Origin of the sequence: Aliisedimentitalea scapharcae (genome assembly GCF_045277565.1) — a bacterium.
GTDB lineage: Bacteria > Pseudomonadota > Alphaproteobacteria > Rhodobacterales > Rhodobacteraceae > Aliisedimentitalea > Aliisedimentitalea scapharcae.
On record NZ_CP123584.1, the window covers coordinates 1,041,657 to 1,959,231 of the forward strand.

At 58.9% G+C, this 917,575-nt stretch carries 856 protein-coding genes, 4 tRNA genes, 1 other RNA gene, 5 pseudogenes and 3 riboswitches; of the genes and pseudogenes, 470 read left to right on the plus strand and 396 right to left on the minus strand.

Features of this window, described 5'->3' with window-relative positions; genetic code table 11:
• The first annotated feature begins 8 nt into the window (after positions 1–8).
• From QEZ52_RS04865 to QEZ52_RS04885, 5 genes are all read left to right on the plus strand, one after another.
• Positions 9–734 carry a 16S rRNA (uracil(1498)-N(3))-methyltransferase gene (locus tag QEZ52_RS04865; protein WP_406648350.1) on the plus strand — a complete coding sequence of 242 codons (726 nt, stop codon included), beginning with the start codon at positions 9–11 and terminating at the stop codon, positions 732–734.
• Positions 731–1,606, plus strand: a complete 876-nt coding sequence (locus QEZ52_RS04870; protein WP_406648352.1) for a GNAT family N-acetyltransferase — start codon at positions 731–733, stop codon at positions 1,604–1,606. Before QEZ52_RS04865 ends, QEZ52_RS04870 begins: the two co-directional genes overlap by 4 nt.
• Positions 1,603–2,130 carry a hypothetical protein gene (locus tag QEZ52_RS04875; RefSeq protein WP_406648353.1) on the plus strand — a complete coding sequence of 176 codons (528 nt, stop codon included), beginning with the start codon at positions 1,603–1,605 and terminating at the stop codon, positions 2,128–2,130. The genes QEZ52_RS04870 and QEZ52_RS04875 overlap by 4 nt, the downstream gene beginning before the upstream one ends.
• A 64-nt stretch (positions 2,131–2,194) precedes the next feature.
• Positions 2,195–3,565, plus strand: a complete 1,371-nt coding sequence (locus tag QEZ52_RS04880; RefSeq protein ID WP_406648354.1) for a glutamate--cysteine ligase — start codon at positions 2,195–2,197, stop codon at positions 3,563–3,565.
• A 247-nt stretch (positions 3,566–3,812) separates the two neighbouring features.
• Positions 3,813–4,157 (plus strand): hypothetical protein, encoded by a 345-nt coding sequence (locus QEZ52_RS04885; RefSeq protein ID WP_406648355.1) that lies wholly within the window; start codon positions 3,813–3,815, stop codon positions 4,155–4,157.
• A 21-nt stretch (positions 4,158–4,178) separates the two neighbouring features.
• Here the strand turns inward: QEZ52_RS04885 and plsY are convergent, their stop codons facing one another.
• From plsY to QEZ52_RS04915, 6 genes are all read right to left on the minus strand, one after another.
• Positions 4,179–4,784, minus strand: coding sequence for a glycerol-3-phosphate acyltransferase (gene plsY, locus QEZ52_RS04890; RefSeq protein ID WP_406648357.1), 606 nt, complete (start codon positions 4,782–4,784; stop codon positions 4,179–4,181).
• A 3-nt stretch (positions 4,785–4,787) separates the two neighbouring features.
• Positions 4,788–6,065 (minus strand): dihydroorotase, encoded by a 1,278-nt coding sequence (pyrC, locus tag QEZ52_RS04895; RefSeq protein WP_406648358.1) that lies wholly within the window; start codon positions 6,063–6,065, stop codon positions 4,788–4,790.
• The gene (locus QEZ52_RS04900; protein WP_406648359.1) at positions 6,062–6,445 is read right to left on the minus strand and encodes a hypothetical protein; all 384 of its coding nucleotides are present in this window, start codon (positions 6,443–6,445) and stop codon (positions 6,062–6,064) included. The genes pyrC and QEZ52_RS04900 overlap by 4 nt, the downstream gene beginning before the upstream one ends.
• A 4-nt stretch (positions 6,446–6,449) precedes the next feature.
• Positions 6,450–6,983 carry a hypothetical protein gene (locus tag QEZ52_RS04905; protein ID WP_406648360.1) on the minus strand — a complete coding sequence of 178 codons (534 nt, stop codon included), beginning with the start codon at positions 6,981–6,983 and terminating at the stop codon, positions 6,450–6,452.
• A 4-nt stretch (positions 6,984–6,987) separates the two neighbouring features.
• On the minus strand, positions 6,988–7,938 hold the full coding sequence (locus tag QEZ52_RS04910; protein WP_406648361.1) for an aspartate carbamoyltransferase catalytic subunit: 951 nt from the start codon (positions 7,936–7,938) through the stop codon (positions 6,988–6,990).
• Positions 7,939–8,011: 73 nt separating this feature from the next.
• Positions 8,012–8,956, minus strand: coding sequence for an NAD(P)-dependent oxidoreductase (locus QEZ52_RS04915; protein WP_406648362.1), 945 nt, complete (start codon positions 8,954–8,956; stop codon positions 8,012–8,014).
• Positions 8,957–9,068: 112 nt separating this feature from the next.
• On the opposite strand from QEZ52_RS04915, the gene QEZ52_RS04920 reads away from it, so the two are divergent.
• The 6 genes from QEZ52_RS04920 (at position 9,069) to QEZ52_RS04945 (ending at position 16,563) form a co-directional block, all read left to right on the plus strand.
• Complete coding sequence (locus QEZ52_RS04920; protein ID WP_406648363.1) at positions 9,069–9,833, plus strand: uracil-DNA glycosylase family protein; 765 nt, start codon at positions 9,069–9,071, stop codon at positions 9,831–9,833.
• Positions 9,830–10,429 (plus strand): metallophosphoesterase, encoded by a 600-nt coding sequence (locus QEZ52_RS04925; protein WP_406648364.1) that lies wholly within the window; start codon positions 9,830–9,832, stop codon positions 10,427–10,429. Before QEZ52_RS04920 ends, QEZ52_RS04925 begins: the two co-directional genes overlap by 4 nt.
• Positions 10,426–11,046: a LysE family translocator gene (locus QEZ52_RS04930; protein ID WP_406648365.1), complete on the plus strand. Its 621-nt coding sequence runs from the start codon at positions 10,426–10,428 to the stop codon at positions 11,044–11,046. Before QEZ52_RS04925 ends, QEZ52_RS04930 begins: the two co-directional genes overlap by 4 nt.
• A 6-nt stretch (positions 11,047–11,052) precedes the next feature.
• On the plus strand, positions 11,053–11,595 hold the full coding sequence (gene moaB, locus QEZ52_RS04935; protein ID WP_406648367.1) for a molybdenum cofactor biosynthesis protein B: 543 nt from the start codon (positions 11,053–11,055) through the stop codon (positions 11,593–11,595).
• A gap of 105 nt (positions 11,596–11,700) precedes the next feature.
• Positions 11,701–13,155, plus strand: a complete 1,455-nt coding sequence (locus tag QEZ52_RS04940) for an efflux RND transporter periplasmic adaptor subunit (protein ID WP_406648369.1) — start codon at positions 11,701–11,703, stop codon at positions 13,153–13,155.
• Between the two features lie 6 nt (positions 13,156–13,161).
• The gene (locus QEZ52_RS04945; RefSeq protein ID WP_406648371.1) at positions 13,162–16,563 is read left to right on the plus strand and encodes an efflux RND transporter permease subunit; all 3,402 of its coding nucleotides are present in this window, start codon (positions 13,162–13,164) and stop codon (positions 16,561–16,563) included.
• A 16-nt stretch (positions 16,564–16,579) separates the two neighbouring features.
• Here the strand turns inward: QEZ52_RS04945 and QEZ52_RS04950 are convergent, their stop codons facing one another.
• Positions 16,580–16,999 (minus strand): NUDIX hydrolase, encoded by a 420-nt coding sequence (locus tag QEZ52_RS04950; RefSeq protein ID WP_406648372.1) that lies wholly within the window; start codon positions 16,997–16,999, stop codon positions 16,580–16,582.
• The gene (locus QEZ52_RS04955) at positions 16,996–17,805 is read right to left on the minus strand and encodes a protein-disulfide reductase DsbD domain-containing protein (protein ID WP_406648373.1); all 810 of its coding nucleotides are present in this window, start codon (positions 17,803–17,805) and stop codon (positions 16,996–16,998) included. The genes QEZ52_RS04950 and QEZ52_RS04955 overlap by 4 nt, the downstream gene beginning before the upstream one ends.
• A 159-nt stretch (positions 17,806–17,964) precedes the next feature.
• Here QEZ52_RS04955 and QEZ52_RS04960 point away from each other — a divergent pair, with 159 nt between their 5' ends.
• Positions 17,965–18,555: a YqgE/AlgH family protein gene (locus QEZ52_RS04960; protein ID WP_406650317.1), complete on the plus strand. Its 591-nt coding sequence runs from the start codon at positions 17,965–17,967 to the stop codon at positions 18,553–18,555.
• A gap of 47 nt (positions 18,556–18,602) precedes the next feature.
• On the opposite strand, the gene QEZ52_RS04965 is transcribed toward QEZ52_RS04960, so the two are convergent.
• Positions 18,603–19,553 carry an L-threonylcarbamoyladenylate synthase gene (locus tag QEZ52_RS04965; RefSeq protein WP_406650321.1) on the minus strand — a complete coding sequence of 317 codons (951 nt, stop codon included), beginning with the start codon at positions 19,551–19,553 and terminating at the stop codon, positions 18,603–18,605.
• 166 nt (positions 19,554–19,719) lie between these two features.
• Between QEZ52_RS04965 and QEZ52_RS04970 the strand changes: the two genes are divergently transcribed.
• The 7 genes from QEZ52_RS04970 (at position 19,720) to QEZ52_RS05000 (ending at position 26,349) form a co-directional block, all read left to right on the plus strand.
• Positions 19,720–21,423 carry an acyl-CoA dehydrogenase gene (locus QEZ52_RS04970; protein ID WP_406648374.1) on the plus strand — a complete coding sequence of 568 codons (1,704 nt, stop codon included), beginning with the start codon at positions 19,720–19,722 and terminating at the stop codon, positions 21,421–21,423.
• Positions 21,424–21,426: 3 nt separating this feature from the next.
• A complete protein-coding gene (locus tag QEZ52_RS04975; RefSeq protein WP_406648375.1) occupies positions 21,427–22,470 on the plus strand; it encodes an MBL fold metallo-hydrolase in 1,044 nt (347 codons plus the stop codon).
• 24 nt (positions 22,471–22,494) lie between these two features.
• On the plus strand, positions 22,495–22,947 hold the full coding sequence (locus QEZ52_RS04980; protein ID WP_406648376.1) for a DUF6173 family protein: 453 nt from the start codon (positions 22,495–22,497) through the stop codon (positions 22,945–22,947).
• Between the two features lie 102 nt (positions 22,948–23,049).
• A complete protein-coding gene (locus tag QEZ52_RS04985) occupies positions 23,050–24,900 on the plus strand; it encodes a glycerophosphodiester phosphodiesterase family protein (RefSeq protein WP_406648378.1) in 1,851 nt (616 codons plus the stop codon).
• Positions 24,887–25,426 (plus strand): hypothetical protein, encoded by a 540-nt coding sequence (locus tag QEZ52_RS04990; protein WP_406648379.1) that lies wholly within the window; start codon positions 24,887–24,889, stop codon positions 25,424–25,426. The genes QEZ52_RS04985 and QEZ52_RS04990 overlap by 14 nt, the downstream gene beginning before the upstream one ends.
• Before the next feature lie 128 nt (positions 25,427–25,554).
• The gene (locus QEZ52_RS04995; RefSeq protein ID WP_406648380.1) at positions 25,555–25,689 is read left to right on the plus strand and encodes an aa3-type cytochrome c oxidase subunit IV; all 135 of its coding nucleotides are present in this window, start codon (positions 25,555–25,557) and stop codon (positions 25,687–25,689) included.
• A 33-nt stretch (positions 25,690–25,722) separates the two neighbouring features.
• Positions 25,723–26,349 carry a hypothetical protein gene (locus tag QEZ52_RS05000; protein WP_406648381.1) on the plus strand — a complete coding sequence of 209 codons (627 nt, stop codon included), beginning with the start codon at positions 25,723–25,725 and terminating at the stop codon, positions 26,347–26,349.
• A gap of 48 nt (positions 26,350–26,397) precedes the next feature.
• Here QEZ52_RS05000 and QEZ52_RS05005 read toward each other — a convergent pair whose 3' ends face one another.
• Entirely contained in the window at positions 26,398–26,739 is a 342-nt protein-coding gene (locus QEZ52_RS05005) for an AzlD domain-containing protein (protein WP_406648383.1), read from the minus strand.
• Positions 26,736–27,467, minus strand: coding sequence for an AzlC family ABC transporter permease (locus QEZ52_RS05010; protein WP_406648385.1), 732 nt, complete (start codon positions 27,465–27,467; stop codon positions 26,736–26,738). The genes QEZ52_RS05005 and QEZ52_RS05010 overlap by 4 nt, the downstream gene beginning before the upstream one ends.
• Positions 27,468–27,511: 44 nt before the next feature.
• Between QEZ52_RS05010 and QEZ52_RS05015 the strand changes: the two genes are divergently transcribed.
• The 5 genes from QEZ52_RS05015 to glp are packed head-to-tail and all read left to right on the plus strand — an operon-like array spanning position 27,512 to position 31,620.
• Positions 27,512–28,408 (plus strand): formate dehydrogenase accessory sulfurtransferase FdhD, encoded by an 897-nt coding sequence (locus QEZ52_RS05015; RefSeq protein ID WP_406648386.1) that lies wholly within the window; start codon positions 27,512–27,514, stop codon positions 28,406–28,408.
• 35 nt (positions 28,409–28,443) lie between these two features.
• Complete coding sequence (mobA, locus tag QEZ52_RS05020; protein WP_406648388.1) at positions 28,444–29,079, plus strand: molybdenum cofactor guanylyltransferase MobA; 636 nt, start codon at positions 28,444–28,446, stop codon at positions 29,077–29,079.
• The gene (gene mobB / locus QEZ52_RS05025; RefSeq protein ID WP_406648390.1) at positions 29,076–29,567 is read left to right on the plus strand and encodes a molybdopterin-guanine dinucleotide biosynthesis protein B; all 492 of its coding nucleotides are present in this window, start codon (positions 29,076–29,078) and stop codon (positions 29,565–29,567) included. The genes mobA and mobB overlap by 4 nt, the downstream gene beginning before the upstream one ends.
• Positions 29,568–29,587: 20 nt before the next feature.
• Positions 29,588–30,367 (plus strand): molybdopterin guanine dinucleotide synthesis, encoded by a 780-nt coding sequence (locus tag QEZ52_RS05030; protein ID WP_406648391.1) that lies wholly within the window; start codon positions 29,588–29,590, stop codon positions 30,365–30,367.
• The gene (gene glp, locus QEZ52_RS05035) at positions 30,364–31,620 is read left to right on the plus strand and encodes a gephyrin-like molybdotransferase Glp (protein ID WP_406648392.1); all 1,257 of its coding nucleotides are present in this window, start codon (positions 30,364–30,366) and stop codon (positions 31,618–31,620) included. The genes QEZ52_RS05030 and glp overlap by 4 nt, the downstream gene beginning before the upstream one ends.
• A 348-nt stretch (positions 31,621–31,968) precedes the next feature.
• Here the strand turns inward: glp and QEZ52_RS05040 are convergent, their stop codons facing one another.
• From QEZ52_RS05040 to QEZ52_RS05050, 3 genes are all read right to left on the minus strand, one after another.
• On the minus strand, positions 31,969–32,988 hold the full coding sequence (locus QEZ52_RS05040; protein WP_406648394.1) for a hypothetical protein: 1,020 nt from the start codon (positions 32,986–32,988) through the stop codon (positions 31,969–31,971).
• Between the two features lie 16 nt (positions 32,989–33,004).
• Positions 33,005–33,475 carry a transcription elongation factor GreA gene (gene greA / locus QEZ52_RS05045; protein WP_406648395.1) on the minus strand — a complete coding sequence of 157 codons (471 nt, stop codon included), beginning with the start codon at positions 33,473–33,475 and terminating at the stop codon, positions 33,005–33,007.
• 168 nt (positions 33,476–33,643) lie between these two features.
• Entirely contained in the window at positions 33,644–34,024 is a 381-nt protein-coding gene (locus QEZ52_RS05050; RefSeq protein ID WP_406648396.1) for a VOC family protein, read from the minus strand.
• A gap of 96 nt (positions 34,025–34,120) precedes the next feature.
• On the opposite strand from QEZ52_RS05050, the gene soxR reads away from it, so the two are divergent.
• The 4 genes from soxR (at position 34,121) to QEZ52_RS05070 (ending at position 39,464) form a co-directional block, all read left to right on the plus strand.
• Positions 34,121–34,588 carry a redox-sensitive transcriptional activator SoxR gene (gene soxR / locus QEZ52_RS05055; RefSeq protein WP_406648397.1) on the plus strand — a complete coding sequence of 156 codons (468 nt, stop codon included), beginning with the start codon at positions 34,121–34,123 and terminating at the stop codon, positions 34,586–34,588.
• 171 nt (positions 34,589–34,759) lie between these two features.
• Positions 34,760–36,406: a 4Fe-4S dicluster domain-containing protein gene (locus QEZ52_RS05060; protein WP_406648398.1), complete on the plus strand. Its 1,647-nt coding sequence runs from the start codon at positions 34,760–34,762 to the stop codon at positions 36,404–36,406.
• Positions 36,407–36,910: 504 nt separating this feature from the next.
• On the plus strand, positions 36,911–38,650 hold the full coding sequence (locus QEZ52_RS05065; protein ID WP_406650325.1) for a tetratricopeptide repeat protein: 1,740 nt from the start codon (positions 36,911–36,913) through the stop codon (positions 38,648–38,650).
• Entirely contained in the window at positions 38,637–39,464 is an 828-nt protein-coding gene (locus QEZ52_RS05070; protein ID WP_406648399.1) for a 4-(cytidine 5'-diphospho)-2-C-methyl-D-erythritol kinase, read from the plus strand. The genes QEZ52_RS05065 and QEZ52_RS05070 overlap by 14 nt, the downstream gene beginning before the upstream one ends.
• A 112-nt stretch (positions 39,465–39,576) precedes the next feature.
• Here QEZ52_RS05070 and QEZ52_RS05075 read toward each other — a convergent pair whose 3' ends face one another.
• Entirely contained in the window at positions 39,577–40,575 is a 999-nt protein-coding gene (locus tag QEZ52_RS05075; protein ID WP_406648400.1) for a polyprenyl synthetase family protein, read from the minus strand.
• A 55-nt stretch (positions 40,576–40,630) separates the two neighbouring features.
• Between QEZ52_RS05075 and QEZ52_RS05080 the strand changes: the two genes are divergently transcribed.
• The 3 genes from QEZ52_RS05080 to QEZ52_RS05090 all read left to right on the plus strand — a co-directional run bounded on the left by QEZ52_RS05080 (position 40,631) and on the right by QEZ52_RS05090 (position 41,963).
• Positions 40,631–40,846: a DUF2007 domain-containing protein gene (locus QEZ52_RS05080; protein WP_406648402.1), complete on the plus strand. Its 216-nt coding sequence runs from the start codon at positions 40,631–40,633 to the stop codon at positions 40,844–40,846.
• The gene (locus tag QEZ52_RS05085; protein ID WP_406648404.1) at positions 40,843–41,610 is read left to right on the plus strand and encodes a tRNA1(Val) (adenine(37)-N6)-methyltransferase; all 768 of its coding nucleotides are present in this window, start codon (positions 40,843–40,845) and stop codon (positions 41,608–41,610) included. The genes QEZ52_RS05080 and QEZ52_RS05085 overlap by 4 nt, the downstream gene beginning before the upstream one ends.
• Before the next feature lie 179 nt (positions 41,611–41,789).
• Positions 41,790–41,963, plus strand: coding sequence for a YdcH family protein (locus QEZ52_RS05090; RefSeq protein WP_406650328.1), 174 nt, complete (start codon positions 41,790–41,792; stop codon positions 41,961–41,963).
• A 167-nt stretch (positions 41,964–42,130) separates the two neighbouring features.
• On the opposite strand, the gene QEZ52_RS05095 is transcribed toward QEZ52_RS05090, so the two are convergent.
• The 4 genes from QEZ52_RS05095 to QEZ52_RS05110 form a co-directional block, all read right to left on the minus strand.
• On the minus strand, positions 42,131–43,069 hold the full coding sequence (locus tag QEZ52_RS05095; protein WP_406648406.1) for a transcriptional regulator GcvA: 939 nt from the start codon (positions 43,067–43,069) through the stop codon (positions 42,131–42,133).
• Positions 43,070–43,404: 335 nt separating this feature from the next.
• Positions 43,405–44,127, minus strand: coding sequence for an acetoacetyl-CoA reductase (phbB, locus tag QEZ52_RS05100; RefSeq protein ID WP_406648407.1), 723 nt, complete (start codon positions 44,125–44,127; stop codon positions 43,405–43,407).
• 190 nt (positions 44,128–44,317) lie between these two features.
• Complete coding sequence (locus QEZ52_RS05105; RefSeq protein ID WP_406648409.1) at positions 44,318–45,493, minus strand: acetyl-CoA C-acetyltransferase; 1,176 nt, start codon at positions 45,491–45,493, stop codon at positions 44,318–44,320.
• Between the two features lie 194 nt (positions 45,494–45,687).
• The gene (locus QEZ52_RS05110; protein WP_406648410.1) at positions 45,688–46,521 is read right to left on the minus strand and encodes an EAL domain-containing protein; all 834 of its coding nucleotides are present in this window, start codon (positions 46,519–46,521) and stop codon (positions 45,688–45,690) included.
• A 116-nt stretch (positions 46,522–46,637) separates the two neighbouring features.
• Between QEZ52_RS05110 and QEZ52_RS05115 the strand changes: the two genes are divergently transcribed.
• Positions 46,638–47,207, plus strand: coding sequence for a DNA-3-methyladenine glycosylase I (locus QEZ52_RS05115; RefSeq protein WP_406648411.1), 570 nt, complete (start codon positions 46,638–46,640; stop codon positions 47,205–47,207).
• A gap of 17 nt (positions 47,208–47,224) precedes the next feature.
• On the opposite strand, the gene QEZ52_RS05120 is transcribed toward QEZ52_RS05115, so the two are convergent.
• Both QEZ52_RS05120 and QEZ52_RS05125 read right to left on the minus strand, forming a co-directional pair.
• Positions 47,225–47,617, minus strand: coding sequence for a lysozyme inhibitor LprI family protein (locus QEZ52_RS05120; RefSeq protein ID WP_406648412.1), 393 nt, complete (start codon positions 47,615–47,617; stop codon positions 47,225–47,227).
• 489 nt (positions 47,618–48,106) lie between these two features.
• On the minus strand, positions 48,107–48,664 hold the full coding sequence (locus QEZ52_RS05125; RefSeq protein ID WP_406648413.1) for a TlpA disulfide reductase family protein: 558 nt from the start codon (positions 48,662–48,664) through the stop codon (positions 48,107–48,109).
• Positions 48,665–48,684: 20 nt separating this feature from the next.
• Between QEZ52_RS05125 and argH the strand changes: the two genes are divergently transcribed.
• The 5 genes from argH (at position 48,685) to QEZ52_RS05150 (ending at position 55,609) form a co-directional block, all read left to right on the plus strand.
• Positions 48,685–50,076, plus strand: a complete 1,392-nt coding sequence (gene argH / locus QEZ52_RS05130; protein WP_406648414.1) for an argininosuccinate lyase — start codon at positions 48,685–48,687, stop codon at positions 50,074–50,076.
• A complete protein-coding gene (locus QEZ52_RS05135; protein ID WP_406648415.1) occupies positions 50,073–50,252 on the plus strand; it encodes a hypothetical protein in 180 nt (59 codons plus the stop codon). The genes argH and QEZ52_RS05135 overlap by 4 nt, the downstream gene beginning before the upstream one ends.
• Before the next feature lie 156 nt (positions 50,253–50,408).
• The gene (locus tag QEZ52_RS05140; RefSeq protein ID WP_406648416.1) at positions 50,409–51,635 is read left to right on the plus strand and encodes a sugar-transfer associated ATP-grasp domain-containing protein; all 1,227 of its coding nucleotides are present in this window, start codon (positions 50,409–50,411) and stop codon (positions 51,633–51,635) included.
• A gap of 64 nt (positions 51,636–51,699) precedes the next feature.
• The gene (lysA, locus tag QEZ52_RS05145; RefSeq protein ID WP_406648417.1) at positions 51,700–52,965 is read left to right on the plus strand and encodes a diaminopimelate decarboxylase; all 1,266 of its coding nucleotides are present in this window, start codon (positions 51,700–51,702) and stop codon (positions 52,963–52,965) included.
• Between the two features lie 37 nt (positions 52,966–53,002).
• Positions 53,003–55,609, plus strand: a complete 2,607-nt coding sequence (locus tag QEZ52_RS05150; RefSeq protein WP_406648418.1) for a TIGR02302 family protein — start codon at positions 53,003–53,005, stop codon at positions 55,607–55,609.
• A gap of 33 nt (positions 55,610–55,642) precedes the next feature.
• Here the strand turns inward: QEZ52_RS05150 and QEZ52_RS05155 are convergent, their stop codons facing one another.
• Complete coding sequence (locus QEZ52_RS05155; RefSeq protein ID WP_406648419.1) at positions 55,643–56,539, minus strand: zinc-ribbon domain-containing protein; 897 nt, start codon at positions 56,537–56,539, stop codon at positions 55,643–55,645.
• A 185-nt stretch (positions 56,540–56,724) separates the two neighbouring features.
• Here QEZ52_RS05155 and QEZ52_RS05160 point away from each other — a divergent pair, with 185 nt between their 5' ends.
• Genes QEZ52_RS05160 through QEZ52_RS05175 form a run of 4 tightly spaced genes read left to right on the plus strand, consistent with a single transcriptional unit; the run spans position 56,725 to position 59,630 of the window.
• Positions 56,725–57,402: a cell division ATP-binding protein FtsE gene (locus tag QEZ52_RS05160; protein ID WP_406648420.1), complete on the plus strand. Its 678-nt coding sequence runs from the start codon at positions 56,725–56,727 to the stop codon at positions 57,400–57,402.
• A complete protein-coding gene (locus QEZ52_RS05165; RefSeq protein ID WP_406648421.1) occupies positions 57,399–58,298 on the plus strand; it encodes an ABC transporter permease in 900 nt (299 codons plus the stop codon). Before QEZ52_RS05160 ends, QEZ52_RS05165 begins: the two co-directional genes overlap by 4 nt.
• Positions 58,298–59,047: a 1-acyl-sn-glycerol-3-phosphate acyltransferase gene (locus tag QEZ52_RS05170; RefSeq protein ID WP_406648422.1), complete on the plus strand. Its 750-nt coding sequence runs from the start codon at positions 58,298–58,300 to the stop codon at positions 59,045–59,047. Before QEZ52_RS05165 ends, QEZ52_RS05170 begins: the two co-directional genes overlap by 1 nt.
• Positions 59,025–59,630: a pyridoxamine 5'-phosphate oxidase family protein gene (locus tag QEZ52_RS05175; protein ID WP_406648423.1), complete on the plus strand. Its 606-nt coding sequence runs from the start codon at positions 59,025–59,027 to the stop codon at positions 59,628–59,630. The genes QEZ52_RS05170 and QEZ52_RS05175 overlap by 23 nt, the downstream gene beginning before the upstream one ends.
• A gap of 84 nt (positions 59,631–59,714) precedes the next feature.
• Here QEZ52_RS05175 and QEZ52_RS05180 read toward each other — a convergent pair whose 3' ends face one another.
• From QEZ52_RS05180 to mdh, 10 genes are all read right to left on the minus strand, one after another.
• Positions 59,715–60,023 carry an EthD family reductase gene (locus tag QEZ52_RS05180; protein ID WP_406648425.1) on the minus strand — a complete coding sequence of 103 codons (309 nt, stop codon included), beginning with the start codon at positions 60,021–60,023 and terminating at the stop codon, positions 59,715–59,717.
• 111 nt (positions 60,024–60,134) lie between these two features.
• Entirely contained in the window at positions 60,135–61,526 is a 1,392-nt protein-coding gene (gene lpdA, locus QEZ52_RS05185) for a dihydrolipoyl dehydrogenase (RefSeq protein ID WP_406648426.1), read from the minus strand.
• Positions 61,527–61,832: 306 nt separating this feature from the next.
• Complete coding sequence (locus QEZ52_RS05190) at positions 61,833–62,465, minus strand: hypothetical protein (RefSeq protein ID WP_406648427.1); 633 nt, start codon at positions 62,463–62,465, stop codon at positions 61,833–61,835.
• A gap of 5 nt (positions 62,466–62,470) precedes the next feature.
• Positions 62,471–63,970 carry a 2-oxoglutarate dehydrogenase complex dihydrolipoyllysine-residue succinyltransferase gene (gene odhB, locus QEZ52_RS05195; RefSeq protein ID WP_406650330.1) on the minus strand — a complete coding sequence of 500 codons (1,500 nt, stop codon included), beginning with the start codon at positions 63,968–63,970 and terminating at the stop codon, positions 62,471–62,473.
• Between the two features lie 7 nt (positions 63,971–63,977).
• Complete coding sequence (locus QEZ52_RS05200) at positions 63,978–66,932, minus strand: 2-oxoglutarate dehydrogenase E1 component (protein WP_406648428.1); 2,955 nt, start codon at positions 66,930–66,932, stop codon at positions 63,978–63,980.
• Between the two features lie 148 nt (positions 66,933–67,080).
• Positions 67,081–67,920, minus strand: a complete 840-nt coding sequence (locus QEZ52_RS05205; RefSeq protein WP_406648429.1) for an FkbM family methyltransferase — start codon at positions 67,918–67,920, stop codon at positions 67,081–67,083.
• A gap of 177 nt (positions 67,921–68,097) precedes the next feature.
• Positions 68,098–68,982: a succinate--CoA ligase subunit alpha gene (gene sucD, locus QEZ52_RS05210; protein ID WP_406648430.1), complete on the minus strand. Its 885-nt coding sequence runs from the start codon at positions 68,980–68,982 to the stop codon at positions 68,098–68,100.
• A gap of 47 nt (positions 68,983–69,029) precedes the next feature.
• Positions 69,030–69,602, minus strand: a complete 573-nt coding sequence (locus tag QEZ52_RS05215; protein ID WP_406648431.1) for a hypothetical protein — start codon at positions 69,600–69,602, stop codon at positions 69,030–69,032.
• A gap of 121 nt (positions 69,603–69,723) precedes the next feature.
• Positions 69,724–70,917, minus strand: coding sequence for a succinate--CoA ligase subunit beta (gene sucC / locus QEZ52_RS05220; RefSeq protein WP_406648432.1), 1,194 nt, complete (start codon positions 70,915–70,917; stop codon positions 69,724–69,726).
• A gap of 512 nt (positions 70,918–71,429) precedes the next feature.
• On the minus strand, positions 71,430–72,392 hold the full coding sequence (mdh, locus tag QEZ52_RS05225; protein WP_406648434.1) for a malate dehydrogenase: 963 nt from the start codon (positions 72,390–72,392) through the stop codon (positions 71,430–71,432).
• A 161-nt stretch (positions 72,393–72,553) separates the two neighbouring features.
• Here mdh and QEZ52_RS05230 point away from each other — a divergent pair, with 161 nt between their 5' ends.
• Entirely contained in the window at positions 72,554–73,309 is a 756-nt protein-coding gene (locus QEZ52_RS05230; protein ID WP_406648435.1) for a sulfite exporter TauE/SafE family protein, read from the plus strand.
• 70 nt (positions 73,310–73,379) lie between these two features.
• Here QEZ52_RS05230 and QEZ52_RS05235 read toward each other — a convergent pair whose 3' ends face one another.
• A complete protein-coding gene (locus QEZ52_RS05235; RefSeq protein ID WP_406648436.1) occupies positions 73,380–73,721 on the minus strand; it encodes a hypothetical protein in 342 nt (113 codons plus the stop codon).
• A 339-nt stretch (positions 73,722–74,060) separates the two neighbouring features.
• Here QEZ52_RS05235 and QEZ52_RS05240 point away from each other — a divergent pair, with 339 nt between their 5' ends.
• The 17 genes from QEZ52_RS05240 (at position 74,061) to QEZ52_RS05320 (ending at position 86,749) form a co-directional block, all read left to right on the plus strand.
• The gene (locus QEZ52_RS05240; protein WP_406648438.1) at positions 74,061–74,918 is read left to right on the plus strand and encodes an HpcH/HpaI aldolase/citrate lyase family protein; all 858 of its coding nucleotides are present in this window, start codon (positions 74,061–74,063) and stop codon (positions 74,916–74,918) included.
• Between the two features lie 4 nt (positions 74,919–74,922).
• Positions 74,923–75,477, plus strand: a complete 555-nt coding sequence (locus QEZ52_RS05245) for an NnrU family protein (protein WP_406648439.1) — start codon at positions 74,923–74,925, stop codon at positions 75,475–75,477.
• A 13-nt stretch (positions 75,478–75,490) separates the two neighbouring features.
• On the plus strand, positions 75,491–75,697 hold the full coding sequence (locus tag QEZ52_RS05250) for a DUF1737 domain-containing protein (protein ID WP_406648440.1): 207 nt from the start codon (positions 75,491–75,493) through the stop codon (positions 75,695–75,697).
• Positions 75,698–76,744, plus strand: coding sequence for a MaoC family dehydratase (locus QEZ52_RS05255; protein WP_406648441.1), 1,047 nt, complete (start codon positions 75,698–75,700; stop codon positions 76,742–76,744).
• Between the two features lie 231 nt (positions 76,745–76,975).
• A complete protein-coding gene (locus QEZ52_RS05260; RefSeq protein ID WP_406648443.1) occupies positions 76,976–77,686 on the plus strand; it encodes a DUF1194 domain-containing protein in 711 nt (236 codons plus the stop codon).
• A 177-nt stretch (positions 77,687–77,863) separates the two neighbouring features.
• Positions 77,864–78,247, plus strand: coding sequence for a succinate:quinone oxidoreductase subunit C (gene sdhC, locus QEZ52_RS05265; protein WP_406648444.1), 384 nt, complete (start codon positions 77,864–77,866; stop codon positions 78,245–78,247).
• 12 nt (positions 78,248–78,259) lie between these two features.
• Positions 78,260–78,631, plus strand: coding sequence for a succinate dehydrogenase, hydrophobic membrane anchor protein (gene sdhD / locus QEZ52_RS05270; RefSeq protein ID WP_406648446.1), 372 nt, complete (start codon positions 78,260–78,262; stop codon positions 78,629–78,631).
• An 18-nt stretch (positions 78,632–78,649) separates the two neighbouring features.
• Positions 78,650–80,455, plus strand: coding sequence for a succinate dehydrogenase flavoprotein subunit (gene sdhA / locus QEZ52_RS05275; RefSeq protein ID WP_406648447.1), 1,806 nt, complete (start codon positions 78,650–78,652; stop codon positions 80,453–80,455).
• A gap of 23 nt (positions 80,456–80,478) precedes the next feature.
• On the plus strand, positions 80,479–80,643 hold the full coding sequence (locus QEZ52_RS05280) for a hypothetical protein (protein ID WP_406648449.1): 165 nt from the start codon (positions 80,479–80,481) through the stop codon (positions 80,641–80,643).
• Positions 80,640–81,452: a hypothetical protein gene (locus tag QEZ52_RS05285; RefSeq protein WP_406648451.1), complete on the plus strand. Its 813-nt coding sequence runs from the start codon at positions 80,640–80,642 to the stop codon at positions 81,450–81,452. Before QEZ52_RS05280 ends, QEZ52_RS05285 begins: the two co-directional genes overlap by 4 nt.
• The gene (locus QEZ52_RS05290) at positions 81,452–82,333 is read left to right on the plus strand and encodes a hypothetical protein (RefSeq protein ID WP_406648452.1); all 882 of its coding nucleotides are present in this window, start codon (positions 81,452–81,454) and stop codon (positions 82,331–82,333) included. Before QEZ52_RS05285 ends, QEZ52_RS05290 begins: the two co-directional genes overlap by 1 nt.
• 94 nt (positions 82,334–82,427) lie before the next feature.
• Positions 82,428–83,207, plus strand: a complete 780-nt coding sequence (locus QEZ52_RS05295; RefSeq protein ID WP_406648453.1) for a succinate dehydrogenase iron-sulfur subunit — start codon at positions 82,428–82,430, stop codon at positions 83,205–83,207.
• Between the two features lie 19 nt (positions 83,208–83,226).
• A complete protein-coding gene (locus QEZ52_RS05300) occupies positions 83,227–83,940 on the plus strand; it encodes a ZIP family metal transporter (protein WP_406648455.1) in 714 nt (237 codons plus the stop codon).
• Between the two features lie 114 nt (positions 83,941–84,054).
• The gene (locus QEZ52_RS05305) at positions 84,055–84,204 is read left to right on the plus strand and encodes a hypothetical protein (protein WP_406648458.1); all 150 of its coding nucleotides are present in this window, start codon (positions 84,055–84,057) and stop codon (positions 84,202–84,204) included.
• Between the two features lie 45 nt (positions 84,205–84,249).
• A complete protein-coding gene (locus QEZ52_RS05310) occupies positions 84,250–84,441 on the plus strand; it encodes a hypothetical protein (RefSeq protein WP_406648459.1) in 192 nt (63 codons plus the stop codon).
• Positions 84,442–84,618: 177 nt separating this feature from the next.
• Positions 84,619–85,806, plus strand: a complete 1,188-nt coding sequence (locus QEZ52_RS05315) for a type III PLP-dependent enzyme (protein ID WP_406648460.1) — start codon at positions 84,619–84,621, stop codon at positions 85,804–85,806.
• 97 nt (positions 85,807–85,903) lie between these two features.
• On the plus strand, positions 85,904–86,749 hold the full coding sequence (locus QEZ52_RS05320; RefSeq protein WP_406648461.1) for an urea carboxylase-associated family protein: 846 nt from the start codon (positions 85,904–85,906) through the stop codon (positions 86,747–86,749).
• A gap of 202 nt (positions 86,750–86,951) precedes the next feature.
• Here QEZ52_RS05320 and deoD read toward each other — a convergent pair whose 3' ends face one another.
• The 4 genes and pseudogenes from deoD to QEZ52_RS05340 form a co-directional block, all read right to left on the minus strand.
• Positions 86,952–87,656, minus strand: coding sequence for a purine-nucleoside phosphorylase (gene deoD, locus QEZ52_RS05325; RefSeq protein ID WP_406648462.1), 705 nt, complete (start codon positions 87,654–87,656; stop codon positions 86,952–86,954).
• A 22-nt stretch (positions 87,657–87,678) separates the two neighbouring features.
• Positions 87,679–87,999, minus strand: a complete 321-nt coding sequence (locus tag QEZ52_RS05330; RefSeq protein ID WP_406648463.1) for an H-NS family nucleoid-associated regulatory protein — start codon at positions 87,997–87,999, stop codon at positions 87,679–87,681.
• 111 nt (positions 88,000–88,110) lie between these two features.
• Positions 88,111–90,090, minus strand: a pseudogene (locus QEZ52_RS05335) (methylmalonyl-CoA mutase family protein); the annotation flags it as partial.
• A gap of 50 nt (positions 90,091–90,140) precedes the next feature.
• The gene (locus QEZ52_RS05340; RefSeq protein WP_406648464.1) at positions 90,141–90,536 is read right to left on the minus strand and encodes a hypothetical protein; all 396 of its coding nucleotides are present in this window, start codon (positions 90,534–90,536) and stop codon (positions 90,141–90,143) included.
• A 120-nt stretch (positions 90,537–90,656) separates the two neighbouring features.
• Here QEZ52_RS05340 and QEZ52_RS05345 point away from each other — a divergent pair, with 120 nt between their 5' ends.
• The 7 genes from QEZ52_RS05345 (at position 90,657) to QEZ52_RS05375 (ending at position 97,614) form a co-directional block, all read left to right on the plus strand.
• Positions 90,657–92,045 (plus strand): 1-acyl-sn-glycerol-3-phosphate acyltransferase, encoded by a 1,389-nt coding sequence (locus QEZ52_RS05345; protein WP_406648466.1) that lies wholly within the window; start codon positions 90,657–90,659, stop codon positions 92,043–92,045.
• A gap of 134 nt (positions 92,046–92,179) precedes the next feature.
• A complete protein-coding gene (ccrA, locus tag QEZ52_RS05350; RefSeq protein WP_406648467.1) occupies positions 92,180–93,460 on the plus strand; it encodes a crotonyl-CoA carboxylase/reductase in 1,281 nt (426 codons plus the stop codon).
• 219 nt (positions 93,461–93,679) lie between these two features.
• Positions 93,680–93,895, plus strand: a complete 216-nt coding sequence (locus tag QEZ52_RS05355) for a hypothetical protein (RefSeq protein ID WP_406648468.1) — start codon at positions 93,680–93,682, stop codon at positions 93,893–93,895.
• On the plus strand, positions 93,834–94,553 hold the full coding sequence (locus tag QEZ52_RS05360; RefSeq protein WP_406648469.1) for an autoinducer binding domain-containing protein: 720 nt from the start codon (positions 93,834–93,836) through the stop codon (positions 94,551–94,553). Before QEZ52_RS05355 ends, QEZ52_RS05360 begins: the two co-directional genes overlap by 62 nt.
• An 82-nt stretch (positions 94,554–94,635) precedes the next feature.
• Entirely contained in the window at positions 94,636–95,274 is a 639-nt protein-coding gene (locus tag QEZ52_RS05365) for an acyl-homoserine-lactone synthase (protein ID WP_406648470.1), read from the plus strand.
• A 73-nt stretch (positions 95,275–95,347) separates the two neighbouring features.
• Complete coding sequence (locus tag QEZ52_RS05370) at positions 95,348–96,883, plus strand: ATP-dependent RecD-like DNA helicase (protein WP_406648471.1); 1,536 nt, start codon at positions 95,348–95,350, stop codon at positions 96,881–96,883.
• Entirely contained in the window at positions 96,880–97,614 is a 735-nt protein-coding gene (locus QEZ52_RS05375; RefSeq protein WP_406648473.1) for an SDR family oxidoreductase, read from the plus strand. Before QEZ52_RS05370 ends, QEZ52_RS05375 begins: the two co-directional genes overlap by 4 nt.
• Before the next feature lie 27 nt (positions 97,615–97,641).
• Here QEZ52_RS05375 and QEZ52_RS05380 read toward each other — a convergent pair whose 3' ends face one another.
• The 13 genes and pseudogenes from QEZ52_RS05380 to QEZ52_RS05440 form a co-directional block, all read right to left on the minus strand.
• Positions 97,642–98,406: a TIGR02186 family protein gene (locus tag QEZ52_RS05380; RefSeq protein ID WP_406648474.1), complete on the minus strand. Its 765-nt coding sequence runs from the start codon at positions 98,404–98,406 to the stop codon at positions 97,642–97,644.
• 2 nt (positions 98,407–98,408) lie between these two features.
• Positions 98,409–99,329 (minus strand): sulfite exporter TauE/SafE family protein, encoded by a 921-nt coding sequence (locus tag QEZ52_RS05385; protein WP_406648476.1) that lies wholly within the window; start codon positions 99,327–99,329, stop codon positions 98,409–98,411.
• A 94-nt stretch (positions 99,330–99,423) separates the two neighbouring features.
• Complete coding sequence (locus tag QEZ52_RS05390; RefSeq protein WP_406650333.1) at positions 99,424–100,389, minus strand: ABC transporter permease; 966 nt, start codon at positions 100,387–100,389, stop codon at positions 99,424–99,426.
• On the minus strand, positions 100,389–101,483 hold the full coding sequence (locus tag QEZ52_RS05395) for an ABC transporter permease (protein WP_406648477.1): 1,095 nt from the start codon (positions 101,481–101,483) through the stop codon (positions 100,389–100,391). The genes QEZ52_RS05390 and QEZ52_RS05395 overlap by 1 nt, the downstream gene beginning before the upstream one ends.
• 2 nt (positions 101,484–101,485) lie before the next feature.
• Positions 101,486–103,015 (minus strand): ABC transporter ATP-binding protein, encoded by a 1,530-nt coding sequence (locus QEZ52_RS05400; RefSeq protein WP_406648478.1) that lies wholly within the window; start codon positions 103,013–103,015, stop codon positions 101,486–101,488.
• A 131-nt stretch (positions 103,016–103,146) separates the two neighbouring features.
• A complete protein-coding gene (locus tag QEZ52_RS05405; protein WP_406648479.1) occupies positions 103,147–104,145 on the minus strand; it encodes a BMP family protein in 999 nt (332 codons plus the stop codon).
• Between the two features lie 154 nt (positions 104,146–104,299).
• Positions 104,300–104,713, minus strand: a complete 414-nt coding sequence (locus tag QEZ52_RS05410) for a GNAT family N-acetyltransferase (RefSeq protein ID WP_406648480.1) — start codon at positions 104,711–104,713, stop codon at positions 104,300–104,302.
• A complete protein-coding gene (tsaB, locus tag QEZ52_RS05415) occupies positions 104,710–105,306 on the minus strand; it encodes a tRNA (adenosine(37)-N6)-threonylcarbamoyltransferase complex dimerization subunit type 1 TsaB (protein WP_406650336.1) in 597 nt (198 codons plus the stop codon). The genes QEZ52_RS05410 and tsaB overlap by 4 nt, the downstream gene beginning before the upstream one ends.
• A gap of 19 nt (positions 105,307–105,325) precedes the next feature.
• Positions 105,326–105,889, minus strand: coding sequence for a NifU family protein (locus QEZ52_RS05420; RefSeq protein WP_406648481.1), 564 nt, complete (start codon positions 105,887–105,889; stop codon positions 105,326–105,328).
• 70 nt (positions 105,890–105,959) lie between these two features.
• Positions 105,960–106,565, minus strand: coding sequence for a 2-hydroxychromene-2-carboxylate isomerase (locus tag QEZ52_RS05425; RefSeq protein WP_406648482.1), 606 nt, complete (start codon positions 106,563–106,565; stop codon positions 105,960–105,962).
• Between the two features lie 8 nt (positions 106,566–106,573).
• Complete coding sequence (locus QEZ52_RS05430) at positions 106,574–107,029, minus strand: universal stress protein (protein ID WP_406648483.1); 456 nt, start codon at positions 107,027–107,029, stop codon at positions 106,574–106,576.
• A gap of 80 nt (positions 107,030–107,109) precedes the next feature.
• Complete coding sequence (locus QEZ52_RS05435) at positions 107,110–107,973, minus strand: branched-chain amino acid aminotransferase (RefSeq protein ID WP_406648484.1); 864 nt, start codon at positions 107,971–107,973, stop codon at positions 107,110–107,112.
• 77 nt (positions 107,974–108,050) lie between these two features.
• A pseudogene (locus QEZ52_RS05440) lies at positions 108,051–108,398 on the minus strand (transcriptional repressor); the annotation flags it as partial.
• A 105-nt stretch (positions 108,399–108,503) separates the two neighbouring features.
• Between QEZ52_RS05440 and QEZ52_RS05445 the strand changes: the two are divergent.
• Entirely contained in the window at positions 108,504–109,556 is a 1,053-nt protein-coding gene (locus QEZ52_RS05445; RefSeq protein ID WP_406648485.1) for a zinc ABC transporter substrate-binding protein, read from the plus strand.
• 62 nt (positions 109,557–109,618) lie between these two features.
• Here the strand turns inward: QEZ52_RS05445 and QEZ52_RS05450 are convergent, their stop codons facing one another.
• The gene (locus tag QEZ52_RS05450; RefSeq protein ID WP_406648486.1) at positions 109,619–110,497 is read right to left on the minus strand and encodes a LysR substrate-binding domain-containing protein; all 879 of its coding nucleotides are present in this window, start codon (positions 110,495–110,497) and stop codon (positions 109,619–109,621) included.
• A 107-nt stretch (positions 110,498–110,604) separates the two neighbouring features.
• On the opposite strand from QEZ52_RS05450, the gene leuB (QEZ52_RS05455) reads away from it, so the two are divergent.
• The 9 genes from leuB (QEZ52_RS05455) to QEZ52_RS05495 all read left to right on the plus strand — a co-directional run bounded on the left by leuB (QEZ52_RS05455) (position 110,605) and on the right by QEZ52_RS05495 (position 122,223).
• Positions 110,605–111,696 carry a 3-isopropylmalate dehydrogenase gene (leuB, locus tag QEZ52_RS05455; protein ID WP_406648487.1) on the plus strand — a complete coding sequence of 364 codons (1,092 nt, stop codon included), beginning with the start codon at positions 110,605–110,607 and terminating at the stop codon, positions 111,694–111,696.
• The gene (locus QEZ52_RS05460; RefSeq protein ID WP_406648489.1) at positions 111,693–113,372 is read left to right on the plus strand and encodes a GMC family oxidoreductase; all 1,680 of its coding nucleotides are present in this window, start codon (positions 111,693–111,695) and stop codon (positions 113,370–113,372) included. The genes leuB (QEZ52_RS05455) and QEZ52_RS05460 overlap by 4 nt, the downstream gene beginning before the upstream one ends.
• Entirely contained in the window at positions 113,369–114,982 is a 1,614-nt protein-coding gene (locus QEZ52_RS05465) for a 5-guanidino-2-oxopentanoate decarboxylase (protein WP_406648491.1), read from the plus strand. Before QEZ52_RS05460 ends, QEZ52_RS05465 begins: the two co-directional genes overlap by 4 nt.
• 68 nt (positions 114,983–115,050) lie before the next feature.
• Positions 115,051–116,535 (plus strand): aldehyde dehydrogenase, encoded by a 1,485-nt coding sequence (locus QEZ52_RS05470; protein ID WP_406648492.1) that lies wholly within the window; start codon positions 115,051–115,053, stop codon positions 116,533–116,535.
• Positions 116,536–116,556: 21 nt separating this feature from the next.
• Entirely contained in the window at positions 116,557–117,543 is a 987-nt protein-coding gene (locus tag QEZ52_RS05475) for a sterol desaturase family protein (protein WP_406648493.1), read from the plus strand.
• A 21-nt stretch (positions 117,544–117,564) separates the two neighbouring features.
• Positions 117,565–118,896 carry an MmgE/PrpD family protein gene (locus tag QEZ52_RS05480; protein WP_406648494.1) on the plus strand — a complete coding sequence of 444 codons (1,332 nt, stop codon included), beginning with the start codon at positions 117,565–117,567 and terminating at the stop codon, positions 118,894–118,896.
• Positions 118,893–120,437, plus strand: coding sequence for a trimethylamine methyltransferase family protein (locus tag QEZ52_RS05485; RefSeq protein WP_406648496.1), 1,545 nt, complete (start codon positions 118,893–118,895; stop codon positions 120,435–120,437). The genes QEZ52_RS05480 and QEZ52_RS05485 overlap by 4 nt, the downstream gene beginning before the upstream one ends.
• Positions 120,434–121,477, plus strand: a complete 1,044-nt coding sequence (locus QEZ52_RS05490) for an Ldh family oxidoreductase (protein ID WP_406648498.1) — start codon at positions 120,434–120,436, stop codon at positions 121,475–121,477. The genes QEZ52_RS05485 and QEZ52_RS05490 overlap by 4 nt, the downstream gene beginning before the upstream one ends.
• 230 nt (positions 121,478–121,707) lie before the next feature.
• Positions 121,708–122,223 carry a thioesterase family protein gene (locus QEZ52_RS05495; RefSeq protein WP_406648499.1) on the plus strand — a complete coding sequence of 172 codons (516 nt, stop codon included), beginning with the start codon at positions 121,708–121,710 and terminating at the stop codon, positions 122,221–122,223.
• A 109-nt stretch (positions 122,224–122,332) separates the two neighbouring features.
• Here the strand turns inward: QEZ52_RS05495 and QEZ52_RS05500 are convergent, their stop codons facing one another.
• Positions 122,333–124,921: a hypothetical protein gene (locus QEZ52_RS05500; protein ID WP_406648501.1), complete on the minus strand. Its 2,589-nt coding sequence runs from the start codon at positions 124,919–124,921 to the stop codon at positions 122,333–122,335.
• Between the two features lie 407 nt (positions 124,922–125,328).
• On the opposite strand from QEZ52_RS05500, the gene QEZ52_RS05505 reads away from it, so the two are divergent.
• Together QEZ52_RS05505 and QEZ52_RS05510 are read left to right on the plus strand one after the other, a co-directional pair.
• Positions 125,329–126,363: a hypothetical protein gene (locus QEZ52_RS05505; RefSeq protein WP_406648502.1), complete on the plus strand. Its 1,035-nt coding sequence runs from the start codon at positions 125,329–125,331 to the stop codon at positions 126,361–126,363.
• Between the two features lie 27 nt (positions 126,364–126,390).
• The gene (locus tag QEZ52_RS05510) at positions 126,391–127,602 is read left to right on the plus strand and encodes a GNAT family N-acetyltransferase (protein WP_406648503.1); all 1,212 of its coding nucleotides are present in this window, start codon (positions 126,391–126,393) and stop codon (positions 127,600–127,602) included.
• A gap of 24 nt (positions 127,603–127,626) precedes the next feature.
• On the opposite strand, the gene QEZ52_RS05515 is transcribed toward QEZ52_RS05510, so the two are convergent.
• Together QEZ52_RS05515 and QEZ52_RS05520 are read right to left on the minus strand one after the other, a co-directional pair.
• A complete protein-coding gene (locus tag QEZ52_RS05515; RefSeq protein WP_406648504.1) occupies positions 127,627–128,769 on the minus strand; it encodes an acyl-CoA dehydrogenase family protein in 1,143 nt (380 codons plus the stop codon).
• Positions 128,766–129,419 carry a TetR/AcrR family transcriptional regulator gene (locus QEZ52_RS05520; RefSeq protein WP_406648505.1) on the minus strand — a complete coding sequence of 218 codons (654 nt, stop codon included), beginning with the start codon at positions 129,417–129,419 and terminating at the stop codon, positions 128,766–128,768. The genes QEZ52_RS05515 and QEZ52_RS05520 overlap by 4 nt, the downstream gene beginning before the upstream one ends.
• A gap of 101 nt (positions 129,420–129,520) precedes the next feature.
• Here QEZ52_RS05520 and QEZ52_RS05525 point away from each other — a divergent pair, with 101 nt between their 5' ends.
• Positions 129,521–130,318 carry a TIGR03084 family metal-binding protein gene (locus tag QEZ52_RS05525; RefSeq protein WP_406648506.1) on the plus strand — a complete coding sequence of 266 codons (798 nt, stop codon included), beginning with the start codon at positions 129,521–129,523 and terminating at the stop codon, positions 130,316–130,318.
• 1 nt (position 130,319) lies between these two features.
• Here QEZ52_RS05525 and QEZ52_RS05530 read toward each other — a convergent pair whose 3' ends face one another.
• Positions 130,320–131,189: a 2-dehydro-3-deoxygalactonokinase gene (locus tag QEZ52_RS05530; RefSeq protein ID WP_406648507.1), complete on the minus strand. Its 870-nt coding sequence runs from the start codon at positions 131,187–131,189 to the stop codon at positions 130,320–130,322.
• A gap of 614 nt (positions 131,190–131,803) precedes the next feature.
• Between QEZ52_RS05530 and QEZ52_RS05535 the strand changes: the two genes are divergently transcribed.
• The 3 genes from QEZ52_RS05535 to QEZ52_RS05545 all read left to right on the plus strand — a co-directional run bounded on the left by QEZ52_RS05535 (position 131,804) and on the right by QEZ52_RS05545 (position 135,022).
• Positions 131,804–132,613, plus strand: coding sequence for a sugar transferase (locus tag QEZ52_RS05535; RefSeq protein WP_406648509.1), 810 nt, complete (start codon positions 131,804–131,806; stop codon positions 132,611–132,613).
• Positions 132,614–132,716: 103 nt separating this feature from the next.
• The gene (locus QEZ52_RS05540; RefSeq protein WP_406648510.1) at positions 132,717–133,628 is read left to right on the plus strand and encodes an exopolysaccharide biosynthesis protein; all 912 of its coding nucleotides are present in this window, start codon (positions 132,717–132,719) and stop codon (positions 133,626–133,628) included.
• A 128-nt stretch (positions 133,629–133,756) separates the two neighbouring features.
• Complete coding sequence (locus tag QEZ52_RS05545) at positions 133,757–135,022, plus strand: DUF874 domain-containing protein (RefSeq protein ID WP_406648511.1); 1,266 nt, start codon at positions 133,757–133,759, stop codon at positions 135,020–135,022.
• Between the two features lie 17 nt (positions 135,023–135,039).
• On the opposite strand, the gene QEZ52_RS05550 is transcribed toward QEZ52_RS05545, so the two are convergent.
• Complete coding sequence (locus tag QEZ52_RS05550; RefSeq protein WP_406648512.1) at positions 135,040–136,419, minus strand: oligosaccharide flippase family protein; 1,380 nt, start codon at positions 136,417–136,419, stop codon at positions 135,040–135,042.
• Positions 136,420–136,655: 236 nt separating this feature from the next.
• Between QEZ52_RS05550 and QEZ52_RS05555 the strand changes: the two genes are divergently transcribed.
• Positions 136,656–137,861 carry a glycosyltransferase family 4 protein gene (locus QEZ52_RS05555; protein WP_406648513.1) on the plus strand — a complete coding sequence of 402 codons (1,206 nt, stop codon included), beginning with the start codon at positions 136,656–136,658 and terminating at the stop codon, positions 137,859–137,861.
• 196 nt (positions 137,862–138,057) lie between these two features.
• Here the strand turns inward: QEZ52_RS05555 and QEZ52_RS05560 are convergent, their stop codons facing one another.
• The 8 genes from QEZ52_RS05560 to QEZ52_RS05595 form a co-directional block, all read right to left on the minus strand.
• Positions 138,058–138,921, minus strand: coding sequence for a glycosyltransferase family 2 protein (locus QEZ52_RS05560; protein ID WP_406648514.1), 864 nt, complete (start codon positions 138,919–138,921; stop codon positions 138,058–138,060).
• Positions 138,894–140,594 carry a hypothetical protein gene (locus QEZ52_RS05565; RefSeq protein ID WP_406648515.1) on the minus strand — a complete coding sequence of 567 codons (1,701 nt, stop codon included), beginning with the start codon at positions 140,592–140,594 and terminating at the stop codon, positions 138,894–138,896. The genes QEZ52_RS05560 and QEZ52_RS05565 overlap by 28 nt, the downstream gene beginning before the upstream one ends.
• Positions 140,591–141,529, minus strand: coding sequence for a hypothetical protein (locus QEZ52_RS05570; RefSeq protein WP_406648516.1), 939 nt, complete (start codon positions 141,527–141,529; stop codon positions 140,591–140,593). Before QEZ52_RS05570 ends, QEZ52_RS05565 begins: the two co-directional genes overlap by 4 nt.
• A 1-nt stretch (position 141,530) precedes the next feature.
• Positions 141,531–142,208 (minus strand): 4'-phosphopantetheinyl transferase, encoded by a 678-nt coding sequence (locus QEZ52_RS05575; RefSeq protein ID WP_406648518.1) that lies wholly within the window; start codon positions 142,206–142,208, stop codon positions 141,531–141,533.
• Between the two features lie 8 nt (positions 142,209–142,216).
• Positions 142,217–146,806, minus strand: coding sequence for a MupA/Atu3671 family FMN-dependent luciferase-like monooxygenase (locus tag QEZ52_RS05580; protein ID WP_406648520.1), 4,590 nt, complete (start codon positions 146,804–146,806; stop codon positions 142,217–142,219).
• Complete coding sequence (locus QEZ52_RS05585; protein ID WP_406648521.1) at positions 146,803–147,819, minus strand: glycosyltransferase family 2 protein; 1,017 nt, start codon at positions 147,817–147,819, stop codon at positions 146,803–146,805. The genes QEZ52_RS05580 and QEZ52_RS05585 overlap by 4 nt, the downstream gene beginning before the upstream one ends.
• Positions 147,820–147,823: 4 nt before the next feature.
• On the minus strand, positions 147,824–154,273 hold the full coding sequence (locus QEZ52_RS05590; protein ID WP_406648522.1) for a type I polyketide synthase: 6,450 nt from the start codon (positions 154,271–154,273) through the stop codon (positions 147,824–147,826).
• Between the two features lie 258 nt (positions 154,274–154,531).
• A complete protein-coding gene (locus tag QEZ52_RS05595) occupies positions 154,532–155,989 on the minus strand; it encodes a hypothetical protein (RefSeq protein ID WP_406648523.1) in 1,458 nt (485 codons plus the stop codon).
• A 178-nt stretch (positions 155,990–156,167) separates the two neighbouring features.
• Between QEZ52_RS05595 and QEZ52_RS05600 the strand changes: the two genes are divergently transcribed.
• Positions 156,168–156,920 (plus strand): WecB/TagA/CpsF family glycosyltransferase, encoded by a 753-nt coding sequence (locus tag QEZ52_RS05600; protein ID WP_406648524.1) that lies wholly within the window; start codon positions 156,168–156,170, stop codon positions 156,918–156,920.
• Positions 156,921–156,935: 15 nt separating this feature from the next.
• Here QEZ52_RS05600 and QEZ52_RS05605 read toward each other — a convergent pair whose 3' ends face one another.
• The 5 genes from QEZ52_RS05605 to QEZ52_RS05625 all read right to left on the minus strand — a co-directional run bounded on the left by QEZ52_RS05605 (position 156,936) and on the right by QEZ52_RS05625 (position 166,871).
• Positions 156,936–157,886 carry a glycosyltransferase gene (locus QEZ52_RS05605; protein ID WP_406648526.1) on the minus strand — a complete coding sequence of 317 codons (951 nt, stop codon included), beginning with the start codon at positions 157,884–157,886 and terminating at the stop codon, positions 156,936–156,938.
• A complete protein-coding gene (locus tag QEZ52_RS05610; RefSeq protein ID WP_406648527.1) occupies positions 157,883–159,685 on the minus strand; it encodes a gamma-glutamyltransferase family protein in 1,803 nt (600 codons plus the stop codon). Before QEZ52_RS05610 ends, QEZ52_RS05605 begins: the two co-directional genes overlap by 4 nt.
• Complete coding sequence (locus tag QEZ52_RS05615) at positions 159,686–163,117, minus strand: translocation/assembly module TamB domain-containing protein (protein WP_406648528.1); 3,432 nt, start codon at positions 163,115–163,117, stop codon at positions 159,686–159,688.
• Positions 163,114–164,931 carry an autotransporter assembly complex protein TamA gene (locus tag QEZ52_RS05620; RefSeq protein ID WP_406648529.1) on the minus strand — a complete coding sequence of 606 codons (1,818 nt, stop codon included), beginning with the start codon at positions 164,929–164,931 and terminating at the stop codon, positions 163,114–163,116. The genes QEZ52_RS05615 and QEZ52_RS05620 overlap by 4 nt, the downstream gene beginning before the upstream one ends.
• A gap of 716 nt (positions 164,932–165,647) precedes the next feature.
• Complete coding sequence (locus QEZ52_RS05625) at positions 165,648–166,871, minus strand: urate hydroxylase PuuD (protein WP_406648530.1); 1,224 nt, start codon at positions 166,869–166,871, stop codon at positions 165,648–165,650.
• Positions 166,872–166,973: 102 nt separating this feature from the next.
• On the opposite strand from QEZ52_RS05625, the gene QEZ52_RS05630 reads away from it, so the two are divergent.
• The gene (locus QEZ52_RS05630) at positions 166,974–167,915 is read left to right on the plus strand and encodes a LysR family transcriptional regulator (RefSeq protein ID WP_406648531.1); all 942 of its coding nucleotides are present in this window, start codon (positions 166,974–166,976) and stop codon (positions 167,913–167,915) included.
• A 568-nt stretch (positions 167,916–168,483) separates the two neighbouring features.
• Here the strand turns inward: QEZ52_RS05630 and uraH are convergent.
• Positions 168,484–168,840 carry a hydroxyisourate hydrolase gene (uraH, locus tag QEZ52_RS05635; protein ID WP_406648532.1) on the minus strand — a complete coding sequence of 119 codons (357 nt, stop codon included), beginning with the start codon at positions 168,838–168,840 and terminating at the stop codon, positions 168,484–168,486.
• A 157-nt stretch (positions 168,841–168,997) separates the two neighbouring features.
• Here uraH and puuE point away from each other — a divergent pair, with 157 nt between their 5' ends.
• The 3 genes from puuE to QEZ52_RS05650 all read left to right on the plus strand — a co-directional run bounded on the left by puuE (position 168,998) and on the right by QEZ52_RS05650 (position 172,395).
• The gene (puuE, locus tag QEZ52_RS05640) at positions 168,998–170,410 is read left to right on the plus strand and encodes an allantoinase PuuE (protein WP_406648533.1); all 1,413 of its coding nucleotides are present in this window, start codon (positions 168,998–169,000) and stop codon (positions 170,408–170,410) included.
• Positions 170,407–170,895 (plus strand): ureidoglycolate lyase, encoded by a 489-nt coding sequence (locus QEZ52_RS05645; protein WP_406648534.1) that lies wholly within the window; start codon positions 170,407–170,409, stop codon positions 170,893–170,895. The genes puuE and QEZ52_RS05645 overlap by 4 nt, the downstream gene beginning before the upstream one ends.
• Before the next feature lie 72 nt (positions 170,896–170,967).
• Positions 170,968–172,395, plus strand: coding sequence for a nucleobase:cation symporter-2 family protein (locus QEZ52_RS05650; RefSeq protein WP_406648536.1), 1,428 nt, complete (start codon positions 170,968–170,970; stop codon positions 172,393–172,395).
• Between the two features lie 265 nt (positions 172,396–172,660).
• Here QEZ52_RS05650 and QEZ52_RS05655 read toward each other — a convergent pair whose 3' ends face one another.
• The 3 genes from QEZ52_RS05655 to QEZ52_RS05665 all read right to left on the minus strand — a co-directional run bounded on the left by QEZ52_RS05655 (position 172,661) and on the right by QEZ52_RS05665 (position 175,034).
• Positions 172,661–173,647 carry a type I glyceraldehyde-3-phosphate dehydrogenase gene (locus QEZ52_RS05655; protein WP_406648537.1) on the minus strand — a complete coding sequence of 329 codons (987 nt, stop codon included), beginning with the start codon at positions 173,645–173,647 and terminating at the stop codon, positions 172,661–172,663.
• 127 nt (positions 173,648–173,774) lie between these two features.
• Positions 173,775–174,110, minus strand: coding sequence for a hypothetical protein (locus QEZ52_RS05660; protein WP_406648538.1), 336 nt, complete (start codon positions 174,108–174,110; stop codon positions 173,775–173,777).
• A 99-nt stretch (positions 174,111–174,209) separates the two neighbouring features.
• Positions 174,210–175,034, minus strand: coding sequence for a bifunctional allantoicase/(S)-ureidoglycine aminohydrolase (locus QEZ52_RS05665; protein WP_406648539.1), 825 nt, complete (start codon positions 175,032–175,034; stop codon positions 174,210–174,212).
• Between the two features lie 237 nt (positions 175,035–175,271).
• On the opposite strand from QEZ52_RS05665, the gene QEZ52_RS05670 reads away from it, so the two are divergent.
• Positions 175,272–175,628: a hypothetical protein gene (locus QEZ52_RS05670; RefSeq protein WP_406648540.1), complete on the plus strand. Its 357-nt coding sequence runs from the start codon at positions 175,272–175,274 to the stop codon at positions 175,626–175,628.
• 9 nt (positions 175,629–175,637) lie between these two features.
• Here the strand turns inward: QEZ52_RS05670 and QEZ52_RS05675 are convergent, their stop codons facing one another.
• Entirely contained in the window at positions 175,638–176,414 is a 777-nt protein-coding gene (locus QEZ52_RS05675; RefSeq protein WP_406648542.1) for a helix-turn-helix domain-containing protein, read from the minus strand.
• A gap of 117 nt (positions 176,415–176,531) precedes the next feature.
• Between QEZ52_RS05675 and QEZ52_RS05680 the strand changes: the two genes are divergently transcribed.
• The 5 genes from QEZ52_RS05680 (at position 176,532) to QEZ52_RS05700 (ending at position 182,311) form a co-directional block, all read left to right on the plus strand.
• Positions 176,532–177,842 carry a Rieske 2Fe-2S domain-containing protein gene (locus tag QEZ52_RS05680; protein WP_406648544.1) on the plus strand — a complete coding sequence of 437 codons (1,311 nt, stop codon included), beginning with the start codon at positions 176,532–176,534 and terminating at the stop codon, positions 177,840–177,842.
• A 43-nt stretch (positions 177,843–177,885) separates the two neighbouring features.
• Positions 177,886–179,337, plus strand: coding sequence for a glutamine synthetase family protein (locus QEZ52_RS05685; protein ID WP_406648545.1), 1,452 nt, complete (start codon positions 177,886–177,888; stop codon positions 179,335–179,337).
• A gap of 230 nt (positions 179,338–179,567) precedes the next feature.
• The gene (gene gcvH / locus QEZ52_RS05690) at positions 179,568–179,927 is read left to right on the plus strand and encodes a glycine cleavage system protein GcvH (protein WP_406648546.1); all 360 of its coding nucleotides are present in this window, start codon (positions 179,568–179,570) and stop codon (positions 179,925–179,927) included.
• Positions 179,928–180,162: 235 nt separating this feature from the next.
• The gene (locus QEZ52_RS05695) at positions 180,163–181,398 is read left to right on the plus strand and encodes an acyl-CoA dehydrogenase family protein (protein ID WP_406648547.1); all 1,236 of its coding nucleotides are present in this window, start codon (positions 180,163–180,165) and stop codon (positions 181,396–181,398) included.
• A gap of 70 nt (positions 181,399–181,468) precedes the next feature.
• Positions 181,469–182,311, plus strand: coding sequence for an oxaloacetate decarboxylase (locus QEZ52_RS05700; RefSeq protein ID WP_406648549.1), 843 nt, complete (start codon positions 181,469–181,471; stop codon positions 182,309–182,311).
• Positions 182,312–182,315: 4 nt separating this feature from the next.
• On the opposite strand, the gene QEZ52_RS05705 is transcribed toward QEZ52_RS05700, so the two are convergent.
• Together QEZ52_RS05705 and QEZ52_RS05710 are read right to left on the minus strand one after the other, a co-directional pair.
• Positions 182,316–182,603: a DUF1330 domain-containing protein gene (locus QEZ52_RS05705; protein ID WP_406648550.1), complete on the minus strand. Its 288-nt coding sequence runs from the start codon at positions 182,601–182,603 to the stop codon at positions 182,316–182,318.
• Between the two features lie 3 nt (positions 182,604–182,606).
• Complete coding sequence (locus QEZ52_RS05710) at positions 182,607–183,293, minus strand: GntR family transcriptional regulator (RefSeq protein ID WP_406648551.1); 687 nt, start codon at positions 183,291–183,293, stop codon at positions 182,607–182,609.
• A gap of 109 nt (positions 183,294–183,402) precedes the next feature.
• On the opposite strand from QEZ52_RS05710, the gene QEZ52_RS05715 reads away from it, so the two are divergent.
• From QEZ52_RS05715 to QEZ52_RS05735, 5 genes are read left to right on the plus strand one after another with little or no spacing between them, the layout of a single operon-like run.
• On the plus strand, positions 183,403–184,005 hold the full coding sequence (locus QEZ52_RS05715; protein ID WP_406648552.1) for an amino acid synthesis family protein: 603 nt from the start codon (positions 183,403–183,405) through the stop codon (positions 184,003–184,005).
• A complete protein-coding gene (locus QEZ52_RS05720; protein WP_406648553.1) occupies positions 183,977–184,789 on the plus strand; it encodes an alpha/beta fold hydrolase in 813 nt (270 codons plus the stop codon). The genes QEZ52_RS05715 and QEZ52_RS05720 overlap by 29 nt, the downstream gene beginning before the upstream one ends.
• Positions 184,786–185,715 carry a flavin reductase family protein gene (locus QEZ52_RS05725; protein ID WP_406648554.1) on the plus strand — a complete coding sequence of 310 codons (930 nt, stop codon included), beginning with the start codon at positions 184,786–184,788 and terminating at the stop codon, positions 185,713–185,715. The genes QEZ52_RS05720 and QEZ52_RS05725 overlap by 4 nt, the downstream gene beginning before the upstream one ends.
• A gap of 9 nt (positions 185,716–185,724) precedes the next feature.
• Positions 185,725–186,762: an LLM class flavin-dependent oxidoreductase gene (locus QEZ52_RS05730; RefSeq protein WP_406648555.1), complete on the plus strand. Its 1,038-nt coding sequence runs from the start codon at positions 185,725–185,727 to the stop codon at positions 186,760–186,762.
• Between the two features lie 9 nt (positions 186,763–186,771).
• Complete coding sequence (locus tag QEZ52_RS05735) at positions 186,772–188,235, plus strand: aldehyde dehydrogenase (protein ID WP_406650338.1); 1,464 nt, start codon at positions 186,772–186,774, stop codon at positions 188,233–188,235.
• A 9-nt stretch (positions 188,236–188,244) separates the two neighbouring features.
• Here QEZ52_RS05735 and QEZ52_RS05740 read toward each other — a convergent pair whose 3' ends face one another.
• A complete protein-coding gene (locus QEZ52_RS05740; protein ID WP_406648556.1) occupies positions 188,245–188,556 on the minus strand; it encodes a cupin in 312 nt (103 codons plus the stop codon).
• Positions 188,557–188,660: 104 nt separating this feature from the next.
• Here QEZ52_RS05740 and QEZ52_RS05745 point away from each other — a divergent pair, with 104 nt between their 5' ends.
• Positions 188,661–189,080, plus strand: coding sequence for an Lrp/AsnC family transcriptional regulator (locus QEZ52_RS05745; protein WP_406648557.1), 420 nt, complete (start codon positions 188,661–188,663; stop codon positions 189,078–189,080).
• Positions 189,081–189,090: 10 nt separating this feature from the next.
• On the opposite strand, the gene truA is transcribed toward QEZ52_RS05745, so the two are convergent.
• Entirely contained in the window at positions 189,091–189,858 is a 768-nt protein-coding gene (gene truA / locus QEZ52_RS05750; protein WP_406648558.1) for a tRNA pseudouridine(38-40) synthase TruA, read from the minus strand.
• A gap of 148 nt (positions 189,859–190,006) precedes the next feature.
• Here truA and QEZ52_RS05755 point away from each other — a divergent pair, with 148 nt between their 5' ends.
• From QEZ52_RS05755 to QEZ52_RS05765, 3 genes are read left to right on the plus strand one after another with little or no spacing between them, the layout of a single operon-like run.
• Positions 190,007–191,422: a YcjX family protein gene (locus tag QEZ52_RS05755; RefSeq protein WP_406650341.1), complete on the plus strand. Its 1,416-nt coding sequence runs from the start codon at positions 190,007–190,009 to the stop codon at positions 191,420–191,422.
• Positions 191,419–191,943, plus strand: coding sequence for an N-acetyltransferase family protein (locus QEZ52_RS05760; RefSeq protein ID WP_406648559.1), 525 nt, complete (start codon positions 191,419–191,421; stop codon positions 191,941–191,943). The genes QEZ52_RS05755 and QEZ52_RS05760 overlap by 4 nt, the downstream gene beginning before the upstream one ends.
• Positions 191,940–192,947, plus strand: a complete 1,008-nt coding sequence (locus QEZ52_RS05765; RefSeq protein ID WP_406648560.1) for a YcjF family protein — start codon at positions 191,940–191,942, stop codon at positions 192,945–192,947. Before QEZ52_RS05760 ends, QEZ52_RS05765 begins: the two co-directional genes overlap by 4 nt.
• Here the strand turns inward: QEZ52_RS05765 and QEZ52_RS05770 are convergent, their stop codons facing one another.
• Positions 192,948–193,379, minus strand: a complete 432-nt coding sequence (locus tag QEZ52_RS05770) for a group III truncated hemoglobin (RefSeq protein ID WP_406648561.1) — start codon at positions 193,377–193,379, stop codon at positions 192,948–192,950. It lies immediately after the preceding gene.
• Between the two features lie 137 nt (positions 193,380–193,516).
• Here QEZ52_RS05770 and QEZ52_RS05775 point away from each other — a divergent pair, with 137 nt between their 5' ends.
• The 7 genes from QEZ52_RS05775 to QEZ52_RS05805 all read left to right on the plus strand — a co-directional run bounded on the left by QEZ52_RS05775 (position 193,517) and on the right by QEZ52_RS05805 (position 201,070).
• Complete coding sequence (locus QEZ52_RS05775; protein ID WP_406648562.1) at positions 193,517–194,227, plus strand: VIT1/CCC1 transporter family protein; 711 nt, start codon at positions 193,517–193,519, stop codon at positions 194,225–194,227.
• Between the two features lie 68 nt (positions 194,228–194,295).
• On the plus strand, positions 194,296–195,585 hold the full coding sequence (locus QEZ52_RS05780; RefSeq protein ID WP_406648563.1) for an SDR family oxidoreductase: 1,290 nt from the start codon (positions 194,296–194,298) through the stop codon (positions 195,583–195,585).
• Positions 195,586–196,068 carry a DUF2269 family protein gene (locus QEZ52_RS05785; protein ID WP_406648564.1) on the plus strand — a complete coding sequence of 161 codons (483 nt, stop codon included), beginning with the start codon at positions 195,586–195,588 and terminating at the stop codon, positions 196,066–196,068.
• A 214-nt stretch (positions 196,069–196,282) separates the two neighbouring features.
• Entirely contained in the window at positions 196,283–199,204 is a 2,922-nt protein-coding gene (gene ileS, locus QEZ52_RS05790) for an isoleucine--tRNA ligase (protein WP_406648565.1), read from the plus strand.
• A 178-nt stretch (positions 199,205–199,382) separates the two neighbouring features.
• Entirely contained in the window at positions 199,383–199,835 is a 453-nt protein-coding gene (locus tag QEZ52_RS05795) for a methylated-DNA--[protein]-cysteine S-methyltransferase (protein WP_406648567.1), read from the plus strand.
• A gap of 147 nt (positions 199,836–199,982) precedes the next feature.
• The gene (locus QEZ52_RS05800; protein ID WP_406648569.1) at positions 199,983–200,444 is read left to right on the plus strand and encodes a hypothetical protein; all 462 of its coding nucleotides are present in this window, start codon (positions 199,983–199,985) and stop codon (positions 200,442–200,444) included.
• Positions 200,441–201,070 (plus strand): class I SAM-dependent methyltransferase, encoded by a 630-nt coding sequence (locus QEZ52_RS05805; protein ID WP_406648571.1) that lies wholly within the window; start codon positions 200,441–200,443, stop codon positions 201,068–201,070. The genes QEZ52_RS05800 and QEZ52_RS05805 overlap by 4 nt, the downstream gene beginning before the upstream one ends.
• Here the strand turns inward: QEZ52_RS05805 and QEZ52_RS05810 are convergent.
• The 5 genes from QEZ52_RS05810 to fsa form a co-directional block, all read right to left on the minus strand.
• On the minus strand, positions 201,036–201,743 hold the full coding sequence (locus QEZ52_RS05810) for a phosphatidylcholine/phosphatidylserine synthase (RefSeq protein WP_406648572.1): 708 nt from the start codon (positions 201,741–201,743) through the stop codon (positions 201,036–201,038). The genes QEZ52_RS05805 and QEZ52_RS05810 overlap by 35 nt on opposite strands.
• An 85-nt stretch (positions 201,744–201,828) precedes the next feature.
• Positions 201,829–202,419: a cytochrome P460 family protein gene (locus QEZ52_RS05815; protein WP_406648573.1), complete on the minus strand. Its 591-nt coding sequence runs from the start codon at positions 202,417–202,419 to the stop codon at positions 201,829–201,831.
• A 163-nt stretch (positions 202,420–202,582) separates the two neighbouring features.
• On the minus strand, positions 202,583–203,518 hold the full coding sequence (locus tag QEZ52_RS05820; RefSeq protein ID WP_406648574.1) for a tyrosine recombinase XerC: 936 nt from the start codon (positions 203,516–203,518) through the stop codon (positions 202,583–202,585).
• A complete protein-coding gene (locus QEZ52_RS05825) occupies positions 203,515–204,222 on the minus strand; it encodes a DUF484 family protein (protein WP_406648575.1) in 708 nt (235 codons plus the stop codon). Before QEZ52_RS05825 ends, QEZ52_RS05820 begins: the two co-directional genes overlap by 4 nt.
• Positions 204,223–204,608: 386 nt before the next feature.
• On the minus strand, positions 204,609–205,262 hold the full coding sequence (gene fsa, locus QEZ52_RS05830; RefSeq protein ID WP_406648576.1) for a transaldolase family protein: 654 nt from the start codon (positions 205,260–205,262) through the stop codon (positions 204,609–204,611).
• A 15-nt stretch (positions 205,263–205,277) separates the two neighbouring features.
• Here fsa and QEZ52_RS05835 point away from each other — a divergent pair, with 15 nt between their 5' ends.
• Positions 205,278–207,551 carry a primosomal protein N' gene (locus QEZ52_RS05835; protein WP_406648577.1) on the plus strand — a complete coding sequence of 758 codons (2,274 nt, stop codon included), beginning with the start codon at positions 205,278–205,280 and terminating at the stop codon, positions 207,549–207,551.
• Between the two features lie 134 nt (positions 207,552–207,685).
• Here the strand turns inward: QEZ52_RS05835 and QEZ52_RS05840 are convergent, their stop codons facing one another.
• Positions 207,686–208,747: a YeeE/YedE family protein gene (locus tag QEZ52_RS05840; protein ID WP_406648578.1), complete on the minus strand. Its 1,062-nt coding sequence runs from the start codon at positions 208,745–208,747 to the stop codon at positions 207,686–207,688.
• Positions 208,748–209,002: 255 nt separating this feature from the next.
• On the minus strand, positions 209,003–209,398 hold the full coding sequence (locus QEZ52_RS05845; RefSeq protein ID WP_406648579.1) for a rhodanese-like domain-containing protein: 396 nt from the start codon (positions 209,396–209,398) through the stop codon (positions 209,003–209,005).
• 295 nt (positions 209,399–209,693) lie between these two features.
• On the opposite strand from QEZ52_RS05845, the gene QEZ52_RS05850 reads away from it, so the two are divergent.
• From QEZ52_RS05850 to QEZ52_RS05870, 5 genes are all read left to right on the plus strand, one after another.
• On the plus strand, positions 209,694–210,263 hold the full coding sequence (locus QEZ52_RS05850) for a carboxymuconolactone decarboxylase family protein (RefSeq protein ID WP_406648581.1): 570 nt from the start codon (positions 209,694–209,696) through the stop codon (positions 210,261–210,263).
• Positions 210,264–210,452: 189 nt separating this feature from the next.
• Positions 210,453–211,685: an MFS transporter gene (locus QEZ52_RS05855; RefSeq protein ID WP_406648583.1), complete on the plus strand. Its 1,233-nt coding sequence runs from the start codon at positions 210,453–210,455 to the stop codon at positions 211,683–211,685.
• Positions 211,685–213,091, plus strand: coding sequence for an MATE family efflux transporter (locus QEZ52_RS05860; RefSeq protein WP_406648584.1), 1,407 nt, complete (start codon positions 211,685–211,687; stop codon positions 213,089–213,091). The genes QEZ52_RS05855 and QEZ52_RS05860 overlap by 1 nt, the downstream gene beginning before the upstream one ends.
• Positions 213,091–213,963, plus strand: coding sequence for a 50S ribosomal protein L11 methyltransferase (locus tag QEZ52_RS05865; protein ID WP_406648585.1), 873 nt, complete (start codon positions 213,091–213,093; stop codon positions 213,961–213,963). The genes QEZ52_RS05860 and QEZ52_RS05865 overlap by 1 nt, the downstream gene beginning before the upstream one ends.
• A gap of 102 nt (positions 213,964–214,065) precedes the next feature.
• Entirely contained in the window at positions 214,066–214,410 is a 345-nt protein-coding gene (locus QEZ52_RS05870; RefSeq protein WP_406648586.1) for a hypothetical protein, read from the plus strand.
• Positions 214,411–214,684: 274 nt separating this feature from the next.
• Here QEZ52_RS05870 and QEZ52_RS05875 read toward each other — a convergent pair whose 3' ends face one another.
• Positions 214,685–214,900, minus strand: a complete 216-nt coding sequence (locus QEZ52_RS05875; protein ID WP_406648588.1) for a DUF1127 domain-containing protein — start codon at positions 214,898–214,900, stop codon at positions 214,685–214,687.
• A gap of 319 nt (positions 214,901–215,219) precedes the next feature.
• On the opposite strand from QEZ52_RS05875, the gene ruvC reads away from it, so the two are divergent.
• The 17 genes from ruvC to folD all read left to right on the plus strand — a co-directional run bounded on the left by ruvC (position 215,220) and on the right by folD (position 231,074).
• A complete protein-coding gene (gene ruvC / locus QEZ52_RS05880) occupies positions 215,220–215,717 on the plus strand; it encodes a crossover junction endodeoxyribonuclease RuvC (protein ID WP_406648590.1) in 498 nt (165 codons plus the stop codon).
• The gene (gene ruvA, locus QEZ52_RS05885; RefSeq protein WP_406648591.1) at positions 215,714–216,403 is read left to right on the plus strand and encodes a Holliday junction branch migration protein RuvA; all 690 of its coding nucleotides are present in this window, start codon (positions 215,714–215,716) and stop codon (positions 216,401–216,403) included. Before ruvC ends, ruvA begins: the two co-directional genes overlap by 4 nt.
• Before the next feature lie 58 nt (positions 216,404–216,461).
• The gene (ruvB, locus tag QEZ52_RS05890; protein WP_406648592.1) at positions 216,462–217,481 is read left to right on the plus strand and encodes a Holliday junction branch migration DNA helicase RuvB; all 1,020 of its coding nucleotides are present in this window, start codon (positions 216,462–216,464) and stop codon (positions 217,479–217,481) included.
• 98 nt (positions 217,482–217,579) lie between these two features.
• Positions 217,580–218,221: a hypothetical protein gene (locus QEZ52_RS05895; protein WP_406648593.1), complete on the plus strand. Its 642-nt coding sequence runs from the start codon at positions 217,580–217,582 to the stop codon at positions 218,219–218,221.
• Between the two features lie 38 nt (positions 218,222–218,259).
• Complete coding sequence (gene ybgC / locus QEZ52_RS05900) at positions 218,260–218,643, plus strand: tol-pal system-associated acyl-CoA thioesterase (RefSeq protein WP_406648594.1); 384 nt, start codon at positions 218,260–218,262, stop codon at positions 218,641–218,643.
• Positions 218,644–218,750: 107 nt separating this feature from the next.
• The gene (gene tolQ / locus QEZ52_RS05905; protein WP_406648595.1) at positions 218,751–219,446 is read left to right on the plus strand and encodes a protein TolQ; all 696 of its coding nucleotides are present in this window, start codon (positions 218,751–218,753) and stop codon (positions 219,444–219,446) included.
• A gap of 3 nt (positions 219,447–219,449) precedes the next feature.
• Positions 219,450–219,935 carry a protein TolR gene (gene tolR, locus QEZ52_RS05910; protein ID WP_406648596.1) on the plus strand — a complete coding sequence of 162 codons (486 nt, stop codon included), beginning with the start codon at positions 219,450–219,452 and terminating at the stop codon, positions 219,933–219,935.
• A gap of 9 nt (positions 219,936–219,944) precedes the next feature.
• Positions 219,945–221,078, plus strand: coding sequence for an energy transducer TonB (locus tag QEZ52_RS05915; RefSeq protein ID WP_406648597.1), 1,134 nt, complete (start codon positions 219,945–219,947; stop codon positions 221,076–221,078).
• A complete protein-coding gene (gene tolB / locus QEZ52_RS05920) occupies positions 221,075–222,394 on the plus strand; it encodes a Tol-Pal system beta propeller repeat protein TolB (RefSeq protein WP_406648598.1) in 1,320 nt (439 codons plus the stop codon). Before QEZ52_RS05915 ends, tolB begins: the two co-directional genes overlap by 4 nt.
• 82 nt (positions 222,395–222,476) lie before the next feature.
• Positions 222,477–222,980 carry an OmpA family protein gene (gene pal, locus QEZ52_RS05925; protein WP_406648599.1) on the plus strand — a complete coding sequence of 168 codons (504 nt, stop codon included), beginning with the start codon at positions 222,477–222,479 and terminating at the stop codon, positions 222,978–222,980.
• A gap of 4 nt (positions 222,981–222,984) precedes the next feature.
• A complete protein-coding gene (ybgF, locus tag QEZ52_RS05930) occupies positions 222,985–223,809 on the plus strand; it encodes a tol-pal system protein YbgF (RefSeq protein ID WP_406648601.1) in 825 nt (274 codons plus the stop codon).
• Positions 223,806–225,059 carry a tRNA lysidine(34) synthetase TilS gene (gene tilS / locus QEZ52_RS05935; RefSeq protein WP_406648602.1) on the plus strand — a complete coding sequence of 418 codons (1,254 nt, stop codon included), beginning with the start codon at positions 223,806–223,808 and terminating at the stop codon, positions 225,057–225,059. Before ybgF ends, tilS begins: the two co-directional genes overlap by 4 nt.
• Positions 225,060–225,137: 78 nt before the next feature.
• The gene (gene ftsH / locus QEZ52_RS05940; protein ID WP_406648603.1) at positions 225,138–227,051 is read left to right on the plus strand and encodes an ATP-dependent metallopeptidase FtsH/Yme1/Tma family protein; all 1,914 of its coding nucleotides are present in this window, start codon (positions 225,138–225,140) and stop codon (positions 227,049–227,051) included.
• Positions 227,052–227,186: 135 nt separating this feature from the next.
• On the plus strand, positions 227,187–227,762 hold the full coding sequence (locus tag QEZ52_RS05945) for an MOSC domain-containing protein (RefSeq protein WP_406648604.1): 576 nt from the start codon (positions 227,187–227,189) through the stop codon (positions 227,760–227,762).
• A 169-nt stretch (positions 227,763–227,931) separates the two neighbouring features.
• Positions 227,932–229,608 (plus strand): formate--tetrahydrofolate ligase, encoded by a 1,677-nt coding sequence (locus QEZ52_RS05950; RefSeq protein WP_406646164.1) that lies wholly within the window; start codon positions 227,932–227,934, stop codon positions 229,606–229,608.
• A 153-nt stretch (positions 229,609–229,761) separates the two neighbouring features.
• Entirely contained in the window at positions 229,762–230,100 is a 339-nt protein-coding gene (locus QEZ52_RS05955) for a chorismate mutase (protein WP_406646163.1), read from the plus strand.
• A gap of 56 nt (positions 230,101–230,156) precedes the next feature.
• Positions 230,157–231,074, plus strand: coding sequence for a bifunctional methylenetetrahydrofolate dehydrogenase/methenyltetrahydrofolate cyclohydrolase (gene folD, locus QEZ52_RS05960; RefSeq protein ID WP_406646162.1), 918 nt, complete (start codon positions 230,157–230,159; stop codon positions 231,072–231,074).
• Positions 231,075–231,177: 103 nt separating this feature from the next.
• Here the strand turns inward: folD and QEZ52_RS05965 are convergent, their stop codons facing one another.
• Complete coding sequence (locus tag QEZ52_RS05965) at positions 231,178–231,540, minus strand: PaaI family thioesterase (RefSeq protein WP_406648605.1); 363 nt, start codon at positions 231,538–231,540, stop codon at positions 231,178–231,180.
• Between the two features lie 206 nt (positions 231,541–231,746).
• Here QEZ52_RS05965 and QEZ52_RS05970 point away from each other — a divergent pair, with 206 nt between their 5' ends.
• On the plus strand, positions 231,747–232,517 hold the full coding sequence (locus QEZ52_RS05970) for a LytTR family DNA-binding domain-containing protein (protein WP_406648606.1): 771 nt from the start codon (positions 231,747–231,749) through the stop codon (positions 232,515–232,517).
• 219 nt (positions 232,518–232,736) lie between these two features.
• Here the strand turns inward: QEZ52_RS05970 and pdeM are convergent, their stop codons facing one another.
• Positions 232,737–233,417, minus strand: coding sequence for a ligase-associated DNA damage response endonuclease PdeM (gene pdeM, locus QEZ52_RS05975; RefSeq protein WP_406648607.1), 681 nt, complete (start codon positions 233,415–233,417; stop codon positions 232,737–232,739).
• 27 nt (positions 233,418–233,444) lie between these two features.
• Positions 233,445–235,862, minus strand: coding sequence for a ligase-associated DNA damage response DEXH box helicase (locus tag QEZ52_RS05980; RefSeq protein ID WP_406648608.1), 2,418 nt, complete (start codon positions 235,860–235,862; stop codon positions 233,445–233,447).
• Positions 235,863–235,976: 114 nt separating this feature from the next.
• On the opposite strand from QEZ52_RS05980, the gene QEZ52_RS05985 reads away from it, so the two are divergent.
• Positions 235,977–236,456 carry a DUF4405 domain-containing protein gene (locus QEZ52_RS05985; RefSeq protein ID WP_406648609.1) on the plus strand — a complete coding sequence of 160 codons (480 nt, stop codon included), beginning with the start codon at positions 235,977–235,979 and terminating at the stop codon, positions 236,454–236,456.
• A gap of 21 nt (positions 236,457–236,477) precedes the next feature.
• Here the strand turns inward: QEZ52_RS05985 and QEZ52_RS05990 are convergent, their stop codons facing one another.
• The 14 genes from QEZ52_RS05990 to QEZ52_RS06055 all read right to left on the minus strand — a co-directional run bounded on the left by QEZ52_RS05990 (position 236,478) and on the right by QEZ52_RS06055 (position 249,232).
• The gene (locus QEZ52_RS05990) at positions 236,478–237,785 is read right to left on the minus strand and encodes an ATPase (RefSeq protein ID WP_406648610.1); all 1,308 of its coding nucleotides are present in this window, start codon (positions 237,783–237,785) and stop codon (positions 236,478–236,480) included.
• Between the two features lie 178 nt (positions 237,786–237,963).
• Positions 237,964–238,458, minus strand: coding sequence for a prepilin peptidase (locus QEZ52_RS05995; protein WP_406648611.1), 495 nt, complete (start codon positions 238,456–238,458; stop codon positions 237,964–237,966).
• A gap of 5 nt (positions 238,459–238,463) precedes the next feature.
• Positions 238,464–239,312, minus strand: a complete 849-nt coding sequence (locus QEZ52_RS06000; RefSeq protein WP_406648613.1) for a tetratricopeptide repeat protein — start codon at positions 239,310–239,312, stop codon at positions 238,464–238,466.
• Positions 239,313–239,342: 30 nt separating this feature from the next.
• The gene (locus QEZ52_RS06005; protein ID WP_406648614.1) at positions 239,343–239,945 is read right to left on the minus strand and encodes a tetratricopeptide repeat protein; all 603 of its coding nucleotides are present in this window, start codon (positions 239,943–239,945) and stop codon (positions 239,343–239,345) included.
• Positions 239,946–239,948: 3 nt separating this feature from the next.
• On the minus strand, positions 239,949–240,929 hold the full coding sequence (locus QEZ52_RS06010) for a type II secretion system F family protein (protein WP_406648615.1): 981 nt from the start codon (positions 240,927–240,929) through the stop codon (positions 239,949–239,951).
• Positions 240,930–240,942: 13 nt separating this feature from the next.
• The gene (locus QEZ52_RS06015; protein ID WP_406648616.1) at positions 240,943–241,911 is read right to left on the minus strand and encodes a type II secretion system F family protein; all 969 of its coding nucleotides are present in this window, start codon (positions 241,909–241,911) and stop codon (positions 240,943–240,945) included.
• Positions 241,911–243,368: a CpaF family protein gene (locus QEZ52_RS06020; protein ID WP_406648617.1), complete on the minus strand. Its 1,458-nt coding sequence runs from the start codon at positions 243,366–243,368 to the stop codon at positions 241,911–241,913. Before QEZ52_RS06020 ends, QEZ52_RS06015 begins: the two co-directional genes overlap by 1 nt.
• Before the next feature lie 21 nt (positions 243,369–243,389).
• Entirely contained in the window at positions 243,390–244,625 is a 1,236-nt protein-coding gene (locus QEZ52_RS06025) for a CpaE family protein (protein ID WP_406648618.1), read from the minus strand.
• 177 nt (positions 244,626–244,802) lie between these two features.
• Positions 244,803–245,429, minus strand: coding sequence for an OmpA family protein (locus QEZ52_RS06030; RefSeq protein WP_406648619.1), 627 nt, complete (start codon positions 245,427–245,429; stop codon positions 244,803–244,805).
• Positions 245,430–245,448: 19 nt separating this feature from the next.
• Positions 245,449–246,858 (minus strand): type II and III secretion system protein family protein, encoded by a 1,410-nt coding sequence (locus QEZ52_RS06035; protein ID WP_406648620.1) that lies wholly within the window; start codon positions 246,856–246,858, stop codon positions 245,449–245,451.
• A gap of 193 nt (positions 246,859–247,051) precedes the next feature.
• Positions 247,052–247,906: a Flp pilus assembly protein CpaB gene (cpaB, locus tag QEZ52_RS06040; RefSeq protein ID WP_406648621.1), complete on the minus strand. Its 855-nt coding sequence runs from the start codon at positions 247,904–247,906 to the stop codon at positions 247,052–247,054.
• Between the two features lie 146 nt (positions 247,907–248,052).
• Positions 248,053–248,238 carry a Flp family type IVb pilin gene (locus QEZ52_RS06045; RefSeq protein ID WP_406648623.1) on the minus strand — a complete coding sequence of 62 codons (186 nt, stop codon included), beginning with the start codon at positions 248,236–248,238 and terminating at the stop codon, positions 248,053–248,055.
• A 97-nt stretch (positions 248,239–248,335) separates the two neighbouring features.
• Positions 248,336–248,515 (minus strand): hypothetical protein, encoded by a 180-nt coding sequence (locus tag QEZ52_RS06050; RefSeq protein ID WP_406648624.1) that lies wholly within the window; start codon positions 248,513–248,515, stop codon positions 248,336–248,338.
• A 537-nt stretch (positions 248,516–249,052) separates the two neighbouring features.
• The gene (locus tag QEZ52_RS06055; protein WP_406648624.1) at positions 249,053–249,232 is read right to left on the minus strand and encodes a hypothetical protein; all 180 of its coding nucleotides are present in this window, start codon (positions 249,230–249,232) and stop codon (positions 249,053–249,055) included.
• A 354-nt stretch (positions 249,233–249,586) separates the two neighbouring features.
• Between QEZ52_RS06055 and QEZ52_RS06060 the strand changes: the two genes are divergently transcribed.
• The gene (locus QEZ52_RS06060; protein ID WP_406648625.1) at positions 249,587–250,402 is read left to right on the plus strand and encodes a lytic transglycosylase domain-containing protein; all 816 of its coding nucleotides are present in this window, start codon (positions 249,587–249,589) and stop codon (positions 250,400–250,402) included.
• Positions 250,403–250,503: 101 nt separating this feature from the next.
• Here QEZ52_RS06060 and QEZ52_RS06065 read toward each other — a convergent pair whose 3' ends face one another.
• From QEZ52_RS06065 to topA, 3 genes are all read right to left on the minus strand, one after another.
• Positions 250,504–251,133, minus strand: coding sequence for a CoA transferase subunit B (locus tag QEZ52_RS06065; RefSeq protein ID WP_406648626.1), 630 nt, complete (start codon positions 251,131–251,133; stop codon positions 250,504–250,506).
• On the minus strand, positions 251,133–251,855 hold the full coding sequence (locus tag QEZ52_RS06070) for a CoA transferase subunit A (protein ID WP_406648627.1): 723 nt from the start codon (positions 251,853–251,855) through the stop codon (positions 251,133–251,135). The genes QEZ52_RS06065 and QEZ52_RS06070 overlap by 1 nt, the downstream gene beginning before the upstream one ends.
• A 318-nt stretch (positions 251,856–252,173) precedes the next feature.
• Positions 252,174–254,846, minus strand: a complete 2,673-nt coding sequence (gene topA / locus QEZ52_RS06075) for a type I DNA topoisomerase (RefSeq protein ID WP_406648628.1) — start codon at positions 254,844–254,846, stop codon at positions 252,174–252,176.
• Positions 254,847–254,983: 137 nt separating this feature from the next.
• Here topA and QEZ52_RS06080 point away from each other — a divergent pair, with 137 nt between their 5' ends.
• On the plus strand, positions 254,984–255,439 hold the full coding sequence (locus tag QEZ52_RS06080; RefSeq protein ID WP_406648629.1) for a hypothetical protein: 456 nt from the start codon (positions 254,984–254,986) through the stop codon (positions 255,437–255,439).
• Between the two features lie 4 nt (positions 255,440–255,443).
• Here QEZ52_RS06080 and dprA read toward each other — a convergent pair whose 3' ends face one another.
• Both dprA and tldD read right to left on the minus strand, forming a co-directional pair.
• Positions 255,444–256,601: a DNA-processing protein DprA gene (gene dprA / locus QEZ52_RS06085; protein ID WP_406648630.1), complete on the minus strand. Its 1,158-nt coding sequence runs from the start codon at positions 256,599–256,601 to the stop codon at positions 255,444–255,446.
• A gap of 256 nt (positions 256,602–256,857) precedes the next feature.
• On the minus strand, positions 256,858–258,288 hold the full coding sequence (gene tldD, locus QEZ52_RS06090) for a metalloprotease TldD (protein WP_406648631.1): 1,431 nt from the start codon (positions 258,286–258,288) through the stop codon (positions 256,858–256,860).
• A gap of 200 nt (positions 258,289–258,488) precedes the next feature.
• Here tldD and coxB point away from each other — a divergent pair, with 200 nt between their 5' ends.
• The 10 genes from coxB (at position 258,489) to QEZ52_RS06140 (ending at position 267,540) form a co-directional block, all read left to right on the plus strand.
• Positions 258,489–259,328: a cytochrome c oxidase subunit II gene (gene coxB, locus QEZ52_RS06095; RefSeq protein ID WP_406648633.1), complete on the plus strand. Its 840-nt coding sequence runs from the start codon at positions 258,489–258,491 to the stop codon at positions 259,326–259,328.
• 91 nt (positions 259,329–259,419) lie between these two features.
• On the plus strand, positions 259,420–260,361 hold the full coding sequence (gene cyoE / locus QEZ52_RS06100) for a heme o synthase (RefSeq protein ID WP_406648635.1): 942 nt from the start codon (positions 259,420–259,422) through the stop codon (positions 260,359–260,361).
• A gap of 1 nt (position 260,362) precedes the next feature.
• Positions 260,363–260,527: a hypothetical protein gene (locus QEZ52_RS06105; RefSeq protein ID WP_406648637.1), complete on the plus strand. Its 165-nt coding sequence runs from the start codon at positions 260,363–260,365 to the stop codon at positions 260,525–260,527.
• Positions 260,527–261,102 (plus strand): cytochrome c oxidase assembly protein, encoded by a 576-nt coding sequence (locus QEZ52_RS06110; protein ID WP_406648639.1) that lies wholly within the window; start codon positions 260,527–260,529, stop codon positions 261,100–261,102. The genes QEZ52_RS06105 and QEZ52_RS06110 overlap by 1 nt, the downstream gene beginning before the upstream one ends.
• A 24-nt stretch (positions 261,103–261,126) precedes the next feature.
• Positions 261,127–261,936: a cytochrome c oxidase subunit 3 gene (locus QEZ52_RS06115; RefSeq protein WP_406648640.1), complete on the plus strand. Its 810-nt coding sequence runs from the start codon at positions 261,127–261,129 to the stop codon at positions 261,934–261,936.
• Between the two features lie 110 nt (positions 261,937–262,046).
• Positions 262,047–262,712, plus strand: a complete 666-nt coding sequence (locus QEZ52_RS06120; RefSeq protein WP_406648641.1) for an SURF1 family protein — start codon at positions 262,047–262,049, stop codon at positions 262,710–262,712.
• An 11-nt stretch (positions 262,713–262,723) separates the two neighbouring features.
• Positions 262,724–264,109, plus strand: a complete 1,386-nt coding sequence (thrC, locus tag QEZ52_RS06125; protein ID WP_406648643.1) for a threonine synthase — start codon at positions 262,724–262,726, stop codon at positions 264,107–264,109.
• Positions 264,106–265,371 carry a M16 family metallopeptidase gene (locus tag QEZ52_RS06130; RefSeq protein WP_406648645.1) on the plus strand — a complete coding sequence of 422 codons (1,266 nt, stop codon included), beginning with the start codon at positions 264,106–264,108 and terminating at the stop codon, positions 265,369–265,371. The genes thrC and QEZ52_RS06130 overlap by 4 nt, the downstream gene beginning before the upstream one ends.
• Positions 265,371–265,955 carry a GNAT family N-acetyltransferase gene (locus tag QEZ52_RS06135; protein ID WP_406648646.1) on the plus strand — a complete coding sequence of 195 codons (585 nt, stop codon included), beginning with the start codon at positions 265,371–265,373 and terminating at the stop codon, positions 265,953–265,955. Before QEZ52_RS06130 ends, QEZ52_RS06135 begins: the two co-directional genes overlap by 1 nt.
• Before the next feature lie 163 nt (positions 265,956–266,118).
• Positions 266,119–267,540 (plus strand): FAD-binding oxidoreductase, encoded by a 1,422-nt coding sequence (locus QEZ52_RS06140; protein ID WP_406648647.1) that lies wholly within the window; start codon positions 266,119–266,121, stop codon positions 267,538–267,540.
• Positions 267,541–267,564: 24 nt separating this feature from the next.
• On the opposite strand, the gene QEZ52_RS06145 is transcribed toward QEZ52_RS06140, so the two are convergent.
• On the minus strand, positions 267,565–268,104 hold the full coding sequence (locus QEZ52_RS06145) for a purine phosphoribosyltransferase family protein (protein ID WP_406648648.1): 540 nt from the start codon (positions 268,102–268,104) through the stop codon (positions 267,565–267,567).
• A 251-nt stretch (positions 268,105–268,355) separates the two neighbouring features.
• Here QEZ52_RS06145 and QEZ52_RS06150 point away from each other — a divergent pair, with 251 nt between their 5' ends.
• The gene (locus tag QEZ52_RS06150) at positions 268,356–268,532 is read left to right on the plus strand and encodes a hypothetical protein (RefSeq protein WP_406648649.1); all 177 of its coding nucleotides are present in this window, start codon (positions 268,356–268,358) and stop codon (positions 268,530–268,532) included.
• A 4-nt stretch (positions 268,533–268,536) separates the two neighbouring features.
• Here the strand turns inward: QEZ52_RS06150 and QEZ52_RS06155 are convergent, their stop codons facing one another.
• The gene (locus QEZ52_RS06155; protein WP_406648651.1) at positions 268,537–269,538 is read right to left on the minus strand and encodes a DUF418 domain-containing protein; all 1,002 of its coding nucleotides are present in this window, start codon (positions 269,536–269,538) and stop codon (positions 268,537–268,539) included.
• 388 nt (positions 269,539–269,926) lie between these two features.
• Here QEZ52_RS06155 and QEZ52_RS06160 point away from each other — a divergent pair, with 388 nt between their 5' ends.
• Entirely contained in the window at positions 269,927–270,604 is a 678-nt protein-coding gene (locus tag QEZ52_RS06160; protein ID WP_406648652.1) for a hypothetical protein, read from the plus strand.
• 101 nt (positions 270,605–270,705) lie between these two features.
• On the opposite strand, the gene QEZ52_RS06165 is transcribed toward QEZ52_RS06160, so the two are convergent.
• Positions 270,706–271,578: an S-methyl-5'-thioadenosine phosphorylase gene (locus tag QEZ52_RS06165; RefSeq protein WP_406648653.1), complete on the minus strand. Its 873-nt coding sequence runs from the start codon at positions 271,576–271,578 to the stop codon at positions 270,706–270,708.
• Positions 271,579–271,785: 207 nt separating this feature from the next.
• Here QEZ52_RS06165 and QEZ52_RS06170 point away from each other — a divergent pair, with 207 nt between their 5' ends.
• Positions 271,786–273,396 (plus strand): SulP family inorganic anion transporter, encoded by a 1,611-nt coding sequence (locus tag QEZ52_RS06170; protein WP_406648654.1) that lies wholly within the window; start codon positions 271,786–271,788, stop codon positions 273,394–273,396.
• A gap of 132 nt (positions 273,397–273,528) precedes the next feature.
• On the opposite strand, the gene QEZ52_RS06175 is transcribed toward QEZ52_RS06170, so the two are convergent.
• Positions 273,529–274,170, minus strand: a complete 642-nt coding sequence (locus tag QEZ52_RS06175; RefSeq protein ID WP_406648655.1) for a CatB-related O-acetyltransferase — start codon at positions 274,168–274,170, stop codon at positions 273,529–273,531.
• A 1-nt stretch (position 274,171) separates the two neighbouring features.
• On the minus strand, positions 274,172–274,777 hold the full coding sequence (locus tag QEZ52_RS06180; RefSeq protein WP_406648656.1) for a flavin reductase family protein: 606 nt from the start codon (positions 274,775–274,777) through the stop codon (positions 274,172–274,174).
• Positions 274,778–274,911: 134 nt separating this feature from the next.
• Between QEZ52_RS06180 and QEZ52_RS06185 the strand changes: the two genes are divergently transcribed.
• The 5 genes from QEZ52_RS06185 to QEZ52_RS06205 all read left to right on the plus strand — a co-directional run bounded on the left by QEZ52_RS06185 (position 274,912) and on the right by QEZ52_RS06205 (position 277,953).
• Positions 274,912–275,412 (plus strand): GNAT family N-acetyltransferase, encoded by a 501-nt coding sequence (locus QEZ52_RS06185; protein WP_406648657.1) that lies wholly within the window; start codon positions 274,912–274,914, stop codon positions 275,410–275,412.
• A 58-nt stretch (positions 275,413–275,470) separates the two neighbouring features.
• Entirely contained in the window at positions 275,471–276,235 is a 765-nt protein-coding gene (locus QEZ52_RS06190; protein ID WP_406648658.1) for an EcsC family protein, read from the plus strand.
• Positions 276,236–276,315: 80 nt separating this feature from the next.
• Positions 276,316–276,765, plus strand: a complete 450-nt coding sequence (locus tag QEZ52_RS06195) for an NUDIX hydrolase (RefSeq protein WP_406648660.1) — start codon at positions 276,316–276,318, stop codon at positions 276,763–276,765.
• A 51-nt stretch (positions 276,766–276,816) separates the two neighbouring features.
• Positions 276,817–277,311, plus strand: coding sequence for a DUF1178 family protein (locus tag QEZ52_RS06200; RefSeq protein ID WP_406648662.1), 495 nt, complete (start codon positions 276,817–276,819; stop codon positions 277,309–277,311).
• 3 nt (positions 277,312–277,314) lie between these two features.
• The gene (locus QEZ52_RS06205) at positions 277,315–277,953 is read left to right on the plus strand and encodes an SDR family NAD(P)-dependent oxidoreductase (RefSeq protein ID WP_406648665.1); all 639 of its coding nucleotides are present in this window, start codon (positions 277,315–277,317) and stop codon (positions 277,951–277,953) included.
• Between the two features lie 6 nt (positions 277,954–277,959).
• Here the strand turns inward: QEZ52_RS06205 and QEZ52_RS06210 are convergent, their stop codons facing one another.
• Complete coding sequence (locus QEZ52_RS06210; RefSeq protein ID WP_406648667.1) at positions 277,960–278,313, minus strand: hypothetical protein; 354 nt, start codon at positions 278,311–278,313, stop codon at positions 277,960–277,962.
• Between the two features lie 191 nt (positions 278,314–278,504).
• Here QEZ52_RS06210 and QEZ52_RS06215 point away from each other — a divergent pair, with 191 nt between their 5' ends.
• From QEZ52_RS06215 to QEZ52_RS06310, 20 genes are all read left to right on the plus strand, one after another.
• Entirely contained in the window at positions 278,505–279,743 is a 1,239-nt protein-coding gene (locus QEZ52_RS06215) for an aspartate kinase (protein ID WP_406648668.1), read from the plus strand.
• 44 nt (positions 279,744–279,787) lie between these two features.
• Positions 279,788–282,031, plus strand: a complete 2,244-nt coding sequence (ptsP, locus tag QEZ52_RS06220; protein ID WP_406648670.1) for a phosphoenolpyruvate--protein phosphotransferase — start codon at positions 279,788–279,790, stop codon at positions 282,029–282,031.
• An 841-nt stretch (positions 282,032–282,872) separates the two neighbouring features.
• Positions 282,873–283,889 carry a TRAP transporter substrate-binding protein gene (locus tag QEZ52_RS06225; protein WP_406648671.1) on the plus strand — a complete coding sequence of 339 codons (1,017 nt, stop codon included), beginning with the start codon at positions 282,873–282,875 and terminating at the stop codon, positions 283,887–283,889.
• Between the two features lie 53 nt (positions 283,890–283,942).
• Positions 283,943–284,443, plus strand: a complete 501-nt coding sequence (locus QEZ52_RS06230) for a TRAP transporter small permease (protein ID WP_406648673.1) — start codon at positions 283,943–283,945, stop codon at positions 284,441–284,443.
• Complete coding sequence (locus tag QEZ52_RS06235; RefSeq protein ID WP_406648675.1) at positions 284,436–285,749, plus strand: TRAP transporter large permease; 1,314 nt, start codon at positions 284,436–284,438, stop codon at positions 285,747–285,749. Before QEZ52_RS06230 ends, QEZ52_RS06235 begins: the two co-directional genes overlap by 8 nt.
• Before the next feature lie 37 nt (positions 285,750–285,786).
• Positions 285,787–286,260 carry a MarR family winged helix-turn-helix transcriptional regulator gene (locus QEZ52_RS06240; RefSeq protein WP_406648676.1) on the plus strand — a complete coding sequence of 158 codons (474 nt, stop codon included), beginning with the start codon at positions 285,787–285,789 and terminating at the stop codon, positions 286,258–286,260.
• A 181-nt stretch (positions 286,261–286,441) separates the two neighbouring features.
• Positions 286,442–287,389 (plus strand): PDR/VanB family oxidoreductase, encoded by a 948-nt coding sequence (locus QEZ52_RS06245; protein WP_406648677.1) that lies wholly within the window; start codon positions 286,442–286,444, stop codon positions 287,387–287,389.
• A gap of 40 nt (positions 287,390–287,429) precedes the next feature.
• Entirely contained in the window at positions 287,430–288,770 is a 1,341-nt protein-coding gene (locus QEZ52_RS06250; RefSeq protein WP_406648678.1) for an aromatic ring-hydroxylating dioxygenase subunit alpha, read from the plus strand.
• Positions 288,767–289,246: an aromatic-ring-hydroxylating dioxygenase subunit beta gene (locus QEZ52_RS06255; protein ID WP_406648679.1), complete on the plus strand. Its 480-nt coding sequence runs from the start codon at positions 288,767–288,769 to the stop codon at positions 289,244–289,246. The genes QEZ52_RS06250 and QEZ52_RS06255 overlap by 4 nt, the downstream gene beginning before the upstream one ends.
• Positions 289,243–290,871, plus strand: a complete 1,629-nt coding sequence (locus QEZ52_RS06260; protein ID WP_406648680.1) for an AMP-binding protein — start codon at positions 289,243–289,245, stop codon at positions 290,869–290,871. Before QEZ52_RS06255 ends, QEZ52_RS06260 begins: the two co-directional genes overlap by 4 nt.
• Positions 290,868–292,037: a thiolase family protein gene (locus QEZ52_RS06265; RefSeq protein ID WP_406648682.1), complete on the plus strand. Its 1,170-nt coding sequence runs from the start codon at positions 290,868–290,870 to the stop codon at positions 292,035–292,037. Before QEZ52_RS06260 ends, QEZ52_RS06265 begins: the two co-directional genes overlap by 4 nt.
• Positions 292,034–293,278, plus strand: a complete 1,245-nt coding sequence (locus tag QEZ52_RS06270; RefSeq protein WP_406648683.1) for an SDR family NAD(P)-dependent oxidoreductase — start codon at positions 292,034–292,036, stop codon at positions 293,276–293,278. The genes QEZ52_RS06265 and QEZ52_RS06270 overlap by 4 nt, the downstream gene beginning before the upstream one ends.
• Positions 293,275–294,051: a cyclase family protein gene (locus QEZ52_RS06275; protein ID WP_406648684.1), complete on the plus strand. Its 777-nt coding sequence runs from the start codon at positions 293,275–293,277 to the stop codon at positions 294,049–294,051. Before QEZ52_RS06270 ends, QEZ52_RS06275 begins: the two co-directional genes overlap by 4 nt.
• The gene (locus QEZ52_RS06280; protein ID WP_406648685.1) at positions 294,048–294,773 is read left to right on the plus strand and encodes an SDR family NAD(P)-dependent oxidoreductase; all 726 of its coding nucleotides are present in this window, start codon (positions 294,048–294,050) and stop codon (positions 294,771–294,773) included. The genes QEZ52_RS06275 and QEZ52_RS06280 overlap by 4 nt, the downstream gene beginning before the upstream one ends.
• 163 nt (positions 294,774–294,936) lie before the next feature.
• Positions 294,937–297,234, plus strand: a complete 2,298-nt coding sequence (locus QEZ52_RS06285; protein ID WP_406648686.1) for a bifunctional salicylyl-CoA 5-hydroxylase/oxidoreductase — start codon at positions 294,937–294,939, stop codon at positions 297,232–297,234.
• Entirely contained in the window at positions 297,231–297,986 is a 756-nt protein-coding gene (locus tag QEZ52_RS06290) for an SDR family NAD(P)-dependent oxidoreductase (RefSeq protein ID WP_406648688.1), read from the plus strand. The genes QEZ52_RS06285 and QEZ52_RS06290 overlap by 4 nt, the downstream gene beginning before the upstream one ends.
• Positions 297,983–298,459 (plus strand): MarR family winged helix-turn-helix transcriptional regulator, encoded by a 477-nt coding sequence (locus QEZ52_RS06295; protein ID WP_406648689.1) that lies wholly within the window; start codon positions 297,983–297,985, stop codon positions 298,457–298,459. The genes QEZ52_RS06290 and QEZ52_RS06295 overlap by 4 nt, the downstream gene beginning before the upstream one ends.
• Before the next feature lie 6 nt (positions 298,460–298,465).
• A complete protein-coding gene (locus QEZ52_RS06300) occupies positions 298,466–299,269 on the plus strand; it encodes an enoyl-CoA hydratase family protein (protein WP_406648691.1) in 804 nt (267 codons plus the stop codon).
• Positions 299,270–299,379: 110 nt separating this feature from the next.
• The gene (locus tag QEZ52_RS06305) at positions 299,380–300,537 is read left to right on the plus strand and encodes an acyl-CoA dehydrogenase family protein (RefSeq protein ID WP_406648692.1); all 1,158 of its coding nucleotides are present in this window, start codon (positions 299,380–299,382) and stop codon (positions 300,535–300,537) included.
• Positions 300,538–300,539: 2 nt separating this feature from the next.
• On the plus strand, positions 300,540–302,153 hold the full coding sequence (locus tag QEZ52_RS06310) for an AMP-binding protein (protein WP_406648693.1): 1,614 nt from the start codon (positions 300,540–300,542) through the stop codon (positions 302,151–302,153).
• A 128-nt stretch (positions 302,154–302,281) separates the two neighbouring features.
• On the opposite strand, the gene QEZ52_RS06315 is transcribed toward QEZ52_RS06310, so the two are convergent.
• Complete coding sequence (locus tag QEZ52_RS06315; RefSeq protein WP_406648694.1) at positions 302,282–302,488, minus strand: cold-shock protein; 207 nt, start codon at positions 302,486–302,488, stop codon at positions 302,282–302,284.
• Between the two features lie 234 nt (positions 302,489–302,722).
• Between QEZ52_RS06315 and QEZ52_RS06320 the strand changes: the two genes are divergently transcribed.
• Together QEZ52_RS06320 and QEZ52_RS06325 are read left to right on the plus strand one after the other, a co-directional pair.
• A complete protein-coding gene (locus tag QEZ52_RS06320) occupies positions 302,723–303,040 on the plus strand; it encodes an ArsC/Spx/MgsR family protein (RefSeq protein ID WP_406650344.1) in 318 nt (105 codons plus the stop codon).
• 39 nt (positions 303,041–303,079) lie between these two features.
• Complete coding sequence (locus tag QEZ52_RS06325) at positions 303,080–303,448, plus strand: hypothetical protein (protein ID WP_406648695.1); 369 nt, start codon at positions 303,080–303,082, stop codon at positions 303,446–303,448.
• 64 nt (positions 303,449–303,512) lie between these two features.
• Here QEZ52_RS06325 and QEZ52_RS06330 read toward each other — a convergent pair whose 3' ends face one another.
• The 5 genes from QEZ52_RS06330 to thrS all read right to left on the minus strand — a co-directional run bounded on the left by QEZ52_RS06330 (position 303,513) and on the right by thrS (position 308,247).
• A complete protein-coding gene (locus QEZ52_RS06330; protein ID WP_406648696.1) occupies positions 303,513–304,076 on the minus strand; it encodes a DoxX family protein in 564 nt (187 codons plus the stop codon).
• Positions 304,077–304,080: 4 nt separating this feature from the next.
• A complete protein-coding gene (locus QEZ52_RS06335; RefSeq protein WP_406648697.1) occupies positions 304,081–304,836 on the minus strand; it encodes a putative DNA-binding domain-containing protein in 756 nt (251 codons plus the stop codon).
• The gene (locus QEZ52_RS06340; protein ID WP_406648699.1) at positions 304,833–305,690 is read right to left on the minus strand and encodes a DUF692 family multinuclear iron-containing protein; all 858 of its coding nucleotides are present in this window, start codon (positions 305,688–305,690) and stop codon (positions 304,833–304,835) included. The genes QEZ52_RS06335 and QEZ52_RS06340 overlap by 4 nt, the downstream gene beginning before the upstream one ends.
• 78 nt (positions 305,691–305,768) lie before the next feature.
• The gene (locus tag QEZ52_RS06345) at positions 305,769–306,074 is read right to left on the minus strand and encodes a DUF2282 domain-containing protein (protein WP_406648700.1); all 306 of its coding nucleotides are present in this window, start codon (positions 306,072–306,074) and stop codon (positions 305,769–305,771) included.
• 226 nt (positions 306,075–306,300) lie between these two features.
• Positions 306,301–308,247 carry a threonine--tRNA ligase gene (thrS, locus tag QEZ52_RS06350; RefSeq protein WP_406648701.1) on the minus strand — a complete coding sequence of 649 codons (1,947 nt, stop codon included), beginning with the start codon at positions 308,245–308,247 and terminating at the stop codon, positions 306,301–306,303.
• A 324-nt stretch (positions 308,248–308,571) separates the two neighbouring features.
• Here thrS and QEZ52_RS06355 point away from each other — a divergent pair, with 324 nt between their 5' ends.
• The 6 genes from QEZ52_RS06355 (at position 308,572) to QEZ52_RS06380 (ending at position 312,670) form a co-directional block, all read left to right on the plus strand.
• Complete coding sequence (locus QEZ52_RS06355) at positions 308,572–308,814, plus strand: hypothetical protein (RefSeq protein WP_406648703.1); 243 nt, start codon at positions 308,572–308,574, stop codon at positions 308,812–308,814.
• Positions 308,815–308,888: 74 nt separating this feature from the next.
• On the plus strand, positions 308,889–309,638 hold the full coding sequence (locus tag QEZ52_RS06360) for an alpha/beta fold hydrolase (RefSeq protein WP_406648705.1): 750 nt from the start codon (positions 308,889–308,891) through the stop codon (positions 309,636–309,638).
• Positions 309,639–309,643: 5 nt separating this feature from the next.
• Entirely contained in the window at positions 309,644–310,072 is a 429-nt protein-coding gene (locus tag QEZ52_RS06365; protein ID WP_406648707.1) for a VOC family protein, read from the plus strand.
• Positions 310,073–310,089: 17 nt separating this feature from the next.
• On the plus strand, positions 310,090–310,704 hold the full coding sequence (locus QEZ52_RS06370) for a hypothetical protein (protein WP_406650347.1): 615 nt from the start codon (positions 310,090–310,092) through the stop codon (positions 310,702–310,704).
• A 74-nt stretch (positions 310,705–310,778) separates the two neighbouring features.
• Entirely contained in the window at positions 310,779–311,489 is a 711-nt protein-coding gene (locus tag QEZ52_RS06375; protein ID WP_406648708.1) for an alpha/beta fold hydrolase, read from the plus strand.
• Positions 311,486–312,670 carry a glycosyltransferase gene (locus QEZ52_RS06380; RefSeq protein ID WP_406648709.1) on the plus strand — a complete coding sequence of 395 codons (1,185 nt, stop codon included), beginning with the start codon at positions 311,486–311,488 and terminating at the stop codon, positions 312,668–312,670. Before QEZ52_RS06375 ends, QEZ52_RS06380 begins: the two co-directional genes overlap by 4 nt.
• Positions 312,671–312,748: 78 nt before the next feature.
• Here the strand turns inward: QEZ52_RS06380 and QEZ52_RS06385 are convergent, their stop codons facing one another.
• Positions 312,749–313,330: a DUF6151 family protein gene (locus QEZ52_RS06385; protein ID WP_406648710.1), complete on the minus strand. Its 582-nt coding sequence runs from the start codon at positions 313,328–313,330 to the stop codon at positions 312,749–312,751.
• Between the two features lie 2 nt (positions 313,331–313,332).
• Positions 313,333–314,610, minus strand: coding sequence for a polyhydroxyalkanoate depolymerase (gene phaZ, locus QEZ52_RS06390; protein ID WP_406648711.1), 1,278 nt, complete (start codon positions 314,608–314,610; stop codon positions 313,333–313,335).
• A gap of 132 nt (positions 314,611–314,742) precedes the next feature.
• Here phaZ and QEZ52_RS06395 point away from each other — a divergent pair, with 132 nt between their 5' ends.
• The 3 genes from QEZ52_RS06395 to phaR all read left to right on the plus strand — a co-directional run bounded on the left by QEZ52_RS06395 (position 314,743) and on the right by phaR (position 317,887).
• Positions 314,743–316,545, plus strand: coding sequence for a PHA/PHB synthase family protein (locus tag QEZ52_RS06395; RefSeq protein WP_406648712.1), 1,803 nt, complete (start codon positions 314,743–314,745; stop codon positions 316,543–316,545).
• 131 nt (positions 316,546–316,676) lie between these two features.
• Positions 316,677–317,120 carry a phasin, PhaP gene (locus QEZ52_RS06400; RefSeq protein ID WP_406648713.1) on the plus strand — a complete coding sequence of 148 codons (444 nt, stop codon included), beginning with the start codon at positions 316,677–316,679 and terminating at the stop codon, positions 317,118–317,120.
• A 212-nt stretch (positions 317,121–317,332) separates the two neighbouring features.
• Positions 317,333–317,887: a polyhydroxyalkanoate synthesis repressor PhaR gene (gene phaR / locus QEZ52_RS06405; protein WP_406650349.1), complete on the plus strand. Its 555-nt coding sequence runs from the start codon at positions 317,333–317,335 to the stop codon at positions 317,885–317,887.
• 53 nt (positions 317,888–317,940) lie between these two features.
• Here phaR and QEZ52_RS06410 read toward each other — a convergent pair whose 3' ends face one another.
• The 5 genes from QEZ52_RS06410 to QEZ52_RS06430 form a co-directional block, all read right to left on the minus strand.
• Positions 317,941–319,155, minus strand: coding sequence for a DegT/DnrJ/EryC1/StrS family aminotransferase (locus QEZ52_RS06410; RefSeq protein ID WP_406648714.1), 1,215 nt, complete (start codon positions 319,153–319,155; stop codon positions 317,941–317,943).
• Between the two features lie 199 nt (positions 319,156–319,354).
• Positions 319,355–320,713, minus strand: coding sequence for a glutamine synthetase family protein (locus tag QEZ52_RS06415; protein WP_406648715.1), 1,359 nt, complete (start codon positions 320,711–320,713; stop codon positions 319,355–319,357).
• Positions 320,713–321,396, minus strand: coding sequence for a type 1 glutamine amidotransferase (locus QEZ52_RS06420; RefSeq protein WP_406648716.1), 684 nt, complete (start codon positions 321,394–321,396; stop codon positions 320,713–320,715). Before QEZ52_RS06420 ends, QEZ52_RS06415 begins: the two co-directional genes overlap by 1 nt.
• A 60-nt stretch (positions 321,397–321,456) precedes the next feature.
• Positions 321,457–322,776, minus strand: coding sequence for a glutamine synthetase family protein (locus tag QEZ52_RS06425; RefSeq protein ID WP_406648718.1), 1,320 nt, complete (start codon positions 322,774–322,776; stop codon positions 321,457–321,459).
• A gap of 185 nt (positions 322,777–322,961) precedes the next feature.
• Positions 322,962–323,864: a peptidoglycan-binding protein gene (locus QEZ52_RS06430; RefSeq protein ID WP_406648719.1), complete on the minus strand. Its 903-nt coding sequence runs from the start codon at positions 323,862–323,864 to the stop codon at positions 322,962–322,964.
• A 202-nt stretch (positions 323,865–324,066) separates the two neighbouring features.
• On the opposite strand from QEZ52_RS06430, the gene QEZ52_RS06435 reads away from it, so the two are divergent.
• Positions 324,067–325,746: an adenylate/guanylate cyclase domain-containing protein gene (locus QEZ52_RS06435; protein WP_406648721.1), complete on the plus strand. Its 1,680-nt coding sequence runs from the start codon at positions 324,067–324,069 to the stop codon at positions 325,744–325,746.
• A 9-nt stretch (positions 325,747–325,755) separates the two neighbouring features.
• Here QEZ52_RS06435 and QEZ52_RS06440 read toward each other — a convergent pair whose 3' ends face one another.
• The 10 genes from QEZ52_RS06440 to QEZ52_RS06485 all read right to left on the minus strand — a co-directional run bounded on the left by QEZ52_RS06440 (position 325,756) and on the right by QEZ52_RS06485 (position 335,681).
• Positions 325,756–327,144, minus strand: a complete 1,389-nt coding sequence (locus tag QEZ52_RS06440) for an NAD(P)/FAD-dependent oxidoreductase (RefSeq protein WP_406648723.1) — start codon at positions 327,142–327,144, stop codon at positions 325,756–325,758.
• A 39-nt stretch (positions 327,145–327,183) separates the two neighbouring features.
• The gene (locus tag QEZ52_RS06445; RefSeq protein ID WP_406648724.1) at positions 327,184–328,689 is read right to left on the minus strand and encodes an aldehyde dehydrogenase family protein; all 1,506 of its coding nucleotides are present in this window, start codon (positions 328,687–328,689) and stop codon (positions 327,184–327,186) included.
• The gene (locus QEZ52_RS06450) at positions 328,682–329,752 is read right to left on the minus strand and encodes an aminoglycoside phosphotransferase family protein (RefSeq protein WP_406648726.1); all 1,071 of its coding nucleotides are present in this window, start codon (positions 329,750–329,752) and stop codon (positions 328,682–328,684) included. The genes QEZ52_RS06445 and QEZ52_RS06450 overlap by 8 nt, the downstream gene beginning before the upstream one ends.
• Positions 329,749–330,093: a cupin domain-containing protein gene (locus QEZ52_RS06455; protein WP_406650352.1), complete on the minus strand. Its 345-nt coding sequence runs from the start codon at positions 330,091–330,093 to the stop codon at positions 329,749–329,751. Before QEZ52_RS06455 ends, QEZ52_RS06450 begins: the two co-directional genes overlap by 4 nt.
• A gap of 16 nt (positions 330,094–330,109) precedes the next feature.
• Positions 330,110–330,472, minus strand: a complete 363-nt coding sequence (locus QEZ52_RS06460; RefSeq protein WP_406648727.1) for a cupin domain-containing protein — start codon at positions 330,470–330,472, stop codon at positions 330,110–330,112.
• The gene (locus tag QEZ52_RS06465; protein WP_406648728.1) at positions 330,469–331,755 is read right to left on the minus strand and encodes a glycosyltransferase; all 1,287 of its coding nucleotides are present in this window, start codon (positions 331,753–331,755) and stop codon (positions 330,469–330,471) included. Before QEZ52_RS06465 ends, QEZ52_RS06460 begins: the two co-directional genes overlap by 4 nt.
• Positions 331,756–331,812: 57 nt before the next feature.
• On the minus strand, positions 331,813–332,877 hold the full coding sequence (locus tag QEZ52_RS06470) for an ABC transporter ATP-binding protein (RefSeq protein WP_406648730.1): 1,065 nt from the start codon (positions 332,875–332,877) through the stop codon (positions 331,813–331,815).
• Positions 332,874–333,665: an ABC transporter permease gene (locus QEZ52_RS06475; protein ID WP_406648732.1), complete on the minus strand. Its 792-nt coding sequence runs from the start codon at positions 333,663–333,665 to the stop codon at positions 332,874–332,876. Before QEZ52_RS06475 ends, QEZ52_RS06470 begins: the two co-directional genes overlap by 4 nt.
• 1 nt (position 333,666) lies before the next feature.
• A complete protein-coding gene (locus QEZ52_RS06480; RefSeq protein WP_406648736.1) occupies positions 333,667–334,521 on the minus strand; it encodes an ABC transporter permease in 855 nt (284 codons plus the stop codon).
• 110 nt (positions 334,522–334,631) lie between these two features.
• Entirely contained in the window at positions 334,632–335,681 is a 1,050-nt protein-coding gene (locus tag QEZ52_RS06485) for a spermidine/putrescine ABC transporter substrate-binding protein (RefSeq protein ID WP_406648737.1), read from the minus strand.
• A gap of 194 nt (positions 335,682–335,875) precedes the next feature.
• Between QEZ52_RS06485 and QEZ52_RS06490 the strand changes: the two genes are divergently transcribed.
• Both QEZ52_RS06490 and QEZ52_RS06495 read left to right on the plus strand, forming a co-directional pair.
• Positions 335,876–336,808 carry a GntR family transcriptional regulator gene (locus QEZ52_RS06490; protein ID WP_406648738.1) on the plus strand — a complete coding sequence of 311 codons (933 nt, stop codon included), beginning with the start codon at positions 335,876–335,878 and terminating at the stop codon, positions 336,806–336,808.
• The gene (locus tag QEZ52_RS06495) at positions 336,805–338,091 is read left to right on the plus strand and encodes a nucleotide disphospho-sugar-binding domain-containing protein (RefSeq protein ID WP_406648739.1); all 1,287 of its coding nucleotides are present in this window, start codon (positions 336,805–336,807) and stop codon (positions 338,089–338,091) included. Before QEZ52_RS06490 ends, QEZ52_RS06495 begins: the two co-directional genes overlap by 4 nt.
• 10 nt (positions 338,092–338,101) lie before the next feature.
• Here the strand turns inward: QEZ52_RS06495 and QEZ52_RS06500 are convergent, their stop codons facing one another.
• The 4 genes from QEZ52_RS06500 to QEZ52_RS06515 all read right to left on the minus strand — a co-directional run bounded on the left by QEZ52_RS06500 (position 338,102) and on the right by QEZ52_RS06515 (position 341,435).
• On the minus strand, positions 338,102–338,818 hold the full coding sequence (locus tag QEZ52_RS06500; protein ID WP_406648740.1) for a CbiX/SirB N-terminal domain-containing protein: 717 nt from the start codon (positions 338,816–338,818) through the stop codon (positions 338,102–338,104).
• A 177-nt stretch (positions 338,819–338,995) separates the two neighbouring features.
• The gene (locus tag QEZ52_RS06505) at positions 338,996–339,904 is read right to left on the minus strand and encodes a LysR family transcriptional regulator (RefSeq protein WP_406648742.1); all 909 of its coding nucleotides are present in this window, start codon (positions 339,902–339,904) and stop codon (positions 338,996–338,998) included.
• A gap of 203 nt (positions 339,905–340,107) precedes the next feature.
• Positions 340,108–341,097 (minus strand): AraC family transcriptional regulator ligand-binding domain-containing protein, encoded by a 990-nt coding sequence (locus tag QEZ52_RS06510; RefSeq protein ID WP_406648743.1) that lies wholly within the window; start codon positions 341,095–341,097, stop codon positions 340,108–340,110.
• Between the two features lie 264 nt (positions 341,098–341,361).
• Positions 341,362–341,435, minus strand: a tRNA-Gly gene (locus QEZ52_RS06515).
• A gap of 210 nt (positions 341,436–341,645) precedes the next feature.
• Between QEZ52_RS06515 and QEZ52_RS06520 the strand changes: the two genes are divergently transcribed.
• The 11 genes from QEZ52_RS06520 to QEZ52_RS06570 all read left to right on the plus strand — a co-directional run bounded on the left by QEZ52_RS06520 (position 341,646) and on the right by QEZ52_RS06570 (position 356,153).
• Positions 341,646–343,073 (plus strand): DUF6880 family protein, encoded by a 1,428-nt coding sequence (locus QEZ52_RS06520; protein ID WP_406648746.1) that lies wholly within the window; start codon positions 341,646–341,648, stop codon positions 343,071–343,073.
• Between the two features lie 238 nt (positions 343,074–343,311).
• Positions 343,312–343,647: a cupin domain-containing protein gene (locus tag QEZ52_RS06525; protein ID WP_406648747.1), complete on the plus strand. Its 336-nt coding sequence runs from the start codon at positions 343,312–343,314 to the stop codon at positions 343,645–343,647.
• Between the two features lie 640 nt (positions 343,648–344,287).
• Positions 344,288–348,097, plus strand: coding sequence for a non-ribosomal peptide synthetase (locus QEZ52_RS06530; protein WP_406648748.1), 3,810 nt, complete (start codon positions 344,288–344,290; stop codon positions 348,095–348,097).
• Between the two features lie 349 nt (positions 348,098–348,446).
• Entirely contained in the window at positions 348,447–350,180 is a 1,734-nt protein-coding gene (locus QEZ52_RS06535) for an ABC transporter substrate-binding protein (protein WP_406650355.1), read from the plus strand.
• Between the two features lie 96 nt (positions 350,181–350,276).
• A complete protein-coding gene (locus tag QEZ52_RS06540) occupies positions 350,277–351,341 on the plus strand; it encodes an ABC transporter ATP-binding protein (RefSeq protein WP_406648749.1) in 1,065 nt (354 codons plus the stop codon).
• 76 nt (positions 351,342–351,417) lie between these two features.
• Positions 351,418–352,491, plus strand: a complete 1,074-nt coding sequence (locus tag QEZ52_RS06545; protein ID WP_406648752.1) for an ABC transporter ATP-binding protein — start codon at positions 351,418–351,420, stop codon at positions 352,489–352,491.
• Positions 352,488–353,351, plus strand: a complete 864-nt coding sequence (locus QEZ52_RS06550; RefSeq protein ID WP_406648753.1) for a carbohydrate ABC transporter permease — start codon at positions 352,488–352,490, stop codon at positions 353,349–353,351. Before QEZ52_RS06545 ends, QEZ52_RS06550 begins: the two co-directional genes overlap by 4 nt.
• Positions 353,348–354,145, plus strand: coding sequence for a carbohydrate ABC transporter permease (locus QEZ52_RS06555; protein ID WP_406648754.1), 798 nt, complete (start codon positions 353,348–353,350; stop codon positions 354,143–354,145). The genes QEZ52_RS06550 and QEZ52_RS06555 overlap by 4 nt, the downstream gene beginning before the upstream one ends.
• Positions 354,145–354,546, plus strand: a complete 402-nt coding sequence (locus tag QEZ52_RS06560; RefSeq protein WP_406648755.1) for a DUF2160 domain-containing protein — start codon at positions 354,145–354,147, stop codon at positions 354,544–354,546. Before QEZ52_RS06555 ends, QEZ52_RS06560 begins: the two co-directional genes overlap by 1 nt.
• Positions 354,547–354,625: 79 nt before the next feature.
• Positions 354,626–355,021 carry a BlaI/MecI/CopY family transcriptional regulator gene (locus tag QEZ52_RS06565; protein WP_406648756.1) on the plus strand — a complete coding sequence of 132 codons (396 nt, stop codon included), beginning with the start codon at positions 354,626–354,628 and terminating at the stop codon, positions 355,019–355,021.
• Positions 355,008–356,153, plus strand: a complete 1,146-nt coding sequence (locus tag QEZ52_RS06570) for a M56 family metallopeptidase (protein WP_406648757.1) — start codon at positions 355,008–355,010, stop codon at positions 356,151–356,153. The genes QEZ52_RS06565 and QEZ52_RS06570 overlap by 14 nt, the downstream gene beginning before the upstream one ends.
• 66 nt (positions 356,154–356,219) lie before the next feature.
• Here QEZ52_RS06570 and QEZ52_RS06575 read toward each other — a convergent pair whose 3' ends face one another.
• Positions 356,220–357,239 (minus strand): AraC family transcriptional regulator ligand-binding domain-containing protein, encoded by a 1,020-nt coding sequence (locus tag QEZ52_RS06575; protein WP_406648758.1) that lies wholly within the window; start codon positions 357,237–357,239, stop codon positions 356,220–356,222.
• Between the two features lie 119 nt (positions 357,240–357,358).
• On the opposite strand from QEZ52_RS06575, the gene QEZ52_RS06580 reads away from it, so the two are divergent.
• On the plus strand, positions 357,359–359,131 hold the full coding sequence (locus QEZ52_RS06580; RefSeq protein ID WP_406648759.1) for an acyl-CoA dehydrogenase: 1,773 nt from the start codon (positions 357,359–357,361) through the stop codon (positions 359,129–359,131).
• A gap of 55 nt (positions 359,132–359,186) precedes the next feature.
• Positions 359,187–359,993 (plus strand): methylthioacryloyl-CoA hydratase, encoded by an 807-nt coding sequence (dmdD, locus tag QEZ52_RS06585; RefSeq protein ID WP_406648760.1) that lies wholly within the window; start codon positions 359,187–359,189, stop codon positions 359,991–359,993.
• A gap of 215 nt (positions 359,994–360,208) precedes the next feature.
• Here dmdD and QEZ52_RS06590 read toward each other — a convergent pair whose 3' ends face one another.
• The 4 genes from QEZ52_RS06590 to QEZ52_RS06605 all read right to left on the minus strand — a co-directional run bounded on the left by QEZ52_RS06590 (position 360,209) and on the right by QEZ52_RS06605 (position 367,317).
• A complete protein-coding gene (locus QEZ52_RS06590; protein ID WP_406648761.1) occupies positions 360,209–361,570 on the minus strand; it encodes a calcium-binding protein in 1,362 nt (453 codons plus the stop codon).
• A 124-nt stretch (positions 361,571–361,694) separates the two neighbouring features.
• Positions 361,695–363,752, minus strand: a complete 2,058-nt coding sequence (locus QEZ52_RS06595; protein WP_406648763.1) for a calcium-binding protein — start codon at positions 363,750–363,752, stop codon at positions 361,695–361,697.
• A 177-nt stretch (positions 363,753–363,929) separates the two neighbouring features.
• Positions 363,930–365,408, minus strand: coding sequence for a Calx-beta domain-containing protein (locus tag QEZ52_RS06600; protein ID WP_406648764.1), 1,479 nt, complete (start codon positions 365,406–365,408; stop codon positions 363,930–363,932).
• A 46-nt stretch (positions 365,409–365,454) separates the two neighbouring features.
• Complete coding sequence (locus tag QEZ52_RS06605; protein ID WP_406648765.1) at positions 365,455–367,317, minus strand: calcium-binding protein; 1,863 nt, start codon at positions 367,315–367,317, stop codon at positions 365,455–365,457.
• Positions 367,318–367,885: 568 nt separating this feature from the next.
• On the opposite strand from QEZ52_RS06605, the gene bioB reads away from it, so the two are divergent.
• From bioB to QEZ52_RS06635, 6 genes are read left to right on the plus strand one after another with little or no spacing between them, the layout of a single operon-like run.
• Positions 367,886–368,863 (plus strand): biotin synthase BioB, encoded by a 978-nt coding sequence (gene bioB, locus QEZ52_RS06610; RefSeq protein WP_406648766.1) that lies wholly within the window; start codon positions 367,886–367,888, stop codon positions 368,861–368,863.
• Positions 368,860–369,999, plus strand: coding sequence for an 8-amino-7-oxononanoate synthase (locus QEZ52_RS06615; RefSeq protein ID WP_406648768.1), 1,140 nt, complete (start codon positions 368,860–368,862; stop codon positions 369,997–369,999). Before bioB ends, QEZ52_RS06615 begins: the two co-directional genes overlap by 4 nt.
• Positions 369,996–370,622 carry an ATP-dependent dethiobiotin synthetase BioD gene (gene bioD, locus QEZ52_RS06620; RefSeq protein ID WP_406648769.1) on the plus strand — a complete coding sequence of 209 codons (627 nt, stop codon included), beginning with the start codon at positions 369,996–369,998 and terminating at the stop codon, positions 370,620–370,622. Before QEZ52_RS06615 ends, bioD begins: the two co-directional genes overlap by 4 nt.
• A complete protein-coding gene (bioA, locus tag QEZ52_RS06625; protein WP_406648770.1) occupies positions 370,619–371,917 on the plus strand; it encodes an adenosylmethionine--8-amino-7-oxononanoate transaminase in 1,299 nt (432 codons plus the stop codon). The genes bioD and bioA overlap by 4 nt, the downstream gene beginning before the upstream one ends.
• A 2-nt stretch (positions 371,918–371,919) precedes the next feature.
• Entirely contained in the window at positions 371,920–372,546 is a 627-nt protein-coding gene (locus QEZ52_RS06630) for a pimeloyl-ACP methyl esterase BioG family protein (protein ID WP_406648771.1), read from the plus strand.
• Positions 372,543–373,331 carry a methyltransferase domain-containing protein gene (locus QEZ52_RS06635; protein ID WP_406648772.1) on the plus strand — a complete coding sequence of 263 codons (789 nt, stop codon included), beginning with the start codon at positions 372,543–372,545 and terminating at the stop codon, positions 373,329–373,331. The genes QEZ52_RS06630 and QEZ52_RS06635 overlap by 4 nt, the downstream gene beginning before the upstream one ends.
• Here QEZ52_RS06635 and QEZ52_RS06640 read toward each other — a convergent pair.
• From QEZ52_RS06640 to QEZ52_RS06705, 14 genes are all read right to left on the minus strand, one after another.
• Positions 373,328–374,044 carry a hydroxymethylpyrimidine/phosphomethylpyrimidine kinase gene (locus tag QEZ52_RS06640; protein ID WP_406648773.1) on the minus strand — a complete coding sequence of 239 codons (717 nt, stop codon included), beginning with the start codon at positions 374,042–374,044 and terminating at the stop codon, positions 373,328–373,330. The two genes, QEZ52_RS06635 and QEZ52_RS06640, sit on opposite strands and share 4 nt — an antisense overlap.
• A complete protein-coding gene (locus QEZ52_RS06645; protein WP_406648775.1) occupies positions 374,041–375,009 on the minus strand; it encodes a ThiF family adenylyltransferase in 969 nt (322 codons plus the stop codon). Before QEZ52_RS06645 ends, QEZ52_RS06640 begins: the two co-directional genes overlap by 4 nt.
• Positions 375,006–375,614, minus strand: a complete 609-nt coding sequence (locus QEZ52_RS06650; RefSeq protein WP_406650358.1) for a thiamine phosphate synthase — start codon at positions 375,612–375,614, stop codon at positions 375,006–375,008. Before QEZ52_RS06650 ends, QEZ52_RS06645 begins: the two co-directional genes overlap by 4 nt.
• A complete protein-coding gene (locus QEZ52_RS06655) occupies positions 375,614–376,381 on the minus strand; it encodes a thiazole synthase (protein ID WP_406648776.1) in 768 nt (255 codons plus the stop codon). Before QEZ52_RS06655 ends, QEZ52_RS06650 begins: the two co-directional genes overlap by 1 nt.
• A gap of 3 nt (positions 376,382–376,384) precedes the next feature.
• A complete protein-coding gene (gene thiS, locus QEZ52_RS06660) occupies positions 376,385–376,582 on the minus strand; it encodes a sulfur carrier protein ThiS (RefSeq protein ID WP_406648778.1) in 198 nt (65 codons plus the stop codon).
• On the minus strand, positions 376,551–377,519 hold the full coding sequence (locus tag QEZ52_RS06665) for an FAD-dependent oxidoreductase (RefSeq protein WP_406648779.1): 969 nt from the start codon (positions 377,517–377,519) through the stop codon (positions 376,551–376,553). The genes thiS and QEZ52_RS06665 overlap by 32 nt, the downstream gene beginning before the upstream one ends.
• Positions 377,516–379,339, minus strand: a complete 1,824-nt coding sequence (gene thiC / locus QEZ52_RS06670) for a phosphomethylpyrimidine synthase ThiC (protein WP_406648780.1) — start codon at positions 379,337–379,339, stop codon at positions 377,516–377,518. Before thiC ends, QEZ52_RS06665 begins: the two co-directional genes overlap by 4 nt.
• 121 nt (positions 379,340–379,460) lie before the next feature.
• Positions 379,461–379,581: riboswitch (TPP riboswitch) on the minus strand.
• A 41-nt stretch (positions 379,582–379,622) separates the two neighbouring features.
• A complete protein-coding gene (locus QEZ52_RS06675; RefSeq protein ID WP_406650361.1) occupies positions 379,623–380,555 on the minus strand; it encodes an AEC family transporter in 933 nt (310 codons plus the stop codon).
• Positions 380,556–380,706: 151 nt separating this feature from the next.
• Positions 380,707–381,507 (minus strand): MBL fold metallo-hydrolase, encoded by an 801-nt coding sequence (locus tag QEZ52_RS06680; protein ID WP_406648781.1) that lies wholly within the window; start codon positions 381,505–381,507, stop codon positions 380,707–380,709.
• Positions 381,504–382,328, minus strand: a complete 825-nt coding sequence (locus QEZ52_RS06685; protein WP_406648783.1) for a TatD family hydrolase — start codon at positions 382,326–382,328, stop codon at positions 381,504–381,506. Before QEZ52_RS06685 ends, QEZ52_RS06680 begins: the two co-directional genes overlap by 4 nt.
• A 1-nt stretch (position 382,329) precedes the next feature.
• Positions 382,330–383,448, minus strand: a complete 1,119-nt coding sequence (locus QEZ52_RS06690; protein WP_406648784.1) for a DNA polymerase III subunit delta' — start codon at positions 383,446–383,448, stop codon at positions 382,330–382,332.
• Positions 383,445–384,092 carry a dTMP kinase gene (tmk, locus tag QEZ52_RS06695; RefSeq protein WP_406648787.1) on the minus strand — a complete coding sequence of 216 codons (648 nt, stop codon included), beginning with the start codon at positions 384,090–384,092 and terminating at the stop codon, positions 383,445–383,447. Before tmk ends, QEZ52_RS06690 begins: the two co-directional genes overlap by 4 nt.
• Positions 384,089–385,237 carry a D-alanyl-D-alanine carboxypeptidase family protein gene (locus tag QEZ52_RS06700; RefSeq protein ID WP_406650364.1) on the minus strand — a complete coding sequence of 383 codons (1,149 nt, stop codon included), beginning with the start codon at positions 385,235–385,237 and terminating at the stop codon, positions 384,089–384,091. Before QEZ52_RS06700 ends, tmk begins: the two co-directional genes overlap by 4 nt.
• A gap of 49 nt (positions 385,238–385,286) precedes the next feature.
• Positions 385,287–386,222: an SPOR domain-containing protein gene (locus tag QEZ52_RS06705; protein WP_406648788.1), complete on the minus strand. Its 936-nt coding sequence runs from the start codon at positions 386,220–386,222 to the stop codon at positions 385,287–385,289.
• A gap of 467 nt (positions 386,223–386,689) precedes the next feature.
• Between QEZ52_RS06705 and QEZ52_RS06710 the strand changes: the two genes are divergently transcribed.
• The 3 genes from QEZ52_RS06710 (at position 386,690) to QEZ52_RS06720 (ending at position 391,592) form a co-directional block, all read left to right on the plus strand.
• Positions 386,690–386,779 (plus strand) — tRNA-Ser (locus tag QEZ52_RS06710).
• Positions 386,780–387,637: 858 nt separating this feature from the next.
• On the plus strand, positions 387,638–389,437 hold the full coding sequence (locus QEZ52_RS06715; RefSeq protein WP_406648790.1) for an ABC transporter transmembrane domain-containing protein: 1,800 nt from the start codon (positions 387,638–387,640) through the stop codon (positions 389,435–389,437).
• A 262-nt stretch (positions 389,438–389,699) separates the two neighbouring features.
• Positions 389,700–391,592 carry an acyl-CoA synthetase gene (locus QEZ52_RS06720; protein ID WP_406648792.1) on the plus strand — a complete coding sequence of 631 codons (1,893 nt, stop codon included), beginning with the start codon at positions 389,700–389,702 and terminating at the stop codon, positions 391,590–391,592.
• A 578-nt stretch (positions 391,593–392,170) separates the two neighbouring features.
• Here the strand turns inward: QEZ52_RS06720 and QEZ52_RS06725 are convergent.
• On the minus strand, positions 392,171–392,521 hold the full coding sequence (locus QEZ52_RS06725) for a hypothetical protein (RefSeq protein ID WP_406648793.1): 351 nt from the start codon (positions 392,519–392,521) through the stop codon (positions 392,171–392,173).
• 496 nt (positions 392,522–393,017) lie between these two features.
• On the opposite strand from QEZ52_RS06725, the gene QEZ52_RS06730 reads away from it, so the two are divergent.
• Entirely contained in the window at positions 393,018–393,944 is a 927-nt protein-coding gene (locus tag QEZ52_RS06730) for an alpha/beta hydrolase (protein ID WP_406648794.1), read from the plus strand.
• A gap of 109 nt (positions 393,945–394,053) precedes the next feature.
• Here QEZ52_RS06730 and QEZ52_RS06735 read toward each other — a convergent pair whose 3' ends face one another.
• From QEZ52_RS06735 to QEZ52_RS06770, 8 genes are all read right to left on the minus strand, one after another.
• Positions 394,054–394,890, minus strand: coding sequence for an alkaline phosphatase family protein (locus tag QEZ52_RS06735; protein WP_406648796.1), 837 nt, complete (start codon positions 394,888–394,890; stop codon positions 394,054–394,056).
• Positions 394,891–395,050: 160 nt separating this feature from the next.
• Entirely contained in the window at positions 395,051–396,691 is a 1,641-nt protein-coding gene (locus tag QEZ52_RS06740) for an ABC transporter ATP-binding protein (RefSeq protein WP_406648797.1), read from the minus strand.
• Complete coding sequence (locus QEZ52_RS06745; protein ID WP_406650366.1) at positions 396,691–397,506, minus strand: ABC transporter permease; 816 nt, start codon at positions 397,504–397,506, stop codon at positions 396,691–396,693. Before QEZ52_RS06745 ends, QEZ52_RS06740 begins: the two co-directional genes overlap by 1 nt.
• Positions 397,506–398,462 carry an ABC transporter permease gene (locus QEZ52_RS06750; RefSeq protein ID WP_406648799.1) on the minus strand — a complete coding sequence of 319 codons (957 nt, stop codon included), beginning with the start codon at positions 398,460–398,462 and terminating at the stop codon, positions 397,506–397,508. Before QEZ52_RS06750 ends, QEZ52_RS06745 begins: the two co-directional genes overlap by 1 nt.
• A 15-nt stretch (positions 398,463–398,477) precedes the next feature.
• Complete coding sequence (locus QEZ52_RS06755) at positions 398,478–400,061, minus strand: ABC transporter substrate-binding protein (protein ID WP_406648800.1); 1,584 nt, start codon at positions 400,059–400,061, stop codon at positions 398,478–398,480.
• A 117-nt stretch (positions 400,062–400,178) separates the two neighbouring features.
• A complete protein-coding gene (locus tag QEZ52_RS06760; protein WP_406648801.1) occupies positions 400,179–402,131 on the minus strand; it encodes a CocE/NonD family hydrolase in 1,953 nt (650 codons plus the stop codon).
• Positions 402,132–402,260: 129 nt separating this feature from the next.
• Positions 402,261–402,707, minus strand: a complete 447-nt coding sequence (dtd, locus tag QEZ52_RS06765) for a D-aminoacyl-tRNA deacylase (RefSeq protein WP_406648802.1) — start codon at positions 402,705–402,707, stop codon at positions 402,261–402,263.
• A gap of 34 nt (positions 402,708–402,741) precedes the next feature.
• Complete coding sequence (locus QEZ52_RS06770) at positions 402,742–403,416, minus strand: nitroreductase (RefSeq protein ID WP_406648803.1); 675 nt, start codon at positions 403,414–403,416, stop codon at positions 402,742–402,744.
• 141 nt (positions 403,417–403,557) lie between these two features.
• Between QEZ52_RS06770 and QEZ52_RS06775 the strand changes: the two genes are divergently transcribed.
• Positions 403,558–403,977 carry an Hsp20/alpha crystallin family protein gene (locus QEZ52_RS06775; protein WP_406648805.1) on the plus strand — a complete coding sequence of 140 codons (420 nt, stop codon included), beginning with the start codon at positions 403,558–403,560 and terminating at the stop codon, positions 403,975–403,977.
• A 118-nt stretch (positions 403,978–404,095) separates the two neighbouring features.
• Here QEZ52_RS06775 and QEZ52_RS06780 read toward each other — a convergent pair whose 3' ends face one another.
• The 7 genes from QEZ52_RS06780 to QEZ52_RS06810 all read right to left on the minus strand — a co-directional run bounded on the left by QEZ52_RS06780 (position 404,096) and on the right by QEZ52_RS06810 (position 411,504).
• Positions 404,096–405,238: a TFIIB-type zinc finger domain-containing protein gene (locus QEZ52_RS06780; RefSeq protein ID WP_406648806.1), complete on the minus strand. Its 1,143-nt coding sequence runs from the start codon at positions 405,236–405,238 to the stop codon at positions 404,096–404,098.
• A 19-nt stretch (positions 405,239–405,257) separates the two neighbouring features.
• Positions 405,258–405,788 (minus strand): cytochrome b, encoded by a 531-nt coding sequence (locus QEZ52_RS06785; RefSeq protein WP_406648808.1) that lies wholly within the window; start codon positions 405,786–405,788, stop codon positions 405,258–405,260.
• 209 nt (positions 405,789–405,997) lie between these two features.
• Positions 405,998–407,155, minus strand: coding sequence for an SPFH domain-containing protein (locus tag QEZ52_RS06790; protein WP_406648809.1), 1,158 nt, complete (start codon positions 407,153–407,155; stop codon positions 405,998–406,000).
• A 31-nt stretch (positions 407,156–407,186) separates the two neighbouring features.
• Complete coding sequence (locus QEZ52_RS06795) at positions 407,187–408,131, minus strand: DUF2927 domain-containing protein (RefSeq protein ID WP_406648811.1); 945 nt, start codon at positions 408,129–408,131, stop codon at positions 407,187–407,189.
• A gap of 10 nt (positions 408,132–408,141) precedes the next feature.
• Positions 408,142–409,332 carry a toxic anion resistance protein gene (locus tag QEZ52_RS06800; protein WP_406648812.1) on the minus strand — a complete coding sequence of 397 codons (1,191 nt, stop codon included), beginning with the start codon at positions 409,330–409,332 and terminating at the stop codon, positions 408,142–408,144.
• A 43-nt stretch (positions 409,333–409,375) separates the two neighbouring features.
• A complete protein-coding gene (locus QEZ52_RS06805) occupies positions 409,376–410,272 on the minus strand; it encodes a 5-bromo-4-chloroindolyl phosphate hydrolysis family protein (protein ID WP_406648817.1) in 897 nt (298 codons plus the stop codon).
• A 176-nt stretch (positions 410,273–410,448) separates the two neighbouring features.
• Positions 410,449–411,504 carry a pseudouridine synthase gene (locus tag QEZ52_RS06810; RefSeq protein ID WP_406648819.1) on the minus strand — a complete coding sequence of 352 codons (1,056 nt, stop codon included), beginning with the start codon at positions 411,502–411,504 and terminating at the stop codon, positions 410,449–410,451.
• Positions 411,505–411,566: 62 nt separating this feature from the next.
• Between QEZ52_RS06810 and QEZ52_RS06815 the strand changes: the two genes are divergently transcribed.
• Positions 411,567–412,022, plus strand: a complete 456-nt coding sequence (locus tag QEZ52_RS06815; RefSeq protein ID WP_406648820.1) for a nucleoside deaminase — start codon at positions 411,567–411,569, stop codon at positions 412,020–412,022.
• A gap of 155 nt (positions 412,023–412,177) precedes the next feature.
• On the opposite strand, the gene QEZ52_RS06820 is transcribed toward QEZ52_RS06815, so the two are convergent.
• Positions 412,178–412,870, minus strand: coding sequence for a metal-dependent hydrolase (locus tag QEZ52_RS06820; RefSeq protein WP_406648821.1), 693 nt, complete (start codon positions 412,868–412,870; stop codon positions 412,178–412,180).
• Between the two features lie 287 nt (positions 412,871–413,157).
• Here QEZ52_RS06820 and gatC point away from each other — a divergent pair, with 287 nt between their 5' ends.
• The 5 genes from gatC to rnpB all read left to right on the plus strand — a co-directional run bounded on the left by gatC (position 413,158) and on the right by rnpB (position 417,014).
• Complete coding sequence (gene gatC, locus QEZ52_RS06825; RefSeq protein WP_406648824.1) at positions 413,158–413,445, plus strand: aspartyl/glutamyl-tRNA amidotransferase subunit C; 288 nt, start codon at positions 413,158–413,160, stop codon at positions 413,443–413,445.
• On the plus strand, positions 413,445–414,932 hold the full coding sequence (gatA, locus tag QEZ52_RS06830) for an Asp-tRNA(Asn)/Glu-tRNA(Gln) amidotransferase subunit GatA (protein ID WP_406648828.1): 1,488 nt from the start codon (positions 413,445–413,447) through the stop codon (positions 414,930–414,932). Before gatC ends, gatA begins: the two co-directional genes overlap by 1 nt.
• A gap of 42 nt (positions 414,933–414,974) precedes the next feature.
• Complete coding sequence (locus QEZ52_RS06835; protein WP_406648831.1) at positions 414,975–415,787, plus strand: hypothetical protein; 813 nt, start codon at positions 414,975–414,977, stop codon at positions 415,785–415,787.
• A gap of 2 nt (positions 415,788–415,789) precedes the next feature.
• Positions 415,790–416,485 (plus strand): N-acetylmuramoyl-L-alanine amidase, encoded by a 696-nt coding sequence (locus tag QEZ52_RS06840; protein WP_406648834.1) that lies wholly within the window; start codon positions 415,790–415,792, stop codon positions 416,483–416,485.
• Between the two features lie 131 nt (positions 416,486–416,616).
• Positions 416,617–417,014, plus strand: an RNA gene (gene rnpB / locus QEZ52_RS06845) — RNase P RNA component class A.
• 95 nt (positions 417,015–417,109) lie between these two features.
• Here rnpB and QEZ52_RS06850 read toward each other — a convergent pair.
• A pseudogene (locus tag QEZ52_RS06850) lies at positions 417,110–418,585 on the minus strand (adenylate/guanylate cyclase domain-containing protein); the annotation flags it as partial.
• A 291-nt stretch (positions 418,586–418,876) separates the two neighbouring features.
• On the opposite strand from QEZ52_RS06850, the gene rpmG reads away from it, so the two are divergent.
• Together rpmG and QEZ52_RS06860 are read left to right on the plus strand one after the other, a co-directional pair.
• Positions 418,877–419,044, plus strand: coding sequence for a 50S ribosomal protein L33 (rpmG, locus tag QEZ52_RS06855; RefSeq protein WP_111731977.1), 168 nt, complete (start codon positions 418,877–418,879; stop codon positions 419,042–419,044).
• Positions 419,045–419,235: 191 nt separating this feature from the next.
• Entirely contained in the window at positions 419,236–419,733 is a 498-nt protein-coding gene (locus tag QEZ52_RS06860) for a hypothetical protein (protein WP_406648842.1), read from the plus strand.
• A gap of 876 nt (positions 419,734–420,609) precedes the next feature.
• On the opposite strand, the gene QEZ52_RS06865 is transcribed toward QEZ52_RS06860, so the two are convergent.
• Both QEZ52_RS06865 and QEZ52_RS06870 read right to left on the minus strand, forming a co-directional pair.
• Positions 420,610–421,386, minus strand: coding sequence for a Bax inhibitor-1 family protein (locus QEZ52_RS06865; RefSeq protein WP_406648843.1), 777 nt, complete (start codon positions 421,384–421,386; stop codon positions 420,610–420,612).
• A 181-nt stretch (positions 421,387–421,567) separates the two neighbouring features.
• A complete protein-coding gene (locus QEZ52_RS06870; protein ID WP_406648844.1) occupies positions 421,568–421,780 on the minus strand; it encodes a DUF1127 domain-containing protein in 213 nt (70 codons plus the stop codon).
• A gap of 120 nt (positions 421,781–421,900) precedes the next feature.
• Here QEZ52_RS06870 and QEZ52_RS06875 point away from each other — a divergent pair, with 120 nt between their 5' ends.
• Complete coding sequence (locus QEZ52_RS06875; RefSeq protein WP_406648848.1) at positions 421,901–422,791, plus strand: LysR family transcriptional regulator; 891 nt, start codon at positions 421,901–421,903, stop codon at positions 422,789–422,791.
• A gap of 111 nt (positions 422,792–422,902) precedes the next feature.
• Here QEZ52_RS06875 and QEZ52_RS06880 read toward each other — a convergent pair whose 3' ends face one another.
• Positions 422,903–423,859, minus strand: coding sequence for an NADPH:quinone oxidoreductase family protein (locus tag QEZ52_RS06880; protein ID WP_406648849.1), 957 nt, complete (start codon positions 423,857–423,859; stop codon positions 422,903–422,905).
• A 347-nt stretch (positions 423,860–424,206) separates the two neighbouring features.
• Here QEZ52_RS06880 and QEZ52_RS06885 point away from each other — a divergent pair, with 347 nt between their 5' ends.
• The 3 genes from QEZ52_RS06885 (at position 424,207) to QEZ52_RS06895 (ending at position 427,060) form a co-directional block, all read left to right on the plus strand.
• On the plus strand, positions 424,207–424,578 hold the full coding sequence (locus tag QEZ52_RS06885) for a helix-turn-helix domain-containing protein (protein WP_406648850.1): 372 nt from the start codon (positions 424,207–424,209) through the stop codon (positions 424,576–424,578).
• Between the two features lie 71 nt (positions 424,579–424,649).
• Complete coding sequence (gene hisN / locus QEZ52_RS06890) at positions 424,650–425,441, plus strand: histidinol-phosphatase (protein ID WP_406648851.1); 792 nt, start codon at positions 424,650–424,652, stop codon at positions 425,439–425,441.
• Between the two features lie 272 nt (positions 425,442–425,713).
• Entirely contained in the window at positions 425,714–427,060 is a 1,347-nt protein-coding gene (locus QEZ52_RS06895) for an 8-oxoguanine deaminase (RefSeq protein WP_406648852.1), read from the plus strand.
• A 90-nt stretch (positions 427,061–427,150) separates the two neighbouring features.
• Here the strand turns inward: QEZ52_RS06895 and guaD are convergent, their stop codons facing one another.
• Complete coding sequence (gene guaD, locus QEZ52_RS06900; RefSeq protein WP_406648853.1) at positions 427,151–428,437, minus strand: guanine deaminase; 1,287 nt, start codon at positions 428,435–428,437, stop codon at positions 427,151–427,153.
• A gap of 141 nt (positions 428,438–428,578) precedes the next feature.
• Here guaD and mgtE point away from each other — a divergent pair, with 141 nt between their 5' ends.
• On the plus strand, positions 428,579–429,964 hold the full coding sequence (gene mgtE, locus QEZ52_RS06905) for a magnesium transporter (protein ID WP_406648854.1): 1,386 nt from the start codon (positions 428,579–428,581) through the stop codon (positions 429,962–429,964).
• 28 nt (positions 429,965–429,992) lie between these two features.
• Positions 429,993–430,553 (plus strand): 5-formyltetrahydrofolate cyclo-ligase, encoded by a 561-nt coding sequence (locus QEZ52_RS06910; protein WP_406650368.1) that lies wholly within the window; start codon positions 429,993–429,995, stop codon positions 430,551–430,553.
• Between the two features lie 66 nt (positions 430,554–430,619).
• On the opposite strand, the gene QEZ52_RS06915 is transcribed toward QEZ52_RS06910, so the two are convergent.
• Positions 430,620–431,459, minus strand: a complete 840-nt coding sequence (locus QEZ52_RS06915; protein ID WP_406648855.1) for a 2OG-Fe(II) oxygenase — start codon at positions 431,457–431,459, stop codon at positions 430,620–430,622.
• Between the two features lie 233 nt (positions 431,460–431,692).
• Between QEZ52_RS06915 and QEZ52_RS06920 the strand changes: the two genes are divergently transcribed.
• From QEZ52_RS06920 to QEZ52_RS06935, 4 genes are read left to right on the plus strand one after another with little or no spacing between them, the layout of a single operon-like run.
• Complete coding sequence (locus QEZ52_RS06920) at positions 431,693–432,505, plus strand: TIGR00282 family metallophosphoesterase (protein ID WP_406648856.1); 813 nt, start codon at positions 431,693–431,695, stop codon at positions 432,503–432,505.
• Positions 432,502–433,458, plus strand: coding sequence for a DMT family transporter (locus tag QEZ52_RS06925; protein ID WP_406648857.1), 957 nt, complete (start codon positions 432,502–432,504; stop codon positions 433,456–433,458). Before QEZ52_RS06920 ends, QEZ52_RS06925 begins: the two co-directional genes overlap by 4 nt.
• Complete coding sequence (locus QEZ52_RS06930; protein ID WP_406648859.1) at positions 433,455–435,233, plus strand: SLC13 family permease; 1,779 nt, start codon at positions 433,455–433,457, stop codon at positions 435,231–435,233. Before QEZ52_RS06925 ends, QEZ52_RS06930 begins: the two co-directional genes overlap by 4 nt.
• Before the next feature lie 20 nt (positions 435,234–435,253).
• Positions 435,254–436,417: a TPM domain-containing protein gene (locus QEZ52_RS06935; RefSeq protein WP_406648860.1), complete on the plus strand. Its 1,164-nt coding sequence runs from the start codon at positions 435,254–435,256 to the stop codon at positions 436,415–436,417.
• Positions 436,418–436,423: 6 nt separating this feature from the next.
• Here the strand turns inward: QEZ52_RS06935 and QEZ52_RS06940 are convergent, their stop codons facing one another.
• The 9 genes from QEZ52_RS06940 to cbiE form a co-directional block, all read right to left on the minus strand.
• A complete protein-coding gene (locus tag QEZ52_RS06940; protein ID WP_406648861.1) occupies positions 436,424–438,100 on the minus strand; it encodes an FAD-binding dehydrogenase in 1,677 nt (558 codons plus the stop codon).
• Between the two features lie 100 nt (positions 438,101–438,200).
• Complete coding sequence (locus QEZ52_RS06945) at positions 438,201–438,935, minus strand: glutamine amidotransferase (RefSeq protein ID WP_406648862.1); 735 nt, start codon at positions 438,933–438,935, stop codon at positions 438,201–438,203.
• Positions 438,936–438,997: 62 nt separating this feature from the next.
• Positions 438,998–439,750: a precorrin-6A synthase (deacetylating) gene (cobF, locus tag QEZ52_RS06950; protein WP_406648863.1), complete on the minus strand. Its 753-nt coding sequence runs from the start codon at positions 439,748–439,750 to the stop codon at positions 438,998–439,000.
• Positions 439,751–439,836: 86 nt separating this feature from the next.
• Entirely contained in the window at positions 439,837–440,514 is a 678-nt protein-coding gene (locus QEZ52_RS06955; protein ID WP_406648864.1) for an energy-coupling factor ABC transporter permease, read from the minus strand.
• Positions 440,515–440,570: 56 nt separating this feature from the next.
• A riboswitch (cobalamin riboswitch) is annotated at positions 440,571–440,792 on the minus strand.
• Between the two features lie 30 nt (positions 440,793–440,822).
• Positions 440,823–441,548, minus strand: coding sequence for a uroporphyrinogen-III C-methyltransferase (cobA, locus tag QEZ52_RS06960; protein ID WP_406648865.1), 726 nt, complete (start codon positions 441,546–441,548; stop codon positions 440,823–440,825).
• A 2-nt stretch (positions 441,549–441,550) separates the two neighbouring features.
• Entirely contained in the window at positions 441,551–442,858 is a 1,308-nt protein-coding gene (locus QEZ52_RS06965) for a cobyrinate a,c-diamide synthase (RefSeq protein WP_406648866.1), read from the minus strand.
• Positions 442,858–443,643 (minus strand): precorrin-4 C(11)-methyltransferase, encoded by a 786-nt coding sequence (gene cobM, locus QEZ52_RS06970; protein WP_406648867.1) that lies wholly within the window; start codon positions 443,641–443,643, stop codon positions 442,858–442,860. Before cobM ends, QEZ52_RS06965 begins: the two co-directional genes overlap by 1 nt.
• Complete coding sequence (locus QEZ52_RS06975) at positions 443,643–444,029, minus strand: cobalamin biosynthesis protein (RefSeq protein ID WP_406650370.1); 387 nt, start codon at positions 444,027–444,029, stop codon at positions 443,643–443,645. The genes cobM and QEZ52_RS06975 overlap by 1 nt, the downstream gene beginning before the upstream one ends.
• Entirely contained in the window at positions 444,026–445,213 is a 1,188-nt protein-coding gene (cbiE, locus tag QEZ52_RS06980) for a precorrin-6y C5,15-methyltransferase (decarboxylating) subunit CbiE (protein WP_406648868.1), read from the minus strand. The genes QEZ52_RS06975 and cbiE overlap by 4 nt, the downstream gene beginning before the upstream one ends.
• Between cbiE and QEZ52_RS06985 the strand changes: the two genes are divergently transcribed.
• On the plus strand, positions 445,212–445,958 hold the full coding sequence (locus QEZ52_RS06985; RefSeq protein WP_406648869.1) for a cobalt-precorrin-6A reductase: 747 nt from the start codon (positions 445,212–445,214) through the stop codon (positions 445,956–445,958). The genes cbiE and QEZ52_RS06985 overlap by 2 nt on opposite strands.
• Here the strand turns inward: QEZ52_RS06985 and cobJ are convergent.
• From cobJ to QEZ52_RS07020, 7 genes are read right to left on the minus strand one after another with little or no spacing between them, the layout of a single operon-like run.
• A complete protein-coding gene (gene cobJ, locus QEZ52_RS06990; RefSeq protein WP_406648870.1) occupies positions 445,937–446,707 on the minus strand; it encodes a precorrin-3B C(17)-methyltransferase in 771 nt (256 codons plus the stop codon). The two genes, QEZ52_RS06985 and cobJ, sit on opposite strands and share 22 nt — an antisense overlap.
• Positions 446,704–447,420: a precorrin-2 C(20)-methyltransferase gene (gene cobI, locus QEZ52_RS06995; RefSeq protein WP_406648871.1), complete on the minus strand. Its 717-nt coding sequence runs from the start codon at positions 447,418–447,420 to the stop codon at positions 446,704–446,706. Before cobI ends, cobJ begins: the two co-directional genes overlap by 4 nt.
• A 1-nt stretch (position 447,421) precedes the next feature.
• Positions 447,422–448,051 carry a precorrin-8X methylmutase gene (locus QEZ52_RS07000; RefSeq protein ID WP_406648872.1) on the minus strand — a complete coding sequence of 210 codons (630 nt, stop codon included), beginning with the start codon at positions 448,049–448,051 and terminating at the stop codon, positions 447,422–447,424.
• Position 448,052: 1 nt separating this feature from the next.
• Positions 448,053–449,228 carry a precorrin-3B synthase gene (gene cobG, locus QEZ52_RS07005; RefSeq protein ID WP_406648873.1) on the minus strand — a complete coding sequence of 392 codons (1,176 nt, stop codon included), beginning with the start codon at positions 449,226–449,228 and terminating at the stop codon, positions 448,053–448,055.
• Entirely contained in the window at positions 449,225–452,470 is a 3,246-nt protein-coding gene (cobN, locus tag QEZ52_RS07010; RefSeq protein ID WP_406648874.1) for a cobaltochelatase subunit CobN, read from the minus strand. Before cobN ends, cobG begins: the two co-directional genes overlap by 4 nt.
• Positions 452,471–452,476: 6 nt before the next feature.
• The gene (cobW, locus tag QEZ52_RS07015) at positions 452,477–453,511 is read right to left on the minus strand and encodes a cobalamin biosynthesis protein CobW (RefSeq protein ID WP_406648875.1); all 1,035 of its coding nucleotides are present in this window, start codon (positions 453,509–453,511) and stop codon (positions 452,477–452,479) included.
• Between the two features lie 3 nt (positions 453,512–453,514).
• Positions 453,515–453,904 carry a DUF1636 family protein gene (locus QEZ52_RS07020; RefSeq protein WP_406648876.1) on the minus strand — a complete coding sequence of 130 codons (390 nt, stop codon included), beginning with the start codon at positions 453,902–453,904 and terminating at the stop codon, positions 453,515–453,517.
• 101 nt (positions 453,905–454,005) lie between these two features.
• A riboswitch (cobalamin riboswitch) is annotated at positions 454,006–454,237 on the minus strand.
• Positions 454,238–454,265: 28 nt separating this feature from the next.
• On the opposite strand from QEZ52_RS07020, the gene cobO reads away from it, so the two are divergent.
• Positions 454,266–454,904 (plus strand): cob(I)yrinic acid a,c-diamide adenosyltransferase, encoded by a 639-nt coding sequence (gene cobO, locus QEZ52_RS07025; RefSeq protein WP_406648877.1) that lies wholly within the window; start codon positions 454,266–454,268, stop codon positions 454,902–454,904.
• Positions 454,905–455,928: 1,024 nt separating this feature from the next.
• On the opposite strand, the gene glpD is transcribed toward cobO, so the two are convergent.
• From glpD to hemP, 5 genes are all read right to left on the minus strand, one after another.
• A complete protein-coding gene (gene glpD, locus QEZ52_RS07030) occupies positions 455,929–457,506 on the minus strand; it encodes a glycerol-3-phosphate dehydrogenase (RefSeq protein ID WP_406648878.1) in 1,578 nt (525 codons plus the stop codon).
• The gene (locus QEZ52_RS07035) at positions 457,499–458,284 is read right to left on the minus strand and encodes a DeoR/GlpR family DNA-binding transcription regulator (RefSeq protein WP_406650372.1); all 786 of its coding nucleotides are present in this window, start codon (positions 458,282–458,284) and stop codon (positions 457,499–457,501) included. The genes glpD and QEZ52_RS07035 overlap by 8 nt, the downstream gene beginning before the upstream one ends.
• Positions 458,285–458,476: 192 nt before the next feature.
• Complete coding sequence (locus QEZ52_RS07040) at positions 458,477–460,033, minus strand: di-heme oxidoredictase family protein (RefSeq protein ID WP_406650374.1); 1,557 nt, start codon at positions 460,031–460,033, stop codon at positions 458,477–458,479.
• A gap of 124 nt (positions 460,034–460,157) precedes the next feature.
• On the minus strand, positions 460,158–461,171 hold the full coding sequence (locus QEZ52_RS07045) for a porin (protein WP_406648879.1): 1,014 nt from the start codon (positions 461,169–461,171) through the stop codon (positions 460,158–460,160).
• 246 nt (positions 461,172–461,417) lie between these two features.
• Positions 461,418–461,582 (minus strand): hemin uptake protein HemP, encoded by a 165-nt coding sequence (gene hemP / locus QEZ52_RS07050; protein ID WP_406648880.1) that lies wholly within the window; start codon positions 461,580–461,582, stop codon positions 461,418–461,420.
• A 345-nt stretch (positions 461,583–461,927) separates the two neighbouring features.
• On the opposite strand from hemP, the gene QEZ52_RS07055 reads away from it, so the two are divergent.
• Positions 461,928–462,107, plus strand: a complete 180-nt coding sequence (locus QEZ52_RS07055) for a hypothetical protein (RefSeq protein ID WP_406648883.1) — start codon at positions 461,928–461,930, stop codon at positions 462,105–462,107.
• Positions 462,108–462,225: 118 nt separating this feature from the next.
• On the opposite strand, the gene metG is transcribed toward QEZ52_RS07055, so the two are convergent.
• The 5 genes from metG to QEZ52_RS07080 all read right to left on the minus strand — a co-directional run bounded on the left by metG (position 462,226) and on the right by QEZ52_RS07080 (position 467,591).
• The gene (gene metG, locus QEZ52_RS07060; protein ID WP_406648886.1) at positions 462,226–463,944 is read right to left on the minus strand and encodes a methionine--tRNA ligase; all 1,719 of its coding nucleotides are present in this window, start codon (positions 463,942–463,944) and stop codon (positions 462,226–462,228) included.
• 135 nt (positions 463,945–464,079) lie between these two features.
• Positions 464,080–465,303, minus strand: a complete 1,224-nt coding sequence (locus QEZ52_RS07065) for an MFS transporter (RefSeq protein WP_406648888.1) — start codon at positions 465,301–465,303, stop codon at positions 464,080–464,082.
• Positions 465,304–465,394: 91 nt separating this feature from the next.
• Positions 465,395–465,994, minus strand: a complete 600-nt coding sequence (locus QEZ52_RS07070) for a YceI family protein (RefSeq protein ID WP_406648891.1) — start codon at positions 465,992–465,994, stop codon at positions 465,395–465,397.
• A 186-nt stretch (positions 465,995–466,180) separates the two neighbouring features.
• Entirely contained in the window at positions 466,181–466,789 is a 609-nt protein-coding gene (locus QEZ52_RS07075) for an ImuA family protein (protein WP_406648892.1), read from the minus strand.
• A 403-nt stretch (positions 466,790–467,192) separates the two neighbouring features.
• Positions 467,193–467,591: a rhodanese-like domain-containing protein gene (locus tag QEZ52_RS07080; protein WP_406648893.1), complete on the minus strand. Its 399-nt coding sequence runs from the start codon at positions 467,589–467,591 to the stop codon at positions 467,193–467,195.
• A 132-nt stretch (positions 467,592–467,723) separates the two neighbouring features.
• Here QEZ52_RS07080 and QEZ52_RS07085 point away from each other — a divergent pair, with 132 nt between their 5' ends.
• Positions 467,724–468,767, plus strand: a complete 1,044-nt coding sequence (locus QEZ52_RS07085) for an aldo/keto reductase (RefSeq protein ID WP_406648894.1) — start codon at positions 467,724–467,726, stop codon at positions 468,765–468,767.
• Positions 468,768–468,914: 147 nt separating this feature from the next.
• Here QEZ52_RS07085 and eda read toward each other — a convergent pair whose 3' ends face one another.
• From eda to QEZ52_RS07115, 6 genes are all read right to left on the minus strand, one after another.
• Positions 468,915–469,568, minus strand: a complete 654-nt coding sequence (gene eda, locus QEZ52_RS07090; protein WP_406648896.1) for a bifunctional 4-hydroxy-2-oxoglutarate aldolase/2-dehydro-3-deoxy-phosphogluconate aldolase — start codon at positions 469,566–469,568, stop codon at positions 468,915–468,917.
• A 5-nt stretch (positions 469,569–469,573) separates the two neighbouring features.
• Complete coding sequence (gene edd / locus QEZ52_RS07095) at positions 469,574–471,382, minus strand: phosphogluconate dehydratase (protein WP_406648898.1); 1,809 nt, start codon at positions 471,380–471,382, stop codon at positions 469,574–469,576.
• Positions 471,383–471,395: 13 nt separating this feature from the next.
• On the minus strand, positions 471,396–472,844 hold the full coding sequence (gene zwf, locus QEZ52_RS07100) for a glucose-6-phosphate dehydrogenase (protein WP_406648900.1): 1,449 nt from the start codon (positions 472,842–472,844) through the stop codon (positions 471,396–471,398).
• Between the two features lie 4 nt (positions 472,845–472,848).
• A complete protein-coding gene (gene gap, locus QEZ52_RS07105; protein ID WP_406648902.1) occupies positions 472,849–473,880 on the minus strand; it encodes a type I glyceraldehyde-3-phosphate dehydrogenase in 1,032 nt (343 codons plus the stop codon).
• A 120-nt stretch (positions 473,881–474,000) separates the two neighbouring features.
• Positions 474,001–474,273 carry a hypothetical protein gene (locus QEZ52_RS07110; protein ID WP_406648905.1) on the minus strand — a complete coding sequence of 91 codons (273 nt, stop codon included), beginning with the start codon at positions 474,271–474,273 and terminating at the stop codon, positions 474,001–474,003.
• A 258-nt stretch (positions 474,274–474,531) separates the two neighbouring features.
• Positions 474,532–475,518, minus strand: a complete 987-nt coding sequence (locus QEZ52_RS07115) for a GlxA family transcriptional regulator (protein ID WP_406648907.1) — start codon at positions 475,516–475,518, stop codon at positions 474,532–474,534.
• 133 nt (positions 475,519–475,651) lie between these two features.
• Between QEZ52_RS07115 and QEZ52_RS07120 the strand changes: the two genes are divergently transcribed.
• Genes QEZ52_RS07120 through QEZ52_RS07135 form a run of 4 tightly spaced genes read left to right on the plus strand, consistent with a single transcriptional unit; the run spans position 475,652 to position 479,162 of the window.
• Positions 475,652–476,569: a 3-keto-5-aminohexanoate cleavage protein gene (locus QEZ52_RS07120; RefSeq protein ID WP_406648910.1), complete on the plus strand. Its 918-nt coding sequence runs from the start codon at positions 475,652–475,654 to the stop codon at positions 476,567–476,569.
• Positions 476,566–476,928 (plus strand): hypothetical protein, encoded by a 363-nt coding sequence (locus QEZ52_RS07125; RefSeq protein WP_406648911.1) that lies wholly within the window; start codon positions 476,566–476,568, stop codon positions 476,926–476,928. Before QEZ52_RS07120 ends, QEZ52_RS07125 begins: the two co-directional genes overlap by 4 nt.
• Positions 476,929–476,934: 6 nt before the next feature.
• Positions 476,935–478,404 carry a carnitine 3-dehydrogenase gene (locus QEZ52_RS07130; RefSeq protein ID WP_406648913.1) on the plus strand — a complete coding sequence of 490 codons (1,470 nt, stop codon included), beginning with the start codon at positions 476,935–476,937 and terminating at the stop codon, positions 478,402–478,404.
• The gene (locus QEZ52_RS07135) at positions 478,404–479,162 is read left to right on the plus strand and encodes an SDR family oxidoreductase (RefSeq protein ID WP_406648916.1); all 759 of its coding nucleotides are present in this window, start codon (positions 478,404–478,406) and stop codon (positions 479,160–479,162) included. The genes QEZ52_RS07130 and QEZ52_RS07135 overlap by 1 nt, the downstream gene beginning before the upstream one ends.
• Positions 479,163–479,353: 191 nt before the next feature.
• Here the strand turns inward: QEZ52_RS07135 and QEZ52_RS07140 are convergent, their stop codons facing one another.
• Entirely contained in the window at positions 479,354–480,217 is an 864-nt protein-coding gene (locus QEZ52_RS07140; protein ID WP_406648920.1) for a helix-turn-helix domain-containing protein, read from the minus strand.
• Positions 480,218–480,323: 106 nt separating this feature from the next.
• Here QEZ52_RS07140 and QEZ52_RS07145 point away from each other — a divergent pair, with 106 nt between their 5' ends.
• From QEZ52_RS07145 to QEZ52_RS07155, 3 genes are read left to right on the plus strand one after another with little or no spacing between them, the layout of a single operon-like run.
• Positions 480,324–480,530 carry a DUF2061 domain-containing protein gene (locus tag QEZ52_RS07145; RefSeq protein ID WP_406648921.1) on the plus strand — a complete coding sequence of 69 codons (207 nt, stop codon included), beginning with the start codon at positions 480,324–480,326 and terminating at the stop codon, positions 480,528–480,530.
• Positions 480,523–481,428 carry a fatty acid desaturase gene (locus QEZ52_RS07150; RefSeq protein ID WP_406648923.1) on the plus strand — a complete coding sequence of 302 codons (906 nt, stop codon included), beginning with the start codon at positions 480,523–480,525 and terminating at the stop codon, positions 481,426–481,428. The genes QEZ52_RS07145 and QEZ52_RS07150 overlap by 8 nt, the downstream gene beginning before the upstream one ends.
• Positions 481,429–481,449: 21 nt before the next feature.
• Positions 481,450–482,352, plus strand: coding sequence for an EamA family transporter (locus tag QEZ52_RS07155; protein WP_406648925.1), 903 nt, complete (start codon positions 481,450–481,452; stop codon positions 482,350–482,352).
• 123 nt (positions 482,353–482,475) lie between these two features.
• Here QEZ52_RS07155 and QEZ52_RS07160 read toward each other — a convergent pair whose 3' ends face one another.
• Positions 482,476–483,177, minus strand: a complete 702-nt coding sequence (locus QEZ52_RS07160; RefSeq protein ID WP_406648927.1) for an NUDIX hydrolase — start codon at positions 483,175–483,177, stop codon at positions 482,476–482,478.
• A 35-nt stretch (positions 483,178–483,212) separates the two neighbouring features.
• Positions 483,213–483,629, minus strand: coding sequence for a DUF983 domain-containing protein (locus QEZ52_RS07165; protein WP_406648929.1), 417 nt, complete (start codon positions 483,627–483,629; stop codon positions 483,213–483,215).
• Between the two features lie 201 nt (positions 483,630–483,830).
• On the opposite strand from QEZ52_RS07165, the gene QEZ52_RS07170 reads away from it, so the two are divergent.
• The 4 genes from QEZ52_RS07170 to QEZ52_RS07185 all read left to right on the plus strand — a co-directional run bounded on the left by QEZ52_RS07170 (position 483,831) and on the right by QEZ52_RS07185 (position 485,862).
• Positions 483,831–484,313 (plus strand): EF-hand domain-containing protein, encoded by a 483-nt coding sequence (locus tag QEZ52_RS07170; protein ID WP_406648930.1) that lies wholly within the window; start codon positions 483,831–483,833, stop codon positions 484,311–484,313.
• Positions 484,314–484,410: 97 nt separating this feature from the next.
• Complete coding sequence (locus tag QEZ52_RS07175; RefSeq protein WP_406648933.1) at positions 484,411–484,992, plus strand: RNA polymerase sigma factor; 582 nt, start codon at positions 484,411–484,413, stop codon at positions 484,990–484,992.
• The gene (locus QEZ52_RS07180; RefSeq protein WP_406648935.1) at positions 484,985–485,386 is read left to right on the plus strand and encodes a hypothetical protein; all 402 of its coding nucleotides are present in this window, start codon (positions 484,985–484,987) and stop codon (positions 485,384–485,386) included. Before QEZ52_RS07175 ends, QEZ52_RS07180 begins: the two co-directional genes overlap by 8 nt.
• Complete coding sequence (locus QEZ52_RS07185) at positions 485,383–485,862, plus strand: periplasmic heavy metal sensor (RefSeq protein ID WP_406648939.1); 480 nt, start codon at positions 485,383–485,385, stop codon at positions 485,860–485,862. The genes QEZ52_RS07180 and QEZ52_RS07185 overlap by 4 nt, the downstream gene beginning before the upstream one ends.
• A gap of 205 nt (positions 485,863–486,067) precedes the next feature.
• Here QEZ52_RS07185 and QEZ52_RS07190 read toward each other — a convergent pair whose 3' ends face one another.
• A complete protein-coding gene (locus QEZ52_RS07190) occupies positions 486,068–487,462 on the minus strand; it encodes a diguanylate cyclase domain-containing protein (RefSeq protein WP_406648948.1) in 1,395 nt (464 codons plus the stop codon).
• A 101-nt stretch (positions 487,463–487,563) separates the two neighbouring features.
• On the opposite strand from QEZ52_RS07190, the gene QEZ52_RS07195 reads away from it, so the two are divergent.
• From QEZ52_RS07195 to QEZ52_RS07245, 11 genes are all read left to right on the plus strand, one after another.
• Positions 487,564–487,842, plus strand: coding sequence for a DUF3572 domain-containing protein (locus tag QEZ52_RS07195; RefSeq protein ID WP_406648951.1), 279 nt, complete (start codon positions 487,564–487,566; stop codon positions 487,840–487,842).
• Positions 487,843–487,886: 44 nt separating this feature from the next.
• A complete protein-coding gene (locus tag QEZ52_RS07200) occupies positions 487,887–488,576 on the plus strand; it encodes an HAD family hydrolase (RefSeq protein ID WP_406648955.1) in 690 nt (229 codons plus the stop codon).
• Positions 488,577–488,791: 215 nt separating this feature from the next.
• Positions 488,792–490,351 carry a trimethylamine methyltransferase family protein gene (locus QEZ52_RS07205; RefSeq protein ID WP_406648957.1) on the plus strand — a complete coding sequence of 520 codons (1,560 nt, stop codon included), beginning with the start codon at positions 488,792–488,794 and terminating at the stop codon, positions 490,349–490,351.
• A 297-nt stretch (positions 490,352–490,648) separates the two neighbouring features.
• On the plus strand, positions 490,649–492,430 hold the full coding sequence (locus tag QEZ52_RS07210) for a hypothetical protein (protein ID WP_406648959.1): 1,782 nt from the start codon (positions 490,649–490,651) through the stop codon (positions 492,428–492,430).
• 95 nt (positions 492,431–492,525) lie between these two features.
• Positions 492,526–493,113 carry a heme NO-binding domain-containing protein gene (locus QEZ52_RS07215; RefSeq protein WP_406648960.1) on the plus strand — a complete coding sequence of 196 codons (588 nt, stop codon included), beginning with the start codon at positions 492,526–492,528 and terminating at the stop codon, positions 493,111–493,113.
• Entirely contained in the window at positions 493,110–494,123 is a 1,014-nt protein-coding gene (locus QEZ52_RS07220) for a GGDEF domain-containing protein (protein WP_406648964.1), read from the plus strand. Before QEZ52_RS07215 ends, QEZ52_RS07220 begins: the two co-directional genes overlap by 4 nt.
• A gap of 240 nt (positions 494,124–494,363) precedes the next feature.
• Positions 494,364–495,650, plus strand: a complete 1,287-nt coding sequence (locus QEZ52_RS07225; protein ID WP_406648966.1) for a peptidoglycan-binding protein — start codon at positions 494,364–494,366, stop codon at positions 495,648–495,650.
• A gap of 264 nt (positions 495,651–495,914) precedes the next feature.
• Positions 495,915–497,993 (plus strand): hydantoinase/oxoprolinase family protein, encoded by a 2,079-nt coding sequence (locus QEZ52_RS07230; RefSeq protein WP_406648969.1) that lies wholly within the window; start codon positions 495,915–495,917, stop codon positions 497,991–497,993.
• A gap of 12 nt (positions 497,994–498,005) precedes the next feature.
• Entirely contained in the window at positions 498,006–499,655 is a 1,650-nt protein-coding gene (locus QEZ52_RS07235; RefSeq protein ID WP_406648972.1) for a hydantoinase B/oxoprolinase family protein, read from the plus strand.
• Positions 499,652–500,719: a pyridoxal phosphate-dependent aminotransferase gene (locus tag QEZ52_RS07240; protein WP_406648974.1), complete on the plus strand. Its 1,068-nt coding sequence runs from the start codon at positions 499,652–499,654 to the stop codon at positions 500,717–500,719. The genes QEZ52_RS07235 and QEZ52_RS07240 overlap by 4 nt, the downstream gene beginning before the upstream one ends.
• Positions 500,716–501,456 (plus strand): Asp/Glu racemase, encoded by a 741-nt coding sequence (locus tag QEZ52_RS07245; RefSeq protein WP_406648976.1) that lies wholly within the window; start codon positions 500,716–500,718, stop codon positions 501,454–501,456. Before QEZ52_RS07240 ends, QEZ52_RS07245 begins: the two co-directional genes overlap by 4 nt.
• 218 nt (positions 501,457–501,674) lie before the next feature.
• Here the strand turns inward: QEZ52_RS07245 and QEZ52_RS07250 are convergent, their stop codons facing one another.
• On the minus strand, positions 501,675–503,582 hold the full coding sequence (locus QEZ52_RS07250) for an elongation factor G (RefSeq protein WP_406650376.1): 1,908 nt from the start codon (positions 503,580–503,582) through the stop codon (positions 501,675–501,677).
• A gap of 308 nt (positions 503,583–503,890) precedes the next feature.
• Between QEZ52_RS07250 and QEZ52_RS07255 the strand changes: the two genes are divergently transcribed.
• Entirely contained in the window at positions 503,891–504,274 is a 384-nt protein-coding gene (locus QEZ52_RS07255) for a rhodanese-like domain-containing protein (RefSeq protein ID WP_406648979.1), read from the plus strand.
• A 46-nt stretch (positions 504,275–504,320) separates the two neighbouring features.
• Here the strand turns inward: QEZ52_RS07255 and QEZ52_RS07260 are convergent, their stop codons facing one another.
• The 3 genes from QEZ52_RS07260 to QEZ52_RS07270 are packed head-to-tail and all read right to left on the minus strand — an operon-like array spanning position 504,321 to position 509,168.
• Positions 504,321–505,883 carry a SpoVR family protein gene (locus QEZ52_RS07260; RefSeq protein WP_406648981.1) on the minus strand — a complete coding sequence of 521 codons (1,563 nt, stop codon included), beginning with the start codon at positions 505,881–505,883 and terminating at the stop codon, positions 504,321–504,323.
• The gene (locus tag QEZ52_RS07265) at positions 505,880–507,211 is read right to left on the minus strand and encodes a YeaH/YhbH family protein (RefSeq protein ID WP_406648983.1); all 1,332 of its coding nucleotides are present in this window, start codon (positions 507,209–507,211) and stop codon (positions 505,880–505,882) included. Before QEZ52_RS07265 ends, QEZ52_RS07260 begins: the two co-directional genes overlap by 4 nt.
• A 22-nt stretch (positions 507,212–507,233) precedes the next feature.
• A complete protein-coding gene (locus QEZ52_RS07270; RefSeq protein ID WP_406648986.1) occupies positions 507,234–509,168 on the minus strand; it encodes a PrkA family serine protein kinase in 1,935 nt (644 codons plus the stop codon).
• A gap of 1,008 nt (positions 509,169–510,176) precedes the next feature.
• Here QEZ52_RS07270 and QEZ52_RS07275 point away from each other — a divergent pair.
• Entirely contained in the window at positions 510,177–510,851 is a 675-nt protein-coding gene (locus QEZ52_RS07275; RefSeq protein ID WP_406648988.1) for a GntR family transcriptional regulator, read from the plus strand.
• Positions 510,852–510,987: 136 nt separating this feature from the next.
• Here QEZ52_RS07275 and QEZ52_RS07280 read toward each other — a convergent pair whose 3' ends face one another.
• From QEZ52_RS07280 to QEZ52_RS07310, 7 genes are all read right to left on the minus strand, one after another.
• Positions 510,988–511,944, minus strand: coding sequence for an ABC transporter ATP-binding protein (locus QEZ52_RS07280; RefSeq protein WP_406648990.1), 957 nt, complete (start codon positions 511,942–511,944; stop codon positions 510,988–510,990).
• A complete protein-coding gene (locus QEZ52_RS07285) occupies positions 511,941–512,918 on the minus strand; it encodes an ABC transporter ATP-binding protein (protein ID WP_406648992.1) in 978 nt (325 codons plus the stop codon). The genes QEZ52_RS07280 and QEZ52_RS07285 overlap by 4 nt, the downstream gene beginning before the upstream one ends.
• A 4-nt stretch (positions 512,919–512,922) precedes the next feature.
• A complete protein-coding gene (locus tag QEZ52_RS07290; protein WP_406648994.1) occupies positions 512,923–513,822 on the minus strand; it encodes an ABC transporter permease subunit in 900 nt (299 codons plus the stop codon).
• Positions 513,822–514,829 (minus strand): ABC transporter permease subunit, encoded by a 1,008-nt coding sequence (locus QEZ52_RS07295; protein WP_406648995.1) that lies wholly within the window; start codon positions 514,827–514,829, stop codon positions 513,822–513,824. The genes QEZ52_RS07290 and QEZ52_RS07295 overlap by 1 nt, the downstream gene beginning before the upstream one ends.
• Positions 514,829–515,926: a M24 family metallopeptidase gene (locus QEZ52_RS07300; protein WP_406648996.1), complete on the minus strand. Its 1,098-nt coding sequence runs from the start codon at positions 515,924–515,926 to the stop codon at positions 514,829–514,831. Before QEZ52_RS07300 ends, QEZ52_RS07295 begins: the two co-directional genes overlap by 1 nt.
• A gap of 66 nt (positions 515,927–515,992) precedes the next feature.
• Positions 515,993–517,576, minus strand: a complete 1,584-nt coding sequence (locus QEZ52_RS07305) for an ABC transporter substrate-binding protein (protein WP_406648997.1) — start codon at positions 517,574–517,576, stop codon at positions 515,993–515,995.
• A 411-nt stretch (positions 517,577–517,987) separates the two neighbouring features.
• Positions 517,988–520,423, minus strand: coding sequence for an FAD-dependent oxidoreductase (locus tag QEZ52_RS07310; protein ID WP_406648998.1), 2,436 nt, complete (start codon positions 520,421–520,423; stop codon positions 517,988–517,990).
• A gap of 192 nt (positions 520,424–520,615) precedes the next feature.
• Between QEZ52_RS07310 and QEZ52_RS07315 the strand changes: the two genes are divergently transcribed.
• Positions 520,616–522,133: a trimethylamine methyltransferase family protein gene (locus tag QEZ52_RS07315; protein WP_406649000.1), complete on the plus strand. Its 1,518-nt coding sequence runs from the start codon at positions 520,616–520,618 to the stop codon at positions 522,131–522,133.
• Here the strand turns inward: QEZ52_RS07315 and QEZ52_RS07320 are convergent, their stop codons facing one another.
• Positions 522,134–522,328 carry a SlyX family protein gene (locus QEZ52_RS07320; protein WP_406649002.1) on the minus strand — a complete coding sequence of 65 codons (195 nt, stop codon included), beginning with the start codon at positions 522,326–522,328 and terminating at the stop codon, positions 522,134–522,136.
• 96 nt (positions 522,329–522,424) lie between these two features.
• On the opposite strand from QEZ52_RS07320, the gene QEZ52_RS07325 reads away from it, so the two are divergent.
• From QEZ52_RS07325 to QEZ52_RS07345, 5 genes are all read left to right on the plus strand, one after another.
• Positions 522,425–523,228, plus strand: a complete 804-nt coding sequence (locus QEZ52_RS07325) for a crotonase/enoyl-CoA hydratase family protein (RefSeq protein ID WP_406649004.1) — start codon at positions 522,425–522,427, stop codon at positions 523,226–523,228.
• 192 nt (positions 523,229–523,420) lie between these two features.
• Entirely contained in the window at positions 523,421–524,908 is a 1,488-nt protein-coding gene (gene hisS, locus QEZ52_RS07330; protein WP_406649007.1) for a histidine--tRNA ligase, read from the plus strand.
• 2 nt (positions 524,909–524,910) lie between these two features.
• Positions 524,911–525,999, plus strand: a complete 1,089-nt coding sequence (locus tag QEZ52_RS07335) for an ATP phosphoribosyltransferase regulatory subunit (RefSeq protein WP_406649008.1) — start codon at positions 524,911–524,913, stop codon at positions 525,997–525,999.
• On the plus strand, positions 525,996–526,685 hold the full coding sequence (gene hisG, locus QEZ52_RS07340) for an ATP phosphoribosyltransferase (protein WP_406649009.1): 690 nt from the start codon (positions 525,996–525,998) through the stop codon (positions 526,683–526,685). The genes QEZ52_RS07335 and hisG overlap by 4 nt, the downstream gene beginning before the upstream one ends.
• 357 nt (positions 526,686–527,042) lie before the next feature.
• Complete coding sequence (locus QEZ52_RS07345) at positions 527,043–528,146, plus strand: cystathionine gamma-lyase (protein WP_406649012.1); 1,104 nt, start codon at positions 527,043–527,045, stop codon at positions 528,144–528,146.
• Positions 528,147–528,182: 36 nt separating this feature from the next.
• Here the strand turns inward: QEZ52_RS07345 and QEZ52_RS07350 are convergent, their stop codons facing one another.
• Entirely contained in the window at positions 528,183–528,614 is a 432-nt protein-coding gene (locus tag QEZ52_RS07350) for a DUF1489 family protein (protein WP_406649013.1), read from the minus strand.
• A 177-nt stretch (positions 528,615–528,791) separates the two neighbouring features.
• Here QEZ52_RS07350 and QEZ52_RS07355 point away from each other — a divergent pair, with 177 nt between their 5' ends.
• A complete protein-coding gene (locus QEZ52_RS07355) occupies positions 528,792–531,074 on the plus strand; it encodes an adenosylcobalamin-dependent ribonucleoside-diphosphate reductase (RefSeq protein WP_406649017.1) in 2,283 nt (760 codons plus the stop codon).
• A 539-nt stretch (positions 531,075–531,613) separates the two neighbouring features.
• Complete coding sequence (locus QEZ52_RS07360; RefSeq protein ID WP_406649019.1) at positions 531,614–532,321, plus strand: hypothetical protein; 708 nt, start codon at positions 531,614–531,616, stop codon at positions 532,319–532,321.
• 812 nt (positions 532,322–533,133) lie between these two features.
• Here QEZ52_RS07360 and QEZ52_RS07365 read toward each other — a convergent pair.
• From QEZ52_RS07365 to QEZ52_RS07380, 4 genes and pseudogenes are all read right to left on the minus strand, one after another.
• Positions 533,134–534,993: an amidohydrolase gene (locus QEZ52_RS07365; RefSeq protein ID WP_406649021.1), complete on the minus strand. Its 1,860-nt coding sequence runs from the start codon at positions 534,991–534,993 to the stop codon at positions 533,134–533,136.
• A 562-nt stretch (positions 534,994–535,555) separates the two neighbouring features.
• A pseudogene (locus QEZ52_RS07370) lies at positions 535,556–536,612 on the minus strand (IS110 family transposase).
• 707 nt (positions 536,613–537,319) lie between these two features.
• The gene (locus QEZ52_RS07375; RefSeq protein WP_215193887.1) at positions 537,320–537,871 is read right to left on the minus strand and encodes a 2OG-Fe(II) oxygenase; all 552 of its coding nucleotides are present in this window, start codon (positions 537,869–537,871) and stop codon (positions 537,320–537,322) included.
• A 12-nt stretch (positions 537,872–537,883) separates the two neighbouring features.
• On the minus strand, positions 537,884–538,372 hold the full coding sequence (locus QEZ52_RS07380; RefSeq protein ID WP_406649024.1) for an adenylyltransferase/cytidyltransferase family protein: 489 nt from the start codon (positions 538,370–538,372) through the stop codon (positions 537,884–537,886).
• A gap of 240 nt (positions 538,373–538,612) precedes the next feature.
• Here QEZ52_RS07380 and QEZ52_RS07385 point away from each other — a divergent pair, with 240 nt between their 5' ends.
• From QEZ52_RS07385 to QEZ52_RS07420, 8 genes and pseudogenes are all read left to right on the plus strand, one after another.
• Entirely contained in the window at positions 538,613–539,266 is a 654-nt protein-coding gene (locus QEZ52_RS07385) for a CDP-alcohol phosphatidyltransferase family protein (RefSeq protein WP_406649025.1), read from the plus strand.
• Between the two features lie 257 nt (positions 539,267–539,523).
• Positions 539,524–540,906: pseudogene (locus QEZ52_RS07390) on the plus strand (IS3 family transposase).
• A gap of 842 nt (positions 540,907–541,748) precedes the next feature.
• Positions 541,749–542,102: a hypothetical protein gene (locus tag QEZ52_RS07395; protein WP_406649027.1), complete on the plus strand. Its 354-nt coding sequence runs from the start codon at positions 541,749–541,751 to the stop codon at positions 542,100–542,102.
• Complete coding sequence (locus QEZ52_RS07400) at positions 542,092–542,931, plus strand: hypothetical protein (RefSeq protein ID WP_406649028.1); 840 nt, start codon at positions 542,092–542,094, stop codon at positions 542,929–542,931. Before QEZ52_RS07395 ends, QEZ52_RS07400 begins: the two co-directional genes overlap by 11 nt.
• An 84-nt stretch (positions 542,932–543,015) precedes the next feature.
• Positions 543,016–544,215, plus strand: a complete 1,200-nt coding sequence (locus QEZ52_RS07405) for a DUF1611 domain-containing protein (protein ID WP_406649029.1) — start codon at positions 543,016–543,018, stop codon at positions 544,213–544,215.
• The gene (locus tag QEZ52_RS07410; RefSeq protein WP_406649030.1) at positions 544,212–545,333 is read left to right on the plus strand and encodes an alanine/ornithine racemase family PLP-dependent enzyme; all 1,122 of its coding nucleotides are present in this window, start codon (positions 544,212–544,214) and stop codon (positions 545,331–545,333) included. The genes QEZ52_RS07405 and QEZ52_RS07410 overlap by 4 nt, the downstream gene beginning before the upstream one ends.
• A 49-nt stretch (positions 545,334–545,382) precedes the next feature.
• On the plus strand, positions 545,383–545,619 hold the full coding sequence (locus QEZ52_RS07415) for a hypothetical protein (RefSeq protein ID WP_406649031.1): 237 nt from the start codon (positions 545,383–545,385) through the stop codon (positions 545,617–545,619).
• A gap of 126 nt (positions 545,620–545,745) precedes the next feature.
• A complete protein-coding gene (locus tag QEZ52_RS07420) occupies positions 545,746–546,027 on the plus strand; it encodes a hypothetical protein (protein ID WP_406649034.1) in 282 nt (93 codons plus the stop codon).
• 597 nt (positions 546,028–546,624) lie between these two features.
• Here the strand turns inward: QEZ52_RS07420 and QEZ52_RS07425 are convergent.
• From QEZ52_RS07425 to QEZ52_RS07460, 8 genes are all read right to left on the minus strand, one after another.
• Complete coding sequence (locus tag QEZ52_RS07425; RefSeq protein WP_406649035.1) at positions 546,625–547,551, minus strand: carbohydrate kinase family protein; 927 nt, start codon at positions 547,549–547,551, stop codon at positions 546,625–546,627.
• Between the two features lie 70 nt (positions 547,552–547,621).
• Positions 547,622–549,118 (minus strand): mannitol dehydrogenase family protein, encoded by a 1,497-nt coding sequence (locus tag QEZ52_RS07430; RefSeq protein ID WP_406649039.1) that lies wholly within the window; start codon positions 549,116–549,118, stop codon positions 547,622–547,624.
• A complete protein-coding gene (locus QEZ52_RS07435; protein WP_406649041.1) occupies positions 549,118–549,891 on the minus strand; it encodes an L-iditol 2-dehydrogenase in 774 nt (257 codons plus the stop codon). Before QEZ52_RS07435 ends, QEZ52_RS07430 begins: the two co-directional genes overlap by 1 nt.
• Positions 549,888–550,892: an ABC transporter ATP-binding protein gene (locus QEZ52_RS07440; protein ID WP_406649043.1), complete on the minus strand. Its 1,005-nt coding sequence runs from the start codon at positions 550,890–550,892 to the stop codon at positions 549,888–549,890. The genes QEZ52_RS07435 and QEZ52_RS07440 overlap by 4 nt, the downstream gene beginning before the upstream one ends.
• Before the next feature lie 9 nt (positions 550,893–550,901).
• A complete protein-coding gene (locus QEZ52_RS07445; protein WP_406649045.1) occupies positions 550,902–551,735 on the minus strand; it encodes a carbohydrate ABC transporter permease in 834 nt (277 codons plus the stop codon).
• Positions 551,736–551,747: 12 nt separating this feature from the next.
• Positions 551,748–552,686, minus strand: coding sequence for a carbohydrate ABC transporter permease (locus QEZ52_RS07450; RefSeq protein WP_406649049.1), 939 nt, complete (start codon positions 552,684–552,686; stop codon positions 551,748–551,750).
• A 151-nt stretch (positions 552,687–552,837) separates the two neighbouring features.
• Positions 552,838–554,124, minus strand: a complete 1,287-nt coding sequence (locus QEZ52_RS07455; protein ID WP_406649053.1) for an ABC transporter substrate-binding protein — start codon at positions 554,122–554,124, stop codon at positions 552,838–552,840.
• A 117-nt stretch (positions 554,125–554,241) separates the two neighbouring features.
• A complete protein-coding gene (locus QEZ52_RS07460) occupies positions 554,242–555,273 on the minus strand; it encodes a LacI family DNA-binding transcriptional regulator (RefSeq protein ID WP_406649056.1) in 1,032 nt (343 codons plus the stop codon).
• A 1,156-nt stretch (positions 555,274–556,429) separates the two neighbouring features.
• Between QEZ52_RS07460 and QEZ52_RS07465 the strand changes: the two genes are divergently transcribed.
• Positions 556,430–557,011, plus strand: coding sequence for a TetR/AcrR family transcriptional regulator (locus QEZ52_RS07465; protein WP_406649057.1), 582 nt, complete (start codon positions 556,430–556,432; stop codon positions 557,009–557,011).
• Positions 557,012–557,054: 43 nt separating this feature from the next.
• Here QEZ52_RS07465 and QEZ52_RS07470 read toward each other — a convergent pair whose 3' ends face one another.
• Positions 557,055–559,460 carry an FAD-dependent oxidoreductase gene (locus QEZ52_RS07470; protein WP_406649058.1) on the minus strand — a complete coding sequence of 802 codons (2,406 nt, stop codon included), beginning with the start codon at positions 559,458–559,460 and terminating at the stop codon, positions 557,055–557,057.
• The gene (locus tag QEZ52_RS07475; RefSeq protein WP_406649059.1) at positions 559,457–561,844 is read right to left on the minus strand and encodes an FAD-dependent oxidoreductase; all 2,388 of its coding nucleotides are present in this window, start codon (positions 561,842–561,844) and stop codon (positions 559,457–559,459) included. The genes QEZ52_RS07470 and QEZ52_RS07475 overlap by 4 nt, the downstream gene beginning before the upstream one ends.
• A 102-nt stretch (positions 561,845–561,946) precedes the next feature.
• Here QEZ52_RS07475 and QEZ52_RS07480 point away from each other — a divergent pair, with 102 nt between their 5' ends.
• From QEZ52_RS07480 to QEZ52_RS07515, 8 genes are all read left to right on the plus strand, one after another.
• A complete protein-coding gene (locus tag QEZ52_RS07480; protein WP_406649060.1) occupies positions 561,947–562,912 on the plus strand; it encodes a LysR family transcriptional regulator in 966 nt (321 codons plus the stop codon).
• Between the two features lie 99 nt (positions 562,913–563,011).
• Positions 563,012–564,544: a trimethylamine methyltransferase family protein gene (locus tag QEZ52_RS07485; RefSeq protein ID WP_406649061.1), complete on the plus strand. Its 1,533-nt coding sequence runs from the start codon at positions 563,012–563,014 to the stop codon at positions 564,542–564,544.
• Positions 564,541–565,848, plus strand: a complete 1,308-nt coding sequence (locus QEZ52_RS07490) for an aspartate aminotransferase family protein (RefSeq protein WP_406649062.1) — start codon at positions 564,541–564,543, stop codon at positions 565,846–565,848. The genes QEZ52_RS07485 and QEZ52_RS07490 overlap by 4 nt, the downstream gene beginning before the upstream one ends.
• 422 nt (positions 565,849–566,270) lie before the next feature.
• The gene (locus tag QEZ52_RS07495; RefSeq protein WP_406649063.1) at positions 566,271–567,230 is read left to right on the plus strand and encodes an ABC transporter substrate-binding protein; all 960 of its coding nucleotides are present in this window, start codon (positions 566,271–566,273) and stop codon (positions 567,228–567,230) included.
• A gap of 8 nt (positions 567,231–567,238) precedes the next feature.
• On the plus strand, positions 567,239–568,306 hold the full coding sequence (locus QEZ52_RS07500; protein WP_406649064.1) for a glycine betaine/L-proline ABC transporter ATP-binding protein: 1,068 nt from the start codon (positions 567,239–567,241) through the stop codon (positions 568,304–568,306).
• Entirely contained in the window at positions 568,303–570,342 is a 2,040-nt protein-coding gene (locus QEZ52_RS07505) for a proline/glycine betaine ABC transporter permease (protein WP_406649065.1), read from the plus strand. The genes QEZ52_RS07500 and QEZ52_RS07505 overlap by 4 nt, the downstream gene beginning before the upstream one ends.
• Before the next feature lie 23 nt (positions 570,343–570,365).
• Positions 570,366–571,121 (plus strand): NnrU family protein, encoded by a 756-nt coding sequence (locus QEZ52_RS07510; RefSeq protein ID WP_406649066.1) that lies wholly within the window; start codon positions 570,366–570,368, stop codon positions 571,119–571,121.
• Between the two features lie 86 nt (positions 571,122–571,207).
• Entirely contained in the window at positions 571,208–571,723 is a 516-nt protein-coding gene (locus tag QEZ52_RS07515; RefSeq protein WP_406649067.1) for a DUF2478 domain-containing protein, read from the plus strand.
• Between the two features lie 677 nt (positions 571,724–572,400).
• Here the strand turns inward: QEZ52_RS07515 and QEZ52_RS07520 are convergent.
• A tRNA-Tyr gene (locus QEZ52_RS07520) sits at positions 572,401–572,484 on the minus strand.
• A 119-nt stretch (positions 572,485–572,603) separates the two neighbouring features.
• Between QEZ52_RS07520 and rlmB the strand changes: the two genes are divergently transcribed.
• From rlmB to QEZ52_RS07540, 4 genes are all read left to right on the plus strand, one after another.
• A complete protein-coding gene (gene rlmB / locus QEZ52_RS07525; protein WP_406649068.1) occupies positions 572,604–573,380 on the plus strand; it encodes a 23S rRNA (guanosine(2251)-2'-O)-methyltransferase RlmB in 777 nt (258 codons plus the stop codon).
• Positions 573,381–573,443: 63 nt separating this feature from the next.
• The gene (locus tag QEZ52_RS07530) at positions 573,444–573,710 is read left to right on the plus strand and encodes a hypothetical protein (RefSeq protein ID WP_406649069.1); all 267 of its coding nucleotides are present in this window, start codon (positions 573,444–573,446) and stop codon (positions 573,708–573,710) included.
• A 114-nt stretch (positions 573,711–573,824) separates the two neighbouring features.
• A complete protein-coding gene (locus tag QEZ52_RS07535) occupies positions 573,825–574,268 on the plus strand; it encodes a YHS domain-containing (seleno)protein (protein ID WP_406649070.1) in 444 nt (147 codons plus the stop codon).
• A 273-nt stretch (positions 574,269–574,541) separates the two neighbouring features.
• Complete coding sequence (locus QEZ52_RS07540) at positions 574,542–575,012, plus strand: CoA-binding protein (RefSeq protein WP_406649071.1); 471 nt, start codon at positions 574,542–574,544, stop codon at positions 575,010–575,012.
• 229 nt (positions 575,013–575,241) lie between these two features.
• Here the strand turns inward: QEZ52_RS07540 and QEZ52_RS07545 are convergent, their stop codons facing one another.
• The 3 genes from QEZ52_RS07545 to gcvA form a co-directional block, all read right to left on the minus strand.
• Positions 575,242–575,559: a phosphoribosyl-ATP diphosphatase gene (locus QEZ52_RS07545; protein ID WP_406649072.1), complete on the minus strand. Its 318-nt coding sequence runs from the start codon at positions 575,557–575,559 to the stop codon at positions 575,242–575,244.
• A 10-nt stretch (positions 575,560–575,569) separates the two neighbouring features.
• Positions 575,570–576,331: an imidazole glycerol phosphate synthase subunit HisF gene (gene hisF / locus QEZ52_RS07550; RefSeq protein ID WP_406649073.1), complete on the minus strand. Its 762-nt coding sequence runs from the start codon at positions 576,329–576,331 to the stop codon at positions 575,570–575,572.
• A 593-nt stretch (positions 576,332–576,924) separates the two neighbouring features.
• Positions 576,925–577,821, minus strand: coding sequence for a transcriptional regulator GcvA (gene gcvA, locus QEZ52_RS07555; RefSeq protein ID WP_406649074.1), 897 nt, complete (start codon positions 577,819–577,821; stop codon positions 576,925–576,927).
• 123 nt (positions 577,822–577,944) lie between these two features.
• Between gcvA and QEZ52_RS07560 the strand changes: the two genes are divergently transcribed.
• Positions 577,945–578,652 (plus strand): SDR family oxidoreductase, encoded by a 708-nt coding sequence (locus tag QEZ52_RS07560; protein WP_406649075.1) that lies wholly within the window; start codon positions 577,945–577,947, stop codon positions 578,650–578,652.
• A gap of 131 nt (positions 578,653–578,783) precedes the next feature.
• On the opposite strand, the gene hisA is transcribed toward QEZ52_RS07560, so the two are convergent.
• Positions 578,784–579,506 (minus strand): 1-(5-phosphoribosyl)-5-[(5-phosphoribosylamino)methylideneamino] imidazole-4-carboxamide isomerase, encoded by a 723-nt coding sequence (gene hisA / locus QEZ52_RS07565; RefSeq protein ID WP_406649076.1) that lies wholly within the window; start codon positions 579,504–579,506, stop codon positions 578,784–578,786.
• Between the two features lie 144 nt (positions 579,507–579,650).
• Here hisA and QEZ52_RS07570 point away from each other — a divergent pair, with 144 nt between their 5' ends.
• Positions 579,651–580,049 carry a DUF2147 domain-containing protein gene (locus tag QEZ52_RS07570; RefSeq protein WP_406649077.1) on the plus strand — a complete coding sequence of 133 codons (399 nt, stop codon included), beginning with the start codon at positions 579,651–579,653 and terminating at the stop codon, positions 580,047–580,049.
• Between the two features lie 104 nt (positions 580,050–580,153).
• On the opposite strand, the gene QEZ52_RS07575 is transcribed toward QEZ52_RS07570, so the two are convergent.
• From QEZ52_RS07575 to QEZ52_RS07595, 5 genes are all read right to left on the minus strand, one after another.
• The gene (locus QEZ52_RS07575) at positions 580,154–580,909 is read right to left on the minus strand and encodes an ABC transporter ATP-binding protein (RefSeq protein WP_406649078.1); all 756 of its coding nucleotides are present in this window, start codon (positions 580,907–580,909) and stop codon (positions 580,154–580,156) included.
• 12 nt (positions 580,910–580,921) lie between these two features.
• Positions 580,922–581,677: an ABC transporter ATP-binding protein gene (locus tag QEZ52_RS07580; RefSeq protein ID WP_406649079.1), complete on the minus strand. Its 756-nt coding sequence runs from the start codon at positions 581,675–581,677 to the stop codon at positions 580,922–580,924.
• A 12-nt stretch (positions 581,678–581,689) separates the two neighbouring features.
• Positions 581,690–582,892, minus strand: coding sequence for a branched-chain amino acid ABC transporter permease (locus tag QEZ52_RS07585; RefSeq protein WP_406649080.1), 1,203 nt, complete (start codon positions 582,890–582,892; stop codon positions 581,690–581,692).
• A gap of 3 nt (positions 582,893–582,895) precedes the next feature.
• Complete coding sequence (locus QEZ52_RS07590) at positions 582,896–583,927, minus strand: branched-chain amino acid ABC transporter permease (RefSeq protein WP_406649081.1); 1,032 nt, start codon at positions 583,925–583,927, stop codon at positions 582,896–582,898.
• Between the two features lie 135 nt (positions 583,928–584,062).
• Complete coding sequence (locus tag QEZ52_RS07595) at positions 584,063–585,409, minus strand: substrate-binding protein (RefSeq protein WP_406649082.1); 1,347 nt, start codon at positions 585,407–585,409, stop codon at positions 584,063–584,065.
• 232 nt (positions 585,410–585,641) lie between these two features.
• On the opposite strand from QEZ52_RS07595, the gene QEZ52_RS07600 reads away from it, so the two are divergent.
• The 5 genes from QEZ52_RS07600 (at position 585,642) to QEZ52_RS07620 (ending at position 591,776) form a co-directional block, all read left to right on the plus strand.
• Positions 585,642–586,949 carry a helix-turn-helix transcriptional regulator gene (locus QEZ52_RS07600; RefSeq protein WP_406649083.1) on the plus strand — a complete coding sequence of 436 codons (1,308 nt, stop codon included), beginning with the start codon at positions 585,642–585,644 and terminating at the stop codon, positions 586,947–586,949.
• 93 nt (positions 586,950–587,042) lie between these two features.
• A complete protein-coding gene (locus tag QEZ52_RS07605) occupies positions 587,043–587,423 on the plus strand; it encodes a response regulator transcription factor (protein WP_406649084.1) in 381 nt (126 codons plus the stop codon).
• The gene (locus tag QEZ52_RS07610; protein WP_406649087.1) at positions 587,420–587,782 is read left to right on the plus strand and encodes a hypothetical protein; all 363 of its coding nucleotides are present in this window, start codon (positions 587,420–587,422) and stop codon (positions 587,780–587,782) included. Before QEZ52_RS07605 ends, QEZ52_RS07610 begins: the two co-directional genes overlap by 4 nt.
• Positions 587,782–590,451 (plus strand): ATP-binding protein, encoded by a 2,670-nt coding sequence (locus tag QEZ52_RS07615; RefSeq protein ID WP_406649088.1) that lies wholly within the window; start codon positions 587,782–587,784, stop codon positions 590,449–590,451. The genes QEZ52_RS07610 and QEZ52_RS07615 overlap by 1 nt, the downstream gene beginning before the upstream one ends.
• Positions 590,452–590,570: 119 nt before the next feature.
• Positions 590,571–591,776, plus strand: a complete 1,206-nt coding sequence (locus QEZ52_RS07620; protein ID WP_406649089.1) for a FliM/FliN family flagellar motor C-terminal domain-containing protein — start codon at positions 590,571–590,573, stop codon at positions 591,774–591,776.
• Between the two features lie 242 nt (positions 591,777–592,018).
• Here QEZ52_RS07620 and QEZ52_RS07625 read toward each other — a convergent pair whose 3' ends face one another.
• From QEZ52_RS07625 to QEZ52_RS07640, 4 genes are read right to left on the minus strand one after another with little or no spacing between them, the layout of a single operon-like run.
• On the minus strand, positions 592,019–592,453 hold the full coding sequence (locus tag QEZ52_RS07625) for a TIGR01244 family sulfur transferase (protein ID WP_406649090.1): 435 nt from the start codon (positions 592,451–592,453) through the stop codon (positions 592,019–592,021).
• Between the two features lie 9 nt (positions 592,454–592,462).
• The gene (locus tag QEZ52_RS07630) at positions 592,463–592,894 is read right to left on the minus strand and encodes a DUF6691 family protein (protein ID WP_406649091.1); all 432 of its coding nucleotides are present in this window, start codon (positions 592,892–592,894) and stop codon (positions 592,463–592,465) included.
• A complete protein-coding gene (locus QEZ52_RS07635; protein WP_406649092.1) occupies positions 592,894–593,322 on the minus strand; it encodes a YeeE/YedE family protein in 429 nt (142 codons plus the stop codon). The genes QEZ52_RS07630 and QEZ52_RS07635 overlap by 1 nt, the downstream gene beginning before the upstream one ends.
• A gap of 39 nt (positions 593,323–593,361) precedes the next feature.
• Complete coding sequence (locus QEZ52_RS07640) at positions 593,362–594,225, minus strand: MBL fold metallo-hydrolase (RefSeq protein WP_406649093.1); 864 nt, start codon at positions 594,223–594,225, stop codon at positions 593,362–593,364.
• A 262-nt stretch (positions 594,226–594,487) separates the two neighbouring features.
• Between QEZ52_RS07640 and QEZ52_RS07645 the strand changes: the two genes are divergently transcribed.
• Positions 594,488–594,703 (plus strand): hypothetical protein, encoded by a 216-nt coding sequence (locus QEZ52_RS07645; protein WP_406649094.1) that lies wholly within the window; start codon positions 594,488–594,490, stop codon positions 594,701–594,703.
• An 83-nt stretch (positions 594,704–594,786) separates the two neighbouring features.
• Here the strand turns inward: QEZ52_RS07645 and QEZ52_RS07650 are convergent, their stop codons facing one another.
• Complete coding sequence (locus QEZ52_RS07650) at positions 594,787–595,005, minus strand: hypothetical protein (RefSeq protein ID WP_406649095.1); 219 nt, start codon at positions 595,003–595,005, stop codon at positions 594,787–594,789.
• A gap of 160 nt (positions 595,006–595,165) precedes the next feature.
• On the opposite strand from QEZ52_RS07650, the gene QEZ52_RS07655 reads away from it, so the two are divergent.
• On the plus strand, positions 595,166–595,432 hold the full coding sequence (locus tag QEZ52_RS07655) for a DUF2312 domain-containing protein (protein WP_406649096.1): 267 nt from the start codon (positions 595,166–595,168) through the stop codon (positions 595,430–595,432).
• A gap of 63 nt (positions 595,433–595,495) precedes the next feature.
• On the opposite strand, the gene QEZ52_RS07660 is transcribed toward QEZ52_RS07655, so the two are convergent.
• Together QEZ52_RS07660 and QEZ52_RS07665 are read right to left on the minus strand one after the other, a co-directional pair.
• The gene (locus QEZ52_RS07660; RefSeq protein WP_406649097.1) at positions 595,496–596,746 is read right to left on the minus strand and encodes a M24 family metallopeptidase; all 1,251 of its coding nucleotides are present in this window, start codon (positions 596,744–596,746) and stop codon (positions 595,496–595,498) included.
• A complete protein-coding gene (locus QEZ52_RS07665) occupies positions 596,743–597,531 on the minus strand; it encodes a 2OG-Fe(II) oxygenase (RefSeq protein WP_406649098.1) in 789 nt (262 codons plus the stop codon). The genes QEZ52_RS07660 and QEZ52_RS07665 overlap by 4 nt, the downstream gene beginning before the upstream one ends.
• Before the next feature lie 117 nt (positions 597,532–597,648).
• On the opposite strand from QEZ52_RS07665, the gene QEZ52_RS07670 reads away from it, so the two are divergent.
• The 4 genes from QEZ52_RS07670 to QEZ52_RS07685 all read left to right on the plus strand — a co-directional run bounded on the left by QEZ52_RS07670 (position 597,649) and on the right by QEZ52_RS07685 (position 602,816).
• The gene (locus QEZ52_RS07670; protein WP_406649099.1) at positions 597,649–598,500 is read left to right on the plus strand and encodes a LysR substrate-binding domain-containing protein; all 852 of its coding nucleotides are present in this window, start codon (positions 597,649–597,651) and stop codon (positions 598,498–598,500) included.
• Between the two features lie 119 nt (positions 598,501–598,619).
• The gene (gene folE2 / locus QEZ52_RS07675; protein ID WP_406649100.1) at positions 598,620–599,723 is read left to right on the plus strand and encodes a GTP cyclohydrolase I FolE2; all 1,104 of its coding nucleotides are present in this window, start codon (positions 598,620–598,622) and stop codon (positions 599,721–599,723) included.
• 67 nt (positions 599,724–599,790) lie between these two features.
• Positions 599,791–601,239, plus strand: coding sequence for a TrkH family potassium uptake protein (locus QEZ52_RS07680; RefSeq protein WP_406649101.1), 1,449 nt, complete (start codon positions 599,791–599,793; stop codon positions 601,237–601,239).
• Positions 601,239–602,816 carry a thiamine pyrophosphate-binding protein gene (locus QEZ52_RS07685; protein WP_406649102.1) on the plus strand — a complete coding sequence of 526 codons (1,578 nt, stop codon included), beginning with the start codon at positions 601,239–601,241 and terminating at the stop codon, positions 602,814–602,816. The genes QEZ52_RS07680 and QEZ52_RS07685 overlap by 1 nt, the downstream gene beginning before the upstream one ends.
• A 278-nt stretch (positions 602,817–603,094) precedes the next feature.
• On the opposite strand, the gene QEZ52_RS07690 is transcribed toward QEZ52_RS07685, so the two are convergent.
• A complete protein-coding gene (locus QEZ52_RS07690) occupies positions 603,095–604,834 on the minus strand; it encodes a trypsin-like peptidase domain-containing protein (protein ID WP_406649103.1) in 1,740 nt (579 codons plus the stop codon).
• Positions 604,835–605,109: 275 nt separating this feature from the next.
• On the opposite strand from QEZ52_RS07690, the gene QEZ52_RS07695 reads away from it, so the two are divergent.
• The 9 genes from QEZ52_RS07695 to glmM all read left to right on the plus strand — a co-directional run bounded on the left by QEZ52_RS07695 (position 605,110) and on the right by glmM (position 617,258).
• Complete coding sequence (locus QEZ52_RS07695) at positions 605,110–606,039, plus strand: glycine--tRNA ligase subunit alpha (RefSeq protein ID WP_406649104.1); 930 nt, start codon at positions 605,110–605,112, stop codon at positions 606,037–606,039.
• A gap of 65 nt (positions 606,040–606,104) precedes the next feature.
• The gene (locus QEZ52_RS07700; protein ID WP_406649107.1) at positions 606,105–606,629 is read left to right on the plus strand and encodes a DUF6446 family protein; all 525 of its coding nucleotides are present in this window, start codon (positions 606,105–606,107) and stop codon (positions 606,627–606,629) included.
• A gap of 33 nt (positions 606,630–606,662) precedes the next feature.
• A complete protein-coding gene (gene gltS / locus QEZ52_RS07705) occupies positions 606,663–607,874 on the plus strand; it encodes a sodium/glutamate symporter (protein WP_406649110.1) in 1,212 nt (403 codons plus the stop codon).
• Between the two features lie 9 nt (positions 607,875–607,883).
• Positions 607,884–610,115: a glycine--tRNA ligase subunit beta gene (glyS, locus tag QEZ52_RS07710; protein WP_406649112.1), complete on the plus strand. Its 2,232-nt coding sequence runs from the start codon at positions 607,884–607,886 to the stop codon at positions 610,113–610,115.
• A gap of 316 nt (positions 610,116–610,431) precedes the next feature.
• Positions 610,432–613,014 carry a putative PEP-binding protein gene (locus QEZ52_RS07715; protein ID WP_406649115.1) on the plus strand — a complete coding sequence of 861 codons (2,583 nt, stop codon included), beginning with the start codon at positions 610,432–610,434 and terminating at the stop codon, positions 613,012–613,014.
• Between the two features lie 198 nt (positions 613,015–613,212).
• The gene (locus tag QEZ52_RS07720) at positions 613,213–613,854 is read left to right on the plus strand and encodes a cell wall hydrolase (RefSeq protein ID WP_406649118.1); all 642 of its coding nucleotides are present in this window, start codon (positions 613,213–613,215) and stop codon (positions 613,852–613,854) included.
• A 132-nt stretch (positions 613,855–613,986) separates the two neighbouring features.
• Positions 613,987–614,907: a dihydroneopterin aldolase gene (locus QEZ52_RS07725; RefSeq protein ID WP_406649121.1), complete on the plus strand. Its 921-nt coding sequence runs from the start codon at positions 613,987–613,989 to the stop codon at positions 614,905–614,907.
• Positions 614,904–615,902, plus strand: coding sequence for a dihydropteroate synthase (gene folP / locus QEZ52_RS07730; protein WP_406649125.1), 999 nt, complete (start codon positions 614,904–614,906; stop codon positions 615,900–615,902). The genes QEZ52_RS07725 and folP overlap by 4 nt, the downstream gene beginning before the upstream one ends.
• Before the next feature lie 9 nt (positions 615,903–615,911).
• Entirely contained in the window at positions 615,912–617,258 is a 1,347-nt protein-coding gene (glmM, locus tag QEZ52_RS07735) for a phosphoglucosamine mutase (RefSeq protein ID WP_406649128.1), read from the plus strand.
• Between the two features lie 58 nt (positions 617,259–617,316).
• On the opposite strand, the gene QEZ52_RS07740 is transcribed toward glmM, so the two are convergent.
• Positions 617,317–618,237 (minus strand): DMT family transporter, encoded by a 921-nt coding sequence (locus QEZ52_RS07740; protein ID WP_406649132.1) that lies wholly within the window; start codon positions 618,235–618,237, stop codon positions 617,317–617,319.
• 157 nt (positions 618,238–618,394) lie between these two features.
• On the opposite strand from QEZ52_RS07740, the gene QEZ52_RS07745 reads away from it, so the two are divergent.
• The gene (locus tag QEZ52_RS07745; protein ID WP_406649135.1) at positions 618,395–618,898 is read left to right on the plus strand and encodes a hypothetical protein; all 504 of its coding nucleotides are present in this window, start codon (positions 618,395–618,397) and stop codon (positions 618,896–618,898) included.
• A gap of 66 nt (positions 618,899–618,964) precedes the next feature.
• On the opposite strand, the gene ilvC is transcribed toward QEZ52_RS07745, so the two are convergent.
• Positions 618,965–619,987, minus strand: a complete 1,023-nt coding sequence (ilvC, locus tag QEZ52_RS07750; RefSeq protein WP_406649137.1) for an NADP-dependent ketol-acid reductoisomerase — start codon at positions 619,985–619,987, stop codon at positions 618,965–618,967.
• Positions 619,988–620,119: 132 nt separating this feature from the next.
• Between ilvC and QEZ52_RS07755 the strand changes: the two genes are divergently transcribed.
• From QEZ52_RS07755 to QEZ52_RS07765, 3 genes are all read left to right on the plus strand, one after another.
• On the plus strand, positions 620,120–620,575 hold the full coding sequence (locus QEZ52_RS07755) for an Lrp/AsnC family transcriptional regulator (protein WP_406649141.1): 456 nt from the start codon (positions 620,120–620,122) through the stop codon (positions 620,573–620,575).
• Positions 620,572–621,030, plus strand: coding sequence for an Lrp/AsnC family transcriptional regulator (locus tag QEZ52_RS07760; RefSeq protein WP_406649144.1), 459 nt, complete (start codon positions 620,572–620,574; stop codon positions 621,028–621,030). Before QEZ52_RS07755 ends, QEZ52_RS07760 begins: the two co-directional genes overlap by 4 nt.
• Positions 621,031–621,247: 217 nt before the next feature.
• A complete protein-coding gene (locus tag QEZ52_RS07765; protein ID WP_406649147.1) occupies positions 621,248–622,372 on the plus strand; it encodes an aminotransferase class V-fold PLP-dependent enzyme in 1,125 nt (374 codons plus the stop codon).
• A 72-nt stretch (positions 622,373–622,444) separates the two neighbouring features.
• Here QEZ52_RS07765 and QEZ52_RS07770 read toward each other — a convergent pair whose 3' ends face one another.
• Entirely contained in the window at positions 622,445–623,644 is a 1,200-nt protein-coding gene (locus QEZ52_RS07770; RefSeq protein ID WP_406649150.1) for a UbiH/UbiF family hydroxylase, read from the minus strand.
• A gap of 79 nt (positions 623,645–623,723) precedes the next feature.
• On the minus strand, positions 623,724–624,371 hold the full coding sequence (locus QEZ52_RS07775) for a pyrimidine 5'-nucleotidase (protein ID WP_406649154.1): 648 nt from the start codon (positions 624,369–624,371) through the stop codon (positions 623,724–623,726).
• A gap of 145 nt (positions 624,372–624,516) precedes the next feature.
• On the opposite strand from QEZ52_RS07775, the gene QEZ52_RS07780 reads away from it, so the two are divergent.
• Positions 624,517–625,167 carry a GntR family transcriptional regulator gene (locus tag QEZ52_RS07780; RefSeq protein ID WP_406649157.1) on the plus strand — a complete coding sequence of 217 codons (651 nt, stop codon included), beginning with the start codon at positions 624,517–624,519 and terminating at the stop codon, positions 625,165–625,167.
• On the opposite strand, the gene QEZ52_RS07785 is transcribed toward QEZ52_RS07780, so the two are convergent.
• Entirely contained in the window at positions 625,168–627,051 is a 1,884-nt protein-coding gene (locus QEZ52_RS07785) for a glycosyltransferase (RefSeq protein ID WP_406649160.1), read from the minus strand. It abuts the gene before it with no gap.
• A gap of 180 nt (positions 627,052–627,231) precedes the next feature.
• Positions 627,232–628,395 carry a glutamine-hydrolyzing carbamoyl-phosphate synthase small subunit gene (gene carA, locus QEZ52_RS07790; RefSeq protein WP_406649164.1) on the minus strand — a complete coding sequence of 388 codons (1,164 nt, stop codon included), beginning with the start codon at positions 628,393–628,395 and terminating at the stop codon, positions 627,232–627,234.
• A gap of 187 nt (positions 628,396–628,582) precedes the next feature.
• Between carA and QEZ52_RS07795 the strand changes: the two genes are divergently transcribed.
• On the plus strand, positions 628,583–629,065 hold the full coding sequence (locus QEZ52_RS07795; protein WP_406649170.1) for a GatB/YqeY domain-containing protein: 483 nt from the start codon (positions 628,583–628,585) through the stop codon (positions 629,063–629,065).
• 138 nt (positions 629,066–629,203) lie between these two features.
• On the opposite strand, the gene QEZ52_RS07800 is transcribed toward QEZ52_RS07795, so the two are convergent.
• From QEZ52_RS07800 to ctaD, 3 genes are all read right to left on the minus strand, one after another.
• Positions 629,204–629,689 carry a DUF2244 domain-containing protein gene (locus QEZ52_RS07800; RefSeq protein ID WP_406649173.1) on the minus strand — a complete coding sequence of 162 codons (486 nt, stop codon included), beginning with the start codon at positions 629,687–629,689 and terminating at the stop codon, positions 629,204–629,206.
• Positions 629,690–629,828: 139 nt separating this feature from the next.
• Entirely contained in the window at positions 629,829–630,893 is a 1,065-nt protein-coding gene (locus tag QEZ52_RS07805; protein WP_406649177.1) for a porin, read from the minus strand.
• Between the two features lie 194 nt (positions 630,894–631,087).
• A complete protein-coding gene (ctaD, locus tag QEZ52_RS07810) occupies positions 631,088–632,758 on the minus strand; it encodes a cytochrome c oxidase subunit 1 (protein ID WP_406649184.1) in 1,671 nt (556 codons plus the stop codon).
• A gap of 282 nt (positions 632,759–633,040) precedes the next feature.
• Between ctaD and QEZ52_RS07815 the strand changes: the two genes are divergently transcribed.
• From QEZ52_RS07815 to QEZ52_RS07840, 6 genes are all read left to right on the plus strand, one after another.
• Positions 633,041–633,454, plus strand: a complete 414-nt coding sequence (locus tag QEZ52_RS07815) for an HIT family protein (protein WP_406649187.1) — start codon at positions 633,041–633,043, stop codon at positions 633,452–633,454.
• 224 nt (positions 633,455–633,678) lie between these two features.
• Positions 633,679–633,951: a hypothetical protein gene (locus QEZ52_RS07820; protein ID WP_406649191.1), complete on the plus strand. Its 273-nt coding sequence runs from the start codon at positions 633,679–633,681 to the stop codon at positions 633,949–633,951.
• Between the two features lie 66 nt (positions 633,952–634,017).
• Complete coding sequence (locus QEZ52_RS07825) at positions 634,018–634,293, plus strand: hypothetical protein (protein ID WP_406649194.1); 276 nt, start codon at positions 634,018–634,020, stop codon at positions 634,291–634,293.
• Between the two features lie 2 nt (positions 634,294–634,295).
• A complete protein-coding gene (locus tag QEZ52_RS07830; RefSeq protein WP_406649196.1) occupies positions 634,296–634,508 on the plus strand; it encodes a helix-turn-helix transcriptional regulator in 213 nt (70 codons plus the stop codon).
• Positions 634,509–634,912: 404 nt separating this feature from the next.
• Positions 634,913–635,320, plus strand: a complete 408-nt coding sequence (locus QEZ52_RS07835; protein ID WP_406649200.1) for a hypothetical protein — start codon at positions 634,913–634,915, stop codon at positions 635,318–635,320.
• Positions 635,314–635,466, plus strand: a complete 153-nt coding sequence (locus QEZ52_RS07840; RefSeq protein WP_406649203.1) for a hypothetical protein — start codon at positions 635,314–635,316, stop codon at positions 635,464–635,466. Before QEZ52_RS07835 ends, QEZ52_RS07840 begins: the two co-directional genes overlap by 7 nt.
• A 6-nt stretch (positions 635,467–635,472) precedes the next feature.
• Here QEZ52_RS07840 and lipB read toward each other — a convergent pair whose 3' ends face one another.
• Positions 635,473–636,129: a lipoate-protein ligase B gene (lipB, locus tag QEZ52_RS07845; RefSeq protein WP_406649206.1), complete on the minus strand. Its 657-nt coding sequence runs from the start codon at positions 636,127–636,129 to the stop codon at positions 635,473–635,475.
• A 31-nt stretch (positions 636,130–636,160) separates the two neighbouring features.
• Positions 636,161–636,817 (minus strand): DsbA family oxidoreductase, encoded by a 657-nt coding sequence (locus QEZ52_RS07850; RefSeq protein ID WP_406649211.1) that lies wholly within the window; start codon positions 636,815–636,817, stop codon positions 636,161–636,163.
• Positions 636,818–636,973: 156 nt separating this feature from the next.
• Here QEZ52_RS07850 and QEZ52_RS07855 point away from each other — a divergent pair.
• Positions 636,974–637,060: transfer RNA gene (locus tag QEZ52_RS07855), tRNA-Leu, on the plus strand.
• Positions 637,061–637,626: 566 nt separating this feature from the next.
• Here QEZ52_RS07855 and QEZ52_RS07860 read toward each other — a convergent pair.
• On the minus strand, positions 637,627–640,194 hold the full coding sequence (locus tag QEZ52_RS07860; RefSeq protein ID WP_406649214.1) for a response regulator: 2,568 nt from the start codon (positions 640,192–640,194) through the stop codon (positions 637,627–637,629).
• A gap of 542 nt (positions 640,195–640,736) precedes the next feature.
• Between QEZ52_RS07860 and QEZ52_RS07865 the strand changes: the two genes are divergently transcribed.
• Entirely contained in the window at positions 640,737–642,662 is a 1,926-nt protein-coding gene (locus tag QEZ52_RS07865; protein WP_406649217.1) for a DUF3604 domain-containing protein, read from the plus strand.
• Positions 642,663–643,006: 344 nt separating this feature from the next.
• On the opposite strand, the gene QEZ52_RS07870 is transcribed toward QEZ52_RS07865, so the two are convergent.
• The 5 genes from QEZ52_RS07870 to QEZ52_RS07890 all read right to left on the minus strand — a co-directional run bounded on the left by QEZ52_RS07870 (position 643,007) and on the right by QEZ52_RS07890 (position 646,594).
• The gene (locus QEZ52_RS07870; RefSeq protein WP_406649220.1) at positions 643,007–643,402 is read right to left on the minus strand and encodes a YidH family protein; all 396 of its coding nucleotides are present in this window, start codon (positions 643,400–643,402) and stop codon (positions 643,007–643,009) included.
• Between the two features lie 63 nt (positions 643,403–643,465).
• The gene (locus QEZ52_RS07875; protein WP_406649222.1) at positions 643,466–644,215 is read right to left on the minus strand and encodes a MarC family protein; all 750 of its coding nucleotides are present in this window, start codon (positions 644,213–644,215) and stop codon (positions 643,466–643,468) included.
• 69 nt (positions 644,216–644,284) lie between these two features.
• On the minus strand, positions 644,285–644,548 hold the full coding sequence (locus QEZ52_RS07880) for a hypothetical protein (RefSeq protein WP_406649223.1): 264 nt from the start codon (positions 644,546–644,548) through the stop codon (positions 644,285–644,287).
• A 243-nt stretch (positions 644,549–644,791) separates the two neighbouring features.
• The gene (locus QEZ52_RS07885; protein WP_406649224.1) at positions 644,792–645,334 is read right to left on the minus strand and encodes a rhodanese-like domain-containing protein; all 543 of its coding nucleotides are present in this window, start codon (positions 645,332–645,334) and stop codon (positions 644,792–644,794) included.
• Positions 645,335–645,430: 96 nt separating this feature from the next.
• The gene (locus tag QEZ52_RS07890) at positions 645,431–646,594 is read right to left on the minus strand and encodes an ABC transporter substrate-binding protein (RefSeq protein WP_406649225.1); all 1,164 of its coding nucleotides are present in this window, start codon (positions 646,592–646,594) and stop codon (positions 645,431–645,433) included.
• Between the two features lie 198 nt (positions 646,595–646,792).
• On the opposite strand from QEZ52_RS07890, the gene QEZ52_RS07895 reads away from it, so the two are divergent.
• Positions 646,793–647,758, plus strand: a complete 966-nt coding sequence (locus QEZ52_RS07895) for an AraC family transcriptional regulator (RefSeq protein WP_406649226.1) — start codon at positions 646,793–646,795, stop codon at positions 647,756–647,758.
• Positions 647,759–647,897: 139 nt separating this feature from the next.
• Here the strand turns inward: QEZ52_RS07895 and QEZ52_RS07900 are convergent, their stop codons facing one another.
• Positions 647,898–648,203 carry a hypothetical protein gene (locus tag QEZ52_RS07900; protein WP_406649227.1) on the minus strand — a complete coding sequence of 102 codons (306 nt, stop codon included), beginning with the start codon at positions 648,201–648,203 and terminating at the stop codon, positions 647,898–647,900.
• A gap of 140 nt (positions 648,204–648,343) precedes the next feature.
• Between QEZ52_RS07900 and QEZ52_RS07905 the strand changes: the two genes are divergently transcribed.
• Positions 648,344–648,934 (plus strand): histidine phosphatase family protein, encoded by a 591-nt coding sequence (locus QEZ52_RS07905; RefSeq protein ID WP_406649228.1) that lies wholly within the window; start codon positions 648,344–648,346, stop codon positions 648,932–648,934.
• Complete coding sequence (locus tag QEZ52_RS07910; RefSeq protein WP_406649229.1) at positions 648,931–649,734, plus strand: GNAT family N-acetyltransferase; 804 nt, start codon at positions 648,931–648,933, stop codon at positions 649,732–649,734. Before QEZ52_RS07905 ends, QEZ52_RS07910 begins: the two co-directional genes overlap by 4 nt.
• A gap of 394 nt (positions 649,735–650,128) precedes the next feature.
• On the opposite strand, the gene QEZ52_RS07915 is transcribed toward QEZ52_RS07910, so the two are convergent.
• From QEZ52_RS07915 to QEZ52_RS07955, 9 genes are all read right to left on the minus strand, one after another.
• Positions 650,129–650,629: a hypothetical protein gene (locus QEZ52_RS07915; protein WP_406649230.1), complete on the minus strand. Its 501-nt coding sequence runs from the start codon at positions 650,627–650,629 to the stop codon at positions 650,129–650,131.
• A gap of 188 nt (positions 650,630–650,817) precedes the next feature.
• Entirely contained in the window at positions 650,818–652,305 is a 1,488-nt protein-coding gene (gene tnpC / locus QEZ52_RS07920) for an IS66 family transposase (RefSeq protein WP_406650379.1), read from the minus strand.
• A 123-nt stretch (positions 652,306–652,428) separates the two neighbouring features.
• Positions 652,429–652,782, minus strand: a complete 354-nt coding sequence (gene tnpB, locus QEZ52_RS07925) for an IS66 family insertion sequence element accessory protein TnpB (RefSeq protein WP_316300519.1) — start codon at positions 652,780–652,782, stop codon at positions 652,429–652,431.
• A complete protein-coding gene (tnpA, locus tag QEZ52_RS07930; RefSeq protein WP_316300517.1) occupies positions 652,779–653,210 on the minus strand; it encodes an IS66-like element accessory protein TnpA in 432 nt (143 codons plus the stop codon). The genes tnpB and tnpA overlap by 4 nt, the downstream gene beginning before the upstream one ends.
• 81 nt (positions 653,211–653,291) lie before the next feature.
• On the minus strand, positions 653,292–655,868 hold the full coding sequence (locus QEZ52_RS07935; protein ID WP_406649231.1) for a DEAD/DEAH box helicase: 2,577 nt from the start codon (positions 655,866–655,868) through the stop codon (positions 653,292–653,294).
• Positions 655,869–656,795, minus strand: a complete 927-nt coding sequence (locus QEZ52_RS07940) for a hypothetical protein (RefSeq protein ID WP_406649232.1) — start codon at positions 656,793–656,795, stop codon at positions 655,869–655,871. It abuts the gene before it with no gap.
• Positions 656,796–657,392: 597 nt separating this feature from the next.
• A complete protein-coding gene (locus QEZ52_RS07945; protein WP_406649233.1) occupies positions 657,393–658,388 on the minus strand; it encodes a metallophosphoesterase family protein in 996 nt (331 codons plus the stop codon).
• Positions 658,388–659,695: an amidohydrolase family protein gene (locus QEZ52_RS07950; protein WP_406649234.1), complete on the minus strand. Its 1,308-nt coding sequence runs from the start codon at positions 659,693–659,695 to the stop codon at positions 658,388–658,390. Before QEZ52_RS07950 ends, QEZ52_RS07945 begins: the two co-directional genes overlap by 1 nt.
• Positions 659,696–660,114: 419 nt before the next feature.
• Positions 660,115–661,461, minus strand: a complete 1,347-nt coding sequence (locus tag QEZ52_RS07955) for an amidohydrolase family protein (RefSeq protein WP_406649235.1) — start codon at positions 661,459–661,461, stop codon at positions 660,115–660,117.
• A 124-nt stretch (positions 661,462–661,585) separates the two neighbouring features.
• Between QEZ52_RS07955 and QEZ52_RS07960 the strand changes: the two genes are divergently transcribed.
• Positions 661,586–662,614 carry a helix-turn-helix domain-containing protein gene (locus QEZ52_RS07960; RefSeq protein ID WP_406649236.1) on the plus strand — a complete coding sequence of 343 codons (1,029 nt, stop codon included), beginning with the start codon at positions 661,586–661,588 and terminating at the stop codon, positions 662,612–662,614.
• Between the two features lie 685 nt (positions 662,615–663,299).
• Here the strand turns inward: QEZ52_RS07960 and QEZ52_RS07965 are convergent.
• Both QEZ52_RS07965 and QEZ52_RS07970 read right to left on the minus strand, forming a co-directional pair.
• Positions 663,300–663,638, minus strand: coding sequence for a hypothetical protein (locus tag QEZ52_RS07965; RefSeq protein WP_114886204.1), 339 nt, complete (start codon positions 663,636–663,638; stop codon positions 663,300–663,302).
• A 110-nt stretch (positions 663,639–663,748) separates the two neighbouring features.
• On the minus strand, positions 663,749–665,188 hold the full coding sequence (locus QEZ52_RS07970; RefSeq protein WP_406649237.1) for an amidohydrolase family protein: 1,440 nt from the start codon (positions 665,186–665,188) through the stop codon (positions 663,749–663,751).
• Between the two features lie 149 nt (positions 665,189–665,337).
• Here QEZ52_RS07970 and QEZ52_RS07975 point away from each other — a divergent pair, with 149 nt between their 5' ends.
• On the plus strand, positions 665,338–666,345 hold the full coding sequence (locus QEZ52_RS07975) for a helix-turn-helix domain-containing protein (RefSeq protein WP_406649238.1): 1,008 nt from the start codon (positions 665,338–665,340) through the stop codon (positions 666,343–666,345).
• A 578-nt stretch (positions 666,346–666,923) separates the two neighbouring features.
• Here QEZ52_RS07975 and QEZ52_RS07980 read toward each other — a convergent pair.
• Entirely contained in the window at positions 666,924–667,541 is a 618-nt protein-coding gene (locus QEZ52_RS07980; RefSeq protein WP_406649239.1) for a sulfotransferase family protein, read from the minus strand.
• 398 nt (positions 667,542–667,939) lie between these two features.
• On the opposite strand from QEZ52_RS07980, the gene QEZ52_RS07985 reads away from it, so the two are divergent.
• The 3 genes from QEZ52_RS07985 (at position 667,940) to QEZ52_RS07995 (ending at position 670,648) form a co-directional block, all read left to right on the plus strand.
• Positions 667,940–668,482 (plus strand): YaeQ family protein, encoded by a 543-nt coding sequence (locus QEZ52_RS07985; RefSeq protein WP_406649240.1) that lies wholly within the window; start codon positions 667,940–667,942, stop codon positions 668,480–668,482.
• A gap of 504 nt (positions 668,483–668,986) precedes the next feature.
• Entirely contained in the window at positions 668,987–669,580 is a 594-nt protein-coding gene (locus QEZ52_RS07990) for a helix-turn-helix domain-containing protein (protein ID WP_406649241.1), read from the plus strand.
• A gap of 114 nt (positions 669,581–669,694) precedes the next feature.
• Positions 669,695–670,648 carry an alpha/beta hydrolase gene (locus QEZ52_RS07995; protein WP_406649242.1) on the plus strand — a complete coding sequence of 318 codons (954 nt, stop codon included), beginning with the start codon at positions 669,695–669,697 and terminating at the stop codon, positions 670,646–670,648.
• Positions 670,649–670,748: 100 nt separating this feature from the next.
• Here the strand turns inward: QEZ52_RS07995 and QEZ52_RS08000 are convergent, their stop codons facing one another.
• Complete coding sequence (locus QEZ52_RS08000) at positions 670,749–671,171, minus strand: winged helix-turn-helix transcriptional regulator (RefSeq protein ID WP_406649243.1); 423 nt, start codon at positions 671,169–671,171, stop codon at positions 670,749–670,751.
• A 195-nt stretch (positions 671,172–671,366) separates the two neighbouring features.
• Between QEZ52_RS08000 and QEZ52_RS08005 the strand changes: the two genes are divergently transcribed.
• The 4 genes from QEZ52_RS08005 (at position 671,367) to QEZ52_RS08020 (ending at position 674,146) form a co-directional block, all read left to right on the plus strand.
• Complete coding sequence (locus QEZ52_RS08005; RefSeq protein ID WP_406649244.1) at positions 671,367–671,969, plus strand: glutathione S-transferase family protein; 603 nt, start codon at positions 671,367–671,369, stop codon at positions 671,967–671,969.
• A 9-nt stretch (positions 671,970–671,978) separates the two neighbouring features.
• A complete protein-coding gene (locus tag QEZ52_RS08010; RefSeq protein ID WP_406649245.1) occupies positions 671,979–672,716 on the plus strand; it encodes an SDR family oxidoreductase in 738 nt (245 codons plus the stop codon).
• A 64-nt stretch (positions 672,717–672,780) separates the two neighbouring features.
• Positions 672,781–673,695, plus strand: a complete 915-nt coding sequence (locus QEZ52_RS08015; protein ID WP_406649246.1) for an AEC family transporter — start codon at positions 672,781–672,783, stop codon at positions 673,693–673,695.
• Between the two features lie 37 nt (positions 673,696–673,732).
• Positions 673,733–674,146 carry a GFA family protein gene (locus QEZ52_RS08020; RefSeq protein WP_406649247.1) on the plus strand — a complete coding sequence of 138 codons (414 nt, stop codon included), beginning with the start codon at positions 673,733–673,735 and terminating at the stop codon, positions 674,144–674,146.
• Positions 674,147–674,376: 230 nt separating this feature from the next.
• Here the strand turns inward: QEZ52_RS08020 and QEZ52_RS08025 are convergent, their stop codons facing one another.
• The 6 genes from QEZ52_RS08025 to QEZ52_RS08050 form a co-directional block, all read right to left on the minus strand.
• Complete coding sequence (locus QEZ52_RS08025; RefSeq protein WP_406649248.1) at positions 674,377–675,060, minus strand: aspartate/glutamate racemase family protein; 684 nt, start codon at positions 675,058–675,060, stop codon at positions 674,377–674,379.
• A 6-nt stretch (positions 675,061–675,066) separates the two neighbouring features.
• Entirely contained in the window at positions 675,067–675,789 is a 723-nt protein-coding gene (locus QEZ52_RS08030; protein WP_406649249.1) for an ABC transporter ATP-binding protein, read from the minus strand.
• Between the two features lie 3 nt (positions 675,790–675,792).
• Positions 675,793–676,575, minus strand: coding sequence for an ABC transporter ATP-binding protein (locus QEZ52_RS08035; protein WP_406649250.1), 783 nt, complete (start codon positions 676,573–676,575; stop codon positions 675,793–675,795).
• Positions 676,572–677,552 (minus strand): branched-chain amino acid ABC transporter permease, encoded by a 981-nt coding sequence (locus QEZ52_RS08040; protein WP_406649251.1) that lies wholly within the window; start codon positions 677,550–677,552, stop codon positions 676,572–676,574. Before QEZ52_RS08040 ends, QEZ52_RS08035 begins: the two co-directional genes overlap by 4 nt.
• 4 nt (positions 677,553–677,556) lie before the next feature.
• Complete coding sequence (locus QEZ52_RS08045; RefSeq protein WP_406649252.1) at positions 677,557–678,426, minus strand: branched-chain amino acid ABC transporter permease; 870 nt, start codon at positions 678,424–678,426, stop codon at positions 677,557–677,559.
• Positions 678,427–678,510: 84 nt separating this feature from the next.
• Complete coding sequence (locus tag QEZ52_RS08050; RefSeq protein ID WP_406649253.1) at positions 678,511–679,698, minus strand: ABC transporter substrate-binding protein; 1,188 nt, start codon at positions 679,696–679,698, stop codon at positions 678,511–678,513.
• A 237-nt stretch (positions 679,699–679,935) separates the two neighbouring features.
• Between QEZ52_RS08050 and QEZ52_RS08055 the strand changes: the two genes are divergently transcribed.
• The 4 genes from QEZ52_RS08055 (at position 679,936) to QEZ52_RS08070 (ending at position 686,446) form a co-directional block, all read left to right on the plus strand.
• Entirely contained in the window at positions 679,936–680,655 is a 720-nt protein-coding gene (locus tag QEZ52_RS08055; protein WP_406649254.1) for a GntR family transcriptional regulator, read from the plus strand.
• A gap of 357 nt (positions 680,656–681,012) precedes the next feature.
• Complete coding sequence (locus QEZ52_RS08060; protein WP_406649255.1) at positions 681,013–683,301, plus strand: mechanosensitive ion channel family protein; 2,289 nt, start codon at positions 681,013–681,015, stop codon at positions 683,299–683,301.
• 224 nt (positions 683,302–683,525) lie between these two features.
• Entirely contained in the window at positions 683,526–684,968 is a 1,443-nt protein-coding gene (locus tag QEZ52_RS08065) for a coniferyl aldehyde dehydrogenase (protein ID WP_406649256.1), read from the plus strand.
• 146 nt (positions 684,969–685,114) lie between these two features.
• On the plus strand, positions 685,115–686,446 hold the full coding sequence (locus QEZ52_RS08070) for an MmgE/PrpD family protein (protein WP_406649257.1): 1,332 nt from the start codon (positions 685,115–685,117) through the stop codon (positions 686,444–686,446).
• Positions 686,447–686,677: 231 nt separating this feature from the next.
• Here QEZ52_RS08070 and QEZ52_RS08075 read toward each other — a convergent pair whose 3' ends face one another.
• From QEZ52_RS08075 to QEZ52_RS08085, 3 genes are read right to left on the minus strand one after another with little or no spacing between them, the layout of a single operon-like run.
• Positions 686,678–687,643, minus strand: coding sequence for an alpha/beta fold hydrolase (locus tag QEZ52_RS08075; RefSeq protein ID WP_406649258.1), 966 nt, complete (start codon positions 687,641–687,643; stop codon positions 686,678–686,680).
• 32 nt (positions 687,644–687,675) lie between these two features.
• The gene (locus QEZ52_RS08080; protein WP_406649260.1) at positions 687,676–688,299 is read right to left on the minus strand and encodes a pyridoxamine 5'-phosphate oxidase family protein; all 624 of its coding nucleotides are present in this window, start codon (positions 688,297–688,299) and stop codon (positions 687,676–687,678) included.
• Positions 688,300–688,314: 15 nt separating this feature from the next.
• Positions 688,315–688,779, minus strand: coding sequence for a nuclear transport factor 2 family protein (locus tag QEZ52_RS08085; protein WP_406649262.1), 465 nt, complete (start codon positions 688,777–688,779; stop codon positions 688,315–688,317).
• Positions 688,780–689,165: 386 nt separating this feature from the next.
• On the opposite strand from QEZ52_RS08085, the gene QEZ52_RS08090 reads away from it, so the two are divergent.
• The 3 genes from QEZ52_RS08090 to QEZ52_RS08100 all read left to right on the plus strand — a co-directional run bounded on the left by QEZ52_RS08090 (position 689,166) and on the right by QEZ52_RS08100 (position 691,917).
• Positions 689,166–690,227 (plus strand): Hint domain-containing protein, encoded by a 1,062-nt coding sequence (locus QEZ52_RS08090; protein ID WP_406649265.1) that lies wholly within the window; start codon positions 689,166–689,168, stop codon positions 690,225–690,227.
• 308 nt (positions 690,228–690,535) lie between these two features.
• Positions 690,536–691,156 carry a 30S ribosomal protein S4 gene (gene rpsD / locus QEZ52_RS08095; RefSeq protein ID WP_406649270.1) on the plus strand — a complete coding sequence of 207 codons (621 nt, stop codon included), beginning with the start codon at positions 690,536–690,538 and terminating at the stop codon, positions 691,154–691,156.
• 188 nt (positions 691,157–691,344) lie between these two features.
• Positions 691,345–691,917, plus strand: coding sequence for a PA14 domain-containing protein (locus QEZ52_RS08100; RefSeq protein ID WP_406649273.1), 573 nt, complete (start codon positions 691,345–691,347; stop codon positions 691,915–691,917).
• Positions 691,918–692,026: 109 nt separating this feature from the next.
• Here QEZ52_RS08100 and QEZ52_RS08105 read toward each other — a convergent pair whose 3' ends face one another.
• On the minus strand, positions 692,027–692,488 hold the full coding sequence (locus QEZ52_RS08105; protein ID WP_406649276.1) for an Lrp/AsnC family transcriptional regulator: 462 nt from the start codon (positions 692,486–692,488) through the stop codon (positions 692,027–692,029).
• A gap of 102 nt (positions 692,489–692,590) precedes the next feature.
• On the opposite strand from QEZ52_RS08105, the gene QEZ52_RS08110 reads away from it, so the two are divergent.
• The 4 genes from QEZ52_RS08110 to QEZ52_RS08125 all read left to right on the plus strand — a co-directional run bounded on the left by QEZ52_RS08110 (position 692,591) and on the right by QEZ52_RS08125 (position 697,036).
• Positions 692,591–694,015, plus strand: coding sequence for an aminotransferase class V-fold PLP-dependent enzyme (locus QEZ52_RS08110; RefSeq protein ID WP_406649279.1), 1,425 nt, complete (start codon positions 692,591–692,593; stop codon positions 694,013–694,015).
• Between the two features lie 98 nt (positions 694,016–694,113).
• Positions 694,114–695,202, plus strand: a complete 1,089-nt coding sequence (gene hisC / locus QEZ52_RS08115) for a histidinol-phosphate transaminase (protein ID WP_406649284.1) — start codon at positions 694,114–694,116, stop codon at positions 695,200–695,202.
• Entirely contained in the window at positions 695,199–696,122 is a 924-nt protein-coding gene (locus QEZ52_RS08120; protein WP_406649289.1) for a prephenate/arogenate dehydrogenase family protein, read from the plus strand. Before hisC ends, QEZ52_RS08120 begins: the two co-directional genes overlap by 4 nt.
• Positions 696,119–697,036, plus strand: coding sequence for an extensin family protein (locus QEZ52_RS08125; protein WP_406649291.1), 918 nt, complete (start codon positions 696,119–696,121; stop codon positions 697,034–697,036). Before QEZ52_RS08120 ends, QEZ52_RS08125 begins: the two co-directional genes overlap by 4 nt.
• A gap of 6 nt (positions 697,037–697,042) precedes the next feature.
• Here QEZ52_RS08125 and QEZ52_RS08130 read toward each other — a convergent pair whose 3' ends face one another.
• Positions 697,043–698,044 (minus strand): DUF2125 domain-containing protein, encoded by a 1,002-nt coding sequence (locus tag QEZ52_RS08130; RefSeq protein WP_406649294.1) that lies wholly within the window; start codon positions 698,042–698,044, stop codon positions 697,043–697,045.
• A gap of 66 nt (positions 698,045–698,110) precedes the next feature.
• On the opposite strand from QEZ52_RS08130, the gene QEZ52_RS08135 reads away from it, so the two are divergent.
• The 3 genes from QEZ52_RS08135 (at position 698,111) to QEZ52_RS08145 (ending at position 702,327) form a co-directional block, all read left to right on the plus strand.
• A complete protein-coding gene (locus QEZ52_RS08135) occupies positions 698,111–698,653 on the plus strand; it encodes a gamma-glutamylcyclotransferase (RefSeq protein WP_406649296.1) in 543 nt (180 codons plus the stop codon).
• Positions 698,654–698,727: 74 nt separating this feature from the next.
• Positions 698,728–699,927 (plus strand): biopolymer transporter ExbB, encoded by a 1,200-nt coding sequence (locus tag QEZ52_RS08140; RefSeq protein WP_406649299.1) that lies wholly within the window; start codon positions 698,728–698,730, stop codon positions 699,925–699,927.
• A 3-nt stretch (positions 699,928–699,930) separates the two neighbouring features.
• Positions 699,931–702,327, plus strand: a complete 2,397-nt coding sequence (locus QEZ52_RS08145; protein ID WP_406649302.1) for a peptidoglycan -binding protein — start codon at positions 699,931–699,933, stop codon at positions 702,325–702,327.
• Positions 702,328–702,511: 184 nt separating this feature from the next.
• On the opposite strand, the gene QEZ52_RS08150 is transcribed toward QEZ52_RS08145, so the two are convergent.
• The 3 genes from QEZ52_RS08150 to gloB form a co-directional block, all read right to left on the minus strand.
• The gene (locus tag QEZ52_RS08150) at positions 702,512–703,399 is read right to left on the minus strand and encodes a M23 family metallopeptidase (protein WP_406649304.1); all 888 of its coding nucleotides are present in this window, start codon (positions 703,397–703,399) and stop codon (positions 702,512–702,514) included.
• A 95-nt stretch (positions 703,400–703,494) separates the two neighbouring features.
• Complete coding sequence (gene clpA, locus QEZ52_RS08155; RefSeq protein WP_406649306.1) at positions 703,495–705,822, minus strand: ATP-dependent Clp protease ATP-binding subunit; 2,328 nt, start codon at positions 705,820–705,822, stop codon at positions 703,495–703,497.
• Positions 705,823–706,001: 179 nt separating this feature from the next.
• A complete protein-coding gene (gene gloB / locus QEZ52_RS08160; protein ID WP_406650381.1) occupies positions 706,002–706,769 on the minus strand; it encodes a hydroxyacylglutathione hydrolase in 768 nt (255 codons plus the stop codon).
• A gap of 61 nt (positions 706,770–706,830) precedes the next feature.
• Here gloB and QEZ52_RS08165 point away from each other — a divergent pair, with 61 nt between their 5' ends.
• From QEZ52_RS08165 to QEZ52_RS08195, 7 genes are all read left to right on the plus strand, one after another.
• Positions 706,831–707,577, plus strand: coding sequence for a class I SAM-dependent methyltransferase (locus QEZ52_RS08165; protein ID WP_406649308.1), 747 nt, complete (start codon positions 706,831–706,833; stop codon positions 707,575–707,577).
• Between the two features lie 604 nt (positions 707,578–708,181).
• Entirely contained in the window at positions 708,182–708,742 is a 561-nt protein-coding gene (locus tag QEZ52_RS08170; protein WP_406649310.1) for a FoF1 ATP synthase subunit delta, read from the plus strand.
• A complete protein-coding gene (gene atpA, locus QEZ52_RS08175) occupies positions 708,743–710,281 on the plus strand; it encodes a F0F1 ATP synthase subunit alpha (protein WP_406649313.1) in 1,539 nt (512 codons plus the stop codon).
• Between the two features lie 14 nt (positions 710,282–710,295).
• Positions 710,296–711,171 (plus strand): FoF1 ATP synthase subunit gamma, encoded by an 876-nt coding sequence (locus QEZ52_RS08180; RefSeq protein ID WP_406649316.1) that lies wholly within the window; start codon positions 710,296–710,298, stop codon positions 711,169–711,171.
• A gap of 20 nt (positions 711,172–711,191) precedes the next feature.
• The gene (gene atpD / locus QEZ52_RS08185; protein WP_406649318.1) at positions 711,192–712,616 is read left to right on the plus strand and encodes a FoF1 ATP synthase subunit beta; all 1,425 of its coding nucleotides are present in this window, start codon (positions 711,192–711,194) and stop codon (positions 712,614–712,616) included.
• A gap of 11 nt (positions 712,617–712,627) precedes the next feature.
• A complete protein-coding gene (locus tag QEZ52_RS08190; protein ID WP_406649320.1) occupies positions 712,628–713,035 on the plus strand; it encodes a F0F1 ATP synthase subunit epsilon in 408 nt (135 codons plus the stop codon).
• A 115-nt stretch (positions 713,036–713,150) separates the two neighbouring features.
• A complete protein-coding gene (locus QEZ52_RS08195) occupies positions 713,151–713,501 on the plus strand; it encodes an H-type lectin domain-containing protein (protein WP_406649323.1) in 351 nt (116 codons plus the stop codon).
• 536 nt (positions 713,502–714,037) lie between these two features.
• Here the strand turns inward: QEZ52_RS08195 and QEZ52_RS08200 are convergent.
• Positions 714,038–715,054, minus strand: coding sequence for a ribose-phosphate pyrophosphokinase (locus QEZ52_RS08200; RefSeq protein WP_406649324.1), 1,017 nt, complete (start codon positions 715,052–715,054; stop codon positions 714,038–714,040).
• Positions 715,055–715,159: 105 nt separating this feature from the next.
• On the opposite strand from QEZ52_RS08200, the gene QEZ52_RS08205 reads away from it, so the two are divergent.
• Both QEZ52_RS08205 and QEZ52_RS08210 read left to right on the plus strand, forming a co-directional pair.
• Positions 715,160–715,762, plus strand: coding sequence for a 2-hydroxychromene-2-carboxylate isomerase (locus QEZ52_RS08205; RefSeq protein ID WP_406649326.1), 603 nt, complete (start codon positions 715,160–715,162; stop codon positions 715,760–715,762).
• Positions 715,759–716,577 (plus strand): alpha/beta fold hydrolase, encoded by an 819-nt coding sequence (locus QEZ52_RS08210; RefSeq protein WP_406649328.1) that lies wholly within the window; start codon positions 715,759–715,761, stop codon positions 716,575–716,577. Before QEZ52_RS08205 ends, QEZ52_RS08210 begins: the two co-directional genes overlap by 4 nt.
• Positions 716,578–716,693: 116 nt before the next feature.
• On the opposite strand, the gene QEZ52_RS08215 is transcribed toward QEZ52_RS08210, so the two are convergent.
• From QEZ52_RS08215 to QEZ52_RS08235, 5 genes are all read right to left on the minus strand, one after another.
• Complete coding sequence (locus tag QEZ52_RS08215; protein ID WP_406649330.1) at positions 716,694–717,731, minus strand: threonine aldolase family protein; 1,038 nt, start codon at positions 717,729–717,731, stop codon at positions 716,694–716,696.
• Positions 717,731–718,201 (minus strand): YcgN family cysteine cluster protein, encoded by a 471-nt coding sequence (locus QEZ52_RS08220; protein ID WP_406649332.1) that lies wholly within the window; start codon positions 718,199–718,201, stop codon positions 717,731–717,733. Before QEZ52_RS08220 ends, QEZ52_RS08215 begins: the two co-directional genes overlap by 1 nt.
• Positions 718,198–719,130, minus strand: a complete 933-nt coding sequence (locus tag QEZ52_RS08225; RefSeq protein WP_406649334.1) for a bifunctional riboflavin kinase/FMN adenylyltransferase — start codon at positions 719,128–719,130, stop codon at positions 718,198–718,200. Before QEZ52_RS08225 ends, QEZ52_RS08220 begins: the two co-directional genes overlap by 4 nt.
• Positions 719,131–719,319: 189 nt before the next feature.
• The gene (locus QEZ52_RS08230; RefSeq protein ID WP_406649336.1) at positions 719,320–719,763 is read right to left on the minus strand and encodes a MaoC family dehydratase; all 444 of its coding nucleotides are present in this window, start codon (positions 719,761–719,763) and stop codon (positions 719,320–719,322) included.
• A gap of 102 nt (positions 719,764–719,865) precedes the next feature.
• Positions 719,866–720,741, minus strand: coding sequence for a TIGR01459 family HAD-type hydrolase (locus tag QEZ52_RS08235; protein ID WP_406649338.1), 876 nt, complete (start codon positions 720,739–720,741; stop codon positions 719,866–719,868).
• Between QEZ52_RS08235 and QEZ52_RS08240 the strand changes: the two genes are divergently transcribed.
• Together QEZ52_RS08240 and QEZ52_RS08245 are read left to right on the plus strand one after the other, a co-directional pair.
• A complete protein-coding gene (locus QEZ52_RS08240; RefSeq protein WP_406649341.1) occupies positions 720,740–720,868 on the plus strand; it encodes a hypothetical protein in 129 nt (42 codons plus the stop codon). The two genes, QEZ52_RS08235 and QEZ52_RS08240, sit on opposite strands and share 2 nt — an antisense overlap.
• Positions 720,869–720,920: 52 nt before the next feature.
• Entirely contained in the window at positions 720,921–721,730 is an 810-nt protein-coding gene (locus QEZ52_RS08245) for a M48 family metallopeptidase (protein ID WP_406649344.1), read from the plus strand.
• 69 nt (positions 721,731–721,799) lie between these two features.
• Here the strand turns inward: QEZ52_RS08245 and QEZ52_RS08250 are convergent, their stop codons facing one another.
• Both QEZ52_RS08250 and QEZ52_RS08255 read right to left on the minus strand, forming a co-directional pair.
• A complete protein-coding gene (locus QEZ52_RS08250; RefSeq protein ID WP_406649347.1) occupies positions 721,800–722,720 on the minus strand; it encodes a manganese-dependent inorganic pyrophosphatase in 921 nt (306 codons plus the stop codon).
• Positions 722,721–722,928: 208 nt separating this feature from the next.
• Positions 722,929–723,906 carry a TraB/GumN family protein gene (locus tag QEZ52_RS08255; protein ID WP_406649349.1) on the minus strand — a complete coding sequence of 326 codons (978 nt, stop codon included), beginning with the start codon at positions 723,904–723,906 and terminating at the stop codon, positions 722,929–722,931.
• A gap of 128 nt (positions 723,907–724,034) precedes the next feature.
• Between QEZ52_RS08255 and QEZ52_RS08260 the strand changes: the two genes are divergently transcribed.
• From QEZ52_RS08260 to rpsU, 3 genes are all read left to right on the plus strand, one after another.
• On the plus strand, positions 724,035–724,736 hold the full coding sequence (locus tag QEZ52_RS08260; protein WP_406649351.1) for a DUF2161 domain-containing phosphodiesterase: 702 nt from the start codon (positions 724,035–724,037) through the stop codon (positions 724,734–724,736).
• A 128-nt stretch (positions 724,737–724,864) separates the two neighbouring features.
• Positions 724,865–725,467: a class I SAM-dependent methyltransferase gene (locus QEZ52_RS08265; protein WP_406649354.1), complete on the plus strand. Its 603-nt coding sequence runs from the start codon at positions 724,865–724,867 to the stop codon at positions 725,465–725,467.
• 137 nt (positions 725,468–725,604) lie between these two features.
• Positions 725,605–725,805 (plus strand): 30S ribosomal protein S21, encoded by a 201-nt coding sequence (rpsU, locus tag QEZ52_RS08270; RefSeq protein WP_040700433.1) that lies wholly within the window; start codon positions 725,605–725,607, stop codon positions 725,803–725,805.
• A gap of 124 nt (positions 725,806–725,929) precedes the next feature.
• Here the strand turns inward: rpsU and QEZ52_RS08275 are convergent, their stop codons facing one another.
• The gene (locus QEZ52_RS08275) at positions 725,930–726,826 is read right to left on the minus strand and encodes an alpha/beta fold hydrolase (protein ID WP_406649359.1); all 897 of its coding nucleotides are present in this window, start codon (positions 726,824–726,826) and stop codon (positions 725,930–725,932) included.
• Positions 726,827–727,073: 247 nt separating this feature from the next.
• On the opposite strand from QEZ52_RS08275, the gene QEZ52_RS08280 reads away from it, so the two are divergent.
• From QEZ52_RS08280 to QEZ52_RS08305, 6 genes are all read left to right on the plus strand, one after another.
• Positions 727,074–727,361, plus strand: a complete 288-nt coding sequence (locus QEZ52_RS08280) for a co-chaperone GroES (RefSeq protein WP_323780923.1) — start codon at positions 727,074–727,076, stop codon at positions 727,359–727,361.
• Between the two features lie 105 nt (positions 727,362–727,466).
• A complete protein-coding gene (groL, locus tag QEZ52_RS08285) occupies positions 727,467–729,119 on the plus strand; it encodes a chaperonin GroEL (RefSeq protein WP_406649363.1) in 1,653 nt (550 codons plus the stop codon).
• A gap of 76 nt (positions 729,120–729,195) precedes the next feature.
• Positions 729,196–729,735 (plus strand): GNAT family N-acetyltransferase, encoded by a 540-nt coding sequence (locus QEZ52_RS08290; RefSeq protein WP_406649365.1) that lies wholly within the window; start codon positions 729,196–729,198, stop codon positions 729,733–729,735.
• A 74-nt stretch (positions 729,736–729,809) separates the two neighbouring features.
• Positions 729,810–730,661: a DMT family transporter gene (locus QEZ52_RS08295; protein ID WP_406649369.1), complete on the plus strand. Its 852-nt coding sequence runs from the start codon at positions 729,810–729,812 to the stop codon at positions 730,659–730,661.
• Positions 730,662–730,703: 42 nt separating this feature from the next.
• Complete coding sequence (locus QEZ52_RS08300) at positions 730,704–731,489, plus strand: esterase/lipase family protein (RefSeq protein WP_406649371.1); 786 nt, start codon at positions 730,704–730,706, stop codon at positions 731,487–731,489.
• Entirely contained in the window at positions 731,486–732,637 is a 1,152-nt protein-coding gene (locus QEZ52_RS08305; protein ID WP_406649372.1) for an alpha-D-ribose 1-methylphosphonate 5-triphosphate diphosphatase, read from the plus strand. The genes QEZ52_RS08300 and QEZ52_RS08305 overlap by 4 nt, the downstream gene beginning before the upstream one ends.
• Positions 732,638–732,748: 111 nt before the next feature.
• Here QEZ52_RS08305 and QEZ52_RS08310 read toward each other — a convergent pair whose 3' ends face one another.
• From QEZ52_RS08310 to QEZ52_RS08320, 3 genes are all read right to left on the minus strand, one after another.
• Entirely contained in the window at positions 732,749–733,840 is a 1,092-nt protein-coding gene (locus tag QEZ52_RS08310; RefSeq protein ID WP_406649375.1) for a 5-(carboxyamino)imidazole ribonucleotide synthase, read from the minus strand.
• Positions 733,833–734,321, minus strand: coding sequence for a 5-(carboxyamino)imidazole ribonucleotide mutase (gene purE, locus QEZ52_RS08315; protein ID WP_406649377.1), 489 nt, complete (start codon positions 734,319–734,321; stop codon positions 733,833–733,835). The genes QEZ52_RS08310 and purE overlap by 8 nt, the downstream gene beginning before the upstream one ends.
• 372 nt (positions 734,322–734,693) lie before the next feature.
• Positions 734,694–734,918, minus strand: a complete 225-nt coding sequence (locus QEZ52_RS08320) for a YdcH family protein (RefSeq protein ID WP_406650383.1) — start codon at positions 734,916–734,918, stop codon at positions 734,694–734,696.
• A gap of 164 nt (positions 734,919–735,082) precedes the next feature.
• Between QEZ52_RS08320 and QEZ52_RS08325 the strand changes: the two genes are divergently transcribed.
• From QEZ52_RS08325 to QEZ52_RS08340, 4 genes are all read left to right on the plus strand, one after another.
• Complete coding sequence (locus tag QEZ52_RS08325; protein ID WP_406649379.1) at positions 735,083–735,496, plus strand: Hsp20 family protein; 414 nt, start codon at positions 735,083–735,085, stop codon at positions 735,494–735,496.
• A gap of 3 nt (positions 735,497–735,499) precedes the next feature.
• Positions 735,500–735,724, plus strand: a complete 225-nt coding sequence (locus QEZ52_RS08330) for a DUF1150 family protein (RefSeq protein WP_406649382.1) — start codon at positions 735,500–735,502, stop codon at positions 735,722–735,724.
• Positions 735,725–735,851: 127 nt separating this feature from the next.
• The gene (locus QEZ52_RS08335; protein WP_406649385.1) at positions 735,852–736,730 is read left to right on the plus strand and encodes a PhzF family phenazine biosynthesis protein; all 879 of its coding nucleotides are present in this window, start codon (positions 735,852–735,854) and stop codon (positions 736,728–736,730) included.
• The gene (locus QEZ52_RS08340; RefSeq protein ID WP_406649387.1) at positions 736,730–737,593 is read left to right on the plus strand and encodes a glycosyltransferase family 10 domain-containing protein; all 864 of its coding nucleotides are present in this window, start codon (positions 736,730–736,732) and stop codon (positions 737,591–737,593) included. Before QEZ52_RS08335 ends, QEZ52_RS08340 begins: the two co-directional genes overlap by 1 nt.
• A gap of 328 nt (positions 737,594–737,921) precedes the next feature.
• On the opposite strand, the gene QEZ52_RS08345 is transcribed toward QEZ52_RS08340, so the two are convergent.
• From QEZ52_RS08345 to trxB, 4 genes are all read right to left on the minus strand, one after another.
• On the minus strand, positions 737,922–739,640 hold the full coding sequence (locus QEZ52_RS08345) for a bifunctional sulfate adenylyltransferase/adenylylsulfate kinase (protein WP_406649389.1): 1,719 nt from the start codon (positions 739,638–739,640) through the stop codon (positions 737,922–737,924).
• A 219-nt stretch (positions 739,641–739,859) separates the two neighbouring features.
• The gene (locus tag QEZ52_RS08350; RefSeq protein WP_406649392.1) at positions 739,860–740,360 is read right to left on the minus strand and encodes an RES family NAD+ phosphorylase; all 501 of its coding nucleotides are present in this window, start codon (positions 740,358–740,360) and stop codon (positions 739,860–739,862) included.
• An 8-nt stretch (positions 740,361–740,368) separates the two neighbouring features.
• Positions 740,369–740,704: a hypothetical protein gene (locus tag QEZ52_RS08355; protein WP_406649393.1), complete on the minus strand. Its 336-nt coding sequence runs from the start codon at positions 740,702–740,704 to the stop codon at positions 740,369–740,371.
• 5 nt (positions 740,705–740,709) lie between these two features.
• Complete coding sequence (trxB, locus tag QEZ52_RS08360; RefSeq protein WP_406649395.1) at positions 740,710–741,651, minus strand: NAD(P)/FAD-dependent oxidoreductase; 942 nt, start codon at positions 741,649–741,651, stop codon at positions 740,710–740,712.
• Between the two features lie 242 nt (positions 741,652–741,893).
• On the opposite strand from trxB, the gene QEZ52_RS08365 reads away from it, so the two are divergent.
• Complete coding sequence (locus QEZ52_RS08365; protein WP_406649398.1) at positions 741,894–742,394, plus strand: Lrp/AsnC family transcriptional regulator; 501 nt, start codon at positions 741,894–741,896, stop codon at positions 742,392–742,394.
• 255 nt (positions 742,395–742,649) lie between these two features.
• On the opposite strand, the gene QEZ52_RS08370 is transcribed toward QEZ52_RS08365, so the two are convergent.
• From QEZ52_RS08370 to lgt, 5 genes are all read right to left on the minus strand, one after another.
• Positions 742,650–743,432 carry a Hint domain-containing protein gene (locus QEZ52_RS08370; RefSeq protein WP_406649400.1) on the minus strand — a complete coding sequence of 261 codons (783 nt, stop codon included), beginning with the start codon at positions 743,430–743,432 and terminating at the stop codon, positions 742,650–742,652.
• 338 nt (positions 743,433–743,770) lie between these two features.
• Positions 743,771–743,923: a hypothetical protein gene (locus tag QEZ52_RS08375; RefSeq protein ID WP_406649404.1), complete on the minus strand. Its 153-nt coding sequence runs from the start codon at positions 743,921–743,923 to the stop codon at positions 743,771–743,773.
• Between the two features lie 295 nt (positions 743,924–744,218).
• Positions 744,219–744,974: a peptidoglycan editing factor PgeF gene (pgeF, locus tag QEZ52_RS08380; protein WP_406649406.1), complete on the minus strand. Its 756-nt coding sequence runs from the start codon at positions 744,972–744,974 to the stop codon at positions 744,219–744,221.
• Positions 744,971–746,038, minus strand: a complete 1,068-nt coding sequence (locus tag QEZ52_RS08385; RefSeq protein ID WP_406649409.1) for a class I SAM-dependent methyltransferase — start codon at positions 746,036–746,038, stop codon at positions 744,971–744,973. Before QEZ52_RS08385 ends, pgeF begins: the two co-directional genes overlap by 4 nt.
• Positions 746,035–746,931, minus strand: a complete 897-nt coding sequence (lgt, locus tag QEZ52_RS08390) for a prolipoprotein diacylglyceryl transferase (RefSeq protein ID WP_406649412.1) — start codon at positions 746,929–746,931, stop codon at positions 746,035–746,037. Before lgt ends, QEZ52_RS08385 begins: the two co-directional genes overlap by 4 nt.
• Before the next feature lie 95 nt (positions 746,932–747,026).
• On the opposite strand from lgt, the gene QEZ52_RS08395 reads away from it, so the two are divergent.
• The 5 genes from QEZ52_RS08395 to QEZ52_RS08415 all read left to right on the plus strand — a co-directional run bounded on the left by QEZ52_RS08395 (position 747,027) and on the right by QEZ52_RS08415 (position 750,632).
• Entirely contained in the window at positions 747,027–747,275 is a 249-nt protein-coding gene (locus QEZ52_RS08395) for an accessory factor UbiK family protein (protein ID WP_406649413.1), read from the plus strand.
• A gap of 623 nt (positions 747,276–747,898) precedes the next feature.
• Positions 747,899–748,399, plus strand: a complete 501-nt coding sequence (locus tag QEZ52_RS08400) for a YbjN domain-containing protein (protein ID WP_406649414.1) — start codon at positions 747,899–747,901, stop codon at positions 748,397–748,399.
• Between the two features lie 127 nt (positions 748,400–748,526).
• Positions 748,527–749,342 (plus strand): pyrroline-5-carboxylate reductase, encoded by an 816-nt coding sequence (proC, locus tag QEZ52_RS08405; RefSeq protein WP_406649415.1) that lies wholly within the window; start codon positions 748,527–748,529, stop codon positions 749,340–749,342.
• The gene (locus QEZ52_RS08410; protein WP_406649416.1) at positions 749,335–749,673 is read left to right on the plus strand and encodes a tRNA-binding protein; all 339 of its coding nucleotides are present in this window, start codon (positions 749,335–749,337) and stop codon (positions 749,671–749,673) included. The genes proC and QEZ52_RS08410 overlap by 8 nt, the downstream gene beginning before the upstream one ends.
• A 2-nt stretch (positions 749,674–749,675) precedes the next feature.
• A complete protein-coding gene (locus tag QEZ52_RS08415; protein ID WP_406649417.1) occupies positions 749,676–750,632 on the plus strand; it encodes a 2-hydroxyacid dehydrogenase in 957 nt (318 codons plus the stop codon).
• Positions 750,633–750,697: 65 nt separating this feature from the next.
• On the opposite strand, the gene QEZ52_RS08420 is transcribed toward QEZ52_RS08415, so the two are convergent.
• Positions 750,698–751,288 (minus strand): thymidine kinase, encoded by a 591-nt coding sequence (locus QEZ52_RS08420; RefSeq protein ID WP_406649418.1) that lies wholly within the window; start codon positions 751,286–751,288, stop codon positions 750,698–750,700.
• 424 nt (positions 751,289–751,712) lie between these two features.
• Between QEZ52_RS08420 and QEZ52_RS08425 the strand changes: the two genes are divergently transcribed.
• On the plus strand, positions 751,713–752,174 hold the full coding sequence (locus QEZ52_RS08425; protein ID WP_406649419.1) for a hypothetical protein: 462 nt from the start codon (positions 751,713–751,715) through the stop codon (positions 752,172–752,174).
• 290 nt (positions 752,175–752,464) lie between these two features.
• On the opposite strand, the gene carB is transcribed toward QEZ52_RS08425, so the two are convergent.
• Positions 752,465–755,812 carry a carbamoyl-phosphate synthase large subunit gene (gene carB, locus QEZ52_RS08430; protein ID WP_406649420.1) on the minus strand — a complete coding sequence of 1,116 codons (3,348 nt, stop codon included), beginning with the start codon at positions 755,810–755,812 and terminating at the stop codon, positions 752,465–752,467.
• 187 nt (positions 755,813–755,999) lie between these two features.
• Here carB and QEZ52_RS08435 point away from each other — a divergent pair, with 187 nt between their 5' ends.
• The 5 genes from QEZ52_RS08435 to QEZ52_RS08455 all read left to right on the plus strand — a co-directional run bounded on the left by QEZ52_RS08435 (position 756,000) and on the right by QEZ52_RS08455 (position 762,643).
• Complete coding sequence (locus tag QEZ52_RS08435; protein WP_406649422.1) at positions 756,000–757,133, plus strand: aminodeoxychorismate synthase component I; 1,134 nt, start codon at positions 756,000–756,002, stop codon at positions 757,131–757,133.
• Entirely contained in the window at positions 757,076–757,744 is a 669-nt protein-coding gene (locus QEZ52_RS08440; protein WP_406649423.1) for an aminotransferase class IV family protein, read from the plus strand. The genes QEZ52_RS08435 and QEZ52_RS08440 overlap by 58 nt, the downstream gene beginning before the upstream one ends.
• A 203-nt stretch (positions 757,745–757,947) precedes the next feature.
• Positions 757,948–759,798, plus strand: a complete 1,851-nt coding sequence (aspS, locus tag QEZ52_RS08445; protein ID WP_406649424.1) for an aspartate--tRNA ligase — start codon at positions 757,948–757,950, stop codon at positions 759,796–759,798.
• Positions 759,799–759,993: 195 nt separating this feature from the next.
• On the plus strand, positions 759,994–761,385 hold the full coding sequence (locus QEZ52_RS08450) for a DUF1800 family protein (protein ID WP_406649425.1): 1,392 nt from the start codon (positions 759,994–759,996) through the stop codon (positions 761,383–761,385).
• 22 nt (positions 761,386–761,407) lie between these two features.
• The gene (locus QEZ52_RS08455) at positions 761,408–762,643 is read left to right on the plus strand and encodes a DUF1501 domain-containing protein (RefSeq protein ID WP_406650386.1); all 1,236 of its coding nucleotides are present in this window, start codon (positions 761,408–761,410) and stop codon (positions 762,641–762,643) included.
• A 125-nt stretch (positions 762,644–762,768) separates the two neighbouring features.
• On the opposite strand, the gene QEZ52_RS08460 is transcribed toward QEZ52_RS08455, so the two are convergent.
• Together QEZ52_RS08460 and QEZ52_RS08465 are read right to left on the minus strand one after the other, a co-directional pair.
• Positions 762,769–762,891: a hypothetical protein gene (locus QEZ52_RS08460; RefSeq protein WP_406649426.1), complete on the minus strand. Its 123-nt coding sequence runs from the start codon at positions 762,889–762,891 to the stop codon at positions 762,769–762,771.
• The gene (locus QEZ52_RS08465; RefSeq protein ID WP_406649427.1) at positions 762,891–763,610 is read right to left on the minus strand and encodes a response regulator; all 720 of its coding nucleotides are present in this window, start codon (positions 763,608–763,610) and stop codon (positions 762,891–762,893) included. Before QEZ52_RS08465 ends, QEZ52_RS08460 begins: the two co-directional genes overlap by 1 nt.
• Positions 763,611–763,793: 183 nt before the next feature.
• On the opposite strand from QEZ52_RS08465, the gene mce reads away from it, so the two are divergent.
• Together mce and QEZ52_RS08475 are read left to right on the plus strand one after the other, a co-directional pair.
• The gene (gene mce, locus QEZ52_RS08470) at positions 763,794–764,198 is read left to right on the plus strand and encodes a methylmalonyl-CoA epimerase (protein WP_406649428.1); all 405 of its coding nucleotides are present in this window, start codon (positions 763,794–763,796) and stop codon (positions 764,196–764,198) included.
• Between the two features lie 56 nt (positions 764,199–764,254).
• Entirely contained in the window at positions 764,255–764,521 is a 267-nt protein-coding gene (locus QEZ52_RS08475; RefSeq protein ID WP_406649429.1) for a DUF1467 family protein, read from the plus strand.
• Positions 764,522–764,608: 87 nt separating this feature from the next.
• On the opposite strand, the gene QEZ52_RS08480 is transcribed toward QEZ52_RS08475, so the two are convergent.
• Both QEZ52_RS08480 and QEZ52_RS08485 read right to left on the minus strand, forming a co-directional pair.
• A complete protein-coding gene (locus QEZ52_RS08480) occupies positions 764,609–765,310 on the minus strand; it encodes an EI24 domain-containing protein (RefSeq protein WP_406650388.1) in 702 nt (233 codons plus the stop codon).
• Positions 765,307–765,885: a nitroreductase family protein gene (locus QEZ52_RS08485; protein WP_406649430.1), complete on the minus strand. Its 579-nt coding sequence runs from the start codon at positions 765,883–765,885 to the stop codon at positions 765,307–765,309. The genes QEZ52_RS08480 and QEZ52_RS08485 overlap by 4 nt, the downstream gene beginning before the upstream one ends.
• A gap of 206 nt (positions 765,886–766,091) precedes the next feature.
• Here QEZ52_RS08485 and QEZ52_RS08490 point away from each other — a divergent pair, with 206 nt between their 5' ends.
• Complete coding sequence (locus QEZ52_RS08490; RefSeq protein WP_406649431.1) at positions 766,092–766,379, plus strand: DUF167 domain-containing protein; 288 nt, start codon at positions 766,092–766,094, stop codon at positions 766,377–766,379.
• Here the strand turns inward: QEZ52_RS08490 and QEZ52_RS08495 are convergent.
• Positions 766,355–766,594: a hypothetical protein gene (locus QEZ52_RS08495; protein WP_406650391.1), complete on the minus strand. Its 240-nt coding sequence runs from the start codon at positions 766,592–766,594 to the stop codon at positions 766,355–766,357. The genes QEZ52_RS08490 and QEZ52_RS08495 overlap by 25 nt on opposite strands.
• 126 nt (positions 766,595–766,720) lie before the next feature.
• Here QEZ52_RS08495 and QEZ52_RS08500 point away from each other — a divergent pair, with 126 nt between their 5' ends.
• The 5 genes from QEZ52_RS08500 to QEZ52_RS08520 are packed head-to-tail and all read left to right on the plus strand — an operon-like array spanning position 766,721 to position 768,743.
• A complete protein-coding gene (locus QEZ52_RS08500) occupies positions 766,721–767,437 on the plus strand; it encodes a M48 family metallopeptidase (RefSeq protein ID WP_406649432.1) in 717 nt (238 codons plus the stop codon).
• A gap of 4 nt (positions 767,438–767,441) precedes the next feature.
• Positions 767,442–767,825, plus strand: a complete 384-nt coding sequence (locus tag QEZ52_RS08505) for a YigZ family protein (protein WP_406649433.1) — start codon at positions 767,442–767,444, stop codon at positions 767,823–767,825.
• 22 nt (positions 767,826–767,847) lie between these two features.
• Entirely contained in the window at positions 767,848–768,165 is a 318-nt protein-coding gene (locus QEZ52_RS08510) for a DUF6455 family protein (protein ID WP_406649434.1), read from the plus strand.
• Positions 768,166–768,187: 22 nt separating this feature from the next.
• Positions 768,188–768,463 carry a DUF6455 family protein gene (locus QEZ52_RS08515; RefSeq protein WP_406649435.1) on the plus strand — a complete coding sequence of 92 codons (276 nt, stop codon included), beginning with the start codon at positions 768,188–768,190 and terminating at the stop codon, positions 768,461–768,463.
• A 22-nt stretch (positions 768,464–768,485) separates the two neighbouring features.
• A complete protein-coding gene (locus tag QEZ52_RS08520) occupies positions 768,486–768,743 on the plus strand; it encodes a DUF6455 family protein (RefSeq protein WP_406650394.1) in 258 nt (85 codons plus the stop codon).
• A 168-nt stretch (positions 768,744–768,911) separates the two neighbouring features.
• Here the strand turns inward: QEZ52_RS08520 and QEZ52_RS08525 are convergent, their stop codons facing one another.
• Complete coding sequence (locus QEZ52_RS08525; protein ID WP_406649437.1) at positions 768,912–769,154, minus strand: CDGSH iron-sulfur domain-containing protein; 243 nt, start codon at positions 769,152–769,154, stop codon at positions 768,912–768,914.
• A gap of 151 nt (positions 769,155–769,305) precedes the next feature.
• On the opposite strand from QEZ52_RS08525, the gene QEZ52_RS08530 reads away from it, so the two are divergent.
• Entirely contained in the window at positions 769,306–769,662 is a 357-nt protein-coding gene (locus tag QEZ52_RS08530) for a diacylglycerol kinase (protein ID WP_406649438.1), read from the plus strand.
• A gap of 88 nt (positions 769,663–769,750) precedes the next feature.
• On the opposite strand, the gene QEZ52_RS08535 is transcribed toward QEZ52_RS08530, so the two are convergent.
• From QEZ52_RS08535 to rimO, 3 genes are all read right to left on the minus strand, one after another.
• The gene (locus QEZ52_RS08535; protein WP_406649439.1) at positions 769,751–769,957 is read right to left on the minus strand and encodes a DUF3892 domain-containing protein; all 207 of its coding nucleotides are present in this window, start codon (positions 769,955–769,957) and stop codon (positions 769,751–769,753) included.
• Positions 769,954–770,154: a hypothetical protein gene (locus tag QEZ52_RS08540; protein ID WP_406649440.1), complete on the minus strand. Its 201-nt coding sequence runs from the start codon at positions 770,152–770,154 to the stop codon at positions 769,954–769,956. The genes QEZ52_RS08535 and QEZ52_RS08540 overlap by 4 nt, the downstream gene beginning before the upstream one ends.
• A gap of 494 nt (positions 770,155–770,648) precedes the next feature.
• The gene (gene rimO, locus QEZ52_RS08545; protein ID WP_406649442.1) at positions 770,649–772,061 is read right to left on the minus strand and encodes a 30S ribosomal protein S12 methylthiotransferase RimO; all 1,413 of its coding nucleotides are present in this window, start codon (positions 772,059–772,061) and stop codon (positions 770,649–770,651) included.
• A gap of 116 nt (positions 772,062–772,177) precedes the next feature.
• On the opposite strand from rimO, the gene QEZ52_RS08550 reads away from it, so the two are divergent.
• Positions 772,178–774,142 carry an AsmA family protein gene (locus tag QEZ52_RS08550; protein ID WP_406649443.1) on the plus strand — a complete coding sequence of 655 codons (1,965 nt, stop codon included), beginning with the start codon at positions 772,178–772,180 and terminating at the stop codon, positions 774,140–774,142.
• 160 nt (positions 774,143–774,302) lie between these two features.
• On the opposite strand, the gene QEZ52_RS08555 is transcribed toward QEZ52_RS08550, so the two are convergent.
• Genes QEZ52_RS08555 through QEZ52_RS08570 form a run of 4 tightly spaced genes read right to left on the minus strand, consistent with a single transcriptional unit; the run spans position 774,303 to position 779,065 of the window.
• Positions 774,303–775,799 carry a phosphomannomutase/phosphoglucomutase gene (locus QEZ52_RS08555; protein WP_406649444.1) on the minus strand — a complete coding sequence of 499 codons (1,497 nt, stop codon included), beginning with the start codon at positions 775,797–775,799 and terminating at the stop codon, positions 774,303–774,305.
• 22 nt (positions 775,800–775,821) lie between these two features.
• On the minus strand, positions 775,822–776,655 hold the full coding sequence (gene kdsA / locus QEZ52_RS08560) for a 3-deoxy-8-phosphooctulonate synthase (RefSeq protein WP_406649445.1): 834 nt from the start codon (positions 776,653–776,655) through the stop codon (positions 775,822–775,824).
• Between the two features lie 3 nt (positions 776,656–776,658).
• Positions 776,659–778,428 carry a capsule biosynthesis protein gene (locus QEZ52_RS08565; RefSeq protein WP_406649446.1) on the minus strand — a complete coding sequence of 590 codons (1,770 nt, stop codon included), beginning with the start codon at positions 778,426–778,428 and terminating at the stop codon, positions 776,659–776,661.
• On the minus strand, positions 778,406–779,065 hold the full coding sequence (locus QEZ52_RS08570) for an ABC transporter ATP-binding protein (RefSeq protein ID WP_406649447.1): 660 nt from the start codon (positions 779,063–779,065) through the stop codon (positions 778,406–778,408). The genes QEZ52_RS08565 and QEZ52_RS08570 overlap by 23 nt, the downstream gene beginning before the upstream one ends.
• A gap of 280 nt (positions 779,066–779,345) precedes the next feature.
• Here QEZ52_RS08570 and QEZ52_RS08575 point away from each other — a divergent pair, with 280 nt between their 5' ends.
• The 3 genes from QEZ52_RS08575 (at position 779,346) to QEZ52_RS08585 (ending at position 781,291) form a co-directional block, all read left to right on the plus strand.
• Complete coding sequence (locus QEZ52_RS08575; RefSeq protein ID WP_406650396.1) at positions 779,346–779,939, plus strand: uracil-DNA glycosylase family protein; 594 nt, start codon at positions 779,346–779,348, stop codon at positions 779,937–779,939.
• Positions 779,940–779,948: 9 nt separating this feature from the next.
• Positions 779,949–780,752, plus strand: a complete 804-nt coding sequence (locus QEZ52_RS08580; RefSeq protein ID WP_406649448.1) for an SseB family protein — start codon at positions 779,949–779,951, stop codon at positions 780,750–780,752.
• Between the two features lie 125 nt (positions 780,753–780,877).
• Positions 780,878–781,291, plus strand: a complete 414-nt coding sequence (locus tag QEZ52_RS08585; protein ID WP_406649449.1) for an ester cyclase — start codon at positions 780,878–780,880, stop codon at positions 781,289–781,291.
• A 97-nt stretch (positions 781,292–781,388) separates the two neighbouring features.
• Here the strand turns inward: QEZ52_RS08585 and yghU are convergent, their stop codons facing one another.
• The gene (yghU, locus tag QEZ52_RS08590) at positions 781,389–782,273 is read right to left on the minus strand and encodes a glutathione-dependent disulfide-bond oxidoreductase (protein WP_406650399.1); all 885 of its coding nucleotides are present in this window, start codon (positions 782,271–782,273) and stop codon (positions 781,389–781,391) included.
• 268 nt (positions 782,274–782,541) lie between these two features.
• Between yghU and QEZ52_RS08595 the strand changes: the two genes are divergently transcribed.
• Complete coding sequence (locus QEZ52_RS08595) at positions 782,542–783,060, plus strand: YHS domain-containing (seleno)protein (RefSeq protein ID WP_406649450.1); 519 nt, start codon at positions 782,542–782,544, stop codon at positions 783,058–783,060.
• Positions 783,061–783,221: 161 nt separating this feature from the next.
• Here QEZ52_RS08595 and QEZ52_RS08600 read toward each other — a convergent pair whose 3' ends face one another.
• Positions 783,222–783,815 carry a GcrA family cell cycle regulator gene (locus QEZ52_RS08600; protein ID WP_406649451.1) on the minus strand — a complete coding sequence of 198 codons (594 nt, stop codon included), beginning with the start codon at positions 783,813–783,815 and terminating at the stop codon, positions 783,222–783,224.
• A 164-nt stretch (positions 783,816–783,979) separates the two neighbouring features.
• Here QEZ52_RS08600 and QEZ52_RS08605 point away from each other — a divergent pair, with 164 nt between their 5' ends.
• The gene (locus QEZ52_RS08605) at positions 783,980–784,792 is read left to right on the plus strand and encodes an ABC transporter permease (RefSeq protein ID WP_406649452.1); all 813 of its coding nucleotides are present in this window, start codon (positions 783,980–783,982) and stop codon (positions 784,790–784,792) included.
• A gap of 2 nt (positions 784,793–784,794) precedes the next feature.
• Here QEZ52_RS08605 and QEZ52_RS08610 read toward each other — a convergent pair whose 3' ends face one another.
• From QEZ52_RS08610 to QEZ52_RS08620, 3 genes are all read right to left on the minus strand, one after another.
• Complete coding sequence (locus tag QEZ52_RS08610) at positions 784,795–786,039, minus strand: MFS transporter (protein ID WP_406649455.1); 1,245 nt, start codon at positions 786,037–786,039, stop codon at positions 784,795–784,797.
• Positions 786,040–786,149: 110 nt separating this feature from the next.
• The gene (locus QEZ52_RS08615) at positions 786,150–787,028 is read right to left on the minus strand and encodes a DMT family transporter (RefSeq protein ID WP_406649458.1); all 879 of its coding nucleotides are present in this window, start codon (positions 787,026–787,028) and stop codon (positions 786,150–786,152) included.
• Between the two features lie 150 nt (positions 787,029–787,178).
• Entirely contained in the window at positions 787,179–788,408 is a 1,230-nt protein-coding gene (locus QEZ52_RS08620; RefSeq protein ID WP_406649460.1) for an MFS transporter, read from the minus strand.
• Between the two features lie 347 nt (positions 788,409–788,755).
• On the opposite strand from QEZ52_RS08620, the gene QEZ52_RS08625 reads away from it, so the two are divergent.
• Entirely contained in the window at positions 788,756–789,931 is a 1,176-nt protein-coding gene (locus tag QEZ52_RS08625; protein ID WP_406649463.1) for an aspartate aminotransferase family protein, read from the plus strand.
• Positions 789,932–790,007: 76 nt separating this feature from the next.
• Positions 790,008–790,934 carry an ornithine carbamoyltransferase gene (gene argF / locus QEZ52_RS08630; RefSeq protein WP_406649466.1) on the plus strand — a complete coding sequence of 309 codons (927 nt, stop codon included), beginning with the start codon at positions 790,008–790,010 and terminating at the stop codon, positions 790,932–790,934.
• Between the two features lie 144 nt (positions 790,935–791,078).
• On the opposite strand, the gene QEZ52_RS08635 is transcribed toward argF, so the two are convergent.
• Positions 791,079–791,495 (minus strand): VOC family protein, encoded by a 417-nt coding sequence (locus QEZ52_RS08635; protein WP_406649469.1) that lies wholly within the window; start codon positions 791,493–791,495, stop codon positions 791,079–791,081.
• Positions 791,496–791,830: 335 nt separating this feature from the next.
• Positions 791,831–792,283, minus strand: coding sequence for an NUDIX hydrolase (locus tag QEZ52_RS08640; RefSeq protein WP_406649474.1), 453 nt, complete (start codon positions 792,281–792,283; stop codon positions 791,831–791,833).
• A 232-nt stretch (positions 792,284–792,515) separates the two neighbouring features.
• Here QEZ52_RS08640 and gndA point away from each other — a divergent pair, with 232 nt between their 5' ends.
• Both gndA and QEZ52_RS08650 read left to right on the plus strand, forming a co-directional pair.
• Positions 792,516–793,916, plus strand: a complete 1,401-nt coding sequence (gndA, locus tag QEZ52_RS08645; protein WP_406649476.1) for an NADP-dependent phosphogluconate dehydrogenase — start codon at positions 792,516–792,518, stop codon at positions 793,914–793,916.
• 30 nt (positions 793,917–793,946) lie between these two features.
• Positions 793,947–794,696 carry an SDR family NAD(P)-dependent oxidoreductase gene (locus QEZ52_RS08650; protein ID WP_406649480.1) on the plus strand — a complete coding sequence of 250 codons (750 nt, stop codon included), beginning with the start codon at positions 793,947–793,949 and terminating at the stop codon, positions 794,694–794,696.
• 163 nt (positions 794,697–794,859) lie between these two features.
• Here the strand turns inward: QEZ52_RS08650 and hrpB are convergent, their stop codons facing one another.
• Positions 794,860–797,310, minus strand: coding sequence for an ATP-dependent helicase HrpB (gene hrpB, locus QEZ52_RS08655; protein ID WP_406649482.1), 2,451 nt, complete (start codon positions 797,308–797,310; stop codon positions 794,860–794,862).
• Between the two features lie 164 nt (positions 797,311–797,474).
• On the opposite strand from hrpB, the gene meaB reads away from it, so the two are divergent.
• The 4 genes from meaB (at position 797,475) to QEZ52_RS08675 (ending at position 800,084) form a co-directional block, all read left to right on the plus strand.
• Positions 797,475–798,452 carry an ArgK/MeaB family GTPase gene (gene meaB, locus QEZ52_RS08660; RefSeq protein WP_406650401.1) on the plus strand — a complete coding sequence of 326 codons (978 nt, stop codon included), beginning with the start codon at positions 797,475–797,477 and terminating at the stop codon, positions 798,450–798,452.
• A 276-nt stretch (positions 798,453–798,728) separates the two neighbouring features.
• Positions 798,729–799,019: a bL28 family ribosomal protein gene (rpmB, locus tag QEZ52_RS08665; protein ID WP_406649485.1), complete on the plus strand. Its 291-nt coding sequence runs from the start codon at positions 798,729–798,731 to the stop codon at positions 799,017–799,019.
• Positions 799,020–799,184: 165 nt separating this feature from the next.
• A complete protein-coding gene (locus tag QEZ52_RS08670) occupies positions 799,185–799,544 on the plus strand; it encodes a hypothetical protein (protein WP_406649487.1) in 360 nt (119 codons plus the stop codon).
• Positions 799,545–799,601: 57 nt separating this feature from the next.
• Positions 799,602–800,084, plus strand: coding sequence for a copper chaperone PCu(A)C (locus tag QEZ52_RS08675; RefSeq protein ID WP_406649490.1), 483 nt, complete (start codon positions 799,602–799,604; stop codon positions 800,082–800,084).
• 71 nt (positions 800,085–800,155) lie between these two features.
• Here QEZ52_RS08675 and QEZ52_RS08680 read toward each other — a convergent pair whose 3' ends face one another.
• The gene (locus tag QEZ52_RS08680; protein ID WP_406649493.1) at positions 800,156–800,872 is read right to left on the minus strand and encodes an NAD-dependent deacylase; all 717 of its coding nucleotides are present in this window, start codon (positions 800,870–800,872) and stop codon (positions 800,156–800,158) included.
• A gap of 132 nt (positions 800,873–801,004) precedes the next feature.
• On the opposite strand from QEZ52_RS08680, the gene QEZ52_RS08685 reads away from it, so the two are divergent.
• Positions 801,005–801,460 carry a low molecular weight protein-tyrosine-phosphatase gene (locus QEZ52_RS08685; RefSeq protein ID WP_406649496.1) on the plus strand — a complete coding sequence of 152 codons (456 nt, stop codon included), beginning with the start codon at positions 801,005–801,007 and terminating at the stop codon, positions 801,458–801,460.
• A gap of 206 nt (positions 801,461–801,666) precedes the next feature.
• Here QEZ52_RS08685 and QEZ52_RS08690 read toward each other — a convergent pair whose 3' ends face one another.
• Positions 801,667–802,632: a LysR family transcriptional regulator gene (locus tag QEZ52_RS08690; RefSeq protein ID WP_406649499.1), complete on the minus strand. Its 966-nt coding sequence runs from the start codon at positions 802,630–802,632 to the stop codon at positions 801,667–801,669.
• A gap of 79 nt (positions 802,633–802,711) precedes the next feature.
• Here QEZ52_RS08690 and hisD point away from each other — a divergent pair, with 79 nt between their 5' ends.
• Positions 802,712–804,037, plus strand: a complete 1,326-nt coding sequence (hisD, locus tag QEZ52_RS08695) for a histidinol dehydrogenase (RefSeq protein ID WP_406649500.1) — start codon at positions 802,712–802,714, stop codon at positions 804,035–804,037.
• A 55-nt stretch (positions 804,038–804,092) separates the two neighbouring features.
• On the opposite strand, the gene QEZ52_RS08700 is transcribed toward hisD, so the two are convergent.
• From QEZ52_RS08700 to lepA, 3 genes are all read right to left on the minus strand, one after another.
• Positions 804,093–804,410: a hypothetical protein gene (locus tag QEZ52_RS08700; RefSeq protein WP_406649504.1), complete on the minus strand. Its 318-nt coding sequence runs from the start codon at positions 804,408–804,410 to the stop codon at positions 804,093–804,095.
• Positions 804,411–804,974: 564 nt separating this feature from the next.
• Entirely contained in the window at positions 804,975–805,805 is an 831-nt protein-coding gene (locus tag QEZ52_RS08705) for a DUF2971 domain-containing protein (RefSeq protein ID WP_406649508.1), read from the minus strand.
• A 172-nt stretch (positions 805,806–805,977) separates the two neighbouring features.
• A complete protein-coding gene (gene lepA / locus QEZ52_RS08710; RefSeq protein WP_406649511.1) occupies positions 805,978–807,792 on the minus strand; it encodes a translation elongation factor 4 in 1,815 nt (604 codons plus the stop codon).
• A 10-nt stretch (positions 807,793–807,802) separates the two neighbouring features.
• Between lepA and QEZ52_RS08715 the strand changes: the two genes are divergently transcribed.
• From QEZ52_RS08715 to QEZ52_RS08735, 5 genes are all read left to right on the plus strand, one after another.
• Positions 807,803–808,027 (plus strand): hypothetical protein, encoded by a 225-nt coding sequence (locus QEZ52_RS08715; RefSeq protein ID WP_406649513.1) that lies wholly within the window; start codon positions 807,803–807,805, stop codon positions 808,025–808,027.
• 458 nt (positions 808,028–808,485) lie between these two features.
• The gene (locus tag QEZ52_RS08720) at positions 808,486–808,995 is read left to right on the plus strand and encodes a PhnA domain-containing protein (protein WP_406649515.1); all 510 of its coding nucleotides are present in this window, start codon (positions 808,486–808,488) and stop codon (positions 808,993–808,995) included.
• 136 nt (positions 808,996–809,131) lie between these two features.
• Positions 809,132–809,782, plus strand: a complete 651-nt coding sequence (locus QEZ52_RS08725; RefSeq protein WP_406649517.1) for a protein-L-isoaspartate O-methyltransferase — start codon at positions 809,132–809,134, stop codon at positions 809,780–809,782.
• Between the two features lie 87 nt (positions 809,783–809,869).
• On the plus strand, positions 809,870–811,288 hold the full coding sequence (locus tag QEZ52_RS08730) for a TolC family outer membrane protein (RefSeq protein WP_406649519.1): 1,419 nt from the start codon (positions 809,870–809,872) through the stop codon (positions 811,286–811,288).
• A gap of 74 nt (positions 811,289–811,362) precedes the next feature.
• Entirely contained in the window at positions 811,363–812,391 is a 1,029-nt protein-coding gene (locus QEZ52_RS08735; RefSeq protein WP_406649521.1) for a hypothetical protein, read from the plus strand.
• A gap of 111 nt (positions 812,392–812,502) precedes the next feature.
• On the opposite strand, the gene QEZ52_RS08740 is transcribed toward QEZ52_RS08735, so the two are convergent.
• Positions 812,503–813,975, minus strand: a complete 1,473-nt coding sequence (locus QEZ52_RS08740; protein ID WP_406649523.1) for a cobyric acid synthase — start codon at positions 813,973–813,975, stop codon at positions 812,503–812,505.
• A gap of 375 nt (positions 813,976–814,350) precedes the next feature.
• Positions 814,351–814,671: a DUF6280 family protein gene (locus QEZ52_RS08745; protein WP_406649525.1), complete on the minus strand. Its 321-nt coding sequence runs from the start codon at positions 814,669–814,671 to the stop codon at positions 814,351–814,353.
• Positions 814,672–814,888: 217 nt separating this feature from the next.
• Between QEZ52_RS08745 and efp the strand changes: the two genes are divergently transcribed.
• The 5 genes from efp to preA all read left to right on the plus strand — a co-directional run bounded on the left by efp (position 814,889) and on the right by preA (position 819,654).
• Entirely contained in the window at positions 814,889–815,452 is a 564-nt protein-coding gene (gene efp, locus QEZ52_RS08750) for an elongation factor P (protein ID WP_406649527.1), read from the plus strand.
• A gap of 177 nt (positions 815,453–815,629) precedes the next feature.
• Positions 815,630–816,028, plus strand: a complete 399-nt coding sequence (locus tag QEZ52_RS08755) for a RidA family protein (RefSeq protein ID WP_406649530.1) — start codon at positions 815,630–815,632, stop codon at positions 816,026–816,028.
• Positions 816,029–816,153: 125 nt separating this feature from the next.
• A complete protein-coding gene (locus QEZ52_RS08760) occupies positions 816,154–816,792 on the plus strand; it encodes a cupin domain-containing protein (protein ID WP_406649532.1) in 639 nt (212 codons plus the stop codon).
• Positions 816,793–816,952: 160 nt separating this feature from the next.
• Positions 816,953–818,287: an NAD(P)-dependent oxidoreductase gene (locus tag QEZ52_RS08765; protein ID WP_406649534.1), complete on the plus strand. Its 1,335-nt coding sequence runs from the start codon at positions 816,953–816,955 to the stop codon at positions 818,285–818,287.
• 62 nt (positions 818,288–818,349) lie between these two features.
• Positions 818,350–819,654: an NAD-dependent dihydropyrimidine dehydrogenase subunit PreA gene (gene preA, locus QEZ52_RS08770; protein ID WP_406649536.1), complete on the plus strand. Its 1,305-nt coding sequence runs from the start codon at positions 818,350–818,352 to the stop codon at positions 819,652–819,654.
• A 92-nt stretch (positions 819,655–819,746) separates the two neighbouring features.
• Here preA and QEZ52_RS08775 read toward each other — a convergent pair whose 3' ends face one another.
• Entirely contained in the window at positions 819,747–820,358 is a 612-nt protein-coding gene (locus QEZ52_RS08775) for a TetR family transcriptional regulator C-terminal domain-containing protein (protein WP_406649538.1), read from the minus strand.
• A 246-nt stretch (positions 820,359–820,604) separates the two neighbouring features.
• Between QEZ52_RS08775 and QEZ52_RS08780 the strand changes: the two genes are divergently transcribed.
• The 6 genes from QEZ52_RS08780 (at position 820,605) to QEZ52_RS08805 (ending at position 827,406) form a co-directional block, all read left to right on the plus strand.
• Positions 820,605–821,855 carry a Zn-dependent hydrolase gene (locus tag QEZ52_RS08780; RefSeq protein WP_406649541.1) on the plus strand — a complete coding sequence of 417 codons (1,251 nt, stop codon included), beginning with the start codon at positions 820,605–820,607 and terminating at the stop codon, positions 821,853–821,855.
• A 107-nt stretch (positions 821,856–821,962) separates the two neighbouring features.
• Positions 821,963–823,417, plus strand: coding sequence for a dihydropyrimidinase (gene hydA, locus QEZ52_RS08785; protein ID WP_406649543.1), 1,455 nt, complete (start codon positions 821,963–821,965; stop codon positions 823,415–823,417).
• 214 nt (positions 823,418–823,631) lie between these two features.
• Positions 823,632–824,429, plus strand: a complete 798-nt coding sequence (locus tag QEZ52_RS08790; protein WP_406649546.1) for an ABC transporter ATP-binding protein — start codon at positions 823,632–823,634, stop codon at positions 824,427–824,429.
• 87 nt (positions 824,430–824,516) lie between these two features.
• Positions 824,517–825,434, plus strand: a complete 918-nt coding sequence (locus QEZ52_RS08795; protein ID WP_406649548.1) for an ABC transporter permease — start codon at positions 824,517–824,519, stop codon at positions 825,432–825,434.
• Between the two features lie 85 nt (positions 825,435–825,519).
• Positions 825,520–826,362: an ABC transporter permease gene (locus QEZ52_RS08800; RefSeq protein ID WP_406649551.1), complete on the plus strand. Its 843-nt coding sequence runs from the start codon at positions 825,520–825,522 to the stop codon at positions 826,360–826,362.
• A 57-nt stretch (positions 826,363–826,419) separates the two neighbouring features.
• Complete coding sequence (locus QEZ52_RS08805; protein ID WP_406649553.1) at positions 826,420–827,406, plus strand: ABC transporter substrate-binding protein; 987 nt, start codon at positions 826,420–826,422, stop codon at positions 827,404–827,406.
• Positions 827,407–827,485: 79 nt separating this feature from the next.
• On the opposite strand, the gene QEZ52_RS08810 is transcribed toward QEZ52_RS08805, so the two are convergent.
• Positions 827,486–828,370, minus strand: coding sequence for a sulfotransferase domain-containing protein (locus QEZ52_RS08810; protein ID WP_406649556.1), 885 nt, complete (start codon positions 828,368–828,370; stop codon positions 827,486–827,488).
• A 266-nt stretch (positions 828,371–828,636) separates the two neighbouring features.
• On the opposite strand from QEZ52_RS08810, the gene QEZ52_RS08815 reads away from it, so the two are divergent.
• From QEZ52_RS08815 to QEZ52_RS08825, 3 genes are all read left to right on the plus strand, one after another.
• Positions 828,637–829,452, plus strand: coding sequence for a substrate-binding domain-containing protein (locus QEZ52_RS08815; protein WP_406650403.1), 816 nt, complete (start codon positions 828,637–828,639; stop codon positions 829,450–829,452).
• A 200-nt stretch (positions 829,453–829,652) separates the two neighbouring features.
• Positions 829,653–829,850, plus strand: a complete 198-nt coding sequence (locus QEZ52_RS08820) for a DUF6494 family protein (protein WP_406649558.1) — start codon at positions 829,653–829,655, stop codon at positions 829,848–829,850.
• Positions 829,847–830,914, plus strand: coding sequence for an Mrp/NBP35 family ATP-binding protein (locus QEZ52_RS08825; RefSeq protein WP_406649562.1), 1,068 nt, complete (start codon positions 829,847–829,849; stop codon positions 830,912–830,914). The genes QEZ52_RS08820 and QEZ52_RS08825 overlap by 4 nt, the downstream gene beginning before the upstream one ends.
• A gap of 114 nt (positions 830,915–831,028) precedes the next feature.
• On the opposite strand, the gene QEZ52_RS08830 is transcribed toward QEZ52_RS08825, so the two are convergent.
• The 8 genes from QEZ52_RS08830 to acs form a co-directional block, all read right to left on the minus strand.
• The gene (locus QEZ52_RS08830) at positions 831,029–831,529 is read right to left on the minus strand and encodes a flavin reductase family protein (RefSeq protein WP_406649565.1); all 501 of its coding nucleotides are present in this window, start codon (positions 831,527–831,529) and stop codon (positions 831,029–831,031) included.
• Between the two features lie 90 nt (positions 831,530–831,619).
• On the minus strand, positions 831,620–833,029 hold the full coding sequence (locus tag QEZ52_RS08835; protein WP_406649567.1) for an exonuclease domain-containing protein: 1,410 nt from the start codon (positions 833,027–833,029) through the stop codon (positions 831,620–831,622).
• Positions 833,030–833,032: 3 nt separating this feature from the next.
• Positions 833,033–833,554, minus strand: coding sequence for a hypothetical protein (locus QEZ52_RS08840; RefSeq protein ID WP_406649569.1), 522 nt, complete (start codon positions 833,552–833,554; stop codon positions 833,033–833,035).
• 135 nt (positions 833,555–833,689) lie between these two features.
• Positions 833,690–835,513, minus strand: coding sequence for a DUF294 nucleotidyltransferase-like domain-containing protein (locus QEZ52_RS08845; protein WP_406649571.1), 1,824 nt, complete (start codon positions 835,511–835,513; stop codon positions 833,690–833,692).
• A gap of 225 nt (positions 835,514–835,738) precedes the next feature.
• Positions 835,739–837,520, minus strand: a complete 1,782-nt coding sequence (locus QEZ52_RS08850; RefSeq protein ID WP_406649574.1) for a sodium:solute symporter family protein — start codon at positions 837,518–837,520, stop codon at positions 835,739–835,741.
• Positions 837,521–837,526: 6 nt separating this feature from the next.
• Complete coding sequence (locus QEZ52_RS08855) at positions 837,527–837,808, minus strand: DUF4212 domain-containing protein (RefSeq protein WP_406649575.1); 282 nt, start codon at positions 837,806–837,808, stop codon at positions 837,527–837,529.
• Between the two features lie 204 nt (positions 837,809–838,012).
• A complete protein-coding gene (locus tag QEZ52_RS08860) occupies positions 838,013–838,696 on the minus strand; it encodes an adenylate kinase (RefSeq protein ID WP_406649577.1) in 684 nt (227 codons plus the stop codon).
• Positions 838,697–838,707: 11 nt separating this feature from the next.
• Positions 838,708–840,672, minus strand: coding sequence for an acetate--CoA ligase (gene acs, locus QEZ52_RS08865; RefSeq protein WP_406649579.1), 1,965 nt, complete (start codon positions 840,670–840,672; stop codon positions 838,708–838,710).
• Positions 840,673–841,222: 550 nt separating this feature from the next.
• Here acs and QEZ52_RS08870 point away from each other — a divergent pair.
• The 4 genes from QEZ52_RS08870 to thpR are packed head-to-tail and all read left to right on the plus strand — an operon-like array spanning position 841,223 to position 844,866.
• Positions 841,223–842,239: a C4-dicarboxylate TRAP transporter substrate-binding protein gene (locus QEZ52_RS08870; protein WP_406649581.1), complete on the plus strand. Its 1,017-nt coding sequence runs from the start codon at positions 841,223–841,225 to the stop codon at positions 842,237–842,239.
• A gap of 59 nt (positions 842,240–842,298) precedes the next feature.
• Positions 842,299–842,940 carry a TRAP transporter small permease subunit gene (locus QEZ52_RS08875; RefSeq protein WP_406649583.1) on the plus strand — a complete coding sequence of 214 codons (642 nt, stop codon included), beginning with the start codon at positions 842,299–842,301 and terminating at the stop codon, positions 842,938–842,940.
• Positions 842,941–842,946: 6 nt separating this feature from the next.
• On the plus strand, positions 842,947–844,350 hold the full coding sequence (locus tag QEZ52_RS08880) for a TRAP transporter large permease (RefSeq protein ID WP_406649585.1): 1,404 nt from the start codon (positions 842,947–842,949) through the stop codon (positions 844,348–844,350).
• Entirely contained in the window at positions 844,351–844,866 is a 516-nt protein-coding gene (gene thpR / locus QEZ52_RS08885) for an RNA 2',3'-cyclic phosphodiesterase (protein ID WP_406649588.1), read from the plus strand.
• An 81-nt stretch (positions 844,867–844,947) separates the two neighbouring features.
• Here the strand turns inward: thpR and QEZ52_RS08890 are convergent, their stop codons facing one another.
• From QEZ52_RS08890 to QEZ52_RS08900, 3 genes are all read right to left on the minus strand, one after another.
• Positions 844,948–846,486: a trimethylamine methyltransferase family protein gene (locus QEZ52_RS08890; RefSeq protein WP_406649590.1), complete on the minus strand. Its 1,539-nt coding sequence runs from the start codon at positions 846,484–846,486 to the stop codon at positions 844,948–844,950.
• A 102-nt stretch (positions 846,487–846,588) separates the two neighbouring features.
• A complete protein-coding gene (locus QEZ52_RS08895; protein WP_406649592.1) occupies positions 846,589–847,557 on the minus strand; it encodes a D-2-hydroxyacid dehydrogenase in 969 nt (322 codons plus the stop codon).
• A gap of 41 nt (positions 847,558–847,598) precedes the next feature.
• Positions 847,599–848,945 (minus strand): MmgE/PrpD family protein, encoded by a 1,347-nt coding sequence (locus QEZ52_RS08900; RefSeq protein WP_406649594.1) that lies wholly within the window; start codon positions 848,943–848,945, stop codon positions 847,599–847,601.
• A 221-nt stretch (positions 848,946–849,166) separates the two neighbouring features.
• On the opposite strand from QEZ52_RS08900, the gene QEZ52_RS08905 reads away from it, so the two are divergent.
• A complete protein-coding gene (locus QEZ52_RS08905; RefSeq protein ID WP_406649596.1) occupies positions 849,167–850,054 on the plus strand; it encodes a LysR substrate-binding domain-containing protein in 888 nt (295 codons plus the stop codon).
• Positions 850,055–850,204: 150 nt separating this feature from the next.
• Here the strand turns inward: QEZ52_RS08905 and QEZ52_RS08910 are convergent, their stop codons facing one another.
• The 3 genes from QEZ52_RS08910 to QEZ52_RS08920 all read right to left on the minus strand — a co-directional run bounded on the left by QEZ52_RS08910 (position 850,205) and on the right by QEZ52_RS08920 (position 855,354).
• Positions 850,205–852,622 carry an FAD-dependent oxidoreductase gene (locus QEZ52_RS08910; RefSeq protein ID WP_406649599.1) on the minus strand — a complete coding sequence of 806 codons (2,418 nt, stop codon included), beginning with the start codon at positions 852,620–852,622 and terminating at the stop codon, positions 850,205–850,207.
• A 241-nt stretch (positions 852,623–852,863) separates the two neighbouring features.
• Positions 852,864–854,117, minus strand: a complete 1,254-nt coding sequence (locus QEZ52_RS08915) for an aminotransferase class V-fold PLP-dependent enzyme (protein ID WP_406649601.1) — start codon at positions 854,115–854,117, stop codon at positions 852,864–852,866.
• Between the two features lie 283 nt (positions 854,118–854,400).
• Entirely contained in the window at positions 854,401–855,354 is a 954-nt protein-coding gene (locus QEZ52_RS08920; RefSeq protein WP_406649603.1) for a helix-turn-helix domain-containing protein, read from the minus strand.
• A 270-nt stretch (positions 855,355–855,624) separates the two neighbouring features.
• Between QEZ52_RS08920 and QEZ52_RS08925 the strand changes: the two genes are divergently transcribed.
• From QEZ52_RS08925 to QEZ52_RS08955, 7 genes are read left to right on the plus strand one after another with little or no spacing between them, the layout of a single operon-like run.
• Entirely contained in the window at positions 855,625–857,376 is a 1,752-nt protein-coding gene (locus QEZ52_RS08925; protein WP_406649605.1) for a hydantoinase B/oxoprolinase family protein, read from the plus strand.
• A gap of 26 nt (positions 857,377–857,402) precedes the next feature.
• Positions 857,403–859,529, plus strand: coding sequence for a hydantoinase/oxoprolinase family protein (locus QEZ52_RS08930; protein WP_406649606.1), 2,127 nt, complete (start codon positions 857,403–857,405; stop codon positions 859,527–859,529).
• Between the two features lie 3 nt (positions 859,530–859,532).
• Entirely contained in the window at positions 859,533–860,297 is a 765-nt protein-coding gene (locus QEZ52_RS08935; protein WP_406649607.1) for an ABC transporter ATP-binding protein, read from the plus strand.
• Positions 860,297–861,031: an ABC transporter ATP-binding protein gene (locus QEZ52_RS08940; protein ID WP_406649608.1), complete on the plus strand. Its 735-nt coding sequence runs from the start codon at positions 860,297–860,299 to the stop codon at positions 861,029–861,031. Before QEZ52_RS08935 ends, QEZ52_RS08940 begins: the two co-directional genes overlap by 1 nt.
• Entirely contained in the window at positions 861,028–861,942 is a 915-nt protein-coding gene (locus tag QEZ52_RS08945) for a branched-chain amino acid ABC transporter permease (protein WP_406649609.1), read from the plus strand. The genes QEZ52_RS08940 and QEZ52_RS08945 overlap by 4 nt, the downstream gene beginning before the upstream one ends.
• 3 nt (positions 861,943–861,945) lie before the next feature.
• Positions 861,946–863,004 carry a branched-chain amino acid ABC transporter permease gene (locus QEZ52_RS08950; protein WP_406649610.1) on the plus strand — a complete coding sequence of 353 codons (1,059 nt, stop codon included), beginning with the start codon at positions 861,946–861,948 and terminating at the stop codon, positions 863,002–863,004.
• An 11-nt stretch (positions 863,005–863,015) separates the two neighbouring features.
• Positions 863,016–864,188, plus strand: a complete 1,173-nt coding sequence (locus QEZ52_RS08955) for an ABC transporter substrate-binding protein (protein WP_406649611.1) — start codon at positions 863,016–863,018, stop codon at positions 864,186–864,188.
• Between the two features lie 251 nt (positions 864,189–864,439).
• Here the strand turns inward: QEZ52_RS08955 and QEZ52_RS08960 are convergent, their stop codons facing one another.
• Entirely contained in the window at positions 864,440–865,369 is a 930-nt protein-coding gene (locus QEZ52_RS08960) for a GlxA family transcriptional regulator (RefSeq protein ID WP_406649612.1), read from the minus strand.
• A gap of 104 nt (positions 865,370–865,473) precedes the next feature.
• Between QEZ52_RS08960 and QEZ52_RS08965 the strand changes: the two genes are divergently transcribed.
• The 3 genes from QEZ52_RS08965 (at position 865,474) to QEZ52_RS08975 (ending at position 869,734) form a co-directional block, all read left to right on the plus strand.
• Positions 865,474–866,649, plus strand: a complete 1,176-nt coding sequence (locus QEZ52_RS08965) for a TauD/TfdA family dioxygenase (protein WP_406649613.1) — start codon at positions 865,474–865,476, stop codon at positions 866,647–866,649.
• A 142-nt stretch (positions 866,650–866,791) separates the two neighbouring features.
• Positions 866,792–868,909: an acetate--CoA ligase family protein gene (locus QEZ52_RS08970; protein ID WP_406649614.1), complete on the plus strand. Its 2,118-nt coding sequence runs from the start codon at positions 866,792–866,794 to the stop codon at positions 868,907–868,909.
• A gap of 3 nt (positions 868,910–868,912) precedes the next feature.
• On the plus strand, positions 868,913–869,734 hold the full coding sequence (locus QEZ52_RS08975) for an enoyl-CoA hydratase/isomerase family protein (RefSeq protein WP_406649615.1): 822 nt from the start codon (positions 868,913–868,915) through the stop codon (positions 869,732–869,734).
• A gap of 71 nt (positions 869,735–869,805) precedes the next feature.
• Here the strand turns inward: QEZ52_RS08975 and QEZ52_RS08980 are convergent, their stop codons facing one another.
• Positions 869,806–870,684, minus strand: a complete 879-nt coding sequence (locus tag QEZ52_RS08980) for a LysR substrate-binding domain-containing protein (protein ID WP_406649616.1) — start codon at positions 870,682–870,684, stop codon at positions 869,806–869,808.
• A 109-nt stretch (positions 870,685–870,793) separates the two neighbouring features.
• Here QEZ52_RS08980 and QEZ52_RS08985 point away from each other — a divergent pair, with 109 nt between their 5' ends.
• Together QEZ52_RS08985 and leuB (QEZ52_RS08990) are read left to right on the plus strand one after the other, a co-directional pair.
• Positions 870,794–871,987, plus strand: a complete 1,194-nt coding sequence (locus QEZ52_RS08985; RefSeq protein WP_406649617.1) for a TauD/TfdA family dioxygenase — start codon at positions 870,794–870,796, stop codon at positions 871,985–871,987.
• Positions 871,984–873,096 carry a 3-isopropylmalate dehydrogenase gene (gene leuB / locus QEZ52_RS08990; protein ID WP_406649618.1) on the plus strand — a complete coding sequence of 371 codons (1,113 nt, stop codon included), beginning with the start codon at positions 871,984–871,986 and terminating at the stop codon, positions 873,094–873,096. Before QEZ52_RS08985 ends, leuB (QEZ52_RS08990) begins: the two co-directional genes overlap by 4 nt.
• A 175-nt stretch (positions 873,097–873,271) precedes the next feature.
• Here the strand turns inward: leuB (QEZ52_RS08990) and QEZ52_RS08995 are convergent, their stop codons facing one another.
• From QEZ52_RS08995 to QEZ52_RS09025, 7 genes are all read right to left on the minus strand, one after another.
• The gene (locus tag QEZ52_RS08995; protein WP_406649619.1) at positions 873,272–874,033 is read right to left on the minus strand and encodes an ABC transporter ATP-binding protein; all 762 of its coding nucleotides are present in this window, start codon (positions 874,031–874,033) and stop codon (positions 873,272–873,274) included.
• The gene (locus QEZ52_RS09000; RefSeq protein WP_406649620.1) at positions 874,030–875,127 is read right to left on the minus strand and encodes a FecCD family ABC transporter permease; all 1,098 of its coding nucleotides are present in this window, start codon (positions 875,125–875,127) and stop codon (positions 874,030–874,032) included. Before QEZ52_RS09000 ends, QEZ52_RS08995 begins: the two co-directional genes overlap by 4 nt.
• Positions 875,127–876,245, minus strand: a complete 1,119-nt coding sequence (locus tag QEZ52_RS09005; RefSeq protein ID WP_406649621.1) for an ABC transporter substrate-binding protein — start codon at positions 876,243–876,245, stop codon at positions 875,127–875,129. The genes QEZ52_RS09000 and QEZ52_RS09005 overlap by 1 nt, the downstream gene beginning before the upstream one ends.
• Positions 876,246–876,329: 84 nt before the next feature.
• Positions 876,330–876,632 carry a hypothetical protein gene (locus QEZ52_RS09010; RefSeq protein ID WP_406649622.1) on the minus strand — a complete coding sequence of 101 codons (303 nt, stop codon included), beginning with the start codon at positions 876,630–876,632 and terminating at the stop codon, positions 876,330–876,332.
• A 305-nt stretch (positions 876,633–876,937) separates the two neighbouring features.
• Complete coding sequence (betC, locus tag QEZ52_RS09015; protein WP_406649623.1) at positions 876,938–878,404, minus strand: choline-sulfatase; 1,467 nt, start codon at positions 878,402–878,404, stop codon at positions 876,938–876,940.
• 11 nt (positions 878,405–878,415) lie between these two features.
• A complete protein-coding gene (locus QEZ52_RS09020) occupies positions 878,416–879,237 on the minus strand; it encodes an MBL fold metallo-hydrolase (protein ID WP_406649624.1) in 822 nt (273 codons plus the stop codon).
• On the minus strand, positions 879,234–880,244 hold the full coding sequence (locus QEZ52_RS09025; RefSeq protein ID WP_406649625.1) for an extracellular solute-binding protein: 1,011 nt from the start codon (positions 880,242–880,244) through the stop codon (positions 879,234–879,236). The genes QEZ52_RS09020 and QEZ52_RS09025 overlap by 4 nt, the downstream gene beginning before the upstream one ends.
• Before the next feature lie 97 nt (positions 880,245–880,341).
• On the opposite strand from QEZ52_RS09025, the gene QEZ52_RS09030 reads away from it, so the two are divergent.
• The 7 genes from QEZ52_RS09030 to QEZ52_RS09060 all read left to right on the plus strand — a co-directional run bounded on the left by QEZ52_RS09030 (position 880,342) and on the right by QEZ52_RS09060 (position 886,978).
• Positions 880,342–881,292, plus strand: a complete 951-nt coding sequence (locus tag QEZ52_RS09030; protein ID WP_406649626.1) for a GlxA family transcriptional regulator — start codon at positions 880,342–880,344, stop codon at positions 881,290–881,292.
• Positions 881,293–881,461: 169 nt separating this feature from the next.
• Positions 881,462–882,391: a LysR family transcriptional regulator gene (locus QEZ52_RS09035; protein WP_406649627.1), complete on the plus strand. Its 930-nt coding sequence runs from the start codon at positions 881,462–881,464 to the stop codon at positions 882,389–882,391.
• An 89-nt stretch (positions 882,392–882,480) separates the two neighbouring features.
• Positions 882,481–883,716: a 3-sulfinopropanoyl-CoA desulfinase gene (acdA, locus tag QEZ52_RS09040; RefSeq protein ID WP_406649628.1), complete on the plus strand. Its 1,236-nt coding sequence runs from the start codon at positions 882,481–882,483 to the stop codon at positions 883,714–883,716.
• A gap of 49 nt (positions 883,717–883,765) precedes the next feature.
• Positions 883,766–884,134 (plus strand): thiamine pyrophosphate-binding protein, encoded by a 369-nt coding sequence (locus QEZ52_RS09045; RefSeq protein ID WP_406649629.1) that lies wholly within the window; start codon positions 883,766–883,768, stop codon positions 884,132–884,134.
• 190 nt (positions 884,135–884,324) lie between these two features.
• On the plus strand, positions 884,325–885,317 hold the full coding sequence (gene dusA, locus QEZ52_RS09050) for a tRNA dihydrouridine(20/20a) synthase DusA (RefSeq protein WP_406649630.1): 993 nt from the start codon (positions 884,325–884,327) through the stop codon (positions 885,315–885,317).
• A 30-nt stretch (positions 885,318–885,347) separates the two neighbouring features.
• The gene (locus QEZ52_RS09055) at positions 885,348–886,172 is read left to right on the plus strand and encodes a sulfite exporter TauE/SafE family protein (protein WP_406649631.1); all 825 of its coding nucleotides are present in this window, start codon (positions 885,348–885,350) and stop codon (positions 886,170–886,172) included.
• On the plus strand, positions 886,172–886,978 hold the full coding sequence (locus tag QEZ52_RS09060) for a hypothetical protein (RefSeq protein ID WP_406649632.1): 807 nt from the start codon (positions 886,172–886,174) through the stop codon (positions 886,976–886,978). The genes QEZ52_RS09055 and QEZ52_RS09060 overlap by 1 nt, the downstream gene beginning before the upstream one ends.
• A 71-nt stretch (positions 886,979–887,049) precedes the next feature.
• Here the strand turns inward: QEZ52_RS09060 and QEZ52_RS09065 are convergent, their stop codons facing one another.
• Genes QEZ52_RS09065 through ccmI form a run of 3 tightly spaced genes read right to left on the minus strand, consistent with a single transcriptional unit; the run spans position 887,050 to position 888,990 of the window.
• Positions 887,050–887,280 (minus strand): DUF1289 domain-containing protein, encoded by a 231-nt coding sequence (locus QEZ52_RS09065; protein ID WP_406649633.1) that lies wholly within the window; start codon positions 887,278–887,280, stop codon positions 887,050–887,052.
• A gap of 1 nt (position 887,281) precedes the next feature.
• Positions 887,282–887,761 (minus strand): RuvX/YqgF family protein, encoded by a 480-nt coding sequence (gene ruvX / locus QEZ52_RS09070; protein ID WP_406649634.1) that lies wholly within the window; start codon positions 887,759–887,761, stop codon positions 887,282–887,284.
• Positions 887,758–888,990 carry a c-type cytochrome biogenesis protein CcmI gene (gene ccmI, locus QEZ52_RS09075; RefSeq protein ID WP_406649635.1) on the minus strand — a complete coding sequence of 411 codons (1,233 nt, stop codon included), beginning with the start codon at positions 888,988–888,990 and terminating at the stop codon, positions 887,758–887,760. The genes ruvX and ccmI overlap by 4 nt, the downstream gene beginning before the upstream one ends.
• Before the next feature lie 186 nt (positions 888,991–889,176).
• Here ccmI and QEZ52_RS09080 point away from each other — a divergent pair, with 186 nt between their 5' ends.
• The 4 genes from QEZ52_RS09080 to QEZ52_RS09095 all read left to right on the plus strand — a co-directional run bounded on the left by QEZ52_RS09080 (position 889,177) and on the right by QEZ52_RS09095 (position 894,612).
• Entirely contained in the window at positions 889,177–890,421 is a 1,245-nt protein-coding gene (locus QEZ52_RS09080; protein ID WP_406649636.1) for a sarcosine oxidase subunit beta family protein, read from the plus strand.
• A 226-nt stretch (positions 890,422–890,647) separates the two neighbouring features.
• Complete coding sequence (locus tag QEZ52_RS09085; RefSeq protein ID WP_406649637.1) at positions 890,648–890,977, plus strand: sarcosine oxidase subunit delta; 330 nt, start codon at positions 890,648–890,650, stop codon at positions 890,975–890,977.
• A 58-nt stretch (positions 890,978–891,035) separates the two neighbouring features.
• On the plus strand, positions 891,036–894,053 hold the full coding sequence (locus QEZ52_RS09090; protein ID WP_406649638.1) for a sarcosine oxidase subunit alpha family protein: 3,018 nt from the start codon (positions 891,036–891,038) through the stop codon (positions 894,051–894,053).
• A complete protein-coding gene (locus tag QEZ52_RS09095; RefSeq protein ID WP_406649639.1) occupies positions 894,046–894,612 on the plus strand; it encodes a sarcosine oxidase subunit gamma in 567 nt (188 codons plus the stop codon). Before QEZ52_RS09090 ends, QEZ52_RS09095 begins: the two co-directional genes overlap by 8 nt.
• Positions 894,613–894,722: 110 nt before the next feature.
• Here QEZ52_RS09095 and QEZ52_RS09100 read toward each other — a convergent pair whose 3' ends face one another.
• Positions 894,723–895,112, minus strand: coding sequence for a helix-turn-helix domain-containing protein (locus tag QEZ52_RS09100; protein WP_406649640.1), 390 nt, complete (start codon positions 895,110–895,112; stop codon positions 894,723–894,725).
• A gap of 99 nt (positions 895,113–895,211) precedes the next feature.
• Here QEZ52_RS09100 and QEZ52_RS09105 point away from each other — a divergent pair, with 99 nt between their 5' ends.
• Both QEZ52_RS09105 and QEZ52_RS09110 read left to right on the plus strand, forming a co-directional pair.
• On the plus strand, positions 895,212–895,541 hold the full coding sequence (locus QEZ52_RS09105) for a hypothetical protein (protein ID WP_406649641.1): 330 nt from the start codon (positions 895,212–895,214) through the stop codon (positions 895,539–895,541).
• 4 nt (positions 895,542–895,545) lie between these two features.
• Positions 895,546–895,764 (plus strand): GDCCVxC domain-containing (seleno)protein, encoded by a 219-nt coding sequence (locus QEZ52_RS09110; RefSeq protein WP_406650406.1) that lies wholly within the window; start codon positions 895,546–895,548, stop codon positions 895,762–895,764.
• Positions 895,765–895,836: 72 nt separating this feature from the next.
• On the opposite strand, the gene QEZ52_RS09115 is transcribed toward QEZ52_RS09110, so the two are convergent.
• Entirely contained in the window at positions 895,837–896,601 is a 765-nt protein-coding gene (locus QEZ52_RS09115) for an FkbM family methyltransferase (RefSeq protein ID WP_406649642.1), read from the minus strand.
• Positions 896,602–896,705: 104 nt separating this feature from the next.
• Between QEZ52_RS09115 and QEZ52_RS09120 the strand changes: the two genes are divergently transcribed.
• Together QEZ52_RS09120 and QEZ52_RS09125 are read left to right on the plus strand one after the other, a co-directional pair.
• Positions 896,706–897,305, plus strand: a complete 600-nt coding sequence (locus QEZ52_RS09120) for a superoxide dismutase (protein ID WP_406649644.1) — start codon at positions 896,706–896,708, stop codon at positions 897,303–897,305.
• A gap of 182 nt (positions 897,306–897,487) precedes the next feature.
• Positions 897,488–898,357 carry a DMT family transporter gene (locus QEZ52_RS09125; RefSeq protein ID WP_406649647.1) on the plus strand — a complete coding sequence of 290 codons (870 nt, stop codon included), beginning with the start codon at positions 897,488–897,490 and terminating at the stop codon, positions 898,355–898,357.
• Here QEZ52_RS09125 and QEZ52_RS09130 read toward each other — a convergent pair.
• Positions 898,354–898,905 carry a TIGR00730 family Rossman fold protein gene (locus tag QEZ52_RS09130; protein ID WP_406649649.1) on the minus strand — a complete coding sequence of 184 codons (552 nt, stop codon included), beginning with the start codon at positions 898,903–898,905 and terminating at the stop codon, positions 898,354–898,356. The genes QEZ52_RS09125 and QEZ52_RS09130 overlap by 4 nt on opposite strands.
• A 117-nt stretch (positions 898,906–899,022) precedes the next feature.
• On the opposite strand from QEZ52_RS09130, the gene QEZ52_RS09135 reads away from it, so the two are divergent.
• From QEZ52_RS09135 to xrtE, 3 genes are all read left to right on the plus strand, one after another.
• Entirely contained in the window at positions 899,023–901,017 is a 1,995-nt protein-coding gene (locus QEZ52_RS09135; RefSeq protein ID WP_406649651.1) for a LysM peptidoglycan-binding domain-containing protein, read from the plus strand.
• A 127-nt stretch (positions 901,018–901,144) separates the two neighbouring features.
• Positions 901,145–902,962, plus strand: a complete 1,818-nt coding sequence (locus QEZ52_RS09140) for an ABC transporter ATP-binding protein/permease (RefSeq protein ID WP_406649655.1) — start codon at positions 901,145–901,147, stop codon at positions 902,960–902,962.
• A gap of 92 nt (positions 902,963–903,054) precedes the next feature.
• A complete protein-coding gene (gene xrtE / locus QEZ52_RS09145) occupies positions 903,055–904,638 on the plus strand; it encodes an exosortase E/protease, VPEID-CTERM system (protein WP_406649658.1) in 1,584 nt (527 codons plus the stop codon).
• 97 nt (positions 904,639–904,735) lie between these two features.
• On the opposite strand, the gene QEZ52_RS09150 is transcribed toward xrtE, so the two are convergent.
• The 3 genes from QEZ52_RS09150 to QEZ52_RS09160 form a co-directional block, all read right to left on the minus strand.
• The gene (locus tag QEZ52_RS09150; RefSeq protein ID WP_406649660.1) at positions 904,736–904,975 is read right to left on the minus strand and encodes a VPEID-CTERM sorting domain-containing protein; all 240 of its coding nucleotides are present in this window, start codon (positions 904,973–904,975) and stop codon (positions 904,736–904,738) included.
• A gap of 261 nt (positions 904,976–905,236) precedes the next feature.
• Positions 905,237–909,043 (minus strand): efflux RND transporter permease subunit, encoded by a 3,807-nt coding sequence (locus QEZ52_RS09155; protein WP_406649662.1) that lies wholly within the window; start codon positions 909,041–909,043, stop codon positions 905,237–905,239.
• Entirely contained in the window at positions 909,040–910,293 is a 1,254-nt protein-coding gene (locus QEZ52_RS09160) for an efflux RND transporter periplasmic adaptor subunit (protein WP_406649665.1), read from the minus strand. Before QEZ52_RS09160 ends, QEZ52_RS09155 begins: the two co-directional genes overlap by 4 nt.
• Positions 910,294–910,551: 258 nt before the next feature.
• Between QEZ52_RS09160 and QEZ52_RS09165 the strand changes: the two genes are divergently transcribed.
• The 5 genes from QEZ52_RS09165 (at position 910,552) to QEZ52_RS09185 (ending at position 916,090) form a co-directional block, all read left to right on the plus strand.
• Positions 910,552–911,211 (plus strand): tetratricopeptide repeat protein, encoded by a 660-nt coding sequence (locus QEZ52_RS09165; RefSeq protein WP_406649667.1) that lies wholly within the window; start codon positions 910,552–910,554, stop codon positions 911,209–911,211.
• A gap of 73 nt (positions 911,212–911,284) precedes the next feature.
• Positions 911,285–912,613, plus strand: coding sequence for a PQQ-like beta-propeller repeat protein (locus QEZ52_RS09170; RefSeq protein ID WP_406649670.1), 1,329 nt, complete (start codon positions 911,285–911,287; stop codon positions 912,611–912,613).
• Positions 912,614–912,663: 50 nt separating this feature from the next.
• Complete coding sequence (gene der / locus QEZ52_RS09175; RefSeq protein WP_406649673.1) at positions 912,664–914,136, plus strand: ribosome biogenesis GTPase Der; 1,473 nt, start codon at positions 912,664–912,666, stop codon at positions 914,134–914,136.
• 340 nt (positions 914,137–914,476) lie between these two features.
• Positions 914,477–915,427: a fatty acid desaturase gene (locus QEZ52_RS09180; protein ID WP_406649677.1), complete on the plus strand. Its 951-nt coding sequence runs from the start codon at positions 914,477–914,479 to the stop codon at positions 915,425–915,427.
• Positions 915,428–915,550: 123 nt separating this feature from the next.
• Complete coding sequence (locus tag QEZ52_RS09185) at positions 915,551–916,090, plus strand: helix-hairpin-helix domain-containing protein (RefSeq protein ID WP_406649680.1); 540 nt, start codon at positions 915,551–915,553, stop codon at positions 916,088–916,090.
• Between the two features lie 153 nt (positions 916,091–916,243).
• Here QEZ52_RS09185 and serS read toward each other — a convergent pair whose 3' ends face one another.
• Positions 916,244–917,533, minus strand: coding sequence for a serine--tRNA ligase (gene serS, locus QEZ52_RS09190; RefSeq protein ID WP_406649682.1), 1,290 nt, complete (start codon positions 917,531–917,533; stop codon positions 916,244–916,246).
• Between the last annotated feature and the right edge of the window lie 42 nt (positions 917,534–917,575).

Sequence of the window (917,575 nt, forward strand, 5' to 3'; positions counted from 1 at the left end):
AAGATCTCATGAGTGCAAAAGTCAGACTGTATGTAGAGCACCCGCTGGGTCAGGGGCAATCGGTTCCTTTGGAACGCGATCAGGCGCATTATCTGTTTGGGGTGATGCGGTTGGCCGTTGGCGCGCGGGTGGCGCTGTTCAACGGGCAGGATGGCGAATGGCAGGCCGAAGTGGCCGAAGCCGGGAAACGCGGCGGTGTTCTGGTTTGTGTTGATCAAAGCCGCCCGCTGCAAATGCCGCCCGATCTGTGGCTGCTGTTTGCCCCGATCAAAAAGGCGCGCACTGATTTCATCGTGGAAAAGGCCGCCGAAATGGGCGCGGCGCGGATTGTGCCGGTCCAGACCGAATTCACCAATTCCGACCGCATCCGTCAGGATCGGCTTCAGGCCCATGCGGTCGAGGCCGCGGAACAATGCGGCGGCACCTATGTGCCCGAAGTGACCGAGCTGACCAAACTGGGCCGTTTGTTGGACGCATGGCCCGCAGGCCGCCAGTTGATGTTTTGTGACGAGGCCGAAGTGGGCTCCGCCCTGCAGTTGGCGCAAACAGAACGGGGACTGCCCTGGGCCATTCTGATTGGCCCGGAGGGGGGCTTTTCTGATCGCGAACGTACCCGTCTGGCCGCGCTCCCCTCTTCGCATGTGGTCAGCCTGGGTCCGCGCATCCTGCGTGCTGACACAGCAGCCGTGGCGGCGATGACGATCTGGCAAAAGGCGCTGGGGGACTGGGGATGATCCGACTGGCCCGCCCCCAGGATACAGACGCGATCTGGGCATTTCTGAACCCGCGCCGTGCGACGTCGATGTTTTTGTCTGGAAACCTGTTGGATCATGGGATCAACACAGCGGGTCACCCAAAGGCCAATACGGTTTGGTTGAGCTGGGATCGCGATCAGATTCAGGCAGTTTTTGCTCTGACGGAATATGGGTATTTTGTTTTCGAAATTGCGTCCTTTGACCTGCAACAGGGGGCTGAGTTACGCCGGGCGCTAGGTGGGCGGACCCTGCGCGGGATCAACGGGTGCCATGCGCCGTTTGTGAAGATACGCAAGGCTTTGGGTCTAGCGGCGGAACCTGCTGTATTCGACGATTGTAAACCGCACTACCTGCTGGATCTGAAACAGTTGCAGATGCCCAGCGGAGATTCGGTCCTGCGCCCGATGCGGGTGGCAGATCTCGCCGTGTTACAGCCCTGGTTCGCCACCTATTCAGCCCAGGTGCTGGGCCTAAGGGAAACCCCGGAAAACCGGGCGCTTTCTGATGAGCGGCTGGCACTATTGATTGACAACGGCAGGGGGCGTGTCCTGTGGCTGGGCGGTCAGCCGGTGGCCATGACGGCCTTTAATGCGGTGGCCGGCTCCTGTGTTCAGGTTGGATCTGTCTATACACCGTCGCACTTGCGCGGACAGGGTCATGCGCGCCGTGCCGTTGCTCTGCATCTGGACGAAGCGCGACAGCAGGGTGTGCAGGAGGCGATTCTGTTTGCAGCGACCCCCGCGGCTGCCCATGCCTATGAGGCAATCGGGTTCCGACGGATCGGAGACTACGGCATCGTTGATTTTGCATCCCCAATTGTTCTGCCCGCCAAACCTGAGGTGGCCGCATGAGTTTCATTCGGCCCGAAGCCCGCGCCGCAATCTGGCGCTGTCGCGAGTTGATCGCTGGGGTGGGCATCGGCGTGCTCGGCGTATCCTGGGTGGTTGGAACGGCTGGGCTGATCTGGTGGCTGGGCTGGGTGCTGGTCGCGATTGGTGCCGCCGGGACCATCATTGGCCTGCAACGTCTGCGGTTTCGGATCGGGGTTGGCGGACCGGGTGTCGTGCAGGTGGACGAAGGGCAGATTTCCTATTTTGGTCCGCTGACGGGCGGAGCCGTTGCGCTTTCAGAACTTGAACGGCTGCGACTGGATCACACCGCAACACCAGCACATTGGGTGCTGGATATGCCGGGGCATCCCAGCCTGCATATTCCGGTTAACGCCGAAGGTGTGGATGCCCTGTTCGATGCGTTCACCACCCTGTCCGGGCTCAGGACCGAACGCATGTTGTCCGAGCTGCGCAAACCTGGCTCTCACCAGGTCGTGATCTGGGAGCGCCATGCAAGCCACACACAGGTGCACAGGTTGCATTGACACTGGCGTTGATTCCCATCACCACTGATTTCCCAAAGCGAACACTCAGGACGGAGCAAGCCCCATGTCCATTCCTCAATCCGGCGGTGGGCCGATCGAACGGCACGAACAGCTGGCCGAATACCTGGAATCGGGCTGCAAGCCCAAGGGCGATTGGCGTATCGGCACCGAGCACGAGAAGTTCGGGTATTGCAAAGACACGCATCAGCCCCTGCCATTTCATGGCAAACGGTCCATCGTGGCTGTGCTCGAAGGACTGCGGGACCGCCATGGCTGGGCCGAGGTGCGCGAAGGTGGCGAACTCATTGGCCTGGAAAAAGATGGGGCGAATGTCTCGCTGGAACCCGGTGGCGCGCTGGAACTGTCGGGCGCTCCGTTGGAAACGATCCATGAAACCTGTGACGAGGTGAATGTTCACCTGCGCGAGGTCAAGGATATCGCCGATGAAATCGGCGTTGGTTTTATCGGCCTGGGCGCTGCTCCGGTCTGGAGCCACGAAGAAATGCCGCTGATGCCCAAGGGGCGGTACAAGTTGATGGACGCCTATATGGGCAAGGTCGGCACCATGGGCCGGTCGATGATGCGCCGCACCTGTACGGTTCAGGTCAACATCGACTTTGGCTCCGAAGCCGACATGGTGCAGAAACTGCGCGTCGCGCTGGCGTTACAGCCGGTTGCTACGGCATTGTTCGCCAATTCACCGTTTTTCGAGGGCAAGCCCAACGGGCACAAGTCCTGGCGTTCGCGTGTGTGGCGCGATCTGGACGATGCACGCACCGGCATGTTGCCATTCGTGTTCGACGACGGGTTCGGGTTCGAGGCATACGTGCAATACGCGCTCGATGTGCCGATGTATTTTGTCTATCGCGATGGCAAATACATTGACGCGCTGGGCATGTCGTTCCGTGATTTCCTGGTGGGCAAACTTCCTGCGCTGCCGGGTGAAACCCCGACGCTGTCGGATTGGGCTGACCATTTGACCACGGCTTTCCCCGAAGCCCGGATCAAGAAATACATGGAAATGCGGGGCGCTGATGGTGGCCCCTGGCGGCGTCTGTGCGCGCTGCCTGCATTCTGGGTTGGTCTGACCTATGATCAATCGTCGTTGGATGCGGCTTGGGATCTGGTCAAAGGCTGGGATGCCGAAACCCGCGAAGCCTTGCGCATCGCCGCATCCGTAGACGGGTTGCAGGCGCAGGTCGGTAACATCAACATGCATGATCTGGCGCGCGAAGTCGTGTCGATTTCTGATGCCGGTTTGCGGGCCCGGGCAAAACCCGGTGCCGGTGGTCTGGTTCCAGATGAAACCCATTTCCTGAACGCGCTCAAGGACAGCCTGGAATCTGGGCAGGTCCCTGCGGATGAGCTTTTGGAACGGTATCATGGCGATTGGAATGGCGACCTGAGCCGGATTTATGGCGACTATAGCTATTGACGATCAAAGGGGGCTCGGGGTTTGAGCCTCCTTCCGCTCCGCTCTCTCGGCCGGGTCTGATCAAACGGTTTTTGCAATCTAGCTTTCCCAAGCAGCGTCCTGATTTCGATCTGGCGTTTTGACCGCGGTCAGCGGCAGAAACATGGCCGCTTCTGTGGGTTAGGTAGGGTTTTGCGAACCGACCTGGGGTGACAGGTCAGGGCAAGATGTGCATGCTCATATGTCAGAACCGGGAAAGGGATTTGGGATGAGCGCACGGATGGCACGACGGGTTTTTCTGGGGTTGGCAACGGCGGCCTTGGTGGCGGTTCAGGGTATGGCCCAGGGCGTAAACGGACTGTATCAGGTCGAAGGTCGCAACCCGGATGGATCGACCTATACCGGGTCGGCGCAATTGGTGGAAATCAATGGAACAGTCACCATCGCCTGGCAGGTGGCAGGACAGGGGTATCAGGGCACCGGAACCCGCAATGGCGATATCGTATGGATCAACTGGGGTGCCGATCATCCAGTGGTCTATGTGGTCATGCCCAGTGGGCAGTTGCACGGCACCTGGGCCAATGGTCAGGCCTTGGAACGGTTGGTGCCGTAATCTTCCCATGCGCCGGGCGGGTTATTTTTGACCGATGCGGGGTTCGGTTCCGAGCCGGATTCGTTTGATGTTTTCGCGGTGGCGCCAATAGACCAGCAATGTCAGGGGGATGCCCAGAAGCAATGCGGCCCCGTTTGTGAGCAACACAACCCAAATGGTCGATGAAGCTGCCGCAATCAGTGCCGAAAGCGATGAGATGCGGGTCACGATGGCCGTCACCAACCACGTCAGGCAGCAGGCCACGCCAACTGGCCAGGCCAGCGCCAACCATAGGCCCAGAAAGGTCGCGACACCCTTGCCGCCCTTGAACCCCAGCCAAACCGGATAACAGTGGCCAATAAAGGCCGCGAACCCGGCCAGTTGTGCGGCGTCTTCGGGCGCAAAAGCCCGGGCCAGGAGCACGGCCGCTGCGCCTTTGCCACCGTCCAGAACCAGGGTCAGAAACGCGGCTGGTTTCGATCCTGTGCGCAGCACGTTGGTGGCACCAATGTTTCCCGAACCGATTTCACGCAGATTGCCCAGCCCCATGAACCGGGCCACCACCACACCAAAGGGGATCGCCCCCAGACCATAACCGATCAGGACCCATAGCAGCAGAATGGGCAGGTCAGATTCGAGCGTGGGCATCAGCTATCTCCGATAGACGGGGGTTCCGGCGACATAGGTTGCCAGCACCCTACCTTGCATCCGCTGGCCGTCAAACGGAGTGTTCTGAGACTTCGACCGAAGTTTGAACCGGTCCATGACAAAGGGCGTGTCAGGGTCGAACAGGACCAGATCCGCCGGGGCTTCTGCAGCGAGCCGACCACCAGCAAGGCCCAGCCGATTGGCCGGATTCAGTGACATGGCGCGAAACAGCGTTGGCAGGTCCAAGTGGCCCGAGTGATACAGGCGCAACGCGGCCGGCAACAAAGTTTCCATCGCAACCGCACCAGCGGCGGCTTCCTCGAATGGGAGACGCTTGCTTTCTTCGTCTTGGGGGGTGTGCATCGAACTGATGGTGTCGATCAAGCCGGTGCGCACCGCTTCGACCACTGCCAGACGATCGTCTTCGCTACGCAAGGGCGGTTTGACCTTGAAGAAGGTACGATAGTCGGCCACGTCCAGCTCGTTCAGGGTCAGGTGGTGGATCGAGGTTCCGGCGGTGATGTCCAGACCGTTGTTTTTGGCACGCTCAAGCGCGGGCAGGGCCCTGGCGGTGGTGATCTGGTCGGCATGATAGCGCGCGCCGGTCATTTCCAGCAGCGCAATATCCCGATCCAGCCCCATGCGTTCTGCCATGGGCGAGACGGCAGGTAAACCACGCAGCGAAGCAAATTTCCCAGATGTGGCGGCGGCCCCTTTGCTCAGCTCGGGCTCTTGTGGATGGGCAATCACTAATGCGCCAAGGCTGCGCGCATAGGTCAACGCACGCGAAAACACCTTGGTATTGGCGACAACATGGTCACAGTCGGAAAAGGCCACGGCACCGGCATCCATCAGAAAGCCGATTTCCGTCATCTCGCGCCCTTCGCGTCCCTTGGTCAGGGCGGCCATGGCCAACACATTGACAGGTGTGTCGGCCTGGGCGCGGCGGTTGACGAATTCCAGCGTTTCCGGCGTGTCTATGGTTGGCGTGGTGTCCGGGCGGGTAATCATTGTGGTGACCCCTCCGGCGGCGGCGGCGTGGCCTGCGGACTTATAGCTTTCCTTGTGTCGCTCACCGGGTTCGCAGACCTTGACTCCGATGTCGATGATGCCAGGGGCCAGACATTTTCCATTGCAGTCGACGATCTCGTCCGCTGCCGGTGCCGGGGTTGCGGAACCGGTGCCAACAATGGACCCGGCGCGAACCAGCAGCCAGCCCAAGGTGTCGGATCCGGCTTCGGGGTCGATCAGGCGGGCATTGATGAAGAGGGTGGTGCTCATAGGCGGGCCCTTTCGATGGCGGCAATGGTGGCGGCCGGGTCGGCCTGGTATTTGATCAGATATTTCTGGCCGTCGGTCGTGATGACCTGGACATAGCTGCCCATGGATTTGACACCTGAAATGCTGGCCAAAGGCACGGAATGCCCTGTGGGGCCGACCAATGCGGTGCTTGTCAGGGTCCAGATGGCGGCCAGTTCTTCCTTGCGGGCATAGAACCCGCGCAGGGCGATTGCAGCCAAGCCACCTACGGCACCGGTCCAGATGTGCGGGCTGTCCATGACCCACAGAACCCCCATTGCGGCGGCCATGCCAACGGCAGCCATCCAGGTGTGGGCACGCAGATAGGCGGTTGCATCGGGGGAGATTTTTGTTTCGCTCATGGTCTTAGAACACCAGCAAGAGGAGGACGATGGTGATCAAGGCCATCATCACGGCAAACAGGGTGAACCCGATCCGACGTGCACGGGCGCGAGCGGCACGCGGGGATTGTTTTGTTGCCGAATACAGCTGGGCGCTGGCGGTCTCTATGGGGGTGCCGCTCCAATTGGTGCTGGGTTCGGACAGCGTGGCGACCAGCTGGATCTGATCGGCCGGGTTCAGGCGGGTTTCGCGACCGCCAAAGGCGCGGCTGCGGATCAGCAGGACGTCGCCTTTGATCGCGCTGAGCACGTCGGACTGTGGGTCAATCTCTTCAGGCGATAGGCCGCAACCTTCGATCAGATATCCGGTCAGCCCCAACTCTTCGAGATCGTCGGTGGAAAAGATTTCGATCTGGTCCCGGTTCATCTCTTCGATGCCCAGCACCTGCTCGAGCGCACCGGTTTCGGACAGGAATTTGACCTGTTCGGGGCGCATATCCAGCGTGAAAACGCGGATAATCGCCCGTTCTCCGGTGGGAATGGTGATGGTCCCGGTCATCGGGTCAATGCTCCGCCGAAATGCGCTGGGCGCGTAGATTGCGGGCCAGAAGATCCATAGCGGCCATGCGCACGGCGACCCCCATTTCGACTTGTTCCTGAATGACTGATCGGTTGATGTCATCTGCGATGGTTCCGTCGATTTCGACGCCGCGATTCATCGGTCCGGGATGCATGACAATCGCGTCGGGTTTGGCCAACGACAGCTTATCCGCATCCAGTCCATAGCGGTGATAATACTCCCGTTCTGAAGGAATGAAGCCACCGTCCATCCGCTCTTTCTGAAGGCGCAGCATCATCACGACGTCCACGTCCTGTAGCCCCTCGCGCATGTCATCATAAACTTCGACCCCAAAGGCGTCGATCTGCGCCGGCATCAGCGTCGGCGGGCCAATCAGTCGAATACGGTTTTCCATCTTGCCCAACAGGATCAGGTTCGATCGAGCCACGCGGGAATGGGCGATGTCGCCACAGATTGCGATGTTCAGACGGTGCAACCGGCCCTTGGCGCGGCGGATGGTCAACGCGTCCAGCAGCGCCTGGGTGGGGTGTTCGTGACGTCCATCACCGGCGTTCAGCACGGCGCAGTTCACCTTTTGCGCCAGCAGGTCCACCGCGCCGGAATGCGGGTGGCGCACCACCAGCAAATCGGGGTGCATGGCATTCAACGTCATGGCGGTATCGATCAGGGTTTCGCCCTTTTTGATCGAACTGGCCTGCATGGCCATGTTCATGACGTCTGCGCCCAACCGTTTGCCTGCCAATTCAAAAGAGGCCTGTGTGCGGGTCGAGTTTTCAAAGAACATGTTGATCTGGGTCAGACCACGCAGGGTTTCGGAGTGTTTTTCCGAACGCCGGTTCAGATCGACGTATTCATCGGCCAGATCCAGAATCGCGGTGATATCATGTGGTTTGAGGTGTTCGATGCCCAGAAGGTGCTTGTGACCGAACGTCATTGAGGATGCTCCCTGCCGCGATGCTGGAGGGCTTATACGGGGGGTTGGGCGGCAGGGGCAAGGGGGCGGTGGATCAATATCCGGTCTGTCGGTCCACCAGACCTGCGGGTTTTTGTCCAGCTTCAAAGCTGGCGATGCCGTCTGCGATGAAACGGGCCACGGCCATGGGGTCTGCATCACCTGCCACATGGGGCGTGATGCGTATCCGGTCATGGGTCCAGAACGGGTGATTCTGAGGGAGCGGTTCGGTGGCAACTGTATCCAGTGCCGCCATCGCAGGGCGGCCACGCTCCAGCGCTGGGATCAGGTCGGGTTCGGCCAAATGGGCCCCACGGCCAAGATTGATCAGGATTGCGTCGTCGCGCATTTGATCCAGCAGCCTGGTGTTCAGAATGCCCACTGTCTCATCGGTCAAGGGCAACAGGTTGACCACTGCCCGGCTTTGCGAAACCGTTTGTGCCAGCCCGCCAGATCCGCTGACCACAACCGTGCCATCAGGTTCCTGCCGGTCGCGCGAGGCATAGGCCGTGACCGGGTATCCCAATCCGCGCAGAGCCCGGGCCAGACAGGACCCAATTTTGCCAAACCCCAGGATGCCGACTGGGAATCTTGATGGTGCAGTTCGGTTGATCACCGCCCACTGCTGTTGCGCCTGTTGATCAACATAGCCTTGCATCTGGCGTTGCCAATTGACGATGTGCCAAATCGCGAACCCGCCAATCATCTGCGCCTGCTCGTCAACGATCACCCGGCTGACGGTGGTTTCGGGTTTCAGACTGGGGGCGCTCAAAATCGCATCGACCCCGGCACCTGCGCTGGAAACCATGGCCAGATTGGGATAGGGCGCGAAATCCGAGGGATCCGGAGTAAAGGCGACGGCATGGCGGATCGTTTGCGGATCAACGACTTCATCAGGAAACCGCATGGTGATCCAGGGAGCATACGTGCGCAGCCCTGCTTCGAAGAAATCCTTGAGGTCGTATTTTCGGCACAGGCAGACGAGATCTATGGGCTGCATTTCGGCTCCGTCCAAGTGGTGTTTGAGGGGCACCTTAGGCAGGACGCGCGGATGGGTAAAGCGCGCGCATTGGCGGTTTCCCTCGAGGTAGCAAGGGGGTAGCCTGTGGCGCATGGAATCGGCTCTGGATTATCATACGGCTCGCGCCTTGCTGGACTGGCAGATTGAACTCGGCGTGACCGAGACGATCAGCGATGCGCCAATCAATCGCTACGAGCTCGAGCAAAAAGCGCCCAAGCCCAATGCCGTCGAAACGGCCGCCGTTCCTGTCATACCCAAAGAGGTCGATCCGGTTGTGGTGGCGCAACAGGTGGCAAAAGCGGCCAATTCCCTGTCGGACCTGCGCGACGCTATGGGCCATTTCGACCACTGTGATCTCAAACGGGGCGCTCGCAATCTGGTGTTTTCCGACGGTCAGGCCGGTGCACGCGTCATGATCATCGGCGAAGCGCCGGGCCGCGACGAAGATCGCCAAGGCAAGCCCTTTGTCGGGCGGGCGGGGCAATTGTTGGACCGGATGCTGGATGCCATTGACCTGAACCGCGAGAGCAACGTCTATATCACCAATGTCTTGCCTTGGCGCCCCCCCCAGAACCGGGATCCCTTGCCGATCGAAATCTCGATGATGGTGCCGTTCCTGCGCCGCCACGTCGAACTGGCGCAGCCCGACGTGTTGATCCTGATGGGAAATATCAGCTGTCAGGCCGTGCTGGCCAAACGGGGTATCACCCGGCTGCGGGGCAATTGGGGCGACGCCTGGGGCATACCGGCCCTGCCAATGTTCCATCCGGCTTACCTGTTGCGTCAGCCGCAAATGAAACGCCAGGCCTGGGCCGATCTGTTGGAAATCAAGGCGCGGTTGGGGGCGCTGGCGTGAAGATCCTTGCCTTTTCCGACCTCCATTTGAATGCAAACCGCGCAGCCGATCTGGTGTCGGCCAGCGCCGAGGCGGATTTGGTCATCGGAGCCGGAGATTTCTGCAATGTGCGGATGGGCCTGAGTGATGCGATGGCGTTGTTGTCCGGACTCAAGGCCCCGATGGTTGCTGTACCGGGCAATGCCGAAAGCGCGCAGGAGCTGCGCGCGGCTGCTTTGACGGGAACCACCGTGTTGCACGGGGCGGGGGGCTGCTTTGGCGGGCTGAACATTTTTGGTCTTGGGTATGGCGTCCCCGAGACACCGTTTGGCAGCTGGTCCTGTGATCTGTCTGAATCCCAGGCGGCACAGATGCTTGATGCCTGCAAGGCGGCCGACATCCTGATTGCCCATTCCCCGCCCAAGGGGATTGCAGATCGCACGTCGGATGGCGTGTCCGTCGGGTCCAGCGCCATCCGGGCCGCTGTCGAACGCATTCAGCCCAAATTGATGCTGTGTGGCCATGTGCATGATTGTTGGGGCGAACGTGGAATCATCGGTGTTACCGAAGTGATTAACTTGGGGCCGCGCCCCAATTGGTTCGAGGTCCAGACATGATCGACATGTTCACGCTTGCTACCTTTGTCCCTGCTGCTTTGGCGTTGAACCTGACGCCGGGTGCGGACATGATGTTCTGCCTCGGGCAGGGGGTACGTTCAGGGCCGCGCGCGGCACTGGCCGCCAGCGCCGGGATTTCGGTTGGCGGCATGGTGCATATGGCGCTGGGCGGGCTGGGCTTGGGCGCTGCTGTCGCCGCCATGCCCTGGCTGTTCGAGGCAATTCGCTGGCTTGGGGTGTGCTATCTGCTCTATCTGGCCTGGGGTGCGTTTCGTGGTGGCCATGCACCAGAGGAAATTCGCGCCGCGCGGGCGTCCCGTGCCTTTCGAGACGGTATGCTGGTCAATCTGACCAACCCGAAAGTGATCCTGTTTGTTCTCGCTTTTGTTCCGCAATTTGTCGATCCGGCGGCCGGATCGATCCTCATCCAATTTCTGATCTTTGGTGCAATCATGGGAGCCACCGGGTTCTTTGTGAATGGTGGGGTCGGCGTCTTTGCCGGGTCCATGGGGCATTACCTGACCGGCAATGCAACGGCGGGTCGCTGGTTGGGTCGGATCTCGGGAACGATTTTTACCGGGCTGGCACTGAGGCTGGCCATCATGGAAAGGGCTTGACGCGCTATGTCTCGCATAGATGAAACCAAGGAATTCATTCCGGTTCGCATCGCGGTGCTGACCGTTTCGGACAGTCGATCGCTGGATCAGGATCGTTCGGGGCAGGTGCTCGAAGATCGGCTCAAGGCTGCTGGGCATATCTTGGCGGATCGCAAGATCATTCAGGATGAACGCGACCAGATCGCCGATCAGCTGCGCGCCTGGGTCGCGGACCCGCAGGTGGATGCTGTGATTTCAACCGGTGGCACGGGCTTGACGGGTCGCGATGTCACAGTCGAAGCACACCGCGACGTCTATGAAAAGGAAATCGAAGCCTTTGGCACCGTGTTCACAATCATTTCGATGGAAAAGATTGGCACCAGCGCGGTCCAATCGCGCGCCACGGGCGGTGTCGCGGGCGGTACGTATCTGTTTGCATTGCCCGGTAGCCCAGGGGCCTGCAAGGATGCCTGGGACGGGATCCTGTCCATGCAGTTGGATTATCGCCATTTGCCCTGCAATTTTGTCGAAATCATGCCGCGTTTGGAGGAACACAAGCGACGGAAGTGATGTGTTGGCGCGTGTAACGCTGTGTAAACGCTTTGTGGGTTGGAGAATTCTTGGGTCGATACTAGGTTATAGGGGGTCGACCCAAAGCCCGAATAAAGGATTGCCATGCGGTTTCTGCGACACAGCCTTGTCGGGGTTTTTCTGGCGTCAATGACGCTGGCCCTGCTGCTCTATGCGGGGCAGTTGGTCATGCAGGCGGTTCAAACCCGGCTGAACAATGAACGTCCGGCACCGCCCCCGCGGGAACGGGTGTTCGCGGTCAACGTGGTAACGGCCTTTTATGATCGGACGACCCCGGTGCTGCTTGCCTTTGGGCAGATCCAGAGCCGCCGGTCGCTGGAGCTGCGTACGGTGATGCGGGGCCGTGTCATCCATCTTGCCGACAGCTTTGTTGAAGGTGGAACAGTGAACGCTGGCGAGGTGCTGGTACAGGTTGACCCGGTGGATGCGCAGGCGGCACTGGAACGGGGCCAGGCCGATTTACAGGATGCCGAAGCGGAAATTCGCGATGCAGCGCGCAACCTCGAACTTGCGCGTGCCGAATTGGTGGCAGCCCAGGATCAGGCGGACCTGCGTCAGCGGGCCTTTAAACGCCAACAGGATTTGCAAACGCGCGGAGTAGGCACCGCCGCCGCCAGCGAAGCCGCCGAGCTGACCGCTGCGTCGGCTCGTCAGGCGGTTCTGTCGCGTGGTCAGGCCGTGGCCCAATCCGAGGCGCGGGCCGACCAGGCCCAAACCCGACTGGCCCGCGCCCGAATTGCATTGTCCACAGCACAGAGAGATTTGGACGAGACAACCGTCCGCGCGGCCTTTGATGGGACGTTGCAAGGCGTGTCTCTGGTCGAAGGACGGCTGGTGTCGGCCAACGAAAAGCTTGCCGAACTGGTGGATTCCAAGGCATTGGAAGTGGCGTTTCGCATATCGACAGCCCAATATGCCCGATTGTTGGACACCGCGGGTGATCTGATCTCAGCCCCAGTGACTGTGTCATTGGATGTCACCGGCGCGGATCTCGAGGCCTCTGGCGTCATCGTGCGTGACAGCGGCGCAGCAGGCGAAGGACAATCCGGTCGGGTGATCTTTGCGCGGCTTGAAGCAGCACCGGGGTTCAAACCTGGAGATTTTGTAACCGTTGCCGTTCAGGAACCAGAGATTTCCAATGTTGCCCGGGTTCCAGCTTCGGCGTTGGATGCGGCGCGCACAATTCTGGTTGTGGGTCCAGATGATCGTCTTGAGAGCCTGCAGGTGGAATTGGTGCGGCGTCAGGGGGATGACGTTTTGATCCGTGGCGATGGTCTGGCCGGGCGCGAGGTGGTGACCGGGCGCACCCCATTGCTGGGTGCCGGAATCCGTGTGCGGCCTCTGCGTCAGGAAAGCGCGCTGAAACCCGAGGCTGCAATGCTGGAATTGAGCGACGAGGATCGCGCCCGTCTGGTTGCATCGGTGCAGGCCAACGACCGTATGCCCCAAGCTGCCAAGTCCAGAGTGTTGGAACAGCTGGCGGCGGCCAAGGTGCCCGCAGGGCTGGTGCGACGGATCGAAACCGGTAGCGGGGGCTGATCGGTCATGGTGCGTGACCTGCCCAAATCCGCAGGGGGGCTGCTGAGCTATTTTACCCGGCACCGGACAGCGGCCAATCTGTTGCTGGTGATCCTTTTGATCCTGGGCGTTGCTGCGATCCCGCGTATGCGGGCACAGTTTTTTCCCGATGTGATTGTCGATAACGTCAGGGTTTCGGTGGCCTGGGACGGTGCTGGTCCCGAAGACGTGGACCGGGCCATCGTACAGGCGCTGGAACCTGCTTTGCTGGCGGTGGATGGGGTCGAGACATCGGCCGGTATTTCCAACGAGGGTCGCGCCACCATCATTCTGGAGTTCGAACCGGACACAGACATTGAACGCGCTACGGATGAAATTCAAGATGCCGTTGATGCGGTGACGATCCTGCCCGAGGATGCCGATGACCCGGTGGTCAGGCCCAGCGTTTGGCGCGACAGGGTTACGGATGTGGTGATCACAGGGCCGGTAGATCCGGCGCAATTGGCATTGTTCGCGGATGAATTTGTTGCCCGGCTGTTCGAAGTCGGAGTCACGCGGACCACGATCCGCGGATTGGCAGCACCGCAGACTTTGGTCGAGATTCCTTCTGCGAGCTTGATCGCCCATGACATTACCATGGCTCAGATCGCCGAAGCCATCGCCGCCGAAGTCAATGCCGACCCGGCCGGCGATGTGGCGGGGGCCAATGCAAGGGTGCGCACGGGCACCGAAAAACGCTCGGCCGAAGATGTGTCTGCCATTGTGCTGCGATCAAACCCGGATGGTTCGACGCTGACCATCGAAGATATTGCCCGGGTGAGCCGCCAGGGCGTGGACCGAAACCGGACCTATTTTGTTGGTGAACACCCGGCGATGTCGATCCGCATTGACCGGTCCAGCTCGGGCGACGCGATCGGTGTCCAGACCCAGGTCGAAGACGTAGCTGCCGAGATGCAGCTGTCACTCCCCCAGGGGGTAACGGTCGAATTGATCCGCACCAGGGCCGCGGCCATCACCGGGCGTTTGGATATTCTGATCGATAACGGCTTGGTCGGGCTGGCGTTGGTGGTCTGCCTGCTGTTTCTTTTTCTCAATGCCCGTATTGCGTTCTGGGTCGCGGCGGGCATTCCGGCGGCGATGTTTGCCGCTATTGCGATCATGTATGCTGCTGGTTTGACCATCAATATGGTCAGCCTGTTTGGGTTGATCATCACGTTGGGCATTGTGGTGGATGATGCCATCGTCGTTGGGGAACATGCCGATTTCCGGGCCCGGCGCCTGGGGGAGCATCCGGTTGTAGCTTCGGAAAATGCGGCGCGGCGTATGGCTATGCCGGTGTTGGCGGCGACGGTCACCACGGTCATTGCGTTCTTTGGTCTCACGGCCATTGGGGGTCGCTTCGGAGAATTGATCCGCGACATTCCCTTTACCGTGATTGCCGTGTTGCTGGCGTCGCTTGTCGAATGTTTCCTGATCCTTCCACATCACATGAGCCATGCAATCGCTCATTCAGCCAAGCAGCATTGGTATGATATTCCCAACCGCGTGGTAAACGCGGGGTTCCGCTGGGTGCGAGACCATCTGTTCCGTCCTTTGGTCGCCTGGGTGATCTGGGCGCGCTACGCCGTTGTCGCGGGGGCGTTGGTGATTTTGGCCAGCCAGATGGCCCTGTTCATCCAGGGTGACGTGAAATGGCGGTTCTTCAACGCCCCTGAACGCGGGTCCGTGACCGGGAATTTCGCCATGGCCGAAGGGGCCACGCGTGAAGACACGCTGGCGATGATGCGCGAAATGCAGCGTGCGACCGAGGCGCTGGGCGTCGAATACGCTGACCGCTATGGGTTGAACCCGTTGGACTATGTGATGGCGGAAATCGGCGGCAACGCCGGACGCGGCCTGTCCGGTGTGGAAGCCAAGGATAAGGACCTGTTGGGCGGCATATCGATTGAATTGATCGACGCCGATTTGCGACCGGAGTACTCCAGCTTTGCCTTTGTTGGTGAACTGCAAGACCGGGTGGTGCGTCATCCTTTGGTCGAAACCGTGTCGTTTCGCGGTTGGCGTTCAGGTCCCGGCGGAGACGCGCTGGACGTGCAGTTCTTTGGTTCGGATGTGGATACGCTCAAGGCAGCGTCGGAGGACCTGAAAACTGCGCTGATCCGATACCCGGAGGTTTCGGCCGTCGAGGACACGCTGGCCTATGACAAAGAAGAGCTGATCCTGGATCTGACGGCACAGGGGCAGGCGCTGAATTTTACCATCGACAGCCTTGGGCGGGCTCTGCGGGCGCGTTTGAACGGGATCGAGGCCGCGACCTATCCCGACGGACCCCGATCCGCGACGATCCGGGTCGAATTGCCTGAGGGAGAGCTGACGGCCGATTTCCTGGAACGAACCCTGTTGCGATCCCCGCAAGGGATCTATGTGCCGCTTGCGGATATCGTGACAGTGAAACAGCGTACCGGGTTCTCGTCGGTGCGGCGCGAGAATGGTGTGCGGGTGATCTCGGTCAAAGGTGACATTTCCGAAGACGACCCGGCCCGCGCCGAAGCGATTGGTGAAGCGCTGGAGACCGAAATCCTGCCCAAGATTGCCAGCGAACGCCAGGTGGAATGGCGCCTGTCGGGGTTGAGTGAGCAAGAGGATGAATTCCTGCAGGAGGCACGGACTGGATTGATCCTGTGTTTGAGTGGCATTTACCTGGTGTTGGCCTGGGTCTTTGCCAGCTGGACCCGTCCGTTGGTGGTGATGGCGATCATCCCGTTCGGGTTGGTCGGCACGATCTGGGGGCATTACATATGGGAAGTGCCGCTGAGCATGTTCACGGTTGTCGGCCTGTTGGGCATGACCGGGATCATCATCAACGATTCCATCGTTCTGGTCACCACGATTGATGAATACACCAAGGACCGGGGCCTGTTTCCGTCGATTGTCGAAGCCACGGCTGACCGGTTGCGCCCGGTTCTACTGACAACGCTGACGACGGTTCTGGGACTGGCCCCGCTGCTGTACGAACAATCCCAGCAGGCCCAATTCCTGAAACCCACAGTGATTACGTTGGTCTATGGGCTGGGTTTTGGCATGGTTCTGGTCCTGCTGGTTGTTCCGGCGCTGGTTGCAATGCAACGAGACGTGGCCCGTCCTTTTGCCGCGCTGCGCCGGACGTTGCGCAGCGGTCGTGGACCAATTTTGCCGGTGGTGGTCTCAGGTATTCTGAGCTTCGGATGGCTGATTGCAACATTGGGGTGGGCGATGGTTCAGGGTGGCATCCACCCGATGCTGGCTGAACACGTGCCACCGCTGGCTGACATGGCTCCGATGCGTGCCGGATTGGCTGCGTTTGTTGTTGGGATGGGTGGGATTGTAGCGGTGGTTTATGTGATGTCTGCCGCCGTTTTCGCCCGCAAGACGGCCAAAGGGCCAGTCTGATTTGCCTGTTTGAACCTCAGCCCATGTGGCGCTGGGCAAGCCGGGCAACATCGACAACCTGATCCAGCAGATCAAGACCGGCAGTTTCGAGACCGTCAACGGGATACCACCCGGCCTGTGCTGCGTCATCGGCGGCAACAGGTTGACCCGAGACATAGTCGCACAGCACCGCAGTCAGCAAATAGTGGGCGCTAATTCCACCAGTTTCATTCCGCGCAATCACGTCGATATTGGTGAGATACTGCCGTGGCCGGGCGATGACACCCGTCTCCTCCAGCAATTCACGGGCGGCAGCCTGCATAGCGGTCTCACCCAATTCCACGTGGCCGCCGGGAAATCCCCACATTCCGGCGCGAGGTTCCTTGCCCCGTTGCACCAGGATGACCTGCTGCTCGTGACAGACGACAGCAATGGTTCCCAATACCGGGCGGATCATCCGGGAGTGCAGCCCTGAATGTCGACGGCGTGGTTGCGCCCCAGAACGGTGATGCGAATCTGAGACCGGTCTAGCGCATAGGGTTCGCCGCTGGAATGAATCAGCTCGGTGGTGGCGACCAAGGTATTGCCGTGACGTTCGGAGGCTGTGTGCGAGGCCCAGATGTCTGGGCTTCCGGGTTCGATTACCGCCACTTCGGTGCCACCTGTCGATGGCATGGAAATGCGGGCTTCGACCTGCATCCCGTTGCGCGTCGGTTTGAGACGACATGTGGCTGCGGTCACGCCTGCCTCTGCAGAAGAATACGGGCGCGCCGCCAATGCTGCCAGGATGGATGGATTGCGATCGGCGTCCAGATCCAGGGTATGATCAAATTTCAATTCCGACGGGACACAGACGTCTTTGCAGATCCCCAACTCCATTCGACCCTTTAGCCGGATTGGTCGACCTGTGGTGTCGGGTGTGATCTCGATTGGCAGGGTCAACTGATCGACATAGCCGATGGTTTGCATCCCTGACGTTGAAAACACCTGTGGTGTCGGCCACGTGATCGCAATATTTCCCAAATTGCGTGACCCACGCCAGGAAAAACTGGGTGGGATTCCGGCATCACCGGGCGAACGCCAATACGTCTTCCAGCCATCGGCCAAGGTCAGGCGCAAAGCGGCGCGATAGGTGCCGGATTGGGTTGCCCCACCATCCAGCACTTCGATCTTGACCAGGTCATCCAGCGGTCCGGCAATGGCAGCCGGCGCACAAAACGCCATCAGACAGGCAGCAAGCGATATCTTCGGTGCAAAACTCATGCGCCATACATGCGCATTGGAGAATGAAATGCCAAGTCACGTTATGGTTAGGGCCTGCGCGAGGGAAATGTTTCGACGCATCAGCATACGGGCTCTTGATTGCGACGGTTTGGGGCGTCATTGTTGAATAGTGACAAGCAGTTGCCAGACTCGGCGCTGATTGATCAAGCAACAACCCGCAGGCGGAACCAGATGGATCTGACAGGCAAACTTTTGATTGCGATGCCCGGCATGGGTGACATGAGGTTCGAACATACGGTGATCTACCTGTGTTCACACTCAGACGACGGTGCAATGGGGCTGATCGTCAACAAGGCAGCTGTGGATGTGCGGCTGGCCGAATTGCTCAAACAGCTGGAAATCAAACCCGAATCCGAAGAGCGGGCCAACCTGCCGATCCATTTCGGGGGACCGGTCGAAACCGCGCGCGGGTTTGTTCTGCACACGGCAGATTACGATGCCAGCCTGCATTCAATGCATGTGGACGAAGCTTTTTCAATGACTGCGACGCTGGATATTCTCGAAGATATCGCAGCCGGTCGTGGCCCGCGCAAAGTATTGATGATGCTTGGGTATGCAGGGTGGGGGCCGGGGCAGCTCGAAGACGAGATTGCCAAGAATGGCTGGCTGACGACGGATGCCTCCCAAGATCTGGTTTTTGATGTGGATGACAACACCAAATGGGAAGCCGCGCTGCAATCCCTGGGGGTCGACCCGCTCAGCCTGTCGGGCAGCGCGGGCCACGCCTGATCTGAATTTGCACAGATCGCTGCAAGAAAGCTGACGTTTGCGCCGGTTCAATCCCGTGGTGCGGCCGCGCGGCGCAGCCTGTCATTGATCGCGACGCCCAGCCCACGGTCGGGAATAGGTGCGACGGCGATCGGTTTGCCCATGCCATCCAGACGGTGCAGATGCCCGAACAGATTGGCCGCAGCTTCCAGCAAATCGCCAGCAGCAGACAAGTTCAGATCGCATATGCCAGGACCAAATCCCAAAAACAGCTCTCCGGGTCTAGGAGTTTGGGCGTTCAGTCGCACGGATGCTGTCGGCGCGTAATGGGACAGCAATTGTCCCGGTGCTGTCAGTGGATCTCCAGCATCATGCGCCACCAGCTTTCGCCCCAGGGCAGCCTCTATTGCCTCGGCGGGCACTCCGCCAGGCCGCAACAACATCGGATTGTCCCCAGCCAGCCCGATGATCGTGGATTCCAATCCGACAGAGCAGGGCCCGTCATCCACAATGGCAGCGATCCGGCCGCTAAGCCCGTCCGCAACATGCTGTGCGGTTGTCGGGCTGATCTTGCCGGATGGATTGGCGGATGGAGCAGCCACCGGTCCGCCGACCTTGTCCAACAGGCGTTGGGCTGTTGGATGCGCGGGCACCCGGACGGCCAGTGTTGGCAATCCGGCTGTCACCAGTTCTGACACCCCGTGACCAAGGCGTAGCGGTAGAACCAGCGTCATCGGTCCGGGCCAAAAGGCGCTGGCCAGCATGTCGGCCCAATCGTTCCATTGGACCAGTTGCTGGGCTGCAGCGACCGAAGCGACATGTGCAATCAATGGGTTAAAGCTGGGTCGCCCCTTGGCGGCATAAATGGCAGCAACCGCCTCTCCCAGTCGTGCATCCCCCCCCAGCCCGTAAACGGTTTCGGTCGCAAACGCGACCAAACGCCCGGCGCGCAACAGGGCTGCGGCCTGGTCCAGATCGGCCTCGGACGGGCCAAAAGTGACGGTACGTTCTGGGTTCATGGCATGACGCGGCGTTTTGGTTGCTTGCATGGGGCGTGTCTTTAGGTAAGACGTCCAAGCCCACTTGATTACCGGTGCGCGGTGGAAATTCCAACCCCATCTGTGCCCTGACACGATCTGTGCCCTGACCTGCAACTCGGTTGCCAAGCCTGCAAAGAGGACGCCCATGACCTATCGCGCCCCCGTCTCCGATTATCAATTCCTGCTGAACCATGTGGTCGGGTACGATCAGGTGTCCGCAACCGATCGGTTTGGAGAAGCCTCGGATGATCTGGTCAGCGCAATCCTGGCCGAAGCAGGCAAGATGACCGAAGAGATCATGGCCCCCCTGCAACGGGGCGGCGACCTGGAGCCGGCCATTTTGGAAAATGGCGTGGTGCGGACTTCTCCGGGTTTCGCCGATGGTTGGAAGCAGATTGCCGACGGGGGGTGGATCGGAATGAGCGCCCCGGTGGACCACGGCGGCATGGGGTTGCCGATGACCCTGACCACATCTGTCAATGAAATGATGTCGGCTGCCTGTCTGTCGTTGCAACTGGCCCCCCTGATGAGCCAGGGCCAGATCGAAGCACTGGAACATCACGCCAGCGCCGCGCTCAAGGACTTGTACCTTCCGAAACTGATTTCGGGGGAATGGGCCGGAACAATGAACCTGACGGAGCCCCAGGCCGGATCGGATGTCGGCGCGCTAAACTCAAAGGCAACGGACAACGGCGACGGAACCTATGCGGTGACCGGGCAAAAGATTTTTATCAGCTGGGGCGACAACGACATTACCGAAAATGTGTGCCATCTGGTCCTGGCGCGGCTGCCCGACGGGGTTCCGGGGACCAAGGGAATCAGCCTGTTTCTGGTGCCGAAACACATCCCCGACGATGACGGTGCTCCCGGCGTGGCCAACAGTCTCAAGGTCGTGAGCCTGGAACACAAGATGGGCCTGCATGGCTCGCCCACCTGCGTGATGCAGTTCGACGGGGCCAAGGGGTGGCTTGTGGGCAAGGAACACGGCGGCATGGCCGCGATGTTCACAATGATGAACAACGCCCGTCTGGGTGTCGGCGGTCAGGGTGTTGGTGTGGGCGAAGGTGCCTATCAGCACGCGCTGGCCTATGCGCTCGAACGCAAACAGGGCAAGACACCCTCGGGCACCATTGTCGATCACGCCGATGTGCGTCGGATGCTGATGGAGATGAAGGCGGATCTGTTCGCCGCGCGTGCCATCCTGTTGGCCTGTTCTGTGGCGATCGACATGCAGACCGCCACTGGCAATGCCGAATGGTCCGCCCGCGCAGCTTTTCTGACACCGATCGCCAAGGCGTTTTGCACGGATACGGGCATTCGCATTGCGGAAACCGGGGTTCAGGTGCACGGCGGCATGGGCTTTATCGAGGAAACCGGGGCGGCGCAGTATTACCGTGATGCCCGCGTGACTGCGATCTACGAAGGTACCAATGGCATCCAATCCATGGATCTGGTGGCACGCAAGATGATGGATGGCGGCGACATGGCGCACGCTCTGATTGATGAGATCGAGCATCAGGCCGAGCGCGCCCGAACCACCCATCCGAACATGGCTGAAAGCGTCTGGCAGGCGTGCGAAAGCCTGCGCGAAGCCACCGAGTGGGTGACGGAGCAGACCGACATGCAGGACCGTTTTGCCGGGTCTGTGCCATATCTCAAGGCGTTCGCCCGGGTGTTGGGCGGCCATTATCACCTGACTGCTGCCATGGCAGATCTGGGCGGGCCGCGCGAAAAGCTGGCGCGGTTTTATATCAACAGGATGCTGCCCGAACATACGGCGCTGCTGGCTGCCGCGACCGAAGGGGCTGCGACGACCTTTGCCCTGACCCTTGATGAACTGGCGGGTTGATTCGTGACCAGCGTTCCCGAAGTTTCCGTTCGCACCCCCTGGGAAACCCCGCCTGCTCAGGGCGAGGCTATCGAAGTCGCCGAAGGCGTGTTGTGGATGCGTCAGCCGCTCCCGATGAAGTTGGACCATGTCAATGTCTACGCGCTGGATGATGGTGATGGCTGGACCATTGTCGACACCGGGTTTTCCACCCGAAAATCCCGGGCGATCTGGGAGGAGCTGATGGCAGGCCCGCTCCAGGGCAAGCCGATCAAACGGGTTGTGGCGACCCATCACCACCCTGACCACATCGGGTTGGCAGGTTGGTTTCAATCCGAACATGGCTGCGAATTGGTCACCACCCGCACCGCTTGGCTGTTCTCGCGGATGCTGACGCTGGATGTGCAGGAGGAATGGCCGACCGAGACATTGGCCTATTACCGCAGTGCGGGCATGGATCACGAGATTTATGAGGCACGCGCCAAGGATCGGCCGTTCAATTTTGCGGATACGGTCTATCCCATGCCGCTGGGGTTCACCCGGATCAAACAGGGTGACGTGTTCCGCATGGGTGGGCGTGACTGGGACGTGCATATCGGCAATGGCCACGCCCCCGAACACGCCACATTCTGGAGCCGAGATGACAATCTGGTGATCACCGGCGATCAGATCCTGAGCTCCATCAGCCCCAATATCGGTGTCTATGCGACCGAGCCGATGGCCGATCCACTGGCCGATTGGCTGGAGGCCTGTGAACGTCTGATCCATCTGGCGCGCCCGGATCACCTGGCTTTGGGGGGGCACAAGCTGCCGTTCATGCGGTTGCCGCTGCGGATGCGCCAGCTGATCGACAATCACCACGGGGCGCTGGAACGGTTGCTGGATCACCTGGACAAACCCCAAACCGCCGCGGATTGCTTCTCACCTTTGTTCAAGCGCAAGATCGGTACCGGTGAATACGGGCTTGCCTTGGTCGAGTCGGTGGCCCATGTAAATCATCTGTACTGTATCGGTCAGGTGACCCGCACCAAACGCGAAGACGGGGCCTGGCTGTATCAGCGCAAGTGAGGCGCAATTAGGGGAGTAGCGGCCATGGACAACGAAATCTCAACCTCGGCAGAGGCGCTGGAAGCAGCAATTCTGCCCTGTGTGCACGAAGTTCACGCCGACCCCGAAGCCTGTGCCGGGTTGAAAAATGTTCCCGAACAGATGGCACAACCCGCTGACCACAAAAGCCCGTCGCGATGGGCCTATGAACGTCTGATCCTGTATATCCGCAATTTCGAAGAGCAACTGGATGGCGAACACGAGGTTGCCATGGGGTTTGTCGGTGGCAACACCGGAGTGCTGCGGATCGAAGGGCTGGGGTACTACGACCCGGATATCATCACGTTCTATGGTTCGGATGATCATGGCGCGCGTACCCAATTGGTTCAGCACGTCAGCCAGCTGAATGTGATGTTGCGGGCCTTGCCGCGACCCAGCCAGGCAGCACCAGCCCGCCGGATCGGGTTTCGTCTGGCCTCGGATCTTGGGGACGGCTGAGAGCGGTTCTTTCCGGTTCATTAACGAGCCGGGCCAAACATACTCTTGTCTCTCGGCGCGTGGTCGCGTTCTATGAACGTCCAATTGTCGGAGCCAAGTGTTTTGAATCACCTGACTGTCGTTTTGCAAGCCTACGCCCGGGCGTTGTCACGGTGGCGTCTGGTTCTGCCGCTTTATTTGTTGCTGCATGGGCTGTCTCTGGCCCTGATCGCTCCGATCATGGGGCTGTTGATCAATGCGGCAGTCGCCTTGTCCGATCAACCGGCGCTGACAGATCAGGATATTGCCTTGTTCCTGCTCAGCCCCGCCGGGTTTGTCATGGCATTGGCCGTGATGAGCGCGCTTTTGGTTGCGGAAATCGCGGGTTTTTCGGTCATGGCCGTTGCCCTGCGGACCAAAGGTGACACTGGATGGGCCGTCGTGCGCAGCGCGATGTTGCTGGTCTTTGTGCGGCGGTTGCGGTCGTTGGCGATTTTCTCGGGCATATTCGTTTTGCGTGTGCTGGCCGTGGCGTTGCCGTTTGCTTTGGTTGGGTTGTTGGTGGCGCTGTGGTATCTGACCGAATTCGATATCAATTATTATCTTGCGTTTCGCCCCCCTGAGTTTCTGTTTGCCATCGCGGTCATCAGTGTGCTGGGATTGGCCATGGCGGTGGCGTTGCTGTTCCGCCTCAGCGGATGGGCTCTGAGCCCGCATCTCGTATTGTTGGAAGCACGCTCGCCCCGGCAGGTATTTGCTGAGAGCCGCGCACGCATGGCCGGATTGCGCGGGCGGTTGCAGGTCCAACTGTTGATTTGGTTCCTGATCCGGCTGGCAGTGTCCAATCTGTTGCTGGTGGCAACTGGCCTGGCATTGCGGACATTGCCCATGGCCCAGGGCGAAACCCTGTTCAGCGTGGTTCTCGTGGTGCTTGGGCTGTCGGGTATCTGGGCGATTGCCAATGTAATCCTGGGTGCCATGGCATTAAGCGCATTGGCTGTTATTCTGGACGGGTTTTATTCCGCCAGCGGTCCCGGAACTGCGCAGGATGTCGATGTGTCCAAGGTTGGTTTCAACCCACGCACGGGGGTCGTGATCTGCGTCGCCGGTCTGGTCTTGATTACAGGATTGTGGTCGGCTCAGAATCTGCTGACCTCGGTCAAGACCCAGGATCAGGTCCAGATCATTGCCCACCGAGGGGCGGCGGGCAGTAAACCGGAAAACACCCTGGCCGCGGTTGAACAGGCGATCAAAGATGGCACTGACTGGGTTGAAATCGACGTTCAGGAATCTGCCGATGGGCAAATCGTCGTCATGCATGACAGCGATTACATGAAGGTCGCAAATAACCCGACCAAAGTTCGCCAGGCCAGCCTGGAGGAGCTGAGACAGATCGACATCGGCAGCTGGTTCGACCCGGCCTATGCGGATCAGCGAACGCCGACGCTGCACGAAGTTCTGGAGCTGGCCAAAGGGCGCGCACGGGTGATGATCGAGCTGAAGCATTATGGGTATGATGTCGATCTGGAGCGCCGAGTTGTGCAAGTGGTCGAAGCACTGGGCATGGCGAACCAGGTGGCGATCATGTCTCTGAACTATCCCTCGGTGTTGAAAGTGCAAAATCTCCGGCGTGACTGGCAAACAGGTGTCTTGGCCGCATCCAGCGTCGGCAACATGGCCGGGTTGCAGGGGGATTTTCTGGCTGTACGTGCCGCCATTGCCAGCCCTGGGCTGGTCAATGCCGTGGGGTCGGCGGGCAAGGAGCTGTTCGTCTGGACAGTCAACGACCCGCTTGGCATGTCGCGGATGATTTCAAAGGGTGTCGATGGCATCATTACCGACGAACCGGGTATGCTGCGTGAAGTGCTGGAGGTGCGGGCCGAACTGAGCAGCGCCGAACGGCTGGTCTTGTGGTTGGCGGCCGAGCTGGGTGTGAAGCTGAATGTAAAAGAGTATCGGGATGGCGCGCCTTAACCTGTTGCTGATCCTGAGTTTGTGTGCCGCGAGCAATAGCGGTTGGGCGCAGGAACAGCCGGCGGCGGGCTGGTTGACCCGACTGGAGTTGAAGGAACATCAAAAGCTGATGACGCTGATGTCCCAGGGCGAAGAGCTGGCACCATTTACCACTGACGGGTGCAGCGGTGGAATGTCGTGGATCTGGGAACGGGCGGTGCGGAATTTTCCGGAACTGGGGACGACTGACGGCACCCGTCCCGAATGGGAAAACTGCTGTGTCATCCATGATCAGGCCTACCACGACGCCTCGGGTGCGACGCAGGCCGAAGAAAGCTATTTGGCCCGTCTGATGGCGGATCAGGAATTGCAGAGTTGCATCCGGGACATCGCCAGCCGACCGATTTCTGGGGGCGTGCCGCTTACTCCGGATCTGGGGGTCTTGTACGAACGGCTTTCGGTGGCAATGTTTTGGGCGGTGCGATTCGGTGGAGAACCCTGTTCCGGTTTGCCCTGGCGTTGGGGATATGGGTACCCCAACTGCTGAAAACCCGCATTTCCACATATTGGCGCGACGATTGGACCGTAATGTGGGCCCTGTGATGCATTGACGACGTGACACAGATTTGCGAATTCGGTATCCAACAGGAAAGCTTCGCGAATAGGATTACCGAGATGGCAGAACACAAGCACGGCGAAATGGACATTTCCGTTCAGGAAAAAACCTATGACGGCTTCATCAACTTCACCAAATGGTCCGTGATTGTCATTCTGGCCATTCTGGTCTTCATGGCGATTTTCACGTCCTGATTTTTGCCTGACCGGAGGTTGCCCCCAGTGCGCATGTTTTTGATACTTGGGGCGGTCTGTCTGGCGCTGGGCGCCTGCACGCGCCCACAGCAACCCAACGCAGATGATGCAACGATTGCAGCCGTGTCGTATCGGGACCCCGGTCCCGCGACATTGACGTTGTACACGATGGTCAACAACCGGTCCGGGCAGGGGGCACATGCCTCGTTGATGATCAACGCATCCGAACGGGTCATCTTTGATCCCGCAGGGTCGTTCAAGGCCGACATCATCCCCGAGCGCAATGATGTGCTATTTGGTATCACACCAGCCGCAGAAAAGGCCTATCGTGGCTCGCACGCACGAGAGACGCACCATGTTGTGGTCCAGACGCTGGAAGTAACCCCCGAACAAGCGCAGATCGCCTATAATCTGGCGCTTCGGGCGGGGCCGGTCGCTGGGGCTTATTGTGCCAACTCCACAGCAACGATCCTGAAACAGGTTCCGGGTTTGGAATCGATCAATGTCACCTTTTACCCGGTGAAACTGGCCGATCAGTTTGGTACCCTTCCCGGGGCGGTCACCAAGAAATATTACGAAAATGACAGCGCGGATTTGCAAGAAGGGCTGGCCCAGAACAATGCAATCCTGAACGCTCAGGCTGCGGCGGTGACCGAATAACCTTGATGCATTTGTGCCAGGGTTTTATCCTTGGCCGGCGCAGTCTGATCAGCCCATCAGCCAAAGCAGACTGAACAAAGTACCGGCACCGGTTGCGATGGCGAACATCACATTGCGGGTGATCAACCCGATTGTCAGCGTTGCCAAGGCCGCAATCAGGCGGGGAGGATCGGTTTCGCCCTGGGTCGCTGTCGGCCACAGCACCAGCGGTGCCACCAATGCCGGAATGATTGCGACCGCCGTATAGCGCAGGTGCCGCATCAGCCATGCGGGCAACGGGCGATCTCCCATGAACCCGATAAACACGAACCTCAGGGCAAAGCTGAACACCGCCATACAGATAATGACGATCCACAGCGTGGTCGGGTCGATTGCGCCTTGGGTGCTCATTTGGTGACCCTTTCAGTTTGAAATGACCGACGTGATAGCATCAGTTCGGTTTGCGCCCCGGCCATCATGCCCAGCACTCCGGCCACGATCAGCCCCAGATTATAGGGAAGCCAGGCAGCCAGAAGCGCGGTCACAATGGCCACCAGCGCGGCAACCACATGGGCTCCGCTGCGAATCATCGGGGCGACCAGGGCCAGAAAGGTGATCGGCAAAACAAAATCCAGCGCCCAGCTGTCGGGGACCTGCGACCCCAGCAGGGCTCCGGTCAGGGTCGCCGAATACCACAAGGGTGCGATTACCGCATTGGTGCCCAGGAAATAGGCCATCCGCTGTTGAATTGTCATGTCCGGTTCGGTTTCAAACTGAACGATGGACAGCGCATAGGATTGATCCACCATCAGATAGGCGGCACAAGCGCGTTGCCACAGCGGCGCAGCCCCCAGGTACGGCGTCAACGAGGCCGAATACATCGCCACCCTCAGATTCACTGCCAGCGCCGAAATCAACACAATCACAGTGGGTACATTCTCCTGCATCAATTGCAGAGCGGTGAACTGGGCCGATCCGGCAAACACGGTCAGCGAAAAGGTCATCGCTTCGATCACCTTGAGCCCGGCCTCGGCAGCCAGGACACCGAACAACATGCCAAACGGCCCGGCCACCAGCACAAAGGGGGCGCTGTCGCGCACACCTTTCCAAAAGGCGGATTTGGGAGTGGTGAAGACCATGGCTTGCCCCTAGATTGCAGGAGGATAGGGGTAAAGCGGAATGGATGGGGGCGCAATTGGCCACAGAAGATAATACGGCAGAGTATCTGATTGCACCCGACCCGGGGGCCGCGCGGTTGACACGTGCGGTGCGGGGGGTGGATCACACCGGCGCGGTCTCACAAATCCATGTGGTCGAAGAGCGCCCGTTGACCATCTTTTTGAATTCACAGGAAATCGTCACGGCAATGACCATTGGCGATTATCCTGATTATCTGGCGCTGGGGTTTCTGCGCAATCAGGGCATGTTGCATGACAGCGATGTGATAACCCGCGTCGACTATGACGAAGATCTGGAAACGGTGGTGGTCCGGACGGAAATCGAAACCTCCTACGAGGAAAAGCTCAAGAAGAAGACCCGAACGTCCGGCTGTGCCGTGGGCACGGTGTTTGGCGACATGATGGATGGACTGGAGAACATAGAACTGCCTGCCACCCCCGTGCGGACCTCGTGGCTTTATGCGCTGGCGGCCAAGATCAACCGCACCCCGTCGCTGTATCTCGAGGCAGGTGCAATCCATGGCACTGTGCTGTGTCATCGCGATCGCCCGCTGGTCTACATGGAAGATGTGGGTCGCCACAATGCGGTCGACAAGATCGCAGGTTGGATGCTGAGCGAGAAGGTGCAGGCGGCGGACAAGATCCTGTATACCACGGGGCGGTTGACGTCGGAAATGGTGATCAAGACTGCGATGATGGGCATCCCGGTTCTTGTATCACGGTCGGGGTTCACCGCCTGGGGGGTGGAGATCGCCCAACAGCTGGGCCTGACCCTGATCGGCCGCATGCGCGGTCAGCGGTTCATCTGCCTGTCCGGAGAGGACCGGTTGGAGCGCGATGTGGATCCGGGTTCGGTGGCCGAAGAAGACCGCAAGACACGCCGCAAAGGCGCGGATGGTTAGGCCGGGACAATTGAGCTGATGAGAGGGAGCAGCACATGACACAGCCTTTGGGGGTCATCTTGGCCGGAGGTCTCGCCACGCGAATGGGTGGTGGTGACAAGGGTTTGTTGACCTTGGGTGGCAAAAGCCTGCTGGCACATGTTGTGGACCGGCTGGAACCCCAGGTGTCCGGTCTGGTGCTGAACGCCAATGGCGATCGGGCCCGTTTTGCCGGGCTGGGTCTGCCGGTTGTGGCCGACAGCATCGACGGGTTCGCTGGCCCTCTCGCCGGGGTGCTGGCGGGGCTGGATTGGGCGGCAGAGCAGGGGGCGGACTGCATCGTCACCGCGGCCGCTGACACACCGTTTTTTCCGTGCGATCTGGTGGTGCGCCTACAGGGAGCCGCCGCGGGGATGGCGCATCCTCTGGTTCTGGCCACCACGCCGCGATCAGGGGCAGAGCTGAAATCGGGCGGCAAGAGCAAGGTCAATCGCCACCCGACCTTTGGGTTGTGGCCGGTGGCCTTGCGCGATGATCTGCGGGCTGCTTTGGTCGATGGCCTGCGCAAAGTGGTGGCCTGGACCGATCAGCACAACGGGCGCGAGGCGTTGTTTCCTGCCGAGCCGTTTGACCCGTTCTTCAATGTGAACACACCCGAAGATCTGGAGCGGGCCAAGGGGTTATTGTCATGAAGGTTTACGGAGTCACGGGCTGGAAGAACTCGGGCAAGACCGGGTTGATGGAACGGCTGGTGGCGGAATTTTGTGCCCGTGGGTATTCGGTTTCAACCATCAAACACGCCCACCATATCTTTGACGTCGATCAAAAGGGCACCGACAGCTATCGTCACCGTGCTGCCGGGGCCTGCGAAGTCCTGCTGGCGTCGGGTCGACGGGTGGCATTGATGCAAGAGTTGCGCGATGCGCCTGAACCCCCACTGGCTGCTTTGCTGGCACGTCTGTCCCCGGTCGATCTGGTGCTGGTGGAAGGCTACAAGCGCGAAGCGCACCCCAAAATCGAGGCCCATCGCGGTGAGACAGGCAATCCGTTGATCGCCACGGATGATACCAGCATTCGGGCGGTGGCCAGTGATGCGCCGCTTGACCTGGACAGGCCGGTGTTTGACCTGAACGATACAGGTTCGGTTGCAGATTTTATTCAGGGTGAATTGGGGCTGTGAGTCACTTTGATCGCTTTGTCATGGTTGATTGGTCAGGCGGTAATGATACGGGTCCAACACCGCGCAAGGATGCGATCTGGGTCTGCGAAGCGGGGCGAGAACCGCTGTATTTTCGGAATCGGGGGCTGGTCGAAGAATGGCTGGATGATCTGATTGAAGATACGTTGACCAGCACCCAACGCCTGTGTGTCGGATTTGACTTCCCGTTTGGTTACCCTGCGGGTTTTGCCAGGGCCTTGACCACCAGCGATGACCCGCTGAAGCTGTGGGACTGGTTCGCGGATCGGATCGAAGATGCGCCGCGCGCCAACAACCGGTTTGATGTGGCGGGGGAGATCAATCAGGCATTTGGCGGGCGTGGCCCGTTTTGGGGCAACGGGTTGAAGCGCGATATACCGGGGTTGCCCCGGACCAAACGCAACTATGAATCCCCCTTTGCTGATCGGCGGGCGGTTGAGCTGTTGGCCAAGGGCAGCTTTACCTGTTGGCAGATGTCTGGTGTCGGTTCGGTCGGGGGACAAGTGATGATGGGATTGCCGGTGTTGTCCCGGCTGCATCACCGTTGGCCCGGGCAGATCGCGGCCTGGCCCTTTGAGCCGCTGAAGGCCCCAATTGCGCTGCTTGAAATCTGGCCCTCGCTGACAGTGGGCGCTGTACCGGATGGCTGGATCAAGGACGCCTGGCAGGTGGCTAGTGTTGCCAATGACCTGGCCGGGATGGACCCCAAAGCTCTGGCGGGTAGACTGGACATATCAGCCCCGGAAGAGGGCTGGATTTTTGGAATAAGGCAGAACCGATGACCCTAAAGCCTCCGCCCCTGCGCAATGATTGTTTTGCCCTGCCTGCAGGGGTTCATTGGACCCCGGTGGATGAGGCGTTGACGTTGTTGCAGCAGCGCTTGCATCCAGTGACTTCGGTGGAAACTGTGCCGCTGGCCCAAGCCGTGGGGCGCGTGTTGGCCGAACCGATAACGGCGTTGCGTTCAAACCCGCCACAACCGAATACGGCGGTGGATGGCTATGGGTTTGCTGGAGCCATGCCCGCAGGTGAGCATGTTCTGCCGCTGGCGGATGGACGCGCCGCTGCGGGGGTGGCAACGGATGCGGTGGTGTCCAAAGGTCAGGCCATTCGTGTGCTGACAGGGGCGGCTTTGCCGGATGGGGTCGATACGGTCATTCTGGAAGAGGATGTAACCCTGGGAGACGGGCAAATCGCCTTTCGAGGCCCTTTGAAACAGGGCGCAAATACCCGTCGCGCGGGAGAAGACGTGATCGCGGGGCAGGAGATTCTGACAGCAGGACGGTTGCTGACCCCGGCGGATTTGGCGTTGTGTTCTGCAACCGGGGTGGCCGAGGTGGCCGTGCATCAGCGCCTGAGGGTGGCTGTCTTGTCCACCGGTGATGAGCTGGTCGAACCAGGAGATCCCGCTGAGCCGGGGCAGATCTATGACGCCAACCGGGTGATGCTGCTGTCGATGATCGCCCAATTCGGCCATACACCGGTCGACTTGGGGAAAGTTCGCGACAATAAATCGGAATTGGCGGTTCGGCTGACCGAAGCTGCGGCCGCGGCAGATGTCATTCTGACCAGCGGCGGGGCCTCTGCGGGGGATGAAGACCATGTATCGTCCCTGTTGCGCGAGGCGGGTGCCATGCAGTTGTGGCGTTTGGCGCTCAAACCTGGGCGGCCGTTGGCCTTAGGCTTGTGGGAGGATGTTCCAGTCTTTGGTTTGCCGGGCAACCCGGTGGCCGCGCTTGTGTGCAGCCTGATTTTTGCGCGTCCTGCAATGGCACGCCTGTCTGGGCGTGATTGGCCCGAGGCGCAGGGCTTTGATGTCGCGGCTGCCTTTGAAAAGCGCAAGAAACCGGGGCGGCGAGAATACCTGAGAGCCCGGATCCGCGATGGTCGGGTCGAAGTCTTTGGCTCCGAAGGGTCGGGCCGGATAAGCGGGCTCAGCTGGGCCGAAGGGCTGGTCGAACTCGATGATGGGGAACGGCACATAAAACCCGGAGATCTGGTGCGTTTCCTGCCGTTTTCCGGGTTTGCAGCGTAGATCTGAGAGGGGAAGGAAAGACCGCCATGTCTTCCTTCAGGTTGACTATCATTGACCGGACCAATCTGTGAACCCGCCGTTGGACACATGCGCCCCGGCGGGCTCCCGCCTGCAGCAGATGCATCAAAGATGCCTTTGCTCCCGTTGGGCCAGGCATCGCACAGCTTTGCTGTGCGATGCGCGCCCATGCGACCGGAGGCGCAGAGTTTGCTCATGCGGATGTGTGACCTCTTCCAGCGTGTTTGGAGGGGCCACGCCCAACGGTCTCTGACGCTTCCAAAGAAGCTTTGGAAACGGGCGGGAGCACGCTGGGAGGAGTCGTAAAGGGGAAAGGCTGCCGGGTGGTGGTTAGTCGAATGTGCCAGCTACGCGGCCCAATAGCATAAAGGCGCGTGCGGTGCGTGTGTCGCTCAACGCCGAAATATCCGCATCGGTTGCGTTGGGTTCAAATTCAGCGAAAGCCCGATCAAACAGGCGCAAAAAGTGGTGCGCCGCGTCGCGAAAAATCGGATCCTGTTTCATTCGGGCGTTGGACAAGGCCAGGGAGGTTCGATCACGAACCCCGCCCAGTGCGGCAACAGGGCGGCCGCGGATACCGCTGGCAAATTGACGCCAGACTTCAGGGCGGGCCATGTCAGGGCGCAGATCGTCCATATAGATGCCATCCTGGCTCAGCAGGGTCAGAACGTCCTGGGCGGCCTGGATCAGTTGGCCGGCCTTGCGATCACGCAGCGCCCGGCGCAGCGCGGCGAAACCGGCTTCGTCCTCTGCGGTTTCCGGAAAATTCAGCGCCTTTAGGAAGTCATCCGTGGGCAAGGGCGGCTCCAGCTCTTCGGCGGTGGTGCCCAGTTCGAGCGAGGCCTGGTCATAGTCGTCCAAGCCTGTTGCGCCAGGTGCGGGTTCGGGGCGAACCACCGCGCGGCGGCTGGAATGAAATGTCGCCAGGGTCGTTTCTGTCTTGCGTGTGGCTTCGGCGATTTCATCCAGCTTCTTGACAACCGACGGCTCCTGAGTGGCGGTCGCGTTCTTCTGCTGCAGCACATAGGAATTTCGGATCGCGTCGATGGCCGCCTGCAATCGCTGGCTTTCCTCCCGCATGACACGGGCGGATTTGGCGGCCGTTGCCGCCACCCAGATCATTGCCACCGGCATGAATACGGCCAGCATGGTCAGCAGGAATTGCAACCCCTGGAATTCCGTCCCGCCAGGGGCAAAGACAAAAAACACGACAGCACCACCCAGCCAGATCAGGCTGAGCACCAATGCGATCATTTCAACCCCCGCAATCCGCGATGGGGTTGGCCTGTTGTAAATGCCCAGGCCCGAGGCCCGAGCGTTTTGGTCATTGTTTTGGGTCGAGCCGGACATGGGCACGCTCCGCGCGTCAGGAATAAATGATATCCAGAACTTCGTAAGACCGAACCCCACCGGGGGTGCGAACTTCGACACTATCTCCCTCTTCCTTGCCGATCAGGGCGCGGGCAATGGGGGATTTGATGTTCAACATGCCTTTTTCGACATTGGCTTCGTGTTCGCCGACGATCTGCCAGGTTTTTTCTTCATCTGTGTCTTCGTCCACCAGCGTGACCTTGGCGCCGAATTTGATGGTGCCCGACAGCTTGGACGGGTCGATAACGTCGGCCAGCGAGAGAACACTTTCCAGCTCCTTGACGCGGCCTTCGATGAACGACTGCTTTTCGCGCGCGGAATGATATTCGGCGTTCTCCGACAAATCGCCCAGTTCTCGGGCTTCGGCGATGGCCTGAATTATGGCAGGGCGCTCGACGCTCTTGAGGTTCTTCAGTTCTGCTTCAAGTGCGGCAAAGCCCGCAGGGGTCATCGGGATCTTTTCCATCGGGTCTTTTCGTCCGTCTTGTGTTCCGGGTCCATTGAACACCAGCGCCCCGCCGCGTTACGCGCCGGGGCGACCGGAGTGGTTGACAGACACCTGACCCAATACGGCCCCCAAATGCAAGAGGCGGCGCAGGTTTATCCCCAATTGCAGCAGTCTTGTGCCGCTAGATCAGTCATATTGCACCACTTCATATTCGATCCCGTCGTGGTCGTGGAAATAGAACCTGCGCCCTGGTTCGTAATCGGCGTGGTTTTGTGGGGTGAAACCCATCGCCTTGACCCGCTGTTCCGTGTCGTCCAGGTCATCGACGGTGACGGCAATATGGTTCAACCCGCCGATGGTCGCGTAATTGTCCTCCTGCGAAGGCGCAGGCGTGCCGTGATTGTACAGCGCGACATAATGGCTTTTGCTGCCCACATGTACTGTGTGGCCATCATTCAGCGATGGGCCCTGCCAGCGGATCTGCCAATCGAACAATTCGCAAAGCCATTTGGCGGTCTGAACCGCATCGCGCACGGTGTAATTTACATGTTCCAATTGCCCAGGCATGTTATTTCCTTTCTTCCCCGCACAGGGGGTTTAGTTGTGAGTCGTTTTACGGTAATTTCTAAACCTAACTTTAGGTCAAGGAAAAATTTCAAACCCATGGCAACATCAGCAGGCCTGTCCATCGGGGCGTTGGCAGATCGGACCGGATTGGCTGTTTCAGCCATTCGCTATTACGAAGAACAGGGGCTGATTACGCCCTGGCGCAACGCGGGGGGGCAACGCCGGTTTCATCGCGCGGACATCCGGCGGCTCAGCTTTGTGATGATCGCGCAGCAGTTCGGGTTTTCGCTGCCCCAGATTCGCGACCTGTTGGCCGGGTTGCCGGGCAAACGCACGCCCACCGCCCGGGATTGGGCGGGTATCAGCGAAACCTTTCGCGATCATCTGGATCAGCGAATCGAAACGCTGGTGAAACTGCGCGACAATCTGGATGGGTGTATCGGCTGTGGTTGCCTGTCGTTGCCGAACTGCGCGCTGTACAACCCCGAAGACCGGGCGGCGCGCCGGGGAAAAGGCCCTCGATATCTTATGGGAGACCAGCCAGAGACGAAAAATGGGCCTTGAATGACGAATTTGGCCGCGCAGCTGCGACATTTCCCTGTCTTTTATGGCGTAACGCAGAGTTTGCATTGACGTTTGCACGTGCAGAACGGTAATCAACCGCGAAACAAAATTGCGCCCACGAACGCCCAAACAGTGGGCCCAGTAGCGAACAGTTAGCCAAGGAGCGCCGCAATGGCCGAGATCGAACGCGAAGCGATGGAATATGACGTGGTGATCGTTGGGGCGGGCCCTGCTGGTCTGTCTGCCGCCATCCGTCTGAAACAGCTGGATGCTGACCTGGATGTGGTCGTGCTGGAAAAAGGGTCCGAAGTGGGGGCCCATATCCTGTCCGGTGCGGTTCTGGACCCCTGCGGTCTGGACGCGCTGATCCCTGACTGGAAGGAAAAAGGTGCCCCGATCACCGTTCCGGTCAAGGAAGACAATTTCTATATGCTGGGCGAAGCGGGGCAGATTCGAATTCCCAACTTCCCGATGCCGCCGCTGATGAACAACCACGGCAACTATATCGTGTCGATGGGCAACGTTTGCCGCTGGATGGCGGAACAGGCCGAAGAGCTGGGCGTCGAAATCTTCCCGGGCATGGCGTGTTCCGAATTGGTTTACGGCGACAATGGCGAAGTCAAAGGCGTCGTTGCCGGTGTATTTGGTCTGGAAAAAGATGGCTCATACGGCCCCGGTACCGAACCCGGCATGGAGCTGCACGGCAAATACGTGTTCATTTCCGAAGGTGTGCGCGGGTCGCTGGCCAAGGAAATCATCACCAAATACGATCTGGCCAAGGGTAAGGAAGTCCAGAAATACGGCGTTGGCATGAAGGAGATCTGGGAGATCGACCCGGCCAAGCACAAAGAAGGCACTGTTACCCACACCATGGGCTGGCCGCTGGGCAGTAAAGCAGGCGGTGGGTCCTTCATCTATCACCTGGAAAACAATCAGGTCTATGTCGGGTTTGTTGTTCACCTGAACTATAAGAACCCGCATCTGTTCCCCTATATGGAATACCAGCAGTTCAAACATCACCCGATGGTGGCCGAGCTGCTTGAAGGTGGTAAACGCGTCGCCTATGGCGCGCGGGCGATTACCGAAGGTGGGTATCAGTCGATGCCGAAACTGGTCGCTCCTGGTGCTGCTCTGTTGGGCTGTGCGGCTGGTATGGTCAATGTGCCGCGCATCAAGGGCAACCACAACGCCATGCTGTCTGGCAAGGCAGCCGCCGAAGCCGCCTTTGACGCGATCAAGGCAGAGCGGTCGGGTGATGAGCTGACTGCCTATGAAGCCGAAGTGCGCGAAGGTGCCATTGGCAAAGACCTGAAAAAGGTGCGCAATGTCAAACCGATGTGGTCCAAATGGGGCCTGACGGCATCGCTGATGCTGGGCGGTCTGGACATGTGGACCAATACATTGGGCTTTTCCCTCTTTGGCACCCTGGGTCACGGCAAGAATGACGCGCAGTCGACCGAAGAGGCCTCCAAGCACAAGCCGATTGATTACCCGAAACCCGATGGAAAGCTGTCGTTTGACCGTCTGACCAACGTGTCGTTCGCAATGACCAACCACGAGGAAAGCCAGCCGTGCCATCTGCGTCTGGCCGATGACTCGCTGCCGGTGTCGGTCAACTTGCCGAAATACGCCGAGCCTGCGCAGCGGTATTGCCCGGCTGGTGTTTACGAAATCGTCGAAAAGGACGGCCAGCCGGAATTCGTGGTCAACTTTCAGAACTGCGTGCACTGCAAGACCTGCGACATCAAGGACCCATCCCAGAACATTACCTGGACCACTCCACAGGGTGGTGACGGGCCGAACTACCCGAACATGTAAGACAGCACTCCTGGTGCTGCCTTCCGTGCGCGTGCAGCAGAACATGGCGGTGCCTAAGTGATTAATATGGCCGAACAGCGAGATCTGTTCGGCCGCTTTTTTTGAACAACAATGACACCAACGCGCCTCCAGCGTGTTGTCGCTTTGCTCCTGCTGCATCAAAAGGGCGGACGTCGGGGTCCCACCCCGTCATTGAACCGGTGGGAGCGCGCCGCGTGACAGGGGCGCTGGCGCTCTGCCCATCCGGACGACAGGCCTTGCTGGACGTATTGGCCGGTGTTGCGGTGTCTCGGATTGGCGGCTTTGGGTCTCTGCATTGCCTTTGCCATCAGTGGGTATTTGGAGCGCCAAAAGCCATAGGCGGCTGACAACAGGGCCGAGACAGCCCAAAGGCCCTATAAATTAGGCAAAAAATGTCCACTGTTGAATTGGTGATCCCACACGCCATTGCCTCCCTCCTCCGGACGCCCTAGCTTGGAGTGTATACAAAGGAGCGAGGCAGTTATTCCGGTGATATTCCCCATCCGACGTACCGCAGCAGCGGTTTTGGCATTGTCTTTGGCGATAGCGCCCGTGACGTTTTCAGGTCCTGCACAGGCTGAGGGCAATGTTGGGGCCTATCTGGCCGGGCGCCAGGCTCTGTTTGATAGCAAATACGACAAGGCCGCGGCCTATTATACCCGGGCGTTGGCCGGGGATTCGGCCAACCCGGTGCTGCTTGAAAACCTGACCTTGTCCTTGTTGGCGCTGGGGGCCGTGGACCGTGCCTTGCCAGTCGCCCAACAGATGGAAGCGCTGGGTCTGCGCAGCCAGATCGCACATATGGTTGCGCTGGCCGGGTTGATTCAGGATGAGGATTACCAGAAAATTCTGGAGCGGGACCCGGATGTAAATGGTGTCAGCCCGCTGGTGGACGGTCTGGCCAAAGGCTGGGCGCTCATGGGGCAGGGGGCGGTTGATGAGGCCCTGAAAGAATTTGATCTGGTCGGTGAAGGCAAGGGGCTGCGCGGCTTTGCGCTCTATCACAAGGCATTGGCCCGCGCGATGGTTGGCGATCACGAAGGCGCAGAGGCGATGTTTGCAGCCGACGACGGGAAATTGACCCTGATGTCGCGTCGTGCCGCCATGGCCCGCGCCCAAAGCCTGTCTCAGATGGGGCGCAATTCGGACGCGCTCGAATTGCTGGCCGATGTGTTCGGGGCGAATTTTGATCCCGGCCTGACCGATATGGCCGACCGTCTGGCGGCTGGTGAAACCTTGCCCTTTACCGTCACGCCCACGGTGCGTGATGGCATGGCCGAAGTGTTCTTTACAATCGGATCGGTGCTGAATGGCGAAGCTGCTGATGATTATGCGTTGATCTATGCGCGTACAGCCGTGGCGCTGCGCCCCGATCACATCGACGGTGTGCTGCTCAGTGCCGCGCTTCTGGACAATCTTGGGCAATATGAATTGTCGGATGCCACATACAAGCTGGTCCCACGCAGCCATCCGGATTATCACGCCGCCGAATTGGGCCGGGCCGAAGCGCTGCGGCGGGCAGCCAAACCTGATGCGGCCATCGAGGTTCTCGAACAGCTGGCCCGCGATTTTCCGACTTTGCCAACCGTTCATTCGGCGTTGGGCGACCTGCAGCGCCAGGAGGAAAACTATGCCAAGGCCGCCGCGGCCTACGACAAGGCGCTAGAGTTTTCCGAAACGGACTCTGGCAGCCGCTGGTTTCTGCTTTATGCGCGCGGAATCAGTAATGAGCGGCTCAAGGATTGGAGCCAGGCAGAAAAGGATTTCCGCGCGGCGTTGGACTTGAACCCCAACCAGCCGCAGGTATTGAATTACCTCGGCTATTCGATGGTGGAAAAACGCATCAATCTGGACGAAGCCCTGGGCATGATTGAACGGGCCGTATCTGCGCGCCCGGACAGCGGCTATATCGTCGACAGTCTTGGTTGGGTGTTGTACCGGCTTGGCCGCTATGGCGAAGCCGTTGAGCATATGGAGCGGGCGGTTGAACTGATGCCCGTGGATCCAATCGTGAACGACCACCTTGGGGATGTCTATTGGGCTGTGGGACGTCTGCGCGAAGCGGAATTCCAATGGAGCCGGGCCTTGTCCTTTATCAAACCGGACGAGAACAATGCCGAGGCAGATCCGGACCGAATTCGCCGCAAGCTCGAAGTCGGGCTGGACAAGGTTTTGGCCGAAGAAGGTGCTCCGCCGCTAAAGGTTGCCAATGACGACGGTTGAGGTTTTTGCCCCGGCCAAGATCAATCTGACACTGCATGTCACCGACCAGCGGGCTGATGGGTATCACCTTCTCGACAGCTTGGTTGTATTTGCCGATATCGGGGACACGATCCTGGCCAAAGCCTCAGAGACACTGTCGTTGGCACTGGACGGTCCCCAGGGTGATCAGTTGACAGCCGAGCCGGACAACCTGGTCCTGCGGGCTGCGCGTCTGTTGGCGGGTAACCGCGGTGCGGCTTTGACGCTGGTCAAACGTCTGCCGGTGGCTTCCGGCATCGGAGGGGGATCAGCGGATGCGGCTGCCACTTTGCACGCGCTCAGCCAGCTGTGGGGGCTGGCGATACCAGAATCAGACGCAATCGTGACCTTGGGGGCGGATGTCCCTGTCTGTATGGAGTCGGTACCGCAACGCATGACCGGAATAGGCGATACACTCGCACCTGTTCCGGGCTTGCCGCGCATGGACATCGTGCTGGTCAATCCGGGGGTCTCAGTCTCGACCCCATCGGTGTTTCAAAACCTCAGCAACAAGCGCAACGCTCCGATGCCGGATCCGCTGCCACATTGGCGCGGTCCTGTCGATTTCGTTGATTGGCTCCAAACCCAGCGCAATGATCTGCTGGCACCGGCCATCACACTGCAACCTGTGATGCAGGACACACTCCAGGCTTTACGCCAAACCGGCGCCATGCATGTGGGAATGTCTGGATCCGGAGCCACCTGTTTCGCGCTGTTCCCGAAAGACGGATCCGCGCAATTGGCAGCCCAATCCATGCCCGCGCCTTGGTGGCGGGCGCATGGGCAGATCCTTTAGCCCGCCTTCGGCTTCTTTCTGGTCAAAAATACCTCGGGGGGAGCGTTGAAATCCGCATGGATTTCAACGTGGGGGGCAGAGCCCCCAGGGTGCCCGGGCTTCGAGCACCCGATCAGTTCAGCCGTGACACGACATAATCCGCCAGATCGTGCAGCATCTGGCGCACGGGGTGGTCGGGCAGCGCTTCAAGCGCCTTTTTGGCTCTGGTGGCCCAGCCAAACGCATCCGCGCGGGTCTGGGTGAGCGTGTCGTATTTGACCATCAATGCCAAAGCCTGCTCCAGGTCACCGTCCTCCTGACGGCCCTTTTCGATGGTGCGCACCCAAAAAGCGCGTTCTTCATCGGTGGCTTGTGCGACGGCCTTGATGACCGGCAGGGTCAACTTGCGCTCGCGGAAGTCGTCGCCGACATTCTTGCCCGTCGTTTTGCTGTCGCCCTGATAATCCAACAGATCATCGGCAATCTGAAACGCTATCCCCAGCGCATCGCCATAGTCAAAAAGCGCCTTCACTTCGACCTCAGAGGCTCCGGCGATCACACCGCCGACTTCGGTCGCTGCGGAAAACAACGCCGCCGTCTTGCCCCGGACAACCTGCAAATAGATGCTTTCGTCGGTTTTCAGGTCCATGGCGGCGGTCATCTGCAACACTTCGCCTTCGGCAATCGTGGCCGATGCGTTGGCCAGAATGTCCAGCACCCGCAACGATCCGGTTTCCACCATCAACTGAAAGCTGCGGGAAAACAGGTAATCCCCCACCAGGACAGAGCTTTTGTTGTCCCATAACAGGTTGGCCGTCGGGCGACCGCGCCGTTGGGCGCTTTCATCCACCACGTCATCGTGCAGCAGGGTGGCGGTGTGGATGAATTCAACTGTTGCCGCCAGTCGAATGTCGTGGTCCCCCTGATAGCCACACATCTTGGCGGCGGCCAGGGTCAGCATCGGGCGCAACCGTTTGCCTCCGGCACCGACCAGATGGGCGGTGACTTCGGGAATGCGTGGTGCATGTTCCGATGCCATCCGGGTTTGGATCAGGTCATTAACCTTGTCCATTTCTGCTGCCAGCGTTTCAGCCAGAAGCTCATGAGGTTTTTGAGTCATGCTGTTGTGCATCACGCTCCTGCTACAAGGCTCGACATTGTCGGCTCCTTGCCTTTAGATCCATCCCATGAAAGAACTTCTGCGCAGCACCGATCCAACCATCATGGCTTTTGCATCCGCTCTCCTTGAGGGAGAGGATATAGACTGCTTTCAGATGGACGTAAATATGAGCATTCTGGAAGGCGGCATAGGGATTTTTCCACGTCGTTTGATGGTTCATGAAGACGATCATGAACAGGCTGTCCGAGTGATGCGGGACAATGAGATTCCATTGGGTAAATGACCGGTTTTTCGGCTGATGATCTGACGTGCGACAGGTTCCTGGGTGGCAAGATTCAGCTGTTGCAGCCCCGCAGGGGTTACAGGGCCGGGGTAGACCCTGTTCTGTTGGCGGCGGCGATTCCTGCGCGATCGGGGCAGCGGGTGCTAGAGCTTGGTTGCGGGGCAGGGCAGGGGTTGTTGTGTCTGGCCGCGCGGGTTGGGGGCATAGTTTTGGCCGGCGTTGAACTGCAATCGGCCTATGCCGATCTGGCGCGCCGCAACGGCGTTGAAAACGGTGTCTCCTTGGAAATTGTGACGGCCGATCTGTCCGGCCTTCCGGACGAGATTCGCCAGCAACAGTTTCACCACGTGATGGCCAACCCGCCTTATTATCGCAAGGGGGCCCACAGCAGCGCGACAGATGCCGGGCGGGCGACGGCGCTGGGTGAGGAGACCGCGCTGGAGGCGTGGATCGAAACCGCCGCCCGGCGATTGTTGCCAAAGGGCTACCTGCATATGATCCAGCGCGCGGACAGGTTGCCGGACATGTTGGCAGGCTGTGACGGGCGTCTCGGGTCAATCGAAGTCCTGCCTCTGGCTGCGCGCATTGGGCGTGCACCGGATCTGATTATTCTGAGGGCCCGCAAGGAGGGGCGCGCACCGTTTCGGCTTCATGCGCCGGTGATCTTGCACACTGGGACACACCATGACCGGGACGAAGACCATTACCGTCCCGAAATTGCGGCGATCCTGCGTTCTGGCGCGGCGCTTGACTGGCCAAAATGACGTTAGGGCAGGCTGGTGGCGCGTTTGTCTGGTTCTATGCGGTTTTGGCAATGCAAAATTGTGTGTCGGCGGTGCATAGCCGATATGACAGTTTAGTGAAAAAAACACGCATCTGCGACGTGACAGGGGCAAAGATGTATGCTCAACTCGTCTGGCACACTATTCAGAGGAGGATTGCTATGAGCGTGAGCTCGCATCTGGCGGAACTGAAAAGAAAGCACGAGCAACTCAGTCACAAGGTTGAAGAAGCTCAACGTGCTCCGGGCGTGGATGACCTACATGTGGCATCTCTGAAGAAGCAAAAGCTAAAACTCAAAGAAGAGATCGAGCGTCTGGCATCTTGCGACGCATGAATCTTGGTGTGCTGCGGAGAGACATCTCTCCGTAGCCCTCCCCCCCTTTCAAATCAGCGCGAATTGACCAAGGCCCGGGTGTCCGTGTGGAGATCATTGGCCTGCAATGACACCCATGGCGATCACATCAGCGGCCCTGTCCCGTGTGATCTGTTAATCGGGTGCCATCAAATGTCTTCGACTGGAATAATCGAAAAACGATCTGAAATATGGGCCGTCTTTTCGATTTCGTAGACAAACCAATCCCGAAACGCCGCGACCTGTGGGCGGTTCTCCGCCCCCTTTTGGCATAGAAACCGAAATCGTGCCTGGGTTTCCAAGGCCACCGGAAACGGGGCCACCAATCGGCCTTCTTCCAGATCCTTGATGATCATCGCGCGACGACCCAGCGCAACACCTACCCCCGCTACGGCTGCATCAATGGCATGGTCGGCGTTGGAAAAATGGGCACCATGGGTCGGGTTGTGATCAATCCTGACGGCCCGAAACCAGGCCGGCCAGTCACACCGTGGGTTTAGGAAGTCGATGGATGTGTCAAAGATCAGCGGAGCCTTGGTCAAGCTGTGCGGTGTCGGGAATTGTTCGGCCATTTCCGGCGTCATCACCGGGGTCATCCATTCCTTGCGCACGGGTACGGAATAGAGGCCGTCGTCAGTTCCCAGGCCAAATCTGATCGCCACGTCCACGTCATCGCGTTCAAAATCCATCAGCCGCAAGGTGGCTGAAAAGCGTAGGTCAATCTCGGGATGCGCGCGCGCAAATTCATACAGACGCGGTGCCAGCCATTTGGCGGTCAGCGCCGGGCCGGCAGTGACGGTTAGGGTGGTGTTGTCCTGCAGTCGCCGCGTCGCGGTCCAGGCTGCGGTCAGCTGGGTAAACCCCTGTGCCGCGCCGGGGGCCAATGTGCGCCCCGCTTCTGTCAGTTCGACGGCCCGGTTCAATCGAACAAACAGTGGTTGGCCCAAATGCTCTTCGAGAGATTTGATCTGAAATGACAAGGCAGCCGGGGTCACGTTCAGCTCTGCGGCGGCCTGTGCAAACGACATGTGGCGCGCTGCAGCATCAAAGGCACGCAGAGCGGTCAGGGGAGGGAGGCGGTCAGACATTTCAGAACAGTATTACTTAACTGAAGCGTTGAAAAGTCTCGTTTGTAGTAATTTTTGATGGGCCTCATATTCAGTACAGATAGAAATTTTTGACCTGAGAGGTAAGGCCATGATTATTTCAGCAAATGCAGACGTTCATCGTGCGGCGCATCGGGCCCATCTGTGCAGGTCCAACACGTTGGCCGGTGCCGTGACGCGGTTTTGGGCGCGGCTGTTTGTCATTCGTCCTTCCCGCTGAGCAGAGCGCGCCTGTTCTTACGGGATGAAAAAGGGGCCGGTCCATTTGGACCGGCCCCTGTGTTTCTATTTGTCGCCCTTGCGGGGATTGGCGCGGTTCAGACGAAGAACTGCGCGCCGTTGGCCGAGATGGTCGAGCCGTTGATGAACTGGGAATCATCGGACGCCAGGAAGGCCACGCAGCGGGCAATCTCTTCGGGCTCGCCCAGGCGACCGGCCGGGATCTGTGCGACGATGGAATCGCGGACTTTCTCCGGAACGGCCATGACCATTTCGGTGGCGATATAGCCAGGGCAAATAGCGTTTGCGGTGATGCCAGCGCGGGCACCTTCTTGTGCCAGCGATTTGACGATACCCAGATCGCCTGCCTTGGTCGCGGCATAGTTGGCCTGAGCGAACTGACCTTTTTGACCGTTAATCGACGAAATCACGATGACACGGCCAAATTTGCGCTCGCGCATGCCAGGCCAAATCGGGTGTACGGTATTGAACACGCCGGTCAGGTTGGTGTCGATCACCTGGTGCCACTGTTCAGGGGTCATCTTGTGGAACGGAGCGTCGCGGGTGATGCCTGCGTTTGCTACAACGATGTCGATGGGGCCTACTTCGGCTTCGACTTTGGCGATGCCAGCAGCCGATTCTTCGTAATCAGCAACATTCCATTTATAGGTGGCGATGCCGGTTTCGGCGGTGAATGCGGCGGCGGCTTCGTCGTTGCCGGCATAGGTCGCCGCGACGTTGTAGCCTTCGGCCTTCAGTGCTTTGGAAATTGCGGCGCCGATGCCGCGGCTGCCGCCGGTGACGAGTGCTGTACGTGCCATGTGGGGAATCCTCCAGTAGTGAATTGGCTTGGTAATGCTGTTACGTTTTTAACCAAGGATACGCAATATTGTTTCGTCATGAATTTGGCATCAGAAACGGCTAATATTGTCGCACATCCTTCAAGTTGTTGAATTGGAAAAGAAAAGGGCGCCCAAAAGGCGCCCCCAATTATGTGCTTGGGTGCGAGGATTAATCCCGCTCCACACACAGGGCTACGCCCATGCCACCGCCGATGCACAGAGTGGCGAGACCCTTTTTGGCGTCGCGGCGCTTCATTTCGAACAACAGGGTATTCAGAACCCGACAGCCCGATGCACCGATGGGATGGCCGATCGCGATGGCACCACCGTTGACGTTGACGATGGCCGGATCCCAGCCCATGTCCTTGTTCACGGCACAGGCCTGTGCGGCAAAGGCTTCGTTGGCTTCGACCAGGTCCAGGTCATCAACCGACCAGCCTGCCTTTGCCAGCGCCTTGCGCGATGCGTGGATCGGGCCAACACCCATGATCGACGGGTCCAGACCAGCCGTTGCATAAGACGCGATGCGCGCCAGCGGTTCGATGCCACGCTTTTCAGCGTTTGCAGCGGACATCAGCAGGGTTGCAGCGGCACCGTCGTTCAGGCCCGAAGCGTTGGCTGCGGTGACCGAGCCGTCTTTGGTAAAGGCTGGGCGCAGTTTCTGCATGGCGGCCATTGTGGCTCCGTGACGGATGTATTCGTCAGCGTCCACAATGATGTCGCCCTTGCGGGTCTTGACGGTGAAAGCGGCGATTTCGTCGGCGAATTTGCCGGCTTTTTGCGCAGCTTCGGCCTTGTTCTGCGATGCAACAGCGAATTCGTCCTGCATGTCGCGGGAAATCTGCCACTGGTTGGCGACGTTTTCAGCGGTTTGACCCATGTGGTAACCGTTGAACGCGTCCCACAGGCCGTCACGGATCATGGTGTCGATGTATTTCATGTCGCCCATCTTGTGACCGGCGCGCAGGTTGGCGGCGTGGGGCGAGAGGGTCATGTTTTCCTGACCACCGGCACAAACGATGTCGGCATCGCCCAATTGGATGTGCTGTGCACCCAATGCAACGGCGCGCAAGCCCGATCCACACACCTGGTTGATGCCCCAGGCGCTGCTTTCCTGTGGCAGGCCGGCGTTGACATGTGCCTGACGGGCGGGGTTCTGGCCCTGGGCTGCGGTCAGAACCTGGCCCAGAATGGTTTCGGACACTTCGCCCTTTTCAACGCCTGCACGTTCCACAACAGCTTCGAGCACCGCTGCACCCAGATCATGGGCGGGGGTGTTGGCGAATGAGCCGCCAAAGCTGCCGACGGCGGTACGTGCGGCGGATGCGATTACTACGTTGGTCATAATGTTGGATCCTTTGCCATCCTGTCGTGTCAGGAATATGACAGCCAATCTGTGGTCTCATAGGGCCACACGGCAATCAATTTCCTCCCTAACTGGAGATGGAAATACATCAATGCTGCAATCGCAGCAATGGACAGGGTGTCTCACGGTCAACAGAGGCGACCGATTGCACGCCAAATGCGGCAAATGCAGGGCTAGGCGCGTTGGGCCATCTCTTCGATCCAGGGTGGGCGAACCGTTGGGGCGCTGAACAAATAGCCCTGGAGGCAATCAATTCCAATGGAGACCAGGAATTCTGCGTCTTCACGGGTTTCAACCGATTCTGCGATTGTCAGCATGTCGAATTCCTGAGCCACTGAAACAAGTGCCCGCGTCAGGCATTGATTGTCATAATTCTTGTGAACACCGCGGATGAACTGACCGTCGATTTTGACCGCATCAAAAAAGAAGTCCCGGAAATGGCGAAAGGCCAGATTGCCGGCACCAAAATCATCCAACGCAAACGCAATGCCGTGTTCCTGCATACGCCCCATGAAATCCACCACCACTTCGGGCATCGACATTGCCGACCCTTCGGTGATCTCCAAAACCAGGCGTTCACCCAACGTGGGATCTTTCTTGAGAAACCGATCGAGAACGCGCGACCAGCGGGAATAGCCGATCGACCGGGCAGACATGTTTATGGACAGGCGGATATCCAGATTTTTGGTCAGCGCCCGCATCCCGTGTTCCAGAGCCAGACAATCCAATTCACGACCGATTTCGCGGTCTTCGACCAGGGGCATGAATTCGCGGGCGGGGATTACCCGGCCAGTCGCATCAAGAACCCGAATGAACCCTTCGTAAAAGGCAACGCCATGCGGTGGGTGGGCTTGCATGACTGACTGATAGGCCAACATGCAATTGTTGTGTTTGACCGCTTCTTCGACCATTTCCATGGTCGACCCATCGCGCTGTGCCACGGCCGCGTTCAGGGGGCTGTCACCCCCGACAGGAATATCCGCTTTGATCATGCGCTTGTTCGTCATCCTGGACCTCACCTTCGGATGCGCCAAGAATTCGCCCAAAGTATGAATCTGCGATTAAACCTCGCATTTTAACGGTTCATGGGGCACAAGGGTTCAAACAAAAGGGGAACATGATCATGGAGCGTTGTGGGTGGGCCGGGTCGGAAGAGATCTATGTCAGATATCATGACACCGAATGGGGCGTTCCTGAATATGACAGCCGCGCCCTGTGGGAAAAACTGATCCTGGATGGATTTCAGGCCGGGTTGAGCTGGATTACCATATTGAAAAAAAGGGATAATTTTCGCGCAGCCTTTGCCGATTTTGATCCAAACATTGTTGCTGAATGGGGGGAGCCGGAGATTGAACGGCTGTTGCAAGACCCCGGAATCATCCGCCACAGGGGCAAGATTGCCGCGACAATCACCAATGCGCAGGCCTGGCAAAGGATAGAGGCAGAGCAGGGTTTCGATACCTATTTGTGGACCTATTTTGGCGGCGTGCCGTTGCAAAACAGCTGGAACAGCCTGTCAGAGGTTCCTGCCAAGACCGCTTTGTCCGAAGAAATTTCCAAGGATTTGAAGAAACGAGGATTCAAATTTTGCGGGCCGACCATCGTGTACGCCTTTTTGCAGGCATGCGGGTTGATCAACGACCATCTTGTTACCTGCCCCTGCCATAACAGGGTCAAGACGTTGAAGCGATAGCGGCTGCGGTGATCCGATCAGTTCACTTCGCCAAAGCTGCGCAGATCCTCGGTTCGGGCGCGGGTCAGGCGTTCCAGGCAACCAAAGTGCAACAGTGGCTGCATGGATCCGCCCGCAGCCAGCATGGTTTCGGCCGAACAGGCCAGGTCGCGATAGGTAATCCAGGCACGTTGAGCATCGCGCAGCAGCGTGACACTGCTGACCTGACCCGAGGGGGCATAGGTGTCGATCTGTTTCGCCATGTCGCGGGCCAAGCCATAGGCAAGGTTCAGATCTTCGTCCGCGAACCGATAGAATTGGGCCGCACATTCGTTCATTGCGCTTTGGGTTTGCGGGGCGCTGCAATCCTGCGCAAGAGCGACAGATGTGCTGCCAAAGGTCAGGACGACTCCCAGAAAGAATAACCGCATGGAAGAAAACTCATTTTGTTTCAGGTGTATGTCCGTCCCTACCTTAGGGGGCACAGCATGACTGTTGCAAATGCGATCCCGCTGCGAAGACGCAAAACATCCGGTTGGGTCTCAAATCAGCCGGGTGGTCGGGTGGTGTGGATTTGCCCAACTGCCAACAGGTGCGGCGCGCAGATCAGACCGCCATGGATTGCACTATCAACATCACGGAGCGGATCCGTCGGAATTGGATTCGCTGCTGCAGCCTCGGACATGCCGGATGAAGGTTCGGCGGTCGTTGGTGCCCTTCGGCTTTTGATTGATGATGTCCGGGTCAGAATGTGTCGCCGGCTGAGCGGGTTAGACAACACAGGCACCGGCGCAGTCAGTCGGGCGAGGGTAGGAGGCGCAAGTGCCAAAGGTCCTATGGGCCAACCGAAGCTGCCTGAACACCGTTAGGCGCCCCAATCCGCGATGGGGCGTCCTGTGATTCAGCCTGACGATCGTCTGCTACTCCAAAAGCGCCGAGATGATCGCCTTGGCGCTGTCGGAATTCCATTCGGCGTCGCCCCGCAGACGGGCGATTTCCCGGCCCTGCGGGTCAAGAATCACTGTGATCGGCAGACCCAGCACTGACATTTCCCGCGCCACGGCCTGTTTGGGATCCTGATGGCGGGGCAGGTTGTCGATGCCGTTTTCGTCAAAGAACTTGACGATACCAGCCGGGTTGTTCCGCCCGGTGGCCAGGGTCAGAACCTCAAAGTCGTCCCCGCCGAATTCGGCCTGGAGTTCGGAGATCTGCGGCATTTCCTTGCGGCAGGGCGCGCACCATGTGGCCCAGAAGTTCAACAGAACATACTTGCCCTTATAGTCTTCGAGCGTCGCTGTGCCCTGGTCGTCTTCCAGGAAAAAGGCGGCCTTGGACGTCTCTTTGGGCGCGGCATGGAACACCAGTTTCTTCATGCTGCCTTCGCGCAAGGCTTCGAGCGACGCGACATCAGCAGCAAGAGAGGCATTTGCACCCAAGGCAAGGGCCATATAAAGGGTGATCAGACGAAAAAGACGCATAGCAACTCCGGGTTTCCAACATGACTGACCAATCCTCGAACCAGATGTGGGGCGGCCGCTTTGCCGCTGGACCTGACGCGATCATGGAGGCAATCAATGCCTCGATCGGATATGACCAGCGGATGGCAGCCCAGGACATTGCCGGGTCGAGAGCCCATGCCGCCATGTTGGCCGCCACGGGCGTGATTACCGATAACGATGCAGACGCCATTCGGGAAGGCCTGCTCACCGTTTTGTCAGAAATCGAAAGCGGCACGTTCCAGTTTTCTACCGCGTTGGAAGACATCCACATGAATGTGGAGGCGCGGCTCAAGGAAATTATCGGTGAACCGGCAGGGCGTCTGCACACCGGTCGGTCCCGCAATGACCAGGTGGCGACCGATTTCAAACTGTGGGTGCGTGACCAGTTGGACGCTGCGGAAAGCGGGTTGTTGGCCCTGATCAACGCCTTGCTGTCACAGGCCGAGGCTGGCGCCGACTGGGTGATGCCGGGCTTTACCCATCTTCAGACCGCGCAGCCGGTGACTTGGGGGCATCACATGATGGCCTATGTGGAAATGTTCGGCCGCGACCTGTCCCGTGTGCGCGATGCCCGGGCGCGGATGAACGAATCGCCTCTTGGGGCCGCCGCATTGGCTGGGACGTCATTCCCGATTGACCGCGACATGACGGCATCGGCGTTGGGGTTCGATCGCCCATCCGCCAATTCGTTGGATGCGGTGTCTGACCGTGACTTTGCGCTCGAATTCCTGTCGACCGCTTCGATCTGTGCCATGCACCTGAGCCGTTTTGCCGAAGAGCTGGTGATCTGGTCTTCGGCTCAGTTCCGCTTTGTCACCCTGTCGGATCGCTTTTCCACCGGGTCGTCGATCATGCCACAAAAGAAGAACCCCGACGCGGCCGAGCTGATTCGCGCCAAGGTTGGCCGCATCTTTGGTGCCAATACCGCGTTGATGATGGTGATGAAGGGTCTGCCGCTGGCCTATTCCAAAGACATGCAGGAAGACAAGGAACAGGTCTTTGATGCTGCTGACAACTGGATGCTAGCGCTGGCAGCGATGGAAGGCATGGTCAAGGACATGACCGCAAATGTCGACAGCCTGGCCGCCGCCGCCGGATCGGGATTCTCGACGGCCACCGATCTGGCCGATTGGATGGTGCGGGTGCTCAAGGTGCCATTCCGCGATGCCCACCATGTTACAGGCACCCTGGTGGCCATGGCCGAACAGCGCGGCTGTGACCTGCCGGACCTGAGCCTTGAGGACATGCAGGGTGTACATGCGGGGATCACCCAGGACATTTTCACCGTGCTTGGCGTCGAGAATTCGGTAAACTCGCGTATGTCCTATGGGGGGACCGCACCTGCACAGGTTCGGGCCCAGATCGCGCGATGGAGAGAGAATTTGGCATGATCCGATCTGTTCTGATGGCCCTGTTCTGTAGTGTGCTGCTGACTGCCTGTGGCGCGGATGGCGAGCCGGTGCAGCCTTCGTTGAACGCCAATGTCGGGATTTCCGGCTCTGGTGCCTATGTGAATGGCGGCGTTGGGCTCTCACAGGGGCCGTTGAACATTTTCGTCGGGTTTTAAGCGACCATATGGAGACGGGGCAGGTCATCGGGCCCCGTTTTCTTGGATTTCCATAAAATCGGAAACAATCCAGTCAAATTTTGGCCATTTTTTCCGTCTACCCTGTCTGTAACGAGCAGAATTGCCGTCAATGTTGTGCCATTGAGGAGACAGAGTATGACCGCCGCAGCAGCAGCCCCCGCCCCCAACAGCGTGCCTACGGGCAAGGCCCTTTTGGCCGCGCCGCAAATGGTCAAGGCACCACCAGCGGCAATGCTGGTTCGCGTGGCGCGCGCCTATGGCGTCAGCCCGATCCGCCAAATGCGCGAGGCATTCCTGCTGAGCCGGGGCAAGAGCAGGCTGTTCCTGAACGAATATTTCTCTTCTGGCCTCTATCACCCGGATCTTAGCTGGCAGGCAAAAAAGCAATATGTCGGCAGTCGCTCCAGCTGGGATCTGAACGCGTGGTTGTCACCGAGCAGCCTGAACGGGCAAAAGACCTTTGTTGCGGACAAGGTCATGTATACCTCGCTGTTGGAACAACTGGGGTTTCGGACAACCAAAACGCAGGCGGTGTTCTCCACGCTGCGCCGTGCCGGAAACATCCCGACGCTGTCCACCGCCAAGGACCTGCGCAAGTTCCTGACCGAAGACGCGGTATTTCCACTATTTGGTAAACCGCAGTCCTATTCAGGCAGCTTTGGTTCGGCCCTGTTGGATCACATGAACGGGTCCGAGATCGTATTGGGCGATGGGCGCGGCATTGATCTGGACGATTTCTGTGCCGAGATCGTGCGCGAATATGGCGAAGGATACCTGTTTCAGTCGGCGTTGGAGCAGCATGAATCCCTGTCCAAGGTTGCAGGCAACGCCATCGGCACCCTGCGAATCGTCACCATCCGGGATGAACAGATGCCCCGACCGATGTACGCCCTGTGGAAGGTGCCGTCGCCCAAGGCGATGTCTGACAATTTCTGGCAGGACGGAAGCATGATCGCGCCGGTTGATGAACAGACAGGGATTGTAGGTCAATGCCGCATCGGCACCGGTCCCGATGCGCGCGACATCGAAGAACACCCCGTGTCAGGTGAAAAATTCAAAGGCCTGCAAATCCCCCATTGGGACGAAGCCTGTAAAATGGCGGCCGAAGCCCACGCATTGTTCCCCGAATTTGGCGTGATTGGGTGGGATGTGGCCATGACGCCCAATGGCCCGTCGCTGATCGAATGCAACGACAACCCGTTCCATTCGCTCTATCAGCTGGCATTCCAGCGCGGCATCAAGAATGATGATTTCATGCCGGTGTTTGAGGCGGCCGCTAAACGGTCTCGCGACATGCTGGATTATCGCAACAATCTGGTGAAAAAGCGCCAGAAACAGCAAAAGACCGGCAAACCAGCCTAGGCTGTTCGCCCGAAAACCCGAATTTCATTTGATCCATGACGCGGTTTTGGTCTAAGCGCGCGTCATGGATCATTTTCTTTATCGCAATGGTACGCTTTTTGCCGAAGACGTGCCCGTCACCGAAATCGCGGCTGCCGTGGGTACGCCGTTTTATGTCTATTCCACCGCGACTCTGCAGCGGCATTTCCGTCTGTTTGACGAGGCGCTGGAGGGCACCGACCATCTGGTCTGTTACGCGATGAAGGCCGCCAGCAACCAGGCGATCCTGAAAACCCTGGCACAGGCTGGGGCAGGGATGGATGTGGTGTCGATGGGCGAATATCTGCGCGCCAAAGCCGCGGGCGTCCCTGGCGACAAGATCGTGTTTTCCGGTGTCGGCAAGACTTCTGACGAGATCCGAACAGCGCTGGAAGGCGGGATTCGTCAGTTCAACGTGGAATCCGAGCCCGAACTGGAGGCGATCAATGCGGTTGCCCTGTCGCTGGGCAAGGTTGCGCCGATCACGGTGCGTGTGAACCCGGATGTCGATGCCAAGACCCATGCCAAGATTGCGACTGGCAAATCCGAAAACAAATTCGGCATTCCGATCTCGCGTGCCAGTGCGGTGTACGCTCATGCGGCCAACCTGCCGGGGCTCGAGGTGATTGGCATCGACGTGCATATCGGCTCGCAGCTGACTGAACTGGAACCGTTTCGTCTGGCGTATGAAAAGGTGGCCGACCTGACCCAACACCTGCGCAGCGAAGGCCACAATATCCGCCGTCTGGATCTGGGCGGCGGTTTGGGTATCCCCTATGTCCGGTCCAACGATGCGCCGCCGTTGCCCGTGGAATATGGCCAGCTGATCAAGGACACGCTGGGACATCTGGGGTGCGAGATCGAGATTGAACCCGGTCGTCTGATCGCAGGCAACGCAGGCCTGATGGTGTCCAAAGTGATCTATGTGAAGTCGGGCGAAGACCGGGATTTTCTGATTATCGACGGGGCGATGAACGACCTGATCCGCCCCGCCATGTACGAAGCCCATCATGACATCGTGCCCGTCACCGAGGCCGAGGCCGGAGTCGAAAGCCAACCCTATGACATCGTCGGTCCGGTCTGTGAAAGCGGCGATACCTTTGCCAAACAACGCAATATGGCTCCGCTGGTCGCAGGCGATCTGATCGCCTTCCGCAGTGCCGGGGCCTATGGTGCCGTGATGGCCAGCGAATACAATTCGCGCCCGTTGATCCCCGAAGTTCTGGTCAATGGGGATCAATTTGCGGTTATCCGCCGACGCCCGACCTTTGACGAAATGATAAATCGCGATACCATCCCCGAGTGGCTCTGACGCGATCAGGTGCAGGCCATCAGGAGACCCTGACCGAATGGCCAGAAAAAACAGGCACCATACGGCATTGACTACCCTGCGCTGGCCCTTGCGGCTGACGCAGGCGGGGCTGGCTGCTGAACGCATCGTACGCGCGTTCTGGCCGGTAATGACCTGTGTGATGCTGGGGCTTTCGGCGCTGATGCTGGGCATACAGGATCAAATCGCGATCGAAGCAGTCTGGATCGGCGTTGTCTTGCTTGTTCTGGCACTTTTGGGATTTTTGATCCGTGGTGCGCTGAAATTTCGCTGGCCGAACCGTTCCGAAGCGATTGCGCGCCTGGATGAAACCCTGCCGGAACGGCCCATCGGTGCGCTGTTGGATACACCGGCGATTGGCACAGATGATGAGGCCAGCCTGAAGCTGTGGCAGATCCATCAGGCCCGTATGGCCGATCGCGCGGCACAGGCGCGCGCACCCAAGCCGGATTTGAGCGTGACCCGCGCCGACCCATTTGCCCTGCGGTATGTCGCGATGTTGGCATTGGCGATCGCTGTGCTGTTCGGGTCGATCTGGAAGGTTGGCTCGGTCGCTGAAATGACGCCAGGGGCCGCTTCGGCAGCCGCCGGTCCGTCCTGGGAAGGTTGGGTCGAACCGCCTCGTTACACGGGCTTGCCCACCATCTACCTCAATGACATCACCGCTGATGGGTTGACGGCACCAGCCGGCAGCCAGGTGACGCTCAGGTTTTATGGTCAGGTGGGGGATCTGGTGTTGGCCGAAACCGTTTCAGGGCGCACCGGAGTGGTTCCGTCGGCTTCGGATCCGCATCAGAAGTTCACCATTGCCGAATCGGGACACATCCGGATTGACGGCACGGGCGGGCGAGCATGGGAGGTGCAGGCCACGCCGGACACAATACCACAGATTTCCATCGCCGGTCCGGCCGAGGCCAAACCCGGCGGCGTCATGGCGTTGACGTTTGCGGCTCAGGACGACTACGCGGTCACCGGTGGCGAGGTTCGTGTCGAGCTGGATTTGAACGCTGTGGATCGCCGTCACGGGCTCAGGATCGACCCGGAACTGCGCGATCCGATTGTTGTGGGGTTGCCGCTGCCGATCTCTGGAAACCGCGACAGCTTTGTCGAAGAAGTCATCGAAGATTTCTCCCAGCACCCCTGGGCCAACCTGCCGGTGATCTTTACCCTTTCAGCCACCGATGCGGCGGGTCAGACCGGGATGTCGGAAGCGGTTGGTTCGATCCTTCCGGCGCGGCATTTCTTTGATCCGCTTGCGGCGGCTATTGCCGAACAGCGGCGCGATCTGCTGTGGTCTCGGGACAATGCGGGTCGTGTGGCACAGGTGCTGCGCGCGGTGTCGCATCGCCCCGACAGGATCATCAAATCGCACACGGTCTACCTGCGGCTCCGGACCATCCTGCGCCGATTGGAGAGCTTTACCGCCTATGGGATGACCACGACCCAACAGGAAGAGATCGCCCAGGCGATGTGGGATCTGGCCGTGCGGCTGGAAGATGGCGATGCGGCGGATGCGCTGGAACGGATGCGCCAGGCACAGGAACGCCTGTCTCAGGCAATGAAAAACGGGGCCAGCGACGCCGAGATAGCCGAACTGATGCAGGAGCTGCGCGACGCCACTCAGGATTATCTGCGGCAATTGTCCCGACAGGCGCAGCAGCAGAATCAGGACGGCCAAAGCCCCGGTCAGCAGCCGGATGAAAACGCTCTGCAAATGACCCAGGATGATTTGCAACAGATGATGGATCGCATCCAGGAACTGATGGAACAGGGCCGCATGGCCGAGGCCGAACAGGCACTGCAGGAATTGCAGGAGCTGATGGAAAACATGCGTGTCACGCAAGGGCAGGGGCAGGACGGCCAATCTCCGGGGCAACAGGCGATGGAAGGGCTGGCCGATACGCTGCGCGAACAACAAGGTCTGAGCGACCAGGCCTTTCGCGACCTGCAGGAACAGTTCAACCCCGATGCCCGGAGTGGCGAAAGCCAGGGCAACGAGGGGCGCAATGGCGGTCTGGGACGCGGTGAAAGCCACGAAGGTCAGGGACAGGGACGCGGCGAAGGGTCAGCCAATGAAAACGGGTCCTCGGGGAGCCAACCCGGTGCCGACGGTGAAGGGTCCACAGGTCCCGGATCCGAACAGGGACTGGCCGACCGCCAGCAGGCCCTGCGTCAGGAGCTGCAACGCCAGGAAAATGGTCTGCCCGGCGCCGGAACGCCCGAAGGCGAAGACGCCCGTGATGCATTGGGGCGAGCCGGTGAAGCAATGGACAAGGCCGAAGACGCGCTGCGGCAGGACAATCTGGCCGATGCCATCGACCAGCAGGCGCAGGCGATGGAAGCGTTGCGCGAAGGGATGCGATCGCTGGGCGAGGCGATGGCCAACGAACAGCAACCTGGGCAAGGCGCGCGGGATGGTGCCCAACAGGCTCAGAATCGCGACCCGTTGGGGCGCAACTCCTCGTCGCGTGGCGGGGCGCTGAACGGCGAAGACAATATGTTGCGCGGCGCGGATGTGTACCGCCGGGCCCGTGATCTTTTGGAAGAAATTCGCCGTCGGTCGGGCGACAGCAGCCGGTCAGAAACAGAACGCAGCTATTTGCAGCGGTTGCTGGATCGGTTTTGATCCGATCCAATCACCTGTTGTCTTGAGGGTTAGTCATTCACCCCTGATCGATCCCAACAAAGGCCCGATCAGGGTATCCAGCCAAACCCGCGCCTGATCCACCAACGCGACATATGCGCTGATCATTGGATCCGCCTGGGGAACTGACTGGGCGATCTGTGGTGCCATCTTGTAAAGCACCCCCATGCCAACCGCGATCATTAGGACCAATGCAAAACCACGGGCAAACCCGCGCTTTTCCGGGACGGGTTCAATCGCGTCCTGGTCTGCGTCCTGATCTGCGGAAGCAACCGCGTTTGTCGAAGATCTGAGTGTGGAATTTATTTCTTCGATATCGGGCAGCAATCCGCGGCGTGATCCGCTTGTGTCTTCGACAACGGCGGTGGGTTCTTCGCCCTTGATCCTGGCCATCCGGTCGCGGGCCTGACGGGCGCGGCGCGCCGGTTCGTCGTCGACCGCTTCTTCCAGTCCCATTTCGGTCTGGGTTTCCAGACCGTCGGGAGTTTCATGCGCGCGGATTTGGGCTTCGCGTTCGGCCTCTTCCCGCAGGATTTCCGAAATCGACGGATCCAGGCCTCGGGCTCCGGTTGCCTGGGGTGCCGGTGGTTGTTGGTCGGACTCCTCGATCACGGGATCCGCAGGGAGAAGATCCAGATCCTCGTCTTCATAGGCGTCGGGGTCGACACCAGTCTGGAAATCACCGTCCTCGAACGGGGTTTCGGTGTCCGCTTCTTCTTCTGTGGGGGGGACGTCCTGACCGGCGTCCCAGTCATCTTCCGCAGCCGGGCGCACCGTGTCCGGTGTGCTGTCGGGGTGGTCCTGAAACCAGGTGTTGCCGCAATTGGAACACTGGACGTCGCGACCTTCTGTCGGAATAACACCATCGGGAACTTCGTATTGCGCACCGCAATTCGGACATGTCAGTCGCATCCTGCCCCTCCTGTACCGTTTAACTGCCTGATTTTATTTTCCCAACAGCATACGCACTTTGTTAGAAACGGGGAAGAGACAATTCACTCACCTTTTTGCGGATCCGGTGCGCTCCCGTTGGGACAGAGCATTGAAACTGATGCCTTACTGGGGCACAACAGCGACAAAGGGACAAGGGGTCGGCCGTGATCGAGCTGGACAATGTGGGTTACAATTACGGCGGTGGTGAGCTGTTGACCAATGTATCGGTCCAGCTGGCACCGGGGTCGTTTCATTTTCTGACAGGGCCGTCTGGGGCTGGGAAAACAACTCTTCTGAAACTCTGTTATGGCGCACTGAAACCGACGTCGGGCAAGGCGCGCGCTTTTAATATGGATATCAAAGGGTTGGACAGGGACCAGATGGCCATGCTGCGACGCCGGATAGGTGTCGTTCATCAGGACTGCCGGTTTCTGGACCATCTTCCGGTTTATGAGAATATCGCTTTGCCTTTGACTGTATCGGGGCGGGAAATGACCCAGGAAGAAGGCAATCTGCACGAGTTGATCAATTGGGTCGGGCTGACCGAACGCGCGGATGCAACGCCGCCAGAGCTATCAGGCGGCGAACGCCAGCGTGCTGCCCTGGCACGGGCCGTCATTCTGTCTCCGGATGTGGTGATTGCCGATGAACCCACCGGGAATGTCGATTGGGAAATGTCGCAACGTCTTTTGCGTCTGCTGGTCGAATTGAACCGGATGGGCAAGACCATTCTGGTGGCGAGCCACGATCTGGCGCTGATCCGGGCCGCCAAGAAACAGGTTCAGGCGCGGGTGCTGCGCATTTCGGACCGACGGCTACAGCTGGCAGGGGCGGATTTATGAGCCAGGGACGCATTCGCGCATTGCTGATCGGTGACGCCCAGGCAGATCGGGTTGTGCCCCCCAGCGGGTTCACCGCGCATTTGACGTTGTTCGTGGCCGGGGCCATGGCGTTTCTGGCCGTTTTTGCGCTGGCACTGTCGCTGGCCTCGGGGCGTTTGGCGGATCGCTGGGCCCAAGAGCTGGCCAAGGCGGCAACTCTGCGGATCAATGCTCCGGCAGATCAACGTGTGGCTCAGACCGATGCGGCGCTGAAAATCCTTCAGCAGACCCCAGGGATCGCGTCGGCCCGGGCGTTGTCCGAAGAAGAGCAGATTGCCTTGTTGTCCCCTTGGCTGGGTCCTGACATTCCGCTGGATACTTTGCCGGTGCCACAGCTGATCGAAGTGATCGAAGGGGAACCGGGCTATGACGCGGCCGGGTTGCGGTTGCGGTTGTCTGCCGAAGTTCCCGGCGCAGTTCTGGATGACCACACGCGTTGGCGCGAGCCGCTGGTTGGGGCCGCCAACAGCCTGCGTCGCCTAGGATTGTTTTCCATATTGCTGATTGGGGGCGCGATGGCGGCCATGATTACGCTGGCGGCCAATGCTGCCCTGGCGGCCAATGCCCAGGTGATCGAGGTGCTGCGTCTGGTGGGGGCGCAGGACGCCTATATTGCCCAGGCCTTTGTGCGTCGGTTCACGCTGCGGGCCTTGATCGGTTGTGGTGTGGGTGTGATTTTGGGGATGCTGGGGGTCTGGTTGATGCCCGAGGCATCGGACGAAGGCGGGTTTCTGACCGGATTGGGGTTTCAGGGTTGGGGATGGGTCTGGCCGATCCTGATCCCGCCTTTGGGGGCCCTGGTTGCGTTTGCCGCAACCGGGACCGCGGCCCGGCGTAAACTAAGGGAGCTTGCGTGATGAAACATGCGGTCCGGTGGCTGGTATCACTGGTTTTCGTGATACAGATCTATGTGGCCATGCTGGTGCTGGGATTGGTGTTTGCTCCCTATGCCCTGGTGTCGCGCAACGGGGCCTTGATGGCGTGCAAGACCTACTGCCGTTGGGTGTTGTGGACTGCCCGCTGGATGGTGGGGATCCGCACCGAAATTCGTGGCGCTGTCCCCGTGGATGAAGTCATGATTGCGGCCAAACATCAGAGCTTCTTGGATATTCTGATGATCTTTAACGCGGCACCGCGGGCCAAATTCATCATGAAGCGTGAATTGCTGTGGACGCCCATCATTGGCATGTACGCCAAACGGCTGGGGTGTGTTCCGGTGAACCGTGGCAAACGTGGAGCCGCAATCGCCAAGATGGTTCAGGACGTCGCTGCCGAGTTTCAGGAACCAGGTCAGTTGGTGATTTATTCTCAGGGGACACGGGTCGCGCCAGGGGCTCACAAACCCTATAAGATCGGTACAGCGGTGCTGTACGAAGGGTTGAACCAGACCTGCGTGCCAGCCGCAACCAACGTGGGTGTGTTCTGGCCCCGCAAGGGGATTATGCGAAAACCGGGGCTTGCGGTGGTTGAATTTCTGGACCCGATCCAGCCCGGCGTTCGAAAAAAACTATTCATGGAAGACCTGGAAACCCGGGTCGAAGCCAAATCAAATGAATTGATGCGCGAAGCGGGGTTTGATCCTGATGGAATATCTCAACAGTCTTGATGCGCTTGACGCGCTATATGGCGATATCAGCGCCCCTGCGATGCGCAAAGTGGCCAAGCGGATGACACCCTTGTATCGGCAATGGATTATGGCCTCCAAATTATGTGTTCTGGGAACAGTCGGTCCAGAAGGCAGCGATGGCAGCCCGCGTGGGGATGATGGCCCCTGTGTGCTGGAGTTGGATCCCGGAACTCTGGCCATGCCGGATTGGCGGGGCAACAACAGATTGGACAGCCTGCGAAACATCGTGCGCGATCCGCGTGTGTCGTTGATGTTTCTGGTGCCTGGATCAAACAATGTTGTCCGGGTGAACGGTCAGGCTCGGGTCACCGCTGACGCAGATATGAGAGCGCGATTTGACAAGAACGGCAAAGTGCCTGCAACAGTCATCGTGATCGCAATCGACGAGATTTACACCCAATGCGCCCGCGCCATGATGCGCGCAGGAACATGGCTTGGTGTGGATGAGAGTGTTGATCTCCCCACGATGGGAGAGATCCTGGCCGAGATGACCGACGGAGAAGAGGGCGGGAAACCCTATGACGATGCTTGGGGCGCGCGCGCGGCGCATACCATGTGGTAGCCTGCCCACCGTCCCTTCACTCCTGTGTCGCGCTGGGTTGCGGCCGTGACAGAGGGCGGAGGAACAGCGGGCAAGAGTGCCGCTTTATCCGATGACGTCACCGATCAGCATATTGGGCTGCACATTGGTGAAATTCGGCAAATCCGCGAGCACAGGCCCGGCAGCGGCCATAGCGGCGCCCAGAGCGTCCTGATCGGCAAAGACAATTGACGCCACAGCATAAAAGGCTGGCGGCGTATCCGGCCCACCGGCAAGCCCTTTGGTTACCAATGTGCTTTGCAGGTGGGGTCCCATGTGTTCGCCCACCAGCGCCATATGTGTGCTGGTGTAATATTCATAGTCAAAGTGGGTGTCGTCGCCGATCGGATAGATGACTTGCAGTGAAACTGACATTTTGAACGCCCTTCATTTTCAGTGTCCCCGCAGTAAAGCGGTTGAGTGTGGAAACGGCAAATGAAAAGGGCGACCCGAGGCCGCCCTTGATCCTGAAATATCGCGCAATTGTCAGCTGTGGATCGGACCGTCACCACAGGCCAGCGCGGCTTCACGCACGGCTTCGGAGTAGGTCGGGTGCGCGTGGCAGGTCAGCGCCACGTCTTCGGCCGACGCCCCGAATTCCATCGCCACGCACAGTTCGTGGATCATGTCACCCGCGGCAGGCCCGATGATCGCCGCGCCCAGAATGCGGTCGGTTTCCTTGTCGGTGATGATTTTGACAAAGCCGCCTTCGGCCTGGCCAACGGCCTTGGCACGGGCGTTGCCCATGAACATGAACTTGCCGACCTTGATCTTGCGGCCTTCGGCCTTGAGCGCGTCTTCGGTGGCACCGACGGTGGCGACTTCGGGGGTGGTGTAGACCACGCCGGGGATCACGCCATAGTTGACGTGGCCATGTTTGCCAGCGATCACTTCGGCGACGGCCATGCCTTCATCCTCGGCCTTGTGGGCCAGCATGGGGCCCTCGATGGCGTCGCCGATGGCATAGATACCCGGCACGTTGGTGGCCCATTTGGCATCCGTTGCGATCTGACCGCGGTCAGTCATGGTGACGCCGATGGTGTCCAGCCCCAACCCGTCGGTGTAGGGTTTGCGCCCGGTGGCAACCAGAACGACGTCGGCGTCGAGGGTTTGTGTGTCGCCGCCCTTCTTGGGCTGGTATTTGACCTTGGCTTTGGTCTTGGTGGTGTCCACGCCCTGCACGGCCGCGCCCATGATGAAGGTGAGGCCCTGCTTTTCCAGGATGCGTTTGAAGCCGCGCTGGACGTCCTTGTCCATGCCGGGACAGACCGCATCCATGTATTCGACCACGGTGACTTCGGAGCCGAGGCGAGCGTAAACCGAGCCCAGCTCCAGACCGATCACACCGGCACCGATCACCACCATCTTCTTGGGAATCTTGGACAATTCCAGCGCTCCGGTCGAAGTCACGACGATTTTTTCGTCGACATCGACACCGGGGAGAGCGGCTGGAACCGAGCCCGACGCGATCACGATGTTCTTGGTGTCATAGGTGGTGTCACCGACCTGAACCTTGCCCGGTGCCGGGATCGAGCCATAGCCTTTGATCCAGTCGATCTTGTTCTTTTTGAACAGGAATTCAATGCCGCCGGTGTTCTGGTTGATGACGTCATCCTTGTAGGATTTCATCTGGTTCCAGTCGACGGAGGGGGATTTGCCCTTGAGGCCCATACCGGCGAAATTGTGCTCGGCTTCGTGCAGCATATGGGTGGCGTGCAACAGGGCTTTGGACGGGATACAGCCCACATTCAGGCAGGTGCCGCCCAGGGTTTCGCGGCCTTCGACCACGGCGGTTTTCAGGCCCAGCTGGGCACAGCGGATGGCGGACACATAGCCGCCGGGGCCCGCGCCGATAATGATCACATCATAGGATGCCATGAGGAAGTCCTTTCGTCAGGAATTGGGGAAACAGGGGGGGTGACATGCGTGCACCACACGTGCACCAGGCGTGCACCCCCCTGACGGGTGTGTCGGGGTGTGAGATTGCGGGAAAAGGGGGCTCTGCCCCCGGCCCAAATGGGCCTCCCCCGGGATATTTTTGGCCAGATGAAGAGGGATGGTCGCGCGCCGGAATGCGGTCCTGTGAGACACGATTGAAGCACAGGAGAGATCCCCGTCCTGCATGGAAACCTTTCAGGACGACCTGAGCTGTGAAAGTGGAGGCAATGTCGGCAAGTTTGAGCATCACGGTGTTTCTTTTGAAGCTGTGTGTTCACCGATCAACTCACCGATTGCATTCTCCGAATATTGGGACTGCGTATTAGGTGGTTGAGCCTCGATAATGGCATCCATAATTGCGGAGAAACCAAGATAGGAGTCTCGGGAGAAGCTGAAGAACCCGCACGACACAACAGGCCCTCCGATCACAAAACAGGTACCATACAACCATTGGCCATCAAGAAGCATGTGGATGCCGATGCTCAGACCCATCAGGAGGGCGGCAGCGCCAAGGCCATTGAAAAGTTCAAATTTTCTTTCCGCTTCAGAAAAATGTTGCCCCCAAACTTCGTTGCCTTCGACTGCGATAAATTTGACAACCGCGAAACGCCTTAGATGAACGGGGCTTTTCCGTTGGGCCGCCATGCCCATGAGCATGACAGCTTCGCCTGCGACGCATGAGGCGAATAGGAAAACGAGAACCTCGATCGCTGCCACACTTGGCGCTTCCAGACCAAGATAGGCAAGAGCTTGCCAAGTCTGCGGCTCTGCAGGTTTGGCCAGGTTTGCCAAGTCTGAGAGCAGCAGTAACAGGATAGAACCCAGGCCAAGGACACTAAGTGTCCTTGGCCACTGGCTCGGTATTCCTGTAAGGGCCATGCTCCTTACAGATCCATCAGCAGGCGACGGGGGTCTTCGAGGGCCTCTTTGACGCGGACCAGGAAGGTGACGGCACCTTTGCCGTCGACGATGCGGTGGTCATAGGAGAGCGCCAGATACATCATCGGGCGGATCACCACCTGACCGTTGATCGCCATCGGGCGGTCCTGGATCTTGTGCATGCCAAGGATACCGGATTGCGGTGGGTTCAGGATCGGCGAGGACATCAGCGAGCCGTAGACACCCCCGTTGGAGATGGTGAAGGTGCCGCCCTGCATTTCCGCCATCGACAGTTTGCCGTCGCGGGCGCGGGCACCTTTTTCGGCGATCGCCTTTTCGATCGCGGCAAAGGACATGGCGTCCGCGTCGCGGATCACCGGCACAACCAGCCCGGTGGGGGTGCCGGCGGCAACGCCCATATGCACGAAATTCTTGTACACGATGTCGGTGCCATCAATTTCGGCGTTGACCTCGGGCACCTCTTTGAGCGCGTGGCAGCAGGCTTTGGTAAAGAAGGACATGAAGCCCAGTTTGACGCCGTGTTTCTTCAGGAACAGCTCTTTGTATTCGTTGCGCAGGGCCATCACCTCGGTCATGTCGACCTCGTTATAGGTGGTGAGCATGGCAGCGGTGTTCTGGCTGTCCTTGAGACGTTTGGCGATGGTCTGACGCAGGCGGGTCATTTTCACCCGCTCTTCGCGCGCGGCGTCATCGGCGGCCACCGGTGCGCGGGGCGCGGCGGGGGCTGGTGCGGGGGCCGGGGTTGCAGCCGCCGCGGCCACGGCGCGGGCGACGTCGTCCTTCATGATGCGGCCATCCCGTCCGGTGCCCTGCACGGCATCCGCGCTGAGACCGGCACTGGCCATCGCCTTTTCGGCCGAGGGGGCGTTGGCCACGTCTTTGGCCGCCGCGGTGGTGGCCACGGCCGGGTTTACCGCAGCTGCGGGCGCGGCGGGGGCCGGGGCGGCACCCGAGCCGGATCCGGAGATCACGCCAAGTTTGGCGGATGCGGACACGGTGGCACCTTCGGCAGCGGTGATTTCGGTCAGCACGCCCGACGTGGGGGCGGGGACTTCGACCGAGACCTTGTCGGTTTCCAGCTCGCAGAGCATTTCGTCCTGGGCGACGGTATCACCGACCTGTTTGAACCAGGTCGATACGGTGGCTTCGGACACGGATTCGCCCAGGGTGGGAACCATGATGTCCGTGGCGCTGGCCGCGGCCGGGGCGGCGGCGGGTGCCGCGGGGGCGGCGCTGGTGCCTGCACCGCCTTCGGCGATGGTGGCCAACAGGGCGTTGACGCCAACGGTGTCCCCTTCGGCGGCAACGATTTCCCCCATGACGCCGGCAGCGGGCGAGGGCACTTCGACCGTGACCTTGTCAGTTTCCAGCTCGCAGAGCATTTCGTCCACGGCAACGGCATCGCCGGGTTTTTTGAACCAGGTGGCGATTGTGGCCTCGGTTACGGATTCACCAAGAGTTGGGACACGAACTTCGCTTGTCATCGTCATGTTATCCTTCGATGCTCAGCGCTTCGTTCACGAGCGCTTCTTGTTGGGCTTTGTGTTGGCTGGCCAGACCCGTTGCGGGCGAGGCAGACGTGGCGCGACCGACATAGCGCGGTCGTTTGTAATCGGCACCGATGCGGGTCAGCACCCATTCGATGTTGGGTTCGATAAAGGTCCAGGCGCCCTGGTTCTTGGGCTCTTCCTGACACCAGATGACTTCGGCGGTCTTGAAGCGTTCCAATTCGTTGACCATCGAGAGGGCCGGGAAGGGGTAATATTGTTCAAGCCGCATCAGGTAGACATCGTCGATGCCGCGGGCGTCGCGTTCTTCGAGCAGGTCGAAGTAGACCTTGCCCGAGCAGATCACCACGCGCTTGATCTTGTCATCGGCAACCAGCTGGGTGTCGGAGTTGCCCTTTTGGGCGTCATCCCACAGCACCCGGTGAAAGCTGGATCCGGTGGTGAAATCTTCGGCGTTGGAGACGCAGAGTTTGTGGCGCAGCAGCGATTTCGGTGTGACCAGGATCAGCGGCTTGCGGAAGGTGCGGTGCAGCTGACGGCGCAGGATGTGGAAGTAGTTCGCAGGCGTCGTACAATTGGCGACGATCCAGTTGTCCTGGCCACACATCTGCAGGAACCGTTCCAGGCGGGCCGAGCTGTGTTCAGGGCCCTGGCCCTCAAAACCGTGCGGCAGCAGGGTCACCAGACCGGACATGCGCAGCCATTTGCTTTCGCCCGAGCTGATGAACTGATCGAACATGATCTGGGCGCCATTGGCGAAATCGCCGAACTGGGCCTCCCACAGGGTCAGCGCATTGGGTTCGGCCAGCGAAAAGCCGTATTCAAAGCCGAGCACCGCATATTCGCTGAGCATCGAGTCGATGACTTCGTATTGGGACTGACCGGCGCGGATGTGGTTGAGCGGATAGTAGCGCTCTTCGGTGTCCTGGTTGATCAGGCCGGAATGACGTTGAGAAAAGGTACCGCGGGTAGCGTCCTGCCCGGACAGGCGGACCGGATAGCCTTCGGTCATGAGCGAGCCAAAGGCCAGAGCCTCGCCCGTGGCCCAGTCGATGCCAGAGCCGGTTTCGAACATCTTTTTCTTGGTTTCGAGCAGGCGACCAACCGTTTTGTGCAGCGGGAACCCGTCAGGTGCGGTCGAGAGCGCGCGCCCGATGTCGGCAAAGGTGTCGGCATCGATCGAGGTCTGTCCGCGCTGATAATCGGCGTCCTTTTTATCCAGATGCGACCAGCGCCCGTCCAGCCAGTCGGCCTTGTTGGGTTTGTAATCCTTGCCGGTTTCGAACTCTTCGTTCAGATGCGCCTGAAAGGCGGCCTTCATGTCTTCGATTTCGCCTTCGGGGATCAGGCCGTCCTTGACCAGGCGTTCGGTATAGAGCGCCAGCGTGGTTTTGTGGCCTTTGATCTTCTTGTACATGATCGGGTTGGTGAACATGGGCTCGTCGCCCTCGTTGTGACCAAACCGACGGTAGCAGAAGATGTCGATGACGACGTCCTTGTGGAATTTCTGGCGGAATTCGGTGGCAACCTTGGCCGCGTGCACGACCGCTTCGGGATCGTCGCCGTTGACATGAAAGATCGGTGCTTCGACCACCAGCGCATTGTCGGTGGGATAGGGCGAGGAGCGCGAAAAATGCGGTGCGGTGGTGAAACCGATCTGGTTGTTGACCACGATATGCATGGTGCCGCCTGTCTTGTGCCCCTTGAGGCCCGAGAGAGCGAAACATTCAGCCACGACACCCTGACCGGCGAAGGCCGCATCACCGTGCAGCAGGATCGGCAGAACCTTGATCCGGTCCGCGTCGTTTTTCTGATCCTGTTTGGCGCGCACCTTGCCCAGCACAACGGGGTTCACCGCTTCGAGGTGGGAGGGGTTGGCGGTCAGCGACAGGTGGACATTGTTGTTGTCGAATTCGCGGTCTGACGAAGCGCCGAGGTGATATTTCACGTCGCCCGATCCGTCGACATCCTCGGGTTTGAAGCTGCCGCCCTGGAATTCGTTGAAGATCGCGCGATAGGGTTTCTGCATCACATTGGCCAGAACCGACAGGCGGCCCCGGTGGGGCATGCCGATGACGATTTCTTCGACACCCAGGCTGCCGCCGCGTTTGATGATCTGTTCCATCGCGGGGATCAGGGATTCACCGCCGTCCAGACCAAAGCGTTTGGTGCCCATGTATTTGACGTGCAGGAATTTCTCGAACCCTTCGGCTTCGACCATCTTGTTCAGGATGGCCTTGCGACCTTCGCGGGTGAACTGGATTTCCTTGCCCAGGCCTTCGATCCGCTCCTTGAGCCAGCTGGCCTCTTCGGGGTTGGAAATATGCATGTATTGCAGCGCGAATGTACCGCAATAGGTGCGGTTCACGATCTCGACGATCTGGCGCATGCTGGCAACCTGGAGGCCCAGCACATTGTCGATGAAGATCGGGCGATCCATGTCGGCATCGGTAAAGCCGTAGGATTTTGGGTCCAGTTCGGGATGCGGCACGGTCGAGCGCATCCCCAGCGGGTCCAGATCTGCAACCAGGTGACCCCGGATCCGATAGGCCCGGATCAGCATCAGGGCGCGGATCGAATCCAGCACGGCGCGTTTGATCTGATCATCGCTGACCGCGACGCCGGTGGCGGCGGCCTTGTCCTTGATCTTTTTGGCGGCGGCCTTGCTGTCGGCCTGGGCCCATTCGCCTGTCAGGGCATGGGTCAGGTCGTCGCTGGGCACGGGCGGCCAATCGGTGCGCGCCCAGGACGGGCCGGTGGCTTCGGCTTTTACATCCAGTTCGGCGTCGCCCATCTGGCGGAAGAACTCGGCCCAGGCCGCGTCGACGGCACCCGGATCATTGGCGTATCTGGCGTACATCTGTTCCAGATATTCGGCGTTGTGACCCTGCATGAACGAGGACGCATGGAAGAGCTCGTTGGGGCTTTGATCTGTCATTGTCGGCTCCTGGTAATATGAAGAAGGCTTGGGGACTTCTTCAAAATTCAATTTCCGGCGGTGTGTCTTGGTTTCGGTGTATGGGGCGGGGGCATCAGGGATGGGGCTGGTGCCAGTTGTGGGGCGGGTAAACCGGGGGGCGGATGTGTCATGTGCCGTCACCTGTGGTGTCGCGCGGTACCGCAAAATAGTTGAACGCTAGAAATGGGTATTGGCGGTATGACCCAAATTGCGCCGCGGTCAGGGCGGGGCGGTCAAAATAGAGATCAAAGGCCGCGAACACGTCATAGTTCAGGTCATCGGTAAACATCCGGAACAGATTGTCTGTCAGGCTGGTGTCCAGGGTTTCGTCCTGAACTGCGCCAGCTTCGAACAGAACGACCGGACGGCATCTGCGCAGCAGGGCAGCAGCGCCGCGCAGCGCGGGGTATTCAAACCCTTCGACATCTATCTTGATAAAGTCGAGGGTGATGTCATCCCCGATGAGATCGTCCAGACGGCGGGCGGGAACGGTGATTTCCTGGGTGTCGCCGCGCCCGCTGCGATCCGCCAGCGAACTGAAGCCCGGTTGGCTCAGGTTTTCGAAAAAGCTGACCTGACCATCGGTGTCGGAGACGGCAACCGCGTGGACGTCGCAGTCGGGAAAGCTGTTGCGCAGCATCGCGGCCTTGCCCGGGCTGGCCTCGATTATGATCAGGCGGCCATCGGGCGCATGTCGGCGCAGTTTGTAAGAGACAGATCCCAGGTGGCCGCCCACATCCAGGCAGGTCCAGTCGGGTTTGATCATACGCGACAACATCAGGTCGATGAACCGGTCTTCCTGGCGCAGAAGGCCCAGTTCGGGATGCCGGATGCCGGTCAGTTCGGACCATGTTCGACGCAGGATTTCGATGGGCCCGGCCAAGGGTGACACCGCCAATTGATGCTTGAGGCGCAGCTTGAAGGGAACGCTGGCCAGCGGAGCATGGGGAGACGGTGCGGCGGTCATTTCACAACGGCCCCGCAGGTCGCAACATCAAAGCGATCAACGCATGTTCGCAGCATGCAATAGCCATGATCACTCCTCCTGCTGTCATTGGGTCGGCGCGATGGATCACGCGTTCAGATTGGTGGGCGGGGCGCATCGGGCCAGCGGGTGGCCCGATGCAATGCGTGTATCGGGCACTCAGCCCTTGATGGCTTCCAGAACGGCTTCGCCCAGGGTGGCGGGGCTTTCGGCGACAACGATGCCGGCCGCGCGCATGGCTTCGATCTTGTCTTCGGCACCGCCCTTGCCGCCAGCGACGATGGCACCGGCATGGCCCATGCGACGGCCGGGAGGGGCTGTGCGGCCTGCGATGAACCCGGCGGTGGGTTTGGAGCGGCCTTTTTTGGCCTCATCCGCCAGAAACTGGGCGGCTTCTTCTTCGGCGCTGCCGCCGATTTCACCGATCATGATGATGCTTTCGGTTTCATCATCGGCCAGGAACCATTCCAGCACGTCGATATGTTCGGTGCCCTTGATCGGGTCACCACCGATGCCGACACAGGTGGATTGGCCCAGACCCACGTCGGTGGTCTGTTTCACGGCCTCGTAGGTCAGGGTGCCGGAGCGGGACACAACACCGACCGAGCCACGTTTGTGGATGTGGCCGGGCATGATGCCGATCTTGCAGGCGTCGGGGGTGATCACGCCGGGGCAGTTGGGGCCGATCAGGCGCGATTTGGAGCCTTCGAGGGCGCGCTGTACCTTCATCATGTCCAGAACCGGGATGCCTTCGGTGATGCAGACGATCACTTCCATTTCGGCGTCGATCGCTTCGAGGATCGAATCGGCGGCAAAGGGGGGCGGCACATAGATCACCGATGCGTTGGCTTCGGTCACGTGTTTGGCTTCGTGGACCGAGTTGAACACAGGCAGGTTCAGGTGGGTCATGCCACCTTTGCCGGGGGTCACGCCGCCAACCATCTGGGTGCCATAGGCGATGGCCTGTTCGGTGTGGAATGTACCCTGCGAGCCGGTCAGGCCCTGACAGATGACTTTGGTGTTTTCGTCGATAAGGACTGCCATTTTCGAGGAGTCTCCTTGTCTTGCCGCAGATGTGCGGCTGTTCATGTCTAATGGATGAGCGGTGTATCGGGGTGAAAGAGGATCAGGGCATAGCGGGACCAGACACCGGTTGTATCCGTGCGCTGGGTGGCAACGATCCGGTTGTCCGGCAGAACCCAGGCCTGTTCAACGTCGCGGCCCAGGGGGGACGCATCGGTTGGACGGGCATCGGGGAAGACATCCGCCACATAGCGGCGAACCAGGTCGGTTTGACCGGTGCGGGATTTGGCCTGAACCAGACACATGGTGTCCGAGACCGCAACCGCAGGGCGCCGGTCGTCCACGACATAGACCCGCACGCCTTGGCGTGGTTTGGCCTGGAGCGGCACATAATGTGCCGCGCGCAGGGACCGGTCCAGATCGGACCGGCTGGACACGCCATTGGTGCAGAACCGGTCAAAGGTGCCGACAAAAGCAGCGGGGGCGCTTTTGGGGACCTTGTAGACTTCCCACATATTGTTGACCTCGGCCTGATCCGGGCTGATTCCATCGACCGAACACCCGGCGAGCACGGCCGCCGAAGTCAGACCAACAAGCGCCGCGCGGGCACCTTTGGCGTTATGTCCGGAGAGATGAGTCACCCAAGATCTGCCTTTTCCTCTTTCGACTTTGATCTGGCCCGGCCTGAAACCGGTCGGGCCCATCATTGTCGACGCAGCATTGGTTTCCACAAAGGGGGCGTGGAAACCGAAACGCCTGTGTTTACCCTTTCACGGCCTTCACGATTTTTTCGGCACCGTCCTTGAGGTTATCGGCGGCGATCACGTCGAGGCCGGAGGTGTTGATGATCTCCTTGCCCTGTTCGACGTTGGTGCCTTCGAGACGCACAACCAGCGGCACTTTCAATCCGACTTCCTTGACCGCGGCGACCACGCCTTCGGCGATGACGTCGCAACGCATGATGCCGCCAAAGATGTTGACCAGAATGCCTTTGACCTTTTCGTCAGAGGTGATGATCTTGAACGCCTCGGTGACTTTTTCCTTGGTCGCACCGCCGCCCACGTCGAGGAAGTTGGCCGGTTCCGCGCCATAGAGTTTGATGATGTCCATGGTGGCCATCGCCAACCCGGCCCCATTGACCATGCACCCGATTTCACCATCCAGGGTGATATAGTTCAGGTCGTATTTGCTGGCTTCCAGCTCGTTGGGGTCTTCTTCGGTCACATCGCGCAGCTCGGCCACATCGGCGTGGCGATACATGGCGTTGCCGTCAAAGCTGACCTTGGCATCCAGCACCTTGAGATCGCCGCTGTCGGTGACGATCAGTGGGTTGATCTCCAGCATCTCCATGTCTTTTTCCAGGAATGCTTTGTACAGCATACCCATCAGAGCAACGCATTGCTTGACCAGCTTGCCTTCCAACCCGAGAGCAAAGGCGATGCGGCGGCCGTGGAACGCCTGATAGCCGGAGGCGGGATCAACGCTGAACGACAGGATTTTTTCGGGTGTGGCTGCGGCCACTTCTTCGATGTCCATGCCGCCTTCGGTCGAGCAGACAAACGAAACGCGGCTGGTCTGGCGATCCACCAGCAGGGCCAGGTACATTTCGGTTTCGATGCCCGAACCGTCTTCGATGTAGATGCGGTTAACTTGCTTGCCCACCGGGCCGGTCTGATGTGTGACCAATGTGCGGCCCAGCATCTTCTTGGCTTCTTCGGCGGCCTCTTCGACCGATTTGGTCAGGCGTACACCACCTTTTTCGCCAGCGTCGGCTTCCTTGAAGGAGCCCTTGCCACGCCCACCGGCATGAATCTGTGCTTTGACGACCCAAAGCGGTCCGTCCAGTTCGCCCGCTGCGGTTTTGGCGTCTTCTGCGCGCAGAACGACGCGCCCGTCAGAAACCGGAGCACCATAGCTGCGGAGGAGGGCTTTGGCCTGGTATTCGTGGATGTTCATCTAAAACTGTCCCGTGTGGCTGCGATTTCAAACAGGTATAGGGGTGGATAACCCCAATGGTTAAAGGTTTTTTTGACGCAGTTGGGGGAAATGGTGAAGTTTTTATGTTTTTGTGATCACACGTTAGAATGCTGTGATCACAAAATGACAGATTTCAAGTTGTACGTGATTCGCATATTTGATTGCGCGGGGTGCCTGTCTGATGTGCCTGGTCGGGAAACGTCACCCCGGTCGCTGTCAGCGACAGATTCGTGTCGATTACGTCGTGTCCGGGTACCCCAGTTGCAGGGTCGAGTCGGCCAGAGGTCCCCGAACAGAGGTCCCCGAAACGGCGGAGCCCCGTCCGGGTTTGGGCCGGGCCCAGCCCCCCCCAGGAAAAGGCTCGGACATCACCCAGACACTGACCAGATACTGGCTCAGACACTGGCCCAGACACTTGGTAGGCACTTGGTAGGCACAAAAAAACCGCCGCAGACATGTCTGCGGCGGTTTGATCCGGGTGCGATCGCCGATCAGGCCAGCGAGCTGTCGATCCCTTTGCAGGCCTCGACCAGACCTTTGACGGCGTTGACCGAATTGTCGAACATGGTCTGTTCGTCTGCGGTCATCTTGATGTCGATGACGCGTTCGACGCCACCGGCACCGATCACGGTGGGAACACCCACATACATGCCGTTCAGACCCAGGGCACCGTCCACATAGGCGGCGCAGGGCAGGACGCGCTTCTGGTCTTTCAGATAGGCTTCGGCCATTTCGATGGCGCTGGTCGCGGGGGCGTAGAAGGCCGAACCGGTTTTCAGCAGGCCAACGATTTCGGCGCCACCGTCACGGGTGCGCTGAACGATGGCGTCCATTTTGTCCTGTGTGGTCCAGCCCATGTCGACCAGATCAGGCAACGGGATGCCGGCAACGGTGGAATAGCGGGTCAGCGGCACCATGGTGTCGCCGTGGCCGCCCAGAACAAACGCGGTGACGTCCTTCATCGAGACGTTGAATTCGTCAGCCAGGAAGTGACGGAAACGGGCGCTGTCCAGAACGCCGGCCATGCCGCAGACCTTGTTGTGGGGCAGGCCCGAAAATTCGCGCAGCGCCCAAACCATGGCATCCAGCGGGTTGGTGATGCAGATCACGAACGCGTCGGGGGCGTTCGCGGCGATGCCTTCGCCGACCGATTTCATCACCTTGAGGTTGATGCCCAACAGGTCATCGCGGCTCATGCCCGGTTTGCGGGGCACACCGGCGGTGACGATGCAGACGTCGGCGCCTGCGATATCGGCATAGTCCTGGGTGCCCGACATGGCGGCGTCAAAGCCTTCGGAGGGGCCGGATTGAGCAATGTCGAGCGCCTTGCCTTCGGGGGTGCCGGGCGCAATGTCGAACATCACAACGTCGCCAAGTTCTTTGATGGCTGCCAGATGGGCAAGCGTGCCGCCGATCTGACCTGCACCGATGAGGGCAATTTTGGGTCTGGCCATGGGAAATCTCTCCGGGTCGGGTTGAATTTGCAAGTTTGCCTAAGCCCTTGGCGCGGATGGTGCAAGAGTTCTGCGCTGCGGCGATGGCGCGCGGTGGTGATTCCCATCGGGCGATGTTTCCGCTAAAGGTGTTGCAAACAAGGGGCTTGGATACGATTGCGATGCTCGACACCGATCTGACCTTTTTCGCTTTTGCGATCCCATCTGTCGTTTTTGCTGGGGTTTCCAAGGCCGGTTTCGGCTCTGGGGCGGCATTTGCGTCGGCGTCGATTCTCGCGTTGATTTTGGAGCCGGGGCAGGCGCTTGCGCTGATGTTGCCGCTGTTGATGCTGATCGACCTGGCGTCGCTAGGGCCGTATTGGGGGCGCTGGAATGGGGCGGCTGCACGGGTTCTGATCCTGGGTGGCATTCCGGGAGTCGCGCTGGGCGCGGGGCTGTATCAGGCGGTGGATGATGACACGATGCGGGTGCTGATCGGGGGGATTTCGGTCGGATTTGTCCTGTGGCAGCTGACCAAGACCCGATTTGCCCGCACCCTGGCACGCGGTCCCATGGGGACGGGTGGTGGGGCGATTGCCGGGGTCGTGGCCGGGTTTGCCAGTTTTGTGAGCCACGCCGGGGGACCGCCCGCAGCCGTTTACCTGTTGTCCCGCAACCTGGACAAGACCGAATATCAGGCGACGACGGTGTTGGTGTTCTGGGCGATCAATATTGCCAAATTCATCCCCTATGCGTTTCTAGGGATGTTCACATTGAATACGATGTGGGTGGATCTGATGTTGGCCCCTTTTGCGCTGATCGGAACCTGGATCGGGGTGTATATGCACCGGCTGGTGTCGGATCGGGTGTTTTTTGCGCTGACCTATGTGCTGTTGACCGTGACCGGGGCCAAGCTGATCTGGGATGGATTGATGTGAGTGAGAACTGGCCCCACACGCGGTTCAGATGCGTGGGGGGCCTTTGTTGGTTTTGGTGTCGGACACAGGCTCAGGCGTCGTTGCCGGCGGGGGGCAGCGCTTCGGCCAGGGTTTCATAGGATTGGCCGGACGCAACCAGACAGGTCAGCCCGTTGGGCAGTGTCACGGTAATGGTCCAGGATCCGGTTTCATCCGAGGCGAACACCTCGACCACGGCGCCCTGGGCCCCCAGGCCGATGCTTTGGCGGGTTTCGCCGTACCCTTGGGCAAGCCGGTCCACCACAAGGGTCCGGGGCGCGCAGTTGCGATTGCCCTGAACCTGTGTCTGTACCGCGGTCTGTGCGGTCACCTGTTGAGCGGCCAGAACCAGAATGCCCAGCCCGATGGTCATGTTGATCAGTGTCTTCATCATGGGTTTCACCCTTTCCAGTGCGGCCTGCGAATCCCCTCGGCTGTCTGTGGAACATGTGAGACGCGGGGAGGCCCGGCAGCAGGCTGTTGTCTATCGGTGGTCGAAACCCGCCCTCTGTCGATGTGTATGACGTTGCGACCCTGCCGAAGGGGGCCAGTCAGGCGGATTTGATAGGGAAAACATGACCCCACAGCCCCTTAATCCGCGTTAATGGGGCGCGCGTGCCCGCTTTGTTCTGGATCGAATTGCAAGGAATTGCTGCGATGCGGCAAAAATGCTCTTGAAGTTTCCGATCGGAAATGTACGTATTTGCGCAATTTTGTTACCCAGGAGACTGTCATGGACCCGCGCACGCGCCCTTATCGATCGGTACTGTATATCCCCGGATCGAAACCTCGGGCGTTGGACAAGGCCAAAACCCTGCCTGTTGACGCGATCATTTTCGATCTCGAAGATGCGGTGTCGGTGGATGAAAAGGTCAACGCCCGTGCGACCCTGACCCAGGCCCTGGCCGAGGGTGATTTTAGCCCGCGTATGCGGATCGTGCGCATCAATGGTCTGGATACCCAATGGGGGTTTGACGACGCCCGCGCCGCAGCGGCGATGAACTGTGACGCGGTGTTGCTGCCCAAAGTGTCCAGCCCCGACGATCTGGACGCCTTGGCCGAAATCACCGGAGATCTGCCGATCTGGGCGATGATGGAAACCCCGCGCGGCATGTTGAATGCGGCGGCCATTGCGGCGCATCCAAAGTTGCAGGGCATGGTGATGGGCACCAATGATCTGGCCAAGGAGCTGCAAACCCGGTTCCGTGCGGACCGGATGCCGATGATGGCCGGATTGGGGATGTGTCTGTTGGCGGCCAAGGCCGAGGGGCTGATTATTGTCGATGGCGTTTACAACGCGTTCAAGGACGCCGAAGGGCTGGCCGTGGAATGCGCACAGGGCCGCGACATGGGGTTTGACGGCAAGACATTGATCCACCCCGCCCAGGTTGACGTGGCCAATGTGGCGTTTGCTCCGTCCGACGAAGATCTGGATCTGTCGCGTCGTCAGATCGCCGCATTTGACGAAGCCGTGGCCACCGGACAGGCGGTCGCCGTGGTCGATGGACGCATCGTCGAAAACCTACACGTTGCCACCGCACGTGAACTTCTGGCAAAAGCCGAAGTAATAGAGGCTTTGCAAGCGGGGTAGCCAGATGGGCTTTCTTATACTGATTCTCGGGATCGTCCTTTGGTGGGCGGCCCATTTGTTCAAACGTGTTCAACCGGAACGCCGTGCCGCCATGGGCGACAAGGGCCGCGGGCCGGTCGCGTTGGCCATCGTGGCCGGTGTCGTGCTGATGGTGATCGGCTACAAGCTGACACCGTTCATTCATGTGTGGGCACCGCCCGCGTTCACCATTCACCTCAACAATGTGCTGGTACTGGTCGCGATCTGGATGATGAGCCCGGCCGGCACCAAGGGCAAGATCCTGTCCAACGTGCGCCATCCGATGTTGATGGGGTTCCGGACCTGGGCCGTGGCGCATCTGCTGGTGAACGGGGATCTGGCGTCGATGGTGCTGTTTGGTGGTCTGTTGTTGTGGGGCATGGTCGAAGTGGTCGTGATCAACAAGGCAGAGCCCGAGTGGACCCCGCGCACCGATGGATCGATTGCCAAGGACGGTATGTTCTTTGTCGCGTCGATCGTGTTGCTGGTCATCATCGGATATGTGCACGGGCTGGTTGGTCCGGTGCCGTTCCCGACCTGAAGGACCGGCTGAGATGGCGACATTGTATCGGTTCCTCTCCGAGGACGACACATCGGCATTCTGTCACAAGGTATCGGCGGCGCTGTCCAAGGGATGGGTGTTGCAGGGCGAACCTGTGTACGGATTTGATGCGGCCCGCGGCGTGATGCGGTGCGGGCAGGCGGTGACCAAGGAGGTCGCCGCCGATTACACCCCAGACATGAAGCTAGGAGAGCAGTAAATGGCTCACACAGGGCAGGCCAAAACCAATCCAGGCCGGTTTTTCGAAGATTACGCCGTTGGCGATGTGATCCATCACGCGGTTCCGCGCACTGTCGGGTCGGGAGAGCGGGCGCTGTACCACGCGCTGTATCCGGCGCGTCATGCGCTGTATTCTTCGGATGAATTCGCGCGCGGGTGTGGTCTGCCCACTGCGCCGCTGGATGATCTGGCGGCGTTTCATGTGGTGTTCGGCAAGACCGTGCCGGATGTGTCGCTGAATGCGCTGGCCAATCTGGGCTACGGCGAGGGACGTTGGCTGAAGCCGGTCTATGCGGGGGATACGCTGCGCTCTGTGTCCGAGGTGATCGGGGTCAAACAGAATTCGAACGGCAAATCGGGGGTGGTTTATGTCCGCACCCGTGGGCTGAACCAGCGCGACGAAACGGTGATGGAATATGTCCGTTGGGTCATGGTGCGCAAACGTGATTTTGATGCGCCCGCGCCCGAAACCGTGATCCCCGCGCTGAACAAGGTGATCCCGGCGGACCAATTGGTGGTGCCCGAGGGGTTGGATTTCAGCAATTATGATTTCACCCTGGCGGGTGAACCGCATCGCTGGGGCGATTACGAGGTGGGTGAAACCATCGACCATGTGGATGGGGTGACGGTCGAAGAGGCCGAACACATGATGGCGACCCGCATGTGGCAGAACACCGCCAAGGTGCATTTCGACACCACAGCGCGCCCTGACGGCACCCGGTTGATCTATGGTGGGCATGTGATTTCCATGGCCCGGACCCTGTCGTTCAACGGTCTGGCCAATGCGCAGATGATCGTGGGCCTAAATGGCGGCGCGCACGCCAATCCGTGCCTGTCGGGCATGACCATTCGCGCCTGGTCGGAAGTCTTGGACAAGGCGGAAACAGCGGCTCCCGGCGTGGGGGCCATTCGTCTGCGTCTGGTGGCGACCCGCGGCGGGGAACCGTTCCAGTTGAAGGGCGAGGATGGCAAGTATCTGCCGGATGTGCTGTTGGACCTGGATTACTGGGCGTTGATGCCGGTCTAAGGCGTCTTGGCTTGGCCCTATTGGGCTTGCCCAAGGGTACCGGTTCAAGTTGGGGGCGCTGCCCTGCGGCCCTTGGGCTTGGCCAAGGGCGCCTGTTCAAGCTGGGGGCGCTGCCCCCAGACCCCCGGGATATTTTTGGCCAGATGAAGGGAGATCCCGTCGCGAAGCGCCTGAAGAGGTGGTGGCGGAAATGTGATATGCGTTTGCGCCGGGTGTTGCTAGGCTGTGGGCATGACGGCATTGCGCATTTTGATTTCGGTTGTTTTGTTTTTCCTGCCGGGGGTGGCCGTCGCCTGTGATTTGGCTTTGGCTCTGGCGGTGGATGTGTCGGGATCGGTGGATCAGAAGGAATATCGGGTCCAGATGGATGGCTTGGCGGCCGGGTTGCGGGATCCGATCGTGTCCGAGGCCCTGGTGCGGGGCCGCGCGCAGATCATGGTGGTGCAATGGTCGGGGTCGTCGCGCCAGCAGACATCAATTCCCTGGACAAGCGTGACCACCTTTGACGATGTGGAGCGTTTGGCCGTGGCCATCGAGACGGCCCCGCGTCCCTGGCGCAATTTTTCGACTGCTGTTGGAGAGGCGTTGAGCCACACCGGCGCTGCCTTTGCCGAGGTTCAGGGATGTCGGCGTCGGATCATTGATGTGTCGGGTGATGGCCCCTCCAACGAAGGGATGGAGCCGGTGGAGGTGTTAACGCAGCTGCGCCGTTGGGACATCACGGTCAATGCAATCGCCATCGAGGCCAGCGAACCGGATCTCACGGCATACTTTTTTGAGAACGTCATCAGGGGGGAGGGCGCATTTGTGATCACCGCCGCGAATTTTGCCGATTATCCGGCACAGATCCGGCGCAAGCTGTTGCGCGAGGTTGCCCGGCAAACGGCCGCTTTGCCGGTGCCAAACTGTGCGAATCCGCTCTGTATGGTGAAAATTCAATGATTCTTCTGTGATCGCTCACAGGTTCCAGAAATGTGATCACAGGCTTTATTTTTGTGATCACGCTAGTCGTTTTTATACGTAACCGCGCCAAATAACCGCGCCTTTTTGCAGTTCGGTAAGGTGACAGGACGCAAAAAAGCGGTAAAACGTCGTCAGCTAACCGGAAAAGGAGCCAACATGGCCGATGTCAATCGGGGCAATCGCCCGCTTTCGCCGCATCTTCAGATCTATCGCCCGCAATTGAATTCGGCGACTTCGATCTTTGCACGTATTACAGGCGTTGCGCTGCTGGGAGCGGCTGTGCTTGTTGTCTGGTGGTTCCTTGCCGCCGCGTCGGGTGCCGAATATTATGAATTCGTCAACTGGTTGCTGACCTCGTGGTTCGGCGACATCGTGATGACGCTGGCCTGTTGGGCCGCCTGTTTCCATTTCCTGTCGGGGCTGCGCCACCTGGTGTGGGACACAGGCCGTGGGCTGGATGTGGAAACCGCCGAGAAGATGGGCAAGGGGGTCGTTGTCGGGTCCTTTGTGTTGACCATCCTGGCCGTATTGATCGTGTAAGGGAGCAGACACATGGCATATCTTACCGATCGCAAACGCGCCGTTCACCGTGGGTCCGCCAGATCCGGCACCGCGCATTTCTGGGGCCAGACGATGTCGGCCTTTGGTCTGGCAATCCTGATCCCGCTGTTCATCCTGACCTTTGGATCCGCGTTGGGGTCCAGCTATGAGGACGTGCTGGAATATTACAGCCGTCCGTTCCCGGCGATCATTGCGGGGATGACCATCACCGTGGCGATGATCCATTTCCGTCACGGCATCCAGGTGGTGATCGAGGATTATTCGCGTGGGGTCACCAAAAAGCTGTTGATCATCATTTCTACCTGCATCGCCTACGCCATTGCCGCCACCGGCCTGTTCGCGCTGGCGCGCATCGCCCTTTAAGATCGGAGCTTTCCCAAAATGGCTGCTTACGAATACGAAACACATGACTATGACGTTGTGGTGGTTGGGGCCGGCGGGGCCGGTCTGCGTGCCACCCTGGGCATGGCGGAACAGGGGCTGCGCACAGCCTGTGTGACCAAAGTGTTCCCGACCCGGTCGCACACGGTTGCCGCGCAGGGGGGCATTGCGGCCTCGCTGTCCAACATGGGGCCGGACCATTGGCAGTGGCACATGTATGACACCGTCAAAGGGTCAGATTGGCTGGGTGATACGGATGCGATGGAATATCTCGCCCGCGAAGCGCCCAAGGCGGTGTATGAGCTGGAACATTATGGTGTGCCGTTCTCGCGCACCGAAGAGGGCAAGATCTATCAGCGCCCCTTTGGTGGTCACACAACCGAATTTGGCGAAGGCCCTGCGGTGCAGCGGACCTGTGCCGCCGCCGACCGGACCGGCCACGCGATCCTGCACACGCTGTATGGCCAGTCGCTGAAGAACAACGCCGAATTCTATATCGAATATTTCGCCATTGATTTGGTGATGTCCGAAGACGGTCAATGTCAGGGTGTTGTCTGCTGGAAGCTGGACGACGGCACCATGCACGTCTTCAACGCCAAGATGGTGGTGTTGGCGACCGGTGGTTATGGCCGGGCATATTTCAGCGCGACGTCGGCGCATACCTGCACCGGGGACGGTGGCGGGATGGTGGCCCGTGCGGGTCTGGCGTTGCAGGATATGGAATTCGTGCAATTCCACCCGACCGGCATCTATGGCTCGGGGTGTCTGATCACCGAAGGCGCGCGCGGCGAGGGGGGGTATCTGACCAACTCCGAAGGCGAACGGTTCATGGAGCGCTATGCGCCCCAGTACAAGGATCTGGCACCGCGCGATTATGTGTCCCGGTCCATGACCATGGAAATCCGCGAAGGACGTGGTGTGGGCAAGGATGGCGATCACATCCACCTGAACCTGAACCACCTGCCTGCCGAAGCGCTGGCCGAACGCCTGCCGGGCATTTCGGAAAGCGCCAAGATCTTTGCCGGGGTGGACGTGACCAAGGAACCGATCCCGGTTCTGCCGACCGTGCACTACAACATGGGCGGCATTCCGACCAACTATTGGGGCGAGGTGCTGAACCCGACCGCCGACAACCCAACCGGTGTTGTTCCCGGCCTGATGGCCGTGGGCGAAGCGGGTTGTGCGTCGGTGCACGGGGCCAACCGGTTGGGATCGAATTCGTTGATCGACCTGGTGGTGTTTGGACGTGCGGCGGCGATCCGCGCGGGCAAGGTGGTTGACGCCGATGCGGCAAACCCGGTTCTGAACCAGGCCTCCGTGGACAAGGCGTTTGATCGCTTTGACGATCTGCGCAATGCCAGCGGTGGCATCGCAACGGCGGATCTGCGTCTGGAGATGCAGAAAACCATGCAGGCCGATGCGGCCGTGTTCCGCACAGCCAAGACCATGGCCGAAGGGGTCGACAAGATGACCGCCATCGCGGCCAAGATGGATGATCTGAAGGTCACCGACCGGTCGCTGGTCTGGAACTCGGATCTGATGGAAACGCTGGAGCTGACCAATCTGATGCCAAGCGCATTGGCCACCATTGTCGGTGCCGAAGCCCGCAAGGAATCGCGGGGCGCCCATGCGCATGAGGATTTCAGCACACGTGACGATGAAAACTGGCGGGTTCACACCGTCAGCCGGGTCGAGGGCAATTCTGTCGACCTGTCCTATCGTCCGGTGGTTGTTGATCCACTGAGCACCGAAGAAGAAGGCGGCATCAGCCTCAAGCGGATCGCGCCCAAAGCGCGGACCTTCTAAGGCCGTCAATCAGGAGACCCTGTGTGCCCAAGCTGATCTTGCCTGTTGATGTCCACGGTGTGGCGTTGCCCTTTCGGGCCGCGCTGCCGGGGGTATGCGGGTGTGGCTTGGGCGTTGCGTCGCCGATGCAGGGGGGCGGGCCACAGGCGTGCCCGGACCGGGTGCGGTCGATGGGGGGCGTGGCATGACATCATCGCTCCCGCGGGTGTTGATCCATTGCGGTGTACAGAAAACCGCATCGACCGCCTTTCACCATTTCGTGCAACGCAACCGGGATCTTTTGTCCCGCAGTGTCGACATCCGGACCCCGGTCAAGGGGAGCCCGACCCGTGAGCTGGGGCGGGTTGCGGCCCTGTTCAGCCTGGATGACACGCATGAGGCCGATCTGATTGCCCGGGTGACACAGGTGCGAGACGCGGTGCTGTCCGAGGGAAAGCCCTGTGTCCTGTCCCATGAGAACATTCCTGGTGCAATGCTGGGGCGGGGCGGGGTGGTGACGCTGTACCCTGAGATTGAACGTATTCTGGACCTGTTCGTTCGACATCTGGCACCGCTGCGGCCGGAATTCGTATTTTATACGCGCGACATGGCGGCGTGGAAGGTCAGTGTCCACAACCAGGCGGTCAAATCGGATGGCTATGGCGAAACGCTGGACACCTTCCTGGAGCAGACCCGGGCGTGTGGAACCTGGGATGACCTGCAGGCGCGCGTCGCAGCTGTGGTGGGGGCCGAGCGCACCCATTTCCTGCGCCTCGAAGAGGAAGAGAACCGCGCCAAACCGGGGATGCAGTTGTTGCGTCTGGCCAGGGTGCCCGACGCAGATATCAGGGCGATGGCCGAACAACAGGGGCGTCGCAACGAAAGCTTGAATGCAGGATCGTTGGAGTTTCTGCGCCAGCTGAATCAACAGGGTCTGCCCCGCGCGGCCCGCAAACCGGTTGTGCAGTTGATCCAAGGCAATCAGGCCCTCTTCGTCCCTGAATTGGATCGGGTGTGATGCAGATAGCGCGCGACACCGAATCTTGTGCCACCTGGCAGGCCCTGGGCCTGACGCCGGGTCTGGTTCTGCGGCTGAGCGGGATGCGCCGGTCCGGCAACCACGCCATTGCCAATTGGTTGATGCGCAACGCGCCCACAGGGACATCCGTGTTTCTGAACAATTGCAAGCCGAACCGGGATCCGTTGCAACATTTTTCGGCCCTCGAAGTGAACCGGCACCATGTCGCTGGTGGCGATGCGGCGGGGGATTTGCCGTCGCGCGTTGCCAAGGCGGGGGACGGGGCGCTTTTGCTGATCAGCTATGAAGACACGTCGCCGGCCGAGATGAAGCGCCACAGACGGCTGTCGGGGCCGCTGGATGAGGCGGCCATTGATCATGACATCCTGATCTATCGTAGCTTTCTGAACTGGTCGGCATCGCTGTTGAAGAAACTGCAGGGCAATCCGAGCTATAGCCTGTCCCGGCGTCTTTCGATGGTGCTGCGCGCCATGGACAATTACACCCGCCTGTTGGCGCTGGTTGCGCGCGGGCAGGGGGCTGAAACCTGTATCTGTTATGACACATGGGTACAGTCCGCTAGCTATCGGCAGGACATTCTCGTGCGGTTGAACCTGCCGGTTGCCGACACGGATGTCGGAGAAGTCCAGAAATATGGCGGCGGTTCGTCGTTTCAGAAACAATCGGCTTCGGGTGATGAATTGCGGGTGCTGGACCGGTGGCATCAGATGCAGACCGAGCCCGACTATCAGCTGGTGCTGGCCGCAGCCGGCCGCGATGCGGCGTTGATGGCACAGTTGGACCGCCTGTTTCCCGAGGATGCCGAGCGGCTGACCCAGATCGCCCGGCATGCGCCCGTATCACCGGGGGATCTGACATGATCCGCCGTATCCAACCCATCGCATCGGCCACGCGCCGTGCCAATTGGGCCCTGTCCGCGACGACAGCGCCTTTCACCCCATAGGAGGCTTACCCATGGTGCAATTCTCACTGCCCAAAAACTCCCGGGTCACCACAGGCAAAACCTGGCCCAAGCCCGAAGGCGCGACCAATGTCCGCAAGTTCCAGATCTATCGCTGGAACCCTGACGACGGTCAGAACCCGCGTGTCGATACCTATTTCGTCGACATGGACGAATGTGGCCCGATGGTTCTGGACGCGCTGATCAAGATCAAGAACGAAATCGATCCGACCCTGACATTCCGGCGGTCGTGCCGCGAAGGCATCTGTGGCTCCTGTGCGATGAACATCGACGGCATCAACACGCTGGCCTGTATTTACGGGATGGATGAGATCAAGGGCGATGTGAAAATCTATCCGCTGCCGCATATGCCAGTGGTCAAGGACCTGATCCCGGATCTGACCCATTTCTATGCCCAGCATGCCTCGATCATGCCCTGGCTGGAAACCAAGACCAACCGCCCGGCCAAGGAATGGAAACAGTCCATCGAAGACCGCAAGAAGCTGGACGGTCTGTATGAATGCGTGATGTGCGCGTCCTGTTCGACGTCCTGCCCATCCTACTGGTGGAACGGAGATCGCTATCTTGGGCCCGCCGCGTTGCTGCATGCGTATCGCTGGATTATCGACAGCCGTGATGAAGCAACGGGCGAGCGTCTGGACGAATTGGAAGATCCGTTCAAGCTGTATCGTTGCCATACAATCATGAATTGCGCCAAGACCTGTCCCAAGGGTCTGAACCCGGCCAAAGCAATTGCCGAGATCAAGAAAATGATGGTGGAACGCACGGTCTAAGCCCCCTAAGGTCAGCGGCATGACACCGTTGACCTATGCTTTGATACTCGCTTTGTTTGCCGGGCTTGCCATGCCGTTGGGTGGTGTGTTGGCCTGGAGCGAACGGTTCCGCGACAAGCAGATTGAAACCCGGTTTGTGCACGCCGTCACCGCGTTTGGTGGCGGCGCTTTGCTGTCGGCGATTGCGTTGGTGTTGGTGCCCAAAGGGTCGGAAAACCTCTCGGCGGGCGTGGCAATTCCGTTGTTCCTGGCGGGTGGGCTCACCTTTTATGTGGTGGACAAACAGCTCGCGCGGGCAGGGGGCAGCGGCGCATTGGTTTTGGCCATGTTGCTGGATTTCCTGCCGGAAGCGATGGCGCTGGGGGCGCTATTGGTGACCGAAGCGGCCACCGCCAAGCTGTTGGCGGCGATGATCTTTTTGCAGAACCTGCCCGAAGGGTTTGCCGCCTTTCGCGACCTGTGGTCCCGCCCGGGGACGTCGCCTGTCCGGATCCTGCTGTTGTTCGTGATGCTGGCATCGCTGGGGCCGTTGTGTGCCGGTGTCGGTTTCTTTGTGCTGGCGGATGCGCCGGCCATGCTGGGCGGGATCATGATCTATGCGGCGGGCGGCATCCTGTACCTGTTGTTTCAGGACATCGCGCCCGAGGCCCAGGTCAAGGGGGCCTGGTCGCCGTCGCTGGGGGCTGTGATGGGGTTTGCTCTTGGGCTGGCGGGGGAGATGGTGATTGGCTAGTCAGCCTTGTGTTTGGCGCATATCCCGGTTGCGTTCTTGATCGGTGCACGGGGGCCCAATCGGGGCTAGATTGATGGTCAGGGAGGGACACATCTGAACGACAGGATGACGTCCATGACATCTGCACCATCCAAAACCACCGCACAACAGGCGCTGAAGCTGCTGGAACAGGCCTGGGCCTATTATACGCCGATGCCGATACCGGTCCCACAGACAGAGCAGCCAGAGCAGGCAGATCTGTTTCAATATGCCAACGCGGCCTGAGCCAAACCGGTTGTGGGTCGGACGCCGAGACGGTAGGACGGGCACATGCCTGTCCTTCTTCTTGTATTGCTGTTGGGTGTTTTTGCCTATTTCGTCTGGCGCGCGCGCACCACGACCCTGACCCGGGATTGCCGGTGGCGGCAGGTGTCGCGGGACGGGGCATGGCAGTGCAGTTTTTGCGGGTCCAAGGCGCAGGGAAAAAACATGCCGACGGCGTGCCAGAAGGTCGGGCGGTAGGCAATTTTTCCGCAATCCGGAAATTCTTCTTGATCGACTCGGGAATATCTCCGATACGGGCGGCCAAGACGCCAACGCACGCGCCTCTGTCCCAAGGGTCTCGCCCCCCATGGTTACGTAGCGACGGTAACGTCTCTGATGGAACTGAGCGGTCATATATGGCCGGGTCTTTTGGAGATGACCATGAACGCCAACGTAGCCGGGCTGATGGCCCGTGACACCCATTCTGAAACCAATCTGTCCACCCGCCTGTTGCGCCATATCGAACAGACCCGGTTTGAGCGCCCGACGCTGGTGATTGATCTGGAGGCTGTGGCGCGCAAATACGCAGCCTTGGCGCAGGGGCTGGGCCGCGCCCGGATCCATTACGCGGTCAAGGCCAATCCGGCACCCGAGATCCTGGCCGAATTGGTGCGGTTGGGGTCAAATTTTGATGCGGCCAGCCGGGCCGAGATCGAAATGTGCCTGTCAGCGGGGGCACAGCCGGATCAGATCACGTTTGGCAACACGATCAAACGCCCTTCGGACATTGCATTTGCCCATGATCTGGGGATCACCCATTTTGCGGTGGATGCCGAAGAGGAGCTGGACAAGCTGGCCGAACACGCGCCGGGTGCACAGGTCTATCTGCGGCTGATCGTCGAAAGCACCGAGGCAGATTGGCCGCTGAATCGCAAATTCGGCTGTGCTCCGTCCAAGGCGTTGAAGCTGATGGATTATGCAAGGGCCCAGGGGCTGAGCCCGGTGGGATTGTCGTTCCACGTCGGCTCGCAGACGCGCGAGGCGCGGATGTGGGAGGCGACGCTGGCCCAGGTGGCGCAAACCTGGCGCGCGGCACAGGCCGCAGGCCATGAGATGACCCTGCTGAACATCGGTGGCGGCTTTCCGGCCTTTTACGGGGATCGGATCGACGCGCCCGAGGATTATGCAAACGCGGTGATGGGGCTGATTCACCGTCATTTCGGCGATGTGCCACAGATCATGGCCGAACCGGGCCGAGGTCTGGTGGCCGAAGCGGGCGCGATTTCTGCCGAGGTGCTGTTGGTGTCGCGCAAGCATGACAACGACCTGCACCGCTGGGTGTATCTGGACATCGGCATGTTTTCCGGTCTGGCCGAAGCCATGGGCGAGGCGATCCGCTATCGCATCAGCACCGATCGTGACCACGAGGCCACCGGGTCCTGCATTTTGGCGGGGCCGTCCTGTGACAGCGCCGATGTGTTGTATGAACGCCAGCCCTATCAATTGCCGGTGGGGCTCAGGTCCGGAGACCGGATCGTGATCCACAGCTGCGGGGCCTATACATCGACCTATGCGAGCGTCGGGTTCAATGGCATCCCGCCGCTGGAAGTTGTGGTGATCTGAACCTGTTCGTCGGACGCGCAATTTGCTTGCCAATTTGCGCCGGGATTGTTTTGCATGGTCGCAGCACTGTCAAAACAATCTGCAAGGCGTGAGCAATATGTGTACACCTCCCATGGACGCGGCCGACCGCCGTGCGATCAAGCCGGTCATCTGTTACCCGACCGATACGCTGCCGCAACCGGATCTGGATCTGTACCGGGCGGCCCGGGCAACGGCAAAAAAGGTGGACGAGGTTCTGGCCCCGGCCCGGGATGCGGCCTGTTTCCGGGTGCCTGCGGGCAGCTTTTTCCGGATCACATCGGTCGGGGGGCCGCAGGTGGGCGACCTGAATCTGTGGAACGCCCATGATCTGCGTGAACGGTTCTATTCCGGCAAAACCCGGGCGCTGCACGGCACGCATATCACCACGGGGGAACGGATGTGGAGCAGCTTTCCCCAGCTGCGTCCCATGGCGACCATTATCGACGACACGTTGGGGTGGTATGGGATCGACGAATTCGGTGGATCCGTACATGACGTGATCGGCACCAGATGCGATCCCTATACCGGCAATCTGTTGGCCGGCAGCCAATATCACCACTGTTGTCATTCCAATCTGACCCGCGCGCTGGCGGATCATCTGGGGGTGTCGACAGCCGAAGCTGAACCGCATGTGCATGATGTGCTGAATGTCTTTATGTGCACCGGATTCACGCGGGACACAGGGCAGTATTTCATGAAGGCGTCGCCGGTGCGTCCGGGGGACTATCTGGAGTTCTTTGCCGAGATTGACCTGATCGGGGGTTTGAGTGCCTGTCCGGGGGGCGATTGCGGATCCGAGCATTCATCGGACACGGCCGCCTGCCATCCGTTGCTGGTCGAGGTGTTTACGCCGCAGGTCGACAGTCTGACCGGATGGGCACAGCCGGCATTGAATGGCTATGATCGCAGCCACGGGCGCTAGAGCGAGCTACAGTGACAGAGGGGGGCAGCGGACTTGCGGTCGGCCCCAGTGGGCTCCGGTCTACAGTGGGCTCCGGTCTTTGGTGTGGCCCCGTCCACGGTGGGCTCCCGTCCCCCGACCGCGCATCATAGATGCACGATCGGGCGTTGGGCCGGGCAGCGCGCGTGCGCGCGCTGTGGGTGCGCCAAGGGCAGGGGGCAGATCAGGCGAAAGCCGCGTGAAGTGCGATGTCCACCATGTCGCCAAAGCTGCGTTCGCGGTCTTGCGACGGCATGCTCTCGCCGGTTGTCAGATGGTCAGAGACCGTGAGAATGGCCAGCGCCCGGCGTCCATAACGGGCGGCAAGCGTGTAGAGTTCGGCGGCCTCCATTTCGACCCCCAAAATGCCGTGACGAACCATCTGTTCATTCAGGTCGGGACGTTCGTCGTAAAACACATCTGACGAGTAAATCCCGCCAACATGGGTTGTAACGTCACGATTGCCGGCTGCCGTGACAGCGGCCTGCAACAGGGGCCAATTCGCCGACGGCGCGAAATTGAATTCCCTGAATATTCCTGATGACGGCGTATTAATGGAGCTTGCCGTCATTGCGATGATGATATCGCGCAATTTCACCGTATCCTGCATGCCGCCACAGGACCCAATTCGGATCAGCGTTTGTACGTCATAATCACGAATTAATTCATTCGCATATATCGACAGGGAGGGCATCCCCATTCCGCTTCCCTGAATTGTGACGCGATGGCCATTCCAGAAACCGGTGAACCCCAACATGCCGCGCACTTCATTGACCAGTTCGACATCGTTGAGAAAAGTCTCGGCTGCCCATTTCGCGCGATAGGGATCGCCGGGCATCAAAACAGTTTCTGCGATTTGGTCAGGGGCAGCGCCAATATGTATGGTCATGGATAAGGGTCCGATCTAGAAATCAGATTTCAAGATCCGATACATCCAACCCTCGCGTCAAGGCCGCATGAATCCACTGAGGTTTGCGCCCACGACCGGACCAGGTTTCTTCATGGTTGTCGGGGTTGCGATATTTCGGTGCCGCCTTGGCCCGTTTGCCAGCGCCGGTATTTGCGGCCTTGGCAATTTCTTCAAACGTGAACCCGTGTTCAGCAGCGGCATCTTTTACCGCTTGCAGGGCCGCAGCTTTTTCCCGGACTTCGGCCTCGGCAATTGCAGCGTCAATTTTTGTGCGCAGCTCGGCAAGCTCGTGGCGCGACATGTTCGACAGATCGACAGACATTGATGACTCCCAATAAATAATGTCATGCGGCCGAAGACGGCCGCATGACGAAGAGTCTGTAAGGCAATTCGTGATGCTAATCAGCAACGAATTTCATTATGCCGCATATTTTTATTCTGCTGCAACCGAACCGGGTGTCACCAAGGTCACTATGTCCGTCATGATTGTATTCAGCTCAAAATCCTTTGGCGTATAGACTTTGGCAACGCCCATTTGCTTTAGCTTTTCGGCGTCTTCATCCGGAATAATGCCTCCGACGACAACCGGAGTTGCGCCAAGACCGGCGGCCCGCATCTTGTCCATGACGTCCTGAACCAGGGGCAGGTGGCTGCCCGACAGGATCGACAGGCCGACCACATGCGCCTGATCTTCGATGGCGCTGGCGACGATTTCATCGGGGGTCAGGCGGATGCCGTCATAGGAAATATCCATGCCACAGTCGCGGGCGCGGAAGGCGATCTGTTCGGCCCCATTGGAATGACCGTCCAAACCCGGTTTGGCGACGACGAATTTCAGACGGCGGCCCAGCTGGTCACTGACGGCGTCCACGGACTGGCGAATGTGGTCCAGCCCTTCGGTCTTGTTCGAGACCGAGCCAGACACACCGGTCGGGCCGCGGTAGGTGCCATAAATCTTGCGCATCTCTTCGGCCCATTCGCCGGTGGTCACACCCGCCTTGGCGGCCGCGATGGACGGCCGCATGACGTTTGCGCCGGTCCGCGCGGCGTCGCGCAGGGCGACCAGGGCCGCCTCGACCGCGACATCGTCACGCTGGGACCGCCAGTCGTTCAGGCGGTCGATCTGTTCCTGTTCCGATGCGGGATCGACAACCATGATGCCGCCGTCTTCGGTCTGGAGCGGCGAGGCTTCGCCTTCGGTCCATTTGTTTACGCCGACCACGATGGTTTCATTGCGTTCGATCCGGTTCAGACGTTCGGCGTTGGAATCCACCAGGCGGGATTTCATGTATTCGATCGACGCGACGGCACCGCCCATCGATTCCAGGTTGGCCAATTCGGCGCGGGCACCTTCTTTTAGCTCTTCGACCTTGGCATCGACAGCCGGGTTGCCATCAAACAGGTCGCCAAATTCCAACAGGTCGGTTTCATAGGCCAGGATTTGCTGCATCCGCATCGACCACTGTTGATCCCAGGGGCGGGGCAGGCCCAGGGCTTCGTTCCAGGCCGGCAGCTGCACGGCGCGGGCGCGAGCCTTTTTCGACAGGGTCACGGCCAGCATTTCGATCAGGATGCGGTAGACGTTGTTTTCCGGCTGCTGTTCGGTCAACCCGAGCGAATTCACCTGCACCCCATACCGGAAGCGGCGTTGTTTCGGATCGGTGACGCCATAACGGGTTTCACAGATTTCATCCCAAAGATCGACAAAGGCGCGCATTTTGCACATCTCGGTCACAAAACGGATGCCGGCATTCACAAAGAACGAAATCCGCTGCACCACGCCGGGGAAGTCCGCGGCAGGGACACGGGGGCGCAATTCGTCCAGAACCGCCTGAGCCGTGGCCAGAGCAAAGGCCAGTTCCTGTTCCGGTGTCGCTCCGGCCTCTTGCAGGTGGTAGGAACACACGTTCATCGGGTTCCATTTCGGCACGTTGGTATAGCAGTATTCGGCCACATCCGCGATCATCTTGAGCGATGGTTTCGGAGGGCAGACATAGGTGCCGCGGCTCAGGTATTCCTTGATCAGGTCGTTCTGAACCGTGCCTTGCAGTTTGGACACGTCAGCGCCCTGTTCCTCGGCCACGGCGATATACAGCGCCAACAACCACGGCGCGGTGGCATTGATGGTCATCGAGGTGTTCATCTGTTCCAGGGGGATCTGATCGAACAGCATGCGCATGTCGCCCAAATGGCCGACGGGCACGCCCACCTTGCCGACTTCGCCGCGCGCGAGCACATGGTCGCTGTCATACCCGGTCTGGGTCGGCAGGTCGAAGGCCACGGACAGGCCGGTTTGCCCTTTGGCCAGATTGGCGCGATACAGCGCGTTCGATGCCTTTGCGGTGGAGTGACCGGCATAGGTCCGGATGAGCCAGGGGCGGTCTTTCTGCGTCTGCGACATGTACGGGCCTCGTGAATCAGGTTGCGCAACTTTCTTACGTTGAAGCCTGAGTTATTGGAATATTATGGCGCTGTCAATTCGCTGCGCTGCGGCGATTTCTTTGCTGCGGCCAGGATCAGGCTCCACCCCAGGATTGCCTGGCCGTGGGCCGAGAGGTTCAAACCCGATTGAAACAGCAGCACCTGGCCCAAATCGGACAGGCCAGGCGGGGTTTGCACGACGATTTGCATCGGCAGGCCGCTGATCACCATCAGATAATACAGGTAATAGACCTGGGGAGAGAGCCAGACAAACAGCCAAAATGCCGCGATTGCAAAGAGCAGGCGCACCCACAGGGGCGAGAACCGGGTTAGGCGGCGAACGATCCAGAACCAGCCCGCCCACAGCATCAGCGACAGCATGGCCAAACCGATTTGCCCGCCTATGGAGAGGGTAAAAAAGGAATCGCCATCATACACTGTCGTATCACTCCAAGTGTGTTCGTCAGGATACGACCCAGGATTTGCGATGGGCAAGCAGGCCTGCGTTCACGGTTTAGGCATTTACCAATTGCCCCGTCGCTGCGTAAATCAATCATTATGACGCAAACCGTACAGCTCCCTCTGTGGCTCTTTATCTTGATCGTGCTGTTTGCGGCGGTGACTTTTGCGTCGCATTTTCTGTTTCCGTCGGTGCGCTGGTTTTTTCGGCGGCGGCTGGAACGGGCGGTGAGCCGGTTGAACGAACGGCTGGAACGTCCGATCCAACCGTTCAAGCTGGCCCGGCGTCACGATATGATCCAGCGGTTGATCTATGATCCCCAGGTCTCACAGGCGGTGGTGGACCATGCGCGGGAACATGGCATTCCCGAGAACGTCGCCTTTGAGACTGCGCGCCGGTATGCGCGTGAAATTGTGCCGTCGTTTTCGGCATTCGCCTATTTCGGGTTCGCCATCCGGGTGGCGCGGTTTCTGAGCAATTCGCTGTACCGGGTCCGTTTGGGGCATGTGGACGATGTGGCGCTGCGCGAAATCGACCCCGAGGCGACAGTGGTATTCGTCATGAATCACCGGTCGAACATGGATTATGTGCTGGTCACCTACCTGGCTGCGGATCGCACGACATTGTCCTATGCAGTCGGGGAATGGGCCCAGGTCTGGCCGCTGAGCCGTCTGATCCGGGCGATGGGGGCCTATTTCATCCGGCGCAAATCCCGCAGCGAATTGTATCGCAAGGTCCTGGCGACCTATGTGCGGCTGGCGACCAAGGCGGGTGTAACCCAGGCGATGTTCCCCGAAGGCGGGCTGAGTCTGACAGGCGCGCTGATGCCGCCCAAGCTGGGTCTGTTGAAGTATATCGTCGATGGATATGACCCCGACGGGCATGATGTGATCTTTATCCCGGTGGGGGTGAATTACGACCGGGTGCTCGAAGACAAGATCCTGACCTCTGCGGGGCGCGCCCGCGAACGGCGGTTCAATGCGCGGATCGGCGTGATTGCCGGGCGGACGCTGAAACAATTCTGGTTGCGCGTGACGGGCCGGTTCCATCGCTTTGGCTATGCCGCGGTCAGCTTTGGCCATCCGATATCGCTGAGCGACTTTGCGCAGGGGACGGACAAGGATATCACCGTTCCTTTGGCGCGCCATCTGATGCGGGGAATCGGTGATATTGTTCCGGTGCTGCCGGTGCCATTGGTGGCCTGGGTGATGCTGGAACATGGACCGCTCAGCCGGGCGGCCCTGAACATGCGCATGGAAAAGCTGATCGCCCGAATTCCGCACGCCCACATCCACATGCCGCGCCATGATCGGGACTATGCGGTCGAAGTCGGTCTGAGACAGCTGTTGGAGCGCGGAATTCTGTGCGAAAAGGACGACAAATTTGCGCCCGTCGCGCAGCACCGGGATCTGCTGGGCTATTACGCCAATTCGATCCGGCATCTGATCCCGCCGGATCTCGGGACCGTTTCTGCGCCTGCACAGTGACTTTCTGCGCTCGCGAGGTCATAAAATTACAAAATTGATGTATTTGAGGTTGCATTATTGCGTGGCCATTCTTATTCCGAAGCTAGCACCGCGATTCTGCATTGCGGCAATTGACCAGAAATGAGGAGGCCACCATGGCTTTGGACACCAACACCGATGTCTTGTCGTACGAGGCGCCTGAAAAAGACCTCTACGAGATGGGCGAAATGCCCCCGATGGGCTTTGTGCCCAAGAAAATGTACGCTTGGGCCATCCGCAAGGAACGCCATGGCGAGCCGAACACCGCGATGGTGCAGGAAGTGGTAGACGTACCCGTGCTGGACAGCCACGAAGTGCTGGTTCTGGTGATGGCTGCCGGTGTGAACTATAATGGCGTCTGGGCGTCGTTGGGCACGCCGATCTCGCCGTTTGACGGCCACAAGGCCCCGTATCACATTGCCGGGTCCGATGCCTCGGGGATCGTTTGGGCCGTGGGGTCCAAGGTGACCCGTTGGAAAGTCGGCGACGAAGTGGTCATCCACTGCAACCAGGACGACGGCGACGACGAAGAATGCAACGGTGGCGATCCGATGTTTTCGACCAGCCAGCGCATCTGGGGCTATGAAACGCCGGACGGGTCGTTTGCACAGTTCACCAACGTGCAGGCCCAGCAGCTGATGCCGCGCCCCAAGCACCTGACTTGGGAAGAGAGCGCCTGTTACACGCTGACGTTGGCGACCGCATACCGGATGCTGTTCGGCCACGAGCCGCACGACCTGAAGCCGGGCCAGAACGTTCTGGTTTGGGGCGCGTCGGGTGGTCTAGGGTCTTATGCGATCCAGTTGATCAACACCGCGGGTGCAAATGCGATCGGTGTGATTTCGGACGAAAGCAAACGTGACTTTGTCATGGGGCTGGGTGCCAAGGGCGTTCTGAACCGCAAGGATTTCAATTGCTGGGGTCAGATGCCCACGGTGAACACGCCGGAATACGCCGCCTGGTTCAAGGAAGCGCGCAAATTCGGCAAAGCCATCTGGGATATCACCGGCAAGGGCAACAATGTGGACATGGTGTTCGAACACCCGGGCGAAAGCACATTCCCGGTGTCGACTTTTGTCTGCAAAAAAGGCGGCATGGTCGTGATCTGTGCCGGGACCACCGGCTATAACCTGACCTTTGACGTGCGGTACATGTGGATGCACCAGAAGCGTTTGCAGGGGTCACACTTTGCCCATCTGAAACAGGCGGCTTCGGCCAACAAGCTGATGGTGGAACGTCGTCTGGATCCGTGCATGTCCGAAGTGTTCACCTGGGAAGATCTGCCAGAGGCACACATGAAGATGCGCCGCAACGAACACCTGCCCGGCAACATGTCGGTTCTGGTGCAGGCCCCCAAAACCGGTCTGCGCACTTTGGAAGAAGTTCTGGAAGCCTGAACGTAACCTTTTCGGTTCAGATTGACGACTCTCAGACGCCCGCGAATCACCCGTTTGATTCGCGGGCGTTTTGCGTCGTTAACCTGATTTTGGGATTTCAGGGGTTTAAGAAACCGGCTCTCGCTATTTCTGGGGAGTAGAAACCAGTGAATATTCTTCGAATACGCGCTCGTGCTATAGTTGTGTTAACCTTTCATTAACCTCTGCGGGGTGACTCTGATGGCCAACAATGACTGGATACTGGACGTACTGGTGGATCTGAAATCCTTTGCATCTGCAAACGGGTTGGGGGTCCTGGCCGAACAGCTGGATGACACCATGCTGATAGCGGCAGCCGAAATCGCGTCCGTCAGGGATGGAGCTGTCAACAGCTATGGCGAACAAAGCCCGCTTGGATCGCATATTGGAAGAAATGGAAGCCACCGAAGCGCTTGAAGGGCTTCAGGCTGCTACGGAAAAGCTGCGCGATGCGTTTGGGGTCGATCATATCGTCTACCATTGGGTCGACAGCGCAGGCGATCAATATGGGTGTGGCACTTATCAGCCGGACTGGGTGCAACGGTATCTCGATCAGAGCTATCTGCGTATAGATCCGGTGATCACGGGGTGTTTTCAACGCTTTCATCCGGTGGATTGGAAGCGGCTGGATTGGTCCACGAAACACGCACGGGTGTTTCTGGCGGACGCCCTGAAACACGGGGTTGGGAATCAAGGGTATTCGATTCCCATCCGCGGACCTAACGGACAGTTTGCCTTGTTCACGGCGAACCATACCTGCGACGATGACGCCTGGGCAAAGTTCATCGAAAAGTTCAGCCGGGACCTGATTCTGATCGCGCATTATTTTAACCGCAAAGCGTTGGAGTTCGAACCCAACCGGCAGCCCGAGCAATCCCGTGCGCTGTCCCCGCGTGAGGTGGACGCCATGACATTGTTGGCGATGGGATATAGCCGCGCGCAGGTTGCCAATACGCTGGCGATCTCTGAGCACACTCTGCGCGTGTACATCGAAAGTGCCCGATTCAAGCTGGGTGCCATGAACACAACACATGCCATTGCCCGCGCGATGAGCCGCGGTCTGATTGTGGTTTAACGCGGCGGTCGCTGTTGTAGGCAGAAATTAACCATTGCTGTTCCATGTTTGTTCCCACGTTGGATGACAAGGGGACAAGCTCATGCTGCGCTATATTTACGCAAACGACCTGCACAGATTTCCAAAACTGGCCCGCTCGATGTTTCAGGATCGCGCCGATCAATTCCGCACCCGTTTGGGGTGGGAAGTCACGGTAGACGAAAACGGCGAAGAGCGGGACCAATATGATGACCTCAATCCGCTGTATGTGATTTGGGAGCAGGCAGACGGCACGCATGGTGGTTCGATGCGTTTCCTGCCGACCACCGGTCGCGTGATGATCAATGAAATCTTTGGCCACCTGACGGGGGGGGCTCCGATTTGCAGCCCCTTGATCTGGGAATGCACCCGGTTCTGTCTGGCCCGCGATGCGGGGGGCAATATTGCCGGTGCGTTGATGTTGGCGGGCGGTGAAATCATGCGGAATTTTGGGGTCAAACATTTTGCCGGTGTGTTCGACAAACGCATGGTGCGGATCTATCGCGCCATCGGATCGTCGCCCGAAATCCTGGGAACCGAAGGCGAGGGGCGAGACCAGATTAATGTTGGTCTGTGGGAGTTTACCCCGGACAGCTATGAGGTTGTCGCCAAACGTTGTGGCATCCCGACCGACGTGTCGCAACGCTGGTTCGATCAGTCCTTTGGCTATGTGGCCGAGCAGCCGTTGCCAATGTCGGCGTGACGGCCCGGGCGCGGGGCGATATTAATGGGGGGAGCCACTGGTACCCCCCCGCAAGCGGTTGTAGGGTCGCGCCATGACCGAGACCCCCAAGCCCCTAGTCCAGTTTTCCGATGATCAGGCCGCCGCATATGATGCGGTGACAGACATGTTGCGTCAGGCCGGTGTGGACCTGGACGACGGATTGTTGCAACCCCCGCGGGGGGAGGCCGGAGTCATGGCATTGGTCGGCAAGGCGGGGTCGGGCAAGACGCTGTTGCTGGCCCAGCTTTACAAGGCGTTGGCGGACGCTGGGGTCGACATCGTTTCGGGGGATTACGAAAGTCGCAAAAAGGGCGAGCGCCGCACCCTGGCGGTATTGGCCCCGACCAACAAGGCGGCGAGCGTGCTGCGCCTGCGCGGGGTTCCCGCGACAACGATTCATCGGATTCTGTATACTCCGGTCTATGACCCGGAATACGAACGCATTGCCGAATGGCTGGCCGGGAATGGCGATAAACCCGAAATCGAAGGGCTGAGCGAAGAAGCGTTGAACCGGGCGGTCGCCTTTTACGAAAAGAACAAATCCATGCCCGGTGCGCTGGCTGCTGCCGGGTTGCGCGGTTCGGATTTCATCACCGGCTGGAAGCGGCGCGAAGAGCCGTTGGACATCGGGTTTGTCGATGAATCATCCATGCTGGATGATCGGCAGTTTGACGACCTGAAAGAGATTTTTCCAACGTTGCTGTTGTTTGGGGATCCGGCACAATTGGCCCCGGTCAACCAATCCGGTGCCATGGTCTTTGATGCGCTGCCGGACGACCGCAAGCTGGAACTGAAGCGGGTGCACAGGCAGGATGCGGACAACCCGATTCTGGATCTGGCGCACGCGCTGGCGGATCCACAGCTGGAATTTCACGATTTTGAGCAGATGATCGAAGACAGTGCGCGCCGCGATGATCGGGTGGTTTGGGGGCAACGGGTCGAAGTTGACCTGATGGCCCGCAGCCCGGTTCTGGTCTGGCGCAATGCCACACGAATACGTCTGATCAACGCCTTTCGCAAAGTCTATGGCGCGCCCGAAGATGCGCTGATGGAGGGGGAGCCGCTGATCTGTGACGGGATCGAACTGCCGCTGAAACACCGCAAGAAACGTCTCGATCTCGAGGCGCGGGGCCTGATCAAGGGCGCACAGGTCATCTATCTCGGTCCCGGACGCAAACCGGGGTTTTCACGATTGCACGTGATGGGGGCCGAGGATCCGCAGGTCAGCGCCGCATCCATCGTAAAAATCGAAATGCCGGATGAAGAAGAACCGTTTATCCCCTATGCCGCGCGGATGGGAGCGACGTTCCTGCATGGCGCGGCGGTGACCATTCACAAGGCCCAGGGATCCCAATGGGGGACGGTTCAGGTCTTTGCCCCGGATCTGTATGCAGCAGCCCGTATGGGGCGTGTAGAGGCCGGACAGCCATTGTGGAAACGTCTGGCCTATGTGGCGATAACGCGCGCCGAAGGGCGGCTGATCTGGGTGGTGCGCAATCGATTGTCCAAACCCACATCCAGCTTGCCGGTGGACGACCTGCGCGCTGCGGCGACACCGACGTTGAAACTGGAGGCTGAAACCGAATGAAGACAATCATCGTTACGGGGGCCAGTTCAGGCATAGGTCGATCCGTTGCAGAGATGTTTCTGGAGCAAGGGTGGCGGGTGGGTCTGCTGGCCCGACGCAAGAGCGTGCTGGACGAGATTGCCGCCGATCACCCGCAGGCCATTGTTCTGGCTGCGGATGTCACCGATCCGCTGGCCGTGCAGGAGGCTTTTGACAGCTTTGTCGCCCAGGCGGGCCGATTGGATGTCCTGTTCAATAATGCAGGGATCTTTACCGCAGGCGGGACCATTGATGAAATCGCGCTGGAGGATTGGTATGCTTCGGTCAATGTAAACCTGAACGGCATGTTTCTGGCTGCGCGCGCGGGGTTTGCCGCGATGCGTCGGCAGACGCCCCAGGGCGGGCGGATCATCAACAATGGGTCAATCGCTGCCTATGTGCCGCGCCCGAATTCGGCCCCCTATGCGGCCACCAAAAGCGCCGTGACCGGTCTGACCCGCAGCCTGTCTCTGGATGGGCGGGCGTTCAATATCGCCTGTGGTCAGATCGATATTGGCAATGCGCGAACCCCGATGGTCGAAGAGTTGGGACACCGCGCTTTGGAGCAGGATCCATCGGCAGAGCCGCAACAGACGATGGCGGTCGAAGATGCCGCCCGATCCGTCCTGCATATGGCTGACCTGCCGCTGGAGGCCAATGTTCAGTTCATGACCGTGATGGCCACCCGGATGCCCTATATCGGACGCGGCTGAGCGTGCCCGCTCAGCCTGTGTTCACGTTCAACCGTTGCGCAGCAATCGGAAGGCCGCCGAAGCACCCCAGCCGGCTGCAATGGCGATCGCCAGGGACATCAGCCCATACCAGAACGGCTGTTCGCGCGACATATTGAACAGGATCCGTTCCAATCCGACTTTGCGGACGTCGATCACGGTTTCATATTGCGACACGACCTGGCCTTCGCGTGTCAGGTAGATCCGTGCAGAGTAATCGCCTTCGGTCAGATCTGCGGGCATGTCGATTGCGGTGCGAAACAGGGTTTGCTGATCGACCGCGACGGTGTTTTCACGCACCGAGTATAGCCCGCGATCTGCGCGGATGCGCACCACGGCATCGGCAAAATCCTGAGCGCCACGAATATGCATGGCGGCACCAACCGATCGGATCGCCCGTTCGATCGACACCCGATAGCGCAGATCTTCGGTGTCGGTCAGCACCTGTTTGAAGGGGGCGCTGGTGGCGACGGCGTAAAAGCTGGGCGCAGAATCGACCAGAACGGAATCCACATTGACCCAGATTCCCAGTTTCTTTTCCTTGCGCCTGACCGTTACTGGGTGGGCCGGTCCCGAAACAGTCACCACGACCTCCAGCGGTGGACCATCGGGAATCGGTGTTTCCCGTTTGACCGCGCCAAAGATCAGGATTTCGGAGCCATCGAATGTGGCGGTGATCGCCACGCGGTCCTGGCTGAGGCCCAGCACCACTTCTTCCTGAGCGGAGGCAATCGGGGCAAACAACAGGGCGACAACCAGCAAGACATAACGCATGATCAATGTCCCCCGGAGGCGCCGAGCGAAAACAGCTCGGACGGCATCAGCAAGAGTTCCAGAGCCAGTTTCCCGCAGACCACAAGAACCATCAGAGCCAGCAGAACACGAAGCTGCTCTGCCTTGAGATACACACCGATCCGGGTGCCGATCTGGGCACCAATGACGCCGCCGACCAGCAGCAAAACGGCCAGAACGATATCAACCGTATAGTTCGTCGTGGCGTGCAGCATGGTTGTGAAAGCGGTAACCATGATGATCTGGAACAGCGACGTGCCCACAACCACCTTGGTCGGCATTCCGAGGATGTAGATCATCGCAGGAACCATGATGAAGCCACCGCCGACACCCATGATGGCGGCCAGGATACCCACGGCAATGCCCACCAGGATGGGGGGGATGACCGAAATGTACAGGCCCGACGTGCGAAACCGCATCTTGAAGGGCAGGGCATGAACCCAGCCGCGCTGGCGGCGAGGGGCAGGCGCAGCCCCGGTTTTCTTGGCCTTGCGGATGGCGTTCAAGCTTTCGATGAACATCAACCCGCCGACGATGCCCAGGAACACGACGTAACACAATTTGACCAGCAGATCGACCTGACCCAGCGCCTTGAGATAGTTGAACACAACCACCCCGATGGCCGCGCCGATCAAACCTCCGACCTGTAGGACCAACCCCATCTTTATGTCGACCGTTCGTCGTTTGAAATGCGCCAGAACGCCGGAAAACGACGAAGCCACAATCTGGTTCGCTTCGGTTGCCACGGCCACAGCCGGGGGGATGCCGATAAAGAACAGCAACGGGGTCATCAGAAAGCCACCGCCAACACCAAACATGCCGGAAAGAACACCGACCATGCCGCCCAGACCGAGCAGCAGGAATGCGTTGACGGAAACTTCTGCAATGGGGAGGTATATCTGCATGACCCTTGTTAGACTGTTGGGCCGTGCAAAATCAATATGCTATGCCGCCGCGCAGCAAATGGACTGATGCGCGGCGAATAACTGGACTTAACCGTCAGCGTTCCTTGACATAAGGTTCGCCGCCGGCGCGGGGGGGAATGGCCTTGCCGACAAAGCCTGCCAGAATGACAACCGTCAGGATATAGGGCAGCGCATCCATCATCTGAACCGGAATGGTAAAACCGCCCAATTCGATGCTTTGGAACCGAAGGGCAACGGCCTGAAGCAGCCCGAACAGCAGACAGGCCGCCATGGCATGCCAGGGACGCCATTTTGCAAAGATCAGTGCTGCCAGCGCAATGAACCCGCGTCCCGCCGTCATGTCCTTGACAAACCCGGCCTGCAGCGCGGTGGCCAGATAGGCACCGGCAATGCCGCACAGGACCCCACAGATGGCCACAGCCGCATAGCGCAGCCCGACAACGGACACACCGGCGGTATCCACCGCCGCCGGGTTTTCCCCGACCGCGCGCAGGCGCAGCCCGAATCGCGTGCGATACAGCACCCACCAGGTGGCCGGGACTGCCAGAAACGCCAGATAGACCAGGATCGAGTGCCCCGATAGCAATTCGGAATAGATCGGGCCGATCACCGGCACATCTGCCATGGCTTCGGCAAAGGGGAACTCAATCGGGGTGAACCGCCCTCCGGTCAACAGAGCGGGGGTGCGCCCCCCCTGTTTGAACCAGTCCTGGGCCACCAGCACGGTCATGCCCGCCGCGAGAAAATTGATGGCGACGCCTGAAATCAGCTGGTTGCCGCGAAAGGTGATCGATGCCAGCCCGTGCAGCCCGCTCAGCACCAGAGAGGATGCAATCCCGGCCAACAGGCCCAGCCAGACAGATCCGGTGGTGGCGGCGACGGCCGCCGAAAAGAAGGCCGCCATCAGCATCTTGCCTTCGAGCCCGATGTCAAAAATCCCGGCGCGTTCGGAATACAAACCCGCCAGACAGGCCAGCAACAACGGGGTCGCCAGACGGATTGTGCTGTCGAACACCTGGATGAGTGTCAGGAAATCCATCATGCTTTCCCCCGGCGCAGCATCAGGAACAGTTTTTCGATCGGCATCCGCACCATATTGTCCAAAGCTCCGGTGAACAGGATAACCAGCGCCTGAATGACCACGATCAATTCGCGCGGGATCGACGTCCACAATGCCAATTCAGCGCCACCCTGATAGAGAAACCCAAACAGGATTGCCGCCAGGAACACGCCAAACGGATGAGATCGCCCCATCAGCGCCACGGCAATGCCGATGAACCCGGCCCCTTCAGTGGAATTCAGCACCAGCCGTTCGGCTTCGCCCATGACGTTGTTGGTGGCCATCATCCCGGCCAGCCCTCCGGAAATCAGCATGGCGATCATGGTGATCTTGACCGGGCTGATCCCGGCATAGAGCGCGCCGGTTTCCGAATGCCCATAGGCGCGGATTTCATATCCCAAGCGGGTGCGCCAGATCAGCAGCCAAACCGCGACACAGGCCGCAATGGCAACCAGAAAGCTGACGTTTGCTGGCGCGGCTTTGGAGAAGGCAATGCCAAAAGGGGCCAGAATGTCATGCAGGGTGGGCAGATGTACCGCTTCGGGGAACCGGGCGCTGGCCGGGTCCATCGATCCGACAGGGCGCAGCAGATTGACCAGCACATAGTTCAGCAATGCGGCGGCAATGAAGTTGAACATGATCGTGGTGATCACGATATGGCTGCCGCGTTTGGCCTGAAGATAGGCCGGGATCGCCGCCCAGGCGGCCCCGAATATGGCGGACCCCAGCGCCGCAAAGATCAGCGCCAGCGACCAATGTGGCCAGGGAATATACAGACAGACCAAAGCGACGCCCAACCCGCCCAGCATCGCCTGTCCTTCGCCGCCGATGTTGAACATGCGCGCGTGAAAGGCTACGGCGACTGCCAGTCCGGTGAACAGAAAATTGGTCGCGTAATAGAGCGTATAGCCCCACCCATAGGTGGATCCCAACGCCCCCGACACCATCAGTTTGACCGCGGCAACCGGGTCTTCGCCGATGCCCAGGATCACCAGCGCCGACAGGAGGGCGGCCAGGATCAGGCTGATCAGCGGAATCAGGACCACATCGGCCCATTTTGGCATTACGTCCATGGTCAGGCGGCCTCCCCGGATACACCGGCCATCAACAGGCCCAGCTCTTTTTCGTCGGTTTCATGAGGCAGGCGTTCGCCCATGACATGCCCGTCAAACATGACCGCGACGCGATCAGACAGCGCCAGGATCTCTTCCAGCTCGACCGAGACCAGCAGCACAGCCTTGCCCTGGTCGCGCAGATCCACGATCTGTTTGTGAATGAATTCGATGGCACCGATGTCGACGCCGCGCGTGGGTTGACCGACCAGAAGCAATTCGGGATTGCGTTCGATTTCCCGTGCCACGACAATCTTCTGCTGGTTGCCGCCGCTGAAATTCTTGGCCGCGAGCCAGGGATCGGGCGGGCGGACGTCGAATTTTTCCATCTTGTCAGCAGTGTCGTCGCGCAGGGCCGCGTTGTTCATCAGAATACCGTTCTGGTATTCGGGGGTATGGTGATAGCCAAAGGCCACATTTTCCCAGGCGTGGAAATCCATGATCAGCCCTTCGCGTTGGCGATCCTCGGGCACATGCGCAACATGAGCGCTGCGCCGTGCCTGACCATCTGATCCCGGACCCGACAGGGGCAGGGGGTGACCGTTCAGCCGAATGGTTCCGGTGCCATGCTGCATGCCACCCAATACGTTCAACAGTTCGGACTGCCCGTTGCCGGCAACCCCGGCGATGCCCAGGATTTCTCCGGCGCGGACATTCAGGTTGATCCCTTTGACCCGCTCGACACCGGCGTCATCCACCACGCGCAGGTTTTCAATCTCAAGCACGGGTTTGCCCGGTTTTGCGGGCACTTTGTCAACCCGCAGCAACACCTTGCGGCCCACCATCAGTTCGGCCAGATGTTCTGGGCTGGTTTCGGATGTTTTGACGGTGGCGGTCATTTCACCGCGTCGCATCACCGACACGGTGTCGGTGGTTTCCATGATCTCGCGCAGCTTGTGGGTGATCAGGATGATGGTCTTTCCCTCTTCGCGCAGCCGGTGCAGGATGCGAAACAGCTGATCGGCTTCGGCCGGGGTCAGAACCCCGGTGGGTTCGTCCAGGATCAGAATGTCGGCCTGCCGGTACAGCGCCTTGAGGATTTCGACCCGCTGTTGCATGCCGACGCCGATCTCTTCGATCAGCGCGTCGGGGTCGACGTTCAACTCGTATTCCGCGGCCAGCTCCTTGAGCGATTTGCGCGCCTTGGCCAGCGAGGGGCGCAGCAGGCGGCCATCTTCGGCACCCAAGATGATGTTTTCCAGAACGGTGAAGTTTTCGACCAGTTTGAAATGCTGGAACACCATGCCGATGCCCGCGGCAATGGCGGCCTGGCTATCGGGGATTTCAGTGCGTTTGCCGTGGATCCAGACTTCGCCTTTGTCGGCTTTGTAGAACCCGTAGAGAATGCTCATCAGTGTGGATTTGCCGGCACCGTTTTCACCGATGATTCCGTGGATGGTTCCGGGGGCGACGCTGATAGAGATGTCCTTGTTGGCCTGAACCGGGCCAAAGGCCTTGGAAATGCCTTTCAGCTCAATGGCGGGGGCGGTCATATGATGTCCTCGATTGGCCAGCGGCCGGATGCAGCCCTGCCGCCCCGGAAATCCCTGTTTTGAAAGGGTTTGCAGGGGGCAAGGTTGCCAGGAAGTGCGAGGCGGACAGGTGCCCGCCTGCGCGATTCAGATCAGAATTTGATCGCCGGGCAGGTGTCGTTGTCGTAATAGCTGACAACATTCAGCTCGCCGTCGATGATCTTTTGACGGGCCGCGTCCACGGCTGCCTTCATCTCGGCCGAGACCAGAGGGGCGTTGTTGTCATCCAGCGCATAGCCCACACCTTCTTCGGCCAGACCCATGTTGAACACACCGGTTTCCAGATCCGCGCCCGCCTTCATCGCGTCATAGACGGCCACGTCTACGCGTTTCAGCATCGAGGTCAGGACCTTGCCCGGATGCAGGTGGTTCTGGTTGCTGTCCACACCGATCGACAGGATGCCCTCATCCGCTGCGGTTTGCAGAACACCCACACCGGTGCCACCGGCGGCTGCATAAATCACGTCTGCGCCCTGGCTGATCTGTGCCTTGGTCAGTTCCGATCCCTTGACCGGGTCATTCCAGGCCGCCGGGGTGGTGCCGGTCATATTGGCAATGACGGTTGCGTCGGGGTTCACGGCCATTACGCCCTGGGCATAACCACAGCCAAAGTGACGGATCAGCGGAATGTCCATGCCGCCGACAAAGCCGACAGTGTTCGATTTCGACGCCATCGCCGCCATCATGCCAACCAGATACGATCCTTCGTGTTCGGCAAAGCCGATCTGGCGAATGTTGGGCGCATCCAGCCAAGTGACGTCAACGGCGACGAATTTGGTATCAGGATAATCTGCTGCAACTGCGCTGAGCGGGTCAGCCATGGCAAAGCCCATGGTGATCACCGGGTTGGCGCCGACTTCGGCAAACCGGCGCAGGGCCTGTTCACGCTGGGCTTCGGATTGCAGTTCGATTTCGCGGAAGGTGCCGCCGGTTTCTTCGGCCCAACGCTGCGCGCCGCCAAAGGCCGCTTCGTTGAAAGATTTGTCGAACTTGCCGCCAAGGTCAAAGATCAGCGCAGGTTCCGCCAGCGCGGCACCAGCAGTCAAGGCCAGCGTTGCAGCAGCTCCCATCAGGGATTTCATCAGGGTCATAAAGGGTACTCCCGGGTTTGTTCTTGTTTGGAGCGGATGCGTTTTCCGCCCATGTCAGGCCAATGCCTGATCGAGTGCGACAATTTAGGACGCAGCAACAAGACAGGGTCAACCGCTTTTTTGACCTTTTGGTCCGGGATTTAAGGTGGTTTTCCTAAGGTAAGGGTCGGCTCAGGACCAAAGCGTCCACAGCGGGGCCGGATTCACGCGGGTAATACCCGCGCCGGCATCCGACCTGTGCAAAGCCGAACGCGTCATACAATTGCACAGCAGCGAAATTGTCGGCACCGACCTCAAGAAACGCCGTGTTCCCCCCCAGATCAATCGCGCGACTCAGCCAACGCGACATCCTTTCACGGGCCAGCCCCTGACGTTGAACCTTTGGGTGAGTGGCAAGGGTCAGCAACTCTGCCTCTCCGACGATCACACGCCCAAGAGCAAAGCATTGGGCGTCGCCAACCAGAAAGGTGAACCGGTCGCTCAGGAGATCCCGGAATTCATCGCTGCTCCACGGGCGCGCGTTGGCAAAGGCCGCAGCGTGGGTGTGGGCCAGCGTGTCCGGAGTCATGCGTCCAACAGGGCCGGGGGCACATCGCGCGACGGCGCGGCATCTGCCGGGCGCAGGTACAACGGCGCAGGCGGTTCGGTTGTGGTCTGGTACTGGGCGGCAGCGTGGCGCGCGATCGCCTCGGGCAGGCCGAGGGGGCTGGGGTCGGCATTCAGGGCCAATCCCAGGCGATCCGCCGTTGCCCGCGCGTCGTCTTCGGTGGTCAGGCGGGCCGGGCCGTCGGGCGGGGCGATGTACATCTGGCCACGCGGCGCAGCAATCGCCGGAAGCGTTCCGGGCGCGCGGCGGGCGTCAAAACCATCAACCCCGACAGCTGGGATATCCAGCCCCAACACCAAACCGCGCGCAGCAGAGACAGCAATGCGAATTCCGGTGAAATTGCCGGGGCCAATGCCGACGCCGATCGCGGTCAGGTCACGCCAGGTTACGCCACCTTCGGCCAGAACGTCTTCCAGCAGCGGCATCAACCGTTCGGCCTGACCGCGCGCCATCTCTTCGGTGCGTGAAACCAGCACCCGATCACCGGACAACAAAGCGGCCGCGCAATGCGCGGCCGATGTGTCAAAGCCGAGGATCAGTGGTTCAGACGTCATCATGGGTGTGTGCCGTTGCTCAGACGGCAACAGGGCGGACCTCGGTCACTTCGGGAATATAGTGGCGCAGCAGGTTTTCGATGCCCATTTTCAGCGTCAAGGTCGATGACGGGCAACCTGCGCAGGCACCCTGCATGTGCAGATAAACAACGCCACGATCAAAACCGTGGAAGGTGATATCGCCGCCGTCCTGCGCCACAGCCGGACGCACGCGGCTGTCCAGCAGATCCTTGATCTGATCAACGATTTCCGAATTCTCGCCGGTGTGTTCGGCATGGCCCGATGCGGCGGGGCCGTCGCCTTCGATGACCGGCTGTCCAGATTGGTAATGTTCCATCACCGCGCCCAGAACCGCCGGTTTGATGTGGTCCCAATCCACGTCTTCGGATTTGGTCACTGTCACAAAATCATTTCCCAGAAACACACCTGTGACGCCATTGACGGCAAAGACGCGGCGCGCCAACGGTGATTTGTCAGCGGTGTCGGAGCTGGGGAAATCGGCGGTACCTGCCTCCAGAACGGTCTGCCCAGGCAGGAATTTCAGCGTCGCCGGGTTGGGCGTGGATTCGGTCTGAATGAACATGGCAGTTCTCCGTTTTCGGTTGCCCCTGATATGCGGTCCACAGCAGGGTAAGTCAAGGTTTGGAATGATTCTAAACCGTGGCAGCGGCGGCCAAAGCCTGTTCCAGACGGTCGTCACCCCAAAACAGATCCCCATTGACGACAAAGCTGGGCGCGCCAAAAATGTCCAGCGCCGACGCCCGGTCCCCCTGTTGGCGCAGCCGGGCTTTGATCTCGTCAGAGCGAGCAAGGTCCAGCAAGGCCACGGGCAACCCCACCGCAATCAGGCACTGGGACAGGGTTTCCGGGGACGAAATGTCCTGTCGGTTCCCGAATTGGGCACCATAGATGGCCCTGACCAATGCCCCGACCTGATCCGGCGACTGGGCACCCGCCTGTGCTGCCAGCACCAGACGCGCCGCGCCCACGCCATTCTGCGGGAAGGGATCAGGTTTGTGAAACGCCAGGCCGCGCCGGGCACAGATCCGTTCCATATCGCGCCACATATAGCGTCCCTTGGCCGGATACAGGTTGAACGGAGAAGTCTTCCACCCCTGGGCGTGAAAGATCGGCCCCAACAGAAAGGGATGCCAGTCGATGGCCACGCCTGCGCGGGCAGCCATCTGTTCGATGCGCATGGTGCTGAGATAGGAATAAGTCGAGGCGAATTCGAACCAGAATGCGACACGCCCGCCCATGAGAGCCCTCAGGTGATCTCTTCGAGCTTTTCCTTGCTCAAATCGCCGGGGACGATGGTGATCGGAATCGGCAGGGATCCGGACGATTTGGTCAATTGGCTGACCAGCGGGCCGGGGCCCTTGCGGTCGGTCCCGGCACCCAGAACCAGAACGCCGATTTCGGGGTCGGACCCGATATAATCCAAGATCTCCGGCACGGCTTCGCCTTCGCGGATCACCAGTTCGGGATCCACGTTCTGACGGTCCCGCATCCACTTCGCAAAGACTTCGAAATGGGCATGAATCCGTTCCCGCGCCTCTTCACGCATCATCGTGCCAACGCCGATCCAATGGTTGAACTCATCTGGTGGGATGACCGACAGAATCGTCACCCCGGCCCCGGTATGCGCGGCGCGCATCGCGGCAAACCGCATGGCATTCAGGCATTCTCGGCTGTCATCCAGTACCACAAGGAATTTACGCATCTCAGTCTCTCTTTGGTCCGTCTGAGATCATGACGCAATGCGCCCGACCACGCAACAACAGCCTGTAGGTCCAGATGATTTCAGCGATTGGACGCGGCCCAGTCCCAATACATCTCGCGCACGCGCCGGGTGATCGGACCAACCTGGTATTGCGTGTCGTCAAAGGCGGTGACGGGGGTGACCTTGGACATGTTGCCAGACAAAAAGATCTCGTCGGCGTCCTGGAAATCTTCGAATGTCAGCACGGATTCATGGACCTTTGTCCCATCTGCCGCCAGATTCGAGATATGGCGCGCCCGCGTAATTCCGCTCAGGAACGTGCCATTGGCGATGGGGGTGAACACTTCGCCATCCTTGACCATAAAGACATTGGCGGTTGCGGTTTCGGCCACATTGCCCATGGCGTCCGCAACCAGGGCATTTGCAAAGCCTTTGGACCGGGCTTCGACCAGCATCCGGGCATTGTTGGGATAGAGGCATCCGGCCTTGGCGTTGACCACGGCGCTTTCCAGAACGGGACGGCGGAACCGGGTGCGGGTCAGCGTGGTGCTGGCGGTCGAAGGGGCCATCGGGATCTCTTCCAGACAGATGGCAAACCCGGTCTCGTCCGGTTGCGGGACGATGGCGGTCGGATCGCCATGAATGCCCCAGTACATGGGTCGGATATAGACGGCAGCACCGGGGTCATACAGCTTTAGCCCCTCACGCACGATGTCGACCATCTCGTCTGCCGTGCAGGTCGGGGTCAGCATCAGCGAGGCCGCCGAGCGGTTGGTCCGGGCGCAATGGGCATCCAGATCCGGGGTTAGCCCGTCGAACATTCTGGCACCGTCAAAAACGGTGGATCCCAGCCAGGCACCATGATCGGCGGCATGGATGATCGGGGCATTGCCGTCGTGCCAGGTGCCGTTGAAATAGGTGCGGATATTCTTGCCGGTTGCCATCTCGGACCCTCCCAGGAACATAGTGATGGCAAAAGCCTAGGTCTGGACTGGGTCAGAAGTCCAGACCCTTTTACATCCGAGCCGCAGGCCCGACAGATCAGGAAGGCCGGGCTGTGATCCTCACCCGGATAGGTGCAAGCGGTAAAGGCGTTGAGCTTTTCGATCTTGTGGGCAAAGCCGTTCTTGACCAAGAAATCCAGCGCCCGATAGGCCACTGGCGGTTGCGAACCCAGCCCTTCTTGGCGCAGCTGATCCAGGATTTCATAGGCGCCCATGGCGTTGTGCTGTTGCAGCAGGATTTCCAGAACCCGCCGGCGCACCGGAGTCAATTGCAGACCTTGTTGGCGACAATGATCGTCGACGGCCGCAACACCCGAAGAGATGCAGGCCGCGTGGTCGTGTTGTTCGAACCCGATGGGATCCATGAGCGAAGTCTCCGCATTTATGGAGTCAGAATATTTGGTCTTGATATGTGATACTATCACATCTATCAAGCGCGGCAATGTTATAAGATTACACTGGAGAGATCCATGCGCTTGCCTACCTCTTTGATTGCCTGTGTCGCAGCGACCTGCAGTATTGTTTCAACAGCTGATGCGGAGGTGCCGCAGGTCGTGACCGATATTGCGCCGATCCAATCGCTGGTGGCCCGGGTGATGGTGGGAGTCGGGGAGCCCGAGGCATTGTTGCGCCCAGGCGAGTCGCCGCATGATTATGCGTTGCGCCCGTCTCGGGCCCGATTGCTGGCGGACGCGGACATGGTGGTCTGGACGGGCGAGGCGCTGACCCCTTGGTTGGAGCAACCGCTCGATACGCTCGCAGGTGATGCGACGCGGATCGAATTGATGGCGGTGGAGGGCACTGTGCTGTGGCCCGTACGGGATGTGGCTGTGTTTGAGGACCATCACGACGATGATGGCCACGATGACGAGGGCCATGACGATGACGGCCACGACGGCGATGGCCACGATGAGGGTCACGCCGATGATCACGCCGATGATCACGACGGTGATGAACAGCACGGCGACGATCACGACGGCGATGGCGATCATGAAGTCGACCACGCGGCGCATATGGGAATGGACGCCCATGTGTGGCTCGACCCGGTGAATGGTCAGCTGTGGTTGGGCGTCATCGCGGCCGAGCTATCCCGTCTCGATCCTGATAACTCCGAGACCTATGCCGCGAACGCCCAAGCTGGTCAGGCGGAGCTTCAGACGGCCATGCGGCAGATCGCCGAACAGCTGGCCCCGGTCAAGGATCGCCGCTTTATGGTGTTCCACGATGCGTATCAATATTTCGACCGCCGCTTTGATCTGAGTATTGCCGCCGCAGTGATGTCTGGCGATGCGGCAATGCCCGGTGCGGCCCGGGTCGCCGAAGTCCGAAACGCAGTGCTCGAACAGGGCATCACCTGTGCCTTTGCCGAACCACAGTTCAACCCCGGCCTGTTTTCTGCCGTCTTCAACGACGGACCGGCCAATATTGCAATCCTGGATCCGGTCGGGGCCGAGCTGGCCACAGGTGCTGGGCTGTATGAGGCGGTGTTGCGCGATCTGGCAGACAACATTGCAAAGTGTTGAGCCTGCAACGCATCCGTTGAGGGCGTGGGCCACAGGGTAGCGCAGCTGGACCGGAAGACGGGTCAGCCGCGCGTGATCCACTCCTGAAAGGCCAGGGCGGCGGGCGTGTCTGCCGCGCGTGGCGTGATACAGCAGAAGTAGCCGCGATCGGTGTGCCATGTGCGTGTGCAGGCCGGTACCAGCGATCCGCTGGCCAGAAGTTCGTCAATCAGGCGTCCCCACCCCAATCCGATCCCGTTGCCCATCTGGATGGCGCGTAGATAGACCATATAGCTGAGGATCCGCTCAAAGGACCGCGGTTCGGGCGGCATCAGGTTGGTTTCGGCAAAATACAGCCCCCAGTCGCCGCCATGATCCGGGCTGGACATATGCAGGAGATGCTGGTTGGCCAGATCGGCCAACGGCAAAGGGGTATCATTCCTCAGATAACCGGGTGCGCAGACCGGTATGAGTTCTTCGTTAAAGATCATCTTGGCCGACATGCCGACCGGGCCCCGCGCCCCGAATACCACCGTGATGTCACATAGGGCAGGGTCGTAGTCGGGGTTTTGGTCGCGGGTCACGACTTCGAGCCTGACATCGGGAAACCGCGCCTGAAATTCCGCCATGCGCGGCAGAAGGTACAGCGATGTGAACCCGATTGCGGCATTCACCACGATCACATCGTCCCGCTGGACCTGCTGGACAGAGCGCGCGCCGTTGCGAATGGCCTCCAACCCCGACGAAACAGCCGCAAACAGGGTTTCACCTTCCGGTGTCAGGGTCAGATTGGGTTTGCTGCGAAGAAACAGTTTGACACCCAGGGCGGCTTCCAACGCGCCGATCTGACGTGAGATCGCAGGTTGTTGCACGTTCAGTTCGATGGCCGACCGCGAAAAGCTGAGATGGCGCGCGGCCGCTTCAAAGGCCTGAAACTGACTGAGTGGAGGGAGAGTTTTCATCGTTGGATCATTCCCTGATTGAATGATGAGTATTCATCATTTCCGCGTTTTTTTGCAAAAGCAAGGGGGCTAGGGTTTCAGTGTCGATACACTGTGGGACCACGGCGATGCAGAAACTGGACATATTGGCGCTGGGCGGCGACGGGATTGGTCCCGAAGTGCTCGAAGCCGGGTTGGCGGTGGCTGAAACAGTCGCCGGGCGGAATGATCTGCAGCTGAATGTGCAGCATGATCTGCTGCATGGGGCGGCCTGGGACCAGCACGGAACCTTTCTGCATGACGAAACTCTGGCACGGGCGAAATCTGCGGATGCGGTTCTGGTGGGGGCTGTGGGTGGGCCGCAATGGGATGATATCCGGGTCGACGGCGGCCCCGAGATGCAGGACGGATTGATGCGTCTGCGTCACGCGCTGGACAGTTTTGCCGGACTGCGTCCGGCGCGGTTCTGGGCACCGTTGGCAGAGCGCACCCCCTTTCGGCCGGGGGTGGCCGAAGATGCCGACATCATGGTTCTGCGCGAGATGTGCGGGGGCGTGATGTTCGCGCAACCGCGGGGCCAGACCCTGCGGGACGGTGTGCGCTATGGCTATGACACCGCGGCCTATGACGACCGCGAAGTGAGCCGCATCATGCGTGCCGGGTTCGAACTGGCGCGTCAGCGGTCGGGCCGGATCGTATCGGCGGACAAAGCCAATGTGATGGAGAGCTACAAGCTGTGGCGACAGGTTGCAGACGAGGTGGCCGGGGAATTCCCAGACATGGCCCTGACCCATATGTATGCCGACAATTGCGCCTATCAGATGGCCCGTGACCCGGCCGCATTTGATGTGATCGTGGGGTGCAATCTGATTGGCGACTTCCTGAGCGACCTGGCCGCGGTCGTGTCCGGCAGCCTGGGCATGTTGCCCTCGGCCTGCCTGTGTGATGTGCCGGTTGTGGGCGCGCGGATCAAAGGGATCTACGAGCCGGTCCACGGCAGCGCACCCGATATAGCAGGACAGGGCATTGCCAACCCATTCGGCATGATCCTGAGCGTTGCGATGATGTTTCGCTATACCGTCGGGCGTCCGGATCTGCAGAGCCAGATTGAACAGGCCGTCGAGCGGGTTCTGAGCGCCGGAATCGGGACGCCTGATATTGGCGGGACGCATGCGACCCAGGATGTCGCCGACGCCGTGATCCGTGAGCTTGCACCATGAGCGACTGGGATTATGTCATTGCCGGGGCCGGGTCGGCAGGCTGTGTTCTGGCCGCGCGCCTGTGCGAAGATCCGACCACGCGGGTTCTGCTGATCGAAGCAGGAGGTCCGGCAAAAACAATCTTTGCCCGGATGCCCGCCGGGGTCGGCATGGTGCATTCGAACCCGAAGTATGACTGGGGGTATTTGAGCACGCCACAGCCAGGGTTGAACGGGCGGCAGATCTATTATCCGCGCGGCAAGGGGCTGGGCGGTTCGTCGTTGCTGAACGGGATGATCTATATCCGGGGCAATGCTGCTGACTATGACCGCTGGCGGCAAAAGGGGCTGGTGGGCTGGTCCTATGGCGATGTGCTGCCCTATTTTCGACGCTCGGCGGGCGCGCAGCACCGTGGCGGAGAGGCGCATCATGACACCACGGGTCCGCTCAAGGTGACACCGGCAGGGAACTATGACCGGATCAACCGGGTCTTTGTCGCGGCCTGCCAGCAGGCCGGGGCACCGGTGAATACGGATTTCAATGGCACCAGCCAGACCGGTGTCGGACGGCTGGACGTCAAGGCCAGCGGCGGGCTGCGCCAAAGCACGGCAGAGGCCTATCTGAACCCCGTTCCAAAGAACCTGACCGTGATGACCGGCTGCCCGGTGTTGAAGGTGGTGACCAAAGACCGCCGTGCGGTTGCGATCCTGACCCCGCAGGGGGAAATGCGGGCGCGGCACGAAGTGATCCTGTGTCTGGGGGCCTTTGAAACGCCCAAGGCGCTGATGCTGTCGGGCATCGGACCGGGCGCGCATCTGGCAGAGCACGGGATCGACATGGTTCAGGACCTGCCCGGGGTGGGGCAGACCTTGTATGACCACCCGAATATGCCGATGCAATTCGGCCTGCGCGACGCAAGCCTGTCGATGGCCCGGTTTCAGCGGCTGGATCGGGCGATGGTGATGGGGGCGCAATGGCTGTTTTCGCGGTCGGGGCCTGCGGCCTCTCCGTTCTGGGCCTCGGCCCTGTTTCACGCGATCCGCGATTCAGAGATGCCGGAACTGGAGGTGTTTTTCACCCCCATGGTTGTGCGCGAGGATTCGGCGGTGAACCAGAAGGGGTTCAGCCTGCAATCACTCAGCCATCTGGGCAAGGCGATGATTGCGCGGGGCAAGATCGCCGAGCCGGGGTTGCAGTTCGACATCAACCTGCTGCGCCCGCGCAGCTGCGGGCAGGTGCGGCTTGCCTCGGCGGATCCCCTGCAGGCGCCGGTGATTGATGCCGGCTATTTCAGCGATGACAGCGACTTTTTTGATCTGGTTGAAGGAATGCGGCACCTGCGCCGGGTGATGGCCCAGCCCGCCTTTGACGGTGTTGGTGACGCCGAGCTGAGCCCCGGTGCGGCCTGTCAAACCGATGAGGATCTGCGCCAATCGATCCGCGAGCTGGTCACCACCGGGCACCATCCGGCCTGCACCGCGCGGATCGGGGCCGAAGGCGACCCGGGCGCGGTACTGGACGGGGAATTCCGGGTGCGGGGGGTGCAGGGGCTGCGGGTTGTTGATGCCTCGGCTCTGCCTGACATGGTGAGTGGAAATATCGGCGCGCCTGTGATCATGTTGGCCGAACGGGCGGCGGATATGATCCGGGGACGTCCGCAACTGACGGCAAACGATCCAAGGGAGACTGCAGCATGAGTATGACATGCGGCGAAGCAACAATGCGCCTGTTGGCGAACTATGGTGTGACCACGGTGTTCGGCATTCCTGGCGTTCATACGTTGGACATCTGTCGGGGGCTGACAGGGGGGGGCAATTCAGGTGCGCTGCGCCATGTTCAGACCCGCAACGAACAGGGTGCCGGGTTCATGGCCGAAGGTTGGGCCCGGGCCACGGGTGAGGTCGGCGTTGCCGTGGTGATCTCCGGCCCCGGCGTGACCAATGCGGCCACGGCGTTGGGACAATGTTATGCCGACAGCCTGCCGATGTTACTGATTTCGGCAGAACCGGACAGCCATACCATCGGCAAGGGCTGGGGTGTGCTGCATGAAATCACCGAACAGAAGAAGGTGACCGAGCCGCTGACCGCGTTGTCGGCCACGGCCCGGCGCGCGGCAGATGTCCCCGAGCTGTTAGCCCAGGCGTTTTCGATCTTTGCCAGCCAGAGACCGCGTCCGGTGCATATCTCGTTGCCGATGGATGTGCAGGCCGAGATGGTCGAAGGTGATTGGCAACCGGTGCGCCTGCCGGACCGCCCGGAACCGGCAGCGGGCAAGCTGCCGACGGCGGCGGCAATGCTCAAGGACGCACAGCGCCCGGTGATCATGGTCGGCGGCGGGGCGACCGAAGCCTCTGGTGGGTTGGCCAAGGCGGTCGAACGTTGTGGCGCGGTGGTGATTTCATCAACGGCGGGCAAGGGTATCTTGCCGGACGATCACCCGCTGCACCTGAGCGGGTCGACCGTGCGCCCCGAGGTGCGCGACTATCTGGCCACGGCGGATGTGATATTGGCAGTCGGCACCGAACTGGCCGAAACCGACAGCTTTGTCGAGCGGCTGGAACTGAACGGAGATCTTATCCGACTCGACATTGATCCCCACAAGATCAATGACTTCTACCCGGCGACATTGGGAATAATCGGTGACGCAGGGCCATCTATGGACGATTTGGCGGCCTATTTGTCAGATCATGATTGTCGGGCGGTCAGGGCCGCGGGCACGGCGGCGGTGGCGTCAATCCGCGAACAGATCCGGGCCAATCTGACTGTGTCAGAGCGTAAGCATCTGAAGTTCCTGAATATCCTGCGCGAGGTGGCACCAGAACGAACGGTGTTTTCTGGGGATGCCTGCCAGCTGGTCTATACCGGAGCCTTTGCCTTTGATGTGCAAAAGCCGCGCCAGTGGTTCTATCCGGCCGGGTTCTGTGCTTTGGGCAATGGGCTGCCCAATGCAGTGGGGGCCAAGATGGCTCGCCCCGAAACACCGGTTGTGGTGCTCGCCGGGGATGGTGGGTTCATGTTTACCATGCCCGAGCTGATGGTGGCCGCCGAACTGGGATTGTCGCTGCCTATCATCATCTGGGAAAATGGCGGGTTGAAACAAATCCAGGACGACATGGACCTGCGCAGTATCCAGCGCGTCGGGGTCGACGGGATGAACCCGGACTTTGTTGCATTGGCGCAGGCGTGCCAGTGCCATGCGCATCGGCCAGAGAGCGAAAAGGCGTTTCGAAATGCCTTTGGTGCCGCGCTGTCGGCTGATCGTCCCACCGTGATCGTCGTACAGGAGGAGGCCGAATGGTTGAGGTGATCGCCGTGTCCCGCCCAATGCAGCAATGCGGTTTCAATCGCCTTGCCTGAGATCTTTGAGGATAATCAATGACTGACGTTCGAACCTTCGGGTATTTTGTCAACAACGCCTGGCACGAGCCGGCTTCGGGACAATATTTCGATAGTGAAAATCCGGCCGACGGTCGCGTGTGGGCCAGGGTTCCCGATTGCCGGTCGCAAGATGTGAACCGGGCGGTGGCGGCTGCCAAATCCGCCTTTTACGGCGGTCCCTGGGGGCGGATGATGCCCGCAGAACGGGGGCGGGTGCTGCGCCGGATTGGGGATGTGATCAGCACGCATGCCGACCGGCTGGGCGTCATGGAAACCCGCGACAATGGCAAGCTGCCCGGGGCCATCACTCCTGGTCTGCGTTCTGGCCAGTGGCAGGTGGACAGTTGGCATTACTATGCTGGCCTGTGTGACAAGTTCGAAGGCCGGGTTATCCCGGCCGAGGCGCCCAACATCCACAATTACGTCAAATGGGAACCCTTTGGCGTGGTCGGCCAGATCCTGCCCTGGAATTCGCCATTGGGAACCCTGATCTGGAAGCTCGCCCCCTGTCTGGCTGCTGGGAACACGGTGGTTCTGAAACCATCCGAACACTCTTCCTGTTCGACGCTCGAGTTGATGGATGTGTTGCTCGAGGCAGATCTGCCACCGGGGGTGTTGAATGTGGTGACCGGTTTTGGCCGCACCACGGGCGAGCCGCTGATCGATCATCCGGATGTCCGCATGGTCTCCTTTACCGGTGGCACCGCGGGGGGGCGGGCGGCGGCCAGCATCGCGGCCCGTCAGGTCAAACCCATCGTGATGGAGTTGGGCGGCAAATCTCCCCAAATCGTGCTGCCGGACGCCGACCTGGATCTGGCCGTGAATGGCGTGGCGGCGGGGATCTTTCCGGCAGGCGGTCAAAGCTGTATCTCGGGTTCGCGCCTGTTGGTGCATAAATCCGTGATCGACGCATTCACGGACAAGCTGGTCGAGGTTGTCAAAAAGGCCCGGGTGGGGGATCCGAATGATCCCGCGACCCAGATTGGCCCCATGGCCAACCGTCCGCATTACGAGTCCGTATTGCAGAAAATTGACGCGGCCGAGGCTGCCGGGCATCGGATGCTGCTGGATGGGCGCAGCGCCTGTCGCGATCAGGGGTATTACATTGGCCCGACAATCTTTGCCGATGTGCCAAACGGGTCGGATCTGGCTCAGACCGAAGTGTTCGGCCCGGTGGTGTCAACCGAAGCCTGGGAGGATGAGGTCGAGGTGATCCGCGCTGCCAATGACACGATCTTTGGTCTGGCTGCCGGGATCTGGTCGCGGGACGTGACCCGCGCCATGCGCATGGCCGACCGGATCGAAGCCGGGACCGTCTATATCAACAACTATTTCAACGCGGCCACCCAGTCCCCGGTAGGGGGGTACAAACAGTCTGGCTATGGGCGCGAAAACGGGTGGGAGGGGATGCGCTGTTTCCTACAGACCAAATCGGTCTGGCTCTCCACCGATCCGCATCAACCCGATCCTTTTGCAGACTGATAAAATCAGAGGGTACATCACATGACACCGGACCCCACGCCCAAGGCCGGCACCTGGAACCACCATCCGGATTTGCCGATTCCGGTGTCACCAATCCTCAGTTGGCCACCGCGCCCTGTCGCCTGGATCAAATGGATTGCGCAATATTGGCTGACGCTCAGTTCGGTCACGATCGAGCTGGCCCTGGCGTGGGGTGTCTATGCCTGGTTCCAACCCGAGTGGACCCAGATGCAGACCCTGTCTCCTGGGTGGATCGCCCAGATCTGGCTGCGCAATATCGTGTTGCTGACATTGGTGGCAGGAGGGCTGCATCTGTGGCTGATCACGCTAAAGCGGCAGGGCAGAACGCTGAAGTTCGACGCCCGCGACCAGACCGCCAGCAACGGGCATTTCACGTTTCGCAATCAGGTCTGGGACAATATGTTCTGGTCGCTGATCAGCGGCGTGGGGTTCTGGACCGCCTATGAGGTGCTGTATTTCTGGACTGCAGCCAATGGCTATGCGCCGCAGATCAATTTTGCCGACAACCCGATCTGGTTCATTGCCTGGCTGTTGATCCTTCCGATCTGGTCCAGCTTTCATTTCTATTGGGTGCATCGCTGGCTGCATTGGCCGCCATTGTATAAACTGGCGCACGCGCTGCATCACCGGAACATCAATATCGGTCCCTGGGCCGGGATTTCGATGCATCCGGTGGAAACAGCCATCTATTTCTCGTCCTTGCTGATCCATCTGGTGGTGCCATCACACCCGGTTCACGTGTTGTTCCATGCCTATCTGAACGGGCTGAACCCGGCGGTGTCGCATTCCGGTTTCGAAGGTATCGTGTCGGGTGGGCGCAGGCGTTTTAGTGCGGGAGATTTCTTTCACCAGCTGCACCATCGGTATTTCGAATGCAATTATGGAACCGCCGAGATGCCCTGGGATGTGATGTTTGGATCCTTTCATGACGGCAGCGACACCGCCACCCGCGCCACCCGGGAGCGCAAGAAACAGATGTACAGGTGAAGGCAATATGGCGGACCAGAAATGATGACACTCACCTCTTGCGCTGAATTTGTCGCCACTGCCGATGCGCCGGCTGATGTGCACCCGATGGTGACACGGGCTGTGGCCGATTGTTTCGGCTGTATTCTCGCAGGGACCGACAGCGAGGTCGCGACACGGGTGCGTTCTGTTCTGGTCGTGGTCGGGGCGGGCAATGCGCCGCTGTATGGCGCGGGGCAGCAGGTGGCCCCCGGCTATGCGGCGCTGGGCAATGCGGTGTCGGGACACGCCTATGATCTGGATGACTGGGAGGAGCCAGGCAATACCCATCCGACCATTGTGATCCTGCCCGCGGTATTGGCAGTGGCTGAAGTCGTGCCCCTGACCGGCGCACAGATGCTGAACGCCTATTGCGTCGGGTTTGAAATGATCTGTCGGTTGGGCGAGGCGGTAACGCTGGGTCACTATACCCGAGGCTTCCATTCGACAGCGACCCTGGGAGCGATCGGGGCAGCGGCGGCCTGTGCGCGGGCCTTGGGTTTGGACAGGGAGCAATCCGCTCATGCCATGGCAATCTCTGTGTCGCAGGCAACGGGCTATACCATACAGTTCGGCTCCAGCGTCAAACCGTTGCAGGCCGGACAAGCAGCCCGAGCAGGGTTTGAAGCGGCGATGCTTGCCCGTGCCGGAGCGACAGGCAAACCACAGGTGCTGGACAGCGACCGCGGGTTCAACGGGCTGATGGGGGCCGGGACGCCCGACAGCTTTGCCCATGCGATCGCAAAACTGGGGCGGCCGTGGGCTCTGCAGGAATACGGGTTGCTGATAAAGCCCTGGCCGTCGTGTAGCTATATCCATCGTCTGATGACCGCTGCGCTGGAACTGCGTCGGCAGATGGCGCATGACGAGGTGGTGCAGGTGCGGGCAAGCTTGCCGGATTTTCACAAGGCAATCCTGCCCTTTGACCAGCCCACAACCCAGACCGAGGCGTTGTTTTCCGTGCCAGCCTGTGTCGCACAAGTTCTGGTCAGCGGTGATTTGACCATGGCCGACAGCGCTGCCGGTTTCTGGCAGCGCCCCGAAGTTGCCCGCCTGATCGCGGTGACCGACGTCACCACCGTAGCGCCTCGGAACCCCGCGCTGAACTATGATCCGGCGCAACCGGATGCGCTGGAGCTGGTCGGGCAGGGCGGGCGAGTGGTGCGAGGGCTATGTGACTATCCGTTGGGGTCGCGACAGACCCCGATGTCCGACGCGCAATATGCAGCCAAATACAGCTCTATCACCGGACGGGCGGCTACGGAGTTCACCAGATTGCTTGGCTGGCGTGACACCCAGGACATAGCGGGATTCTTTAGAAAGGGAACGACATGAGCCGAACCCGGCGTAACGGTGGGCGCGCAGCCCGCCGGATTGATCGCGCGGATGGAGCCGGGTCAGGCCCCAGCACGGCCATCTGGCCAGGGATCGAAGGGGGGCGGTATACTCCGTTTACCCGGCGCGAGATCGAGAGGGTCAGCGACACCGCCCTGCGTATCCTGGAAGAGATCGGATTGAAGGGGGCCACGCCACATTGCGTGGAAACCGTTTGCAACAATGGCGGCTCGCTGACCGAGGATGGGCGATTGCTGATGCCCGCGGATCTGGTGCGGCGGATGCTCAAGGTGGCGGGGCGGGGTTTCAAGCTGTTTGGGCAAATGCCTGAGTATGACATCGATCCGTCGGGCACCCGGATCCATCTGGGGACCTCGGGAGCCGCAGTGCATATCGTCGACAGCCTGACAGGCACGATCCGCGACTCGGCGCTCAGGGATCTCTACGATATGGCGCGGCTGGCCCAGTCGCTGCCAAATATCCACATGTTTCAGCGCACTGTGGTCGCGCGGGATCTAAGCGATCCGTTCGAGATGGACCTGAACACGGCCTATGCCTGTCTCAAAGGGACGGCGAAACCGGTTGGTGGGTCATTCACCTCAGAGGAAAACATGGAAGCCGCCGTGCAGATGATGCAGATGATCGTGGGCGGCCCCGAGGCCTTGCGCGCGCGTCCGCCGTTCTGTGTTTCGACCTGTTTCATCGTGCCGCCGTTGACCTTCGCCGAAGAGGCGCTGGGCGTGATCGAGTGCGCTGCCCGTCACGGCATTCCCCTGAAGCTGGTCTCGGCCGGGCAGGCGGGGGCCACCAGCCCGGCGCCGCTGGCCGGAGCAGTGGCGCAGCAAACGGCCGAAGTGCTGGCGGGGCTTGTCTATGTGAATCTGTTGAACCCGGGCCACCCGGCGACCTTTGGCGCGTTGCCGTTCGTGAGCGATCTTCGCACTGGTGCGATGTCGGGAGGCAGCGCCGAACAGGGGCTGCTGATGGCGGCCTGTGCCCAGATGGCACAGCATTTCGATATTCCCTGCGCGGTGTCAGCGGGCATGACCGACAGCAAGATGCCGGATTTTCAGGCGGGCTATGAAAAAGGCGTGACCGAACTGTTGTCGGCATTGTCCGGGGCCAATCTGATTTATGAGGCTGCGGGGATGTATGGGTCGCTTTTGGGTTGTTCATTGGAGAGCTTTGTTCTGGACAATGACATGATCGGGTCGATCCTGCGGGCGACGCGCGGGTTCGAGGTCAGTGACGACACCCTGTCGCTGGAGGTCATCCGCGAGGTCTGTGTCGATGGGCCCGGGCATTTTCTGGGGCATGATCAGACGCTGAAGCGGATGGAAAGCGACTATTACTATCCGGCGCTGGCGGATCGGCGTACACCGCAGGAATGGGCAGCTGCTCCGGACCGCGACCTGTTGGAACAGGCGCGAGCCCGGACTGAGGCGTTATTGGGGGGACCGCGATCCGAACATATTCCTGCGGAGATCGACGCTGAAATCCGCGCAAGGTTCCCCATTCGGCTACCAAAGGCAGATCTATGACCGCCACCCGGAGCAAGCTGGACCTGCAAGAGGATCAACGGGTCAATGTGAGCAAGGCCGAGGCGGTGTCCTGTATGGTCGCGATCTTTGAGCGGTTGGGCAACACGCCAGAGGTCGCGCGGTGTGTGGCCGAGCACCTGGCAGAAACGTCCTTGTCGGGTATGGAAAGCCATGGTGTGATGCGCACCCTGCAATATGCAGAGCAGATGCAGAACGGGTATCTGTCTGTCGGCGTTGACACGCAGGTTATTCGTGCTCCGTCGGGGGCCACCCATGTGGACGGTGGGGGTGGTATCGGTATCCCTGCGATGGTGCAGGCCTATGAGACGGGTATGCAGATGGCAGTGCGAACGGGTGTGTCGGCGCTGGCGATCCGCAACGTGGGCCACACCGGACGCCATGGGGCGTTTGCCGACAAGGCGGGACAAGAGGGGTTTCTGACCATCTGTGTTGGTGGGGGAAATCGAAAAAACTGGCCGCAGGTCGCACCGCATGGCGGAGCGAAGGGGCTGTTGCCAACCAACCCCTGGTGCATTGGAATTCCCGGTGGAGCACGCGGCCCGGTGGTGCTGGACTTTGCCACCTCCAAGATTGCCGGAGGCTGGATCTATGCGGCGCGCTCGGCCGGGGCGCAGCTGCCGGACGGTTGCCTGATTGATAGAGATGGAAACCCGAGCCGGGACCCGGAAGCGTATTTTTCCGGGGGCGCCATTCTGCCTGCGGGTGGGCACAAGGGGTATGGATTGGCGTTGATGGGGGAGATGATTGGGGAAGCGATGCTGGGGCCGTCATCGACCGAATGCAATTGGCTGTTGGTCACCCTTCGTTGCGACCATTTTCGCGAGACCTCTGCCATGGAAGTTGCGGCCGAGGCGGTTCTTTCGGACATGCGCAACTGTCCACCGGCACCGGGGTTTGATTGTGTCGAAGTGCCAGGCGAACGCGAACGCGACCAATATGTGAAATCTGGTGATCGGATCGCAATTCCAAAAGCAACCTGGCGGCAAATACAGGAGTTGGAAGCAGGTCTGAAAGCCTGATCCGGTCTCTGAAAGCCAAGCGCTCCCGCCCGGGAACCCAGCATCAAAGATGCAGGGCTCCCCGTTGGGCGTGGCCCCCCGCAGGCTGGCCTGCGAGGGGCGGTCGCGCGTCGATCCAGGCGCTGGGGTGCCTGTGCCAACAGGGGTTTTTCCCAATGATGCCGGGGTCCGGTCTTGGCGGACGGGGGGCGGCGCGTCATTGTGAACGCAAAACCAGAATGAGGATACAGATGACCAAATCTTTCCCCGAACAGGGTCATGATGGCCCCTATGCTGCGCCGCTGATCGTTCGTGATCAGATCGTGCGCCCGGAATGGATCGACTATAATGGGCACATGAATGTCGGCTATTACGGGATCGCCTTTGATCAGGCCATCGACAAGGTATTTGACCACGAACTGGGGATTGGCACCGAGTTCATCAAATCAGAGGGTCAGGGGCCTTACGTGCTGCAATCGCACATGCAATTTTTGCAGGAACTGCTGGAAGGGCAGAAATTCGACGTGCAGTTCCGTTTGATCGACCACGATCACAAACGGCTGCATTTCTTTGGTGAGATGATGCGCCAGCCTGACGGGGTGGTGTGTGCCATACAAGAGATCGTTGCGATGAATGTCGATCACGAGACAGCACGATCGACGGCCTATCCGGATTGGGCGCAGCGTCGGTTTTCGCGGATGCTATCTGACCATAAAGCCATGGCGCGTCCCCGCCAATTGGGGGCGAGCCTGGGATTGCGCCGGTAGGGAAGCACGGTGCCTGCTCTGCTCAGTTGAACTTTCAGGTGTTGACCGGATTGAAAACATCCACAGGGACGGGCAAGCCCGTCCCTGTGGATGTCATTGATTTGCGGGGTCAGAGGAACCCGAGATCATCATCGTCGCCCTCGTCATCGGGTTCATGTGCAGACGGGTCGTCGTCCTGAGACTGCGTCATCAGCGCCATGATGTCATATAGCTCGGTGTTGCCAGCAGTTCCGGAGGACCCTCCGGTTCCACCGCTACCAGACCCACCAGAGGCGCTGGCATAGACCACGTCGTCATCCGTGCCACCGCTTGACACCGGTTCGCCCTCAAAGTCGGGCAGCCCGTGGGTTGCAGCGATGCTGAAGGTTCCGCCTGTGCCCGAGCCTGAGCCCTTGGTGCCGCCCGAGCCTGAGCCTTTGGTGCCGCCCGAGCCCGAACCCTTGGTGCCACCGGAGCCTGAGTCTTTGGTCCCGCCGGAGCCGGAGCCCTTGGTACCGCCCGAGCCTGAGCCCTTGGTGCCGCCCGAGCCGGAGCCTTTGGTGCCGCCCGAGCCTGAGCCCTTGGTGCCGCCCGAGCCGGAGCCCTTGGTGCCGCCCGAGCCTGAGCCCTTGGTGCCACCGGAGCCTGAGCCCTTGGTGCCGCCCGAGCCTGAGCCTTTGGTGCCACCGGAGCCTGAGCCTTTGGTGCCACCGGAGCCTGAGCCCTTGGTGCCGCCTGAGCCTGAGCCTTTGGTGCCGCCAGAGCCGGAGCCTTTGGTACCACCTGAGCCGGAGCCCTTGGTACCACCCGAGCCTGAGCCTTTGGTGCCACCGGAGCCTGAGCCTTTGGTGCCGCCGGATCCTGAGCCTTTAGTGCCGCCTGAGCCTGAGCCTTTGGTGCCACCGGAGCCGGAGCCCTTGGTACCGCCGGAGCCTGAGCCCTTGGTCCCACCGGATCCTGAGCCCTTGGTGCCGCCGGATCCTGAGCCTTTGGTGCCGCCGGATCCTGAGCCTTTGGTGCCACCGGAGCCGGAGCCCTTGGTACCGCCTGAGCCGGAGCCTTTAGTGCCGCCGGATCCTGAGCCTTTGGTGCCACCGGAGCCGGAGCCCTTGGTACCGCCTGAGCCGGAGCCTTTGGTGCCACCGGAGCCGGAGCCCTTGGTACCGCCTGAGCCGGAGCCTTTAGTGCCGCCGGATCCTGAGCCTTTGGTGCCGCCGGAGCCTGAGCCCTGGGTGCTGGACTCCGAAAATTCGTCAGCGAGCTTGTCGTCATACCACTGATCCAGGGTGTCTCCTTCGACGCCTCCATTGTGGTATGCGTCGCTGGAGCTCGCCGATGCGCTGGTGTCATGAGACAGGACATGCGGGTTTGCAGTGTCCGAATTCAAGACAATTGTCAGGCTGTTGAGGTCAAGATCATCCAGAGTGAGCCCGCTGCCCCACAACGTAAAGTTGATGTTTTGGGTGTTCCCAGCGGTTGAATCATCCTCAGTCCCGAATTGGATCATGCCATCAAAGTTGGATCCAACGTCAAAGCCGTTGTTCAACTGGGATACGGAATTTGCATCGAACTGGCTACCTGTGACCCCCAAGGTGTTGATATCCGGGTACAAGTTGACATCATCAAGAACGCTGTCATCCGTGAAGTTGAAAAAGATGCCATCAAGGTCGCCGACTTCTGTCAGATAGTTCGGTTGAACTTGGAAGAATAGACCTCCGCCCTGTGTGTCCAGGACCGAAATGACAACTTGCGGATCTGTCCCAACATTGATCTCTAAGGGCTCTTTGGCCGGTGTTTCGCCGCCGCCGCCACCGCCGCCACCGCCGCCAGCGGTGCCAGTGGGTGGTGCTTCGCTGCTTCCGCCGGAGCCTGAACCTTTGGTGCCACCTGAGCCTGAGCCCTTGGTACCGCCGGAGCCTGAGCCTTTGGTGCCGCCGGAGCCTGAGCCTTTGGTGCCGCCGGAGCCTGAGCCTTTGGTGCCGCCGGAGCCTGAGCCTTTGGTGCCGCCGGAGCCTGAGCCTTTGGTGCCGCCAGAGCCTGAGCCCTTGGTGCCGCCCGAGCCCGAGCCCTTGGTGCCGCCAGAGCCTGAGCCTTTGGTACCGCCCGAGCCTGAGCCCTTGGTGCCGCCCGAGCCCGAGCCCTTGGTGCCGCCAGAGCCTGAGCCTTTGGTACCGCCTGAGCCTGAGCCTTTGGTGCCGCCCGAGCCTGAGCCCTTGGTGCCGCCGGAGCCTGAGCCCCTGGTGCCGCCGGAGCCTGAGCCCTTGGTGCCGCCGGATCCTGAGCCTTTGGTGCCGCCGGATCCTGAGCCCTTGGTGCCGCCGGATCCTGAGCCCTTGGTGCCGCCTGAGCCTGAGCCCTTGGTCCCACCTGAGCCTGAGCCCTTGGTACCGCCGGAGCCTTTGGTGCCGCCTGAGCCGGAGCCTTTGGTGCCGCCTGAGCCGGAGCCTTTGGTGCCGCCTGAGCCGGAGCCCTTGGTGCCGCCGGATCCTGAGCCTTTGGTGCCGCCGGATCCTGAGCCTTTGGTACCGCCCGAGCCCGAGCCCTTGGTGCCACCGGAGCCTGAGCCTTTGGTGCCGCCCGAACCGGAGCCTTCGGAGGGCTCGTCCTCAGAGCCGTATTTGCTCAAAAGGTGTTCCTTGTACCATTGGTACAGGCTGTCCCCTTCGACACCCCCATTGTGGTACGATTTTGTACCGGAACCGTAGGAACTCCAACTCATCGCGCACACCCTCCAAAAAACGTCCATTGCCTGCAACCTGGCAAACAATTCCAACAGCGGCCAAAGTTTGGCCCTCGTGTTTGCAGGGCTCATTTGACCAGCCTCGACGCTACAAAGCGGGCACGTTTGAGGCAATTTTTCGCCACATTTGTTGGGAAACATGCTGCAATACCGGCGAGTTAGCGAAACAGTGTTTGAGAAATCGGGGATATTGGTTCGGGGCTGACATCAATGGGGCCGAATTTCTTGACCTAACGTAAAAGCCGAGCGATTCGACGAGGGCCGCAGATCTGTCCAATTCGATCCCGAAAAATGTCTCAATTCCGATATACTCATTGCTGGGTAAGGGGTGCTGCGCCTGATCGTCTGCGCGGTCATTAGAGATCAATTGTGTGAAAGGGTATGCCGTGTCCGAGAGTTCCAACAGCAAACGCATTGCGCGCATTGTGGAATGTGCCGAAGAGCATTTTGGCAAGGAAGTCGAACGCGTAACAGCACCTGGTGGCGAGGGGAGATCTTCGTTTCGATTGCATTTTGACGACCGGGACGTGATTGCGACGCTGCGCCCAAATTTTCGCAGAACCCACCTGGAAGCGCATGTTCTGAACAGTTTGAACACATACAGTTCGGATTTGCCCCGCGTGTTGGGAGTCGTCGGGGAAATCTTGTTCCAATCCGATGTGGGTCGGCGCCGCTTGAATCAGGAAATCGTGCGTTGCCCGGCCGGGAGCCAGAAGGACCTGGCGGCAGAGGCGGTGGCCGGGATCTTTCGGATCCACGCGGCGGCGCGCAAGACTGATCTGCACAAAATGATGCCGCATCTGGGCAATAATGCCGAATGGATCAGCAATCTCGTGGATGCTGTGGATGCATTGCAACCCTATTCCCAGGGGATTTCGGGCGATTATGATCGCGCCGCAGTGGGAAATGCGATTGCCTACCCTGGCAAACAGTTCGTCAAATGGGATTGCCGGTCCGGCAATGCCGCAATTGGTCAGGATGAACGGCTACGCTGGTTCGATTTTGAGTATTCCGGTTTGCGTCATGGTGCCGAAGACTTTGCCTGGCTGATTGGGGACGAAGCCTGGCCAATTGCGCCGGACGTTATGGTCGACATCATGATTGATGCCTATGATCATGAATGCGGCCATGAAATCTCGGACTATCTGGAATATATGTCGGTTTACCTGACACTTCACGCGGTGCAGCGGTTCAAGCTGATCGTTAAGGAAGCCAAAAAACGTGGCTGGCTCTCCAAGGAGCGAGTGCGAAAATATGATGATGCGGGGGTCCATCCCGAGTTTGCCGTGCAAATTTGCAAAGTTGGGCAGTATTTTGCAGCGCAATCTCCGCTCACAGCCCCCTTGTCCCGCAATTTTGAAGGAGCAGCGCGCGCGTTCAAAGAGATCCTGCGCGACGGCTCTTCGTTGAAGTCGGCCTGAACCATGAATGCAGCGGCAAAAACCCTAATGACAGGCGCAAGCGACGACAGCTTGCGTGTGTTCAGCTTTGATACTTTGGATCGGATGAAACGTATTCGCGAGGATTGGCAGCTTCTGGAGCGGCGCGATCCAGAGGCGACGATCTTTTTGTCCTGGCGCTGGATGGCGGCCGCGTTTGCGGCAAACCCGGGCAGGTGGCGCGTTATCGCCGTGTATCACGCCGGGCGGCTGGTCGCGGTTCTGCCGCTCAAGCTGCGGGTGCATTGGAGCCAGACCCGCGCCCGCTTGCAAACCGAGATAGAGGCCGGAGGCAAGCTGGTCGGATCGGAATACACGGGATTTTTGTGCGACCCCGAATGGCAGGATCTGGCGCTGCGGGAAATGGCGCAGCATGTTCAGACAATGCCCTGGTCTGAACTGTCGATCCGTTACGTGGAATCCCAGGACCGTGCCAGCACGTTCATGGCGGCGTTCCCCAGAGCCGCATTCAGCACCCGGTGGCGAGAATACAAGATCAACCAAGGCCAGATTGATAACTTGCTGTGCCCGCGAATTGATCTGCCGCCGACACATAATCTGTTTCTGGCGATGTTAAAAAGAAACACACGACGGCAAATCCGATTGGCCACCAAAAGGGGGCTGGAGACGGGCGAAATGCGTGTCACCTGGCCCGAGGGCGGAGAGTTGAAAGAGGCGATCCGCATATTGTTGCGGTTGTGGATGCAGCAGTGGGAACCGTCAAAAGGACGAGAGGCTGCATTTGTGACATCGCGCAACTATCTGCATGGTTTGGGAACTGCCTATCGGATGGGGACCTTGCGTATGCCGGTGCTGTGGAAGGGCGACCGTCCGATCGCGACATTGGGCAATGTTCTGGACCCGGCGCGCAAACGGATGCACGTGTTGGTCACAGGGCGGGATGTCACGCTCGAAGACAATTTTGTCGGACTTCTGCTGCATTCCGAGAATATCAGGTGGGCCATCGAAAACGGGATCAAAGTCTATGATTTTGGCCATGGGAACGAGCCGTACAAACATCGCTTTGCCGCCCAGGATGTGCCGGTGCATTTCTTGTCTGTTCGCCGCCGGGATGTTGCGCAGGTGACGGACACTTTGGACCCGGCCTGTGTGCCGATGGGGCTGGAACGTGTGGTTGCCTATCTGGAAAATGACAAGATCGAACGCGGCCTGGAGATCAGTCGGCAACTGGCCGAAGTCGCCCAGAAACGGGGCAGGTGACACGTTGGCCGACTGACATGAGCGTCACAATCCCATCTGGCGGACGGCCAGATCACGCATGATCTCTTCGGAGCCGCCGCCAATGGCCATGACTTTTACTTCGCGATAGATCCGTTCGATCCGGTTGCCCCGCAAATAACCAGCACCACCCAGGATCTGCATCGCCTCGGAGGCGCAGAATTCGCAGGCCTTGGAGGTGAAGAATTTGGCTTTGCAGATTTCGGCCACGGGCATGGGCCCCGTGTTCACCTTCCAGCAGATCATGTTCAGCCAGGCTTCGACCGCGTCGATGCGGGCCGAGATCTCGGCGATCTTGTGGCGGATGACCTGATGTCGGATCAGGGGCTTGCCAAAGGTTTCGCGCTCCTGCGCCCAGGCAATGCTGTCTTCGAGACAGGTTTTCATCATCCCCAACATTCCGGCGATCAACCCAACCCGCTCCAGATTGAAATTTTCCATGATGGCTAGAAACCCGTTGTTTTCTGCGCCCATCATATTGGTGGCGGGCACCCGCATGTCGTCAAAGAACAGCGTCGCCTGATCCGAACACCACCAACCCATCTTGCGGGGCAGGGCGCTGCGCGAGAACCCGATCGTGTCCGATTCGACAAAGAACAGCGAAATACCGGTCAAACCGTCGCCCCCGGTGCGCGCGGCAACGACAAAGTAATCCGACGTCATGCCACCAGTGATAAAGGTCTTGGAGCCGTTCAGAACCCAATGGTTGCCGTCGCGGTGCGCCCGTGTCGTCAGATTGGCCACATCCGACCCCCCGCCCGGTTCGGTCACGCCCAGGCTGGATCCTTTGCGGCCTGCGATAATGTCGGGCAGAACCCGGTCCTGGATATCGGAATTGGCCAGCCGGGCAATGGGCTCGATCGAGATCATCCGCCCGTTGATTGCCGCGGCGACCCCGCCGGCCCCACAGCGGGCCAACTCTTCGCTGTAGGTTGCGCGCATGAAACAATCATCGAACCCCAGTCCCCCATGTTTTTCGTCTATGCCGAACCCCCAGATCCCCAACGCGCCCGCCTTTTGATGGAGCGCCCAGGGGACCGCGCCTGCTTCGTCCCAGGTATCGCAATGGGGGGTAATCTCCTGCGCGACAAAGCTTTGCATGGTGTCGCGAAAGGCCGAGCGTTCCGGTGTGTCAAAGGGCGAGGTCATCCGGTTTCCTTTTGTTTGGCCAGCAAATGCGGTGCCATGATCCGGGCAAAGCGGTGCACCATCTTGTTGATCACGGTCGGGTCGGCTTCGTATGGGGCATGTGTATGCAGCCCGCGCATGAAACTGCGGCAGATCGACCACAACAGCGTCAGGTCTTCGGCCTCGCCCGTCGCCGCCTTGTACAGGTGGGCGATGTTGCGGTTGAAGTCGGTGTTATAGGCCTGCAACGCCGGGGTGATCCGCTGACGTAGAGCATCATCGGTGCGCGACGCGACCAGGATCTCCATCAGCGCACGCCCCGGGCGGGTGTTGATGACTTCGGACCAAAGACGGAGCAGGTCGTCGGAAATGTCCTGATCCGGGCCTTGGTGGTGGATCAGCCCAAGGTCTCCAGTCTCAGTCTCAGGTCCACGCACCGGAGCCAACAGGCGCTCAAGGGTCTGCGCCATCATCTCTTCCTTTGATGGGAAATGATGCGTCAATGCCCCGCGCGACACCTGCGCCTGGGATTGCACGCGATTGATCGAGGTTTCGGAATACCCGACTTCGTCCAGGCATTGCACCACAGCCGAAAAGATCCGCCCGCGCGTGCGCGCAGTGCGGTCGGGATTGGCGGTGCGTGTGACGTTGGGTTCGGCTCGGGTTTTCATTTGCGTACGCCTATTCTTTGAATCAGATATAAAACAGAACGATCAGTCTGTTCAATCACTCAGACGCAGCGGAACGACCACCGTCAAACCAGGAGACGCAAATGCAACAAGCCGAAGATTTCCGTGCCGAAAGCCGGGCCCTGGCGGCGATTCTGAACCCTCTGTCTGCGGATGACCTGCGCCAGCCGACCCTGTTCAAAGGGTGGACCATCGAGGATGTCCTGGGTCATTTGCATCTGTTCAATGTCGCGGCCGAAACATCGTTGTCCGGTGCCAAAGCATTTGATGTCTTCATCGCGCCGATTGTTCGGGACATGCAGGCGGGCAAGACGATTCTGGAATGTCAGTTTCCCTGGCTGGGTGGTCTGGACGGGCGTGATCTGTTTGACGCCTGGATGGCCGGAGCGGAAAGCTGCGCGGATGCATTCGCCAAGGTAAATCCCAAAGAGCGGGTGAAATGGGTGGGGCCGGACATGAGCGCGCTCAGCTCGATCACGGCGCGCCAGATGGAAACCTGGTCGCACGGACAGGAAGTCTTTGACGTGTTGGGGCTGGATCGCTCCGAACAGGACCGGATCCGAAATATCTGTCATCTGGGTGTATCGACCTTTGGCTGGACCTTTATCAACCGCAAGGAGCCGGTGCCCGATCCCGTTCCATATGTGCGCCTGACCGGGCCATCGGGCGCGGTGTGGGAATGGAATACCCCGCAGTCGGACAATGCGGTTGTCGGATCTGCTGTGGCGTTTGCCCAGGTGGTCACCCAAGTGCGCAGTATTCAGGACACCGAATTGCGGACCACGGGCGCAGTCGCTGAACACTGGATGTCAGTTGCACAGTGTTTTGCCGGCCCTCCGGTCACCCCTCCGGCCAAGGGCGCGCGCCACAAGGCCGGATGACTCAGGTGCCCAAACGGCGCCACGCAGCGGTCAACCCGGCCAATGTCATGCGTTGGGCATCTGCAATGGTCGCGGCCACCCCCTGTTGGCCTAATGCGGCGGCATAAGGCGCGCTTTGGGTGTCATCGCCGATGACGGCCAGATTCTGGCCCAGCCAATAGGGCCGCGCGGCGGCCAGCTCGGCCCCGATCAGAAGCCCCATCAACCGGGCATGTGAGTGCGCCGGCGCAGGAGCATTCAGGGCCATGTCCGCCTGAACTTCGGCCATCCGCGCGGCCAGCCGCTCGGGCTTGGACATTGCATCCGATACGGCGTCGGCCAGGGTGTCACGATCCCAGTCAGCGTCAGAAAACGCCGCTTCCAGCCCGGGCAGTTCAGCCATCGCACCAAGCGTCGACAGAGTTAGGAAACTTTGAAAGCTGACAACTTCTCCGGCGCTGATCTGGGCCCAGTGGGTCTGTGCACCGGGAAGGCAGATCACCCCATCCCAATCCGTGTTGAGCGACAGGAAACCGGCGACGCGGATCGCTGCATTGTGCATGATCGCGCAGGGCGCGCTTTGGCTCAGCCCCGGGAGCGCATGTAAAACAATCCGTGTGTGCCGATCCGTATCGGTTCGGGGTCGCAGATCCAAAGGTTTGCATGGCACCTGGATAGGCCGAATTTCGGTATCGCCGCTCAGGACGACTGGCAGGGGGGCTGGCGTCAGCCAGCTGGAGGTCAGCGATACCAGATCTGCGACCACACCGGCAGGCCCCGACGGGCAGGACAACATTTGCAATGGATCGCCACCCTGCATGGGCCAGGCTCTGAGCTGGCACCCATCAAAGGAGGCGGCAATCCAATCGGCCCGAAATGTGTCTTGGCTCATGTGAGTTTCCCTTTTGGCAGAGCTTTCCCGTGCCCCGTTCTATGGCTCGCCCGGTGCGAGGGCAATTGCGTGATTCCGCCCGTTGACCGGTGCTGTTCCTTGCTCCGGGGTGCCCAATTTTGACGACTTTGCCAAAATTCACGGGTGTTGGTGTGAGGGATGTCCCACAATTTCACGCGGATTGTGTCCATTTTCTGCCTGCCTTCCAGCTCTGTGGCAGACGCGACTCAGCATCGGTGACAGCTGATTCTGTGTCGGGTTCGTTTAAAATACAGGAACAATACGTGTATAAATCTTTGAATGTTTCGTTAACCATCTCGTATAAAGGGAAGAAAACAAGGATATTCCCACTGGAAACAAACTGTTTCTGTGCAATTTCTTATAAATGCTCCGGGGACTGATAAATTCAACTTAGGCAATTTTGGGGCGGAAACCCGGCTCAAATGCGCAGGGATCAAAATTTCGGACACATGGGGGTGTCGTTCGGGAATTGGCCCAAAAGTTCGAATGTCGCGTTTCCAGTCCGCTTTTGCACTCTGGGGGCATTTTGGTTTTCTTGTCGTGCCGAAAGGCATCTCTCCAGTCGGGTAACCGGCTGCTGCTTGGGGAGCGTCATGAGTAGTTTGATTCGCACGAATGCTGTTGTGTGGGCTGCCGGGTTGAAACGCGATGGCGCGCGCCGGATCAGTGCATCGCTGACCATGTTCCTGCCCTTGCATAGGCGGGAGTTGTCGTTGGAAGCAGCCAATATCAATGGTTCTGTCCCCCTGTACAATCCGGGTGAGCCCGAGCCGGGATCGACAATCGGCAACCACGGGATCTATGCCCAGCATGGCAAACGCATGTTGGACCTGGTGCTCATCCTTCTGGCGCTGCCAGCAGTGTTGTTGGTCACCGGATTGTGTGCGCTGGCGTTGTGGATCGAAGGGGGGCAGCCCTTCTATCGACAGGACCGGTTGGGGCGCGATGGGAAACGGTTCAAGATCTTCAAATTGCGGACCATGGTACGGGACGCTGATGCCAAACTGGCAGACTTGCTGGCCAAGGATCCGGAATTGCGCCGTGAATGGGAAACGACCCAAAAGCTGAAAACTGACCCGCGGATCACCCGAATTGGCGGTTTGCTGCGCCGGACATCTTTGGATGAATTGCCACAATTGTGGAATGTTGTGCGCGGTGAAATGAGCCTGGTTGGGCCACGCCCCATGCTGCCGGAACAGCTGCCGTTGTATGGCAACCATGCCTATTATTATGATCTTGAACCCGGAATCACCGGAATCTGGCAGGTGTCGGCCCGAAATGAGAGCTGTTTTGCCCATCGGTTCGAAACCGACGCGCAATACCACCGAGATCTGTCGCTGTCGTTGGACATAAAGCTATTGTGCAAGACAGTCAGCGTTGTGCTCCGGGGGACCGGATATTGAGAAACCGGATATTGAGAAAGAAGAGCGGATCAATTCCCGTTCAAACAATGGTTTGTGTGCGCCTGGGGGCTGGCCATGCTAGAATATGCAAAGGATGCTGGCGATGAGAGATTTCGAATCTAGCGATCTGGAAGACTATTTTGCTGAGGCAGCCCATCTGGAAGACACGGAGGCCATGACAGAACAAGGTTTCAAACGGTTTCGACGCAAGAACCGCCCCCGTCCCATGCCGGACGCGCGGGTGAGCAAGGATATTCGGGACCCCCAGGCCAACCTTAGCCCTGTTGTAGACGAGGAACCTGAATTCAGGATCCAGTTGCCTGCCCCGACTCCGGAACCTTGGGAGCTGTTGCGGCAGGTGCCTTTGGGGGTGCGTCGCCATATTTTGCGCCGGTCATCGCTGATCAGCTTTTTCCGGGAGGATCCCGCTGCAAAACAGTTTGATCTGCTGCGTACCAGGTTGTTGAAAACGCTCAAGGAACGCGGCTGGAGCCGGGTCGCCGTGGTGTCGCCAACCAGCGGATGCGGGACCACATTTGCTGCGACCAATCTGGCACTCAGCCTGTCGCGTGTTCGTGAAATTCGGACTGTTCTGATGGATCTGAACCAGCGCGATCCCGGTATCGGTGACGCCCTGGATATTCAGGCGTTGGGGGACATGCCCGGTTTCTTGATGGGCGAGGTGCCGTTGCAGCATCATCTGGTGCGGTGCAGTGAAACACTGGCCGTCGGTATTGCTGGCGCAGCGGATCGAAATGCTGCGGAAATTCTGCATGATCCGCAGACAGCCGAAACGCTGGACCATATGCGCGACGCGCTAAAGGCCGATGTCGTCCTGTACGATTTGCCCCCCTTGTTGGAGCACGACGATCTGATGGCGTTTCTGCCGCAGGTGGACGGTGTTTTGCTGGTTGCGGATGGTCAGACAACCACTGCGGCTGATCTGGAAGCGTGCGAGAGAGTGCTGGACAACCAGACACAATTGCTGGGTGTCCTGCTCAATCGGGGACGTTGACGGGTTGATTGGGCACGATCTCTTTCCCATGTTCTCCTTGCATATGTCATAGTTTTGCCGGGATGCTGTGGTGAAACCCAAGACGTACCTGGGGCATGTTGTGCATCCGGGATGTAGGAAAGAGCAGTATGGGTCCGTTTCAGTCTATTCATGATGTCTATGATATGCTCCGTCGTCGCGCGGTGCTGATTGCTGTCGTGTCGATTGTCGGAACCGTAGCGGCGCTGTTTGTCGCGCTGAGCCAGCAACACATGTACCGTTCGGCCGAAGTGATTCAGATCGCCCAGCCCCAGATTGCTGATGAATTGGCAAAATCAACGGTCGATGGATCGTCTGCGCGCCGGTTGCAGTTGATTGAACAGCGGCTGATGGCACGCAGCAATGTGCTCGACGTTATCGAGAAATACGGGCTGTTCAAGGATGTCGGGGACCAAAGACCCAACCATCTGGCCTTTCTTCTGCGCAGCTCGGTGCGGATCGAAGGGGTTGCTGCGGCGCGGGAAGGATATTCGGATGATGGCACGATTTCCATTCTGACGGTGTCCGCCGAAATGCCGACGGCGCTTCAGGCCCAACAGATTGCCCATGAATTCGCTCAACGCACCATCGAACTGAGCCAACAGGCCCGGATCGACCAGGCCAAGGCAACTCTGACCTTTGTTGCCCGACAGGAAGGGGCATTGTTTCAGGAACTTGCCGCGCTCGAGGAGGAAATCTCTGAATTTCGCAAGGCCAACAATGCGTCCTCTTCGACAAATGTCGAATTGCGGGCCGGCGAAGTGCAAACCCTGAACGAAGGCTTGTTGGATATCGCCCGTGAAGTGATCGAAATCCAGCGCGCTGCCGATATGGCAACCAAGACAGAGCGCCCTGCCACAGCCAAGCGGTTGTTGGCGGAATACGAAGAACGTCTGGCCACATTGGCTGAGCAACGCGATTTGATGCGTGATCGCAAGGAGGCGCTGGAGAAGGTGCTGCAGACGTCTCCTCAGGTGCAAAGCCAATTGGAGTCCTTCGAACGCCAGGCCGAACAGCTGCGGGATCAGCTGGGCGCGATGCGCAGCCGCCGGACAGAGGCCGAAATCGGGTTCCGGCTGGAAACCGCCAGGCAATCCGAACGTCTGATGGTTCTAGAACCGGCAAATCTGCCGGAGTACCCGTTCACAGGCAGCCGCAAGATGTTGGCGTTGGCCGGGATGATGGCAAGTATTCTGGCCGGGCTGGGTTTGGCCGTCCTTCTGGAATTTCGTGATCCGGTGTTGCGGACTGCCCATCGGATGGAACAGAAAACCGGTTTGAAACCCGTGGTGACCATACCGGTGATCAACAAGGGCACCGGGTCGCGGGGACTTTTGTCCCGGCTGTTCGGACGCAGACCACGTGGACCTGCCTGACCCGTTGTTTCGGACGTCTAGTGACTGACTTTTTGCCCCAGGGCCTGGACCATGTCGGGGATCATTCCGGCGTGGTACGACAGGATCAATCCCGCGATCCCGCCAGCGAGAACCAGACATAACAGGTCATGCACCGGATCCCAGACCTTGTGTTTTGTGGCCAGCCAGATCAGCACTGGATAGGCTAGGAGCATCGACACCCCCAATGCGGCGATCCCTCCCAGAACCCCGAACCAGCTGAGCCCCAGCAAGAACAGGATGGTCTGAATGATTGCCCGGCTGGCGGTGAAAACAAAGAACCCGCGACTGTCACCAGCGGCCAGGGCCGCCGGATCATAGGTCAGCCCAATGACGGCCGGGATCATGGCAATGGCAATCAGGCTGACCATAGGGCCGGACAACATGTATCGTTCGTCATACAGAAGATCGACCAACCACGGGCCCGCAAAGGCAACGACAAGCAGCAACGACAGGATGGCACCGCTCAGGCCAAACCTAAGCCATCGTTGATTGCGCCAGTTGTCGCGGGATTCGGTCGCCGGTTTTTCGCGGTACACCGGGATCAGCAGCCGTTGGTTGATGGCATAGCCCAGCAGCATGGGAAAACTGGCAAGAAAAAACCCGATATTGTACAGACCCAACACTTCGAGCGTCACAAATTTACCCAAGAACAGCCGGTCGCCCTGGCTGGTAAAGAACCAGCAGGCTGTCGACAGGAAGATCCATTTGCCAAAATGCAGCTGTTCGTGCACGGCCTTGGCCTCCCAACGGAAACGGTTCTTCATGCCCGGCAAAAAGGCTTGGGTGAGAGCCAGCGTCACAAAGGCCTGGAACACGCCACCCAACACCAGCGCGATCACCGATTGCGTGATCACCGCCAAAACCACCATCGACAGAATGCCGAGCGCCTGGCTGATCAGATCCAACGCCGTGACACGACCCACCAGAAGGTGACGGTGGGCGGTTTCGACCCGCGTCGGCATGAACCCGTTGATTGCAAGGCCAACGCCGGCAATCGGCAGGTACACCAACAGATCCGGCTCGTTGTAAAACTGTGACACAGGCCAGGCGAGCAAGGCGGTTGTGGCCCATAGGATCAACCCACGCACCACCTGAATGCTGAAGGCGGTGTTCAGGAAATCGGGATCGTCACCCCGATCGCTTTGGGCGATCGCGGCATTGATTCCGGTATCGGAAAACAGGGTCAAACCCAGTATCACGACGTTGACCAGAGCCATCAGACCAAAGGCTTCGGGGAACAGCAGCCGTGCAAGAACCAGGTTGGCCGCCAGCCGCAGGGCCTGGCTGCCGCCATATCCGATCATCAACCACGACGCGCTGCGCAGGACGCGGGCCATCAGGCTGCCACCTTTGAATGCTGTGGTCACTCGGTTCATGTTTGCCTTTTCTGCCCGGCCTTGGTCTGGCACGAATCTTACGCGCCTTGGGGCTTTGGTACAGCCCGAAAACCGGGAAATTCGAGTTCGACTAGCAAATAATCTGAAACAAATTCCGCCAGAGGCGCTGATTGGCGCTGTCTGCTGCGTTCGAACCGGGCGTCTGTGTGTTAATCTTGGACTGCAGGCTGGCGTCGGGTTAGTCTGCGCAGAACCCTTTGATCTGGTGTACGCTTTTGAAACTTGGCTATATCCTCAATACCTATCCGCAACCTTCACACAGTTTTATCCGGCGCGAAATTCAGGCGCTGGAGCGTCAGGGGTTTGTGATCGACCGCTTGGCAATGCGCCGTGCGTCCGTTGGGTTGGTGGATCCGCAGGACCAGGCCGAGGCAGACCGGACCCAATATGTGCTGGATGCCGGGTCGGTGGGATTGCTGATGGCGTTGCTGGGCGTTCTGTTGCGCGGCCCTGTCCGGGGGATTTCGGCGCTGGTATTGACCTGGCGGATGGGGCGGGTTTCGCATGTGGGGGTGTTGCGGCACGTGATCTATCTGGCCGAAGCGGCCTGGGTTCTACGGCAGTGCCAAAGGGCTGGAATAGCACATTGTCATGCGCATTTTGGCACCAATGCCGCCGCCGTGGCCCTGTTGTGCCGGACCTTGGGCGGGCCGCCGTTCAGCTTTACGACCCATGGACCCGAAGAATTTGATGCCCCCAGGGCATTGTCTTTGGGAGCCAAACTGGATCATGCGGCGTTTGCAGTCGGGGTCAGCCAGTTTGGACGCAGCCAGTTGAGCCGTTGGGCAGGTTTCACCACCTGGGAGCGGCTGCATGTGGTGCATTGTGGGATTGAGCCGACCAAGTTCGTGGAGCCGGTCGCGATGCCCGAGGGGCCGGTGCAATTGGTGTCAATCGGCCGGTTTGTGGAGCAAAAAGGGCAAATGGTCCTGGTCGAGGCCATGGCGCGGGTGCGCGACAGCCATCCCAACGTGCATCTGACCCTGGTTGGTGACGGTGAAATGCGCGCTGAACTGGAAACGGCAATAGACCGACATGGGCTGACTGATCGAATCACGCTGACCGGCTGGGTGTCGGAGGCCGAGGTAACCGCACGTCTACAAGGCTGCCATGCTCTGGTGATGCCCAGCTTTGCCGAGGGGTTGCCGATGGTGGTGATGGAGGCAATGGCTGCACAACGCCCGGTCATTGCCACCTATGTGGCGGGGACGCCTGAGTTGGTGCGCGATGGCGAAACCGGATGGTTGGTCCCCGCAGGTGATTGTACGGCGCTGGCTGCGGCAATCGTACGGGTGGCTGACACGGGCATCACCCGGTTAAGCACCATGGGACGGGCTGGATATGCCCGGGTGATGCAGCGCCATGACGTGGATACCCAAGCGGCAAAGCTGGCCGGTCTGTTTCGCCAGTCCGGACCCTGAGACGGTCAGGGCCCACAGGTGACTTGCTATACGCACGGTGCAAAACTGGGCACGTAGAGCTCCCGCCCGTCGGTGACGCATCAAAGATGCGCCGCCTCCCGTTGGGCAGGGCACCGGCGGCAAAGCCTCCGGTGCGGGCGCAGACCAGACGTCAGTTCCGTGCCGGACCCGCCCGGGTCCGACGATGGACGTCAGGTCATCGCCCGCGAACCCATCGGGTTTGTGAGGCAAACAAGGGGGTTTTCACGGCCACTGCCACCAGTGCGTAAATGATGAACCCCAGGGGATCACCCAGCGCCAGTGGCGCGATCTGACCCGTTGTGGCAGGGGCAGGCGTCTGGTTCGGGATCAGCATCGGGTAGCGTTCTGCGATCTCTTCGACCCCCTTGTTCTGACGGCGTCGTACCCGGGTCAGCCGGGCAAACCCTTCGACCATGGGCCAGTCGTAGCCGGCGGGTACGCCGATCCGTTCGGACGGCGTGAACTGCAGCCGGGCAAAGGTGTCGTCGGATATGATATCCGGCCATTGTGTCCACCGCGCGCGCCCCGCTGCATTCATCGCAAACACCCCGAACCCGGGGGCGGGTTCATTCAGGAACGGCAGCTTTTGCCAAAACCGCGCATAGGTGCGCGTCACCCAGCTTTTCGCTAGCGAAACTCGGGGATGTCCGCTGGCGTAACATGGCACCTTGGTATCGAGCGCCGTGGCCAGCTGGGGCAGGAGGTCCGGGTCTACGGTCACATCCGCATCCAGGTACACACGTATCTGCCCCGTTGCTGCCCGGTCCCCACAGTTCAGCGCATTGAGTTTCCCCCCCTGCTCGAGGTCCAGCACCCGCAAGGTCCATCCTCGTGCTCTGGCCTGATCCTGAAAGGTCTGTGCTGTTTGGACCGTCGCATCGGTACAGCCGTTGGCGAGGACCAGTACCTCGCAGGTCGTCTCACTGCAAAATGGCTCTGACGCCAAAAGCGCGCTGAGGCAGGGACCGATATAAGAAGCTTCGTTATGGGCCGGGATCAGCACACTCAGATTCACTTGGCCGCCTCCAGCGCATCCCATCGCGCCGTGGTGTCATCGAGATGACGCAAGGCCCCCCAACTGCCCCATTTTGTTGGGGCCATCACATCATTGAATGCGGTGAATACACCGTCAGACAGGGTCGCCCAGCCCGCCAGAAGTTCTTCGTACAAGAGCCCCATCTCGGGGCTGTAATTCAGATGGATGAAAAACGCGGTCAATTCGGGGTCATCGACCATTGGCCCGACACCGACCACATGCGACCCCGCTTCGTACAGAACAAGCTGCATACCGTTTTTTTCTGCCACGTCAGCCTGATACGGAAGGGTCGTGTTCAACAACTCAGCCAGGGACGTGCGTAGATCACCGCTGGAAGAGCCATCAAGCAAGTCGTCCCAAGCCAGTGATACAGCCGCATCAAAACGATGCGCCGCGACATACTCCTGTTGTTCCTGCGCGCTCAACCCCTGATCCTGAGCCTGCTTTTGTGCCTGTGCGAGACTGTCGGCAATCCACCCTTTGACCAATTCATAATGTTCCTGGGTGCCGAGCATGTACCCAAAATATCCTGTCATCGCGTAGGCGTCGAACAGATCGGCCGGGCGCGGGCGACCTGGATCTTCGGCGCGCCACAGAGGGGCTTCCAGCACCTGCTCTTCGAGCCCCATCCATCCGGTTTGGCTGGACAGGACACGAACCAGACTGTCGGATGCTTCGGGGCCAAAAACCTCGGTCCAGATGGCCGCAATTTCGATGGCACGGGCGGCGTAATACTGTAACCAGGCATCCGGTGTGTTCCATCGGGCCCGGGCCTGTTCATCAGCCCAAATGGCCTGTTGAAACTGCCAGTTCCAGACTTCGTTCGAATACTCCAGATAAACGCGCCGACCGTTTGACAAGGTGGGTTTTATGATTTCGGCCCAGTTTCTGGCATATTCGTCATCGGCCAGATGAGGCATGGTGATCCACAGATCCGTATCCACCTGATTGGCCAGGGCCACGATAATTTCGGCAGGCACACCGATGTGAGCCCAGGTGTAATCATCCGGGCGCGGGCGATCTTTCCAATGGCGCTGGGTGGAATTATTGGTGTGCATCCAATCCATGAACCGCAACAGCGCAAATCCCTCAAGGCGCTTGAGCCAGAGAGGGTTGAATATTTCTCCGGCCTCGTAGGCGGCGATGTTGTCCAGTTTGACAACGGTAATGTTGCGCACGTAATCGCCCTTGCGGGCGCGATCAGTGCGTTGAATGCGGATGTCGACGGATCCCGGACCGGGGGTAAAGTCGAATGTTACTTCGTTCTTGCCATAGCGCACTTTGCTGGCGCGCCCTCCGACTTCGACGATGCCATTGCCATCGAACCGCAACCGATAGCGCCCGGCGGCAGAGCTGGCTTCGGGGGGTAGTCCAGTCAGGATGACGGTTCCGATCGAACCCAGTTCGGGCGGGATTGCAACCGGCCAGCCATTGGAATCCAGATAATCAGCCGCTTTCAGGTCTTCATGAGAGGCACCGCCCCATTGCCGCGGCAGATGCCCGATCCACGAACGCGCGGTCTTGAACACGTCGATAAACGGTTGCTGGGTGCCCCAATCGGTGACGCCAGCCAGATTGACGGCCATTTGACCGCGGTCGGTTTGGGGTGTTTGTGCTGTTGCAACAGTCGCCAGCATCAGGCTGATGGCGATTATCAGGCGGGTGAGAGATTTCATCGGGCCACCCCGGTCTTGGGCAGCGAGGTGACAACGTCCCAGACAACCTGTTGCATCAGCGCGGCAGCCTCGGCCGAGGGCGCATCGGCACGGGTGCCATCAGCGCGGGACAATTGATGTGGCAGACCAACGGGCGACCGGTGGTAAAGCACGGCGTAATGGGTCAAGGCGACCAGATATGCCCCCTTGTCGTTCAGGTGAATGGTATCAAGCGTGCCATCGTCATTGCGCGCGAACAGATCCTCGGGACCACTCAGGTCGCCGATGCCTCCCTGTTCTGTCACGATCCGGGCAAAACGGGCCATGACCTGCCCGGCGGGGATCAAACGGGCCGGGCGGTTCCCGGCCTGGGGCAGATCGACCAGCAGGATCTGATCCTCCCAATGGCGATTCAGGTCGTCGTCCAACCGGTTAAGCCACCCCTGAGGGTCGTCCAGACGGTGCCAGGTTTCATAGAGGTAAACCCGTGTATTGGGGTTGGAGAGACGGGCCAGGTCAGCCCACAGGGAGAAGTATTTGCCGCTGCTGTGGTATTTGATGGCGTCACGGATTTCGACCATCTCAGTCAGCACCACGGCGTCATAGTCGCCAGAAGCAATCGCGTCGCGTGCAGGGCGAAAACGGGGGTGCGCATTCTCCGTTTCGAACCCGTTGATCGGCAATTCGGGTTCCCAATGTTCGCGCAGCGAGGTGCCCCATCCCAATTGGCTGCCATAGGCGTGGTCCGCGCCCGCCAGTTGTGCCAGCATGGCGGGCATGTCGCGCCCCACCAACGAGTGACCCAGATGATAAACCGCCATAGGCCCCTTTGGGGCAGGCAGCGCGGTATAGGCCTGTTCGATTTGGGCGGGGGAGGGTTTGCGACCTGCGCTGAACCACCACCAGGTCACGCCAGCCAACGCCAGCAACACCAGAACTATTCCAAGACGGAACATGTCAGACGGCCTCCATTTCAACGCCAGTCACCAGAATCCCCTGTCCCATGGCAAAGCGCCCGTTGATCCGATGCCCAGTGGCAAAAGGGGCGACATCGCGCTGTAACCGTGCAGTAAAACGGCCCTGCGCCAAATCCCATTCGGTTTCCATCCCGGAAAAGCCGAACACTGTGCGGCTGTAGGGATATTGCGCTTTATAGGCTGCCTCCTTGGCGGAAAAAATCAGTTTGGCCAGACGCAGCGGGTCCGCCTGACTCGCCAGCCAGACCTGTTCCCGAGGCAGGCAGATTTCTGACAGCAGTTTCTCCTTCAGCGGTGTGTCCTCTTCGACATCAACGCCAATACTGTGAACCGGCGCACGCCGGCCCACAACAGCAATGGCACATGTGGTCGTATGGGTCAGACCGCCTACAATTCCGTCGGGCCAGATGGGCGCACGATCAGACCCGACACGCACCGGGGCGGCAGGCACGCCGATCTGGGCCATGGCGATGCGCACTGCATGGCGCCCGGCGGCAAATTCACGGCGGCGTTTGTCGATGGCGCGCGGTGACAGACCCGCGATCTCCTCGGCCATTGGCGCGGGGGCCTGGGCCTGGGGGTCGGTCACCGCCACGCCAAGCGAGGCAGAGAAAAGCGGCCGGACAAGGTCCAGCCGCGCTTTGGTTCTGTCTGTCACGTCTGTGATCATCCGGTCTTGGTCCGCCGTCCTGCCCGCATCGCGCGGCGCTTCGACATGGTCTGGGACTTGTCGATCGTGTTTTGCGGATCTGCCGTTTCCGGTTCTACCGGGCCTCCGGTCAGCTTGTCCACATGTGCTGACAGGGCACCCAGCACCGGAAAGCGGAAAATGTCCGTGATCGACAGTTTCACCGCGCCCAGATCATCGCGAATTTCCCGATGTGCCTGTACGGCGAGCAGCGAATGCCCCCCCAGATCAAAGAAATTGTCGCCGTCGCGAATATCCGTCAGGCCCAGGATCTTGGCCCATATACCACCAATCCTTGCCGCAGTGCCCTGGATCGGAGCGCTGACTGTGGTCTCGGTTGGTTTGCGGATCGGTTGCGGCTCAGGCAGCGCCTTTCGGTCTATTTTCTTGTTGGGCGTCAAGGGCATGGCATCCAACGTCACGATGGTCGAAGGCACCATGATATCCGTCAGAGTTGCCGACAGATGTGCCCGCAGCGCGTTTTCGGAAACCGGGGCGTTGGTCGTTACATACCCCACCAGACGTTCGTCTCCGCCCGCCATCTGCCGCGCCAGCACCACGGCAGAGGTCACCCCTGCAAAACGGCTCATGGCGGCTTCGATCTCGCCCAGTTCGATCCGGTGGCCGCGGATTTTGACCTGGTGGTCCGTGCGCCCAAGATAGGCCAGACGCCCATCAACCCGCCAGCGCACCAGGTCTCCGGTGCGATACATGCGTGCCGATCCCTGGGCAAAGGGGTCGGAGACATATCGGTCTTTGGTCAGATCCGGACGCTGCCAGTACCCGGCGGTCACGCCCGCGCCTCCGATATACAGCTCGCCCGGTGCTCCGGTCGGCACGGGATGGCCCGTTTCGTCCAGCACATAGACGGCCGTGTTGCCAACGGGTTTGCCGATGTCCGCAATACCGCGCGGTGCCGCCCCCAAGGTCTGTGTGGTGGACCAAATTGTGGTTTCGGTCGGCCCGTACATATTATGAATCTGCGCGTTGGTACAGGCGTGCAGCTCGGCCACCAGATCACCGGACAGGGCTTCGCCCCCGATCAGCAGGTGTTGCAGATGCCCCAAGGCAACCCGTGCCTGATCATCGGCAGCAATCATGCGGGCCATCGACGGGGTGCATTGCATATGGGTTACGGTGTGGCGCTTTATCTGTGCCGCCAGGGAATGGTCGTCCATTGCCAATTCGCTTGGCGCGTTGGCCAGTCGCAGCACTTCGGCCAATGGCCTCAGCCCTTCCAGAACCACATCCGGCGCGATGCCATAGTCGATCAGACAGGCAATTTCATCCACCCCGATGCGTTTGAGATCCTCCGCGCGGCGCACACCATCGTCGATCGTGCCAAACAGTCCGGAATCCTCGAAATAGCGTTCAAAGGCGAAGTCCAGAATGGCCTCGAGTTCCGCGTCGCTGAGAATGCCCAGGTCCATTTCATAGGGGTTGTTCACACCCTTGGGTTTTTTGAACGCGGGAAACGCCCAGGCGTATTGTTTGATCAGCCCGGCGGCGGCGCGCAGATAATCCTTCATCGGCTCGCGCGCCACATCGCGCGCCTGTTCGCGGGTGTCGGCCAGATAGGTATGCAGCATCAGCGTGACGGTGAAATCGTCCGGGTTGTGTCCGGCTTCGCGCAGCGCCTCGTGATAGATGCGGATCTTGCCCGCGACTTCGTCAATGCTTTGACCCAGCAGGTGGGTCAGCACATTGGCACCGATCTGCCCGGCCTCGCGCCAGGTGTCAGGGTTGCCGGCGGTGGTGACCCACAGCGGCAATTCCTTGGAGACCGGGCGCGGCTGGGTGATGACGGTGTGCATGCTGCCGTCCTTCCGTGGGAAATCCACGGCTTCGCCCCGCCACAATTTTCGCAGGACGTCGATGGTTTCAAACATCGCCGGTTTGTTCTGCGGAGGGGTGTTTTCGGGGCGCAGGACAAAATCATCCGGCTGCCAGCCCGATGCAATGCCCAGAGCGGCGCGGCCATTGGTCAGATTGTCGATCACGGCCCATTCTTCGGCAATGCGGGCCGGGTGGTGCAGCGGGGCAACGCAAGAGCCTGCGCGGACGCTCAGGTTTTGGGTGACGGCGGCCACGGCTGCCCCGGTGACCGAAGGGTTCGGATAGGGGCCGCCAAAGGCGTGAAAATGCCGTTCCGGGGTCCAGACCGCATTGAACCCATGGGCGTCGGCAAATTTGGCACCTTCCAGCAGCAGTTCGTATTTCTTGGGACCGGGACCGTCGTCATTGCCCCAATACATCAGGTTAAAGTCCATCCGCCGGTCTGACACAGTGGGGGCACCGTTGGACAGGGTCAGGCGGCTTTCGTCGCTGGACAGCACCACGCGCAACCCTCGCGCCAGAGTCCAGAACAGTTCGAGCACCGAAATGTCAAAGCTGAGGCTGGTGACAGCGAGCCAGGTGTCACCGATCGCATGGGGAATGCGCGTGTCCATCGCGGCAAAGAAGTTCGACACATTGGAATGGCGAACCATGACGCCCTTTGGCGTGCCGGTCGAGCCGGAGGTATAGATTAGATAGGCCAGATCCGCGCCTGTGGCACCGCCATCCAGATTGTCTGCGCTGGCGTCTGCCGGGGCGGCATCCAGGATCAGACATTGGGCCTGATGTGGCGGGAGCGTGTCCTCCAGATCGGCCTGCGTCACGATCACCTGTGCGCGGCTGTCCGTGATGTAATGGGCGATCCGGTCCGCCGGATAGGATGGGTCCAGCGGAACATAGGCACCGCCAGCCTTGAGAATGGCCAAAGCGCCGATCAACAGATCTGGGGAGCGCCGTGTGTAAAGGCCAACATGCGATCCGGGTTTGACGCCCATCGACTGAAGCCGCTTGGCAGTCGCGTTTGCACGCGCATTCAGAGCTGCATATGTCAGGGCGTCTCCCTCGAAAAACAACGCGGTGGCATCAGGTGTGCGCTGAGCCTGAGCCTCAAAGGCGGCGTGAATGGTCAGGTTGACGTCAAATTCGGATGCTGTTGCATTCCAGTCGCGCAACAGACGGGCGCGTTCTGTGTCAGGAAGGATCGGCAGTTCGGCCAACGTCTTGTCGCCGACGCCATCTGCGATCGCATTCAGCAGCAGCTCCAGCCGGGCGGCCAACAGGGCCAGCGCCGTTTGATCCATGTGCGCGCCATCCGCATACAGCCGGGCGGTGTCTCGGGTGATCGCAAGGGTCAGGACGCTGCCGGGCAGTGGGGCGTCGTAGTCCAGAGACAGGGCAATGGCGGGCTGGGAAAATCCGGCAAGATTTGGATCTCGCGCGACCAGATCACAGGGCCAGCCACCGTCATCCAATGCGGCTGACAGAGCCGAGTCGAGCGCGATCGTCAGATCCGTGAACCGCTGATCGCGCCGGGCCTGAAGCGGGCGCCATCCCGTGACATAACCCGGGCGGGTCTGGTGTTGCATTTTGTCCGTGGTAAGGGCGATGTCGGTGATGTCTTCGCCTGCGTTGCGCAACGCCCAAGCGAGCGTCGCCGCGGCGATCTGGCCCGTGCCCAGCGTACCTGGCAACAGCAGTTCCCGAGCTAGCGTTCCGGTCTTTCCCGTGTCGTGGGTCAGGGGGGCTGTGGTCGGGCGCATCTGTTGCAGGGCCGCGCGCGCGCGGGTTTCACCGGGCAAACAGCGGGTCAGCCCGTCTTCCAAGGCAGCGGCCAGTCCTGCATCGGGCGAGGGCAGGGCTTGCCCGACCTGGGTTTTTCCGGACAGGTCAAAACTCTGACCAAAGGCATCGCGCAATTCCGATAGACGGACAGCACCATCGCCGGTTGCAATGGTTAGGCTGTCGCCTGTGCCTTCGATCACGCTGCCAGGCGCGCCGTGTCCCAGCGCATGGGCGGCCTGAGATACCAGAACGACCTCGCCCGCGATTTCGATCTTGGGACAGGTGAGCGGGTTCCAATAAGGTCCTGTGTCCAGCGCATTGACCAACGCCAGAATATCAGTCGTATGATCGGTGAAATCAATCCGCCCAGCGGCACGGGGGCGGTCATTTCGACCGTGATAGCTGCGCTGGCTCAGATCCTGAGACGTGCGATCGAGCCCCCCGGATTCAAGTTGCGCAATTACAGCACCAAAGCTGTCAAGCCCGGCGGCGTAGCATTTGGAATTGAGTGAAAATGCGGTTTCACCTTCGGCAATGTCGAACATCCGCTGTTCGACGATGTCGCCGGTGTCGATGCCCGGCTCCAGCATGTGCCATGTGATGCCAAAGCGGTCATCGCCGTCAATCAGCGCCCAGACAGGTGCATTCAACCCCGCCCGCCGTGGCAAAGGGCCGTCGTGAAAGTTCAAAGCGCCCCGCGCCGGCAGCGCCAGGATGTCGTCGGGCAACAGGCTGAGATTAGCGATTGAAAACAACCAGTCAAATGGCCCCGCCTGAGCCAGGTCCGAAATCTGGTCCAACACCGGCAATCCCTTGCCGCTGGCCCAATTGCGGATGTCTGCGTCCTGAGACACCACCGCGCGTATCCTGTGGCCCTTGTCCAGCAGCGCATCGCTGCAGCCGATCAGCAGGGATTCATTTCCGATGACGACACAGGAAAAAGCGGTCATTTGGGGTCCTCCGAAACAAGGGTGGAGTGGGAAGGCTCACGACGGGTGGTGGGATGGCGTCGTGCTGTCGCGCGTATGGAATGGGTGATCAAATCGACCAGAAACCCCGGAGGGTCGGCCTGGGGTTTGGATTGGATCAGGCACCGTGTCTTCCAGATCAGGGTGCCGCTGATCCGGGCGAGGGTCGCAAACGTCGCATAAAGACGTCCGTGGGTCTTGGTGAAATAATGCAAGCGCGAATCGAACCAGTATTGCGGCGTACGTGCCCAAGTCTTCATTCCAGTCGAAGCCGAGCCGATATGGATCACTTCGCTGGCTGGCAAGTAATGCGTGGACCACCCGGCACGGGCGGCACGGTGGCACAGATCGGTTTCCTCGTAATACAGGAAAAACGTCTCATCAAAGCCGCCGACCTCTTCGATCACTTCGCGACGGATCATCAGGCTGGCTCCTGCTGTCCAATCGACGCGGGTTTCCTGTGTCGGGATGCCCATCGGCACAACAGCGTTCTTCAACAGGCGCGAAAACACCCCGGTGCGTGCCGCGCCTTCGAATTCTCCTGCAATTGTGGGATAGCGAAACGCAGTGCAATGGGGTTCCCCATCGACGCCCTGTAAATAGGAGCCGACCATACCAGCGCCGGTATTGGCCATCAGGAAGTCCCGCAACAGCCGCATGGCACCGGGTTGCGGGAAAGCATCGGAGTTCAACAGGTAGAAATAGTCGGGATCTGCCCCATTCGACAGCGGGGTGGCAAAGCCGATGTTCATCCCGGCCCCAAAGCCGCCGTTGTGGTCCGATGCGATCACCCGCAACCGTCCATCGTCAAACCAGCCGTGTTCCTGTGCCGTGTCGCGGATCAGCTCATAGCTGCCATCGCCTGAATCATTGTCGATCACCAATACTTCGCCCGGCACCGTACGAATGTCGCGCAGAGCGGTCTCCATACATCTGAGCGTCATGTCCGGAGTGCGGAAATTCAGGATGATGATTTGGATTGTCGGCTCTTTCATGCCATCACTCCGCAGCTGCGGCGACGGGCGACGCCAAAGGCGACGGCGGAGCCGGGTCGGCGGCATCCAGAACCGTGCGCACATGGCTGGCCAGCACACTGACATTGGGCACCAGAACCATGCTGTCATGATCACCGGGGACTTCGATCACCTTGGTTTCTGGGGCCCAACGGGTCCAGTCGTTGTCGTCAAAAACATATTCCCGCGCGGCGGAAACCCATTTCTGGTCCGAAACCTTCCACTTGCGATCCAGCGGCGGGCGGAACAGGGTCAGGGGTCCAGCCCAATCAGCCATCGCATAGGTCGACAGGGCCTGACGAAAGGCCAACTCGATCTTGCGGTTGTTGAATTCAGGTTGGGTGCCGCCTTGCGGAGCAACGCTTCGGCGTTTTTCGATCTCCCAACGGATCCGATTGCCCAGCCATTCCGAAAGATATCCGATCCCCTTGTTGCGCAGTTCCTGCAGTTTGATCATCGCCTTGTCGCGCCGCGTCAGATCCGGGCGCGTCGGCAAAGGCGTGTCGAGCAACACCAGAGAGGCGACCGCTTCGTCGGTTGCCTTCAATTGGCGCGCCATTTCAAAGGCAGTGATGCCGCCGCCAGAAAAACCACCCAGATGATAGGGGCCGCTGGGTTGAATCTGGCGGACTTCCAAAAGGTAATCCTGAGCGGCCTTGCACATGTCAGTATGCGGTTCGTCGTCGCCGATCAGTCCGCGGGCCTGAAGGCCATAAACTGGGCGGTCATGCCCGACGAGCAATGCCAGCTGGCGCAGGTTCAACACATTGCCGAACATGCCAGCCACCAGGAAGAACGGGCGTTTGCCGGTGCCATCGCCGGGGTGGAGTTTTACCAGATGCGAGAACTGTGGTTTGGTCGCAGGGGTCTCGTCGGTTCCCTGGGGATCTTCGCTGACCGTGATGCCGCCGCCGGTCTGCTGGATCACCAGATCGGCAAGCCCGGCCACGGTGGGGGCCTCGAACAGGATCGAGATGGGGAATTCCACATCAAAGCCGCGCTTGATCTGGGCAAAGAGCCGCACCGCGATCAATGAATGCCCGCCAAGATCAAAGAAGCTGTCGTGGATGCCGACTTCGGTTACCCCAAGCAACGCGGTGAAAAAACCGGCAAGGGTTTCTTCGACCGGGTTGGTGGGTGCTTGGTAATCATTGTCCAACTGGGGGCGTTCAAAGCTTTGGTTTTCGGACGTGTCGGTCTGACCGGATTGAGCGGCCTGTTTGATGAGCGCGGGCAAGTCCAGAGAGGAAACCACCACCTGCGGCTGCGCAACGGCGATGGCCCGGGCCAGGGCCTCGGCACCTTCGGATTGGTTGATGCCATTGGCGATATTGTGGTGCAGGCGTTGTTCTTCGGGCGACAGCGGCTGGGCGTTGGCATGTACCTCCAGCCCCAGGTCGGCGGCTGTGGCATCTGGACGTGCCGGTTGCGCCAGTTCCAATCCCTCATCGAGCCGTTTCATCTGGAAACCAGTGATGGCCACACACACAGTTCCCTGAGTGTCGCTGATCGTGATGTCGAAAGTGGCGAACCCGTCGCCTGAGGATGGCCCCAGGCGCACATGACTGAGGCACTCTTGTGGCAAGGGAGAGAACACCTGGATTGCGCCATAAGACACCGGCACCCACAGCATCCGTCCCTGATAGCCGGGGATCAATTCCATTGCCCAACCTGTGGCCAGATCCATCACTCCGGGGTGCAACAGGCACCCGTCATTTCGGGCGGCATCGGGGAGGGACAGGCGGGCCAGACCCTCACCTTCGCCCAGGGCGGTTTCAGTCAACACATGCCACCGCGGTCCGAATTTCAGGTGCGCCTCCTGTGGCGAGCGCAACCGGTCCCCCGGGGCCTGCACCGGAGGCGCACAGCGCGCGGCAATGTCCTGTGGGTTCAGCGTGGGCTGTTCGCCACCTTCCAGCAGCAAAGATCCCTGGGCATTCAACGCGTATCCGCCATTGGGTAGGGCCGCGTGCACAGAAAAGCCAAAGCCCGCTTCTGTCGGTTCGAGCCGTATGACGGTTTCCCGCGCGTGTGCATCCTCGACATTCAGCGGACGGAAAAAATACAGATCCCGCAAGGTGAACCCGGCGTCTATGCCACGGGCCCGCAGGGCCTCGGCTGCCAGTTCGATATAGCCGGTACCGGGCATCAGCGCGGTACCATCTTTCAGCCGGTGTTCATTCATCACCCAATCGGATGCGCCGGAAAACTGCGAGACAAAGATCGGCTGGCCCTTGGCGTCAAATCCGGCGCTGTCCAACAGGGGTGCATCGCATGGGGTACGCGCGCTTGGGGCGGTTGGATTCTGGCGTGCGGTCTTGGCCTCGGCGGCCATGCCAACGTCGCTCCAGACGCCCCAGTCAATGGCCAGGACCCGCGTCCGCCCACCTGTGCGATGTTTGGCATAGGCGTTGAGATATTCATTGGCGGCCACGTAATCCACCTGACCCGCAGGACGCGTGACAGTCGAAGAGGACGAAAACAGCACCATCAGGTCGATTGAGCCGTCCGGGAACAGATCATCCAACACGCGCAGGCCGCTGACCTTGGGGGCAAAAACCTGGGCAATTGCGGCGTCTGTTTTGGTCAGAATCGGTCCGTCGTCAATCTGACCCGCGCCATGCAAGACGCCGGTGACCGCGCCGAATGCGCGGGCGACCTGATCCAATGCATCCTGCATCTGGTCGCTGTTGCAGACGTCAGCGGCCAATGGCAGAACCCGGCCGGATCCGATCTGTTCCAGCTTTTGTATGGCCTGGATGCGGCGGACCGTCCGGTGCGCCGGACTATGTGAGCGCAGGAACTGGTCCCATTGATCGCGTGGCGGCAACCCGTCACGGGTCAGGAGAATGACATTGGCATCAAAGTCCTGCATCAGATGCGCGGCAATGGTCAGACCGATGCCGCCATAGCCCCCCGTGATCAGATACGTTCCGTTGCGCTGGAAGGCGGGTGTTTCGGGGACGGGCAGGGGCACCGGGTGCCAATCCTGCACCAACCTTTTGTCGTCGCGCCAGGCGACAGTTTCATTGGCGGGCTCTCCCATCAACTCTTCGAGCAGCCGGGGTGTCATGTCCGGCGGTGTGTGCCCGCGCATCCGGGCCAAAAGACCGGTTTCGATCTGTGCCGTTTCGATATCCACCCAAGCGCAGGTGAACCCAGGAAATTCGCGCGGTATGACGCCAACAGGACCAGAGATCATCGCCTTTTCGGGATAGGGCAGCGCTTCTGCCCGCACCTGAGCGGCACCCGTGGTAAACACCTGCAGGTGTGTCCCTCCAGGCATATCCACCCCGGCGAGGGCCTGAGCCAGATGTGTCAGGCTGTGAAATCCCATTTCGAGATTTCGGTCAAAGAACGACGATCCGGGACGAAAGCTCTCGTCTTCGGTCACCAACCAGAAATGGGCAATCCGATGCGGCAGCTGGTTTGCGGCGGCAAGATCTTGCAGCAGCGCTTCATATCCTGGCAATCCCTGTTCGGGTGCTAGAATATAACGGGTGTCGGATAAGCGGGCAAAAGTGTCACCAGAGTGGACCCGGATCACGTGATGGCCAGCCTGGTCCAGTCGGTCTGCGGCAGCGGCCGCGACACCGGCATCATCCATGAACATCAGCCAGGTCATCTGGCTCTGTGACAGGTCGGACACCATGTCCAACGTGCAATCCGCAAACCGAGGGCGCCAAACCGGGCGGTGCCCCCAATCTGTCAGGTCGGTGACCCGTGCGGGCAGGGCTGCGGCCTCGGCGTCGATCTGCTTGCCGGGTTCGATGAAATAACGGCTGCGTTGGAAAGCGTAGGTCGGCAAAGGCAGGCGGTGGCGTTTCGCCTCGCCCCAAATCTGATCCCAATCAGCTTCGATCCCACAGGCCCAGAACCGCCCGATCACCTCCAGAAAATAACTATCGTCGCCAATGTCCTGATCCGGGTGACGAAGCGCGCTGAGCACCTGCCCCGGGGCCACAGCCGGATGCATCTGTGCCAGAGTGCTGAGCGCCTTGCCGGGCCCCACTTCCAGGAACACCCGATCCGCGCGCGAAGCCAGGGTTTCAATGCAATCCGCATACATAACGGTATTGCGCAATTGGCCGACCCAATAGGAGGGATCCCTTGCCTGCTCCGGTGTTAGCGCAATTCCTGTTCGGTTCGAGATGATTGCAATATTGGGCGTGTTCAGGTGCAATTTTGACAAAAAGTCGCCATATTTCTGCAAAATCGGGTCCAGCATTCGCGAATGGGCGGCAATGTCGATCTGAATGCGTTGGTGGTCGATGTCTTCTGCGGTCAGGCGATCAGACAGACGCTCCAATGCCTCCTGTGGGCCACTTACAGCCGTCAGGTCGGGAGCGTTGACGCTGGCAATATCCAGATCGTCACCGATCCGTGCCTGCACGTCTTTCAATGGCAGGGAAATCGACAACATCCCGCCTGCGGGAACCGTGTCAAACAGACGCCCGCGCAGCAGAACCAGGTCTATGCAGTCCTCAAAATCCATGACCCCGGCCAGACAGGCCGCGGTGTTTTCGCCCATGGAATGGCCAACCAACGCCGTCGGGCGAACACCCCAGCTGATCCATAGCTGTGCCAGCGCGTATTCGACGATCATGATCAGGGGCAATTGCACTGATGGCTGTTTCAGCCGCTGGTTTGCGGTCTCTTCGTCCCCCGGTTCGGGCAACCATATGGCGCGAATGTCATAGTCGAGTTGAGTCTGCAGGTGTTCCAGCCCGCGATCCATCCAATCTGCGAATACTGGTTCGGTTTCATACAGGTCCCGTGCCATACCGGCATATTGGGCACCGCCACCCGGGAACATGAACACCACATCCGGGTTGCTGCCCAGGCGGTCATGGGTGTGGAGGCTGCGCGGATCGCCAGCCTTGAGAATGTCGGCCGCTTGGGTTGCCGTCTCGGCCACAAGCACCCTACGTTTGTCAAACCCGCGCCGACCCTGTTTCAGGGTCCAGGCCACATCGGCCAGATCAACGTCCGGGTTGGCACGCAGCCAATCCTCCAGCCGCTGTGCGTTGCCATCCAGAGCGGCTTTGGATTGGGCTGACAGGCACAGAATGTGAAACGGGAAATCGCTGTCTTCCGATGCGCCCCGGTCGGGCGCTTCTTCGATGACCGCATGGGCATTGGTCCCACCAACCCCCAAGGCATTTACAGCCGCCCGCCGCGGTCCCTTGTGCGACGTCCAATCCGTCAACCTGTCATTCACCCGGAACGGCGAATGGTCAAAATCAATGGCCGGGTTCGGAGCTTCGTAACCCAAAGATGGGGGGATCTGTTTGTGGTGCAGCCCCAGCGTGGTTTTCACCAGGCCGGCCACGCCCGCTGCGGTGTCCAGATGGCCGATGTTGGTTTTGACCGATCCAATCCGGCAGAATCCGGTTTCCTCCGTGGTGTCGCGATAGGCCTCGGTCAGGGCGGAAACTTCGATCGGGTCGCCCAAATAGGTGCCGGTGCCATGGCATTCGACGTAATCGACCGTGTCAGCCGGGATATTGGCATTGGCCAAAGCCTGGCGCACGGCGGTGGCCTGACCATCAACCGAGGGGGCCAGATAACCCGCCTTGGCCGCGCCATCGTTGTTCACGGCAGAGCCTTTGATTACCGCCCAGATGTGATCGCCATCTGCTATGGCATCTTCCAGCCGGCGCAGCGCAACCGCGCCCGCGCCAGACCCGAACACCGTGCCCTGAGCCCGGTGATCAAAGGCGTGACAATGGCCATCCGGCGACAGGATTTCGTTTTCCTTGTACAGGTAACCGCGCCCCTGTGGCAGTTCGATGGTCACACCCCCCGCGAGCGCCATGTCACAGTCGCCATCCCTCAGCGCCTGACAGGCGTAGTGCACCGCAACCAAAGACGTGGAGCATGCGGTCTGGATGTTGATCGAGGGCCCTTTGAGGTCAAAGACGTGGCTGACGCGTGTGGTCAGGAAATCCTTGTCATTGCCGGTATGGCGCAGCAGGAACATGCCGACATCATCGACCAGATTGCGGTTTGAACAGATGTTGAAATAGAAATAACTGCCCATGCCGCAGCCGGCATAGACACCGATGGGACCGTCCAGGCTTTCCGGTGGATGGCCTGCGCTCTCCATGGCTTCCCAGGCGACTTCCAGAAACTTGCGATGCTGGGGGTCCAGGATTGCAGCCTCCTTGGGCGAAAACCCAAAGAAATCGGCGTCAAATTGATCGAACGCATCGAGCGGGGCCGCCGAGGGTACATAATTGGGATCTGACAGGTTTTCGGGGCGCTCACCAGCAGCCAGCAGCGCGTCTTCGTCCATCACCTGGATCGATTCCACGCCGTTTTTCAGGTTGTCCCAGAATTGCGCCGCTGATTGGGCACCTGGAACACAGACCGACAATCCGACGATTGCGATATCGCCGAGCGCTTTGGTCCTGATGTCTTCATTTGCCATCATTCACCCAATTCATCATCAGATCATTGTCTCTTTGCAGGCCATGTCCCGATGATATCGGGGAGCATAGCCGGGAAACAACGGTTTCAAAACGTCCCGTACAACCGGGGCACACAGGAACCTGAAATCAATGTAAAAATATCAGGTACATTGAATGTGTGTCCTTTCGGGTTGTCAACAAATCTAAAAATCTCATGGCATTGAGGCCTGAGTGTGGACAATATATGGTCATTTTTGCCCCATTTCATCCTGCCAGATTTGTTACAACAGGTTGCGTGGACGAGAGGCGTCACGGGGCCCACCCATGATCGGGCCATCGCCAAACAGGGACGGGCGGTCCTTGGAAACACCTGATTTCAATCGTTCGACATAGCCCAAGATTGCACCGACGCACATCCAGGTATAGGTCGTCAGCGTCGCGTTCAACAGCATGTCGACCATGGTGACAGCAACGATCAGCGAGATGGCCGAGACCTCGGGGCTGGGCGGTGTGCGGGCGTCAGTACGCAACCACAACAGCCAGACAGGCAAAGCCAAAAGCCCCATTTCGGCCACATACCCGACCCAGCCAACAGTTCCAAAGACAATGATCCAACGCCCGTCGGGAATGGTAACGGATTCCCGAGAACGGATGTCCACGATCAGGTTTCGACTCCATCCTCCCCAACCAAACCAGGGCTTTTCATGGGCCCGGTTCATCAGGATTTCTTCGTTCAGCGCGCGATACGCCAGCGACTCGGCCCGGTCTGGGTTGAACTCCTGGGCCTGGGCAATGATGGCATCCATCGGCACCATGCCCAAGTTGCGCAGCATAGGATATGCAACCCCCATCAGCACGAGAAACACTGCCAACCGCAGCTGCCATTGGGGCGACAGGAACAGGATGACCGGAACAAAGCACAGGCCATACAATTGCGATGCCAAGCTTTTGCACAGGATCAAGGTCATAAAAAGCCACACAAGCGCAACAAGCCAACGGGTTTTTTCGTCCTGATCCAATACAGACCGGGCCAATGCGGCACAGGCCATCGCGGCTGTAGTCATGAAAAAGGCAACCCACAGGCCATGTTGCAGAAAGACAATGGGCCGGAACCCGCTGCCTCGGATCATCTGCGTGAAATCATGCTGAAAAAACCCATAGACCCAGATGTTGATCTGCGGGCTGAACCGGATTTCAAACAGCGCAGGAACAGAGTAAATCAGCGCGCCAACCACAAGGGCAAGCAGCAATTCGCGAAGCCCATGATCAGACGACAAATAGGCGCGTCCCAGAAAAAACGGCAACAGGACAATGAACTGATTGATCGTGACCGATCCCAGGTCCCGCCAGGTCAGGCCAGGCAGATGGGTCATGATGATCTGGATCGGATAACTGTTTTCGATGACATCGGCCAACAGTGGGTCGGTATTGGTGAACACCGTGGCAATGGTGCTGAGCAGAAACACGATAATCAATACGCGGGCACCACGGGACGAAGACCACATCGGCACCGGCTTTTTCATCATAAAGACGCACAGGACAAAGGCTGAAATCGCCGAAATCGTGTGTTTGTCCATATCCGGAACCAGGGGCAGATCGAATTCAGCGACCGGTGGCAGGATCAGGTACCCCCCCAGGATGGTCCAAATGATTGCCCGTTCCAGCGGGAGCCGCCGGAACAGAACGACCGCAATCAGCGGCCATATTAGGAGCATGGTAAAGGCCAACGCGTTGGGCATGTGGCTGCTTTCGTGAATTCGGGTCCCTGAAGAGCATAAGTTGCCTGCGCATCTGGGCAACCCTGTGGCTGGAACATGACAATATGGCAACGGCTGGCGGCAACCCCCGTCACGAGGTTTGCGCCATTCGGGCAGAGGCCCTAAACCGCTAGGGGAATGGGTGTGAGGTAATCCGAAAGTGCAGTTCCGGTTCGACGGTGAAGTGATCGAAGTGAATATGGGGGATTGGACCATGCTGTCTGCGGCCATCCAACAGCGGTTCGCGGCGCGGCGCGGTTTTGCACTTGCAACGATCAATCTGGACCATCTGGTGAAGCTCAGGGCCGACGCGGCGTTTCGCAGTGCCTATGCCGGGCAGGATCTGGTGGTTGCGGATGGCCATCCAATTGCCTGGTTGTCGAAAATTGCGGGCGACCCGGTGTCGGTGTTGCCAGGATCGGACCTGGTGTTGCCCCTGTGCCGTTTGGCTGCTGCACAGGGTGTATCGCTGGCTTTGGTGGGCAGCACGCAAGCCGCCTTGCAGGATGCGCGCGCGTATTTGACGGCAAAAGTGCCGGGCTTGCACGTGGTTCTGTGCCTGTCGCCCAGCCAGGGTTTTGATCCGCAAAGCGACGAAGCGGATCGCGTGTTACAGGCCGTTGCCGACAGCGGAGCCCGGTTGTGTTTTCTGGCGCTGGGTGCCCCCAGGCAGGAACGGCTGGCCTTTCGGGGCCGGGCCATTGTACCGGATGTCGGGTTTGCCTCTGTTGGAGCGGGACTGGACTTTTTGGGCGGTCATCAACAGCGCGCCCCTTCCTGGGCCCGTCGGTTTGCGTTGGAATGGCTTTGGCGGGCACTGAACAATCCGCTGCGTCTGGGGCCGCGGTATCTGCGCTGTATTGCGATCCTGCCAGGGCAGGTGTTTCAGGCGCTCAAACTGCGGATGCAGTAACTGGCCGTGGTCGTGTCATTTGTATTCGATCAGACCGCGTTTTGAGGCCCGACGTTTATGCCACAGGAATTCCAGCGCGCCCTGCGCCTCGGGGAATTTGGCAACCACGGTAAAAAAGGCGGTCTCCAGTCCGAGGCGTCTGCTCAGGCGCAGCACTTGCGCTGGATAAAGCAGCAAGAGCGCCCAGCCCATCGGATGCAATACAGCAGACACAACAGCCGCAACCGGTAGGGCTGCGCCCCAGACCAGAGCGCGTTGCGTTTCGCGGACCCAATGGCGTTCTGGCGGTGCCCCATGCAATGCCGCGCCTTCAGCAAAGGCAAACCCGGCTCTCCGGCTGCGTTGCCACCATTGAGAAAACCGCATAATCCGGGCGTCATGGCGGGTCATTTCGGCGTTGATCCGCTGAATGGTCCACCCCTCCTGACGCAGCCGCACACAAAGTTCGGGTTCTTCGCCAGCGATCAGGTCATCGCGGTATCCGCCAACCTGGCGCAACGCCTCTCGGCGCATCATGGCGTCGCCACCACAGGCCAGGATTTCGCCCACCGGCGTGTCCCATTCCCGATCACAAAGCCGGTTGTAGACCGAATCTTGCGGGGCCTGTTCGCGTCGCCGCCCGCAAACCACGGCGACTTTGGGCTGGTCACTTAGGACGGTGGCTGCGGTTGCGACCCAACTTGGGTCGACCGTACAGTCTCCGTCCACCAATTGCACAAAATCGCCCGGTGGCAGCTGCGCGATCCCGGCGTTGCGGGCCCGTGCAGCGGTAAAGGGGCGCGTCAGATCCAGCTCGACCACCGTTGCCCCCAGATCGCGTGCGTGTTCGACGCTGCCGTCTGTTGACCCGCTGTCCACATAGACGATCTCGTGCACCTGTCCGGTCAGGGACCGCAGGCAGGCCAGCAACCTGTCTCCTTCATTGCGACCGATGACGACCGCGTCGATCCTTGCTTTGTCCGTCATCGTCCAACCGCATAGGCTTGCATCAGACGTGGCGTTGCTGCGGCATGCAACTGCCCGTTGGTCGTGCGCGAGGCGGCGGTCAAACGCCCCAGCGACCAGGCATCGGCCACGTCGACCCGATGGCCGCGGTCTCGCAATGCGTCAATCACCATCGGTCCAAATCCGGGCTCGATCAGCAGCGCGCCGGGATTGGCAATTCGGGGGTAGAACGAACTTTGGGCGTGATCAATGTGAAACAACGGCTCATCTATGGTGGATTGCAAACCCATCCTGCCATGTACCAATCGCAACAGATAGATCAATTGCCATTGGTCCTGTTGGTCGCCGCCCGGAGTACCAAAGGCCAGCATACGCCCATCAGGATCACGGGCCATCGACGGGGACAGGGTTGTGCGAGGGCGCCGCCCGGGTGCAAGAGATGAAGGCAGCCCGTCTTCGAGCCAGAACATCTGGGCCCGACTGTTCAACGGCATCCCCAGCCCCGGCACCACTGGCGAGCTTTGCAGCCAACCACCCGAGGGGGTCGCCGACACCATGTTGCCCCAGCGGTCGACCACGTCCAGATGGCAGGTGTCGCCGCGTCGTTCGCCCAGATGTGCCATGGTCGGTTCCCCCGATCCGATCGTTTCGCCCGGATCAAAGGGTTGGGCCGCGCGGGCAATGGCGGCTCGGGCCCAGGCTTCAAACCCGTGCAGTTCGCCGGGACGCTGTTCGTTGCTGGCCGTCTGTGTCATCAACGTGCGGCGCTGATTGGCATAGGCGGGCGACAACAGCTGTGCCAGGGGGATATCCGTATGTGCCGGGTCGCCGTAGTACGCTTCGCGATCGGCAAACGCCAGTTTCATCGCCTCGCTCACCACATGGGTAAAATCGGCCCCTGTCAGGTTCATGCGGTCCAGCGGTAAACCCGACAGCAGGTTGAGCGACTGCAACAGAAGTGGCCCTTGGCTCCAGACCCCACATTTCCAGACATCCCAGCCGTGATAAGTGGTCGAGGTCGGCTGTTCATAGCTGGCCGTCCAATCGGCCATGTCCTGTCCTGTCAGTACGCCCCTGCGTCGGGCCCCGCCACCGTCCATCAAACAGGCCGTGCGGACAAATTGGTCAATTCTGTCAGCGACAAAGCCCTGATAGAACGCGCGTCGGGCGGCATCAATCTGGGACGTGCGGCCCTGGGCCGATCCTGCCTCGGCCAGCAATCGTTCCCAGGTGTCGGCCAAATCGGGGTTGGCAAACAGAGATCCGGGCGCTGGGGGACGGTCGCCAGGCAGCCAAGTGGCAGCAGAACTGGGCCATTCGGTGCGGAAAAAATCGGCCAGTTCGGTAATCTCTGTCGAGACCCGGTGCAAAACAGGATGGCCGGTGCGGGCGTAATGAATGGCGGGTTCCAGAACGTCCGCCAAGGGCAACCGACCATGGTCACGCAACATCACCATCCAGGCGTCAAACGCACCTGGAACCACCGTGGCCAACAGGCCGGAACCGGGGATTCGGTCCAGCCCCTGATCACGGTAATGGGCAATGGTTGCCGCCGCAGGCGCAACCCCTTGTCCACAAATGACCGTCGGGCTGTCTTCGCCTGCAGGCCAGATCAATACGGGCATGTCCCCCAGCGGTCCATTCAGATGTGGTTCCACCACCTGCAGAACAAACCCCATTGCGGCCGCGGCATCAAAGGCATTGCCGCCGATTTCAAGAATCCGCATTCCGACAGTCGATGCGATCCAATGGGTCGACGTGGCCACCCCGAACGTGCCCGCGATTTCCGGGCGAGTGGTAAAGGGTGGCGCTGACTGCATTCAATAATCCCGTTCGAAAAAGAGCCCGATACTGGATTCCCCTATCGAGTTTACAGACCCTTTTGCCGTCACGTTGTCGGTAATATCAAGGTTCAGCTTCAGCTCGGTTTCCCCGCGCGTGTTGACTGTGAAATTGGTGTACAGCCCGTCCGCCAGATAAGCGCCGGCACCAAATTGGGCTGCGCCGCTGCTGTCGGTACCCACATCGACGGTATCGGCACCCAATTCTTCGCGAACCTTTTTGCCGCCAGCATCTCCACGGCCGCTGAGCCGCGCCACCGAAGTCGCCAGCTGCGCCAGCGCCAGGGGCGACATATCTTCGATATTGGTTCCGAACAGCAAAAGGGCCAGCACCTCTTCGGTGGGGCGTGGAGGATCCGATGTTGCCGTGACCTCGGGGGCCGAGATTGGCCCTGAAATATCCAATGTGGCGGTGCCGCTGTCGGTATTGGTGCTGGATTCAAATTCCAGATACGGCGTCAGATCGCCTTGCAGCGTCACGAGACCCTTGGTCAAATCCAACCGTCTCCCCAGGAAGTCAAACGTGCCGCGGATCAATTCGATCTGGCCTGATGGAACCAGATTTGCAGCTGTGCCGCCGATCTTGATTTCACCGCCCAATTCAGCCTGCAAGCCACGCCCGCGGGCAAAAACCTTGTTGGGGGCACTCAGCAACAGGTCCAACCCGATATCCGGCCCGCTGCCAGACGATGCCGTTTCAATCAACCCGGCGCGGCTGCGGGTGCGGCGGGCTGAGGCCGGTTCGTTCACGTGACGGATCGGCGGAATCGGTGCCGTTGTTACCGACCCTGAGACGTTGGCCAGATTGATTTCGGTATCAGAAAAAGTAACCGTTCCGGCCAGATCACTGCGACCGGTCAGGGCACCGCGATAGGACAGGCGTCCGTTGGCGGTGGTGGTGAACACCAGATTGTCGGTCACGATCCAGTCATTCAGCGCAATATCCAACCCGGACTGAAACGGAGCCTGGAGCGCCACGGGGCCAGACACCTGAAAATTGCCTCCGTTGCGCGAGACACCGCTGACCTGAACTGTCGCGGTGGACGCTGCCAGCCGAACGTCGGCGGCCAGATCGTTGATGCTTTGTTTGGCACCTGGCAGGGCCAGTGACGTCCCGCCGGTTGTGATCGTTCCGCTCAGTGCATCAAGCGACGGTGTCCCCTTGAGCGCGAGATCGAATTCGGCAATGCCTTTGACAGTATTGGGTTTGATGAACAGGTTGGCAGCATCCAGCCGCAGCTGACCCTTGGCTGTCATGTCGGCGCTGCCGGTGGGTTCATCCCAGCTGCCAGCGATTTCTGTTGCGATGCCGGCCGGGCCAGTGGCCTTGGTGTCGATTTGCCAGACACCATCCCGGCGACTTGCGGCGCCCTGGGCCGTCAATGTTCCCGCGATTTCCGGGAAGAACCTCTGCAACTCCGAAAGTGTCGCGTCAAAGTTGAAGTCGGCCTGGCCGTCAAAGGTCGCAGAGCCATCCAATGCAGCATAGGAGGTGTGCGGCCCATCCAACCGCATGGTCCCGGTCAGGGTATTGTCCTCGCGTGTGACATCGCCCCCCAGCGTCAGGGGACCGGATACCCCCGGCACGAGCGGGGCCAGATCGAACAGCCGGGCATCCAGCCGCAACTGGCCGTCCCGGCTGGAAAGCGTGCCATTGGCCGTGGCCTCGAACCCGGTGGCCGAGAGCGCAAATTGGTCGATGGAGATACCATCTGCCCCCCGCTCAGCCTTGAGCTTTAGGGTGCTAACCCCGCTGAGCATCGGGTCAACCTGTTCGATATTGGCGCTCAGATCCTGGGCCAGCATGTTCAGCTCAACCCCAAAGGTCCCCGACAGCGGTGCGCCGGTTGCGTCGATGTCGGCGGTGATCCGGCCGCCCAGATCCTGCCCGGCAACCCCGGAGAACCGCGCCAGATCCGAGGCGACCAGACGCAGCGCTGTGTCGAATTCCAACCCGCTGTCCAACCCTTTGAGCCCGAAATCACCCTGCGCTCCATAGCCGTCGCCGCGCAAAGTCATCTGGCGCAGACGGAACGCCTCGCCATCCGTCAAAAGGCGGGTATCCAGTGTAATATCGCGTCCCACGGCCTGGTTCAGGTCCTGATCCGTGAATGTCAGCCCCTCCAGCGCGGCAGTCAACTGTGCGTCCAAGGCAAGTCCGGCGCTTTGGTCCAACGTGCCGCTGAGCGTGATGTCGGCCGCGTTCAATGAGGTGTCCGGGCGGGAAAGATCCCGCAGGGCGGCGACCAGTTCGAACGCATTGCCGCTGTTTTTGTCTTTGATCAGGTTCAGCGACGCCCCGGTGATCCGCGTCGGTGGCCCCGACAGCGGCAGCAAAACAGTGGTAGCGCCGGGGACCGGCCGGACCTCTGCCTTTAGACGGGCCTCGTTCAGCTTGCCACCAGGGGCCATGGACATCTGTCCTGACAGATCCAGCGCAGCCGAGCGCAGGTCAAGCCGATCAAGCCGGATTGATCCGTCGGGGTCACTTTGACCTTTGACGTCCAGCCGGGTGTCGGTTCCAAAGAAGGGGCGATACTCTTCGGGCATCAACGCGGTGACGTCGCCGCCCAGATCGGCGGAAAAGCCAATACTGTTTGCCGCTTCGGGATCATCCGAGGGCAGGGCCTTGAGCGCGACCTGACCTGCGAGACGGTCCTGCCCGTTGGTCGCCAATGTGATGTCCGAGGTGAAATCCGCGACCGGACCGCTGCCTTTGGCCGTCAGCGCAATTGCCGGTTTTCCGGGGAGCGAAATGAGTGAGGAGGCCAACCCACCGGCCCCTTCGATCAGGGCCAGATCCAGTGTCAGTTGGCTGGTTTCATTGGCAAATACGGCGATCAGATCAAACCGATCCCCTTGTCTGTCCAGACGTTTGACCGCCAAAGACGTGTCCAATGTGCCATCGGCCAGCTGCAACGCGCCTTTGAGCGACAGCAGAGCAGGTTCACCAATCAGAGCTTTGCCCAAAATGACCGACTCCACCCGCAGTTCTCCCAGCTCGATGGCAACGGGCAGTTCGGGCAGCTGAAACGGTTGTGCTTCGGGGCTGGGCAGATCGGCCGGGGCATCCACCGGATTGGGCGCGCGGGTTACTTCGATCTTGTCGGCCCCCAGCGAATTGACCGAAAACCGGCCCCGCAGCAAAGCCAACCGATTCCAGTCCAGTTCGGCACCGTGCAGGGTCAGCCAGATTCCATCGTCGTCCGCCACGGTGATCTGTTCGATCGTGGCACGCGAGCTAAAGGTACCCTCAAGTCCCTTGACCTTGATCGTGCGGCTGTCACTGGACAAGGTGTTCTGCAGGAAATCGACAAGCAGCCCACCGGCTTCGTCTTCCTCCTCGGCAGCGAGATCCATCGGAACAAGGCTGAGGGCGGCGCAGAAGCTATATGAAAGAATACGTTTCAAAATGCCTGTCCGATCCCAATGTAAAATTGCAACCCGTCGCTGGTTGGTCCGCTGGTCGGATACGCGAGATCCAATCGCAGTGGCCCAAAGCCCCCCAGATCATAGCGCACACCGATACCGGCCCCGGAATGTTGGGTCGAGCCCCCCGTGACAAAGGCATCCCGACCGATCAGCCCCACGTCATAAAACCCGACGAGCGAGATTTTTTCGCTCACGTAGCCACGGATTTCAGCAGAACCTGCCAGATAGGACCGTCCCCCCGCACTTCCCGTGCCCACCGGAATACCCAGCGATTGATAGGGTTGCCCTCTGACGCTGCCCGCCCCGCCTGAAAAGAACGACATCGTCGGAGAGACGTCTTGCAGCGAGGGACCAATGATTGACCCAAGCTGAAGCCGTCCTGCAATCACCAGCCGTCCGTCGTTGCCGCCCAACCGCCGGTACATCCGACCGTCGGCCGTCAGGCGCAATCCGGATGCGGTTCCGTCATACCCGGCATAAGGCATAGCTGTCGCATTCAGGAAATAGCCCTTGGTGGCGCTGACCTTGCTGTCCCGTTTGTCCATTTCCAGACGCAGAGGAACGCCAAAGAATTTGAACCTGCGATTGGTGCCGAACGCGTCGTCGGCCAGAATGGTCGATCCGATCAACGCGGCCTCGCCAAACACGCCTTTGGAGAACTCGCGCCGTACCCCCATCCCCAGCAGACCCTGGACCGCCGAATAGTGCAATTCGTCCAGACTTTCGACTTCGGCCAGGTAATAGGTGTTGTCATCCGGGCCCAGGGTGTCGGGACGATCCAGGCGCAGGCCTATGCGCCCGCCAATGTCGGTATTGCCACCGATATTGGTGATCCGTGATTCAAATCGTAGCTTCTCGGCCCCGCCAAACAGATTGCGGTGCATCCAATTGGCCGTCAGATCCAACCCCTCGTTCGAGCTGAGCTCGGCTCCGAAGGTCAGACGACGCTGCGGCAAATCCGCGAACTCGGCGGTAAAGTCGAGCGAGCCATCGGGGTTCGGGGTTTCTGCTTCACGCAAGGCCACCGACGCAAAGGTTCCGGTGCGCCGCAGTCGGGTGCCAACCAGCTGTGCCTGGTCCGGGGAAAAAACCTGGCCTGTCGGGAAACCGGCAATCCGCTGGATCGCATCGGGGCGAACCCGGGTTTCGCCGGTCAGGTTCAAGTTGCCAAAGGTCAACTGTGGTCCCGGAGACAGTTGAATGTCGGCGTCTATGGTGTCCGTGGCGTGGTTGGCAGTGATCCTCTGAGCGCCGACACGGGCCTTGGCGTGACCGGCGTTGCGCCAGGCCTGTTGCCCGGTGACCGCCGCGTCACGAATGGCACCAGTTCCAGCCGTCTGCCCAGTTGCAAAGGCAGTCGGCAATTTGGTGTCGGGTGGCAATGGGGCGACGCGGGTCAGACCAAAGGTAAAAAGGCGTCCGGGATCAACCGTGATGGCGATCTTGTTGACTGCGCCGGGCGGATTCAATGGCGGAATTGTCGCCGCTTCGCGCCCGTCCAATCGGATGTTGACCGTGGGGCTGAAATATCCGGCATTGTAAAGCACCTGAACAAGCGTTCTGTAATCCGAGAGCGACGCGGCCAGCAATTCCTGAACCGTGTCCAAACCCTGGGTCTCGGCACCCATGATTGCTGATGACCCAATCAGCTGTTCACGCAGTTCGTCAGTCGATTGCGGCGCGCTCAATGTGGTTTCGACAGCGTCTGACGGCGGGGCCGATACGCACAGAATGGCTGACGAAATTGCCAGCATTAGGGCGCGAGAACGAACGCGCACAGGTAACAACACCATGAATTTGGCTCCAGGCTGCCCACAGATAGCGTGCCCTCCTGTGGTGGGAGAGACTCACTTCAGGATCATGGGTAGCACACAAGATACGGGGGCAGAAGCAGGCAAAAAGGCGATCTGGCCTCAATACCTTGTAGTGTGAATTTTCGGCAAGAGATTGCCGAAAGATGAAAACTTCGGGGTTCGTGCAGGCGATGCAAGGCGAGGGCGCCTGTAAATCGGCGTGCTGCATCAGCATAGGGCTCGTTTGAGGGAAGTCGGATCATGCGGGCCATGATCCGATCAACGCCGGGAGCGACGCTCCCGGCGTTTCCTGCAAGTCGGAAGGCAATCCGTTGTGACAAGGACAAAGGCAAGCGCAGAGGCAGGGGCGCGTGCAAGGGCTGGGCGCCGGCAGGACGTTTCAGTTTCTGTACCACCTTGGAACAATTTGCAGTGGCGGTTGGTGGCGGATAGCGCGGATAGTGACGGAAACTGGCCGATACGGTATGATGCCGGGTTGGATGCGCCCTGACGTAGGGGGGCAGGCCTGTCAGCGCACCAGGTGTCAGGCGATCAAGGATTTTAGGATCGCGCCTTGCGGCGCAATCCGCCAAGCGCCGCGCGCAAAGCGCGCGGCGCTTGGCCCAACGGAAGGATGTCTCCGCAGGAGACGGACGACGGGCGGGAGAACTGCAATGCTGGTTTGTTTTTGTCTGACCAGGGGCTCGATCGTCAGGTCAGGACCCGGCCTGTTCGTACCAGCGACGAATGGTCAGACGATCTTCGGGTTCCATATAGGTGACGTTTGCAGGTGGCATTGCGTGAGTAGCCCCCGCCTGGAGATAAATGGCGCGTCCCTGGCGGGCAACGTCGGTCTCGGTTTCCAGCAGAACCCCTTTGGGGGCTTGGCGAATGCCCTCCCAAAATGGTTCGCGTGCGTGGCACATGGAACAATTGCCCTGCACCAATTCGTGTACTTCTTCGAAGCCGTCTGCCGCCAGCAGGATAGAAGCCGGACCGCTCAGAGCTGCCTCTTCCTCGTCCCCATACTCCATAGGTGCCGAGGACAGGGCGATGATACCCAAGAAGAGCAGGATGGTCAGCCCCCATGTCCAGACCGGGTTCCCGGCGCGGGCGTGGCGGGTGTTGAAATAATGGCGAATGGTGACACCCATCAGAAACACCAGCGCAGCGATCAGCCAATTGTATTGCGTGGCAAAGGCCAGCGGATAATGGTTCGACAGCATCAGGAATATCACGGGGAGGGTCAGATAATTGTTATGCGTCGACCGCAGTTTCGCGATTTTTCCATACTTTGGATCCGGGGAACGCCCCGCCTGCAGGTCGGCCACGACGATCTTTTGGTTGGGAATGATGATGAAAAAGACATTGGCGCTCATGATCGTGGCAGTAAAGGCTCCCAGATGCAGCATCATCGCACGGCCGGTGAACACCTGGTTCAACCCGTAACCCATCGCCACCAGTAGCAAAAACAGCAAGACCATCAACAGGGTGGGCTGTTCGGCCAGTCCAGATTTGCACAACCGATCATAAACCAGCCAGCCGATTGACAGCGTTGCCGCTGAAATCAGAATGCCTTGCCACAGCGCCAGTTCGGCTTTGGATTGATCAATCAGATACAGCTCTCCGCCCACCCAATAGACCACCATCAACAACGCAAACCCGCTCAGCCAGGTGGCATAGCTTTCCCATTTGAACCAGGTCAGATGGTCCGGCATGTCTTCGGGGGCCACCAGAAACTTGCGGATGTGATAAAACCCGCCACCGTGGACCTGCCATTCTTCGCCATGGGCCCCAACGGGCAGGTTGGGGGCCTTGCGCAGACCCAGGTCCAGCGCAATGAAATAAAAGGATGAGCCAATCCAGGCGATGGCGGTGATCACGTGAAGCCAGCGGATTGCAAATCCCAGCCAGTCCCAAACCAAGGTCAATTCAAACATTGAGCCCTCTTTTTCGATTTCTGTTTTGCCGTCAGCCTAGGCAATCGTGGCTTTATTCGGTATTCCATGATAGTCTCTAACTGTATCAAAAAATCCAGAACAATGTCATATCTCGATAACATCCGAACCTTTGTCCGCGTTTACGAACTGGGCAGCATGTCAGCCGCAGGGCGCGACCTGCGCATTTCACCTGCGGTCACATCGGCGCGGATCTCTCAGCTCGAGGATTATCTGGGCGTTCGGCTGTTTCAACGCACAACTCGGAACCTGACGCCAACGGAACAGGGGCAGGCGTTTTATGGCGGCGCAGTGGCAGTGCTAGAATCTGTGGACGAAGCCGAAGCCAAGGTGATGAACCTGACGGATGCCCCGCGTGGGTCGCTGTTTGTGGCGGCTCCTTTGGGCGTCGGGCGACGGCTTGTCGCGCCACAGGCCCCTGCGTTTTTGAGCGAATATCCCGAAATTTCCCTGCGTCTGCGATTGTCCGACCGGGTGGTGGATCTGACCACCGAAGGTTTGGATCTGGCGTTCTTTTTGGGGCAACCCGAAGACAGCACGCTGCGCATTCGAAAAATTGCCGATTGCCGTCGGGTTTTGGTCGCCGCACCCGATTATGTGAAACGCCGGGGAATGCCTGAGTCCGGTGAGGATCTGGTGCGCCAGAAACATGATTGTCTCAGCCTGCGGTATCCGGGCGCGAGCGAGTTTCAATGGATGCTGGACACGTCGGACGGCCCCAAACGGTTTGCGGTGACCGGGCGGTGTGAATGTGATGATGGTGATGTGCTGACGGATTGGGCGCTGGCTGGCCAGGGGGTGGCGCTGAAACCGGTGTTCGAAGTTGCCGACCACCTGACGGCAGGTCGTTTGATACCCGTTGCCCAGGCAACGCTGCCTGTGTCGGTGCAGATGGCGTGTCTGTATACCCATCGCAGGCATCAGGACCCCAAGACCCGATTGTTCATGGATTTTATGACCGAACGAATGGCCCGCACGGTCAAGGACGCCGAAGCCGTGACCGAAACACTGCTTTCTAACCCCTGAGCCCACGTGCGGCTTGCACCTGTCGGGAAGGGCCGCGGTTTGAGAGCCGGCGATGCGTCTGGACCCGCGCAACCCAAACAGCCGTGTATCCGAGTGAGCCTGAACCTGCGCCGCGGTAACCGTGCCGGGGTTCCGAACCGTCTGGATGGAGCACAGCTATAACGTCAGGGACGCAAGGACTGGTTTTGCCTTTGTGCTGACAAGGTGGCAGAGGGGACCACGGCGCAATCCGACCATATCCCAACAGCTTCATCGGACCAGGAGTTCTGATCTGGCCGGATTGGGAAGCGCAGAGTTCGGCCCGGGCGGTTTTCTTTCCCTCGCTTTTGCGGGCTGGCGCGGGTCCGGTCGGTTGTCAGGACTTCTCATATCGGGCCCAATCGAGCCTTTGGGGGTCCGAGGGGGCGGCGGCGAACGTCGTAGTTTTTCGGGGGGCGGGCTGCACCGAGTTTCGGATTGCGCCTGACGGCACCATCCGACCCGCACCGCGTGCACCGCACGCGGTGCCCGGCCCAACGCAGCCTGCGGCATCTTTGATGCTGCATGATGGGGCGGGAGACCCCCGGGATCAGCTGCCGCGATAGGTTGAGTATCCATAAGGAGAGAGCAGCAGCGGCACATGGTAGTGGGCGGTTGCGTCGTTCATGCCAAACCGGATTGGAACAATGTCCAGAAACATGGGCTCGGCCGCAGCCTGGCCACTTTCCCGCAGATAGTCACCGGCGTGAAAAACCAGTTCATACTGCCCGGTTTCAAAGCTGGCGACGTCCAAAATAGGCGCGTTTGTCCGGCCATCGTCATTGGTGTCCATTTCACCCAGCTTGACCCGCGTCTCGCCGGTCCAGCGGTACAATTCAATGCGCAGACCATTGGCCGGGCATCCCCGCGCCGTGTCCAGAACATGCGTGGTCAGATATCCGCTCATCCGTTTTCCTTTCCTGACCCATTGTGGGTTTTGCCTATTGGTGTGCCTGAACCGGATCATCATCACAAACCCATGTTGCACGACAGTGTTTTTCGGAATTTTTGAAAAACCTCGGCGATCTTCTGTCATATTAAGGTTTGGAACTTCGGAGAACAGTATGACCAGATACCCGCGTGACATGATCGGCTATGGAGCCACCCCTCCCCAGGCAAGCTGGCCGGGAGGCGCAAAAATTGCTGTCCAGATTGTGCTGAACTACGAAGAAGGCGGTGAAAACTGCCTCTTGCACGGAGACGCGGCGTCCGAAGCATTCCTGTCCGAGATCGTGGGAGCCCAGCCCTGGCCCAACCAGCGCCATTGGAACATGGAATCGATCTATGAATACGGATCACGGGCCGGGTTCTGGCGGTTGCACCGGCTGCTCAGGAACCTGCCGGTCACGGTTTATGGTGTGGCAACAGCATTGGCGCGGTCCCCGGATCAGGTGAATGCGATGAAGGAGGCGGGTTGGGAAATCGCCTCTCATGGTCTCAAATGGATTGACTACCGCGATACGCCAGCCGAGGAAGAGGCAGACCACATGCGGGAAGCCATTCGCCTGCATACCGAAGTGGTGGGCGAGGCACCGCGCGGCTGGTACACGGGCCGGTGTTCGGATCAGACGGTGCGTCTGGCGGCCGAAACCGGGCAATTTGACTATGTGGCCGATACCTATGCAGATGATCTGCCCTATTGGATGGAGGTCGGGGACCGCCAGCAATTGATCGTTCCCTATACGCTGGACACCAACGATATGCGCTTTGCTGCACCGCAGGGGTTCAATTCGGGTGACCAATTCTATTCCTATCTCAAGGACAGCTTTGACGCGCTGTATCAGGAAGGCTCCGAAGGGGCCCCTAAGATGCTGTCCATCGGTCTGCACTGTCGGCTGGTCGGGCGCCCGGGTCGTGTCATGGCGCTCAAACGGTTCTTGGAGTACGCGCAATCGCATGCGGATGTGTGGTTTGCGACACGTCTGGACATCGCCGAACATTGGGCCGCATTGCACCCTCCGATCGAACGGGTACGACCCAGCCAGATGAACCAGGAGAGCTTTGTCGCCAATTATGGTGGGGTATTTGAACATTCCGCCTGGATTGCCGAGCGGGCCTTTGAATTGGAATTGGGACCGGCACATGACACGGCAGGGGGATTGCACAATGCGCTGTGCCGCATGTTCCGTTCTGCCACCCAAGCCGAACGGCTGGGTGTTCTGAATGCGCATCCGGATCTTGCGGGCAAGCTGGCTCAGGCCAAACGGTTGACCGCAGAAAGCACGTCCGAGCAGGCCTCGGCCGGGCTGGATGCGCTGACAGATGCAGAACGCCACTCATTCACCGAACTTAATCAAGAGTATGTGAATAAGTTCGGCTTTCCCTTTATCATCGCCGTTCGCGATCATGACAAGGCATCGATTCAATCGGCATTTCAACGCCGGATCAACCAAACACGAGAGACCGAATTTGCCGAGGCCTGCCGTCAGGTCGAGCGGATCGCCGAAGTCCGGCTGCGGGATATCTTGCCATCATGAGCCAGCACATTCAGATCCAACCGATTTCAGCACAGGCCTTCGCCCCGTTTGGCGACTTGATAGAGTGTACAGGCCCGCCGGATAAGCTGATCAATCAGGGGCAATGTGGCCGGTACCATGATCGGGCCGGGCTGGATTTTGTCGATGGGCGGGCCGGGTTGAGCCTGTTTCACGCCAACCCGCGAGTGCTGCCCTATGAATTGGATCTGGTCGAACGTCACCCGGAGGGGTCTCAGGCCTTTATCCCGATGTCGCAGCACCCGTTTCTGGTTATCGTTGCCCTCGATTGTGACGGGCACCCTGGCACGCCGCTGGCGTTCGAGACCGAGCCGGGGCAGGCGATCAATTTTCACCGGGGCACCTGGCATGGGGTGCTGACCCCATTGCACGCTCCCGGACTGTTTGCCGTTGTGGACCGGATCGGTCCCGGCGAAAATCTTCAGGAGCATTGGTTCGACGCACCCTATGTCGTTGTGCGCTCCTGAAGTTCGAGGCCGCCAATACAAAATCAAAAAGAAGCGGCAAGACCCCCATGGACCAACAGGGAGATGTGAACCATGGCCGATACTTCGATTGGGACGCCGGAGCAGCTGCGTGATCCCAACTATACACCTGCCTTGCACAAGGCAATTCCATTGGGCATCCAGCATGTGCTGGCCATGTTCGTCTCCAATGTCACCCCTGCCATCATTGTGGCAGGAGCCGCCGGCTTTGGCTTTGGGTCCAACTCTCCGGATTTTCCGGAGCTTTTGTACCTGATCCAGATGTCGATGCTGTTTGCCGGGGTTGCGACCCTTTTGCAGACCTTGACGGTCGGGCCGGTCGGAGCCGCGTTGCCGATTGTCCAGGGAACCAGCTTTGCGTTTTTGCCGATCATGATCCCGCTGGTGGCGGGCAAGGGCGTTGATGCGCTGGCTGCGCTGTTTGGTGGGGTCGTCATTGGCGGGCTCTTTCACGCGCTTTTGGGGTTGGTGATCGGAAAGGTTCGATTTGCACTTCCTCCGCTGGTGACCGGGCTGGTGGTGACAATGATCGGCTTGGCGCTGGTGAAGGTCGGTATTCAATATGCCGCCGGAGGTGTTCCCGCGATTGGTACACCCGAATACGGGTCGCTGCTCAACTGGTCTGCGGCTTTGGTCGTGATCGTGGTGACCTTGGGGCTCAAGTTCTTTACCCGTGGCATGTTGTCTGTTTCGGCTGTGCTGCTGGGTCTGATCGCTGGCTATATCTACGCGCTGTTGGTTGGTATGGTCACGTTTGAAGCCATCGGAACAAGCTGGAGCCGCGCCGCGTCCTTTGCGTTGCCCGTTCCGTTCAAATACGGATTTGAATTCTCGGCAGCTGCCATCATTGGATTCTGTCTGATGGCCTTTGTCTCGGCGGTGGAGACCGTCGGGGATGTCTCGGGGATCACCAAAGGTGGCGCTGGGCGCGAAGCCACGGACCGCGAGATCGAAGGCGCAACCTATGCCGATGGTGTGGGGTCGGCGGTGGCAGGTCTGTTCGGCGCTTTTCCCAATACATCCTTCAGCCAGAACGTCGGGTTGATCGCGATGACGGGCGTGATGAGCCGGCACGTGGTGACATTCGGAGCGCTGTTTCTGATCCTGTGCGGGCTGGTGCCCAAAGTCGGCTCGATCATCCGTACGATCCCCATCGAAGTTTTGGGGGGCGGGGTGATCGTGATGTTTGGCATGGTGGTTGCGGCGGGGATCTCCATGTTGTCCGACGTCGATTGGAACCGACGAAACATGGTTGTCTTTGCGATTTCCCTGTCGATCGGGCTGGGACTGCAACTGGAACCGGGCGCGGTTCAGCATCTGCCGGATACGTTGCGGATCCTGATGACCAGCGGCCTGTTGCCTGCCTCTGTGATCGCCATCGTATTGAACCTGATCTTGCCAGATGACTTGGCCGGAGAATCCACCGAAGAAGTTTCGGGGGGAATGGCCGGTCGTGGAACCGGCAGTTTGCCTCGGGACTAGGTCGTCGATCAGCCACGGTGGGCTCCCGCCCGCCGGGATTGTTTTTCAAACAAACCCGGCCGTTGGGCCAGGCAGCGCATGGGAGTCCCCATGCGCTGTGGCGCTGTGATCACCGCGGGTCGATTGTCATCGGAAAGCGGAACGCATTTGGATAGCGGGCGGTTCTGTCTTCCGTTATCGCACCCGTGATGCGGGGATGGTTTTGACATTGGCTTGGGAGTTTGGGTGGGGCATTCTGTGGCGGCCAACCACCATGTCGCCAGCTTTAGTTGGCAGCCATATGTCTGGCGACGTCCAACATGCGGGCAGAAAACCCCCATTCATTGTCGTACCAGCCAAACACCCGCATTTGCCGATCCCCCACGAGACGGGTTTCAGGGCCTGCAATGACCAAAGATTCCGGTCTTGCACGCAGGTCCGAGGACACCAATGGCTGATCGGTCCACCCCAGAACATCAGAGGCGGCAACACCGGATTGCAGGGCTTGCATCAGTTCCGGTTCTTGGACTGGCTGGTTGACCCGGACAATCAGATCCACCGCAGAGACGCTGGCCGTGGGCACCCGCAAGGCGGCGCCGCTGATGCGACCCTTGAGATGCGGGAGCACCTCGTCGATCAGATGGGTGGCCGAGGTGGTGGTCGGCACCATCGATAGCGCTCCGCCACGGGAGCGGGCAAAATCGCCGCGCGGAGCATCCACCATCGGTTGCGAATTGGTGTAACAGTGGATCGTCGTCATATGGGCACTGTCGATTCCGGCGATCTCGTCGATCAATCGGACCAGCGGTGCCAGCGCATTGGTGGTGCAAGAGGCGTTCGACACGATCCGCGCGCCATTCAGGCGTTCCTGGTTCGCGCCCAGAACCACGGTTATCTCGGCCGCCGGGGACGGCCCCGAAATCAGCACCTTGCGTGCCCCCGCAGAGATGCCGCGTTCTGCGACGTCGGATGTGCGTGCGATGCCGGTGCATTCCAGAACCACGTCCACGCTGCTCAAATTAACATTGGTCAGGTCTGGTTCGTGGCTCATTGCGATGGTGCGACCCAAAACGCGCAGGGCATTGTCCCCATGGTCGACCGGGTGCGGGAAGGGACCAAATGTGCTGTCATATTGGAACAGATAGGCACACATGTCCAAAGGTGCGATATCGTTGATACGCACCACCTCTATGCCGTCACCGCGGGGCGTTGTCAGGATCTGGCGCAAGATGGCGCGACCGATCCGTCCGAATCCATTAATAGCCAGTTTCATGCGCGAAACTATGGCAGGGGTTCTGACGGACCTCAATGAAAAGCGACCCGCTGATACGCTGGCTGAATTGTACCAAATCTCCACCGCCCAGGCGGCCCGTTGTACAGGCCGTCAGGTGTGGATCAGGTCACTTGAGGCAGACGAGCTTTGCCATAAAGACACCGCTGATCAGCTGATACATGGAGGGGAAATCCACCTTGCACCCGGTGGCCCCCTTGTAGGCGCGAATCGCCTGATGTGTGCGTGTACGTGCAGGCGGGCTATAAGGGTTCAGCCCATCAACGCCATAGGGCGCGCGGGTGGCGCTGTAATAGTCGGGCATGTCGTCGACCGCCGCGATGGTCCAGGTGCGACCCCAGACATTGACGCTGATGCCGTCGTCCTTCAGGTTTTGAAACAATTCCCCAGCAGACACGCTGCTGTAGGCCAGTGACATAGCCAGAGCCATACCGATTATACGCATGTGTCACCTCGTTTTTTTTTCAGCAATGACAGCAGTATAACCGGATGCAATGGAAACGCAATTTTTCAGGTCACATCGTTTTCAACCACAGGGTGTGGGTCAACGTGCCAGACCCAGCGGCATGTGGCGGTTGACGTCCTTGTACAGCAAATAGCGGAAACGACCGGGCCCACCCGCATAACAGGCCTGTGGGCAAAAGGCGCGCAGCCACATGAAATCGCCGGCCTCGACCTCGACCCAATCACCATTCAACCGGTAGACCGCCTTGCCTTCCAGCACGAACAGACCGTGTTCCATCACATGAGTTTCCAGAAACGGGATCACACCGCCCGGTTCGAACGTGACCACCGTCACATGCATGTCATGGCGCAGGTCGTCAGGGCCCATGAACCGGGTTGTGGCCCAGACGCCATTGGTATCGGGCATTGCGTTCGGGGCAATGTCGCGTTCATTGGCAAAGAAGGCTTCGGGTTTGTCGATCCCGGGCGCATCCTGCCAGATCTTGCGGATCCAATGGAAACCGGCGACCTCGGGGCCGGAATTGCGGATCTGCCAGGTGCTGCCTGCCGGGAGATAGGCAAAGCCGCCGGGGTCCAACGTCGTCTGAACCCCATCAACGGTCAGGACAATCTGGCCCGCAGTCACGAACACCGCACCCTGCGCGGCTGGGTCTGTTTCAGGATGCTCGGACCCGCCACCCGGTTGCAATTCGACGATGTACTGAGAGAAGGTTTCGGCAAACCCGGTCATCGGGCGGGCGATCACCCACATGCGCATTCCCGTCCACCCTGGCAGAAAAGACGTCACAATGTCCCGCATTGTGCCCCGAGGGATCACCGCATAGGCGTCAGTAAAAATGGCACGATCGGTCAAAAGCTGGGTCTGACCGGGCAAACCGCCGGTTGGGGTATGGTACTGGCTCACGCAGGTTCTCCGGGTATTTCGAGTTGCGTGATCATGCTGGGAAACACAGGTGGGATCCAAGGCGGTTTGGCGCGATAGCATTCTTCGCAATTTTTTGAAGATCAGTCAGGTGGCCGAGTATTGGCCGAGTTTTCGCCAAGCGCAGACCACGGGGAGGGACGGTTTTGGGCATGGACATTGCCGCCAACACCATGGCACCTTGGGCTGGAATTATTGTTTCGTGATTGGAGTTTGGAAATGAAACGCTTGGCCGTAGCGATGATCATGTCTTTGGCGGTGTTTGGTCTGCCCGAAGTTGGAACAGCCAAATCCCTGTCTCGGATGTTGGCCACAAGCGGCCTGTCACCCGAGGATCTTGATGCCATGGGGGTTGCGTCCCGATCTTTGTACGCCGCTGCGGGCACGGCCATTGGCGCGACGGCGACATGGAACAATCCAAAAACCGGCTCGCATGGGGTGGTCAAGCTGGAGAAGCGTTCGGGCTCTTGCGCGACCTTGCTGCACAGCACCTATCCCAATGGGCGCGAACAGGGGCTGCCGCTGCGCACACGTCAGTGCCAGGGCGCCGATGGAACCTGGCAACTGCAGCCCTGACGTTTGGTCTCAGGGTCTGTGCGGCACACCCGCATGTTTCAGATCCGCCGCACAGGTGTGCAACAGATCACAGATCGCTTGGTGGCTGGCGCGATTCATCGTGCTATCGGGGCTTGAGCTGCCCACGACCAAAGGTGTTGGGCCTCGACTTGCCACTGGAACGGCGAATCCGGTAATGCCGGGTTCGAATTCTCCGCAGGTGATACATTGGGCGGTTTGTGCCGCTGTGTGAATTTGGGCGCGAATGGCATTCGGATCGCGCAGTGATTGCGGGGTGTGGGTGACCTGCGCCCCAGCTATCAGCGTTGCGTCAACCAGCCAGTCGGGCGCGCTGGCCAGCAACATTCGTCCCAGGCTGGTATGCAGCACCGGCAAATGCGATCCAACAGTAAACCCATAGGACACAGGCCCGTCGCTGACTGTCGATTGCGCCAATAACAACACCCGATCCTGATCCAATGTTGCCAGAGTGATCTCGGCCCCCAAGTGCCGCGCATGGTGGTTCAGAACCGGCTGGACCAAGCGGCCGAATTGGTTGGCCTGCAGGAATCCTCCCGCCAAGGCCAACACCCGGGGGGCCAATGAAAACGCCCGCCCGTCCTGACGCAGATATCCCTGGGCGACCAACGTCAAAGCTCCACGCCGCGTCGTGGCCCGATCCTGTCCAGTCAAACGGGCCAGATCAGCCAGGGTCAATGACGGAGCCCCCCCATCAAAGCAGGCCAGTACAGCCAACCCTTTGGCAAAGCTGGCAGAAATATTCCGGTCTTGGGGTGTGGTCGGCATAAGTGTCTCCACCACCAGTGCCGACTCGCTTGACAGGGCAAGGGCGCGGTGGTCAATGTGGTCGTATATAGATCATATTGTGCGTAATGCGAACATTTGTCAATCCGGGGGGCAGCCATGATCAGCCAGGAACTCAACGACAGCCTGACACATGTCGGAGCGGGGACGGACGCGGGCGAAGTCCTGCGCCGCTATTGGCAACCTGCCGCATTGGTGGATGAACTGGACCAGGGTCGCCCGGTTGTACCTGTGCGGCTGTTGGGCGAAGACCTTGTGCTGTTCCGGGACAGCGCCGGGGAACTGGGGCTGATCGGGCGGCGGTGTCCGCATCGTGGTGTGGACCTGTGTTACGGTCGGCTCGAAGACAATGGTTTGCGCTGCCCGTTTCACGGCTGGCATTTTAACCGCACGGGCCAATGCGTGGAACAACCCGGCGAGCCCGAAGGTTCGCGCATGCATGAACAGATCACCACCCCCGCTTATCCGGTGGTCGAAAAGAACGGCATCATCTGGGCCTATATGGGGCCGGGCACGCCGCCTGATTTCCCGAATTTCGATTGTTTTCGCGCGCCGACAACCCATGTGTTCGCGTTCAAGGGGCTATGGGAGTGCAATTGGCTGCAGGCGCTGGAAGTTGGCATTGATCCGGCACACGCGTCCTTTTTGCATCGGTTCCTGCAGGACGAAGATCCGGCCGACAGCTATGGCAAACAATTCCGCGACAAAGCCGCCAATACCGATATCCCGATGACTCGGTTGCTGCGCGAATACCCGCGCCCGGATATCGAGGTTGAGGACACAGACTATGGTCTGAAGCTGACCGCGCTGCGCCACCTGGACGATGGGCGCACCCATGTGCGGGTCACAAACCAGATTTTCCCTGAAGCGATCTGTATTCCGATGTCGCGCGAAATGACAATTACGCAATGGCATGTGCCGATCGACGACGAAAATTGTTACTGGTATTCGATGTTCACCAGCTTTGACAAACCCGTGGACAAGGATCTGATGCGGCAACAACGGCTCAAGGAGCATGAGCTGCCCAGCTATGCGCCCCGCAAGAATGCCCGCAACAATTATGGATATGACGCTAGCGAACAGGCGACAGAAACCTATACCGGCATGGGGTTGGACATCAACGTGCACGATCAATGGGCGGTGGAAAGCATGGGTGCCATTCAGGATCGAACCGCAGAACATCTGGGCAAGACCGATGTGGGCATCATCCGCAATCGCCGCCGGCTGCGCGCAGCCATTGCCGCGGTCCAGGAGGGGCGCGATGCAGATCTACCGATGCGTGGCGATGTGACGGCCATTGTCGGCCCGGTTTCCAACGATGCTTTGGCCGATAATGGCGACCTGGAGCAGGCGACGTGCGAGAGCGATGCCGCGCGCCGGAACGCCTGTCCGTGGGACGCGCAAATCTGATCGAACCGCGCTATAACAACAGCACAAGTAGGGGGACTGCGGGATGAAGGACGATCAGGCATCGGGTGCGTTGGCCCGCATGGGGCTGTGTTCGCAACACAGACTCGCGGCCATTGACGAGGTGCTTTCGCGTCTCGAACAGGACGGCATTGAAACCGTTCGGGTGCTTTTTGCCGATCAACACGGGATCCTGCGGGGCAAGACGCTGGTGGCAGGTGCCATGGCCAGCACATTCGCCAATGGCATGATGGTGCCTTCGACACTGCTGCTCAAGGATACGTCGCACCGCACCGCCTTTCCGGTCTGGTCCGAGGATGCCGGTGTGGGCGGAGGCATGATGCAGGGGGCCAGTGATGTGTTGTTGGTACCGGATCCGGCAACATTTCGGACGCTTCCCTGGACTTTGCATTCGGCCTGGGTGCTGTGTGATGTGGTGTATCCGGATGGTCGCCCTGTGCCCTTTGCCAGCCGTACGATCCTGTCCCGCGCTGTAGAGCGATTGGCGGATCAGGGGCTGGGGGCCACAATCGGGTTGGAGGTTGAATTTCACATCTTCCAGCGGGTGGATGATGCCTGTGATCATGCGTCTTCGACCATGCCTGGCGCGCCAGTGCAGACGCGCAATCTGACCCAAGGCTATCAGTTTCTGACCGACGCCCGCTATGGCGAGGCCGAGGCCATCCTGGACGATCTGCGACGCGCGGCCCAAGGGATTGGGCTGGCGGTGCGATCTGTCGAGATCGAGATGGGGCCCAGCCAGTTTGAGTTCACCTTTGAGCCCTCGGACCCGATAACCCAGGCGGATGCCATGGTGATGTTCCGCAGCCTGGTCAAACAGGTTTGTGCCTCACAGGGGCTGCATGCCAGCTTTATGCCCAAACCCAAGCTGGAAAATTCCGCCGCCAACGGCTGGCACGTGCATCAATCGTTGCGGGATCTTGCGTCGGGGCGCAATCTGTTCATGCCCGAATCCGGAGATGAGCTGAGCGTTCATGCAAGCGCCTGGATCTCCGGGTTGCTGGCCCATGCCCAGCAGGCTTCGGTGCTGATCGCTCCCACGGTGAACAGCTACAAGCGCTATCAACCCTTTCAGCTGGCCCCCAATCGAGTGCAATGGGGGCGGGACAACCGGGGCACCATGCTGCGGGCATTGATGGATGCCGGGAACCCGGCCAGCCGGATCGAAAACCGTGCACCCGACAGTGCCGTCAATCCCCATCTGGCGATTGCAGCGCAATTGATTGCCGGGCTGGATGGGGTGACCAAGGGATGGGTCGCCCCCGCACCGACGGTGACACCATATGACGATGGGGCCGACCGGCTGCCTTCCAGTTTGGGTGCCGCGATTGCCGCATTCGACCAGTCCGAGCTGTTCCGCACGACCCTGGGTGATCACTGTGTCGATTATCTGGTGCAATTGAAACGGTTCGAATGGGACCGCTATCTGGCCACGGTCAGCGAGTGGGAGCAGGCAGAGTATTTCAACCTTCTTTGACCGGCGCTTCGGGTCTGTGCAAAGCGCTGTGCGACGATTGCATTTGCTCTTGTGAGGTTGAGAACGTGACACTACCGTATGCCTGTGCATACGGGGGTGTGGCGGCTCCTGAAATTTACCATATGCCCCGGAACTTTATCATTTGCAGGTCTGGCCTGCACGAGACAAAAGCCCCCACGCCTCCCGGTTCTTTGCGGGACGGCGCAGGAAACAGGAAGGATCTCCTAATCATGAAATACACCGAAGAACACGAATGGCTGCTGCCCGAAGGCGATCTGATGGTAGTGGGCATTTCGGCCCATGCGGCAGAGCAGCTGGGCGATGTGGTATTCATCGAATTGCCAGAGGCGGGAACCGAAGTAACCAAAGACGAAGAAATCGTGGTGATCGAAAGCGTCAAGGCGGCCTCTGATATTCTGGCACCTTTGGATGGTGAAATCGTCGAAGTGAACGAGGCATTGATTGATAACCCGGGCAAGGTCAATGAAGACCCAACCGGGGACGCGTGGTTTTTCAAGATGAAGGTTTCGGATATGTCGCCGATGGATGATTACATGGACGAAGCGGCCTATAACGATTTTATCGCCTGAACCGCAGCGATTTCAGGAATACGGAGACGGGCCCTGCGGGGCCCGTCGCTGTTTTGAGTTTTCCGTCTCTCTGCAAGAGACGAAAAACCGTGGGCGCGTGGGGTGACATTTGCGCTTCCACTGTGCGGAATAACGTTCCGTCACGCGGGTAGACAGCCCGGACCGGGATGCGCCATCGTGCAGACAGCACAGGCGAGCGCGGGTTCGCAGTTTTGGTTGGAGGCATTGCGGTCACATGGATATGAATTTTGGGATGCGCGCGGAAAATCGCGCTTTGTTGGATCGCGTGGCCGTCATGGTGCGGGATGAAATCATGCCGCTGGAAGAAGAATATCAAGCGGAAATCGCCAAGGGCGACCGCTGGCAGTACACTGCCCGCCAGACTGAGATCCTGGAAGGATTGAAGGCGAAGGCCAAGGCTGAAGGGTTGTGGAACTTCTGGTTGACGGACAGTGACCGCGGCTTTGGGTTGAGCACTGTGGAATATGCCTATTTCGCCGAGGAGATGGGGAAGACGCCCTTGGGTGCTGAAGTGTTCAACTGTTCAGCGCCCGACACCGGCAATATGGAAGTGTTCGAGAGATACAGCAGCGACGGGCTGAAAAAACAGTGGCTGGAGCCATTGCTGGACGGGCAGATCAGGTCGGCCTATCTGATGACGGAACCGGATGTGGCCAGTTCCGACGCAACCAATATTTCGATGTCCTGTGTGCGCGATGGTGATCACTATGTGCTGAATGGCGAAAAATGGTGGGCGTCGGGCGCTGGGGACCCGCGCTGCAAGGTGTATATCGTCATGGTCAAGACCGGCGGCGACGATTTGCCGGTGCACAAACGCCAGTCGATGATTGTTGTGGCAGCCGACAGCCCCGGCATCGAGACGCTGCGGCCAATGGAAGTCTATGGCCATGACGATGCGCCTCACGGTCACATGCACATGCGGTTTACGAATGTGCGGGTGCCAGCGGAGAACATCCTGTTGGGCGAAGGACGGGGTTTTGAGATTGCACAGGGACGTTTGGGGCCCGGCCGCATCCACCATTGCATGCGCGCCATCGGACAGGCCGAGTCAGCGTTGGAGCGGCTGTGTCGCCGATCGCTGCAGCGCGAGGCCTTTGGCAAGAAGCTGGCCCATCTTGGCGCGAATTACGACATCATCGCCGAATGCCGGATGGAAATCGAAATGGCCCGGCTGCTGTGCCTCAAAGCGGCCTGGTATATGGATCAGGGTGATGCGCGCGCGGCAGCACCCTGGATCAGCCAGATCAAGGTCGTGGCCCCTCGGGTTGCATTGAAAGTGATTGATGAGGCGGTGCAGATGCATGGCGGGCAGGGCATATCCCAGGACACGCCGCTGGGCATTGCCTGGACACATGTGCGCACCTTGCGGCTGGCCGATGGGCCGGATGCGGTGCATCGCCGTCAAGTGGCCCGCGGTGAATTGAGAAAATACACCCAGGAAAAAGTCTGACACGGGCTTTTTTGTTCCCGAAATGTTCGCGGGCATGTTAGAGATCTTCTGATTGGATCAGGAGACCCACATGCGCACGCAACTCGAAAAGTTCGACCGTTTCAAGGCTCTGCACTCTGGCGAACAGGCGTTTGTCATGCCCAACCCGTGGGACGCGGGGTCGACGCGGATATTGGATGCTCTGGGGTTCGATGCTCTGGCCACCACCAGCGCGGGATATGCATTCTCTGCAGGCAAGCGAGATTCCTTTGCCGGGTTGGGGCGGGAGGAAATTCTGGAAAACGCTGCTGCTATTGTTGCAGCCACTGATCTGCCGGTATCGGCGGATCTGGAGGATGGGTTCGGCGCATCTCCACAGGCCTGTGGGGACACGATAGCACTGGCCTGTGATATCGGACTGGTTGGGGGATCAATCGAGGATGCCACGGGCGATGAAACGGCCCCGATTTATGGGTTGTCCGAGGCCACAGACCGGGTTGCTGCGGCAGTAGAGGCGGCGAAAGGACGCCCGTTCCTGCTAACCGCGCGGGCCGAAAATTTTTTGTGGGGGCGTCCCGACTTGGACGATACGATCCGACGGCTTCAGGCGTTTTGTGACGTCGGCGCGGATGTGCTTTATGCTCCCGGTCTGCCGGATCTGGATGCGATCCGGACTGTTTGCAACGCTGTGGACAAGCCGGTGAATGTCGTTATGGGGTTGCAAGGGCCAACCTATAGCGTGGAGGAGCTGTCCAAGGTCGGTGTCAAGCGGATCAGCGTTGGCGGCTCCATGGCGCGGGCCGCATTGGGCGCGCTGCGCCGCGCCGCGCTGGAAGTGCGTGAGACAGGGACATTCTCTTATGCTGCCGACGGATACCCGGGTGCAGAACTGGCGCAATTGATGGAGCAGGGCAAAGCCCCGGACCGCCAGTAGATCATCAATCCATTGCTTCGATGATGGCGATGTCGGCGTCACATGCCCCGGCGCGTTGGGACCGCGCGGCCCTGTATTCGGCCGAGTCATAACATGCACGGGCCTGATCAATGCTGTCGAATTCGATGATCACCCGGCGGTGCCAGTCCCGCCCTTCCAGCGTCACCGCCGCGCCACGCGCCAGAAACCGCGCTCCGAATTTGGCAAAGGCCTCGGGCGCGATGGCCTGGTATCCTGCGTAGGCGTCTGGGTCGGTGACCGAGACATTGGCGATCCAATAGGCTTTGGGCATTGTTCAGCTTTCTTTCGGGGCGTTGGCCAGCAGGCGTTCGGCCACGGCGGTGGCGTCGTCCAGGTGGTTGTTGACGGCGGCCTGCGCAGCATCCGCGTCACCCGACAGGATCGCATCACAGATCGCCCGCATGTGCGCCGGACCGGGTTGGCTGCGGTCCTGTGTGGATAGGGTCATCATTCGCAACCGGCTGATCCGCCCATTCAGACGTTGGACGATTTCCCAAGCCACATTGTGACCGGCACCGTCAAAGATTACCGCATAAAACCCGGCTGTGGCCCGGAACAACGCGCCGGGGGTTTGTTCGTCAAATCCGGCTTTGAGCTGGTCCAGCGCCTGTTCCAATCGCCTGCCCAGTTCCGGCGTCATCCGTTTGGCACAGGTGCGCGCGGCGGCGGTCTCCAACATGCGTCGGATGTCATAGATCTGGCGGGCGTCGTCCCAACTCATCCTGGCGACGATCGGGCCGCGACCGGGCAAGATTTCGACCAGCCCTTCGGCTTCGAGGTACCGGATGGTTTCGCGGATCACCGTGCGACTGACCCCCAATTGATCACACAGGGGGCGTTCCACCAGCCGATCACCGGGCTTGAAATGGCCATCAATGATCGCCTCGCGCATCCGGTCCTGCACGATGTCGCGCAGGGTGGCGGGGGGGTGTTCGATCTTGGTCAGGGGCGGGTTTGACATGGGAACGGGATAGCAGCGGGCTCAGGGTGGGACAAGTTGATATTGACATATGGTATGATGGTATACCATCATACGTCAACAGAATCACGTTTCTCAAAAAGGTGCCGAAATGCCCGCCGAAATCCGCAAGACGCTGCTCCATGTCGAAGAAACCCTGATCGAAGGGGGCAAGGCCGCTCCGGTGCCGTTGAAGATGATTGCAGCGGTGGCGGTGATCCGGAACCCTTGGGCTGGGCAGGGGTTTGTTGACGACCTGAAGCCGGCGATCCACGATTGTGCGCCCGGTTTGGGCGAGTTGTTGACCGGTATGGTCATTGAGGCCGCCGGGGGCGGCGACAAGGTCGAAGGTTACGGCAAGTCCGCCATCGTCGGAGTGAATGGCGAGGTTGAACATGGCTCGGCCCTGATCCACACTCTGCGGTTTGGCAATTTCTATCGCGAGGCGGTGGGTGCAAAATCTTATCTGTCGTTCACCAACACCCGTGGCTCGGCCAACGCGCCACTGCACATCCCGCTGATGGACAAAAACGACGGGGGGCGACGCAGCCATTACCTGACCATTCAACTGTCAGTCGCTGATGCGCCGGGTCCGGATGAAATCGTGGTGGCGCTGGGCGCATCGATTGGCGGACGCCCGCATCACCGCATCGGAGACCGCTATCAGGATCTCAAGGATCTGGGCCATGACGTCGACAATCCTGCAGCTGTCTGAACCCTTTGGTCGGGTCGCCTATCGGGTGGCCGGGCAGGGCGCGCCGGTCCTGCTGATCCACGGGGTCGGGATGCAATCGGCGGCTTGGGGGCCACAGATGGACGCCCTGTCGGCAACCCATCGGGTGATTGCGCTGGACATGCCGGGGCATGGGGGCAGTGACCCTGTGGCCGCAGACGCGGATCTGCCCGTCTTTGTGGCCTGGCTGGATGCGGTCTTGACCGCCCTGGGTCTTGGGCCTGTCAATCTGGCTGGTCATTCCATGGGCGCGATGATCGCGGGTGGCTATGCAGCGTGTCACCCCGACAAGGTCGCGCGGGTGGCGTTGCTGAACGGGGTTTTCTGCCGGTCGCCCGAGGCGCGACAGGCCGTCATCGCGCGCGCCGAGGATATTCGCAAAGGTCGGTTTGACTTGCAAACTCCGCTCAAACGCTGGTTTGGCGACAGTCCGATCGAGCAAGCCGCCCTGGACAAGGTGGCAGGGTGGTTGTCGTCCGTCGATAATGACGGATATGCCACTGCATATGCAGCCTTTGCCGCTGGTGACAGCACCTATGCCGACCGGTTTTCTTCCATTGCCTGCCCGCTGTTGGCGCTGACCGCGGATGGGGATCCGAATTCGACACCCGCGATGGCCCACGCCATGGCCGAGGCCGCGCAAAACGGGCGGGCGGTTGTTTTGGCCGGACATCGGCATATGGTCAATCTGACGGACCCTGATGCCGTGACGGATGCCCTGCGGGAGTGGCTGGAAACGCCCGCGGCCGGAAAGGACGCAGCATGACCGACAAAGAAGCCTGTTTCGATCCCCGCGCTTTGCGCAATGCCTATGGTGCCTTCATGACCGGTGTTACCGTGGTGACGACCCGCGACGGTGATGGCAATCCGTTGGGGTTTACGGCAAATTCGTTCTCTTCGGTTTCGCTGGACCCGCCATTGGTGTCGATCTGTTTGGCAAACACGTCGCGTAACTATGCGGCCTTTTCCACGGCGGGTGGGTTTGCCGTCAACATCCTGTCCGAGGGGCAAAAGGAAGTCTCCAACACCTTTGCCCGCCCGGTTGACGATCGTTTTGCCGCAGTCGACTGGCAGTTTGGTCCGCAGGGGTCCCCAGTGTTTGATGGCGTGTCGGCCTGGTTTGACTGTTCGATGTTCAAAACGGTCGAAGCCGGGGACCATCTGATCCTGATCGGTCAGGTTCAGGCGTTCGAAACATCGACTGCGCCGGGGTTGGGATACGCCCAAGGGGCTTATGTCACCCCGGCGGCCGAGGCCAAAGCGGTGAACAACAAGGCCGATCTGCTGATTTCGGCCCTGATCGAACGGGACGGCAAGATCCTGTTGACCGACAATGGGCATGGGCGTCTGACCTTGCCCGAAATGCCCGTGGGCAAGGCCGGGGCGACGGCCACGCTGAAAAAGCTGATCGACGGGATCGGCATCACGGCCCAGCCCGGGTTTATCTATTCCGTTTACGAAGACGAAGCGCGCGAACACCAACATATCTCGTTTCTGTGCCAGGCCGCCGAGGGTTTGCCCTCGCGCGGGGTTTTTACCGATCTGACCGAAACCACGCTGATGGACATTGCCGATCCGGCCATGTGCACCATGCTGGAACGGTTTGCCCGGGAAAGCCGCATGGGCAATTTCGGGGTATATTATGGCAACCAGATCCGCGGCGAGGTCCGCCCGATCGTCTCTGACAAGTGAGCAAGACCAATGAAGTTTTCCCTGTTCGCGCATATGGAGCGCATATCTCCGGAAGATGACCAGAAGCGCCTGTATGACGAATTCGTCGAACTGTGCAAAATCGCCGACGCGGGTGGCATGCACGCGGTGTGGACCGGTGAACATCATGGGATGAATTTCACCATCTCGCCAAACCCGTTTCTGAACCTGGTGGATGTGGCGCGTCAGACCAAGAATGTGCGCCTGGGAACGGGTACGGTAATTGCACCGTTTTGGCATCCAATCCGCCTGGCTGGTGAGGCGGCGCTGACCGATATCATCACTGACGGGCGGCTGGATCTGGGCATTGCGCGCGGGGCCTACAGCTTTGAATACGAACGCATGGTGCCGGGCATGGATGCCTGGGAAGCGGGCCAGCGCATGCGTGAACTGATCCCGGCGGTGCAGGGGCTGTGGAAGGGGGATTACGCCCAGGACGGTGAATTCCATAGTTTCCCCAAAACCACGTCGTCACCCAAACCGCTGCAGCAGGACGGCCCTCCGATCTGGGTCGCGGCGCGTGACCCCAACAGCCATGATTTTGCCGTGGCCAATGGCTGCAACGTCCAGGTGACGCCGCTGTGGAAAGGGGACGGTGAAATCGCCGAGCTGATTGAGAAGTTCAACGATGCCTGCGCCAAACACCCGAATGTGAAACGGCCCAAGATCATGTTGCTGCAACATACCTATGTGGCCGACAGCCCCGAGGATGTCGAGTTGGGCGCGGTCGAGTTGAACCGGTTTTACAACTATTTTGGCGCCTGGTTCATGAACAAGCGCGAGATCTCGCAAGGCTTGATTGATCCGTTGTCGGACGAGGACATCGCCGCCCATCCGTTCTATTCGCCCGAGGCGATGAAGCGCGATTTGGTGATTGGCGAAGCGGGCACGGTGATCGACCGGCTCAAAGGGTACGAAGCGTTGGGCTATGATGAATATTCGTTCTGGATCGACAGCTCGATGAGCTTTGAGCGCAAGAAAGCCTCGCTGGAACGCTTTATCAACGATGTGATGCCAGCCTTTGACTAAGGACAGATGATGCAACAGTTTCAGCAGTATATCGGCGGTGTGTTCTCGGCGGGGATCTTTCAGTTTCCCAGCATTGATCCGGCTGACGGCCAGACCTGGGCCATGATGCCCGAGGCGGGTGTGGAAGGGGTGAATGCCGCTGTCGAGGCCGCGCAGAATGCGTTTGTCTCGCCCGAATGGGCGGGAATGACGGCGTCTGGGCGGGGCAAACTGTTATTGCGACTGGCCGATTTGGTGGCCGAAAATGCGCTGCGGCTGGCTGAGCTGGAAACCCGCGACACAGGCAAGATCATCCGTGAAACCCGCGCCCAGATCGCCTATGTCGCGGAGTATTACCGCTATTACGCAGGGCTCGCCGACAAGATCGAAGGCGCGCATCTGCCGATCGACAAACCGGACATGGAGGTCTGGTTGCGCCGGGAGCCTTTGGGGGTGGTGGCGGCGATCGTTCCGTGGAATTCACAGCTGTTCCTGTCAGCGGTCAAGATTGGTCCTGCGCTGGCCGCGGGTTGTACCGTGGTGCTCAAGGCGTCCGAGGATGGCCCTGCACCGATGCTGGAGTTTGCCCGCATTTTTGATCAGGCCGGATTTCCGGCGGGTGTGTTGAACATTATCACAGGGGGCCCCGAAGTGGGTGCTGCCCTGTCGAGCCACCCAAAGGTCGCCCATGTGGCATTCACCGGTGGGCCGTCGACAGCGCGTCACATCGTGCGAAATTCTGCGGAGAACCTGGCTTCCACCTCGCTCGAGCTGGGTGGAAAATCCCCGTTTATCGTGTTCGAGGATGCCGATTTGGACAGCGCTGTGAATGCGCAGGTGTCGGGGATTTTTGCCGCCACGGGTCAAAGCTGTGTCGCCGGCTCGCGGCTGGTTGTCCAGAATTCGATCAAGGATGAATTCCTCGCGCGTCTGAGCGAAAAGGCGCAAAAGGTGGTCATTGGGGCCCCCGATGACATGGCAACCGAGGTCGGGCCGCTGTGTACCGCGCGACAGCGGGACAACGCAGTCGCGTTGATCGCGCAATCGGTGGAGCAGGGTGCCCGTCTGGTCACGGGCGGGGCGGCGATTGACGGGTCGGGGTTTTATTTTCCGCCTACCATTCTGGATTGTGCTGACGCGCCGGATGCGGCCTGTATCACCAATGAATTCTTTGGTCCGGTACTGTCGGTTCTGGGCTTCGAGGACGAAACCGAAGCGTTGGAAATTGCCAATGCCACCGAATTCGGCCTGGCCTCGGGGGTGTTTACCCGCGATCTGACCCGCGCGCATCGGATGATCCGGGGCATTCAGGCCGGGATTGTCTGGGTCAACACCTATCGCGCGGTCAGCCCGATTGCGCCGTTTGGCGGGCATGGTCTGTCCGGTCACGGACGCGAAGGCGGGCTGCAGGCGGCGCTGGATTACACCAAGATCAAGGCGGTGTGGCTGCGCACCAGCGACGATCCGATCCCGGACCCTTTTGTGATGCGCTGAGCCAGCACATCAGACGCTGCCGGCCTGTTCAATGACCAACACCCGCGCGACCCCGCGCGGGTGCGCCATATGTGCGTCCCCGTCCCGCGCGTGAAATATATCGCCGACGTTCAGCTGCACAATCTGCTCCTGCCCATTCTGGCGGGTGTGCATGTCTACCTGGCCGTCCAGAACAACAAAAACCTCGGGCCCGTCATTAATGTGCCAGATATATGGCGCGTCGGTCCAATGAAGCCGAATGCTGGCATCATTGATGCGTTCAATATCACAAGCCCCCCAGGCGACATTGGCGGAAAACTCGGTTGGAACAATTTTTCGCATTGGATTATCCTGCTGCTGATCTGTCTGCGCAACCTATCAGAAATCTTTGATGCCCCCAGATTGCGAACCGACGGAAGAGGCCTGCGAAACGGGGGAAATGGTGTATGCAACCGGATCGGACAGACAAACGCATTCTCGCCGTGCTGGAACGCGACGCCCGCACCAGCGCCGCCGCCATCGGGCGGGCTATTGGGCTGTCCCGCACAGCAGTGCAGGACCGAATTTCACGGATGGAAACTGCCGGTCTTTTGCTGGGATACAGACCTGTCATAGCTCCGGACGCCGTGACCGGAATTCGGGTGGTGATATTTGTTCAGATTGCAGAACGCCCGTGTGATCCGGCGTTGGATTGGCTGTCATCCCTGGTGGGGGTGACAGATGTGTTTTCGATTTCCGGGGAAATTGACGCCATCGTGCATGCCATACTGGCCTCGCCCGAGGAGCTGACGCGTTTGAACGACCGGATCGGTGCCAACCCGATGATTGGAGCGGCGCAGTCTCAGATGGTGTTGCAAAGCCGTTAGGGGCCAATGATCAGGCGAAGGGATCTGATGGATAGCCGACCCGCGCCAGATACAGCCCATGTCCCGGACACACCGGTCCGCAGGCAGCGCGATCCCGGGCCTCGAGCGCTGTTTTGACATCATTCGGAGCCCAGGCTCCGGCACCAACCCGTTCCAGCGTTCCTACGAAACTGCGCACTTGGTTGTGCAGGAACGACCGGGCGCGAACATGAAACCGGACTTCGGGTCCAGAAAACCCCTGAACGCGTTCAACCGACAGTTCGTCCAATGTCTTGAGCGGGCTGGCTGCCTGACAGATTGATGAGCGGAACGTGGTGAAATCATGTTTGCCAATCAGGTGGTTGGCACCCTCCTGCATGGCATCAACATCCAGATCATGGCCCAATTGCCAGACCTGCCCCCGGTCATGGGTGGCGGGCGCACGACGGATCAGAATGCGGAACAGGTATTGCCGTTCAATGGCAGAAAACCGGGCATGCCAATCATCGTCAACGCGGACACAGGCCACGATGGCAACCGGGGCGGGTTTCAGATGATAGTTCAGCGCCTCGGACAGGCGGAACGGGTCCCAGTCCTTGGTCATGTCGCAATGGGCCACCTGGCCCAACCCATGTACGCCAGTATCGGTGCGCCCTGCGGCAGCAATCGTATGGTCGCGCGGTTCCAGACGGGCCAGGGCAGCTTCTATGGCACCCTGCACCGACGGCTGGTCCTTTTGGCGCTGCCATCCGGCAAAAGGCGCCCCCTGATATTCTACTTTCATCGCGTAACGTGGCATGATTGGGCCTTAGCCTGCGCGGACGTGCCGGGCAACCCCGAAGGCAGATCGCAAGGGCGCGCCGCCCCCCATTGCGCTGCGCTAGGACTGGTAACTGGGGCTAGTGCGCCCTATCTTGGGCGCATTGGATTTTGGACGGGACACGACATTGGTCATCACATCGCTTGCCGACAACGTCATGCGCGGGGTGGAAACGCTGGGCGATACCGTATCCGAGACCTTTTTCGAACCGACCATCCGATTGGGTGTGACCGGATTGGCGCGCTCGGGCAAGACCGTGTTCATTACTTCGCTGGTGGCCAACCTTTTGAAGCGGGGGCGGATGCAGCAGCTGATAGCCGCGCGTCAGGGTCGGATCGAAGCTGCCTTTCTGCAACCTCAGCCGGATGTCACAGTGCCCCGGTTCGATTATGAAACACATCTGGGGGCGTTGACGTCGCACACGCCGCAATGGCCAGACAGCACAAGGGCCATTTCGGAACTGCGTCTCAGCCTGAGGGTGCAGCCCTCTGGGCTGTTGTCGGGATTACAAGGCCCGCGCACCATCCATCTGGATATCATTGATTACCCGGGTGAATGGCTGCTGGATTTGGGGCTGCTAGAGCGCAGCTATGACGCGTGGTCCAAAGATGTCCTGACTCGGATCGACAAACGCGACTGTGCGCAGGATTATATCGGGCTGGCCCGCCAGATCGACCCGAGCGCCGAACATGAGGAGCCAACAGCACAAACGCTTGCCCGCCAGTTCACCCAGTATCTGACACAGGCGCGACAGGAAGGCTTTTATGACTGCACCCCTGGTCGGTTTCTGTTGCCTGGCGATCTGGCGGGATCTCCGGCGCTGACATTTGCGCCGTTGCCGGTCACCACGGGGTCTGTCCGAAAGTCGTTGCACCGCGAGATGGAACGCCGCTTCGAAGCTTATAAATCCCGTGTGGTAAAGCCCTTTTTTCGCGATCATTTTGCCCGGATTGATCGCCAGATCGTTTTGGTCGACGCGTTGGGTGCCATCCACTCCGGCCCGCAGGCCGTCGAAGACATGCGTCGCGCCATGGCCGATATACTGGGTGCGTTTCGCCCGGGGCGAAATGCCTTTCTCACCCGGCTCGTGCGCGGCAAACGGGTCGAGAAGATCCTGTTCGCAGCCACCAAGGCAGACCATCTGCACCACAGTCAGCATCCACAGCTGACGGCCATTATCGAAGCCCTGACCCAGGAGGCCCGGGAACGGGCGCGATTTGCCGGGGCGGCCACGTCGGCTATGGCACTTGCCGCTCTGCGTGCCACGACCGAAGAAATGCGCCCCCACAACGGTCACGATCTGGGCTGTGTGCGGGGAACGCTGTTGGACAGTGGAAAACAGGCGGCCTTTTACCCCGGCGCGTTGCCCGATGATCCCACACATCTGCTGGGACCGGCGCGCGAAGGCGCCCAAGGCTGGCTTGACAATGACTTTCAGGCGATGCGGTTTGCTCCCGCCAGATTGACGCTGAAACCGGGTGACGGGCCGCCGCATATTCGGTTGGACCGAGCCGCCGAGTTCCTGATCGGAGACCGGTTATGAGCCTGCATATCCGCGCAGCCTTTCCCACGGATGCGGGGGAGACCGGAGATATCCTGTACCGGTTCCAGGAATCCACGGCCTGGATGCCAAAACTGTATACATCGGCGGAAATCATTGCCTTTTGTGGTGCCATGATTGACCGCGGGTGGGTCACAGTGGCCGAAGACGACGGGCAGGTGATCGGGTTTCTGGCACGGGACGGCGAAGAAATTTGTGGCCTCTATACCTTGCGCGATGGACGGCGCAAGGGTGTGGGAAAACTATTGCTGGATCATGCCAAGACGCAGAGCAAACGCCTGACGCTGCGGGCGTTTCAGGCCAACATCGGGGCACAGCGGTTTTATCGGCGCGAAGGGTTTGTGGTCACGGGGCAAAGCGACGGAAGCGCCAATGACGAAGGCCTGCCGGATCTTGCCTTTGTTTGGCCCGCGCCGATGGTTTTGGCACCGGAGATCCGGTTGGACGCCCGTTCGAAACCCAAGGCCGAGACCGACACCAGAACCAGGGAGAAAAAACCGTGAGCAAGGGGCCTGTTCTGTTCGATTTGGACGAGAGCGACGACACGCCGGAGGTGGATGTGGCAGCGGCTCCTCCCGTGCCTGACTTGAACCTGTCCGGGCGCCCTGATCGTGCGGGCGCAACAACCGTGGCGATGCAGATGGCCGGCACCAGACCATCGCGGCTGGCACGTTGGTTCTCGGGACTTCTGGTTTCGATCATCCTGGCCGCCGTCGGGGTTGCGGCCTGGGATTTCGCCGTCGGCCTGTTGGACCGCTGGCCGGTTCTGGGGTGGGCCGTGGCAGGGGCGATCGGGGTTCTTTTGGGTCTGGCCGTGGCCATTGCACTGCGCGAATTGGCGGCGCTGGCCCGTTTGCGTCGTGTAGAGACGCTGCGAGCCATGGCTGACGCCGCTGCGGGAGATGTCACGGCTGCGCGGGCTTTTGGCACCCGTCTATCAGCGTTCTATCAGGGGCGCAGTGACCAGGATTGGGGGCGGGCGCGGTGGCGTGAACATGCGGATCAGGTGCTGGATGCCGATGCCCTGCTGGACCTGGCGGAAACCGAGCTTTTGGTACCATTGGACAACGCGGCCCTGAACGAGATCGAACGCGCCGCCCGACAGGTGGCTACGGTCACCGCGTTGGTGCCTTTGGCTTTGGCGGATGTTGTGGCTGTATTGCTGAATGCCTTGCGGATGACCCGCGCGATTGCTCAGATCTATGGTGGGCGGTCAGGCCTGTTTGGCTCTTGGCGTCTGCTGCGCGCAGTTCTGGCGCATCTGGCGGCAACCGGCGCAGTGGCGATAGGCGATGACCTGCTTGAATCGGTGCTGGGCGGGTCCGTTCTGGCCAAGCTGTCGCGCCGGTTCGGCGAAGGTGTAGTCAACGGAGCCCTGACCGCGCGCGTTGGCATTGCAGCGATGGAAGTTTGCCGTCCGATGCCGTTTTCCAAACCGCACCGGCCCAAAGTCAAATCGGTGATCAAACGGGCGTTGGTGGGGCTGTTCGATCGCAGCCCATCCTGATCAGAACAGGGTGGGAGGGGCGTCTTTGGGTTGGCGCATGGACACCACCCCCATGCGAAACCCTTCGCCGATCCGGCGCGCCAACGCATCCCAACGGACCGCGATTTCGGCAGGCAGCTCGGCGTTTAACACCTCACAGAACAGGTCCAGCCACATCGGAAAATGACTAGCCTGAATCTCGGGGGTGGACACATGAACCCGCATCGGATTGCCGTTATAGCTGCCTTCGCGCAGGATCGCATTGCGCCAGAACCCGGCGATCTTGGCCTCGTGGCTGGGCCAATCGCCGATATGGGCCGCAAAGACGGGACCCAGGGTCGGATGTGTTCGGATGCGGGCGTAAAATACGCCCACCACCCGGTCGATCTCATCACCAGTGATGTCGAATTTTCGCAATGGATTGGGCGGCGTGTCAGTGGCGGGATGTGTCATGACGCGGTCCTGTTTTGTGTCCTGATGACATAAGCCTCGCAGGGGCGGTTGAAAACCCGCTTTGACCTGACGCAAGGCCGCAGGTTCGGCGTTGGCGCAGGATAACGGCACCGCCAGCCGCCCTCCAGGAGCCAGCCATGCCCGAACACAGCCATGATCCCCAGTCGATCGCCGCCCGTATCGGATCACCACCCGGTCGGGGCGTGTTGCGCGACCTGGTCTATGGCGGGATCGACGGGTCGGTCACCACCTTTGCCATTGTGGCAGGGGTGGCGGGGGCCGGGTTGTCCCCGTTCATAATCGTGGCCTTGGGGTTGGCGAACGTTTTGGCCGACGGTTTTTCCATGGCAGCAGGCAATTACTCTGGCACCAAGGCCGAACTGGACAATATCCGCCGCCTGCGCCAGGTGGAAGACCGCCACATAACCCGCTATCCCGAAGGTGAACGCCAGGAAGTCCGCGAAATCCTGACGCTCAAGGGGCTGACCGGGGACGTGTTGGAAGACGCGACGCGTGCAATCACCGCCGACCGGGATCGCTGGATCGACCTGATGATGGAAGGCGAATATGGGATGGGGGGTGTCGACCCGCACCCGTTGCGGGCGGCTTTGGCGACCTTCGCGGCCTTTCTGGTGGCCGGGATGATCCCGCTTTTGCCGTTTCTTCTGGGGCTGCCAGGGGCATTTGCCCTGTCGGCCTGGATGACAGGGGCAGTGTTCTTTGCCATTGGTGCGATGAAGAGCGTCTGGTCATTGGCACCCTGGTGGCGATCCGGTCTGGAAACACTGGCAATTGGCGGCGCGGCAGCGGCGATGGCCTATGGGGTTGGTACCCTGTTTCACGGATAGATCCGGGCTGGACGCCCGGCTATTTCCGCCTAGTGTTAGGCGCGTTACAGCAGTCAGGAAGCGGCGAGATGCAGCAACGGGTATTGGTGCTCGGATCCTATGGGTTCATCGGTGCGGCTGTGGTGCGTGCCTTGCGGGGCGCAGGATGCATAGTGACCGGGTTGGGGCGCGCGCCGCGTCGGGTGGATCCGGGTTATACGGTCCTGACAGGTGATTTAAGCCGGATGTTGGAACCGGCGGATTGGCAGCCGGTTCTGAAAGACATCGACCTGGTGGTCAATTGCGCCGGTGCCCTCCAGGATCAGCGTCCCGGAGAGTTGGAGGCCGTGCATCACCTGGCCATTGCCGCGCTGGCCAAAGCTGCGGGCGCACGCGCTATTGGGATCGTTCAGATCTCGGCTGTGGGAGCCTCTCGGCACGCCAGCACAGAATTCATGCGCTCCAAGGCGCGCGGGGACGCGGCGCTAAGGGCTTCTGACGCGCGTGTCTGGGTGTTGCGCCCGGGGCTGGTTTTGGGTCCAACGGCTTTTGGGGGAACGCTGTTGTTGCGGACGTTGGCGGCGGTGCCGGTGGTGCAACCCATTGCGATGGCGGATGCCCGGATACAATCCGTTGCTTTGGACGATGTCGCGCGTGCGGTTGTCGAGGCCACCACCGGATCCTTGCCACCCGGGCAATATGATCTGGTCGAAGAGGCGGCGCAGCCATTGAACGTGGTCGTTCGCGAAACCCGAAGGTGGTTGGGATTTGCCCCAGCACGCTGGACCTTGAACATGCCGGGCTGGATCACGATCGGTATCAGCACAGCCGCCGATCTGTTGGGGCGGTTGGGGTGGCGCTCGCCTTTGCGCAGTACGGCAATCCATGTGCTCCGGGATGGCGTCTTGGGGGACCCGGGGCCTTATCTGGCGGTAACCGGTCGCCCGATGACTGCGTTGGCGGCGACGTATGCGCGGTTTGATGCGCGCCGCGAAGACCGTTTGGCGGCGCGGCTGGCGGTCTTGATGCCCGTCGCCGTGACAATGCTGAGCTTGTTCTGGCTGGTCTCCGGGGTGATCGGCCTGTGGCAGATCGAACGGGCTGCCGAAACATTGGTTCAGGTTGGCTGGCCCGGCTGGGTGGCAAGGGTGAGTGTCGCAGGTTGGTCGGTGGTGGACATGATGCTGGGGCTGGCCATTCTGTATCGGCCCTGGGCTGGGCTGGCTTGTCTGGGGATGGCGGCGGTGTCGGTTTTCTATCTGGTCAGCGGCGCGGTTTTGACGCCCGCCCTGTGGTCGGATCCACTGGGCCCGATGGTCAAGGTGGGGCCGGGTCTCATTCTGGCGCTGATCACCCATCAATTGCTGGAGGACCGTTGAATGGACCCAGAGCTGATCCTACGGTGGCTGCATGTGGTCGGGGCCTGTGTGCTGCTGGGCACTGGTGCGGGCATCGCGTTCTTTATGCTGATGGCACACCGCAGCCGCGACCCGTATGTGATTGCCCATACAGCGGGTGTCGTCGTGTTGGCTGATCTGCTGTTCACGACCTCGGCGGTGATTGTGCAACCTGTGACAGGGGCGCTGTTGGCCTGGCAACTGGGGTGGAGCCTGACCGAAGGCTGGATACTGCTGTCTCTGGTTCTTTATGGTGTGACGGGGGTGTTCTGGTTGCCGGTTGTCTGGATTCAGATCCGTCTGCGCGACATGGCCCGCCATGCGGTGGCGACGGGGGGCGATCTGACACCGCGTTATGATCGGCTGTTTGCCATCTGGTTTGTCTGTGGGTTTCCCGCCTTTGCCGCAGTGCTGGCCATCGTCTGGCTGATGCTGGAGCGCCCGGACATAGTTTGGATGGGTTGATCGATCATTTGCGCGTCCGAACTGTCGCAACCGCGCCCTCTGGACGCTGCCTGGAACTGCGCCTATAACGCGGACCAAGATGTTAGGCATGGCCATCATTATTCGAATTATATCCCCGGCTCTCTGATCAGACGAGACGCCGGGCCAAGGTGTTTGAGACTTCGCACCGACCGAACCTTTCCCCACCGACACGATCATCCAAAGGACGCCACACATGTGCGCCGACACGCCTGAAACGCCCGAATACAAATCCACGCTGAACCTGCCCAAAACCGATTTTCCAATGCGCGCGGGATTGCCCAAACGCGAACCCGCATGGCTGGAGCGCTGGGAACAGATCGGAGTTTACGACCGCTTGCGCGAGAAACAGGGCCGGACCCCGTTCATCCTGCACGACGGTCCTCCCTATGCGAATGGCCATCTGCATATTGGTCACGCGCTGAACAAAACGATCAAGGACATGATCGTGCGGTCGCATCAGATGATGGGATTTGATGCGCGGTATGTGCCTGGGTGGGATTGCCACGGTCTGCCGATCGAATGGAAGATCGAAGAGCAGTACCGCAACAAGGGCAAGGACAAGGATGAAGTTCCTGTCATCGACTTCCGTCAGGAATGTCGCAAGTTTGCCGAAGGGTGGGTCGATATCCAGCGTGAGGAATTCAAACGTCTGGGCATCACCGGCAATTGGGTCAATCCTTATCTGACGATGGATTACCATGCCGAGGCGGTGATTGCTGGCGAATTCCAGAAATTCCTGATGAATGGCACCCTGTACCAGGGGTCAAAACCCGTGATGTGGTCGCCAGTGGAAAAAACCGCCCTGGCCGAGGCCGAGATCGAATATCACGATCACAAAAGCCACACCATCTGGGTCAAATTCCCGATCACTCAGGCGATTGGGCCGACCGGCGCAGACGTTGGCCTGCAAGGTGTCGACGTCGTGATCTGGACCACCACGGCATGGACCATCCCGTCTAACCGGGCCATCGCCTTTAACCCGGCGTTGTCCTATGGCCTGTACAAGGTCACGGCAGCCCCCGATGGCAATTGGGCGAAAAAGGGCGATCATTACCTGCTGGCCGACAATCTGGCCGCCGATGTGATGAAATCCGCCAAGGTCGACGAATTTGTGCGCAAACGCGATATTCCGGCGGAACAGCTGGACCTGATTTCCTGTGCGCACCCGTTCAAAGGGGTCGATGGGGGCGAAGGGGAGTGGGACTATAAGGTTCCGATGCTGCCCGGCGATCACGTCACCGACGAGGCAGGGACCGGATTCGTGCACACTGCGCCCAGCCATGGTGCCGACGATTATGTTCTGGGGGTCAAACATGGCTTGCAGATGACCTATAACGTGATCGAAGATGGGTCCTTCCGCGCCGATTTGCCGTTGTTTGGTGGCGAGGTCATCATCACGCCCAAGGGTAAGGAAGGCGGAGCAAACACCACCATCATCAACAAGTTGGCCGAAATCAGCGCCCTGATCGCCCGCGGACGGGTGACGCATTCCTATCCGCATTCCTGGCGTTCCAAAGCCCCGGTGATTTTCCGCAACACACCACAGTGGTTCGCCGCCGTGGACCGCGAGATCGCAGACGGCATGGACCAATATGGCGATACCATCCGCCAGCGGGCGTTGACCTCGATCGACGAGCTGGTGAAATGGACGCCCCAGACCGGGCGCAATCGCCTGTTTTCGATGATCGAAGCGCGCCCGGATTGGGTGCTGTCGCGCCAACGCGCCTGGGGCGTGCCGCTGACCTGCTTTGTTAAGAAGGACACGCTGCCGACGGCACCGGACTTTCTGTTGCGCGACGAGGCCGTGAACGCCCGTGTGATCGAAGCATTTGAGGCCGAAGGTGCCGATGCGTGGTATGTCGAAGGTGCCAAGGAACGGTTCCTGGGCTCCGACTACAATGCGGATGAATGGGAGCAGGTCTTTGACGTGCTGGATGTGTGGTTCGATTCCGGATCGACCCATGCGTTTGTGTTGCGCGACCGCGAAGACGGTGCTCCCGATGGCATCGCTGATGTCTATATGGAAGGCACCGACCAGCACCGCGGATGGTTCCATTCGTCGCTGTTGCAGGCCTGTGGCACCAAAGGGCGTGCGCCCTATCGCAATGTGGTGACCCACGGGTTCACGCTGGATGCCAAGGGCAACAAGATGTCCAAATCGCTGGGCAATACCATCGTGCCGGAAAAGATCGTCCAGCAGTATGGTGCAGATATCCTGCGCCTCTGGGTGGCTCAGACCGACTATACCGCTGACCAGCGGATCGGTCCGGAGATCCTGAAAGGGGTGGCGGACAGCTATCGCCGCCTGCGCAATACGATGCGGTTCATGCTGGGCGCGCTGTCCGATTTCACCGAAGTCGACCGGATCGAAGATCCGGCGGACATGCCGCCGTTGGAACGCTGGGTGATGAGCCGCATGGCGGAATTGGACGAAGTCGTGCGCAAAGGTTACGCCGAATTCGATTTCCAGGGCGTATTCAGCGCGGTGTTCAACTTTGCCACTGTGGATCTGTCGTCCTTCTATTTCGATATCCGCAAGGACGTTCTGTATTGCGATGGCGACAGCACCCGTCGCCGTGCCGCGCGCACGGTGCTGGATTTGCTATTCCACCGTCTGACGACCTGGCTGGCCCCAGTCCTGGTGTTCACCATGGAAGAGGTCTGGCTGGAACGCTTCCCAGGCGCGCAAAGTTCGGTGCATCTGGTCGACTTCCCTGAAACTCCGGCCAGCTGGCGCAATTCACAGAACGAGGAAAATGTGGCTCGGGTGCGTCGTGTGCGCCGTGTGGTGACGTCGGCTCTGGAAATTCAGCGGCGTGACAAGGTGATTGGCTCCAGCCTGGAGGCGGCACCTGTGGTCCATGTGGAAGATGCCGAAACTCGCCGTTTGATGGCATTGGTGGATATGGATGATGTCTGCATCACCTCAGGCCTGACAGTCAGCGCGGATCCGGCACCGGATGAAGCGTTTCGCATGCCGGATATCACCGGGGTCGCGGTTGTGTTCGAAATGGCCGAGGGCGAAAAGTGTCAGCGATGCTGGAAGATCCTGCCCGATGTGGGGCAGCACGCACATTTGGGTGTCTGTGGCCGGTGCAATGACGCGTTGAACTGAGCGTTCCAGAGCGTCTGTCTGCTGACCTGTGAAGCTCTCGATGGGTGAAACAGATCGCACTTGTTTCCGCAGCGCGGGCCGGGACCCCCATCGAGGGGGTCCCAGCCCGTGTTCTTTGATCCCGAAGGATCAAAGAACCGCTCTTGTCCGATTGCACAACATGCGACAGGGTAGGGGAATGCCTATAGCGTCCTTAGATACCCCCATCGGCCCGCTGAGCGTTGAAGAACGCGACGGAGAAATCATACGGGTTGGCTGGTCGTGGGAAGGTGCCGACAGCACATCGGTTCTGAACAAGGCCCTTGCGCAGCTGCGGGCCTATTTTGCCGGTACGCTTAAGCAGTTTGATTTGCCCTTGCAGGTGCAGGGGTCCGATTTTCAGCGGGCAGTTTGTGATGCGATGCTGGCGATCCCGTTTGGTGACACCCGTACCTATGGCGAGATCGCCAAAGAGCTGGGCGCGCCGCCGCAGCCTGTGGGCAATGCCTGTGGCGCAAATCCGATCCCGGTGATCATCCCGTGCCATCGGGTTCTGGCGGCCAACAGCCTGGGTGGGTTTTCCGGCATGGGCGGGGTCGAAACCAAGGTGGCCTTGCTGCGCCACGAAAAGGCGGCGGGATTGCTGATCTGAGCGTCAAGCGCCCCGGTCCTGTGGCCAAATTGCCGTTTTGACCAAGATGTCCGGATATTTGATCCAGAACAAGGCGGCTTGACGTGCAAACGTCTGAAATCGCACTATTCCACATCCAAGCACGCAGATTGAACGGGAGAACCGCCCATGACTTCGGACCGGGTCGCGCTGAAACAGGCCATCCAAGACAGGATTATGTCATTGGAAGAGGCCGAATTGGCCTCTGCCATCGCGCATTACGAGGCGTTCCTGAAGGACTCCCTGTTGGATGACCGCGAAGGTCATGACAAGGACGATTTGGTCGGTGCCCGCGAGAATGCCGATCTGGCCGCTGCCTTTGACCATCCGGTCCAGGCGCATCATGCCAAGATCGACGTGCTGGAAAATCTGGATTTTTCGATGACCGACAGCGTGCGCCCCGGTGCGGTTGTCCGGTTCAATGGTCGCAGTTTTGTTGTTGCGGTATCGACGACGCGTTTCGAAGTCGACGGTCAAACCTATATGGGCATTTCTCAGCAAAGCCCGATCTACAAAGCCATGGCCGGGTTGGAAGCCGGTGATACCTTTGTGTTCAACGGTAAAGACGTCGAGATCGAAGACGTTTTTTGAGAGCCCGTTCGCGGCAGATGGAAACGGTTCTGTCTGGGTATGCCAAGGATGCAGCAACGCTGATCCCGACCTATGACTCGCTGTCGTCGCGGCAATTGCATGAACCTGTTGAGACCTGGCTGCCCGATCGGCCTGCGACGGTACTGGATCTGGGGGCAGGCACTGGGCGGGATGCTGCTTGGTTGTGTCAGCAGGGGCACCAGGTCTGGGCGGTCGAACCTGTGTCGGCCTTTCGCCAGGCGGGGCAGATTCTGCACAGCGCTCAGCGGATCACCTGGGTCGACGATCAATTGCCAAGCTTGAGTCGTACATTGTGTTTGGGACAACGGTTTGATCTGATTATCGCCAATGCGGTTCTTCACCATCTCTGCCCCATGGATCGCAACGCCGCCATGCAGGTGGCCTATGATCTGATGGCACCCAAGGGGCGTTTGATCTGTTCGCTGCGTCATGGTCCAACGCCTAGTGCCCGTCCGGGATATCCTGTTTCAACACCGGGTTTGGTCTGCCATGCCACGACATGTGGTCTGAAGCTGTGCGCTCATCAGGCAAACCTCGAATCGCATCAGCCCAACAATCGAATGTCCGGTGTCAGTTGGGATTGGCTGGTGTTTGTTCGGGAATGATCTGTTGGGCGATGCCGGCGAACAACAGGTAGATCGATGTCACGACCAGCCCCCAATGGGCCCAGCTCTCGGGATGGAAATCCACCCAGGCAGCCCAGCCGGCAAAGAAAGTCCAGGCCAGAGCCATTGGCAATGTTATCTTTCGCCAGCGTTCTGTGCGCACGGGATGGACGAATTTTAATGGCAGGAACATGGCGATTGCCACCAAGGCTACCAGGACCAGGCTGACCCAGAAATTCGGTTCGAGCGCAAAAATCACCAGCACAACCATGTTCCAGCAGCCTGGAAATCCCAAAAATGAATTGTCCTTGGTCTTCATCCGGGTGTCGGCAAAATACATCGCACTGGCAAAGGTGATGACGATAATCGCAAACCACCCGGTCCACCCGTCCATTAAACCGGACTTGAACAGGGCAAAGGCCGGAATGAACACATAGGTGAGATAGTCGATGATCAGGTCCAACAACACCCCGTCGAATTCGGGTGCGTATTTCTTGACATGGTAATGGCGGGCCAATGGACCGTCAAATCCGTCCACAACAAAGGCCACGACGAGCCACAGGAACATCAGGCTCCATTTTTCATCGACGGCTGCCAGCATGGCGAGCATGGCAAAAACAGCGCCGGTTGCAGTAAAAAGATGGACGGAGAGGGCACGCAATTCAGGGGTCATAACCCCGTCATGGCCCATGCTGCGCCGGGATGCAAAGCAAAAAACCCGGAAAAATGCCCGGGTTTTTCATGTGAGCGCAAAAAGTTCAATTCGAAGAGACACGAACCTCTTCCAGCGGATAGGCCAGGCTGTCCTGGTCGGCCCAACCGATGTGGCAGTCATGGCAAAAGCTCTGTTTGAACTTCATCGGTTTGCCATTGGGTTGGATGCCACCATACAGCCAGTCATCGGTTTCAGGCGCGCCGCCGGCGGCCAGTTTGGTCATCAGAAATAGGGGGCCGATGCGCGCCGCCTTTTTCTTCTTGGAGATGGTAATGCTTTCTTTGGCCAGAACAGATCCAGCAGGCATTTTGACGCCTTGCTCTTCGAACTTCAGATATTGTTCGGCTGCGATCGGGTTGGCAAATGTCTGCAACAATCGGTTGCCATGTGGTCCCGCCACGGCGGGGCGCGTGCTGCTGATCGTCCAGTTGCGATAATTTTGTGCGACCTTGTTGCCCTGTTTGGAATAGCCGGTGACCATGGTGTCCTTCATGCAATCATACAGTGCCACCACCTGCGCCTCTTCCAGATCAAAGGCTGATTCGACGTCCACCGGACAATCGGCCGCTTGGGCAGCAGCACCACCCAGCAGAACAACAAAGGTAGCTGCGGAAAACGTGGTTGCGTGCTTCATTTCTGGACCCTCCCGTGGGATGTGTTGCGCCTGATGCCTCAGCGTTGGCGCAAACGGCGATCATATCAATCCGCAGAGAGGACACGATTTTACACTTGAGGGTGACGGGTGCGTGAGACCAGCGAAACCTGGCGGACGGAGAGGGGGGGCTACACCATCGGCATCATGCCTTGGGGTGCGTGCGTTGATAGACTTCCATCAGATGGGCCGTGTCGACGGCTGTATAGGTCTGGGTGGTCGACAGAGAGGCGTGTCCCAGCAGTTCCTGTATGGCGCGCAGGTCGCCGCCTGCTTCGAGCAGATGCGTTGCAAAACTGTGCCTTAGCGCATGTGGGGTGGCTGTTGACGGCAATCCCAGCTGCGCCCGTGTCCGGGCCATAACGCCCTGAATTATGCGAGGATTGAGCGCACCACCGCGAATGCCGCGAAACAACGGGTCCTCGGGTTTCATGGGATGCGGGCACAGACGCAGGTATTTGTCCACAGCGTCACGCGCGGCTGGGAGCACCGGCATGATCCGTTCTTTGTCGCCCTTGCCGATGATGCGCAGCACGGGTGGCAATGGGGCGTCCTGACCTTTCAGGCCCAGGGCTTCGGAGATGCGCAGCCCACAGCCATAGAGAAGGGTGATCACCGCAAGATCCCGAGCCGCAACCCAAGGACGTTCAGACTGAAGCTCGACCGTGTCCAGAACCGCGCGGGCGGCGTCCTGTGCCAATGGTCGGGGCAGTTTTTTGGTGAATTTGGGGGCGCGGGTCGACAGCACGGCGGTGGGTTCGAACCCTTCCCGCTCAGCGAGCCAGCGGTAGAAGGTCTTGACCGCGGACAGCTTGCGGGCCAGTGATCGTGCGCTCAGACCATCGGCGCGGGACCGTGCCATCCAGGCCCGCATATCAGATACGGATATGCGCGAGATCGCAGCCAGCCCCTGTTGGCCACCGTGGTGATTGGTCATGAATCCGAGAAAATCGATCACATCGCTGTTGTAGGCCGCAATCGTGTTTTCAGACGCGTCGTTCAGCGCGGCCTGTCCAGTCAGCCATGACTGTAGTGCATCCCGGCACGCCGGGGAAATGAGAGGGGGAGGTGTTTGGCTCACGACAGCCAGTGGCGCATCGACCGTTCGAAGACGCCAGCAAAGAAGGTGAGAAGATCCGTGCCCTGTTGCGGAGAGAAGTGGTGGGGGTCTTCGGCACCCATTACCAGCAGGCCGGGCAAACGCCCGTTGCCCAGATCCAATTTGAGGCAGGCTTCGGACCGGATCCAACCGGCTTTGGGTCCATAAATTCGCTCGGCACCGCTTTGGATCTGGCGCAGGGTGACCTGACGGGACCGACCATTGCGATCCTGGGTCAGAAACCCGTCGATGAAACCTGGGGCGGCCACGCGCAAAACCCCGTCAAGCCGCTGAACGGCAGGGTCCTGATCATTCTGGACGGATTCCAGCACCAGCGATATGGCGTCAACCCGCAGAGTTTCGGCAACTTCGCCGCCGAGATCCCGTAGGAAGGTTTCGAACTCCATCGGATCCAGCATGCGCAGTATGGCACGGTGGATCTGATTGGTGCCGGCCAGGTTTTCATAGGCCGCAGCAATGACCGAACGATGGGTGTCTTCGAGCCGGTCCAACCGGGCTTCGAGACGGTCCATTGCGATGCCGCGCAGGTCAATGATGTTGCCGCCCATGATGCGTTCATTGGCAGCAATCAACGCGTGCATGATCGCCTTGTCATCCAGAACAGCGTCTGGTTTGGCAATGATCGCATCGCGCAGGGTATCTTCCAGTTTCGGGCTACTGCTCATGTCTGCCTCTGTTCGTCTTTTTTCTGGTTTATAGCACGAGTTTCGGGCTTGGCTGCCGGAAAATTCCCGCGGAATGGTAAATTTTGGGTAAATCTGGGCTCTGATGACCAGGGTTTCACCTGCGACCGCGGCGCTCCCGCCCGGTTTTGCTGGATCAGAGATCCATCAGGCCCGGTTGGGCCGGGCGCATCGCACCAGGGCGCGATGCGTGCGCTGAATGGGGAGGCCGGGAGTTCGATCCGACAAGGGGGACAGCGCGGCAAGCCGCGCTGCCAGGCCGAAGGCCCGAGTAAGCCCGGCGAAGCCGAGGTTGCGAGGGGCACGGGAGGCCCCCGTTCTTGGGTCGCGCGTCAAACCTCGCGCGACGAACTCCAAGCGCCTTTGGTTCAGAGGATCTTGATATCGGCCGCTTTGATGTCCGCCAAAAAGGCGTCCAGCCCCTTGTCGGTCAGCGGGTGGTTGATCATAGATTTGATGACCCCAGGAGGTGCAGTCATCACATCCGCGCCCAAACGTGCGCTGTCCAGAACGTGGTTCACGCTGCGGATCGACGCAGCCAGGATTTCGGTGTCAAACCCGTAGTTGTCATAGATGGTGCGGATGTCGGCAATCAGCTCCATACCGTCCAGGTTGATGTCATCCAGACGTCCAATGAACGGCGAAATAAATGTCGCGCCTGCCTTGGCTGCCAGCAGCGCCTGGTTGGCGGAAAAACACAGAGTGACATTCACCATGTGACCATCGTCGGTCAGAGTTTTGCAGGCCTTGAGCCCGTCCCAGGTCAGTGGCACCTTGACAGCAATGTTGTCCGCGATCTCGAGCAGTTTGCGCCCTTCTGCGATCATGGTCGCGGAATCGGTGGCTGTTACTTCGGCGGACACAGGCCCTTCAACCAGATCACAGATCTCCTTGGTGACTTCGATGATGTCACGGCCGGATTTCTTGATCAGCGACGGGTTGGTGGTCACGCCGTCCACCATGCCCAGATCGTTCAGCTCGGCGATTGCGTCGATCTCGGCGGTATCTACGAAGAATTTCATGTGGCAGTCCTCTGAATGGGTTGGCCTTGGTCGCGCCAGCCTTTACCTCATGTAGGAGAACGGGACAACAAGGCGGATAACGTGAGCGGGCAGGCGGCCACACAAGAGTTCTTTCATCAAGGTGAACGGGTTGGCGTTCTGACGACGCAACCCCTTGATCGGCTGTTGGATTACCGTGCACCCGAAGGCGGCTGCTTCCTGGGGGCCTATGTCGAGGTGCCGTTGGGTCCGCGCAAGGTGATCGGGGTGGTTTGGGGCGCAGGTGCCGGAGATTTCGATTCGGCCAAATTGCGGTCCGTGATCCGGGTGCTGGATGTGGCCCCCATGCGTCAGGAAATGCGCCAATTCCTGGGGCGGGCTGCCGATTACACGCTGACCCCGATGCCTGCGATGCTGCGGCTGGCGACCCGCGCCCCTGGATTGAGCGACCCTCCTTCGATGCGCAAGATCCTGCGGCGGGGCGACAAAAACCCGGATCGTCTGACGGATGCGCGCACCCGGGTGCTGGAGGCCATCGAACACTATGGCGGCCTGGCCTTTACCACTGGCGAGCTGGCCGAGATGGCCGGGGTGACACCTTCGGTGGTCAAGGGTTTGGTGAAACTGGGGGCTCTGCGCGAAGAGGATACCCCGCGCGACGTTCCTTACCCCACCCTCGACCCGCAGCTGCCGGGCAAAGAGCTGACGCAGGATCAGGCCGATGCCGCAGGCCAGTTGGCCGAAGGTGTGGCGTCCGGGGCCTACGGCACCACGCTGCTCAAAGGGGTGACGGGATCGGGCAAGACCGAAGTCTACCTCGAGGCCGTGGCGGCCTGTCTGCGCAAAGGGCGACAGGCGTTGGTGTTGTTGCCCGAAATCGCGTTGACCGCCGAGTTTCTGACACGGGTCGAGGCCCGATTTGGCGCACGCCCCGCCGAATGGCATTCTGGTGCCACCATGACCGAACGACGCAGGGTCTGGCGTATGGTCGGACAGGGGGGCGCGCAGCTGGTTGTCGGCGCGCGCTCGGCGCTGTTCCTTCCGTTTCGGGATCTGGGGTTGATCATTGTCGACGAAGAACATGACACCTCCTACAAACAAGACGATGGGGTTTTGTACAACGCCCGCGACATGTCGGTGCTGCGCGCGGCGATGTGTTCGGCACAGGTGGTGCTGGCGTCGGCCACGCCATCGCTGGAAAGCTGGACCAACGCCGAGGCCGGAAAATACACCCGCCTAGATCTCAAATCCCGGTTTGGCGTGGCCGTCATGCCAGAGATGCGCGCGGTCGATATGCGCAATGAACAGATGCAACCCGCGACCTGGATTTCACCGACCCTGCGTCAGGCGATGCGCAGCCGGTTGGAGAAGGGTGAACAATCCCTGCTGTTCCTGAACCGGCGCGGTTTTGCGCCTGTAACCCTGTGTCGGGCCTGTGGCCAGCAGGTGGCCTGTGATCACTGTGATGCGCGCATGGTTGAGCATCGCTTCTTGAAGCGCCTCATGTGTCATCAGTGCGGCGAGACCAAACCGCTGCCCGAAGAATGCCCGTCCTGCCATGTTGCTGGCAAGATGGCAGCCGTCGGGCCCGGCATCGAACGTCTGGGAGAAGAGGCCGCCGGGGTGTTCCCCGAGGCACGGATCGCGGTGTTGAGTTCGGATCTGTTCGGATCGGCAAGGGCGCTGAAACAACGGATTGAAGAGATAGCTGCTGGAGAGGCCGACATCATCCTGGGCACCCAACTGGTGGCCAAGGGGCACAATTTCCCTTTGCTCACGCTGGTCGGGGTGATCGATGCGGATCTGGGTCTGCAGGGGTCGGACCTGCGCGCCGCCGAGCGCACGTTTCAGCTGATGCGCCAAGTGGCGGGTCGCGCTGGCCGGGCAGAACGCCCCGGTCAGGCGTTGCTCCAAAGCTTTCAACCCGAACATCCGGTGATCCGTGCAATCCTTTCCGGTGATGAGGAGAATTTTTGGCGCGCGGAGGCCGCCGAACGTCATGCCGCCGGGGTGCCGCCATTTGGACGAATGGCCGGGATCATCCTGTCCGGCGGTGATGTGGCGCAAGTGTTCGATCTGGGGAATACGCTGGCACGCAACGACGGCCCCCTGCGTCAGATTGGGGCGCAGCTTTTTGGCCCGGCCCCGGCCCCGATTGCCCGTATTCGTGGGCGTCATCGGGTGAGATTACTGGTCAAGGCGGCCAAAGGCGCGCCGATTCAGGACGCGGTGTCGCGCTGGCTGGCCCCTATTCGGCTTCGTGGGGATTTGCGGTTGAATGTCGACATCGACCCGCAAAATTTCTTTTGAGAAGAAAAGGCGGGGGCGCTGCCCCCATCGCCTTTGGCGATTCCCCCGGGATATTTAGGGCCAGATGAACAAAGGATCCCTTCTTCATCTGGCTGGAAATATCCCGGAGCGCGAGGCAGAGCCTCGCCAATCTCTTAGGCCGCCACAGGCTCACCGCGCTGGTCGACCAGAAAATCGGTGATCATGGCACCGACCCACATAAAGAACAGCGCGGCCCAGGCGGTGCCCACAAAAATCGACCCACCGGTTACGCCCGCACCGATGGCGCAGCCGCCAGCCAACATGCCACCGAATCCCATCAAAGCGGCACCGATCATTGCCTTGCGCATGGTGACGGGGCCGTCAAAGGCCTGGATCTTCATTTCTCCGGCCAGCCCCGCCGAAATCATCGCGCCAATGAACACACCTGGTACCAGGCCCACGTCGAATTCCAATATGGCGTTGCGGTCGAGGAAATACATCAGCGTGTGGGCTGAGGGGCCGGTAAACGTGGCGCTTTCGATTTGAACCGGGTCAAAGGCCACCTGGGACAGCCCGTAGGTCAGAACCCACCCCAGAGCCACGGCAAAGCCGACGCCAGAGGCAAAGATCAGCCGCGACGCGCCGATTTGATGTTTGCGGGCCAGAATCAGGGCCAGAACGGCAAAACCGGCCCCGATCAACAGCCCGGCATAGGAGGGCAGGCCAACCGTAGCGAGCAAGTCCATATTGCGCCCGCCGTCTGTCACCCAGAGCATGGCCAGCCTGTCACGAACAGGTGAAAGTATTCCAGTGAGGCTCATCTGTGCCACGACGGCAAAAATCATGCCCGAGACCACCGAGCGCAGGTTGCCGGTCGCTGCCAGTACCAGCAATCGCCCGGAACAGCCCCGCGCCAGAACCATGCCCGCACCAAACAGCAAACCTCCGATCACCGCGCCGGACCAGCTGCCGGGAACCGCCATCATGCGGGCATCGGCGCTTTCCATCAGCCCCAGCAGCTGCGCGCCCTGCACCCAGACCATTGCAGTCGAGAAGGTGAGGAACCAGACTGCGACCTTGTCCTCCATCTTGCCACGGGCAAATTCGACGGTGGCGGCGCGCAGACAGAACCGCGACCGTTGCGCCGCGATGCCGAACACGATGCCGGTGATCAGCCCGAACAGCGCAGCCGTCGGCGCTTCGCCGATGCGTTCGACCAAGGTCACGAGATCCATGGGTCCCTCCATACATGCATTGATCGCAATGTATTTGTGTGAAGGGGATGTCTCCTTGATCCAGATCAGGTCAGGCGAGGTCAAGGCAGGGCAGGGGCGACAGACGCGCCACAGCGGGCAAGGTCATGCCTCGTGCTGATTTTCAGAGCAAAGATCCGGTCGTCGTGTGAGGTCAACGTCTATTGACGTTCTTGCTTGTGGCGAGAGCCGTACTTTGGAGATGGCGCATGGAGAACTTGCGTCTGGCGTTCGTGATCAAGGCTGTACCGTCTCGGAGCCTGCGGCGATCAGTGCCGCCATGCCGCCATCTATGAAGGAGACATTCTCGAAACCCATCGTGGTCAAGACGTTGGCCGCCGCAGCGCCCCGATAGCTTGGAGCGCCACCACAGGTCGTGAAAATGCGCCTTGAGCGATCTTGAAACTCTGGAGACCTGTAGTTACTTTCCAGGTCCGCCATCCAGGCAACAGCGCGACCGGGCGCGGGAAGCGCGCGTGGGTTGATCCCCGTTGTTTCAATTTCAGCCGTATCTCTCACATCGACGATCAATATGTTGGAGTCTGCTTCCATTGCAGACAATGCATCGGCTGGTGAAATCGGTTGAGCGTTGGAAATCTCTTGGGTCTCCATTTGCGCAAATGTCAGTGCCATCTTGCGGTCCCCCCTATCGGTTTCTGCTCAAACACTGTCACTTTATGACTGAGCGACAAAATTTCCCCCTCCCAGGGACCTGCCGGCCCAGATGCCCAGACATCGAAATGTACGGGTTTGATGTGGCAACGTCCTTGCTCCCGCCCGGGCTTTTGGGTGGCTTCCCGCAAAATTGCTGCTGAGGGGCACAGGCGGGGCAGAGCCCCAGTATCTAGCCGGTCCAAACACGCTCCTGTTTACGCACGGGTGCCGATTTCGTGTAGTGTAAGGCACCGTCAGGTCAGGAGATGCACATATGAAACGCTTGTTCCCCTCTCTGCAAGAGACTGCGACTTTGGGCAGTGTCTTTCGCAGATTTCCCGCAAAGCTTGGGCCATTGGTGGCACAGTTGAATCTGGTCATGCGCGGTGAAAGCGACCTGACCATTGCACAGCGTGAACTGATCGCGGCCTATGTTTCGGGATTGAATGCCTGTGCATTTTGCCATGGGGCGCACAGTGTTCATGCCCAGGCATTCGGGGTTGATGTGGGCGTGATCGAGGCCGTAATCCAAGACCCCCTGTCAGCGCCTGTAGACCCGAAGGTCAGACCGATCCTGTCCTATGTGTCCAAACTCACGCGGACTCCGGCTATGATGATCGAAGAGGACGCCAAGGCGGTATATGATGCAGGTTGGTCCGAGGACGCCTTGTTCGATGCAGTTCAGGTTTGCGGGTTGTTCAACATGATGAACCGTATTCTGGAAGGAACCGGGATAACCGAATACTATCTCGATCCCGAGAACGTCGAAGAGCATCAGCTCGCGCCGTTGCGAAGCGAGGAGTGTTATACGGAATTCGGGCGTCAGAATGGCGTAACCGACTGAATGCACTGGTGGGATATGCACATCGACTGGGCCCCGCAAAAGGCGCGCTGGTCCGTGTGGTGGGGATCTGGGCCCGATCATGGAGTTCTCCGGGCGGTGTCGCAAATATCTCTGCGCATGGGTGCAGACCGGCTGTGCGTCGCCTGATTTCCCCTATCCAACTTCCCGGGACAGGCGTATGTGCGAAGGATGACCCAGTTCGTTCCTCTTGCCCAAGCCAAGGACCTGCCGCTGTGGCGCAGGCCAGTAGCTCTGTTGTTTGTGACAGCCATGGCCATGCCAATTGCGTTTTACGCCTGGTATGCCCTGCTGAACAATTTTGTCATCGAAGCTGCGAATTTCGATGGGGCCGATATCGGCCTGTTGCATACGGTACGCGAAATCCCCGGCTTTGCCGCTATTGGGGTGATCGCCATTCTGTTGTTTGTACGCGAACAGGTGTTGGGGCTGGTGTCGCTGGCGCTGTTGGGAGTCGCCACGGCCTTTACCGCCTGGTTTCCGCATCTGACCGGCATTCTGACGCTGACATTCCTTAGTTCGCTGGGGTTTCATTATTTTGAGACGGTAAATCAGTCATTGCAGCTGCAATGGTTGCCCAAGAACAAGGCCCCGCAGATGATGGGCTGGCTGATGGGGGCAGCGTCGGCGATGACGTTGGTGGTGTTCGTGCTGATCGTGCTGATGTGGGAAACGCTGAACCTGTCTTATAACATCGTGTTCATGGTGGCGGGCGGCGTAACTGCGTTGATCGCGCTGGGCAGTCTGGTCGTCTATCCTCAGTTTGAGGCTGAGGTGGTCCAGAACAAGACGATGGTGCTGCGCAAGCGCTATTGGCTGTATTATGCGCTGCAATTCATGTCGGGGGCGCGGCGTCAGATATTTATGGTATTTGCCGGGTTCATGATGGTCGAGCGCTTTGGCTTCGAAGTCCATGAACTAACCAGCCTGTATCTGATCAATCTGGTGATCAACATGATTGCCGCACCGTTTCTGGGCAAAATGGTCGGTCATTTCGGTGAACGCCGTGCGCTGATCCTGGAATATGTCGGGCTGACCATCGTGTTCCTGGCCTATGGCGGGGTGTATTGGTTTGGATGGGGCGTCATGCTGGCAGCGTTTCTGTATGTGGTCGACCACATACTGTTTGGCTTTGCGCTGGCGTTGAAGACCTATTTCCAGAAGATCGCGGATCCTGCGGATATAGCTCCTACGGCGGCCGTGGCTTTTACGATCAACCATATCGCGGCGGTGTTTCTGCCGGTGGTCTTGGGATTGTTATGGGTGATTTCTCCGGCCGCGGTGTTCGGGTTGGCGGCCTGTATGGCGCTGACCTCGCTGGGGCTGTCGATGCTGATCCCGCGCCATCCTGAGGCAGGCAATGAAACGGTGCTGACCAAATACGCACCGGCACCGGCGGAATAATGGCCGCCGTGAAGGAACAACAGGGGCGGTTCCTGACCGGATCGACCATGGGGCATGTGGTGCGCATGACGTTGGCCGGGGCGATGGGGATCACCTTTGTGTTTCTGGTGGATGCGGCGAACCTGTTCTGGATTGCCAAGCTGGATCAGCCGCGCCTGATGGCCGCCATCGGGTTTTCCTTTGCCATTCAGTTTTTGTCGGTCAGTTCGGGGATCGGGTTGATGATCGCGGCCACGGCGTTGATCTCGCGCGGGATTGGCGCGGGCAAGCGCGGGTTGGCGCGACGACAGGCGACCAGCGTCGTAATTCTGGCGTTTGTGATCCAAAGCCTGGTTGGTCTGGTAATTCTGGTCTTTCGTCATCAAATCCTGGCGCTGTCGGGGGCGACCGGGGAAACCGCCGCGCTGGCAGCGCGGTATTTGGCCATGACCGTTCCGACGCTGGGGGTAATGGCGGCGGGGATGATTGCCAGCGCCGCCCTGCGGGCCGAAGGCGATGCGATGCGGTCGATGTCGGTGACGCTGGCCTCGGGTGGGGTGGCGATGATTATCGACCCGATCATGATCTATGGGCTGGGCATGGGGCTGGATGGTGCGGCCATTGGCGTCGTGGTGTCCCGGTTCATCATGCTGGGCGTGGCGATCTATTTTGCAACTGTCAGCCACGATCTGCTTGCCCGCCCGCGCAGGCGGGACTGTTGGGGGAGCTTGCGGCCTTATTTCATCATTGCCGTCCCGGCGATCATGACCCAATTGGCCACGCCGGTCGGAAACTACGTGATGACTGCTGTCATGGCGCAATTTGGTGACGACGCAATGGCCGGATGGGCGGTGGTCGGGCGGCTGACCGTGGTGGCCTTTGGCGGCATCTTTTCGCTGGCAGGGGCCATTGGTGGCATTTTCGGTCAAAACTTTGGCGCACGGAATTACGAGCGGGTGCGGTGCACCTATCGCGACGCGGTGATCTTTGGCCTGATCTATACGATTGTAACCTGGGCCATACTGGCCCTGAGCGGACCCATGATCGGGCGGGCGTTTGCTCTGGAGGGGCTGTCGATGCAGGTCCTGACGGCCTTTACCACGATGGGGGCAGGCGGGTTTGTGTTTGCCGGCCTGTTGTTCGTGTCGAATTCCGCCTTTAACGCATTGGGCAAACCACGTCGCGCCACGGCGACCAATTGGATACGGGACGGGCTGCTAACCTTGCCGATCGCAATTGGATTGGCGGCCTGGTTCGGCGCAACGGGTGTGATCTATGCCCAAGCGGTGTGCTCGATGCTTGTGGGGCTGGCTGCGTGCTTGTGGGGGTGGCATTATGTGACCTGTCTGAACCGGCAGGCTCTGCCGCCGCTTGACCTTGCCCCGCCGCGTCCTTACGCGAATGCTGACAGATTTCGGAGACGCTGATGCCTACCTTTACTGCTTTGACCACCCTGCCCGGAAAAGCCCCCGCTGAAAAGCTGGGCGAAGCCATGGAGCGCCTGATCCCGGAACCCACCGGAATCGGAGTGTTCGAGGTCGAAGATGGATCAGGTCTGTGGGAGGTAGGTGCCTATTTCACCGAAACCCCTGACGACACCGCGTTGGCGGTTCTGGCGGCTGCCTTTGGGGCCAAACCCTTTGTGGTGTCTGAATTGCCCGAAACCGATTGGGTCGCCCATGTAAAGCGCGAGTTGGCTCCCGTGGAGGCCGGTCGGTTCTTTGTCTATGGCAGCCATGATGCCGACAAGGTCCCCGCCGACAAGATCCCGTTGCTGATCGAGGCGGCCATGGCATTTGGCACCGGGCACCACGGCACGACATTGGGCTGCCTCCTCGCGCTCGATCATCTGATCGACCAGGGGTTCAAGGCCGACAGGCTGGCCGACATCGGATGTGGTACAGCTGTTCTGGCCATGGCTGGTGCGCGGGTGTGGGATGGGACGTTCCTTGCGTCCGACATCGACCAGGTCGCCGTCGATGTCGCGGTGGCGAATTTGGACGCCAATGGTATGGCCGGAGCCGTTCAATGTCTGGAGGCGGCAGGCTTTGATCACCCGGATCTGCAAGCCCATGCACCTTATGATCTGGTCTTTGCCAATATTCTGAAAGGCCCACTGGTCGCATTGGCACCGGACCTCACCGCGCATCTGCGCCCGGGGGGATATGCCATTTTGTCAGGGATTCTGAACGAACAGGCCGAAGACGTGACAAGTGTCTATATTCAGAACGGAAACAATCTTGTCCGTTCTCAGGAAATTGGTGATTGGACGACGCTGCTTTTGCAGAAGAAGGCATGATTTAGGCAAGTTTTAGGGGCATTTTAGGCACTTGCCCCATTTCTGCCACAATTCAATCTCAGTTTTATGCATCCACTGGTGGGGGCCAGTTTGGAGGCTGCCATGAGCGAGGAAGCTCTTCAGTTCAAAAATCGCTTGCGTCGTCTGGAACGCAAGCACACTGCAATGTCCAACGGGTATCGCGCTCAGCTGCGATCCGATGGCCTGATCATGATGACGCCTCAGCGCAAGAAGTCTGCGATTTCCGGCCGGGCTGTCATTCTATTTGTTCTGGCGTTTCTGGCATTCAAGGGATTCCTGATCGCCAATATCGGGATTGAGGGATATCAGGATCGAGTTGATCGCCTGCGATCCGGAAATGCGGTGGAAGCTGCCGGATCCTGGGTCATGCAGATTGACCCCGCATCAGAGCTGATCGCGGAAAAGATTGGACCGGTGCTGCGCTGAGCCCTGCGACGTACATGTTTTGTACGGACTGACACAAGGGATCGCACAATTTGTGCGGTCCCTTGTCTGTGTTCGCCCGGTTTCTTGTCGGGCAAGACGCGCCGATGCACCCTGATCCAGGCACCTTTCGGGCGCTTCTACGTAATTTGAAATCAGGTGCCCAGGGCGGTTCGAACGGACTTGGCTCGTGGCAATGAAAAACGCCGCACAACTTGCGTTGTACGGCGCTCTGAATAACCCCGAGGGAGGAACTGGGGTCAGGAATGTATCCTGCTCAGAAAACCCGGTTCGATTGCGAAACATAGTCGATATCGCCGCGGATCATGCCGATATCTTCCAGTTCGCGATCCGTCAGGTCAGACAGTGCGTTGCGTGTGACGCGGGCGTCATTCCATTCAACAATCGCCGCTGCAATTGCCGAGAAAGTCGCGCCGATACGACCGGCGAAGCCCAACGAGCCATAAGTACGAGTAGTGTCGAATGCAGCCATATCCTCTGTCCTTTTATTTGAGTTTCAGTTTTGCGTTTCGATGAGGGGCATGTAGGGCTGTCTTTTCGCCGGAGCAAGGGATGAATATGCAAGGGTCATATGCATTTTCAGCATAGCTCGGACCCTTTAATATTAAGGCTGAAACACTTGTGATCGCGGCACAGGGAAAATGTCGTTTTCGCGCTCGGAATGGGTCGAATCCAGACCTCTTGCAGAGCTGTTTTCTACAAAATGGATCACGGCAAAAGCTTTGGACATGTTCGCGTTTTGTGCTATTGGATCGAAAACAATCGAAAAAAACTGGCGGGCGGGGTCTTGTATGCGAATTTTGGGCATTGATCCGGGGTTGAGAACCCTGGGATGGGGCGTCATCGAATCGCGCGGAAGCAAACTGAGCCATGTCGCCAACGGGCTGTGCAAGTCGGATGGGGACGATTTGGGCGAACGCCTGTTGTCGCTTTATAACCAAGTGAAAGAGGTGATCGACGCCTATCAGCCCGATCAGGCCGCGATTGAACAGACATTCGTCAACAAAGATGGCGCTGGCACCCTGAAGTTGGGCCAGGCGCGCGGGGTGGCCTTGCTGACATTGGCGCAGGCCGGATTGCCAGTCGGAGAATACGCCCCCAATCGGGTCAAGAAAACGGTTGTTGGCGTCGGCCACGCGGAAAAGGAACAGGTCCTGCATATGGTCAAGCTGCAATTGCCCGGGTGTGAACCAAAGGGGCCCGACGCCTCGGATGCGCTCGCCATTGCGATTTGCCACGCCTATTATGGGGCGGTTCAAACGATGCGGATCAAGGAGGTCGGGGCATGATTGGCAAGCTCATCGGTCGACTGGACTACCGGACACAGGACCATGTGCTGATTGATGTGCGTGGGGTCGGCTATATCGTCTATTGCTCGGATCGCACCATGGCGAGCTTGCCCGGGGTGGGCGAAGCTGTAGCGCTCTATACGGATATGGTGGTGCGCGAAGATCTGATGCAGCTGTACGGTTTCACGTCGCTGGTCGAAAAGGAATGGCACAGGCTGCTCTGTTCGGTGCAGGGGGTTGGGGCCAAGGTGTCTTTGGCCATTCTCGGGACATTGGGCACCGACGGGGTCAGTCGCGCCATCGCGTTGGGCGACTGGGCGACCGTCAAGGCGGCCAAAGGCGTTGGTCCCAAAACCGCGCAGCGGATCGTGCTGGATCTCAAGGACAAGGCACCGGGTGTGATGGCGATGGGCGGGACAGTTGCCGAAGCCCTGGATGGGCCGGAATTGTCCGTTGTCGAGGATTTCGACGCACCCAAAACCACAAAGGTTTCCCAGCCACGCAAGCCATCAAAGCAGGCGCAGGACGCCCAGGCACAGGCGGGTGCCTTGTCGGCTCTGTCCAACCTCGGGTATGGACCCAGCGAGGCAGCGGCGGCCGTGGCAGAGGCGGCGGCGACAGAGACTGATGCTGGCGAGACGGACCTGATCAAGGCGGCGCTGAAATTGTTGGCGCCCAAGTCGTGAGCTGCACATGCTCCATCCCGGCGTCCATCCCGGTCAGTGTGCGCGCGGGAGATGAGAAATGATTGACGCAGATCCCGCCCTGAGGCCAGCCCCTTTGCCCGAAGACAATGACCGTGCGCTGCGACCTCAGGGGTTGGACGAGTTCATTGGCCAGGCCGAAGCGCGATCGAACCTGCGGGTGTTCGTGCAATCAGCACGACAGCGTGGCGAGGCCATGGACCATACCTTGTTTTACGGCCCGCCAGGGTTGGGCAAGACCACTTTGGCCCAGATCATGGCGCGTGAATTGGGGGTGAACTTCCGCATGACCTCGGGGCCGGTTCTGGCCAAGGCGGGGGATCTGGCGGCCATCCTGACCAACCTGGAGGCGCGGGACGTCCTGTTTATCGACGAAATTCACCGCCTGAACCCAGTGGTCGAAGAGGTGCTTTATCCAGCGATGGAGGATTTCGAGCTGGACCTGGTGATTGGCGAAGGACCGGCGGCACGGACCGTGCGAATTGAACTGCAGCCCTTTACGCTGGTCGGGGCCACAACGCGGATGGGCCTGTTGACCACGCCGCTGCGGGACAGGTTCGGCATTCCGACGCGGCTCCAGTTCTATACGGTGGACGAACTGCACGAAATCGTGCGCCGCAATGCCCGCAAGCTGGGCGCACCGGCGGATGATGATGGCGCGCGTGAGATCGCCCGCCGCGCCCGCGGCACACCCCGGATTGCCGGGCGGTTGCTACGTCGCGTGGTCGATTTTGCTGTGGTCGAAGGCGACGGGACGATCACCCGTGCCCTGGCGGACAGTTCGCTGAGTCGACTGGGTGTGGATCATTTGGGGCTGGACGGGGCCGACCGGCGGTATCTGCATCTGATCGCTGAAAACTATGCCGGGGGACCCGTTGGGGTGGAAACCATCGCTGCGGCCCTATCGGAAAGCCGGGACGCCATCGAGGAAGTGATTGAACCCTTTCTGTTGCAGCAGGGGTTGGTTCAACGCACGCCGCGGGGGCGGATGCTGGGGCAAAAAGCCTGGGATCACATGGGGCTGCCCATGCCACGCAAGTCGCGGGATCTGTTCGAGTAGCGCAACGCGATGCACCCGTGTGCGGCCCTGCCTCTTGTCGGGAGCGGGCTTTGCAGGCATAGACGCGGCACATTTTTGCCAACAGCCGGACGATCCGCATGACACCTGAGAATATCGAACGCTTGTTCACTGGCCGCGATGGGAGTTATCGGTTTGCCCGCTGGGGGCGCCCGATTGCCCCGATTGCCTTTGGCGTCGAAGAGCAGACGCTGGGCGTTGTCAAAGGTGCGCTGGAAGCGCTGGTGGGTATGGCAGGTCATGAGCTGACGGACATGGACCCCGAATTGGGGTCGAACCTGATGTTCTTTTTCTTTCGGGACTGGGACGAACTGCTGGATGTCCCGGATCTGGGGCGTCTCATTCCGGGGTTGGAGCCTTTGGTCGACCGGCTCAAGGCCGCGGATGCGAGCCAGTATCGGGCCTTTCGGTTTGACGATCACGGTGCCATTCAGGCGGCCTTTGTGTTCCTGCGGATGACTGGGCCATTGGCGGAGATGCCCGCGGAAACGCTGGCCTTGACCCAGGCGGTTCAGGTTCTGTTGGTGTGGGGCGATGCGGCGTTCTCCGAAAGCTCGCCTCTGGCCATCCTGCCCGACAGCGGGGCGACCGTGTTGCGTCCAGACATCGCCAATGTGATTGTCGCGGCCTATGATCCGATTATGCCGTCTGTGGCTCAGGACAAAAGCCACGCGCTCAGGCTGTTTGCGCGGGTGCATGCCGCTCAGAGTGGCGGTGATTGATCCCTGCCGATCCGGCTGTCATGCCAGAGGAGAGACATATGCCCTATGAGTTCCCGGTGAGCGTCTACTATGAAGACACCGACATGGGCGGTATTGTCTATCATGCGAACTATCTGCGTTTCATTGAACGGGCGCGCAGTCATTGGGTGCGCTCCATTGGGCAGGATCAGAATGCGCTGCGCGAGGCTGGATTGATCTTTGCCGTTTCCCGGATCGAAGCTGATTATCTGGCACCGGCCCGGTTTGAGGATGCATTGATCGTCGAAACCACAGTCACGGCGGTGTCACCCGCCCGGCTGACCCTGCACCAAACCGTGCGCCGTGATGGCACGGATCTGTTTCGGGCTGTGGTCACGGTCATCTGCATGACGCTGGCGGGAAAACCTCAGCGTCTCCCGGCAGAGATTCGCGCATTCCTGTAACAAAACCCGGTTTTGCGGCGGATTGATTGGCTTTCCCCGTTGATCTGCGATAGTTTAAGGCCAACCAAGACCGCATCGAGACGGTCGACAGGCAAAAGAGCAGGCAGATGGAAGCAGAAACTCTGGCTTTGGCACAGGAGATTGATTTCTCCATGTGGGGGCTTTTCGCGCGGGCCACTTTGACGGTCAAGCTGGTCATGGTGGTGTTGGTTGTGGCCTCGACCTGGTCCTGGGGTATCATCATCCAAAAACTCTTGAATTATCGCTCGGCCCGGGCCGAGGCGGACAAATTCGACCGGTCCTTTTGGTCGGGCGAGCCTCTGGATGGTCTGTTCGACCAGATTGGCACCCAACCTTCGGGATCGTCTGAAAAGATCTTTGCCGCGGGGATGATCGAATGGCGGCGCAGCCACCGCAATGACGGCGGGTTGATTGCAGGTGCCCAGGCGCGCATCGACCGGTCGATGGATGTCGCAATCAACAAGGAATCCGAAGCACTGCAAAAGGGGCTGCCGGTTTTGGCCACCGTGGGGTCCACAGCGCCGTTCATCGGGTTGTTCGGTACTGTTTGGGGGATCATGTCGGCCTTTATCGAAATTGCCGAACAGCAGAACACCAATCTGGCCGTTGTGGCACCTGGGATTGCCGAAGCGTTGCTGGCCACAGGGTTGGGGCTGCTCGCAGCGATTCCGGCTGTCATCTTTTATAATAAACTGAGCGCCGACAGTGATCGGATCGTCGCAGGCTATGAGGCCTTTGCGGATGAGTTCGCCACGATCCTCAGCCGCCAGCTGGACGCCTGAGCCATGGGGGCCGGGGTTCAGCAGAACGCTCCCGAGGCGCGACGCCGTGGACGCAGGCGCCACCGATCGCGGCCCATGGCCGAGATCAATGTGACCCCCTTTGTTGACGTGATGCTGGTGTTGCTCATCATCTTTATGGTGGCTGCTCCGTTGATGACGGTTGGGGTTCCGGTCGAGCTGCCCAAAACGGCGGCTGGTGCCCTTCCGGGCGATGATGAGGAACCTTTGACCGTGACCATTACCGCAACCGGGGATGTGCAGATCCAGACAACATCCGTAAACCGCGCCGAACTGGTGGGCAAGCTGCGCGCCATTGCGGCTGAGCGTAGTTCGGACCGGGTGTATTTGCGCGCGGATGGGGGGATCGCCTATGAACAGGTCATGCAGGTGATGGGTGCGCTGAATGCAGGTGGATTTACGAATGTGGGGCTGGTGACGGACACTGGTGGTCCAAAATTGGATGCTGGCACAACCGGCCAGGGTGAGTGAGGCAGCCGCGTGCAGACCGGCAGCAAAATTTCCGTGGCGATCCACCTGGGACTGGTGGGGTGGGCGCTCTTTGGCGGGACGTTTGACAGCGAGCCGTTGCCATTTGATGTACAGGAGGTTGCGGTGATTTCGGCCCAGGAGTTCGAAGCGTTGAGCGCACGACCTGCCACGCCAGAGGTGTCAAACGATCCTGCTGCTTTGGTGCAGCCAACGCCCGTCCCTGACGCACCGACACCGGACCCGGTGGAAGACGTGGCCCCTGTGGTCAAACCGCCGGAACCGACGGCACCCCCGGTCGCGGAACAGACGCCACCGACTCCGCAACTGCCCGATCCGTTGCCGGAACCCGACGTTGCCGACACCACGTCAGTGATTGCAAGCTTGCCCGAGCCAACACCAGAACCTGAGCCTTTGGCCCCGTTGGTGGCCAAACGCCCCAAAACCCGTCCGGCGGACCGGGTTGCGCCCGTGCCCGTCGCCCCGCCGCCGCCCGAGGCCGTCCCAGACCCGGTTCAACAGCCCGAAATTGCGGCAACAGAAGGTGCGGACGCCGAGCGTGAGGTTCAGGAGGCGACAGCCCCCGAAGAAGCCAGCGACCGGATCGAGACCGAAGCCAATCGCGAGGAAGAGACCCAGACCGCGGCCTTGGCCCCGGCACGGTCCTTGCGTCCTCCGTCGAACCGACCGGAACGTCCGACAGAGCGGCCCGCCCAGCCTGCCCAGCGTGACGCTGTCGCAGACGCATTGGCCGAGGCATTGACGGGTGCGCAGACCAGTCCCCAGACCGATGCAACCGAACAGGCGGACATTCCGACTGGTCCTCCGCTGAGTGCGGGAGAGAAAGACGCATTGCGGGTGGCCGTTTCAAGCTGCTGGAATGTGGGGTCCCTGTCCTCAGAGGCGTTGAACACCACGGTCGTTCTTGCCGTGTCTATGAGCCAGCAGGGCAAGCCGGATGTCGGATCCATCCGAATGCTGTCGAGCGAAGGCGGTTCGGCAGCGGCGGCCAAACAGGCCTATGAGGCCGCCCGGCGCGCGGTCATTCGCTGCGGGGCCAAGGGGTACAATTTGCCAGCCGATAAATATGCGCAATGGCGCGACATCGAAATGACATTCAATCCGGAAAGGATGCGGATCAAATGAAGAAAATTCTGTCCTGCCTCCTCTTGGGGCTTTCTCTTGTGGCCCCGGCCGTTCAGGCACAGACTGGTCCCTTGCGGCTGGAAATCACCGAAGGCGTGATCGAACCCTTGCCCTATGCGGTCCCTGACTTCACCGCCTCGGGGTCTGGCGGGGCCGAGATCGCCAACCAACTGACACGGGTGGTTGCTGCTGATCTGTCTGGCACCGGATTGTTCCGCGAAGTACCGGTGGATGCACATATCAGCCGGATCACGGATTTCAACGCGCCGGTGCGTTATGCGGATTGGAAAGCGATCAACGCACAGGCGCTGATCACCGGTTCGGCGCAAGTTACGGGCAATCAGCTGACGGTTCAGTTCCGTGTTTATGACGTGTTTTCCGGTGCCGAGTTGGGCAATGGACTGCAGTTTGCTGGCACAACTGCCGGATGGCGCCGGATGGCGCATAAGGTGGCGGATGCTGTTTACAGCCGGATCACCGGCGAGGGCGGCTATTTCGACAGCCGCGTGGTGTTCGTTTCGGAAAGCGGACCCAAGAACGAACGTCGCAAGCGGCTGGCGATCATGGATTACGATGGGGCCAACGTGCAGTATCTGACAGACAGTTCTGCAATCGTGCTGGCACCGCGGTTTTCGCCCACCGGCGACCGGGTTCTTTATACCAGTTACGAAAGCGGCTTTCCCCAGGTGCATGTTCTGGATGTGGGCAAGGTGCAGCGCCGGGTCATTTCTTCGCGCGAGGGCGTCATGAGCTTTGCGCCACGGTTTGCGCCGGATGGGCGCACAGTCGTCTATTCGGAAACTCAGGGCGGCAATTCGGATATCTTCACCATGGATATCAATGGCGGCAGCCGCAAACAGTTGACCAGCGCCCCCTCGATCGAAACCGCACCATCGTTCTCTCCGGACGGGCAGCAGATTGTTTTTGAAAGCGACCGCTCCGGGACACAGCAATTGTATGTCATGCCCGTCGGCGGCGGCGAGGCGAAGCGGATCAGCTTTGGCAAGGGGCGCTATGGCACCCCGGTCTGGTCCCCGCGCGGTGATCTGATTGCCTTTACCAAACAAAGCAAAGGCCGGTTCCACATCGGTGTCATGCGTGTGGACGGCAGCGAAGAGCGCCTGTTGACCGCATCGTTTCTGGACGAAGGTCCAACTTGGTCTCCGAATGGGCGGGTGATCATGTTTGCACGTGAAACTCAGGGTGCCAGCGGGCGGGCCCTGTTGTATTCTGTCGACATCAGCGGGCGAAACCTGCGTCCTGTCCGAACTCCTGACGGCGGGTCAGACCCTGCCTGGTCACCCTTGCAAAAGTGAGAAAACAGCGAATACTGACGGTATGTTTCTCGCAATGAATAGACGCAAAATTAATACCTGGCGGCAAAATAGGGCTATGAGCATGAAACTCTCAACGAAACTGATGATGATTTGTGCCGGACTGGCGCTGTCGGCCTGTACCAATGCGGCGGGCTGGAACGATGATGATGGGGCCAATGCGGTGGATTTGAACCAGCCTGGATTGGTAAACGATATCACCAGCCCGGCCTATTTTCAGCAGGCCATCGGGGACAGGGTGCTGTTTGCCGTGGACCAATCCACTCTGAATGCAGAAGCGCAGACACTGTTGGCCGCGCAGGCACAATGGTTGATCGACAACCCGTCCTATACGGCCACCATCGAAGGACATGCCGATGAGCAGGGTACGCGGGAATACAACCTTGCGCTTGGGGCTCGTCGCGCGAACGCGGCGCGCGAATATCTGGTGACGCGCGGGGTTGCTGGCAATCGGGTCAAGACATTGTCGTACGGCAAGGAACGCCCGATCGAAATTTGCAGCGAAGAAAGCTGCTATTCCCGAAACCGTCGCGCGGTTACGGTTCTGGCTGCCGGTTTGACAGGATAAGACCATGCGCACACTCGCTTTGGCTGTGATTTTTTCGGTTTTTTCTGCCGGGACAGCGGTTCAGGCCCAGGATCAGCAGACACTGGCGGATATCCGCCAGGAGTTGACGGTGCTGCATGTGGAGATTCAGCGGCTCAAGCGGGAATTATCGACCACGGGTGCGCCATCGACCAATCTGTCCGGCACCAGCGTGCTGGAACGGGTCAATGCCATCGAAACCGAATTGCAACGCCTGACATCGCAGACCGAACAGTTGGATTATCGGATCAAGCGGGTGGTCGCTGATGGCACCAATCGGATCGGAGATCTGGAATTCCGTCTGGTCGAACTGGAAGGCGGAGACGTCAGCACGTTGGGGGAAACATCAACCCTGGGGGGCGTCACTGACGCACCATCTGGGACGACGGTTGCACCACCGACGGGTGGCACCATAGGCGGCGAACTGGCCGTCGGAGAAAAAGCTGATTTCGACGCGGCCCGTGCGGCCCTGGAAAACGGCGACTACCAGACGGCCGTTTCCGGTTTCGCGGCTTTTGATCAGGCCTATCCCGGCAGCCCCTTGGCGGCCACAGCGCATCTTTTGCGCGGGCAGGCGCTGGACGGTATTGGCGACACCCGCGAAGCGGCCCGCGCCTATCTGGCCAGTTTCACCCGCGATTCAACCGGAGCGACCGCGCCACAGGCTTTGGTCGAATTGGGGGCAGCCTTGGGACGGTTGGGACAAACCGAACAGGCCTGCGTGACTTTGGGGGAAGTGCGGGTCCGGTTCCCGGTGTCCGACGCGGTTGCAAAGGCTGACCAGGAATTGACCGCACTGGGCTGTTCTTGACCATCCCCGACGCCGATATCCTTTCGGCGGTCCGGGCGCAGTTCAAGGGCGTCCTGCCTGACCAGTTGGGCGTGGCGCTGTCGGGTGGCGGCGATTCAACGGCCCTGCTGCACATCCTGCATCAATGTCTGAAACCCGAAGGCACGGTGATGTTTGCCGCGACCGTGAACCATGGTCTGCGCGAAGGTGCCGAAGCCGAAGCCCGCCAGGCGGCGGTTTTATGCGACTCTCTGGGGATCGAACATACGTTGTTGTATTGGCGGGGCTGGGATCTGCAGGGCAACTTGCAGGATCAGGCACGCCGTGCCCGGTATCGGTTGTTGACGGACTGGGCCAAGAGCAAAGGCATCCCGGTTTTGGCATTTGGTCACACTGCGGACGATCAGGCGGAAACGGTTCTGATGCGCATGGCGCGCGCGTCTGGTGTGACGGGTCTGTCTGGGATGCCGGTGCAACGGACCGTGGATGGCGTCACCGTGTTCCGGCCGTTGCTGGGGATCAGCCGAAAGATGCTGCGCCATTATCTGGAGCAACACGACATTGGCTGGTCTGAGGATCCATCGAACGACGATCTGCGATTTGAACGGGTTCGCATTCGCAAGGCGATGGAGGTCCTGGAGCCCCTCGGTCTGACCGCCATGTCGATTTCGCAGGTGGCTGAAAACGTCAGCAAGGCGCGCGAGGCGCTGGATTGGTACACGTTCCTGGCGGCCCGCGACATGACCGTTGTCACCGCAGGCAGCCTCATGCTGGACATGCGCAAATTTCGGACCCTGCCGGTAGAAACTGCGCGGCGTCTGTTGGTGCGAACGATGAACTGGATCAGCGGTGCCGACTACCCGCCACGCCGGACCGCGGTCGGCGATGCGCTCGAAGCGATTCGCGGCGGGCAATCGCTGACGTTGCATGGTTGCCGGGTTTTGAGCCGCGGAAACCACAGTTGGATTTGTCGCGAATTGCAGGCCGTGCGCGATCTCGCGGTGCCGGCGGGCCTGAAATGGGACGGGCGTTGGCACCTGCATGGCGGGGATGTGACAGGGTGCGAAATCCGCCCATTGGGCGAATTAGGGCTCCGAGAATGCAAGGAATGGCGTGAAACGGGCCTTCCACGTGAAGTTTTAATGGTGTCACCGGCCCTGTGGAAAGGCACCGAATTGGTCGCCGCACCCTTGGCTGGATGGGCCAACGGGTGGGATGCGCAACTGGACGGAGGGCACGAAGAGTTCTTTGCATCGCTTTTATCGCATTGAACCTGCCCCAATCATCTCTATTTTAGTTGTCTGAGCCAAGCTGACTGTTGATCAGCCTCGAATTTGGGAGAGTTTCCTTTGGGCAACGTACGAAATATCGCCTTCTGGGTTGTGTTGTTTCTGTTGATCCTTGCCTTGTTCAACCTGTTCAGCGGGTCGGGCAGCACATTGCAGAGCCGCGAAATCACATACTCGGATTTTGTGAACTCGGTGAATGAAGGCGAAGTGACGCAGGTGACGCTGGACGGCGAACAGATCCGGTTCCGCGGATCCGATGGTCAGGACTATGTCACGATCAAACCGGGAGACGCCGAAGTCACCGATCTGTTGATCGGAAAGAGCATTCCGATCCGCGCAGAAAAACAGCAGCAATCGGGGTTCCAGTCCTTCCTGGTCACCTTGTTGCCCTTCCTTCTGTTGATCGGTGTCTGGGTCTACTTCATGAACCGGATGCAAGGCGGCGGCAAAGGCGGTGCCATGGGCTTTGGTAAATCCAAGGCCAAGATGCTGACCGAAAAACATGGCCGCGTCACCTTTGACGATGTTGCCGGTATCGATGAAGCCAAGGAAGAGCTGGAAGAGATCGTAGAATTCTTGCGCAACCCGCAGAAATTCAGCCGCCTGGGCGGCAAGATCCCCAAGGGCGCATTGCTGGTTGGTCCTCCGGGTACGGGTAAGACGCTGCTGGCCCGCGCCATCGCAGGCGAGGCGGGTGTGCCGTTCTTCACCATTTCAGGGTCTGACTTTGTCGAAATGTTCGTGGGTGTCGGCGCGTCTCGTGTGCGCGACATGTTCGAACAGGCGAAAAAGAACGCGCCCTGCATCGTCTTCATCGACGAAATCGATGCCGTGGGTCGTCATCGTGGTGCCGGTTATGGCGGTGGCAACGACGAACGCGAACAGACGCTGAACCAGCTGCTGGTCGAAATGGACGGTTTTGAGGCCAACGAAGGCGTCATCATCCTGGCCGCGACCAACCGCAAGGACGTGCTTGACCCTGCGCTGCTGCGTCCGGGCCGGTTCGACCGCAACGTCACCGTTGGCAACCCCGACATCAAGGGCCGCGAAAAGATTTTGGGCGTGCATGCGCGCAAGACCCCGCTGGGCCCTGACGTCGATCTGCGCATCATCGCGCGTGGTACGCCGGGTTTTTCTGGTGCCGATCTGGCCAACCTGGTGAACGAAGCCGCTCTGATGGCTGCCCGTGTCGGTCGCCGCTTTGTCACTATGGAAGACTTTGAGCAGGCAAAGGACAAGGTGATGATGGGGGCCGAACGCCGGTCCATGGTGCTGACACAGGACCAAAAGGAAAAAACCGCCTATCACGAAGCCGGTCATGCGGTTGTTGGTCTGAAGTTGCCTGAATGCGATCCGGTCTACAAGGCGACGATCATTCCGCGCGGCGGTGCCCTGGGGATGGTGGTCAGCCTGCCAGAGATGGACCGTCTAAACTATCAAAAGGCCGAATGTGAACAGAAACTGGCCATGACCATGGCGGGCAAGGCGGCGGAAATCATCAAGTATGGTGAAGAAAACGTCTCGAACGGCCCTGCTGGTGACATCATGCAGGCCAGCCAACTGGCGCGGGCCATGGTGATGCGTTGGGGCATGTCGGACAAGGTCGGAAACATCGACTATGCCGAAGCGCACGATGGATACAGCGGCAATACTGCCGGTTTCTCCGTCTCGGCCCACACCAAGGAAATGATCGAGGAAGAGGTCAAAGGCTTTATCCAGAATGGATATGACCGTGCCTTTAAGATCCTGACCGATCATCACGACGAATGGGAACGACTAGCCGAGGGCCTGTTGGAATATGAGACCCTGACCGGTGATGAAATCAAACGGGTGATGAAGGGTGAACCGCCTCACGAAAGTGACGATGAGGATGGGTCGGACGAGGGAAGCGCACCATCGGTGACGGCAATCCCGAAAACCAAACCCAAGAAATCTCCGCCCGAAGGCGGGATGGAACCAGAACCTACGGCCTAAGCTGCCTCAGTGAAGGACCAAGGCCCGGAGACTCCATGTCGCCGGGCCTTTTTTTGTGATTGTAGCTGCAGTTTGCCGCGGACAGGTCTGTCTGGATGGAACGAGCTGTGGCAAAGGTGAACGGAGGACACAGCCATGCCCACATTGATCGAAACCGAATACACCGGTGAAATTGTCTGGCTGGGCCACGTGGCGCAAGGGGAAAGCCTTCGCTCCGTGCCGCGCGACAGTCTGACGTTGGGCTTTGACGGCGTCGCGCGCGAACAGCACGAGGGCTTGACAGCACCGTCCTGTGTGCGGGTGCGAAACCTGCACCCCGAAGGCACCAAAATTGCCAATGTTCGGCAATTGTCGATTCTGTCCCAGGAGGAATTGGACGTCATTGCCGCCGAGATGGAGATGGAAACATTGGACCCGTCGTATTTGGGGGCCACAATGGTGGTGCGCGGAATTCCCGATTTCACCCATATTCCGCCGTCCTCACGTTTGCAGGGCCCGGATGGCTGTACGCTGGTGGCGGATATGGAAAACCGTCCCTGCATCTTTCCAGGCCGCGAAGTTGAGGCCGACTCGCCCGGGCATGGGCCAAAATTCAAACCCGCAGCGACGGGTCGGCGAGGAATCACCGCCTGGGTACAACGTCCTGGGGCGTTGAAACGGGGGGACAAGATCCGGCTTTTTGTTCCGGACCAACGCGCCTGGGCCCCCTGAACCCCTCTCAGGTTTCCGATCTGAAACAGCATCTGACCACTACGCCGCTTCACGGCGTAGAAATGTCGGAAATCACGCGCTTGCGACACGCAATGGCGGATACACACTGGGCCAGTGTCGGCAATGGTATGCCGAAATTCCGTCAACACGACAGATCAGGGATCTACCCATGAGCTATAAGAGCGACATTGAGATTGCGCGCGAGGCGCAGAAGAAGCCTATTCAGGAGATTGGTTTAAAGATCGGGATTGGGCATGAGGATTTGTTGCCTTATGGTCATGACAAGGCGAAGGTATCGCAGTCTTTCATCAACTCTGTTCAGGGCAATGATGATGGCAAGCTGATCCTGGTGACGGCGATCAACCCGACGCCTGCGGGCGAGGGCAAGACCACGACGACAGTTGGTCTGGGTGATGGTCTGAACAAGATCGGCAAGAACGCGATGATCTGTATTCGCGAGGCGTCCCTGGGTCCGAACTTTGGCATGAAGGGTGGTGCCGCAGGCGGTGGTTACGCTCAGGTTGTGCCGATGGAGGAGATGAACCTCCACTTTACCGGTGACTTCCACGCGATCACCTCGGCGCATTCTCTGCTGTCGGCGATGATCGACAACCACATCTATTGGGGCAACGAATGCGATATCGACACCCGTCGCGTCGCATGGCGTCGTGTTGTCGACATGAACGACCGCGCCCTGCGGGTGATCACCGCGTCTTTGGGCGGCGTGTCCAACGGGTTCCCGCGCGAAGCCGGTTTTGACATCACTGTTGCGTCCGAAGTCATGGCGATCCTGTGCCTGGCCAACGACCTGAAAGACCTGGAAAAGCGTCTGGGCGACATCATCGTTGCCTATCGTCGTGACAAGACCCCGGTTTACTGCCGCGACATCAAGGCCGAAGGCGCGATGACCGTTCTGCTCAAGGACGCGATGCAGCCGAACCTGGTGCAGACCCTGGAAAACAACCCGGCGTTTGTACACGGCGGCCCGTTCGCCAACATCGCCCATGGCTGTAACTCGGTCATTGCCACCAAGACGGCGCTGAAAATCAGCGACTATGTGGTGACCGAAGCCGGTTTTGGTGCTGATCTGGGTGCTGAAAAGTTCATGAACATCAAATGCCGCAAGGCAGGCATCGCACCGTCCGCGGTTGTGCTGGTTGCCACCGTGCGCGCGATGAAGATGAACGGCGGCGTGGCCAAGGCCGATCTGGGCGCTGAAAACGTCGAGGCCGTGAACGCGGGCTGTGCCAACCTGGGCCGTCACATCGAGAACATCAAATCCTTTGGTGTGCCGGTTGTGGTTGCGATCAACCATTTTGTCACCGACACCGATGCCGAAGTTGCTGCGGTCAAAGCCTATGCCGAAACCCATGGTGTCGAGGCGGTTCTGTCGCGTCACTGGGAGCTGGGGTCCGAAGGGTCTGCTGATCTGGCGCGCAAAGTTGTTGAAATCGTTGATGCGGGTCAGGCCAATTTTGCCCCGATCTATCCCGATGAGATGTCTTTGTTCGACAAGATCGACACCATCGCCAAGCGGATCTACCGCGCGGACGAAGTGCTGGCCGACAACAAGATCCGCAACCAGCTGAAGGAATGGGAAGACGCAGGATACGGCAATCTGCCGGTCTGCATGGCGAAAACCCAATATTCCTTCTCGACGGATCCGAGCTTGCGCGGTGCGCCAGTGGGCCATTCGGTTCCGGTGCGCGAAGTGCGCCTGAGCGCGGGTGCGGGCTTTATCGTTGCGGTCTGTGGTGAGATCATGACGATGCCGGGTCTGCCGCGCAAACCGGCGTCCGAAAGCATCCGCTTGAACGACGACGGCCAGATCGAAGGCTTGTTCTAAGACGGAAATTGCGACATTCAGCGGCCCGGGGAAACCCGGGCCTTTCTGAGTTTTACCCTATGTTTGGGGGCGCAGTGCACATCGGATTGCGCCACCACAAAGACCGGCCCGTTCCCCTTCTGTTAAGACGAAGCAAATTCTGGGGCCGGGGCTATGACAACCATGACGACGATGACGACATCAAAACTGCCACAGGCCAGACCACCCCAGGAGTGTGCCGACATGGGTGCCTTGCGGGCGCAGATTGACCGGTTGGATGGCGATTTGATCGCGATGCTGGCGCTGCGGGCGGGCTATATTGACCGGGCGATTGCGCTCAAGTCCGACAATGGCTGGCCTGCGCGTATTCCGGATCGGGTCGAGGAAGTGGTCGCCAATGCCCGCGCCGCGGCAGAGACCAAAGGTCTGGACCCGGATCTGGTCGAAGATCTGTGGCGGCGGCTGGTGGAGTGGTCGATTGCCCGCGAAGCGCAGGTGATCCGGGAAGTCTGAAGGATACGAGATTAGGCGGATCTTTACCTGTCCGCTGCACAAAGGAAGAGAGAGCAATGGCTGCAAATATCATTGATGGGAAGGCCTTCGCGGCCACCGTACGGGAAAAAGTGGCGGGCCACGTGTCGCGCCTGAAGGAAGAACACGGGATCACGCCGGGCCTGGCGGTTGTGCTGGTGGGTGAAGATCCGGCCAGCCAGGTCTATGTGCGCTCGAAGGGCAAGATGACCGTCGAGGTCGGCATGAATTCGATCGAGCACAAGCTGGACGCGGACACATCAGAGGCGGATCTGCTGGCGTTGGTGGATCAGCTGAACAATGACCCGGCGATCCACGGCATCCTGGTGCAGCTGCCGCTGCCCAAGCATCTGAACGAAGACCTGGTGATCAATTCGATCAGCCCGGCCAAGGATGTGGACGGGTTCCACATCTCGAACGTGGGCCTGTTGGGCACCGGTCAGAAATCGATGGTGCCCTGCACGCCGCTGGGCTCGTTGATGATGCTGCGCGACTATCACGGCAGCCTGTCGGGCATGAACGCGGTTGTGATCGGGCGCTCGAACATCGTCGGCAAACCAATGGCGCAGCTGCTGCTGGGTGACAGCTGTACGGTGACCATCGCGCACAGCCGCACCAAGGATCTGCCGGACGTGGTGCGCGGTGCCGATATCGTGGTCGCCGCCGTGGGCCGTCCCGAAATGGTACAGGGCGACTGGATCAAGGAAGGTGCCACCGTGATCGACGTGGGCATCAACCGCATCCCGGCACCGGAAAAGGGTGCCAATGAAGACGGAAGCCCCAAGATGAAGCTGGTCGGCGACGTGGATTACGCCTCGGCAGCACAGCGCGCCGGTGCCATCACCCCGGTCCCCGGCGGCGTTGGCCCCATGACCATCGCCTGCCTGCTGGCCAACACCGTCACAGCCGCCTGCCGCGCCAACAACCTGCCCGAACCAGAAGGCCTCACAGCCTGATCCGCGGAAAACCAACAAACAAACCAACAAAGGCGGCCCACCTAAAGGGCCGCCTTTGTTGGTTCTTCGGGGAGTAGACGCAAAACTGGAGAATTGGGGGTAATCAGACCGGAATCATCGTGCCCTGCAACACGGCGATCAAAACCTCCCGATCCCCGGTACGGGCAAACACGTCGGCCGACACGACAACAAGACGACGACCGCGTTTGAGAACTTTTCCTCGCGCGACCAGCCTGTCGCCTTGCCCCGACGCGAGCAGATTGATCTTGATCTCTGCCGTCATTACCTCGCTGTCTTCTTCCATCACCGAGAGCGCTGCATAGCCTGCGGCAGTGTCCCCCAGGGCGAAAGTCAGGGCCGCATGAGCGACTCCGTGTTGTTGACGACTGCTCTCCAGAATGGGAGCTGACAAGGTGACAACGCCCTTTTCAATCATGTCGATTTCAACACCCAGAGTTTGCATCATACTTTGTTTTTGAAAACTCTGCCGGATTCTGGATTCTATTGTTTCGGACATTCCATCGCACGCATTCTGTTAAGTTTACTGGATGTTTACAGGCTTTTGCGATCTGTTGTAATCAATAATGGGAATTGTTGTTTTTGATTGCCTAGTTAGACGTGAACGGCATCCAAAGACTTTTGCGGAAATTGAGAAATGAGTTTAGCGTCTGTATGCTGAAAAAGTTAAGCAATTTGACCCTGTCTGCCCCACTCATTGTAAATCTGTTGAGCTATGTGTCATTGGCGCTTTTATTGGCTTATTCGGGGCCCTTTGGAACTTTGAAGCTGGGTCATTTCGGCTATCGATTGGTTTTTTGGGGAACCATTGTCATTGGCGCGGTTTTGGTCGGGCGGTTTTGTCGGCATGTCATTGATCGCATGTCACCCAAAGTTGGTGCATTGCAGCGTGATGCGCTGGTGATTCTGGCGATGACTGTTCTGGTAACCCCGTTGTTGTGGGGGTTTATTCGGATCATGGCTGGCAATACGCTGATGGTGTCTTTGCTAGGATCGGCGCAATATGTTGTCTTTGTAACGGCAGGGTTTTGCGTATTTCGGAGATCCCTGCCAGGGTCAGAATTGCAATGGTATTTCCCGGTGCACCCCGAGAGGCAGTTGCAGGAAGACATCAGGCCCCGGATCGCGCGGCGATTGCCTGATGGGTTCGTTTACCCCGTATTGCGTCTGACCGTTGATGATCACATGGTCGAAGTGGTCGGACCGGAAGGGGCTCATAAATTGCGCATGCGGTTTGCGGATGCCATCGAAGAGATGGAACCGATCGAAGGTGTCTATACCCACCGATCACATTGGATCACACGGACTGCGATTGCCCGAAGCGTTCGGGAAGATGGTCAGGTGCGGGTGCAATTGGTGAATGGTGATCTGGTGCCCGTCAGCCGAAAACACCGCAAGCAACTGGAAGAGGCACAGCTACTATAACAGGGGTGACAACATCGGGCACCTCAATTGCATTGGTTGGGTGTGAGTGATGCCTGATTCATTTGTGTCATCCACGAACAGGCAGTTCTGCCAGATGTGGCGGATCACGGTTTATTTTGAAAAGTGGTTGCAGGTGAAACCACGCGGCCTGGGCCCATGCATCATGATCTGGTCAGGATATAAGGCCAGAAGAGCGCCTGTTCCGGGCGAGGCATGTCATCAGGGACGGCGAGGCATTGGGATCGGCAGGGGAGAAGACCCTGTCAGGATCGCAAGCGCAGGCTCTTGCATCAGTTGGACCAAGGGGGCGTCAGTACACCGCAATCCCCCGGTATATGTGCCATAAGCCGGCAGAACGACACGGGCCGTGTCCACCAGAAACGCGGGACGGGCGGTGCCGCGCAATTTTGCTTTGGGATGATAATGGCCAGAGACCTCGCCTTGCGCGACCGGGTCGGCGATATGCCGAAACACCAAGGGTGCAAGCTTTAGGTCCTGAAGATGGGCCCCGCCAAGTTCAACTGGACCGGGGTCGTGATTGCCTTGGATCCAGATCCAACGCCGCCCTGCCTGTAAGCCGGTCAACTGCATCCGCGCCGTATCGGACAGAGACTGTGCCGACGCGAGATCATCAAAGCTGTCGCCTAGACACACCACTGTGGCAGCATCGGTTTTGGTGATGTCCTGGGACAACCGGTCCAGAGTGTCACGGGTTTCATACGGCGGCAGAACCGGACCGCCGCGTCGGGCCAGGCGTTCCGCCTTTCCAAGGTGGAGGTCCGAGACGCACAGCAAACGCTGATCTGGCCACCACAAGGCACCAGTACCCAGGGCGCACAGGGGCACCCCTGCCAGAGAAAATTGAAAGCTGTTCTTGATGTGTTCCATTGTTCCAGTCATGACCGAACCCCGGTTTGGCTGCAAGAGTCAAACCAGAAGATCCTTCAAGCCGGATTTTTGCATCAATTCTTCGGCTTCCTGTGCCATCAGTTGCTCGGCCCCGGTCGCTTTGATCGGAACCTTGCCGTGTTCCAGTAACAAGGGGGCCGCCAGCGGAGTGACGCGGGAAACCCGTTTAAGAGTGATGCGACCACCCAGCGTTTCGATCATTGATTCTATTCGACCGAAATCGACCAACCCGCTTAGGGCTTCGGTCCGGGTGATTGACAGCATCAGGTGGTCGGGATCGTATTTGTGCAGCGTGTCATACAGGATGTCCGACGAAAACGTCGCCTGTCGCCCAGATTTTCGTTGTCCGGCGATATTGCGTTCGATCAGCCCCGCAATGGTCGCACAATTGCGAAAGGTGCGTTTCATGACGGCGTTGCCGGCCAGCCACCCGTCCAGCCCGTCGCGCAGGGCCTGGATGTCAAACAGCGGCTTTGGGTCGATCAGGCGGTCCAGCCCCCAGATGAGTGTGGCATAGTCGGTGGCGACAAATCCCAGCGGCCGCAGGCCCATTTCTTCCATGCGTTTGGTCAGGAGCAGCCCCAGGGTTTGCTGTGCATTGCGCCCCGCAAACCCGTAAACACAACAATGTTCGCGTCCGTTGTGCGGGAAGCTTTCGATCAGCAATTCACCAGTTCCCGGCAATTGGGAAACGGTTTGCTGCAAGGTCAACCATTGGCTGGTGTGGTCTGGCAGGTTGGGCCATTTCGACTGTGCCAGCAATTGCAGGATGCGGTCGCTCAGCTGCGTCGACGTGGCAAATTTGGTCCCGGAAAATACCGCGATCTTGGGCTTTTTATCGGCCCTGCGCGACACTTCGACGGTCATCTCCCGCAGCCCCTCATATCGCACCACACGCCCGCCGATCAGAAAGGTGTCTCCGGCGGTCAGAGAGGCGGCAAAGCCCTCTTCGACTTCGCCCAGGGGCTTGCCGCCCCGACTGTGTTTTAGCCGCACCTTGAGTGTGTCGATGTCCTGAATGGTGCCCAGGTTCATCCGCAGCCTTGCAGCGGCACGAGGGTCACGCAGCTGCCACGTCCCGTCCGGGCGTTGTTGCAGCCTGTTCCACTGATCATAGGCACGCAGGGCATATCCGCCCGTGGCGCAGAAATCGAGGCAGGCGTCAAAGTCTTTGCGTTCCAGGTCGGCATACGCGCCAACTGTGGTGACTTCGCCAAACAAGGCGTCGGCGTCAAAGGGGCCGGCACAGGCGGCGATCAGAATATGCTGGCACAACACATCCAGCGGACCCGGACCACGGGCGGCACCGTCCAGATCACCCGCCAGCACCGCTTCCAGCGCGGCACGACATTCGACGACTTCGAATCGGTTTGCGGGTACCAGCAGCGCCTTGGAGGGCGCGTTGTAGCGGTGGTTGGCCCGGCCTATGCGCTGAACCAGCCGTTTGACATTTTTGGGCGCACCAATCTGGATCACCAGATCCACATCGCCCCAATCGATCCCCAGGTCCAACGACCCGGTACAAACAATGGCCCGCAGATCGCCCCGGACCATCGCGGCTTCGACCCGGTCGCGTTGTACCCGGTCAAGGCTGCCATGATGGATGCCGATGGGCAGTGCGTTATCGTTGGCCAGCCAGAGGTTGTGAAAGAAGATTTCAGCCTGTGCGCGGGTATTGTGAAAAATCAGGGTCGTCTTGTGCTGCTGGATCTGTTCCATCACGGCCGGAATCGCATGGGCTGCACCGCCCCCGGCCCAGGGAGGGGCGGCGTCCGTTTCCAGCATGGCAATGTCGGGGGGCGGGCCTGGATCGGCCAGCAGGATGTTGCAGGGATCGGGGTGTCGCGCCAGATAGCTGGCGATCGCCTGAGGGTCATCAACCGTGGCCGACAGACCGACCCGGCGCAGGGTGGGGCAAAGAGCCTGTAGCCGCGACAGGGCCAGCATCAGCTGATCGCCTCGTTTGTTCTCGGCAAGCGCGTGCACCTCATCGACGATGATGCGCTCCAACCCCGCAAAGGTCCGGGCCGCGTCTTCGTAGGAAACCAGCAGTGCCAAACTTTCGGGCGTGGTCAGCAGTATATGGGGCGGATCGGCGCGTTGGCGTTTTTTGCGGCTGGACGGAGTATCCCCGGTACGGTCATCAATCCGAATTGGCAGCCCAATGTCCTCGACCGGGGCGCGCAAGTTGCGTTTGATGTCGGCGGCCAGGGCCTTGAGCGGCGAGACATACAGCGTGTGCAACCCCGTGTGTGTGCCATCGGCCAATTCGGCCAACGTGGGCAGAAACCCGGCCATCGTCTTGCCGCCGCCAGTTGGGGCAATCAAAAGGGTAGAGGGGTCAGTTGCCCGGTCTAGCATGGCAATCTGATGAGAATGCAGCGCCCATCCCTTGGAGCGGAACCAATCGTGAATCGGGGCGGGTAGGGTGGTCATGACTCCAATCTAATCGGTTGCTGCAGATAGGGAAATTAATTTGCAAAAACCGCGACGGAAACCGTGATCATCGGCGTTTAGCGAATGTACAACATTTGATTTCAGGAGCAGATCATGTCTTCGCTACGATCCTGGGCCACCCCTTTGACAGTCGGAAGCTTTCTAATCATGGGGGCAACTGGCGTTCTGATGTTCTTCCACATTGAAACCGGATTGAACGGCTTTATCCATGAATGGGCCGGCTGGGCCATGGTGGCGGGCGTCGGGGCTCATCTAGCGATGAATTGGCGGGCCTTCAAAATCTATTTCAAACGACCGCTCGCCAAAGGGATCATGGGGGTGAGTGCCGTGGTGCTATTGGCATCTTTTGTGCCGGTTTCGAGCGGCGGAAGCCCGGTTCAGGTGGTAATGCAGGCGATTGGTCAGGCGGATGTGGAAACAGTGATCGCGTTGAGCGGGCAAGAATTGGAAACGGGGCTGGCGCGGTTGGCCGACGCCGGATTCTCCACCCAGGCAGACACACGCGTCCAAGAGCTGACCGGCGGCGACCGTGGTCAACAGATGCAGATCATCGAGGTGCTGTTTTCCGAGTAGAGATCTGGGGGCTTAGGCCCCTTATTTGACGATGTCTTCGTCTTTGACGAACATGTTCGCCCATGCACGATCGATAAGGTCGGGGTTCATTTGGTTGGGTATACCTTCAAATTCGCAAATTGAAATCATCTGATCGATCAGGAAGATCGGCTGATAGTTTGCATAGATGTTGTCAATGGTCGGGTATTTCTTCTTTAGGAGATGCACCAATGTCGCTTCGTCCAGGGGGACGCCCTTTTTGCGCGCGACCAGGGCAAAGATCTTGAGAAAGTTTTCCTGGCTGGGGCCGTCGATCTTGATCTTGAAGAAGATCCGGCGCAACGCGGCCTGGTCAAAAATCTTGTTGGGGTGAAAGTTGGTAGAGAAAATCACCAGCGTATCAAAGGGAACTTCGAATTTTTCACCCGATTGCAGTCCCAGGATGTCTTTGCTTTCTTCCAGCGGAACAATCCACCGGTTGATCAGTGTCTGGGGTGGCTCGGCCTGACGACCGAGGTCATCCACGATAAAGATGCCCCCTGTTGATTTCAGCTGGAGCGGTGCCTGATACGTTCGGGCAGTTGGGTTATACACCAGATCCAGCATCGACAATGACAGCTCACCGCCGGTGATCACCGTGGGGCGTTCACATTTCACGTACCGGGTGTCGAACCGCTTGCGACGACGAAGTTGGGTCGGATCGTCGGCCTCTTCTTCGATGGCGGTATGGACGATCGGGTCATAGACGGTGATCACCTGACCTGCGTACTCGATGGCGCGGGGCACATAGACAAAGTCGCCCAAAGCATCGCGGATGCCGTTGGAGATCGAAGATTTGCCATTTCCGGGCGGGCCATACATCAAGATCGAACGGCCGGCGCTGACTGCGGGGCCTAGGTGATCCAGCAGGCTGTTGGGCAGCACCAGATGCCCCATGGCATTGTTCAATTGTGCCCGGCTGACCTGGATATTGCGAATCGACTGGCGTTTAACCTGTTCGCGGTAGACCTCCAGCGGCACCGGCATGGCTCCGAAATACTCGGATTGACCCAACGCATCCAGCGCGCGGGCCTTGCCGACATCGGTCAACTGATACCCCATTTCATTGCCGGAGGTGGCGCTGAGTGTGCCTGTGGCTTCGAGAAGCTTCTGGCTGCGGGCCAGATCGACGAGCTCCTGTGTAACTGGAATTGGCAAACAGATTGCGCTGGCGATTTCAGAAACCAGATCCAGATTCTTGCGGAAAATGGTTTTCAGCAGAATGTCCCGCATCATCACAATGGGCAATTGCATCTGGCTCAGACCCTTGGGGGTGGGGGGCTCCATTACGGGGGATGCTTGCATATTCATGGCGGCGGTCGATCTCTTGCAACAGGAAGGCGGACGTATCCACGGTTGCAGTGATCATGCAGGGGCAGTGTGGCAAGAGATGGGCAGAAGTCGGGGCGTGACGTGGCAATGGGGACTGATCTTTAGCCGCGTGTTTCAATGGCCAAGGTGCCAAGGCGTTTACAAACGTCTTCCCCGGTCAACTTCCAAACTGGGTTCCCAGGATGAGATAAAGCGCCAGGGTTCCACCAAGGCTGAGCCCCATGGGAAACTTCCACCCCATGTCCCAGCTTTGCCAGTTGGGAGCGATTTGGCGGAGCGGCGTGTATTTGACCAGCCGATGGGTCACAAATGCGGCAAGCAGGTTGGCGGCAAACAGAGCCAACAGCAGCCGCAGATCGCCCGGCGCAATCAGCGGTGCCGCAGCTGCGGCGAATTTGGCATCACCGGCACCAATGGCACCTCCGGCATTCAAAAGAATGCCAATGATCAACACGACAATCATTTGCAGAACCCGTGCGCCGTATACCGGCAGCGGCAGGACAAAAAGGCCGACAATCAGGAAAATGCCAGCCAGGACCAGAACGGCCTGATTTGTGATCCGCATTTCGCGCAGGTCGGTAAAGGCCACGTAAAAGCAGATCGGCAGCACAAATGGCAGGAACCACCAGGCCTCAGATGTCGTCAACGCCATCGGGATCAGCCAGCGTCGAGAGCGCGCAGGCTGCGAACCGCTTCTTCAAAGTGCTGCGGGTGGGTGCCGATGGCTTCGCGCAACAGACCTTTGCCGGTTGTGATGTCCCCCTGTTTGACGGCGGACAAAGCCAGGGTGTGCAACAATTGCGCCCGTTCGATCTGATCCATTGGGATCACGGGAAGAGTGTAATTTCGTTGGGCACCACGGGCCAGAACAAGGTTGTTCTTGGCCGTGAACAGGCTTTGGTCCTGGCGGATGGCCTCGCCAAACAGGCGTTCGGCGTCCGTATAGTCGCCCCGCGTCAGCTTGGAATAGCCCCAATTGTTCATTACACCTGCTGGGCGTGTGGTCAGGCCAACCGCGATTTCGTAAAAGCTGTCGGCCCGTTTCCATTCCCGGTTGGCATCGGCGACCATGGCCTCCAGCCGGTAACGTTTGAAGGTCTCGTGGGTGGGGGGCACCTGGTCCAATGTTTTTTCCGCGTCGTCCCAATCCCCATTCCGGATCAGGGCGTCTGCATAGTCAACGCTATCATCTGGTGTGGCACCGTCCATTCGGGTCACTTTGGACCAGGCCGATACGGCTTCGGTGTGTCGTTTGGCGCGGACCAGAGATTTTCCCAACCCTCGTTGCAGGTCGATACGACCTGGGCTGGATTCGGTCGCCCGAGCAAAATAGTCCACCGCCTCATTTGGGTCGGCGACGGTCAGCATCACGTCATTCAGGTTGGTTTCATCAATGACGTTTACATCCTGCAAGGCGCGTTCAACGGCCTCTTCTCCCTTGTCGGCACATGCAGACAAGGTCATGGCACACGCCAGACATGTGGATACCAGAATAGAGTGGCGCATTTTTGCGTCCTTTACTGCTCTTGCCTCTCGTCACTGGCCTTTTCGAATCAGGAAATCGCTGTTTCCCCGATGCACCAGCTTGTAATCTTTTTGTTGTCCACCAGTATTATCAGGATTTTCCAATTTTGCGAGCGTTAAGCGCAAATTCTCGCGGATTGAGTCACTTTCGCCATTGTCCAATGCATAGGCCTTGCGAAAAATCTGTTCCGCTTCGGCGATTTTTCCGCGCTCCATCAGGACAACCCCCAGATTGTTCCAGGCACCTGGCCATTCGGGCGCGGCAACAACGGCACGCCGTAGCAGATCTTCGGCCTGCCCCAGGCGGCCCAATCCCAGATTGGCCGACCCCATGCCAGTCAGGATTTCCGGCGTCGATCCCTGTACCAAGGCGGCGCGGGTAAAGGCGTCTATGGCAAGCTCATACTGCCCGGCCGCCATCAACCGATGGCCGACGTCTGTGCCGTCGACAGCCTCCTTGGAGAGATCGACGCCGGGGGCATAGGGGCCATTTTCGGCCTGTGACAACGACCCGGAATCACAACCAGCCACCAAAGCAAGTGCAATGGTGGCTGCCAAATATTTGCGCGTGATCGCGGGGATCGCCCACTGTCGGGCGTGTCCCGAATACGTCATCTGTTAATTGCTCATGTTGCCCAGGTTCGCGATGCCGTTTGCCGAAGGACCAACCAGAATGATCAGCAAGGGCGGAACCGTCAGCATCATTGTGGCAAGGGTCATTTTGGTTGGCAACTTGTTTGCGGCCTCTTCGGCCCGCATCACGCGTTTGTCACGCATTTCCCCAGCGTAAATCCGCAGTGCGTCGGCAATCGAAGTCCCGAAGGCCGCCGATTGGATCATCACTGTTACAAAAGATGAAATGTCGGTCACGCCGCAACGGGTGCCCATGTCGCGCAGAACCTTGTCCTTGTCTTTGCCTGCTTTCATTTCGTAGGCGACGATTTCGAATTCGTCGGCCAACGAGGGATAAGAGGCCCGGAGTTCCTTGGCGACGCGCACAATGGATTGGTCCAGAGATTGACCGGCCTCGACACAGACCAGCATCATATCCAGGGAATCAGGAAAACCCGAAGTGATCTCTTCCTTGCGCGCTTCACCGCGACGCGTGACCCAATATTTTGGCAACATGTATCCCGCACCGCCAGGGCCAAGCACATACATCAGCTTGTCCTGGGTGGTCATATCGTCACCGGCACCCATCGCAAACACATAGGCCAGCCCGAGCACCAGCCCCAGGATCCCGAGGGCGAATTGAGCAAAGTGGAAAAACCGCACTGCATCTTTGGATTGATACCCGGCCTGGCGCAGCTTGAGCTGAACAGCAGACAATTCGTCGGCGTCCTGTGGTTCCAGAAAAGTCGCGAACTTTTGCAATTGTTCATTTCGACCGCCCTGACGCAAGCGTTCCTTTTGCGGTTTTGCCTGTGTGTCGGGGTTGATATTCTTCTTGAGCTTCTTCAGCGGGTCTTCGGGCTGGTTCAGCAACAACAAAACGGCGACCAGCACCATGAACAGCCCCAGCACTCCAACTACAATCAGGGGACCAAAGTCGCCCAATTGACTGGTAATCAGGTCGTTGATGGCATTCAGAAATTCCATGATGTGCCTCTCATTATACCTTGATGTTGGTCAAAGTGCGCATGACGAACAGATTGGCCGTCAGCAGGATGCCCACAACAAAGCAGGCAGGAATGAAATACGGGTGATCCAGCACTTCGTCGTAATAGTTCGGATCCTGCACCAGGATTACGATCAGTGACAGCAAGGGAAAGGCGGACAGGAATTTTCCGGACCATTGAGCTTCGGCCGTAATCGCCTTGACCCTGCGGAACAGGCGGAACCGGGCACGGATCACTTTGGACAAACCGTCCAGAACCTCGGCGAGGTTACCACCGGATTGCTGCTGGATCGTCACGGCAACCGACAGGAACCGCAAATCCTGCATGTCCAGACGTTCTGCCATTTCTTTCAGCGCTTCGCCCACGTCACGGCCATAGGCGCTTTCATCCGCGATCATGCCGAATTCGGTGGCCAGCGGGTCCTCGGCTTCTTTGGCAACGATCTGGATGGCCGAGGAGAAAGGATGTCCAACCCGCAGCGACCGCACCATCAATTCCACGGCGTCGGGCAGTTGTTCTTCGAGCATGGCCATGCGTTTCTTGGCCTTGCTGTTGATCCAGAAATACACAGCGCCAATACCGATCCCGACAGAGGCCACGATCCGGATTGGAGTTTCGGTTTGAGTGCCGATGCTGAGACCGATGAAGGCCAGCACCGACAGGCCGGCCATGATCATGATCAGCTGTTTGGGCGTAAAGGCAATGGCCGCCTTTTGCGCCTTTTCCGCCAACAGCGAATACAGCGGAATGGACTGAAATTTCATGTGCTGCTGCATTTCCTTGCGCAGCTGTTCCAGGACCTGTTCGCGCCCGGTACCCTTGTCCAACATTTCCAGGCGGCGATTGACTTTGCTGTTGAGGCTGATGGATTTGCCAAAGGCCACCAGATACAGGCCTTCGACCAGTACCAGAACGCCGACAAAGATCAGGCCATAGATGACCGGTTCCGCACTAAGTTGCATTACTGAGCTCCCATCGTGGTCGGTTCATAAATCGAGGCAGGCAAATCATACCCCCACATCCGGAACCGTTCGGAATAATGGCTGCGCACGCCGGTCGCGGTGAAATGACCGATGATCTTGTTGTCCGGGGTCAGGCCGACACGCTGGAAGCGAAAGATTTCCTGCATGGAAATAACGTCACCCTCCATGCCGGTGATCTCGGTGATCGATGTCATGCGGCGGGACCCATCCTGTAGGCGCGAGGCCTGAACGATAAGGTTTACAGCAGAAGAAATCTGGGAGCGGACAGCTTTGATCGGCATTTCGATCCCGGCCATTGCGATCATGTTCTCCAAACGGCTGACCCCGTCGCGGGCGCTGTTGGCGTGGATCGTGGTCATGGAGCCGTCGTGCCCGGTGTTCATGGCCTGGAGCATGTCGATAACTTCCTCGCCCCGGGTCTCACCAACGATGATCCGGTCTGGTCGCATCCGCAGCGCGTTCTTCAGACAATCGCGCGGCGAAACCTCGCCCTTGCCTTCGACGTTGGGCGGGCGGGATTCCATCCGGCCCACATGGGTCTGCTGCAACTGAAGTTCCGCTGTATCTTCGATCGTCAAAATGCGTTCGGCGTTGTCGATGAATGAAGAAAGGGCATTCAGCGTCGTGGTTTTACCCGACCCCGTCCCGCCTGACACGATGATATTCAGTCGGGTTGCCACCGCAGCCTGCAAATAGGCGGCCATCTCTTCTGTAAAGGCTCCAAAACCGACCAGGTCATCAATGCCCAGCTTGTCCTTTTTGAATTTACGAATGGACACCAATGACCCGTCCACGGCAACGGGCGGGACCATGGCGTTAAAGCGCGATCCATCAGCCAGACGGGCGTCCACATAAGGGTTGGATTCATCAACACGACGTCCAACGGCCGAGACGATCTTGTCGATAATCCGCAGCAGGTGCTTTTCATCCTTGAACGTGATGTCGCTGAGCGACAGCTTGCCTGCGCGTTCGACAAAGATCTGATGCGGGCCGTTGACCAGAATATCGTTGACCGAGTCATCCTGAAGCAGGGTTTCCAGCGGACCCAGCCCTGTGACTTCGTCATAGAGTTCCTTGTTCAGGGTCTGGCGATCTTCGCGGTTCAGCACAATCCCCTTGGTTTCGAGGATCTCTGTCGCGATTGTGCTGATTTCGGTGCGCAGCTCAGCCTCAGAGGCATGTTCCAGGGCAGCCAGGTTCAGCTGATCCAGCAGTTCGCCGTGCAGGATGATCTTGATTTCGCCCAGGCGTTCCTTGCGTTTGCGTTCCTTGTCCATCGTCGCGACATCTGCTGCCGCGCGGGTGGCCATAGGTTTGCGCAACCGGGCCGCAGGCGAGGCCGTTGACATATCGCTGGATTTTGCTTCGGGCGCGGGGGCCGCTTTGACGGCAACCTGTTTCGGAGCGGATGAAGTCTTTTTATATTTTGAAAACATGGATTAGGCCCCCTTGGATGATCACGCGGCTTTGGCTTCGCTGTGCCCCAGATCGTGCAGGGACTGCGCCAGCTTGGCGATTTCCTTGCGCAATGGGTTCTTGGCAACCGATGCCGCCAACGGCATCCCGTGGTCCCCGCATTGGGTGACCGGTTTACCGCCGTCGGGCAATTGCAGGTCAATTGAAATCCCCAGGGATTCGGCCATCCGCTTGACCCGGCTCTTGCCGCTCAGGTCGGTGAATTTTGGTGCTCGGTTCAGCGCAAACCGCAGCTTTTCGAACGGAAGGTCTTCGGATTGCAGCGCCCGTTTCAGGCGCAGAGCATTCTGGGCCGACCGCATGTCCAGTTCGAGCAGGGCAAAATACACATGGGCCTTGCTCAGAACGGTTTCCGTCCACTGCACCAGTGTTTTGGGCATGTCGATCAGAACGTAATCGAAATGGCTGCGGGCCAATTCGATAATACGTTCAATATCTTCAGGCCCAACCAGATCCAGCGGAATAATGTCGCTGGGAGCAGTCAGCACTTGCAGCTTGTCCTGAAAGCTCAGCAACGCCTGGCTGAAGATGTCTTCGTCCATAGTGTCTGTTTCGCTGAGCATTTCGAACACGATTTCGCGCCGTGGCAGATCCAAATAGGTGGAGACCGTGCCAAATTGAAGATCGAGATCAATCAGACAGACCGATGGTTTGTCGCCGTCCTGCAAAAGGGCCAGTTCCCAGGCCAGATTGGTGGCCAATGTGGTGGATCCAACGCCGCCAGACAAACCCTGGCAAACGATGACCGCACCTTCGCGGGATGTTCCAGATTGCAGCTGGTGCGGATTTCGGGCCGGTTCCGGTGCTTCTTCGGGTTTGTTCAGCCGGTCGATTGCGGATTGCAGTTCTTGTTCCGGCAGGGGGTAGGGAACGAATTCATCCGCGCCCTTGCGCAGCAATTGGTGCAGGGACGCCGGGGTGACATCCTCGGCGATCAGGATGACATTGATGTCACGGCTTTTGGCCTGGGTGATGATTTCCCCCATCAGAACCAGGTTGTCTTCGTCGTCCCCATCAATGGCCAGGGCCACAAATTCCAGCGACTCGGCCTCGGGCTGGCTGAAAAAGGCGAGGGCTTCGGCAAAACCAAGGTCACCCCAATTCTCGCCCAACGCGGATTCCATGTCTTCGATCAACAGGTCAAAGTTCTGCACATCACGGCTGATCGTGCAGGCGACGATCGGGTTTGCTTCGGGTTGCGGCATTTCGCTGCTCATTGCCTTCGTCCTCTTTACTGGGGCGGGGCAATGGCTGTGGCCTTGTCCTCACCCGCATGCGACTCGCATTGGTCGCACGTCACCTATTGAGAACAATGTCGGGGGCAATCTGGGCGAGATTTGGGCTAAAACCATCCAATTGTGGGGAATATGGCGACGATCACCGCCAAATGCACCTTATTGTGTGGATGTCGCGAAACTACCGGATTTGCTCAGCTCGCTTTTGGGAACCGCGCTTTCGATGTATTCGCGATAGACCACCTGGGCGTATTTACCGTCCAGCAGCGAGGGGTGGTTTTTCACAAAGCCGTTTACTTCGGTTACGGTACGCCGGTTGCGGCGTTCCCGGTTCGGCGTCTGGATCAGCGGCCGGGTTTCACCAAAGGACACAACAGCTTCGAGCCGGGACCGGCTGATGCCGCGTTGTGTCAGGTAGGACACAACCGTGCGGGCACGCCGCAGGCCCAACCGTTTGTTATAGCCGGATGACCCGACGGCGTCCGTATGTCCGTAAACACGAAAACGGACTTCGGGAAACTGTCGGATCCAATCGGCCTGTTGGTCCAGAACCGCACGGGCATTGGCGTCCAGAACCGTACTGTCAAACGCAAAAGTGATGGTCGTCGGGACCTCGGCGGCGAATTTCTGAGCCAATTGGATGGTATAGTTGCGATCACCGCTGTGAACTTGGGTGTTGTTCAGCGTTGCATTGCCAAATTGGCCGCTGTCCAATGCTCGACCGGCTTCATTTTCACAGGCGGCCAGCGCCAGAATCAGCCCAAGTGCTGTGATCTGTCGGATCATCTGCTTTTCGCCTCTCAATTCAATCCATCACGTAGCCATAGGACCCGCTGAAATCTTGTTTTGCAACCTCGCTGGCTGCGCCTTTTGTGGTCTTGGCAATTTGCCCGTTCAGGAACAGATTGCGTTCACTGGGGGGCTTGATCCGATCCGTCGGCAACGCCAAGGCTTCGCCCCGTGTTGGGGTCACCAGATGCGCAGTGATGATAATCACCAATTCGGTCTGGCTGCGCTGATAGTTTGCGCTGCGGAACAGTGTTCCCAAAACCGGGACGTCCCCCAACCAGGGCAATTGCGACGCATTGTCGAGGAACTCATCTTCGATCAACCCAGCAATGGCAAAGCTTTCTCCGTCGCGCATTTCAACGGTGGTCGATGTTTCGCGGCGGGTAAAGGCGTCAATCTGGAAGCCATTGATATTGATACCATTATTCTTGTCTATGGCAGATACCGAAGCTTCGAGCTCGAGGTTGATCAGGTCGCTGTCCACCACGCGGGGCACAAATTTCAGCTCGATCCCAAAGGGTTTGAATTCAACTGATATCGTGTTGTTTTCCTGTGCGACGGGAACCGGATATTCGCCACCCGCCAGGAATTTTGCTTCTTGTCCGGACAGGGCTGACAGGTTCGGTTCGGCCAGGGTGCGCACAACGCCTTTTTGCTCCAATGCTTCGAGCAAGAGGCCGACCTGATACGATCCTGCATTAAATCCAAACAGGACTGCGCCGGTGTTTTCGTTTGTGACCGGGATATTGCCGGTCAAAGCGTTGGTCAGGGCAGGCTGGTTGTTCAGCGTGTTGACACCACCGTTGACGCCAAAGCTGCTGCCGCCAGTGATCCCGAGAGATGTGCTGAGCGATTTGGATACATTACGCTGCATTTCTGCAAAGCGTACTTTCAACATGACTTGCTGAACGCCGCCAACGCTCATCAGGTTGGAAACCCGTTCGGGCGCATAGCGTTCGGCCAAATCCATGGCCCGTTGCAAGCGCGAGGAACTGGAAACGGTACCGGACAGAACGATGCCATCATTGGCGGTGCGAACTTCGATCTTTTCGCCGGGCAGAATCTGACGCAGGCGCTCTTTGAATTCGGTCACATCGGCTGCGACGCGCACATTGACATTGGTGATCAACCGCCCGGTTGCATCCAGCAGGGTCAATGTTGTCAGCCCCGGGGATTTGCCCAGCACATAGATGGTGCGGTCGGACAGAGATGAAATGTCAGCGATCCCCGGATTGGCGATGCTGAGTTCGGCAAAAGGAGTCTCGCTTTCGACCACCACCGCGCGGTTCATAGGAACATCCAGCGTTGCCTGGGTTCCACGGTTGACCACCTTCAGTGAATCGGCCTGTGCGTATGCGCCCATCACTGGTGCACATGCGACCGCCACCCCAAACAGGGCTGCCTTGAAATAATCGTTAATTCCCATGTGACCTGCCTCTCCGATCACGCCTCGGTTACGGGTCTTTTTGCCCGATCTTTGCGCCACTGTGCGGCAATTTCTATTTTTTTGCAAGAATCAAAGACTTCTGGCGCGTCTCTGATGTGGGTAAGTGGCAACACGCAGAACGCAGGCCCGACAAATTGCCGGGCCTGATCGTGAATAACGCGTTGAATTTTCATCAGTTCGTGCAGGGGATCGGAATTTCGATAACCTCGGCACCGCGGCGGTTGCGAATGGTGCAAACCTGTTTTTCTTCTTGAACAGCCACCGCTTCGAGCGTTTCCAACCCCAACAGCGAACGCTGATCGACTTCGATAGACGATGCGATGGTGTCGTCGGTGGCCCCGACAAGTGACAGTGACAACCGCCCGGTTGTTTGGGCCTGGGCAAGTCCGGCAACCTGTTCGGGGCGGGCGGCGACCGTGACAGTGCGTGCAATCACGTTTTCTTCCAGATCGTCGCCTGCGCTTTGGTCAATGGCAATCAGCTGAACACCGGCCTCGATCAGACGGGTCAGATCTCCGCGGTCGTTTCCGGTTTCACGGACTCGACCGGTCCAATAAATATCAACCCGGTCCCCTGGGCGCAGGAAGCCGGACACGCCGGTGGCGACGTCGACCTTGATCGCAAACGCACGCATACCCCGCTCCAATTGAGAGGTAATGCCGGCATCTTCGCCGGGCTGGGTCACTTTGATGGCGAGGATTGCCTCGTCTTTTTCCATCGCGCGCAACACTACCCGGTTATCCTTGGTGTCGGTGGGGAACAGGGCGTCGGCCTCTTTGAATGTTCCTTCGGGAATGGCATTGACGGGCCAAAGCACGGTGCGCACATCTTCTTTTGCCAATTCTTCGCCATACCGCAGAGCGCGATTGGCGACAAAAACCTTGACCGTGGGCACGACTTCCTGCCGAGCCTGACGTTCACGTGCCAATTCGTTCTGGTAGGAGGCTATGTATTTCTTTGCCATCATGACCGCGCCCCCTGCGAGGGCAATCCCTACGATCAGCACCAATCCAAAAACAGCTCTCATACCTTCACCTCACTTCTTACCCGCGAATTTTCAAAATCATCGGCGATGCCTGTCGCCGCAGATCAATCGTAGCAACAGATCATGGCCATATTAGGGTGGGCCAGAGTCGCCAGCTGATCGGGATGATTCCGGGTATTGAATTCTTGTTAATCGCCAACAACCGTATCGGTTAAATGATCACCGACATTATTGCCCAGGCCACCGGATGCAGATTGCAAGGATGTGATTGCGACACCGGTCAAAAGCACGACCGCAGCAGTCAGTACAACCCAATCAACAGTCACAGCGCCGTCTTCGTCCTTGCGAAAGGTCTCTTTGATACGCTTGAACATATTACCCTCCCCTATGGGAATATCACTTTGGACAAAAGGCCGTGTCTTTACGCGAAAGACACGGCCTCCTGGCAGTCTTGCGGCTATGGAGCCAGAATTATGCCGGGTCTTTGCCTTCGATGAAGGTACCGGTGGATTCGGTCAGGTTCGACGCGCCGGTTTCGATCGAGGTGTAAGCAGCGCCAGCCAGGGCAACAACAGCTGCGGTCAGAACGACCCAGTCAACAGTCACAGCACCGTTTTCGTCTTTGCGGAATTTGTTGAAGAATTTCATCATGGTTTGTCCCTCCATAGGATCCTGTTTGATTTTCTATCCTCCCCGAAACTCTTTGGTCCTGCTCTCACTCAGGGCCGTTTCAGCTTGGCATGGTTGTATATAACGGGGTGAATGGGGCATCAGTTTGGCAGCGAAAAAGAAAATTATAAAAATTCGCATTATTCCCTCGAAAGCAAGGTAAGATACTGAAATTAAATGAAATATATGAAGAATAGTTTTTGATAGGACGTTGAAATTGGGTTAAATATGGTCTGAATGTGGCGATGCTGTTCTCTCAGGCCTTACCGAACGTGGCCTTCAATCCAATCAACCCTAAGAGAAGCTCACCCTGCCGTTTTCTTTGGTGAAACCTGGTTTGAAACGCGCAAAAGGGCGGACGCGAAAACGGGATCAATGGAGAGCCGCCAGGACAGTGCCAGTGATGCCGTGACTTTGATCTTGCGTGGTTTGCACCCATGGTCTGTAGGGCAAACAAAAAGAAACCGCGCTTCCCTACTTGGGAAACGCGGCTCAAATCTGGATATCGAAGAAACCCTATTATGCGGGGTCTTTGCCTTCGATGAAGGTGCCGGTGGATTCGGTCAGGTTCGACGCGCCGGTTTCGATCGAGGTGTAAGCAGCGCCAGCCAGGGCAACAACAGCAGCGGTCAGAACGACCCAGTCAACAGTCACAGCACCGTTTTCGTCTTTGCGGAATTTGTTGAAGAATTTCATCATGGTTTGTCCCTCCATAGGATCACAAGATTTTGCCAGTTAACCGTGTCGTCCGTTTGGAACCGTCTCTCTCGTTGGTTCATGTCCGACTTGGTATGAGCATATATAGCCAGCGTCCCGTGGCAGGATTTGGGCGAATTCTGGGAAATGTTTGCCAGATTCTAAATTTTTGACAATAATTCTCTTAGTTATTGATTTTAATATTAATTTTTCACTGACGCCGCTGTCGCCTCGTCGATTGGTGCGTCGTGAGGGCATCAATTTAGGCAGAATCGTCACGATTTGGGCTGCATATTCTGGTTTCGCACCGGTTTTTCAGCAAAGATTCACGCAAAACAAAACGAGCAGTACAGTACAATGGTGATCTTGAGGCGAATTTTCATTCTGCTGGCCCTGTCGGCCGTGCCTGCGACTGCGGATACCCCCGCTCCGTTTCCTGAATTCAGTGCCAAACGGATAAAGCCGCCGTCGACCGGGACCAAAAAACGGATCACGATCCAGATTGATCCCGAAGAACAACGACCGGTCACCAAGGCCGCCGATCCAGAGAACGATTCTGAAACCCGCACAGCTGCGGTAGGCGCACACAATTGGTTTTGGGATCGGGTATCGCCGGAATTGACCAGCTCTGGTCCCGGACGGTTGAACCAGGCGTTGCAGGCTATTCGCGCCGAGGGAGGTGTTCGGACCCCACGGTTGCAACATCTCCAGGAAATCGCCCAGTCGCGCGGTATTTCGATTCTGACGGCGACGGTCGGAACCAAGGTTTCTCCGGCCTTGGTGTTAGCGGTGATTGCGGTGGAATCCGCAGGTCGCGCGGATGCCCAAAGCGGGGCAGGGGCCCAGGGGCTGATGCAACTGATGCCAGCGACGGCCAGCCGTTTTGGCGTGACAGACAGTCTGCAACCAGATGAAAACATCAGTGGTGGAGTGAAATATCTGGATTGGCTGATGCAGGAGTTCGGCAATGACCCGATTTTGGTGCTGGCCGGGTATAATGCAGGCGAGGGGTCGGTACGTAATCATGACGGCGTTCCGCCCTTTGCGGAAACCCGTGACTATGTTCCCAAGGTTCTGGCGGCTTTTGACGTGGCGCGCGGTTTATGCGCCACGCCGCCCGAATTGATCAGCGATGGTTGCGTGTTTCAGGTGATGCACGCCGCACAACAGTGAAACTCCATTTCAGGTGACGCCCTGTGATCTCGGGCACCAGCACAGCACAAAAAAAAGCCCCGCCGGAACAGGCAGGGCTTTTGAATTGAACATCAAGCGGATCAGTTGACCAAAGTGGCCTCGGTCGCAGCGCGGAATTCTTCTTCGGTCACACCGTCGGCCAGTTCGACCAGTTTCAAACCGCCATCGACGACGTCCATCACGCCCAGATTTGTGATGATCCGGTCCACGACGCCCTTGCCGGTCAGCGGCAGGGTGCATTCCTTGAGGACCTTGGAGACGCCATGTTTGTTGGCGTGGTCCATGACCACCACAACGCGTCCCACACCAGCGACCAGATCCATGGCGCCACCCATGCCCTTGACCAGCTTGCCCGGGATCATCCAGTTCGCCAGGTCGCCGTTTTCGGCCACTTCCATAGCGCCCAGAATCGCCATGGCGATCTTGCCGCCGCGGATCATGGCGAATGACTGCGCGCTGTCGAAATAGGCGGTCTGGGGCAGCTCGGTGATGGTCTGCTTGCCGGCGTTGATCAGGTCCGCGTCTTCTTCGCCCTCGTAGGGAAAGGGGCCCATGCCCAGCATGCCGTTTTCCGATTGCAGCGTCACTTCGACGCCTTCAGGGATGTAGTTACTGACCAGCGTCGGGATCCCGATGCCGAGGTTCACATACCAGCCGTCCTGCAGTTCCTGAGCCGCGCGTGCGGCCATCTGGTTACGATCCCAAGCCATTATGCGGTCTCCTTCTGACGAACCGTGCGCTGTTCGATGCGCTTTTCATGATCGCCTTTGATGATGCGGTGCACGTAGATGCCGGGCAAGTGGATCGTGTCGGGATCCAGCGAACCGGTCGGCACGATTTCTTCGACTTCGACAACGCAGATCTTGCCACAGGTTGCGGCCGGTGCGTTGAAATTTCGGGCGGTCTTGCGGAACACCAGATTGCCAGTCTCATCGGCTTTCCAGGCTTTGACGATGGCCAGATCGGCAAACAGCCCTTCCTCCATGATGTAGGCTTCGTCTGCGCCATCAGGGCCGGTTGGGAATGTTTTTTCTTCCTTGCCGTCAGCAATCACCGTGCCCACGCCAGTCTTGGTGTAAAAGCCGGGAATGCCTGCGCCACCGGCGCGCATACGTTCGGCCAGGGTGCCTTGGGGGTTGAATTCCAGCTCCAGCTCGCCGGACAGGTACTGACGCATGAATTCCGCGTTCTCACCCACATAAGAGGAGATCATCTTTTTGACCTGGCGGGTCTGCAACAGGATGCCGATACCAAAATCATCAACGCCTGCGTTGTTGGAGGCAAAGGTCAGATCCTTGACACCGGACTCTTTGATGGCGTCCAGCAGCAATTCGGGGATGCCGCATAGGCCAAAGCCCCCTGCCGCAATGAACATGCCGTCATGAAGCAGCCCATCGAGCGCTTCGGCGGCGTTGGCGTAGACTTTTTTCATGAAACTCTCCCAACAGCATGAAGTTGCTGGCGGTTGTGCCCCCGGTGCGGGGACGAGTCAATGTGCCATACCGGGCATGGGTATTTCTACGGATGGTTCGATGGCGGCGGGCGCAGGTGAGACCTCTCGACCTGATTTGCACAGCTCAGTGCAGGGCCGGCCGTTCGCGCCCTCCGCCCACCCTGTCATTCAGCAAGGGGTTTTCCCTTCGCGCGCGCCGTCCTTCAGCGAGGAGTTTTCCCCTCGCGCTCCCCGCCCTTCAGCGAGGGGCCAGCCCCTCGCGCTCCCCGAGGTATTTTCTACCAGAAAGAAACAGGCTCAGCCTTTGCTGGCGGTCTTCTTGGTGGTTTTCTTGGCCGCAGGCTTTTTGGCAGGAGCTTTCTTCTTGGTGGTTTTCTTGGCTGCTTTTTCGGTGATCAGTTGCAGCGCCAGCTCCATAGTGACAGTCGTGGGATCGGTATCTTTGGGCAGGGTCGCATTGACCTTTTCCCATTTGACATAAGGCCCATAACGCCCATCCTGAACGGTGATCGCGCCGCCATCGGGATGATCGCCCAACTCCTTGATCGGTTTTGCAGCCGCGCGCCCGCGTCCGCGTGGATTGGCGCGCTTTTCAGCCAACAGCTCTACTGCGCGGTTCATACCGATCTCCAGAACGTCGTTGGGATCCTTGAGATTGGCGTAGGTCGGTTTTTCCTCGTCCGGAAGCTGGTGCATCAGGAAGGGGCCAAAGCGACCAAAGTTCGATTTGATCTCTCCGCCATCAGGGTGGACGCCGATGACCCGAGGCAGGTTGAGCAGAACCAATGCCTTTTCAAGGTCCATGTCATCTTTGGACCAGCCGCGTGGCAAAGATGCGCGCGGGGGTTTCTTGTTCTCGGGCGTGGGTTCGCCGCGCTGGACGTAGGGGCCGAAGCGCCCGGCCTTGAGGTGGATTTCATCCTCGCCGTCCATGCCAAGCAGACGTTCGTCACCATCGGCTCCTTCGCCTGCGATGGGGCGGGTATAGGTGCATTCGGGGTAATTGCCACAGCCGACAAATCCGCCGGTACGCGAAGTTTTCAGGTGCAATTGACCCTGGCCGCATTTCGGGCAAACCCGGGGGTCGCTGCCGTCTTCACGCGGGGGATAGAGCTGAGGTGCCAGCGCGTCATCCAGCACGTCCAGAACTTCGGTGATGCGCAGTTCGGAGGTCTCTGAAATCGCGGCCGAGAAATCGCGCCAGAACTTGCCCAGGATATCCTTGTAGTCGCCATCTCCCGCGCTGACGTCATCCAGTTGCGCCTCGAGATTGGCCGTAAATTCGTACCCCACATACTGGCGGAAGAAATTCAGCAGAAAGATGGTGACGATACGTCCCTTGTCTTCGGGGTGCAGGCGGTTCTTGTCCTTGCGCACATATTCGCGGTCCTGGATCGTGGTGATGACGCTGGCATAGGTCGATGGACGACCAATTCCCAACTCCTCCATCTTCTTGACCAGTGTCGCCTCGGTATAACGCGGCGGTGGCAGGGTGTGGTGCTGCAGGGCCAGGACGGATTGGTCTGCGGACAAAACAGCCGTGCCGTTTTTCATCATGTCCGAGGCGGACGCTGCTTCGAGAACGTCGGCGCTGTCCTTGGCCGTCTTTTCGAACTGGCCCCTGAGCGAGTTGCCGGAGAAGCTGGCCGCTTCGCCCTGCATGATCTGAGGCAGGCGCTTGTCATCTTCGTCAGCCACGTCATCGCGGCCTTCTTCGTAGACGCGCATGAAACCATCAAACAGCATCACCTGCCCGGTGGCGCGCAGCACGACCTGTCGGTCATTCGATCCGACGTCGACGGTGGTGCGCTCGAGACGGGCACCCTCCATCTGGCAGGCCAGAGTACGCTTCCAGATCAGGTCGTAAAGCTTGCGCTGATCATCATCCGTGAGCCTCAGGCTGCTCGCATCGCGCGACATGTCGGTCGGGCGAATACATTCGTGGGCTTCCTGGGCGTTCTTGGCCTTGTTCTTATAAATGCGCGGCTTGGATGGCACATAGTTGGCACCATAGCGGGTTTCGATCTCGGCGCGGGCGGCCTGGACCGCTTCGGGGGCCATGTCGATACCGTCGGTCCGCATATAGGTGATATAGCCGGCTTCATACAGTCGCTGTGCCGCGCTCATGGTCTGGCGCGCGCCCATGCCGAATTTGCGGCTGGCCTCCTGCTGCAGGGTTGAGGTCATGAATGGCGCTGATGGGTTGCGCGAGGCGGGTTTGGCTTCGACCGATTGCACGAACAAGTCGCGCGAGGCGACGGCCTGGACGGCCAGCTCTGCGGCAGTTTCTGTTCCAAGATCAAATTTGTCGAGTTTGTCACCGCCCAGAACGGTCAGGCGGGCCTCAAAATCCTGACCACGCGGGGTGGTCAGAAGAGCGCGTACCGACCAGTATTCCTGGGCGTTAAAGGCTTCGATCTCCATCTCGCGTTCGACGATCAGGCGCAGGCACACCGACTGCACGCGTCCGGCTGACTTGGCACCGGGCAGTTTGCGCCACAACACCGGGGAGAGGTTGAAACCCACCAGATAATCCAACGCGCGTCGCGCCAGATAAGCTTCGACCAGGGGCATATCAACCTGGCGTGGGTTGCGCATTGCTTCGGCAACCGCGTCCTTGGTGATCGCGTTGAAGGTCACGCGGCTTACCGGCGTGTCCTTTTTGATCGACCGACGTTTTGTCAACGCCTCTTGCAGGTGCCAGCTGATGGCCTCGCCCTCGCGATCGGGGTCCGTCGCGAGGATCAGCGCGTTGTCTTCCTTCAGGGCGTCGGCAATGGCTTTGACATGTTTGCGACTGTCGTTGCCGACTTCCCATTTCATCTCGAAATCATTGTCCGTATCGACGGATCCATCCTTGGGCGGAAGGTCCCGAACATGGCCGTATGATGCCAAAACGGTGTAGTCCGAGCCTAGATATTTATTGATGGTTTTGGCTTTGGCCGGGGATTCTACAACAACTACAGGCATTTACGTTAAAACCTCTTTGGGCGGGTATACTGCGTTCTATGGCCGGGCAAGATGTGGGGTGCAAGTGGTTATTGTCAATCCGCGAGTTTTGGGCGCAGGGTAACGGGGCAAAACAACCCGCAAATCAGGATGTGAACATGGTGGAATGGCGAATTTTCGGGTGGCTGTTGTTGGGATTTTTGGCTTCTGGACAGGGCGCGTTGGCACAGACCTGGCACAGCCCGAACAGGGGCACCGCTGAGCGTGCCGCGCTGATGGATGCCATGCGCCCGCATGCTGAATGGGTGTTGGGCGCGCCGGTGCAATTTGTTGTCGATGATCTTCGGGTTGCGGGGGCGCTGGGTTATGTATCGCTGAGCCCGCAGCGGCCGGGTGGCGGCCAGATTGACATTCGGGCAACGCCGGGGTTTGCCCGGGGGCAACTGGATGCAGACGTCATGGATGGGACTAACATGCATGCCCTTTATCGCAGGTCCGGTTCGGTCTGGGTGGCCGTGTTGTGGTCTGTGGGCGCGACGGATGTTTGGTTTGCCGCGCCTGAATACTGTGGAATCTGGCGCGCGGTCATCCCCGAATACTGTGTAGGGCAATAGGGGGTCAATGCGACAGGCTGAGCAATCCGCCAGGCTGTCGGTTGATCTTGCCGTCCAACTCCAGATCAACCAGCGCAGGGCCGACGTCTCCGGCACGGGCGTGCAGGTCGCGGATCAGCTGATCTTCGGCCAGGGGTGATGGCCCAAGCCGGCTCAGGATCTGTTGGTGCAATTCCGCGGTCTCACGCAGGCTGCGTTTCTCTGGTGGTGGGGCAGGGAGAGCCGAAAGCAGATCCTCTGTCGCGGCCTCTGTTGTTACTTCGTCTTCAACAATCGGGAGCGCAGCAACGATATCGCCCGCCGTGCGCACCAGTTGTGCACCATCCCGGATCAGCATGTTGCAGCCAGCGGCCCGGGTGTCAAAGGGATGACCGGGTACCGCCAGAACCTCGCGCCCCTGATCAAGCGCGTCCCGAGCGGTGATCAAACTGCCCGACTTTGCGGCTGCTTCGACCACGACGACTGCGCGCGACAGGCCCGAGATGATCCGGTTGCGCTTTGGGAAATGGCGGGCAATGGGGGAGACCCCCATTGGTTGCTCGCTCAACCTGAGTCCACTGGTGGCAATGTCGTGGGCGAGTTCGGTGTTTTCCACTGGATAGATTTGGTCGACGCCCCCGGCCATGACCGCAATCGTGCCGGTTTTTAGCGACGCTACATGTGCGGCCGTGTCGATACCGCGGGCCAGACCCGAGGCGATGACATAGCCCTGCTGGCCCATTTCAGTGACCAATGCCCGCGCCATGCGTGTGCCCAACGACGACGCGTTGCGCGCCCCGACCATAGCCACACAGGGGCGCGTTAGCAGGGAAAGATCGCCAATGGCCCACAGAAGCGGAGGCGCATCGCTGATTTGTGCCAAGTCTGAAGGATACTCTGGGGAGCCCAGGCACAAAAGCCGCGCGTTGGCGACTTTTGCAGCCTTGAGTTCCGCTTCGACCACACCGGGCGGGCATATTTCATACCCCGACACCCCGGCTGCACGTGCCACTTCGGGCAGTGCCAAAAGCGCGTTCTGCGCTGTGCCATATTCGGCCATCAGTCGATAAAAGGTCGTGATCCCGACCCTGCGAGAGCGCAACAGACGAAGCCACGAAAACCGATCATCTTCCGTGGTGGGTGGGAGTGGGGGGTGAATGGAAGAATTCTGATCCTCGGTCATCCGTTGCTCCGCCTGCTTGCAGAAACAGGATTAACGTGTCGCGGGTTAACAGCTGGTGAATCAAAGCAAATTAATCGCAGATTTGTTCTAATTCGAGGTCGGTTATTTGGTACCTCATTGTAAATAAAAGGAAAATTTTGGGTGCTGGAATGGTGGCCCTCTAAAGTTATGCGAAATCAAAACAAAATGGGCGCAAGGATTAACTTGCGCCCAGTCTGAATATTCACTGCGAACAGATCGTTGGGGTCTGAGTGCCTCAGGCGGCTGCCCCCCCGACGGTGAGCCCATCCATCAACACCGTGGGCTGTCCGACACCGACCGGGACCCATTGCCCGGCCTTGCCACAATTGCCCATGCCGGGATCCAGCGCCATGTCATTGCCGAGGCCGCGAATGCGTTTCAACGCCGAAGCACCATCCCCAATTAATGTCGCCCCTTTGACCGGAGCGCCGATTTTGCCGTTTTGAACGCGGTAGGCTTCGGTACAGGAGAAAACAAATTTGCCATTGGTGATATCGACCTGGCCGCCGCCAAACCCGACGGCCCAGATCCCATCCTTGATTTCGGCCACCAAATCATCCGGGTTGGCGTCGCCCCCCAACATATAGGTGTTTGTCATCCGCGGCATCGGCGCATGAGCATAGCTTTGGCGGCGACCGTTGCCAGTGGGGGAGACTCCCATCAGGCGGGCATTCTGGCGATCCTGCATATAGCCGACAAGAATACCGTCTTCTATCAACGTGTTCTTTTGCGATGGTGTTCCTTCGTCATCGATGCTGATCGATCCGCGCCGGTCGGCGATTGTTCCGTCGTCCAACACGGTGACCCCTGGGGCGGCGACCTGCTGACCCAGAAGACCGGCAAAGGCGGACGATCCTTTGCGGTTGAAATCCCCTTCCAACCCATGGCCGATCGCTTCGTGCAGCAGGATACCGGGCCATCCGGGGCCGAGCGCCACTTCCATCACGCCCGCCGGGGCCGGTTCAGCATCCAGATTGACCACCGCGATACGCAGAGCTTCGCGGACCTTGGCCTGCCAATCGGCGGGATCCACCAGCCCATCCAGCCCAATCCGGCCACCGCCCCCGGCGCTTCCGCTTTCGCGACGACCGTTGTGCTCTACAATGACCGACACGTTGACACGGGTCATCGGGCGGGTGTCGCTCAGGTGTACCCCGTCTGGGCGCAGGATCTGAATTTCCTGAAGCGAGGCAGCCAGAGTCGCCGACACCTGAACCACTCTTTGATCCAGATCACGTGCGTAGGCATCAATTTCCTTGAGCGTGTCGATTTTCAGCGGGAAATCCATGGCCGCAATCGGATCGGCATCGGTGTAGAGCCTGCGATTGGTGGGCGCCGGGGCAGCTGCCAAGGTTCCGCCGCCGTCGCCAACCGCCAGACGCGCGGTTTCGGCTGCCCGTTTCAGCGCCGGGATCGACACATCGGTGGAATGGGCATATCCGGCGACTTCGCCACGCACGGCCCTTAGTCCAAAGCCCTCGGAGGCATCATAGCTGGCGGTGCGCAGCCGCCCGTCGTCAAACACCAGCGCTTCGGATTTGCGTCGTTCGACAAAAATCTCTCCATCGTCGGCCCCGTCGGTGGCGTGACGCAGAATCCCTTCGGCCTCATCCAGCGGCAGAGAGGTGTCAAACGGGCGAAATTGGGTATCAGACGTCGTTGTCATGGGGGCGAGCCTCGGATTTTTTTGATTTAGATCAAGAAAGCGTCTGTTTGACGCAAGCATTCCTCTTTATCTGTACTCCGGAATATGGTTTTTAACGCCGTTAAAGACAACGGGGCCGGTGCGTTTTCGTGAATCAGCGATTCTGATGCGATGCGTTTGCCGGTGCGAGGACTAAAACGATCAACCGATCAGGACAGAACATGAAGAACGCTTTGACGCTTTCGGGCCTTTTTGCCGGCCTGCTGAGCTTGCCCGCCGCCGCACAAGACGCCGCGCAATCCATTGGTAAACCTGTTCCCGGCGGACTGGGTTTCCAACCTGCTGCCACGGAATTGGCACGCGATTTGCAATCGCTGGATTATTTGATCCTGGTCATCATTACCGCCATCTGTATCTTTGTGATCGGATTGGTGCTGTGGGTGATCGTTCGCTATAACCAGCGTGCCAACCCGACACCGGCCAGCTTTTCGCATTACACACCTGTAGAAATCGCCTGGACCTTGGGCCCGATCATCATCCTGGTGTTCATCGGTGCGTTTTCGTTGCCGGTGCTGTTCAAACAGCAGGAAATCCCCGAAGCAGACATCACCATCAAGGTGACAGGCTACCAGTGGTACTGGGGCTATGAATATGTTGACGAGGGTTTTGGCTTTGAAAGCTTCCTGCTGCCCAAGGACGAACTGGTCGAAAACGGGTACCAGCCTGATGAATATCTGCTGGCCACCGACACCAAAGTCGTCGTGCCGATCGGCAAGACCATCGTGATGCAGGTGACTGCTGCCGATGTGATCCATTCCTGGACCATTCCCGCGTTTGGCGTAAAACAGGACGGTGTGCCCGGACGTTTGGCCGAACTGTGGTTCGCAGCCGAAAAAGAAGGCATCTATTTTGGTCAGTGTTCGGAACTGTGCGGCAAGGATCACGCCTATATGCCGATCACCGTCCAGGTCGTGAGCCAGGAAGCCTATGAGGCCTGGTTGGCAGAGGCCAAAGAAGAATACGCCTCTTTGCCGCAGACCTATCAGGTTGCAATGAAGTGAACCCCGAATGGTGGGCCTTGGCCCACCGTTCTCGCAAGACGGAAGTAGGGTGCGTGGTTTCACGCACCTTTCGCGCCCAAAGGAAGTCGAAATGAGCGACGCAAGCTTTAATGCCAGCCAGGCCTACGAGGACGAAGCCAGCTTTGGTGACTATTTCGCCCTGCTCAAGCCACGGGTGATGTCGCTTGTGGTGTTCACGGCGCTTGTCGGTTTGGTCGCCGCGCCGGTTTCTGTGAACCCATTTGTTGCCTTTTGTGCCATCCTGTTTATCGCCATTGGCGGCGGGGCTTCGGGTGCTTTGAACATGTGGTGGGACGCCGATATCGACGCCATCATGAAGCGGACCAAAAAGCGTCCGATTCCCGCGGGCAAGGTCGGCTCTGAAGAAGCCATGCAGATCGGTCTGGCGCTATCGGCCATGTCCTGTGTGATGCTGGCGCTGGCAACCAATATCTTTGCCGGTCTGTTCCTGGCCTTTACCATCTTCTTTTACGTTGTCGTTTACACCATGTGGCTGAAACGGCTGACGCCACAGAACATCGTGATCGGCGGCGCTGCCGGAGCTTTCCCGCCGGTCATCGGCTGGATCGCGGCCACCGGATCGATGGACGTTGAACCCTGGCTGATGTTCGCTTTGACGTTCATGTGGACGCCGCCGCATTTCTGGGCTCTGGCCTTGTTCATGCGTTCGGACTACGACGATGCTGGTGTGCCGATGCTGACCGTGACCCACGGTCGCCGCGCGACCCGCACACATATTCTGGTTTATACGGCACTGTTGGCCCTGTTTGCGGTGGGCGCAGCGTTCTCGGACATTGGCGGGCCGATCTATCTGACCGTCGCCGTGGTGCTGAACGCCCTGTTCCTTCGTGGGGCCTGGAAGATTACGCGCCGTGACGAAGACGCGTCAGAAGCCGACAACTTCAAAGTTGAACGCAGCTTCTTCAAACTCTCGCTTCTGTATCTGTTCCTGCACTTTGGTGCGGTGCTGATCGAGGCGGTCCTGAAACCCTTTGGTCTGGGAGGCTGGTAATATGGCTCTGCAACCAACTCACGAACTGCACAAACGCCGGTTCAGCCGCAATGTTGGCGTCGGTCTCACGCTCGTCGCCTTTATCGTGATTGTGTTCGGCCTGACTGTGGCCAAGGTCACATCGCCTGGTTTTTCCGTGTCTCAGGCCGCGTCGGAGCAAAAGTAATGGCGTTGCAGGGTCCCCAGAAAACCGTAGTGCAATTGGTGGCTGTTGTTGTCACCATGGGCGCTTTGGCGTGGGCGTCCGTTCCGTTTTACGACTGGTTCTGCCGGGTCACCGGATTTGGCGGCGTCACTGGCGTTGCAACCAAAGGATCAGACGAGATTCTGACCAAGACGATCAAAGTGCGCTTTGATGCCTCCAAGGAACGTGATTTCCCATGGGAATTCAAACCGATCCAACGCGAGATGACCATCCGCATTGGTGAAACCGGGCTGGCCTTTTACGAGGCCTACAACCCCACCGACCGTCCCATTGCCGGGGCTGCGTCCTATAATGTGACGCCTTATTCGGCCGGGGGGTTCTTTGAGAAGATACAGTGTTTCTGCTTTAACGAGCAGATCCTGCAACCGGGGGAGCGGGTGGAAATGCCTGTAACCTTCTTTGTCGACCCGGAAATCGTTGATGACCGGGACGGAAAATACGTGCATACGATCACGCTTTCGTACACGTTCTATGAAATTGATCTGCCCGAGGGCTATGCCGCTCTTGATGGACAGACAGAAAATAAAATGAACTAAGGCCGCTAGGTGAGGGACACTTGAATGGCGCACGCTAAAAATCACGATTTTCACATTCTGCCCCCGTCGATTCTGCCCTTTATGGGCGCGTTGGGTGGCTTCATCATGCTGTTTGGCGCAGTCATGTGGATGCACGATATCACCCCCTACATGTTCTGGATCGGCCTCGCGATGGTCCTGTATGTCATGTATGACTGGTGGTCCAAAGTTGTCGCTGAAAGCAAGATCGGCGATCACACCAAAGTGGTCCGTATCGGCCTGCGCTATGGCTTCATCCTGTTTGTGATGTCCGAAGTCATGTTCTTTGTCGCCTGGTTCTGGTCGTTCTTCAAACACGCCATGTACCCGATGGAGACCTATGCCGGCACCGAATATGTCGCGCCTTATATCCTGCCGGTGGATCCATTCCACCTGCCGCTGATCAATACGCTGATCCTGCTGTTGTCGGGCTGTGCCGTAACCTGGGCACACCACGCGCTGGTACATGGCAATGACCGCAAGGCATTGGTTCAGGGGCTGACCATCGGCATTCTGCTGGGCATCGCATTCACCGGGCTGCAGGCGTATGAATACGCACACCTGCTGCACGAAGGGTGGCAGTTCGGCGGGGACGAATTCTATTCGAACTTCTTTATGGCCACGGGTTTCCACGGCTTCCACGTTCTGATCGGGACTATCTTTCTGATCGTCTGCCTGATCCGTGCAATGAAGGGTGATTTCACCCCTGAACAGCACGTCGGTTTCGAGGCTGCTGCCTGGTACTGGCACTTTGTGGACGTTGTTTGGCTGTTCCTGTTCTTTGCTGTGTACCTGTGGGGCACTGCAGGTCTGTAATCGTGCGAATGTAACCGATACAGGATTGTAGTTGAAAAACACGATCCCGGTTGTCACAAGCAAGGCGCGCGGAAACCCCGCGCGCCTTCTGCGTTATCAAGAGCCCGCACATGCGTCGTTTTCTGTTCGTCATCTTTGGCCTGGTTGGTCTGGGTATCCTGCTGTCTCTGGGGACATGGCAGGTGCGCCGTCTGGCCTGGAAAGAGGCTGTGCTGTCCGAAATTGAAACCCGAATTGCTGCCGCGCCAGTTGCGTTGCCGGTGACCCTGAACCCCGAAGCAGACCGGTATCTGCCTGTGCAGATCACGGGTGAATTGCTGGAGGGGGAAATTCACGTTCTGGTGTCTCTGAAACGGGTTGGTGCCGGGTATCGTGTCATTGCACCGATGGCGACTGGGGACCGGGTTATTCTCGTGGATCGCGGGTTTATCGATCTCGAAGACAAGGACACCCCGCGCACCCTGGGCGAGGCGGCGGTGACCGGCAATCTGCATTGGCCCCAGGAAATCGACAGCTATACGCCGGATCCGGGTTTTGACGCCAACATCTGGTTTGCCCGCGATGTGGACATGTTGTCGGCGGCATTGGGCACCGAACCTGTTCTGGTCATTGCGCGATCCAAAACAGACCCTGCGATCATGCCACTGCCTGTCAGCACGACAGGCATCCCGAATGACCACCTGCAATATGTCATCACCTGGTACGGATTGGCCCTGGTTTGGGCGTCCATGATGACCTTTTTCTTCTGGCGCACCCGCGCCGCAAAAACGAGCTGAGAGTTGAACCGATGAAATACATCTCGACCCGGGGCCAAGCGCCCGAGCTGACATTCGAAGAGGCCATGCTGACCGGGCTGGCCCGCGACGGGGGGCTGTATGTCCCGGCAGAGATCCCGCAGATGTCCAAGGGTGACATCGCGGCGCTGGCCGGTCTCAGCTATGAGGAAACGGCGTTCCGGGTGATGTGGCCGTTTGTCTCCGACAGCTTTACCGAAGAAGAATTCCGCGGCTGCATTACCCGCGCCTATGCCGATTTTGGCCATGCGGCCCGCGCTCCCATGGTGCAACTGGCCCCAAACCACTTCCTGCTCGAACTGTTCCACGGCCCGACGCTGGCGTTCAAGGATTTCGCCATGCAGCTGATTGGTCAGCTGTTCCAGGTGGCGCTGAAACGGCGCGGTGAAACCGTGACCATCGTCGGCGCGACCTCGGGCGATACCGGATCGGCGGCGATCGAGGCGTTCCGGGGCTTGGATGCGGTCAACGTGTTTATTCTGTACCCGCATGGCCGCGTGTCCGAAGTGCAGCGTCGCCAGATGACCACGCCGGATGACAGCAATGTGCATGCACTGGCAGTGGATGGAGATTTCGACGATTGCCAGGCCCGCGTCAAAGACATGTTCAACGACTTTGAGTTCCGCGATGGCGTCAAATTGGCTGGGGTGAATTCGATCAACTTTGCCCGGGTGCTGGCGCAGGTGGTCTATTACTTCTATTCCGCCGTGGCTTTGGGTGCGCCGGAACGCGAGGTGTCCTTTACCGTGCCCACCGGCAATTTCGGCGACATCTTTGCAGGCTTCATTGCCAAACAAATGGGGCTGCCGATTGATCGTCTGGTGGTTGCCACCAACCAGAACGACATTCTGCACCGCTGCCTGTCCGGGCAGGGCTATTTCAAGGGCGATACCATCCCGTCGATCAGCCCATCGATGGATATTCAGGTCAGCTCGAACTTTGAACGTGCGTTGTTTTATGCCTATGGCCGCGATGGGGCCGCCGTTGCGCAGCTGATGGATGAGCTGGGGCAGGGCGGGTTCAATGTCTCGCAGGGGGCGATGCAGGCGCTGTCCGAGGCCTATGATTCGGGGCGATGTTCCGAAGACGAAACCCTGGCCACCATCAAGGCCCAGACCGCAGCATCGGGTGAATTGCTGTGCCCACACTCGGCTGTGGGCGTGAAAGTCGCTGATGAGGTCCGCAACACCACGGCGATGGTCACTTTGGCCACTGCACATCCGGCAAAATTCCCGGCCGCAGTGGAAAAAGCATCTGGAATGCATCCGCCTCTTCCCCCGCGCATGGCAGATCTGTATGACAGGCCGGAACGGGTGACCCGGATCGGCAGCGATCTGGCCACTCTCGAGGATCATATCAGAAAGACAATCGCGAATTGACAGTTCAGCACCACCAGCTTGCCAACGGGTTCCGCATCGTCACTGAACATATGCCGGGGCTGCAATCCGCAGCCATCGGCATCTGGGTGACAGCGGGCGGTCGGCACGAGCGGCTGGAACAAAACGGCATCGCCCATTTCCTGGAACATATGGCGTTCAAGGGCACGACCACCCGGTCGGCCCTGCAGATCGCCGAAGAGATCGAGGATGTGGGCGGTTATATCAACGCCTATACTTCGCGCGAGGTCACGGCCTATTACGCGCGGGTATTGCAGGCGGATGTGCCGCTGGCGCTGGACGTGATTTCCGACATCCTGATGAATCCCATCTTTGACCCGCGCGAGATCGAGGTCGAACGTGGTGTGATCCTGCAGGAAATCGGTCAGGCTTATGACACGCCGGACGATGTGATCTTTGACTGGTTGCAGGAAGAAAGCTATCGCGATCAGGCGTTGGGGCGGACCATTCTGGGCCCCTCTGAACGGGTGCGTGCGTTCAATCAGGCGGATCTGTCGGCGTTTATCAAAGAGCATTATGGCCCGGGTCAGATGATCCTGTCGGCTGCGGGTGCAGTGGATCACGACCAACTGGTCAAATTGGCCGAAGGTCTGTTTGGTGGCATGACACCCCGGCCCAGCCTGGTGGCCGATCCTGCCCGCTTTACCGGTGGGGGCGAGGCGCGTCACGAAAAGGATCTGGAACAGGCCCATTTCGCATTGGCGTTCGAAAGCCCCGGGTATCGCGACGACGAAATCTATACGGCGCAGATCTATTCCAGTGCCCTGGGTGGCGGCATGTCGAGCCGCCTGTTCCAGGAGGTGCGCGAACATCGCGGCCTGTGTTACACGATCTTTGCCCAGGCCGGTGCCTATGCGGATACCGGGACCACCACGATTTATGCCGGTACGTCGGCGGATCAGGTCGCAGAGCTGGCGGGGATCACGATTGACGAGATGAAACGCGCCGCTGATGATATGTCGGACGAAGAAGTCGCCCGCGCCCGCGCCCAAATGAAGGCCGGGATGCTGATGGGGCTGGAAAGCCCGTCAAACCGCGCCGAACGACTGGCGCGACTGGTGCAGATTTGGGATCGCGTGCCCGATCTGACCGAAACAATCGCCCGGATTGACGCGGTGACCACACAGGACGTGCGTCAATTTGCGGAACGGATCGCGACACAGGCCCCAGCGGCTTTGGCGCTGTATGGTCCGGTGTCACAGGCACCGACATTGGCGCAACTGCAGGAGAGGCGTGCGGCCTGATGCTTCTTGGCAAGCGCAAGATCCGGGTCGAAACCGAGAGGCTGACTTTGCGGCCTCCGGTTCATTCGGATTTTCGCGACTGGGCCAATCTGCGGCTGGACAGCCAGGCGTTCTTGACGCCTTGGGAGCCCAGCTGGGCCGCCGATCATCTCACGCGCAAATCTTTTACCAATCGGGTCTATTGGGCGCAGAGGTCGATTTCAAATGGGTCGGCCGTGCCACTGTTTCTGTTTCGGCGCAGCGATGAACAACTGATCGGGGCCATAACGCTGGACAATATTCGACGCGGCCCGGCCCAGGCCGGGACGCTGGGCTATTGGATCGGGCAACGCCATGCGCGCCAGGGATATATGCGCGAAGCAATCGAAGCGGTCCTGCATCACGCCTTTACCAAACTGGACCTGAGCCGCGCCGAAGCGGCCTGTCTGCCGGAAAATCAGGCCTCGCGCGGGGTGCTGGAAAAATCAGGGTTCAAATACGAAGGCGTGGCGCAATCCTATTTGCAGATCAACGGCCGCTGGCGCACCCATGTGCTGTATGCGGCCCTGCGCAGCGATCGGCGCGGGCGTACGGGCGCTGGTTAAGCGTTATTTGGGGCGCGCGCGGCCTGTCTCTGCCCGATGATCTGCCTGACGCCCAAACAGCGACCACCGGCAAACTCGGGGATACGTGCGGTCACTGCACGAGAATGGCTGTCAGCCCTTTAGAGGGCTTGTGATAGGCGTTGGGCTCGGGCATGAAAACGGTATGATATTGAACCCGGCAGATGAAGGCTTTGCCGCGCGGCTGCGTGGACAACTGCCTGAAGACATTCTTTCGCCCCCTACGGCGGGCTACCTCGAAGAGCCACGCGGCGTCTATTTTGGGCAGGGTGGATTGTTGGCGCGCCCGCGCACGACGCAACAGGTGGCCTTTCTGATACGCGCAGCACATGCGGCCAGAGTGGCAGTGGTCCCCTTTGGTGGCGGCACGGGTTTGGTTGGCGGTCAGGTGATGCCGAACGCGGCCCCTTTGATCGTCTCGTTGGAGCGGATGAACAAGATCCGCAGCGTACATCCGTCGGAGAATGTGCTGATCGCCGAAGCAGGCGCGGTTCTGGCCGAGGTGCAGCAGGCCGCGCTGGATCAGGATCGGCTGTTTCCCCTGTCACTGGCCGCCGAAGGGTCCTGTCGTATCGGCGGCAATCTGGCCACCAACGCTGGCGGTGTGAATGTGCTGCGGTATGGCAATGCACGTGACTTGTGTCTGGGGCTCGAAGCCGTGCTGCCCGATGGGCGGATCTGGCACGGGTTGACGCGGCTACGCAAGGACAACACCGGCTATGATTTGCGCAACCTTCTGGTTGGGTCCGAGGGCACATTGGGGATCATCACCGCAGCCGCGTTAAAGCTGTATCCGGTGCCGGCAGAGCGTGGCACAGCGATTTTGACCGTGACCTCACCAGCTGCAGCGTTGCAGCTGCTATCCATGGCGCGTGGGCGGGTAGGCGAGGCGGTCAGCGCCTTTGAGCTGATCCATGCGCAAGGCCTGGCCTTTCTGCAAGAGACCGTTCCAGAGGTACGACACCCGTTTGACACGGCACCAGAATGGTCGGTGTTGATCGAGTTGGGGCTGACAGAGGGACAGCATGCCGCAACGGTTCTGGAGGAGCTGTTTAGCCAGGCCTTTGAGGCGGGGGTTGTGCAGGACGGTGTGATTGCCCAATCCGAAGCGCAGCGCCGCGACTTGTGGAATATCCGTGAACATATTCCTGTTGCAAACAAACGGGTCGGATCTGTGTCGAGCCATGACATTTCGATCCCGATCAGCGCAATTCCGGACTTTATTGACCGCGGGCGGACGCGGATTGCCGAATTGGGGACCTTCCGGATCAACTGTTTTGGCCACCTAGGCGACGGCAATCTGCATTACAACGTGTTTCCGCCAAAGGGACACTACCGGGCAGAATATGCAGAGCAAAAGCCTGTGGTGCAGCAGGCGATCCACGACCTGGTGCATGAGTTCGACGGATCAATCAGCGCCGAACACGGCATCGGGCGGCTCAAGGCCGAAGATCTGGTGCGCTATGGTGATCCGGTGCGGTTGGCGGCGATGCAGTCGATCAAGACGGTACTGGACCCGCATGGAATCATGAATCCCGGCGCAGTGTTGAAACCTGCCGGGACCTGAACCATTCTGTCGCGGCAAAAGAGGTTATTCGCCCTCGAATTCGCACAGGACATGTACGTCCATTCCCATGTCTTCGAGTACCTTGCGCCCGCCCAGATCCGGCAGATCGACAATAAAGGCACAAGATATGATTTCGCCGCCCAGGCGTTCGATCAGCTTGATTCCCGCCGACGCTGTGCCGCCCGTGGCCAGCAGATCATCGACCACCAGGATCTTTTCGCCGGGTTGAATCGCGTCATCGTGGATTTCGACAATCGCTTCGCCGTATTCCAGCTTGTACTCTTGGCTGATGGTGGTGCCCGGCAGCTTGCCCTTTTTGCGGATCGGTACAAACCCAACGCTCAGCTGATGCGCAATGGCACCGCCCAGGATAAATCCGCGGGCCTCCAGTCCCACCACCTTGTCGATGCGTTCGCCCGCATAGGGGTGCAGCATCTGGTCGATGGCCATGCGAAAACCGCGCGGGTCCGAGAACAGGGTGGTCACATCGCGAAACAGAATTCCTTCGTGTGGAAAATCGACAATGGTCCGGATGTAATCCTGAACGGTTTTTCTTTTGGGCATTTGCAAGACTCCCGATCTGACCAGAGCCCGCGATGACCCGGTTATGGTGAAACATTCCGAACGGCCGCGCGCCCAGAGCAACCCGGGCGGTTTCGCCGATGTCGGCCAATGTTGCAAGGGCCAAGTGGGTGACGGTCGCGTGTCGTGAGGCATCGGGTCGCAGCGGTCGGCAGGAATATCAGGCCGGTCGACACATGCAGGACATTGTATGTACACTTGCGCCTGTAGGACAGGGGCCGAGGCCGGATAGAATGGGCAAGACGGACGGAAAACCAGGGCGCAAGAAAGACAGCCAGTTGGTTCTGAGGCTGGACAAGGCCGAACGTGACGCCTTTGTCGATCTGTGCAAGGCGCGCGACACCAGCGCGGCACGGGAAATCCGGCGCTTTATGCGCCAGTTTGTAAAACAGCACGGCAAGGGCAACTGAGCCGTCAACCGGCCAGTTTGCGCATCAGGGTTTCCAGCGGCCCGCGCGATGCCAAAAGGGTCCAGATCCGGGCATATACGGCACATAAGGCACAAAACAGAAGACTATAGGCAAATATGGCTTTGGTCTCCAGAGAGCCGTCCAACAGCCCCAGTGCCTCGAGAATGCCCATCCCGACAAGGATATGCAGCACATACAGCGTCAGCGCCTGGCGACCGGGGGTTGTCATCCAACCTGCAATGCCCAGCCAGTCCAATAGCGGTGCGGCCCATAGGGTCAGGCCAATCATAGCAGCGGCACTGCCAGAGGCAGACAGGATGTAGAACGGGCCTGGTGGGATGGCGGTCGCATTTAGCACGTCTATCAATTCGGGATCGCTGGTGATCCAGCCGGGGATCAGGCCCAGAACCGCAACCAGCGTCCCGCCTGCGATCAGCCGCATCTGCGTCGCTCTGGTGCCAAGCTGCAACCGTCCGATCCCAAGACCGACCAGCAGGAAACAGATCCAGGGAAAAACCGGGTGCCAGCCATTAAAGAAGGTATGGCGCAGGAATCCGGTCACGGTCCAGAAGTCGGAATAGCTGTAGGTGTCCCAGTTCCACCCGGCCTCGTAATCCAGGATGACCAGCGCCAGAACGCTGACAAACAAAATAGCGGCGATGCTGATCCAAAGGTTGCGGTTGTTCATTGGGACAAAGGGTAGGGCAACGACAAAGTAGACCGCATAGAAATGCAAAATGTCGGCGTCAAAGATGGTGAGATTGGCCAGCCCAATGACAAACAGAAAAGCCGCGCGGCGTAAAACGGTTGCGGTGTCGGAGCGGGCCAGCGTCAGGCCAATCCCCGCGAGAATGACAAACAGCGCTGCGGCGCGCCCTTCGAGCATTGTGGTCAGGGTCGAGAACAAATCGTCCTGCGGGGTCACGTTGGCCGCGATGCGAAAATTGACCAGCACCATGCCGCAAAAAGCCAGAAACCGGGCGATGTCGAGGCCGGATAGACGCATGCAGGTGTCCCTCTGTTGTGTCGAATATGATCTGGTAGTTGGATGCTGGATCGTAAAGGTTGCGCCCGAACCAGGATGGGATCACACCAATTATTGCTGCACAAATGCACCACTTGCAGGGTCTCGACGCGGTAAATGAGTGGGGAAACCGGTTTGCAAAGTTAAAAAACCGTAAATGCCCGCTCTTGGGAGACGGGTGGTTCGGTGGCGGGTTTGATTTGTGGTATTTGGGGATCACCTATTTGAGGAGATCCTATTATGAAAATTGTAACTTTGGTCTTTTGTACCCTATTCACTCTGGCTCCCGTGGTATCGGTGGCCGGCCCATGCCCCGTTGGTTACTATAATTGCGGCGGCAATCTTTGTTGTCCAAATTGAGGGTGGGGTTATGGAACGGAAATCTTTGATCCTAGCCGTCACCATCGTGTGTCTGACTGGCTTTCTCGTCGCCAAACAACTGGTGTTTTCCACAGATCGTCAGGATTTGTTTTTTCACAAAAAATTCGTGGATGCAGATGATCTTTGGGAACCGGCTCCTGGCAAACTTTATGCTATCCACCAACGAAACGGCCGGTTTGATTCCGCCGAAGTCTGTCAGGCAGAAAATGCGCGCAACGATGCGATCGCAGAAACCGGCTATGTCGGCAAAAACCTGATCGGCTTGAACTATAACTCAGCTGTCGCCAATCTACCCGAAACCGTGTTGAAAATGGCCCCGGGTTTGCTCATGGCCCAACACGCAGAGCGTTTCTGGCCCCTGTACGCTCAACACAATTCCCCGACTTCGTTGAAATTCAACCCGGACTGTCAAAAGACAGTGACCAAGAAATTCTGGGATCAGGCATATTACGTGTTTCAGGTTGAAACGGTCTATTTCACGACGCCAGAGAAAACAGACCCCTTTATGGTAAAGTTCAAGTCGTCGCCGATGCTGGTGTCAGAGTGTGACCAGGCCTGCCGGGACAAGATGCCCATCCTGGACGAACTGTTGACCCCTCGTTTCTTCACACGGCTGAAACGAAACGTCATTGACGTGGACAAAACCGTTCTCAAGGACGCGACATAGTCAGAGCCGGTCGGGCCCAAAGGCATGTGGGACAGGTGGGCCGAGACGGAGAGGATGAGCCGTGGGCATCGTGACCCTGGCTCATCCGGGTGTTTTTGAATTTACAGAACCCGGCCCGCCACTGCGTCCAGTTTCGCCAGGACAGCCGGATCACGTTTCTCCGGTGCGGTCAGAATCGCATAGTCCAGCGCGCGGTCACAGCCATGTGGGCAGTCAGCGCGTTCGGCTCCCAAAAGGGCGGGCAAACGGCGAACCATTTCGGCACCGTTGCTGGAATTGCCCTGGAGCGTGGCGATGATGGCGGTGATATCGACCGAGCCGTGTTCAGGGTGCCAACTGTCGAAATCGGTGACCATTGCGATCGAGGCATAACACAGCTCGGCTTCGCGGGCGAGCTTGGCTTCGGGCATGTTGGTCATGCCGATCACATCGCACCCCCAGACTTCGCGGTACAGTTTGGATTCGGCCATGGACGAAAACTGGGGCCCCTCCATCGCCAGATAGGTGCCACCGCGGTGCACAGTGATGCCCGCATCCCGCGCTGCGGTTTCGCAGGCATCGCCGAGACGCGGGCAGGTCGGGTGGGCGACGCTGACATGGGCGACACAGCCGGTGCCGAAGAAGCTCTTTTCGCGGGCAACGGTCCGGTCGATGAACTGGTCCACCACGACAAAATGTCCAGGGGCCATTTCTTCGCGAAACGACCCACAGGCGGAAACGGAAATCACGTCAGTTGCCCCAATCCGTTTCAGCGCGTCGATATTGGCGCGATAAGGGACTTCGGTCGGAGAATGAACGTGGCCGCGCCCGTGGCGGGGCAGAAAGGCCATTTTGATACCGTCCAGCGTGCCGGTGAGGATCTGGTCGGATGGGGGCCCCCAGGGCGTTTCGACCGTGGTCCATTCGGCACCCTGCAGGCCGTCGATCTCGTACAGTCCGGAACCGCCGATCACGGCAATCATGGTTTCAGTCACGCGCAACTCTCCTTGCACTGAGGGATGTGATGTTCAGGGTTTTGCCGGGCAGGGGCGCGTTTGGCAAGGGTTTCACAGGTGTGGCTTTGTGCATCTGTTCTTTCGGGGACTTCGCGGGTGTGCGTCCCCTGTGCCCTCTTGTACCCTTGGTCGTTTTTCGATAGGGGCGGGCATGCGAACAGCCCCCCAGACACAGGTATCGACATTATGAGACGCGCCGCACTGGCCCTTCTGGCCAAACGTATTTCCCCGCCCAATCTGTCCATCATGCAGGACGAGGGCTGGTCCGTGTCGCGGGTCCGGACCGAATTGTTGTCCGGGTTGACCGTGGCCCTGGCATTGGTCCCGGAAGCGGTTGCGTTTGCCTTTGTAGCCGGGGTTCACCCTCTGGTTGGGCTTTATGCAGCGTTCATGGTCGGTCTGATCACAGCCTTGTTCGGGGGACGACCGGGGATGATTTCCGGGGCGACCGGGGCGCTGGCGGTGGTCATGGTGGCGCTGGTTGCGGAACATGGGGTGGAATACCTGTTTGCGACTGTGGTGTTGATGGGGATCCTGCAGGTCATCGCGGGGGCGATGCATTGGGGGAAATTCATTCGCCTGGTGCCGCATCCGGTGATGTTGGGGTTTGTCAATGGGTTGGCCATCGTGATTTTCCTGGCTCAGCTGACCCAGTTCAAGGATCCGGCGTCGGGCGGCACCGAATGGTTAACCGGGGCATCGCTGTACATGATGCTGGCGCTTGTGGCGCTGACCATGGTGATTATTTGGGGCGTACCCAAAGTCACCAATGTGATCCCCGCACCGTTGGCCGGGATTGGGGTTGTTGCCATTCTGGTCATCGCACTGGGGCTGGATGTGCCGCGGGTTGGCGATATGGCTTCGATCGAAGGCGGGTTGCCCACATGGCATGTGCCGATGGTTCCCTTTGATCTTGAAACGCTCAAGATCATTCTGCCCTATTCCGTCATCCTCGCAGCGATCGGGTTGATCGAAAGCCTGCTGACGCTGAACCTGGTTGGTGAAATCACCGGCAAGCGCGGCGGTGCCAGCCAAGAATGCATCGCCCAGGGCGCAGCCAATATTGCAACCGGCTTTTTCGGTGGCATGGGGGGCTGTGCTATGATCGGACAGTCGATGATCAACGTAAAATCGGGCGGTCGGACGCGAATTGCCGGAATAGCGGCCGCAGGTTTCCTGCTGCTGTTCATTGTGGCGGCCAGCCCGCTGATCGAACAGATCCCGTTGGCGGCGCTGGTCGGGGTGATGTTCATGGTGGTGATTGGCACTTTTGCCTGGAACTCGCTCAAGATCCTGACCCGCGTTCCTGCCATTGATGCCTTTGTCATCCTGCTGGTGACAGCTGTGACAGTCGCCGAAGACCTGGCAATCGCGGTTGTCGTCGGCGTGGTTGTTTCAGCATTGGCCTATGCGTGGAGCAATGCGCGTCGCATTCACGCGATCACGCGGGAATCAAACAGCGAAGAAGGAGCCAAGGTTTATGAAATTCAGGGCCCGCTGTTCTTTGGATCTGCCGAAGGCTTTGCCGAACTGTTCGAAATCGACAGCGACCCCGACAGGGTGATCGTCGACTTTGCCGAAAGCCGTGTGGCAGATCAATCGGCCCTACAGGCGATTGAGGCGGTCGCTGGCAAATATGAGGCGGCAGGCAAGACGATCAAGCTGCGCCACCTGAGCCGGGATTGCCACGAATTGCTGACCAAGGCTGGCCACTTGATGATCGACAGCGACGATGACCCGGAATACCAGGTGGCCGTGGACTATTCCGTGCGCACTGGAATCCTGGGCGGCCACTAAGTTTCAAGTCACGTTGTATTCAAAAGAGGCACGCCCTGGAGCGTGTCTCTTTTTTTTGTTTGGGGTGGCTGCGCGTGGTTTGCCGAGTGGCGGGGAGAACTCTGGCCCAAACACACATCAGAGCGCCAGCCGTCAGTCTGGTGCCAGAGATTCCAAGGTATCAATGTCATCGCCCAGCAGGGCGGTTTGGGCCTGCTTCAGACGCTCATCCGGCCAGTCCCACCAAGCCAGAGTTTGAAGGCGGGCGATCTTGTCCGGGGTAAATCGGAACCGCGCGACCTGCGCGGGGTTGCCCGTCACGATGCCATAGGGCGGTATCGTCCCACGTACAACCGAGCCTGCGCCAATGATCGCGCCGTTGCCAATGTTGGCACCGGGCAGGATCAAGGCACCATAGCCGACCCAGACGTCATGACCGATCACCGTGTCACGGGTGTCGGGTTGATAGCTGGTCATTTGCGTCGGGTCGAACACTGGGAACGGATAGCAGGTCAACCCGTCCTGTGCGTGATTGGCCGAAGCGGTAATGAACCGGACTCCATGGGCGATCTGGCAGAACCTGCCGATCCGCAAGGTTTCGCGCGAGGTTGGAAACAGATAAGGGGCGAGATGGCAGGCCCAATCTGCAGGTGGGTCGAAGTCCGAGGCATATGTATAATCCCCAACACAGAATCGCGGGTGATCCACGACCCGCGCCAACATCACCGTTCCGGCATGGGCGTTGCCGTCGGGCAAGGTGATGGGATGTGGCAGATGCGGGTCGGGTAAGGGCATGTCAATCGTCTGGGCGGCTGAGGGAAAAGAGATCTGTCACAACGCTGTAGTCGCGATAGCCCAGGCGGGCCAGGGGCTGAAACGTCGTGACGTCGAACCGGCCATCAACGATGCAATTGTCGCGCAGGTGAATGCCCACCACTTCCCCAAACACCACGCGATTGGCCGCGCCCGGCAGGGTGACGATCTGGGTCAGCTTGCATTCCAACGCGGCAGGGGCACCCCCGACCCGGGCGCAATTGATCGTCTGGCAGTCTACGGCCTCTAATCCGGCATGGTCGAATTCATCGACATCGCGCGGCAAGATGCCCGAACTGGCGTTCATTGCGTCACGCATCGCGTATTCGACGACATTGACGCAGAACACGCCGGTGGCCTCGATATTTGCGGCGCTGTCCTTGGTTCCGTCCTGGTCTTCCTTGGTGCCCGTGGTCGCGAACATCACCTGAGGCGGGGTATAGGCCACGCCGTTGAAGAAGGAGTAGGGTGCCAGATTGTTCACGCCCTCGGCCGAACGAGTCGAGATCCAGCCAATTGGTCGCGGGGTGATGATGGCATTGAACGGATTATGGGGCAGGCCGTGGCCGTCCTCGGGGCGGTAGAACATGTATTTCTCCTGTCGGGTGTCCCCAAGGGGTAGAGGAAATGTCCGGGAAGTCAAACTTCGCGGTTTGCCCATGGCGCACGCACATGTTAGGGCGGATTTCACCAGTTTGAATTACAAAGGCGCGGGACACCAAGGTGATCGAGCTCTTACCGGAACAGGCCGACGATTGGTGGGAGGTCGAAGCACTGTATGACCTGTGCTTTGCTCCTGGCCGCGAGGCATTGTCGTCTTATCGTCTGCGCGATGATGTGCCTCAGGTCGAAGGCCTCAGCCAGGTCGCCCGCGACGAGCAGGGCATTCTGGCCGGGGCGATCCGGTTCTGGCCGGTGATGGTCGGGCCGCATCCGGCGCTGTTATTGGGACCTGTGGCAATCCACCCCACGCACCAAGGCGAGGGGTTGGGCGGATCGCTCATCCGGGATTCTCTGGCCAAGGCGCAGGAAACTGGCTGGAAACGCTGTATGCTGGTTGGTGACGAACCCTATTACTCAAGGTTCGGATTTACCAAATTGGAGGGGGTGGAAATGCCGCCGCCAACCAACCCCAATCGGGTGTTGGGTTTTGATTTGTGTGATGGGGCCTGGGACGGCGTTCGTGGGCAGGTGAACCGGTGGCAGGCGATGGAACGGCCTTGAACCGGCGGGCCCGAGACCCGATGTTACTATCTGTGGATTCAAGGCCCGGGGAAATCATATGAACGAGATTCTGGACGCTGTCCCGGTATTGAACCGGACCGAAGCAGAGCAGGCGTTGGATCAGCTGGCCCAACGCTATCGCGCGGCTGGCGGGGCCGGTGTCAAGATTGTCAACCTGGTGGGGACCCAAGCCGAGAACCTGTTGGACCGTTTGCCTGATTCCGTGCGTACGGGATTGGGAACCGCGACCGAGCAGGCGCTGACGCTGGCTGTCGAGGCCGCAGGCAAATCCCGCAATGTGATAGCCGATCAACCCGCCTGGCTGAACACGGCGATGAGTTCGGTTCTGGGAGCAGCTGGTGGGTTTTCCGGGCTGCCGGGCACGATGGTGGAGCTGCCCGCGACTGTCACGCTGTTGATGCGATCGGTTCAGGGGGTGGCAGCCGAACACGGTTTTGATCCCGACGCCGAAAGCGTCAAGTTCGATTGCGTTCGGGTGTTCGCGGACGGCGGGCCGCTCAGTCACGATGACGGGAGCGATCTGGGTTTCATCTCTGTACGGGTCAGCCTGAGCGGCGTCGCGATGAAAAAGCTGATCGCAACGGTGGCTCCGAAATTGGCTGTGGTTCTGGGGCAAAAGCTGGCGGCCCAGACTGTGCCGGTTCTGGGCGCGATGTCGGGAGCGGCCGTGAACTATGTCTATACCGACTATTACCAGCAGATCGCTCAGGTGCATTTCGGGTTGCGCCGTCTGGCAATTGATGCGGATATCAGCCACGACGAATTGGTCAACGGGTTGCGTCTGAGATTGGGCAAATCCTGACACCAAATCGGGGCAGGGTTCATGTCCCTGTCACACTGAGGCGACACAAAGAATAAAAGCTGTGTAGACAGAGGCATATCATGGCAGAAGAGCCACGGAAATTACCCGAGCAATATGGGGCCCTGTGCTATCGCTGCGGCATCGATGGGGTCGAGATCCTGCTGGTCAGTTCGCGCAAGTCAGGCCATTGGATTGCGCCCAAGGGAAACCCGTCACGCGGGTTGGAGCCGATGACAACTGCTGTGCATGAAGCCTGGGAAGAAGCCGGGGTGCGGGGGGCGCTCACCGGCGAAGACGTCGGATCCTATTTGGGGGTTCGATCGCGGGCGGGTCGCGAAGAACAGGTTCGTGTTCATCTGTTCCCTTTGCGAGTCGATGTCATGGCTGCGGATTTTCCCGAGGAACCGTACCGCCGACGCCGCTGGTTTCGACAGCATGACGCGGCGGATGCAGTGCACAATCCGGGTCTGGCCCGGATAATGCGAGACTTCGTTGCACCCGAGGTAACCTCTCTGTCGCAAGCCTCTTGAATTCGGCGGCTCCGGGCTATCTAATCGGCACTCCGGTAAGTGAGCCTGACAATGATTCAATATGCTTTGAAATGTGCCGACGGCCACAGCTTTGACAGCTGGTTCCAATCTGCTGCGGCCTACGACAAGTTGGCCAAGGCCGGGATGGTGTCCTGTGCTGTCTGCGGGTCCAGCACTGTGGAAAAGGCGATCATGACACCCCGGGTTCGTCCGGCGCGGTCCGCGACATCCGGGATCGGTGACGCCGGACAGGGGACAGCGCCAACCGCCCCCCCCGTACCAGATACCCCGGCGAAACCCGCCGGCCCGCTAAGCGCACCGGCCAGTGCTGCGGAGCAGGCCGTGGCCGATATGCGTCGCAAGGTCGAAGAGAATTCGGATTATGTGGGCAAGAATTTTGTCAACGAAGCCCGGGCCATGCATTTGGGCGATTCTCCTGAACGTTCGATTTATGGCGAAGCCAAACTGGACGATGCCAAGGCGCTGATCGAAGAGGGTGTCCCGGTGATGCCCTTGCCGTTTATGCCTAACCGAAAGACGAACTGACCCATGCATATTGTGATCACAGGTGCCAATCGTGGCATCGGACAGGCCCTGGCCGCGCGGTATCGCGACGCTGGACATGAGGTCACAGGCACCGCGCGTGACAGCAGCGAAGCGGTGACGCTGGATGTGACCGATCCGGACGCGCAGGCAACGATGGCCGAGATGCTGAAGGGTCGTCCAGTGGATTTGCTGGTCTGCAATGCCGGTGTTTATCTGGATAAAGGACAGAGCATCGACGGCTATCCAGCCGACATGTGGGCCCAGAGCTTTGCTGCAAATGTCACCGGAGTGTTTCTGACGGTTCAGGCGCTGTTGCCAAACCTGAAGGTAGCTCGCGGCAAGGTGGCAATCATTTCATCGCAGATGGCGTCGCATACACGGGCACCCGGCGGGAGCTATATCTATCGCGCCTCCAAGGCGGCGGCGCTGAATCTGGGGCGCAATCTGGCAACGGACCTGAAACCCGATGGGATTAGCGTCGGGATCTACCACCCCGGTTGGGTGCAGACCGATATGGGCGGCGGTGCAGCCGACATAGCGGTCGATCAGGCCACGGGTGGTCTGGTCGACAGATTTGCAGAGCTTGCTCTGGACACCACCGGGTGTTTCCAGACCTGGGATGGACAGGACCACCCGTACTGAGTCGACCTATTGCGCAGCAATGGCCGCGGCAGGGACTTCGATGACCTCGCCGGGGTCGATATGGATGATCAAGGTGTCGCCTTGCATCTGTGTCGACATGCGCGATGTCGAGTCTGTAGAGCTGGCTTTGCCGTCCTTGAAATAAACCCGGCGGGTGTCGCCTGTGGGCAGCAGAACGGCCAGTGTCATGGTGCCATCGCTACGGCGGCGCAGTTCTGCGTGACACTTCGATATGGATGAGCCCTGTGATGCGCAGGGGACGGTGCCCAATGCGTTCTTGCCGTCGGTTCCGGCAAGAGTTGCCTCTTCTGCCATGGCAGAAGTGGCGGCAAGGGCGAGGGCGGCAACAAGAAAGCGCATGACATATCCTAGCAATTGAACTGAATTCCACCCCAAAGTGTCAGCCGCGGGCGCAGGTGTAAAGCAACGTTGCGTGGCTGACGCAGGGTAAGGGTTCTGGCTCTGTGGCGGCTTTGTCCACTTGCTCTTGCTGCCCCCCTGACTTATGAGGCACGCAACCTATATTCTCAGGCGCGGAGACCTTTGACCCCATGCCAACACTTGTGATGAAATTTGGTGGCACGTCGGTTGCCAACCTGGACCGAATTCGCCGCGCGGCCAAACGCGTTGGCGTCGAAGTTGCCAAAGGCTATGACGTGATCGTCATTGTGTCCGCCATGTCCGGTAAAACGAACGAATTGGTGGGCTGGGTGAATGAAACCTCGCCGCTGTATGATGCCCGCGAATATGATGCGGTTGTGTCGTCAGGCGAAAATGTCACCGCTGGCCTGATGGCATTGACGTTGCAGGAAATGGATGTGCCCGCCCGCAGTTGGCAGGGATGGCAAGTGCCCCTGATCACCACATCCGCCCACAGCCAGGCCCGGATCGAAGAAATCCCCCCGGAAAACATCAATGCCAAATTTGCCGAAGGCATGCGCGTGGCAGTGATTGCCGGGTTTCAGGGTATCAGCCCCGAAGGCCGGATCACCACCCTGGGACGTGGCGGCTCCGACACAACGGCGGTTGCCTTTGCTGCGGCATTCGGTGCCGAACGCTGTGATATCTACACCGACGTGGACGGGGTTTACACAACCGATCCTCGGATTTGCGACAAGGCCCGCAAGCTGGACAAGATCGCATTTGAAGAAATGCTGGAGCTGGCTAGCTTGGGTGCCAAGGTGCTGCAGACCCGCTCGGTTGAACTGGCGATGCGCTACAAGGTAAAGCTGCGCGTTTTGTCGAGCTTTGAGGAACAATCGGACGAGGCCGGAACTCTGGTCTGCGACGAGGAGGAAATCATGGAATCCAATGTTGTGGCCGGTGTGGCCTATTCCCGCGACGAAGCCCAAATGACCCTGATCTCGGTCGCGGACCGACCGGGCATCGCGGCCATCATCTTTACCGCGCTGTCCGAGGGCGGCGTGAACGTGGATATGATCGTTCAGAACATTTCGGAAGAGGGTCGCACCGATATGACCTTCTCGTGCCCCACCGACCAGGTGACCCGCGCAGAAAAAGCGTTGCTGGAAATCAAAGACGCTGGCGAGCTGAATTATGCGGAACTGGACGCCGATACCAATGTCGCAAAGGTTTCTGTCGTGGGAATCGGCATGCGAAGCCAATCTGGCGTGGCCGCAAAGATGTTCAAGGTGCTCTCGGATGAGGGGATCAATATCAAGGTCATTACAACCTCTGAGATCAAGATTTCCGTGTTGATTGATCGGAAATACATGGAACTTGCGGTTCAGGCACTGCATGATGCGTTTGAATTGGACAAGGCGGCCTGATTTCCTTTGGGACGCCTGACACCGGAACCGCGTGGACAGGGCCCATGGTTGACAGTACCGAGACCGAGAGCCGCAAACTGTTGCGGCGGCTGCGCGAAGCCATGGCCAGCGACGAAGCGGGTCAGGCGCGGCTGGACAGTATTACCCATCTGATCGCTGACAGCATGGGGGCCGAAGTGTGTTCGGTCTATTTGTTCCGCGATCACGAAACGCTGGAACTTTGCGCCACCGAAGGTCTTGCTGCCGAGTCGGTGCACCAGACCCGTTTGCGTTTGGGCGAAGGGCTGGTTGGCCGGGTCGCGAAATACCAGAAGGTCATCAACACGCCGGATGCGCCATCTGCAAAAGGATTCCGGTTCATGCCGGAAACCGGGGAAGAAAAATATTCTTCGTTCCTCGGGATTCCAATCCAGAGACTGGGCGAAACGCTGGGTGTTCTGGTGGTCCAAAGCCGCGATGCCCGTGTGTACTCTGCTGACGAAGTCTATGGTCTCGAAGTGGTGGCCATGGTTATTGCCGAAATGACCGAGCTTGGTGCCTTTGTCGGAGAAGGCGCGGCCCTGTCGCCGCTGCACCAGCAATCTGTCCTGCTGCGTGGGGGCACAGCCCAGGAAGGCGCAGCCGAAGGCCACGTCTGGTTGCATGAACCTCGCGTCGTTGTCACCAATCCGATTGCGGACGACCCCGACAAGGAACGTGAACGGCTCGACACGGCGATCGAACAGCTGCGTGTCGGTGTCGACAAGATGTTGGAGATGTCCCAGAACGGGGACAAGGAGCAGCTTCAAGTTCTTGAAGCCTATCGCATGTTTGCCAATTCCAAAGGTTGGCTGAGACGCATGGAAGAGGATATTTCCCGCGGACTCAGCGCCGAAGCCGCGGTGGAAAAGGAACAATCCCAAGCCCGTGCCCGGATGAGCCAGGTCACGGATTCCTACCTTCGGGAACGTCTGGCAGATCTGGATGATTTGTCCAATCGTTTGCTGCGGATCCTGACCGGTCAGGGGGCGACTGCCGGTGCTGAGCTGCCGCCGGATCCCATTCTGATTGCTCGCAACATTGGTCCAGGGGATCTTTTGGAATACGGGCGGTCGCTCAAGGGGATCGTGCTCGAAGAAGGCTCGGTCGGGTCACATGCCGCAATCGTGGCGCGGGCTCTGGCTATTCCCTTGGTCGTTCATGCCGAACGGATCACAACCGAGGCCTTGAACGGCGACCACATCATGGTGGATGGCGATCAGGGCGTGGTGCATCTGCGCCCCGATGAAACCGTCGTTAAAGCCTTTCGGGACAAAATCGCGATGCAGGCCCAAGCCCAGGAGCGCTATGGGTCGATCCGCGAAAAACCTGCTGTAACCCTGGACGGGAAAAGGGTGAATCTGGTCATGAACGCAGGTCTGATGGCGGACCTGCCGTCGCTGGACAGTTCTGGTGCCGAAGGGGTGGGGTTGTTTCGAACCGAACTGCAATTTCTGGTCCGTAACAAGATGCCCAAACGTTCGGAACTGGTCGCGCTTTATGCCCGGGTTCTGGATGCGGCACATGGCAAGCGGGTGGTGTTTCGTACGCTGGATATCGGGTCGGACAAGGTGTTGCCCTATATGAAGGCGACAGATGAACCGAACCCAGCATTGGGCTGGCGGGCCATTCGTGTCGGTCTGGACAAACCTGGCGTGATGCGGATGCAGTTGCAGGCGCTGATGCGGGCAGCCAATGGGCGGCCATTGACCATTATGTTTCCCTTTGTCGCTCAGTTCGAAGAGTACCGCGCAGCCAAAGCCGAGGTCGACAAAAGCCTGGAGCGGGAACGCATCCTGGGACACCCGCTGCCGGAAAGTCTGGAAATTGGGGCAATGCTAGAGACCCCATCCTTGGCTTTTGCTCCGCAGAAGTTTTTTGAAGAGGTTGGGTTCCTGTCGATCGGGGGCAATGATTTAAAACAATTCTTCTTTGCCGCTGACCGTGAAAATGAACGTGTGCGCCGACGCTATGACACGTTGAACGTAAGTTTCCTGACCTTTATCGAACGGATCGTAGAGCGCTGCAATGCAACTGGGACGCCGTTGAGTTTTTGTGGCGAGGATGCAGGCCGACCGATCGAAGCCCTCTGTCTGGCTGCCATTGGCATTCGCAGTCTTTCCATGCGCCCGGCGTCAATTGGACCTGTTAAGTCTTTGCTTTTGCGCTCTAACCTGGACGAAGTCCGACGTGTCATCGGCGAGGCCAGGAACAGGGGCGAACAATCGGTCCGGGCGTCGGTTGTCGACTATCTTCGGAATGCAGGCTAGGCGGCTTGCGGGCCGCGTGCGCCCAGTTCAGCCTTTCTGGTCGATCTTGTCCAAAAATTTACGATCTTGGGATCATCTGGGCGTCTAGGTGCGCTACCGCTTGCAGATGTCGGGGATCCGCAGGTTATCCCCAACAAATGTTCAGGCTCGCCTTCTGAAATGCAGAGTATTGAGCGGGTGCCTATCCGTGTGACGATAATCAAAACTCTGCTTTATTTGAGAGATGGTCGCTTAGTTAGGTATGAAAGTATTCTTTTATTGATATTTTTGCAATTTGCGGGTGCGGACGTGATCCTTTGGCGTTTCCTGTGTTTTTCCAAGGGCGCATTGAATTTATCCACAGAGAGCGGTTGATCCTTTCTACGGCGTTTGCGCGTCGACCAATGATATTCAGTCACCTGGGGCGTAGGGTCAGACCGCGAGCGCAATGGGTGATCTTTGAGCTTTTGATCACAAGTAATCCACAGGTTAATCACAGGAGGAATGTGCTTTTACATACAGGAACAACAACGAAAATCCAAATTATCCACTGACTGAAATTTGCGACGTCCCTGCGCCGTCGCTCCCATACCCAGCCCTGTTTCGCTGAAGGTGAACTGGCCAGAAGTTTAAGAACGGTTTTTGGTGATTTGCTTTGCAACGGGGCCGACCTGTTCCGTTTGCGGGAGCGTCACAAGAGCTTTTACTGTTAGCGCTCTGTTAATCCGTTCTTTTCTAATTCGCCCCCCTTGGAGCAAAGAAAAATGTTCCCAAGCACGGGAGAAAAATATATATGAAAAATTATACAATTTTGAATGTTCTCGGAAAACCGGGACGACTTGGACCTTTTGGGAGGTATGACATGAACAAATTTGCCAAGCTTCTGGCCAGCACGGTGATTGCCGTGGGCGCAGCCGTGGGCAGCCTTGCGGCCGAAACCAAGGTGACGGTTTCGACCTGGTTGCCACCAACCCATCCCATCAATACGCAAATGTTGCAGGGGCTCATCGACATGATGGGCGAAGCAACAGGTGGGGAGATCACTGGCGAGTTGAAACACGGTCTGGCTCCTCCACCGGCGCAGATGGATCTGGTGATGGACGGCGCGGCCGATATGACCATCATTTTTCACGGCTATCAGCCGGGCCGCTTTGTCGGCACCAAGCTGATCGAAATTCCGGGGTATGAAGGCAACGCCGAAGCAGCATCAGTCGCCTATTGGCGTGTGCACGAGGCGCATTTGGCGCAGTTGAACGAACACCGTGGGGTCAAGTTGGTTGCGTTGAACACCCATGGGCCCGGTCAGATACATTCGAACAAAACCGTCGAATCCCTGGCCGACCTGCAAGGGTTGAAAACCCGTTTGGGCGGCGGTGTTTCAGCAGATGTCGGAGCCGAGTTGGGCCTGATCGGCATTCAGGTGCCTGCCCCAAAGGTGTACGAGACCCTGTCGTCGGGTGCCGCAGATGCTGTTGCCATGAACATCGGGGAACGCACCGGTTTCAAGCTCAACGAAGTAGCTAAGAACGTCTATGAAATGCCCGGTGGCTTTTATCGTGGATCATTCGCCGTGCTGATGAGCCAGGAAAAATTTGATTCGCTTCCCGCCGACGTTCAAAAGGCGCTGGACGACAACGTATTTGGCGAGCCGGCCAGCCGCATGATGGGCGCAGTCTGGGACAGCCATGACGCCAAGGCGCGCGCTGCGACCGAAGCCACGCCAGACAACAGGATCGTGACAGCCTCGGCCGAGGATCAGGCGGCATTTGCGGAAATGGCGACCCGGATTCAGGCTAAAATTCTCGCCGAGCTCGCCGAGGCCGGTGTTGACGCCGAAGCCGCCCGCGCAATGGTCATCCAGGACATGGCTGCCAATTGAATCGAACGGAACGGCCCGGATCTGATCCGGGCCATCTTTGGACCGGATTTCGCATGCCCCGAATTTTGAACCTGGTGTTTCGTTTGCCCGTGGCGCTGGCGTCGCTGGCATTATTCCTGCTGATGGCGATGACGTTTGCGGACGTGATCCTGCGGTCTGCGTTCAATGCACCGATCGAGGCCGCGACCGAGCTGACCCGCCTGTTAATGGCGTTGATCGTTTTCTCGGCACTGCCGATGATTTCATTTCAGGGCCATCATATTGCTGTTGACCTGCTGGATGGGCTGTTTGCCCGGTTCCGGTTGGAGCGGGCCCGCGATGTTGCGATCAGCCTGATGTGTGGGGGGATGCTTTTTTGGCCGGCGAACCGGATGATTGATCTGGCCGAACGGGCGCGCAGCTATGGCGATCAAACTGAATACCTCAATATTCCAACCTATTACATCGGCTGGTTCATAGCGATTTCCGCCTTTGTGACCGCGGCGGCGCTGATTTTACGTGGCGGTGCGCTGGCCTTGGGACGGGATCCAGAACAAATGGTGCGACATGACTGAATCTCTGATCGGGTTTGCTGCCGTTCTGGTGCTGGTCCTGCTGCGCATGCCGATTGCATTCGCCATGGGGCTGGTCGGCATGGTGGGCTATATGATCGAAACCTCCTATCGCGGGGCGATTTCGATGGTGGGACGGCTGATCATCGACACCAGTCAGGACTATGGCCTGTCGGTGGTGCCGTTGTTCGTGCTGATGGGGCTACTGGTGAACAAAAGCGGTATCAGCCGCGAGCTTTATCAGGTGTCGAACGCCTTTCTGGGACACTTGCGCGGCGGGCTGGCGATGGCCACGGTGGTGGCCTGTGGAGGGTTTGCAGCGATCTGCGGCTCTTCGTTGGCGACGGCGGCGACCATGTCCAAGGTCGCGATGCCCGAGATGCGCAAATACGGCTATGCGGACAGCCTGTCGACCGCGTCGATTGCGGCGGGGGGCACGCTGGGCATTCTGATCCCGCCGTCGGTCATTCTGGTGATCTATGGCCTGCTGACAGAAACTTCGATCGGCAAGCTGTTCATCGCGGGTATTGTTCCGGGGATCATGGGGATCCTGTTCTATCTGCTGGCGGTGCGGTTCACCGTGGCGCGCAATCCTGACGCCGGGCCGGCAGGACCGCGCACCGATTGGGCCGGTCGCATCACAGCGCTAAAGGGTGTCTGGGCGGTGCTGCTGCTGTTCGGCCTGGTGATCGGTGGGCTGTACGGGGCGCTGGATTTCTGGCCGCTGCACCTGGCATTTTCCCCGACCGAGGCCGCCGGGATGGGCGCGGCGGGTGCCTTTCTGATTGCGCTGGCGCGAGGAAGCCTGAGTTTTGCGGCCCTGCGCGAGGTGCTGTCGGAAACCGCAACGACCACCGCCTCGCTGTTTTCGGTGCTGATCGGGGCCTGGGTGTTTTCGAATTTCGTCAATATCGCGGGCCTGCCCGAGGCACTGCAAGGCGGGGTGACGTCGATGGGGCTCAGCCCTTGGATGGTCATGGCGATGATTGTCCTGATCTATGTGGTGCTTGGCTGTGTGTTTGAAAGCCTTTCGATGCTGTTGCTCACCGTGCCAATTTTCTTTCCGCTGGTGACTGGATTGGGATTTGACCCCGTCTGGTTCGGGATCATTGTTGTGGTCGTGACCGAGATCAGCCTGATCACGCCGCCTGTGGGGTTGAATGTGTTCATTCTCAAAGGTGTCGTCGGAGATGTCTCGACCGGAACCATCTTTCGGGGTGTGACGCCGTTCTGGGTTGTGGATATTCTTCGTCTGCTGCTGCTGTTGGCGATCCCGGGGCTGGTGTTGTTTCTGCCGTCCTTTCTGTAATAGGGCGGTTCTACAGATCTGAACTGAGGGGAATGACATGTCCGAAACACGCGATGTTCCAGGCGCGCCCGACCGGCCCGAACGTCTCGGGCAATTGGCCTCCTATCTGCTGAACCGCATCATCCATCGCTATAATCAAACGCTTCAGGGCGAGTTGAAACAAAAAGGTGTCACCACGATCACCATGCGCACCGTGGTGTCGCTCAAAATCTATGGTGAACTCACGGTGAACGAACTCTGTGTGCACGCCATTGCGGAACAACCCACCATGAGCCGCACCCTGGACAAAATGGAGGGCGAAGGCCTGATCGCGCGCGAGATCAGTGACAAGGACCAGCGTGTCCGCGTGATTCGCCTGACAGATGTCGGCCACGAATTCTATGACCGCATCTGGCCGGTGATGACCGATGCCAACGAGGCCTTGCTCAAGGAGGTCAGCCCCGAAGACCGTGCCCATCTCATGCGGATCTTGATGCAAATCCTTGGGAATATTCGTCAAAACCCGTTCTGACTGGCACCGCTGGGGTTTCTTTCTGGTAAAAAATACCTCGGGGTGAATGGGGCCTTCAGGCCCCAGAGGGGCAGCGCCCCAAGATACAGCGGGTCTATTTCAACGGATTGCGCAGAGGTGCCATATTGATGCTTGACGCAGTTAATATGAAAATTCATATTAACTGGAAAGGGAGCGCATCGTGACACTGAAACTGACTTTGCTCGACAAGACACCTGTGACGGACTCTATTTCCCTGTTTCGCTTTGCGCCGGCGGATGGCGAAGAGCTGTCAGGCTACGCCGCAGGCGCACATGTGGATTTCGATATGGGCGCACCCGGATTGCGATCCTATTCATTGATCGATTTCGTTGCGCCATCCGGGGGCCCAGACACCTACAGTGTGGCCGTTCAGCGCGAAGACAAGGGGCAGGGCGGATCTGTGGCGATGCATGCGCTTACCCTTGGGGCGCAGGTGTCTGTCAGTTTGCCCAAGAACGATTTCGCACTTCACGACGGGGATGCTCCGGCGGTGCTATTGGCGGGGGGGATCGGGGTCACGCCCATCATTTCCTTTGCGGCCGAACTGACCCGGCGTGGGACCGAATTCTCGCTGCACTATGCGACCCGAAGTGCAGCGGTCTCGGCCTTTGGGGACGTCCTGCGGGATCGGTTTGGCGCGCAATTGCAACAGTGGCATGATGATTGCACGCCGATTGATCTGGGGCGAGTGATTGGATCGGCTCCACAGGGGGCGCATGTATATTGTTGCGGCCCCAAGGGCATGATCGACGCGGTGCGTGCACAATGTGAAACTTTGGGAATTCCCGGTGACCATGTGCATTTTGAATTGTTCACCACACCGCAGGCACAATCCGGGGATCAGCCGTTCGAAGTCGAGATTTCCAGCACGGGCCAGGTCTTTGACATCCCAGCTGACAAAACCATTGTTGATGTGCTCGAAGAGGCGGGCGTTGACGTGATATTCGACTGTCAGCGTGGCGATTGCGGGATTTGTCAGACCGACGTCCTGGAAGGGGAGCCGGATCATCGCGACGTGGTTCTGTCCGATGCGGAACGGGCCGCCGGAAATGTCATGCAGATCTGCGTCAGCCGGGCCAAATCGGCGCGCTTGGTTCTGGATCTCTAGAAAGCACGCGATCCACACGATTATTATGGGAGAGGCACATATGGGAAAATACAGCGATAACCCTGCCGCTGTGGCCGCGTTGGTACAGCCACATCAGGTGCACAAGGATACCTATATCGACGCAGAAATTTATCAGTTGGAGATGCGTCACCTGTTTTCAAGTACGTGGGTTTTTGTCGGTCACGACAGCCAGACCCCGACCAAGGGGGACTACTTTACCACTCAGGTCGGTGATCAGCCTGTGATCATGGTGCGTCATTCGGACAATGAAATCCATGTTCTCTATAATCGCTGCCCCCACAAGGGCACCAAGATTGCCATTGATCGCAGCGGCAATACGGGCAAGTTCTTTCGCTGCCCCTATCATGCGTGGAGCTTCAAGACCAACGGCTGCCTGTTGGCGATCCCGCTAAAGAAGGGCTATGCCCAGACAGAATTCAACGACAGCGAAAGCGCCAAAGGCATGCAGCCAGTGGGCGCGGTGCACAATCACCGGGGCTTTGTCTTTGCCCGGCTGGCGGTTGAGGGGATTTCGTTCGAGGCGTTCTTTGGCGACAGCCTCAGCTCGCTCGACAATATGGTGGACCGCAGCCCCGACGGTCGGCTGGAGGTCGCCGGGCCGCCGCTGCGCTATATGCATCAATGCAACTGGAAGATGCTGGTCGATAATCAGACCGACACCTGCCATCCGATGGTGGCGCATGAAAGCAGCGCGGGCACTGCGGTGAAGTTGTTCGACGCGGCGAATTGGCCCGAGGACAAACCCAAACCCGTCGCGATGGAGATCATCGCCCCCTTCATGAGCCCTTATGAGTTCTTTGAGGATATGGGCATCCGCACCTGGCCCAATGGTCATGGTCACACCGGGGTACATCACTCAATCCATTCCGATTACAGCGCCATCCCAGGTTATCACGACGCGATGAATGAAACCTATGGTTCTGAAAAGGCGGCGGAAATCCTGGGCGAAAACCGTCACAACACGGTCTACTTCCCCAACATCATGATCAAGGGGCCGATCCAGCAACTGCGCAACTTCATCCCGATGGGACCGGACAAGACATTGGTGGAAAGCTATATCTATCGCCTGGTCGGCGCGCCCGATCAACTGCTGGCGCGCACCGCGATGTACAACCGCATGATCAACGCGCCGACGTCGATTGTGGGGCATGACGATCTGGAAATGTATGAACGTGCCCAGGAGGGGCTGCATTCGCAAGGCTCGGACTGGATCAACATCCAGCGGCTTTATGAGGGTGAAGAGGATATGAGCGTCGAAGCGGTGGAAAACGGCACCACCGAACGCCAGATGCGCAATCAATTCGATGCCTGGAGCCGCTTCATGACCATGTCCATGCCCAATTCGGAGGCCGCGGAATGAGCATCACGCGCGACGATATCATCGACTTCATCTACACCGAGGCGCGAATGCTGGACGAGGGGCGGTATTCCGAATGGTTGGACCTGTGGCTGGAGGACGGGCATTACTGGATGCCATTGGATTACAAACAGGCCGACCCGCATCTGGTGACTTCGCTGCTGTATGAGGACAATTTCATGCTGCGACTGCGGGTTGAACGGCTGAACGGGGAACGCACATTCAGCCAGAAACCCAAAAGCCGCTGTCATCATGTGATCCAACGTCCATTTGTCGATGAGTTCGACGTCGAGGCCGGGCATTTCGTGACCAACACGTCAATGCATTATGTAGAAACCCGGCTGGACGAACAATTCCTGTTGGCGCTGACCGCCACGCACGAACTGAAGTTGGTCGATGGCCGGCTGAGGATCGCAAACAAGCGGGTGGATCTTTTGAATTCCGATGCTGCCTTTGGCAACATTCAGCTTTTGCCATGATGCCATCAGAAGCACCGAATGTTTACAGGGCGTTGCAGAACGCAGCAGGCCAGTGGCCGGGTCGTCCTTTGCTGAATGTTCTGCCATCCGTGGCGCAGGTCTATGATATTGATCCTGGGCAGATTAGTTTCTCTAATGCGTTGACACGTGTGGACCATTGGGCGGAGCGCCTGCAATCTGCGGGATACACGTCGGGTATGCGGGTCGCGGTGTTGCTGGAAAACAGGCCGGAATTCTTCTTGCTCTGGCTGGCATTGAACCGGTTAGGTGCGTCGATCGTGCCAATAAACCCGGACTTACGTGTGGCCGAGCTGGAGTACCTGATCGCCCACGCGGAACCGGCGTTGATTGTCACCATTGCGCCGCGTGTGGCCGAGCTTCAGGTGGCCGCGGACGCGGCAGAGGTGTCCGTTCAGGCGGTGACGCCAGATGACCGGTTGCCTCGGCCGCGCCGGAAGGCGACGGTTGCGACGTTGACAGGGGACGACATGTCTCGCGAAGCGGCGGTGCTTTATACCTCGGGCACGACCGGAAACCCAAAAGGCTGTGTGCTGTCCAATTCTTATTTTCTCGAGGTCGCTCGCTGGTACACATCGCTGGGCGGGATCGTATCTCTGTCAACTGACGGGGAACGTATGATTACCCCTCTTCCTATTTTTCACATGAACGCAATGGCTTATTCTTTTATGGCCATGCTGAGTGTGGGGGGATGCCTGACCGCATTGGACCGGTTTCACCCTTCGACCTGGTGGCAGGATGTGGCTGACAGTGGTGCCACCTGTCTGCACTACCTGGGCGTGATGCCGTCGATGTTGATGGGGGCGGCGCCCGCTCTGCAGGATCGGGCGCATAGGGTGCGGTTTGGCTTTGGCGCAGGCGTTGATCCCAAGTTACAGGCCGCGTTCGAGGACCGGTTTGGTTTTCCTTTGATGGAGGCCTGGGCGATGACCGAAACCGGGGCTGGCGCGGTGATTTCTGCGCATGAATTGGATCGGTTGATCGGGCGGTCCGCTTTGGGTCGCGTGCCTGACTGGCTGGACGTCCGATTGATCGACGAAGATGGACGGGATGTGCCTGAGGGCGCGCCGGGAGAGTTGTTGGTGCGGCGCAAAGGCGATCAGCCGCGCCTTGGGTTTTTCAGCGAATACTACAAGAACCCGTCGGCCACTGCCGAGGCCTGGGAGGGAGGATGGTTTCACACCGGGGATATCGTGCGCAGGGGCGAGGGGGGCAACATGTTCTTTGTCGACCGGCGCAAGAATGTGATCCGCAGGTCGGGTGAAAACATCGCTGCTGTCGAAGTGGAATCGATCCTGATGCGCCATCCGCAGGTTCGTGCGGCGGGCGTCGCGGCTGTGCCGGATCCAATCCGGGGGGATGAGGTCTTTGCCTGTCTCTCCGTCGATGACCCCACGCCTGAAACCGCGCAGGCCATCACCAAATGGGCGCTGGGCCAAATGGCCTATTACAAGGTGCCGGGGTTCATCGCCTTTGTCGATCAGCTGCCACTGACCGCCACCCACAAGATTCAACGCAAGGCGCTGAAGGAGCTGGCTTTGCAATTGCGCGACGATACAGCCACAGTGACACTCACCCATCTCAAGAAAAGGCAGGTCGTCGCATGAGACCCCGCCAATCCTATGACGGCGTGGCCCTGGTCGCGCCTTTTTCGACGCCGTACCAGCGGTATTCTATCGAAACTGCCCATTGGTGGATCGCGCGTGCGCTGCGCGGATCATTGCAGGCGGCGGGTTTGAAACCTGCCGATCTGGACGGGTTTTGCGCGGCGTCTTTTACGCTGTTTCCCGACACGGCGGTGGGGTTGACCCAGCATCTGGGCCTGTGTCCACGTTGGCTGGATCATATCCCGATGGGCGGGGCCTCGGGCGTGGTGGCATTGCGCCGGGCGGCGCGCGCGGTGCAGGCAGGGGATGCGGATATCGTGGCCTGCGTGGCGGGGGACACCAACCATATCGACAGTTTCCGCTCGCTGTTATCGTCGTTCAGCCGGTTCGCGATGGATGCCTCATACCCTTATGGCTATGGCGGCCCGAATGCGAATTTCGCCTTGTTGACCGACCGCTACATACAGGAATACGGCGCGACGCGGGCCGATTTCGGACGGATTGCCGTGGCACAGCGGGCCAATGCGCTGCACAATCCGGGCGCGGTGATGAAGAAACCGCTGACGCTGGATCAATACCTGGACGCGCGACCCATCGCCGATCCTATTGCGCTGTTTGACTGTGTCATGCCCTGTGCGGGCGGCGAGGCATTTCTGGTCATGACGGTGGAAGAGGCCGAGCGGAGAAACCTGCCATATGCCCGCATTGCCGGTGCCATCGAACGTCACAACGCCCATGCAGACGACCCGATCCAATTGCGCGGCGGTTGGACGCTGGACATTGATGAACTCTATTCCATGGCCAACAGCGGGCCGGATCAGATGGATCTGGTGCAGACTTATGATGATTATCCGGTGATCTCGATGTTGCAGATCGAGGACCTTGGATTTTGCGCCAAGGGCGAAGGGCCGGATTTTCTGAAGGACAAGGATATGACCATCACCGGGGATTTCCCGCATAACACCTCTGGCGGGCAGCTGTCTGCCGGTCAGGCCGGGGCGGCGGGCGGTTTCATCGGGCTGGTCGAAGCGATCCGTCAGGTGACAGGAAGGGCAGGGCCGACACAGGTCAAGGGCGCGAAACGGGCATTGGTGTCTGGCTTTGGCATGATCAACTATGATCGGGGTGTCTGTTCCAGCGCCGCCATTCTGGAGGGCGCGGCATGACAACGCCTCTGACACCTCCGCCAAAGAAGAACCCGCAGAAACGCACGCTCAGCCCGACCCGCCCGCCAGAGATGCGGTCGCGCGCCGCTATGGGGCTGAGCGCAGCAGCTGCCGAGGGGCGGTTCATGTTGCAGCACTGCGCCGAATGTGGCGCGGTGCAATACCCGCCGCGTGATGCCTGTTGCCAGTGTCTCGGCACGGACCTGCCCTGGCGCGACACCGCGCCCGAAGGAGAGCTGCTTGCAGAGACCACCATTCGCACCTCGACCAACCTCTATTTCCGCGAACGCGCGCCATGGCGCACGGGATCGGTGCGGTTAGATGCGGGGCCGGTGATCATTTGCCACGTGCATGGTGATGTGGTGCCCCGGTCGCGGGTGCGGTTGTGGAACCGCCTGGACCGGTCGGGGCAGGGGGTAATTCTGGCGGTGCCAGAAGAAAGGACACCCAATATGGAAGACGACCCGCAACTGCGCGCGCTGGGCAGCGATCCCAAACACCGTCGGGTGTTGATCACCGACGGGCGCAACCCGAATACACCGGCGCTGGTCAAGGCGCTGCAACGGGCCGGGGCCAGCATGATTTTTGTCGGGGAAAGCGAACGCTGGCGACCCAATCCGAACCGCGCGGCGCTGGAGGGTGTTGAAATCCTGCCGTTGGACGTGACCGATACGGCGTCGGTCGTGGAGCTGGCCGGTGAGATCGGGGGCAAGACCGATATCCTGATCAACAACGCCCGTTTCATTCGCCCAGGAGGCGTGATGGGCCGTGGAGACACCGCCTTTGCCCGTGACGAGATGGAAGTGAATTACCTTGGCCTCATGCGGCTGGCGCAGGCCTTTGGTCCCGGCATGTGTGACCGAACGGCTGATGGCGTAAATTCGGCGGTGGCATGGGTTAACATTCTGTCGGCTCACGCAATCATGCCGACGCCAGATTTCGGCTGTTTCTCTGCGTCCAATGCGGCAGCGCTGAACCTGTCGCAGACATTGCGGGGCGAATTCCGTCGTTCTGGATTGCGGTTGATGACCGTGTTTGTCGGCCCGACCGAAGATGATTGGCACCAACCACTGCCGCCACCAAAGGTGCTGCCCGATGGCATTGCGCGATCCGTGGTGCAGGGGTTGCGCGATGGGTTGGAGGATGTTTGGTGCGGTGATGTGGCTAAGGAATTGATCGAACGATTCAGAGCGGGTGCAAAGGTTCTGGAACGGGAAATGACCATGGGAGGTCCGGAATGAGCACCCTAAGCGATCTGGCTGTGAAACTGACCTCGGGTGATGTGCGCGTGATCGACCTGACCCACACGTTGGACCCGGACTTCCCGGTGATCATCCTGCCGCCCGAATTTGGCCAATGCGCCCGATTTCGGATGGAGGAGGTCAGTGCCTATGATCATCGCGGGCCTGCATGGAAGTGGCATAATATTTCGATGTCAGAGCATACCGGCACCCATTTTGACGCGCCGGTTCACTGGATATCCGGTCGTGATGTCCCAAATGGCGCGGTGGATGAAATTGACCCCGCTGCCTTTGTCGGCTCGGTGGTGGTGATTGATTGCTCTGAGGGTGCCGCAGAGGATGAAGATTTTGAGCTGACACCTGCGGTGATCGAAGCCTGGGAGTCGGAGCACGGGCAAATCCCGGCAGGGGCCTGGGTTTTGATGCGCACCGACTGGTCGAAACGGCGCGGGGCCGCGTATCTGAACATGCGCGATGACGGGGCGCATTCTCCGGGGCCAACGCCCGACGCGATCCGGATGCTGGTGGAACAGCGTGATATTCGCGGGTTTGGCACCGAAACTGTTGGTACGGATGCGGGGCAGGGCGCACATTATACGCCGCCATATCCGGCGCACTACATCCTGCATGGGGCAGGGAAATACGGTCTGCAATGTCTGGCCAATCTGGATCAATTGCCCGCGACGGGTGCCGTGCTGATGGCTGCACCATTGAAAATCAAAAACGGCACCGGCAGCCCCCTGCGTGTGCTGGCCATGGTGGAGAACACATGAGTTACACAGCGGTCATTACCGGTGCCTCCAAGGGGATTGGTCTGGATCTGGCGCAACGCCTGCTGGAGAAGGGCTATACCGTGATCTCCATCGCGCGCAATGCGCCCCAGGGGTTCACGCATTCGCAGTTCCATACGGTCAAAGCGGATCTGTTGGATACTGACGCGGTTGCCGGTGTGGCGCAACAGATCGCAACCGATCACGACGTTTCGCATTTCGTGCATAACGCCGGGCTGATCTGGCCCAATCCGATTGAAGAGGCGAAACCGGATGACCTATTGGGCTTGACCCAGTTGCACCTGGGATCGGCCCTGACCCTGACGCAGGCGTTTTTGCCTGCGATGAAAGCGCGTCGGTTTGGGCGCATCCTGTTCAACGGGTCGCGGGCGGCGCTGGGCGTGCCGACACGCACCGCCTATTCCGCGACCAAGGCGGGGATGGTGGGGATGGCGCGGACCTGGGCGCTTGAGCTGGCCCCACATGGAATAACCGTTAATGTTGTAGCACCCGGCCCGGTGCAAACCGATAATTTCTGGGGCATCATTCCCAAAGGGTCGAAACGCGAGACGGCATTGGCCGATCGGATTCCCGTGGGCCGGTTGGGCACAACACGTGATATTTCAAATGCATTCCTTTACTTTTGCGACCCGGAAAACGGATTTGTCACCGGGCAGACATTGTATGTCTGCGGAGGGGCCAGCGTGTCATCTACCTCATTGTAAACATGCCTGAATCCCGGTTTTCACAGTGTCTGATCTGGCTCTGGGTTCAGGTGGGTATATCAAGGGAGAGCGAAAATATTTCATGCTTGAAATTTTAAGCTTGAAATGTATTTGACTTGGCCTATCCTGTTCCCAACACGGAAAATATTGCGGGAGGATGGTCATGCGAATTGCTTGTCTGGGTGGAGGGCCCGCGGGTCTTTACTTTGCGATCTCGATGAAGCTGCGTCAGCCTGACGCCAAAGTCACAGTGATCGAACGCAACAAGCCTGATGATACTTTTGGCTGGGGTGTGGTGCTCAGTGATGATGCGCTGGAAAATCTGACTGCCAACGATCCCCAAAGCGCCGAGGCCATTCGTGCCAGTTTCGCATATTGGGATGATATCGCCGTGGTCCATGGCGGTGCGCGTACCGTTTCGGGTGGTCATGGGTTTGCCGGGATCGGTCGCAAGAAAATGCTATTGGTGCTTCAGGACCGCGCACGCGAATTGGGCGTGGACTTGCAATTTGAAACCATTGCGAAACCGGCATCGGAATATCAGAAAGAATATGATCTGGTGGTGGGCTGTGATGGCCTGAATTCACAGGTGCGCAGCGAATTTGCAGACCACTTCAAACCCAACATCGACGTGCGCCCGTGCAAATTCATCTGGTTGGGCACCCATCAAAAGTTCGATGATGCCTTTACCTTTGTATTCGAGGAAACCAAACACGGTTGGGTCTGGATCCATGCCTATCAATTCGATGATGACACTGCGACGGTGATTGTCGAATGCTCTGCTGAAACCTGGGACAACTGGGGGTTCGAGGGCATGTCCAAGGACGAGATCATTCGCACCTGCGAGGAGATCTTTGCCGATCATCTGGACGGGCATGATCTGATTTCCAATGCAGATCATTTGCGCGGCTCGGCGGTCTGGATCAACTTTCCGCGGGTGTTGTGCGAAAAGTGGTACCACGAAAACGTCGTTCTACTGGGCGATGCGTCGGCTACAGCGCATTTTTCGATCGGCTCAGGATCTCGGTTGGCCTTTGACAGCGCCATTGCGCTGGCGGAGTTTGTCACCACTGAACCAACGCTGGAACAGGCCTTTGCCCGTTATCAGGAGGAGCGCCGCCTGGATGTGTTGCGCCTGCAATCGGCGGCGCGCAATTCGCTGGAATGGTTCGAGGAAGTCGAGCGCTATCTGGGAATGGATCCAGTGCAGTTCAATTACTCCTTGCTGACGCGATCCCAGCGGATTTCCCATGAAAACCTGCGCCTGCGCGATGGGGAATGGTTGCAAAGCGCTGAAAAATGGTTCCAAACCCGTGCCGGGGCTCCGGCTGATGCGCCAACGCGCCCACCGATGTTTGCCCCCTATCAGCTGCGCAACATGTCGTTGAAAAACCGCGTCGTCGTGTCCCCGATGGCACAATACAAGGCGGTGGGTGGCTGCCCGACAGACTGGCATCTGATCCACTACGGTGAACGCGCCAAAGGCGGGGCCGGGTTGGTGTATACCGAGATGACCTGTGTGTCTGCCGAAGGGCGGATCACGCCAGGGTGTCCGGGGCTGTACGCGCCAGAGCACGAAGCCGCATGGCAGCGTTTGACCGGATTTGTACACGCTGAAACCGATGCCAAAATCTGCTGTCAAATCGGTCATTCCGGGCGCAAGGGGTCGACCCAGGTGGGCTGGGAAGTAATGGATGCGCCATTGAGCGATGGCAATTGGGACACCATGTCGGCCTCGGCTATTGCCTGGTCTGATCAAAACGCCGCGCCGCGTGAAATCACCCGGGCCGAAATGGACATGGTGCGCGATCAGTTCGTCGCCAGCGCTGAAATGGCAGACCGCGCCGGGTTCGACATGATCGAATTGCACGCCGCCCACGGCTATTTGATCTCGTCCTTCATCTCGCCCATGTCGAATGTGCGTGGCGATGAATACGGCGGGTCGCTGGAAAACCGGATGCGTTATCCGCTGGAAGTGTTCAATGCCATGCGCGCTGTCTGGCCCGCAACCAAACCGATGTCGGTGCGGATTTCTGCAAACGATTGGGTTGGCGAGGCTGGTGTCACCCCGGATGAGGCGGTCGAAATCGCCCGCATGTTCGAGGCGGTAGGTGCCGATATTATTGATGTCTCGGCGGGTCAGACCTCGACCGAGGCCGAACCGGTTTATGGTCGCATGTTCCAGACACCGTTTTCCGACCGGATCCGCAATGAGGCGGGGATTTCGACCATGGCCGTCGGCAATATCTACGAAGCCGACCACGCCAACTCGATCCTGATGGCTGGGCGGGCTGATCTGGTCTGTGTCGGGCGTCCGCATTTGGCGGATCCCTATTGGACCCTTCACGAGGCCACCAAAGTGGGCGACCGTTTGGCTCCGGATTGGCCGCTGCCCTATGAGGCAGGCCGGGATCAGGCCTGGCGTCTTGCGGATCGCGAGGCAGAGGTGATCCGGGCATGAGCGTGACGAACAAACACGTGGTGATTTCCGGGGGCGGTAGCGGCGTTGGGGCCGCGATGGCTTCCCGCTTTGCCACAGCGGGGGCCAAGGTGACCATTCTGGGGCGCCGCATGGAACCGCTACAACAGGTCGCCAAGGAAAACGGCTGTTTTGCAGCAACCTGTGATGTGACCGATAGAATGTCGCTGGACGTGGCGCTGGCCCAGGCCGAGGCGCGCAATGGCGCTGTGAATATCGCTATCGCCAATGCCGGTGCTGCGCCCAGCACTCCGTTTGCCAAGATGACGCCCGAGGATTTGACCGGCACGTTAGCTGTCAATCTGGGTGGGGTGTTCAATTTGTGGCAGGCCTGTCTGACGGGTATGAAAGCCGACGGGTGGGGGCGAATGATCGCTGTGGCCTCGACTGCTGGGCTCAAGGGGTTTCCCTATGTGTCCGGTTATTGCGCCGCCAAACACGGCGTGGTCGGTTTGACCCGCGCATTGGCGTTGGAACTGGCCCGCACCGGGATCACCGTGAACGCAATCTGTCCCGGGTTCATCGAGACCCCCTTGTTGGAACGCTCGATCGAGACGATCATGGTCAAAACCGGCCGGAGCCGTGACGAGGCGATTGCTTCGCTGGCCAAGGGCAACCCCCAGGGGCGCCTGATTCAGCCGGAGGAAGTGGCCGAAACCGCGCTCTGGCTGGCCGGAGACGGCTCGGCCTCGATCAACGGCAGTGCGCTGCCGATATCTGGAGGCGAGATTTGAGCGACACCACCCCATCCCCCGCAACATCCCCTGCGACATCAAAGGACCGGCTGCGCCTGTGGCTGCGCGTGCTCAAGGCCACCCGTGCCGTGGAAAGCGAAATTCGCGAAAATCTGAGACGCGACTTTGCAACCACCTTGCCCCGGTTCGATGTGATGGCTGCTCTGACCCAGCATGGCGACGGGCTGAAAATGAGCGAACTGTCAGGCGTGTTGAAAGTGTCCAATGGCAATGTCACCGGCATCGTGGACCGGCTGGTCGAAGATGGACATGCCGCGCGGGAAAAAGTGCCAGGAGATCGCCGTGCCAGCAGGGTGATCCTGACCGCCAAGGGGCGGGCGGAATTCGCCCATCAGGCGGCGGCGCATGAGGCGTGGATTGACCAGATATTTGCCCACGTGGGGCCGTTGGATGCCGTTAATATCGCCGAAACTCTGGATGGCGTGGCAAAGCAATTGGAAGACAGGGACTAGGATCAGATGAGCAAGAGTGCACCAGAACATTTTCTACTGGGCGTCGAAAACGGCATCGCCACGGTGGCGCTGGACCGGCCCGAGCGCAAGAACCCGTTGACCTTTGACAGCTACGCCGAACTGCGTGATTGGTTCCGCGACCTGCACTATGATGACACCATCAAGGCGGTGGTCTTTGCCCCCAATGGTGGCAACTTCAGCTCGGGCGGGGATGTGCACGACATTATCGGGCCGCTGACCAAAATGAACATGAAGGAGCTGCTGGCCTTTACCCGCATGACCGGGGATCTGGTCAAGGCGATGGTAAACTGTGGCAAACCGATTATCGCCGCCGTTGACGGGATCTGTGCCGGGGCGGGGGCGATCATTGCCATGGCGTCGGACCTGCGCATCGCCACGCCCGAGACCAAAGTGGCGTTTTTGTTCAACCGCGTCGGCCTTGCGGGGTGTGACATGGGGGCCTGTGCCATCCTGCCCCGGATCATTGGGCAGGGTCGCGCGGCCGAACTGCTCTATCTGGGACGCGCCATGACCGCCGACGAAGGTCAGGCCTGGGGGTTTTTCAACCGGGTGGTGGATCGCGGCGATCTAATGACCAATGCCCAGGATATAGCTGGTCGGATCGCAGCCGGGCCCGGTTTTGCCAATATGATGACCAAAACCATGCTGGCCCAGGAATGGGCAATGTCGATCGAACAGGCCATCGAAGCCGAAGCCCAGGCCCAGGCGATCTGCATGCAGGGACAGGATTTCCACCGGGCCTATCACGCGTTTGTGGCCAAGGAACGTCCGGTGTTTGAAGGGGATTGAACGCAGGCGAAGGTGGTCTTTGAGGGGTGGCCCCAAACCCTGGAGCGATTGGGGGCCAGCCCCCAAACCCCCGGAGTTTTCTGGCAAGATGAATGAAGGAGCATGGTGAGATGGCGGATCGAAGTTTCTTGTCTTGGCCGTTTTTTGACGAGCGTCACAGGGCGCTGGCCGATGATTTGGACGCCTGGGCACAAACACATGTGGCAACCATAGATCATTCAGACACCGATGCGGCCTGTCGGACATTGGTAGCGGCGTTGGGCCAGGGCGGTTGGACCCGTCATTCCGGGGCTGCGGCCGGAGAGACGTTGGATGTGCGGACGCTGTGCCTGATCCGGGAGACGTTGGCGCGTCACGATGGGCTGGCGGATTTTGCCTTTGCCATGCAGGGGTTGGGGACCGGGGCGATTTCGCTGTTTGGCACGCCGGCGCAGCAAGGGGAGTGGTTGCCTTTGACCCGCAGCGGTCAGGCACTTTCAGCCTTTGCCCTGACGGAACCGCAATCCGGGTCCGATGTGGCCAATTCCACGATGACTGCGGTCGAAGATGGCGACCACTATGTGTTGAACGGGGAAAAAACCTGGATTTCCAATGGCGGTATTGCCGACGTCTATACATTGTTTGCCCGCACAGGTGAGGCTCCGGGGGCAAAAGGGTTGAGCGCGTTCATCGTGCCAGCGGGGCTGACAGGGTTCAAGGTGGTCGAGCGATTGAAGACCATCGCGCCACATCCGCTCGCGACCCTGCGCTTCAGCGATTGCCGGATCCCGAAAACAGCGCTGATCGGCGAACCGGGGCAGGGGTTCCGCATCGCGATGTCGGTTCTGGATGTATTCCGGTCCACGGTGGCGGCTGCTGCGTTGGGGTTTGCCCGTAGGGCGCTGGACGAGTCGCTGGCTCGGGTCACCACGCGACAGGTTCAGGGGGCCCCCCTGTTCGATCTGCAGATGGTGCAGGGCCATATCGCCGATATGGCGTTGGATGTGGATGCCAGTGCCCTGTTGGTCTATCGCGCCGCTTGGGCCAAGGATACGGGGGCTGCCCGGGTCACACGCGAAGCGGCAATGGCCAAGCTGTTCTCCACGGATCAGGCCCAGAAGGTCATCGACAAAGCCGTGCAGCTGCACGGCGGCGACGGGGTGCGGTCGGGGCAAAAGGTCGAGGAGTTGTACCGCGATATTAGGGCATTGCGAATTTATGAGGGCGCGTCCGACGTACAGCGCGTGGTGATTGCGCGCCAGGCGCTGGGTGCCTATCTGGGAGGATAAAGATGCTGGGACCAACGGCACATATTGATACGTTTACGCGGGATAATCTGCCGCCTTTTGATCAATGGCCCGACTTTCTGCTTGATGGGTTCGACTACCCCGAGCATGTGAATGTCGGAGTCGAACTGACCGACGCGATGGTCGACAAGGGGTTTGGCGATCACACCGCTTTGATCGGCAATGGACGTCGGCGGACCTACAAGGAATTGACCGATTGGACCAACCGTCTGGCCCATGTGCTGGTCGAGGATCTGAAGGTAAAACCGGGCAATCGGGTGCTGATCCGGTCTGCCAACAATCCGGCGATGGTGGCCTGTTGGCTGGCAGCGACCAAAGTGGGCGCGGTGGTGGTCAATACAATGCCCATGTTGCGCGCCGGAGAACTGAGCAAGATTGTTGACAAGGCTGAGATCAGCCATGCGCTGTGTGACACCCGGCTGATGGAAGAACTGGTAAGTTGCGCCAAAACGTCGAATTACCTGACATCGGTGGTGGGGTTTGACGGGACCTCGAACCACGATGCCGAATTGGACCGATTGGCGTTGGAAAAATCGGTCATGTATGATGCGGTGCAGACGGGGCGGGATGATGTTGCGTTGTTGGGGTTCACCAGTGGTACCACCGGATCGCCCAAGGCGACGATGCATTTTCACCGCGACCTGCTGATCATTGCCGATGGGTATGCACACGAAGTGCTGGCGGTGAAGCCGGAAGATATCTTTATCGGCTCACCACCACTGGCCTTTACCTTTGGGTTGGGTGGGTTGGCGATTTTCCCGCTGCGGTTTGGTGCGGCGGCGACGTTGCTCGAGGCGGCGACTCCGCCGAATCTGATCGAGATCATCGAAAAATACAAGGCAACTGTGTGCTTTACGGCCCCCACCGCTTATCGGGTGATGCTGCGTGCAATGGATGAAGGGGCAGATCTGTCGTCGTTGCGGGCGGCGGTGTCCGCAGGCGAAACATTGCCTGCGCCAGTTTACGACGAATGGATCAACAAAACCGGAAAGCCAATGCTGGATGGTATTGGCGCGACCGAATTGCTGCATATCTTTTTGACCAACCGGTTTACCGACCACCGTCCTGCCTGCACGGGCAAGCCCGTGGGAGGGTACGAGGTCCGGGTGTTGCGCGCTGATGGAACCGAGGCACCGCGTGGGGAGATTGGTCGGTTGGCCGTGCGTGGACCCACGGGGTGCCGTTACCTGGCTGATGATCGGCAGGCCGAATATGTGCAGGACGGATGGAACATCACCGGTGACAGTTTCATGATGGATGAAGGTGGGTATTTGCATTTTGCCGCGCGGAACGACGACATGATAATTTCGTCAGGTTACAATATTGCGGGCCCAGAGGTCGAGGCGGCCCTGCTGGCACATGAAGCCGTGGCCGAATGTGCCGTGATTGGCGCTCTGGACGAGGCGCGCGGCGAAATCGTCGAAGCCCATGTGGTGTTGGGCGACGGGCATGCGCCATCTGATCTGTTGATCAAAACGCTACAGGATCACGTCAAAGCGACGATTGCGCCGTACAAATATCCACGATCAGTGGTCTTCACAGACACATTGCCCAAAACCGAAACGGGTAAAATCCAACGGTTCCGGCTACGGGATTGATCCGCCCGCAGGATTGTCGAAAAGCGCAAAATGCACGTCCCCGTCGGCACCAGAATGGTGCAGGACGGGAGCCGGTTCCGGAATGAAGGGGTCTGCCAGCCTAACGGATCAGGCGGGCAGGGGCGTGGCTATTGCGTTTTTAGATCGCTGGCCATCATGCGGCCGTCTCGCCCTTCTTGGAGCTCGTAAGAAACTTTTTGATTGTCAGCCAAGCCGGTCAATCCTGACCGTTCGACTGCCGAAATATGAACGAAAACATCGCTGCCGCCTTCATCAGGGGCAATGAAGCCGTAACCCTTGGTAGTGTTAAACCATTTCACGGTGCCGCTTGGCATGTCCCGTGTCTCCTTCTATCTTGTAGTTCTCACCGAATGTCTTCGGTGGTCATAAGATACGGCCGGTCATTCAGGCGTCGGACAGGCCAAAGGATTGACAGAGGTCTGAACAGCGGCTGTAACGATCGCAGGATCGCATGGTCTTGGCGAAAATCAAGAAAAACAGCGTAACGGGATTGTAAAACCTGTTTTGGTGGGATTTTGCACAAAAAATAGAAGGGTTACCGAATGTCCATCACAATTTTTGGACTCAAAAATTGCGACACTTGCCGTAAGGCATTGAAATCATGCCCGTCTGCAACGCTGATCGATGTGAGAGCGGATGGAATCGCTGACAGAATGCTGGAGGCGGCGTTGGCAGAATTTGGCGAAATACTTGTTAACAAGCGTTCTACGACGTGGCGTAACTTGGACGAGACAGCGCGCCAATCCGACCCGCTGGCTCTGCTCAGGGCGCACCCGAGCCTGATGAAAAGGCCGCTGATCGAAGCGGAGGGCAAGCTGTACCTGGGATGGACCAAGGAAACACAGGCAGGGCTTGGCGTGGGGTGAACAAGCCCTTATGTGCCCCATGAGTGGCAGGAGAAAATTATGCGCAATGCGGCCCTGGTTTTGGGAATTATTGCCGGCGTGTTCGGAATGATCGTCGGCTTCTTTGGCTATGGCTATACATCGGCCATCGAACATTTTGGCGAAATCGAGGGAATAGCCGAGCAGGTGGCCAATGTGGATGCGGTGCGATTGGCCTCTGTGATTTCACCGATGCTCGCGCTGGCGGGGGGCGGCATGGCACGTGCGCGGGCGCTGTGGGGCGGCATTCTTTTGCTGCTGTCTGCCGGTGGGATGTACTATGGCTATGGTTTCAACGTCTTTACCATGTTTCCGATCTGCTTTGCCGGGGTGGCCGGGTTGCTAGCTGTTGCGGCGGGCAAGCCGGACGAGGAGAAGGCGCATTTCTGACAGGCTTCAAATCACAAAGGGTGCCCCTGTGGGGACGCCCTTGCCGTGAGTGATGATATGGTCGTCAGGCCAAAACGGTTTCCTCGCGATTGCGCAGGAATGCATCGACCGACAAGAAACCGGCCCCCTTGATCACCAGATAAGACAAGGTGAACACCCAGAACAGACGCTGGTCCATGATCACGCTGTCGGGAAAACGATCAAACAGGGCACCCAGCGTTTTGGCATCGGTGGCACCATGGCCATAGACATCTGTCAGCGACTGCACGATGACAAACCCGATCATGCCAAGCGCGGCCAGGCGCGTCGCCAGACCAATGACAATGAGCAGCGGCAGGATGAATTCGGCCCAGGTCCCTGCCATGACAACAACCCATTCGAAGAGCCCGAACTGGGACACATCATAGCTGACCGCCTCGAGCTTTTTCGGGAAGATCTGGCTGTAGGCGCCAATGGACGGGCTGAAGATGCCGAAGAGCCCGTCGCCCAATTTGGTCAGACCCGAGTTCCAGTAGTAGAACAACAAGGTTGCAGCAAAAACAAAGCGGGCGGCCAAAGGCATGACCCAATCGCCAAGACGTTCGATCAGGCCGAAGATGGCGTTGTGAAGCGAGACCAGTGCGTGCATGGCCTTATCCTTTCGTCGTCAGAGATATGATGGCGTTGCCCTGCAACATCAGGGTCAAAGTAGCGCCCAGATCGAAATCTGGCTGATTTTCCGTTGCCTGTTCGTGAGCTTCGCCAATGCTGTGGCCGCCCAGTATGGCTTTGATCCACGATGCACCCCCAGGGGGCAGAACCGTGGCAAGAGGGTCGAATTCCGGGCGGGTGATCAGGATATCCTGAGCCGTGGCGCGGGGTTTTGGGGCGTCCGGTTCGGTGCCCAACCGCCAGATATCGTGGATCGGCCAACGCGACGGCAAAACATGAACCGCAGGAGCCAGGCTCAACCGGGTCGCCATCAGCTCTTCTGGCCCCAGTGTCGCCAAGGTTTGCGCCGCGATCGGGTCTGCGTCAGCGGCGTGATAGGCGCGACGCAGAGCCAACTCCATCCGTGCCAGATCCGGTAGATACCCCATCTTTGCAAGTTGCGGAACCGAGGCCAGAAAATCGGGAAATCGGTCGCCATAGAACATCAACAGGGGCGATGACGGCGGGGTCTGGCGCAGGTACTGCCCTGACAATCCATCCATGTTGGCCTTGCCCAGCAGGCTGGCGGTCGCCGGAAAGGCAGTATGCAGTGCTTGGGTCAGGGAAACGACGACATTGTTGCGATAGACGTTGAACCGTCGTCCCGCGGGGCGGGCATCCGCGTCGCTCAGGCCATCGGGAATGGCTGCTGATGCATCCAGCAAAGCAGAGGCAAAGAGATTTTGGGACACTTTCATGCTGCAACCCGCAGCAGGGTGTCGCGGGCGCGTGCGGCTTCGGCCTCGAGCACGGTCCAGGCGGGGACATCGGTGTCCCATTCCACCAACACCGGCTTGGGGCCAGAGCGCTCCAGGGTGTACTCCAGCAAGGTCCAGACCGGATCAACGACGGCGCGCCCATGGCTGTCAATCAACAGTGGATGCCCGTGATCGTCGGTGTCTTCGTCGTGCCCGCCCAAATGAAGCTCGCCGACCTGATCCAAATCAAAGGCGTCGATGTAGCCCAGGGGCGAAAAGTCCAGATTGGTGGCAGAGACAAAGACATTATTGATGTCCAACAGCAGACCACAGCCGGTCCGGCGCACAATTTCGCGCAGGAAATCGGGCTCGGACCAGGTGCTTTCGTCAAAGGCGAGATAGCTGGAGGGGTTTTCCAGCAGCATCTGGCGCCCAATTACGTCTTGCAGATGATCGATATGATCGGCCACACGGGACAGGGTTGTGTTGGTATAGGGCAGGGGCAACAGGTCGTTCAGGAATTGGCTGTCATGGGTCGACCAGGCCAGATGTTCGGAAAAGCTGGCGGGGTTCAGCCAATCGACCAGATGTTTCAGGCGGGCTAGATGGTCAGGGTCCAGATCCTCATCGCCGCCGATGGACAGCCCGACGCCGTGAACCGAAATCGGAAATCGTTCGGCGAGATGACGCAGTTGCGCCAGAGGGCGACCACCATCCCCCATATAGTTTTCAGCGTGAATTTCCAGCCATCCAACCGCTCCCGGCGTGTCACAGATCTGGCCAAAATGCTGCGGCTTGTATCCCACGCCCGCTTTGGCTGGCAGTCTGTTGTGGCGGGGGGCAGCATCAAGCATGAGCACGCTCGTTATTTGGAAAGAACGGCGGGGGCCCTGAGAAAGGGCCCACCCCCAAAGGTTTTGCACACTTCGGAATTATGCTGGCAGATCACGTTCCTGAGGTTCCAGAGACCCGGTGCGCGCGGTCCCGTCAGCCAAAGCAGGCAGTTCGATATTGGCGCAGGTGTTCACGTCGACCAATGTCCAGGCGTTGCCCTGATAATCAACGGTCGAAGTGCCCGCGCAGGTGGTGCCGGGGCCAGCCGCACAGTCATTCTGACCAGCCAGCGAAACGCCATAGCACTTTTCCTTTGCCTGCGCAGCGGCAGGGGTCGACAGGGCAGCGGTCAAAGCAGCAGCAACGGCACCGGCAACGGCCAAAGATTTGGTGGTGTTCGACATTTCAGTGATCCTCTTCTGACATGTTGTGTTTGGTATTCGGTTGATATGAGTAAAAGCTAAACGGTCCCGACCCGAGTTTGAATTCACGAGCCCGTGGGTCACACCTGTGTCAGCAAGTGTGACAAAGTATTGCGCCGTAAGGCGCTGAAAAAATAGCAAAAACAGCGGGGAAATGCAAAACGGCCCGCCAGGGCGAGCCGTTTTTTTCGTCAAATCGGGAGAAATGTTACAGCAGATCGGGGGGTGTGGCTTCCCGTCCCAGCGCCTCTGTAACATTTACGAGGCTGTCCACACGGGTTTGTTTTTCACCCAGTCTCCGGATGCTGACGGTGCGTTCTTCGACTTCGCGGTGACCCACGGCCAGGATAACGGGCACCTTGCCAACGGAATGTTCACGGACCTTATAGTTGATCTTTTCATTGCGAATATCGGCTTCGGCGCGCACGCCTGCGGCTTTCAGCTCGGCAACGACCTCGTGTACGTAGTCATCCGCTTCGGACGTGATCGAAGCCACGACAACCTGACGTGGTGCCAGCCAGAATGGCAGCTTGCCGGCGTGTTCCTCGATCAGGATGCCGATGAAACGCTCAAACGAACCCAGCGTCGCGCGGTGCAGCATGACGGGGCGATGTTTGCTGCCGTCAGATCCGATATAGGTCGCATCCAGCCGCTCGGGCAGCACGAAATCAACCTGGAACGTGCCACACTGCCAATCGCGACCAATGGCGTCGGTCAGCACAAACTCCAGCTTGGGACCATAAAATGCCCCTTCGCCGGGGTTCAGTTCAGGTTCAATCCCAGCGGCGCGCGTGGCTGACAACAACGCTTGTTCAGCCTTGTCCCAAACCTCGTCCGAACCGGCACGGGTGTCCGGACGATCCGAGAATTTGACCGAGAAATTTTCGAACCCGAGGTCTTTGTAAATCTTGGACAGGAACCGGATGAATTCGGCGGTTTCACCTTCGATCTGCTCTTCGGTAGAGAAAATATGCGCGTCGTCCTGGGTGAATCCACGCACCCGCATGATGCCGTGCAGCGCACCCGAAGGTTCATAGCGGTTGCACGAGCCAAATTCGGCCATGCGCAACGGCAGGTCGCGATAGGATTTCAGACCCTGTTTGAAGATTTCGACATGGCAGGGGCAGTTCATTGGTTTCAGCGCATTAACGGCCTTTTCCCGGGCGTGTTCCTCATCGACTTCGACGATGAACATGTTCTCCTGATATTTGTCCCAATGGCCCGAGGCCTCCCACAGCTTGCGGTCCACAACCTGCGGGGTGTTCACCTCGACGTAGCCGCCCTTGCGCTGCTGGCGGCGCATGTAATCCTGCAACTGCACATAGATCGACCAGCCATTGGGGTGCCAGAAGATCTGCCCGGGGGCTTCTTCCTGCATGTGGAACAGATCCATTTCGCGGCCCAGCTTGCGGTGGTCGCGTTTGGCGGCCTCGTCCAGCATGTGCAGGTGCGCTTTCAGCTTGTCTTTGGAGGTGAAGGCCACGCCATAGATCCGCTGCAACATGGCGCGGTTGGAATCGCCGCGCCAATAGGCACCGGCAATGGACATCAGCTTGAAGCAGTCGCCTTGAACCTGACCGGTGTGCTGCAGATGCGGACCGCGGCACAGATCCTGCCAATGCCCATGCCAATACATGCGCAGCGGCTCATCCCCGGGGATCGCGTCGATCAGTTCGACTTTGTAGGGTTCGTTGTTGGCGGTGTAGAATTCAACGGCACGCTGACGATCCCAGACCTCGGTGGTCACGGGATCGCGCTTGTTGATGATCTCCTTCATCTTCTTTTCGATGGTGCCGAGATCTTCGGGGGTGAAGGGTTCGGCGCGGTCAAAGTCATAATACCAGCCGTTGTCGATCACGGGGCCGATGGTGACTTTGGTTGCGGGCCAGATTTCCTGTACGGCACGGGCCATGATATGGGCCAGATCGTGGCGGATCAGTTCATTGGCCTGTTCTTCGTCCTTCATGGTGTGAAGCGCGATGGCGGCATCGGCGTGGATCGGCCATTGCAGGTCCCAATGTTTGCCGTCAACGGTGGCAGAAATTGCCTTTTTTGCCAGCGACGTCGAAATATCGGCCGCGACCTGCGCAGGGGTTACGCCTGCGTCATAGGATCGTGCATTGCCATCGGGAAAAGTAAGGGAGACTTGGGCCATCTGTCGGCTCTCCTCGTCGGTTTGGCGCCCACTGAACGCCCGGTTGCGGGTTATATGTGTCGCTGATTTGGCAGCACCTTGGGGTGGTGTCAAGACCAGTGTCTGGCAGAGTATTGGCCCCTGTGGCACGTTCGGCGCAGGCTGGGGGCGCTGCCCCCAGACCCCCGGGATATTTTTGGCCAGATGAAGGAGGGATCCCTGCGACATTCCTGATCAATCCAAGAAAACGTGACTGCAATTGCAGATGACGCGGTTATCATTGCTGGAACGGCACCGATGGGTTGTCGTGCCATGCCAATGAGACTGAACAGGGAGAACAAGCCAGTGGTTGAATTCAATAAGAGTTTTGAGTTGACTGTCGAGGATGTAGAGCTGATCGAAATGGCGCTGCGCAAGACCATGTCCATTCTTTCGCGCCCCGATTTGGACGCAACGTTGTCGGCAGCCGACGGCTCGGGTCTTGCTGATCCCCAGGAAACTCTGCGCGAGATCTCGGATCTATTGGGGCGCATGCACAATCAAAAGAACTTTTTCCGCCCCCGCAACGACGTCTATGTCGGTGGCTGACCGGGCTTGCGGTTCGCCTGCGCTTTGGGTTCAGTGTTGGTCAAATCAAATCGACAAAGCCGGAAGGAACGGGCATGGGGCAAACTGCATTTCTCGAGACGGCGCAGGGTCGGCGTCTGGCGTACCGGAAAACCAAAGGACGGGGCCCAACCATCGTGTTTCTGGGTGGGCTGAAGTCGGACATGGAAGGCACCAAGGCCGTGCACCTGGAAGCCTGGGCCCAAGCGCAGGGCCGCGCTTTCCTGCGGTTTGATTACTCGGGGCACGGGGAGAGTTCGCAAAAGTTCGAAGAAACCTGTATCGGGGATTGGCACGAGGATACCCTGGAGGTCATCGACCGTTTGTGCGATGGGCCGATCGTACCAGTCGGATCATCCATGGGTGGTTGGCAGGCGTTGCTGCTGGCGCGGGCGCGGGCTGGTCGGATACATGGCATGGTGACAATTGCCGCGGCACCGGATTTCACCGAGGACGGGTATGTCGCCAGCTTCACGGACCTGCAGAAACAGACGTTGGACACTGTCGGCCAGATCGAATTGCCGTCTGATTACATGGAGCCGTATATCATTACGAAACGCTTGATCGAAGACGGACGCGCCCGTTTGGTTCTGCGTGATCCATTGGAATTGCCGTTTCCGGTGCGCTGCCTGCAGGGGACAGCAGATACGGCCGTTACGACTGACACTGCCCTGCGCCTGTTGGAACACGCCACCTGTGATGACATGCGTCTGTTGCTGGTCAAGGATGCGGATCACCGGTTTTCGGACGGCCCGTGTCTGGGTCTGATCGAGCAGGCGGTTTCTGAAGTGTTGGGGGCGGTTTGAGCGTGATGCAGCAGCGTGTCAGCCTGATCACCATCGGTGTCCCGGACATGGCGCAGGCGGCGGCGTTTTATGAGGCGCTGGGCTGGCGGCGGACCGACAGCCTTGACGGGGTAATTGCCTTTGATCTGATCGGTCAGGCACTGGGACTGTATCCTTTGGATGCCCTGGCCGAAGACATCGGTGTGCCGGTCGGTACATTGGGACAGGGCGCGTTGACGTTTGCCCATAATGTGCGCGCCAAGGCAGAGGTTGATCAATTGATGCAAGCCGCCGAGCGGGCCGGGGCCGAGATCCTGAAACCAGCGACGGAAGTGTTTTGGGGTGGTTATCACGGCTATTTCCGGGCGGTTGGTGGTGCCATCTGGGAGGTGGCGTTCAATCCGTTTTCTCCATTGTCGCCGGATGGTGCATTCCGCTGGAACGGGTACGGCTGATGCGGCGGCCGGGCAGCATGTGGAGCGTCGAGACGCTGGGCAGGGTTCGGCTTTCCAAATATTTCTACATGCGTGATTTTCTCTATTCCGAAATCGCCAATTTTCATGCCCGCCAGAACATTCCCGACAATCCCGATCTGGCCATTGAAACCGGCCGGGAGTTTTGCGAGACGCTTCTGGATCCGCTGGAGGAGACATTTGGCCGGGTGGCAGTCCGGTCCGGATACAGATCACCTGCGTTGAACAGGTTTGGCAATGAAAACAAACTGAACTGTGCCCGCAATGACCATCCGCTGGAATGTCATATCTGGGACCGGGGCACCGGGGCGGATCGCATTGCCGGGGCGTCGGTTGTGATCCCGTGGTTTGCCGATCAATACGATCGCGGACGGGATTGGCGTGACCTGGCATGGTGGATGCACGACCACCTGCCATACTCTGAAATCTGGTTCTTTCCCAAACTCTGTGCGTTCAATCTGGTTTGGCGTCCTGAACCGCTGCGTCGCATCGACAGTTACATTGCACCACGTGGCAACCTGCTCCGCGCCGGAGATATCCCGAATGAGCCCCTGACCCAGCGTCAGTCACGATATGAGGATTTCCCGGCGTTCTGTGGCATAGCTTATCCCTGAGACCCCTTGCTGAGATGTGGTGAAAGCCGCACAATGGGACCATTCGGGCAGCTACTCATTTTAGAGGCAAGTCAATGATCGAACCTTTGGTTCTCGTTCCGGGCATGATGTGCGACGCCCGGATATTTGCGCATCAAATTCTGCACCTTTCGCGCGATCGGGCGGTCATGGTTGCACCGATTACGCAGGGCGAAACGATTGATGACATTGCCATGTCGTTGCTGGGTCAATTGCCAGAGCGCTTCGCGTTGTGCGGGCTGAGCATGGGCGGCATTGTCGCGATGGAACTGCTGCGCCGGCTCCCGGAGCGAATAACCCGCCTTTGCCTTATGGGGACCAGTCCGCTGGCGGAAACGCCGAGCGAGGCCGCCGCGCGCGAACCGATGCTGGTGCGGGTACAGGCCGGACAATTGGCCGATGTGATGCGCGAGACGATGCGGCCCGAGTTTCTGGCACCTGGCCCGCAACGGATGGAGGTGCTGAATCGGTTCTGGCAAATGGGCGAAGAATTGGGCAGCGACCTGTATCTGCGCCAATCCAGGGCCTTGCAGCGACGCAAGGACCAGCAGGCCACGTTGCGCAAATCGCGGGTGCCAACGTTGATCCTGTGCGGAAATCACGACGCAATGGTGCCGGTGCGTCGGCATGAATTCATGTCCGAACTGATGCCCAACGCCCGGTTGCATGTGCTGGAAAATGCAGGTCACCTGCCTGTGGTGGAAACGCCCGAAACGGTGACGCAGGTTTTGGGGCAATGGTTGTCCATGCCAACAGGCACGGTATGACGGACCGCTCCTTGAGGTTGTTGATGGTTGCCCCGGCCCCGGTCATCCCGGTTCCCGACGGGATGACATTGGATGCAAAATTCGTCGAGGGCATGCGGCTTCAGTCGGACCTCTGGCCAGGCCAATTCGATTGTATTCTGCGCCGCGGCGCGCGCAGCATTCCATTTGGAGCCCGGGTGATCAACCCTGCACAGGAGACATTTGGCCTGCATGTCTTGGAAGAAGACGAGCGCCTGACACAAGCCCATTTCGAAGGCTATGATCTGGTGATGTGCAGCGCTGATGACGACCGGAACCTGGGGTTGGCCCCACTAGTGCAGGCTGCGGGGGCGCGGCTGGTTGTAACGCTTGAATATACGTTGGAAACGCGATTGAAGATCCTGTTCCTGACACCGGGGCGCAGCCTGCCCAGACGCTGTATATCCGCCCTGCGTTTGATGGCGCGGGAACTGCGTCGACGCCGGTTCATGGCCTCTGCGCAGGGGTTGCAGGCAAATGGATATCCGGCGCATTCCCTGTGCAGGAAAAGTGATCCGGATGCTTTGTTGTATCTGGACAATCGGATGTCTCCGGGCCTGTTTGCAACCAAGACCGAAATGGACGCACGATGCGACAGGCTCCTGTCCGCTGCGCCCGTGCGGCTGGTCTATACTGGCCGGCTGGAGCCAATGAAGGGCGCGCAGGATCTGATACCCGTCGCGCGGGCGCTGTCCCAAAGGGGCGTGACGTATTCGCTGGATATTTTTGGCGCGGGCCAGCTGAGGGATGAAATAGCCAACCAGATTGAGGCGGGTGGTCTTGCGCCGCAGGTGCGGTTGCACGAACCGCTGGATTTCGAAACGGAACTGGTGCCGCATCTGCGCCAGAACGCGGATATTTTTCTGTGTTGTCACAAGCAATCTGATCCGTCCTGCACCTATATCGAAAACATGGGGTGCGGGCTTGCTGTTATCGGCTATGAAAATCGGATGTGGTCTGCTTTGGCTGGCGCATCAATCGCAGGGTGGACCAGCCCGGCGGGACGGCCGCAGGAATTGGCAGACGCTGTGGCCCAGGCCGCTGGAAACCGCGTGCAGCTGGCCGAGCGTTGCCGCAATGCGCTTGCGTTTGCACAGGCGCATGACTTCCGTGCCGAGAGCCGCAAGCGTATGGAGCATCTTGCAAAGGTGGCTGAAGGGTAGGCCAGACCTGCGCCCCGTTGTGGGAGGGGGTCCGTTGCACGACGGAAGCCAGCTGTTCGTGGAGTTATGGCTGATCGCTCACCGATAGAGCGCGGCACGTTCTTCACGGGTCGGGATCTTCGCTTTGGCAACGGGTTTGCCGGTCTCCACGTCAAAGAATGGCGTGTTGCGCCAACGTCCGGACATCCAGGCAGAGAGGAACCGCGAAAACATACGCCAGACCATCCGCCCTGCGCCCTTGTGCCGCTTTTTGCCGTCCGATGTCACAATGAACCCCTGTGCCTGCACCGGGCCCAGGCGTTCAGGCGCAGCGAACCTGGCCACGGGGATACCAACAAAGGGAAGTTTGTGAGTTTTCAACGTGTTGCCGATGGGCGTATTGCAGCAGGTGGCATACCATCGAAACAACCCATTGGGGCCCAACCGCATCAGGCCCAGCTTGTCCTGGCCCCGCAGGAAGGTCAGGCGGTCCGGTGCAGTTTGAAACAGGGCGACAGGTCCAGGTGCCGGATCAGGTTGATCAAAAAACAGCTCACCCGCGCGGCAATCAGGGCAAAAACAGGCAATATGCGCGCCGTCTCTCAGGGCAGTGATATCGACAACGCCCCGAACTTCCCCGCAGGTGCAGGAAAAGTTCAGAGGGACGTTGTCCAGGGCCACGATCAGGCGGCCGAGTTTTTGTTCGCCGGCTTGCTGGCTCGTTTGGGTTTGCGCACATTGCTGTTCATGAAATCAATCACCAACGGGCGGATGTTGTCGCGCCAGCTACGCCCGGCAAAGATACCATAGTGTCCTGCGCCGGGTTCAACATGGCTGGCCTTCTTGCTGTCGGGCAGGCCCGTACACAAGTCCAGCGCTGCGATACATTGCCCCGGAGCAGAGATATCGTCATTCGCGCCTTCGACGGTTTTGACGGCAACATTGGTGATCTTGCTCAGATCAATCTTGTGGCCATTTACCACAAATTCGTTGCGCGCGATTTCGCGATTTTTGAAGATCCGCTCGACCGTTGACAGGTAGAATTCCGCCGTCATGTCCATCACGGCCAGATATTCATCGTAGAACCGGTTGTGGGCATCATGATCCGATGCTTCGCCGCGCGATACGCGCATGATCTGGTCGTTAAAGGCTTTGGAATGGCGTTCGCTGTTCATCGACATGAAGGACGACAGCTGCAGCAGGCCCGGATAGACCATCCGCCCGACGCCTTTGTATTTGAACCCGACGCGTTGAATCATGGTTTCTTCGAGCTGGCCCATGGTGACCCGGCGGCCAAAATCGGTGACTTCGGTGGGGGTCGCATCAGGGTCGATGGGGCCGCCGATCAGGGTCAGGGTGGTCGGCTGTGCCGCTGGGTCCAGTTCGGCCAGATAGGCCGTGGCCGCCAGCGTTAGCGGGGCAGGTTGACAGATCGCGACGACATGGGTTTCCGGACCCATTTCCCGCATGAAATCAACCAGATACTGGGTGTAGTCCTCGACGTCAAACTTGCCAGCGGATACCGGAATGTCACGCGCATTGTGCCAGTCGGTAATATAGACTTCGCAGTTCACGAGCAGGCTTTTGACAGTGGAGCGCAGCAGGGTCGCATAGTGACCGGACATCGGCGCAACCACCAAAACCTTGCGGGGTTGTTCCTTGCGTCCGTTGACGCGGAAATGCAGGAGATCGCCAAAGTCACGTTCAATCACAGGGGTGATTTCGACCAGGTGGTCCTTGCCATCCTCGCAGGTAAAGGTGCGAATGCCCCAGTCAGGTTTGACGACCATGCGCTGATACGTGCGTTCCGTGACCTCGCCCCAGGCGGCCATCCAATTGAGTGCAGGGTTGGGAAACGCACTGAACATGGGATACGATGCCATGGCTGATGCCGTAGCCCCGAGCCATTGGTTCGTGTTCCGGGCCGTTTCCATCAAGTCGTAAGTCATCATATAGCGCATGTACGTCTCCTTTTCCTGCATCCGGAACATACGTTACAAAAGATTCACGTAAATCGGACCTTTCGTCGCTTTGCCCGATATCCGAAGGCCGGATATTCTGCACAGCAGAAAGATTAGGGGGGATTCCTTAAAATGACAACAAGTGATGAAGGTACTTCGGCGTTGAGCCCAGAACATATTGAACACCTTCAGGAAAATATGGAAAAAGTCGAAGAGCTGACAAAACGGCTTGTTGACGCAATGGCGAATAAGACGCCGCATAATTCTGCCCTTGATGGGCCGAATCAAGAGCTGTTCGCACGCGCAGCAACGGCCTATTGGAGCAAATCGCTGCAGGATCCCACACATCTGTTGCAACAACAGATTGAATATTGGGGCAAATCCGTGCTGAATTTCGCCGAAGCCCAACAGGCTCTGACTGCGGTCACGACGGATGAACCGCAGCAGAAACCCAAAGATCGCCGCTTTTCCAACCCGCTGTGGGAAAACAACCCTTATTTCCACTTTATCAAGCAGCAGTATTTGACCAACGCCGACGCAATTTCCAAAGCGGTAGACGAGGTCGAGGATCTGGACGCCAAAGACAAGCGGCGCCTGCAGTATTTTTCGCAGCAGATCGTGGACCTGATGGCTCCAACGAACTTTCTGGCCACAAACCCGGATGCGCTGGAAAAAGCGGTGGAGACCGAAGGCAAATCGCTGGTTCAGGGTTTGGAAAACCTGGTTGCCGATCTCGAAGCCAACGATGGCGCGCTGGTTGTGCGTTTGGCTGACGAAAAGGCGTTTGAATTGGGACGCAACATCGCCACGACCCCCGGTGATGTGGTCTATCGCAACAAGATGATGGAGCTGATCCAGTACAAACCGGTGACTGACACAGTGCACGATACCCCCATCGTACTGTTCCCGCCCTGGATCAACAAATTCTATATTTTGGACCTCAAGGCCCAGAACAGCATGATCAAATGGATCACCGAACAGGGGTATACCTTGTTTGTGGTCAGCTGGATCAACCCGGACGTATCCTATGCCGACGTGGGCATGGAGGATTACATTCAGGATGGTTTCCTGACCGCCATCGAAAAGGCCAAGGAGATCTGTAGGGTCAAGCAAGTCAACGCGGTTGGCTATTGTATCGCGGGCACCACGTTGAGCCTGACCTTGTCCCTGTTGAAACAGCGGGGCGACAAGTCGATCAAATCGGCGACCTTCTTTACCGCGCTGACGGATTTCTCGGAGCAAGGCGAATTCACCCCCTTCCTGCAGGATGACTTCATCGACGGGATCGAAGAGGAGGTGAAGGAGATAGGTATTCTGCGATCGTGGATCATGGCACGGACATTCTCCTATCTGCGGTCCAACGACCTGATCTATGGCCCTGCTATCCGCAGTTACATGATGGGAGAAACACCGCCGGCGTTCGACCTGTTGTATTGGAATGGGGATGGGGCCAACCTGCCAGCCAAGATGGCGACTCAATACCTGCGTGGCCTGTGTCAGAGCAATCGGTTTGCCGAAGACGGGTTCGAGCTGATGGGTCACACACTCAAGCTGAGCGATGTGGATGTTCCGCTGATGGCGATCACTTGCGAGACGGATCACATCGCAGCCTGGAAAGATTGTTACCGAGGTGTGCAAAAGATGGGGTCGCGCAGCAAGACCTTTATCGTGTCCGAATCCGGGCATATCGCCGGTATCGTCAATCCGCCATCCAAGAACAAATATGGTCACTATACCAACGACGACCTGAAGCTGGACAACGCTGACTGGATGGAGGGCGCGACCTACAATCAGGGCTCATGGTGGCCGCGCTGGGAAGCCTGGCTGAAGAAACGGTCGGGCAAGCAGGTCCCGGCCCGTGAAATTGGCGATTCGGCGTATGACCCGATCTGTCCTGCTCCGGGTACCTATGTTGATCTGAAAGCAAGTCGTTGATTTAAAAGGGTATTGGCAAAAAATGCTGCGGTGCAGCAAAAAATACTTGAAATGCCGCATCGCAGAAAGCATATTATTTGCAGAAGATGGAACGGGACAGGCCCGTTGAGCAATCAATTAGGATCAGTACAATGGCAAAAACCCAAGACTTCACCGCCGCAATGAAAGACATGATGGGCGCATTTCCGGTAGACACTTCTGCCGTGGAAGACGCGTTCAAAAACACCGCTGCTCTGAACGAGCGTCTGTCGGGTGTTGCTCTGGAAGCCGCCGAAAAATCGGCCGAGATTTCCAGCAAATGGACCAAAGAAACCCTGACCAAACTGGGTGACGTGTCCAAAGCCAAAACCGACCCGGCCGATTACGCCAAAGCCGCCACCGATTTCGCCAGCGCAACTGCCGAAGTTGCTGCTGAAAACATGGCCGCCTTTGCTGAAATCGCCAAGAAAGTTCAGATGGACACCGTCGAACTGCTGATGTCGGCTGGTAAAGACATGACCGAAGAAGCAACTGCCGCTGTCAAGAAGGCCACCGACGAGGTGACCACTGCTGCCAAGAAGGCAACAGCGAAGTAAGCACGAGCGCGACAGACATCATTCTCCTCCCAGATGGTGTTTTCGCGGGGGCGGGCCAAGGCCCGCCCTTTTTACGTCGGGGGGACCGGTGGGCTGGATGGCCTGACGGGGGCAGTTGGAACATTGTTCCAACTGGATGGCAAAGTCTTTTCTTTTGTTCTGCACTCGCATAGTGTTTGCTGCAACGCATCATGACCGGGGAGGCAAACAAGGTGTCGGACAACGAAAAACCTCTGCTGATCAAACGTTATGCCAGTCGACGGCTGTATAATACCGAGACGAGCGATTACGTGACACTGGAGGATATCGCAGGGTTCATCCGGGACGGACGCGAAGTTCAAATTGTGGACCTCAAGTCCGGTGACGACCTGACGCGCCAATACCTGTTGCAGATCATTGCTGAACACGAAAGCCGCGGCGAAAACGTCCTGCCGGTGAATGTTCTGAATGATTTGGTTCGCTCTTACATGTTGCCTGGCGGTGGAATGATGCCGCAGTTCCTGCAAAGTTCGTTCGAGATGCTGCGGGAAAGTCAGTCCAAGATGATGGAAAACATGACCGCCATCAATCCGATGTCGCAAATCCCTGGCTTTGACGCACTTCAGGCTCAGCAAGAGGCATTCCTAAAGGCGATGACAGGCGGATTGGGCAATTGGCCAACCGGTACCGCGCCCGACGACACGACCGAAGCGGGCAAGGGCGAAGATCTTGATGACATCAAGAAGCAGCTTGCAGAACTCCAAACAAAACTGTCCAAGCTGAAATGACATAAGGCCGGGATCACCCGGCCTTTTTTCTTTTTTCTGGGGTGTGGGACTGTTCAGGTGCCGTAGGCTTGGGGCGGGTTTTTCACGTCTTCCACGGCGCTCAGCAGGATATCGGCAATCACATCCAGCTCTGCCCTGGACAGGCGCACGGGCAATCGCACATCGCAGGCTTTCATCAGCATGTCGCGGGTGCGTGGTAATTCCGGAATTTCCCCAAGAAACTGCCAGTTCCAATAGGCCCGGGCGTTGTCGCGGCTGTGGCCGAATATTTGAACTTTGACCCCGCGGCTTGCGGCGGCTTTGGCAAAGGCGAGAATTTCCTCTGTTTCCATACCGACCAGATTGAATTGGATCGAATCCGGGGCCCGCTGTTCTGGCGGAAGGGGGGGCGGCACCTGAATAAACGGTGTTTCGCTGTTCAGGCGGCCCGCGACATAGTCGTGGTTTGCCAAACCGTCGCGCACCCGTCGGGCCAGTTCAGGGATCTGGGGACGGATCACCACGGCACTCAGATTATTGAGACGCAGGTTATAAAGCGGAAGTTGGTTCTGCCACTTGGCAAAAGCGGCCTCCAGATCCGATGAATTGTCGCCATGGGGACCTTTGTGTTTGGCCCAGTTGTGTTCATAGGCGCCGGACATGATGACGGCCCGTGCGACAAGGTCGGGATCGTCGGTGATCAGAATGCCACCTTCACCGGCGTTGATCATCTTGTATGACTGGAAGGAGAAACACCCAATCCGCCCAATCGTACCAATATTCTTGCCGTGCCAGGTGGTGCCCAGCGAATGGGCGGCATCTTCGATCACCGGAATCTCGCGCGCATTGCACAGGGCCATGATGGCGTCCATGTCCGACGTGTGCCCGCGCATGTGGCTGATGATGACGGCCTGCACATCGTCCAGGTTGCGTGCAAAGTCGTCCATGTCGATGCGATAGTTGTCCCCCACCTCGCACAGGACGGGAATGCAATCTGCATGAACCACGGACGACGGAACAGCGGCAAACGTAAACCCCGGGATCAGAACCCGCGCGTCACGGGGCAGGTTCAACGCCTTGAGCGACAGGAATAATGCGGCGGAACATGACGAGACTGCCAGCGCGTATTTCGCCCCCAAAAGCGCGGCAAATTCCTGTTCCAACAGGGTTACCGGGGCATTGTCGGAGTTATAGCGAAACAGGTCCCCTGACTTCATCAACTCCGTCACGGCCGCCAGTGCGGCAGATGGGATTGGTTCGGCGTCGTGGACATTTGGTGGTTGTTGCATATTTCAAAAACCTGAAGTTAACCTTTCAAAAATATAAAACAAAGCCGGGTTGAAGCCAAGCAGAAGCGCTTGGCTGGACGCCCAAGACGGCAAAAATTTTCTAATCTGTTGCGGGGTGACCTCTAATATCACTCTGGTCGTGAAAAAAGCCGCCCGGACCAGGGTCGGGCGGCTAGAAGATCGTCGTCTCCTGAATCGTTTAGACGTTCATCAACAGGTGTTCGCGTTCCCAGGGTGAAATCACCTGAAGAAATTCATCATATTCTGCCCGCTTCACGATCGAATAGACCCGCGCAAAATCGGCTCCCAACACTTCGTGCAATGCGGTGGCCTCTTCAAAAAGATCCAGCGCCTGTCCCATGACCTGGGGGATATCGCCTTCGCCCGCATAGGCGTCGCCTTTGAATTGACGCCGAGGCCGCTCTTCGTTGATCAGGCCCAGATACCCACAGGCCAGGGACAGCGCGATACCCAGATAAGGGTTGCAGTCCATACCAGCGATCCGGTTTTCGACGCGGCGTGCCGCAGGGCCGGACAGGGGAACGCGAATGCCAGTGGTTCGATTGTCGCGGGCCCACTCCAGATTGATCGGAGCGGCATGATCCTTCACGTAGCGGCGATAGGAATTCACATAGGGTGCCATTACCGCCAACCCCGAGGGCAGGTGGTTCTGCAATCCCGCGATAAAGTTGTAGAAGGCATCCGTTTCGCCGCCCTGGGGCCCGGAAAAGATGTTTTCCCCGGTCGCCATGTCGATGATCGAATGGTGGATGTGCATGGCGCTGCCCGGTTCATCCTCGATCGGTTTGGCCATGAAGGTGGCAAAGCAATCGTGACGCAGGGCGGCTTCGCGGATCAGGCGTTTGAAGTAGAACACCTCATCCGCCAGCTTGACCGGATCGCCATGGCGCAGGTTGATTTCCAGCTGACCGGCGCCGCCTTCCTGGGTGATACCGTCGATCTCGAACCCCTGCGCTTCGGCAAAGTCATAAATGTCGTCGATCACGGGACCGAATTCGTCCACGGCCGTCATCGAATATGCCTGTCGTGCCGCTGCCGGACGGCCAGAGCGACCCATCATCGGTTTGATTTCTTGGGCCGGGTCGATGTTGCGAGCAACCAGGAAGAACTCCATTTCCGGAGCGACAACCGGTTTCCAACCCTTGTCATGATAGAGCTTTACAACCCGCTTCAACACGTTGCGGGGCGAATAGGGGATCGGGTTGTCATCGCGATCATAGGCGTCGTGGATCACCTGCAATGTCCAGTCCCCGGTCCAGGGCGCAGCCGTAGCGGTGGTGAAATCGGGGCGCAGAGTCATGTCTTTTTCGATGAACCCGTCATCGTCTGCGGCTTCGCCCCAGCCTCCGGTGATGGTCTGAAAGAAGATACTGTCAGGCAGGTGGAAATAATCCTGACGCGCGAATTTGGTGGCGGGTACTGCCTTGCCTCGGGCAATACCCGGAAGGTCCGAGATAACGCATTCAACTTCGTCGAGACGACGGCCCTCCAGATAGGTTTTCGCGGCGTCAGGCAGGTTGTCTGTCCAGTCGGCCATCAGGTCCTCTCTTTCGTCAAGAATGCTTTCATGAAGGTTGCAATTTCAGGGTTGCTGACGGGGCCGTGCAGGTCGGCCGCAGCAGCGTCAAGAACGTCATCCGGCACCACACCGCGTCCTCTATGGTCGATCAGCCCCTGAATGAAATCAGCGCCATATTCGGGGTGCGGCTGAACGGTCCAGATATGGTCGTCATAGGCGAGGATGCCGTTTTCACAGAATGCGTTGCCTGCCAGAACGCGGGCGCGGTCCGGGCGGTCCACCACCTGATCCTGATGCCAGGCATTCATGGTGACAGTATCGCCGTTCTGATCATAGCTGACTCTGCCAATGGCCCACCCACCGTCGAATTTTTCGACCTTTCCACCCAGGGCCTGGGCGATGATCTGATGTCCAAAACACACACCGATCAGTGGTTTTTTCTGGGCGTCGATGTCGCGGATCAGGTCTTCCAGTGGGCGAATCCAGTTGTGATCTTCGTAGGCACCATGCCGCGATCCGGTGATCAGCCAACCATCCGCGTCCTCAGCACCATTTGCGGGAAACTCGCCATCAACCACCGCGTAGCCTTGAAATGTCACCCCGTTCTGCGCCAGCAGATTGGCGAACATCACGTCATAGTCTCCCGTCGTCTCGATGAGAGCGTCCGGGGCATGGCCGGTTTGCAGAATGCCGATTTTCATAAGTCACCAGATTTGATCAAATTGAACGTAGACCATGATGATCCACCAGGCAAGGGGGACTCAGACAGTCTCCAGTAGGGTCAGCCAGTGTTGGTCCGGATCCAGGTCATCAAAGCGCTGCATTTCCTGACGCTTGGTCATGACGAGATTTTGGATCAACATGGGGGGCAGGATCCGCGCGATCAGAGGATCGGTTTCGAACCGGTCGATGGCGGTCGCCCAATCGGGGGCCAGATGTGGCAGGTCCGGCACGTCATACGCGTTGCCGGAAATCGGGTCCGGGGGCGTCATCTCATCTTCTATGCCGATCAGTGCAGCCCCCAGCAGAGTGGCCAGAATCAAATAGGGATTGGTGTCGCCACCGGCGACCCGGTGTTCAATGCGCCGCGCTTTGGGTGATCCCCCCGGAATGCGAATTGCGGCAGTCCGGTTTTCATAGGCCCAGGCTGCACCAGTTGGGGCGTGGGCACCGGGCACCAGCCGTTGGTAGGAATTGCCATGCGGAGCAAAGATCAAGGTACTGGCCGGCATTGCAGCGATACATCCGGCAACGGCTTGCAGCAGCAGGTCAGACCCACGCTCGGTTCCGTCGTCAAATACATTGTTCCCGTCGCTGTCCAAAACCGAGAAATGCACATGCATCCCATTGCCTGCGTCATCTGGATAGGGTTTGGCCATAAAGGTAGCGGCGCAATCATGTTTGCGGGCCAAGCCGCGCACCAACGCCTTGAAAAGCCACGCATCGTCTGCGCATCTCATGGCTTCCTGATGGTTCAGGTTGATTTCGTACTGACCCAAACCCGCTTCGGAAATCGCAGCCTGGGCGGGAATGCCCATCTGCGCTGCGCCGTCGTAGAGGTCGGTGAAAAATGCATCAAAAGCGTCCAGTTGCCCGACCGACAGAACGGCTTCGTTCTTGACCCGGCGTCCTGATACCGGGTTCAGCGGCGGCTGTGGAGACGTGCCGCTGGCGTCCAGCAGAGTGAATTCCATTTCGGTCGCTGCGACAACGGTCCAGCCTCGTTTTGCATAGCGCCCCAGCACATCGGCCAGCGCATGACGCGGGTCACCCATGAACGGTGCCTGATCATCAGCGTGCATAACCATCGGTACCAAGGCGGTTTCAGTGGGCAACCAGGGCATCGGAACTGCCCCGCGTTCGGTCGGCAGAAGAATGCCATCCGCGTCCCCGGTTTCAAACACCAGTGGGCTGTCTTCGATGTCACATCCAAACAGATCCACGTTCATTGTCGACACCGGCATTCGGGCCGAACCCTGATCCAGTTTGTCGGCCATGTCCGCAGGCATGCGTTTGCCGCGCATCTGACCGTTCAGGTCACAGGCGGCAATTCGGATGGTGGCGAGATCTGTGAGATCCATGAGAGGCTCCATTCATCTTGGGACAGATGTAACCGAGGTCCGGGAGCTTGTCACTACATTTGATCAAATTAATGGCGGGTTCTGTAAGTCGATTGATTTGTGACGTTGGGGCAGGGGAATTGTGCGGACGGTGATGTCCTTTAACCTGCCGGACCTGATTGCATCAATTGTCCGGCACCGTTGGTTCAGGGAGCCCAATGGTCGGGAATGCCAAGGCCCGAAATCCGATTGTGCATCGCGTCAATATAAGCTGCCATGTTGTGGTTCAGACCCTTGCGCGGCGATTTGTGAATCAAAGTCCTGGAGGCCCCCAATCTTTCGAAACCGCGTGGAAACCGGCATACCAGATCGTCTGTTCTGCAGATGGACAGGGACAGGTTCCGATAGGTTGACGGTGCCTTTGATTTAAGGATCCGTGGCGCGGCAAAACCGATCGACGGCGCAGTCCAGATTGTGGACAGGATTTGGGCCGATGCTGCGCCCAGGGAATGGCCGACCACCAATCGGGGCCAATGTTCAGGATTGTTGCCGATCCATTTGCTGATGTGGTTGGCATGGGTCAGGAACCCTTGGTGCCAGATGATTCCATTTTTGTCCGGCGGCGCGGTGCCTCTCCCGAACCCCTTGGTTTTGTTGCGTGACCCGAACCCCAGACGGGGCATTCCAAGGTTCAACAGTCGAAAGTTGAACTTGGCATAATCCCAGAAGGAGTTGCTGCCAGGTACCAGCAGGCAGCGATTGTTCAGCAGATAGGCTTCCACCCCTTTGACGGGACATTGGCTGGTGATCCAGACGCCATGGTCCTGTTTCAGTGTTTTGTTGACTGCTTCGACACCCTGTTTGTTGACGGTGTACGAAATCTTGACCAACTCGGCTGCTGTCGCCACCGAACTGTCCAGATCCGGTCGCTGGATGTTCAGGGCCGCCAGTGTTTTGGGGCCGACGATCCCGTCGGGATCCAGCCCGGTATTTTTCTGAAAGGTGCAGACCGCTTTTTCCGTATTGCGTCCCCAGATGCCGTCAATGCGTCCGGCGTAGCATTTCAGTTCCTTTAATCGGCGTTGCAGCAATCTTATGTCCAGGGCCATACAGGAACACCTTTCATAATGTATTGAATTTCAGGATCTTATTGGATTTTTACGAATTTTTCAACATCTGCTCTGGCCGCCGTGGTTGCACGGAGCACGGCGGCGGTTTGCAGGGTCATCAGAGGAAAACCTTGTTTGTTGGCCATTATTTGGCCAGACTTGTTGCGGGCGGGTAGATTTTTTCGTGTGGGGGGAGCGTTGAATGAAACGTAGTCTCGCCGCAGTTTTGGCGGCAGATGTCGCGGGCTATTCAGAGCTGCTTGGCAAAGATACCGAAGGAACGCTGGTGGCGCTTCGGCGGCTCAGATCCGAGATTTTCCGACCGACAGTGGCCTCGCGGCGGGGACGGGTGGTCAAAAGCATGGGCGACGGTTGGATCGTTCTGTTTCAGGCCGCTTCGGACGCAGCGACCTGTGCACTTCAAATCCAGGACTTATTGGCGCGTGACGGGTCCCGGTCTGAGCTGTCGATGCAATTGCGGCTGGGATTGCATCTGGGGGATGTGATCGAAGAAGAAGAAGATGTGTTTGGCGACGGAGTGAACGTCGCGGCGCGGTTGGAAAAGATCGCCGCCCCTGGCAGTATCGCCATTTCCGACGCCGTATTCGGCAGCTTGGATGGAACGCTCAGGCCGTCGTTTGACGATGCCGGTGAACATGATCTCAAAAACATCTCCAAACCGGTACGTGTCTGGACGCGGGGGTCGTTGCCCGGGCGCAAGGTGAGCGGGGTCGATGCGTCTCAACGCCCTCAGATTGTGGTGCGTCCCCTTGAGACGTCGGACCAGCGGGACGAAGTGCGCGAGCTGTGTGATGCTTTGACTGGGGATTTGATGACCTATTTGGGCGCAACCCATTGGCTATCGGTGAGCGCGCGTGACACAGGACGGCGGGCTTATGCCCTGTCTGGGCGCATTCGGGCCAGCGGCGGGCGGTTGCGGTTGGAGGTGCGGTACACTGACCCCGAGCAGACAGAGCTGTGGTCGACCAAGATTGACGGCGATCTGGCCAATGCGTTTGATTGGCAGGATGAAACTGCCGAAACGCTGGTCAACCAGGTGATGACCGCAACCTTTGACAGCGAACGCAGACAGTTAGACAAGTTGTCAATCGCAGACATGAGCGCGAACCAATGCGAATTGCGGGGTCAGATCGCGATTGACCGGTTGGACCCGGATGCCTTTGCCTCGGCGCTCAAATATTCCAGCGCCGCGATCACCAAGGATCCATCTCTGCCGCATCCTTTTGCGCTGGCCTTGGTCTCCTATTTGTCGGCGACGGCGATGGGGTATGACGAGGTCACCGAGCAATATGCGTCTTCGGTGCCGATGTGGTGCGCGGCGGCTGCGCCGCTGGTTGAAAATCACTCTCTGTTGCGGTTGGCGCTGGGGGTGACGACATATTCCCAACTCAGAGAACCCTCCCGTTTGCGGTCGGTTGTCGAATATGCGCTGCGTCAATCGTCGTCCGATTTCGTGACCCTGGCGCTCAGCGGGTGGTCCTATATCTGGATTGGCGATCATGACGAGGCGCTGGATTGTCTAAGAAAGGCCCATGTGCTGGGTGGGAAAAGCCCCTGGGCGTTGTCGATCCAGGGCGGCCTGGCCATGGCGTCGCTGCAGGCCGGGGACGACGCGGCCGCTGTGAAATTGGCCCGCGAAGGGCTGAATATCAGTGTGGGGTATACCACCTTGTATAGGATTCTAGCTGCAGCCCATGCCCAGTTGGGACAGGATGACGCTGCAACCAAAGCAGTGGCCGACGCCTTGCGATTGCAACCCGATGATAGCATCGCCTCGATTCAGGCGCGCAATGTGTTTGCTGTGACTGGCGCGGCGAACCGTTATATCTCTGGGTTGCGCAAAGCCGGCATGCCCGAATAGGTGGGGTCTTCAGGATCCGAATCCGATGCCGAGCCGGTCCAGCGCTTTTAGAAAAAGCGACCGCTGCCCGGTTTGGTCTTCGCGGGACAGATCGGCCTGGGCCCAGGATACAGCCAGTGACCGGAACGGTTCGGGGGGGAACGGGGGTGCCCAACTGCGCGCCATGCGCAATTGTGTGCGCTCCGTTTGTTTCCCTTGCAGCAGGTCCAGCATGGTCAATGCTGCAAATCGGGTTGCAGAAACGCCCTGACCGGTGAACCCCAAGGCATAGGCCAGCCGCCCCTTCATGGCGGTGCCTACAAAGAAGGTCAGCCGGGCCGACGTATCGATGATCCCGCCCCAAGCGTGTGAAAAGGCAACATCGCCCAGTGCCGGAAAGGTCGCGCGGAAATTTGCCTCCAAACGGGCATAGCTTTCCGGTCGGTCGAGCAGAGCGGCGTCGCGACGGTTGCCCCTGTGATAGATTGCGTCATACCCACCCCACAAAATGCGGTTGTCAGCCGTTTTGCGCGAATAGTGAAACTGGTTGCCGCTGTCTGCGATACCATAGCGCCCGGTCCACCCGATCGCATGGAGCTGAGCATCGCTGAGCGGCTCAGTCATCAGAGTATAGTCGAAAACCGGAATGATCCGGGATTGCAGGCGTTTGAGCAGGGGAACAGACGCGTTGGTAGCAAGAATGACCTGACGGGCGATGACCCGGCCGGCGCGGGTGTTCAGCGTGATACCGTCGGAGTGCGAGGACAAGGCTGTTACGGCGCTGTGTTCGTGGATCTCTACACCCTGATCTGACGCAGACCGGGCCAGCCCGTGTACTGTTTTTGTCGGGTTCAAGAGGGCGTAATCTGTCTCGTAGAGGCCAGCAATGTATTTGGGGCTGTTCAGTCGCGCCCTCAGGGCCGCGCCTTCCAGGTATTCGGTTCCTATTCCGAACCGGGTCAGGGCCGTCTGCATGGTTTTCAACCCCTCGGCTTCCCATGGGGTGGCGGCTAGGTTCAATTTGCCGGGTCTCTCGAATTCGGCGTCGATATCGAACCGGCCCAGGTCAACCTCCAGTTCGTTCATGTTCTGGCGGCCCAGTCGGATCAATGTTTCCGCCTCGTCGGGCCAGCGCGACAGGGCATTGGATACCCCGTGCGATATGCTGGGAGCACAAAACCCGCCGTTGCGACCGCTCGCTGCATTGCCCAAATGGTCTGCCTCCAGCAGGACGATCCGCGCATCAGGAAACCGGTCACGCGCCATGAGCGCGGACCAAAGACCCGAGAAACCTCCGCCCACGATTGCCAGGTCACAAGTGACATCGCCGTGCAGCGCCGGGTGCGTCGGTGTCGTTGCAACGGTTTCGGCCCAATAGGGTGTTTTGTGGGCGTTCTGAAAGCTGGTGTCCTGTCTCATCGTGGGCTTTCGGGATACCAAAGGCGAATAGGCCAAAGGTCAGACATGCTTGCGCCCGCCCGACTCCAGAAACCAATCGTCCGGATAGGGGTACCACCAGTCGGCTTCTTTGGCGACGGGGTCCAGGATGACCATCTTGGGTTGGCGGAATGCGTCCAACCCATGGCGCCCCAACGCCCGCCCCATGCCGGATTTCTTGACCCCGCCAAAGGGCAGGGCGTCGTTGTCCACCAGCGGGTTGTTGACCCAGACCATGCCCGCCTCGAGCCGGTTGATCGCGTCATGGGCCTCACCTAGATCATTGGTGAATATACAGGCCCCCAGCCCCAGGTCAGAGGCATTTGCCAACCTTATGGATTCGTCGAATGACGCGGTGCGCACGACCGACACAACAGGGCCAAAGATCTCTTCGTTCAACAGATCCATGTCCGGCGTCACACCGGTAACGACAGTGGGTTCCAGAAACCAGCCGATGGGCTGCTCTGCCGGAACGCCACCGCCCAATGCGATGGTGGCCCCCTGGGCGCGGGCCCGGTCGATCCAGCCCAGTACCTTGTCACGCGCAGCCTGTGAGACCAGTGGGCCGATCTCGGCCACGCCCATCCCGTTGCCGACCCGCAGCTGCCGGGCCCGCTCGATCAAGAGCGCGACAAATTCATCATGCACTGCGTCATCCACGTAAATCCGCTCGGTTGAGGTGCAGACCTGTCCAGATTGCAGATAGGCCCCGGTCACAGCCCCGGCGGCGGCCACTGCAATATTGGCATTTCGGGTGACGATCATCGGATCATTGCCGCCGCCTTCGATAACGCAAGGTTTCATGTGCCCGGCCGATTGCACCGCGACCTGCCGCCCGACATCTGCGGAGCCGGTAAAGGCGATGGCATGGGTGTTGGGGCTGGCGATCAGCTGTTGCGCAACCTCTGCGCCGCCGGTGACACAAGCCACCAGATCAGTGGGCAGCCCGTCAAAAAACCGCATGAAGGACAGCGTGCACAGCGATCCTGCCGGAGCGGCCTTGAGCACGATTCCATTTCCCGCCGCCAAAGACGCGGCAATGGTCCAGCATCCCAGGATGAGAGGGAAGTTGTAGGGCACAATATGCACCGACACACCGTAGGGCGCATAGGTTTGGAACTGAAAAGAGCCCGGTTGCATGGTACCTGCGATCTTGCCCGCATCGTCGCGGGCCAACTCGGCGAAATAGCGAAACACAGGCGCGATATTGGCGATCTCTCCAATCGCTTCAGGATAGGGCTTGCCGATCTCTCGGGTCATCATGATCGCGATGTCGGTCATGTCGGCCCGCTCCATGGCGTCGGCGATCCCATGCAGTAAACCAGCGCGCGACTTGCAATCCATTGCGGCCCATTTCTTTTGCGCAGCGTTTACCCGATCCAGAATGTGGTCCAGCTGGCTTTGGGACGGGGTGCCGACAGGAGCGATGTCCTTCAGGGTTGCCGGATCAACCGCCATCTGGGTTGGCCCTTCGGTTGGGACATAGGTCGGCGACAGGTAATAGCAGGGGGCGAGCGCGTCACGCATGGGACACTCCTTGATTGGTTGCCAGGGTGTGCTCAAGATCGAGCGCCTTTGTGGTCCAGTCTGGCAATTCGGTGTCCAAAAAGGCTTCGATCTCGCCAAGCCCGGCGTTGCTCAGAGCTGTACGAAACTGGGCCAACACCCGAGGCAGAAACCGCAGATATCGCGGCTTGCCGTCCCGCAGGCATAGGCGAACAAAGACCCCCAGAATACGGGCGTGGCGCTGGGCACCCAACAGGGCATAGCGGTGGCGGATGTCGTCCGGGCCCCCCAAATGGTGTGGCGCATGAGCCAGATAGCGCGCCAACATCGCCTCTTCGAGCCCATCGGACAGATCCCGTCGGGCGTCCTGAAGCAGCGACACCAGATCATATTCACAGGGCCCCAGAACACCATCCTGAAAATCCAGCACGCCGCAGCGCGCGATACCGGTGCGCCCGTCCAGACGCATCAGGTTGTCGACATGGAAATCCCGCATCACCAGCGTGTCCCACCGTGTCGCCACAGTGATCAGCGCCTGATGCCAGAGCGACAGAAACCGGTCGGTAAACTGATCGACCTGAAGATGCGGCACCACTGCGGGAGCAAACCAGCGCGCAAAAATTCCCAATTCGTCCAGCAGCATGGGCATATCGAATTGCGATTGGGCCACCATCTTGCCGCGGGGCGCGTGGTGCAGGTGCAGCAGCGTATCAATCGCCAATTCATAGAGCTCTGTTTCGTCGTCTCCACGGGCCAGACAGGCCGTATAGGTTCCATCGCCGAAATCCTCGACCAACGCCAACCCATGCACCGGATCGGCTCCGAACACCTTTGGGGCTGACAGCCCCAAAAGGTTCAGGTGATGGGACAGGCGCAGATAGGCTGCAAAGCCTGTTGGATCCCGACGTTCCTCCATCAACAGCACGCCTTCGCCCACCACCCTGAAATAGCGCCGGGGCGACGCGTCGGCCTCGAACCGTTCGAGCACACGCCCACCCATCCCCTGCCGGGTCAAAAAGACCCGCGCCGGGGTCGGCAGGTCGATAGAGGACAGCGGAGCATTGGAGGATGTCGGACGGTTCATCGGATCATATAGACCTTTTTGACCGTTTCATGGACGGTACAGACACCCTTCCAATCCTGGGGGAAAAAGGCAGCCGTGTCTGGCGTGACTTCGATCACGTCGCCGGAGTCGTGGACGTAGGTACAGCGCCCTTCGAGAAAGTGGCAGAATTCGTCTCTGGTGACGTGGCATTCCCATTTGCCGGGCGTGCAGATCCAAAGACCACATTCGCTTTCACCGTTGGGACCTTTGTAAAGAACCTGGCCCGAGGTGTGGCTTTGCCCTTCGATCATCGTGGGAATAATGCCCCAGTCCACCGTGTCGGTGATCTCCAGAGGCTTGCGCATTAGGGGGGCTTTCATGGTCATTGGGTCCTCTTCAGACGAGCATGTAGATATTGCGAAGGGTTTCGGTGATTTCAGCTGTGCCTTCCCAACCGGCGGGGAACAGCACGCAGGTGCCCGGCCCGGCCTCGATCACCTCGTCCGACCCATCCCGGCGATAGATCACGTGACCGGCGACGAAATGACAGAATTCATCACGCGGTACCGAAATGCGCCAGGTCCCGGGAGTGCAGACCCAGACACCGGTTTCCGGCGAATTGTCTGGCCCCTTGTGCAGCAAACGTCCGGTAGAATGGGACTGTCCGACCGTCATGTCCGGTTGCGGGCCCCAATCGACCAGATCGTCATAGGTGGTCGCCCCATGGATATGGGGCGCCGAGGAGGACAGGTTGGTCACGCGTTTTTCTCCGCCAGATCAACCAGCAGGCTGGCGGCCTTTTCCTGGCCGTTCTGCGATTGCATATGTTCAGAGGTCGCGCGCAACTTGGCTGCCATGGCTTCATCGGTCAGGCAGGCTTCGATCTTGTCGATCATCTCCCGGTCGGTCCAGTCATAGCGATCTGACCGGAACCCGTGACCGGTTTCCTGCACCCGCATGGCATTGTCGTGCCCATCCCAGACATAGGCCATGATGATCGCGGGCTTGCCGAAGTACAGGCATTCGGTGAACGAATTGTTGCCTCCGTGGTGGATCACCAAATCGACCTGTGGGATGACCGAGGGCTGCGGGAACCAGCTGTCGATGATCACATTATCGGGGATGTCGGAATAGTCGTCCTTGTAGTCCCCCACATTCACCAACGCACGGTAGCGACTGTTACCGATCAATGTGATCAGCCGTTTCAGAAGATCGGTGTCACCGGCACCAAGCGATCCGAAGGAGACGTAAAGCAGAGGGCCATCATTGTTCTTTTTGAACGTCGGCACCTCATAGGGGTCGTCCTGACGCACACACCCTTCGAGGTACTGGAACTGCGCCGGATCCAGCGGTACCGGGCGGTTATAACGCGCCTGTTCCGGGTACAGCAGCAGGTTCAGATACGGCGAGGCCTCAAAGAATTGGCCGACCGGATAGGCGTCTTCGTTGTTTGCGGCGAGAAACGCGTTGAAGTCGTCATGGATCGGCTTGATGACTTCGTGGAATTTGGCGCGAAAGGCGGCATGTCCTTCGGAATCGTTCTCGGACATACCGGACAGATGCGGTGGGATGGCGTCATCTTCGATTTCGTTTTCCGAACAGGAGATAATGCGCACCCAAGGCACACCGTGTTGTTTGATGGCCGGGAACAGGATCACATTGTCCACGGAAATAACGTCAGGTTTGATTTCGGCCAATATGCCGGGCAAATCCTTTTGCGCCCATTTGGCGCTGTCTACGATCGCCTCCCAGCATTCCTTGACATAATTGTCGATCTGATCGATCGGGGCCTTGCGGAAATTGGGGATGTGACCGTTGATGAAGTCCTCCCAGAATTTGGCCATTTGTTCTGCGGGCATGGGTTCGGACAGGTTCACCGGGTGGGCCTCGAAGCCATATCCCTTGTAAACATCGACAAAACCGGGATCGGACAGGAACACGGCCTTGTGGCCTTTGCGTTCGACCGCCTGCGCGATTCCAACTGAATTCAGGGCTGGACCAAAGGCTGCCTCGGGGAAGAAGGCAAAGGTTTTCTGTTCCATGAATTTCTCCTCTGTTGTGTGCTCCGGCTGTTGCGGCCGGTTGGGTCGGGGCCGTGCTCAGACGGCAAAAACGCGGGTATCTTTGGCCGTCCAACTGACAGTGATCTGTTCGCCGATGGTCAGCGGCTGGCCTTCGGCGGCATCTGCGGTCAGGCGCACCATGACTGGATCTGGGGACAAGGGAGTGTTCAGATGTACCTGCAGATCCAGCCCGTGATAGGCCACGGCACTGACACGGCCGGTCAGGGTATTGTCGCCATCGCGCTGTCCCAGTCGCAGTCGTTCGGGGCGCACAGCGGCGACGGCCCGTTCCCCGTCGACGGTGTCATGATCCAGAGGTGCGGAAATTCGGGTGCCGTCCTGGGCCACCAACGCATCGCCCACCCGCTGGACCGGCAGGAAATTCATCACACCGATAAAGTCGGCGGCAAAGCGGCTTTGGGGGTGTTCATAGATTTCGTGCGGTGTGCCGCATTGCAGAAGTTTGCCGTCCTTTAGAATGGCAATCCGATCCGCCATCACCAGGGCTTCTTCCTGATCGTGGGTCACGATAATGAATGTAATGCCGAATTCATGCTGAATGCGTTTCAGTTCAAGCTGCATGTCACCCCGCAGCTTCTTGTCCAGTGCGCCCAGCGGTTCATCCAACAGCAGCAGCCGGGGCCGTTTGACCAACGCACGGGCCAGGGCGACCCGTTGACGTTGCCCCCCCGACAGTTGGTCGGGTTTGCGGTTGGCGAGCGGCGACAGCTGAATAACTTCCAGGATCTCATCGACCCGCTGTTTGATCTCGGGTTTGGGCAGCTTTTCCATCTCCAGCCCATAGGCGATGTTCTGGAACACCGTCATATGCGGAAACAGGGCATAGGACTGAAACATCAGGTTTACCGGGCGGTGGTTGGGGAGAATGTCGGAAATGTCCTGCCCATCCAGCAAAATGGACCCGGCGTTGGGTGTTTCAAATCCGGCCAGCATCCGCAGCAGGGTGGTCTTGCCGCTGCCCGAAGCCCCCAGCAGGGCAAAGAATTCGTTTTCGCGGATGTCCAGATCGATCCCGGCCACGGCTTTGATCGCGCCGAACCGCTTTTCTATGTTTCTGAGCGACAGCAAGGTCTGGGTCATTGTCCCGGAAGCCCTCCGCGGTTGAGACGTTGCGACAGGGCGAGCGCGATGACGGAAAATGTCATCACAAGAGTCGCCAATGCGTTGATTTCCGGTGTGACGCCAAAGCGGATCATGGCAAAGATCTGCATTGGCAAGGTGATTGAATCCCGACCGGCACCTGCGGTGAAAAAGGCGATGATGAATTCATCCACAGACAAGGTGAACGCCAGCAGCGCCCCAGCGATCACCGCGGGCAGCATCACCGGCAAAACCACCCGCCACAGAGTGATCGGGGTCGAAGCTCCCAGATCGACCGAGGCCTCGACAATCGACCAGTCGAACGTCTTGAGCCGTGCGCGGACGACGGAACAGACAAAGGCAAGGTTGAACACAACGTGGCTGACAATCACCGTGTGCAGACCCATGGTCACATTCAGCAAGGAAAAGAAACTGAGCAGTGCAATCGCCAGCACGATGTCGGGAATGATCATCGGGGCAAAGATGATGGTTTCGATGAAGCGCCCCTTGCGACGGCGGATTTCAACGCCGATGGCCAACAGGGTGCCCAGGATAGTGGCCAGAACAGTTGATACGACGGCTACAAAGAGCGTGTTCAACGCTGCACCGATGATTTCGTCGTTGGCAAAGAGCGCGCCATACCATTTGGTCGAAAATCCGGTCCATGCCGTCGGCAGGCCACCGTCATTGAACGACAGGGCAAACAGCACCGAAATCGGGATATAGAGAAAGGCAAAAACGGCCGAAAGGATCATCAGCATCAGGCGGCGATTGGCTTGACCGTGCATCTCAGCTGCCCTCCCCACGTGCGCCCGAGGCGCGTTCCGTGGCAAACGTCTGAAGCGTCAGCAACCCCATCATGATCGCGATCAGAAACATCGACAGTGCCGCGCCAAACGGCCAGTCGTTGGCGGTCAGAAATTGGGCATAGACCAGGTTGCCGATCATCTGGAATTGACCACCCCCCAACAAGGCGGGGGTTACGAAATTTCCGATCGACAAAACAAAAACAAAGACAAATCCGGTGGCGATCCCTGGAACAGTCATGGGCAGGGTCACCCGGCGAAACGTTGTCCACCCCGACCCGCCCAGATCGCGCGAGGCTTCGGTGATTTCGGGATTCAGCCGGGACAGCGGCGCATAACAGGCCAGAATGACAAACGGCAAATAGTTGTACACGAGCCCGATCACCACCGCGCTTTCGGTATACAGCATCTTGGGCAGTTCGCCTTCATAGCCAAATGTCTGAACCAGCGAAGCAATCAGCCCCTCGCGGTTCAGCAGCACGATCCAGGCATAGGTTCGCACCAGATAGTTTGACCAGAACGGCAGAACCGCAAAGAACAGCAGGATTGGTTGGCGCCTGGCGGGCGCAGCAGCTATCGCATAGGCCGCAGCATACCCGACAACAACCGCGATCCCGGCTGACAGCCCGGCGATCCAGGCGGATTTCAGGAATATCCCGGCATAGAGCGGATCAAAAACCAGCCAGATATTTTCCAGCGTAAACGTGTATTCGATGCCGCCATAAATGCCCCGCCGAAAGAACGCCAAGGCCAGAATCAGCAGGCAGGGGATCACCATCAGGCCGGTCAGCCATGCCAGGGCCGGGGACATCAGGTACAGGGACTTGCGGTCAGTCATCAGGGGCTCGTCACACGGACGCAGGCGATCAGATCACCCGGTCAACTTGATTGGAAAAGGCGGCCCGACGCCATTCAAGCACCGGGCCAAGTATCCCACTGGGATCGGGATCAGTTGGCGGCCTTGATTTCAGACACGGCGCGGGAATAGGCCCGGGTTGCCTCGCCCACATCGCGCAGCTGTTCGTATCCGACCAGCGTATCCGGGGTCAGACCCATATTCGGAAAACTGGCAATGAAATCGGCGGACAGGGCTGACATGGCCGGCTCGTTTGGCACCTTGTACAGGATGTTTTCCGCTGCCCAACCGTGGTTCTTGGCATCCAGAATGAAATCCACGAACGCATAGGCCGCGTCCTTGTTTTCCGAATTCTTAAGGATCACCATGGTGTCGACCCACAGATCCGAACCCTCATTCGGGATCACATATTTGATGTCGGCGTTTTCCCCGATGCCATAGTTGCACCAGCCATCCCAAGCGTGGACCAATTCCGCCTCGCCCGACACCAGTTTGGCGTAAAAGGTGGTATCGTCATAGGCCAGCAACGTCTTCTTGGCTTGGATCAGCAGGTCGCGGACTTCGTTCAGCTTGTCGCCATCGGTTTCATTCACCGAATACCCTTTGGCCAACTGACCGGCAGCCAGCAGCCAGCGGTCGGTGGCGAGCATGGTTGTCTTGCCGTTCAGGTCGTCGCTGGGATCCAGCAAGTCCATCCAGCTGTCGGGGGTATCGGCCACCAGGTCGGACCGATAGCACAATCCGGTCGTCCCCCAGGCATAGGGAACCGAAAACATGTTGCCGGGATCATGCTCCAGTTTGGTCGCCTGATCATAAAGGTTCGCCATGTTGGGGATCTTGGCGTGGTCCAGGTCCTCGGCCAGTCCAAGATTATGGAGCACTTCGGCAAAAGGGGACGACACAAAGACGACGTCATATCCCTTGCCCTTGGAGGCAATCAGCTTGCCCATGATCTCTTCGTTGGTGCCATGCAGAACCAATTCGGCACTGTTGCCGCTGGCCGCGTTAAAGCTGTCGATGGCATCGGGGGCCATATAGCCATCCCAGTTGGACACCACCAACCCGTCGGCGGCCAAGGTGCTGGCGCTGAACGTCAGGCACAGACCCACTGCGGTGAGCGTTTTCGGGACCTTTCGAAACATTCCAATTCTCCTCGTTTCCTGTTGGATGCCGCATGTCCACGGGACCTGCGGTTTTTGGTTTTGTTCCAAGCGGCTGTTGTTCGCCGCACTGCAATCTAGTATTAATGAAAGAAAAAGTACGTCAAACTGTATTCGTTGTTCTTTTTTGACTTGGTCACTTTGCGGGCCTTGTTGTGCCTGAAGGGAGTCGGGAGATGTCAGAGATTAGGCGCAATGCTCGGCAAAGCCATATCGCTCTCGCCAAGCAGGTGTTGAGTATCGCGTTGGAGCGGGGCATGAGGCGCGGTGATCACTTGCCGGAGCAGGCGTTTTCCGAGGCTTGCGGTGTGTCGCGAACGCCAATTCGATCTGCATTTAAGATGTTGGAGAGAAATGATATTTTGGAGTGGCGTCAGGAAGAGGGATTCTTTCTGGCTGTGGATGCGGCGGACCAGGCTTCCAGGGCCTTGGAGGCATTTGAGGAGGCGGAGGATTCGTTGGCGCGACGGATCCTTTCGGATCGGGCGGATCGGCGCATTGAGGATGTGCAATCAGTGAGTGCTTTGGTGCGGCGGTATGGTGTGTCACGCAACTCGGTACTACTTGCGCTAAAAATACTATCTCAAGATGGAATTGTTACGCAATTGCCGGGGCGGGCCTGGGCCTTTCAGCCCATGATCGATTCGCCCAAATCTGTCGATGAAAGCTTTGACTTCCGTCTGTCCATGGAGCCACAGGCCATCATGGCACCGGGATTTTCGCTGGATATCAAGCGGGCCGGGTTGCTGAGAACACAGATCGACGATTTCCTGCGTGCTGGCGAAGAGCGTCTGACCACGGGTGGATTTCGCCGTATCGACACTGAATTTCACAGCCTCATCGCGCAAAGTTCAGGGAATCGGTTTGTGCGCGGCGCTCTGTTGGCGCATCACCGATTGCGCAAGGCATCCCGACGCAGTACGTCGATGCCGAGTTTTCGCATGAGACAGGCCATGATCGAACACCTGGAAATTCTGGACAGCCTGGAACGCAACCAATTCGACCTGGCTGCTGACCAAATGGTGGTGCATCTGCGCCGCTCGCGCATTCGACGGCCCGAGGCAGCGAACCGGGGTATCCCGCCTTTGACAAGAGGGCCACGCGCGTGACTGTTTCGCCCACCATTGCCCTGTTCCCCGAAGCCGGTTTCGGTGCGGGGCTGAACTGTGTTGGCATTGCCCAGGAACTGCGGCACCAGGGGGCCAATCCCGTGTTCATCTGCCACCCGGGGTTTACCGGTGTCTTTGCCGAATACGGGTTCAAGGAATACCACCTGCCGCAAAGGCTCAAGAATAGCGCCGAGGCGGTAGAAGACTATTGGCAAGGCTTTATCACGACGCATCTGCCGCATTTCAACCTGACACCGTTGGAGCAATTGCCGACCTATGTTGCCCCCACATGGGAGGCTATCGTCGATACGGCGATTGCGGTCGAAAACGATCTGGGCGCGCTTCTGGACCGGATCAAACCCGATGCCGTCCTGCTGGACAATGTCATCATGTTCCCAGCCATCGCCAAGGCGGGGTGCCCCTGGGTGCGGATCGTCTCCTGTGCGGAAACCGAGATCCCCGATCCAGCTGTGCCACCCTATTTATCTGGGCTGGATGGTGACGACGCCACAGGTCGCGTGGCGTTCAAGAAAGCCTATGATCGGCACACCCGCACGTCGCATGCACGCTATAACGAATTTCGCAAGAAACGTGGCGCGGCGGCGCTGCCCCCTGGTCTGTTTCTGGAGCCGTCACCGTCGCTGAACCTGTTGCTGGCACCCACCGCAGTGCGCCATGACAGGGAAAACCAGTTGTCCGCAGAGCAATTCGTTTTCCTGGAAGGATGTGTGCGGCAAGAGGCTCCCTTCGAAATTCCCGACTTTCCGGTCAATGATGGTCCGATGATTTACATCAGCTTCGGGTCCCTTGGTGCCATAGATACCGATTTGATCCGTCGTATGATTGATGTCTTTGCCACAATTCCAGCGCGATTTCTGGTCAATGTTGGCGGGTTCGAAGATTCGTATGAACATATCCCCGACAACGTCCATCTGGGTAATTGGTTTCCGCAACCATCCGTCGTCGCCCAATCCGCGCTTTTCATCCACCATGGCGGCAACAACAGCTTTTGCGAGGCGTTGTTTCATGGGGTGCCCTCGCTGGTCATGCCGTATTGTTGGGATGGCCATGACAACGCGCGCCGCGCCGAAGTCAAAGGGGTTGGTCGCCGGTTTGATCGAGCCAATTGGACGGCGCGGTCCCTGCGGTCCGAAATTTTGTCTCTTTTGAATGATGACGACATGCGTGTGCGCCTCAAAGCCGTCTCACATCAGATGCAGCGCCATTCTGGGACGCAACGGGCCGCGCAATCGGTGTTGGATCTGGTCGCCAAAAACCGATAGCCACCCGGTTTCAGGTGTCGAATGCGCGGCGGAGCCCGGCCGCAATCAGGGCTGGAATTTCGGGCAATAGGCCAACAACAGGCAGCAGATCTCCGGCAAACCCCGCGTCCTGCAAAGCCTTGGTGATATCATTGCGAACGTGGTCGCCCTGTTGAGCAAAAAAGGGGAGACACAAGGTTTGGGTTCCGCATTTTCCTGCAGCATCTGTCACAAAGGGGCGTTGTTCGACAAATCCGACGGTTAGTCGTGTGGTGTTGGCGACAGCGGACAGGGCCTCGGCAAAGCCATAGGCGGCTTCGGCGGCCGAATTTCCGCGCGCCGATCCATGTGCAGCCAGCAATAGGTCAGTTTCCGACAGAACCCAGCCCCGTTTTTCGGCTTGGGCATGGAGAAACCGGGCCACCATCGCCGGCAGGTCCGGATCCGAACCCAGCGGGTCGGTTGTTCTGGTGGACCGCCCGGCCAGTCTTTTGGGCAGAACCTGATTTGTGAACCAACCTCGCGCCATAAAACAAGGATATACAAGCGCATCAGCGCCCGCCTGTTCACAGACCTGTTCCAGCCTCCCCGGCATCGCCAGTGTGGCAGACAGAACTCTTGTGTGCGGCAATTCCGCCTGAACCTGTTGGGTCAATTGACTCAGCGCTGCTTCGGCGGGGGCCGGGGCCGAGGGCTGACCATGTGCGACCAGGATCGCTGCGGGGCGTGTATCTGTAGGCGAGGGCAATTGGGTCTCCACGGGTTCGGATGCCTTGTGCAAATCGCAACCTAGGGCGCAGGGTGGGGGTTGGCAATCTTGTGCCAGAAAAGAATGCTCAGGGTGACGGGCAAAAATAAAAGACCCCCGTACCCAATCGGGCTACAGGGGTCTTTGGGGTCGCGTGAGGGGGGTGGACGGCTGGCTTCAGGTCCAGTTCTCTGGTCCCTTGTGAGAAAACTCCTGAACCAGAAAGTCGATAAACGCCCGTACCTTGGGCTGCAAAAAGCGTCCGGGCGGGTATACAGCATAAATCCCCTGCTTGGTTGGGGGCAGATCCGGCAACACCTTGACGACCTGTCCGCTCTTTAACGCATCCGAGTAAAGATAGCTGGGTAGATAAGCCAAGCCCAGGCCAGAGATGGCAGCATTCAACAAGGATTGCCCGTCGTTGATGCTAAGCGAGCCGGCGGTCCGGACCTGTCGGAACTCTCCCGAGGGAGAATTCAGCTTCCAGACACTGCCGCTAGATCCCTGTGAATAATGCAGCAATCGGTGGTTGTTTAGGTCTTCGATCCGCTGTGGTTGACCGTGCTGCTCCAGATACCTGGGGCTGGCCACGATCCGCCGGTTGGTTTCGGCCAGCTTGCGGGCTTGCATGGTGCTATCTTCCAACGCACCGATGCGAATGGCCAGATCGAAGTTCTCTGAAATCAATTCGACAAAGCGGTTATTCAGGACCATGTCGACTTTGATGTCTGGGTAATTCTGCATGAAATCACCAAGCGTTGGTGACAGATGTGAGACGCCGAAGTCCGTTGCGACACTGACCCGCAGCAACCCCGTCGGGCTGCGCTGCATGGCTGTGACCAAAGCATCTGCCTCGCCAGCGTCATTCAGCACACGTCGCGCCCGATCATAATAGGCCAATCCGATGTCGGTGGGGTTGACCCTGCGGGTGGTGCGGTTCAACAGCCGCGCGCCCAACCGATCTTCGAGGTTGGACACATGTTTGGACACCGCCGATTTCGACAGGCCCATCTTCTTGGCTGCATAGGTGAAACACCCCTGGTCAACCACATTGGCAAAAGCTTCCATTTCAGTCAGTCGGTCCATGTCATCCCCCCGAAATAAACCACAGAGCCGCTGTGCCGCTGGCATCGGTCTGTATCGGTCGTTACTCATGACCGTGAGATGGTCGGTTGAGGACCAAATGACATGTGATTTCCTGCCAAACACTTGGTATTTGCAGCCAAGCGCAGATCACCTGTGTCTTCACGAGGGGGGGCAAAGCCGCCAATGGGGCTTTTGGGTGCAGATCATGCAAAGCTGCTAGGGCTGGCTCCGGTCCAACGTTTGAAGGCCGTGGAGAAGGCTGCCTGATCCGAATAGTCCAGGAAAAAGGCCACCTCGGCAATGCTGAAGCCTCCTTTGAGATAGGTTTTGGCCAGGTCGCAGCGCAAGTCATCGACAATCCTGCGGAAGCTGAGCCCATTGTCCTTGAGCCGTCGGGCAAAGGTGCGTCGGCTCATCCCGACACTTGCGGCAACTTCGTCGGCGGGCGCGATCCTTCCTGGAAGGCTGGCAGCCAGAACGCCTTCGATCGAGGCGCGCAACGACGGAGGTGCAGAAGCGTGTTCCGCCAACAGCCGGTCCCCATATTGCACCAGGTGCTCCCGAAGGCTGGGTTCATAGGTGGGGATAGGCAACGACAATGTCGAAAGCGGAAGAATGATTTCGGGGGTTTCAGCTCCAAAAACGACAGGGAAGCCCGCCAGCTTCCTGATCTGATCGGCTTCGGCCTTTACGACGTGGTCAAACCGAATTTCGATCGGATAGAACGTGACCTGCGTGGTTGCCCGCATCCGGCAAAGGGCGGCGAACATCAGGTATTCCATGTATCTATGATAGCGGTAAAACGAAGGATTGGCCCGCTGAACCTTGACGGACGCTGAATTTCCACCAATGTCCAAAGTAAAGGAATGACCGGAATCGATGATATGGTGATAGCGTTGTGAATTCTCGATCGCGTTGCCCAGCGTTTGTGAATACTTGTTGATATAGCTGGTCAGCGTGCCGGTTTCCCCCAGGTTCAATCCTGCCCGCACCCCAAAAACCGGATCGCCCAGAATATCACAGGCGTTGCGAATAAAGAGGGCTTCGCCTTCGGGGTTTATCTTGTTGTCGTTGCCTCGGTATTTTTCTGGCAACCCGGCGCGGCGCAGGACTTCTTCAAGCGCGTTGCGATCGCTTGTTTGTTCTTGGAAAAACGCGATCAACTGCCCAAACCGTCCGGTACCTTGTGTCATGCTTCATCTCTCCCCCAACCCGCGCGCGTGGTGTAACCCGCATAAACGATGCAATTTGAATGTTAGCGCGGTAGCGGGATGATTTCCAAGAATGCATTGAATATCGCGGGGAGAGCAGCAGAGAGGTTTGGCTGGTGCCCCGATGACAGGCCGGTTCACGAACACAGGATCGTCAGCATTCAGATTGGCCTGATCGTGTCACCAACACAGACACACAGGGCATCCAGTGCAATCTAAGGTATTCAATTTTAAAGGGAAATTTTTTGGAGCGGGCGGCGGGAATCGAACCCGCGTCATTAGCTTGGAAGGCTAAGGTCTTACCACTACACAACGCCCGCTCATCTTTGCTCTTCCTATTCCAGCGTTTTTTTGAGGTCAAGGTCTCTCCTCAAATTGTTTTGCAGAAAGGTCGGGTCGGGGTCGGGTGTACCCAAAATGCGCGGATATTGGGGCATTGGGAGGATATCCAACCTGCATCCCAAGTCCGAAACCATGCGTCCAGTTACTGTTCGTCTTTCCTTCATCGGTTTCGGATGCCAAAACAGGGAATGTCGAAAAAGACCTTGAACCCATCCAACCTCGAAGCCCTGGGCGCAGAACGGCTGGCTGCACTGCTGATGGAAGTCAGCGCAGGCAGCGCCGACATCAAACGCCGCTTGCGGTTGGAGTTGAGTCATAATCTGGGTGCGACAGAGTTGGCCAGAGATGTGGCCAAACGGCTTGTGTCCATTCGGAAATCGACCAGCAGGATCAGTTGGCGAAAACGCAAGGCGTTGATCAAGGACCTGGAGACCCAAGTGGCGATGATCGTTGAAAAGATCGGGCCAGAGGATCCATCTGCCGCATTTGATCTATTGTGGCATTTCCTGGAAATCGCGCCATCTGTCCATGAGCGTGTGGATGACAGCCGGGGCGAAGTCGGCGATGTGTTTCGGGCTGCCATTCAGCAATTCGCGGATCTGGCACCGCGCGCGCTTCTTGATCCCGATGCCTTGGCGGATCGTGTATGGACGGTGGTTCAAGACAACGGTTATGGCGAATGGGATGGCATCATTCCCCTTATGGCTCCGGTGCTCGGGTCCTCTGGTTTGGCCCGGCTGAAGGCGCATGTCGAAGCATATGCGTCAAGCGCCGAGGATGACGGGGCCGAAGATCACGCTGCCATACAGTTCTTGCGTCAATTGCGCGGTGGGACCAGCTATGTGGCTGACCGCAAAGCCCGTTTCGTCAAATGGTGTCTGCAAGAGATCGCAACCGTCGCTGGGGATACGGATGCCTATATTGCCCAGTTTTCGGAGGCGGAGCTGGAACGCAAGGGCGTCGCAGCCGAGGTTGCCGTCTTATTGGTTGCACAGGGCAAGGCGAGCGACGCTTTGCAAGTATTGTTGAATGCGGATCAAGAGGGGCGGACGCAGGAACATGACGCCTGGGACGAGGCCTATATCGAATGCCTGATGGCGTTGGGGCGGGATGAGGACGCGCAGGAACATCGCTGGTCTTGCTTTGGTGCGTCTCTGAACCAGAAACATCTGCGCGCCTATCTCAGACGTCTGCCGGATTTTGATGATGTCGAAGCCGAAGAACAGGCCAAACAGATTGTTCTGGCGTTTCACAGCTTCTCCGCTGCGCTCGACTTTTTCCTCAAATGGCCGGACTTGCTGAGCGCGGCACAATTGGTTGATCAGCGTGCTGATGAAATCAACGGGGACCACTATGCGCTAATGGCACCTGCGGCCGAGTCCCTGCGGGCCAGACATCCGCTTGCAGCTGTCCTGCTTTGGCGGGCCATGATCACCTATGCGCTCGAACTGGGTCGTGCATCCAGATATGGTCATGCAGTGGATCATTTGCAGGATTGCACCGCTCTTGACGGCGAGATCGAGGACTATGGCCGGTTCCCGACCCACGCGGACTTTCTGCAAGGGTTGCGAGACAGGCATGCACATAAATCATCCTTCTGGTCAAAGATGTACTGACGTTCTCGGGGAGTGTCATTTGTCGTCAAACCTGAATGTTGCCCCCACCAGGTAGCTGTTCATCGCACGCATTGCGGGAGGCGGTGCCTGTCGGTCCTGCAACCGCCCACATTGGCCAGAGCAAGATTGAAAGAGCCGTCCAGAGAATCGCGAAGATTGCCAAATTCAAGTTGCCCTGTCAGTGTGTCGTGACATTTCACAGATCATTCACACATGCCAAAAGACAAAGGATACAATTATGGCTTTTCCCGATTTCGTCACAGCATTGCCCAGTATTGATGTGCCATTTCCAGAGGATGTCGTGCAAACAGCGGTTGTACAGTCGGACGCCGGTCTTGTGGCCTTCTTTACCTTCCTGAAGGATATGGAGCTGCCTATGCATTCTCATGGCGCGCAATGGGGCACCGTGGTCGAGGGAGAAATCGAGTTAACCATTGGCGGCGAGACAAAGATCTATAGACCCGGCGATAGTTACTCGATTCCATCAGGAGTCGAACACGGCGCAAAGATCAAGGCGGGGGCCCGCGTTATAGACGTTTTTGAAGAAGCAGACCGATATCCGATCAAAGGGTGAGGACGACGGCAAACTCATGGCGTGCCAGGGGTTTGTGTTGACCTTGGGCAGTTCTGGATTGTTCAGTGTATCAAACGGTTGGATGAACGATAGCGTGGGTTGCTGTCCGCGATGACCCAGCATGAGCACGCGGTTCGCTGACCGCCTGCAAGGCGAGGCTCTGATCGATCTGGGCAATGTTCCCGAATTCGTATCAGGGAGACTGGCCCGGAGGTTCTACGCCTGTTTATGCAACGCCATGTGCCTATACGTGGCTTGCACCCAGTTGAACGGGTGACAAAGCGTTTTGGATTGACCCGGTGTTGACGCACCCGGGGCGTTACATGCATTTGGCGATAGTCCGCGGCATGTATTTTCAAGCCGACTTTGTCACCGCCAATCGCCGCTCAGGGATGAGAGGCGCGTCTGACGTTGGTCCCCGTACAGCCCCAGATCCTGTCGGCGCATTTTCTGCTGCTGATCGGTGTTGGAGCGGCGATGGGAAATACCTGGGAAAAGTCGCTCCACGCCCGGTCTTTACGCATCTATCACTCTTTTCGAAGTCCCTCCAGTCGATCTATGATTTGCCGTCGGGATGCGCTGTCTTGAGCTTCATTCCAAAGCGCCGAAATCAAAACACATGCTTGCCAAGGGGAAACAAATGACAACGAACGGGCAGGCTTCTTTTGGTCAAATTGCGATTTGGGGCGATGTTCAGGTTCTCACGGATGCGCCGGTTCATAATCTTGTTTGGGAAGTTGAAATTCAGGCGCACATCAGCGCTGCGGCGATGGCCGAGAAATTGTCCAAGGCCTTGTCGCGGGTTGTGCGTCGCCAACAGGGTTTGCAGTCGGTCTTTGCAGCCATACCAGGTGGCGTGTCCAGCATCCGCAGCGGGACCGAAACTGTGAGGATCGAGGTTGTGGACGCGACCACGCAGTCCCGGGAATGCGACCGTAAAAGGGATCTGGAATTTGGGATGGCCGCCTTTGATCTTGGGGCCGGACCGCTCTATCGGTTTCGTCTCGAACACAGGCGCGATGCTACGTTCAGGCTGGTGTGCGCCTTCCACCACATGATTATTGATGGGCTGACCTGGACCGTTTTTCTGGAGGACCTTCGGGACGCTTTGACCCAAACTCCCTCCGAGCCTTTGAGCGTGTCGTATCAGGATTTTTGCGAGGCACAGCATAAGGATGCACAAAGCGAAGCCTTTGCCCCATCAATCGCCTACTGGCAGGAGAAAACCGCGTCACCAGGAGCAACATGGGATTTGCCTGGGGACAGGTCCGCGAACAGTGCACACAGCGCAGCAGGAGGCGTTTTGCAGGCCGTTGTGCCGCTCCGTGTCTGTCAATTGTTGGTCAAAAGATCTGCGGAACTGGGCCTAAGCCCATTTCGGCTTGCCTTTGCAGCGTTCTCCGAATGGGCATCCCGGATATCACGACAACAGGACGTCATGATTGCCACAACGCTGGGGCCTTTGCCAACGAACGGTTTCAAGGGTGTCATTGGGTTGTTTGGTACTGTGCATCATATCGAATCTGTTCGGACATCTGAGACCACCTTTTGTGATCTGGCCAATGGTGTCAGTCGTCAGATCAAGCTCTCTCAACGGCATCAGGCGGTTGCGCTGAGAACCGCATTCGAAGCCGCCAACGGGTCCATGAACCGCCGGTCTGGCTATGTGGCACCACCGGCCGCTTTCACCCGGCTCCCTTCGCGTCGAACTTTTGAAACACAGGATATGATTTTTGGCGAAAAACGGGTTTTTCTGCCGGTCGCGAACCGGGATCTGGGAGTCTATTTTCAGGACGTGGGGGAAAGCTTTGAACTGACGTGGGTCTATCGGGAGGCCCGCTTTGATCGGTCCTGGATTGAAAGAGCCGCGCGTCAGTTTGAACATATTCTGGAACAAGGTTTGAGTGACCCGGACCAGAAACTGTCTGCCCTGGCGACCACGCCCCCCGCAGAGCGCGCCGAGATATTGCGCCATGCCATTGGCGAACCGGCCGATGCGCCGACGGACACGCCGTTACATCGGTTGATCGAACGCCAGGCACAGAAAACCCCCAAGGCAACAGCGGTCGTCTGTGAGGCTGAACGGCTCACTTATTCCGAAGTTGACACCAAGGCGAATTACATCGCGCATCGTCTGACGGCATCCGGTGTCAAACGCGGAGATCTGGTGCCGATGGTGATGGCATCGTCGCCCGAGATGCTATTGACCGAACTTGCCGTTCTCAAGATTGGCGGGGTGTTCGTTCCCTTGGATTCGGGGTGGCCCAAATCCAGGGTGCTGGCAGTTGTGAACCAGATCCAGACCAACGTCATTGTGACACGGATCCAGGATCGCGCCGCGTTGGCGTATCTGGATGTCCCGACCGTCGAATTGCCTGCGCCGTCCGAAATCTTGCAGCTTGACCAGTGTTCCGACGGTGTGGACATCGGGGCGGACGACCCGGTGTATTGCCTGTTCACCTCTGGATCGACCGGTCGGCCCAAGGGAGCAATCAATACCAACCAGGGTGTTGTGAACCGGATTCAATTCATGCTCGACCGGTTTTGCTCGGGCTTTGATCCCAAGGTTCTGGCAACCTCCGGGACAACAGCCGATACCTTGGTCTGGCAGTATTTCTTTCCTCTGTGCTGTGGCGGTACATGCGTCATCGCACAACCCGAAGTGTTGATTTCTCCAGACCAAACAGCCGAAATTTGCCGGAAAGAGCAGGTGACGTTGCTGGATTATGTGCCGTCTGTGTTCAACGAGATTGCAAATCGGGCCGACAATGACCCCGGTTTTGGCGACGCTCTGGCATCGGTCCGCACGATTTTGATTGGCGGCGAGGCCATGCAACCGGAACCCGTAAACCGATTTCGCGCGCGGTTCCCAGGAATTTCTATTTACAATTCTTACGGTCCAACCGAGGCGGCCATCAGCGCCGTCGTACATCGCATAGATGAGAACATCACCGCGCCTGTGCCGATCGGCCGCCCGATTCCCAACGTGACAGCGGTTGTTCTGGATGACTTTGGCGATATCGCGCCCTTTGATCACATCGGAGAACTGTACCTGGGAGGCGTATGTGCCGGTTTGGGGTATCTGGGAGACCCTGGGAAAACGACTCACAGTTTTGTACAGCTTCCAAAGGTTGGCCTGGGTCGTTTCTATCGGACCGGGGATACGGCCTGGATGCGTGGGGATGGTCTCCTGATGACGACGGGTCGGTTCGACAATCAGATCGCGCTCAACGGAACACGCATAGAGCCTGGCGAGATTGAAGCCGCCCTGATGACCCATCCTGATATCGTTGAGGCGGTTGCCGTGCTGCAAAACAATCCTGAAAGGCCGCACCCGTATCTGGCGGTTCTGGTGGTGGCGGAGCCGGACGTGACAGTGACGGCGACGCAATTGCGGGATTTTCTGGCGGATCGCGTTCCTCGCAACATGCTTCCGGGTGCCTATTATTCGGTTGGTGCCCTGCCGCGTGGTGCATCCGGGAAAATCGACCGATCAGCGGCGACCAATTGTCCAGACGCCGTGCAGCTGCACATACGATGCACGAACCAGAGGCCGCTGAATGAACTGGAAACCACCATCGTCGATATCTGGAAAACGGTTCTAGCGTTTGACGGTATTGGGGGGGAGGATAATTTCTTTCTCGATCTTGCCGGCGATTCACTGACTGCATTGAAATGCCATATGCTGTTGGAAGAGGCGTTGAACAGGAAGCTGAGCCTGCAGGATTTTTTCCGACATGCGACTCCGATTTCGTTGGCGCAGGCAGTGTCGAACCTGCAAACGCCCGCTGAAACACCCCCCGAGCTGCCCCGATTCCAAGCCATTCAATCCAAATTGCAGCCATTTCTGAAAACGTGGCAGGGCGAACAAAGCCGCGCGGACTCGCTTTTGTTCACCTTGAACGCTGCCGGGCGCGGAAAACATCTGTTCTGGTGCTTCCAGGGGTTCAACGAACTAAAGCAGCTGGCCGATCATCTTGGTCCGGAGCATCCGGTCACTGGTATGCGATCAGGGCATCTTGTGTTTGATTACGCTCAACCTGATGTTCAGGCGCTGTCCGTGCATTATGCCTATGAAATCGATGCTCTCAAACCTGAGGGCTGTCTGACGATCGGGGGCAATTGCCAGGCCACAGTCATCGTCCGCGAGGTGGTGCGCCAACTCAGGGCAAAAGGTCGTGTGGTTGATTTGACCATTTTTATGGAGGACACGGATTTTTCCCGCCATCTCGGTTCAGCTGCGTTATTATATGGACGTGACAGTCATCTTAACCCCTTTTCTCATGGGGCGGACCCGTCTGCCTGGTTCAACAACCTTTATCCAGATGGCTTTACGTCTCATACAATTCCAGGCGGGCATGCACAGTTCTTTACAGATCAGAACATTGTCGGTTTGTCGTCAGTGATCAGGGGGTTGCTGAAAAGAGAGGTTTCGGCGGCAGACCCGTGAGACAGGGGCGGGATTGCTGAATATCAGTCACAACAACGGTGCCGCCGCAAACGTCCGGGGCTGGTCAAACAAGAATGCGGTTGGCAGCGCTATGGCCCTCTTGTGGGTGTTCGGGCCAGATTGGCGCTCGAGCGATAACTGGCTGTGTGACCTGTTTCTATCGAACGCAAGCGGTCCGCCCGCGGGTTCATGATTGCCATGTGACAGGTCGCGAGCGCCGTGTTGTAGTTTGAATTCAAACGGAAATTTATCTACTAATTTTATAGTTTGACAGGGTGCCATTTCTGGGACTACCGTCTAGGTGGCCGACAATTGTCGGTACAAATAATAATCTTTGGGAGGAGACATGATGCGTAAGTATCTGCTCTCCGCGACTGCGGCCGTTGCCGTCATCGCGGGGTCGGGGACTGCTTTTGCCGATACGGCAGCAGCCCAGAAATGGATTGACCAAGAATTTCAACCATCCACGCTCAACAAAGACGAACAGATGTCTGAGATGGAATGGTTCATCCAGGCGGCCGCACCGTTTGCAGGCATGGAGATCAACGTCCTGTCGGAAGGCATCCCGACCCACGGGTATGAGTCGGAAGTCCTGACCAAGGCGTTCGAGGAAATCACCGGGATCAAGGTGAACCATCAGATCCTTGGCGAAGGCGAAGTGGTGCAGGCTGTGCAAACACAGATGCAGACCCAGCGCAATCTCTATGACGGCTACGTCAATGACAGCGATCTGATCGGCACCCATTCGCGGTTGCAACTGGCCTATAACCTGACCGAACAGATGGCGGGCGAATGGTCTGGCACCACATCTCCGACACTGGATCTGGATGACTTTATGGGTATCCAGTTCACCACGGGCCCGGATGGCAATCTGTACCAGCTGCCTGACCAGCAGTTTGCGAACCTCTACTGGTTCCGCAAGGACTGGTTCGACAATGAGGACAACAAAGCTGCGTTCAAGGCCAAATATGGCTATGAACTGGGTGTTCCGGTCAACTGGTCGGCCTACGAAGACATTGCCGATTTCTTCAGCAACGATGTGAAAGAAGTCGATGGCGTCGCGATTTATGGCCATATGGATTACGGCAAACGCGCCCCGGATCTGGGCTGGCGGATGACCGATGCCTGGCTGTCGATGGCGGGCACCGGGTCCAAAGGGGAACCAAACGGTGTTCCGATCGACGAATGGGGCATCCGAATGGAAGCTGGGTCGTGCAACCCGGCAGGTGCGTCCGTGTCACGCGGTGGTGCTGCAAATGGCCCGGCTGCGGTTTATGCGATCCGCAAATGGGATGAATGGTTGCGCGCCTATGCACCTCCCGGGGCTGCGTCCTATGACTTTTACCAGTCGCTGCCCGCATTGGCGCAGGGCAATGTGGCCCAGCAGATCTTCTGGTACACGGCCTTTACTGCAGACATGGTCAAGCCACAGTCCGAAGGCAACAACACGGTCGACGGTGACGGCAACCCGCTGTGGCGGATGGCACCCAGCCCGCATGGACCTTATTGGGAAGAAGGTCAGAAGGTTGGTTATCAGGACGTTGGGTCCTGGACATTCCTCAAATCCACCCCGACCGATCGCGCTCAGGCGGCTTGGCTTTACGCGCAATTCGTAACGTCCAAGACAGTCGATGTGAAGAAAAGCCACGTTGGCCTGACCTTCATGCGTGACAGCACCGTCAACCACGCCAGCTTTACCGAGCGTGCTCCAAAGCTGGGTGGCCTGGTTGAATTCTATCGCTCGCCGGACCGTGTGGCATGGTCGCCAACCGGCATCAACGTGCCCGACTATCCCAAGCTGGCACAGATCTGGTGGCAACAGATTGGCGATGTGAACTCTGGTGCCTTTACCCCCCAAGAAGCGATGGATCGTCTCGCCGGTGAAATGGACATCACCATGGCCCGTATGCAGGCCGCCGATGAGGCCGCCAATGTTTATGGTGGCTGCGGACCCCGTCTGAACGAGGAAAAAGACCCCTCGGAATGGTTGGGCAAAGGTGGTGCCAAGGCAAAGCTGGAAAACGAAAAACCGCAGGGCGAGACCGTCAACTATGATGATCTGGTCGCGCGCTGGAACCAGTAACAAGACCGTTGCACTGGCCCTTTTGCTGGGGGGCCAGTGTTTGGCCGAAACCGTCTTCCTGGGTTTCGGCCAGCCTTACCGGGGCAAGGGAATACGATGACAATTGAGTTAAGAAACGCCACCAAGGTGGTGCGTGGGATCACCCATATCAAGCCAACATCGCTGGTTTTGGAGACGGGGCATTTCAATGTCCTGCTTGGTCAGACCGGCGCGGGCAAGACATCCTTGATCAAACTGATGGCCGGGCTGGATCCGCTGGCCTCGGGGCGGATCCTGATGGCAGGACAGGATGTTTCAAAGCTGTCGACACAAAAGCGCAATATCAGCCTCGTGCACCAGTTCTTTGTCAACTACCCGCATATGACCGTGTTTGAAAACATCGCCTCCCCTTTGCGGGTTGCAGGTATGGCAAAATCCGAAATTTCCGACCGTGTGCAGGAAGCTGCGGATATCCTGCAACTGGGACCGATGCTCAAACGGCGCCCCCAGGAGCTGTCAGGCGGACAACAACAGCGGTGCGCGTTGGCGCGTGCCATTGCCAAGGAAAGCCAGGCGGTCTTTCTGGACGAACCGCTTGCCAATCTTGACTACAAGTTGCGCGAAGAGCTGCGCGAACAATTGCCCGAGCTGTTTGCAGGACGCGGGGCAGTGGTGGTCTATGCCACGTCCGAGCCGGAAGAAGCGTTGCTTTTGGGCGGCCGGACCGCGTTGATGCATGACGGAGCCGTGACCCAGTTTGGCGCTACAACGGACATTTATCGCAACCCCGAAAACCTCACTGCGGCGCGCGTCTTTTCCGATCCACCCATCAATGCCGCCGAAATTACCAAGACCGGAACACAGGCGCACCTGAGGACGGGGGTGACCTGGACGTTGACCGGGGCTGCCGCGGCGCTGACAGATGGCCAATACACCGTTGCCATCCGTCCGCACCATGTCACACCGGTCGCGGCGTCCGCCAGTGACGTGGCCTTGAACGGCATTGTGCAGGTGACAGAATTGTCGGGGTCGGACTCCAGCGCTCATTTTCAGATGGGCAGCGACGGTTGGGTATCCTTGGCCCACGGCGTCCACCCGTATCAGGTCGGTGAAGATCACCGGTTTTACATGGACGCCAGCAAGGCCTTTTTCTTTGCCCCGGATGGGAGCCTGGCAGCATGAGCCGTTTGACCAATAGAGCCCGGATATCGCGGGTCGAAGATCGCGAACAGCGACGTTTAGATTTGAGGCTGCTGTGATGGCGAAGATAACTCTTTCGAACCTGCGCCATTCCTACATGCCCAACCCAAAGGGTCCCGAAGATTATGCGCTGAAAGAAATAGATCTCGATTGGACCGACGGTGGTGCCTACGCGTTGCTTGGTCCATCGGGATGCGGGAAATCGACCTTGTTGAACATCATCTCCGGGCTGCTGACGCCGTCCGAGGGGCGAATTCTGTTTGACGATCGTGATGTTACCGACCTACCGCCGGACAAACGTAACATTGCGCAGGTGTTTCAGTTCCCCGTGATCTACGACACGATGACCGTCCGGGAGAATCTGGCCTTTCCGTTGCGCAATCGCGGGCTGGACGAGGCCAAAATCACCGAGCGCGTGGCAGAAATCGCCTCCATGTTGGAAGTCGAGGAGATGCTCGATACCCGAGCGGCGCATTTGTCATCGGACAACAAGCAAAAGATTTCGATGGGGCGCGGTTTGGTGCGTGACGAGGTGAATGTGGTGATGTTTGACGAACCGCTCACCGTGATTGACCCGCACCTGAAATGGAAGCTGCGTTCAAAGCTGAAAGAGCTGCACCAGCGTGTGCGCGCTACGATGATCTACGTCACCCATGATCAGACCGAGGCACTGACATTTGCCGATCAGGTCGTCGTGATGCAAGACGGAGAGGTGGTACAAATCGGATCGCCCGTGGATCTGTTTGAACGTCCCCAGCATACTTTCGTCGGCCATTTTATCGGCTCTCCGGGGATGAATGTACTGCCGGTTTCCGAAAACGCAGGCGTGGTAACATTGGAGGGTCACCCCGTGACATTGGAGGGCGCAATTTCTGGCCAGGGTGGCAAGATCGAATTGGGTATTCGCCCTGAATTCGTGTCGCTGGGCGACAGCGGCATTGCGGCCCGTATTCGCAAGGTGTCGGACGTCGGGCGCCATTCGGTTGTCGAGGCAATGGTTGGCGACATACCCGTAAAGGCCGTGGTCGAAGGTGCCGTGCCGGAACAGGGCGAAGCCGTACATCTGGTCCTCCGCCCAGATCAGACACGCCTGTACCGGGATGGATGGATTGCGACGGAGGCACGCACATGAAAACCGAAAATCAAAAGGCGTGGTTCTTTGTCCTTCCGGTATTGCTGTTGGTCGCCTTCAATGCGCTGGTGCCGATCATGACAGTGGTCAATTATTCCGTCCAGGAGACGTTCGGGAACAATGTCTTCTTCTGGCAAGGGCTGGATTGGTTCGAACAGATTTTGCGGTCGGACCGGTTTCACGCGGCTCTTGGGCGACAGTTCCTGTTCACCTTTCTCATCCTGATAATAGAGGTGCCCCTGGGGATCATCATTGCGCTGTCGATGCCGAAACAGGGGTTCTGGGTGCCCGTGTGTCTGGTCACAATGGCGCTGCCGATGCTGATCCCGTGGAATGTGGTCGGGTCGATGTGGAACATTTTTACCCTGCCGGGCATTGGCTTGCTGGGCTACTTCATGAACGATGTTCTGGGCGTGAACTATGACATGACCCAGCAACCGATTTCGGCTTGGGTAACAATCATCGTGATGGACGTGTGGCATTGGACGTCGCTGGTGGTGTTGCTCAGCTATGCGGGTTTGGTTTCCATCCCGGACGCCTATTACCAGGCGGCCAAGATTGATGGCGCGTCGAATTGGAAGGTGTTTCGCTATATCCAACTGCCCAAGATGAAGACAGTCCTGACCATTGCGATCCTGTTGCGGTTCATGGACAGTTTCAACATCTACACCGAACCCTTCGTGCTGACCGGTGGCGGGCCGGGCAATTCGACAACCTTGTTGTCGATTGATCTGGTGAAAATTGCCCTGGGGCAATTCGACCTGGGCCCCGCAGCAGCAATGTCGTTGATCTATTTCGCGATCACCTTGCTGGTCAGCTGGTTGTTCTACACGCTTATGACAAAGGATGACGAGCAATGAGAAAACGCTCCCTCATTCCGATCCTCTACATCCTGTTCCTGTTGCTGCCGATCTATTGGCTGGTCGCGATGAGTTTCAAGACTACCGGAGAGATCCTGTCGGGTTTCAGCCTGTTCCCGCAGACGTTCACGTTGGAGAATTATCGGGTCATCTTTACCGATCCGACCTGGTATTGGGGGTATATCAATTCGATCCTCTATGTGTCGCTGAATACGGTGATTTCTGTCGCCGTGGCGCTGCCGGCGGCCTATGCATTCTCGCGCTATCGGTTTCTGGGTGACAAACAATTGTTCTTTTGGTTGCTCACCAATCGCATGGCCCCGGCTGCGGTTTTTGCCCTGCCGTTCTTCCAACTCTATTCCTCGGTCGGGTTGTTTGACACCCATCTTGCCGTGGCCCTGGCCCATTGTCTGTTCAATATCCCGCTGGCCGTGTGGATATTGGAAGGCTTTATGGGGGGCGTTCCCAAAGAGTTGGACGAAACAGCCTATGTTGACGGGTATTCGTTTCCCCGGTTCTTTGTGACCATATTCTTGCCGACGATCAAAGCCGGGGTAGGGGTGGCGGCGTTCTTTTGCTTCATGTTCTCGTGGGTCGAATTGCTGCTTGCCAAGACCCTGACAGCGGTGGCGGCAAAACCAATCGCCGCGACGATGACCAAAACGGCGTCATCAGCGGGGTATGAGCTGGGCCTGCTGGCGGCTGCGGGGACGCTTACAATCATTCCCGGAGCCATCGTGATCTATTTTGTGCGAAACTATATAGCCAAGGGTTTTGCCCTGGGGAGAGTGTGATGAGATCCTTGTTTCTGACGGCTCTACTGATGGTGGCCACTCCGGGTTTTGCGCAGACATGGGGCAATGTCGCCAAAAAGGAAGAGGAAACCGGGTTCGCCTGGACTGCCCCCTTGTGGCCGTCATTCTGGATGGCCTGGACCCCGGCCACTTTCCTGTTGTTTTGCGGAATCTTTGGCGCGATTGCCGTGATTGGCGTGTTGGAAGGCGTCCGGTACAAGGACGGATTGGAACGCAAGGGCATCCTGGGGTTGACGACGACCCTTGGGGATCGCCTGTTCATTTCACTCTTGGGGACTGCCTATATTTTCCTTGCCTGGCTTGGGTTTGTGGGGCAACCGCTGTGGTGGCCATTGGGGTTTGCCATCGGTTGGGCGGTGTTCTGTTTTAGAAAAGTGTGAGAATCCTCTTTGGAAAACGAAACTCTTAGTATCTACTCGCGTCACTAAAATGCGAGCGATGCCCCAGGATGGGACGGCAATGAGAGAGAAAAAGAAAAGCGAACTTCTGACGCAAGTCGAGTTGGAGTTCATGAACGAGCTTTGGGCCCTGGGTGAGGGAACGGTGCGCGATGTGCTGGACAACCTGCCCGAAGACAGGAACCTTGCCTATACTTCTGCCGCGACCATTCTGCGCATTCTGGAACAAAAAGAATTCGTCACCAGCCGCAAAGAGGGGAAACGACATGTGTATGTCCCCACGCTGGCCAAAGACACGTATCAATCCCGTTCGCTCAAAGATCTGTCAGTGAAACTGTTTGACGACACACCGGCGTCGCTGGTGGCACGGCTGGTGAATGATGACGAATTGACAGAGGAAGCATTGGGGCAAATCCGGGCACTTGTGGATCGGAGGTTGAAAAATGATACCGGGTGATGCGCTACTGGACGCTTTCATTGACGCCAATATCCTTTTCTGTGTGGCTTACACGATCTGGGTTGCGGTCCGGGAGGTCCTGTCACGGTTGGGTTTGAAACATGCTTATGGAACCCAGCTTAAGCTTCTGAACACTGTTTTCCTTGCCATAGTTGTTGCCCCTTTTGTCGCGCTCGCCTTTACCACTCTTCAACGTTCGGGGGTGGCGACCGAGGTGAACCTCAATCTTTCGGACAATGTCGTTGCGTATTATCTCAATGGCGGCTTTGAAATGAAAGCGTCCAAGTTCGAAGCCCTTGTCCAGATGCGCGATACGTTCACGCTCAATGTCATGAATGGTGCCGGATGGATGGCTCTGGGTGCAATTCTGGTGTTTGTGGCCGGGTTTGCGGTCGGTGCCGTGCGATTGATCTATTCGATGATCTGCCTGCGGCGGATCGTGGCGGACAGCTATGCCTGGCGCAGCTTTGGTCGTCTGAAGCTGCGGCTTTCAGATCGCACGCTTGTGCCGTTCTCGACGCGCGGATTGCGAAATTACTATGTTGTAATCCCATCGCATATGTTGGGTGACGAAAATGAAATGCGGGTCTCTATTGCCCACGAATGTCAGCATATCCGTCAGGGCGATCTGGAATGGGAAATCCTGCTGGAAGCGTTGAAACCGTTGTTTTTCTTGAACCCTGCCTATCATGCCTGGAAGCGCCAAGTCGAAAATTTGCGCGAACTGAACTGTGACAGCGAGGTACTGTCCCGTGGTCGGATCGATGTCCGCGCGTATTGTGATACGCTGTTGTCGGTCTGCCAGAAAACGCTGCGCCGTGACCGGGCGTTTGTGATTGCTGTCCCCAAGGTGACGCTGGTGACCGCTGACAGATCCGCGCTGCGGGATGGCAAGATGAGCTTTCTCGAACGCCGCATCAGTTCGCTTTTGAATGCACGTCGCCTGGCACATCCGAATTTGGTCTATCTTGCTGTGATCCTGCCGTTGGTGGCATCGGTGGCGTTGACGGCCGTGGCCATTCAGCGCCCGGGCGATTGGAGCCAGGACCGTCTGATGCTTTCGACCGTTGTGAACCTGGAACGTTTGGATGAAATCAATCGTCTTTCCACTTTTGGCCGGGTGCGAAACTGAAGCCAGAGCGCCTGTGATCCCAGCACAATGGTCACACGGCTCGGTCGGGAGGGATGGTGATTGGGTCTAGGGGCTTGTGTGACGATACGATCGGGGTGTTACGCCGGTCCAACGTCGGAACGCCCGGTGAAAATTGGCAGCCGATGAAAACCCGACATCCTGAGAGATCTCTTCAATGCTCTTGCGTCCGGATTGCAGGTCACGAATGGCGATGTCCCTGCGCAACCCGTCCTTGATCTCCTGAAAGGATGTTCCTTCGGCTCCCAGCCGTCGTATCAGCGTTCTGGGGGTAACCTTGAGCATTTCTGCGGCTTCATTCAGGTGGCAGTTTTCCCAATTGGATTGATACAGGAACTCACGGACCCGCAATGACTGACTGTGTTCCCGAAAGCTTGTAAAGATCCAATCCCGGGGTGCGCGGTTGAGAAAATCATTCAGCTCCGAGGAGCTGCGCGTGCCGGGTAGCCCCAGTTTTTCAGGGGCAAAGGAAATGGCCGAAACCGGGGCGGAGAAACTGGCAGTCACCGGGAAAATGACCGAATAATCGGCGGCGAATGCGGGGCGTTCAAAGGCAAACTGAACAGCCACAACAGGCACCTCGTAACCGGCAAGCCAGGACATCAACCCATGCGCCAGTTTCAGGATGAGCAAATGTCCAAATCGTTGAACCGGTTGATCGGTGCAGGGCAGAAGGCGCAGAGAAATACGACCGCCTTCATCGACCAGTTCGAATTGGAAATCATCCAGAAGCAAATTCCAGAAGGAAGAGAACCTGTAAAGCGCCGACGGCAAAGACGTTGCTTCGCGCACCGTTGTCAGCAGGTGTTGCAATGCTCTTGCGCGGATCGGGCGGCTCCACAGCCCCATCATTTCGTCTTCGGTTTCTATGGCGGCGATCTGATAGAGGCGAACGATGTGGTCCAAAGTGACCCGATGGACGAGACGCCCCTGATTTGTATGCATGCCAGAACGTTTGAGCATCGAAACCAGTTGGACTGGAGAGGTGCAGCTTTGCAAGGCTGTCAGCCAATCATCCACGAAATGCGACGAAACGGTCGCGATATTTGAAGGGTCAGAGTCTTTCATCACTGGCAGACTGTGATGTCTTTTGTCACTTTTGGAAAGGATTTTGTCCCTTATGGAAGTGGAACGGGAGTATTCCAACGCCTATTTGGCGGAATAGAACAATTTGCGGGATCAAAAACATGACTTACCAGGCGCCAATTCGCGATATTATGTTCAACATCGAGCATCTGTCCGGTTGGCCGCAGGTTACGTCTCTGGGCGTCTATAGCGACATTGATCAGACAGACGCCCAGGCCGCGCTCGAAGGGTTTGGTCGCTTTTGCGAAGATGTCATCGCCCCGTTGTCGACGATTGGTGATGAAACTGGCGCGCAGTTCAACGGCACACAGGTGGTGATGCCGCAGCCCTATGAACAGGCCTATGGTCAATTTGTCGAAATGGGTTGGCAAAGCCTGTCCCACCCAACCGAATTTGGCGGAATGGGGCTGCCCCGCGTTGTTGGTGCGGCGGCGACTGAGATGCTCAACGCTGCTGACATGAGTTTTGGATTGTGCCCGTTGTTGACGGATGGTGCGTCTCATGCCTTGTTGATCACCGGATCCGAAGATCAAAAGAAACGCTATCTGGAACCCCTGATTACCGGGCAATGGTCGGGGACGATGAACCTGACAGAGCCACAGGCCGGGAGCGACTTGGGACGGGTGCGCACTAAGGCCGAGCCGCAGAGCGACGGATCTTTTGCGGTATCCGGAACCAAGATTTTTATTACCTTTGGCGAACATGACCTGTCTGAAAACATCGTCCACCTGGTTCTTGCCCGGACGCCGGGGGCTCCTGCCGGCCCCAAAGGGTTGAGCCTGTTCATCGTTCCCAAATATCTGGTGCAGGATGACGGGTCGCTGGGGGATCGCAATGCGGTCACATGTGTCAGCATCGAACACAAACTGGGAGTGCGGGCGAGCCCGACTGCGGTGCTCGATTATGACAAGGCCAAAGGCTTTTTGATTGGCGAAGAAAATCGCGGGCTCGAGTATATGTTTGTCATGATGACGTCGGCCCGGTTTTCGGTTGGTGTCCAGGGCATCGCCGTGTCTGATCGTGCGTATCAGCACGCTGTGACCTATGCGCAGGAGCGTCAGCAGAGCCGTCCGGTAGATGGCAGCAGCAAGGACGCCGTGCCAATTGTCCAGCACCCTGATGTGCGCCGAATGTTGCTCCGTATGCGCGCCTTGACCGAAGGTGGTCGGGCCTTGGCCGCCACCACGGCCGGATGGCTGGACATTGCCCATAACGGGGTCGAAGACTACAGGCGTGACGCAGATGCCATGGCCGAGTTCCTGGTGCCTCTGGTCAAAGGATATTGCACTGAACGCTCTGTCGAGGTCACGTCGCTGGGGGTCCAGGTGCACGGCGGTATGGGCTTTATCGAAGAAACCGGGGTTGCCCAGTTCTACAGGGACTCTCGCATTCTGCCGATCTACGAAGGCACGACTGCCATTCAGGCCAATGACCTTTTGGGACGCAAGGTGATGCGCGACAACGGGGACACTGCACGCCGGTTCTCGGGGATGGTTCAGGAGACCGTCGAAGAGTTGCGCAAGGGTAGCGCAAAGGCCAAAGGTATTGCCGATCGGCTGAGCGAGGCGCGGGATCTGTTCGAAACCAGCCTGGCGTGGTTGTTGGACACGGCACGGCGCGACCCCAACGCTGCATTTGCAGGTGGCGTTCCCTTTTTGATGCTTTCGGGCAATCTCGCTACGGCATGGCAATTGGGTCGATCCGCGGTGATCGCCGAAGCAAAACTGGCACAGGGCGAAGACGTGGAATTCATGTCTCAGAAAGTCGCGACCGCGCAATTCTATGCGCATCACATCCTTGTGGAATGCCATGCGGAATGCGCGCGGATCCTTCAGGGCAGCCCGAGCCTTTTTGACGATGGCATTCAGCTTTGAACATTGGAAATATCGTGACACAGCGCTGCGCTGAATAACCTGAAAGGTCGTAAACATGTCCGACACAATAAACCCTCAATCCTATGAGAAACTCGCCATACAAGAGCGTGACAATGGTGTTTTTGTTGTAACGTTGAACCGGCCCAGCAAACGAAATGCGCTGGATGCCGCGACCATCGAAGAACTGGTCAGCTTTTTCAGCAATGCCCATCGGAACGGTGTCAAGGCGGTGGTTCTGGCCGGGGAGGGCGATCATTTCTGCGCAGGGCTCGATCTGGTCGAGCACTGGAAGGAAGACCGTAGCCCGGACGAATTCATGCATGTCTGCCTGCGCTGGCACGAAGCGTTCAACAAGATGGAATACGGTGGGGTCCCGATCATTGCGGCTCTGAAGGGGGCCGTTGTCGGGGGCGGTCTGGAATTGGCCAGCGCTGCGCATATCCGTGTGATCGACCAGACTGCCTATTTCGCGCTTCCCGAAGGGCAGCGGGGAATCTTTACGGGCGGCGGTGCCACCATTCGTGTCTCGGATATGATCGGCAAGACCCGGATGATCGACATGATCCTGATGGGCCGTGTCTATCAGGGACAAGAGGCGGTGAATTTGGGGTTGGCCCAATACATCACCGAAGGATCCAGCTTTGACAAAGCGTTGGAACTGGCTGACAAAGCCGCGCAAAACCTGCCGTTGACGAATTTCGCCATCTGTTCTGCGATCAGCCATCTGAACAATATGTCCGGGATGGATGCCGCCTATGCCGAAGCCGTTGTGGCCGGGGTTGTCAACACGCAGCCTGCCGCCCGCGCGCGGCTGGAAGCGTTTGCCAAAAAAACAGCAGCACGTGTGCGCCCCAACAGCTAATACCCTATTGGGGTTTGCACGGACCACATATGCACGGTCTGCATATGCACAGCGACTGTTTTGATGTGGCCGTGGCGGACCGGCCCCCCACTACGGCGAGGGGCGTTGAACGGCTATGACTGACCGGATGGGTATGAACCGCCCGTCCGGTCGACAAAGAGCCAGCCGCAGCATCTTGACCGCGGTTCGAGTTCCAGTCGAGCTATCCAAACCACCTAGGCCAGCAGATCGAACACATCGCCGCCGATCTGGATGTTGATCGAACTCTGACCACCGCCATCGACCAGCGCCCAGATGATCTGTTCGGTGGGTTTGTAGATTACGAACGCCTCCTGCACCGCATCATCGCCCGACCGTTCGCCGGCAGCATTGGCGGTATGGGCCAGGTTGACCTGGAAGTCACTGGCTGTGGCCGCAGCCCCGCCCCACAGCAGCACATCGCCGTCGGCTGCCACATAATCCTGTACCCAGTCAGACCCGTGATCGGCGATCCCGATGTGAAAGAATTTGTCCGCCCCGGATCCACCGTTGATCCGGTCGTGGCCAAAGCCACCGTTGACAAAATCATTACCTGCGCCGCCAAACACCAGATCGGAAAAGGCCGAGCCGGTGATCACGTCATCCCCCTCCTGGCCCTGCAGCTCGTCCACACCGGCACCCCCGGCAATGGTGTCATTGCCACCCTGGCCAAACACCAGGTCATTGCCCGCACCTGCGTCGATATTGTCATTGCCACCCCCGGCATAGATCACATCGCGCAGATCACCGGCGGCTGGCCCACCGATGATCCGGTCATCGCCGTCGCCACCGTTGAGCGTATCCGCCCCGGGTCCGCCATCCAGCGTATCATTGCCGCCTTCGCCCACCAGACGGTCATTGCCGCTGTTGCCCGAGAGGGTGTCTGCAGCCGCCGTCCCGACCCGGTCCACGGGCGGATCGGTTGGTTCCGGGATCAAATCGCCAGCTGCGACCCTTTGATCGGAGAATTGAAAAAACTCCACGCCCCGGATGTCATCGGTTTCGGATCCAAAGCTGATTTGAAACCCGCTGGAAGTCGCTGTCGCGGTTACATCGGCAAAGGCCACGGAAAAGACCGCCGTATCCGTGCCGCTGCCGCCGATCAGAAGATCATTGCCGCTGCCCCCGTCGAGCCGGTCATCACCAATGCCGCCATCCAACGTGTCGTTGCCCCCCAACCCGTTGATCGTGTCATTTCCGCCCAATCCGGGCAGTTCGTCCGACCCGGTCGTTGAACCGGTAATCTGGTCCGCATCGGCCAGCATGAGGCTGGCCGCCTCGAACAGATTGTCGTTGATCTCCACCGCGCGATAAACGGCATTGGCGTCCACCGACATGCCGGTGATGCTGTAAAACAAAACGCCGCCCCTGAATTCGGAATACGATCTCAGCGTGCCGAATACGTCACCGGTCGGAGAATAGGTGAAGCTGCCGCCATATGTTTCGGACCTGAAGCCATCTGAAAACCGGATCTGCGTCGCAGTTGCCGCCAGCAGATCTCCATCCCAATTCTCAAGACTTGAAAGGCGAAGTTCAGAATTTACCGTGATCGTTGCCATATCGAATGTCCCCCAGTAGTCGTGTACCTTATGAAGTTGGCGTGTCCCGGCATGATACCTCAAAACCAGCCAAAAGTCACATTGGGGGCCTATGGCAGCGCTCGCAGTTGCGGCAGATTATGGTTCAGGCCAACAGGTCGAACACATCACCGTCGATCTGGAGGTTGATCGTACTCTGACCGCCGCCATCAACCAGCGCCCAGATAATCTGTTCGGTGGGTTTGTAAATCACGAAGGCCTCTTGGACCGCGTCATCGCCCGACCGTTCCCCGGCGGCATTGGCGGTATGGGCCAGGTTGACCTGGAAATTGCTGGCCGTGGCTGGTCCGCCCCCCCAGAGCAGCACATCGCCGTCCGCGGCCACATAATCCTGCACCCAGTCCGATCCGTGACCCAGAACGCCCGCGTGAAAGAATTTATCCGCCCCGGAGCCACCGTTGATGCGGTCATGACCAAAGCCGCCGTTGACAAAATCGTTGCCCGCGCCGCCAAACACCAGATCGGAAAACGCCGAGCCAGTGATCACGTCATTACCGTTCTGACCCTGCAATTCGTCCACCCCAGCGCCCCCGGCGATGGTGTCATTGCCATCCTGACCGAAGACCAAATCATTGCCCGCGCCCGCATCCACACTGTCATTGCCATCGCCTGCATAGATGATGTCGCGCAGATCTTCGGGCGATAACCCGCCAAGCAACGTGTCGTGCCCCTCGCCACCATTCAAGGTGTCCGCCCCTGCCTGGCCATTGATAAAGTCATCACCCTCAAGACCAACCAGCCGGTCATTGCCAGCAAAGCCACTGATAGCATCATCAAATTCCGAACCCGTCACCACGTCATCTGCCGGAGTGCCCGGAAGATCATAAAACGCGTTAAACCGATGAAAAACATGATCGTTAAACACGACTGAGTCGTGCGAGGCACTGTCAATTTCGCGCGTTTCATACACTCCCCAAGATACGATCACACCGCCATCAGCAAGTGGGGCCACCATCAGGCCTCCCAGGTTGCGGGTGGCGAAGTCCGCCTGATCCGGTTCGGGAACTAGGATCTCGCCGCCAGTTGGGGCCCCAGTAGCGTCAAAGTTCTGTAGGTACAGCTTTTCGGCGTCTGCGCCTGTGGCGGATGCATCCACGCTGCGCCAGGTAATCGCATGCCCATCCACGCCCAGCCCGGTCACAGCCGGAAAAATCTGGTTGCCGTCCCGGGTGGTGTTGATGACCGTTGGCCCTTCGCCGACAATTTCGCCCGACGACGTTATGCGCAGGGACATGATGTCACCGTTGAACGCGTCGTTGTATATGGTCCCGACGCCCTGGGCCCAGCTCAGCTGAAGATCGCCACCATCTAAACCAGTCGCAACAACCTCATTCAGATAGTGTGGCGTTGTCAGGATTGTCACGGGCAGCAGATCGACCGCCGTACCGCTGGCATCGAACCTTTGGCTCAGGATACGTGTACTTCCGCCGTCGTCCGTAAATTGCGCCATGACCAGAACAAATCCGCCGTCGGCACCTTCGACCAATGTCGCAGATGCAAGTGAACTGGATGCCAATTCACGCGGCTCAACCAACGCATCTGGGTTGGTCGGATCCTGAATCACCAGGTTCAACAATGTCGAGTCGGGAACAAGAAATGTCGGTCCGGGATTGGCTAAGCTGTACAAAAGCCCGATCTTACCGTCACTCAGGCGGACACTATCGACGAGTTTAAGGCCGGCGAGCCCGGACAAATCAGACGGGATTGGCAGGTCGACGGACGCAACCAGATCTCCCATGCCATCATAGGTATTGTGCTGGACACCTCGAATAGGCGGATTGGGGGAGGTGCCCGTGTTTTCCAGACGCTCGAAAACGACCGTAAACCCGCCATCTGCCAGCGGGATCGTATGATGCTGCCCGGGCCAGATACCGGCTGTGGTCTCTAACGAGAACGCAGAGCCAACGGCAGTGCCATAGGCGTCATATCGTTGAGCAAAGAGATCGTTGATCTCAGTGTTGGTCGTGGTTCCGATTGCAAAATTGACTTTGACATCGCTTTCCCGCCAGGTCGCGACAAAGCCACCATCGGACAACCCCGTGACCTTGAGATTGATTGGCTGCGAGCGTGCGATTGTGTTTGCTATTAACTGCGGGTCGCCGACCTCGCCTAGGATACGCTGAGTGGATTCTGTTATGGGCATGAGAACGCTCCTTGGTTTTGGCAGATCCGGATCAGAGCGCCAATCTCGTATCCTCGCACACTTGTTAAGTTTCGATCAACAGACATACCCGTTTCGGATATGTTCGCCCCGCGCGACACCCGCATTTCGGGAGTCGTCACAGAGCGACTTTGGATCAGGACGCAGCCTCCCGCGTTGTCAAACGAGCAGATCGAATGTATCGCCGCCGATCTGGATGTTGATCGAACTCTGACCGCCGCCATCAACCAGCGCCCAGATGATCTGTTCGGTCGGCTTGTAGATCACAAACGCCTCCTGCACGCCGTCATTGCCCGACCGTTCCCCGGCGGCGTTGGCGGTGTGGGCCAGGTTGACCTGGAAATTGCTGGCGGTGGCGGCACCGCCCCCCCAGAGCAGCACATCGCCGTCCGCGGCCACATAATCCTGCACCCAGTCCGACCCGTGATCGGCGATCCCGACGTGAAAGAATTTGTCCGCGCCGGTGCCGCCATTGATCCGGTCATGGCCAAAGCCGCCGTTGACAAAATCATTGCCCGCGCCGCCAAACACCAGATCGGAAAACGCCGACCCGGTGATCACGTCATCCCCGTCCTGGCCCTGTAGGTCATCAACACCTGCGCCACCGGCGATGGTGTCGTTGCCCGCCTGGCCAAACACTTGGTCGTTGCCCGCGCCCGCGTCGATGCTGTCATCGCCCGCTCCGGCATAGATCACGTCACGCAGATCGCCCCTTGCCACACCGCCCAGGATCACGTCGTCGCCATCTCCGCCATTGAGCGTATCGGCCCCGGGCCCACCATCGAGGCTGTCATTGCCTCCCGCACCCACCAGCCGATCATTGCCGTCGCCGCCGCGAATGTCGTCCCCGGCTTCGGTTCCAGACACAGAGTCGTTTCCATCAAATGCCCGGTGTGGGCCAGTGTCAGTCAGTACGACCTCGTCATCGCCATCCGAAAACTGAAAAGACACGAGATCGTCCGAAAAGATCGTGACATCGACTTCGGCGAGACGGCTCGTGTCTGATGCCGAACTGCCCAAGGCGATCTGAAAGACTTCATCCGGTTCCAGGCCCCGGTCGCCGAATATGTCGAATGATATCGTCTTTTGGGTCTCTCCAGCACCAAAGGACACAGGCTCGGAAGAGATGAAACCAAAATCTTGAAACCGCGTCGCGGTCCCGTCGACTGTTCGATAATAGACAGTTTCGGCTTGCAGATTGCCGCTGCGTTCAATGGTCAGCTCTACCGTTTTTGTGCCGGAGTTGCCTTCAAGGATATCCGGAACCGGCCCAAACGAATACACGGCGGGTTCGGAATCATTGTCGACAATCGTGAAATCAAATCTCGTGATGTAGCTTGCGAGACGTGGCGGGTAGTAGCTGTCTTCACTCAACTGTAGCGCAAAAAGCTCATCTCCCTCAAACCTTGTGTCGTCAGTTGTTGAAATGGTTACGAACTTGCTCGTCTCTCCGGTGTTGAACATCAACCATTGATTGGAAATGATCGAGTGGTCGCCGTCATTTTCAGAGTACGAGCCACCCGAAATTGTATTGAGGGTTAGGATTTCGAAATTGGTATTCGTACGGGTGACCGCAAAAATAATGTCTCGACCTTCCGCGACTGAAGCGGAGCTGGGGCCAATAATTTGATATGTCATTTTACCTCCAATAGTCGTTCACAATACCGGTTCTTTCAAGTGAGGCTTAGGCCAGCAGATCGAATGTATCGCCGCCGATCTGAATGTTGATCGAACTCTGACCGCCGCCGTCAACCAGCGCCCAGATGATCTGTTCGGTTGGTTTATAGATGACAAACGCCTCCTGCACGCCGTCATCGCCTGACCGTTCCCCGGCGGCGTTGGCGGTGTGGGCCAGGTTGACCTGAAAGTCGCCGGCCGTGGCCGCAGCCCCGCCCCAGAGCAGCACATCGCCATCCGCGGCCACATAATCCTGCACCCAGTCGGACCCGTGATCGGCGATCCCGACGTGAAAGAATTTGTCCGCGCCGGTGCCGCCATTGATCCGGTCATGGCCAAAGCCACCGTTGACAAAGTCGTTGCCCGCGCCGCCAAACACCAGATCGGAAAACGCCGACCCGGTGATCACGTCATCCCCGTCCTGACCCTGCAGGTCATCGACGCCCGCACCACCGGCGATGGTGTCGTTGCCCGCCTGGCCAAACACCTGGTCGTTGCCCGCGCCTGCGTCGATGCTGTCATCGCCCGCTCCGGCATAGATCACATCACGTAGATCATCCGCCGCTGGCCCGCCGATAATAACATCGTTGCCTTCGCCCCCATTCAGTGTATCCGCGCCGGGCCCACCATCGATGCTGTCATTGCCCGCGTCGCCCAACAGACGGTCATTGTCGCCCAGCCCCAGGATGGTGTCATCACCCGCCGTTCCAGTCAGAACATCCGGATTGGGCGAGCCGGTGATCGGAGCGCTTCCGCCATCGCCACTGTGCAAAGGTGTGTCGTCCCCAGGCAGAACCAGCTCGGTGACAAGACCGCCAACGATGATGGCCGTGTTGTTGTCCGTGCGCACAAAGTCATCCGCTGACCAGTTATAGGCGCTGGTCAACAGGCTCAGCTCGGTCCCGTCATTGGCAAACTCTTTTAGTCGTCCTTCGTTCAGGGCCGGTGCCGAAAACGTCAGAATCGAATACCCGATCACGAAACCGTTTTCTGTGGCGGTGACGATAGGCATGTCCTGTCTGTCGCGGGTTTCTTCGGTGTTGACCAACGTCGTTTCCCGGATTTCTGCCCCGGATGCGGAAAGGATTTTGAACCAGACCGACGTTTGGCTGTCATCGCCTGAGCCAGCATTGTTTTCGACCCAGACGACCAACAGGTTCCCATCGCTCAGGCGTTCGAGCTGAACCGCAGGTGTATTGCCGAGACCGGTGTTGTCCGGGTTGCCAATATCAATGACATCCCCGACCGCCGTGCCATCGTAACTGTAGAACCGCAAGGCGGCAGGCGCGCCGCTGCCCACGGTCCGGGCCGCACCCACGGCAAAGACACCGTCCAGACCCACCGTGCTCCAGCTCAATTGTTCTCCGAAAACACCGCCCACAAACCGATCAAAACCGGGGTTTCCAACCGAGGTCACCAGTGCCCCATCATTGTCCATCAGCGACAGACCCATCCAGTTGTGGATCAAAATATTGCCATCAGGCAGGGAATAGGCATGGTGCAACATGGTTTGGTCGGTGGCCGACAAAGGGCCTTCTGTCAGCTCCTCGGCGGGCGCGACAGCAGCGCCAGTGGTAGCGTCCAGTGTGATCTTCCAGTTCGAGATGGTCACAGGCAGCGGATCGGCATCCCGGATCTGATAGAACAGGGTCATGCTGCCGTCTGTGTTATCATGCAGATGATATGTGGTGAGATTGCCCAGGCCAAGTCCGCTGGCGTCGGCAAATTCAACCGTGTCAAACACCAGCCCGTCATCATTCACAGACGAGATCCGGTTGCCGTTGACTGTGACCGCCGCGTCGCCGACCCGATAGGTTCGCCCACTCCCCAGTCCCATCACAGAAGGCGTGCCATCAATCGAAATTGTCATCCTAATAACTCCCTGAAAATTCGCACAGGATGTCCCCACGTAGAAAAATACGGCTGCTCATATGAGCAAAAGGAACGCAGGACACACCGGTATTTTGAACACCCTTTGACTCCATGTGACGGATTTGCGCTTTCTGCGTCAAGGTTTTCGCGGTTTCTGCCGCGCCGGGGGGGCATGCCGTCGGTTGCCTGTCCCCGCAGGTTCTGGGCCAAAATGAACGCCCGGAAAGGTAGGCGGAAATTGCCGTCCCACATGGGTTTCGATCGGAGTCCAAAAGCTGCCTTGCAGAACCTTGCTCGACACTGTTCAGACAGGTCTTTTTCGTAAAGAGACGCTGACTTTTTCCTCGTTCGGTGGTGGCTGGGTTCGGTGGCGGCTGGTTTCGTTGGGCGGACTCCGGTTTTGCAGACGACCCAGAGCGCGCATTTGATGGTGATCCTGGCCTTGGTTGCGGCGAATTGAGGCGGTGGCAGGAAAGACCTTGCCTCGCTGCTGCAATTTTATCTATAAAACGCAAAACCCCCGAGGGGTCCCTGAAAAGTTATCTATATTTTGGAGCGGATGCCACATGTTGGATCAAAGCACCTTGCGCACGGACTGGACACGCGAAGAAGCGGAGAAGATCTATAACCAGCCGTTCATGGATCTGCTCTTTCAGGCCCATACGGTTCACCGGCAGCATTTTGACCCCAATCAGGTGCAGAAATCCAAGTTGCTGAGCATCAAGACCGGCGGCTGCGCCGAAGATTGTGCCTATTGCTCTCAGTCGGCGCGCAATGGCGCGCAGCTGTCCGCTTCGAAACTGATCGAGGTCGAGCGGGTGATCGCCGAGGCGAAGAAGGCCAGGGATGGCGGGGCAACCCGGTATTGCATGGGGGCTGCCTGGCGGTCGCCCAAAGATCGCGACATGGCCGCGCTCGAGGCGATGATCGAAGGGGTCAAAGGCCTGGGAATGGAAACCTGCATGACGTTGGGCATGTTGGACGACAACCAGGTGTTTCGTCTGCGCGATGCGGGGCTGGATTACTACAACCACAATATCGACACCTCGGAGCGCTATTATTCCGAGATCATCACCACACGTACGTTTGCCGACAGGATCGACACGTTGAACCGGGTGCGCGAGGCGGGAATGAAGGTCTGTGCCGGTGGTATCGTCGGAATGGGTGAACAGCAGATGGACCGGGTCGATATGCTCTTGGCTCTGGCAACGCTGGAGGAACATCCCGATTCCGTTCCGGTCAACATGCTGATCCCGATTGCGGATACGCCGCTGGCCGATGTAAAGCCGCTGGATCCGATCGAATTTGTGCGCACTATTGCTCTTGCGCGGATCCTGATGCCGAAATCGCATGTGCGCCTGTCTGCAGGCCGGACTGACATGACAGACGAACTGCAGGCCATGTGCGTGTTCGCCGGAGCGAATTCCATCTTTGTGGGCGACACGTTGCTGACCGCAGACAACCCCGAAGAAGACAAGGACAGTCAGCTGTTTGCCCGTCTGGGCCTGGAGGCGATGAACGTGGGGTGCGACGGGTCGCGATGACCGGCTTTGCCCGCCATGAACGCGCTCTGGATGCGCTGAAGACACGCGGACGCTATCGGCAGTTGGCACCGCGGGCCGGGCATGATTTTGCGTCAAACGATTATCTGGGATTGGCCGGGTCGGACCTGATGCGTCAGGCGGCAGGCGATGCATTGGCCCGTGGGGTTCCGGTTGGGGCCGGTGGGTCGCGCCTGTTGCGGGGCAATGCCAGCGAACATGTGCTGCTCGAAACCGAAGCAGCGGCGTTCTTTGGGACTGAGGCCACGTTGTTCATGGGTGGTGGGTTCAATGCCAATCTGGCAATCTTTTCGACCCTGCCACAGCAGGGCGATCTGGTCCTGCATGACGCGTTGATCCATGCCAGCACTCATGACGGAATGCGGCTTGGGCGTGCCGAGCGCCGCAGCTTTGCCCACAATGACGTAGACGCCTGTCGACAGGAAATCGAAACCTGGCGCGCCGCGGGCGGCCGGGGGCAGATCTGGATCGCTGTCGAGGCGCTCTATTCCATGGAGGGCGATATTGCGCCGCTGTCCGACCTATCGGATCTGGCCCAACTCGAAGACGCAGTTCTGGTCGTCGACGAGGCGCATTCGACAGGCGTTTTCGGGAAAATGGGCCGGGGGTTGGCCCATGAAATCGCCCCTCTGCCAAATGTTCTGTCCTTGCATACCTGTGGCAAGGCTTTGGGCGTGTCCGGCGCGCTGATCTGTGGGCAATCCGTGTTGATCGAAACTCTGGTGAACAAGGCGCGGGCCTTTATCTTTGCCACTGCGCCGTCGCCTCTGAATGCGGCGTTGGTTCGGGCGGCATTGCGGGACCTTCAGGACAACCCGGAGCGTCGTGCACAGGTTTGGGTCGGGATCCACCATGCCTGGGCCGAAGCCGAAAGATTGTGTGGTCTGACCGGATTTCAAAGCCAGATCATGCCAGTGATCATTGGCGATGACAAAGCCACGATGCAGGTCGCGGCTGCGTTGCAGGAACAGGGGCACGACATTCGCGGCATTCGTCCGCCGACAGTGCCGCGTGGCACGTCACGGTTGCGGATTTCGATCACGCCGAACACGTCTTCAAATGTCATCACTCGGGCGTTTGGCGATCTGGTGCCGCTGATACAAGGGGTTTTTGCATGAACGCGCTTATCGTGACCGGCACCGATACCGGCATTGGCAAAACCATTTTTTCCGCCGGATTGGTGGACGCGCTGCAAGCCGTTTACTGGAAGCCGGTGCAATCCGGGTTGGAGGAAGAAACCGACAGCCAGATTGTGGCCCGCCTGTCCGGTCGCCCTGTTCTGCCCGAAGGTTGCCTGCTGACGCTGCCCGCCTCGCCGCATTTGTCGGCCGAAGCCGAAGGGGTGGAAATTGACCCCAATACCTTGGATTTGCCACAAACCGACGCGGTTCTGGTGGCCGAAGGGGCCGGGGGGGTCATGGTGCCTTTGAACCGGGATGTTCTGTATCTGGATCTGTTTGCCAACTGGGGGGCACCGGTGATCCTGTGCGCCCGCACACAGCTCGGCACGATCAACCACACATTACTGTCGCTTCAGGCGCTAAAGATTGCGGGATGTGACGTTGTTGGTGTTGTCTTTATCGGTGATCCCGAACCGGACGTTGAACAGACCATTGTCGATTTTGGCGGTGTGCCGCGACTGGGACGGCTGCCCATGCTGTCCGACCTGACACCGCAAACTCTGAGAGCCGCCTTCTCTGGTGCCATCGACATGACCGTCATACGCGAGGCCCTGAAATGAGTGTGTCCGATCTGACCCCGCTGGAATTTGACCAGAAACACCTGTGGCACCCTTATACCAATGTGGTCAAACCCGGTCCGACCTTTGTGGTCAAGGAAAGCGAAGGGATGTACATCACGCTGGATGATGGCACCCGGTTGATCGACGCGATGTCCTCGTGGTGGTGCATGATGCATGGCCATCGCAACCCGGCGATTACCCATGCGATCCATCGCCAACTCGACACGCTGCCGCATGTGATGTTCGGGGGGTTGACCCATGATCCGGCGATAGATCTGGGCCGCAAATTGCTGGAGGTCTCGCCCGACAGCCTGACCCGCATTTTTTATTGCGACAGCGGGTCCGTTTCCGTTGAGGTGGCGATGAAAATGGCGGTGCAGTACCAGCACGCCATGGGGTTTGTGGGCCGCAGTCAGTTTGCCACCATCCGATCAGGCTATCACGGGGACACCTGGAAGGCGATGAGCGTCTGTGATCCCGATACCGGCATGCACCACCTGTTCCAAGGAGCGTTGAGCGTTCAGCATTTTGTGTCACGCCCGCCGATCCGTATCAACGAAGATTGGACCGACGACCCGGCCCGCAACGGTTTGGCTGAACTGCGCCAGGTGCTGGAGGCCAGCGCCGACAAAATCGCCGGTTTCATTCTGGAACCTGTGGTGCAGGGCACCGGTGGCATGTATTTCTATCACCCCGAATTCTTGAATCAGGCCCGTGCCCTGTGTGATGAGTTGGGCATTCTGCTGATCTTTGACGAAATCGCCACGGGCTTTGGCCGCACGGGAGAGCTGTTCGCGACCGGGTTCTGTAATGTGGAACCGGACATCCTTTGCTTGGGCAAGGGTCTGACCGGTGGGCATATCTCATTCGCGACCACCATGACCAATGACCGCGTGGCCGAAGGCGTGGGTGGCGGCAACCCCGGCATCTTCATGCATGGGCCGACCTATATGGCCAACCCGCTGGCCTGTGCTGCGGCCAAGGCCTCGCTGGATCTGTTGACCGGGCAGGACTGGAAGGGGACGGTAGGGGCCGTTGCCGAACAGATGAAGGCCGAATTGGCACCGGCACGCAGCTATGAAAACGTCGCAGACGTCAGAGTTTTGGGTGCCATTGGTGTCATCGAGATGAAACACCGCGTGTCTGCGGATGAGGCCCACGCCCGCGCCCGCGAGATGGGCGTGTTCCTGCGCCCCTTTGGCACCAATGTCTACACTATGCCGCCCTTTATCACGACGCCGGATCAGCTGAGCGAAATAACCGCCGGAATGCTGCGCCTGGCGCGGGAGCTGTAATCATGCAGGAAGAGTGGGTCAGCAAAACAGGTGCAAAACGCGTTTTGGTGGTCTTTGGCGGTTGGGCCATCGGCCCCGAACCCTTTGTCCATCTGGCGCAGGATTGCGATCTGCTGTTCGTCAGCGACTATCGTGAACTCGATTGGACCCCCAAGGGGTTGGACGCCTATGAAGAGCGTATCCTGCTGGCCTGGTCCTTTGGGGTGGCGGGCTATGCGCATTGGCAGGACGGGCGTGCAGACCCGTTTACCCGCAAGATTGCGGTCAATGGCACGCTGACCCCGGCAGACCGGCGCATGGGCATTCCGCCGATGATTTATTCCAAGACCCAAAACGGGTTGTCCGCAGAGTCATTTCAAAGCTTCGTTGCGCGGGTTTTTGATGCGCCTCAACCGCCCTTGCAGATTGATATTGCGGCGCGTCAGGCCGAATTGGCTGCGGTTCAATCCCGCGCGACGCCGGGCAAAGTGATGTTTCACCGGGTCTGGATCAGCACCGGAGACCGCATCTTTCCGCCGGCCAATCTGGATCGGGCCTGGGCCGGGCAAAGCAGCGTCATTCGGTATATGACCGATGCCCCTCATGCCCCGTTTGATCGTTTTGACAGGGTAGAGGCGCTGTGGACATGAGAGATTTTTCGCCCCCCTCGTCGCCTCCGGCATCTCGCGTCCGCCAAAGCTTTTGCCGGGGTCTGAGTTCTTATCACCAATCGGCATCGGTTCAGGCAGATATCGCACGAAACTTGGCAGATATGGTCGTCACGCACCGCGGAGCGCAGGCGGTTGGTCGGTGTCTCGAATTTGGATGCGGGACCGGGCATTTGACCCGGGCGCTGGTTGATCGACTGTCGATTGCGGATCTGGCGCTGAACGATCTGGTGGGTGACTGTGAGCCCCATGTCATGGCAAGGCTGCCTGCCGGGCAAAGGGCCCGGTTTCACGCTGGCCCGGTCGAGCGGCTGGATCCGGAGGGGACGTTCGATCTGATCGCCTCGGCGTCGGTTGTACAGTGGATCCCGGACCATCGGTGCCTTTTGCGGGATCTGTCGAACCGACTGGAACCGGGCGGGTGGATTGCGCTCAGCGGGTTTGGGCAGGACCAGTTTGGCGAACTTCAGGCGTTGGGATCTTCGGCCAGTGCGCCGGGGTATCGCAATGCAGGCGACTGGGCCGCGATGGTACCACAGGGGATGGCGCTGATGGCGACCCGTCAGATACAGACCCGCATGTATTTTCCGACGGTCCGCGCTGTGTTGCGTCATCTTCGCGAGACGGGGGTGAATGGAAATGCCCAGGGCGGTTGGAGCCGGGCCCGGTTGCAAAAGTTCGAGCAGGATTATGACGCACAGTTTGGCACGGCGCAGGGGTTGCCGCTGACGTATGATGCGGTCTGGATGCTGGCACGCAAGATCTAACAGGCCAACCAGGTCTGAACATGGGTCTTGGCGGATCGGCAGGCGGTGCTCAACGAGTGACCGCGGCCCAGCCCACAGGCAATTGCCGTCGCCAGGGTACATCCGGTGCCCCGCTTTTGGACAGCCAGCCGCGGGGCGCGCAACAGGGTGTTTCCGTCGTGTTCAAACAATTGGTCAATGCTTTCGGGCCCTGTATCATGCCCGCCCTTGACCAGAACACCCGGACACCCCTGTTGGTGCAGGGCGCGAACCTGTGTTGGGATCCCGGCGGCGGGCAGACCTGACAACTGGGTTAGCTCATCAAGGTTTGGCGTGACCACACGCACCAGTGACATCAGGTCCCGCAACAGGACCCGCATGCCGGCCTGAGTCAAGAGTGATCCGCCCGATGTGGCCCGTAAGACTGGGTCCAGAACGATGGGCAACCCGGTAGGAGCGAGCGAGTCTGCCACGGCTTTGACACTCTCGCCATTGCCGAGCATTCCAATCTTGATGGCCGTTATGTCCACGCTGTCCAGCGCGGCAACAATCTGTGCCCGGATCAGGTCCGGTGGCATCGGCTGGATCCTGTGCAATGCGCCATGGGTCTGGGCTGTGACGGCGGTAACAACCGGGCAGACCGAAACGCCAAACGCCTGAGCAGTGGCGATGTCACGGCTTAATCCCGCGCCACCGCTGCTGTCGGTGCCCGCGATAACCAACAAATGCGTCACACAACATCTCCATCTGCCATCAGGGCAATGTCCGTAAAGCCACGCTGTTGCAACTGGCGACCGGCACGCCAGGCCCGCAGCCCGCTGCGGCAGCGCAGGATGATGCGATGCCGGGTCGAGAAGGTGGCATCGGCCATGGCATCGGGCGCGATCCGTCGTGCTGAATCGATTGCCATCTCTGGAACCTCGCAGGTGGGGCGCAATTCGACCAGCTGATCCTCGGGTTTGACATCCTGTAGGGCCACAAAGGGCATCTGCCGGTCCGGCTCGGGTGCCCCAAGAAACGAGAATTGCCCCAATTGCATGGTAGCGAGATCCAGCGTTGCCATTGTGCCCAATGGCGAAGGGTCGCACGCCAGCAGCACCCGCAGCGCCATTTGGGCTTGCAAGGATCCAATCACCCCGACCACCGGTCCCAAAACCCCGGCAGTGGCACAAGAGGCGGCGTGTTCGGGGAGATCCGGGAACACGGCTCTCAGGCTGGGTGCCTGACAGCAGAACCCGCCGACATAGCCGGATTGCCCCAGGGCCGACGCCGAGATCAGCGGTTTACCCTGGGACAGACAGGTATCCGACAGGATATAGGACACTGCAAAACTGTCAGCCGCGTCAATCACCAGATCAGAGAGCGCAACCGCTGTGTGGGCATTTGCAGGCGTCAAAGCACAGATGCGGGGATGCAGGCGCAGATCGGGTTGGGCCGCCAACAGATGCGCCTGTGCCGCCTGTGCCTTGGGGTGCCCGATGTCGGTTATTCGATACAGGGGCTGACGGTGCAGATTGCCTTCTTCAACCAGATCGGGATCGAACAGGGTGATTTCGCCAACCCCGGCACCGGCCAGATATTGCAAAACTGGACAGCCCAGCCCCCCGGCACCGACCACCAGCACATGCGCGTCCGCCAATCGGGCCTGACCGATTTGGCCGACGTCGGGCAAGAGCATCTGACGGGCATAGCGGTTCATGCCGGTGCCACCTGCGGAGCACAGGCAGCGATCCAGTCCCGCGTCCTTGCCTCGGGGTTTTGTGCCATCTGGATATCCATGACCACTGCGGCGCTGTCGGCTCCGGCGGCAAAGACACCGGGCAAACGGTCCGGCGTCAACCCCCCGATGGCCACCAGGGGCGTACGCCCGGCCATCTGTTTCCACCGGCCCACCCGTTCCAGTCCCTGGGGTCCCCATTTCATCTTTTTCAGCAAAGTGGGATAGACCGGTCCCAGCGCCACATAGGCCGGATCTTGGGTCAGTGCCCGATCCAGTTCAGTCTCGTCATGTGTCGACAGACCGATATGCACTCCGGCCCGCCGCAACGCGCCCAAATCGGCATTGTCCATGTCTTCCTGTCCCAGATGCACGAAGGAACAGCGCAGGTCCAGCGCGAGGTCCCAATAGTCGTTCACCACCAGTTGCGCGCCATGAACGGCACAAAAATCGCGGGCACGGGTGATCTGGCGGCGGACCTCGGCCTTGGGCTGGTCCTTGATCCGCAGTTGCACCAGTTTCACACCGTGAGGTACCAGCAGCTCCAACCGGCCCACATGGCCGACAATCAAATAAAACCGTTCCATCATGCCAACTCTGCCAGTCCCAGGATTGGGGTTGAGGGCACGGCCATGTCGCGCCGTTCCATTGGGCTGGCGCTGAACCCGGCACGGCCAGCGTCGATGGCGGCTGCCATGGCTTGGGCCATTTGCACAGGATCGCCCGCTTTGGCCACGGCTGTATTCAGCAGAACCGCGTCCATGCCCAGTTCCATTGCCTGCACTGCATCCGAAGGGCGCCCGATCCCGGCATCCACGATCAATGGAATATCAGGGAAATGGGCCCGCATTGCGCGCAGAGCGTCCGGGTTGCGTAGCCCCTGACCGGACCCGATGGGTGCCCCCCAGGGCATCAGCACCTCACACCCCGCCTGAACCAGCTTTTCCCCCACCACCAGGTCGTCGGTGGTATAGGGAAACACCTGAAAACCATCGTCGCACAGGATCCGCGCGGATTCGACCAGCGCAAAGACATCCGGTTGCAGGCTGTCGGAATGTCCGATCACTTCCAGCTTGATCCAATTGGTGCCAAAAACTTCGCGCGCCATATGGGCTGTGGTCACGGCTTCCTGCACCGAATGGCACCCTGCGGTGTTGGGCAGGATGCGTGTGCCGGTGTCGCGCAGCATGTCCCAGAACCCCGCGCCCGAGCCATCAGCCGCTTCACGGCGCAAGCTGACGGTAACGATCTGGGTGCCACTGGCACGGATTGCGTCGACCAGTATTGCGGGAGAGGGGTATTGCGCCGTTCCCAGAAGTAAGCGTGACTGAATTTGGTGTCCGTAAAGTAGCATTTTTCATCCCCCTTGCATGGGTGCCAGCACTTCGAGCCGGTCACCGTTGGACAGGGGGGTGCCTGCGCGGGCTTCACGCGGAATGAACTGACCGTTCAGGGCGGTGGCGATGGCGGGGCTGGTATATCCGAGCTGGTGCAGTGCCTGTGCCAGGGTCGCGCCTGCTATCTCATGCGGTTGTGCGTTCACGATAATCTGCATCACTTGGTTCCTGAAAGAATTGCGTTGCCAGCTGGCCCGCCAGGGCGGGGGCCAGAAGAAATCCGTGCCGGTAAAGCCCATTCAAATGGGTGGTGTCGCCAAGGTGTGTCAGGCGCGGAATATTGTCGGCAAATGCCGGGCGCAGACCAACGCCGGTTTCGATCACACTGGCTTCACCCAGACCTGGGTGCAGGGTGAATGCAGCCCCCAGCAGTTCCAACATAGAGCGCACGGTGATGGGCCGCCATGAACTGCTTTCGATCATGGTCGCGCCGATCATGTAAATCCCGTCCCCGCGGGGCACGAGATAAAGCGGAATGCGTGGGTGCAGCAGCCGCAGGGTGCGGGTGATCTGCACGTCCTTGGTTTCAATGATCGCCATTTCGCCGCGGATCGGACGCAGCCCGCTGAGACCCGAAGCCATGCCGCGACAATCCACATCCACCTGTGCTGGGGCAGGGGTCTCGTATCGGATGTCGACACCCGCCGCCAATACGGCATCGGTCAGGTCGATCAACGCCCGGCGCGGATCCAGGTGGGCTTCATCCTCAAAAAACAAACCGTCTGAAAATCGCCCCGCCAACGCCGGTTCCAGCGTGGCGATGTCGTCGCCTGTAACCCGGCGATGCTGTTGGGTGCGCTGGGCAAAGCGGGTCAGTTCAGCCCGGTCGCGGGGTGGGGTGACCACCAGCGTGCCTGCCCGAGTGACAGGAGTGAACTGCACCCACCAGTCGATGGCCCCGGCACCCAGCCGGACCACCTGCGCGTCGGCCGTTTCACCTTCGCACCAGGGGGCCAGCATCCCGCCGGCAAACCAGGAACAGGGGTTGTCAGCAGGCGCGGTGCCGGTTTCAAAAACCGTCACCTGTGCCCCCCGGCGCGCCAGTTCCCAGGCGCTGGCGAGGCCGGCAACGCCGGCCCCTGCGATGGTGATCATTCGCCCGGCTCCAAGGCAGGGTCGGTCACCGGCATATAGAGATCGCCACCGGTCCGGAACTTCTCGGCCATCGCCTCCATGCCTTCCTTCTGGGCTTCGGCGCGGATGTCGTGGCTGATCCGCATCGAACAGAATTTCGGCCCGCACATGGAGCAGAAATGCGCCACCTTATGCGCTTGCTTCGGCAGGGTCTGGTCATGGAATTCGCGCGCGGTTTCGGGGTCCAATGCCAGGTTGAACTGATCCGCCCAGCGGAATTCGAACCGGGCGCGACTGATCGCGTCATCGCGACGCTGGGCACCGGGCAGACCCTTGGCCAGATCGGCGGCATGGGCGGCGATTTTATAGGTGATCACGCCGGTTTTCACGTCGTCCCGGTCGGGTAGGCCCAGATGTTCCTTGGGCGTCACGTAACACAGCATGGCACAGCCGAACCAGCCGATCATGGCCGCCCCGATGCCAGAGGTGATGTGGTCATAGCCGGGTGCGATATCGGTGGTCAGTGGTCCAAGCGTGTAAAACGGTGCTTCGTCACAACAGGCCAGCTGCTTGTCCATGTTTTCCTTGATCTTGTGCATGGCGACATGGCCCGGCCCTTCGATCATCACCTGGCAGTCCTTGGCCCAGGCGATCTTGGTCAGCTCACCCAGGGTTTCCAGCTCGGCAAATTGTGCTTCGTCATTGGCATCAGCAATTGATCCGGGGCGCAGACCATCCCCAAGCGAGAAGGCAACGTCATACTGGCGGCAGATCTCGCAGATCTCTTCGAAGTGTTCATAGAGGAACGACTCCTTGTGGTGGTGCAGGCACCATTTCGCCATGATCGAACCGCCCCGCGACACGATACCGGTCACGCGATTGACGGTCATCGGCACCATGTGCAGCCGCACGCCCGCGTGAATGGTGAAATAGTCCACGCCCTGTTCGGCTTGTTCGATCAGCGTGTCGCGGAACACCTCCCAGGTCAGGTCTTCGGCGATGCCGTTTACCTTTTCCAGCGCCTGATACATCGGCACGGTGCCGATGGGCACAGGCGCGTTGCGAATGATCCATTCACGGGTGTTGTGGATGTTGCGCCCCGTCGACAGATCCATGACGGTGTCAGCGCCCCAGCGGATCGACCAGACCATCTTGTCGACCTCTTCCTCCATGGAGGAGGTGACAGCCGAGGTGCCCATATTGGCATTGATCTTGACCAAGAAGTTGCGCCCGATGATCATAGGCTCGGATTCCGGGTGGTTGATGTTTGACGGGATGATGGCGCGCCCGGCGGCGACTTCGTCGCGGACAAATTCGGGCGTGACATAGTCGGGGATATTGGCCCCCCAGTCGTGACCATCGCGGTCTGTCGCACCATGACAGGGTGACAGGTCGCGCAGCTGGTTTTCGCGGATCGCGATATACTCCATTTCGGGTGTGACGATCCCGGCGCGGGCATAAGCCAGCTGGGTCACGGCCTTGCCGTCCTTGCCGCGCAGGGGGCGTGGTTTGACCGGAAATTCAGGCGTCAGGCGGTCGCCTTCGACAAAGCCGTTGTCTGCGGCGGTGATGTCACGCCCGTCGTATTCCTCGACATCACCACGGGCTTCGATCCATTTGCGGCGCAGGGGCTCCAGACCCTGTTTGATGTCGGTCAGCACGTTGGGATCGGTATAGGGGCCCGAGCTGTCATAGACTGGCAGCGGCGCTTCGCCCGCGGTGGGGTGTACAGAGATTTCGCGCATCGGCACGCGCACATCCGGGTGCATCTGGCCCGGGACATAAATCTTGCGCGACGCAGGCAATTCGCCCGTGGTGATTTTGGGATTGGGGACGTTCATTTCGGTGCTCCTCAAGCTCTCAACTCAAAAAGACACCAGATGAGGTTAGGCCGAGGGAAACAGAGGGTGTACAGGCCCTCTTGTTCGGGACTTGCACGATGCGGGAGAGTACGGCCCCCACAGCGATGCAAACCTAGCTTCCTACGCCAGTATCAACTGGGTCAGGTTCAAAGGGTCGCATCACCGGGCATATGCCCTGTCAGCCTCTCAGTCCCCTAGGCGGGACCCCCCTGCGTGGGCCAATTGGTAGGGGGTGGGGGCGGTTCGCGTCAACCGGGAAATTTCAGTCCAGCACGATGAGCCAGCCCCAGACGGTAAAGAGGCTAAGTCCGGTTGCGATCAGCACCGAGGAGGCCGCAACCCGTTTGGCACGGTTGTACATATTGGCAAAAATATAGCCGTTGAATCCGGGGGCCATGGCCGCCGTCAAAACGCCAGACCTGTATAGATCCTGTTGAAGAGACACGGTTTTTCCAAACATCCAGACCAGGGTGGGGTGGAGCAGAAGAGATATGGTGCAGACATAGAAGATCGCCTTCAAATCACCTTCGGGCCGGTATTGGACCAGCACCCCTCCCAGCGCAAAAAGCGCTCCGGGCAGGGCCGCACGTATGACCAGAGACAGGGCACTATCTACGGCTTCTGGTATTATGAAACCGGTCAGATTCACGATGAACCCCAGCGCGATTCCCAGAATCAGCACGTTCCTGAACATCGCATTCAACACCGACGTGACAGTTTTCAGGCTCCCGCTGCCCCGGTTGCGCACGATCTCCATCGCGGTAATGCCGACGCCGTAACAGAACGGCGAATGAAAGGCGACGATGGCATAATTCCCGGTCAGGTTTTCCGCCCCATAGGCGCGTTCGGTGATCGGCAGGCCCAGCAGCACCGAATTGGAAAACAGGCAGCAGAACCCTATGGCTATGGCGTCCTCCCAGTCACGTTTGAAAATCAGCCGCGCCCCACAGACCCCAGCCAGGAAACACAGGAAGGCCGCAGAATAGAAGCTGACCAGCAATGCCGGGTCAAAGCTGGCCGAGAGATCCAGATCGGCGATGGCGCGAAACAGCAGACAGGGAATGGCAAACCCCTGGGTGAACCGCATGATCCCGTCGATGTGCTGCGCCTTGAAATACCCCGCTTGGGTGGTGGCATAGCCTGCGCCAATCACCAGAAAAACGGGCAGGATGACGTCGATCAAGCTCTGGAACATGGCCGCGTGTCCAGTAGAGGTGCCCCAATCCCAGCCGGGGTGAGCGCGGCGCATTCAGGATGCCTCCGGCGGGAGTTTTCTGGCGAGATGAAAGCGGAGCGGGGAGATATATCCCCAAACCGGTTATGTGGGCGGGCGCGGATTGCAGCGCTCAGAGCGGGTAACGGATCACCATGCCATCATAGGCAGGGGTGATGTGATCCGGGGTTTCAGCCTCGACCGTGGCATAGTCCAGGTCGATATGCATGTTGGTCAACACGGCCCGGCGCGGCTGAACCTGTTTGATCCACTCTAGGGCCTTGTCCAAATGCACATGTGTCGGATGTGGGCTGCGACGCAGCGCATCCAGAATCCAGCAATCCAGGTTTTCGAGTTGGGCCCAGGAGGCGTCATGCATTTCGGCAACATCCGGCAGATAGGCGAGATCCATGATCCGAAACCCTAGACTGTCGATGGCACCGTGATTGACGGTAAAGGGCTGAAAGGGGATCGGCCCACCAGGCCCGTCGATCTCAAAGGGACCGGCGATCGACTTCAGTTCCAGAATGGGCGGATAGGGCGAGCCTTCGGGTTGAACAAAGGCATAGCCAAATCGGTTCAGGAGGGCATTTGTCGTATCACCGTCAGCCCAGACTGGCACACGGGCGCGCATGTTGAAAACGATCATGCGCAGGTCATCGATGCCGTGGACATGGTCTGCGTGGGCATGGGTATAGACCACGCCGTCCAGGCGTCCGGTACCCGAATCCAGAAGTTGCGACCGCATGTCCGGGGTCGTGTCGATCAGAACAGACGTCGTGCCCCCAGGTCCGTCGCGTTCGACCAGCATCGAACAGCGACGACGCACATTGCGCGGATTGTCGGGGTCGCAATCGCCCCAATGGCCACCCAGACGTGGAACCCCGCCAGAGGATCCACAACCGAGGATGGTAAAGCGCAGCTCTGGCGTCATGCGGCGGCCTTGTGTCGGGCAGCCTTGGTGAACAGGCGATCAAAATTGGCCTGTGTCCGGGCTGCAAATTCGGGATAATTCATGCCGAATACTTCGGCTCCCTTGCGGGCGGTATGGGCCGTATAGGCCGGCTCGTTGCGCTTGCCCCGGAATGGGGGAGGAGCGAGATATGGAGCATCGGTTTCTACCAGAATGCGATCCACCGGGGCGGCGGCAAAAATGTCGCGCACCTGCTGGCTCTTGGGGAAGGCGGCGATACCGGACATAGAGAGGTAGAACCCGAGATCCAGCGCCACGCGGGCCAGTTCGGGCGTAGAGGAAAAGCAATGCATGACGCAGGAATAAGGACCTTTGGCCATCTCGTCAGACAGAATGCGGGCCATATCGTCGTCGGCATCGCGTGAATGAATGATCAGCGGCAGGCCGGTCTGGCGGGCGGCCTCGATATGAATGCGCAGGCTTTCCTTCTGAATATCCTTGGTTTCGGCGGTATAGTGATAATCCAACCCGGTTTCGCCAATACCGACGAATTTCGGGTGTTGGGCCAAGGCGACCAGTTGATCGACCGTGGCCATCGGCTCTTCGGCGGCGCTCATCGGGTGGGTGCCAGCGGCATAGAAAACCGGAGCGTGGGATTCGGCGATGGCCCGCACGGTTGGTTCGTTTTTCAATCGCGTGCAGATTGTCACCATGCGGGTCACACCTGCGGTTGCTGCGCGGGTGACGATCTCGGGCAACAGCCCTTCGAAGTCAGGGAAATCGAGGTGGCAATGGCTGTCCGTGATTTCTGGTGTCATCTCTGGTGCTGTTGGTTCGGTCATCTCACGCCCGGCTCGCGGTTTCCTGCATCTTGAAAACCGTATCTAGGACAAGAGCGGCGGGGTCAAGGTTCACGGACTGACCGTGACGCATCCGTGCCGTCACCTGTGCCGAAAGCTCGGCCCAGGCGCGGGCCTGATGGGCATTCGGAGCCAGCCGCAGCAGAGTGTCTGCCTCTCCGGGTGCCGCCTGCGGCATCGGTGGGTGACCGGCGGCCCCGGTGCGGGCCAGCCGGGCCAGGGCAATGTCGATCAGGGTCAACAGCAGTTCGAACTTTTCACCGGCATTGCGCTGGGCGGCGGCCTCGGCCAAGGACATGGCACGACGGCGGTCGAGCTGGGGCAGGCTGCCAAGAATGGCAATCAGTTCGGCGTAGATCTGTAGCCCGCCCAGATTGAGCACGCGCAGCGCCGCCCCCACTGATCCGGCGGCAAGGGCCGCGAGCGCATCGGGATTGTCGGGCAATACGGCTCCGGCCTGGGTCAGGGCTGTCTGCATGTCCGGCGGTGAAAGAGGGGTCAGACGCAATGTGCGACAGCGTGATCGGATGGTCGGCAACAAACGCGAAGGTTGGTGCGATATCAACAGCATTGTGGTGCGGGCGGGTGGCTCTTCGAGCATCTTGAGCAGCGCATTGGCGGCGCTGGTATTCATGTCGTCGGCGGCGTCCACAATCACGACCCTGTGCCCACCGTCGGTGGCCGAGAGACCAAAGAAGCGATTCAATTTGCGCACGTCGTCGACAACGATCTGGTCACGCAGTTTGCCCTTGTCGTTGGGACTGCGGGTAATCGCAGCCAGCCCGGGTGCGGCCCCCGCCAAAATGCGATGCACCACCGGATGATCGTCTGGAATCTCAAGCGATGCCGGAGGCGGTGGTGCCCCAAAGAGCCCGTCCTCTTCGGCCGGTGGTGTGGCCAGCAGGAATTTGGCTATTCGCCAGGCCAGGGTCGCCTTGCCCACGCCCTGTGGCCCGGTCAGCATCCAGCCGTGGTGCAGGCGGCCGGCATTGTAGGCATCCAGAAACGCAGCTTCGGCCGGGTCCTGGCCAATCAGGCGCGCGGTTTCGCGCGGATGCGGTGCGCCGGGTGCCTGATCCGGGGCGGGGAGATCGTCGTTCATGCGCCATGACCATTGTGGATCAAAGCGTCCGCGACCGCTGCGGTGACGTCGGCCGAAACGTCCTGGATACCGCGATCCCCGTCAATCACCCGAAAACGGTCGGCAAATTCCTGGGCCAATGACAGAAAGCCCGCGCGCATCTTGTGCTGTAGTTCGACGCCAAAATCTTCGAACCGTTCTTCGGTGCCCTGACGCCCTTTGGCGCGGTTCAGCCCGGTCGAGGGCTCCATGTCGATCAAAAGGGTCAGATCAGGTTCCCGTCCGATCATCAGAACATGCAGCTGATCCACCACGCGACGCAGGTTGCCGCGCGACAGGCCCTGGTACATGCGGGTGCTATCTGCAAACCGATCGCAGATTACCACCTTGCCGGCCGCCAACGCAGGTTCGATTGTGCGTTCCAGATGGTCGCGCCGCGCTGCTGTGAACAGCAGAATCTCGGTTTCAGCCGACCAACGGTCAGGATCGCCTTCGAGCACCAGACGACGGATCTCTTCGGCACCCGGAGATCCGCCGGGTTCACGCGTGAGAATGACATCCTGTCCTTGCGCACGCAAAGCGTCGGCCAGCAGGCGCGCCTGAGTGGATTTTCCTGACCCGTCAATGCCCTCAAAGGTCAGGAACAGCCCGGGACGCGGGCTCACAATGTTCCCTCTGGACCTTGGAGAAAGCGCGACACCAAAAGCTCGGCGGCGGTTTTGACCCGGACAAAGAACCCCCCCGCGGGAACATCCTGTGCAGCAACCAATGGCAATCGGATTTCGGGCAGGGCCGCAGGCTTTACGACCAGTTCAGCAAGCTGCTGGCCCGCTGTAATGGGCGCGTTCACCGGGCCGGTATAGACTACTTCGGCTTCAACCTGTTTGCCCGACAACGCCGGCATCAGCACCGTCAGGTCTTTGGCAGGTACCAGCGCTACCGTTGAATCTCGACCCATCCAGACTTCGGCTTGCGCGACGGCCTGGCCTTCTTTGGCGACGGTCTTGGGGGCAAATTGGCGAAACGACCAATTAACGATGGCTTCAGCCTCCTCTGCCCGGGCGGAATTGCTGCCCAGACCCGAGATCACGAAAATCACCCGGCGGTCGCCCTGTTTGGCAGATCCGACCAAACCATAGCCTGCCTCTTCGGTGTGGCCGGTCTTGAGCCCGTCCGCGCCAATGCCCAGCCGCAAAAGCGGATTGCGATTGCGGATGTTGGAGGGCGCGCGCCCGTCAAACTTGAACTCGGTTTCCGCAAACAGCGTGTAATATTCAGGGAAATCCTCGATCAGCCGCTCGGCCAGAATGGCCAAATCTTCGACTGACATGCGGTGCCCGACTGCGGGCCAGCCGTTGGAATTGGCAAAGGTCGAATTCATCATGCCCAGCTGTTGCGCACGCTGTGTCATGTAGCGGGCAAACCCGGCCTCGGTGCCATCCGGGCTCAGCGCCTCGGCGATGACCGCGCAGGCATCGTTGCCTGACAGCACGATGATCCCCCGTAACAGATCCTCGACCCGGACCCGATCCTGGGTGTTGAGGAACATGGTCGAACCCTTATAGCTCATTGCGTGGCTCGATACGGGCAGCCGTTCATCCAGGGTCAGGCGTCCGTCCCGGATTGCCTCAAAGGCGACATACAGCGTCATCAGCTTGGACATCGACGCGGGCGGCAGGGGCTCCTGCGCGTTCTTGTTCAGTAGAACGGTATCCGTGCTCTGATCCAGAACAAAAGCGGCGCGGGCCTTGGTGTCAAAGGCGTCAGCAGGCAGGGGGCCGAAACCAGCCAGAAACCCTGCCAGGGTCAGTGAGCAAAGAGTGGTGCGAAACGTATAGGTCACTTGGGGTCAGGTCCCGTCAGTTGGTCACGGCATAGGCATCAGAGAAACCGGTCTTTTGAATTCTTTTCAACAGGCTGGAGCGTTCCGATTTGGTTTGGGCGGGGCCCACCAGAACACGCCAGAATTTCTTGCCGTTGGAGGATTGTTCATAAACCGTGGGGGTCATGCCCGCATCGCGCATGATTTTTGCAGTGCGGTTGGCGTTTGTTTCAACGCTGAAGATCCCGATCTGGATATAAGGTTTGTCGAGCTTGGACGGCGTCGCAGCAGGTTTCGGCGCGGCTGTGGCAGCTGGCGCAGATTGTGGCGCGGGCGAGATCAACGAGGAAGCTTCGATAGCGGCGGCGGCACCTGCAATCGGGTCCAATGCCTGTTCGGTGATCTGGTTTTCGGTATCGGACTGGATCGTACCGGCAGCAACGGCGGGTGTGTCGCTGTCTTCGTCGAGGTCGCTGAGCAGGGGCGCGGCTTCGCTGACAGGTGGCTCTTCGTCCACTGTTTCACGGCGCAAGGCCGTCACGTTCAACTCGACAGGTGCGCCGGCCAGCATTCCCAAAGCGGCCGCAGCATCTGATGAGGCCTGGACCCGAGGGCCGGGAATTTCGCGTTCGCGCCGGAATAGGGCACCAATCACGAACTTGCCGTTTGCATTGTTGCGGATGATCACCCGTTCCGGGTCCTTGGCGTCAGGGTGCGCCACCCATACCCCACCCAATGAAGGACGTCCGTCCCATAGACCGGCTTCGGTAACCTGAAAGACTTCGGGGGCTTCGACATCGCGTTCAACCAGCTTGGTGCTGGTTTGCGGCTCCGTGCTGGCGGCTGTTTCGCCGTCCGCAGGTTTCAAAAAAGACAGGTCCGGACCGCTTTCGCAGGCGGTCAAAACACCCAAAGCCAATCCTATCGCCACCACGCGTATGCCGCGTCGTGTTCCGTTTGAAATGTGAACCATCGCCTGTCCCCTGCCTGTCGGGATGTCCCGGTTGCCTGCCCGCGCCGGTTGACCGGCCTCTCTGCGTGACGCTGGTGAACAAACACGCGTCGATTGCACCATAGCGCGAGGGGGGGCACATGGAAAGACTGTCCCGCAGCACTCGGCAAGAATTCCCCTTGGCGCGAATGGGGGGCATTCCGCACGCAGGGCCCGGTTGTCCTGTGGCGCAGTCGCAGCACGTATGCCGAGGCTTGATTGCAGCCTAATCCAACGATGGGATTGCCCGGGGCCTGATCAGACTGGGCTTGGTACCCCGCGCGCTGCCATCCACCTAGCCAACCGGGCGCAGGTTCGCCAAAGGGAACCAAAGATGCGGCGCAAATCGGAGCACTCGACTTGTGCCTCGCTGTTCAAAACTATTTCCAATGGCCTGTCATTTTTTTACTTGCCTGTACCGGCGTCCCGTCCTAAACCCGCAGCGCACCGGGGAGGTGGCAGAGTGGTCGAATGCGGCGGTCTTGAAAACCGTTGAACGTGAGAGCGTTCCCAGGGTTCGAATCCCTGTCTCCCCGCCACAAAATCAATGACTTATACGGGTTTTTGATTGCCCCTCCCGAAGTGCCAAATGACAGTTTCCCAAAAAGTTTTTCACGATCACATTCCATTCTTGATCTGGTCCCGTAGAGATTGGGCCGCCTTGGTTCGTCGATTTTGACAGGCACCTTTGGAATAGTGTTGATCCATCGACAGGCTGTTGTGCCCGGCAATTGCTGATCACATCAGATGAATTTCAGGCCATTGGGTTTGGGATTTGGCAGGGCTTTGCGCAGCTTGTCTATGGAAGGGGATCCAAGGGTGGGTATTTGTCTTGGCTTGTGTGACCCAGATTCCGTCGTCTTCGATATGGCCCCATTCCATTTTTGCAAGGTCTGATGCCCTTTGGCCAATGGCCAGGGCGCGGTCTGTTGATAATGCACGGCGTCGGTTCCTTCCTGGGCAGCAGAAGGTCGACAAGGATTGGGCCGGTGCTGTCAGGAATACACCTGGCTGCGAGAAAGTTGGACAGGCAGCGCCTTGAATGTCTAAGCGAAACGACGGGGTGCAATTCGGGGTCCGATGGCTGGCGGTTCGCTCGTCTTCCAAGAGTCTATGGATACCCGCCGTAGGAGGGTTGGGCTATGATCGGCTCTGAACCTTTTGGGGGCATTGGACGCGGGACCGGAACCAGGGGCGTGGAGCCCCGAACCGTCCGGGACCACAAGCCCACCTGGGGGAAATCTCGGGAGAAAGAGTTTGGAAACGTGTTCAGAACCACCCACTGCTGCAGGCCGTGGCATCTGGCCGCTTGACTGTGACGGGTTGGGCGGCCATGAAGCTGGCCGAAGGACAAAACCCTGTGCAGGCTAGTCCAAATAAGGATTGAAGGACCAGACATGGCGCGATCGCAACCGGCTCCGAACGCGACGGAAGAACGCGAAACATCCCGACAGGTCGGCGTACTGGCGGCCTTGTGGCCGTTTATGCGCCCCTATCGGTTCCTGATGTTTGCTGCGGTCTGTGCCTTGACCCTGACGGCGACCTTGTCGTTGACCCTGCCATTGGCCGTGCGTCGGGTGGTTGATAATTTCCGTGTCGCGGAAACCGAAATTCTGGATCAGTATTTTCTGGCGGCGCTTGCCATTGCGGGGCTTCTGGCTGTGGGCACGGGTTTGCGCTATGCCTTGGTCACACGCCTGGGAGAACGGGTTGTGGCCGACATCCGGATGGCCGTCTTTGACCGCGTCATCGGGATGAGCCCCGAATTCTTCGAAAAGATCATGACCGGAGAGGTTCTGAGCCGGATCACCACGGACACGACGCTGATCCAGTCGGTTCTGGGGTCGTCTGTTTCGATTGCGCTGCGCAATCTGCTGTTGTTTGCAGGCGGCATGGTGTTGATGCTGTTGACCTCGGCCAAGCTGACCGGGTTGGTCTTGTTGATCGTGCCGGCCGTGATTGTGCCGATCCTGTTTCTGGGGCGGCGCCTGCGCAAGATCAGCCGCGAGAACCAGGATTGGATCGCTGCGTCGTCGGGCAATGCGGGCGAGTCGCTGGGAGCGGTTCAGACGGTTCAGGCCTTTACCCAGGAACGGTCCATGCGGTCCAAGTTTGCCGAACTGACCGAAACATCGTTCGATGTGTCGCAAAAGCGGATCCTGACCCGGGCCTATCTGACCGTCATCGTGATCTTTCTGGTGTTCACCGGAATTGTAGGTGTGCTGTGGATGGGGGCCATTGATGTGCGCGCGGGGATCATGACCGAAGGTACATTGATCCAGTTCGTGATCTATTCGGTGCTGGTGGCCGGGTCTGTTGCTGCACTGAGCGAAATCTGGAGTGAGTTGCAGCGCGCGGCCGGGGCGACAGAGCGGTTGATCGAGCTGTTGAATGCCCGCGACAATGTACGCGACCCTGAAACGCCGGGGCAGCTGTCTACTCCGGTTCGGGGTGAAATCCTATTTGACGATGTGTCCTTTCGGTATCCGGCACGCCCTGACACTTCGGCTTTGGAGAACGTTACGCTGAAAATCGAACCCGGTGAAACGGTTGCCTTTGTTGGTCCTTCGGGGGCGGGCAAGACCACTGTGATCCAGATGATCCAGCGGTTTTATGATCCCAATGCCGGTCAGATTCTGCTGGACGGTCAGGTCCTGAGCGATCTGCAGCGCGACGAATTTCGCAAGTTCCTTGCCATGGTGCCTCAGGATCCGGTGATTTTTGCCGCCTCGGCCAGCGAAAACATCCGCTTTGGCCGCCCGGACGCGACCGACACCGAAATCGAAGCCGCCGCCCATGCCGCCGCCGCGCATGAATTCATCACCGCACTGCCCGAAGGCTATGACAGTTTCCTGGGCGAACGTGGCGTGATGTTGTCGGGGGGGCAAAAACAGCGCATCGCCATTGCCCGCGCTATTCTGCGGGATGCTCCGGTGTTGTTGCTGGACGAAGCAACATCGGCGCTGGACGCTGAAAGCGAACGTCTGGTGCAGGCCGCTGTGGATGAGTTAAGCCAAGGACGAACCACGTTGATCGTGGCGCACCGTCTGGCAACCGTGAAAAAGGCGGATCGGATCGTTGTGATGGATCAGGGCCGGATCGTCGCCACAGGCAGCCATGACCAACTGGTGGCAGATGGGGGCCTATACGCACGGTTGGCCCGGTTGCAATTCACCGATGGTGTCGCCGCGGAGTGAGCCTTGCGCTCTTCTCGACGGGGGGCTCCCGCCCGTTTTCAGGGCAATAAATTGCCCATCAAACCGTTGGGCGTGGCAGGGCGCGGATCGCGCGCCCTGCCACGTCAGACCCGCAGGCCCAGTGAAATTCCCAAATGGCGCAACGTCAGAACCCGTGCGGACTGGGGCTTACGTTTGGACGCCGCTTGCACCGGCGCGCATTTCCTCCCATTTTGGTGTCTGAAAAGACTGGTCCGAACGGGACCGCAGGGGAGGGAACACCATGAGTTTTGCCGGGATGGAAGATCGCACGGCCATCGAAACGGAAATGAGCTGGGAAGATCGACCGCTACCGGCGACCTTGTACCAGATGCTCAGCGATACGGCGGGCAAGTTCCCCAATCACGATGCAGTCAGCTATCAGATCTTCTCCGGTCCGAAGGACAAGGCAGAGACCCTGAGCTGGTCCGAGCTGTTGGCCCAGACGTGCCAGGCGGCCAATCTGTTTCGATCTCTGGGCGTGGGTGAAAAAGACGTGGTGGCCTATGTGCTGCCCAATTGCAACGAAACCACATTGGCGCTGTTGGGAGGGGCCATTGCAGGGATCGTCAATCCGATCAATCCATTGTTGGAGCCCGAACAGATCGCGTCGATCCTGCGCGAGACCAAGGCCAAGGTGGTGGTCACGCTGAGGCCATTTCCAAAAACTGACGTGGCCCAAAAGGTCGCCGAAGCCGTGCGCCACGCACCCGGTGTCAACACCGTGCTGGAAGTCGATCTGAACCGTTACCTGACGCCGCCCAAGTCATGGATAGTGCCGCTGATCCGGCCCAAGCTGGAGAACAAGGCCCAGATCGCCCACGCCGATTACAAGAGCTTTGTCAAAGAGATGCGCACCCAACCGCGCACATTGAATTTTGCCGATAGCGATGGCGACCGGGTTGCCTGCTATTTTCATACCGGCGGCACAACCGGCATGCCCAAGGTGGCACAGCACAAGTATTCCGGCCTGATCTATAATGGCTGGTTGGGGCATCGTCTGCTGTTCACCGAAGACGACAACATCATGTGCCCGCTGCCGCTGTTTCATGTATTCGCCTGCCATGTGATCCTGATGGCGGCGATCGCATCGGGGGCGCATGTGGTGTTTCCAACTCCACAGGGATACCGAGGCGATGGTGTTTTTGACAACTTCTGGAAGCTGATAGAACGCTGGAAAATCTCGTTTATCATTACGGTTCCAACAGCCATATCGGCCAAAATGCAGCGCCCGATTGATGCGGATGTTTCGACGGTCAAAACCGCGTTTTCGGGGTCGGCTCCATTGCCTTTGGAATTGTTTCGCCGGTTCGAAGAAGCCACGGGCGTCACAATTGTCGAAGGTTATGGGCTGACCGAAGCGACCTGTCTGGTGTCGTGCAACCCCACGGATGGCGAAAAGAAAGTCGGATCAATCGGTATTCCATTTCCCTACACCGATGTCCGGATCACCAAAGGGACCCCCGACGGGTTGATCGAATGTGGTGTCGACGAGATCGGTGAAATCTGTATCTCGAACCCCGGTGTGTACGCCGGCAATACCTATACCGAAGTCGAAAAGAACGTTGACCTGTATTATCAGGGAACCCATCTGCGGACCGGCGATCTGGGGCGGATAGACGGAGATGGCTACCTGTGGATCACTGGGCGGGCCAAGGATCTCATCATTCGGGGCGGTCACAACATCGACCCCGCCGAAATTGAAGAAGCCCTGTTGGGGCATGAGGCCGTGGCCTTTGCCGGGGCCATCGGACAACCGGATGCGCATGCTGGCGAATTGCCCTGTGCCTTTGTCGAACTGGTTGACGGGGCGTCTGTCACCGAAGAGGAGTTGATGGAATACTGTCGCGTTCATGTTCACGAACGTGCCGCCATTCCCAAGCATATGACCATTCTGGATGAATTGCCCAAGACGGCGGTGGGCAAGGTGTTCAAACCCGATCTGCGCAAACACGCAATCACCAGGGTCTATAACGCGGCGCTGGACAAGGCAGACGTCGCTGCCCGCGTTGTGTCGGTGACGGACGACAAGAAACGCGGCCTGGTGGCGCAGTTGGAAGCCAATGGTGCCGATGAGACCGCGATTGGCAAGGTATTGGGCGGCTTTGTCCGTCCATGGGAATTTGCCAAGGGCTGACAGGTGTTCGACTGGGTCCGCCGATCCAGTCCAAAAACAGATCAGGCTCAGCCCTTGGGGGGCGGGTCTGTGCCGTTTTTGGGGGCATCACCATTGGGACGAAACCGGATCGCAGTGCTGCCCGTTTGCCCGATAAAAGGCCCAAATTTGGGCTGCGCCAGTTTGCTGACGGATACGTGCGCCCGATGGGAAACACCGGGACATGCGACATTGTGAGTGCGTTCGTCCAATATGGCATCAGAGTGCGCCCATTCTTTTGCTATCTGGGTACGATAGGGATTTCACAATATCGGACCCTTGATTGCGGCAAGCAGAAATTTTGGGCCTTGCTCGTATGAGCCGCTGACAAATTGCCACCCATCGAATAACGCCCCTTTGTTCGGCTTCTGGGGGCAGCTGGCCTGAGGGATCTTTCCCGGGCGAAGCTCTAGCCACCAAAGAGCCGCCCCCTCAGGCGCGACCCTGTGGTTGCATTGGTCTTCTTGCACATCTTGCGATGACGATTGTTAGGGCCTGGCGGCACCAAAATGATGCAAGGGAGCCGGTATGACTCCGCCAATTCGTCATGCTGTGACGGGTCAGTCCAGAGCGCCGTCACTGTTCTGATCGGCACCTTGGAAATCTTTAAGTACCTGGATGTCGAATTCCCCCTTGGACAGGCTGCCATTGTTGTTCGTGTCGGCCGTGTCAAAAATGTCCTGGCTCACAAAGCTATCGATTTCGCTGTATTCGAGCCGACCATTTTGCGTGGTGTCCATTCCGGTAAACAGCGTATCCATGCGATTTGAATACTCTTCAAGGGTCACCAGGCCATCACCGTCGCCATCAAGTAGTTGCAGGGCCTCTCCGGGCATTGTTTGGGCTGATGTCAGCGATGAAAGAGATGTAACGATGACTGTCGACTGCAGGATCAAAGAGATGATTTTCATCTTCAGCACCCCATGCTTCGTGCGGTTGTTGCTCCGCCGGTAAATACCCCTGCGGCCGTGGCAATTGTCTGCCCTGTGCCGCCACCGAACCTGTTACCAATGGCACCACCGATTGCGGCCCCTGCCAGGGTTCCACCGACGCAGGCCACTTCATGTTGCGCCGGAGTGCTGACGGTGCAAGCGGCCGAAGTGGCCATCAATCCGACTAAAGTTATAGTTTTGAGGTAAAAATCCAATCTTCTCTCCCTTGTCCAAAAATTTCTTGGAGTGGCATGTCCTGTGTGACAGCCATGAAACCAAGGTAGCAACCCAAAGCCATGCCGCAACCAAAACGTGACGGAGGGGGGGATTCCCACGCACGCAGCGTTCAGAATTGCATCGTGCATTCCGGAGCCGTTTCAGGCTGAAAACTGTTTCACAGAAGATCATTTGCACATTAGTCTTTGGCCAAGGAACAGGGGGCACCGACCGGTTCGGAACACAAAAGGGCTGTGGCATGGACTACAACGAATTGATCGACGAAGAGACCTGGGCCTATATCCGGCGCACCAATGCGGCCTATCCCGAAGACGCAGTTGAAACCAGCGTTGCGGATCAGCGCGCAGTCTACACTGCGCTGTGCCAGACCTTTCGCCAACCGCATCCGGATGGCGTCGAGACCGAAGATCGCAATGCCGACGGAGTTCCCGTGCGGGTTTACTGGGCTGGGAATCCGACACGCACGATCCTGTTCCTGCATGGGGGCGGGTTCGTCGTTGGCAATCTGGATACGCATGATGATGTCTGCGCGGAACTATGTGCACAAACCGGATATCGTGTCGTCGCAGTTGACTATCGGCTCTCGCCCGAATGGGCCCACCCCGCGGCCTTTGACGACTGTTGGTGCGCGACGCAATGGGCGGGGCGCATCTGGGGTGATCCGATGGTCTTGGTGGGGGACAGCGCCGGAGGGACGCTGGCGGCCAGTGTCGCCCATCACGCACGCGGGCGGCTGGGGCAGATTTTGGGGCAGGTGTTGATCTATCCGGCCCTGGGTGGGGACATGGCCCAGGGGTCCTATCTGAAACATGCCAATGCACCGCTGCTGTCGCGTGATGACATGGTCTATTACATGCAAGTGCGCCACAAAGGACCGGTTCCCGTCGATGATCCGACGTCCGAACCACTGCAAGACAGCGATTTCTCTGGCCTGCCACCTACGGTGATCTTTACGGCTGACTGCGACCCGTTGCGCGATGATGGGCGGGCGTATCGTGACCGTATTTCCGCAGCAGACGGACAGGTGGCCTGGATCAACGAGGTTGGTCTGGTACACGGGTATCTGCGCGCGCGGCACAGCGTGGCCCGTGCCCGTGACAGTTTCGAACGGATTTCAATCGCGATCGAGGCGTTGGGTCAGGAGATCTGGCCCTATGATGACTGATCCGTTTTGATCGGCCTTTTCCCTTGGAAAAGACCGAGGCCTCCGGCGGAGGTATTTCTACCAGAAAGAAGCAGGGGCGCGCCGCAGTTTGCCAACGGCGCGCGGTAGGTTATGTCAGAAAAGGCGTGCCTTTCATTGTCTCGGCAATAGGGGCCCCCATGCGATCAAGGATGGTTGGAGCAAGCTGGCGCTGGTCGATTACGTAATCTTCTGCCGGGCCCTGGGCATCGCCGAAGTAATAGAGTGCCGTGTCCTGTTGCAACGCACCGCGTCCGCCGTGGTGGCCGCGTTCGTCCTGGCCGTGGTCGGCGGTCACGATGACCTCATACCCCAGTTGGCGCCAGCGCGTGATGAAAGGGGCCAACATTTCATCCATGACAAAACAGGCGTGATCCATCTCCTGGCAGTCATGGAAATAGCGGTGTCCCATGCTGTCCAATGTGCAGGTGTGCAGGATGCCATAATCGAGCCCGAAACGCAGACACAGGTTGGTCAGAGTGCCAAACAGATCCACGTCCGACGGGGTCATCTGGTTGTCCTTGCCATAGCCGGTCATGGTGTGGAACCGGCCATGGTTGATGGTGAGGTTATCGGGTTCGTCAAATTCGATATCCCGGACATAGTCAAAGGGATGCCGGTTGAAGAATTGGGACCAGAAGCTGTGTGTCACGGCACCGGTGGTGCCGCCCGCTTCGCGGACCTGGGAAAATACGTCCTTGTGGCTCAGCTTGAACACATTTCCATTTCCGGTGCAGCCATGTTCGGCAGGGGCGACGCCGGTGTGGATCGAGGCATAGCAGCTGGCTGAAATGGACGGCAGCACCGCGCGCAGTTTCCATACCCGTGCATCGCCGCTGTCCACCCAGCCTTCGAGATTGCCAAACAGGCGGCGGAAATTGCGATAGGGCACGCCGTCCAGGATAATCAGGAGAAGTTTCTTGTCCATTGTGCGCTCCTTTTGTGCTGCGCCGTTGGAAATTTGGTCGAGCCTAGAATGCCGAGAGGAACAGGCCCGTCTGTTCGCGTCCATGATGGTAAAATCCCGACGTCTTCCAAGAGAGAAAACGTCGGGATTTCAATTCTTCATACCGCTGTTACAGTTGGCGTCAGTTGCCTGCGCTTTCCATTTTGCGGTGGGCGATGACCTCTTCGAGCCAACCCAGTTTCATCTCGGGAACCGAGCTGAGCAGAAGGTCGGTGTAATCGTCAAATGGTGGTGTCAGCACCTCGGTTTTACCGCCATAGCGCTGGACCTTGCCCTGGTACATCACCGCGATGTTATCCGAAATGGCCCGCACTGTGGCCAGATCGTGGGTGATGAACAAATAGGCGACGTCTTCGATCTTTTGCAGGTCCAACAGCAATTTCAGAATGCCGTCCGCCACCAGTGGGTCAAGCGCCGATGTCACCTCGTCACAGATGATCATCTTGGGCTTTGCCGCCAGCGAACGGGCGATACAGACGCGCTGTTTCTGGCCTCCGGACAGTTCCGCCGGGAAGCGGTCCATAAAGCCTTCGCCCAATTCGATCTCGTCCAGCAGTTCAACGATCCGTTTCTTTTTCTCGGCACCGCGCATGCCGAAATAGAATTCCAACGGCCGTCCGATGATGGTGCCCACGGTCTGTCGCGGGTTCATCGCCACATCGGCCATCTGATAGATCATTTGCAGTTCACGCAGATCTTCGCGGCTGCGCCCCGACAGAGCAGGAGACAGAGTGCGCCCGGCGAATTCGATGTCCCCGTCACGTGGGGGCAAAAGTCCGGTGATAACCCGCGCGAGCGTTGATTTTCCCGAACCGGATTCGCCCACGACGGCGAGGGTTTGACCCGGATAGAGATCAACATTCACATTGTGCAGAACGTCGAAATTGGTGCCTTTGTAGCGCGCTGTGATGTTGCGCACGCTCAGCACCGGATCCGGTGTTGGTGCCTTTTCTTCATGGTCGATCGAACGTACCGACACCAAAGCCTGCGTGTACTCTTCCTGCGGGGCATTGATGATCTGATTCACATCGCCATATTCCACGGTGTCGCCCAACCGCAGCACCATGATATCGTCGCTCACCTGTGCCACAACCGCCAGATCATGGGTGATGTAGAGCGCAGCAACCCCGGTGTCCGCGATGGCTTCCTTGATCGCCTTGAGAACGTCGATCTGTGTGGTGACATCCAGCGCCGTGGTGGGTTCATCAAACACCACCAGATCCGGTTCCGGACACAGCGCCAATGCAGTCATGCACCGCTGCAGCTGACCACCTGACACCTGGTGCGGATAGCGTTCGCCAATATTGTCCGGATCTGGCAGACCCAGTTTGGCAAACAGCGACCGGGCGCGGTCTTCAGCTTCGGACTTGGTGAATTTTTTGTGGTGAATTGCGGCCTCGGTCACCTGCTCCATGATCTTTTTTGCAGGATTGAACGATGCGGCCGCAGACTGGGACACATAGGTCACCTCGGATCCACGCAATTGGCGCAGACCCTTGATGCCACCGCGCAGGATGTCGCGGCCATTGACCCAGACTTCACCCCCAGTCAGCTCAACCCCACCGCGACCATAGCCCATTGCGGCCAGGCCGATGGTGGATTTGCCGGCCCCGGATTCCCCGATCAACCCCAGCACCTTGCCCTTTTCCAGATCAAAAGACACGCCATGAACGATCTCGATCTTTTTCGGGTTTTCACCCGGAGGATAGACGGTGGCACCGATCTTGAGGTTGCGGACCTTGAGAAGTTTATCATCGCTCATCAGCCGCGTCCCCCTTTGAGGCTTGTGGTGCGGTTCAACACCCAGTCGGCCACCAGGTTGACCGAAATGGCCAGCGTGGCAATGGCAACGGCGGGCCACAGGGCGGCGCCAATACCATAGACGATGCCGTCCTTGTTTTCCTTCACGATGCCGCCCCAGTCAGCCAGCGGCGGTTGCACGCCCAGGCCCAGGAACGACAGTGTCGAGATGAACAGAACCATAAAGATGAACCGCAGTCCGAATTCGGCCACCAGTGGTGACAACGCATTGGGCAGGATTTCGCGGAACACGATCCAGCGATAACCTTCTCCGCGCAGCTTGGCGGCTTCGACATAGTCCATCACATTGATATCCACGGCGACCGATCGCGACAGGCGGAAGGGGCGGGTGGAGTCCAGCAGACCCATGACGATGATCAGGACGGGGACTGTCACCGGCACAATGGCCAGAACAACCAGCGCCAGGATCAGCGAGGGGATCGACATGAACAGGTCAACCGTCCGGCTGAGAAGCTGGTCGGCCCATCCGCCCAGAACCGCTGCCAGCAGGCCCAACGAAGCCCCTGTGGCAAAGCTGAGGATCGTCGCGCAGGCGGCAATAAAGATGGTGGTTCGGCCACCATAGATCATGCGGGTCAACAGATCACGACCGATGTTGTCCGTGCCCAGCAGGTGCTCGGCACTGGCGGGTTCCCAGACATCACCGACAACTTCGGCCATGCCATAGGGGGCGATGAGGGGCGCAAAGATGGCCACAAAGAAATACAAGCCGGTAAAGAACAGCCCGATCATCGCCGAGAGAGGGAGATTTTTCATCATTTGGGATGCCTCAGTCTTGGGTTGGCAAGGATCGAAATGATGTCAGCCATCATGTTCAGTCCGATAAAGACCGCAGCAAATATGACGCCACAGGCCAGAACCACCGGTACATCGCGTTTGGTCACGGCATCCACCAGGAACTGTCCCATGCCGGGATAGACGAACACAACTTCGACCACCACAACACCCACAACCAGATAGGCCAGGTTCAGCATGACCACATTGACGATCGGAGAGATCGCGTTGGGGAATGCATGGCGGTAAATGACCATAAAGTTGGACAGCCCCTTGAGTTCGGCCGTTTCGATGTATGCAGATTGCATGAGGTTCAGGATCGCGGCCCGAGTCATCCGCATCATCTGCGCCAGGACGACCAGAGTCAGAACCAGAGCAGGCAAGGCAATGGCATACAGTTTTTCACCCAACGACATGGTGTCATTCACCATGGCCAGTGATGAAAACCAGCCGAGTTTCACAGACACAAAGTAGACAAGAACATACCCGATCAGGAATTCGGGAACGGACACCGTCAGCAGGGTCACGGCCGAAATCAGCTTGTCGGGCCAACGGTTGCGGTAACGCACCGCCAGCAGGCCCAGAAAGATTGCCAACGGAACAGAAAAGACAGCAGACCAGAAGGCAAGGAATAGCGTGTTACCCAGACGTTTCCCGACGCTTTCGGCAATGTCGAGTTTGTTCGTCATGGAGATACCCAAGTCGCCCTGGACGATGCCGGCCAGCCAATCGACATAGCGGGTCAGGGCCGGGCGGTTGAGGCCCATTTCTTCACGTAGGTTTGCAAGAGATTCAGCAGTTGCGGATTGGCCCAGGACGGCTTGCGCGGCGTCTCCGGGCAGGGCTTCGGTCAGGCCGAAAATCAAGGCCGAAGCGCCAACAAGAAGCAGGAGTCCCAGCGCTATGCGCTGGGAAACCAGTTTAATGACAGGATGCATTATGCGGGGTCCCTATCAGGCGAACCACATTTTGCGTGTGACCTGACCGTTCATCAGTTCACCGTTCGGATCGACTTCCCAGCCGGACAGCTTGGCGCTGACACCGTCAACAAAGTCATTGAACATGGGACAGATCAGGCCGCCGTTGTCGCGCAGCATCATACCCATCTTGGAATAGGTTTCCTTGCGCTTGGCATTGTCCAATTCGGCACGTGCCGAGAACAGCAGGTCGTCGAAGTCCTTGACCTTGAACCGGGTGTCGTTCCAGTCGGCAGTCGACAGATACGCGGTCGCGTACATCTGATCCTGAACCGGACGGCCACCCCAATACGAGGCGCAGAACGGCTGAGCATTCCAGACTTCGGACCAGTAGCCATCGTTGGGCTCACGCTTGATCTCCAGCGGGATCCCAGCCTGGTTGGCGGTCTGCTGGAACAACTGGGCCGCATCCACGGCACCGGGGAAGGCACCATCGGCTGTGCGCAGGATGATCGGAGACCCATCATGACCGGACGCTTTGTAATGCTCAGCTGCTTTGGCCAGATCGAACTGACGCTGCGGGATGTTTTCATCAAACAGCGGATAGGCCGCGTTGATTGGCATGTCATTCCCGACAGAGCCATAGCCACGCAGGATCTTTTCCACCATTTCGTCGCGGTTGATTGCGTGCTTCAGTGCCAGTCGCAGTTCATTGTGGTCAAACGGCGCGGTGTCGACGTGCATGATGAACACATAGTGACCGCGGCCCGGAGTCGATTCAACCGACAGACCCGGCGCACGTGCCATCAGGCCGGCCACTTTGGGTTCGATCCGGTTGATCAGGTGAACCTGACCGGATTGCAGAGCTGCGGTTCGTGCAGTTGCGTCATTGATTGCCAGGATCTCGACAGAGTCGAAATGTGCGTCATCACCCCAGTAGTTGGCGAACTTCTTGTACATGTGACGTACGCCGGGTTCGTTGACTTCCGTGGCGTAGGGGCCGGTGCCGATGCCCGCACCGGGGTTGTCCATGCCACCATCGGGCTGAACGATCAGGTGATAATCCGCCATCAGATAGGGAAGGTCGGCATTGGGTGTTTTCAGCGTGACCGAGAAGGTGTCGCCATCGGCTTTCATCGATTCGATCCCTTTCATGATGCCCAGAGCACCTGATTTGGAATCTTCGTTCGAATGACGTTCCATGGTCTTCAGGACATCTTCGGATGTCATGGTCTTGCCGTTGTGGAATTCCACGCCCTGACGCAGCTTGAAGTGCCAGGTTTTGGCGTCCGCTGAGGCTTCGACGCTGGTGGCCAGGCGCGGTTCGATTGTGCCGTCGGGGGCCACTTCGACCAGAGTGTCACCAAACTGGCGCCCGTTGTGATAGGGAACTTGGCTGGCATAGGTTGCCGGGTCCAGCGAGTTTGTGGATTCACCACCGACCGACCCGATTTTCAGATCACCGCCTTGTTTGGGGCTCGACGCGCGTGCCGCATCGGCAAACAGGGTGCTGGCCATCGCGGCGCTGACGCCCAGTGCGGCGGCTTTGCCCATGAATTCGCGGCGGGTCATTTTGCCTGCCGTTACACGACCGGCCATGAATTCCATTTGATTGTTCATTGATGTCTCCCAGTTGATTATCTGCGCTCGGCGCATTTTTCTTGATTGGCGAGTCAAGATTTGCGCATTTCTTGCGACCGGGCAAGTGTTAAAAGCGACCTTCCCGAGTCGCGCCAATCACATTTGGTCGCGTGGGACGCTCTCGGTAAAGTCGCGTTCCCGCACAAGTGCGTCGTTTTCATAAGCTTCAAGGCGGGCTCGGAGGTGAAAATGTGTCAAATCCGACAACATTTCACAGCTCATTTCGGTGCGAAATTTTGTTTCGCCGCGCTCTAATTCATCTGTCCAATGGCATTTGCCACGGGCTGATAGTGGATCGTCGGGGTGAATCGTCCAGGCTTCTCGGGCGATGGACCCATTGATCAGCCCATGATCGCTGTCTTCGACCTTGCCAAAGTCATCTTCGATGATCAGAGAGATTTCTCCAGTGGCCAAATCGGTCTCGATCCGGCGTGTATTGGCGGCTTCGCGCAGGGTTTTGACTTGCCATTCCGGTGCGGCCACGGGATCTGCGAATTTCCATTCGTCGGCGGCACCAGTGGCACGGGTCGGCAGCGTGAGTTGGCCCTGAAACAGGGTGAGTTCTGCTGTTTCCGGCGACGGCCAGATCAGAGGCCAATAGGCCGAAGACACCGCCAGGCGCAGCTGGTGCCCGGCGGGAACCTGATAGGCGATATGATCCAGATCCAGCGTCACCTCATAGCGGGTTTCCGGCTCCATCGGTTCAGGATTGGCATGGCTGTCTCGATGGCTGAGGTTGAGCACGCCATAGGTGATCCGGGTCGAAGCCCCATCCGGGTGCACATGGTTCAACCGAACTGCGATTTGCGCCTGAGGTCGGTCTGCGCTCAGCGTCAGTTTGATGCGCGGAGCCCCCACGATATCCAGCGGCGCCTTCAATGGTGCACCGTCGAAACAGGCCGAAAATGCGTCATCCGGGCGCTGGTCGCCCGGCAGTTCCGGGCCCAGCCAGATGGCGCAGTATTCACCGGATTGCAGGCCGCAGTGATGCGGAGACTTGACCTTGGTGGTGATCGGGCCTGCCTGCTGGGCCAATCCGTCCTTGCTCAGATGCAGGACCTTTGCCGGTAGATGCGAAGTCGCGCCATCGGTCTCGGTGATCCAGCGGCCTGGTCGATCCAGATACCAGGTTGCCGGGCGCACGCCGTCCATCACATAGGCGCGGTAATCCGGGTCTTGGTCGACACCGGTGTCCACGCCCTTCAGCCAGTGGTCCCACCAACGCAACGCCTCCTGCAAGAAACCGATGCGGGGTTCCGGCACTGCAAAATGCGGGTATTTGTGAACCCAGGGACCAATGATCCCCTTGACCGGGGCAGTCAGGTTTTCGACCAACGCAGGAACTGTGTTCTTGTAGGCGTCGCCCCACCCCCCGATGGCCAGGGTGGCAGCCTTGATCGCGCTATAGTCTTCGCAAACTGACCCATGTTGCCAATAGGCGTCGCGGCGTTGATGTTTCAGCCAGGTTGCGGGCAGAAACGGTTCATTGTCGAGCCGGTCCAGCCAGAGTTCACGCCAATCGTCGGTGCGCAGGGACGGGTCGGGCGCGCGGGACGAATAGGACCACATGGTCGCCCCCCAACCCAGGTTTTCGTTCAGCAGACAGCCGCCTTTGTAGTGAATGTCATCGGCATAGCGATCCGTGGTGGAGCAGAGAGTGATAATGGCCTTGAGCGGATCGGGTTGCAGGGCGGCGACCTGCAACGCGTTGAACCCGCCCCAACTGATCCCCATCATGCCCACCGTGCCACTGCACCAGGGTTGTTCGGCCAGCCAGTTGATGACTTCGACGGCATCGTCCAGTTCCTGCTGGGTATACTCATCTTCCATCACGCCGTGGCTGTCGCCATTGCCACGCATATCGACGCGGATGCAGGCATACCCATGTTCCGCCAGATAAGGATGGGTCAACGCATCACGCGCCGTGGTTCCGTCGCGTTTGCGATAGGGCAGGTATTCCAGAATTGCCGGGACCGGATCGGTTGCGGCATCCACCGGTCGCCAGACCCGGGCCGACAGCCGGCAACCGTCGCTGAGGGTGATCGCCATATCGGGCAGTTCTTGGATGTCGCGGAGGGGGGGAGTGTTTGGTATCATGGCGCGACTGTCGGTCTGGCACCCCACATATGTCAAGCCGCCGTGAGGTCGTTTTCAGACCATCTGACGCGGAATGCGCTGTCACCGGTCATCGGTGTCCATCCAAATCGTCACCGGCCCGTCATTGAGGAGGCGCACCTGCATGTCGCCACCGAATTTGCCTCGTGCGACAGCTACGCCCTGAGCCGCCAGTTGATCAGCAAAATACGTATACAACTTCTCGCCCTCGGCTGGCGGAGCAGCCGTCGAAAATCCCGGACGGTTTCCGCGTCTGGTATCCGCCGCGAGCGTGAACTGGCTGACCACCAGAGCGCTTGCGCCGATATCGCGGACAGACAGATTCATCTTTTCCGCGTCATCCTTGAATATCCGCAGCTTGGCGATTTTGGCGGCCAGGTGATCGGCCTGTTCGGTGGTGTCGCCCTGCATGGCGCAGATCAACACCAACAGGCCGGGGCCGATTTCACCAATGCGATTGCCCTCGACGGTCACAGAGGCTTCGCTGACTCTTTGGATCAAAGCGCGCATGGGTTGGGTCCTGTTGAAATGGATAAGAGAGAGTTCAGGAGCGCCAGTCGACAAATTCGTCCAGCGCCGCCCGGTCGGTGCGAAACCCGTTCGCGGGATGGTCTGTATCCGCGTAACCAAATGAGATCGCGCACAGAATCGTGCGGTCTGTGGGGATATCCAGAATGTCGTGCAACACCGGTGCATGTGACGCAACAGCCGCCTGAGGGATCGAAGCCAGCCCCGCCGCTGTGGCTGCGAGCGTAAACGCCGCCACATACCCCCCACAATCCATCGCTCCATACGAGCCCAGTTCGACCGGGCTGGACAGGATCGCGACATGGGGCGCGCCAAAAAAGTTGAAATTCTCCATCATTTGTCGGGCCGATGCCGCACGGTCGCCTTTGGGAACGCCGATGGCCTCATACAGCGCCCAACCACAGGCCCGCCGCCGGTCCTGGTATTCGTTCTGGTAGCGGGTGGGAAACGCCAGATCCGGTTCATGATGGCCGGCCTGTGCCCGGTCTACGAGCACGCTGCGCAATTGGTCGGTCTGGGCCCCGCTGACAATCGTGACCTTCCAAGGTTGGGCATTGCACCACGAGGGTACTTTTTGTGCTGCCTGCAACAGCTGTTTAATGGTGGCGCGGGGCACCGGTGCAGGGCGAAAAGCACGACAGGAATGGCGGGCGGACAAAAGGCTGTCCAGATCGGTCAGGTTACAAGTCATGCAGGCTCGTCTTTGGTTAATGCGTTCGGACAGACAGTGCCGGGGCACCGCCAAGGTTGCAAGGGGCGGATTTTGCGCCTGATCAAGGCGTGAAGGACGCGAAAATGCTATCCTTCCAAAGTAACGAAAGGAGGATATGAAATGGTAGAAAAAACCGAAACCGGTGGCTTTTGGCCATCGCTCTATGATCCGCTTCGCGCCTTTGGGACACGGGTGTCCGAATGGTTGAACCCGGCGACAGAAGCGTCTGGCAATGCACAGGCCTATGACATTTCGATCGAATTGCCCGGAGTGTCCGAGCAGGACATTGAACTGACGTTTGACAATGGGGCGTTGACCATTCGGGGCGAAAAGAAAACTCAGACAGAGAAAACCGGGGATACCTGGTATTTCAGCGAGCGCCAGTATGGTGCCTTTCGTCGCACCTTCCGCTTGCCCGAAGACGCAGATGGCCCCAGCGCCCATGCACGGATGCTAGAGGGGGTCCTACACGTGAAGATCCCTAGAAAAGCGCCAGAACAGGAAGACAAGGCCCAGCGGATCGAGATTACCCGCGGCTGATCAGGACGGGTGGCCGTTGCGGGCGTACGCAAGCGCACGCCCGCAACGGCGGCGGCAAAATTCTTAAATAAGAATTTTGACCGGAAAACCCTGTTTTCCGGCAGGTGCCCTACCGGGCCTATTGGTTCTGGGCCATGATGTAGCCGATAGCTCCCGCTATCACAGCCCCCACCACAACGGCCATTGCGATTTTCCAACCGGACCAGGGGCGTTCGCCCTGGACCTGCCCGGATTGGCCATTGACCACGAACCGATATGTCTTGCCACGGTATTTGTACGCCGCCAGCCAGACCGGCAACAGGATATGTTTGAATGTCACTTCGGACAGATCGGTATCGATCATCGAGATCTGTTGGCGATCCCCACCTATGTCGAACCTTACATCGCGTTCAATAACCCGGTCCATCTTGATCCGCGCCTCGCCCATGCCGTCTTTGAGTTCAACTCCATAGGCTTCGGCCCGAAACCCCGCCAGGAACTGTGGTTGGTAAGGCTCCAGAGCCGACAAATCCCACGGTTCCAACGCATCGGTATAGCGTTTGGGCAGACTGCGGGACGCCAGCACCAACACATCGTCAAAGAACCGTCCAACCCGGCCTGATACCGGGGTCCACCGAACCTTGGCCACCTGTCTTTGTTGTTGCTTGCCATCCACGACCACGGTCTCGGTCACATAATAGACCGTGCCCCGTTGTCCCGAATACCGGGATTGTGTCTGCGCATCAAAGGTCCAATAGGGCACATAGATACCCTGCATCTTGCGTCCCTTGCGGGCGTATTCCTTGAGGCCGCCAGGGGCAAACCACAGCCGACCCAGCCAATCGGTCATTGCCTTGCGGGCCTCACGCTCGCTGTAGGCAAACGGCAAGACCCCCTTGGGTTTGATATGGCGGTTGGGGCCGGTGTCGGTCACCACCGGCGTGGCACAGAACGGGCATTCGGCCGCGTGGGTCCGGGGATCGAACTCAACCTGAGCCGCACAATTCGGACAGCTCGAAACGCGGGTTTCCTCGATCTCCACATCAGGCAAACGTCGGGCCAACGCTTCTTCGAAATCCAGCTCGCGAAGGGGGGCTCCACGCCAGGGTCCACCGGCGATCTGTTCACTGTGCCCACAATGATCACAGGTCAACTGGCCCTTGCCGGGTTCGAACCGGTAATCCGCCCCACATTGATCACATGGAAACCGGTGTGTGTCCGATGGGGTGCCTGGCGCAGCACCCTGCGGGTGGCTGGGAGGAGGGGGGGGCGTTGCGCTCATGGCAAAAGGACCTTTGTCATCAGAGATATTTATGCAGGGCTTTGGGCACCATTATGCGCAGCGCGTTGTCCCTGACCAGAAAATGCCGCCAGAGATGGAAAACGATATGTGCCACGATCAGAACCAACAGGGCGTCAAAGGCAATCTCATGGATGTCTTCGGCCAGCTTGTGCAACCCGCGGGGCGCGATCCCGGGGTTGATCTGGACGACACCAAACGCCCTGATGGCGAATGGCGCAGTAAGCCCGGCCAACGCGCCTGTCAGAACCACGACAGGCAGACCGATCTGAAGCGCCCTGTGGCTTAGCTGGTGCACCGGGCGCGCCCACCCTGGCAGTTTTGGACCTGGCCGCCCGGCCAGCCCCTTGCGCCAATACACGAGCAGCCAGGTGGCCGTCACGATTGCCAGCAACACCCCCATTCCAGCGTGCGTTGACAGGGCCAACCCGGGGTCACTGCGGTTGTCTTCGGGCTCGATCAAAAGAAAATACATGAGCAACAGGGCGCTAAGCCAGTGCAACCATTTTAGCATTGTTCGGTGGGTGATCATCGTTACGGGGTCCAAGGGGGATCATGTTGTTGGCGACAAAAGGATCGGCAGTTCAACGCCAGGTCATCTTTGAAGGTTATTTCCGACATTCGACGTCATGCGACAGGAGGAGCTGCAGAGCAAAGTTCAAACGTCGAACGGGTCATCCGACCTCGCAGTGCTGATCGCAAAAGGACACAATCAGCAGCCGCTCGGTCGGTGGCCCGCAATTACCCAGCCGCGGGAGGAGGCGGCGGAGGAGGGGGCGGCAGGATGGTAAAGAGCTGTGCCAGCTCAGCGACATCTTCTGCCCGCTTCCAGCCGTCCTGACCGGCTGTCCACACCAGACTGTCCCGGGTCATTGCTCCATCTGCCGCCATGCGCCCCAGCCTGGCCTTGGAAAAGGGGCCATGTGTCTGGCCGTTTTCGGCAATGTGCCACACATGTTCGACCGGTGGGGGGGGAGGGGCCACAGGCGCTGTGGCCTGTGCAGCAGCGGGGGCGCGCGCGCCCCACGGGCCCGACGGTTGACCCACTGCCATGTGTCCCTGCATCTGCTGGGCCATCGCCATACCCATTCCCATGCCCATACCTGCGCCCATACCGCTATTGGGGGTCTGGGCAGCGGCGGTCATGGCTTCAGCGGCTGAGAATTGGGTATAGCGCCCCAGATCGCCGACAATGCCCATCTGTGTTCGTTTGTCCATTGCGGCTTCAACCGCAGGTGGCAATGAGATGTTTTCGATATAAAGTTCGGGGATGGCCAGCCCGTATTCGGCGACAGTCCTGGAAATCTCTGCGGCGATCAGTTTGCCCAGATCGGCGGTATTGGCGGCCATGTCCAAGACGGGAATCCCGGATCCGGCGATCACCCGGCTGAACTCCTGCACAATGATATTGCGGATCTGAAAGCTGATCTCATCCATGGTGAATTCGCCGTCGGTGCCGACGATCTCGGTCAGGAACCGCGCCGGATCGCTCACCCGGATCGAATAGGTGCCAAAGGCGCGCAACCGCACCGGGCCGAATTCCGGATCACGCGCCATGATCGGGTTTTTGGTGCCCCATTTCAGGTCGTTGAACCGGGTGGTGTTGACGAAATAGATTTCGGATTTGAAGGGGCTTTTGAACCCGTGATCCCAATGCTGCAGCGTTGTCATTACTGGCATGTTGTTGGTCTCTAGCATGTAGAGCCCAGGCGTGAACACATCTGCGAGCTGTCCTTCGTGCACAAACACTGCGGATTGCCCTTCGCGCACGGTCAGCTTGGCACCGTATTTGATTTCGTGGCCTTCGCGTTCGAACCGCCACACCATGGTGTCACGGGTGTCGTCTGTCCAATGGATGACGTCGATGAATTCTCCGGTCAGAAAGTCGAAAATACCCATATTGGTTCCTCTCACTTGCGGCGGGCAGCCCTTACAGCGGCGCGCCCAGAATTTCGCGGGAAATGACGCGCACGACCGGGCGGGCCTCGTCGGCAGTCATGCCCGGTTTCAGCCTTGGATCATACAGGATCTGCAGCAGTTTTTCATCGTGGCTGGTCAACAATGCGAATTCATCGTCGTCGTTGAAAATTGACGGACGCAGGGTCGGACTGTCGTTGGGCAGGCCTAGCCCTTGGGCAATCTCTTCGTGGATGCAGCTGAGCCGGAACAAATCCGGGTGTTCGGCCCGGATCAAAGCGACCGCCCGCGCATAGGTGTGCGGATTGTTTCGGTCCGCCACGGCGACAACAAAACAATAAAAGGATCGCGGCAAATTCTGGAACAGAGCCAGCTCTTCTATGGAAATGCCCGGCACCAATTGGCGCAACCGATCCTGGATCTGGGCGCTGTCATCCGTGCCTGCAATAAAGACGTGAAAATTGGGACGGGAGCCGCTGGTGGTGATCGGGTGTTTGGTCACCTGTGCCAGCCGATTGGTATAGGCGTCGATGGTCGCGGTATCCTGTGCCCGCATCTCTGGCGGCACCGAGGCACCGAATTCCACTCCGATGCGCACCGGGGCGCTCCACCGGCTGAGCGTTCCGGCATTGGTGTTGGGGCGGGCCCCAAGCGCTGTTCCGCGGGCGTATTCGTCATAAAACGCAACGGTTTCAAAGTGCTGAACCAGGTCATCGGCGTCATAAGGGGTGTCCGGCCCCCCGCCGTCCCTGCGCAACAATCCACGGGTCAACAGGTCACTTTGCAGAGCGGAATAGTAGCGGGCCAATTCCTGGCTTTGCGCCGAGACGGGTTTGGGTTGCGCCAGTTCGGGTGGACGGCTCGGTGGTGTCAGGGATGTGCGCAACGCGTCGTCACAGCCAGGCAACGCCAGAGCCATGAGCGCTGCTGGGATTGCAGTCAGAGAGCGACGCCGCATGCCTGACATATCAGTGCGGCACCGCCGTGCCAGCGTTGTCGCCGGTTCCGTCCCGACGCGCCTTGGCAGCGGAGAGCGTGTCGCGCAGGTCGGCTTCCATCTTCTTCAGGTCCTCTTCGGCTGCAGCGCGTTTGGCCTTACCTTCGTCCGCGATCTGAAGGCTTTCCTGAATGGTGCCGATCAGGTCGGCATTGGCTTGTTTCACCGCTTCGATGTCGAACACGCCGCGTTCCATCTCCTGGCGGATCATCTTGTTGCTGTCGCGCAGGTTGGCCGCATTCGAGGTCAGCAGTTCATTGGTCAGATCATTGGCGTCACGCACGGCAGCAGCAGCTTCGGCGCTGCGTTGAATGGTGACGGCCTGTGCCAGCTGAGTTTCCCAGAGAGGCACGGTGTTGACCAGCGTCGAATTGATCTTGGTCACCAGCGACTTGTCGTTTTCCTGTACCAACCGGATCGAAGGCAGCGACTGCATGGTCACCTGCCGGGTCAGTTTCAGGTCATGAACCCGGCGCTCCAGATCATCGCGCGCGGCGCGCAGATCGCGCAGTTCCTGCGCCTTCATCACCTGATCATTTTCCGGGGCGGCCTGCACCGCGGCTTCCTTGGCAGGAATCGCGGTGGCGTCCAGTTCCTTGACCTTCGCTTCACCCGCGGCGATGTACAGCGCCAGTTCGTCATAGAAATTCAGGGTTTTTTCATACAGAAGGTCGAGCGACTTGATATCCTTGAGTAGGGTGTGCTCGTGGCCCAAAAGACTGTCGGTGATCTTGTCGATCTGCCCCTGGATTGTTTCGAACCGTGCGGTGAACTGTGCAAAAGGGGCTGCCTTGCCCAGCAGTTTTTCCCACCAGCTCTGCTTGCGCCGCACATCCAGTTCGCTGACTGAAAAACCGCGAATGGTGGTAACGATACTGCGCAAGCTGTCGCCGGCAGGGCCCACGTCCTTGTTGCGCACATCCGTCAGCATCGCCTGGCTGATCTGTTGAAGTTCCGCTTGGGCGGCGGAGCCGAACGAGATGATCGAATTGGTGTCTTCCATGTCCAGTTCGTCCATGCGGGACCGGATCGCGTCGCTGGTCGGGGCGTCGGCCTGTTCCAGGGTGGCGATCTCGGCTTTGGGTTCGGGCAGAACCACGGCGGTGACTTCGTCGACCAGACCAATGGTCTGGGCCGCTTTTTGTTGGATAGTCTCGGACATGTACTCGTTCCTTTCTTGTCTCGGATTACCCGAAAGAAGCAATTTATCGGCGGTTCAATTGAATTCCTTCGCGCTGCAACCGGTCGCGCAGCACGTCGATTTCAATGGTCAGGTCGCTGCGATCTTCGAGCAGCATCTTGCGATTTCGAGCGGCAAAATTCTGTTCCAGATCGTCCAGCAGCGTCTCATAATCCGTGCGCGCCTGCGCGTCGCCAGACCGGACATAGATGTCGGCGAATTTGACTGTCGCGTCGCGGGCCCCCATCAAATAGACGGTCAGGTATTTGCGCGCCGCCGTCAGATCACGGGGGTCCTCTTCGACGGTGCGAAACAAATCGCGGGCAACGGTCTGGAATTGCTCGACCCGTGTCTCCAGCCTTCGGTCCCCGGCACGTCGGATCGCGTCGGACATGGCACCAAGATAGGTTTCGGCTTCGTCCACGGCACGGGCCACGCGGTTTTGCTGGAATTGGTCAATGCCCTCGACGCCCTTGTCGCTCAGCGGGTCCAGGCCAAAGGCGGTGAGGTGCAGAGCCACTGCGGCCCCGCCATAGATCAATGGCGCAACCAAGGTCGGATCTGATTTGTAGGCGGCCAAGGCTGTCCCCACCCCGGTCAGCACCGAAGAGAAGATCTTGCGCGGGATTGCGGGGCGTTTGGCAACCCGGCGGGCGTTGAATGCCACCTCGGCGCGCAGTCCTTCGCGCAGCAACCATGCGCCCAGCACCCATGCTCCGGCAGCGCCCAGCCCAATCGCAAGCCCGGTGGCACCATCATTCAAGGACGTGAAAACCAGCGGGATCGCCGGAATGAACATCAGATTGGCGCGCACTCCGACAGGATCGACCTGTGCCCCGGCATATCCGGTGCGGGAGATGTCCTGATCCGGCTCTGAGCGCGAGTCGTCGGGGCTGTATTGCCCGCCATAGCGTTTGGCCATGGGTTACCCTCCCATGATCCAGCCGGTGGAGACGCCAAACATCAACACCAGAAGCGCAGCAAATGCGATGCGCTGGATTGCCTTGCCGGACATGGCTGCTCCCTGATTTCCTTCACTATACCTGAATTTAGGCGAAGGTTCGCCGTCATACTAGGGGGAACAGAGCCGCATTTGGATCAGCGGCGCGGGTTCTTGCCGGTGGGGCGTGGGGAACCGGATGGGCGGCCTTTGCCGGATCCGGGTCTGTTGCTGCCCGGTTTGCCTGCTGAGCCACGTGTCCCGGCCGGGCCATCGGCCGGTTTGCGCCGTGCCTTGCCGGTGGGTGCCATACCAGTGGCCGCCTCGCGCGCAGCGCCTTTGGCGGCCTTGGCCGCACCTTTTGCACCGCCTTTTGGGCGCGGGGATGACGCAGTTTCGGGTTGTGGGCGTCCGGGCTTGCCAGCCAGGGACGGGCGTCGTCGCGTCGGGCGTTTGGACGTGGGGGCGACCTCTTCGGGAATTTCCAGCCCCAACTGATCGCGGATCAATTTGCGGCGCAGCTCTTCGACGTCGCCGGGTTTCAGATCGCCTAACTGGAAGGGGCCATAGGAAATCCGCAGCAGACGGTTTACCGAAAATCCAATGTCTTCCATGGCCCGGCGGATTTCGCGGTTTTTGCCTTCGCGCAGCCCGATTGTTACCCAGGCGTTGGCCCCTTGTTGACGATCCAGCGAGACGGTCATCGGTTGAAACCGTTCGCCGTCCACCACCAACCCTTGGCGCAGAGGGGCAAAGTCCTGATCCTGTGGGCGACCATTGATCCGCACACGATACCTGCGCAACCATCCGGTCGATGGCAGCTCCAGCTGTCGTTTGACGCCGCCGTCATTGGTCAACAGCAACAACCCCTCGGAATTGAGGTCCAGCCGTCCAACGGTCATCACCCGGGGCAATGTGTCGGGCAATTCGTCAAAGATGGTCGTACGTCCCTTTTCGTCGCTGTTGGTGGTCACCAGCCCCGATGGTTTGTAATAAAGCCACAGCCGCGGTGGCTCCGGTGCCTTCATTGGCGCGCCATCCACGGTGATCTTGTCCTGATCTGTGACGTTCAGGGCGGGGCTGTCGATCTTCTTGCCGTTGACGGCGATCCGCCCGGCTTCGATCATCCGTTCCGCTTCGCGCCGGGAGGCGACACCGGCGCGGGCCAGCACTTTGGCGATCCGGTCGCCATTCTGAGAGGGAGTCTGGGTCATGAAGCGCTCCTACAGGGTTTCGCGGGCTTGCGAAAGCACCCATTCCTGGGGCAGTGAGGGATATGGCATTCACATCATACATGGAATTGGCACTGAACGAAGCGCGCGCTGCCGCGGACCGCGGCGAAGTGCCGGTGGGCGCGGTGCTGATTGATCCGCAGGGTCAGGTCGCAGCCCAAGCCGGCAATCGCACGCGGGAGCGGAACGATCCGACAGCGCACGCCGAAATCCTGGTGATCCGCGACGCCTGTGCCCGGCTGGGGACAGAACGGCTCATCGGATTTGATCTCTATGTGACGCTGGAGCCCTGCGCCATGTGCGCCGCGGCCATAGCCGCAGCACGTATTGGCAGGGTCTATTTTGGGGCCTCGGACCCCAAATCCGGTGGTGTGCTGCATGGAGCCCGTGTGTTTGACCATCCTCAGGCGCATCATGTTCCCGAGATCTACGACGGGATCGGAGAAGCAAGCGCAGCCGATCTGCTCAAAACTTTCTTTGCGGCCCGCCGGCATCCCTGACCAGCCTGCAACGACCTGCGCCCGCCGCGCGCCGCGCGCGCGGCCCGGCCCAACGGAAGGACCTGCCCCGCAGGGGCGGGGACGACGGGCGGGAGCGCATCGGCGCCGTTCTAGCGCGCGTGGCGCATCGGTGCGCTGGCAGCCGGGTCTGGAGACTACAGTTCGATCGCCGTCATGACGTCGGGCTCGATCACATCTACGCCCGGGAGCCCCTGTTTCAGAACGTCTGCCGATTGCTCCAGAATGGGGAACGTCTTGTAGTGGCAGGGGATCACGGTCTTGAAGTCGAAATACCGCCTGGCCGCATAGGCGGTTCCGGCCATATCCATGGTGAAATGTCCTCCGGCCGACAGGATGCCGATGTCAGGTTTGTAATAATCCCCCATCCACTCCATATCGGCCATGATGTCCGTGTCACCGGATACGTAGACGGTTTTGCCTTCGGCCCGGATCATGAACCCAACCTCGGTGCCCCCCGTGCGAAGCCCTTCAGGTGTGTTGAAGGTCGAACTGTGCGAGGCAGGCACCATGGACACCTTGACCCCATTCAGATCCACAGTACCGCCCTTGTTGAAACCGATGGTGTCGATGCCTTCGGACTCGCTCCAATGTCCCATCAGGTCGTATTGACCCACCACGGGGACGGCCAGCGTCCTGGCCAAATCCAGGACATCGACCACATGGTCGAAATGTGTATGGGTCAACAAGATATGCGTAGCGCCGGATACGGCGGCCTCATGCTGGTCTTCGCCCAGCACCGGATTGCCGGTCAACCAGGGGTCTATCAACAGAACCTGCCCTTCGGTTTCCAAGCGAAAACTGCCGTGGCCCAACCAGATGATTTTCATGAATCGCCTCCGTAGATTGTAAATTTGCTTTCGGTTCGAAGATGTCGCAGCGCCCCCAAGACCCTTCAATCCAGCGGGGTCGACCTCCCGAGATGCTGCCGCAAGGCTCCCTCTGTTTCAAGCATCCGATTGAAACACTGGCGAACTCCGTTGCATATCCCGGTCCCGGGTATAGACGATAGCTGTCAGGTCGCATGTGACGGTTTCAGGCGCTTGGACTCCACCTGAACCCTTGCGACCGGACGTCCAGAGGGGTAAATGCCTGCCTGACGCAGATGAGGGTTCCCATGTCGATTGACCAAAGCACAGCCGCCAAGGTGGCCAAACTGGCCCGGATCCGGGTCGAGGAAGACGCATTGCCGGCGCTTGCGTCGGAATTCAACAATATCCTCGGCTTTATTGAACAGCTGAACGAAGTGGATGTCGAAGGTGTCGAGCCGATGACTTCTGTCACTCCGCAACAGCTGAAACGCCGCCAGGATGTGGTCAGTGATGGCAATCAGCAGGACAAGGTCCTGTCCAATGCGCCCGACGCGCGCGAAGGTTTCTTTGCAGTTCCCAAGGTGGTTGAATAATGACTGAGCTGAACAAATTGAGCCTGGCCGAGGCCCGCGACCTGCTGCGCAAGGGTGAAACCACCAGCGTCGAGCTGACACAATCCTGCCTGACCGCGATCGATGCCGCAGATGCGCTGAATGCGTTTGTGCACAAGACACCGGAAATCGCTTTGGACCGGGCCAAGGCCGCGGACGCGCGTCTGGTGCAGGGCGATGCGCCCGCCATGTGTGGTCTGCCGATTGGCATCAAGGACCTGTTCTGCACCAAAGGCGTCGCCTCTCAGGCCGCCTCGGGTATTCTCGAAGGCTTCAAGCCGGAATATGAATCCACGGTCTCGCAGCAGCTGCAGGATGCAGGTGCCGTGATGCTGGGCAAGCTGAACATGGACGAATTCGCCATGGGGTCGTCCAATGAAACCTCTGTCTATGGCAATGCTGTCAGCCCCTGGCGGCGTGGCAATGATGACGCCCAACTGACCCCGGGCGGCTCCTCCGGAGGCTCGGCGTCTGCTGTGGCTGCCGATCTGTGTTTGGCCGCTACAGGGACAGACACCGGCGGGTCGATTCGCCAGCCTGCGGCGTTCACCGGCATCACCGGCATCAAACCAACCTACGGGCGGTGCTCGCGCTGGGGGATTGTCGCCTTTGCCTCGTCTCTGGACCAGGCCGGCCCGATGACCAAGAACGTGCGCGATGCGGCCATCATGCTCGAAGCGATGTGCGGTTACGATGCCAAGGATTCAACCAGCGCCGACCTGGCGGTGCCGAATTTCGAAGCGATGCTGACCGGTGACATCAAGGGCAAGAAAATTGGCATCCCGCGCGAATACCGCATGGATGGCATGCCCGCCGAAATCGAAAAATTGTGGGCAGATGGTGCCGCGATGCTGAAAGCTGCCGGTGCCGAGATCGTTGATATTTCGTTGCCGCACACCAAATACGCGTTGCCTGCCTACTACGTGATTGCCCCTGCCGAAGCGTCGTCGAACCTCGCGCGCTATGATGGGGTCCGTTACGGTCACCGCGCCACGCTCGAGGCCGGGGACGGTATCACAGAGATGTACGAAAAGACCCGCGCCGAAGGGTTCGGGGACGAAGTGCAGCGTCGGGTGATGATCGGCACCTATGTTTTGTCGGCCGGTTTCTATGACGCCTATTACAACCGCGCCCGCCGCGTCCGCACCTTGATCAAAAAGGACTTCGAAGATGTGTTTGCCGCAGGTGTCGATGCGATCCTGACCCCGGCAACGCCGTCGGCTGCCTTTGGTCTGGGGGAAATGACCGATGCGGATCCGGTGCAGATGTATCTAAACGATGTCTTTACCGTGACCGTGAACCTGGCGGGCCTGCCCGGTGTCTCCGTGCCTGCAGGGCTGGACACACAGGGTCTGCCGCTGGGCCTGCAGCTGATCGGCAAACCCTGGGAAGAGGGCGATCTGCTGAACACCGCCTATGCGTTGGAAACCGCGGCAGGATTTGTGGCCAAACCGGGTCAATGGTGGTAAGACGGGCGTCAAGCAAAAGCAAAAACCGGCAGGAAAGCAGCCATGCGTGTTATTTTTTCCGTCCTTGCCTTGGGCGTTCTGGCGGCATGTACCCCGGCAATTCCCGATAGCGGGGCCGGGTCGGGGTTCGATAGCTTCGGATCTAACGAACCCTCTACGCCTGAGGCTGGAGAGACCATCAATGGCGACCTTTTGGTGCCACCGGCGGTCGTATCCTCCGAAGTGCCGATTGCACCGCCGCCCCAATCATCGACAACTGCACTGGCACCGGTCGCAACCGTTGCCAGCAGCATTCCGGCAAGCGACCAACCGGCGCCTGCGGTCATCCCATTGTCGGGCACTGACAACGCAGATGATATTGCGCGTGAAACGGCGGCTGCTTTGCAGGCCGCCAACGCCAATTCCGGTGTTGCGCCGCTACAGGCCAGCCCGTCTAACCCTGCACCTCAGATTGTGTCCAATGCGGGAATTTCGGACGAAAACGACTTTGCCGCCGTGTCCAGCCGTCAGACCATTCAAAGCGATGCAGACCGCATCGCCCAGAACCGCTCTCAGTACACGATTGTGCAACCGACCGCATTGCCCAGCCGGACCAACACCGGACAGCCCAACATTGTAAAATATGCGCTGGCGACATCGAATCCGAAAGGCACACGGGTCTATACCCGTGCGGGCATCAACATGGCGGCGCGCAACCACCGCAACTGCGCAGGTTATGCATCGCCAGATCAGGCGCAGATGGACTTTCTGGCCAAAGGCGGCCCACAGCGTGATCGCATGGCATTGGACCCGGATGGAGACGGCTACGCCTGTTCCTGGGATCCAGCACCGTTCAGAACCGTCGCCACCAATTGATCATGCCTGCTGGCACCGTGGATACAGCAGACGCAATCTGGCATCCTTCACCGAATTTCGGGCCGCGCCGCGACGGGTTGCGGCCCGTTTTTGTTGTGATCCACTATACAGCCATGAGCGACGCGCAGGCGGCGCTTGACCGTCTGTGTGACCCGACGGCCGAAGTCTCCGCGCATTACCTGATCGGGGGCGATGGTACGCTGTGGCAGATGGTACGCGAACAGGATCGGGCCTGGCATGCCGGGGCGGGGGAGTGGTGCGGGCTGGACGATATCAACTCTCGCTCGATCGGGATCGAGTTGGACAATCGCGCAGACCATCCGTTCTCTCACCCCCAGATGGTGCAGCTCGAATCAGTGTTGCCGCAAATCCTGAACCGCTGGCAGATCCCGCCGCAGGGTGTGATTGGTCATTCAGACATGGCACCGGGGCGCAAGCAGGACCCTGGACCGCGCTTTGATTGGGCGCGTCTCGCCCGCCAGGGGCGCGCAGCACCCGGCCTGGTGCCCGTCATGGCCCCTGATCTCTCCCCTGATCTCTCCCCGGACCCAACCCCCGATCAGTTCCGCGCCGCCGCTCGGCAGGTCGGGTTCACCGCCCCTGTGGATGACGACACGCTGCTTGGGGCCGTGCGCCTGCGGTACCGCCCTTGGGCCCGTGGCTGCCTGTGCGCGGCAGATATGTCCGTGCTGATCTGATCCGGCTTCATCTGGCTCAAAATATCCTGGGGTGAATTGGCCGCAGGTCAAGAGGGGCAAAGCCCCGCAAACTTCCGGTAGGATCAGCAAACGCTTGACGAGCAGGAGCCAGGCGCGTAGGCGATCCGGGCGCAGAGGGCTGGATGGCCGCGTGGGTGGCAACATCCGCGAGGAAAGTCCGGACTCCACAAGGCAACGGTGCCGGGTAACGCCCGGGCGGGGAAACCCGACGGAAAGCGCCACAGAAATGAAACCGCCCCGAACCTGTTTCGGGGTAAGGGTGAAACGGTGGGGTAAGAGCCCACCGCGCCCCTGGCAACAGGGGTGGCACGGCAAGCCCCACCTGGAGCAATGCCAAATAGGACCCCCGCGCGGGCCGGTCGGCGTCAGCCGATACCGCCGCTAGGCCGCCTTGGCCGAGAGGGATCGGGTTGGCAGCTAGAGGCGTCTGGCAACAGGCGCACCAGAGGAATGGTCATCAAAGGGGGCAACCCCGGAACAAAATCCGGCTTATAGGCTCTCTGCGCGTCTTTCCGGTTCATAGGCCATCACGGGATCGGCCATCCCTTTGAGATCAAAGGGGCCGACCCGATTCAGAGACGGGGTCACGCCCTGAGCCGTGATTTCACACATCAGGACCTGACCGTCCCGCGCCTGATTGCACAGTCGTGCCGCCAGGTTCGGTGCAGTTCCGATTGCTGCATAATCCAGCCGCCCTTCAAATCCGATCTGGCCCAATGTGGCCTGACCCGAGGCAATGCCGATCCCCAGCCCCAACCGACCGGCGTCGCTTTGAAAGGGGCGCAGGGCAGGGTGAAAGGCGGCCTGCATTTCACAGGCCAGCGCCAAGGCCTTTTCCCCCGGCTCCTCGCAGGGGGCCGGGGCATTGAACAGGACCATCAATCCATCCCCCAAAAACCGTTCCAGCGTGCCGCCGCTATGTTCAATGAGTGGACCGACCGTGGCGTGAAAGGCATTCAGAGCGGCAATGACCCGCTCTGGGTCGACCGCATTGGCATAGGCGGTAAACCCGCGCAGATCGGCAAACAGAACCGTAACCAGACCGCGCCGGCTGCTCAGAAGATCCGCGCCGTCCTCGGCGCTCAGGATCAGTTCTGTCACTTGTTTGGGCAAGAACCGGCGCAGGCGGTTGCTGCGCGAAATCTCTTCGACCTGGCGCGCCACTCTATGTTCGAGATCACGGTTCCAATTGGCCAGTTGGTCACGCTGCGCATGGACTTTGTCATAGAGTTTACCCAATTTGTCACTCATGGTGTTGGCATCCTCAGCCAGCGTGCCGAATTCGTCCTGGTTGGGCACCTGAACCCGCGCATCGAAATTGCCCGAGGCAACCGAGCTGAGCGTGCGCCCGATGCGCTCCACCGGCCAGATGATTGTCGAGGAAATGACATACCCGGCAAACAGCGACAACAGAACCGCACTCACGCTGGCAATCAGGACAATGCGGCGCGCGCGTTCATAAGCCAACCGAGTCTCTGTGGCTTGGTTTTTCATTTCTTCACTGATCTCGGTGGAGCGGGTATAGGCGCTGCGCTGGATCTTTTGAAACACAGGCAAAACCTGCGTGTTCATAAGGGTTCGGACCCGGTCAAATTCGCCGGCTTTCCTGGCTTGTAGAATTTCAAAGGCGACCAGGCGCAGGGACGAAATCTGTGCATGAAACTCGGCCACCCGGGCACCTTCGACGCTCTGCGCACCACCTAGAGTGTGAACTGCACGTGCGATAATCCGAAAGAGATCGTTCATTTCGTTGATCAGTTGGAAGGCTGGGGCAGAGGATCGAACCGGATTTGCCACTGCGCTTGAAACCCCAAAACCCAATGCGTCATTGGTCGAAAGGTAAATGCGATCATAGATTTCTATGCGCTGCTGGCTTTCGATCAATGCCTCGGTGCGTGCGTTGGATTGGCGCAACGTCGCAAGACCCAGAAATGCGATGACAGTCATCAGGCCAGTCATCCCAAGAAAGGCGATCAATAGCTTGACCCGGATCGAGATGCCAAGCCGGGCAATGGCGCGCACCACAGGAGTCGGGCGTGCCCGGGGGTGAAATGCATCGTCCTTTGATGGTTTTTGCATAGGGTATTCCCCGCGGCGGTGCCTGGGGCACTATGCGGCAAGTGGACGGAAAAATCAAAAACCGGCCGACGCCTATGGATCTGCGCCCTGGCATTTTGGCGTCATTTCGGCAGGACAGGAGCGAAGAACGCTGGCTGTTGAGACAAAAACAACGTTTAAGGCCGTCTGGGCACGTTTCCACACCTAAACCTGCGGGAATCCTATTGACTCGGGGGGCAACCCCGTTAAAAGCCGATGCTCATACGAATTCAACCGAAACGGCCCTGCCTTTTCGGACGCAGGAGAAAACCCATGGCGAAGCCGACGACAATCAAGATCCGCCTGAACTCGACCGCGGGCACGGGCCACTTTTATGTGACCAAGAAAAATGCTCGTACCATGACCGAGAAAATGACAGCACGTAAGTACGATCCGGTTGTGCGCAAGCATGTCGAGTACAAAGAAGGCAAAATCAAGTAAGCCTTCCCTGACCGAACGGTCGTGGTGAATTTGAAAAGGGCGTCGTGATTGCCGCGAGGCCCTTTTTGTATTGCGGGACAGGTTTTTTCCCTTCTGTTGTGTGACCCAGAAAATGTCACCAGCCTGCGCGGTTTCTGACGCATTTGTCCGCCAGTGGTTTGCATGATGTCATTTGTGCTGACGAGGGTGTCATGAAAACCAAACTTTACATCTTGGCGCTGGCCAGTCTTGGCTTGGCGGCTTGCAGTCAGCCGCAAGGAGCCGGATTCTCGGGGATCGGTTTCGAAGGCGGTGCAGTTGCCGGTGCTGCCCCAGTGAGCGAGACGCGGCTATCGACGTCCCAGGTGCGTCCCCTGCCATTTCATCAGGCGACCTCAGGTTCGGGGACACTGAGCGACATGGCCGAGATTGCCATCCGAACCGGAGGAACCGTGCCGGGCCGGTCGACGTTGGTGCAAGTTTCCGGGCAACCTTTGGCGATGAGCCTGGTTCAAGTCGACCAGACTCCTTTTGCTGTTTTGCGTGTGCCATCTGGCCAAAGCACAGCCAGGATGGACAAACGGACGCAAACGGCCTTTGCCGAGCAGCTGGGCGGTTTGACAGGCTGCAAGCCAGCGAGCGGGGTCTATGGGCTGGGCAACCCCAAACGCGACCTGAGCGGCTTGGCAGCGGCGCTGGACTGCAGCTGAGTCATCGCGCCATCTCCGGTCGTGTAACCAAATGGAGCGCCTGCGGCGCGCAGGGTCCATTTTTGCGTTTCCACGCAGGAAGCGAGGCGTTGCCTCGCGCTGTGGCGAAAGCCATTGGGTCGATGGAAATAGCCGTGCCAAGGAAATCTGTCCCAAAGCCTGACGAGAAGATTGCGCCCTTTGCTCCGCGTGGATCCGGTGATCCGTCCCGGTCCTAAATTCGTACAAACTTTCGGGAGTTGTGGGTCCAGAACGGTTGCCCCGCGAGGCTGAGAGCCTGGATCCCACGGTCAGTGAAGCCGTCTGCATATGTCTGGTGAGGGATGTTTCTCTGGGCACCTTTCCAGCATCGGTTCTGAACCAAGCGCATATCTACAAGACGGCTGTGGCGCGCGTGCCGGGCAAGGGCGGCACATCGAAGGCACCAATCCTCAAAGGTCTGTGCGCCTTGCAGCTAGCTGTTGACGGTTGCCAGCCGTTCTGGAGAAGGGCTGTAGCCATCGCCTGGACTGCTGACCCTGGGGCGTAGGTCGGCACGTGAAGGTAGGGCTTTGTATGGGCCGCCTATCAGGCTGGATGCGCATGTCACCCGATCCATGAGGAGAGTTCTCGGGCCTTGGCCTGACATCCAGGACCGGATCTGAAACTGAAAACGAGCAGCTTTTGAGACTGCAAACTTCTTTTGAACCGTGTGCCGTTCCAATTCTCCGAGATCATCAGCCAGTCCGAAGAAACCGAGATTTACGATTTCTGATTGGAAAATATCGAACCCATCCTATTGGGGTCGCGTTCTGCAGAGGGGGCTGAGACGTGAAAAAGCCTGCCAAGACATGGTCTTGGCAGGCTCGAACGGTCCTGAATGGACGTGAGAGAGGTTTACTCTCGGTTTCCTAGGAGTGACAGCAGCATCATGAACATGTTGATAAAGTCCAGATACAGGCTCAGCGCGCCCATGATGGCCGCCTTGCCCAGCCATTCCTGATCGCCGGATTCGGCCATCTGGATGTAGGTTACCTTGATCTTCTGCGTGTCATACGCTGTCAGGCCCGCAAAGATCAGAACGCCGATCACGGAGATGGCAAACGCCATGGCAGAAGACGCCAGGAAGATGTTGACGACCGACGCCACGATCAACCCGATCAGGCCCATGATCAGGAAGGTGCCCATGCCGGACAGGTCCTTCTTGGTCGTGTAGCCATAGAGCGACAAGCCCGCAAACGCGATTGAGGTGATCAAAAAGACCTGAACAATCGATTCACCGGTGAACACCAGGAAAATTGAGCTGATCGACAGACCCATCACCGTGGCAAAGACATAGAACAGCAGCTGTGCACCCGCAGCCGACATGCGGTTGAGCGCCGCGCTGAATCCAAAGACAAAGGCCAGCGGCGCAAACATGATCACCCATTTCAAAGGCGAGGCATAAAGCGCATATCCAATCGACGTCAGGTATTTGTCCTGGCTCAGCTGTGCAGACGCCCCGGACGGATCATTGGTGACCGCGAGCCCGGCAATGGCCCAGGCCGCCAAAAAGGTGATGAAAGTCCCGACAGACATTGTGCCGTAGACTTTGTTCATATGAGCGCGCAGACCCTCGTCGATCTGGGCGGCGCGTGCGCCAACTCCAGCGCGGATCGTGTCGAATTCAGCCATTCCCTTTGGTCTCCATTCATAGCCAATTCGCCGCCAAAACGTATCGGCGGCCTTTGTTTTGAATATTGGTGCAAAGGGGACTGTTATCAAGTGCTTCCTGTGTCAAATCCGCAGGAAAAGCGGAACAGGCAGGGCAATTGCAGCCCAGCCTGTCCGGAAGAACCAATTTGAATATGCCGGCTTAGCGGCACCAGTGATCCGGTGCATCCCATGCCAGGCGGCTTGATTCGGCCTCGGCCTGGGCTTTTGTGATGCCAATATCGTCCAATGCAGCGGCATCCAGCTTTTTCAGGGCGCGCCGCTGACGGGCAACGGCCAGGGCGGTGATCAGCGTGACGCTCCAGGAGCGATTGCGCGGGGTACAGTGGCTGTGGTCTGCGATATAGGTCATCATCTAGGTCCTTTCCTGATATTGTGATGCTTTCGCGTCCTTCATCAATTTCCTTGATATATATGGAGAGGTATGATTGATTTTGAAAACGAATGTTTTTGATCTCTTTCATCAAGGATTGTGATGATGCGAAATTTGGATATCACGACACTGCGCTCTTTCGTGGCGGTTGCCGACAACGGTGGGGTGACCCGCGCGGCCGGGTTTCTGCATCTCACCCAGTCGGCGGTTTCAATGCAGCTCAAACGGCTCGAAGAGCTGTTGGGTCTGGAATTGCTGGATCGATCGGGGCGGCGTATTGCGCTGACGGCGTCTGGGGAACAGCTGTTGGTCTATGCACGCAAGATGGTTGCCCTGAATGACGAGGTGATCGGGCGGCTGACAAACCAGGCGTTCGAAGGGGAGATCGTGCTGGGCGTGCCCCACGATATCGTTTATCCCGCGATTCCGCGGGTGCTGCAGCAATTCAATATCGCGTACCCACGGGTCAAGGTTCAACTGATCTCGTCCTTTACCGTGGCGCTCAAGGAGCAGTTTTCCAAAGGCGAATGCGACCTGGTGCTGACCACCGAAAGCTCAGAAACAGCAGAAAGCGAAACTCTGGCCAGTCGTCCGTTGTGCTGGATCGGAGCGCCCGACGGAACAGCCTGGCGGCAGCGGCCGCTGCGTTTGGCGTTTGGGCGGGCGTGTACCTTCCGGCCCAAGGTGATCACGGCGCTGGATCAGGCGGGAATCCCGTGGGAAATGGCGGTCGAGACGGATTCCGACCGAACCATCGAGGCGACCGTCAGCGCAGATCTGGCCGTCAACACGATGATAGACGGTGCCGAGCCACCGCATCTGACCCAAATTGATCATAGTGGTGGGTTGCCTGATCTGCCGACGCAAAAGATCAACCTGTATGGGGCCGATACCACTGGCAGCCAGATTGTCAGTGAGCTGGCTGAATTCGTGCGCCGCGCCTTTCGCGAGGTCAGCACGCCGATCAGCGTCAAGAACAGGAATGCGGCCTGAAAGGGCGCATTTACAGCGCCTTGGGCTTTGCCCGGGCTGCCTGGCCCAACGGGTTTCGCTGCATCTGTGATGCCGAGAAACCGGGCGGGAGCCCCCGTTCTTGTCATGGGATCAGGGCGTAATCACGACTTTGCCGGTTGATTTGCGCTGGCGCAGCAATTCCATTCCTTCGTCGACCTGGGCCAGAGGCAAGGTATGGCTGATGTGGGGTGACAGTTTTCCTTCCAGATACCAATCGAACAGCGTCTTGAAACTGTCGCGCACGACGTCCGGGCGGAACTTGAGATATCCGCCGATATAGAACCCGATCACATCCAGATTTTTGACCAGCAGGTGATTGGCCGGGATTTGGGGCACCTCGCCACTGGCAAAGCCAATAGGCAGAAGGCGGGCTTCGGGGTTGCAGGCCCGAAATGCGGCCGTCCATGCAGCCCCCCCAACGGCGTCATAGACGACATCGGCTCCGCCCAGTTCCTTGACGCGGATACGCAGGTCCTCGCTGTCATCGATCAGGTGATCCGCCCCGGCAGCCTGGGCTACCGCCAATTTGTCGGCACCGCGGGCATGGGCAATCACGGTTGCCCCCATCAGCTTGCCGATCTCGACCGCCGTCAGCCCAACGCCTCCGGCTGCACCGGTGACCAGCAGGGTCTCTCCCGGCTGCAATCTGGCGCGGTATCCCAGGGCCATGTGGCTGGTGCCATAGGCAATTTGAAGGGCAGCCGCCTGTTCGAATGGAATGCCATCGGGCAACGACAATGCCCGGTCTGCGTCGAACACGCCCTGTTCGGCGAGCCCCCCCTGACCTGAATAGACTGCGATTCGTTCGCCGACTGCGAATCCCGTGACATCGGGCCCAACAGCCTTGACCACGCCTGCAATTTCCATTCCAAGGGTGAACGGAGCCTCTGGTGTGTCCTGATAGGTGCCTTTTTGCATGAGCAGATCGGCGAAATTAAGCCCACAAGCCTTGATGTCGACCAGGATCTGACCCGCCCCGGGACGGGGGGCTTTGATCTGGATCAACCGGGCCGGGGAACCGGCAGTGGAAATATGATAGGCAAGCATATAAAACCCCTATTTTCCCGATAGTAAGCCGTGGTTTTTGATCTGGTGTCAAACGCATTTCCTGTCGCCAACCCGCTATTTAGGGGGAAGGTGCGGCACGTTGGAAAACATGGGGAAACAGCGAAATTTGCGTGTGAAATATACGGAAACGTGAGGTCCAGCAATCGGCTATGGAGAGTGATCCGGGTTGAATTCAACCGAAAAGGGCGTAAACTCTCGCGATAGAGGTGCGGTTTGGGACGCAATCATAGTTGAGGAAACGGTAAGGATACCTCGGTAAGATCACAGAGGTATCCTGGGGCTATGTGAGTGCCTGACGGTAACCAGTGTTGTACAAGGAGAAACGCATGACCCATCCCGTAGACGTGCACGTGGGCAAGCGCGTAAGACATCGTCGTTGGCTGATCGGCATGACCCAGCAGCAGCTGGCGGAACAGGTTGGTATTAAATTCCAGCAGATTCAGAAGTATGAAACCGGTGCGAACCGGGTCAGCGCATCCCGACTGTGGGATATCGCCGAAGCCCTGGATGTGCCGGTCAGTTTCTTCTTTGAAGGATTGGACGAGACGGAAAAGGCCGAGGGCAAGAAGTCCATGGTGCCTGACGACCTGATGGGTCACAAGGAAGCTCTGGATCTGGTGCGCTCCTATTATGCGATCCCGGAAAACCAGCGTCGCCGCCTGTTTGAATTGGCGCGTGTTCTGAGCGATGTCGCCTGAAAACGGGTAGATCAGGACAAAGGGGCAATTCGCTCTTGAAATGAACGCGGCACAGTGGCACCCGGTTGGGTATGTCACATGCCGCGTTTTCCGATCTTGAAATAGCCCATAAACTGGCCGATGCCGCGCGTGCGGCGATCCTGCCGTATTTCCGCCGTGCTGATCTGGGCACGGAGAACAAGGATCAGGGCGGGTTCGACCCGGTGACCATTGCTGACCGCGAAGCGGAACAGGCCATGCGGGCCGTATTGGCCGAGCATCGCCCAACGGATGGAGTCTGGGGCGAAGAATTTGGACGACATGACGGCAGCTCTGGCCGCATGTGGGTTCTGGACCCGATCGACGGCACCCGTGGATTTATCAGCGGCACCCCGACTTGGGGGGTCTTGATTGCGTTGTCAGACGGTGATGGCCCGTTTTTGGGTGTGATTGACCAACCTTATACTGGTGAGCGATTTGTCGGCGGTTCGGGGGCGGCGGTGATGACAGGTCCGATGGGGGAAACTGCGTTGGGGACCCGATCTACCTCTGATCTGAATGAGGCCATCGTCTTTACCACCTTTCCCGAAGTCGGATCCGCTGATGATCGGTCGGGTTTTGAAGCCGTGGCCGGGCAGTGTCGCTTGGCGCGCTACGGAATGGATTGTTACGCTTATGCGCTGCTTGCGGCTGGTCAGATTGATCTGGTCATCGAAGCGGGATTGAACCCCTATGACATTCAGGGACCCATCGCCGTGATCCAGGCGGCAGGCGGGATCGTCACGGATTGGCAAGGCGGCCCGGCCCACAACGGTGGGCGCGCTTTGGCTGCAGCCAATGCACAGCTGCATGCCCAGGCGCTGGCCATCCTGACCCAATTCTGATCGGATCCGCCGACTCGCAATGTTCCCGCCTGTGTCCAACGCATCACAGATGCGCCGGACCCCGTTGGGCGTAGCGTTGCACGGACAAGCCCGCACAACGCCGGCTGCGATTGTGCCAGTCGCGCATCTGCCCCGGGAACCGGGGCTTGAGTCGGGGCGACGGACACGATATCTTTGCGGCCATATCAGCGCCGAGTCCTTTGCCCGTCTTCTGTCGGCGCGTCCAAAACACTTCTTCACCGAAGCGGGCCAAATGAAGGAGTGTATGTCTGATGGCCGAAATTCTGATCCGCAATGCCCACACCATCGTGACAATGGACGATTCCCGGCGCGAGCTTTCGGGGATGGATCTGTTGGTGCGCGATGGGGTGATCGCCTCAATTGGGGAAAATTTGGCGCTCACCCGGGCGGACACAGGCGATATCATTGATGCGGCCAGCTGCGTCGTGACACCGGGGTTGGTCAACACCCACCATCACCTGTATCAGACGCTGACCCGTGCTGTACCCGGCGCACAGGACGCCCTTCTGTTTGGCTGGTTGCAACGGCTCTACCCGATCTGGGCAAGGTTTGGCCCCGAAGAGATGTTCATTTCGGCTCAGGTGGGATTGGCGGAGCTCGCGCTTTCGGGGTGTTCGCTCAGTTCAGATCATCTGTATCTCTACCCCAATGGTGCCCGGCTCGAAGATACGATTTCTGCGGCGCGCGAAATCGGGCTGCGGTTTCATCCGACACGCGGCGCGATGAGCATCGGTGAAAGCGCGGGTGGGTTGCCACCGGATAGCCTGGTTGAACGTGAAGCGGATATTCTGACGGACATGATCCGGGTCGTCGACGCCTTTCACGATCCTGACCCAGGATCCATGTGCCGGGTGGGCCTGGCACCCTGCAGCCCCTTTTCTGTCAGCCGCGACCTGATGCGGGATGCGGCCCTTCTGGCCCGCGACAAGGGCGTGATGCTGCACACCCATTTGGCCGAAAATGACGAGGACATCGCCTATTCCGAGGCAAATTTCGGATGCCGCCCAGGACAATACGCCGAAGAGCTGGGCTGGACGGGTGAGGACGTCTGGCACGCCCATTGTGTGAAACTGGATGAGGCGGAAATCGACCTCTTTGCCAGAACCCGTACCGGTGTCGCCCATTGCCCGTGTTCGAATTGTCGCCTTGGCAGCGGCATTGCGCCGGTTCGCCGGATGCGGGACGCGGGTGTCAAGGTGGGTTTGGGGGTCGATGGCTCGGCCAGCAATGACAGCGGCAACATTATGGCCGAGGCGCGCCAGTCGATGTTGCTGCAACGCGTGTCCCAAGGCGCAGACGCCATGAGCGCCCGGGAGGCTTTGGAAATCGCAACCCGCGGCGGCGCGGATGTGCTGGGGCGCCCGGATTGCGGCCGCCTTGCGGTCGGGAAACGTGCCGATATCGCGCTCTGGGACATCTCGGGTATCGACAGCGCCGGCAGCTGGGATCCAGCAGCTTTGCTGCTGGCGGGGCCGACGCGGGTCAAACATCTGCTGGTCGAAGGGCGCCAGGTCGTGCAGGACGGCCAGATTGCAACCTTGGACATGCCCAAAGTGATCGAACGTCAAACCCAGCTGGTCCATCGTCTGATGGCGTGATCGCAGTTGCTTCTTTCTGGTCCCAAATACCTTGGGGGGCAAGGGGGCAACGCCCCCCAAACCCCCTGACCACCCGCGCCGGAACAGGTGTCAGACAGACCGTTTTCCGCCAATCCAGACTTCGGCAACTGCCCGATCATCCCCCATCATGATGGTGGGGAACAGGGCTTCCCACAGGTCGGCAGCGCGTTGCGATCTTTGCGCGATGGCGGGGGTCGAGCTCAGATCCAAGACCACTATGTCGGCCTCCATGCCAGGTGCGATATTGCCAATCCTGTCGTCCATCCGCAGCGCTGTGGCAGACCCTTGGGTCGCCAGCCAGATCAACTGTGACGCGTGCAATGGCGTGCCGCGCAATTGGCCGATCTCATAGGCGGCTGCCATCGTGCGCAGCATCGAAAAACTGGATCCGCCGCCGGTGTCGGTGGCCAGCCCGATCCGCTGGCCCTGGGCCATCAAACCGGCCATATCGAACAGACCAGACCCGATAAAGGTATTGGATGTGGGGCAATGCACCAAGGCGGCCCCATGCTCCCGCAGTCGGTCCCGTTCGCGCTCTTCCAGGTGAATGGCGTGCCCATACAATCCCCGCCCGCCCAGCAGACCGAATTTTTCATATGTATCCAGATAGTCACGGGCATCCGGGTAGAGTGATAGCACCCACTCAATTTCGTCGGTTTGTTCGCTCAGATGGGTTTGCATCAGAACCTCGGGGTGCTCGGCCCATAACGCGCCCAGGGCTTCCATCTGCTCCGGAGTAGAGGTGGGCGAGAACCGGGGTGTGATCGCATATTCCAACCGATCTACGCCGTGCCATTTTTCCAGCAACCGTTTGCTGTCGTCATAGGCGCTATGTGCGCTGTCGCACAGGCCATCAGGGGCATTGCGATCCATACAGGTCTTGCCGGTGACGATCCGTTGACCCCGCGCCTGGGCCGCAGTGAACAGCGCATCGACGCTTTCGGGATGAATGGTGGCAAAGCTGCAAACGCTGGTCGTGCCATGTGACGTGGTCAAATCCAGATAGCGGTTGGCAATTTCAGCCGCATAGACAGGGTCGCTAAATCGCATTTCCTCTGGGAACGTATAGCTGTTCAACCAGTCGATCAGACGCTTGCCCCAACTCGCAATCATCGCGGTCTGCGGAAAATGCACATGGGCGTCCACAAACCCGGCGCAAATCAGATGATCTCCATAGTCCACGATCTGCGCCTGAGGATTCGCAGCCTGCAATTCGTCCGCAGACCCCAACGCAACCACCTTGCCCTTGCCAATCGCCACGGCTTCGCAGGTTTGGCTGGCGGCGGTTGGATCCTCTTCAAACGGGGAGCTGTGAAAGGACAGGACGTGCCCTTTGAGTATGAAATCTGCTTGCATTGCGCGTGTCCGTGGTTGCCAAATGACGTCCAGCACGATAGCCGCCGCAACAGTTGCGGTAAATTCCACCATTGTCATTGTTTTTCGGTAGCTGCTTCTTTTAGGTTGCAGCCAATCGACGGTCAGCCAGGGGGTACAGGTATGGAAGATATGGACATCGACCTGGCCCGGGAAGACGACTCCGAAGCTTATATGCTGGATCGCAAGAACGTGTCGGCGATCCTATATGCGGTCGAAATCGAAGACCGCCAAAAGCTGACCGAACTGATGGAACCGCTGCATGCGGCGGACATTGCTGACCTTCTGGAACAGATCAACGCCTATGACCGGGCACGCCTGATCCGATTGTATGATCGCGAATTCGACGGCGACATTCTGTCGGAACTGGATGAATCGATCCGCGAGGAAGTGATCGCCATCCTACGCCCTGATGTTTTGGCGGATGCGGTGCGCGACCTGGACAGCGATGATGTCGTCGACTTGCTGGAGGATCTCGAAGAGCCCCAGCAGGAAGCAATCCTGGACGCGCTGGAAGATGCTGACCGGGCGGTGGTCGAGCAATCCCTGAGCTATCCGGAAAATTCCGCCGGTCGACTGATGCAGCGCGAAGTGGTGATGGCCCCCGAGCATTGGAATGTCGGTCAGGCCATCGATTTCATGCGCACACATGACGATCTGCCAGAGCAATTCTATCACATGGTGTTGGTCAATCCGCGGATGCACCCGGTCGGCAACGTGACACTGGGCAAGATCATGGGCGCGCATCGCGCCACCCCGTTGCAGACGTTGGTCGAAGAAAGCTTTCAGGTCATCCCGGTCAATCAGGACGAAGAGGATGTGGCCTATGCCTTTAATCAGTATCACCTGATTTCCGCGCCTGTGGTGGATGAAGAGGGCCGCATCGTCGGGGTTATCACCATCGACGATGCCATGGTGGTGCTGGACGAAGAGCACGAAGAGGACATTCTGCGACTGGCTGGTGTGGGCGAAGGATCCCTGTCGGACCGGGTATTTGAAACCACGATGCAGCGGTTTCCGTGGTTAGCGGTGAACCTGGTCACGGCGGTCTTGGCGTCACTGGTCATTTCGATGTTCGAAGAGACGATTGCACGCTTTGTGGCTCTTGCCGTATTGATGCCGATTGTCGCGTCCATGGGTGGCAATGCCGGGACGCAAAGTTTGACCGTCGCGGTGCGGGCCCTCGCGACCAAGGATTTGACCAGATCCAACGTATGGCGTGTGATCCGACGCGAGGCGCTGGTGGGGCTGATCAACGGGCTGGTCTTTGCTGTCGTCATGGGGCTGGTCGGTTTGGCCTGGTTCGGGTCCCCCCTGTTGGGCGGTGTCATTGCCGTCGCAATGGTGATCAATCTGGTCGTGGCCGGGCTGGCCGGGACCATCGTTCCAGTGCTTTTGGAGAAAGCAGGAGTTGATCCGGCATTGGCCTCGGGGTCCTTTGTGACGACGGTGACGGATGTGGTCGGGTTTTTTGCATTTCTGGGTTTGGCGGCCGTCATGCTGCTGTAGCAGTGGCCAGGAGAAGGTGGTGAACAATATGGATCTGGTCGAAATCAAGGCGGCGGCCCGCAAGGATGCGTTTGCGAGACGTAAAGCGGCCCATGGTACGCAGATCCCTGGTGCTGCGGGACATCTTGCCGAGGTGCTGGCCGGGTATCGTGGTGTACCGCTGGCCGGGTATATGCCGATCAGAACCGAGATAGATCCCCTGCCAGTCATGGCCGAAGCGGCGGCCTATGGGCCGGTCGGCGTGCCCGTGATCCAGGGGGCTGGTTTGCCGCTCAAGTTCAGCCGCTGGCAGCCCAACGGTGCATTGCGTGAAGGTCCGTTTGGTGCGCAGGTGCCAGAGGTGGACGACTATTTCGAACCGGAAATCCTGGTGGTGCCGTTGGTCGCCTTTGACGCCAAAGGTGGGCGGCTGGGGTATGGTGGCGGGTTCTATGACCGAACATTGGAACTGCTGCGCGGCAAACGGGCGACGCTGGCCATCGGGTTTGCCTTTGATGCGCAGGAGGCCGAGGATTTGCCACTGGAGCCCACAGATCAGCCGCTGGACATGTTGATCACCGAACGCAGGATCTTGAGCTTTCGCAAGTGATGCACCCCCCGCGGCTGTTCAGCTGCGCGCGCGAACCGTTTTGAAGCGGCTGGGGTATGGTGGTGCTCAGAATCCCAGTTTTTCCAGCCGCCAGGCAACCTTGCGGTGAATGATCGGTGGGAGCAGATCCTGCAGCAATTCCCGCCGCGCAACCATGCGGTCGGGTTTGTCGACTGTGTCGGGGCGGGGTTTGAATAGGGTGGTGTGGGATTTGCGCGTGCTGTCCCAGGTCGCGGTGTAATAGTAAAGCGCGATTGACATGCGCGGTTCGCCATCCGGGTGGTTCACGGGTTCCGGGTTGCCATGCCAGCTGTTCGAGCTGGTCGAAAACATGCACATTCTGTTGAACAGGGGGGCATAGCTCGCGACTTGGGCGCTCATGTCATCGTTCCAGACTTCAAAGGACCCACCATATTCAGCCTTCCAATCCTTGTTCAGATAAATCAGCAGGTTGACACGGCGTTCCAGGTTCAGCCCGGCGTGATGATTAAAGTCCGCATGAATATCAAGATGGCCGCCATTGGCCACCACATGCACCCCACCACCGGCGAAGTAGGGGTCGGGGATCAGACCCTTGATCCCGGTCAGCTCTTCGACAAATCCCAGAACAGGGCGAGAATTTAACGCATAAAACAACTGCCGCGTATAAGGTGGGAGCCGTTCCGGCGTGTAGGAGGTCTTCAGTTTTTCCTGGGGCCGGTCAAAGCTGGTTTCCGACTCTGGCAACTGTTTGAGCTCTTCCTTGACCCGTTCGAGGATCTCGGGGTTCAGGAAATTGTCATATCCGCCATAGTGAAAGGGTTCGCGGGATTGATACGCCGGGGCCAGCGCCTTGGCTGCCTCGCGCGCGTTGCGCGATGAAATCAAAAGGGTGTCCGGATCCAGGGCAAGGACAGGTTGGGTCATGAGTGATCTCCTGTGGGGTCTCCAGGGGGCGGTCCACATGTGAAATGATCTGTCCGAAAACCGGACATTGCAATGCTTTTGCACATGGTGCGCCGCGTTTGGGGCCGTTTTGCGGCATGGGTCGCACATTTGCGGGGAAGGTCGGGGCATCTGGGGCGGCCTTGGGGTCTTTCATCGGGGCCGTGCTGTTTTTACGGTTTCCACCTGCTGTAAAAATGCCGTAGGACGGGGACATGAGATGTCTTTTTCTGGGTGATGTGATGGGCCGCGCAGGACGCCGGGCCATTACCGAGAACCTGCCACGTCTGCGTGACGAATGGCGGTTGGATTTTGTCGTGGTCAATGGCGAAAACGCCAGCAACGGCATGGGGTTGAGCGGGGAACATGCGCGCCTGCTTTTGCAGGCCGGTGCCGATTGCGTCACGCTGGGCGATCATGCCTTTGATCAAAAGGACATGTTGCAATTCATCGAAAGCGAACCACGCATCATCCGACCCTTGAATTTTGCCAAAGGCGCGCCGGGCAAAGGATATCGGCTGTTCACGGCACCGGGCGGACGCAAGGTCCTGGTGTTGCAGGTATTGGGTCAGGTGTTCATGAAACGCGCTTTTGACGATCCGTTTTCAGCGGTCGAAAAAGTGCTCAAGGCGCATCCTCGGGGTGGGTTGGCCCAGGCGATCATTGTCGATGTGCATTGCGAAGCCACGTCCGAAAAGATGGCGATGGGGCATTTTTGCAATGGCAAGGCGTCATTGGTGGTTGGTACCCATACACATGTGCCAACCGCTGACGCGCAGATCCTGGGCGGAGGCACCGCCTATTTGACCGATGCCGGGATGTGCGGCGACTATGATTCCGTTATCGGCATGGAGAAAATGGAGCCCATGCGCCGGTTCATCACCGGGATGCCGAAATCACGGTTTACCCCGGCCAATGGCGCGGCAACCCTGTCGGGGATCTTTGTCGAAACCGATGATCGCACGGGAGAGGCCAAGACCGTGCAGATGGTCCGCCAGGGCGGATTGCTGGAACAGGCCAGTCCATGACAAAACGCCGTCAGCTTGTCTGGTACAGCCTCGTTTTGGGAATGCTGGGGGCAGGCTGGGGGATCACGCAGCCATTGACCAAGATCACGGTCAGCACCGGGTATCAACCTTGGGGGTTGATCCTGTGGCAATTGATCATCGGTGCGGTGTTCATGGCGGTGATTTCACTGTTGCGGGGCAAGGGGTTGCCACTGACCCGCGGCACATTGCGGATTTCGCTGGTGATGGCCGTGATCGGAACGCTGGTGCCCAATACCGCGTCTTATACGGCGATCGTGCATTTGCCATCTGGGATCATGTCGATCCTTTTGTCGCTGATCCCGATGATGGCTTTTCCCATTGCGCTGGGCCTGCGGCTGGAGCCGTTTCGCATCACCCGGTTGGCGGGACTTTCCCTGGGGCTGGTCGGGGTGTTGTTCCTGGTGATCCCCGAAGCCAGCCTGCCGGATCGCGCCATGTTGATTTGGATCCCGGTCGCGTTGATTGCTCCGGTTTGCTACGCGTTCGAGGGCAACTATGTGGCCAAGTGGGGCACCGGCGGACTGGACCCGATTCAGGTTCTGTTCGGCGCATCGCTGATTGGGTCGGTTCTGGTGCTGCCGATGGCCATCGGATCGGGCCAATACATTTCACCGTTTCGCTCCTATGGTGCGGCAGAATTTGCGTTGGTGGCCTCGTCCATTATCCATGTGGTGGTCTATGCATCCTATGTGTGGTTGGTGGGCAAGGCGGGGCCGGTGTTCTCCATGCAGGTCAGCTATTTGGTTACCGGGTTTGGCGTGTTCTGGGCGATGGTCCTTTTGGGGGAAAGTTATTCCTCCTATGTCTGGGTCGCCATGGGGCTGATGCTGGCCGGAGTGTTTCTGGTACAGCCGCGCACATCAACTGAACTTGCACCGTCGAACAAAGGCGGTCAGGATAAAACTCAAGAATTTCAGCAGGCGGGTCTATGAATCTGATAGCTTTTTCTGAAACTGGCGGTGCTCTTACCACGCTCGCCGTTGTGGTCATCATGTTCATCCTCTTCATGCGCGAAGCCTATCCGGCCGAAGTTGTGGCGATCGGGGGTGCGGCGACCATGTTGGTTCTGGGCTTGTTGCCCTATGACGAAGCGCTGCATGTCCTGTCCAACCCGGCACCCTGGACGATTGCCGCAATGTTCATCGTCATGGGGGCCCTTGTGCGCACCGGTGCGTTGGAGTGGTTCACGCAACTGGCTGAAAAACAGGCGGATTCCCGACCAGCCGTGGCCATTGGCGCATTGATGATCTTTGTTGTCGTTGCCTCGGCCTTTGTGAACAATACGCCAGTTGTGGTGGTCATGATCCCGGTATTTGTCCAGCTGTCGCGCAAATTGGGCATTTCGGCCAGCAAGATGCTGATCCCGCTCAGCTATGCGGCGATTCTGGGCGGAACGTTGACCTTGATCGGGACCTCGACCAACCTGTTGGTGGATGGGGTTGCCCGGGCGCGGGGATTAGAGCCGTTCACCATTTTCGAAATCACGCCATTGGCGATCATTCTGGTGATATGGGGCGCGATCTATTTACGGTTCGTGGCCCCGCGTCTATTGCCTGAACGCGCCAGCATGGCGTCAATGCTTTCGGATCAGCAGACTTCGAAAAAGTTCTTTACTGAGGCGGTGATACCTCCGGAAAGCAATTTGATCGGGCGCGAAGTGACCAGCGTACAGTTGTTCAAACGTCCCGGTGTTCGACTGATCGATGTGATCCGGGGCGATCTGTCTCTGCGCCGCGATCTCAAGGGTGTTGAACTGCAGGTCGGGGACAGGGTGGTTTTGCGCACCCGGATGACCGAATTGCTGAGCCTACAATCCAACAAGGAACTCAAACGGGTTGATCAGGTATCGGCGGTGGAAACCTCGACTGTCGAGGTTCTGATTACGCCGGGCTGCAAGATGGTCGGGCGCACGCTGGGCGAATTGCGTCTGCGTCGTCGATATGGTGTCTATGTTCTGGCCATGCACCGCAGCAATCAGAACATCGGTCAGCAACTGGATCAGTTGGTGGTGCGCGTGGGCGATACATTGCTGCTCGAAGGGGCTCCGGAAGATATCCAGCGTCTGGCCCAGGACATGCAGATGGTCGATGTGACCAAACCAACGGCGCGCGCCTATCGCCGCAGCCACGCGCCGATCGCGCTCGCCTCGATTGCGGGGATTGTCGCCCTGGCTGCATTGGGTGTGGCACCGATTCTGTTGTTGGCAGTGTTGGCCATGGCCACGGTCTTCCTGACCCGGTGTATCGACTCGGACGAAGCGTTCTCATTTATTGATGGGCGGCTGTTGGCCCTGATTTTTGCCATGCTGGCGGTGGCAACAGCATTGGAAACTTCGGGCGCAATCGACCTGATTGTGCATAAATTCGCCCCCTATCTGAGCGGCCTGCCGCCTTTCCTGATCGTCTGGGGGCTGTATCTGCTCACCTCGCTTTTGTCGGAGCTGATCAACCACGCGGTGGCGGTGGTTCTGACCCCGGTTGCCATTGGTCTGGCAGTGTCGCTGGGGGTGGACCCGCGCCCGTTGGTGGTGGCGGTCATGATCGCAGCCAGCGCAACCTTTGCCACGCCGATCAGCTATCAGACCAATATGATGGTCTATGGGCCGGGCGGTTACAAATTCACGGATTTCATGCGCGTCGGTATCCCGTTGAACCTGTCGGTTGGTCTTCTGGCGTCGGCATTGATTCCGGTGTTCTGGCCACTTTGATCTGAAAAGGACGCATTGCCATGACCAAACGCGATCTTCAGTGGGCCCTGATCATCGCGGGTGTCGTGTTGGTTTTTGGCTGGGCCATTGGATATGGTGTCGGGATAATGACACAGCCCCGGCATGTGGTGACGTCTCAGGCAGAGCAGGGTGAACCCGATTGGGCCAACCCTGATGTTCCCCGAACGGGCGGTGGCAAATACCCCGGCTATCAAGAGTTATACGTCAACGACTACGCCGACTTGCTGGATGCCGCAGCCGAAACGCGGGTGCGGCAAAAGTTGATTGATCTCTACCGTCATACCGATGTGGAGATGACGGTTCTGACGATCCCCGGAATGAGCGATTTTGGTCACGTCGGAGCAATCGAACCCTTTGCCACCGGGCTGTTCAACACCTGGGGCATTGGCGATGCGACGCGCAATGACGGGGTGCTGATCCTGGTATCACGCTTTGATCGCCGGATGCGGATCGAAATCGGCAGCGGGTATAGCGACAACTGGAACGCCACGATGCAGCGGGTGATTGACATCGCGTTCCTGCCTCAGTTCAGGCAGGATGCCTATCAGCAGGGAATAGAAGATGGCGTGGATGCCACGATCTTTGCCATCACGGGTGCCTTGCCAGGACAACAGGACGTTTCGACCGTTCAGCGCGGCTGGAATTGGATCGGGTATAAATTGCGTCAGTTCGGAGAATGGATCTGGGCGTTGCTGGCTGTGCCAGCGGGCGCAGCATTCTGGGGCATTCGCCGCTATTTGCGCAACCGTCCGCGTCCCTGTCGGGAATGTGGCACGATCATGGGGCGGCTGGATGAACAGGCGGATGATCAATTTCTGGATGATGGGCAGCAGACTGAAGAATTCCTGAAATCAGTTGATTACGACGTCTGGAGCTGTGGCCAATGTGGGCACATGGACATCGAACATTACCGCAGCTGGTTCTCGGGCTATGGTGATTGTCCGCGCTGCTCGTACCGTACGATGGCAACCCAGACCACGGTGCTGGTGTCGGCCACCACCTCCAGCACGGGGCGCAAGCGGATCGACTATGATTGCAACCACTGTGAGTACCACAATCAGGTGTTCCGAACGATCCCGCGCAAAACCAAATCCTCTAGCTCGGGCAGCAGTTCCTTTGGCGGTGGCAGCTCATCCGGGGGCGGTGCCAGCGGCAGTTGGTAAGTGGCGTCAAGCGATATGTTGTGACTGCCCGGCGCGACGCCCGGAAAACAGGCAACCGCCCAAAAACGTCCCTTCCAACGCGTTGTACCCGTGATAGCCACCACCGCCGAACCCGGCGGCCTCGCCCACGGCAAACAACCCCGGCACCGGGGTCCCATCAGCGCCAACCATCCGGCTGTCCAGGTCGGTTTGCAACCCGCCCAGCGTTTTGCGTGTCAGGATATGCAGCTTGACTGCGATCAATGGACCATTGTCGCGATCCAGAATGCGGTGGAGTTTGGCCGTGCGGATCAGCTTGTCTCCGCGATAGTTACGGGCGGCATTGATGGCGATGATCTGCGCATCCTTGGCAAAGGGATTGTCAACCTGGGCGTCCCGAGCCTCGATCTGGGACCGCAACCGTGCCTCGTCGACGGGCACTTCGGCGATACGGTTCATGCCTTTGACCAGATCGCTCAGGGTTGTGGCCACGACAAAATCGACTCCGTGTTTCTTGAACGCTTCGACAGGTCCGGGGGCGCTGCCGCGTGACAACAGTCGCGCCTTGAGCACTTGAAACCAGCTGCCCGAAGTCAGATCCGGGTTCTGTTCCGACCCGGACAGGGCAAATTCCTTTTCGATGATCTTCTGGCTCAGCACGAACCAGCTGTAATCTTGACCGGTCTTCAGAATTTCGCGCAGCGTGGAGAGCGTGTCGAATCCCGGCAAACAGGGTGCCTCCAGCCGTTGCCCCAACGAGTCAAACCACATCGACGACGGCCCGGGCAGGATCCGAATCCCGTGATTGGGCCAAATCGGGTCCCAGTTCTGTACCCCTTCGGTGTAATGCCACATGCGGTCTGGGTTGATCACATGGCCACCGGCGGTTTCGGATATTGCGATCATGCGGCCGTCGACGTGAAACGGTACGCCTGACACCATGGTTTTGGGCGCGGTGCCCAGACGGTCAGCGGGCCAGGCTTTGCGCACCAGTTCCAGATTGCCGCCAATCCCACCCGAGGCGACAATGATGGATGGCGCGTAACATTCGAATTCACCGATCTCATGCCGGCTGGTCTTTTGTCCCCGGGGGCTGGCATCTTCAGCCAGGATTTCGCCGGAGACGCCTTTGGCCGCGCCGTTTTGCATGATGATGTAGCTGACCTGATGGCGGTCCCGAAAATGAATGCGCCCGGTGGCCATATGATTGCGCACACGGGCTGCAAAAGGGGCAACAACCCCCGGTCCGGTGCCCCAGGTGACATGAAACCGGGGGACAGAATTCCCATGTCCTTCGGCCGTGTCTCCACCGCGTTCGGCCCAGCCCACAACCGGGAACCAGCGCAGCCCAACGTCATGCAGCCAGCTGCGCATTTCACCAGCCGCAAAGTCCAGATATGCATCGGCCCATGCGCGCGGCCAGGCATCCTCGGGGCGGTCGAACTGTGCGCTGCCCAGCCAGTCGCGCCGCGCCAGATCCGGACAGTCGCGAATACCCATGCGACGTTGTTCCGGGGTATCGATCATGAACAACCCGCCCAGGCTCCAATGGGCCTGACCACCCATGAAATGTGCCGGTTCCTGATCCAGCAAAATGACGGTTTTGCCGCGGTCACCCAATTCGACCGCGGCGGCCAATCCGGCCAATCCCGCGCCAACTATGATGACATCGGCGCTGTTGATTTGACCGTTTTGATGGGGCACGCGCTGCTCCTTTGGCATATCTGCCGGATCAGCCTAGCCGTGTCGCGGCCACTCAGGCAACCTGTGCGGGCGGTTCGTGCCGTTTGGTCACCCGGCGGCATCACCCATAACGCTGGGCAAATCGGCGCAGGATTTCGCCCGGCACCGTCACCTCGGCGGCGTGGCATTGGGTGATCAGTTCATCCGCCTGTTCGGGCGGGAAATAGCCGTGACCGGAATAGATCCGGATGCGCTGTTCAAAATCGGCGGCATCGGCTTCGGGGTGGAACTGGGTGGCATAGACGTTTTCGCCAAACCGCACCATCTGGAACGGGCAGGGGGCCGAGGCCACCAGATGCACACAGCCCGGCGGCAGCGCCTGCACCGCTTCCTTGTGGCCGACAAAGGCTTCGAACGCGACGGGTAACCCCGTTGTGAGCGGATCGTTTTGCGCGTCCTTGGTCAGGGTGCAATCGGATGGGCCGACCGGTTCGCCGTATTGTGCCTTGGACACGTCGCCGCCCAGATGCGCGGCCAGAATGCCCAGACCGTAACAGCAGCCCATGAATGGGTGATCCAATGCGGTGATCTGCGGCATCAGCCCCAGCACGGTCTCTTCGATCCGCGCATCCATCGGGGATTTTTTCGCGGGATCGTCGCTGACACAGCCTGGGCCGCCGCCGACAATCACACCGGCGTAATCGCGCACATCCAGCCCAGCGGGCAACTCTTCGCAATCCAATCGCACCCGGTGACAGCGTTCAGCCGTCAGGCCGGATCGGTTCAGGATAGAGGCAAACTCCGCATCGGCGGCGTCGGTTTCGGGGCGCAATTGCAGGATCAGAAATGGCTTCATGGCCGTTGGTTTAGGCCAACCGGGTATTCATGCACAAGGGTGCGCAGGGCCCCCGCGACATTTCACCGGCGCAGCAGATAGATATCCATGATCCAGCCGTGATCGGCGCGCGCCTGTGCGCGGGTGTCGATGATCGTCTGACAGACCTCGGACAAGGGGCCAGACAGGGTGATCTCTTCGGGCATTCCGGCAAAACCTGACCACCAGATCTGAACGCCGTCCTGATCAAGGGTCTGGAAGGAACAGGTCCCGTCCAGCATCACCACAACGGTATCTGCCCCCTCAGGCCAGCCGTGATCGCGCAATTGACGGCCTGTGGTGATCACAACAGGTCCATTGATTTCGTTCAGCGGGATCGCGTGCCCGGCGGTCAGCGCCTGGATCGACGTGATGCCGGGGATGACCGATATGGTGAACGCGGCCCGGGTCAGCAACCGGTCGGCGATTCGCATGGTGCTGTCATAGAGCGACGGGTCGCCCCAGACCAGAAACCCCACCTTGCCACCGGTATCCGGCAGGTTGGCGGTGATGTTCTGCCACCAGATTTCGGCAATGGCATCATGCCAATCATCGACCCGCCGGCGATAATCGGTGGTGGCCTCGTTTCGGATGGGCAGGTCGAATTCGATGATCTGCGGACCAGCGCCCCGGATCGCCCGGTCACAGATCTGACGCCGCAAACCAGCCAGATCATCCTTGCCCGCGCCCTTGTTGGGGATCAGGATCAGATCCTGCGCGTTCAGCGCGTCCACCGCCTGCAACGTCAGATGCTGGGGGTTGCCGGTGCCGATTCCGATCAGGGTGAGTTCGATCATCTGTCAGAGCCCTTGCCAAAACAATCATGTGCCAAAAACAAACACGGCCCCGTAATGGGGCCGCGTCCGTGTGTGTGCAAGCTGAATTACGCCGCGTTATAGAGGCGCGGCGTCACCAGACCGGATCCATTCAGGCCACGCATGGTCTTGGCCGCGGCCAGCACGGCCAGATCGGCGACGGGTTCAATCAAAACGACCAACATATAGGCCCCACCAAAGGTCAGCACTGATGTCATGGTTTCCGCGCCAAAGCCCTGACCGTAAAAGGCCCAGAAACCAACCCAGGCCACAACGCCGCCCTGATAGGCGGTGCTCAGCGCCAGGGCCTGTGTGTATTTCAGATCAACATAGGCTGTACCGGGCGCGATCATGCGGTTTGCCACGGCTTTCAGCGCGAACAGCGGCACCAACAGGGTGGTGACGTTGATGAAATACTGGGGCAGGTCGGTAGGCGCAAAGAACATGCCCTGCAACAGCAGCGCCATCGCCAGACCCACCGCAGCAGGGGCTGCGCCCAGGATCAGGAACAAGGTCGACCCGAGGATAAAGTGGACCTCGGACACGCCGACGGGGAAATGTGGCAGCACCTGAAAGAAGGTGAAGGCCGCAGCGGTCGCCATGACCGAGCGCACCGCCAGAGATATGGCACCGGATACGCCAAAGGCAGACGCGGCTTCCTTGACCATATAGGTGGCGGCACCGGCTGCAGTTGCGTAGGACAGCGTGATTTTGGCACCGTTTACGATGCCTGGTTCGATATGCATAATGTGTCTCCCTGCCGTCTCACCCGACGGCCGAAAAGTTCAGGACCAGACCGGGACCATCCCGGACCGCTGACGGCAGGTCTCCTGACTCGCGGGTCATAGTTTGCCCCGACCTTCCCGACGCCCTTTGGGGCGATCAGTGGTCTTTGGCGGGGCACACTCTCCGCTCACAGTTGCGGGGGCAGTCACGGATTTGGCGCCTTTTGGCTACACCACACCGTGTTCCCTTTTAATCCCTTGGTCTTGGACCGCTGGGAACCGTCAATGGCCTTTGTTTTCATAAGGAATCGCAGTCTGTCAAGCGTCACTTACGCGTCCGCAACAGCCAAGGCTCCATACAGGATCAAAACCGGCGCCTTGGTATCCAGCTGCGCCAAATGAGCGGGCAGATCACCCAATGTGTGATGCGACAGGGCCTGGTCCGGCGTCGAAACACCGGTGGCCAACAAACAGGCAGTGTCGGCGGACAACCCACGCTCCAGCAGCTGTTCGGCAAGGGCGGCAAAGGTGCGTTTGCCCATATAGACCACGGTTGTTGCTTCGCCATCGGCCAGCGCCGCCCAGTTCAGTTTTTCGGGCAATTCGCCAGTAACATCGTGGCCGGTGACATATTGCAGGCGCCGTGCCGTCAACCGACGGGTCAGCGGGATGCCCGCCGCCGCTGCTGCGGCCGACGCGGCTGTGACACCGGGGATGATTTCGTATTCGATCCCGGCTGCGCGCAGGGCGGTCAACTCTTCTTCGAGCCGTCCGAAAATTCCGCAATCCCCGGATTTCAACCGCACAACCCGCGCGCCGGTGGACGCATAGTCCACCAAAAGCTGGCTGACGTGGTCCTGCTTGGGGGACGGGCGGCCCGCGCGTTTGCCAACGCCGACCAGATCGGCGTCCTCGCGCGCATGGCTCAGGATCGGGCCGGAACTCAGGTCGTCAAACAGAACCGCATCGGCCTGTTGCAGAGATTTGACCGCCTTGACGGTCAACAGGTCGGGATCGCCCGGCCCGGAGGAGACAAAACTGACAAAGCCGCTCATCGTCACGCTTCTCCAGTGATGAGGTGAAAGAAAGTGCCCGTGACATTGCCTTTGATCGACCCGGTTTCTGGCACCGGGTTGCCATCGGCGTCAAATACCTGTGCCAGCGGGGCGTCGGGTTCGTCCAGGATTGTGGAATAGTGGAATTCATGCCCACGCAGGGCGCGACCTGCGTCAAACCCAGGCATTCCTGCACCCAGAACCGCCCGGCGATACCCCAGATGGAACTTGCGTTTTTCATAGGATGTGACCAGGCCCAGCAGACCGGCCATCTGATGGCGCACACCCTGTTTGTCGATCAGCGCCTCGCCCAAGGCCATGTATCCACCGCATTCGCCATGCACCGGTTTGGTCTGCGCATGTTTGCACAGACCAGCACGGAAATTCGCAGCTGCGGCCAAGGTGCCGCCGTGCAATTCGGGGTATCCGCCGGGCAACCAGACCAGATCCGCATCGGTCGCCGGGGCCTCATTGGCCAGCGGTGAAAACGGCAGGATTTCTGCCCCCGCATCACGCCAGCCTTTCAGAAGGTGCGGATAGGTAAAGGAAAACGCCGCATCCCGTGCCAATGCAATGCGCTGGGCAGGGGGCTTTGGCAGACCGTTTGTTGCGGGCTCGACCGGCCCAGCCATGGCGGCGGCCTTGATCGCGTCGAGATCGACGTTGTCCCGCAGGAAAGTGGCGTAGCCTGCAATCGCGGCGTCCAGATCGGGATGTTCAACGGCCTGAATCAGCCCCAGATGCCGCTCGGGCAGGGTCAGATCACCGCGCCGGGGCAGAGATCCCAGAACCTTGATGCCGGCGCGCTCCATTCCCAAACGGGTCAGGCGTTCGTGCCGGGGGCTGGCGACGCGGTTCAGGATCACCCCTGCAAAGGGCAATTCCGGGTCGTAATTTTTGAAACCCAACGCTGTAGCGGCGGCCGATTGGGCCTGTCCGCCGACATCGACCACCAGAATAACGGGCCACCCCATGCGCTTGGCGGTTTCCGCACTGGTGCCGAACGCAGTCTGGCCCCGCGTGGCGACCCCGTCATACAGACCCATGGACCCTTCGCCGATGCAGATTTCTGCGCCCTCAGCTTGCGCCGAAATTGCGTTCAACAGGTCCGGTGCCATCGCCCAGGTATCCAGATTGAACGACGCCCGTCCGGCGGCAGCCAGATGAAACGCCGGGTCGATATAGTCCGGGCCGCTTTTGAACGGTTGAACGGCCAGCCCGTCGTCGGCCAAAGCGCGCAACAGACCCAGCATGACCGTGGTCTTGCCGGTGCCCGATGCAGGCGCTGAAATCATCAGACCTGCTGGCATTATTCTACTCCTTCCGGGAACCGTGGATTGGTGCCGACGGGGCGATAGCGGCGGTCATAATCGCCAGCATACAGGCAACTTTCGTCGAACTCCTCAGCTCCGATGGCGCGGCCGACCAAGATCAGCGCAGTGCGGCCGCGTTCACCATCGGTGGCCTCGATCAACGTGTCCAGTGTCGCCTTGACCACCCGCTGGTCCGGCCAGGTTGCCCGCCAGATCACCGCCACCGGGCAATCGGCACCATAATGGGGGGTCAGCCGGTCGACCACATCGTCCAGCACATGCACCGACAGGTGAATGGCCAACGTGGCACCTGTGCGGGCAAAATTCTCCAGCGTTTCGCCTTCGGGCATCGACGAGGCGCGGCCCGAGGTCCGGGTCAGGATCAGCGATTGTGCAACACCCGGCAGGGTCAGTTCAGCGCCCAAAGTGGCCGCCGCGGCGGCAAAGGCGGGCACACCCGGAGTCACGTCATAGGGAATATCTTCGGCACGCAAGCGGCGCAGCTGTTCGCCCATGGCCGACCAGACCGACAGATCACCAGAATGCAAACGGGCCACATCGTAACCGGCGGCATGGGCGGTTTTGATCTCGGCAACGATCTCGTCCAGCGACATGGACGCGGTGTTCACGATATGCGCGCCCTCGGGGCAATGTTGCAGCAATTCGGTCGGGACCAGCGATCCGGCATACAGACATACGGGGCAGGCGGCGATCAGGTCGCGCCCGCGCAGGGTGATCAGGTCAGCAGCACCCGGTCCGGCGCCGATAAAGTGAACGGTCATCAGGTTCGTCCTTTTACAGTCGCCTGCGCAATCGCCACTGTGGCGTTGCCGTTGGCGGTTATTACGCGGGGGCTTAGCAAACGTACAGTTGCCCCTTTGACGCTGGTCCGTGCGCCTGCTTGTGCAGCGGCTTCGGCCAGCGACCCGGTTCCAAACCGGGCCTTGATCCGGGGGGAACAGGTCAATGTCTGTTCTCCGGCAATTTCATTTTCGTCCAACGCGATCAGGGGCACATCCAGCTCTTTGGCCAGTCGTTGCAGCACGGGTGTCTGTGCCTTGGTTGAGATCGACGCCACCGCATCCGGTGTCTGCCCGGTCAGCGCCAGAACGTCGCGTAGATCAGCAACAGTTGCGCCTGAGCGAAAGCCGAACCCCGCCACCTTCATCGGGTCACGCTCCACTGGATCACCGGGCGGGCCCGGTCCCAGCCATACATACTGCCCAAGGGGGCGGCTTCGGCGATTTCCGCTTTTAACAGATGACCGCCGCGGGTCTTGTGGGCGGTCATCAGCAGCGTCTCGGTTTCCAGCGTCACACCATTGGCAACGATGCGCGTACCTTCGGGTAGGATATTCCAAAGGTGATCCAACAACATCTGCGAGCCACCACCGCCGATAAACACGGTGTTGGGCAGCTCAATTCCGTCCAGCACGGCGGGGGCCTTGCCAATGACCGGTGTCATCCGATGGGCTATTCCGAATTTTTCCGCGTTTGCACGAATATTTGTCAGACGATCTTCGCGTGGTTCGAAAGTGATAGCGCGCGCGCCACGTGCGGCCAGACACCATTCGACCGAAATCGACCCGGACCCGCCGCCGATGTCCCACAACAGTTGACCCGGACACGGGGACAGGGCCGACAGCGTCAGGGCACGGATTGGACGTTTGGTGATTTGGCCATCACTGTGGAACAGATCATCCGCCAACCCCGACGCCTGGGGTAGCCCAGCAGCACCGGCCGCCTGGATCGCCACGGTAACAAGCGTGTCTATCTCTTTGAGATCAAAGGTCTTGGCAGATGTTGTGCGGATGCGCTCCATCGGGCCACCGAGGCGTTCCAGGACACTGACCTGCGAGGCACCGAACCCTTGATCGGTCAACCATGCGGCCAATGAACCTGGGCCTGCGGCATCTCGAAGCGTGCAAATGATCTGAACACCGGGTGCCAAAAGCGGAAGCAACTGCGCAAACGGGGCCGCATGCAGCCCTGTGCATAACACCTCTTCCAGCTTCCAACCCAGCCGGTTGGCGGCCAAGGCAAATGTGGATAACCCGGGAAACGATTGCCATTCCCCATCCGCCAGATGACGTGACAATGACCCGCCCGCCCCATACCAGAATGGGTCACCCGAAGCCAGAACCGCCACTTTGCGGCCTCGTGCAGCCAGAACCGGATCAATCGAAAAGGGAATAGGCCAGGGCTGGCCGCGGTCACCGGCATTCACCAGATCCAGATGGCGCGGACCACCAAAGATGATTTCTGCCGCGTCCAGCGCGGATCGGCTTGCATCCGACAGCCCGCTCAGGCCATCTTCGCCCAAGCCAATAATCGACAACCACGGGTTACTCATGACACGCATCCTTTTGCTTGGCGGCACAACCGAAGCGTCGCGCCTGGCCAGCGTTCTCGCAGAACGCGGTGCGGATGCGGTGTTTTCCTATGCCGGACGCACGGCCAGCCCGGTGGCGCAACCGCTGCCCATGCGGGTTGGCGGATATGGCGGCGTGGGCGGTCTGGTCCAATACCTGAGCCGTGAAAACATCACCCATGTGATCGATGCCACCCATCCCTTTGCCGCACAGATGAGCACCAATGCGGTTGCGGCCTGCGCGCAAGCGGGTGTGAAATTGGCCGCGCTGGAACGTGCACCATGGCAGGCGGCTGAGGGAGATTCGTGGTTGCATGTCAGCGATATGCAAGGCGCAGTTGCTGCATTGCCCGAAGACAAGGTCAACGTTTTTCTGGCCATCGGAAAACAGAACCTCGACGTGTTTGCCGCCAAACCCCAGCACCATTATCTGCTGCGTCTGGTCGACGCGCCAGAGGCGGCGCTTCCTTTGCCTGATACGTCCCTGGTCATTGCCCGCGGTCCGTTTGACGCCGACACTGACACAGCCCTGATGCTGGAACACGCCATCACCCATGTGGTTGCCAAGAATGCCGGTGGCGCGGGGGCCGAGGCCAAGCTGATCGCCGCACGGACTTTGGGCGCGACGATCATCATGATCGACCGCCCCCAGGTGCCGCAGCGCCGGATCCTGCGATCCGTTGATCAGGTTCTGGCCTGGTTGGATCACGCCGCCGACCCCTCCTGATCGGGGGCATACCGGGGAGTATAGACATACCGCCCGACGACCCGTGTGTCGCTGTTGCCGACAATAACCACGGTGCGCATATCCGCCATTTCGGGCGTCGCGTCTTTCAGAGGGACTGTGGTGATGGTCTGCCCCGGTTTGGTCACGTCGCGGGCAAAGCTGATCAGCGTGTCGCCGCCACAAGCTTCGCGCAGGATCTCCAGCGCGCGGGCGAACTGATGCGGGCGCGATTTTGAACGCGGATTGTAAAACGCCATGGCAAACCCGGCCTCGCCAGCTGCGCGCAGGCGGGTTTCGATCAGGGACCAGGGTTTCAGATTGTCGGACAGGTTGATCGCCGCGAAATCATGGCCCAAGGGCGCACCGATCTGGGCCGCCGCTGCCAACATGGCTGTGATGCCGGGCAGGACCTTGATGTCGATGTCCAGCCACTCTGGCTTGCCGTCTTCCAGCGCTTCGAACACGGCCGAAGCCATGGCAAACACGCCGGGATCACCGGAAGAGACCACAACAACCCGTTTGCCTTCGGTCGCCATTTCCAGCGCATGGGCAGCGCGGTCGACTTCGACCCGGTTGTCGCTGGCGTGCAGGGTCAGCCCGTCACGCGGTTCGATACGTTTGACATAAGGGATATAGCCGACGATGTCGGTGGCCTGGGCCAGCGCATCGCGCACTTCCTGGGTGACCAATGCCTCGTCTCCGGGGCCAAGCCCCGCGATAACGACCCAGCCGTTTTCCGAAACACTCATGGTCTGCGCCCCTGTCCATGGACCATCGCGATGGAGAAATAGGGCACAGGGCCGTCCAACTCGGACAGCTTGTGCACTTGTTGCTCGGCCATGGTGCCTTTGACCACAATCCAGGCGTCGTTCAAACGGCCAGCCCGTTCCAGGGCACGACGCAGTTTTGGCAGATTGCGGCCAATTTTCATCACCACCAGCGCGTCGGTTCCAGCGGCACGTTCGGTCAGCTCGTCTTCGGAGAGCGTCGCCATTGCCACGGTCAGCACATCGTCGCCCCAGGTGATCGGGTGGCCGGTGGCGGTCCAGCAGCCGGACATACCGGTTATGCCGGGGATCACGTCGACCTGTGTCCGGTCGCGCAGGCGGGTATAGAGATGCATGAACGACCCATAAAGGAACGGGTCACCTTCGCACAGGACCACGACGTCTTCGGATTGAGACAATTCGGCCAGACGGTCGGCCCAATCGTCATAAAACGCCGAAAGCTGTCGGTTGTATTCGGGATCGGAGAAATGGATTTCCGTGGTGACCGGGTATTCCATCGCATGTTCCACGGCCGTATCGGGCATCAACCCGTTGACGATGGTGCGGGCCTGGCCCACGTGGCCAGCCTTGCGGAAATAGGCCACATGACGCGCCGATTGGATCGCGCGGTATGATCGGACGCTCATCAATTCGGGATCGCCGGGACCCAGCCCGGCACAGATCACTTTACCCATGTCACTCTTTCCAGCTGGCCAGCGCGTTGATCGCGGCCACGGTGATGGCCGATCCACCCAAGCGACCTTTGACGATCATCGACGGCACCGGCGGATCTTGCATCAATGCGTCCTTGGATTCCATGGCGCCGACAAACCCCACGGGGCAGCCGATGATGGCGGCAGGGCGGGGGCAATTCGGATCCTGCAGGATGTTCAGCAGGTGAAACAGCGCCGTGGGGGCGTTGCCAATGGCAACCAGCGCGCCTTCCAGCTTGGGCCGCCACAATTCCACGGCAGCCGCAGAGCGGGTGTTGCCCATCTCCTTGGCCATCTCGGGCACTTTGGGGTCGCGCAGAGTGCAGATCACTTCGTTGTCGGCGGGCATGCGCGGACGGGTGACGCCTTCGGACACCATATAGGCGTCGCACAGGATCGGTGCGCCATTGGCCAATGCGGCGCGGGCGATTTCGGCCATGCCGGGGGTGAAGCGCACGTGTTCTTCCAGCCCCACCATACCGGCGGCATGGATCATGCGGACAACAACGGATTCCTCGTCCTTGTTAAAACGGGCCAGATCGGCTTCGGAGCGGATGGTGGCAAAGCTCTCTTTATAGATCTTGGCGCCATCGGTTTCATAGGTGTGGAGCATCTCAGGTCCCCTGGGTCAGAATGTCGGGTGCGCGGCGCAGGGCGTCGGCGGTCAAATCGGTGTGGGCGGGTCGATCCGCGGCGGTGCCACCCCGGATCAGGTCAAAAGTATCAGGGCCGGTCGCGGTCAGCGTCAGCGGGGCCGGGCCGGGATGCGCGCATCCTTTGGCGCAGCCGGACACGTGCAGGGTTTGGTTGGCGGGCAATGTGGGAGCCAGATCCAACGCCAGCTGACGGGTGACGCCAAGCGCCTGCGGGCACCCGGGCGCGCCTGTGCAAGCGGTCACTCGCAGGCGCGGGTCAGCGGCGTCAAAGATGACACCGTCGCAGGGGGCACAGGTGGCAAGCCCTTCGAGCAGCAGCATCCGCCAGGGTGTGAGCCGGATCGGGGATTGCTCTGCAAGGGCGGCAAAGCTGTCGGCCTCGATCTGACCAAACGCCAATGCCGCGAGCGTGCCCGAGGGGCAACGGCCAGGCAGGGGCTGAGTTTGTTGGGGGCGCGTCGCGCCGGTGGTATGGCCCTGCGGTAGTGTGGCGCCGTTTGCGATCAGCGTCTTCATCCGTCCGCGACCCGAGGGCGCGCCACCAGACGTCAAAAACCAGCGGGCCAGATCCAAGGCCGCGTCAGCAGCGGTTTCTACTGTGACCAAAAGCCCGGTTTCGGCCCCGTCAGCACGCAGGGTCAACCCGTCAGACGTGCGTTCAATGCGAATGTCGGCGGCCACATTTTGCAACACCGGGGTTGGGCCACAATCCACCGCGAAACCAAATTTTCCGGGCAGTTTCAAATCGGTGGCAGCCGTCAGTGCCGTGCTGAGTGCCGTGGCGATCCGGTGCGTGTCATCCCCGTCGCGCCAGAATGGGGTCAGCAGCACGTTACGGCGGGCTTCGGCTTCGGCGTCGTCGTCCACCAGCCCCAGTTTGCGCAGACCGGCGATCAATTCAGGATGAGACTCCTGACGAATGCCGCGCATCTGAAGGTTGGCGCGGGCGGAAAGGTCCAGCAACCCATTGCCAAAGCGGCGCGACAGATCGGCAATGCCGATGCCCTGTTCGCGGGTCAGACGTCCCAGAGGCGCGCGGACGCGTACCACCAGACCGTCGCCCGACATCATCGGACGCAGGGCACCGGGGCACCAGCCGTAAACCTTGGGGCTGTGGGCGGAGGCTGCGCTCATGCTGCGCCCTCCAGTTCGGCCATGATCGAATTGCGACGTGTGATCCACAGGCCCGCGTCATGCAGAGCCCGGAACCGGTCACGCATGGCCTGGAGCGCCTGTGGGTTTTCACGTTCCATGAAATCGACCAGATCGTCGCGCCCCAGAGTGGCTTCGAAATAGAGATCGAACAGATGCGGCTGTACCACCTGCGCCAGATGGGCAAAGGCCGCCATATGGTCCAAGGTTGCAGAAATTTCGGCTGCGCCCCGGAACCCGTGTTCCATCATCGCGGTCGCCCAATCGGGGTTGGCGGCGCGGGCGCGGGTGACGCGGGCAATTTCTTCGCCCAAAGATCGCGCCTGTGGCTGATCGGGGCGGGTGGCGTCCATGTGATAGAGCGCCGGGGCTTTGTGGCCCACCCGGGCCATGGCGGCGGCAAATCCGGCCTCATGCGCGGCATAGTCCGAGGCCATCAACAGGTCGGTTTCCGGCAGATCCTGCAGGTGGACAAAGCTGTCGGCACCCTTCAGCCGGTTTTCGAGAGCGGCGCGGGCGTTGGTGATGTCGCCTTTGGCGTCGATGGCGTGGGACGAGGCGTTGAGCCAGGCCTCGCCTGCGGCTTCGCGGGCCTCGTGGGTATAATCGTCCAGGGACGCGGTCATGTTCAGGCCGTATTGCCCGGGGCGGGGGCCAAAGACGCGGGGTGTCTCGGTCAGATAAGGGTTGTCGTCGGCGCTTTCGTCACGGGTGTGCAACACTGCGGCGGCGGATTCGAACATCTGCGCCAGCCCGGGGAACACATCGCGGAAGAGCCCCGACACGCGCAAAGTCACGTCGATCCGGGGACGGTTCAGGAGCGCCAGCGGGATCACTTCGAATCCGGACACACGTTCCGAATTCTCGTCCCATTTCGGTGCCAGTCCCGCCAGATGCAAGGCCATGGCAAATTCTTCACCGGCGGTGCGCATGGTGGCTGACCCCCACAGGTCGATGACCAACCCTTTGGGCCAGTCGCCATGGTCCTGAAGGTGGCGGCGCAATAACTCTTCGGCCAGTTTCACGCCCTGCGCCTGCGCCGCCCGCGACGGGACCGCGCGTGGGTCGGTGGTAAACAGGTTGCGCCCGGTCGGCAATACATCCGAGCGCCCGCGAAATGGAGAACCGGAGGGGCCGGGGGCGACCAGACGACCGGCCAACGCATCGCGCAGGCCCTGGCGTTCACTGTCACCGCAGTCACCGGTGCCAAAGATGTGCAGACCTTCGCCGTATTGGCTTTCTTTGATGTCACAGACAAAGCGGTCGATGCGTGTGATCGCTTCGGCAGGCGAGCTGTCAGGCGTCAGTCCCAGATCGGCTTCGACCCCGGTGCCCTGGGCTTCGGCGCGGATGTCAGAAATCAACCGGTCACGCCGGGCCGGGTCCAGACCGTCGGCGGTGGAGTATTCATCCAGCAGGCTTTCCAGTCGTCCCATGCCTTCGGGCAGGGCGGTCTGTGCCAGCGGCGGCGGCAGATGCCCGATGGTCACGCCGCCGATACGGCGTTTGGCCTGGGCGGCCTCACCGGGGTCATTGACGATGAACGGATAGGTGACGGGCAGGGCACCCGTCAGTGCCTCGGGCCAGCAGTCGCTGCCAAGCGCCACGGATTTGCCAGGGAGCCATTCCAGTGTTCCATGCGCGCCAATATGGACCAGCGCATCGATTTGGCCCCGCAACCACAGATAAAACGCGACATAGGCGTGGCGTGGCGTGCGTTCGAGATCGTGGTAATCATCGCTGCGTGTCTGAACATCGCCGCGTTCAGGTTGCAGCGCGATCAGCGCCTGACCGGCGCGCAGCGCCTTGAACACGAACTGACCGTCGATACAATCGGGATCACTGTCCGGTGCGCCCCAGGCCGCCTCCAGATCGTCGCGCAGCGTTGTAGGCAGGGCGTCGCGCGCGGCGAGGTAGTCCTTTACTGGCCAGCTCAACGTGTCGCGCATCAGCGCCTGACCCAGATCTGAGGGCGCAGCGACCGCATAGCTATGTGTGGCCAGATCCGTCAGAATTTCGGTGCAGGAGGCCAGCGCGTCCATTCCCACGGCATGAGCCAACTGGTGTGCCTTACCGGGATAGGTGGACAGGATGATGCCGAGGCGTTTGTCCGCGTTGGACAGGGTGGCCAGTTTGCGCCAGCCATCAACACGATCCACCACGGCGCGAATGCGATCGGCATCGGCGCGGTGGGCAAAGCGCGAGTATTGCAGATCGAGGTCCTGGCGTCCGGGGGCCTTGAAGCTGGCAACCCCGGCAAAGATCCGACCGTCGACTTCGGGCAGCACCACATGCATCGCCAGATCGGCAGGGGACAATCCGCGTTCGGCTTCGGCCCAATCCTTGCGCCGGGCGGTTGACAGGGCGACCTGAAACACAGGGCAGCCGACAACCGACAAGGGGGACCCAGATCCATCCGCCGCTTGGGCTGAAAAGGCTGTGGCGTTGATGATCGCAACCGGGTCCAGCGTGGGCAATGTCTCGCGCAACCATCCCGCAGCAGCAGGGGCTTTGAGCGAGGCGGCAAAGACGCCAAAGGCGGCATAGCCACGGTTGCGGAACTCGGCGATCAACGCATCCACCGGTTCGGTATCGGCAGAAGTTAGATAGGAGCGGTAAAAACTGACCAGAACCAACGGTTTGCCGTCCGGATCAACGTCCGGCACGACGCCCCGATCCGGATCATAAAACCCGAACTGCGGCATGGATTTGAGCCCCAGTACCGGCCCGGCATAGAGACCAGCAGCCAGCGCCAACTGGGCCAGCGCCGCCTGTGCTGCCACAGCGCCACCTGCATCGCACAACGCCTGCAATCGGCGTAATGTGGAAACGGGCAGGGTGGACAGTTCGTCCAGGCGTGCATCTTCGCGCCCGTCCGCAGGCAGGATGGCCAGGGCAATGCCCTTGCGCCGTGCCAAATCCTGAAGCGTGGCCAGACCATAGGACCAATAGCTTTCGCCGCCGATCAGACGCACCAGAATGCCCTTGGCCCCCTCCAGCGTCTGTTCGGCATAAACATCCACCGACAGCGGATGTTTCAGTGCTACCAGGTTGGCCAATCGGCACGTGGGCAGTTTGCCATTCGCGCGATGCCAGCCCGCCGCAAAAGCACCCAGGTCACTGTCCGAGAACGACAACACCACCAGGTCCGCAGGGTTTTGCCCCAGATCCTGTGGGGTGTCGGTCTGGTCCAACCCATGGCTTTCGCGAAAGACGACATGCATCGTGCGTCAGGCTCCCAATTCGGCGCGGATCGCCGTTTCGTTGATGTCGTCATGCTCGGCGATCACAACCAATTGGGTCTTGCGGGGCTGACTGCCCCAGGGCTGATCGAACTGGGCCCGAACCCGTTCGCCAACGGCCTGAACCAGCATGCGCATCGGCTTGCCGGTAACAGCGACGTACCCTTTGACCCGCAGGATGTTGCGTTCGCGCGCAAGACGGATGATTGCATCCTGCAACACTTGGGGGTCATCTACTTCGCCCATTTCGACCACTATGGATTCGAAATCGTCATGTTCGTGGTCATGATGGCCATCATGATGGCTGGGGCGGGCGTCCAAATCGTCTTCGGCGGCGGCGTTCAGACCCAGAATCACACGCGGGTCAATCACGCCTTCGCTCATTGGCAGCACCGGCAGCTTGCGCGGGGTTTCCGCATCAATCACGGCGCGTGCCTTGGCAATACCCTCTTCGCCAGCCAGATCCGCCTTGGAGAGCAGTACGATGTCAGCGCAGGAAATCTGATCCTCGAACACCTCGGACAGGGGCGTTTCGTGATCCAGCGACTCATCAGCTTCGCGCTGGGCCTGAACCGCGTCCAAATCCGGAGCGAACTGGCCTTTGGCGACAGCTTCGGCATCGGCCAGAGCAATCACCCCGTCCACGGTGATGCGCGATCGGATCGCGGGCCAATCAAACGCCTTGAGCAACGGTTTGGGCAGAGCCAGACCGGATGTTTCGATCAAGATATGTTCAGGCTGCTCCGGCAGGGCCATCAGCTGTTCGATGGTGGGAATGAAATCATCGGCGACGGTGCAACAAATACAGCCGTTGGCCAGTTCGACAATGCTGTTTTCCGGGCAGTTCTCATCGGCGCAGGATTTCAGGATGTCACCATCCACACCGGCGGTGCCAAATTCATTGACCAGCACGGCCAGACGCTTGCCCTGAGGGTTTTGCATCAGATGCCGGATCAGCGTGGTTTTGCCAGCGCCAAGAAAACCGGTGATGACGGTGACGGGGATCTTGTTGAGGTCGGACATGACTTACTCCTCTGTCGGCATTTCAGCCGGGGGGATACGTGCGATGGATTGTTTGCGAAAGACAACGGGGCGTTCGCGCCAGGGCACCAGCCCGTTGTCGGTATTGGAATAGGCGGTGACGCCGGCAATGATGTCTTCGGCGTGTTGCGCCGGGTCCATATCGCCGTACACATAGGACCAGCGCGCCGGCCCTCCGGTCAGCGCCATGGAACAGCCCCGGGTACAGGCCGACAGGCATTCCACCGGGCGCAAGCGGATATTGTCCGGCAGGTCGAAGGCCTGCAAGGCTTCGTACATTTCGGTGCCCGGGCGTTTGGCTTCCGGGTCGCTCATCTCTCCACGACGGCAGGTCGTGCAGATCGTCAGTGTTACCTGGCCCTTTTCAGCCATCATGGCAGACCTCTTTCGCGCGTTTCGACGACAAGGGAGAGATGGCCAGCAAGGGCGCCATGAGCGGCATGCCCAACAGCCGGACGCGAAACACCCCGTTCGCCCGTTACAGTTCCAGCGCTGGCAGGTCTCCCGGCTTGCGGATTTCGAGAAACCCACGTGGGGCTCTCTGCGGCTGGCCTGCCTTCCCAACCTTGCGGTCAGTGGCCAGGCAACCTCTCCGGTCACGGTCGCGGGGGCGGCTGCGCTTCGGCTTTGGACATTTACATGTCGCGCAGCCTATCGCATTCCCTCTTCGCCTGTCCTAGAACAGGCACCAGCCTTGCCCCCTTGCGGCAAAGGCCTGCCCCTTGTCAAGAGAAGGATGTCCCCCGTGACCGACACGCCAGAAACACCAAGTGATGACGATGCCCGCCACGCGGCGAAAATGGCCAAGAAAAAAGCCGCCCGCGACAGGATGATGGCCACCAAAGACGGTGAAAAAGGGCTGATCATCGTGCATACCGGCCCGGGCAAGGGCAAATCCAGCTCTGGATTTGGCATGATCATGCGCTGCATCGCCCATGAAATGCCCTCGGCTGTGGTGCAATTCATCAAAGGTGGTTGGCAGACCGGGGAGCGCACCCTGATCGAAACGCATTTTTCCGATCTGTGCCAATTCTATGCCATGGGCGAAGGGTTCACTTGGGAAACCCAAGACAAGTCCCGCGATATTGCCGCCGCGCAACGGGGCTGGGAAAAAGCCAAGGAAATGATTCGTAACCCCGAGATACAGATGGTGTTGCTGGACGAAATCAATATCGCGCTGCGCTATGAGTATCTGGATATCAACGAAGTGGTGGAATTTCTGGCCACTGAAAAGCCCGAGATGACCCATGTGGTGTTGACCGGTCGCAATGCCAAGGAAGAGCTGATCCAAATCGCGGATCTGGTCACTGAAATGGCGCTGGTCAAACATCCCTTCCGGGCGGGTGTGAAGGCGCAAAAGGGCGTGGAATTCTGATCTTTGGGTGAGGTCTGATCGGCGGTTCCTTCGGCGCGTCGATCTGGGCAGATCGCGCCGTCGTTTCCTTGACGCTCAGTGTCAGGGCCGACAGGCGGGTGATGTTTCCCACTGAACTGCTCTGCCATAGCTTTGGCAAAGCAGAGGGTTTGTGCCGCTCCCGGTGTGTGGGCCACCGGACTGAAAGTTCTCGGGGGGGGCAGTCTCAGGGCGCTTGTTGCATGTCTGAGCCATTCATCAACGCGGTCGGCGGGGTGTTTCCGATTGCGCTGTGGGGGCGACCTTCGCTGTCGTCGCTACACCACTCCTGGGTTTTGAACCTGCATCGTCCAGGCTCGGGACCCGGTGTGTGCTCAGGTCTTTCGCTCGGAACTTTCTGGTAAACCCTGCGATTGCGGCATTCGTCAGGGTCACACGGACAATGGCGTGACGTGGCTCATTCCAAGGGCAGATCAGCGACCCGGTGTGTCACCCTGGTGATCGCCTCATCCGACATCTTCAAGTGTTTTATCTCGGGCGGCATCTGGTCGGAATATTTTTTGCACCAGTTGTGGAGTGTCACCTCGGCAATTCCGCTCGGTGGCACCGCTCGGCATTGCGCGCGCCATCAGCGTGCAATCCTCCACCTGCTTGGGCAAAAACGTCATCTGTGCATGTGTGACCCTGCCCGGTTGTTGCACCTCTCTGTCTGCCGCGCTCGGAAAAGGCACTGGAAAACTCCAACGTTAGACCGCCCAGTAGTCAGCTATTCAGGTCAGGGCCAGGACCCCCGCACCGATGACCGGTCCGCGCGTCCGCTCGAAGCCGGGCACAGGGCTCCTGCTTCTTTTTGGTTGAAAATACCTGGTCGCTGCCCGTGACAGACAAAGCGACGCCAGTGGTCCGACCGACGTGTTCGATGCCGGCGGTGTGCTCCCGCCCGGAGCTCAGCGCATCGCAGATGCGCCTCCTCCCGTTGGGCCAGGCATCGCGCGGGCAAGCCCACCCGATGCCCGCCGTCCGTCGAGCGCCCGGTTTGTGTGACCTATACTTTGCGACTGGTGCAACTGGCAGCGATGAAGGCGTCGATCTCAGAGACCTGCTGTGGAGAGACCCGCAGCCCCAGCTTGCTACGCCGCCACAAGAAGTCTTCGGCCGTGCGCACCCATTCCTGATCCATGGCCCATTCGAGTTCCCGGGCCGTGATCGTGGCCCCAAAGGACTGTCCCAGATCGCTTTCGGATTTGGCATCGCCCAGAACGATCCGGGCTTCGGTTCCATAGGCCCGGATGAGTCGGCGCGCCCAATAGGGGGTTAGAAACGGATAGCTCTGCTCAAGCGCCTGCACCTGCGCCCCAAACTCGTCCACGCCAAAATCGCCACCTGGCATTGCCACGCCTGCCGTCCAGTTCGACGCGAGATCCGGAAATACCGCCTGGGCCTGTGCCATCGCGGCTTCGGCCAGTTTGCGATAGGTTGTGATCTTGCCTCCGAATACGGTCAGCAAAGGCGCGGCGGCCTGATCCAGATTGAGCACATACTCCCGGGTCGCGGCGGTCGCAGAACTGGCACCGTCGTCATACAGGGGGCGTACCCCTGAATAGGTCCACGTGATGTCATCCCGGCTGATGGGGTGTTCAAAGTACTCTGACGCAAATTTCACCAGATACTCCTGTTCGGCCTCGCTGCAGGTTGGGGCCGTGTCGGGGGAATCATGATCGGCATCGGTGGTTCCAATCAATGTGAAATCTTCTTCATAGGGGATCGCAAAGATGATCCGCCCGTCCGTGCCCTGAAAAAAATAGCACCGGTCATGATCAAACAGCCTGTGGGTCACAATATGGCTGCCGCGCACCAGCCGTACGGTTTCACGGCTTTTGATCCCCAACGGATCCTTCAGGACATCCGCAACCCAGGGGCCGGTGGCATTGACCAGCATGCGGGCGCGGTGCGTCTGGATGGTGCCGGTGGTTTGGTTCTGGACTTTGATCACCCAGAGATCCTGCTCCCGGCTGGCGGACACCACCTTGGACCGTGTCAGAATGTCGGCCCCGCGGGCCTGTGCGTCCCGCGCGTTCAACACGACCAGGCGGGCGTCCTCGACCCAGCAATCAGAATATTCAAAAGCCGTGCTGAATTCGGGTTTCAACACCTGCCCGGCAGGGTCTTGCGTCAGGTCGATCTTGCGGGTGCCTGGCAAGATGCCGCGCTTACCCAGGTGATCATACAGAAAGAGACCCAATCGGATCAACCAGGCCGGTCTGCGCCCCTTCATCCAGGGCATGACCCACGTCAACAAGCGCGAGGTCGGGGTGTCGCTTTCAAACCGCATGTCGCGATGATACGGCAACACAAATCGCATCGGCCATGAGATGTGGGGCATGGCGCGCAGCAGAGTTTCCCGCTCGACCAATGCTTCGCGCACCAGGCGGAATTCAAAGTACTCCAGGTATCTGAGTCCCCCATGAAACAGCTTGGTCGAGGCCGACGATGTAGCCGAGGCCAGGTCATTCATTTCGGCCAGTGTCACGCTCAATCCACGGCCCGCCGCATCGCGGGCAATACCGCAGCCGTTGATGCCACCGCCGATAATGAACAGGTCCTTGATTTCACTTTCAGACATTTTCGGTCCTTTCGGCTTGGGAGGCGACAAGGATCTTGGTGCCAGCAGCGCTGGCGGCTTCGGCGAAATCGGACGGGACGGGGCGGTCGGTAATCACCATGTCCAATTCGGAAATCGCGCAGATTCGTACCGCTGCGGTGCGCGAAAATTTTGACCCGTCACAGACCAAAATGCGTGTGCGGGCATTTTGCAACAGCGCGCGGGCAACCGTGACTTCGCGTGCATCGTGATCCAAAATTGCCCCATCGGTGTCTAGGGCCGAAGCCCCGATGATTGCGAAATCGGTTTTATATCGGGAGATGAAGGCCGCCGCATCTTCTCCGACAACCGCACCATCGCTTTGCCGGACAGCACCGCCCACCAGGATCAACTCTCTGAGCCGGGCAGACATCATGAGGTTTATAATGTTGATATTATTGGATAGAACCGTGAGCCCCTGATGATCTGACAGCGCGCGGGCGACCTGTTCCGTCGAGGTGCCGATGTTCAGGGAAATCGAACAATGTTCGGGGATGTGTTCGGCGACCAGCGCGGCCATGGCGTGTTTTCCGGCGGCGTTGAATTGGCGTCGCTCATCATACCCGCGCCCGGCCGCCGCCCCCAGCGGAACCGCGCCGCCATGGACACGGGACAACAAGCCCCGGTTGCTCAGGTCGCGCAGGTCCGATCGAATGGTCTGGCTGGACACTGACAGACGCTGGGCCAGATCATCGACTTCGACCTGCCCGTTTTTGGTCAGGAGCGCAATGATGTCACTATGACGGTTCGGGGCGTTCATGTCTGGGGCTCGCATGGTTTTGAGACCGTCAGGTACTTTCATTTCCTTTCGTTGTCACGCATTTATTTTCGTTTTGCTTTGGTTTGTGTCCCCCGCGTGCATCCGGGTACCTGCAGCGCAGGGCCAACGGGCCCCCCAGCATCCTTGGATGTTGGGAGGGACGGGCGGGAGAACTCCGGTTCGGATGGGCTGTCAAAGACTGGCGAGAAAGCGCAACAAGGCGTCGCGATCTTCGGCAGACAGGGAAATCACCGCATCCCGGGATGCGCGCGCTTCGCCGCCATGCCACAGAACCGCCTCCAACATTGTACGGGCACGTCCGTCGTGCAAGAAGCCCGCGTCGGGTGAAACCTGGGTGGTCAGACCGAGCCCCCACAAGGGCGGGGTACGCCATTCCCGTCCGCTGGCCAGCCCTTTGGGCATGTCATCGGCCAATCCGTCACCCATGTCGTGAAGCAGCATATCGGTGTATGGCCATATCAACTGAAAGCTCTGTTCCGGTTGATCCGGCAGCTTGTGAGTTACGAATTTGGGGCGGTGGCAGTCGGCGCAGCCGCTTTGGTGAAACACCGCCTTACCCCTCAGAACTTGGGGGGCATTGGCATTTCGTCTGGCTGGCACTGCCAGATTGCGGCTGTAGAACGTGATCAAGTCCAGCCCGATGTCGTCGATCTCTGTGAAGCGTGCATCATCGTTGCCATGCGGGGCGGCCTGACAGGCGGGTTGGGCGGCGGTACAATCGCCCCATGGATCAGGGTGCATGGACGATGAGATGCCGATGTCGAACGAAAACGCCGCTGCAGACTGGTCCCGAACCGTAGGGCTTGCTGCCTTGAGGCCAAAACGGCCCAGCACTGTCCTTTGGTATCGATCAGACCAGACCAGATTGGCGCGTCCCGAGATGCCGTCCGCGTCGTGATCGTCGGGGTCTGCTCCGGCCAGGATTTCGGTAGCGGGAATGGCCTCGAGCAATCCCAGACCAATCATCTGGGGTGCGACCCGGGGGGAAAGACGGGCGCCTTTGGCAAAAGGCCCCCAACCAAGGTCGACAATCTGGTGATCGGGCACGCGCAGATGTACCGTCATCCCATCGGCCAATGTGACAGGACGTTCGCTCCATTGGACATCAATGCGACCTTCGGCACGCAGTCCGGGCAGGCTGTGATCCTGAATCTGACCTCCATAAACAGGATCTGGGGCAGAGGCGGTTATGGACCTGTCCGTTGCACCGATTTCTGGCACCGAGATCTTGAACAGCAGCGACCCGCTGTCGCCCGTTTCATCAGGGGCCGCGCCGCGACCGTCCCGGATGTGACAGGATTGGCAGGCGCGGGCGTTGTACAGCGGTCCCAACCCATCGGAGGCTTTGGTCGATGAGGGCGAGGACACCCAAAGTTTTTCGAAAAATGCATTGCCCAGTTGAAACTCGAGCTTTTGCTCAAACTCCATGTTGCCAGAGGGTTGCGAAAACGCGTCCTGCCCAAAGACGTCACCGCCTGTGGCCGCGCCACCCGGGTAGGCTTCAAAAGCTTCGGGCTCCTGCGCGGTGACAGGTCGCTCAACTGCAATCCGGGCTCGGTTCTGTTCCTGCTGGGTCCAGGGCGCAACAGCCAGATGCGACCAGCCCGGGTCAAACTCCTGACTGACCGCCGGGTCTCGATCCTGGTCTGCGGTGTTTTCGCTGGCCAGCGCAATACTGGAACAGGAAACACAGAGCGTCGCAAAAAAGGTAACCGCGTGTTGCACCATAATCATGATATAGTCCGGTTTGGATGTAGAAACAGGCTTACAGGACGCAGTGCCCCTTGCCAAAACGAAAGCGGCCCGGACCTGGTCCGGGCACGCCGTTGCCGGGTTGCAGGTGCGCCGGCTGTTACCCGCCAAACGGCAGGATCAGGTTGATACCGATCACCGTGTCCTTGACGCCTGAATTATCAACACGTGCCAGTGCGCCGCCAACGGTCCAGCCATTTTGCAGTTCGTATTCCGCAGCCAGTGACGCCAGCTTGGTCTCTCCCGACGTGTCCAGATCCGCCTGGGCCAGGGTGCCTGACAGGGTGACTTCGCCAATCGCGTAAGCCGCGTTCAACGTCACATAAGTTGCATCATCGACGGTGCCACCAAAGTTCGAAAACCGAGCCACCTCACCGAACATGTCCAGCCCGGAGTCAAAGCTGTGGCCGATCCCAACCACGAGGCCCTGTTCATCGTCCACATCACCGACGCCAGCGCTCAGATGGCGGGCACCGATCTGGTAATAGGTGTCTCCGACTTCGCCATCCCATTGAATGGCAAAATTGTCGAGCTCGCCGGTATTGCCTGCGCCACCAGCGGCGACGGTATTGCGGCCCCGATCAAACCCGACAGACCGGCTCAGTCCGGTGTCGTCGGCATAAAAGACCCCAAAGGACAGCGTGCCAGCCCCGTCAAACTGAACGTCGGCCAGGATCCCAATCTGCTCGATCAACTCATAATCTTCGGCCAGCGTACCCCCAAAGAAACCGGCGGTATTGTCCCAGGCTGACCCAAAGACCGGATGCAGTTTGCCCAACGAAACGGTGGCGGATTGACCAACGGCAAAGAACAGGCCCAGCTCTTCGATATAGGCGCCAAAGTCGTCAAAGCTGCGATCGGCTGTGGCATCGGTCAGGGACTCGGCTGTGAGGGTAGAGAATACGCCGATCCCATTGCCAAACGTATAGGCACCGCTGAACGTCATAATGGCATAGGTGTCGCGGATTTCATTGGCCGCGACAGGAGAGGACACGATTTGTTCGTTTCCGATCTCGATTTCTCCTTCCCATTCGAAACTTTGGGCAACAACGGGCTGTGCCAGCAAAAGAGCTGGGGCGCTGGCCAGGATGGCCAGGGTAGTGGGCTTTTTCATCTTGTCTTCTTCTTGAGTTTGGAGGGGGTTGCAGCGTTACGTTATGTTATAACGTAACATGCCTACTGGCCGCCTTGAAAAGCATCAAGGCGAATCTGCGCTGAGCTGCGATATTGTGGGCAGGACGGGTATTCGGCAGAACTTGGGTAAGTGCCGGGCGACCGTCCCTCCGATCCAAAGATCAAAAATGCGAAAACTGAGTCGCATGCATGCGACCGATTTCGACCAATTTGACCTGAACTAGATCTATTTTGTCAGGATCAACTTCCCCGCCCGAGTGATGCGCAGGGAATAAATTTGACCGTTCAGCAGAATCCGCGCCTGATTTCCGCCCTTGGTCAGTTCTTCGGCGTGAAATGTGGGGAATACTTCGGTTGCGGTGGACACGGTGTCTCGGACGATTTGATTCATGGCATCAGCCTCGTTGCGGATCACATGGGGCCCTTGGCATCCGCTAGAACGGGTGCGGGGCCCCTATGGGGTTGCGTTGATGGTCGTGGCTTCCCGATTCCAGATCGGGTGGCTGATGTGTAATACCTGATTGATATAGTCAGCTTTGTCAATCTGACTTTTTTACTAAGGTATTATTTTTTGACAAACACTTGGTGATCAGTGTTCGCCAAGGCGCTGTATTTGTGCTTCAACTGAAACAATCCAGGGGGCGACCGGCCTGAAATATCAGGTTTTTTCAAATCTCCCTTTGGTTTCAGAGAGAATTTTACGCATTATGGGGCAAAGCTTTTGGGGATTGGAGACATGAAACGTATTTCACTCGTGCTGCTCTTGCCGTTGATTTTGACGGCTTGTGGCGGCTGGAAGCAACCGACAGAAGAGCGGCGCGCGACCAAAGAACGCTGCGTTGCCGGTGACTATGACGCCTGTGCTGAAATCGGGCATCTGGCCCGCGAAGAGATGAACGGGCAGGTGGTGGAATAAGACGCCAGTCTCTTGTGGTGTCGGGTTTTCCGACGACGGATTGAAAAAAAAGCACCTCGCAGCGATGCGGGGTGCTTTTGTGTTTGTGCAAGGATCAGATGTCGACCACCGGGATCGGTCAGTCCCGGGTGCCCGAGAACCGGGTTTGCCAATCTTCGCGTTGATCGTCGGTGATCTTGGCAAACAGAACTTCGGGGACGACAAATTCATGTCCCGGTGTCAGCGCGGACAACGCGGCCGGCACATCATCGGGCCAGCTGTCGTCGGTGCATTTCATCGACTCGAGCATACTGGCCGAGGCCTGTGGAATGAACGGCGCGCTCAGCACGGCATAAAGCCGAACCAGGTTCAGGCCCAGCCGGACCTGCGCAGCGGCCTGTTCGGGGTCGGTTTTGAACACGGACCATGGCGCGGTATTTTGCAGATATTCATTGCCCGCAACCCAGATTGCACGCAGCTCTTGGGCGGACTTGCGAACTTCCATAGCTTCCATATGGGCTTCATAAGTGCGGACCCGTGCAGTGACCTCGTCGATCAATGCCTGTTCCTGCGGCCCATATTCGGCACCCTCAGGCACCGCTTCGCCAAATTTCGAGCGACAGAATTTGGTGATGCGGCTGACAAAATTGCCCAGCACATCCGCGAGATCTTTGTTCACCGACTGCTGGAAGTTTTCCCAGGTGAATTCGCTGTCGCTGTTTTCCGGAGCATGGCTCAACAGCCACCAGCGCCAATAATCGGCGGGCAGGATCTCCAGCGCCTGATCCATGAACACGCCGCGCCCTTGCGAGGTCGAAAACTGACCGCCATCATAATTCAGGTAGTTGAAGGATTTCAGGTGGTCGACCATCTTCCATGGCTCGCCCGAACCCAGAATGGTCGCCGGGAAGCTGAGCGTGTGGAAGGGCACATTGTCCTTGCCCATGAACTGGACATAGCGCACGTCATCGGCCCCTTTGTCGGTGCGCCACCACCGTTCCCAATCGGCGTCTGTCTTGCCATTGGCCTCGGCCCATTCACCGGCGCAGGCGATGTATTCGATGGGGGCATCGAACCAGACATAGAACACTTTGCCTTCCATGCCGGGCCAATCATGGCCACCCTTTTTCACCGGGATACCCCAATCCAGATCGCGGGTAATGCCACGGTCCTGCAATCCGTCACCGTCGTGCAGCCACTTTTTGGCGATCGAGGTTGTCAGAATAGGCCAGTCGGCCTTGCTGTCGATCCAGGCGTCCAGATCCTCCTTCAGAGAGGACTGGCACAGATACAGGTGTTTGGTCTCGCGCACTTCCAGATCGGTGGACCCCGACACCGCGCTGCGTGGTTCGATCAGATCGGTCGGGTCCAATTGTTTGGTACAGTTTTCACACTGGTCGCCGCGCGCCTTGTCATAGCCGCAGTTGGGACAGGTCCCTTCGATATAGCGATCGGGCAGGAACCGGCCATCAGCGTTGGAATACACCTGTTTTTCTGAGACTTCGCGGATCAACCCTGCCTCTGCCAGCTTGCCTGCAAAATGCTGGGTCAGCACGTGGTTCTGCGGGCTGGAGGATCGGCCAAAGTGATCAAAGCTCAGGCAGAATCCCTTGGCGATCTCGGCCTGGACAGCGTGCATCTCGGCACAATATTCGGCGACCGGCTTGCCGGCCTTTGCGGCGGCCAGCTCGGCCGGGGTGCCGTGTTCATCGGTGGCGCACAGGAACATGACTTCATTGTTCCGGCACCGCTGATACCGGGCATACAGGTCCGCCGGCAGCTGGCTGCCCACAAGGTTGCCCAGGTGTTTGATCCCATTGATATAGGGAATTGCCGAGGTAATGAGAATCCGCGCCATTTTTATCCGCCGTCTGATGTGGTGCGGGCGTGTTTACCGCAGCTATGGGTATGCGTCACCCCCGAAACGAAGCCCATTTGTACACCGGGGGGGAAAGTCACGTCTTTCTCACTGTGTCAGGCTGGGCTGCCTGGGCTAGCGACGCTCGCGCTGACGTCGCAACAACCGGCCGACCACAAAGGACGTTCGCGGCGAATAGACATATTTGGTCCGGTCTTCGGGGGTTGGGCGGGCCCGCATCCGGGTCAGGCCAAAGATGATCAGCACCACATGGCCCAACGCGATGAATCCGAACAGGGCTCCGGGGCCATAGGCCTCGATCAGGCTGGAGGCGACATAGGGGGCGGCAATGGCCCCCAACGCAAAAAAGAACATCAGCGCGGCGGCGAGCTCGATTCGCTGCTCTGATGTGGCAAAGTCATTGGCGTGGGCAGCCGAGACAGAAAAGATCGGAAAGGTGGTAAAGCCAAAAAAGACCGCCGACAGCATGACGCCAGTGATGCCTGACGAACTGGCCATCATGGTGATGCCACAGGACACAATGGCGACGACAGACAACCAGATCAGCACCCAGCGGCGGTCGTATTTATCGGCTAACCAGCCCATCGGATATTGCGCCAACGCACCACCCAGAACAAAAGCCGCCAGGAAAAACGCGATCTGCCCGATCTCTAACCCGACTTCCTGGCCGTAAATCGGACCGACCATCCGAAAGGATGCCGAACTGAGCGCCGCGACGATCACACCGGCCACGGCCAGAGGCGAACAGCGCCAGGCCAATTTGGGCCGCAGACGGGGCGCATCGGGTGTTTCGGGCTGGCTCGCCTTGGTCAGGGTCAATGGCAACAAGGCAGCACAGCACAGGATTGCCAACAGGTTATAGGACACATAGCTGGCCGGCGGCAGTACGGCGATGATCAACTGGGCTCCCAGCGATGCGCTCATGTCGACGATGCGGTAAACCCCGGTTGCGCGGCCGCGGTTTTCATTGGTGACCTTTGAATTCAGCCAGGCTTCGATCACGGTGTAACAGCCGGCCACGCAGGTGCCCGACGCAATCCGCAGCATCGCCCAGACATAAGGGTCTTCGGTCAACGTGTGGCCGATCAACCCCATGGCACCCAACGCAGTACAGACGGCAAAAGCACGCGAATGCCCGACCGACCCCATCAACCGCGGGGCCCACCAGCAGCCAATGAAAAAGCCCAAGAAATGCGCCGACCCCAACAGACCGATCTGTCCCTTGTTAAAGTTCAGCGACAGGCCGGAAATTGCATCTAGCGGCCCGACCCCTCCGGTCGAGAGCTGCAGCAGAATGACGGACAAAAACAGGGCGGCAAAGGAAATGATCAGGCGCATGACGTCACACCATGGCGCAAGGTGGGCGGGCCGCTTGGGCTTTTTCGACGTATTGATGTCGCGAATGGGGTATTGTCATCACTTCGTCGCCTTATTCCGTAACATGGATCACGGCGCGGATGTCGATCTGTACCTGATCGGCAACCAGCTTGGGAAATCCGACCGCTCCGAATGCCTGCCTGCTGATACTGCCTTTCAATTGAATGCTCAACCGGTCCAGGGCGTCCGGCGCGCTGCCTGCGGGGCGGTAGATATCAGCGCTCAGGGTGATTTGACGGGTCACGTCGCGGATGGTCAGGTCTCCGATCACCGCGGCCCCGTCTGACAATCGCCCACTGGGTGCCAATCGGATTTGCGTGGATCGAAAACGGATCATCGGATAGTGCGCCACATTCAGAACCTCTGGTCCGGTCAACGCCTGTGTTGCCAGAAATATCCCGGTACGGGCTTTGGCTACATTCAGATCAACGGCCACGACCGCCCTGTGCAGGGCCTTGGGATCAATCCGGATATCTGCCTTGTGAACAGGGATGGTGCCGCGCTGTTTGCTTCCCTGCAGGTCAAATAGGAACCCGACCTGCGACTCCCCTTGTACCAACTGATACTGCCGCATTTGCGCCAGGGCCGTGCGGGGTAGGGCGATCAGCCCGGCCAGTGCTGCGATCGCTTGGCGTCGATTTGGAAATGTCACGTGATGCGCCCCTTTGTGTGTGACCGTAACATCTTTCCGCTCGCTGTCAGCCGGGGGTCACTGTTTTGTCAGGTCCAGAGAGCCGCCTTCCTGCTTCTTTCTGGTTGGAAATACCTCGGGGGAGCCGCAGCAGAGCTGCGGTGGGGGCAGCGCCCCCAACAGGTTGGCGTTCTCCCAGTTAGCGGGTCAGACCGTTTCCGGCTCCACCAGGTTCATCCCGGCTCCGGGGGCCCGCTGCTGCAATTGCCAGCCGCGCGGTGGCAGGGTCCGGGCGCGCAGCCGCTCCAGATGCCAGATCCGCAACCGGGCCTGATGACACGGGGTCATCCGCCAGCGGCTTTCGATGCCCTGCGCCCCGCCCTCGCCGGGGGTCAGCAGCAGCCCCAGCGGTGCAGGCCCCAGGGTGCCGCCCTGTTCGGCGGCCAGATGCAGGCGGCGCACCGGGGTCAGTGCGGGCGGTGCAGGCAGGTCGGCCACAACCAGGGGCACCGCTCCTGCGCGCAGCGCCTCTTCCATCGTCCACAGCAGATCGTTGGCCCGCGCCGCGCTGACAAAGATGAACCGCCCCGGGTCGACAAAATCCCGCATCCCGTCCGGGTTCAGCTGTCCGGGTTCCCAGGTCGGAGAAATCCACAGCACCGGCCCGCTACAGACAGACGCCAGCCACAGCGCAAAACTGCGCCGCGCCGCGCCGCACGCCTCATGCACCCGCGCTTGCGACAGGGTGATTCCGGGCAGCAGGGTAAGATGCGGGCGCGCCCGCTCTGGCGCGCGTCTGAGCAGATGAGTCGACATGAGAGCACTTTACTATGTTCCAGTTATGTTCTCAATATTCTTTCACGACCTCTCAGACCACAGGAGGAGCCCCGCCCCTCGCGCATCGTCGCAACGCAACCAAATCGACCGTTTCCCTTACTAAAAGGGCTGGGCGGCTGGTGGCCATAACGAAGCGGGCAGCGTCGAAATCTGATGCCTGGGGGACCGGGCGGTCGCCACCGCCATCTACACCACAATCTTCATCGACATCAGCGGCGCGAAACTGGCCGATGCTGCGTGCGATCTTGTCGAATGTCGTGATGTTTCACATTTGAAGCCCGACAGCGCTGTCCGATCTCCCTCAAAGATTTTGCCCCCAGAGATTTCGGCCCCAAAGCCCGGTGCACCGACATCGACACCGACGACCAAACTGGGTCCCGGTTCAGCCCTTTTCAACCGTGGGGCCGTCCTGTTTGACCCATGCGCTGAACCCGCCTTCCAGATGCATCACGGGCTTCAACCCCATGTCCTGGGCGGTGCGCGCGCTCAGCGCCGAGCGCCAGGCGCTGGCGCAATAAAACACATAGGTCTTGTCCTGATTAAAGACCTCCTTGTGATAGGGGCTGTCGGGGTCGATCCAGAACTCCAGCATCCCGCGCGGGCAGGAAAAGGCACCGGGGATCATGCCGCTGCGTTGCAGTTCCCGGATGTCACGCAGGTCGACAAACACGTAATCCTCGTTGTCATACAGGGTTTTGGCCTCGGACACAGACAGGGTTGTCACGACCTTGTTGGCGTCGTCCACCAGGGTTTTGATCCCTGTGGTGATGGTTTGGGGCATGGCGTTCTCCTTGGCTGTTGTGTTGCAGGCTGGCGCAAACAGGGCGAAGGCTCAATGCCAAAACGGGGGGCTTGTGGTCGCGCCCCAGAGCGTTACCTTCACAGCAACCGCGAACAAAGAAGGAATGTCCCGATGAAAATGAATCCGCTGGGCCGGACAGGGATGATGGTCTCTGAGTTGTGTTTGGGTACCATGACCTTTGGCACGCAAACCCCCGAAGACGAAGCCCATGCCCAGATTGACCGGGCGCTGGCGTGTGGGGTGAATTTCATCGACACCGCCGAAATGTATCCGGTAAACCCGATCAGCCCCGAAAATATTGGGGGCAGCGAGGCAATCATCGGCAATTGGAACGCACGTACGGGGCGGCGTGGCGATTACATTCTGGCCACCAAACACTCGGGTGAAGGCATGAAGCACGTGCGCGACGGGGCACCGATCAGCGCGGCGACCATTGCCCCCACGATCGAGGCCTCGCTGCGCCGGCTCAAAACCGACTACATCGACCTCTATCAGTTTCACTGGCCCAACCGGGGCAGCTATATGTTCCGCCAGAACTGGACCTTTGACCCATCCCGCCAGAACCGCGAAGAAACCCTGGCGAACATGGCCGAATGCCTGGAGGCGCTGCAGGAACAGGTGGACAAGGGCAATATCCGCGCCTTTGGTCTGTCGAACGAAAGCGCCTGGGGCACGGCACAATGGCTGCGGATTGCCGATGCGCAGGGCGGGCCACGAGTGGCGTCGATCCAGAACGAATATTCTCTGGTTTGCCGGATGTATGACACCGATCTGGCCGAGCTGAGCGTAAACGAAGATGTTGGGCTGTTGGCGTTTTCGCCGCTGGGGACCGGATTGTTGACCGGCAAGTATCAGGGCGGCGCACTACCCGAAGGGTCACGCAAGACGATTAACCCGGAGTTGGGCGGGCGCCATTCGGACCGGGTTTATGACGCGGTGGACGCCTATCTGGAGATCGCGGCGCGTCATGGGCTGGACCCTGTACACATGGCGCTGGCCTGGTGTCGGACGCGGCCCTTCATGGCTTCGGCAATCTTTGGGGCGACACGGTTGGCACAGTTGGATCACATCCTCGGATCAACCGATCTGGAGTTGAGCCAGGAGGTTCTGGACGAAATCAATGTCGCGCACCGGGCGCACCCGATGCCCTATTGACCGGATGCGGCCCGACCGGACGCTATCGGCAAAGGCTTCGATTTCACAGGGGGTGAGAGGCGTGCCAGGGCACGCCCCCTCTGCGTCAACGACCGGGTGGTGGTTTCCTTCGACCGCGGTGCCAATCAAACTTTTGCCGGATCCCGTTCATGATGAGGTTCCCAGCTTGGAGGCGTCACGGGCGAGGGTTTCGATTCCGCTCCAGTCCCCAGCCGCAATCTTGTCCTTTGCCGCGACCCAGCTTCCGCCTGCGCAGATGACGTTTGGGAGGTCTAGATAGCTTTTGGCGTTCGCTGGGCTGATACCGCCTGTGGGGCAGAAAGTGATTTGGGGAAGGGGGGCACCGATAGCTTTCAGCGCGGGTGCACCGCCCGAGGTCTCGGCGGGAAAGAATTTGAGCATGTCATAGCCGCGCGCCAACAGACGCATCGCTTCGCTTGCAGTTGCAGCGCCAGGCAAAAGCGGCAGATCCGCCTCTTCGCAGGCCTTCAGCAATTCATCCGTTGCGCCGGGGGAGACGCCAAAGGTTGCGCCAGCCTGTTTTGCTGCGCGCACATCTTCGGGGGTGACCAAGGTTCCGGCCCCGACATGCCCACCCGGCACCTGGGCCATGATGGCGATGGCATCCAAGGCTGCTGGCGTGCGCAGCGTGACTTCCAGCGCCGGCAATCCACCTGCGACCAGCGCCTCGGCCAGGGGGCGGGCGCTGGTGATGTCGTCGATCACCAGAACTGGAACAATAGGGGCGAGCGCACAAATCCCTCGAGTCAGCTGGCTTGCATCAGATGGCGTAAGTGTCATGGCGATCAGCCTCCGAATATGGTTGCGCCTGTGTTGGCGGCACTGACGGTGTTGCGGAACATGGAAAACAGCTCGCGGCCCGTGCCTGCTTGGTTGGCGGACAGATCCGCCACCTCGGCCGGGCGATCAAGGACACCTGTGGTCAGGATGTCCAGCGTTCCGGCCACGGCATCCACGCGCAGCACGTCACCGTCCCGAAGTTTTGCGATGGGACCGCCATCGACAGCTTCGGGGCAGACATGAATGGCGGCTGGCACCTTGCCGGATGCACCAGACATGCGCCCGTCCGTGACCAGCGCAACTTTCTGGCCCCGTCCCTGCAGGATCGAAAGCAGCGGCGTCAGGCTATGCAGTTCAGGCATGCCGTTTGCTTTTGGTCCCTGAAAGCGCACGACCACAATCAGATCGCCGTCGAATTCCCCGGCCTTGAACGCTGCCTTGACGGCCTGTTGGTCGGCAAACACCCGTACGGGTGCTTCGACCACCTGATGTTGGGGAGCCACAGCCGAGACTTTCATCACAGCGCTGCCCAGCGATCCGGTCAATAGGCTGAGACCCCCGGTCGGTTGGAACGGATCGCTGGCCGGGCGCAGGATCTTGTCGTTCAGGCTGTGATCTGCGCCGTCGCGCCAGCCCAGCGTACCGTCGGCAAGCACCGGATCCCTGGCGTAGTGTTCCAGCCCGGTCCCAACCACCGTTTGTGTGTCGGGGTGCAGCAGGCCAGCGTTCAGCAAATCGCCGATCAAATAGCCCAGACCGCCCGCAGCGTGGAAATGGTTCACGTCTGCTAACCCGTTGGGATAGACCCGTGCCATCAAAGGCGTCACCGCCGACAGATCTGCAAAATCCTGCCAGTCCAGCACAATTCCGCCCGCCCGCGCCATCGCGACAAGGTGGATCAGCAGATTTGTCGAACCGCCCGTGGCATTCAACCCGACGATTCCGTTCACAAAAGCCTTTTCGTCCAGAATGTTGCAGACTGGCGTATACTTGTCGCCCAGGGCGCTGAGGCGCAGGGCTTGCCGACTGCCTTCGATCGTTAGCGCATCGCGCAGTTCGGTGTTTGGCGGCACAAAACTGGAACCGGGCAGATGCAGCCCCATGAATTCCATCAGCATCTGGTTGGTGTTGGCGGTGCCATAAAAGGTACAGGTGCCAGGGCCATGGTAGGCCGCAATTTCGGCAGCCATCAACGCATCACGGCCAACTTTTCCGGTTGCAAAGTCCTGACGGACCTTGGCTTTTTCATCATTTGCCAACCCGCTGGTCATCGGACCTGCTGGCAGGAAAACGGCTGGCAGATGGCCAAAGGTCTGGGCTGCAATCACCAGTCCGGGCACGATCTTGTCGCAGACCCCAAGAAAAACAGCCGCGTCAAAAGTATTGTGGCTCAACGCCACCGAAGCCGCCAACGCGATCACATCCCGCGAAAACAGGCTCAATTCCATCCCGGCTTCGCCCTGGGTGACACCATCGCACATGGCAGGCACGCCGCCCGCGACCTGTGCTGTTCCCCCCACATCGCGGGCCGCCTGCCGGATCAAATCGGGATAGCGTTCAAAGGGCTGATGCGCAGACAGCATGTCATTGTAGGTCGTAACAATGCCGAGATTGCCAGATTGCCCATCACACAGTCCTTCTTTGTCAGAACCGCTTGCCGCATAGGCATGGGCCTGCCCACTGCAGGACAGATGCGCCCGGGCCGGACCTTTGGATGTGGCCTGAGCCATGCGCTCCAGATAGGGTTTCCGGGTTGCTTGGCTGCGGGCAACGATGCGTTCGGTGACGCGGAGGAGCGTTGGGTTCAGGGTCATGTTCTGTTGCCTTTCAATCAATCTCGCGCCAGCGCCGGCCATCTCGATGTAATAGCATCAATGCGTCTTCGGGTCCCGAGCTGCCGGGATCATAGGGGGCGGGGGCCAGGCGGGCCTCTTCCCAGCCCGAAATGATCGGATCGGCCCAGGCCCAGGCGGCTTCGACTTCGTCACCGCGCATGAACAACGTCTGATCGCCTCGAATCACGTCCATGATCAACCGCTCATAGGCGTCTTGGGCTTGGGCCTGTTCGCCGAGGGCATCGGCAAAGGTCATGTCCAGCGTGACCTCGGCCAGCCGCATTCCGCCGGGGCCGGGTTCCTTGATCGTGGTACGCAGGGTGATGCCTTCGTCGGGTTGCAGGCGAATGATCAGGGCGTTTCCGCGCCGCCCCTCCATTTTCGGAAAAATCATGTGTGGTGGATCCCGGAACATCACGACAATCTCTGATGTACGCGCCCGCAGTTTCTTGCCAGTGCGCAAATAGAAAGGTGTGCCCGCCCACCGCCAGTTGCCGATATTGACCTTTAACGCGACAAAGCTTTCGGTGTTGCTCTTGGCGTCGCCGGCGTGATCACGGTAGCTGCCAGAGCCGTCGCGATCCCGATACTGACCGCGTATGATATCGGCTTGGGGAACAGGCTCCAGGGCCTCTATCACCTTGACTTTTTCGTCCCGCACCGCGTTTGGGTGCAGTCTGGATGGTGGCTCCATCGCGGTAAGGCACAAGAGCTGCATCAGGTGGTTCTGCACCATGTCCCGCATCGCGCCCGAGCGGTCATAGTATTCGCCGCGCCCCTCGACGCCGAGGCGTTCGGCTACGGTAATCTGAACGTGGTCCACATGTGTGGAATTCCACAACGGTTCCCACAGGGAATTGGCGAACCGCAATGCCATCAGGTTCTGAACCGTCTCCTTGCCCAGGTAGTGGTCGATCCGATAGATCTGATGTTCTTCGAAGCTGTGGCGCAAATCGGCGTTCAGGGCCTTGGCCGAAGCCAGATCGTGGCCAAAGGGTTTTTCCACCACGAGGCGGCTGTCGGGTGTCGCAATGCCATGGGCATTCAAATTGGCCGCAAGCGCACCAAATAACGCCGGGGACACCGACAGATAGAACGCCCGGGTCACGCCATTGCGCAGCTTTTCACCCAGCTCGGTCCAACCCTGTTCCCCAGTTGCATCGACGCAGACATAGCTGATCTTGGCAAGAAAACCGTCCAGCACATCGGTCTGTGTGCTCAGGTCGGGCGCGAATTCGGTCAAGGTCGCGCGCATCTGTTCGCGGAAGGCGTCTTCGGCCATCGCTGAACGGGCCGCCCCGATGATCCGGGCATCCGCAGGCATTTGTCCCACGGCAAAGCGATGGAACAAACCCGGCAGGATTTTACGGCGCGCCAGGTCGCCTGTTGCACCAAAGATAACCAGGTCAAAAGGATCAACAGGAATAACACGAGACACCATTGGTTCAACTCGCCAAGCTGAAAGCGTTGCCAGTTCGGAGCAGGGCTCCGATCCGGCGGCCGGTGTCGATCATTCGATTGGAGAATCCCCATTCGTTGTCATACCAGCTGACGATACGGATCAGGCCATCATCTGTCACCGAGGTTTGCGCTGCGGCAAAGCAGGACGAATGTGAATCGTGGTTGAAATCAATCGAGACAAGCGGATCTTCTTCATAGGAGAGGATACCGGCAAGCGGACCCTGCGCCGCTTTTTGGATCACCGAATTGATGTCATCCCGCGTTGCCAAAGATCGCGGCACAAAGGAGAGATCCACCAAAGAGACATTGGGTGTCGGTACGCGTATGGCCGAGCCTTCCAGTTTGCCCTTGAGCTGTGGCAGGACCAGCGAGATAGCCCGCGCCGCGCCAGTTGACGTGGGCACCATCGACAGTGACGCGGCCCGTGCGCGGTAAAGGTCGCTGTGGCTGGTGTCGTGACTGGGCTGGTCGCCGGTGAACGAATGGACCGTGGTCATATAGCCGGTTGTGATGCCAAACGCCTGATCTAGGACCATTGCAATCGGGGCCAGACAATTGGTGGTGCAGGATGCATTGGAAATGATCACGTCATCAGGTGTCAGATCCGTATGGTTGACTCCGTAAACAACGGTTCGATCAACATCCGTGCCCGGTGCAGAAATCAGTACCCGTTTGGACCCATTGTCGAGGTGCAGCGCAGCCTTTTCACGCGTCGTGAACAGGCCGGTGCACTCATAGGCGATATCGACGTCTCCCCAGGGTAGGTCCTGGGGGTTGCGGATGGCGGTCAGGCGAATTCTGTTTTTTCCAACCACCAGCCGGTCACCGTCCACAAGAACGCGTTCGTTCAGCCGCCCGTGAACGCTGTCGTATTTCAAAAGGTGGGCAATGGTCTGTGCCGGGGCCAGATCGTTGATGGCGATGACCTCGATATCATGGGTGTTCCCCTCGATGAGCGCACGCAGCACACCCCGACCAATTCGCCCAAATCCGTTGATTGCAATCTTGACTGTCATTGATTCATCCTCCGCGCGGGATAGGGCCAGAGAGCGGCCGCATCTATTGATGATAGCGCTAACATAGGCGGAAAGGAAAAGCGAGTCTCTTGTTGGGCCTCTCTCGGGCCTCGGTTTTGTTCAAAGCTCTCCTGCCCACGGGGGATTGGCACCGGCACGCAAAACAGGGACGGCCGCAACCCTGGCACCATGCGACAAGGCCGCTTCCAAAACCTTAGGCGACAGAGTTTTCAGCTTGGGCCTTTTCAGTTGGCCAAGTTCAGACATGTTTGTCAGAAATCCGGCGTTGAACGTGTCACCAGTTTCAACCTTTTCCTCCACCGGCACAGGGGCGGGCAGAATCCAGTTCAGGTCTTGGTCGGGCACGTTGACAATATCGGCCTGTTTCATCATCCGACCCGCCGAGTTTTCGTCGAAAACGCAATACGTCGCTTGGCCATCCACAAGGCGGAAAAACGCCAGCGTTGTTTATCAGTCCGAGAGGATCACATGAGCGGTGTCCGCATAGATTGGCCACTTGCTTCACATGGCGGCATTTTGGACGGGCGGATTATTCGAGCGCAAATTGGGATGAGAGCGGGGCCCGTCGCCCCCGCCCGTTTCTGATTTTCCCTGTGCCCAGGGGCTTTCCGACCCGGCACAGAGAGGAGTTCAGTGTAAGGTCGTGCGCTGGTTTTCCAGCCGCAGGTCACGCGCCGAGGTCCCATGAGCGGTACGAAAGGCGCGGGCAAAGCTGGATTGAGATGTGAAACCGGTGGCAATCGCCACGTCCATCAGCGGTGTTTCCGTATCTGTGACCAGACGGCGGGCTTCGGCAAGACGCAGTTGCAGGTAATGGTCCTGTGGCGTGGTGTCCAACCGCAGGCGGAACTGTTGCTGCAAGCTGCGCGGTGAGCTGCCAAGCGATTTGGCAATTTCAGCCAGCGGGATCGGGTCGTCCAGCGCCGCCTCCATCATGGCGTGGGCCTTGGCCGTCAGGGCATTGTGTTTGTGCGAACCCAGGCGGCTTTGCGGACGCTGAGCAGGGGCCGTGGGGCCGTCGTACAAAAACAACCCAGCCACGCGCGAGGCAAAGCCTGCGCCATGGCGGGCTCCAATGATGTGCAACATCATTTCGATCGCCGGAGTGGCCCCACCGCTGGTCAGGCGCGACTCTGAAACCACGAAACGATCCTGCCTGACGTCGACATCGGGAAAGCGGGTGGCAAAGTTCTCTAGATCTTCCCAGTGGTTCGTCGCGGCATGGCCGTTCAGCAGCCCAGCTTCGGCCAGCAACCACGGACCACCGTCGATCCCGGCGATGGTGGCACCGGTGCCCGCGATCCGGCGCAATCCGGCCAGAAGCGAGGGCGTCGCATGGCGCGCCAGCTGAAATCCGGCGACCACAATCAGCAGCTCGCAGCTGTCCAATCGCGACAACGGGATGCCGGGTACCTGCACCCCGCTGGTCAGCGTTGCGGGTGCACCGGTGGCGGTGACATAGTCCCAGTCAAACGCCGCGCGACCCGCCAGACGGTTGGCCGCCCGCATCGGATCCACGGTCGCCGCAAAGCTGAGCGTGTTGCAATCGTCCAGCACCAGGACGGCGGTTTTCAGGGCCCGATGTTCGGGTTGAAGGATGTTTTTTGCGGATTTCATCAAGTACGATTCGCATGTTGTAAAGTTTGGAGCCCAAGGCTGCGGCACTCTGATTGCGAAATCAAATCGGAATCGGGGGACAAGCCTGGGGATATCCCTCGGGGAAACCCGGTAAAACTTGGGGAAAGAAAATATGCCTCTCGAAATGAACCGCGAAGTCTTTATCACCTGTGCTGTGACCGGATCGGGCGGTACCCAGGATCGCAGCCCGCATGTGCCGCGTTCGCCCAAACAGATCGCCGACAGCGCCATCGCCGCGGCCAAGGCGGGGGCCGCCATTGTGCATTGCCACGTGCGTGATCCCGAAACCGGCACACCGTCACGTGATCTGGCAATGTATCGCGAAGTCACCGACCGCATTCGCGACGCCGAGGTCGATGTGGTGCTGAACCTGACCGCGGGCATGGGCGGCGACATCGTGTTCGGCGGGGTCGAAAGCCCGTTCCCGGTCAATGCGGCCGCCACCGACATGATTGGTGCCACCGAGCGCGTGGCCCATATCGCGGAATGCCTGCCGGAAATCTGCACGCTCGATTGCGGCACGATGAACTTTGCCGAGGCCGATTACGTCATGACCAACACCCCCGGTGCGTTGCGCGCCATGGGGCAGATGATGACCGATCTGGGCGTGCAGCCGGAAATCGAAGCCTTTGACACCGGCCACCTGTGGTTTGCCAAACAGCTGGTCAAGGAAGGCATTCTGAGCAGCCCGGCGCTGGTGCAGCTGTGCATGGGCGTGCCGTGGGGGGCTCCGGATGACCTGAACACGTTCATGGCGATGGTCAACAATGTGCCGGACGACTGGACCTTCTCGGCCTTTTCGCTGGGGCGGAACCAAATGGCCTATGCGGCGGCCGCTGTTCTGGCTGGTGGAAATGTACGGGTCGGTCTCGAAGACAACCTGTGGCTGGACAAGGGTGTGCTGGCCGAGAACTGGCAGTTGGTTGAGCGTGCCAATACCGTGGTGTCCAACATGGGTGCCCGCGTGATCGGAGCGCAAGAGGTGCGTGAGAAGCTGGGTCTGACCAAACGGGCCCCGGTGGCCAAGTGATCCGGCTTGCCGCTGTTTTTGGCCTGATGGCCTGTTCCGCTCTGGCAGAGCAGGCCCCCGGTTGGGAAGGTCATTGGAGCGGCAATGCAAATTGGTGCGTCCGGGCGGGCGAGGTCGGAGACGAAACGCCGACCTGGTTCGGGCGCGACGGGTTTTTTGGCATCGAATGGAGCTGTGACATCACCCGTGCACGCCCAACAGGCCTGCCCAACAGCTGGACCATCGACACGACCTGTCTGGATGCAGGATTTGAATACAAGCAGTCGCAGCTCTTCCTGCTGACCGTTCAGGACCGGCTGCTGATCATCGACGAAACTGGCGTGACCGACAACCTGGTACGCTGTGTCAAAGGACAATAGAGACACATGAAAACCGCAGCAATCATTGGTGGTGGTGTGATCGGCGGCGGCTGGGCCGCGCGCTTTTTGCTCAATGGATGGGACGTTCGGGTGTTTGACCCGGACCCCGAAGCCGAACGCAAGATCGGCGAAGTACTGGGCAATGCGCGTCGCTCGCTGCCCGGTCTGGGCAATGTGGCATTGCCGCCCGAAGGCACCCTGACATTTCATGGCACCGTGGCCGAAGCCGTGACAGGAGCCGAATGGATCCAGGAAAGCGTCCCGGAACGGTTGGACATGAAACAACGGGTTTACGGTGAAATTCAGGCACATTGCGCGCCGGATGCGGTGATCGGCTCTTCAACCAGCGGGTTCAAGCCGTCGGAATTGCAGGCCGGGCGCGACAACCCGGGCCAGATCGTGGTGACCCACCCGTTCAACCCGGTGTATCTGTTGCCGCTGATTGAACTGGTTACCACCCCGGCCAACACGCAGGGCGTGATCGACCGGGCCAAGGAGATCATTTCGTCGGTTGGTATGTATCCACTGCACCTGAAGAAAGAGATCGACGCACATGTGGCGGACCGTTTTCTGGAAGCGGTCTGGCGCGAGGCGCTGTGGCTGGTCAAGGACGGCATCGCCACCACCGAAGAGATCGACAACGCAATCCGCTATGGTTTTGGGATCCGTTGGGCGCAGATGGGCCTTTTCGAGACGTATCGCGTCGCGGGTGGCGAAGCCGGGATGAAGCATTTCATGGCGCAATTCGGCCCGGCGCTGAAATGGCCATGGACCAAGCTGATGGACGTGCCCGAGTTCACCGATGAACTGGTGGATTTGATTGCCGGGCAGTCTGACGATCAATCCGGCCATATGTCGATCCGTGAACTGGAACGCGCGCGCGATGACAACCTGGTGGGCATGATGCGGGCGCTGGGGGCCAATGACTTTGGCGCGGGTGCATTGCAGAACGCCCATGACCTGACGCTGGAGACCGAAGCCGGGCTGTCCCGCGGGATGGACGGTGTCGATGTTACGCAGCCGATCCTGACCCAGTCCCGCGTCGTGCCGCTGGATTGGACCGATTACAACGGGCACATGAACGAAGCGCGCTATCTCGAGGCGTATTCCCAGGCGACGGATCGGCTGATGATCATCATTGGCTGTGATGCGGATTACATCGCCAATGGCGGCAGCTATTTCACGGCGGAATCGCATGTGCGGTATCTGGACGAGGCCCACGCAGGGGATGCGATCGAGGTGAAAACGACCGTGATCCAGGGCGGCGGTAAGAAAATGCACCTGTGGCACGAGATGTTCGTGGGCGACCGTTTGGTGTCCACCGGGGAAACAATGTTGCTGCATGTGGATCTGAAGACCCGCAAGACATCGGCTCCGGCCCCGCACATCGAGACCAATTTGGTCAAGATTGCCGAGGCCCACGCGGCGCTGGACGCTCCTGAAGGGTTGGGCCGCGGCGTGGGGGCCCCCCGGTGATGACGGGTCGGGTTTTGATCACCGCAGGCGCGTCCGGAATTGGGCGCGCCATGGGCGAAGGTTTTGCCGCAGCCGGATATGACGTTTGGATCACCGATGTGGACACCGGCGCGTTGGAACAGGTCCCTGCCAATTGGCGTAGCTTTGCAGTGGATGTGACCGACGAACCAGCCATGCAGGCGGTGTTTGCCGAGGTCGACGCAGCCGGAGGGTTGGATGTCCTGTGTGCCAATGCCGGAGTGGCAGGGCCGACGGCGTTGATCGAAGACGTGGCATTGGCAGAGTGGCGACGCTGTGTCAGCGTCAATCTTGAAGGTGCATTTCTGGCTGCGAAATACGCGGCGCCGATCATGAAGGCCGCCGGGCGGGGATCCATTGTGGTGACCTCGTCGACCGCTGGACAGTTTGGTTATCCAAACCGTGCGCCCTATGCGGCGGCGAAATGGGCGGTGATCGGGTTGATGAAGACCTTGGCCATGGAACTGGGCCCGCATGGGATCCGGGCCAATGTCGTCTGCCCCGGAGCGGTAGAGGGTCCGCGTATGGAAGGCGTACTGGAACGCGAAGCCGCGGCCAAGGGGATGACCCGCGATCAGGTGTATGCTGGCTATGCGTCGGGCACCTCGATGCGGTCCTTTGTCGAGGCCAGCGACATTGCCAACATGGCGGTGTTCCTGGGGTCTGATGCGGCGCGGATGGTATCGGGTCAGGTGATCGCAGTGGATGGGCATACGGAAAACCCCGACCCCAAGGTGTAGGATGTATGTGTTTATGGCCGCGCCCCTGGCGGGGCGCGGCGATGTCGCTGGCGCCCTGCGGGCGCAGGTCCGGTGGTGCCCTGCGGGCGAGCCCATTCTTGGTGGCACCCAAAGGGTGCGTTAGGGGCGCTGCCCCTCATGCACCTGCGGTGCATTCACCCCGGGATATTTTTAGCCAGGCGAAGGACGGATCAGCAGGTCAGCCTGGCGAGAAGGTGATCAATATGATCCGGGATCTGGCGGGCGGTCAGGTCAGCTTCGCGCACCAGCCGGTCGAAATGTGTGGTGAAGGTTTGAATCCGGTCGCTGTCACGAAATGCCAGATAGTGCGATCCGGCATAAAAGACGCACAGAAGTGGACCAAAGAGGGTGACCGGGGCCGAATAGAGGCGTTTGGCGTCAAACAGATAGATCCGTAAACGTGGGTATAGTTGATCGCAGACCGTTTTCATGTGTCCGAGCTGCTCCCGCCGGATTTCGAGCGGTAGCCCGTTGTAGTAGCCGGTTCCGGTGGCGAAATTGTCCAGCTCGTAGAGCGGCATGGCGATTTCATAATCTGACGGAGCCTGTTGCATCCAGGCCAGCCGGTCCTGCGAGGCACCAATGGCCTGATCGGCGGTGCGCCCCAGATGCGGGGCGTATTCCCATTCCAGCAGGGCGCGGGTCTTGAGCATGTCGGGCAGGGCTGCGGGAACGTGGCGGATTTTGTAACCGGCGGCTTCGCGGTGCCATTCAAAAATACGCTCGTCAACCAGCGCCCGGGGGGCTTCGGTCAGTGACAGCGACCCCGCCAGCAACTCTGCTGCGCTTTCGGGGCGTTCGGAGAGCGAGAGCAACCAATCCGCCGAAACCCCCAGCACGGCAGCGCAGGCCCCGACCACATGGGCGTTGGGGAGACGCGCGCCATCATCCGTCAAAAGCTGGGATATTGTCGAACGGTCCACCCCGGTCTGACGTGCCAGGGCGCTTTGGCTGAGACCGCTGTCCTGCAGTGCCCGGACCAGGCGCAGGCGAAATTGTTCGGCACGCAAACGTTTGTCGATATTTATGCTCATATGGTGATTATTATCACGATCTGTGAATTTTGTTAATCATATTCGGAATTCGAAAACCCATGCTCTTGCAGTAACAGTTTTGTGAAATCAACGAGCAGGGGCAAAAATGGAATCGGGTTTGAGATCAATGGTCAAAGCGGTGATCTGGAATGTGATGGGATTGCTGACCATGACCATTGTCGGATTTCTGGCCACCGGGTCGGTTGCGGCAGGCGGTGTCATGGCGGTGGTCAATACTGCCATCGGTTTTGGCATGTACCTGTTTTACGAACGGGTCTGGGCCCGGATCGGATGGGGGCGGCGTCATGTCTGAGCGTCGGGTCCACTGGGCCGGAGTGGAGTGGATTACCCTTGGATTGATCCTGGCCTGTTATGCGACCTGGTTGGGTGCGCTGTGGTGGCTGCCCGGGTTGAGCATGGTGTTGGCGGTGCTCGTGTTAGGAGTTGTGATCGCGTTCCATGCCTCGCTGACCCATGAGGTTCTGCATGGTCACCCGTTCAAGTCGAAATGCGTCAACGAGATGACCATGTTCCTGCCGCTGAACCTGTTCATCCCGTATAATCGGTTCCGAGACACGCATCTGGCGCATCACCGGGATGCGTTGTTGACCGATCCCTATGACGATCCGGAATCCAATTTTCTGGATCCTGCGGTATGGCACGCCATGCCGGTTTGGAAACGGGCGCTGTATCGGGTGAACAATACGCTGTTGGGGCGGATCCTGGTGGGGCCCGCCATTGGCCAGACCTGTTTTACGCTGGACGATCTGCGCGCCATGGGCCGGGGCGACGGGGCTGTTCTTTGGGCCTGGATGTTGCATGTGCCCGGAGTGGCACTGGTGATCTGGGCGGTTGTGGCATCCCCCATGCCGGTCTGGGCCTATGCGCTGGCGGCCTATATCGGGCTGGGGCTTCTCAAGATCCGGACATTTCTGGAACATCGCGCCCACGAAAAATCCCGGGCACGAACCGTGATCGTCGAAGACCGCGGGCCGTTGGCCTGGCTGTTTCTGTTCAACTCGTTGCATGTGGTGCATCACATGCACCCAGGTGCTGCCTGGTACGAGCTGCCGCGGCTCTATCGGGAAGGCAAGGAGCGTTACCTGGCCTGCAACGAGGCCTATGTGTTCCGCTCTTACGGTCAGGTGTTTCGGCAGTATTTTCTTCGTGCCAAAGATCCGGTTCCGCATCCGCTCTGGCCTCAGGGCTGAATTGCCGTCATAGACGGGAACATGAGCTTATGGATTCCGGTCGCAATCGCCGCCGCATCGTTTCAAACGGTGCGGTTCATGCTGCAAAAGGTGCTCAGCACCGCCACCCTGTCGCCCGTCGGAGCGACGTTTTCGCGGTTTGCCTATTCGATGCCGCTGATCCTGTTGGGGTTGGCAGGCTATCTGGTTGTTTCAGGGCGTGAACTGCCGACGTTGAACGCGACGTTCTGGATGTTTGCCGCGATTGGCGGAACGGCACAGATCCTGGCCACTGTTTGTGTGGTGGCGCTATTCAAACAGCGTAATTTCGCGGTGGGGATCACTTTCAAGAAGACCGAAGTGATCCAGACCGCAATCGTTGGACTGCTGGTGCTGGGGGACCAGGTATCGCTGTGGGGTACGGTTGCAATTCTCATTGGCCTGGTGGCAGTTCTGGTCCTGTCCAAGGCGCCCGACAGCACCGGGGCCTGGTGGCGGCATCTGACCAACCGGGCGGCGCAGCTGGGTCTGGGCTCTGGGGTGTTGTTTGCCTTTTCAGCGGTCAGCTATCGGGGGGCGTCTTTGGAGCTGGGCATGCTGGAACCGGCGTTCCGTGCAGCTGTGACATTGGCGGCCGTTGTGTCGCTACAGGCGGGCAGCATGGCATTGTGGCTGTCGTGGCGGGATCGGCCGCAATTGCGCGCAGTCTGGGCCAGCCGCCGTGTGGGCCTGTGGGTGGGGCTGACCAGCATGGGAGGGTCTTTCTGTTGGTTTCTGGCCTTTACCCTGCAGAATGCCGCCTATGTCAAAGCGCTGGGCCAGGTCGAATTGATCCTGAGCCTGCTGGCTTCGGTGCTGTTTTTTCGCGAAAAGATTTCCGCCCGCGAAATGTTGGGTATGGCGCTGTTGGGGGTTTCGATCCTGGCGTTGGTTTTGACCATCTGATTCCAGTATCCAGATGCTGTGACGCAGCGCCCGACGGGCGCTGCGCGGCCCAACGCCAAGCCTGGCATCCAGAGGATGCAAGGCGCGGGGGCGGGAGTATCCCGTCGATTTTTCACGGATGGATCAATCCGTGTCAGGCATCGCGTGACCGCGCAGGCGCAGGAACAGGCTGGCCTCGTCGTTGTTGTGAAAATAGGGGACCGATTTGGGGGGCGTTCGGTCCCGGGCACGACCGGTAACTTCGGCCAGCACCACCTCGGTGATAAACGGCAGATCGAACTGACGGGCTTCGCTCAGTTTGATCCACTGCAGATGCGACAGTTCGTCAGACGCATGGGTGAAATCATCCAGATCGCCCTGAATTTCGCCCGCATCCACCAAGAAGAACCGGGCGTCAAATCGGCGTGGTCGACCGGGAGGGGTCAGGGCCCGAAACACGAACTGCAACGGATGGGCGGCCGGGACGTGGCCAGTGGCGGCAAAGCTGGTCCAATCCTCGGGGGCGTCGCCCTGCCAGGACCCGGGGGTTCCCAGCACCAGACCGGTTTCTTCCCACAGCTCGCGCACCGCGGCCACAGCCAGCGCATGATGCAGACCCTCTGGAGCCTGATCGGCCAGGCGGTCGCGGCACAGATCTGGCAATGCAGTACCCAAGGGCACATCGGCATCCGCCGCGTCCACTGCGCCGCCGGGAAACACGAACTTGTTGGGCATGAATGCGGCTTTGGCACCCCGCTGCCCCATCAGGATTGCCGGATCATCCATCCGGTTCCGCAAAACAATTACTGTTGCCGCATTGCGAATGGCGGTCTTGTCCGTGCTCATACTGCGTGCCCTTTTCCCCGATGATCCGCTGTCGATCAATCGCTGTCCCCGAACCCGTGCATACGCCGTGCCCATTGGAACCCGATGACCGCGCCCTTAATTCTGGGCAGAAGGTACAGAGACAATCCGGTGCAGCCAACCGCAAAGATGGTAAACAGCGTCAACGGCTCCGGCCTCCAGGTGGTAAATACCACATGCAACAATGGTGCCATCAGATGTCCGACAATCAGGATCGTCAAATAGGCAGGGGCATCATCCGCGCGGTGATGGTGTAACGGCTGTTCGCAGATCGAACAGGCGTCATTCACCTTCAGGTAGGCGTGCAACAGATTGCCGCTTCCACAATTGGGGCATTTGCGCCGCCACCCTTTCAGCAGGGCCGGTTTCAGCGGGCGATCGGTCTGCGCCTCGGTCTGATCCGGAAGCGACTCCAAAATCTGGGATTGGGTCATGAGAAATTCCTGTGTCTTTGATCCATATTTGGGGGGTGGGTCGGGTCAGGGAAAGAGGCGAGCCTATCTCTGCGGCAGGATGCCGCGAAAGCGAGGGAGCCAGAAGAAAATGCATTTTTCTGCGACGGAACCCGTGGAGCGTTTCGTTAGAGAAGCATGGTTGGCGGCACCGGGTCGCCCATTATCACAGGAACATAGACCATGAAAAACACGGCTTTCATCGCTGCCATTCTTGCCACCGCAGGTGTGATCGTGGCTGGAACGGCACATGCGCAACAAGGTGGTTTTGGCAAACACGGTCCTAAGGTGAGCTTTGAAGAACTGGATACGGACAGTAATGGTGAAGTGACCAAAACGGAAATGGAAGCTCATCGTGACGCCCGGTTTGCCAAGGCAGACACCAATGGTGACGGCAAGCTGACCCTGGACGAAATGCAAGCCCAGGCCCGAAAAAAGGCCGAAGCGCGCAGCGCCAATATGCTCAAGGAGTTTGACAAGAATGGTGACAATGCACTGAGCCAGGATGAGATGCCCAAACCCCGTCGCGCAGGCAAAATGTTCACGCATATGGATGCGGATGGAAGTGGCGGGATCTCGGCCGAAGAATTCGCCGAGGCCAAATCTCGCATGGGCCAGAAACGTGGCTGGATGAAAGGCAAGGGCAAGGATTGCAGCAGCAACTGATCCGGCCTAGGTGATAACAACAGGAGCAAGGCGGCCAGAGGCGGGCCCATGGACCGCGCTGCCTTGCTCCGGACGCAACGCTGACAGGCCTGAATACATGACAAAGCCGGAACAGATTCCGTCAGAAGATGCGCTGTTGGTGTTGTTTGCCAACGGGGACCCTCGGGCTGCGCGGGATCTGACGGATCGGTTGGCACCACGTGCTTTTGCTGTTGCACAACGGGTGCTGGGCGACCGGGCCGAGGCCGAAGACGTCACCCAGGAAGCCATGATGCGTCTGTGGCGAATGGCACCGGACTGGCAAACCGGCCAGGCCAAAGTGTCGACCTGGCTGTATCGTGTGGTTATGAATTTGTGTCTGGACCGCAAGAGGCGTGCGCGCGGTGGGGCGGTTGGGTTGGATGCAATCCCGGAACCCGCAGACCCCGCCCAAAGCGCGGCAGATCGGATGCAGGACAACGCCCGTTGGGATGCGCTGCAGCAGGGATTAATGCAATTGTCTGACCGACAGCGTCAGGCCGTGGTTCTGCGCCACATCGAAGAATTATCCAATCCGGAGATCGCCGGAATTATGGACATCACAATCGAGGCGGTTGAAAGTCTGACCGCTCGGGGGAAACGGGCCCTGGCAGCCGCATTGGCTGGTCAGCGCAAGGAGTTGGGGTATAGCGATGGTTGACCAAAGCAAAGATTCCGAAGAGCCGGGCGACGCGGATGCAACACTTGAGGCGTTGTTTGCACAGGCGCGGGCCATTCCGCCCGAGATGCCGGTGGGATTGAGCAATCGGATCGTGATGGATGCCCAACAGTTTCAAATCAGCCGATCACAGGCCAGTGTCGAGATGGGGCCTCCCGAAGCCGGACCTGGGCTGTGGGCTCAGCTGAGGGCAACGCTGGGCGGATGGCCTGCGCTGGGCGGCATGGTGGTTGCATCGCTGTTGGGTGTCTGGATCGGCGCAGCACCTCCGGCGTTCCTGCCGGATGCGACACAGACCCTGGGGCAGACTGCCCAAGACGTCGATGTTTTTGACAGTTTCGATATGGCTATCGTGTTTGCAGAGGACGGATCATGAGCACCGAACAGGACAAACCGCAAAAGACCCCGATGCGCCCGTGGCTGCGGGTCGTGTTGATTGGATCCCTGACGGCCAACCTGTTGGTGGTCGGCCTGGTCATCGGAGCAGCATGGCGGTTCCGGGATCATGACGGAATGCGCCCCACACCGTCCGTTGGGGCGATTATGTACAGGGAATTGTCCCGCGCGGATCGCAATGAACTGCGCCAACATGCCTGGGGAGATCGCGGCAAGTTCAAACAAAAACGGCTGGAAGACGGGCTGGCTGTGACCCAGGTGCTGCGGCAGGTGCCTTTTGATCCTGACGCATTGTCAGAATTGTTGAGGGCCCAGGTGCATCGACGCGAGACGTTTCAAGCCGGCATTCAAGAGAAATGGATCAATCGGGTTGCGAAAATGAGCGATGAAGAGCGTCAGGACTATGCTGATCGTCTCGAAACCCGCATGAAAAAAGGCGGACACAAACGCCACTGATGCCCTGGAAATTGATCCAGCATAGACCGCTGTAGGTCTGTCTGATCACGAATGTCGGTAGTCGGGCCCAGAGCATTCGAATGCGGTGCCCCTGAACATTCCACGAAATCCTGGCGTGGTCCAAACATCAGCCCGGGCAACGACGGGGGCTTTTTGCCTGGCGGCAGTTTCCCACCTACAGCGTCCTGGCAAAGGACCTGTCCCGTCACGCGGCTTGGGGCGACAGGGTCACCCGATTGCGCCCGGCATGTTTGGCCGCATATAGCGCCTGATCAGCCTTGCCAATCAACTGTTCAACCTGGTTGCGGCCGGTGTCTGAAAGTGACGGTCCCAAGGTGCCACCGATGCTGATGGTGACGGGGACAGGGTGGTCGACTTTGGCGACCTGAAACGGGCTGTGGTTGACGACCCGGCACAGTTCACTGGCAGTTTTCTGCAATTCGTTGGCCGTTGTCCCGGGCATGACGATCAGGAACTCCTCGCCGCCGACCCTTGCAGCCAGATCACCCGGACGCAGAACCGACCGCAATCGTTTGGCCGTTTCGACCAGAACCGCATCCCCGGCCGGGTGGCCATAGCGGTCGTTGATCGATTTGAAATGATCCAGATCTGCGAGGATCACCGCAAAACTCTGGTTATGCAGCTCTGCATGCTGTGACAACCGGGCCAGATAGGGCAGGGCATAGCGGCGATTGTATAACCCGGTCATCGGGTCCAGAACTGCCGCGCGTAATCCGCTGCGCACCTGGTCGCGGACCCTGTCGCTTTGTGCCTTGAGGCGCAGTTGGGTTCGTAATCGCAGCGCCAGCTCGTCGACACAGAACCCGGTCTGCATTGCGTCATGGGCCCCCCGGTCCAGCGCTTCGGCCGCCAGTTTCGGGCTGGCCGGGTTGGGCACGGCAATGACAACCGTCTGGCGCGTGGCAGCGCGGGCGCGCAAATCGGCGAGCAGTCGCAGTCCGGCGCTTTCGGCGCTTTGGTCCAGCTCCAGAATGACCGCATCCGGCACCGGATCTGTCATCAGCGCCTGGATGTCGTTCAGTTGATGGGTGCGCAGTTGGTACGGCACCTCGGGTTTCAGCCGGGCGCGCCACAGCGCGGCAGTGGCGGCGTTCTGCGCCACAAGTGCAACTGAAATTGTCGATTGCGCCGGAGCAAAGGGCTCCATGCTTTCAGCGAAGCCCATCGCAGGCGTGCTGTTGCTTTGGTGGGTGATCTCAGCGGTGTTGGTGCGATTGCGGATCAGGCTGCGGATCCGAGCCTGAAGAATAACATCATCCAACGGGTAACTCAGCACGTCGTCAATTCCAGCCGACAGCGCAGCCAGCCGATTTTGGCGGTCATTCTGTTCCGTAACAGCAATTATGGGTACGCCTGCAAACCCATCGCTGCGGGCCAGCATGGCCTTGATATCTGTGACTTTGCCATCGGGCAGGGACATGGCCGACAGGATCAGGTCGGGGCGGGTTCGTTGGATGGTCGCACCCAACCCTTCCAGCCGTTCAGCCTGTACCACATGATAGTACGCAGCAGTGAGCTGAACCTTGAGCATGATCCGATTGGTGGCCACGCCATCTATGATCAAAATGGTGCCCTGCACATTAACACCTTTTCCATACTTGCTATACACGATGGTTGAAGTGTTATTGAATGTGGTTAACAAACCCTTTCTTCTATCGCTAAAAATGGTGAGGTGCGCGCGTGAACGCCGATACTGCCGAAACACTTGCCCTGCAGGCGCTGACCTGGCTGGTGGGCAATGATGAACTTCTGCCCGTGTTTCTGGGGGCCACCGGAGCGGACGCCAAGGATCTGCGTGCCCGGGCGGATCAACCGGAATTTCTGAGCTCTGTGCTGGACTTCCTGATGATGGATGATGCCTGGGTCATGGCGTTTTGCGACGCCCATGGTGTCGCTTACGAGATGCCAATGCGGGCGCGGATGTCGCTGCCGGGTGGTGCACAGGTGCATTGGACCTGATACAAGGCCCGCAACTGAACGTCGCGACCCAAAAGGATCCCACCATGCCCGTTGACGCCATTCTCTTTGACAAGGACGGAACCCTGTTCGATTTCGCGGCCACGTGGAACGGTTGGACAGGTCAGATGATTCGCGACCTGTCCGACGGAGACGAAGATCTGATCCAGGCCCTGGCAGATGTTGTCAGCTATGATCTGGAAACCGGCAGCATCCGTCCCGACAGCATTGTCATCGCCGCTTCGAACGCAGTGATTTCAAAGGCATTGGCCGAACCGCTGCCCGGAAAAACAGCCGAGGAAATCGCCGATTATCTGGCCCACAGTGCAGCAACTGCGCCGCTGGTGCCTGCCACGGACCTTGCACAGATGTGCAAGGCGTTGACAGATCACGGTGTGACGCTGGGTGTGATGACCAATGACGCAGAACATTCGGCCCGCGCGCATCTGACGTCGGCGGGAATTCTGGAACAATTTGCCTTTGTCGCCGGGTATGATAGCGGGCATGGCGCAAAGCCGGACCCTGATCCCCTGCTTGCATTTTGCAAAGCTGTCGGCGTGGATCCTGCCCGCGCCGCCATGGTCGGCGACAGCGAACATGATCTTGTTGCAGGTCGCGCCGCTGGTATGCGCACCCTTGCGGTGCTGACAGGGATGGCTGGCGCGGATGAACTGAGCCCACATGCCGATGCGGTGCTGCCCGATGTGGGTCATATCCCGGCCTGGCTGACCCAGTAACCCTTTTTCGATTGGCACCACTGACAGATCCCGTTGGCCCCCCGGCCAGCGGGTATTTGCTTTTTGCGGGTGGCGTGATCCCGTGGCGATCCTGTGCAATCTCTCTCGAATTTATTTGGAAATCCAAAAACGACAAAACTTGTCGTGTTTGTTTGTGCGGCTTTTGCGGGTCAACGGCACAAATTCGACACATCATGACGCAAGGGAGACATGGCATGGCAGATTCGGCGGGACGCAAACGGCGCGGTGGCGGTCGGGCAGGGGCATCGGCACGGCGCGGAACCTCGGTGATTGAACAAATGCCCTGGTCGATCCCGATCAACAGGGACAATCCGATCGAACCCATGCCGCCCGAAGGGGTTGAAGCCATCCACGAAGGCGCCATGCGGATCCTCGAAGAGATCGGTGTGGTGTTCCTGAACCCCGAAGCGCTGGCGATCTTCAAACAGGCTGGCTGCAAGGTCGATGGTGAGCTGGTCCGTTTTGATCGCGATTTCATCATGGAGATGATCGCCAAGGCCCCCAGCGAATTCACCATCACCCCGCGCAACCCGGATCGGACCATTCCCATCGGTGGCAACCACATGCTGTTTGGCAATGTCTCATCGCCACCAAACTATTGGGACATGGAAATTGGCCGCAAGGTGCCCGGCAACCGAGAGATGTGCCAGAATCTTCTCAAACTGACCCAGTATTTCAACTGCATCCACTTTGCCGGTGGCTATCCGGTGGAACCGGTTGATATTCATGCGTCGGTGCGTCACCTGGATGTGCTGTTTGACAAGCTGACCATCACCGACAAGGCCATGCACGCCTATAGCCTGGGCAAGGAGCGGGTCGAGGACGTGATGGAGATGGTGCGTATCGCGGGCGGGCTGAGCCACGAAGAATTCGACGCAAAACCGCATATGTACACCAACATCAACTCGACCTCGCCGTTGAAACACGACTACCCGATGATCGACGGGTGTCTGCGGCTGGCGCGGCGTGGCCAGGCCATCGTTGTATCGCCCTTTACCCTGGCGGGTGCCATGGCACCGGTAACCATGGCCGGAGCGGTAGCACAGTCGATTGCCGAAAGCCTCTGTGCCATCGCGCTGTTCCAATATGTGGCCCCCGGAACACCCTGTGTCATCGGCACATTCACCTCGAATGTGGACATGAAGACCGGCGCGCCCGCCTTTGGTACACCGGAATACATGCGTTCGACCCAGATGACCGGCCAGATGGCGCGGTTTTACAACCTGCCAATGCGGTCTTCCGGTGTTTGCGCGGCCAATGTGCCGGACGGTCAGGCTATGTGGGAGACCTCGAATTCGCTCTGGGCGGCCGTGCAATCGGGCACCCATATGGTCTATCACGCGGCTGGCTGGCTCGAGGGCGGGCTGATCGCCAGCCCCGAAAAATTCATCATGGACTGCGAAATCCTGCAACAGATCCAGCGCTATAGCCAGCCCGAGATCTGGCGCACCGACACCGATGACATTGCCTTTGATGCGATCCAAGAGGTCGGCAACGAAGGCCACTTTTTTGGCATTCAGCACACCCAGGATCGCTATTCCACCGCCTTTTACCAACCCTTCCTCAGCGACTGGAAGAACTACGAAGGCTGGGAGGCCGCTGGTGCCATCTGGACCCCGGAACGGGCCCATCACATGTTCAAAGACATCATCGCCAACTTCGAAGAGCCCCCGATGGATGTCGCTATCCGCGATGAGCTTGCCGACTTTGTGGCGCGGCGCAAATCCGAAGGCGGCGCCCCGACCGATTTCTAATCCGGCACGGCCCTGAAAAACAGCGCAGGACGCCCGCAACCGGCGTCTGCGTATCCTTTATCACTCCCCGAAAAAGCGGCTTCTTTCTGGTCGAAAATACCTCGGGGGAGCAGCCTTTGGCTGCGGGGGCAGAGCCCCCTCTTGGCTCTCATGTTTCGCTGCGTTTGTCTGGTGTCGTTTGCCGCAATGCCTGGCCCTACGGGCGGGCGGGTGCCGATGCGGGACTGCGCCGCGTTGCAGTTGTGATCCACGCTGGGCTAGAACAGTCAGGCCCCTGCGTCGCATCAAGGATCGCTCATGCCCGCTTCTGTCCCTGCACCATCCTCCGCATCCTTGATGAAGGATCGCCTGTTGTTCAGCGTCTTGGGGAGCGGACTGGCTTTGGCGCTGTGGGGGTTGGGCGAGAACTGGAACCATTCGGCCTGGCCCCGGGGTGCATTTCTGGCGGCATTCACATTTGTTTCGGTCTATGCGGCGGTGGTTCTCGCACTGATTGGCCCGGTGTCCATGGGGCGGGCGCTGATCGGTGCCGGGCTGATTGCTGTACCGGCGACGGTTCTGGTGTCCTTGGGGGGGCAACGATATGTCGATCCGATGCAGCTGCTTGATCGGGCACCGGCCCTGACAGTCACGGTGCTTCTTGTCTATCTCGCAACCCCCTTCCTCTCGGTGATCCTGCGCAATCGCAGCGCCTGGCGGGATTACGCGCTGCTGTTTGATACAGCCTGGTCCTTTAGCACGCGCTATCTGTTGGCCTGGATCCTGGTGTCGGTGTTCTGGTTGCTGGTGTTTTTGTCGGATGCGTTGATGAATCTGATCGGCATTGATCTGATCGAACGGCTCTTGGACTCTGAATGGGTGGTGTTCGGTCTCAGCGGAGGTGTTCTGGGGCTCGGGCTCGCGGTTGTGTACGAGCTGCGCCAAACCCTGTCTCCTTTTGTCGTGCTGCGGATGTTCCGCATGCTAGTGCCCTTTGTGTTGGTGATCGTCGCGCTCTTTCTCGCTGCCCTGCCGTTTCGGGGGCTTTCGCAATTGTTTGGCGCGGTGTCCTCGGCTGGAACGCTGATGTCGGTGTGCATCTCGGCAATATGTCTGATTTCGATTGCCGTGGATCGGGATGACGATGCCCGGGTGTCGTCGGCGGGGCTCAACCTGGCAACACGGGGGCTGGCAATTCTGCTGCCCGGGTTGGCGGGGCTGGCGATCTGGGCGATTGCGATCCGGGTGGCCCAATATGGATGGACGCCGGATCGCGTTTTGGCAGCGGTGTTTTCCATCGTCCTGGGGCTGTATGGGGCCGGCTATGCCGGGGCCTCACTGATCAACCGTCGCTGGACCGGACTCATTCGTGGATGGAATGTGATCATGGCCTTTGGTGTCATGACAGTATCGGCGGCGTGGCTGACGCCGGTACTGGATGCCAACCGGATCAGCACGAACAGCCAGATCACCCGGTTTTCTGCCGGTGAGTTGACGACGCAGCAACTGGCCCTGTGGGCAATGCAACATGATTGGGGCACTGCCGGGCAGGCGGGTTTGGCCCGACTCGAGGCGTTGGTTGATCATCCGGAACACGCCCAATTGGTCCAAAGCATCGAGGTCGTGCAGACGCAGCCCGATAAATATCGGTTTGAACAGACATTGATTGACCAGCGTGCACCCGAAGAACTGGCCCAACTCGTCGCTGCAATGCCTGTCCGCCCTGAAAACAACCCCCTGAGTGTTGCGGATCTGTCCGGGTTGCCAGAGTTCCGCCGGACGCAATGGCTGACGGCCTGTACACAGATCAGGCCCGAAGGCACACCAGGCTGTGTTATGATCCGGGGACAGTTTTTGCCGGGGTCAGAAGAACAGGCGATGGTCCTGTTTGTGGATGAATTCAATCGAACCAGGGTCAACCATCTGATTGTTCGCGCGGACGGTGTCCAGGTTCAGGATGCGTATGACATGGCAACCCGTGGCTGGCCTGAACTGCCTGCAAACGCAGTGGCCGATGCGTTGAACGGCGACTTTGACCTGCGCCCGCGCGGTGGCGTTGCCTTGCATATCGGTGGCCAGACGCTCGAGGCCATCCCCTGAAACAGGGAGGTCAAAAGTACCTCCAGTTTTATTTGTTGGGTTTTTCTTAAGGGTTGTCCGGTGAAATCTGGGCAACGCGACTAGAGAGGCCAGACATGCACGGTCTGATCAACAAGGCCATACAATCATTTGTATGCAACACATATGGACAGGAACGATGGCACACGGTGATGGACCGTGCCGGCCTGGGATTCACCGATTTTGAGGCGATGCTGATCTATGAAGATGAGCAGTCACAAAAAGTGCTCGCTGAACTGGGGCGCGAATTGGGTCGACCGTTGGATGAAATCCTGGAGGATATGGGAACCTTTCTGGTATCACATCCCCAGCTTGAAGCGCTGCGTCGTCTATTGCGGTTTGGAGGGGTGACTTATGTCGAATTCCTGCATTCGCTGGATGATCTGCCTGATCGCGCACGGTTGGCAGTGTCGGATTTGCATCTTCCCGCCATGGAACTGAGGGAATATGCATCAGATCAATTCACGTTGACTTGCCACCCCGGATTGCCGGGGTTTTGCAGCGTCATGGTGGGCGTTCTGCGTGCCATGGCCGATGACTATGGTGCGTTGGCCATGCTGGACTTGAATCCATCGGGTGGGCAAACCGATGTGATTTCCATAACTTTGATTGAAACCGCGTTTGCAGAAGGCCGCAGCTTTGAACTGGGGGCCCGGGCAGGATGATTTCGTCGCCGGAATTCGCCAAGATCCTTGATTGTATCTGTCCAATGTATGTCATGCTGGACGAGACGGGCCATATGCTGCGCGTAGGGCCCACCTTGCAAAAGCTGAGACCACAAAGCCTGATGCCAGGCCAGCGGTTCCTGGAAGTGTTCGAATTGAACCGTCCCCGGTCGATTGACCGTATGGAAACCTTGATGTCCACGGCCGGGGCCAAGCTGCACCTGTGTTTCAGAGATCAACCCAGAACAAGCCTGAAAGGGGTGTTGGTTCCCTTGCCAGAGGAAAAGGGAGCTTTGGTCAATCTGTCTTTTGGTATTTCGGTGCTGGATGCGGTGCGGGACTATGCGCTGACCAGCGCCGATTTTTCGGCAACGGATCTGACGATTGAACTGTTGTATCTGGTCGAGGCAAAGTCGGCAGCAATGGAGGCGTCGCGAACGTTGAACCTGCGTTTGCAGGACGCCATGATTGCGGCAGAGGAACAGGCCTTTACGGATACGCTGACCGGGTTGAAGAACCGCCGCGCCATGGACCACATTCTGGATCGCACGATCTCCAAATCAAATTGCTTTGCCGTAATGAACCTGGATCTGGACTATTTCAAGACGGTCAATGATACACTGGGTCATGCTGCTGGGGATCATGTGCTGGAACATGTGGCGCAGGTCATGATCGCGGAAACGCGCCAATCGGATACTGTTGCACGGGTGGGCGGTGATGAATTCGTTCTGTTGTTCGACGGTTTGCAGGACCGGGACATCCTGGACAGGATTGCAAGCCGTCTGATCAATCAACTGGAAGAGCCGATTTTCTTTAATGGTCAGGTCTGTCGGATCTCGGCCAGCATCGGCACTGCGCTGTCGGTTCCGGACCAAAAGACCGAAGCGGCCGTTCTCTTGCACCAGGCGGATGTCGCATTATACGCGGCCAAAAATGCAGGGCGGGCGCAGCATTTCTTTTATGACCCGTCGCTGGAGGAAACCGAAGAGCAGAAGACGGTGGCGAATTAGTACGCGGTGCACATGCTGCCAGAATGTCCGACCCTATGTGACACCCCTGCAAAATGGAGGGAACCGAGGTTATTGGGCCCGATCTCGACCTGTGAATAGGGACAGGGGGATGATCATCTGTATCGAAACCTTGACACAGATGATTGTATTTGGTCGGCTGAGAGCAGGTTTTTCATAAGTTTAATACCACGCCGTCGACCAGGGGCTCCCATGAGGCGGCCAATTCATGAGGGTGGAAAAATGTTTGCTCGTAAACTCTGTATGTCAGCCGTCGCGGCCAGCTTGGTTCTGGGTCCCGTGCAACGCGCACAAGCCAATGATGCGGCCGCGTTGCTGGGTGGAATGATCATCGGCGGCGCAATCGTGAACGAAGTCAACAAAAGCAAGCGCCGCAAGACCACAACCCGTCGCACGTCTACAGTGTCCTCGGCCCAAAGGGCGCAGAACCGGCAGGTTCAGGAATCCCTGAATTACTTTGGATATAACGTAGGGGCGGTGGATGGTTCCCTGGGGCGGCGCAGCCGCGCTGGGATTTCGCGGTATCAGGCTGACATGGGGTACACATCAGACGGGTATCTGGACGACTATGAACGCGAATTTCTGATCAACAGTCACCATCGCGCGCAGGCAAGCATTCATGTCGCGCCCTATAACCAGATCCTGGCAAGCCAGGGGACGATCGGGGTTTTGCGGACCTATCGCAATGAACAGCTGGGCATTGCCACACCACAGGGTCAGTATCAGCAGCCCTATACAGCGGCATCCCAAGCGCCAGCGAGCGTGCCGGTGACCGCGCCTGCTCCAACCGCCGCGCAGCCCCAGGGTGTTCTGGCCCGAAATCAGACGGCGGCGCTGCCGACATTCAATTTTACACCTACGGAACAATCCGCCGCGACGCATTGCAACCAAATCAATGTCATGACCACGACCAATGGTGGGCTCACGTCAGCCGCCCGTATTGGCGATGCCGAATTTGCGCTGTCTGAACAATTCTGTCTGGCCCGCACGCAGGTTCAGGTTGACGCAGCCCGGGTCGAATCCACCATTCCCAACATGACACCGGCGCAGATCGAACAGCAATGCGATGGGCTGACCCAAGTGATCCAACCGCATATGGGCGCGCTCAGCACAACTGATCCGCAACAGGTCACCCGTCAGATCGGTGTGGTTCTGCAGAATTCCGGCCATCCGATCGCACAGTTGATCTCGGGCGGTAAAGTGTGCCTGGGGGTTGGGTATCGCAATGACAATTCCGAAATGGCCCTGGCCTCGGCTCTGGTTCTGAGCGCTGGCGGCGAGCCGGCTTATGCCGAATTGGTCAGCCACCACCTGCGCGGCGGTTTCGGCACCCAAAGTTCGTCTTTGGCGGCGGCCAGCTGGATGCAGATGACGCTGGCCTCCTTGGATGCAGGTGCTGCGCCGTTCACCGGCCAAACACCTGACCGCATTGCCGTTCTGCGGGCTGCGCTCTCGGGAGGTGGACAGGCCGCGACCACGATCCCGGTGTTTTCATCCTCTAACAACTGATCGGCTTGGGCCTGATTTTTCATCTGCGCGCTGCCCTTGGTTGGGGCAGCGCGTTTTTTATGGCCCCGAATTTTTGTTGCCATGACCCCGTTTTTTTTGGTTGCGAGACTGTCGGTTGTGGATCAACCATTGTGATATGAAAACTGTGCCATCTCTGCTGCGCCGTGCGACCGGCTGTGATCTGGTGACCTGAACGGTCGCTTGGGGTGTGTGACACCCGCTCACGCTGTTTGTCCTTTGTTTTCAATTCTCGGAACCTGCAACATGACTCATGACGCGCTGCGTCTGGCGATCGATATCGGTGGCACCTTTACAGATACCGTTCTTATGGCCGGTGAGGATCAGATCCTCGCTTCGACCAAGACCCTGACAACCCATGACAATCCGGCCGAGGGGGCTCTTTTGGGCGCGACGCGGGTGATGCAGGACAGCGGACGCGCGCTGCACCAGGTGACTGGGTTTATTCATGGGACAACCCTGGCAACCAATGCGCTGATCGAACGGCGTGGCGCACAGGTTGCGACCATCACCACCCAGGGTTTTCGCGACATCCTCGAAATCGCCTATGAGCGACGTTATTCGCAATATGACATAGATCTGGAAAAACCTGATTTGCTGGTGACGCGGGAGCGGGCCTTTACAGTATGTGAACGGATGTCTGCCGATGGGCAGGTACTGATCCCTTTGGATGAAGACATTTCGGATCTGTTGACGGCGCTTGATGGTTCGGGTGCACAGGCTGTCGCCATCTGCCTGATGCATGCCTATGCCAATGACGCCCATGAACGGCATCTGCGGGAATTGATACAGGTCGCGCGCCCGCATCTGGAGGTGTCAATTTCCTCCGAGGTCAGCCCAGAAGCCCGCGAATTTGACCGGCTATGCACCACCGTGGCCAATGTTTATATCCAGCCCCTGATGCGCCATTACCTGGAACGTTTCCAGGCAGCTTTTTCCGATCAGGGGCTGACCTGTCCGATCCTGATGATGACTGCGGGCGGCGGAATGTGCACGTTGGAAACGGCGGCGCGCCTGCCGATCCGGCTGGTGGAATCCGGTCCTGCTGGTGGGGCCATTCTGGCCGCACGGATTGCCGCGCAGGCGGGGTTGGATGAGGTTCTGAGCTTTGACATGGGCGGCACCACGGCCAAGCTGTGTTTGATCGACAATGCCCGCCCCCAGACCGCGCGACAGTTTGAAATTGCCCGCGCCGCGCGGTTCATCAAGGGATCAGGTATGCCTGTTCGCATTCCCGTGATCGAGATGATCGAGATCGGGGCCGGCGGTGGATCAATCGCGGCAGTGGACCGTCTGGGCCGGCTGAACGTCGGTCCGCGCAGTGCGGGATCAGAGCCTGGTCCAGCCGCCTTTGGTCGCGGCGGCGATGATCCGACAGTCAGCGACAGTGACATAGCACTGGGCTATATCCGACCCGAAACATTTGCAGAGGGCCACCTGAAGATCGAACCCGAGGCCGCCCGCCGGGTGTTGGCCCGCGACATAGGGGACAAGATGGGGACCGATGCCACCGGGGCCGCCGATGGGGTCAGCCGCATCGTCGATGAATCCATGGCCAGCGCGGGACGCATGCATGCTGTGGAATCGGGCAAGGATCTGGGGAATCGCACAATGATTGCCTATGGTGGAAATGGCCCATTGCACGCAACACGCGTAGCCCGGGCCTGTGGTGTGTCGCGTGTGTTGGTTCCGCCAAACCCCGGGGTCGGTTCCGCCGTCGGTTTCCTGTTTGCGCCGGTGTCGTTTGAAATCGTGCGTAGCCGTTATACCTTGCTTGATGACATCGGATCGGGTGTCAACACGCTGTTGACCGACATGGGAAATGAAGCCCGCGCGGTTGTAGAATTGGGGGCTGATGGTCAAAAGATCGAGCTGCGCCGCACGGCCTTCATGCGCTATGCAGGACAGGGGCATGAGATCGAGATTTCGCTGCCGAACCATGATCTTGCTGCGGGCGATCTCCCGTTGCTGACCCAGTCGTTCGAGGCGGAATATCGCCGCCAGTTTTCGCGTCCGGTGCCGGGTATGGTGATCGAGATCCTGAACTGGGCGGTCTATGCGTCGACCCCGGCCCGCAGGGTTCAGAATGCGGTTGCCGCGCCACCCGAACGGGTTTTGCCCCGACACGATACATCCGAAATCAGCTGTGACATTGATGGCACCCTGAAACAGGCGCATCTGATCGCCCGTTGCGATCTGAGTGCTGGGGATGTGGTGCACGGGCCCGCGCTGATATTTGAACCACAGACCACCACACTGGTCAGTGCCGATTTCACCGCTCGGGCCGATGCTCTGGGCAACCTGATCCTGACACGGCAGGGCTGAGGAGAGACCAAGATGACCCAAATTAGCAATGCCCGCCTGCAAGTGATGTGGAACCGTTTGTTGGCGCTGGTCGAGGAGCAGGGGCAAACCCTGATCCGTGCCGCCTTTTCCCCGATCGTGCGCGAATGCGGCGATATCTCGGCCGGGATCTTTGACGCCCGGGGACAGATGTTGGCCCAGGCCGTGACCGGAACGCCTGGCCATATCAATACCATGGCCGAAGCGGTGCAACACCTGCGCGCCCGGTTTCCGTCACAACAGATGCAGCCCGGCGACATCTATATGACCAATGATCCCTGGTTGGCTTCGGGGCATCTGAACGACTTCCTGTTGATGATGCCCGCGTTCAAGGACGGCAAGGTCGTTGGTTTTACCTCCTGCACCTCGCATCTGGTGGATCTGGGTGGTCTGGGCATGGGGCCCGAGGGGTCGGACATCTATGACGAAGGCCTGTTGATCCCCCCCTGCAAGCTGGTCGAAGGTGGTGTGCCCAACCCGCTGTTGATGGACATCATCCGGGCAAATTCTCGCGAACCCATTGCCAACGAAGGCGACATCTATGCTCTGATTGCCTGTTGCGAAGCTGGTGTGAACCGGCTGCTGGGCATGATGGAGGAATACAAGCTCGACGATCTCGAGGAATTGTCCGCCTACATCATCAACACCTCCCGGCGGGGCACATTGGAGGCTATCGCAGAAGTTCCCAATGGCGTTTATCGCAATGCCATGCGCACGGATGGTTATGATCGCGAAATCGAGCTGCACGCGACACTCACCATCAGCGACAACCGAATGGTGGTGGATTTCGATGGCACCTCGGGGTGTTCCAACAAGGGCATAAATGTGCCGCTGAATTATGCGACGGCGTATACGGTGTTTGCGCTGCGCTGTATCGTTGGATCGGACATTCCCAACAACGCCGGGTCGCTCGAGCCGTTTGAGGTCACGGGACCTGCGGGATGTATCCTGAACGCGCAGCGGCCGGTGCCGGTGGCAATGCGGCACACCTTGGGGCAAATGACGCCGGATCTGGTGTTCGGGTGCCTGCATCAGGCGCTGCCTGAACGGGTGCCCGCCGAAGGGGCCTCGTGCATGTTTGATCTGCCAATGCGCCACGCGCCCGAGGTGGCCCGCGACGGGGGGCTCGAATTCGCCATCGAACCCGTCCATAATGGCGGCACCGGCGCACGACCCCATGCAGACGGATTGTCGGCAACGGCCTATCCGTCCGGCGTCTGGGGGAGCCAGATCGAGATCACTGAGGCTGTGGCACCTGTCACAATCTGGCGGCGCGAATTGCGCCCGGACAGCGGTGGTGCCGGTCAGTATCGCGGTGGATTGGGGCAGCGCATTGAATTGAGCGCGACCAATGATGCGGCATTCCTGGTGTTCCTGTCGGTTGAACGGTTGAAGTTTCCAGCACAGGGCCGGGCCGGGGGGCTGTCCGGCGCACCGGGCCGCATCCGGTTCGACGGCGCGGACACGGATATTCCGGGCAAAGGTGAATTGCGGGTCGAACCCGGTCAGCGGTTGATTTTTGAAACCCCGGGCGGGGGTGGTTTCGGTGATCCGCTCCTGCGTGATCCGCAGGCGCTCGCGCAGGATCTGGCCCGTGGTCTGGTCACGCCGACCGGAGCCAAGAAATACGGAGGTGCCACATGATCAATCCCACTCCACATATCGGGGCCATGGCCCCCTATGCTTTGGCCGACCTGGGGCCCGAAGGTGCCGTTTCAATGGCCCAGAATGAAAGCGCCTTTGCCCCCAGCCCATTGGCTCTGGCCGCAGGGCAGGCGGCGCTGGCGCAGGCGGCGCTTTACCCCGATCCTGACTGGATTGACCTGCGTGCAGCAATCGCCCGGGTGCATCAGCTGGACGCTGGCCGTATCCTGTGCGGGGCCGGGTCGATGGAGCTGATTGGCGCTTTGATTTCGGCCTTTTCGGGACCCGGTGACGAAGTTCTGGGCAGCCAATTTGGCTATGCCTATGTTGCGACCGCCTGTCAGCTGAGCCAATCCCGATATGTAACCGCACCAGAACTGGATCTGGTGGTGTCTCCAACCGAAATCCTGGCCCGGGTTACGCCAGCGACGCGTATCGTGTTTGTCTGCAATCCGGGCAACCCGACCGGCACAACAATCGCCAACGCAGATCTGGTGGCGTTGCGCCGGGATCTGCCGGATGATGTACTCTTGGTCATTGACCAGGCTTATGGTGAATTCGCTGACCCGCTGGACGATCCGGCGTGTTTGTTCGCGCTTGTCGATTTGGGCAATACGATCATCACCCGCAGCTTTTCCAAAGCTTATGCGCTGGCCGGCGTGCGGGTGGGCTGGGCCTATGCCCCTGACCGGATCGGTTCCGAAATCCGCAAGGTTCTGAATCCCAACAACGTTTCGATCATTTCACAACAGATGGCGCGGGGCGCGATAGAGGATCAGGCGCATCTATCCGATATCGTCGCCAGGACCGGCGCACTGCGCGATGCGTTTTCAACACAGTGCCGGGCCTTGGGTCTGCATGTCCCGCCGTCTCAGACGAATTTCGCCTTGATGCAATTTGGCTCTGCCGAAGATGCCCGACGCGCGGATCAGGCGCTGCGGCGACATGGCCTGATGATGCGGGGCATGGGGTGCTATGGGCTGTCGGACTGCCTGCGGGCCACAATCTGCGACCAAACGGTGATGGACCGTGCCGTTGCTGTTCTCAAAGGAGTGCTGACATGACAACGATCACCCGTAACGGCCCCCGGATCGGGGTTCTGGTGCCCTATACCAACTGCAATATCGAACCGGATATGCAACTGTTGTGCCCGCCCGGCGCGACCATACATTGTGCCCGTATGGGCGGCTATGACGTTGATGAAATCCCCGGCTCTGATCAGATGGCGGGTCTTGGGTCTTCGGATATATCCGAACCGCTGATGCTGTTGTCCGGGGTCAGACCCCATGCCATTCTGTATGGATGCACCTCGGCGACGCTGACCCACGGGCCAGCCTTTGACGCGGATCTGTCCGAACGGATCAAATCCGGGTCTGGTGCGCTGTCTCTGACAGCTGCGGGTTCTTTGGTGGCTGCCATTCAGGCGCTCGGCGCGGCGCGGGTGGGCTTTGCTTCGCCCTATCTAGGGGAAATCAACGACCAGGCCATGCGATTTTTGTCCGGGCAGGGCATCGAAACCGTCAAATGCCACGATGTTGGCCGCCCCTTGGGCAATTATGGACAGGGAGAGTTGACGCCGGATGAAGTCTTTGAGCTGGCGCTGCAAGCGGATCACCCCGATGCGCAAGCCATCGTGCTCAGCTGCACGGATATGCGGTCGGTCGAATGCATCACTCGGGTCGAAGCGGCGCTGGGCAAACCGGTTGTTACCTCGAACCAGGCGATGATGTTCTGCCTGATGCGTGCGCTGGATCTGCCCCGTCATGATGATGCACCGGGACGGCTTTTTGATCTGCTTTAAAACGTGTCGTGAAAAGCTTGAGAGAGACTGTTTCGATTAACACGTTGAAATCATTGATGTCAGGCGGTTCCGGTGTCTCGCGAAACGCCCAAGGACGCATTTGGCCTGTGGGCCATACAGCCTCAGGATCGTGGAAGGGCATAGCTCTCTGTTTCTTTCTGGTCAAAAATACCTCAGGGGGTCTGGGGGACAGCGTCCCCCAGCCTCGTCGCCCGTGCCTAAAGGCCGAAATCTTCTTTGCGGGTTTCCTGATAATGGTCAAAGTCGGACGTGTACCAGGCTGTCCCACGGGTATTTGACGCCAAGGCATTGGCCAGATCATCCAGGGCCGACATCGGCAACAGCGTGTTGAACACGTCCCATCCGGCGGCCGTCGGATGTGCCTCGAACCCCAGAACCTGACCTTTCATGCCACTGATCACCGGAACCAGTGCCCCGGTGAAGGACGATGGAACGTGGATGTCGATCTTCATGATGGGTTGCAACAGAACCGGTGCCGCCGTTGCCATCGCGTCATTCACGGCGTTGCGCCCAGCCGTTCGAAAGGCATAGTCCGAACTGTCGACCGAATGGTGTTTTCCGTCTTTCAGCGTCACGCTCACATCGACAACCGGAAACCCGACTGGCCCCTTGGCCAGCGCGTCGCGTGCACCGGATTCCACAGAAGGAATATAGTTACGCGGCACAGCACCACCTTTGACGATCTCGTCGAACCGGAACCCGGCCCCGCGGGTCTGAGGGGCCAATTCGATCACCACATCGGCAAATTGTCCGGCACCCCCGGATTGCTTGCGGTGACGGTGGCGGTGTTCCACGGATTTGGTGATGGTCTCGCGTAACGTCGGTGGCAGCTGTTCCTGTGTGGTTTCAATGCCAAAGCTGTGTTCAAGCATGGCAATGAGACGGCGCAAATGCTGCGGTCCCTGGCAGGATAGAACTGCGTGTCCCGTCTGTTCATCCTGGCTGACCTGGGCGGCTGGGTCGATTTCGGACAGCTTGTCCAGCGCTGTCGTCAGCCGGGTTTCGTCGCGTTCGCTCACCGGTGTGATCAGGCGGCGATAGGTTGACGGGTGACCGCTGGCCCAACCAGGCAACGCCGATGCGCCATCCGCGTCATACGACCAGCCGAGAGACAGCTGATCGGATTTGGCCGCAACGCCCAACTGCCCGGGGGCCAATTCCTGAATCTGTTGCCCGGATCCGACGGCCGTCAAATTGCCGATCGACCCGCCAGCCAGGGCTGTGTTGCTGTTAACAGGCCCGCCCAAGGCGCGCACCACGATGGTTTTGCCCAGATGTTTGACCAGATCGGCGGCACATCCCACCGCCTGTGGGGGTTTGCCGGTTGTCAGGCGTTCACAGGTGGCTTCAATCCCTGGGGCTTCGTGACGAAGGGATTTCATGATCCGGGTCATGCCGTTGCGATGCAGGGCAGATCCAATAAGCGCGGGCACCAGATCGTTGTGTTGCAGAACCTGGGTGGCCACGTCAAAAACGTCGTCAGCCATGGGTTGTTTGTCTTCGATCAACTGTTCCAGGAGCGTGTCGTCAAAATCGGAGTAAGCCTCCAGCAGTTCGGTCCGGGCCTCCTGTTCGCGGTTCAGTACGTCGCTGGGGATTTCGATCAGGGTGGAAGGTTCCCCATCGTGATATTCCCAGGCCCGTTCGGATATCAGATCTACAGCGCCGACGATATGGTCCCCGTCACGCATCGGAACCTGACGCAACACGATATTGTGGCCGCAATAGGACTGCAGCGCCATGACGATATCGCTCAGCCGGTCAGTGGCAACATCCACCTTGTTGATGAACAGAAAGGCCGGAATACCGGCCTCTTCGATCAGGCGGATGAATGGGGCGCTGAGCACTGCGGCCTCGGCGTCGGCAGGCACACACAGCACCGCCGCGTCGCTGGCAGCGAGCGCAGGCCCCGCCTGACATAGGTTTTCAGCGCCGCCTGCAATGTCGATCGCGCCCCAATCTTCGCCCATATAGCTGAACGTGTGCACGCTGGCAGTACCAGAGATGTCGAGGGTCTGATGCGGAGTGTCATCCAACCCCGCCAATGTTGCCGCCAGAGTTGACTTGCCTGAATGCGACGGCCCCAATATCGTGAATACCCTCATCGTCAGTACCTCTCTCATGCATATCTCAATTCCTGCGCTGCACGACAGCGGGGATCGTGCGGCGGGTCCGCGCAGGAAAACGGCCATGGATATCCACAGTGTCGCCGATATCCACTGGTCGCATCGGGCCGCATCGGGCCACGTCGCAAGAGGTCTCAACCATTCGGCAACATTTGGATTTTTCGCCATGCAAGGGGCGGGGTCAAGCTTATTGCGCAATTTCCCGAGCGTCGGGGTGACGCAGGTGTCTGGTCAGCGCGCGTACCTTGCAATACCGTACGCCCGACATATTGAAATGGAGATCTCGAATGCCGGTGACATTACAAGCCATGATGCAAGAGGCGAATGCCGTAGTTGAACGCATTGACAGCAGTCGCGCGCAGGAATTGATGGGGCAGGGGGCGCTGTTGCTGGACATCCGCGATGCACCCGAGTTGGAGAAATCCGGGCGTGCCGTCGGTTCGCACCATATCCCCCGTGGGATGTTGGAGTTTCGCGCTGACCCGGCCAGCCCGTTTCACGATCCCGAAATGCGCCCGGAGCGCGTGATTGTGCTGCATTGTGCCAGCGGTGGACGTGCGGCCCTCGCGGGAAAGCTTCTGCGGGACATGGGGTATGATCAGGTGTTCAATCTGGGTGGGCTAGGGGATTGGGCCGGCCCCAAACAGGAACCGGTAGACCCCGGCATGTAAGACAGCACCGGGGCGGGCTGGTATGGCGCGCCCCGAGATCCCGGTGTCAGGCGGCGTCCGCCGCAGCAACCCGCGTGGTGCGGCTGTACAGTGTCTCGCCTGAATCGCGGTCAATCCCAGTTAGTTTCACCTCATAGCCCCACAAACGCTTGATGTGCTTCAGGACTTCGGTGCGGTCCTCATCCACCAGATCAATGCCGTTTTGTACCCGGTGCACCAGTTGCAATTCACGGTCGCCTTTCAGGTCTGCGTCCACCACCTGAATATCCGGTTCCAGAAACGCCAGATCATAGGACCGGGCCAGAATCTGACGCACCTCGCGGTATCCGCGTTTGTTGTGGATCTGGCTGACCACCAGATTGGCCTGTTTTTCGTCGTCGGTGATAACAAACAGCTTGAGTTGTCGGATCAGATGCGGTGACAGGAATTGCAGGATAAAGGATTCATCCCGGTAATTGGCCCAGGCATTGCGCATCACCGATTTCCAATCAGGATCGCCTGCAAATTCGGGGAACCATTCACGGTCCTCAACCGTAGGGTTTTCGCAGATCCGCCGAATATCCTGCATCATGGCAAAACCGATGGCATAAGGGTTGAGCCCGTTGAACCGCGGGTCGTCGAATTCCGGCTGCATGATCACATTGGTATGGCTGTGCATCATCTCCATGAATGCGCCTTGGGTGATCAACCCTTTCTCATACAACCGGTTGATGATGTAGTAATGGGTGAAGGTCGCACAGCCTTCGTTCATCACCTTGGTCTGTTTCTGCGGGTACATGTATTGCGCCAGATACCGCACGATCCGCACGATTTCACGTTGCCAGGGCGCTAAATTGGGGCTGTGTTTTTCCAGGAAATACAGCAGATTTTCCTGTGGGAGACTTAGCTCCCCCTGGCGCGAACTGAGCGCGGCCTCGCCCTCGGATTGGGCCTGTTCTGGAGAACCCAATATCGTGTCGGTCCACAGATCCAGAACACTGCGACCGCTTTTGGCACCCTCGCGCTGTTGTAACATCGCCGCCTGTTCCTGTGCTGTCGGCTTGGGGGGGCGCCCATACCGAAACACCCCCTGATCGCGCAATGCATGGGCCGCATCCAGCACCTGTTCAACCGCATCCAACCCATGGCGTTCTTCGCAATCGGCGATGAAGTTTTTGGCAAAGGCCAGATAGTCGTGGATGCCCGACGCATCGGTCCAGTCGCGAAACAGATAATTGTTCTTGAAAAAATGGTTATGTCCAAAGGCCGCATGTGCCATGACCAGCGTTTGCATTGCCATGGTGTTTTCTTCCATGTTGTAGCTGATGCAGGGGTTTGAATTGATCACGATTTCATAGGCCAGCCCCATCATCCCCTTTCGGTAATAGGTTTCGTCGCGCACGAAATGTTTGCCAAAGGACCAATGCTGATACATCAACGGCATTCCGACACAGGAATAGGCATCCAGCATTTGTTCCGCCGAAATGATTTCAATCTGGTTGGGATAGATATTCAGTCCCAGATCGTTCAGCGCGATTTCCTGGATCGCATCATGGACCGTGCTCATCAGATCAAAGCTCCAGTCCGGGCCGTCAAACAGCGGACGCGCATGTGTGGTGGAATCGATCATGAGGTGTCTCCCGCGACTTTCTTGGCAAACAGTTTGCGGAACATCGGATAGATATGGGCCGGTTCCGACACGCGCAGCATTTCAAAGTTGGGGAAATTCTGTTTGACCCGACGATAGGAATGCCACAGATCGCCCCCGGCACCTGGGTCGTTCAACAGCCGGTCTTCGCTTTCGGGGACGATTTCGACATAGGCGAAATATTGGCAAAACGGCAAAAGCAGTTCCGTGAGCAGGCTCTCGCATTTGACCGAGTCGTTGCCAAAGTTTTCCCCGTCCGACGCCTGGGCCCCATAGATGTTCCATTCGTCGCTCGGGTATCTGTCGTCGATGATGTCGCGCATCTCCTGTAACGCGGTGCTGACAATGGTGCCGCCGGTTTCGCGGGCATAGAAAAACGTCTCTTCATCGACCTCTTGTGCGTGGTGTGTGTGACGAACAAACACGACCTCCGAATGCTCGTATGCGCGTTCCAGAAACAGGTTCAACAGGATGAAGAACCTTTTTGCCAAATCCTTTTCGCGCTCTTGCATGGATCCCGACACATCCATCAGGCAAAAAATCACAGCCTTGGAATTGCGCACTTTTTCCGTCGTGAACGTATCAAACCGCAGATCCAGCGGGTCGATATAGCCGACGACCCGGCGTTTGCGTTCCAATGCCTCAAACTGATGGCGCAGGTCTGCCAACAGACGTATCTGTGCAGCACTTGGATCGTTCAACGCCTCAAGATCGACGATCTCTTGCTCCAGTTTGGCAAAGTCATCCGCCGACGGGCGTTTCAACGCAATCCGTCGCCCCAAAGAGTTGCGCATGGTGCGCACCAGGTTGAGGTTGTTGGGAGTGCCGGATGTGGTGATGCCCGCCCGTCGGGTCGCGATGGTTTCGGTTTCCACGGACGCCTTTTTGATCAGGTCCGGCAGTTCCAGCCCGTCAAACAGGATCTGGAGATATTCCTCGCGGGTGAGGTTGAAGGAAAACCCATCTTCGCCCTCGCCACTATCGGCCCCTTCGCGCCCGCCCTGACCAGCAGCACCTTTGGGGCGGGGAAAACTGTCCCCCACCACAAAGTCCTTGTTGCCCGGAAATACCCGTTGACGAAACCCGCCAGTATTGGATTGCGTCAGCCGAGGTTCGCGAATGCCTTTGACCGGGATCGTGACCCGTTCGCCGACACTGTGATCGTCGGTCCCGTCGCCTTTGACCGATCGTTTCTGCACCGATTTGTCGACCATGTCCTTGATATGGTGACGGGTGCGGCGCAGAAACCGTTGCCTGTTGCCCAGACTCTTGCCTTTGGGATTGCGACGGCGGTCGATAAAGTGATGCATCGTACGTGCACCTCCTCGATGATTACCCTGCCTTGTTCACACGCATGTACCATTCGACCAGTCGCCGGACCTGGCGAGTGGTATACCCATGGCTTTGCATGCGTTCGACAAACTCCATGTGCTTGCCTTCGGTGTCGCTGTCTTTCTTGGACCCGAAACTGATCACGGGCAGCAGCTCTTCGACCTGGCTGAACATGTGCTTTTCGATGACGTCGCGCAGCTTTTCATAGGAATTCCACGCCGGGTTCGATCCGGTGTTGGCGCGGTGGCGCAGGGCGAATTTGACCACCTCGTTGCGGAAATCCTTGGGGTTTGAAATCCCGGCCGGTTTTTCGACCTTGGACAGTTCCTTGTCCAGGATCTCCCGGTCATACAGCTGTCCGGTGTCAGGATCCTTGTAATCCTGCTCTTCGATCCAGGCATCCGCATAGGAAATATAACGGTCAAACACGTTTTGCCCGTATTCCGAATAACTCTCCAGATAGGCTTTCTGGATCTCATTGCCGATGAAATCTTCGTACCGGGGGGCCAGTTCGGTCTTGATGAACTCCAGATAGGTGGCTTCGGTCTCGGGCGGAAACTGTTCGCGTTTGATCATCTGCTCCAGCAGATACATCAGATGCACCGGGTCGGCGGCAACCTCTTTGGTGTCATAGTTGAACACATTGGACAAAACCTTGAACGCGAACCGTGTCGACACGCCGCTCATACCTTCGTCGACACCGGCATGGTCCTGATATTCTTGAACCGTCTTGGCTTTGGGGTCGGTATCTTTCAGTGTTTCGCCATCATAGACGCGCATTTTCGAATAAAGGTTCGAGTTCTCATGTGGTTTCAGGCGTGACAAAACACTGAAGCGGGCCAGAATCCGCAACGTCTCCGGTGCGCAGGATGCATTGTTCAGTTCACTGTTTTCCAACAGTTTATGATAGATCATCGCCTCTTCGGTCACGCGCAGGCAATAGGGGACTTTGACGATGCTGACCCGGTCGATAAAGGCTTCGTTGTTCTTGTTGTTCTTGAACGCCTGCCATTCGCTTTCGTTTGAATGGGCCAGAATAAGACCGGTGAACGGGATGGCCCCAAAGCTTTCGGTGCCCATATAATTGCCTTCCTGCGTTGCGGTCAGCAACGGGTGCAACATCTTGATCGGAGCCTTGAACATCTCGACGAATTCCATGATGCCCTGGGTGGCCCGGTTCAATCCGCCGGAAAACGAATAGGCATCCGGGTGATCCTGACTGTAATGTTCCAGTTGCCGGATATCGACCTTGCCTACCAGGGTCGAGATATCCTGGTTGTTCTCATCGCCCGGTTCCACCTTTGCCACACAGATGCGTCTTAGGCGGGAGGGGTGCAGCTTGACGACCGTGAACTTTGAAATATCACCGTCGAATTCGTCCAGCCGTTTGACGGCCCAGGGTGACATCAGGCCGGGCAGGCGGTGTTTTGCGATGCCGTATTCGGTCTCGAGCATGTCGCCCATGCGGGTCGGGTCAAACAGCCCCAGCGGAGATTCAAATATCGGGCTGATCTGGTCCCCGGCCTTGAGTACATAAATGGGTTGTTCTTCGACAAGCCGTTTCAGCCGTTCGGCGAGCGAGGATTTACCGCCACCGACGGGGCCCAGCAGGTACAGGATCTGCTTGCGCTCCTCCAACCCCTGCGCTGCATAGCGGAAATAGCCAACGATCCGTTCGATCGTATCCTCCATGCCGTAAAAATCCTTGAAGGCGGCATATCGTTTGATGGTGCGGTTTTGAAAGAGAGGGCCCAAGCGTGGATCCTTGGAGGTATCCACCAATTCTTCCTCTCCGATGGCGGCCAACATGCGTTCGGCCACGGTGGCATAGGTCTGGGGATTTTCGCGACATGCATTCAGATAGTCATGCAGCGACATCTCCTGCTCTTTTGTTTCTGCGTACTGCTCCGCAAAAAGCTCGACAATGTCCTTCATCGACACGTACCTCCTGGTTGCCAATATCCTCCACGGTCCTCCCTGTGCGAAAACATAGTGCTGTCCGCACGTGAGGAAACTTTGTCCACAACGTTTTCTGAGCCTGCCCAAACCCGCTCACGGGCTGCCATTCCCTGGTTTGGCACAGCGCGCGCAATCCAGAGTGTTGAATCTATTCAACATTTTATTTGGCGATTGGGTTCATGTTACATCAATTCCTTGGATTTTTCTATCCCAATTTGGTTAACAACCTTCAAAGACTGTTGGAGAGACCGTGATCATGGCACTGGTCTGAGCGGCTCGGCACGCACCAGAGGATCCTGGGCGAGGCCGGGGTTTCGATGGCCCAGGCATCCAATCAGCCAACATTTCCTACATGAAAACACACATCAGGTCATCGGCGCGCACAGGGAGGCACAGGGGGGGACGGGGGCGTACAGGCGATCACAAAACTGAAACAACTAGCGCTTCAAACTTGGTTTCTCGATGAATTTTCTGCGTTCCAGACGGACCTTTTGGGCCAAAATCCGGGCGGCTGTCGCGATTTTGTGAAGGGAGGCGGGCCAGGATTTCGCACATATGCGAATGTGATTCTTTGTGCGGAAACAAGACAGTTGACGCATCTGCGGCTTACGTCCACGTCAGTATTTGTCCCAGACACACTTTGAGGGTGCACAACGTCGAACCAAATGTTCATGGGGCGGGTCATCGGATGGGGGCCTATGTTCTGTTTGCAACCGCTCCGTCAGGAGGGGTTCTGTTTCTCACGCGAATTTGGCCCAGGTCGTGGCGCTGTCCAGGGATGTACCCTTCGGGTCGCCATGGGATCAAAGATGAGCTAATTAGAGGTGGTGCAGCGATGGTCGACGGCTCTGGTTTGCGATCATCGTTGTTTCAGGGTGCAAATCCAGATTGGATAATGGATACATTATTCCCTTTTCCCAAAATCATTGCCAATATCGCATGTGACGAGGCCAAAGATCCGGGGATCGTTCATGGGGGAGTGACATGGCAGGTAAGTTTCAGGCTGTTGATATCGGCAAAACCGCATCGGCGGCGACGATCATTTTTAACGCATTGCGCAAAGCCATCGTTGAAGGGGATCTATCGGATGGAGACCCGCTCCGCCAGGACGAGATTGCCCGTATGTTCAACACCAGCCGCATACCGGTGCGTGAAGCTTTGACCATGCTGGAGCAGCAAGGGCTGGTCAAAACCGTACGGTACAAGGGCGCTGTCGTGGCGGCGCTTTCGATGCAGGAGGCCAGCGAAATCTTTGATTTCCGGGCCTTTCTCGAGGCAGAAGTGATCCGGCAGGCTGTGCCGGTCATGAGTTCTGGGGTCTTGGATCAGGCCCAGCAGTTTCTGGAGAAGTTTGCAGCCGCGAGCGAGCCCATGGAGTATGGTGATCTGAACCGTGGGTTCCATGCGACCCTGTACCGTGCCAGCGGACGGCCCTATCACCTGAGCGTGATCGAGAATTCGATGGACCGGATCGACCGTTACCTGCGGGCGCAATTGGTTCTGAGCGGGGGGATGTCACGTGCGGATCGCGAACATCAGGCCATTCTGGACGCTTGCCGCAAGGGCGACGCGGACAAAGCCGCGCAACTGACGGCCGACCATATCCTGGGGGCAAAGGCTTCGTTGGAAGAACATATCCACGCCAAGCCGCAAACCTGAAAAGCCGCTTCGGCACCGATTGACAACGCGGTTAGAGCTCGGGTTCAACGCCCTTGCACGGCCCTGTCGACAGGCGTTTCAAAACGCCTATCCCGGTGCCCGCCTGCGACAATATTTCGACCGGCTTACAATGGGCTTACAATGGATGGTAGCAGGCGACCTGATGTCCGGTCTCACCCTCCATCGGTGGCATTGCCGCGCGGCACGTGTCTGTTGCCAGCCAACAGCGCGGTGCAAAAGCACACCCGGGCGGTACGTTCAGGGGCGATGGCAACTCGCCTTCCAGCTTGATCCGATCCTTTTTGGCTTCGGGGTCCGCGCGTGGTGTGGTCGACAACAAGGCCTTGGAATAGGGGTGGCGAGGCGCGGCAAACAACGTCTGTTTGCTGGCCTTTTCCACGGCACGGCCCAGGTACATGACGATCACGTCATCGGCGAAATGTTTGACCACCGACAAATCATGCGAAATGAACAAATAGGCCAGCCCCAACCGGTCCTGCAGTTCGACCAACAGGTTCAGAATCTGGCTTTGGATTGACACATCCAGCGCTGACACCGGTTCATCCAGCACCAGGATTTTGGGGTTCAGCATCAGAGCGCGCGCGATGGAAATACGCTGTCGTTGGCCGCCGGAGAACATATGCGGATAGCGATCAAAATGTTCCGAACGCAATCCCACCAGGTCCATCATCTCGCGCGCGCTGGCTTCACGCTCGCTTGCGGGCATCTGCGGGCGATTGATCACCAGCGGTTCCATCAGGATGGTGCCGATTTTCTGGCGTGGGTTGAGCGAGCCATAAGGATCCTGGAACACGATCTGCACGGTTTCGCGCAGCGATGCCCATGTGTCGGGCCGAACTTCGGTGCCGTCCAGGGTCAACCGTCCTGCGCTGGGCTCTTCGATCATCGTTATCAGGCGGGCCAGAGTGGACTTTCCACAGCCGGACTCTCCGACGATCGCCAGCGTTTTACCCGGTGACAATTCGAAATCGACTCCGGCAAGCGCGCGCACGGTCTGGGTCTTGGACAGGAAGCCCTCTTTGACATCATAGAAGCGGGCCAGCCCTTCGGCTTTTACGATTGGGGCGCTCATGTCAGCTCTTTCTCTTGCAATGTCCGCGCATGGTGACACAGGGCCCGGCCCAATTCGGGGGCTTCGGGGCGCGGGGGCGTTGTCTGGCACAGGTCTGTGGCGTGGGTGCAGCGCGGCGCAAACAGGCACCCAGCCGGTCGGTCGAATTGCCCCGGCACGACACCGGGGATCGAGGGCAACAGCCTGGATGTGGCGCGTTCCGGCAGAGCGGCCAAAAGCGCCGTGGTGTAGGGATGGTATGGGTGACGGAACAGGTTTCGGACGGGTTGTTCTTCGACCTTTTGACCGGCGTATTGCACCTGAACCCGTTCGGCGGTTTCAGCAACAACCCCCATGTCATGGGTGATCAACACCAACCCTGTGCCGGTGTCTTTGCGCAAGGAAACCAGCAGATCCAGGATCTGCGCCTGAATAGTGACATCCAGCGCGGTGGTGGGTTCGTCCGCGATCAACAGCTTGGGGCTGCAGGCGATGGCCATGGCGATCATGACCCTCTGGTTCATCCCGCCAGACATCTGGTGCGGGAATGTATTCAGGCGGGTTTCCGGAGCCGGGATGCCGACTTTTTCAAACAGTTCGATGGCGCGTTTGTTGCGTGCGGCCCGGTCCAGTCCCAGATGGATGCGCAGGGCTTCCTTGATCTGAAAACCGACGGTGAAACAGGGGTTCAGCGACGACATCGGCTCCTGAAAGATCATCGCCATATCCTTGCCGATGATCTTGCGTCGATCCCGTGGGCTGAGACCGCGCAGGTCCTGTCCCTGAAACGACATTTCATCCGCCGTGATGGTCGCGGTCCAGGGCAACAGCCCCATCAGCGCCAGCATCGAGACCGATTTTCCGGATCCGCTTTCGCCAACAATGGCGAGGATTTCGCCCTCATCCAGCGTCAGGTCGACGCCGTCCACCGCCCGAAAAGATCCCGACGAGGTGGCAAAATCGACAGAGAGGTTGCGTATGCGCAGCAGTGTCATGGTATCAGCTCCGCTTGAGTTTCGGGTCGAGCGCGTCCCGCAGCCCGTCGCCCATCAGGTTGATGGCCAGCACGGTGACCAGAATGGCCAGACCGGGAAAGGTGACAACCCACCAGGCGCGCAGGATGAATTCGCGGGCCTCGGCCAGCATGGTGCCCCATTCCGGGGTCGGCGGTTGCGCCCCCATTCCCAGGAACCCCAACGCAGCAGCATCCAGGATCGCAGTCGAAAACGACAGTGCGCCCTGTACAATCAGCGGTGCCAGACAATTGGGCAGCACGGTGATGAACATCAGCCGCCACAACCCGGCCCCGGCCACGCGGGCGGATGTCACATAATCCTTTTGCCGTTCGGCCAGAACCTGTGCACGGGTCAGGCGCACGTAATGGGGCTGGAACACGATGGCGATGGCGATCATCGCATTGGTCAATGATGGCCCCAGAATGGCCACCAGCACCAGCGCCAGCAACAGCGACGGAAAGGCCAGAATGATGTCCATGATCCGCATGATGATATTGTCGACCATCTTGGGGGCAAAGCCCGACAGCAGCCCGATCAGGATCCCGCCCGACGCCGCGATCGTTACCACCACGATGCCGACAAAGAACGAATAGCGTGACCCCGCAATCAGGCGCGACAGCATATCCCGACCCAACGGATCGGTGCCCAGAATGAACTCCCAACTGCCACCCTCGCTCCAGACCGGGGGTTGCAGGATATGATCGCGGAACTGTTCTGTGGGGTCATAGGGTGCGATGAACGGCGCAAACGCCGCGCAAAAGGCAAAAGCGGCAAAGAAGTAGAAGCCAATGACCGCACCACGGTTTTCGCGGAAGTAATACCAGAATTCGCGCAGAGCGCTGGGGCGGACGGGGCTTTGGGTTGTCATGGTTTGATCCGCCATTACCGCTTCCTGATCTTGGGGTTGATCACGCCATACAGCAGATCAACGGTGAGGTTCACGATCATCACGATCACGGCAATCATCAGCAATCCGCCCTGCACAACCGGATAGTCGCGGCGCGATATGCTGTCGACCATCCACTTGCCAATCCCAGGCCAGCTAAAGATGGTTTCTGTCAGGATGGCCCCCGCCAACAGCGTACCAACCGACAGGCCGATCACGGTGACCACGGGGATCAGCGCATTGCGCAGTGCGTGTACACCGTTGATACGTGTCGGGCTCAGGCCCTTGGCGCGGGCGGTGCGGATATAATCTTCTCCCAATACCTCCAACATGGCGGATCGGGTTTGGCGGGCAATCACGGCCAGCGGGATAGTGCCCAAGACGATGGTCGGCAGGATCAAGTGGCGCACCGCAGATTTGAACGCGCCCTCCTGGCCAGACAGCAGGCTGTCGACCAGCATCAGCCCCGTCACATCGTCAAACCAATAAAGCAGATCAATGCGCCCCGACACCGGAGTCCAGCCCAGATTGCCGGAAAATACGATGATCAACAGCAGAGCCCACCAGAAGATCGGCATCGAATACCCGATCAACGCCGATGACATCAGCGCCCGGTCAAAGAATTTGCCGCGGTTGACGGCGGCAATCACCCCCGCAGGCAGGCCCAGCAGCACCGCAAAGATCATGGCGCAGAAGGCCAGCTCGAACGTTGCAGGAAACAGGGCAAAAAATTCGTCCCAGACCGGTTTTTTGGTGACAAAGCTTTCGCCCAGATCGCCCTGAACCACGCCAACCAGATAGTCGGTGTATTGCTGCCAGACGGGTTTATCAAACCCCAGTTTGACCACCATCTCCTGATAGCGTTCTTCGGTCATGCCGCGTTCGCCGGCCATGACAATGATGGGATCCCCGGGCAGCACCCGGATGAACATGAAGGAGATCAGCGTCACCCCGATAAACGTCGGAATGAAAGTCCCCAGTTTGGTGAGCAGGTAGCGTAGCATCAGCGGCCTATGATCAACAGATCTTTGGTGAATGTTGTGAGGGTGCGACAGCCGTCTTCGGTGATCAACACGTCGTCTTCGATCCGGACGCCGAATTTGCCTTCGCCATAGAGCCCCGGTTCGTTGGTATAAACGGTGCCCGCAGGCAGAACCATCGGGTTGCCGCGCATGATATAGGGGGCTTCGTGTACATCACGGCCCAATCCATGCCCGGTTTTGGTGCGGATCCGGTCTGCGTAGGGCGACGCTTCGAGCACGCCGGTCACCGCGTCATCAATGTCATGGGCGGTGACACCGTCGCGGGTGACCTCCAGCCCCTTCATATTGGCGGCGAGCACGGTGTTATAGACGGCGCGCCCTTCGTCGGACACTTCGCCAACAAACACGGTGCGGGTGATATCGGCGGCAAACCCGTGTTTGCGCGCGCCAAAGTCAAACAGCAACGCGTCGCCAGATTGCACGGGATAGTCATCGCGCGCGTGGGCATGGGGCAGGGCGGAATTGGCGCCAGCGGCGACAATGGGGGCAAAGGCCAGATCATCCGCCCCTTCGGCAAACAGCGCCGCAATCAGCGCGCCTTCGATCTGTTTTTCGGTCTGCCCGATGCGCACACCGTCCAGCACCCGGGTCAGAGCGCGTTCGGAGATTTCGATTGCGGCCTGCAATGCGGCGATGTCATCGGGCGTTTTGATCATCCGGAGCGCCGAGATTTCGCGTTCGGCATCAACAATGTTCAGGTCGCCATAGGCCTGCGCCAGGGCGTGATGCACAAACACCCGCATGACCTGACCTTCGACGGCCAGTCGCTTCATCGGCATATGTGCTGCCAGCGCGGCAAAGGCATCCATGTATCCGGTCTGGTCGCGCCAATCGAATGTGGCCCCGTCCAGTCCCACAAGGGCCCAGCTGGAGAGTTCGAGATTGGGAACAATGGCCGCCGGGGCGCCATCGGCGGGGATGACCACCAGAAACGGGCGTTCGTGGCTCATGAAGCTGTGGCCAAGGGCGCGGGTGAAGTTGGGGCCCGGCACCAGGGCCACGGCATCCACCGACAGGTCACGGGCGACCTGACGATATTCGGCCAAGCGATCGGTCATTTTGGGGTCTCCGACAAAAGAGGAAACCGGGGCTGTGTGTGACAGCCCCGGTTCAAATGTTTGGTCTTATTCGACGCTAACGCCGTAGAAGATGTGGCTGCCCAGCGGGTGGACCTTGTAGCCGGAAACCTTCGTGCTCATCGGCATATAGACAACCGAATGCGCGATGGTCGCCCAGGGGGCCTGATCCTTGAACACGGCCTGTGCCTCTTCGTACAGTTTGGTACGTTCGGCGGTGTCGGTGGTCACCTTGGCCTTTTTGATCAACGCATCAAACGGCTCGTGGCACCACTGTGCCCGGTTCGATGCTTCGACCCCGTCGCAGCCCAGCAGAACGGCCAGGAAGTTGTCCGGATCCCCATTGTCCCCGGTCCAGCCCAGCAGAACGGCACCATCGCGGTTCAGTTCCTTGGAACGGGCCAGGTATTCACCCCATTCGTAGGAAACGATTTCCACATTCACGCCAACCTTGGCGAAATCGGCCTGCATCAGTTCGGCCATACGACGCGCATTGGGGTTATAGGGACGCTGAACCGGCATCGCCCAGATCTTCATCTCCAGACCGGACACGCCTTCGGCTTCCAGCGCGGCCTTGGCCGCTTCCGGATCATATTTGTCGTCCTGAATGGCGTCGCTATAGCTCCACATGGTGGGCGGGATCGGGTTTTTGGCGATCTGGCCCGACCCCTGGAACACGACGTCAATGATGGCCTGTTTGTCGATGGCCATGTTCAGCGCCTTGCGCACCTTTGGGTTGTCGTAGGGGGGCATGGTGGTGTTATAGGCCAGATAGCCGACGTTCAGACCTTCCTGCTCCATCATGGTGATGTCGCCGTCTTCTTTCATCGCTGCGATATCAGCCGGGTTCGGGTACGGCATGATGTGGCATTCGCCGGCTTTCAGCTTCTGATACCGCACGGACGCATCCGGAGTGATCGCAAAGATCAGGTTGTCCACGTCCGCCTTGCCGCGCCAATAGCCTTCGTTGGCCTGATAGCGGATCACGGCGTCCTTTTGATAGGCGACCATCTTGAACGGGCCAGTGCCAATGGGGGCTGTGTTCAGCTTTTCGGGGGTCCCAGCGGCCATCATCGCGTCGGCGTATTCAGCCGACAGAACCGATGCAAAATCCATTGCCATATTGGCAACAAATGGCGCTTCGGGTGTGTTCAGGGTGAATTTGACGGTGTAATCGTCGATCTTTTCAACCGACTTTACCAGGTCCGGCATGCCCATGCCGTTGAAATATTCCCAGGTGCCGCCATTGACCTTGTTGAACGGGTGATCGTCCAGACGTTGACGTTCGAATGTGAAGACAACGTCATCGGCGTTGAAATCGCGGGTCGGGGTGAAATCGGCGTTGGAATGAAACGCGACGCCCTGACGCAGCTTGAAGGTGTAGACCAGGCCATCATCGCTGGCTTCGACGCTTTCCGCCAGCCCGGGGATGACGTTGGTGGTGCCGGTTTCGAATTCCATCAAACGGCTATAGATCGGCTGGGCCGAGGCGTCGAAAGTGGTGCCCGCAGTGAACAGCGCCGGGTCAAACCCTTCGGGCGATCCTTCGGAACAGTAAACCAATGTGCTGGACAATGCCGGCACCGCCATCAGGCCAAGCGCGGCAGTCGCCGCTAAAAAACGAGACTTCATGATGTTCTCCCAATGATTGTTTTTTGATCACGGCCCCGACCCGAAACACTCCCCGTTTCCCGGCTCTTTGTCGCAATGCGACCTCAGGTCAGGGCCGTGACATATTTCATATTGTATCCAATTACGCCAATCGGGAGTCAATGCGAATTTGTTACGGGAATGAAATCATAAACGGGAAGCTGTCACGGCTTTGATTTGAAAGTGAAAATATTTTTCCAAAAGCCGGGGGCGATGCGAACCTTGGGGAAGCTGCCGCAAGGTCAGGTTTCGCTGTGGGAAGGAGATTTGCACCGTGTTAAACGAGACTCCTGTCGAGTCATCCGGTCGAACGGCCCGGTATCCTAGCTGTTCAAGTCCGCAGCCTTGGATCGACCGTTCCAAGGTTGCGGAAATTTGGCGTGTGGTCCTGTCTCAGCCGCGCATGCGGGTGTGGTCGGGATCATAGGGGCAGGGTGGGATCACAGTCGCACCAACAATCGTGCCGCACAGATCCAGATCCAGGGTCTGACCAACCTTGCCCAGGTCCGGCAGGACAAAGGCATAGGCCAGGTTCATCCCAACCCGATACCCCCAATCCCCCGAGGTCACAGTGCCGACCACCTCATCGCCGTGCATCAGAGAGGCACCGCCATGGGCGGGAGTGGTGGTGCTGTCTATCTGGAGGCTCACCAGCTTGCGGTTTGGCCCATGCGCCTGCCGTTTCAGTAACGCTTCGCGGCCGACAAAATCCCCCTTGTTGAGTTTCACGAAACGATCCAGCCCGGTTTCGAAGGGGTCGAATTCGGTAATCAGATCGGCCTTCCAATGCAGGAAGCCCTTTTCCATCCGCATCGACTCCACCGCGCGGGCACCGAACAGCTTCATGCCATGGATCTCACCCGCCTGACGCAGCGCCTTGTACGCGGCATAAAGCGAAGCGTTGGGCACGTGGATCTCATAGGCCAGTTCGCCCGAGAAGCTGACTGCCATCACCGTGGCAGGCGCAAAGCCGATGAAACATTCCCGCACGCTCAACCAGGGAAAACCCGCCGCAGACCAGTCGCCCCGGGACACGGAGGAGAGCACATCGCGCGCCCGGGGACCGGCCAGAACCAGAATGGTCTGGTCGTTGGTGAGACTGCGGATCTGTACGTCCTCATCGTCGCGCAGGTGCTGTTGCAGCCAATCCATGTCGTGGAATTCAGATGCGGCGGCCGACCCGTACCAGACCCGGTCGGGGCCTCGATCCGTGGCGGGCAGGTTGGCGACTGTGGCCTCGCCTTTGACCATGCCATGATGGTTCAACAGATAACCGAGGCCCACCCGGCCCACGCGTTTGGCGACGGTGCCGCAGAACATCCGGTCAAGGAAGCTGTGCCGGTCCGTCCCGGCGATCTCGAACCTGTTAAAGCCGTTAACTTCGGCCAGACCAACGGTTTCCTGCACAGCTTTGACCTCTGCGCCGACAAGATCGTGCGCCTCGTCGAAATCGAAACCCAGCGTGGGGTGGAAATCGGGAGAGGGTTTGAAATACTCCGCCCGTTCCCAGCCATTCACCGGGGTGAATTCAGCGCCTTTGGCCTCCAGCACCGGGGTCAGCGGTGTGGTCTTGGCATAGCGTCCAGCGGGGCGGTGTTCATTGGGGAAGTGGAAGCGGAATTCGTTCTGATAGTCCTGAATGGCGTATTGCGCGCAGAGTTCCACATTGGTGTGGCCGGTATAACGACGCGGATCCAGGCACCAGGTGTCATAGCAGGCCTCGCCATGCACGATCTGCTGCGCCAGCAGCCAGCCGTGTCCGCCGCCTTCGCCCAATCCCGCGCGCAGGCCGATAATGCAAAAGGCGTTGCGTTTGCCCGGAATCGGTCCAACCAGCGGTGCGCCGTCGATGGTATAGGTGATCGGACCGTTGACCACAGTGTGAATGCCGACCTCTTGCAGGGCGGGCATCCGCGCAAATGCGCCGTCCAACACATCCATGATGCGTTCCAGATCATCGGGGCACAGCGCGTTGACGAAATTCGGGTCGATCCCGTCCATGCCCCAGGTCTTGCAGCCCTGTTCGTAGAATCCGACCAGCAGGCCGTTCTTCTCCTGCCGGCAATAATAATCGCTGATCGGACAGCGGATCAGCGGCATCCGGTGCCCGGCGTCCTTGATCGCCGCGATCTCCTCGGTCAGGAAATACTGGTGTTCCATCGAACTGACCGGGTGATGCACGCCCATCATGGCGCCGACCTCATTCACGCGGTAGCCGCAGGCGTTGACCACGATGTCACAGTCGATGTCGCCATGTTCGGTGTGAACGGTCCAGGTGTCATCCTTGTGCTGGGTCAGGCCGGTGACGGGCGTATTCCGGTAGACCTCTGCCCCTGCCTTGCGGGCGCGCCGGGCCAGCGCCTGACACAGCTGCGCCGGGTCAATGTCGCCATCCAGCGGATCCCACAGTCCGCCGATCAGATTGTCGGTCGAGATCAGCGGGTGGCGGCGGGCGCATTCTTCGGCGTCGATCACCTCAAAATGCACATCCATGCCGCGCGCCATCGAGGCGAAATGGCGATAACCCTGCATCTGCGCTTCGGTATTGGCCATGCGGATACCGCCGTCGCCGTGGTGGTAGTTGATCGGGTATTCGGGGTCGTTGGCGAGCTCCTGATAGAGGTTGATGGAATGGGTTTTGAGCCCGACCATGGTCTGGTTCATGCCAAAGTTCGTGACCTGCGCCGCCGAATGCCATGTGGTGCCGCTGGTCAGTTCGTTGCGTTCGACCAGAACCACATCGGTCCATCCCTCTTGCGTAAGGTGATAGAGCGTTGAACACCCGGCGATGCCGCCGCCGATGACCACTACTTTGGTGCGCGATTTCATGTGCCTGATGTCTCCGAGCAAGAATGTAACTGGGACCATGGAAGGACGGGTTTTGCGGGGACGGGTCAACGGGTTTGATCTGAGTTATGAAAAAATCGAAAGTATAATTCGATAAATTTGGATTTATGGATTGCCACTTGCCCAAATCATCCTGGCCCCGGCCTTATGGCACCCAAGGCAGGGGAGGTTGCAATGCAGCAAGCACGTAAACGCGGTGGGCGCAAAGAGAGATTGGCACTGCGCGCAGCACCGCCGCAGGTGAACCCCTGCCCACCAGGACAATCCGGCGGGGCCTATCGCCCGCTGTCCGAAACGGATCTGCACAGCATTTATGACACGGCGCTGCGCCTGTTGGCGGAACTGGGCATGGGCGAAGTCCCCGACCGATTGCACCGGGATCTGTTGGCGGCAGGGGCCAGTGATGCGGGCAACGGGCGGGTTCTGTTTCCCCGCGCGTTGATCGAAGACGCGATTGCGGCGGCGGCTAAGATATTCGTGTTGCATGGGCGCGACCCGGATCGATCCATCGAAGTGGGGGGCGACAAGGTGTATTTCGGCACGGGTGGCGCGGCGGTCCAGACCTTGGATCTGGATAGCGGGCTGTATCGCCCGTCAACCCTGTTGGATCTGCATGATTTCACCCGATTGCAGGATCGGCTGACCAATGTGGCCTGGTTCACCCGCTGTTGCGTGGCGACCGATGTGCCGGATGTTTTGGATCTGGACGTGAACACCGCCTATGCGCTGATGCGCAATACAACCAAACCTGTGGCGACGTCGTTTACCGTTGCCGAAAACGTTGATCCCATTGTCAAAATGCTGGATATCGCGGCCGGGGGCGAAGGCGCGTTTGCGCGCCGCCCCTTTCTCAAGGCGCACATCAGCCCGGTGATTTCACCCATGCGTTATGGCGAGGACGCGGTGGATGTCGTTTATGAATGCATCCGCCACAATATCCCGATGTCCTGTATCACCGCGGCCCAGGCGGGGGCGACAGCACCCGCGACCATGGCCGGGTTTCTGGCGCAATCGCTGGCGGAAACGCTGGCCAGTCTGGTGATGGTTCACGCAATCAAACCGGGCTATCCGATGGTGTTTTCCAACTGGCCGTTGGTGATCGATCTGCGCACCGGGGCATTTTCCGGTGGTGGCGGCGAAACCGCACTGCTCAATGCCGCCTCGGCGCAGCTGTCCAACTGGTTGGGCCTGCCATCGGGTGTCGCCGCATCGATGAGCGACGCCAAGGCGATTGACGCCCAATATGGCGTGGAAAAGGGGCTGACCTCGCTGGCGGCGGCACTGGCCGGGGGCAATCTGATCTACGAAAGCTCAGGCATGACGGCGGCATTGCTGGGGGTCAGTTTTGAGGCGTTTGTTCTGGATGACGAAATGCACGCCCATACTTATCGCGTTCTGCGCGGGGTCGAGGTCAGCGACGATACACTGGGTTTTGACGCCATTTGCCAGTCGGTTCTGGGCGAGGGGCATTTTCTGGGCGGGGCGCACACATTGCAGGCGATGGAGCGGGATTACTTTTACCCACCGCTCGCGGATCGAGACGAGCCACGCAGCTGGGCGATCTCAGGCGCGCGCGATGCCTGGAGCGTGGCCAAAGACAAGGCGCGCGAGATCCTGATGGTCCATCAGCCCGATTATCTGAGCGAAACGCAGGATCGGGCCATTCGCGATCGGTTCAAGATCCTGCCGTGATCAATAGTGTGGAGGGCGTTCGTCACCGATGACTACGCCGCCACCGCCATCCTGTTCGCGCATGGCTTCGCGTTCCATCAACATGTGAACCCGGCGCGTCAGCACGTCGATTTCGCCCTGCTGTTTGGCAACCACGTCGTTCAGATCATCCACGGTGCGGATCAGATGGGCGATTTTCTCTTCGAGATGCTGCATGGAATCCTCATGGCGTTGATCGCAACGTCATAGGGGCAAACCTCTTGCCGGTCCATGGCGTGTTGCGCAGGCTTGGCCGTGAGGGAGGAATTTGTCATGACAGTCAGCAGTGAAACCCAGGGTGGGATCACCACCATCACCATCCAACGACCAGAGGTGCGCAATTGTGTGAACCCAGCCACGGCGCGGTTGCTTTATGATGCGTTTCTGGCGTTTGAGGCCGACCCGGATGCGCAGGTCGCAATCTTTACCGGAACCGGCGGCTATTTCTGCGCGGGCTTTGACCTGAAGGAAGCAGGCAGCGGCGACGCGGATGATTGGATTGACAGCCTGGATATTCCCGAAACCTGGAATGATCCGATAAATGTTCCGCGCCCCGGGCCCATGGGGCCATCCCGGTTGATGCTGTCCAAACCGGTGATCGGGGCGATCGAAGGGTTTGCGGTTGCTGGAGGCATGGAACTGGCGGCCTGGTGCGACATGCGGGTCATGGCCGAGGATGCTGTGACCGGTGTGTTCTGTCGTCGCTGGGGAGTGCCGCTGCTGGACGGTGGTACTGTGCGATTGCCGCAGATCCTGGGGCAGGGCCGGGCAAATGACATTATCCTGACCGGACGGCCCGTCACCGGCGTAGAATCGCATCAGATCGGGTTTTCGGATCGGTTGTGCGCACCGGGGCAGGCGTTGTCCGTGGCAATGGATCTGGCGCGTGACCTGACCCGGTTCCCACAGGACTGTATGCGGGCCGACCACCTGTCCGCACGCCAGCCCCCGGCACAGCTGGCTGCCGCCCTGCGTCGGGAATGGGTGTCGGCGACGGCTTTTGTTTCTGAGGGGCGTTCGGGCGCGGCGCGGTTCGCGGCAGGCAAGGGGCGGTCCGGGAGTTTTTCCGATATCTGAGGCGACGAAGCTGCGCCGGGATGCGGTTTTCTGGGGAAAACCCGCAGACCTCTGGCGGGGATTTTTTGCACTGGACCTGGCTGGGCGCGCGGTTATGGACCGCTCAGCTGGGCTCTCGCGCCTTGCTGTTGTTACACGCATGGGCTAGACCGCGCGGCGACGACAAACCCGTACTGACGCGAGGAGGCCGAGATGGCCAAACCCAAGAAGACCCCCCGCCCCAGGGCCGAGACGCCCAAGGGGTTCCGTGACTATTTTGGTGCCGAGGTGACGCAGCGCACCGAGATGCTGCGTGCGATTGCGGGTGTCTATCATCATTACGGGTTCGAGGCGCTGGAATCTTCGGCGGTTGAAACAGTCGAAGCGCTGGGCAAGTTCTTGCCCGATGTGGATCGCCCGAACGAGGGTGTGTTTGCCTGGCAGGAGTTTGAAGAAAACGATCGCGGGGATTGGATGGCGCTGCGCTATGATCTGACCGCGCCTCTGGCCCGTGTCTATGCGCAGCACCGCAATGACCTGCCGACACCCTATCGCCGGTTTGCAATGGGGCCCGTGTGGCGCAATGAAAAGCCCGGCCCAGGGAGGTATCGCCAGTTCTATCAATGCGACGCCGACACCGTGGGCACCGCGTCGATGGCGGCAGATGCCGAAATCTGTGCGATGCTGAGCGACACGCTGGAAACCGTGGGCATTCCGCGCGGCGATTATCTGGTGCGCGTGAACAACCGCAAGGTTCTGAACGGCGTACTCGAGGCGATGGGTCTGGGCGACGATCAGGGCGCACGCGACAATGTGCTGCGCACCATCGACAAGTTCGACAAGGTGGGCGAGCAGGGCGTGCGCGAATTGCTGACCAAGGGACGTCTGGATGCCTCTGGCGCGTTCATCGACGGTGTTGGCCTCAGCGACGATCAAGCGGCCCCCGTGTTGGCGTTTCTGACATCCAAGGCGGCAGATGCGGCGGGCACCATTGCCAACCTGCGCGCGGCAATCGGGTCCAGCGACATCGGTGCCAAAGGCGTGGCCGAGCTGGAACAGATTGGTGAGCTGTTGGCCGCAGGCGGATATGGATCGGACCGGATCGAGATCGACCCGTCGGTCGTGCGTGGCCTGGGATATTACACTGGACCGGTCTATGAGGCCGAGCTGACCTTTGATATTCTGGATGAAAAGGGGCGCAAGCGTCAATTTGGATCCGTGTCTGGTGGCGGGCGCTATGACGATCTGGTCAAACGGTTCACCGGACAGGAAGTCCCCGCGACAGGGGTTTCCATCGGCGTAGACCGCCTGTTGGCGGCTTTGCGCGAAAAAGGCCGGATTGCTGCCCAACCCAAGGGGCCGGTGGTCGTCACCGTGATGGATCGCGACCGGATGGCGGATTATCAGGCCATGGTGTCCGAGCTGCGCAATGCAGGCATCCGCGCAGAGGTCTATCTGGGCAACCCCAAGAATTTTGGCAACCAGCTGAAATACGCGGACAAACGTAATTCGCCAGTGGCCGTGATCGAAGGCGGGGATGAAAAAGCCAACGGCATCATCCAGATCAAGGATCTGATCCTGGGCGCACAGATCGCGCAGAGCGCGACCCTGGAAGAGTGGAAAGAGCGCCCCAGCCAATTCGAAGTGCCGCGTGACCAGTTGGTCGCCAAGGTGCGCGAGATCCTGGAAGGGCAGGGATAATCATGCCAGATCGTTCCCAGATCGCCGCCCGCGCGGCACAGTTGCGCGTGCGGTTCGAAGCGGCCGGCGGGTTGGTGGTGGACCCGCCGCTGTTGCAACCCGCAGGTACCTTGTTGGACCTTTATGGCGAAGATATCCGTGCGCGCGCCTATGTGACCAGCGACGCATTGCGCGGCGAACAGATGTTGCGCCCCGATTTCACCGTGCCGGTGGTTCAGATGCATATGAGCGAAGGGGCCGAACCGGCGCGTTATACCTATTCGGGCGAAGTGTTCCGGCGTCAGGAACACGACCCCGATCGTGCCAACGAATATGTCCAAGTCGGATACGAGGTGTTTGACCGCGAAGATCCGGCTGCCGCCGATGCCGAAGTGTTTTCATTGTTTGCCTTGCAATTGCGTGGGGTGTCGCTGCGTGCTGCGACCGGGGACATCGGAATTCTGATGGCTGCTGTCGAAGGGCTGAACACCAGCGACAAGCGCAAATCCGCGCTGATGCGTCATATCTGGCGTCCGCGTCGTTTCCGGGCGCTGCTGGATCGGTATGCCGGGCGTGCGCCGATACCAGAGGGCCGCAAGGCGTTGTTGTCGACCAAAGGCGATCTGTTGCGGGGGGCCGTTGCAATCGGCAAGCGCAGCGCCGCCGAAATTGCCGAACGCATCGAGGTCTTGCGCGCTGACGCCGCCGCACCACCGATTGCCGAAAAGGAAATCCTGGCGCTTGAAGCCCTGATGGCGGTGCGGGAAACCGTGCCTTATGCCATCGAACAGATGCGTGATATTGCTGTTGATCTGCCCGCGATCATCCCGGCTTTGGACCGATTGGATGCGCGTACCGCCGCGATGAAAGCACGAGGTGTCGATGTGGACAATCTCGATTTCGAGGCCTCCTATGGGCGTACGTCGATGGAGTATTACGACGGTTTTGTCTTTGGGTTCTACGCGGAAACCCGCCCTGATCTGCCGTCGATTGCCAGCGGTGGTCGGTATGATGCGTTGACCTGGCATCTGGGGCAGGGGGCAGAAATTCCGGCCGTGGGCGGTGTGATCCGCCCGGATCTGATCCTTGAGATTGAGGAGTCCCGGATATGACCATCAAGCTGGGCGTGCCGTCCAAGGGGCGGCTGATGGAGAAGACTTTCGACTGGTTCGCCAAACGGGACATTTCCCTGTCACGGACGGGATCTGACCGTGAATATGCAGGACGTGTAGATGGTGTTGATGGGGTGGATCTGGTTCTGCTGAGCGCCGGCGAAATCCCGCGTGAACTGGCCGCAGGGCGTATCCACCTGGGCGTGACGGGCACCGATCTGGTTCAGGAAAAACTGCCACGCTGGGAACAGCAGGTCGAAGAGATTGCGGCATTGGGTTTTGGCCATGCGGATCTTATTCTGGCGGTGCCGCAGTTCTGGATCGACGTTGATGCACTGGATGATCTGGACGCAGCGGCCGCAGTTTTTCGCAAGACCCACGGGTTCCGTCTGAGGATTGCAACCAAATACCACCGCCTGGTGCGGGAATTCCTGAATGACGCAGGCGTGGCTGACTATCAGTTGGTCGATAGCCAGGGCGCAACCGAAGGCACAGTCAAGAACGAAACCGCTGAAATGGTCGCCGATATCACATCGACCGGTGAAACCCTGCGTGCCAATCACCTGAAGCTGTTGTCTGACGGGTTGGTTTTGAAATCACAGGCCACTTTGTGGCGCAGCCGTGTGGCGCGCTATGACAAGGATGACAAGCAGGCCTTGAACCAGTTGCTGGATCGGCTCGTCTGACCAAACGGTCCGCCCTGTTTGGTCAATGGCCACATCACTAAAGGCTCTCAGCCGGGGCGTGTCTCCGGCTGGGTTTCTTGTCTCGGCGCTCTGGTTTTGACGACTGTTCCAGGGAACATGTGAACCCGATAGGGGACGGATGAAAGCCCACTAGAAGAACCAACACCGCGGGACAGCCGATTTGGTGGTGCGGGCCTTGTTGGGGGGACTGTTGAACGTGGTGCCGCATCTGACGCGCTGCCATGCACGTATTGTCCCAAACCTTTGGGCAAAGCCTCTTGCATTGGGCGGAGCGACCAGTATCCATGATCCGGCCCGCATACCTCCTGTGCGGGCTCGAAGGACAGGACACTCACGATGACAAACCCCATGTTGCCCCGCGCCGGTGAAATGTTGCATCTGCGAGGGAATGCGCTTGAAAAAGGCGATCCCGTGGCTTTGCCACTGGTCCAAAGTTCGATGTATCACCTGCCGGGCACCTGGCAAGGTGAGCGGTCTTATGGGCGGGTCGACAACCCGACATGGGAACAGCTGGAACATGTGCTGTCGCATCTGGAACAGGCACCTTGTCTGAGCTTCCCTTCGGGGATGGCAGCGATTGCAGCGGCGTTGTTTGCCACGGTGCGGGCCGGGGCACGGTTGTTGATCCCGTCGGACGGATATTATGTCACCCGCCGCCTGTCGGATCGGTTTCTGGCCAATCTGGGGGTCGAGGTCGTAGAGCGACCGACGACCGCATTTGATCGTGGCGGGTTTGACGGGTTTGACGTGGTGTTTCTGGAAAGCCCGTCCAATCCGGGGCTCGACATGGTTGATCTGGCAGATGTGGCGAAACAGGTGCGGGCCGCAGGTGGGGTGACCATTGCTGACAATACCACGCTGACCCCGCTGGGGCAGAGACCGTTGGATCTGGGCATTGACGTCGTGGTGTCGTCGGATACCAAATCCATGGGCGGCCACTCGGATGCCCTGATGGGGCATGTGGCGACGCGGAACGAAAAAATCCTTGAGGCCGTGAAAGAGTGGCGCACGTTTTCGGGGTGTATTCCCGGCCCGCAGGAGGCCTGGTTGCTGCACCGGGGGATTGAAACGCTGGACGTCAGGTTCGACCGCATGTGCAGTTCAGCACAGATCATTGCTGAACGGTTGGTCGATCACCCAGAGGTGCAAAAGGTTCGCTATCCGGGGTTGCAGGGGGATCCGGCTCATATGTTGGCGGTGCAGCAGACACATCGGTTCGGGTTTCTGATATCGCTGACATTGGCAAGCGCGGAAAAGGCCGACAGCTTTATCAATTCCTGCCCGCTCTTGCGGCCGGCAACTTCCTTTGGCGGGGTTCACAGTTCGGCCGAGCGCCGCGCACGCTGGGGAGATGACGTGGCACCCGGGTTTGTACGCTTGTCTGTGGGATGCGAACCCGTAGAGGAGCTGTGGGCGGCGATGGACGCTGCGCTGGGATAGCGCCTGTGGTGTTTGCGACCCCCTCGGGTGCCCGGATCAGATGACCCCGATTTCGGCCAGCGCCCGGTTCAGCTCTGGGGGCAGGATGTCTTCGCTGTGTCGTCCCATGGGCAGGTCTGGCGGGCTGTCTTCGGGTTTGAGATAGCGCCAGCCCTGAAATGGACGTTTCTGAGCGGTCTGTGTGCGGTGCAATTCAGGATCCAGAATGATGGCACAGCGACGAATCCCGTCTTCGCCGATCACCTCATCCAGACGCAGCACCCGTTGACGGCATTGAACGACGCCTTTGATGACCCAATAGATCGACCCGCCGTTCAGGATTTCGGCTTCGCGCTTGGGCCACATCCGGGTGACATGGCGCGGCAACCCATCGGGCAGTTCTGCCCGACGCATCTCTTGCCAGTCAATCAGGGATTCGACGCTCTCCGAGCCAACGGACAGTTTGATCAGATTGATATGCTTATCCACAGGTCATCCCCAGAGTCGTCCCGAGCTTCATCATGATATTGTAGTTTACTGGTCGCGGGCTTCAAGGTATTGTGTGTGTCTCAGGAAAAAACCTCTCTAAACCGTGAATTCGGCGTTGAGGGTTTCTGGAATCCTGTAGTATCGAAGCCGCCAGCCTACCCAGGAAGGATTCGCCCCATGAGCCGCTTTGCCGCCCCGATCGCCGAACAGATTTGGGATATGAAATACCGTTTCAAAGGTGCCGATGGCACCCCAATCGATCAAACGGTCGAAGACAGCTGGCGGCGGATTGCCCGGGATCTGGCCAAGGTCGAAGACGATGCGGCGGTTTGGGAAGACAAATTCTATGGGGCGCTGGAGGATTTCAAATTCCTGCCAGCAGGCCGCATTACCGCAGGCGCAGGTACCGCGCGTCAGGTTACTTTGTTCAACTGTTTTGTCATGGGCACCGTGCCAGACAGCATGGGCGGTATCTTTGACATGCTCAAAGAGGCTGCGCTGACCATGCAGCAGGGGGGTGGTATCGGATATGATTTCTCGACCATTCGCCCGCGTGGTGCCGACGTAAAAGGCGTGGCGGCCGATGCCTCTGGCCCCTTGAGCTTTATGGATGTGTGGGACGCCATGTGCCGCACGATCATGTCCGCCGGTTCGCGCCGGGGTGCGATGATGGCGACCATGCGGTGTGACCATCCCGATATCGAACATTTCATCACCGCCAAATCCGATCCCGCCCGTTTGCGCATGTTCAACATGTCAGTGCTGGTAACCGATGCCTTTATGGAAGCGGTCAAGGCAGACGGGTCGTGGGAGCTGTCTTTTGGCGGCAAAGTCTACCACACGGTTCAGGCACGCGACCTGTGGAACAAGATCATGCAGGCGACGTTTGATTATGCCGAGCCGGGCGTGATTTTTATCGACCGGATCAACACCGCAAACAATCTGAGCTATTGCGAAACCATCGCGGCGACAAACCCCTGTGGTGAACAGCCGCTGCCGCCATATGGTGCCTGTCTGCTGGGGTCGATCAACATGGCGCGGTTGGTGTCGAACCCGTTCGAAACCGGTGCCGCTCTGGATGAGACAGCCATGCAGGAGCTGGTCGCTACGGCCGTGCGGATGATGGACAACGTTGTCGATGCATCCAAATTCCCGCTCGAGGCGCAGGCGCAGGAAGCGCACAACAAACGGCGGATCGGTCTCGGTGTCACCGGTCTGGCCGATGCGCTGCTGATGATGGGGCTGCGCTATGGTTCGGACGCGGCGGCGCGTCAGACCGAAAGCTGGTTGAAAGCCATCGCCCGCGCCGCATATCTGGCGTCGGTGGATTTGGCCAAGGAAAAAGGCGCGTTCCCGCTGTTCGACGCCGAGCCTTATCTGAATTCCGGGACGATGCAGGCAATGGACAGCGATGTGCGTGATGCAATCCGTGAAAACGGCATTCGCAATGCGCTGCTGACATCAATTGCACCGACCGGCACCATCAGCCTGTATGCGGGGAATGTCAGCTCGGGGATCGAGCCTGTGTTCGCCTATGCCTATACTCGCAAGGTTCTGCAGAAGGACGGTTCGCGCACCGAAGAGGAAGTGGTTGATTACGCCGTGCAGATGTGGCGTGATAAATTCGGTGACAAGGAATTGCCCGATTATTTCGTCAATGCCCAGACCCTGGCCCCGACGGCCCACGTCAAGATGCAGGCTGCAGCTCAGAAATGGATCGACAGCTCAATCTCGAAAACCATCAATTGCCCCGAAGACATCAGCTTTGATGACTTCAAGGACGTTTACATGCAGGCATGGGATCAGGGCTGCAAGGGCTGCACGACCTATCGTCCCAATGATGTGACCGGGTCGGTTTTGACCGTTTCGGAAAGTTCCGAGCAGGCACCGGGTGAAAGCGCCGGAGCCCCGCATGAAGTTGAAGGTGGCGATGTCATTTACATGTCCGAACCGCTGGACCGTCCGCAGTCGCTCGAAGGGCATACATATAAACTGAAATGGCCCGACAGCGAACACGCGATCTATCTGACCATCAACGATATTGTGATAAACAACCATCGCCGCCCGTTCGAGGTCTTCATCAACTCCAAGAACATGGAGCATTATGCCTGGACCCTGGCATTGACACGGATGATTTCGGCCGTGTTCCGGCGTGGCGGTGATGTGTCCTTTGTAGTGGAAGAGCTCAAGGCCGTATTTGATCCGCGCGGTGGGGCCTGGGTGCAGGGCAAATACATCCCGTCGATCTTGGCCGCCATCGGGGGCGTGATCGAAACCCATATGGTCAAAACTGGGTTCCTCGAAGGCGAAGGCATGGGGCTCAAAGCGGACCCTCAGGCGCAAGTCGTCAACCTGGACCAACCCCGCGGCAAAGCCTGTCCGAGCTGCGGCCAGTTCGACATGCAGATGGTAGAAGGCTGCATGACCTGTCGCAGCTGTGGTCACTCCAAGTGTGGCTAACGGAGCACCGGGACGCGTTTGTTTCAGGGTGCATAAAGAACCCATATGGGCGATTTCGTCGCCCATATGCCAAGTGATTGTCGCCCAAGTTTTCGTAACCTATTGAAATAAATCATTATAGTTAAATCTCGAAATCTGGCGCTTCGACTATATAATGCGGCTGTCGGTTTGCTGGCGGCTATTGACGCACTGCGTGAAATCCGGATCATGATGAGCATGGAATTGAACAAGCTCATACACGCCAACTACACCTGCTGACCAAGCAGCGACCTTCTCCCGAGCGGACAATTGCTCGGATCGTTTCCCATCAAATGGAATATTGTCATGACGAGAATGACGGATCCACCTCTCGGGAATCTCTTCAGTTGATGGCCTCCACATGCATCCATTTCAAAGGTCGAATACGGCGCTGACTTGAAGACGTCACGTTGGAGAGTGCGGGGCAACAGAGCTGTTGCTGAGACTGCTCAGACTTTGGTCATGGTCACTCTGTATCCAACCCATAAGAATTTTTGGAAAAGATGGTTTTGAGGCGCGAGATGTCTCACGAACTGGACGACAAGTTAAAGAAATTAGCCGCGTCTGCAAACTACTCACCCGCTGGCCTGAAAGACCTTTTTGAAGGCTGGGACATTGTGGATTTCATGATGGTCGAGGCAGCCATTCGTCAAGCGAGTGATCCAGCAGAATGGCAACAGTCATTGGATACTATCCCTCGTGACCGCCACGAGGATTGGATGCAAAGCTGGGAAAAACGCCTCCTTGGGGCCTGGGAAGTCTCAGGGTTTTCGGACATGAGAAGGGCTGCCACTGTACTTCGTCGATTGCTGCTCATGACCCAACAGTCGGAATTCGAGCTGATTAGGGAAGCGTTTCGGTTGCCCTTGGAGCTGCCTGAAGGAAGGGGGGTGCCAGATTACCTGATTGGTATGGATGACAAGACGGAGTTGTCTCGAACTGTCAGAAACAACATTGACAAGCCTGAGCGCCTGTTTGCCGTTCGTGACCTTGCCCGGTTCGATGACAAGGCGTCGGTCGCTGCTGAGGAGGTCAAATCTTGCTTCCCGAACGCAAGTCAGGTGATCGATGGGCTTTTGGCTGAGATGCTTCGAGGTTTCGAGTTCGGCAATGATACCATTAAACTTCGACCGACGATCATTCTGGGCGAACCAGGCATCGGCAAGACCACCGTCGTACGCATCCCTCGATATGCGGCCAAAGATCGTCTCGGTGGCTGGTCACACTGACTCTCAGGTGTTCGGGGTGTCGGCTGGTTGGTCGAGTGCGATGCCGAGTGTGATGACGAACGCCGTATTGAGACAGAAAATCCTTAACCCTGGCTTGGTGCTCGATGAAATTGACAAGGTACGTCCGAACCATAATGGGGATATCTATGCGGAACTGTTGCTTCTCAGCGAACCCTCGGATGCAAAGGCATACAGGGACAAGTTCCTGAGCGCTGCTACCGATTGCTCTCGAATGTCCTGGCTTTTCACTGCGAATGACCTGACAAGTATTCCGCCCCCGCTAAAAAACAGGTGCACCATCTACAAAATGGAACGACTCACTGATGATCAATTACCCGCAATCATCAGATCCATGCATTCCTCATATGCGATTGAACGCGCAGTGGACCCAAGATTGATCCCCTTATGCTTGGGAGATATCGAATTACTGGAGCGAGACTTCAGGGACTATCGGGACCTGCGCCGCCTTCGAGAGATGATCCGCATCTTAGTACACCTGCGCCAAAAAGAACTTCCGCATGCCTAGTGTTTAGGCCTTCGGCCGCATAGGTCCCAACGGCCGTAGATGGACTTTCTGCTGCTGGTCAAAGTGCCACATGTGGGAGTGTCAGGGTTAGTCACTCTGGCGACGATCTTAGCAAGCTTTGTCTGCTTTGCGCAGGAAGGGGGCTTTGCAAAGTGTAGGCCATTTGCCGACAGCGGCCGTTCATGTCGTGTGCGGTTAAAGCCGGTTGGGAGCCCCCAGAAACTTCACCGTTGCACCCCCTTGAGCAGGCGTCAAACCGTTGCCAAGCACCGCAAAATTGAAGAGCTCAAGCCTGAAAAACTTGCCGTCCGTCCATCCAGGTTTCAAGAACATTGATCGCCTTGATCTCATTTGGGTCAACGTCACGTGGATCCTGATCAAGGATTACCATATCCGCCAGTTTTCCGGGTTCCAAACTTCCAACTTCGTGATCAGAGAAAAGCTGCCAAGCGGCTTCCGAAGTCATGGCACGAATGGCAGTCTCCACTGAAATCGTCTCTTGAGGCGCAAGAATATAGTCTGGTTCTTTCCAGGTGCGCCGGGTCACTGCCATCTCGATCATATGCAAGGGGTCCGGATCAGTCACCATAAAGTCCGAGTGCAATGTGAAGCCAACACCTGCTTCGTCGACACTGCGGCAGCGGTCGAGAAGCTGTACTTTTTCTTCGCCAAAAACCTCGTCACGCATGGCGATGCCCCAGAAATGAACGTGGCCGATTAGGAAGCTTGCAGAGACACCGAGATCCTTCATCCGCGCGATCTGTTCATCATGAAGGATCGAACAGTGTTCGATCCGTGGGCGGACGCGGGACATGTCGATCCCTGCCTCTCGTAGCGCCTCGCAGGTGTCGAGGATATTGTCGATAGCGGCATCGCCATTGCCATGGATCGCCAAGTGCCAGCCCTTACTGGCCCTCTCAAGCGCGGCGGCGGTCAGTTCGTCGGGCTGCATATAGGCCAAGCCTCGATTGTCGCTGTCCAGATAGGGGTCGCGTTGCAGGCCGGTAAACCCTTGGTTGGAGCCATCGGCGACAAGCTTATAGCCTGCAATACGCGCAAGCGCATTTCCATCGCCTTGCATGACCTTGGCTTCGTCCCAAGCCTCAGCCCCGATAGTATAGAACGGATAAGCCCGAATGCGCGCGTTCATGCGCCCAGATTGTGCCGCGGCGGCCATGACCTGGGTGTCTGCAGGGGACTGTGCCAATGCACCAAGGCTGAGCTCAGAAACTGTTGTCAGGCCAAATTTCGCCCACTTGTCCAACAGCCCAAGCAGACCCTCAACCGGGTTCACCTCCGCCATCGCGGGGTAGTTTTCCGCGATCTTCAAAAACGCGACGTTGTTCTTCATCGTACCGGTCAGCTTGCCATCTGCGTCCCGCACGAACTCTCCCCCTGGGGGATCTTCGACATCATTGGTCACGCCAGAGACTTCAAAGGCCTTGGAATTGGCATAGGCCAAATGGCCAGAGGCGTTCAGGACAAAAATCGGGTGCTCGGTTGAAATTGGGTCAAGATCCGCGAAGGTCAGAGCGTCAGCCCCTTCCTGCACGGCAGGGTCAAAATTGCGGAACACCAGCCAGTCGCCAGCCGGTGTTTCTGCCACCCGCTGCGCAATATGATCGAGCACTTCAGCGACGGTGGAATAGCGGGCCATGCCAACGTATTCCATAATGGCATCCACCACCGAACCAGACACAACGTGAGTATGTGCGTCGATAAACCCTGGCAGCACTGTCTTGCCACCCAGATCGATTATGTTGGCATCTGCACCGGCCACGGCGCGGACCTCGCCATCACTCCCAACAGCCAAAATCCGGTTTCCACGCAAAGCAATCGCTTCGGCTTCCGAAAAATCGTCGTCTACCGTGAGGATATTGCCGTTGGTGAATACTGTGGTGGCCTGCGTAGATGTTGCGGACTGCGCTTGGCCCCCGTTTGGCAACAGCGTTGACAGCCCGGCAAAGGCCGCGCCAGATTTGAGAAAGTCCCGTCGGCCAAAGCGCGCCCAGTCGATCCCCCAGTTGCAAGACCATCCGTTCTCACTGGCGGCTTCTTCTTTCAGATTACGTACAGTGTTGTTAACGGAAAAGAGCAACCCAAATGTGCCACTGCAACACGGACAGCCATAGAGTTCATGTTTCATTATGTCTTCCCTCAAAAATCGCAAAAGAACACGGGCACAAAGTTGACCGCCGACATGACTAAAGCTGGCATATAGGAGACTTCAAATAAACTCCAAAAAATGGCAGTCTAAAGGTGAGGTCGACCATATTCCGTTTGGTAAATGTTTCCAGCGTCTACCCATTTTCGACGCGCGCGGTGAAGGTCCGCTTTCGCAAATCCGCATCTAGGGCCGTGTGTCCGTTTGGCTGGGCTTCTGTCATCTGGCGGCTGGGAACTGGTGCGGAATCGCTGCGACCCTGCTGCCGCACTGCCGCATGTCCGTTTCGAGCCCAGATGTATGTACCGGCTGCTGTTCGCAAGTGAGATATTGGCGTGGTTAGCGGTAGTCGCTGATATGTATCCGGCCTGTTTGTCGGCTCGCGGGCCGTGGCCATTTTGGGTTACGCACGCGCCTTGGTCTCATTACTGTCCAGACCGATGACGATCATTTGGGCTCTCAGACTCTGGGGGCGTATTGTCTCCGTTCCATGCTTTTCTCCTTCGCGAACTTCTTTGTGACTTCGAGCGTTTCAGATCGCGCCCTAAGTCTCATCTCTGTTGACCGCGTATGGCCTGCCGTAGCGCAGAACGCTCCAGGCAGTGCGCGCCAGTTTGTTGGCCAACGCGACAGCGGCCTTGTTGTGCGGCATCCGGCTCACAACTCCGCGCAACCACGGGCCAAGACCGATCGAATCCCAGCGGTGCGATCGCATGAGAATGACGTTTGCGGCCTGCACCAAAAGCATCCTTAGATACCCGTTGCCGCGCTTGCTGATCCGACCAAGGATTGTCCGCCCACCCGTGCTGAACTGACGCGGAACGAGACCGAGCCAAGCGGCAAAATCTCGGCCTCTGTCAAACACCTCGCCCATGACCAATTGCGGCCACGATAGCCGTTGAGATGAGTGGTCCGATCCCGGGAATGGTCATGACATTGGCGCAGTTTTCTTCTGTTTTGCTGATCTCCTCAATTTCTGACGAGATTGCTTTGATCCGTTCATCAACCCAGAGCCAGTCGCCATAAAGCCCAAGGAGCGTGCCGCGCATTCGCGAGGAGATTTCATCGCGCCGGTTCTCAAGGATCGCCTCAAAAGAACTCTGTAAAGCATGCCGTCCCGCCCGCACGGTGATGCCTTGCTCAATCAAAAACGCTCGGATCTGATTGATCGTGGCGGTGCGGCGTGCCACCAGCCTCGACCGAACTCGGTGCATTGCCTGCAGGTCCAACTGGTCCTGGCTTTTCTCAGTTACTGTTCGCAGGTTGGGTCGCATGGCGGCCTCTGCGATTGCTTCCGCATCGTTGTAATCGTTCTTCTGGCCTTTGTTGAATGGCTTCACGTAGATTGCTGGAATGATCCGGGGCTCAAACCTAAGTTTACGCAGCATACGACTGACAAAATGCGCGCTCATGCAGGCTTGCATGCCGACAACGCAGCGCGGCAATTCTTCAAAGACCGACTTCAGCGCCAACCGCTTAATCTTTTTGCGCAAAACGCGCTGACCTGCGTGGTCAAAGCCAACCAGATGGAACGTGTCTTTTCCGATGTCCACGCCAATGACAACGATCCCGTCGATGTCTTCTGGGTTCTTCGATTTCATAACTACTTCTCCTGTTTGCAGAAATAGGCAAAGCCTAACCTGCCGGGTGAAGCAGCCGGTACATCCCATTACTGTGAGATCGGTTTTCACGCTGCGCGCGCTCGCAGCGTGAGAAATTCTGTGTCCGTATAAATCTCTCCGCTACTGCGCGGCGGGAAAACCGGTCATTCAAGCGACCTACAGCGGAAAATAAACACCCAAGGGTCACCCAACCAGACTTGATTTACGGATTCCGGCCGCTTCGTTTAAAAAGTTCGCGAGGGACTCTCTGGTTCATGTAGGATAGTAGGCGTTGATCTCGAAAGCTCAGGTTTCTGAGCGATCGCGCATTGAGAGCCGCATATTGGCTCAGACTTTTGCCTACTCCTCCAGAATTTCTTCAAGGACTACCATAATGTCAGACGACAACGGCGACACGTCAAAAACCCATTACATTTGTCAAACCTATGTATAGGCCAAGGGGGCAAAGGGCGCACCAGCGGGTGCGAAAATTGACAAACAGTTCCAATATTCGACGGCAGAAGAAGCCGGAAACCGAGCGGAACGTGCGAGCCAATCGCCAGATTGCGCGGGTGCAGATGCCTATATGATCATCGTAGATCCAAGTTCTGGCGAGATAAGTGCGCCGACGTTTCTTGTCCGAATTGGAAATGTGCCCGAGTTTGACGACTTTTAAAGCGCCAATGCGAAGCAATCGGTAAGGCATGTCACCTAAACGCGGGCCCATGGGCCCAGAGCGTCAAAGAATGGCGGACTCCTGAATGCACGGGTACCACCTGATGAAGTGCAAAGCTGGGGAAGATGCTGACACAACCTTGTGCGCGGCTGGCAGATAAGACCTGAGCACTTGGCATAATCTCTAAATCTCCGCCGTCATACGAACTTGGCAAGCTCAGTTGTAATACCAATGTGAGCTTGCGTTTGCGTGCCACCGGGCCATCGCCAATGTCAGAATGCCAAGCAAAATGGCCGTTGTCAGAGGCGTTGTAACTTGCGACCTGCGGGCTTTCAGCAAACTCGCGCAGATCAAAATCAAATTGGTCGACATTGGACTTTCGGACAATCTCGATCAGGCGGTTCATGACCCAGTCCAGCCCGTCGACGTCATCCACCCAGACCAGCTTTGCGGTACGAAGAGTGTGGTCCTTAGTCTGGCCCACAAGCATCGCGTCCTTGGACCGGACCACGGTGATGGCCGCAATAATACGGTCACACTCGCCCGGGCTGAACGCCTCTGGCACGGAGTAGAGTACAGTCATGTGCGTCACCATTTATGAGACAGAATGAGGGTGGACGCCAAATAGGTGGCGCAAACCTGAGCGCGATTTCAGTGTGGTCGGGCGGCGGGCTTGGAATTGTGCCAGAACCATCTGTTTGATTTTTGTGGACGAGGTGCGCGGATTATAGCGCACCTGTGCGATCTCTTTGCCCATTTCATTCAAATAGGCGTCGACATCGAGGTTGTGAGATTTGCTACCCCAATCTTCGCCAATCACGAAAATATCGGCACCTACCGCTTTGCAGCCTGAAACGTATTCTAGCGCGTGATAGGGGCGCACAATGTCGACACAACTGAGGGCTTCAAGCATCTCAGCCCGTTGTTCCAATGGGACTACCGGCACGTTCGGCTTGTACATGCTCACAACCTCATCAGAGGCCACGCCGACGGCCAAAACATCTCCCAAAGATTTGCAGTGTTTCAACAATGCCAGATGGCCAACATGAAGCAGGTCGAACGTGCCAACGGTATAGACGATCATTTTTACTTTATCCTTTTGCCCACCCGTCATCGGTGGTAGCAAGCGGCATCTGAATGCGCGTGTGCGTAAGTTTTGTTCAGTTGTTTCAAACAATTAAACTGAGATATCTCCAGGCTTTCAGAAGCCCGGAGTTGATTAATGTTTTGAAACGACGTGTTTCAAATGCACTCAGAATGGAAAGCAGAGATTGCCTGTCAAATGTTGACAAGGTGTCTTTTCTGATAACTCAAAGGATGCTTCATGACAATCGAAAACGCTGCCACGCCGAACCCATCGATCCTGTCCTACATCAGAGATTTGCCTAACATCTGCTCGTTAGCGGGCTTGGGGTGTTCGCTGCTGGCGATCTATTTTTTGATTATCGGGCTGTATCCTGCTGCGATGATCGGCATGATATGGGCCGTTGGATTTGACTGGGCCGATGGATTGATTGCGCGCAAAATGAAGGGCCGCACAGGCGATGATCGGGCATTTGGCGGCACGCTTGATCTGCTGATCGATTTTGTCAGTTACGGCGTGACGCCCGCCATTCTCATACTGAGTTACGCCGATTTCAGTGCTGCGTTTTTGCCCGTTGTGTTTGTGACGTTGGTCTTTGGCGTGATCCGTCTGAGTTATTTCAACACCTTCGGACTGTCGGGTGATGCCAAATATACGGGGCTCGCGATTGACAACAACAGCATCATCCTTGTCTTCATCGTCATGTTCGCAGGGCACTTTGAGCGCCCGACGTTTGCGATCATTCTGGCGGTTTGTGGCCTGTGTCTAGCGGGATTGAATGTATCTCAGATCAAGACACCAAAACTATCAGGGAATCCGGTAAATGTGGTCATTCTCGCGATTTATACGCTTGGTGTGACCCTGTTCTGTGGCTGGTCCATGCTGCAAGCGTGATTTGGAAATTATTAGTCGTTGGATGGAGAGCCTTCGTCCGACGATGCGTGCCGCATCGGCGATTTTCGATCTGAGGAAAATGCGAACAACGGCTGCAATGTTCCAAGACTTGTTTGTTGCGCCCGCGTGCAGCGGAAGGTCAGTTTGATTTTGGCATCTGATGGTAGGATTTGTCTGACGTCAGCGCTTATGGGTCCAAATAGGGTTATTTGCTAAGAGAGGGTTTGTTGCTCATCGTAGCCACCGAGGAGTGGACGATGAGAAAGACAACGAAGAGCCCTGGCGAGAAGATCGTCAAAGATATCAAACGCGGCACGCGCAAGCATTATTCCAGCGAAGAGAAGATCAGGATCGTACTGGATGGGCTGCGCGGCGAAGACAGCATTGCCGAGCTGTGCCGTCGTGAAGGGATATCGCAGGGCGTCTACTACAAATGGTCAAAAGACTTCATGGAAGCTGGCAAGAAGAGGCTTGCTGGCGACACAGCACGAGCAGCCAACACCGATGAGGTCAAGGCACTCCGCCGCGAGGCAAAGGATCTCAAGGAGGTCGTCGCAGAGCAGACGCTTGAACTGCGTCTTCTCAAAAAAGCATGCTCGGGGATGGGGACGACCACGAATGAGATATGCCGCATCAGAGAAGCTGGAGATCATTCGGCTGGTGGAAGAAAGCCACCTGTCAGCGCGTCGGACACTGGCCAAGCTGGGCATTCCCCGCACCACATTTTACCGCTGGTACGACCGGTATCTGCAGCGTGGTGAGGCTGGTTTGCAGGATCGATCTCCCAAGCCCAATCACGTTTGGAACCGCGTTCCCGTCGAAGTGAAGCGCAAGGTTGTCGACCTCGCCTTGAAAGAGACAGAGCTATCGCCCCGCGAGCTGGCCGTGACGTTCACCGATCAAGACCGTTATTTTGTCTCGGAATCTACGGTGTATCGCACCCTCAAAGCCCATGATCTCATCACCAGCCCGGCGTTCATCGTCTTGAAGGCGGCCCCCTCTCGGCAGATTGCTTTGCAATCGCCTGCCGGGCAATGGATGAGTTCCAGCATAAGACAACTGGTATCAACCAGCTTTGGCAGACAGACTTCACCTACATCAAGGTTCTGGGCTGGGGCTGGTTCTATCTCAGCACGGTCCTGGACGATTACAGTCGCTACATCGTCTCTTGGAAGCTCTGCACGAACATGCGGACAGAAGATGTAACGGACACACTGGAATTGGCGCTACAGGCGTCTGGCTGTGATCAAATCCACGTCGTTCATAAGCCGCGTCTTCTTAGCGACAACGGCTCCAGTTATGTCTCAGGCGACTTGGCCGAATGGCTAAAGGACAAAGGTATGAAGCACGCGCGCGGTGCGCCATATCATCCGCAAACGCAGGGCAAAATCGAACGATGGCATCAAACCCTTAAGAACCGCATCCTGCTGGAAAACTACTTCTTACCGGGTGACCTCGAAGCTCAGATCGAAGCCTTCGTCGACCACTACAATCACCAGCGCTTCCACGAGAGCATCAACAACGTCACACCCGCCGACGTCTACTTCGGGCGCGACAAAGCCATTCTAAAACAACGTGAAAGGATCAAACGGAAAACACGCGAAGCGCGACGATTGCATCACCGCCAGCACGCCGCATAATCAAACCAAACAGATGAGCCAAACTCTCTCTTAGTTTAGGCAGCCACTGGTTCCAAAAACTCTGACGACGGACATTTATCGCCTAAGACGAAGCTCAGAAAAGTCCCGCGATGCAGTCGCAACCCACAAATGACAGTAATGTCTGCTCTGGGCTGATGGTGCCGGATGCCTGCAGCCATCCGCACCTGGTGCGGCGAACGGCAGTAGGGAGCCCTCTTTGCCAATTTTCTGTGACGGGGCGAAGGTCTGCTCCTGGGCCGGCGAACTAAGAAAGATGGCTGGAGGGTGATCTTCAAATGCGCTGGGTGGAGGCTTGCCAACCTTGACCTCTTTTGGGGTATGGGTGGCCTGAGAAAATTGAGCCGGAGTCACCGACGTTGCATTTTCGATGCCAAGAGACTATGTGAGAGATACGAAAGTTGCGGTTCTCTGCGGCATTGGCGTATCAGCCTGCAAGAGCGGACCACAACCCTCCATCATGAAAATTCAGCTGTCACGTCCCGTAGCAGGGATCTGATGTTTGGGAAGGGTGCCGATGTCATCGCGCACGACCACGTCAGTTGTGACATTTCTTCATCCGTTTGTGGTCGCGGGATACGCAAATGAGCTGGCCGTTGTTGAATAGGACGTGTTGGCAAACGATGACGTGATGCTGAGCCACAGCTTTGCGGCCTAACGACGGACAGCGACGGTTCTATTGATCAATTGGTACGCAGGAAAGTCAGAGCTGCGCGCAGTGGATCATCGAGACCTAGAGTTGGCTCTGGCGCAATATCAGGCCAACGCAAGGACATACGTAATCAAAATAGTGCGGCGGCGCTTTCTCCGTCAGAGGATCAAAAATGACATTTCCCGAATGGACGAAACCCGGTGTTTACGGAACCTTGGTTGGCGCTGTCGCTGTCTCAATTGTTGGCTTCAGCTGGGGTGGCTGGACAACTTCAGGCACCGCGCAGGATATGGCCGATAGCTTTGCCGCAGAGCAAGTCACCTTGGCGATGGTGCCGGTCTGTCTCGGCCTTTCAGAAGCTGATGCGGAACGGGTCGAAATACTGGCAACGCTTCGAGAAGCTTCCAACTTTCAGCGGCGCAAAGCGATGATGGAAACCGGCTGGGTCACATTGCCGGGCACTGATGCCCCGAGCCGAGATCTGGCAGACGCCTGTCTCGCAGAGCTTGCTTTAGATGGATCGTAAATCAGGAACAACGGAACCACAGGCTCCGCACTCCGTCAAAGCCCAAATCCCCGCAAACACATCAACAGTCATGGCCCTCTTTATGGGTTCAATTATTGCAGCCATACTGCTTGTACTCCCAGCCTTTGCCCAGACCGACGCACAACCAATACCTGAGAACGCCAGTGCCAAGAGTTACGGTGATGGATGGAAATGTAATATTGGTTTCCGACTAGACGAAAATGCCTGTGTCGCTGTTGTTGTGCCGCAAAACGCATACGACACGAACCGGTCCTATGGGTCAGGATGGGAATGCCTGCATGGGTTTCGCAAAACCGACGAAGCTGAATGCGTTGCAGTAGAGGTGCCCGAGGGTGGGTTTTTGGACCCGTCAGGCGAACGGTGGCGGTGTTTGCGGGGCTACATCAAGGTCGATGATACATGTCAGGAAATCGTGCTGCCAGCGAATGCATACCTGGTAGGTGCCTCACATAGCTCTAGTTGGTCGTGCGAGCGGGGCTTTGAAGAAACTGACGGCCAGTGTCTTGCCATTGAGGTTCCGGCCAATGCCTTTCTGAACGGATCAGGATACGGTCAGCCCTGGACATGTGAGCGTGGCTTCTTTGAGAAAGCTGGTCTGTGCGAAGCCGTCGCGATCCCTGCCAATGCATATTTCGACGACGCAACCTACGGAACAGGGTGGAAGTGTGATCGTGGATACGTCGCCTCTGGGGAGACATGTCAATTCATAAACGTTCCCGAAAACGCGCATCTGGACAGGACGGGCAACCGATGGAAATGCGATAAAAATTTCCAAAATTCCAAGGGGCAGTGCGTGCTGAACAACTAGACGCACTACACGGAAACGCTTTCACCGAAATACGCAAGTGAGGGCGGGTCCGCCTTTCGTACCGTATTTCAATAGGGAACTAACATGGAAACCAAATCTGAAACTGTTGATACCATCCACCGCCCTATCAGGGGTCCGCAAGCGCCGCCAATGACACAGATCAAACCCGCAGGCTTGACGTCAGGCAGGCAAATAACAGCTTCACCGACGGCCGTCGTCTATTGCGAGGGGAACTTCGCGCAAATCGATGGCAAGACGGCAAATGGCCTTGTGCGCCATTCTCAAGCGTATCGCATCCTTTCTGTTATCGACAGCACCTGTAGCGGACAAGACAGCGGGACCGTTCTGGATGCTGTCAGCAACAACATACCGATCGTTGGTCATCTGGAGGCGGCAGTTTCCCATGAAGCCACCCTTCCCGACACGCTGATCTATGGGATGGCCCCGTCAACAGGGCGTCTCTCGACGGTGGACCGGGGTGTTGTTCTGCAAGCGATCGAGCTAGGCATGAACATCGTGAGTGGGTTGCATGAATATCTGAGCGATGACAGCGAAATAGCCAATGCGGCATCGATGCGGAATGTCACGATCCGCGACATCCGCAAGCCGAAACCCAGCAAGGATATGCGCCTGTTCGACGGCAGTGTTGCCGGTGTCAAGGCGCTGCGCATTGCCGTTCTCGGCACCGATTGCGCCATTGGAAAGCGGACTACGGCGACCGTCTTGGCCCGGGCTTTGAATGCGAAGGGCATCAAGACAGTGCTTGTTGGCACGGGCCAGACCGGCCTGATGCAGGGCGCGAAGTTCGGTGTCGCAATGGATGCCGTGCCGCCCCAGTTCTGTTGTGGCGAGCTTGAAGGCGCGATTGTTGCGGCTTCTGAAGCCGAACAACCCGATGTTATTTTGATCGAAGGCCAGGGCGCACTCAGCCATCCCGCATTTTGCACATCTGCCTTTATTCTGCGTGGGAGCCAGCCAGATGCTGTCATCCTTCAGCACGCACCCAAACGTGCACATCGCTGCGACTTTCCCGATATGCCGATGCCCGCGCCTTTAAGTGAGATTGCTTTGATCGAAGCCTTTGCTGACACAAAGGTCATCGGTGTCACGCTCAATCACGAGGGGATGTCAGAGGCAGAAATCACAGCCACCATCGCCGCGCAATCACACAAACTCGGGTTGCCTGTCACCGATGCCTTGGCCCGACCGGTGTCACATTTACTTTCAATGGTGGTCGCTGCGTACCCCGGCTTGATGCAAAGGCCCTCTGTGGCCGCGATATGAGTTGCCCGCGCATCGAAGTGGATCTGGGCAAGATACGGCGCAACACGCAGACACTTGTCGCGCGCCTGGGCCCACGTGGAATCGGAGTCACGGGCGTGACCAAGGCTGTCTGTGGGCATCCTGCGATTGCACAGGCGATGCTCGATGGGGGGGCTAAGGGGTTGGCCGAAGCACGTATCGGCAATGTTCAAAGGCTACGTGCGGCAGGTCTGACAGGGCCCATTACTCTGATCCGTACGCCGATGCTAAGCCAAGCCGATCAAGTCGTGCAATCCTGTGAAACAAGCTACAACACAGAGGTTTTAGTCATTTCGGCCTTGGCTGCCGCCGCGATCCGCAATGGTTCTGTCCACGGTATCGTCCTAATGGTCGAGATGGGTGACCGGCGCGATGGGATATTACCCGAGAATTTGGCAGATATTGCTCAGATGGTCATACAAACGTCTGGGGTTGCGTTGAAAGGGATTGGGGCGAACTTTGCGTGTTTGAACGGGGGCGCTCCCACGGCCTCTCAGATGATGTCTCTTTGCGACCTCGCGAATGAGATTGAGGGCGGATGCGGTCCATTCCTCAGAATCGTGTCTGGTGGCAACTCAGCCAATTTGCCCTGGGCGCTTGGCGAACGCACGACGGGTCGCGTCAACGACCTCCGTCTGGGCGAGGCGATTCTTCTGGGTGTTGAGCCAGTTTCTGGGGACCAGATCGGCGGGATGCACACGGACGCCTTCACTCTTGTTGCCGAAGTTATCGAAACCGATGCAAAACCCTCGCCTTCCCCTATTGCCCTGATCGATCCAACGACGGACCGACTTCGCATTGTGACAACCAGTGGTGCCAGTACACGCGTGATCCTCGCGATAGGGCATCAGGACACCGACATTCTGGGGCTTTCAATGCCTATTGGAAGCACATTGATTGGTGCAACCAGCGATCATCTTGTCCTTGGAGCACCTCGACCCCGGCCGACGGTGGGTTCCGAGGTGAGATTTCAGATGAATTACAATGCGTTGATGCATGCCATGGCCACGCCCGATATCAAGGTAAAACTCTTGGGCAGCCCACCCACATGGCTATCACAGCGCACCCAAAGCAAGGTCGACCACTTGGCGCTGGTTTGAAAGATTTCGCTTGGTTCAGCCGAACTTAAACCACAAAGGAAACTGAAAATTGAAGAAGCTCACAAAAACCAATGTGTTCAAAGAATATGTTTCAAAACCGGAAACCCCGATGGACAAGACGACGCGTGTCGTCAGACAAATGGTCGACGAAGAAACGGTGCAACGTGACGCCAAAAATTCCCGACTGCGCAATGCTCGCCTTGAAAGAGAGGCGAACACGCCACCTGAAACCAAAGCTTCAGCAGCGCCCAAACCGCGTCGCACCAAAGCCGCTTCGACGCGGTAGCCGAACTTCGGCGACTTTGTTTGCGTGATGTGTTCCGTAGGGCAGCAGGCACTTCAATCAGGCTGAAATCGGCCAGGGCTGGTCCCAGAACTTCCAATCTTCCCAGCCGAGCACAAGGATCCATCCATGACAAACGCAGAGCGTTCCCCAGAAAAAACACACTATATCTGCCAGACTTATGTTGAAACGAAGGCTGGGCGAAATGGGCAGACCAGCCTGAAAATTGCCAAGCAATTTGAATATTCCACAGCGTCGGAAGCACAAAACAGAGCCGAACGAGAAGCTCTATCCGAGGATTGCGCGGGCGCCGACGCATACATGGTGAGTGAAGACCCGAACAGTGGAGAAGTTGGCGAACCAAGCTTCCTCGTAAGGCTAGGCAATGTTCCCGAATTTGACGATTTTTAAGATCCCGAAAATAGCCGCTGCTTGCCCGGAGTTCATGTCCCTCAACCACGACAATTCCCTGGTTGGCAGGAGCGTTGGGGGCGAGCTCTTCCTCGATCCGAACTACGCAAGCCAAGTCAAGCGGTCATTGGTACGAGTGCAGCGAGTTCACACTCTATCCCGCGGTACGGCCGCATCTTACAAGTGACAGTAATATCCGCTTTGGGGCTGTCAGTAGCATTCTGGGCTGGAACCAGCCGTATCGACCCAAGCCGTGGATGCTGTTCCGACCGTCTGCGGTTGCTGTGAGCAGAAAGCGATCTTTGAAAAGTCACTGTTAAGGCAGCCAGGTTTATGATGTGAGCGGCCCTTAGTTCCTTGCCGATCGCGCATCTCAACACTCGATGCTGTGCAGTCCGTCAGGTCGGACTTTCGTCGCAGGCATATGAAATTGGAGCCTTGGAAGGCAAAACCGGACAAAGCAGGCTTTCACGGCAGGTGCACGAGCGGAACTGTCATTCTGAAATCTTGGCGACGGACGTCGACTTGGCACCGCGTTTTGGTTGGACGCGGCACTGCAGATTGGCGGCTTCGAAACGACACAGGCTCTTGGCGGTGTCAAAGCTCATCACGCCATGGCGGGTTTGAACCGGCCCGGCCAACATTGATTGCTGCAACCTGCGTGCCAAAATCAATGGCCCGTTGAATAGCGCGCTCTGAAACCGTTTGCAGTGCGGATTTTGTGAGCACGCCTGCCTCGGACAGTCCTGCAAGTACACCGGCATTGAACGTGTCGCCTGCGCCAACGGTGTCGACGACATCGACTTTTTGACCGGCCACAAAAACAGATTGCCCGTCCGGCAGCCATGCCTGGGCACCCGACCTGCCATGTGTCAAGATCACGACAGAGGGCCCAAACGACCGTAGGTGGGCGATTTTCATTTCGAGCGCATCGGTTGTTGGAATGATCCAGTTCAGGTCTTCATCAGATACTTTTACAATGTCCGCCAGCTTGAGCATCCGTTCGATACGGTTTCTGAAGTTCGGCTCATCAGTGATAAAACTGGGCCGAATGTTGGGATCGACCATCACAACACAGTTGCCTGCGTGCATTTGCGCAAACTGCATGTATGTTTCGGCCCCCGGATCACAGGCTAAACTGATGCCCCCAAAGTAAAGAGCGGAAACATCGCCCACATTGCCAGGTAAATCATCGGTTGCGATCATCCGCCCGGCCGAATTCTCGTCAAAGAACGAATACGAGGCGTGACCTTCAGACAGTTTGACAAAGGCCAAAGTCGTAGGGCGATCTGATCGTATGACCCTGTGCGTTTCGACGTTGCTGGCCCGCAAGTCGGCCATAAGCTGATGACCAAACATATCTGTTGAAATGCCGCTCAATAGGCCGGTTCGGCAGCCAAGCCGCCCCAATCCAATTGCCGTGTTGAATATCGCGCCACCCGATCGCGGCACATATCCATTCGAGCCCCCAAGCGTTGGCTCGGGGATCATGTCGATGAGAGCTTCACCGCAGCAAAGGATCATGGGCTTCCCTCAACAAAGGCTAAGATACTGAATCGTTTTACACATAGGTTACTCCTAATTTTGGCAGTTCTCACTGGGCGAGGTAAGTTGCCATCGCTTTTTCGAGCCCTTCGTCCCAGATCACGTTTAGCCACTTTGTGAAGCTGTCGGAAAATTGAGGCTGATCTGCCAGGTCTCCGTAAATCTGGCGCATCTCAAGCCATGTGACCGGGTTTTCGCGTGCTTGATTGGCTTTCGTTCTCAATTCGTCCCAGAATGGGTCATTGGGTTCGATTGTGCTGCCATCCTCGCGGGTGCCTTGGCACATCCGTGCCCAGGCCGCTTCGATCAGGGCAAGCCCTTTGATTGAGGTGCCATTTGTCAGACCATCACGGATTGAGGGGATCAAAAAACCAGCATGGCGAGACGAGCCGTCAAATGCCACCCGCCGGGTTGTATCGACAATCTGCGGGTTCGAGAACCGGCCATGGATCAGTGCGACATAGTCCTTTGGTGTCGTACCCAAGACAGGTTTTACCGATGGTGCGATTTCTTCCGTCGCAACCTTGGTGAACAGTCGGCCGATCAGATCATGCTTCATACAATCCGCAATCGTTTGGACCGAAAGAACCTCTCCCGGCACAGAGATCACCTGATGGCCGCCGTTCAGTATCCTTATTTTCATCGCCTCATAGCCGTGAACATCATCCGTGAATGTCACGCCGACATCATCCAGATCGGGTCGCCCGGCACAAAAGTTATCTTCGATAACCCATTGGCGGAAATTTTCATGGGTCACCGGGGCCTGATCGTCGATGCCCAGCTGATGGACCAAGGCCAGCTCATTCGGACCGGTTGCCGGGACGATGCAATCGACCATTGAATTCGGGAACGTACAGTTGAGATCAATCCAATCTGCCAGTTCTGGGTCGGACATGCGCGCCAATGACACCACCGTTTGCCGCAATACATCTCCGTTGCCCTGCAAGTTGTCGCAACACAGGCAGGTAAACGGACCGGACCCATTTTCGCGACGCAAGCGAAGCGCGGCAACAACTGCACCGAATGCGGTTTTGGGTTGGTCGGGTTTGCGGCTGTCATGGACAATATCGGGGTGCGTCGGGTCAAACCCCTTGTTGGCAGGGTCAATAAAGTAACCGCCCTCGGTCACAGTCATCGAAACGATGCGAATGTCCGGGTGGGCCATCCGTTCGATCAGTCGCTCGTTACCTTGCTCAATCGGCAGGTAATCGATCATCGAGCCGACGACTTCGGCAAAAGAGGATGATGGATCCAGCTCAATCAAGGTTGTCAGGCAGTCCTGCGCCACCAGCTTGTCCCGCATGATGGCGTCGTAGGGTCGAACACCGGCACCAATGATCGCCCAATCCAGCGCCGCCCCCCTTTGCATCAGGCGATGCAGATACCATGCCTGATGGGCACGGTGAAAGTTGCCAAGGCCAATGTGGACAATACCCGGTTTCAGCTTGGCACGATTATAGGACGGGCGCAAAACCGCCTCTGGAAGCTCGTTCAGAGTTGCATTGCTCAGTTTCACCAGATCGGTTCCCTGCGGTTGCTTTTCCATCAGCTCATCCAGTTTCCACCGTCCACATTGTAGGTTTGTGCAACAATGTAATCGGCGTCTTGCGAGGCGAGAAAAACCGCCATTCCAGTCAGATCTTCGGCCTGCGCCATGCGCCCAACAGGAACAGCTTCTCCAACTTCCCTTTTCTTTTGTCCGGGGGCTTTGCCTTCGTATTTTGCAAAATAGGCATCTACGCCGTCCCAGTGTTCACCATCCACCACACCCGGTGCGATGGCATTCACGTTGATCCCATGTTTGATCAGGTCGAGACCCGCCGATTGGGTCAAGCTGATGACGGCGGATTTGCTGGCGCAGTAAACGGCCACCAAAGGTTCACCGCGTCGACCGGCCTGGCTGGCCATGTTGATGATCCTGCCCTTGATGCCGTGTTTAATCATATGTCGCGCAACGGCTTGCAGCGTGAACAATGGCCCGGCGACATTGGCATCAAAAACCCGTGCGTATTCTTCGCGTGTGATTTCCACAATCGGGGCGGCCGTGAACACCGCCGCGTTGTTGATCAAAATGTCGATCTGACGCAGGCTTTTGACGGTTTGGGCAATGGCAGCATCAATGCTGTCTTGCCGGGTGACATCCATTTCAACGGCAATAGCACCTTCACCGATTTCGGCAGCGGCGTCCCGCGCGCGATCACCGTCGATGTCCGCAATGGCAACTCGGGCGCCTTCGGTGACATAGGCCTTGGCAAAGGCCAGCCCGATCCCCCGGGCAGCTCCAGTAATCAGCGCCGATTTACCGTCCAGTCGTTTCATTCGATCCGCAGCCCCTGCGCATCGAATTTGTGGATCTGGTTGGCTTGTGGTGTCAGGTAAATCGTATCGCCGTGTTTCACCGAAATATCCCCGGTAATGCGGACGGTGACCATGTCGGCAAGCCCGGTGTCATGAACGTGGATAAACGTGTCGGACCCCAAATGTTCGGCGACGCCAACGCGCCCTTCCCATTGGCCTGCAGTCATGCTGACTTCGGTATGCTCCGGGCGGATGCCGATCGTATGTGCGCCATGTTTCTCGGCCTCGGGCCCCGAGAAAAGGTTCATCTTTGGCGAGCCGATGAAGCCGGCAACAAAGACATTCTGTGGCTTGTGGTACAGATCCAGTGGTGAACCAACCTGCTCAATCACACCTGCCTGAAGAACCACGATCTTGTCGGCCATGGTCATTGCCTCCACCTGATCGTGCGTCACGTAGATCATGGTGGTCTGCATGCGCTCATGCATCTCGCTGATTTCAAGCCGCATTCCCACGCGCAAAGCAGCGTCGAGGTTCGATAGGGGTTCGTCAAACAGGAAGGCCGAAGGGTCACGGACAATGGCACGGCCAATGGCGACCCGCTGCCGCTGCCCACCGGACAGTTGCCCCGGCTTGCGATCCAGATAATCCATCAGGTTCAAAGATCGGGCCGCAGTTTCGACACGTTTGTCGATTTCCGCCTGATCCATCTTTTCCATACGCAGTGGAAAGCCAATGTTCTTGCGCACCGTCATATGCGGATAAAGCGCATAGGACTGGAACACCATGGCCAAGCCCCGTTTTGACGGGGGCACGTCGGTCATATCCATGCCGTCAATCGCGATGCCGCCAGAGGTCAGGTTTTCGAGCCCGGCAATCATGCGCAACAGCGTGGATTTACCACAACCGGACGGGCCGACAAAAACTGCAAATTCACCGTCTTCGATGGTCAGGTCCAGCGGGGGGATGACTTCGACATCACCGAACCGCTTGGATACTTGATCGAGTACAATACGTCCCATGGTCTTTCCTTATTTCACGGCGCCAAAGGTCAAGCCTTGGACAAGTTGTTTCTGGCAGAACCATCCAAGGACAACGATGGGCCCAACTGCGGCGGTTGAGACGGCGGACAGGCGCCCGAAGAACAAGCCTTCTGGTGCACGGTTGCCTTCGATGAGCTTGGAGAGCGTGGCGGCGTCGATCGTAGTGAGACGGACCGTCCAATAGGCTTCGTTCCAGCAAAAAATGAAAACCAGAAGCGCAGTAGAGGCGATGCCACCCCAGGCAAGAGGAATGAGGATCTCCTTGATCTCACCCCAGGTATTGACGCCGTCCATCTTGCCCGCTTCGATAATGTCCCTTGGGATTTCCTTGAAGTAGGTGAACAGCATCCAGATTGCGATTGGCAGGTTGATCAGGCTCAGCACGGTAATGATCAAGATATGCGTGTCATAAAGCCCGATGCCTTTGGCAAGAAATATCATCGGATAGAGCACGGCCGCTGCCGGCAGCATTTTGGTCGACAACATCCACATCAAGATGTCTTTGGTGGCGCGGCTTGGATTGAACGCCATCGCGTATGCTGCGGGGATACTGACAAAAAGCGTAAACACCGTGGCCGACACAGCCGTGATGATCGAGTTGCGTGCAAAGCGCCAGTAGTCGTAATTTTCCACCATGTTGAAATAGTTCTCAAGCGTTGGTGTGAAAAAGACCAGGTTCTCTGGCTTTACTGCGTCGGCATCTGTCTTAAAGCTCGTCAAAACCATCCAGAAAATCGGGAAGAAAAAGAGCAGTCCGACACCCCAGGCCAGAACAGGCCGCCCATAGGTGCTGAATTTCGAAGTTTGTGCAACGATTGGCATGATCTGGCGCTCCTATTCCATCAGGGTCTTGCCAACCATCCGCAGCAGGAAAATGGCTACGATGTTGGCTAGGATGACGGCAAAGATGCCGGTTGCGCTGGCGGCGCCAATGTTGTTGTTGGCAAACTCGCCAATCAGATAAGGCAGGTTCTTGTTGCCATTGCCCCGGCTGACGATTTCTATTTCCGCATACAGCGACAGGTGAAAAATGGCCTGGATCATCACCACGATTGCGATCGGTCGGCCCAGATGCGGCAACGTCAGAAAGCGGAATTGAGACCAGGTGCCCGCGCCATCCAGAACCGCCGCTTCTTTTTGCTGCTGATCCTCGGATTGAAGCGAGGTCATGAAGATTAGGACAGCAAATGGCGTCCACTGCCACGTGACCATCATGATAACGGCGATGGCCGATGTCTGTGTTGCGCGAAAGGATATCGGTTCGAATTCAGGCCAAAGCGAAAAGAAGCTGCCCAACACGGGCATTTGCCTCAGGCCGTCCAGCATGTCGTTCACGCCGGCAATTGCAATGCCCTGCAGGCCAAGAACCGGATCAAGGATCATGTTGATCCAGAGAACCGCATTGACCGCAGGCATCACAAAGAACGGCGAGATCAGCAATACCCGTACAATCCCCTGTCCTGGAAAGGTCTTGTTGATCAGTACGGCAATCAAAATGCCCAGTATGACCGTCAGGAACAGAATGCTGCACACGATGAACAGGCTGTTCTGAATGGCGAGCACGAAGTCCTTGGAATTCAGAACAAATTCGTAGTTGCCGAAACCACGCCAGTTGCTCAGGCTTGGTGATGTCCATTCGGGTCGGCGCAGGTTGTTCAGCACGTACCGAATGAATGAAAAATAAAGGGTCATCCCAAGCGGGACCAGCATCCAAATCAAAAGCAGCAAAACCGCAGGTGTTTGAAGAAGCCGAGGAAGCTTTCTGTCAGACATGAATCTATCCTTCGAGCGGAACGGTGATTTCGTTCAGCTTGTGATGAGAGCGTTGCGAATGCTTGGACTGTATCTGCGGCTTGATCGTTTTATCAACAAAAGCTGCAGGGTTATGAGAGGGCCCGGTGAACCTGGGCCCTCTTTGGTGTGATCAGTCGTAGTAACCAGCTTCGCGCATAATCGAATCTGCTGCGTCCTGTGATGCGGCCAGGGCGTCTTCGACGGATTTGGCACCAGACAAAGCGGCTGCCATTTCCTGTGCAACGGCTGAGCCCACTTCGGGGAATTCCGGAATGGCCGCGAATTGAACGCCGACATAAGGCTTCAGGTCGGTTGCGGCAGGTGCTGCGCCGTCGATCGCAGCCAGTTCAGCCGCCGCAAAGCCAGCGGCGGCCTGGAACTCGGGGATCGCATAGGTCGATGCCCGTTGGCCTGTCGGTACAGATCCCCAACCAAAGTCCGGATGGTTTCCAACAGCCTGAACGTATTCTTTTGACGTTGCCCATTCGATGAATGCACCTGCCGCTTCGGCGTTTGGTGACCCTGCAGGAATTGCCATTGCCCACGCCCACAACCAGTTGGCACCAACCGGGTTGCCCGCGTTCGGCGATTGAGCGTATGCGACACCGTCAACTTCCAGGAACGAAGCCGCGATGGTTGCGTCAATCCACATGCCGCACTTGCCTTCGTTGTAAAGAGCAAGGATCTCGTTGAACGAATTGCCTTCTGAACCCGGAGGGCCGTAGTTGCCGAGCAGGTCAACGTAGAAGTTGATTGCAGCGTTCCATTCAGCGGAGTCCAGCGTCGGCTTCATGTCTTTGTCGAACCATGCGCCACCAAAGGAGTTCACGACTGTTGTGATAAACGCCATGTTGTCGCCCCAACCCGGCTTGCCACGAAGACAGGCACCATAGACACCGTTGTCCGGGTCGTGGATCGCGGCGGCCGCTGCTTTGACATTATCCCAGCTGTCATTGTCAGCGATGGAAACACCAGCCGCGTCCGTCAAATCCTTGCGGTACATGACCATCGACGATTCACCGTAGAACGGGGCCGCGTAAAGCGTCCCGTCATGCGACAAACCATTGCGCATGGCGGGCAGGATGTCGTCTACGTCATAGTCCGTTCCAAAAGTCAGGGGTTCAATCCAACCGGCCGCGCCCCAGATCGGTGCCTCCTGCATGCCGATGTTGATGATGTCGTATTGACCGCCGCCGGTTGCTGTATCGGACGTGACCTGTTCGCGCAGAACGCCTTCTTCGAGGGAGACCCAGTTCAGCTCGACACCAGTTTCGGCGGTGTAAGCTTCGGCCACCTTCTGCATGTTGATCATATGGCCGTTGTTTACGATCGCGATTGTCAGGCTTTCAGCGGTCGCAGCAGAGCCCGACATGAGAGCAATAGCGCTGGCCGCGCAAAGTGCTTTTCCAAAGGACATCCGGGTTCCTCCCTAGGTTGGATGTGATGCACGAACGGTAGCAAGTCTCGTTGTTTCGCGTCAATTAAAACTTTTACGCGCGTAAATTTATATAATTATGGTTTCCCTTTCAGCCCCTTACGCTGAACCTCGCATCTCCAACTTGCCTTCAAACAACGTTTCCTCGCGCGTTTTCAGACGCTCGTTAGATTCGATCAGCAACAGAGCTGTCTCAACACTTCTGGCGGCAATGGCATCATAGTTTTGCGAAACGGTGGTCAAACTTGGACATGTAAAACGGGAAAAAGGGTGATCGTCGTGACCTGCTATCCTAAGAGAGTCGCCCTCAGCCAACCCAACCTGGATACCGTTTTCATATGCTGCCGAGAGCAGTCCGATGGCGAGCCTGTCATTCGAGCAAAGAATTGTGTTCGTCGGAAGTCGACGGCTTGTGAGAACCCGTGTGCCCTCGCGAAACCCGATCTCTTCGAAATTCCAGCCCTCTCCGTTGACCTGGATCAGATGTGGTTCATGCCCCAGACGTTCCATCGCTGCCTGATAGGCCGAGCGACGTTTGTAGGCATTTGGGTTTATCGGTGTCCCGACTTCAAAGAACGCGGGGGGCTCTCCGGATCGGCACAGATAATCGACGATCAAGCTGACACTCTGGTCGTTGTCCGAGCCAAAAAATGCTTCGCCGATGTTGTCAAGGTTGGCGTCAAAAAGGACCGTTGGAACTTCGCTGGCGAACTCTGCAACCTGCGCGTCAAGCGAGGCCCGGCCGAGAGGGGCCAACAGCACAGCCGCAGGCTTGATAGACCGAAGGCTATCAAGGTTGGAAATCTCCTGTTCCGGCCCGCCATGCGAGCTGAGCAACAATGGATTGAAGCCAGCCTTGACGATAAGCCCCTCGATCGTACGCGCAATACCGGCAAAAAACGGATCGGTTAAATTTGGAACCACAAGCCCGATGTTCTTGGTCTGGCGTCGGTTCTGATTGACCGCATAAATGTTGGGTCGATAGTTGTGCTCCTTGAGCGCAGCCTCAATTTTTTCGCGTGTTGACTGTCGAACGCTGTGTGGATCATTGAAGTATTTCGAAACTGTTGGACGGGAAATTCCGCTAACGGCTGCAAAATCCTCCATATTCCTGATTTTGGGATCGCTCATAGGCGAGACCTTCCATAGCTCTGCGATAGATGTGCTTTCCAAGAGTGCTCAGAAACATTAATTCATGTAAAGATACTATTTTGCGCGCGTAAAATTGATACCACACTGCAACAACACCCTGATCAGCCGCGCGTCCAATATGATGTGATGCCACTCAACTGATATTGACGGGGCCGCTCGCTCGGAAAATTGGTTTGCTTTGGGCCTTGAGCAAGGACCTCCCCGTCTGATCATGTTGTCTTGCTTCTCATCTGACCAACGTTTCGAAACGCAGGCAGGGCATCTGTGGCCAGACACACCCCAGGCAATCTGATCGAGATAGCCGCAACTCTGGTACTGAAGCATCGCGCCTTTTGACGGCAGGTTTAGCCCAACCGTGGGGAACTTCCGCGAGCGCGCGACTGCTGCCTCATGCGCGTGCCAACAGAACAGGTTGCCATACTGGAATCCGATACATTGAATTCTCGAAACGTTTCCACAGTGCTCACAACTTCATTCAGCTTTCTGGACGGCTTCCTCCAGGCTCGACTGGATGAACGGGGCGTCTGCTACGCCGCCCAGGTGAATTCTAAGCGCGCCGTATTTTTGTTTGATATGGTAAACTGAGGGGTGGTTTTTTCTTCCCTGTTACCATGCAATTTAGTCCCTTCGAGGCATTCCGTGACAATCCGGATCCAGCCAACAGTGTCTTTTGAGAGGTGTTTTTCTACGGAACCGCGGATGTCATCACAGTCGAGCCGGTCACCCGAGAACCAGATAGCGATAGCTCCAAACATCTCACCCAAGCTCACCAGCCGCACAATGCCTCTGGTTGGGAGGGGAGGTGGCTGACTGTCCGATTTTCAGGGATCACCTCACCCAACCGGCATTGCAAACAAGCATTCTGCCGTTTCTTCAAGTGAACATACCACCCGAGAGCCAGTAAGAGATCGTAGGGAACACAATGAGCACATATGTCGATCTGACCAAATTTCTGATTGATGCTGTCGCCCATGGAACCTGCGTCTTGAACAAGACAAGCAGCGGATCCGTCCCGATCTTTTCTCGGACATCTGCTCAGCGGAGGGCTGTGCAATAAACCCCTCATTCTCGCAGAGAAAATTGTAATGGTCGATCTGGTGTCTTATGTACTGATCAGTAACCAATGGAGCGGTACATGCGACCGAACAAACGCGAAGAGCTGGTCAGCAAGGCGTTAACTGTCTTTTACCAGAACGGGTTTCACGCCACCGGAATGGACCGGTTGGTGGCTGAAACCGGTATATCAAAAACGTCGATGTACAAGCATTTCCGCACCAAGGACGAATTGATTCTGGCGGCGCTGCGCCTGCGTGACGAGCGGTTTCGCAACTGGTTCATGCGCCGGGTCGAAGAACTGGCCGTGGCACCGCGTGACCGGCTGTTGGCGGTGTTCGACGTTCTGGGAGAATGGATCAACCTGGATGAGTTCAAAGGGTGCATGTTCATCAAGGCCAGTGCCGAATTTCAGGATAGATCTCACCCGATTCATGTACAATCGACCGAACATAAACGGCTAGTGTACGATTATTTGTCCGGGATTGCGGCACAGGCCGGGGCTCGGGACCCCGAGCAGCTGGCCTGTCAGTTGATGATCCTCAAGGAAGGCGCGATTGTATCGGCCATTCTGAATGTCGGGTGTGATGTCGTGGTCCAATCGAAAGCGGCGGCCAAAGCCCTGATTGACCAGGCCCTTGCATCACCGCCCCCAACGCATTGACCGCCCGCACCCCAGGCAGAAAGCCGCGATATGCGGGCGACCCTCAGGCATTCCGCATACGGGCGTTTTGCGGATCATAGGGGGGGTGGGAGAGAACGCTGGCCCCACGTCTGTGCCCCAAAATCTCGACCTTCAAACCGTCTACGGCATCGCGGTCGCGCAGATAAGCCAAGGCCAGTGTTTTGCCGGTGCGATGCCCGTGGGCGGCTGAGGTTACAATACCGACACAAGAATCGCCCTGATACAGCCCGTGGGCATAATAGGGGTCCACATCGCCGGGTTCGACCTCCAGCAGCACCAGCTCCCAGCGATCGGGCGACGCCATGCGGTCGAGCAGCGCCGGTTTGCCGATGAACTCCCGCCCTTCGGGTTTGATCAGATGCCCGGCGCCGGTTTCCGCTGGGGTGCGTTCAGTGGTGAAGTCAGCCCCCCAGGCTGCATAGCCTTTTTCCAGCCGCATGGCGTTCATCGCATAGGCTCCAAAATAGCCCAGTCCATGAGGAGTTCCCGCCTTTTCAATTGCTTGGAACAGATCCTTCATCTGTTCCGCTTTCACATGCAACTCCCAGCCCAGTTCGCCGACATAGGACACCCGAAGGGCCCGCACTGGGATATCGGCCACCGTGATCTCGCGCAGTGACAGCCAGGGGCCCAGGTCGTCGTTGGTCAAGCTTTCCAGGACGGCGCGAGAGTTCGGCCCCATCAGGCCTAGCACCCCCCAGGTTTCGGTCACGTTGGTGAGGATCACGTCGAACCCGTTTGCGCGTCTGCGCAGCAGGTCGGCGTCGCGTTCTTCAGCAGCGGCGGCCGATGTCAAATAGATGTGCTGTTCGCCCAATACGGTGACGGTGAACTCGGATTCCGTGCCGCCCGCGGGGCTGAGCGCGTGGGTGAGACCGATGCGACCCACCCGGGGGCAACGGTTGGTTCCCAGCGCGTCGATAAAGGCGCGCGCGTCAGGGCCGGTTACCTCGAACTTGGAAAACACCGACATATCGGCCAAGCCTACAGCCGTGCTGACTCTTTCGCATTCCTGCGCAACGGGGGCGAACCAATTGGACCGGCGAAAGCTTGGCACCGCTTCGTCTCCCAGGTGGTCGCTGAACCAATTGGGACGTTCCCAGCCATAAGCTGCGCCCATCACCGCGCCACGTTCGACCATCAGGTCGTGAATGGGTGACAGACGTTTGCCGCGCGCGGCGGGGCGTTCTTCGTGCGGGTAATGCACACCGAACTGCAAGCCGAAACACTCAACAGCCTTGGTCACACGATAATCGCGATCCGCCCAGCTGCCGAACCGGCGGCTGTCCACCGCCAGCGCGTCCATGGGCGGGGCACCATGGGTCATCCAATGCGCCAGGAACCAGCCTGCGCCTCCCCCCTCCATCACACCCATGGACGATCCGGTCAGCAGCCAGGCATTGTCCAGCCCATGTGCCGGGCCGATCAGCGGGTTGGCATCCGGCGTAAAGGTGATCGGGCCGTTGACCACGGATTTCACCCCACCGGTTTCCAGCGCGGGAATGCGCTCCATCGCGGCCATGATGATATGTTCCACCCGGTCCAGATCCGCCGGCATCAGGTCCGCGCCGAATTCGGGCGGGCAGCCGTCGATTGACCAGGGTTGGGCGTCCTTTTCATAGGGCCCCAGGATCAGCCCATCGCGTTCCTGACGGACGTACCAGCTTTCTTCGGGATCGCGGATCATCGGCAGTTCCGGCAGGCCCTGTTTGATCCGGTCCGCGACCACAGGCACAGTGTCGGTCACCAGATATTGATGCAGCACCGGGACTGACGGGATGTTCAGCCCCATCATGTGGCCGATCTCCCACCCCCAGGTGCCGGCAGCATTGACCAGATGTTTGGCGCGGATGGTGGCTTTTTCTGTTTCAACGATCCAGAGACCGTCTTCGCGTCGCACCGATGTCACAGGGTTATAGCGCAGGATCGTCGCGCCGTTCCGGCGCGCCATCTTGGCCATGGCATTGGTGGCCAGCGAGGGATCCACATGGCCATCATCGGGTTCATAGATACCGCCCAGCAACCCGTCCGTGCGGGCCAACGGGTGCAGGCGTTCCACGTCATCCGGGGTGAGCATCTGCAAGTCGTAGCCTGTAAACCGCGACAGGCCTGCCACATGGGCAAATTCATCCATCCGATCGGGATTCGTGGTGATCCGCATCGCGCCAGAACGGTGAAAACCGCAGGTATCCCCCGTCTCATCGGGCAGGATATCGCGGTAAAGCCGCACAGAAGTGGCGCGCAGTTCCTGGATGGTCGGGTTGTGGGCAAAATGGGTGCACAGACCGGCGGCGTGCCAGGTCGACCCATGGGTCAGGTCGTTCTTTTCGGTCAGCACCACATCACTCCACCCGGCTTTGGTCAGGTGGTACAACAGCGACACGCCCATGGCTCCGCCGCCGATGATCAAAACATTTGCGTCGGTCATGCTTTCATCCGTTCGCTTGAGGGATCGAAGGGGGGGCGTTTCAGCGCTGTTGCTGCGTGTCGCGTGCCTGCGATCTCGATTTCAAAATTGCGTTCTGTGGTGGCGGTCAGCGTTTCACCCGGAGCGATGTCGATCACCCCCAGCGCCAAGGTCATGTTGGTACGGGCTCCGCGTGCCCCGGATGTGGTCAACCCAACCACACGACCGTTTTCCCAGATCGGTTCGTCGTGCAGAACCAGAGGGTGGCTTGGGAGGGTGAACAACACCATGCGTCGGGTCAGGCCGGTTTCGCGTTGTGCGGTCATCGCGGCCTTGCCCTTGAAATCCTGGGACCAGTCGATGGTGAACCCCAGACCAGCCTCCAGCGGTGTGATGTCTGGCCCCAGATCATGGCCCCAATGTTTGAACCCTTTTTCGATGCGGCAGCCATCCAGCGCGAAATGGCCCAGCGGCGTCGCGCCCGCTGACTTCAATGCATCGAACACGGGCCCGGCAAAGCGGCTGGCGATGTTCAGCTCCCAACCCAGCTCACCTACGAAACTCACGCGGGTCGCACGTGCTGGGCGCTGGGCAACCGTCACATTGCGGGCGGTGGAGAAGGGGAAGTTCTGCCAATCATCTGAACTCAACCCCTGCAACACCGCCCGCGCACCAGCGCCCATGACGCCGATGACAGCCTCGTCTTCGGTGACGTCTTTGAGGGAAACCTGGTTACCTGCATGGCGACGCAGCCAGGCCATGTCCTTCTGCCGGGTCGCCGCGCCCGAGGTGATGCGGAACTGATCTGCGCCGAGCCGGGTTATCGTCACATCCGCCTCGATCCCGCCCCGGTCATTCAGGAGCGGTGTGTAAACGGCGCGGCCCAGATCGACATCCACGTTCGCCGCCGCCAGATGGTGCAAAAGGGGCAGGGCACCGGGGCCAGTCACGTCAATCTTGGTAAAGGGCGTCAGATCGATCAGTGCGCAACCGGTTTGCATCGCCGCAGCCTCGCGCTGTGCAACCTGGTACCAGGGCTGGTCGCCTGTCGAATAGGGCAAATTCCTTTCTGCGTCGCATTGCGCATACCACAGGCCCCGCTCCCAGCCTGCTGTCAGGCCAAACTGCGCACCCGCCGCCGCCCAATGGTCATGCAGCACAGATTTGCGCAGACCCCGTCCGGCCTTGGGCTGTTTGAACGGCCAATGCAGAGCAAAGGCGTCGCTGACGGCCTCCTGCATGCGAGTCTCAACGTGGTCGGCGGCGGCGGTCAGCGGGTCGACGCGCGCCACGTCGACCTCCCACAGGTCCATGGGAGGCTGTTCGTCGTGCATCCAGTCGGCCAGTACCCGGCCGATCCCCGCCGACGACATCACCCCGACAGAATTCATGCCCGCCGCCACAAACAGCCCGTCCACGTTTGGAACCTGACCAACCAGCGGGCGGGTGTCATTTGTGAAACTCTCTGGGCCGTTCATAAAATGCTGGATGCCGGTGTCGGCCAGCGCCGGGATCAGTTGCAACGCGCCTTCCATAAAGGGCATGAACTGGTCCCAATCCTCGGGCATCTCCAGAAACGGGCGGTCGCCCTCGGGGCCAAACGCGTTCCAGACCTTGGCGTCGGGTTCAAACCCGCCAATGACCAGCTTGCCCGCGTCGCCCTTGACGTAAAACCCCCGGTCCAGATCGCGCAATACCGGATAGGGCGCGGGCAGGCCGGGCATGGACTCGGTGACCACATACATATGTTCGACCGCCTGCAGGGGCAGGGCAACCCCGGCGGCGTCGGCCAACCCTTTCGACCAGGCCCCGGCGCACAGCGCGACCTGATCAGCCAGGATCTCGGTTCCATCGGCGAGCGCGACACCCTTGCAACGGCCCTGTTCGACCAGCAGTCGTTCAACCCGAAGACCTTCGCGGATCTCGGCCCCTTTCGCACGCGCCCCTTTGGCATAGGCCATGCACAGATCAACCGGGTTGACGTTGGCGTCTTCCTCAACCCGCAGCGCGCCCACAAGGCCCGCGGGGTCCAGCCCCGGTACGTCCACGCCATCAGGCGAGACAATCGAAGGCGTCAGTCCGAAATGCCGCCCCAGCGCACAGATCCGGTGCAATTCATCCATCCGTGCCGCGTCCCGCGCCAGCCAATAGCCGCCGGTTTGGCGATACCCAGTCGACAGGCCGGTTTCCTCCTCCAGTTTCGGGAACAGCTCTCCGGCGTACATGGCGAGCCGGGTCATGTTGGGTGTCGCGCGCAGCGGTCCGACGATCCCGGCTGCGTGCCAGCTTGTTCCGCTGGTCAGCTGATTGCAGTCCAGCACCGTCACCCGGGCACGATCCGCCAGATGATAGGCCAGCCCAAGCCCAATGGCCCCGCCACCAATGATCAGAACAGATTTTGTCACCTTCGCCCTCCCTTGGGATGTGCGCAGACGATGAGAGGATTGCAATTGCGACGCAAGCGGTCATAGAACTTCATTAGGAAATCTAATCCGGGGTAGCAGATAATGAAGAATTCCAGCCCGACCCCCGACTTCAACATGCTGCGCGCGCTCGAAGTTTTTATGGCGGTGAGCGAAACCCGCCAGGTTACTGTGGCGGCGCAGACGTTGGGGATGACACAGTCGGCGGCCTCGCAACATCTGAAAAAGCTGGAACAGGGGTTGGGCGTTTCGCTGTTCAGCCGCGCCTCGCGGCCGCTGGAGTTGACCCATGCGGGCGAGGTGCTGCAACGGCGCGCCTTTCGCATTCTGAATGAGGTCGAAGACCTGAAGCTGGATTTGCGGCGGTTGCAATCTTCGACCTTGCCAGTGCTGCGGATCGGGCTGTTGGCGTCCATTGCAACGTCGCTGACACCGGGGTTGTATGACCTGGTCGAACAGGAATTCCAGGTGCCGGAACTGACCTTGTCCGCCGGGTTGGCCACAGATCATCAAACCGCACTGAATGGGCGCAAGATTGACATTGCCGTAACATCAGACCCCCAATTCGATGTCAGTGATTATCAGGTCGTTCCGGTGTTGGACGAGCCCTTTCTCCTCGTGTTGCCAGAGAGTTACGAGGGACCTGAGGACGATATAGGAGAAATTTCCAAACGGCTGAAGCTGGTCCGGTTCAGCACCGATGCGCCCGCGGGGCGTCGCACTGACCAGCACCTGCAACGCTGTCGTGTGGATCTGAGCCGATCCATGGAAGCGGACCGGGCGTCGATGGTTGTGGCGGGCGTCATCACTGGAAAATGTTTTGCCATCCTGACGCCCACATTGCTGATTGATGCGGTTGCCGAAGGCATGGCGCTAAAGATCCGAAGCCTGCCGTTCGCCGGCTTCAAACGCTCGGTCCTGGTGATTGCCCGGTCCGGAGAATTGGGCGATATCCCCGAGCGGGTGGCCGCATCCTGTGCCGCGATGTTGCGCCACCAATTTGAAACCCGGTTTCCGGACCTGCCGGAACAAGTCACCTATCACTGCTAATCCTTTGTATTAGTAATTGTGAACTTACCGGGTTTTCCTGTGCAGCCCCGGTTTTCCCTGCCAATGATCCTGTCAGATCTGTGATTTTGGGAGGGCCGGATGGCTCGGGATACAAACAAACGATCCGGGCGACGTGAACGGATGGCGGCCCGCAAGGCGGCGCAATCCCTGTCGGTGCCTTATACGCTGCGCAGGATCGGGCTGGTCAGCCTGATTGATGACGAGGCGATTGCGATTATTGAACGCAATGCCGACCGGATCCTGGACGAGATTGGCATGGAGTTCCGGGGGGACCCGGAGACGCTGGAGCTGTTCGCCAAACACGGCGCGCGGGTCGATGGGGAACGTGTGCGGTTTGACCCAGGCTGGTGCCGCGACAAGATCAAGGCCGCACCACAGAAGTTCACGCAACACGCCCGCAACCCGGCGCGTTCCGTGCAGATCGGTGGCAACGCGCAGGTCTACGCGCCCAGCTTTGGTTCGCCCTTTGTGCATGACATGGAGAGAGGGCGGCGCTATGCGACGCTGGAAGATTTCCAGAATATCACCAGGATGCATCATCAGCTGGGTGCAGTGAATCACTCCGGTGGGGTTGTCGTTGAACCTGTGGATGTGCCCGTTGGGTTGCGCCATTTGCATATGGCGCACACGCATCTGACGATGAATGACAAGCCGTTCATGGGCGCGGTAACAGCCCCGGAACGGGCGCGCGACACGATCGAAATGTGCCGCATCGCCATGGGGCGTGATTTTGTTGATCAGAACTGTGTGCTCTATTCCGTGGTCAATACCAATGCACCGCTGGTGATGGATGAGACCATGCTGTGGGCGCTCAAGGAATATGCCCAGGCGGGGCAATGTACAGTGGTTTCGCCCTTTGTTCTGGGAGGCGCAATGTCGCCGGTGTCGGTCGCGGCCACGTTGGCGCAGGTGCTGGCCGAGGTCATGGCCTCGGTCGCGTTAATCCAGCTGATCCGCCCCGGAGCCCCGGCCGCCTTTGGCACGTTCTTCTCTCCGATCAGTCTGAAAACCGGCGCGCCCACATTTGGAACGCCCGAAGGCACGCAATTTCAGATGTGTGCCAAAACACTGGCCGACCGGTTGGGGCTTCCGTTCCATTCAGTGGGCGGGCTGACCGCGGCCAAGGTGCCGGATGCCCAGGCTGGTTATGAATCACAGGCGCAGTTGATGGGGGCCACCATGGCCGGGGTGAACTTCATCATCCATGCCACCGGGTGTCTCGAAGGGTTGCTGACCACCGGGTATGAGAAAATCGTCATGGACGCGGACCGGTGTTCGGCCATGCAACGGTTCACCCAAGGGGTGGATTTTTCCGAAGCGGCCCAAGCGATGGACGCGTTTTTCGAAGTCGAACCCGGAGGGCATTTTCTAGGGGCGACCCACACCCAGGAGAATTTTGAAACGGCCTTCTGGATGGGGGACATGTCTGACAATGGCACCTTTGAACAATGGAACGCCGAAGGTGCGTTGTGGCAGCACGACCGGGCCAGTGCCCGGGTGAAACAGCTTTTGGATGACTATCATGCCCCGCCAATGGAGGCGGGCACACGCGACGCATTGGACGACTTTGTCGCCCGCAGAACTCATGAGATCGAGGGAGAAACCGCATGACCCTGCACACCGATTGGACACTGAACGAAACCGCCGCGCGGCGTGATAATTTCTATGCCGCCAGCCAAAGCAAGTTTATCCCTTTCAAGGACCCGATGGTGTTCAAGAAAGGGTCGATGCAATACCTATGGGATGTAGAGGGGCGTAAATACACCGACCTTCTGGGGATGAACGTCTGCATTTCGGTTGGGCATTCCCATCCCAAGGTCGTGGCGGCGGCGATGGCGCAGGCGCAGGAGCTGACCCATTGCACCACCATGTTCTATCATCCGGTCCCGGCCCATTTTGCCGAGGAACTGGCCGCGACCATGCCCAATCCCGATGGCGATATCGAATGGGTGGTGCATTTCACCAATTCCGGGTCCGAAGCGATTGACCTGGCGATGACGATGGCGCGGTCCTACACTGGCAACCTGGATCTGCTGGCGCTGCGCACTGCCTATCACGGACCGACGGCGGCTGCGCAGTCGATCACCGGGATTTCCGGCTGGCGTCATCCGGGCATGCCCGGCAACGTCGCCTTTGTCGCCGAGCCGAACCAGTATCGCGGTATCTTTGGTGCAGGGGTCGATCCCTATCTGGATGAGATCGAGCGGACCATCAACACGGCCACCACCGGCCAGATCGCGGGCATGTTCATCGAAAGCGTCCAGGGCTATGGCGGTATCATCGAGATGCCGCACGGTTATATGTCCGGCGCCGCCGAACGGGTGCGCGCGGCGGGTGGCCTGTTGATCGCGGACGAGGTGCAGGCTGGTTTTGGTCGTACGGGCGATCACATGTGGGGGTTCGAGCGCGACGGGGTGATCCCGGACATCGTGGTCATGGCAAAAGGTATCGGGAACGGCTTCCCCTTGGGGGCCGTCGTGGCACGCAAACATATCGCAGCGCCCATGGCAGAGAAGTTCATGTTCCACACCTATGGAGCCAATCCGACCTCCTGCGCGGCAGGGCGGGCCGTGTTGCAGGTGATCCGCGAAGACAAGATCCAAGAGAATGCCCGCACGGTTGGGGCGGCGCTGTTGGAACGGCTCAGGGCTTTGAAACACAAGCACGAGGCCATTGGTGATGTTCGGGGCAGAGGGTTGATGCTGGCCATTGAAATGGTCAAGGACCGCAAGACCAAGGAACCAGACCCGCAAACCACGGCCGCCGTGTTCGAAGCCTGTCGCGACAGCGGCCTGATCCTGTCCAAATCCGGCGCTTTCCAGTCCTGTTTGCGGATGGTGCCACCGATGTGCCTGTCGCTTCAGGACGTGGATCAGGTCCATGACGGCCTGGATCGGGCTTTCTCCTCTCTCTGATCAGGGGACACCCAGGTCTGACGCCAGTGTCTCCAGTGCCTTTTGGCATCTATGCCCCCGCAATGTGTCATGGAACCATTGCGGGGGTTTTGCGTTGGGCGGGCATAACACAGAGGGGCGCGCGCCGGTTCGGGGTGCTTCTGATGGTTAAAATCAGAATGGATTCTCGTAGGATCGGAAGGAACGGCCCAAGGTGAAATGGTCAGTCAAAAACTTAAACGATTGTACAGTCAACATAAATCAGACTTTCACATCAGGGGGTTGACCGTTGCGGCTGCTGCGCGCAGCATAAGGCAGAACTTGCGATGTTGAATGCGTTGCGCGGCCTGGGGCGCGGACACGGGGCCAAATTGGACCCGATCCCCGGCTGATACTGTGCCGAGTTCCAAAAAATAATGAATACCAATCTGGGAGAAGATGAAATGAAAATGAAGGGTTTTGGCGTCGCACTGGGTGCGTTGGGCATGATTGCAGGCGCGGCTCAGGCAGCTGAGATGGGAGCCGTGGACAAGCCGATCAAGCTGGCCATCAACGAATGGACCGGCCAGCATGTTTCGACCCATGTGGCGGGCGAGATGCTCAAGGCTGCTGGATATCAGGTGGAATATGTGACCGCCGGTTACATGAATATGTATCAGGCGATGGCCGATGGCGAATTGCACGGCGCGATGGAGATCTGGTCTTCGAACGTGTCTGATGATTATGCCAAAAAGGTCGAAGGTGGTGGTGTGGCCGAGCTGGGAGATCTGGGGCTGGATGCCAAGGAGGGCATCGCGTACCCGGCCCATGTTGGCGAAATGTGTCCGGGTTTGCCCGCGTGGGAAGCGTTGAAAGACTGTGCCCAGGTGTTTGCCTCGGCTGAAACCATCCCGATGGGGCGTTTGGTGGATTACCCGGCGGACTGGGGTACACCGGGCGCGGACCGTATGACCGGTCTGGACCTGCCGATCAAGGCGATCCCGGCTGGGTCCGAAGGGGCGCTGATTGCCGAATTGCGGGCGTCGACCGAACGCAAGACGCCGCTGCTGATCACCTTCTGGCAGCCGCATTGGGCGATGTCGGCCTATGATGTGCAATTTGTTGATCTGCCCGTTGGCGAAGACGCCTGCTTTAATGATCCGGCCTGGGGACCGAACCCCAATGCGGTCAATGACTGCGATTTCGCCCCAAGCCGTATCTTCAAGGCGGGATGGTCCGGCATGGCCGACACCTGGCCTGCGGCCCATGAAATCCTGACCAACTATCAGCTGGACGTGGCCGATCAGCAGCCCATGATGGGCGCAATCGACGTGGACGGCGGTTCGGTCGAGGAGGTTGTCGCCAAATGGATGGCTGACAACGAAGGTAAATGGCGCCCCGTCGTCGACGCAGCCACCAACTGAGCTGGCACGTGAGCACAGGTAACAGGCCTGCCAACACGCCCGCGATTTCCTGCCAGAATGTCTGGCAGGTTTTCGGGCCGGGCGCTGAAACGGCCCTGACCGATGCATTGGCTCGGTCAGGGGATGACCCGGGAGCGGCGGAACAGGAATTGCGCGACAAGGGATTGATCCCTGCAGTTCAGGACGCAAATTTCGAAGTCCACGAAGGCGAGCTGTTCGTGATCATGGGCCTCAGCGGGTCGGGAAAATCAACGTTGATCCGCTGTATCTCGCATCTGCTGCATGCCACGGGTGGGGAAATCCGCATTGACGGCGAAAACATCGTCGAGGCCAGCAAGGCCCGGCTGATCGAACTGAGGCGCAAAAAGCTGGGTATGGTATTTCAGCATTTTGGCCTGTTCCCGCATATGACCGTATTGGACAACGTCGCCTATCCGCTGCGGGTGCAGGGAAAGAAGAAAGCCGACCGTCACGCCAAGGCGCGGGAGGTGATTGAATTGGTGGGCCTTGAGGGGCGCGAACACCATTACCCGCGTGAATTGTCCGGTGGACAGCGGCAGCGGGTCGGGATTGCCCGGTCGCTGGTGGCGGATTGTTCGGTTTGGTTTCTGGACGAACCGTTTTCGGCGCTGGATCCACTGATCCGGCGACAATTGCAGGATGAATTCCTGCAAATTCAGGACAAGCTAAAAACCACCATCGTTTTCATCACGCATGACATCAACGAAGCGCTGAAACTGGCAGACCGCATTGCCATCATGCGCGACGGCAAGATTGTACAAATTGGTACGCCTGCCGATATCGTGCTGAATCCGGTGGATGACTATGTGCGCGAGTTCTCCAAGGATGTGGCCAAGGGCCAACATGCTCATGTGGTTTCGGTCATGCGGACCGAAGGGGACCTGAGCCACGGGCCGGATGATCCGGGCCTGCTTCAGGGTATGACTCTGGATGCAGCGCTTGCCCGGTGTATGGATCTGTATGAACCCGTGCCGGTGCGAGATGCCGGCGGACAGGTGGTCGGGGTGGTGAACCCCGCCGATCTCGCCGCCGCGTTGCAGGTCGAAACACCATGACAGGTGGTTTGACCAAAGGTGCGCTGGCGGCATTGATCACCTTGGCTGTTGCCGTCCTGTGTCTGGTGCTGGAAAACGCAGCGCCCTGGGTGGTGACCTGGCCCCAGGCCTGGGTTCTGCCTGCGACCGAATGGGTGGGGGCGGGGCTGACCTGGTTTCTGGAGGCCGTGAAGCCGGCGGCGCGCGCCTTTTCCGCAGTAATGTTCTATCCGATGGACTGGGCCAACTGGGTGCTGACAGCAGCGCCCTGGCCGCTGGTCATCGGGGCCACGACCGCCTTGGGCTGGATCCTGGGGGGCACCGCTATGGCGGCGCTGGGTCTGGTAGGGCTGAGTTTTGTTCTCGCTTCGGGGTATTGGATCGAGAGCATGAATACGCTGGCGCTGGTCGCGGTTTCGGTGCCTTTGGCGTTGACAATCGGCGGTGCGATCGGTGTGCTGGCCAATGAATATCCACGGATCAAGAACGCCGTGCAGGCGTTGTTGGACATCATGCAGACCGTGCCGACATTTGCCTATCTCACACCGTTGTTGCTGTTGTTCGGCTTTGGCCCGGTGGTTGGGCTGATCGCTTCGGCGATCTATGCCGCGCCCCCGATGGCGCGCAATGTATTGTTGGGATTGGAGCGGGTCGAACCCGAGATCAAGGAAGCTGCGATCATGGCCGGAGGGACCCGGTTGCAGCAGCTGTTTCAGGTTGAAATACCGTCCGCTTCGACCCAGATCATGGTGGGCGTCAACCAATGTCTGATGGCGGCGTTGTCGATGGTGATCATCGCTGCTGTTATCGGTGGGTTTAATGACATCGGCTGGGAAGTTTTGTTGACCATGCGCAAGGCCCAATTCGGGCAAAGCCTGTTGGCCGGGATGGTCGTCGTCGTTTTCGCCGTGGTCATCGACCGGATGAGCGCGACCTTGGCCAAGGATCGGCGTCAGAGCTATGACAAGCGGGTTGCGATTGGTGTGCTGGCGCTGGGCGTCGCTGTCTCGCTGATCTTTTGGGCGCGCTTGCCGGATCCAGCAGGCTTTACCCTGTTACAGCCGGTGGCGGATGGCGTGGATTATGGGCTGACTGCCTTTACCCGGGCCAACGGCGATTGGTTGGCCAGCTTCAAGAACAATTTCCTGTTCTATGGGTTGCTGCCGTTAAGGATTGGCCTGGACCAGGCGGTGTTGCCCTTTACCTGGGGATTTCAGTGGACCACACAGATGAGCCTGATGCTGTTTGCGGCTGCGGCTGCTGGTGGGATCGTGCTGGGGCTGCGCGGGCGCATGACCCAAGGGGCGCTGCTGTGTATCGGTGCCATTGTTCTGGAAACCGGGATTGCCAATCTGCCCTGGCCCTTTGTCCTGGTGGGCACCGGGTTGTTGGGCTGGGTGTCGGGCGGGCGCAAGTTAGCCATTGTTTCGGTTCTGTTGCTGGGCACCATCCTGTTGTCGGGGCTGTGGGAACGGGCGCTGTTGTCCTTGTATCTGAGCGGCGCGGCAGTGTTTGCCTGCGCGGTTCTGGGCGGTGGTATCGGGTTGATGAGCGCGCTCAGCCCCATGGTGTGGCGGGTGGTGCAGCCGATCTGTGACATGTTGCAGACCATCCCGTTGTTTGTGTTCCTGATTCCGGTTCTGATGGTGTTCCAGATTGGCGAGTTTTCTGCCTTTCTGGCGATCATCGCTTATGCCATCGTGCCGATGATCCGATATACGCGCCACGGGCTGACTGAAACTCCGGCTGAAATGCTGGAGGCTGCCACCGCCAGCGGGGCGACCGAATGGCAGATCCTGCGTGATGTGCGCGCGCCTTATGCGGCCCCGACCATCCTGTTGGGGCTGAACCAGACCATTCTCTATGCCTTTGCAATGCTGGTGATTGCGGCGTTGATCGGGACCACCGGATTGGGCCAGTCGATCTATCTGGCGCTGGGCAAGGCCGACGTCGGGTTGGGCATCTCTGCTGGGGCGGCAATGGCTATTCTGGCGCTGATTGCGGATCGGATGGTACAGGGGTTTGCCGAAGAACGCCGCCGCGCATTGGGTCTGTGAAACCCGCCTGAAACAACCCCGGTATGCGCCATCTTTGGTGTGTACCGGGCCACCTTGCCAACCCTCGCAATCCAACAGATGATGTGCGCCAACACACGGCGATCAAAGAGGCAGAGATGGGCGGTTGGGGTGAATTCGGGGCGGCCATGGTCGTCTTTTTGCTGAGTCACGCGATCCCGGTGCGCCCGCCTGTGCGGCCCTGGTTGGTGGCCCGAATGGGGTTGGTGCCCTATCTGGTCTGTTATTCGATCCTGTCCATCGGTGTGTTGATTTGGTTGGTATTGGCCGCGCGCTATGCGCCCTATATTCAGGTGCTACCTGATTGGGAGGGCTGGCGTTGGGCTCCGGTGCTGATCATGCCGCTGGTTTGCTGGTTGGCGGTGGCAGGTCTCGGCACATCCAACCCGCTTAGTTTTGGTGGCATGAAGCGCGGCGAATTCGACCGTGAAAATCCCGGAGTTCTTGGGTTTACCCGGCACCCGTTGCCAATGGCGCTGGCTCTATGGTCCGGCGCGCATCTGTTGGCCAAGGGCGACCTGGCCCATGTGATCCTGTTTGGGGTTTTTGCGGGGTTTGCGGTGATGGCGATGAAAATGTTGGATCTGCGCAAACAGCGTCTGATGGGGGTCGGGGCCTGGCAGGACCTGGCCTGCAACACATCGCTGTTCAATCCTGCAGCGCTGCGTCCGCGTCTGTGGCAGGTGGCGGCGGCCATCGCCATCTTTGTCGTGTTGTTTCACCTGCACCTGCCAATCATCGGGTTTTCACCCTTACCCTGAGAAGGGGGGCTTTGCTTTGTTTAAATCCTGCTTATGTTCTGCTGTGATACTCCGAGCCCATCCAACAACACACGAGAGACCCTGAGATGAACCTGGCCTATGTTATGACCACCGAACGCGGTGCCACCGACCGGTTGCTCAGCGGATTTGCCGCACAACTGACCCAGCAGGCGGTGCGCTGTGTTGGCATCGTGCAGACCAACACCGAATGCGCAGATGACCGGCTGTGTGATATGGATGTGCAGGTCCTGCCGGATGGCAAGGTGTTTCGTATTTCTCAAACCCTGGGCCCCGGGTCCAAGGGATGCCGGCTGGACCCTGCTGCGCTGGAAGAGGCGGTCGGGCTGGTCACGCAATCGCTGGGCGGGGTGCCAGCGCCGGATCTTCTGATCGTCAACAAATTCGGCAAACACGAGGCCGACGGGCGCGGTATGCGACCAGTCATCGGCGAGGCCATGGCCCGCGGGATCCCGGTCCTGACCGGGGTCAACCGCCTGAATCGCAAACGCTTTGAGGATTACTGCGAGGGAATGGCTGTCGCGCTCGACCCCACGGTCGAGGCGTTGGAGAGCTGGTTGGATAGGGTTCGGGCCAACCCCTGATCAGATCTTGGTTTGGGTGGCTGCTTGTGCGCTCTGTTGCGTTCAACCGCTGGCTTAGGTCGCGTCGCTCATCACGATCTTCCTGGTGCCGTGTTCGGCAACCAAGCCGACCATGATTTCGCGCGAAGATATCTTTCTCATTCCCGGTGACCGGCAACACATTCGCGGAAGACGTGCGACGGGGCGCTTTCAGCGGCATTGGGGCATCTTGGTCGGACCGTCGGCGTCCGATGTGTGAATCACGAAGCGCAAAAAAACCAACGCATCCTGATCATTGCAAATCACAATCTGCGAACAAGACACGCCCTGGTCAATTTGGTGATACCAAAAGTCAGATCGTAATCGTGCTGGATCGCGTGGCCAAATCCAATCGCACCTCATGGATCAAAGCTCGTGACGCCAAGGCTGAGAAGCCCAAACCAAAAAAACGGCTCGCAGATCAGGCTGAATATGTGAGACCAACCAAGGATCGGTTTGGCGGCCTTCTAGAGCGACCAAGAGTTATCTTCGCAAGATGTTGTAAAATAAGTGAAATTGAAAAACCGCGCTCAAGCATTCTGTGCCGAATCTGGTCTTTGCCGAGCCTTAGGAAGACAGTCTGAGAATTGATTTTCGAACCTCAGGAACCACTCTTGCCTTCAGGGAGGTCGTGGTTTTCTTCAACCAAAAGGATGAAATGGTGGGCGACCCTGGAATCGAACCAGGCGTGCGTCTCCGCGAGGGAGTTACAGTCCCCTGCCACACCTTGCGGCCTGTCGCCCACTGTCAGGTGGTTGTTGCACCTGACGTGAGGGCGTGATTACTAGCGGACAAAAGCAGCGTCAACAGGAAAATCCCAAGATTTTCACGTGGCGTTGAAAAAAGCCTGCTGGAGAAGAAAATGGCCAAAAAACCCAAATGGATCGTCGAAAAAGAACAGGCCCGCAAGGCCGCTGGATCCGAAACGGTCTGGCTGTTTGGCCTGCATGCGGTTCGGGATGCGCTGATGAACCCCAAGCGTGAGAAATTGCGTCTGGTTGTGACATTGAACGCGCGGGCCAAGCTGGAAGATGCCATTGCCGCCGGTGGGATCGAACCCGAAGTGGTCGACCCCAGAAAATTCAATGTACCGATTGATGCCAACTCGGTCCATCAGGGGGCCGCGATGGAGGTGAAGCCACTGAACTGGGGGGGATTGGCCGACAATTGTATCGGTCGCGAAGCTCCGCGTGTTCTGCTGCTCGATCGGGTGACCGATCCGCATAATGTGGGCGCTATTTTGCGATCGGCCGAAGTGCTGGGTGCCAGTGCAGTCATTGGGACCCGTCACCATTCTGCGCCCGAAACGGGTGCATTGGCCAAAACGGCCAGTGGTGCGTTGGAGCGTCAACCCTATTTGCGGATGCGCAATTTGGCTGACACTATTGCCGAGCTTCAGAATATGGGGTTCCTGGTTCTGGGTCTGGACGGAGAGGCCGAGGTCACCATCGAAGCCACCCTGGAGGGACGCAAGGACAGGCCCGTGGCGCTGGTGCTGGGAGCCGAAGGGCCCGGGCTGCGCGAAAAGACCAAACAGGTGGTCGATCAGTTGGTCAAAATTGACGCGGCGGGTGGATTTGGGTCTTTGAACGTCTCAAACGCCGCGGCAATCGCCCTATATGCTTCGGTAGAGCGATAGGAGGCGACCATTCCACAGACTGACAAGATTCTGACCTGCTGTTATTGTGGAACCCGCACCATCATGGCCGCTATGCGCCGCCAGGGTCATACGACCCTGGTGTGCAGCTCTTGCGGTGCACCATTGGCTGCGCAGAAGGCACGGAAATCGACTGTGGTCGCCGCTGTGGCCCATACTGCGGCCGGATGTGGCGCGCCCGGTGTCAAAATCGCAAAATCACACAAGTCTTCCAAGTCCAAAAAAAACAAATACAAAACGCGCAAGCGCAAGGGGATGTGGTCGCGGGTGTTGGACGAGGCATTCGACGCAATCGAAGACATTTTTGATTGAGACGGACGTTGCGCTGCAATTTCGATCACAAAAGCGTATGAAAGGTTTCCAGACGGGGGCCGGGACGTCATTTTATTGGAAATACAACATCAAAGATGACTGACCCGATACACCATGCGCCGATTTATCATCCTCCTGATTATGCTCGTGTTCCTGCCATTGACTGCGGCCCGGGCGGACACATCGATTTTTAGCGAATCCTCTGGGGTCGCAATCGGCGGGTATGATACCGTCGCCTACTTCAAAGCGGGCCATCCGATGCCGGGTCAGCGCGATTTTGCCGTGATGTGGAAGGGCGTTACCTGGTTGTTTGTCTCGGATGGAAATCGACAAGCCTTTGAATCCAACCCGCGTGCGTATGCTCCTCAATTCGGCGGATATTGTGCTTATGCAGTTTCCAATGGGTATCTGATGAATGGGGATCCCATGGCGTGGGAGATTGTGGACAACCGCCTGTATCTGACGTTTAGCCCGCCGGTGCACCAGATTTGGCGTAAGGATCGTGACGGACATATCGCCAAGGGCCAGGGTAATTGGCCTGTCGTGCTGCGGAATTAAGACCCCAGAAAGTCACAAGTTGGAGAGCAGGGTTTAAATCCATCCTGTGTGACCCCAATTTAATAACAGACCCCGGACGGGAACACCCGGAGGTCTTTTTCACTGTCCCTCGTTCCACACTGTGCGCCCGGCCCCCAAGACCCGGGCGCATTTTTTATGGCATTTCTCAATTGGAGTCGCGGGGAGACATAGCGTTTGTATCCCGTGTGGTGTCGATTGCCGACTTGCATTGCCTGAGCGTCAATGGTTGTGTGCGGGCCACAGGAGATGAACATGGCGGATTACAGTGATTCACTGCTCAAATCGGTACTAAAAAAAACCAAAACCATAGCGGTGGTGGGGGTGTCGATGAATTCTGTCCGCCCCAGTTATTACGTGGCGCGCTATCTTGGGCTCAAGGGTTACAAGGTCATCCCGGTGAACCCCGGGCACGCGGGTAAACGGTTGTTTGGCGAAGTCGTGCGCGGTGATCTGAGTGATATCCAAGGGCCGGTCGATATGGTTGATATCTTTCGCCGGTCCGAAGCGGTGCCGGGTATCGTCGATCAGGCGTTAGCCGAATTCCCCAATCTACAGACGATCTGGATGCAGATCGGGGTCGAGCACGCCGAAGCGGCAGCCAAAGCCGAAGCACGGGGCGTTACAGTTATCCAAAACCGCTGCCCAAAGATCGAATACCAACGACTGTTCGGCGAGTTGCGCATGGGTGGATTTGCCACCGGAATCATTTCTTCGAAGCTGTAGGGCGATATCCTGACCCAAATGAGCGCCTGCGGCGCGCAGGTTATGTCATCGCCGCCCTTGGGGCGTCGCCTCCGTGCGCGTGGGACGGTGACATGTGGAATTGGCCTGTTGCAAGGTGTGGTGCGGTCAGGCAAGGTCGTTGTCAGTCAGGGGGGCGGCGGGATGAATGGGCGGCCAGATACGGCGACGACGCACGCCTGATGTGGGCCTGCGGAGTGGGGTGAAACTCTCAGGACGTCGGACGCGCTGCTTTTTCCACCAGTCCACTTAATCCCTGGCGTCGGGCCAATTCGTTCAGCACATCGTCCAGGGGGACGTCCCTGGCTGCCAACATGACCAGGAAATGATAGAGGACGTCGGCACCTTCGGTGGTGAGCTTGCTTCGGTCACCCTTAACAGCTTCGATGATGGCCTCGATGGCCTCTTCTCCGAATTTTTCGGCGCATTTCTCGGGGCCCTTGGCCAACAATTTGGCGGTCCAGCTGCTGTCGGGATCAGCGGACTTTCGGGCGTCGATGGTGGCGGCCAATTCGTGCAGGATGGACATAGCAGAGCCCTCAGTTCAAACGCATCGGGATGCCGGCGGAAATCATGTGTTCCTTGGCTTCACGGATGGTGTATTCGCCGAAATGGAAGATGGATGCAGCCAGCACAGCGCTGGCACCGCCCTCGGTCACCCCATCCACCAGATGGTCCAGGGTCCCGACACCGCCCGAGGCGATCACGGGCACCTCCACAGAATCACTGATCGCGCGGGTAAGGGGCAGGTTGAACCCGGATTTGGTGCCATCGCGATCCATCGAGGTCAGGAGGATTTCGCCCGCCCCCTTGGCGACCACCAGCTTGGCAAACTCGACCGCATCTATCCCGGTGGGTTTGCGCCCGCCGTGGGTGAAGATCTCCCATTTGCCCGGAGAAACGGTTTTGGCGTCAATGGCACAGACAATGCACTGGCTGCCGAACTGATCAGCGGCTTGGGCGATCACATCCGGGTTGGCTACGGCAGCCGAGTTGAAGCTGACCTTGTCAGCTCCGGCCAGCAACAGGGCGCGCACGTCTTCTTTGGTGCGGACCCCGCCGCCCACGGTCAGGGGCACAAAACATTGTTCGGCGGTGCGACTCACCACATCGAACATGGTGCCGCGGTTTTCGTGGGTGGCGTGAATGTCGAGAAAACAGATCTCGTCCGCGCCCGCCGCGTCATAGGCCTTGGCGGATTCAACCGGATCGCCTGCGTCGCGCAGGCCGACAAAATTGACGCCCTTGACCACACGGCCGTCGGCGACATCGAGACAGGGAATGATGCGGGTTTTCAGCATGGGGGCGTTATGGACCGGTTTGATCCAAGGGGGAAGGGGTTTTCCGGTTCGACCCGCGCCGATTGGTCATTTCGCTCTTGATTTTTTTGGGTCCAAAGGGGGGGCGGGCAGCGGAGATACATCTGGGCGGCTGCTTGCGCTTGGTTTGACAGTCTGGCGCGGTGCGGGTCAATAAAATCAACGGGTTAGCAGGGCTGGTTTCATTGGGTTTGAGAGCGTTGGCGGCCTTCTTTATCGATTGTTGCGATGAGGGGATGGTTTTTGATGAGATGAAACCAAGAAGCTGATGGCAAGGTGGCCGCGTGACGTCGACCATCGATCATCTGCCCAATACCCATAGCGACAGTTTCAACTCAGGAGGCCGGGTTGTTGGTCGCCGCCTTTTAGCCGCCGCCAACGGGCTTGATGGTGCCCGTTTAACACACCGGAATGGGCTTCAATCCACAATTTGGTGTTCTCAGCAGCCATTCCGCTTTTGGATCAGTTGTTTTGCTCGCCGTGACGCCTGATTTCCTATCACGTCACGCTACCCCATCACTGGCGACGCGATGAATTCTCGCTTTGGCATCTGAGCGTGTTTGGCATCCATGGGATCAACGGCTTTCCGCCCCTTGGTTTTGGCTCTCGTTGCGCAGCCAATCGCGGACGGTCGCAATCAGCGCCGGGTCACGTGGCTTGCGGGGGCTGACGATGTAATACCCGTCGCCGGTTGCCAGCGCTGCTTCAAATGCCTGACACAGGCGGTTGCTGCTCAGGTCCCGGTCAACCAGTGCTTTGGGCGTCAACGCCACCCCCTGCCGGGCGAGCGCGGCGTCGATGGCCAGAGAGGTGTGGCTGAAGGTCATGGTTCTGATATCCGGCAGCGGCTGCCCCGTGCACATGGTTTCAAGAAACAGCGGCCAGCGACCATGGGAATCTTCCAGCAGCACATGATGGCGCAGATCCTGTGGGACACGGATTGGCTGGGGGCCTTGTGCCAGGTCGGGGTGACAGACGGCGATCACGTCTGAGGAAAATAGAGGATCCGCCAGCAGCCCGGGGCCAAAGGGCGGTGTGCCCAGGCGAATTGCTATGTCGACACCGTCGGATTGAAAGTTCACCAGAGTGTTCGAGGCATCCAGGCGGATACGGATATCGGGGTTCTGCGCGGAAAACTCTCCCAGTCGTGGCACTAGCCATCTTGTTGCCAGAGAGGGCGACGTACTGATCGTCACAACGACCTCTCCGGGGGTGATCGTATCGGTGGCTTCGGCAATCATGTCGAACGCGCGGTGGATCGACGGCAGGTACCGCCGTCCTTCGTCGGTGAGAGACAAGCCTCTTGGATTTCTATTGAACAATTTGATTTTCAATATTTTTTCTAAAGACCGCACCTGTTGAGACACGGCACCCTGGGTGACGCCCAGCTCCTGGGCTGCCCGTTTGAAGGTTAAGTGACGGCCAGAGGCTTCAAAGGCCTTTAACGCGTTGAGGGGGGGCATTCGGCGCATGTGGGCGTCCGCATAGAGTATAGAATTTCTACTGTCTTATCGCAGAAGTTCTGGTTGGTCAAATCTGGCCGCATGGCCCAAGCTGAGACGAAAGCCGCAGTTAACGTATCTGGAGAGAGAAAAATGACCGATCAAAAAGTTGCAATCATCACCGCAGGGGGCAGTGGCATGGGCGCGGATGCGGCCCGGCGGTTGGCGGCGGATGGGTTCAAGGTGTCGATCCTGTCGTCGTCGGGCAAGGGTGAGGCACTGGCCGCAGAATTGGGGGGAATCGGCATAACCGGGTCCAACCAGTCGAATGCAGATCTTGGGCGGTTGGTCGACACGACCATGGATGCCTGGGGGCGTGTCGATGTGCTGGTGAATTCAGCCGGCCACGGGCCCCGGGCTCCGGTTTTGGAGCTGAGCGACGAGGAGTGGCACCTGGGGATGGATGTCTATTTTCTGAATGTGGTGCGCCCCACGCGGCTGGTTGCGCCAATCATGGTACAGCAGAAATCCGGGAGCATCATCAACATCTCGACCTTTGCCGCCTTTGAGCCGGATCCGGTGTTTCCGACCTCTGGTGTGATGCGGGCCGGGCTGGCTGCCTTTGCTAAGCTGTTTTCCGACGCATATGCGGGCGACAATCTGCGCATGAACAACGTGCTGCCCGGTTTCATTGACAGCCTGCCGGAGAATGCGGACTTCAAGGCCAGAATCCCGATGGGTCGGTACGGAAAATCCTATGCAGAAGTTGCGGCGACCGTTGGTTTTCTTGCGTCAGAGGGCGGCGGCTATATCACCGGGCAGAACCTGCGGGTTGATGGCGGCATCACCCGGTCGGTGTGATGCCGGGCATCCGGTCGGCCTGACAGCCGACCGGAAACAGCAACATAAAAAGGGCAGGGGGCGCTGCCCCCGGTGGGCCGATGGCCCAGTCCCGCACCAATCACTCCGGGGTAGTTTAACCAGAAAAAAACTCAGGCGCGAAAGACCGTCAGCGCCTCTTTCAGGTCGATGGCACCGTCATACAGCGCGCGACCTGAAATGGCACCATTCAACGGCGCGCCGCAGGATTTCAGCGCCTGAAGGTCGGCAATCGACGAGACGCCGCCCGAGGCAATGACCGGGATCGACACCGCATTTGCGAGCGCGGCTGTGGCCTCGACATTGGGACCTTTCATGGCACCATCACGCATGATGTCGGTGTAGATAATCGCGGCCACACCAGCATCTTCGAACGATTTCGCCAGATCGGTGACCATGACGTCGGTCTCTGTGGCCCAGCCCTTGGTTGCGACCTTGCCATTGCGCGCATCAATGCCCACCGCGACCTTGCCGGGGAACGCGCGGGCGGCCTCGCGTACCAGATCGGGATTTTCAACGGCGACGGTGCCAAGGATCACACGGGCCAAACCACGGTCGATCCAGCGTTCGATGGTGGCCATGTCGCGGATGCCACCACCCAGCTGAGCCGGGACCTGGGTCTGTTTCAGGATCTCTTCCACCGGGGCGGCGTTGACGGGTTCACCTGCAAAGGCACCGTTCAGATCCACCAGATGCAGCCATTCACACCCGGCGTTGACAAACTCCAGCGCCTGGGCCGCGGGATTGTCGTTGAACACGGTGGTCTGCTCCATGTCGCCATGCACAAGGCGAACGGCCTGACCGTCTTTGAGGTCGATGGCGGGGTAGAGGATCATGGTTCGGCATCCTTTTGCTGTCTGTCGCGGGTGCTATGCACCGGTCCCTGCCGAAATGCAACGCGACCCAAAGTCAGTCTTGCCCGGTTTTCACAGGAGGGTCACAGTGGGTCCAAGTGTTAAGACAGCCAGGGAGACAACGCGATGAAACGACTGATTGCAAGCGCAGGAGTGATAATCGGTCTGGCGGGGGCGGCATTGGCCGATCCGGCGGCCGGCACATGGAAGACGGAACCCGGGGATACGGGGGGCTATCTGCATGTGGACGTGGGGCCCTGTGGCTCTGCCATTTGTGGCACGATCAAAACCGCCTTTGACAAGAATGGGGTGGAACAGACCGACTATGAACACAAGGGAAAGAAGATGATCTGGGACATGCAGGCCGACGGGGGCGGGTCCTATTCAGACGGTCAGATCTGGGCCGCGGATTCGGGCAAGACCTATTCGTCCAAAATGTCGCTCAGTGGCAATGCGCTGACCGTCAAGGGCTGTGTCGCGGGTGGGTTGATCTGTCGGGGGCAGACCTGGAAACGGGTGAACTGATCACCTTGAGTTTTGCAAAAAAAGAAGGCCGGGCTGCGCGCAGCACCGGCCTTTTAGTCGGTCAACACCGGCAGGGGGACTACCGGTGAGACGGGGAGTAAAACTCAGATCGCAAGATATTCGGCGCGCAGCTCTTCGTTCTCCAGAACTTCGGCGGCCGCGCCGTCGAAAACGATGCCACCCGTGTCCAGGATCACGGCCCGGTCGGCCAGCTCCAGCGCACGAACCGCGTTCTGTTCAACGATGACAGTGGTCATGCCCTGTTCCTTGATGTGGATGAGGGTTTTTTCAATCTCGTCCACGATGACAGGTGCGAGACCTTCATAGGGTTCATCCAGCAACAGCACCTTGATGTCACGGGCCAGAGCCCTGGCGATGGCCAGCATCTGCTGTTCGCCCCCGGACAGAGTGATGCCTTCCTGCTTGCGCCGCTCCCCCAGACGGGGAAACAGATCATACAGGCGTTCGATCGACCAACCAATGGGCGGGGCGATTTGGGCCAGTTGCAGGTTCTCTTCGACCGTGAGACCGGGGATAATCCGGCGATCTTCGGGCACGAGGCCCAGCCCGACGGTGGCGGCTTCGTGGCTCGCCATATTGTGCAGCGGTTGGTGATCCAACCAGATCTCGCCGTGTTTGACCTGTGGGTCGCCCAGACGGGCAATGGAGCGCAGGGTTGATGTTTTGCCCGCGCCGTTGCGGCCCAGCAGGGCGAGGATTTCGCCTTCGTGGACGTTAAAGCTGATGCCTTGGACGATATAGCTTTCGCCATAATAGGCATGCAGGTCCCACACCGACAGAAAGGCCGGTGCGGTTGTCGCCTGATTGGCGTTCTTGGAGAAATCGGGTTTTACGTTCATCTGTTTCTCTCCTTACGCCGACTCGCCCAGATACGCTTCGCGCACCTTGGGGTTGCCCTTGATGTTCTGCGGATCGTCTTCGACCAGCGGCGTGCCCTGGGCCAGAACCGTGATCCGATCCGCGAGGCTGAACACCACATGCATGTCGTGTTCGATGATGGCGATGGTGATGTCGCGCTCTTCCTTGATCTGTTTGAGCAGATCAATGGTGTTGTTGGTGTCGGCACGTGCCATTCCGGCAGTGGGTTCGTCCAACAGCAACAGGCGTGGCTCCTGAGACAGGCACATGCCGATTTCCAGACGCCGTTTGTCACCGCGCGACATGGCGGCAGCGTGCATATGCCGTTTGTCCGCCATGTTCATGTCCACCAGCATGGCTTCGGCCTTTTCCAACACGTCCTTTTGTCCGGACACTGACCCGATGGCGTTCAGTTCGAACGCGCCGTCCCGTTTGGCAAAGCAGGGGATCAGCATGTTTTCCATCACTGTCAGATCGCCAAAGATCTCGGGCGTCTGGAACACGCGTGAAATGCCCATCTGATTGATTTCATAGGGCGCGCGCCCCAGAACGGATTGACCATCGAACATGACCGACCCGGTGTCGGGGATCAGCTTGCCCACCAGGCAATTCAGCAGGGTGGATTTACCGGCCCCATTGGGGCCGATGATGGCATGAACGGTGTTTTCCTTGACGCTCAGGTTCACGTCACCCAGCGCCTGAAGGCCACCAAACCGTTTGCCCACGTTCTTGACTTCGAGAATTCCCATCGCTCTCGCTCCTTATTCCGCAGGTTCGGTTTTGCCGGATTTGCTGTCTTCGGATTTCCCGCGACCCTTGATCCAGTTTTTGACCTTTTGACCACCTTCAACCAGGCCACCTGGCAGGAAGATCACCACCAGCATGAACAGGATACCCAAGGTCAGATGCCAGCCCTTGCCGATAAACGGATGCACGACAAAGACCATGAAATCTTCAACTCCGTCAGGCATGAAGGCGAACCACTGATGCAGCACGGTGTCGTTGATCTTGGAGAAGATGTTTTCGAAGTATTTGATAAAGCCAGCGCCCACGACGGGACCGATCAGAGTGCCCGCACCGCCCAGGATAGTCATCAGAACAACTTCGCCCGATGCGGTCCACTGCATGCGCTCGGCACCGGCCAGCGGATCCATCGACGCCATCAGACCACCGGCCAGACCGGCATACATGCCCGAGATGACAAAGGCGGCCAGCGTATACGGACGGGTGTTCAAACCGGTATAGTTCATCCGCTGCTGGTTCGATTTGACTGCCCGCAGCATCATGCCAAATGGCGAACGGAAGATGCGCACCGCCAGATAGAAAGACACTAGCATGATGAGGGCACACAGGTAGTAACCGACATTGAACTGGAACGCCCAGGGACCGACGACCATTTCATAGGTCGACCGCATCTCCAGACCAAACAGGCTGGTGACCGGGATCGACCCATCGGCGGTTTGGGAAACACCCAGAACCCGCGGGTCATCCAGTGTCAGCTGCAGGCCGGTTTCGCCGTTGGTGATCGGTGTCAGAACCGAATAGGCCAGGTTGAACGACATCTGTGCAAAGGCCAGCGTCAGGATCGAGAAGTAGATCCCCGAGCGGCGCAGGCTGACAAAGCCGATGACGACGGCAAACAGGCCGGCAACGATGACGCTCAGCACGATGGCCGGGATCACGTTCATACCAACGAGCTTGAACATCCAGACCGCCGAATAGGACCCGACACCCAGAAAGGCCGCATGACCAAAGGACAGGTATCCGGTCAGGCCGAAAAGAATGTTGAAGCCGATGGCAAAGATGCCAAAGATCACGAACCGTTGCATCAGGTCGGGATAGCCCGCGTTGAACTGCGCCATGGCGCTGCCCGTGGGGAATGGGTTCAGGATGAAGGGTGCGAACAGCGCCAGACAGGCGACGATGATCAGCAGGGTGGTGTCTTTTTTGTCCAGTCCGAACATTGCTTAATCCTCCATCACGCCTTTGCGGCCCATCAGACCCCGTGGACGGGTGAGCAGAATGATGATTGCGACCACATAGATGATGATCTGGTCGATGCCGGGGATGATCGATTTGACTTCGTTCATCGAGGCAAAACTCTCCAGAACGCCCAGCAGGAAGCCCGCCAGAACCGCTCCGGGCAACGAGCCCATACCGCCGACAACCACCACAACAAAGCTGAGAACCAGGAAGTCCATGCCCATGTGATAATTGGGTGAATTGATAGGCGCATACATCACCCCGGCCAGCCCTGCGACGGCTGCCGCGACCCCGAACATGATGGTGAACCGGCGATCGATGTTGATGCCCAGCAGCCCTACGGTTTCGCGGTCTGCCATGCCGGCCCGTACGACCATGCCAAATGTCGTGAACTGCAAAAAGGCAAACACGCCGCCGATAATCAGGGCCGAAAAGGCGAAATACACCAAGCGCCAGTAGGGATAGATGATCGCGTTGGGGTCAAATCCCAGCATGACACCGAAATCGAACGACCCTTTGAACACGTCCGGCGCGCCGGTAGGGATCGGGTTGGCACCATAGAAATACTTGACCACTTCCTGCAACACGATGGCCAGGCCAAATGTCACGAGAATCTGATCCGCATGGGGACGCTTGTAGAAATGTTTGATCAGGCCACGCTCCATCACATAGCCGATGAACAGCATGACCGGGATGGCGAACAGGATCGCCAATGGCACAGACCAGTCGATTATGGCGGCCCCGGTTTCCGGGCCGAACCAGGATTCGACGTAGGCCGTCTTGACCTTGGCCGGGTTGCCAAGAAAGTCAGTTTTGGTTTCGTCGATTGTTTCAAACGACAGGTTCAGAATGCGTTGAACGGTGACCGCGCAGAAGGCACCGATCATGAACAGGGCCCCGTGGGCAAAGTTCACCACGCCCAGCGTACCGAAAATGAGAGTGAGCCCGAGCGCGATCAGCGCATAGGCAGAGCCCTTGTCGAGCCCGTTCAGAATTTGCAGGAGGATTGCGTCCATGGTCCCCACCTTGGTTGAGGGTCACATGCGCCCTCCTGACCGATCGGCCGGGAGGGCGCTTTGACAATTGGCAGTTCCGAATTCCGGGTCGGAATTCGGACCGGAATTATTGAATAATTCCGGCACCGTTTCGCATTATGCGCCCGAGTTACAGGTACCCAGCGCGCCACCTGCGAACATCGGATGATCCGGTGCATAGGTGACCTGCGAGGCGGGTGTAACTTCGACAACTTCCAGAAGGTCGAACTCGGACGTCGGGTTCTCTTTCCCGCGCACAACCAGAACGTCCTTGAAGCACTGGTGGTCTTCGGCGCGATACAGCGTCTTGCCGTTGCCCAGACCGTCGAATTCATAGCCTTCCAGCGCTTCGACGATGCCACAGGGGTTAAAGGTGCCCGCGCGTTCGGCTGCATCTGCATAAAGCAGAGTCTGGCAGTACACGGTGTGGGCGGCCTGTGACGGCGGGAAGCCGTATTTGGTGCCAAAGGATTTGACGAACGCTTTGGAGGCATCGTCCTGCAGCGACCAGTGCCAGTTGGTGGATCCGTGAATGCCCTTCACGTTTTCACCGGCACCTTTGGCCATCAGGCGCGAATACAGCGGAACAACGATTTCGAACTGTTTGCCGTTGACGATCTTTTCGCGCAGGCCAAACTGAACCGCGTTGGTCAGCGAGTTCACCATGTTGCCGCCATAGTGGTTCAGAACCAGAACATCCGCGCCCGAGTTCAGGACCGGTGCGATATAGGACGAGAAGTCGGTCGCCGCCAGAGGTGTGCGGACCTTGTTCACGGTGTTCCAGCCCAGGGCTTCGGTCGCGGCTGCGATCGATTCTTCCTGGGTCCAGCCCCATGTGTAATCCGCCGTCAGGTGATAGGCGTTCCGGTCGGTGCCATAGAGGTTCTTGAGAACCGGTGCCAGAGCTGCGCCTGACATGTAACCGTTAAAGAAGTGACGGAAACCATTGGCTTTCTTGTCTTTGCCGGTGGTGTCATTCGAGTGCGTCAGACCGGCCATAAAGATCACGCCAGCTTCCTGGCACAGGCCCTGAACAGCAATCGCAACACCCGAAGAAGAACCGCCGGTGATCATCACCGCACCGTCTTTTTCGATCATCGATTTGGCCGATGCACGGGCTGCGTCGGATTTGGTCTGGGTGTCGCCGGTGACGAATTCGACCTTCTTGCCCAGGATGCCGTTGCCCTGCAACGCCTTGGAACTAAAGGTGTTCATCATGCCGCCGTCGCCGCCACCATTCAGATGTTCGACTGCGAGTTCGTAAGCGCGCAGTTCGTCGGCACCTTCGTCCGCATAGGGGCCGGTCTGGGGCACGTTAAAGCCCAGGGTAACCGTGCCGCCGGTGGGTTCATTGGTATAAGCAGCCGCAGAAGATGCGGTAAAGATCGTCGGCAGTGCAACACCAGCGCCAGCAAGAGCACCGGTTTTCAGCACACCACGACGGGTGACATCGGATTTTGTCATGAATTCCTCCCATTTCGAAAAACGCGCCATGAGGCTCCTCAACCAACACGGCGCAGACACATGTCTGTGCAAATGCATTATGGGCGCGGGATGTAAAATTGCGCAATAAGGCCCTTGAAAAACACGATAATTTTGTAAATAACTGCACAGGTGTTGGATGGTTTTTGTAAATAAACTTATGTTGCAGCGCAGAAAGCCGTTGAAAACACGTATAATTGAATGAGTGAATACCATGGTGCGTGAAACTCTGACCGGAAGCCGAATTCGCGAACGCCGTCTGATCGCAGGGTTGCGCCAGGCCGATTTGGCGCGGCAGGTGGAAATTTCTGCCTCTTACCTCAATCTCATCGAACACAATCGGCGCAGAATCGGTGGCAAACTTTTGGTGGATATTGCCCAGGTTCTGGGGGTCGAGCCTTCGATGCTGACCGAAGGGGCTGAGGCCGCGCTGATTGCCACCCTGCGCGAAGCCGCCGCAGATGCGGTGTCCCAAGTGGCGGAAACCGACCGTGCTGATGAATTTGCAGGCCGTTTTCCCGGCTGGGCCGAGGTGCTCGCCGGTGAACACCGCCGGGTCGCTTCGTTGGAGCGAACGGTCCAGACATTGTCGGACCGGCTGACCCATGACCCGCATTTGGCCGCGTCGCTGCACGAGGTGCTGTCCACGGCGGCCGCGATCCGTTCAACCGCATCGATTCTGGCCGAAACCGGCGAGATCGAACCGGAATGGCGGGACCGGTTTCACAAGAACCTGAATGAGGACAGCCTGCGCCTGGCCGAAAGCTCCCGTGCGCTGGTGAATTTTCTGGATGAAAGCGACACAGGTGAAGATCGCCGTGGCGTGCCGCAGGAAGAAGTCGAAGCCTTTTTCCAAGCCCATGATTTTCATTTTCCCGAATTGGAGGGGGCTGGCGGTGACATTGACGCTCTGGTCTCGGGTGCGGTTGAATTGGGGTCTTCGTCGGCCCAGATCATCGCACGCGCAGCCTTGGCGCAATATGTCGCGGATGCGCAAGAGCTGCCGTTGGACCGGTTCCAAAAGGCCCTGGAACAGGTCGGGGTGGACCCGGTCAAATTGGCGGATATCTTTGCCTGTAGCCTGCAAACGGTCTTTCGCAGGCTCGCCGTCATGCCGGCCAGCGTCACCGGGGGCGAAGTCGGGCTGGTAATTTCTGATGGGTCGGGGTCTATCCTGTTTCGTAAACCTGTAACGGATTTTGCCCTGCCCAAATTTGGGGCATCCTGTCCATTGTGGCCTGTGTTTACTGCCTTTACCCGCCCGAACCTGCCCATTCGGCGACGGGTGTCCCAGGCCGGTCAGACCACGGCCAGCTTTGACTGTCTGGCAATCTGCTGGCCGCGCGAGGCGCTCGATTTTGACCGTGATCCGCTGTATCACGCGGCGATGTTGATCCTGCCGGTGCCGGCGGCCCAAGCGGGGGACCAGCCTGGCCTGCCCGTGGGCAGTTCATGCCGGGTGTGTCCGCGCAAGGAGTGCGGCGCACGACGTGAGCCGTCCATTCTGAGCGAAGAGTTTTGACAGGTCGTCAACCACACGGCTAATCTGCGGGACGGGACAATCAAATATCAGGACCTGACACAACAAGGGTCCGCCGGGGGAGGATGACCAGGGATGAGCCGACGTGTTGTGCTGATCGAAGATGAGCCGAATATCATAGAGGCGATCCGTTTTCTTCTGACCCGGGACGGGTGGCAGGTCGATACCCATTCCAACGGCAGCGATGCAATGGATGTGATCCGGGCTGCACAGCCGGATCTGGTGATCCTGGATGTGATGCTGCCGGGCAAGAATGGCATGGAGATCCTGCGCGACCTGCGCGAGGAAGACAGCTTTAAAACCCTGCCGGTGCTGATGCTGACGGCGCGGGGCCAGGCACGGGATCGGGAAATGGCGGAAAAGGCCGGGGTTAACCGGTTCATGACCAAACCCTTTTCCAATGCCGAGGTCATGGACGCCGTTCGGGATCTGTATGCCCAAGCGCCCCGCCCATGACTGTGCCGGATCGAGACGGCGAACCGCGTGTCGGACAGCCGCGCGTGCAATCTGCGGCGCAACCCAGCAAGGCGCTGTTTCTGGAACATCGTTCGTATCGGCGGCGCCGGTTGATGGATGTGGCCAAGCTGTTGCCGATCCTGGGGTCGGTCCTGTTTCTGGTACCACTGTTCTGGCTGCTAGGCGGGGCGTCGGCCGACCCGGTTCCGACATCGCGGGCGGTTATCTATATCTTTGTGGTCTGGGCCTTGCTCATCTGTGTGAACGCTTTGTTTGGCGTCGCGGTGCGCCGCTGGGCCGAAAGCTGGGTGACGACGCCACAATCGCCTAAGAATACGGCGGACGAGGAGCACGGGTGATGGCGTCGCTCAATCTGCTTGTCGGGGTGTGCCTGGGGTATGTGGTCCTTTTGTTCCTCGTGGCGTTTGCTGCCGACCGTTATGCCGTGCGCGGCGCGGCGGCGCGCTGGTTGCGCTCGCCGCTGATTTATACGCTGTCGCTGTCGATCTACTGTACGGCTTGGACCTTTTATGGGGCCGTCGGGTATGCGGCGCGGTCTGGGCTGGAATTTGTCACCATCTATCTTGGGCCCACTTTGGTCATGGCGGCCTGGTGGTGGGGGCTGCGCAAGCTGATCCGGGTGGGACGCAGTCAGCGGGTCACGTCGATTGCCGACCTGATTTCATCGCGCTATGGGAAATCCAACCTGCTGGCGATTGGTGTCACCATTCTGGCCGTAGTTGGGGTGACGCCCTATATCGCGCTGCAATTGCAGTCGATCACCCTGTCCTTTGAAATTTTTGCCGAGGCCGACCCCGGAACAAGCTATATGCCGGGGTCCTCGGTGTTCTGGGTTGCGGCGGGGCTGGCCGTGTTTGCCATCCTGTTCGGGACCCGCAATCTGGACGCAAATGAACGCCACCACGGCGTTGTCACGGCCGTCGCTCTCGAAGCGGTGGTGAAGCTGGTGGCGCTGCTGGCTGTGGGGATTTTTGTGGTTTGGGGGCTGGCCGGTGGGGTTACGGAAACTTTGGCGGCGATCGACGCCTCCAAGATTGGTCGCTGGGAGGTTGATGGCACCCGGTGGGTCGGCATCACCTTTTTGTCGGCTGCCGCCTTTTTGTGCCTGCCGCGTATGTTCCAGGTCATGGTGGTCGAGAACGTCGATGAACGCCATCTGCGCATCGCGTCATGGGCCTTTCCGTTGTACTTGCTGCTGATCAGCCTGTTCGTTCTGCCCATTGCCGCAATTGGTCTGGATATTATGCCAGCCTCGGCCAACCCGGACTTGTTCGTTCTGACCATCCCGCTCAGCCAGGGGCAGGAAAAGCTGGCGATGCTGTCGTTTCTCGGCGGTTTCAGTTCTGCGACTTCGATGGTGATCGTCGCAGCCATGGCGCTGTCGACCATGGTGTCGAACCATATCGTGATGCCGATCTGGCTGCGCTCGCGCGGGACAGCGGTGTCTGTGTCAGGTGATGTCCGCAATGTGGTCCTGATGGCGCGGCGAATTTCGATCGCTGGTGTGATGGCGTTGGGGTATGTCTATTACACTCTGTCGGGTGGCGGCGCGGCATTGGCCGCCATCGGGTTGATTTCCTTTGCCGGTATTGCCCAGATTCTGCCCGCGTTGGTGGGGGGGCTGTTTTGGCGAGGAGCCACCCGCATAGGGGCGCTGGCGGGGTTGAGCACCGGGTTTGGTCTTTGGTTGTTCACCATGTTGTTGCCCAACCTTGGTGGGGCATTGATGCCGGAAACAATCTTGCGCGACGGGTTGTTCGGACTCAGCGGACTGCGCCCCCAGGCGCTGTTCTGGATCGAGGGGCTGGACCCGACCATTCATGCGGTGATCTGGAGCATGGGGCTGAACACCGCCACGTTCTGTATTGGGTCGTTGCTCAGCTTTCCCAGCCCATTGGAACGCCTGCAGGGGGCGCAATTCGTGAATGTGTTTGAACACTCCACAGGTCCGCGTGGCTGGACAGGATCGGTTGCTCAATCCGAAGATCTGATGATCATGTCCCAGCGTATTCTGGGCGCGGACGAGGCCCAGGCCTTTTTTGCCAAGGAGGCCCAACGTCAAGGCGGGCCGGGCCATCTGCCAGAGCCCACGCCCGGGTTTCTGGAAAATCTGGAGCGCGAACTCAGCGGCTCGGTCGGTGCGGCCGCGGCGCATGCGATGATTGGTCAGATTGTTGGCGGATCGTCCGTGTCGGTCGAAGATCTGTTGGCCGTGGCGGATGAAACCCAGCAGATGCTGGAATATTCCAACCAGCTGGAACAGAAATCGGCCGAATTGTCCCGTACGGCCGGACAACTGCGCGAAGCCAATGAAAAGCTGACCCAGATTTCGTTGCAAAAGGATGCGTTTCTCAGTCAGGTCAGCCACGAATTGCGCACACCGATGACGTCGATCCGGGCGTTTTCTGAAATTTTGCGCGACGCAGACGGGTTGGAGATAGATGACCAGATCCGATATTCCACCATCATCCACAGCGAGGCCGTGCGGTTGACCCGGCTGCTGGATGACTTGTTGGATCTCAGTGTGTTGGAAAGCGGTCAGGTCAGCCTGAACATACGACAGGGCGAACTGGGCGATGTGCTGGATCATTCGGTGTCTGCGGCCCTGGCCGGGTCGGATAGACCGTTGACGGTGAGGCGCGACCCCATCGGCGAATCCGTGACGTTGAGCTCGGATCTGGACCGGCTGGCCCAGGTGTTTATCAACGTCATTGCCAATGCTCAGAAATATTGTGATGCGCAGGCACCTGAACTCAGGATCGAAGTGCGTCGGGTCGGGGCCATGGTTTACGTGGATTTTGTCGACAACGGCAGTGGCATTCCGGCCGATGCGCAAAAGATGGTGTTTGAAAAATTCGCCCGTGTTAGTTCGGAAAAGGCTGGTGGTGCAGGGTTGGGGTTGGCGATTTGCCGCGAGATCATGCAGCGTCTGAACGGAGATGTGCAATATCTGAACGGGCAGGGCGGCGGCGCATTTCGCGTCAGCTTGCCGCTCGGGACGCCCTAGGATCACCACGTTTTCTATTCCGGTGATGGGCCTGAAAATCCTCTGAATTTAAAGACATTCGTAACCAACCGCGGGTTAGATCTGATCCAGGAGGGCTGGATGGTAGGCTGGACCAGAATATGACCGACACCGCGGACAATGATACAGGTCACGACGCAACCGAAACGGTTTTGCGCAGGAAACTGTCTGCGGGCAGGCCCGCGGAAGAACCTTCGGGGGACTCGCGGGCGATTTTGCGGGCTGTGCGGCGGGCCTTGGCCCGCGCAGCCGAAGACTTGTACGACCTGCCCCTGGCGGTGATCGGTGCCAAACAGGCGCTGTGCGCCCCGGATGGGCTGAGCGGCTGTCTGGTCGATGGTCAGCTGTTGCTCCTCCTGGATGGTCCGGATGGGTGTCCAGGGGCGATTGCGATGGATGGTGCGGCTGTAACAGCGGCCATTCAGCAACAAACCATGGGGCAGGTGTCTGGCCCGTCATCCGTCGCACGAAATTATACCGGGACGGATGCGGCCATGATTGCGCCCCTGATCGACGGCATGTTGACCCGGGCTGAACGCAATCTGGGCGAATCGCCCGATCTGCATCAGATCCGGGGGTTTCGGTTCGGGGCGCGGGTTGACGATGTGCGAAGCCTGTCCTTGATGCTCGAGGCAGAAAGATACCTTGTTTTTGAACTCACACTGGATCTGGCTGTTGGTCGCACACAGGGGCACATGTGTTTGATCCTGCCTGACATGCCGGATCTTCCAGAGGAAGAAACCGCTTCTGATGCCCAACAGGACGTGGCCGATCTGAGCGGCAGCGCTGGTGTGGTCCGGGCTGAATTGTCGGCGGTTCTGACCCGTATGCAATTGTCGCTCGAAGACCTGATGGCGTTGAAACCCGGGAAGGTTCTGCCGCTGGCGGCCGCGACGTTGAATGGTACTGAAATCACTGGAATTGACGGGAGCACGGTGGCGTTTGGACGGCTTGGGCAGGCGGCGGGCGCTCGGGCTGTGCGCCTGCATGCCACCGGGCGACGCCGCATTGTTCGGGATGCAGATCCAGGCGAGTTTGCCGCCCATATCGGCCCCGTTGACCTTCCAGGGCATTCCGGCACCTCTGCGGATGGGTCGGAGGCACCGCAACAGCACTCTGCAAACAAGGTGGTGACGATCGAAACCGCACAGGAGGCGAGCGTTCATTCCGAAGTCGAAGGTACAATCGGAGACACCCTGAACGCGCCCATGGACACCGCAGAGGATTTTTCGGTCCTGACACCGGAACAGGTGGCCGCGGAAATTTCAGAACTGGCGGGTTTGGAGGGGGTGAGCCCAAACGGATAGTGCCGTGCCACCGCGGCGCAACGCCCAGGATCTCAGAATACGCAAGAATTGCCCCACCCCCCTAAAAAGTCCAAAGAACAATAGGAGGACCATGCCGATCTGTTGATCAAAGTGGATAGCCACCTGGACCAATGGCTGCTGCGAGCCTAGCCCAAGGGCGGCAGTTCATCACCGGCACATCGTCCGGTTCCACGCTGGATCCGCGACGGCGGCAGGACGGGCCGGTGACGGGGGTGTTGCGGTTATCGGCGTTTGGACTGCGCGATATGTTCCAACGCGGGGCGCAACCCATCGAGTTGGAAGCCAGCGCCATGCGTTTTTTCCAGAACGGTGTCCGCGCCCAATTCGGCTGCATGGCCCAGTGCCCAGATCACCGAACACCGGGTTCCCGACGCGCAATAGGCCAAAACCTGTCCTTCGCAGGATTGGATCAGGTCCAGTTGCTTGGCGACATTTTCCGGCGTCATTGTCTGATGAGTAAGCGGCAGGTCCAGAAACTCCAACCCTGCCGCCTCGGCCGCGGCGCGAATGGCGTTGGCCTGATGCGAGGGCGGCACTTCTGCATCGGGCCGGTTGCAGATGATCCGGGTAAACCCGGCGTCAACGATGGCGGGTATGTCCTCGGCCGAGATCTGAGGAGATACAAAATAGCGGGGTGTGATCGAGCGTGCGTCCATGATCGTTTATTAGGCTTTTGCTGCCATATGGTCCAGTGCCGTTGCAACCCGGGGGGCTGCCAGCATTCCGGCCAGCATTGCCACCATGAACAGCGCGCCCTGCCAACCGCCATAGGAAAGCGATGCGATCGCTGGCCCAGGGCACAGCCCGGCCAATCCCCACCCCATGCCAAACATCACCGACCCAGTGATCAACCGGTGGTCCAATTCGGGACGGGGCAGGTCGGGGAATTCACCTCCAACCAGCGGCGCGCGCCCAGGGACCAGCCGCCAGGCGATGAACATCGGAATGATTGCCCCCCCCATGACAAAGGCCAACGTTGGGTCCCAGTCTCCAAAAACATCCAACCAACCCTGAACCTTGGTGGTGTCTGTCATGCCTGACACGAACAACCCGGCACCGAACAGGCCACCGGCGAGAAACGATATCATTGCCCGCATCAGATCAGCCCCCACACGTGGCGCAATAGCGCCAGGGTCAATCCACCGGTCAGAATATAGAATACCGTGGCTACAACCCCGCGCAGCGACAGCCGCGAAATCCCACAAACTCCGTGTCCCGACGTACAGCCATTGGCAATCCGTGTCCCGATGCCCACCAGCAACCCGGCTGCAATGATCACGGTCACGTTTGAGGTTATATGGGTGTCAATCTCAACCGCATAGAGCGGCCAGAGAACCAAGGGGAGGATCATGACACCAACCAGAAACGCCATTCGTTCCAACCACGAGTTACGTCCGGTTCCGTCTATCAGACCGCCCAAAATACCACTGGCCCCCATGATGCGACCGTTGCCCAACAAATAGACCGCGCCGCCACAGCCAATCAGCATTCCGCCGAGCAGCCCCCAAATCCAGTCCATTTCCATATATTTATCCCCCCGGATGTTCGCGCGTTATGTTTGAATTCAGATCTTGTTTACCGGAAGCTTCAGGAACACATCCCCCTGCTCGTCCGGCTCGGGCATCTGGCCTGCCCGCATGTTCACTTGCAGGGATGGCAGAATCAGACGTGGCATTCCCAGCGTTGCGTCGCGGGCATCGCGCATGGCCACGAATTCGGCGATGGGACGGCCTTGGCCAATGTGAATGTTCAGTGCCTTTTGCTCGCCCACTGTGGTTTCCCAGGCGAATTCATTGCGCCCGGGTGCCTTGTAGTCGTGACCGACAAAAATTCGGGTGTCGTCGGGAAGGCTCAGGATTTTCTGAATCGATTCATACAACATTTCCGACGATCCACCTGGGAAATCGCACCGTGCGGTGCCAAAATCAGGCATGAAGAGCGTATCACCAACAAAGGCTGCGTCGCCGATCACATAGGTCAGGCAGGCGGGGGTGTGGCCGGGGGTGTGCAGCACTTCGGCCCGCATCTGTCCGATATGCAGGCTGTCGCCATCCACGAACAATGCATCGAACTGGCTGCCATCGCGTTGAAACCGGGTGCCTTCGTTGAACACCTTGCCGAATGTATCCTGGACAACGGTGATGTTCTTGCCGATCCCGATCTTGCCGCCGATCTCTTCCTGTATGTAGGGGGCGGCAGACAGATGGTCGGCGTGCACATGGCTCTCCAGGATCCACGCGACCTTGAACCCCTGTTCCCGGACATAGGCGATGATCCGGTCGGCCGACTTGGTGTCAGTCCGCCCTGACGCCTGATCGAAATCCAGAACGGAATCAATGATCGCACAGGTGCTGCCGTTTGGTTCGCTCGCGACATAGGAAACGGTGTTGGTGGCGTCGTCAAAGAATGCGTGGACCTTGGGTGTCATTGAGGGCTCCTTAACTATCCCAGAAATTTACATGCAAAAAACACAATATATCAAGCCTGGATTTAATCTGTTGACGCAAATCAAGGCAAGACTCGGAGGGATGCTTCAAAATCATGCAGGAAGCCTCTCCAACACCTACGTTAACAGGAAATTAACAAAAATTGGTGAGGCATGGGTAAACGGTAGGTGATCATTTAACTTCTGTCACATGGACGCGTTAGCATGTGAACTTACCAAGGGCAATTCAGGGGAGGATTGAGACATGTCCAATCAGGAACTAATCAAAGTTGCTGAACATCTGGAACAACGGATCGACGGGGCGACCAGCGCAATGCGTTTGGCGTTGCAGCCGGAATTCACAAGAACATTGGACCGGATGCGTGATGCCGGGGTCAAGATCCCTTTGCGGTTGAAGCGGTTGGACGAAATCCTGTGTGAAGAAGCCGTCGAAGACAGTTTCGATAACATGCCCGTCTGATCTGTGGCCGAACTGATTTGTGGCCGGACTGCAGGGACAGGATGGTTTTGTGGCAAGGGGTTTTTCTGGGGGCGGGACGGCTGTTACCCCAGAGAAATTCCCAGAATTACCATCATCAAACCTAGAACAGACAGCGCCAGCGCCCCAAGGTTATAGGGCAGAACGGCCTGAACAGCCGCCCGCAATTCGTCATCCGACAGATTTTGGCGGCGGGCAGACGCCACACGCAAGATGCACCAGACCAACCCGGCCAGCCCGGTGACCGACAGGCCTGCGCCGGCCCAAACGAGAATATCGAACATATTGATCTCCTAACGGTGGCAGATACCCGCAGTGCGCCTAGCCGATTGGGTCACTGCGTGCAAGATGGCGCGCAGTCCCGCATTCCCTGCTTGCGGCGCGACGCGCGGCCTTGTATCCCGCAAAACCAGCCGAAATTCATTTGTGACCCTGGAGACCTTCATGGACGTGACCGAAGATACCAAAAGCGACAGCTATCGCGTGACCGCAGGCGAATTGCGCCAGTTTGTCGAGCGGATGGAACGGTTGGAGGTGGAAAAGAAGGACATTGCCGACCAGCAAAAAGAGGTTATGGCCGAAGCCAAGGGGCGCGGGTATGACACCAAGGTCCTGCGCAAGGTGATTGCACTGCGCAAGCGCGACAAGGACGACATTGCCGAAGAAGAGGCCGTTCTGGAAATGTACAAGGAAGCGCTGGGTATGGACTGACCCAGTTCACGATTCCACGTCAAAGGGCACCCCGACGGTGCCCTTTTTTGTTTTTGGCGCGATTTAGAACTCCCAGGGGAACTGGTCCAGACGCTGAGGACCATCAGGTGTCACCAGAACCTGAGTTTCCAGCTTTATTGATTCTGATCCCGCCTCGCCGATCAAGCTTTCGATGCAGATCACCATATTTTCTTCGATGTGCCCCCCGTGCGCCCCGTCAAAGTCCGGGTGCAACGGAATCACCGGCCATTCGTCCGCCATGCCCACACCATGGGCAGCCAACGAATAGCGATAGGGCACATAGGCGTCCGGAATCCGCCAGCTCTTGGCGTTGAATTCGGCAAAGCTCAGCCCCGGTTGCAACAGTGCCAGGTTATGGTCGATCTGGTCGCGGGCCGCGCTGTACAGCCGTTTTTGCGTGTCATTCATCGGCGTATACCCGCACGTCCAACTGCGTGACAGATCCGCGCAATAGCCGTAGGGGCCGATCATGTCGGTGTCAAAGCTGATCATTTCACCCGGCTGGCATTCCCGGTCCGAACATTCCTTGTACCAGGGGTTGGTATTGGGGCCGCAGGTCAACAGCTTGGTCTCCAGCCACTCACCGCCGGAGCGTGCGTTTTCGAAATGCAGATGCGCCCAGAGTTCGCGTTCAGTGACGCCGGGCACCGAATGTTCGTAAATGCGCGCCATTCCGGCCTCGCACACCCGGATGGTCCAGCGCATCAGCGCGACTTCGTCAGCGGATTTGATCGCACGGGCGGTTTCGGTGATCTGTCCACCATCCAGGATCTGAACACCGCGCTGGGTCAGCGCGTGAACCCCTTCGGGCTCCATCCGGTCCACGCCCAACCGCATATTTCCGCCGCCGTATTGGCGCAGAAGATCGCTGATTTCATCGGCCCAAGGGGCAAGCCGTGCCCCCGCCTGATCGCCTGCACACATGAACATCCATCCGATGGCGGTGCGGATTTCATCAATGCCGGGCAAGCCGTCGTTCAGATGTTCGCACCCCTTGAACTCGAACATGATGCCCGGCCCATTGGCCAGGATCAGTGCATAACGGATCGGATTGTGCGCAGTCCAGATCGACATGTTGGAGCAATCAAACGCATAGCGAATGTTGACGGGATCATACAGCAGCAACCCCGCCACATCCTGACGCGCCATTTCTGCGCGCAGACGTCCCAGCCGATAATCGCGCGCGCGGTCCAGAACATCCAGCGACAGCGGTGATTTCAACGGTTTGTCGGCACCGTTGGCGTTCAGAAAGACACGTTTACGCTCGTCCTTGAAAATACTCAGTTCCGTCATGCTGCGCGTCCATAAAAGCCGATCTGATCCTTTGGGGTGAACGTCACGCCGGGGCGATCAAAAAAGGAAAAAACCGCAATCACACGGGGCGTCTCACCCTTGACGGTGCCGACGCGGTGGGGGGTGTTCTTGCCGCGAAAAATATTCAGAGTTCCCGGGCTGAGTGTGATGGATTGCACGTCGGGATCATCACCGCGCAACATCCGGGCCACGCCGTCGTAGTTGGGGTCATCGTCGCTGCGAAGGCCGGTGCGATAGATGAATTCACCGCCCTGATCCGGGGCTTGCATCAACATGGTGGTGGTGAATTCAGAGCGATCAAAATGCCAGTTCAACTCCTGGCCTTCGCAATACGACATCACATTCACCCGCGCCAAAGGGTCGGACATGGTGAACAAATCTTCCTTGCCCATGGTCGCGGCCATGAAGGTGGCAAACTCGGGCCAGTCGTACAGGCGCAACAGCGCAGAACCGCCCAGTTGGTCGGCGCAGAGCGTCAAATTCGAGGTCTTGAACCGGGTCAGGGCCGGATGGTCGTCCGCCAGGCCGTCGATCTTGTCCTGAAAATAGATATTGTGGTCGCGTTCGTGGCGAAAGCTTTGGGTCGCGAAACTGGGAGACAGGGATTTGGCGGTCTGCTGGGCCACATGTGGGTGCATCAGTTCGTGCAGATTGAACATTCCGTCTCGCTCCAGATCGGTTCGGCAGCGATCGACCAAATCCTGCCACTCGGGGCTGCCGGGACGGTCCAGCGGGAATTGATCCAGATCCAGTATGTCGCGCATGTCTTTCTCCTTGGGGTGAAACCTGAGGTGTGCCGAGATGGACTGTGCCCACAGCACTTGCAGCTCACCACCATAATTATTCTTGGCGACCATAAGAATTTCTTGCACTGTGTCGCCATGAAGCTTCCTCCTCTCAACGCTTTGCGCGCTTTTGAAAGCGCGGCCCGCACAGGGAGCTTTTCCGCTGCCGGGGCTGAACTGGGTGTCACGTCTGCCGCTGTGTCCATGCAGGTACGCAATCTCGAAGACTGGCTGGGGCTCAAGCTGTTTGCCCGGCGGGCCAATCAGATTCGTCTGACGGATGCGGGGCGGGAATACTATATGAATGCGGCCAGCGCGCTGACCGACATCGCCGGGTTTACCCAGGCGCTGACCGAAGGCGAGGCGCGCCAACCATTGGTGATTGCCGCCACGCCGGCACTGGCACAATTCTGGTTGCCGGACCGGTTGCAAGTCTTTCGACGGATGCGCCCTGATGTACCGGTGCACATCCTTACCGAAACCGACCTGGTCGATCTGGACCCGGCCGGAGTGGATGTGTTGCTGACCTATGGCGGGGAGCATCCGGATTATCGCATTCGGACCCTGTTCTCGGACAGATTGATTCCGGTGGCTGCCACGCCTGACGTTGACCTGGCTAACGCTCCGCTGATTGATGTGGATTGGGGAATGTCGGTGCGGTCGGTCCCGCGCTGGGCACAGTTCGTGACAACACACGGTTTGAACAGAACGGACCCGATTGCCCTGGTGGCGCCATCGGTGCCTGTGGCCGTGTCGATGGTGCGGGCCGGGATGGGGGTCGCGCTGTTGCCGCAAACCGTGTTGGCGCAGCAGATCAAATCGAAATCCGTGTTCCCGGTCACGGATTTGTCCCTGCCGATGCCGCGACCCTATGTCATGGTCATGGCGAACTATAAAACGCGGTCCCGGCGTCTTCAGGACCTTGCGGGCGCGCTGGGCGTCCTTTAAGCGGCCAAAGCTGCCGCATTTGGCTAATCCATTTTGTGTTTTATGACGTATCAGTCTATGAAGGGGATCTGCTGTCTGCATTGATAATTGATGTGGCATCACTGGAAGGAAGCGCGCCGATGAACATTCATTCCCGCGATATCGACGATTTGCCGAACCGCGACGAAGCTGAGGCTGCGTTGGATGTGTTGCGCGCATGGGCGGTGTCGGCGACACCGACTGAAATTGCACAACTGGACCCTGCCGTGGCGCGTCTGTTGCCCGGGCGCGAAGTGTCGAATTATCCTGACCTGTCGCGCAATTATCCCGAAGAGTTCACGGCCGATGCAGACTACAGGGCCACAATGCCTGATCTGCAAAATGGCCCGTCCAGCCTGATCCGTGGTGCCAAACAGAACATTCAGCACGTGGGGATTTCGAATTTCCGCCTGCCGATCCGTTTCCGGACCCGGGATGGGGGCGAAATGACGCTGGAGACCAGCGTGACCGGAACCGTGTCGTTGGATGCCGAGAAAAAGGGCATCAACATGTCCCGGATCATGCGGTCATTTTACAAACACGCGGAACGCACCTTCAGCTTTGCGGTGATGGCAAATGCGCTGGACGACTATCTGGCCGACCTGGACAGCCCGGATGCGCGGATTCAGATGCGGTTTTCCTTTCCGGCGCGGGTGGACAGCCTGCGTTCGGGGCTCAGCGGTTATCAGTATTACGACATTGCGTTGGAATTGGTTGATCATGACGGTGTTCGTGAAAAGATCATGCACCTGGACTATGTCTATTCGTCAACCTGTCCCTGTTCGCTGGAGCTGAGCGAACATGCACGCGCGTCGCGCGGGCAACTGGCCACGCCGCATTCCCAGCGGTCCGTGGCGCGGATTTCGGTGCAGGTGGATGACGCCGGCAACCGGGTCTGGTTCGAGGATCTGATTGACCACTGTCGCCGCGCTGTGCCGACGGAAACCCAGGTCATGGTCAAACGCGAAGACGAACAGGCCTTTGCCGAGTTGAACGCCGCCAATCCGATCTTTGTCGAAGACGCTGCCCGCCTGTTCTGCGAAGCGTTGCAAAGCGACCACCGGGTGCGTGATTTCCGGGTTGTCGCCAGCCATCAGGAGAGCCTGCACAGCCATGATGCGGTGTCGATCCTGACGCATGGCGATCTGTTCAAGGCCACCAGCCTGGATCCGCAACTGTTCGGAACCCTGATTCACCGGGGTTAACCCCCCGGGCGTTTCCCGGCCTGCTGTGGGTTGACACTCCCCATGTCGCAGGCCAACCCTGCGCCTCATGTTGGATCTGCGACCCGTCGGATATGTCATTGGATTGCTGGTTGCCATTCTGGGCGCAACCATGTTCCTGCCTATGCTGGCCGACCTGGCTCAGGGGCAGGGCGAATGGCCTGTGTTTCTGCAAAGCGCTGCCGTGACCATTCTGGTGGGTGTCTTGATGGCGCTCAGCTGTTCCAATGGGGTCAAACAGGGGCTGACAATCCAGCAGACCTTCCTTTTGACCACCGGTGTTTGGGTGGCGCTGCCTGTGTTTGGGGCGATTCCGTTCATGTTGGGCGATACCGACCTGCGGTTTGTCGATGCGTTTTTTGAATCGATGTCGGGATTGACCACCACCGGATCAACGGTGCTGTCCGGGCTTGACGACCTACCACGTGGGATCCTGCTGTGGCGGGCGCTGCTGCAATGGCTGGGGGGCATCGGTATCATTGTGGTCGCCATGGTGTTCCTGCCTGAACTGCGGGTTGGGGGCATGCAGATTTTCCGTTCTGAAGGGTTTGACACCTTTGGCAAGATCCTGCCCCGCGCGACCGAGATTTCGTCGCGTATTTCGGTGATCTATATCGGGCTCACCGGAGCCTGCGCGTTGGCCTATGCTGCCACCGGGATGGGGGCCTTTGACGCGACGGCCCATGCGATGACCACGGTGGCGACTGGCGGTTTCGCCAATTATGACGCTTCATTCGGGGCGTTTGGCGGGATGTCCGAATATGTGGCCGTCGTGTTCATGATGCTGGCGGCCCTGCCGTTTGTTCGCTTTGTACAGATGACCTCTGGCCATGTGCAGCCGCTGTTTCGCGACAGTCAAATTCGCGTGTTTTTTGCCACTGCCGTCGTGCTGGTGCTGGCGTTGTCGTTGTGGAACATGACCCAGGGCCCTGAACAAAGCGAGACAGTGTTCCGCAAGACGTTGTTCAACACTGTTTCCCTTCTGACGGGCACTGGCTATGCCTCGACCGACTACATGATCTGGGGCGGTTTCCCGGTGACAGTTCTGTTCTTTGCCGGTCTGATCGGCGGATGCGCGGGGTCTACGGCCTGTTCGATCAAGATCTTTCGCTACCAGCTGTTGTTTGCTTCGATCAAGGTGCAGTTGCAGCGTATTCGGTCACCGCATGGGGTGTTTGTGCCGCGTTATGCTGGACGTGCGGTGGGGCCGGACGTGCTCAGCTCGGTGATGTCATTCTTTGTGTTCTTTACAGTGACGCTGGGCGCATTGTCCTGGGCGTTGGGGCTGACGGGGTTGGAATTCACCACCGCCGTGTCAGGCGCGGCAGCGGCGCTGGCCAATATTGGCCCGGGCCTGGGGGAACAGATTGGACCATCAGGTAATTTCTCTGGGCTGAACGACACAGCGAAATGGTTGCTCAGCGCAGCAATGCTGATTGGCCGACTGGAACTGTTGGCGGTTTACGCCATTCTGACAATTCGCTTCTGGAGGGCGTGATGGAAAGAAAACTGGGTGCGCAGATCTCGCATATGCTCAAAGATCGCGGAGTCGAGGTGATTTTTGGCATTCCCGGCGTACACAATCAGGAAATGTATCGCGGTATTGAAGAGGCCGGGATCACCCATGTGCTGGCCCGTCACGAACAGGGGGCGGGGTTCATGGCCGACGGCTATGCGCGTGCATCCGGCCAACCGGGAGTGGCCTATGTGATCACCGGGCCGGGGCTGTGCAACATCATGACGCCGATGGGGCAGGCCTATTCCGACAGCGTGCCGATGTTGGTGCTGTCGTCCTGTCTGGATGAAGTGGCCGACCGGCGCGGTCAGTTGCACCAGATGAAAGACCAACGCGGGGCCGCTGCAACCGTTTGTGAATGGTCCGAAGAGGCGCGTACACCGCGCGCGGCCTATGGTCTGGTGGAACGCGCCTTTGATGAATTCGAAACCAATCGCCCGCGATCCAAACATATTCAGGTGCCCATTGCTCAATTGGAAAGCGTGACCGCCGAGGCCCCGTTCCCCAACATGGCAGCCGAGCGGGTCAAGGTCGCCGCCCCGGATGTGGCTCCGGTGGTGTCGCTGGTGAATGTTGCCAAGCGGCCTTTGTTCATTCTGGGCGGAGGGGCGGCGTCGGTCTATTGGCGCGACCTGCTTGAGCCGCTGGGGATCGCCACCATGACCTCTTATGCCGGGCGCGGTGCCATGGGGTTGAATGCGCCGTTGGACTTTGGAGCCTGTCTGGCCCGCCCTGGCAGTGCCGAAGTGGTGGCCCAGGCGGACTTGGTTGTTGTTGTCGGGTGCGAACTGGCCGAGGTGGACATGTGGCGACCTGACTTGGGGCACACGGCGACTTTGGTGCGGGTTGATCTGGATCCGGAGGTGTTGAGCGATGCGCAACGTGCTGCGGTCAAGATACAGGCCGACGCCGACAGCTTTGCCCGGGCGTTCTGGGATGCAACCAAGGGGCAGGCGCGCCAGACCGACTGGACCGCAGATGAAGTGGCCGCCATCCGAACCCGTTGGCGCAGCGAAGTAGACGCAGAGCGACCCGGGATTGTGCCGATCTGCGACGCGCTGCGCGCCGTGATGCCCGCAGATGCGATGATCTATTCGGACATGACCCAATTTGCCTATGTGGCCAAAGAAATCTGGGACATGCCGCGCCCGGGGCAATGGCACCATCCGACCGGGTTCGGAACATTGGGGTATGCGCTGCCCGCCGCCATTGGCGGGGCGGTGGCGCGTCGCGGCAAGCCGACGGTTGCGATCGCCGGCGACTATGGGTTCCACTATACGATGCAAGAACTGGGTGTCGCGGTGGAACTGGGGCTGCCGTTGCCGATCATCCTGTGGGACAATGGCAAGCTCAAGGAGATCGAAGACAGCATGACTCGGGCCCAGATTGCCCCCAATGCTGTCATGGCGCACAACCCGGACTTCTGCAAATTGGCCGAGGCCTTTGGCGCGATCTCTGTGGCTCCGTCGTCGATCAATGAGCTGCAGGGGGCGGTGCTGGAAGCCTTTGATGCCAGCGGTCCGACGCTGATTTATGTGACGCCCAACATCGCAAGTTGACTGGGGCGCTCCCGCCCCTTTGACGCCTTTCTGACGAAAGCCCCCCAAAGCGTTGGGCCGGGCGCCGCGCATGAATGCGCGGTGCCGCCACCGTCGCACGCAGGCCGCCATCGGCGGCCTGCGTGGCCCAAGGCCTTTGCCAGCGCATCTTGGATGCGGGGGCAGGGCGCGGGAGCGTTTGGAGGACTGGGGCAATCGTGGACGCTTGGGGGAATGAAAAACGCGCACAGACATAATCTGTGCGCGGTCTCATTTCACCTCGGATGACCTGTGGTGGATCAATCCCAGCAACTGACCAATACGGTCATGCCGGTCGCCAACCGGGTCATGGCATCCGGCGACAGTGTGTTGGCCTCGCGGCTGTCCTGGGCTGCGATCCCTGCCTGCTGGAGCAAAGCCCGCAACGTATCGGCATTGGCCGCAAAGCTGACACCCTGGGGCAACTGCTGAGTGCCGGCCGGAGCGGCGGCAAGGATGCCCAGCACCGCGCCATTCGCATCCAGAACCGGACCACCGGCATCTCCCGGTTGTGCGGCCAGCGCCAACCGGGTCACTCCGGTTTCGCCACGCAATCCCCGCAGGTCCGACAGGGTGCCATAGGTCAGTGTCGGCGCGCCGAGAATCCCTTCGTAGGAAAATCCGGCCACGGCCACTTCGGATTGCAGCAGCGGGGAACTGGCCCGCAACTGAGCCACTTCCATCGGGGCCAGACGCTCGACGGGGCGTACCAGTGCCAGACCAGTCGAGGCATCGCTGGCCACCAGTTCCGCCTGGAAGTCGCTGTTCAGTGTAATACGGGTGCAGTTTTGAACCGCATCGACTGTTGTCACCACTGTGCCTTGGCCATCCACAAATGTACCAGAGCGCGACAGGCGCGGTTTGCGCACCTGAAGTCCCGACACAAGGTCGATGCGTTGTTCAGCGTCAGCACCTGCCGCGGGATCCAGCACACCATCGAGACGGGTAAAGCTGGCCTTCATTTCGGTCAGGATCCGGCTGCGGCGCTCTTCGTCTCCGGCGGGCCAGATCAGGGTAAAGCCTTTGATCTCGCCTCCCTTCAGGGCGGCTTGGGTATAAGAAACGATACCGTTGCCGCGCCCTTCGATGACAAAGCTGTCGGACTTGCGTTCCCGCTGGCCTTCCAGAGGGATGATCTCCAGCGTTTGCAGGATATCAAAGAGGCCAAACAGGGTGGTCTGGTCACCGGGCTGGCTGATCATCAGCACCCGGGCACCCAATGACCCAGACGTCGGGTAATGGGCGAAGGGTGGTTCGTAATGAGAAAAGCGGACCTCCTTGGTCGGGAGTTGCATTTCAATTCCGGCCTTGTCATCCCTGATGCGGGACATGCCAACCGAAATCAGAGGTGCATTATACTGGTCCATCAATATCTGACGTTGCTTGGTGGTCAGGATCCCGGTCTGTTCAAACCCGTTTGCCGCCTGCCAATCCGCCATAGAGGCGCGGGTCCCGCGGCCGAACGAACCGTCGATTGCCGCTGTATAAAACCCACCTGCCTGCAACGCGATCTGCAAGGCCTTGCGTTCGTTTCCGTTCAGGCCCTGTTCACTGCGCCGGGCCTGGGACGGGGTTTCATCCGAAGGTTCCGGATCGGGCTGTAATGTTGCAATTGTTCCGGCTCCCGAAGAGGGGGCCGCAATCGGGTTACGGGACAACAGGTTTTCGCCAACCGGCCAGAATTGCTGACGCAGGTTCGATGACTGGGAGATGAAACTGTCGCGGGGAATCTGCCGTTCGAGACGATACACCTGCAGAACACGCTGCGCGTCTTCGCGGGTATAGGGGCCCAACAGAATTCCGTACCAGTTGCCCCCCAGCGAAAACCCGGTCACGTCGGCCAACGCCTGTGAGTAAATTTGTGCCCGGGCCTGTGCGTCGCGCAGGCTGGGGTGTGCTTCAATTTGGATCCAGACAATATCCTGGCTGCTCTGTTGCGCCATGGTCGGCCCTGTCCAGCTTGCTATCACAAACAGGAACGCCGCGATCAATCTTGTCATATCAGGTCTCGTGCCCTTTTAATTCATAATCTGCGGGGAAGATAAACATTTTCCATCCAAAATGGGAATGCCCATGACGGTCTCTGGACAGGGGGAATTTCCGAACACGTAACAGCAGAGCCCGATCATGGCCGTGTGGCGCAGGTTTTCATGCGCAGGAATAAATGGGCACGCCAGTGTCGACAGGAGTTCAGGACCATATGAGCCGTTGACCCCGTCGGGGCGCTTGCATAGGTAAGACGCGCATTTGCAGTCCGTTTACAGATGAGAGTTCCATGATCCAATCCACCGGTGCCCCGCGTTCGTTTCAGGAGATCATCCTGCGGCTTCAGACATATTGGGCCGGGCAGGGCTGTGCGATGTTGCAACCCTATGACATGGAAGTCGGTGCTGGCACCTTTCACCCGGCCACCACATTGCGGGCGCTGGGGTCAAAATCCTGGGCTGCCGCCTATGTTCAGCCGTCGCGACGTCCCACCGATGGGCGGTATGGCGAAAACCCCAATCGTCTGCAGCATTATTACCAGTATCAGGTGCTGATCAAACCCAGCCCGCCCAACCTGCAGGAGCTGTATCTGGGCAGCCTCGAAGCCATCGGCATCGACATGGAGCTGCACGATATCCGCTTTGTCGAAGACGATTGGGAAAGCCCGACACTGGGTGCCTGGGGGTTGGGCTGGGAGGTTTGGTGTGACGGCATGGAAGTCAGCCAGTTCACCTATTTCCAGCAGGTTGGCGGGCATGACTGCAAACCGGTTTCGGGCGAGCTGACGTATGGTCTGGAACGTCTGGCGATGTATGTCCTGGGTGTGGATCACGTGATGGACATGCCATTCAACGACCCACAGTCGCCAATCCCGTTGAAATACGGTGACATCTTTAAACAGACCGAAGAAGAATACGCGCGCTGGAACTTTGACGTTGCCAATACCGAAGTGCTGCTGCGTCATTTTGAGGAAGCCGAAGCCGAATGCGCCGCGATTCTGTCGCAGGAGCACATCGACCCCAAGACGGGCAAGCGTATCATCATGGCGCACCCGGCCTATGACCAATGCATCAAGGCGTCGCATATGTTCAACCTGCTGGACGCTCGCGGCGTGATTTCGGTCACGGAACGTCAGGCCTACATCGGGCGCGTGCGGGCCCTGGCCAAACAATGCGCCGATGCATTTGTGTTGACCGATGCAGGCGGCCACGTCGCCTGATCGACCGGTACCGGGACATGGATGTCCCGGGCAATTGGGGAACTCCCCCGAAAGGCAAGTAAACAATGACCGGTAAAATTCTGACAATCGTTCTTATTCTGACCGCTGTGATCGGCGGTGCAGCGATGTATTATCTGCAGGTCTATGCCTTTTATAACGAAGTCACGCCGACACCGGGGCAAGATGTCATTCTGGTACCTGTCGATGGGGGGGCACCTCAGGCGATCCCCTATTCGGGGTTTCAGGCCATCGATGCCGATAGCTCTCCTATCCGCTATCGGGCCTGTTTCCAAACCGATCTGACGATCGAGGCTGCCCGTGCGACATTTATCGAAATGCCAGATCAGTCACCCCGAACCGCTCCGGGGTGGTTTGATTGCTTTGACGCCGAAGCGTTGGGCGGCGAATTGGAAGCCGGAACCGCAACCACGTTCCTGTCGCACAAGAATATCGAATATGGCGTGGATCGCATCGTGGCACTGACCAGCGACGGACGCGGCTATGCCTGGCATGAGCTGAACAATTGCGGTGAAAAAGCATATGATGGCACGGTTGTGGGCGAGGAATGCCCACCGCTGCCGCAACGCTGAATTAATTGCAAACACGGAAAACCAGGCTGTCCAATGGATGATCCGATCCTCATTCCCAACTTCATCTCCGTGACCCTCGGGTTTGCGGTGTTTCTGTTGGGCGCGGGGCTGAATGCACGGATATCCCTGTTGCGTCATCTCAACATTCCCGAACCGGTGACCGGAGGCCTGTTGGCGGCATTGGTCGGTTGGGGCCTGTACCAATGGGGCGGCACGGCCATTGAATTTCAGATGGACGCCCGGGATTACTTTTTGGTGCTGTTCTTTGCAGGGATTGGGTTGAACGCCCGCCTGTCGGATCTGATTGCCGGAGGAAAACCGCTGGCAATCCTTCTGGGGCTGACGCTGGCCACGATTGTCGCGCAGAACCTGATCGGTGTCATTGGTGCGGTGGTATTCGGCTATCCGGCGCAGGCCGGGGTATTGTTCGGATCGGCTGCATTGATCGGCGGGCACGGCACCGCAATTGCCTGGGCCCCTGATGTAGCAGCCGCAACGGGCCTGGAGGGTGCGACCGAGCTGGGCGTGGCCGTGGCGACCTTGGGGCTGGTGCTGGCCGCGCTGGTTGGCGGTCCCATTGCTGGGTATCTGATCAATCGCCACGACCTGAGCCCATCGCGCCCGGACGAGGAAAACACGATCGGCTTGTCCCATGACGCCGCCGCCGAAGGGCAGGGGATCGACCATCTGGGCCTGATGCGGGTGATGCTGTATCTGAACCTCGCCATCATTCTGGGCTATGCCCTGCATGCGCTGATTGCCCAATTCGGGTTGAAGCTGCCGCTGTTCGTGCCCTGTCTGATCGCCGCTATCGTCATCGCCAATCTGCGCGCCCTGTTGTTGCCCAATGCCAACCCTGTTGCCCGCACGCCGGCGCTCGCTCTTGTGTCGGAATTTGCGCTGGGTGCGTTTCTGGCCATGTCGTTGATGAGCCTGCAGCTGTGGACCATTGCCGGGCTGGGCATGACCATTGCAATGATCATGCTGGCCCAGACGCTATTCGCGGTTCTGTTCGTGCTCTATGTGCTGTTTCCGCTGTTGGGGCGGGGCTATCGCGCGGCCGTTCTGGCGGCTGGCTTTGGTGGGTTTGCCCTGGGGGCGACCCCCACGGCGATTGCCAATATGACCGCTGTGACAAAACGCTATGGGCCGTCGCCTATTGCCTTTGTCGTGCTCCCCCTTGTATCCGCTTTCTTTGTCGATATCGCCAATGCGATTGTCATCCAGATAATCGTGAACCTCTGAGGACCCCAGATGCCCGATCTGCTGATTGAACTCTTTTCCGAAGAAATCCCCGCCCGCATGCAGGCGCGCGCTGCGGATGATCTGAAAAAGCGGGTGACCGATGGGCTGGTCGAGGCCGGTCTGACCTATGCAGGCGCGGCAGCGTTTTCGACTCCGCGCCGGTTGACGCTGGCGCTGGAGGGGGTGTTGGGCGAAAGCCCCACCATCCACGAAGAGCGCAAGGGTCCAAAGGTCGGTGCCCCGGACAAGGCGGTCGACGGGTTCCTGCGCGGCGCGGGCGTGACCCGCGAACAGCTCGAAGAGCGCGATACCCCCAAAGGCGCGGTCTATTTCGCCACCATCGAAAAACCGGGCCGCCCTGCGGCAGAAATCGTTGCCGAGGTTCTGGAAGATACCATTCGAAATTTTCCTTGGCCGAAATCCATGCGCTGGGGCACAGGGACGCTGCGCTGGGTGCGCCCGCTGCATTCGATCCTATGCCTGCTCAGCGAAGAATCCGGCAATACTGTGGTCGATCTGGACATTGACGGGATCAAATCGGGCGACACAACCTGGGGTCATCGGTTCATGGCCCCGGCACGCTTTGCTGTCACCGGGTTCGATGATTACGCTGCCAAACTAAAGCGGGCCTTTGTGGTTCTGGACGCAGGCGAACGCGCCGATGCGATCTGGCAGGATGCCACCAATCAGGCGTTCGCCAGCGGGTTGGAGTTGGTCGACGACAAGGGCCTGTTGGCCGAGGTCGCCGGTCTGGTCGAATGGCCTGTGGTGCTGATGGGGGCGATCGACGACGAATTCCTGGACCTGCCACCCGAGGTGCTGCAAACCTCGATGAAGGAGCACCAGAAGTTCTTTTCGGTCAAGAACCCCAAGTCCGGGCGGATCGAAAAATTTGTGACCGTCGCCAACCGCGAAACCGCCGACAATGGTGCGACCATTCTGGCCGGCAACCAAAAGGTGCTGAGCGCCCGTCTTGCAGATGCCAAGTTCTTTTGGGAGAACGACCTGCGCACAGTGAAATCCGAGGCCGGTATGGGCACGTGGGTGGACGCGCTGTCCAATGTGACCTTCCACAACAAATTGGGCACCCAGGCCGCGCGTATTGACCGCATCGCCGCGCTGGCCCGCGAAATTGCCCCGGTTGTGGGCGCTGACGCCGATCTGGCCGAACAGGCCGCCCGGGTGGCCAAGGCTGATCTGTCGTCCGAAATGGTCTATGAGTTCCCCGAGCTCCAGGGCCTGATGGGCCGCTATTACGCCGAAGCCGCGGGCCTGCCGCAGGCCGTCGCCAATGCGTGTGAGATGCATTATTCGCCGCTCGGCCCGTCGGACGATGTGCCGACCGAACCGGTCTCGGTTGCGGTGGCGCTGGCTGACAAGCTGGACACGCTGACCGGGTTCTGGGCGATTGATGAAAAACCCACCGGTTCGAAAGACCCCTTTGCCCTGCGCCGCGCCGCGCTGGGGGTGATCCGGTTGGTGTTGGAGAATGACGCGCGTTCTGGGCTCGACCGGTTCATTGATGAACAGCTGCTGCGCCATGAACTCGCTCAAAATGGCGAAGATGATGTGTCTCGTGGGCTGCTTGCCGACATGCTTGGAGAAATTGCCGATCATGGCGTCTTTGGTTCCGCAGTGCGCACGGTGTTGGACGCTTTTGACGGCGATCTGCCCAGACGTATGGAAGAGCTCAAACAACGTCTGCCGGATGTGTCGCGTGATCTCCTCTCCTTCTTCCACGACCGCCTCAAGGTGTTCCTGCGCGATCAGGGCATTCGCCACGATGTGATCGACGCCTGCATTGCGATGGACGGCAATGACGATCTCACCCTGCTGGTCAAACGCGCCCGGGCGCTGGAAGATTTCCTGAAGACCGAGGATGGCGAAAACCTGCTCCAGGGCTTCAAACGTGCCAACAACATACTGGCCCAGGCCGAAGAAAAGGATGGGGTCGAATATTCCTATGGTGCGGATGTGAAATTCGCCGAAGACGCCAGCGAAATCGCCCTGTTCAACGCGCTGGAAACCAGCCAGGGGGCGATCTCTTCGGCGGTTAAAGCCGAAGATTTCGCGGCCGCCATGGGCGGCATGGCGGCGCTGCGTGGGCCTGTGGATGCGTTTTTCGAGGCGGTGCAGGTGAATTCGGACAATCAGGTGGTGCGCCGCAACCGGCTGAACCTGCTCAACCAGATCCGTCAGGTTTGTGGTCAGGTTGCTGATCTGACGCGCATTGAGGGTTGATCAGGGCCAAACCCAAACCACAGGCGCTCCCGCCCGCTGTCCAATGATCTGCGATCACCGGACAGCCGTTGGGCCAGGCAGCGCGCAGGCAGGCCTGCGCGCTGTGGGAAATGAAACCGATGGTATGCGCTCAGACTGATGTGGAGCGCCGGCACCGCTTGCCCTATGGGCGCGCGGTGCCAGGCCCAAGGTCTGTGCCCTTGCATCTGTGATGCATGGGCAGGGCGCGGGAGCCCGCCGAGGTGTCAAAGTTGCACCACAAGGCGCAAAAGCTTTTCCTTGCGCATGGGCGCAACCGGCTTATGCTGCAGGGCAAATGAAAGGTGCTGCAGTGCAGAAACGAGCGCAAGCCGAATTGTCCAAAGACCCGCATACGACGCTGATCACTGCGACAGCGCCTGTCGCAGCCAATACCCATGGGGGCCGGGCAAAATGTCTGCAACGGCTGGTCCGGCTGGATCTGCCGGTGCCGCGCACTGTTGCTTTGTCATTTGACACGGTGCACCGGATTGCCGAGGGCGAGATGCCCGATATCGCAGAAATCCTCTCGCAGTTTCCCGAAAACGCCTTGCTGTGCGTGCGCCCGTCTTCGGAAGACCCCGATTGGGGCGGTCCCGGTGCCATTTTGAACATTGGCATGAACGACGCTCGCTACGTTGATTTCTGCGAGGCGCTGGGGGCCGAGGCCGCAGCGGCCCTGTATCTGCGGTTCGTCCAATCCTATGCCGTGCATGTGGCGCGCCTGGATCCGGATGAATTCGAACATGTGGCCGATGACGGACCCGAAGCATTGTCCGAAATCCTGCATGCCTATGAAATGGAAACGGATGAAGCCTTTCCACAGGATCCTGCGGAGCATCTGGCAGCGGTGTTGCGATCGATGGCCCGTGCGTGGGAAGGCACCTCGGCGCGTCTGCTGCGCCAGGCCAAGGGGGCTCCGGCGGATGCCGGTTTGGGGTTGGTCGTACAGGAGATGATTCCTGGAGTTGGACAGGGCGAATGCGGATCGGGCGTCTTGCAACTGGTCGATCCGACCACTGGGGTGCCCAAGATTGTTGGACGCTACCTGAGCCAGTCACAGGGGCGTGACGCTCTGGGGGCCGGGGCCAGTGCGCTTTATCTCGAAACCGACGACCGCGGACCGGCGCTCCAGGATCTTGCACCCAAGGCTTTTGACGACCTCAAGGCCCACGCCGCCCTGATGCGGACCAAGCTGCGCGAGGAAATGCAGGTCGAATTTGTCATAGAAAGCGGCCGGGTCCATATTCTGGACGGGGTTCGTGTCGCGCGCGCATCGCGGGCGGCACTGCGGATCGCCGTCAGCCTGGCGCAGGACGGCATTATCAGCCCCCAGGAAGCCGTCATGCGCATCGACCCGCACGCGGTCAGCGAATTGCTGCACCGTCAGGTCGATCCGGAGGCACCTCGGGATGTGATTGGCACAGGAATCGCCGCCAGCCCGGGCGCTGCGACGGGGCGATTGGTCTTCACGTCGGCCGAGGCACAGGCCAGCGCATCCCGACGCGAACCCTGCATTCTGGTGCGGCGTGAAACCTCTCCCGAAGACATTCGCGGTATGCATGCCGCTGCCGGGGTGCTGACAGAACGGGGGGGCATGACCAGTCACGCGGCGGTGATCGGGCGCGGTCTGGGGCTGCCCTGTATTGTCGGGGCCTCTTCGATGGTCTTCAATAGCAAGACGAAAAAGGTTACTGCGCCGGATGGCCGAGTGTTTGCGGCTGGAGATGTGGTCACGATTGATGGCAGTTCTGGTCAGGTGCTCGCCGGGGAGCCGCCGATGCTCGAGGCGGCGCTGGATGACGCGTTTCAGACTTTGATGGGATGGGCCGATGCCGAACGCGACATTGGCATTCGGGCCAACGCAGATACGCCAGCTGACGCCCAAACTGCCCGGAATTTCAATGCACAGGGCATCGGGCTGTGCCGAACCGAACATATGTTCTTTGATCCCGGCCGTTTGACCGTGATGCGGGAAATGATCTTTGCCCAGACCAGCAATGGCCGCCAGGCTGTGCTGGCGCGTCTCTTGCCCATGCAACGCGATGATTTTGTTCAACTTTTCCGTATCATGCAAGGCCAGCCGGTGTGTATCCGCCTGTTTGATCCGCCGTTGCACGAATTCCTGCCAGGCACCCGCGGAGGCCAGCGTGAATTGGCCGAGGCCCTGGATATTCCGGTTTCGGATGTCACCCGCCGGGTGGAGGAAATGAAGGAGTATAATCCGATGCTGGGTCTGCGCGGTGTGCGGCTCGGTGTTACGGTGCCCGAAATCTATGACATGCAGGCGCGCGCCATTTTCGAAGCCACATTGGAAGCCTCCCATGACGGTGACCCGGTGGTGCCCGAAGTGATGATCCCATTGGTGTCGGCGCGGCGCGAGGTTGAATTGGTCAAGACCCGGATTGATGCGGTCGCAGCGGCGGTCAAAAGCGAACGGGGGTTGGATTTCGATTATCGTCTGGGCGTGATGGTGGAAACGCCACGGGCCGCCTTGCGCGCGGCAGAAATCGCACCTCACACGGCGTTTCTCAGCTTTGGAACCAATGACTTGACGCAGATGACTTATGGTCTGTCACGCGATGATGCGGGACGCTTTATGTCGGATTACGTCAACCAGGGGGTTTTCCCCGAGGACCCGTTTCATGTGCTGGATACAGAAGGTGTGGGCGAGCTGTTGCAATTGGGGGCCGAACGGGCGCGCGAAGCCAACCCGGATCTGACGCTGTCAATCTGTGGCGAACATGGCGGCAACCCCGAATCAATCGCCTTTTGTCGACAGACCCAATTCGACTATGTATCCTGTTCTCCCTTCCGGGTGCCCGTGGCGCGACTTGCTGCCGCACAGCTGGCAATCTCCGACAAGATCGGCGACGCCTGACCACCGAATTCCGCCAGATATAGTGATCCAGCCTAGGTTTTTCTCGGGTGCAACAGCCCAGGCGGAAGCCTGGGTGATCCATGTAACGGCTAGAATTTGCGCTAAACTGGACTTTTTCCCACCGTTGCTATAGATGGCCCGCAGCGTTCGTTTCTGGGGAGGACCGAGCGTGACAGTCTTGTTGTGGGGTTGACCGGAATGAAACGACTATGTGCTGCCACCCTGGCGCTGGCTTTTGCCGCGCTTCCAGCCTCTGTGAGCGCAGAGGCGGGGCTAGATACCCTGGTGAAACAGGAACGCAAGAATCTGCAAAATGTACCGGGCGGGAAATTGCGCAAACTGTTGACGTTCAATGGGAAACCCAAGGCACCCGAAATTCCGCTGCAATATACGCGAACCTGGGTGGATGCACAGCCGGCACCCGAAGGTGACGCGAATTATGCCTGTCTGGCCGAGGCGCTGTATTTCGAAGCCCGCGGCGAAACCGTCAAAGGTCAATTCGCTGTCGCCGAAGTGATCATGAACCGGGTCAAAAGCGACAAGTTCCCCAATTCCTTGTGCAGTGTAATCCGGCAGGGAACAGGGCGTAAATATCAGTGCCAGTTCACCTATACCTGTGATGGGCACAAGGAAGTCATCGCGGAGAAACAGGCGTATATGCGCGTCTCCAAAGTCGCCCGTGCGGTGATTGATGGTGTCGGCAGCGATCTGGTTGATGGTGCCACATATTACCACACCACGGCGGTTCGCCCCCGGTGGTCCAAAACGTTCAAAAGGACCGCCCAGATCGGGGTTCACCTGTTCTATCGCCCCAACTATCGCACCGCATCCTCCGAATGACTTGATCCGCCGAATTGCGGCGTGGATTTCCGACGTTTTCAGAGACTGGCATGGCGTTTGCGAGAGTGTTAAAGCTGCGCGCACAGCCTAGGCTGTTGGTTCTTCCATTGTTGCTGCCAAAGGTGCGCGCCCATGAACTCTGAAATCTCCCACGCGTTTGGGCATCCCGCTGACCGTTCTGTTGCGACAGCAAGCGATGGCCCGTTGGACCGGATCTCTTTGCGTGATCACCTGGTCGAAGTTGAGATCGGCGCATTTCAGGCCGAACGCGGCACCACCCAGCGGATCAGTTTCAATGTGGTGGTCGAGGTTACCCCGCTGCCGGATGATGTCGATGACGATGTGGATCGCATCCTGTCCTATGATCGTGTCACCGAGGCGATCGCCCATGAGTTGGCCGCCGAACGCCTGAATCTGCTGGAGACTCTGGCCGAACGGGTTGCCGATCGGATCCTGTTGGAACCGCAGGCCATCCGCGTCTTTGTGCGGATCGAAAAGCTGGACCGGGGCAATGGTGATCTGGGGGTCGAGATCGTGCGATCCGGCGATCCAATGGGCAAAGGGGTGAACCAAACCGACGTGCCGCATCCCCGGTTGATGTTTCTGTCCAATGCAGGGATCGACAGCCCGCTTCTGGGTGGTTGGATTGACCAGATGGCATCACGTGACCACCCGTTGATCCTGTGTGTCGGGGCGCATCCATTGGCGGTGCCCCATACCGGACACAAGATGACCCAACAGCGGATCGACCTGCTGGCCATCGAACAGAATGCCTGGCGGCTGGCAGCACGGGATCCGCGGTGCGTTGTGGTTGCCACCCGGACCGAGCTGGATTGGGCGATGAAAAACGGTCAAATCTGTGTCTGGGCCCCGTCCAAGATCGTGTTGGATGCCGTCGAAGGGCCCTCGGCTGCTCCCTCCGAACCGGTGGCCCTGGCGGCCTGGTTTGCTGCGACATTCGCGGGGGACGAAATGTTGGTTGTCGATCAGGCGCTGCCCGAAAATCCGGGCGTGCCATTGCGCGCCATAGGGCTGGAGCAGGTGACACTGTGAGCTATTTCCGCCCTCTCGTTCAATCGGGAGAGATCCGCCCCGACACCGCCGTGACACTGGCCGGGATGCCGCATTTGTGGTTCACTCATGTCGAGATCATGCAGCGAAACGCTGGCTCCGAGATTGTGACCGTTGAGGCCGTTCCTGGCGATGTCCTGGCCCGCCTGTCTGCACCACGAGAACCCATTGCCGGGCTGGATATGGGACAGGCCCAGATCATGGGGATCCTCAATGTGACTCCCGACAGTTTTTCGGATGGTGGGCGCCACAATGAGCTGACTGATGCCACTGCTGCGGCCTTGCAAATGGCACAGGACGGGGCGTCGATCATCGACATTGGCGGCGAATCCACGCGTCCTGGAGCCGATTTTATTGAAATCCCCGACGAGATTGAGCGCACAGTGCCGGTGATCGGGGCGATCCGCGCCAAAAGCACGGTGCAGATCTCGATCGACACCCGCAAGGCTGCGGTGGGGCAGGCTGCGTTGAATGTGGGCGCGAACCTGATCAATGATGTGGCCGGGTTTACGTTTGACCCTGAATTGGGATCGGTAGCGGCCAGGGCGGGGGTGCCGGTTTGCGTCATGCATGCGCAGGGTGATCCCAAGACCATGCAGAACGACCCGCAATACGATCATGTGGTCTTGGATGTTTATGATTTTCTCCAGGAGCGGATCGCGTATCTGGAATCCCTGGGGGTTGCCCGGACCCAGATCGTGACGGATCCGGGGATCGGGTTTGGCAAAACGCTGGAGCACAATCTGAGCATTCTGAGAAATATTTCGTTGTTTCACGCGCTTGGCTGTCCCATTTTGCTAGGGGCTTCGCGCAAGCGGTTTATCGGAACCATCGGCAAGGCTCCGCTTGCAGATGACCGGGCACCTGGGTCCATCGCCGTAGGGCTTGCAGCCTTGGCGCAGGGGGTGCAAATTCTGAGAGTACACGACGTTGGCGAGACAGCACAGGCAGTGCGCCTGTGGCAGGCCGCGCGATAAGGGGTATTCATGAGAAAATTGTTTGGAACCGATGGGGTCCGTGGAACAGCGAATACCCACCCCATGACGGCGGATATGGCTTTGCGGATCGGCGCCGCGGTCGGGCGGTATTTCCGCCGCGATGCCTCTGGCGTGCATCGGGTGGTGATTGGCAAGGACACACGGCTGTCCGGCTATATGTTCGAAAGCGCGCTGACGGCCGGGTTGACGTCGACCGGCATGAACGTGCTGTTGCTGGGGCCGGTTCCGACCCCTGCGGTGGGGTTGATGACCCGGTCGATGCGGGCCGATCTGGGCGTAATGATCTCTGCCAGCCACAATCCGGCCGAAGACAATGGGATCAAATTTTTTGGACCCGACGGGTTCAAATTGTCGGACCAGGACGAAATTGAGCTGGAAAAGCTGATCGACAGCGGGGTCGATCTGGCACGTGCTGGACATATTGGGCGCGCCAAACGGATTGACGATGCGCGTTTCCGCTATGGTGAACGGGTCAAAAGTTCGTTGCCGCGCGGCATTCGCCTGGACGGGTTAAAGGTTGTGATTGACTGTGCCAACGGGGCCGCTCACCGCACCGCGCCGGAAATCCTGTGGGAACTGGGTGCCGAAGTGATTCCGATCGGGGTGTCGCCGGACGGGTTGAACATCAACGCCAAATGCGGATCGACCAAACCGCGTTTGGCAACGGAAACGGTTGTGGCCCATGGGGCGCATGTCGGGATCTGTCTGGATGGCGATGCGGATCGGGTTATCGTGATTGATGAAACTGGCACTGTTGCGGACGGGGATCAGCTGATGGCGTTGCTGGCGTCGCAATGGGCGGAAGATGATCGGTTGGCCGGAAACTCTCTGGTGGCGACGGTGATGTCCAATCTTGGGCTCGAGCGGTTCTTGAACGACAAGGGATTGAACCTGGAACGTACGTCTGTTGGGGACCGCTATGTGGTCGAACGGATGCGCGAGGGCGGTTTTAACCTGGGGGGCGAGCAATCCGGGCACATCGTCATGACCGATCATGCCACCACCGGGGATGGACTGATGGCGGGGTTGCATTTCCTTGCTGCGATGGTGCAGTCGGGCAAAAAGGCCAGTGAACTGGCTCAGCAATTCACTCCGGTACCACAGTTGTTGAAGAACGTGAGGTTCTCCAATGGCCAGACACCATTGGAGCTGGATGTGGTGCAAAGCGCCATCCATCAGGCAGAGATTGCGCTGACTGGGAAAGGGCGCCTGTTGATCCGTAAGTCGGGAACCGAACCTTTGATCCGGGTGATGGCAGAATGTGAAGATGCGTCATTGCTGAACCAAACCGTGGACAGCGTGGTGAACGCTGTGGCGGACGCCGTTTCGGGCTGAGATCGAATGGCGCGTGTCGCTGTTGGGTCGGATTTGGCGCAGGTACCGCGGTTCGGCGTTATGCGCGCCGGAACAGGCGGGCCAAGGCACCAAATTGGCTGAGCGCCAAACCGATCAGGATCAGCCCCAAGGCCCAGATCAGACTGCCGGGCAGGGGTTCGTTCAGGATCAAAGCGCCCAGCAGGATCGACCACATGGGGACCTGATAATTTACCAGGCTCATAAAAACCGGTCCGGCTGTGCGCACCAGTGTGACCCGTATCAGGTTCGCGCCCGCTGTGGGCACAAGGCCCAAAAACAGGACAGCCCACAGAGTTTCAGACGAAGGCATTGGCGGAATTCCTTCTTGGATCAGTGCCGCAGGCAGAACGACAACCGCCCCGATCAACAGAAGCACGGCGGTCAAACCGACGGAGTCCACGGCCGGTAACCGCCGCATCATAACCGAACTGAGCGCATAGCATCCGGCCGCGGAAACACAGGCCAGGCGTCCGGCGAGCTCCATGTCTGCACCGCTGGAGTGGAAGGCCTGTCCCCCGATCAACAGGGAAACGCCCCCAAACCCGATGGCGGATCCGATGGTTCGGCGCAGGGTCAGCCGTTCACCCGGAATCAGGAAATGGGAAAGCGGCAGCACCATCAAAGCCACGGACGCCATCGAAACGCCTGCAAATCCCGACGTTACATACTGTTGCCCCCAGCTGAGCAAGATGAACGGAAGAGCCGAGCTGAGCAATCCGATGACCCACAGCGAAATCTTTTGCGATGTACGCAAGGGTTCCGCAAACAGCCGCCCTCCGCGCCATTGCCAGAATGCACAGGTCAGCACCGCAGCAAAAACAATCCGGCAGGCAGCAACCCAGAATGGAGGCAGCCCCCTCAGCGCGATTTCGATGACCAAAAATGTTCCTCCCCAGGTCACACCCAGGATCAACAACATGATCCAGCTTTTGGATGTGATTTCGGGCGTTTGGGACATCGGGTTTCCAACCTGTTCGGGGCCTACTGCTTGGCTGACCTTTTGGGGGTGGTCAATGGAGATCACGTTGCTGTCTGGCGACGAACGGGAAAACCTTGCGGCATCTGGTTGGGCTGGATAGTTTTCAGAACCGGATTGAATGGAAAAGGTTTGATAGATGAAAATTTCAAAACTGGTTTTGGCCACAATGTGCACGTTGGGTGTTTCGGCTGGCGCGTGTCTGGCAGAGATGCAGGTCGCGCTGAAAGGCGGCTGGAATGGCAAGACGATTCCTGCGGGTCAGCATTGTGGATTTCAGGGCGGCAAGGGAATGAGCCCGCCGATGAGCGTCAGCAACCTGCCCGGAGGAACGGTCTGGGTCTATATTGAATTCAACGATCGGGATTATCGTCCATTGTCGCGCAAGGGCGGGCATGGGGTGATCGGTTACCCCGCCAAAGGATCCAAGGCCAATGTTGTGTCCGTGCCTGAAAAAAGCGAGAAACTGCCCGGCGGAGCCAAGGTGATCAAACCCGCACGGTCCAGTGGCCAATACGCATCCAAAGGATATTTGGCACCCTGTTCCGGGGGCAAGGGCAACCGATATTTTGCAGACGTCAAAGCGATATCAGCCCAGGGAAAGGTATTGGAGACGGCCCAGATCGAACTGGGGCGGTATTGACGCTGAACAAAAAAGAGCGCCCCAGACGGGGCGCTCCGAGATAGGCGAACTAGTCCTGTGTGAGGCTTAGTTCTTTTCTTTGTCGACCATTTTGCCAGCAGAAATCCACGGCATCATGCCGCGCAGTTTCGCACCGGTTTCTTCGATCATGTGTTCGTCATTGGCACGACGCGATGCTTTGATGGTCGGCTGACCAACGGCATTTTCCAACATGAAGTCGCGGACGAATTTACCCTGCTGGATGTCGTTCAGGACTTCCTTCATGCGGGCCTTTGTTTCGTCGTACTTCAGGATGCGCGGGCCGGTCACGTACTGGCCGTATTCGGCAGTGTTCGAGATCGAGTAATCCATGTTGGCGATGCCGCCTTCATAGATCAGGTCAACGATCAGCTTCACTTCGTGCAGACATTCGAAATAGGCCATTTCCGGTGCGTAACCGGCTTCGACCAGGGTTTCGAAACCGCAACGGATCAGTTCGACCAAACCGCCGCACAGAACAGCCTGTTCGCCGAACAGGTCGGTTTCGCATTCTTCGCGGAAGTTGGTTTCAATGATGCCGGAACGACCGCCACCGATGGCCGAGCAATAGGACAAGCCGATTTCCAGCGCTTTGCCGGATGCATCGTGGTCCACAGCCACCAGGCAGGGCACGCCGCCGCCTTTGGTGTATTCGCCGCGCACGGTGTGGCCGGGGCCTTTGGGGGCCATCATGATGACGTCGATGCCTTCTTTGGGCTCGATCAGGCCAAAGTGCACGTTCAGGCCGTGGGCGAATGCGATGGCAGAGCCTGGCTTGATGTTGTCGTGGACGTATTTTTTGTAAGTTTCAGCCTGCAGTTCGTCGGGCATGGTGAACATGATCACGTCACACCAGGCTGCCGCTTCGGCGATACCCATGACGGTCAGACCTTCGCCTTCGGCTTTCTTGGCCGAGGCCGAGCCTTCGCGCAGGGCGACGACCAGGTTTTTCGCGCCGCTGTCGCGCAGGTTCAGCGCGTGGGCGTGACCCTGCGAGCCATAGCCCAGGATGGCGACTTTCTTGTCTTTGATCAGGTTGATATCGCAATCGCGATCGTAATAAACGCGCATGTTTCACGTCCCTTTGTTTGTGTCTGGCGGCGATCATAGGGTGTGTTTCGGGGAAATCGACCTGAATTCCGCATGAATATTCTGAATTTTGTGACATTTTCATTCGCCAAAATTTAATATAGCGTGAATTTCATGCTGGATGATCTCGACAGACGAATTCTGCGCCACATGCAGGCGGACCCGACACTCTCGTCGCCTGACATGGCGGACCGTCTGGGGCTGACGGTTTCCCGCCTGTCCCGCCGATTGGACAAGCTGTCCGAAACAGGTGTCTTGCGGGGGCAGCGCGCGGTGATCAACTGGCAGGCGCTGGGATATGCGGTCGAGGTATCGTTGCGGGTGACGCTGGACAAGACCCAGACCCGGGCTTTTGACGACTTTATCATAGCAGCGCGTGATATTGCCGAAGTGATAGAGATCCAGACCTTTCTGGGGCGTGTCGATGTGCGGCTGTCGGTGATCGCGCGCGACATGGCACATTACCAACAGATCTATCGTACCCGCATCCTGACGCTGCCCCATATTGCGGATATCGAAGCGTTGATGTTGGTCAGCCGTGTGAAATCCGACGAAAGCCTGCCTCTATGATGGACCTGGACGACATCGACCACGCCCTGTTGGGGGCCTTGGCACAGGATGCCACGCAATCCGCAGGCGCTTTGGGGCGTCGGTATGGGCTCAGCCAGCCCGCAACCTGGCGACGAATTCGCAGGTTGACCGAGGCCGGGATTATTGCCGGACGCAGGCTGGATCTGGACCGGGAGAAGCTGGGGTTTGGCGTGACCGTCTTTCTGGGGATCAAGCTCGCCACCAAGGGCCGGGTGAGTCTCGAAGATTTTGAACGCGCGGTGTCTGCCATCCCCGAGGTGCAGACGGTGGAACATGTGTTGGGCATGTACGACTACCGCCTGCGCGTCACTGCCCGCGATATCGCCGATTTCGAACGGGTTCTGCGGCGCAGGGTCATGACATTGCCCGGGGTCGGGGATGTGGAGGCGAATGTGCTGCTCTCCGAAGAACGTCGCCCGGGCCCTTTGGGATAACCTCTGTCAGGCACCGGCGGAAACCTTTTGCGCCGATGCGAAACGATTTGGCGCAAAAGACGCATAACCTTGTCGTCTATGGGCTGTCTTTTGATAGGGTGCCTCGCCAGTATCCCGAATTGAACAGGCCCGGGTACGGCCTGCATGCAAAAGTAGACTTTGCCAATATGGTCGCGGAGCGCTAGCCGTTTGGCAGAAGAAAAACAGGGAGAGCCAGATGGCACTTTTGAACACGGTGGACCCGACAGGGTTGGATGAATTCTCGGTGGTTTTCACTGACCGGTCACTGAACCACATGTCCAAGACCTTTCAACAGGTTATGCTGGACATCGATGCCATGCTGAAAGAGGTGTATAACGCCAAGGCCACAGCCGTGATCCCCGGTGGTGGCACCTACGCGATGGAGGCTGTCGCCCGTCAATTCGCGCGCGGTGCCAATGCGCTGGTGGTGCGCAACGGGTGGTTTTCCTATCGCTGGAGCCAGATTTTCGAATCCGGTGGGCTAACGGCCTCGGCCACGGTGATGAAGGCGCGCCAGACCGGCAATTCGACGCCATCACCGTTCACGCCTGCACCGATTGACGAAGTCGTCGCGGCGATCCGTGAGCAGAAACCAGACGTGGTGTTTGCGCCGCATGTGGAAACCGCTGCCGGCGTGATCCTGCCCGACGACTATGTGACCGCGATGGCGTCGGCCGCCCACGACGTTGGCGCGTTGATGGTGCTGGACTGTATCGCCAGCGGGTGTGCCTGGATCGACATGGAAGCCACTGGTGTCGATATCTTGATCTCGGCCCCGCAAAAAGGCTGGAGCGCATCGCCCTGCGCGGGTTTGGTGATGTTCTCCGATCGCGCACTTGCGCGGCTCGAGGAAACCACCTCGGACAGCTTCGCGATCAACCTGAAACAGTGGCGCACGATCATGAAGGCCTATGAGGACGGTGGCCACGCCTATCATGCCACCATGCCGACGGATGCGCTGCGCGACTTCCGCGATACCATGTTGGAAACTCGCGAATATGGGTTCACTAAACTGCGTGATGCGCAATGGGCCTTGGGCAATGGCGTGCGGGCGATGTTGGCGGACAAGGGCGTGACCTCGGTCGCGGCCGATGGGTTTGGCGCGCCGGGTGTGGTGGTCAGCTATACCGGCGATCCCGAAATCCAGAACGGCAAGAAATTTGGTGCTTTGGGTATGCAGATCGCTGCGGGCGTGCCGCTGCAATGCGACGAACCTGCGGATTTCCGTACCTTCCGCCTCGGGCTGTTCGGGCTCGACAAACTCTATGATGTCGATGCCACGATCGCGCGTCTGCAGGGGGCGATTGATCAGGTTCTCTGATCTGCGGCTTCTTTCTGGTGAAAAATACCTCCGCCGGAGGCACCGGCTTTCCCATCGGGAAAGCCGGTTTTCTTACGTCACGCCCAGACCCATCTGCATCAATGTCTTGCGCACCGGGGCCAATGAATACAGCGCGTTCAATCCCATGGCACGGGCATCCCGCAAGGGCCGCGCTTCCAGCATGGATGTGCGGTTCAGAAGGTCGATCCCCTTGACCCGCAACTGGATCTCATTGTGTCTGGCTTTGTGATACGCCTCTAACATCTGCACGTCTCCCAAACCTTCGGGGCGGTCCTGTGCCAGCTTCAAGAGTGTTCGCAGATCGCCCAGCGACATGTTCAACCCCTGCGCCCCGATCGGAGGCACCACATGTGCAGCCTCCGCCATCAGGGCCAGTCGCTCGCCGTTTAACCGGTCCGCCGACTGACTGATGATCGGCCAGATGGTCCGACGGGATGCCAGCTTCAGATCGCCGAACAGGCCACAACTGCGTTCGGTCATCGCGGCCTCAAAGTCTGCGACCTCCAGATCAAACAGCTCCTGAGCACGCGGTCCCCGCTCCATCCAGACAATCGCCGAAGACGGCTGACCCTGATAATCGGGGAGCGGAACCAAAGTGAAGGGCCCGCCCGAGCGGTGAATTTCGGTCGATACATTCTGATGCGCAATCGGGTGCGTGCTGGCAAAGGCCAGTGCCTTTTGCCCATATCGGGTGGTTTTGACAGTGATCCCGGCCGCCTCCCGCATGGGAGAGCCGCGCCCGTCACAGGCCACCACAAGTTTGCAGGTGACTCGGTTGCCGTCGCTCAGCCCGACGCGGGCCTGCGCGGTGCGGGTAAACAGCGAACGAGTGCCGATGCCGGGGCGGAATTCGACATTGGGCAGGTCTGCCAGACGTGCGACCATCTCGCGTCGCAACAGCCAGTTGGGCAGGTTCCATCCAAATGGCTGGTCCGAAATGTCGGCGGCGTTGAAATCCTTGATCACGCGGGGGGCGGGTGTATCGCCACCCGCATCCACAATCCGCATGACCTGGAGCGGGGCTGCGTGGTCCTTCAGCCGCGCCCACAGGCCGCAGTCTTCGAGCAATGCCTTGGCTGGCTGCAAAAAGGCAGTGGTTCGCATGTCCGATCCGGCCACGTCGCGTTCGGTGACGGGCGCTGTGGGATCCACACAGACCACGGTAAAGCCGGCCGCGCCAAAGGCCGCTGCCGCTGTCAGCCCGGCAATTCCACCGCCGGAAACCAGTATGTCACATGTTGTGTCGGCCATGATCTGTGCCCTTTTTGCTCTTGTGATTGATCTAGGCCTCTGAACCGGGGAATGGCAAGTGACATCCGGTCACGGGGGCTCAGGTCACGATCTTGCGCAGGAATCCGGTCAGGTCGTCTGTGTGGTGGTGGATGTGGTCGCCATCATGGCGGGCCGGGGCCACATGTACGGTGCGCATTCCCATGGAATGGGGCGCGGCCAGATTGCGTTGATCGTCTTCGAACATGGCGGCCCGCGTCGGGGTGATGCCCGCCTGGGTAAACACGGTGTCAAACGCCTGACGTTCCGGTTTGGGGCGATAGTCGGCGTGTTCGACGCCATAGATGCCATCAAACAGCCCGCTCAAACCACGGGCTTGCAACACGCGTTCCGCATAGGGGGCCGATCCGTTGGTATACACAATCTTGGTCCCTGGAAGGTCACGGATATAGGCGGCCAGATCCGGGTCAGGCTCCATATGCTCCATGGACACGTCGTGAACTTCGATCAGATAGGGGTCGGGATCGACGCCATGCTCGCGCATCAATCCCGCCAAAGTTGTGCCATAGGTGCGCCAATAATGATGGCGCAGGCGATCGGCCTCGGGCCGCCCGACGTTCAACTGTTCCATCACATATCCGGTCATCTTGACTTCGATCTGATCAAACAGCTGCATATGCGGTGGGTACAATGTGTGGTCCAGGTCAAAGACCCATTCCCCGACATGTGAAAAAGATGTTTTTACCATGCCCCGAGATGTAGGGCAGGGCCGGGGGCTTGGCAATCAAAGTGCCACCAAATCGCGCAAGGGAATTGTGTCAATCTGCAACCCAAGGCTTGATTGCCGACGGACCCGACCTGTAGACATGTCCAACCGATGACACGAGGACGCCATGAACAGCAGCCGCCCGACCCAGAAAGATGCCTATGCCCTGATCCTCGAAGCGATCGACGTCGGGGTCTACAAGCCCGGTGATCGGCTGGTGGAAAGCGATCTGGCCGAGCGGTTTGGCGTGTCTCGCACTCCGATCCGCGAGGCACTGCAGCGTCTGGAAACCCAGTCACTGTTGGAACGGGATGGCCGATCGCTGATCGTGGCCTCGCTGGACCACAACCAGATGGCCGAACTGTATATGGTGCGACGGGAATTGGAGGGGCTGGCCGCGCGGCTTGCCGCCCGACATGCGACCGAAGAAGAGGTCAAGGTGCTCAGGGAGATGGTGGAGACCGACAATGCACTGGTCGGCAATCCGACCGAATTGGCCAAGGCCAACCGCCGGTTCCATGAGCAGATCCACCTGGCGTCGCACAACCGGTATCTGGTGCAGCAACTGGATCTTGTGCACCGCACCATGGCGTTGATGGCAACCACGTCATTGGCGGCAGAGGGGCGGGGCGAAATTGCCCAGAATGAACACGACGGGATCGTAGCGGCCATTGCCGCGCGCGATGAAGACGCGGCGGCCGAGGCGCTCAAGGAACATATCTCTGTCGCCTTCATGACCCGGTTGAAACAGGATGCGAAAAAGCGGATCAAAAGCTGATCAGATCGTTTCGCATTCGGATCCTGCATGACCGTGTTCGGTTTTGTCCCAGAAGAACGGGCACCAGATCAGTTCGTATAGCGCCTTGTACGCCGCAAAGACCCCCAGCGGAAAATAGGCCATGATGGTCAGAACCCAAGGGATCAGATAGCGGCGATTTGACGATGAAACGGCTGTCATGCCGATCCCGATCGCCAGCACTTCGAACAGCATCAAGACGCCGGTGCCAAAGTTCAGAACATGCGGGGGCAACATGTCGGCGGCAGGATGGGGCAGGCCCAGCAGGATCAGCCAGAAGGACCACAACAGCGGGGCGAGCAGGAATTGTCCCAATGTGCCAAGAAAAAACGCCTGAAATCCCAGAAACCGTTTCAGCCCCAGATCTTGCCACAGCTCGATCGGGTTTCGCATGTGCACCAGATAGGTGACCATGAATCCCTTGAGCCAACGTGAACGCTGTTTGACCCACGGCCAGGGGCGGCAATTGGCCTCTTCATAGGTGGCGGTTTCGATCAGCTCGGTCCGGTACCCGGCGCGGCACAGACGCACGCCCAGATCGGCGTCCTCGGTGACATTATGGGCATCCCACCCCCCCAGTTGCTCCAGGATCTCGCGTTTGAAAAACAGCGTAGTGCCGCCCAGCGGAACCACGAGACCCAGGTGCGCAATGCCAGGAAGGACAATGCGGAACCAGCTGGAGTATTCGATGGTGAAACAGCGGCTGAGCCAGTTGGAGCGCGGATTGTAGTAGTCCAGAACCCCTTGCAGGCAAACGACGTCATCGTCGGCATGGGCAAATCGGTCGGCGACCATTTCCAATTGGTCCGGGGTCGGCGCATCTTCGGCATCCCAAACACCCACGATATCGCCGCGGCAGAAATCGAGGGCATAGTTCATGGCACGGGGTTTGGTGGTCAACCCATTGTGGGTGGGGACTTCGATGACCCGCATCCATGCTGGAAGATCGGTTTGGGCCAATGTGTCCCGGGTCACGTGGTCGTGCTCTTCCAGAACCAGGATCACGTCCAAAAGCGATTTGGGATAGGTCAGCCGGCTGAGGCGTTTGACCAGTGCGCGAGCAATGGCCTTCTCCTTGTAGAGCGGCACCAGCACCGAAATCTTGGGCAATCGTGCGTTTGACACAGGGGGCGGCGACACAGGTGCAGCAATGAACCCATGCGTCGCAAGATGCATGGCGAACCCGGCGGCTTTCAGCGAGGTGAACAGACACAGCGTAAAAATCGCCAGGATGCACCCTATGGTGAACAGCGTCAGAGGAAAGGCCCAGAACAAAACACCCATCAACAGCGGCAGGCACAGACCGACATAGCGATGCACCCGGCTATCCCAGGTGCGGCAGCTGTATTTTCCCGCAACCCGTGCACTGGCCGCCCGGGCCAGATCGGGCGTGAAATGCGAGGCAACAAAGGCGGCAATTTCCGTCTCGGTGGCGAGAACCGGGGCCACATCAGGGAAAACCGTTTCAAATTCGGGCAGCAGAGCGTCAAACCGGTCGGGCCTTGAGGTTGCGATCAACACCGTTGATCCCAGTCGCATCCAGGGCACAACACCGTGATGCAGCCAGAATTGCGCGGACTTTGTGGACAGCAGACGATCGTCGCCAGTGCGCGGATGCAAGGTCACCTGTTGAAGCCCGTGTTGCTGCGCCAGCGCGAACTGGATATCGCGGGCGTCAGCCCATCCTTCGGCAACCAACAGTTCCCCTATCGGTGCCCCAAGCCGCAATTGCATTTCCAAAGCGCGGATCAGCTGGTCCTGGCTGATGACGCCATTGTCGACCAGATATCGCCCCAGTGGCAACCGGGGCTGATCGGCCAGCTCCATCGGAGTAGGCCGTAAAAGCCGCAGATTTTGTTCACTCATGCCGTCAACCCAAGCCCTTTGCCCGAGAGTGGCCGAATCAGGGTTAACAGCGGGTTAAAGCATAAGGTCTTTCCCAGTTTCGGGGCGGGATTGACGGGAGGGGTACGCAAAACACCCGCCGGAGCGGGTGTTTGAGTTCATTCATGGTTGTTTGTCTTTGCCCACGCAGATTTGCGGGGGTCAGGCAGATTTGCGGGCGGCCATCGCTTCGGCAAAACGTTCGAACAGATAAAAGCTGTCCTGTGGGCCCGGGCTGGCTTCGGGATGGTGCTGGACCGAATACACAGGGCGATCAGCCATGCGGATGCCGCAGTTTGACCCATCAAATAGCGACGTATGCGTTTCGATCACACCATCGGGCAGGGTCTGAGCATCGACCGCAAACCCGTGGTTCATCGAGGTGATCTCGACCTTGCCGGTGTCGTGGTCCTTGACCGGGTGGTTGGCACCGTGATGGCCGTGGTTCATTTTGATCGTTTTGGCACCCAACGCCAGCGCCAGCATCTGATGACCCAGGCAGATGCCAAAGACCGGAATGTCGGTGTCGTTCAGGATTTCCTGGATCATCGGCACGGCGTATTCGCCTGTTGCAGCCGGATCGCCGGGGCCGTTGGACAGAAACACGCCATCGGGGTTGTGGGCCATTACCTCTGCCGCAGTGGCCGTGGCAGGCAATACGGTTACATCGCAACCTGCCGAGGCAAGACAGCGCAGAATGTTGCGCTTGGCACCATAATCAATGGCAACGACTTTGTGCGCGGGGGTCTCCTGGCGGGTATAGCCATCAGGCCAGGCCCACCGCATTTCATCCCAGCGATAAGATTGCGCACAGGTGACGTCCTTGGCCAGGTCCATACCTTCGAGACCGGGCCAGGCGCGGGCCGCGGCGACCAGCGCCTCGACATCAAAATTGCCGTCTGGATCGTGGGCCAATGCCACATGCGGAGCACCCTGTTGGCGGATCGCACGGGTCAGGCGGCGCGTATCCACGCCCCCAATGGCGATACGTCCGGTGCGCTCCAGCCAGGACTTGAGCTCTTCGGTGGTACGCCAGTTCGAAGCCAGCGTGGGATCCCATTTCACAACCATGCCGGCGGCAACCGGGTCCGCGGTTTCATCGTCATCGGGGTTCACACCCACATTGCCGATGTGCGGAAAGGTAAAGGTGACGATCTGCCCGGCATAGGAGGGGTCGGTCATGATTTCCTGATAGCCGGTCATTGCCGTGTTGAAGCATAGTTCGGCCACGGTCTGTCCTGTGGCGCCGAACCCGATGCCATAGAACACGGTACCGTCGGCGAGTGCCAGACATGCGGTGGGCTTGGGCGGTGCGGTCAGGGCCATTGCACGACTCTCCATGTGGGCTAAATTCATGGGCTTGTACGGGGCAGGGGCGCGCGGGTCAAGGCCATGGTTTTTTTGCTAGGTTGTTTGAAAACAATGACTTAGGGGAAATGGTGCATGGTTGTGTCAGCCAATTTGTTCCGGTATTGTTGGCAGTTCGAATATCCATGGGGATGGACAACTGAAAATGGACATGCGCACGCGGGTCAACACGGCCCTGAAACAGGCAATGAAAGACAAGGCCGCTCAGCGGTTGTCGACCTTGCGGCTGATCAATGCAGCAATCAAGGACAAGGACATTGCATCTCGTGGTGGCAACGATGAAAGCACCGGAGTTGGTGACGACGAAGTTCTTGCCATTCTGGACAAGATGACCAAACAGCGCCGCGAAAGCGCGCGCGCCTATGAAGAGGGCGGTCGCCTGGATTTGGCCGAACGCGAGCTTCAAGAGATTGGGGTAATTGAAGAATTTCTGCCCAAGCAATTGGATGACGACGAAGTCGAGGACGCCGTACGGGCAGCCGTGGCCAAGACCGGTGCCGGATCTATCCGCGACATGGGCAAGGTCATGGGAGAGCTGAAAAGCCGCTATACGGGTCAGATGGACTTTGGCAAAGTCGGCCCGATGGTCAAGGACCAGCTGTGTGCCGGTGGCGGTCAGGGCTGTTAACTGGCCCGATTTTCCCATGCATCACGGCATGAACCAAAGGAAGTCCGGGACCATTGGTTTCGCGGGCTTTCCGATGCCGGGGCGAACTGGACAGCCGTGCGATTCGATTCGACGGTTTGGGCCTGCACAGGCGGCCTCTCAGCTTCGAATGCGGTGTGAGAGCTCGTGATACAGGGCCTTGCGCTCGTCCTCGGACAAAAAGGCACCGATTTCGACCTCACGACCATTGCCGCGTAGTGTGATGTAATAGGGCACCGGGCCGCCCTGTTCATGCATTTCAACGGTGGTCCAATAGCGGTTGCAGGACCAATCCTGCACCGCTCCGTGTGGATTGTGGCGCTCCAGCCGCGCTTCTTGCGGGCCGAGTTCCAGGATTTCGAGGATCCTTTGGTCGTGGCGATTGCGATCCAGAGCGTACCACATTCCCAAGACCGCCAGCGTCAGAAAGGGCAACAACCCCCACAGAACGACAGTTCCCAGAAAGGGCAGGAGGGGGAGAGCAATCAACACCGCAGTCCCCAGAATGAACCACTTGTGCGCCTTGGGCGGCAGTGATTGGTGGGGCCACAGCTGCAACACCTGAAGCGGTTCGGTGGATGAGGTCGTGTTCCATTGATACGGCATCTTGGGGTGGTTCTAGCACGTGATGTACGGGTGTCGAGCCTTCTGATGGTCGGGGGATGTCCCAAGCCAGGCTGGCGATTGTGCACCCAGGGACCATTTGAGGCGACTGCAAACGAGGGGGCGTTGGTCGAGACCGGGATCAGAAGGCGTATTTCACAGCCAACTGCAGACGATCCGAATCAAAGGACGCCCCGTTTCCCTGCGTGCGGTTGACCGTAAAGTATTCGGCCATCAGCGTGGTGTTCTTGCGCAGCGTGAAGAACGCCGACAGGTGCATCGAAGTCAACCGATCCGTATCTGTTCCAAAGGCCTGATTGACGTTCATCCAGTCAACTGTTGCAGCCAGTTTGAGCTTGGGGTTGACCTGTTGGGTTACGGTCAATGCTGCCGAATTGACGCCCACGGCATTTCCGCCGATTGTCAGCGCATTTCCAGTCAGCCCAGCATTGATGATATCTGCAATGCCTTCGCCGGTTGTGACATTGGCCTTTACTTTGCCGCCTTGCCATAGCTCCAGAACCGTAGAGAAGTTCAGGCCCCAACCTTTGACCACAGCGCCGCTGATTGTCGTGTCCCGCCAAAGACCTGAAACCCGGACCATGCCGTTGTCCAACCCATGGCGCAGGGCCAGGGTATAGGCGACATCGCTTGTATTGCTCTTGTCCTGTTCGACCGAGGCAGAGAGGCTTGTACTGCCCCAGCCCTGATAGGTGTACCGGACCTGCGGCACCCGGGCTAACGGGTAGCCAAGGGATGTCTGCAAGTCGACAGTATCGGCAATGTTTTCGACGGACATGAAGTTGGTCCAGTTCTGGCCAATCATCACACCATACCAGTCGACATAGGCGTGCCTCAGGCGGAGCGAGTCGTTGGCGCCAAAGAAATCACCTTCGAACTTGGCAAAAAGATTGTCGGGTCCGCGAACGTCAAACCCGATGCGGGTGTCATTCAGCTGTTGCCGGTTATAGCTGCCCGGAGGCCCGCCGGCGGGTAGCCCGATGTTCTTGAGCCCGCTCGTCGTGCCACCAAGATCAAAGCCGTCGTCCCATATGGCGTCAGCCTTGATGTATCCATAGGGTGTGATCGTCACGCCATGTCCCAGATCCAGGGTGAGCGGAGAGCTGTCCTCTCCCAGCACGGCACCAGGTTCGAATGTCAGAAAAAGGGAGCTGGCTAAGACTGTTAATCGGCTCGACGTTTTCATTGTTTCCGCGCCCTCATCCATCACTAAATAGTTATTTGAATACCCCTAAATGGCCCCAAAATACACAGTTTGCGAAAAATGAAATTGGGGCTGTGTCAATTCTGATAAGGTCCCTTTTCTCGAAACGGATCGTGACCAACAAAAAAAAGGCCCCGCATTGCTGGGCCTTTTGTATTTCTTTGGTCAGAGCCGGATCAGTGTGCGGGGCTCTTGTCCCAATCTTCCTGCTTTGGCAGCTGCTCGAACGTGTGTTCGGGCGGCGGCGATGGCAGGGTCCATTCCAGCGTATCTGCGTATTCATTCCAATAGTTGTTTTCGGTGATACGGGCACCGCGCAGCAAGGCGTGGATGACGATACCAAAGAAAAGAATGAACGAAGCAAAGGCAATGAATGCACCGATCGAAGACACATAGTTCCACTGAGCAAAGGCTTCGGGATAGTCGATATAACGGCGCGGCATGCCCTGACGACCCAGGAAGTGCTGTGGGAAGAAGGTCAGGTTGGCACCGATAAAGAACAGCCAGAAGTGGATTTTGCCCCAGAATTCCGAATACTGACGACCGGTCATCTTGCCAAAGTAAAAGTACATCCCGGCAAAGATCGCAAAGACAGCACCCAACGACATCACATAGTGGAAGTGTGCAACCACATAGTAAGTGTCATGATAGGCGCGGTCGACGCCAGCCTGGCTCAGAACCACACCGGTCACACCACCTGCGGTGAAAACAACCAGGAAGCCAAAGGCGAACAGCATTGGGGTTTTGAACTCGACCGACCCGCCCCACATGGTGGCAATCCAGCTAAAGATCTTGACCCCTGTCGGAACCGCGATGACCATCGTGGCCAGCATAAAGTAGGCCTGTTGGTTCAGCGACATGCCGACGGTGTACATGTGGTGTGCCCACACGACAAAGCCCAACGCACCAATCGCGATGATCGCCCAGACCATTGGCAAATAACCAAAGACCGGCTTGCGCGAGAAGGTCGCAATGACGTGCGAGATGATGCCGAACCCGGGCAGGATCACGATGTAAACTTCGGGGTGACCAAAGAACCACAGGATGTGCTGATACAGGATCGGATCGCCGCCACCGGCAGGATCAAAGAAGGTAAAGCCAAAGTTGCGGTCCATCAGCAACATGGTGATTGCACCCGCCAGAACCGGCAACGACAGCAGAATCAGCCACGAAGTGACAAAGATCGACCAGCTGAACAGCGGCACCTTGAACAGGGTCATGCCCGGGGCACGCATGTTCAGGAAGGTGGTGATCATGTTGATCGCGCCCAGGATCGAAGAGGCACCCGAGACGTGAACCGCGAAAATCGCCAGGTCCATCGAGAAACCGCCTTCGTTGGTCGATAGCGGCGGGTACAGAACCCAGCCGACACCCGAACCCAACTGGTCATTGCCACCCGGAGCCAGGACCGAAGCCACGGCCAGCGAGGTGCCCGCAACATACAGCCAGAAGCTGAGGTTGTTCATCCGCGGGAACGCCATGTCCGGCGCACCGATCTGCAACGGCATGAAATAGTTGCCAAAACCGCCAAACAGGGCAGGGATGACCACAAAGAACATCATCAGGATGCCGTGCGCGGTGATCAGCACGTTCCACAGATGGCCATTGGGAGTACATTCAGCGGCAGATGCGAACAGACGCGCACCTTCCATACACATGTACTGTACGCCCGGGTCCATCAGTTCCAACCGCATGTAGACGGTGAAAGTGACCGAGATCAGGCCGACGATCGCCGAAACGATCAAATAAAGGATACCAATATCCTTGTGGTTGGTGCTCATGAACCAACGGGTAAAGAAACTCCGTTCGTCCTCGTGCCCGTGACCATGAATGGCTGCGTCTGCCATTTAGGTGCCTCCTGTTGCATGTCGAAAGGCACATCGGACCCCAGCAGGACCCAATGCGCCTAGATTCACATGAGTTTTAGAGTTTCAGGCGACCCGCTTCAATGGCCGAGTTTGATCTGGATCAAGATAAATTGCCGCGCCTGCTTGATGTGGAGACGGTCCGGCGAGATTCAAGGGGGGAAATCGGCAATTCTGATCCAGAGCGTTCGAGTTGCATGGCTTGACCTTGCCCCACCTGGGCCGCAGAAAACATATGACAGATATGACCAAGGAAACGTTTTCATGACCTACGACCCCGACAATATCTTTGCCAAGATCCTGCGCGGCGAAATTCCGTCCAACAAGGTGTATGAAGATGACGACACCTTTGCCTTTATGGATATCATGCCGCGGGCCGACGGGCATCTGCTGGTGATCCCCAAAACGCCCTGCCGGAATGTTCTGGACGCCAGCCCCGAACAATTGGCGGCGGTCATGTCCACGGTTCAGAAAATGGCACAGACCGTATTGCGGGCGTTTTCGGCCGATGGGGTTACCATTCAGCAGTTCAACGAAGCGGCAGGCGGACAGGAAGTGTTCCACCTGCATTTCCACGTTCTGCCGCGTCATGACGGGGTCAGCCTGCGGGCACCGGGCCAAATGGGTGACTTTGACGTCATTGCCGGGCATGCCGATCAGATCAGATCCGCGCTCTGAATCCGGGTCGCAACAAAAATTGCCGCCCCGCAAATGTGCGGAGCGGCGGGCTGTGCTGAAAAACTTGCAGTGTTATGCGTTACCGATCAAAATTCGAGATGAGAAACCTAACCGGTTCCCATTTGTTCGGGCCGCGATAAGATCGACGGGATAGATCCGTTCTGACCCTGTGGCGTTAATAACGGATCAATATGTAGGTTTTTTGACAGGTCTATGGGCTTCAGTTGCAGCAACCGACACACGGGAACCATGGCGACACGCCGCATACACGTCGGATCACACGCGCACAGGTGGTGTCGACGATCTATGAATCTGTGATCAACCCGGCACAGTTCGAAACATTCCTGGACCTGTGGTCGCGCCATTTGCACGATACGGTCGCGTGGGATCAGGGCGACGCCCTATCGGACGGGTTTGAGGCCAGTGGAGATCTGGAGCAGGGGGGGGGCGGATGCCAGCCTGCACCAGCATTTCACCCAAGCCCAAAGAATGTTTGAGAATATGGAATGTCTGGCACCGCAAACCGACATTCTGGATAGCGTTCGCCGGTCCAATGGGCTGATTTGGCGGTATCCGAAGACGGCCTGCTGCGGGCAGCCAGCGAGGCGGCGCAGATCTGGATGCCCGGAGCCGGGGCGCTGGCGGACCTGCGTGCACAGATCACCGGTCAGTCTCGTCAGGTGCTGGACCGCATGATCGACCAGTTGCACGAACAGTCGGTCAAAATGCTGACACCGGCTGTTCTGAGGGCCAGGACCCAGCCGCGCCATCTGATTGCGTGGCAGTCGCACAATGGCGGCACGCCAGGACGGGCAGGGGGCACCGGCCCTGTTTGTTGATCATGGCTTTGGATTTTCAGTGGACGGCGCACGTCGCGCAGATGTTGGCCAAGTCCTTTGGTCTGGCACGCGAAGAAGTGGAGGTTACCGGGCATCTTTTGGACGGCCTGACGCCGAGCGAGATTTCAGCGGCAACCGACAATTCGGAACACTCGGTGCGTACCCAGATCCAATTGGTTCTGGCCAAGACAGGGGCACCGGGGCCGATCGAATAGATCCGTCTGGTTGCATGTCTAAGCAATCAGGTTTCGAATGCAGCAGATGATCAGGGGCCGCCGGGGTTGTTGCCCGGCGAAGTGCCGGGCTCGCGGGCTGGCTGCAAGGTCTAGGTGTTTCACGCAGGAAACCCGAAAGGCATTCCGGTGATCTTTTTGCATGGTATGTTGGACGGGACAGCGGTTTTGCGATGTCTGCAAGGCAGGGTGAAACATGAGAACTATCAGGTTCTGGCACCGATGCGGCCGGGGTTCGGTCTGAGTGATCCAGTCACGAATGCCAATGAGATGATGGATCGTGTGACCGAACAGATTGCTGACCTGATCAAAAGCGAGAGGCTGGCAAAGTCGATCCGCTGGGGCATCTGGCAGGGGGGATTTATGGGCATGTCCTGGCGCATCGGTTGCGGGATCGCGTGGCCGGGTTGGTGGCTGTTTCCAGCGGGGCTCCGGTCACCCGGCTGGGTGATATTTCGTCCATGTCTGCCCGTGTGCGGGCGATCGCCTATACAGCGCGATATACCCCCTCTTTGTTGCCTGCGGAGTTGCGGGCAGGGGTTGCAATGATCGACAGCCATGATGGGGATGGCTTTATGGATGTGCAATTCCCCAAGGGGAGCACGGACCGACGGACGATCCAGCAGTTGGCGTTAGGGTCCCTGATCCAGGATGGCTATCGTCTGTCCGTTCAGCAAGGCGTTGCGGGATTTGCCTGTGCTTCCCATTGGGCGGTGCGGGATTTGGGGGGGGGGAGTTGGTTCGGGGCGCTATGGTACCGGGCATCTATCTGCATGGTGGGCAGGATATGGTGAACCGCGCGCATCGCGTCACCCAGGCAATGACGCGCTGGCCCAAAGTGCAAGTGCGTGTTCTGCAAGATGCCGGGCAGCTTTTGTTTTATGAACGTCCCGATCTCGTGTTTGCCGCGCTTGGTGAAATCGCGGCCTTGCATCGGTGATCTGAATCAGTCGGAGCCACCAAAGACAGTGTCAAACCCGCGCCGAAGGGCGACGTCCAAATCGTCCATCACTACTGGCAGACCCAAGTCTACCAGGCTGGTGACACCGTGTTCAGTGATGCCACAGGGGACAATGCCGCCAAAATGGCCCAGGTCCGGGTCTACATTGATCGAAATGCCATGAAAGCTGACCCATTTACGTAGGCGGATGCCGATGGCGGCGATCTTGTCTTCGCTGGGGTGCCCGGTGACGGTCACAGGTTTGTCGTCGCGCACGACCCATACTCCGACACGCCCGTCGCGGATATGGCCGGTGACATTGAATTCTTCCAGTGCCAGAATCACCCAGCGTTCCAGCTGGGCGACAAAGCGGCGCACATCATGACCGCGTTTGCCGACATCAAGCATAACATAGACTACCCGCTGTCCCGGCCCATGATAGGTATATTGCCCGCCGCGTTTGCTGTCGTAAACAGGGAACCGATCGGGATCTGTCAGATCTTCGCGTTTGGCGCTGGTGCCAGCGGTATACAGCGGCGGGTGCTCGACCAGCCAGATACATTCATCCGCTTCACCCGCAGCAATGTCTGCTGCGCGCGTTTCCATAAAGGCGACAGCCGTTTCGTAATCGGTCAGCCCGTCTGTTGTGATCCATTCAACCATGCTCACTGCTTATGCCAGCGTGCCCGCAGGCTCAAGCCGCCTCTGCCAGGCAGCGCGTCAGAACATCGGCATAGGCGTCAGTGCCCTGCGCGCCCGTGACCAGATATTTGCCTGCAAAAACCATGGCAGGAACACCCGTAATCCCGCGCGAGGTCCAGAATTGTTGTTTCTGGCGAACCTGTTGTGCGCGCTCGCCACTGTTGAGAAGCCGTCGGGCTTCGTCCGGATCTAGCCCGACCGACTCCGCCATGCCCACCAGGACATCGCTGTCGGATACATCCAGCCCTTTGGTGAAATAGGCTGCAAACAGCGCCTGTTTCAGGTCAGTCTGTTTGTCGCTGTCTTCGGCCCAGTCCAACAGCTGATGGGCGCGAAAGGTGTTCACCATGCGCATCTCATCAGTAAAGTTGAAGTCAATGCCCAGATCGGCACCCAGATCCGTCAACCGTTGCCGTGCCGCGATGCTGTCCTCAGCGCTGATCCCATATTTTTGCATCAGGTGTTCGCGCAGATTCTGCCCGTCGATGCCCATGTCAGGGTTGAGTTCGAAAGGATGCCAACGTACCGCCGCACGAATTCCTTCGCGCTCCAGTGCCTGGCTGAGCTGGCGGAACCCGACAATGCACCAGGGGCACACAACGTCGGAAATAATATCGACCTGAACAGTGGCGGCAGTCGTGGTAGTCATCTGGCGGGGTTCTCCAACAAGGGGATTGCAGCGCTGCAACACAGTTGCAGATAACGGCCGGGATCATTATTTCAACCCGCTTGAAAAAGAAGTGATTTGCCTCTTCACAACCTTATCCAGCTCGTCTATATCGCCCCGTACCAAGCCTAAGACAGTGCGGTCGTGGCGGAATTGGTAGACGCGCAGCGTTGAGGTCGCTGTTCCTTAACCGGAGTGGAAGTTCGAGTCTTCTCGACCGCACCAACTAAAATAAAAATATCTAATATTTTTAAGTGCTTGATGGAGTGGTAGTGTTTCGCGTCCACCTTGCCTTTCCCCTTTCCCCTTTAAGCACTTAGATCATCGCGGATACTGTCGTCCTATCACCAGGATGACCGATAATCAGGCAGCTGTAAAAAGGTGGATAGCCGTCATGAAAAAGATGCCTGGAATGAGTGCTGATTCCGGTGGTTCACGGCAAGTCGACTTGAAGGCAGAAATGCGCAGATAACGTACTTTGCAAAGTTACACGAACCGCCCACAGCAGTCATTCAAGACAGACGCAGCGGAGGTCGGCTCCCAACCCATTCCTGCCGTTGACTATCAGACTCTTCTGCTGTGTTGCGGCCCATGGGACCGGGCTTTCGCCGCGCGTGCGAAATCAGGCGACGCGCGAATTCACACGAAGCGGACAAAACGCCCTTTCGCTGCGCATTCACGAATGACCGGATTATGTGGTACGCGACGCTGGCGATAAGGCTCTTGGAGATCTCAGGCCACTGGCTCTAAACCTCAAGAGAAACAGAGTGTAGCACGTCATCGGCCTTTTGTTACGCCTGTTTCAATTGAGACATCAAATTGGACGCAGCATTGCGTGTTTCCTCCAGCGCTCGCTCTGCGGCATCAAGCAGCAGGTCACGTGATGAAACCATGGAGCCGCGCTTCAGAGAGTCTTCGATTTTATAAAAACTCCTGTGTAGACCTTTTGCGCCCAGATTGGCACAGACGCCAGTGGTGTTGTGGACACGGGATATCACGCATTCTTCCTCAAAATACGAAGGGTCGCACGTCTTAAACTGTTGGATGATGGTGGAGGCCTCGTCAAACAGTTCATCCAGACTTTTGCCAGTGCGCTCAAGGCCACTTGTCGAAACCAGCACATTAAGGGGCTCCAATTCGAGCGCCGGTCGCGAAGATTTGTCGTCGAAACCGACCGCGCGCTCCTTGGTCACCTTATCAGTCAACGCAACCCGGAGCGCTTCGGTCGAGATGGGCTTGGTTAAGATGCCCTGCATTCCAGCGGCAAAGATCTTGTCCCGGTCTTTCGGACTGGCATGTGCGGTTTGCGCAATGATTTTTGTGCTCTGGTTGGGACCTTGGCGGTCACGTAGCAATCTGGCGGCCTCGGTACCGTCGATGTACGGCATGCTTATGTCCATCAGTATTAAGTCAAAGTGCTCATTCATGGCCACGTCAATCGCATCCCGCCCGTCTTCGGCCTCAGAAACGGAGTGTCCTAGCACCTCGAGCATATCTGCAAGTAATAGGCGATTTATTTTGTTGTCATCGACAACGAGAACTTTTTTGTGTTCGGCGGCATCGATCGCAACGTGATCACCACTAAGTGACCGCGCTTTGTCACAGTCCCGACTGTCGAACCGGGCAGAGCCTGGCGTGAGCCCAACTGGAATACGAACACAGAACTCGCTTCCAGCACCATGCTCACTCTTGAGATCTATCTGACCGTCCAATGCGTTGACAGACGTTGCCACGATGCTCAATCCCAGACCTGTGCCTTCAGAATGGCGCCCGTATGATGCGTCGAGCACTGTGAATGGCTCAAAGACATTTTCGATATCACATGCCCGTATCCCAGGGCCGTTATCTTTCACCGCAAACTCGAGGATACCTTCCGGATCAAACTCCAACAGGATGTCGATTTTTGCGCCTGCTGCAAACTTTACGGCGTTGCCGACGAGGTTTGCAGCAATTGTCCTGAGCAACCGCGGATCAGTCTCAACATCAAGCGGCATACCTGGTTCGAACCTGAGAGTGATCTGACTGCCAGCGCGCTCTGCCTGTGCAGAGTTTTCCTCTACAATTTCATTCATCATATCCGACAGATTAACACAGTCCTTTTGAAGTTTGACTTTGCAGCTTTCGAGTCTGCTCACTTTCAGAACGTCGTTAACGTGCTTGAGAAGAGTGTTGGTTGAGGTGCTCACGAAGCCAAGATATCTTTTTTGCAGGTTGGTCAACTCAGTCCGTTCGAGAAGGTCCACAGCACCAACGACTCCATTCAGCGGCGTCCGCATCTCGTGACTGAGCACCGAGATAGCTTTAGACTTGCGCATGTTGGCTTCTTTGGCCGCTTCCAGCGAATTCTCCAGCAGCGCTCTATTTTCTGCCCAGTTGTCCAACAAGCCGTTGAAAACGTACCGCAGAGAAACGAGTTCAGTCGGCGTCAGACAATTGAAGTCGGGCACGCGCGCCGAAAGGTCTCCACTTCGGACTTTATTGACCACCTCTGACAGCCTGTGAATGGGGCGAGCAATCAGACCCGACAAGACCCAGCTGGCCAACGCGGCAATCAAAAACACCACTAATAATGTGAGAAGGAGTTTGTTCGCTTCAACGCTCGCCGCCTCTTCAAGCTCGGAAATAGGCTGTGGAACCATCGCCCCCCAACCTGTGGACGGCACGGAAGTGTAGCCTGCAATCACGTCAGCCTTCAACGGAGGTGCGTAGAACTGCATTACTCCGGTTTGACCCGATGTCATGCGTTGAACAACTTCAAGCCCGGCCACGTCTTTGGACGTTTCAACCCAGTCCTTTTTCGGATGCGCCAAAACACGGCCCTCGTGATCTACAATCATGGCGTGACCACGATCGCCAAAGGCGATGTCAAGCTGTTGTGAAATCAGGAAACTCGTGTCGATCACCCCTACCAGAAGCGTTCCAGAAGCAGATAAGCGCGTGATGTAGATAACTGGTCCAGACGGCGATTGCTGGACGCCCGAAAACGTTGACTTTTCGATTGCTGCATTTTCGCGAAGGCTGGCCAAGGCCGCCTCGGGTGGCGTTTCAAACTCTCGGGCATATAACACGTTCACAACGTTATTGTCGGGACTGAAAACCGCCACCGACCGAAAATCGTATGACCCAAGCAGTTCATCAATCGAGCCCGGAGCGAAACTGTGGTCATAGTTGGCCACCACAAAGTCGAAAGTGGCTTTGACGTCGATCGCGTATCGATCCAGCGTCGATGCAAGGTTCTCAGCAATGACAAGATGCGATTGCTCCACCTTGTCCAGCTCGCGCTGAAAAGCCACTTTGTAACGGTTCTGCAAAAACACGCTGATGGCTACTAGCAAGACAACCACCATGCCCAGAAACATGTGGACGCGAACTCTTTGGATTGTTCCAAAGGCGCGTGAGAAGCGTTGTATTACATATGCCACAGAACTATCCCTCCGATGCGGAGGAGTTTAGACCGTCAGAACAGGTGCATGAGGGGGAATAAAGATTATCCCATATATGCTTTCGTATATGTACGATAATCGTTTGATTGGGATATGAAAGATTTTGTCCAAATCGGATGTCAGAGATCGGACGATGGGACCGCAAAGCTCAGGTTCAATATGTGTGTTTGATTTGTGTATTGCTCTTTGCGATTTACGTCCGCTTAGCGCGGTTTGCGCCAGTTCATTCACTGCGCGGCACTGGTCAATAGGGGCTCTACACCTGCCGTTCGCTGCACCAGGTGCGGATGGCTGCAGGCGGCCCGAAGCGGACATTGCTGTCATTTGTGGGTTGCGACCGCACTGCGGGACAAGCCGACATTCAACCTTTACGCCAAGGGTTGAAGAAATAGGTCAGAAAGAATGCTATGGTCGCTCTGTAACATCAGAATCAAGGCTGCTCAAAAGGGGACCATATCATGCTTCGAGCGTTGGCTATCTTTGCAACAACCTTTTTCACTCCTCTTTCTGCTTCAGCGCAGTTTATCCCGTCGGAAGACAGCCTTGAGGGGCTTTATAGCGGAAAAGCTTATTCGCCCTTTGCCGAGCGATCATTCCCAAGTCGGGTTTTTTGGGGCGACACTCATCTGCATACGGGTCTGTCCATGGACGCGGGCCTTTTCGGCAATACGACCGGACTTGATACGGCTTATCGGTTTGCGCGAGGCGAGCAGGTTATGGCGGCCTCTGGTCAACCTGTGAAACTGGCGCGTCCGCTGGACTGGCTGGTTCTGACCGAGCATTCCGACGGAATGGGTATGATCACGGACCTTGCAAAAGGAGCGCCTAATATTCTGGCGTCAGAGCAAGGCGCACGCTGGGCGGCAGGCATTGCTGAAGGTGGAGAGGCCTCAGCAGCCGCGGCCCTTGATCTGATCACTAACTTTTCTCAAGGAAATATGGATCCAAAACTGATTGCCGACTATTCGCCCGGTTCGCCAATCTACAAAAGCGTCTGGGAGGATATAGTCGAGGCTGCCGAAACTTATAATGATCCTGGCGATTTCACAGCATTTATTGGATATGAATGGACGTCACTTGTTGCGGGCAACAATTTGCACCGCAATGTCGTGTTTCGTGATGGCGCGTCGCGAGCCTTGATGGTGGAGCCGATGGTGACGCAAGGCCCGATGGGGTCTGTTGATCCTATGGACCTCTACGCGTGGCTGGAAAACTACGAAGATACGACTGGCGGCAGTGTCTTTGCCTTGGCGCACAACGGGAACCTGTCAAATGGGATTATGTTCCCCACAGAGACCCGCTTTACCGGGGATGCGGTTGATGAAGAATACGTAATTGCGCGGGCTAAGTGGGAGCCGTTGTACGAGATCACACAGATCAAGGGGGATGGAGAAACACATCCGCTATTGTCTCCGGATGATCCTTTCGCAGATTACGAGACGTGGGATGCTGGTAATCTCGACATTTCTGAGGCCAAGACCGAAGACATGTTGAAGCGCGAATATGCGCGAGAAGCATTGAAGCAGGGCTTTGCTTTGCAAGCTGAGTTTGGGGTTAACCCTTACAAATTTGGGTTCTCCGGCGCAACGGACAGTCACACCTCGCTTTCGACAGCGGACAGCGACAACTATTTTGGCAAGGCAACCAATGCCGAGCCGTCTCTGACGCGCATGGAGCATCCGTTTACCAAGACAGAAAATGGAGAGTTCCCGGGTTGGTCCCTTGTCGCATCTGGGTACACTGGCGTCTGGGCCGAAGAGAATACCCGCAAGAGTATTTGGGATGCGATGGTCCGTCGCGAGGTCTATGCAACCACGGGTCCACGCATGATGGTCCGGTTCTTCGGCGGCTGGGAGTTTGATGACAGTGACGGCCAGTCTCGGACGCCTGCCTTTGTCGGCTATGAAAAAGGCGTGCCGATGGGCAGCGATCTGAGAACTGCGCCAGACGGTGCGGATGCGCCCAATTTTATGGTTTTTGCCTTGCGTGATCCGATAGGGGCAAATCTGGACCGGATCCAGATTGTGAAAGGATGGATGGACGCCGACGGAACCCTTCAGGAAAAGGTCTATGACGTTGCGTGGTCAGACGATCGTGCGCTGGACGCTAACGGAATGGTTCCGCCGGTTGGAAACACTGTCAACGAAGACATTGCCAATTACACCAACACCATTGGCTCTGCTGAACTAGGAGCTATTTGGACGGATCCTGATTTTGATCCCAGCCAACACGCGTTTTACTATGCGCGGGTGATCGAAATCCCGACACCCCGGTGGGTTCTTTATGACAAGCTGCGATTGGGCGCAGAAATCCCTGAAGATGCAGTGACCGTCGCACAAGAGCGTGCGTACACATCTGCTATCTGGTACACGCCGGAAGGCTAGCAACCTGGCAGCCATACCAGACTGCAAACGGATGACTGCATCCGGGCTCAAAGCGGACCTTGGTCCCGTTTGCAGAGAATGACAACTCTCCGCCCTGGGTGTCGAACAGACATGTCGGCTTTGGGCTGACTTCGGGCATCCGGTGGGGCAGATCAGACAACTGGCGGTGGCCTTTTGGTGCAAAATCAGGTGCTGCACCGCCGCAAGTCGGCTGTGAGCCCGAAGCAGTCATGGCCAAACACCGTACCGCGCGGGTGCAGCATCAAGGCTCGCTTTCAGTTCGCCGGGTTTGCTTCTAAGGCGAGCAATGTAATGTAAAAGGTATTCTTTGAAATACCCAGACCTCAGACTCCTAGGATCACGACAATTAACGCAAGGGCACCAAGAACCGCAACAAGTGCCTCTACGATCCTGGTTCCGGACACAGGCATTTCAGGGTAGACCGAGTTAAGCTGGCGTAGATCTCGTCGGTGTTCAAGACGCCCCATGATCAGCGTGGCCAATCCGATCAAGATCAGGGCAATACCGAACTCACGCGGTCCGATCGCTGATGCGTCGATGGCATGTTTCTCTAGTTCGAAACCAAAGAACTTATACACCGAGAATCCAAACGTGATCATCGAGGCGCCGGTGCGAACCCATGCCATCAATGTGCGCTCATAAGCGATACGGGTCCGCTCGAGGGCCAAGCGCTGCCCCAGCGAAAGCGTCGCGGCATCCTGTGGTTGACTTGCAGGCATACCATTTCTCTCCTTGTCCGAATTGTTTCTGCAAGAGGGAGTCGCAACAGCGAAAAGCCCCGCTTATAGAGCACCCATCGCCAGCAATGACTGACGGATGATTTGGAGACCCAATGCGACCTGAACCACGCTCAGCACGGATCCCAGGATCGCCAGTACAATACCCAGGGCGGCCAGCACCTTGCGGGCAAACAGCATAGCCAGAAAGTTCAACAAAAGGATCGCCACCAAGATCGAACCAATCTGAAGCTGGCTCTCCACGTCAGGCGAAAAGGACAGAAACACGATTAACGCGGCAATACCGTAAGGCGTTACAATCACCGGGAAAGCAAGCGGGTCCAGCGCGAGCTTCACCGATGGCTCTGCCTTGGCTTCTGCGGTAGACCCATGCGTCGAAAACGAAAATTGCCTTACAGTGTCCTGAATGGCCACGAGAAACAGAATGACGCCAGCAGAGAGTGCGAGAACCGGAAGCGGGACGCTATGTTTCGCCAGAATCATTTCACCGAGCAGGCCCGCAATCAAAAGTGCACTGCCCGAAAAGAGGATGGCATTGCGCGCAATCTTTTTCTCTAGCGCCCGATCCGCACCCTCTGTCATTTTCACGAATGGGCCAATGATTTTGGTTGGCCCGAGCATTAAAAAAAGAAACGTAACGATATGAGGTATCGGAAAATAGATGGTGTCCCCGGTCACAGGGATTTCCGACTGCGCGGCAGCACGGGTGGTCATCATCCCGAGGAACATGAAGGACAAGCTGGCTGTAGACGCAGATACAGACAGAACACTTTTAGCTCTATGGAAAACGAACATCCCTGGCGCTCCCTCTGTTAGCATGTAGGCATTTGTTAGCCCGGCCTCTGCCGAGACAACAGGACGCAACTACTCCGGGAACGCGCGGGTCTGACCGCTGTCGCGCAGTTCATCCAGGCTTTTGCCCGCGCAGGTGCCCTCGGCGCGGTTGTCAACCATACCTTCCGCTGAAACGGCTACGACGATATTGGTTGTCGTCATGTATACAGCGCTACCGTCTGCATTGACGCGTGCTAGGTAGCCAATCACAGTGACATCTTCTTTTGCACAAATCAGTGCAAGCGGCAGGTCCCCAATCGTTGTGCTTTGTTGCGCAGTTGCTGTTGTTGCCATGCTTAGAATTGCAAACACCAAAATCGCCGCCAAAGTTGAAGGCCGCCGATGTGGATAGCACCTTATCGCCGTTCGTATATGTCTCGTCCGTGAGTGTTTGAGCATTGATAATAAAGACATTTTTGATTCCCTCGAATTCTGTCAGTTCGCGTATTCCCGGCCGCTTCCGGATTGATTGGCCAAATGTGATCTCTCAGGCGGTGGTCGTGGAACAACCCATGAACCGCACCGCCCGGCTCAATCCTATGGATCGGCAGGTTTGGGAGGGCTTTCTTTTAGGATGATCTTTTCAGGATCGTATCCGTAAACCCAGGGCGCAGAGTTCTTCCAACCGTTCCTCATCCTTTTCCCGTGGAAAACACTCCCCGGATCGTCAACCTTGTCGCCCTCAACACCGTCAACGATATTGAAGGCGTTCGTGAAACCGGCGACTGCGAGTTGGTTCACGGCAATCGCGCCTCTGTCCCCAGACCGACAAGTTATGAGAAGGACATCATCTGGTCCAGCCAGTCCCTTTACCTCGTCGACGAAATCCGGATTCCACTGGACCGCGTGTTTCGTCTTTCCCGCTTTCCTTTGGTAGGTCACGAAGGCAAGGGGAACGTTCCACGCCATTTCCGGATGCCCGACGAAAACAAATTCCTCAGGAGTGCGTATATCAATGATCTTCACATTGATCGGATCGGCTCGCCACATTTCATAGGCATCTGCTGACGTGACATAAAGCTTGAGCGTCGTCCTTTTGCCCTTTGGAAGGTCAGCGTCAGAGATAGGTTGAGGTTGCATCTTTAACGACTCCTTGTTTGCCGGGTGACCAATGCCTGGAACGGGCGTCGGCATCGGTTCGCTTGAAAAGACTCCAACCAATGCTTTACAGCGCCATTAACCGAGACGCACATTCTGTGCGTCAAGCCCACCCCCTTCGGGAAGCTTGCTCCAACTGCGGCGTTCCCATTCTTCCTTCAGCACTTCTGCCGCCGCTTTCTCTAGAAATTCTGGTGCTGACCACTCGTCCACATCAAAGTCGTTTTCGATGTAGCCATGTTTGAACATGAAATCCTTGCCAATCTTGATGGTTTGCATGTTCTGCGCGCTTAGACTCGGGACCATATCAACATTCTTAATACCCTCGTATGTATCTTCGGCATCAAGATAGAAGGTCTGGCGGTTGAGAATTGCAGCAGCAGCGTGCTTGTGATCGTTGGACCAACGTCCAACCTTGATCATGGCCTTCATATACGCAACGACCAGTTCCGGGTGCTCCTTCGCCATTACCTCGGTACAAGTAATAACAGCTGGAGTGTTTGCTACTTGAACCCTCCAATCCGGATAACGGGTCAGGTCCTCGATCATCGCCAACTGGCCGGTCGCCTCCTGAATATGCTGAAACACCTTGCTCTGCGTATAAATGGCATCGACCGTGCCTGCCAAAAGGGCCTTTTCCAGTGGGCGGAAGGCGTAATCGTGTTTGTGATCGCGCTTGAGCCAGGTTTCCGACGGATTGTTTATCGGTGTCAGCATTTGCGGGTCGTCGTACCAGTCGTCTGGATAGGGGAATTCGACGATCTCGACGTCGTCCATCGTCATATCGTTCAACATCAGCATGTTCTCGATGCCCATGTGCTCTTGAATGCGCCACCAGTCATTCTTGATCGTGTTTTGGCTTTTGGTGAGGCCGATCTTTTTACCTTTTAGATCTTTCATCTGGAACAGATTGTCACTTGCGCGGACGGCCATGCAGCCGCCTTCGTTGACCCAAGTCGCCCCGAGCAATACCGTCCGGCGTATGTCAGCGTTCACATGAATGGGAGGATAAAGCCCGCCGAACCGGATCAGGTTATCTAGGTTATGGATGTAATGTGGGTACCAATTGTTTCCTTCTGCATGTCGGAAATAATCGTACTCAACCCCAATTTTCTTGTATTCTTCGCGGCACCAGCCAAGTTCCTGATCAACATTGTTGGCCGAAACCATGGGGCAGTTTGTGTACCAAACCTCTTTCCAATCCAAAGGGACGGTATTGGCTTTTCTTTCTTGGGAAGGCATTATTTCGATCCTTTCAGCAGGTATTTTGGCGAGACTCGTCTGTACTTGTTGGCCAAAGTTTACCTGACGCTGATGGGGTTTTGGAACGACAGGGAAAGACAAAGAATAGACATTTTGGGACACAGTGAGTAGATTTGATGAATGTCTTCTTCGGCCTCCACGTCCCAACCGGTTCTTCGTGTCTCTACGGTACATGGCGTGCCCGATATTTTGCGCAAACTTGGACAGAATCCATCGCAGGTCATTGATGATTTGGGCTTTGCACCGACTCTCTTCGACAATCCCGATAATCGCATAACACTTGCTGAACGTGGTAGGTTGCTTGAATGTTGCGGGAAAGTGTCCGGGTGCCCGCATTTCGGGTTATTGATTGGTCAACAAGATGGTCTTGACCAGCTTGGAATTGTGGGGCTTCTCGCTCGGCACGCCCCTGACGTCGGCACAGCGTTGCAACGGCTGATCCGACACTTCCACCTTCAAGCGCAAGGGGTCGAAATCGGCCTTGCTGTCGATGGCGGTCGGGCGCTCTTTTCGTATTCGATCGCTGAAGAAGGCGTTACTGGGCTTGATCAGGTGGGCGATGGTGCCGTCGCGGCACAGTTTAACATTATGCATGAACTCTGCGGTCCCGACTTTAGGGCGCTCGCGGCATGGTTTGTTCGCCCAGCTCCCAAAAACCTGAAACCCTATCGCGATTTCTTTCAGATACGCTTGCAGTTCGATGCTTCAATCTACGGCCTGGAATTTTCTTCAAGTTGGCTTACGCGCCGCTTGCCATCAACAGATGAGGCGCTCGCGCAACTCATTGCCGAGAAGTTATCAGTGCTGGAAAGTCAGACAGCCGAGGACCTTTCCGAGAATGTACGACGATTGATGCAGACGGCCTTGGCCTTCAACCATGTGGATGCCCATCAGATTGCATCGATGCTTGGCTTGCATGTTCGCACCTATCATCGCCGATTGCATAACGATGGGACAAGTCATCGAGAGTTACTGGATCAAACTCGAATGGCCTTGGCATTCAGGCTGCTCGAATACTCATCCAAAGATATTGCCGAGATTTCTACGTTACTTGGATATGCCGAAGCTCGATCCTTTATCCGCGCGTTCAAGCGCTGGACCGCAACTACGCCTGCCCGCTGGCGGAGGCAGCAGACAATTTAGACAGGCTACGAGGCGTTGGCGTCGAGTGACTGGGTCTTGGGGCGGTGGAACTTCGTTGCGTGGGACGGATTTGTTGTTTGCTGATGAGGCTGAGTGTGCCGCAGGTGCATCAGTCCGGATTGTCCCGCAGTGCTGCCTTCTAGCCATCAAAAATTCTGCACCATGTGCCGAACGGCAGGAATGCGAACGCTGCATTGTAGCGTGAGCCGATCTCGTAGATGTCTCTTTTGGGCCGTTCCGGTTCATCCGGAACACTTGGTGAACCAAACTTTGCAAAGGTCGCTTTATGCGCTTCGCGGCCATTGGTTGGAGGCGCAGCATCTGTCCGGTCGGCCATCACCCCTTGAATGGCAGCTTTCGAGAAGTTGGGTCGGATGCTTTGCTCTCGCAGCATAGCTGAAGTCGCACCTGGCACGAATGTCGCGAAAGGGCTGCCTGCAGCCATCCGCACCTGGTGCAGCGAACGGCAGTAGGGAGCCCATTTCGACTAATGCTGCGCATCGACCGAACTACTGCTTTTCAAGGCATGGCTACTCGCCAAGGTGAAAATGCGGTATGCTGAGAGACAACAACAGAGGGCTGCGTATGATATTTCTATTGCGTCACGGGGAAACCGAATTGAATGTGCAAGGACGCCTGCAAGGTCTGAGTCAGGCCAATCTTACGGAAGCTGGACGATCTTTTGCACAAGATACTGCCCGCGTGATATCTCGCGAGGTTGGTGAAGGCGATTGTGTGGTTTTCACAAGCCCTTTGACCAGAGCTTTGGAAACAACCGAAATCATCTCGGCGGAACTTTCAGGTCTGAAAAAAACGGTGGTGGATGACCGGATATCCGAAATCGATTTTGGGAGATGGGACGGGCTTACATACGATGAAATCGACGCGGGCTGGCCCGGTGCCCGTGATGCGGGCATGCCCGGCGAATGGTATTTTAAAGCACCTGGAGGTGAAGCTTTCGATGCCTGCCGGGTTCGCCTTGCGCGTTTTCTGGAAGACGTGACCAACGACCTCCGCGAACACAAGATCATTGTTTCGCATGGATTGGCCGGTCGGGTATTGAGGGGAATTCATGCTGATTTGCCCAAGCCCGACACCATGTCCCTGCCGGTACCTTCGAAAGCCTTTTTTATTTTGCATATAGACGGCGGCATCAAGGAGGTGGTGGTAGAATGATCATCGAAACGGATCGCCTTATCCTGCGGCCGGTAAGCAAGCAAGACACACAAGACATCGCGCAGGTCGTTTTTTCAGACCCCGGTGTCGTAGGAATGCTGGCGCATGACATCAGAACGCAAGACAGCGCCATCGCCGAAGCCGAGCGCTGGACCTCGATCATGGGGATCGACGGTGGCATTTGGGATGATGGTGGAATGGGTCTTTTTGCGATCGTGCTCAAATCCGATCAAGCCTTGGCAGGCGTTACCGGCTTTTACATGGAACGCAACGAACACCAACGCTGGAACGGCGAATATTTCTATGCATTGGGAACTCGATGGCATGGTCGCGGGCTTATGAGCGAAGCTGCTGACACATTGGGTGAGAGGCTTCGTTCCCTTGACGATTTAGGTGTCATCTATGCTGGCTACTGGGACATGATAAACGAAGCCTCCGGACGCCTCCTTCGTCGCACTGGGTTAAAGCCAGAAGGGCGAAAGTCTGTGATCGAAGAATATGGCGCAGATCGATGCCGAATGATATTCGAATTCGATCTTTGGCGCCTCTCAAACGCTGCGCCGGGTGAGGTGCGAGATTCGATCCTAGCCCAAGTTGCACGTCGCGCGGGCGCATTCGTTGCAGAGGACATCATCACCAAGGATGAAGCCCTAAAATCGCTGAAAGACAGATACGGATCGCCTTCGCTGAACCGCGATGCAGTAACGATGCTGGAAGCGTCCATAAAACGCCCCGGCATGGCTTATCTAGAAATTCGTGGCTCGGGCGGCACGGAAGCGCCGCAAAACCGCTTGAAGTGATTAAGGAATCGCCTCTCACAACTGCCAAGTTACCTTAAACCAGACTAATGCCATTAGGAGACATTCGTATGTCTGCTGGCAACGGCAGTTTCGTCCCGCATAGGCGACTTTCATACCGAAATCGTGCCGCAATGTTCGATGAACGTCCGCTATTAATGCGGCGGTGCAGAGTGATTTACTTCAATGGAGGCCAAGCGACAAAACTTTGCAAAGGTCATGACCTGCTCATCGCCGCGGCCCCTGCGGATGGCTGCCCCCAGCCCAGTCTGGACATTCGTGCGGCACCGGCATCAACTGGCACCGCCCGTAGGTCGGGCGAAACCGGTCATTCGCTGCGGCCGCGAAAACTTGCCGCCTCGATACACGGGCGGCCATATTAGTCGCCAATTTAAAGCTAAGAGGTATGAAGTTCGCGGTTAGTGGCATCCCACATCATATGTGCCTGTACACGACCAAGAGCATCTTTTGCGTCGCTCGCGAAGAAGAGCTTTTCAGTTGTGTCATACCCAAGCCGCAACCCAGTACTCATGCACTCAACCATTTGCTGATCTAGGTCGTCTTGAACCTCAAACGGATTAACTTCCTTAACAACGTGAGCAATTAACCCAAGAACGAAAGAGTACCCCCTCGGAATTACGGCGCTTGCAAGTGAGCGAGCTCTAGGACATGCACGCTTGGTGATGGCATCTGCTTGAGGTTCGCCGCCAAGCGTCGTCTCGATTTCGGCCAGTGATTTTCCTGCAATCCATGCTAAAGCACCACTGAGAACATGCCGCATAACTTGTGCATCCAGCGGTGCGGTTTTGGGCTTACCTGAAACAGCCAACATTGCACTCTGCGTATCAGCAAGCAATTCAGCGCGAGCTTCATCGTCTTCAATGAGCCATTCTGTCATCCATTCAACCCAACTAGGTATGCTTGTCGGTAGGTTGCCAATGGACTTGGTGATGCGCTCTTTGAGGCGAACGACGACTTCGGATGACAGTCCACTTTGAGATGCCAGAATAGCGGATGTTTCGTCTGCGCCTCCTTGATGGCGTTCCTCAACTGCTGCGTAAGCGTTAGCTGGATGGCACCAGCGGATTAGCTTGACGGCGCAAATTTCCACGGCAGAAGGTCGTCAAGGCGGCTTTGCGGGTGGCCGTTGGCGATTGCTGAGAGGGTGGCCTTGAGATAGGCGAAGGGTTCGACGCCGTTGATCTTGCAGGTCTCTATCAGCGAGGCGATGCGGCCCCATGCGATGCCGCCTTCGTCGTGGCCGGCGAAGAGCGCGTTTTTGCGATTGAGGGCGATGGGGCGGATGAGGTTTTCGACGCGGTTGTTGTCGATCTCGACGCGGCCATCGGTCAGGAAGGTTTGCAGCCCATTCCAATGGTTATGGATGTAGGTCAGCTTTTCGCCGAGCCGGGATTTACTGGAGACTTTGCGGCGTTGCGCCTGAAGCCAGTCGCCGAAGGCTGCGACCAGCGGCGCGGTGCGGGCCTGACGGGCTGATAATCTCTGGCCGGGCGAGATACCGCGGATATCGGCCTCGACGGCGTAAAATTCGGCGATCCGGTGCAGCCCTTCTGCGGCGATCTCTGATCCGTCGCGGTCGAAGACTTCTTTGAGCTTGCGGCGCGCATGCGCCCAGCAATGGGCCACCCGAATGGGCGTACCACCCTTGCGCGAAGGTTTGGTCAACCGATTATAGCCCTGATACCCGTCGATCTGCAGGATGCCATCGAAGCCGGTGAGGAAGGTTTCGGCATTCTCACCCGCACGACCCGGGGCATAGAAGTAAACCACGCCGGGCGGGTCCTCACCGCCCCAAGCTCGGTCGTCGCGAGCCAACGCCCAAAGATACCCGGTCTTTGTCTTTCCGCGCCCCGGGTCCAGCACCGGAGCCGTTGTCTCGTCCATGAACAGCTTGCCGGATCGTTTCAGATGGTCGGCCAGCCGGTCGACAACCGGCTTCAAATGGAACGCCGCTTTTCCGACCCAATCGGCCAGCACCGCGCGGTGCAGATCAAGCCCTGCGCGCGCCAGTATTTGGCTCTGGCGGTATAAGGGAAGATGGTCCGCATATTTGCTGACCAGCACATGAGCGATGGTGGCCTCGGTCGGCAGGCCGCCCATGATCAGATGCGATGGCGCTGATGCCTGGGTGACCCCGTCGGTGCAGGTCCGGCAGGCATACTTCGGGCGCACGGTGACGATGACGCGCAGCTGGGCAGGCACGATGTCCAGCCGCTCGCTGCGGTCTTCGCCAATTCTGTGCATGACACCGCAGCCGCATGGGCAGATCAGGCTGTCAGGTTCGATGACCTCTTCGATGCGCGGCAGCGCAGCGGGAAGGTTGCCGATGGTGCGCTTGGGCGACGGTTTGGCCGTCCCGTCGCCCGCTTTGGCGGCCTGTTTTTCTTTTTCCGCCTCGACCTCGGCCAGCGCGATGGACAGATCCTCGAACGCCAGTTGTCGCTCATCCTCGGACAGCTTCTCTGACCGTTTGCCATGCAGGGCGTGGTTCAGTTCAGCGATCAGATGTTCCTGCCGCTTGGTGATATCCTTCAGCGCTGTCACCTCATCCATCAATGCCAGAACCGCTGCGCGCTGCAAAACCGGGATGGCAGAAAGATCAAGAATGGGGGCTGTTTGCATAGGCCAGAGCTACCACAAAGCCCCAGTAAAAACACGCAAAACCAGGCGGTTGATTCACTCTGCCGCAGATGGTGGGCGCCTCTCCAGCGCCTTTACCTTCCGCCAGTCCAGACCTGCAAACAGCGCCTCGAATTGGGCATGGTTCAGCGCCATTATCCCAGCCTTGATCGCGGGCCAGGTGAAGGTCGAATCCTCCAGCCGCTTATACGCCATTACCAGACCGGTGCCGTCCCAATACAAAAGCTTTAGCCGATCCGCCCGGCGTGAGCGGAACACAAACACTGTGCCGGTGAACGGATCCTTGCGCAGCACTGATGACACGAGCGCGGCCAGGCCATCATGACCCTTCCTGAAGTCCACAGGCTGCGTCGAGACCAGAACCCGCACCCGATTGGACGGGAACATCATGGCCGCGCACCGATCGCCCGTACAATCTCACCAACCCGCGCAGCCCCTGTGGCGCCATCAAGCCGGATTGTCACCTGGCCGATGCAAATCTCGATAGGACCAGATGGTGCAACGTCAGACTTGGCCAGATGTGCAGACGCTACTGGCACAGGAGCATCGCCGCCATCATCCGCCACTACAATCGACGCAAAACAAAAGTCATCGTCTTCAACTGCGGGCAAAACCAACCTGCCATCGCGCGCCCGACTGCGCCATTCCGATAAATGGTTCGCCCGAAGCCCATACCGGGCAGCAACCCCGTTCACTGTCGCCCCAGGCTTCAAGCTCTCAGCCACGATCCGCGCCTTGACCTCATCCGGCCAGCGTCGCTGACCATTGGTCCGTATGTCCACCCCGTAGTCCCTGAGAAACTCCACCGTAGTCGCCATCGCGAAACTCCTGCCCTAATCTCCGTCAGGTGCGAAATCTCAGGTCAGGTGAGAATTGGGAAGGTGCGGGCCAGGAAACGCTTACACTGCTGCTCTGAAAACAGCAACCTTTTGGTTGAAGGTTTCGATGTTGTCTTTGTTCCGAGCAATATGCGCGGCGAACGACTTCTTTAAATCGAAGAGCTGATCTGTTGCCGTAGACGCATCTTCGGAAGGAAGGTTAGCAAAGCGATTAATGGTATATGCCACTTGTGGGTCTGTGGCCTGACCCACGTTCACGCGGTCTAGTACGATCTGCAGTGGATCGGAGATCGTAACACAATGATCGTCCTCAGGGAGCACAGCCTTTAGCTTCTGTTGAGTTGCTTTTGATACCTGATTCTTCTGGATGAAATGCATGTTCGGCTCAGGCACAAGAAGCACCAGACCGTTTGCCAAATGTCCTGCGCGCCCAGCACGAGCTGCCGCATTCAATATTTCGTGCGCCTCTAAGCTTTCACGTCCTCCTTCAATGCCAGCGCGTTTGTCACCCGCCAATATTGCGAGATGAGCAGGAAGGTTGAGACCTTGCGCCAGGGTTGGTGTCGCAACAATAACTTTCGCGCCGTTGGAGCGCTTGAACATTCTCTCTGCGAGGTCTCGTTCTAAGCGGAGCATTGCCGAGTTGTGGGGAACCGCTACTGCTGGACCAGACAAAAGAGAATGCTTCAGTTCTCCGAGTTCTAGCTCCAGCGCATTCCATCTGAGGGCTTCATAATCAGTTGGCTCCACAGTCTCATTGAGCAACTCGGTAACATTGCCAGCGACCGTTACCGCGTCATTTTTCGTATTCACAAAGATGATCGTCTTGAGACCTTTCGCAGCACCAGCTGCGGCAATGCTCGCGGCGACACCATTGGCATTGGGTGTAAGTCGTACGGAAGGCCCATATTCTAGCTTGCCTGCCAAAAAAACACTGTTGGATAATAATGGAGTCGTCGAGCAATAAAGGTTGTCCTCAGATATCCAGTTATGCTGAAGGCCCCAAATAGCATAGGGATGAGCAGTGAGCTGTTCTTGGGCCTTTTTTCTTAGGGTCTTGGCTGTCTTTTCGAGCCGCGCGTCTTCGGCTTCTTGTGCAGCAATCGCATTTGCACGTGCGGACTCCAACTCTTTTGAGTCGTAGATAACGACACCCCGCGCCTGGCGGCTTGGTTTCCAGATTAGATCAACCGAGACACTTGGCCTGCCTGTCAACTCAGCCAGCCAGACTGCCAGCTCGTCACCGTTCTTGACCATCGCAGAAAGGAAGAGAATATCAGCATCGGATGCTACATTATTGAAACCCAGAACGCAGAGCATGGCATCAAGCGCGCGTCTAATCTTGCCAGACTCTGGGCTCAGAAGATGGCACTCGTCAAAGACCAAGAGAGCTACATCTTGGAAGGCTTCAGAGGCGAAAGACAACATTGCTAAGCATCGTTCAGGCGTCATCACCTCAATATCTTGGAACGTAGCGTCTTCTTGTAGAAGAAGATCGAAATCGCTCGATACAACGGATCCAAGCAGATCCTTTGGAAACATCTCCTGCAGATCTTCGGTGAGCTGTTCTACAAGCGCATGTGTTGGAGCAAGAAAGACCACCTTCTTGCCGCGTGCCAGCGCTCCGGCAATCTTGAGCGAGGATACAGTCGTCTTCCCGGCACCAGTCGGCAAAACCACAACTCCCGAAACGCCTGTTTGGTGAAATTCGCGTTCAACAGCTTGCCTATGGTTTGACCACATATACGGGAATTTTTCGCTCCGAAAGCGAAGCCAGTCTCTCCAAGTTTTTTCGTCCGCTCCTGTCGGTGGAGGAACCTCCAAAAGGCTCGCAGCAGATATGCCATCGGTGGCCGATAAAAGCAGTGATGCTAGATGATGCGGGCCCGCAAAAATAAAATCTATACTTTCCAGCGGACCTGACACGTCGTGCCGTGCGGCGGAGAGGGCTATGACACGCTCGAAGGCCTGTCTCCGGTCGTCGTATCGGCCCAAAACTGTATCAGGTGCGGGCAATTTCAGAAATTCAGCTGCAAAAAGCTCTATGCCCGTTGCAAGGTTCTCAAAGAGAGCGGCCAATGCACGCTCTTCCAAATCCTGAAAATCCCTTGGCACGCGCCAACGTTCCGAGCGCTTTAATATATCATGGAGACTTCCTTTCCCAAGGTCGATGATATGCTCAGTTAAGATTGTCGCTTCGTATGTCTGAACGTCGGTGTTGAGATTGATCGCCGCTGTGGCTTCATTCGCATCGGCGAACTGTTCCGAAAGCAAGAACAGCAATACTGCTGACAGCGCAGGGTCTAGACGATGCTGGTCAATATTTGGCAGGGCCGTAGCATCGGGGTGTGTCTGTTCACGCCGCGCAATAATTTGTTGGGCAGTTGCCGCTACGAAAGAAGAGGCGCGCGCCATCTGTGGCTCTATTTGAAGAACTGCAGTTAGTTCGTAGGTATCCGCTAGTCTCTCAAGCGTCCATTCATCACCTTGCCCGTCAGACGGGGACTCTAATCCCCCAAGTCGGTAAGATGCTAAGTTCGCATACTGGTAAGTTAAGAACGCGGGCAAGAGTTCTGGATCGAACCCCGGAACTGCTGGGGCTGACCTCAGAAGTTCTGCTGTTTGCGCGTCAAACATCTAAGCCTCTTCACCATCTAAATTTTCAAGATACTCAATAGCCTTGTCGGCAAGCTCTGCTATCCAATCGCGCATATCAATTGGCGTGATAAACGATGCACCAATCCGTTGCTCCGCAGTGATGCTTTGGATGCGATCATAGTCCGAGAAGAGGCTTTGACGCGCAGCAAGCGTGTCGAAGTCTGGAGGCAACGAGAATGCAGCGCGATACTTCCTTTTGGCGATTTCAGTCACAGCCGCACTTAGGTGGGCTGCGTCTTTTTCGGCCAGTCCAGCGATACGGAGCAACGCGCCCGCCGCATCAATGATCTCGGCACTTCGAAGATTTTGATGACGATCAAGAAATCCAGGAACAACCTTTGCAAGAAATGTGTTTCTTGGATCGTCTGTGCATTTGTCTTCAAAAACTGTGCTACTCACGACAGCGTCCTGCTCGCCATTTAGCTGCAGCATAAGACCGTCTAAACCTTGGGATGTTGCACTTACATGGGGGTTCTTCAGCAAGGCTTGATCGCCATAGGTGATCTTTGCGGCAATCCACGAAATCACTTCGAAGACAAAGCCGTCGCGTTGCCATTTGGGATAGCCTGTACGTGGTTTTTCAGGAGTGTCCTGTACCGTCAGTTTTACCTTTGCTTCCGCGCGCAGCTCGTCAAAGGAATAGGCAGGTTCGGCGGGGGCAAGCTCTCGAAGGATGTGTGAGGCTTGGATGGCTTGACCCATCGCGACAATGGCTATCAATGCCGCAAGCTCGTCATAGTTGTCGGGAACCCATCTCTCTCCGATACAGTTGTCGTCGATATCGCAATCTTGGCAATGCAGCGGGCGTCCAACTGCAATGTTATCATCTTCGCAATGTTCGGAGTCCGATGTGACGGTCAAAGTATTTCTCAATAAAAAATCTATTTTCTTCGGAAGCTTACTCAACAATGATGTCTATGTCAGCCTTTGCCAAGTCAATTTCACCAATTACCTCTCTTTCCAATCCGGGCAACTTGGGGAACCATCTCTTTTCAGTTGTTTCTTTGATCAAAAACACAGTCGACATGCCGTGTTGCGGTACGAGTTGTCGGGTAGTGTATTAAGATATGACCATCATAGTTTTTAAACTTGCACTGAAAAATTTTTGCCTGTGACGGCGGAGCTGCAGTGCAGCATCGAACCCTAGATCGATGTCCGGTTTGGGCCGACCACGTTCCGAAGGGCGACGATGGGTGGCAGCTTTGCAAAGGGCGCTATCTGCGCATTGCTGACCTTGATGCGTAGTGCAGCATCGACCCGGTGATCAAAGTGGCGGTGAATGGCCGCTTGTTCCTCTCTGACAGGAGCCTCTCGCAGTTGCGGCGAATGACTGGAATCCGCGCTCTGAACACACAGCTAGCACCGGTCAACCGTGGAGATCGCGTCCGCTTTGGGCTGACTTCGGGCATCCGGTGGGGCAGATCAGACCACTGGCGGTGGCCTTTTGGTGCAAAATCAGGTGCTGCACCGCCGCAAGTCGGCTGTGAGCCCAAAGCTGACGGTCTAGCAACTTGCCTTTGCAAAGCACGGAATGCTCTCCACACCGGGAAATTCAGCTTTGCGATCTCTTATCCCTTGAAGCATTAGCGTGGCTATCTCGACATCCTGCCCACGGACGGAAATGAGCGTCACGTGATCCTCTGACAGCCCCTTTTCAGGAAACTGCTCACCTCCCGTTGTCGCGAGTTGAATGTAGTCTCGGCCAAGCCGGTTTTTGTACTCATAGAAATGCTCGTGACCGTTGAACACCGTATATGGCAAATCGGCGAGAGCGATTTCCAATCGGCGGAACTCCGTTTCTTCGGCCTCCCAAGCTGGCTTGTGGGTGATGACGAAGACATGACGCACGTCATTGTTTGATGTGATCGCCTCAACAAAGTAATCACCCTGCGCCTTGCTGATCGCGCCTGTTGATCGTTCCGGGCTCTGCGCATATGGCGTTTGTGCGAAAGCTTCAGGTCCTTCTGTTTTGTAGACTTCGACTGCTCCTGCACGTTGACTAGCAATTATGTCTCTACGTTCGGCTGTCATGTCTTCAGTATCCAGCACAAGAAACAGAACATCCTTGAAGCGGAAATGGAAGTAGTGGGGGCCGTGGCGTTCGGCCCATACCTCGCGTTCTAATTCGCTGGAAAGATCATGGTTGCCACCCACGTAAATTACAGGTGCGCCGATAAGCGCCGCTCGCTCATCAAAGCTTTCCCATTCGGCGATCAGTTCTTCACGATTTCCGCCACCTTCTATCAGGTCGCCGACGCTGATAACGAACTCGGGCCGTAGCAAAGCCATTTGTCGGGCCGCAAGCTCGAATATGCCGGGCCGCTCGCCGCCCGTCAGGTCGGAGTGTATAACGAACGTCAGATCTTTTGGGTCACTCGCTTGCAATTCACCGGTCCAAGGTGTCGCGCCTCCTGTAACAGCGTGCTCGAAATCCTGAGTGGCGGCTTGTGAAGCGCATAGTCCAACTGCCAGCGCGAAAACCACTCCACGGAAAACCATCAGTTGTTGCCCAATGTGTTCTTGTAAATGACACCGTCTTTCATGATCAGGTCGATGTTTTCTTTCGGGTCAGCAAGGATTTTAATGTCTTCCAGCGGATTTCCGTCAATTAACAAAATGTCAGCGTAGGCTCCGACCTCGATGACACCTAGCGGTCCGTCCCGATACCTATTTCTAGGACCTGAAAGAGCGAGGATTTCTCCGCCAATGCCTGTTGCAGATCGAAGGTTCTCGAACGGTGTGAAGTATGGGTTACGCGCGATCCACTCTTGTGATTGAAGACCATATGCATCCTTCGACAGAAAGACGTCTGAACCGAATGCAATCTTCAAGTTGTATTGTTTTGCTAGCTCAACCATTCCGTCGAACCCACTCTTCGCGAGCCCGAATTTTTCTGCCTGATCCGGAGTGAAAGATGGTGGGGCTTCGGATGTGGACATCAGTGCTTCGACCACAAGATAGACGTTGTTTTCAGCCATCTTCTTGATCACATCTTCGGTCATCAGGTGCCCATGTTCCACGCTCTTGGCGCCAAAATCTATCGCTCTGTTAATCGCGTTGTCATAATAGGCGTGCACCATTATGTATGAACCAAAGCTTTCAGCAACATAGGCCGCAGCTTCCAGCTCGTCATTTGTGAATTGATCAATGTCGAGAGGTGAATAAGTTGCGGAAATACCGCCATTGGTAGCCAGTTTTAGCTGGGTCGCACCACCACGGAAATTTTGCCGTGCAGCGGCTAACATCTCATCTTCGCCATCAACGGCATAGAAGTGACCAATGCTTTCAGCGTGGCTGTGCTGCCCACCGAAGCTGTGGTGCGTATTCGTGCGATCCCGCATATCCAAGTGACCGGAAGTTTGCGTGATAAATGCTCCGGAGGAGAACACGCGCGGTCCGTTAAACCAGCCATCGTCGATTGCGCGTTGGACGCCAATGCTCGCACCGCCAGCGTCGCGCACCGAAGTAAATCCACGCATCAGCATATCTTCAGCCATCTGGCCCGCCGCCGCTCCAACATAAATCGCCGTGTATTCGTTTTCGAGCTGCTCAAACGGCGCGATCAAAGACATATGGGTGTGTGCATCAATGAACCCGGGCGTAAGTGTTCGACCGCCACCATCGATAACTCGCGCATTGGCAACGGCCAACGGCTCAGATGAAACTTCGGCAATGAGATTATCGACCACGAGCACATTGGCATTCTCGATGCGGGCTTCGTTAACCCCGTCAAAGACGTGGATATTTGTAAAGAGGATTGGGAATTGCTCGTCTTGCGCAAATCCTGCGGTTGCTATCGCGGACAAGGCCGCGGCAGAAAAAATGCTTTCATCGAGTGCTCCTTAATTTTCACGAAGGATAGGAAACATCCAATCGCGATCATAGGTCAAATCCTTGCTGATTATGGTCTTTATTCGGACGGGCTGCTGCAGTCGGACATTATTTGGACAGAAACGACGCTTGAAGTGTTTCTCGCAGACCCAGAAGGCCAGTTTCCCGAGAGTGCCATGGCTTGGTTCGGGCGCGTCGAAGAAGCCGAGGATCGTCAAAATTTAATTGCATTTCTCAAAACTGAAGACCCGTCGATAAATATTTGTCCGAGTTAGGGAATTCGCCCACACCACGGGTCGGTTTTCAGGTGCCGACACCAATGTCCATTGTAATCCAACTTTTGTCCGAAGAGGTTTGCGGGACGGCCGAGATATCAAACCGCCCTGCAGTCTTATCAGTTCAGCGTGTTCTTGTAGATCACGCCATCCTTCATGATCAGGTCGATGTTGTTCTCATAGTCGACCAGTACTTCTGTTCCGTCCAACGGATTACCGTCCACCAAGATAATGTCCGCGTATGCACCAGCTTCGATCACACCCAGCGGCCCATCTGGATAGGGATTGCGTTCCCCGGTCATTGCCAGAAGTTCACCGTTAATGGATGTCGCCTGACGCAGGACTTCAAACGGCGAAAAGTAGCGCTCGCGACATGAGAATTCATACACAGTGTTCTCGAAGTTTTGCGGCGATCCGAACATGTCTGTACCGAAGGCAACCGTCAGTTCGTATTCCTTTGCGAGCTGCATTTGCTGGTCAAGCCCGGCCAGTGCCTCATTGAACTTTGTAAGACTAACCGGATCGAGGAAGGATACTTCTTCCTCCGAAAGGTTCAGAACCTGACAGCTTGGCGAAAGGACAATATCGTTATCGCGCATGACCTCGGCCGATGCCTCCGTCATCAGGGTTCCGTGCTCAATCACCTTTACCCCATTTTCGATGGAACGAATGATGGCTGTATCGTTGTATGCATGTACAGCAACATAAGTCCCGTAATCCGCCGCGGCTTCTGTAGCAGCGCGCAGCTCTTCAGCTGAGTACTGAACCGTATAGAGCGGATCGTAGACCGAGGACACGCCACCGCCCGCCATCAACTTGATCTGTACGGCTCCGCGGCGAAGCGCCTCTCTGACAGCGCGCTGCACCTCTGCGGGACCATCAGCGATGAAAGAAAAATGCTCGTAGAACTGCTGCTTGTGCGCAACCTCATTGGGATGTGGATCATTATAGTCCCTGAAGTCCCCGTGGCCGCTCGTTTGCCCGATGACTGCGCTGGAGGCATAGATCCTCGGGCCAATGGATTGACCGTCCTCAATGGCACGCTGCAAGCCCATGGCCGGTCCGCCGATGTCCCGGACGGTCGTCCAGCCGCGCATCAGAAAGCCATTTGCAATCTGGGCGCTTGCCGCGCCGATATAGAAAACATCGTGGGAATTGAACCAGGCTGAAGCCGAAACAGGGAACATGAGATGGCTGTGGCCCTCGATAATCCCGGGCATCAGTGTTCTGCCGCCCCCGTCAATGACTTGCGCATTGGCTGCTGTGAGCGGTTCGGTGGAAATCTCTGCGATCAGGTTGTCCACAACCAGAACGTTGGCATTCTCAATCCGTTCTTCGTTTATCCCGTCGAAGACGTGAACGTTGGTGAAGATAACGCGGGTCGTTTCATCTTGCGCAAAGGACGTGTTCGCGGCGATTGCGAAGCTCAGCGCTGTTGCGAATAAGGTGAGTGAGTTCCTGACCATAAGGTCTCCAATCCAAAAGTTGCCCTACGAAGCATACCTTATGCGACTTTGGTCCGTTAGCCTCTGTGAACATGCACCGGGCCAAAACGCGGCTCCTCGGGCAATTCTTCCTTGAAATCGTACTGTGATCAAAGATAGCACCTACCGCATGGTAACATTTGATAGCTCATCTCTAGAACCTGTAGTTCGGTTGTCGCTTTTTCGTCCGTTCATCGAATACGCTGAGGAGAAGGGCTTTAGCTTGGATGAGCCCCTCGCAGCTCTTTCCGTCACCCGGGAAGAGGCATTCAATCCGGCCACCTTTGTTCACGCTGAAGCTGTTTATTGCTTCCTGAATACTTTGGCGGATCTTGTTGGGGACCCGCATCTAGGGTGTCACGTCGGTGAAAGCACCGACATCCGGGAGTGGCCGCCCTTTGCGACAGCGTTCGAGAACGGGGGCTCTTTGGGAGACTTCTTCGGGGCTTGGATCAGGTCAGTCCCGCAACACGCTACGACGGTCCGATACGAACTGGTCCAACGTGCCGGGGAAGCTCTTCTCAGAGCCAAACGCCCCCGACAACCCTTGAATAGTCCCAGACAAACAGATGGTTTTGGCATAGCGATGTTCCTTCGCGTGTTTGATTTTGTCCAAGGGATCGAGGTCCAGCCGGGAGACGTACGCGTGCGCACAATGTACCCGGAGGCGTTTCCTTCGGCTTATAGGGGCGCATATGTCGGAAGATCAGGCGACTACGCCGCAGTGGTATCATTTCCGTCCGAGTGGTTACCCGCTCGAATTGTTTTGAAGCCCGAAGCGGCGAACACCTTAGGCGATCAAGCATCGGCATCTAAGGCTGGGGTATCGCTTGTTCACGCGGTCAGGACATCGGTCGAACGCTTGCTTCCTCGCGGGTGCGTGACCGTAGAAAACGTGGCAAATGCCGTTGGTCTGGAACCGCGCAAATTGAAGCATGCATTATCCAAAGTCGAAACAAGTGTGTCTCAAGAACTTCGGGAGGTGCGCCTGACCCTCGCCAAGGAAGCACTGGCCAAGACCGACACACCTATCGCCGATCTGGCTACACGGCTCGGCTTCTCCGACCCAGCACACTTTAGCCGTTTCTTCCGCGCGCAAACAGGGATGACACCGAGCGAATTTCGGCGAAACTAGTTACCTTTAAATAACTTACCGATAGCACCTGTCAGCGAACGTCCGTTTAGCGGCCATCACGTTTCGCAAATTGAACGGCAACAAAGTCCGCTCTGCCGTCATTGCCCGAACGGAAATGCTGCGCGATGCACGAACGGCAGGTCTGGGGACGCTGCACTGCGATGACGTTCGACCTACCCAACGTCCGGTGAGGGCCGTTCGCGCGACTTTGCAAAGGTCACTATCCTGCGCACAACAGCCATTGACGGCCAGAACGGCATCCTGGGCGTGGGTCGGAGCGGCTGGTGTTGGCCCGGAACGTCTGTTCGCAGCCCAAAGCGGACACGATCCGCGAAGCTGTGCCACTACCACTACCCCCACAGGGAGGGCGGACACCGGGCCTTCGCTACTGGTGCGAGGCGAGATAGCGTCAACGGCGAGAGCAGACATTTAAATGGCCGCAGATCGGAAGCTCGTTTTTGCAGCGGAGGGCGGCCGTGAATCCAGAGGAGGCGAAATTATCTAATCTATAATTGTATCACAGGCAGCCAGCGCACAATTTAGAACAGCACTTCCAATTCGACGCGAGCGCATCAGGTGAGATATCTATTTATTTCTGGGTCCCTTAGGAAATAATATTGCGGGGCGGCTCGAGGTAAAGAAACCGCCCCGCGTACAGCTCAGAAATCAGCCGGAAGACCGCCGATCATTTGATGCCGTATTGAGTAAGAAGAGTTTTCCGGACACTTTCACAGCGCCCTGCATCCAGCGGCTTGCCGAGGTAGTCACCATCCTCTGCCGCTTTCTTCATAAGCAGCGCTTTGGTTTTATCGCCATCTGCAGACAGATTACTGAAGTCTTTGGTTGTTGCCGCAACAAGCAAACCATACCGACCGTTGTCATCGTCCGTCATGAAATTGTCGCGGCAGTATTCCATAGCGCCAGCATTCGCGCCAAGTTTGGAGGCATCCGATACCTGCGCAGAGGTTGCAGTCGCGGCCAATAGCGCACCAACTGTCAGACCTGAAACCAGTCTATACTTCATCGTTATTCCCTATCTTGTCTAGAGGTTCATTCCGGTGAAAGCAGGGCGGCCGAGGTAAACAAACCGCCCCGCTGTGTCACAACTGTTGTGACGAAGCCCAGATCATAGGATCAGGGGTAGACCTTTGGTTCTGAAACCGCGGGCCGGTACATGATGCTGTCGCTGTCTGCCAATGTGTTCTTGTAAGCACGGCCGTCCTTCATCACCAACTGCAGCTTGCTCTCGTCGAGGATCAGATTGATGTCCTCCAACGGGTTGCCGTCCCAAAGCAAAATGTCTGCGTAGCTCTCCGGGGCAATCCGGCCAAGGTGGAAGCTCGGATATGGATTTTTCGGACCAGACCAGGCCATCACGATTCCGGCATTTCCAGTCCAGTGCTTCAAAGCTTGTGCAGGTGTAAAGCCAGCGTCGACATTGCAGGTGATGTCTTCCTTAATCTTCTCGACCAGACCGGGGCTGAACATGTCAGAACCGCCGATGGTAAACATATCGTATTCGTTCATCCATTTGGACATCGCCCGAACACCTTCGCCGACCCGGACACCCTTCAGCTTTTGCTCATGCGTAAAGAATGCGGGCATGGATTCGTAGCTGCCGAAGGAGTTAACACTCATAAAGCACTGGAAGCTCCAGACGATGTCCTCAGTCTCTTTGTATTTAGCGACCATTTTCTTGACCATGTCTTCCGAGATCAGGAAGCCATGTTCAAAGGACCGAGTCCCAAGGCGCAGGTGCCTCTCGTAGCTCTCGTCGTGATATGCATGAACAGCGACATAGGTGCCGTTGTCGGCCGCGATTTCCACAGCTTTAGCCACTTCTTCTTCGGACAGGCCCATAATGTCGAGCGGGTCAAATTCGCTGGAGACACCGCCACCGCCCATGACCTTGATGAACCCTGCACCGCGCCGCAGGTTCAGGCGTACCGCCTTGGTCACCTCGTCAGGCCCATCAACAGTCCATGAGTTTTGCGAAGCTTGAGTCACGTCGGCATGTTCCGCGATAATCCCAGGAGGGACGTTGCGACCGGCCCAATCACCATGACCACCTGTTTGTGAGATAGCGCCACCAGAAGAGACGATCCGCGGTCCGGGAATTAGTCCCATGTCAATGGCCTTGGCAATGTCCAGCGGATCTCCTGCAATATCCCTAACAGAGGTAATACCCTTCATCAGGATGTTGTTCACGAGGTGGTGCTGTGCGATCGCGCCGCCCGATGCCTCGTCCCATCGCGTCTGATATGCGGCTGTGCCTTCTGGGGGATTCAACATGACGTGCTGGTGCATGTCGATCAGCCCGGGGGTCATCGTTTTGCCGGTCCCATCGATAACAAACGCGCCTTCCATGTCAATCGGGTCGGTCGAGACCTGCGTGATGACATTGCCCTCGACCAGAACGTTTGCGTCCATGAGCAGGTCCGGGCTGAAGCCGTCAAAGACATCGACATTGGTGAACAAGATTGGTGGTGGCGCGTCTTCCTCCGCTTGAGCAATGCTGAGTGGAGCAAAGGCAACACCTGCCGCAAACACCACCGATTTGATTGAACTGGACATGATCTTGATCTCCCCTGATGAACTTCCGGGGAAATCTAGCAGATCAGCTGAAGGATCGGTGGCCACTTTTCGATCAAAAACACGATTCTGAAACTAAAAATGGCAACCGCTGAGGAAATTAAGGCGTATGCTGGGCCAAGGAGTCGCCCATGCCGCACACAACCAATTCGCAGGCCCATCAGGAAGGTTTTATTCGCTTGGCGCTGGTGCTGCCTTTTTTGGACTATCTGAACGCTCGCGACATTGACCCACACCCGGCGCTGGAGGAATTTGGTGTGAGTGAAGACCTGATGCGCGACGCCAAAGTCTATGTCCACGCCGAGCTGGTTTTTGGTTTGTTAAACAAGCTGTCGGAACTGTCTGGCGACAAATACCTTGGTATCCATGTCGGTGAAACTTTTGACCTCCAATCTTGGCCTCCGTTTACCAATGCGCTTCAGGGACCATCAACTCTGTTCAAGTTCTTCGCCGATTTCGTGCGCTTGGTGCCGCAGGAATCCAGCTCTGTTCTTCACAGTCTCATCGTTGAGGCTGACAGGGCGATTTATCGTATTGCGCGACAGCAAGAGCCGTCGGTCCAGCCACTTCAAGTCACGGGCTTTGGTGCTGCCGTTTACGTCCGCCTGCTGCAATCGGTTACAGGCCCAAACTGGGATCCTTCGGTGGTAGCCTGGGAAAGTCGTTATCTTCTCGGCGTACCACTAGGCTACAGCGGCATAGAAACCCGGGTCGGACCCGACCCAGGTATGGAGATCAGCTTTCCGACGGCTTGGCTTCACAAGGACGTCGCAATCGGATCACGTTTCGCTAGCGCACAACCGGTGTCGTCGGAGCAGGATGTTTCAGTGGTTGCCGCCTTGCGATCTGCTCTGCGAGACAAACTGGACGAGACAGTTCTGAAGCCTGCATCGGTTGCCAGTCTGCTCGGCATCGACCCTGACTTACTCATCAATGCACTGAAACATAATGGCACAACATTGCCGCGCGAAATCAAACGCCTGAAGATCGACGTGGCCAAGGAATACTTAATGGACCCTACGCAAACCGTGGCAAACATCGGCGCTTCACTGGGGTACTCGGACAAGGCGCATTTCACACGCTTCTTCCGCTCCCAGATGGGAATGACACCGACGCAATTCCGAGTCGGCAAATCATAAGAACAGATATTAGTTGATCCGCCTATCGCTACAGCAGCACAGCCCATGACGGCCACTGAAATCGGTTGCTCTTATTCGAACGGTGGAAATGCCCGCTGACCGGCGTTTCACTGGCCAAAATGCTGCGCTCTGCACGATTGGCAGCAATGACGGGCTGCACCGCAGCATCTTGGGAGGTTTTCGAGGTCCGGTCCGGGCCGCGAGCAGCCGCACCGACCCACGCCTTGGATGCTGTTCTGGCCGTCAATAGCTGCTGTGTGTAGAAGCGGACTTTGCAAAGTCACGCGCTCGGCCCACGCCCGCCGTCCATCAGTAGCGCCGGTGCCGCGTTGCGGCTTCCCGAGATTGGCCATTCACGAATCGTGCCGCATTTTCGAAGGGTGAGGGGCCGTAGCGCGGGACAATAGCTGCCATTGAATGGTTTTGGTGCAAATGCGCATTTACCCGTAGTCTGGCCGTGGGCCGCGCGTCGAGTTTCAGGTCACAGGTGCTCTCGTGGGTAATCATGAATTATTGGAACCAATGGCCAAGACAGTCGTCACACGTTCCGTCAATTCGCTAAATCGCGGGACGCAGACCTATGAACGGCCAATGTGTTTGTCAGTCAGGCGCTTATTCAAGTCCTTGGTGGTGTTTCCCATCGGATAACTGATCTCGGGGACAGAAATCCCCAACCAGTTGCACAGCGGATCCCACCCGTCGCCAAGATTATGAACCAACAGCCGCTCTGGGTCGACAGTCTCGATAACCTCTTCTGTGTTCCGGTTATAGGTCGCAATGGCGTGACCCCGGTCGTCTGGACGCCCGCCAAAAACCTGCTCAGCGACCAACAGTACACCTAGCCCGTCCGGATCATCACCACTTTGGAAGTGTTTCAAAAGCGTTGCCTCAAAACTGGTCCACCAGCTTTCCGCCGAACGCAGCGTCAGCAGCACTTTCGCATCGGGATATTCATCTATCAAAGTCCGCCAGTAATGAGCAGAAGGCCAGTCGACGCAGGCGTGATAGCCTGTAAACAGCAATTCCCAGTCCGGCTCGGCACCTTTGGCAAGATCAAGCCACGGCTGCCTTAGTGGCGTCCCCTCTTCAAGCTCGAACATATGGTGCGTAGGCCCGACGCCAAGAATGTTCAAAGCGGTGCGCATTGAATCGGTGCCAGTCCTGCCAAATCCAGTTCCAATAACGTTTAGTGTCATGAAAATCTCCAAACCTGTTGGTGCCTTGAAATTGGGCCGACTGGCTGCCTCAATAGACGCCGCTCAGGTCTCGGTGTCAAAGTTTTCCCACGGGGCGCGGCAGCAGCGATAGGCTATCGCCGGTTTTGAGGGCAACCAGGGCTCTCTGCTGCCATTGGATCGGTTGCAGCATGGGCCAAACGCCAGCGATACGGACGGCCCAAATCTGCCGTTGCCCGGCTCGTTGAACGCTGCGCTGCGGCTTCCCCAGTCCAGCCATGCGTGCCCACTTAAAGACGTGATGGCTCTAAGGTCGTCGGAGGGGGGTGCACATCGCCAGACGATGCCAATCGCTTTCCGCTTTCACAAAGCCACGCTGCACTCTAAACACACTCATCTTCGCTATTCCGGGAAAAATCATGGCGCAAAAAGCCACCATTTATAAAGTCGAGCTTTCCGTTTCCGATATGGATCGTCATTATTATGAAATCCACAAGCTGACCGTTGCCAAACATCCTTCGGAGACGGATGAACGGCTGATGGTGCGTCTTCTCGCTTTTGCACTGAATGCCCATGAACAATTGGAACTTACGAAGGGCCTGTCAACTGATGATGAGCCTGACATTTGGCTCAAAAGCCTGAGTGGCGAGCTTGAATTGTGGGTGGCGTTGGGGCTCCCAAGCGAGAAGATCGTGCGTCAATCTTGTGGTAAAGCCAAAGAGGTGATTGTCTATAGTTATGGCAGGACGGCCGAGGTGTGGTGGGAAAAAATCAAAAACAGCACCACCCGGTTTAATAACCTTCAGATTGTCAATTTTTCAGAGACGGATACCAGTGACTTGGGAAACCTTGCAAGTCGCTCGATGAAGCTGCAGGTCAATATTCAGGATGGCGATGTGATGGTCAGTGTTGATGATAGCATCGTGTACGTGACCCAGACCAAATGGAAAAATGCAGTGTAGGCACGGGAGATTAAGCATCTGCTCTACTTCCGGATGATGCCATCATTTGGGGTCGCAACCAGCTTGCTCAACGCGGACGGCTCTTGACGGTCATTCGTGCCCCATGCCGCTCATGTCTACGTCGAGCCCAAATCAAAAATGCTGCACAGCCAGGGAATGATACCTATACTTCTCAGTGGCGACATCCGATTTGTGAGGCTTGGAGTTCAGTTTGCCCGAAGATATGCAGATATCTATCCATCTGAGCCATTGCTGAACAGCGATGTGTTGGATCACCCGTCAGCGGCGGCGTTGATGTCTGTCCGGTATTTTCGAGCCGAACCCGACAGTATGCCGGAGGATGTTTTTGCCGAGCACCACGTGCTCTTGAACCTTTAAGACAACCCGCACCGTGTCCAAAACTGGCGCGATGGAAAGCTGCGTGATTTCACGTTCCACCAAGATGAAATTGTCGTTACTCCTGCTGGCATGCGGTCAGGCTGGCGCTGGTTTGCGCCATCTGATGTGATTGTCGTCACGCTTGATCCGAGCAAGATCGCACGATTTGCGCAATCCCAACTGGGGATACTGCTCGATCCACAACAGCTCTGCGATCTGCCCCAATTCACCGACGCCGATCTCTGCGCAGCAGGGGTCATCCTGCGCGACGCACTGGAAGATGACGACATTTCGTCTGCCGTGATGTTCGAGGCAATGAGCCGTGTGTTTCTCGTCAAGCTGCTACAGCGCTATGGCAAACGTCGCCCGGAAGAGGTGGAGCTCTCGGCCCGCTTCACATCACAGCACTACCAGGCTGTGTTATCCCATGTACAAAGTCGGCTGGATCAAACGATTTCCGTTGAAGAGCTGGCAAAGGAGACCGGCATGAGCCCCTCCCATTTCGCTCGCGTCTTTAAGGAAACACTGGGAACAACTCCAATGCAGTTCGTCATGGCATATCGCATCGAGCAGTCCATCAAGATGATGGAAGACGCCACGCGACCGCTTGGGGATATCGCTCTGGCCTGCGGATTCTCGGATCAGGCGCATTTTACCCGCAGCTTCAAACAGCTTACAGGACGGACCCCGCGCGCGCATCGGGCCACTCAAAAGACCTAAAGCAGAATCCTTCAAAACTTAGGCGGGCAGGTGCAATTAATCCTGTCGGCCACCGCGTATCTCATTGGTTATCGGGCTTCGAGCCCACCCAGATCACCACGAGGAGATACCCCAATGAAAAAGCTTTCCGTTACAGCCGCCGCAGCTCTCATGGCGTCCACGGCCGCCATTGCTCAGGTCGAGACCCGTACCGTAACCTTCGAGAACGAAGGTGCCATCCTGTCCGGCACCTTATATCTGCCAGAAGAGCGTAACGACGCGCTGCTACCTACCGTCGTCGTGACCGGTGCCTGGACGTCCGTTCAAGAGCAAATGCCCGCGAACTATGCCCGCGAGATGGCCGAACGTGGCTTTGCTGCCTTCACCTTCGATTTCCGGGGGTGGGGCAAATCTGGCGACCTGCCGAACAGCTTGCGCTTTGTGGAAAGCCCCGAAGCCAAAACCTCGGACATCAAGGCTGCGTTTGAGTTTGTCGCAACCCTGCCCGAAGTCGACGTCGATCACATCAACGGTTTGGGGATCTGTGCGTCCGCCGGCTACATGGTCGATGCCGTTTCCGGCAATCCGCTGGTGCAGCGCCTTGGTCTGGTGGCGCCGTGGCTGCAAAACAAAGAGATCGTCGAAGCGGTCTATTGTGGCGCGCAAGGCGTTGCTGGCCTGATCGAAGTCTCTCACGTTGCTGAAGCCAAAGGTGGTGAGATCATTCCTGCCGCTGGTCCTGAGGGGGCCGAAGGCGTTCTGATGCCAATCGGTGGATACTACTACGAAGCCGACCGCGGTGCGATCCCGGAATATGACGACAAGTGGAACAATGCAGGATGGGAAGGCTGGCTGACATATCACCCCGCCGACAATCCAGAACGCTTGGACAAACCGCTCTCCATTGTGCATTCCGAGAGCGCCGCTATTCCGCAGGGCGTGCAGACCTTCCTTGCAGGCTTTGCCGGTGATGCGACGGCACAGTGGCTGGAAGACGTGACCCAGTTCGATTTCTACGACAACCCCGAGGACGTCGCCCGAGCGGCTGAAACCATGGCCGAACACTTCCGCATTGGCCTTGACGGCTGACCTGATCAGGTAGGCGCCGGGCCAGGGGGATTGTCGCCATGCTGTCGGCAATCTCGAGGCGACGTGTTTCATCGTCCCTGGGCGTGACCTCTGGCCGGTTTCACGGCACACGCCTTGCGGTGTGCCGTTCCTGTTCAAACGGGTGGGAAAGCCTGGCCTCGGCGTCGTGGGCATCCATCGGTTCGCCGCAGTCGGGGCAGGTCATTTGTGGCCTTACGACTTGACCGCAGGTTTTGTGGACGATCAGCACGGGTGAAACCTCGGCGTTCAACCAGCGATCACCCCATTGTTTCAGCGCGATGATGAGCGTCCACAAGTCGCGCCCTTTCTCGGTCAGGCGGTATTCATGGCGTGGCGGGCGGACTGAATAGGGCGCACGCTGGATGATCTCTTGCGCTTCCAGTTTTTTCAAACGCTGCGACAGCAGGTGGGACGACATGCCCGTGAGGCGCAGGAAATCGTCAAATCGCCGGGTGCCCAGGAACATTTCCCGCACAATCAGAAGCGTCCATTCATCGCCCACCTGCGCAACAGCGCGTGCGATGGTGCAGGAGTGTGACGGAAGGTCAGAGCGGCTCATGAATGGTCACTTCATTTTTTGAATTGACTAGTTTCTAAAGTTGAAGTCTCCTGATTGTCAAACAAATCCCAAAGGGCTGCCCTGCAAGTGCTTTGCCCGACGCTGGCACTTGGCCAGCAGGTCTCGGAGAGGTCTGTCATGAAAGTCTATTTTGCACCCCAATCGCGTGCCGTGCGCACTGTCTGGCTGCTCGAAGAAATCGGGCAGCCCTATGAGCTGGAGAAATTCACGCTGGGCCAGAAAGAAATGCGTGGCCCCGACTACACGGCGATAAACCCCAATGGCCGTGTTCCCACGCTGGTTGATGGGGACGTCACGATCACCGAGAGCACCGCGATCGCGCAGTATCTGGCAGCCAAATATGCCCCGGACCTTGGGCCCGGCCCTGAGGCCCAGAACTTTGCCGAATACCTGCAATGGCTGCACTATGCCGAGGGCATGATCATGCCGCCGATCAACACCTATGTAGTCGAAACCATCCTGTTGCCGCCTGAACGGCGCAATGATGAGATCGCGGCACGCGCACTCAAGCTTTTGAACCGCACACTTGCGGCCGTCGAACGGCACATGGAAGGTCGGGAATTTCTGGCCGGAGAGTTCACGATTGCAGACACGATAACGGGTCACGCGGTTCTCATGGCACGGCGCTTGGGCGCAGACTTTGCACATCTGCCGAACCTGTCGGCCTATGCGGACCGGCTCGAGGCCAGGCCCGCCTTTCAGGCGGCAGAAACGGTATAGGCTAACGGTATGAGCGCAAAACCCATCTGTCTGATCATCGGTGCCGGGGACTATATCGGCGCAGCCATTGCCAAGCGTTTTGCCAGTGGTGGCTATCACGTCGTGATGGGCCGCCGCCGCGGGGGAAAATTCGCCCCGCTTATTGCCGAGATCGAAGCGGCAGGGGGCAGCGCCCAGGGCTTTACTTGGGACGCGCGCCAGGAAGAGACCGCTACAGAGATGTTCGCGCATGTCGAGGATGAGATCGGACCGATAGACATCTGCATCTTCAATGTCGGTGGCAATGTTCGGTTTCCCATTCTCGAAACGACGGAACGCGTGTTTCGCAAGGTCTGGGAAATGTGCGCCTATGCTGCGTTTCTATCCGGGCGGGAAGCCGCGAAATACATGGTCGCGCGGCGACGCGGCTCGATCTTTTTCACTGGGGCAACCGCGTCGGTTCGCGGCAGTTCGGGATATGCCGCCTTTGCCTCGGGTAAATTCGCGCTGCGGGGACTGGCGCAATCGATGGCCCGTGAATTGGGGCCGCAAAACATCCATGTGGCGCATCTTGTCATTGATGCGGGCGTCGACACCGAATTCGTGCGTGATCGGATGCAGCAGGCGGGCAAGGACCCTGTCAGCCTGCCACCAGACACGCTTATGAACCCCGAAAGCATTGCCGAAACCTATTGGACCCTGCATCACCAACAGCGCGATGGCTGGACGCACGAGCTGGATATCCGCCCCTACGCTGAAACATGGTGACCGCCGGCGGGGGGTGTGACCCCGCGCGCGCCAGCGCTCTCCCAAACCCACAGAAAGCGACGCAATGTTCGATCAATTGCTGAACGGGGTGCTCCCAGTCTTTGCGATTGGCGCGCTGGGCTTTGTCTTTGGTCTGCGTGGCATTTTTGATTTCAACATGGCCATGGCACTGAATAAATTCGTGATGTTCGTCGCGATGCCGGCACTGGGGTTTCGATTGCTGGCCAATGCCCCGCTGGGAGACTTCAACCTGGTCATGCTCGGCGGGTATTTTGTTACCGAATTGCTGATATATACCGCCGGTTTCCTGATCGCCCGGCGGATCTTCAAAGCAGATGTCATGGAGGCTGCTCTTCTGGGATCGGCCATCGCGCTGACCAACCACATCCTGTTCGTTCTGCCGATTGCGATCACCCTGTTTGGCGAAGGCGCAGTTACGCCGATTGTCGCCATCATCTCCATGGACGGGATGCTGATTTTCAGCGGGTCTTTGATCCTGATGGATGTTTTGGCGACCAAGGGTGCTTCTCTTGGGCACACAATTGGCAAGATCGCGCGCAATCCTCCCTTGGTTGCCATGGCACTTGGGCTTGTTGTCGGAGTGCTGGGCTTGTCAGTGCCCAGGGGCTTTGACGTCTTCACGGACTTTCTGGGCGGCACGGCGTCGCCGGTGCTGTTGTTTGCGCTTGGCGTCATTCTGAGCCAGAAGGTGAGCGGGTCCCGACCTATGTTGCCGGTGGTCATCACAGGTGTGAAGCTGGTGGTTCACCCGTTGCTCGCCTGGGCGATTTTTGCCGGCGTTCTGCAACTGGCACCCGAGGAGCGCAACCCGGCCATGATGGTGGCAGCTGCGCCTTGTGGGGTCATGGCCTTTATGATGGCACTGAACTATGGCGTGCGGGTTGACGCCATCGCCCGTGCCATTCTTTATTCATCGATAGGATCGTTGGTCACAGTGACACTGGCAGCAGCGCTATAGCGCGGCAGACAAATGAAAATTGTAGCAAGGAGAAAACATGACAGATAGTTTTTCAGGCGGCTGTGCCTGCGGTGCGATCCGCTACACCTCTTCAGGTCCTGCTCGATACATGGGCAATTGTCATTGCCGCCATTGTCAGCAGGCCACCGGTGGTGCCTATTTCCCCGCGGTTCTGGTTAAGCAATCCGATTTCAAAATCGAGCAGGGTGAGCCAAGCTGGTTTGAACGCCCAGCCGATCGTGGACATGCCATGCGCCGGGGTTTTTGTGCGACATGCGGCTCGCCATTGTTTCTGATTAACGGCGCGGGCGAGGGAGCGATCGTGATTTATGCAGGCAGCCTGGACGACCCGAGTTGGTACGCGCCCAGTCGTGACATCTTTGTAAAGAGCGCGCAGCCTTGGGACGTTATGGATCCGAACCTGCCAAAGTCCGATGAGATGCCCCGATAGGAACCCAAGCCCTCGGCATGGGTATTTTTGCGAGACTTGGAACACTTCCGCCTCGAACGCTGGGGCGGATTGATCTGCAAGGTCAGGTCCAATTCACGGTCTCCCGACCATGCAGATCAATGCGCGACGTCGCACTGCGAGTGTTGTCCGCGCCCTGCACAGCCCAAAATTCATGCACAGCGCCAGGCCCCTGAAGTGGTCGCACCACCGTGGCAACCGGCGCAGGTCAATCATCCAGCGGAATAAGCCCCGATTTTGGACGTCGTCAGCCTGTTGTTGACCAACGCTTCGGCAAATGTCACCGCCGCTGAAACACCGTCGATAACCGGCAAACCAAAATCCACACTGAGTTGCGCCATCAGATCGGCCATTCCCGCGCACCCCAGAACAATCGCTTCGGCGTTGTCCTGTTCGATTGCCTGGCGGATTTCAGAGCGAATTTTGAGCAGGGTTTCAGGATCACCGTCTTCGAGTTTGAGCACAGGTATGTCCGTGGCCCTGACGCGCACACATTTCCGGGACAGGCCATAACGCATCAGATTGTTTTCCAGCCCCGGAACCGAGCGGGACAGGGTGGTGATGACGCTGAATTTGGTCGCGACCATACCCGCCGCGTGATAGGCGGCCTCGCCGATACCCAAGACAGGAACCGAAACCAGAGAGCGCACGGCATCCAACCCGGTATCATCAAAGCAGGCAATGACGATCGCATCCACATCCGGATGTCTTGCGACTTCATCCAGCAGACCTGGAACGCATGTTGCGACGTCCAGAAAGCCCTGAATGCTGGCCGGTCCGCTTTGCGAGTTCGCGGCGACGATTTCGGTGTCATCGCGCGCCACAGAGCGCGCGGCAGCTGCAATCTTCTGTGTCATCGAGACAGTGGTATTGGGGTTAATGACTAGGATTTTCATGTCCGATCAGACCTCGCCGCCCAAATACGCTGCCTTGATCCGGTCATCGTGCAGCAATTCCTTGGACTTGCCTTCGATCACCACATTGCCGGTGGCCATGGCATAGGCGCGGTGCGAAATGCTGAGCGCCATGCGCGAATTCTGTTCCACCAGCAGCACGGACACCCCTTCGTCGCGGTTGATAGCAACGATTGAACGGGCAATGTCCTGGACCAGCTTGGGGGCTATCCCCAGGCTGGGTTCATCCAGCAGCAACAGCTTGGGTTTGGCCATCAGGGCGCGCCCGATCACCATCATCTGCTGTTCGCCGCCCGACAATGTGCCAGCCGCCTGTGTGTAGCGTTCCTTGAGCCGCGGAAACCGGGTCAGAATGCTGTCCAATGTGGTCTGGATGTCGGCCTTGTTGGTGCGGGTGAAGGCCCCCATCATCAGGTTGTCCTTGACCGACATGAATGGAAACACCCGCCGCCCTTCGGGCACCATGGCAATGCCGCGTTTGACGATGCTGGACGGATTGACACCATCCACGCGGTCGCCTTCGAACGTGACAGAGCCTTTGACCGGATTGGCCAGCCCGGTAATGGCGCGCAGGATCGACGATTTCCCGGCACCATTGGCACCGATCAACGCAACGGTTTCGCCCTGGTTGACGGTCAGCGACACCCCCTTCAGCGCATAGACATGGTCGTAATACAGCTCGACGTTTTTGAAATCCAACAGTGCTGTCATGGCCTACATCCCGATTTCATCATCGACACTGCCCAGATAGGCTTCGATGACTTTTTCATTGTTCTGGATTTCCGACGGTGTGCCTTCGGCGATCTTTTCGCCAAAGTTCAACACGACGATCCGGTCCGAAATCGTCATGACTGCGGGCATATCGTGTTCCACCAGCATGATGGTCACGCCACGTTCGTCACGCACCGAACGTACCAGATCGACCATGTTCATGGTTTCATCATGGTTCATGCCTGCAAAAGGTTCGTCCAGAAGCAGAACCTTGGGGTCTGTTGCCAGACCGATGGCGATGCCCAACGCGCGCAGATTGCCCTGCGGCAGGTTGCTGGCCAGTTCGTTGCTGATCGCGGACATGCCCAGAAAGTCGAGCAGCTCGTCGGCGTATTGGCCAAAGGCAGTAACGTCTTCCCTGGCGGTTTTGGACCCCCAGAAGTACCCGGCCAGCGACGCCTTGGCGCGCAGATGCTGGGCCACAACCACGCTTTCACGCACAGTCATGCTTTTGAAGATCGTGGTTTCCTGGAACGTTCGAACGATGCCTTTTCGCGCTACGATGTGTGGTTTCAGGTTCGAAATCCTTTCGCCGCGATACAGCACCTCGCCTGTTGTGGTGGGGGTAAACGAGGAGATCATCTTGAACAAGGTCGATTTCCCGGCCCCGTTTGGTCCGATCACCGACAGGATTTCGTTTTCGGAAACGTCAAAGTTGATGTCGTTGTTTGCGGTCAAGCCACCGTATTTTTTGGTGACGTTTTTGACCTGTAGCAGAGCGCTCATTTTTCACCCCCTTTGCCGATACGCAGGCTGAGCAGCCCATTGGGGAGAAAACGGATCACCGCGATCAGGATGATCGAATAGACCAGCATCTGGTACTTCCCGAGCTCGAACAAAAGGTCCCAGCCAAAGTAGAGCACCAGCGTGCCCAGCATCGGACCAAAGACATACCCCAGCCCACCCAAAAAGCAGTTGAGCATGAAATTTACCGAGTCCGCGACCTGAAAGCTGGAAGGATAGACCGACTGGGCGATGGACCCGAACATTGCTCCGCCGATGCCGCCAAAGAAGCTGGATATGGCAAAGACGACGATGCGGATATATGAGATGTTGACACCGATCGAGCTGGCCAGTTCCTCGTTCTGCTGCATGGACCGGCACAGGTGGCCCAACCGTGAATTCACCAGACGATAAAGGGCGGCATAGGTGGTAATCATCAGAATGCAGGCCGTGTAGTAGAACGCAAGTTTGGTGTTGGCCATGGCGGCGAAATCAGGGATCAGCGGGATACCTAGGATTGACATGCCCGCGGGCAGGGGGATCGACGAAATCCCCTTGGCCCCATTGGTGATGGGCAGCGCCAGCGCGGTCAGCGTCACCACCTGGGTCAGGACCAGGGTGATCATCGCGAAATAGACGCCGCGCAACCGCAGGATCGGCAGGCCGATCACCACCGCGACCAGGGCCGCGAACAATCCAGCCGCTGGCAGCGAGATCCAGAACGACCACCCGGCCTTGACCACCAGAATGGCCGACACATAGGCCCCGATCAGAGCAAATGCGCCCTGACCGATGTTGATGCGGCCGATGTAGAAGGTCAGCCAGACCCCGGCGCTGGCGATGGCCAGAAGCGCGACCGACGTGAGCGTAAAGTAAAAGTCCCAGCGCCCCGTAGCACCGATGATCAACGGCACGCCGACAAAGATGGCAAACAGGAACACTCCGACGCCAATCAGTTGTTTTGCAGAGAATTTCATCATCAGATCAACCCCACGGCTTGCCCATCAGGCCCTGAGGCCGGATGGCAAGAAAGATCATCAGCGACACGAAAATCAGCAGATAGGTGATGTCGCCATATTGCGAGAGAACCGCCAGGCCGATAGCCTCCATGAAGCCCAGAATAATGCCCCCCCAGATCGCTCCGGAGATCACGCCGGCTCCACCGATCATCACCATCATGAATGCCTTGATTGATGTTGGTCCGCCCATGCCCAGATTCACGCCGGTGATGGTCACCAGCAGGCCACCGACCAGCCCGGCCAGCATCGCGCCGAGCGCAAAGCCGATCATCGAATAGCGGTCCACATTCACCCCCATCAACTGGGCAGCCGTGCGGTCCTGGGCCAGCGCACGCAGGGCGCGACCGGTTTTGGTGTATTGCATCAACCCGATGAATGCGACGATCGACAGGATCGCCAGAACACAGATCAATATCCGGTCATAGGGCATGATCAGGCGGAAATCATAGTTGAACACGCCATCGACGATCTTTGGGACACCACGTTGTTTCTCTCCGAACACCAACAGGATCACCGCGTCGAGCAGAAAGGCGATCCCGGCGGCCAGCAGCATCGTGCTTTCCTCGCGGGCGGATGCCTTGATCACAGGGGCAAACAGGAGTTTTTCGATCAGCGCGCCCAGAATGGCCAGGGTGACGCAGGACATGATCAGGGCGAGCACAAACGGCACACCCCACTGGCCATAGAATGTATAGGTGACGAAACCGCCGATCACATACATTTGGCCATGAGCAAAATTGAGGACATTCATCAGGGCGAAAATCAGGGTCAGACCTAACGCGATCATTGCGTATTGGGACCCCAGATAGACACCATTAGCCAATATCTGTTCCATGACGGCTTTCTTTCTTGGAAAAGCCCCGGGCCAGAACGGCCCGGGAAAGTCTGCTCAGGAAAAACCTGGCAAGGGGAGTTGGTCTTAGTCGACTTCGGCAACGAACAGCGTTTCAAACGCACCGTCGCGATAGACATTCACCACCAGCGGCACAGCCACCTGACGGCGCTGACCAAAGGACGACATCCCGACATAGCGCAGCTTGGCGTCGCCATTCATATAGGGGTTGGGAGCCTCGAATGTGTCCATGGTGGTCTGGAACGACCCCACATCACTGATGGCCGCCGGATCCGCCTTGAGCGTTTCCAGGATATATTCCAGGGCATAAACCTTGGTGTTGGATTCATCGTTATATTCGCCGAACATATCTGTGTAACGCTGGACGAATTCTTTCATCATGGGCGAGGCCAGTTCCGGCGTGGACGCACCGCCGACCGAAATGAACCCATTGGCCAGATCCCCAGCCCCTTCGGCCAGAACACCGGCATCCTGCGCGGTTTCGGTGGAAATCAATCCTTGGAAACCCAACTCGCGCGCCGAGCGGATCAGCTGGGGCGCATTTGCAGGCGATACCCCGGACAGCACCAACAAATCGGGGCGTGTGCGCATGATCGGGGTCAGAACCGGGGTGAAATCCGTGGTATCGACCTGATAGGTCACATTGTCAGAGACCACCTCCAACCCCAGCGCCTTTGCCGCCGCAACGCCGCCGTCGCGCTGGCTCAGCGGGTCGGATTCATTTGCTGCGATGAAGGCGACGGTTTTGACGCCTTCGTTTTCCATCAGGTGCTTATAGATCGCGGGGCCAGACTGGTAATTCGCCACCATGCCCAGAACCGCGTTGGATGCGGGCGCTGTGTACAGCGATTTGGGGAAGGCATAGGGGAAATACATGATGCCGTTGGCCTCGGCCACCGGGCGCACGGCTGCCGCGCCGTCATCGACGTTGGGGCCGACCACATAGTGGATGCCTTCCTGGGCCATCTTTTCCATACCGGCGATGGCGCGTTTGGGGTCTTTCTGATCGTCAAATGACACGATTTCGATGTCATAGGTTGTGCCGCCGATGGTGTAGCCACCGGTTTCGTTCAACCAGGCCGCGCGGGCCTCCATCGAACGCTGGTTTGAAATCCCCCAAGCCGCAGCAGGACCGCTGGTCACGCCAACAAAGCCGATTTTTAGGACTGGATTTTCCGCAACAACTGTCGTGGCCTGGACCGCTGTGAGTGCCACAGCTGTCACCGCTGCCTTTATCAGTGTTCTACGTTGCATTTTCATCTCCCGTTGAATTCGATTTCAGCGCCTTGGGCACCGTTATTGATCGGCAAATCTGATGGGCGCATCACGTATGCCGCGCCTCGACTTCACGATTGTTAACAATTTTTGTCAACACAATTTGCACAAGTGGTCGACAAAAAGCTCTCGCACTTGGTGCAAGGCTGACTTAAAGTTTAGATGTATCGGGTGCCCCCGGTGCCGTCCAACCAGACGTAGTTGAAAGGTTTCAGAGTGAGCACCAAATCTCAGCCAACCGGCCCAGGTGAAAAGGATATTTCATTTGAACCGGACGAAAATCTGATCGTCGAGCGAATCTATAAGGCCGTGATGGAACAGCGGTTGGCGCCGAACACGAAGCTGAGCGAAGCGCGCCTGTGCGAGACTTTTGGTGTGGGGCGTATGCGGGTTCGTCGGGCGCTTTTGTTGCTGTCCAGTCAGGGAATCATCGACCTACAGTCGAATCGTGGTGCGTTTGTCGCCTGTCCGGACAAATCCGAAGCCAACGATGTTTTTGCGGCCCGGATGCTGATCGAGCCGCCGCTGGTTCGGCAACTGGCACAGCAGGCGAGCAAGGCCAGTCTGACGCTTTTGTCTGATCATATTGCGCTAGAGGATGATGCCCACAAGGGAAACGAACGCACCGAAATTATCCGTCTGTCCGGTGAATTTCATACAAAGCTCGCGCAAGCGACCGGAAACAACTTTATCACACGCATGATGCGAGAGCTGGTCACACGCACGTCTTTGATTGTCGGTCTGTTCGGTTCGTCAGAAAACGCCATTTGCCCGGATGACGAACACATCAGAATACTCGAAGCGATAGAGGCCCGGGACCCGGACCGGGCCGAACAGCTGCTGATTTCGCATCTGAATCATATTCAACACGGTTTGGATATGGATGTACGACGCCAGCCAGAGGACGATCTGGCCCATATTCTGGGATCCACCTGATCGTATTCTCGCGTTGATCACAGGCATTTCGCCTGGCGCGCAGATAAACAACACCGGGCTTTGCAACGTCGGCGGAACAAGTGTCCCAGGATCGCGCCGCCCATCTTCTGTGGCGTAGACCTGTTGCTCCGGGAGGCCCGTTGCGGGTTTGCAGGTGCCGCAAAACCTGCGGGTTACAGCGGGTCAGAGATGTGAAAGCGTAGCCAACTGTATGGTTGTGTTGGGCAAAACCACATCCTACTATCCTCGGGATTAATGACCTTCGCCTATTTTACAGGAGCGCACCGCGATTTTTCGACAGGCCAGAATTGTCCACGGCTTGGCGAAGAGGACGCGCTGCGACATTGGAGTTAGAACATGCCGCGCGGTTTCAAACCCGAAATAACTTTAGCCAGAGACACGTTGATGTCGCTGATGTGCGTCGCAGTGACGGCGATCATGGTTTTTCTGATGGCGCCTGTCGCCAATGCACAAGCCGTGGACACGACACAGTTGCAGCAGACTGTTGATGATCTGTCATCGACGCTGAACCAGGACCAGGTCAACGCCCTGAGCCAGTTCCTGACAGCCATGTCCCAGGAAACGTCGGCGGTTCCCGTCGCGGACGGGGAACAGCCGACTTTGATAGGGGCCTTGAAAACCGCGGCCGTGAATTTTGTTTCCTATGTCAAAGCCAGCTTTGGAATTCTACCCAGCTTTATCGCGACATTGTTGGCGGCTTTTGGCGGGTTTATTGCCACTATGGGCATCGGCGGGCTCAGCTTGTTTGCGCTCAAGCTGGCAGCGGCTGTAGCGGTCGGTTTCGGCGCGAGCATGTTGGCCAGCTTTGTGGTTTCCAAGCTGCGGCGCAACCTGAATGTTCATGATGAGATCGGGGATGAATTGGGCGATCAGGTCAGAACGTTGACCTTGCGCTTCTTTATGGATGGGGCCGGTTTGATTGCCTTTGCGATTGCGTCGCTTGCCGTGGCGCGCCTTATTTTTACCATGCCGAATGACGCGACATTGGCGGCGTCGATGATTTCGCTGCTGTTGTTGACCCCTCTGATCGCCCGGGCGATTTTCCGGTTTCTGCTGGCACCGCATCGGCCGGACCTGCGTACGGTCACGACAGATGATTGGACAGCCCAGTTCATTTCACGCAGCTTTGTCGGGATTGCGTTCGTTGGGGGGGCCGCATTTTTTGTGAACGGCCAGATGATGGATGCGTCGCTGGAGTGGAAAAATGGCCTGCGGTTTTATGCCGGGTTCGCCATTCATGCCTGGATCATCTATGTGACCTGGCGTGCGCGGGCCGGGTTGACATCTATTCTGCTGGGCAATGATGACAACCAGACAACCGGGTTGGCGCGGATGGCGGCCTGGTGGCCCAAGGTCACCATGATCCTGGTGTCGCTCAACTGGTTGACCATGCAGATCCTGATCGCAAACGATGTGCGTTCGATCACTCCGGTGGCCAGCGTATCGGGGTTGGTTCTGGTGGTTGCTGCACCGTTTCTGGACACGGTCCTGCGCGGCTTCGTCAATCACTTTGTTCCCAAACCGGACTCCACCAGCCAGGTCGCGATCGAGGCAAGCCAGAAAATCCGCTTTAGCTATGTTCGTATCGGCCGGGTGCTGTTGATTACGTCTTTGGTTTTGATGATCGGTAAACTTTGGGGACTGGGTGTCGGGAACCTGCAAGAAGGCAGCATGGGTCAGAAGGTGGCTCTGAACGGCATCGAGGCGCTGTTGGTGGTTGCCGTCGGTTATATCATCTGGGAGATTCTGAACCTCTGGGTGAACAACCGCCTGGCCGAAGAAACCGGAGGAGCCGAACAAACCAGCGAAGATGCCGAAGCTGGTGGTGCAGGCAAAAGCCGTCTGGTTTCGGTCTTGCCGCTGATCCATATGGCGGCTCAGGCGACGATTATTACCATCACGGCCCTGCTGACGATCTCGCAGTTCGGGATTGATATTGCCCCGTTGCTGGCTGGGGCGGGCGTGTTGGGGCTGGCCATTGGTTTTGGGGCCCAGACCCTGGTCAAGGATGTGGTGTCGGGCGTGTTCTTCCTGCTGGATGATGCGTTCCGGTTGGGCGAATTCGTCGATGTCGGCGGCACATTGGGCGCGATCGAAAGCATCTCGGTGCGGTCATTGCGTCTGCGCGATGCCACCGGCCCGGTGCATATCGTACCCTATGGCGAAATTGCCAAGCTGACCAACCACAGCCGTGACTATGTGATCATGAAGCTCAAGTTTACCGTGCCGTTTGACACCGACCTTGAGAAAGTGCGCAAGCTGTTCAAGAAGATCGGTCAGGAATTGATGGCGGATCCGGCCCATGCAGAAAACATGCTGGCACCGTTCAAATCCCAGGGGGTCGCGGATGTGAATGACGTGGGTATTGTGCTGCGCGGTAAGTTTACCGCAAAACCGGGCACCCAATTCATGATGCGCAAGGACATCTACAACAAGGTTCAAAAAGCGTTCGAAGAGAACGGGATCGAATTTGCCCGCAAGGAAGTTCGGGTGAATATGCCCGAAGGGCACGACCAGCATCCATTGACCGAAGAACAGAAGAAAACGTTGTCTGCTGCTGTGGCCGAGGCGGCGGAACCCGCCGATCAGGGCGCAGGCTCGGCTGCACCAAAGGATGATCGCTGATCTTTTGATCCGGACGCGCGGCCGCCATTGACGCCGGCCTTCGTAACAATCGTCAAATGCCCCGGGCTGGTCTGGCCCGGGGCATTTGCGTTTCTACTGTTCAAGGTGCCGCAACGGTTTTCTGGTTCCTGGCCGGTGAACCGCCTAGGTTGCATGCAAGGGTTGGCAACCGGCCTGAGTGGGTGTGTTGCACAGCCTATGTCCGCGATCACAGGGATATGTTCATGACCCAAAACGACCCACATTCCGCTGTCTTTGCCGGTGTAGCGTTGCTGGACGCGCAAAGGGCGGCGCAGAACCACGAAGGCACGCCCTCTGCGCGCCTGAGAATGGATCGGTTGAGCCGGGCAATCGACCTTCTGGTCACCCATAAATCCGACTACCAGCAGGCCCTGAGCGCGGATTTTGGCCATCGGTCTCCCGATTTCACCGCCTTTGCCGATGTGGCCACGTCAATCAATGCGCTGCGACATGCACGCAAACACGTGAAATCCTGGATGCGGCCCAGTCGCCGGGCGTTGGAGTTTCCACTGGGGTTGACCGGAGCAAGTGGCCGGATCGAATACCAGCCCAAGGGTGTTGTGGGGATCATGGCCCCGTGGAATTTTCCACTGAATCTGATGTTTGTTCCGCTCGCCGGAGCTTTGGCGGCAGGCAATCGCGTGTTGATGAAACCGTCAGAGTTTACCCCCGCAACCTCGGCGCTGACCGCCCGACTGATTGCTCAGTCATTTGCCCCGCAAGAGGTCAGTGTCATCACCGGGGACGTGGCGACGGGGGCGGCGTTTTCTGCGTTGGCGTTGGATCATCTCGTGTTTACCGGGTCGACCGCTGTCGGGCGCCATGTCATGCGCGCGGCTGCTGAAAACCTGGTTCCCGTGACGCTGGAACTGGGCGGGAAATCCCCGGTGATCATTGGCGCTTCGGCCGATCTGCAAATGGCGGCAACCCGCATCATGCACGGCAAGATATTCAATGCGGGCCAGATCTGCATTGCCCCCGATTACGTGCTGCTTTCCAAGGACCAACAGGCGAAATTTGCAGCGGCAGCAGAAAAGGCCGTCGACCAGATGTTCCCCGGTGGGCTCAGGGACAACCCCGACTATACCTCGATCCTGAACCAGGCGCATTATGACCGAATGCAGGATTATTTGCGTGACGCCCGCGACAAGGGGGCGAACATTATCGAACTGAACCCCAAGAGCGAAGATTTTGCACAGCAACCTCATCACAAATTGCCGCCAACCCTGATCCTGGGAGCGACCGATGATATGGCGGTCATGCAACAGGAGATATTCGGACCGCTTTTGCCTGTGCGCGATTGTCCAGATACTGCCGCGGCAATCCAATATGTGAATGCGCATCCCCGTCCGCTTGCCTTGTATTTCTTTGGCCGTTCGCGTCGCGAAGAATACGACGTCCTGTCCCAGACCGTGTCGGGTGGGGTGACGGTGAATGACACAATCATGCATATCAGCCAGGACAATCTTCCGTTTGGCGGAGTGGGTCCATCAGGGATGGGACGCTATCATGGTACGGACGGATTTCGCGAATTCAGTCACCAAAAGGCCGTGTTCCGCCAGATGCAGCCCGATCTGCTCAGGTTTCTGCGCCCCCCCTATGGGCGTGCGTTTCGGGCGTATCTGAAAACTCTTGTCAAACGCTGACTGTCGGTACGGTCCTTGTGTTTGTCGCAAACCGTAAAGCTTGGCATGAATGCCCAGAGTGAAATCACAGGGAGTGAAATCACAGGCGGGCAGGCGACCCATTGGGTGGGTGGTTTTGTGATCCAAACACGAGAGAGGAATCACAGATGGCTGGAACACAGCTGAAAGCGGCAGAGTTCATTCACGGCCTGAAATCAACCGATCTGCCGCCTGCCGTGCTGCATATGGCGCGCCGCTGTCTGGTGGATACGATTGCGATCTGGGTCGCAGGGATGGAGACCGACACCAGTCGGATTGCCCGCGACCACGCAGTGCGCCGCTATGGCGGCGCGTTGGCGATGCCGTTTGACGGGCGTTTGGTCAATCCCGTCGGCTTTGCCTTTGCGGGGGCGGCGACCATTGATGCCATCGACGGGCATGATGGGCATCAATCCTGCAAGGGGCACGCCAGCGTCGCGTTGGTTCCGACGGTTCTGGCCGAACTTGGGGCAGATCCGGCTGGGGACTTGGATGATCTTTTGACACATCTGGTGGTGGGGCACGAAATTGCTATCCGATCTGCGCTCTCGTTGCACGCCACGGTGCCGGACTACCATTCGTCCGGGGCGTGGAACGCGCTGGGCTGTGCGGCCATCGCTGCGCGGTTGCGGGGACTGGGCCACGACGGGACCCGGCATGCACTGGGCATTGCGGAATACTATGGTCCGCGGGCCCAGATGATGCGCTGTATTGATCATCCATCCATGGTCAAGGACAGCAGCGCCTGGGGCGCATTGACCGGGGTGTCGGCCGCCGATCTGGCCGAAGACGGGTTCACGGGCGCACCGGCCATCACCTGCGAGGCACCAGAGGTGGCCGAAATCTGGGCCGATCTGGGGCACCGCTGGCGGATCCTCGAAAGCAATTTCAAAGCCTACCCGATTTGCCGATGGGGCCAGCCCCCGGTCGAAGCCGTTTTGACCCTGATGCAGGACCATGAGGTCGCGTTTGAAGACGTGACAGAGATTCTAGTGACCACCTTTCACGAAGCAACCCGTCTGGCGTCCCGTCGCCCTGCGGATGGGGATACGGCGCAATACAGCCTGCCACTGGCGGTGGCATTGGCCCTGCGGCACGCGACGATCCTGCCGGACCATCTTTTGCCGGGCTGCTATGACCAGCCCGAGATCTGGAAGCTTGTCGATCAGGTCTGCTTTGCGGAATCCGATGACTACAACGCGGCCTTTCCTGACGAACGGTTTGCCGATGTGACCCTGTCCATGCGGGACGGGCGTCGATTGGTGTCTGAGGCCGCCGTGGCGCGGGGCAATTTTGATGCACCGTTGGCAGATGCCGAGCTTGTGGCCAAACTGGACCACTACGGCACCGCGCGGCTATCGACTGAGGCCCGCCAACAGATTGCCAGCATCCTGTCCGGGGGTGCGCCTGCGCCGTCGCTGAGGGATCTCATCGCCTGTTTGCATCCGCAGGCATCATGACACAACGCAAAATCGGGCAGAGCAGCCGGGGAAATGGCTTGACTCCAGAGCGATAGAGGGGGACCTGGCGGGGTGAAACTGGGCGTGACTTGTCAGGTTGGTGTTGTCAGGCACGACACGACCAATGGAGGCGAAGTCAGAGATCAAGTCTGGTGAATTCGACGCCCTGGCCGCGCAAACGATCAACGCCGCCCCAATGGAGCGGCGTTTTGGTCTGTCTCCCAGTTTGGCCTAGCGCATCGTGCGATCCAGAAAATCAATCATTTCCGATGCGATTTCCTCGCCGAATTCTTCGAGCGCGAAATGTCCGGTGTCCAGCAGGTGGAATTCCACGTCTTTCAGATCGCGTTGGTACGGATATGCCCCATCAGCGGGAAAGATCACGTCGTTCTTGCCCCACATCAACAGCGTCGGCGGCTGATGTTCCCGGAACAAGGCCTGCCATTTCGGGTATTCGGCAACATTGGTGCCATAATCCAGAAACATCTCGAGCTGAACTTCCTGATTGCCGGGGCGATCCAGCAGATACTGAACGTGCCAGAAATTGTCTGGGCTGATCGCTGTTGGGTTTTGGGTCCCGTGGGTGAACTGCCATTTTGTGGCATCCATGGTCAGAAATGCCCGCAAGGTGTCGCCGTTCTCCGCGCTGGGATTGGACCAATAGGTTTTGATCGGATCCCAGAATTCACGCAGCCCTTCGTCATAGGCATTGCCGTTCTGAATGATGAACCCGCTGACCCGTTCGGGGTTGTTGGCGAACATTCGATATCCAACCGGCGCACCGTAATCCATCAGATAGACCGCATAGTGATCGACGCCTTTGGCATCCAGCAATTCAGTGACGATGCGGGCGGTGTTTTCAAAGCCATAATCGTACGTGGCTGCATCCGGCATGTCCGACGCGCCAAAGCCGGGGTAATCCGGCGCGATCACGTGATAACGTTCGGCCAATTCAGGGATCAGGTTGCGGAACATATGCGAGGACGTGGGAAACCCGTGCAGAAGCAGAACGGTTGGTTTGGCCGGATCTCCGGCTTCGCGATAGGCGATGGTCAACCCGTCAATCTGTTGGGTTTTGAATGTGGCTTTGGTTTGGGGCGCTTGTCCAGCATCCACCGCCGAGGAAAGCGCTGCTGCGAGCAGAATTGCGCTGCCCAGCAGGGCGGCACGTAACGTTTGGAGTGTCTTGGGGGGCATGTGATTACCTTTCATGAGGGAGGGGGAGGGTTTTACAAAGATGTCGATGCCTTGAGCGCCGCATTTTCCGTTTCCAGTCGCGATATGCGTTCCCGTAGAGGTTCCAGAAACGGATCCAGCTCTTCGAGTGTGAGGCGCTGGGGAATATTGCGGGGGCAGTTCCAGTCAAAGGCGGCAATGTCGATCAGCACGGCCCGTTCCGCCGTCATGTCCTGTCCGTCGGGCATCAGGCGGGCAATCAGATCCGGGTCTTGCGCGGCCTCTACCGTGCGAACGGTACCCCAGAGCTTGAGCCGGGCCTGATTGGGGTAATCCATCAGGATCAGCGATACCCGGGCATTGTCTGTCAGATTGCCAAGGCTGATGTATTGGCGGTTTCCGCGCAGGTCGGCATAGCCGATGGTGCGCGCGTCCAGCACCCGCAAGAACCCGCGGGGCCCGCCCCGAAACTGGACATAGGGCCAGCCGGTTTCCGACACGGTTGCCTGATAGAACCCGTCGCGCATATGGATGAACTGGGCCTCATCGGGGCCCAAGGCATCGCCGCCATTGCGCTCGGGCGACAGGAATTTGGCATATCCAGCAGCGCTGCCCATTCGGGCCTGTTCGGCCTGCACAGACGGGGTAAAAGCGATCTCAGCAAATGCGCGGGGCATGGGGGTGTCCTTTCTTTACAGATTTAACGCGTCAAGACCGGGGTGATCCGATGGGCGCGGCCCCAACGGCCAGTGAAACAGGCGATCCGACTCGGAGATGGGCAGGTCATTGATGCTGGCGATACGTCGCTGCATCCGCCCGTCGGACGCAAATTCCCAGTTTTCATTCCCGTAGGAGCGGAACCACCGAACGTCCGCGTCATGCCATTCATAGGCAAAACGTACAGCAATCCGGTTCCCGGCCACGGTCCAGAGCCCTTTGATCAGGCGGTATTCGTGTTCGCGCTGCCACTTTCGGGTGAGAAAAGCGGATATTTCGCTGTGACCTTGCAGGAAGTCCGCGCGATTGCGCCATTGGCTATCGGGTGAATAGGCGGGGGTTACGATCTCAGGCGTTCGAGAATTCCAGGCATCCTCGGCGGCACGGACTTTTTGAATGGCGGTTTCGAACGTGAAGGGAGGCAGGGGTGGTCGGGTCATGAGTAATCCAATTCATAAGGTGTACCGATCTGTATCGTTACGGGTAATATGGACCGTATTTCTCACAGTTCAACGGGTAAAATTGTGATGGAAAGGATTTCAAAAGATGATGCTTTTGGAGAGTCCAATGATTTCAAGTCTTTGAATGAGGTAAGCTATTTTCAAACTTCTCTATTAGTGCACCGATCTGTTCATATAAATGTCCGAAACGTCAAAGTTGGGGGGGCGGAAACATCATGGTGCGGTCATGTGATGCAAGGGGGCGATGGCAAACTGAGGTGTTAGGAACACGCTTCAAATTGATGATAACAAAAGCCTTTCCCTGACGAATCGGCTCTGTTAACGTCCCAGGTAATAAAAAAAGACAGAGGCAGGCGTATAGGCAGATGAAAACGGGCTTTCGTGGCACGTTTGTCATTTCCTGGTCGCAAACGGATGTGGACGGCTTGAATGCCGCTCCAATTGAGGCTCTCGAAGTGGGGGCGGCGTGGTCGTGGCGTGGGGACGTAGTCCGCGTTGATGGCCCGACGGGTTTGTTGCGGCTGGATGGTGCAAACGGAGAGGATGAGCTTCGCAGGCGCGCGGCACGAAAAGTGCGTCGTCTTGTTGGGGCTGCGGTCCAGAATCGTACAGATGTAGAGGCGATTGAAGTCGAGGATCCCATTCTCGACAGCAGCTTTGTGGTGACCAATGGCGCCCAAAGCTTCACAATTACAGTCATCGAAGTGGGGCCGGGACAGACCCCGCTTTTGATGTTTGTTGATGATATTCCACCCGCGAATGTGGATCTGTGGGTTGTCCATCATTCTTTGGGAGGAATGACCCGGCGCGCCGAGGCGCGCCAGGGTGGTGTCATCTGTTTTACCCCTGGAACCCGGATCATGACCCCGGATGGACCTTGCCTCGTGCAGGACCTGCGCGAAGGAGACAAAGTCCAGACCCGGGACAATGGTCCAAAGGAAGTCCAGTGGATCGGAGCGCGGCGTATGACTGGCGCGCGCCTGTTCGTAATGCCGAAACTACGGCCGGTACGGATTAAAATGGGTGCATTGGGGATTGGGCGACCGGAAGAGGAGCTGTTGGTATCGCCTGAACATCGCATGCTGGTTCGCGGTGATGCAGCGCTGGCGTTGTTCAATACGCCCGAAGTGTTGGTGGCGGCGCGAGAATTGGTGAATGGATCCACGATTGTGACGGATACGTCCGTGCGCGAAGTGACCTATATTCACCTGCTTCTCGAAGACCACCAGATCCTGTGGGCCAATGGCGTTGAAACCGAAAGCTTCCATCCTGCCAATGCGGCGATGTCTGGCCTGGATGATATGGACCGAACCCGTCTGTTTGGGTTGATGCCAGGGCTCGAACGTGATCCCCATACTTATGGGACTTTTGCGCGGCGCAATTTGACGGCTTCGGAGGCCGCATTGTTCCTGCACGAAGCAGCCTGAGCAGGGCGCGCGGTGCCAGAGCGTTTTCATAGCGCCCTGGGTGCGTCGCTGATTTCTCTTGGCTTCTGATGGCCCGGCTTCTGATGGATTGACACATCACTTGGTGAAACCTCTATAGGGTCGGAATCCGGCGAGACTGTTGGAACTGTGCGAATTGGCGTTGACATTGCTGCCGTGCCGCTTATAAGCGCGGCTTCATTGGTGTTGGTGGCCTCCGCAAGGAGATCCCTGTCATGTCGCAAGGCAAGAGGACAACGCCCTTCATAGCAGCCCAAACCGGGCCGCGACTTTAACGAAGGAGATCAGCCGTGACCAAACGCACGTCTGCCAAGTACAAAATTGACCGCCGTATGGGCGAAAACATCTGGGGCCGTCCGAAATCCCCGGTGAACCGCCGCGAATACGGCCCCGGCCAGCACGGCCAGCGCCGCAAGGGTAAACTGTCCGACTTTGGTATTCAGCTGCGCGCCAAGCAGAAGCTGAAAGGCTACTACGGCGACCTGACCGAAAAACAGTTCCGTCGCATCTATGGCGACGCAGAGCGTGTCAAAGGTGATACAGGTGAAAACCTGATCGGTCTGCTGGAACGTCGTCTGGACGCCGTCGTCTATCGCGCCAAATTCGTTCCAACCGTTTTTGCAGCCCGTCAGTTCGTGAACCATGGTCACGTCAAAGTGAACGGCAAGCGCGTCAACATCCCGTCCTACCGTGTCAAGGAAGGCGACGTGATCGAGGTTCGCGACAAGTCCAAGCAACTGGCCTCCGTTCTGGAAGCTGCTGCCCTGGCCGAGCGTGACGTTCCGGATTACCTGGACGTTGATCACTCCAAAATGACCGCCACATTCGTGCGCGCACCGGGCCTGAGCGATGTGCCTTACCCGGTTGTGATGGAGCCGAACCTGGTTGTTGAATTCTACGCGAAGAACTAATCTTCGCCGAAACCAACACGAATTTAGAAAGGCCGCGCAGTTTGCGTGGCCTTTTTTGCATCTGGCCTCTGTTGACCGACAGATCCAAAAAACAGTTTCCTCCGCGTCTCAGCTGGTTAAACTGACCCTGCAACCAAGGCCCTCGATCAAGATCTGAACACCAGGCCGGGCACAAATGGGAGAATTGGATGAAACCGTTATTAACCGGGACGCTGGCCGTTGTTGCCTTTTGCTGTGCGACCCTTGTGGCCGCAGCGCCGTTAAAACTGAAACCTGCCAACCCGCAGCCATCGGGATTACGGTCGGGTTTGTCCGTCGTCTATGCTTACCCAGACGAAGTGAAGTCCCTGAATGATGCGGATGCTGCGCTCAGAAAAGGAGCGCAGGCGGGACGTCCACTCAAAGGATTGGACTATCGCGATACCAATGAAGGCGACAAGACGCTGACATCCAAGCGGGCCTTGCATGTCGTGGCCAAGATCAAAGGCTATGTCAAATTCGATGCCCCTGGCGTTTATAATATCGATTTTCTCAGCAATGACGGCCTGAGGGCCAAAATTGGTGGTCAACTGGTCAGCCGATTTGACGGCCGTCAGCCGTGTGAACCCACCTATGGGTCCGAAGTCGAAGTCCCTGTGGCCGGTTGGTATCCGCTAGATATTGTTTATTTCCAACGTCTTGGGACGTCATGCCTGCATATGCGGTCCGCACCGGCAGGCAAGCGGATAACCTGGATGCCCAACAAGGCGTTCGGCCATTAATCCCAATCTGCACTCTTAATCTACGACGCCCCCAATTTTGGGGGCGTTTTCCGTTTCTCTTTGGGGTTCGTGTGCAGCAGATGGGCAAACCCTGGGCGACGCATTGTCTTCAAACGGGTAGGGGGCGGGCTTCGGCGATAGCTTCCATGGCGAAATACGAGGTCACGCTGTCCAGCTCGACGGCTTCGATCAGCCGCTGATACACGCTGTCATAGCTGGCCATGTCCTGGGTGACCACTTTGAGCAAATAGTCATAATCCCCACCGATCCGATGGAAATCGATGACCTCGGGAATTGTCAGGACATGACGGCGGAACTGTTGCAGCCATTCTGTCGAATGGTGCCGGGTGCGCAACATCACAAAAACCACCAGATCCAATCCCAATGCCTGACGATCAACCCGTGCTCCCGAACCCTGCAACACGCCAGATTCGTTCAACGCCTTGAGTCGGCGCCAACAGGCATTCTGAGACAGGCCGACACGATCCGCCAGGTCGCGTTGGGACAAAGAAGAATCCCGCTGCAATTCGCGCAGAAGGGATCGGTCAATATGATCTGGAAATTCGCCCATACCAGATCGTATGACACAAAACTGAGCGAAAAACACCAAAAATAGATTAAAAAATTGCACAAACAAGGTGTCAGATTTGGGTCATCAAATCGGAGACCTGCTATGCCTTTGAATGCTTTTAAAACCCGCCTCCAAACCATGGTTGCCAAGGATCAGCTGCGCCACAGTGTTATTGGCGAAGGTAGCATGATTCCCGGCCTGAACGGGAATGTGCCTATGGTCTATGCCGATTACGTGGCATCTGGACGCGCCATGCGTCCGGTTGAAGAATTCGTCATGGAGCAGATTTTGCCGTTCTATGCCAACAGTCACACCGAAGCGTCGTTTTGCGGCTCTTACATCACTCGGTTGCGCCGGTCGGCGCGGACCGAGATCGCCCGCCTTGTTGGCGCACAGGAGGAGGACGCGGTGATTTTTGCCGGGTCTGGTGCCACGGCGGGCTTGAACCGGCTGGTCAGTTTGATGGGGATCGATAAGGCTGACCAGCCGGTGGTGTTTCTGGGCCCGTACGAACATCACTCCAACATTCTGCCATGGCGCGAAAGTGGGGCGCAGGTGATCGAAATCCCTGAGGCGCAGGATGGCGGAGTGGACTTGGACGCGCTGGAACAGGCGTTGAAGACTCACGCGCACAGCGACCTCAAAATTGGCAGCTTTTCAGCGGCTTCAAATGTGACCGGGATCATCACTGATCCGGATCCGGTGACGCGATTGTTGCATGATCACGGCGCGCTGGCAGTCTGGGACTATGCCGGAGGCGGGCCGTATCTGCCAATGGACATGGGCGGCAATGGGGCCGAACCAAAGGATGCCATTGTGGTGTCGCCGCATAAATTCCCCGGTGGGCCGGGGGCTTCGGGAGTTTTGGTGGTGAACCGCAATATCGTGCGGCGCACCTCGCCCAGTTGGCCCGGAGGTGGCACTGTCAGCTTTGTCTCGCCCTGGGATCATGCGTATTCCGACGATCTGGCCACGCGTGAAGAGGCGGGTACGCCGAATGTGATCGGTGACATCCGCGCTGCATTGGCCTTTTTGGTCAAGGAGGCCGTGGGGCAGGACACGATAGCCGAGCGTGAACACAGGTTCGCGGCCAGGGCCTGGGCGGTATGGGGCGACAATCCACAGATTCAGGTTCTGGGCCACCGGACCGCACTGCGATTGCCGATTTTTTCCTTTCAGGTCCAGGACCTGGACGGCAATCCGGTGCACCAACAGCTCTTTACCCGAATGTTGAGCGATATCTATGGCATCCAGGCGCGTGGCGGTTGTGCCTGTGCGGGGCCATATGCGCACCGTCTTTTGGGGATTGATCAGGCGGAATCGCAGACGTTGCATCAAGATCTGTTGGCGGGGCTGGAACTGCGCAAGCCGGGGTGGGTGCGGCTGAATTTCTCGTATCTGATGGACGATTCAACCGTGGACTTCATTTTGCACAGCGTCGCTGATTTGGCCGCCAAAGTGCATGATTACATTCCCCAATACGCCGTTGATCCGGCGACTGCACGGTTCACGGCGATGGCCGCCTGACACAGCGTACCGCGCCAAAACGCAGCGCATTGGCGTAAAACCTGTTCCCACCGTGGCATTTGCGTCCTAGAAGGGCTTTCGTGAAGGAGCCCAGACAGATGACGAAAATCGTACCGCAGCCCGGAATCATGGATATCGCCCTGTATCAGGGTGGGGCAGCGCATGTGGCGGGCGTGACCAATGTGGTCAAGCTCAGCTCAAACGAAAACCCTATTGGTCCCAGCCCGCGCGCCGTTTCGGCGATGCAGGATGAGGCGGCCAAGATGCATCGTTATCCCAGCTCTGATCATATGGCGCTGCGCCAGGCGATTGGCGACGTGCACGGGTTAGACCCGGACCGCATCATCTGTGGCGCAGGCAGCGACGAAATCATCGCTTTTCTGTGCCAGTGTTTTGCCGGCCCCGGAGACGAGGTGCTGTATACCGAACATGGGTTCGCAATGTACCGCATCAGCGCGTTGGCCGCCGGTGCGACGCCTGTCGAAGTGCGCGAGAATGAACGTGTAACGGATGTGACCGCGCTTTTGGCTGGGTGCACCGAGCGCACCAAACTGGTTTTCATCGCCAATCCCAACAACCCGACCGGCACGATGATCAGCGAGGCCGAAGTGGCCCGTCTGGCCGATGGTCTACCCAAAGGAGCACTGTTGGTGCTGGACGGGGCCTATGCCGAATATGTCGAAGGGTTTGATGCCGGCGCGGCCGTGATCAACGCACGCGACAACGTGGTGATGACCCGGACGTTTTCGAAAATCTACGGATTGGGCGGAGCGCGGATCGGCTGGGGCTATGGGCCGCGCGCGCTCATTGATGTGCTGAATCGGGTGCGGGGACCATTTAATGTGTCTGCAACCGCGTTGGCCGGGGCCGAAGCCTCGGTCCGCGACACCGATTACGTGGATCACTGCCGGGCCGAAAACGCCAAATGGCGGACATGGCTGGCCGATGCATTGGCCGAAGTCGGGGTGGCATCGGATACCTCTTGTACCAATTTCATTCTCGCCCGGTTCTCCAGCCAGGCCGAAGCCGAAGCCTGTGATCTCTATCTTCAATCTCAGGGGCTGATCGTGCGCCGCGTGGCCGGATACAATCTGCCGACCGCGTTGCGGATCACCGTCGGAGACACAGACTCCTGCCGCCGTGTGGCGCAGGCAGTCCGGGATTTCAAGAATGGGGCAGGGGCATGAGCAAGCAGATTTACGACCGTGTGGCTTTGATCGGGTTGGGCCTGATTGCGTCGTCGATGTTTTGGGCGATCAAACGGGCAGGGCTGGTCGGCGAAGTCACGGGCTACGCCCGCAGTTCCGAAACCCGCGATACGGCGCGTCGGATCGGATTGTGCGATCGTGTCTGCGACAGCGCCGCCGAGGCAGCGGAAGGTTCCGACCTGGTGGTCCTGTGTGTTCCCGTGGGTGCCATGGAATCGGTGATGAAAGAAATCGCTCCGGTGTTGAAACCCGGCGCGACGATTTCCGATGTCGGGTCGGTCAAACGTCATGTGATCGAAACCGTGCAGCCGCATATTCCAGAAGGCGTGCATTTCGTCCCGGCCCACCCGTTGGCAGGCACCGAACATTCCGGGCCCGAGGCAGGCTTTGCCGAGTTGTATGACAATCGTTGGTGTCTGCTGGTGCCGGTGGAAAACTCTGACCCCAAGGCCGTCGCCGCGTTGCGCGGCTTGTGGGAAGGCATGGGGGCCAATGTCGAAGAAATGGAAGCTGACCACCATGACCTGGTTCTGGCCGTGACCAGCCATGCGCCGCACCTGATTGCCTATACGATGGTGGGGGTTGCCGATGACCTGCGTCGGGTGACCGACAGCGAAGTGATCAAATACTCTGCCGCCGGTTTTCGGGATTTCACCCGGATTGCGGCCTCGGACCCGACCATGTGGCGCGATGTTTTCCTGACGAACAAGGACGCGACTCTGGAGATCCTGGGGCGGTTCACCGAAGAACTGTTTGCCCTGCAGCGGGCGATCCGCACCGGAGATGGCGACCATCTGTTCGACTATTTCACCCACACCCGGGCAATCCGACGTGGCATTATCGAGGCGGGCCAGGACACCGACGCTCCGAACTTTGGCCGGGAGCGCGCCAAACCATGACGCGCGTCGGGGCATACGCCGTGTCCCTTGCGGTCGCTCTGGCGGCGCTGCCTTTGGCCGCGGCAGCACCGGAAACGTCTCTGCGCCCTCAGGACCGCGGGGATGGTCCGGTCCTGACCATCTTCACCAGCGGTGGATCGCCGCTTGCACCGGCGGCTGTTCCGATCCGACCGGTGGTGCGACCCGGCGATCGGGACCCGGTTTTGGCAGCATCTGTAGCTGCGGCCCCAGTGTCGGATGACGTGGCCGTTGTGAGCCGCCACGCAGCCGGGACACCCGCAGCGACACCATTGATTGCAGACCCGCGCAGCGGGCTTAGCCAGTCGCCGCGTCCCAATTTACGCCCGGAGGCTGTAGAGCAGGCCGGGTTGTTCACGCGCAAGCGCAAGATGAAGGGATCCGTCTGCAAGGACCCTGACATCAAGGGCGAAGTGGTCGGACGGGTTCCCGGTAAGCTGAACGGGTGCGGGGTCAAGGACGCGGTTCGGGTAACATCTGTGTCCGGGGTTGCGCTCAGCCAAGGGGCGATCATGGATTGCGAAACCGCCGCAGCGGTCAAAACCTGGGTCGACAATGCGGTCAAGCCGACGTTCAAACGGCGCGGACCTGTGGTGTCGATGCGTGTTGCCGCGCATTATTCCTGCCGCACCCGCAACAACCAACCCGGTGGCAAGATTTCAGAGCATGGCAAGGGCAAGGCCATCGACATCTCGGCCTTTACCATGAAAGACGGCGAGGTCATCACCGTTCTCAAAGGGTGGCACGAAGGCACGACCCGGCGGATGCTCAGCAAGATCCATGATCGGGCCTGCGGCCCTTTTGGCACGGTTCTGGGCCCCAAGGCCGACCGATACCATCAGGATCATTTTCATCTGGATACGGCCCGTCATCGCGGTGGACCTTACTGCCGATAGATCAGATCAGCGCAGGATCAGACGTGGTGCAGGTCCCAACGGCAGTGGCCCCAGCGCGACATATCCGTCGCGAAAATTCAGCTGCACATCCAGCGTATTTGGGTTGCCACCCAGCCCGGCCATCATGCCCAGCACGCGTTCGGCGGGTTCAACGGCCCGCGCAGGCAGCGCACCTGCGGTTTCCGCCATCCGCAGCATATCCCGCCAATTTTCGGCCTTCAGCATGATCGCGCCGGTTGGCACACCCTGATCATCCACCTGCAGTTCACCGGTTGCGCGGATGCGCAATACGCCCCAATGGGCGTCAATCTGTTTCAGGGAAATCGCGCGGGGTTGGGGGCGTGCGGTCTCCAGAGCGGTACGGTCCCATGGGCGGTCAAACGTGATCGTCGCCTGCAAGGTCAACGCATCGAACCGATCAGGCAACCGGTTGTCCGACCCCATCAGAGTTCGGATCTTGGTTCCGGGTTGGAACCCCTGGGCCGTCAGGTCAATGGCGTAATCCTGTGGGGGGTCCAGTTGTTGCATCTGCAAATGCAGCGTCTGGGCCGCAGTGACCGTGGATTGCTCCTGACGAATGGACCAGTCATCTGATGTCAAAGCCAGATCTTCCAACTCCAGGGCCAGCCCCGGCGCCAGAGACAATTGCGCCATCATGTCCTGGGCCAAAATAGTCACCGTCTGGTCAAAATAGCTGAGCAGCTGGGGCGTTTGTGCAAATCGCATCGTTTGGCGTCCGGGCCAGATCGCCGGGCTGTCCAGGCTGAGCCAATCCGCCCGCCAGGCAACGCCGGTCACCGGGTCCGCCAACACCGGATGTTCGATCCGGGTGACATGGCGCAGCGGATACCCATGGCCTGACATCTCGGCATATTCAGCCTGCCATCCCTTGTTTTCCTGGGTTGTGAACCAACCTTGAAGGCCGCCACGCAGCCCATATCCGGCCGCAACCCAATAGAGTGACCACAGGATGGCCATCGCAACACAAAGTTTTCCCAGTCGGATCATGCTCGCGCCCCTTTTGCCCAAAGGTTTTTTGCTGTTTATAGGGCGAAACCTAGAAGGACCAGCAAGATGACGATGTGGGTATTTGGATATGGGTCGCTTTTGTGGAACCCCGGCTTTCCGGTGGCGCGGCGCGAAGTGGCGCGGCTGCATGGGTTTGCGCGGTCATTTTGCATGACGTCGATCCATCATCGCGGTACTGAAACTGACCCGGGTCTGGTTTTGGCGCTCGACGAAGTGGCCGATGCCCATTGCAAAGGATTGGCCCTGGCGGTTGCCGCCGGGCACGAGGAACAGACCCTCGCAGACCTGCGCGAACGGGAGCTGATTTCGTCAGCCTATGTTGAACGCGATTTGGGCGTGCAACTGGACAATGGCAACGTGGTTACTGCGGTTACCTATGTGATTGACCCGCGTCACGAACAATACTGTGGCGGAATGCCATTGGAAGAACAGGCGCATATCATTGCTACGGCTGTTGGCGGGCGTGGACCCAATACGGAATACCTGTATAACACGGCCGAGCATCTGGCCGAGATCGGGTTGAGCGATCCGGATCTGGATTGGCTGATGGCACGGGTCCGGGCGCTTACCTCTGTAAATACGGCATAAACTCTTGGCTCTTTGAGGTTAATGCGGGTAACCTCTGGCCTCAAAGAGCAGTTACAGCGTCAGGAGCTGAGCGCATGGCGCAGCCAGACCAAAAAACCAGGCCCCAGTTCACGCAACCGATCCGTCAGGTTGTCCTGATGACGATCTCCTTTGGGCTGGCCGGGGGCGGGGCCTTTCTCGCACTGCCGAGCGTGCTTCCGGTTTTTGAAGCCAACCTGTGGTTGAACGGGTTCATCGTCCTGGTGTTTGTCATCGGCTTGCTGGCCTGTTTCTGGCAGGTTCGCCAACTGATGGTGTCGGTGCGGTGGATCGAACGCTTTGCCAGCGGGGTAACCGACCACTCCAATCTGCCACCGCAATTGCTGGCACCTCTTGCGTCGCTGCTCAGATCGCGCGGGGCGCGGATGCAGCTGAATTCCACTTCGACCCGTTCGATCCTGGATTCCGTTGCCACCCGGATTGATGAAGAGCGTGAAATCACGCGGTATATCGTCAACCTTCTCATCTTTCTGGGTCTGCTGGGCACCTTCTATGGTTTGGCCACCACTGTTCCGGCGGTGGTTGATACCATTCGCAGCCTGGCCCCCCAGGAGGGCGAAGGTGGGTTGGCGGTGTTCAACCGGCTGATGACCGGGTTGGAGGCCCAGTTGGGCGGCATGGGCGTTGCGTTTGCATCGTCGTTGCTGGGGCTTGCCGGGTCATTGTTGCTGGGGTTGCTCGAGCTGTTTGCCGGACATGGTCAGAACCGGTTCTATCGCGAGCTTGAAGAATGGCTGAGTTCGATTACCCGGGTGTCATTTTCCTCGGGCGAGGAAGGCGCAGGCGAGTCTGGAGTCGTGACCGAAGTTTTGGATCACATGACCGAACAGATGGATGCCCTGCGTCACATGTTCGTTCAATCCGCCGAAGGGCGGGATGCCGTGAACCATCGGTTGACCGATCTGGTCGAATCCATTGGACGTATGAATGAACGTCAGGAACAGAACGAAGGGGTACAGCTGGGTCTGGAGCGGGTCGCCGTGGGTCAGGAACGGCTGATCGAATTGCTGCGCAACCAGCCCCAGAACGAAGGGTTGGATGCCGAAAGCAGGATGCGTCTGCGGTCAATCGATGTCCAGATGCTGCGCATTCTGGAAGAGATTTCGGCCGGTCGCCAAGAGAGCCTGGCCGAATTGCGCAAGGATATAGATCTTTTGGTCAAGGCGATGTCGGTGCCACGTGGCCGAGGACGACAATCCCAGACACCGCCCGATCCAGACAGCAGCGGATTGTAACCCATGGCGCTGTCACGACGCACCGGGCAAAGGTTCCAGGGGTCGATTTGGCCCGGGTTCGTGGATGCGATGACCGGTCTGTTGCTGGTCCTGATGTTCGTACTGACCATCTTTATGGTGGTTCAGTTCGTGCTGCAGGAGACCATTACCGGACAGGAAAGCGAATTGGACGAACTGTCCGCCGAGGTCAGCGCATTGGCCAGCGCGCTGGGGTTGGAAGAACGCGAGAGCAATCAGCTGGAGGCCCGGCTGGGCGCGCTGAACACGACGTTGAACACGACACAAAGCGACCTGGATCAGGCCCGGAGCCAATTGCAGGATCAGAGCACACTGATCGCGGCCTTGACCGGAGAACGGGATCGCCAGGCCGAGGCTTTGGAAACAGCGCGCAGCCAGATCACCGATTTTGAAGCCCAGGTGGCGGTGCTTTTGGCTGATCAAACTACCGCACGCGACAGCATCGCGGCATTGCAGCAACAGCGCGAAGATCTCGAAACCGCTCGTTCCGCGTTGGAAGGTGAACGCGATTCACTGAATCTGGCTCTGGCACAAAGCCGATCAGAAATCGACGTGCAGGTTGAACAGGCCCGCCTGGCAGCGGCCAAGCGAGAGGCAATGGAGGCGTTGATTGCGGATCTGCAAAACCAGAGCGAGACACAGGAAAGCCAATTGTCCGAACGCCAGGCCCGACTGGAGGCCTTGCAGGAAGATCTGACGACCGAACAGGCGGCGCGCCTGGCTGAAGCTGCCGCAGCCGAGGCGTTGCGAGACAAGCTGACAAATGCGGATGCCGAGCTGACAGCCATGACTCTCGCGCTCGAAGCGCAACGGCAAGAGGCCGAAGATACACTGACCCTCCTGGCAGCCTCCAAGGCGGCAGAAGACGCGTTGCACGCGCGGTTGTCCGACCTGTTGTCTCAGATCGACGCAGCGCAGGCACAATTGTCGGACCGCGATGAGTTGGCCGAACGGCTGACCCGGGTTCTGTCTCAGATGGAAACCCGCCAGTCGGAAACCGCCCAGAAGATCTCAGCGTTGGAGGTCGAGCTTAATCGGGTGCGCAGGGATGCCACTCAAACCCGCGATGACCTGTCCGCGCAACTAACCGCGGCGCGTGCAGATGCAGCGCAAACCCGTGATGCGTTAAAGGCGGAGCTGGCACGGCAACAGGCCGTAACAGTTCAGACCCAATCCCAATACGAAGAACGGTTGGCGCAGGTTCAGGCGGATCATGCCGCCGCGCGGGCGTCGTTGGAAGCCGAACTGGCCGGTGCCCTGGCCGAGGCTGACGCCGCCGAACGCGCGTTGCGGGATCGGTTGGCCGCTGTTCAGGCCGAAGCCGACGCCACCCGGTCACGGTTGGGTGCGGAATTGGCTGCGACAAAATCCGAGCTGGAAAATGTGCGCAATTCGGCCAGCGCCACGGCGGCAGATCGGGCCAGCGTCGAAGAACGGTTGCTGGCCGCATTGGATTCGCTGGAACGTGCCCAGGCCGCAGCATCAGAAAACGACGTGTTGCAATCTCGGCTGGCCGCCGCGCTTGCGGCGCAGGAGACAGCCGAAACCGCGGCAACCGGAAATTTGAGCCTGGCCGAACAGCGGGCTGTTTTGCTGGCCCAAGCGCGGGCGGCATTGGCTGAGGAACAGGAAATCGCGTCAGAAGCACAGCGCCAGACAGCGCTGTTGAATCAGCAGGTCGCTGCGCTGAGGTCTCAGTTGGGCAGCTTGCAGGCCCTTCTGGATGACTACAAGGAACGGGATGTTTCGGCGCGTGTGCAGTTGCAGACATTGGGGCAGGATCTGAATACCGCTTTGGCCCGGGCTGCATCCGAAGAACGCAAGCGGCGGATTCTGGAAGAGGCGGATCGCAAACGGCTGGAGGCGGAGGCATTGGCCCTGGAGGCCGAAGCCAAGGCATTGGCCGAAGAAAAGAAGGATCTGGAGCGCTATCGTTCAGAGTTTTTTGGGCGGTTGCGTGAGGTGTTGGGCAACCAGGAAGGGGTTCGCATTCAGGGGGACCGGTTTGTGTTCTCGTCCGAAGTGCTGTTCCCACCGGGCGGGGCCGAGCTGTCCGTGGAGGGCGAAGTCGAGATTGCCAAAATCGCGGGTATTCTGCGCGGCGTTGCAGATGAGATTCCAGAAGGTATTGATTGGGTGATCCGCGTGGATGGGCACACAGACAATACGCCGCTGGTGGGGCATGCAAAATTTGCGGACAATTGGGAGCTGAGCCAGGGTCGCGCGCTTTCGGTGGTCCGGTTCATGGTCGAATGGCTGGGCATTCCGCCCGAACGTCTGTCGGCCAACGGTTTTGGGGAATATCAACCGATCAACCGGTCGGACACCGCACAGGCGCGGGCTCAGAACCGCCGGATCGAATTGAAGCTGACCGAAAAATAGCTGCGAAGGCTGGCCGGGGGGCTCCCGCCAGGTTGGTCTGCATTGACATGCATCCAAACCCGTTGGGCCGGGCCGCGTTTGGCCAGCCTGACGTCTGGCCAAACGCGGCGGGCGCAGGTGGTTGGGTCTGTGCAAATCGGGAGGGGTGTGCGTCCAACCTGGATTCGGGTGGGGCGCAAGACCTTTAGGGCAGGGTCAGGGTAACCTCTGTTCGGTCAATCAGGGTTCCGTTGCGTGTCATGGTGACCGATCCGAGGTAGCGCCCGGTGGGCCAGACATCGACCCTGCGGCGCTTGCCTGTGGCGCGAAAGAACTGAGCCTTTGATTTTTCCAGCTGTGCCACATGGCTGGCAAATGGTCCGTCTGGCCCATCGATGGTCAGTCGTAATACATCTCCGGCTTGACCTCCATAAGCATATCCCCACAGCACCAGCGCGTCATCGGTTTCTGTGAGAGTGATCTGATTTGCGCGTCCGGATTTGATGTCGTCATAGGTGGGAAGTTTATTGGCGAACCCTGCGCCGATCAGGCCGCCTGGTGTATAGTGGGGGAGGTCCTTCCACAGGTGGGGACCTGACAGCGAACAGCCGGTGTCTGACCGGGTCGACGGGGATGCGGGGGCAAAGGGGTCCACAATCTTGCCATTACGGCGCACCACAAGTTCCAGGTGCGGAAACTGGGTGTTGCCGGACAATCCGACCTGTCCCAGCGCCGTGCCTGCGGTAACCTGCTGGCCCTGTTCGACCAGGATCGAGCCGCGTTTGAGATGGCAGTATTGGGTTTCCCAGCCGTCAGCATGCACAAGGGCGACCCCATTGCCGCACCCTTTATCCTTGACCAGATGGCGGTTGGCGGCATTCACGATTTGATCCGGCATACCGTCGCGCAGGGCACGGACGACGCCGGGTGCCGCGGCGACTATGGTCACGCCGCGCGTCATGTCCGTCAGATAGGGCAGGGCATAATCTGTCCCTGTATGACCGTCATAGCTGAGTGTGCCACAGCTGAAGTCCATGGCACCGGGACCGGGGTCATGATCGACGAATTGCTGGATATAGCAATCGTCATCCAATGTGCATTCTATCGGTTGGTCGAGACGAAAATCGCTCGCGGCCACGGGGGCTGCGAGCGACAGAAGCAAACTACACAGTGAAACAACCAGACGCATCAATCAGCAGTCAGAAGCGGTGGCTTGTCCCCCGAGATCCGAGGACTTTCCGGACCTTCGATGCTGAGATCCAGCTTGCCGTCCTTGACCGCGACCTTGACCAGCCCACCTTTTGCCAGCTTGCCAAACAGCAACTCTTCGGCGAGCGGCTTTTTGATATGCTCCTGGATGACACGGCTGAGCGGTCGCGCACCCATCTTGTCGTCATACCCTTTGTCGGCAATCCATTCTGCAGCCGGTCGGGTCAGTTCGATCGACACATTGCGATCCAGAAGCTGCGCCTCCAACTGAAGAACGAACTTCTCGACCACCTGGAGGATCACATCCTTGGGCAGTGGCGCAAAGCTGATCACGGCGTCCAGACGATTTCGGAACTCAGGGGTAAAGGTGCGTTCGATGGCTGCCGTATCTTCGCCCTCGCGTCGGTCGCGGCCGAACCCGATGGCGGCCTTGGCCTGTTCGCTGGCCCCGGCATTCGAGGTCATGATCAGTACCACGTTACGGAAGCTGACAGTGCGGCCGTTGTGGTCCGTCAGTTCCCCATGATCCATCACCTGCAACAGGATATTGTAGACATCCGGGTGCGCCTTTTCGATCTCGTCAAGCAAAAGCACGCAATGGGGGTGCTGATCGACGCCATCGGTCAGCATCCCGCCCTGGTCAAACCCGACATAGCCAGGAGGGGCACCGATCAGGCGGGAGACAGCATGTTTCTCCATGTATTCCGACATATCAAAGCGCAGCATTTCCACGCCCAGAATGTCTGCCAGCTGTTTGGCGACCTCTGTTTTGCCCACGCCTGTCGGCCCGGCGAACAGATAGTTCCCAATGGGTTTTTCCGGCTCTCGCAGGCCCGCGCGGGCAAGCTTGATGGCACTGGAAAGTGCACCAATCGCGTCATCCTGGCCAAATACCACACGTTTCAGCGAGCGCTCCAGGTCCTTGAGCACCTCAGCATCGTCCTTGGAGACGTTTTTCGGCGGGATGCGGGCAATCTTGGCCACGACGGATTCGATTTCCTTGACCCCGATGGTCTTGCGTCGCTTGCTTTCGGGGACCAGATGCTGAGCAGCACCGGCCTCGTCGATGACATCAATCGCCTTGTCGGGCAGTTTTCGGTCATTGATATAGCGCGCGGCCAATTCGACCGCGGTCTTGATCGCGTCCGAGGTGAATTTGATGCCGTGATGCTCTTCGAAATAGGGTTTCAGGCCGCGCAAGATCTTGACGCTATCCTCGACCGAGGGTTCGTTGACGTCGATTTTCTGGAAGCGTCGTGCCAGGGCGCGGTCCTTTTCAAAGTGCTGGCGGAACTCCTTGTAGGTGGTCGACCCCATTGTGCGCAGCTTGCCGCCCTGCAAAGCAGGCTTCAGCAGATTTGACGCGTCCATGGCGCCGCCCGACGTCGCCCCGGCTCCGATCACGGTGTGAATTTCGTCGATGAACAGCACTGCGTCCGGGTGGTCTTCCAATTCGGTCACGACCGCCTTCAGCCGCTCTTCGAAATCACCGCGATAGCGGGTGCCTGCCAGCAGTGCCCCCATGTCGAGCGAATAGATCGTGGTTTCCGACAGAACGGTGGGAATTTCCCCGGCAACGATCTTGCGTGCCAGCCCTTCGGCGATAGCGGTCTTGCCGACACCCGGGTCGCCCACCAGCAGCGGGTTATTCTTGCGCCGACGGCACAGCACCTGAATGCAGCGTTCGACCTCTTCGTCCCGGCCGATCAGCGGGTCAATATCGCCCTCGCGCGATTTGGCGTTCAAGTCGACGCAATATTTCGACAACGCGCTTTCCTTGGCCTCGCCCTCCTGTACGGGTGTGGCCTGCATTTCGTCTTCCTGATCTTCGGCACCGGACACAGGTCGCGCCTCGCCAAATGCGGGATCCTTTGCCACGCCATGGGCAATAAAGTTGACCGCGTCATACCGCGTCATTTCCTGATCCTGCAGCAAATAGGCGGCATCGCTTTCGCGTTCGGCAAAGATCGCCACCAATACATTTGCTCCGGTGACCTCTGTGCGACCCGAACTTTGGACGTGGATCGCAGCGCGTTGGATCACCCGCTGAAAGGCAGCGGTGGGCACGGCTTCGGATCCGTCAATGTCGGTGACCAGATTGGCCAGCTCTTCGTTGACGAAATCGAGTAAGTTCGATCGCAATTCGGTCAAATCGACCGAACAGGCCCGCATGACGCGCGCGGCATCGGGTTCGTCCAGCAGGGCCAAAAGCAGATGTTCCAGCGTTGCAAATTCATGGCGTCGCTCATTCGCCAGCGCCAGCGCGGCGTGAATGGCCTGTTCCAGTGTGCTCGAGAATGAAGGCACGTGCATGCTCCTTCCGTATTGGGTCGGCCGGGGGATTCGCGCGTGTCGGTTCCCCCCGGAACCAACCATGACCTCATAGTGTTAGAGTTTGGTTGATCGACGCCTGGCTTCAAGGCTTTTCTTTCATTTTTCCCACACATTTGTTGTGAGGGAAACAATGTTGCAAGCGTCGAGGGTGATCAAAAGATGTCCTTGCGCTTGCGCACTTCTGTAAAAACATCTTCCAAATCAGCACCTTGCAGGTTCAATACCTGTTGAATTTCTTGTGACTGCGCACGTAGGAACGGGTTTGTCGCTTTTTCCAGCGCCAGCGTCGATGGCACTGTTGCCTCGCCTACGGCGCGGGCCCGGGCGATAGCGACGATACGGGACTGCAAGTCAGGGTTGCCGGGTTCGATGGTTTCGGCAAACCGGGCGTTGGCTTCGGTGTATTCATGCCCGGAATAGACAATTGTGTCGTCGGGCAGGGCGGCCAGCTTTGACAGCGACTGCCACATTTGCCGCGGCGTGCCTTCGAACAGGCGCCCGCATCCCAGCGCCATCAGGCTATCGGCCGTAAACACGGCTTTGCTGGCAGGCATGTAAAAGGCGAGATGGCCAATGGTATGGCCCGAAACATCCAGAACCTGCACCGTTTCTCCACCGATGGAAAAGCTGTCGCCTTCGACCACGGCCAGATCCAAAGGTGGCAGGCGGTGTGCATCTGCATCCGCTCCAACGACTTGGGCGGGGTGGGCCGCCAGGATCTCGGGCAATGCGTCGATGTGGTCCCAGTGGTGGTGGGTCAACAGCACGTGGCTGAGGGTCCAGCCCCGGTCGGCCAGGGCGGTCAGGATTGGTCCCGCTTCGGGCGCATCAATAAGAGCGGTGTCGCCAGTACTGGCATCATGGGCCAGAAATGCATAATTATCGCTCAGGCAGGGGATCGTCAGGATCTCAAGGGGCATGGTCATTCGGCTCATCATTGCTAAACTGCCCCCAGCTTGGCCCAAGGAGCAGGCACCCGCAATGCATCTTGATGTGCAGGACCTGAGGAATTTTTATTATCGTAGCACGCTGGGCCGCGCTGCGCAGGCTTCTATTCGGGGTCGGCTGCTGCGGATGTGGCCGACTGCTCAGGGGCAGACGGTCGCGGGGTTCGGCTTTGCCGCGCCATTGTTACGCCCGTATCTGGCGGAAGCACGTCGGGTCATCGCGCTGATGCCTGCCCCACAGGGTGTGATGCAATGGCCTGCGGGGATGCCCAATGTTTCCGTGCTGTGCGAAGAGACCCTGTGGCCCGTGGAAACCGGACATGTGGATCGGCTGGTGGTCATGCATGGGCTGGAGACCTCGGATCGGCCAGCCCGGTTGCTGGACGAATGCTGGCGGGCGCTGGGGCCGGGCGGGCGGGCGATATTCGTGGTGCCGAACCGGGCCGGTTTGTGGTCACGGTCGGACAAGACGCCGTTTGGGTATGGGCGACCGTATACATTGGGTCAGGTCGAAGCTCAGCTGCGTGACCATCACTTTACTATCGAACGTCACGCGGCAACGTTGTATCAGCTGCCGTCGGCCAGACGCAGCTGGCTCAAGGCCGGGCCGCTGTTTGAAAGAACAGGTCGGTATCTGCCTGCTATGCTGGCGGGCGGCGTCTTTCTGATCGAGGTGTCCAAACGGGTAAACCCGACAGGTGGGCTGGTCACCAAGGACAAGGCCCGCGCCCGGATCCGAATTCTCGAGGGGTTGTCCAACCCCGTTCCCAAGCCGATCTGACCCGGACACTGCCGCCGGAAGGGAGGCTGCCAGAACCAGAGTGTCAGGCCGCCCCGATGTTTTGCGCGATGGCCGGGCGAGACGCCTGTTTTCTCTGACCCAGGTTTCAACATTTTCCCAGGGCCTCAGCCGCCGGTCGTCGGTGCAGATTGAAAACAACTTTTGTGGCGACTGAATGCCGTTTGGTCAGACTGGTCTGTGTCCTGACGCCTTTCGCAAAGCGAAAAGAGACCGGGGTGGCACCCCGAGTTTCCGGGTTCCAATGGTGTCCGATACCAACTGTGACGAAGTCCGACCCCAATCTGTCGGTTTCGACATTCGAGACCAAATTTCACCCAGAATCCAGAGCGAGGAATCGCCAAAACCTGCAATTTGGTAACATTTTTCAACTGCCCAATCAGGTGCAAACGGTCGCAGTTGAGTTAAGATACTGAAATCAATCAATTTCATTGATTACCTGTTAACGCTATAGACAGTTGATAGCGGGGTCCCGAACTGCTACATCCACGCTGATTTTAACGCCCTGCCGCAATGGCGGGGCTGACTCACGCCCCCGGACACGCCGTATTGGCGCCAACCGGGGCCAAATATCGGAAGGGTGGACGTGTCCGAACCAGCTTCGATTTCCGCAGGCATTGCCAAGCGCTATGCCACTGCGATCTTTGAGATCGCCAAAGAGAACAAGAACCTTGATGGTCTTGAAACCAGCATTGCCGACTTGGGCACTGCTTTGGCTGACAGCGCAGACCTGCGGTCCCTGATCACCTCTCCGCTGATTTCGCGCGACGAGCAGCAGGCCTCCATCTCGGCTATTGCCAATAAGATGAGCCTGGCACCCGTGATGCAGCAATCGCTGGCTCTGATGGCGCAAAAACGCCGTCTGTTTGTTGTTCCTCAGCTTATTGCCGTCCTTGGCGACATGCTGGCCGAGGAACGTGGTGAAGTGGTCGCCGAAGTGACGTCGGCGAAGGCCCTGACCAAGACCCAAGCCGACAAGCTGGCCAAAACATTGGCCGAGCGTGTTGGCAAGACTGTCACCATCAATGCGACCGTCGATGAATCCATCATTGGCGGTCTTGTCGTTAAGGTGGGCTCGAAGATGATCGATAGCTCGATCCGCTCCAAGCTCAACTCCCTCCAGAATGCAATGAAAGAGGTCGGATAAATGGGTATCCAAGCTGCAGAGATTTCTGCAATCCTGAAAGACCAGATCAAGAACTTTGGTCAGGAAGCAGAAGTGGCCGAAATCGGTCGCGTGCTGAGCGTCGGCGACGGTATCGCCCGCGTGTACGGTCTCGACAATGTTCAGGCCGGTGAAATGGTCGAATTCCCGGGTGGCATCATGGGCATGGCCCTGAACCTGGAAAACGACAACGTGGGTGTGGTTATCTTCGGATCTGACCGCGACATCAAAGAAGGTGACACGGTCAAACGCACCAACTCGATCGTGGACGTGCCAGTCGGCAACGGTCTGCTGGGTCGCGTTGTTGACGGCCTGGGCAACCCCCTGGACGGCAAAGGCCCCATCGAATCTTCGGAGCGTGGTGTTGCAGACGTCAAAGCGCCGGGCATTATCCCGCGTAAATCGGTTCACGAACCGATGGCAACCGGTCTGAAGTCGGTTGACGCCATGATCCCAATCGGCCGTGGCCAGCGGGAATTGATCATCGGGGACCGTCAGACCGGTAAGACCGCCGTTGCTCTGGACGCGATCCTGAACCAGAAGTCCTACAACGAAGCCGCTGGCGACGATGAAGGCAAGAAACTGTATTGCGTTTATGTCGCGATCGGTCAGAAGCGTTCGACAGTTGCTCAGCTGGTGAAGAAGCTGGAAGAAACCGGTGCGATGGAATATTCCATCGTTGTGGCCGCGACCGCGTCCGACCCGGCTCCGATGCAGTTCCTGGCCCCCTATTCGGCAACAGCGATGGCCGAATTCTTCCGTGACAATGGCCGCCACGCGCTGATCATCTATGATGACCTGTCCAAACAGGCCGTGTCCTATCGTCAGATGTCCTTGTTGCTGCGTCGTCCGCCCGGACGTGAAGCCTATCCTGGTGACGTTTTCTATCTCCACTCCCGCCTGCTGGAACGGTCCGCAAAACTGGGTGACGACAGCGGCAATGGCTCGTTGACTGCTCTGCCGATCATTGAAACCCAGGGTGGTGACGTTTCGGCGTTTATTCCAACCAACGTGATTTCGATCACCGACGGTCAGATCTTCCTGGAAACCGAATTGTTCTACCAGGGTATCCGCCCTGCTGTGAACACCGGTCTGTCGGTTTCGCGTGTGGGCTCGTCGGCTCAGACAAACGCGATGAAATCGGTTGCCGGCCCGGTGAAACTGGAACTGGCTCAGTACCGCGAAATGGCGGCCTTTGCTCAGTTCGGCTCCGACCTGGATGCCTCCACTCAGCAGTTGCTGAACCGGGGTGCCCGTCTGACCGAACTGATGAAACAGCCTCAGTATTCGCCGCTGACCAACGCTGAAATCGTCTGCGTGATTTTTGCCGGTACCAAAGGGTATCTGGACAAGATCGACGTCAAGGCAGTTGGCCGTTACGAGGCTGGCCTGCTGGCGCATCTGCGTGGCAAGCATCAGGATCTGCTGGACTTCATCACCAATGAAGATCCCAAGATCAAAGGCGACGCCGAGGATAAGATCAAAGCTGCGCTGGACGAATTCGCCGCTAATTTCGCTTAAGGGGGGACTAGGCAATGCCGAGTCTTAAGGACCTTAAAAACAGGATCGAGTCGGTCAAATCGACCCGCAAGATCACCAAGGCCATGCAGATGGTCGCGGCCGCAAAACTGCGTCGCGCCCAAGAGTCTGCAGAAGAGGCACGCCCCTATGCCAAACGGTTCAATGCCGTCATGGCGGGGCTGGCCGCTTCGGTCGGCGGCAGCGACTCTGCGCCCCTGTTGCTTCGCGGCACCGGGAGCGATCAGGTTCAACTGCTGGTCGTCATGACCTCCGAGCGCGGCCTTTGCGGCGGCTTCAACGCCAACATCGCCAAACTGGCACGCCAAAAGGCCGAAGCGCTGCGCGCTGCGGGCAAGACAGTCAAAGTTCTGACTGTCGGTAAAAAAGGCCGTGACAGTCTGAAACGCGATTTGGGTGACGCCTATGTCGGCCACGTGGATCTCTCCGAAGTCAAGCGCTTGGGTTATGCCAATGCGCAGGACATCGCGCGGGACGTTCTGAACCGCTTTGATGCCGGTGAATTCGACGTTGCAACGATTTTCTATGCGGAATTCGTCAACGTTGTGACCCAGGTGCCCACAGCGAAGCAGATCATTCCGGCGTCGTTTGACGCTTCGGAAGGCGTGGAAGGCGGATCGGTCTACGATTACGAGCCCAGCGAAGAGGCCATTCTGGCCGATCTGCTGCCTCGTGGTGTCGCGACCCAGATCTTTTCCGCCCTGCTGGAAAATGGCGCATCCGAACAGGGTGCCCGGATGAGCGCGATGGACAATGCGACCCGCAATGCGGGCGAGATGATCGACAAGCTGACAATCGAATACAACCGTTCGCGTCAGGCCGTCATCACCAACGAGCTGATTGAAATCATTTCGGGCGCTGAGGCGCTCTAAAAGACAACCGGAGACGAAACATGGCTAATGCAAAAGGCAAAATCACCCAGGTGATTGGCGCCGTTGTAGACGTTCAGTTCGAAGATTCCCTGCCGGAAATTCTGAACGCTCTGAACACAACCAACAATGGTAAGAACCTGGTGCTGGAAGTTGCTCAGCACCTGGGCGAAAACACAGTCCGTACCATCGCGATGGATGCGACCGAAGGTCTGGTGCGTGGCGCCGTTGTGACCGACACCGGCGCTCCGATCTCGGTGCCTGTCGGGACCGGTACTCTGGGCCGCATCCTGAACGTCATCGGCGAGCCGGTTGATGAAAAGGGTCCAGTCGAAAGCACGGGTAGCCGCGCCATCCACGGCGAAGCACCTTCGTTTGCCGACCAGTCGACCGCAACCGAAATCCTGACCACCGGCATCAAGGTCATCGACCTGCTGGCCCCCTACACCAAGGGTGGTAAAATTGGTCTGTTCGGCGGTGCCGGCGTTGGTAAAACCGTTCTGATCATGGAACTGATCAACAACATCGCAAAAGTGCACTCGGGCGTGTCCGTGTTCGCGGGTGTTGGTGAGCGGACCCGTGAAGGGAACGACCTGTACCACGAGATGATCGAATCCGGTGTTATCGTTCCCGATAACCTGTCGGAATCGAAAATTTCCCTGGTTTACGGTCAGATGAACGAACCTCCGGGTGCCCGTATGCGTGTTGCTCTGTCGGGTCTGACCCTGGCGGAACAGTTCCGTGATGACACCGGTTCGGACGTTCTGTTCTTTGTGGACAACATCTTCCGCTTCACTCAGGCCGGTTCCGAAGTTTCGGCCCTGCTGGGTCGTATTCCTTCGGCTGTGGGCTATCAGCCGACACTGGCCACCGACATGGGTGCCATGCAGGAACGGATTTCGTCGACCAAAAACGGTTCGATTACATCGGTTCAGGCCGTGTATGTTCCTGCGGATGACTTGACCGACCCTGCACCTGCGACATCGTTTGCGCACCTCGATGCGACAACCGTTCTGGACCGTGCGATTTCGGAAAAGGGTATCTACCCTGCCGTGGATCCGCTGGGTTCGACATCGCGTCTTCTGGACCCGCTGGTCATCGGTGACGAACACTATACCGTTGCAACCGACGTTCAGCAGATCCTGCAGCGTTACAAATCCCTGCAGGACATCATCGCCATTCTGGGCATGGACGAACTGTCGGAAGAAGACAAACTGGCCGTTGCCCGTGCGCGTAAGATCGAACGCTTCCTGAGCCAGCCATTTGACGTTGCAAAGGTCTTTACCGGCGCAGACGGCAAACAGGTTCCTCTGGAAGACACCATCGCGTCGTTCAAGGCCGTTGTGGCTGGCGAATACGATCACCTTCCCGAAGCAGCCTTCTACATGGTTGGCGGCATCGACGAAGTGATCGCAAAAGCCGAAAAAATGGCTGCTGAAGCGGCCTAAGGAGGGCCCTTATGGCTGATACCATGCAATTCGACCTGGTCAGCCCGGAGCGGAGCCTTGCTTCGCTTCAGGTGACCGCGGTCCAGATCCCGGGTGCCGATGGTGACCTGACAGCGATGCCCAATCACGCGCCGCTGATCACCACTCTGCGTCCAGGTATTCTGACTGTGGAAGGTGCCCAGGGAACCGAAAAATACGCCGTTACTGGTGGATTTGCGGAAATCGGGGAAAGCCTGTCGGTTCTGGCCGAACGTGCTTTGCCGGTTGCCGAAGTGACCCAGGATATCCTGGACAGCTTTGTCACCGACGCCGTGAACGCCCGCGACAACGCGACGCCCGAAATGCTGGATGCGTTGGCCAAACAGGTCACCGACATCGCGGCCATGGCCGCCGAGTTGGGGCTTCAGGCCAAAACCTGATCGTCCGACGGTGTTGAAAAAAGACAGGACCCCGCTGCAACAGCGGGGTCTTTTCGCATTTTGTACATTGATTTTTGGCGATTTTCCGCAATAGCTGGGTATAAGAGGACTGAGTATGAAGAGATTGCGCAATCCGCGTACTGGTATTGCCCAGGGCGATGTCGAAGTTTTTGCCGACTATGTAGACAATGGTCCAATGTGGACCGGCAGTGGTCCGCGCGAGCGGGTGAAATCAATTAAGTTTGATGAGAAATTCGCCACGCCGCCTGCAGTACAGGTCGCAATTTCGCTATGGGACATGGATACGGAAGCAGCCATTCGGGCCGAATTGGTGGCCCAGAACATTACTGAAACCGGATTCGAAATCGTGTTCCGAACCTGGCATGACAGCCGGGTGGCACGGCTGCGCTGTTCATGGATTGCTATTGGCGAACTTCCCTTTTCCGATGATTGGGATGTGTATTGAACATCTACCGGTGACGTGCTGCCTTTTGCGAATTCTGCCACGACCCGAACTCCTACAGGAGCGGTTGGCGGTTCGCATGACAAGATTTTTGGCAGGTATGTCCTTTCCGGCGTCACTATGACAGTTCAGCAAATGGACGTTGTGCGTTTTGATGGATGGCTGGCTCGGTCAAAGCGGGGGATCTGTTAGGCTGTGTCCTTGCAGGGTCGGCGTTGCGCGCCTGACCCGGCGATCCGGGCGTCGGGCGCTGAACGGGATCAGATGATCCCTGTTTGGGCCCGCCTTGGGCGTGTGGCGTGTCGCCAGCCCCAGAATCCCCGTGCCGCAGATCGCCAGATACCTGCGATAACCGCCGCGTTCAGGTGGTTTATGGCTGGTGGTCCCTCTCGGGGCTCTGACAGGCGCTGTGAGAGGCTGAACAGGTCCATCGGACTCTCTGCTGCCGATGGACAATCAATGCAGCGCCGTGAGCGGACAAAAAAGGCTCCGAACCATGTTTGGGTCGGAGCCAATGATCATACACCTGAACGGCCTCTTCAGCGGTTGTACAGGGCCTCATAAATGGGCGTCAGGGTCTTGTCTTCGAACAAAGAGGATACCGAAGTCCCATGCCAGATGTTCAGAATAGCCTGGGTAAAGATCGGTGCGGTCGGTACGATCCGGATATTGGGACAGCTTCGCACTTCGTCAGTGGGTTGGATCGAATCCGTCAGCACCAGCGATTTCATCACCGAATTGGACACCCGTTCGACTGCAGGGCCGCTCATGACACCATGGGTGATATAGGCGTGGACTTCCTTGGCACCATTGTCCAACAGCACCTGGGCCGCCTTGCACAGGGTGCCCGCCGTGTCGCACATGTCATCAACGATCAGACAGATCTTGTCGGTGACATCCCCGATCACGGTCATTTCCGCGATCTCGCCGGGTTTTTCGCGACGTTTGTCCACAATCGACAGCGGAGCATTGATCCGCTTGGCCAATTCACGGGCACGGGCCACACCGCCAACGTCAGGCGATACAACCATGATGTCGTTCATCTGGTCTTTGAACTGGGCCTGTACGTCCAGCGCAAAGATCGGGCTGGCATAAAGGTTGTCCACCGGAATATCAAAGAACCCCTGGATCTGGGCCGCATGCAGATCCATGGTCAGGATCCGTTCGATACCGGCACCGGTCAGCATGTTGGCAACCAGCTTGGCCGAAATCGGTGTCCGTGCCTTGGTGCGGCGGTCCTGACGGGCATAGCCGAAATAGGGGATCACTGCGGTGATCCGCGACGCTGACGATCGGCGCAGCGCGTCGGCGATGATCAGCAGCTCCATGAGATTGTCATTGGCCGGATTCGATGTCGGCTGGATTATGAACATGTCCTCGCCCCGGACATTTTCATAAACTTCGACAAAGATTTCGCCGTCGTTAAAGCGTTCGACACGCGCGTCGACCAGTCCTTGGTCAACGCCGCGATGAAGGCTCATGCGGCGGGCAATGGCTTCGGCAAGTGGAAGGTTGGCGTTCCCAGCAATCAGCTTGGGTTCGTTGAGCGTCGGCATAGGCTGAGATCCCCGGCAGCAATGACTATGTGACAGATTCGTGATGTTGACATCGCTTAGCATGGGCTTACCGTCTCGCCTAGTTCCAACCCGAGGAAAACACACATGGCCGATGTCGATTTCTACTTTTCCACGCTGTCCCCCTATACCTACCTTGCTGGCAACCGGTTGGAGGAGATGGCCGCCCGTCACGGGGCCAAAGTTACCTATAAGCCTCTGGATATCATGGGGTTGTTCTCGCGTACCGGGGGCACAGCGCCCAAAGATCGGCATCCGAATCGTCAATCCTATCGCACCGAAGATCTGATCCGTCAGGCGGCCCGCGCCGAAATGCCGCTGAATGTGAAGCCGATGTTCTGGCCGACAAATGCCGCACCGTCATCCTATGCGCTGATTGCGGCTCAATCTACCGGGGGGGGCAATCTGGGGGCGTTGTTGCAGGCGATTTCACGTGCTTGCTGGGCCGAGGAAAAGGATATCGCCCAGGATGATGTGATCAAGGACTGCCTGAGTGGAGCTGGGTTTGATCCGGGTCTGGCCGATAGTGGCCTGCTGGCAGGAGCCGAAACCTATGCCGCCAATCTCGAAGAGGCTGTCGAACGCGGCGTGTTCGGCGCACCATTTTACGTAACGTCTGATGGGGCCCATTTCTGGGGTCAGGACAGATTGGATGATCTGGCGTGGCATTTGGCCCGGACTGGCGCATGAAAGATAGGGACGCCGCGGTCCCGCAACCGCTTTTTGTGCGTTCCTTTGGGCAGGGGCCACGGCAGGCGCTGGCGCTGCATTGTACCATTGCCCATTCAGGAACCTGGCGGGGACTGGCCAGCGAGCTCGGTGACGAGCTCACGTTGACCACGCCCGACTTTCTGTCCCACGGCCGCAGTCCGGATTGGGACCGCGAAGGGACCTATCAGGACCGCATGGTTGCGGCCTGCCTGCCGTTCTTTGACCAGAAAATGGATTTGATCGGTCATTCCTTTGGGGCAACCGTGGCATTGTGTCTGGCTGTGTTGCATCCAGAGCGGGTGCGCAGCCTGACGTTGATCGAACCTGTGTTTTTTGCTGTGGCGATCGCAGATGATCCGATCTGCGTTCAACAGCACGAAAAGGACGCGGAACCCTTTACCACGGCTCTGACCAATGGGGACGAAGCGCTGGGGGCGCGCCTGTTCAACAGGATGTGGAGCACGGGGGATGCGCCGCGGTGGCCCGACTTGCCCCAGAGCACACGCGACGCGATGATCCGCGGGATACATGTGGTCGGTGCCAGCCGTGATTCAATCTATCTGGATTTGGCAGGGGTGCTCAAACCGGGCGTTTTGGAGCGTGTTACAGCGCCAGTCCAGCTGCTCAGGGGGAGCCTGACCCATCCGGTGATCGACGTCATCAACGAGGGCCTGTGCAGACGTCTGCCCAATGCCAGATCTGCCGTTGTCGAGGGGGCGGGTCACATGTTGCCAATCACCAATCCCCGTGAAACCGCGCGCTTTGTCCATGACCTGCTGAAGCGGTCAGCTTGATGCCTTGTGGGTCCGAGGTGATCAGCTGACTGTCCATGCAGGGGGCTGACGCGCGCCGATATATCCCGACGGAGATGGCACCGGCGGGAGGGGCAGCGTCGCCTTTTTAGTCAGAATTACAGCAAGCGTAGAAACCGGTCGATATCGGTTTCGCTGATCGACCAATCGCAGACAAACCGGGCCGTGAGCATCTCCTCGGAATTGTCTCCCTCCAGGTTTGCACCCCAGAGATGGTATTGTGCCCCGGCTGCGAACAGGCGTTCGTGGGTCGAACGGGGCAGCGCGGCAAACACCATGTTGGCCTGCGATTCATGCAGGAATTCGGCACCCGCCGTGCGCAAACCATCCACCAGACGGGCGCATTTTGCATTGGCCGCCTGGGCACATGTCAGCCATAGGTCGTCTTTGAGGTAGGCGGCCATTTGGGCGGACAAGAACCGGTGCTTTGAAAACAGATGAGCGCCCCTTTTGCGGCGCAGTTCAAATTCCCAGGCGTGTTTGGGATCAAAGAAGATCACCGCCTCGACGCCCATACACCCATTTTTGGTTCCACCAAAGGAGACTGCATCCACGCCAGCCTTCCAGGTCATCTCAGCCGGGCTGCAGCCTAGCGCCACCAGCGCATTGGCAAAACGCGCCCCATCCATGTGGACAGGCAGCCCGTGGTCCTGGGCAATTTTGGTGACGGCATTCAGTTGGTCCAGCGAGTAAATCGTGCCACGTTCGGTGACCTGGGTGATCGATACAGGTCCGCGTTGCGGACCGTGCACGCCTCTGGTCTCTTCGGCCTCGATGGCACTGCGCAGGTCTGCCGGTGTCATCCTGTCGCCGTCGCCCACCAGCGTCAGCTTGGCCCCGCCCGAATAGAACTCGGGGGCATTGCATTCATCTTCGTGGATATGGGCAACGCGGGTACAAAATACAGTTTGCCAGGGCTGGCTCAGCGTTGCCAACGCCAGAGAGTTTGCGGCGGTGCCGGTCGCAACCAGGTAGACAGCGGCCTCGGGGGCCTCGAACAGGTCCCGAAGACGTGCGCGCACTTCGTCCATCAGATCATCGGCACCGTAAGCCATGGCAAAGCCTTGATTGGCCTGGGTCAAAAGATCCAGAACCTGGCCGTGAACCGGGCCGGAATTGTCAGAGGCAAAAAACATCAGATCGGCTCCTCGATGATATGATCTTCCCACTCGTCCTCGGGGGTTTCGAATTCCGAAACCGTCAGGCCGCGCACCGAAACACCGGCCTCGTGGACGCTGTCGGATGTGCCGGTGATCAGAGGGTGCCAGCCAGGCAACGGCTCGCCTTGCCACAGCAGGCGGTAGGCACAGGTCTGGGGCATCCAATAGGCGTGGGTGTCCAGATTATCCGGCTTCAACACGATGCATTCGGGTACGAATTGATGACGAATATCATATTGAACGCAGCGACAGCTGTCATCGTCCAGCAGGCGGCAGGCAACGCGGGTCAGGGCCACTTCGCCGCTGTCCTCGTCCTCCAGCTTGTTCAGGCAACACTTGCCGCAGCCATCGCATAAAGCTTCCCATTCCTGCTGGTTCAGCTTGTTCAGCGGCTTGCGCTCCCAAAAATGCGGGGTCAGCCCGCCACGGTCGATTGGATCGCTCATAAGGTGCCCAGAATATCACGTGCCTTGGCACAATCTGCATCCATCTGGGCGATCAGCGCATCCAACCCGTCGAATTGCAACTCGGGTCGAAGGAAGTCGACCAGGGCCACGGACAGGGTCGATCCATAGAGGTCGCCGGAGAAATCAAACAGGAAGGTTTCCAGATTGGGGTGATCGCCGTCAAACATGGGGCGAACCCCCATGGAGGCGGCCCCGTGATAGCTGCCCTGATGCGGACCATCCAGCACGTCAACCAACACGGCATAGACTCCAAAGGCGGGCTGGTGCAGCCCGTCGATGGACATATTGGCTGTCGGAAATCCGAGCTCGCGTCCGCGCTGTTCGCCGCCGATCACTTCGCCTTCGATGCGGTGCCAATGGCCCAGCATGGCGGCCGCGTCCCGAGGGTGGCCCTGGCTGAGCGCGGTGCGGATTGCGGTTGATGAAACGGTGTTTTCCGACTGTTCCATCAAGGGAGCAATCGTGACACCGAACCCCATTTCTTTCCCAAAGCGTTTCAGGTCTTCGGCATTGCCACTGCGCCCCTTGCCGAAACAGAAATCGGCACCAACAACCACATGGGACAGCCCCAGGCCATCTGCGATCACGTCGCGGGCGAATCCTTCGGGGGTGAGGCTGGACAGGGCCGTGTTGAAGTTCAGCTCATACAGCCGCTCCACTCCCAGCTTTTCCAACCGGTTCGCGCGCGTTTCGGCATGCATCAAACGAAAGGGCGGGGCAGTTGGGGCAAAGAAGGCGCGCGGGTGCGGTTCAAAGGTCATCACACCCAAAGGCGCATCCGGGGCGGCTTTGCGCGCCAGGTCAATCACCGATTGGTGACCCAGGTGCACACCGTCAAAATTGCCAATGGCCACGGTGGCACCGCGGTCCTGGGGTTCGACGAATTGGTAATCTCGGATCGTACGCATGTGGCATCCGTAGCGCCAGAGCGCGGCCGGTTCAAGCAGGCACTTTCTCGACCGCGAAATGCGGGACGGGTGAACCCGGGATAGGGCGGTTCGAAACGCCAAGAAAAAAGGGCCCTGCAAGGCCCTTGGTTCGCGACTTCAAACCGCGTGGCCAAGCCGCCTTGAAGCGGCTTGGAGAGGGGGGGCGCGTCAGTCGAACTTGCGCGATGGTGCCAGAACCATGGCTTCGCCTGCGAGCACCTTCTTGCCGTCGACGGAACAATGGCAGTCCAGCTTGACCCGGCGTTTTGCCATGTCGATGTCCACGACTTTGACTTCGGCATAAACCGTATCGCCCGGGCGCACAGGAGCCAGGAATTTCAGCGATTGGCCCATATAGACCGTGCCGTGTCCGGGCAGCTGTTCACCGATGACCGCCGAGATCAGGCCAGCTGTAAGCATCCCGTGGGCAATCCGTCCCTGAAAGATCGTGTCGCGCGCATAGTCGTCATCCAGATGCACTGGATTGCGGTCGGTCGAAACCTGGGCAAACATTTCGATGTCTTCATCGGTGACGATTTTGCGCAGATAGCGGGACATTCCCATCTCGATGTCTTCGATGCAGATGGTTCCGCGCGGCAGGTTATCCAACATTCGACCCTCCAGGCTGATCGGGCTTGAAATTTTCGGACGTCATTTCGCCCGCTTCGGCAACTTTATTACTTTGCAGGTGCAGAAAATCAAGCTCTAATTATGTCAATGAAGATGACCTATTGTGTAGGTCGGATCGAATTTTTCTGTTTCCAGGTAGGCGTTTAGCGCATCTTCGTCAGGCTGGACCGAAGTTTTTGTCTCTCTGGCTGCAAGCCCCCCCGAGATAAACAGGGAATCAATGCCCTCTCCAATGGCACCAGCAACGTCCGTCAAAGGGCCATCACCGATGGCCAGGATCTCGTCATCGGCCACATCCTGACCCAGGGCCATCAGCCGGCGACGCGCCAGATCATAGATCGGTGGGTGGGGTTTTCCAAAGTAGAGGCTCTCGCCACCCATGTCGGTGTATAGCTGTGCCAGCGCCCCGGCGCACCATTCCCGGGTTTCGCCGCGATCGACGACCAGATCCGGGTTGGCACAAAGCAGCTTCATGCCTTTCTGTTTGGCATAAAGGAAATCGGCCCGATTCACGTCCGGGTCTGCCATCGGATCAAATGGGCCACAACAGACGATGCCTTCGGCTTCCTGCAGCGGCACACGCGTAATGTTGATGGGCGTGTCGATCACGTTCAAGGGCTCAAAGAAACCTGCATCCCGTTTCCATTCCCCCATGAAGAACACTTTGGTGCCAACTGCACCGGTGTACATTGCGGCCCGGGCGGAATCGCCGCTGGTGGCAATGGTGTCATAGGCGTCTTCGGGCACACCAAAGCTGGCCAATTGCGTGGCCACACCTGCACGTGGCTTCGGAGAATTGGTCACCAGCACCACGATGCCGCCCTGCGCCCGATATGCCTTGAGCGCCGCCACAGCTGCCTCATGTGCGCGCACCCCATTGTGAACACAGCCCCACAGATCGACAAACAATGCCCGGTAGCGGGTGGAAACTTCGGACAGGGAAGTGATGATCTGGGTCATGGTGAGCCTTTGGGCAAGAGAACTTGTGGTGCACAGCTATGCCAAACCCGACCGGCTTTGGCCAGTGGTCGCGGGTTTTTCCCGCCGCTACCATATGCAACCTGTTCTGGGTGCCTTTGCTGGTTGACTATGGTGCGATTATCCCTGCTCATTCGGGCAATTGAACGTAGGACGAATTGATGAAGCGATTGTTTGGCATCGTGCCGGGGTTGGCGCTGGCATTGGGTCTGGTTGCCTGTGGCCCGTCTTATGTCTTGCCCAGACCTGATGCGGCCCAATTGGACAGAGCAGCCAGAATTTATGCACAGGCACAGGCCGCTCCTCCGACCCGGATGTTAACCGATGCACAAGCCGAGAGCCGGTTTCGCCGGGTCGAAGCCCGGGTTTCTCCGGTGGCGATTGCCACCTGCAAAGAACTGGCGGGTCAATTGGATGCAACTGACAAGGGCGAGATTTTTTGCGGCGTTCTGCTTGGTATCGACACAGAAACCGATGTGCCAAATGCGGCCTTGTTTCCAATTCTGGATGAAGAAACACAGCAGGTCTATCCGGCCATCGTCGTGACGCAGGCGCTTTTGAAGCTGACCAGAAATGATGACGAGGCCGCCTTTGTTCTGGCCCATGAATATGGTCATCTGCTGGGGGGGCATATTCAAAAGCAATATCAACAGATCATGAGCGGGACAGTTTTGGGCAACCTTCTGGGCGGTGGCAACATTGGGGCGCAGATTGCCAGCCAGGCCTATTCCGGAAAATACGAGCTCGAAGGTGACGCATTTGGCACGCGGATCGCCTATGCGGCTGGATATGACCCCATCAAAGGGGCCCAGATCTTTGCCCGGTTGGCTGCAGAAGCTGAAAACAGCGGCGAATCCCACCCCGCCTTGTTCGAGACACACCCACCGGACGTTGAACGTATTGCCATGGTGCTGGCGACCTTGGCGCAGATTCAGGCGGGCATAGATCCGACGCGCAAGGTGTTGCATTGATCGCTGGCGTTACCCCAAACCAAAAAGGCACCCAATAACGGGCGCCTTTTCCATTAATGATGGGTCGGATCAGACCTTGAGATTCGGAATGATCTGCTTTTTGCGGCTCATGATGCCTGGCAGAACAACTGCGTTGCCATCAACCGTGGCACCAAAACTCTTTTCGGCGACACCTTTGACCACGTCGTTGGGCACCAGCAGCGTGGCCTCTTCTTTCAGGATGTCCACGACAAACAGCAGAACCTCGTCCACGCCATCTTCGGCGGCGACAGTCTTGAAGGTTTCCATCAGGCTGTCCTTGCGGTTCAGCGGGATGTCGGGCGCGGTGGTCTCCAGGACCGAAACGCGGAACTTGGTGCCATCGACGGCGTATTCCTTGGAATCCATACGGATCAGTTCAGCATCCGAAAATGCCGAGACGTCCGATTTTGCAGCGAACATTTCCGCTGCATAGGCAGTGACGTCAATGCCAAGATCGGCGGCCAGCGCCGCGACCACTTCACGGTCGCGGTCCGTGGTGGTGGGCGAGCGGAATTCCAGAGTGTCGGACAGGATACAGGTCAGCGCCGCGCCTTTGACGGCTTCGGGCATCTTGGCGGCGTCGTCGCCCATCAGGTCGTACATGATGGTGGCGGTGCAGGCCAACGGGCGGATGGTGATGTCGATCGGACCTTTGGTTTCCAGGCCGCCGACCAGCTTGTGGTGGTCAATGATGGCCTGAATATCGGCACCATTGATGTTGGCAGGCAGCTCGGCGGGGTTGTTGGTGTCTACAATGACAACCGCCTGATCATCCGCAACATCGTCGATGATTGCAGGTTTTTCCAGGTTCCAGCGTTCGAGCATAAAGGCGGCTTCGGTGTTGGGTTCACCCAGAAGCTTGGGTTCGGCGGGCACACCTTTCACTTCGTTCAGATACCAGGACCAGATGATGGGAGAGCCGGTGGAATCGGTGTCGGGGGATTTGTGGCCAAAAACTTGGGTAGTCATGCGAATGTCCTGTCTCGATAACGGGCGTTAACTGGGCGTTTCGCGCGCCTTATATGCGGGGGAGAGACGCTTGTCACCCCACCGATGCTGCGCTGCGGCGCATGGTCCGGGGCGACCTGTGATCGGGCAGGGGCGCATGGATCATGGGGGAATCGCATCCCCTCTGACGGGCGCACCCCGGTTGGGCGGGGCAGGGTGGTGCCATTCTTCACCAAGGCGCGCGTTCCAACCTGTAACCGCGGGCCTTGAGCAGGTTCAACAGGCCGGAGTGCCCCGGCAAATGGGCCGCACCGACGGCAACCACCAATGTGTCGCCCTGGGTGGCCAGAATACGCTTTGTCCATTTCAGATTGCGCGTGGTGATCAGGTTCTTGTCAAACCGTTGCCAATACCGCCGAAGCTCCTGATCTGAGGCGCGCGCGTATCGGCGCATGATCCAGCGTTGCAGGAGAATGGATTCCCAAACGGCTTCTTCGAAATAGGCCTCGACGACCGAGGAATCGTCAGGTTTGTCGGCAAGCATCATCTGCAATTCGATTTCGACATTGCGCACCTGATCCCGCAACGGCACGCGGGAAAAGGCAGCAAAGGATTCTCCAACGGTTTCCAACGCACCAATCGGGATCCTTTTGCGGATCGCATAGCGTTCGATCCGGCTGTCCAGCCCTCGGGTTGGACCGATCCCCAACATTGTGCAGGTATCGCTGATCAGGAACATCGAGGCAGCCCAGGGCTGAAGCGTATCGACTTTGGCCGGGTTCAATCCACGGGCGGTGGCCAGACGGGACAAAAGCGCCCAGGTGTCTTCGGTCAGCAGATCCTGAAGGCGGGTCTGGGCGGGCAACGTGAAATGACCCAGCTGCCGTTCAAAGATATTACCGTCCAGATCCTGATCGGTCACTTCGAACAGGGCGGCGTCCGCCCGATCCAGCACCGGGCGCAGATTTCGCATCACCCGAACCATCCGTCGGTCGCCGTCATGCAGGGTGCCAATGATGTGAATGCGTCGGCCCCCGCGCGTCGCGATCCAGTGATTGCCATAGGCAAACGGCACCTTGGCGGCTTCCCGTTTCAGGTTGGCCAGCTCAGTTGGAGACAGCTGTGTGCGATAATCAATTCCGCTGCACCGGGCCTGGGCTGTTCCGGCACCGACCAGTAACAAGAAACAAAAAGCAAGTAATTTCATACTCGAAGCCCAGGAATTGCGTCCCCTTACACCTAGGGCAGACAGGCCCTTACGACAAGCGCAGGATCATGTCGTCTGGCGATGGACAGGTGTTGAACCCGGATGGCGTTCCCCTTTAGCATGGCAATATGAAACGTGAACAGGATCTGTATCCGCCGATCAAACAGCTGCTGATGACCCAAGGGTATGAGGTCAAGGGAGAGGTGGGCGCCGCCGATGTGGTGGCCTGTCGCGGTGACGAGCCGCCGGTGATCGTCGAGCTGAAGATGCGGTTTTCGCTCAGCTTGTTTCATCAGGCAGTGGCGCGTCAGGCGATGAGTGATCTGGTATATGTGGCAGTGCCAAAACCCACGGGGCGCACAGCGCGCCGCGCGCTCAAGGACAACCTGTCGCTCTGTCGGCGGTTGGGATTGGGGCTGATTACCGTGCGTGCAGATGCGGTGGCCGAAGTGCACTGTGATCCGGGACCGTATGCACCGCGTAAATCCAAGGTGAAAACCGCGCGGCTGCTGCGCGAATTCAATCGGTTGCAGGGTGACCCCAATGCGGGCGGGGCCACCCGCCACGGTATCGTTACCGCCTATCGCCAGGACGCCCTGCGCTGCGCCGCCCATCTGGCCGAACACGGAGTGGCCAAAGGAGCAGCGGTGGCCAAGGCCACGGGAGTCGCTGCCGCAACACGGCTGATGCGGGACAATCACTATGGCTGGTTCGACAAGGTGGACAAGGGTCTCTACGCGCTGTCCGCGGCAGGAGGGGAAGGCTTGAAACACTGGGCCTATAGCTGGGAGAACCTCGCAGATGTTGAACCACGTGAAGGACAGCTCTGAAGCCATTATGTCAAATGCCGCGCACTGCACCAACGGCCGCTTTTTGGGGCTGTGGGAAATACAGAAATGCGCTACAGATCGAAGAGTACGAGCATTGATGCTGTTCGGGGAAAGAGAATGTATAGAATTTGACGCAGGTTGCAGGAGAGCTTCGCATTGATTTTGTCGAAGGTTCAGTCGCCCACCGTCTTCGGTTCGGCGGCGGTCGTGGTCAAGATTTAGCCAAGGCCATGGGGCTGCGGGGGGGTAAAACTCCCATGATTGTTGATGCAACTGCCGGATTGGGCCGGGACTCATTTCTTTTGGCGTCTTTAGGTGCGCAAGTCACTTTGATCGAACGCTCAGAGAAAATGCACGCATTGTTGGTTCAAGGCATGGAGCGCGCAGCAAGAGAGGGTGGTCAGTTTCGCGAAATTATTGGCCGCATGACCCTTTTGAAGGGAGACGCGCTGGATTTGATCCCAGAATTGGCTGGCGAAGCCATTCTGATTGATCCAATGCATCCTGAACGGAAAAAGTCGGCATTGGTGAAACAAGAGCTCCGTCAAGTCCGCGAGATCGTCGGCGCCGACGATGACGCTGCTGATCTCGTACGATTGGCGATCAAACATGCGCGTAAACGCGTGGTTCTAAAGTGGCCCGCCAAGGCTGCTCCTATTGAGGGCGTGAAGAAATGCACTCATCAAATTATCGGTAAAACAACGCGATATGATGTTTTTATGATAAATTAGGCGGACCTGGGAGCTATTGCAGACAATGATAGTTTCATCCGAATAGCGGACCTTGCTGTACAAGATCGTCCAGGGTTGCTATTTGGCCAATAGATTCAGATCACCACAACCCCAAACAAGAAAGTTGGTGTAACCACATGCAGGTTAGTGTTCGCGACAACAATGTCGATCAGGCCCTCCGAGTTCTAAAGAAAAAGCTCCAAAAGGAGGGGGTATTCCGTGAAATGAAGCTCAAGCAACATTTCGAGAAGCCTTCCGAGAAAAACGCGCGTCAGAAAGCAGAAGCGATCCGTCGTGCCCGCAAGCTGGCACGCAAGAAGCTGGAACGCGAAGGATGATTTGTTTCAACTCTTGATGTTGAATAATCAGGGCCCCCGACAGTGGACGTTGCCATAACCGCAGCGAAAGCCCGCTTTATCTGCGTAGCCGACAATCACCTTTTGCGCGGCCGGCTGTTAACCATCAACCACGCCGACCGATGAAATCGGTTACCAAATCAACGATCACCGGCGACAAGGCCGGCGTGATGATGTGGCCCATGCCTTTGATTGCATGGTATTCGCTGTCGGGGATGTGGTCGGCGATTTCCTGGCCCAACTCCAGCGGGATCAGGGTGTCGTCGGTGCCGTGGATTACCAGACAGGGCAGGGCGAGGCATGTCAGCCCGGGACGGCGGTCGCCTGCGGAGGCGATGGCCAAAACCTGACGGTTCATGCCCTCATCATCCACGCCGCGGTCATAGGCGCGGTTGGCCATGGCGCGGATGTCGGCCTCGGGCATGGGATAACCGGGGCTGCCCCAATTGGCGTGTTCTTCGACTTGGCCATCCAAGTATTCTGTGCGCGTGCGGGGGGCAACCAATAGGCTTTGGGCCAGGGCGACCAGGTCTTCGGTGCTGCCCGATGTGCGATCCACGAACGGGCGACAGGCGGTCATCACGATGGTGGCGGACAGAACCCGGTCCGCATGGTCGATGCACAGTTGTTGCAGGATAGCGCCGCCCATGGAAATGCCGAACACATGCGCGCGCTCGATGTTCAGGGCATCCATCACCCCGATCACATCCCCGACCATATCGTGAATGTCATAGGGCTGGGGCAGGGGGCCGCCAGCGCGGATCAGATCCAGCACGGCACCAGCCTCGCCCGGGGCGTCCGGATGTGGGCATCGTGCAGAGAGACCGGTATCGCGGTTGTCAAAAATGATTGTTCGATACCCGGCGTCAACAAAACCCTGAACAAGAGCATCTGGCCAATGGGCCAATTGGCTGCCCTGTCCCCGGATCAGGATCAGGGGCGTGTTGTTCGTGTCCCCATGGTCTTCGACTTCGAGGTGAATGCCATTGGCCTGAATTTGCATGTCCCGGGTTCCTGCGTTGAATTGGCTGTTTTGTCAGGTCACTGTATCGGTCCCGAACGACCTGTAAACCAGACAAACGGTAGGTCACTTTGCTGATGAATGAAAAAAGTCAGCGTATCTTGTTGACTCGGGGATTTTCCGCTCCTAACTATTCGTCGTTATCACTCACCAAGGTCGAGTGATAATGCCTTCGCCAGGGAGCGGAGGGATATGAAAAACAACCTTTGAGCCTCAAGGAGCTGCAAAGATGGCATTGAAACCGCTTCATGACCGCGTACTGGTGCGTCGCACCGAAAGCGAAGAAAAAACTGCTGGCGGACTGATCATCCCCGAAAGCGCCAAAGAAAAGCCGAGCGAAGGCGTTGTCGTCTCGACCGGTGAAGGCGCGCGCAAAGACAGCGGCGAACTGATCGCAATGGCTGTTTCGGCTGGCGACAAGATCCTGTTCGGCAAATGGTCGGGCACCGAGGTTACAGTCGACGGCGAAGAGCTGCTGATGATGAAAGAAAGCGACATCATGGGGATCATCGAATAAGCACCACGGCTTGTTCGATGGTGCGTGCAAGCACGCACCCTACGTGGGCCTGACAAGAGGTGCCCACCACATGATTTCTAAAGACATTCTCAAGGAGAAATGAACATGGCTGCTAAGGACGTCAAATTCGACACCGATGCCCGTAACCGTATGCTGGCTGGTGTGAACATCCTGGCCGATGCTGTCAAAGTGACCCTGGGCCCCAAAGGCCGCAACGTGGTTCTGGACAAATCGTTCGGCGCACCGCGCATCACCAAAGACGGTGTTTCGGTTGCCAAAGAGATCGAACTGGAAGACAAGTTCGAAAACATGGGCGCCCAGATGGTGAAGGAAGTTGCTTCCCGCACCAACGACGAAGCCGGTGACGGCACCACCACTGCCACCGTTCTGGCCCAGGCGATTGTTCGCGAAGGCCTGAAGCAGGTTGCAGCCGGTCTGAACCCGATGGATCTGAAGCGCGGCATCGACCTGGCAACTGCCAAAGTCGTGCAGGGCATCAAAGACGCATCGCGCGAAGTCAAAGACAGCGCCGAAGTTGCCCAGGTTGGCACCATCTCGGCCAACGGCGAAGCCGATATCGGTCAGCAGATTGCAGACGCGATGCAAAAAGTTGGCAACGAAGGCGTCATCACCGTTGAAGAGAACAAAGGCCTGGAAACAGAGACCGATGTTGTTGAAGGCATGCAGTTCGACCGCGGTTACCTGTCGCCTTACTTTGTCACCAACGCTGACAAGATGATTGCAGATCTGGACGACTGCATGATCCTGCTGCACGAAAAGAAACTGTCGTCGCTGCAGTCGATGGTTCCGCTGCTCGAGCAGGTGATCCAGTCGCAGAAGCCGCTGCTGATCATTGCTGAAGACGTCGAAGGCGAAGCGCTGGCAACTCTGGTTGTCAACAAGCTGCGCGGTGGTCTGAAAATTGCTGCTGTCAAAGCACCTGGTTTCGGCGATCGCCGCAAAGCCATGCTGCAGGACATCGCGATCCTGACCGGCGGTCAGGTGATCTCCGAAGATCTGGGCATGAAGCTCGAGTCCGTCACCATGGACATGCTGGGCAGCGCCAAGAAAATCGAAATCACCAAAGACGAAACCACCATCGTTGACGGTGCAGGCGAAAAAGCCGAAATCGAAGCCCGTGTTGGTCAGATCCGCGCACAGATCGAAGAAACCACGTCTGACTACGACCGTGAAAAGCTGCAGGAACGCGTTGCCAAACTGGCAGGCGGCGTTGCAGTCATCCGCGTCGGCGGCATGACCGAAGTCGAAGTGAAAGAGCGCAAAGACCGTGTTGACGATGCTCTGAACGCGACCCGCGCTGCTGTGCAGGAAGGCGTCGTCGTCGGCGGTGGTGTTGCTCTGGTTCAGGCAGGCAAAGCCCTGGCTGCTCTGGAAGGTGCCAATTCTGACCAGACCGCAGGTATCGTGATTGTGCGCAAAGCCATCGAAGCGCCGCTGCGTCAGATCGCTGAAAACGCAGGTGTTGACGGTGCCGTGGTTGCTGGCAAAGTGCGCGAAAGCGACGACGTCACATTCGGCTTTAACGCTCAGACCGAAGAATATGGCGACATGTTCGCATTTGGTGTGATCGACCCGGCCAAAGTGGTTCGTACCGCGCTGGAAGATGCAGCATCGGTTGCCGGTCTGCTGATCACCACCGAAGCCATGGTTGCCGACAAGCCTGAAAAAGCTGGCGCTGGTGCCGGTGGCGGCATGCCCGACATGGGCGGCATGGGCGGCATGGGCGGCATGATGTAATCATCTGCACCCTTGTGCTACAGAATTGGGGTCGCTCGCAGGAGCGGCCCCTTTTTTTGTGTTTGGAGGCATTGGGATGGTCAATGGACCCGATTTTGTTCGTGATATCAGACCGGATGACTTCGCAGAGGTAGACGCGCTTTTGCAGGCGGCGTTTGGCGGTGTTCAAGAGGTCGCCTTGGTTCATGCGTTGCGGCGGGACAAGGACATGGTATCCGAAAGCGTGATCCATTGGGATGGACGCATTATCGCCTATGCGGGGCTGTCGCGCATGGTCGCGCCCGTTGGTTGGCTTTGCCTGGCTCCGGTGGCGGTTCTACCCGAGGTGCAGCGCGGCGCGTTGACCCCTGCGGGGCAGGCCAAAGGCCACTGGCAAGTTGGAAAACGTCTGGTTTCTGAACTGGCGTCTGCGGCCCGGACCCCTGAATTTGACAAAAGTCCGGCGATCGTCGTTCTGGGGCAACCAGAGTTTTATGAACAATGTGGATTTTCCCGGACGCGGGCTGCGCGGCTGACGTCGCCGTACCCACGCGACTTTACGATGCTGGCCGCACCGGGCGAGGATGTACCAAAGGCCGAATTGATCTATCCCGCAGCTTTTTCCTCCGATGATTGACCGGGATCAGAACAGCTGGCTCTGATCGAATTGTGAATGGTGCTAAATGATGTGACAGGCTAAGTCTGGATGTTATGCGCCTGACTCTTTTGACCACCCTTACCATGATTGCCTTTGCCGCCAATTCGGTTCTGAACCGATTGGCGGTGGGGCCGGGATATATAGACGCCGAAAGCTTTGCGCTGGTGCGACTGGCGGCGGGGATGCTGGTGCTTGTCGGATTGGCTCTGCATCAGGGTGTCAGCCTGCGCCAACCGGTTGGGCGGCTGATGTCGGGAGGCGTGTCGCTGACGGTCTATATGATCGGTTTTTCATTGGCTTACAAATCTCTGGACGCTGGGTTGGGGGCATTGATCCTGTTTGGGGTGGTCCAGTTCACGATGGTGGCCTGGAACACGGCAATGGGGGCACCGCTCGGCCGATTGCAGCTGGGCGGCGGTGTCCTGGCCCTGGCTGGGCTGGCGTTGGTGTTGTGGCCGCAGGGGGCTGTTTCGGTGTCGCTGAGCGGCGTGTTATTCATGGTTTTGGCGGGACTGGGTTGGGGTGCCTATTCGCTGGTTGGGCGTGGGGCCCAAAGCCCGCTGGGCGCGACTGCCGGAAACTTCGTTCTGTCCTTTGTTCTGACGTTGGCCGTTCTGTCGATGGTGGGATGGCAGGGGCATATGACGCCTGTCGGAGTTGGTCTGGCCATCCTTTCGGGCGCGGTGACGTCCGGATTGGGCTATGCGCTGTGGTATACGGTGCTGCCCCGGCTTCCTGGACCATTGGCTGCTACGGTTCAATTGTCGGTTCCGGTTCTGGCGATCGCTGCCGGTGCCCTGGCATTGGGCGAACATCTGGATCTGCGGATCATTCTGGGGTCAGGTATCGTGATCGCAGGGATCGCCACGGTCCTGCGTGGGGGAATTTCGCGCAAGGTCGGCTAAGCGGGGTTTTCGCCGGTCTGCTTTGGGCGTATCTCGGAACACATGCGGGTTTTGATAGCGTTCCTTTTCTGTGTCTCTCCGGTCGCGGCGCTGGCTGAATGCGTGGTGTTGCTACATGGGCTGGCGCGGACCGAAACATCTTTTGCAGTGATGGAACAGGTTCTGAAGCAACGTGGTTTCAACACCGTCCGCCCCGGGTATCCGTCAACGGATCTGCCCATTCCCGAATTGGCAGACCAAACGATTCCGGCGGCGATTGAATCCTGTGGAGGGGCAAAACCAGTGCATTTTGTAACCCATTCCATGGGGGGGATCCTGTTGCGATACTGGTTGCGCAGCAACCGCCCTGAGACCCTGGGCCGCGTGGTGATGTTGGGGCCGCCAAATCAGGGCAGCAAATTGGTGGACGAACTGGGCGACTGGGAAGTGTTTGGTCTGATCAATGGTCCTGCCGGGATGCAATTGGGCACTGGTCCGACAAGTGTGCCGCGCCGCCTGGGGCCGGTAGACTACCCCGTGGGGATCATTGCCGGGACGCAATCGCTCAATCCGGTCTTTTCCACGCTGATCGACGGGCCAGACGATGGCAAAGTATCGACCGCTTCGACCCGGGTGCAGGGTATGAGAGACCATATCGAATTGCCGGTAACGCATACGTTCATGATGAACAATCCGCTGGTCATGGCGCAGACCCTGCGATTTTTGGCGACCGAACGGTTCGATCCGGATCTATCTCTGGTCGATGCGGTTTTTGATTTTGGATTGCGGGATTGCAAGGGGCAGGCGTGCCAGGATGTTGATCCATCCAGAGAGGGAACGGACAGGTGACAGGTCTTGCATTGGATTTGATCGGAGCGCAGGTCATGCGCCCGCAAGAAGGGCTGCATCGCGGCACCGTGTCGATTGCGGATGGGGTGATCGTGGATGCGGCGGTCGGCCGATCCGTGGATTTGACAGGGTACCTGGTTATGCCCGGCATCATTGATCTGCATGGGGATGGTTTCGAACGCCATGTGGCCCCGCGCCGGGGCGCGATGAAGGTCATGGAAGAGGGATTGATCGCCGCCGAATCCGAACTGGCCGCCAATGGGATTACCACCGCGGTCTTGGCCCAGTTCCACAGCTGGGAGGGCGGGGTCCGTGGCCCGGAGTTCGCCGAACAGGTGATGACGGCGATGGCCAAGGTCAGACCGCAGGTGGTTACCGATCTGATACCGCAGCTGCGGTTTGAGACCCATATGCTGGACAGCTATGCCGGGTTGCCGGATCTTCTGGCCAAATGGCAGGTGACGTATATCGTCTTTAACGATCACTTGCCGCATGACAGGCTGGCCGCAGGCAAGAAACCGCCCCGGCTGACAGGGCAGGCGCTCAAAGCGCGGAGAAACCCCGAAGTTCATTTCGAACTCTTGAAGTCATTGCATGCCCAAAGCGGCCAAGTTCCATCGGCGCTGGATACGCTGTGCGCCACGTTGGCACGTGATGGGGTTACAATGGGATCCCATGATGATCAGCGCGCAGAGGATCGGGCGCGCTGGCGCAAACGTGGCGTGAGGATTTCGGAGTTTCCCGAAACATTGGAGGCTGCCGAAGCCGCGCGTGGTGCCGGAGATCATGTGATCATGGGAGCACCGAATGTGGTTCGGGGCGGATCGCACAATGGCAATGCATCGGCGATTGATCTTATTGCCATGGGCCTGTGCGATGGGTTGGCGTCGGACTATCACTATCCCAGCCCACGTCGCGCGGCGATTATGTTGGCGCAATCCGGCGTGCTCGACCTGAGCGCGGCGTGGGCGCTGGTCTCGGAGGGGCCTGCCCGGGTTTTGGGGCTAGAGGATCGAGGGAAGCTGGCCGCTGGTCTGCGTGCTGATTTGGTTGTTTTGGATCCCAATAACCACCGCGTGGTCGCAACCATGGCAGGAGGGCGGTTCAGTTACCTGTCGGGGGACATTGTCGGGCGTTTTGTTGCCTGACATTGGGAGATAATATTGCCGGGACACCCAAAGGCGTCCGGGTCACCCAAAATTCTTGGAAAGAATTTTGCCAAGAAAATTTGATAATTTTCTTGGCGCGTTGTGCAGGGATCAGGTTTTGGTTTCCGGGCGTTGGATGCGATTGACGTGGCCCATCTTGCGCCCGGGTTTCGTGTCGGTCTTGCCATAAAGATGCAGGGCACAATCCCGTTCGCGTACCAAGTCCGGCAGCTGATCGACATCATGACCGATCAAGTTTTCCATCACCACATCCGAATGGCGTTGACCATCGCCCAGCGGCCAGCCGACGATGGCGCGAATATGCTGTTCAAACTGATCTACGCTGCAACCGTTCTGGGTCCAATGGCCAGAGTTGTGCACGCGCGGGGCCACTTCGTTGACGATCAGACCTTGCGGAGTGACAAACAATTCTACGCCCATCACTCCGACATAATTCAATGCGTTCAGGATCTTGGCAGCCATCAGAACCGCGTCCATCCGCTGAGACGCGGATAATCTGGCGGGCACTGTTGTGGTGTGCAGGATTCCATCGCGATGCACGTTTTCGCCGGGATCGAAACAGGCGACATCTCCACCGAGCCCACGGGCAGCGATGACCGATACTTCGTGGCTGAAGTCGACAAAGCCTTCGAGCAGGGCCGGGGCACCGGCCATATCGGCAATGGCCCCTGGCGCGTCCGCGTCAGATTTGATGCGGACCTGGCCTTTGCCATCATAGCCGAATCGACGTGTCTTGAGGATCGCCGGAGCGCCGATTTCGGCCAATCCGGCATCCAGAGATACTGCATCGGTGACATCGGCAAACGGGGCCGTGGCCAGACCCAGGTCGCGCAGAAAGGTCTTTTCGATCAGGCGATCCTGACTGACCCGCAGAGCTTCGCGGCCCGGACGAATTGGACGGTGGGCTTCCAACAGATCCAACGCCGAGGTCGGTATGTTTTCGAATTCATAGGTGATGACGTCAACGGACTGGGCAAAGGCACGCAATGCGTCTTCGTCATCATAGGCCGCGGTGGTAACACGGTGGGCCACCTGGCCTGCCGGCGGGTTGGTGCCGGGTTCGTAAATATGCGTGAGAAAGCCAAGACGCGAGGCCGCGACGGACAACATGCGCCCCAGTTGGCCACCACCCAGGATGCCGATGACGGCACCAGTGGCCAGGGGAGAAGGGGATTCAGTCATCGCTGGGCTCCTGCGGAATGGAATCAGACAGGGACTGGCGCCACGTGTCCAGCCGTTCGGCCAGGGCCATATCCTGCAGGGCGAGGATCCCGGCCGCCATCAAACCTGCGTTGGCTGCGCCAGCGGCACCGATTGCCATTGTCGCCACGGGAAAGCCGCGGGGCATCTGCAGGATGGAATAGAGTGAATCTACGCCAGAGAGCGCCCGGGTTTGTACCGGAACACCAATGACCGGCACTCGGGTTTTGGAGGCCATCATGCCAGGCAGATGGGCCGCACCGCCGGCACCGGCAATGATCACATGCAGCCCATTGTCCACTGCGGTTTTGCCATACTCCCAAAGACGATCGGGCGTACGGTGAGCCGAGACTATCTTGGCCTCATACGGGATGGCCAATTGGTCCAGGATGTCAGCTGCTTCTTTCATGGTTGGCCAATCGGACTGGCTGCCCATGATTATGCCCACTTTGATGTCACCCATATCGTGCCCTTGCGTGATCTGCCCCGATGATTGCCCTCGGAGCCGGTTGAAAGGAGCGCGCACTATAGCCAAACCATGGCGCGAGGCAATGCGGCACAAGCCCGATTGGCCCGTGTTTTTGGGCACGACCCGCGGCTCCCGCCCCAACCTCGCAGGACTGTCGGCGTCAGCCGACCGGCCGGGGGGCGGGAGCGTTCGGACGTTGGAGGAAAAATGCCGAAACCGTGCCCGGGCAGCTCTTTGTCAGACAGGTGGCTACGGGTCGACTCCCGCTGCTTGGGGTGCTGCGAGACCGCGGTTGGGTCACCGGCTGCGCAGGATGTGATTTTCCGATAGAAAAGAAGACGCGCAACAACCACCAAAGGCGTCAGATCAGGCAATGATATCCGGGGTTAGGCGGTCTTCAATCAACGATATCTTGTCCTTGAGCAGAAGTTTCTGCTTTTTCAGGCGGCGGATCGTCAGCTGGTCGCCTGTTCCGCGTTCTTCCAGCGCGTGAATGGCGTCATCCAGATCGCGGTGCTGCTGCCTGAAAACCTCCAATTCCACATGCAAAACATCATCATTCTTCATCGATAGTTCTGACGGGGCGTTCATGGGCGACTCGGGGTTGTTATTACTGCTTCTGCCGACATGATACGCGTTCACGTTGTTTTCGCCTAGCCCTTGTTAATCCCCGGTTTTCTTCCCATATTCGCAGATGTGCGGTTGCCAGAACGGGACCGTGCGACCCGTCGCTTTGAAAAATGAAGGACGAATTCGTGTCAAAACTTACTCTGGGCTCATACCCGCATATGCTGGGCTTTGAACAGCTGGAACGTCTTCTTGAACGCTCGGCCAAGTCGGGCAACGAAGGCTATCCCCCTTATAATATCGAACAGACCTCGGATTATTCCTATCGGATTACGCTGGCTGTGGCCGGGTTCGCCGAAGAGGATCTGGCGATCACGATCGAGGACCGGCAATTGGTCATCCGTGGGCGCCAACGTGACGACAGTGACGGGCGGGTGTTCCTGCACCGGGGCATTGCCGCACGACAGTTCCAGCGCATGTTTGTGCTGGCCGATGGTGTCGAAGTGGGCGAGGCAATCATGGAAAACGGTCTGCTGCATGTGGACCTGACCCGGTCCCGGCCTGAAACTGTGGTCCAAAAGATCAACATCAAGAAAGGGTAAGCCATGCATGTGCCATTTGATTTCAACGATGCAGGTCAACGCATTGTTTATGTAAAAACCGTGGATGCGGCGGATCTCCCCGAAGAGGTACGTGCCAACGTCGGCGACCAGAAACAGCTCTATGCAGTACATGATGCTCAGGGTGCGCAATTGGCGCTGGTGGCGGATCGTCGTCTGGCCTTTGTGCTGGCACGCCAGAATGATTTCACGCCGGTGGCCGTGCACTAATCATCCCGGGCACTCCCGGCATTCTCGGGTCACGCAGGCTTTGACCGTCGACACAGGCTCTGCCACAAGGGCCTGCGAGTTGCGCCAGCCATACACTAACGTGCCACTAACAGGGGGGGCAATCCCGATGACCCGTTTTGATTTCGACTGGGTGGATGCGTTTTCGGACCAACCCTTTGGTGGCAACGGCTGTGCCGTGGTGCACGGCGGAGCGCTTCTGTCGGACCAGGTCTGTTTGAACTATGTGCGCGAGACATCATTGGTTGAATGCACTTTTACAGGCCCGTCCAAAATGGCCGATGTGCGGGTGCGATATTTCCTGGCCAGCCGCGAGATTCCGTTTGCCGGGCATCCGACGATCGCCACCGTTGCTGCAATGCGGGATCGTGGGATGTTTACCGGGGATCGGATTGTGCTGGACACTGGGGCCGGATTGGTAGAGGTCTCCATCTCCGGCGATCAGATCGAAATGATACAGATTGCGCCAGTATTTGGTGCGACGCCGGATCCGGCGCTGATAGCGGCGGCGGTTTCGCTGCCGCGTGACGCCATTTTGGGAACGCCACAAGTGGTTTCAACTGGCTTGCCATTCTGCATTACCGTGTTGCGCAATCATGAGGCATTGCGGGCGGCCCGGCTGGACGTTGCGGCGCTCGATACGCTGTCTCGGGCTTTGGACGCGCCAGGCGTCGATATGTCCGAACCCTTTCTGGTTACCTTGCAAGGGGCGACAGAGGCGGGGGATACGTTTTCCCGCCTGTTGATGGCACCGCCCAGCCCGCCAGAGGATCCATTTACTGGCTCGGCCACGGGGGCAATGGCGGCCTATTTGTGGCATCACGGGCTCATGCATAAGGACAGTTTCATCGCAGAGCAGGGTCATGGATTGGGACGTCCGGGACAGGCTCGGGTCACGCGGATCGGAACCGGGGATGCGATCACCGGCGTCAAGGTCAGCGGTGCAGGCTTTGTTCTGATGCGCGGCACTGTGGAGCTGCCTGTGTAATGGATATGACACCTGCCATTGCCGTTTTGCCGTATGGAATGAAATTGGGCCCTGGGTTGGGGCAACGGCCCGTCAGTGATCTGAATTGGCCACTGGGCTGTCCTGAACGATTGCAAGGACGCCAGGTTGCGGATTTGCTGCCCACCGACCATCTGATCGTCTTTCCCCGAACCAATACCCATTTCCAGATTCGATATGGCACACAGGCCCGAATTTCCCTGATCCTGGGAGAACCTTCGGTCATCCATGCCAAACATCTGCGCCTGCTGCGGTTGACCCATCGGCGGTTTTACAAGGTGCTGACCTTTAGCGATTATCTGCTGACCCACCTGCCCAATGCGTATTTCTTTCCGCTGGGTACGACCTGGGTGCCAGAGTGGCGCGACCTGCCGCTACGCAAAACCGAGATGTGTTCGCTGATAGCCTCGGCCAAGCGGGATTCCTCGGGGCACAAGTTGCGGCATCACATGGTCGAATGGGTCCGTGGGTCTGATCACCCGGTCGCGGTCATGGGGCGGGGCTATACACCGTTCGATGCGAAATCCGACGGGTTGGCCCCATATCGGTACTCCATCGTGATCGAGAACGTTCAGGAGAAGAACTATTTTTCGGAAAAGCTGGTGGATGCAGTGTTGTGCAACACGGTCCCAATTTACTGGGGGTGTCCCAATCTGGATCACTTCATGGACATATCGGGGATCATTCAGTGTAACAGCGCTGCGGATATTCAACGCGCTGTAGAAACGATGTCCGAGGATGACTTTGTGACACGTCTGCCCAAATTGCAGGCCATTCATCCGGTGCTAGAGCGATATTGTGATCTGGATCTGCGCGCCGCCGTCGCGATCCGTGACAGCCTGTAAGGAAAATCAGAGCACCCAAACCGGATACCTGGAGTTCAGGACAGTCTGACAAAATTGTCATCGTCCCCTTTTGCTGCCAATTCCAACTGTATCCGGGGCGTATCGCTACCCTGCTGATCCAAAGGGGGCACTGCTGTGGGCGAGATGTCATCTCGCGCTTGGCTGTGCCGGGGGGAACCCAAGGCGGTGCAAGGCCAGGACAGGGGCGGCATCTCCCAAGGGGCTCGTGCCCTGTTCCCCCGACTGCGCCAACTGATTTGGTTGGCCCCTCCTGGACACAAAAAAGGCCCCCTGAAGCGGAGGCCTTTGGCAATCTGGGCATCAGGTATTACTGGATGCCGATCAGACCCATGCTTTCCAGTTTCAACAGAACCTGGTGGGCGCAGTTATCGACTTCTGTGCCTTCGGTTTCCACACGCAATTCCGGATCAGCTGGAACGTCATAGGGATCCGAGATCCCGGTGAATTCCTTGATCTTGCCTTCGCGGGCCAGCTTGTACAGACCCTTGCGGTCACGGCGTTCGCATTCTTCGATCGACGTCGCGACATGGACTTCGACAAAGGCACCAAAGTCTTCGATGTCTTCGCGTACCGCACGACGGGTGGTGGCATAAGGCGCGATTGGCGCACAGATGGCGATACCGCCGTTCTTGGTGATTTCCGATGCCACATAGCCGATGCGACGGATGTTCAGGTCGCGGTGCTCTTTCGAGAAACCCAGCTCGCTCGACAGGTTCTTACGCACAATGTCGCCATCCAGAAGGGTCACGGGACGTCCGCCCATTTCCATCAGCTTGACCATCAAGGCATTGGCGATGGTGGATTTTCCGGAGCCCGAGAAGCCGGTGAAAAAGACGGTAAAGCCCTGCTGGGACCGCGGCGGTTTGGTGCGGCGCAATTCCTTGACGACCTCGGGGAAGGAGAACCATTCCGGGATTTCCAGACCTTCGGACAGGCGGCGGCGCAATTCGGTGCCCGAGATGTTCAGGATAGTGACATTGTCACGATCTTCGATCTCGTCATTGGGTTCGTACTGGGCGCGTTCCTGCACATAAACCATGTGTTTGAAATCGACCATTTCGATGCCCATTTCGTCCTGATGCTCGCGGAACAGTTCCTGTGCATCATAGGGGCCATAGAAATCTTCGCCCTGGCTGTTCTTGCCCGGGCCGGCGTGGTCTCGACCAACGATGAAATGGGTACAGCCGTGGTTGGCGCGGATCAGGCCATGCCAGACGGCTTCGCGCGGACCCGCCATCCGCATGGCCAGGTTCAGCAGGCTCATGTTGGTGGTGGCGGCTGGGTATTTGTCCAAAACGGCTTCATAGCAGCGCACGCGGGTGAAATGGTCCACATCGCCCGGTTTGGTCAGGCCGACAACCGGATGAATCAGCAGGTTGGCCTGGGCTTCCTTGGCTGCGCGGAAGGTCAGTTCCTGGTGCGCGCGGTGCAGCGGGTTGCGGGTCTGGAAGGCCACAACGCGACGCCAGCCGACTTTGCGGAAATAGGCGCGCAGTTCGTTCGGTGTGTCACGGCTGCCGCGGAAATCATAGTGTACGGGCTGTTGGATACCGGTAATCGGACCACCCAGATAGATCTTGCCAGCCTGGTTGTGCAGGTAATTCACGGCTGGATGGGCATCGTCATCGGCACCAAACACCTTTTCGGCTTCGCGTGCCTTGTTTGGTTCCCAGCGGTCGGTCACGGTCATGGTGGCGAGAATGACGCCTTCCTGATCGCGCAGGGCAATGTCTTGGCCCACGTCCAGCTGGGCCGCGAAATCTTCGGACACATCCAATGTGATCGGCATCGGCCACAGGGTGCCGTCTGTCATCCGCATGTTTTCGACAACGCCGTCATAATCTGCTTCGGACAGGAAACCCTTCAGCGGGTTGAACCCGCCGTTCATCAGCAGCTCCAGGTCACAGATTTGGCGGGGTGTCAGATCGTGGCTCACCAGATCGGAAGCTTCAACCTTCAATTTCTGGGCACTGTCGTAGGAAACATAAAGCTCCGGGATCGGAGCCAAATTGCTGGGCATCGTCATTTCAAATCTCTCGCTTGTGCGGTGACGGCAGGGCCAAATTAGCCCGTTCGCCGGGGACATATCCCCCTGCTGGCGTACTGTATAGTGCCCACAGTGCCAAAATTGGACAAACGGGAGGTTTTGGCGCAGTTACGGCGCTGAAACGCACTAAATTCCCCCAAAACCGAGGGCCTGTGGAATTCCAGACTTGCGCACGTGCGGTCGATTTCAAGGCCAAAGTCACGCAGGGTCGCGGGTGGGATCGGAACCGGGCCTCCAGGGACACGGCGGCTGTGTCAGGCGGATTTGGGCGGCGTTGACCGCGTTCCAGCGAAACAGAACAAGATGGGTCAGGTCCGAACGAGAGCGTGATGGATACAACATTCCCTGCGCGCCCAGGCGCCGCGCCCAATCCGAAATCGCCCAGGTAGGCGCGGGGGATCCGGTTGCACGGACGTCCTGCCAGACCTGCGAAGCGACAGCAGGAACCGGTAACTCCCGCAGATCTATGAGGGCGGTGGCCTGGACAGATAAGCGCAGCAAACTGCGATCAGGATCGCAGGGTGACACATAACGACGAATGGCAACACCGGCCCCTTCGGCGCTCAGCGATGCATACATAGCCGGTTGGCCGGAATGATGAAACCGCCCCTCTGGGGCCAAAACCGGGGCAAGCGGGGCGTCGTTGCGTGCAGTGAACAGAATGCGCCAGACCACGCCCGTAAAAGCGTGTTGGCGCATATCGGTGTTCAGCTTTCCATGCCCCAGCCGTCGGGTGCAAAGCCGTGGTCCAGCGCTGCGCGCGTGGCCACTTCTTCGCCGATCCAGATGGCCCCGGCGGAAATGATCTGGTCGGGCAGGGTGGCCATCAGGCAGGGCCCGCCGTCCGAGCCCGTGCCATCGTCGTATTGACAGTCATATCCGTCGCGGCTGAGCTGATCGGCCAGCGCGCGCCAATCGGCATCATCCGACGTCGGGATGAGAAAGTAATCCACATCCGCCACGTCGGGCAGGTCATTTTCAGCCTGCAAGTCAGTGTAGAACGCCACGGTTTCGGCCTTTTGTGCTGCAAAATCGTGGGTCATGTCGTTTACTCCTGTTCCGCCAGGAAACGTTCGGCATCCAGCGCGGCCATACAGCCCATGCCAGCACTGGTAACGGCCTGACGGTATTTGTGATCGGTCAGGTCGCCTGCGGCGAACACGCCGGGAACCGAGGTTTCGGTTGATCCCGGATTGACGCTGACATAGCCGCCATTGTGCATCTCGAGCGTGTCCTTGACCAGTTCGTTGGCCGGGGAATGGCCGATGGCAACAAAGACACCCTTGCAGGGGATTTCTGTGATCTCGCCGGTCTGGACGTTTTTGACCTTGACCCCTTCGACACCCAACGGTGCATCGGTGCCTACCACTTCGTCCAGTTGGTGGAACCACAAGGGCACGATCTTGTCGTTTTTCATCAGCCGGTCCTGCAGGATCTTTTCCGCGCGCAGTTCGTCCCGGCGATGGATCAGCGTGACCTTGGAGGCAAAATTGGTGAGGAACAGGGCTTCTTCGACTGCCGTGTTGCCGCCACCGATCACGACAATCTCCTGACCACGGTAAAAGAACCCGTCACAGGTGGCACAGGCCGAGACGCCAAAGCCTTTGAACTTTTCTTCTGACGGCAGGCCCAGCCATTTGGCACGTGCCCCGGTGGCCAGAATCACGGCATCGGCCGTATAGATCGTGCCACTGTCACCGGTTGCGGTGAACGGACGTTTGGACAGATCCAGATCCGTGATGATGTCGCCGATGATTTCACATCCCATGGCTTGGGCATGATCCTGCATCTTGATCATCAGGTCCGGGCCCTGAACCTCGGTAAAGCCGGGATAGTTTTCCACGTCTGTCGTGGTGGTCAACTGGCCACCCGGTTCGATTCCCTGAACCAGAATAGGCTCCAGCATGGCCCGCGACGCATAGACGCCCGCCGTATAGCCCGCAGGCCCCGACCCGATGATAAGAACCTTGGTGTGGCGTGTCTCGCTCATGAACTTTCCCCAAATCAGCAGTGCGGCGGTTGGATTGCCGGTCGCGTTCATATAGCGATGCACGAACGTGGCTTAAACCCCCATTGGGCGCGACGATCGAACCGCAAAATTTTTCCAGATACCGGTAACACTGCAGTTTTGACCTTGCGACGCATCTCCGGAAAGATTATTGCGCTGTCGCGAAATATTATTGCGCGCCCCGCGGGCGCTGCTATAAGAAACGCAATTCAGGGGAGCTATTCATGGTCGCAACACGACTTGATCCGATTGATCGCAAGATCCTGTCGGAATTGCAGGCTGATGGCCGGATGACCAATGTAGAACTGGCCAAACGTGTGGGCATTTCGGCGCCTCCGTGTTTGCGTCGGGTCCGAACGCTCGAAGAGGCCGGGCTGATCCGTGGTTATCACGCGGATGTAAACGCGCGCGAACTGGGATTTGAAGTTCAGGTTTTTGCCATGGTCGGGCTGGACAGCCAGGCCCAAAGCGAACTCAGCGCCTTTGAAGAGAAATGCCGCGGCTGGCCGTTGGTTCGCGAATGCCACATGCTGAACGGTGAAGTGGATTTTATGCTGAAATGCGTGGCGCCTGATCTCAGCACGTTTCAGACCTTTCTGACGGGGGATCTGTTGACCACGCCCAACGTGGCCAGCGTCAAGACATCTCTCGTGATCCGCGGTGCCAAAGATGACCCCGGAGTGCCATTCGAGGTGCTCGAGGAGAGATTGGCCAAGGAAGCCTGATCTTCGATTTCTGCGGCTGGTGTCGAGAGCTGGCGCAACTGGGCGTTTGCAAACGCCGTCGCAGCGCCCATGGCGCTGCTCTGCCCAACGTATTTGCCGGCATCTGGGATGCGGGCAAATGGGGCGGGAGCCCTATGTGAATTTGTGAAAAATAGGTTCGGCGCGCTGTATTCGGGGCTGGGAGGGTAAAGCCGCCATGGCCCAAGAAGGCGGTTTCTGACTGCGTGTGTCCAAAAACTCGGCGGGCGGCTCAGTCTAGGCTCTGAGCGCGTCGATTTCGCCATCCCCGGTGCGGGGAAAGGCCTGCGGGCCAAAATCACGCAGTTCACTGATGTGGGAAAACAAGTTGAGATAGATCGACCGCATTGCATGACTGATCATACGCAGGCCGTTGATGCCTGGGTGATAGGTCTCAAATTGCAAACCACCAACCCGAATGACAGCATGACGCTGGAGGCAGAGGTGGAACAATTCGACCGGTGTGGGGGGGGCGGTTTCGATGATGTTCATCCCGTCCTGGAATTCCTGTACAGGCACCAGCATCGATTTAGCCCCGGTTAGGCTGCGTAGATGCCCGGGCGTGCGAAGTAAACGGGCTGATGGACCTGCAATAACGCAACCCAAAGGCTTTTGCATACCAAAACTGTCCGCCATGATTCGTGTCAGTTTGTGATTGCGCCCATTGGGTCCCGGACGTCCGGGCACCAAGGTTGTCTTGCCAATCCACATGATTGTGTCGGCCGTGCCGTCCTGTGTCATGACCCGGTCACCAGGCAACAGGTCTTCGATAGAAATGGGACCGGATTCGGTGTCGATCAAAGATCCGCGCGTAAAGGCCGAAAATGCGGTCTCAAACAGCGGCAGAGCAGGGGCAATGTGGCGGTTCTCTGCAATATCCCCATTGGGCAACAGGGACATTGTCTCATAACGGCGCAGCTGTGGCCGATTGGGTGCACGCAGAGCAGCCGGATCCTGAAGGATAGGACTATGTTGCACCGCATTGCGCGCTGCGCGCGTCAACGAGTGGGGGATCGCCATGGATAGGCCCTCTCTTAAACGGGTCGCATCTGCGTCGGCCCCCACCGACAACGTCAGACGGACATGATTACGTGTCACTGTCTGTACTGGATCCATAATGACAGGAATTAACAGGAACTGTCAAAATTCAGCACGGATTTACAAAGGTTTTGGTTAATGGTTCTGGTGATTTCCCAAAACTGTTTCTTATGCGCGATCAATCTGCCGGTTTTTTTGGGGGGGCTCGATCCGCCCTACCTATAGGCAGGGCGGACCGGCAGTCCCGGCCGACAGCGGGCAGCATTCGGCGCGGGGGTCCTGAAGATGTGCGGCAGCCACACCTTCAAGGAGGGAACGGATCAAGCGGTTTTACGCGCACCCTGTTCTGGAGCGGCCTGACGACGCAAAACCGATTGCGACCGCGCGACGCCACGTGTCCAGGGCATGGCCGTGGTTTCAGTGTCGCGGGCGGTCTTGATGACGGATTTGATAAAGCGGGTACGTGCCTTCATGTCGCTCTCCTGCCTGGGTTGTCCCAGTTTGATTGCTGTGTCTCGATTGAGATCTTTATGGTGGCGGATTGCGGCCCGGTTATGTCCGATTGGTGGAATTTGCGACAAAAACCGCGCGGCCCAGATAACACCAATTTCAAAGGTGACTTTGTTCTAAGTGATTGTTTTTTGGAGAGAGTGGCATCGAATGGGGCAAGTTCGATGATGCAATAACCCGCTAGGGTTGCTTGATTGTGGCAAATTCCGTGCAGCTTTTGCCACAATCCTGATCAGTCCGTTACCAACGGGCGTCAACTTACAGGCAGATGGCCGAGATCAGGCGACCGTAATCCGCTTCTCCTGCGTGGGTACACCGGCGATAGGAATAGAACCTGTCCGGGTCGCTATAGGTACAATGACGCGTCCACTCGGCGGACCCGACACCTGCCTCGCGCAACCGAAACACCCCATAGGCGGGCAGATCGAACATCATCCGGTCGCCTTCGCCATTGGCAAAGAAACGGGAATTGTCCGGATCATTGGACAGGAATTCATCCAGAAATTCCGGACCGACTTCATAGGCGCGTTGCGAAATTGCCGGGCCGATCACGGCCTGTATGTCTTCGCGCCGCGCACCCAATGCACACATGGCCTCGATGGTTGATTCAAGCACCCCATCCAATGCACCACGCCACCCGGCATGCGCGGCTCCAATCACCCCGGCTTCGGCATCGGCAAACAGAACCGGCTGGCAATCGGCAGTCAGGATCGACAACGCCAATCCGGGGACATCCGTGACCAGCGCGTCGGCCTTGGGTTTGCTGTCCAGCGGGGCCGAGACCGTCACGACATCGGCAGAATGCACCTGATGCACACCGACCAACGCGTGTGGGGCAATCTGCATGGCGTCCGCGACCCGGGCGCGGTTCAGCGCGACCGCTTCGGTTTGGTCAGATGATCCGCTGCCGCAGTTCAACCCGGAAAACACACCGGAGGACGCACCACCGCGACGGGTGAAAAACCCGTGTCGGATCGGGGACAGGGTATCTGAGGTGAGAATTTCCAGCGTCATGGGTCCAATCCGGGTGGAGGTGTTTTCTGGGCGGGGAAGAGCCCCAGCACTTTGAACAGGTTTCCCATTTCTTCGGGATGCGTCAACCGTCGATGTGCGGCGATCAGATCTTCGAGCGCTGGCCCCTGTAACCGCGCAGCCAACGCGCGGGCGCGATCGGTGATCCCGAGGCGTTCCAGGAACACACCTTGGGGGGTGAGGCGCGAAAATTTCGCACCCGCCGACTGGATTGACGCCGTCAGCGCTTCGAAATCCACATGAGTGGTCAGATCGGCCTGTCCCGGATCTGCCAGGACATCCGTCGGCGCATGTCCGCGCAACGCCTGCAATGTATCACCAAGAGAGCGCCAATCCCCATAGTCAATGACCAAAGCTGCGCCCCCAAAGGTCGCGATCTGATGCGCGATTCGGGTGGCGATCAGACGGGCCGCGTCGCAGAGTTCGACCAGATCGCCATCCCGTGTGTCATCCATCCGGTGCTGCAATCCAGGTTGCGCCCCATGTGGTCCCAGACCAAAGGCCAACGTCCCGTCTTGCAATCCGACCTGCTTTTCGCGCCATCCATCGCCGTCGCGCAGGTATTGGCGCACGGGCAGCGCATCAAAGAATTCGTTGGCGACCAGAAACAGCGGCTGATCGGCAAGCGTATCCACCTCGGCCATCCAGTCAGGCTCATATCCCTTTAACGTTTGTTTCTGGGCGCTGCGCAAAACCGGTGATGCTTCGATCAGGCAGATTCGGGCCGCGTCGTGAAACCCTGGGACGGCTCGGGTTGCCCGCAACAGGTCCGCCATCAAGGTTCCGCGCCCAGGGCCGAGTTCTGCCAGGGTAAAGGGAGTAGGCGATCCCTGATCCAACCAGCTTTGTGCCAGGGACAGCCCGATCAACTCTCCGAACATCTGGCTGATTTCCGGTGCGGTGGTAAAGTCGCCGGTTTGTCCCAACGGGTCGCGGGTTGAATAATAGCCATATGTTGGGTGAAGCAGACATTCAGTCATATAATCGGCGACGGTGAGCGGGCCGGTTTGATGAATGCGGTCGATCAATATCTGTTTCAGGGTCATGGCGTGACCTTTCGCGCGATACGTGCGCGCAGCACAAAGAACAGCCCAAGCGCAATCATCGGCAGCGACAGCACTTGGCCCATGGTCAGCCCATAACCGCCCAGTTGCCAGGCCAGCCCCAGCGGATTGCCCTCAGAGACGAAATGCGCATCCGGTTGGCGAAAGAACTCGACCACAAAGCGGGCCGCGCCATATCCGGCGAGAAAAACCCCGACGACCATCCCGGGCCGTTTCAAGGCCTCGCGCCGATAAACCAACCAGAGCAGCACCGCGCCCAACAGTACCCCTTCCAGCAAGGCTTCATACAGCTGAGACGGGTGGCGGGCGCATAGCGTCAGGACATCGGGGCAATCCTGTGCGGCGACCCCGGGGAACACCACGGCCCAGGGCACATCCGTCGGGCGGCCCCACAGTTCTGCATTGACGAAATTCGCCAGCCGCCCCAACAGCAATCCCGGTGGCACCGTGTAGGCCACCAGGTCGGCAAGGCTGAGCCGGGGAATATCGTGACGAATGGCGTAAAACCAACTGGCCAGGACCACACCCAGCAACCCGCCGTGAAAGGCCATGCCGCCCTGCCAGACCTGCAGAATTTGCCCCGGATTGGCCAGGTAATAGCCGGGTTGATAAAACAGCACGAATCCCAATCGACCACCGACAATGACGCCGATGATGATCCAGGTCAGAAGATCCTCGATCTGTTCGGGTTTCATCGGGGCGGTGTCATTTGGCCACAGCCCCGGGCGCCGCGTGGCCATGACTGCCAGACGCCAGGCAATGACAATGCCCACGATATAGGCCAGCGCATACCAGCGCAGCGCAAACTCCATCCCAAAGGCAGTGATGGAGAACAATTCGGGTGATAGGTCGGGAAAAGTGATGACGGCTTGCATGGGCCCTGAATGCCCGTGGCAAAAGGGGGAAGTCAACCTTGCCCATGGCGTCCGGACACACCATATAGTGAGCAAGCCTGAAACGGAGATCGAACATGCAAACCCGCAACAAATTCATGGATGACATGTCGCAGCTGATGACCAACGCCATGGGCGTGGCCCAGGGTGCCAAGGACGAAGCCGAAACCGCGATGAAAAGCCTGATGGACCGCTGGTTGGCTGACCGCGATTTTGTCACCCGCGAAGAATTCGACGCCGTGCGCGCCATGGCGCAAAAGGCCCGCGAAGAAAACGAGGCGTTGAAAACCCGCCTTGCCGCGGTGGAAGACAAGATCAACGGCTGAATAGTCCTGTAATCCTGCAAGACAATGAACTGCGGCACAGGCCGCGGTTCATCATTGGCGTGCGCCGCCATGGTGCCATCCGTACCGCCAATCCAAAGCGCCTGGGCCGAAGGCAGACAAGCCATTTCCATGCCTATGGACCGGGGACTGGGACAGCGACGTTCGCGGATGTGTTTTCGCCCGACAAGAGGCCTTGGTACTTGGCCCTTGGTACTGGGGGCTTCGGGATCTGGGGTGGGCTCGGCCAATCTGCTTGGAGGGCTCCTGTTGTCTGCTTGCCTCAGGCCGGCCCTGGGGCGCACCCCGAACCGCGTGCCAGGTCACTTAAACGTCGGTGGGTTTGCACAATTGGCCGCCTTGTCTTCAAATGTGCCAAAGGGGGCGGCGGGCTTCCATTTACGGAAATTTCCCTGTATGACCAAGTTGCCCCCAGCATTTTGGGGTTCTGAGCACTCTGTCCACAACTTATTGCAGTTATCCCCAAAATAGGGGGTTGCCAGATTGTTCCTGTAATCGCACCATATCTGGTACAGGCACGGGGGATCGCCCCGGTTTGTAGAGCAGGCATCTAGCGCTGGGGGCGCTGCCGCCCCGGCCCGCTAGAAAAGCAGTGAGGTGCAAAAATGGCCCTTTCCGAGCAGTTTCTGGAAGAAGACCTTCACCCCATCGATATTGTTGAACATCTGGCCGAACACCATGATTGGGATTTCGACCGGATCGGTGATGATCAGATTGCAATGGCGGTCGAAGGACAATGGCGAACCTATTCGATCACTCTTGCGTGGTCCGCCTATGACGAGACCCTGCGCATGGTGTGCACGTTTGAAATGGATCCGCCCGAGGACAAATTAACCGGGTTGTACGAGCTGTTGAACCTTATGAATGACCAATGCTGGGCCGGGGCGTTCACCTATTGGGGTGAGCAAAAGCTGATGGTCTATCGTTATGGATTGGTGTTGGCGGGCGGTCAGATGGCCAGCCCTGATCAGATCGACACATTGATCAATGCCGCCGTGCTGAGCGCAGAACGGTATTACCCGGCGATTCAGTTGCTGGTCTGGGGGGATCGCACCCCGAAACAGGCGCTCGAAGTCGCCATTGCAGAGGCCTATGGCCGCGCGTAAACCTATGCCCTGAACCGGGGGGCGTCGATGGGACGTGCTTCCGACATTTGTCACCTTGCCCCGTGACGGTCGGCCGACAGGCCACCGTTTCGGGGTTTTGCGTGACGGTCTAGGGAAGGGGCAATTCATGGATATGTCGGTTATTGCGGACCGGGGGCTTGTGCTTCTGGGCTGTGGCAAGATGGGGTCGGCCATGTTGGCTGGCTGGCTCGACCAAGGTCTGCCGACTGGATCGGTCTGGGTTCAGGATCCTTACCCGTCGGACTGGGTGCAGGCGCAGGGTGTGAACATCAACACCGATCTGCCCGGCAATCCGGCGATTGTGCTGGTGGCTGTCAAACCGCAGATGATGGGCGATGCACTGCCCGCAATGCAGGCGTTGGGCGGCGGGTCAACCTTGTTCGTGTCGGTGGCGGCGGGCACTTCGATTGCCACCTATGAAGAGATCCTGGGCGCGGCCACACCGATCATTCGCGCCATGCCCAACACACCGGCGGCGATTGGACGGGGAATCACCGCGTTGATCGGCAATGCCCAATCCACCGATGCAGATCTGGATATGGCCGAGGGGCTGTTGCAGGCCGTCGGCCAGACTGTGCGTCTGGAGGATGAGGCGCAGATGGATGCTGTCACAGGGGTCAGCGGTTCGGGACCGGCCTATGTGTTTCACCTGATCGAAACCCTTGCCGCCGCAGGCGAGGCCCAGGGGTTGTCAGCCGATTTGGCGATGACGCTGGCCAAGGCAACCGTGGGCGGGGCAGGGGCGTTGGCCGAAGCGGCAGAGGAAACGCCGTCGCAGCTGCGTGTCAATGTGACCAGTCCGAACGGCACGACCCAGGCGGCGCTGGAGGTGCTGATGAATGAAGCGGACGGTTTTCCTGTTCTATTGAACCGGGCTGTTGGTGCCGCAACAAACCGATCCAAGGAGCTGTCGCGTGGCTGATCTGAGTTTTGACGAGTTCCTGAAGGTCGACATTCGGGTGGGTGAAATCATCCGGGCCGAGCCCTATCCAGAGGCGCGCAAGCCAGCAATCAAGCTTTGGGTCGATTTTGGGCCGGAAATCGGCGTAAAAAAGAGCTCAGCGCAGATAACGGCGCATTACATGCCGGAAACGCTGGTGGGCAAGCAGGTTCTGGCGGTCGTAAACTTTCCTCCGCGGCAGATAGGCAAGTTCATGTCCGAGATACTCGTGCTTGGCCTGCCGGATGAAAATGGAGACATAGTCCTCGTGGGGCCGGATGGAGCGGTACCACGGGGTGGGAGGATGCACTAATTATGAAAGTCTGGATTGCGCGGCCGATGACGGCCTCGGTCGAGGCCCGCGCGCGCGAAGCGTTTGCGGATCTTGAAATCCGTGAAACCAACGCAGTGATGAGCGAAGCAGAGATGGTGCGGGCACTGAGCGAATTTGATGTCGTGGTGCCAACGCTGGGCGACCGATTCACAGCCGAAATCTTTGCCAAAGTGGCTCAGCCGCGCTGCAAGCTGCTGGCCAATTTCGGGGTCGGGTATAATCACATAGATGTTGCCGCAGCGCATGCTGCTGGCGTGCAGGTGACCAATACCCCCGGGGCCGTGACCGATGCCACGGCAGATATTGCCATGACGCTGATCCTGATGTCCGCGCGGCGCGCAGGCGAAGGTGAACGCCTGGTGCGGGCCGGAACCTGGGAAGGATGGCATCCAACGCAGATGCTGGGCTTGCATGCGACTGGCAAGACCGTCGGGATCGTCGGCATGGGCCGGATCGGTCAGGCCATTGCACGGCGTTGTCATTTTGGTTTCGGCATGGACGTCCAGTATGTCGCACGATCCCCCAAGACGCTGGATTTCCCGGCGACGCGGGCTGAGGATCTGGCGGCTTTGGCGGGGGCGGTCGATTTTCTGGTCGTGGCTGTGCCCGGTGGGGCGGACACCACGCATCTGATCAATGCGCAAATCTTGGCCGCGATGAAGCCGACCGGCCATCTGATCAACATCGCACGTGGCGAAGTGGTCGAAGAATCAGCTTTGATCGCTGCGCTTGAAACGGGCTCGATTGCCGGGGCAGGGCTGGATGTCTATGAATTCGAACCCAAAGTGCCTCAGGCTCTGATGGATCGGGAAAACGTGACCTTGTTGCCGCATCTGGGCACTGCCACCGAAGAAGTGCGCAGCGATATGGGGCATATGGCGTTGGACAACGTTGCCGCATTTCTGGCGGATCTGGAGCTTCCCAATCCGGTTGGGTGATCCGTACCAAAGCCTCTTTCAAGAGGCTTGGCCAACGCGGTTGCAACTGCGTTGGCCACTTTTGGTCAAATCTGTGAGCCGTCCGCTATTGCAGCGCGCCAGTGACGACGACACAGCGAGACATAGGTTTCATTGCCACCAATCTGCACCTGTTCCCCTTGGGTGATCGCACGGCCTGTTTCGTCCTGGCGGATCACCATGGTGGCTTTTCGACCGCAATGGCAAATTGTGCGGACTTCGCGCATTTCGTCGGCCAGAGCCAAAAGGGTCGCTGATCCCGGAAACAGTTCACCCCGGAAATCCACGCGCAGCCCATAGCACAAGACCGGCACATTCAAATCATCCACCACGCGTGCCAGTTGCCAGACCTGATCCGGTTTCAGAAACTGGGCCTCATCGACAAAGACACAGGCAACGGCCCCCTGTGACATGCGGCCCTGGATCATGGCAAACAGATCATCCTGGGGCGTAAACAGATCTGCTTCGGACCCGATGCCGATGCGGGACGCGATCCGGCCGACTCCGGCGCGATCATCAATCTGCGCCGTCAACAGATAGGTCTGCATGCCGTTTTCGCGATAGTTGTGGGATGCCTGGAGCAAAACCGTGGATTTGCCGGCGTTCATTGTCGAATAATTAAAGTAGAGCTTGGCCATGTCTGCGGTCTAAAGATCCTGCCCGGATGTTGGAACCTCAATCGGGCAATCATCTGCAAAAAAATCGGACTTTTGGCGTGGTTTTGATGTCGAAAAGTGCGATCTGCCGCAGGTCAACCGCTGTCGGCGCTGCGTCTTGTATCCGGGACGGAACGGCCCTGGGGATGGATGGAAGACGGGCAGGCCGACAGCTGACTTTGGTCGCCAATGCGACCATGGGGCCGGACACATACAATACTATGTACCGGCCCCAAACTCATGCTACGGTGGACAAACCACCAGAGAACTCTTTAAATCCCTTGATTACCCACGGGATATTTGAATTGTGACATTTGCCGTGTGTGGTAGAAATGGGAAAATAACCGGGCCATTCCCCTGCTATCTTGGCTGGGGGGAGCGCGGAACCAGAACCAGGGATGCATGAATGGCCGATATTGGGTCGTATTTGAAGAAACACACCGAGGCATTGGTCAAGGACGTGGGAATCGAGGCAGCCTGCCAGATTACTGGCAAGTCCAAAGCCACATTGGGCAGGTATTATTCGGACAATGCCGAACATGCAGATCGGTTCATGCCGGTTGATGCGGTGGCCAAGCTTGAGAAATCGGCTTCGTACCCGCATGTTACCAGTGCATTGGCCGAACTGAAGAACATTCGCCTGTCTTATGATGATCGCAAGCCGAACACCCCCAAGGCCGCAGGGGGCGTCAATTCGGATGTGATCGCGCTGAGCCAGAGATTTGCCATGCTGATGAGCGAATACCAGCAGGCGATCGAGGATGGGATCATTACTGTCAACGAAGCAAAGCGCCTGTTGCGGGAAACATCGCTGCTTCAGCAGGTTCTGATCGACATGAAGCTGCATCTCGAAGAAGAAAGCGCCTGAGTTGATTTCACTCCCTTTGGCGTTCTGAATGCGGCTGGTGCGTACGCGCAGCAGTTCCTTTGCTCGTGACCATTGCGCAGGTCTGATCTGTGTCGGGATCTGAGGGCTTGTTCCGGGTGGTCGCTAGGCTGATCGAGATGAGACGGCAATTTGGCCAAAGAGGGCATCGACCCGGAACACACCGACATAATCCAACGGTCTCACAGACCGCTCTGCCCATCACACTGCACACAAAAAACCCGGCCACAACGGCCGGGTTTTTCGTTGGATTGATCACTGAGGATGCAAAGTTACCCTTGCAGGCTCTTTACTTCGACTTCGCCTTCGGCCTGAGCCTTGATCGCCAAAGCTGCTGCATTGCTGCCCGCTGCGGTGGTGAAATAGGGGATTTTGTCATACAACGCGATCGAGCGGATCGCCTTGCTGTCTTCGACCGCCTGGGCACCTTCGGTGGTGTTCATCACCAATTGAACGGCTCCATCTTTCAACATGTCGACAATGTTGGGGCGCCCCTCGTAGACCTTGTTGACCACGTCACAGGCAACACCTTGTTCGGCCAGCCACCCTTGTGTGCCGCGGGTGGCGACGAGGGTAAAGCCCTGTTCGACCAGCGTCTGTGCCGCTTCGACCATCAGCTTGCCCTTGTCGGCATCCTTGATCGACACAAAGGCACAGCCCGAAGACGGCAAGACCATCCCGGCCCCCATCTGCGCCTTGAGAAAGGCGCGGGCAAAGGAGCGATCCCACCCCATGACTTCGCCGGTCGAGCGCATTTCCGGGCCCAAAATGGTGTCGACACCGGGGAACCGGGCAAAGGGCAACACCGCTTCCTTGACCGAGAACCAGGGCATGTCCGGGTCGGCCAGGGTCATGGGATCCGCCATCGGCGTGTCCACGTCATAACCGGCGTCGGCCTCATAAGGCGGGCGCATCGGGAAGGCCGACAGTTTTTCACCGGCCATCACACGCGCGGCAATCGACGCGATTGCGCTGTCGGTGGCTTTGGCAACAAAGGGCACGGTGCGCGAAGCACGTGGGTTTACTTCGATCAGGAAGATTTCGTTATTGCCATTCTCATCCGGTTTGATTGCGAATTGGATGTTCATCAGGCCGACAACATTCAGCGCACGCGCCAATGCGTGGGTCTGAACCTTGATCTCTTCGATCACATCCTTGTCCAGCGAATAGGGGGGCAGCGAGCAGGCGCTGTCGCCCGAATGCACGCCGGCCTCTTCGATGTGCTGCATGATGCCTGCAACATGCACGTCGGTGCCGTCACAGATGGCATCCACGTCCAGCTCGACTGCGCCGGCCAGATAGCTGTCCAACAGCACGGGGCTGTCGCCTGACACCACAACCGCCTCGGCGATATAGCGTTCCAGCTGGGCCATGTCGCGCACGATTTCCATGGCGCGCCCCCCCAGAACATAAGACGGGCGGATCACCAGCGGGAAGCCGATTTCTTCTGCGATTTCGATTGCTTGCGCGTCGGTCGAGGCAATACCGTTGTGCGGCTGTTTCAGGCCCAGATCATTGACCAGCGCCTGGAAACGTTCGCGGTCTTCTGCCAGGTCGATGGCGTCCGGGGTGGTGCCCAGGATCGGAATACCTTCGGCCTCCAACGCATTGGCCAGCTTCAGCGGGGTCTGACCGCCGAATTGAACAATGACGCCATGCAGGGTGCCGTTTTCCAGTTCGGTGGACAGGATTTCCATCACATGTTCAAAGGTCAGCGGTTCGAAATACAACCGGTCCGAGGTGTCATAGTCGGTCGACACGGTTTCGGGGTTGCAGTTGATCATGATGGTTTCATAGCCCGCGTCCGTCAGCGCGTAACAGGCGTGACAGCAGCAGTAATCAAACTCGATCCCCTGACCGATCCGGTTCGGACCACCACCCAGAATGACAACTTTGTTTCGGTCGCTGGGGCGGGCTTCGCATTCCACTTCGCCCATCATCGGGGCCTCGTAGGTGGAATACATATAAGGGGTCTGGGCTTCGAATTCGGCGGCGCAGGTGTCGATACGTTTGAACACCGCGTTCACACCCAGGGTGCGACGTGCCTTGCGCACTGATTTTTCGCTCTGATCGGTCAACTTGGCCAGACGGGCATCGGTAAAGCCCATCATTTTCAACGTGCGCACAGTCGCTGCATCCGTCGGCAAGCCGTTGGAACGCACGTCTTCTTCGGTCTCGATGATTTCGCGGATCCGGGCCAGGAACCAGGGGTCGAATTTCGTGACGGCAAAGATTTCGTCGTTGCTCAGTCCGTGGCGCATCGCTTGGGCAATGGTGCGCATCCGGTCCGGGGTGGTCTGGCTGATCGCCTTGATCACCGCGGCCTTGTCAGGTGCGCCGGGGATGTCGACTTCATCAAAACCGGTCAGACCCGACTCCATCGACGCCAACGCCTTTTGCAACGATTCGTGAATGGTCCGGCCAATGGCCATGGTTTCACCCACCGATTTCATTGCGGTCGTCAGATAGGGTTCGGACCCCGGGAATTTCTCGAATGCGAATTTTGGGATCTTGGTCACGACATAGTCGATGGTCGGCTCGAACGAGGCCGGGGTGACCTTGGTGATGTCATTGTCCAGCTCGTCCAGCGTATAGCCGACGGCCAGTTTTGCGGCGATTTTGGCAATCGGAAAGCCGGTCGCCTTGGACGCCAGGGCAGAAGAGCGCGACACCCGCGGGTTCATTTCGATCACGACCATGCGGCCATCTTCGGGGTTGATCGACCATTGAACGTTCGATCCGCCGGTTTCCACCCCGATTTCACGCAGAACGGCGATCGAGCCGTTGCGCATGATCTGATATTCCTTGTCGGTCAGCGTCAGGGCCGGGGCCACGGTGATCGAATCACCGGTGTGTACACCCATGGGGTCGACGTTTTCGATGGAACAGACGATGATCGCGTTGTCCGCCTTGTCGCGGACCACTTCCATCTCGTATTCCTTCCAGCCCAGCAGGCTTTCATCCACCAGGATCTGGTTCACCGGAGAGGCGTCCATTCCGGTGCGGCAGAAGTGGATGTAATCTTCGCGGTTATAGGCCACGCCACCACCGGTGCCGCCCATGGTAAACGCAGGCCGGATGATGGCGGGCAGGCCAATCTCTTCGAGATCCTCCAGTGCGAGTTGCACCCCGGCATCCAGATCGGCGCTGCCGTCGGGTTTCTTGGGGGCGGTGACGATTGTGGCCTTGGGGTTTTCGATGCCCAGCCGGTCCATCGCTTCGCGAAAGAGTTTACGATCTTCGGCCATTTCAATGGCATCGCGGGTGGCACCGATCATTTCGACGCCGAATTTTTCCAGCACCCCCATCTCTTCGAGCGCCAGCGAGGTGTTCAGCCCGGTCTGTCCGCCCATGGTCGGCAACAGCGCGTCGGGGCGTTCCTTTTCGATGATCTTGGCGACCACCTCCGGGGTGATGGGTTCGATATAAGTGGCATCGGCCAGACCGGGGTCGGTCATGATCGTTGCGGGGTTCGAGTTCACCAGGATCACCCGGTATCCCTCTTCGCGCAGCGCCTTGCACGCCTGTGCGCCAGAGTAGTCGAATTCGCAAGCTTGCCCGATTACGATGGGACCCGCCCCAATGATCATGATCGATTGGATGTCGGTTCTCTTTGGCATGGCCAGATTCCTTCGATTTTGCGCGAGTCAGCAGGCGCCGCCCGTGCGCCCAAATTGTCCTGCGTTATAGGCACCGCGCGGAAAGGTGCAAGGGGGATCGGAAATGGAAGTGAATTTGCCGCTTTCCCCCCTTCCGAATGCGGTCAGAGACACTATACCAAAGCCCAGCGGCAAATGGGGATGCCAGATGCATATTCGTTTCGACCAGGGACCGGCCGGGCCGGGGACGTGTTTTGAACAACCGGATCAGGTGATCCGGGCGGATACGGCGGGCGATGTGCCCGCTGCGCTGGACGCAATGGATCGCGCCCGGTCCCAAGGTGCGTGGCTGGCGGGATATGCCAGTTACGAACTTGGCTATGTTTTGGAGCCCCGGCTGGTGAATCGGTTGCCACGGCAACGCCGCTTGCCGTTGTTGTGTTTCGGGGTTTATGGCGCGCCAGGTGTCAGCCCCATGGGGACAGGCGAAGCGGCTCTGGGGGCTTTGCGCCCGCGGTGGGATCAGGCCCGGTATACCCAGGCTTTTGATGTCGTGAACGCAGGTATTGGCGCTGGTGACATTTATCAGGCCAATCTGACGTTCCCGATCGAAACCGAAATCTTTGGCGACGCATCAGCGTTGTATGCCGCCCTTTGTGATCTGCAACCGGTTGGACATGGTGCCATGGTGTTGCAGGATGGCTTGCCCGATCTGTTGTCGCGCAGCCCCGAACTGTTCTTTCGCACGACGGCCGACGGCATGATCGAAACACGCCCAATGAAGGGGACACAACCCCGCAGCCCCGATCCGGTCGAAGACGCGCGTCGTCGCGACTTTCTCAGGACAGATGAAAAGAACCGCGCCGAGAACCTGATGATCGTGGACCTGCTGCGCAATGATATCAGCCGAGTGACCGAAACCGGATCGGTCAGAGTACCTGAACTGTTCAGCGTCGAAAGCTACGCCACCGTGCATCAGATGGTATCGCTGGTGCAGGCACAATTGCGCGCAGGGGCCGGGTTGGGCGACATCCTGCGCGCGCTCTATCCCTGTGGGTCAATCACGGGCGCGCCAAAGATCCGGGCCATGGAGATCCTGAACGACCTGGAACCCTGGGCCCGCGATATCTACTGCGGAACGATCGGCTGGGCGTCCCCGGATGGAAGCGCCGAATTCAACGTGGCGATCCGGACACTGATGGTCGAGGACGGGCAGGTCACGCTGAATGTCGGCGGTGGCGTTGTCTGGGACAGCACGGCACCGTCCGAATACGAGGAAGCTTTATGGAAAACCCGTTTCGCCAAAACCCCGACTTTGCCTCAGACCCGGATTTCCGCCTGATAGAAACTCTGGGCTGGCACCCGAATGGCATAGGGTTCCGGCATCTGGACCGCCATTTGGCGCGACTGCAGCGGTCGGCGCTGGCTTTGGGGCTTGCGTTTGATGGCGATGCTGTCCGAGAGGTCCTGGACACTGTCGGCGGCGTGCACGCGCTACGCTGTCGGCTGACGCTGGATGGGCAGGGACATACGGACCTGACCACTGCCGCGCTGGGCAAGACACCAGAAGACTGGTGTCTGGTCGTTGCCGAAACGCGGCTCCAATCGTGCGACCCGTGGCTGCGGCACAAAACCACGCGCCGGGCGTTGTATGAGTCCACCCGCGCCAATCTGCCTGCGGGCGTGGGCGAGGCGATCTTTGTCAATGAAAACGAAGAGGTCTGCGAAGGCACCATTACCAATATCTTTTTGACGCTGGCGAATGAAGATCGGGTGACGCCGCCGCTGGCCTGCGGCGTGTTGCCGGGAATCCTGCGCGAAACCTTGTTGGACTCCGGCGACTTTCGGGAGCAGGTGGTCACGCTGGACGATTTGCGCACAGCTCGATCCATCGCAGTTGGAAACTCGCTGCGTGGCCTGATCCCGGCCCGCTTTGCGGGCGGTCTTGGCTGATTGCACGGATCCGTCCTTCATCTGGCCGGAAATATCCCGGGGGTGAATGCGCCGCAGGCGCAGAGGGGGCTGGCCCCCTCAAATCCGGTGAAATCCAAAAAACCCGACGACCAGAGAGGGCACAGAGCTCTCTCCCCTTGACTTCCCCGGCCCGGCACGGTGTATCGGCGCGAACCGTTTTGACGCCCGAAGGGATCTGATCCATGCACGCTTATCGCAGCCATACCTGCGCCGCTCTGACCGCCGCCAATGTCGGCGAAACCGTTCGCCTGTCCGGTTGGGTCCATCGGGTCCGTGATCACGGCGGCGTTCTGTTCATCGACCTGCGCGACCATTACGGCATTACCCAGGTGTTGTGTGATGGCGACAGCCCCGCCTTTGCCGATCTGGAAAAGGTCCGCTCCGAATGGTGTATCCGCATCGACGGTACCGTCAAGGCACGCGCCGCCGATCTGGTGAACCCGAAACTGCCCACCGGCGAAATCGAAGTATACGTGCGTGAGCTGGAAGTCCTGGGGGCTTCCGAAGAGCTGCCGCTGATGGTGTTTGGCGATCAGGAATACCCCGAAGAAACCCGTCTGCGGTATCGGTATCTCGATCTGCGCCGGGAAAAGATGCAGGCCAACATGACCCTGCGTTCGGATGTGGTTGCCTCGATGCGCAAGCGCATGTGGGACCGCGAATTCCGCGAATACCAGACCCCGATCATCACCGCTTCCAGCCCCGAAGGCGCGCGTGACTTTCTGGTGCCCTCGCGTCTGCACCCGGGAAAATTCTATGCGCTGCCGCAGGCCCCGCAGCAGTTCAAACAGCTGATGATGGTGTCGGGCTTTGACAAATACTTTCAGATCGCGCCGTGTTTCCGCGACGAAGACCCGCGCGCCGACCGTTCGCCCACCGATTTCTACCAGCTTGACCTCGAAATGTCGTTTGTCACCCAGCAGGATGTATTCGACACCATCCAGCCGGTGCTGCAGGGCGTGTTCGAAGAGTTCGGCGGTGGTCGCAAGGTCGATACCGACTGGGAGCAGATCTCCTACAAGGACGCTGCCAAATGGTATGGCACCGACAAACCCGACCTGCGCAACCCGATCAAGATGCAGGATTGTTCCGAACATTTCCGTGGTTCCGGCTTTGCCATCTTTGCCAGCCTGCTGGAAAACGAAGGCACCGAAGTGCGCGCCATTCCCGCCCCAACAGGTGGATCGCGCAAATTCTGCGATCGGATGAACAAATTTGCTCAGGCAGAAGGTCTGCCCGGCATGGGCTATATCTTCTGGCGCAAGCAATCGGCAGATTCCATTGCGCAGGAACGCGGCATCACGGTCAAGGACGTCAATGCGCTGATCAAATCTGGCGAGATCGTTCTGGGCAACGAAGCGGCGGGACCGCTGGCCAAGAACATCGGTCCCGAGCGCACAGAAGCGATCCGTCAGCAGCTGGGTCTGGACGTGGGCGATGCGGCGTTTTTCCTGGGTGGCAAACCCAAAGCGTTTGAATCCGTGGCCGGGCGTGCCCGCACAGTCATTGGCGACGAATTGGGGCTTACAGATACCAATCGATTCGCCTTTGCCTGGATCGTCGATTTCCCGATCTACGAAGCGGACGAAGAAACCGGCAAGATCGATTTTGAACACAACCCGTTCTCGATGCCCCAGGGTGGCATGGACGCGCTGAACGGCAACCCACTCGACGTTCTGGGGTATCAGTATGACCTGGCCTGCAACGGGTACGAGCTGGTCAGCGGTGCGATCCGGAACCACCGTCCCGAAATCATGTTCAAGGCCTTTGAAATCGCCGGTTATGGCAAGGACGAAGTCGAAAAACGCTTTGGCGGCATGGTTAACGCGTTTCAGTTCGGCGCGCCGCCGCATGGTGGCTGTGCGGCCGGGATCGACCGCATCGTCATGCTGTTGGCCGACACGGCCAACATCCGCGAAGTCATCATGTTCCCGATGAACCAGCGCGCCGAAGACCTGATGATGTCGGCCCCTTCGGAGCCGATGACCGACCAGTTGATGGAGCTGGGCCTGCGGTTGATCCCGCAGGATTGATCTGACTGGATCAGACTGCGTTATTTTTAGACGGCCCGGCGTTTGGCGACCGGGCCGTTTTCTGTTTCAAAGCCCCAAGCGATTTTGGGCGGAAACCGGCGCGGGACGAAAGAGTGCGTCAAAAGCGTGCAGCGCCCGCGCAGTCCCGTTAGTCTGGGTGCATCGCTGGATTCGGATTGACGGAGCGGGCTGCGGATGGGTTTTTCTTTTGAACTGGCGGAAATCCGTTTTGGATGTGGTCTTTCGCCCGATCTGGCGGCACCACGATCGGCGTTGGACATTCTGGACAGATTGGCAGCCCCGGACGTGATGGCGACGCAGTTTCCGTTGGAAACATTCGACGTTTTTCGCAATCGGCAGCTGTTGCTTGAGCGGAACACACGAACCGCGCGCAAAGCCCGGAAAAACCAGAACACAGCCAAGGCCGCGCGGTTTCAGCACCAGGCGGGCAAGTTGCGCAAAAAGGCGCGGCAGGCAAAAATCGGCTGGCTTGGCCAGTCGATACTGCGCTGGACATGGACGGAACAGGGATTTCGCGAACGACTGGTGGCATTCTGGGCCGACCATTTCACCGCAATCGGCAAGGCGGGATTGTTTCGGTATGGGACACCCATTTATATCGAAGACGCAATCCGACCCCATATCCAGGGTCGCTTCAGCGATCTTTTGATTGCCGCAACGACGCATCCCATCATGCTGAATTATCTGGATCAGGACAAATCGGTGGGTCCCAGCAGTCTAGCCGCCCAGACCAATAGACGGTTAAAAGGGGTGAATGAAAACCTGGCGCGAGAGGTTCTGGAACTGCACACGCTGGGCGTTGAGGGGCCGTATGACCAATCGGACGTGCGTCAATTGGCTGAATTGTTCACCGGCCTGACACAAAACGCCAAGACAGGTTTCATATTCCGCAAGGATATGGCCGAACCAGGGGCCGAGACTGTCCTGGGCAAAGCCTATGCCGCCACTCCCGCGCTGGGTACGATCCATGATGTGCTGACCGATCTGGCCATGCATCCGGCGACAGCGCGCCACATCGCATCCAAATTGGCCGTGCATTTCGTGTCAGACACACCTGATCCTGTGCTGATTGATCACCTGACCCGTCGCTATCAGGACACGCAGGGTGATCTGATGCAGACTTATGCGGCCCTTTTGGAACATCCATCCAGCTGGGCAGACCCGTTGATGAACGTCAAACCCCCGTTTCCCTTTGTGGCATCAGCCTGCCGGGCTTTGGCGGTGTCTCCTGATCGGCTGCAAGGGGGCAGGCCGACGCGGATCACGCGTGGGATCATGGCATCTTTGGCGGTGATGGGGCAGGCTTGGTTGAAACCGGCCGGGCCAAATGGCTGGCCTGAAGAGGATGGTGCCTGGATCACGCCACAGGGTCTGGCCGCCCGGATTCGTTGGGCGATGGCCGCCCCGCCAGAGTTGAGCATGGATTTGCCGGATCCACGGCAGTTTCACCAAAATGTTCTGGGCCGCTATGCCACGGCCCAGGTGAAATTTGCGGCGCGATCTGCCGAAACCCGATCCGATGCTATTGGCCTGACGCTGATGTCCCCGGGGTTTCAGCGCCGCTAGATTGAGTCGAAGGAGTGGAATGATGCCCCAAAGGTTGTCCCGGCGCCGGTTTCTGAGCCAAACAGCTGGTTTGGGGTGTACGCTGGCCGCAAGCCCGGTGTGGACCCCTGTTACCTTTGCAGCGGCCCCTTGGGAGACACGGCTGGTGGTGATCATCCTGCGTGGGGGCATGGATGCCCTGGATGTAATACAGCCTTACGGTGATCCGGATTATGCGGCGCTGAGGCGGACGTTGAAGGGTGGACCTGAAACGGGCGCAGCCGATCTGGACGGGTTTTATGCGCTGCATCCGGCGTTGATGCCGTTGCGCCCGCTTTGGGACCGTGCCGAACTGGGATTTGTTCATGCGGTATCGACCCCTTACCGGGACAAACGCAGCCATTTTGACGGGCAGGATCTGCTAGAAGCGGGCACGGCCGGATTGGATGGTCGCACGGACGGCTGGCTGAACCGGCTGTTACAGACTGTACCCGGTGCCGGACCGCGGACGGCCTTTGCGTTGGGTCGGGACGACATGAAGCTGCTGCGTGGCCCTGCCGGGGTGTCCAACTGGTCCCCCGAAGCCAATCTGGTGATGAGCCCACAAGCCGAACGTTTGGCCGGGTTGGTCATGCAAGAGGATCCATTGTTTCATACCGCGCTGAACGAAGCGCTGGATCTGTCCCGTGCAGAGATGGGGGGCACCCGTCTGGCGGATCAGTTGGACGAGGGCATAGATGAAAAGATGGCCCCTATGACAATTCCACAGCCCCAAAAGGGCAGGATGCACCGTCAAATAGCAGCTTTTGCCGCCCGACAGTTGCGCAGGGATACACGGGTGGCGTCCTTTTCCATCAACGGTTGGGATACGCACAGCCGTCAAAAGGCGGGGCTCAGAGCGGCGTTGGGGCGGTTGGCCGAAACAATCCTGGAGGTGCAGACCGGGGTGGGGCCAGATGTTTGGAGCAAGACGGCGATTGTGGCGCTGACCGAGTTCGGCCGTACCGTGCGCGAAAATGGCACTGGCGGCACCGATCATGGCACTGGCGGGGCCATGGTGCTGGCCGGAGGTGCAATCCGTGGCGGCAGGGTGCAGGGACACTGGCCAGGGCTGAAGGAAGCAGATCTATATGCGCGGCGGGATTTGATGCCGACAGCAGATGTGCGTGCGCAGGTTGCCTGGATTCTGAGGGATGTGGCCGGTCTGGACCAAACCACCCTGGAGAACACGATATTTCCCGGGGTGGACATGGGGGCGAACCCAAAGCTGTTGCGCTGAACATCAGCCCGCGAACACCCTATGGCAAACCGGTGCCCCATCTCGTGGCTTTGGCGCGGCAGCACCCCGGATCACAGGCGGGCATTTCGGCGGTAACACCAATTGGGCAGGCTGCGCCCGGCGTGTCATTTGATCACGGACGCTCCGGTCAGTTTGCGATTGCGTCGAATTTCGCGGGCGGCGGCCCTGGCCTGAGCATAGAGCACGACAACCAGGGAAAAGATGGCCAGAACAAAGATTTCAAACATCAGATTGCCTTTCGGTGCAAAAGACGTTCCTGAACCAATCCGGCAATGCGGGCCGTATCCGAGGCCACAGGCCCCCCGTTGGCCCGGGTCCTGGCCAAACCCGCCGCTGCATCCGCCAATGACGTATCCCCGGCGCTGCGGGCAATCCCACCGACAAATTGGGCGACATAGTCCAGGACCTTGTCATCCTGCGATTCATTCAGCACATCGGCCACATGGGCCATATCATCCTGAAAGGCCAAGGGATCCGGTTCGATCTGTTCGTCGTCACACAGACGCAGCCCGGCAGGCCGGTCTTCGGCGGGAAGCCGGGTCAGGACTGCCTGTTGAAAAACGGCCAGCGAGGTGACGGGTTTGGCCAGAAAACCATCAGCACCGGCCGACATGGCCAGCGTTTCGCCCGTGTCTTCGCCAGATGTGCCCAGAATGACACCGACACGGGGCACCGATTCGGCCAGATCACGGATCAGCGACAACCCCGACCCGTCCGGGAGCCCCAGATCAATCACGATGACGGCAGGTCGATAGACCTGTAGATGCCGATACGCGGACTTCAGGCAATCAGCCCGTCGGATGCGCGCCCCGCTACGCAAACACAAAAGGCGCATCGCTTCGGATGCGTATCGGCTGTCCTCGACAACCAGAATGGTCAGCCCCAACAGTGGGCGGGTGGGCGTCGGGTGCCGATTTGGCGTTGCAAAGGGATCCAGTTCGTCCATGTCATGCCTCCTGAACACGAGGCTAGAGCGAGATGGCTAACACCGGGTTAACAGCAGGAGCATCCTCTCTGACCAGATCACGAAACCATGGGGCCGGGCGCATTGGCGCACTTGTTCCCATGGCGCATCCAGACCATAACCGGGCCAACGCAAGACATAGCGCAAGACATCAGGAGAGAGAGTATGATTGGTCGTTTGAATCACGTCGCCATTGCCGTTCCGGACCTCGAGGCCGCAGCCGCCCAATACAGCACCGCATTGGGAGCCAAGGTGGGCGCGCCCCAGGATGAACCTGACCACGGCGTGACGGTCATCTTTATTGAACTGCCAAACACCAAGATCGAACTGCTTTATCCGCTGGGCGACAACAGCCCGATCAACGGGTTCCTGGAAAAGAACCCGTCGGGCGGCATTCACCATGTCTGCTATGAGGTCGATGACATCATCGCCGCGCGCGACCACCTCAAGGAAACCGGGGCCCGGGTTCTGGGATCGGGCGAACCCAAGATCGGGGCCCACGGCAAACCGGTTCTGTTCCTGCACCCCAAGGATTTCAACGGGTGTCTGGTGGAACTGGAACAGGTTTGAAACAACTATAGACCCGGGTGGTCAGCCAGACCGCCCGGATAATTGGGAGACGCGTCATGTCCATCACATCAGGTCTGGTCCTGTTCTCTGTCATCTGGTTCCTGACCTTTCTGGTCGTGATACCCATTCGCCTGCAAACACAGGGCGACCTGGGCAAGATCGAGCCGGGAACCCATGCGGGTGCGCCCGAGCATCACCACCTGAAGAAGAAAGCCTGGATTACCACAGCCATTTCCTTTGTTCTGTGGATCGTCATTGTCGGGATCATCCTGTCGGGATGGATTACGATACGGGATTTTGACTGGCTGGGTCGGATGGACTGACGCCGGCAATCCAAACGGTTTCCAGAAAAACAAAATGCCCGGACTGTTCCTAACATTCCGGGCATTTGCGTGTCAGGGACATGTGGTTCAGCGTTCCGAGTTTCTTCCATTCACAGCGTGGAAAATATGGGTGAATGTGGCCGCGCCCAGGATCGGGATCACCAGGTTCAACAGCGGCACAGACAGCGGGATCGCCATCAGGATGCCGGCGATCCAGATCTTGCCCGCGTGCTGGCTGCGCAGTTTGCGGGCACCGGGACGGCCCAGTCTGCGCATGGCCGCAAGTGTGAAATACTCCCGCCCCAACAGAAACCCGTTCAGCCCCCAAAAGATGAACAGCGCCAATGGTGCAAGAAAGGCATAGAGAATAAAGGCCAACAGATTGGCTCCGATCAGAACCCCCAGAAAGTTCACCGTATCGCGCAATGCGTCGCCAAAGGGCACCTTTTGCGCCTGGGGCAGGCTGGGATAATGTTTGTCTTCTACCGCTTGCGCCACCTCATCCAAAAACATCGACGTAATCGCCGACGCGACCGGGACCATCAGAAAAACTGACAGGATAATCATGAAGATAAAGGAGGAAATGCTCAGCAAATCGCCCAGCCAATGCACTTCTCCCAAAACCGGCAACGTCGCATCAGCGCCGACAAACCAATTTATCAGGATCAGAAACCCGGCATAAGCTGCGATCAGCAAAGCAAATGTCAGTCCGATTCCCAAAAACAGAACCCTACGAAATCGCGGGTCACCGATCTGGCCCAGAGCTTTGAGAAAGGACGAAAGGATCATTCCGAAACCCATTGGATGATCTCCTCGAGATTCGGGCGGGGACGTTCGGGTGGGCGGGTGCCTTCGGTGGCGATGTGGACGAAACCAGCGATGCGTTCGTGTTCGGCCAGATCCAGCCCCTGTTCACAGAATGCGCGATCATGTGAAATCCAACCGGACAGCCAATTCGCGCCCCACCCCGAGGCCAGAGCCGCATTCAAAAGCGCCAGACAGACCGCGCCGGCGGAATAGGTCTGTTCAATGGCTGGGATCTTGGGCGACGGGATTTGGGTTTCGATGACGGCCACTGCCAACAGGCCCTGATCGAATTGCGAACAGCCCTTGGCAATATCCTCTTCGGTTTTGCCCAAAGCCGCGCCGCGTTCGCGGGTCAGGTCCGACAGGCGCGCCATTGCACCCTGTTGGATGACAATGAATCGCCAGGGTTCCAGCTTGCCATGGTCCGGGCTGCGGGCTGCGGCGGTCAGAATAGGGTCCAGATCCGCGCGGGTTGGTGCCGGGGCGACCAGAGTTTTGGCGGGGCGGGACCGGCGTGACAACAGAAAATCCAGAGCGGCTTGGTTGCGATCAGGCATATGTTAAACTCTTTTACATCAAGTGTGACCTATGTCGGTCAATCATGGTGGGATTTCAAGGGGGTCGTCAGCGATCGGGCATAATGAGGGCGCTTTTGCTGGATGGCCTGACAGGACCGGGGGCATGTGGGACCAGTGGTACCTGACCAGGCCGGGTGGGATCAACCCGGCTGGTGCATTGGCCAGAAGTGGCGCACAATCACCATATGGGAAAGCCAAAGAAGAAAGACCTGCCGGATCTGTCGGAACTGGCCTGCAAGGGCACTGAAATTCACCTGCGCGTGACGCCGCGGGCGGCGCGCAATGCCATCGTGCGTGACGGGTCGGTTTTGCGGGTCTCAGTCACTGTCGTGCCCGAGAACGGCAAGGCCAATGAGGCAGTGCAGTCGCTGCTGGCCACCGCCATGGGCGTGGCCCGATCTGATCTCGAGCTGAAACGCGGCCAGACCGCGCGGGACAAGCTGTTTGTCTACGTCGGGGCCTCACGCAGCTGATACACGCCCTCGGGCAGGTCCAGCGCCATGGCCAGATCCCGCAATTGTTCTGGTGACAAGGTGACGGTCACCACCTTGTCGGTGCGTGGGTCATACTGCTCCAGCGTCACACATTCCGCAAAAGAGTTGATGACAACATCCTCCAGCAGGGGGGTAGCCCCTTCATCCACCAGAGTGATCACGGTCGAGTCAAATTCGTGTTCGATGGTAAACATGGCTCCAGCTTGCGATGTCATCGGCGGTTTCACAAGCCCTGTTGCGGCCAAATCAGGCTGGGGGTGAACTCGGGCCTGTGTGTGTGATAAGTCTAACCGAATCCAACTGAATTTTTGGGGTTAGCGATGCGCAAAGTTCTGATGATGCTGATGGTTATGGCCGGATGTGACGTTGCTGTGGAACCTGGCCCGGCACCGCAACCTTTGCCTGCGCGGGCCCAGAGCAGCGGCCCGACCTTGTCCACATCGGCCGCGATTTCGGCCTTTTCAGCGGCGTCGCGCCAGGTGGAACCCGTGGCCGAAAGCCTGTGTGCACAACGCACCAGAGGCATGAATTGTGATTTTCAGATCCGGCTGGACCGAGACCCAAAGCTGCCGCCAAATGCCTATCAGAGCCTGGACAAACAGGGGCGCCCGACCATCACCTTTACCCATGCGATGATGTCCAGCTTTCGTAACACGGACGAGATCGCATTTGTGATGTCCCACGAAGCCGCGCACCACATTCGTGGTCATTTGCAGCGCGGTGCGCGGGACGCAACAGTCGGCGCATTGGTTCTGGCCGGTGTTGCGGCTGCGGCTGGGGCCAGCACGTCAACAATTCTGGATGCACAGCAGTTGGGGGCGGTGGTTGGCTCGCGCAGCTATTCCAAGAATTACGAACTGGAAGCTGACGAGTTGGGAACAATCATCACCGCCCGCTCCGGCTATAGCCCGCGCAAGGGTGTTGAATATTTCTATCGCCTTCCGGATCCGGGTGATCGGTTTCTGGGGTCACACCCGCCCAATAGCGACCGGATCACGGTTGTTCAGCGCACCATCCAGGCCAACGGGTTGAATTGATCCGATGGGTAAACCGGATTCTCTCACCCGATTGGGAGTCATCCTGACAGACCGGGGATCCCGCTATGCCGTCACCGGGGCCAGGGTGACCAGCCGTGCAGAAATTGATGCGGTTCTGGCCGAACTGAAATCGGACCGCGCCTATGCCAAGGCCACGCATAATAGCTGGGCTGCAGTCCTGCCCAATGGTGCGCTCAAGGCGGATGACGGTGAAAGTGGCGCGTCGATGGTGATCCTGCGGATGCTCGAACGTGAAGACATGAAGGATCACATTATCATCGTAACACGATGGTATGGTGGTAAAAAATTAGGAGGAGATCGGTTCAGGCGCGTGCAGGATTGTGTGCGGGCCTATCTGGATCAAACAGAGCCGACCACCCACGGTTGACCTGTGTCAAAGCTGCTGGGCCATGCCTTTGTTAGAGTTGTCGTCAACGACAGTTTATCAAAGGAACACCCTTGTGCCCGATCGCGCAGATCTGAAACACCACGCTGGTTTGTTGGACAGAATGGCAGAAGCTCAGGGACTCGACCTGCAGGACGCTGTGATTTCCGGCCAGATTCCCTTTGACGAAATTGCCGATTCCGTTCTTCGATGCGCGCAATGTTCAAATCCCGGACACTGTGAATCCTGGTTGGCGACACACCAGGATGGCCCGGTTGGAACCCCACAATATTGCCGCAACAAGGAATTGTTTGAACTGGGCCGATACGGCCGAGGCCACTAAGCGGGGCAAGGGAGGCGGCTAGATGCATAAACTCGGGGATCCGATGACCCATTTGCGGCTGATGTGTCGGATGGGCCAACATGTGGGTGTTGATCTGGCACGGGCTCATGCAGATGGCAGGTTAAGCCAGGCCGATTGGGCCGAAATGGTTCACGCGTGTCGTGGGTGTGCCTGGGGCAGCGATTGCGGTGACTGGCTGGACCGGGCCCGAAATCCTGGCGAAGCCCCCGATGTCTGTCCAAACGAATCCCGCTTTGTTCAGCTGCAATCCAAACTTGAAAGTCCGAGCAATGTTTGAACCACGTCCTCTACATATGCTGATGCGCTCCCAGTTGGGGCCAATTGACCGCCACTTTTGGCTGAACCGTTCCGTGGCTCGCACCATGGGAGTGAATTTTTCCGAAGCCATTGCTCAGGGGCGCTTGGATGCGCCGGGCTATGCAGCGCTGTTGACGAAATGCCGGGCTGCAGATTGTTGTGAACAATGTGAAATCTGGTTGGCCCAGCAATCGGGGCCGGTGGACGAAGCTCCTGAACATTGTGCCAATCGTGAGGCGTTGAACGCCCTGCGGGACTGACAGGACCGCGGCGGCTCCCGCCCGTCGTCGACCTTTCTGGCGAAAGATCTCCTCCCGTTGGGCGTGGCACCGCGCCAAAGGCGCGGTGCCACGCCCAAGTCTGCCAGAGGCTCCGGCGGAGCCGGGGACGCGCAGGCGCGGGAGTGCCTCGTTACCTATATCCAGATGTCAGAGTTTGGAGTGGGACCCGTCGCACAGCGGGCTTTTGCCGGAATGTTTGCACCCGCAGAAAAACATCTTTTTGTCTGCCTCGGCAGTGAATTTGACGGGGGCGAAGTCTGAGCCTTTGTGCGATCCATCGCAAAACGGCTGTTTCGAGGATTTGCCGCAGGCGCACCAGAAATAGGATTTTCCCTCGGTCACTTCGACCGGATAGGGGGCTTTTTGGCAGATGATGGGGGCGTCGGACATGGCTGGCTCTCCTCATGAGTGGTTGGCTGTGGCAACCGTGGCGCGTCGCCCGGCCATCGTCAAGCGGCCCCGACCGTTGCATTGTCAGCATGGCCCGTGATGTGATCCACCAGGAGACCCCAAACCCCTGTTCAACGATCCCGGAGGTATCATGCTGTATTTTCTCAAACGTCTGCGCTCCCGCGTGATCTGGAGCTGGGCCGGATGCATCGACGCCTGGCGCAATGAACATTCGTTTCGCAGCTGGGTCTGGGCCAATCTGGTGTCCGGGGGGCTGGCATTTGTCCTGCCATTGGAGACTGGCGAGCGCGCGCTGATCCTGGCGCTGGGGATATTGGTGCTGGCCGCCGAGCTGTTCAACACCGCGATTGAGCGTGCGGTAGATTACATTTCCGAGGAACATCACCCACTGGCGGGCCGCGCCAAGGATGCCGGGTCGGGAGCAGTTATGCTCACCGCGATTGCGACGGGGGTGGCTTGGGTGGTGGTGTTGGTGGGCTTGGTCTAACACCCCAGTCCGGCTTTGCCGGACAGCGCCCGACCCTCCCCACGGGAGGGCGCTTCGCACCCACCCAGGGTCAGGCGCTTACGCAAATTTAGCGGTTTACGTTATCCGATTTAGAGCCGTCTGGGTTGTCCCGAACGTACTCTCGTCCGCGAACCTTCACGATATGGGCGTCAGGATGCAGACCTTGTTTGATTTCCTTCACAGCTGTGCGGCGTGGTACATCCTTTCTGCGCCCGATATCGTAGTGTTCATTGCGGCCACCAGGACCGTCTTGCTTACCCCGGATTTTGGTCATGCTTGCCGTCCTTCAAATTTTCGCGGTCCAACATTCTTAAAGCGATGACCATTGATCACCTCAGAAACGCGCCCTTGGTTCAGGGCTCCAAGGAGAGCCGCAATCTGTGCCTGATTGAGTGGCGTGTTTTGCCAGAGCCATTTGATGTTGGCTGCAAGCTTGGATGTGAGCCTTGGGCTCGAGTACTTCAATGGCATATTAATCTCCTATGCCTGGCTGACATTGCCTTTTGAAGCCGTTTGCAATACTCTCGACCTGCTACAGAGAGAGATTGATTTAGCTATCCTGTGGGTCAGCTAAGTTTCGCAGTTTCTTAACAAAAGGCGAGGCGCACCATTGCGACCTCGCCTTTCTTATACCAGAAAACACGAAGTGCGACAATGTGTCGCAGTCGCTGTCGCAGCTGACGGGTCTGTTTCCCGGTAGCCCATTGATTAAGTTTAATATTTTGAATGTGTTGGAGAACGGCCAGACCTAATGTATCGAGTCGGAGATGCGAAAACATGTTCGTGTTTTGTCCCGATGGCGAATCGAATACGACCGAGTTCTTGCACCTCACTTGGGCAGAAAGTTTTATTTTAAAATTACGGAGTATTTGAAACGGGGGTGGTAAATTGAATTCCATTGTTCGCTGTCGTTCAGCCGCTAAATTTGGGGTTCCGCCCGCTCGCGGCTGAAATGATCCCCCGGATCATTTCCGGGACGCCGCTCGCCCCCACAAATCATACTCCCCCGCTTCATCCACCTCGACCGAGACAATATCCCCAACCTTCAACCCATCGGTCCCCTCATCGATAAACAGGTTCCCGTCGATCTCGGGCGCGTCGGCTTTGGTGCGGCAGGTGGCTACCCCATCATCGTCGATGTCGTCCACGATGACGTCCAGCATCTGGCCGACTTTGGCTTCCAGCTTGGCCTCGGAAATCGCTTGGGCCTTTTCCATGAACCGGTCCCAGCGTTCCTGTTTGACCTCGGCTGGGACATGGTCGGGCAGGGCGTTTGAGCGGGCACCATCGACGTTTTCGTATTGAAAACAGCCAACGCGATCCAATTGGGCCTCGTCCATCCAATCCAACAGGTGCTGGAATTCAGATTCGGTTTCGCCCGGATAGCCGACAATAAACGTCGAACGCAGGGTGATATCGGGGCAGGTGGCGCGCCAGGCGGCGATTTCATCCAGCGTTTTGGCCGAGGCCGCAGGGCGGGCCATGCGCTTCAGAACATCCGGGTGCGAATGCTGGAACGGGATGTCCAGATAGGGCAGCACCGCATTGTCCGGGTCCGCCATCAGCGGGATCAGATCGCGCACATGGGGATAGGGATAGACATAATGCAGCCGCACCCACAGGTCGCTGGCGGGGCCCAATTTGCCCAGCTCGCGCGCCAGATCGGTGATGTGGGAACGGACCTCGCCATCCTTCCACGGGTTTTGATCGTATTTGCGATCCAGCCCATAGGCAGAGGTGTCCTGGGAAATCACCAACAGTTCACGCACGCCTGCATCGACCAGCTTTTCGGCCTCGCGCAGCACCGCATGGGCGGGGCGCGATGCCAACAGGCCACGCATGTCGGGGATGATGCAGAACTTGCACTTGTGGTTGCAACCCTCTGAAATCTTTAGATAGGAGAAGTGGCGCGGTGTCAGGCTGACACCTGTGGCAGGCAGCAGGTCGACAAACGGGTCCGGATCGGGCGGCACGGCGGCGTGCACCGCGTCCAGCACCTGTTCATACTGATGCGGGCCGGTGACGGCCAGAATGCGCGGGTGGTGTTCACGGATGTAATCCGGTTCGGCCCCCAGACATCCCGTCACAATAACCTTGCCGTTTTCCTTGAGCGCCTCGCCAATGGCGTCGAGGCTTTCGGCCTTGGCGCTATCGAGAAACCCGCAGGTGTTCACGATCACCGCATCGGCCCCGGCATAGTCGGGCGAGATCCCATATCCTTCGGCACGCAGCCGGGTCAGAATGCGTTCGCTATCCACCAATGCTTTGGGACAGCCCAGGGAGACCATGCCCAGAGTCGGCTGATCCGGGCGCGGGGCGTCGCGCAGTTGCAGGCTGGGGGCGATATCGGGGCGCAGGTTGGGCGGGTTCGTGGTCATGACCGCCCCTATAGTATGGCAGGACACGCCTGCAAAGGGCCATGTGCCATTGCGCACGCTGGACCATGCGGTAATCTGATGCACAACAGGCAGGATTACAGGCAGGGAGACAGCCCATGCGTTTGCTGGTTCGGATCGTTTTCGCCCTTGTGGCGGCCATCGCCGTGGTGATCGGCGCCCTATTGGTGCTCCCAGGAGAGAAGATTGCGGCCATTGCTGCTGATCAGGTCGAAACCCAGACGGGACGAAAGCTGGAGTTTGACGGCAAGGTTGCGATTTCACTGTGGCCGGTTCTGGGGGTCAGGACCGGGCCGGTGCGTTTTGCCAATGCCGATTGGGCAGGGGTAGAGGCCCCACCCATGCTGACGGCCCAGCGGGTGAATATCGGAGTCTCGGCACCAGACCTGCTGAGCGGAAATATCCGGATCAAGACGATCGATGTGGTGGAACCGGTCCTGCATTTGTCGACGCGTGCGGACGGGCAAGGCAATTGGGTGTTTGACACCCAGGCTGTGGCCGGGGACGTGACGGGGGAAACAGCGGCCAAGGGGCAGCCCTCGGAATTGCCACTGGCGGTCGAGAACATCACGTTGCGAAGCGCCAGCCTGACCTATGCCGCTTTTGGCGCAGCCCCGATTGTACAGACAGATGTGGATCTTGATCTGCTGTGGCCGGATCCCCAGGGAACGGCCGATGTGAAGCTGACATTGCGCCCGGCCGGGGCTCCGGTGCAGATCGAGGCCGAAGTCGGAACTTTTGCAGGCTTTCTGAGCGGCGATGTCGCGTCCGTTGGGGCCACGGTACGGACTGAAGGGGGGCGGGCGAGGTTTGACGGACGGGCGAGCATAGCCGGGAATGCAGCCGGCCGTCTGACCGTCGAAGCCCAGAAGCTGGCCCAAGCGATGCAGGCCCTGGGACTGGGCGACCCCGAATTTCCCCAAGGAGCCGGGCAAAGGTTTGTGCTGGGGACTGACATGACCTTTACCACCGACGGGCGGCTGTCCTTGCGCGACATGGTGGCCAAGCTGGATGAAAATGAACTGACCGGGGCGGCCGACATCCTGACCAGCGGTGTGCCGAATGTGACCGCACAACTCAAGGCGCAGCATCTGGATCTGTCGGCTTGGGCGGCCCCGGATGCGGGCGCGGCCATTGGGACGGATGGGCCCCCGACCCAGACGACGGGCTGGCCTAGGGACAAATTGGATGCCAGTGCGCTGGAACTGATGAATGGGACCATTGATTTGACGGTGGGTTCGCTGGATTTGGGAACCACGCAATTGGGGGCATCCAAGCTGACATTGGGCATGGATCGCGCGCGCGCGGTTCTGACGATGGCACCGATGGCGATCTTTGGGGGAACGGTGACAGGGCAGCTGATCGTCAACAATCGCAATGGGCTGTCTGTTGGCGGCAAAGTGAACGCCGCAGATATTGCGCTGAATCAGGCCCTGACCCAGTTGGCCGACGTGAACAGCATCAATGGGCAGGCGCTGGCACAGCTGGAGTTTCTAGGAGTGGGCGAGACTGTCGACGCCATCATGAAATCGCTCTCTGGCAAAGGATGGTTCGAAGTTGGCAAAGGGTTTTTCACCGGGTTCGATCTCGAAGAGCTGATGCGGAGCGGCCAGGGCAATGGTGGTTCGACCGTGTTTGACACGCTAACGGCCAGTTTTTCGATCCAAGGGGGCAATCTGGGCAATCAGGATCTTTTGTTGCGTCTCAAGGGATATCGCGCCGAAGGAACTGGGCGGATCGGGTTGGGCGATCAGGATCTGGATTACCTGTTCACGCCCATTGCGGTGAATGCCAACGCGGGCAAGGGGCTTCGCATCCCGGTCCGGATCAAGGGGTCCTGGTGGGACCCCTCCATTCGGCCTGATTTGAGCGAAGCGCTGGAGGCCGATATCGAGGCCAAGAAGGATGAGTTGGAGGCGAAAGCCAAGGCCAAGGCAATCGAGAAATTGGAAGCGGAACTGGAAACCACGATTACCGAGGATCAGGACCTGGAAGAGCTGCTCAAGGATCAGTTGGAAGACAAGGCCAAGAAGAGCCTGTTGAAGCTGTTGGGAGCAGATTGATCCACCTGTCCCCAAAGCAAGTTTACAACGCCTTGAAAACCGCCGGGAGGTGGCTGTGGTACAGCGGGGATCTTAGGGGCAAAAAAGCCGGGCATAGTATTGCCCGGCTCGATAATCGTCACAGATCATTGCAGCGCGTCTGTGAGGACGCGCGCTATTTTCAGATCGTTTGGTCGTAATCGCCAACCAGGGGTTCGGTCCGGATCACGGCATCAATGTCGTTGAAAATGGCCCGCATTTCCGCATCACTGTCCGAGCTTTCGCAGACGACCACCAGGTTGGGCGTGTTCGAGCTGGCCCGAACCAAGCCCCAGGACCCATTGTCCAGGATCACCCGGGCACCATTCACGGTCACGACGTCCTTGATTGCACGTCCGGCGACGTGTTCGCCGGCCTCATGTTTGGCCACCAGCTTTTGCACCAGCCGTTCCAACACCTGATACTTTTCGGTATCGGCGCAATAGGGTGACATGGTGGGAGTCGACCAGGTTTTGGGAAGCGCCTTGCGCAGGTCAGACATGGACATGTCGGGATTGCGCTCCATCAGCTTGCAGATCTCGACCGCGACCCGCATGCCACAGTCATATCCCCGCCCGATCGGCTCGGCCAGAAAGTAGTGTCCAGATTTTTCAAACCCGGCAAGCGCACCGATCTGTTTGACCCGGCGCTTCATGTGGCTGTGGCCGGTTTTCCAGTAATCCGCCGTCACACCGTTTTTCTGCAGCTCGGGGTCCGAAGCAAACAACCCGGTGGATTTCACATCGGCCACAAAGGTCGCATTCGGGTACAGCTTGGACAGATCGCGGGCCATGATCACGCCGACCTTGTCGGCAAAAATCTCTTCGCCTTCGTCATCGACCACACCACAGCGATCCCCGTCGCCATCAAAACCCAACGCCATATCAGCACCGGATGCTTTGACGCTGGCGGACATGTCGTGCAGCATCTCCATCGCTTCGGGGTTGGGGTTGTAATGCGGGAAGGTGTAGTCCAGTTCGCAATGGCTGGGGACCACTTCGACGCCCATGCGCGCGAAGAGTTCGGGCGCAAAGGCCGCGGCTGTGCCATTACCAGTGGCGCAGACCACTTTGAGCGGGCGGGACATTTTGAAATCGCCAACCAGGTCGTCCAGATAGGCCTCTTTGACGCCATCGACAAATTCATAGGACCCACCCGGGCGGGTTTCGCCTTCGCCGTTCAGAACGATATCGCGCAACTCGTTCATTTCATCGGGGCCGTGGGTCAGCGGGCGTTCAAAGCCCATTTTGACCCCGGTCCAACCATTGGGATTGTGGCTGGCCGTGACCATCGCCACCGCAGGCACATCCAGATGGAACTGGGCGAAATAGGCCATGGGCGACAGGGCCGGGCCAATGTCCTTGACCTGAATACCGGCCTGCATCAAGCCAATGATCAACGCTTGTTTGATGCTCAGCGAATAGTCGCGATAGTCGTTGCCCACTGCAATCACCGGTGCGATCCCGCGCCGCTGCATCTGGGTGCCCAGACCCAACCCCAGGGCAGTCATGCCCGGCAGGTTGATTTCATCAGGGTATTTCCAGCGCGCATCATATTCGCGAAACCCTGTGGGGGTGATCATCGGGTCGCGCAGAAAGCTCCAGGTGTTCGGCGTCACCGGCGAAGTAGGTTTGGTCATGTGAAATCTCGTGGCTTGAGGGTCAAATCTGAACTGGGTTGGCCTTGGCCAGCCGATCGAATGCCATCAGCGTATCGATCAGTTTGGGCATTTGATCAAGGTAGATCATATTGGGGCCGTCACAGGGGGCGTTGTCTGGATCCTGGTGGGTTTCCATGAACACGCCAGCGACGCCGACAGACACGGCGGCGCGCGCCATGACGGGGGCGAATTCGCGCTGCCCGCCCGAAGAGCCGCCAAGCCCGCCGGGTTGGGCTACTGCGTGGGTGGCGTCCATGATGACGGGATGACCGGCGCGCGCCATTTCGGGCAGCGACTGCATGTCGACCACCAGGCGGTTATACCCAAAGCTGACGCCGCGTTCGGTCAGCATCACGTTGCCGTTTCCGGTGCTTTCGATCTTGGCCGCGACGTTGGCCATGTCCCAGGGTGCCAGGAACTGTCCCTTTTTAACGTTGACTGCAATGCCGGTTTCCCCGGCAGCCCTGAGCAGGGCGGTCTGACGACACAGAAAGGCCGGGATCTGCAGGATGTCACAGACCTGGGCGACCGGGGCGCATTGTTCCTTTTCGTGCACATCGGTGATGACGGGCACGCCGATGGTGTCCTTGACCGATTGCAGCACGGCAAGGCCCTTTTCCAACCCCAAAGCGGGCGCTGCATTGACCGAGGTCCGGTTGGCCTTGTCAAAAGAGCCCTTGAACACGAACTGCGCACCCGCGGCGTCGCAGGCTTCCTTGAGCGTGCCTGCGATCATCTGGGCATGATCGGCGGATTCCAGCTGGCAGGGGCCGGCAATGATGGTCAGAGGGCGATCATTGCCGATCGTCAGGTCGGCGACTTGGATATGTTTCATGGCTTATTGAGTAACCTGTTCGCGAAGGATGGACGCGGTAAGCGAGAGCATCAGGTAAATACCCGAAAAGATCAGGAAAGCCAAAAGGGTATTCTCGAACTTGCGCGGATAGGACGGATCCTGGCTTGCGACCGGTGTCACCGAGGTGGTGAGATAGCGCACCTGCTTGTTGGCTTCCAACCTGGTGGTCTCGACCTGTTGCAGGGCCGATTGCAACATCATGTCACGGGTTGCCAGGTCGGCCTGGGCCATTTGTATCCCAATGGTCAACTGAGCCAGCGAGTTCTCTCCCTTGGACGCATCCAGCATCTGGGCGTTCAATTGGGCGCGGACCGATCGAAGGCGGGCAATATCTGCTTTGGCCCCGGCCACTTTGGCCCGGTTCGGGCGGGCATTGTCCTGAAGGGCGGCCAGTTGCAGCTCCTTTTCCTGGAGCTGAACTTCGACAGAATCGATGCGACCGCGCAAACTGGCGATGACGCTTTCGGGGTCCAGGACGGATCCGCGCTGTTGAAGGTTGACCAAAGCATGTTGCGCCTCGCGTCGGGCCTGGGCCGCTTCCTCGAAGGCGCTGCGGGCTTCGCGCATCTGGTCTTCGCGTTTTTCCTCGCTTAATGCGTTTACCCGCTCTTCGGCATAAGAGATCAGATTGCGTGAAAACGTGGCTGCAACTTCGGGATCTGCAGCGGTCACTTCCATGCGAATGACACCTTCGGTCGGGTCATAGCCAATCCTGACACGTTTGGAATACGTCCCATAGGTTTCTTCATTCGTTGGATTCGGGTTCAACCGTTGGATTGGATCGATCCAATCCTGTGTGAAATGGTCCCGGAAACCGGCCTCTTGGTCCAGTCGCAGCATGGCGTCCTTGGATTCCAGATAGGCCTGCGTCGCGATCGAGTCCTGACTGGTGGCAAATTGGGTGCCTGACAACAATCCACCAAACCCGGATGAGCCCCCGGATTCGTTCTTGATGATCAGGAACTGGGATTTGGTCGAATACATCGGCGTGGCGACAAAATAGAAATAATACCCGACGATGATGGTCGGAATCCCGACAAAGAACAGCAGCCGTGTCAGCAGCAGCGCCAGTTTGCGCCGCCGACGTCGCGCAATATCGCGTTGGATTTCGGTGATTTCCAGTGCGCGCCGCTCGGCGGGGCTCACATCGGTCGATGGCAATGTCTGCTTGGCGGGTTGGATCGTCTGTGGAAGCTGAACTTTTGATTCGTCCGTCTTTTCGACAGCTTTTTTCTTGGCCGCATCCTGTGGCACGACCAGCTCCAGCATGTTGGAGCGCTGAAACGGATCAATTCCCTTTTTGCGCAACAGCCGGACCGCATCAAAATCCGAGGTGGCAGGCAGGTTGTGTTTCTGGGCAACGCGGCGCGCCATGCGCAGCTGGCGCCCGGTCAGACCTTCGCGGCGAATGGCGTCAATATCCGCATCGGCGCTGGTTTCCCGGGCCGAACTGACCTGCCCGCTGCGGGCAGTCGGCGTGGGGCGACGCGGTGGTTGCGCCTGTGGTGGGGGCGATGCGTCCGACGGGGGCGTCTGGGCAGTTGATTGTTTGTTCTCGGGCGCGGTGGTGCCCGACGCGGCCGGGGGGACACGTTCTGCCCCCGACACCTTGGCCGCAGTGGCCGCCTGGCGCGCAGAGGAGAGCGCAGAGGCGCGCGGCTCGGACGCAGCAACAGCCTGCGCGGGCGCAGTTTCGCCTGTTGGGGTGTTCCGGCGGATCCGGAACTTTTTAGCCTTGGGTTTCGTAGTCATACAGCTGTTTCGCTTCTTCCAAGGTGTCGAACATATACAACTGGCCGTTCAGCAGGACGGCCGCCGATTGTGCGAATTTTTCCAGAACTCCAGGGCTGTGGGATACGATGACCATCGTCGTTGTGGCCAGCCGTTCCTGCAGGATCGCCCCTGCTTTCTTATTGAACTCAACGTCGGTGCTGGCTGGCATGCCTTCGTCGACCAGGTAGATATCGAACTCCAGTGCCAGCATCAGCGAAAAGGTAAAACGACCTTTCATACCTGACGAATAGGTGCCCATGGGCTGGTCGAAATATTCCCCGAGCCCACACAACCAACGGCAATAGGCTTCGACATAGTCCGCATCGAGCCCGTAAAGCTTGGCAATATAGCGGGCGTTTTCCTTGGCCGACAGTTTGCCGACAACGCCGCCGGAGAACCCCATGGGGAACGATATGTTGCACCGGCGAAAGATCTCACCTTCGTCGGGTTTTTCCAGTCCGGCCATCATGTTGATCAATGTGGTCTTACCGGTGCCATTTGGGGCCAGAACACCCAACGACCGACCCAGTTCGACATTGAACGACACATTGTCCAGGATCACTTTGCGTTGTGATCCCGTCCAAAAGGATTTGCTAACATTTCTAAACTCAAGCATCGCTTGTTCCGGTACTGCCCGCTTTGACCACCTTAGAGAGGTTCTTGTTCACGGATCGATATTGCCCTCATACTCTCTCATTATCAGGAGAGAGTTAACAGGTTACGTCTGGAATTTGGCCACATTATGTCGAATTGTGAAACAAATTACCAACGCTGTTGGCGTAATTGTGAGGGTCAGGGGCATTGATTCCAAGTACTTTCCCAAGAAACACTGTCTCAGGGCGTCAGCGCTGATCGCAATACGACTGTTTCCGACGGGGAAACGAATTGGGAAAATGATGGAAACCATTGACGAATTGACCGGTCAGATCCGGGGCTGTCGGTTGTGTTCGGATCGTTTTGCGGCAACAACAACCCGCCATCAGCCACGACCTGTTGTCTGGTTTTCCGACAGCGCCCGCATCCTGATTGCGGGGCAGGCCCCTGGTGCCCGTGTCCATGACAGCGGCCGCCCCTTTACCGACCCGTCAGGGGATCGGTTGCGGGCGTGGCTGGGGCTGAGCGCGACGGAATTTTATGACAGATCCCGGCTGGCCATTGTGCCGATGGGGTTCTGCTTTCCCGGCTATAACGCCAAAAAGGCTGATTTGCCGCCGCCTCCGATCTGCGCCCGCACCTGGCATACGCGGGTGATGGCACAGCTGCCCAACGTCGAGCTCAAGGTGCTGATCGGGGCCCATGCGCAGCGGTGGCACCTGAACCACAAGGGACCGGTTACTGCATTGGTGCAGGGGTGGCGGGATCATGCGCCGCAGGTGTTCCCCTTGCCTCATCCGTCCTGGCGCAATACCGCATGGCTGAAGAAAAACCCGTGGTTCGAGAGCGAGCTGTTGCCGGTCTTGCGCGCACGGGTGCGGCAACTGATGGAATAAGAGGGCCAGATGGACCAGATCAGCGGATTGGACAGGGCACATGCCGAGATGGAGACCGCCATGGCGCAGGCCGGGGATGCGGACAGCGCGCGGCTGCGGTTCTATGAACGTCTGGCTGATACGCAGCTGTGCGTGTTGCTGACACAAGAGGCACAGGGTGACCAGATGACACCCGAAGTCTTTGACCTCGCGGATGGGCGGTTCATCCTGGTGTTCGACAGCGAAGAGCGGTTGGCGGACTTTGCGGGGCGGGTGGTGCCCTATGCGGCGCTGTCAGGGCGCATGATCGTACAGATGCTGACCGGACAGGGCGTCGGGTTGGGGGTGAACCTGGATGTTGCCCCATCCCAGACGCTGATACCGGCCGAAGCCATCGACTGGCTGAGCCAGACCCTGGGTCACGCCCCGGACGAGGTCGAAGCAGGGCTGACCGAATTTACCCCTCCAAAAGGGCTGCCTGATGATTTGCTCAAGGCGCTGGATGCAAAGCTGTCTGGTGCGGTCGGGCTGGCAACTTCGGCCTATCTGGTTGGGGTGCGCTATGACAATGGCGGGGCCGGGTATTTGTTGGGGTTTGTCGATGCCAAAGATAACGCCCATGACGCGCTGGCCAAGGCCGCGGGCGAAGCGTTGACGTTTTCCGGTATCGAGGCGGGTGTCATGGATGTGGGGTTCTTTGCCTCTGGTGATCCAGTTGCCGACAAATTGGCGGCCGTGGGAATGCGATATGACTTGCCCGAACCGCAGCAGCCAAAGGTTTATGCCCCACAAAAACCGGGTGGAGATCCGGATAATCCGCCAAAGTTGAAATAGCAGAAACCTATGTTCGCATGGGCCGCACAAACGCGGGTGCCCAATTCTTTGGTAAAAACTGGCATTCTGAGGTATCATTCCAGTGTCGGCAAGTTGTCGATTTCCCAAACATGGAGGGACCGAAGATGTCAATGAAGCAGAACGCGCGTGACTTCTTTGAGGCATGTGAAACAGGCAAGGGCTGGGATGTTTGCAAGCAATGGTGCACGGGCGGGGCTACGTTTTCGGCCCAGGCCGATGCGCTTGGTGACGTGAACACGCTGGCTGGATATGCGGATTGGATGCAGGGATTGCTGGTGCCGTTGCCGGACGGACGGTACGAACTGAAATCCTTTGCCGTTGACGAAGACCGCGGAAATGTAACTGCGGCGGCTGTCTTCCACGGGACCCATACAGTGGACGCTGGTAACGGAGCCCCCACGGGGAAGTCCGCGGCAGCCGATTACGTGTATGTCATGGATTTTGATGGCGACAAGATCAGCCATATGACCAAGATCTGGAATGATGGCCACACTCTCAAGCAGCTAGGCTGGGCCTAATCAGATATGCCCGGACGTTTGACGTCCGGGCAAACTGTTGGGGCGTGATGCCCTTGGATTGGTGCAAGCACTGTCATGCGCCCGCAAACAGCCAGGGTCAGCTTTCGGAGTCAGCGGGTTCCAGTTTATCCTGGGTCCGGGTTTCGAAATCCGACGCTGCATGGCGTTCGCGCAACTGGGTGTGCAATTCGCCAAAGCCCCGGTTCACCATACGACCACGGCTGACGGCGGGGCGGGCATCAATGGCTTTGGCCCAACGCATGACGTTGGTATAGCTCTCGACGTCCAGGAATTCGGCCGCGCTGTACAGGCGGCCCAGCACCAGCTGACCGTACCAGGGCCAGATCGCCATGTCGGCAATCGTGTAGTCACCACCTGCAATATAGGTCTTGTTGGCCAGCTCACGATCCAACACATCCAGTTGCCGTTTTGCCTCCATGGCGAAACGATCAATCGGGTACTGCCATTTTTCCGGCGCATAGGCATAGAAATGTCCAAACCCGCCGCCCAGATACGGTGCGCTGCCCATTTGCCAGAACAACCAGTTCAGGGTTTCGGTGCGTGCGGGGCCAGACGCGGGCAGAAATTCCCCGAATTTCTCGGCCAAATGCATCAGGATCGACGCGCTTTCGAAAACCCGTACCGGTTCCGGGCCCGAACGGTCCCACAGGGCCGGGATCTTTGAATTGGGATTGGCCTCGACAAAGCCGGACCCGAATTGCTCCCCTTCGCCGATGTTGATCAACCAAGCGTCATATTCTGCGCCGGTGTGGCCCAGTTCCAGCAGTTCTTCGAACATGATGGTGACCTTGACCCCATTGGGCGTGGCCAGCGAATGCAACTGGAATGGATGTTCGCCCACGGGCAGGTCCTTGTCGTGGGTCGCGCCTGCGATGGGGCGGTTGATGCTGGCGAACTGGCCGCCGCTTTCGGTATCCCACGTCCAGACTTTGGGCGGGGTATAGGTCGGTGTGTCGCTCATCTGTTCGCCTTCTTTTTCGTGTTCATTGCCGGTCCCGGCCATACTGAGCCTCTGGGGCTGTCAGAGACTTAAGGTGCTTTGAGGAAATTCCAATGACTGGAAGGTCTGCGTTGTAACAATTTTAACAATTCCCTCACGCATTCTCCACTCTGGTCACAGGGCTGTTAGGCCCCCTACGCAATCCGAAATAATTGCATATTGTCAATCCAACCCGGCAATGACGCCGCGTGTGTGACTGGTAAATGCCCGATTAATAAGGAAGATCAAGATGAAGCGTATGATCATGGCTATTGCAGCCGCAGGTTTCTTTGCAGTGCCTGCGTTTGCCGGTGAACAATTCGTCGATGCGACCGGCTATGCGGTGTCCGGCTACGACGTGGTGGCCTATCGCAGCCTGGCCGAAGTGCCTGTTGGGCAGGCCGCGACACCGGCGGTGCCGGGCCGTGCCGATATCACGGTGGACTACAATGGGGCCACATTTGCGTTCTCGAGCGAAGAAAACCGCGCCAAATTCCTGGAAAAGCCCGAGTTTTACGTGCCCCAATATGACGGACATTGTGCCTATGGCGTGTCCAAAGGCGGCAAGGTTCCGGGCAACCCGAACCTGTGGCGGATCGTTGATGACAAACTGTATCTGAACATTACCAAGAATGTGGTCGGGTTCTGGGAAGAGGACATTCCCGGCAATATCAATCTGGCCGAAGGCAACTGGCCGGGAATCGATCCCAAACCGGCCTCCGAGAATCCGATCCCGAATTTCACATCGCCAGCACCAGATCAGGGCTGAACCAGCCACCTAGCGGAACACATGCCCGGCGCACCTCCCAAGGGCATGTCATTGTGCGTTAATGAGTGAAGCAAGTAAAATACCCCGGAGCCGACGGCTCCGGGGTATTGTTCTGTGCGGCATCGGTCTGTGACGACCTGCCAAAGCAGAGAGCCGACGAGTTACCGTTTGCGGTCGCGTCGGGCGCTCATCGGTTGGAACGCCACGCCCACATGGGCTTCGCAATAGGGCTTGCCCTGCTGAACCGGCAGGCCGCAGAACCAGAAATCTTCGGTCGCAGGGTCGCCAACGGGCCATTTGCAGGTCCGCTCGGTCAATTCCATCAAGGTCAACCTTTTGGCCTTTTTCTCGATTTCATTGACCTTTGCCAATGCTTCGGGGCTGATTTCATTGGCTGACGGCTGAGGAGGCAGCGGTTGGCCCGCAGGAATGATCTGCTTGCGCGCAGGCGTTGTCGGGCGGGAGTCGCCCGAAGGTGCTGCTTCGACCGGAGTCACCGGGCGGGCGGGTTCGGTCTTTGGCTGCGGCTTTGGTTTGGCCTCGACCTTGGGCGCGGCGGGGGCTGGCTTTTCCTTTGGCTCGGCGGCCTTGGCGGCGCTGGCGCTGGTGGTGCGGTTGGACAGGCCCAGCCTGTGCACCTTACCGATCACCGCATTGCGGGTGACACCGCCCAGTTCCTTGGCAATCTGGCTGGCCGACTGGCCTTCGCCCCACATTTTCTTGAGCAGTTCGACGCGCTCGTCTGTCCAGGACATATTATGCCTTCCCACGCTAAAAGCGGCCCCCTGTTCTCAAAGTGGCCGCTTCGAAAATTCCACGATCAGCGACCTATTCTAAACACTGCTGGCCGAGTTACAAGGCACCTTGCGCCCCGGAGTGGGGACGCTATGCAGACAAGACACAAAAAAGCGAGGGTTGCATGTCGGAGCGCGGGTATCATGTCGAACTGGGAGAGCGCCGTTTTGGCCGGGTGAACTGGTTGGGGTTGCGCACGCTTGCCGGGCGCGAGATCTCGCGGTTTGTTGTGGTCTGGACGCAAACCTTGCTCGCGCCCTTGGTGACAGCGGGTCTGTTCCTGCTGATTTTCAACACGGCCATCGGGCCGCGTCGCGGTGAGGTGATGGGGGTTCCGTTTCTTGAGTTCCTGGCACCGGGGATCCTGATGATGGCGGTGATTCAGAACGCCTTTGCCAATACGTCTTCGTCGATTGTCATTTCCAAGGTGCAGGGCAATATCGTCGATACGCTGATGCCGCCCCTGTCCGGGGGCGAGCTGTTGTTGGGGTATCTTGCGGGGGCAGTTGTGCGCGGTGTCGTTGTGGCGCTGGGCATCGGAGCGGGGTTGGCGTTGGTTCTGGGGCAGGTGCCGCAGCACCCGTTGATCGCATTGGTCTTTGTTGTCCTGGGGGCCGGGTTCCTGGGAGGATTGGGCATCATTGCCGGGGTGTTTGCCGAAAAATTCGATCAGATGGCGGCGATCACCAATTTCATCGTCACGCCGTTGGCGTTTCTGTCGGGCACGTTCTATTCCGTGGATGCCCTGCCGCCTGTGCTGCGGGTGATCTCGCATCTGAATCCGGTGTTCTACCTGATCGATGGTGCGCGCTTTGGCATGATTGGCACATCCGACAGCGACCCGGTGACGGGGTTGGTAATTTGTCTGGCAGCGACGGGCGCAATTTGTGTCCTGGCCTGGTCGATGCTGCACCGGGGATACAGGCTCAAGGCCTGATCTCACTGGGCAGGAATGGACTCTGGTTTGGAAACGGCGACAGGGTGCATCCGATTGCGCCCCAATCGCGGATGCAGGCGGCGCGCCAGAACCGCAGCTCCAAATGCGGCAAACCCTCCGGCGGCAAAAATCCCGGCCAATGGCGTCGCCAACAGAACCAGCCAGGCTGCACCCGGGGTCAAGATGCCCGACACATCACGGTAGGACGAGTAAATCGCTGACATTTCGGTCCGTTCGGACGGTTTGACGGCCATCAGGAACGGCAGCCCGGCACAGATGTCCAGCTCGATCATGCAAAACGAGCCCAGAACCAATAGGGCAACGGCCACCACTGGCATGTTCGACAGAACCGCCGCCAGCGAGAAACACAGCGCAACCGCGCCAAACCCGGCCTGCACCGCCTGGCGGATTGACCGGCGGGAAATCCATCGCTGCAACAGGGGCGCGCCAAATAGGGCGGCGTTGGTGATTGACAGAAGAATGCCGCCCAGTTGGTCGCCCAGTCCATTTTCAATAGCAAAGATTGGCAGATAGACAACATAGACCCACCACCCGCAGGACCGGACCAGGGCAAAGACATAGCCCGTGACCAGACGCGGCTGCTCCAGAAACCGGGGCAGAAACACCAACGGATTCGAGGCCGGACCGCGCGCGCGGGTGATCAGTTTGCCATTGCCCAGCCGCATGAACCAGAACACGGCCAGCATCACCAATGCCGCGGTGCCCGAGATCACAAAGGGCGCGGGTGCCCAGTATTGATACGACAGAACTCCGGCCATGGGTCCCACCGTCCATCCCACAGCGCTGTAGAACATCCGCGAGGTTTCGCATTTGCCCAACTCGACCCGAGAGATGTAATCCAGCACATAGGCGTTGAAGCAGATGAACACCATAACGGTCCCGACCGTATTCAGGGCGAGGGCAATCACGGTGGACCGAGCGCTGCCTTCGATCGCAAAACCCGCCGAGGTTACGAACAGCAAAACCCCGATGGTATAGGCCCAGCGGCGCGGGATCAGGCGGATGATGCCGGGCATGAGCAAGCCGATGATCAGAGATCCCAGACCCACCAGGAAATACGCCTGTGACACCAGCCCCGCGTCGCCCAGGGCCCGGTACATGACCAGCGGGAACACGGAAATCAGAATGCCCCTGACAATCGCTTCGATCCCGGACAATATGCCGAAATTGCGAACTGTCGGGGTGGGGGCGTGGCGCAGCCATTCGGGTATACGGCGCTCTTGCATGGCGGAAATCCTTGCGAGGTCAATAGGATCACCCTGCCTGTCAAGATGAGACAGAAATGGATGTTTCCGACCTGTGCGTCGTCTTCAGACCGTTGCGCAATTTTTTCGTTTCAGCTCAGCCGGGCCTCGCGCCAGGCCAGGATTGCCGCGCCGGTCAGGATGATTCCGGCCCCCAGAATGGAAATGCCATCGGGCAATGTGCCAAAACCCAGGAAATCATACGCAGCGGCAAAGATCAGAGTCGTATAGCTGAACGGCGCAACAAAACTGGCATCCGCCCGCGCCATACCGTTGATGAACGCCGTCTGGGCGCAGGCCATTAACAGCCCAATGGCCGCCAATGCGCCCCATTGTTCCAAAGTCGGCGCTTGCCAGACCGGAATAACCGCCACGCTGGCGATCACCAGTCCCAACAGATTGTTGACCAGCAGCACCTGAAACAGCGGCTCGCGCCCGGCGAGCTTCTTGATGAAAATCAGCTCCATTCCCATCACCATGGCCGCGCCAAAAGCCAGCAGCGCAGCAGGTTGAAACGATGCCGGGGTCGGTCGCAACAGGATCAGCGCCCCCAACAGTGCAATCGCAGCCGCCCCCCAGCGCCAGGGGCCGATGCGCTCGCCCAGCAATGGGATGGCCAGCACCATGGCGAACACCGGATTGAGAAAGGAAATGGCTGTGGCATCCGCCATCGGGATATAGGCGACCGAGGCAAACATCAGCGTGACTCCCAACCAGCCAAAGCTGGTCCGCCCGATGTGCAGCCCCCAGTTCGGGTGGCGCAACCGCGGCCGAATCACCGCGGCAACCGCGCCCAATCCCATCAGAGCGAATAGAAAACGCCCATGGCTGATCTGCAGCGGATTGAGCGCCGGTCCCAGCGTGTCTGTTCCCAATGCCTTGGCAAACAGTGTGGTTGCCGCGATGAACGCGGTCGCGACAGTGATCAATGCCGCGGCCAGGGCCGGATTCTGGGTCTTTGGAACAAACATGGCCCAGCGGTGATCTAGAAACGCCCAAAAGGCAAGTTGCGAATGTGCTTTTGTGTCAGCTGGCGTAGGACAGCTTTGGCATCTGGAACAGGGCCGGCTGTGGGCCGATTGCCCGGGTGCTGGGGGCGAACATTGGATGCATGGGGCAGATCACAGTCTGAGCGCGCGGATGGAATACAGCCAGATGGCCCCCATACCCATAGCCGCGAGAAGATAGGGCAGGCGCAGCGCCACGTCGCGCCCCAGATCAGGAGCGGCAGCGGCTACGATCCATCCCCCCAGTAATGCGCCAAACGGCATCATGCCCCAGCCAAAGAAACGATACAGGCTGTTGACGCGCCCCAGCAGGTCGTCAGGGATCAGCCTTTGTCGGTACGATACTGTAACGACGTTCCACAACAACGCCGCGAACATTTCGGTGAACAATGCGAGCGCCACAATCCAGGGCGAAGAGGCCAGCCCGATCACGACAAAGGACAGGGCGAACACCGGCAGCGCGATCATCAATGATTGTCTTTGACCCCAGCGTGCGGCGATGCGGGGGCAGATCAGCCCTCCGGCGACACCGCCAGCGGCCCCGGCGGTCAGCAACAGGCCATGTTGGGCCGCGTTCAACCCCAGGATTTCCTGACTGAACAAGATCAACACCGTCACGGTCATCAGCGACAGCGCATTCATCAGCCCCAACAGGATCGCCAGTTGCAACACCGTGCGATGACCTCGCAGCCATGCGAAGCCTTCGCGGGCCTCCTCCCACACAGAACGGCGTGCCGGTGTGATGCGGGGGGCGATGGCCATGCACCAGACCAGCGCGGCCGCCCCTGCAAACGTGATGGCATCCAGCACAAAGGGGGCTGGCACTGCAAATGCGATCAACACACCCGCCAAAGGGGGGCCGACAAAGGAGCCCATAACCTGTTCGATGCTCCAGATCTGGCCATTTGCCTGCTCCAACCGGTCTTTTGGCACCACGGCGGGCAAAACCGTCTGGGCGGCGTTGTCGCGCACGACCTCGGCGGACCCCAGCAAAAATGCCAAGGCCGAGATCGCAAGGATATACAGATGCGCCTGCGCGGGCGGAAAGTCGGGAGCCAGGAGGATGATTCCGATGACACCGCAGGTCAGAACCATACGCAGCACATCCGCCTGGACCATCAGACGACGCCTATCGGCGCGGTCGGTCCAGACACCGGCCGGGATCGAGAACAACAACCAGGGCAGCCGGGTGGCAAAGGCCACCAGCGAGATCAGTACCGGATCCCGCGTGATCAATGTCGCGAGCCAGGGGAACGCCAGAGCCGACACCCCATCGCCCAGATTGGAAATGGCAGAGGCCGAGAACAGCAGGCGATAATTTCGCAGAGACCAGATATATGTCATCGGCCCACTCATCCGCAGAACGACGGCAGTGTCAAACACCGGTTCGATGTCGGGTTCGCCGTGCGCTGTCTGCCATCACCGCAACTGTGCCAGCTGTCGAATTGTGGCGCAGAGGTGCGCAAAAGGGGTTCACAGGTCGTGATTCCTTCGTTATGGACCCGTTTCATGATCAAACTGATGCATATCACCGCGTTGCGACGCCGACGTTGATGTCCTGCCAGGCTGTTTTCCAGCCTGTTTGATCCCCTGCGCCTGTCAAATTGGCGCATTCCCACCTCTCCATCGTTGACCCGGACCTTCATGTGTTGCAGTCACAGTAGTTCCATTTGCCAAAAAGGATGATCCTGATGATCCCGTCCGTTCTGCCGACCTATAATCGTGCCGCGCTTCAATTCGTGAAGGGCGAAGGTGCCTGGCTGACCGAGGCAGATGGCCGACGTTTTCTGGACCTGGGATCGGGGATTGCCGTGAACGCGCTGGGCCATGCGCATCCGGCATTGGTCGAGGCGCTGAGCAATCAGGCAAATGCCCTGTGGCATGTGTCCAACCTGTATCAGATCCCCCAGCAGCAGGCACTGGCCGACAAGCTGGTTGAACATACCTTTGCCGATACGGTGTTTTTCACCAATTCGGGCACCGAAGCCTGCGAGCTGGCGGTCAAGATGGCGCGCAAGCATTTCTATGACAAGGGGCAACCCGAAAAGATAGAGATCATCACCTTTGACGGCTCGTTCCATGGCCGTTCCTCGGCCGGGATCGCCGCCGCCGGGTCCGAAAAGATGACCAAAGGGTTCGGCCCCATTCTGGGTGGGTTTGTTCACCTGACATTTGGTGATCTTGATGGCGTGAGCAATGCGATCTCTGACGCCACCGCCGCGATCCTGATCGAACCGATCCAGGGCGAAGGTGGCATTCGCCCCGTTCCAGATGCCGAACTCAAGGCGCTGCGCCAGATCTGCGACGCCCACGGTCTGCTTTTGATCCTGGACGAAGTCCAATGCGGCGTTGGTCGAACAGGCAAGCTGTTTGCTCATGAATGGGCCGGGATCACCCCGGACATCATGATGGTGGCCAAGGGCATCGGCGGAGGCTTTCCGCTGGGGGCTGTTCTGGCCACCGAAGACGCGGCCAGCGGCATGACCGCAGGAACGCATGGATCGACCTATGGCGGCAACCCGTTGGGCTGCGCCGTGGGCTGTGCGGTCATGGATCATGTGTCCGACCCCGAATTTCTGGCCGAGGTGAACCGCAAATCCGGATTGCTGCGGCAAAAGCTGGAAGGGCTGATTGCCGATCACCCCGATGTGTTCGAAGAGGTGCGTGGATCAGGTCTGATGCTGGGGCTGAAATGCAAGGCATTGAACATGGATGTGGTCAATGCGGGCTATGAAAACATGGTTATCACCGTGCCTGCCGCTGATAACGTCATCCGTCTTTTGCCCCCGTTGACGCTGACGGATGAAGACATCGGCGCAGCTGTCACCCGTCTGGATCAGGCGGCCACCCAGGTGGAAAACGCCTGATCGTCCTTTGCGACCATTACTCCGAAGGATCGGGTCTGAGACGCCCGCCCCCTCGGTCAGAAGAAGAAGCACCGATATGAACCATTTTCTAGATATTCACAAAACCGACGCGCACGAACTGCACGCGATTGTTGATCAGGCGACCGCCATGAAACAGGCGCGCTTGGGTCGCCCAAAAGTGGCCCCCGATGACGAACTGCCGCTGGACGGGCGCATGGTCGCTCTGATCTTTGAAAAACCGTCGACCCGGACGCGCGTGTCCTTTGATGTGGGGGTGCGCCAGATGGGGGGGCAGTCGATGGTGCTGAGCGGCAAGGACATGCAGCTGGGCCATGGCGAAACCATCGCCGACACGGCGCGGGTGCTGTCGCGCTATGTCGATATGATCATGATCCGGACCTTTGATGAAACGGTTTTGACCGAAATGGCGGAATATGCCGATGTACCGGTTATCAATGGGCTGACCGACCGCACCCACCCCTGTCAGATCATGGCGGATGTGATGACCTATCAGGAACACCGCGGTTCGATCAAAGGCAAGAAAGTCGTCTGGTTGGGGGATGGCAACAACGTCTGTGCCTCGTTTCTGCACGCGGCTGGCCAGTTTGAATTCGACCTGACCTTTGCTGGTCCGGCGCAATTGGATCCCGAAGCCGACTTTATGGGGTTCGCCCGGTCCAAGGGATCGCAGATCCAGGTTGAACGGGATGCCTACAAGGCTGTCGAGGGGGCCGATCTGATTGTCGCCGATACCTGGGTTTCGATGCATGACAGCCAATCTTCCAAGGAACGTCGCCACAACATGCTGCGCCCCTACCAGGTCAACGAACACCTGATGTCGTTTGCCAAACCGGATGCGCTGTTCATGCATTGCCTGCCGGCACATCGTGAAGAGGAAGTAACCTCGGCCGTTATGGACGGGCCACAGTCGGTGATCTTTGACGAAGCCGAAAACCGTCTGCACGCGCAGAAGGCCGTGATGCGATGGTGTCTGGGGGTCTGATCGCTGCCAAAACGTAGGGGGCGCACCGGTGCCGCCTCTCCGCGGTGAAACCGTGCTGAAGTTGTGCCGAGCGCAGCATGATTGCCAGTTCAGGTATGCAGATCAGATGCGCCCCAAGGCGCGCCTGACTCCTGCGAAAAACAGCTATCCGTCTCGACCGGGTTCGTCCGGATTGCTGGAAAACACTGCAATCTTGTTTCCCTGAGGGTCGCGAAGATAGCCGACATAGAACTGCGGCCCATAGGCGTCACGAAAGCCCGGTTGACCCACATCAGACCCACCTGCGGCAAGCGCGGCTGCGTGAAGGGTGCGAACCTGCTCTTGATTGCACGCCTCGAAGGCAATCATGGTGCCATTGCCTGCCGACGCAGGACACCCATCAAAGGGTGATTTGACGTAGAAATCAACTGGGGCACCAGATTGCCCGGGGTGCCTGGGCAGAATATAACTCAGGTCCCCGTGATATTTCTCGAGCTGGTATCCAAGCGCAGGCAGGAACGCAGAATAAAACTGTTCTGCGAGGGCGATGTCGTCAACGCCAACGGTCACGTAGGCAATCATTCTGTGGGTCCTTCTCGCGGGGGCTGGTATCGGCGTAACGCGCTTGCCGCATCTTCACACGTCCATTCTGGATCAGGAGCGGCACAGCGACAGGGCGCGACGACACTGTGGGGCGGGCGGTGTCTGCCGCATACGGGGCCAGAGGCACGGTGACGCGACCACAGGCTGTTTCACACAGCATGAAAACTGGCCGTGTCGGATGACAGTCTGCGCAGGTGTCGCGGTTGGAATGGACATCGGCCTGTGGGCGTTTTCAACCAGGTTTGTGTGACAGTCGGGATGCGCAAGGATGTCGGGTTCTGGTGGCGTGCTTTTTGCGGAATACCCGAACAGGCTCACGCGTTGATCTGTAACAGCAGGTCGCGCAGTTGCGGTTCATGCACCAGATTGGCGGCCACTTCTGCGGGCATCCATTGGCGTTCGCGTTGATGGCTTTCGGGATAGTTCGGTGACATGGTATTCACCGCGACCCGGTAGACATAGGTTTGTACCGGTTCGGCCGTACCATTGCCGCGCTTTTTGACATAGTCATAGGTGCCGATCGGGTCGGTCTGCGGATCGGCGGATTTCACACCGGCCTCTTCCCAGGCTTCCTGAAGGGCGCTTTGGGCGCCGTCCTTGCCTTTGATCGGCCAACCCTTGGGGATGATCCAGCGACCGGTGCCCCGGCTGGTGATCATCAGAACATCCACGCCACTCTTGGTCTCGCGACAGCACAGCGCAGCAACCTGCACCGCCTTGGGACGTGAGATCATCGGCTTGAGAAGCTCCTCCCAAGCATGTGTCATGAATTTGACCATGGTTTGCGCCTGTGTTCGCCTTGCAACTTATGTCACTTTGATTAACTAGATGTATATACATACGGAGAGGGCATTTGCCAAGGGTATTGGTGAATTCACGGTGTTTCTTTAACGTGTTTCGTGAAAATGTGCGGTTGGAATTGTCTTGGCCAAGGCCGAAAAACTGCACGCGAAGGCCGCATATTGGTCGATCTGGCCGTTTGAGAGGATTGCAGCAACAATGAAAACGGCGCAGATCGGGATTTATGGTCTAGGGACCATGGGGCGGGCTCTTGCCCTGAACCTGGCGGAGCACGGGATTGTGACCGCCGTGGCCAATCGCGAAACGGATTGGATTGATCCGTTTGTCGAAGGGGCCAGCCATCTGGGCGAGAACCTGTTGCCAGCATATGATCTGGAGAGTTTTGTCAAACGTTTGGACACGCCGCGTACCGTGTTGTTCATGATCCCGTCGGGGCCCCCTCTGGATGTGATGCTGGATCACGTGCTGCCGTTGCTGGACGCCGGCGACATGGTGGTGGATGCGGGCAATGCCGATTTCAATGAAACGGTGCGGCGCAGCGCCCGGGTTCAGGCTCTGGGTATCGACTATGTTGGCATGGGCGTGTCTGGCGGCGCGCGGGGCGCGCGCCATGGCCCGTCGATGATGGTCGGGGGGGATGATCACAGCTGGACCCGGCTGGCTCCCGTGTTGTGCCCGATCGCGGCCCGGTTCGAAGGGGACCCGTGTGTGGCGCACATGGGCCCGGATGGGGCAGGGCATTTCGTCAAGACCGTGCACAATGGCATCGAATATGCCGACATGCAGATGATTGCGGAAATCTATGGGCTGCTGCGGGATGGCGGCGGCTGGGATGCGCCCGCAATTGGCCAGTTGTTTCGTGCCTGGAGCGGTGGACCTTTGGCGTCCTTTTTGGTGGATGTGACGGCAATCGCGCTGGCGGCAATGGACGAGGAGACACACCAGCCATTGGTGGATGTGATCCTGGACAAGGCGGGTCAAAAGGGAACCGGGCGCTGGAGCGTGATCGAAGCACTCAAGCTGGGGCAGTCGGCCTCGACCATCGAAGGTGCCGTGGGTGCGCGGGCGTGGTCGGCAGCCCTGGACGTGCGTCGGACAGCGGCCGATGTGTTGCCGGGAACCTCGGTGGTCGGCGGATTGCCCGGGGCGCATGTGTTGGAGCGGGCCCTGCTCGCGGGGCGGATCCTGTCGCACGCTCAGGGGTTCGACATTCTTCGGGCAGCGTCCCAGGAGCACGCATGGGATTTGGACCTGGCCCGGATTGCCGAAATATGGCGCGCGGGATGCATTTTGCGGTCCGATCTGCTCAGCGACATCGCAAAATCACTGGCAGCGGACCCGCCGCAGGGGCAATTGGTTTTGGCACCTGGAATGGTGGCGCTGTTGGATCAAAGTGTTCCCGCATTGCGTCAGGTCGTCGGCGCAGCTGTGCAGACCGGTTTGCCGGTTCCGGCCTTGTCGGCGGCGCTGGCCTGGTATGACAGTCTGCGCCAGGCCAGAGGCAACGCCAATCTGATCCAGGCGCAACGTGACGTCTTTGGGTCGCATGGGTTTGAACGGATTGACAAAACTGGCCGGTTCAATGGGGAATGGGGCTAAAGCGTCTGTAACCCGGGGAAATATGGCATCATGAAAACCGCATTGATTACAGGAGCCGCGCGTGGAATCGGCCTGGCCACGGCCAAGGGGCTGGCCGGTGACGGCTGGCGAGTGGCAATGCTGGATCGCGATAGCCAGGCGCTGACCGAGGCCGTCGCGCAGATTGAAGGCGCTGTGCGGATCGACGCGGATGTGTCCGTCCCAGAAGACGTAAGGCGCGTGGTAACAGAAATTACCGCAGGCTTTGGGCGGCTGGACGGATTGGTCAACAATGCAGGGGTGGCCGATTTTGGGCCAATCCGCGACACCAGTTTCGAACGCTGGCGTCGCGTTATGGAAACCAATCTGGATGGTCCATTCCTGATGACACAGGCGTTCACAGATCTGCTGGCCGACAATGGCGGCGGAGCGGTGGTCAACATTACGTCGATTTCGGGCCTCAGGGCCAGCACGTTGCGGGTCGCCTATGGAACGTCCAAGGCCGGGTTGGCACAGCTGACCTTGCAGCAGGCGGTCGAGTTGGGGGACCTGGGAATTCGGGTCAACGCGGTGGCACCGGGGCCGGTAGCGACCAAGCTGGCGATGGCAGTGCACAGCCAGGACATTATTGACGCCTACCACGATGCGATCCCGCTGAACCGATATGGCACCGAAGATGAAATTGCTGCAGCCGTGATGTTTCTGCTGGGGGACAAGGCCAGTTTTGTCACCGGTCAGATCCTGGCTGCCGACGGCGGATTCGAGGCGGCCGGAATAGGCCTTCCGTCCTTGCGCGGCTAACACCCCCGCAGTGCTCCCGCCCGGTCTTGCCGCATCTGCGATGCGTCTGCGACCAGTTGGGCCTGGCAGCGCGCATGGCGCGCTGTGGTCGCGCCTGTGGCAGATGATCGGGCGGAGGAAGTGTAGGGTGTGTGCTTGCACGCACCGATCGGTTGGGACGGCATTATTTGCGGGGTTTGGCCCGTAGGGTCGGATCCGCCTGGGTCGGATCGTCGGGCCAGGGGTGTTTGGGATACTGCGCGCGCATGTCCTTGCGCACATCTTCATAGGAACCGACCCAGAATCCCGGCAGGTCCCGGGTGATCTGGATCGGGCGTCGGGCTGGCGACAACAATGTCACCTTGAGCGCAACGCCACCGCTGGTTGGATGTTGCGTGACGCCGAACATCTCCTGCAAACGCACCGAAATCTCGGGTCCGCCATCGCCGTAATCAATTGGAACCTTGCGCCCCAGGGGGGTAACGAAACTGCCCGGTGCGGCCCTGTCGATCAGCTGGGTCTGCTCCCAGCTGAGGGATGCGCGCAGGGCGGGGAGCAGGTCAAAGCGTTTCCAATCCTCACCTGACCGCACACCGGTCAGCATGGGCAACAGCCACGCTTCCAGGCGGGCCAGCAACCCATCTGTGGTGAAATCCGGCAGATCGTGCCCTTCGGCACGCACCAACTCGACACGTCGCGCCAACCGCGCCGCGGCCCCATCCAGCCGCAGCCCCAGATCGCGCACACCATCCAGCATGGCAACCGCGACCTGATCGGCAGGAACATCCTTCCAGATCCGATCATCCAGCACGATGGCTCCCAGACGTTCCTGAGTGCGCGACAACACCCGACGCTCGCGTTTGGACCAGCTACAGGCGTTGACCCAGGCGATGTGATCGCCAAACAGATCATGGATCTCTGCGAGATCAATGCGCGTGGCCAGCCGAATGCGGGATTCGCGCGGATTGCCATCGGTATCCAGTGCCACCAGGAACGGGGTGGCGGCCAACGGGTCGCCATTCTCAAGCATCGCACCTTTGCCACCAGATAGGACGAAACGGGCGTCTGCGCCCTTGCGGCGCTGGGCGATCCGATCAGGGTAGGCCAGCGCCGCCATCGCGGCCCAGCTCATCCGATCTGCAGATGTCCGGGTTCTGGATTGAAGCCGCTTGGCCTCGGCCCGAATACGCTCGATGGCACCTCGATCTGCCTGAAAGGGGCGTTCGCGTGCAAATCGGTCCGGATCCCGCAGCGCTTCGAGTCGCAGGGTCAGATCACTGGGGGCACCACGCAACGGGTCGCGATCCGCCAAAAGCGCTGCCAGCATGGCGGCCTGCGGCCCGGCGTGGTGCAACATGTGGGCCAGACGCGGGTGCAGCGGGAGCTGTGCCAGCGCGCGCCCGTGTTTTGTGATGTGACCGACATGATCCAGGGCCCCAAGCATTTTCAGCAGTTCGACCGCCTCTGACAAAGCGCCGACAGGTGGCGGTGTCAAAAACGGCAGATCGCCCGGTGCCGCTCCCCATTGTGCCAGCTCGAGCGCCAGTCCGGTCAAATCCGCCGCCTCGATCTCGGCCGGCGGAAAGGCGGCCAAGGCACCTTCTTCTCCCTTGGTCCACAATCGGTAACAGATCCCTTCGGCCACACGCCCGGCCCGGCCTGTGCGCTGGGTGGATTCGGCCCGGGTCACCCGTTCGGTGACCAGTCGGGACATCCCAGAGCCAGGATCAAATCTGGCGCGCCGTGCCAGTCCCATGTCGATGACCACTCGCACGTCCTGAATGGTGAGAGAGGTTTCGGCAATCGCGGTGGCAAGCACCACCTTGCGCCCTGATTTGGCGGGCTGGATTGCAGCGCGTTGTTTGGCAAAGGGCAGGGCACCGAACAGGGGATGCAGGCTGCAATGCTGGGGCAATCGCGCTGCCAACGCCTTTTCTGCCCGCCTGATCTCACCTTCGCCCGGGAGAAACACCAACAGGCCGCCGCCACTCTGGCGGGTGTCCCGTTCGGCCTGGACCACAAGATCGACCAGCGCATCCAGCCTGCGCGCGCGTGCGCTCAGCGGCGCATCCAGCCAACGGATGTCCACCGGATAGGCCCGCCCCTGGGAGGTGATCAGAGCTGCGGCCATCAGTGCGCCGACCGGTCCGGCATCCAGCGTGGCGGACATCACCAGCAGGAGCAGATCGTCACGCAGCGCCTCGGCCACTTCCAGACACAGCGCCAGACCCAGATCCGCGTTCAAAGACCGTTCGTGGAATTCGTCAAAGATCACAGCGCCAATACCCGGCAACTCGGGATCCGATTGCAGCATCCGGGTCAGGATGCCTTCGGTGACCACTTCGATCTTCGTCGCTTTGGAAACCTTGGCCTCGCCGCGGATCCGATAGCCCACAGTCTGCCCCACCGGCTCCCCCAGCGTTTCTGCCATGCGCTCGGCGGCGCTGCGGGCGGCCAGGCGTCGGGGTTCCAGCATCACGATGCGACCGGTGGTCACTTTGGCCTCCAGCATGGCCAACGGCACGACCGTGGTTTTGCCCGCGCCAGGGGGGGCTTGCAAAACGGCGCGCCCGTGGTCCCGAAGTGTCTGGGTCAGCTCGGACAGGACGGCGGCGATGGGGAGGTTGCTCTTCATGCTCATCTTATCGCGGATGGCGGGCAGGAGGTCCAGCAATCGCGCCGCCGTTTCTGTGCGCGGGCGGAGACCACAGGCCGCACCGAAAGGGGGATCAAGAGACTGGACTTTGGCCCCGCCCCTGCGTCATCTATGGCGACCAGAATTTCGGAAAGACGCGCATGATGAACATTGAAGAGCTGAGCCAGAAGATTTTGAACGGAGACCGCCGGGCATTGGCACGGGCGATCACTCTTGTGGAAAGCGGACGCAGCGACCATCGCGAACAGGCCAGCGCGCTGTTGGCTGACCTGGCAACACATCGCCGGCAGGCCCTGCGCATCGGGTTGTCGGGAACGCCGGGCGTTGGGAAATCCACCTTTATCGAAAGCTTTGGCATGTTTCTCATCGCCCAGGGCCTGCGGGTGGCTGTTCTGGCGGTCGATCCCAGTTCGGCCCGATCTGGTGGGTCCATCCTGGGTGACAAGACCCGGATGGAGCGGCTCACACGGGAACGTGCGGCCTTTATCCGGCCGTCGCCCAGTCAAAGCCATCTGGGCGGCGTTGCGCGCCGTTCGCGCGAAGGGGTGGCGCTGTGCGAGGCTGCCGGGTTCGACGTCGTTCTGATCGAAACCGTGGGGGTTGGGCAGTCGGAAACCGTGGTGGCGGAAATGTCCGATCTGTTCCTGTTGCTGCTCGCCCCTGCGGGTGGGGATGAATTGCAGGGCGTCAAACGCGGCATCATGGAAATGGCTGACCTGATTCTGGTGAACAAGGCCGATGGTGCCCTGAAACCCGTCGCGACCCGCACCTGTGCGGATTATGCAGGCGCGCTGCGTCTTTTGCGCAAACGGCCGCAGGACCCGGAAGGCTACCCCAAGGCGATGATGGTTTCGGCCATCGAAGAGCAGGGGCTGAGCGATGCCTGGGACGAAATGCAGACGCTGACCAGCTGGCGGCGCGAAAACGGCCATTGGGACCAGCGCCGGGCCGATCAGGCGCAATATTGGTTTGATCAGGAGGTTCGCCAGGCTTTGTTGGCCAAACTGGATACGTCGGCCGTGCGCGGTCGGATGGCTGAATTGGCGGCAAACGTGGCAGCAGGCGAGCAAAGCCCGTCAGCGGCGGCGCAGGTGATGCTGGCTGAGCTGGGCGCGTCCTGACGGCGTCATTTCGTCTCAAAAACTGTTCCCAAAGGCATGGCCCCCCTGGGGCCATTTCTATATGAAGGGCGGCGACTCGTCGTGGTGAAACCCAATTCTTGCTGCGGCGTGACGGATGCGTGACAAATCCGTGGCATATGGCTTGACCCTGACCGCGATTCCTCCTAAACGCATCCAACCAGTTTTCGGGCGCAGCCAATGGCAGCGCCCCTTGTGATTTGGCATTCGATTCGGACTGACCCCGCGCCGGTGCCTCTAGAACGAAGGAAGATGAATATGTCGCGCCGTTGCGAATTGACCGGAAAAGGCCCGATGACTGGCAACAATGTCAGCCATGCGAAAAACAGAACTCGTCGTCGGTTTCTGCCGAACCTGAACGATGTGACCCTGCAGTCGGAAACCCTGGGTCGTGGCGTCAAGCTGCGCATCTCGGCCGCCGCTCTGCGCTCGGTCGATCACCGTGGTGGTCTGGACGCATTCCTGGCCAAGGCAAAAGACGACGAACTGTCGGCTGCCGCGCTGAAAGTGAAAAAAGAGATCGCCAAGGCTGCAACCGCCGAAGCTTGATCGCTTTTACCATTCCGAATAGCTGACGCCGTGCACCTGCTGCGCGGCGTTTTGCGTTGTGGCGGGGGCGATGGGTGGCGGCGTTTCGCGCATGAGGCGGCGGGGCGCTCTGCCGCAGCCGTTGGGGTTGCAGAGGCTGCCTGACAGAGTCATATCTGGCGCGACATGCACAGGCTTTGCACATATCTGGCACAGATCCTTGCCCTGACGCTCACGCTGAGTCTGGTCGCGACCGGACACAGTGCGGCGTCCATGCGGACGATGAGTGACGCCACCGGTCAGATGGTGATCTGTACCGGAACCGGCCCCGAGATTGTCTATGTGGATGCGGAGGGGCAACCGACATCACCGCCCCATATCTGTCCGGAATGTGTGCAGAACCTGATGGTGTCCGCAGAGCCTCCGGTCCCTTTTGATCTGCCACAATCCGTTGCGGGGCAGGCTTTTGGGCCGGATGTGGTGTTGCCGTCTCTGACCGCGTTCCACCTGGAAGCCACTGCACGGGCACCTCCGGCCCGTGTCTGATCTGTTCCCACCCGATTTTTCGAACTATTCAGACCAACCTCTGTGAGGAGAACGACGATGTCTTTCAAAACTCTTATCTGTGTTACCGCTGCTGCTGTCACGATTGCCGGCGCAACCTACGCCGAAGGCATGATGAAGATCATGGACCCCTATGCCCGGTCCGCCCGTGAAAATGCGCCCACTGGGGCGGCGTTCATGGGAGTCATGAACATGACGGGCCAGGATGATGTGCTGATCGGGGCCAGTTCGGATATTGCCAAACGGGTCGAGCTGCACACCCATATCGACGCTGGAAATGGCGTGATGCAGATGCGCCACGACGAAGACGGGTTCCCGATTGCGGCGGGCGAAACCCATATGCTGCAGCGGGGCGGCGATCATGTGATGTTCATGGGGCTGACCAAATCGCTGGTGCAGGGCGAAACCATCAGCGTCACCCTGACCTTTGAGAAGGCAGGTGACATGATTGTCGAAATTCCCGTGGATTCAGAACGTCAGGCCGAACATGGCATGAAACACGGCGAGATGGACAACAACTGATCGCGATGTGACGGGCGCGGTCCGGTCTCGGGCCGCGCTGCGGCCGTCGACCGAACCGGGGCGGGCTTCTTTCAGAAGTCCGCCCTTTTGGTGCTCTGTGAAGACAGAAGGTCAGTGACCCAGAGTGGGACGCTTTGGCTGGCAGGGCCCAGGCGTGTTTCGTCGAAAAGCCCGCCAACGCCAGAGGATTCGAGGTTCAGTTCGACCGTATGTGCGCCCGCGCGGCGTGCCTCCTGGACAAAACCCGCGGCAGGATAGACCTGTCCAGAGGTGCCAATGGCGGCAAAGATGTCGACCATGGCAAGCCGGTCATAGATGATATCCATATCATAGGGCATTTCGCCGAACCAGACCACATCCGGCCGGGTCGCGGGGGCGTGGCAGGCCGGGCAGGTGTCATCCGTGGCCATCTCCTGGGGTGCAGGCCAGCGGTGCTGACATTGGCCACACACAGCCCCGGCCAGCGTCCCATGCATGTGCATGACATCCCCGGACCCGCCCTGTTCGTGCAGGTCATCCACATTCTGAGTGATCAGCGTGACAGATCCGCGCCATTCCCGCTGTAAGCGTGCCAACGCGTGATGCGCGGCATTTGGGCGGGCACCGGCCGCATTGGCCCGCCGGGCATTGTAGAACGCATGAACCAGGTCTGGATCGCGGGCAAACCCTTCGGGTGTCGCCACATCTTCGATCCGATGTTGCGCCCACAGGCCACCGGCGTCCCGAAACGTACCCAATCCGCTTTCGGCTGAAATGCCCGCGCCAGTCAGAATGACGATGTTGTTCATTGTTTTGTCCCTTTGCACAAATGACCAGGTCGGGTGGGTGCGGGGGTGGTCATTCGCTTTGATCTTCACGGTGAACCGTTTCATACTTGGTGGTTCAAAGACCTTCCAGTGCCGCTGTAAATCGGGAGCATCATGGCCCAGAAAATTCTGTTTGTCTGCCTCGGCAATATCTGCCGGTCCCCTGCCGCCGAAGGCGTGTTCCGCGCCCTCTGTCCGACGATCACGACGGACAGTGCCGGCACCGGCGGATGGCATGTGGGAGAGCCGCCGTATGGCCCGATGCTCCAGGCCGCGCGGGCGCGCAATGTTGATCTGTCTGATTTGCGGGCCCGCCAGTTTACAGGTCGTGATTTTATGCGGTTTGACCTGATCGTCGCCATGGATGACGCCAATCTGCGCGATATCCAACGGCTGCGCCCTGATGGAAATACGGTGCCTGTTCGGCTGTTCACCGACTTTGCGCCCCAAGCCGGGGCGGATCACGTGCCCGACCCCTATTACACCCGCGATTTTGATGGCGCGCTGGATCTGATCGAAATCGCGGCCCAAGGGCTGAAGACCCGGATCGAAAGCGGTGTGACTCTCTGATCAGATTAAGGAAATTGAAAACTGATAGGTCTTGTTGTCAAATCTTGACCCCGGGGACTTGCCGCCGGGGAATGAGCTGTGAGATTTGAGGTCACCTTGGATTTTGCAACTGGACTTTGATGCCTCTTTCACAGCAATTCAGTCGGCGAACGACCCTCCGCATCCGGACGGTGGCCGGGCACCGCCACGGTCATCGGCAGAGGGTGTCATCCTGCGATGACGCGCAGCTGTCCCGCCAGCCAGGGCTGCTGCGAGATCGCCGGATCAATCATCTGGCTTTGCACCAGATGGCGCAGGGTCTGGGCAATATCGCGGGGGACTTCATCGGCGAAGTCCGCCCCGGCAAAGACCGAAATCGTGCGCGAAAACGCCCCGAACGGCAACGGAAATACATCGATTTGATCGTGGAACCGGGCCGCCCGCATATAGCCAAGCGGCGTTGTCACCGCCCATCCTACACGACGCGCAACCATTGCAATCAACGCCAAATGGCTGCCGATTTCAAACCGCTCTTCAAAGTCCAGCTTTTGTCGGGCCAGATGTGCTTCGATTTGCCGACTGATCAACTGTTCGCGCGCGTACCGCAGCAGGGGCAAGTCGCTCAAACCACTTATTTCCGCCTTGGGATTGGTGAAATGGCCGCGCGGTGCCACCAGAATAAACGGGTCGCGGATCACCGGGTATTCGGTGATGCCATCGATCAGTTGACCGGTGCTGGCCGAAACAGCAACCTGCAGGCTGCGCTCTTCCATGGCCTTGGTGATTTCATGGCTGGGCGCGGTGATCATCTTGAACCGGCATTTGGTCAGACTGTCGGCCAGGATCGTGGCCAGCCGCGGGGTCAGGTCATTGTCAAAATCGTCGATCAGCCCGATCGACAGCGTGCTCAGATGGGTCAGGTCCATCACGGTCAGCTCGCTTTGTGCCAGACGCAGTTCCGACAGCACGGATTCAGTGCGCGCCAAAAACGATTTTCCTGCTGGTGTCACCCGCATCGGGCGGCGACTGTGGTCGACCAGATCAGCCCCCAGCGCCTTTTCAAGGTTGCGCAATTGTTGGGACACGGCAGGTTGGCTCAATCCGGTTATTTCGGCGGTTTGTGCAACCGATCCCGTTTTTGCAAGGGCTTCGAAAACTTCGAGCCCGCGCAATGTAACCCCCTTCATCAGCATGTCTGGTCTCCGCAACGTTTTGTCTTTTCTGAAACTCTGACCCCAATGGGTCAAGGTGCAACATAGTCAGGTTTTCCCCATGTCCTTCGAAAAATCCGCCGAAATCCCAGGTGTTACCTATCTAAAATCCAGTCTTGGTATCGCTGAGGGTTCCGCAGGGTCAACTGAAACCATCGTGCGCGGGATGTTAGAGCGCATTGCCGCTGATGGAGAGGGCGCAGTGCGTGATTATGCCGATCAGTTGGACAGGTGGAGCGGCGATATCGTCGTCAGTCGCACAGAAATCGATGCGGCAGCGGCTCACGTGACCCCGGCGTTGAAGGAAGCCATTCGCTATGCCCACGAAAACATCAAATGCTTTGCCGAAGCCCAGCGGGCGAGCGCCACGGATATCGAGGTGGAAATCCGCCCCGGTCTGGTGGCCGGACAGCGCCAGATCCCGGTGAACGCCGCGGGATGTTATGTGCCGGGGGGGCGCTATGCGCATATCGCGTCTGCGTTGATGACCATCACAACGGCGCGCGCGGCGGGGGTGCCCAACGTGATTGCCTGCTCGCCGCCGCGTCCGGGGCAGGGGATTCCGGCAGAGATCCTTTTTGCCATGGATCTAGCCGGGGCAGACCGCATTCTGAATCTCGGTGGTGTTCAGGGCGTTGCGGCCATGGCACAGGGATTGTTTGGCTGTGCGCCAGCCGACATTCTCGTGGGGCCAGGGAACCAATTCGTGGCCGAAGCGAAACGCCAGCTGTTTGGTCCCGTGGGCATCGACATGTTTGCCGGGCCGACGGATTCGCTGGTGATTGCTGATGCAACAGCCGATCCGCGGACCGTGGCCTGGGATCTGGCCGGGCAGGCGGAACACGGGTATAATTCACCAGTCTGGTTGGTGACGGATGACCGGGTGCTGGCGGAGGAGGTTTTGCGCCTGGTGCCTGTCTGCATCGCCAGCCTTCCCGAACTGAACCGAGATCAGGCCCGCGCCGCATGGGACGCGTTGGGAGAGGTGATCCTGTGCGCTGACCGCGGCGAAATGGCCCGCGTGGCGAATACATATGCCCCTGAACATCTGCATGTACAGGCGGCGGATCTGGCGTGGTGGCGGGGGCATCTGTCGGCCTATGGATCGCTGTTTTTGGGCGAACACACCACGGTGGCATTCGGAGACAAGGCGGCAGGGCCAAACCATGTGCTGCCCACATCACGCGCGGCGCGCTATACCGGGGGGCTGAGTGCCCATAAGTTTCTGAAAACAGTGACCTGGCAACGGGTGGCGCCTGAGGCAGTGGGTGATCTGGCGCGCGCGACAGCGGCGATTTCAAGGGCCGAGGGCATGGAAGGCCACGCCCGCACGGCGGACATCCGTTTGGAGAAGCTGCAAGCACAGGACACCCGCAGGGCCATGTGACCGCGCCGCCGGTGCGGTGCGTGCCAGCACGCACCCTACATCTGACGGGAGAGGATCAGCCGCAGGTTTTTTGGGCCTGTTGGCCAAATGCCTTGTACTTCAGCCACAGCCGCTCGTCCGAGCGGTTGTCGGACTGGCGCACTTCCTGCGCGCGGTGGGGATCGCTGAACCATTTTGACACCTTGCGGCGTTCGGAATGGCTCAGGCTTTTGTTCGCGACCTTCTGGATACAGCGACACAGCGACGGGTTGGCGGCGGTGCGGTTGGATTGGCGACACGCACGTTCAATCACTCCCGTCCCGGCGAGGGTCGGGGTCGGAACAGTTGTCATTGCAACGCCCACACACAGCAGGGCGATCGTCAGATGTTTCATGGTCTTGCCTCATAGCACCGGTGCCGGGTCTTGTGCCCAGTCACCTTGGGGTTTCGCGGCACTATGGCGCAAAGTTGGGGGTGGGGCAATATTTGGGTGGCTTGGGTGATGGCGAAACGTTTCGTCATGGCGACCCGAGTTTGCGCGCCTGTGTCCGGCGTGGGAGGTTCCTTTGGCACGCGTACCAGAATAAAGCGGAGGCGTGCACGGGCGGCATAGGGGGGCGGCGGAGCAGGCTTTGGCGGTGCTGAACCGCTGGAGACAGGCGCATCAGACCGGGCGGGTTTTTGCCAGAGTGCCGAGGTGGCTGTGACAGACCGGAAGGAAACAGCTGTCTCTGGGGATGCTGAAAGCGCCCTCTCGTGGGGAGTGAGCGGCGTCCCGGAAATGCTCTGGGGGAGCGTTTCAGCCGTGTACGGGCGGAACCCAGGGAGTGATGACTTTGTGCAACCTATGTCGCCGAGCACATTAGAGGGCAGCGACTGACCCTAGGTGGGCGTGAAGCGCCCTCCCGTGGTGAGGGGCGGGCGCTGCCCGGCGGTGCCGGGCTAAGAAGCTGAAATCTTAGAGTGCCTGTTGAAAAGAGTAGGCGAGGCTGTCGCCAAGTGCTTGCTTCACCTTCTTCGCCAGAACTCGATCTATATTCCAGCCAAATGTCACTCCGCTTAGATTGAACGCCGGAAGTGCAAAATAACTATCCTCTGCCTCTAGACTTGGAGATAGTGAGAACTTGATGAGCCGTAGCTCGTCTTCCTCTTCCCATTTTTGGGGTTTGCAAGCTGCGAATGCTTGAAGGATCCCAATCCATTGTTCCGGAACGTCAGAAAAAATGTCAGCACCATTGACCTGAAACTCGGCTGCAATCAATTCGGCTTCGGAGATTTTTCTTCTGTCTCTTGGTTGAGAATAGTGAACTTTTGCCCAAAACGAATTTCCATAAGAGCTAGCGTTCTGGTCAAAATCGAAAAGCAGTCGAAAGCCGCGCCCATTGCTCCCGTATTTTCGCCACATATATTTTTCGTTGTCTTTCACAGAGTTTGAAAAACAAGCGATGCGTATGTGCTCGGGTGCTATCGAAATGAATTTTCCCTGCCATTTTCGACGATTAGCAAGATAGGCCCGCGCTGATGCTCTGTTTGTACCGACTTGGCACAGTTCGTGAGAACTCCCCAGCCTACGGCCAGCGCCCCGAATGAGGCGCCTGCTTAAGTCGATAAGTTCGGCAGTTGAGCATTTGAGAAGTTGTGGTTTGCCTTCTGTTCCGTCATTTTGACACGACAGTTTTTGTAAGAAGACATTACCTTCGGCCAAGTTCTTTAGTTCCGCGTCCAGGAATTTATTGTCTGCCGGTCGATATCTGACCAAGCGCTCAGGTAATTGCGAGAGTGCTTGCATTGTATTCTTTCAAAAAAAAGAGGCAAAGCCTTTGCTTCGCCTCAAAACTATTTCACCCTTACTATCGACTTCAACTACCCATATTCATCGCCGGCGAGTACCCAGAGATCCACCTTGCGGGCACGCAGTTGGCTGCGCCAACCGCTGGCACCCACGCGCACTTAAAATGGATTTAGGAATCCATTTTGAGTGCAGAAATAAATGCTTCCTGCGGGATATCCACTTTCCCGAACTGGCGCATCTTCTTCTTGCCGGCCTTCTGTTTGTCCAGAAGTTTGCGTTTCCGGGTCGCGTCGCCGCCGTAGCATTTGGCGGTCACGTCCTTGCGCAGGGCAGACAGGGTTTCGCGGGCGATGACCTTGCCGCCGATGGCCGCCTGGATCGGGATCTTGAACATGTGACGCGGGATCAGATCCTTGAGCTTTTCGCACATGGCCCGGCCGCGCATTTCGGCGCGGTCCCGGTGGACCATCATCGACAGCGCGTCTACGGGTTCGTCATTCACCAGCACCGACATCTTGACCAGATTGTCTTCGCGATAGCCGGTCAGCTGATAATCAAAGGAAGCATAGCCTTTGGTCACCGATTTCAACCGGTCGTAAAAGTCGAACACCACTTCGTTCAGCGGCAGGTCATACACCACCATCGCGCGGGATCCCGCATAGGTCAGGTTCTCCTGAATGCCGCGCCGGTCCTGGCACAGCTTCAGCACGTCACCCAGATAGTCGTCAGGGACCAGGATAGTTGCCTTGATCCGCGGTTCCTGGATGTGGTCGACCTTGGACATGTCGGGCATGTCGGCAGGGTTGTGCAGGTCGATTTTTTCGCCTGCTTCTCCGTCTTTGCCCTTCATGTAGACGTGGTAGATCACCGATGGGGCGGTGGTGATCAGTTCAATGTTGTATTCGCGTTCGATCCGGTCGCGGATCACTTCCAGGTGCAACAGTCCCAGGAACCCACAGCGAAAGCCAAATCCCAGCGCCGCCGAGGTCTCCATCTCAAAGCTGAAGGAGGCGTCGTTCAGGGCCAGTTTGTCGATGGCGTCGCGCAGGTCTTCGAATTCGGCGGAATCAACCGGGAACAAACCACAGAACACAACGGGCTGTGCGGGTTTGAAACCGTCCAGCGCGACTTCGGTCCCATTCCGATCATTGGTGATCGTGTCGCCGACACGGGTGTCGCGCACCTGTTTGATCGAGGCCGTCAGAAATCCGATTTCACCGGGGCCCAGGGAGTCGACCATTGCCATTTCCGGGCGGAAGACGCCAACGCGGTCCACATGGTGCAGCGTGTCGTTGGACATGAATTTGACGCGCATGCCCTTTTTCATCACGCCATCAATGATGCGGACCAGAACAATCACGCCCAGATAGGCGTCATACCAGCTGTCCACCAGCATCGCCTTGAGCGGCGCGTCAAGCGTACCGGACGGGGCGGGCAGGTCGCGCACGATCGCCTCGAGCGTTTCGTGAATGCCCTGACCGGTTTTGGCGCTGACGCGGATGGCTTCGGAGGCATCAATGCCGATCACGTCTTCGATCTGTTCGGCCACGCGGTCACAATCCGAAGCCGGCAAATCAATCTTGTTCAGCACCGGGACGATTTCGTGATCCGCATCCAGCGCGTGATAGACATTGGCCAATGTCTGGGCTTCGACACCTTGGGAGCTGTCGACCACCAGCAGCGAGCCTTCGACCGCGCGCATCGAGCGGGAGACCTCATAGGCAAAATCGACGTGGCCGGGGGTGTCGATCAGGTTCAGGACGTATTCCTGACCGTCATCGGCGATGTAATCGATGCGCACCGTGTTGGCCTTGATGGTGATGCCGCGTTCGCGCTCGATATCCATGCTGTCGAGCAGCTGTTCCTTCATGTCACGGTCCTTGACCGTGCCGGTCTCTTGGATGAGCCGGTCAGCAAGGGTGGATTTGCCATGGTCGATATGGGCGACGATGGAGAAATTGCGGATATGAGCGAGGTCTGTCATGGAGAGGCATATGATTTGGAATCGCGGATTGGTCAAGCGTTCGCATGCGTTTGTGCCCATCTCATGTTTTCAAGGCCACTTTCACGGAATTTCCGATTTTTCAGCAACAGCGGGATTTGGGCAAATGGCTTACGGCCAAGCAACAGGATATACATCAAAGGCGGATCGCTTGAGGAGCCTGGCGTGTTCTCCTGTTGGCGGTGCAGATTCTTCCGTTGGTGGTGCAGAATTTTGACACCGGGCTAAAGCCCGAAAGCCCGAAAAACTTACATCCCGAAAAACTCACATAGAGATGAATGCAAAAGAAGCCTACGGACGCTCGCCCGCAGCAAGACGCCAAAGGGGATCATCGTTCCAAATGCGGCCGGTGGGTTTGTCCAGACATTGGGTCGCAAATCTCCTCGGGGTGTTTGCGGCGGGTGCCCGGTCTTTCTTTGGTGTGATGCCTAGGGATGTAACCTTTGAAAATCTGACGGGGTATGTTTCCGACTTGATCTCGGCCAATTTCACGATCCGGCCCCCAAGTTAGAAGTTTTGCCCAAGGTTTACGACCTCCCGGGTCTTGCAGCCTATGCTCTGATGGCAACTGATGGATGGTTGTTGGGCTGGTATTGGGAATGCCGACGCCGGCCCCTCTGTCTTTCCTGATCTGCACCTCTTATACCCGCCCCAAACCAACCTTGGAGATCCCCCATGTCCTGTTCGCTTTGTTCCTCTGACGCCCCTTTGCGGTTCTTTGCGGTCGAGGGCGGGCCGGATGAGGCAGGGTGCCAGATTTGTGACACCTGCCAGACCCAGATAGACGGCGATCTGGACGCCAACCACTGGCGGTGTCTGGCCGGGTCCATGTGGTCCGAAGATGTCGCGATTCAGGTATTGTCGGCGCGGCTGCTGAAACGGTTGGAGGATCACGATTGGGCGCGGGATCTGTCAGATCAGCTGTGGCTGGACGAAGAAACCCAGGCTTGGGTCGATGCGGTGGCGGTTGCCTCCGAACACCGTGACAGCAATGGAGCGCCGCTGGCGCAGGGTGACAATGTCGTGCTGATCAAGGATCTGCCGGTCAAGGGCGCGGGGTTCACAGCCAAACGGGGCACCGCAGTGCGGGGGATTTCATTGGTTCAGGACAATCCCGACCACATCGAAGGCCGTGTCGAAGGCCAGCGGATCGTGATCCTGACCAAATTTGTGAAGAAGAAATAACACAAGGCTGGCCGATTTGCGCCAATCGGTGCATTCTGTCGCGGAGTTTGACAGGCTTTTGCGGCTTCTGCCGTTGCCGCCCCGGCGGGGATGTGGCAAAACCTGTTGCAACCGACTGAACAGAAGAGTTTAGCAAATGACAGACTTTGCCGCACGTCGCGTCATGATGGTCGACACCCAGGTGCGCCCCTCAGATGTAACCAAATTTCCGATCATTGACGCCATGTTGGACGTCCCGCGCGAGATTTTCGTGCCGGATGCACAGCGCGAGGCCGCCTATGCCGACGAAATCCTGCCGGTTGGTGGGGGGCGTATGATGCTGGATGCGCGTACTCTGGCCAAGATGCTGGATGTTTTGAATATCACCAATGACGAGCTGGTTTTGGATATCGGCGGTGGATTGGGATATTCCGGTGCGGTTCTGGCGCAAATGGCCCAGGCCGTGATTCTGGTCGAAGAAGACGAACTGGCCGATGAGGCACAGGAGCTTTTGGCGCAAACCGGAGCCGACAATGCGGTTGTCCACAAGGGCGCACTGACGGCAGGAGCCGCCGAACATGGACCCTACGATGTCATTTTGCTTCAGGGTGGTGTTGAAGACCTGCCAGCGGCCGTGACGGATCAGCTGAAGGAAGGCGGGCGCATCGCCTGCATCTTTATGTCGGGCAATCTGGGCGAATTGCGCGTTGGTCACAAGGCGGGCGGGGACATCTCGTGGCGTCTGGCGTTCAATGCGGCGGCACCGGTTCTAAATGGATTTGAAAAGGCGCATGAATTCGCGCTCTAAGGCGATCACCCCGGGTCATCCGGGGTGAGGGCGTTGTTTAATAATAGCTCCGGCAATTCGGACAGAGTCTAACAGGCGAGGCGACCCATGGGCACGAAACGGACAACAGGCATTTTTCGAAAATTGGTTCTGGCTGGCAGCGTCGCTGTCGGGGCTCTGGTTTCAGGGGCGCAGGCCGACAATATGACCGACGCCATGATTGGCGCTTACAAGACCAGCGGCCTTCTGGAACAGAACCGGGCCCTGCTGCGGGCCGCGGACGAAGACGTCGCCCTGTCGGTTTCGGGGCTGCGACCGGTGATCAACTGGATCAGCAGCGCCGAACGGAGCCTGCGGTACAATTCGGCCGGCGTGGCACATGGGACGGGGCATTCGACGACGCTCTTTACCGGGTTGCGGTTGAACCAGCTGCTGTATGATGGTGGGGCCACCCGGATTTCGGCTATTGCCGCACAGGAAACCGTTTTGGCGACCCGTCAGGCGTTGGTGTCGATCGAGCAGCAAATTCTGCTGCGGGCGGTTGTTGCCTATACCAGCGTTCTGTTGCAGCAGGAAAATGTGGCTCTGCGGCAGAACAACCTGCGGCTGCTGCGCGAAGAATTGCGCGCGGCACAGGACCGTTTCGACGTGGGTGAAGTGACCCGGACCGATGTGTCGCTGGCCGAGAGCCGCGTCGCGGCGGCCGAGGCGAGCCTGACGGACGCCCGCGGAGCCCTGATCGACGCCAAATCGGAATACGCCAACGCGGTGGGCAATGATCCTGGCGTGGTGACGGCTTATCCCACGTTGCCCAAACGGGTGGCTTCGGTGTCCACGGCCCGTTCCATCGCCTTGCAAGGCCACCCGGATCTGCTGAACCAGCAACACCGGGTCAAGGCGGCCGAGCTCACGGTGCAGGCCCAGAACAAGACATTGGGCCCCTCTGTCAGCTTTCAGGCCGATCTGGGTCTGACCAACCAGGACACAAATTCGAGCATTACAACGGACAACCTGGCAGCGCGTATCGACCTGTCCCAGCCGTTGTATCGGGGCGGCAGCCTCTCTGCGGGCATTCGCCGGGTCAAAGCGGTGCGTGATGCAGAGCGCAGCGCCTTGATTACGGTTCAGCGCAATGTGGTTCAGGGGGTCGATAACGCCTTTGTGTCGCTGGATGTCGCGCGGGCCAACATTACATCGCGCAGGGAACAGATCCGGGCGGCCCAGGTTGCCTTTGACGGGATTCGCGAAGAGGCCACATTGGGGGCACGGACCACGTTGGATGTGTTGCAGGCGGAACAGGAACTGTTGAACGCCAACACTGCCCATATCCAGGCCCAGGCTGAACAGATCATCGCGTCGTTTTCACTGTTGTCCGCGCAGGGGTTGTTGACCGCTGAACGGTTGGGGTTGGCGGTCGAAATCTATGACCCGCTGCTGTATTACAACCTGGTCAAAGGCGCACCCGCCAAGTACAGCAAACAGGGGCGTGATCTGGACCGTGTTCTGGAAGCGTTGGGAAAGAAATAACAATTCACTCTATCGGTTGTCTGAAACTCTGTCACAAGCTACACTTGCGACAGAGTTAAGAGTGGTGGCTTCGGATGTCTGAACCTGTATCAAATGCCGCGATAGAGGATGTTCTGTCGTCAATTCGCCGTTTGGTGAGCGAAGATTCACGCCGTGAGGAACTTGCTCCTGAACCGCGAGAGGTCCCAAAACCGCCACGGCTGGTCCTGACGCCATCTTTGCGTGTGGCAGAGTCCGCAGCGGAATCCACGCTCTCCTCTGCGCAGGACAGCCCGGCCCCCATGCGGCTGGGGGACAGCCAACGGGTGTCCATCGCGGTCAATGACGGGGATCTTCAGGATGGGGACCAGGAGTTGACCCAAACCCAGGCGGCAGACGCTCCCGAAACGATCCCGGAGGAATTGGTCGCAGACTTCGTCTCTGACGACCTTCCCGATTCCCAAATGGAAACAGAGGCGGCCAAACCGGCAGATGATGCCGATGATGTGCCGTGGGCCGACCCTGAAAATACGTTGTTTTCAGCGGCCAAGGTCGAAGTCCTGACAGACCCGGTTCTGGTCCCGGAACACCCGCCCCATGACCAAGACGACGTGCAGGACCAGGTGGAGCGCCATCTGGACGATGCCGCGCACCTGCATGAGGCCGCCGGTTACGATGACACAGCCGACGCCGACGAACCGCTCAGCGCCCGGATTGCCGCTCTTGAGACGGCCATCAATCAAAGCGATGACCACTGGGAGCCGGATGGCGATTTCGGAGATGATTATGCTGGCACCCCGACAGTGACCATCGAATGGCAGGACCATGTCGATGAGGAGCTTTCGGATCCGCTGGAAACCGATGACACCGCCGCGATGGCCGCGATCGTGCCAGATCCGGAGGCAGCCCCGATTGCCGACACCGAGTCAACCGAGGTCGATGAGGATCTGGATGTGCTGGCAGGCGACGACACGTTTCTGGATGAAGAAAGCCTGCGCGAATTGGTTGCCGACATTGTCCGTCAAGAGCTACAAGGGGCTCTGGGGGAGCGGATCACCCGCAATGTGCGCAAACTCGTGCGGCGGGAAATCCATCGGGCGCTGGTGGCGCAGGAACTGGACTGAGACCCTCTCAATTTATCTGGATCACCGCAGCCACGAGTGCCTTGGATGGCGCTCTGGCCAATCGTTGATCTGACTCGACATGCCTGGCCGTGCCAGTGGCAAAACCCGGGGTCAACTGGCTGTGCGGGTGGCCTGCGCAACTGGCCCTGCCAGATCCCACAGCTGGTCCAAGTTGAGGTGTTCTTCCAGATGCACGGCAAGCTGATCCAGAACGTCGTCCACGCCGTCTTCATAGCGCAGGTCGCTTTGATGCCCCAGTTCCTCCAGGAATTTGGCGCGAAAGGGGTCCGATGAAAACAGACCGTGCAGATAGGTGCCGCGGACCAGACCCGACCGGGATCGGGCACCTTCGCGTCGCCCATCTATGCCCAGCCAGGCCCGATCACAATCCGGACCGCTGCTGCGTCCCATATGAATTTCGTAACCGTCGACCGGTTCATTGCTGTCCAGCACATGCGCCTGGGTCAGGGTAACGGTCTTGGTGCCGCCCATGACTGTATCGACATCCAGCAACCCCAATCCATCAACCTTGCCGGGGTGCCCATCGACACCATCGGGGTCGTCAATTGTCTTGCCCAGCATTTGATAGCCGCCACACACGCCCAGAACGTGACCGCCGCGCCGAACATGGGCATGGATGTCCACATCCCACCCCTGTGCCTTCAAATAGGCCAGGTCTCCGATTGTCGATTTGCTCCCCGGAATCAGGATCAGATCGGCGTCACCGGGCAGCGCGCGCCCGGCAGGAACGATGTCGACCGTCACACCAGGTTCGGCCGACAGCGGGTCCAGGTCGTCGAAATTGGCCATACGCTCCAGCTGCGGGACCACGATCTTGCAGGCCCCGCCCACGTGCGAGGCGATGTCCATCATGTCCTCGGCAGGCAGACGCCAGGCTTCGTTGAACCAGGGAACCACCCCAAGACAGGGCCACCCGGTGCGCCGCACGATGTCATCGCGCCCCCCGTCAAACAGGCTCAGATCGCCGCGGAACCGGTTGACGGCAAATCCGACAATTTGATCCAGATCCACGGGGTCCAGAACGGCCTGGGTGCCCACGATCTGGGCAATCACGCCGCCACGATGGATGTCACCTACCAACAGGACTGGCACGTTTGCAGCACAGGCAAAGCCCATATTGGCTATGTCGCCCTGGCGCAGGTTGGTTTCTGCTGGTGATCCTGCGCCTTCAATCAACACCAAGTCCGCGTCGGCTGCCAGCCGCGCGAAACTCTCCAGCGCGGCATCTAGCAAACCGCTCTTGTCGCGCATGAAACTGCCCGCGGAACGGGTGCCGCGGCGTTGTCCATGAACGATCACCTGGGCACCGGTATCGGTCTCGGGCTTCAACAACACCGGGTTCATGTCGGTATGCGGCGTGCGGCGCGCGGCGCGGGCCTGCAGCGCCTGTGCGCGCCCGATTTCCCCGCCCTCGGGCGTAACCGCGGCATTGTTGGACATGTTCTGTGGTTTGAACGGGGCCACCCGCAGCCCGCGGTTGACAAAGGCCCGCGCCAATCCTGCGACCACCAACGATTTTCCGACGTTGCTGCCGGTGCCTTGAATCATGATGGCGCGTGTCATGGTCTCTCTCCTGTCGTCTGGCTCTGACATGACCGATTTTTCCGTCTGGTGGAAGACTAGGAATGCCCCATCCTGAATGCAGCTTTGGACCCGTCCTGTTTGTGCTCAAAGACGACAGCAGGCGCTGTCCCAGCCTCTTGTTGGGCTGTGCCCGGCAAGAGGCCACGCCCAACGGGTGGAGGTTTCCCGCCAGGGAAACCGACACCGGGCGGGAGCCCATCAGGACGATCACCAAAGGCGGGTCACAGCGGTACAATCACAGCAAAGGACGATCACAGGACAGAGATCACTCTGGGGCGACCACTCACAGCAGGGGGGAAATTGGAAAGGCGCGCCGACCAGGCGCGCCCTTCAATCTGCGCAATGCATTTGATATCAGGCCGCTTCGGCCTGTTGAGCGGCATTGCGACGCTCGCTTTCTTCGCGTGACAGAGCAACCGAGGTCCGCACACCGCGACCCACGAACTCCATCAATCCGTTCACAACCCGCTCATTGGGGTCGATCCCGGCACAGCTCAGCACCTCGCGCCCATCGCGCGAGCGGGCCCAACGGGCAATTTGTTCTGGGCCATTCCCGTATTTTTTATCATCGGCAATGGCGTCATCCAGCGCAGCCAACACAACTGCTGCAAACAGTTTACGAGCCCGGTTTCCCTGCTCGTTGTTAAAGGCAGTGCCGTCAACGAAATCTCTCATCTCGTCTTCCTTGTTGTTCTTGCTCTTGCAATTTCGGCGTGGCGCTCCTTATGACTGAACAATAGTGATTCGGGTACCCCGTTTTTGCATAGCTTTTATGCATTTGGTGCATGGCTTGCTGCAGGTGCAGCACGAGATAGGTTGTCTTGCCAGTCTTGCGCCTGCCAGATATAGGGTCGGCAAGCAAATCATCAACTACCCCAGAGGGATTTAACGCATGGCTAAGATCAACGGCAATGAGATCCGTCCCGGCAATGTTCTGGAACACAACGGCGGGCTTTGGGCCGCGGTCAAAGTGGATCATGTGAAACCCGGCAAGGGTGGGGCATTCGCGCAGGTCGAACTGCGCAACCTGCGCAACGGGTCCAAATTGAACGAACGCTTCCGCAGCGCGGACAAGGTCGAACGGGTGCGTCTGGAGCAAAAAGACCAACAATTCCTGTATGAAAGCGGCGGAATGCTGGTGTTCATGGACACCGAAACCTACGAGCAAATCGAACTGCCTGCCGAATTGTTGGGCGATCGTCGCCCGTTCCTTCAGGACGGTATGACCATCGTTGTGGAGTTCCACGAAAGCGAAGCGTTGAACGCCACCGTGCCGCAGAAAGTCACCTGTCAGATCGTCGAGACCGAACCGGTCGTCAAAGGTCAGACCGCGGCCAATTCGTTCAAACCCGCGATTCTGGACAATGGGGTCAAAGTCATGGTGCCGCCCTTTGTCGGTCAGGACGAAATGATCGTGGTGAACACCGAAACCATGGAATATTCTGAACGCGCCTGACGTGGCGTCGTTTGATGTGAATTGAACCCGTTTCTTTGGTTTGAAGAGGCGGGTTTTTCATTTTTGGGCGATCTCGTAATTTCTTTATGCTTGAAACTTTAAACTTGAAATAAATCCGGAAATTCCGCACACTCTCCAAAACCCGCCGCGTCCCGGTCACAAGTCAAGGAGCCCGTCATGCCCGCAATCTCTGTACATCCCGAAGGATGGAAACCCGCAAAAGGCTATGCCAACGGCATGGTGGCCGAGGGGCGTGTATTGTGTGTGGGCGGGCAGATCGGCTGGAATGCGCAACAGGTGTTCGAAACCCATGACTTTATTGGTCAGATGGTCCAGACCCTGAAAAATATCCGCGACGTGGTCGAAGCGGCCGGCGGCAAGGTCGAAGATATCATTCGCCTGACCTGGTATGTGACGGACAAACGGGAATACGTCGCGCGACAGGGCGAAATCGGCAAGGCATACCGCGATGTGATGGGATACCATTTCCCTGCCATGGCGATGGTCGTGGTGGCCGGGCTGGTCGAAGATGACGCCAAGATCGAAATCGAAGCCACGGCGGTTCTGCCATCCTGAGACCGCTGATCGCCCCCTGATGGGTTTTCTTCGCAGCGTTTCTCTGGTCACCTGTGCGTGAAGATGCTTTTGTGGGGCGATGGTCGGGGCCATATGCCCCGTAGCGCGGACATCAGGAGGGCCTCATGCGGATCAATGCCGATTTTGCCAAAAGAGTGGCAGTTCACTTTGATGACACCCCGTGGATTGCCTCTCCGGCCCCAGGGGTTGAACGCAAAATGCTGGACCGGATTGGCAAAGAGGTCGCGCGGGCGACAACCATTGTCAGGTTCGCACCGGGCAGCGCCTTCAAGGCCCATACCCATGACGGGGGCGAGGAATACCTGGTGCTGGACGGGGTGTTTCAGGACGAACTGGGGGATTTCCCGGTGGGATCCTATGTGCGCAACCCGCCCACATCGCGCCACACGCCTGCCGCGATGGACGGCGCTATTATTCTGGTCAAACTGCATCAATTCCAACCCGAGGACAGGCATCAGGTTCAGATCAACACCAATATCGGTGCCGATCCGGTGTTGCCACTGTTCCATGATGCCCACGAAGAGGTGCGCGTCGAAACCTGGGCACCAGGAGCCAGGGTCGGCAAGGAACCCGAAGGGGGCATGGAGGTTTTTGTTGTGGACGGTGGCTTCACGGAAAACGGCGAAGAATTTGCGCGCTGGGACTGGCTGCGCCTGCCGCCGGGACAGGGGTTTTCAGGCCGCGCGGGGCCCGATGGGGCCCGTGTTTGGATCAAAACAGGGCATTTGGCCCAAATGCTGTAATTTTGTGCAATCACGGATAGCGGTTTGATATCAAAGATTTGCTGGCCATCTGATTTCAGGTGGCCATATTTTTTTCATCCGGTCAAAATTTTACCAGTTGATAAAAAAATAAAATGTGGCACTCTGATAGGACAAGAACAAAACATCAGGGAGACACCCAATGGCGACCAGCCATCAGGCATCCGGAGTTCAGGCAGGGCGTTTGTCCGCCGAACAGATCACCGAAAACTTTTCGGATCTGCATCCAGCCTATGACGCACACGAGGCGGCAGTGGCCGCAGATCGGTGCTATTTCTGCTATGACGCACCCTGCACGACCGCATGCCCCACAGACATCGACATTCCCATGTTCCTGCGCGAAATCCAGACCGGCCATCCCGAGGCGGCGGCGCGCACGATCCTGAGCCAGAACATCCTGGGCGGCATGTGTGCCCGGGTCTGCCCCACGGAAACGCTGTGCGAAGAGGTCTGTGTGCGTGAAACGGCCGAAGGCAAGCCGGTCGAGATTGGCCGCCTTCAGCGCTTTGCCACCGATACGTTGATGGCGTCGGGCGTGCATCCGTTCACCCGGGCGGACAGCACTGGCAAGAAAATTGCCATCGTCGGGGCAGGGCCTGCGGGTCTTTCGGCGGCGCATCGTCTGGCGATGCTGGGCCATGACGTGGTGATCTATGAGCCCAAACCGAAATCCGGCGGCCTGAATGAATTCGGGATCGCGTCGTATAAGTCGACGGAAAATTTCGCCGCACGCGAAGTCGAATGGTTGATGCAGATCGGTGGGATCACCGTTGAGCATGGCCAGGGGTTGGGCCGAGGTCTCACGCTTGATGGTCTCAAAGCTGATCATGACGCGGTGTTCCTGTCAATTGGTCTGGCTGGGGTCAATGCCCTGCGGGCCGCGGGCGAGGACAAGGACGGCGTGCGCGATGCCGTTGATTTCATTTCCGAACTGCGTCAGGCGGACGATCTGCGCACCTTGCCTGTTGGCCGAGATGTCGTGGTGATTGGCGGCGGTATGACCGCAGTGGATGCCGCCGTGCAGTCGAAACTGTTGGGCGCGGAAAACGTCACCATCGCCTATCGTCGCGATCGCAGCGCAATGGGGGCCAGCGGGTTTGAACAGGATCTGGCGGCCTCCAAGGGCGTCAAGCTGATGTTCAATGTTCAGCCAGTCGCCGTGCATGGCAATGGCGCAGCTGCCGAGATCGAGCTGGAATACACCTCCAGCACCGGCGGGTCTTTGACCGGAACCGGCGAAACCGTACGGATCGCTGCGGATCAGATCTTCAAGGCCATCGGCCAGACGCTGGAAGGCGCACCCGAAGGTCTGGAAATCGAAGGCCGCAAGATCAAGGTTGATGACGCAGGTCGCACCTCGGTTGCCGGGGTTTGGGCCGGGGGCGACTGTGCCTCGGGTGGCGAAGACCTGACCGTAACCGCTGTGGCCGAAGGCCGCGACGCTGCAATGGACATCCACAGCAGCCTGATGGGCTGAGCGGGCGGCGGGTCGCAATTCTCCCAGGTGACCCGCGCCCCTTTTTCTAAAGGAACAGACAAATGGCTGATCTGACAACAGACTTTCTGGGGATCAAATCCCCGAACCCGTTCTGGCTGGCCTCGGCGCCGCCAACGGACAAGGAATATAACGTCCGCCGCGCATTTGAGGCCGGATGGGGCGGTGTGGTGTGGAAAACGCTGGGGTCCGAAGGACCGCCCGTCGTCAATGTGAACGGCCCGCGTTATGGCGCGATCTGGGGGGCGGACCGTCGCCTGCTGGGGCTCAACAATATCGAACTGATCACCGACCGCCCACTGGAAACCAACCTCGAAGAAATCACCCGGGTCAAAAAAGACTATCCGGATCGCGCGATCATCGTGTCGCTGATGGTCCCGTGCGAGGAGGAGGCCTGGAAGGCGATCCTGCCCAAGGTCGCGGCCACTGGCGCTGATGGGATCGAGCTGAACTTTGGTTGCCCGCACGGCATGGCCGAACGTGGCATGGGATCTGCCGTTGGGCAGGTGCCGGAATATGTCGAAATGGTCACCCGCTGGTGCAAGGAAAACTATGACAAACCGGTGATCGTCAAGCTGACCCCGAACATCACCGATGTGCGCCTGCCGGCCCGCGCGGCCATGGCGGGGGGCGCGGATGCGGTCAGCCTGATCAACACGATCAACTCGATTGTCTCGGTCGATCTGGACGCCATGGCACCGAACCCGACCATTGGCGACAAGGGCACCCATGGTGGCTATTGTGGTCCCGCAGTCAAACCCATCGCGCTGAACATGGTCGCCGAAATTGCCCGGGATGCACAAACCAAAAACCTGCCGATTTCGGCCATTGGCGGTATCACCACATGGCGCGATGCGGCGGAATTCATGGCGATGGGCGCGGGCAATGTGCAGGTTTGTACCGCCGCGATGACCTATGGTTTCCGCATCGTCGAAGAGATGATCAGCGGGCTGAGCCAGTGGATGGATGAGAAGGGGTATGAATCGACTGCCGATTTCCTGGGTATGGCCGTGCCGAATGTCACCGACTGGCAGTATCTGAACCTGAACCACATCTCCAAGGCCAAGATTGACGAAGATTCCTGTATCAAATGCGGTCGGTGCTATGCTGCCTGCGAAGATACCTCGCATCAGGCAATCGCGATGAGCGAAGACCGGGTGTTCAGCGTCAAGGACGAAGAATGCGTGGCCTGCAATCTGTGCGTCAACGTCTGCCCGGTTGAGAACTGCATCACCATGGAAGTTATGGAGCCCGGATCGGTTGACCCGCGCACCGGCAAGGTGGTCGAGAAAGAATACGCCAACTGGACAACCCACCCCAACAATCCGGGGACCTGCGCCGCCGAGTAACGGCGAGCAAGTTCAAACAAGACGAAGCGGGCGGTTCAAACGAGCCGCCCGTAATCTTTTGTATCAATGTGTTAGTGATAGAAGTTCACAGATCAGAGCGGGGTCAGCATGCGTCGGTAAAGGCCCTCAAGGAAATCGGCAGCGCCGTCAAACGGGTCTTCATCTGCCATTAACGCGCGTACCTGAACATCGAAATCGGCGTAATGCTGGGTCAGCGACCACACCGAAAACAGCAGGTGTTTGGGATGGGTTCGGGCAATTTTCCCCTCGCGCATCCAGGTTTCCAACACGGTGACTTTTTCATCGACCAATGTTCTGAGGTCGGTCGATAGCACCTCGATCATACGCGGTGCACCCTGAACGATTTCATTGGCATACAGCCGGCTTTCCCGTGGAAAATCCCGGCTCAGTTGCAGCTTGCGCTGAACATAGGCCAGGATCTCTTCCATCGGATCGCCCGCCGCATCCAATTCGCGCAGCGGATCCAGCCAGGTGTCCAGCAACTGGGACAAAAGTTCGGTGAAAATCGCCTCCTTGGAGGGGAAGTAGTAGAGCAGATTGGGCTTGGACAGCCCGGCTGCATTGGCAATTTGATCCACGGTTGACCCGCGAAATCCGTTGGCAGAAAACACATCCAATGCAGCTTCGAGAATGGCGGCGCGATTCTTTTTCTGGATGCGGGTCGGGGCTCGATCCTGGGCCATGGGCGTCTGTTTGATCCTCGGTATTGTCCTGGTGCGTGCGGTTTGCCTGAAATTTGATGATATGCCCGATTTTGTGGGGCTTTTTCCAGATGTCGCGCTGCAATTTCTTGACTGGTGTCCCACCCGTGATAGCCTGAGTTTGACCAGTTGGTCAAATCACAGTGGCGGCAGATGTCACGCAGACGTGATGACCAACAGCAAAAACAACGCCGCAAACGGCGAGACAGACGGGGAAGGACGACGGCGATGACCGCGCTTGGACAAAATCTGAAAATCAACGGCGAACGGCTGTGGGACAGCCTGATGGAAATGGCTCAGATCGGACCCGGTGTTGCCGGAGGCAATAACCGCCAGACACTGACAGATGAAGATGGCGAAGGGCGCGCGTTGTTCCAGAAATGGTGCGAAGACGCGGGCTGTACGATGGGGCTCGATCAGATGGGCAATATGTTCGCGCGGCGCGAAGGCACCGACCCGGATGCGCTGCCGGTCTATGTGGGCTCGCACCTGGACACCCAGCCGACGGGCGGCAAATATGATGGGGTCCTGGGCGTGCTGGGCGGTCTGGAAATTCTGCGATCTCTCAATGACTTGGGGATCAAGACGAAACATCCGATCGTGGTGACGAATTTCACCAACGAAGAGGGCACGCGCTATGCGCCCGCGATGTTGTCATCCGGCGTGTTTGCGGGAATTCATACTCAGGATTGGGCCTATGACCGCGAAGATTCCGAGGGCAAGAAATTTGGCGATGAGCTGTCGCGCATCGGCTGGCGCGGGGACGAAGAGGTCGGCGCGCGCAAGATGCATGCGTTTTTTGAATTGCACATCGAACAGGGCCCGATTCTGGAAAACGAAGACACTGATATCGGTGTGGTCACACATGGGCAGGGGCTCAGCTGGACGCAGGTGACCATCACCGGCAAGGACGCGCATACCGGGTCGACGCCGATGCCGATGCGGCGCAACGCCGGGCTCGCCATGGCGCGGGTGCTCGAGGCGGTGGATGAAATCGCCTGGTCCCATGCGCCGCATGCGGTCGGCGCTGCGGGGCATATCGAAGTGTTCCCGAATTCGCGCAATGTGATCCCGGGGCAGGTTGTGTTCACGGTCGATTTCCGGTCACCCGAATTGGATGTGATCACTGACATGGAGGACCGTCTGCGCGTTGAAGGCGACAAGGTGGCCGAGGCCATGGAGGTCGAGATCGAATACGAAAAGGTTGGGGGATTCGATCCGGTGACCTTTGACGAGGGGTGTGTATCGGCTGTGCGCAATGCCGCCGAACGTTTGGGATATTCGCATCTGGATATCATTTCCGGCGCGGGTCATGACGCCTGTTGGATCAACCGGGTGGCCCCGACGGCGATGGTCATGTGCCCCTGTGTGGATGGGCTGAGCCACAATGAGGCCGAAGAGATCAGCCCCGAATGGGCCGCAGCCGGAACCAATGTGCTGTTCCATGCGGTGGTGGAGACGGCGGAGATCGTGGAATAGGGGGCGCTGCCCCCCACATTGAAATCCGGGGATTTCAATGTTCCCCCCGAGGTATTTGAACCAGAAAGAAGCATGAGGGCCAATGCATGGTCCCAAGGGAGTGTAAGATGAGCACAGTGATCAGGAATGGAACCATCGTCACGGCGGATCTGACCTATAAGGCGGATGTGCTGATCGAGAACGGGGTGATTGCCGAAATCGGCCCGAACCTGAAGGGCGATGAGGAGCTGGACGCGACCGGATGTTATGTGATGCCGGGTGGGATTGATCCGCATACCCATCTGGAAATGCCGTTCATGGGCACCTATTCCACGGATGATTTTGAATCCGGCACCCGCGCGGCGTTGGCCGGGGGCACCACGATGGTGGTGGATTTTGCGTTGCCCAATCCGGGTGAAGGGTTGTTGGATGCGCTGAAACGCTGGGACAACAAATCCACCCGCGCCAATTGCGACTATTCATTCCACATGGCGGTGACATGGTGGGGCGAACAGGTGTTCAATGACATGAAGACCGTTATCGAAACCCGTGGAATCAATACGTTTAAACATTTCATGGCCTATAAGGGCGCGTTGATGGTCAACGATGATGAGCTGTATTCCAGCTTTCAGCGCCTGTCCGAATTGGGTGGCATCGCAATGGTGCACGCGGAGAACGGTGATGTGGTCGCCGAGTTGAGCGCCAAGCTGTTGGCCGAGGGCAACAACGGTCCTGAAGCGCATGCCTATTCGCGCCCGCCACAGGTCGAAGGTGAGGCCACAAACCGCGCCATCATGATTGCCGATATGGCGGGCGTGCCGCTGTACGTTGTTCATACGTCCTGCGAGGACAGCCACGAAGCCATCCGCCGTGCCCGGATGCAGGGCAAACGGGTGTGGGGCGAGCCGTTGATCCAGCATCTGACGCTGGATGAGAGCGAGTATTTCAACCAGGACTGGGACCACGCCGCGCGCCGGGTGATGAGCCCGCCGTTCCGCAACAAACAACATCAGGACAGCCTGTGGGCAGGTCTGCAAGCCGGATCGCTGAGCGTGGTGGCGACAGACCACTGTGCCTTTACCACGGAGCAGAAACGCTATGGTGTGGGGGATTTCACCAAGATCCCCAACGGGACCGGTGGATTGGAAGACCGGATGCCGATGCTGTGGACCCATGGGGTTGCAACGGGGCGTCTGACACCCAATGAATTTGTTGCGGTGACCTCGACCAATATCGCCAAGATCCTGAACTGTTATCCGCGCAAGGGCGCGGTTCTGGTCGGGGCTGATGCGGATCTGGTGATTTGGGATCCTGAAAAGAGTAAGACAATTCAGGCCTCTACCCAGCAATCTTCGATCGACTACAATGTCTTTGAGGGGCATGAGGTCAAAGGGTTGCCCCGGTTCACCCTGACGCGGGGCCATGTGGCGGTGCATGACGGCGACATGCGGTGCCAGGAAGGGCACGGCAAATTCGTGGCGCGCGAGGCCAACACAACAGTGAACAAGGCGCTGAGCACCTGGAAGGAGCTGACGTCACCGCGTCCGGTGGAGCGGTCCGGCATTCCGGCGACCGGCGTATAATCAAAAGACCGGTTCCACGCGCCGCTGCTCTGACCCAGAGATTGGCGCGTGGAGGCGATGCATCAAAACGGTTCCGGATGGAGGCTTGTCACCTGCCGGGAGCTGTTGAAGGAAGGAATGAACGTGAGCGCAATCAATATTTTGCAAGGCAGACCTGAAGTCGGAATGTCGCCGGTGAAACACACCATGCGGCGGGTGCCCGGGGCGAAGAGCGATGACTGAGCGCGCGCAGGAGCAGCCGGTCATCGAGGCGCAGGGGCTGGATCTGACCTTTCAGACCAATGACGGCCCGGTGCATGCGCTCAAGGATGTAAATCTGGTTATAAACAAAGGGGATTTTGTCAGCTTTATTGGCCCGTCGGGCTGTGGCAAGACCACGTTCCTGCGTTGTATTGCGGCGCTGGAAACGCCCACCGGTGGCACGCTGAGCGTCAATGGCATGAGCGCAGAGGACGCGCGCCGCAACCGCGCCTATGGCTATGTGTTTCAGGCGGCGGGGCTGTATCCGTGGCGCACCATATCCAAGAACATCAAATTGCCGCTGGAGATCATGGGCTATTCCAAAGCCGATCAGGAAAATCGCGTCAATAAAGTTCTGGAACTGGTTGATCTTGCTGGGTTTGGTGAAAAATTTCCCTGGCAGTTGTCAGGCGGGATGCAGCAGCGGGCCAGCATTGCCCGGGCGTTGGCCTTTGATGCGGATATCCTGTTGATGGATGAACCTTTTGGGGCCTTGGACGAGATTGTGCGCGACCATTTGAATGAGCAGCTGTTGCAGCTGTGGGCGCGGACCAACAAGACCATCGGCTTTGTCACGCATTCGATCCCCGAGGCGGTGTATCTGTCGACCAAGATCGTGGTGATGAGCCCGCGTCCGGGGCGGATCACCGATGTGATCGAAAGCCCGCTGCCCAAGGAACGGCCGCTGGATATTCGCGACAGTCCGGAGTTCATCGAGATCGCACATCGGGTGCGCGAAGGGCTGCGGGCGGGGCATGGCGATGATGTGTGATTTGGCCCAAACCGGGGGGGTGATATCCGTGCACCACACGTGCACCACCCGTACACCGCCGCGGCGCAGCAATTTTGGGGGTGAAACATGAAATCCCTGTTCGCCGTTCTGACCGTGATCGCGGCGATTGTCGCGTTCTGGTATGCGGCCTGTGTGCCGATGAACATCAAGGGCGTGCTGGTCGCAGCCGAACGCGCCGGGGTCGAGGTGACCCCCGCCACCGCCAAGGACCGCCGCAACATGGGCGAGATCGGTTTGATTGTGGGCAACACATTCGCCATTCCCGCGACATGGGCCCAGGATCGTCCGCGTCTGCCCGCGCCGCATCAGGTGGCGATCGAGCTGTGGCAGACCACGGTGGGCAAAAAGATCACGTCGAAACGGTCGCTGGTCTATCACGGCTGGGTGACGCTGAGCGCCACGTTGCTGGGGTTTGCCATTGGCACGGGCCTGGGCATTCTGTTGGCTGTGGGGATTGTGCATTCCAAGGTCATGGACATGAGCGTGATGCCCTGGGCCATCGTGTCCCAGACCATCCCGATCATCGCGCTGGCTCCGATGATCATCGTGGTGCTGTATTCCATTGGCGTGCAGGGGATCATCCCCAAGGCGGTGATTTCGGCCTATCTGAGCTTTTTTCCGGTGATCGTCGGCATGGTGAAGGGGCTGCGCAGTCCGGACAGTATGCAGCTGGATCTGTTGCGCACCTATAATGCCAGCCCGTCCCAGGGGTTCTGGAAGCTGCGGTTGCCGGCATCATTGCCGTATTTGTTTGCCTCGCTGAAAATCGGCATCGCCGCGTCATTGGTCGGGGCCATTGTTGGGGAATTGCCCACCGGGGCGGTGGCCGGTCTGGGCGCGCGTCTGTTGGCGGGCAGCTATTATGGTCAGACGGTGCAGATCTGGTCTGCGTTGTTCGCGGCGGCGCTGTTGGCGGCATCGTTGGTGGCGCTGTTGGGCCTGGTGGAACGGGTGATGCTGAAACGGATGGGGATGGGCGCATGATGGATCTGTTGTTGGGGGGCTCTGCCCCCGCGCCAGAGGCGCTCCCCCGGGATATTTATGGCCAGATGAAGCAGGGGGGCGTGGCATGATCATGGTGGGTCTGGCCGGTCTGGTCTGGATTGGGGGCTGGTGGGTCAATGGTCGGTTGGCCAATAGCCCGGTGGCCGATACGCGGGCGGTGCAATTGGCGGTGCCGGTGATTTTTGGCGTGACCGTGTTGATCGTCTGGGAGCTGTTGGTGCGCGGGCTGGAGGTGCCTTTGGTGATTCTGCCGGCTCCGACGTTGATTGCGGCGCGATTTGTCGGAAGCCTGCCGATCCTATGGGCGGATTTCGTGCAGACCTTTGCCAAGGGCGCGTTGAGCGGCTATGTCATGGGATGCAGTGCGGCGTTCTTGATGGCGATTGCGGTGGACCGCAGCGATTTTCTGCGGCGCGGGCTGTTGCCGGTCGGGAATTTTGTTGCCGCGCTGCCGATTGTGGGCACAGCGCCCATTCTGGTGATGTGGTTCGGGTTCGATTGGCAGTCGAAGGCGGCCGTGGTGGTGGTCATGGTGTTCTTTCCCATGCTGGTCAACACGGTGGCGGGGTTGCGCGAAACCAGCGCCATGCAGCGGGATCTGATGCAGACCTATGCCGCGTCCTATTGGCAGAGCTTTTTCAAGCTGCGCCTGCCAGCGGCGATGCCGTTCATTTTCAATGGGTTGAAAATCTCGACCACCTTGGCGCTGATTGGCGCGATCGTGGCCGAATTCTTTGGCTCGCCCACGGTTGGCATGGGGTTCCGGATTTCCACCAGCGTCGGACAATTGGCGCTGGATATGGTTTGGGCCGAAATCGTGGTGGCAGCGCTGGCCGGATCGGTGTTCTATGGCATCGTGGCATTGATCGAAAAATCGGTGACGTTCTGGCACCCGTCGCAAAGGTAATTTTCCAATGATCCCGGGACCACCCGGGACAATCCAATCAACAAGGAGTGAAAACAGATGAAAAAGCTACTGAACGGAGCAGCGTTGGCGCTGGCCCTGGCAGCCGGTCCCGCATTGGCCGCTGATGAGGTGAAACTGCAGTTGCAGTGGGTGACCCAGGCACAGTTCGCCGGATATTATGTGGCACTGGACAAGGGATTTTATGGCGAGGAAGATCTGGATGTGACGATCCTGCCGGGTGGTCCGGACATTGCCCCGCCGCAGGTTCTGGCCGGTGGCGGCGCGGATGTCATGTTGAACTGGATGCCGTCGGCGTTGGCCGCGCGGGAAAAGGGGCTGCCGGTGGTGAACATCGCCCAGCCGTTCAAGACATCCGGGTTGATGCTGACCTGCTGGAAAGACACCGGCATCACCAGCCCGCAGGATTTCAAGGGCAAGACCATCGGGGTGTGGTTCTTTGGCAATGAATATCCGTTCCTGAGCTGGATGAGCCAGGAAGGTATTCCCACCGACGGGGGCGATGATGGCGTGACCGTGTTGAAACAGGGGTTCAACGTCGATCCGCTGTTGCAGCGTCAGGCCGATTGTATTTCCACCATGACCTATAATGAATTTGGTCAGGTGCTGGATTCCGGTGTCAGCGAAGACGAGCTGGTGACCTTTAAATACGAGGAACAGGGCGTGGCCACGTTGGAAGACGGCATCTATGCGCTGGAAGAAAACCTGAAGGATCCGGCCTTCCAGGACAAGATGGTGCGGTTTGTGCGCGCGTCGATGAAGGGCTGGAAATACGCCGAGGCGAACCCGGATGAAGCGGCCGAAATCGTGTTGGACAATGATGCCTCAGGGGCCCAGACCGAAGCGCATCAAAAGCGCATGATGGGCGAAATTGCCAAGCTGACCGCGGGCAGCAACGGCACGCTGGATCCGGCCGATTTTGATCGCACGGTCAACACGCTGCTGGGTGGTGGGTCCGACCCTGTGATCACCAAAAAGCCGGAAGGTGCCTGGACCCATGCGATCACCGACAAAGCGCTGAACTAAGCTCATAATCTCAGGAGAAACCTGGGGAGTGGGGAGACCCGGTGGGCCGTTGTGGCCCGCCGGGTTTCTTTTTGCAATCTCAGACGCTGCCCCATTCCAGCCAGCGACGATGGTCGCCAGGCAACAGGTCGGACATGCGGGCGTCATAGGCGGCCAACTCGGCCTCTGACAATTTGCCCTCCCATTTGTTGGACGACGCGCTGTCAAAGAAGTCTGCATCGTTGCTCCAGATGCCTTGTCCGGCAGATGGGGTGAACCGATGGGCGTTTGCCTTCATGTTGTCAAAGGTGGCGGCCTGGATCAGGTGTTGCATCAAGGCGGGCGGATGGGTGATCGAAATATGCGCGCTGATCCGGGCAAAAGTGGCCGGCAGGTCCCGCAACATGTCGGCGTAATGCAGGCGCAACAGGTTGTCAGCAGGTTCCATTGCACGGGTGGTGCGGTAGTGATCGACAATGGACGACAGGCTGGCGGCTTCGACGAAATCATCATTCAGGAAAACGCCGAATCCTTCGGAGGGGTCCTGGGAAAAATATTCATTTGGGAAAAAGGCTTGGCTGATTTCCTTGATCTGGTTTGCGGCGTGTTTGCGAAAGGAGAAATAGACATCGATCGGATGCCTGTAGACGGTGATGTATCGCAGGTCGTCCCACATGGGAATGCCGTCCAGCGGAGTATGGGATTTGACGTGACGGCGATGGGTCTGGGCGTTCAGGCGCCCCATGACTTCGTCCAGGTCGCGGATGCTGAAATCGATCCAGGGTGATTTCATAGAGGTCTCTGCATCCACGTGCGGATCTCCGGAAATCAGCAGGGCCAGAATGCTCTGTGTCCAGGTTGTTCCTGATTTTGGCGGCGTCGTGACAACGATATCCCCGATGCGGGGCTGAAAGGCGTTCCATCTGGCACCATCGGTGAAATTGCCGGAAAAGCATCGGGCGGCGGGTCTGGTTGGTTTGAGCATATAGGCACCTTCTGTTTCGGTGATCTGTCGCAGGAGTGTGCCGGAACAGGAGGGCCAGATCTATCCTGTTGTCGTCTGGGGGGGGCGGTGGGGACAGACATCTTGCACCGGCTGGGGCAGGCCAAGGTGGCTGTGCGCGTCAAATTGTGGACCCAAGTCGGAAGCTGGTCTGCGCTTGTCGTGTTTGCCGCCTGATCGTATTGAAAGGACATGAGATAATTGGGCTGGATTATTGACGTATCGAGCATTTGAGGAGACGGAAAATGATGAAAACCTGGGGATGTGCTGCGCTGGCTGGTGCGATCATTTCGATGTGTTCGCCCAGTTGGGCGGGCGAAGAGTTCATTGTGGTGCAATCCACCACGTCGACGCAGAATTCGGGGCTTCTGGATGCGATTCTGCCCGGATTTCAGGATGACACCGGGATCGAGGTGCGTGTGGTTGCCGTTGGCACGGGCCAGGCGATCAAGAATGCGACCCAGGGGGACGGGGATGTTCTGTTGGTGCACGCCAAACCCGCCGAAGAGACATTTGTGGCAGAGGGGTGGGGCGTGCAGCGGTTTGACGTGATGTACAATGATTTTGTGCTGGTCGGGCCGGGTGCAGATCCGGCGGGGATCAAGGGCGGATCGGATATCGTCACGGCCCTGACTGCTGTGGCCACCGCCCAGGCACCATTTGCGTCGCGCGGGGATGACAGCGGCACCCACAAGGCCGAGCTGCGCCATTGGGGCGCGGCGGGCGTTGATGTGGCCGCGGCCTCGGGCAGCTGGTACCGCGAAACCGGATCGGGCATGGGGCGCACGCTGAACATCGCGTCGGGCATGGATGCCTATGCGCTGACCGATCGGGCCACCTGGATTGCCTTTGCCAACAAGGGCGACCTGGAGATTCTGGTTCAGGGCGATACGCGCCTGTTCAACCAATATGGCGTCATTCTGGTGAACCCGGACAAACACCCATCCGTCAAGGCCCAAGCCGGGCAGACGTTCATCGACTGGCTGATCGGGCCCGATGGGCAGGCGGCGATTGCCGGCTATCAGCTGGACGGGCAGCAGCTGTTTTTTCCCAACGCCAAATAGGCGGCAGCCAGGGCGGGACACCCGGTTTCCGCCCTGGCATCCGATCTGTGGGGCCGGTTGGATCACAAACTGTGATCCGGCCCTTTGCGGGGGTGGTTCTTTTGGTCGGGGTCGGGCAAAAAGAGCGCCAACCGCAAGTGGACTTTCCCCAACGGACCCCCACATTGCGACCTGAAGCAGCAAACCGAAAGGACCAGCCGATGAGCGACGGTTACAACATGTCGATGCGCAAATTTCTAAAACAGGTCGGGGTAACCAGCCAGCAGGCGATCGAAAACGCGCTGCGCGATGCCGGGGACACGGGGAGCAAAAGCTTTGAGGCCAAAGTGGTTCTGACCATTGACGGGCTCGAGCTGGAACATGTGGTGACAGGGACCATCAAGGATGACACAGAATGAGCGTGCGTGAGGCCGTGCTTGCCAATCTGGGCAAGATCACCGACCCGATTTCGGGCAAGGACATTGTCAGCGCCGGTGTGGTGCGGGCCCTGAATGTCGAAGGCGACACGGTGCGCTTTGTTCTGGAAATCGACCCGAAACATGCGGATCAGATGGAAGCCGTGCGGGCCACCGCGCAACAGGCCGCCGAAATGGTGCCCGGCGTGGCCAAAGTGTCGGCGTTGTTGACCGCGCATTCGCAAAAGGCCCCGCCGCCGGATCTGAAACCCAAGGCAAAACCGGCCGCGCCGCAGGGCCCCCAGGCGGTGCCTGGTGTGGGTCGGATCATCCTGGTGGCGTCGGGCAAGGGTGGGGTGGGGAAATCCACCGTTGCGTCGAATCTGGCGGCCGCGCTGGCAGCGCAGGGGCGCAAGGTCGGTCTGTTGGATGCCGATATCTATGGCCCGTCACAGCCGCGCATGATGGGCGTGTCGGGGCGACCGGCCAGCCCGGATGGCAAAACCATCCTGCCGCTGCGCAACCATGGTGTGACCGTGATGTCGCTGGGTCTGATGATGGAGGAAGGTCAGGCGGTCGTCTGGCGGGGTCCGATGCTGATGGGGGCGCTGCAGCAGATGCTGATGCAGGTGCAATGGGGGGATCTGGATGTGCTGGTGATCGACCTGCCGCCGGGCACCGGTGACGTGCAGCTGACGCTGGCCCAGAAATTTGCGATTGACGGTGCGATCATTGTCTCGACGCCGCAGGATGTGGCGCTGTTGGACGCGCGCAAGGGGATCGACATGTTCCGCCAGACCAAGGTGCCGATCCTTGGGATGATCGAAAACATGTCCACCCACGTCTGTTCGAACTGCGGACACGAAGAACACATCTTTGGTCATGGCGGTGTCGCCGCCGAGGCCGAAAAGCTGGGTGCGCCATTGTTGGCCGAAATCCCGCTGCATCTGGATGTGCGTCTGGCCGGGGACGGGGGCGTTCCGATCGTGGTCAGCCAACCCGACAGCAAACAGGCCGAAGCGTTTTATGACGTGGCCCGGGCGCTGGTTGGACAGGGCGTGGCCTGACCGGCAAAGATTGGTGGATCCGGGGTGCGCGCGCAGGCAAGGCCGCCGCGCGCCCTGGGTGCGCCCCAGGTCTGTTCCAAGAGGATTTGGGCCAGACGCGGTCCGGGTGGGCGGTTATCCCTGACCCAGAAACCCGCCGTATTGCCCGCGTTTGAACATCAGCCCCTGTCCGGGACGGGATGTGGTCAACAACACTTCTCCCACCAGGATCGAATGATCACCGGCGTCGTGGCGGGCGTGTTTGCGACAGTCGAACCGGGCCAGACACCCGGGCAGGATCGGTTGGCCCTGGGCGTTCTTTTGCCAGGGGGTCGATGAAAAATCATGACCATTGCGGGAAAAATGCACCGCCAGATCCTGTTGATCCTCGGCCATGACATGCAGGGCGAAATGCGGAGCCATGACAAAGGCGTCGTGGCGCAGCGACGCGCGCGCCGGGCACCACAGGATCAGCGGCGGGGACATCGACACCGACGCAAAGCTGTTCACGGTCATCGCCAGCGGGCCGCTGTCGGTCATCGTGGTGACGACGGTGACACCGGTGCCGAAACACCCCAACGCATCGCGATAGGCGCGGGCCGTTTCAGGGCCGGGAACAAAGCTGGTTTCGGTCATGCGCGCGTGCCCTTGCTGGATCTGCCGCGTTGAGGTGCCACGCCAGCCGCGATTTGTCCACCGTCTGTTTTGCCCTTTGACCGGCGCGGATCAGTTCAGATCTTCGAGCAGACGCCCATGTTTGCGGGTCTGTTCGATCACGTCACCAAAGGTCGCCAACCCACGGGCCTGCAGCATGGGCAGCATCTTGCACAGAACTTCGGCTGTGGCCTGCGCATCCCCCAGCGCCGTATGGCGCAGATGGTCGGGGATGGTCACGTCCAGACGGTCACACAGCGCATCCAGCGTGTGGGTTTCAGAGGCCCCGAACAACACGGCGCTGAGCAGGACGGTGTCCAGGATCGGATGGTCCCAGGTGACGCCGGTTTTTTGCGCGTGGCGACGCAGGAACGCCATGTCAAAAGGGGCGTTATGCGCAACAATCACCGCATCGGTCGCAAACTGGTGAAAGGTTCGCGCGACGGCAAAGATGTCCGGCGCACCCTGCACCATATGATCGGACACCCCATGCACACGGGTTGACGCTGCTGGAATCGCGATACCGGGATCGACCAGCGTATTGATGATTTCACCGTCGATGATCCGGCCCTTGAGCACCCGCACGGCGCCCAGCTGAACGACTTCGTCCTTGTGCGGCAGCAACCCGGTTGTTTCGGAATCAAACACCACGAAGCACAGATCGGCCAGGGCGCGATCCTCAAAGGCGGCGTCGCCGGGGGTGTCGAGCAGATCAAAGTCATAGACCAGCGGGCGCGCCGCGTCCGGCGCGATCTGTGCATGTGCGCTGTCAAAGGTCATCATGTATCCGCCGGCCTCGCCCAGAGGCTTGAGCCGCAGATCATAGCTTTGTTGTCCGGTCGCCCCCGTCACACGACAGCTGACCTCCAACCCGGTTTTCATCATGCGCGCATGGCCGGATTCGAGCCCGGTCCGATCCAGATAGTCAAACAGCGAGGCATTCAGCCGGGGGTGGGCGATCTGGGCCAGCACTTCGGCGGATTGCCCGTCATACAGCACGATCTGATGGCTGGGGCTGACCAGAACCATGGCCACCGGGATTTCGGTGAGCAGCGCGGTCAACCGGGCCTTGTCCTGGGCCAGCCGGGCGGTTTCCTGAGCCACGGTCTGCGCCGTGGACAGGGTGGTCTCGCTCAGCTGTCCGGCCAGCCCGGCGGCCGCCGGGGCCAGATCGCCCAGATACCGGGCGGCCTGGAGGTCCATGTCATTGCTGACACCGGCGTGGGCGCGCGCGCGCATTTCCGAAGCCAGGCGTTCGATGGGCTTTGCAACGTTTTCATCAAAGAGTAGCCAGATCCCGGCGCATAGCGCCAAAATCGCAAAGCAGCTGAGCAAGCCGCTGAACACAAATGGATCCAGCAGCGCAGGCTGACCGGCGCGGGCATAGCCGATCCACAAAGCACCGGTCACGAGACCCACACCGCCCAGAGCCAGCAAACAGAAAAACAGGAAAATTCTCAAACGCAAACTCAGCCGGGTCATGGGTTACTCCCGCGAACAGATGGTGGTCAGGATGGTGTCATCGGCATCGGCCTGAACCCAATCGGCGTTGGTGACACGCCCGTCTGCATCAAATTCGGCATCTGGGGGCAACAGCGCCCGGCGATGGCTGTCGCAATCCATCACCACCGGGAGTTTGTTGACCGGGGCCCAGCGGCCAAAGAAGTAGAGTTCGGCCAGGCGTTGACCGGGCAGGGCGGCGTTGTCCTGAATGCTGGCCATGTCCACCGCGGCAAACCGGTTCACATAGGGCACGACCTGGGTCCAGGGGCGGTACCAGCTGGTGTGTTCGACCGTTTCGGCCACCACCAGGCCATCGGGCAACCCGTCGACGGTGCGCGCATACCAGCCGTATTCGCTGGTGACTGTGGCGATGATCATGCCCAGACCTGCGCCCACCGGCGCGGCCCAGCGGGGCAGGCGGCCGCCGGTCAGTTTGTTCAGCAACATCACCACGCCCGCCACGGCAAAGCCGGCAAAGATCACGCCTATCAATTCCAGAAACATTGCTCTGCTTCCTCCCGTTGCTGCAAGAGAAGGCGTCCGCCTTCATCTCGCTATAAAAACTCTTGTCCCTTGTCCGACAGGGGCTGCTTGCAGCCCCGTTGGGGGTGGCTCCCTCAGGGGCCATCGGCGCTGGTGTCAGCCCAGCATACCCTTGCCGTGGCCCACAGCCGATTGCATTGTCTTGACCACCACAAAGGCATCGCGCAAGTGGCTGCGTTCGAAATCCGACAGATCCGACGGCGGCAGAAAATTGTCCGGGGCCTGAGCGGATTTGACCTGGGCGGCCTGATGTTCCAGCCGGGTTTCGGCGATCAGGTCATAGGCATCCAACAGATCACGCCCCCCCGACGGGCTGAGCACGCCGGCGGCTTCGGCGGCGACCAGACGGGCGCGGGTGTTGGCCTCGGGCAATTTGCCCTGCAGCGCATAGATCCGCCCCAGGTCCACCACTGGCACCACGCCATTGTGTTTCAGATCCAGCGTATTGCGGTGTTCGCCCGAGCGGATCGTGGCAAAGCCGCGCAGCAGGCCCAGAGGCGGCGTGTGTTTCAACGAGTTGGACACCATATGGGCCACAAAGATCGAATTCTTGGACGCTGCTGCGAGGGTGTCGGCCTGCATGTCTTCGAACAGCGAAAAGGCCCCGCCAATGGGACGCAGGTCAAACATGACGCTGGCCAGCATCTGGGCTTCGGGGCTGGGTTTGGCGATCCAGCCGCGGAAATAGTCCTTCCAGGTGCGGACCGGCTGACACCATTGCGGGTTGGTCGCCATCATGTCGCCGGGGCAATAGAAATACCCGCAGACATCCAGCCCGTCACAGACGAATTTTGCCAGGTTGCGGAAATAGGGCATGTCGTCTTCGGTCACGGCGTCATCCAGAAACAGGCAATTGTCCTGATCGGAAACGCCGGTCTGTTCCTGTCGCCCCTGGGATCCGCAGGCCAGCCACAGATAGCGCACCGGGGGCGGGCCGAATTGGGCCTCGGCCAGGGCCAGCAGGCGGCGGGTGGCGGTGTCGGCGATGTCGGTGATCAGGCGGGTGACGACTTCGTGGCGGCTGCCGCCTGCCACCAGCTGCACCAGCAGGCGGGGGATTTCGGCGGTGACCTTGGCCATCTCTTCGGCGGTGGTGGCGCGGGATATCGCGCTGACCAATTCGGCCGAGCTGACCGCCTGAAAGCGGGTCAGGTCGGTCTGGGTGACGATGCCGACCAGCTTGCCGCCTTCGACGATCGGAATATGGCCGATGTGGCGCTCCATCATGGCGTGCAACACGTCCGAGCCAATGGAATTGGGGGCCAGCGTCAGTGGATCGGCTGTCATGACATCCGAGATCGGGGTGTCGATGGAACGGCCTTCGGCCAGGATCTTGCCGGTCAGGTCGCGGGTGGTGACGATGCCCTTCAGCCGGTCCTCATCGGTGATGCAGAGCGAGGAAATGCGCCAGTCCCGCATCAGCTTGGCCGCGGCCCGGACGGTGGTATCGGGGGCGCAGGTCACGGGGCGGCGGGCCATGAAGCTGTCCACTTGGGTGGTGGCCAATTCGTCGCCTTGCGCCGGTTCGCTGCGGCGGCGGTCAAAGAATTTGGCGACCTTGGGCTGGCTTTTCATCAGGGCGCGGAAATCCGCCTTGGGGAGCAGCAACAGGACAGAAGGCTGGGTGGCCACGGCCGAGGTCACGGCAATGCCGCCCCGTGTCAGGCCACGTTCGCCAAAGGAGTTGCGCGCGCCCAGGATCGACACGGGCATGTTGTTTTCATCGCTGACCTCGATTTCGCCGTGGTGCACCAGATAGAGCCCGGCCAGCTCGTCCCCCAATGCATAGACCTGATCGCCGGGCGCGACTTCGACCAGATCAAAGCAGGGGGCGAGAGTGTCCAGAACATCGGCCGACAGGCTGTCATAGGGATGAACAGAGGCCAGGAAACGGGTCAGGTCAGTCGTGGAAAGGGGCATCTGAGAGGCCTGTTATCAAAAGGAAAGTTATGCCCAGATAGCGCTGAAAGACCCGCAAGATAAAGAGGGCGGGGGGTCGCAGGTGCGGGTCTGGAGAAACGCAAAAAAGCCGCGTTGAGGCGGCTTTTCCACGCAGGGCAAACCCCGCGAAACAGGACCTTGGGCAAGGTCCGTGAACCAAGGCGTGTTGAAACGCCTTGGTTCGTGTTGGTGTCACCGGTTGGATCAGTGATCCTGGGCTGCGCCGGCCCCACGGGGGATACGCACGCTTTCCACCAGTTCTTCGATCTCGGTCGGGATCGGGTCGCTGGATTTGGACACGAAATAGGCGACGGTGAAGTTCACCAGAGCGCCGATGGCCCCAAAGGAGGTCGATTTGACAGTGCCCAGCAGCGGATCAGCATCTGTGAACTGGTTGGTGTCCGGAATGAACAGCCAGCCTTTGTGCATGAAGATGTAGATCAGGGTCACGATCAGACCGGACAGCATGCCTGCCACGGCGCCTTTGTTGTTCACCTTGGTAAAGATGCCCATCATCAGAGCCGGGAAGATCGATGCCGCCGCCAGACCAAAGGCCAGAGCCACGGTTTGCGCCGCAAAGCCGGGAGGGTTGAGACCCAGGTAGGTTGCGACCGCAATGGCAACAGCCATGGCCACACGGGCCGACAGCAGTTCGCCTTTTTCCGAGATGGCGGGGTTGATCGAGCCTTTGATCAGGTCGTGGGACACAGCCGACGAAATCGCCAGCAGCAGACCCGCAGCGGTCGACAGAGCCGCCGCCAGACCACCAGCCGCGACCAGACCGATCACCCAACCCGGCAGGTTGGCGATTTCGGGGTTGGCCAGAACCAGGATGTCCCGGTTGAATTTGGTCAGTTCGTTGCCTTCCCAGCCGTTTTCGGCAGCCTTGGCCTGCATGGCCTCGGATTTGTCGTTGTAGTACTGGATATGGCCGTCGCCGTTCTTGTCTTCCCAAGCCAGCAGACCGGTTTTCTGCCAGGTGGCCATCCAGTCATAACGGGCGTCGTTTTCGATCTGTTCGACCGAAACAGCGGCACCATCGGTGCCATTGGGCCACATCATGTCGGTGATGTTCAGACGTGCCATGGCACCCACAGCCGGAGCGGTCAGATACAGCAGGGCGATGAACACCAGGGTCCAGCCAGCCGACCAACGGGCGTCAGCCACTTTTGGAACGGTGAAGAAGCGCATGATGACGTGGGGCAGACCCGCAGTACCGATCATCAGCGACAGGGTGAACAGCACCATGTTGAAGGTGTCGGCGTGGTGCATCGTGTACTCTTTGAACCCGAGTTCGGTCACGATGGCATCCAGTTTCGCCAGCAGCGGTTCACCCGAAGCAGTGTGTTCGCCGAACAGGCCCAGGGCCGGGATCGGGTTGCCGGTCAGCTGCAGCGAGATGAAGATCGCCGGAATGGTATAGGCCATGATCAGAACGCAATACTGCGCCACCTGGGTATAGGTCACACCCTTCATGCCGCCGAAAACCGCATAGGCAAACACCACACAGGCACCGATCAGCAGACCGGTTGTGTTGGACACTTCGAGGAAGCGGCCAAAGGCCACGCCCACACCGGTCATCTGGCCGATCACATAGGTGGTCGAGGCAACGATCAGACAGATCACGGCCACCACGCGGGCGGTCGGGCTGTAGAACCGGTCGCCGATGAATTCCGACACGGTGTATTTGCCGAACTTGCGCAGATACGGCGCCAGCAGCAGGGCCAGCAGCACGTAACCACCGGTCCAACCCATCAGGAAGGACGAGTTGTCATAGCCGGTAAAGGCAATCAGGCCCGCCATCGAGATGAACGAGGCCGCCGACATCCAGTCCGCCGCTGTCGCCATACCATTGGTGACCGGGTGAACGCCGCGACCGGCGGCGTAGAATTCCGATGTGGAGCCCGCGCGGGCCCAGATCGCGATGCCGATGTAAAGCGCAAAGGACGCGCCCACAAACAGCAGGTTGATGGTAAACTGATCCATCTGGGTTTACTCCTCGACGCCGTATTCGCGGTCCAGCTTGTTCATGCGGATCGCGTAGAAAAAGATCAGGCCCAGGAACACCAGGATCGAGCCTTGCTGGGCGAACCAGAAGCCAAGATCGGTGCCGCCGACGCTGATGCCAGACAGCAACGGACGCAGCAGAATGCCGAACCCGAAAGAGACGACAGCCCAGATCACCAGGCTGACAAGAATGATCCGCACGTTGGCCTGCCAATAGCCCTTGTCGGCTTCGGCAGTCTGTGCGGAGGTGTTTGTTTGGTCCGCCATCGCGGGTCCTCCTTCGCTTCCTCCAGAGCTGTTCCATCCCTGCATTCAAGTCTCCCCGGGATGGGGCAGCTCCAATTTTGGGGCCTGACGCAGGGAGGGGGGCCTTGCGTCAGGCAACACTCCATCGGTCCGCCAAGGCGGGTCCTTTGGATGTTTCTCGGTGATTGGACCCCCGGCAGGGCAGGGAGCCCTAGAGACGGATGATTAACGCATCGCGTCTTGAACAATGGAGTGCAGGCCGACGGCGATGTCGTCGATCTGGCCCATTGCGTCGATCTTTTTCAGCACATCGTGACCGTCGTAATAGGCGATCAGCGGGGCGGTCTGTGCGTGATAGGCTGTGAGCCGGCTGGCAACGGTTTCGGCGTTGTCATCGGCGCGCCGCTTCATGTCGGTGCCGCCGCATTTGTCACAGGTGCCTGCGGTTGCGGGCTGTTTGAAGCTGTCGTGATAGCCTTCGCCACAGGTGCCACAGGTGTAGCGGCCTGAAATGCGGGTGACCATTGCCGCGTCGTCGACTTCGAGGCTGACAGCGGCGTTGATCCGCTGGCCGGTTTCCGACAACAGCGTGTCCAGCGCCTGGGCCTGAACGGTGGTGCGCGGAAAGCCGTCCAGGATCACGCCCTGGGCACAATCGGCTTCGCCCAGACGGTCACGCAGGATGGCGATGACGATGTCGTCGCTGACCAGATCACCGGCCGCCATCACGGCCTGTGCGGCCTTGCCCGCGTCGGTCCCGGCGGCCACGGCGGCGCGCAGCAGGTCCCCGGTCGAGAGTTGAACCAGCCCGAATTTGTCTTCGAGCATCCGGGCCTGTGTGCCCTTCCCGGCACCCGGAGGGCCGAGAAGGATCAGAACAGCGGGGGTGGTTGAAACGGCAGCGTCCATGATCAATCCCCTTATTTCACAGCACGATTGGCGATCAGGTCGTCAACCACCGACGGATCGGCGAGCGTTGACGTATCCCCCAGGGCACCAAAGTCGTTTTCGGCGATCTTGCGCAGGATGCGGCGCATGATCTTGCCCGAGCGGGTTTTTGGCAGGCCGGGGGCCCATTGGATCACGTCGGGCGATGCGATGGGGCCGATTTCGGTCCGTACCCAGGTGCGCAGCTCCTTGAGCAGCTCGTCGCTGGGTTCGCGGTCGTTCATCAGGGTGACATAGCAATAGATGCCCTGGCCCTTGATGTCATGCGGGTAGCCGACCACGGCGGCTTCGGCGACGGCGGCGTGGGCGACCAGCGCAGATTCAACTTCGGCGGTGCCCATGCGGTGGCCCGAGACGTTGATCACGTCATCGACGCGGCCGGTGATCCAGTAATCGCCATCTTCGTCGCGACGGCAGCCGTCACCGGTGAAGTAATAGCCTTTGTAGTCCGCGAAATAGGTTTTCTGGAACCGTTCGTGATCGCCCCAGACGGTGCGCATCTGACCGGGCCAGCTGTCCTTGATGCACAGCACGCCTTCGACGCCATTGCCGTCGATCTCTTCGCCCGACTGCGGGTCCAAAACCACCGGTTCGATGCCAAAGAACGGTTTCATCGCCGAGCCGGGTTTCATCGCGTGGGCACCGGGCAGCGGGGTCATCAGATGGCCGCCGGTTTCGGTCTGCCACCAGGTATCCACGATCGGGCAGCGCCCGCCGCCAACAACTTCGTTGTACCAGTTCCAGGCTTCGGGGTTGATCGGTTCGCCCACGGTGCCCAGGGTGCGCAGGGAGGACAGGTCGCATTTTTCGACCCATTCGTTGCCCTGACCCATCAGGGCGCGCAGCGCGGTGGGGGCGGTGTAGAACTGGTTGACCTTGTGTTTCTCGCAGACCTGCCAGAAGCGCGACGCGTCCGGGTAGGTTGGCACGCCTTCGAACATCACGGTGGTGGCGCCATTGGCCAGCGGACCATAGACGATATAGCTGTGGCCGGTGACCCAACCCACATCCGCAGTACACCAGTAGATGTCGCCTTCGTGGTAATCAAAGGTGATTTCCTGGGTCATCGCCGCATAGACCAGATAGCCGCCGGTGGTGTGCACCACGCCTTTGGGCTGACCGGTGGAGCCGGAGGTATAGAGGATGAACAGCGGATCTTCGGCGCTCATCTCGGCGGGTTTGCAGTAGTCGTTCGCCTCGAGCGCCATTTCGTTATAGTCATAGTCGCGCCCGTCGATCCAGGTGGTCTGACCACCGGTGCGTTTCACGACCAGACATTTCACGCTGTCCTTGCAGTGCAGCAGGGCGGCATCAACGTTGGATTTCAGCGGTGTCTTGCGGCCACCACGGGGGGCTTCGTCCGCGGTGATCACAACTTTGGCGTCACAGCCGTTCACACGGGCCGCCAAAGCATCAGACGAGAAACCGGCAAACACGATGGAATGGATCGCGCCAATGCGGGCACAGGCCAGCATGGCATAGGCGGCTTCCGGGATCATCGGGAGGTAGATGATGACCCGGTCGCCTTTGCGCACCCCCATGGTTTCGAGGATGTTGGCCATGCGGCAGACGCGGTTCTGCAGCTGTTTATAGGTGATGTGCTGGGCGGTCTCATTCGGATCATCGGGTTCAAAGATGATCGCGGTCTGGTCGCCCCGGGTGTCCAGGTGACGGTCAATACAATTGGCGGCGACGTTCAGTGTGCCATCGGCATACCAGTTGATCGCCACGTCGCCAAAGCTGTAGTTGACGTCTTTTACTTTGGTAAAAGGCTTGATCCAATCGACGCGTTTGCCCTGTTCGCCCCAGAACGCTTCGGGGTCGTTGATCGAGGCGGCATACATCTCGTCATATTTGGCAGCGTCCACATGGGCCCGTGCGACCACATCCGCTGATGGTGGGAATACCGGGGTCGGTGTTCGCGTTTCGCTTGTCATAATAGGTTCCTCCCTAATGACCGTCTTGATATTCGGTCGCAAAATTCCGATGTGGCAAAAATCCAACCAATTCCACCCTCAAATTGGATTGCTGCCGTTGGAGGCGATCATATACGGAGTTGAAAATAAGTGAATAACTTCCCGTAATTTAACGATTTGCTTGTAAATGTTTTTCACAATCCGGCGTAAATTTGTAAATTTATCAAATGATGTCTGAAAATTTCCTGTTTTGGCAAAGCGTTGGATGTCAAAGGGGGTTGGCCCATTTGATTTCCTGACGGTGTGCAATGGTATGCAGAAGCGGGAGTCATCGAACTCAACCGGTGTGACATATTGTGTCGCTTGCCGGTGGGATCGCGCATTTTTCCTGCGTGCGCCTGTTTTCGAGACACCAGAGGCGAGTCAGCAGGCATTCGACGAACGATCAAAAAACGGGCTGCCGTAGCGTCGCTTTTGCCCGCTTGGGCCGCAGGGCTTGGCAGGGGGGGGCAATGGCGCTAGCCTTGCGACCAAGCGGCGCAAAACAGGCCGCAACAAATGGGAGTTTTTCATGAACAAGATGTTGACCGGGGCTGTTATGGCCGCCGCATCCGTTGCCGTCGCAGGCGAAGTCGCCGCAACCGAATGGAATGTATCCGTCTGGGGCAAACGCCGCGCCTTTACCGAACATGTCGAAAAGCTGGCCGAGCTGGTCAGCGAAAAGACCGGCGGTGAATTCACCATGAACATCAGCTATGGCGGTCTGTCCAAGAACAAGGAAAACCTGGACGGGATTTCCATTGGGGCCTTTGAGATGGCCCAGTTCTGTGCCGGCTATCACCGCGACAAGAACCCGACCATCACCGTGCTGGAACTGCCGTTCCTGGGGGTGAACACCCTGGCCGAAGAAGTCGCCGTGTCCCACGCGGTCTATGCCCACCCGGCGGTGCAAAAGGATCTGGCGCGCTGGAACGCCAAACTGTTGATGACCAGCCCGATGCCGCAATACAACATTGTCGGCACCGGCGAGCCGCGTGACGAGCTGGCCGAGTTCAAGGACATGCGGGTGCGTGCCACCGGCGGCATCGGCAAGGCGTTTTCGGCCGTCGGCGCGGTGCCCACATCGGTGACCGCGACCGAAGCCTATAACGCGATGGAATCCGGCGTGGTCGATACCGTCGCCTTTGCCCAGCACGCGCATCTGGCCTTTGGGACGATCAACCGCGCCGAATGGTGGACCGCCAACCTGAACCCCGGCACCGTGAATTGCCCGGTGGTGGTGAACACCGACGCCTATGACGCGCTGTCCGACAGCGAACGCGACGCGCTGGACAGTTCGGTCAGCGAAGCGATTGACCATTATCTGGCCAATTATGGCGCGCTGCTGGACAAATGGGATGGTGTTCTGGCCGAAAAGAACGTGACCAAGGTCGAATTGGCCGAAAGCGAATTGGATGCCTTCCGCACCGTGGCGGCCGATCCGATCCGCGAGGCATGGATTGCCGACATGACCGCCCAGGGCATTCCCGCCCAGGAGCTGTATGATCTGGTGATGAAAACCCTGTCGGACGTGCGCGCAGGCAACTGATCACATTCAAGGCCGGGCCTGATTGGTCCGGCCTTGTCCTATAGATATGGGGGAATGCAATGGCTTCGGGCGCTGCAGTTCTGGAAAGTGATCACCTGATCAGCCGGTTGGACCGGTGGTTGCTGAAGCTGGAACAGGTGCTGGCCCTGCTCAGCGGCATCGCGGTGTTTTCGCTGATGGTGCTGGCGGTGGTGTCGGTGGGGGGGCGCAATGCGTTCAACGCGCCGTTGCCGGGCTATGTGGATTGGATCGAACAGGCGATGCCGCTGATCGCGTTCATGGGCATCGCCTATGTGCAGCGCGACGGCACCCACATTCGAATGGACATCGTGATCTCGCGCCTGAAGGGCCGTGCGCTGTGGCTGTTCGAGCTGATTTCGGTGCTGTTGATCCTGATCCTGATGATGGCGCTGGTCTATGGAAGCTGGTCGCATTTCCTGCGGTCGTTTGATTTCGCCGCCCCATTGTGGAGCCGCGACAGTTCGATTGACATCGGCCTGCCGATCTGGCCCGCGAAATTGCTGGCACCGGTGGCCTTTGGGGTGCTCTGTCTGCGGCTGATGGTGCAGGCCTGGGGCTATGGGCGGGCCTTTGTGCTGGGGTTGGATGCACCGGTGGCGGTGCCGATGATCCAAAGCGCTGCCGCCCAGGCCGCCGCCGAGGCCGAACAATTGGCCGATCCGAAGGCCGAGCAGGAGTAAGCGGACATGGAACCCATTGATATTGGCCTGTGGGTCACGGGCGGGTTGTTGGCCATGGTTTTGCTGGGGATGCGCGTGGCCTTTGCCGCCGCTATGGCCGGGCTGGTGGGGTTGGTGTGGATCTTTTGGGCCAAATTCGGCTATGCGCCGGACAAATTCACCAAGGCGCTGACCGTGTCGGTCAAGATCGCCGGCCAGGTGCCCCATTCCAAGGTCTCCTCTCAGGCGCTCAGCCTGATCCCTACCTTTATCCTGATCGGCTATCTGGCCTATTACGCGGGGTTGACCAAGGCCCTGTTCGAAGCCGCCAAACGCTGGATCGCCTGGCTGCCCGGCGGGTTGGCGGTGTCGACCGTCTTTGCCACCGCGGGCTTTGCCGCCGTATCAGGTGCCTCGGTGGCGACCTCGGCGGTGTTTGCACGGATCGCCATCCCCGAGATGCTGAAAATCGGCTATAACAAACAATTCGCCGCTGGCGTGGTGGCGGCCGGGGGCACCTTGGCGTCGCTGATCCCGCCGTCGGCCATTCTGGTGATCTATGCGATCATCGTGGAACAGGACGTGGGCAAGCTGTTGCTCGCCGGGTTCATTCCCGGCGCTTTTTCGGCGGTGATCTATGCATTGTTGATTGTCGGCATTGCGGTGGTGTTCAAATCCGTTGGCCCCCCGGTGCGCGGGTTCACCTGGAAGCAACGGTTTGCGGCCTTGCCGGCGGCTCTGCCGATTGTCTTTGTCGTCGTGATTATCATCTGTTTTGTCTACAACCCCTTTGGCGGTGATGCCTGGGGCACCCCAACCGAAGGCGGCGCTCTGGGGGCATTTGTGGTGTTCGTCATGGCGCTGATCAAGGGCATGAAATGGGCCCAGCTGAAATCTGCGTTGTTGGATACGGCCAAATTGACGGTGATGATCTTTACCATCATCTGGGGCGTTCTGATTTACGTGCGGTTCCTGGGGTTTGCCGATCTGCCGGGGGCGTTTTCCGACTGGATCACGTCGATCGATGCGTCGCCCATGCTGATCCTGGTGTGCATTCTGCTGGCCTATGCGGTGCTGGGGATGTTCATGGACGCCATTGGCATGCTGCTGCTCACCCTGCCGGTGGTCTACCCGGCGGTGATGGCGCTGAACGGGGGGGAAGCGGTTTCGGCGGCTGACAGCGCCTTTGGCATGAGCGGCACAATGTGCGCCATCTGGTTCGGCATCCTGGTGGTGAAAATGGCCGAATTCTGCCTGATCACCCCGCCCATCGGTCTGAATTGTTTCGTGGTGGCCGGGGTGCGCGATGATCTGACTGTTCAGGATGTGTTCAAGGGGGTGACGCCGTTCTTTCTGGCGGATGGGGTGACCATCGCGCTGTTGGTGGCCTTTCCGGGGATTGTGCTGTTTCTGCCCAGCCTGGCGGGCTAGATGCGGGCGTTTGTCGCCATTTCCATGTCCCCAGAGGTCAGCGACGCGATGGTGCGCCTGCAACGGCGTCTGGGTTTTGGTCGTGCGGTGCCAGAGGACAATCTGCACCTGACGCTGGCGTTTTTGGATGACCAGCCCGAGGATCTGCTGGAAGAGTTGCACGGGCATCTGGCCGGGCTGCGGTGCGCGCCATTTTCGCTCTCATTCACCGGGTTGGGGGTGTTCGGATCTGCGGTTCATGTTCCGGCCAATGACAGTGCCAATTTGACGACGCTGCATGGCAGGGTTCTGGGCACCTGCCGCAAAGCCGGAATAACGCTGGCGCGCCGCCGGTTCCGCCCACATGTCACCGTGGCCCGCCTGGGCAAGGGGCAAACCCCGCCACCGCTGCGGGCCGAGCTCGCTGATTTTCAGATACCGGACATGGAGGTGCAGCAGGTGACCCTGTTCGAATCCACCCTGCACCCCAAGGGCGCCCGCCATGATCCGCTGGCGATTTACCCGCTGCGCGCCTGATCCCCTTCATCTCGCCAAAAAACTCCGGGGAGCGCGAGGGGCTGGCCCCTCGCTGCGCGACCTCAGTCCCGCGTCCCGTGATCAGGGCTCGTCCGACCCGATCTCTTCCTTGCGCCGCGCCACATAGGCGTCCAGCTCTTCGACGATGGCCGGGTCCATCGGGGGCGCTTCGTAATCGCGCAGGGCCTGTTGCCACAGTTCGGTGGCGCGCTCCAACGCGTCCTTGGCTCCGGCTGCTTCCCAGTTCTCATAGTTCTGCCAATCCGACAGCATCGGTTTGTAGAACGCGGTTTCATAGCGGGCCATTGTGTGCTCGGCCCCAAAGAAGTGACCGCCAGTGGGCACCGATTTGATCGCGTCCAACCCCAATTCATCGGTGTCGAATTTCATCGGTTTGAGGAATTCGATCATGTTCTGGATAATCTCCACATCCATGATGAACTTTTCATAGGATGCGGTCAGGCCGCCTTCGAGCCATCCGGCGGCGTGATAGACGATATTGGCCCCGCCCAGCACTGCGCCCCAGGTCGACATCATGGTTTCATAAGCCGCCTGCAAATCCACCGCGTTGGACGCATTGGTGTTCGAGGTGCGATAGGGGATGCCATAGCGGCGCGCCAGCTGACCGCCGACGATATTGGCCTTGGCATTTTCGGGCGTGCCGAACGCAGGTGCGCCGGATCGCATGTCCACATTCGACGTGAACGATCCGTACATCACCGGGGCACCGGGGTTGACCAGCTGGGTCAGCACCACGCCAAACAGGGCTTCGGCGTTTTGTTGCGCCAATGCGGCGGGCAGGGTGACCGGAGTCATCGCCCCCATCAGGGTGAACGGCGTCACCGTCACCGGCTGGCCATGTTCGGCCATGGCGATCAGCCCGTCGCCCATGGCATCATCAAACAGACGCGGCGAGTTGACCGAGATGATGGTGATCACACCGGGATCATCGCGCATCTCATCGACGCTTTGGCCCCGGGTGATGGCCATCATGTTGATCCCGTCCATCGCCCGCCCGCGGCCAATGGCGGTACAGTGGAACGACAGATCGGAATAGGTCAGATTGGCCCGATAGGTGTCGAGATGCCGGTTGTTGGCGGGCATTTCCATCGGGGCCATCACCTGATTGCCGATCAGGTTGATGGCGTTGAAATGATGCGCCAGTTTGATGAAGTTGCAATAATCGGTGTAATTGCCCTGACGCCGCCCATTGATCCGGTCGTGCACATTGGGCGGGCCCGCGACCAGCCCGAATGTCATGTTGTCGCCGCCCAGGGTGATGCGTTTGGCGGCATTGCGGGCGCGCAGGGTGAATTCGGACGGCACCGTTTTCAGGGCCTCTGTCACGATGCTTTCATCCATGCGGATGGTTTGCGTGTCGCGATCCACGATGGCGCCTGCCTCTTCGAACAGGTCCATCACGTTGTCGCCCATCACCCGGATGCCGGCTTCGGACAGGATCCGCATCGACGTGTCATGCAGCTGGTCCATCTGGTCGGGGTTCAGCAGCTCAAACTTGGGGTAGCTGTTTTTGACCTGTTGCCAGGGCAATTGTTCGATACCGCCACCCTGTCGGGTGGATTTGCCGCGGCGTCCGCCGCCGCGCCGTTCACGTGCCATGTTTGTTTGGTCCTCCAAGACCTTTTCAGAGCGTTATTCAGTGATCGTCTGGGTCGCGAGCGACCCATTGGTATCTAACCTTTGGTATCTAGCCTGCGCGTGTCAGTAGCCGCGCGCAGGGCTGACGATATTGGTCAGGGGCTGGCCCTGTCGGTAGCGGGTCAGGTTGTCGGAAAACATCTCGACCGATTTCAGATCCCAGCCCTCATAGACGGACGAACAATGCGGGGTGATGATGACATTGTCATAGCCCCACAGCGCGTGATCGGCGGGCAGGGGTTCGATGCTGAACACATCCAGTGCCGCACCGCGGATGCGCCCCTGATCGAGCGCGTCCAGCAGCGCCGCTTCGTCGATCACCCCCCCGCGTGAGACATCGACGATCACGGCGGTGTCCTTCATCGCGGCAAAGGCATCTGCGCCGACGATGCCACGGGTGCTGTCCAGCAGCGGCACGCAGGTGACGATGAAATCGGCGCGGCCCCACAGGGCGGGCAGATCGTCAATGCCGTGAACGTCGTCCACATTCGGGGTCGGTTTTGGCCGGGCGCGCACGCCCAGTGTGGTCATGCCCATCGCCTTGCAGCGCGCGGCGACGGCTTCGCCGGTTTTGCCCAGACCCACGATCAGCACGGTTTTGTCGTCAATCGGTTCAACCTGTCCGGCCGCGATCCATCCGCGGCGTTCCTGCGCGGCGCGAAATGCGGGCAGACCGAGCGAGAAATGCAACATCCCCCCCAGCGCGTATTGCGCCATCATGTCAGCGGCCACCCCGGCGGAATTGGTCACGTTCAGCGCCTGTGGATCCCAGGGGTTCATGTGATCAATGCCCGAGCCGCCCACCGACACCCAAGTCACCGATGGCGCATCAATCAGCGCCTGACGCGGATACCCGGGTGTGCCGGCAAAGCGCACGGAATAGACCACCTCGGCCCCGGTTTCGGCGATCATGGCGGGCAGGGCATCATAGCTGTCACAGGTATGAATAGCCAAGTCCGGGTGACGTGCCGCCAGCAGATCGCGGGCAGGGGCGGGATTGCTGGTGTGCAGGATGACAGTCGGGTTCTTCATGGGGGTTCCTTTTTGGGGCTCCTTTTGGGGCTCTGGGGGGATCAAGGGGCGTCAAAGATCAGCGCGGTCAGGTCGGACACCTTGCTGTCTGCGTTGACAAAGCCCAACACCGCATCGCGGATGTCGCTGGCGCGGGCCTCGCCCAGCGAGGGGGAGGCGAATTCCATGAATTTGGCGATGACGTCGGATTTGTCCATCGGGGCTTCGGGTCCGCCGCGGGCGTGCACATCGCCGGATGTGAGAACCTGGTTGTTTTTCAGCGTCACGGTGACATCGGCGACCCGGCAGGTCGGGAAGCGATCGGAATGGCGCTTATCTTCGGAAACGCTGATGCGTTTGTGGATGTCGGCCACCAGTGGGTCGGTCAGCCCACCCCCCGAGATATGTTCCAGCCCGATCCGGCCATAGGCCATCTGGGTTGCCACCGCATAGGCCAGGGAATACTGCGCCTGGCTGGTGGTGGTGGGGATGCCGGGATAGAGGCACGAGCTTTCGTGGAAGGTGTTGATATGCACCGAGGCGATATCGCCGTGGGTCAGTTTGTGCTCCAGCATCACCTGACGCACCGCATCAATGGGGGCGTGGGCCCAGCGGCAGATCGGATATGGTTTCACATATTGGTGTTCCATCTGCCAGAAGGTGCCCAGATCGTCCCAATGTTTGGCGACCCGGTCCTCTTCGATGGTGATGGCGGGCGCGCCGGTGAAACCCTTTTCCGCCAGAATGGCAGACGACAGACCAACCATGGCGCCCCAGCCGGACCCGTCATGCAGCATCGACGGGTTGGCGATTTCGCGCATCATCTGGCTGCGGGGGCCGTGGTATTCGGCAATCCCCATGCCCTGGCGCAGCTGGTCGCGGCTGTGACCCCGCACGCGGGCGGCCATGGCCACCACACCCAATGCGTTCCAGGCCCCGGAGGTGTGATAATCACAGGCCGTATCATGCAGCGAAATCGCCGCGCGTCCGGCGACCTCATAGCCGATGGTGGTCAGGGTCAGGGCCTCGGGGCCGGAGAAATCGGGGGCGCAATCGGCCAATGCGGCCAGCGTCGGGATCACCACCACGCCGATATGGCCCTTGGTCGGGTAATAGCCGTCGTGACCATCCAGATTGTCGGTGGCGGTGGCCGAGGCAAAGGCCGACCCGGCCAGCGAGACCTGGCGGCCATCAAACATCATCCGTGCCGACATGGCGGGATCGGCGCTGCCATAGAGAGCGGCGGCGGTGTCGCGCGCGATCGTTCCCGCCTGCATCGGGCCCGCGCCAATGGTGATGCCCAATGTGTCCAGAAACATCAGCGCCGCCGCGTCGCGGGTGCTGGTTGGCAGGTCATCAGGTTTCAGGTCAAAGGTGAAATCGGCGACTTTTTCAAACGTGTTGGTCATCTGGGGCTCGCGCTGTGAAACATTGGGCAGGTTCGTCATGGTGCAGACTAAGGGGTCTTGGTCCCGGTGACACACAAATTAACCGGGGTCATAGCGGTCGGATATTTCGCGAAATCTGCGTTAGACGTCGGTTTTGGGATAGTTCGCGACGGGAACTTGACGGACGGGGCGGGACGGATGGGGCCTTTTCGGCAGGGACTGGGCAGGTTAGGACATAGGCCATGAAACATCTCCCGCATCTGACCTTTTTGCGGTCCTTCGAAGCGGCCGCCCGGTCGCTCAGCTTTACGTCGGCCGCGGACGAGCTGAACTGTACCCAGTCGGCGGTGTCCAACCATGTGCGATCGCTCGAGGAATATATCGGGCGTCCGCTGTTCGTGCGCCACCCCAGATCGCTGTCGCTGACAGATGTGGGAGAGGCCTATCTGCCGTCTGTGCGCCATGCGCTGCAGGAGATTGATGTGGCGACGCGGTCGCTGTTGTCGCAGAATCACAAACGCGAAGTGGTGATTTCCTGTCCGATCAGCCTGGCCGAAAACTGGCTGCCCGGGGTGATCGCAGGGTTTCACAAGGCGCATCCTGACGTCGAAGTGACCCTGCACAGTACCGTGTGGGCGGATGTTGAGGAAAACGTGTCCGACATTTCGATTACCATCAACCATGTCGAAGATGTGGGGCGCGATCAGGTGCAATTGTGGGACGAGACGCTGGCCCTGGCCTGTGCGCCCGAATATCGCGTGGGCGGAAAACCATTGCGCGAGCCGGCCCAGTTGTTGGAAGCCAAGCTGATCCATATTCTGGGGCGCCCGATTTATTGGGAAAAGGTGTCAAAGGCGCTGGGCGTCGAAATTTCGTCCCAGAACAACGGGTTCCACACGAATTCCTCCAACACCGCGCTTGAGCTTGCCGCCAGTGGGGTGGGCTGTGTGGCGGTGCCAAAATCGCTGGTGCGGCGGTTTGAAAAACGCGGGTTCCTGGAGCAACCGTTTGATTTTGATCTGGAGTGCCCCTGGGCGTATTTTGCAAATTTCAAGGATCGCACAGCAACCCCGTCGGTCAAGCTGTTCAAAGCCTGGCTGCTCAAGGCGGCAAGCGCTGATGGGGTGTGACCCGGCAAAATTTTTTATCTAAAAAATTTGCCCCCTGGCACCGGCTGAAAAGACATCACAAGGGGAGCCCGGTTTGAAACCTCTTGGTGACGGTGCCGCCGGGCTCAGAATTTTACTTAAAATTCTGAGCCCCTTGGTCAGCGGTGTGTGTTACCCGCGCAGGCGCGCGCCCTGAGGGTCAAAAGGCGCGGCTTCGAGGATGCGGGCACTGTGGGGTTTGCCCAGAATGAACACCTCTACGGCATCACCCGGTTTGGCGATCTCGGGGTTGGCATAGCCGATGGCCAGGGATTTGCCGACCGAATACCCATAGGCCCCGGATGTCACACGACCCACCGATTTTCCGTCCGGGGTAAAGATCGGTTCGCCCCCTGAGGCATCGGCGTTGTTGACCGCGTCAATCTCGAACACGGACAGCATTTCGCGGCAGGGGTTGTCCTTGACCTTCAGATACGCGTCCTTGTTGAGGAAGTCCTTGTCGAGCTTGATGAGGCCGGACAGCCCGACTTCCTGGGGCCAGTATTCCTGGGAGTATTCGCGTCCCCAGGAGCCATAGCCTTTTTCGATCCGCAAGCTGCCGAGCGCACGGCCGCCGACGGGGCCGCCGTTGAACTCTTTTGCGGCTTCCAGAAGCGCGGCATAAAGCTGGACCTGATCACCTTCGGCGCAATGCAGCTCCCAGCCGAGATCCCCGGTGAACGACACCCGCACGGCCAGACAGGCAACTCCTGCGACCTCGATGCTGCGCGAACGCATGAACCGGAACGCTTCGTTGCTGAGATCCGCATTGGTCATGCGTTGCAGCATGTCGCGCGATTTGGGGCCTGCGATGTTGAAGCCTGCAATGCGGTCGGTTGCGACTTCGAATGTGGTGCCGTCGGGCAGGTCAATCATGTTGAAGAAGCGCTGGTGATAGCGTTCCGCCATGCCCGAGCCGATCATCATGTATTCATCGTCGGCGACCTTGGTGATGGTGAAATCGCCAGCCACGCCGCCACGGACAGAAATCAGCGGGGTCAGGCAGGAACGACCGGTTTCGGTCGGCACCCGGTTGGCGACCAGCTTGTCCAGCCATGTGTAAGCGCCAGGGCCCTTGATCACGTAGTTGGCGAAGTTCGAGATGTCGATGACGCCGACGTTTTCGCGCAGCATCTTGACCTCTTCGCCCACCGGCGCCCACCAGTTCTGGCGGGTAAAGGAGTTGGTGTCCTGTTTGCCGGGCTCGCCCGAGAACCACAGCGGGTGTTCCCAACCACAGTTCATGCCGAATACGGCCCCCATCTGCTGTTGCATCTCATACGCGGGGCGCACACGGGCCGGGCGACCGGCGCTGCGTTCTTCGTTGGGGAAGTGGATGGCAAAGCGGTGGGCGTATTGGTCTTCGACGCGGGCTTTGGTGAATTTCTTGTCGGCCCAGTCGCCAAAGCGCGCCAGATCCCAGGCGAACATGTCGTACTGCGGCTCGCCTTCGATGATCCATTGCGCGGCCAGCAGACCCAGGCCACCGGATTGCGAGAAACCGGGGATGATGCCGGTGCAGCAGAAATAGTTCTTGAGCTCGGGCACCGGACCCCAGATGGCGTTGCTGTCAGGCGACCAGATCATCGGGCCGTTGATGACGCGTTTGACACCGGCGGTTTCAGCGCAGGGCACGCGTTCGGTGGCGCGGATCACGTTTTCCATGATCCGGTCCAGATCGTCGGGGAACAATTCGTGGGCGAAATCCTGGGGCGTGCCGTCTTCGGCCCAGAACCGCATGTCTTTTTCATAGGCACCGATCAGGAAGCCGTTGCCCTCCTGGCGGAAGTAATATTCGCCGTCGCGGTCGGCAATCGAAGGCAGGCGACGGTCCATCGCCGCGACTTCGGGGATGGTTTCGGTGACGAAATACTGGTGCTCGGTGGGCTGCAGGGGCAGGGTCAGGCCGGCCATGGCGGCGACTTCGCGTCCCCACAGACCGCCCGCGTTCACCACCCATTGGGTGTGAATGTCGCCTTTGGCGGTGCGCACGATCCAGGAGCCATCGGGCTGTTGTTCCGTGCCGATCACCGGGCAGAAGCGTTCGATCTGGGCCCCCATCTGGCGGGCCCCGGCGGCATAGGCCATGGTGACGCCCGACGGGTCCACATTGCCGCCATCGGGTTCATACATGATACAGCGGATGTCATCGAATTGCGCCAGCGGGTGCAGTTCCTTGGCCTGTTCGCGGCTGACTTCGTAAAAGTTCAGACCGTAGAATTTGGCCTTGGCCTCTTGCAGGCGCAGCTGGTGTTCGCGCTCTTCGGTTTTTGCCAGATACAGCGAGCCGGGCTGGAACACACCACAGCCCTGATCGGTTTCCTTTTCCAGCTCTTTATACAGGTTCATCGTATAATGCTGGATGCGGGTGACGTTGTTGTTGTCGTGCAGCCCGTGGATGTTTGCCGCAGCGTGCCAGGTCGACCCCGATGTCAGCTCGTCGCGTTCCAGCAGGACCACATCGGTCCAGCCCAATTTGGCCAGGTGGTACAGGATCGAACATCCGACCAGCCCGCCGCCGATCACCACTACCTGTGCATGGGTTTTCATCGTTCATCTACCTCGAAACGAAAAGGGCTGAGCCCCGGTTGTGACAGTTGCAAAAGGGATAGCCCGTGCGCGTTGCGAACACCCGAGAAGAAATCGGACCCAAAGCCCTTGGAATTTTCATGACAGGTGTGTCGAGTCGCCGATCCGGCCGGTTTTTTAGGGCCAAGGCGCGGGCAATCATTGTTTTGATCTGGTGGTGACCCCAAGGCCGCTCGAACGGCTTTGGGGTCGGCGCGCTGATCTATTCGGTGATCTGCTTCATTGTGGCGAGGAATTTGGCGACCTCATCCACGCTGTTGTAGTGGCACATGGAGACACGCACACAGCTGTCCATCTCCAGCGGCGTCAGGATATTGCCGGAATAATGATCGGCTTTGCGCAGATGGGTGCGAATGCCGTGGTCGTTCAACGTCTTGACCACATCGACCGATGCCACCCCATCGACAACCAGCGACACCAATCCTTCCCGTGCCGGATTGTCGGCACCCCCGATGATGGTCACCTTGTCCATTTCGCGCAGCCCGGGCAGATTTCCTGTTCCGTCAATCATTGCATCGGTCAGCGCCTGTTCCTGGGCGTGAATGGCGTCTGCGGCGGCGGCAAATCTGGCGCGGCGGTCGGATCCGCCGCCCACAGCACCACCCAGCCAGTCGAAATAGTCCACAACATCGGACAGGGTCGCATAGGATCCGGTGTCGCGGGTGCCCATTTCCCAGTTTTCCGCAGGGCCATCAATGAGGCTGTTGTGGGGCAGGGCGCTCAGACGCGGAGAGATCCAGGCCAACCCGTACCCATGACGCGAGAACACCTTGTAAGGGGACACCACATAGCCGTCCACGTCATAGGCGGTCAGGTCCATTCGCCCGTGTGCCGCATGTTGAATACCGTCCACGATGATGACACAGGCCGGAGCCACCGCCCGGATTGCGGCGCTGCAGGCGGCGACATCGACGCCCATGCCGGTCACCGGTGACGTATGCACGATCGTGGCGACCACGGTGTCCGCGGTGACGGCATCGGCATAGGCCGCCGCCTCTATGGTGCCGGTCGCGTTGTCATGCGGGATCAGAACATGGCGCTGGCCGGCCACCTGGGCCCAGCGATCACAGGCCGACCGGGTGGCGGGGTGTTCCAGCGTGCTGCCCAGAACCACGCCGCCCCGCGACGTGCCCAGGCAGGCATTCATGATCAGACGGAACAACAGTTCAGTGCCGCTTTCGCCGACAAAGAACTGACCACCGGGCGCGTTCATGAATTCGGCCATGTCTGTCTTGGCCTTGGTGATGACGCGGACCAGTTCACGGCTGCCCGGGTTGTCGCGCCCCTGATTGTCGGGGATGGCGGCATAACGGGTGGAGGTTTCGACCGCAGCGTTCAAGGTCAGCGCCCCGCCTGCGTTTTCAAAGAAGATGCGCGGCCCCTGCTGTGGGCAGTGATCGACCTGTGCAAACCGGCTTCGGATTTGGGTCAGCAATTCGGGAGAGATCTGAGGCATGGGGGCTCCGTGAGTGAGGCGTTGGACAACGCGGAATTTGGCGTCACGTTACCAGTTGGTCCTCCCGATACACGCAATTTATTCTGGGGCATCCCGCAATGAATTTGGTGGCTGGCGGGTCGACCCACGGGGCCGGTACGGGCATGATCCCCGGTCTCGTCGGGCCGTCTGAGATGACGCGCGGCGTGGGGCGCGCAGACAGGGCAAAAGGGGATTGGGGGCGCAGACCGCGTTGCGACGGTGTTCGGGGCCAATCCCCCCAACGGCGCGATCCTGGCCAGCCTTACGCGCTGGTGTCGGCCTTGAATTCCGAGGGGGTGACACCGAATTTGGATTTGAACAACCGCGAAAACTGGGCCTGATCCGAAAACCCAAAGCGATAGGCCACTTCGGCGATGGCCAATCCGGGGGCTGCGGCCAGCCGATCCCGCGCGGCGATCAGGCGGTGGTCGCGGATCTGTTGGCTGACAGTGCCGTTCACGTCCTTGAACAGGTCGTGCAGGTACCGTTTCGAGATGCCGCAGCCATCGGCGATCAGATCCGGGGACAGATCCGGGTTCTTCAGATTGGCGCGGATGAATTTTTCCACCCGCGTAATATGGGCCGACCGCACGGCCGACAGGTTGCTGGAATTGGCGTCGGAGGTTTCCTCCAGCGCCAGCCCCAACAGTTCCAGCAGCTGACGCCCGATGGTTTCGCTGGCCGCAGGTCCAAGATCGGCGAATTTTGATTGCGCCTGATCCACCATGCTGGCGAACAGCCCCGCGGTGCCAGAGGTGGCGTTGAACACGCGCGCGCAAAACCGGTCCGGTTGGCGCACGCGTTCTTCCAGCGCCTTCCGGCTGACCTTGAGCACAAACAGGTCATTGGGGTTTTCATACAGGAACCGGTAAGGTTCGTCGCCGCGTTCCAGGATGAACCCGCCGGGATCACAGCGCACCTCGCGCCCCAGCTGACGGAACTCGACCGTGCTGACGCGGGGCAGGGTGATCAGATATTCCTCTTGGCGGGCCTCGCGGATATGGGCGCGGCGGCGTTCATAGCTCAGAGGGTCCGATGTCAGCCGCGACATGCCGACGTGGCCCATGGACATACGGCTCAGCTGACCATTGAAACGGATCGGGTCGCGGAACTGCAATTCCAGGGGAAAATACGCATCATTCACCACCGCATTCCATTTGCTGGAGCGGTGCTGCGGCTCTGTCTTGGCCGTCGAGAACGTGAACCCGGCGGTCATATGCGTTTCCTCCCACGCTGAACCTTATCCCAAATCCCCAGCAAAACAAAAGAAAATGGGACGCCTGCGCTGAGCGCCAAATGGTTCTGCGCTGAGTGACAAATTGTTCTGCGCGGGGGTGCAAACAGCTCTGCGCGCATCGTCAAGACCGCCCCGGCAACCCCGGTCATCCTGAAATCCGAGAACGACGTGCAAAGGACCATGCCGGATCGAGCGGCCCATGCGCCCCCGTCCGGTGGATCTTTTGCCCCATTCAGAGGACCAGAAAACATGGCTGATAACCCCGTAGACCCGATCACGCTTTCCGTGGTGCGCGGCGTATTGGAAACCACCCAGCGCGAAATGACGCTGGCGCTGGAAAAGACGGCGCGCAGTTCGGTGTTCAACCTTGCGCATGATTATTCCACGGCGCTGTTCAACCACACGCCCGAAATGATCCTGCAGGGGCAGGATATTCCGATTCACCTGGGATCGTTGATCCCGGCGATGAAATCGGTCGCGGGGTTCTTTGACGGGGATATCAACGAAGGCGACCTGATCCTGCACAATGACCCGGCCTATGGGGGCAGCCACATCATCGACACCTGCATGTATTACCCGGTGTTCTATGAAGGCGAGCTGGTGTTCTGGACCGTCTGCAAGGGGCATCTGACGGATATTGGCGGCCCGGTTCCGGCGGGATACAACCCCGAGGCCAAGGAAATCTATGCCGAAGGGCTGCGCATCCCGCCGATCAAGCTGTGGGACAGGGGTGTGCCGCGCGACGACATCATGAACATGTTGCTGGTCAACATGCGGGCCCGGCGGGATCAGGAAGGTGATTTCAACGCCTTGATCGGGGCCTGTCAGGTGGGCGCGCGCAACCTGATTGCGCTGATGGACAAATATGGCAAGGAAACGGTTCAGACCTGCATTGCCAAGCTGTTGACCATGGCCAATGCCCATATGAAGGGGCTGATCGCGCAGGTGCCGGATGGGACCTATTCCGGCACGGCGGTGTTGGAAGATGCCGGGCACGGGTTTGGCGATTTCGACATCACCGCGACGGTGACGATCACCGGAGACAGTTGCCACATCGAAATCGAAAGCCCGCCGCAGATCCCGTATTTCATCAACTCCTACGAAGGCAATTCCTATTCGGGTGTCTATCTGGGCCTGATGATGTTCGCGCAATTGCCGCCGCCCTATAACGAGGGGCTGTATCGTAATGTCACGGTGGACATGGGCCGCAAGGGGACGTTGTGCAACGCCCAGTCACCTGCGCCGCATATGAATTGTACCACCACCCCGATGGAGACGCTGACCGATGCGGTGCGGCTGGCCTTTGAGCAGGCGGCCCCTGACAAGGTGTCGGCCAGCTGGGGGCACGCCAACGGCTGTAATATCGCCGGGTGGGACAATCGCCATGACGAAGAATACGTCACCATGGTTCTGGCTTCGATCATTTCGGGGGCCGGGGCGACCAACAGCCAGGATGGCTGGCACGCCTGTGGGCCCGAATGCTGTTTTGGGGCGCTGACGTCGGGGGATATCGAGATGCTCGAACATTCCTATCCGATCATCATTCACGAATACGGGCTGATGGAGGACAGCGGCGGCGCGGGCAAATTCCGCGGTGGGTCAGGCACGCGCTGGGCGGTCGAACCGTTGGATACGGACATGACCCTTGTCACCTTTGGTGAAGGCCGCCGCATTCCGGCGATGGGGGCCGCGGGTGCAAAATCCGCCATGGTTCACAAAAAGGTCGGCCGGTTGGAAATCACCCGCGACGGCGACACCCAGATCATCACCGACAATGTGATCGAGACCATCAAACCCGGTGAAATTGCCGCCAACCTCAACCCCGGCGGCGGCGGGTTCGGCAACCCGTTTGAACGCGACCCGTTGAAGGTGGTCGAAGACGTTCGAAACGGGCTGGTCAGCGTCGAAGGGGCCCGGCTGGACTATGGGGTGATCATTGCCGACGCCGAAACCCTCGCCATTGACGAAACCGCCACTGAACACGCCCGTTCTGTCGTCTGATCCTATTGATCCGAAAGGAAAAACACATGCGTACCCAATATCGCCTGGGCATTGATGCCGGCGGCACATTCACCGATTTCATTCTGGCCGACAAAAAGGGCAGCACCCAGATCTTCAAGGTTCTGTCCACGCCGACCGAACCGACCAAGGCCATCCGGAACGGTCTGGCGCTGATCACCGAGGAAACCGGCCTGACGGCGCAGGACATCGTGTCGAATTCCGACCTGTGCATCAACGGCACCACCGTGGGTCTGAACGCGCTGATCACCCACACCGGGGCCAAGACCGGGTTGATCGCCACGCGGGGCCACGAAGATTCCATCGAAATCCGCCTGGGCCACAAGGAAGACGGATATCGCTATGACCCGGATTATCCGCCCGCCACAATGCTGGTGCCGCGCCATCTACGCAAAGGCATCTCGGAGCGGGTGATTTCGGATGGGTCGGTCAAGACCCCGATCAACGAAGGCGACGTGCGTGCCGCCTGTCAGTATTTTATCGCCGAAAACGTGGAGTCGGTTGCGATCAGCTTTGTCTGGTCGGTGCTGCATCCCGAACATGAGCTGCGCGCCGCCGAGATCGTCCGCGAGATGATGCCCGATGTACGCCTGACAGTCGGCAGCCAATTGTACCCGCAGGTGCGCGAATACACTCGCACCTCTACCGCGATCGTGAATGCCTATCTGGCCCCGATCCTGCAACGCTATGTCGAAGCGATTGATGCCTATTTCCGCGAATTGGGCAGCCAGCACCCGGTGCGCTATTTCCAGTCGAACGGCGGGCTGGCGCTGGGCAAGGTGGTCAGCGACCAGTCGGTTTATGCGATCAATTCCGGGCCGGCATCGGCTCCGCAGGCGGCCTTGGATGTGGCCGAACCCTGGGGGGACAAGAACATCATCACCTGTGACATGGGTGGCACCTCCTTTGACATCACCCTGACCAAGGATGGTCAGGCCAACGTCAACAAGAACATCGACTTTTTGCGCTATCGCATTGGAATTCCGATGATTCAGGTGGAAACCCTGGGGGCCGGTGGCGGGTCGATTGGCTGGATCGACTCGATGGGGCTGATCCAGATGGGTCCGCAATCGGCGGGATCCGAACCGGGACCGGCCTGTTATGGTCAGGGCGGTGACAATCCGACCACCACGGATGCCAATCTGACGCTTGGCTATCTGAATGCCGATGGGCTGGTTGGCGGGCGTCTGCCGCTGGATGTGGACAAGGCGCGCAGCGCGATCAAGACCAAGCTGGCCGATCCGCTGGGCATTTCGGTGGAAAAGGCGGCCTATGGCATGTTCACCATCGTCAACAACAACATGGTGAATGCGATCCGCCGGGTGTCGGTCGAACGGGGCTATGATCCGCGCGATTTTGTGCTGATGGGGGCTGGGGGCGCGACCGGGGCGCATATCACCGCTCTGGCCCGTGAAATGGGGATCTCCAAGGTTCTGATTTCCAAGCTGGCCTCGGGGTTGTGCGCCTATGGTCAGATCATATCGGACGTCAAATACAACTATATGGCTCCGGCACCGATCCGGCTGGAGGGGGCCGAGGCGGCGCAGACGCTGGATCAGCTGTTCAACAAGCTGGAGTTGCGGGGCCATGGAGATCTGAGCCAGGACGGGTTCAGCGACGACAAGATTTCGATCCGTCGCAGTCTGGACATGCGTTATGTCGGGCAGGTGCATGAATGCACGGTCGAGATCGCGCCCTTTGAGGTCACAGAGCCGTCGCTGGAGGACATCAAGGCGGCGTTCCACGCCCGTCACAAGGCGCTGTATACCTATGATGAACCGCACAACGCCGTCGAAGTGGTGAATGTCGAAAGCACCATCGCCGGACGTGTGGACAAACCCAAACGCATGAGCATTGCCGCGGGATCGGGTGCCGAGAGCACGTTGAAGGGCCGCCGCCCGATGGTGTTCAGCGCCGACGGACAGGCACAGGACACGCCGGTCTATGACGGTGCTGCATTGGGGGCTGGGGACGTGTTGCATGGGCCTGCCGTCATCGAAGAGGTCACCACCACCATCGTGATCGAGCCGGGTTGGACCGTGTCGCTGCACGAAAGCGGGGTCTATGTGCTGACGGCGGAGACCGCCCCGGAGGGCCGGCCGCTGAGCCAGCTCAAAGAACTGGCCGGGGTCTGAGCCATGGCGCGGCGACACAGCACGGCGTCCTCGCAGGCCGAGTCTTCGCTGACCGCGTCGGGGGTGACCGTGGCCTTTGGCGGGTTCAAGGCGCTCACCGATGTCACAATGTCGATCACGCCGGGCAGCGTTCATGGGCTGATTGGCCCCAATGGCGCGGGCAAGACGACAATGGTCAACACATTGACCGGGTTCCAGGCACCGACCACAGGGTCGGTCGCCCTGGGGGGCAAGGAGGTGGGCCGGATGTCGCCGCACCAGCTGCGCCGCGAAGGCGTGGCGCGGACATTTCAGGCCGGACGGTTGTTCACCGGTCTGGATGTTCTCGACAATCTGGCCGTGACGGGTGTGGGGCTGGGGCATTCCCGATCCGGATCCGAGGCCGAAGCGTTGCGGGTGCTGGGCTGGATGGGGGTGCCCCATTTGGCTGAACGGCCGGCGGCGGGGCTGCCGTATACCGACGAACGGCGTGTGGGAATTGCCCGTGCCTTGATGTTTGCGCCGGACTTCTTGCTGCTGGATGAACCGGCGGCAGGAATGTCCGAAGCCGAAGCCGGCGATCTCGCCGCGCTGATCGCGCGTGTGGCAACCGAACTGGGCACCGGCGTTCTGCTCATCGAACACAATGTCGGGTTGGTTCTGTCCGTGTCTCAGCATGTCTATGTGCTGGATGCGGGGCAGGTCATCGAAGAGGGCGACGTCGATGTGATCCTCAAGAGCCAGGTGGTGCGTGATGCCTATTTTGGTGCCGATCAGGAGGCCGCGTGATGTCCAAGCTTGGCGTATTTGACGTGTCGGTGCGGTACGGGAAAGTCCCCGCGCTGACCAATGTGACCCTGCACATAGAAGAGGGAGAACGGGTGTTCATCTCTGGCCCCAACGGGGCTGGGAAGTCGTCGTTGCTGGGGGCGATCAGCGGCGCTGTGGCCCCCAGCCAGGGGCGGATCGAACTGGATGGCGATCTGTTGAGCGGTCGCCCACCCGAAGCCATTGCGCGGCTGGGCCTGTCCATGGTGCCCGAGGGGCGCGAGATTTTTGGCAGCCTGACGGTCGAGGAAAACCTGAAGGTCGGGACCGGGTTGCGTAGAGACCAGAGCGCTGTCTCCGCCGATATTTCGGAGATATTTGACGCGTTCCCAATCCTGGGGGAGCGTCGTCATGCCAGCGCCGGTGCGCTGTCCGGTGGCCAGCAGCAGATGCTGGCCATCGGGCGGGCGCTGATGACCAATCCCAAACTGATGATGGTGGACGAACCGTCGTTGGGATTGGCCCCAAAGATTGTGGATCAGGTGTATGAAACGCTTGTTGCCCTGCAGGAAGAGCGGGGGCTGACGTTGTTGATCGTCGAACAGAGTTCGACACGCGCGGCCCGTGTTGGCGGGCGCATGATCCTGCTGCGGGGCGGTGCGGTTGTCGGCGAGGGAGACGCCGCGACCTTTGCGTCCAAGGACCTGCTTCGCGACGCCTATTTCGGAACATCCAACACGGAGGCCGCGCTATGAATTCTGCTGCACAACTGTTTTTTGATGCGGCTTCGCTGGGCGGGATCTATGCGATGGCCGCCCTGGGGATCGCGTTGATCTTTGGGGTGATGAACCTGGTGAACTTTGCCCATGGCGAATACATCGCCTTTTGCGTGTTCGCCCTGATCGTGCCATCGACCGACGCCGTGGCGGTGTTGTTTCTGGGCAAGGCACCGGCCTTTGTGTTGATCCCGGTTCTGCTGGCGGTGGGCGCCGGAGCTGCCGTGGCCAGCGAGTTCATCGTGTTCCGCCATATGCGCCGGGCAACGCCGGTGGCGATGATGATTTCCTCCTTTGCGCTGGGCTTTATCATCCAGAATACGCTGTTGGCGATCTACGGAGGGCGGCCCAAGGCCATCAGCCTGTGGCCGGATCTGAACACGCCTGTGGCCGTGGCGGGCGCGCATGTCCCGCTGCTGCAGCTGATTGTCATCCTGAGCACGGTGGTGGTGGTCTGTGCCCTGGCGCTGTTGTTGAAGAAAACCCGCCTGGGGTTGGAAATGCGGGCCGCGGCCGAGAATTTCACCATGGCGCGGCTGTTGGGGGTGCGGGCCAATGTGGTGATCACCGGGGCCTTTGCCCTGTCGGGCGCGCTGGCGGCGGCGGTCGCGCTGATCCTGGCGACCCAGACCGGGGTCGCAGATGTCCGCATGGGCGGGCAGATCATGCTGGTTGCCTTTATCGCCACGGTCATCGGTGGGCTGGGGTCGTTGCCCGGTGCCGTGGCCGCGGGATTTCTGATTGGTGCGACATCCATTGTGTTGCAGGCCTTTCTGCCGCTGGAAGTCCGCCCGTTCCGTGACGCCTTTCTTTACACGCTGGTCATCGTTTGCCTGCTTTTGCGTCCGCAAGGGTTGTTCGTGCCCAGTTCAGCCAAGCCGAGGATTTGAACCATGATGGGTAAACACGCACAAAACCGGCTTCTGGCCTATTCCACCCCGATTGTTCTGATCGGACTGCTGGTCCTGATGGCGGGAATGGTCAGCCTGTTCGGGGACAAGGCGCTGGCCCGGACGATGGCCGAAACCCTGGTCCGGGTGGTGCTGGTGGTCGGTCTTTGGATCTTTGTCGGCAATTCGGGCGTCGTCAGTTTCGGCCATGCCGGGTACATGGCGATCGGTGCCTATTGTTCGGCGTGGCTGACGCTGAAGCCACAGATGAAATCCATGTTCCTTCCGGACCTGCCACAATGGTTGGCGCAGGCGGAATGGCCGGTTCTGCCTGCCGCGATCGTGTCGGGGCTGTTGGCGGCGCTGGTTGCGCTGATCTCTGGCGCGGCAATCCTGCGGCTGTCGGGTATTGCCGCCTCGATCGCGACCTTTGCATTCCTGGCCATCGTCAACACCGTCTATTCCAACTGGGAAGGCGTCACCGGTGCGACGTCATCGGTGGTCGGGCTGGCCCGATATGTGGATCAATGGGTGGCCTTGGCCTGGGCGGCCGCGGCGATCATTGCCGCCAATCTCTATGCCAATTCTGCCAGCGGGCTGGCGCTGCGGGCCACCCGCGAGGATGACGTTGCCGCGTCGGCCTGTGGGATCGACATGTATCGCCATCGGTTGATCGCATTGGTCGTCAGCGGGTTCTTTACCGGTGTATCGGGTGCGCTGTTGGGGCATTCGATCGGTGTTCTGAACCCGGACAGTTTCTATCTGAACATCACCTTCATTTCGCTGGCGATGCTGGTGGTTGGTGGCATTGCCAGCCTGTCGGGGGCGGTCATCGGGGTGCTGAGCCTGTCCGTGCTGATCGAGGCGCTGGTGCGTCTGGAACAGGGCGTGACAGTCGGGGCCACCGCGTTTGCGTTGCCCAGCGGGGCCCAGGAAATCCTGATCGGGATCGTGATGATCCTGATCCTGGTGCTGCGACCTTCCGGGCTTTTGGCCGGCAAGGAGCTGCGCCTGCCCCAAAGGGGCGTGACGCTCAAATCAAAAAATACCCAAACCAACTGAGGAGACGTTCCATGAAACACGCATTGATTGCATCCGCATTGACGCTGGCGCTGGCATCGCCAGCATGGGCCAGCGAGGATATAACGGTGGGCTTTGCCATTGCAAAATCGGGCTGGATGGAAGCCTATGACACACCCGCCGCAGCAGCGGCCAAGATCCGCATCGATGAAATCAACGCCAATGGCGGGTTGTTGGGACAACAGGTCAAATGGGTCGAGACCGACACCAAAACCGACCGGGCGCAATCTGCCAAGGCCGGACTTCAGGTGCTGGATGACGGGGCCGACATGATGGTCGTCAGTTGCGATTACGATTTTGGGGCCCCGGCGGCCCTGGCGGCAGAGGCTGAGGGCAAGAATTCGTTCTTTCTGTGTGCCGAAGACGTGAAGGCCGGCATTCAAGGCGTTGGCCCGAACAGTTTTTCAGGCTCGGTTCTGGCGGCGGTGCAGGGCGCAACCATGGCGGAATGGTCGACGCATCAGCGGGACGCCAAAACCGGTTACGTCCTGTTGGACACGACCATCGAATACAACAAAGGCATCTGTACCGGTTTTGACTGGATGTTTCCAAAGGCCGGTGGCGACATCGTCGGGCGCGACACGTTCAAGAACAACGATGCCTCGATCGCCAGCCAGATCAGCCGGATCAAGGCGCTGCCCCAGGAGCCGGATGTGATCATGCTGTGTTCCTATATTCCCGGTGCGGCGGCGGCTGTGCGCCAGCTGCGCGCAGCGGGCATCCAGTCGATGATCCTGAATGGGTCGGCGGTGGATGGGTCCTATTGGCTGGACGCAGTTCCCGATTTGTCGGGGTTTGTATTGCCGGTCCAGGGGTCGATCTATGGCGACGATCCACGCGCCGAGGTCGAACGCTTTAACACCGCGTATGAGGCTGCGACCGGGGCCCGTCCGGCCAGTCAATACGCCTATCCCGGCTATGTTCTGATTGACCTCTGGGCCAAGGCGGTCGCCCGCGCGGGAACAGTGGAAGGCAGCGCCGTGACGGCCGAGCTGGAAAAGATGCAGAACGAAGCGACCACATTTGGGCCGCGCAGCTTCAGCGACACCCTGCATCATCAGAACAGCGCAAACATGCAGATCATCGAGATTTCCGGTGCGACCCCTGCAGTGGTCGACAATTGGACCATCAGTGAGCCGGTGCCGCTGGATGTGTTGTTGAAGTAAGCCACACAGTCGCGACATGCGCCCGTTCCAGATGTCTGTCCGGAGCGGGCGTACCTGTGTGCGGGGACCTCTGCGCCGTGCGGCAGGTGTCCAACGTCAACAAGGGGAACACTGTCCGCGACCTGTCGAATGCACACATGTTGCAACTGAGGGCCAAAGGCCGGTGGCCTGCGACAGTATCCCGTTTTACCCCCGCTGATCTCGCCCCGGTGGGGGGCAGTGATGCCCCGGGACCATCGCGGCCCCGGATCTCAGCTTTGGCGGTCGCGGGACGCGGGGTGGCCGTATCTTTGCCGATAGGCCCGGGCAAAGCTCTCCGGATTTTCAAATCCGCACAGGCTCGAGATTTCGCTGATGCGCAGGCTGGAGTTCTGCACCAGATTGCGGGCCTCTGCCAGCCGCAGATTGCGATAATAGGCGGCCGGGGTTTGCTGAAGGTGGTGCTTGAACAGCCGCCCCAGCGTCCACTGTGGAACCCCGACGCGGGCGGCAATCTCGGCAACGGTGATCGGCTGATCCAGCGTGGCAATCATCAAATCGACGGCCTTGGCCAGATTGCGATCCAGACGCGCCAGCGACGTGTCGGTCAGCAGCCGTTGTTGTGGGCCGGTGTGGTTGGTGGGCCGATAGGTCAGGATCTCGGCCACCCGATATGCCAGCTGCCGTCCGCTGAAATGTTCGATCAATCCCAGGGTCATGTCGAACGTGGCGACTCCGCCGGCGCTGGAACAGCGGGTGTCAGAGACGTCAAACAACCGGTCGGCAAACATATCCGCGCCGAATTTCTCGCGATAGCTGCGCAGCGCTTCGAAATGCACCGCCGCGGGGCGGCTGCGCAGCAGTCCGGCTTCGGCAAAGATCAACGCGCCGGTGTCAACACAGCCCATCAAAGCGCCTTGGCGGGCGCGGTGTTTGAGCCAGCCGAGCAAGGGTCCGGCAACCGCTGTTTCCGGGTGGTAGGAGGACAGCAGCAACACGACATCCGCCGGGCTGTGATCCAGTTGGTCGGTGTTGATGTCTATGCCGCTGGAACTGGTGAGGTGGCCGCCCTTGACCGACAGGAATCGCCAGCGCCACAGCGTGTCGGCGGTTTCGCGGTTGGCCACCCGCAGCGGTTCGGTCACCAGGGTGAGCGACAGGATCGGAAAGTTGTCGGTCAGGACAATGTCGGCATGTGGCATGGTGGCTCGGATCAGTTTGTCAAAATACGTTAGTTAATTGCCAATTCTGATCAACTGTTTTTGCGCGACTGTTCCTAACATCCGGGGGTAGTGGAGGAGAGCATATGACCGATCTGCCCTGGACACCAGATTTCGAAGTCTGGCCCATCGACCATCACGCCGCGCGTTTGCAGCACAGCGCAGAGGCGCTGGAGGTGATCTGGTCCGATGGTCGGACCAGCCAGCACCATGTCCTGCTGCTGCGCGAAAACAGCCCCGATCCGGCAACGATTCACCCCAAGGCGCGCGAGATGCGCATCTCTCCCACTGGGATCGAGGCCGAGGTGGCCATCACGGGGGCCGGGATCCTTGAAAGCGGCGCGGTGGACGTGAGATTCTCTGACGGCACCACCAGCGCCTATCACCCCGGCTGGCTGCGCGGCACCGCCTGGTTTGGCGCACCAGACCCGATCCCGCCGATCTTGTGGCGGGGCGCGGACCTGACGGAACCGCCGACGTTTGATGGCCCGCAGGCGTTGGAGGACCCAAGGGTGTTCCTGCGCTGGCTGGAAGCCCTGCGTGACTATGGTGTGGCGCGTTTGCGCGGGTTGCCACAGCAGGATGGGCTGCTGGAAGAGATCGTCACCCGCATCGGCCCGGTCCGCGAAAGCAATTTTGGCCGTCAGTATGTGCTGGAGATCAAGGACGACCCGGACAGCCAGGCCTTTACCCCGGACAGGCTGCTGCAACATATCGACATGCCGACGCGGGAAACCCCGCATGGGCTGCAGTTTCTCTATATCCGTGCCAATACCACCACCGGCGGCGAGGGGATCTATGTGGATGCTTACCGGATTGCCGAGGACATGCGCGAAGACGAACCAGAGCACTATCAGTCTCTGGTGACGGATGTCTGGGACTACAGCAACCGCGCCCGCCGTTCGGACTATCGCGCCCGTGGGCCGGTGGTCGAGACCGATGCCAATGGGACCATCACCGGCGTGCGCTATAACACGTTTCTGCGCGCACCGCTGCGCGCACCTCTGGAGGTGCAGGCCCGCGCCTACAGGGCGTATCGCGCCTTTTGCGCCCGGGCCCAGGATCCCCGGTACGAGATGACCATTCGCTATGAACCGGGCGACCTGCTGGCCTTTGACAACCGCCGTGCGTTGCATGGGCGGGCAGGGTATGACGCCAAAGGCGGCACCCGGTTTATCGAAGGGATCTATGCCGACCGCGATGACCTGCACTCTTGTATCCGCACGGCGCACCGGCGCATCAGAGCCGAGGCACAGTCATGAGCCCGGGTCAGGACCGCTTGGTCCGCGCGGTGCAAACCGGGGGAAACACCGGCCGGGTGACCAGACGGAAAAACTGTGCGCCGGGGCCGGGGGGCGCGATTGAGGTTGGCGGGATTGGCGCACGGTCGGCAGAGGTTCTGACGTGACCAGGGCAGATCGTCTGAAACGGATGCTGAACCCGGCCTGTGTGGCCTGGTTTGGCGGTGCCGGCCTCGCGCCTGCAATTGGCTACATGCAGGCGAATGGTTTTGCGGGAGAGGCCGTTGTCGTGAACCCCAGGCGGGCCGAGATTGCCGGGTTGACCTGCGTGCCCTGTGTTGGCGACCTGCGCCGGGCCCCGGATCTGGCCATTCTCGTGATCCCCAAGGAGGCGGTGCTCGAAACCGTGCGCGCCCTGTCGGAACGGGGCTGTGGCGGGGTGGTTTGCATCACGTCCGGATTTTCCGAAAGCGCCGACGGAACCGCGCGTCAGGCCGAATTGGTGGCTGCGGCGGGCGAGATGCCGGTGATCGGCCCCAATTGCCCCGGCATCGCCAATTTCCTGGATGGCAACGCCTTTATGATGGACCACTTTGGCAATCACGCGCCGGGTCGGAATGTGGCCGCCAGGGGTGCAGCGGATGGGGGCGTGGCGGTCAAAGACGTGGCGGTCAGAGGCGTGGCGGTGATCTCCAATGGCGGCGCTTACCTGAGCGATCTTGGCTGTGCCGATCGCGCACAGCCGATCGCCTATCTGATCGGGCTTGGCAATCAGGCGATGGTGAGTATCGCCGACATGCTGGACGCGGTGCTGGACGACAATCGGGTGACGGCGGTGAACGTCTATTTCGAAGGCATCGGCGACGTGCAAAAGCTCTCCCAGGCTGCGGCCAAGGCGGCGCGCAATGGCATCCCCGTGGTGGCCATCAAGGGCGGCCGCAGCGCGGCAGGTGCCCGCGCGGCGCAATCGCATACGGCGTCGTTGTCAGGGGATGCAGCCGTGGCCTCGGCCCTGTTCCGCCGCTTTGGCTGGATCGAGGTGACAACCCCGACGGAGGCCATCGAAACCGTCAAGATGCTGAGTTTCACGGCGATCCCAAAAGGGGCCAGGACCGGATTTATCACCTCGTCTGGGTCCTATGCGGTGCTGGGTGGGGATATCGCCGAACAGGCCGGATTGCAGATGGTGGCCCCCACGGCAGCAGCGGCGGCGGCGCTGGATCTGGTGTTGCCTACCTATGTCGGACCGGCCAATCCGCTGGATATTTCAGACGCCCATGGTTGGGCGCAGGCGGATCAATTGCCGATCTACCGGGCGTTTGCACAGGATCAGCATGATCTGTTTGTGCAGGTGATGTGCTACCCGCCGGAAGGCGGCTGGGACATGTCGACCTGGGACGCCACCACCGGCGCGCTGGCCGCGACCAAAGGCGATCGCCCGGCGGCCTTTGTCAACACTCTGGCCGAGGCACTGCCGCGCGCGGCCCGCGACCGGATGATCGCCAACGCCATGGCGCCCTTGCAGGGGATCGAGGACGGTTTGCGCGCGGTGGCCCATGCGGCGCGGTATGGCGCGCGGCGCGACATGCTGGACCCCGACGCCATGCTTTTGCCCGCCCCGCGCTGTCCGCAACCCGGCGGCACTGGCAACAGCATGAGCGAGGCGGCGGCAAAATCCTGGCTGTCTGAAGCCGGGTTGGATGTGCCGCGCCACTGGATTGTCGATGGTCCCGACACATTGGCGGACATCGCCTGCACCTGTGCGGTCAAGGCCCTGGTGCCGGGGCTGTTGCACAAGACCGAAGCCGGGGCCGTGGCGTTGACCGTCGCACCCCGGGATCTGCCCGCCACGATCCGCGCCATGGCGGGGCGGCTTGCGGCGCAGGGTCTGAACCCCGACGGGTTCCTGATCGAAGAGATGATCCAGAACCCGGTGGGCGAACTGCTGGTGGGCATCCGCCATGTCCCGGACATTGGCCTGACCCTGACGCTGGCCATTGGCGGCATCGCCGTGGAGCTGATGCAGGACACCGCCACTCTGATCCTGCCCGCGCCGCGCGCAGACATCGCGGCGGCGCTGAAGGGTCTGAAACTGGCCCCGCTGTTGCTGGGCTATCGGGGGCGACCTGCGGCAGATCTGGCGGTCATGCTGAGCGCCATCGAAACCCTGTGCGCCTGTGTCGCCGACCATCCCGACATTGCAGAGCTGGAAGTGAATCCGCTGCTGCTCACCCAATCCCGCGCGGTCATTGCCGACGCGGTGCTGACCCTGAAAGGCTGAGACATGACCGACTATACCCATCTGATCTACGAGGTCGACGCCGACCACATCTGTTGGCTGACGCTGAACCGCCCGGAAAAGCTGAATGCCATGAACCTGAAACTGATCGCTGAATTGCAGGCGGGGTTGGAGCGCGCCGACGTTGACGACGACGTCAATGTGATCGTGATCCAGGGGGCCGGGCGCGGGTTTTGTGCGGGGCACGATCTGGACGAGGACGCCGAAGAGGACCGCACGTCGATCTACGAATACCGCGCGCATTACTTTAAACAGTTCGAGGAGTTCACCACCCCCTGGCGGATCACCAAACCGGTGATTGCCAGCGTCAATTCGATTGCCATCGGCAAAGGCTTTGAGCTGAGCCTGTTTTGCGACATCACCATTGCGTCAGAGGACACCCGCATCGGCTATAACGAGGTGCGCTATGGAATTTCGGGCCACTGCATGGCTCTGCCTTGGCTGGTCAACATGAAAACCGCCAAGGACCTGCTGTTGACGGGCCGCGAGCTGACCGCGGCCGAGGCCAAGGAGATGGGGCTGATCACCGAAGTGGTGCCGTTGGACAAGCTGAAGGAGGCCACGCACACCAAGGCGCTGTTGATGGCGCGGATGCCGCGCGAGATGCAGCGGATGCACAAGATGTATCTGAACCGGGTCTACGAGATGCAGGGGCTGAAGACGGCGACCGACTATTATCTGGAACAGGTCGCCATCATGGGGGCCAACCCGGTCCCGGAATACGAGGCCTTTTCCAAATCAACGATCGAAAAGGGGCTGAAGGCCACCTTGAAAGAGGCCAACGCACGCTATGAGGGGTTGGGATGACGCGCTGCGGCGTCTGATGGGCCGCCAATCCAATTGGCCCGGCGATCCCGGATCCGTGAACAGGGTCCGGGTTAGGTGTCGGCGGTGGTCGGGCGGGTCTGTGCCTGGTCGGTGACCCAATCGGCAAACAGTCTGGCCATGGGGCGGCGGCCTGAGTTCACCACCAGCCGATAGCCCCGGCTGGACCGGATCGGCTGCGCTCCGACGGGAACAAGCCGCCCCTGGTCAAAGAATTTGGCGATGAAAGGCAGAAACCCGATCGCAATGCCCCGGCCATAAGCTGCGGCTTCCAGAACGATATGCGGTTCGTCCAGGACTTCGCCACGATCGGCAAACCGCTCTGGCGCACCGACCGCAGCCAGCCAGTGACGCCAGGTGCTGCGGTCGCGATAGTGGATCGGCGGCAGTTTTCCGTCCCAGAACGCGTCTGTGATCTGCAACCCCGGCGCGGCAACCGGAACCGCCTTGGTATCAAACAGCATGGCCGTTTCGGTCTCCGGGCCGTCCAGTTCGGCCCAGATGATCGAGACGTCCGCCAGACGGGACTCCAGCGCGCCGATCACATGGATCAGGTCCACCCGCAAACCGGGGTGCTGGGCCTCGAACGCGCCGATCCGCGGCAACAGCCACTGTGACGACAAATACGGCCCGACCGACACGCGCAGAACCTCATGTGTGGTCAACCGTTCTGTAATCTCCTGAAGTTCCTTCCAGATCACTGTCGTGGCTTGGGCCAGTTCGGTGCCGTCCTGGGTGAGATGAACTTCGCGAATGCGCCGTTCGAACAGCCGTTTCCCCAGAGCGCGTTCCAGCGCCGTTATGCGGTGGCTCACAGCCGACGGGGTGACGTTCAGCGCCCGGGCTGCGTGGGAAAAACTCAGGCTGTCGGCTGCATGGTGGAAATAGACAAGAGAACCAAGATAGGAGGGGTCTTTGGGATCAGGCAGCATGTGTTGTCCATGGTTGAGCTAAGCTCAACCATTCTGTGTTGAATTGGGATTTGTCAAACATATTCGCTGGAGACTTTATGGCGGTTAGAAAATGTACAGGAACACCATCATGCTCTTTGCGCGCCACAGCATCCGGTCCGCCGCCGTCGAAAACAATCAGCTGGTTGTCCGATGGGAGGACGATCACCAAAGCCGGTTTCATCCCATCTGGTTGCGTCACCAATGCTGGTGCCCGGAGTGCGGCCCACCAGAGACCGGGGTGCGCGGAATCCGCCTGCATCATATCGACGAAGGGAACTGTGTCGCGCAGGCGGAGGTCACGGACAACATTGTTCGAGTGCTCTGGCCAGATGGGCACAGGTCCGACTATCCGGCGCGCTGGCTGCGCAATCACTGTTATTCGGATGCGGAGCGCAGGCGCAGGCGTGTGCAGCCGATCCTGTGGGACAGGTCGCTGGGCGCGGATCTTCCGGTGGGATCTCTGACCAAGGCAGAAGCGGACCCGGCGGTGCGGCTGAAGATCCTCGAAACGGTGCGCGACTATGGGTTCTGCAAGATCGTGGATGCGCCCACCGACAGCGCGGAAAGCCAACGGATGATCCGGTTGGTCGGGGCGCAGCGGCAGACCCATTTTGGGACCTATACGCTGAAAAAGAAAACCACCGTGACCAATGTGGGCGACACCACCGGCCCGCTGGGTCCGCATGTGGACGAACCCTATCGTTATGCCGCAATCGGCATCACCGTGTTTCAGGTTCTGCGGCCCAGCACGAACGGGGGGGCGTCGACCCTGGTGGATGGGTTCGAAGCGGCCCGCCGTCTAAAGGAAGGCTGGCCCGAGGACTTCGAGCTGCTGTGCAAGATGCAGGTGACCTGTCAGCGGTTCGACCCGGGCGACAACAGCCACGGCAATATGCGTTGGTACAAATCCCGTTTGCCGGTCATCCGGCTGGATGATCGCGGAGAGGTCTGCGGCGTGCGGATGAACGAACGGCAAATCTCTCCTCTGGATGTACCCGGCGATCAGGTGGGGCCTGCGTATCGGGCGCTGAAACGACTGTTTGATTTGCTGTATGACGACGATCTGCGCCTGACGCTGGACCTGAAGGCGGGCGAGGGGTTGTTGTTTGACAACCAGCGCCTGTTGCATGGGCGGACAGGGTTCACCCCCGAGACCCCACCCCGCGCCGTGCTGACATCTTCGGTTGATCTGGACGATTTCCACTCGTCCATGCGCCTGTTGCACCGGGATCTGGACCCGGATGCGATGCATCTGGTGCTGTCGCAGGGGATGGCAGGATGAGCGGTACGTTCAAAGTGCTGGCGCTGGGCGGCGATCATATTGGTCCCGAAGTCGTGGCTGCCGGGTTGCAGGTGCTGCGCCAGGTTGCTGACCAGTTCGGTGTGGCGGTGGAGATTGAGGAGGACCTGTTGGGCGGTGCGTCCTGGGATGTGCATGGCACGTTTTGTACCGACGCAGTCGCGGCCAAGGCGCGGGCGGCGGACGCCATATTGGTCGGCGCGGTGGGCGGGCCGGAATGGGATAATATCCGGATTGCCGGGCCGATCACCGAAACCGATGGGCTGACCCGGTTGCGGATCGAACTGGATGTTTACAACGCCCTGCGCCCGGCACGCGCCTGGCCTGCGCTGCTGCACAGAACGCCCTATCGGCAAGAGGTTGTGGAGGGGGCTGATCTGTTGGTCGTGCGGGAAAATGCGGGCGGGATCTATTATGGCGAACCCCGTGGGCGCGAGGTGCTGGGCGACGGTCAGGAGCGGGCCTTTGAAATCAGCGAATACCGCACGGGAGAGGTCGAACGCATCGCCCGCTGCGCGTTCGAGGCCGCGCGCGGGCGGGGCGGCCATGTGACATCGCTGGACAAGTCCAATGTGATGGAGAGCGGCAAGCTGTGGCGTGAAACGGTGGCGCGGATCGGGCGTGAGGAGTATCCCGACATTCAGCTGCGCCACCTGTTGATGGATTACGCGTTGTTTGCCGTGGCCCGCGCGCCGCAGGAGTTTGACGTGTTGCTGGCGGACAATCTGTTCGGAGATCTGATTTCGGATCTTGTTGCGGTGGTCTCGGGCGCGCTGGGTATGTTGCCGTCGGCGACCTTGCCCGCCGCTGCGAGGGTGGGGCATCCGGTGAAAGGCGGTCTGTATGAACCGACGCATGGCAGCGCACCGGATATTTCCGGGCAGGGGGTTGCCAATCCGATTGGCACCATCCTGTCGGTTGCCATGATGTTCGAATATGGCTTTGGGCTGCCGGCGGCCGCGCGGGCCATCGAACAGGCCGTCGATCGGGTGCTGGCTGCCGGGCTGGCGCCGCCTGATCTGGGCGGGACGGATGGGACGGCGACGATCACACAGGCGATCCTGCGCAATCTGCACCCGATCCCGGCCTGATCAGAGCGCCTTTCCTTGTTTCCTTGGCCGGAGGGGCGATGCGCGCGCGTGATCCGCCCCTCGAACAGGGGGCATTGCGGTCTCCGCCTGTGATGTCGCCGCCAGTGAGATCGCCCCCTGTGAGATCGCCACTGGTGAGATACACGCCGACAACATACGGGCGGTTGACAGAGGATCAGCCCACGGCACGCAGCGGCACCACCTGAAGCGGGGTGTTCTCGCTCTGGGTTACACGGGCTTCGATCCCAAACATGATCCTCAACCTGTCCGGTGTCAGAACCTCGGTCGCGGGGCCGGCCGCGACTTTGCGGCCCCCGCCCAGGCCGATGATGCGATCCGAATACTGTGCAGCGAGATTGAGATCATGCATCGCCATACCGATGATCATGCCGTGCGTGTGGGCGATATGGCGCAGCCGTTCCAGCACCAGCAGTTGGTGCCTGAGATCCAGCGCGGCGGTCGGTTCATCCAGCAACAGCACACGCGGCTGGCGGAACAACGCCTGGGCCAAGAACACAAGCTGGCGCTGCCCGCCGCTGATTTCATCCAACGGGCGGCTTTGCAATGTGGCCAGCCCGAACAGATCAAGCGTAGCCAAAGCCTGGTCTGCAAGACCTGCCGGAAGGCGGAGGCCCAGGCTGCCAAGACGGCCAAGCAGGACAACTTCGAGCACACTCAGCGAAGACTGCGCACTGGTATCCTGTGGCATATAGGAAATTGTCCGGTGCCGGTCTTGGGCCGAGATGGGTGCCCCCGACAACGACGTGGACCCCTGCATGGGGATCAGCCCGGCGAGCGCCTGAAGGAGCGTGGATTTTCCAGCTCCATTGCAGCCGATCAGCGCCGTGATCTGCCCTGTGGGCCACAGATCGTCCAGCGCGTGGATGATTGTGGTCTGCCCATAAGCAACGGTCAGGTTTGTGATCTTGAGAGTCACCAGTGGCTCCTTTGTCCGCGCAGGATGAGAAAAAACAGGAAGGGCACTCCGATCAATGCCGTGACAATGCCGATGGGGATCACGCCACCGGGCGAAATCAGCTTGGACGCGACCGAGGCCCCCGTCATGGTGATCGCTCCCATCAGGGCCGCCATCGGCAACAGGATGCGCTGGTCTTCGCCCACCAGCATCCGCGCGATGTGCGGGGCGACCAATCCGACAAAGCCGATGGTGCCAACAAAGGCAACCGCGCCAGCGGTCAACAAGGCCACCACCGCAAACAGCTTGATCCTGAGGGCGCTGACATCCACGCCAAGAGCCGCCGCACGCGCATCCCCAAGGCGCAGCGCCGTGAGCTGCCAGAGATTGGGCAGGACGGCCAAAGTCGTCACGGCAAAGACAACTGCAACAATGGGAACATTGTTCCAACTGGACTTTAGCAGCGAGCCAAACAGCCAGAAGACGATGGCCTGCAGCACTTCGGGTGCGGCCATGTATTGCACGAGCGATTGTGCCGATTGGAACAGGAACAGGGTGGCGATCCCGGCCAGCACCATGGTTTCCGCGCGCATGGCGCGCATCTTTGAGACGGCAAAGACCAGCGCCGCCGCCAACACGCACATGGCAAAGGCAGACAGCGGTACGGTCAACCAGGGCAGAACCGGCAGGGTCACACCCGTCAGGATGGCCAACGCCGCTCCGAAACCGGCGGCCGCGGAAAAGCCCAACGTATAGGGGCTGGCCAGCGGGTTACCCAGAATGGTCTGCATATGCACACCGGCCGTGCCCAGCGACATGCCGACCAGGATGGCCATCAGGGACATGGGCAGCCGGATGTCCTGGACGATCACCCGTGTCATCGGCGCGGCCTGTGACGGGGTGAACATGCCGCTCAGCACGTCCGACAATCCCAGCATGGCGGGTCCGGTCAGGATATCCGCGATGGTCAGCGCGGACAGCATCACGATGGCCCCGGCCAGACGGGTCAGGCGCCGGCGCATCCCGGTGTCGTAGTGCGTGGCGTGGGTGGCGTCGGGGGCAGCATGAGCCGCCCCCTTCGCCTTCGTGGACCAGATCCCGTCCGGGGCAGCCATCAGCCGTCGACCCTGGGCAGTTGGGTCATATAGGTGCCCGTGAATTCGACCGGCATGTAGGTGGCAAAGAACCGGTCAAGCGTGGCCTGCGGGTCCATGTCGCCAAAGTGTTCGGGATACATCGCCTTGGCGAGAAACTGCAGAAAGGCATAGTCATAGAGCGTGCGGTTGCCACCGTGATAGATGCCAAAGATGTTTCCGGTTTTCACCGCATCCAGGCTCGCCCAACCGGGACGCCCCAGATAGGCCTGCATCCGTTCGTGGGTCAGCGCGCTGTCCACACCCGGCCCCATGATCACGGCCTGATCACGTCCGGCCCATCCCGACCCAGCCAACAGGATCATCTGCGGGTTCTGCGCCAGAACATATTCCGGGCTCAGCTTGCCCCAATTGCTGATTTGGCCATTGGCGATATTGGTGGCCTTGAGCTGGTCAATGACGCTGCCCCATTGGGTGCCGGAATAGGAGTTGTCGACCGTGTCCTTGCCCTTGCGCGCCAGTTCCACATAGACCTTTGGTGCCGCATCTTCGGGCAGCGTGGCCAGACGGGCTTCGATTTCGGCCACGGCGGCGGCATATTCATCCGCCAACGTCCTGGCGCGGTCTTGGGCACCCATCAGGTCGCCCAACAGCTTGGTGGATTGCACATGCTTTTCGACGGTCTGTGCGTTGTAGTCGAGCACGACAATCGGCACGCCTGCGGCTTCCAGACGGTCGGCCACGTCCCCAAGCGTCCTGTATTGCCAGGCGGCCAGGACGGCCACGTCCGGTTGGGCTGCAACGGCGGCCTCCAGCGAAAAGGTGCCGGAATCAATTTCACCGACATCCGCCAGATCGTTCAGGCGGGGAATGACAGCAGCGTAGGTCTGCCATTGCAGGGTGCGCCAGCCTTCCCAGGTGTCTTTGGAAATGGCGACAACCCGGTCATAGGCCTGGGGACCAGCGACGGCCATGAAGTCTTCGAAATAGAAGCCCAACAGGATCCGTTGCGGATTTTCCGGTACTTCCACCGTGCGTCCCAACGTATCTGTCAGGGTGATGTTGTCCGCCCATGTGGGCATGGCGACGGACACCGCAAAGGCGGCTGCGGCAACGCCGCGCGAAAATGTTTTGAACATGGGTTTTCCTTTGGTTCACACACTGTCCCGTCCGGCCTGCAAACCAGGGCCGGTCAGGACGTTCCATTCAGGGGTTGTGAGCGATCAAAGGCGTGGCGGTGCCCGGCTTTGATAATCGGCAATTGGGCGCAGCGGTTTGTGAGGCGGTGGTGACAGGACCAGCCTGTGTTGAAAGGTCTGGGCCAGAACGACCCAACCAACATCTCCCCGCGACGCTGTATCCGTGATCAGACCAAAGGATTGGCACCAGTCACAGCCGGATCCGTCTGCCATGGGTTCAATGGGGGCGCCGGTCTCCAGGTCAATCGTGACCTGCTGAATGCCAAAGGGCGAACAGATTTCGATCTGCATCGCATCTGCCGACGACCCAACCACGATTCCGGACATGGTGAACTGAATGAACAGCCACGTTACTGCCGGGAGTAGCAGTCCGAGTTTATGGAGAGGTGTATGCCGCAACAGGCCTGTCTTCTTCAGCTTCCGGACCCTTGATCGCAGACTCCGTGGTGGGTTTCAAGCGCGCGCGTCCTGTGCGCGCCCTGTGTGGCGACGGCCCGCACCCCGCCCTGCCGATAGGTTTTGAAATGGGGGGCTGGCAGCGCAGCAAGCCCGCATACGGGGTTTGACCGTGAACAGCCGATCGGACCGTTCGACGCCAAGTGAACGATGTCGGGGTTGCATACAAGGGGATGTTAAGTGCGGATATATTGGGTCGCCGCGTTCTGATCGACCTGATAATCCCAATGCGTGCCGTTGCGTGTCATGGCTGTGTTGACAACATGTTTGAGCGGAAGCCTCTGCCAGACCTCGGTTGCAATCCGGTCGAGATCAAAATCGCCTCCGGTGATGACAGCGTTCAGCTTCTTTTCGATGTCGGCAACCGATGGGTCTCCTGCGCGGTTGTGCCACTCGCCAGGATCTTGTGCCAGGTTGAACAGGCGCGACGGGGATCCGTGGTGATAGTGATACTTCCAATCCCCCAACCGGACAATGAAACTGGGGCGCATAATGCCTTCGCCATGATATTCCGAGATGACGGGAACGCTCTCCAGGTCAGCGCCATGCACCGCAGGCAACAAGGATCTGCCGTCCAATGTTTGGGCCGGCGTTTGACCTGCGATATCGATCAATGTGGCAGGGAGATCCAACAAGGAAACCGGGGTTTCGATCTGGCAGGGCGCGGCACCGGGACTATCAATGAACAAAGGAATGCGGGCTGACCATTCGTACAGGCTGCGCTTTTGGATCAGACCTTTTTCGCCCAACATCTCTCCGTGATCAGAGGTGAAGATGACGATGGTGTCGTCGCGCAGACCGGTTTCATCCAGAACATCCAACAGTTCGCCGACCTTGTCGTCCACATAATGCGCCAGAGCGGCAAACCCGCGGCGCATGGCGATCAGGTTTTCAGGCTGGCGGATTTCATCGCCGCGCACGTGCAGTCCGTGCCAACGCCGGATCGCGTGATCGTAATCCGAATATTTGTCGTCCATGTCTTCGGGATACTGCGGCAGCGGAATATCTGCATCCTTGTACATCTCCCAATATTTCCGGGGCACCTTGTAGGGGGGATGCGGGTTGGTAAACGAAACGGTCATCATCCAGGGTTTGTCAGGTGTGTGCCGCACGTATTCCAGGGCCTTGAATTGGGTTTCCTCATCATACTGCAATTCCTTGGACCAGCCGGGGCCGATGTTTTCGGCCAGATATTGCGGCGTGAAATCAAAGGCTTTGAAGGTGGGGTCATCATTGGGCGGCAAGGGATAGGACCAAATGAACCCGGAGGGGTAGATGTCGGTGTTCAACCGGCGCTGAAACCCGTGCAGCTGGTCGGCTCCGATGAAATGCATTTTGCCTGACAACACGGTCTCGTACCCGGCATTGGTCAGGTAATGGGCAAAGGTCGGGATAAAGCTGTGATAGGGGTCGCCATTGTCGTAACAGCCGGTGGTCGACGTATAGAGACCCGTCATAAAGCAGGACCGCGCAGGCACGCAGATCGGACTGGGCGTGTAGGTGTTGGTGAAATTGGCCGACCGGTTGGCAAGCTGACACAGGTTTTTGGTTTTCGCACCGACCCCACCGCATACCTCGAGCATGAAGGGCGTCATTTGATCGGCCATGATGACCAGAATATTCGGCTGTTTGGTGTCGGACATGGCGTGGCCTTTCATTTGAGAGAGCGGGGCGCGACGAGGGAGCGCGATGAACTGAACATTTCTGCGGTGAACACTTCGGACATATGGCTGCACATGAAACGGGCATCAGATTTCAAAATCGCATCCAAAAGCAAACGGCGACTTGTGTTCAACGCGGCGGCATCGGCCCAGACGGGGCAGAGGTCTGGCATCTCAATCTCGGCAGGGAGATGAAACAGATCCGCCAGAAAAAAGAAAACCTGCCCCTGCGAGCACAGGCGCACGACGCGGTGCCCGTCGGTTTCGCCCGGGGCATCGATCAATGTGAGCGCAGGGGGCAATGCAGGGGTACAAGTGTCGAGATCAAGCAATCCCAAACCCAGCAACTGCTCCAATGGGCGGGGATCCGCCGCGGGGCCATCGGCGTGTTGTGCAGCGGCGGTCAATGTGGCGTCGCCCCAATCCCGTGCTGACAAGATATGCCGGGCATTTGGAAAATTCGCCTGGTCTGTGTCTGTGTCCCATACACCGCAAAAATGGTCGTGATGCCCATGCGTCAGGATCACATGCGTGACACCTTCGGGGGGACACCCGGCCCCGCGCAGAGCCGTACAGATACCGACGGGTTCGGTCCCCGTCACGGGGTATTGCCTGGGGTCACAGGCATCAATCAGAACGGACAGCCCCGGTCCCGCGACATGCAAACAAATCACGGGAAGACGGGATGGTGCACCCGCGCCGGTCAGGGGCCCGCTCTCAAACCGATCCGCGACGGTGTCGCAGATCTCTCCAAGGATCAGCGCCGTGATGGTGAGATCACCAAGGGTGAACCGTTGGGCAATCGTATGGCTCATTGACGGGCCGCCGCCCGATATCTGCGGGCATAGTCCCCTCGGTTGCGGACAAACCAGACAGGTTGTTCGGGCTGCCACCAAAGCCGGGTCAAAGCCTCTGGCGGATAGGAGGCGCGAAAAAACGCACGCATGTCACCGGGCATGAGATCAGCGGCTCCTTTGGCACAGGGATTGACGCCCAATGCGCTGGCATAAAGGGCGCTGCCCTTGGGGGTATTCACCCAAGCGATCCAATCCTGGCCAAGCCCGGCATCCGCTGTCGCGCCCAGCACAAAATTCTGAAGATAACAGTTGGCCCCCTCAATCGGGGCAACAAAGCGATAGGGGAGGTTTTCGCGGTATAATTGGGCCATCGTGGAGTCCCAGCTATAGCCAATCAGGCAATCGCCGGATCGAAAGGCGTCTGTGCCTTCTTCTTCACTGAACCAGAAGCGCGCGACATGGTGGGCGCGGTCAGTCAGGAATGCGCCGATGACATCATAATTGGCGATCATTCTGGCTTCGCTGCGATAAGAGTCGTCAAAGGGAAACGGCAGCTTTCCAGCGGCCTCGAGCGCGCGCCCGGCAGCAACAAACGCGGTGTCTTCGCGCATTGCAAGACGACCAGCATGAACAGGGTCAAACAGATCAATCAAACACAGGGTATCGGCACCCGGCGGAACGTGGTCCCTGTGGATCCCGACGCCTGCGCCGCCCCAGATATTGGGAGAGCCCATGCGGTTGCCATCAATGATCGTATGAGCATCGGCGTGAAAGGCCGGGTCTATCCTGTCATACCCGATACGGGCGTCATCCAGTGCCGCGATGAGCCCACTGTTGAGCCAGCTGACCAAGCGATCCGTCGTTGGACAGGCAATGTCAAACGCCTGTTTTTGGGCCAGTGCATGCATGTCGTCCTGATTGCGAACACCCTGGAACGACACCGAGATGCCAGTATCCTGACGAAAGCTGTCAAAGGCAGTCTGCAAGCCGGCGTCATAACCGGCCCACCCCAGAATTTTCAACATGTCTTCAAACACTCCACAGATTTTGCTCCCTTCAGGATTGCAGAATTAGGAGGAGTGGTTATCAGTAATACTGCCAAAATTATTCGAGATCCGGACAATGACAGATGCGCCCCGTGCCGTCTTTGCAATCCACGAAGGGTTTTCCCTGTTCGGTTATGGAGTCGCGCGTGATCTTATCCGTATGGCGGCCGATACGTCCGAGACCGTGAAGTTGGATGTGGTAACGGCCTCGGCCACGACCGGGCCTGTTCACAGTTCTTGCGGGGCCGCAGTTGTTGCCGATTGTGACCTGTCAGCGTTACCCCGCGCGCAGTATGCGTTTGTCTGTTCGTCGCGCGAACAACGCCCTGACGATATTGACGAGACGTTGGTGCAGGGGCTGCGCCATTGTCACCGGCACGGGGGCTGGGTCATCGGTCTTGGCACCGGGGTTTCCGCTCTTGCTCAGGCTGGATTGCTGAGCGACCGGCGCGCTGCGGCGCATCCGGCGCAATTGCCCGTGTTGCAGGCGACTTTTCCCAGCACGACGTTCACGCTTGATCCCTATGTCCTAGATCAGCGGACAGCCACCACTGTCGGAGGCGACGCAGTGACCGACATGATGCTGGAATTGTTGACCCAAAGCTTTGACACCGCGATAGCCGAAACCGTACGGCGCGCAGTCATGCTGAAGCCGCAGCGATCAGGTTCACTCTTGGTTTCGGTCGGGTTGCAATGTTCCATTGAGGAGCTGGATCCCAGATTGAGCCGTTACATCCAGATTGTGGAACACGCCATTTCCGCGCCAATGCCGCTGGAACACATTGGCCGCGCCATTGCGGTATCGCCGCGCACGCTGACCCGGCTGACACATCAATCGTTTGGCTGTGCGCCTGGTGAGTTGTCCAGCAGAATCAGATTGAGCTATGCGGCGGATCTGTTGAGAACGACGTCCAAGCCGCTTTCGGACATCGCCGAAATCAGCGGGTATCGCAGCACGGCCCATTTTTCGGAGGCTTTCCATAAACGTTTTTTGGTGAGGCCCGGCAAGTTTAGGTCAGAGAGATAAAAACCCCCTTTTGCGTAGATCTTTCCGGCATGTTCGATGTCGGGATCCTGTGCCGCGGGCAGGCGGACGACCCGCACAGCGCGCCATCGCGAAGAAGATCGTACAAGAACACCAGGTCGCACAGGCCGTCCACAGACAGATCGCCGGGGATTCAGTTGGGGATTCAACGGTGACCCTTTCGGGTGGTTGTGGTATTGACGCGCCTTATTTGAGACCACAGCTGGACGCCATCGCTGCCATGAACATCAAGCAACTCAAAACCCTTTTGGCCGTGGTCGAACACAAATCCTTTGCGGCGGCGGGGGATCGTCTGGGGCTGTCTCATTCGGCGGTGAGTTTGCAGATCAAGGCGATGGAAGACGAATTGGGCGTATTGTTGTTTGACCGGATCAAACGGCCTCCGGTGCCGACGGCCCGTGGGCGTGCGCTGGCGGAACATGCGCAAAAGACTCTGGCGCTGTTTGATGCATCCGCTTCGGTGGCGCGCGGGGAATTGGTGCGCGACAAGCTGACAATTGGTGCGGTTCCGACTGTGCTGGCGAGCTTTCTGCCCGCTGGCATCAAAGTGCTGCAAGCCCAATACCCAGCGCTTGAAATCACGCTCAGGAGCGGCAGTTCGTCGGGGCTGGCGGCACGGCTGGCAGAGGGGGATCTGGACGTCGCCATCTGTACAAAGCCGCTCAACCCCATTCCGGGACTGGATTGGCACGCGATCGCGACCGAGCCCTTTGTTGTGATCGCCCCGGCCCATGCCGAGGGCGATGATTGGCGCGACCTGTTGCAAGATCATCCGTTCATCTGGTTCAACCGCAAGACCTGGGCGGGGCAAAGCATCGAAGAAGAACTGAAGGCACAGAAGATCAACGTGAGAGGCGCGATGGAAATCGATTCCCTTGAAGCGATCTCAAATCTGGTCAGCGAAGGGTTGGGTGTTGCCATCGTTCCGATCTGCAAGGGCAGGCGCGCCTTTTCAAATCGCATTCGGCATCTGCCCTTTGGAGACCCGCAGTTCAGCCGCGAGATCGGGGCTTTTACCATCACTGACGGGCGCTCGGATCTTGTGATTGGTTCCTGCATCGAGGCGCTTCAGTCTTCTTGAGTTTTTCTCATGAAAGAAATCAGAAAGTAGAATTACCATTAAATGCACTGCAGATTTAAGATCGGGTGACCCCTATCAGCAGGTTTGCAATGCTCCATCGTCCATTCCCACCGTCTGGCCCTTTGTTTGTTTTGTCGGAACGACAGTGTGATCTTCAAGCCAAGGCAAAAACCATCGCAGACACAACGGCTGGGCGACGTGCCGCCGAAACGGACCGGTCCGAGCAATATCCCCAAGACGTTGTTTCTGCTCTTACGTCTGCGGGATTGATGGGCATGAGCGTGCCCAAGGAGCTGGGTGGGCCGGGGGCCAGTTACTTTGATGTGACTTTGGTCATCGAGGAGTTGGCGGCAAAATGCGGCGTGTCAGGGCGCATCGTGGTCGAAGGCAACATGGGCGGAGTTGGCGCGATCCTGGCCTATGGCACACCTGACCAGCGCGCGAGCGCGGCGCAGCATGTGTTGGGCGGGGACAAGCCCGCGATCTGCATCACGGAACCGGACGCAGGCAGCGCCGCAACCGAGATGACAACCACAGCCACCCGCAGGGGCGATACATGGGTTCTGAACGGCAAGAAACATTGGATCACGGGCGGCGGCGTGTCAAAGCTGCACCTGATCTTTGCCCGTGTGATCGAGGGCGGGGAATTCAAAGGCATCGGCGGGTTCATGGCCTATCTGGGCGAGGATGGGCTGGTCATCGGCAAGCGCGAGCCAACGCTGGGGCTGCGTGGCATTCCCGAAACCGAAGTGATCTTTGACAATCTCCGTCTGCCGCTGGATCGGCTGATCACGCCGCCCGAGGGCATCAAACGTGGTTTTGCCGGATTGATGGACGCCTATAACGCCCAGCGGGTCGGGGCGGCGACCGTGGCGCTGGGCATTGCGCGTGGGGCCTATGAAGAGGCTGTTTCATTCATAAAACGGCGCGAGCAATTTGGCCGCCCGCTGGCCGAATTCCAGGGGTTGCAATGGATGATTGCCGATATGGCGATACAGATTGATGCCGCGCGGCTGATGATCTGGCGCGCTGCGGCCAGCGCCGAATACCAATCCAGTGGTTTTCCTGACCCAATGCTGGCGGCACAGGCCAAGGTGTTCGCTTCGGAAATGGCCGTCAAGGTCACCAATGACGCGCTGCAATTGCATGGCGCACGCGGGTATTCGCGCAACAACAACGTAGAACGGATGCTGCGGGATGCACGGATGTTCACGATCGGCGGCGGTACTGCGCAGATGCTGCGCAATCTGGTGGCGGGCAAGGCGCTGGATATGAAAACCCCACAGACACGCGGCGGATATCTGTCCCAGGAAACGTGCAACTGAAATGATGACAGGCTAATTTGCCCTCGCGGTGATAGCCCAACGGCCATCCGTGGCAGCCTGTCGCCACGCCTTTGCCGTTCCGGGCAGTGAGGTTTCGGCACTAATGCAGGCGCAGGTCCGCGCGGGGCTCAAATTCGCTATGACCAAACACGAAAACTCGGGCGGGGTCATGGCCAAAGGGACGTGGCATGTGAAGGGGGCCCCGGGAGCCTGGATGGACCCCATCCTCTGGCTCTGGCCTTTGGCTCTGGAACGGGCTGACCTGTCGCCGGTGTCTGACAAGATCCTGCGGCCGTTGATCCAATCCTCTCAAGGTCTGATCATGGCCGGCTATGACCCGATTGACATGCGGGTTGTCTGGCGCGACATCACAAGACCGAAACAGCTGGTGATTGCAGGGGGTGATTACGGCGGGTGATTGATGTCTCGAGCGGGGTAAACACCCATTCCGGCAGCGCGTTGAACCGTTATCGGCCCACTGTCTGCGCCTGCGAGATGTGCTACACCGTAGCACGCTCGAATCGAAAACCTCGGAAAACCCCCTGAAATACGGTGGAAACAGGGGGAATCGTGCTACGCGAAGTCTAAGGTTGAATGGAGCTAACGCTTTGAAAAATAACGCACAAAAAGCAGCGCGTTTAAGCGTGGCCCCGATGATGGATTGGACCGATCGTCATTGTCGTTATCTGCATCGCCTTCTGAGCAATCAGGCGCTGCTTTATACGGAAATGGTGACGGCCCCGGCTTTGGTTCGGGGGGGGGCATTGCATTTGTTGGCGCACAGCGACGCCGAACACCCGGTTGCCTTGCAATTGGGAGGCTCCGATCCGGTCGAGTTGGCACAGGCCGCCCGGTTGGGGGCCGAGGCGGGGTATGATGAAATCAACCTGAACTGTGGGTGCCCCAGCGATCGGGTCCAATCCGGTGCATTTGGTGCCGTGTTGATGACAAATCCGGGTTTGGTTGCTCAATGCGTTGCGGCCATGGGCGAAGTTGTGGATGTCGACGTCACGGTGAAATGCCGGATTGGGGTGGATGAGCAGGACCCGGAACAGGTGCTGCCGGGGTTTCTGGATCAGATCCGGTCCACCGGGTGTCGCCGCGTGACGATCCACGCGCGCAAGGCCTGGCTTCAGGGTCTGAGCCCCAAGGAAAACAGGGACATCCCGCCTTTGGATTATGACCTGGTGCACCGGATGAAAGCCGAATTCCCGGATCTGCATATCTCGATCAACGGCGGCATCGCGTCGCTGTCAGAGGCCCGCCTGCATCTGGACAGGGGATTGGACGGCGTGATGATCGGGCGCGCGGCCTATCACCAGCCCAGCGATATTCTGGCCAGTGCCGATCGCGACATATTTGGCACCGGAGAGGCGCAGGATCCGATTGATATTGTGCGCCAGATGCTGCCGTATATTGACAGGCATATCAGCCAGGGCGGGCGGCTACATGAAATCACACGCCATATGCTGGGCCTGTTTGCGGGCCGCCCCGGAGCCCGGCATTGGCGCCGGGTGCTGTCGGAAGGCGCACATAAGACAGGCGCGGGGCCTGAGCTGGTCGAACAGGCTTTGATGCGCGTTGCACCGATCACCGCCTGACCAGGGGCCGAATTTTCAAAGGAAATACAGATGCCTGAAACGATGTTGCTGCTGCAGATGCTGGTGATGCTACTGATCATTGGTGGGGTGGCCGGGGTTTTGGCCGGTTTGTTGGGGGTGGGCGGAGGCATTGTGCTGGTCCCGGCCTTTTTCTATGCGTTCCAGACCCTTGGGTATGATGGACCACAATTGATGCAGATGTGTCTGGCGACGTCGCTGGCGACGATCATCGTGACGTCTGTGCGTTCGGTTCTTAGCCACAACAAGAAGGGCGCTGTGGATTGGCAGATCCTGCGTGGATGGGGTCCGGGCATCGCATTGGGCGCGGTGGCCGGTGTGCTGGCAGCTGCGTCGCTGCGGTCGACCACATTGCAGGGGTTGTTCGGGGTTCTGGCCTTGGTGATTGGGTTGTATCTGGGCTTTGGTCGCTCGGAATGGCGGTTGGGGGCCGAAATGCCCAAAGGCGCGCGCCGGATGATCCTGTCTCCGCTGGTCGGGTTTCTGTCAGTTCTGATGGGGATTGGCGGTGGCAGCTTTGGAGTGCCGCTGATGAGCCTGCACAATGTTGTGATCCACCGTGCCGTGGCAACGGCCGCAGGGTTCGGCGTGATCATTGCGGTGCCTTCGGTTCTGGGCTTCTTGTTCGTGCCCATTGATCCCGCCATGCGTCCACCGTTGACGGTAGGGGCGGTGAATTTGGTGGCCTTTGCAGTGATTGTATCGATGACGTTGATCACGGCACCCTGGGGGGTCAAATTGGCCCATGCAATGGATCCAAAACCGCTGAAACGGGTGTTCGCGGTGTTTTTGGTGTTGGTGGCGATCAACATGCTGCGCAAGGCGATGGGGGCCTGATGCTGGACGAAATGCTGGACGATTTCCTGACCCGAGGTTGGGTCCGGTTTGCGGTTGATCCCGCAACGCGCGCCTGGGCGGACCACGCCCGGCACCACAGCCTGTCGGCCATTCATGATCCGCAACACGCGCCCTGGATGCAATGTCAGGGCACCTGGTTCATTGGTGTGGATGCGCTGGACAATGCAGCGTCGGGGCAATTGCCGGGTGGCCCGCCGCTGGCCGGTCCGGCGCTGGAGTTCATCAAAAACCACATCGGCCCGATCCCACAGCTGCACAAGGGACAGCTGTCGGTGATGCTTCCGGGCTATCCAAAACCCCGTGACGGCGAAGGTGAAGCGGCGTTTCGCTATCGCCTGAACCGGGACGCGGCCCATGTGGACGGAGTCAAGCTGATCCCGGGGGCGGCCACGCGCCGGCGCAATGTTGATGAACCCCATGCTTGGGTGCTGGGTCTGCCGCTGAATGGTGCCAGCGCGGATGCGTCACCATTGGTGGTGTGGGAGGGCAGTCACGCCATCATGCGCGACGCCTTTGCAGCCGTTTTGAACGATCATGATCCCACCACCTGGGCCCAGATCGACATTACCGATGCCTATACATCCGCCCGCGCCAAAGTGTTCGAGACCTGCGAACGCGTGACCGTTCACGCGCAACCGGGCGAGGCCTATCTGATGCACCGACTGGCGTTGCATGGGGTCGCACCCTGGGGAGCCGCGGCCAGCGCACCACCGGGCGAAGGGCGCATGATCGCCTATTTCCGCCCCGAAGTCACAAGCCTGGCCGACTGGTTGACTGCGCCCTGAAACGGCGCAGTGCCTGTCTGCGTCTGGTCAGAAATGTCGCCGCCTGCGGGCGGGTTCCATGAGGGCGCGCGTTACTGGGCTGTGCGGGCCGACCGCCCACCACGGCGTTTTTTCAGCAAAGGCGCGCGGGTTGGCAGCTCGGCCATGATGCTGGCCCGTTCTTCGGGGCTCATCTTGGACCACGACGTGATCTCGTCAATTGTGCGGAAACAGCCGGTACAGATCCGCTCTTTGGGGTGCACGACACAGATATCCACACAGGGGCTGTCGATTTCGTTGCGTTTCCAGACGGGAGTATTCATGTCAGCCCTGTTCCATCTTCAAATGACGCATCCGATCCAGCGCCCCCTGCAGAATATAGGAGGCGGCCACATGATCGATAACCTCTGCGCGACGCTTTCTGGTCGTATCTGCCTCCAAAAGCGCCCTTTCGGCGGCCACAGTGCTCAGCCGTTCGTCCCAGAACCCGATCGGCAGATCGGTGAGTCGCGACAGGTTGCGGGCAAAAGCACGGGTTTTCTGACAGCGCGGACCTTCGGATCCGTCCATGTTGCGGGGCAGGCCCAGAACGATGCCACCGATTTCGCGTTCCGAAGTGATTTCGAACAGCCGGGCGGCGTCCAGGGTGAATTTCTTGCGCCGGATGGTTTCCAGCGGCGTGGCAACTGTGCCGAGCCGGTCGGATACGGCCACGCCGACCGTCTTGTCCCCAAAATCCAGACCGGCCAGAGCGGTGTAGCCGGGAATGGCGGCCGCAAACGCTTCGAATTTATCCAAGATCATTCGACGACACCCGCTTGGATACCTGCCTTGACGATCAGCATCATGGCCTCGTTGTTGTCGGCAAATTTCTGGCTGGCTTCGTCATAGATGGCCCGGGCGCGATCCATGTCACCCAACACTCCCAGTGCGCCGATCAGACGGGCCCACTCATCCGGCGCGCCGCCTTCGGTGGCCAGACGATCCGACAGCTGATTGACCATCCCCTGGATCATTTCCTGACGGTCTGCGTCGCTCATCGATTGGGCCGCCGCAACGGCACCGGCGTCCGGGCCGGGCAGCGCGGCTGCGCCAGGGGCTGCGGCCAATTCGTATTTCACACCGGCCTTCCAGGCCAATTCTTCGATCTGGGCCCGGATCGGCACCAACCAGGGCGCGTCGGGCGGGCTGCGGCGCAGCGTCTGTTCCCAGATCTGAAAGGCCATGTCAGGGCGCCCGATCTGATCCATCATCAAACCCCAGTAATAGCGTGCCGGCCCATAGGTGGGGTCGATCTGCAATGCGGTGCGCAATGCGGTTTCTGCCTCGGGCGAGACATAGCCGCCGGCGGCCAGGATCATCAACTGGGCCTGTTCGCCAAACTGTTCCGGACCGGCTTCGGACTGCAGCAGCTCAATTTCGCGTGATTTGGCCGCGTAGGCGGCCGTGTAGTTGCCCAGGTTCGCCTCGTGGCGCGACAACAGGGCGTGACCTTCGATATCCTGCGGACGTTTTTCCACGGTTTCGCGCAGCTTGCTCACCAGCTCGCCATAGCTGGCTTCGACCTCGGGAGCGGGCTGGGGGGGCATCTGGGCTTCGACGTCAGCCTGGGAGGGGCGCGATGTGCGGTTCAATTCGGCCATCTCCAGCCGGGTGGACAGCGACAGGTCGCCATATCCCGGTGCCCCAAGCGCGCGATACAGCATCAACGATCCTGCGATCATGGCCGCACCACAGATCGCGACCACGATCAAGGACAGGTTGCGTGGCTGTTGGTTACCTGCGTTAAATTGCTGCAATTGGGCATCGGCTGCCAAAATGCGACGCGAAATCTCGGTTCTGACCCGGTCGGCGTCGCTCTGGGCGATCAGCCCGCGCGCCAGATCGCGCTCCATTTCCTTTAACTGTTCGCGGTAGACCCGCAAATCATAGGCCGCAGCCGGTTCGCCCTGGCCGCGCGCGCGCAGCAGGACAAGGGCCAGAAACGCTGTAATTCCCAGCGCCATCAACGAAGGTACGATCCAGAAACTCATGTGTTCTCCCGCTTTGGCGTGTATCTATAGGCGCGACGTCCGGGAAAAAAGGTCAAAAGAATTGCCTGGGCAGAATGCGCCCGTCGCGCAATGTCGCAATGATACATAAATGCGACGATTTACGGCGCAGGTCTGATACCGTCCTGGGGCATATCATGCGTTACCTCGAACCGAACGGATTCGCCCATGAGACATTACTCAGCCTTTGCTGTTGCGCGGGAAGGCCTGCGCTATCACTCCGGATGGGAACGCGCCTGGCGTTCGCCCGAACCCAAGAGCCGCTATGACGTTGTCATCGTGGGCGCGGGTGGCCATGGTCTGGCCACAGCCTATTACCTGGGTAAGAATTACGGCATCACCAATGTGGCCGTGATCGAAAAGGGTTGGCTGGGCGGCGGCAACACGGGCCGCAACACCACCATCATCCGCTCGAACTATCTTCAGGACCCGTCGGCGGCGATCTACGAAAAGGCGCGCGGCCTGTACGAAGATCTGAGCCAGGAGCTGAACTATAACGTCATGTTCAGCCCGCGCGGCGTGATGATGCTGGCCCAGACCCAGCACGAAATCCGCGGCTATCAGCGCACGGCACATGCCAACAACCTGCAAGGTGTGGCAACCGAATTCATCAATCCCCAGCGGGTCAAGGACCTGGTGCCGATCATCAATCTGGATGGTCCGCGCTATCCGGTTCTGGGGGCCCTGTGGCAGCCGCGCGGCGGCACCGCCCGTCACGATGCCGTGGCTTGGGGCTATGCGCGTGCCTGTTCGAACATGGGCATGGACATCATCCAGCAGTGCGAGGTCAACGGCGTGCGCACCCACGAGGGCCGCGTGGTCGGCGTTGACACCACCAAAGGTCCGATTGATTGCGAAAAGATCGGCATGGTGGTTGCGGGCAACGCATCTGTGCTGTCGGAAATGGCGGGTTTCCGTCTGCCGATGGAATCCGTGGCGCTGCAGGCGCTGGTGTCCGAGCCGATCAAACCCTGCATGGATGTGGTCGTGATGGCCAACACCGTGCACGGTTACATGTCGCAATCCGACAAGGGTGAAATGGTGATTGGCGGCGGGACCGACGCCTTCAACAACTATACCCAGCGCGGATCGTTCCATCACATCGAGGAAACCGTGCGCGCATTGGTCGAAACCTTCCCGATGGTCAGCCGTCTGAAGATGCTGCGCCAATGGGGCGGGATCGTGGATGTGACCGGGGACCGGTCGCCGATCATTTCGTCAACGCCAGTGCAGAACTGTTTCGTCAACTGTGGCTGGGGCACCGGCGGCTTCAAATCGATCCCCGGATCCGGTTGGGCGATGGCGCAACTGATGGCCACCGGCCATTCGTCGCTGGCCGAAGAATTCTCGGTCAACCGCTTCAAAGAAGGCAAGTTCATCGACGAAAGCGTCGCCGCTGGCGTGGCTCACTGATGTGTGCGGTGGCTGACAGCATCGGAAACGCGGATTTGCTCCCGATCAGCTTCGCTTTGGGCAGAATTGCTCAGATTGAAGTCGTGGGAAAAGAAGCTGCGTTTGCGCCGTCTCTCTACGAGGGCGAGCCCGATTCCGATCACGACCAAGCCACCGAGTATGTAGAACAACAGATCCATGCACTCAAATTGTGCTTCTTGGATCGCAAAAACAAGGGGGTGGCTCGATGCTGATCCTTGAATGCCCATATTGCGGTGTCAAAGCCGAAGAAACCGAACTGGCCGCAGGCGGCGAGGCGCATCTGAAGCGTTTCGGCCCCGGTTCTTCGGATGACGAATTCCACGACTATCTGTTCATGCGCAAGAACCCCAAAGGGGTGCATCTGGAACGCTGGCGCCATGCCAATGGCTGTGGCAAGTGGTTCCATGCGGCGCGGTGCACCATGACGTTGGAGGTGTTTGGCACCTATTCGGCGCAAACATATGAACCGCCTCAGGAAATCCGCGACGCGATCACCGCCAAGCGCCCCGGTTGGACGTGGGGGGAGGTCGAATGAACCCCGCAGTCCGCACCATCCGCACTTTCCCGTTCTCATACCAGGAAGGGTCCAAGACATGAGCACACGTCTTGCCTCTCAGGGGCGGCTGATCGACCGCTCGAAAACGATCGACTTTACCTTTAACGGCAAGCGCATGACCGGGCACCCCGGTGATACGCTGGCCTCGGCGCTGCTGGCCAATGACCAGATGATGATGGGCCGGTCGTTCAAATATCACCGCCCGCGCGGCGTTGTGGCGTCCGGGTCCGAAGAACCCAATGCCCTGGTCGGTCTGGGCACCGGTGATCGGTTTGAACCCAACCAGCGCGTCACCACGACCGAGCTGTTTTCGGGTCTGACCGCCAAATCGCAGAACCACTGGCCGAACCTGGAATTCGACGTGGGCGCGATCAACACCTATCTGGCGCGCTGGCTGCCGGCGGGGTTCTATTACAAGACGTTCATCCACCCCAAACCGTTCTGGAAGCACGTGTATGAGCCGATCATCCGTCAGTCTGCCGGTCTGGGCAAAGCGCCCGACAAGGAGCTGAAGGACGCCGATACCTATGAACATTTCTATTTCTTCTGTGATGTTCTGGTTGTGGGCGGCGGTGTTGCGGGTCTGCAGGCGGCCAAGGCGGCGGCGGCATCCGGGGCCAAGGTTCTGCTGATCGAACAGAACAGCCACTGGGGCGGGCGCGCACCGGTTGACGGCGGCACCATCGACGGGATTGAACCCGGCGCATGGGTTGATCAGACCCTGGCCGAACTGGATGCGATGGACAACGTCACGATCCGTAACCGGACCATGGGTGCGGGCGTTTATGACCATGGTTATGCTCTGGGGTACGAGCGGATCAGCGATCACGAGCCGGGCAACGGCGCGCCGCGTCACCGTCTGTGGCGGATCCGCGCGTCGCAGATCGTCACCGCGACCGGCGCCATCGAACGGCCCCTGTCGTTTGCGGGCAACGATGTGCCCGGTGTGATGCTGGCCTCGGCCATGCGCGACTATGTGGTGAACTGGGGTGTGACCCCGGGCCAGAAGGTCGTCGTGGTCACCAACAACGACGACGCCTATCGCACGGCCATCGCCCTGCATCACGCAGGCTGCGAAGTGGTGCGTGTGCTGGATGCGCGCAACGCCGGTGGCGGTGCCCTGATGGAGGAAGTCCGTCAGCTGGGCATCCGCGTCGAAGCGGGTCGCGCCATCGCCAAGGTCAAAGGCGGCAAGCGGGTTCAAAAGGTGTCGATCTGTGCCCAGTCCGGAGTGGGCGGCGCGCAGGAAGAGATCGAAGCAGATGCGGTTGCCATGTCCGGGGGATGGTCCCCGGTTGTGCACCTGTGGTCGCATTGCGGTGGCAAGCTGATCTGGGACGATGCGGCTGCGCATTTCCGCCCCGATGCATCGCGTCCGCCGCTGGGTGACAACGGGCAGGGGTTTGTTGTGCCCGCTGGCACCGCCAATGGTCCACTGGATCTTGGGGCTGTGCTGAGCGACGCCAACAAGGCCGGTTCTGCTGCGGCAGAGGCGGCGGGGTTCCCGGCCACAACCGTTGCCACGCCCGAAGGTGTCACAACCGAAGAGTTGGCCATGGAAGCCGTCTGGCTGATGCCAGCCCAGGCCGATGTGTCGCTGCGGATGAAATCCTGGCTGGATTATCAGAACGACGTCAAGGTGACCGATGTTCAGCTGGCCGCCCGCGAAGGCTATGAGAGCGTCGAACACACCAAGCGTTACACAACGCTGGGTATGGCGACCGACCAGGGTAAATTGAGCAACATCAATGGCCTGGCGACCCTTGCGAATGCGTTGGGTGCACAGATCCCCGATGTGGGCACCACCACCTTCCGTCCGCCGTACCACCCGATCTCCATGGGCTCGATCGCGGGTGAAGCGCGGGCCAAGACGTTCCAGCCAATCCGCAAAACACCGATCCACGACTGGATCGAAGCCAATGGCGCGGATTTTGAACCGGTTGGCCACTGGCGTCGTCCATACGCCTTGGTCCGTTCGGGCGAGAGCGTGCATGACGCGGTGAACCGTGAGGTGACCAACACCCGCGAACGTCTGGGGATGCTGGATGCCTCCACATTGGGCAAGCTGATCGTCAAAGGGCCGGATGCCGGGAAATTCCTGGACATGATGTACACCAACATGATGTCCAACCTGAAGGTCGGCAAATGCCGCTATGGGTTGATGTGTTCGGAAAACGGTTTCCTGATCGACGACGGCGTGGTTGCGCGCATCGACGAAGACACCTGGCTGTGCCACACCACAACTGGCGGTGCCGAACGTATCCATGGCCACATGGAAGAATGGCTGCAGACCGAATGGTGGGACTGGAAAGTCTATGTTGCCAATGTGACCGAACAATACGCGCAGGTCGCGGTTGTTGGCCCCAATGCCCGCAAGGTGTTGGAAAAACTGGGCGGCATGGATGTCTCCAAAGAGGCGCTGCCGTTCATGGAATGGCGCGATGGCACCATCGGCGGGTTCGATTGCCGGGCGTACCGGATCTCCTTCTCGGGTGAGCTGAGCTATGAAATCGCGGTTCCGGCCAGCCAGGGGCGTGCCTTCTGGGATGCGCTGATGGATGCGGGGCAGGAATTCGGGGTCATGCCGTATGGCACCGAATGTCTGCACATCCTGCGGGCCGAAAAAGGCTTTATCATGATCGGGGACGAAACCGATGGCACCGTGATCCCGCAGGATCTGGGGCTGAACTGGGCGATCTCGAAGAAGAAAGAGGATTTCCTGGGCAAACGGGCGCAGCTGCGCAGCCACATGGCGGATCCCGATCGCTGGAAATTGGTGGGTCTGGAAACCGTTGATGGGTCTGTTCTGCCGGATGGGGCCTATGCGTTGGGCAATGGCGTCAATGCCAATGGCCAGAAGAACGTGATTGGCCGGGTGACCTCGACCTATCATTCGCCGACACTGGGCAAGGGCATTGCCATGGGGCTGGTCAAACACGGGCCGGATCGTATGGGCGAGGTTCTGGATTTCCCCGGCACCGATGGCAAGATCTACAAAGCCAAGATCGTAGATATGGTTTTCTATGACAAGGAAGGGGCAAAGCAAAATGTCTAACCTCGCAAGCGTATTGAACGGGGCCAGCTTTAACGGGCTGGCCAAGGTAGACGAGGCGGGTCTCTTTGGCATGATCACCCTGCGCGGCGATCTGGGGTCGGCCAAGGTGGCCGCCGCTGTCAAAGGCGCAACCGGTCAGGACGTGCCGGGCGTGCGCCAGATCAATGGCGATCTGGCGGGCGGTGTTGCCTGGATGTCGACCGATGAATTGCTGGTGCTGGTGCCCTATGCGGATGTGACCGCCAAGCTGGCCGACATGCTGACCGCGTTGGAGGGTGAACACGCTCTGGCGGTCAATGTGTCGGACGCGCGCGCCGTGTTCCGGGTGTCGGGTGCGTCAGCACGCGAAGTCATGGGCAAGATCGCCCCGGTTGATTTTTCGGCGGCCGCATTCGGTCCCGGTGATTTCCGCCGCTCGCGTCTGGCCCAGGTGGCCGGTGCGTTCTGGTTGGACAGCGAAGACAGCTTTGCCATCGTGTGCTTCCGCTCAACCGGCGACTATGTGTTCAACCTGCTGAGCGCTGCCGCAAATCCGAAATCTGCGGTTGGCGTCTACTAAGACCCACCCGTAGGGTCCCGACAAACAAAGGCCCCCCATCAACACGTTTGATGGGGGGCTTTTTTGCGTTTTATGGCAGCATCTAGCGACGTCTTTGGGTCCGGTTCAGTTTATGCAGTGCGCAGTTGCGACAGCATCGGACAAGACGCATTTCCGCTATCGCAATTGGCTGTTAGTTCTTCCAACGCTGTTTCCAGGCGTCCAAGTTCGCTGATCTTGGCCCGCACGTTTGCCAGGTGAAACTGGCCCAACTCCTGAATTTTCTGACAGTCTTCTTCGGCGTTTTCGGATAGGTCAAGCAAGGCTTTTGCGTCCTTGAGCGGGAACCCCAGTTCGCGGCACTTTTTTAAAAAGCGAAGCCTGCCAACGTCATGTGCAGAATATAGACGTCGATTGTTCGCGGCCCGCGTGGGTTTGGGCACAATGCCTTCGCGTTCGTAATAGCGGATGGTTTCAATTCCGACACCACTTTGTCGGGCGGCTTTGCCAATCGCGATCATGTGATGCTGCCCCGCTTGATCCTGTAGTAACTACAGGTGTTATGACTCCTCATGAGCGGACCCGCAACCTGTCTTTTGGTTGGGGTCGGGAGGAGCGTTATGCGCAAATATTTTGGCTTGAGCTATTTGGGATCGGCGTCGGCGTCGGCCTTGGTCGTTGCGTCCTGCTGTGTGCTGCCCATGACAATGATGTTGTTGGGATTGGGCGGCAGCTGGTTGGCGATTTTTGGTCGCATAGCTGCGGCAAGCTATTACGTTTTGGCGGTTTCGACGGCTTTCGTTGCCCTATCATGGTGGGTCTCTTATCAAAGAGGGGCCCCGGCGAGGATGAAATGGTGGATTGCCGGAAGCACTGCCATAACAGGTGTCGCATGGGTGATCTTGCTCTCCGAGACCCAAATTAACGACTACCTGATCCTGCAGATGTGAGATGATGACAGATCAAAACGTTATTTTAAAAAGCACGCTGACGTGCCCCAGGTGCGGGCATGTTGAAACAGAAACAATGCCGACAGATGCCTGCCAATGGTTTTATGAGTGCACGTCCTGCAAGGCCGTCCTGAAACCAAAGGAAGGGGATTGTTGCGTCTATTGTTCCTATGGAACGGTACCGTGCCCGCCAATCCAGATGGGGGACGGGTGCTGTGGCTGACCACGGATGGCTCCACCAAGCCCCCGGGTAAACCATACCGGTGGTGCGGTCGTGTTCAGCATTGGGTCGGGGTCAGTCGCTGAACACAAAGGTTGGAAAACGCGTCAGTATGGGGTCACTGATCATGTCGTCGCGCGTGATCGGCGTTCCTTTTGCGTCTGTGCAGGTCGCATAGAACGACAAGGCATCAAACAATTGTCCCATGCGATCGGCCCGTTCGGCTTCGGGCAGAAAGGGCGCGTGCGTGGACAGATACAGCGCCGGGCGGTGTGCGCGCAGCCAGGGCAGCAGGGTGGACAGGACCGAAAATTCGGCCCCTTCGATGTCCATTTTGACCAGTGACACGCCCGACAGATCGGTGCTGTCGCAGAACTGCTCCCAGCCGATGGTCAGAACGTCATGGCCATGCGCGTCATTGTCGTTGAGCAGCGAGGTCATGCTGTCCCCGGCCTCGCCCCCAAAGGACGCCATGCGCGCCACACCGAATCCGTCCGACAACGCCACAGAAAAACTGGACACATTGCGGATGCTGTTCAGGTCGAGGTTCCAGGCCAGATGACGATAGGCCACCGGATCAGGTTCAAAACACCAGACATGGCGGGCCTTGTGCGCACCATAGAGCACCGTGGGACCGATCCAGGCGCCGATATCCAGATAATCGCCATCCTTGCTCAGATATCGGTCCAAAACACGAAACGTCTCAGGCTCCCAATCATTGGCGGATGCCTTGCGCCAGAATTTCGAATGATATGGATCCAGGCGAAACGGAATGCCGTTTAGCTGCCCGCCGTAATAGCCACGGGCGCGGTAGAACATCTTGCGCGCTTTTGCGAACATCTCACTGTCCCCGATAAGTGTTTTCTTGCCTCGGCTCTTGACCTGACGCCGCACCCAAAGCATGTAACAGTGGGAACCGCAACTTTATTTAACAGGGGGCCACGATGGCTTTTGAACTTCCTGATCTTCCTTATGCACATGACGCATTGGCCGACAAAGGCATGTCCGCAGAGACGCTGGAATACCACCACGACCTGCACCACAAGGCCTATGTCGACAATGGCAACAAGCTGATCGCCGGAACCGAATGGGACGGCAAGTCGATGGAAGAGATCATCAAGGGCACCTATGACGCGTCGTCGGTTGCGCAAAATGGTATCTTCAACAACATCAGCCAGCTGTGGAACCACAACCAGTTCTGGGAAATGATGGGCCCGGGCACCTCGGCCATGCCGGGTGAGCTGGAAAAGGCGCTGGTCGAAGCCTTTGGTTCGGTTGATGAATTCAAGTCGCAGTTTTCGGCGGCTGGTGCTGGTCAATTCGGGTCCGGTTGGGCCTGGTTGGTCAAGAATGCCGACGGATCGCTGTCTGTGACCAAAACCGAAAACGGCGTGAACCCGCTGTGCTTTGGCCAAACTGCGCTGCTGGGTTGTGACGTTTGGGAACACTCGTATTACATCGATTTCCGCAACAAACGTCCGGCGTATCTGTCGAATTTCCTCGACAACCTGGTGAACTGGGAAAACGTCGCGTCGCGCATGTAATCCAAAGACTGTTTCAAAGACTGTTTCAAAGACCGAAAGCCCGGCCGATCTGGCCGGGCTTTTGTATTTGGAGCACGCGTCATGCAAGGCCGTTCGACCGGCCCCGCCGCCAGTGGGGCAGGTGCTCGACGCATCCCTTTCGGGGTTTACTTTGTCGCCTGAATGATTTCAGCCTGTGGGCCATGACCGATCATCTCAAAGGCCTTCTTATCACCACATTGGGCGTTCTTCTGGTCATCCCGGATTCGCTGTTTGTACGATTGATCGTGGCGGACCCCATGGTGATCTCGTTTTGGCGTGCGATGATGTCCGGTGTGATTGTGCTGATCGTGGTTCTGACGACCAAAGGGGTGGGCGGGTTCAGGGCAGTGGCAGGAACCGGATGGCGCGGTGCTCTGTACATCGGTTTGATTGCGTCGACCGTTCCGGCCTTTGTTCTTGCTGTCACCAACACCAGCGTCGCCAACGTGGTGTTCATCTTTGCGTCCATGCCCATCTTTGCCACGGCTTTCGGGCGGGTTTTTCTGGGCGAGCCCGTTCGGGCACGAATGGTCTGGACCATGGTGGCGGTCGGGGGTGGATTGGGAATTATTGCTTATGGATCGGGCAACCATGCAACCGCGTCGTGGCAGGGGGATCTCTGGGCGTTGTATATTTCGGTTGCTTATGCGCTGGCGCTGACAATTCTGCGCCAGCTGAAACATGTTTCGATGATCCCGGCAATCCCGGTTGCCTTTATCGGTGTCGCCCTTGCTATCTGGGTCGTCGCTGACCCGATGCCCGCCTTTCAGACCCAATGGCCATTGTTCGTTGGTCACGGGGCCTTTATCGGCGCGGCGACCTGCCTGTTGGCGATTGGTCCGCGGTTCATCAGCGCCGCCGAAGTCGCCCTGTTGATCCTACTGGAATCTGTTCTGGCACCGGTATTGGTCTGGGCCGTTATTGGCGAACATCCGGGGTCTTGGGCGGTGTTGGGCGGCGCTGTGGTGATCGGGGCCTTGCTGGTGTCCAATCTTGTGGCCTTGCGCCGAACCGTGCGGGTCAGCCCCTAGCGCACCATGTCTCTCAGCGCGTCCAGGCAGTCCCTAGGGGTGGTGGCCCAATGGATGAAATCCCCCAGAGAGGCATCGGCAAACCCCTGATCTATGACATGGTCCAGCAAATCACGCAGCTTGTCCCAATAGCCGTCGATATTCACAATGACGATGGGTTTGTCGTGCAGGCCCAGTTGCCGCCAGGTGAGCACTTCGAACAATTCATCCAGCGATCCGGGGCCGCCGGGCAGCACCACCACGGCATCCGCATTCATCAACATGACCTTTTTGCGTTCGTGCATTGTTTCGGTCACCACATAGGTTGTCAGATCCGATTTGCCCACTTCGCGGCGTACCAGATGTTCGGGAATCACGCCAAAGGTGGTGCCACCAGCCGTTTGTGCGGCTCGGGCCACTTCGCCCATCAGCCCCACATCGCCGGCCCCGTAGACCAACCGCCAGCCACGTTCGGCCAGGCCCAGGCCCAGATCCCGCGCGCATTGGGCGTAGACCGGTGATGTTCCGGGGCGGGATCCGCAGTACACGCAGACGGATTTAGGGGTCATGGCCACACCTTTCGGGGAATGTCAAAGGGTTGAAACAAGTTGCTTTGACCCCTGATAGCGAGATTGATAGGTTGCCTCAACAAAATGGGTGCCACTCGCCCTGGGGGAAAGAAGAAAATGGCAGGAACAGCCGGTACAGGGGGCTTTGGGGCCCTGGGTTGGAGTGCGGTTGCCGTAGGGGCAGCCGCAGCAGGAGGCGTGGCGCTGTATGTCGCCGGGGTGATCGGGCCTCAGACGTCACAAACGTCGGAACCGGACGTGCCGGTGGTGCAGGAACAGATCGCGCAACCACCTGTTCAGGCGGGTGAACCTGCGCCTGTTGCGACCCTGGACACACCAAACGCACAGCCGGCCAATCCGCAAATTGACGATGGCGAGCCCCCCCTGCCTGCGGCTGAACCAAAGACAGAGGTCGCTGACACACAAGAGGCCGCGCAACCGTCCGAGCAGACCGAAAAACCCGCAGAGCTGGCGACTGATCCCGAGACGGGACAACAGGCGCAGGCAGCAACCGATACAGCCGATTCTGATCAGGCTGTGACCGGTCAGACGGCGGATCAGCAGGACCCAGAGGCACCGGCCGAGACGGCCACCGCCGCAACAGAGCAGGACGAACCGGCACCGACCGCGAAACCCAAAGCACCAACCTTGGCCGCGCCGTCCTTTGATCTGGTAAGGGTCGAGACCGACGGCACCACTGTGATCGCGGGCAGCGGCCCCGAGGGCAGTCAAGTCACGGTGTTTCTGGATGGGGTGACGCAGGACAGGATCGATATCCAGCCCGGCGGACAATTTGTCAGCTTTTTGTCGCTTGGTCACAGCGACGCGCCGCGGGTCCTGACATTGCAGGCCATGCTGGGCGAATCCGTAGCCGCGGCGGCGGACAGCATCATTCTGGCTCCGGTGCCGCACCCGATTGCGCCTGAAGACGAGAGGGCAGAAGCGGACCCGGCCAATGTTGCCGAGACGCAACCGGAACAGGACACGACCGCAGTGCCGCAGACCGAGCCGGTGACGCAGGCCGAACAGGTGGCTCAGGCCGAACAAGTAACGCAGGCCGAGCCGGTGACACAGGCTGACCCGGTGACACAGGCCGAACAGGTGGCACAAGCGGCCCCCAAGGCCGAGACGGCAGGGCAATCTACCCCGGCAGCCCCGGCAGAGTCGCAAGAGACCGACAATGCAGCGCTCGACGCGGCACCGTCGGGGACCGATGGCACCGTCACCCCAGCGACTGCCGCAACGGCGACAGCTGAACCACAGCCCACCGCAACTGTGGACACAACACCGACGCAAGCCCCCCAGGCCGAGACCGTCGTAGCGACGCAAACAGGCACAGCACCACGGGCGGAAACAGCACAGACTGCCGCGACAGATCCGGACGTCGCGACCCAGGCCACAGCCGAGCCCGAGACGCAGGGGACGACAAGTCAACCTGCGCCCTCCGAGCCCGTGTCCGAACCCGCCTCTGATGTGGCGTCCGCACCCGCGTCGCAACCGCAACAGACATCGGTTGCGGTCCTGCGCGCCGGGTCTGACGGAGTACAGCTGATCCAACCGGCCCAACCCGGTCTGAGAGGCAAGATCAGCCTGGACACCATCAGCTATTCGGAGACCGGCGATGTGATTTTGACCGGGCAGGCCGCGCCGCAATCCACGGTGCGGGTCTATTTGAACAACCGCGCTGTGTCGGATTTCAATGTATCGCAGGATGGGCGCTGGAACGGGCAACTGGCCAGCGTCACCCCCGGTATCTACACCATGCGGCTGGATGAATTGGATGCGGGGGGCAAGGTGCTGTCACGGCTGGAAACCCCATTCAAACGCGAAGCGCCCGAAGTTTTGCGCCCGGTAACGCCGCAGCCACCGGCTGACACCCAGACCCAGACGGCGTCGAGCGATGGCACCGCTGCGCAACCGGCCGCACAGCAGCCTCAGGCCGCGCCGGTCATCCGGGCTGTCACAGTGCAAAAGGGCGATACCCTGTGGGCCATTTCCCAGGATCGCTATGGCGACGGGGTGTTGTACGTGCGGGTGTTCGAAGCCAACCGCCAGTCGATCCGAAATCCGGATCTGATTTACCCCGGACAGGTGTTTTCCATTCCGGAATGATCCCCCCGCGATTGTTCACCCCACCGCAACGGCGCAGCCCGCAACACTGCTGCGCCGTTTTCCTGGTCCGGGACTGGTCAATTCAGCTGCAGACACATATGTGTGAAGGCCGAGGCAGAGGTTCGATATGCGACGATCCACCCATGACACCAATGACGCGGCGACTCAATTGGAACGGGGCTCGGGTATGCGGGTCTTGCGCAAGGTCGCACCCTATCTTTGGCCCAGCGATCATCCTTGGGTAAAACGACGTGTGATTTTGGCCATGGCAATGTTGCTGCTGGCCAAGGTGGTCGCTGTTACCACCCCGATTTTCTACAAGGGTGCCGTCGATGCGCTGGCAGGCGAAGGCATCCCGCCTGTGGCGTTGGGCGCGATTGGGTTGACCGTTGCCTATGGCGTTGCGCGCCTGATGACGGTCGGGATGCAGCAGCTGAGGGACGTGATTTTTGCCCCGGTGGGGCAGCGGGCGTTGCGGCAGCTGGCCTTGCAGACCTTTCGGCATATCCACCGCCTGTCCATGCGCTATCACATCACCCGCAAAACCGGTGGTCTGTCCCGGATCATCGAACGCGGGGTCAAGGGCGTCGATTTCCTGTTGCGGTTCATGCTGTTTTCGATCGGTCCGCTGATCATCGAACTGATTTTGGTGGCGGTGATCCTGACGGTGCTGTTCGACGTTTGGTATCTGGTGGTCGTGGCCACCACCATCGTGTTGTATGTCTGGTTCACCTTCGCGGTGACCGAATGGCGGGTAAAGCTGCGCCGCGAAATGAACACCCAGGATACCGACGCCAACCAAAAGGCGATTGACAGCCTGTTGAATTTCGAAACTGTCAAATATTTCAACGCCGAAGAGCGCGAAGCTCAGCGGTATGACGTGGCGATGAAAGGCTATGAGGCGGCTGCGCTCAAGACTTCGTATTCTCTGGCCTTCCTGAATTTCGGGCAAAGTTTCCTGATCACCTGCGGGTTGATCGGGGTCATGATCCTGGCGGCCATCGGGGTGCAGGCCGGGGCGCTGACCGTTGGCGATTTTGTCATGGTCAACGCCTATATGATCCAGATCACCGTGCCATTGAATTTCCTGGGCACTGTGTATCGTGAAATTCGTCAAAGTCTGGTGGATATGGGCGAGATGTTCGACCTGCTGGAACAGCCGTCGGAAGTTTCCAATAAGCCGGATGCCCGGGCTTTGGAGATCAAGGGGGGGGCATTGCAGCTGGACAATCTGCGGTTTGCCTATGACCCGGATCGCGAGATCCTCAAAGGGATCAGCCTGGAGGTGCCTCCAGGTCAGACCGTGGCCATCGTTGGTCCGACCGGATCGGGGAAATCAACGATTGGGCGTTTGCTGTTTCGGTTTTACGACGTGACCGGCGGGGCGCTCAGGATTGATGGCCAGGACGTCCGCGACGTGACCCAGACCAGCCTGCATGACGCGATCGGCGTGGTGCCTCAGGATACGGTCCTGTTCAACGACACCATCCGCTATAACATTGCCTATGGTCGCGCCGGAGCAAGCGATGCCGATATCGTAGAGGCCGCGCGCAACGCCCAGATCCACGATTTCATCCAATCACTGCCGGATGGGTATGACACCACGGTCGGAGAACGCGGGCTCAAACTGTCGGGGGGTGAAAAACAGCGGGTTGGAATTGCTCGGACCCTGTTGAAGAATCCGCCGATCCTGTTGCTGGACGAGGCGACCTCGGCGTTGGATACCAATACCGAACAGGAGATCAAGGACGCGCTGACCCGGGCCGGGCAGGGGCGCACCGTGATCACCATCGCCCACCGTCTGTCGACCGTGGCCGAAGCCGATCTGATTGTGGTTCTGGATCGTGGTGAAATCGTCGAAACCGGAACGCATGACGCGTTGCTGGCGCAGGACGGTAAATACGCCCAGTTGTGGCACCGCCAGCAGGTTGACGAAGCCGCCTGAACCAGTTTTTTCACCAGGATGCCAAAACTTTGCCTCTGTTGTCGGGTAACGACCAGGTCAGGGTGACAACAGGGCAAAGGCCAAAGACGACCGTGTCGAACCGGATTTATTGGATTATGGGGCTGTTTGCCCTCGAAGTTCTGGCCATCGTGCTGGTTTTTCAGGTGTTTTCATCGGTTGAATGTCGATTGACCGATATCGAAACCGCCTGTCGGGTGCTGCGCAGTGCCCTGATCCGGATGATGTGTCTGGGGGTGGGGCTGGGTGTGCTCATCTGGTTCCGCCCCCAGCTGCGACGCCAAGTGGTGCAATCGGCTGCTGTGCGGCCCAGAGACGAGCTCGGGTTGTGGAGTTTTGTGCATCTGGTGGGGCTGGTCCTGATCTTTTTGCCCTGGCTGTCTGCGGATGCAAACACGTTGAACGGCACCTTTCCCACCTATTTCCTGAGCCTCGCCCTGGGCGGGGTCTGTGCCGCGGTGGGTGGTGTGTTCATGGTGCTGTCCTGGCGTGATGTGGTTCGGTTTGGACGGGCCGGTGGGGTTGCCCTGGCTGTGGTCGTCCTGATCGCGCTTGTGATCCCGGATTTTGCCGCTGTTCTGGCACCGTTGTGGTGGTCGCTGAATGGATTGCTGTTGGCCACGTTCTATGGGGTGGCGGTGGTTTTGTCCGCTCTGGGCAATGACGTAACGCTGAATCCCGACGCCTCGATCATCGGGACGGGAGATTTCTTTGTCGGCGTGGCGGATACATGTTCAGGGATCGAAGGGTTTGCCCTGACCGCCGGGTTCTTTGCCATCTATTCGATGCTGATGCGGGATACTGTCAAATTGGGCCTGTTCTGGGGTCTCATATTCCCGATTGCCCTGCTGATCAGTTGGTTCTTCAACGTGCTCAGGATTGCCGGTTTGATCCTGATCGGGGAATATGTGTCGCCGGATCTGGCCGTCAACGGGTTCCACAGTTTCGCGGGTTGGCTGTTCTTTACCCTGTTGGCCCTGGGGGTGCTGTGGGTGGTCCAGGCCATGCCATCGCTGCACAGGGCGTCCGCCGCCACGCCGGACAAAGATCTGCCGCCCCTGACCGAAGACACGACCGCTGCATTCATTGTGCCGTTTATCGTCTTTATGGTCTCGGGTCTGTTTGCACAGACGTTTTGGCAATATCCGGTGCTGGCCTATCCGGTGCAAATGGCCGCCATGGTCGCGATTCTGTGGGTGTTCCGCAAACCATTCCTTGGGTTGGATTGGGGGTTTGATCCGACTGCCTTTGCGGCCGGAGGCCTGGTCGGTGTCGGGTGGTTGGTCACCGCATCGACCGGCGCGACACAACCGGGCCTGTCGACATTGGGCGCAGGGGCGTTGGTTGCCTGGGGGATCTGCCGGATCATCGGAACATCGCTGTTGGTGCCGGTGATCGAAGAGGCGTTTTTTCGGGGTTATCTGTTGCGCTGGCTTGGTGGGGACCATGTGATCCGCACCGTGTTTGCTGTGGCGGGGTCCAGCCTGGCGTTTGCGATGTTGCATGGGCGCCTGATCGAAGCCGGAGTGGCGGGCGTCATCTTTGCATTGGTAGCGTTGCGACGCGGGCGGGTGACCGATGCCATCATCGCGCATGCAACCGCAAATGGTGTCATCGCGATCGCTGCAGCGATGAGCGGCGACTGGTCATTGATCTGACCGGGTTATCTCTTTGGATTCCGGCAGGGCGTGCAGGCGATTGCTGGCCTCTGCCGGGAGCGCACGCGCCCTCATTTTCCCGCATTGACCGGGCGAGTTAGCGACGGCGACGTTTGATTTCCCGTGTCAGAAGAAGCGCGGCGGCCACTGCGGCTACGGCCAAAGAACCAGTAGAGGCGTCAATCTCGGGCACAGAAGAGCTGGTCGTGCCACCGCCCCCATAGTTCCAGTTCCCCCACCAGGACCACCACCAGCTATAGCTTTGGGCCGACGCAGAAACAGCCGAAAAGGAAAAGATAGGCACAGCGGCGATAAGGGGATAGGCGACGCGTTTCATGTTTGGTCCTCGATAGATCCTGATGCCACTATGGGAAAATCGTAAGGAAATACAAGTTCTTGCCAAACCGCGCACGGGGAATCGCAACAATCGGCACCTGCCGCATGAACTGTTTCACCGTACAGAACAATGGGATGCAAAACAGGGGCGGCTTGGCTGGTTTGTCTGGGCGCGACTGTATCCAGTCGAATCAACCTGTGCGGTGGTGCCCCCACAGAGTCACAAGAGGCGCGCGTAAGGCGCCTCTTGTTTTGCTTGGTCTTATTCCGCCGCCTTGAGCGATGTTGATGCCTGCGTCGGAGGGCGTTTGTTGGCCCGCTGGCCCGTGGTTTCCTCGCCGATGTCCGCATCCCACAGGATTTCGGTTGTGGGCAGTTTGCGCATGGTCTTTTTCAGGCGCATGTCCTGAGCAATGCGGCTGGACCGGCCAGAGGTGATCCGCGCCAGCAGGCGCAGGACCAAGGCCGCATAGGTCGACACCCAGACCCGCATGGCCAACAGGGATGGGGTGACAATCAGGGTCAGAATAGTCGCAATCCCAAGGCCAAAAACCACGGCCGTGGCCAGCTGCTTCCACCACAACGCCGTCGGGCTGTCGATCGAATACCCGCCGTTGATGAAATCCAGGCTCAGCCCGAACATCATCGGCGTCAGACCGGCCATCGTGGTGATGGTGGTCAGCAGAACCGGGCGAATCCGGGCCTCGGCGGTGCGGATGATCGCTTCGATCCGGGGCATGTGTCGGCTGAATTCCTGATATGTGTCGATCAGCACAATGTTGTTGTTCACCACGATCCCGGCCAAAGCCACGATCCCGGTGCCGGTCATGATGATCGAAAACGGCTGTTGCATCACCATCATGCCGATCAGAACGCCGGTCGTGGACAGCACCACCGCCAGCAACACCAGAACCGAGTTGTAGAAACTGTTGAACTGCGCCAGCAGGATGATGAACATCAACCCCAGCGCACCGGCAAAGGCGTTCATCAGGAAGGCACCGGATTCAGCCTGTTCTTCCTGATCACCGGTCCATTCCCAGGTGATGGATTGGGACAGCGGGTCGGTGTCAAGCCATTCGGTGATCACTGCGATCCGTTCGCTGGGATTGACCGGGACAAACCGGGCACCCGCGTCCAGAGCCGTGCGCAGATCGTCGATGGTCGCGGCACCGGTCAGCTGTACCAGCTCCAACTGTTCGCCCGTCGGTCTCTGGATGGTTTCACCCGTCGGCTGGCTGCCCTCGGGGACCGCCCTGAGCAGTGCCAGACGTTTTTCTGCGCCGGCCTCAGCGTCGGGCCCGACCACTTTCATCAGCCCCGGCAACACATCGGCTTTGACGTCATAAAACCGCTCCTGGTCGATGCGGCTGATGGTGGCGACCTTTGGAACCGGTTTGCGGGTGATGAAGTTCGACAACGGCACCAATCCGTCGGCTGTGCGCAGCTTCAGGTTATCCAGGGTCGAAAGCACCCGATCATGTTCAGGCAGACGGACGCGAATTTCGATTTCCTCGTCCGAGGAGTCGACCCGCATCGTATCCAGCAGAATGCCACGGGTCACCAGCTGAACCATGGCCCCAACGGTGGCGACATCGGCGCCATAGCGCCCGGCCTTGGCGACATCGACGTCGATCTGCCAGTCGATACCGGGCAAGGGCAGGGTGTCTTCAATCAGGGTCAGACCGGGGGTCTGGTCGAAGTGCGTCCGTGCCGCCAGTGCCGAACTCGTGAGATCTTCCCATTTGTCGCCGCGAATGCGCAGATGAATCGGTTTGCCCTGTCCGGGGCCCTGTTCCAACGCATTCAGTTCGGCTTCGAAACCAGGCAACTTGGCCAGTTCGGCCTTGAGCTCGTCGATCACGGTATTGCCGGTGAAATCGGTTGCGGTCACCTGTCGGGTCAGATGGCCATAGAACCAGGGTTCGGACTGGGTCGGGCGGTCTTCCCATGGGATGATTTCGAACTGAACCTGACCAACGGTATCTGCGGGGGATTGCCCGCCACCGGGCCCGCCGGTGTCCAGCCCGCCTTCGCCGGCAAAGGCAAAGACGTTGATCACCGCAGGGTGGGCCGAAATGACGTCTTCGACCTGCTGTACCATCGCGTCATTTTCCGTCAACGATGTATTGCCACGGGCCCGGACATAAACCGTGGCCTGTTCCGGTTCGGTGTCGACAAAGAATTCGACGCCACGAGAATTGGCAGGGAACAAAACGACCGCCACATAGAACACGCTGGCAAACACGGTACCGACCGCGACGATGGGCATGATCGGATTGCCAACGAGAAACTTGATGAGATAGCCGAACGCAGTGTGGCGGTACCCTGGGCGCACGCGCTTGGGGGCACGTTCGATCCGCGCTGCACCCAATGTGATGGACGCGGCAAAAGCCGAGAACACAAACAACACCGCCCCCAGGATCGATCCCATCAGGGGCGGCACCCCGACGCCAGGCAACAGATAGGATGAATTCAGGACCTGCATGATGCCCAGAAACATGCCGTACATCGCAGGCGGTACCAAAATCACCCGCACCAGCCAGGGAAGTTTTGCACGCAACCAGTCAGATCCATGCTGGAACACCCGGCTCATCCGGCCGGACACACCACCCACAACAGGCAGATACAGCAGCGCCACCAGCAGAGACGCGGACAAGACAAAGATCATGGTGACCGGCAACATGCCCATGAATTCGCCCGGAACGCCGGGCCAGAACAGCATCGGCAGGAAGGCGCAAAGCGTTGTGGCCGTGGACGAGACCACCGGCCAGAACATCCGCTGTGCGGCCTCGACATAGGCATGCATCGGACCAGTGCCTTCCTTGATCCGTTTGTCGGCATATTCGACCACCACGATGGCCCCATCGACCAACATACCGACCGCCAGGATCAGGCCGAACATCACCATGTTGGAAATGGTGACCCCCATCAGCGCCAAAAAGGCAAAACACAGCAGGAAAGAGGTCGGAATCGCAAAACCAACCAGCATCGCCGCCCGGCTCCCCAATGCCGACAGGATGACGATCATGACCAGCGCAACGGCGGTCAGAACCGATCCTTCGAGCTGGCGCACCATCGACCCGACGACCCGGCTTTGGTCGTTCGACGTCCCGACGGTCACGGCGGCTTGCAGTTCGTTGGGCCACTTGCGCTGTGCCTCTGCCAAAGTCGCTTTGACCTCGTCAACGGTGTCGATCAGGTTGAACCCTTTGCGTTTGACCACTTGCAGGGCCAGGGTGTTTTCGCCGTCGAACCGGGCGGTGCCCTTGCGGTCTTCGAAGGTATAATTGATCTCGGCCAGCTCTCCCAGCGTCACCACCCGGTCGCCGTTGGTCTTGACCGGCAGCGCGTAGATGTCGCGCACGTCATCAAACGAGGATGGGATCTTGACCGAGAAGGTCCCCTGATCGGTTTCGACTTCGCCCGCTGCGATCAGCTGGTTGTTGTTTCGAACGACGTTGATCAGCTCCAGCGCGGTGACGTTATAGGCCTCCAGCCGCAGGGGGTCGATCAGTACTTCGACCATCTCGTCACGATTGCCGGCTATGCCCGCCTCGAGAACCGCATCCAGGGCCTCGAAATCGTCCTGAAGATCCTTGGCCAGCCTGGCCATGGTGCGTTCGGGCACGTCGCCGGTCAGGTTGACGATGACGATCGGGAATTCGGAAAAGTTGATTTCCTTGATGGTGTATTGTTCCGCCCCATCCGGAAAATCGGCCTGGGCCGTGTTCATCGCGTCGCGCACATCAGCAATGGTCGAACTTTTGTCCCACCCGAAATCGAACTCCAACAGCAGACCCGCATAGTTTTCCGCCGCGGTGGCGGTCATCTTTTCCAGCCCGTCGAGATCGACCATCTCGGTTTCCATCGGCTTGATTAGCAGGCTTTCGCTGTCCACCGCCGAAATACCCGGGAACTGTACCGATACAAACAGCATCGGGATGTCGATGTCCGGCTCGCCTTCCTTGGGCAGGCTGGCATAGGAAAAGGCCCCGACCAAAATCGAAATCGCGATAAAGGCCAGAACCATCCGGGCCCTGTCGGCGGCCCAATTGACGACGCCGATCATTGGGTTGCCTCCCGAAGGGTGGGTGCAACAGCGACGCCCTTGGTGACGAAATCCTGTCCGACCACGATGATGTCTGCGGTTTCGGGCAACCCGTCCAACCAGACGCCATCCACTTCGTCACGCAACAGCTTGACCGGGATGAAATCGACCACATTGTCCGGCCCGACGGTTCGGACCCCAAGAACACCGGCATTGTTCAGTGTCAGCGCCGATTGAGGCACCTTATGAGCGTTTGCCCCGGCCGAAGAGATGGCGATATCCGCAGTTTGTCCGTCGCGAATGGACAGATCTTCGTTCGGAACGGTGATTTCGACTTCGAATGTGCGGGTGGTCGGGTCAGCGGACCGGCTGAGGAAGGTGACATGACCGGTGATCCGCTCCCCGGTGGACAGCTCGGCACCGGCCAATGCACCGGGGATCACCCGGTTGACTTCGGATTCGGGGACAAAGCCGACAACCTTGATCGGATTCAGCTGGATGACCGTGCCGCACAGGCTGCCCGGTTGCATGAAGCTGCCCAATTCCGCGGTGTCGGTTTCCAACAGCCCGTTAAAGGGCGCGCGGATTGCAAGACGGGAGATGTCCCATTCTGCCGCCGCAACAGCGGCCTCGGCCGCTTCGATCCCGGATGCCGTTGCCTCCAGCCCCGCTTCGGCGCTGGCAATCCCGGCTAGGGCGGCACGTTCGGACGCTTCGGCCGAAACCCGGCGGGTTTCAGATGCATACCCGCCTTCGGACAGTTTCTGCGCGGCGTTCAGGTTGATCTGGGCTTCGGCCAGACGGGCCTGTGTTTCGACCAGTTTGGCCTGCGCTTCGGGAACCCGGCTTTTGGCTTCGACCAGGCGGGCGCGGGCTTCGGCCAGATTGGCATCCCGAACACCGGGGTCCAGCTGGCACAACAATTCGCCTTTGGTGATATGGGCACCCTTGCGCAACGGTTCGGACAACACGGTGCCCGCAGTTTCGGCGCGCACTTCGACCTGTCGGACGGCCCGTGTTTCCCCGCGCAGAACCACCGCACTGTCGATGGCCTGTGCTGCGCTGCGCATCACAACAACGCCGATGGCACCCGAAGTTTCAGCCGCAGCGGCGACAGCGTCCGCCATGCCGTCGCCGTCCGGTTCCGGGGCAGGAAGTTGTTCAGCTGCGGCATCATTGCGGGCAAAGGCCAGCAACGCTTCGCGCTGAAACACAGCAAAGAACAGTCCGGCGGTTACCAGAATGGCGGTAAGAAGCGGGATCAGTCGCATATTGGTCTTCTCTCAATCAAACACGGCAAGTCAATATTTCGAACGCAGTGGTTACCGGCGATATAGGTGTTGTCCAGACTAAACTAACCAGTTCAGATTATTTTTTTTCGCCTCGGGACGCAATATTGGGGGAAAATGCGGCTCGGCGGCCACTTGGCTTGCCTGTTCTGGCGGGGTAAGAGATGTCCGACACCCTTGTTGGCCAATGGGATTGGCCCCCGGAAAACCCGGAAGCAAGTACAGGATAGAGGCCAGGACATGAGCGACACAGACAGTTTTATCGAAGAGGTGACCGAAGAGGTCCGCCGTGACCGTCTGTTTTTGATGCTCAAGCGGTATGGCTGGATTGGCGTGGTTGCGATTCTGGTGATCGTCGGTGGGGCCTCCTACCGTGAATACACCAAATCACAGGAACAGGCACAGGCACAGGCATTGGGCGACGCGTTGATCGGTGCCCTGGCCGCCAATGATGCGGCGGGCCGGGCCGATGCGCTTGGCAATGTGGCCACCGAGCAGGCGGGCAGCGCCGCAATCGCGGGTCTGTTGGCCGCTGGGGCCCTGGCCGAAGCTGGCGACACCGAAAAGGCGGTTGCCAAGCTGAAAGAGGTGGCGTTGCTGGGCGAGGTTCCGCAGATTTATCGCAATATCGCAACCTTCAAGGCGCTGTTGCTGCAATCCGACACCCTGTCGGTCGCGGAACGCCGGCTGCAATTCGAATCCCTCGCCACACCTGGCGCGCCGTTGCGGTTGCTCAGCGAAGAGCAGCTGGCGCTGTTGGATATCTCCGAAGGGCAGTCCGAGGCTGCGATTGACCGTCTACAGGCCATCATTGTTGACTCCGAGGCCAGCTCGGACTTGAAACAGCGGGCCAGCCAAGTGATTGTGGCCCTTGGGGGGACACCTGCAGCGGCCTCCTGATGGGTGGCCCGTGGCGACCAATGTTGGACGGGCAGGCGACAAGCAAGAAACAGAAAGACAGGGCAGACCCAAAATGAAAGCAGCATTTTACCGCTCCCGCGCCGGTCTGGTGGCGCTTGGTTGTTCCGCTCTGGTCGGTCTTGCCGGGTGTTCTGAACGCGAAGTGATCCTGCCTGGGGTGCGCGAAGATATTCGCCCCAATCAGGCCGACGCGCTTGAGGTTGAAAACCGGTCGCAGGCGATTCGCCTGTCCAGTCAGTCCAGAAATGCATCCTGGCCCCAATCGCCGGGTATGCCAGTGTACCGGACGGACAATGCGGCCCTGTCTGCGGCACCGCGCCTGCTCTGGAGCACCTCGATTGGTGAAGGCGATGGACGCCGCCAGCGGATCACGGCATCGCCCGTGGTTGGTGGCGGGTTGATTTACACGCTGGATGCCTCGTCGACCATCAGCGCCGTGTCGCCATCCGGACAGCGCGTCTGGCAGGCCACCATTCTACCGCCCCAGGACGGTGACGGAGAAGCCACCGGAGGCGGGATCGCCTTTCACAAGGGCACGCTGTATGTGTCATCCGGTTTTGGTGTGCTAACAGCCTTTGACGCAAAATCGGGTGCGCAACGCTGGCGTCAGGAACTGGAAGCGACCGGAAGCGGCACGCCAACCGTGGTTGACAATTTCGTGTATCTGATCGCCGGAGACGACACCGGATGGGCCATCAATGCAGACAATGGGCGCATCCTGTGGCAAGTGACTGCAACCCCGAGCGCCGCGAATGTTCTGGGCGCACCGGCCCCCGTGGTCGCGTCCGAGCTGGCTGTGTTCAGTTTTGGGTCGGGTGATGTTGTTGCGACCTTTAAACGTGGCGGTTTGCGCCGCTGGGACGCGTCGGTGTCCGGGCGTCGGATAGGCAGCGCGTCAGCCCGCATTCTGGATGTGACCGGCAGCCCGATGATCGTGGGAAACAAGATCGTTACCGGCAATCACTCGGGGCGGACCGTGGCGATGGATTCAGTCACGGGTCAGCGGATCTGGACCCAGCACGAAGGGGCGTTGGGACCGCTTTGGCCCGCAGGTGACAGCCTGTTTTCGGTTACGGACACCAATTATCTCGCGCGTTTGGCCCAGTCCGATGGAGAAGTGATCTGGAAGGTAGAGTTGCCGGGATTTGTCAAAAACAAACCCAGGAAGCGGTCCGAGATCGTCGCCCACTACGGTCCTATTGTGGCAGGCGGGCAGGTCGTGCTGGCCTCCAACGACGGGCTCTTGCGCTTCTTCAAACCCGAAGATGGCTCTCTGGTGCGCAGCATCGAAGTGCCGGATGGGGCCACCACGGCTCCGGTCGTTGCGGGCGGAACACTGTACGTGGTTTCGACCAAGGGTGAATTGCACGCTTTCCGTTGACGCATGGATGCGCTATGAAGCGCGTCTGATTCAGAGATTGCAGGCCGCAAATGTCGTTTACCCTCGCCGTCGTGGGGCGCCCGAATGTGGGCAAGTCCACGTTGTTCAACCGCCTAGTCGGCAAAAAGCTGGCGCTGGTCGATGACCAGCCCGGTGTGACTCGTGACCTGCGCGAAGGCGAAGCCCGTCTGGGTGATTTGCGCTTTACGGTGATTGACACGGCCGGGCTCGAAGATGCCACCGACAATTCGCTCGAGGGCCGGATGCGCCGCCTGACCGAACGGGCCGTGGACATGGCGGATATATGTCTGTTCATGATTGACGCCCGTGCCGGGGTCACGCCGATTGACGAAATGTTTGCCGAGATTTTGCGCAAACGGTCCGCGCATGTGATTCTGGCGGCCAACAAGGGCGAAGGCAGCGCCGCCGACTCGGGCGTTATCGAAGCCTATGGGCTGGGGTTGGGCGAGCCGATCCGCCTGTCTGCCGAACATGGCGAAGGTTTGAACGACCTGTATTCCCAGCTGTTGCCGCTGTCCGAAGAATTCGAAAAGCGCGCCCGGGACGATGCGCCCGAAACGGACGTGGATCTGGACGACACTGACGAGGAGGGGGATGAATTTGACGATCTGCCCCCGCAGCCGACCGCTGAAAAACCGTTGCAAATCGCTGTGGTGGGGCGCCCCAACGCGGGCAAGTCGACGCTGATCAACAAGATCCTAGGCGAAGACCGCCTGTTGACCGGTCCCGAAGCCGGCATCACCCGCGATGCCATTGCGCTGCGGCTGGACTGGCAGGGCACGCCCATGCGGATCTTTGACACCGCCGGAATGCGCAAGAAGGCCAAAGTACAGGAAAAACTGGAAAAACTGTCGGTGTCAGACGGGCTGCGGGCGGTAAAGTTTGCCGAAGTCGTGGTGGTTCTTCTGGATGCGGCAATTCCGTTTGAACAGCAGGATCTGCGCATTGCAGACCTGGCCGCGCGCGAAGGGCGTGCCGTGGTCGTGGCGGTCAACAAATGGGATGTCGAGGACGAAAAACAGGAAAAACTGCGCGCGCTCAAGGAAGCGTTCGAGCGGCTTTTGCCGCAACTGCGCGGTGCGCCGCTGATCACCGTGTCGGCCAAGACCGGCCGGGGGCTGGATCGGCTGCATGCGGCCGTGCTCAAGGCGTATGATGTCTGGAATCGCCGCGTGCCGACCGCGACCCTGAACCGTTGGTTGACAGGGATGCTGGAACAGCACCCACCACCAGCGCCACAGGGTAAACGCATCAAGCTGCGCTATATGACCCAGGCCAAGACCCGGCCGCCCGGTTTTGTGGTGATGTGCAGCCATCCCGACAAGGTGCCAGAAGCCTATTCCCGCTATTTGATCAATGGGTTGCGTCAGGATTTTGATATGCCGGGCACGCCGATCCGATTGACGATGCGCGGGCAGAACGACAAGAACCCTTATAAGGGTCGCAAAAAACCTGGCTCGTCACGTTTGCGCAAACACCTCAAAACACCGGGCCGCGACTGACTTCCTGCTCTCAGGGGGCCGGCGCTGCATTTTCCATTCCAGGCCCGACCGGTTGCATTTGCCGCAGTTCAAACCCCATGCTGGGACCTTGGCACAGGGGGCGGGACCTGTCCCAGAAGGCAAGCGGAACATGGGTGTTATGATGGAGACGTGGATGCATGATCCGGATCCCTGGTTCGCCACGTAACGTAGCAGCCGCCTGAACGCGGTTTTTCGCTTCGCCCCCTTGCCAAGCGGGCTGTGGGGCGGCACTTTGCCGAAACTGGCGCTGGTCTGACGTGCCCGGCTGCCTGAAAATGAATTTGACAGAGGCAGTCCGCTTTGGGGCTGGGGCCTGACCATGGATCTCAGAAGCTATACGCGCCAATTTGCGCACAGAGACAACCGGCTGGCATCGCTCAGCTATTTTGGTACTTTTGTGGTCTATTTCACCTCTCTCTATCTGGCGATTGCCTATGCGTCCAATGGCTTGATCCTGGTTGTCGCCGGGATGGTGCATGCCTTTTCTGCTGTGCGTCTCTACGTGTTGCAGCATGACTGTGGGCATCATTCGCTGTTTGAAAGCCGCAGCCAGAACGAACTGGCTGGCCACGTCCTGTCTCCGTTCACCTTTGCACCCTTTGAAGTGATGAAGCAGAACCACAATCTGCACCACGCGGGGGTCGGCAATCTGGAACAGCGTGAAACCGGCGAAATTCACACCATGACCCTACGTGAATGGAAGCAGGCAGGGTTCGGAACCCGACTGTTCTATCGTCTCTATCGCAGCCCTTGGATCCTGATCCCGGTCGGGTCCATGTTCACCTATTTCATTCGCTACCGCTGGCCCAAGAATACGATGCGTTTCGGCGTGGCAGGCGTGCTGTTGCACAATGTGTCCATCGTGGTTTTTCTTGGATGTCTCTACGCTTTGGCAGGGACAACTGGCGTGCTGATCTGGTTGTTGTTCTCCTTTGTGGGGGGGATGATCGGGGTGTTTCTGGTCTATTTGCAACACAATTTCGAAGACACCTATTGGGGCCGGCGCCCGGATCTGGACCCGCAAAGGGCCGCGATCCAAGGGGCATCCTGTCTGGACTTCGGGTGGTTCTTTGATTTGGCTGTGGCCAATATCACCCTGCATGACATCCATCATTTCAACGCGCGGATTCCCTCCTATCGGCTCAGAACCTGTCACCATTCGATGCCCGAAGACATGGCTCCGCGTCGAATCGGGTTTATAGAGGCGGTTCAGGCGCTAAAGCTCAAGTTGTGGGACGAAGACCGCCAGCGGCTGGTTCCCTTTCCCTGAGCCGATCTAGGCCGGGCTAGTCTCCTGGATCATCGGGTGTTTTCCAAAATTCGTCTGTATCTGTGTGACTTCTTTGCTAAGGTTGCATCGGAAATCGCGAAAAAATGAACATTTGGAGATCACATGACACCCATTATCGAACTGCGTGGCGTTGGTCAGTCTTTGGATCGGGTCTTGCGGGAGAACGGGATCGCGTCGGTTGAGGATCTGGCGCAGCGTGATCTGGCCAGCCTGTTGACCATTCGCGGCATTGGCGAAAACAATGGCGTTAAACTGCTGGCCGCGGCCCAGATCCTTTTGGCCCCCGAGAACGAACAGGCGGTCGCTCAACCTGTGTCCAGCGCCAAACCAGCCCCCAAACCAGAGCCCAAGTTGAGCAAGAAGAAAGCAGCCGCTCAGGCGCTGGCCAAGGCCAAGGCCGAAGCGGACCAATGGGCGCGCAAGCAGGCCAAAGCCAAAGCCAAGGCCAAGAAAGCCGCCAAAAAGGTCGAAGATCTGAGCGTCGAATTTGCCAAGGCCAAGGAAAAGGCCAAAACCAAGGCCAAGAAGGCCAAAGCCAAAGCCAAAAGCGACATCGCACACGAACGGCGCAAGGAACAGGCGATCAAAGCTGGTCAGAAAGTTCCGAAGAAAAAGAAAAAGGGGAAGTCAGGCAAATCCTGAACTGCGCCACCTGAACTGCGCTGGATGGGCCTGTCTTGGGCCGGTGCCCAGATCATCGTCTCCCATGCCACCGCGCCGTGACCGATGCAAAAGCAATTGGGGGCACATCGACCGATGCGCCCCCTGGTTTTGGTGTGTGGATGCGGGCCCTGATCAGACCAGCTTACCGTCCTTGTCCAACGTGGTCTTGCCGCCCAGATAGGGGGCCAGAGCAGCGGGCAGGCTGACAGAACCATCGGCGTTCTGGCCGTTTTCCAGAACCGCGATCAGACACCGCCCGACGGCCAGCCCCGATCCATTCAGCGTGTGCACGAAATCCGGCTTGCCGCCATCGGTGGGTTTAAAGCGGGCATTCATCCGGCGGGCCTGAAAATTGCCACAGACCGACACTGACGAAATTTCGCGATAGGTGTTCTGACCGGGCAGCCAGACTTCGATGTCGTGGGTCTGGCGTGCACCGAACCCCATGTCGCCGGTGCACAGCACCACAGTGCGATAGGGCAGGCCCAGACGCTCCAGAATACCCTGAGCGCATTCGGTCATGCGGTCCAGCTCGGCCCGGCTGTGGTCGGGATGGGTGATCGACACCATTTCGACCTTTTCGAACTGGTGTTGGCGCAGCATCCCCGATGTATCCCGTCCGGCGCTGCCGGCTTCGGACCGGAAGCACAGCGAATGCGACGTCATGCGCACCGGCAGGTCGGCTTCGGCCAGGGTTTCGCCATTGGCGGTGTTGGTCAGCGTCACTTCGGATGTCGGGATCAGCCACCAGCCGTTGGTGGTCTGATAGCTGTCTTCGCCGAATTTGGGCAGCTGCCCGGTGCCATACATCATTTCTTCGCGCACGATGACGGGGCCATTGACCTCGGTCAGACCATTTTCGCCTGTGTGCGTGTCCAGCATGAATTGGGCCAACGCCCGATGCAGCCGCGCGATATGGCCGCGCATCATCACAAAACGCGACCCCGACAGCTTGGCCCCCATTTCGAAATCCAGGCCCTGCGCGCCGGCCAGTTCGTAATGTTCCTTGGGCGCGAAATCAAAGCTGCGCGGCGTGCCCCAACGACGGATTTCGACGTTGTCGTCCTCATCCGCGCCCACAGGCACGTCGTCATAGGCGAGGTTCGGGATCACCTCGAGCGCGGCCGTCAGCTGCGCGTCCAGCTCCTTGGCCTCGGCCTGCATGGCGGCAACTTCGGCCTTTTTCTCGGACACCAGCGCGCGCAGGCGTTCAAACTCGGCCTCGTCACCGCTGGCCTTGGCAGCGCCCACGGATTTCGATGCCTTGTTCTGGTCGGCCTGTGCGGTTTCAGCGGCCAGGATCTTGGCCCGGCGGGCTTCGTCCAGCGCCAGGATCGTTGATGACACCGGCGCATCCCCACGGCGCGCAACAGCGGCGTCAAAAGCGGCAGGGTTTTCACGGATCGCACGGATGTCATGCATGTCGATATGCTCCTAGGCGGTTGAATCAGTATCCCCAGCATA

Bases quoted from the DNA above. Each gene is read 5' to 3' on its own strand.
- QEZ52_RS04865 (WP_406648350.1), top strand. From the start codon at position 9: ATGAGTGCAAAAGTCAGACTGTATGTAGAGCACCCGCTGGGTCAGGGG.
- QEZ52_RS04870 (WP_406648352.1), top strand. From the start codon at position 731: ATGATCCGACTGGCCCGCCCCCAGGATACAGACGCGATCTGGGCATTT.
- QEZ52_RS04875 (WP_406648353.1), top strand. From the start codon at position 1,603: ATGAGTTTCATTCGGCCCGAAGCCCGCGCCGCAATCTGGCGCTGTCGC.
- QEZ52_RS04880 (WP_406648354.1), top strand. From the start codon at position 2,195: ATGTCCATTCCTCAATCCGGCGGTGGGCCGATCGAACGGCACGAACAG.
- QEZ52_RS04885 (WP_406648355.1), top strand. From the start codon at position 3,813: ATGAGCGCACGGATGGCACGACGGGTTTTTCTGGGGTTGGCAACGGCG.
- plsY (WP_406648357.1), bottom strand. From the start codon at position 4,784: ATGCCCACGCTCGAATCTGACCTGCCCATTCTGCTGCTATGGGTCCTG.
- pyrC (WP_406648358.1), bottom strand. From the start codon at position 6,065: ATGAGCACCACCCTCTTCATCAATGCCCGCCTGATCGACCCCGAAGCC.
- QEZ52_RS04900 (WP_406648359.1), bottom strand. From the start codon at position 6,445: ATGAGCGAAACAAAAATCTCCCCCGATGCAACCGCCTATCTGCGTGCC.
- QEZ52_RS04905 (WP_406648360.1), bottom strand. From the start codon at position 6,983: ATGACCGGGACCATCACCATTCCCACCGGAGAACGGGCGATTATCCGC.
- QEZ52_RS04910 (WP_406648361.1), bottom strand. From the start codon at position 7,938: ATGACGTTCGGTCACAAGCACCTTCTGGGCATCGAACACCTCAAACCA.
- QEZ52_RS04915 (WP_406648362.1), bottom strand. From the start codon at position 8,956: ATGCAGCCCATAGATCTCGTCTGCCTGTGCCGAAAATACGACCTCAAG.
- QEZ52_RS04920 (WP_406648363.1), top strand. From the start codon at position 9,069: ATGGAATCGGCTCTGGATTATCATACGGCTCGCGCCTTGCTGGACTGG.
- QEZ52_RS04930 (WP_406648365.1), top strand. From the start codon at position 10,426: ATGATCGACATGTTCACGCTTGCTACCTTTGTCCCTGCTGCTTTGGCG.
- moaB (WP_406648367.1), top strand. From the start codon at position 11,053: ATGTCTCGCATAGATGAAACCAAGGAATTCATTCCGGTTCGCATCGCG.
- QEZ52_RS04940 (WP_406648369.1), top strand. From the start codon at position 11,701: ATGCGGTTTCTGCGACACAGCCTTGTCGGGGTTTTTCTGGCGTCAATG.
- QEZ52_RS04945 (WP_406648371.1), top strand. From the start codon at position 13,162: ATGGTGCGTGACCTGCCCAAATCCGCAGGGGGGCTGCTGAGCTATTTT.
- QEZ52_RS04950 (WP_406648372.1), bottom strand. From the start codon at position 16,999: ATGATCCGCCCGGTATTGGGAACCATTGCTGTCGTCTGTCACGAGCAG.
- QEZ52_RS04955 (WP_406648373.1), bottom strand. From the start codon at position 17,805: ATGAGTTTTGCACCGAAGATATCGCTTGCTGCCTGTCTGATGGCGTTT.
- QEZ52_RS04965 (WP_406650321.1), bottom strand. From the start codon at position 19,553: ATGAACCCAGAACGTACCGTCACTTTTGGCCCGTCCGAGGCCGATCTG.
- QEZ52_RS04970 (WP_406648374.1), top strand. From the start codon at position 19,720: ATGACCTATCGCGCCCCCGTCTCCGATTATCAATTCCTGCTGAACCAT.
- QEZ52_RS04980 (WP_406648376.1), top strand. From the start codon at position 22,495: ATGGACAACGAAATCTCAACCTCGGCAGAGGCGCTGGAAGCAGCAATT.
- QEZ52_RS04990 (WP_406648379.1), top strand. From the start codon at position 24,887: ATGGCGCGCCTTAACCTGTTGCTGATCCTGAGTTTGTGTGCCGCGAGC.
- QEZ52_RS04995 (WP_406648380.1), top strand. From the start codon at position 25,555: ATGGCAGAACACAAGCACGGCGAAATGGACATTTCCGTTCAGGAAAAA.
- QEZ52_RS05000 (WP_406648381.1), top strand. From the start codon at position 25,723: ATGTTTTTGATACTTGGGGCGGTCTGTCTGGCGCTGGGCGCCTGCACG.
- QEZ52_RS05005 (WP_406648383.1), bottom strand. From the start codon at position 26,739: ATGAGCACCCAAGGCGCAATCGACCCGACCACGCTGTGGATCGTCATT.
- QEZ52_RS05010 (WP_406648385.1), bottom strand. From the start codon at position 27,467: ATGGTCTTCACCACTCCCAAATCCGCCTTTTGGAAAGGTGTGCGCGAC.
- QEZ52_RS05015 (WP_406648386.1), top strand. From the start codon at position 27,512: ATGGGGGCGCAATTGGCCACAGAAGATAATACGGCAGAGTATCTGATT.
- mobA (WP_406648388.1), top strand. From the start codon at position 28,444: ATGACACAGCCTTTGGGGGTCATCTTGGCCGGAGGTCTCGCCACGCGA.
- mobB (WP_406648390.1), top strand. From the start codon at position 29,076: ATGAAGGTTTACGGAGTCACGGGCTGGAAGAACTCGGGCAAGACCGGG.
- QEZ52_RS05030 (WP_406648391.1), top strand. From the start codon at position 29,588: ATGGTTGATTGGTCAGGCGGTAATGATACGGGTCCAACACCGCGCAAG.
- glp (WP_406648392.1), top strand. From the start codon at position 30,364: ATGACCCTAAAGCCTCCGCCCCTGCGCAATGATTGTTTTGCCCTGCCT.
- QEZ52_RS05040 (WP_406648394.1), bottom strand. From the start codon at position 32,988: ATGTCCGGCTCGACCCAAAACAATGACCAAAACGCTCGGGCCTCGGGC.
- greA (WP_406648395.1), bottom strand. From the start codon at position 33,475: ATGGAAAAGATCCCGATGACCCCTGCGGGCTTTGCCGCACTTGAAGCA.
- QEZ52_RS05050 (WP_406648396.1), bottom strand. From the start codon at position 34,024: ATGCCTGGGCAATTGGAACATGTAAATTACACCGTGCGCGATGCGGTT.
- soxR (WP_406648397.1), top strand. From the start codon at position 34,121: ATGGCAACATCAGCAGGCCTGTCCATCGGGGCGTTGGCAGATCGGACC.
- QEZ52_RS05060 (WP_406648398.1), top strand. From the start codon at position 34,760: ATGGCCGAGATCGAACGCGAAGCGATGGAATATGACGTGGTGATCGTT.
- QEZ52_RS05070 (WP_406648399.1), top strand. From the start codon at position 38,637: ATGACGACGGTTGAGGTTTTTGCCCCGGCCAAGATCAATCTGACACTG.
- QEZ52_RS05075 (WP_406648400.1), bottom strand. From the start codon at position 40,575: ATGCACAACAGCATGACTCAAAAACCTCATGAGCTTCTGGCTGAAACG.
- QEZ52_RS05080 (WP_406648402.1), top strand. From the start codon at position 40,631: ATGAAAGAACTTCTGCGCAGCACCGATCCAACCATCATGGCTTTTGCA.
- QEZ52_RS05085 (WP_406648404.1), top strand. From the start codon at position 40,843: ATGACCGGTTTTTCGGCTGATGATCTGACGTGCGACAGGTTCCTGGGT.
- QEZ52_RS05090 (WP_406650328.1), top strand. From the start codon at position 41,790: ATGAGCGTGAGCTCGCATCTGGCGGAACTGAAAAGAAAGCACGAGCAA.
- QEZ52_RS05095 (WP_406648406.1), bottom strand. From the start codon at position 43,069: ATGTCTGACCGCCTCCCTCCCCTGACCGCTCTGCGTGCCTTTGATGCT.
- phbB (WP_406648407.1), bottom strand. From the start codon at position 44,127: ATGGCACGTACAGCACTCGTCACCGGCGGCAGCCGCGGCATCGGCGCC.
- QEZ52_RS05105 (WP_406648409.1), bottom strand. From the start codon at position 45,493: ATGACCAACGTAGTAATCGCATCCGCCGCACGTACCGCCGTCGGCAGC.
- QEZ52_RS05110 (WP_406648410.1), bottom strand. From the start codon at position 46,521: ATGACGAACAAGCGCATGATCAAAGCGGATATTCCTGTCGGGGGTGAC.
- QEZ52_RS05115 (WP_406648411.1), top strand. From the start codon at position 46,638: ATGGAGCGTTGTGGGTGGGCCGGGTCGGAAGAGATCTATGTCAGATAT.
- QEZ52_RS05120 (WP_406648412.1), bottom strand. From the start codon at position 47,617: ATGCGGTTATTCTTTCTGGGAGTCGTCCTGACCTTTGGCAGCACATCT.
- QEZ52_RS05125 (WP_406648413.1), bottom strand. From the start codon at position 48,664: ATGCGTCTTTTTCGTCTGATCACCCTTTATATGGCCCTTGCCTTGGGT.
- argH (WP_406648414.1), top strand. From the start codon at position 48,685: ATGACTGACCAATCCTCGAACCAGATGTGGGGCGGCCGCTTTGCCGCT.
- QEZ52_RS05135 (WP_406648415.1), top strand. From the start codon at position 50,073: ATGATCCGATCTGTTCTGATGGCCCTGTTCTGTAGTGTGCTGCTGACT.
- QEZ52_RS05140 (WP_406648416.1), top strand. From the start codon at position 50,409: ATGACCGCCGCAGCAGCAGCCCCCGCCCCCAACAGCGTGCCTACGGGC.
- lysA (WP_406648417.1), top strand. From the start codon at position 51,700: ATGGATCATTTTCTTTATCGCAATGGTACGCTTTTTGCCGAAGACGTG.
- QEZ52_RS05150 (WP_406648418.1), top strand. From the start codon at position 53,003: ATGGCCAGAAAAAACAGGCACCATACGGCATTGACTACCCTGCGCTGG.
- QEZ52_RS05155 (WP_406648419.1), bottom strand. From the start codon at position 56,539: ATGCGACTGACATGTCCGAATTGCGGTGCGCAATACGAAGTTCCCGAT.
- QEZ52_RS05165 (WP_406648421.1), top strand. From the start codon at position 57,399: ATGAGCCAGGGACGCATTCGCGCATTGCTGATCGGTGACGCCCAGGCA.
- QEZ52_RS05170 (WP_406648422.1), top strand. From the start codon at position 58,298: ATGAAACATGCGGTCCGGTGGCTGGTATCACTGGTTTTCGTGATACAG.
- QEZ52_RS05175 (WP_406648423.1), top strand. From the start codon at position 59,025: ATGGAATATCTCAACAGTCTTGATGCGCTTGACGCGCTATATGGCGAT.
- QEZ52_RS05180 (WP_406648425.1), bottom strand. From the start codon at position 60,023: ATGTCAGTTTCACTGCAAGTCATCTATCCGATCGGCGACGACACCCAC.
- lpdA (WP_406648426.1), bottom strand. From the start codon at position 61,526: ATGGCATCCTATGATGTGATCATTATCGGCGCGGGCCCCGGCGGCTAT.
- QEZ52_RS05190 (WP_406648427.1), bottom strand. From the start codon at position 62,465: ATGGCCCTTACAGGAATACCGAGCCAGTGGCCAAGGACACTTAGTGTC.
- odhB (WP_406650330.1), bottom strand. From the start codon at position 63,970: ATGACAAGCGAAGTTCGTGTCCCAACTCTTGGTGAATCCGTAACCGAG.
- QEZ52_RS05200 (WP_406648428.1), bottom strand. From the start codon at position 66,932: ATGACAGATCAAAGCCCCAACGAGCTCTTCCATGCGTCCTCGTTCATG.
- QEZ52_RS05205 (WP_406648429.1), bottom strand. From the start codon at position 67,920: ATGACCGCCGCACCGTCTCCCCATGCTCCGCTGGCCAGCGTTCCCTTC.
- sucD (WP_406648430.1), bottom strand. From the start codon at position 68,982: ATGGCAGTCCTTATCGACGAAAACACCAAAGTCATCTGTCAGGGCCTG.
- sucC (WP_406648432.1), bottom strand. From the start codon at position 70,917: ATGAACATCCACGAATACCAGGCCAAAGCCCTCCTCCGCAGCTATGGT.
- mdh (WP_406648434.1), bottom strand. From the start codon at position 72,392: ATGGCCAGACCCAAAATTGCCCTCATCGGTGCAGGTCAGATCGGCGGC.
- QEZ52_RS05230 (WP_406648435.1), top strand. From the start codon at position 72,554: ATGCTCGACACCGATCTGACCTTTTTCGCTTTTGCGATCCCATCTGTC.
- QEZ52_RS05235 (WP_406648436.1), bottom strand. From the start codon at position 73,721: ATGATGAAGACACTGATCAACATGACCATCGGGCTGGGCATTCTGGTT.
- QEZ52_RS05240 (WP_406648438.1), top strand. From the start codon at position 74,061: ATGGACCCGCGCACGCGCCCTTATCGATCGGTACTGTATATCCCCGGA.
- QEZ52_RS05245 (WP_406648439.1), top strand. From the start codon at position 74,923: ATGGGCTTTCTTATACTGATTCTCGGGATCGTCCTTTGGTGGGCGGCC.
- QEZ52_RS05250 (WP_406648440.1), top strand. From the start codon at position 75,491: ATGGCGACATTGTATCGGTTCCTCTCCGAGGACGACACATCGGCATTC.
- QEZ52_RS05255 (WP_406648441.1), top strand. From the start codon at position 75,698: ATGGCTCACACAGGGCAGGCCAAAACCAATCCAGGCCGGTTTTTCGAA.
- QEZ52_RS05260 (WP_406648443.1), top strand. From the start codon at position 76,976: ATGACGGCATTGCGCATTTTGATTTCGGTTGTTTTGTTTTTCCTGCCG.
- sdhC (WP_406648444.1), top strand. From the start codon at position 77,864: ATGGCCGATGTCAATCGGGGCAATCGCCCGCTTTCGCCGCATCTTCAG.
- sdhD (WP_406648446.1), top strand. From the start codon at position 78,260: ATGGCATATCTTACCGATCGCAAACGCGCCGTTCACCGTGGGTCCGCC.
- sdhA (WP_406648447.1), top strand. From the start codon at position 78,650: ATGGCTGCTTACGAATACGAAACACATGACTATGACGTTGTGGTGGTT.
- QEZ52_RS05285 (WP_406648451.1), top strand. From the start codon at position 80,640: ATGACATCATCGCTCCCGCGGGTGTTGATCCATTGCGGTGTACAGAAA.
- QEZ52_RS05290 (WP_406648452.1), top strand. From the start codon at position 81,452: ATGCAGATAGCGCGCGACACCGAATCTTGTGCCACCTGGCAGGCCCTG.
- QEZ52_RS05295 (WP_406648453.1), top strand. From the start codon at position 82,428: ATGGTGCAATTCTCACTGCCCAAAAACTCCCGGGTCACCACAGGCAAA.
- QEZ52_RS05300 (WP_406648455.1), top strand. From the start codon at position 83,227: ATGACACCGTTGACCTATGCTTTGATACTCGCTTTGTTTGCCGGGCTT.
- QEZ52_RS05305 (WP_406648458.1), top strand. From the start codon at position 84,055: ATGACATCTGCACCATCCAAAACCACCGCACAACAGGCGCTGAAGCTG.
- QEZ52_RS05310 (WP_406648459.1), top strand. From the start codon at position 84,250: ATGCCTGTCCTTCTTCTTGTATTGCTGTTGGGTGTTTTTGCCTATTTC.
- QEZ52_RS05315 (WP_406648460.1), top strand. From the start codon at position 84,619: ATGACCATGAACGCCAACGTAGCCGGGCTGATGGCCCGTGACACCCAT.
- QEZ52_RS05320 (WP_406648461.1), top strand. From the start codon at position 85,904: ATGTGTACACCTCCCATGGACGCGGCCGACCGCCGTGCGATCAAGCCG.
- deoD (WP_406648462.1), bottom strand. From the start codon at position 87,656: ATGACCATACATATTGGCGCTGCCCCTGACCAAATCGCAGAAACTGTT.
- QEZ52_RS05330 (WP_406648463.1), bottom strand. From the start codon at position 87,999: ATGTCTGTCGATCTGTCGAACATGTCGCGCCACGAGCTTGCCGAGCTG.
- QEZ52_RS05345 (WP_406648466.1), top strand. From the start codon at position 90,657: ATGACGCAAACCGTACAGCTCCCTCTGTGGCTCTTTATCTTGATCGTG.
- ccrA (WP_406648467.1), top strand. From the start codon at position 92,180: ATGGCTTTGGACACCAACACCGATGTCTTGTCGTACGAGGCGCCTGAA.
- QEZ52_RS05355 (WP_406648468.1), top strand. From the start codon at position 93,680: ATGGCCAACAATGACTGGATACTGGACGTACTGGTGGATCTGAAATCC.
- QEZ52_RS05360 (WP_406648469.1), top strand. From the start codon at position 93,834: ATGGCGAACAAAGCCCGCTTGGATCGCATATTGGAAGAAATGGAAGCC.
- QEZ52_RS05365 (WP_406648470.1), top strand. From the start codon at position 94,636: ATGCTGCGCTATATTTACGCAAACGACCTGCACAGATTTCCAAAACTG.
- QEZ52_RS05370 (WP_406648471.1), top strand. From the start codon at position 95,348: ATGACCGAGACCCCCAAGCCCCTAGTCCAGTTTTCCGATGATCAGGCC.
- QEZ52_RS05375 (WP_406648473.1), top strand. From the start codon at position 96,880: ATGAAGACAATCATCGTTACGGGGGCCAGTTCAGGCATAGGTCGATCC.
- QEZ52_RS05380 (WP_406648474.1), bottom strand. From the start codon at position 98,406: ATGCGTTATGTCTTGCTGGTTGTCGCCCTGTTGTTTGCCCCGATTGCC.
- QEZ52_RS05385 (WP_406648476.1), bottom strand. From the start codon at position 99,329: ATGCAGATATACCTCCCCATTGCAGAAGTTTCCGTCAACGCATTCCTG.
- QEZ52_RS05390 (WP_406650333.1), bottom strand. From the start codon at position 100,389: ATGGATTTCCTGACACTCATCCAGGTGTTCGACAGCACAATCCGTCTG.
- QEZ52_RS05395 (WP_406648477.1), bottom strand. From the start codon at position 101,483: ATGGACGTAATGCCAAAATGGGCCGATGTGGTCCTGATTCCGCTGATC.
- QEZ52_RS05400 (WP_406648478.1), bottom strand. From the start codon at position 103,015: ATGACCGCCCCCGCCATTGAGCTGAAAGGCATTTCCAAGGCCTTTGGC.
- QEZ52_RS05405 (WP_406648479.1), bottom strand. From the start codon at position 104,145: ATGACCCTGATGAAATCCCTGATGGGAGCTGCTGCAACGCTGGCCTTG.
- QEZ52_RS05410 (WP_406648480.1), bottom strand. From the start codon at position 104,713: ATGACTCCGGACACGCTGGCCCACACCCACGCTGCGGCCTTTGCCAAC.
- tsaB (WP_406650336.1), bottom strand. From the start codon at position 105,306: ATGACGTCTGAACCACTGATCCTCGGCTTTGACACATCGGCCGCGCAT.
- QEZ52_RS05420 (WP_406648481.1), bottom strand. From the start codon at position 105,889: ATGTTCATTCAGACCGAATCCACGCCCAACCCGGCGACGCTGAAATTC.
- QEZ52_RS05425 (WP_406648482.1), bottom strand. From the start codon at position 106,565: ATGGGCGGGCGTGTCGCATTCTGGTTCGAATTCGCCTCGACTTATTCC.
- QEZ52_RS05430 (WP_406648483.1), bottom strand. From the start codon at position 107,029: ATGCGTAAATTCCTTGTGGTACTGGATGACAGCCGAGAATGCCTGAAT.
- QEZ52_RS05435 (WP_406648484.1), bottom strand. From the start codon at position 107,973: ATGGCAACCGGCAAGAATATCCGCACCTATTTCAACGGCACCTGGCAC.
- QEZ52_RS05445 (WP_406648485.1), top strand. From the start codon at position 108,504: ATGCGCTTGCCTACCTCTTTGATTGCCTGTGTCGCAGCGACCTGCAGT.
- QEZ52_RS05450 (WP_406648486.1), bottom strand. From the start codon at position 110,497: ATGAAAACTCTCCCTCCACTCAGTCAGTTTCAGGCCTTTGAAGCGGCC.
- leuB (WP_406648487.1), top strand. From the start codon at position 110,605: ATGCAGAAACTGGACATATTGGCGCTGGGCGGCGACGGGATTGGTCCC.
- QEZ52_RS05460 (WP_406648489.1), top strand. From the start codon at position 111,693: ATGAGCGACTGGGATTATGTCATTGCCGGGGCCGGGTCGGCAGGCTGT.
- QEZ52_RS05465 (WP_406648491.1), top strand. From the start codon at position 113,369: ATGAGTATGACATGCGGCGAAGCAACAATGCGCCTGTTGGCGAACTAT.
- QEZ52_RS05470 (WP_406648492.1), top strand. From the start codon at position 115,051: ATGACTGACGTTCGAACCTTCGGGTATTTTGTCAACAACGCCTGGCAC.
- QEZ52_RS05475 (WP_406648493.1), top strand. From the start codon at position 116,557: ATGACACCGGACCCCACGCCCAAGGCCGGCACCTGGAACCACCATCCG.
- QEZ52_RS05480 (WP_406648494.1), top strand. From the start codon at position 117,565: ATGATGACACTCACCTCTTGCGCTGAATTTGTCGCCACTGCCGATGCG.
- QEZ52_RS05485 (WP_406648496.1), top strand. From the start codon at position 118,893: ATGAGCCGAACCCGGCGTAACGGTGGGCGCGCAGCCCGCCGGATTGAT.
- QEZ52_RS05490 (WP_406648498.1), top strand. From the start codon at position 120,434: ATGACCGCCACCCGGAGCAAGCTGGACCTGCAAGAGGATCAACGGGTC.
- QEZ52_RS05495 (WP_406648499.1), top strand. From the start codon at position 121,708: ATGACCAAATCTTTCCCCGAACAGGGTCATGATGGCCCCTATGCTGCG.
- QEZ52_RS05500 (WP_406648501.1), bottom strand. From the start codon at position 124,921: ATGAGTTGGAGTTCCTACGGTTCCGGTACAAAATCGTACCACAATGGG.
- QEZ52_RS05510 (WP_406648503.1), top strand. From the start codon at position 126,391: ATGACAGGCGCAAGCGACGACAGCTTGCGTGTGTTCAGCTTTGATACT.
- QEZ52_RS05515 (WP_406648504.1), bottom strand. From the start codon at position 128,769: ATGACCTCGCCCTTTGACACACCGGAACGCTCGGCCTTTCGCGACACC.
- QEZ52_RS05520 (WP_406648505.1), bottom strand. From the start codon at position 129,419: ATGAAAACCCGAGCCGAACCCAACGTCACACGCACCGCCAATCCCGAC.
- QEZ52_RS05525 (WP_406648506.1), top strand. From the start codon at position 129,521: ATGCAACAAGCCGAAGATTTCCGTGCCGAAAGCCGGGCCCTGGCGGCG.
- QEZ52_RS05530 (WP_406648507.1), bottom strand. From the start codon at position 131,189: ATGAGCCAAGACACATTTCGGGCCGATTGGATTGCCGCCTCCTTTGAT.
- QEZ52_RS05535 (WP_406648509.1), top strand. From the start codon at position 131,804: ATGAGTAGTTTGATTCGCACGAATGCTGTTGTGTGGGCTGCCGGGTTG.
- QEZ52_RS05540 (WP_406648510.1), top strand. From the start codon at position 132,717: ATGAGAGATTTCGAATCTAGCGATCTGGAAGACTATTTTGCTGAGGCA.
- QEZ52_RS05545 (WP_406648511.1), top strand. From the start codon at position 133,757: ATGGGTCCGTTTCAGTCTATTCATGATGTCTATGATATGCTCCGTCGT.
- QEZ52_RS05550 (WP_406648512.1), bottom strand. From the start codon at position 136,419: ATGAACCGAGTGACCACAGCATTCAAAGGTGGCAGCCTGATGGCCCGC.
- QEZ52_RS05560 (WP_406648514.1), bottom strand. From the start codon at position 138,921: ATGGGATGCGCTGGAGGCGGCCAAGTGAATCTGAGTGTGCTGATCCCG.
- QEZ52_RS05565 (WP_406648515.1), bottom strand. From the start codon at position 140,594: ATGAAATCTCTCACCCGCCTGATAATCGCCATCAGCCTGATGCTGGCG.
- QEZ52_RS05570 (WP_406648516.1), bottom strand. From the start codon at position 141,529: ATGTTCCGTCTTGGAATAGTTCTGGTGTTGCTGGCGTTGGCTGGCGTG.
- QEZ52_RS05580 (WP_406648520.1), bottom strand. From the start codon at position 146,806: ATGACCGCTTTTTCCTGTGTCGTCATCGGAAATGAATCCCTGCTGATC.
- QEZ52_RS05585 (WP_406648521.1), bottom strand. From the start codon at position 147,819: ATGAAAGAGCCGACAATCCAAATCATCATCCTGAATTTCCGCACTCCG.
- QEZ52_RS05590 (WP_406648522.1), bottom strand. From the start codon at position 154,273: ATGATGGCAAATGAAGACATCAGGACCAAAGCGCTCGGCGATATCGCA.
- QEZ52_RS05595 (WP_406648523.1), bottom strand. From the start codon at position 155,989: ATGCCCAACGCGTTGGCCTTTACCATGCTCCTAATATGGCCGCTGATT.
- QEZ52_RS05605 (WP_406648526.1), bottom strand. From the start codon at position 157,886: ATGACGGACAAAGCAAGGATCGACGCGGTCGTCATCGGTCGCAATGAA.
- QEZ52_RS05610 (WP_406648527.1), bottom strand. From the start codon at position 159,685: ATGCAGTCAGCGCCACCCTTTACCACTCGCCCGGAAATCGCGGGCACG.
- QEZ52_RS05620 (WP_406648529.1), bottom strand. From the start codon at position 164,931: ATGGTGTTGTTACCTGTGCGCGTTCGTTCTCGCGCCCTAATGCTGGCA.
- QEZ52_RS05625 (WP_406648530.1), bottom strand. From the start codon at position 166,871: ATGTTTGAATTGACCTTGGTTTGGGACTGGCTGGGATTTGCAATCCGC.
- QEZ52_RS05630 (WP_406648531.1), top strand. From the start codon at position 166,974: ATGTCATATCTCGATAACATCCGAACCTTTGTCCGCGTTTACGAACTG.
- uraH (WP_406648532.1), bottom strand. From the start codon at position 168,840: ATGAGCGGATATCTGACCACGCATGTTCTGGACACGGCGCGGGGATGC.
- puuE (WP_406648533.1), top strand. From the start codon at position 168,998: ATGACCAGATACCCGCGTGACATGATCGGCTATGGAGCCACCCCTCCC.
- QEZ52_RS05645 (WP_406648534.1), top strand. From the start codon at position 170,407: ATGAGCCAGCACATTCAGATCCAACCGATTTCAGCACAGGCCTTCGCC.
- QEZ52_RS05650 (WP_406648536.1), top strand. From the start codon at position 170,968: ATGGCCGATACTTCGATTGGGACGCCGGAGCAGCTGCGTGATCCCAAC.
- QEZ52_RS05655 (WP_406648537.1), bottom strand. From the start codon at position 173,647: ATGAAACTGGCTATTAATGGATTCGGACGGATCGGTCGCGCCATCTTG.
- QEZ52_RS05660 (WP_406648538.1), bottom strand. From the start codon at position 174,110: ATGCGTATAATCGGTATGGCTCTGGCTATGTCACTGGCCTACAGCAGC.
- QEZ52_RS05670 (WP_406648540.1), top strand. From the start codon at position 175,272: ATGAAACGCTTGGCCGTAGCGATGATCATGTCTTTGGCGGTGTTTGGT.
- QEZ52_RS05675 (WP_406648542.1), bottom strand. From the start codon at position 176,414: ATGCCGACCACACCCCAAGACCGGAATATTTCTGCCAGCTTTGCCAAA.
- QEZ52_RS05680 (WP_406648544.1), top strand. From the start codon at position 176,532: ATGATCAGCCAGGAACTCAACGACAGCCTGACACATGTCGGAGCGGGG.
- QEZ52_RS05685 (WP_406648545.1), top strand. From the start codon at position 177,886: ATGAAGGACGATCAGGCATCGGGTGCGTTGGCCCGCATGGGGCTGTGT.
- gcvH (WP_406648546.1), top strand. From the start codon at position 179,568: ATGAAATACACCGAAGAACACGAATGGCTGCTGCCCGAAGGCGATCTG.
- QEZ52_RS05695 (WP_406648547.1), top strand. From the start codon at position 180,163: ATGGATATGAATTTTGGGATGCGCGCGGAAAATCGCGCTTTGTTGGAT.
- QEZ52_RS05700 (WP_406648549.1), top strand. From the start codon at position 181,469: ATGCGCACGCAACTCGAAAAGTTCGACCGTTTCAAGGCTCTGCACTCT.
- QEZ52_RS05705 (WP_406648550.1), bottom strand. From the start codon at position 182,603: ATGCCCAAAGCCTATTGGATCGCCAATGTCTCGGTCACCGACCCAGAC.
- QEZ52_RS05710 (WP_406648551.1), bottom strand. From the start codon at position 183,293: ATGTCAAACCCGCCCCTGACCAAGATCGAACACCCCCCCGCCACCCTG.
- QEZ52_RS05715 (WP_406648552.1), top strand. From the start codon at position 183,403: ATGCCCGCCGAAATCCGCAAGACGCTGCTCCATGTCGAAGAAACCCTG.
- QEZ52_RS05720 (WP_406648553.1), top strand. From the start codon at position 183,977: ATGACGTCGACAATCCTGCAGCTGTCTGAACCCTTTGGTCGGGTCGCC.
- QEZ52_RS05725 (WP_406648554.1), top strand. From the start codon at position 184,786: ATGACCGACAAAGAAGCCTGTTTCGATCCCCGCGCTTTGCGCAATGCC.
- QEZ52_RS05730 (WP_406648555.1), top strand. From the start codon at position 185,725: ATGAAGTTTTCCCTGTTCGCGCATATGGAGCGCATATCTCCGGAAGAT.
- QEZ52_RS05735 (WP_406650338.1), top strand. From the start codon at position 186,772: ATGCAACAGTTTCAGCAGTATATCGGCGGTGTGTTCTCGGCGGGGATC.
- QEZ52_RS05740 (WP_406648556.1), bottom strand. From the start codon at position 188,556: ATGCGAAAAATTGTTCCAACCGAGTTTTCCGCCAATGTCGCCTGGGGG.
- QEZ52_RS05745 (WP_406648557.1), top strand. From the start codon at position 188,661: ATGCAACCGGATCGGACAGACAAACGCATTCTCGCCGTGCTGGAACGC.
- truA (WP_406648558.1), bottom strand. From the start codon at position 189,858: ATGCCACGTTACGCGATGAAAGTAGAATATCAGGGGGCGCCTTTTGCC.
- QEZ52_RS05760 (WP_406648559.1), top strand. From the start codon at position 191,419: ATGAGCCTGCATATCCGCGCAGCCTTTCCCACGGATGCGGGGGAGACC.
- QEZ52_RS05770 (WP_406648561.1), bottom strand. From the start codon at position 193,379: ATGACACATCCCGCCACTGACACGCCGCCCAATCCATTGCGAAAATTC.
- QEZ52_RS05775 (WP_406648562.1), top strand. From the start codon at position 193,517: ATGCCCGAACACAGCCATGATCCCCAGTCGATCGCCGCCCGTATCGGA.
- QEZ52_RS05780 (WP_406648563.1), top strand. From the start codon at position 194,296: ATGCAGCAACGGGTATTGGTGCTCGGATCCTATGGGTTCATCGGTGCG.
- QEZ52_RS05785 (WP_406648564.1), top strand. From the start codon at position 195,586: ATGGACCCAGAGCTGATCCTACGGTGGCTGCATGTGGTCGGGGCCTGT.
- ileS (WP_406648565.1), top strand. From the start codon at position 196,283: ATGTGCGCCGACACGCCTGAAACGCCCGAATACAAATCCACGCTGAAC.
- QEZ52_RS05795 (WP_406648567.1), top strand. From the start codon at position 199,383: ATGCCTATAGCGTCCTTAGATACCCCCATCGGCCCGCTGAGCGTTGAA.
- QEZ52_RS05800 (WP_406648569.1), top strand. From the start codon at position 199,983: ATGACTTCGGACCGGGTCGCGCTGAAACAGGCCATCCAAGACAGGATT.
- QEZ52_RS05810 (WP_406648572.1), bottom strand. From the start codon at position 201,743: ATGACCCCTGAATTGCGTGCCCTCTCCGTCCATCTTTTTACTGCAACC.
- QEZ52_RS05815 (WP_406648573.1), bottom strand. From the start codon at position 202,419: ATGAAGCACGCAACCACGTTTTCCGCAGCTACCTTTGTTGTTCTGCTG.
- QEZ52_RS05825 (WP_406648575.1), bottom strand. From the start codon at position 204,222: ATGAGCAGTAGCCCGAAACTGGAAGATACCCTGCGCGATGCGATCATT.
- fsa (WP_406648576.1), bottom strand. From the start codon at position 205,262: ATGAAATTCTTCGTAGATACCGCCGAGATCGACGCAATCGCCGAGCTG.
- QEZ52_RS05835 (WP_406648577.1), top strand. From the start codon at position 205,278: ATGGGTTGGCCTTGGTCGCGCCAGCCTTTACCTCATGTAGGAGAACGG.
- QEZ52_RS05840 (WP_406648578.1), bottom strand. From the start codon at position 208,747: ATGGATCTCGTGACCTTGGTCGAACGCATCGGCGAAGCGCCGACGGCT.
- QEZ52_RS05845 (WP_406648579.1), bottom strand. From the start codon at position 209,398: ATGGCACTGACATTTGCGCAAATGGAGACCCAAGAGATTTCCAACGCT.
- QEZ52_RS05850 (WP_406648581.1), top strand. From the start codon at position 209,694: ATGAAACGCTTGTTCCCCTCTCTGCAAGAGACTGCGACTTTGGGCAGT.
- QEZ52_RS05855 (WP_406648583.1), top strand. From the start codon at position 210,453: ATGACCCAGTTCGTTCCTCTTGCCCAAGCCAAGGACCTGCCGCTGTGG.
- QEZ52_RS05860 (WP_406648584.1), top strand. From the start codon at position 211,685: ATGGCCGCCGTGAAGGAACAACAGGGGCGGTTCCTGACCGGATCGACC.
- QEZ52_RS05865 (WP_406648585.1), top strand. From the start codon at position 213,091: ATGCCTACCTTTACTGCTTTGACCACCCTGCCCGGAAAAGCCCCCGCT.
- QEZ52_RS05870 (WP_406648586.1), top strand. From the start codon at position 214,066: ATGAGCGAGGAAGCTCTTCAGTTCAAAAATCGCTTGCGTCGTCTGGAA.
- QEZ52_RS05875 (WP_406648588.1), bottom strand. From the start codon at position 214,900: ATGGCTGCATTCGACACTACTCGTACTTATGGCTCGTTGGGCTTCGCC.
- ruvC (WP_406648590.1), top strand. From the start codon at position 215,220: ATGCGAATTTTGGGCATTGATCCGGGGTTGAGAACCCTGGGATGGGGC.
- ruvA (WP_406648591.1), top strand. From the start codon at position 215,714: ATGATTGGCAAGCTCATCGGTCGACTGGACTACCGGACACAGGACCAT.
- ruvB (WP_406648592.1), top strand. From the start codon at position 216,462: ATGATTGACGCAGATCCCGCCCTGAGGCCAGCCCCTTTGCCCGAAGAC.
- QEZ52_RS05895 (WP_406648593.1), top strand. From the start codon at position 217,580: ATGACACCTGAGAATATCGAACGCTTGTTCACTGGCCGCGATGGGAGT.
- ybgC (WP_406648594.1), top strand. From the start codon at position 218,260: ATGCCCTATGAGTTCCCGGTGAGCGTCTACTATGAAGACACCGACATG.
- tolQ (WP_406648595.1), top strand. From the start codon at position 218,751: ATGGAAGCAGAAACTCTGGCTTTGGCACAGGAGATTGATTTCTCCATG.
- tolR (WP_406648596.1), top strand. From the start codon at position 219,450: ATGGGGGCCGGGGTTCAGCAGAACGCTCCCGAGGCGCGACGCCGTGGA.
- tolB (WP_406648598.1), top strand. From the start codon at position 221,075: ATGAAGAAAATTCTGTCCTGCCTCCTCTTGGGGCTTTCTCTTGTGGCC.
- pal (WP_406648599.1), top strand. From the start codon at position 222,477: ATGAAACTCTCAACGAAACTGATGATGATTTGTGCCGGACTGGCGCTG.
- ybgF (WP_406648601.1), top strand. From the start codon at position 222,985: ATGCGCACACTCGCTTTGGCTGTGATTTTTTCGGTTTTTTCTGCCGGG.
- QEZ52_RS05945 (WP_406648604.1), top strand. From the start codon at position 227,187: ATGCCCACATTGATCGAAACCGAATACACCGGTGAAATTGTCTGGCTG.
- QEZ52_RS05950 (WP_406646164.1), top strand. From the start codon at position 227,932: ATGAGCTATAAGAGCGACATTGAGATTGCGCGCGAGGCGCAGAAGAAG.
- QEZ52_RS05955 (WP_406646163.1), top strand. From the start codon at position 229,762: ATGACAACCATGACGACGATGACGACATCAAAACTGCCACAGGCCAGA.
- folD (WP_406646162.1), top strand. From the start codon at position 230,157: ATGGCTGCAAATATCATTGATGGGAAGGCCTTCGCGGCCACCGTACGG.
- QEZ52_RS05965 (WP_406648605.1), bottom strand. From the start codon at position 231,540: ATGATGCAAACTCTGGGTGTTGAAATCGACATGATTGAAAAGGGCGTT.
- QEZ52_RS05970 (WP_406648606.1), top strand. From the start codon at position 231,747: ATGCTGAAAAAGTTAAGCAATTTGACCCTGTCTGCCCCACTCATTGTA.
- pdeM (WP_406648607.1), bottom strand. From the start codon at position 233,417: ATGACTGGAACAATGGAACACATCAAGAACAGCTTTCAATTTTCTCTG.
- QEZ52_RS05980 (WP_406648608.1), bottom strand. From the start codon at position 235,862: ATGACCACCCTACCCGCCCCGATTCACGATTGGTTCCGCTCCAAGGGA.
- QEZ52_RS05985 (WP_406648609.1), top strand. From the start codon at position 235,977: ATGTCTTCGCTACGATCCTGGGCCACCCCTTTGACAGTCGGAAGCTTT.
- QEZ52_RS05990 (WP_406648610.1), bottom strand. From the start codon at position 237,785: ATGAATATGCAAGCATCCCCCGTAATGGAGCCCCCCACCCCCAAGGGT.
- QEZ52_RS05995 (WP_406648611.1), bottom strand. From the start codon at position 238,458: ATGGCGTTGACGACATCTGAGGCCTGGTGGTTCCTGCCATTTGTGCTG.
- QEZ52_RS06000 (WP_406648613.1), bottom strand. From the start codon at position 239,312: ATGCGCCACTCTATTCTGGTATCCACATGTCTGGCGTGTGCCATGACC.
- QEZ52_RS06005 (WP_406648614.1), bottom strand. From the start codon at position 239,945: ATGACGTATTCGGGACACGCCCGACAGTGGGCGATCCCCGCGATCACG.
- QEZ52_RS06010 (WP_406648615.1), bottom strand. From the start codon at position 240,929: ATGGAATTTCTGAATGCCATCAACGACCTGATTACCAGTCAATTGGGC.
- QEZ52_RS06015 (WP_406648616.1), bottom strand. From the start codon at position 241,911: ATGCAACTTAGTGCGGAACCGGTCATCTATGGCCTGATCTTTGTCGGC.
- QEZ52_RS06020 (WP_406648617.1), bottom strand. From the start codon at position 243,368: ATGTTTTCAAAATATAAAAAGACTTCATCCGCTCCGAAACAGGTTGCC.
- QEZ52_RS06025 (WP_406648618.1), bottom strand. From the start codon at position 244,625: ATGAGCAGCGAAATGCCGCAACCCGAAGCAAACCCGATCGTCGCCTGC.
- QEZ52_RS06030 (WP_406648619.1), bottom strand. From the start codon at position 245,429: ATGATCCGACAGATCACAGCACTTGGGCTGATTCTGGCGCTGGCCGCC.
- QEZ52_RS06035 (WP_406648620.1), bottom strand. From the start codon at position 246,858: ATGGGAATTAACGATTATTTCAAGGCAGCCCTGTTTGGGGTGGCGGTC.
- cpaB (WP_406648621.1), bottom strand. From the start codon at position 247,906: ATGAGAGCTGTTTTTGGATTGGTGCTGATCGTAGGGATTGCCCTCGCA.
- QEZ52_RS06045 (WP_406648623.1), bottom strand. From the start codon at position 248,238: ATGTTCAAGCGTATCAAAGAGACCTTTCGCAAGGACGAAGACGGCGCT.
- QEZ52_RS06050 (WP_406648624.1), bottom strand. From the start codon at position 248,515: ATGATGAAATTCTTCAACAAATTCCGCAAAGACGAAAACGGTGCTGTG.
- QEZ52_RS06055 (WP_406648624.1), bottom strand. From the start codon at position 249,232: ATGATGAAATTCTTCAACAAATTCCGCAAAGACGAAAACGGTGCTGTG.
- QEZ52_RS06060 (WP_406648625.1), top strand. From the start codon at position 249,587: ATGGTGATCTTGAGGCGAATTTTCATTCTGCTGGCCCTGTCGGCCGTG.
- QEZ52_RS06065 (WP_406648626.1), bottom strand. From the start codon at position 251,133: ATGGCTTGGGATCGTAACCAGATGGCCGCACGCGCGGCTCAGGAACTG.
- QEZ52_RS06070 (WP_406648627.1), bottom strand. From the start codon at position 251,855: ATGAAAAAAGTCTACGCCAACGCCGCCGAAGCGCTCGATGGGCTGCTT.
- topA (WP_406648628.1), bottom strand. From the start codon at position 254,846: ATGCCTGTAGTTGTTGTAGAATCCCCGGCCAAAGCCAAAACCATCAAT.
- QEZ52_RS06080 (WP_406648629.1), top strand. From the start codon at position 254,984: ATGGTGGAATGGCGAATTTTCGGGTGGCTGTTGTTGGGATTTTTGGCT.
- dprA (WP_406648630.1), bottom strand. From the start codon at position 256,601: ATGACCGAGGATCAGAATTCTTCCATTCACCCCCCACTCCCACCCACC.
- tldD (WP_406648631.1), bottom strand. From the start codon at position 258,288: ATGACAACGACGTCTGATACCCAATTTCGCCCGTTTGACACCTCTCTG.
- coxB (WP_406648633.1), top strand. From the start codon at position 258,489: ATGAAGAACGCTTTGACGCTTTCGGGCCTTTTTGCCGGCCTGCTGAGC.
- cyoE (WP_406648635.1), top strand. From the start codon at position 259,420: ATGAGCGACGCAAGCTTTAATGCCAGCCAGGCCTACGAGGACGAAGCC.
- QEZ52_RS06105 (WP_406648637.1), top strand. From the start codon at position 260,363: ATGGCTCTGCAACCAACTCACGAACTGCACAAACGCCGGTTCAGCCGC.
- QEZ52_RS06110 (WP_406648639.1), top strand. From the start codon at position 260,527: ATGGCGTTGCAGGGTCCCCAGAAAACCGTAGTGCAATTGGTGGCTGTT.
- QEZ52_RS06115 (WP_406648640.1), top strand. From the start codon at position 261,127: ATGGCGCACGCTAAAAATCACGATTTTCACATTCTGCCCCCGTCGATT.
- QEZ52_RS06120 (WP_406648641.1), top strand. From the start codon at position 262,047: ATGCGTCGTTTTCTGTTCGTCATCTTTGGCCTGGTTGGTCTGGGTATC.
- thrC (WP_406648643.1), top strand. From the start codon at position 262,724: ATGAAATACATCTCGACCCGGGGCCAAGCGCCCGAGCTGACATTCGAA.
- QEZ52_RS06135 (WP_406648646.1), top strand. From the start codon at position 265,371: ATGCTTCTTGGCAAGCGCAAGATCCGGGTCGAAACCGAGAGGCTGACT.
- QEZ52_RS06140 (WP_406648647.1), top strand. From the start codon at position 266,119: ATGATATTGAACCCGGCAGATGAAGGCTTTGCCGCGCGGCTGCGTGGA.
- QEZ52_RS06145 (WP_406648648.1), bottom strand. From the start codon at position 268,104: ATGCCCAAAAGAAAAACCGTTCAGGATTACATCCGGACCATTGTCGAT.
- QEZ52_RS06150 (WP_406648649.1), top strand. From the start codon at position 268,356: ATGGGCAAGACGGACGGAAAACCAGGGCGCAAGAAAGACAGCCAGTTG.
- QEZ52_RS06155 (WP_406648651.1), bottom strand. From the start codon at position 269,538: ATGCGTCTATCCGGCCTCGACATCGCCCGGTTTCTGGCTTTTTGCGGC.
- QEZ52_RS06160 (WP_406648652.1), top strand. From the start codon at position 269,927: ATGGAACGGAAATCTTTGATCCTAGCCGTCACCATCGTGTGTCTGACT.
- QEZ52_RS06170 (WP_406648654.1), top strand. From the start codon at position 271,786: ATGAGACGCGCCGCACTGGCCCTTCTGGCCAAACGTATTTCCCCGCCC.
- QEZ52_RS06175 (WP_406648655.1), bottom strand. From the start codon at position 274,170: ATGCCCTTACCCGACCCGCATCTGCCACATCCCATCACCTTGCCCGAC.
- QEZ52_RS06180 (WP_406648656.1), bottom strand. From the start codon at position 274,777: ATGTTCTACCGCCCCGAGGACGGCCACGGCCTGCCCCATAATCCGTTC.
- QEZ52_RS06190 (WP_406648658.1), top strand. From the start codon at position 275,471: ATGAACGAGATTCTGGACGCTGTCCCGGTATTGAACCGGACCGAAGCA.
- QEZ52_RS06195 (WP_406648660.1), top strand. From the start codon at position 276,316: ATGGCAGAAGAGCCACGGAAATTACCCGAGCAATATGGGGCCCTGTGC.
- QEZ52_RS06200 (WP_406648662.1), top strand. From the start codon at position 276,817: ATGATTCAATATGCTTTGAAATGTGCCGACGGCCACAGCTTTGACAGC.
- QEZ52_RS06205 (WP_406648665.1), top strand. From the start codon at position 277,315: ATGCATATTGTGATCACAGGTGCCAATCGTGGCATCGGACAGGCCCTG.
- QEZ52_RS06210 (WP_406648667.1), bottom strand. From the start codon at position 278,313: ATGCGCTTTCTTGTTGCCGCCCTCGCCCTTGCCGCCACTTCTGCCATG.
- QEZ52_RS06215 (WP_406648668.1), top strand. From the start codon at position 278,505: ATGCCAACACTTGTGATGAAATTTGGTGGCACGTCGGTTGCCAACCTG.
- ptsP (WP_406648670.1), top strand. From the start codon at position 279,788: ATGGTTGACAGTACCGAGACCGAGAGCCGCAAACTGTTGCGGCGGCTG.
- QEZ52_RS06225 (WP_406648671.1), top strand. From the start codon at position 282,873: ATGAACAAATTTGCCAAGCTTCTGGCCAGCACGGTGATTGCCGTGGGC.
- QEZ52_RS06230 (WP_406648673.1), top strand. From the start codon at position 283,943: ATGCCCCGAATTTTGAACCTGGTGTTTCGTTTGCCCGTGGCGCTGGCG.
- QEZ52_RS06235 (WP_406648675.1), top strand. From the start codon at position 284,436: ATGACTGAATCTCTGATCGGGTTTGCTGCCGTTCTGGTGCTGGTCCTG.
- QEZ52_RS06240 (WP_406648676.1), top strand. From the start codon at position 285,787: ATGTCCGAAACACGCGATGTTCCAGGCGCGCCCGACCGGCCCGAACGT.
- QEZ52_RS06250 (WP_406648678.1), top strand. From the start codon at position 287,430: ATGGGAAAATACAGCGATAACCCTGCCGCTGTGGCCGCGTTGGTACAG.
- QEZ52_RS06255 (WP_406648679.1), top strand. From the start codon at position 288,767: ATGAGCATCACGCGCGACGATATCATCGACTTCATCTACACCGAGGCG.
- QEZ52_RS06260 (WP_406648680.1), top strand. From the start codon at position 289,243: ATGATGCCATCAGAAGCACCGAATGTTTACAGGGCGTTGCAGAACGCA.
- QEZ52_RS06265 (WP_406648682.1), top strand. From the start codon at position 290,868: ATGAGACCCCGCCAATCCTATGACGGCGTGGCCCTGGTCGCGCCTTTT.
- QEZ52_RS06270 (WP_406648683.1), top strand. From the start codon at position 292,034: ATGACAACGCCTCTGACACCTCCGCCAAAGAAGAACCCGCAGAAACGC.
- QEZ52_RS06275 (WP_406648684.1), top strand. From the start codon at position 293,275: ATGAGCACCCTAAGCGATCTGGCTGTGAAACTGACCTCGGGTGATGTG.
- QEZ52_RS06280 (WP_406648685.1), top strand. From the start codon at position 294,048: ATGAGTTACACAGCGGTCATTACCGGTGCCTCCAAGGGGATTGGTCTG.
- QEZ52_RS06285 (WP_406648686.1), top strand. From the start codon at position 294,937: ATGCGAATTGCTTGTCTGGGTGGAGGGCCCGCGGGTCTTTACTTTGCG.
- QEZ52_RS06290 (WP_406648688.1), top strand. From the start codon at position 297,231: ATGAGCGTGACGAACAAACACGTGGTGATTTCCGGGGGCGGTAGCGGC.
- QEZ52_RS06300 (WP_406648691.1), top strand. From the start codon at position 298,466: ATGAGCAAGAGTGCACCAGAACATTTTCTACTGGGCGTCGAAAACGGC.
- QEZ52_RS06305 (WP_406648692.1), top strand. From the start codon at position 299,380: ATGGCGGATCGAAGTTTCTTGTCTTGGCCGTTTTTTGACGAGCGTCAC.
- QEZ52_RS06310 (WP_406648693.1), top strand. From the start codon at position 300,540: ATGCTGGGACCAACGGCACATATTGATACGTTTACGCGGGATAATCTG.
- QEZ52_RS06315 (WP_406648694.1), bottom strand. From the start codon at position 302,488: ATGCCAAGCGGCACCGTGAAATGGTTTAACACTACCAAGGGTTACGGC.
- QEZ52_RS06325 (WP_406648695.1), top strand. From the start codon at position 303,080: ATGCGCAATGCGGCCCTGGTTTTGGGAATTATTGCCGGCGTGTTCGGA.
- QEZ52_RS06330 (WP_406648696.1), bottom strand. From the start codon at position 304,076: ATGCACGCACTGGTCTCGCTTCACAACGCCATCTTCGGCCTGATCGAA.
- QEZ52_RS06335 (WP_406648697.1), bottom strand. From the start codon at position 304,836: ATGAAAGTGTCCCAAAATCTCTTTGCCTCTGCTTTGCTGGATGCATCA.
- QEZ52_RS06340 (WP_406648699.1), bottom strand. From the start codon at position 305,690: ATGCTTGATGCTGCCCCCCGCCACAACAGACTGCCAGCCAAAGCGGGC.
- QEZ52_RS06345 (WP_406648700.1), bottom strand. From the start codon at position 306,074: ATGTCGAACACCACCAAATCTTTGGCCGTTGCCGGTGCCGTTGCTGCT.
- thrS (WP_406648701.1), bottom strand. From the start codon at position 308,247: ATGGCCCAAGTCTCCCTTACTTTTCCCGATGGCAATGCACGATCCTAT.
- QEZ52_RS06360 (WP_406648705.1), top strand. From the start codon at position 308,889: ATGGGGCAAACTGCATTTCTCGAGACGGCGCAGGGTCGGCGTCTGGCG.
- QEZ52_RS06365 (WP_406648707.1), top strand. From the start codon at position 309,644: ATGCAGCAGCGTGTCAGCCTGATCACCATCGGTGTCCCGGACATGGCG.
- QEZ52_RS06370 (WP_406650347.1), top strand. From the start codon at position 310,090: ATGTGGAGCGTCGAGACGCTGGGCAGGGTTCGGCTTTCCAAATATTTC.
- QEZ52_RS06375 (WP_406648708.1), top strand. From the start codon at position 310,779: ATGATCGAACCTTTGGTTCTCGTTCCGGGCATGATGTGCGACGCCCGG.
- QEZ52_RS06380 (WP_406648709.1), top strand. From the start codon at position 311,486: ATGACGGACCGCTCCTTGAGGTTGTTGATGGTTGCCCCGGCCCCGGTC.
- phaZ (WP_406648711.1), bottom strand. From the start codon at position 314,610: ATGCGCTATATGATGACTTACGACTTGATGGAAACGGCCCGGAACACG.
- QEZ52_RS06395 (WP_406648712.1), top strand. From the start codon at position 314,743: ATGACAACAAGTGATGAAGGTACTTCGGCGTTGAGCCCAGAACATATT.
- QEZ52_RS06400 (WP_406648713.1), top strand. From the start codon at position 316,677: ATGGCAAAAACCCAAGACTTCACCGCCGCAATGAAAGACATGATGGGC.
- QEZ52_RS06410 (WP_406648714.1), bottom strand. From the start codon at position 319,155: ATGCAACAACCACCAAATGTCCACGACGCCGAACCAATCCCATCTGCC.
- QEZ52_RS06415 (WP_406648715.1), bottom strand. From the start codon at position 320,713: ATGGCCGACTGGACAGACAACCTGCCTGACGCCGCGAAAACCTATCTG.
- QEZ52_RS06420 (WP_406648716.1), bottom strand. From the start codon at position 321,396: ATGAAAATCGGCATTCTGCAAACCGGCCATGCCCCGGACGCTCTCATC.
- QEZ52_RS06425 (WP_406648718.1), bottom strand. From the start codon at position 322,776: ATGGATCTCACAGATCTCGCCACCATCCGAATTGCCGCCTGTGACCTG.
- QEZ52_RS06430 (WP_406648719.1), bottom strand. From the start codon at position 323,864: ATGGCCCTGGACATAAGATTGCTGCAACGCCGATTAAAGGAACTGAAA.
- QEZ52_RS06435 (WP_406648721.1), top strand. From the start codon at position 324,067: ATGAAACGTAGTCTCGCCGCAGTTTTGGCGGCAGATGTCGCGGGCTAT.
- QEZ52_RS06440 (WP_406648723.1), bottom strand. From the start codon at position 327,144: ATGAGACAGGACACCAGCTTTCAGAACGCCCACAAAACACCCTATTGG.
- QEZ52_RS06445 (WP_406648724.1), bottom strand. From the start codon at position 328,689: ATGCGTGACGCGCTCGCCCCCTGCTATTACCTGTCGCCGACCTATGTC.
- QEZ52_RS06450 (WP_406648726.1), bottom strand. From the start codon at position 329,752: ATGAACCGTCCGACATCCTCCAATGCTCCGCTGTCCTCTATCGACCTG.
- QEZ52_RS06455 (WP_406650352.1), bottom strand. From the start codon at position 330,093: ATGAAAGCCCCCCTAATGCGCAAGCCTCTGGAGATCACCGACACGGTG.
- QEZ52_RS06465 (WP_406648728.1), bottom strand. From the start codon at position 331,755: ATGGAACAGAAAACCTTTGCCTTCTTCCCCGAGGCAGCCTTTGGTCCA.
- QEZ52_RS06470 (WP_406648730.1), bottom strand. From the start codon at position 332,877: ATGACCCAGACCTTGCTGTCGCTCAGAAACATAGAAAAGCGGTTCGGC.
- QEZ52_RS06475 (WP_406648732.1), bottom strand. From the start codon at position 333,665: ATGCACGGTCAAGCCAATCGCCGCCTGATGCTGATGATCCTTTCGGCC.
- QEZ52_RS06480 (WP_406648736.1), bottom strand. From the start codon at position 334,521: ATGACTGACCGCAAGTCCCTGTACCTGATGTCCCCGGCCCTGGCATGG.
- QEZ52_RS06485 (WP_406648737.1), bottom strand. From the start codon at position 335,681: ATGTTTCGAAAGGTCCCGAAAACGCTCACCGCAGTGGGTCTGTGCCTG.
- QEZ52_RS06490 (WP_406648738.1), top strand. From the start codon at position 335,876: ATGTCAGAGATTAGGCGCAATGCTCGGCAAAGCCATATCGCTCTCGCC.
- QEZ52_RS06505 (WP_406648742.1), bottom strand. From the start codon at position 339,904: ATGGACCGACTGACTGAAATGGAAGCTTTTGCCAATGTGGTTGACCAG.
- QEZ52_RS06510 (WP_406648743.1), bottom strand. From the start codon at position 341,097: ATGACACAAGGTACCGGACGGTTTGGGCAGTTGATCGCGTTTTTCCAA.
- QEZ52_RS06520 (WP_406648746.1), top strand. From the start codon at position 341,646: ATGTCGAAAAAGACCTTGAACCCATCCAACCTCGAAGCCCTGGGCGCA.
- QEZ52_RS06525 (WP_406648747.1), top strand. From the start codon at position 343,312: ATGGCTTTTCCCGATTTCGTCACAGCATTGCCCAGTATTGATGTGCCA.
- QEZ52_RS06530 (WP_406648748.1), top strand. From the start codon at position 344,288: ATGACAACGAACGGGCAGGCTTCTTTTGGTCAAATTGCGATTTGGGGC.
- QEZ52_RS06535 (WP_406650355.1), top strand. From the start codon at position 348,447: ATGCGTAAGTATCTGCTCTCCGCGACTGCGGCCGTTGCCGTCATCGCG.
- QEZ52_RS06540 (WP_406648749.1), top strand. From the start codon at position 350,277: ATGACAATTGAGTTAAGAAACGCCACCAAGGTGGTGCGTGGGATCACC.
- QEZ52_RS06545 (WP_406648752.1), top strand. From the start codon at position 351,418: ATGGCGAAGATAACTCTTTCGAACCTGCGCCATTCCTACATGCCCAAC.
- QEZ52_RS06550 (WP_406648753.1), top strand. From the start codon at position 352,488: ATGAAAACCGAAAATCAAAAGGCGTGGTTCTTTGTCCTTCCGGTATTG.
- QEZ52_RS06555 (WP_406648754.1), top strand. From the start codon at position 353,348: ATGAGAAAACGCTCCCTCATTCCGATCCTCTACATCCTGTTCCTGTTG.
- QEZ52_RS06560 (WP_406648755.1), top strand. From the start codon at position 354,145: ATGAGATCCTTGTTTCTGACGGCTCTACTGATGGTGGCCACTCCGGGT.
- QEZ52_RS06565 (WP_406648756.1), top strand. From the start codon at position 354,626: ATGAGAGAGAAAAAGAAAAGCGAACTTCTGACGCAAGTCGAGTTGGAG.
- QEZ52_RS06570 (WP_406648757.1), top strand. From the start codon at position 355,008: ATGATACCGGGTGATGCGCTACTGGACGCTTTCATTGACGCCAATATC.
- QEZ52_RS06575 (WP_406648758.1), bottom strand. From the start codon at position 357,239: ATGAAAGACTCTGACCCTTCAAATATCGCGACCGTTTCGTCGCATTTC.
- QEZ52_RS06580 (WP_406648759.1), top strand. From the start codon at position 357,359: ATGACTTACCAGGCGCCAATTCGCGATATTATGTTCAACATCGAGCAT.
- dmdD (WP_406648760.1), top strand. From the start codon at position 359,187: ATGTCCGACACAATAAACCCTCAATCCTATGAGAAACTCGCCATACAA.
- QEZ52_RS06590 (WP_406648761.1), bottom strand. From the start codon at position 361,570: ATGGCAACGATCACGGTAAATTCTGAACTTCGCCTTTCAAGTCTTGAG.
- QEZ52_RS06595 (WP_406648763.1), bottom strand. From the start codon at position 363,752: ATGCCCATAACAGAATCCACTCAGCGTATCCTAGGCGAGGTCGGCGAC.
- QEZ52_RS06600 (WP_406648764.1), bottom strand. From the start codon at position 365,408: ATGACATATCAAATTATTGGCCCCAGCTCCGCTTCAGTCGCGGAAGGT.
- QEZ52_RS06605 (WP_406648765.1), bottom strand. From the start codon at position 367,317: ATGACAATTTCGATTGATGGCACGCCTTCTGTGATGGGACTGGGGAGT.
- bioB (WP_406648766.1), top strand. From the start codon at position 367,886: ATGTTGGATCAAAGCACCTTGCGCACGGACTGGACACGCGAAGAAGCG.
- QEZ52_RS06615 (WP_406648768.1), top strand. From the start codon at position 368,860: ATGACCGGCTTTGCCCGCCATGAACGCGCTCTGGATGCGCTGAAGACA.
- bioD (WP_406648769.1), top strand. From the start codon at position 369,996: ATGAACGCGCTTATCGTGACCGGCACCGATACCGGCATTGGCAAAACC.
- bioA (WP_406648770.1), top strand. From the start codon at position 370,619: ATGAGTGTGTCCGATCTGACCCCGCTGGAATTTGACCAGAAACACCTG.
- QEZ52_RS06630 (WP_406648771.1), top strand. From the start codon at position 371,920: ATGCAGGAAGAGTGGGTCAGCAAAACAGGTGCAAAACGCGTTTTGGTG.
- QEZ52_RS06635 (WP_406648772.1), top strand. From the start codon at position 372,543: ATGAGAGATTTTTCGCCCCCCTCGTCGCCTCCGGCATCTCGCGTCCGC.
- QEZ52_RS06645 (WP_406648775.1), bottom strand. From the start codon at position 375,009: ATGAACCGCTATGCCCGTCAGATGCTCTTGCCCGACGTCGGCCAAATC.
- QEZ52_RS06650 (WP_406650358.1), bottom strand. From the start codon at position 375,614: ATGGAACGGTTTTATTTGATTGTCGGCCATGTGGGCCGGTTGGAGCTG.
- QEZ52_RS06655 (WP_406648776.1), bottom strand. From the start codon at position 376,381: ATGCTACTTTACGGACACCAAATTCAGTCACGCTTACTTCTGGGAACG.
- thiS (WP_406648778.1), bottom strand. From the start codon at position 376,582: ATGCAGATTATCGTGAACGCACAACCGCATGAGATAGCAGGCGCGACC.
- QEZ52_RS06665 (WP_406648779.1), bottom strand. From the start codon at position 377,519: ATGATCACCATCGCAGGGGCCGGCGTTGCCGGCCTCGCCAGCGCCTGG.
- thiC (WP_406648780.1), bottom strand. From the start codon at position 379,339: ATGAACGTCCCCAATCCCAAAATCACCACGGGCGAATTGCCTGCGTCG.
- QEZ52_RS06675 (WP_406650361.1), bottom strand. From the start codon at position 380,555: ATGTTCCAGAGCTTGATCGACGTCATCCTGCCCGTTTTTCTGGTGATT.
- QEZ52_RS06680 (WP_406648781.1), bottom strand. From the start codon at position 381,507: ATGACGCCAGAGCTGCGCTTTACCATCCTCGGTTGTGGATCCTCTGGC.
- QEZ52_RS06685 (WP_406648783.1), bottom strand. From the start codon at position 382,328: ATGACCGAACCAACAGCACCAGAGATGACACCAGAAATCACGGACAGC.
- QEZ52_RS06690 (WP_406648784.1), bottom strand. From the start codon at position 383,448: ATGAACGACGATCTCCCCGCCCCGGATCAGGCACCCGGCGCACCGCAT.
- QEZ52_RS06705 (WP_406648788.1), bottom strand. From the start codon at position 386,222: ATGGTTCACATTTCAAACGGAACACGACGCGGCATACGCGTGGTGGCG.
- QEZ52_RS06715 (WP_406648790.1), top strand. From the start codon at position 387,638: ATGGCGCGATCGCAACCGGCTCCGAACGCGACGGAAGAACGCGAAACA.
- QEZ52_RS06720 (WP_406648792.1), top strand. From the start codon at position 389,700: ATGAGTTTTGCCGGGATGGAAGATCGCACGGCCATCGAAACGGAAATG.
- QEZ52_RS06725 (WP_406648793.1), bottom strand. From the start codon at position 392,521: ATGAAAATCATCTCTTTGATCCTGCAGTCGACAGTCATCGTTACATCT.
- QEZ52_RS06730 (WP_406648794.1), top strand. From the start codon at position 393,018: ATGGACTACAACGAATTGATCGACGAAGAGACCTGGGCCTATATCCGG.
- QEZ52_RS06735 (WP_406648796.1), bottom strand. From the start codon at position 394,890: ATGGACAAGAAACTTCTCCTGATTATCCTGGACGGCGTGCCCTATCGC.
- QEZ52_RS06740 (WP_406648797.1), bottom strand. From the start codon at position 396,691: ATGAGCGATGATAAACTTCTCAAGGTCCGCAACCTCAAGATCGGTGCC.
- QEZ52_RS06745 (WP_406650366.1), bottom strand. From the start codon at position 397,506: ATGAAAAATCTCCCTCTCTCGGCGATGATCGGGCTGTTCTTTACCGGC.
- QEZ52_RS06750 (WP_406648799.1), bottom strand. From the start codon at position 398,462: ATGCATCCTGTCATTAAACTGGTTTCCCAGCGCATAGCGCTGGGACTC.
- QEZ52_RS06755 (WP_406648800.1), bottom strand. From the start codon at position 400,061: ATGAACAATCAAATGGAATTCATGGCCGGTCGTGTAACGGCAGGCAAA.
- QEZ52_RS06760 (WP_406648801.1), bottom strand. From the start codon at position 402,131: ATGGCGATCACCCTCAGCGACGGTTGCCGGCTGTCGGCCCGGGTCTGG.
- dtd (WP_406648802.1), bottom strand. From the start codon at position 402,707: ATGCGCGCTTTGATCCAAAGAGTCAGCGAAGCCTCTGTGACCGTCGAG.
- QEZ52_RS06770 (WP_406648803.1), bottom strand. From the start codon at position 403,416: ATGACTTGTAACCTGACCGATCTGGACAGCCTTTTGTCCGCCCGCCAT.
- QEZ52_RS06775 (WP_406648805.1), top strand. From the start codon at position 403,558: ATGGTAGAAAAAACCGAAACCGGTGGCTTTTGGCCATCGCTCTATGAT.
- QEZ52_RS06780 (WP_406648806.1), bottom strand. From the start codon at position 405,238: ATGAGCGCAACGCCCCCCCCTCCTCCCAGCCACCCGCAGGGTGCTGCG.
- QEZ52_RS06785 (WP_406648808.1), bottom strand. From the start codon at position 405,788: ATGATCACCCACCGAACAATGCTAAAATGGTTGCACTGGCTTAGCGCC.
- QEZ52_RS06790 (WP_406648809.1), bottom strand. From the start codon at position 407,155: ATGGGTATTTTCGACTTTCTGACCGGAGAATTCATCGACGTCATCCAT.
- QEZ52_RS06795 (WP_406648811.1), bottom strand. From the start codon at position 408,131: ATGCGGCGTCGCTCTCTGACTGCAATCCCAGCAGCGCTCATGGCTCTG.
- QEZ52_RS06800 (WP_406648812.1), bottom strand. From the start codon at position 409,332: ATGTCCGAGACTATCCAACAAAAAGCGGCCCAGACCATTGGTCTGGTC.
- QEZ52_RS06805 (WP_406648817.1), bottom strand. From the start codon at position 410,272: ATGGCCAAACGCTATGGCGGGCAATACAGCCCCGACGACTCGCGCTCA.
- QEZ52_RS06810 (WP_406648819.1), bottom strand. From the start codon at position 411,504: ATGACCCAGACTCCCTCTCAGAATGGCGACCGGATCGCCAAAGTGCTG.
- QEZ52_RS06815 (WP_406648820.1), top strand. From the start codon at position 411,567: ATGGCATTCACATCATACATGGAATTGGCACTGAACGAAGCGCGCGCT.
- QEZ52_RS06820 (WP_406648821.1), bottom strand. From the start codon at position 412,870: ATGAAAATCATCTGGTTGGGCCACGGCAGTTTTCGCTTGGAAACCGAA.
- gatC (WP_406648824.1), top strand. From the start codon at position 413,158: ATGTCGATTGACCAAAGCACAGCCGCCAAGGTGGCCAAACTGGCCCGG.
- gatA (WP_406648828.1), top strand. From the start codon at position 413,445: ATGACTGAGCTGAACAAATTGAGCCTGGCCGAGGCCCGCGACCTGCTG.
- QEZ52_RS06835 (WP_406648831.1), top strand. From the start codon at position 414,975: ATGCGTGTTATTTTTTCCGTCCTTGCCTTGGGCGTTCTGGCGGCATGT.
- QEZ52_RS06840 (WP_406648834.1), top strand. From the start codon at position 415,790: ATGCCTGCTGGCACCGTGGATACAGCAGACGCAATCTGGCATCCTTCA.
- rpmG (WP_111731977.1), top strand. From the start codon at position 418,877: ATGGCGAAGCCGACGACAATCAAGATCCGCCTGAACTCGACCGCGGGC.
- QEZ52_RS06860 (WP_406648842.1), top strand. From the start codon at position 419,236: ATGAAAACCAAACTTTACATCTTGGCGCTGGCCAGTCTTGGCTTGGCG.
- QEZ52_RS06865 (WP_406648843.1), bottom strand. From the start codon at position 421,386: ATGGCTGAATTCGACACGATCCGCGCTGGAGTTGGCGCACGCGCCGCC.
- QEZ52_RS06870 (WP_406648844.1), bottom strand. From the start codon at position 421,780: ATGATGACCTATATCGCAGACCACAGCCACTGTACCCCGCGCAATCGC.
- QEZ52_RS06875 (WP_406648848.1), top strand. From the start codon at position 421,901: ATGATGCGAAATTTGGATATCACGACACTGCGCTCTTTCGTGGCGGTT.
- QEZ52_RS06880 (WP_406648849.1), bottom strand. From the start codon at position 423,859: ATGCTTGCCTATCATATTTCCACTGCCGGTTCCCCGGCCCGGTTGATC.
- QEZ52_RS06885 (WP_406648850.1), top strand. From the start codon at position 424,207: ATGACCCATCCCGTAGACGTGCACGTGGGCAAGCGCGTAAGACATCGT.
- hisN (WP_406648851.1), top strand. From the start codon at position 424,650: ATGTCACATGCCGCGTTTTCCGATCTTGAAATAGCCCATAAACTGGCC.
- QEZ52_RS06895 (WP_406648852.1), top strand. From the start codon at position 425,714: ATGGCCGAAATTCTGATCCGCAATGCCCACACCATCGTGACAATGGAC.
- guaD (WP_406648853.1), bottom strand. From the start codon at position 428,437: ATGCAAGCAGATTTCATACTCAAAGGGCACGTCCTGTCCTTTCACAGC.
- mgtE (WP_406648854.1), top strand. From the start codon at position 428,579: ATGGAAGATATGGACATCGACCTGGCCCGGGAAGACGACTCCGAAGCT.
- QEZ52_RS06910 (WP_406650368.1), top strand. From the start codon at position 429,993: ATGGATCTGGTCGAAATCAAGGCGGCGGCCCGCAAGGATGCGTTTGCG.
- QEZ52_RS06915 (WP_406648855.1), bottom strand. From the start codon at position 431,459: ATGACCCAACCTGTCCTTGCCCTGGATCCGGACACCCTTTTGATTTCA.
- QEZ52_RS06920 (WP_406648856.1), top strand. From the start codon at position 431,693: ATGAGATGTCTTTTTCTGGGTGATGTGATGGGCCGCGCAGGACGCCGG.
- QEZ52_RS06925 (WP_406648857.1), top strand. From the start codon at position 432,502: ATGACAAAACGCCGTCAGCTTGTCTGGTACAGCCTCGTTTTGGGAATG.
- QEZ52_RS06930 (WP_406648859.1), top strand. From the start codon at position 433,455: ATGAATCTGATAGCTTTTTCTGAAACTGGCGGTGCTCTTACCACGCTC.
- QEZ52_RS06935 (WP_406648860.1), top strand. From the start codon at position 435,254: ATGACCAAACGCGATCTTCAGTGGGCCCTGATCATCGCGGGTGTCGTG.
- QEZ52_RS06945 (WP_406648862.1), bottom strand. From the start codon at position 438,935: ATGAAGCCATTTCTGATCCTGCAATTGCGCCCCGAAACCGACGCCGCC.
- cobF (WP_406648863.1), bottom strand. From the start codon at position 439,750: ATGATCGAACTCACCCTGATCGGAATCGGCACCGGCAACCCCCAGCAT.
- QEZ52_RS06955 (WP_406648864.1), bottom strand. From the start codon at position 440,514: ATGCATATCGAACCAGGCATCGTAAACGGTGCCAAAATCACGCTGTCC.
- cobA (WP_406648865.1), bottom strand. From the start codon at position 441,548: ATGAGCGGCTTTGTCAGTTTTGTCTCCTCCGGGCCGGGCGATCCCGAC.
- QEZ52_RS06965 (WP_406648866.1), bottom strand. From the start codon at position 442,858: ATGCCAGCAGGTCTGATGATTTCAGCGCCTGCATCGGGCACCGGCAAG.
- cobM (WP_406648867.1), bottom strand. From the start codon at position 443,643: ATGACCGTTCACTTTATCGGCGCCGGACCGGGTGCTGCTGACCTGATC.
- QEZ52_RS06975 (WP_406650370.1), bottom strand. From the start codon at position 444,029: ATGAAGGTGGCGGGGTTCGGCTTTCGCTCAGGCGCAACTGTTGCTGAT.
- QEZ52_RS06985 (WP_406648869.1), top strand. From the start codon at position 445,212: ATGACACGCATCCTTTTGCTTGGCGGCACAACCGAAGCGTCGCGCCTG.
- cbiE (WP_406648868.1), bottom strand. From the start codon at position 445,213: ATGAGTAACCCGTGGTTGTCGATTATTGGCTTGGGCGAAGATGGCCTG.
- cobJ (WP_406648870.1), bottom strand. From the start codon at position 446,707: ATGAGTGTTTCGGAAAACGGCTGGGTCGTTATCGCGGGGCTTGGCCCC.
- cobI (WP_406648871.1), bottom strand. From the start codon at position 447,420: ATGGGTAAAGTGATCTGTGCCGGGCTGGGTCCCGGCGATCCCGAATTG.
- QEZ52_RS07000 (WP_406648872.1), bottom strand. From the start codon at position 448,051: ATGCTCCACACCTATGAAACCGATGGCGCCAAGATCTATAAAGAGAGC.
- cobG (WP_406648873.1), bottom strand. From the start codon at position 449,228: ATGAGCGCAGCCTCCGCCCACAGCCCCAAGGTTTACGGCTGGTGCCCC.
- cobN (WP_406648874.1), bottom strand. From the start codon at position 452,470: ATGCATGTCGTCTTTCGCGAAAGCCATGGGTTGGACCAGACCGACACC.
- cobW (WP_406648875.1), bottom strand. From the start codon at position 453,511: ATGTCCGACCTCAACAAGATCCCCGTCACCGTCATCACCGGTTTTCTT.
- QEZ52_RS07020 (WP_406648876.1), bottom strand. From the start codon at position 453,904: ATGATGGCTGAAAAGGGCCAGGTAACACTGACGATCTGCACGACCTGC.
- cobO (WP_406648877.1), top strand. From the start codon at position 454,266: ATGTCCCCCGTGACCGACACGCCAGAAACACCAAGTGATGACGATGCC.
- glpD (WP_406648878.1), bottom strand. From the start codon at position 457,506: ATGTCTGAAAGTGAAATCAAGGACCTGTTCATTATCGGCGGTGGCATC.
- QEZ52_RS07035 (WP_406650372.1), bottom strand. From the start codon at position 458,284: ATGAACGCCCCGAACCGTCATAGTGACATCATTGCGCTCCTGACCAAA.
- QEZ52_RS07040 (WP_406650374.1), bottom strand. From the start codon at position 460,033: ATGGTGCAACACGCGGTTACCTTTTTTGCGACGCTCTGTGTTTCCTGT.
- QEZ52_RS07045 (WP_406648879.1), bottom strand. From the start codon at position 461,171: ATGAAAAAGCCCACTACCCTGGCCATCCTGGCCAGCGCCCCAGCTCTT.
- hemP (WP_406648880.1), bottom strand. From the start codon at position 461,582: ATGAATCAAATCGTCCGAGACACCGTGTCCACCGCAACCGAAGTATTC.
- QEZ52_RS07055 (WP_406648883.1), top strand. From the start codon at position 461,928: ATGAAACGTATTTCACTCGTGCTGCTCTTGCCGTTGATTTTGACGGCT.
- metG (WP_406648886.1), bottom strand. From the start codon at position 463,944: ATGGCGCGGATTCTCATTACCTCGGCAATTCCCTATATCAATGGGATC.
- QEZ52_RS07065 (WP_406648888.1), bottom strand. From the start codon at position 465,303: ATGCGCCTGATCATTTCCTTTGCCGCCCTGTTTTTGTCCGTCATTCTG.
- QEZ52_RS07075 (WP_406648892.1), bottom strand. From the start codon at position 466,789: ATGTCGACTCATCTGCTCAGACGCGCGCCAGAGCGGGCGCGCCCGCAT.
- QEZ52_RS07080 (WP_406648893.1), bottom strand. From the start codon at position 467,591: ATGCCCCAAACCATCACCACAGGGATCAAAACCCTGGTGGACGACGCC.
- QEZ52_RS07085 (WP_406648894.1), top strand. From the start codon at position 467,724: ATGAAAATGAATCCGCTGGGCCGGACAGGGATGATGGTCTCTGAGTTG.
- eda (WP_406648896.1), bottom strand. From the start codon at position 469,568: ATGACACTTACGCCATCTGATGCAAGCCAGCTGACTCGAGGGATTTGT.
- edd (WP_406648898.1), bottom strand. From the start codon at position 471,382: ATGACCCTGAACCCAACGCTCCTCCGCGTCACCGAACGCATCGTTGCC.
- zwf (WP_406648900.1), bottom strand. From the start codon at position 472,844: ATGGTGTCTCGTGTTATTCCTGTTGATCCTTTTGACCTGGTTATCTTT.
- gap (WP_406648902.1), bottom strand. From the start codon at position 473,880: ATGACAGTCAAGATTGCAATCAACGGATTTGGGCGAATTGGTCGGGGT.
- QEZ52_RS07110 (WP_406648905.1), bottom strand. From the start codon at position 474,273: ATGATGAAACAGGCCGATATTGTCAACGTGCCCGACCAAGACCTGAAC.
- QEZ52_RS07115 (WP_406648907.1), bottom strand. From the start codon at position 475,518: ATGAAATCCGCAAAAAACATCCTTCAACCCGAACATCGGGCCCTGAAA.
- QEZ52_RS07120 (WP_406648910.1), top strand. From the start codon at position 475,652: ATGCCTCTCGAAATGAACCGCGAAGTCTTTATCACCTGTGCTGTGACC.
- QEZ52_RS07130 (WP_406648913.1), top strand. From the start codon at position 476,935: ATGAAAACCGCAGCAATCATTGGTGGTGGTGTGATCGGCGGCGGCTGG.
- QEZ52_RS07135 (WP_406648916.1), top strand. From the start codon at position 478,404: ATGACGGGTCGGGTTTTGATCACCGCAGGCGCGTCCGGAATTGGGCGC.
- QEZ52_RS07140 (WP_406648920.1), bottom strand. From the start codon at position 480,217: ATGAGCATAAATATCGACAAACGTTTGCGTGCCGAACAATTTCGCCTG.
- QEZ52_RS07145 (WP_406648921.1), top strand. From the start codon at position 480,324: ATGGAATCGGGTTTGAGATCAATGGTCAAAGCGGTGATCTGGAATGTG.
- QEZ52_RS07150 (WP_406648923.1), top strand. From the start codon at position 480,523: ATGTCTGAGCGTCGGGTCCACTGGGCCGGAGTGGAGTGGATTACCCTT.
- QEZ52_RS07155 (WP_406648925.1), top strand. From the start codon at position 481,450: ATGAGCTTATGGATTCCGGTCGCAATCGCCGCCGCATCGTTTCAAACG.
- QEZ52_RS07160 (WP_406648927.1), bottom strand. From the start codon at position 483,177: ATGAGCACGGACAAGACCGCCATTCGCAATGCGGCAACAGTAATTGTT.
- QEZ52_RS07165 (WP_406648929.1), bottom strand. From the start codon at position 483,629: ATGACCCAATCCCAGATTTTGGAGTCGCTTCCGGATCAGACCGAGGCG.
- QEZ52_RS07170 (WP_406648930.1), top strand. From the start codon at position 483,831: ATGAAAAACACGGCTTTCATCGCTGCCATTCTTGCCACCGCAGGTGTG.
- QEZ52_RS07175 (WP_406648933.1), top strand. From the start codon at position 484,411: ATGACAAAGCCGGAACAGATTCCGTCAGAAGATGCGCTGTTGGTGTTG.
- QEZ52_RS07180 (WP_406648935.1), top strand. From the start codon at position 484,985: ATGGTTGACCAAAGCAAAGATTCCGAAGAGCCGGGCGACGCGGATGCA.
- QEZ52_RS07185 (WP_406648939.1), top strand. From the start codon at position 485,383: ATGAGCACCGAACAGGACAAACCGCAAAAGACCCCGATGCGCCCGTGG.
- QEZ52_RS07200 (WP_406648955.1), top strand. From the start codon at position 487,887: ATGCCCGTTGACGCCATTCTCTTTGACAAGGACGGAACCCTGTTCGAT.
- QEZ52_RS07205 (WP_406648957.1), top strand. From the start codon at position 488,792: ATGGCAGATTCGGCGGGACGCAAACGGCGCGGTGGCGGTCGGGCAGGG.
- QEZ52_RS07210 (WP_406648959.1), top strand. From the start codon at position 490,649: ATGCCCGCTTCTGTCCCTGCACCATCCTCCGCATCCTTGATGAAGGAT.
- QEZ52_RS07215 (WP_406648960.1), top strand. From the start codon at position 492,526: ATGCACGGTCTGATCAACAAGGCCATACAATCATTTGTATGCAACACA.
- QEZ52_RS07220 (WP_406648964.1), top strand. From the start codon at position 493,110: ATGATTTCGTCGCCGGAATTCGCCAAGATCCTTGATTGTATCTGTCCA.
- QEZ52_RS07225 (WP_406648966.1), top strand. From the start codon at position 494,364: ATGTTTGCTCGTAAACTCTGTATGTCAGCCGTCGCGGCCAGCTTGGTT.
- QEZ52_RS07230 (WP_406648969.1), top strand. From the start codon at position 495,915: ATGACTCATGACGCGCTGCGTCTGGCGATCGATATCGGTGGCACCTTT.
- QEZ52_RS07235 (WP_406648972.1), top strand. From the start codon at position 498,006: ATGACCCAAATTAGCAATGCCCGCCTGCAAGTGATGTGGAACCGTTTG.
- QEZ52_RS07240 (WP_406648974.1), top strand. From the start codon at position 499,652: ATGATCAATCCCACTCCACATATCGGGGCCATGGCCCCCTATGCTTTG.
- QEZ52_RS07245 (WP_406648976.1), top strand. From the start codon at position 500,716: ATGACAACGATCACCCGTAACGGCCCCCGGATCGGGGTTCTGGTGCCC.
- QEZ52_RS07250 (WP_406650376.1), bottom strand. From the start codon at position 503,582: ATGAGGGTATTCACGATATTGGGGCCGTCGCATTCAGGCAAGTCAACT.
- QEZ52_RS07255 (WP_406648979.1), top strand. From the start codon at position 503,891: ATGCCGGTGACATTACAAGCCATGATGCAAGAGGCGAATGCCGTAGTT.
- QEZ52_RS07260 (WP_406648981.1), bottom strand. From the start codon at position 505,883: ATGATCGATTCCACCACACATGCGCGTCCGCTGTTTGACGGCCCGGAC.
- QEZ52_RS07265 (WP_406648983.1), bottom strand. From the start codon at position 507,211: ATGCATCACTTTATCGACCGCCGTCGCAATCCCAAAGGCAAGAGTCTG.
- QEZ52_RS07270 (WP_406648986.1), bottom strand. From the start codon at position 509,168: ATGAAGGACATTGTCGAGCTTTTTGCGGAGCAGTACGCAGAAACAAAA.
- QEZ52_RS07275 (WP_406648988.1), top strand. From the start codon at position 510,177: ATGGCAGGTAAGTTTCAGGCTGTTGATATCGGCAAAACCGCATCGGCG.
- QEZ52_RS07280 (WP_406648990.1), bottom strand. From the start codon at position 511,944: ATGAGCGCCCCAATCGTAAAAGCCGAAGGGCTGGCCCGCTTCTATGAT.
- QEZ52_RS07285 (WP_406648992.1), bottom strand. From the start codon at position 512,918: ATGACACTGCTGCGCATACGCAACCTCTCTGTCGATTTTGCCACCTCG.
- QEZ52_RS07290 (WP_406648994.1), bottom strand. From the start codon at position 513,822: ATGGCGGATCAAACCATGACAACCCAAAGCCCCGTCCGCCCCAGCGCT.
- QEZ52_RS07295 (WP_406648995.1), bottom strand. From the start codon at position 514,829: ATGCTACGCTACCTGCTCACCAAACTGGGGACTTTCATTCCGACGTTT.
- QEZ52_RS07300 (WP_406648996.1), bottom strand. From the start codon at position 515,926: ATGACCGATCGCTTGGCCGAATATCGTCAGGTCGCCCGTGACCTGTCG.
- QEZ52_RS07305 (WP_406648997.1), bottom strand. From the start codon at position 517,576: ATGAAGTCTCGTTTTTTAGCGGCGACTGCCGCGCTTGGCCTGATGGCG.
- QEZ52_RS07310 (WP_406648998.1), bottom strand. From the start codon at position 520,423: ATGAAATCGCGCACCAAAGTAGTGGTCATCGGCGGCGGCATCGCCGGG.
- QEZ52_RS07315 (WP_406649000.1), top strand. From the start codon at position 520,616: ATGCAGCAAGCACGTAAACGCGGTGGGCGCAAAGAGAGATTGGCACTG.
- QEZ52_RS07320 (WP_406649002.1), bottom strand. From the start codon at position 522,328: ATGCAGCATCTCGAAGAGAAAATCGCCCATCTGATCCGCACCGTGGAT.
- QEZ52_RS07325 (WP_406649004.1), top strand. From the start codon at position 522,425: ATGACAGTCAGCAGTGAAACCCAGGGTGGGATCACCACCATCACCATC.
- hisS (WP_406649007.1), top strand. From the start codon at position 523,421: ATGGCCAAACCCAAGAAGACCCCCCGCCCCAGGGCCGAGACGCCCAAG.
- QEZ52_RS07335 (WP_406649008.1), top strand. From the start codon at position 524,911: ATGCCAGATCGTTCCCAGATCGCCGCCCGCGCGGCACAGTTGCGCGTG.
- hisG (WP_406649009.1), top strand. From the start codon at position 525,996: ATGACCATCAAGCTGGGCGTGCCGTCCAAGGGGCGGCTGATGGAGAAG.
- QEZ52_RS07345 (WP_406649012.1), top strand. From the start codon at position 527,043: ATGACAAACCCCATGTTGCCCCGCGCCGGTGAAATGTTGCATCTGCGA.
- QEZ52_RS07355 (WP_406649017.1), top strand. From the start codon at position 528,792: ATGAGCCGCTTTGCCGCCCCGATCGCCGAACAGATTTGGGATATGAAA.
- QEZ52_RS07360 (WP_406649019.1), top strand. From the start codon at position 531,614: ATGTCTCACGAACTGGACGACAAGTTAAAGAAATTAGCCGCGTCTGCA.
- QEZ52_RS07365 (WP_406649021.1), bottom strand. From the start codon at position 534,993: ATGAAACATGAACTCTATGGCTGTCCGTGTTGCAGTGGCACATTTGGG.
- QEZ52_RS07375 (WP_215193887.1), bottom strand. From the start codon at position 537,871: ATGACTGTACTCTACTCCGTGCCAGAGGCGTTCAGCCCGGGCGAGTGT.
- QEZ52_RS07380 (WP_406649024.1), bottom strand. From the start codon at position 538,372: ATGATCGTCTATACCGTTGGCACGTTCGACCTGCTTCATGTTGGCCAT.
- QEZ52_RS07385 (WP_406649025.1), top strand. From the start codon at position 538,613: ATGACAATCGAAAACGCTGCCACGCCGAACCCATCGATCCTGTCCTAC.
- QEZ52_RS07395 (WP_406649027.1), top strand. From the start codon at position 541,749: ATGACATTTCCCGAATGGACGAAACCCGGTGTTTACGGAACCTTGGTT.
- QEZ52_RS07400 (WP_406649028.1), top strand. From the start codon at position 542,092: ATGGATCGTAAATCAGGAACAACGGAACCACAGGCTCCGCACTCCGTC.
- QEZ52_RS07405 (WP_406649029.1), top strand. From the start codon at position 543,016: ATGGAAACCAAATCTGAAACTGTTGATACCATCCACCGCCCTATCAGG.
- QEZ52_RS07410 (WP_406649030.1), top strand. From the start codon at position 544,212: ATGAGTTGCCCGCGCATCGAAGTGGATCTGGGCAAGATACGGCGCAAC.
- QEZ52_RS07420 (WP_406649034.1), top strand. From the start codon at position 545,746: ATGACAAACGCAGAGCGTTCCCCAGAAAAAACACACTATATCTGCCAG.
- QEZ52_RS07425 (WP_406649035.1), bottom strand. From the start codon at position 547,551: ATGATCCTTTGCTGCGGTGAAGCTCTCATCGACATGATCCCCGAGCCA.
- QEZ52_RS07430 (WP_406649039.1), bottom strand. From the start codon at position 549,118: ATGGAAAAGCAACCGCAGGGAACCGATCTGGTGAAACTGAGCAATGCA.
- QEZ52_RS07435 (WP_406649041.1), bottom strand. From the start codon at position 549,891: ATGAAACGACTGGACGGTAAATCGGCGCTGATTACTGGAGCTGCCCGG.
- QEZ52_RS07440 (WP_406649043.1), bottom strand. From the start codon at position 550,892: ATGGGACGTATTGTACTCGATCAAGTATCCAAGCGGTTCGGTGATGTC.
- QEZ52_RS07445 (WP_406649045.1), bottom strand. From the start codon at position 551,735: ATGCCAATCGTTGCACAAACTTCGAAATTCAGCACCTATGGGCGGCCT.
- QEZ52_RS07450 (WP_406649049.1), bottom strand. From the start codon at position 552,686: ATGTCTGACAGAAAGCTTCCTCGGCTTCTTCAAACACCTGCGGTTTTG.
- QEZ52_RS07455 (WP_406649053.1), bottom strand. From the start codon at position 554,124: ATGTCCTTTGGAAAAGCACTTTGCGCGGCCAGCGCTATTGCTCTCATG.
- QEZ52_RS07460 (WP_406649056.1), bottom strand. From the start codon at position 555,273: ATGAGCGATCCCAAAATCAGGAATATGGAGGATTTTGCAGCCGTTAGC.
- QEZ52_RS07465 (WP_406649057.1), top strand. From the start codon at position 556,430: ATGCGACCGAACAAACGCGAAGAGCTGGTCAGCAAGGCGTTAACTGTC.
- QEZ52_RS07470 (WP_406649058.1), bottom strand. From the start codon at position 559,460: ATGACCGACGCAAATGTTTTGATCATCGGCGGCGGAGCCATGGGCGTG.
- QEZ52_RS07480 (WP_406649060.1), top strand. From the start codon at position 561,947: ATGAAGAATTCCAGCCCGACCCCCGACTTCAACATGCTGCGCGCGCTC.
- QEZ52_RS07485 (WP_406649061.1), top strand. From the start codon at position 563,012: ATGGCTCGGGATACAAACAAACGATCCGGGCGACGTGAACGGATGGCG.
- QEZ52_RS07490 (WP_406649062.1), top strand. From the start codon at position 564,541: ATGACCCTGCACACCGATTGGACACTGAACGAAACCGCCGCGCGGCGT.
- QEZ52_RS07495 (WP_406649063.1), top strand. From the start codon at position 566,271: ATGAAAATGAAGGGTTTTGGCGTCGCACTGGGTGCGTTGGGCATGATT.
- QEZ52_RS07505 (WP_406649065.1), top strand. From the start codon at position 568,303: ATGACAGGTGGTTTGACCAAAGGTGCGCTGGCGGCATTGATCACCTTG.
- QEZ52_RS07510 (WP_406649066.1), top strand. From the start codon at position 570,366: ATGCGCCATCTTTGGTGTGTACCGGGCCACCTTGCCAACCCTCGCAAT.
- QEZ52_RS07515 (WP_406649067.1), top strand. From the start codon at position 571,208: ATGAACCTGGCCTATGTTATGACCACCGAACGCGGTGCCACCGACCGG.
- rlmB (WP_406649068.1), top strand. From the start codon at position 572,604: ATGGCCAAAAAACCCAAATGGATCGTCGAAAAAGAACAGGCCCGCAAG.
- QEZ52_RS07530 (WP_406649069.1), top strand. From the start codon at position 573,444: ATGGCCGCTATGCGCCGCCAGGGTCATACGACCCTGGTGTGCAGCTCT.
- QEZ52_RS07535 (WP_406649070.1), top strand. From the start codon at position 573,825: ATGCGCCGATTTATCATCCTCCTGATTATGCTCGTGTTCCTGCCATTG.
- QEZ52_RS07540 (WP_406649071.1), top strand. From the start codon at position 574,542: ATGGCGGATTACAGTGATTCACTGCTCAAATCGGTACTAAAAAAAACC.
- QEZ52_RS07545 (WP_406649072.1), bottom strand. From the start codon at position 575,559: ATGTCCATCCTGCACGAATTGGCCGCCACCATCGACGCCCGAAAGTCC.
- hisF (WP_406649073.1), bottom strand. From the start codon at position 576,331: ATGCTGAAAACCCGCATCATTCCCTGTCTCGATGTCGCCGACGGCCGT.
- gcvA (WP_406649074.1), bottom strand. From the start codon at position 577,821: ATGCGCCGAATGCCCCCCCTCAACGCGTTAAAGGCCTTTGAAGCCTCT.
- QEZ52_RS07560 (WP_406649075.1), top strand. From the start codon at position 577,945: ATGACCGATCAAAAAGTTGCAATCATCACCGCAGGGGGCAGTGGCATG.
- hisA (WP_406649076.1), bottom strand. From the start codon at position 579,506: ATGATCCTCTACCCCGCCATCGACCTCAAAGACGGTCAGGCCGTTCGC.
- QEZ52_RS07570 (WP_406649077.1), top strand. From the start codon at position 579,651: ATGAAACGACTGATTGCAAGCGCAGGAGTGATAATCGGTCTGGCGGGG.
- QEZ52_RS07575 (WP_406649078.1), bottom strand. From the start codon at position 580,909: ATGAACGTAAAACCCGATTTCTCCAAGAACGCCAATCAGGCGACAACC.
- QEZ52_RS07580 (WP_406649079.1), bottom strand. From the start codon at position 581,677: ATGGGAATTCTCGAAGTCAAGAACGTGGGCAAACGGTTTGGTGGCCTT.
- QEZ52_RS07585 (WP_406649080.1), bottom strand. From the start codon at position 582,892: ATGTTCGGACTGGACAAAAAAGACACCACCCTGCTGATCATCGTCGCC.
- QEZ52_RS07590 (WP_406649081.1), bottom strand. From the start codon at position 583,927: ATGGACGCAATCCTCCTGCAAATTCTGAACGGGCTCGACAAGGGCTCT.
- QEZ52_RS07595 (WP_406649082.1), bottom strand. From the start codon at position 585,409: ATGACAAAATCCGATGTCACCCGTCGTGGTGTGCTGAAAACCGGTGCT.
- QEZ52_RS07600 (WP_406649083.1), top strand. From the start codon at position 585,642: ATGGTGCGTGAAACTCTGACCGGAAGCCGAATTCGCGAACGCCGTCTG.
- QEZ52_RS07605 (WP_406649084.1), top strand. From the start codon at position 587,043: ATGAGCCGACGTGTTGTGCTGATCGAAGATGAGCCGAATATCATAGAG.
- QEZ52_RS07610 (WP_406649087.1), top strand. From the start codon at position 587,420: ATGACTGTGCCGGATCGAGACGGCGAACCGCGTGTCGGACAGCCGCGC.
- QEZ52_RS07615 (WP_406649088.1), top strand. From the start codon at position 587,782: ATGGCGTCGCTCAATCTGCTTGTCGGGGTGTGCCTGGGGTATGTGGTC.
- QEZ52_RS07620 (WP_406649089.1), top strand. From the start codon at position 590,571: ATGACCGACACCGCGGACAATGATACAGGTCACGACGCAACCGAAACG.
- QEZ52_RS07625 (WP_406649090.1), bottom strand. From the start codon at position 592,453: ATGGACGCACGCTCGATCACACCCCGCTATTTTGTATCTCCTCAGATC.
- QEZ52_RS07630 (WP_406649091.1), bottom strand. From the start codon at position 592,894: ATGCGGGCAATGATATCGTTTCTCGCCGGTGGCCTGTTCGGTGCCGGG.
- QEZ52_RS07635 (WP_406649092.1), bottom strand. From the start codon at position 593,322: ATGGAAATGGACTGGATTTGGGGGCTGCTCGGCGGAATGCTGATTGGC.
- QEZ52_RS07640 (WP_406649093.1), bottom strand. From the start codon at position 594,225: ATGACACCCAAGGTCCACGCATTCTTTGACGACGCCACCAACACCGTT.
- QEZ52_RS07645 (WP_406649094.1), top strand. From the start codon at position 594,488: ATGTCCAATCAGGAACTAATCAAAGTTGCTGAACATCTGGAACAACGG.
- QEZ52_RS07650 (WP_406649095.1), bottom strand. From the start codon at position 595,005: ATGTTCGATATTCTCGTTTGGGCCGGCGCAGGCCTGTCGGTCACCGGG.
- QEZ52_RS07655 (WP_406649096.1), top strand. From the start codon at position 595,166: ATGGACGTGACCGAAGATACCAAAAGCGACAGCTATCGCGTGACCGCA.
- QEZ52_RS07660 (WP_406649097.1), bottom strand. From the start codon at position 596,746: ATGACGGAACTGAGTATTTTCAAGGACGAGCGTAAACGTGTCTTTCTG.
- QEZ52_RS07665 (WP_406649098.1), bottom strand. From the start codon at position 597,531: ATGCGCGACATACTGGATCTGGATCAATTCCCGCTGGACCGTCCCGGC.
- QEZ52_RS07670 (WP_406649099.1), top strand. From the start codon at position 597,649: ATGAAGCTTCCTCCTCTCAACGCTTTGCGCGCTTTTGAAAGCGCGGCC.
- folE2 (WP_406649100.1), top strand. From the start codon at position 598,620: ATGAACATTCATTCCCGCGATATCGACGATTTGCCGAACCGCGACGAA.
- QEZ52_RS07680 (WP_406649101.1), top strand. From the start codon at position 599,791: ATGTTGGATCTGCGACCCGTCGGATATGTCATTGGATTGCTGGTTGCC.
- QEZ52_RS07685 (WP_406649102.1), top strand. From the start codon at position 601,239: ATGGAAAGAAAACTGGGTGCGCAGATCTCGCATATGCTCAAAGATCGC.
- QEZ52_RS07690 (WP_406649103.1), bottom strand. From the start codon at position 604,834: ATGACAAGATTGATCGCGGCGTTCCTGTTTGTGATAGCAAGCTGGACA.
- QEZ52_RS07695 (WP_406649104.1), top strand. From the start codon at position 605,110: ATGATCCAATCCACCGGTGCCCCGCGTTCGTTTCAGGAGATCATCCTG.
- QEZ52_RS07700 (WP_406649107.1), top strand. From the start codon at position 606,105: ATGACCGGTAAAATTCTGACAATCGTTCTTATTCTGACCGCTGTGATC.
- gltS (WP_406649110.1), top strand. From the start codon at position 606,663: ATGGATGATCCGATCCTCATTCCCAACTTCATCTCCGTGACCCTCGGG.
- glyS (WP_406649112.1), top strand. From the start codon at position 607,884: ATGCCCGATCTGCTGATTGAACTCTTTTCCGAAGAAATCCCCGCCCGC.
- QEZ52_RS07715 (WP_406649115.1), top strand. From the start codon at position 610,432: ATGAAAGGTGCTGCAGTGCAGAAACGAGCGCAAGCCGAATTGTCCAAA.
- QEZ52_RS07720 (WP_406649118.1), top strand. From the start codon at position 613,213: ATGAAACGACTATGTGCTGCCACCCTGGCGCTGGCTTTTGCCGCGCTT.
- QEZ52_RS07725 (WP_406649121.1), top strand. From the start codon at position 613,987: ATGAACTCTGAAATCTCCCACGCGTTTGGGCATCCCGCTGACCGTTCT.
- glmM (WP_406649128.1), top strand. From the start codon at position 615,912: ATGAGAAAATTGTTTGGAACCGATGGGGTCCGTGGAACAGCGAATACC.
- QEZ52_RS07740 (WP_406649132.1), bottom strand. From the start codon at position 618,237: ATGTCCCAAACGCCCGAAATCACATCCAAAAGCTGGATCATGTTGTTG.
- QEZ52_RS07745 (WP_406649135.1), top strand. From the start codon at position 618,395: ATGAAAATTTCAAAACTGGTTTTGGCCACAATGTGCACGTTGGGTGTT.
- ilvC (WP_406649137.1), bottom strand. From the start codon at position 619,987: ATGCGCGTTTATTACGATCGCGATTGCGATATCAACCTGATCAAAGAC.
- QEZ52_RS07755 (WP_406649141.1), top strand. From the start codon at position 620,120: ATGCTGGATGATCTCGACAGACGAATTCTGCGCCACATGCAGGCGGAC.
- QEZ52_RS07760 (WP_406649144.1), top strand. From the start codon at position 620,572: ATGATGGACCTGGACGACATCGACCACGCCCTGTTGGGGGCCTTGGCA.
- QEZ52_RS07765 (WP_406649147.1), top strand. From the start codon at position 621,248: ATGGCACTTTTGAACACGGTGGACCCGACAGGGTTGGATGAATTCTCG.
- QEZ52_RS07770 (WP_406649150.1), bottom strand. From the start codon at position 623,644: ATGGCCGACACAACATGTGACATACTGGTTTCCGGCGGTGGAATTGCC.
- QEZ52_RS07775 (WP_406649154.1), bottom strand. From the start codon at position 624,371: ATGGTAAAAACATCTTTTTCACATGTCGGGGAATGGGTCTTTGACCTG.
- QEZ52_RS07780 (WP_406649157.1), top strand. From the start codon at position 624,517: ATGAACAGCAGCCGCCCGACCCAGAAAGATGCCTATGCCCTGATCCTC.
- QEZ52_RS07785 (WP_406649160.1), bottom strand. From the start codon at position 627,051: ATGAGTGAACAAAATCTGCGGCTTTTACGGCCTACTCCGATGGAGCTG.
- carA (WP_406649164.1), bottom strand. From the start codon at position 628,395: ATGGCCCTGACCGCACCGCCCAAGCCCACCGCATGTCTGGCACTCGCC.
- QEZ52_RS07795 (WP_406649170.1), top strand. From the start codon at position 628,583: ATGGACATGCGCACGCGGGTCAACACGGCCCTGAAACAGGCAATGAAA.
- QEZ52_RS07800 (WP_406649173.1), bottom strand. From the start codon at position 629,689: ATGCCGTATCAATGGAACACGACCTCATCCACCGAACCGCTTCAGGTG.
- QEZ52_RS07805 (WP_406649177.1), bottom strand. From the start codon at position 630,893: ATGAAAACGTCGAGCCGATTAACAGTCTTAGCCAGCTCCCTTTTTCTG.
- ctaD (WP_406649184.1), bottom strand. From the start codon at position 632,758: ATGGCAGACGCAGCCATTCATGGTCACGGGCACGAGGACGAACGGAGT.
- QEZ52_RS07815 (WP_406649187.1), top strand. From the start codon at position 633,041: ATGACCTACGACCCCGACAATATCTTTGCCAAGATCCTGCGCGGCGAA.
- QEZ52_RS07830 (WP_406649196.1), top strand. From the start codon at position 634,296: ATGGCTTTGGATTTTCAGTGGACGGCGCACGTCGCGCAGATGTTGGCC.
- QEZ52_RS07840 (WP_406649203.1), top strand. From the start codon at position 635,314: ATGGTGAACCGCGCGCATCGCGTCACCCAGGCAATGACGCGCTGGCCC.
- lipB (WP_406649206.1), bottom strand. From the start codon at position 636,129: ATGGTTGAATGGATCACAACAGACGGGCTGACCGATTACGAAACGGCT.
- QEZ52_RS07850 (WP_406649211.1), bottom strand. From the start codon at position 636,817: ATGACTACCACGACTGCCGCCACTGTTCAGGTCGATATTATTTCCGAC.
- QEZ52_RS07860 (WP_406649214.1), bottom strand. From the start codon at position 640,194: ATGTTTCTGGGCATGGTGGTTGTCTTGCTAGTAGCCATCAGCGTGTTT.
- QEZ52_RS07865 (WP_406649217.1), top strand. From the start codon at position 640,737: ATGCTTCGAGCGTTGGCTATCTTTGCAACAACCTTTTTCACTCCTCTT.
- QEZ52_RS07870 (WP_406649220.1), bottom strand. From the start codon at position 643,402: ATGCCTGCAAGTCAACCACAGGATGCCGCGACGCTTTCGCTGGGGCAG.
- QEZ52_RS07875 (WP_406649222.1), bottom strand. From the start codon at position 644,215: ATGTTCGTTTTCCATAGAGCTAAAAGTGTTCTGTCTGTATCTGCGTCT.
- QEZ52_RS07880 (WP_406649223.1), bottom strand. From the start codon at position 644,548: ATGGCAACAACAGCAACTGCGCAACAAAGCACAACGATTGGGGACCTG.
- QEZ52_RS07885 (WP_406649224.1), bottom strand. From the start codon at position 645,334: ATGCAACCTCAACCTATCTCTGACGCTGACCTTCCAAAGGGCAAAAGG.
- QEZ52_RS07890 (WP_406649225.1), bottom strand. From the start codon at position 646,594: ATGCCTTCCCAAGAAAGAAAAGCCAATACCGTCCCTTTGGATTGGAAA.
- QEZ52_RS07900 (WP_406649227.1), bottom strand. From the start codon at position 648,203: ATGGCTGCAGGCAGCCCTTTCGCGACATTCGTGCCAGGTGCGACTTCA.
- QEZ52_RS07905 (WP_406649228.1), top strand. From the start codon at position 648,344: ATGATATTTCTATTGCGTCACGGGGAAACCGAATTGAATGTGCAAGGA.
- QEZ52_RS07910 (WP_406649229.1), top strand. From the start codon at position 648,931: ATGATCATCGAAACGGATCGCCTTATCCTGCGGCCGGTAAGCAAGCAA.
- QEZ52_RS07915 (WP_406649230.1), bottom strand. From the start codon at position 650,629: ATGACAGAATGGCTCATTGAAGACGATGAAGCTCGCGCTGAATTGCTT.
- tnpC (WP_406650379.1), bottom strand. From the start codon at position 652,305: ATGGATGAGGTGACAGCGCTGAAGGATATCACCAAGCGGCAGGAACAT.
- tnpB (WP_316300519.1), bottom strand. From the start codon at position 652,782: ATGATGTTCCCGTCCAATCGGGTGCGGGTTCTGGTCTCGACGCAGCCT.
- tnpA (WP_316300517.1), bottom strand. From the start codon at position 653,210: ATGGCGACTACGGTGGAGTTTCTCAGGGACTACGGGGTGGACATACGG.
- QEZ52_RS07935 (WP_406649231.1), bottom strand. From the start codon at position 655,868: ATGTTTGACGCGCAAACAGCAGAACTTCTGAGGTCAGCCCCAGCAGTT.
- QEZ52_RS07945 (WP_406649233.1), bottom strand. From the start codon at position 658,388: ATGGTTTTCCGTGGAGTGGTTTTCGCGCTGGCAGTTGGACTATGCGCT.
- QEZ52_RS07955 (WP_406649235.1), bottom strand. From the start codon at position 661,461: ATGGTCAGGAACTCACTCACCTTATTCGCAACAGCGCTGAGCTTCGCA.
- QEZ52_RS07965 (WP_114886204.1), bottom strand. From the start codon at position 663,638: ATGAAGTATAGACTGGTTTCAGGTCTGACAGTTGGTGCGCTATTGGCC.
- QEZ52_RS07970 (WP_406649237.1), bottom strand. From the start codon at position 665,188: ATGTCCAGTTCAATCAAATCGGTGGTGTTTGCGGCAGGTGTTGCCTTT.
- QEZ52_RS07975 (WP_406649238.1), top strand. From the start codon at position 665,338: ATGCCGCACACAACCAATTCGCAGGCCCATCAGGAAGGTTTTATTCGC.
- QEZ52_RS07980 (WP_406649239.1), bottom strand. From the start codon at position 667,541: ATGACACTAAACGTTATTGGAACTGGATTTGGCAGGACTGGCACCGAT.
- QEZ52_RS07985 (WP_406649240.1), top strand. From the start codon at position 667,940: ATGGCGCAAAAAGCCACCATTTATAAAGTCGAGCTTTCCGTTTCCGAT.
- QEZ52_RS07995 (WP_406649242.1), top strand. From the start codon at position 669,695: ATGAAAAAGCTTTCCGTTACAGCCGCCGCAGCTCTCATGGCGTCCACG.
- QEZ52_RS08005 (WP_406649244.1), top strand. From the start codon at position 671,367: ATGAAAGTCTATTTTGCACCCCAATCGCGTGCCGTGCGCACTGTCTGG.
- QEZ52_RS08010 (WP_406649245.1), top strand. From the start codon at position 671,979: ATGAGCGCAAAACCCATCTGTCTGATCATCGGTGCCGGGGACTATATC.
- QEZ52_RS08015 (WP_406649246.1), top strand. From the start codon at position 672,781: ATGTTCGATCAATTGCTGAACGGGGTGCTCCCAGTCTTTGCGATTGGC.
- QEZ52_RS08020 (WP_406649247.1), top strand. From the start codon at position 673,733: ATGACAGATAGTTTTTCAGGCGGCTGTGCCTGCGGTGCGATCCGCTAC.
- QEZ52_RS08025 (WP_406649248.1), bottom strand. From the start codon at position 675,060: ATGAAAATCCTAGTCATTAACCCCAATACCACTGTCTCGATGACACAG.
- QEZ52_RS08030 (WP_406649249.1), bottom strand. From the start codon at position 675,789: ATGACAGCACTGTTGGATTTCAAAAACGTCGAGCTGTATTACGACCAT.
- QEZ52_RS08035 (WP_406649250.1), bottom strand. From the start codon at position 676,575: ATGAGCGCTCTGCTACAGGTCAAAAACGTCACCAAAAAATACGGTGGC.
- QEZ52_RS08040 (WP_406649251.1), bottom strand. From the start codon at position 677,552: ATGATGAAATTCTCTGCAAAACAACTGATTGGCGTCGGAGTGTTCCTG.
- QEZ52_RS08045 (WP_406649252.1), bottom strand. From the start codon at position 678,426: ATGGAACAGATATTGGCTAATGGTGTCTATCTGGGGTCCCAATACGCA.
- QEZ52_RS08050 (WP_406649253.1), bottom strand. From the start codon at position 679,698: ATGCAACGTAGAACACTGATAAAGGCAGCGGTGACAGCTGTGGCACTC.
- QEZ52_RS08060 (WP_406649255.1), top strand. From the start codon at position 681,013: ATGCCGCGCGGTTTCAAACCCGAAATAACTTTAGCCAGAGACACGTTG.
- QEZ52_RS08065 (WP_406649256.1), top strand. From the start codon at position 683,526: ATGACCCAAAACGACCCACATTCCGCTGTCTTTGCCGGTGTAGCGTTG.
- QEZ52_RS08070 (WP_406649257.1), top strand. From the start codon at position 685,115: ATGGCTGGAACACAGCTGAAAGCGGCAGAGTTCATTCACGGCCTGAAA.
- QEZ52_RS08075 (WP_406649258.1), bottom strand. From the start codon at position 687,643: ATGCCCCCCAAGACACTCCAAACGTTACGTGCCGCCCTGCTGGGCAGC.
- QEZ52_RS08080 (WP_406649260.1), bottom strand. From the start codon at position 688,299: ATGCCCCGCGCATTTGCTGAGATCGCTTTTACCCCGTCTGTGCAGGCC.
- QEZ52_RS08085 (WP_406649262.1), bottom strand. From the start codon at position 688,779: ATGACCCGACCACCCCTGCCTCCCTTCACGTTCGAAACCGCCATTCAA.
- QEZ52_RS08090 (WP_406649265.1), top strand. From the start codon at position 689,166: ATGAAAACGGGCTTTCGTGGCACGTTTGTCATTTCCTGGTCGCAAACG.
- QEZ52_RS08100 (WP_406649273.1), top strand. From the start codon at position 691,345: ATGAAACCGTTATTAACCGGGACGCTGGCCGTTGTTGCCTTTTGCTGT.
- QEZ52_RS08105 (WP_406649276.1), bottom strand. From the start codon at position 692,488: ATGGGCGAATTTCCAGATCATATTGACCGATCCCTTCTGCGCGAATTG.
- QEZ52_RS08110 (WP_406649279.1), top strand. From the start codon at position 692,591: ATGCCTTTGAATGCTTTTAAAACCCGCCTCCAAACCATGGTTGCCAAG.
- hisC (WP_406649284.1), top strand. From the start codon at position 694,114: ATGACGAAAATCGTACCGCAGCCCGGAATCATGGATATCGCCCTGTAT.
- QEZ52_RS08120 (WP_406649289.1), top strand. From the start codon at position 695,199: ATGAGCAAGCAGATTTACGACCGTGTGGCTTTGATCGGGTTGGGCCTG.
- QEZ52_RS08125 (WP_406649291.1), top strand. From the start codon at position 696,119: ATGACGCGCGTCGGGGCATACGCCGTGTCCCTTGCGGTCGCTCTGGCG.
- QEZ52_RS08130 (WP_406649294.1), bottom strand. From the start codon at position 698,044: ATGATCCGACTGGGAAAACTTTGTGTTGCGATGGCCATCCTGTGGTCA.
- QEZ52_RS08135 (WP_406649296.1), top strand. From the start codon at position 698,111: ATGACGATGTGGGTATTTGGATATGGGTCGCTTTTGTGGAACCCCGGC.
- QEZ52_RS08140 (WP_406649299.1), top strand. From the start codon at position 698,728: ATGGCGCAGCCAGACCAAAAAACCAGGCCCCAGTTCACGCAACCGATC.
- QEZ52_RS08145 (WP_406649302.1), top strand. From the start codon at position 699,931: ATGGCGCTGTCACGACGCACCGGGCAAAGGTTCCAGGGGTCGATTTGG.
- gloB (WP_406650381.1), bottom strand. From the start codon at position 706,769: ATGCCCCTTGAGATCCTGACGATCCCCTGCCTGAGCGATAATTATGCA.
- QEZ52_RS08165 (WP_406649308.1), top strand. From the start codon at position 706,831: ATGCATCTTGATGTGCAGGACCTGAGGAATTTTTATTATCGTAGCACG.
- atpA (WP_406649313.1), top strand. From the start codon at position 708,743: ATGGGTATCCAAGCTGCAGAGATTTCTGCAATCCTGAAAGACCAGATC.
- QEZ52_RS08180 (WP_406649316.1), top strand. From the start codon at position 710,296: ATGCCGAGTCTTAAGGACCTTAAAAACAGGATCGAGTCGGTCAAATCG.
- atpD (WP_406649318.1), top strand. From the start codon at position 711,192: ATGGCTAATGCAAAAGGCAAAATCACCCAGGTGATTGGCGCCGTTGTA.
- QEZ52_RS08190 (WP_406649320.1), top strand. From the start codon at position 712,628: ATGGCTGATACCATGCAATTCGACCTGGTCAGCCCGGAGCGGAGCCTT.
- QEZ52_RS08195 (WP_406649323.1), top strand. From the start codon at position 713,151: ATGAAGAGATTGCGCAATCCGCGTACTGGTATTGCCCAGGGCGATGTC.
- QEZ52_RS08200 (WP_406649324.1), bottom strand. From the start codon at position 715,054: ATGCCGACGCTCAACGAACCCAAGCTGATTGCTGGGAACGCCAACCTT.
- QEZ52_RS08205 (WP_406649326.1), top strand. From the start codon at position 715,160: ATGGCCGATGTCGATTTCTACTTTTCCACGCTGTCCCCCTATACCTAC.
- QEZ52_RS08210 (WP_406649328.1), top strand. From the start codon at position 715,759: ATGAAAGATAGGGACGCCGCGGTCCCGCAACCGCTTTTTGTGCGTTCC.
- QEZ52_RS08215 (WP_406649330.1), bottom strand. From the start codon at position 717,731: ATGTTTTTTGCCTCTGACAATTCCGGCCCGGTTCACGGCCAGGTTCTG.
- QEZ52_RS08220 (WP_406649332.1), bottom strand. From the start codon at position 718,201: ATGAGCGATCCAATCGACCGTGGCGGGCTGACCCCGCATTTTTGGGAG.
- QEZ52_RS08225 (WP_406649334.1), bottom strand. From the start codon at position 719,130: ATGCGTACGATCCGAGATTACCAATTCGTCGAACCCCAGGACCGCGGT.
- QEZ52_RS08230 (WP_406649336.1), bottom strand. From the start codon at position 719,763: ATGTTGGATAACCTGCCGCGCGGAACCATCTGCATCGAAGACATCGAG.
- QEZ52_RS08240 (WP_406649341.1), top strand. From the start codon at position 720,740: ATGGTGAGCCTTTGGGCAAGAGAACTTGTGGTGCACAGCTATGCCAAA.
- QEZ52_RS08235 (WP_406649338.1), bottom strand. From the start codon at position 720,741: ATGACCCAGATCATCACTTCCCTGTCCGAAGTTTCCACCCGCTACCGG.
- QEZ52_RS08245 (WP_406649344.1), top strand. From the start codon at position 720,921: ATGAAGCGATTGTTTGGCATCGTGCCGGGGTTGGCGCTGGCATTGGGT.
- QEZ52_RS08250 (WP_406649347.1), bottom strand. From the start codon at position 722,720: ATGACTACCCAAGTTTTTGGCCACAAATCCCCCGACACCGATTCCACC.
- QEZ52_RS08255 (WP_406649349.1), bottom strand. From the start codon at position 723,906: ATGAAATTACTTGCTTTTTGTTTCTTGTTACTGGTCGGTGCCGGAACA.
- QEZ52_RS08260 (WP_406649351.1), top strand. From the start codon at position 724,035: ATGAAACGTGAACAGGATCTGTATCCGCCGATCAAACAGCTGCTGATG.
- rpsU (WP_040700433.1), top strand. From the start codon at position 725,605: ATGCAGGTTAGTGTTCGCGACAACAATGTCGATCAGGCCCTCCGAGTT.
- QEZ52_RS08275 (WP_406649359.1), bottom strand. From the start codon at position 726,826: ATGCAAATTCAGGCCAATGGCATTCACCTCGAAGTCGAAGACCATGGG.
- QEZ52_RS08280 (WP_323780923.1), top strand. From the start codon at position 727,074: ATGGCATTGAAACCGCTTCATGACCGCGTACTGGTGCGTCGCACCGAA.
- groL (WP_406649363.1), top strand. From the start codon at position 727,467: ATGGCTGCTAAGGACGTCAAATTCGACACCGATGCCCGTAACCGTATG.
- QEZ52_RS08290 (WP_406649365.1), top strand. From the start codon at position 729,196: ATGGTCAATGGACCCGATTTTGTTCGTGATATCAGACCGGATGACTTC.
- QEZ52_RS08295 (WP_406649369.1), top strand. From the start codon at position 729,810: ATGCGCCTGACTCTTTTGACCACCCTTACCATGATTGCCTTTGCCGCC.
- QEZ52_RS08300 (WP_406649371.1), top strand. From the start codon at position 730,704: ATGCGGGTTTTGATAGCGTTCCTTTTCTGTGTCTCTCCGGTCGCGGCG.
- QEZ52_RS08310 (WP_406649375.1), bottom strand. From the start codon at position 733,840: ATGACTGAATCCCCTTCTCCCCTGGCCACTGGTGCCGTCATCGGCATC.
- purE (WP_406649377.1), bottom strand. From the start codon at position 734,321: ATGGGTGACATCAAAGTGGGCATAATCATGGGCAGCCAGTCCGATTGG.
- QEZ52_RS08320 (WP_406650383.1), bottom strand. From the start codon at position 734,918: ATGAACGCCCCGTCAGAACTATCGATGAAGAATGATGATGTTTTGCAT.
- QEZ52_RS08330 (WP_406649382.1), top strand. From the start codon at position 735,500: ATGCATGTGCCATTTGATTTCAACGATGCAGGTCAACGCATTGTTTAT.
- QEZ52_RS08335 (WP_406649385.1), top strand. From the start codon at position 735,852: ATGACCCGTTTTGATTTCGACTGGGTGGATGCGTTTTCGGACCAACCC.
- QEZ52_RS08340 (WP_406649387.1), top strand. From the start codon at position 736,730: ATGGATATGACACCTGCCATTGCCGTTTTGCCGTATGGAATGAAATTG.
- QEZ52_RS08345 (WP_406649389.1), bottom strand. From the start codon at position 739,640: ATGACGATGCCCAGCAATTTGGCTCCGATCCCGGAGCTTTATGTTTCC.
- QEZ52_RS08350 (WP_406649392.1), bottom strand. From the start codon at position 740,360: ATGCGCCAACACGCTTTTACGGGCGTGGTCTGGCGCATTCTGTTCACT.
- QEZ52_RS08355 (WP_406649393.1), bottom strand. From the start codon at position 740,704: ATGACCCACGATTTTGCAGCACAAAAGGCCGAAACCGTGGCGTTCTAC.
- trxB (WP_406649395.1), bottom strand. From the start codon at position 741,651: ATGAGCGAGACACGCCACACCAAGGTTCTTATCATCGGGTCGGGGCCT.
- QEZ52_RS08365 (WP_406649398.1), top strand. From the start codon at position 741,894: ATGGTCGCAACACGACTTGATCCGATTGATCGCAAGATCCTGTCGGAA.
- QEZ52_RS08370 (WP_406649400.1), bottom strand. From the start codon at position 743,432: ATGGCGATCCCCCACTCGTTGACGCGCGCAGCGCGCAATGCGGTGCAA.
- QEZ52_RS08375 (WP_406649404.1), bottom strand. From the start codon at position 743,923: ATGAAGGCACGTACCCGCTTTATCAAATCCGTCATCAAGACCGCCCGC.
- pgeF (WP_406649406.1), bottom strand. From the start codon at position 744,974: ATGACGCTGGAAATTCTCACCTCAGATACCCTGTCCCCGATCCGACAC.
- QEZ52_RS08385 (WP_406649409.1), bottom strand. From the start codon at position 746,038: ATGACCCTGAAACAGATATTGATCGACCGCATTCATCAAACCGGCCCG.
- lgt (WP_406649412.1), bottom strand. From the start codon at position 746,931: ATGCAAGCCGTCATCACTTTTCCCGACCTATCACCCGAATTGTTCTCC.
- QEZ52_RS08395 (WP_406649413.1), top strand. From the start codon at position 747,027: ATGCAAACCCGCAACAAATTCATGGATGACATGTCGCAGCTGATGACC.
- QEZ52_RS08400 (WP_406649414.1), top strand. From the start codon at position 747,899: ATGGCCCTTTCCGAGCAGTTTCTGGAAGAAGACCTTCACCCCATCGAT.
- proC (WP_406649415.1), top strand. From the start codon at position 748,527: ATGGATATGTCGGTTATTGCGGACCGGGGGCTTGTGCTTCTGGGCTGT.
- QEZ52_RS08415 (WP_406649417.1), top strand. From the start codon at position 749,676: ATGAAAGTCTGGATTGCGCGGCCGATGACGGCCTCGGTCGAGGCCCGC.
- QEZ52_RS08420 (WP_406649418.1), bottom strand. From the start codon at position 751,288: ATGGCCAAGCTCTACTTTAATTATTCGACAATGAACGCCGGCAAATCC.
- QEZ52_RS08425 (WP_406649419.1), top strand. From the start codon at position 751,713: ATGGCCGATATTGGGTCGTATTTGAAGAAACACACCGAGGCATTGGTC.
- carB (WP_406649420.1), bottom strand. From the start codon at position 755,812: ATGCCAAAGAGAACCGACATCCAATCGATCATGATCATTGGGGCGGGT.
- QEZ52_RS08435 (WP_406649422.1), top strand. From the start codon at position 756,000: ATGCATATTCGTTTCGACCAGGGACCGGCCGGGCCGGGGACGTGTTTT.
- QEZ52_RS08440 (WP_406649423.1), top strand. From the start codon at position 757,076: ATGGAAAACCCGTTTCGCCAAAACCCCGACTTTGCCTCAGACCCGGAT.
- aspS (WP_406649424.1), top strand. From the start codon at position 757,948: ATGCACGCTTATCGCAGCCATACCTGCGCCGCTCTGACCGCCGCCAAT.
- QEZ52_RS08450 (WP_406649425.1), top strand. From the start codon at position 759,994: ATGGGTTTTTCTTTTGAACTGGCGGAAATCCGTTTTGGATGTGGTCTT.
- QEZ52_RS08455 (WP_406650386.1), top strand. From the start codon at position 761,408: ATGCCCCAAAGGTTGTCCCGGCGCCGGTTTCTGAGCCAAACAGCTGGT.
- QEZ52_RS08460 (WP_406649426.1), bottom strand. From the start codon at position 762,891: ATGTTTGAAATCTTTGTTCTGGCCATCTTTTCCCTGGTTGTCGTGCTC.
- QEZ52_RS08465 (WP_406649427.1), bottom strand. From the start codon at position 763,610: ATGGACGAACTGGATCCCTTTGCAACGCCAAATCGGCACCCGACGCCC.
- mce (WP_406649428.1), top strand. From the start codon at position 763,794: ATGATTGGTCGTTTGAATCACGTCGCCATTGCCGTTCCGGACCTCGAG.
- QEZ52_RS08475 (WP_406649429.1), top strand. From the start codon at position 764,255: ATGTCCATCACATCAGGTCTGGTCCTGTTCTCTGTCATCTGGTTCCTG.
- QEZ52_RS08480 (WP_406650388.1), bottom strand. From the start codon at position 765,310: ATGATCCTTTCGTCCTTTCTCAAAGCTCTGGGCCAGATCGGTGACCCG.
- QEZ52_RS08485 (WP_406649430.1), bottom strand. From the start codon at position 765,885: ATGCCTGATCGCAACCAAGCCGCTCTGGATTTTCTGTTGTCACGCCGG.
- QEZ52_RS08490 (WP_406649431.1), top strand. From the start codon at position 766,092: ATGGGAAAGCCAAAGAAGAAAGACCTGCCGGATCTGTCGGAACTGGCC.
- QEZ52_RS08495 (WP_406650391.1), bottom strand. From the start codon at position 766,594: ATGTTTACCATCGAACACGAATTTGACTCGACCGTGATCACTCTGGTG.
- QEZ52_RS08500 (WP_406649432.1), top strand. From the start codon at position 766,721: ATGCGCAAAGTTCTGATGATGCTGATGGTTATGGCCGGATGTGACGTT.
- QEZ52_RS08505 (WP_406649433.1), top strand. From the start codon at position 767,442: ATGGGTAAACCGGATTCTCTCACCCGATTGGGAGTCATCCTGACAGAC.
- QEZ52_RS08510 (WP_406649434.1), top strand. From the start codon at position 767,848: ATGCCTTTGTTAGAGTTGTCGTCAACGACAGTTTATCAAAGGAACACC.
- QEZ52_RS08515 (WP_406649435.1), top strand. From the start codon at position 768,188: ATGCATAAACTCGGGGATCCGATGACCCATTTGCGGCTGATGTGTCGG.
- QEZ52_RS08520 (WP_406650394.1), top strand. From the start codon at position 768,486: ATGCGCTCCCAGTTGGGGCCAATTGACCGCCACTTTTGGCTGAACCGT.
- QEZ52_RS08525 (WP_406649437.1), bottom strand. From the start codon at position 769,154: ATGTCCGACGCCCCCATCATCTGCCAAAAAGCCCCCTATCCGGTCGAA.
- QEZ52_RS08530 (WP_406649438.1), top strand. From the start codon at position 769,306: ATGCTGTATTTTCTCAAACGTCTGCGCTCCCGCGTGATCTGGAGCTGG.
- QEZ52_RS08535 (WP_406649439.1), bottom strand. From the start codon at position 769,957: ATGACCAAAATCCGGGGTAAGCAAGACGGTCCTGGTGGCCGCAATGAA.
- QEZ52_RS08540 (WP_406649440.1), bottom strand. From the start codon at position 770,154: ATGCCATTGAAGTACTCGAGCCCAAGGCTCACATCCAAGCTTGCAGCC.
- rimO (WP_406649442.1), bottom strand. From the start codon at position 772,061: ATGACCACGAACCCGCCCAACCTGCGCCCCGATATCGCCCCCAGCCTG.
- QEZ52_RS08550 (WP_406649443.1), top strand. From the start codon at position 772,178: ATGCGTTTGCTGGTTCGGATCGTTTTCGCCCTTGTGGCGGCCATCGCC.
- QEZ52_RS08555 (WP_406649444.1), bottom strand. From the start codon at position 775,799: ATGACCAAACCTACTTCGCCGGTGACGCCGAACACCTGGAGCTTTCTG.
- kdsA (WP_406649445.1), bottom strand. From the start codon at position 776,655: ATGAAACATATCCAAGTCGCCGACCTGACGATCGGCAATGATCGCCCT.
- QEZ52_RS08565 (WP_406649446.1), bottom strand. From the start codon at position 778,428: ATGACTACGAAACCCAAGGCTAAAAAGTTCCGGATCCGCCGGAACACC.
- QEZ52_RS08570 (WP_406649447.1), bottom strand. From the start codon at position 779,065: ATGCTTGAGTTTAGAAATGTTAGCAAATCCTTTTGGACGGGATCACAA.
- QEZ52_RS08575 (WP_406650396.1), top strand. From the start codon at position 779,346: ATGGAAACCATTGACGAATTGACCGGTCAGATCCGGGGCTGTCGGTTG.
- QEZ52_RS08580 (WP_406649448.1), top strand. From the start codon at position 779,949: ATGGACCAGATCAGCGGATTGGACAGGGCACATGCCGAGATGGAGACC.
- QEZ52_RS08585 (WP_406649449.1), top strand. From the start codon at position 780,878: ATGTCAATGAAGCAGAACGCGCGTGACTTCTTTGAGGCATGTGAAACA.
- yghU (WP_406650399.1), bottom strand. From the start codon at position 782,273: ATGAGCGACACACCGACCTATACCCCGCCCAAAGTCTGGACGTGGGAT.
- QEZ52_RS08595 (WP_406649450.1), top strand. From the start codon at position 782,542: ATGAAGCGTATGATCATGGCTATTGCAGCCGCAGGTTTCTTTGCAGTG.
- QEZ52_RS08600 (WP_406649451.1), bottom strand. From the start codon at position 783,815: ATGTCCTGGACAGACGAGCGCGTCGAACTGCTCAAGAAAATGTGGGGC.
- QEZ52_RS08605 (WP_406649452.1), top strand. From the start codon at position 783,980: ATGTCGGAGCGCGGGTATCATGTCGAACTGGGAGAGCGCCGTTTTGGC.
- QEZ52_RS08610 (WP_406649455.1), bottom strand. From the start codon at position 786,039: ATGCAAGAGCGCCGTATACCCGAATGGCTGCGCCACGCCCCCACCCCG.
- QEZ52_RS08615 (WP_406649458.1), bottom strand. From the start codon at position 787,028: ATGTTTGTTCCAAAGACCCAGAATCCGGCCCTGGCCGCGGCATTGATC.
- QEZ52_RS08620 (WP_406649460.1), bottom strand. From the start codon at position 788,408: ATGACATATATCTGGTCTCTGCGAAATTATCGCCTGCTGTTCTCGGCC.
- QEZ52_RS08625 (WP_406649463.1), top strand. From the start codon at position 788,756: ATGATCCCGTCCGTTCTGCCGACCTATAATCGTGCCGCGCTTCAATTC.
- argF (WP_406649466.1), top strand. From the start codon at position 790,008: ATGAACCATTTTCTAGATATTCACAAAACCGACGCGCACGAACTGCAC.
- QEZ52_RS08635 (WP_406649469.1), bottom strand. From the start codon at position 791,495: ATGATTGCCTACGTGACCGTTGGCGTTGACGACATCGCCCTCGCAGAA.
- QEZ52_RS08640 (WP_406649474.1), bottom strand. From the start codon at position 792,283: ATGACACATGCTTGGGAGGAGCTTCTCAAGCCGATGATCTCACGTCCC.
- gndA (WP_406649476.1), top strand. From the start codon at position 792,516: ATGAAAACGGCGCAGATCGGGATTTATGGTCTAGGGACCATGGGGCGG.
- QEZ52_RS08650 (WP_406649480.1), top strand. From the start codon at position 793,947: ATGAAAACCGCATTGATTACAGGAGCCGCGCGTGGAATCGGCCTGGCC.
- hrpB (WP_406649482.1), bottom strand. From the start codon at position 797,310: ATGAAGAGCAACCTCCCCATCGCCGCCGTCCTGTCCGAGCTGACCCAG.
- meaB (WP_406650401.1), top strand. From the start codon at position 797,475: ATGAACATTGAAGAGCTGAGCCAGAAGATTTTGAACGGAGACCGCCGG.
- rpmB (WP_406649485.1), top strand. From the start codon at position 798,729: ATGTCGCGCCGTTGCGAATTGACCGGAAAAGGCCCGATGACTGGCAAC.
- QEZ52_RS08670 (WP_406649487.1), top strand. From the start codon at position 799,185: ATGCACAGGCTTTGCACATATCTGGCACAGATCCTTGCCCTGACGCTC.
- QEZ52_RS08675 (WP_406649490.1), top strand. From the start codon at position 799,602: ATGTCTTTCAAAACTCTTATCTGTGTTACCGCTGCTGCTGTCACGATT.
- QEZ52_RS08680 (WP_406649493.1), bottom strand. From the start codon at position 800,872: ATGAACAACATCGTCATTCTGACTGGCGCGGGCATTTCAGCCGAAAGC.
- QEZ52_RS08685 (WP_406649496.1), top strand. From the start codon at position 801,005: ATGGCCCAGAAAATTCTGTTTGTCTGCCTCGGCAATATCTGCCGGTCC.
- QEZ52_RS08690 (WP_406649499.1), bottom strand. From the start codon at position 802,632: ATGCTGATGAAGGGGGTTACATTGCGCGGGCTCGAAGTTTTCGAAGCC.
- hisD (WP_406649500.1), top strand. From the start codon at position 802,712: ATGTCCTTCGAAAAATCCGCCGAAATCCCAGGTGTTACCTATCTAAAA.
- QEZ52_RS08700 (WP_406649504.1), bottom strand. From the start codon at position 804,410: ATGAAACATCTGACGATCGCCCTGCTGTGTGTGGGCGTTGCAATGACA.
- QEZ52_RS08705 (WP_406649508.1), bottom strand. From the start codon at position 805,805: ATGCAAGCACTCTCGCAATTACCTGAGCGCTTGGTCAGATATCGACCG.
- lepA (WP_406649511.1), bottom strand. From the start codon at position 807,792: ATGACAGACCTCGCTCATATCCGCAATTTCTCCATCGTCGCCCATATC.
- QEZ52_RS08715 (WP_406649513.1), top strand. From the start codon at position 807,803: ATGATTTGGAATCGCGGATTGGTCAAGCGTTCGCATGCGTTTGTGCCC.
- QEZ52_RS08720 (WP_406649515.1), top strand. From the start codon at position 808,486: ATGTCCTGTTCGCTTTGTTCCTCTGACGCCCCTTTGCGGTTCTTTGCG.
- QEZ52_RS08725 (WP_406649517.1), top strand. From the start codon at position 809,132: ATGACAGACTTTGCCGCACGTCGCGTCATGATGGTCGACACCCAGGTG.
- QEZ52_RS08730 (WP_406649519.1), top strand. From the start codon at position 809,870: ATGGGCACGAAACGGACAACAGGCATTTTTCGAAAATTGGTTCTGGCT.
- QEZ52_RS08735 (WP_406649521.1), top strand. From the start codon at position 811,363: ATGTCTGAACCTGTATCAAATGCCGCGATAGAGGATGTTCTGTCGTCA.
- QEZ52_RS08740 (WP_406649523.1), bottom strand. From the start codon at position 813,975: ATGACACGCGCCATCATGATTCAAGGCACCGGCAGCAACGTCGGAAAA.
- QEZ52_RS08745 (WP_406649525.1), bottom strand. From the start codon at position 814,671: ATGAGAGATTTCGTTGACGGCACTGCCTTTAACAACGAGCAGGGAAAC.
- efp (WP_406649527.1), top strand. From the start codon at position 814,889: ATGGCTAAGATCAACGGCAATGAGATCCGTCCCGGCAATGTTCTGGAA.
- QEZ52_RS08755 (WP_406649530.1), top strand. From the start codon at position 815,630: ATGCCCGCAATCTCTGTACATCCCGAAGGATGGAAACCCGCAAAAGGC.
- QEZ52_RS08760 (WP_406649532.1), top strand. From the start codon at position 816,154: ATGCGGATCAATGCCGATTTTGCCAAAAGAGTGGCAGTTCACTTTGAT.
- QEZ52_RS08765 (WP_406649534.1), top strand. From the start codon at position 816,953: ATGGCGACCAGCCATCAGGCATCCGGAGTTCAGGCAGGGCGTTTGTCC.
- preA (WP_406649536.1), top strand. From the start codon at position 818,350: ATGGCTGATCTGACAACAGACTTTCTGGGGATCAAATCCCCGAACCCG.
- QEZ52_RS08775 (WP_406649538.1), bottom strand. From the start codon at position 820,358: ATGGCCCAGGATCGAGCCCCGACCCGCATCCAGAAAAAGAATCGCGCC.
- QEZ52_RS08780 (WP_406649541.1), top strand. From the start codon at position 820,605: ATGACCGCGCTTGGACAAAATCTGAAAATCAACGGCGAACGGCTGTGG.
- hydA (WP_406649543.1), top strand. From the start codon at position 821,963: ATGAGCACAGTGATCAGGAATGGAACCATCGTCACGGCGGATCTGACC.
- QEZ52_RS08790 (WP_406649546.1), top strand. From the start codon at position 823,632: ATGACTGAGCGCGCGCAGGAGCAGCCGGTCATCGAGGCGCAGGGGCTG.
- QEZ52_RS08795 (WP_406649548.1), top strand. From the start codon at position 824,517: ATGAAATCCCTGTTCGCCGTTCTGACCGTGATCGCGGCGATTGTCGCG.
- QEZ52_RS08800 (WP_406649551.1), top strand. From the start codon at position 825,520: ATGATCATGGTGGGTCTGGCCGGTCTGGTCTGGATTGGGGGCTGGTGG.
- QEZ52_RS08805 (WP_406649553.1), top strand. From the start codon at position 826,420: ATGAAAAAGCTACTGAACGGAGCAGCGTTGGCGCTGGCCCTGGCAGCC.
- QEZ52_RS08810 (WP_406649556.1), bottom strand. From the start codon at position 828,370: ATGCTCAAACCAACCAGACCCGCCGCCCGATGCTTTTCCGGCAATTTC.
- QEZ52_RS08815 (WP_406650403.1), top strand. From the start codon at position 828,637: ATGAAAACCTGGGGATGTGCTGCGCTGGCTGGTGCGATCATTTCGATG.
- QEZ52_RS08820 (WP_406649558.1), top strand. From the start codon at position 829,653: ATGAGCGACGGTTACAACATGTCGATGCGCAAATTTCTAAAACAGGTC.
- QEZ52_RS08825 (WP_406649562.1), top strand. From the start codon at position 829,847: ATGAGCGTGCGTGAGGCCGTGCTTGCCAATCTGGGCAAGATCACCGAC.
- QEZ52_RS08830 (WP_406649565.1), bottom strand. From the start codon at position 831,529: ATGACCGAAACCAGCTTTGTTCCCGGCCCTGAAACGGCCCGCGCCTAT.
- QEZ52_RS08835 (WP_406649567.1), bottom strand. From the start codon at position 833,029: ATGACCCGGCTGAGTTTGCGTTTGAGAATTTTCCTGTTTTTCTGTTTG.
- QEZ52_RS08840 (WP_406649569.1), bottom strand. From the start codon at position 833,554: ATGTTTCTGGAATTGATAGGCGTGATCTTTGCCGGCTTTGCCGTGGCG.
- QEZ52_RS08845 (WP_406649571.1), bottom strand. From the start codon at position 835,513: ATGCCCCTTTCCACGACTGACCTGACCCGTTTCCTGGCCTCTGTTCAT.
- QEZ52_RS08850 (WP_406649574.1), bottom strand. From the start codon at position 837,520: ATGGATCAGTTTACCATCAACCTGCTGTTTGTGGGCGCGTCCTTTGCG.
- QEZ52_RS08855 (WP_406649575.1), bottom strand. From the start codon at position 837,808: ATGGCGGACCAAACAAACACCTCCGCACAGACTGCCGAAGCCGACAAG.
- QEZ52_RS08860 (WP_406649577.1), bottom strand. From the start codon at position 838,696: ATGGACGCTGCCGTTTCAACCACCCCCGCTGTTCTGATCCTTCTCGGC.
- acs (WP_406649579.1), bottom strand. From the start codon at position 840,672: ATGACAAGCGAAACGCGAACACCGACCCCGGTATTCCCACCATCAGCG.
- QEZ52_RS08870 (WP_406649581.1), top strand. From the start codon at position 841,223: ATGAACAAGATGTTGACCGGGGCTGTTATGGCCGCCGCATCCGTTGCC.
- QEZ52_RS08875 (WP_406649583.1), top strand. From the start codon at position 842,299: ATGGCTTCGGGCGCTGCAGTTCTGGAAAGTGATCACCTGATCAGCCGG.
- QEZ52_RS08880 (WP_406649585.1), top strand. From the start codon at position 842,947: ATGGAACCCATTGATATTGGCCTGTGGGTCACGGGCGGGTTGTTGGCC.
- thpR (WP_406649588.1), top strand. From the start codon at position 844,351: ATGCGGGCGTTTGTCGCCATTTCCATGTCCCCAGAGGTCAGCGACGCG.
- QEZ52_RS08890 (WP_406649590.1), bottom strand. From the start codon at position 846,486: ATGGCACGTGAACGGCGCGGCGGCGGACGCCGCGGCAAATCCACCCGA.
- QEZ52_RS08895 (WP_406649592.1), bottom strand. From the start codon at position 847,557: ATGAAGAACCCGACTGTCATCCTGCACACCAGCAATCCCGCCCCTGCC.
- QEZ52_RS08900 (WP_406649594.1), bottom strand. From the start codon at position 848,945: ATGACCAACACGTTTGAAAAAGTCGCCGATTTCACCTTTGACCTGAAA.
- QEZ52_RS08905 (WP_406649596.1), top strand. From the start codon at position 849,167: ATGAAACATCTCCCGCATCTGACCTTTTTGCGGTCCTTCGAAGCGGCC.
- QEZ52_RS08910 (WP_406649599.1), bottom strand. From the start codon at position 852,622: ATGAAAACCCATGCACAGGTAGTGGTGATCGGCGGCGGGCTGGTCGGA.
- QEZ52_RS08915 (WP_406649601.1), bottom strand. From the start codon at position 854,117: ATGCCTCAGATCTCTCCCGAATTGCTGACCCAAATCCGAAGCCGGTTT.
- QEZ52_RS08920 (WP_406649603.1), bottom strand. From the start codon at position 855,354: ATGACCGCCGGGTTCACGTTCTCGACGGCCAAGACAGAGCCGCAGCAC.
- QEZ52_RS08925 (WP_406649605.1), top strand. From the start codon at position 855,625: ATGGCTGATAACCCCGTAGACCCGATCACGCTTTCCGTGGTGCGCGGC.
- QEZ52_RS08930 (WP_406649606.1), top strand. From the start codon at position 857,403: ATGCGTACCCAATATCGCCTGGGCATTGATGCCGGCGGCACATTCACC.
- QEZ52_RS08935 (WP_406649607.1), top strand. From the start codon at position 859,533: ATGGCGCGGCGACACAGCACGGCGTCCTCGCAGGCCGAGTCTTCGCTG.
- QEZ52_RS08940 (WP_406649608.1), top strand. From the start codon at position 860,297: ATGTCCAAGCTTGGCGTATTTGACGTGTCGGTGCGGTACGGGAAAGTC.
- QEZ52_RS08945 (WP_406649609.1), top strand. From the start codon at position 861,028: ATGAATTCTGCTGCACAACTGTTTTTTGATGCGGCTTCGCTGGGCGGG.
- QEZ52_RS08950 (WP_406649610.1), top strand. From the start codon at position 861,946: ATGATGGGTAAACACGCACAAAACCGGCTTCTGGCCTATTCCACCCCG.
- QEZ52_RS08955 (WP_406649611.1), top strand. From the start codon at position 863,016: ATGAAACACGCATTGATTGCATCCGCATTGACGCTGGCGCTGGCATCG.
- QEZ52_RS08960 (WP_406649612.1), bottom strand. From the start codon at position 865,369: ATGCCACATGCCGACATTGTCCTGACCGACAACTTTCCGATCCTGTCG.
- QEZ52_RS08965 (WP_406649613.1), top strand. From the start codon at position 865,474: ATGACCGATCTGCCCTGGACACCAGATTTCGAAGTCTGGCCCATCGAC.
- QEZ52_RS08975 (WP_406649615.1), top strand. From the start codon at position 868,913: ATGACCGACTATACCCATCTGATCTACGAGGTCGACGCCGACCACATC.
- QEZ52_RS08980 (WP_406649616.1), bottom strand. From the start codon at position 870,684: ATGCTGCCTGATCCCAAAGACCCCTCCTATCTTGGTTCTCTTGTCTAT.
- QEZ52_RS08985 (WP_406649617.1), top strand. From the start codon at position 870,794: ATGCTCTTTGCGCGCCACAGCATCCGGTCCGCCGCCGTCGAAAACAAT.
- leuB (WP_406649618.1), top strand. From the start codon at position 871,984: ATGAGCGGTACGTTCAAAGTGCTGGCGCTGGGCGGCGATCATATTGGT.
- QEZ52_RS09000 (WP_406649620.1), bottom strand. From the start codon at position 875,127: ATGGCTGCCCCGGACGGGATCTGGTCCACGAAGGCGAAGGGGGCGGCT.
- QEZ52_RS09005 (WP_406649621.1), bottom strand. From the start codon at position 876,245: ATGTTCAAAACATTTTCGCGCGGCGTTGCCGCAGCCGCCTTTGCGGTG.
- QEZ52_RS09010 (WP_406649622.1), bottom strand. From the start codon at position 876,632: ATGTCCGGAATCGTGGTTGGGTCGTCGGCAGATGCGATGCAGATCGAA.
- betC (WP_406649623.1), bottom strand. From the start codon at position 878,404: ATGTCCGACACCAAACAGCCGAATATTCTGGTCATCATGGCCGATCAA.
- QEZ52_RS09020 (WP_406649624.1), bottom strand. From the start codon at position 879,237: ATGAGCCATACGATTGCCCAACGGTTCACCCTTGGTGATCTCACCATC.
- QEZ52_RS09025 (WP_406649625.1), bottom strand. From the start codon at position 880,244: ATGTTGAAAATTCTGGGGTGGGCCGGTTATGACGCCGGCTTGCAGACT.
- QEZ52_RS09030 (WP_406649626.1), top strand. From the start codon at position 880,342: ATGACAGATGCGCCCCGTGCCGTCTTTGCAATCCACGAAGGGTTTTCC.
- acdA (WP_406649628.1), top strand. From the start codon at position 882,481: ATGCTCCATCGTCCATTCCCACCGTCTGGCCCTTTGTTTGTTTTGTCG.
- QEZ52_RS09055 (WP_406649631.1), top strand. From the start codon at position 885,348: ATGCCTGAAACGATGTTGCTGCTGCAGATGCTGGTGATGCTACTGATC.
- QEZ52_RS09060 (WP_406649632.1), top strand. From the start codon at position 886,172: ATGCTGGACGAAATGCTGGACGATTTCCTGACCCGAGGTTGGGTCCGG.
- QEZ52_RS09065 (WP_406649633.1), bottom strand. From the start codon at position 887,280: ATGAATACTCCCGTCTGGAAACGCAACGAAATCGACAGCCCCTGTGTG.
- ruvX (WP_406649634.1), bottom strand. From the start codon at position 887,761: ATGATCTTGGATAAATTCGAAGCGTTTGCGGCCGCCATTCCCGGCTAC.
- ccmI (WP_406649635.1), bottom strand. From the start codon at position 888,990: ATGAGTTTCTGGATCGTACCTTCGTTGATGGCGCTGGGAATTACAGCG.
- QEZ52_RS09080 (WP_406649636.1), top strand. From the start codon at position 889,177: ATGAGACATTACTCAGCCTTTGCTGTTGCGCGGGAAGGCCTGCGCTAT.
- QEZ52_RS09085 (WP_406649637.1), top strand. From the start codon at position 890,648: ATGCTGATCCTTGAATGCCCATATTGCGGTGTCAAAGCCGAAGAAACC.
- QEZ52_RS09090 (WP_406649638.1), top strand. From the start codon at position 891,036: ATGAGCACACGTCTTGCCTCTCAGGGGCGGCTGATCGACCGCTCGAAA.
- QEZ52_RS09095 (WP_406649639.1), top strand. From the start codon at position 894,046: ATGTCTAACCTCGCAAGCGTATTGAACGGGGCCAGCTTTAACGGGCTG.
- QEZ52_RS09100 (WP_406649640.1), bottom strand. From the start codon at position 895,112: ATGATCGCGATTGGCAAAGCCGCCCGACAAAGTGGTGTCGGAATTGAA.
- QEZ52_RS09105 (WP_406649641.1), top strand. From the start codon at position 895,212: ATGCGCAAATATTTTGGCTTGAGCTATTTGGGATCGGCGTCGGCGTCG.
- QEZ52_RS09110 (WP_406650406.1), top strand. From the start codon at position 895,546: ATGACAGATCAAAACGTTATTTTAAAAAGCACGCTGACGTGCCCCAGG.
- QEZ52_RS09115 (WP_406649642.1), bottom strand. From the start codon at position 896,601: ATGTTCGCAAAAGCGCGCAAGATGTTCTACCGCGCCCGTGGCTATTAC.
- QEZ52_RS09120 (WP_406649644.1), top strand. From the start codon at position 896,706: ATGGCTTTTGAACTTCCTGATCTTCCTTATGCACATGACGCATTGGCC.
- QEZ52_RS09125 (WP_406649647.1), top strand. From the start codon at position 897,488: ATGACCGATCATCTCAAAGGCCTTCTTATCACCACATTGGGCGTTCTT.
- QEZ52_RS09130 (WP_406649649.1), bottom strand. From the start codon at position 898,905: ATGACCCCTAAATCCGTCTGCGTGTACTGCGGATCCCGCCCCGGAACA.
- QEZ52_RS09135 (WP_406649651.1), top strand. From the start codon at position 899,023: ATGGCAGGAACAGCCGGTACAGGGGGCTTTGGGGCCCTGGGTTGGAGT.
- QEZ52_RS09140 (WP_406649655.1), top strand. From the start codon at position 901,145: ATGCGACGATCCACCCATGACACCAATGACGCGGCGACTCAATTGGAA.
- QEZ52_RS09150 (WP_406649660.1), bottom strand. From the start codon at position 904,975: ATGAAACGCGTCGCCTATCCCCTTATCGCCGCTGTGCCTATCTTTTCC.
- QEZ52_RS09155 (WP_406649662.1), bottom strand. From the start codon at position 909,043: ATGATCGGCGTCGTCAATTGGGCCGCCGACAGGGCCCGGATGGTTCTG.
- QEZ52_RS09160 (WP_406649665.1), bottom strand. From the start codon at position 910,293: ATGCGACTGATCCCGCTTCTTACCGCCATTCTGGTAACCGCCGGACTG.
- QEZ52_RS09165 (WP_406649667.1), top strand. From the start codon at position 910,552: ATGAGCGACACAGACAGTTTTATCGAAGAGGTGACCGAAGAGGTCCGC.
- QEZ52_RS09170 (WP_406649670.1), top strand. From the start codon at position 911,285: ATGAAAGCAGCATTTTACCGCTCCCGCGCCGGTCTGGTGGCGCTTGGT.
- der (WP_406649673.1), top strand. From the start codon at position 912,664: ATGTCGTTTACCCTCGCCGTCGTGGGGCGCCCGAATGTGGGCAAGTCC.
- QEZ52_RS09180 (WP_406649677.1), top strand. From the start codon at position 914,477: ATGGATCTCAGAAGCTATACGCGCCAATTTGCGCACAGAGACAACCGG.
- QEZ52_RS09185 (WP_406649680.1), top strand. From the start codon at position 915,551: ATGACACCCATTATCGAACTGCGTGGCGTTGGTCAGTCTTTGGATCGG.
- serS (WP_406649682.1), bottom strand. From the start codon at position 917,533: ATGCATGACATCCGTGCGATCCGTGAAAACCCTGCCGCTTTTGACGCC.